The organism is Salinibacterium sp. NG253 (assembly GCF_015864945.1).
Lineage (GTDB): Bacteria > Actinomycetota > Actinomycetes > Actinomycetales > Microbacteriaceae > Rhodoglobus.
Map to the genome: position 1 here is coordinate 796959 of NZ_JADYWF010000001.1, position 922746 is coordinate 1719704.

General features: G+C 61.3%; 849 protein-coding genes, 11 tRNA genes and 5 pseudogenes (2 of these 865 running past the window's edge). 313 read left to right on the forward strand and 552 right to left on the reverse strand.

Features of this window, described 5'->3' with window-relative positions:
* A protein-coding gene (locus I6E52_RS03895) for a DUF3515 family protein (protein WP_197155011.1) crosses the window boundary here: on the forward strand, window positions 1-3 show its final stretch. Its footprint begins 549 nt before the window's first position; 3 of the gene's 552 nt are visible here — the last part of the coding sequence; its start codon lies off the left edge, out of view; it ends in the stop codon at window positions 1-3.
* A 6-nt stretch (window positions 4-9) separates the two neighbouring features.
* Here the strand turns inward: I6E52_RS03895 and I6E52_RS03900 are convergent, their stop codons facing one another.
* The 30 genes from I6E52_RS03900 to I6E52_RS04045 form a co-directional block, all read right to left on the reverse strand.
* On the reverse strand, window positions 10-1110 hold the full coding sequence (locus tag I6E52_RS03900; protein WP_197155013.1) for a D-alanine--D-alanine ligase family protein: 1101 nt from the start codon (window positions 1108-1110) through the stop codon (window positions 10-12).
* 3 nt (window positions 1111-1113) lie between these two features.
* A complete protein-coding gene (locus tag I6E52_RS03905) occupies window positions 1114-2145 on the reverse strand; it encodes an NAD(P)H-dependent glycerol-3-phosphate dehydrogenase (RefSeq protein WP_197155015.1) in 1032 nt (343 codons plus the stop codon).
* Window position 2146: 1 nt separating this feature from the next.
* Entirely contained in the window at window positions 2147-2917 is a 771-nt protein-coding gene (locus tag I6E52_RS03910; protein WP_307842368.1) for a lysophospholipid acyltransferase family protein, read from the reverse strand.
* A gap of 7 nt (window positions 2918-2924) precedes the next feature.
* On the reverse strand, window positions 2925-4292 hold the full coding sequence (murA, locus tag I6E52_RS03915) for a UDP-N-acetylglucosamine 1-carboxyvinyltransferase (RefSeq protein WP_197125193.1): 1368 nt from the start codon (window positions 4290-4292) through the stop codon (window positions 2925-2927).
* A gap of 8 nt (window positions 4293-4300) precedes the next feature.
* The gene (gene leuD / locus I6E52_RS03920) at window positions 4301-4897 is read right to left on the reverse strand and encodes a 3-isopropylmalate dehydratase small subunit (protein ID WP_197155017.1); all 597 of its coding nucleotides are present in this window, start codon (window positions 4895-4897) and stop codon (window positions 4301-4303) included.
* The gene (leuC, locus tag I6E52_RS03925) at window positions 4897-6357 is read right to left on the reverse strand and encodes a 3-isopropylmalate dehydratase large subunit (RefSeq protein WP_197155018.1); all 1461 of its coding nucleotides are present in this window, start codon (window positions 6355-6357) and stop codon (window positions 4897-4899) included. The genes leuD and leuC overlap by 1 nt, the downstream gene beginning before the upstream one ends.
* 100 nt (window positions 6358-6457) lie before the next feature.
* Window positions 6458-6886 (reverse strand): DUF3592 domain-containing protein, encoded by a 429-nt coding sequence (locus I6E52_RS03930; RefSeq protein ID WP_197155019.1) that lies wholly within the window; start codon window positions 6884-6886, stop codon window positions 6458-6460.
* A gap of 137 nt (window positions 6887-7023) precedes the next feature.
* On the reverse strand, window positions 7024-7764 hold the full coding sequence (locus tag I6E52_RS03935) for an FHA domain-containing protein (RefSeq protein WP_197155020.1): 741 nt from the start codon (window positions 7762-7764) through the stop codon (window positions 7024-7026).
* 148 nt (window positions 7765-7912) lie between these two features.
* A complete protein-coding gene (locus I6E52_RS03940; RefSeq protein WP_197155022.1) occupies window positions 7913-8563 on the reverse strand; it encodes a hypothetical protein in 651 nt (216 codons plus the stop codon).
* Window positions 8556-9080, reverse strand: a complete 525-nt coding sequence (locus tag I6E52_RS03945) for a hypothetical protein (RefSeq protein ID WP_197155024.1) — start codon at window positions 9078-9080, stop codon at window positions 8556-8558. The genes I6E52_RS03940 and I6E52_RS03945 overlap by 8 nt, the downstream gene beginning before the upstream one ends.
* Window positions 9080-10708 carry a hypothetical protein gene (locus tag I6E52_RS03950; protein WP_197155026.1) on the reverse strand — a complete coding sequence of 543 codons (1629 nt, stop codon included), beginning with the start codon at window positions 10706-10708 and terminating at the stop codon, window positions 9080-9082. Before I6E52_RS03950 ends, I6E52_RS03945 begins: the two co-directional genes overlap by 1 nt.
* Window positions 10708-11094 (reverse strand): hypothetical protein, encoded by a 387-nt coding sequence (locus I6E52_RS03955; protein WP_197155028.1) that lies wholly within the window; start codon window positions 11092-11094, stop codon window positions 10708-10710. The genes I6E52_RS03950 and I6E52_RS03955 overlap by 1 nt, the downstream gene beginning before the upstream one ends.
* A gap of 171 nt (window positions 11095-11265) precedes the next feature.
* The gene (locus I6E52_RS03960; RefSeq protein WP_129071847.1) at window positions 11266-11562 is read right to left on the reverse strand and encodes a WXG100 family type VII secretion target; all 297 of its coding nucleotides are present in this window, start codon (window positions 11560-11562) and stop codon (window positions 11266-11268) included.
* A 106-nt stretch (window positions 11563-11668) separates the two neighbouring features.
* Window positions 11669-12241, reverse strand: a complete 573-nt coding sequence (locus tag I6E52_RS03965; protein WP_197155030.1) for a hypothetical protein — start codon at window positions 12239-12241, stop codon at window positions 11669-11671.
* Window positions 12238-12909 (reverse strand): hypothetical protein, encoded by a 672-nt coding sequence (locus I6E52_RS03970; RefSeq protein ID WP_197155032.1) that lies wholly within the window; start codon window positions 12907-12909, stop codon window positions 12238-12240. Before I6E52_RS03970 ends, I6E52_RS03965 begins: the two co-directional genes overlap by 4 nt.
* 279 nt (window positions 12910-13188) lie before the next feature.
* Entirely contained in the window at window positions 13189-14169 is a 981-nt protein-coding gene (locus tag I6E52_RS03975; RefSeq protein WP_197155034.1) for a hypothetical protein, read from the reverse strand.
* A gap of 156 nt (window positions 14170-14325) precedes the next feature.
* Window positions 14326-14988, reverse strand: coding sequence for a hypothetical protein (locus I6E52_RS03980; protein ID WP_197155036.1), 663 nt, complete (start codon window positions 14986-14988; stop codon window positions 14326-14328).
* 274 nt (window positions 14989-15262) lie between these two features.
* Window positions 15263-16078 carry a hypothetical protein gene (locus I6E52_RS03985; protein WP_197155038.1) on the reverse strand — a complete coding sequence of 272 codons (816 nt, stop codon included), beginning with the start codon at window positions 16076-16078 and terminating at the stop codon, window positions 15263-15265.
* Window positions 16079-16348: 270 nt separating this feature from the next.
* On the reverse strand, window positions 16349-16930 hold the full coding sequence (locus I6E52_RS03990) for a hypothetical protein (RefSeq protein ID WP_197155040.1): 582 nt from the start codon (window positions 16928-16930) through the stop codon (window positions 16349-16351).
* 1536 nt (window positions 16931-18466) lie between these two features.
* Window positions 18467-19714 (reverse strand): hypothetical protein, encoded by a 1248-nt coding sequence (locus I6E52_RS03995; protein ID WP_197155041.1) that lies wholly within the window; start codon window positions 19712-19714, stop codon window positions 18467-18469.
* Entirely contained in the window at window positions 19714-20055 is a 342-nt protein-coding gene (locus tag I6E52_RS04000) for a hypothetical protein (RefSeq protein ID WP_197155042.1), read from the reverse strand. The genes I6E52_RS03995 and I6E52_RS04000 overlap by 1 nt, the downstream gene beginning before the upstream one ends.
* A gap of 84 nt (window positions 20056-20139) precedes the next feature.
* Window positions 20140-24624 carry an FtsK/SpoIIIE domain-containing protein gene (locus tag I6E52_RS04005; RefSeq protein ID WP_197155043.1) on the reverse strand — a complete coding sequence of 1495 codons (4485 nt, stop codon included), beginning with the start codon at window positions 24622-24624 and terminating at the stop codon, window positions 20140-20142.
* Window positions 24621-27029: a transglutaminase family protein gene (locus I6E52_RS04010; RefSeq protein ID WP_197155044.1), complete on the reverse strand. Its 2409-nt coding sequence runs from the start codon at window positions 27027-27029 to the stop codon at window positions 24621-24623. The genes I6E52_RS04005 and I6E52_RS04010 overlap by 4 nt, the downstream gene beginning before the upstream one ends.
* Window positions 27026-28393 carry a DUF58 domain-containing protein gene (locus I6E52_RS04015; RefSeq protein ID WP_197155045.1) on the reverse strand — a complete coding sequence of 456 codons (1368 nt, stop codon included), beginning with the start codon at window positions 28391-28393 and terminating at the stop codon, window positions 27026-27028. Before I6E52_RS04015 ends, I6E52_RS04010 begins: the two co-directional genes overlap by 4 nt.
* Before the next feature lie 16 nt (window positions 28394-28409).
* Entirely contained in the window at window positions 28410-29378 is a 969-nt protein-coding gene (locus tag I6E52_RS04020; protein WP_197155047.1) for a MoxR family ATPase, read from the reverse strand.
* Between the two features lie 40 nt (window positions 29379-29418).
* Window positions 29419-35016: an Ig-like domain-containing protein gene (locus tag I6E52_RS04025; RefSeq protein ID WP_197155048.1), complete on the reverse strand. Its 5598-nt coding sequence runs from the start codon at window positions 35014-35016 to the stop codon at window positions 29419-29421.
* A gap of 147 nt (window positions 35017-35163) precedes the next feature.
* On the reverse strand, window positions 35164-35871 hold the full coding sequence (locus I6E52_RS04030) for a hypothetical protein (protein WP_197155049.1): 708 nt from the start codon (window positions 35869-35871) through the stop codon (window positions 35164-35166).
* On the reverse strand, window positions 35868-37529 hold the full coding sequence (locus I6E52_RS04035) for a serine/threonine-protein kinase (RefSeq protein WP_197155050.1): 1662 nt from the start codon (window positions 37527-37529) through the stop codon (window positions 35868-35870). The genes I6E52_RS04030 and I6E52_RS04035 overlap by 4 nt, the downstream gene beginning before the upstream one ends.
* Complete coding sequence (locus I6E52_RS04040; RefSeq protein ID WP_231601916.1) at window positions 37529-38836, reverse strand: FHA domain-containing protein; 1308 nt, start codon at window positions 38834-38836, stop codon at window positions 37529-37531. The genes I6E52_RS04035 and I6E52_RS04040 overlap by 1 nt, the downstream gene beginning before the upstream one ends.
* Before the next feature lie 12 nt (window positions 38837-38848).
* Window positions 38849-39706 (reverse strand): PP2C family serine/threonine-protein phosphatase, encoded by an 858-nt coding sequence (locus I6E52_RS04045; protein WP_231601759.1) that lies wholly within the window; start codon window positions 39704-39706, stop codon window positions 38849-38851.
* Between the two features lie 154 nt (window positions 39707-39860).
* On the opposite strand from I6E52_RS04045, the gene I6E52_RS04050 reads away from it, so the two are divergent.
* Window positions 39861-40949 (forward strand): Glu/Leu/Phe/Val dehydrogenase family protein, encoded by a 1089-nt coding sequence (locus I6E52_RS04050; protein WP_197123890.1) that lies wholly within the window; start codon window positions 39861-39863, stop codon window positions 40947-40949.
* A 93-nt stretch (window positions 40950-41042) separates the two neighbouring features.
* Here the strand turns inward: I6E52_RS04050 and I6E52_RS04055 are convergent, their stop codons facing one another.
* Window positions 41043-42008: a TerC/Alx family metal homeostasis membrane protein gene (locus I6E52_RS04055; protein WP_231601917.1), complete on the reverse strand. Its 966-nt coding sequence runs from the start codon at window positions 42006-42008 to the stop codon at window positions 41043-41045.
* A 274-nt stretch (window positions 42009-42282) separates the two neighbouring features.
* On the opposite strand from I6E52_RS04055, the gene I6E52_RS04060 reads away from it, so the two are divergent.
* From I6E52_RS04060 to I6E52_RS04070, 3 genes are read left to right on the forward strand one after another with little or no spacing between them, the layout of a single operon-like run.
* Window positions 42283-42654 (forward strand): helix-turn-helix transcriptional regulator, encoded by a 372-nt coding sequence (locus tag I6E52_RS04060; protein WP_197155055.1) that lies wholly within the window; start codon window positions 42283-42285, stop codon window positions 42652-42654.
* Entirely contained in the window at window positions 42651-44684 is a 2034-nt protein-coding gene (locus I6E52_RS04065; RefSeq protein ID WP_197155057.1) for a cation-translocating P-type ATPase, read from the forward strand. Before I6E52_RS04060 ends, I6E52_RS04065 begins: the two co-directional genes overlap by 4 nt.
* Window positions 44681-45349 (forward strand): thioredoxin domain-containing protein, encoded by a 669-nt coding sequence (locus tag I6E52_RS04070; RefSeq protein WP_197155059.1) that lies wholly within the window; start codon window positions 44681-44683, stop codon window positions 45347-45349. Before I6E52_RS04065 ends, I6E52_RS04070 begins: the two co-directional genes overlap by 4 nt.
* A gap of 37 nt (window positions 45350-45386) precedes the next feature.
* On the opposite strand, the gene I6E52_RS04075 is transcribed toward I6E52_RS04070, so the two are convergent.
* Window positions 45387-46631, reverse strand: a complete 1245-nt coding sequence (locus I6E52_RS04075; protein WP_231601760.1) for an acyl-CoA dehydrogenase family protein — start codon at window positions 46629-46631, stop codon at window positions 45387-45389.
* Window positions 46632-46791: 160 nt separating this feature from the next.
* On the opposite strand from I6E52_RS04075, the gene I6E52_RS04080 reads away from it, so the two are divergent.
* Window positions 46792-47661, forward strand: a complete 870-nt coding sequence (locus tag I6E52_RS04080; RefSeq protein ID WP_197155061.1) for a helix-turn-helix transcriptional regulator — start codon at window positions 46792-46794, stop codon at window positions 47659-47661.
* A gap of 22 nt (window positions 47662-47683) precedes the next feature.
* Here I6E52_RS04080 and I6E52_RS04085 read toward each other — a convergent pair whose 3' ends face one another.
* Window positions 47684-48247, reverse strand: coding sequence for a hypothetical protein (locus I6E52_RS04085; RefSeq protein ID WP_197155062.1), 564 nt, complete (start codon window positions 48245-48247; stop codon window positions 47684-47686).
* Window positions 48248-48312: 65 nt separating this feature from the next.
* Window positions 48313-49173 (reverse strand): helix-turn-helix domain-containing protein, encoded by an 861-nt coding sequence (locus tag I6E52_RS04090; RefSeq protein ID WP_197155063.1) that lies wholly within the window; start codon window positions 49171-49173, stop codon window positions 48313-48315.
* 150 nt (window positions 49174-49323) lie between these two features.
* On the opposite strand from I6E52_RS04090, the gene I6E52_RS04095 reads away from it, so the two are divergent.
* On the forward strand, window positions 49324-50145 hold the full coding sequence (locus I6E52_RS04095; protein WP_197155064.1) for an alpha/beta fold hydrolase: 822 nt from the start codon (window positions 49324-49326) through the stop codon (window positions 50143-50145).
* A 466-nt stretch (window positions 50146-50611) separates the two neighbouring features.
* Here I6E52_RS04095 and I6E52_RS04100 read toward each other — a convergent pair.
* Window positions 50612-50684, reverse strand: a tRNA-Glu gene (locus I6E52_RS04100).
* Window positions 50685-50763: 79 nt separating this feature from the next.
* Between I6E52_RS04100 and I6E52_RS04105 the strand changes: the two genes are divergently transcribed.
* The gene (locus I6E52_RS04105) at window positions 50764-51231 is read left to right on the forward strand and encodes a hypothetical protein (RefSeq protein ID WP_197155065.1); all 468 of its coding nucleotides are present in this window, start codon (window positions 50764-50766) and stop codon (window positions 51229-51231) included.
* Between the two features lie 21 nt (window positions 51232-51252).
* Here I6E52_RS04105 and I6E52_RS04110 read toward each other — a convergent pair whose 3' ends face one another.
* The gene (locus I6E52_RS04110; RefSeq protein WP_197155066.1) at window positions 51253-52185 is read right to left on the reverse strand and encodes a diacylglycerol kinase family protein; all 933 of its coding nucleotides are present in this window, start codon (window positions 52183-52185) and stop codon (window positions 51253-51255) included.
* A gap of 56 nt (window positions 52186-52241) precedes the next feature.
* Between I6E52_RS04110 and I6E52_RS04115 the strand changes: the two genes are divergently transcribed.
* The 3 genes from I6E52_RS04115 to I6E52_RS04125 all read left to right on the forward strand — a co-directional run bounded on the left by I6E52_RS04115 (window position 52242) and on the right by I6E52_RS04125 (window position 55284).
* Window positions 52242-52877 (forward strand): MBL fold metallo-hydrolase, encoded by a 636-nt coding sequence (locus tag I6E52_RS04115; RefSeq protein WP_197155067.1) that lies wholly within the window; start codon window positions 52242-52244, stop codon window positions 52875-52877.
* Window positions 52878-52951: 74 nt separating this feature from the next.
* Complete coding sequence (locus I6E52_RS04120) at window positions 52952-53578, forward strand: TetR/AcrR family transcriptional regulator (protein ID WP_197123781.1); 627 nt, start codon at window positions 52952-52954, stop codon at window positions 53576-53578.
* Window positions 53575-55284 carry an MDR family MFS transporter gene (locus I6E52_RS04125; RefSeq protein ID WP_197155068.1) on the forward strand — a complete coding sequence of 570 codons (1710 nt, stop codon included), beginning with the start codon at window positions 53575-53577 and terminating at the stop codon, window positions 55282-55284. The genes I6E52_RS04120 and I6E52_RS04125 overlap by 4 nt, the downstream gene beginning before the upstream one ends.
* Window positions 55285-55386: 102 nt before the next feature.
* On the opposite strand, the gene I6E52_RS04130 is transcribed toward I6E52_RS04125, so the two are convergent.
* The 4 genes from I6E52_RS04130 to I6E52_RS04145 form a co-directional block, all read right to left on the reverse strand.
* Complete coding sequence (locus tag I6E52_RS04130) at window positions 55387-56103, reverse strand: ABC transporter ATP-binding protein (RefSeq protein ID WP_197155069.1); 717 nt, start codon at window positions 56101-56103, stop codon at window positions 55387-55389.
* Entirely contained in the window at window positions 56100-57905 is a 1806-nt protein-coding gene (locus I6E52_RS04135; protein ID WP_307842373.1) for a branched-chain amino acid ABC transporter ATP-binding protein/permease, read from the reverse strand. The genes I6E52_RS04130 and I6E52_RS04135 overlap by 4 nt, the downstream gene beginning before the upstream one ends.
* A gap of 2 nt (window positions 57906-57907) precedes the next feature.
* Window positions 57908-58783, reverse strand: coding sequence for a branched-chain amino acid ABC transporter permease (locus tag I6E52_RS04140; RefSeq protein WP_197106114.1), 876 nt, complete (start codon window positions 58781-58783; stop codon window positions 57908-57910).
* An 82-nt stretch (window positions 58784-58865) separates the two neighbouring features.
* Window positions 58866-60041, reverse strand: a complete 1176-nt coding sequence (locus I6E52_RS04145) for an ABC transporter substrate-binding protein (protein WP_197155071.1) — start codon at window positions 60039-60041, stop codon at window positions 58866-58868.
* Window positions 60042-60192: 151 nt separating this feature from the next.
* Between I6E52_RS04145 and I6E52_RS04150 the strand changes: the two genes are divergently transcribed.
* The gene (locus I6E52_RS04150) at window positions 60193-61890 is read left to right on the forward strand and encodes a sodium:proton antiporter (protein ID WP_197155073.1); all 1698 of its coding nucleotides are present in this window, start codon (window positions 60193-60195) and stop codon (window positions 61888-61890) included.
* 1 nt (window position 61891) lies between these two features.
* Here the strand turns inward: I6E52_RS04150 and I6E52_RS04155 are convergent, their stop codons facing one another.
* Window positions 61892-62524, reverse strand: a complete 633-nt coding sequence (locus I6E52_RS04155; RefSeq protein WP_197155075.1) for a hypothetical protein — start codon at window positions 62522-62524, stop codon at window positions 61892-61894.
* 113 nt (window positions 62525-62637) lie between these two features.
* On the opposite strand from I6E52_RS04155, the gene I6E52_RS04160 reads away from it, so the two are divergent.
* On the forward strand, window positions 62638-63096 hold the full coding sequence (locus tag I6E52_RS04160) for a hypothetical protein (RefSeq protein ID WP_197155077.1): 459 nt from the start codon (window positions 62638-62640) through the stop codon (window positions 63094-63096).
* Window positions 63093-64745 carry a DUF5671 domain-containing protein gene (locus I6E52_RS04165; protein WP_197155079.1) on the forward strand — a complete coding sequence of 551 codons (1653 nt, stop codon included), beginning with the start codon at window positions 63093-63095 and terminating at the stop codon, window positions 64743-64745. The genes I6E52_RS04160 and I6E52_RS04165 overlap by 4 nt, the downstream gene beginning before the upstream one ends.
* A gap of 46 nt (window positions 64746-64791) precedes the next feature.
* Here I6E52_RS04165 and I6E52_RS04170 read toward each other — a convergent pair whose 3' ends face one another.
* Both I6E52_RS04170 and I6E52_RS04175 read right to left on the reverse strand, forming a co-directional pair.
* Window positions 64792-65556 (reverse strand): SDR family NAD(P)-dependent oxidoreductase, encoded by a 765-nt coding sequence (locus I6E52_RS04170; protein ID WP_197155081.1) that lies wholly within the window; start codon window positions 65554-65556, stop codon window positions 64792-64794.
* Between the two features lie 113 nt (window positions 65557-65669).
* Complete coding sequence (locus tag I6E52_RS04175) at window positions 65670-67229, reverse strand: aldehyde dehydrogenase (NADP(+)) (protein WP_197155083.1); 1560 nt, start codon at window positions 67227-67229, stop codon at window positions 65670-65672.
* Window positions 67230-67330: 101 nt separating this feature from the next.
* Between I6E52_RS04175 and I6E52_RS04180 the strand changes: the two genes are divergently transcribed.
* Window positions 67331-68017, forward strand: a complete 687-nt coding sequence (locus I6E52_RS04180; protein WP_197136246.1) for a GntR family transcriptional regulator — start codon at window positions 67331-67333, stop codon at window positions 68015-68017.
* An 11-nt stretch (window positions 68018-68028) separates the two neighbouring features.
* On the opposite strand, the gene I6E52_RS04185 is transcribed toward I6E52_RS04180, so the two are convergent.
* On the reverse strand, window positions 68029-68790 hold the full coding sequence (locus tag I6E52_RS04185) for a ribonuclease activity regulator RraA (protein ID WP_197155084.1): 762 nt from the start codon (window positions 68788-68790) through the stop codon (window positions 68029-68031).
* A 91-nt stretch (window positions 68791-68881) separates the two neighbouring features.
* On the reverse strand, window positions 68882-69691 hold the full coding sequence (locus tag I6E52_RS04190; RefSeq protein WP_197155085.1) for an IclR family transcriptional regulator: 810 nt from the start codon (window positions 69689-69691) through the stop codon (window positions 68882-68884).
* A 160-nt stretch (window positions 69692-69851) separates the two neighbouring features.
* Between I6E52_RS04190 and I6E52_RS04195 the strand changes: the two genes are divergently transcribed.
* The 3 genes from I6E52_RS04195 to I6E52_RS04205 are packed head-to-tail and all read left to right on the forward strand — an operon-like array spanning window position 69852 to window position 72943.
* A complete protein-coding gene (locus I6E52_RS04195; RefSeq protein WP_197106124.1) occupies window positions 69852-70925 on the forward strand; it encodes a tripartite tricarboxylate transporter substrate binding protein in 1074 nt (357 codons plus the stop codon).
* Window positions 70922-71431: a tripartite tricarboxylate transporter TctB family protein gene (locus I6E52_RS04200; RefSeq protein ID WP_197155086.1), complete on the forward strand. Its 510-nt coding sequence runs from the start codon at window positions 70922-70924 to the stop codon at window positions 71429-71431. Before I6E52_RS04195 ends, I6E52_RS04200 begins: the two co-directional genes overlap by 4 nt.
* Before the next feature lie 3 nt (window positions 71432-71434).
* Window positions 71435-72943 carry a tripartite tricarboxylate transporter permease gene (locus I6E52_RS04205; RefSeq protein ID WP_197123844.1) on the forward strand — a complete coding sequence of 503 codons (1509 nt, stop codon included), beginning with the start codon at window positions 71435-71437 and terminating at the stop codon, window positions 72941-72943.
* A gap of 143 nt (window positions 72944-73086) precedes the next feature.
* Here I6E52_RS04205 and I6E52_RS04210 read toward each other — a convergent pair whose 3' ends face one another.
* The 3 genes from I6E52_RS04210 to I6E52_RS04220 form a co-directional block, all read right to left on the reverse strand.
* Window positions 73087-74319, reverse strand: a complete 1233-nt coding sequence (locus I6E52_RS04210; RefSeq protein ID WP_197155087.1) for an MFS transporter — start codon at window positions 74317-74319, stop codon at window positions 73087-73089.
* The gene (locus I6E52_RS04215; protein ID WP_197155088.1) at window positions 74316-74792 is read right to left on the reverse strand and encodes a MarR family winged helix-turn-helix transcriptional regulator; all 477 of its coding nucleotides are present in this window, start codon (window positions 74790-74792) and stop codon (window positions 74316-74318) included. Before I6E52_RS04215 ends, I6E52_RS04210 begins: the two co-directional genes overlap by 4 nt.
* A 77-nt stretch (window positions 74793-74869) precedes the next feature.
* Complete coding sequence (locus tag I6E52_RS04220) at window positions 74870-75178, reverse strand: hypothetical protein (protein ID WP_197155089.1); 309 nt, start codon at window positions 75176-75178, stop codon at window positions 74870-74872.
* Window positions 75179-75473: 295 nt separating this feature from the next.
* Between I6E52_RS04220 and I6E52_RS04225 the strand changes: the two genes are divergently transcribed.
* Complete coding sequence (locus I6E52_RS04225) at window positions 75474-75926, forward strand: SRPBCC family protein (protein WP_197155090.1); 453 nt, start codon at window positions 75474-75476, stop codon at window positions 75924-75926.
* Between the two features lie 18 nt (window positions 75927-75944).
* On the opposite strand, the gene I6E52_RS04230 is transcribed toward I6E52_RS04225, so the two are convergent.
* Together I6E52_RS04230 and I6E52_RS04235 are read right to left on the reverse strand one after the other, a co-directional pair.
* Window positions 75945-77789 carry a nuclease-related domain-containing DEAD/DEAH box helicase gene (locus I6E52_RS04230; protein ID WP_197155092.1) on the reverse strand — a complete coding sequence of 615 codons (1845 nt, stop codon included), beginning with the start codon at window positions 77787-77789 and terminating at the stop codon, window positions 75945-75947.
* A 187-nt stretch (window positions 77790-77976) separates the two neighbouring features.
* Window positions 77977-78048, reverse strand: a tRNA-Gln gene (locus tag I6E52_RS04235).
* A 102-nt stretch (window positions 78049-78150) separates the two neighbouring features.
* Between I6E52_RS04235 and I6E52_RS04240 the strand changes: the two genes are divergently transcribed.
* Both I6E52_RS04240 and I6E52_RS04245 read left to right on the forward strand, forming a co-directional pair.
* Window positions 78151-78702 (forward strand): PadR family transcriptional regulator, encoded by a 552-nt coding sequence (locus tag I6E52_RS04240; protein ID WP_197155094.1) that lies wholly within the window; start codon window positions 78151-78153, stop codon window positions 78700-78702.
* The gene (locus I6E52_RS04245) at window positions 78699-79136 is read left to right on the forward strand and encodes a hypothetical protein (RefSeq protein ID WP_197155095.1); all 438 of its coding nucleotides are present in this window, start codon (window positions 78699-78701) and stop codon (window positions 79134-79136) included. The genes I6E52_RS04240 and I6E52_RS04245 overlap by 4 nt, the downstream gene beginning before the upstream one ends.
* Before the next feature lie 3 nt (window positions 79137-79139).
* Here the strand turns inward: I6E52_RS04245 and I6E52_RS04250 are convergent, their stop codons facing one another.
* From I6E52_RS04250 to I6E52_RS04270, 5 genes are read right to left on the reverse strand one after another with little or no spacing between them, the layout of a single operon-like run.
* The gene (locus I6E52_RS04250; protein ID WP_197155096.1) at window positions 79140-80093 is read right to left on the reverse strand and encodes an NAD(P)/FAD-dependent oxidoreductase; all 954 of its coding nucleotides are present in this window, start codon (window positions 80091-80093) and stop codon (window positions 79140-79142) included.
* Window positions 80090-81580 (reverse strand): glutamate--tRNA ligase, encoded by a 1491-nt coding sequence (gene gltX, locus I6E52_RS04255; RefSeq protein ID WP_374059093.1) that lies wholly within the window; start codon window positions 81578-81580, stop codon window positions 80090-80092. Before gltX ends, I6E52_RS04250 begins: the two co-directional genes overlap by 4 nt.
* 54 nt (window positions 81581-81634) lie before the next feature.
* On the reverse strand, window positions 81635-82405 hold the full coding sequence (locus I6E52_RS04260; RefSeq protein WP_197155097.1) for a fumarylacetoacetate hydrolase family protein: 771 nt from the start codon (window positions 82403-82405) through the stop codon (window positions 81635-81637).
* Window positions 82402-83508, reverse strand: a complete 1107-nt coding sequence (locus tag I6E52_RS04265) for a branched-chain amino acid aminotransferase (RefSeq protein ID WP_197155098.1) — start codon at window positions 83506-83508, stop codon at window positions 82402-82404. Before I6E52_RS04265 ends, I6E52_RS04260 begins: the two co-directional genes overlap by 4 nt.
* Window positions 83509-83547: 39 nt before the next feature.
* Window positions 83548-84594 (reverse strand): 3-isopropylmalate dehydrogenase, encoded by a 1047-nt coding sequence (locus I6E52_RS04270; RefSeq protein ID WP_197155099.1) that lies wholly within the window; start codon window positions 84592-84594, stop codon window positions 83548-83550.
* A 132-nt stretch (window positions 84595-84726) separates the two neighbouring features.
* Here I6E52_RS04270 and I6E52_RS04275 point away from each other — a divergent pair, with 132 nt between their 5' ends.
* Window positions 84727-84984, forward strand: a complete 258-nt coding sequence (locus I6E52_RS04275; protein WP_197155100.1) for a DUF6458 family protein — start codon at window positions 84727-84729, stop codon at window positions 84982-84984.
* A 94-nt stretch (window positions 84985-85078) separates the two neighbouring features.
* On the opposite strand, the gene serA is transcribed toward I6E52_RS04275, so the two are convergent.
* Window positions 85079-86671: a phosphoglycerate dehydrogenase gene (gene serA, locus I6E52_RS04280; protein WP_197155102.1), complete on the reverse strand. Its 1593-nt coding sequence runs from the start codon at window positions 86669-86671 to the stop codon at window positions 85079-85081.
* Between the two features lie 135 nt (window positions 86672-86806).
* Between serA and I6E52_RS04285 the strand changes: the two genes are divergently transcribed.
* Window positions 86807-87196: a DoxX family membrane protein gene (locus tag I6E52_RS04285; RefSeq protein ID WP_197155104.1), complete on the forward strand. Its 390-nt coding sequence runs from the start codon at window positions 86807-86809 to the stop codon at window positions 87194-87196.
* A gap of 62 nt (window positions 87197-87258) precedes the next feature.
* Complete coding sequence (locus I6E52_RS04290; protein ID WP_197155106.1) at window positions 87259-87774, forward strand: META domain-containing protein; 516 nt, start codon at window positions 87259-87261, stop codon at window positions 87772-87774.
* On the opposite strand, the gene I6E52_RS04295 is transcribed toward I6E52_RS04290, so the two are convergent.
* Complete coding sequence (locus I6E52_RS04295; RefSeq protein WP_197155108.1) at window positions 87737-88384, reverse strand: TetR family transcriptional regulator; 648 nt, start codon at window positions 88382-88384, stop codon at window positions 87737-87739. The two genes, I6E52_RS04290 and I6E52_RS04295, sit on opposite strands and share 38 nt — an antisense overlap.
* A 101-nt stretch (window positions 88385-88485) precedes the next feature.
* Here I6E52_RS04295 and I6E52_RS04300 point away from each other — a divergent pair, with 101 nt between their 5' ends.
* Complete coding sequence (locus I6E52_RS04300) at window positions 88486-90057, forward strand: MFS transporter (protein ID WP_197155110.1); 1572 nt, start codon at window positions 88486-88488, stop codon at window positions 90055-90057.
* Window positions 90058-90166: 109 nt separating this feature from the next.
* The gene (locus I6E52_RS04305) at window positions 90167-90955 is read left to right on the forward strand and encodes a HesA/MoeB/ThiF family protein (protein WP_197155112.1); all 789 of its coding nucleotides are present in this window, start codon (window positions 90167-90169) and stop codon (window positions 90953-90955) included.
* 9 nt (window positions 90956-90964) lie between these two features.
* On the opposite strand, the gene I6E52_RS04310 is transcribed toward I6E52_RS04305, so the two are convergent.
* A complete protein-coding gene (locus I6E52_RS04310) occupies window positions 90965-91687 on the reverse strand; it encodes a Pr6Pr family membrane protein (RefSeq protein ID WP_197155114.1) in 723 nt (240 codons plus the stop codon).
* A gap of 46 nt (window positions 91688-91733) precedes the next feature.
* Here I6E52_RS04310 and I6E52_RS04315 point away from each other — a divergent pair, with 46 nt between their 5' ends.
* A complete protein-coding gene (locus tag I6E52_RS04315) occupies window positions 91734-92498 on the forward strand; it encodes a DUF1353 domain-containing protein (RefSeq protein ID WP_197155117.1) in 765 nt (254 codons plus the stop codon).
* 106 nt (window positions 92499-92604) lie between these two features.
* On the opposite strand, the gene ilvC is transcribed toward I6E52_RS04315, so the two are convergent.
* From ilvC to otsA, 6 genes are read right to left on the reverse strand one after another with little or no spacing between them, the layout of a single operon-like run.
* Window positions 92605-93630: a ketol-acid reductoisomerase gene (gene ilvC / locus I6E52_RS04320; protein WP_197155119.1), complete on the reverse strand. Its 1026-nt coding sequence runs from the start codon at window positions 93628-93630 to the stop codon at window positions 92605-92607.
* Window positions 93631-93659: 29 nt separating this feature from the next.
* Window positions 93660-94166 carry an acetolactate synthase small subunit gene (gene ilvN / locus I6E52_RS04325; RefSeq protein ID WP_197106147.1) on the reverse strand — a complete coding sequence of 169 codons (507 nt, stop codon included), beginning with the start codon at window positions 94164-94166 and terminating at the stop codon, window positions 93660-93662.
* 4 nt (window positions 94167-94170) lie between these two features.
* Window positions 94171-95955 carry an acetolactate synthase large subunit gene (locus tag I6E52_RS04330; protein WP_197155122.1) on the reverse strand — a complete coding sequence of 595 codons (1785 nt, stop codon included), beginning with the start codon at window positions 95953-95955 and terminating at the stop codon, window positions 94171-94173.
* Window positions 95956-95989: 34 nt separating this feature from the next.
* Complete coding sequence (gene ilvD, locus I6E52_RS04335) at window positions 95990-97693, reverse strand: dihydroxy-acid dehydratase (RefSeq protein WP_197123800.1); 1704 nt, start codon at window positions 97691-97693, stop codon at window positions 95990-95992.
* Between the two features lie 27 nt (window positions 97694-97720).
* Window positions 97721-98518, reverse strand: coding sequence for a trehalose-phosphatase (gene otsB, locus I6E52_RS04340; RefSeq protein ID WP_307842379.1), 798 nt, complete (start codon window positions 98516-98518; stop codon window positions 97721-97723).
* On the reverse strand, window positions 98515-100029 hold the full coding sequence (gene otsA / locus I6E52_RS04345) for an alpha,alpha-trehalose-phosphate synthase (UDP-forming) (RefSeq protein WP_197155132.1): 1515 nt from the start codon (window positions 100027-100029) through the stop codon (window positions 98515-98517). The genes otsB and otsA overlap by 4 nt, the downstream gene beginning before the upstream one ends.
* A 200-nt stretch (window positions 100030-100229) precedes the next feature.
* On the opposite strand from otsA, the gene I6E52_RS04350 reads away from it, so the two are divergent.
* Window positions 100230-101066, forward strand: a complete 837-nt coding sequence (locus tag I6E52_RS04350; protein WP_197155134.1) for a hypothetical protein — start codon at window positions 100230-100232, stop codon at window positions 101064-101066.
* A gap of 31 nt (window positions 101067-101097) precedes the next feature.
* On the opposite strand, the gene I6E52_RS04355 is transcribed toward I6E52_RS04350, so the two are convergent.
* The 3 genes from I6E52_RS04355 to I6E52_RS04365 all read right to left on the reverse strand — a co-directional run bounded on the left by I6E52_RS04355 (window position 101098) and on the right by I6E52_RS04365 (window position 106382).
* Window positions 101098-102837: a YhgE/Pip family protein gene (locus I6E52_RS04355; RefSeq protein WP_197155136.1), complete on the reverse strand. Its 1740-nt coding sequence runs from the start codon at window positions 102835-102837 to the stop codon at window positions 101098-101100.
* Entirely contained in the window at window positions 102834-105737 is a 2904-nt protein-coding gene (locus I6E52_RS04360; protein WP_197155138.1) for an MMPL family transporter, read from the reverse strand. The genes I6E52_RS04355 and I6E52_RS04360 overlap by 4 nt, the downstream gene beginning before the upstream one ends.
* A 90-nt stretch (window positions 105738-105827) precedes the next feature.
* Window positions 105828-106382: a TetR/AcrR family transcriptional regulator gene (locus I6E52_RS04365; protein ID WP_197155140.1), complete on the reverse strand. Its 555-nt coding sequence runs from the start codon at window positions 106380-106382 to the stop codon at window positions 105828-105830.
* Window positions 106383-106542: 160 nt separating this feature from the next.
* Between I6E52_RS04365 and I6E52_RS04370 the strand changes: the two genes are divergently transcribed.
* Window positions 106543-106734 (forward strand): hypothetical protein, encoded by a 192-nt coding sequence (locus tag I6E52_RS04370; RefSeq protein WP_197123787.1) that lies wholly within the window; start codon window positions 106543-106545, stop codon window positions 106732-106734.
* Window positions 106735-106763: 29 nt separating this feature from the next.
* Here I6E52_RS04370 and I6E52_RS04375 read toward each other — a convergent pair whose 3' ends face one another.
* Window positions 106764-107513, reverse strand: coding sequence for a gamma-glutamyl-gamma-aminobutyrate hydrolase family protein (locus tag I6E52_RS04375; protein ID WP_197155142.1), 750 nt, complete (start codon window positions 107511-107513; stop codon window positions 106764-106766).
* 289 nt (window positions 107514-107802) lie between these two features.
* Between I6E52_RS04375 and I6E52_RS04380 the strand changes: the two genes are divergently transcribed.
* Window positions 107803-108453 (forward strand): M23 family metallopeptidase, encoded by a 651-nt coding sequence (locus I6E52_RS04380; RefSeq protein ID WP_231601761.1) that lies wholly within the window; start codon window positions 107803-107805, stop codon window positions 108451-108453.
* A gap of 38 nt (window positions 108454-108491) precedes the next feature.
* On the opposite strand, the gene I6E52_RS04385 is transcribed toward I6E52_RS04380, so the two are convergent.
* Complete coding sequence (locus tag I6E52_RS04385) at window positions 108492-110273, reverse strand: hypothetical protein (protein ID WP_197155144.1); 1782 nt, start codon at window positions 110271-110273, stop codon at window positions 108492-108494.
* 337 nt (window positions 110274-110610) lie between these two features.
* Between I6E52_RS04385 and I6E52_RS14510 the strand changes: the two genes are divergently transcribed.
* Window positions 110611-110934, forward strand: coding sequence for an SDR family NAD(P)-dependent oxidoreductase (locus I6E52_RS14510; protein ID WP_197155147.1), 324 nt, complete (start codon window positions 110611-110613; stop codon window positions 110932-110934).
* Window positions 110934-111269: a hypothetical protein gene (locus I6E52_RS04395; RefSeq protein ID WP_197155149.1), complete on the forward strand. Its 336-nt coding sequence runs from the start codon at window positions 110934-110936 to the stop codon at window positions 111267-111269. The genes I6E52_RS14510 and I6E52_RS04395 overlap by 1 nt, the downstream gene beginning before the upstream one ends.
* Before the next feature lie 105 nt (window positions 111270-111374).
* Here I6E52_RS04395 and I6E52_RS04400 read toward each other — a convergent pair.
* Window positions 111375-111447 (reverse strand) — tRNA-Lys (locus I6E52_RS04400).
* 71 nt (window positions 111448-111518) lie between these two features.
* Between I6E52_RS04400 and bcp the strand changes: the two genes are divergently transcribed.
* The gene (gene bcp / locus I6E52_RS04405; protein ID WP_197123774.1) at window positions 111519-111998 is read left to right on the forward strand and encodes a thioredoxin-dependent thiol peroxidase; all 480 of its coding nucleotides are present in this window, start codon (window positions 111519-111521) and stop codon (window positions 111996-111998) included.
* Here the strand turns inward: bcp and I6E52_RS04410 are convergent.
* Entirely contained in the window at window positions 111995-112414 is a 420-nt protein-coding gene (locus I6E52_RS04410) for a hypothetical protein (protein ID WP_197155151.1), read from the reverse strand. The two genes, bcp and I6E52_RS04410, sit on opposite strands and share 4 nt — an antisense overlap.
* Before the next feature lie 184 nt (window positions 112415-112598).
* Between I6E52_RS04410 and I6E52_RS04415 the strand changes: the two genes are divergently transcribed.
* Window positions 112599-112847: a WhiB family transcriptional regulator gene (locus I6E52_RS04415; RefSeq protein ID WP_009772809.1), complete on the forward strand. Its 249-nt coding sequence runs from the start codon at window positions 112599-112601 to the stop codon at window positions 112845-112847.
* Between the two features lie 134 nt (window positions 112848-112981).
* Here the strand turns inward: I6E52_RS04415 and I6E52_RS04420 are convergent, their stop codons facing one another.
* From I6E52_RS04420 to I6E52_RS04430, 3 genes are read right to left on the reverse strand one after another with little or no spacing between them, the layout of a single operon-like run.
* On the reverse strand, window positions 112982-114481 hold the full coding sequence (locus tag I6E52_RS04420; RefSeq protein WP_197123770.1) for a sensor histidine kinase: 1500 nt from the start codon (window positions 114479-114481) through the stop codon (window positions 112982-112984).
* A gap of 9 nt (window positions 114482-114490) precedes the next feature.
* Window positions 114491-115723, reverse strand: a complete 1233-nt coding sequence (locus I6E52_RS04425) for a regulator (RefSeq protein ID WP_197155153.1) — start codon at window positions 115721-115723, stop codon at window positions 114491-114493.
* Between the two features lies 1 nt (window position 115724).
* Window positions 115725-116372, reverse strand: a complete 648-nt coding sequence (locus I6E52_RS04430; RefSeq protein ID WP_231601763.1) for an SAF domain-containing protein — start codon at window positions 116370-116372, stop codon at window positions 115725-115727.
* A 119-nt stretch (window positions 116373-116491) separates the two neighbouring features.
* Between I6E52_RS04430 and I6E52_RS04435 the strand changes: the two genes are divergently transcribed.
* On the forward strand, window positions 116492-116773 hold the full coding sequence (locus I6E52_RS04435) for a helix-turn-helix domain-containing protein (protein ID WP_197123765.1): 282 nt from the start codon (window positions 116492-116494) through the stop codon (window positions 116771-116773).
* 35 nt (window positions 116774-116808) lie between these two features.
* Here I6E52_RS04435 and I6E52_RS04440 read toward each other — a convergent pair whose 3' ends face one another.
* Entirely contained in the window at window positions 116809-117408 is a 600-nt protein-coding gene (locus I6E52_RS04440) for a hypothetical protein (RefSeq protein WP_197155158.1), read from the reverse strand.
* Between the two features lie 150 nt (window positions 117409-117558).
* Between I6E52_RS04440 and I6E52_RS04445 the strand changes: the two genes are divergently transcribed.
* A complete protein-coding gene (locus tag I6E52_RS04445; protein WP_197123761.1) occupies window positions 117559-118047 on the forward strand; it encodes an Rv3235 family protein in 489 nt (162 codons plus the stop codon).
* Window positions 118048-118147: 100 nt separating this feature from the next.
* Here I6E52_RS04445 and secA read toward each other — a convergent pair whose 3' ends face one another.
* The 6 genes from secA to mtrA all read right to left on the reverse strand — a co-directional run bounded on the left by secA (window position 118148) and on the right by mtrA (window position 126663).
* On the reverse strand, window positions 118148-120955 hold the full coding sequence (gene secA / locus I6E52_RS04450) for a preprotein translocase subunit SecA (protein ID WP_197155168.1): 2808 nt from the start codon (window positions 120953-120955) through the stop codon (window positions 118148-118150).
* A 161-nt stretch (window positions 120956-121116) separates the two neighbouring features.
* Window positions 121117-121815 carry a ribosome hibernation-promoting factor, HPF/YfiA family gene (hpf, locus tag I6E52_RS04455; protein WP_197155170.1) on the reverse strand — a complete coding sequence of 233 codons (699 nt, stop codon included), beginning with the start codon at window positions 121813-121815 and terminating at the stop codon, window positions 121117-121119.
* Window positions 121816-121860: 45 nt separating this feature from the next.
* Window positions 121861-122631, reverse strand: a complete 771-nt coding sequence (locus tag I6E52_RS04460; protein WP_197155173.1) for a ComF family protein — start codon at window positions 122629-122631, stop codon at window positions 121861-121863.
* A gap of 63 nt (window positions 122632-122694) precedes the next feature.
* Window positions 122695-124371, reverse strand: a complete 1677-nt coding sequence (locus tag I6E52_RS04465) for an LpqB family beta-propeller domain-containing protein (RefSeq protein WP_197155175.1) — start codon at window positions 124369-124371, stop codon at window positions 122695-122697.
* Entirely contained in the window at window positions 124364-125977 is a 1614-nt protein-coding gene (gene mtrB / locus I6E52_RS04470; RefSeq protein ID WP_197155177.1) for an MtrAB system histidine kinase MtrB, read from the reverse strand. The genes I6E52_RS04465 and mtrB overlap by 8 nt, the downstream gene beginning before the upstream one ends.
* A gap of 5 nt (window positions 125978-125982) precedes the next feature.
* Window positions 125983-126663 carry an MtrAB system response regulator MtrA gene (gene mtrA, locus I6E52_RS04475; RefSeq protein WP_197155179.1) on the reverse strand — a complete coding sequence of 227 codons (681 nt, stop codon included), beginning with the start codon at window positions 126661-126663 and terminating at the stop codon, window positions 125983-125985.
* Between the two features lie 120 nt (window positions 126664-126783).
* Here mtrA and I6E52_RS04480 point away from each other — a divergent pair, with 120 nt between their 5' ends.
* The 5 genes from I6E52_RS04480 to I6E52_RS04500 are packed head-to-tail and all read left to right on the forward strand — an operon-like array spanning window position 126784 to window position 132196.
* Window positions 126784-128010 (forward strand): hypothetical protein, encoded by a 1227-nt coding sequence (locus I6E52_RS04480; RefSeq protein WP_307842380.1) that lies wholly within the window; start codon window positions 126784-126786, stop codon window positions 128008-128010.
* Entirely contained in the window at window positions 128007-128705 is a 699-nt protein-coding gene (locus I6E52_RS04485) for a DUF4129 domain-containing protein (protein WP_197155181.1), read from the forward strand. The genes I6E52_RS04480 and I6E52_RS04485 overlap by 4 nt, the downstream gene beginning before the upstream one ends.
* Window positions 128702-129901 carry a DUF4350 domain-containing protein gene (locus tag I6E52_RS04490; protein ID WP_197155183.1) on the forward strand — a complete coding sequence of 400 codons (1200 nt, stop codon included), beginning with the start codon at window positions 128702-128704 and terminating at the stop codon, window positions 129899-129901. The genes I6E52_RS04485 and I6E52_RS04490 overlap by 4 nt, the downstream gene beginning before the upstream one ends.
* A 43-nt stretch (window positions 129902-129944) precedes the next feature.
* Complete coding sequence (locus tag I6E52_RS04495) at window positions 129945-130901, forward strand: MoxR family ATPase (RefSeq protein ID WP_197106172.1); 957 nt, start codon at window positions 129945-129947, stop codon at window positions 130899-130901.
* Window positions 130902-130903: 2 nt separating this feature from the next.
* Window positions 130904-132196: a DUF58 domain-containing protein gene (locus tag I6E52_RS04500; RefSeq protein ID WP_197155185.1), complete on the forward strand. Its 1293-nt coding sequence runs from the start codon at window positions 130904-130906 to the stop codon at window positions 132194-132196.
* A gap of 77 nt (window positions 132197-132273) precedes the next feature.
* Here the strand turns inward: I6E52_RS04500 and I6E52_RS04505 are convergent, their stop codons facing one another.
* Window positions 132274-133269 (reverse strand): stage II sporulation protein M, encoded by a 996-nt coding sequence (locus I6E52_RS04505; RefSeq protein ID WP_197125178.1) that lies wholly within the window; start codon window positions 133267-133269, stop codon window positions 132274-132276.
* Window positions 133270-133285: 16 nt separating this feature from the next.
* Between I6E52_RS04505 and I6E52_RS04510 the strand changes: the two genes are divergently transcribed.
* Window positions 133286-134146, forward strand: coding sequence for an RDD family protein (locus I6E52_RS04510; RefSeq protein ID WP_197155187.1), 861 nt, complete (start codon window positions 133286-133288; stop codon window positions 134144-134146).
* On the opposite strand, the gene I6E52_RS04515 is transcribed toward I6E52_RS04510, so the two are convergent.
* Together I6E52_RS04515 and I6E52_RS04520 are read right to left on the reverse strand one after the other, a co-directional pair.
* Window positions 134143-135567: a phosphomannomutase/phosphoglucomutase gene (locus tag I6E52_RS04515; protein ID WP_197155189.1), complete on the reverse strand. Its 1425-nt coding sequence runs from the start codon at window positions 135565-135567 to the stop codon at window positions 134143-134145. The two genes, I6E52_RS04510 and I6E52_RS04515, sit on opposite strands and share 4 nt — an antisense overlap.
* On the reverse strand, window positions 135554-135769 hold the full coding sequence (locus I6E52_RS04520; RefSeq protein WP_197123735.1) for a DUF3499 family protein: 216 nt from the start codon (window positions 135767-135769) through the stop codon (window positions 135554-135556). Before I6E52_RS04520 ends, I6E52_RS04515 begins: the two co-directional genes overlap by 14 nt.
* A 63-nt stretch (window positions 135770-135832) precedes the next feature.
* Here I6E52_RS04520 and I6E52_RS04525 point away from each other — a divergent pair, with 63 nt between their 5' ends.
* Window positions 135833-136276 carry a metallopeptidase family protein gene (locus tag I6E52_RS04525; protein WP_197123733.1) on the forward strand — a complete coding sequence of 148 codons (444 nt, stop codon included), beginning with the start codon at window positions 135833-135835 and terminating at the stop codon, window positions 136274-136276.
* A gap of 3 nt (window positions 136277-136279) precedes the next feature.
* Here I6E52_RS04525 and I6E52_RS04530 read toward each other — a convergent pair whose 3' ends face one another.
* The 6 genes from I6E52_RS04530 to manA form a co-directional block, all read right to left on the reverse strand.
* Window positions 136280-137863 carry a DUF5719 family protein gene (locus I6E52_RS04530; RefSeq protein WP_197155191.1) on the reverse strand — a complete coding sequence of 528 codons (1584 nt, stop codon included), beginning with the start codon at window positions 137861-137863 and terminating at the stop codon, window positions 136280-136282.
* Window positions 137860-140670, reverse strand: coding sequence for a glycosyltransferase family 2 protein (locus I6E52_RS04535; protein WP_197155194.1), 2811 nt, complete (start codon window positions 140668-140670; stop codon window positions 137860-137862). The genes I6E52_RS04530 and I6E52_RS04535 overlap by 4 nt, the downstream gene beginning before the upstream one ends.
* Window positions 140671-140774: 104 nt before the next feature.
* Window positions 140775-141101 carry a WhiB family transcriptional regulator gene (locus I6E52_RS04540; protein WP_197107160.1) on the reverse strand — a complete coding sequence of 109 codons (327 nt, stop codon included), beginning with the start codon at window positions 141099-141101 and terminating at the stop codon, window positions 140775-140777.
* Window positions 141102-141241: 140 nt separating this feature from the next.
* Window positions 141242-142189 carry a GDP-mannose 4,6-dehydratase gene (locus I6E52_RS04545; protein WP_197155196.1) on the reverse strand — a complete coding sequence of 316 codons (948 nt, stop codon included), beginning with the start codon at window positions 142187-142189 and terminating at the stop codon, window positions 141242-141244.
* The gene (locus I6E52_RS04550) at window positions 142186-143175 is read right to left on the reverse strand and encodes a GDP-mannose 4,6-dehydratase (protein ID WP_197155198.1); all 990 of its coding nucleotides are present in this window, start codon (window positions 143173-143175) and stop codon (window positions 142186-142188) included. Before I6E52_RS04550 ends, I6E52_RS04545 begins: the two co-directional genes overlap by 4 nt.
* Before the next feature lie 143 nt (window positions 143176-143318).
* Window positions 143319-144503, reverse strand: coding sequence for a mannose-6-phosphate isomerase, class I (manA, locus tag I6E52_RS04555; protein WP_197155201.1), 1185 nt, complete (start codon window positions 144501-144503; stop codon window positions 143319-143321).
* 108 nt (window positions 144504-144611) lie between these two features.
* Between manA and I6E52_RS04560 the strand changes: the two genes are divergently transcribed.
* Genes I6E52_RS04560 through I6E52_RS04570 form a run of 3 tightly spaced genes read left to right on the forward strand, consistent with a single transcriptional unit; the run spans window position 144612 to window position 148429 of the window.
* Window positions 144612-145796, forward strand: coding sequence for an acyl-CoA dehydrogenase family protein (locus tag I6E52_RS04560; protein WP_197155202.1), 1185 nt, complete (start codon window positions 144612-144614; stop codon window positions 145794-145796).
* 9 nt (window positions 145797-145805) lie between these two features.
* Complete coding sequence (locus tag I6E52_RS04565; RefSeq protein ID WP_197155203.1) at window positions 145806-147134, forward strand: O-antigen ligase; 1329 nt, start codon at window positions 145806-145808, stop codon at window positions 147132-147134.
* Complete coding sequence (locus tag I6E52_RS04570; RefSeq protein ID WP_197155204.1) at window positions 147131-148429, forward strand: O-antigen ligase; 1299 nt, start codon at window positions 147131-147133, stop codon at window positions 148427-148429. Before I6E52_RS04565 ends, I6E52_RS04570 begins: the two co-directional genes overlap by 4 nt.
* 3 nt (window positions 148430-148432) lie before the next feature.
* On the opposite strand, the gene galE is transcribed toward I6E52_RS04570, so the two are convergent.
* From galE to I6E52_RS04585, 3 genes are all read right to left on the reverse strand, one after another.
* The gene (gene galE, locus I6E52_RS04575; protein ID WP_197155205.1) at window positions 148433-149419 is read right to left on the reverse strand and encodes a UDP-glucose 4-epimerase GalE; all 987 of its coding nucleotides are present in this window, start codon (window positions 149417-149419) and stop codon (window positions 148433-148435) included.
* A gap of 16 nt (window positions 149420-149435) precedes the next feature.
* Window positions 149436-151163 (reverse strand): cell wall-binding repeat-containing protein, encoded by a 1728-nt coding sequence (locus tag I6E52_RS04580; RefSeq protein ID WP_197155206.1) that lies wholly within the window; start codon window positions 151161-151163, stop codon window positions 149436-149438.
* Between the two features lie 419 nt (window positions 151164-151582).
* Window positions 151583-151861, reverse strand: coding sequence for a hypothetical protein (locus tag I6E52_RS04585; protein ID WP_197155207.1), 279 nt, complete (start codon window positions 151859-151861; stop codon window positions 151583-151585).
* A 76-nt stretch (window positions 151862-151937) separates the two neighbouring features.
* Between I6E52_RS04585 and I6E52_RS04590 the strand changes: the two genes are divergently transcribed.
* Genes I6E52_RS04590 through I6E52_RS04600 form a run of 3 tightly spaced genes read left to right on the forward strand, consistent with a single transcriptional unit; the run spans window position 151938 to window position 154590 of the window.
* Window positions 151938-152531 carry an acyltransferase gene (locus I6E52_RS04590; protein ID WP_231601930.1) on the forward strand — a complete coding sequence of 198 codons (594 nt, stop codon included), beginning with the start codon at window positions 151938-151940 and terminating at the stop codon, window positions 152529-152531.
* A complete protein-coding gene (locus I6E52_RS04595) occupies window positions 152528-153604 on the forward strand; it encodes a DegT/DnrJ/EryC1/StrS aminotransferase family protein (protein WP_197155209.1) in 1077 nt (358 codons plus the stop codon). The genes I6E52_RS04590 and I6E52_RS04595 overlap by 4 nt, the downstream gene beginning before the upstream one ends.
* Window positions 153604-154590 carry a Gfo/Idh/MocA family protein gene (locus I6E52_RS04600; RefSeq protein ID WP_197155210.1) on the forward strand — a complete coding sequence of 329 codons (987 nt, stop codon included), beginning with the start codon at window positions 153604-153606 and terminating at the stop codon, window positions 154588-154590. Before I6E52_RS04595 ends, I6E52_RS04600 begins: the two co-directional genes overlap by 1 nt.
* Window positions 154591-154656: 66 nt before the next feature.
* On the opposite strand, the gene I6E52_RS04605 is transcribed toward I6E52_RS04600, so the two are convergent.
* From I6E52_RS04605 to I6E52_RS04615, 3 genes are all read right to left on the reverse strand, one after another.
* Window positions 154657-155037 carry a DUF2304 domain-containing protein gene (locus I6E52_RS04605; RefSeq protein WP_197155211.1) on the reverse strand — a complete coding sequence of 127 codons (381 nt, stop codon included), beginning with the start codon at window positions 155035-155037 and terminating at the stop codon, window positions 154657-154659.
* A gap of 6 nt (window positions 155038-155043) precedes the next feature.
* Complete coding sequence (locus I6E52_RS04610; RefSeq protein ID WP_197155212.1) at window positions 155044-155709, reverse strand: glycosyltransferase family 2 protein; 666 nt, start codon at window positions 155707-155709, stop codon at window positions 155044-155046.
* 211 nt (window positions 155710-155920) lie between these two features.
* Entirely contained in the window at window positions 155921-157084 is a 1164-nt protein-coding gene (locus tag I6E52_RS04615) for a hypothetical protein (protein ID WP_307842385.1), read from the reverse strand.
* A gap of 91 nt (window positions 157085-157175) precedes the next feature.
* Here I6E52_RS04615 and I6E52_RS04620 point away from each other — a divergent pair, with 91 nt between their 5' ends.
* Together I6E52_RS04620 and I6E52_RS04625 are read left to right on the forward strand one after the other, a co-directional pair.
* Entirely contained in the window at window positions 157176-158336 is a 1161-nt protein-coding gene (locus I6E52_RS04620; RefSeq protein ID WP_197155213.1) for a glycosyltransferase, read from the forward strand.
* Window positions 158333-159196, forward strand: a complete 864-nt coding sequence (locus I6E52_RS04625) for a glycosyltransferase family 2 protein (protein WP_197155214.1) — start codon at window positions 158333-158335, stop codon at window positions 159194-159196. The genes I6E52_RS04620 and I6E52_RS04625 overlap by 4 nt, the downstream gene beginning before the upstream one ends.
* Before the next feature lie 40 nt (window positions 159197-159236).
* Here I6E52_RS04625 and I6E52_RS04630 read toward each other — a convergent pair whose 3' ends face one another.
* From I6E52_RS04630 to I6E52_RS04645, 4 genes are read right to left on the reverse strand one after another with little or no spacing between them, the layout of a single operon-like run.
* Complete coding sequence (locus I6E52_RS04630; protein ID WP_197155216.1) at window positions 159237-160373, reverse strand: glycosyltransferase family 1 protein; 1137 nt, start codon at window positions 160371-160373, stop codon at window positions 159237-159239.
* On the reverse strand, window positions 160370-162163 hold the full coding sequence (locus I6E52_RS04635) for an ABC transporter ATP-binding protein (RefSeq protein ID WP_197155219.1): 1794 nt from the start codon (window positions 162161-162163) through the stop codon (window positions 160370-160372). Before I6E52_RS04635 ends, I6E52_RS04630 begins: the two co-directional genes overlap by 4 nt.
* Complete coding sequence (locus tag I6E52_RS04640; RefSeq protein WP_197155221.1) at window positions 162160-163323, reverse strand: hypothetical protein; 1164 nt, start codon at window positions 163321-163323, stop codon at window positions 162160-162162. Before I6E52_RS04640 ends, I6E52_RS04635 begins: the two co-directional genes overlap by 4 nt.
* Window positions 163324-163330: 7 nt before the next feature.
* On the reverse strand, window positions 163331-163507 hold the full coding sequence (locus tag I6E52_RS04645; protein WP_197155223.1) for a hypothetical protein: 177 nt from the start codon (window positions 163505-163507) through the stop codon (window positions 163331-163333).
* Between the two features lie 184 nt (window positions 163508-163691).
* Between I6E52_RS04645 and I6E52_RS04650 the strand changes: the two genes are divergently transcribed.
* Window positions 163692-164981, forward strand: coding sequence for a nucleotide sugar dehydrogenase (locus I6E52_RS04650; RefSeq protein ID WP_197155227.1), 1290 nt, complete (start codon window positions 163692-163694; stop codon window positions 164979-164981).
* Between the two features lie 295 nt (window positions 164982-165276).
* Here the strand turns inward: I6E52_RS04650 and I6E52_RS04655 are convergent, their stop codons facing one another.
* From I6E52_RS04655 to I6E52_RS14275, 5 genes and pseudogenes are all read right to left on the reverse strand, one after another.
* Window positions 165277-166374: an NAD(P)-dependent oxidoreductase gene (locus I6E52_RS04655; protein WP_197155228.1), complete on the reverse strand. Its 1098-nt coding sequence runs from the start codon at window positions 166372-166374 to the stop codon at window positions 165277-165279.
* Window positions 166352-167062 (reverse strand): 2-C-methyl-D-erythritol 4-phosphate cytidylyltransferase, encoded by a 711-nt coding sequence (locus tag I6E52_RS04660; protein ID WP_197155229.1) that lies wholly within the window; start codon window positions 167060-167062, stop codon window positions 166352-166354. Before I6E52_RS04660 ends, I6E52_RS04655 begins: the two co-directional genes overlap by 23 nt.
* Before the next feature lie 30 nt (window positions 167063-167092).
* Window positions 167093-168361, reverse strand: coding sequence for a polysaccharide pyruvyl transferase family protein (locus I6E52_RS04665; protein WP_197155230.1), 1269 nt, complete (start codon window positions 168359-168361; stop codon window positions 167093-167095).
* Between the two features lie 30 nt (window positions 168362-168391).
* Window positions 168392-169339, reverse strand: a complete 948-nt coding sequence (locus I6E52_RS04670) for a phosphorylcholine transferase LicD (RefSeq protein ID WP_197155231.1) — start codon at window positions 169337-169339, stop codon at window positions 168392-168394.
* A 351-nt stretch (window positions 169340-169690) separates the two neighbouring features.
* Window positions 169691-169834, reverse strand: a pseudogene (locus I6E52_RS14275) (IS3 family transposase); the annotation flags it as partial.
* Window positions 169835-169950: 116 nt separating this feature from the next.
* Here I6E52_RS14275 and I6E52_RS14550 point away from each other — a divergent pair.
* Window positions 169951-170355 carry a hypothetical protein gene (locus tag I6E52_RS14550; protein ID WP_307842387.1) on the forward strand — a complete coding sequence of 135 codons (405 nt, stop codon included), beginning with the start codon at window positions 169951-169953 and terminating at the stop codon, window positions 170353-170355.
* Window positions 170356-170472: 117 nt separating this feature from the next.
* On the opposite strand, the gene I6E52_RS04685 is transcribed toward I6E52_RS14550, so the two are convergent.
* From I6E52_RS04685 to I6E52_RS04700, 4 genes and pseudogenes are all read right to left on the reverse strand, one after another.
* Complete coding sequence (locus I6E52_RS04685; RefSeq protein ID WP_307842388.1) at window positions 170473-171240, reverse strand: ABC transporter ATP-binding protein; 768 nt, start codon at window positions 171238-171240, stop codon at window positions 170473-170475.
* Window positions 171233-172090 (reverse strand): ABC transporter permease, encoded by an 858-nt coding sequence (locus I6E52_RS04690; RefSeq protein WP_197155233.1) that lies wholly within the window; start codon window positions 172088-172090, stop codon window positions 171233-171235. Before I6E52_RS04690 ends, I6E52_RS04685 begins: the two co-directional genes overlap by 8 nt.
* Window positions 172091-172345: 255 nt before the next feature.
* The gene (locus tag I6E52_RS04695) at window positions 172346-174211 is read right to left on the reverse strand and encodes a glycosyltransferase (RefSeq protein ID WP_197155235.1); all 1866 of its coding nucleotides are present in this window, start codon (window positions 174209-174211) and stop codon (window positions 172346-172348) included.
* 6 nt (window positions 174212-174217) lie between these two features.
* Window positions 174218-175057: pseudogene (locus tag I6E52_RS04700) on the reverse strand (IS481 family transposase); the annotation flags it as partial.
* Window positions 175058-175327: 270 nt separating this feature from the next.
* Here I6E52_RS04700 and I6E52_RS04705 point away from each other — a divergent pair.
* The 5 genes from I6E52_RS04705 (at window position 175328) to I6E52_RS04725 (ending at window position 180609) form a co-directional block, all read left to right on the forward strand.
* Window positions 175328-176668: a polysaccharide pyruvyl transferase family protein gene (locus I6E52_RS04705; RefSeq protein WP_197155238.1), complete on the forward strand. Its 1341-nt coding sequence runs from the start codon at window positions 175328-175330 to the stop codon at window positions 176666-176668.
* Window positions 176665-177954 carry a CDP-glycerol glycerophosphotransferase family protein gene (locus I6E52_RS04710; protein WP_197155239.1) on the forward strand — a complete coding sequence of 430 codons (1290 nt, stop codon included), beginning with the start codon at window positions 176665-176667 and terminating at the stop codon, window positions 177952-177954. Before I6E52_RS04705 ends, I6E52_RS04710 begins: the two co-directional genes overlap by 4 nt.
* A gap of 23 nt (window positions 177955-177977) precedes the next feature.
* Entirely contained in the window at window positions 177978-178136 is a 159-nt protein-coding gene (locus I6E52_RS04715) for a hypothetical protein (RefSeq protein WP_197155240.1), read from the forward strand.
* Window positions 178137-178228: 92 nt separating this feature from the next.
* A complete protein-coding gene (locus I6E52_RS04720) occupies window positions 178229-179896 on the forward strand; it encodes a CDP-glycerol glycerophosphotransferase family protein (protein ID WP_197155241.1) in 1668 nt (555 codons plus the stop codon).
* Window positions 179893-180609, forward strand: a complete 717-nt coding sequence (locus I6E52_RS04725; protein WP_197155242.1) for an IspD/TarI family cytidylyltransferase — start codon at window positions 179893-179895, stop codon at window positions 180607-180609. The genes I6E52_RS04720 and I6E52_RS04725 overlap by 4 nt, the downstream gene beginning before the upstream one ends.
* A 260-nt stretch (window positions 180610-180869) precedes the next feature.
* On the opposite strand, the gene glf is transcribed toward I6E52_RS04725, so the two are convergent.
* From glf to I6E52_RS04740, 3 genes are read right to left on the reverse strand one after another with little or no spacing between them, the layout of a single operon-like run.
* Window positions 180870-182024, reverse strand: a complete 1155-nt coding sequence (glf, locus tag I6E52_RS04730; protein WP_197155244.1) for a UDP-galactopyranose mutase — start codon at window positions 182022-182024, stop codon at window positions 180870-180872.
* Window positions 182025-182034: 10 nt separating this feature from the next.
* On the reverse strand, window positions 182035-182874 hold the full coding sequence (locus I6E52_RS04735) for a glycosyltransferase (protein WP_197155246.1): 840 nt from the start codon (window positions 182872-182874) through the stop codon (window positions 182035-182037).
* Entirely contained in the window at window positions 182871-183827 is a 957-nt protein-coding gene (locus I6E52_RS04740; protein WP_197155248.1) for a glycosyltransferase, read from the reverse strand. The genes I6E52_RS04735 and I6E52_RS04740 overlap by 4 nt, the downstream gene beginning before the upstream one ends.
* 149 nt (window positions 183828-183976) lie before the next feature.
* Here I6E52_RS04740 and I6E52_RS04745 point away from each other — a divergent pair, with 149 nt between their 5' ends.
* Together I6E52_RS04745 and I6E52_RS04750 are read left to right on the forward strand one after the other, a co-directional pair.
* Window positions 183977-185947: a DUF6541 family protein gene (locus tag I6E52_RS04745; protein ID WP_197155250.1), complete on the forward strand. Its 1971-nt coding sequence runs from the start codon at window positions 183977-183979 to the stop codon at window positions 185945-185947.
* A 16-nt stretch (window positions 185948-185963) separates the two neighbouring features.
* Window positions 185964-187121, forward strand: a complete 1158-nt coding sequence (locus I6E52_RS04750) for a glycosyltransferase family 1 protein (protein WP_231601765.1) — start codon at window positions 185964-185966, stop codon at window positions 187119-187121.
* Between the two features lie 32 nt (window positions 187122-187153).
* On the opposite strand, the gene I6E52_RS04755 is transcribed toward I6E52_RS04750, so the two are convergent.
* From I6E52_RS04755 to I6E52_RS04765, 3 genes are all read right to left on the reverse strand, one after another.
* The gene (locus tag I6E52_RS04755) at window positions 187154-188509 is read right to left on the reverse strand and encodes an LCP family protein (protein ID WP_307842391.1); all 1356 of its coding nucleotides are present in this window, start codon (window positions 188507-188509) and stop codon (window positions 187154-187156) included.
* Window positions 188506-189000, reverse strand: a complete 495-nt coding sequence (purE, locus tag I6E52_RS04760; RefSeq protein WP_197123543.1) for a 5-(carboxyamino)imidazole ribonucleotide mutase — start codon at window positions 188998-189000, stop codon at window positions 188506-188508. Before purE ends, I6E52_RS04755 begins: the two co-directional genes overlap by 4 nt.
* Before the next feature lie 72 nt (window positions 189001-189072).
* Window positions 189073-190185, reverse strand: a complete 1113-nt coding sequence (locus I6E52_RS04765; protein WP_197155252.1) for a 5-(carboxyamino)imidazole ribonucleotide synthase — start codon at window positions 190183-190185, stop codon at window positions 189073-189075.
* A gap of 103 nt (window positions 190186-190288) precedes the next feature.
* Between I6E52_RS04765 and I6E52_RS04770 the strand changes: the two genes are divergently transcribed.
* The gene (locus I6E52_RS04770) at window positions 190289-190894 is read left to right on the forward strand and encodes a GtrA family protein (RefSeq protein WP_197155255.1); all 606 of its coding nucleotides are present in this window, start codon (window positions 190289-190291) and stop codon (window positions 190892-190894) included.
* On the opposite strand, the gene I6E52_RS04775 is transcribed toward I6E52_RS04770, so the two are convergent.
* From I6E52_RS04775 to I6E52_RS04785, 3 genes are all read right to left on the reverse strand, one after another.
* Window positions 190793-192094 (reverse strand): UDP-glucose/GDP-mannose dehydrogenase family protein, encoded by a 1302-nt coding sequence (locus tag I6E52_RS04775; RefSeq protein WP_197155257.1) that lies wholly within the window; start codon window positions 192092-192094, stop codon window positions 190793-190795. The two genes, I6E52_RS04770 and I6E52_RS04775, sit on opposite strands and share 102 nt — an antisense overlap.
* 84 nt (window positions 192095-192178) lie before the next feature.
* Complete coding sequence (locus I6E52_RS04780; RefSeq protein ID WP_197155259.1) at window positions 192179-192718, reverse strand: PH domain-containing protein; 540 nt, start codon at window positions 192716-192718, stop codon at window positions 192179-192181.
* A gap of 3 nt (window positions 192719-192721) precedes the next feature.
* Entirely contained in the window at window positions 192722-193498 is a 777-nt protein-coding gene (locus I6E52_RS04785) for a biotin--[acetyl-CoA-carboxylase] ligase (RefSeq protein ID WP_197155261.1), read from the reverse strand.
* A 153-nt stretch (window positions 193499-193651) separates the two neighbouring features.
* On the opposite strand from I6E52_RS04785, the gene I6E52_RS04790 reads away from it, so the two are divergent.
* Together I6E52_RS04790 and I6E52_RS14285 are read left to right on the forward strand one after the other, a co-directional pair.
* Window positions 193652-195223 (forward strand): acyl-CoA carboxylase subunit beta, encoded by a 1572-nt coding sequence (locus I6E52_RS04790; protein ID WP_197156944.1) that lies wholly within the window; start codon window positions 193652-193654, stop codon window positions 195221-195223.
* Window positions 195220-195456, forward strand: coding sequence for an acyl-CoA carboxylase epsilon subunit (locus tag I6E52_RS14285; protein WP_197155263.1), 237 nt, complete (start codon window positions 195220-195222; stop codon window positions 195454-195456). Before I6E52_RS04790 ends, I6E52_RS14285 begins: the two co-directional genes overlap by 4 nt.
* Window positions 195457-196019: 563 nt before the next feature.
* On the opposite strand, the gene I6E52_RS04800 is transcribed toward I6E52_RS14285, so the two are convergent.
* From I6E52_RS04800 to I6E52_RS04815, 4 genes are all read right to left on the reverse strand, one after another.
* Window positions 196020-197069, reverse strand: a complete 1050-nt coding sequence (locus tag I6E52_RS04800) for a hypothetical protein (protein WP_307842392.1) — start codon at window positions 197067-197069, stop codon at window positions 196020-196022.
* Window positions 197066-198355 carry a sensor histidine kinase gene (locus tag I6E52_RS04805; RefSeq protein WP_197155264.1) on the reverse strand — a complete coding sequence of 430 codons (1290 nt, stop codon included), beginning with the start codon at window positions 198353-198355 and terminating at the stop codon, window positions 197066-197068. The genes I6E52_RS04800 and I6E52_RS04805 overlap by 4 nt, the downstream gene beginning before the upstream one ends.
* On the reverse strand, window positions 198345-199055 hold the full coding sequence (locus tag I6E52_RS04810; protein WP_197106218.1) for a response regulator: 711 nt from the start codon (window positions 199053-199055) through the stop codon (window positions 198345-198347). The genes I6E52_RS04805 and I6E52_RS04810 overlap by 11 nt, the downstream gene beginning before the upstream one ends.
* A gap of 81 nt (window positions 199056-199136) precedes the next feature.
* On the reverse strand, window positions 199137-200369 hold the full coding sequence (locus I6E52_RS04815) for a class I SAM-dependent RNA methyltransferase (protein ID WP_197155265.1): 1233 nt from the start codon (window positions 200367-200369) through the stop codon (window positions 199137-199139).
* A 21-nt stretch (window positions 200370-200390) separates the two neighbouring features.
* Here I6E52_RS04815 and I6E52_RS04820 point away from each other — a divergent pair, with 21 nt between their 5' ends.
* The gene (locus I6E52_RS04820; protein WP_197155266.1) at window positions 200391-201035 is read left to right on the forward strand and encodes a nucleoside triphosphate pyrophosphatase; all 645 of its coding nucleotides are present in this window, start codon (window positions 200391-200393) and stop codon (window positions 201033-201035) included.
* Window positions 201036-201113: 78 nt separating this feature from the next.
* Window positions 201114-202868 (forward strand): biotin carboxylase N-terminal domain-containing protein, encoded by a 1755-nt coding sequence (locus tag I6E52_RS04825; RefSeq protein ID WP_197155267.1) that lies wholly within the window; start codon window positions 201114-201116, stop codon window positions 202866-202868.
* A gap of 72 nt (window positions 202869-202940) precedes the next feature.
* Here I6E52_RS04825 and I6E52_RS04830 read toward each other — a convergent pair.
* Both I6E52_RS04830 and I6E52_RS04835 read right to left on the reverse strand, forming a co-directional pair.
* A tRNA-Ala gene (locus I6E52_RS04830) sits at window positions 202941-203016 on the reverse strand.
* Between the two features lie 77 nt (window positions 203017-203093).
* Window positions 203094-203948, reverse strand: a complete 855-nt coding sequence (locus tag I6E52_RS04835; RefSeq protein ID WP_197155268.1) for a LuxR C-terminal-related transcriptional regulator — start codon at window positions 203946-203948, stop codon at window positions 203094-203096.
* 119 nt (window positions 203949-204067) lie between these two features.
* On the opposite strand from I6E52_RS04835, the gene I6E52_RS04840 reads away from it, so the two are divergent.
* From I6E52_RS04840 to I6E52_RS04850, 3 genes are all read left to right on the forward strand, one after another.
* Window positions 204068-206074: an AMP-binding protein gene (locus I6E52_RS04840; RefSeq protein WP_197155270.1), complete on the forward strand. Its 2007-nt coding sequence runs from the start codon at window positions 204068-204070 to the stop codon at window positions 206072-206074.
* Between the two features lie 64 nt (window positions 206075-206138).
* Window positions 206139-206531, forward strand: coding sequence for a DUF485 domain-containing protein (locus I6E52_RS04845; protein ID WP_231601767.1), 393 nt, complete (start codon window positions 206139-206141; stop codon window positions 206529-206531).
* Window positions 206528-208162 carry a cation acetate symporter gene (locus tag I6E52_RS04850; RefSeq protein ID WP_197155272.1) on the forward strand — a complete coding sequence of 545 codons (1635 nt, stop codon included), beginning with the start codon at window positions 206528-206530 and terminating at the stop codon, window positions 208160-208162. Before I6E52_RS04845 ends, I6E52_RS04850 begins: the two co-directional genes overlap by 4 nt.
* Before the next feature lie 79 nt (window positions 208163-208241).
* On the opposite strand, the gene I6E52_RS04855 is transcribed toward I6E52_RS04850, so the two are convergent.
* The 3 genes from I6E52_RS04855 to galU all read right to left on the reverse strand — a co-directional run bounded on the left by I6E52_RS04855 (window position 208242) and on the right by galU (window position 210905).
* Window positions 208242-209180, reverse strand: a complete 939-nt coding sequence (locus I6E52_RS04855; RefSeq protein ID WP_197155274.1) for a hypothetical protein — start codon at window positions 209178-209180, stop codon at window positions 208242-208244.
* Window positions 209181-209351: 171 nt separating this feature from the next.
* A complete protein-coding gene (locus tag I6E52_RS04860) occupies window positions 209352-210011 on the reverse strand; it encodes a GNAT family N-acetyltransferase (protein WP_197155276.1) in 660 nt (219 codons plus the stop codon).
* Between the two features lie 3 nt (window positions 210012-210014).
* Window positions 210015-210905 (reverse strand): UTP--glucose-1-phosphate uridylyltransferase GalU, encoded by an 891-nt coding sequence (galU, locus tag I6E52_RS04865; protein ID WP_197123507.1) that lies wholly within the window; start codon window positions 210903-210905, stop codon window positions 210015-210017.
* 39 nt (window positions 210906-210944) lie between these two features.
* On the opposite strand from galU, the gene I6E52_RS04870 reads away from it, so the two are divergent.
* Both I6E52_RS04870 and I6E52_RS14555 read left to right on the forward strand, forming a co-directional pair.
* Window positions 210945-211535, forward strand: a complete 591-nt coding sequence (locus tag I6E52_RS04870; RefSeq protein ID WP_197155278.1) for a 5-formyltetrahydrofolate cyclo-ligase — start codon at window positions 210945-210947, stop codon at window positions 211533-211535.
* Window positions 211536-211542: 7 nt separating this feature from the next.
* Window positions 211543-211683, forward strand: a pseudogene (locus I6E52_RS14555) (FmdB family zinc ribbon protein); the annotation flags it as partial.
* 14 nt (window positions 211684-211697) lie between these two features.
* Here the strand turns inward: I6E52_RS14555 and I6E52_RS14560 are convergent.
* Window positions 211698-211913 (reverse strand): hypothetical protein, encoded by a 216-nt coding sequence (locus tag I6E52_RS14560; RefSeq protein WP_307842489.1) that lies wholly within the window; start codon window positions 211911-211913, stop codon window positions 211698-211700.
* Here I6E52_RS14560 and mscL point away from each other — a divergent pair.
* Entirely contained in the window at window positions 211912-212313 is a 402-nt protein-coding gene (gene mscL / locus I6E52_RS04880) for a large conductance mechanosensitive channel protein MscL (RefSeq protein ID WP_197155282.1), read from the forward strand. The genes I6E52_RS14560 and mscL overlap by 2 nt on opposite strands.
* 337 nt (window positions 212314-212650) lie before the next feature.
* Here mscL and I6E52_RS04885 read toward each other — a convergent pair whose 3' ends face one another.
* Entirely contained in the window at window positions 212651-216448 is a 3798-nt protein-coding gene (locus tag I6E52_RS04885) for an AAA family ATPase (protein WP_197123499.1), read from the reverse strand.
* 115 nt (window positions 216449-216563) lie between these two features.
* On the opposite strand from I6E52_RS04885, the gene I6E52_RS04890 reads away from it, so the two are divergent.
* Window positions 216564-217862, forward strand: coding sequence for a hypothetical protein (locus tag I6E52_RS04890; protein ID WP_197155284.1), 1299 nt, complete (start codon window positions 216564-216566; stop codon window positions 217860-217862).
* A gap of 62 nt (window positions 217863-217924) precedes the next feature.
* Here the strand turns inward: I6E52_RS04890 and I6E52_RS04895 are convergent, their stop codons facing one another.
* Complete coding sequence (locus tag I6E52_RS04895) at window positions 217925-218206, reverse strand: iron-sulfur cluster assembly accessory protein (RefSeq protein WP_197155285.1); 282 nt, start codon at window positions 218204-218206, stop codon at window positions 217925-217927.
* A 300-nt stretch (window positions 218207-218506) separates the two neighbouring features.
* Here I6E52_RS04895 and nhaA point away from each other — a divergent pair, with 300 nt between their 5' ends.
* Together nhaA and pdxH are read left to right on the forward strand one after the other, a co-directional pair.
* Window positions 218507-219715, forward strand: coding sequence for a Na+/H+ antiporter NhaA (nhaA, locus tag I6E52_RS04900; protein WP_231601768.1), 1209 nt, complete (start codon window positions 218507-218509; stop codon window positions 219713-219715).
* 36 nt (window positions 219716-219751) lie between these two features.
* Window positions 219752-220393, forward strand: a complete 642-nt coding sequence (gene pdxH, locus I6E52_RS04905) for a pyridoxamine 5'-phosphate oxidase (protein ID WP_197155286.1) — start codon at window positions 219752-219754, stop codon at window positions 220391-220393.
* Between the two features lie 160 nt (window positions 220394-220553).
* Here pdxH and I6E52_RS04910 read toward each other — a convergent pair whose 3' ends face one another.
* Both I6E52_RS04910 and I6E52_RS04915 read right to left on the reverse strand, forming a co-directional pair.
* Entirely contained in the window at window positions 220554-221771 is a 1218-nt protein-coding gene (locus tag I6E52_RS04910) for an ammonium transporter (protein ID WP_197123490.1), read from the reverse strand.
* Window positions 221772-221995: 224 nt separating this feature from the next.
* On the reverse strand, window positions 221996-222892 hold the full coding sequence (locus I6E52_RS04915) for an SDR family oxidoreductase (protein ID WP_197155287.1): 897 nt from the start codon (window positions 222890-222892) through the stop codon (window positions 221996-221998).
* 135 nt (window positions 222893-223027) lie between these two features.
* Between I6E52_RS04915 and I6E52_RS04920 the strand changes: the two genes are divergently transcribed.
* The 3 genes from I6E52_RS04920 to I6E52_RS04930 all read left to right on the forward strand — a co-directional run bounded on the left by I6E52_RS04920 (window position 223028) and on the right by I6E52_RS04930 (window position 225412).
* Window positions 223028-223324: a hypothetical protein gene (locus tag I6E52_RS04920; RefSeq protein WP_197155288.1), complete on the forward strand. Its 297-nt coding sequence runs from the start codon at window positions 223028-223030 to the stop codon at window positions 223322-223324.
* 85 nt (window positions 223325-223409) lie between these two features.
* Window positions 223410-224108 (forward strand): ABC transporter ATP-binding protein, encoded by a 699-nt coding sequence (locus I6E52_RS04925; RefSeq protein WP_197136430.1) that lies wholly within the window; start codon window positions 223410-223412, stop codon window positions 224106-224108.
* Window positions 224105-225412, forward strand: a complete 1308-nt coding sequence (locus I6E52_RS04930) for an ABC transporter permease (RefSeq protein ID WP_197155289.1) — start codon at window positions 224105-224107, stop codon at window positions 225410-225412. The genes I6E52_RS04925 and I6E52_RS04930 overlap by 4 nt, the downstream gene beginning before the upstream one ends.
* A 69-nt stretch (window positions 225413-225481) precedes the next feature.
* Here I6E52_RS04930 and I6E52_RS14425 read toward each other — a convergent pair whose 3' ends face one another.
* From I6E52_RS14425 to I6E52_RS05005, 15 genes are all read right to left on the reverse strand, one after another.
* The gene (locus I6E52_RS14425) at window positions 225482-228139 is read right to left on the reverse strand and encodes an HAD-IC family P-type ATPase (protein ID WP_197155290.1); all 2658 of its coding nucleotides are present in this window, start codon (window positions 228137-228139) and stop codon (window positions 225482-225484) included.
* A gap of 188 nt (window positions 228140-228327) precedes the next feature.
* Window positions 228328-229653, reverse strand: a complete 1326-nt coding sequence (locus I6E52_RS04940) for an extracellular solute-binding protein (RefSeq protein ID WP_197155292.1) — start codon at window positions 229651-229653, stop codon at window positions 228328-228330.
* A gap of 86 nt (window positions 229654-229739) precedes the next feature.
* Window positions 229740-230684 carry a carbohydrate ABC transporter permease gene (locus I6E52_RS04945; RefSeq protein ID WP_197155294.1) on the reverse strand — a complete coding sequence of 315 codons (945 nt, stop codon included), beginning with the start codon at window positions 230682-230684 and terminating at the stop codon, window positions 229740-229742.
* The gene (locus tag I6E52_RS04950; protein ID WP_197155296.1) at window positions 230681-231562 is read right to left on the reverse strand and encodes a carbohydrate ABC transporter permease; all 882 of its coding nucleotides are present in this window, start codon (window positions 231560-231562) and stop codon (window positions 230681-230683) included. The genes I6E52_RS04945 and I6E52_RS04950 overlap by 4 nt, the downstream gene beginning before the upstream one ends.
* Complete coding sequence (locus tag I6E52_RS04955) at window positions 231559-232641, reverse strand: ABC transporter ATP-binding protein (protein ID WP_197155298.1); 1083 nt, start codon at window positions 232639-232641, stop codon at window positions 231559-231561. Before I6E52_RS04955 ends, I6E52_RS04950 begins: the two co-directional genes overlap by 4 nt.
* Window positions 232638-233417, reverse strand: a complete 780-nt coding sequence (locus I6E52_RS04960; RefSeq protein ID WP_197155299.1) for a glycerophosphodiester phosphodiesterase family protein — start codon at window positions 233415-233417, stop codon at window positions 232638-232640. Before I6E52_RS04960 ends, I6E52_RS04955 begins: the two co-directional genes overlap by 4 nt.
* The gene (locus I6E52_RS04965; RefSeq protein ID WP_197155300.1) at window positions 233414-234169 is read right to left on the reverse strand and encodes a glycerophosphodiester phosphodiesterase family protein; all 756 of its coding nucleotides are present in this window, start codon (window positions 234167-234169) and stop codon (window positions 233414-233416) included. Before I6E52_RS04965 ends, I6E52_RS04960 begins: the two co-directional genes overlap by 4 nt.
* Window positions 234166-234951, reverse strand: coding sequence for a glycerophosphodiester phosphodiesterase family protein (locus I6E52_RS04970; protein ID WP_197155301.1), 786 nt, complete (start codon window positions 234949-234951; stop codon window positions 234166-234168). The genes I6E52_RS04965 and I6E52_RS04970 overlap by 4 nt, the downstream gene beginning before the upstream one ends.
* A 202-nt stretch (window positions 234952-235153) precedes the next feature.
* Window positions 235154-235756, reverse strand: a complete 603-nt coding sequence (locus tag I6E52_RS04975) for a glycerol-3-phosphate responsive antiterminator (RefSeq protein ID WP_197155302.1) — start codon at window positions 235754-235756, stop codon at window positions 235154-235156.
* 73 nt (window positions 235757-235829) lie between these two features.
* Window positions 235830-236336, reverse strand: coding sequence for a DUF421 domain-containing protein (locus I6E52_RS04980; protein ID WP_197155303.1), 507 nt, complete (start codon window positions 236334-236336; stop codon window positions 235830-235832).
* A gap of 118 nt (window positions 236337-236454) precedes the next feature.
* Window positions 236455-236526: transfer RNA gene (locus I6E52_RS04985), tRNA-Arg, on the reverse strand.
* 57 nt (window positions 236527-236583) lie between these two features.
* Complete coding sequence (locus I6E52_RS04990) at window positions 236584-236982, reverse strand: hypothetical protein (protein ID WP_197155305.1); 399 nt, start codon at window positions 236980-236982, stop codon at window positions 236584-236586.
* A gap of 67 nt (window positions 236983-237049) precedes the next feature.
* Window positions 237050-238057: a CHAP domain-containing protein gene (locus I6E52_RS04995; RefSeq protein ID WP_197155306.1), complete on the reverse strand. Its 1008-nt coding sequence runs from the start codon at window positions 238055-238057 to the stop codon at window positions 237050-237052.
* 80 nt (window positions 238058-238137) lie between these two features.
* On the reverse strand, window positions 238138-238635 hold the full coding sequence (locus tag I6E52_RS05000) for an HNH endonuclease (RefSeq protein WP_197123471.1): 498 nt from the start codon (window positions 238633-238635) through the stop codon (window positions 238138-238140).
* 348 nt (window positions 238636-238983) lie between these two features.
* Window positions 238984-239685, reverse strand: a complete 702-nt coding sequence (locus I6E52_RS05005; protein ID WP_197155307.1) for a metal-dependent transcriptional regulator — start codon at window positions 239683-239685, stop codon at window positions 238984-238986.
* A 40-nt stretch (window positions 239686-239725) separates the two neighbouring features.
* Between I6E52_RS05005 and serC the strand changes: the two genes are divergently transcribed.
* The gene (gene serC / locus I6E52_RS05010) at window positions 239726-240838 is read left to right on the forward strand and encodes a phosphoserine transaminase (protein ID WP_197155308.1); all 1113 of its coding nucleotides are present in this window, start codon (window positions 239726-239728) and stop codon (window positions 240836-240838) included.
* Between the two features lie 9 nt (window positions 240839-240847).
* Window positions 240848-241093 (forward strand): DUF2530 domain-containing protein, encoded by a 246-nt coding sequence (locus tag I6E52_RS05015; protein ID WP_197123464.1) that lies wholly within the window; start codon window positions 240848-240850, stop codon window positions 241091-241093.
* Here I6E52_RS05015 and I6E52_RS05020 read toward each other — a convergent pair.
* Together I6E52_RS05020 and I6E52_RS05025 are read right to left on the reverse strand one after the other, a co-directional pair.
* Window positions 241090-241752, reverse strand: a complete 663-nt coding sequence (locus I6E52_RS05020; protein WP_197155309.1) for a DUF3027 domain-containing protein — start codon at window positions 241750-241752, stop codon at window positions 241090-241092. The genes I6E52_RS05015 and I6E52_RS05020 overlap by 4 nt on opposite strands.
* Window positions 241745-242128, reverse strand: a complete 384-nt coding sequence (locus I6E52_RS05025; protein ID WP_197123460.1) for a cold-shock protein — start codon at window positions 242126-242128, stop codon at window positions 241745-241747. The genes I6E52_RS05020 and I6E52_RS05025 overlap by 8 nt, the downstream gene beginning before the upstream one ends.
* A 64-nt stretch (window positions 242129-242192) precedes the next feature.
* On the opposite strand from I6E52_RS05025, the gene I6E52_RS05030 reads away from it, so the two are divergent.
* The 3 genes from I6E52_RS05030 to I6E52_RS05040 are packed head-to-tail and all read left to right on the forward strand — an operon-like array spanning window position 242193 to window position 245976.
* Window positions 242193-242459: a hypothetical protein gene (locus I6E52_RS05030; RefSeq protein ID WP_307842393.1), complete on the forward strand. Its 267-nt coding sequence runs from the start codon at window positions 242193-242195 to the stop codon at window positions 242457-242459.
* Entirely contained in the window at window positions 242446-244302 is a 1857-nt protein-coding gene (locus I6E52_RS05035) for a helicase-associated domain-containing protein (protein ID WP_197155311.1), read from the forward strand. Before I6E52_RS05030 ends, I6E52_RS05035 begins: the two co-directional genes overlap by 14 nt.
* Before the next feature lie 24 nt (window positions 244303-244326).
* Complete coding sequence (locus I6E52_RS05040) at window positions 244327-245976, forward strand: DNA repair helicase XPB (protein WP_197155313.1); 1650 nt, start codon at window positions 244327-244329, stop codon at window positions 245974-245976.
* Here the strand turns inward: I6E52_RS05040 and I6E52_RS05045 are convergent.
* Window positions 245973-246269: a hypothetical protein gene (locus I6E52_RS05045; protein WP_197155315.1), complete on the reverse strand. Its 297-nt coding sequence runs from the start codon at window positions 246267-246269 to the stop codon at window positions 245973-245975. The genes I6E52_RS05040 and I6E52_RS05045 overlap by 4 nt on opposite strands.
* On the opposite strand from I6E52_RS05045, the gene I6E52_RS05050 reads away from it, so the two are divergent.
* Window positions 246263-246910, forward strand: a complete 648-nt coding sequence (locus tag I6E52_RS05050) for a hypothetical protein (RefSeq protein WP_197155317.1) — start codon at window positions 246263-246265, stop codon at window positions 246908-246910. The two genes, I6E52_RS05045 and I6E52_RS05050, sit on opposite strands and share 7 nt — an antisense overlap.
* A gap of 10 nt (window positions 246911-246920) precedes the next feature.
* On the opposite strand, the gene I6E52_RS05055 is transcribed toward I6E52_RS05050, so the two are convergent.
* Window positions 246921-247193 carry a hypothetical protein gene (locus tag I6E52_RS05055; RefSeq protein WP_197136447.1) on the reverse strand — a complete coding sequence of 91 codons (273 nt, stop codon included), beginning with the start codon at window positions 247191-247193 and terminating at the stop codon, window positions 246921-246923.
* A 143-nt stretch (window positions 247194-247336) separates the two neighbouring features.
* On the opposite strand from I6E52_RS05055, the gene I6E52_RS05060 reads away from it, so the two are divergent.
* The 3 genes from I6E52_RS05060 (at window position 247337) to I6E52_RS05070 (ending at window position 250175) form a co-directional block, all read left to right on the forward strand.
* On the forward strand, window positions 247337-248029 hold the full coding sequence (locus I6E52_RS05060; protein ID WP_197109572.1) for a response regulator transcription factor: 693 nt from the start codon (window positions 247337-247339) through the stop codon (window positions 248027-248029).
* 94 nt (window positions 248030-248123) lie between these two features.
* A complete protein-coding gene (locus I6E52_RS05065) occupies window positions 248124-249845 on the forward strand; it encodes a HAMP domain-containing sensor histidine kinase (protein WP_197155318.1) in 1722 nt (573 codons plus the stop codon).
* A 39-nt stretch (window positions 249846-249884) separates the two neighbouring features.
* Window positions 249885-250175, forward strand: a complete 291-nt coding sequence (locus I6E52_RS05070) for a WXG100 family type VII secretion target (protein WP_197123444.1) — start codon at window positions 249885-249887, stop codon at window positions 250173-250175.
* Between the two features lie 154 nt (window positions 250176-250329).
* On the opposite strand, the gene groL is transcribed toward I6E52_RS05070, so the two are convergent.
* From groL to I6E52_RS05085, 3 genes are all read right to left on the reverse strand, one after another.
* Complete coding sequence (groL, locus tag I6E52_RS05075) at window positions 250330-251958, reverse strand: chaperonin GroEL (protein WP_197123442.1); 1629 nt, start codon at window positions 251956-251958, stop codon at window positions 250330-250332.
* A gap of 128 nt (window positions 251959-252086) precedes the next feature.
* Complete coding sequence (locus I6E52_RS05080) at window positions 252087-252683, reverse strand: LytR C-terminal domain-containing protein (protein WP_197155319.1); 597 nt, start codon at window positions 252681-252683, stop codon at window positions 252087-252089.
* 3 nt (window positions 252684-252686) lie between these two features.
* Complete coding sequence (locus tag I6E52_RS05085; protein ID WP_197155320.1) at window positions 252687-252983, reverse strand: DUF3263 domain-containing protein; 297 nt, start codon at window positions 252981-252983, stop codon at window positions 252687-252689.
* A gap of 135 nt (window positions 252984-253118) precedes the next feature.
* On the opposite strand from I6E52_RS05085, the gene I6E52_RS05090 reads away from it, so the two are divergent.
* Window positions 253119-254225: a hemin ABC transporter substrate-binding protein gene (locus I6E52_RS05090; RefSeq protein WP_197155321.1), complete on the forward strand. Its 1107-nt coding sequence runs from the start codon at window positions 253119-253121 to the stop codon at window positions 254223-254225.
* 9 nt (window positions 254226-254234) lie between these two features.
* On the opposite strand, the gene I6E52_RS05095 is transcribed toward I6E52_RS05090, so the two are convergent.
* Together I6E52_RS05095 and I6E52_RS05100 are read right to left on the reverse strand one after the other, a co-directional pair.
* Window positions 254235-255044: an HtaA domain-containing protein gene (locus I6E52_RS05095; protein WP_197155322.1), complete on the reverse strand. Its 810-nt coding sequence runs from the start codon at window positions 255042-255044 to the stop codon at window positions 254235-254237.
* Entirely contained in the window at window positions 255044-255502 is a 459-nt protein-coding gene (locus I6E52_RS05100) for a GNAT family N-acetyltransferase (protein WP_307842394.1), read from the reverse strand. The genes I6E52_RS05095 and I6E52_RS05100 overlap by 1 nt, the downstream gene beginning before the upstream one ends.
* Window positions 255503-255555: 53 nt before the next feature.
* Here I6E52_RS05100 and msrB point away from each other — a divergent pair, with 53 nt between their 5' ends.
* Window positions 255556-255954: a peptide-methionine (R)-S-oxide reductase MsrB gene (gene msrB / locus I6E52_RS05105; protein WP_197155323.1), complete on the forward strand. Its 399-nt coding sequence runs from the start codon at window positions 255556-255558 to the stop codon at window positions 255952-255954.
* Here msrB and I6E52_RS05110 read toward each other — a convergent pair.
* Window positions 255951-256922: a DMT family transporter gene (locus I6E52_RS05110; RefSeq protein WP_197123430.1), complete on the reverse strand. Its 972-nt coding sequence runs from the start codon at window positions 256920-256922 to the stop codon at window positions 255951-255953. The two genes, msrB and I6E52_RS05110, sit on opposite strands and share 4 nt — an antisense overlap.
* Window positions 256923-256958: 36 nt before the next feature.
* Here I6E52_RS05110 and I6E52_RS05115 point away from each other — a divergent pair.
* Both I6E52_RS05115 and dapC read left to right on the forward strand, forming a co-directional pair.
* Window positions 256959-257032: transfer RNA gene (locus I6E52_RS05115), tRNA-Thr, on the forward strand.
* 313 nt (window positions 257033-257345) lie between these two features.
* On the forward strand, window positions 257346-258461 hold the full coding sequence (dapC, locus tag I6E52_RS05120) for a succinyldiaminopimelate transaminase (protein ID WP_307842395.1): 1116 nt from the start codon (window positions 257346-257348) through the stop codon (window positions 258459-258461).
* Window positions 258462-258507: 46 nt separating this feature from the next.
* Here the strand turns inward: dapC and I6E52_RS05125 are convergent, their stop codons facing one another.
* Together I6E52_RS05125 and I6E52_RS05130 are read right to left on the reverse strand one after the other, a co-directional pair.
* Window positions 258508-259548 (reverse strand): zinc-binding dehydrogenase, encoded by a 1041-nt coding sequence (locus tag I6E52_RS05125; RefSeq protein ID WP_197155324.1) that lies wholly within the window; start codon window positions 259546-259548, stop codon window positions 258508-258510.
* 118 nt (window positions 259549-259666) lie between these two features.
* Window positions 259667-260707, reverse strand: coding sequence for an alcohol dehydrogenase catalytic domain-containing protein (locus I6E52_RS05130; RefSeq protein ID WP_197155325.1), 1041 nt, complete (start codon window positions 260705-260707; stop codon window positions 259667-259669).
* 102 nt (window positions 260708-260809) lie between these two features.
* Between I6E52_RS05130 and I6E52_RS05135 the strand changes: the two genes are divergently transcribed.
* Window positions 260810-261409: a YdeI family protein gene (locus tag I6E52_RS05135; RefSeq protein WP_197155327.1), complete on the forward strand. Its 600-nt coding sequence runs from the start codon at window positions 260810-260812 to the stop codon at window positions 261407-261409.
* A 28-nt stretch (window positions 261410-261437) separates the two neighbouring features.
* On the opposite strand, the gene I6E52_RS05140 is transcribed toward I6E52_RS05135, so the two are convergent.
* From I6E52_RS05140 to I6E52_RS05185, 10 genes are all read right to left on the reverse strand, one after another.
* Window positions 261438-262697 carry an RNA polymerase sigma factor gene (locus I6E52_RS05140; RefSeq protein ID WP_197155329.1) on the reverse strand — a complete coding sequence of 420 codons (1260 nt, stop codon included), beginning with the start codon at window positions 262695-262697 and terminating at the stop codon, window positions 261438-261440.
* 1 nt (window position 262698) lies between these two features.
* Window positions 262699-263037, reverse strand: coding sequence for a YciI family protein (locus tag I6E52_RS05145; protein ID WP_231601770.1), 339 nt, complete (start codon window positions 263035-263037; stop codon window positions 262699-262701).
* A 19-nt stretch (window positions 263038-263056) separates the two neighbouring features.
* Window positions 263057-263479: a DUF1761 domain-containing protein gene (locus I6E52_RS05150; protein WP_197155332.1), complete on the reverse strand. Its 423-nt coding sequence runs from the start codon at window positions 263477-263479 to the stop codon at window positions 263057-263059.
* Between the two features lie 98 nt (window positions 263480-263577).
* Window positions 263578-265008, reverse strand: a complete 1431-nt coding sequence (locus I6E52_RS05155) for a sulfatase (protein WP_197155333.1) — start codon at window positions 265006-265008, stop codon at window positions 263578-263580.
* A gap of 30 nt (window positions 265009-265038) precedes the next feature.
* Window positions 265039-266103, reverse strand: coding sequence for a Gfo/Idh/MocA family oxidoreductase (locus I6E52_RS05160; RefSeq protein WP_307842396.1), 1065 nt, complete (start codon window positions 266101-266103; stop codon window positions 265039-265041).
* Entirely contained in the window at window positions 266100-267119 is a 1020-nt protein-coding gene (locus I6E52_RS05165; RefSeq protein ID WP_197123402.1) for an ABC transporter substrate-binding protein, read from the reverse strand. Before I6E52_RS05165 ends, I6E52_RS05160 begins: the two co-directional genes overlap by 4 nt.
* Before the next feature lie 38 nt (window positions 267120-267157).
* On the reverse strand, window positions 267158-267916 hold the full coding sequence (locus I6E52_RS05170; RefSeq protein WP_197155335.1) for an ABC transporter ATP-binding protein: 759 nt from the start codon (window positions 267914-267916) through the stop codon (window positions 267158-267160).
* Entirely contained in the window at window positions 267916-268740 is an 825-nt protein-coding gene (locus I6E52_RS05175) for an ABC transporter permease (RefSeq protein ID WP_231599653.1), read from the reverse strand. The genes I6E52_RS05170 and I6E52_RS05175 overlap by 1 nt, the downstream gene beginning before the upstream one ends.
* 59 nt (window positions 268741-268799) lie before the next feature.
* Window positions 268800-269969: an ROK family transcriptional regulator gene (locus I6E52_RS05180; RefSeq protein ID WP_197155336.1), complete on the reverse strand. Its 1170-nt coding sequence runs from the start codon at window positions 269967-269969 to the stop codon at window positions 268800-268802.
* Between the two features lie 186 nt (window positions 269970-270155).
* A complete protein-coding gene (locus tag I6E52_RS05185) occupies window positions 270156-270803 on the reverse strand; it encodes a fasciclin domain-containing protein (protein WP_197155337.1) in 648 nt (215 codons plus the stop codon).
* 206 nt (window positions 270804-271009) lie between these two features.
* Between I6E52_RS05185 and I6E52_RS05190 the strand changes: the two genes are divergently transcribed.
* Together I6E52_RS05190 and I6E52_RS05195 are read left to right on the forward strand one after the other, a co-directional pair.
* On the forward strand, window positions 271010-271291 hold the full coding sequence (locus tag I6E52_RS05190; RefSeq protein ID WP_197155338.1) for a hypothetical protein: 282 nt from the start codon (window positions 271010-271012) through the stop codon (window positions 271289-271291).
* Window positions 271292-271390: 99 nt separating this feature from the next.
* Complete coding sequence (locus I6E52_RS05195) at window positions 271391-273202, forward strand: cytochrome c biogenesis protein DipZ (RefSeq protein WP_197155340.1); 1812 nt, start codon at window positions 271391-271393, stop codon at window positions 273200-273202.
* Between the two features lie 74 nt (window positions 273203-273276).
* On the opposite strand, the gene I6E52_RS05200 is transcribed toward I6E52_RS05195, so the two are convergent.
* Window positions 273277-274254 (reverse strand): thioredoxin domain-containing protein, encoded by a 978-nt coding sequence (locus tag I6E52_RS05200; RefSeq protein WP_197155342.1) that lies wholly within the window; start codon window positions 274252-274254, stop codon window positions 273277-273279.
* A gap of 188 nt (window positions 274255-274442) precedes the next feature.
* Here I6E52_RS05200 and I6E52_RS05205 point away from each other — a divergent pair, with 188 nt between their 5' ends.
* A complete protein-coding gene (locus tag I6E52_RS05205) occupies window positions 274443-275543 on the forward strand; it encodes an ABC transporter ATP-binding protein (protein ID WP_197123388.1) in 1101 nt (366 codons plus the stop codon).
* An 82-nt stretch (window positions 275544-275625) separates the two neighbouring features.
* Window positions 275626-276936: a DUF4032 domain-containing protein gene (locus I6E52_RS05210; protein ID WP_197123386.1), complete on the forward strand. Its 1311-nt coding sequence runs from the start codon at window positions 275626-275628 to the stop codon at window positions 276934-276936.
* 15 nt (window positions 276937-276951) lie between these two features.
* On the opposite strand, the gene I6E52_RS05215 is transcribed toward I6E52_RS05210, so the two are convergent.
* On the reverse strand, window positions 276952-277434 hold the full coding sequence (locus tag I6E52_RS05215) for an Lrp/AsnC family transcriptional regulator (protein WP_197155344.1): 483 nt from the start codon (window positions 277432-277434) through the stop codon (window positions 276952-276954).
* Between the two features lie 99 nt (window positions 277435-277533).
* Between I6E52_RS05215 and I6E52_RS05220 the strand changes: the two genes are divergently transcribed.
* Window positions 277534-278718, forward strand: a complete 1185-nt coding sequence (locus I6E52_RS05220; protein ID WP_197155346.1) for a PLP-dependent aspartate aminotransferase family protein — start codon at window positions 277534-277536, stop codon at window positions 278716-278718.
* Between the two features lie 87 nt (window positions 278719-278805).
* Here the strand turns inward: I6E52_RS05220 and rlmB are convergent, their stop codons facing one another.
* From rlmB to I6E52_RS05235, 3 genes are all read right to left on the reverse strand, one after another.
* On the reverse strand, window positions 278806-279840 hold the full coding sequence (gene rlmB, locus I6E52_RS05225; protein ID WP_197155347.1) for a 23S rRNA (guanosine(2251)-2'-O)-methyltransferase RlmB: 1035 nt from the start codon (window positions 279838-279840) through the stop codon (window positions 278806-278808).
* 31 nt (window positions 279841-279871) lie between these two features.
* Window positions 279872-281302, reverse strand: coding sequence for a cysteine--tRNA ligase (gene cysS, locus I6E52_RS05230; RefSeq protein WP_197155348.1), 1431 nt, complete (start codon window positions 281300-281302; stop codon window positions 279872-279874).
* A gap of 84 nt (window positions 281303-281386) precedes the next feature.
* On the reverse strand, window positions 281387-282247 hold the full coding sequence (locus tag I6E52_RS05235) for a 3-hydroxyacyl-CoA dehydrogenase (RefSeq protein WP_197155349.1): 861 nt from the start codon (window positions 282245-282247) through the stop codon (window positions 281387-281389).
* 294 nt (window positions 282248-282541) lie between these two features.
* Here I6E52_RS05235 and I6E52_RS05240 point away from each other — a divergent pair, with 294 nt between their 5' ends.
* Window positions 282542-283462, forward strand: a complete 921-nt coding sequence (locus tag I6E52_RS05240) for a sugar-binding transcriptional regulator (RefSeq protein ID WP_197155350.1) — start codon at window positions 282542-282544, stop codon at window positions 283460-283462.
* Window positions 283463-283523: 61 nt separating this feature from the next.
* On the opposite strand, the gene I6E52_RS05245 is transcribed toward I6E52_RS05240, so the two are convergent.
* Window positions 283524-284045 (reverse strand): PTS sugar transporter subunit IIA, encoded by a 522-nt coding sequence (locus tag I6E52_RS05245; protein ID WP_231601772.1) that lies wholly within the window; start codon window positions 284043-284045, stop codon window positions 283524-283526.
* A gap of 156 nt (window positions 284046-284201) precedes the next feature.
* Between I6E52_RS05245 and I6E52_RS05250 the strand changes: the two genes are divergently transcribed.
* Together I6E52_RS05250 and I6E52_RS05255 are read left to right on the forward strand one after the other, a co-directional pair.
* Window positions 284202-284483 carry a PTS sugar transporter subunit IIB gene (locus I6E52_RS05250; protein ID WP_197155351.1) on the forward strand — a complete coding sequence of 94 codons (282 nt, stop codon included), beginning with the start codon at window positions 284202-284204 and terminating at the stop codon, window positions 284481-284483.
* A 103-nt stretch (window positions 284484-284586) separates the two neighbouring features.
* Window positions 284587-286023, forward strand: a complete 1437-nt coding sequence (locus tag I6E52_RS05255; protein WP_197155352.1) for a PTS galactitol transporter subunit IIC — start codon at window positions 284587-284589, stop codon at window positions 286021-286023.
* 168 nt (window positions 286024-286191) lie between these two features.
* Here the strand turns inward: I6E52_RS05255 and I6E52_RS05260 are convergent, their stop codons facing one another.
* From I6E52_RS05260 to I6E52_RS05310, 11 genes are all read right to left on the reverse strand, one after another.
* Window positions 286192-286449 carry an HPr family phosphocarrier protein gene (locus I6E52_RS05260; RefSeq protein ID WP_197123370.1) on the reverse strand — a complete coding sequence of 86 codons (258 nt, stop codon included), beginning with the start codon at window positions 286447-286449 and terminating at the stop codon, window positions 286192-286194.
* Window positions 286450-286525: 76 nt separating this feature from the next.
* Window positions 286526-287830, reverse strand: a complete 1305-nt coding sequence (locus I6E52_RS05265; protein ID WP_197155353.1) for a dihydrolipoamide acetyltransferase family protein — start codon at window positions 287828-287830, stop codon at window positions 286526-286528.
* A 1-nt stretch (window position 287831) separates the two neighbouring features.
* The gene (locus tag I6E52_RS05270) at window positions 287832-288869 is read right to left on the reverse strand and encodes an alpha-ketoacid dehydrogenase subunit beta (RefSeq protein WP_231601123.1); all 1038 of its coding nucleotides are present in this window, start codon (window positions 288867-288869) and stop codon (window positions 287832-287834) included.
* A gap of 5 nt (window positions 288870-288874) precedes the next feature.
* Window positions 288875-289849 carry a thiamine pyrophosphate-dependent dehydrogenase E1 component subunit alpha gene (locus tag I6E52_RS05275; protein ID WP_197106304.1) on the reverse strand — a complete coding sequence of 325 codons (975 nt, stop codon included), beginning with the start codon at window positions 289847-289849 and terminating at the stop codon, window positions 288875-288877.
* A 14-nt stretch (window positions 289850-289863) separates the two neighbouring features.
* Complete coding sequence (locus tag I6E52_RS05280; RefSeq protein WP_197123366.1) at window positions 289864-291189, reverse strand: NAD(P)H-dependent oxidoreductase; 1326 nt, start codon at window positions 291187-291189, stop codon at window positions 289864-289866.
* A 128-nt stretch (window positions 291190-291317) separates the two neighbouring features.
* Complete coding sequence (locus I6E52_RS05285) at window positions 291318-291719, reverse strand: transcriptional regulator GutM (protein WP_197123364.1); 402 nt, start codon at window positions 291717-291719, stop codon at window positions 291318-291320.
* Window position 291720: 1 nt separating this feature from the next.
* A complete protein-coding gene (locus tag I6E52_RS05290) occupies window positions 291721-292095 on the reverse strand; it encodes a PTS glucitol/sorbitol transporter subunit IIA (protein WP_197155354.1) in 375 nt (124 codons plus the stop codon).
* A 45-nt stretch (window positions 292096-292140) separates the two neighbouring features.
* The gene (locus tag I6E52_RS05295; protein WP_197123360.1) at window positions 292141-293196 is read right to left on the reverse strand and encodes a PTS glucitol/sorbitol transporter subunit IIB; all 1056 of its coding nucleotides are present in this window, start codon (window positions 293194-293196) and stop codon (window positions 292141-292143) included.
* A 2-nt stretch (window positions 293197-293198) separates the two neighbouring features.
* Window positions 293199-293906: a PTS glucitol/sorbitol transporter subunit IIC gene (locus I6E52_RS05300; RefSeq protein WP_197155355.1), complete on the reverse strand. Its 708-nt coding sequence runs from the start codon at window positions 293904-293906 to the stop codon at window positions 293199-293201.
* A gap of 340 nt (window positions 293907-294246) precedes the next feature.
* Entirely contained in the window at window positions 294247-295452 is a 1206-nt protein-coding gene (ispD, locus tag I6E52_RS05305; protein WP_197155356.1) for a 2-C-methyl-D-erythritol 4-phosphate cytidylyltransferase, read from the reverse strand.
* Window positions 295453-295562: 110 nt separating this feature from the next.
* Window positions 295563-296045 (reverse strand): CarD family transcriptional regulator, encoded by a 483-nt coding sequence (locus I6E52_RS05310; protein WP_129072070.1) that lies wholly within the window; start codon window positions 296043-296045, stop codon window positions 295563-295565.
* A gap of 102 nt (window positions 296046-296147) precedes the next feature.
* On the opposite strand from I6E52_RS05310, the gene I6E52_RS05315 reads away from it, so the two are divergent.
* On the forward strand, window positions 296148-296657 hold the full coding sequence (locus I6E52_RS05315; RefSeq protein ID WP_197155357.1) for a hypothetical protein: 510 nt from the start codon (window positions 296148-296150) through the stop codon (window positions 296655-296657).
* A gap of 74 nt (window positions 296658-296731) precedes the next feature.
* Here the strand turns inward: I6E52_RS05315 and I6E52_RS05320 are convergent, their stop codons facing one another.
* Window positions 296732-297412, reverse strand: a complete 681-nt coding sequence (locus I6E52_RS05320; RefSeq protein WP_197123352.1) for a response regulator transcription factor — start codon at window positions 297410-297412, stop codon at window positions 296732-296734.
* Window positions 297409-298563 (reverse strand): cell wall metabolism sensor histidine kinase WalK, encoded by a 1155-nt coding sequence (locus tag I6E52_RS05325; protein WP_197155358.1) that lies wholly within the window; start codon window positions 298561-298563, stop codon window positions 297409-297411. Before I6E52_RS05325 ends, I6E52_RS05320 begins: the two co-directional genes overlap by 4 nt.
* A gap of 167 nt (window positions 298564-298730) precedes the next feature.
* Here I6E52_RS05325 and phoU point away from each other — a divergent pair, with 167 nt between their 5' ends.
* On the forward strand, window positions 298731-299384 hold the full coding sequence (gene phoU, locus I6E52_RS05330; RefSeq protein ID WP_197123348.1) for a phosphate signaling complex protein PhoU: 654 nt from the start codon (window positions 298731-298733) through the stop codon (window positions 299382-299384).
* Window positions 299385-299489: 105 nt separating this feature from the next.
* Here phoU and I6E52_RS05335 read toward each other — a convergent pair whose 3' ends face one another.
* The 4 genes from I6E52_RS05335 to I6E52_RS05350 form a co-directional block, all read right to left on the reverse strand.
* Window positions 299490-300233, reverse strand: a complete 744-nt coding sequence (locus I6E52_RS05335) for a phosphoglyceromutase (protein WP_197123346.1) — start codon at window positions 300231-300233, stop codon at window positions 299490-299492.
* Between the two features lie 32 nt (window positions 300234-300265).
* Window positions 300266-301339: a folate-binding protein gene (locus I6E52_RS05340; RefSeq protein ID WP_307842399.1), complete on the reverse strand. Its 1074-nt coding sequence runs from the start codon at window positions 301337-301339 to the stop codon at window positions 300266-300268.
* Window positions 301329-301925 (reverse strand): FABP family protein, encoded by a 597-nt coding sequence (locus tag I6E52_RS05345; RefSeq protein WP_197155361.1) that lies wholly within the window; start codon window positions 301923-301925, stop codon window positions 301329-301331. The genes I6E52_RS05340 and I6E52_RS05345 overlap by 11 nt, the downstream gene beginning before the upstream one ends.
* A gap of 156 nt (window positions 301926-302081) precedes the next feature.
* The gene (locus I6E52_RS05350) at window positions 302082-302336 is read right to left on the reverse strand and encodes a hypothetical protein (RefSeq protein WP_197155363.1); all 255 of its coding nucleotides are present in this window, start codon (window positions 302334-302336) and stop codon (window positions 302082-302084) included.
* Between the two features lie 95 nt (window positions 302337-302431).
* Here I6E52_RS05350 and I6E52_RS05355 point away from each other — a divergent pair, with 95 nt between their 5' ends.
* The 8 genes from I6E52_RS05355 (at window position 302432) to pstB (ending at window position 311779) form a co-directional block, all read left to right on the forward strand.
* Window positions 302432-303163 carry a response regulator transcription factor gene (locus I6E52_RS05355; protein ID WP_197155365.1) on the forward strand — a complete coding sequence of 244 codons (732 nt, stop codon included), beginning with the start codon at window positions 302432-302434 and terminating at the stop codon, window positions 303161-303163.
* 74 nt (window positions 303164-303237) lie between these two features.
* Window positions 303238-305418: an RNA degradosome polyphosphate kinase gene (locus I6E52_RS05360; protein ID WP_197155368.1), complete on the forward strand. Its 2181-nt coding sequence runs from the start codon at window positions 303238-303240 to the stop codon at window positions 305416-305418.
* The gene (locus tag I6E52_RS05365) at window positions 305415-306353 is read left to right on the forward strand and encodes an NUDIX domain-containing protein (protein ID WP_197155369.1); all 939 of its coding nucleotides are present in this window, start codon (window positions 305415-305417) and stop codon (window positions 306351-306353) included. Before I6E52_RS05360 ends, I6E52_RS05365 begins: the two co-directional genes overlap by 4 nt.
* 103 nt (window positions 306354-306456) lie before the next feature.
* On the forward strand, window positions 306457-307536 hold the full coding sequence (locus I6E52_RS05370) for a phosphate ABC transporter substrate-binding protein PstS (RefSeq protein ID WP_197155370.1): 1080 nt from the start codon (window positions 306457-306459) through the stop codon (window positions 307534-307536).
* Between the two features lie 176 nt (window positions 307537-307712).
* Complete coding sequence (locus I6E52_RS05375; protein WP_197155371.1) at window positions 307713-308807, forward strand: phosphate ABC transporter substrate-binding protein PstS; 1095 nt, start codon at window positions 307713-307715, stop codon at window positions 308805-308807.
* Window positions 308808-308954: 147 nt separating this feature from the next.
* Window positions 308955-309899: a phosphate ABC transporter permease subunit PstC gene (pstC, locus tag I6E52_RS05380; protein ID WP_197123333.1), complete on the forward strand. Its 945-nt coding sequence runs from the start codon at window positions 308955-308957 to the stop codon at window positions 309897-309899.
* Window positions 309899-310981 (forward strand): phosphate ABC transporter permease PstA, encoded by a 1083-nt coding sequence (pstA, locus tag I6E52_RS05385; protein ID WP_197155372.1) that lies wholly within the window; start codon window positions 309899-309901, stop codon window positions 310979-310981. Before pstC ends, pstA begins: the two co-directional genes overlap by 1 nt.
* Window positions 310982-310999: 18 nt before the next feature.
* Window positions 311000-311779: a phosphate ABC transporter ATP-binding protein PstB gene (gene pstB / locus I6E52_RS05390; RefSeq protein ID WP_197123331.1), complete on the forward strand. Its 780-nt coding sequence runs from the start codon at window positions 311000-311002 to the stop codon at window positions 311777-311779.
* Between the two features lie 74 nt (window positions 311780-311853).
* Here pstB and I6E52_RS05395 read toward each other — a convergent pair whose 3' ends face one another.
* The 6 genes from I6E52_RS05395 to I6E52_RS05420 all read right to left on the reverse strand — a co-directional run bounded on the left by I6E52_RS05395 (window position 311854) and on the right by I6E52_RS05420 (window position 316534).
* Complete coding sequence (locus I6E52_RS05395) at window positions 311854-313116, reverse strand: Dyp-type peroxidase (protein WP_197155373.1); 1263 nt, start codon at window positions 313114-313116, stop codon at window positions 311854-311856.
* Window positions 313117-313686, reverse strand: a complete 570-nt coding sequence (locus I6E52_RS05400; protein WP_197155374.1) for a copper chaperone PCu(A)C — start codon at window positions 313684-313686, stop codon at window positions 313117-313119. It abuts the gene before it with no gap.
* Window positions 313687-313693: 7 nt separating this feature from the next.
* Entirely contained in the window at window positions 313694-314266 is a 573-nt protein-coding gene (locus I6E52_RS05405; protein ID WP_197155376.1) for a copper resistance protein CopC, read from the reverse strand.
* Window positions 314267-314372: 106 nt separating this feature from the next.
* Entirely contained in the window at window positions 314373-314966 is a 594-nt protein-coding gene (locus I6E52_RS05410; protein ID WP_197155378.1) for a hypothetical protein, read from the reverse strand.
* 66 nt (window positions 314967-315032) lie between these two features.
* Window positions 315033-315929 (reverse strand): anti-sigma factor domain-containing protein, encoded by an 897-nt coding sequence (locus I6E52_RS05415; protein WP_197155381.1) that lies wholly within the window; start codon window positions 315927-315929, stop codon window positions 315033-315035.
* Window positions 315926-316534: a sigma-70 family RNA polymerase sigma factor gene (locus tag I6E52_RS05420; RefSeq protein ID WP_197155383.1), complete on the reverse strand. Its 609-nt coding sequence runs from the start codon at window positions 316532-316534 to the stop codon at window positions 315926-315928. The genes I6E52_RS05415 and I6E52_RS05420 overlap by 4 nt, the downstream gene beginning before the upstream one ends.
* A 511-nt stretch (window positions 316535-317045) precedes the next feature.
* On the opposite strand from I6E52_RS05420, the gene I6E52_RS05425 reads away from it, so the two are divergent.
* From I6E52_RS05425 to I6E52_RS05440, 4 genes are read left to right on the forward strand one after another with little or no spacing between them, the layout of a single operon-like run.
* Window positions 317046-318257 carry a PotD/PotF family extracellular solute-binding protein gene (locus tag I6E52_RS05425; RefSeq protein ID WP_197155385.1) on the forward strand — a complete coding sequence of 404 codons (1212 nt, stop codon included), beginning with the start codon at window positions 317046-317048 and terminating at the stop codon, window positions 318255-318257.
* Entirely contained in the window at window positions 318257-319438 is a 1182-nt protein-coding gene (locus tag I6E52_RS05430) for an ABC transporter ATP-binding protein (RefSeq protein WP_197155387.1), read from the forward strand. Before I6E52_RS05425 ends, I6E52_RS05430 begins: the two co-directional genes overlap by 1 nt.
* A gap of 2 nt (window positions 319439-319440) precedes the next feature.
* Complete coding sequence (locus tag I6E52_RS05435; RefSeq protein WP_197136540.1) at window positions 319441-320358, forward strand: ABC transporter permease; 918 nt, start codon at window positions 319441-319443, stop codon at window positions 320356-320358.
* Window positions 320355-321176 carry an ABC transporter permease gene (locus I6E52_RS05440; protein WP_197155389.1) on the forward strand — a complete coding sequence of 274 codons (822 nt, stop codon included), beginning with the start codon at window positions 320355-320357 and terminating at the stop codon, window positions 321174-321176. Before I6E52_RS05435 ends, I6E52_RS05440 begins: the two co-directional genes overlap by 4 nt.
* On the opposite strand, the gene I6E52_RS05445 is transcribed toward I6E52_RS05440, so the two are convergent.
* A complete protein-coding gene (locus tag I6E52_RS05445; protein ID WP_197123413.1) occupies window positions 321173-321802 on the reverse strand; it encodes a DNA-directed RNA polymerase subunit beta in 630 nt (209 codons plus the stop codon). The genes I6E52_RS05440 and I6E52_RS05445 overlap by 4 nt on opposite strands.
* Window positions 321803-321827: 25 nt before the next feature.
* On the opposite strand from I6E52_RS05445, the gene I6E52_RS05450 reads away from it, so the two are divergent.
* The 4 genes from I6E52_RS05450 (at window position 321828) to I6E52_RS05465 (ending at window position 327116) form a co-directional block, all read left to right on the forward strand.
* Window positions 321828-321900, forward strand: a tRNA-Lys gene (locus tag I6E52_RS05450).
* Between the two features lie 96 nt (window positions 321901-321996).
* Window positions 321997-322473: a hypothetical protein gene (locus tag I6E52_RS05455; protein WP_197155391.1), complete on the forward strand. Its 477-nt coding sequence runs from the start codon at window positions 321997-321999 to the stop codon at window positions 322471-322473.
* Between the two features lie 141 nt (window positions 322474-322614).
* Window positions 322615-326181, forward strand: a complete 3567-nt coding sequence (locus tag I6E52_RS05460) for a DUF4132 domain-containing protein (protein ID WP_197155393.1) — start codon at window positions 322615-322617, stop codon at window positions 326179-326181.
* A gap of 80 nt (window positions 326182-326261) precedes the next feature.
* On the forward strand, window positions 326262-327116 hold the full coding sequence (locus tag I6E52_RS05465; protein WP_197155395.1) for an NAD(P)-dependent oxidoreductase: 855 nt from the start codon (window positions 326262-326264) through the stop codon (window positions 327114-327116).
* Here the strand turns inward: I6E52_RS05465 and I6E52_RS05470 are convergent.
* On the reverse strand, window positions 327113-328939 hold the full coding sequence (locus I6E52_RS05470) for a hypothetical protein (protein WP_197155397.1): 1827 nt from the start codon (window positions 328937-328939) through the stop codon (window positions 327113-327115). The genes I6E52_RS05465 and I6E52_RS05470 overlap by 4 nt on opposite strands.
* A 170-nt stretch (window positions 328940-329109) precedes the next feature.
* The gene (locus tag I6E52_RS05475; protein WP_197155399.1) at window positions 329110-329940 is read right to left on the reverse strand and encodes a nuclease-related domain-containing protein; all 831 of its coding nucleotides are present in this window, start codon (window positions 329938-329940) and stop codon (window positions 329110-329112) included.
* Between the two features lie 167 nt (window positions 329941-330107).
* Between I6E52_RS05475 and I6E52_RS05480 the strand changes: the two genes are divergently transcribed.
* On the forward strand, window positions 330108-332249 hold the full coding sequence (locus I6E52_RS05480; protein ID WP_197155401.1) for a nuclease-related domain-containing DEAD/DEAH box helicase: 2142 nt from the start codon (window positions 330108-330110) through the stop codon (window positions 332247-332249).
* Window positions 332250-332412: 163 nt separating this feature from the next.
* Window positions 332413-333420, forward strand: coding sequence for a phosphodiesterase (locus tag I6E52_RS05485; RefSeq protein ID WP_197155403.1), 1008 nt, complete (start codon window positions 332413-332415; stop codon window positions 333418-333420).
* A gap of 39 nt (window positions 333421-333459) precedes the next feature.
* Here the strand turns inward: I6E52_RS05485 and I6E52_RS05490 are convergent, their stop codons facing one another.
* The gene (locus tag I6E52_RS05490) at window positions 333460-335022 is read right to left on the reverse strand and encodes a stealth family protein (RefSeq protein WP_197155404.1); all 1563 of its coding nucleotides are present in this window, start codon (window positions 335020-335022) and stop codon (window positions 333460-333462) included.
* Between the two features lie 230 nt (window positions 335023-335252).
* On the opposite strand from I6E52_RS05490, the gene I6E52_RS05495 reads away from it, so the two are divergent.
* Complete coding sequence (locus I6E52_RS05495; RefSeq protein WP_197136557.1) at window positions 335253-335456, forward strand: PLDc N-terminal domain-containing protein; 204 nt, start codon at window positions 335253-335255, stop codon at window positions 335454-335456.
* Here I6E52_RS05495 and I6E52_RS05500 read toward each other — a convergent pair.
* The 7 genes from I6E52_RS05500 to I6E52_RS05530 form a co-directional block, all read right to left on the reverse strand.
* Window positions 335453-336025 carry a cysteine hydrolase family protein gene (locus tag I6E52_RS05500; protein ID WP_197155405.1) on the reverse strand — a complete coding sequence of 191 codons (573 nt, stop codon included), beginning with the start codon at window positions 336023-336025 and terminating at the stop codon, window positions 335453-335455. The two genes, I6E52_RS05495 and I6E52_RS05500, sit on opposite strands and share 4 nt — an antisense overlap.
* A 134-nt stretch (window positions 336026-336159) precedes the next feature.
* The gene (locus I6E52_RS05505) at window positions 336160-336687 is read right to left on the reverse strand and encodes a hypothetical protein (protein WP_197155406.1); all 528 of its coding nucleotides are present in this window, start codon (window positions 336685-336687) and stop codon (window positions 336160-336162) included.
* Window positions 336688-336853: 166 nt separating this feature from the next.
* Window positions 336854-337510: a hypothetical protein gene (locus I6E52_RS05510; RefSeq protein ID WP_197155407.1), complete on the reverse strand. Its 657-nt coding sequence runs from the start codon at window positions 337508-337510 to the stop codon at window positions 336854-336856.
* On the reverse strand, window positions 337510-339834 hold the full coding sequence (locus I6E52_RS05515) for a hypothetical protein (protein ID WP_197155408.1): 2325 nt from the start codon (window positions 339832-339834) through the stop codon (window positions 337510-337512). Before I6E52_RS05515 ends, I6E52_RS05510 begins: the two co-directional genes overlap by 1 nt.
* Before the next feature lie 2 nt (window positions 339835-339836).
* Window positions 339837-340112: a hypothetical protein gene (locus tag I6E52_RS05520; RefSeq protein WP_197155409.1), complete on the reverse strand. Its 276-nt coding sequence runs from the start codon at window positions 340110-340112 to the stop codon at window positions 339837-339839.
* Between the two features lie 149 nt (window positions 340113-340261).
* A complete protein-coding gene (locus I6E52_RS05525) occupies window positions 340262-341335 on the reverse strand; it encodes a VIT1/CCC1 family protein (protein WP_197155410.1) in 1074 nt (357 codons plus the stop codon).
* A complete protein-coding gene (locus tag I6E52_RS05530; RefSeq protein WP_197155412.1) occupies window positions 341332-342252 on the reverse strand; it encodes an aldose 1-epimerase family protein in 921 nt (306 codons plus the stop codon). Before I6E52_RS05530 ends, I6E52_RS05525 begins: the two co-directional genes overlap by 4 nt.
* Before the next feature lie 44 nt (window positions 342253-342296).
* Between I6E52_RS05530 and I6E52_RS05535 the strand changes: the two genes are divergently transcribed.
* Complete coding sequence (locus I6E52_RS05535) at window positions 342297-343313, forward strand: galactokinase family protein (protein WP_197155414.1); 1017 nt, start codon at window positions 342297-342299, stop codon at window positions 343311-343313.
* Window positions 343314-343372: 59 nt separating this feature from the next.
* On the opposite strand, the gene I6E52_RS05540 is transcribed toward I6E52_RS05535, so the two are convergent.
* From I6E52_RS05540 to glyA, 3 genes are all read right to left on the reverse strand, one after another.
* A complete protein-coding gene (locus I6E52_RS05540) occupies window positions 343373-343528 on the reverse strand; it encodes a hypothetical protein (RefSeq protein ID WP_197155416.1) in 156 nt (51 codons plus the stop codon).
* A gap of 2 nt (window positions 343529-343530) precedes the next feature.
* On the reverse strand, window positions 343531-344406 hold the full coding sequence (locus I6E52_RS05545) for a bifunctional methylenetetrahydrofolate dehydrogenase/methenyltetrahydrofolate cyclohydrolase (protein ID WP_197155417.1): 876 nt from the start codon (window positions 344404-344406) through the stop codon (window positions 343531-343533).
* A 141-nt stretch (window positions 344407-344547) separates the two neighbouring features.
* A complete protein-coding gene (gene glyA, locus I6E52_RS05550) occupies window positions 344548-345831 on the reverse strand; it encodes a serine hydroxymethyltransferase (protein ID WP_197123282.1) in 1284 nt (427 codons plus the stop codon).
* A 221-nt stretch (window positions 345832-346052) separates the two neighbouring features.
* Between glyA and nagA the strand changes: the two genes are divergently transcribed.
* Window positions 346053-347225 carry an N-acetylglucosamine-6-phosphate deacetylase gene (nagA, locus tag I6E52_RS05555; RefSeq protein ID WP_374059099.1) on the forward strand — a complete coding sequence of 391 codons (1173 nt, stop codon included), beginning with the start codon at window positions 346053-346055 and terminating at the stop codon, window positions 347223-347225.
* Here nagA and I6E52_RS05560 read toward each other — a convergent pair.
* A complete protein-coding gene (locus tag I6E52_RS05560) occupies window positions 347161-348417 on the reverse strand; it encodes an MFS transporter (RefSeq protein ID WP_197155419.1) in 1257 nt (418 codons plus the stop codon). The genes nagA and I6E52_RS05560 overlap by 65 nt on opposite strands.
* A 52-nt stretch (window positions 348418-348469) precedes the next feature.
* Between I6E52_RS05560 and purU the strand changes: the two genes are divergently transcribed.
* Window positions 348470-349312 carry a formyltetrahydrofolate deformylase gene (gene purU, locus I6E52_RS05565; RefSeq protein WP_197156956.1) on the forward strand — a complete coding sequence of 281 codons (843 nt, stop codon included), beginning with the start codon at window positions 348470-348472 and terminating at the stop codon, window positions 349310-349312.
* On the opposite strand, the gene I6E52_RS05570 is transcribed toward purU, so the two are convergent.
* Window positions 349309-349851 carry a DUF1697 domain-containing protein gene (locus tag I6E52_RS05570; protein WP_197155420.1) on the reverse strand — a complete coding sequence of 181 codons (543 nt, stop codon included), beginning with the start codon at window positions 349849-349851 and terminating at the stop codon, window positions 349309-349311. The two genes, purU and I6E52_RS05570, sit on opposite strands and share 4 nt — an antisense overlap.
* A 61-nt stretch (window positions 349852-349912) precedes the next feature.
* On the reverse strand, window positions 349913-350686 hold the full coding sequence (locus tag I6E52_RS05575) for a glucosamine-6-phosphate deaminase (protein ID WP_197155421.1): 774 nt from the start codon (window positions 350684-350686) through the stop codon (window positions 349913-349915).
* A 273-nt stretch (window positions 350687-350959) separates the two neighbouring features.
* On the opposite strand from I6E52_RS05575, the gene I6E52_RS05580 reads away from it, so the two are divergent.
* The 9 genes from I6E52_RS05580 (at window position 350960) to I6E52_RS05620 (ending at window position 360097) form a co-directional block, all read left to right on the forward strand.
* Window positions 350960-353872 (forward strand): Na+/H+ antiporter subunit A, encoded by a 2913-nt coding sequence (locus tag I6E52_RS05580; protein ID WP_197155422.1) that lies wholly within the window; start codon window positions 350960-350962, stop codon window positions 353870-353872.
* Window positions 353869-354393 (forward strand): Na(+)/H(+) antiporter subunit C, encoded by a 525-nt coding sequence (locus I6E52_RS05585; RefSeq protein ID WP_197155424.1) that lies wholly within the window; start codon window positions 353869-353871, stop codon window positions 354391-354393. Before I6E52_RS05580 ends, I6E52_RS05585 begins: the two co-directional genes overlap by 4 nt.
* Window positions 354390-355946, forward strand: a complete 1557-nt coding sequence (locus tag I6E52_RS05590) for a Na+/H+ antiporter subunit D (RefSeq protein WP_197155426.1) — start codon at window positions 354390-354392, stop codon at window positions 355944-355946. Before I6E52_RS05585 ends, I6E52_RS05590 begins: the two co-directional genes overlap by 4 nt.
* Window positions 355943-356578, forward strand: coding sequence for a Na+/H+ antiporter subunit E (locus tag I6E52_RS05595; RefSeq protein ID WP_197155427.1), 636 nt, complete (start codon window positions 355943-355945; stop codon window positions 356576-356578). Before I6E52_RS05590 ends, I6E52_RS05595 begins: the two co-directional genes overlap by 4 nt.
* On the forward strand, window positions 356575-356841 hold the full coding sequence (locus I6E52_RS05600) for a monovalent cation/H+ antiporter complex subunit F (RefSeq protein ID WP_197123264.1): 267 nt from the start codon (window positions 356575-356577) through the stop codon (window positions 356839-356841). The genes I6E52_RS05595 and I6E52_RS05600 overlap by 4 nt, the downstream gene beginning before the upstream one ends.
* Window positions 356838-357218, forward strand: coding sequence for a monovalent cation/H(+) antiporter subunit G (gene mnhG / locus I6E52_RS05605; protein WP_197155428.1), 381 nt, complete (start codon window positions 356838-356840; stop codon window positions 357216-357218). Before I6E52_RS05600 ends, mnhG begins: the two co-directional genes overlap by 4 nt.
* An 80-nt stretch (window positions 357219-357298) precedes the next feature.
* The gene (locus I6E52_RS05610) at window positions 357299-357748 is read left to right on the forward strand and encodes an FMN-binding protein (protein ID WP_197123260.1); all 450 of its coding nucleotides are present in this window, start codon (window positions 357299-357301) and stop codon (window positions 357746-357748) included.
* On the forward strand, window positions 357732-358592 hold the full coding sequence (locus tag I6E52_RS05615) for an FAD:protein FMN transferase (protein WP_197155429.1): 861 nt from the start codon (window positions 357732-357734) through the stop codon (window positions 358590-358592). Before I6E52_RS05610 ends, I6E52_RS05615 begins: the two co-directional genes overlap by 17 nt.
* Window positions 358589-360097 carry an oxidoreductase gene (locus I6E52_RS05620; protein ID WP_197155430.1) on the forward strand — a complete coding sequence of 503 codons (1509 nt, stop codon included), beginning with the start codon at window positions 358589-358591 and terminating at the stop codon, window positions 360095-360097. Before I6E52_RS05615 ends, I6E52_RS05620 begins: the two co-directional genes overlap by 4 nt.
* On the opposite strand, the gene I6E52_RS05625 is transcribed toward I6E52_RS05620, so the two are convergent.
* Window positions 360094-361989 (reverse strand): heavy metal translocating P-type ATPase, encoded by a 1896-nt coding sequence (locus tag I6E52_RS05625; protein ID WP_197155431.1) that lies wholly within the window; start codon window positions 361987-361989, stop codon window positions 360094-360096. The genes I6E52_RS05620 and I6E52_RS05625 overlap by 4 nt on opposite strands.
* Before the next feature lie 91 nt (window positions 361990-362080).
* Between I6E52_RS05625 and I6E52_RS05630 the strand changes: the two genes are divergently transcribed.
* Window positions 362081-362860, forward strand: a complete 780-nt coding sequence (locus I6E52_RS05630; protein WP_197155432.1) for a potassium channel family protein — start codon at window positions 362081-362083, stop codon at window positions 362858-362860.
* 37 nt (window positions 362861-362897) lie between these two features.
* A complete protein-coding gene (locus tag I6E52_RS05635) occupies window positions 362898-363410 on the forward strand; it encodes a DUF805 domain-containing protein (RefSeq protein WP_197155434.1) in 513 nt (170 codons plus the stop codon).
* Here I6E52_RS05635 and I6E52_RS05640 read toward each other — a convergent pair.
* From I6E52_RS05640 to I6E52_RS05650, 3 genes are all read right to left on the reverse strand, one after another.
* On the reverse strand, window positions 363407-364285 hold the full coding sequence (locus I6E52_RS05640; RefSeq protein WP_197155437.1) for a Rieske 2Fe-2S domain-containing protein: 879 nt from the start codon (window positions 364283-364285) through the stop codon (window positions 363407-363409). The two genes, I6E52_RS05635 and I6E52_RS05640, sit on opposite strands and share 4 nt — an antisense overlap.
* Before the next feature lie 37 nt (window positions 364286-364322).
* Complete coding sequence (locus tag I6E52_RS05645) at window positions 364323-364817, reverse strand: pyridoxamine 5'-phosphate oxidase family protein (protein WP_197155438.1); 495 nt, start codon at window positions 364815-364817, stop codon at window positions 364323-364325.
* A 212-nt stretch (window positions 364818-365029) separates the two neighbouring features.
* Complete coding sequence (locus I6E52_RS05650; RefSeq protein ID WP_197123245.1) at window positions 365030-366244, reverse strand: NADP-dependent isocitrate dehydrogenase; 1215 nt, start codon at window positions 366242-366244, stop codon at window positions 365030-365032.
* A 105-nt stretch (window positions 366245-366349) separates the two neighbouring features.
* Between I6E52_RS05650 and I6E52_RS05655 the strand changes: the two genes are divergently transcribed.
* Window positions 366350-366802 carry an N-acetyltransferase gene (locus I6E52_RS05655; RefSeq protein ID WP_197155440.1) on the forward strand — a complete coding sequence of 151 codons (453 nt, stop codon included), beginning with the start codon at window positions 366350-366352 and terminating at the stop codon, window positions 366800-366802.
* Between the two features lie 2 nt (window positions 366803-366804).
* Window positions 366805-367116, forward strand: a complete 312-nt coding sequence (locus I6E52_RS05660; protein WP_197155442.1) for an MGMT family protein — start codon at window positions 366805-366807, stop codon at window positions 367114-367116.
* Here the strand turns inward: I6E52_RS05660 and I6E52_RS05665 are convergent.
* The 10 genes from I6E52_RS05665 to I6E52_RS05710 form a co-directional block, all read right to left on the reverse strand.
* The gene (locus tag I6E52_RS05665; RefSeq protein ID WP_197155445.1) at window positions 367113-368918 is read right to left on the reverse strand and encodes an ABC transporter ATP-binding protein; all 1806 of its coding nucleotides are present in this window, start codon (window positions 368916-368918) and stop codon (window positions 367113-367115) included. The genes I6E52_RS05660 and I6E52_RS05665 overlap by 4 nt on opposite strands.
* Window positions 368915-370714: an ABC transporter ATP-binding protein gene (locus I6E52_RS05670; RefSeq protein ID WP_197155446.1), complete on the reverse strand. Its 1800-nt coding sequence runs from the start codon at window positions 370712-370714 to the stop codon at window positions 368915-368917. The genes I6E52_RS05665 and I6E52_RS05670 overlap by 4 nt, the downstream gene beginning before the upstream one ends.
* Window positions 370715-370893: 179 nt before the next feature.
* Complete coding sequence (gene ddaH, locus I6E52_RS14515; RefSeq protein ID WP_304610951.1) at window positions 370894-372096, reverse strand: dimethylargininase; 1203 nt, start codon at window positions 372094-372096, stop codon at window positions 370894-370896.
* 84 nt (window positions 372097-372180) lie between these two features.
* Window positions 372181-373782 (reverse strand): bifunctional phosphoribosylaminoimidazolecarboxamide formyltransferase/IMP cyclohydrolase, encoded by a 1602-nt coding sequence (gene purH / locus I6E52_RS05680; protein WP_197155447.1) that lies wholly within the window; start codon window positions 373780-373782, stop codon window positions 372181-372183.
* Window positions 373783-373787: 5 nt separating this feature from the next.
* Entirely contained in the window at window positions 373788-374372 is a 585-nt protein-coding gene (gene purN, locus I6E52_RS05685) for a phosphoribosylglycinamide formyltransferase (RefSeq protein ID WP_197155448.1), read from the reverse strand.
* A gap of 9 nt (window positions 374373-374381) precedes the next feature.
* Window positions 374382-375596, reverse strand: coding sequence for a DUF6350 family protein (locus tag I6E52_RS05690; protein ID WP_197155449.1), 1215 nt, complete (start codon window positions 375594-375596; stop codon window positions 374382-374384).
* A 161-nt stretch (window positions 375597-375757) separates the two neighbouring features.
* The gene (dhaM, locus tag I6E52_RS05695) at window positions 375758-376540 is read right to left on the reverse strand and encodes a dihydroxyacetone kinase phosphoryl donor subunit DhaM (RefSeq protein ID WP_197155450.1); all 783 of its coding nucleotides are present in this window, start codon (window positions 376538-376540) and stop codon (window positions 375758-375760) included.
* Window positions 376541-376542: 2 nt separating this feature from the next.
* Window positions 376543-377184 carry a dihydroxyacetone kinase subunit DhaL gene (dhaL, locus tag I6E52_RS05700; protein WP_197155451.1) on the reverse strand — a complete coding sequence of 214 codons (642 nt, stop codon included), beginning with the start codon at window positions 377182-377184 and terminating at the stop codon, window positions 376543-376545.
* 5 nt (window positions 377185-377189) lie between these two features.
* A complete protein-coding gene (dhaK, locus tag I6E52_RS05705; protein WP_197123312.1) occupies window positions 377190-378188 on the reverse strand; it encodes a dihydroxyacetone kinase subunit DhaK in 999 nt (332 codons plus the stop codon).
* Complete coding sequence (locus tag I6E52_RS05710) at window positions 378188-378946, reverse strand: MIP/aquaporin family protein (protein WP_197123225.1); 759 nt, start codon at window positions 378944-378946, stop codon at window positions 378188-378190. The genes dhaK and I6E52_RS05710 overlap by 1 nt, the downstream gene beginning before the upstream one ends.
* Window positions 378947-379129: 183 nt before the next feature.
* On the opposite strand from I6E52_RS05710, the gene I6E52_RS05715 reads away from it, so the two are divergent.
* Entirely contained in the window at window positions 379130-379903 is a 774-nt protein-coding gene (locus I6E52_RS05715; RefSeq protein WP_197155452.1) for an IclR family transcriptional regulator, read from the forward strand.
* A gap of 115 nt (window positions 379904-380018) precedes the next feature.
* Here the strand turns inward: I6E52_RS05715 and I6E52_RS05720 are convergent, their stop codons facing one another.
* A complete protein-coding gene (locus tag I6E52_RS05720) occupies window positions 380019-383618 on the reverse strand; it encodes a S8 family serine peptidase (protein WP_197155454.1) in 3600 nt (1199 codons plus the stop codon).
* 271 nt (window positions 383619-383889) lie between these two features.
* Here I6E52_RS05720 and I6E52_RS05725 point away from each other — a divergent pair, with 271 nt between their 5' ends.
* The gene (locus I6E52_RS05725; protein WP_197155456.1) at window positions 383890-384483 is read left to right on the forward strand and encodes an SRPBCC family protein; all 594 of its coding nucleotides are present in this window, start codon (window positions 383890-383892) and stop codon (window positions 384481-384483) included.
* A 5-nt stretch (window positions 384484-384488) separates the two neighbouring features.
* On the forward strand, window positions 384489-385154 hold the full coding sequence (locus I6E52_RS05730) for a DUF4166 domain-containing protein (protein ID WP_231601960.1): 666 nt from the start codon (window positions 384489-384491) through the stop codon (window positions 385152-385154).
* Between the two features lie 141 nt (window positions 385155-385295).
* Here I6E52_RS05730 and sucD read toward each other — a convergent pair whose 3' ends face one another.
* The gene (gene sucD, locus I6E52_RS05735; RefSeq protein ID WP_197106391.1) at window positions 385296-386183 is read right to left on the reverse strand and encodes a succinate--CoA ligase subunit alpha; all 888 of its coding nucleotides are present in this window, start codon (window positions 386181-386183) and stop codon (window positions 385296-385298) included.
* 10 nt (window positions 386184-386193) lie between these two features.
* The gene (sucC, locus tag I6E52_RS05740; RefSeq protein WP_197155460.1) at window positions 386194-387363 is read right to left on the reverse strand and encodes an ADP-forming succinate--CoA ligase subunit beta; all 1170 of its coding nucleotides are present in this window, start codon (window positions 387361-387363) and stop codon (window positions 386194-386196) included.
* 189 nt (window positions 387364-387552) lie between these two features.
* On the opposite strand from sucC, the gene I6E52_RS05745 reads away from it, so the two are divergent.
* From I6E52_RS05745 to I6E52_RS05755, 3 genes are all read left to right on the forward strand, one after another.
* Window positions 387553-388317 (forward strand): oxygenase MpaB family protein, encoded by a 765-nt coding sequence (locus I6E52_RS05745; RefSeq protein WP_197155461.1) that lies wholly within the window; start codon window positions 387553-387555, stop codon window positions 388315-388317.
* Between the two features lie 18 nt (window positions 388318-388335).
* Entirely contained in the window at window positions 388336-389190 is an 855-nt protein-coding gene (locus I6E52_RS05750; protein WP_231601962.1) for an AraC family transcriptional regulator, read from the forward strand.
* Between the two features lie 92 nt (window positions 389191-389282).
* Entirely contained in the window at window positions 389283-390047 is a 765-nt protein-coding gene (locus tag I6E52_RS05755; RefSeq protein ID WP_197155463.1) for a hypothetical protein, read from the forward strand.
* Window positions 390048-390062: 15 nt separating this feature from the next.
* Here I6E52_RS05755 and I6E52_RS05760 read toward each other — a convergent pair whose 3' ends face one another.
* From I6E52_RS05760 to I6E52_RS05770, 3 genes are read right to left on the reverse strand one after another with little or no spacing between them, the layout of a single operon-like run.
* On the reverse strand, window positions 390063-391475 hold the full coding sequence (locus I6E52_RS05760; RefSeq protein ID WP_197156960.1) for an RNB domain-containing ribonuclease: 1413 nt from the start codon (window positions 391473-391475) through the stop codon (window positions 390063-390065).
* Between the two features lie 52 nt (window positions 391476-391527).
* Window positions 391528-393933 carry an ATP-dependent helicase gene (locus tag I6E52_RS05765; protein WP_197155464.1) on the reverse strand — a complete coding sequence of 802 codons (2406 nt, stop codon included), beginning with the start codon at window positions 393931-393933 and terminating at the stop codon, window positions 391528-391530.
* Between the two features lie 12 nt (window positions 393934-393945).
* Window positions 393946-394947 (reverse strand): glycerophosphodiester phosphodiesterase family protein, encoded by a 1002-nt coding sequence (locus tag I6E52_RS05770; protein WP_197155465.1) that lies wholly within the window; start codon window positions 394945-394947, stop codon window positions 393946-393948.
* A 171-nt stretch (window positions 394948-395118) separates the two neighbouring features.
* On the opposite strand from I6E52_RS05770, the gene I6E52_RS14300 reads away from it, so the two are divergent.
* The 3 genes from I6E52_RS14300 to I6E52_RS05785 all read left to right on the forward strand — a co-directional run bounded on the left by I6E52_RS14300 (window position 395119) and on the right by I6E52_RS05785 (window position 396695).
* Complete coding sequence (locus I6E52_RS14300; protein WP_197123207.1) at window positions 395119-395313, forward strand: DUF4190 domain-containing protein; 195 nt, start codon at window positions 395119-395121, stop codon at window positions 395311-395313.
* A complete protein-coding gene (locus I6E52_RS05780) occupies window positions 395303-395812 on the forward strand; it encodes a hypothetical protein (RefSeq protein WP_197155466.1) in 510 nt (169 codons plus the stop codon). Before I6E52_RS14300 ends, I6E52_RS05780 begins: the two co-directional genes overlap by 11 nt.
* A 79-nt stretch (window positions 395813-395891) precedes the next feature.
* Complete coding sequence (locus tag I6E52_RS05785) at window positions 395892-396695, forward strand: Bax inhibitor-1/YccA family protein (protein ID WP_197155468.1); 804 nt, start codon at window positions 395892-395894, stop codon at window positions 396693-396695.
* Between the two features lie 75 nt (window positions 396696-396770).
* Here I6E52_RS05785 and guaA read toward each other — a convergent pair whose 3' ends face one another.
* From guaA to I6E52_RS05810, 5 genes are read right to left on the reverse strand one after another with little or no spacing between them, the layout of a single operon-like run.
* A complete protein-coding gene (guaA, locus tag I6E52_RS05790) occupies window positions 396771-398366 on the reverse strand; it encodes a glutamine-hydrolyzing GMP synthase (RefSeq protein ID WP_197155470.1) in 1596 nt (531 codons plus the stop codon).
* Window positions 398363-398821 carry a DUF3817 domain-containing protein gene (locus tag I6E52_RS05795; RefSeq protein ID WP_197155472.1) on the reverse strand — a complete coding sequence of 153 codons (459 nt, stop codon included), beginning with the start codon at window positions 398819-398821 and terminating at the stop codon, window positions 398363-398365. The genes guaA and I6E52_RS05795 overlap by 4 nt, the downstream gene beginning before the upstream one ends.
* Window positions 398822-398825: 4 nt before the next feature.
* The gene (locus tag I6E52_RS05800; RefSeq protein WP_307842412.1) at window positions 398826-399638 is read right to left on the reverse strand and encodes an SURF1 family cytochrome oxidase biogenesis protein; all 813 of its coding nucleotides are present in this window, start codon (window positions 399636-399638) and stop codon (window positions 398826-398828) included.
* Complete coding sequence (locus tag I6E52_RS05805) at window positions 399635-401362, reverse strand: glycerol-3-phosphate dehydrogenase/oxidase (protein WP_197155474.1); 1728 nt, start codon at window positions 401360-401362, stop codon at window positions 399635-399637. The genes I6E52_RS05800 and I6E52_RS05805 overlap by 4 nt, the downstream gene beginning before the upstream one ends.
* 40 nt (window positions 401363-401402) lie before the next feature.
* The gene (locus tag I6E52_RS05810) at window positions 401403-402524 is read right to left on the reverse strand and encodes a GuaB3 family IMP dehydrogenase-related protein (RefSeq protein ID WP_197155475.1); all 1122 of its coding nucleotides are present in this window, start codon (window positions 402522-402524) and stop codon (window positions 401403-401405) included.
* Window positions 402525-402648: 124 nt separating this feature from the next.
* Here I6E52_RS05810 and I6E52_RS05815 point away from each other — a divergent pair, with 124 nt between their 5' ends.
* From I6E52_RS05815 to I6E52_RS05825, 3 genes are read left to right on the forward strand one after another with little or no spacing between them, the layout of a single operon-like run.
* Complete coding sequence (locus tag I6E52_RS05815) at window positions 402649-403293, forward strand: TetR family transcriptional regulator (RefSeq protein WP_197155476.1); 645 nt, start codon at window positions 402649-402651, stop codon at window positions 403291-403293.
* Window positions 403277-404191, forward strand: a complete 915-nt coding sequence (locus I6E52_RS05820) for an ABC transporter ATP-binding protein (RefSeq protein WP_197155477.1) — start codon at window positions 403277-403279, stop codon at window positions 404189-404191. The genes I6E52_RS05815 and I6E52_RS05820 overlap by 17 nt, the downstream gene beginning before the upstream one ends.
* Window positions 404188-405006 (forward strand): ABC transporter permease subunit, encoded by an 819-nt coding sequence (locus I6E52_RS05825; protein ID WP_197155478.1) that lies wholly within the window; start codon window positions 404188-404190, stop codon window positions 405004-405006. Before I6E52_RS05820 ends, I6E52_RS05825 begins: the two co-directional genes overlap by 4 nt.
* 90 nt (window positions 405007-405096) lie before the next feature.
* Here I6E52_RS05825 and guaB read toward each other — a convergent pair whose 3' ends face one another.
* Window positions 405097-406599 (reverse strand): IMP dehydrogenase, encoded by a 1503-nt coding sequence (gene guaB, locus I6E52_RS05830; protein WP_197155479.1) that lies wholly within the window; start codon window positions 406597-406599, stop codon window positions 405097-405099.
* Window positions 406600-406879: 280 nt separating this feature from the next.
* Between guaB and I6E52_RS05835 the strand changes: the two genes are divergently transcribed.
* The 4 genes from I6E52_RS05835 to I6E52_RS05850 are packed head-to-tail and all read left to right on the forward strand — an operon-like array spanning window position 406880 to window position 410848.
* Window positions 406880-408160, forward strand: a complete 1281-nt coding sequence (locus I6E52_RS05835; protein ID WP_197155480.1) for a branched-chain amino acid ABC transporter permease — start codon at window positions 406880-406882, stop codon at window positions 408158-408160.
* A 9-nt stretch (window positions 408161-408169) separates the two neighbouring features.
* Complete coding sequence (locus tag I6E52_RS05840) at window positions 408170-409150, forward strand: branched-chain amino acid ABC transporter permease (protein ID WP_197123184.1); 981 nt, start codon at window positions 408170-408172, stop codon at window positions 409148-409150.
* Between the two features lie 19 nt (window positions 409151-409169).
* Complete coding sequence (locus I6E52_RS05845) at window positions 409170-410114, forward strand: ABC transporter ATP-binding protein (protein ID WP_374059100.1); 945 nt, start codon at window positions 409170-409172, stop codon at window positions 410112-410114.
* Window positions 410111-410848: an ABC transporter ATP-binding protein gene (locus I6E52_RS05850; RefSeq protein WP_197123180.1), complete on the forward strand. Its 738-nt coding sequence runs from the start codon at window positions 410111-410113 to the stop codon at window positions 410846-410848. Before I6E52_RS05845 ends, I6E52_RS05850 begins: the two co-directional genes overlap by 4 nt.
* Before the next feature lie 368 nt (window positions 410849-411216).
* Here I6E52_RS05850 and I6E52_RS05855 read toward each other — a convergent pair whose 3' ends face one another.
* The 5 genes from I6E52_RS05855 to groES all read right to left on the reverse strand — a co-directional run bounded on the left by I6E52_RS05855 (window position 411217) and on the right by groES (window position 416771).
* Entirely contained in the window at window positions 411217-412488 is a 1272-nt protein-coding gene (locus I6E52_RS05855) for an ABC transporter substrate-binding protein (protein WP_197155481.1), read from the reverse strand.
* Between the two features lie 170 nt (window positions 412489-412658).
* A complete protein-coding gene (locus I6E52_RS05860) occupies window positions 412659-413918 on the reverse strand; it encodes an ABC transporter substrate-binding protein (RefSeq protein ID WP_197155483.1) in 1260 nt (419 codons plus the stop codon).
* A 130-nt stretch (window positions 413919-414048) separates the two neighbouring features.
* Window positions 414049-415335: an ABC transporter substrate-binding protein gene (locus I6E52_RS05865; RefSeq protein WP_197155485.1), complete on the reverse strand. Its 1287-nt coding sequence runs from the start codon at window positions 415333-415335 to the stop codon at window positions 414049-414051.
* Window positions 415336-415391: 56 nt separating this feature from the next.
* Window positions 415392-416336 (reverse strand): EamA family transporter RarD, encoded by a 945-nt coding sequence (rarD, locus tag I6E52_RS05870; RefSeq protein ID WP_197155487.1) that lies wholly within the window; start codon window positions 416334-416336, stop codon window positions 415392-415394.
* Window positions 416337-416474: 138 nt separating this feature from the next.
* Window positions 416475-416771, reverse strand: a complete 297-nt coding sequence (groES, locus tag I6E52_RS05875; protein ID WP_197123170.1) for a co-chaperone GroES — start codon at window positions 416769-416771, stop codon at window positions 416475-416477.
* A 124-nt stretch (window positions 416772-416895) separates the two neighbouring features.
* On the opposite strand from groES, the gene I6E52_RS05880 reads away from it, so the two are divergent.
* Entirely contained in the window at window positions 416896-418086 is a 1191-nt protein-coding gene (locus I6E52_RS05880; RefSeq protein ID WP_197155489.1) for a class I SAM-dependent methyltransferase, read from the forward strand.
* Window positions 418087-418139: 53 nt separating this feature from the next.
* Here the strand turns inward: I6E52_RS05880 and I6E52_RS05885 are convergent, their stop codons facing one another.
* From I6E52_RS05885 to glmS, 9 genes are all read right to left on the reverse strand, one after another.
* Window positions 418140-419126 (reverse strand): DUF4190 domain-containing protein, encoded by a 987-nt coding sequence (locus I6E52_RS05885; protein WP_197155491.1) that lies wholly within the window; start codon window positions 419124-419126, stop codon window positions 418140-418142.
* Window positions 419127-419201: 75 nt separating this feature from the next.
* On the reverse strand, window positions 419202-419480 hold the full coding sequence (locus I6E52_RS05890; RefSeq protein ID WP_197155493.1) for a DUF4190 domain-containing protein: 279 nt from the start codon (window positions 419478-419480) through the stop codon (window positions 419202-419204).
* Between the two features lie 100 nt (window positions 419481-419580).
* Window positions 419581-420714 carry a tRNA (adenosine(37)-N6)-threonylcarbamoyltransferase complex transferase subunit TsaD gene (gene tsaD, locus I6E52_RS05895; RefSeq protein ID WP_231601774.1) on the reverse strand — a complete coding sequence of 378 codons (1134 nt, stop codon included), beginning with the start codon at window positions 420712-420714 and terminating at the stop codon, window positions 419581-419583.
* Window positions 420714-421205, reverse strand: a complete 492-nt coding sequence (rimI, locus tag I6E52_RS05900) for a ribosomal protein S18-alanine N-acetyltransferase (RefSeq protein ID WP_197155495.1) — start codon at window positions 421203-421205, stop codon at window positions 420714-420716. The genes tsaD and rimI overlap by 1 nt, the downstream gene beginning before the upstream one ends.
* Entirely contained in the window at window positions 421202-421822 is a 621-nt protein-coding gene (gene tsaB, locus I6E52_RS05905; protein ID WP_197155496.1) for a tRNA (adenosine(37)-N6)-threonylcarbamoyltransferase complex dimerization subunit type 1 TsaB, read from the reverse strand. Before tsaB ends, rimI begins: the two co-directional genes overlap by 4 nt.
* Window positions 421806-422378: a tRNA (adenosine(37)-N6)-threonylcarbamoyltransferase complex ATPase subunit type 1 TsaE gene (gene tsaE / locus I6E52_RS05910; protein ID WP_307842414.1), complete on the reverse strand. Its 573-nt coding sequence runs from the start codon at window positions 422376-422378 to the stop codon at window positions 421806-421808. The genes tsaB and tsaE overlap by 17 nt, the downstream gene beginning before the upstream one ends.
* Complete coding sequence (gene alr / locus I6E52_RS05915) at window positions 422375-423475, reverse strand: alanine racemase (RefSeq protein WP_197155497.1); 1101 nt, start codon at window positions 423473-423475, stop codon at window positions 422375-422377. The genes tsaE and alr overlap by 4 nt, the downstream gene beginning before the upstream one ends.
* Window positions 423468-423842, reverse strand: coding sequence for a holo-ACP synthase (locus I6E52_RS05920; RefSeq protein ID WP_197155498.1), 375 nt, complete (start codon window positions 423840-423842; stop codon window positions 423468-423470). Before I6E52_RS05920 ends, alr begins: the two co-directional genes overlap by 8 nt.
* An 8-nt stretch (window positions 423843-423850) precedes the next feature.
* Window positions 423851-425701, reverse strand: a complete 1851-nt coding sequence (gene glmS, locus I6E52_RS05925) for a glutamine--fructose-6-phosphate transaminase (isomerizing) (protein ID WP_197123156.1) — start codon at window positions 425699-425701, stop codon at window positions 423851-423853.
* A gap of 55 nt (window positions 425702-425756) precedes the next feature.
* On the opposite strand from glmS, the gene coaA reads away from it, so the two are divergent.
* Window positions 425757-426704: a type I pantothenate kinase gene (coaA, locus tag I6E52_RS05930; protein WP_231601775.1), complete on the forward strand. Its 948-nt coding sequence runs from the start codon at window positions 425757-425759 to the stop codon at window positions 426702-426704.
* Window positions 426705-426769: 65 nt separating this feature from the next.
* On the opposite strand, the gene glmM is transcribed toward coaA, so the two are convergent.
* From glmM to I6E52_RS05985, 11 genes are all read right to left on the reverse strand, one after another.
* The gene (gene glmM, locus I6E52_RS05935) at window positions 426770-428131 is read right to left on the reverse strand and encodes a phosphoglucosamine mutase (RefSeq protein ID WP_197123152.1); all 1362 of its coding nucleotides are present in this window, start codon (window positions 428129-428131) and stop codon (window positions 426770-426772) included.
* A gap of 26 nt (window positions 428132-428157) precedes the next feature.
* Window positions 428158-428646: a 30S ribosomal protein S9 gene (rpsI, locus tag I6E52_RS05940; RefSeq protein ID WP_197123150.1), complete on the reverse strand. Its 489-nt coding sequence runs from the start codon at window positions 428644-428646 to the stop codon at window positions 428158-428160.
* A gap of 41 nt (window positions 428647-428687) precedes the next feature.
* Entirely contained in the window at window positions 428688-429134 is a 447-nt protein-coding gene (gene rplM / locus I6E52_RS05945; protein WP_010203785.1) for a 50S ribosomal protein L13, read from the reverse strand.
* Between the two features lie 172 nt (window positions 429135-429306).
* Window positions 429307-430083, reverse strand: a complete 777-nt coding sequence (locus tag I6E52_RS05950; protein WP_197155499.1) for a class II aldolase/adducin family protein — start codon at window positions 430081-430083, stop codon at window positions 429307-429309.
* Between the two features lie 61 nt (window positions 430084-430144).
* Window positions 430145-431560 carry a rhamnulokinase family protein gene (locus I6E52_RS05955; RefSeq protein WP_197155500.1) on the reverse strand — a complete coding sequence of 472 codons (1416 nt, stop codon included), beginning with the start codon at window positions 431558-431560 and terminating at the stop codon, window positions 430145-430147.
* A gap of 20 nt (window positions 431561-431580) precedes the next feature.
* Window positions 431581-432330, reverse strand: a complete 750-nt coding sequence (locus I6E52_RS05960; protein ID WP_197155501.1) for a glutamine amidotransferase — start codon at window positions 432328-432330, stop codon at window positions 431581-431583.
* A gap of 25 nt (window positions 432331-432355) precedes the next feature.
* A complete protein-coding gene (locus tag I6E52_RS05965) occupies window positions 432356-432919 on the reverse strand; it encodes an RpiB/LacA/LacB family sugar-phosphate isomerase (protein ID WP_197155502.1) in 564 nt (187 codons plus the stop codon).
* Window positions 432916-433959 (reverse strand): ABC transporter permease, encoded by a 1044-nt coding sequence (locus tag I6E52_RS05970; RefSeq protein WP_197123140.1) that lies wholly within the window; start codon window positions 433957-433959, stop codon window positions 432916-432918. Before I6E52_RS05970 ends, I6E52_RS05965 begins: the two co-directional genes overlap by 4 nt.
* Before the next feature lie 8 nt (window positions 433960-433967).
* Complete coding sequence (locus tag I6E52_RS05975) at window positions 433968-434984, reverse strand: ABC transporter permease (protein ID WP_197155504.1); 1017 nt, start codon at window positions 434982-434984, stop codon at window positions 433968-433970.
* 1 nt (window position 434985) lies between these two features.
* Entirely contained in the window at window positions 434986-436500 is a 1515-nt protein-coding gene (locus tag I6E52_RS05980; protein ID WP_197123137.1) for a sugar ABC transporter ATP-binding protein, read from the reverse strand.
* Between the two features lie 91 nt (window positions 436501-436591).
* Window positions 436592-437623, reverse strand: a complete 1032-nt coding sequence (locus I6E52_RS05985; protein WP_197155506.1) for an autoinducer 2 ABC transporter substrate-binding protein — start codon at window positions 437621-437623, stop codon at window positions 436592-436594.
* A gap of 283 nt (window positions 437624-437906) precedes the next feature.
* Between I6E52_RS05985 and I6E52_RS05990 the strand changes: the two genes are divergently transcribed.
* Window positions 437907-438959, forward strand: coding sequence for a LacI family DNA-binding transcriptional regulator (locus I6E52_RS05990; RefSeq protein WP_197155508.1), 1053 nt, complete (start codon window positions 437907-437909; stop codon window positions 438957-438959).
* A 45-nt stretch (window positions 438960-439004) separates the two neighbouring features.
* Here the strand turns inward: I6E52_RS05990 and I6E52_RS05995 are convergent, their stop codons facing one another.
* The 12 genes from I6E52_RS05995 to I6E52_RS06050 form a co-directional block, all read right to left on the reverse strand.
* Complete coding sequence (locus I6E52_RS05995) at window positions 439005-439925, reverse strand: tRNA pseudouridine(38-40) synthase TruA (protein WP_197155510.1); 921 nt, start codon at window positions 439923-439925, stop codon at window positions 439005-439007.
* A gap of 73 nt (window positions 439926-439998) precedes the next feature.
* Window positions 439999-440511 carry a 50S ribosomal protein L17 gene (gene rplQ / locus I6E52_RS06000; RefSeq protein WP_197106437.1) on the reverse strand — a complete coding sequence of 171 codons (513 nt, stop codon included), beginning with the start codon at window positions 440509-440511 and terminating at the stop codon, window positions 439999-440001.
* A 38-nt stretch (window positions 440512-440549) separates the two neighbouring features.
* Window positions 440550-441545, reverse strand: coding sequence for a DNA-directed RNA polymerase subunit alpha (locus I6E52_RS06005; protein WP_129072180.1), 996 nt, complete (start codon window positions 441543-441545; stop codon window positions 440550-440552).
* Window positions 441546-441708: 163 nt separating this feature from the next.
* On the reverse strand, window positions 441709-442107 hold the full coding sequence (gene rpsK, locus I6E52_RS06010) for a 30S ribosomal protein S11 (protein ID WP_197106438.1): 399 nt from the start codon (window positions 442105-442107) through the stop codon (window positions 441709-441711).
* Window positions 442108-442158: 51 nt separating this feature from the next.
* Complete coding sequence (gene rpsM, locus I6E52_RS06015; protein ID WP_197106439.1) at window positions 442159-442533, reverse strand: 30S ribosomal protein S13; 375 nt, start codon at window positions 442531-442533, stop codon at window positions 442159-442161.
* Between the two features lie 196 nt (window positions 442534-442729).
* Window positions 442730-442846, reverse strand: a complete 117-nt coding sequence (rpmJ, locus tag I6E52_RS06020; RefSeq protein ID WP_197106440.1) for a 50S ribosomal protein L36 — start codon at window positions 442844-442846, stop codon at window positions 442730-442732.
* A 75-nt stretch (window positions 442847-442921) separates the two neighbouring features.
* Window positions 442922-443143: a translation initiation factor IF-1 gene (gene infA / locus I6E52_RS06025; protein ID WP_010203795.1), complete on the reverse strand. Its 222-nt coding sequence runs from the start codon at window positions 443141-443143 to the stop codon at window positions 442922-442924.
* A gap of 144 nt (window positions 443144-443287) precedes the next feature.
* Window positions 443288-444421 carry a mannitol-1-phosphate 5-dehydrogenase gene (locus I6E52_RS06030; protein WP_197155512.1) on the reverse strand — a complete coding sequence of 378 codons (1134 nt, stop codon included), beginning with the start codon at window positions 444419-444421 and terminating at the stop codon, window positions 443288-443290.
* Complete coding sequence (locus tag I6E52_RS06035; RefSeq protein ID WP_197123127.1) at window positions 444418-444855, reverse strand: PTS sugar transporter subunit IIA; 438 nt, start codon at window positions 444853-444855, stop codon at window positions 444418-444420. Before I6E52_RS06035 ends, I6E52_RS06030 begins: the two co-directional genes overlap by 4 nt.
* A gap of 11 nt (window positions 444856-444866) precedes the next feature.
* Entirely contained in the window at window positions 444867-446396 is a 1530-nt protein-coding gene (locus tag I6E52_RS06040) for a PTS mannitol transporter subunit IICB (RefSeq protein ID WP_197155514.1), read from the reverse strand.
* 57 nt (window positions 446397-446453) lie between these two features.
* Window positions 446454-446720, reverse strand: a complete 267-nt coding sequence (locus I6E52_RS06045; RefSeq protein WP_197136705.1) for an HPr family phosphocarrier protein — start codon at window positions 446718-446720, stop codon at window positions 446454-446456.
* Window positions 446713-447150 (reverse strand): PTS sugar transporter subunit IIB, encoded by a 438-nt coding sequence (locus I6E52_RS06050; protein ID WP_231601776.1) that lies wholly within the window; start codon window positions 447148-447150, stop codon window positions 446713-446715. The genes I6E52_RS06045 and I6E52_RS06050 overlap by 8 nt, the downstream gene beginning before the upstream one ends.
* Before the next feature lie 23 nt (window positions 447151-447173).
* Between I6E52_RS06050 and I6E52_RS06055 the strand changes: the two genes are divergently transcribed.
* The gene (locus tag I6E52_RS06055; RefSeq protein WP_197155516.1) at window positions 447174-449108 is read left to right on the forward strand and encodes a transcription antiterminator; all 1935 of its coding nucleotides are present in this window, start codon (window positions 447174-447176) and stop codon (window positions 449106-449108) included.
* A gap of 537 nt (window positions 449109-449645) precedes the next feature.
* Here I6E52_RS06055 and I6E52_RS06060 read toward each other — a convergent pair.
* From I6E52_RS06060 to hutH, 26 genes and pseudogenes are all read right to left on the reverse strand, one after another.
* Entirely contained in the window at window positions 449646-450245 is a 600-nt protein-coding gene (locus tag I6E52_RS06060) for an adenylate kinase (protein WP_197123117.1), read from the reverse strand.
* Window positions 450242-451564 (reverse strand): preprotein translocase subunit SecY, encoded by a 1323-nt coding sequence (secY, locus tag I6E52_RS06065; RefSeq protein ID WP_197123115.1) that lies wholly within the window; start codon window positions 451562-451564, stop codon window positions 450242-450244. The genes I6E52_RS06060 and secY overlap by 4 nt, the downstream gene beginning before the upstream one ends.
* A 124-nt stretch (window positions 451565-451688) precedes the next feature.
* Window positions 451689-452291 carry a 50S ribosomal protein L15 gene (gene rplO / locus I6E52_RS06070; RefSeq protein ID WP_197123113.1) on the reverse strand — a complete coding sequence of 201 codons (603 nt, stop codon included), beginning with the start codon at window positions 452289-452291 and terminating at the stop codon, window positions 451689-451691.
* Window positions 452291-452476 carry a 50S ribosomal protein L30 gene (gene rpmD, locus I6E52_RS06075; RefSeq protein ID WP_009773114.1) on the reverse strand — a complete coding sequence of 62 codons (186 nt, stop codon included), beginning with the start codon at window positions 452474-452476 and terminating at the stop codon, window positions 452291-452293. The genes rplO and rpmD overlap by 1 nt, the downstream gene beginning before the upstream one ends.
* Window positions 452476-453201: a 30S ribosomal protein S5 gene (gene rpsE, locus I6E52_RS06080; protein ID WP_197106451.1), complete on the reverse strand. Its 726-nt coding sequence runs from the start codon at window positions 453199-453201 to the stop codon at window positions 452476-452478. Before rpsE ends, rpmD begins: the two co-directional genes overlap by 1 nt.
* Entirely contained in the window at window positions 453198-453569 is a 372-nt protein-coding gene (gene rplR / locus I6E52_RS06085) for a 50S ribosomal protein L18 (RefSeq protein ID WP_197123110.1), read from the reverse strand. Before rplR ends, rpsE begins: the two co-directional genes overlap by 4 nt.
* A gap of 2 nt (window positions 453570-453571) precedes the next feature.
* Complete coding sequence (gene rplF, locus I6E52_RS06090) at window positions 453572-454108, reverse strand: 50S ribosomal protein L6 (protein WP_197106452.1); 537 nt, start codon at window positions 454106-454108, stop codon at window positions 453572-453574.
* Between the two features lie 6 nt (window positions 454109-454114).
* Window positions 454115-454513 carry a 30S ribosomal protein S8 gene (gene rpsH / locus I6E52_RS06095; RefSeq protein WP_197123108.1) on the reverse strand — a complete coding sequence of 133 codons (399 nt, stop codon included), beginning with the start codon at window positions 454511-454513 and terminating at the stop codon, window positions 454115-454117.
* Window positions 454514-454586: 73 nt separating this feature from the next.
* A complete protein-coding gene (rplE, locus tag I6E52_RS06100) occupies window positions 454587-455177 on the reverse strand; it encodes a 50S ribosomal protein L5 (protein ID WP_197123105.1) in 591 nt (196 codons plus the stop codon).
* A gap of 95 nt (window positions 455178-455272) precedes the next feature.
* Window positions 455273-455608, reverse strand: a pseudogene (rplX, locus tag I6E52_RS06105) (50S ribosomal protein L24); the annotation flags it as partial.
* 2 nt (window positions 455609-455610) lie between these two features.
* Window positions 455611-455982, reverse strand: a complete 372-nt coding sequence (gene rplN, locus I6E52_RS06110) for a 50S ribosomal protein L14 (protein ID WP_100388198.1) — start codon at window positions 455980-455982, stop codon at window positions 455611-455613.
* The gene (rpsQ, locus tag I6E52_RS06115; protein ID WP_197106456.1) at window positions 455982-456281 is read right to left on the reverse strand and encodes a 30S ribosomal protein S17; all 300 of its coding nucleotides are present in this window, start codon (window positions 456279-456281) and stop codon (window positions 455982-455984) included. Before rpsQ ends, rplN begins: the two co-directional genes overlap by 1 nt.
* Before the next feature lie 2 nt (window positions 456282-456283).
* Window positions 456284-456616 (reverse strand): 50S ribosomal protein L29, encoded by a 333-nt coding sequence (rpmC, locus tag I6E52_RS14520; protein ID WP_197136715.1) that lies wholly within the window; start codon window positions 456614-456616, stop codon window positions 456284-456286.
* Window positions 456616-457035, reverse strand: a complete 420-nt coding sequence (rplP, locus tag I6E52_RS06125; protein WP_009773124.1) for a 50S ribosomal protein L16 — start codon at window positions 457033-457035, stop codon at window positions 456616-456618. The genes rpmC and rplP overlap by 1 nt, the downstream gene beginning before the upstream one ends.
* 2 nt (window positions 457036-457037) lie before the next feature.
* Window positions 457038-457853, reverse strand: a complete 816-nt coding sequence (gene rpsC, locus I6E52_RS06130; RefSeq protein WP_197106458.1) for a 30S ribosomal protein S3 — start codon at window positions 457851-457853, stop codon at window positions 457038-457040.
* Entirely contained in the window at window positions 457853-458245 is a 393-nt protein-coding gene (rplV, locus tag I6E52_RS06135) for a 50S ribosomal protein L22 (protein WP_197106459.1), read from the reverse strand. The genes rpsC and rplV overlap by 1 nt, the downstream gene beginning before the upstream one ends.
* Before the next feature lie 24 nt (window positions 458246-458269).
* Window positions 458270-458551, reverse strand: a complete 282-nt coding sequence (gene rpsS, locus I6E52_RS06140) for a 30S ribosomal protein S19 (protein ID WP_009773127.1) — start codon at window positions 458549-458551, stop codon at window positions 458270-458272.
* Between the two features lie 15 nt (window positions 458552-458566).
* Window positions 458567-459406, reverse strand: a complete 840-nt coding sequence (gene rplB / locus I6E52_RS06145) for a 50S ribosomal protein L2 (RefSeq protein WP_197106460.1) — start codon at window positions 459404-459406, stop codon at window positions 458567-458569.
* A gap of 17 nt (window positions 459407-459423) precedes the next feature.
* Complete coding sequence (gene rplW / locus I6E52_RS06150; RefSeq protein ID WP_010203832.1) at window positions 459424-459723, reverse strand: 50S ribosomal protein L23; 300 nt, start codon at window positions 459721-459723, stop codon at window positions 459424-459426.
* The gene (gene rplD / locus I6E52_RS06155; protein ID WP_197109484.1) at window positions 459720-460379 is read right to left on the reverse strand and encodes a 50S ribosomal protein L4; all 660 of its coding nucleotides are present in this window, start codon (window positions 460377-460379) and stop codon (window positions 459720-459722) included. The genes rplW and rplD overlap by 4 nt, the downstream gene beginning before the upstream one ends.
* Before the next feature lie 5 nt (window positions 460380-460384).
* A complete protein-coding gene (gene rplC / locus I6E52_RS06160; RefSeq protein ID WP_197123099.1) occupies window positions 460385-461035 on the reverse strand; it encodes a 50S ribosomal protein L3 in 651 nt (216 codons plus the stop codon).
* Window positions 461036-461075: 40 nt separating this feature from the next.
* Window positions 461076-461384 (reverse strand): 30S ribosomal protein S10, encoded by a 309-nt coding sequence (gene rpsJ, locus I6E52_RS06165; protein ID WP_009773132.1) that lies wholly within the window; start codon window positions 461382-461384, stop codon window positions 461076-461078.
* A 511-nt stretch (window positions 461385-461895) separates the two neighbouring features.
* Window positions 461896-463065, reverse strand: coding sequence for an imidazolonepropionase (gene hutI / locus I6E52_RS06170; protein ID WP_197155518.1), 1170 nt, complete (start codon window positions 463063-463065; stop codon window positions 461896-461898).
* The gene (locus tag I6E52_RS06175) at window positions 463062-463919 is read right to left on the reverse strand and encodes an arginase family protein (protein ID WP_197155520.1); all 858 of its coding nucleotides are present in this window, start codon (window positions 463917-463919) and stop codon (window positions 463062-463064) included. The genes hutI and I6E52_RS06175 overlap by 4 nt, the downstream gene beginning before the upstream one ends.
* Window positions 463906-465570: a urocanate hydratase gene (hutU, locus tag I6E52_RS06180; protein ID WP_197155521.1), complete on the reverse strand. Its 1665-nt coding sequence runs from the start codon at window positions 465568-465570 to the stop codon at window positions 463906-463908. Before hutU ends, I6E52_RS06175 begins: the two co-directional genes overlap by 14 nt.
* 8 nt (window positions 465571-465578) lie before the next feature.
* A complete protein-coding gene (gene hutH / locus I6E52_RS06185) occupies window positions 465579-467123 on the reverse strand; it encodes a histidine ammonia-lyase (protein ID WP_197155522.1) in 1545 nt (514 codons plus the stop codon).
* 79 nt (window positions 467124-467202) lie between these two features.
* Between hutH and I6E52_RS06190 the strand changes: the two genes are divergently transcribed.
* Window positions 467203-467970: an IclR family transcriptional regulator gene (locus tag I6E52_RS06190; RefSeq protein ID WP_197155523.1), complete on the forward strand. Its 768-nt coding sequence runs from the start codon at window positions 467203-467205 to the stop codon at window positions 467968-467970.
* A gap of 54 nt (window positions 467971-468024) precedes the next feature.
* Here I6E52_RS06190 and tuf read toward each other — a convergent pair whose 3' ends face one another.
* The 17 genes from tuf to I6E52_RS06275 all read right to left on the reverse strand — a co-directional run bounded on the left by tuf (window position 468025) and on the right by I6E52_RS06275 (window position 487322).
* Entirely contained in the window at window positions 468025-469218 is a 1194-nt protein-coding gene (tuf, locus tag I6E52_RS06195) for an elongation factor Tu (protein ID WP_197106468.1), read from the reverse strand.
* A 109-nt stretch (window positions 469219-469327) separates the two neighbouring features.
* The gene (gene fusA / locus I6E52_RS06200) at window positions 469328-471442 is read right to left on the reverse strand and encodes an elongation factor G (protein ID WP_197106469.1); all 2115 of its coding nucleotides are present in this window, start codon (window positions 471440-471442) and stop codon (window positions 469328-469330) included.
* An 89-nt stretch (window positions 471443-471531) separates the two neighbouring features.
* Window positions 471532-472002 carry a 30S ribosomal protein S7 gene (gene rpsG / locus I6E52_RS06205; RefSeq protein ID WP_009773140.1) on the reverse strand — a complete coding sequence of 157 codons (471 nt, stop codon included), beginning with the start codon at window positions 472000-472002 and terminating at the stop codon, window positions 471532-471534.
* Complete coding sequence (rpsL, locus tag I6E52_RS06210) at window positions 472002-472376, reverse strand: 30S ribosomal protein S12 (RefSeq protein ID WP_197106470.1); 375 nt, start codon at window positions 472374-472376, stop codon at window positions 472002-472004. Before rpsL ends, rpsG begins: the two co-directional genes overlap by 1 nt.
* A 335-nt stretch (window positions 472377-472711) precedes the next feature.
* Entirely contained in the window at window positions 472712-473548 is an 837-nt protein-coding gene (locus I6E52_RS06215; protein ID WP_197155524.1) for a hypothetical protein, read from the reverse strand.
* Between the two features lie 117 nt (window positions 473549-473665).
* The gene (locus I6E52_RS06220) at window positions 473666-474376 is read right to left on the reverse strand and encodes a hypothetical protein (RefSeq protein WP_197155525.1); all 711 of its coding nucleotides are present in this window, start codon (window positions 474374-474376) and stop codon (window positions 473666-473668) included.
* Window positions 474373-475179, reverse strand: coding sequence for a fimbrial assembly protein (locus tag I6E52_RS06225; RefSeq protein ID WP_197155526.1), 807 nt, complete (start codon window positions 475177-475179; stop codon window positions 474373-474375). Before I6E52_RS06225 ends, I6E52_RS06220 begins: the two co-directional genes overlap by 4 nt.
* Window positions 475176-476216: a type IV pilus assembly protein PilM gene (gene pilM, locus I6E52_RS06230; RefSeq protein WP_197155528.1), complete on the reverse strand. Its 1041-nt coding sequence runs from the start codon at window positions 476214-476216 to the stop codon at window positions 475176-475178. The genes I6E52_RS06225 and pilM overlap by 4 nt, the downstream gene beginning before the upstream one ends.
* Window positions 476217-476235: 19 nt before the next feature.
* A complete protein-coding gene (locus tag I6E52_RS06235; RefSeq protein ID WP_197155530.1) occupies window positions 476236-477039 on the reverse strand; it encodes an A24 family peptidase in 804 nt (267 codons plus the stop codon).
* On the reverse strand, window positions 477036-478787 hold the full coding sequence (locus I6E52_RS06240) for a hypothetical protein (RefSeq protein WP_197155532.1): 1752 nt from the start codon (window positions 478785-478787) through the stop codon (window positions 477036-477038). The genes I6E52_RS06235 and I6E52_RS06240 overlap by 4 nt, the downstream gene beginning before the upstream one ends.
* Complete coding sequence (locus I6E52_RS06245) at window positions 478784-479491, reverse strand: type II secretion system protein (RefSeq protein WP_197155534.1); 708 nt, start codon at window positions 479489-479491, stop codon at window positions 478784-478786. Before I6E52_RS06245 ends, I6E52_RS06240 begins: the two co-directional genes overlap by 4 nt.
* Window positions 479491-480870, reverse strand: coding sequence for a prepilin-type N-terminal cleavage/methylation domain-containing protein (locus I6E52_RS06250; RefSeq protein WP_197155536.1), 1380 nt, complete (start codon window positions 480868-480870; stop codon window positions 479491-479493). The genes I6E52_RS06245 and I6E52_RS06250 overlap by 1 nt, the downstream gene beginning before the upstream one ends.
* 140 nt (window positions 480871-481010) lie before the next feature.
* Entirely contained in the window at window positions 481011-481439 is a 429-nt protein-coding gene (locus I6E52_RS14525) for a prepilin-type N-terminal cleavage/methylation domain-containing protein (RefSeq protein WP_197155538.1), read from the reverse strand.
* A 377-nt stretch (window positions 481440-481816) separates the two neighbouring features.
* Window positions 481817-483058 (reverse strand): type II secretion system F family protein, encoded by a 1242-nt coding sequence (locus tag I6E52_RS06260; RefSeq protein WP_197155540.1) that lies wholly within the window; start codon window positions 483056-483058, stop codon window positions 481817-481819.
* On the reverse strand, window positions 483058-485088 hold the full coding sequence (locus tag I6E52_RS14530; RefSeq protein WP_304610952.1) for a type IV pilus twitching motility protein PilT: 2031 nt from the start codon (window positions 485086-485088) through the stop codon (window positions 483058-483060). The genes I6E52_RS06260 and I6E52_RS14530 overlap by 1 nt, the downstream gene beginning before the upstream one ends.
* 21 nt (window positions 485089-485109) lie before the next feature.
* Window positions 485110-486783, reverse strand: a complete 1674-nt coding sequence (locus I6E52_RS06270; protein WP_197123072.1) for a GspE/PulE family protein — start codon at window positions 486781-486783, stop codon at window positions 485110-485112.
* Window positions 486784-486875: 92 nt separating this feature from the next.
* Window positions 486876-487322, reverse strand: coding sequence for a hypothetical protein (locus I6E52_RS06275; protein ID WP_197155542.1), 447 nt, complete (start codon window positions 487320-487322; stop codon window positions 486876-486878).
* A 225-nt stretch (window positions 487323-487547) separates the two neighbouring features.
* Between I6E52_RS06275 and I6E52_RS06280 the strand changes: the two genes are divergently transcribed.
* Genes I6E52_RS06280 through I6E52_RS06290 form a run of 3 tightly spaced genes read left to right on the forward strand, consistent with a single transcriptional unit; the run spans window position 487548 to window position 490374 of the window.
* Window positions 487548-488165 carry a LuxR C-terminal-related transcriptional regulator gene (locus I6E52_RS06280; RefSeq protein ID WP_307842417.1) on the forward strand — a complete coding sequence of 206 codons (618 nt, stop codon included), beginning with the start codon at window positions 487548-487550 and terminating at the stop codon, window positions 488163-488165.
* A gap of 14 nt (window positions 488166-488179) precedes the next feature.
* A complete protein-coding gene (locus I6E52_RS06285; protein ID WP_307842418.1) occupies window positions 488180-489379 on the forward strand; it encodes an ATP-binding protein in 1200 nt (399 codons plus the stop codon).
* Window positions 489376-490374: a hypothetical protein gene (locus I6E52_RS06290; RefSeq protein WP_197155548.1), complete on the forward strand. Its 999-nt coding sequence runs from the start codon at window positions 489376-489378 to the stop codon at window positions 490372-490374. The genes I6E52_RS06285 and I6E52_RS06290 overlap by 4 nt, the downstream gene beginning before the upstream one ends.
* Before the next feature lie 87 nt (window positions 490375-490461).
* Here the strand turns inward: I6E52_RS06290 and I6E52_RS06295 are convergent, their stop codons facing one another.
* From I6E52_RS06295 to speB, 3 genes are all read right to left on the reverse strand, one after another.
* On the reverse strand, window positions 490462-494343 hold the full coding sequence (locus I6E52_RS06295) for a DNA-directed RNA polymerase subunit beta' (protein WP_197155550.1): 3882 nt from the start codon (window positions 494341-494343) through the stop codon (window positions 490462-490464).
* Window positions 494344-494387: 44 nt separating this feature from the next.
* Entirely contained in the window at window positions 494388-497912 is a 3525-nt protein-coding gene (gene rpoB / locus I6E52_RS06300; protein WP_197155552.1) for a DNA-directed RNA polymerase subunit beta, read from the reverse strand.
* Between the two features lie 211 nt (window positions 497913-498123).
* Window positions 498124-499137 (reverse strand): agmatinase, encoded by a 1014-nt coding sequence (speB, locus tag I6E52_RS06305; RefSeq protein ID WP_197155553.1) that lies wholly within the window; start codon window positions 499135-499137, stop codon window positions 498124-498126.
* 79 nt (window positions 499138-499216) lie between these two features.
* Between speB and I6E52_RS06310 the strand changes: the two genes are divergently transcribed.
* The 8 genes from I6E52_RS06310 (at window position 499217) to I6E52_RS06345 (ending at window position 505403) form a co-directional block, all read left to right on the forward strand.
* Entirely contained in the window at window positions 499217-500083 is an 867-nt protein-coding gene (locus tag I6E52_RS06310; RefSeq protein ID WP_197155555.1) for a spermidine synthase, read from the forward strand.
* A gap of 349 nt (window positions 500084-500432) precedes the next feature.
* Window positions 500433-500996 carry an alternate-type signal peptide domain-containing protein gene (locus I6E52_RS06315; protein ID WP_197109468.1) on the forward strand — a complete coding sequence of 188 codons (564 nt, stop codon included), beginning with the start codon at window positions 500433-500435 and terminating at the stop codon, window positions 500994-500996.
* Window positions 500997-501091: 95 nt separating this feature from the next.
* Complete coding sequence (locus I6E52_RS06320; RefSeq protein WP_197109467.1) at window positions 501092-501673, forward strand: TasA family protein; 582 nt, start codon at window positions 501092-501094, stop codon at window positions 501671-501673.
* A 41-nt stretch (window positions 501674-501714) separates the two neighbouring features.
* Window positions 501715-502671, forward strand: coding sequence for a hypothetical protein (locus I6E52_RS06325; RefSeq protein WP_197155556.1), 957 nt, complete (start codon window positions 501715-501717; stop codon window positions 502669-502671).
* The gene (locus tag I6E52_RS06330; RefSeq protein ID WP_197155557.1) at window positions 502662-503516 is read left to right on the forward strand and encodes a hypothetical protein; all 855 of its coding nucleotides are present in this window, start codon (window positions 502662-502664) and stop codon (window positions 503514-503516) included. The genes I6E52_RS06325 and I6E52_RS06330 overlap by 10 nt, the downstream gene beginning before the upstream one ends.
* The gene (locus I6E52_RS06335) at window positions 503509-504198 is read left to right on the forward strand and encodes a signal peptidase I (protein WP_197106494.1); all 690 of its coding nucleotides are present in this window, start codon (window positions 503509-503511) and stop codon (window positions 504196-504198) included. Before I6E52_RS06330 ends, I6E52_RS06335 begins: the two co-directional genes overlap by 8 nt.
* A gap of 23 nt (window positions 504199-504221) precedes the next feature.
* Window positions 504222-504689: a SprT-like domain-containing protein gene (locus tag I6E52_RS06340; protein WP_197109464.1), complete on the forward strand. Its 468-nt coding sequence runs from the start codon at window positions 504222-504224 to the stop codon at window positions 504687-504689.
* 51 nt (window positions 504690-504740) lie between these two features.
* Window positions 504741-505403 carry a CGNR zinc finger domain-containing protein gene (locus I6E52_RS06345; protein ID WP_197155558.1) on the forward strand — a complete coding sequence of 221 codons (663 nt, stop codon included), beginning with the start codon at window positions 504741-504743 and terminating at the stop codon, window positions 505401-505403.
* Window positions 505404-505427: 24 nt separating this feature from the next.
* Here the strand turns inward: I6E52_RS06345 and I6E52_RS06350 are convergent, their stop codons facing one another.
* The 3 genes from I6E52_RS06350 to I6E52_RS06360 all read right to left on the reverse strand — a co-directional run bounded on the left by I6E52_RS06350 (window position 505428) and on the right by I6E52_RS06360 (window position 507512).
* Window positions 505428-505730, reverse strand: coding sequence for a DUF427 domain-containing protein (locus tag I6E52_RS06350; protein ID WP_010203891.1), 303 nt, complete (start codon window positions 505728-505730; stop codon window positions 505428-505430).
* Window positions 505731-505817: 87 nt separating this feature from the next.
* Window positions 505818-506339: a 2-phosphosulfolactate phosphatase gene (locus tag I6E52_RS06355; protein WP_197155559.1), complete on the reverse strand. Its 522-nt coding sequence runs from the start codon at window positions 506337-506339 to the stop codon at window positions 505818-505820.
* Window positions 506340-506453: 114 nt separating this feature from the next.
* The gene (locus I6E52_RS06360) at window positions 506454-507512 is read right to left on the reverse strand and encodes an NAD(P)-dependent alcohol dehydrogenase (RefSeq protein ID WP_197155560.1); all 1059 of its coding nucleotides are present in this window, start codon (window positions 507510-507512) and stop codon (window positions 506454-506456) included.
* Window positions 507513-507619: 107 nt separating this feature from the next.
* Between I6E52_RS06360 and I6E52_RS06365 the strand changes: the two genes are divergently transcribed.
* The 5 genes and pseudogenes from I6E52_RS06365 to I6E52_RS06385 all read left to right on the forward strand — a co-directional run bounded on the left by I6E52_RS06365 (window position 507620) and on the right by I6E52_RS06385 (window position 512706).
* The gene (locus I6E52_RS06365; protein WP_197123040.1) at window positions 507620-508120 is read left to right on the forward strand and encodes a hypothetical protein; all 501 of its coding nucleotides are present in this window, start codon (window positions 507620-507622) and stop codon (window positions 508118-508120) included.
* A 62-nt stretch (window positions 508121-508182) separates the two neighbouring features.
* Window positions 508183-509175: a DNA topoisomerase IB gene (locus I6E52_RS06370; protein WP_197155561.1), complete on the forward strand. Its 993-nt coding sequence runs from the start codon at window positions 508183-508185 to the stop codon at window positions 509173-509175.
* A gap of 49 nt (window positions 509176-509224) precedes the next feature.
* Window positions 509225-510109, forward strand: a pseudogene (ligD, locus tag I6E52_RS06375) (non-homologous end-joining DNA ligase); the annotation flags it as partial.
* A 20-nt stretch (window positions 510110-510129) separates the two neighbouring features.
* Entirely contained in the window at window positions 510130-510732 is a 603-nt protein-coding gene (locus tag I6E52_RS06380; RefSeq protein WP_197155565.1) for a DUF1684 domain-containing protein, read from the forward strand.
* A 297-nt stretch (window positions 510733-511029) separates the two neighbouring features.
* Window positions 511030-512706 carry a DEAD/DEAH box helicase gene (locus I6E52_RS06385; protein ID WP_197155567.1) on the forward strand — a complete coding sequence of 559 codons (1677 nt, stop codon included), beginning with the start codon at window positions 511030-511032 and terminating at the stop codon, window positions 512704-512706.
* A 567-nt stretch (window positions 512707-513273) separates the two neighbouring features.
* Here I6E52_RS06385 and I6E52_RS06390 read toward each other — a convergent pair.
* Complete coding sequence (locus I6E52_RS06390) at window positions 513274-513813, reverse strand: NUDIX hydrolase family protein (RefSeq protein ID WP_197155569.1); 540 nt, start codon at window positions 513811-513813, stop codon at window positions 513274-513276.
* 102 nt (window positions 513814-513915) lie between these two features.
* Here I6E52_RS06390 and I6E52_RS06395 point away from each other — a divergent pair, with 102 nt between their 5' ends.
* The 5 genes from I6E52_RS06395 to I6E52_RS06415 all read left to right on the forward strand — a co-directional run bounded on the left by I6E52_RS06395 (window position 513916) and on the right by I6E52_RS06415 (window position 522384).
* Complete coding sequence (locus I6E52_RS06395) at window positions 513916-514839, forward strand: hypothetical protein (RefSeq protein ID WP_197155571.1); 924 nt, start codon at window positions 513916-513918, stop codon at window positions 514837-514839.
* A 197-nt stretch (window positions 514840-515036) separates the two neighbouring features.
* On the forward strand, window positions 515037-515840 hold the full coding sequence (locus I6E52_RS06400) for a hypothetical protein (protein ID WP_197155572.1): 804 nt from the start codon (window positions 515037-515039) through the stop codon (window positions 515838-515840).
* A 23-nt stretch (window positions 515841-515863) separates the two neighbouring features.
* Entirely contained in the window at window positions 515864-516487 is a 624-nt protein-coding gene (locus I6E52_RS06405) for an alpha/beta hydrolase (protein ID WP_197155573.1), read from the forward strand.
* A 142-nt stretch (window positions 516488-516629) separates the two neighbouring features.
* Complete coding sequence (locus tag I6E52_RS06410; RefSeq protein ID WP_197155574.1) at window positions 516630-521534, forward strand: DEAD/DEAH box helicase; 4905 nt, start codon at window positions 516630-516632, stop codon at window positions 521532-521534.
* Window positions 521527-522384 (forward strand): DNA-formamidopyrimidine glycosylase family protein, encoded by an 858-nt coding sequence (locus I6E52_RS06415; protein WP_197155575.1) that lies wholly within the window; start codon window positions 521527-521529, stop codon window positions 522382-522384. The genes I6E52_RS06410 and I6E52_RS06415 overlap by 8 nt, the downstream gene beginning before the upstream one ends.
* Before the next feature lie 94 nt (window positions 522385-522478).
* Here I6E52_RS06415 and I6E52_RS06420 read toward each other — a convergent pair whose 3' ends face one another.
* On the reverse strand, window positions 522479-523177 hold the full coding sequence (locus I6E52_RS06420; RefSeq protein ID WP_197155576.1) for a hypothetical protein: 699 nt from the start codon (window positions 523175-523177) through the stop codon (window positions 522479-522481).
* Window positions 523178-523317: 140 nt separating this feature from the next.
* A complete protein-coding gene (locus I6E52_RS06425) occupies window positions 523318-524463 on the reverse strand; it encodes a hypothetical protein (RefSeq protein ID WP_197155577.1) in 1146 nt (381 codons plus the stop codon).
* Between the two features lie 300 nt (window positions 524464-524763).
* Here I6E52_RS06425 and I6E52_RS06430 point away from each other — a divergent pair, with 300 nt between their 5' ends.
* The 9 genes from I6E52_RS06430 (at window position 524764) to I6E52_RS06470 (ending at window position 536213) form a co-directional block, all read left to right on the forward strand.
* A complete protein-coding gene (locus tag I6E52_RS06430; protein ID WP_307842420.1) occupies window positions 524764-525162 on the forward strand; it encodes a (deoxy)nucleoside triphosphate pyrophosphohydrolase in 399 nt (132 codons plus the stop codon).
* Entirely contained in the window at window positions 525162-528074 is a 2913-nt protein-coding gene (locus I6E52_RS06435) for a DEAD/DEAH box helicase (RefSeq protein ID WP_307842421.1), read from the forward strand. Before I6E52_RS06430 ends, I6E52_RS06435 begins: the two co-directional genes overlap by 1 nt.
* Window positions 528075-528140: 66 nt before the next feature.
* A complete protein-coding gene (locus I6E52_RS06440; RefSeq protein ID WP_197155581.1) occupies window positions 528141-530291 on the forward strand; it encodes a RecQ family ATP-dependent DNA helicase in 2151 nt (716 codons plus the stop codon).
* A gap of 188 nt (window positions 530292-530479) precedes the next feature.
* Window positions 530480-531310: a hypothetical protein gene (locus I6E52_RS06445; protein ID WP_231601777.1), complete on the forward strand. Its 831-nt coding sequence runs from the start codon at window positions 530480-530482 to the stop codon at window positions 531308-531310.
* A 145-nt stretch (window positions 531311-531455) separates the two neighbouring features.
* A complete protein-coding gene (locus I6E52_RS06450) occupies window positions 531456-532028 on the forward strand; it encodes a hypothetical protein (protein WP_231601778.1) in 573 nt (190 codons plus the stop codon).
* A 102-nt stretch (window positions 532029-532130) separates the two neighbouring features.
* Complete coding sequence (locus I6E52_RS06455; RefSeq protein WP_197155583.1) at window positions 532131-532412, forward strand: metal-sensitive transcriptional regulator; 282 nt, start codon at window positions 532131-532133, stop codon at window positions 532410-532412.
* A 61-nt stretch (window positions 532413-532473) separates the two neighbouring features.
* Entirely contained in the window at window positions 532474-532698 is a 225-nt protein-coding gene (locus I6E52_RS06460) for a heavy-metal-associated domain-containing protein (protein WP_197109446.1), read from the forward strand.
* Window positions 532699-532799: 101 nt separating this feature from the next.
* Window positions 532800-535025 (forward strand): heavy metal translocating P-type ATPase, encoded by a 2226-nt coding sequence (locus I6E52_RS06465; RefSeq protein WP_231601973.1) that lies wholly within the window; start codon window positions 532800-532802, stop codon window positions 535023-535025.
* A gap of 84 nt (window positions 535026-535109) precedes the next feature.
* On the forward strand, window positions 535110-536213 hold the full coding sequence (locus I6E52_RS06470) for a sorbosone dehydrogenase family protein (protein WP_197155586.1): 1104 nt from the start codon (window positions 535110-535112) through the stop codon (window positions 536211-536213).
* A gap of 16 nt (window positions 536214-536229) precedes the next feature.
* On the opposite strand, the gene I6E52_RS06475 is transcribed toward I6E52_RS06470, so the two are convergent.
* Window positions 536230-536640, reverse strand: a complete 411-nt coding sequence (locus I6E52_RS06475) for a nuclear transport factor 2 family protein (RefSeq protein ID WP_197155588.1) — start codon at window positions 536638-536640, stop codon at window positions 536230-536232.
* A gap of 60 nt (window positions 536641-536700) precedes the next feature.
* Window positions 536701-537624, reverse strand: coding sequence for a YihY/virulence factor BrkB family protein (locus I6E52_RS06480; RefSeq protein WP_231601779.1), 924 nt, complete (start codon window positions 537622-537624; stop codon window positions 536701-536703).
* Between I6E52_RS06480 and I6E52_RS06485 the strand changes: the two genes are divergently transcribed.
* The gene (locus I6E52_RS06485; protein ID WP_231601780.1) at window positions 537616-538758 is read left to right on the forward strand and encodes a VOC family protein; all 1143 of its coding nucleotides are present in this window, start codon (window positions 537616-537618) and stop codon (window positions 538756-538758) included. The two genes, I6E52_RS06480 and I6E52_RS06485, sit on opposite strands and share 9 nt — an antisense overlap.
* 16 nt (window positions 538759-538774) lie before the next feature.
* Here the strand turns inward: I6E52_RS06485 and I6E52_RS06490 are convergent, their stop codons facing one another.
* From I6E52_RS06490 to I6E52_RS06500, 3 genes are all read right to left on the reverse strand, one after another.
* A complete protein-coding gene (locus I6E52_RS06490) occupies window positions 538775-539401 on the reverse strand; it encodes a GyrI-like domain-containing protein (RefSeq protein WP_197155594.1) in 627 nt (208 codons plus the stop codon).
* A gap of 32 nt (window positions 539402-539433) precedes the next feature.
* On the reverse strand, window positions 539434-539805 hold the full coding sequence (locus tag I6E52_RS06495) for a PH domain-containing protein (protein ID WP_197122994.1): 372 nt from the start codon (window positions 539803-539805) through the stop codon (window positions 539434-539436).
* A gap of 99 nt (window positions 539806-539904) precedes the next feature.
* On the reverse strand, window positions 539905-540420 hold the full coding sequence (locus I6E52_RS06500; protein ID WP_197155597.1) for a hypothetical protein: 516 nt from the start codon (window positions 540418-540420) through the stop codon (window positions 539905-539907).
* A 198-nt stretch (window positions 540421-540618) separates the two neighbouring features.
* Here I6E52_RS06500 and I6E52_RS06505 point away from each other — a divergent pair, with 198 nt between their 5' ends.
* Both I6E52_RS06505 and I6E52_RS06510 read left to right on the forward strand, forming a co-directional pair.
* Window positions 540619-541845, forward strand: a complete 1227-nt coding sequence (locus I6E52_RS06505; RefSeq protein ID WP_197155599.1) for a ThiF family adenylyltransferase — start codon at window positions 540619-540621, stop codon at window positions 541843-541845.
* A gap of 2 nt (window positions 541846-541847) precedes the next feature.
* Window positions 541848-542273, forward strand: a complete 426-nt coding sequence (locus tag I6E52_RS06510; RefSeq protein WP_197155601.1) for a molybdenum cofactor biosynthesis protein MoaE — start codon at window positions 541848-541850, stop codon at window positions 542271-542273.
* A 4-nt stretch (window positions 542274-542277) separates the two neighbouring features.
* Here the strand turns inward: I6E52_RS06510 and I6E52_RS06515 are convergent, their stop codons facing one another.
* The 7 genes from I6E52_RS06515 to I6E52_RS06545 all read right to left on the reverse strand — a co-directional run bounded on the left by I6E52_RS06515 (window position 542278) and on the right by I6E52_RS06545 (window position 547897).
* Window positions 542278-542523: a MoaD/ThiS family protein gene (locus I6E52_RS06515; protein ID WP_231601781.1), complete on the reverse strand. Its 246-nt coding sequence runs from the start codon at window positions 542521-542523 to the stop codon at window positions 542278-542280.
* 1 nt (window position 542524) lies between these two features.
* On the reverse strand, window positions 542525-543574 hold the full coding sequence (moaA, locus tag I6E52_RS06520; protein ID WP_197156988.1) for a GTP 3',8-cyclase MoaA: 1050 nt from the start codon (window positions 543572-543574) through the stop codon (window positions 542525-542527).
* 24 nt (window positions 543575-543598) lie between these two features.
* On the reverse strand, window positions 543599-544426 hold the full coding sequence (locus I6E52_RS06525; RefSeq protein ID WP_197155603.1) for an MOSC domain-containing protein: 828 nt from the start codon (window positions 544424-544426) through the stop codon (window positions 543599-543601).
* Between the two features lie 77 nt (window positions 544427-544503).
* Window positions 544504-545730, reverse strand: coding sequence for an ABC transporter ATP-binding protein (locus tag I6E52_RS06530; RefSeq protein WP_197155604.1), 1227 nt, complete (start codon window positions 545728-545730; stop codon window positions 544504-544506).
* 3 nt (window positions 545731-545733) lie between these two features.
* Window positions 545734-546636, reverse strand: a complete 903-nt coding sequence (locus I6E52_RS06535) for an ABC transporter permease (RefSeq protein WP_231601783.1) — start codon at window positions 546634-546636, stop codon at window positions 545734-545736.
* Window positions 546633-547409, reverse strand: coding sequence for a molybdate ABC transporter substrate-binding protein (gene modA, locus I6E52_RS06540; RefSeq protein ID WP_307842422.1), 777 nt, complete (start codon window positions 547407-547409; stop codon window positions 546633-546635). Before modA ends, I6E52_RS06535 begins: the two co-directional genes overlap by 4 nt.
* A 74-nt stretch (window positions 547410-547483) precedes the next feature.
* On the reverse strand, window positions 547484-547897 hold the full coding sequence (locus I6E52_RS06545; protein WP_197155606.1) for a molybdopterin-binding protein: 414 nt from the start codon (window positions 547895-547897) through the stop codon (window positions 547484-547486).
* A 96-nt stretch (window positions 547898-547993) separates the two neighbouring features.
* Between I6E52_RS06545 and glp the strand changes: the two genes are divergently transcribed.
* Together glp and moaC are read left to right on the forward strand one after the other, a co-directional pair.
* Entirely contained in the window at window positions 547994-549316 is a 1323-nt protein-coding gene (gene glp / locus I6E52_RS06550; RefSeq protein WP_197155607.1) for a gephyrin-like molybdotransferase Glp, read from the forward strand.
* The gene (moaC, locus tag I6E52_RS06555) at window positions 549313-549792 is read left to right on the forward strand and encodes a cyclic pyranopterin monophosphate synthase MoaC (protein ID WP_197155609.1); all 480 of its coding nucleotides are present in this window, start codon (window positions 549313-549315) and stop codon (window positions 549790-549792) included. Before glp ends, moaC begins: the two co-directional genes overlap by 4 nt.
* Before the next feature lie 40 nt (window positions 549793-549832).
* On the opposite strand, the gene I6E52_RS06560 is transcribed toward moaC, so the two are convergent.
* From I6E52_RS06560 to I6E52_RS06575, 4 genes are all read right to left on the reverse strand, one after another.
* On the reverse strand, window positions 549833-550315 hold the full coding sequence (locus tag I6E52_RS06560; RefSeq protein ID WP_197155611.1) for a molybdenum cofactor biosynthesis protein B: 483 nt from the start codon (window positions 550313-550315) through the stop codon (window positions 549833-549835).
* 95 nt (window positions 550316-550410) lie between these two features.
* The gene (locus I6E52_RS06565; RefSeq protein ID WP_197155613.1) at window positions 550411-550761 is read right to left on the reverse strand and encodes a hypothetical protein; all 351 of its coding nucleotides are present in this window, start codon (window positions 550759-550761) and stop codon (window positions 550411-550413) included.
* Window positions 550761-551039 carry a hypothetical protein gene (locus I6E52_RS06570; protein ID WP_197155615.1) on the reverse strand — a complete coding sequence of 93 codons (279 nt, stop codon included), beginning with the start codon at window positions 551037-551039 and terminating at the stop codon, window positions 550761-550763. Before I6E52_RS06570 ends, I6E52_RS06565 begins: the two co-directional genes overlap by 1 nt.
* Window positions 551040-551073: 34 nt before the next feature.
* Complete coding sequence (locus tag I6E52_RS06575; RefSeq protein WP_197155617.1) at window positions 551074-552306, reverse strand: M10 family metallopeptidase domain-containing protein; 1233 nt, start codon at window positions 552304-552306, stop codon at window positions 551074-551076.
* Between the two features lie 183 nt (window positions 552307-552489).
* Between I6E52_RS06575 and I6E52_RS06580 the strand changes: the two genes are divergently transcribed.
* Window positions 552490-552999 carry a GNAT family N-acetyltransferase gene (locus I6E52_RS06580; RefSeq protein WP_197155619.1) on the forward strand — a complete coding sequence of 170 codons (510 nt, stop codon included), beginning with the start codon at window positions 552490-552492 and terminating at the stop codon, window positions 552997-552999.
* A 24-nt stretch (window positions 553000-553023) separates the two neighbouring features.
* Here I6E52_RS06580 and I6E52_RS06585 read toward each other — a convergent pair whose 3' ends face one another.
* The 3 genes from I6E52_RS06585 to I6E52_RS06595 are packed head-to-tail and all read right to left on the reverse strand — an operon-like array spanning window position 553024 to window position 557200.
* Window positions 553024-554736: an amidase gene (locus I6E52_RS06585; protein ID WP_197155621.1), complete on the reverse strand. Its 1713-nt coding sequence runs from the start codon at window positions 554734-554736 to the stop codon at window positions 553024-553026.
* Entirely contained in the window at window positions 554736-555836 is a 1101-nt protein-coding gene (locus I6E52_RS06590) for an agmatine/peptidylarginine deiminase (protein WP_197155623.1), read from the reverse strand. Before I6E52_RS06590 ends, I6E52_RS06585 begins: the two co-directional genes overlap by 1 nt.
* 2 nt (window positions 555837-555838) lie before the next feature.
* Complete coding sequence (locus I6E52_RS06595; RefSeq protein WP_197155625.1) at window positions 555839-557200, reverse strand: NAD(P)/FAD-dependent oxidoreductase; 1362 nt, start codon at window positions 557198-557200, stop codon at window positions 555839-555841.
* Window positions 557201-557339: 139 nt separating this feature from the next.
* Here I6E52_RS06595 and I6E52_RS06600 point away from each other — a divergent pair, with 139 nt between their 5' ends.
* The gene (locus I6E52_RS06600) at window positions 557340-557984 is read left to right on the forward strand and encodes a TetR/AcrR family transcriptional regulator (RefSeq protein ID WP_197155627.1); all 645 of its coding nucleotides are present in this window, start codon (window positions 557340-557342) and stop codon (window positions 557982-557984) included.
* Window positions 557985-558060: 76 nt separating this feature from the next.
* On the opposite strand, the gene I6E52_RS06605 is transcribed toward I6E52_RS06600, so the two are convergent.
* Window positions 558061-559413, reverse strand: a complete 1353-nt coding sequence (locus tag I6E52_RS06605; protein WP_197155628.1) for a cell wall-binding repeat-containing protein — start codon at window positions 559411-559413, stop codon at window positions 558061-558063.
* Between the two features lie 485 nt (window positions 559414-559898).
* On the opposite strand from I6E52_RS06605, the gene I6E52_RS06610 reads away from it, so the two are divergent.
* Entirely contained in the window at window positions 559899-560897 is a 999-nt protein-coding gene (locus I6E52_RS06610; protein ID WP_197155629.1) for a TerC family protein, read from the forward strand.
* Window positions 560894-561136 carry a hypothetical protein gene (locus tag I6E52_RS06615; RefSeq protein WP_197155630.1) on the forward strand — a complete coding sequence of 81 codons (243 nt, stop codon included), beginning with the start codon at window positions 560894-560896 and terminating at the stop codon, window positions 561134-561136. The genes I6E52_RS06610 and I6E52_RS06615 overlap by 4 nt, the downstream gene beginning before the upstream one ends.
* A gap of 68 nt (window positions 561137-561204) precedes the next feature.
* On the opposite strand, the gene I6E52_RS06620 is transcribed toward I6E52_RS06615, so the two are convergent.
* A tRNA-Ser gene (locus tag I6E52_RS06620) sits at window positions 561205-561294 on the reverse strand.
* A gap of 36 nt (window positions 561295-561330) precedes the next feature.
* Entirely contained in the window at window positions 561331-561909 is a 579-nt protein-coding gene (locus tag I6E52_RS06625; RefSeq protein ID WP_197155631.1) for a hypothetical protein, read from the reverse strand.
* A gap of 173 nt (window positions 561910-562082) precedes the next feature.
* Here I6E52_RS06625 and I6E52_RS06630 point away from each other — a divergent pair, with 173 nt between their 5' ends.
* The 4 genes from I6E52_RS06630 to radA are packed head-to-tail and all read left to right on the forward strand — an operon-like array spanning window position 562083 to window position 565810.
* Window positions 562083-563738, forward strand: coding sequence for an FAD-dependent oxidoreductase (locus tag I6E52_RS06630; protein ID WP_197155632.1), 1656 nt, complete (start codon window positions 562083-562085; stop codon window positions 563736-563738).
* A 50-nt stretch (window positions 563739-563788) separates the two neighbouring features.
* Window positions 563789-564091 carry a rhodanese-like domain-containing protein gene (locus I6E52_RS06635; protein WP_197155634.1) on the forward strand — a complete coding sequence of 101 codons (303 nt, stop codon included), beginning with the start codon at window positions 563789-563791 and terminating at the stop codon, window positions 564089-564091.
* A gap of 2 nt (window positions 564092-564093) precedes the next feature.
* On the forward strand, window positions 564094-564423 hold the full coding sequence (locus tag I6E52_RS06640; protein ID WP_197155636.1) for a metal-sensitive transcriptional regulator: 330 nt from the start codon (window positions 564094-564096) through the stop codon (window positions 564421-564423).
* A 31-nt stretch (window positions 564424-564454) separates the two neighbouring features.
* The gene (gene radA, locus I6E52_RS06645) at window positions 564455-565810 is read left to right on the forward strand and encodes a DNA repair protein RadA (RefSeq protein WP_197155638.1); all 1356 of its coding nucleotides are present in this window, start codon (window positions 564455-564457) and stop codon (window positions 565808-565810) included.
* A 91-nt stretch (window positions 565811-565901) separates the two neighbouring features.
* Here the strand turns inward: radA and I6E52_RS06650 are convergent, their stop codons facing one another.
* The 7 genes from I6E52_RS06650 to I6E52_RS06680 form a co-directional block, all read right to left on the reverse strand.
* Window positions 565902-567023 (reverse strand): DUF2510 domain-containing protein, encoded by a 1122-nt coding sequence (locus tag I6E52_RS06650; RefSeq protein WP_307842424.1) that lies wholly within the window; start codon window positions 567021-567023, stop codon window positions 565902-565904.
* 185 nt (window positions 567024-567208) lie between these two features.
* Window positions 567209-567634, reverse strand: a complete 426-nt coding sequence (locus I6E52_RS06655; RefSeq protein WP_197155640.1) for an SseB family protein — start codon at window positions 567632-567634, stop codon at window positions 567209-567211.
* 12 nt (window positions 567635-567646) lie between these two features.
* Window positions 567647-568273, reverse strand: a complete 627-nt coding sequence (locus I6E52_RS06660; RefSeq protein ID WP_231601784.1) for a hypothetical protein — start codon at window positions 568271-568273, stop codon at window positions 567647-567649.
* Between the two features lie 26 nt (window positions 568274-568299).
* Complete coding sequence (locus I6E52_RS06665) at window positions 568300-568803, reverse strand: amino-acid N-acetyltransferase (protein WP_197155643.1); 504 nt, start codon at window positions 568801-568803, stop codon at window positions 568300-568302.
* Window positions 568804-568969: 166 nt separating this feature from the next.
* Window positions 568970-571447, reverse strand: a complete 2478-nt coding sequence (locus I6E52_RS06670) for an ATP-dependent Clp protease ATP-binding subunit (protein ID WP_197136883.1) — start codon at window positions 571445-571447, stop codon at window positions 568970-568972.
* 128 nt (window positions 571448-571575) lie between these two features.
* A complete protein-coding gene (locus I6E52_RS06675) occupies window positions 571576-572664 on the reverse strand; it encodes a hypothetical protein (RefSeq protein ID WP_197155645.1) in 1089 nt (362 codons plus the stop codon).
* A 131-nt stretch (window positions 572665-572795) separates the two neighbouring features.
* Window positions 572796-573869 carry a hypothetical protein gene (locus tag I6E52_RS06680; protein ID WP_197155646.1) on the reverse strand — a complete coding sequence of 358 codons (1074 nt, stop codon included), beginning with the start codon at window positions 573867-573869 and terminating at the stop codon, window positions 572796-572798.
* Window positions 573870-573992: 123 nt separating this feature from the next.
* Here I6E52_RS06680 and I6E52_RS06685 point away from each other — a divergent pair, with 123 nt between their 5' ends.
* Genes I6E52_RS06685 through I6E52_RS14435 form a run of 5 tightly spaced genes read left to right on the forward strand, consistent with a single transcriptional unit; the run spans window position 573993 to window position 581333 of the window.
* Complete coding sequence (locus tag I6E52_RS06685) at window positions 573993-576665, forward strand: ABC transporter substrate-binding protein (protein WP_197155647.1); 2673 nt, start codon at window positions 573993-573995, stop codon at window positions 576663-576665.
* 3 nt (window positions 576666-576668) lie between these two features.
* A complete protein-coding gene (locus I6E52_RS06690) occupies window positions 576669-577658 on the forward strand; it encodes an ABC transporter permease (protein WP_197122909.1) in 990 nt (329 codons plus the stop codon).
* Window positions 577655-578512, forward strand: coding sequence for an ABC transporter permease (locus I6E52_RS06695; protein ID WP_197122907.1), 858 nt, complete (start codon window positions 577655-577657; stop codon window positions 578510-578512). Before I6E52_RS06690 ends, I6E52_RS06695 begins: the two co-directional genes overlap by 4 nt.
* Complete coding sequence (locus I6E52_RS06700) at window positions 578509-580155, forward strand: ABC transporter ATP-binding protein (RefSeq protein ID WP_231601785.1); 1647 nt, start codon at window positions 578509-578511, stop codon at window positions 580153-580155. Before I6E52_RS06695 ends, I6E52_RS06700 begins: the two co-directional genes overlap by 4 nt.
* A 41-nt stretch (window positions 580156-580196) precedes the next feature.
* Window positions 580197-581333: a peptidase C39 family protein gene (locus I6E52_RS14435; protein WP_307842425.1), complete on the forward strand. Its 1137-nt coding sequence runs from the start codon at window positions 580197-580199 to the stop codon at window positions 581331-581333.
* Window positions 581334-581457: 124 nt separating this feature from the next.
* Here the strand turns inward: I6E52_RS14435 and I6E52_RS06710 are convergent, their stop codons facing one another.
* The 5 genes from I6E52_RS06710 to I6E52_RS06730 all read right to left on the reverse strand — a co-directional run bounded on the left by I6E52_RS06710 (window position 581458) and on the right by I6E52_RS06730 (window position 588899).
* Window positions 581458-583659 (reverse strand): alpha-galactosidase, encoded by a 2202-nt coding sequence (locus I6E52_RS06710; protein ID WP_197155648.1) that lies wholly within the window; start codon window positions 583657-583659, stop codon window positions 581458-581460.
* On the reverse strand, window positions 583643-584977 hold the full coding sequence (locus I6E52_RS06715; protein ID WP_197155651.1) for an ABC transporter substrate-binding protein: 1335 nt from the start codon (window positions 584975-584977) through the stop codon (window positions 583643-583645). Before I6E52_RS06715 ends, I6E52_RS06710 begins: the two co-directional genes overlap by 17 nt.
* Window positions 584978-585052: 75 nt before the next feature.
* Window positions 585053-585931, reverse strand: coding sequence for a carbohydrate ABC transporter permease (locus I6E52_RS06720; protein ID WP_197122899.1), 879 nt, complete (start codon window positions 585929-585931; stop codon window positions 585053-585055).
* Window positions 585931-586863 (reverse strand): carbohydrate ABC transporter permease, encoded by a 933-nt coding sequence (locus I6E52_RS06725; RefSeq protein WP_197155652.1) that lies wholly within the window; start codon window positions 586861-586863, stop codon window positions 585931-585933. The genes I6E52_RS06720 and I6E52_RS06725 overlap by 1 nt, the downstream gene beginning before the upstream one ends.
* The gene (locus I6E52_RS06730; protein WP_197155653.1) at window positions 586860-588899 is read right to left on the reverse strand and encodes a beta-galactosidase; all 2040 of its coding nucleotides are present in this window, start codon (window positions 588897-588899) and stop codon (window positions 586860-586862) included. The genes I6E52_RS06725 and I6E52_RS06730 overlap by 4 nt, the downstream gene beginning before the upstream one ends.
* A 235-nt stretch (window positions 588900-589134) precedes the next feature.
* On the opposite strand from I6E52_RS06730, the gene I6E52_RS06735 reads away from it, so the two are divergent.
* Window positions 589135-590157 (forward strand): LacI family DNA-binding transcriptional regulator, encoded by a 1023-nt coding sequence (locus tag I6E52_RS06735; protein WP_197122894.1) that lies wholly within the window; start codon window positions 589135-589137, stop codon window positions 590155-590157.
* 72 nt (window positions 590158-590229) lie between these two features.
* Here I6E52_RS06735 and I6E52_RS06740 read toward each other — a convergent pair whose 3' ends face one another.
* The 16 genes from I6E52_RS06740 to tilS all read right to left on the reverse strand — a co-directional run bounded on the left by I6E52_RS06740 (window position 590230) and on the right by tilS (window position 603975).
* Window positions 590230-590418, reverse strand: a complete 189-nt coding sequence (locus I6E52_RS06740; RefSeq protein ID WP_197155654.1) for a hypothetical protein — start codon at window positions 590416-590418, stop codon at window positions 590230-590232.
* A 98-nt stretch (window positions 590419-590516) separates the two neighbouring features.
* A complete protein-coding gene (locus I6E52_RS06745) occupies window positions 590517-590693 on the reverse strand; it encodes a hypothetical protein (RefSeq protein ID WP_197155655.1) in 177 nt (58 codons plus the stop codon).
* An 8-nt stretch (window positions 590694-590701) separates the two neighbouring features.
* Window positions 590702-592201 carry a lysine--tRNA ligase gene (lysS, locus tag I6E52_RS06750; RefSeq protein ID WP_197155656.1) on the reverse strand — a complete coding sequence of 500 codons (1500 nt, stop codon included), beginning with the start codon at window positions 592199-592201 and terminating at the stop codon, window positions 590702-590704.
* Between the two features lie 58 nt (window positions 592202-592259).
* Window positions 592260-593129 (reverse strand): pantoate--beta-alanine ligase, encoded by an 870-nt coding sequence (panC, locus tag I6E52_RS06755; protein ID WP_197122886.1) that lies wholly within the window; start codon window positions 593127-593129, stop codon window positions 592260-592262.
* Entirely contained in the window at window positions 593126-593875 is a 750-nt protein-coding gene (locus I6E52_RS06760; protein WP_197155657.1) for a Rossmann-like and DUF2520 domain-containing protein, read from the reverse strand. Before I6E52_RS06760 ends, panC begins: the two co-directional genes overlap by 4 nt.
* Entirely contained in the window at window positions 593875-595524 is a 1650-nt protein-coding gene (locus I6E52_RS06765) for a PH domain-containing protein (RefSeq protein WP_197155659.1), read from the reverse strand. Before I6E52_RS06765 ends, I6E52_RS06760 begins: the two co-directional genes overlap by 1 nt.
* Complete coding sequence (locus tag I6E52_RS06770; RefSeq protein WP_197155660.1) at window positions 595521-596006, reverse strand: PH domain-containing protein; 486 nt, start codon at window positions 596004-596006, stop codon at window positions 595521-595523. The genes I6E52_RS06765 and I6E52_RS06770 overlap by 4 nt, the downstream gene beginning before the upstream one ends.
* Window positions 596003-596491, reverse strand: a complete 489-nt coding sequence (locus tag I6E52_RS06775; protein ID WP_197155662.1) for a DUF3180 domain-containing protein — start codon at window positions 596489-596491, stop codon at window positions 596003-596005. The genes I6E52_RS06770 and I6E52_RS06775 overlap by 4 nt, the downstream gene beginning before the upstream one ends.
* Entirely contained in the window at window positions 596485-597015 is a 531-nt protein-coding gene (gene folK, locus I6E52_RS06780) for a 2-amino-4-hydroxy-6-hydroxymethyldihydropteridine diphosphokinase (RefSeq protein ID WP_197155663.1), read from the reverse strand. Before folK ends, I6E52_RS06775 begins: the two co-directional genes overlap by 7 nt.
* Window positions 597012-597431 (reverse strand): dihydroneopterin aldolase, encoded by a 420-nt coding sequence (gene folB / locus I6E52_RS06785; protein WP_231601109.1) that lies wholly within the window; start codon window positions 597429-597431, stop codon window positions 597012-597014. The genes folK and folB overlap by 4 nt, the downstream gene beginning before the upstream one ends.
* Window positions 597428-598237, reverse strand: a complete 810-nt coding sequence (gene folP, locus I6E52_RS06790; protein ID WP_307842427.1) for a dihydropteroate synthase — start codon at window positions 598235-598237, stop codon at window positions 597428-597430. The genes folB and folP overlap by 4 nt, the downstream gene beginning before the upstream one ends.
* Before the next feature lie 10 nt (window positions 598238-598247).
* Window positions 598248-598832: a GTP cyclohydrolase I FolE gene (gene folE, locus I6E52_RS06795; protein WP_197122878.1), complete on the reverse strand. Its 585-nt coding sequence runs from the start codon at window positions 598830-598832 to the stop codon at window positions 598248-598250.
* Between the two features lie 7 nt (window positions 598833-598839).
* Window positions 598840-600840: an ATP-dependent zinc metalloprotease FtsH gene (gene ftsH, locus I6E52_RS06800; protein ID WP_197155664.1), complete on the reverse strand. Its 2001-nt coding sequence runs from the start codon at window positions 600838-600840 to the stop codon at window positions 598840-598842.
* 127 nt (window positions 600841-600967) lie between these two features.
* A complete protein-coding gene (locus I6E52_RS06805; protein WP_197155665.1) occupies window positions 600968-602401 on the reverse strand; it encodes a serine hydrolase in 1434 nt (477 codons plus the stop codon).
* Between the two features lie 10 nt (window positions 602402-602411).
* On the reverse strand, window positions 602412-602963 hold the full coding sequence (gene hpt / locus I6E52_RS06810; RefSeq protein ID WP_197155666.1) for a hypoxanthine phosphoribosyltransferase: 552 nt from the start codon (window positions 602961-602963) through the stop codon (window positions 602412-602414).
* Entirely contained in the window at window positions 602953-603975 is a 1023-nt protein-coding gene (tilS, locus tag I6E52_RS06815) for a tRNA lysidine(34) synthetase TilS (RefSeq protein WP_197155668.1), read from the reverse strand. The genes hpt and tilS overlap by 11 nt, the downstream gene beginning before the upstream one ends.
* Before the next feature lie 48 nt (window positions 603976-604023).
* Here tilS and I6E52_RS06820 point away from each other — a divergent pair, with 48 nt between their 5' ends.
* Window positions 604024-604515, forward strand: a complete 492-nt coding sequence (locus tag I6E52_RS06820; protein ID WP_197155669.1) for an inorganic diphosphatase — start codon at window positions 604024-604026, stop codon at window positions 604513-604515.
* Between the two features lie 120 nt (window positions 604516-604635).
* Here I6E52_RS06820 and I6E52_RS06825 read toward each other — a convergent pair whose 3' ends face one another.
* From I6E52_RS06825 to I6E52_RS06835, 3 genes are all read right to left on the reverse strand, one after another.
* Window positions 604636-605454 (reverse strand): SDR family NAD(P)-dependent oxidoreductase, encoded by an 819-nt coding sequence (locus tag I6E52_RS06825; RefSeq protein ID WP_197155670.1) that lies wholly within the window; start codon window positions 605452-605454, stop codon window positions 604636-604638.
* 51 nt (window positions 605455-605505) lie between these two features.
* Window positions 605506-606837, reverse strand: coding sequence for a M23 family metallopeptidase (locus I6E52_RS06830; protein ID WP_231601786.1), 1332 nt, complete (start codon window positions 606835-606837; stop codon window positions 605506-605508).
* A 161-nt stretch (window positions 606838-606998) separates the two neighbouring features.
* Window positions 606999-608273, reverse strand: coding sequence for a M23 family metallopeptidase (locus tag I6E52_RS06835; RefSeq protein ID WP_197155673.1), 1275 nt, complete (start codon window positions 608271-608273; stop codon window positions 606999-607001).
* A 258-nt stretch (window positions 608274-608531) separates the two neighbouring features.
* Here I6E52_RS06835 and I6E52_RS06840 point away from each other — a divergent pair.
* The 3 genes from I6E52_RS06840 (at window position 608532) to I6E52_RS06850 (ending at window position 608857) form a co-directional block, all read left to right on the forward strand.
* Window positions 608532-608607, forward strand: a tRNA-Glu gene (locus I6E52_RS06840).
* A gap of 24 nt (window positions 608608-608631) precedes the next feature.
* A tRNA-Asp gene (locus tag I6E52_RS06845) sits at window positions 608632-608705 on the forward strand.
* Between the two features lie 79 nt (window positions 608706-608784).
* Window positions 608785-608857 (forward strand) — tRNA-Phe (locus tag I6E52_RS06850).
* Between the two features lie 155 nt (window positions 608858-609012).
* On the opposite strand, the gene I6E52_RS06855 is transcribed toward I6E52_RS06850, so the two are convergent.
* Both I6E52_RS06855 and I6E52_RS06860 read right to left on the reverse strand, forming a co-directional pair.
* On the reverse strand, window positions 609013-609480 hold the full coding sequence (locus I6E52_RS06855) for an isoprenylcysteine carboxylmethyltransferase family protein (protein WP_197155674.1): 468 nt from the start codon (window positions 609478-609480) through the stop codon (window positions 609013-609015).
* 41 nt (window positions 609481-609521) lie between these two features.
* The gene (locus I6E52_RS06860) at window positions 609522-610256 is read right to left on the reverse strand and encodes a hypothetical protein (protein WP_197155675.1); all 735 of its coding nucleotides are present in this window, start codon (window positions 610254-610256) and stop codon (window positions 609522-609524) included.
* Window positions 610257-610413: 157 nt separating this feature from the next.
* Between I6E52_RS06860 and I6E52_RS06865 the strand changes: the two genes are divergently transcribed.
* Entirely contained in the window at window positions 610414-610818 is a 405-nt protein-coding gene (locus tag I6E52_RS06865) for a hypothetical protein (RefSeq protein ID WP_197155676.1), read from the forward strand.
* A 91-nt stretch (window positions 610819-610909) separates the two neighbouring features.
* Here the strand turns inward: I6E52_RS06865 and I6E52_RS06870 are convergent, their stop codons facing one another.
* The gene (locus I6E52_RS06870; RefSeq protein ID WP_197155677.1) at window positions 610910-611563 is read right to left on the reverse strand and encodes a cysteine hydrolase family protein; all 654 of its coding nucleotides are present in this window, start codon (window positions 611561-611563) and stop codon (window positions 610910-610912) included.
* Window positions 611564-611704: 141 nt separating this feature from the next.
* Between I6E52_RS06870 and I6E52_RS06875 the strand changes: the two genes are divergently transcribed.
* Entirely contained in the window at window positions 611705-613201 is a 1497-nt protein-coding gene (locus I6E52_RS06875) for an MFS transporter (protein ID WP_197155679.1), read from the forward strand.
* A 342-nt stretch (window positions 613202-613543) separates the two neighbouring features.
* Here the strand turns inward: I6E52_RS06875 and I6E52_RS06880 are convergent, their stop codons facing one another.
* From I6E52_RS06880 to I6E52_RS06900, 5 genes are read right to left on the reverse strand one after another with little or no spacing between them, the layout of a single operon-like run.
* Window positions 613544-615133, reverse strand: coding sequence for an ABC transporter substrate-binding protein (locus I6E52_RS06880; RefSeq protein WP_197155681.1), 1590 nt, complete (start codon window positions 615131-615133; stop codon window positions 613544-613546).
* Window positions 615134-615176: 43 nt separating this feature from the next.
* Window positions 615177-615935, reverse strand: coding sequence for an ABC transporter ATP-binding protein (locus tag I6E52_RS06885; RefSeq protein ID WP_197109399.1), 759 nt, complete (start codon window positions 615933-615935; stop codon window positions 615177-615179).
* Entirely contained in the window at window positions 615932-616906 is a 975-nt protein-coding gene (locus I6E52_RS06890; protein WP_197155683.1) for an ABC transporter ATP-binding protein, read from the reverse strand. Before I6E52_RS06890 ends, I6E52_RS06885 begins: the two co-directional genes overlap by 4 nt.
* Entirely contained in the window at window positions 616903-617772 is an 870-nt protein-coding gene (locus I6E52_RS06895; RefSeq protein WP_197155685.1) for an ABC transporter permease, read from the reverse strand. The genes I6E52_RS06890 and I6E52_RS06895 overlap by 4 nt, the downstream gene beginning before the upstream one ends.
* 32 nt (window positions 617773-617804) lie before the next feature.
* On the reverse strand, window positions 617805-618782 hold the full coding sequence (locus I6E52_RS06900; RefSeq protein WP_307842429.1) for an ABC transporter permease: 978 nt from the start codon (window positions 618780-618782) through the stop codon (window positions 617805-617807).
* A gap of 169 nt (window positions 618783-618951) precedes the next feature.
* Between I6E52_RS06900 and I6E52_RS06905 the strand changes: the two genes are divergently transcribed.
* Together I6E52_RS06905 and I6E52_RS06910 are read left to right on the forward strand one after the other, a co-directional pair.
* Window positions 618952-619557 (forward strand): PadR family transcriptional regulator, encoded by a 606-nt coding sequence (locus I6E52_RS06905; RefSeq protein WP_197155690.1) that lies wholly within the window; start codon window positions 618952-618954, stop codon window positions 619555-619557.
* A 9-nt stretch (window positions 619558-619566) separates the two neighbouring features.
* The gene (locus I6E52_RS06910) at window positions 619567-620598 is read left to right on the forward strand and encodes a formylglycine-generating enzyme family protein (RefSeq protein ID WP_255529278.1); all 1032 of its coding nucleotides are present in this window, start codon (window positions 619567-619569) and stop codon (window positions 620596-620598) included.
* Between the two features lie 26 nt (window positions 620599-620624).
* Here I6E52_RS06910 and I6E52_RS06915 read toward each other — a convergent pair whose 3' ends face one another.
* Window positions 620625-621491 carry a neutral zinc metallopeptidase gene (locus tag I6E52_RS06915; protein ID WP_197155692.1) on the reverse strand — a complete coding sequence of 289 codons (867 nt, stop codon included), beginning with the start codon at window positions 621489-621491 and terminating at the stop codon, window positions 620625-620627.
* 58 nt (window positions 621492-621549) lie between these two features.
* Here I6E52_RS06915 and I6E52_RS14440 point away from each other — a divergent pair, with 58 nt between their 5' ends.
* From I6E52_RS14440 to I6E52_RS06925, 3 genes are all read left to right on the forward strand, one after another.
* Entirely contained in the window at window positions 621550-621684 is a 135-nt protein-coding gene (locus I6E52_RS14440) for a hypothetical protein (RefSeq protein ID WP_255529279.1), read from the forward strand.
* Between the two features lie 110 nt (window positions 621685-621794).
* Window positions 621795-622589 (forward strand): tryptophan-rich sensory protein, encoded by a 795-nt coding sequence (locus I6E52_RS06920; RefSeq protein WP_197155694.1) that lies wholly within the window; start codon window positions 621795-621797, stop codon window positions 622587-622589.
* Window positions 622589-624232 (forward strand): DHA2 family efflux MFS transporter permease subunit, encoded by a 1644-nt coding sequence (locus tag I6E52_RS06925; RefSeq protein ID WP_197155696.1) that lies wholly within the window; start codon window positions 622589-622591, stop codon window positions 624230-624232. Before I6E52_RS06920 ends, I6E52_RS06925 begins: the two co-directional genes overlap by 1 nt.
* A gap of 75 nt (window positions 624233-624307) precedes the next feature.
* On the opposite strand, the gene I6E52_RS06930 is transcribed toward I6E52_RS06925, so the two are convergent.
* Window positions 624308-626434, reverse strand: coding sequence for an acyl-CoA dehydrogenase (locus tag I6E52_RS06930; RefSeq protein WP_197155698.1), 2127 nt, complete (start codon window positions 626432-626434; stop codon window positions 624308-624310).
* A 230-nt stretch (window positions 626435-626664) separates the two neighbouring features.
* On the opposite strand from I6E52_RS06930, the gene trxA reads away from it, so the two are divergent.
* On the forward strand, window positions 626665-627066 hold the full coding sequence (gene trxA / locus I6E52_RS06935) for a thioredoxin (protein ID WP_197122825.1): 402 nt from the start codon (window positions 626665-626667) through the stop codon (window positions 627064-627066).
* A gap of 80 nt (window positions 627067-627146) precedes the next feature.
* Here trxA and I6E52_RS06940 read toward each other — a convergent pair whose 3' ends face one another.
* The 8 genes from I6E52_RS06940 to I6E52_RS06975 all read right to left on the reverse strand — a co-directional run bounded on the left by I6E52_RS06940 (window position 627147) and on the right by I6E52_RS06975 (window position 634975).
* Window positions 627147-628214 carry an ABC transporter substrate-binding protein gene (locus I6E52_RS06940; protein WP_197155700.1) on the reverse strand — a complete coding sequence of 356 codons (1068 nt, stop codon included), beginning with the start codon at window positions 628212-628214 and terminating at the stop codon, window positions 627147-627149.
* A 292-nt stretch (window positions 628215-628506) separates the two neighbouring features.
* Window positions 628507-629517, reverse strand: a complete 1011-nt coding sequence (locus I6E52_RS06945) for an iron-siderophore ABC transporter substrate-binding protein (RefSeq protein ID WP_197155702.1) — start codon at window positions 629515-629517, stop codon at window positions 628507-628509.
* Between the two features lie 76 nt (window positions 629518-629593).
* A complete protein-coding gene (locus tag I6E52_RS06950) occupies window positions 629594-630469 on the reverse strand; it encodes an ABC transporter ATP-binding protein (RefSeq protein ID WP_374059094.1) in 876 nt (291 codons plus the stop codon).
* Entirely contained in the window at window positions 630466-631458 is a 993-nt protein-coding gene (locus tag I6E52_RS06955) for an iron chelate uptake ABC transporter family permease subunit (protein ID WP_197155704.1), read from the reverse strand. Before I6E52_RS06955 ends, I6E52_RS06950 begins: the two co-directional genes overlap by 4 nt.
* Entirely contained in the window at window positions 631455-632492 is a 1038-nt protein-coding gene (locus I6E52_RS06960; RefSeq protein ID WP_197155706.1) for an iron ABC transporter permease, read from the reverse strand. The genes I6E52_RS06955 and I6E52_RS06960 overlap by 4 nt, the downstream gene beginning before the upstream one ends.
* A gap of 21 nt (window positions 632493-632513) precedes the next feature.
* Window positions 632514-633467 (reverse strand): siderophore-interacting protein, encoded by a 954-nt coding sequence (locus I6E52_RS06965; protein ID WP_197155709.1) that lies wholly within the window; start codon window positions 633465-633467, stop codon window positions 632514-632516.
* Between the two features lie 97 nt (window positions 633468-633564).
* Entirely contained in the window at window positions 633565-634071 is a 507-nt protein-coding gene (locus tag I6E52_RS06970) for a helix-turn-helix domain-containing protein (RefSeq protein WP_197155711.1), read from the reverse strand.
* Between the two features lie 217 nt (window positions 634072-634288).
* Window positions 634289-634975 carry a DUF2202 domain-containing protein gene (locus I6E52_RS06975; protein ID WP_197155713.1) on the reverse strand — a complete coding sequence of 229 codons (687 nt, stop codon included), beginning with the start codon at window positions 634973-634975 and terminating at the stop codon, window positions 634289-634291.
* 118 nt (window positions 634976-635093) lie between these two features.
* Between I6E52_RS06975 and I6E52_RS06980 the strand changes: the two genes are divergently transcribed.
* Window positions 635094-635786 (forward strand): response regulator transcription factor, encoded by a 693-nt coding sequence (locus I6E52_RS06980; RefSeq protein WP_197155715.1) that lies wholly within the window; start codon window positions 635094-635096, stop codon window positions 635784-635786.
* Window positions 635783-637147 (forward strand): cell wall metabolism sensor histidine kinase WalK, encoded by a 1365-nt coding sequence (locus I6E52_RS06985; RefSeq protein ID WP_197155717.1) that lies wholly within the window; start codon window positions 635783-635785, stop codon window positions 637145-637147. Before I6E52_RS06980 ends, I6E52_RS06985 begins: the two co-directional genes overlap by 4 nt.
* Before the next feature lie 531 nt (window positions 637148-637678).
* Here the strand turns inward: I6E52_RS06985 and recQ are convergent.
* Window positions 637679-639757 (reverse strand): DNA helicase RecQ, encoded by a 2079-nt coding sequence (gene recQ, locus I6E52_RS06990; protein ID WP_197155719.1) that lies wholly within the window; start codon window positions 639755-639757, stop codon window positions 637679-637681.
* Between the two features lie 62 nt (window positions 639758-639819).
* On the opposite strand from recQ, the gene I6E52_RS06995 reads away from it, so the two are divergent.
* On the forward strand, window positions 639820-640698 hold the full coding sequence (locus I6E52_RS06995; protein WP_197155722.1) for a DMT family transporter: 879 nt from the start codon (window positions 639820-639822) through the stop codon (window positions 640696-640698).
* A 61-nt stretch (window positions 640699-640759) separates the two neighbouring features.
* Here the strand turns inward: I6E52_RS06995 and I6E52_RS07000 are convergent, their stop codons facing one another.
* From I6E52_RS07000 to cysK, 5 genes are all read right to left on the reverse strand, one after another.
* Window positions 640760-641725, reverse strand: coding sequence for a carbohydrate ABC transporter permease (locus I6E52_RS07000; RefSeq protein WP_197122802.1), 966 nt, complete (start codon window positions 641723-641725; stop codon window positions 640760-640762).
* Window positions 641722-642855, reverse strand: a complete 1134-nt coding sequence (locus I6E52_RS07005; RefSeq protein ID WP_197155724.1) for a carbohydrate ABC transporter permease — start codon at window positions 642853-642855, stop codon at window positions 641722-641724. The genes I6E52_RS07000 and I6E52_RS07005 overlap by 4 nt, the downstream gene beginning before the upstream one ends.
* Before the next feature lie 147 nt (window positions 642856-643002).
* Complete coding sequence (locus I6E52_RS07010; RefSeq protein ID WP_197155734.1) at window positions 643003-644334, reverse strand: ABC transporter substrate-binding protein; 1332 nt, start codon at window positions 644332-644334, stop codon at window positions 643003-643005.
* A gap of 200 nt (window positions 644335-644534) precedes the next feature.
* Window positions 644535-645104, reverse strand: coding sequence for a serine O-acetyltransferase (cysE, locus tag I6E52_RS07015; protein WP_197155736.1), 570 nt, complete (start codon window positions 645102-645104; stop codon window positions 644535-644537).
* A gap of 70 nt (window positions 645105-645174) precedes the next feature.
* Window positions 645175-646113 carry a cysteine synthase A gene (gene cysK / locus I6E52_RS07020; RefSeq protein WP_197136988.1) on the reverse strand — a complete coding sequence of 313 codons (939 nt, stop codon included), beginning with the start codon at window positions 646111-646113 and terminating at the stop codon, window positions 645175-645177.
* Between the two features lie 230 nt (window positions 646114-646343).
* On the opposite strand from cysK, the gene I6E52_RS07025 reads away from it, so the two are divergent.
* Window positions 646344-646868, forward strand: coding sequence for a hypothetical protein (locus I6E52_RS07025; RefSeq protein ID WP_197155738.1), 525 nt, complete (start codon window positions 646344-646346; stop codon window positions 646866-646868).
* Window positions 646869-647005: 137 nt separating this feature from the next.
* On the opposite strand, the gene I6E52_RS07030 is transcribed toward I6E52_RS07025, so the two are convergent.
* The 5 genes from I6E52_RS07030 to kynA all read right to left on the reverse strand — a co-directional run bounded on the left by I6E52_RS07030 (window position 647006) and on the right by kynA (window position 655562).
* Window positions 647006-651265: an ExeM/NucH family extracellular endonuclease gene (locus I6E52_RS07030; RefSeq protein WP_197155740.1), complete on the reverse strand. Its 4260-nt coding sequence runs from the start codon at window positions 651263-651265 to the stop codon at window positions 647006-647008.
* A gap of 198 nt (window positions 651266-651463) precedes the next feature.
* Window positions 651464-652282, reverse strand: coding sequence for a PaaX family transcriptional regulator C-terminal domain-containing protein (locus I6E52_RS07035; protein WP_197155742.1), 819 nt, complete (start codon window positions 652280-652282; stop codon window positions 651464-651466).
* A gap of 6 nt (window positions 652283-652288) precedes the next feature.
* A complete protein-coding gene (locus I6E52_RS07040; protein ID WP_197155744.1) occupies window positions 652289-653554 on the reverse strand; it encodes a kynureninase in 1266 nt (421 codons plus the stop codon).
* Window positions 653551-654708: an amidohydrolase family protein gene (locus tag I6E52_RS07045; protein ID WP_197155753.1), complete on the reverse strand. Its 1158-nt coding sequence runs from the start codon at window positions 654706-654708 to the stop codon at window positions 653551-653553. The genes I6E52_RS07040 and I6E52_RS07045 overlap by 4 nt, the downstream gene beginning before the upstream one ends.
* Complete coding sequence (kynA, locus tag I6E52_RS07050; protein WP_197155755.1) at window positions 654705-655562, reverse strand: tryptophan 2,3-dioxygenase; 858 nt, start codon at window positions 655560-655562, stop codon at window positions 654705-654707. Before kynA ends, I6E52_RS07045 begins: the two co-directional genes overlap by 4 nt.
* 182 nt (window positions 655563-655744) lie before the next feature.
* Here kynA and I6E52_RS07055 point away from each other — a divergent pair, with 182 nt between their 5' ends.
* On the forward strand, window positions 655745-656287 hold the full coding sequence (locus I6E52_RS07055; RefSeq protein ID WP_197155758.1) for an NUDIX hydrolase: 543 nt from the start codon (window positions 655745-655747) through the stop codon (window positions 656285-656287).
* Window positions 656288-656371: 84 nt separating this feature from the next.
* Here I6E52_RS07055 and I6E52_RS07060 read toward each other — a convergent pair whose 3' ends face one another.
* The 7 genes from I6E52_RS07060 to I6E52_RS07090 all read right to left on the reverse strand — a co-directional run bounded on the left by I6E52_RS07060 (window position 656372) and on the right by I6E52_RS07090 (window position 668450).
* Window positions 656372-656782 (reverse strand): PGPGW domain-containing protein, encoded by a 411-nt coding sequence (locus tag I6E52_RS07060; protein WP_197155760.1) that lies wholly within the window; start codon window positions 656780-656782, stop codon window positions 656372-656374.
* Between the two features lie 36 nt (window positions 656783-656818).
* Complete coding sequence (gene mgtA, locus I6E52_RS07065; RefSeq protein WP_197155762.1) at window positions 656819-659383, reverse strand: magnesium-translocating P-type ATPase; 2565 nt, start codon at window positions 659381-659383, stop codon at window positions 656819-656821.
* Complete coding sequence (locus I6E52_RS07070; protein ID WP_197155764.1) at window positions 659380-660513, reverse strand: YbhN family protein; 1134 nt, start codon at window positions 660511-660513, stop codon at window positions 659380-659382. Before I6E52_RS07070 ends, mgtA begins: the two co-directional genes overlap by 4 nt.
* A gap of 189 nt (window positions 660514-660702) precedes the next feature.
* On the reverse strand, window positions 660703-663030 hold the full coding sequence (locus I6E52_RS07075; protein WP_197155766.1) for a DEAD/DEAH box helicase: 2328 nt from the start codon (window positions 663028-663030) through the stop codon (window positions 660703-660705).
* 356 nt (window positions 663031-663386) lie between these two features.
* On the reverse strand, window positions 663387-663611 hold the full coding sequence (locus I6E52_RS07080; RefSeq protein ID WP_197155769.1) for a hypothetical protein: 225 nt from the start codon (window positions 663609-663611) through the stop codon (window positions 663387-663389).
* A gap of 103 nt (window positions 663612-663714) precedes the next feature.
* Complete coding sequence (locus I6E52_RS07085; RefSeq protein ID WP_197155771.1) at window positions 663715-666870, reverse strand: efflux RND transporter permease subunit; 3156 nt, start codon at window positions 666868-666870, stop codon at window positions 663715-663717.
* A 158-nt stretch (window positions 666871-667028) separates the two neighbouring features.
* Window positions 667029-668450, reverse strand: coding sequence for a PLP-dependent aminotransferase family protein (locus I6E52_RS07090; RefSeq protein ID WP_197155773.1), 1422 nt, complete (start codon window positions 668448-668450; stop codon window positions 667029-667031).
* A 61-nt stretch (window positions 668451-668511) separates the two neighbouring features.
* On the opposite strand from I6E52_RS07090, the gene I6E52_RS07095 reads away from it, so the two are divergent.
* Complete coding sequence (locus tag I6E52_RS07095) at window positions 668512-669162, forward strand: YitT family protein (protein ID WP_197155775.1); 651 nt, start codon at window positions 668512-668514, stop codon at window positions 669160-669162.
* A 77-nt stretch (window positions 669163-669239) separates the two neighbouring features.
* On the opposite strand, the gene I6E52_RS07100 is transcribed toward I6E52_RS07095, so the two are convergent.
* Window positions 669240-670025, reverse strand: coding sequence for a MerR family transcriptional regulator (locus I6E52_RS07100; RefSeq protein ID WP_197155777.1), 786 nt, complete (start codon window positions 670023-670025; stop codon window positions 669240-669242).
* Window positions 670026-670072: 47 nt separating this feature from the next.
* Window positions 670073-670714, reverse strand: a complete 642-nt coding sequence (locus I6E52_RS07105; RefSeq protein ID WP_197122766.1) for a hypothetical protein — start codon at window positions 670712-670714, stop codon at window positions 670073-670075.
* A 105-nt stretch (window positions 670715-670819) separates the two neighbouring features.
* On the opposite strand from I6E52_RS07105, the gene I6E52_RS07110 reads away from it, so the two are divergent.
* Entirely contained in the window at window positions 670820-671215 is a 396-nt protein-coding gene (locus I6E52_RS07110) for a CrcB family protein (RefSeq protein WP_197155779.1), read from the forward strand.
* Window positions 671212-671589, forward strand: coding sequence for a CrcB family protein (locus I6E52_RS07115; protein WP_197106620.1), 378 nt, complete (start codon window positions 671212-671214; stop codon window positions 671587-671589). Before I6E52_RS07110 ends, I6E52_RS07115 begins: the two co-directional genes overlap by 4 nt.
* 43 nt (window positions 671590-671632) lie before the next feature.
* On the opposite strand, the gene I6E52_RS07120 is transcribed toward I6E52_RS07115, so the two are convergent.
* Genes I6E52_RS07120 through I6E52_RS07130 form a run of 3 tightly spaced genes read right to left on the reverse strand, consistent with a single transcriptional unit; the run spans window position 671633 to window position 674045 of the window.
* Window positions 671633-672250, reverse strand: coding sequence for a phosphoribosylanthranilate isomerase (locus I6E52_RS07120; protein ID WP_197155782.1), 618 nt, complete (start codon window positions 672248-672250; stop codon window positions 671633-671635).
* Window positions 672247-673119: a PfkB family carbohydrate kinase gene (locus tag I6E52_RS07125; RefSeq protein WP_197155784.1), complete on the reverse strand. Its 873-nt coding sequence runs from the start codon at window positions 673117-673119 to the stop codon at window positions 672247-672249. The genes I6E52_RS07120 and I6E52_RS07125 overlap by 4 nt, the downstream gene beginning before the upstream one ends.
* 14 nt (window positions 673120-673133) lie before the next feature.
* Window positions 673134-674045, reverse strand: coding sequence for a pseudouridine-5'-phosphate glycosidase (locus I6E52_RS07130; protein WP_197155788.1), 912 nt, complete (start codon window positions 674043-674045; stop codon window positions 673134-673136).
* Window positions 674046-674171: 126 nt separating this feature from the next.
* Between I6E52_RS07130 and I6E52_RS07135 the strand changes: the two genes are divergently transcribed.
* Complete coding sequence (locus tag I6E52_RS07135) at window positions 674172-675065, forward strand: LysR family transcriptional regulator (protein ID WP_197155790.1); 894 nt, start codon at window positions 674172-674174, stop codon at window positions 675063-675065.
* A 57-nt stretch (window positions 675066-675122) separates the two neighbouring features.
* On the opposite strand, the gene I6E52_RS07140 is transcribed toward I6E52_RS07135, so the two are convergent.
* Entirely contained in the window at window positions 675123-676283 is a 1161-nt protein-coding gene (locus I6E52_RS07140) for an AAA family ATPase (RefSeq protein ID WP_197155792.1), read from the reverse strand.
* Window positions 676284-676335: 52 nt separating this feature from the next.
* On the reverse strand, window positions 676336-677457 hold the full coding sequence (locus I6E52_RS07145) for an NAD(P)-binding domain-containing protein (RefSeq protein WP_197122750.1): 1122 nt from the start codon (window positions 677455-677457) through the stop codon (window positions 676336-676338).
* Between the two features lie 155 nt (window positions 677458-677612).
* On the opposite strand from I6E52_RS07145, the gene I6E52_RS07150 reads away from it, so the two are divergent.
* Window positions 677613-677846: a DUF3073 domain-containing protein gene (locus tag I6E52_RS07150; protein WP_197106626.1), complete on the forward strand. Its 234-nt coding sequence runs from the start codon at window positions 677613-677615 to the stop codon at window positions 677844-677846.
* 80 nt (window positions 677847-677926) lie between these two features.
* Here the strand turns inward: I6E52_RS07150 and I6E52_RS07155 are convergent, their stop codons facing one another.
* From I6E52_RS07155 to purM, 3 genes are all read right to left on the reverse strand, one after another.
* The gene (locus tag I6E52_RS07155; protein WP_197155794.1) at window positions 677927-679342 is read right to left on the reverse strand and encodes an aminotransferase class V-fold PLP-dependent enzyme; all 1416 of its coding nucleotides are present in this window, start codon (window positions 679340-679342) and stop codon (window positions 677927-677929) included.
* Window positions 679343-679426: 84 nt separating this feature from the next.
* Window positions 679427-680326: an EamA family transporter gene (locus tag I6E52_RS07160; RefSeq protein ID WP_197155796.1), complete on the reverse strand. Its 900-nt coding sequence runs from the start codon at window positions 680324-680326 to the stop codon at window positions 679427-679429.
* Between the two features lie 73 nt (window positions 680327-680399).
* A complete protein-coding gene (gene purM / locus I6E52_RS07165) occupies window positions 680400-681506 on the reverse strand; it encodes a phosphoribosylformylglycinamidine cyclo-ligase (RefSeq protein WP_197155798.1) in 1107 nt (368 codons plus the stop codon).
* 140 nt (window positions 681507-681646) lie between these two features.
* On the opposite strand from purM, the gene purF reads away from it, so the two are divergent.
* Window positions 681647-683104, forward strand: a complete 1458-nt coding sequence (gene purF / locus I6E52_RS07170) for an amidophosphoribosyltransferase (RefSeq protein WP_197109361.1) — start codon at window positions 681647-681649, stop codon at window positions 683102-683104.
* A gap of 61 nt (window positions 683105-683165) precedes the next feature.
* On the opposite strand, the gene I6E52_RS07175 is transcribed toward purF, so the two are convergent.
* Window positions 683166-683528, reverse strand: coding sequence for a hypothetical protein (locus I6E52_RS07175; RefSeq protein WP_197155800.1), 363 nt, complete (start codon window positions 683526-683528; stop codon window positions 683166-683168).
* Complete coding sequence (locus tag I6E52_RS07180; RefSeq protein ID WP_197155802.1) at window positions 683525-683896, reverse strand: sterol carrier family protein; 372 nt, start codon at window positions 683894-683896, stop codon at window positions 683525-683527. Before I6E52_RS07180 ends, I6E52_RS07175 begins: the two co-directional genes overlap by 4 nt.
* A gap of 47 nt (window positions 683897-683943) precedes the next feature.
* Here I6E52_RS07180 and purD point away from each other — a divergent pair, with 47 nt between their 5' ends.
* The 3 genes from purD (at window position 683944) to I6E52_RS07195 (ending at window position 686853) form a co-directional block, all read left to right on the forward strand.
* Complete coding sequence (gene purD, locus I6E52_RS07185; RefSeq protein ID WP_197155805.1) at window positions 683944-685194, forward strand: phosphoribosylamine--glycine ligase; 1251 nt, start codon at window positions 683944-683946, stop codon at window positions 685192-685194.
* Window positions 685191-686120 (forward strand): phosphoribosylaminoimidazolesuccinocarboxamide synthase, encoded by a 930-nt coding sequence (locus tag I6E52_RS07190; protein ID WP_231601788.1) that lies wholly within the window; start codon window positions 685191-685193, stop codon window positions 686118-686120. The genes purD and I6E52_RS07190 overlap by 4 nt, the downstream gene beginning before the upstream one ends.
* A 76-nt stretch (window positions 686121-686196) precedes the next feature.
* Window positions 686197-686853 carry an NYN domain-containing protein gene (locus I6E52_RS07195; protein ID WP_197155807.1) on the forward strand — a complete coding sequence of 219 codons (657 nt, stop codon included), beginning with the start codon at window positions 686197-686199 and terminating at the stop codon, window positions 686851-686853.
* A 125-nt stretch (window positions 686854-686978) separates the two neighbouring features.
* Here the strand turns inward: I6E52_RS07195 and I6E52_RS07200 are convergent, their stop codons facing one another.
* Window positions 686979-687461, reverse strand: coding sequence for a GNAT family N-acetyltransferase (locus tag I6E52_RS07200; protein ID WP_197155809.1), 483 nt, complete (start codon window positions 687459-687461; stop codon window positions 686979-686981).
* A gap of 107 nt (window positions 687462-687568) precedes the next feature.
* On the opposite strand from I6E52_RS07200, the gene I6E52_RS07205 reads away from it, so the two are divergent.
* Window positions 687569-687934 (forward strand): hypothetical protein, encoded by a 366-nt coding sequence (locus I6E52_RS07205; protein ID WP_197155812.1) that lies wholly within the window; start codon window positions 687569-687571, stop codon window positions 687932-687934.
* Here I6E52_RS07205 and I6E52_RS07210 read toward each other — a convergent pair.
* Together I6E52_RS07210 and I6E52_RS07215 are read right to left on the reverse strand one after the other, a co-directional pair.
* Entirely contained in the window at window positions 687921-688763 is an 843-nt protein-coding gene (locus I6E52_RS07210; protein WP_197155814.1) for a hypothetical protein, read from the reverse strand. The genes I6E52_RS07205 and I6E52_RS07210 overlap by 14 nt on opposite strands.
* Complete coding sequence (locus I6E52_RS07215; RefSeq protein WP_197155816.1) at window positions 688760-689122, reverse strand: PadR family transcriptional regulator; 363 nt, start codon at window positions 689120-689122, stop codon at window positions 688760-688762. Before I6E52_RS07215 ends, I6E52_RS07210 begins: the two co-directional genes overlap by 4 nt.
* Window positions 689123-689210: 88 nt before the next feature.
* Between I6E52_RS07215 and I6E52_RS07220 the strand changes: the two genes are divergently transcribed.
* Entirely contained in the window at window positions 689211-689705 is a 495-nt protein-coding gene (locus I6E52_RS07220) for a GNAT family N-acetyltransferase (RefSeq protein WP_197155818.1), read from the forward strand.
* A 99-nt stretch (window positions 689706-689804) separates the two neighbouring features.
* Here the strand turns inward: I6E52_RS07220 and I6E52_RS07225 are convergent, their stop codons facing one another.
* Window positions 689805-690278 (reverse strand): small multi-drug export protein, encoded by a 474-nt coding sequence (locus I6E52_RS07225; protein ID WP_197155820.1) that lies wholly within the window; start codon window positions 690276-690278, stop codon window positions 689805-689807.
* Window positions 690279-690298: 20 nt separating this feature from the next.
* Between I6E52_RS07225 and I6E52_RS14445 the strand changes: the two genes are divergently transcribed.
* From I6E52_RS14445 to I6E52_RS07235, 3 genes are read left to right on the forward strand one after another with little or no spacing between them, the layout of a single operon-like run.
* Window positions 690299-690427 carry a hypothetical protein gene (locus tag I6E52_RS14445; RefSeq protein ID WP_255529280.1) on the forward strand — a complete coding sequence of 43 codons (129 nt, stop codon included), beginning with the start codon at window positions 690299-690301 and terminating at the stop codon, window positions 690425-690427.
* 28 nt (window positions 690428-690455) lie between these two features.
* Entirely contained in the window at window positions 690456-691688 is a 1233-nt protein-coding gene (locus I6E52_RS07230; protein ID WP_197155822.1) for a sensor histidine kinase, read from the forward strand.
* The gene (locus tag I6E52_RS07235) at window positions 691685-692344 is read left to right on the forward strand and encodes a DNA-binding response regulator (RefSeq protein ID WP_197155824.1); all 660 of its coding nucleotides are present in this window, start codon (window positions 691685-691687) and stop codon (window positions 692342-692344) included. The genes I6E52_RS07230 and I6E52_RS07235 overlap by 4 nt, the downstream gene beginning before the upstream one ends.
* On the opposite strand, the gene I6E52_RS07240 is transcribed toward I6E52_RS07235, so the two are convergent.
* The 3 genes from I6E52_RS07240 to I6E52_RS07250 all read right to left on the reverse strand — a co-directional run bounded on the left by I6E52_RS07240 (window position 692341) and on the right by I6E52_RS07250 (window position 693842).
* Entirely contained in the window at window positions 692341-692688 is a 348-nt protein-coding gene (locus tag I6E52_RS07240) for a hypothetical protein (protein WP_197106643.1), read from the reverse strand. The genes I6E52_RS07235 and I6E52_RS07240 overlap by 4 nt on opposite strands.
* A 66-nt stretch (window positions 692689-692754) precedes the next feature.
* Entirely contained in the window at window positions 692755-693336 is a 582-nt protein-coding gene (locus I6E52_RS07245) for a DUF4166 domain-containing protein (RefSeq protein WP_197155826.1), read from the reverse strand.
* On the reverse strand, window positions 693333-693842 hold the full coding sequence (locus tag I6E52_RS07250; RefSeq protein WP_197155828.1) for a MarR family winged helix-turn-helix transcriptional regulator: 510 nt from the start codon (window positions 693840-693842) through the stop codon (window positions 693333-693335). The genes I6E52_RS07245 and I6E52_RS07250 overlap by 4 nt, the downstream gene beginning before the upstream one ends.
* 62 nt (window positions 693843-693904) lie before the next feature.
* Here I6E52_RS07250 and I6E52_RS07255 point away from each other — a divergent pair, with 62 nt between their 5' ends.
* The gene (locus I6E52_RS07255) at window positions 693905-694273 is read left to right on the forward strand and encodes a VOC family protein (RefSeq protein WP_197155830.1); all 369 of its coding nucleotides are present in this window, start codon (window positions 693905-693907) and stop codon (window positions 694271-694273) included.
* A gap of 48 nt (window positions 694274-694321) precedes the next feature.
* Here the strand turns inward: I6E52_RS07255 and I6E52_RS07260 are convergent, their stop codons facing one another.
* Both I6E52_RS07260 and I6E52_RS07265 read right to left on the reverse strand, forming a co-directional pair.
* Window positions 694322-695974 carry a molybdopterin-dependent oxidoreductase gene (locus tag I6E52_RS07260; RefSeq protein WP_197155832.1) on the reverse strand — a complete coding sequence of 551 codons (1653 nt, stop codon included), beginning with the start codon at window positions 695972-695974 and terminating at the stop codon, window positions 694322-694324.
* Between the two features lie 196 nt (window positions 695975-696170).
* Complete coding sequence (locus I6E52_RS07265; RefSeq protein ID WP_197155835.1) at window positions 696171-697142, reverse strand: GlxA family transcriptional regulator; 972 nt, start codon at window positions 697140-697142, stop codon at window positions 696171-696173.
* 365 nt (window positions 697143-697507) lie between these two features.
* On the opposite strand from I6E52_RS07265, the gene I6E52_RS07270 reads away from it, so the two are divergent.
* From I6E52_RS07270 to I6E52_RS07280, 3 genes are all read left to right on the forward strand, one after another.
* A complete protein-coding gene (locus I6E52_RS07270) occupies window positions 697508-698584 on the forward strand; it encodes an alkene reductase (protein WP_307842433.1) in 1077 nt (358 codons plus the stop codon).
* Between the two features lie 135 nt (window positions 698585-698719).
* Window positions 698720-699646: a hypothetical protein gene (locus I6E52_RS07275; RefSeq protein WP_197155839.1), complete on the forward strand. Its 927-nt coding sequence runs from the start codon at window positions 698720-698722 to the stop codon at window positions 699644-699646.
* Window positions 699643-700008: a GntR family transcriptional regulator gene (locus tag I6E52_RS07280; RefSeq protein ID WP_231601789.1), complete on the forward strand. Its 366-nt coding sequence runs from the start codon at window positions 699643-699645 to the stop codon at window positions 700006-700008. Before I6E52_RS07275 ends, I6E52_RS07280 begins: the two co-directional genes overlap by 4 nt.
* Before the next feature lie 9 nt (window positions 700009-700017).
* Here I6E52_RS07280 and I6E52_RS07285 read toward each other — a convergent pair whose 3' ends face one another.
* The gene (locus tag I6E52_RS07285) at window positions 700018-701001 is read right to left on the reverse strand and encodes an oxidoreductase (RefSeq protein ID WP_197155841.1); all 984 of its coding nucleotides are present in this window, start codon (window positions 700999-701001) and stop codon (window positions 700018-700020) included.
* Window positions 701002-701174: 173 nt separating this feature from the next.
* Window positions 701175-702785 carry an ABC transporter substrate-binding protein gene (locus tag I6E52_RS07290; RefSeq protein WP_197155843.1) on the reverse strand — a complete coding sequence of 537 codons (1611 nt, stop codon included), beginning with the start codon at window positions 702783-702785 and terminating at the stop codon, window positions 701175-701177.
* Between the two features lie 254 nt (window positions 702786-703039).
* On the opposite strand from I6E52_RS07290, the gene I6E52_RS07295 reads away from it, so the two are divergent.
* From I6E52_RS07295 to I6E52_RS07310, 4 genes are read left to right on the forward strand one after another with little or no spacing between them, the layout of a single operon-like run.
* Window positions 703040-704200: a Xaa-Pro peptidase family protein gene (locus tag I6E52_RS07295; RefSeq protein WP_197155845.1), complete on the forward strand. Its 1161-nt coding sequence runs from the start codon at window positions 703040-703042 to the stop codon at window positions 704198-704200.
* A gap of 2 nt (window positions 704201-704202) precedes the next feature.
* Window positions 704203-705552, forward strand: a complete 1350-nt coding sequence (locus I6E52_RS07300; RefSeq protein WP_197155847.1) for a M20/M25/M40 family metallo-hydrolase — start codon at window positions 704203-704205, stop codon at window positions 705550-705552.
* The gene (locus tag I6E52_RS07305; protein WP_197155849.1) at window positions 705545-706108 is read left to right on the forward strand and encodes an Lrp/AsnC family transcriptional regulator; all 564 of its coding nucleotides are present in this window, start codon (window positions 705545-705547) and stop codon (window positions 706106-706108) included. Before I6E52_RS07300 ends, I6E52_RS07305 begins: the two co-directional genes overlap by 8 nt.
* Window positions 706109-706131: 23 nt before the next feature.
* Entirely contained in the window at window positions 706132-707334 is a 1203-nt protein-coding gene (locus I6E52_RS07310) for a pyridoxal phosphate-dependent aminotransferase (protein ID WP_197155851.1), read from the forward strand.
* A gap of 38 nt (window positions 707335-707372) precedes the next feature.
* On the opposite strand, the gene I6E52_RS07315 is transcribed toward I6E52_RS07310, so the two are convergent.
* Window positions 707373-707978: a hypothetical protein gene (locus I6E52_RS07315; RefSeq protein ID WP_197155853.1), complete on the reverse strand. Its 606-nt coding sequence runs from the start codon at window positions 707976-707978 to the stop codon at window positions 707373-707375.
* 91 nt (window positions 707979-708069) lie between these two features.
* Between I6E52_RS07315 and I6E52_RS07320 the strand changes: the two genes are divergently transcribed.
* Complete coding sequence (locus tag I6E52_RS07320) at window positions 708070-708933, forward strand: VOC family protein (protein ID WP_197155855.1); 864 nt, start codon at window positions 708070-708072, stop codon at window positions 708931-708933.
* Window positions 708934-708996: 63 nt separating this feature from the next.
* Window positions 708997-709347: a cytoplasmic protein gene (locus I6E52_RS07325; RefSeq protein ID WP_197155857.1), complete on the forward strand. Its 351-nt coding sequence runs from the start codon at window positions 708997-708999 to the stop codon at window positions 709345-709347.
* Between the two features lie 33 nt (window positions 709348-709380).
* Here the strand turns inward: I6E52_RS07325 and I6E52_RS07330 are convergent, their stop codons facing one another.
* Window positions 709381-710391 carry a serine hydrolase gene (locus I6E52_RS07330; RefSeq protein WP_197155859.1) on the reverse strand — a complete coding sequence of 337 codons (1011 nt, stop codon included), beginning with the start codon at window positions 710389-710391 and terminating at the stop codon, window positions 709381-709383.
* Window positions 710392-710529: 138 nt separating this feature from the next.
* Here I6E52_RS07330 and I6E52_RS07335 point away from each other — a divergent pair, with 138 nt between their 5' ends.
* Entirely contained in the window at window positions 710530-711087 is a 558-nt protein-coding gene (locus tag I6E52_RS07335; protein ID WP_197155861.1) for a YceI family protein, read from the forward strand.
* A 58-nt stretch (window positions 711088-711145) separates the two neighbouring features.
* On the opposite strand, the gene I6E52_RS07340 is transcribed toward I6E52_RS07335, so the two are convergent.
* Complete coding sequence (locus I6E52_RS07340) at window positions 711146-712399, reverse strand: MFS transporter (protein ID WP_197155863.1); 1254 nt, start codon at window positions 712397-712399, stop codon at window positions 711146-711148.
* 68 nt (window positions 712400-712467) lie between these two features.
* Here I6E52_RS07340 and purS point away from each other — a divergent pair, with 68 nt between their 5' ends.
* From purS to I6E52_RS07355, 3 genes are read left to right on the forward strand one after another with little or no spacing between them, the layout of a single operon-like run.
* On the forward strand, window positions 712468-712740 hold the full coding sequence (gene purS / locus I6E52_RS07345) for a phosphoribosylformylglycinamidine synthase subunit PurS (RefSeq protein ID WP_197155866.1): 273 nt from the start codon (window positions 712468-712470) through the stop codon (window positions 712738-712740).
* Complete coding sequence (gene purQ / locus I6E52_RS07350) at window positions 712740-713438, forward strand: phosphoribosylformylglycinamidine synthase subunit PurQ (RefSeq protein WP_197155868.1); 699 nt, start codon at window positions 712740-712742, stop codon at window positions 713436-713438. Before purS ends, purQ begins: the two co-directional genes overlap by 1 nt.
* Before the next feature lie 18 nt (window positions 713439-713456).
* Window positions 713457-713921 carry a DUF3817 domain-containing protein gene (locus tag I6E52_RS07355; RefSeq protein WP_197130063.1) on the forward strand — a complete coding sequence of 155 codons (465 nt, stop codon included), beginning with the start codon at window positions 713457-713459 and terminating at the stop codon, window positions 713919-713921.
* Between the two features lie 51 nt (window positions 713922-713972).
* Here I6E52_RS07355 and I6E52_RS07360 read toward each other — a convergent pair whose 3' ends face one another.
* Both I6E52_RS07360 and I6E52_RS07365 read right to left on the reverse strand, forming a co-directional pair.
* The gene (locus tag I6E52_RS07360) at window positions 713973-714815 is read right to left on the reverse strand and encodes a type II CAAX prenyl endopeptidase Rce1 family protein (RefSeq protein WP_197155870.1); all 843 of its coding nucleotides are present in this window, start codon (window positions 714813-714815) and stop codon (window positions 713973-713975) included.
* A 12-nt stretch (window positions 714816-714827) separates the two neighbouring features.
* Window positions 714828-716063 carry a mechanosensitive ion channel family protein gene (locus I6E52_RS07365; RefSeq protein WP_197155872.1) on the reverse strand — a complete coding sequence of 412 codons (1236 nt, stop codon included), beginning with the start codon at window positions 716061-716063 and terminating at the stop codon, window positions 714828-714830.
* A 96-nt stretch (window positions 716064-716159) separates the two neighbouring features.
* Here I6E52_RS07365 and I6E52_RS07370 point away from each other — a divergent pair, with 96 nt between their 5' ends.
* Window positions 716160-717542, forward strand: coding sequence for a DUF2254 domain-containing protein (locus tag I6E52_RS07370; protein ID WP_197155874.1), 1383 nt, complete (start codon window positions 716160-716162; stop codon window positions 717540-717542).
* Window positions 717543-717606: 64 nt separating this feature from the next.
* Window positions 717607-719055, forward strand: coding sequence for a glycosyltransferase (locus tag I6E52_RS07375; protein WP_197155876.1), 1449 nt, complete (start codon window positions 717607-717609; stop codon window positions 719053-719055).
* A 56-nt stretch (window positions 719056-719111) separates the two neighbouring features.
* Here I6E52_RS07375 and I6E52_RS07380 read toward each other — a convergent pair whose 3' ends face one another.
* Entirely contained in the window at window positions 719112-721340 is a 2229-nt protein-coding gene (locus tag I6E52_RS07380; RefSeq protein ID WP_197155878.1) for a beta-glucosidase, read from the reverse strand.
* Between the two features lie 170 nt (window positions 721341-721510).
* On the opposite strand from I6E52_RS07380, the gene I6E52_RS07385 reads away from it, so the two are divergent.
* From I6E52_RS07385 to I6E52_RS07395, 3 genes are all read left to right on the forward strand, one after another.
* Window positions 721511-722449, forward strand: a complete 939-nt coding sequence (locus I6E52_RS07385; protein ID WP_197155881.1) for a tail fiber protein — start codon at window positions 721511-721513, stop codon at window positions 722447-722449.
* Window positions 722450-722503: 54 nt separating this feature from the next.
* On the forward strand, window positions 722504-722968 hold the full coding sequence (locus I6E52_RS07390) for a GNAT family N-acetyltransferase (RefSeq protein WP_197155883.1): 465 nt from the start codon (window positions 722504-722506) through the stop codon (window positions 722966-722968).
* Window positions 722969-723042: 74 nt separating this feature from the next.
* Window positions 723043-723783, forward strand: a complete 741-nt coding sequence (locus I6E52_RS07395; RefSeq protein WP_197155885.1) for a sulfite exporter TauE/SafE family protein — start codon at window positions 723043-723045, stop codon at window positions 723781-723783.
* Between the two features lie 168 nt (window positions 723784-723951).
* On the opposite strand, the gene I6E52_RS07400 is transcribed toward I6E52_RS07395, so the two are convergent.
* Both I6E52_RS07400 and I6E52_RS07405 read right to left on the reverse strand, forming a co-directional pair.
* Window positions 723952-725451, reverse strand: a complete 1500-nt coding sequence (locus I6E52_RS07400; RefSeq protein WP_197155887.1) for a catalase — start codon at window positions 725449-725451, stop codon at window positions 723952-723954.
* Window positions 725452-725529: 78 nt separating this feature from the next.
* Window positions 725530-725979: a Fur family transcriptional regulator gene (locus I6E52_RS07405; protein ID WP_197155890.1), complete on the reverse strand. Its 450-nt coding sequence runs from the start codon at window positions 725977-725979 to the stop codon at window positions 725530-725532.
* A gap of 910 nt (window positions 725980-726889) precedes the next feature.
* Between I6E52_RS07405 and I6E52_RS14320 the strand changes: the two genes are divergently transcribed.
* The 3 genes from I6E52_RS14320 to I6E52_RS07420 all read left to right on the forward strand — a co-directional run bounded on the left by I6E52_RS14320 (window position 726890) and on the right by I6E52_RS07420 (window position 730408).
* Entirely contained in the window at window positions 726890-728563 is a 1674-nt protein-coding gene (locus tag I6E52_RS14320; RefSeq protein WP_197155892.1) for an AIPR family protein, read from the forward strand.
* A 286-nt stretch (window positions 728564-728849) separates the two neighbouring features.
* Complete coding sequence (locus I6E52_RS07415) at window positions 728850-729521, forward strand: FadR/GntR family transcriptional regulator (protein ID WP_197155894.1); 672 nt, start codon at window positions 728850-728852, stop codon at window positions 729519-729521.
* 50 nt (window positions 729522-729571) lie between these two features.
* The gene (locus tag I6E52_RS07420; RefSeq protein WP_197155904.1) at window positions 729572-730408 is read left to right on the forward strand and encodes an ABC transporter ATP-binding protein; all 837 of its coding nucleotides are present in this window, start codon (window positions 729572-729574) and stop codon (window positions 730406-730408) included.
* Window positions 730409-730514: 106 nt separating this feature from the next.
* Here the strand turns inward: I6E52_RS07420 and I6E52_RS07425 are convergent, their stop codons facing one another.
* From I6E52_RS07425 to I6E52_RS07435, 3 genes are all read right to left on the reverse strand, one after another.
* On the reverse strand, window positions 730515-730991 hold the full coding sequence (locus tag I6E52_RS07425; protein ID WP_197155906.1) for a hypothetical protein: 477 nt from the start codon (window positions 730989-730991) through the stop codon (window positions 730515-730517).
* Between the two features lie 115 nt (window positions 730992-731106).
* Window positions 731107-733104, reverse strand: coding sequence for a primary-amine oxidase (locus I6E52_RS07430; RefSeq protein ID WP_197155908.1), 1998 nt, complete (start codon window positions 733102-733104; stop codon window positions 731107-731109).
* Window positions 733105-733209: 105 nt separating this feature from the next.
* Window positions 733210-734691, reverse strand: coding sequence for an APC family permease (locus I6E52_RS07435; protein ID WP_197137135.1), 1482 nt, complete (start codon window positions 734689-734691; stop codon window positions 733210-733212).
* 220 nt (window positions 734692-734911) lie between these two features.
* Between I6E52_RS07435 and I6E52_RS07440 the strand changes: the two genes are divergently transcribed.
* The 3 genes from I6E52_RS07440 (at window position 734912) to I6E52_RS07450 (ending at window position 737486) form a co-directional block, all read left to right on the forward strand.
* The gene (locus tag I6E52_RS07440; RefSeq protein ID WP_197155910.1) at window positions 734912-736444 is read left to right on the forward strand and encodes an APC family permease; all 1533 of its coding nucleotides are present in this window, start codon (window positions 734912-734914) and stop codon (window positions 736442-736444) included.
* A complete protein-coding gene (locus I6E52_RS07445) occupies window positions 736437-737204 on the forward strand; it encodes a helix-turn-helix domain-containing protein (RefSeq protein ID WP_307842435.1) in 768 nt (255 codons plus the stop codon). Before I6E52_RS07440 ends, I6E52_RS07445 begins: the two co-directional genes overlap by 8 nt.
* 87 nt (window positions 737205-737291) lie before the next feature.
* On the forward strand, window positions 737292-737486 hold the full coding sequence (locus tag I6E52_RS07450) for a hypothetical protein (RefSeq protein WP_197137139.1): 195 nt from the start codon (window positions 737292-737294) through the stop codon (window positions 737484-737486).
* Here the strand turns inward: I6E52_RS07450 and I6E52_RS07455 are convergent.
* The 3 genes from I6E52_RS07455 to I6E52_RS07465 are packed head-to-tail and all read right to left on the reverse strand — an operon-like array spanning window position 737483 to window position 738909.
* Window positions 737483-737995 (reverse strand): tetratricopeptide repeat protein, encoded by a 513-nt coding sequence (locus I6E52_RS07455; RefSeq protein ID WP_197155914.1) that lies wholly within the window; start codon window positions 737993-737995, stop codon window positions 737483-737485. The genes I6E52_RS07450 and I6E52_RS07455 overlap by 4 nt on opposite strands.
* A gap of 55 nt (window positions 737996-738050) precedes the next feature.
* Complete coding sequence (locus I6E52_RS07460) at window positions 738051-738563, reverse strand: SRPBCC family protein (RefSeq protein WP_197155916.1); 513 nt, start codon at window positions 738561-738563, stop codon at window positions 738051-738053.
* Complete coding sequence (locus tag I6E52_RS07465; protein ID WP_197155918.1) at window positions 738556-738909, reverse strand: helix-turn-helix transcriptional regulator; 354 nt, start codon at window positions 738907-738909, stop codon at window positions 738556-738558. Before I6E52_RS07465 ends, I6E52_RS07460 begins: the two co-directional genes overlap by 8 nt.
* A gap of 228 nt (window positions 738910-739137) precedes the next feature.
* Between I6E52_RS07465 and I6E52_RS07470 the strand changes: the two genes are divergently transcribed.
* The 3 genes from I6E52_RS07470 (at window position 739138) to purL (ending at window position 742904) form a co-directional block, all read left to right on the forward strand.
* Entirely contained in the window at window positions 739138-739923 is a 786-nt protein-coding gene (locus I6E52_RS07470; protein ID WP_197155929.1) for an acetoin reductase, read from the forward strand.
* 186 nt (window positions 739924-740109) lie between these two features.
* Complete coding sequence (locus I6E52_RS07475) at window positions 740110-740505, forward strand: hypothetical protein (RefSeq protein WP_231601791.1); 396 nt, start codon at window positions 740110-740112, stop codon at window positions 740503-740505.
* Between the two features lie 89 nt (window positions 740506-740594).
* Window positions 740595-742904 carry a phosphoribosylformylglycinamidine synthase subunit PurL gene (gene purL, locus I6E52_RS07480; protein WP_197157023.1) on the forward strand — a complete coding sequence of 770 codons (2310 nt, stop codon included), beginning with the start codon at window positions 740595-740597 and terminating at the stop codon, window positions 742902-742904.
* A gap of 21 nt (window positions 742905-742925) precedes the next feature.
* On the opposite strand, the gene I6E52_RS07485 is transcribed toward purL, so the two are convergent.
* Genes I6E52_RS07485 through I6E52_RS07505 form a run of 5 tightly spaced genes read right to left on the reverse strand, consistent with a single transcriptional unit; the run spans window position 742926 to window position 749666 of the window.
* Complete coding sequence (locus I6E52_RS07485; protein ID WP_197155932.1) at window positions 742926-744536, reverse strand: ABC transporter ATP-binding protein; 1611 nt, start codon at window positions 744534-744536, stop codon at window positions 742926-742928.
* The gene (locus tag I6E52_RS07490; RefSeq protein ID WP_197155934.1) at window positions 744533-745399 is read right to left on the reverse strand and encodes an ABC transporter permease; all 867 of its coding nucleotides are present in this window, start codon (window positions 745397-745399) and stop codon (window positions 744533-744535) included. Before I6E52_RS07490 ends, I6E52_RS07485 begins: the two co-directional genes overlap by 4 nt.
* Window positions 745396-746349 carry an ABC transporter permease gene (locus I6E52_RS07495; protein ID WP_197155936.1) on the reverse strand — a complete coding sequence of 318 codons (954 nt, stop codon included), beginning with the start codon at window positions 746347-746349 and terminating at the stop codon, window positions 745396-745398. Before I6E52_RS07495 ends, I6E52_RS07490 begins: the two co-directional genes overlap by 4 nt.
* Window position 746350: 1 nt before the next feature.
* The gene (locus tag I6E52_RS07500) at window positions 746351-747985 is read right to left on the reverse strand and encodes an ABC transporter substrate-binding protein (RefSeq protein WP_197155938.1); all 1635 of its coding nucleotides are present in this window, start codon (window positions 747983-747985) and stop codon (window positions 746351-746353) included.
* A gap of 28 nt (window positions 747986-748013) precedes the next feature.
* Window positions 748014-749666, reverse strand: coding sequence for an amidohydrolase family protein (locus I6E52_RS07505; protein ID WP_307842436.1), 1653 nt, complete (start codon window positions 749664-749666; stop codon window positions 748014-748016).
* Between the two features lie 105 nt (window positions 749667-749771).
* On the opposite strand from I6E52_RS07505, the gene I6E52_RS07510 reads away from it, so the two are divergent.
* The 4 genes from I6E52_RS07510 to I6E52_RS07525 are packed head-to-tail and all read left to right on the forward strand — an operon-like array spanning window position 749772 to window position 753090.
* Window positions 749772-750458 carry a TetR/AcrR family transcriptional regulator gene (locus I6E52_RS07510; protein ID WP_197155942.1) on the forward strand — a complete coding sequence of 229 codons (687 nt, stop codon included), beginning with the start codon at window positions 749772-749774 and terminating at the stop codon, window positions 750456-750458.
* Window positions 750455-751708, forward strand: a complete 1254-nt coding sequence (locus I6E52_RS07515) for a flavin-dependent oxidoreductase (RefSeq protein ID WP_197155944.1) — start codon at window positions 750455-750457, stop codon at window positions 751706-751708. Before I6E52_RS07510 ends, I6E52_RS07515 begins: the two co-directional genes overlap by 4 nt.
* 29 nt (window positions 751709-751737) lie before the next feature.
* A complete protein-coding gene (locus I6E52_RS07520) occupies window positions 751738-752205 on the forward strand; it encodes a DUF3237 domain-containing protein (protein ID WP_197155946.1) in 468 nt (155 codons plus the stop codon).
* A 39-nt stretch (window positions 752206-752244) separates the two neighbouring features.
* The gene (locus I6E52_RS07525; protein ID WP_231601792.1) at window positions 752245-753090 is read left to right on the forward strand and encodes a peroxiredoxin; all 846 of its coding nucleotides are present in this window, start codon (window positions 752245-752247) and stop codon (window positions 753088-753090) included.
* 53 nt (window positions 753091-753143) lie between these two features.
* Here I6E52_RS07525 and I6E52_RS07530 read toward each other — a convergent pair whose 3' ends face one another.
* Entirely contained in the window at window positions 753144-753488 is a 345-nt protein-coding gene (locus I6E52_RS07530; protein WP_197106692.1) for a chorismate mutase, read from the reverse strand.
* 82 nt (window positions 753489-753570) lie between these two features.
* On the opposite strand from I6E52_RS07530, the gene pgm reads away from it, so the two are divergent.
* Window positions 753571-755205, forward strand: a complete 1635-nt coding sequence (pgm, locus tag I6E52_RS07535) for a phosphoglucomutase (alpha-D-glucose-1,6-bisphosphate-dependent) (protein WP_197155948.1) — start codon at window positions 753571-753573, stop codon at window positions 755203-755205.
* Between the two features lie 21 nt (window positions 755206-755226).
* Here pgm and I6E52_RS07540 read toward each other — a convergent pair whose 3' ends face one another.
* From I6E52_RS07540 to I6E52_RS07555, 4 genes are all read right to left on the reverse strand, one after another.
* Window positions 755227-756129 (reverse strand): amidase domain-containing protein, encoded by a 903-nt coding sequence (locus I6E52_RS07540; protein ID WP_307842437.1) that lies wholly within the window; start codon window positions 756127-756129, stop codon window positions 755227-755229.
* 104 nt (window positions 756130-756233) lie between these two features.
* Window positions 756234-757187, reverse strand: a complete 954-nt coding sequence (locus I6E52_RS07545) for a DMT family transporter (RefSeq protein WP_197155950.1) — start codon at window positions 757185-757187, stop codon at window positions 756234-756236.
* Window positions 757184-757822, reverse strand: a complete 639-nt coding sequence (locus I6E52_RS07550) for a GNAT family N-acetyltransferase (RefSeq protein ID WP_197155952.1) — start codon at window positions 757820-757822, stop codon at window positions 757184-757186. Before I6E52_RS07550 ends, I6E52_RS07545 begins: the two co-directional genes overlap by 4 nt.
* Before the next feature lie 196 nt (window positions 757823-758018).
* Window positions 758019-759305, reverse strand: a complete 1287-nt coding sequence (locus I6E52_RS07555) for an adenylosuccinate synthase (RefSeq protein WP_197155955.1) — start codon at window positions 759303-759305, stop codon at window positions 758019-758021.
* Between the two features lie 168 nt (window positions 759306-759473).
* On the opposite strand from I6E52_RS07555, the gene I6E52_RS07560 reads away from it, so the two are divergent.
* Together I6E52_RS07560 and I6E52_RS07565 are read left to right on the forward strand one after the other, a co-directional pair.
* Window positions 759474-760577, forward strand: coding sequence for a M4 family metallopeptidase (locus I6E52_RS07560; protein WP_197155958.1), 1104 nt, complete (start codon window positions 759474-759476; stop codon window positions 760575-760577).
* Window positions 760578-760688: 111 nt separating this feature from the next.
* Entirely contained in the window at window positions 760689-761093 is a 405-nt protein-coding gene (locus tag I6E52_RS07565; protein WP_197155960.1) for a protealysin inhibitor emfourin, read from the forward strand.
* A 27-nt stretch (window positions 761094-761120) separates the two neighbouring features.
* On the opposite strand, the gene I6E52_RS07570 is transcribed toward I6E52_RS07565, so the two are convergent.
* The 4 genes from I6E52_RS07570 to I6E52_RS07585 all read right to left on the reverse strand — a co-directional run bounded on the left by I6E52_RS07570 (window position 761121) and on the right by I6E52_RS07585 (window position 781765).
* A complete protein-coding gene (locus I6E52_RS07570) occupies window positions 761121-762368 on the reverse strand; it encodes an FAD-binding oxidoreductase (RefSeq protein ID WP_197155963.1) in 1248 nt (415 codons plus the stop codon).
* 6 nt (window positions 762369-762374) lie between these two features.
* Window positions 762375-763010, reverse strand: coding sequence for a TrmH family RNA methyltransferase (locus I6E52_RS07575; RefSeq protein WP_307842438.1), 636 nt, complete (start codon window positions 763008-763010; stop codon window positions 762375-762377).
* A gap of 78 nt (window positions 763011-763088) precedes the next feature.
* Window positions 763089-763538 carry a hypothetical protein gene (locus tag I6E52_RS07580; RefSeq protein WP_197155969.1) on the reverse strand — a complete coding sequence of 150 codons (450 nt, stop codon included), beginning with the start codon at window positions 763536-763538 and terminating at the stop codon, window positions 763089-763091.
* Window positions 763535-781765: a DUF11 domain-containing protein gene (locus tag I6E52_RS07585; protein WP_197155973.1), complete on the reverse strand. Its 18231-nt coding sequence runs from the start codon at window positions 781763-781765 to the stop codon at window positions 763535-763537. Before I6E52_RS07585 ends, I6E52_RS07580 begins: the two co-directional genes overlap by 4 nt.
* 232 nt (window positions 781766-781997) lie before the next feature.
* Between I6E52_RS07585 and I6E52_RS07590 the strand changes: the two genes are divergently transcribed.
* Complete coding sequence (locus tag I6E52_RS07590) at window positions 781998-782858, forward strand: site-specific DNA-methyltransferase (RefSeq protein ID WP_197155975.1); 861 nt, start codon at window positions 781998-782000, stop codon at window positions 782856-782858.
* Window positions 782855-783628 (forward strand): HAD-IIA family hydrolase, encoded by a 774-nt coding sequence (locus I6E52_RS07595; RefSeq protein WP_197155978.1) that lies wholly within the window; start codon window positions 782855-782857, stop codon window positions 783626-783628. The genes I6E52_RS07590 and I6E52_RS07595 overlap by 4 nt, the downstream gene beginning before the upstream one ends.
* A gap of 8 nt (window positions 783629-783636) precedes the next feature.
* Here the strand turns inward: I6E52_RS07595 and I6E52_RS07600 are convergent, their stop codons facing one another.
* Genes I6E52_RS07600 through I6E52_RS07610 form a run of 3 tightly spaced genes read right to left on the reverse strand, consistent with a single transcriptional unit; the run spans window position 783637 to window position 785855 of the window.
* Window positions 783637-785133 (reverse strand): septum formation family protein, encoded by a 1497-nt coding sequence (locus I6E52_RS07600; RefSeq protein ID WP_307842440.1) that lies wholly within the window; start codon window positions 785131-785133, stop codon window positions 783637-783639.
* The gene (pyrE, locus tag I6E52_RS07605) at window positions 785130-785681 is read right to left on the reverse strand and encodes an orotate phosphoribosyltransferase (protein ID WP_197106708.1); all 552 of its coding nucleotides are present in this window, start codon (window positions 785679-785681) and stop codon (window positions 785130-785132) included. The genes I6E52_RS07600 and pyrE overlap by 4 nt, the downstream gene beginning before the upstream one ends.
* A 30-nt stretch (window positions 785682-785711) precedes the next feature.
* A complete protein-coding gene (locus tag I6E52_RS07610) occupies window positions 785712-785855 on the reverse strand; it encodes a hypothetical protein (protein WP_197106709.1) in 144 nt (47 codons plus the stop codon).
* Between the two features lie 71 nt (window positions 785856-785926).
* On the opposite strand from I6E52_RS07610, the gene I6E52_RS07615 reads away from it, so the two are divergent.
* Window positions 785927-786763 (forward strand): exodeoxyribonuclease III, encoded by an 837-nt coding sequence (locus I6E52_RS07615; RefSeq protein ID WP_197106710.1) that lies wholly within the window; start codon window positions 785927-785929, stop codon window positions 786761-786763.
* A gap of 46 nt (window positions 786764-786809) precedes the next feature.
* On the opposite strand, the gene I6E52_RS07620 is transcribed toward I6E52_RS07615, so the two are convergent.
* Window positions 786810-788972 carry an ATP-dependent Clp protease ATP-binding subunit gene (locus tag I6E52_RS07620; RefSeq protein WP_197106711.1) on the reverse strand — a complete coding sequence of 721 codons (2163 nt, stop codon included), beginning with the start codon at window positions 788970-788972 and terminating at the stop codon, window positions 786810-786812.
* 119 nt (window positions 788973-789091) lie between these two features.
* Between I6E52_RS07620 and I6E52_RS07625 the strand changes: the two genes are divergently transcribed.
* Window positions 789092-790954: an HSP90 family protein gene (locus I6E52_RS07625; RefSeq protein ID WP_197155981.1), complete on the forward strand. Its 1863-nt coding sequence runs from the start codon at window positions 789092-789094 to the stop codon at window positions 790952-790954.
* The gene (locus I6E52_RS07630) at window positions 790951-793752 is read left to right on the forward strand and encodes a hypothetical protein (protein WP_197155983.1); all 2802 of its coding nucleotides are present in this window, start codon (window positions 790951-790953) and stop codon (window positions 793750-793752) included. Before I6E52_RS07625 ends, I6E52_RS07630 begins: the two co-directional genes overlap by 4 nt.
* A gap of 94 nt (window positions 793753-793846) precedes the next feature.
* On the opposite strand, the gene I6E52_RS07635 is transcribed toward I6E52_RS07630, so the two are convergent.
* Both I6E52_RS07635 and I6E52_RS07640 read right to left on the reverse strand, forming a co-directional pair.
* A complete protein-coding gene (locus I6E52_RS07635) occupies window positions 793847-795211 on the reverse strand; it encodes an NAD-dependent succinate-semialdehyde dehydrogenase (RefSeq protein WP_197155986.1) in 1365 nt (454 codons plus the stop codon).
* A 117-nt stretch (window positions 795212-795328) separates the two neighbouring features.
* A complete protein-coding gene (locus I6E52_RS07640; RefSeq protein WP_197155988.1) occupies window positions 795329-796930 on the reverse strand; it encodes a PucR family transcriptional regulator in 1602 nt (533 codons plus the stop codon).
* A 160-nt stretch (window positions 796931-797090) separates the two neighbouring features.
* On the opposite strand from I6E52_RS07640, the gene gabT reads away from it, so the two are divergent.
* The 3 genes from gabT (at window position 797091) to I6E52_RS07655 (ending at window position 801468) form a co-directional block, all read left to right on the forward strand.
* A complete protein-coding gene (gabT, locus tag I6E52_RS07645) occupies window positions 797091-798467 on the forward strand; it encodes a 4-aminobutyrate--2-oxoglutarate transaminase (protein WP_197155992.1) in 1377 nt (458 codons plus the stop codon).
* A gap of 120 nt (window positions 798468-798587) precedes the next feature.
* Window positions 798588-800054 (forward strand): NAD-dependent succinate-semialdehyde dehydrogenase, encoded by a 1467-nt coding sequence (locus I6E52_RS07650; RefSeq protein WP_197155995.1) that lies wholly within the window; start codon window positions 798588-798590, stop codon window positions 800052-800054.
* Window positions 800055-800331: 277 nt separating this feature from the next.
* Window positions 800332-801468 (forward strand): methyltransferase, encoded by a 1137-nt coding sequence (locus I6E52_RS07655; RefSeq protein ID WP_197155998.1) that lies wholly within the window; start codon window positions 800332-800334, stop codon window positions 801466-801468.
* Window positions 801469-801943: 475 nt separating this feature from the next.
* Here the strand turns inward: I6E52_RS07655 and I6E52_RS07660 are convergent, their stop codons facing one another.
* The 4 genes from I6E52_RS07660 to I6E52_RS07675 are packed head-to-tail and all read right to left on the reverse strand — an operon-like array spanning window position 801944 to window position 805796.
* Complete coding sequence (locus I6E52_RS07660) at window positions 801944-802756, reverse strand: shikimate 5-dehydrogenase (protein WP_197156012.1); 813 nt, start codon at window positions 802754-802756, stop codon at window positions 801944-801946.
* A 52-nt stretch (window positions 802757-802808) separates the two neighbouring features.
* Window positions 802809-803780 (reverse strand): ArsA family ATPase, encoded by a 972-nt coding sequence (locus I6E52_RS07665; RefSeq protein WP_197156014.1) that lies wholly within the window; start codon window positions 803778-803780, stop codon window positions 802809-802811.
* Complete coding sequence (locus tag I6E52_RS07670; protein ID WP_197156018.1) at window positions 803771-804064, reverse strand: cory-CC-star protein; 294 nt, start codon at window positions 804062-804064, stop codon at window positions 803771-803773. The genes I6E52_RS07665 and I6E52_RS07670 overlap by 10 nt, the downstream gene beginning before the upstream one ends.
* Before the next feature lie 4 nt (window positions 804065-804068).
* Entirely contained in the window at window positions 804069-805796 is a 1728-nt protein-coding gene (locus I6E52_RS07675; RefSeq protein ID WP_197156021.1) for a carbon starvation protein A, read from the reverse strand.
* A gap of 260 nt (window positions 805797-806056) precedes the next feature.
* On the opposite strand from I6E52_RS07675, the gene I6E52_RS07680 reads away from it, so the two are divergent.
* Genes I6E52_RS07680 through I6E52_RS07690 form a run of 3 tightly spaced genes read left to right on the forward strand, consistent with a single transcriptional unit; the run spans window position 806057 to window position 807601 of the window.
* Window positions 806057-806755: a hypothetical protein gene (locus I6E52_RS07680; RefSeq protein WP_197156024.1), complete on the forward strand. Its 699-nt coding sequence runs from the start codon at window positions 806057-806059 to the stop codon at window positions 806753-806755.
* A 34-nt stretch (window positions 806756-806789) separates the two neighbouring features.
* Window positions 806790-807353 carry a GNAT family N-acetyltransferase gene (locus I6E52_RS07685; RefSeq protein WP_197156027.1) on the forward strand — a complete coding sequence of 188 codons (564 nt, stop codon included), beginning with the start codon at window positions 806790-806792 and terminating at the stop codon, window positions 807351-807353.
* Window positions 807350-807601, forward strand: coding sequence for a hypothetical protein (locus I6E52_RS07690; protein WP_197156030.1), 252 nt, complete (start codon window positions 807350-807352; stop codon window positions 807599-807601). Before I6E52_RS07685 ends, I6E52_RS07690 begins: the two co-directional genes overlap by 4 nt.
* Here I6E52_RS07690 and I6E52_RS07695 read toward each other — a convergent pair.
* Window positions 807588-808274, reverse strand: coding sequence for a cache domain-containing protein (locus I6E52_RS07695; protein ID WP_231601793.1), 687 nt, complete (start codon window positions 808272-808274; stop codon window positions 807588-807590). The genes I6E52_RS07690 and I6E52_RS07695 overlap by 14 nt on opposite strands.
* Window positions 808275-808395: 121 nt before the next feature.
* Window positions 808396-809199: a FadR/GntR family transcriptional regulator gene (locus I6E52_RS07700; protein WP_197156035.1), complete on the reverse strand. Its 804-nt coding sequence runs from the start codon at window positions 809197-809199 to the stop codon at window positions 808396-808398.
* Window positions 809200-809330: 131 nt separating this feature from the next.
* Here I6E52_RS07700 and I6E52_RS07705 point away from each other — a divergent pair, with 131 nt between their 5' ends.
* From I6E52_RS07705 to I6E52_RS07720, 4 genes are all read left to right on the forward strand, one after another.
* Complete coding sequence (locus tag I6E52_RS07705; protein WP_197156037.1) at window positions 809331-810389, forward strand: ABC transporter ATP-binding protein; 1059 nt, start codon at window positions 809331-809333, stop codon at window positions 810387-810389.
* A gap of 121 nt (window positions 810390-810510) precedes the next feature.
* Window positions 810511-811689 (forward strand): extracellular solute-binding protein, encoded by a 1179-nt coding sequence (locus tag I6E52_RS07710; protein ID WP_197156039.1) that lies wholly within the window; start codon window positions 810511-810513, stop codon window positions 811687-811689.
* Between the two features lie 125 nt (window positions 811690-811814).
* Entirely contained in the window at window positions 811815-812642 is an 828-nt protein-coding gene (locus tag I6E52_RS07715; protein ID WP_197109274.1) for an ABC transporter permease, read from the forward strand.
* A gap of 7 nt (window positions 812643-812649) precedes the next feature.
* Entirely contained in the window at window positions 812650-813462 is an 813-nt protein-coding gene (locus I6E52_RS07720; protein WP_197156042.1) for an ABC transporter permease, read from the forward strand.
* A gap of 40 nt (window positions 813463-813502) precedes the next feature.
* On the opposite strand, the gene I6E52_RS07725 is transcribed toward I6E52_RS07720, so the two are convergent.
* The 19 genes from I6E52_RS07725 to I6E52_RS07815 form a co-directional block, all read right to left on the reverse strand.
* Window positions 813503-814804, reverse strand: coding sequence for an APC family permease (locus I6E52_RS07725; RefSeq protein ID WP_197156046.1), 1302 nt, complete (start codon window positions 814802-814804; stop codon window positions 813503-813505).
* Window positions 814805-814887: 83 nt separating this feature from the next.
* Window positions 814888-815478, reverse strand: a complete 591-nt coding sequence (locus tag I6E52_RS07730; protein ID WP_197156048.1) for a DUF305 domain-containing protein — start codon at window positions 815476-815478, stop codon at window positions 814888-814890.
* Between the two features lie 89 nt (window positions 815479-815567).
* The gene (locus tag I6E52_RS07735) at window positions 815568-816056 is read right to left on the reverse strand and encodes a DUF6153 family protein (protein ID WP_197137243.1); all 489 of its coding nucleotides are present in this window, start codon (window positions 816054-816056) and stop codon (window positions 815568-815570) included.
* Between the two features lie 98 nt (window positions 816057-816154).
* Window positions 816155-816703, reverse strand: a complete 549-nt coding sequence (locus I6E52_RS07740; protein WP_197137245.1) for a pyridoxal 5'-phosphate synthase — start codon at window positions 816701-816703, stop codon at window positions 816155-816157.
* Between the two features lie 19 nt (window positions 816704-816722).
* The gene (locus tag I6E52_RS07745) at window positions 816723-818048 is read right to left on the reverse strand and encodes an aspartate aminotransferase family protein (protein ID WP_197156051.1); all 1326 of its coding nucleotides are present in this window, start codon (window positions 818046-818048) and stop codon (window positions 816723-816725) included.
* Between the two features lie 138 nt (window positions 818049-818186).
* Complete coding sequence (locus I6E52_RS07750) at window positions 818187-819332, reverse strand: ABC transporter substrate-binding protein (RefSeq protein WP_197156054.1); 1146 nt, start codon at window positions 819330-819332, stop codon at window positions 818187-818189.
* Between the two features lie 90 nt (window positions 819333-819422).
* Complete coding sequence (locus I6E52_RS07755; protein WP_197109266.1) at window positions 819423-820268, reverse strand: ABC transporter permease; 846 nt, start codon at window positions 820266-820268, stop codon at window positions 819423-819425.
* A complete protein-coding gene (locus I6E52_RS07760; protein ID WP_197156057.1) occupies window positions 820265-821158 on the reverse strand; it encodes an ABC transporter ATP-binding protein in 894 nt (297 codons plus the stop codon). The genes I6E52_RS07755 and I6E52_RS07760 overlap by 4 nt, the downstream gene beginning before the upstream one ends.
* Window positions 821155-822108 carry an ABC transporter permease gene (locus I6E52_RS07765; protein ID WP_197156058.1) on the reverse strand — a complete coding sequence of 318 codons (954 nt, stop codon included), beginning with the start codon at window positions 822106-822108 and terminating at the stop codon, window positions 821155-821157. Before I6E52_RS07765 ends, I6E52_RS07760 begins: the two co-directional genes overlap by 4 nt.
* A 4-nt stretch (window positions 822109-822112) precedes the next feature.
* Entirely contained in the window at window positions 822113-823129 is a 1017-nt protein-coding gene (locus I6E52_RS07770; protein ID WP_197122535.1) for a TIGR03842 family LLM class F420-dependent oxidoreductase, read from the reverse strand.
* 81 nt (window positions 823130-823210) lie between these two features.
* Complete coding sequence (gene hydA, locus I6E52_RS07775; protein WP_197156060.1) at window positions 823211-824674, reverse strand: dihydropyrimidinase; 1464 nt, start codon at window positions 824672-824674, stop codon at window positions 823211-823213.
* 73 nt (window positions 824675-824747) lie between these two features.
* Window positions 824748-825593: a nitrilase-related carbon-nitrogen hydrolase gene (locus I6E52_RS07780; RefSeq protein WP_129072489.1), complete on the reverse strand. Its 846-nt coding sequence runs from the start codon at window positions 825591-825593 to the stop codon at window positions 824748-824750.
* Window positions 825594-825834: 241 nt separating this feature from the next.
* The gene (locus I6E52_RS07785; protein ID WP_231601794.1) at window positions 825835-826617 is read right to left on the reverse strand and encodes a YqjF family protein; all 783 of its coding nucleotides are present in this window, start codon (window positions 826615-826617) and stop codon (window positions 825835-825837) included.
* A 16-nt stretch (window positions 826618-826633) separates the two neighbouring features.
* Window positions 826634-827068, reverse strand: a complete 435-nt coding sequence (locus I6E52_RS07790; RefSeq protein WP_197156064.1) for a heat shock protein transcriptional repressor HspR — start codon at window positions 827066-827068, stop codon at window positions 826634-826636.
* 5 nt (window positions 827069-827073) lie between these two features.
* Entirely contained in the window at window positions 827074-828084 is a 1011-nt protein-coding gene (locus I6E52_RS07795) for a DnaJ C-terminal domain-containing protein (protein ID WP_197156066.1), read from the reverse strand.
* Window positions 828085-828101: 17 nt separating this feature from the next.
* On the reverse strand, window positions 828102-828752 hold the full coding sequence (locus I6E52_RS07800) for a nucleotide exchange factor GrpE (RefSeq protein ID WP_231601795.1): 651 nt from the start codon (window positions 828750-828752) through the stop codon (window positions 828102-828104).
* Complete coding sequence (gene dnaK / locus I6E52_RS07805) at window positions 828753-830621, reverse strand: molecular chaperone DnaK (protein WP_197156076.1); 1869 nt, start codon at window positions 830619-830621, stop codon at window positions 828753-828755. It lies immediately after the preceding gene.
* Window positions 830622-830871: 250 nt separating this feature from the next.
* Window positions 830872-838122, reverse strand: coding sequence for an SdrD B-like domain-containing protein (locus I6E52_RS07810; protein ID WP_197156093.1), 7251 nt, complete (start codon window positions 838120-838122; stop codon window positions 830872-830874).
* 328 nt (window positions 838123-838450) lie between these two features.
* Window positions 838451-845707 (reverse strand): SdrD B-like domain-containing protein, encoded by a 7257-nt coding sequence (locus I6E52_RS07815; protein WP_197156097.1) that lies wholly within the window; start codon window positions 845705-845707, stop codon window positions 838451-838453.
* A 499-nt stretch (window positions 845708-846206) separates the two neighbouring features.
* Here I6E52_RS07815 and I6E52_RS07820 point away from each other — a divergent pair, with 499 nt between their 5' ends.
* The 6 genes from I6E52_RS07820 (at window position 846207) to I6E52_RS07845 (ending at window position 852331) form a co-directional block, all read left to right on the forward strand.
* Window positions 846207-847664 (forward strand): MFS transporter, encoded by a 1458-nt coding sequence (locus I6E52_RS07820; RefSeq protein WP_197156100.1) that lies wholly within the window; start codon window positions 846207-846209, stop codon window positions 847662-847664.
* 59 nt (window positions 847665-847723) lie between these two features.
* Window positions 847724-848527, forward strand: coding sequence for an isocitrate lyase/phosphoenolpyruvate mutase family protein (locus I6E52_RS07825; protein ID WP_197156102.1), 804 nt, complete (start codon window positions 847724-847726; stop codon window positions 848525-848527).
* Between the two features lie 28 nt (window positions 848528-848555).
* On the forward strand, window positions 848556-849005 hold the full coding sequence (locus I6E52_RS07830) for a hypothetical protein (RefSeq protein WP_197156105.1): 450 nt from the start codon (window positions 848556-848558) through the stop codon (window positions 849003-849005).
* A gap of 61 nt (window positions 849006-849066) precedes the next feature.
* Entirely contained in the window at window positions 849067-849936 is an 870-nt protein-coding gene (rfbA, locus tag I6E52_RS07835) for a glucose-1-phosphate thymidylyltransferase RfbA (RefSeq protein WP_197122515.1), read from the forward strand.
* A gap of 5 nt (window positions 849937-849941) precedes the next feature.
* On the forward strand, window positions 849942-850940 hold the full coding sequence (gene rfbB / locus I6E52_RS07840) for a dTDP-glucose 4,6-dehydratase (RefSeq protein ID WP_197156108.1): 999 nt from the start codon (window positions 849942-849944) through the stop codon (window positions 850938-850940).
* Window positions 850941-850942: 2 nt separating this feature from the next.
* Entirely contained in the window at window positions 850943-852331 is a 1389-nt protein-coding gene (locus I6E52_RS07845; protein WP_197156110.1) for a bifunctional dTDP-4-dehydrorhamnose 3,5-epimerase family protein/NAD(P)-dependent oxidoreductase, read from the forward strand.
* Between the two features lie 26 nt (window positions 852332-852357).
* Here I6E52_RS07845 and I6E52_RS07850 read toward each other — a convergent pair whose 3' ends face one another.
* Genes I6E52_RS07850 through I6E52_RS07870 form a run of 5 tightly spaced genes read right to left on the reverse strand, consistent with a single transcriptional unit; the run spans window position 852358 to window position 856297 of the window.
* A complete protein-coding gene (locus tag I6E52_RS07850) occupies window positions 852358-853215 on the reverse strand; it encodes a prenyltransferase (RefSeq protein WP_197156112.1) in 858 nt (285 codons plus the stop codon).
* Window positions 853208-853519 carry a lycopene cyclase domain-containing protein gene (locus I6E52_RS07855; protein ID WP_197156114.1) on the reverse strand — a complete coding sequence of 104 codons (312 nt, stop codon included), beginning with the start codon at window positions 853517-853519 and terminating at the stop codon, window positions 853208-853210. Before I6E52_RS07855 ends, I6E52_RS07850 begins: the two co-directional genes overlap by 8 nt.
* Window positions 853516-853848: a lycopene cyclase domain-containing protein gene (locus I6E52_RS07860; RefSeq protein WP_197156116.1), complete on the reverse strand. Its 333-nt coding sequence runs from the start codon at window positions 853846-853848 to the stop codon at window positions 853516-853518. Before I6E52_RS07860 ends, I6E52_RS07855 begins: the two co-directional genes overlap by 4 nt.
* Window positions 853845-855434 (reverse strand): phytoene desaturase family protein, encoded by a 1590-nt coding sequence (gene crtI, locus I6E52_RS07865; protein WP_197156118.1) that lies wholly within the window; start codon window positions 855432-855434, stop codon window positions 853845-853847. The genes I6E52_RS07860 and crtI overlap by 4 nt, the downstream gene beginning before the upstream one ends.
* Window positions 855431-856297 carry a squalene/phytoene synthase family protein gene (locus I6E52_RS07870; protein ID WP_197137274.1) on the reverse strand — a complete coding sequence of 289 codons (867 nt, stop codon included), beginning with the start codon at window positions 856295-856297 and terminating at the stop codon, window positions 855431-855433. The genes crtI and I6E52_RS07870 overlap by 4 nt, the downstream gene beginning before the upstream one ends.
* A gap of 106 nt (window positions 856298-856403) precedes the next feature.
* On the opposite strand from I6E52_RS07870, the gene idi reads away from it, so the two are divergent.
* Window positions 856404-856934 (forward strand): isopentenyl-diphosphate Delta-isomerase, encoded by a 531-nt coding sequence (gene idi / locus I6E52_RS07875; protein ID WP_197156120.1) that lies wholly within the window; start codon window positions 856404-856406, stop codon window positions 856932-856934.
* Here the strand turns inward: idi and I6E52_RS07880 are convergent.
* The 4 genes from I6E52_RS07880 to I6E52_RS07895 form a co-directional block, all read right to left on the reverse strand.
* Window positions 856931-857599 (reverse strand): hypothetical protein, encoded by a 669-nt coding sequence (locus I6E52_RS07880; protein ID WP_197156122.1) that lies wholly within the window; start codon window positions 857597-857599, stop codon window positions 856931-856933. The two genes, idi and I6E52_RS07880, sit on opposite strands and share 4 nt — an antisense overlap.
* Window positions 857600-857688: 89 nt before the next feature.
* Window positions 857689-858294, reverse strand: a complete 606-nt coding sequence (dcd, locus tag I6E52_RS07885) for a dCTP deaminase (protein WP_197122501.1) — start codon at window positions 858292-858294, stop codon at window positions 857689-857691.
* A gap of 66 nt (window positions 858295-858360) precedes the next feature.
* Complete coding sequence (locus tag I6E52_RS07890) at window positions 858361-858834, reverse strand: riboflavin kinase (RefSeq protein WP_197156124.1); 474 nt, start codon at window positions 858832-858834, stop codon at window positions 858361-858363.
* 9 nt (window positions 858835-858843) lie between these two features.
* Window positions 858844-859338 (reverse strand): flavin reductase family protein, encoded by a 495-nt coding sequence (locus I6E52_RS07895; protein ID WP_197156126.1) that lies wholly within the window; start codon window positions 859336-859338, stop codon window positions 858844-858846.
* Between the two features lie 141 nt (window positions 859339-859479).
* Here I6E52_RS07895 and I6E52_RS07900 point away from each other — a divergent pair, with 141 nt between their 5' ends.
* The gene (locus I6E52_RS07900; RefSeq protein ID WP_197156128.1) at window positions 859480-860079 is read left to right on the forward strand and encodes a PadR family transcriptional regulator; all 600 of its coding nucleotides are present in this window, start codon (window positions 859480-859482) and stop codon (window positions 860077-860079) included.
* Here I6E52_RS07900 and I6E52_RS07905 read toward each other — a convergent pair.
* The 11 genes from I6E52_RS07905 to I6E52_RS07955 all read right to left on the reverse strand — a co-directional run bounded on the left by I6E52_RS07905 (window position 860076) and on the right by I6E52_RS07955 (window position 872049).
* Window positions 860076-861443, reverse strand: coding sequence for an NtaA/DmoA family FMN-dependent monooxygenase (locus I6E52_RS07905; RefSeq protein WP_197156132.1), 1368 nt, complete (start codon window positions 861441-861443; stop codon window positions 860076-860078). The two genes, I6E52_RS07900 and I6E52_RS07905, sit on opposite strands and share 4 nt — an antisense overlap.
* A gap of 87 nt (window positions 861444-861530) precedes the next feature.
* Window positions 861531-862388, reverse strand: coding sequence for an ABC transporter permease (locus tag I6E52_RS07910; RefSeq protein ID WP_197137289.1), 858 nt, complete (start codon window positions 862386-862388; stop codon window positions 861531-861533).
* A gap of 22 nt (window positions 862389-862410) precedes the next feature.
* Window positions 862411-863211, reverse strand: coding sequence for an ABC transporter ATP-binding protein (locus I6E52_RS07915; RefSeq protein ID WP_197156134.1), 801 nt, complete (start codon window positions 863209-863211; stop codon window positions 862411-862413).
* Between the two features lie 73 nt (window positions 863212-863284).
* A complete protein-coding gene (locus I6E52_RS07920) occupies window positions 863285-864388 on the reverse strand; it encodes an ABC transporter substrate-binding protein (protein ID WP_307842443.1) in 1104 nt (367 codons plus the stop codon).
* Between the two features lie 292 nt (window positions 864389-864680).
* On the reverse strand, window positions 864681-865742 hold the full coding sequence (locus I6E52_RS07925) for an NAD(P)H-quinone oxidoreductase (RefSeq protein ID WP_307842444.1): 1062 nt from the start codon (window positions 865740-865742) through the stop codon (window positions 864681-864683).
* Window positions 865739-867457: an acetolactate synthase catalytic subunit gene (locus tag I6E52_RS07930; protein ID WP_197156136.1), complete on the reverse strand. Its 1719-nt coding sequence runs from the start codon at window positions 867455-867457 to the stop codon at window positions 865739-865741. Before I6E52_RS07930 ends, I6E52_RS07925 begins: the two co-directional genes overlap by 4 nt.
* Window positions 867458-867591: 134 nt before the next feature.
* Complete coding sequence (locus I6E52_RS07935; RefSeq protein ID WP_197156138.1) at window positions 867592-868506, reverse strand: LysR family transcriptional regulator; 915 nt, start codon at window positions 868504-868506, stop codon at window positions 867592-867594.
* A gap of 15 nt (window positions 868507-868521) precedes the next feature.
* Window positions 868522-868818 (reverse strand): YciI family protein, encoded by a 297-nt coding sequence (locus I6E52_RS07940; protein WP_197156140.1) that lies wholly within the window; start codon window positions 868816-868818, stop codon window positions 868522-868524.
* 63 nt (window positions 868819-868881) lie between these two features.
* Window positions 868882-870405: an NAD(P)/FAD-dependent oxidoreductase gene (locus tag I6E52_RS07945; RefSeq protein ID WP_197156142.1), complete on the reverse strand. Its 1524-nt coding sequence runs from the start codon at window positions 870403-870405 to the stop codon at window positions 868882-868884.
* Between the two features lie 21 nt (window positions 870406-870426).
* Window positions 870427-871272 (reverse strand): alpha/beta fold hydrolase, encoded by an 846-nt coding sequence (locus I6E52_RS07950; protein ID WP_197156144.1) that lies wholly within the window; start codon window positions 871270-871272, stop codon window positions 870427-870429.
* 48 nt (window positions 871273-871320) lie between these two features.
* Window positions 871321-872049, reverse strand: coding sequence for a TetR/AcrR family transcriptional regulator (locus I6E52_RS07955; RefSeq protein WP_197156146.1), 729 nt, complete (start codon window positions 872047-872049; stop codon window positions 871321-871323).
* 167 nt (window positions 872050-872216) lie between these two features.
* On the opposite strand from I6E52_RS07955, the gene I6E52_RS07960 reads away from it, so the two are divergent.
* Entirely contained in the window at window positions 872217-872915 is a 699-nt protein-coding gene (locus I6E52_RS07960) for an SDR family oxidoreductase (RefSeq protein ID WP_197156149.1), read from the forward strand.
* 87 nt (window positions 872916-873002) lie between these two features.
* On the opposite strand, the gene I6E52_RS07965 is transcribed toward I6E52_RS07960, so the two are convergent.
* From I6E52_RS07965 to I6E52_RS07990, 6 genes are all read right to left on the reverse strand, one after another.
* A complete protein-coding gene (locus I6E52_RS07965; protein WP_197156151.1) occupies window positions 873003-873974 on the reverse strand; it encodes a cyclase family protein in 972 nt (323 codons plus the stop codon).
* A 239-nt stretch (window positions 873975-874213) separates the two neighbouring features.
* The gene (locus tag I6E52_RS07970) at window positions 874214-875494 is read right to left on the reverse strand and encodes an ABC transporter substrate-binding protein (protein ID WP_197156153.1); all 1281 of its coding nucleotides are present in this window, start codon (window positions 875492-875494) and stop codon (window positions 874214-874216) included.
* Window positions 875495-875575: 81 nt separating this feature from the next.
* Entirely contained in the window at window positions 875576-876280 is a 705-nt protein-coding gene (locus I6E52_RS07975) for an ABC transporter ATP-binding protein (RefSeq protein ID WP_197156155.1), read from the reverse strand.
* Window positions 876273-876998 (reverse strand): ABC transporter ATP-binding protein, encoded by a 726-nt coding sequence (locus I6E52_RS07980; RefSeq protein WP_197156158.1) that lies wholly within the window; start codon window positions 876996-876998, stop codon window positions 876273-876275. The genes I6E52_RS07975 and I6E52_RS07980 overlap by 8 nt, the downstream gene beginning before the upstream one ends.
* Window positions 876995-878056 (reverse strand): branched-chain amino acid ABC transporter permease, encoded by a 1062-nt coding sequence (locus I6E52_RS07985; RefSeq protein WP_197156160.1) that lies wholly within the window; start codon window positions 878054-878056, stop codon window positions 876995-876997. The genes I6E52_RS07980 and I6E52_RS07985 overlap by 4 nt, the downstream gene beginning before the upstream one ends.
* Window positions 878057-878058: 2 nt before the next feature.
* On the reverse strand, window positions 878059-878943 hold the full coding sequence (locus I6E52_RS07990) for a branched-chain amino acid ABC transporter permease (protein WP_197156162.1): 885 nt from the start codon (window positions 878941-878943) through the stop codon (window positions 878059-878061).
* Between the two features lie 196 nt (window positions 878944-879139).
* Between I6E52_RS07990 and I6E52_RS07995 the strand changes: the two genes are divergently transcribed.
* A complete protein-coding gene (locus I6E52_RS07995) occupies window positions 879140-880042 on the forward strand; it encodes a LysR family transcriptional regulator (RefSeq protein WP_197156164.1) in 903 nt (300 codons plus the stop codon).
* A 27-nt stretch (window positions 880043-880069) separates the two neighbouring features.
* Here the strand turns inward: I6E52_RS07995 and I6E52_RS08000 are convergent, their stop codons facing one another.
* The 3 genes from I6E52_RS08000 to I6E52_RS08010 are packed head-to-tail and all read right to left on the reverse strand — an operon-like array spanning window position 880070 to window position 882479.
* On the reverse strand, window positions 880070-880909 hold the full coding sequence (locus tag I6E52_RS08000; RefSeq protein ID WP_197156166.1) for an alpha/beta fold hydrolase: 840 nt from the start codon (window positions 880907-880909) through the stop codon (window positions 880070-880072).
* On the reverse strand, window positions 880906-881256 hold the full coding sequence (locus I6E52_RS08005; protein WP_197156168.1) for an SCP2 sterol-binding domain-containing protein: 351 nt from the start codon (window positions 881254-881256) through the stop codon (window positions 880906-880908). Before I6E52_RS08005 ends, I6E52_RS08000 begins: the two co-directional genes overlap by 4 nt.
* On the reverse strand, window positions 881256-882479 hold the full coding sequence (locus I6E52_RS08010) for a zinc-binding dehydrogenase (protein ID WP_231601796.1): 1224 nt from the start codon (window positions 882477-882479) through the stop codon (window positions 881256-881258). The genes I6E52_RS08005 and I6E52_RS08010 overlap by 1 nt, the downstream gene beginning before the upstream one ends.
* A gap of 261 nt (window positions 882480-882740) precedes the next feature.
* Between I6E52_RS08010 and I6E52_RS08015 the strand changes: the two genes are divergently transcribed.
* Complete coding sequence (locus I6E52_RS08015; protein ID WP_197156170.1) at window positions 882741-883661, forward strand: 3-hydroxyacyl-CoA dehydrogenase family protein; 921 nt, start codon at window positions 882741-882743, stop codon at window positions 883659-883661.
* The gene (locus tag I6E52_RS08020) at window positions 883658-884746 is read left to right on the forward strand and encodes an NADH:flavin oxidoreductase (protein WP_197156172.1); all 1089 of its coding nucleotides are present in this window, start codon (window positions 883658-883660) and stop codon (window positions 884744-884746) included. The genes I6E52_RS08015 and I6E52_RS08020 overlap by 4 nt, the downstream gene beginning before the upstream one ends.
* Before the next feature lie 45 nt (window positions 884747-884791).
* On the opposite strand, the gene I6E52_RS08025 is transcribed toward I6E52_RS08020, so the two are convergent.
* The 4 genes from I6E52_RS08025 to I6E52_RS08040 all read right to left on the reverse strand — a co-directional run bounded on the left by I6E52_RS08025 (window position 884792) and on the right by I6E52_RS08040 (window position 887835).
* Window positions 884792-885436, reverse strand: coding sequence for a hypothetical protein (locus I6E52_RS08025; protein ID WP_197156174.1), 645 nt, complete (start codon window positions 885434-885436; stop codon window positions 884792-884794).
* 95 nt (window positions 885437-885531) lie between these two features.
* Window positions 885532-886200, reverse strand: coding sequence for a hypothetical protein (locus I6E52_RS08030; protein ID WP_197156176.1), 669 nt, complete (start codon window positions 886198-886200; stop codon window positions 885532-885534).
* Window positions 886201-886281: 81 nt separating this feature from the next.
* A complete protein-coding gene (locus tag I6E52_RS08035; protein WP_197156179.1) occupies window positions 886282-886977 on the reverse strand; it encodes a Crp/Fnr family transcriptional regulator in 696 nt (231 codons plus the stop codon).
* A 108-nt stretch (window positions 886978-887085) separates the two neighbouring features.
* Window positions 887086-887835, reverse strand: coding sequence for a flavodoxin family protein (locus I6E52_RS08040; RefSeq protein ID WP_197106778.1), 750 nt, complete (start codon window positions 887833-887835; stop codon window positions 887086-887088).
* A 112-nt stretch (window positions 887836-887947) separates the two neighbouring features.
* On the opposite strand from I6E52_RS08040, the gene I6E52_RS08045 reads away from it, so the two are divergent.
* Window positions 887948-889387 (forward strand): NAD(P)/FAD-dependent oxidoreductase, encoded by a 1440-nt coding sequence (locus I6E52_RS08045; protein WP_197156181.1) that lies wholly within the window; start codon window positions 887948-887950, stop codon window positions 889385-889387.
* Here the strand turns inward: I6E52_RS08045 and I6E52_RS08050 are convergent.
* Both I6E52_RS08050 and I6E52_RS08055 read right to left on the reverse strand, forming a co-directional pair.
* Window positions 889384-890052 carry a CDP-alcohol phosphatidyltransferase family protein gene (locus I6E52_RS08050; RefSeq protein WP_197122488.1) on the reverse strand — a complete coding sequence of 223 codons (669 nt, stop codon included), beginning with the start codon at window positions 890050-890052 and terminating at the stop codon, window positions 889384-889386. The genes I6E52_RS08045 and I6E52_RS08050 overlap by 4 nt on opposite strands.
* Before the next feature lie 2 nt (window positions 890053-890054).
* On the reverse strand, window positions 890055-890762 hold the full coding sequence (locus tag I6E52_RS08055) for a TVP38/TMEM64 family protein (protein ID WP_197156183.1): 708 nt from the start codon (window positions 890760-890762) through the stop codon (window positions 890055-890057).
* Window positions 890763-890906: 144 nt separating this feature from the next.
* Between I6E52_RS08055 and I6E52_RS08060 the strand changes: the two genes are divergently transcribed.
* Genes I6E52_RS08060 through I6E52_RS08075 form a run of 4 tightly spaced genes read left to right on the forward strand, consistent with a single transcriptional unit; the run spans window position 890907 to window position 895061 of the window.
* A complete protein-coding gene (locus I6E52_RS08060; protein ID WP_197156185.1) occupies window positions 890907-892187 on the forward strand; it encodes an ABC transporter substrate-binding protein in 1281 nt (426 codons plus the stop codon).
* 35 nt (window positions 892188-892222) lie between these two features.
* Window positions 892223-893047 (forward strand): ABC transporter permease, encoded by an 825-nt coding sequence (locus I6E52_RS08065; protein ID WP_231601797.1) that lies wholly within the window; start codon window positions 892223-892225, stop codon window positions 893045-893047.
* Complete coding sequence (locus I6E52_RS14325) at window positions 893038-893928, forward strand: ABC transporter permease (protein WP_197156187.1); 891 nt, start codon at window positions 893038-893040, stop codon at window positions 893926-893928. Before I6E52_RS08065 ends, I6E52_RS14325 begins: the two co-directional genes overlap by 10 nt.
* The gene (locus tag I6E52_RS08075) at window positions 893925-895061 is read left to right on the forward strand and encodes an ABC transporter ATP-binding protein (RefSeq protein ID WP_197156189.1); all 1137 of its coding nucleotides are present in this window, start codon (window positions 893925-893927) and stop codon (window positions 895059-895061) included. Before I6E52_RS14325 ends, I6E52_RS08075 begins: the two co-directional genes overlap by 4 nt.
* Before the next feature lie 44 nt (window positions 895062-895105).
* Here the strand turns inward: I6E52_RS08075 and I6E52_RS08080 are convergent, their stop codons facing one another.
* A complete protein-coding gene (locus I6E52_RS08080) occupies window positions 895106-895813 on the reverse strand; it encodes a TVP38/TMEM64 family protein (RefSeq protein ID WP_197156191.1) in 708 nt (235 codons plus the stop codon).
* A gap of 124 nt (window positions 895814-895937) precedes the next feature.
* Here I6E52_RS08080 and mgrA point away from each other — a divergent pair, with 124 nt between their 5' ends.
* Window positions 895938-896966, forward strand: a complete 1029-nt coding sequence (gene mgrA, locus I6E52_RS08085; protein ID WP_197156193.1) for an L-glyceraldehyde 3-phosphate reductase — start codon at window positions 895938-895940, stop codon at window positions 896964-896966.
* Window positions 896967-897010: 44 nt separating this feature from the next.
* Window positions 897011-897778 (forward strand): DNA alkylation repair protein, encoded by a 768-nt coding sequence (locus tag I6E52_RS08090; protein ID WP_197156195.1) that lies wholly within the window; start codon window positions 897011-897013, stop codon window positions 897776-897778.
* 51 nt (window positions 897779-897829) lie between these two features.
* Here the strand turns inward: I6E52_RS08090 and I6E52_RS08095 are convergent, their stop codons facing one another.
* The 3 genes from I6E52_RS08095 to I6E52_RS08105 are packed head-to-tail and all read right to left on the reverse strand — an operon-like array spanning window position 897830 to window position 900090.
* Window positions 897830-899116 (reverse strand): MFS transporter, encoded by a 1287-nt coding sequence (locus I6E52_RS08095; RefSeq protein WP_197156198.1) that lies wholly within the window; start codon window positions 899114-899116, stop codon window positions 897830-897832.
* 7 nt (window positions 899117-899123) lie between these two features.
* The gene (locus I6E52_RS08100; protein WP_197156200.1) at window positions 899124-899315 is read right to left on the reverse strand and encodes a hypothetical protein; all 192 of its coding nucleotides are present in this window, start codon (window positions 899313-899315) and stop codon (window positions 899124-899126) included.
* Window positions 899316-899352: 37 nt separating this feature from the next.
* Entirely contained in the window at window positions 899353-900090 is a 738-nt protein-coding gene (locus tag I6E52_RS08105; RefSeq protein WP_197156202.1) for an IclR family transcriptional regulator, read from the reverse strand.
* An 89-nt stretch (window positions 900091-900179) separates the two neighbouring features.
* Here I6E52_RS08105 and I6E52_RS08110 point away from each other — a divergent pair, with 89 nt between their 5' ends.
* Together I6E52_RS08110 and I6E52_RS08115 are read left to right on the forward strand one after the other, a co-directional pair.
* Window positions 900180-901088: a sugar kinase gene (locus tag I6E52_RS08110; protein ID WP_197156204.1), complete on the forward strand. Its 909-nt coding sequence runs from the start codon at window positions 900180-900182 to the stop codon at window positions 901086-901088.
* A gap of 35 nt (window positions 901089-901123) precedes the next feature.
* Window positions 901124-901741, forward strand: coding sequence for a bifunctional 4-hydroxy-2-oxoglutarate aldolase/2-dehydro-3-deoxy-phosphogluconate aldolase (locus I6E52_RS08115; protein WP_197106792.1), 618 nt, complete (start codon window positions 901124-901126; stop codon window positions 901739-901741).
* Between the two features lie 14 nt (window positions 901742-901755).
* On the opposite strand, the gene I6E52_RS08120 is transcribed toward I6E52_RS08115, so the two are convergent.
* From I6E52_RS08120 to I6E52_RS08150, 7 genes are all read right to left on the reverse strand, one after another.
* Window positions 901756-902193, reverse strand: coding sequence for an OsmC family protein (locus I6E52_RS08120; RefSeq protein WP_197156206.1), 438 nt, complete (start codon window positions 902191-902193; stop codon window positions 901756-901758).
* 54 nt (window positions 902194-902247) lie between these two features.
* A complete protein-coding gene (locus I6E52_RS08125; RefSeq protein ID WP_197156208.1) occupies window positions 902248-903012 on the reverse strand; it encodes an SGNH/GDSL hydrolase family protein in 765 nt (254 codons plus the stop codon).
* 6 nt (window positions 903013-903018) lie between these two features.
* Window positions 903019-903207: a hypothetical protein gene (locus I6E52_RS08130; protein ID WP_197106795.1), complete on the reverse strand. Its 189-nt coding sequence runs from the start codon at window positions 903205-903207 to the stop codon at window positions 903019-903021.
* Window positions 903208-903274: 67 nt separating this feature from the next.
* Window positions 903275-903919 (reverse strand): peroxiredoxin-like family protein, encoded by a 645-nt coding sequence (locus I6E52_RS08135; RefSeq protein ID WP_197156211.1) that lies wholly within the window; start codon window positions 903917-903919, stop codon window positions 903275-903277.
* 110 nt (window positions 903920-904029) lie between these two features.
* Entirely contained in the window at window positions 904030-904473 is a 444-nt protein-coding gene (locus I6E52_RS08140; RefSeq protein WP_197156213.1) for an adenylyltransferase/cytidyltransferase family protein, read from the reverse strand.
* A 13-nt stretch (window positions 904474-904486) separates the two neighbouring features.
* Window positions 904487-905749 (reverse strand): O-antigen ligase, encoded by a 1263-nt coding sequence (locus I6E52_RS08145; protein WP_197156215.1) that lies wholly within the window; start codon window positions 905747-905749, stop codon window positions 904487-904489.
* On the reverse strand, window positions 905749-907374 hold the full coding sequence (locus I6E52_RS08150) for a Wzz/FepE/Etk N-terminal domain-containing protein (RefSeq protein WP_197156217.1): 1626 nt from the start codon (window positions 907372-907374) through the stop codon (window positions 905749-905751). Before I6E52_RS08150 ends, I6E52_RS08145 begins: the two co-directional genes overlap by 1 nt.
* Window positions 907375-907544: 170 nt before the next feature.
* Between I6E52_RS08150 and I6E52_RS08155 the strand changes: the two genes are divergently transcribed.
* The gene (locus tag I6E52_RS08155) at window positions 907545-909311 is read left to right on the forward strand and encodes a right-handed parallel beta-helix repeat-containing protein (protein WP_197156219.1); all 1767 of its coding nucleotides are present in this window, start codon (window positions 907545-907547) and stop codon (window positions 909309-909311) included.
* A 71-nt stretch (window positions 909312-909382) separates the two neighbouring features.
* Here the strand turns inward: I6E52_RS08155 and I6E52_RS08160 are convergent, their stop codons facing one another.
* The 3 genes from I6E52_RS08160 to I6E52_RS08170 all read right to left on the reverse strand — a co-directional run bounded on the left by I6E52_RS08160 (window position 909383) and on the right by I6E52_RS08170 (window position 916745).
* Window positions 909383-910588, reverse strand: coding sequence for a hypothetical protein (locus I6E52_RS08160; protein ID WP_197156221.1), 1206 nt, complete (start codon window positions 910586-910588; stop codon window positions 909383-909385).
* A gap of 11 nt (window positions 910589-910599) precedes the next feature.
* Window positions 910600-915930: a PKD domain-containing protein gene (locus I6E52_RS08165; protein WP_197156223.1), complete on the reverse strand. Its 5331-nt coding sequence runs from the start codon at window positions 915928-915930 to the stop codon at window positions 910600-910602.
* Between the two features lie 137 nt (window positions 915931-916067).
* Window positions 916068-916745 carry a hypothetical protein gene (locus I6E52_RS08170; RefSeq protein ID WP_197156226.1) on the reverse strand — a complete coding sequence of 226 codons (678 nt, stop codon included), beginning with the start codon at window positions 916743-916745 and terminating at the stop codon, window positions 916068-916070.
* A gap of 176 nt (window positions 916746-916921) precedes the next feature.
* Between I6E52_RS08170 and I6E52_RS08175 the strand changes: the two genes are divergently transcribed.
* The 3 genes from I6E52_RS08175 to I6E52_RS08185 are packed head-to-tail and all read left to right on the forward strand — an operon-like array spanning window position 916922 to window position 920135.
* On the forward strand, window positions 916922-918112 hold the full coding sequence (locus I6E52_RS08175; protein ID WP_197156228.1) for a DUF1972 domain-containing protein: 1191 nt from the start codon (window positions 916922-916924) through the stop codon (window positions 918110-918112).
* Window positions 918109-919212 carry a Gfo/Idh/MocA family protein gene (locus I6E52_RS08180; RefSeq protein ID WP_197156230.1) on the forward strand — a complete coding sequence of 368 codons (1104 nt, stop codon included), beginning with the start codon at window positions 918109-918111 and terminating at the stop codon, window positions 919210-919212. The genes I6E52_RS08175 and I6E52_RS08180 overlap by 4 nt, the downstream gene beginning before the upstream one ends.
* The gene (locus I6E52_RS08185) at window positions 919209-920135 is read left to right on the forward strand and encodes a hypothetical protein (protein ID WP_231601798.1); all 927 of its coding nucleotides are present in this window, start codon (window positions 919209-919211) and stop codon (window positions 920133-920135) included. Before I6E52_RS08180 ends, I6E52_RS08185 begins: the two co-directional genes overlap by 4 nt.
* On the opposite strand, the gene I6E52_RS08190 is transcribed toward I6E52_RS08185, so the two are convergent.
* Window positions 920132-920896, reverse strand: coding sequence for a CDP-alcohol phosphatidyltransferase family protein (locus I6E52_RS08190; protein ID WP_197156232.1), 765 nt, complete (start codon window positions 920894-920896; stop codon window positions 920132-920134). The genes I6E52_RS08185 and I6E52_RS08190 overlap by 4 nt on opposite strands.
* An 83-nt stretch (window positions 920897-920979) precedes the next feature.
* On the opposite strand from I6E52_RS08190, the gene I6E52_RS08195 reads away from it, so the two are divergent.
* Window positions 920980-922092 carry a glycosyltransferase family 1 protein gene (locus tag I6E52_RS08195; protein WP_197156234.1) on the forward strand — a complete coding sequence of 371 codons (1113 nt, stop codon included), beginning with the start codon at window positions 920980-920982 and terminating at the stop codon, window positions 922090-922092.
* Between the two features lie 425 nt (window positions 922093-922517).
* On the opposite strand, the gene I6E52_RS08200 is transcribed toward I6E52_RS08195, so the two are convergent.
* Window positions 922518-922746, reverse strand: partial view of a sugar transferase gene (locus tag I6E52_RS08200; RefSeq protein WP_307842449.1) — the 3' end only. Its footprint extends 1235 nt past the window's final position; only the last 229 of its 1464 coding nucleotides appear in the window; its start codon lies off the right edge, out of view; its stop codon occupies window positions 922518-922520.

Here is a 922746-nt window from a genome sequence, read left to right on the forward strand (position 1 = left end):
TAGCTCGCGTTAGCGAACGGTTTCTAACCCGAGCTCGATGAGTTCGTTGATCAATTCGGGGTAGCTCATGCCGCTCGCGGCCCAACACTTCGGGAACATCGAGATCGGTGTAAAGCCAGGCAAAGTATTGATTTCGTTGACCACAAATTCGGTGCCGTCAAAGAAGAAGTCGACTCGGGCGAGCCCCGCTCCGCCGATGGATTCGAAGGCGCGCGCTGCGGTGCGCTGCATTTGCCACAGTTCGCCATCTCGCAGAGGTGCTGGGCAAATCAGTTCGGCGGCAGAGACGTCGAGATACTTGGCGTCGAAATCGTAGAAGTCGCGGCCGGTGACCACGATCTCTCCGGCGACACTCACGCGAGTTTCGCCACCGTCGCGGCCCGAGAGCACGCCGCACTCAATCTCGCGGCCCGTCATCGCCTGTTCAACAAGCGCTGTCGAGTCTTCGGCAAAAGCGGTCGCAAAGGCAGCATCTAGCTCTTCGGCGCTCGAGACCTTGGTCACTCCGACCGAGGATCCTGCGCGTGCAGGCTTTACAAAGACAGGGAAGCCGAGGCTGGATGCGCGCTGACGCCACACATCCGGAGTGCGTTGCCACTGCTGCGCCGACACCGTCACCCATGGGGCCACTGCAACGCCGGCCGCCTCAAGGGCGAGCTTCGTGAAGTGCTTGTTCATGCCCATAGCGGACGCCAGCACGCCGTTGCCGACATACGGCAGACCGGTGAGCTCGATGAGTCCCTGCACTGTTCCGTCTTCACCGAATGGGCCGTGCAGGATGGGGAACACCACATCAACATCACCGAGGCTGCGCGTGGTGCCATCGGCATCCGTGATCGTCAGCTCGCTCGTGGCGGCTGATTCCGGCCAGTGCACCCGCGTGCCGTTGTCGACCACCTCGGGCATCGCCTCGGGGTTAAGCCGAAACATCTCTGCATCATCGGGCTGAAGGGTGAAAGCACCCTCACGCGTAATGCCGACCGGGATGACCGTGTACTTGTCGCGGTCGATCGCCGAAAGAACGCCACCGGCGGTTGCGCAGCTAATGCTGTGTTCCGAAGAACGACCACCGAACAGCAAAACCACGGTTGTTGTGGGCTGGGCCGTCATCGTTTACTCCCCCTGAGGAAGGTCGTCTGTGGTCAAATGTGGGGCGATATCGCGCGGGGCGAGCGTGCCAGCCAAGACTTCAGCTACTTGGCTCGCGATGGGCATATCAACGCCTTTGGAGAGGGCAAGCTCAAGGATAGGTGCCACCGAGGAGAGGCCTTCAGCGGTCTGGTTCATCTGCTTGATGACTTCAGAGAAGCTGTAGCCCTGGCCGAGAAGACGACCGGCGGTGTTGTTGCGCGAGAGCGATGACTCGCACGTTGCAATGAGGTCGCCCAGGCCTGCAAGCCCCGCGAGCGTTTCGGGCCGGGCGCCGAAGGCGACCGAGAAGTCTGTCATCTCAGCGAGGCCTCGAGTAATGATCGACGCCTTGGTGTTCTCGCCGTAGCCAACACCATCCACGATTCCGATCGCCACAGCGATGAGGTTCTTGAGCACTCCGCCGAATTCGGTACCGATGACATCGGTATTCACGAAGGAACGGAAGTAGCGGTTGCGGGCCGTGACCGCGACGGCGGTGGCGGTTTCGAGGCTTGCGCTGCTCATAACCGCTGCGGTCGGTTGCTCCTTGGCGATCTCGAGAGCCAGATTGGGGCCGGATGCCACGGCAACACGATTCGGATCGACGCCGAGTTCTTGCAGAATCACTTCGCTCATCCGCGCCCCGGTGCCCTTTTCGACACCCTTCATGAGCGAGACGATGATGACGTTTTCGGGGATGAGTTCGCGCACGATGCGCAGGTTCTCCCGCAGCGACTGTGCCGGAACCGAGAGGTACACCTGCTCGGCGCCATCCAGAACTTCATGCAGCTTGTCGCTGGCCCACAACGAGCGCGGGAGGTTGATGCCAGGAAGGTAGTCGCTATTGCGCTTGGATTGCGTGATCTCGCGGGCCAGCTCGGGGCGGCGTGCCCAGAGCGCAACATCGTTGCCGCCGTCGGCCAAAATCTTGGAGAAAGTGGTGCCCCAGGAGCCCGCGCCAAGAACGGCGACGCGACGAGGGGTTTCTGGCGCTCCGGCGCTACCGCTCAGCACGTTACTTGCTCTCGAATCGGCCGGTCTCGCTCTGACCATGGTCTGCGGGGTTATAGCGCGCAGCGGGAGCAGTTTCTCCCCGAATTTCTTCGAGCAGCGACGTGATGGCAGTCATGAGTTTCTCCGTTACCTCAGCGAGCAATCGCGAATCCAGATTTCTGCCTTCGAACTCAGACAAATCTAGGGGTTCACCAAAACGAACGTGAACAGTCTTTCGGGGAAAAACACTAATACGTTTTGAATAGCGAGGCAGAATTTCTTGGGCGCCCCAACTCGCCGCCGGAATCAACGGGATGCCGGCCTCGAGCGCGGTGCGCACAGCACCGTGCTTTCCTCGCATGGGCCACATATCGGGCTCCCGCGTCAGCGAACCTTCCGGATACACCACAACAGCAAGCCCCTGATCAGCAATCTGACGGGCGGCCTTCAGCGGGTCGCCGCTCTCCCGGCCGCGCGGAACACGTTCGACCGGAACCTGGCCCGATTTCTTCAACAGCCATCCCGCTACGGGGACTTTGAACAGCGATGCTTTTGCCATGTAGCGCGGCATCCGCCCAATCTTCCACATGGCAACCCCAATCACGACAGGATCGATGTTGCTGTAGTGATTGGGAGAGATCACAAACGCACCCTCGGCGGGCACATTGTGTGAGTCATGCAATTTAAATTTCGTCAACACGGTCATCGTGGGAAGCAACAAAAATGCGAGCACACGGAACGCGGCAGTCTTCTCTGACTTCACGCGTCGGGGGCCATTAGAGCCAGATGACACCGGCGGCTTATCCTTCGTAGACGAAGTCGGCACCGAGTGATTCAAGCTTGTCGATGAAGTGTTCGTAACCGCGCGCAATAATCCCGATGTTGCTGACAGTCGACTGGCCATCAGCGGTCAACGCTGCAATGAGGTGGCTGAAACCACCGCGGAGGTCGGGAATCTCAACATCCGCACCGTGCAGTGGTGTCGGGCCGATGATGACGGCAGCTTGCTCAAGGGGACGACGAGGAACGCGCCGGCTGACCGACTCAATTCCCGCTTCGAAAACTTCGATATTCGCGCCCATCTCAACGAGCGCTGAGGTGAAGCCCAAACGGTTCTCGTACACCGTCTCGTGAACCACGGAACGACCCTCGGCCTGAGTGAGCGCAACGATCAGGGGTTGCTGCCAGTCCGTCATGAAACCTGGGTGCACATCGGTTTCGATAACAACGGGCTTGAGCGCACCACCGGGATGCCAGAAGCGGATGCCGTCTTCAGCAATATCGAACGCGCCACCCACCTTGCGGAAGATGTTCAAGAACGTCATGAGTTCTTGCTGCAGCGCACCCTCGACGAAGATGTCTCCGCCGGTGGCGAGAGCTGCCGATGCCCAGCTTGCGGCCTCATTGCGGTCGAAGAGTGCGCGGTGGTTGTAGCCGGTGAGCTTCTCGACGCCCTCAATGAAGATGACGCGGTTGGGCTCGACATTGATGATCGCGCCCATCTTTTGCAAGATGGCGATGAGATCCATGATCTCGGGCTCGATAGCCGCGCCCTTGAGCTCGGTGACGCCCTTGGCGAGAACAGCGGTGAGCAACACTTGTTCGGTTGCTCCCACGCTCGGGTACGGCAGATCGATGTCAGCGCCGTGGAGGCCATCAGGAGCGGTGAGACGGATGCCTTCATAGCTCTTGTCGACGACTGCACCAAAGGCACGCAGCGCATCCAAGTGGAAGTCGATAGGGCGGTCACCAATGCGGCATCCACCGAGGTCAGGAATCAACGCTTCGCCGAGGCGGTGCAGCAACGGTCCGCAGAAGAGGATCGGGATGCGGCTAGAGCCCGCGAGCGCATCGATTTTGGCGAAGTGTGCCTTGAGCACATTCTTGGGGTCGAGGGTCAGCTCGCCGTCACCCGTCTCGGTAACAGTGACGCCGTAGGCCTCAAGCATTCCGGTAACGACACCAACGTCGCTAATGGCTGGGACATCTTTGAGCACACTCGGAGTGTCAGCGAGAAGTGCTGCCACCATGGCTTTTGTCGCGAGGTTCTTCGCGCCGCGAACGTTGATGCGTCCGCGAAGAGGCTTTCCACCATTTATGACGATTTGGTTGGAATGCAGTCCGGATCGCTTGGCTGCCGCTGTTGCGTCTTGAGCCAATGGATTCATCGTTACCTCTACTTCGCTGGCAAGGTTGTCGGGCGCCATGCTTCTCGGCGGCTTTCGAACTCCGTGATATCTGATTCGTTTCTCAGAGTGAGACCGATGTCATCGAGCCCTTCGAGCAAACGCCACCTAGTGTAATCATCAATCTCGAAAGAGAACTGTGCTGAACCGGCTGACACCGAACGGGTCTCAAGATCGACGGTGATTTCAACTTCGGGGTCGGCTTCAACGAGCGCCCACAAGGTCTCGATATCTTCTTCGGCGAGCTGCGCGGCGAGAAGCCCCTGCTTGCCTGAGTTTCCGCGGAAAATGTCGCCAAAACGCGAGCTGAGAACGGCTTGGAAGCCGAAGTCACGAAGCGCCCACACGGCGTGCTCCCGACTAGAGCCGGTGCCGAAGTCTGAGCCTGCGATGAGAATCTTGCCGTGGCTATAAGGTTCACGGTTAAGGATGAAGTCAGGGTCTTGGCGCCAGCGGAAGAAGAGAGCGTCTTCGAAGCCGGTTTTCGTTACTCGCTTGAGAAACTCGGCGGGGATGATCTGGTCGGTATCGACGTTGCTGCGCTTGAGCGGAACAGCGTTGCCACGGATGGTCGTAATCTTGTCCATTAGCGCGACTCCTCTGCGGTGGTACTGGCTGAAACGAGCTGCTCGGGCAGCGGGCTGTTCTCCAAATCCCAGGGGCTGGAAAGCGTTCCGCGGATGGCGGTTGCGGCGGCAACGAGAGGCGACACCAGATGGGTGCGCCCTCCCTTGCCTTGGCGACCTTCGAAGTTGCGATTACTAGTGGAAGCGCAACGCTCTCCCGGAGCCAGTTGGTCGGGATTCATGCCGAGACACATTGAGCATCCCGCAAAGCGCCATTCGGCGCCGAACTCTTCCACAATCTTGTCGATGCCTTCGGCTTCAGCCTCGATACGAACGCGGGCAGACCCGGGAACGACCATGACGCGCACGTGATCAGACTTCTTGCGACCCTTGATGATCGACGCGAATGCTCGCAAATCTTCAATGCGGCTGTTGGTGCAGGAGCCCATGAAGACCGCATCCACGGCAATATCTTTCATCGCCATGCCAGCGTCAAGCGCCATATATTCGAGGGCACGCTCGGCTGACGCACGCTCGTTCGGGTCGGCGATGTCAGCGGGCACGGGAACGTTCTCGCTGAGCGATACGCCCTGGCCGGGGTTGGTTCCCCACGTGACAAATGGCTCGAGGGTGTTCGCATCGAGGAAGACTTCGGCATCGAAGACGGCATCATCGTCGGTGGCGAGGGTGTTCCAGTACTCAACGGCGGCATCCCAGTCGGCGCCTTCGGGAGCGTGCGCGCGACCCTTGAGGTAGTCGTAGGTGATCTGGTCAGGCGCGATCATGCCGGCGCGAGCGCCAGCCTCGATCGACATGTTGCAGATCGTCATACGGCCCTCCATGGAGAGCGCGCGGATGGCGCTGCCGCGGAATTCGAGAACGTAACCTTGGCCTCCGCCGGTTCCAATCTGCGCGATGACCGCAAGAATGATGTCTTTCGCGGTGACGCCGGGGCGCAGCTCGCCCTCGACGGTGATCGCCATCGTCTTGAAAGCTTTGAGCGGCAAGGTCTGAGTCGCGAGCACGTGCTCGACTTCACTCGTGCCGATACCGAATGCCATCGCACCGAAGGCGCCGTGGGTGCTCGTGTGAGAGTCACCACAGACCACTGTGATGCCGGGCATGGTGAGGCCGAGCTGCGGGCCAACAACGTGAACGATGCCCTGCTCGATGTCGCCGAGCGAGTGCAGTCGAACGCCGAACTCTTTGGCATTGTTGCGCAGCGTCTGAATTTGGGTGCGACTGGTGAGGTCGGCGATCGGCTTATGGATCGCGAGAGTCGGGGTGTTGTGGTCTTCGGTTGCGATCGTGAGATCGGGGCGGCGAACGGGGCGGCCGGCCATCCGAAGTCCGTCGAATGCTTGGGGGCTTGTGACTTCGTGCACAAGGTGAAGGTCGATGTAAATGAGGTCGGGAGTGCCATCGGCACCCGTGACAACCAGATGGTCGTCCCACACTTTTTCTGCCAGGGTCTTGCCCATAGCGCACCTCTTTCGAATCGACGATCGCACCGCAAAATACGCGGCTCAATCTCTCTAGTCTACGCCGAGCGACAAATGCATTCTGCGAACTAACGCTCGATTAGCGGTAGTCGTTGTCGAGCACGATTGCCGTGGCAGGGTCGGCCTCGACGTAGCGCACCTCTGCTGTGGCATTTGCGGCGAGCGCAGCCTCTTTGTCGAAGGATTCTTCGTCGTAGCTTTGGTCGCCAAGAGCGATGTACGTCTCGCTGTCGACCTCGTAGCTGAACTCGAGGCGCACAAGTTGAACCGTGTGGCGGCCGGAGCGGCTCGACTCGACGACGGTGTTACCGGTGGGCACAGCTTGCGTGACGAGACCGTTTTCGATGATCTCTGCCCGACCGTCATGCTTTTGCGTCGTCAGCACACCGATAATCGCGATGATTGCCAGCGGGATGACAAAGAACTTGACCAGGTTCCAGATGGGCCTGCGTTTGCTCGACTGAGGCGTTGGTTTGTTCGGCTGAGGCGCTGACGAAGTGTCGCTCATGAACTGGTCTCTCTGTCGCTGCTCGGCGCACAATCTGGGCGCGTGGCGGGCGTTTCCGACCGCTCAAGCATGTGCCAATTCATAAGGTAGCAATGAATAGGTACCGATCAGCGACGCTGAGGGACTCTTCCAGAGTCTCAGGCCGTCGTGGAGACCCGAGCGACCGAGATCACGAACTCGCCGAGCCTGAGCTGGGCGGCAGCACCGACGGGTTCGGCCTTACTCGGCTCGACCACGACTTCTTCAGACTGCGGATGCCGCAGGTGCACGCCGTTCGTTGAGTGCAGGTCGTGCACGATCAGCTCGCCAGCAGGCGTGAGATGTAGTGCGGCGTGAGTCTTGGACACCGACTTGCTCGGGTCAATGACGGGCAGCAGGGTCGCATCCGGCCACTGCGGGTTGATAGCAGGATCTCGGCCGATGAGCGTGCTGCGATCGAGCGCGACGTGAGTGCCGTCGGGCAGCGTGAGAGACCAGATCAGCACTCCACGAGGGGCGGCAGCAAAGCTGGTTTCTTCGCATATCGCGTCGCTTATCGCGTCGCCTATCGTGGGCTGGTAGACAGCCGCACTTGGATTCTCCGTTGCCGGTGGAGGCATCTGAAGAGCACGGTGAGCAGCAGCAGGAGGCAATCCTTGCGCACTGACAGGGAAGAACGCCGGTGCATCGTCGGTGTTGGCGGGCCTGGAGACCGGCGGCTGTGGCATCCGAAAAGTTCCTGAATCTATAAGCCCTGGCGGCAACTCAATGACATCGTCGTCGTCCTCGACTTCACGCTGAATAGGCTTTTCAGGCTCACGCTCGGGGACCATGCCGGGAGGAGGAACGATGAAGTCGCTCTCGTCTCCAGCATCCATCCGCGCGAATCTCCTCGTCATAGGCTCAGAAACGCAATGTTAACTCATTCGGCCGACGGGCGGGGGCCTCCCCCAGTTTCGAGAGGTGCTTGAGGTTTACTCCGGGTACGAGAAACAGCGCCTTCGCCTTCTCAGCAACGTTGACTGCCTTCAGCGCCGCCGGTGCTGACTAGGTACTTGAGTCCTGATCTTCCCAGCGCAAGGCACGAACGATGGAGTCGAAGAAGTCGAGCATGACCTGTTCGAGGTCGACGAATACGGTTGAGAAGACGATGAGAATAACGCGCTTCGTCTCAGGAATCGTCAGCCAGTACTGCGCCACGAGCGTCGGCAGCGCGTCTCCAGCGTCATCTTCGTCTGCGGCGGCGACCTGCCGAATGTGGTGCGTACGGAGCACCTCTGAGTCTGTCGTAGCGAAACGCGCCACGGTCTCGGGGTGCAGGTCAGGCATTGCGGCAAGCCCAGCCTCAAGAACGCGCATCACTTCGGCAGGTGCAGTTCCGACGGCGGGTGTCATTCCGAGCGGCGGAAGGTACAGAGTGAACGATGCCGAGAACGGCACGCCTTCGATCACATCGAGTGCAATTGTCATCGACTGGCCGTCGCCCTCAATCGCGGCCGCGAGTCCATCGAAGAGCTGACGCCGCATGCTGTCTCTCAACAGCGAGTGTTCGTCTGCTCGCCCTACTCGCGCGTCGATGAGCCGTCGGATGGATGCCCGTGCCGACACTTCATCGTGTAGCGGCACCTGCCACCACTCCCCTGGCAAGGCGAACTTCAGCTCGGGTAAGGACTTCTGAGCCAGCTGAAGGTCAATCATCGTTCGGCTCGCTCCATTCGCCGTAACGGGCCTCGAGCGTGGACGCGGGAACGGTCAGGCTTGTGAAGGTGTCTTTGGCGCCGAGCAAGCCGAGTTCGTCGATCACTGGGCCTAAGTCGTAGCCATCCTCCGTTAACGTTGACGCATCCGGCGGCATCGGACCCTCCGCAACGGACAACGCGATATGGGCTGGGCTGAAAGATAACGATCGCCACACCGCCTTGAGCGCTTCATCCACCACTAGAGGCAACTCGTCTTCAGGCAACTCTGAAACGTAAATTTTGACCGAGTAGACCTGCCGAGGACCGTCGTAGTAGGACCCACCGAGCACACCCGTTATTGTCGGGACCGCCTCCATCAGCGCGGCGCGAACATCATCGTCTTGCTCCTCTTCCGATGGCCCTGTGTAAATCAACCCACAGGCCGTAAGCAGCACTACCGTCAGAACGGTGACGAGAGCGGCACCGCTCAGGCGCATCCGTCTCGCGACACCATCTGTCTGCTGATGAACCGTCATCACTCCGACCCCTCGTAGATAAAAACGCGCTCGTATTCGGAGAAGAACATTGCCTGTTCTTGTTTCTGAGCCACCACCCGCGGGTCGCTGCTGCTGTCGACCATCGCATCGGCCGACCCCGTGTAAGCAGAGGAGCTATGCGCAAATAAGGGTTTTCCGGTGGCGGGGTCGATGGGAGCATCCGTGTTTACGGTCACCCAGTGTGGTCGCTGGGTGCCTCCCGACCAAGGCGAGTCCAAAGTTGGAACAAAGTCGCCCTCGTGCTGCACGGATATAACGGACACACTCTCGGGAATGTCCATCAGGTCGATCGGAGAACCTGACGTGAAAACGGCTTGAATGTTGAAGGGGCTCAGTGGGTCTGCTGCCATTTTTCCTGCCAGAATGCCGCCCTGGCTCCATCCGCTCATCATTACCGGATCGCCCGGAAGTACACCCGCGTCCATCATCGCCTGGGTTACGGCACGCTCGTAGGCCGCTTGCTGGGTCGGAGCGAGCATCAATGAGAGATTGGAATCGAGATCATTCATCGCGCCCTGATCACCTTGAGGCTTCCATGCCCCCTCAAAAGCGCCATTAACTTCTTGCCAGTCCTGGGTGCTCGGCAGCAGAACGCGCCACCCGAGACGGTTTCCGTGCTCGTCGAGGATCTCGACGATTTCGACGACGGTTGAGTCAGCCATGCCTTCGCCGTCCAGCTTCGCGTTGCGCGTCATGAGATCTTCGTAGTCGCGCGCCGGCTTCTGCTCCTGCGGTGGGCGCCGCACCATCTCGGGCGTGGGACGACGCTCTTCGTTTGAGAGGCGGATCGCTAGCAGGGCCGAGAGTCCGACTGCGTGCGCGAGCACAACCCCTGGCATCAACACCTGCAACAGCGCCTTTTCGGGCGGAAGATTGGCCAAAATTTCCCAGAACAAAGCGACGACAGTGTTCACCCAGATCGTGAGCTCCACCACTGCCATTACGAGCGCTTGGAGCGGTTCTAGCACCCCTGACAGAACATCGGTCAGCCACTGACCGAGGATGCTCTTGCCACCAGGGAGCGATTCGACCCACGACGAGACATGATCGCGCAGCGTGTCATTCATTGCTTCAAGCGCAGGCTCGATCGCCGCGATTGCGAGCCGGGCGGCTTCGTCACGATAGTTGGCGGCACGTTCGTAGGCTGCGCGAGCATCCGCCACACCAGCATCGAGTTCATCGACATGGTTCTGAGCCTGACGGAGCTGCGATGAGACCTGTGCGTACTCTGTTCCGGTTTGCGGCCCGTAGAGTCGATTGGAAAGATCTGAACGAAGATTCTCGTAATACGGCAATTCAGCCGCGGCCGCGTCAGCGAACTCGATGGCATTGCTAGCGGCGTCTTGCGCCTCACGCAGGCTCACCGCATATACAGAGAGCGCCTGCGCTGTCGCACCATAACGAGGCTGAGCTCTGGCTAGCCGCGCTGCCGCGCTCGACGAACGTTCGGACAAAGCCGTAACCGCCTCGCCCGCGCCAGCAACATCCGAAGCGAAATTGTTGAGCCTCAGGGTGGTGTCTGTGATTGCATCGGCAATGGTCAGGTACCGCTTGCCATACGAGGCGAGAGCCGTTGGGTCACCCGGGAGGGCGAGAAGATCAGACATCACACCCCTCCATTGCGTGAGGAATTCATGAGGGGAGGTGCGGGGGTCGGTATGGGCGTGGGCAGGGGCTCTGAACGATAGGCACGCAGCGCCGCCGGCGACCGATACGACTCGACGGTCTCGGCCAACGACTGGTCAAGCTCCCTCATCGTGTCGTGCACGCTCTGGACAGCCCCTGCGATCTGGCTGAGCTCCGTGATGAGCTCTGCTCGGCGAAGGTTCCATTGCGAACCGAAATCTTTTACTGTGCCGGCCAAACCATCATGGCCACACAGTTCAGCTACAGCCTCACTGAACGCTTCTGCCAGCCCGAATTCCGTCTGCACCGTGGCCATTGTCGACTGCAGTTCAGTCAACTTGGCAAAGTCGATCTCAAGATCCGCCATGGCATTCCTTTCCTTTGCAGGTCCTTGAGCTAGCTGCTGCTCACGCGCGCACGCATGCGTACATGCATGCATGCATGCATGCATGCACTCGAACGTCACAGCAGGAGGCGATAAGAGGGCCGCAACGGAACAACCGTTGCGGCCTCACATCTCAGAGTGCCTCGAGGGGGACTATCCGCGAATCGCGTTACCCAGCTCGGTGTCAACCTGCGAAAGCTGGTCAGCGGCGGTGGTGAGGAACGTGCTCATGCCGTCCAAACCAGTGACAGCCTGAGTGGTTCCCTGCGTGAAGGTTTCGTAGGAAACCTGAAACGCGCCCGACGCCGAGTCAGTGACAAAGCCGCTCTCTACGAGACCGTTAACGAGCGTCTGAAGCTCAGTCAGCTTCGTGATGAGCTCGTCTTTGCCGGAGATCAGACGACCCGCGGCATCCGTCATTTCTGAATAAGTTACGTTCATGTTCGCCATAGCTACTCCTCAGTTCACGTGTGTGGTGGGCCGGTCGACCTCAACCCCATTTAGACAGTAACGACTGCCTACGAAATTGCACATGGGTAGGTCTCCCCACGTGTGACTATTCTTCAGAAACAGTAGCAGCGAGCTCAGAGAAATGCTCGCGAAAGCGTTCGAATCCAACCAGATCCGTTGTCGCGTTTCTCAACACGAAGAACCCGCCCTCGACTTCGAAGGCGTACGTGGCCCGCAACGTGACGATGTGAGAAGCTTCCTCGTCGAACGGTGCGTGACGCACGCAGAGCACACCCCGCAGTCCCGAGGTCGTCACAATCTCGGTGAGTGTGGGCTCGCGAATGACATCGGGGTCGCGGCTTCCCGCTATCTCTTCAACAGGAGCGTCGCCCACTGCGGATCGCGGGATCATCTCCCCCTCCACATAGTGCACAGGCCCGTTGAAGGACTCCAGAAAGATGTAGCTGGCTTGCACTCCGCGCGCGGCAGTGTCGGTGGCGATCAGCGAAAGTGCGCCGACCAATGCCTCCGATTCGTCGCCAGAGAGTTTTGCACGCGCGATCTCGACAACCTCGTCGACCAAAGCCTGCGCCCACACCCGAGGCGTGCTGTATTCCTCAAGCGGCCCGCAGGGAGGAACGCCGATCCAATCGTCGGGGTATCGGACAAAAACGCTCATTCGGCGGACTCCTTCGATGAGAACGAGACACTCGACATCAGAGCGTCACAGAGAAATTCAAGAGCTTCGACGATCTCGGCGGAGTCGGAAGTCCCAGGAACAAAGAGACTGGCAGTGAAGGTTATCCACGGCTGTCCTGGAGAGGTGGGGCTGACGACGTAGTTAACTAACCGGGTTGCGGGAGCAGTGAGTTCGCCCGCCTCGTCGTAGTGCGCGAGGCGATCTGCGACCACGCGCACAGCCAAGACTCCGCCCACAGTGACAGCACGCGACCCCGCTGAAGCCGCCGACAGCGACAGAAGCGTGTCGTGCATCGTCGCGCCGGCAGCCGGCTGTTTTGGCAGCGGAGCAACCGCCACAGACGCAGGGATATGGATGCCCGCAGTCTCGCTAATCGGCAACCACACTTCCCACACGCCCGAGTCTTGAGACTTCGCCACAAGATTCTGCAGCATCGACCTCAGTCGTGCCCGTGCGAGATCACGTTTATCGGGTGTGACGGTCTGCATGACCTGAGTCACGATGCTCTTCACCTCGTCAGAGGCGCGCGCATCCATGTGCAGCACGACCCAACCCGGAGGAAGAAGCACTGCGATCCCCGGCGCCGCCAATCGAGGCAGCGCGTTCGTGGTGGTTCCATCGTTGGCGGGGGGCGTGAGGTCTGTCATCGCGAAACGTTCCATTCTGGAGTGCCACCTAATCTGTGAATTCGGATGCTTATTGTCGCGATCACCGCAATGGTTCCTGCGGCCAGCGCCACCCACAGGTACTCGAGTGCGTAAACATCGTTATCGCGCCAGACGACGCTTAGTGAGCATTACACCGAGATTACCGTCATTGCCATAGCGTGCCTACGAACCCACAATGGTGAGCTAAAACGATGGATGAGCGATACGCCACCGCGACCGGGAGCTGCCCCAGCGCCATCGCTCGCGCACCCGGTTTTTTCAGCCGTCATTGGGGCCATCTTTCTTTCGAGGATGTAATTCGCGTTGTTTGGCGCGCCACTCGGGGCTAAAAGCTGCTGCAGGGGAACTTACGGTGAGAAAGAAAGACTCCTTTATATGCCAAGGAACTGTGCCGACCAGTTTGCGATGCCGATAGTTTGCGACGACAGCTACCGTCGCCGCGGCAAGGGCCGCCCACAAATACTCCGGCGCATAGACATCGTTCCCGCGCTGATGGACCCCTAGGGACAACGCGGCACAGATAAAGGCAGCCACGACGGCATGCCCACCGATCCACAGCGGACTTGTGTCAACACGGACCGTAAGCCCACGTCGCGGCTGCGCGTCCGGCATCCACCACCGAGACGGGTGCCAACACACCGCCAACGCCGCCGCAATGACAACGATCCATGCGAACGCAATCCACACCGGCAGCACGTTTTCAGGGATGGCCGAGACGACGCAGAGCCGGTCGTCCGAGCACTGCGAGATTCGATCCTTCGACCAAGCCGCAAGGGCAACAACTCCAGCACCCAAGGGGACGAGCGCAAGAGTCAACATAAAAACAAACGACGAAATGAACAGTGCCCAGCCCGCAACATGCCCGATGCGCTGTCCCTGCTCGCTGCGCTGACCCTCCAGACTCTTCTGAATACAAGCCGACGATCCTTGAGACCCCGGCATTCGTGCGCTCACCACCACAACCAGCACGAGGGACAGAACCCAGAATCCTCCGAGCCACAACGGCCAGGCCTGGGACAGACTCACTCCCAAGACGCACGCTACTTCGCCTGCGCATTCGGCAAAACCCTCAGTAGGCCAGACCGAGGAGCTGCGGACCACCCCAGCCAGCGAAGCAAGCACTCCCATTGCGGTTGCGGCCCCCGCAACGGCAAGAAATATATTGAGCCCGCGAAGGGAGCCGAGGCCACGAGCCTTCTGGCCGTTCTTCGGCGGAGCTAGCGTCTTACTACCGGCCATCGTGGCCACACCTAATCCCGGGGTGCAGCCCGCGCTGCTTCGCGCTCCGAACAAGAGACGACTCCGTCACGCTCGACAACTGAGCACGGGAGCTTGGCATGCCGTCGGGTCGCACGCCGCTGACGCCTGCTAACGCTAACCGTGTCGTCGAACCCATCACCATTCCCCCGGCCCCTTCACACCATGGATGCGAATGTTAACCATCGTTATAGCCACAATCGTGCCGGCGGCTAATACCACCCACACGTACTCCAATGAGTAGACATCGTCGAGGTCCGTGTCTAGCCCCGAGATGGAGGGCAGGGCAACAAGTCCCATGATTATCGCGTAAGTTCGAATCCAAAACGGTGATGTATACGGCCGCACTTTGGCACGTCGAGCTTCGCTAGTCGGAGGTGACCACCATCGCGCAGGCTTCCAGCAAATCACCATCGCGGCAACGACAATCGCAACCCACAAGAACGCCACCCAGACAGGGAGCGCGTTTTTGTCCAAGATCGAGATCACGCAAAGCGGGTCTTCCTCGCAGTTGTCGATACGCGCCTGCGGCCACGAGAACAACGCCACAAGAGCCATGATCGGCGGCACGAAGAACAGCGCGAACATGAAAGTGAGGGTTGACGCGACAAGCGTCCAACCGACTGCAAAAGCAATCTTCTGATCGCGGCTACCTTTCGGCGCAACCTTTCTTTTGTGCACCACTTTTAGCCCATCTGCGGGCATCGGCAAATGCCTACTCACGAGCCCGATCACGATGATGGCGATGAGCCACAACGCACTACCCCAGACCAAGACACCGTCAGTTGCAACTGCCGACACCGCGCAGCCCAAGTCACTTCCGCAACCTTGAAGCTGCTCGGATGGCCATAGGGAGGCGAGCGCAAGACCCCGCAAGGTAGACCACATGGTCGCACTACTTCCAGCGATAAGAATTACCGCCGCGACAGCGTAGAACGTCCTGCGGCTCGTGCGAATATTTCGATCCAGATTTGATCGCCGGGTAGTCAAGAGTGACGTACCCGCAGGGAACCAATGGGAATTTTCACGCTGCGCATTGCGGGACTCATCGTGGTCCTTCCGCGGACGGGGCGGGTCATGGGGTTTCCCTAGAGGGCCACTCCGCGGGCCCCTGAAGCCCGCGCAAACCAATGTTGAGCGTGCTTAACGCAATTATCGTCGCGCCCAATACAACGACCCACAAATACTCGAGAGCGGTCACGCTGTTATCGCGCCACACAATTCCAAGACTGCACCGTGCAGCTACGAGAACCAATGCGATGGCGTGGTACCGGATCCAGAACGGTGATGTGTAAGGGAACACCCGAGGTCGCTTTTTACCTCGACCCGGCGCAACCCACCACCGCGCCGGCTTCCAGCAAATTAAGAGCGACACCAAGATTACCGTCGCCCATGCAAACGCTACCCACACGGGCAATGCGTTGGAGGGCAGCAGGGAGATCGCGCACAACTCATCGGCAGTACAGCGACTGATGTCTGCTTGCGACCACGTTGCTGCCGCCACCAGCCCGGCGGCAGCAGGAACCACGAGAAGAAGGGTAGAGAATCCGATGGTGGAAACCATGAGCGTTCGTCCTACAGCAAGCGCTATGCGTTGATCCTTGGGTGTCTTCACGGGTGCGTTGAGCTGCGCCACAGTTTTCTTGGCGCCAGAAGATGCTCCTTTTTTCATCCCCACGACAAGCAATGCGACGACGCCGAGCAGCCATAAGGCTGCGGTCCAGATCGGTATCGCGTTGGTGCCCACCGTCGCCGCGATGCAGACGAAGCTTCTATCACAAGCATCAATCAGCGCTGCAGGCCATATCCCTAGACTTACGAATTCGTTGGCAATCCCCCAGACGAAGAGGCTGCCAATGAATACGCCACAGAACGCCAGAAACATCTTCACACGCACGCTAAATCTGCGTTGCTGCGCTAAATGCGAGGGGAGCTTCTTCTTCCCTACCAATTGTCGCCCCACCGCCAGCCCGAGGGCTCGGTTATCACTCGATCATGCGGAACGGATGGCGCCCCAATCGTGTCATGCGGCCAGATCGACGGGAAACCGCGACGAAACACCGCCGATTTGCTGGATGCTGAGGAAACGCCGGCGAGCACCGATGGCTGGGAGACAAGCGCGATGGCTATTGCGCATCTGAGGTTCCCGCGCCCAGTTCCTTTATTCGTCATCTGAGTCTTCTTTCGACCGTGGGTGCAGTTTTCGTTGTTTAGCGCGCCACTGAGGGCTAAATAGTGCAGCGGGAGAGCTAGCCGTCAAGAGAAAAGATTCCTTTATATCTCCAGGAACCGAGCCAACAAGCCTGCGATGACGGTTATGAGCGACCGCGGCTAACGTCGCCGCTGCGAGGGCTGCCCACAAATATTCTGGAGCATCACCATTGTCGACACGCGGGTCGAGGCCGGATGACAATAAGAAGCAGATGAATGCAGCGACGGCTGCATGCCCCCCAATCCAGATCGGACTGGTGTAGACGCGAACTTGAACTTTGCGGCGCGCTTGAGCGTTGGGCAGCCACCATCGCGACGGATGCCAGCACACGGCCATCACTACGGCGATGGCAATGATCCACCCAAACGCGACCCAAACGGGCAGGACAGCATCCGGGAGGGTCGATACAACGCACGTCAGTCGATCGAGGCACTCAGCGATTCGGGTCTGCGGCCACGTTGTCCAGGCGGCAATCACAGCCCCCACCGGCACGAGCATAAGAATGAAGAGGGAACCCAGCGAGGAGGCCATAAGTGCCCATCCCGCAACGTGCCCTACACGCTGTCCTTTCTTGGTGTGTTGCTTAGCTAGGCTCTTCTGCACTCTTGCTGCTGATTCTTTGGGTTTCGGTATCCGCGAATTTACGATGAAAGCTACGACTACGGCGATAGCCCAAAGACCGCCAACCCACAACAGGACACCGGCGGAGAAACTCACACCCACCAGGCAAATCCCATCGCCTGCACAGTTAGCAAAATCTTCGGCTGGCCATGCCGAAGAATGCCGAATCACACTCCACAAGCCAGCGATCAGCCTCGCACCGATCGCTATCCAAGCGATTATGAGGACCACCCAAATCGCTCGGAGCGCGCCAATGCCTAACGGAAGATCGCTGCTCTTCGCAGTGTTTGACATTCCCTTGGCGCTCGTCATCGCGAGGTCGCGGCGCTGTTCTGCAATTCGTCAAAGCCCTTCAACAAGAGGTCCAACAGTTCTGCGTAGGTAAACCCGGCCGAAACAACGCCCAACGTTCGCAGTCCACCTATTACGTCAGCGGCGATCGCGCTCGAGAGCAGCTGAATACTAGCCACCAACTGAATCGGAGCCTCTCTGGTGTCGTTGCCACCGAGACGCCTCAACCGCTCCCGCCGCGAGACGTCCTTTGCTCTGCTCGCCCCGGCTACCGCGACAGAGGCCTCCTCAGCCTTCACCTCAGGATCCACTCACTGGGACCATGAACTCGATGAATGCGCTTACTCAGCGTGGCGACAGCAAAAAGTGTGAAAGCGGCGAGAATCACCCAGATATATTCGAGGGCCAAAATTGGCTGCCCTCGATCGAAAACTCCGAGTAGGCAGATCCAGGAGACCACTGCCACGGTGTTCGCGTGTCTGGCGATCCAAAACGGAGAAGTATAGAACTGTCCCCGAGCGCGAGACTCACCGGCAGAACTAGGTGCCCACCAACGGACTGGTTTCCAACAAATCACCGTCGCTGCGATCACGATAGCGAGCCAGCCGAAGGCGAACCAGACAGGCAATGCGTTGTGCGGGAGGATCGACACTACACATGCAGCAGCTTCCTCGCACCGCTCGATTTCGCGCTCTGGCCACGTCGCCCTCGCGATAATCCTGCCGGTTGCAGATCCGGCCAGTAATACAACTGTAAAACCGACAGCGGAAAAAACGAGCATGCGCCCGGCTCTCAGCGCAATGCGTTGCCCCCTCGCAGTTCTCGCCTCCGCACTGACCCGCTCGACAGTCCTCATCTCGTCCTTCGGAGGAGGAAAAACGACGTTCAAGAGCAGCACAGCTGCGATGGCCAGCCCCCACAACCCCCCGATCAATACCAGTGCTCCATCAGTCAGCACCAGAGACGCAGTACACCCGAGGTCACCCTCACAACCAGCAATACCCGTGACCGGCCAATACCCTTCCCTCACTAAGGACTGCGCAAGGGCCGCTGTTGCAAACGGCAGCGCGATCGCCCCTGCGACGCCAAGCAAGATGAATCCCAGATGCTCACGCAGGAGGCGTCTGAGCGTATTTAGCTGAGGGCGTTTGACTCTCACCAGTCGCCGCCAAGGCGCCAATTCGAAGTTGGCGCATCGGTGGCGAGGAGACCAGCTACACCAAACAAAGAGACAGAGGCATCCGCGTAGTTTCTAATTTGCGCGGCGGCCGCATAAGCCTGTATGCCGTACCTTGCTGCGGTGGCAGTATTGCCGGAGAGCATAAGTACGTTCGCGATTGCCTCTTGCTGGGCCTGCACCCGATACAGTCCTAGATCGGCGATCTTTTGCGCTACGGGGTTAATACCGCTTAGCGCTGCCCTTCTCGCCACCTCAACATGCTGCAGAGGTGCGCTGTCGAGCAGCCCCCGCACCCCCTTGCTCACGTTGCTCATTTTGAAAGCAAGCGCGACTTTGGAACTTTGAAGCTTAAGCACTCGCGCCCCAACGACCCCGAGCCCAGTGAAAGTGAGCGCCGCAAGCGCAATGCTAATTATCGCCTCGGCGGGACTCATCGTGCCAGCGAGACCTTGCACCGCTGCATTAGCCAATTGAATAAGAGTCGCCACTAGCAACACCGAAGCGACGATGGCGTTCAGGCCTGGAATGAGAAGTGACACCACTAACGCAACGGCCGCAATTATCCCGATGATTTCAACGACAAAATCGATTGTGTCCTTATTCTCTTCAATGAACTGAACGGTGTTGTCCCAAAACGAGTCGTTCAGGCCGCTGCTCTCCTCAACGTCGTGGATGGAGGATGATGCAGTAGCGGCAGCAGAATCTCGGTGCTCGATTGCGCTTTGAAGTCTCGCGATCGCGTTCTCGAGCGCACCATCGTGCGATTGAAGCTCCGCATACACTTCGGCACGGCGCTCTTCGTAGTACGACTCCAGCTCCGGAGACAAATCGGGCTCACGAAGCCGAGCTTCATAGAATTCAGCGTCCTCCACGGATGCGTTTGTCGCCGATCGCGCGACTATGGCAGCATCCAGAGCATCGACCGACCAGGTTTGGGCCTCGCTCAGCGGTACCGCATAAATGCTCAGCGCCGCCGCGACTCCCTCGTACCGCGTCTGAGCCTTATCGAGCCGCGCCGCAACCTCCTCGGCCTGCTCCATGATGGCAGCGACCGCCTCGCTAACGCACTCGTCGGCTCCCGCAATGCCGCGAAGGTTGGTTGCCGCATCCTCTAAAGTGGCAGCGATCGTCGCGTAATCCGAGGCCGCCGAACTCACCACCGTTGGATCGCCCGGAACCGGGTCGTGATCGAAACCGACAGGTGCCCAATCAGACGGCCGCATCACACCATCCCCCGGTTCACCCGAGCCGCACCGCTACTCGCGGAACTAGGTTGCGGATCAGTAAGGGCCTTGCCCAATTCACAGTCAGCCGACTCAAAGCCATCTGCTACCTCAGTCATGTTGTCCCGAATCGTGTCGAGCTGCTCGACTAGCTCACTGCGGCGGAAGTCCCAGTTGTTCACAAAGCCACGCACCTTATTGGCAAGACCGGCGTGCCCGACCGCCGCAGCAACGTCATCGATGTCTTGACTTGATCGTGTGAAAGTCGCGCTGACGCGCTCAATCTGAATCGCCGTCGCCCGAAGCAGATCGGTGTCGACAATGAGCTGGTCGGCTGCCATGATGAGGTCCCTTCATAAGCGCTAACTGTGACAATACTTGAGGCAATCCCACTAAAGCGATGGGGAGCGCTGCCCATCGCGCTCTCACAGCAGCGGAAGCTGCACACGAGATACCTTGCCGCGCGCAATGAACATTCCCCGGCCAGCAGGGAACTCACTGCGACTGCCGCGCGGAAGCGGTGTCTTGAGCAGAATGTCGCCCTCAATCGAGTCGGGCTGCAACAGCAGTCCCCGTCTCGCGTTTTTGATTTCGGCGAACAGCGGCCATGAGGCGTTCCACGACGTTGTCTCGGCCTCGGCGACGAGCAAATGCTCGCTGCGCTTCACCGCCTTGACCAATTCGACGATCGCGGCATCAGCGGGAGTCTGCAAGAAGTCAGAAATGTTCTCGATGAAGACAGAGATCGTGCCCTCGGTTTCCGGATCGCTCACTGCGGCAGAAAGATCCTTCGCCAGCGCCGCGACCTGTTCCACCGTTGTCGCCGCGCTCGTCCATTCGAGCGCCCCGGCCAAGCCCGAGCGAGCGTTACCGAGATAGTAACGGCGGGCAGTCGTGTCATAACGAGCGACCGAGCAGGCGAGCCACTGGAGCGCATTGCTTCGCCCACTCGCGGGTGGACCAGAGATCAGAAGCGTTCCTGCCGGCTCTAAACCGACTGCTTCCAAGGCCTCATCGCTGACGCCGAGTGTAACCTTGGTGTCGACACGATCCGGAAGTGACGATGCGGAGTATTCCTTCGGCAACGCTCGGATTGGGTCGACCGGAGTCACTCCCGCGCGCAGCATCGACTGCGCCAACTTCTCCGCGGCTGCAGATTGTTCTGTCATCGAAACCGACCCGCCAAGAACAGCGACTTGCGTCTCTCGCCCGTCGACAATCGCGCGGCCGGGCGGCGACGAGGCGCTCAAGATGTCGCTCGGCGCGTCAAGCATGCTGTAGCCCGTGTCATCCGCTAATCGCAGAATAACGCGACGCTGGATGCTCGCCCCCACCGATGAGGGAACAGCGCCCGGACGATCAGCAGTGAACGCCACGTGGATGCCCAACTGGCGGCCATCGCTCAGAATGTCCTTGAACACGTCGTACCAGACCGACCGGCCACTAGCCACTTCCCAGTCCTCACGAAACGACGGGAAGCCGTCGATCAGTAATAGCACGCGCCGCTCTGCCGGCGAGTTGGCCAAAGTGCGGTAGTCGGTGATGCTCGATGCGTTCGCCGCCGCATACCGAGGGGCACGCGATTCCAGCTGCGCCTTCAAGTAGCGGAATAATCGGATAACCCGCTCTGAATCATCCCCGTTAATAATGGAACCAACATGCGGCAACGACTCCAGCATCCGCAAACTGCCGGTACTGAAATCGAGACCGTAGACCTCGACGGGTCCACCTCGTGGGGTGATCGCCGCGGCGTTCGCTAACGTGCGCAACGCAGTGCTCTTGCCCGACCCACCAGTTCCATAAATGGCAATATGGCCGTCTACGTCTGGCAAGAAATACACCGGCAATTGTTGCTGTTTAGTGGGTAGATCAGCAACGCCGATCAGCAATTCGCGGTCGGTCCGTTGACGAAGCAGCGACAAATCGTAGACGGATGCGATCTCATCAAGCCAGGGGCGTCGCGGCGCCGGAATATTTGCCGAGGATGCGGCAGCAACAATCGATGACACCAGTCGTTGTTGATCGGTGGGGCCCAAATCGCGTGACTCCTCAACGGCCGCAACTCGCGGTTCTTCCCACGGTGCGTCACCGCCGAATCGCAGTTCAGCGACATCGACACTCGGACGTTCTGGTTCACGCGAGGTCCAACCGCCGGCATACCCGGATTGGAATTGCTGCAAGCGGCCTGGGCCTGTCTTGGCAATGCCTCGACCAGGAATGGACGGGTCAAAGTGTGCGGCAGATTTTGTGCCGATGACATCACTGCTGTCCGACTCGTCCGCCATACGCAACGCCACTCGAAGGTTGGTGTTAGCGCGCAGATTGTCTTTGATAACACCTGCCGGACGTTGCGTTGCCATGATGAGGTGGATCCCCAGCGAGCGCCCCCGCTGAGCGATGTCGACTACACCGTCCACAAACTCAGGCACCTCACCCACGAGAGCAGCGAACTCGTCGATCACCAGCACGAGAGCTGGCGGGCTCTCCGGGTCGCCACGTTTCTCCAGCTCCAGAAGGTCTTTCGCTTTCTTGCGGACAAGCAGGTGCTCTCTGAAATGAAGCTCTGCTCTCAAACTTGTCAACGCGCGACGGACGAGATGAGGGCTCAAGTCGGTGACCAAACCAACACAGTGCGGCAAGCTCACGCAGTCGGCGAACGCGGCACCACCCTTGTAGTCGATAAAGAGGAAAGATACTCGATCGGGGCTGTACTCGGCAGCCATTCCCAAAACCCACGCCTGCAAAAACTCGCTCTTGCCGGAACCCGTTGTTCCGCCCACTAGAGCGTGTGGGCCCTGCGTACGCAAATCGAGATGCATCGAATCGATCCCCGCGCTTCCCACGGTGGCCCGCAACTTGCCCGGTCGACGCTTGCTCGGGCTAACGCCAGGAGTTCGATCGTGAATCGACTCGTTCTGGCGCCACCTGTCGACAACCGCATCACTGGCCTCAACCAGCTCATGACCTAGTACCGTCACCAGCGAAATCGATCGCGGCAGATCACTATCGTCGACGACAACCGCTCCAGCATCAACGACTGGTGCCATTCTGCGAGCAAACTCCAACGCGGCATCCGCGCCTACGAGCTCTACTTCAACATCGGTAATCACCTCGCCCAAGCGCACGAGACCAGCGGTTGCATAGGGCGCATCCGCGAGAACATGCAGATAGGTGCGGCAGACCGCGGGAAGCTCGTTGACGGTTGTTGCCATCCACACGGGGAACACACCGGCATCAGCGCCTCGTTCTGCCAACTGAACAATTCTGGCCCGATCTACCGCTACGTCGTTGGAGATGAGCACCACAATTGCGGGAACCGGAGACTTGGTGCCCTCCTCCGACGCATTTTCGCCGACCTCAGCACCCCGTTCCAATGCGGCTCGACGCTGCTCCATCGCCCCACGACGACGTGCCTTGGCATCCTTGAGCCGCTGATCCACCACTTCTTCGAGCGCCGACAGCAACACCACAGAACTAGACGAACTGTCAGCGAGATGGCTTCCTTCGAACGGACTCTGTGGAGACGAGGTGTGAGGCATCCATTTCAACCAACCCAACTCCCGCGACCACTGCGGAGTCACCAACGCAGCAACAACCAGTTCAGCAGGAGAATGAAGTGCCGTCAGTTGTACAACCAGACCGTTCACGGCTCCCACGGTGTCAGCGAGCTCACCGGCTACGCCAAGCGCCCCCGAGTCAAACAAGTTGTCAACAATCGGTACGCCGGAAACGCGCTCATGATCTGAAATGACGACATCGAGGCGCTCCTGAAACTCGGGCAAGAGATCACCGCGCGAAGCGGAATCAACAACGTTTCGGGACCGCATTGTTCCGACACCCAGTCGGATATTCAAGAACGACCAATGCTCGGCCCGGCGCGTCCACGTAAGAGGACCGCGACGCATCGCCTGATCAAGCATCTCCGCTGTCGACGGAGACTCCGCAAGGCGTGCAGCTCGCTCGGTCACCTTCTCCGCTGCTAGTTGCTCCGACAGGGTCTCCAAATGCATATCGAATTTAGCGATCGCCTTCTTCAAACTCCGCTTGTTCTTCGACTTGTTCATGAAGTAGTTACCGATCAACATCATCGGAGACATCAAGACGAAAAGAAGAGCAGCTGGGCGGTCAAAGATCAACCACATACTTACACCCAGCAGCACGGGCGCGACCATCGCCAACCACGGGAACGTCGCGTCGTCTTTCTCTGACGGCACCTCCGGGGCAGAGAAGGTACGGCCGGGGTAACGAGTCTCGACCCGGGGCGAACGGTTAAACATCACAGGACCCGGCCGCTGCACCAGGCCTTTCGACGCCACAGATTCTGCCACCGTGATCTGAAGTTCAGAATCCCCCACCATCACGACTTCAGATTCCGCGACGACGAGCCGGGGAACTAATCCGCCATCGACTACGACGCCGTTTGCAGAGCCAAGATCGACCACCTCGACAACGTTTGACACTTCCAGACGAACGTGACGTTTGGAGACCAAAGGATCGTTGAGCACGACGTCACAGGAAGAGTCGCGCCCCAACGTCGTGGAGCCCTCGCGCAGGGCAAACTCTTTGCCGACATCCGGACCACTCAGCACTCGAACTAGCGCGACCTGGGGGGAATCTCCCGCACCATTGGCCGAGAAATATACTCCGGCATCGGCGAGCTCTACCTTGGCGCCCGACCCGACCCACGCCTCACCGATCGCCGCATCCGGTTGTAAGACCAACCACTCGTCGCGCCCCGGCAGCGCTGCACGAAGAGTGAGCGGGCGATCATCGGCTATCGCGCCCGCACGCACGGGATCGACCCGAGCGATTGTTGACGCAATGTCAGACACACTCGCGGCCGCATCCGTGGTGATCACGATGTCGTCGTCAGGCTGTGTCGCCCTGTTGAGAGTGAGTTTCAGTTTCACGAGTTTTCTCTCTTCGTTGAGATTCTTGAGGCCCAATCTCTGGCTGAACGGATGCGGTATCGACTAACAATTCGGCGCCGCTTCGAGAGGCCAGCCCGGCCAGCTTCGATCGCTGCTGTCGTGGTCGACCACGCTTCGTCACTGCGTTCCGCGGAGATCTCGTGACCGGAGAACACGGCGTCGTCAGTCAACACGGCGATCGGGCGCAAGGTTGTCACGTGACGGGGCTCGGCGGTGGTGTCCGCGGCCTCCTCAGTCGGATTGCTCGTCTGAACTTCTGACGCTCGGTGTTCTTCATCGATTTGGTTTTCGAGACTTTCGGCAACCATTAGGCGGGTGGCTTTCTGGGGAACGTCGTACCCGAGCTCCGAATATTGATCGACGAGCTCTTCCCACGCACCAGCGACCTGATCGTGAGCTGCCTTGGCGTCACGACGGCGCCGCGCCCGGCGAAGTTTGTAGAGTCCGATGATCAGTAGCGGCATGAAAATGATCAGTGCCGGAATCAACAGGCTGAGGCCTACCGCATATACCCATCCCGGAATCGAGAAGGCAACTCCCTCATCGTCTTCGTCGCTCTCCTCCAACTCGACCGGCGTCAGCAGGTCTTCGGCATCCGCCTCAACACGTGGTGGTTGGCGCACTTGGGGTTGAGGCTCGCTCTGCGGTTTCGGTGTCTGATCTTGGGGAATATCGGTCTCATCCGGTGTCGGATTGAAAGCAACCCACCCCACATCGTCGAACGCGACCTCGACCCACGCCGTGACATCGTCGCCGGTGACTTCGGCAGTCTGGCCGTCAACAATCTCTGGCGCAAAGCCCATTACTACGCGCGCGGGGTACCCCAAGCTGCGCGCCATCAGGGCGAACGCCGAGGCGTACTGCTCTTGGTCACCGACCATCTGGTTGCGTTCAAGCAGGTCGGTGATTCGGTCAGCACCATGCCCTGCACGTGATGCCACAGTGTCGGATGCTCGACCATGGCTCAAGAAACCCGTTGTCGTTAACGCGAGACGGATCGCTTCGAGCTGGGCAGCAGGCGCCGTCGCATCGGCGGCATATTCTTGAGCCTTCGACGTGACGATATCTGGGCTAGACGAAACCGGAGGCAGCTCAACCGAAGCAACTGGCACCTCAGCCAAATCTTCGATCGAAACGACCTGCTGAAGCGTCGCATCGATCGTGTAAGAGTCACCCTCACTCAGCCCAGCAGTGAGCACCGCGGTGCCAGTAGTCGCGTTGTAGCGGAGGCTATCGGTGGAATCGAGGGCAGTTCCCGCCGTGAAATCAAGATTTGTCGGATACCCGATGCTCGGCATCCAGACATCCGCATACTCCCCCATAGTGAAGGTCACATCGGTGCGACGCTCGGGAGTGACAAACGACTGAGCTGGCAATTCGCGCCCCACCAAACTGAACGTGCCAGAGCCATCCGCGCTTGACTCCGACCCCGTCACATTCCACAACTTGCCCGTAAACGAGTCAAGCGTGGCGAGGCGTACCGTGTCGCCAGCTTTCAAACCTGACACCGTAAACAACACATCGTCTGTGACTTGCTTGGTGTAGTGACGGAACCCAGCCAGGGGGCTCGGATACTGCAGCGGGTCGAACGGCGGCTCGATCTCATCCCGCAGCACGAAGCGTTGATCCTGGGCGGGGGCGATCCACCAGCCCGCTCCCCCACCGAGAAGCACAGCTGCTGCAAGCACGACTGCGGTTCCCGCGATCTTGCGCGTGCGCATCCGGGTGGCTCCAGCTTGCGCGATGTTGTCGCCGCCGGTGCGATGCCAACCCAACCAGAGGAGGGCGAGCACGGCAAAGCTGACGCCTCGGATGCCAGCTTGATAAGGATCGTCGGTGCCGATCAGGATGCTCGCGACATAGATCGCCAATGGGCCAAGAAGCACAATGCCGAAACGCCACACCGAACGGCGTGCCCGCGCCAACCAACGCACCGTAAGTGACGTGGAGACGAGCGCTACCAACCACGTCGCGAAATAGGGAACTACAGTGATGTGCTGAGGAGCCTCAATCGGGGTCTGGAGCGTGACGATATCTGCCCAGCCGTAGACAGTACCGATGGCAATCGTCGACAGGGATTGAAGGGTGGGAAGCACAAAGAGAAGGGCCTGCTGGGGAACCGCAATCGCGGTACCGCACAAGAAGTACGCCACGACAGCCACCACGATCGTCGTGACAACATTCACTCTCAGGATGCTCGCGACGATTCCAGTGGCCGCCCCGAGAACAAGCCCGCCGATCGCCGGGAGCAAGAAGCTATAGCCACCAAATGAGGGCTCAAACCCGAGCAATCCAATGATGGTGAGTGCCAACACGATGCTGACATCGGCCCACGTTCGCGGGCTGAGGGTACGTCGCGCGGAAGGCTGCTGCGTTGTACTCAACCGCCCAACCCCCGCACGAGCTTCGAAAGGTCGTTGAGATCACCGATCGTGATCACGGTCAATCCGGCTACAGCAGAAATTGTGGGCTCAGCGCCCTCCACGATGTGAAAAGCGACCTGACTGGTGTCTTGGCCGAAGAGCGACTGAACACTACGAAAATCGGCCGTGCTCATCCCCGAGCCAGCCACAATCATGACGACGCTAGGTGCCGGGAGACGGCGTGTTTGTTCGCGAGCGAAACTGCGCACCGTGTCGAGTCGACTGCCCTCTGGCTCGATGCGGCAGGAGGCATCCAGCATTGACGTCACCGTCTGGGTGCGCCACAGCCCCGTTTCGCTGACCACATTCATTTGAGTTCCGTCGCGAATGACCTGCGCCGCGATCGATGCGGTCACCGAAATGGCCAGCTCGAACTCAGCCTCAGACGCATAAAGATCGCCGCGTGAGGCATGGATGATCGTCAGTTGAGACCGACGCGTCTCCTGAAACTGTCGCACCATCAGCTGCCCGATCCGCGCCGAGGTACGCCAGTGAACGTAACGGCGATCATCGCCAGGCACATAAGGCCGCAGCGCATGAAACGCGATGTCGTTGTTGGTGATCTTGTTCGATACTTGACCTTCGAGATCTCGCACCAAGCCCGCAGCAGAAGGTACGAGTCGAACGGTGCGCGGATGCACGAACAGATCCACCGCATCCGCCCACTTCAGCGCCCGGCGCAACAACCCGATCTGATCGCCGCGCACCGACTCGGCAGGACCAGCAACGATCACCGCGCGTTTGGCGGTAGGTACTGCAAACAACTCTTCGTGCTCTTCTTTGGGTTTCATGGCAGGGAGTTGAAACTCGGCAACTCCTTGGCCAACGGGGAGTTCCATCCGGGTAGGAGGCAGTGCTCGTGAGCCAACATTGGTGACGACCATGCGGCCGAGGGCTCGATCGCCGACGACGACACGTCGTGGGTTCAATTCCACGACGACCCCATACGACGCGCGGCCGAACACGAACGCCACGCTGACGACCACCGCGGCAAGCAACACTGTGCCCAGAAAGGTGAACTCTTGCCACCCAAAAATGACGCTCAGTGCGAGCGAAACAGCAGCAAGCGCCAACACCAACCAGCCCAGAGGCGTAACAATGCCAACGATCGGGCCGACCACTCGTACCGCTGCGCGCACCGCAGGCGAAGCCACCGCTGCCGTTCCACGCAGTACACGACGCGCTGACTCCACTGCGCGCGCAAACCACCGCGGCGCGGCTGGGTGCATCGGTGACGAAGAGCCGAGCCCCGAACCCGTTCGCGCCGCCGAGGCTCGCTCGTCTCCGGCCCGCTGCTCGGGGATCACAGAAGAATCAGTAGTCATAGAGAGGTGCTGGCTGTTAGGAAGCGCGGTAGGCGGGAGGTTCGATATCGACCAGAATGCGATTAATGACGTCTTCGGCCACAACCCCGGCAAACTCAGATTCGGGGTCGAGGATGACGCGATGCGCGAGCACCGGCACAGCCAGATCCCGAACATCATCGGGGGTCGCATAGGTGCGCCCCTGGGTTATCGCCCACGTCTTAATAGCGCGGGCGAGTGCCATTGCCCCGCGCATACTCACACCAAGTACAACATCGCGGTCTTTACGCGTCGCTTCGACGATGCTGTTCAGATACTGCATGACCGACTCGTCGACAAAAACCTCGGCAGCCAGCGCCGCCATCGCTACAATCGACTCCGGTTTGATAATGGGCGAGACGAGCGAAGCACGAGCGCGGGTTCCCGAGTCCATTAATAGCGACACTGCCGTCTTGCTGTCGGGATACCCCAGCGTCGTTTTGATGAGAAAGCGGTCGAGTTGTGCCTCGGGCAGCTTGTAGGTTCCAGCTTGCTCGACAGGGTTTTGAGTGGCGATCACCAAGAAAGGTGCACCGACGGGATGACCTTCGCCATCGATCGTTACGACGCCTTCTTCCATCACCTCAAGCAGCGCACTCTGGGTTTTAGGGCTGGCACGGTTGATCTCATCGGCAAGAACGATCGACGCGAAGATTGGTCCGTGGTGAAACTCGAACTTGCCCTTCGACTGGTCATAGATTTGCACGCCCGTGACATCCGACGGCAGCAGGTCCGGCGTGAATTGGATGCGAGACGTAGTGCCGTCGAGGGTGTTAGCGAGCGCCTTTGCCAGCACGGTCTTTCCCGTTCCTGGGTAGTCCTCCAGCAGCACGTGTCCATCAGAGATCAGGGCCGTCAGCACGAGACGAATCACGTGATCTTTGCCCACAATCGCCTTATCGACGTTGCTGATGAGTTTCTGGAACGCGGTGGCGAACCAGGTCGCTTGCTCTTGGCTTATGGGCATTCTGAAGGGTCCTTTTACTTACTCGGGGTTCCGGGCGACGTTAACAGGCGGGAAGATCTTGAATAGCTCGGTGGGCGCTGTCTACGCCGTCAAATTTCACCCAGACTTGATAGAGGCCATCTGCGTTACCGCGAACTCTGTTCCACACTTTCCACTGCGTGGTGCGCTGGTGACCATCGGGCCAGAGACCGGTGTAGCTGTGATTGCTGAAGCTTCCGCTGTTGTCGTAGATCTCCATGGTGTGGGAACTGTTTGCCTGCCCGCTCCAATTGATTCCGAGATTGTGGACTCCTGGCGATTCACCGTCGAAGTAGAGACACAGTGACGCGACTGCGGGCGGTGCTGGCGTGACAATCGGGCCGGCGCTCGACGATCCGGAAGGACCGGTGCCTGCGTTGTTGTACGCAACAACAGTGAGAGTGTAATTGGATGCGGCAGGCAACCCCGATGTCGTCGCGCTAGTGGATGTGGTCGTTCCTGTTGCGCCGTTGCTCAGGGTCCATCGGTAGCGCAGGTTGTCAGTGACCGCTGCGCCTCCCCCGCTGGCGTTCCAGGTCCACGCAATCGTTCCCGCCGTGGTGCTCTTCGTCACGGAGCCAGAAACTCCCGAGACTTGGGCAGGAACCGTCTGGTTCTGAATCTGTGCTGAATTCGACGTTCCCTTCGAGCCACTCTTGCCGCCGGAGTTTTGGGCGTACACAGTGAACGTGTAGTTTCCTGCAGACAAGTTGGCCGTTGACGTCGCCGTCGTGCCCGTAGTGCTGCCTGATTGGCCGTTGCTTGACGTCCAGTAATAGGTTGTGGTTCCTCCGGTGCCGCCCACTGCTGGCCACGATGCCGAAACCTGACCGCTCGGCGCCCAACGACTCTCGACCGAGGCAGTCACCGTCGGTGTGGCCGGAGTGCCATACGGAGTGATTTGGTCGCTCGTCGGCGACCACTCTCCCGGACCGTGCTCATTGATCGCGCGCACGCCGAAGGTGTACGAAGTTCCGTTTTGAAGACCCGTAATCGTGCAGGAAGCGCCCGCCTGGCAATCAGTCGGTAGGTTCGCGACAGCAGGAGTCGTGCGCACTTCGTAGCCGGTGATCGGCTTGCCATTGGTCGCCGGGGCGACGAAACGCCACGTCGCCGATTCGTTCCCGCCGATGGCGGAACCAGCATCCTGAGTTGGCTTCTGCACCTGATCGGGAATGTCACTGACGACAAGCGTGATCGTGCCGTTGACTTCGCGGTCAGCATCTTCCGTGGCATCCGCGGTCGTGTACACCACTTCGATCACACCGCTCTTGAGCGCGGCATCTGGTCGAATAGTCACAGTATTTGCAGTGAAGGTGACGTCTGCTGGCTCACCGGTGTTCTGAACTTGCGCGTTCACAATATTCAGCTCTTCGCCGGTGGTCTGATACGGATTCGAATCGTTCGTCAGCGGATTCACGGTGACGGCCCCATCACCACGCTGAGTCTCCACAGCATCAGACACAGCAACAGCGAGCGGTCGGGTAGACCCGACAACCGTCACGTTGATCGTGCCAAGAACCTCAAATTTGTCCCACCGCAGGGTCACGCCCAGCGTGATCGTCGTGCCCTTAGGCGTATTCCGCGGCACGTTGAGGCTGAGTTCGGATCCGGTGAGACTCGCATCAAGGCCGTCGCTCGCGCCGGTGAGGTTTGAGTACGTAACCTCGCCAATAATGGTGGCGTTCGGGTGCGCAGTCGAATCTCGCAGGTCAAGAACCGTCGTCTCGCCCACTTCAACCTGGGTGTTGGGAGTCGTGAACTCTGGCGCTGTGTCCCGGAAATCAGGATCACCAACGACAATATTCATCCGAAGACCCGCATAGTTGCCCGCTGGGTCATTTTTGGATGCGCCATCGGTCACAGTGAAACTGACGGATGCCGGGCCGCGATAGTCCAACGCCGGAGTGAAAGTGATGGTCTCTTCATCGACAAAGTTCGACGAACCATCGCCCTGAACTGAGCTCACCGAAGTCGCATCAGGGATCCACGCATCACGGCCCGACGGCACGACGAGGATATCCGACAGCTTCCACTCTCGAGTCTCGTTCATGCCAACGTATTGGGTCGGCAAGTCTGGATCGATAGCCGGAGGCTCGTCAAAATTCTCGTCGACAGCCGCCGGTACGAGGATGAAAGCGCGAGCGGTCAACTCGTCAACCGCGTTCGTCACGCTGTAGGTGATCGCTTGTCTCGTCGGGCCCGGGGTGACCTCGATCTGACCGTTTTTTTCGCCGAGAACACCTGACTCAGCGTTGGCTCCCTCGAGCTCGACTACGAGATCTTCGGTTCGTCCAGCGGGATTGAATGCGTGACCATCAAACAGATCAACGGTGATGGATTCCTTTCCAGCAATATCTTTCTTCAGGATGCTGATGTCTTCGGCCGATGGCGGAAGAATCGGAGCATCCGGCGTGACCTGAACCAGCACGTAGCTCACGGCTGAGCCACCCCTGTTGTTTTCCAAGCGGTATCGCAACGAGAACGATTGTTCAGTCTCTGGCGCCTCGATCACTAAGAATTGCCCGCCAACGACCTCTGCAGAAACGCCGTCAGGCACGTCAATAAGGTCGGGTGCTACCGAAATGCGCGCACCTTGAGGATCAGAGTCGTTTTCAGTGAGATCAATTTGCGCCGTTCGACCTGGTCGAATGGCCACGCTATCGGGAACCGCAATGGGATCCTGAAGCTCGTCGGGTTCAGGGATGACCGCAATCTTGATGTCGCCAACGCCTGTCGCCCCGAAGGCGTCAACCACTTCGTAGCTGAATGAATCCGTTCCGGAGGCTGCCGGAGACGACTCATAGATGAAGTAGTCAGCACCAAACTCGGTAACGGCTCCCAGCGTCGGGTTGGTCGCGAATCTCAGCAACTGAGTCGAATCGCCATCGGGGTCGACAGTGCTGAGAGGGATCTCCACCCTGATCTCGCCACCAGCGAGCACACGAGCAATCAGCGCAGTCGGCGCCGGATCTTGGTTCGAATCCGCATCGACCGGCGTGACCGTAAAAGTTGCCGTCGCTGCAGCGGTCTCGCCGAAGGGGTCAATAACCCGATAGTCAACGGTGTACGCACCAGGAACGGTCGGCGCTTGGAAGCGCAACATGTCGTGACTGATAAATGCCACGCCCTCCAGAGGTTCAGTAACGAGCTCTGTTGCAAGAGACATCGGGCTGTCGTCAGGGTGGAAGTCATTGTCGAGCACGTCCAGCGTGATGATGTCGCCGGCGCGAACTTTGGCCGCGTCATCGATAGCAACCGGTGGCTGGTGCTTGGTGAGGGCGGGCACCGGAACGACAGTGACTCCGGCACTCGCCGTGTTGACGCCATCCGAAATTGTGTACGTAAAGTTGACCTGGTTGGTGAGCGCCGCCGGCGAGGTAACTCGGATAAGGGTGCTCTCGAGCAATTCGACTACGAGACCCTTTGCCGTGAGAGCCGGGTCGACATCGATTGACTGCACCGCGAGGATGTTGCCGCTGGGACTCACATCGTTAGACAAGACTGAGACAGTGGTCGGTTCATCCCCGCGCAAATAAGCGGTGTCTTTGACAGCAACCGGCGGAAGCTCAGCGGATGCCGGGTTGGGCAACACGTCGATTCGCACCAGCCCGACGCTGGTGTTTGAACCGGCGCTGAGCGAGTAGGTCAGGTAGTAAATTCCTGCGGATGACGAGCTGAAGGTGATTTCACCACGATCGCTGTCGAACGAGGCCACCGCCCCGTTGTCTGCCTCATCCAGGGCGATAAGACTGAGCTGGGCGCCGGACGGTGACAGGTCGTTGAGCAGTGGCTCGATGACGACGGTCTCTGTTTCGAACACCGAAGCGAAGTCGGGTGTTCCCACGGGGTTCAAGGTTCCGGCAGGTTCTACCGTGACGATGAGCTCGCCTTGGGCCGGAGTATCTCCACCGTCCGAGACGAGGAAGGAGACTTCTTTCTCCCCCAGTTCAGAGGTCTGGTGAGTGAAGGTGACGAACCCATCGGGGGTAAACCTGACGAGGTCACCAGACTTTGGCGATGCCGCGATTAGATAGAGGTCGTCGCCGTCTGGGTCTTTCCAATCAGCTAAGACGTTGTAGCTGACAGTCTGGTTCGCTTCGACGCTGATGCCCGCTTCGCGAACACTCACGGGCAGCTCATTGCGCCCCTCGGGAACGATCGTGGCAGCAACCCGTGCCTGGTCCGTTCCGCCCCGACCGTCATCGATCGTGTAGTTGAAGGCAATTGACCCGACAAAATCTGGGACGGGGGTGAACTGCAGCGCACGGCCGCCATCGATGAGGTCGAGTCGACCTGTCGATTCGGCGATGCGGTCGTACGCTGAAATTACAAGCACGTCCCCGTCGGCGTCGGTGTCGTTATCGAGCACCGTAAAGACGGTTGTTCTTCCTGGCCGAACCCCAAATTCATCATTTGTCGCGACCGGATCGCGGTTGGTGTCAGTGCGCTCAGCGAGCGTGTCTTCGAAAGACTGGATCGACGACTTTTCATCGCCCTCTTCTTCAGACTCTTCGTCCTCCGGCGGCGTGACGTCTTCCCAGTTCTCAACGAGACGCATATTTTCGTCGACCAACCACACGTTGCCATTCGACAGGTTGTTGAGCGCAATCACCGACCGATTGACTCGGAACTCGAGCACGCTGCCCTGCGTCGGCTCGGCAATTGTCTGCGTCTGGGGATCGCTGCCAGTACAGGCGAGAACGTAACGCTGTGCAGAAGCCCACGCCCCATGCGCACAACCCTCGAGGGCGACGGGAGCTGAAACATTCGCCACGTCATCTGACGGAGTAGAGATGTCCGCAGGGATATCCGTCAGAGCACCGCTGCTGAGCTCGAGCCGCTGAAGAGAGTCACCAGTAGCCACAAGCGCGAAGCTCGCCTCAGCGCTGGACTGTTGCAAGCGCAGCCCTTGCTTCTCTAACGGATAGCTGCGCCCCTCTTCCGTGAGCAGTTCATTCGTCGACTGGTCGAATATCACGGCTGAGTCGCCAGCGGCGGCGATCTGGAACTCGCCCACCGCCGGGAAATCAGACTTCACCGGTTCATCGGCGATCGTTTCGACGCGGTAAATCGCCTTGTCCACTGGTGACACGGCAATGACAACGCCGTCGGACGTGACCGTTGCTCGCCCACCGGCTCCGAGCGAAATCAGCGCGGGGTCCGACACGTAGTTGAACTGTAGATCGCCCACCGCCGGCACGATCCAGAGCTCTCCCTCGGGCGACACGATCGCCAGATTTGTTCCGCCGAAAGAGACTTCGGCGTCGGTTGGCACGTCGATTGCAGACGTGACTTCAGTGGTTGCTGGATCGACTGACTCGACGCGATGAGCGATCGGGTCGTTCATGAAGAGTGCGTCGCCATCTTGAAGCACATCGAATTGCGCACTTGAGGCGATAACGGAGCCATTGAGCTCGTCAATTTGGCGATTCAGTCGTCCGCCGAGAAGCTGTTCGCCGTTGGTGACCCAGACATCGCTTGCGATGAGGTCAACATCAGAAACAGGGAATCCGGGGTGCAGGGCCGCGAACGTGAGCGGTACACCGATGACGAGTGAGACGACGACAGCGGATGCGACTGTCTTGCGAGTGCTCGCTGTACCGATAGACAGCTTCACGTTGCACTTCTCCCGAATTCCGCACAGCTTGCGTGCACACGATCACGCTGACAAATCCTCGACCAGTTCTGGGAGTTACCCTAGCATTTTTCAGGTTATCCAAGCGAGCCACCGCCATGGGTACTTCTCCCCTGTTGCCGCCCCCAATTATGGGGTGCGGCTCTCCTCGTCATTACGTTCGAGAAGATAGAGGTCATCTTTGTCGACAAGCCGCGTTGCGACGGCGAATTCCACCAGTCGAAGCCTCCTATTGGTCGCGAGGTTATCTTTGCCCCCTCGCAGCCCAGCGACACCCCTCTTATCTAACTTCTCGCACACGTTATCGAGCTTGCGATTGAAGGTAGTGATCGACCAGCCGAGCCGTGCAGCCACCACAGCAGAAGTGGGGATGTCGCCGCGCCCCGCGGTTGCCTGCCGCAGCACGCCCTCGGCAAGCGCCACGATAAGCAGCCGCTGAGAGGAAGTGAGAGGGATCGGCCCAATTGTCGTCGAGCCACCGGAACCCGCAATGGACGTCGAGGTGTTGAAGTAGTCATCACCGGCATGAATCGTGAACTCATAGGTCGTAGACCCGGCACTGAACAGCACCTGCATTTGAGGAAAAACAATCGGAAGTCGCGCACCAGGCGCCAACCACGCCTGCACTTGGCCGGTCGCATCCGTCACTGTCGCGGTGAGCAGGTTTCCTACATTGCCGAGCCACCACATTCCGAAATCTTCGTAGATGCGAAGAAACCGACGATGCAAGTAGGGATTGTCATCAATGACGAGATCGGATTCGCGCCCGACATGAAAATCATTGGGGTGGGTAATGTCGTACCACTCGCCACAGAATTCAATCTTCAGCGGATTCATTCGGGAAAGCACGCCTCCAAAGGGTTGGCAGACTCGGTGCCTGCACGCACGATTCGAACATCAATGCACAACGTCGATCCCGCAACATAACCATCGACGGGGATGACGCCATCATCAGATTGCCGTACCGGTTCGCTCTCGCGCCCGACACGCTTCCAGATGATGCGATCGCCCTCTTCGCCAGCGGGGTTGTCAATCGTGAACGTGACCGAGCCTGCTGACTCTTCTGCCGATACCAACACCGGTGTCGGCACGGTCTCCACTACCGCCGAGGTGGGGGCTGCGGTCGGTGCGGACACGGCCGGCAGCTCTGTTGACACGGGGTTGGTCACGAGAACCGCAATGGCGACTGCGGCCCCCAGCACAACGGCAACACCGCCGATGATCCAGGTCGCCGCTTTGCGTCGTGAGGGCTGAGCTTTTTCAGTGGCCGCGCTGGCGTTCGTCAGCTCAAACGGTTCTGTCGTGACATCGGTAGCCGGATCGGCCGCGGGCCGTCGGCGAACAACGGTCTCGCCAAGCTCTGACTGCGGCGGCTGAACAACGCGGTGGGGAGCGCCGCGCAGTTGCGTCTCGTCTGTGCTGCTCCCGCTACCCGCGAGAGGGAGCTGCGGCGGTTTCTCAAACGACTTCAACGTGGCGGAGGCGGGCTGCGCATCGATGGTTGCCACACCGCGGGCACGTGTTGCATCGTCATCACCATCATCGGTGCCGGAAGGAGTTACTTGGTCGACCGCCAGATTCGGCACGTCGACTGTTGTGGGCGCATAGCCCAATTCCAGCTCGACACGTTGCAACGCCCGAGCAAAATCGAGCGCGCTCGCAAACCGGTCGTCACGGCGCGATGCCATGCCCTTTCGTAAGACCGCAAGCAGACTCGCGGGCACGTCGTCACGAGTGAGCGGCGTAATGAGGCCGCGTTCGATACGGCCAATGAGATCGAGGGCTCCGTTGGATCGCCCTCGCACCTCGAACGGAGTGTGCCCTGCGAGCAGGGTGTAGAGCGTCGCCGCGAGTGAAAACACGTCAGCTCGAACATCCGGGTTCGGGTCGTCCTCGAACATTTCAGGAGGCGACCACGGCACAGACATGCCGATTGATGCTCCGGTGGTCGAGCCACTTTCTTCCGTCAATTGCGAACGCGAGCTCGTATGCAGCGGGATGTCCTCGTCAAGCGCAGACGAAATTCCGAAGTCGGTGAGCGCTGGCCACCCATAGTCGTTAGTCAGCACGTTCGCGGGCTTGATGTCGCGGTGCAGGATGCCAGCCGCGTGCGCAGTAGCCACCGCGCCGCTCACCCGGATTCCCACCCGCAGCACATCAGTCACGGGGAGCGGTTCACTCTTGTAGCGTTCCGCCAGGCTCGGCCCTGAGCAGTACTCCATCACGAAGTAGGGGCGATCGTCGGCGGCAACATCCGCGTGAAAAATGGAGACGATGTAAGGATGGGCTGACAGTTGAGCCATCAGGTTTGCCTCGGCGACAAACGATGCTCGAGTCGCCGGGGCAAGATCTTCGGTCAGCAACACTTTTACGGCAACGCGGCGTTTCGGAAGGTGCTGATCGTACAGAAAAACGTCGCTGAAGCCACCAGACCCTAGGAGCTTCACAAAGGTATAACCCCGCAGCTCAGGCGGTGTTGACGGGGCCCGGCGCACTATGACTCCTCCCCCACGGTGAGGGTGACGTCGCCGCCGAGATCGATGACAGTGCCGACGATAACCGCCGTCGGTTCGCCAGCGCGCAAACGTTGCGCTTGGCGGCCGGGTAGCGCAACATGCGTGCCATTTCGAGAGTGCAAATCGGTGACAACCACCGTTCCGCCTTCGACGACAATCTGAACGTGGTTTCGGGAGATGTCCTTATCTCCGGGGATCGTGACAAGCCGCGGGAGGGATCCGCCAGAAACCTTGCTCACTGTTGGCGCACGGCCGACCAGAATTGGTTGTGACAGCATCTCGCGCGCACCGGTCGAAAGCTGCAAGTAAAGCGCCGACACAGGCGGGAGGCGAACCTCGTCAAACGCCGCGGCGGGGCGCGGCGCGCGAAGGCCAACCAGATCACTCGTCATTATTGTCATGCCGTCGTGATCGCCCTCCGGCTCTGGCGGGTCGACGACTACGGGAGCCACCGGTTCGGAGAACTGCGGTGCGGTACCGATCAGATCCGTCGCCCCCGCGGGGTTACTACCGCCAGCTGCTGGTGTTTCAGCTTCATCGTTGCGTGCGTTGGCAGCCGCAGACACGTCGCGCATGACTGTCTCACCGAAGAGAAAGTCATACCCTTGGCCGTCATTATTGACGTCGTTCGATCGACCAATTTCGGATGCCGCAGCCACTGGCTGAGCAACGTCAGCGACCCTAGCAACCCCAGGGGGTCGGTCCGCAATCGTCGTTTCCGATACTGGGCTCGCGTCGTTCACCGGGGCAACCGCAGCGGACGCTTCTGCCTCGCCAAGCAGTGCGGCGCGTATCCCGGGAACCTGCTCGTCAACCTTCACGTGGTGAACTTCCGATGCTTCTTCGTCATGCGTGCAGTTCAGGCGACCCGCCTTCACCACGCCAGCAACGATAGGTAGCAACTCGATCGTGGTCGACTCGTTGACAGAAATGGTGCAGTCGATGACGTCATCGAAATAGCTCTCGGCCCACGTGCTAACTCGCGCACCGCTCACCGCTTCGTTGCCCGCGCGAGTAGTCAGCGAGACACTCACTGCGCCACGAACGATCACTCGCGCGCCAGCAGGGTTCTCGTGTTCAGCCGTCCACTCAACCAGCGCGAACGCTGGAGTTGCCGCTAACCCTTGAGCACTCAGCGCTTCGACTGCGTGTTGCGCGCCGAGCGCCCGATTCGCCCACAGGGTCGCGAGAAGGTTCTCCTCAGACGAGTCGACAAACACGATTAGCTCGTCAGCAACGACCGCCGACCACAACGAGTCAGTCGATGGGGCATAAAGGTATTTCATGACCACTGCGATCTACTTCCTGGGTCGGGTTTGTTCGAGGTGATGCGAAACGGCGCGGTCGACGGTGTCTTCTTCCGCCGCATCTGCACTCGCTGTGCGAGCAGCATCCACCACGATGACGGTCACGTTGTCGGAACCGCCAGCGGCAATCGCACCCGCAACAAGTCGGTCAGCAATTGTTTCGTTGTCGTTCAGCGCTGAACGATCAGCGAGGATTCCGGCAATGAGATCGTCATCGAGCTCCTTGGTCAGCCCGTCTGAGCACGCCAAAAAAGTATGTTGGGCTGCGACCGGGAGCAACCACACGTCGGGGTTCACATGCGGGTGGATGCCGAGAGCACGCGTGATGACGTTACGGTCGGGGTGCGATGTCGCTTCGAGGGCGGTGATGTGGCCAAGGTCGACAAGTTCTTGCACGGCCGAGTGATCGACCGTGACCTGCTCGAGCTCACGGCCGTTCCAGCTATAGACCCGTGAGTCTCCCACGTTGAAGGCCATCCAACGCGGTTCTGAATCGGCACCGACAGCAACGAGAGCGATGCCGGAAAGGGTCGTACCCGACACCCCGTCATCCTCTCCCCTGAGCGCGATGACCGCCGCGTTGGCTTCGGTAATCGCCTGAACAATATGTTCCGGCGTGAGAAAGCTGTGGCGTGCCACAGCGCGAGCGAAGCTTTGCACGACGCATTGGCTTGCGCGATCTCCAAAGGAATGCCCACCCATTCCGTCGGCGACAAGGTAGACCTGCGGCAGCACGAGCAGGCTGTCTTCATTGAGCGAGCGCACGGATCCGCGGTCGGATGCGGCCGACACATTCACGGTGACAGGTCCACTGGGCAGCAGAACTTCGTACTGATCCGAAACCATCATTGTGCCCCCAAGCATTTGTCAGGTATCAACGTAGCAATGAATAGGCGACACCGCGGAAACCCGGCGGTATGCTGACCAGAGCGCACCACCCTCGCGCTACCACCACTTGCCATTTTGTTGTTTTGCCCACAAGGCCCACACGCAGGAGAAGTTCATGATTTCGCACGCATCAACGACGCTCGAAGCCCCCGTATCCGCTCTCGAAAATGCCGATTTCACGCATGAGAACGTTCTTATTTCGACGGGCAAACGATCCGGGCTCGTTATCACCGTCGCCGTTCACTCCACCGTTCTCGGCCAAGCCCTCGGTGGTGCGCGAATGTGGAACTATCCGCACTGGACCGATGCTGTCGCTGACTCCCTGCGCCTCTCCGCCGCAATGACGCTCAAGAACTCTGCCGCTGGCCTCAACCGTGGTGGCGGCAAGTCGGTCATCCACATTCCTATGGGTGTCACCCTCACTGCGGACCAGAAGCGCGATGCGATGCTCGATCTCGGTGACGCCATCGAGAGCCTCAACGGCGCCTACATGACGGCGGAAGATGTCGGCACGAGTGCCGAATTGATGTCAATTGTTGCTGAGCGCACCGAGCACGTCTGCGGCCTTCCCGCTGATCAGGGCGGCGCTGGCGAGCCGGCGGATGCGACTGCAGCAGGCGTGCACGCGAGCATCCTTGCCACCTGCGAAGCACTGTTCGGCACGCGCGATCTTGCTGGTCGCCACCTCGTTATTTCTGGGCTCGGCCAGGTCGGTGGCCGCCTCGCACGCTCTCTGACCGCAGCGGGTGCGGTGCTCACCGTCACCGACGTCAACCTCGACCGCAAACTGCTTGCGGCAGAACTCGACGCCAACTGGGTTGACGCCGACGAAGCGCACAGCGTGGTTGCTGACCTCTACATCCCGTGTGGCATGGGCGGCGCGCTCAGCCCTCGCGTCATCCGCGAACTCAACGTCAGCGGTGTTGTCGGAGCCGCGAATAACCAGCTTGCCCAGCACGACGGCGCCGAAGCCCTTGCTGAACGCGGCATTCTCTGGGCGCCCGACTTCGTCGTGAACGGTGGCGGTGTGATCTACCTCGATATGGCTTCGGAGCCGGATGCGGATGCCGACGCCATTGCCAAGCGCGTCGAGGCCATCGGTGACACCGTGACCACGATCTTCCGTGATGCTGCAGCCCAGGGCATCACCACCTTGGACGCCGCAGAGCGCCTCGCGCAGTCGCGCCTTGTTACTGCGGGATAACTCACCGCTCCACAAACGAAACGCGCGGTGGTGCACCGGCGAGCTCATGCTCGAGGAGCCCCACCGCGCGTTCTCGGGTGTGGGAAGTGCCGCTTAGTCGATCGAGAGTTCCGCGAGCTCACGCTTCTTGTCGCGGCGCATCTTTGCGAGGCTCGCGACAACGGCAACGGCCATTGCGGCAAGGATCACGATGAGCGAGGTCCAGGTGCCGATCTCAGGTGCCCACAGAATCGGCTCTCCGCCGTTGATAAACGGCAGCTCATTGACGTGCATGGCGTGGAAGAACAACTTGACACCGATAAAGGCGAGCACAAAGGCGATGCCGTAGTGCAGGTACTCGAGCTTGTCGATGAGATCGCCGAGAAGGAAGTACAGCTGGCGAAGGCCCATCAGCGCAAAGATGTTGGCCGCGAACACGATGAAGGGGTCGGTCGTGATTCCGAAGATTGCCGGAATCGAGTCGATCGCGAACACAAGATCCGTAATACCCAGCGCGATAAAGACCACGAGAATCGGCGTGAAGACCTTTTTGCCGTCGATCACGGTGCGCACTTTGCCACCGTCGAAGTTCGGGGAGATATTGATGTGCCTGCGCAAGTAGCGGATGATGCCGCTCTCGGTCTGTTCCATGTCGTCATGGTCTTCGAACACTTGACGGATGGCCGTGTAGAGCAAGAACGCACCAAAGATGTAGAAGATGAAGCTGAAGTTCTCAATCAGTTGCGCACCGAGCAGAATGAAAATTCCGCGCAGCACGAGAGCGATCAGGATGCCCACCATCAGCACCTCTTGTTGGTACTTTCGCGGCACCGAAAAACGCCCCATGATGATCACGAAGACAAAGAGGTTGTCGATCGAGAGACTGTATTCCGTGACCCAACCGGCAATGAATTGGCCGGCCTGTTCAACATCACCGAGCAGGAACATCATGAGGGCGAAAACGAGGGCAAGGCTCACGTAGAAGCCAACCCACAATGCTGATTCCTTGGTGCTCGGAATGTGCGGGCGTTTGTAAGCCAGGATGAGGTCGGCCGTCAAAATGATCAGCAGCACTGACATCGACGTCACTTCAAACCAAATAGGCAGAGTAGTCAAAAGAATCCGTTCAAGGGTTTCGCGGCGTAGCAAGACTCGAAAGTCTCTCCCGCATCCGCCAGAGGCGTGGATGCCGTTGCCCCGGAACCGCTATTGAGCGGTTCGTATTGACGAGTACAACGAGGTGGGATACTCCCCTTCGCGTGCCCCATGATAGCCGACACGCGCCCGAGCAATACGGGAAAACTCACAGTTTCGACCGTACACATATGGTCAGCAGTCACTGTACAGTCAGTGCATGCTGACCATTGCTTCTCGTGTCGATGTCATGAACCGCCTAGGCCGGGCCATGACCGACCCCACTCGCGCCCGCATTCTTCTCTCTCTTCTCGAAAAGCCCGGGTATCCCGTGCAGCTGGCGCACGATCTCGAGCTCACACGCAGCAACGTCTCCAACCATCTCACCTGCCTGCGCGGCTGCGGGCTCGTCGTTGCAACACCTGAAGGTCGCTCTACCCGCTATGACATTTCAGACCCCCACCTTGCCCACGCCCTCAACGACCTCCTCAACGTCGTGCTCGCCGTCGATGACGGCACACCCTGCGCCGGCGAGAACTGCAACGACTCGTTCTGCTGCACCCCCAACACCACCGCCGAGGTGACCGCATGAGCGAAGAATGCTGTGGCGTGGATGCTCCGCTCAAGTCACGCGGCCCCGAGTCCGTAACCCTGCTCGGCACCGCTACCGCCGGCACCACCTCTGACGCAGCTCCAGCGTCACGTCGAGGGGACGCTGCCCTCGCGCCGTGGTGGAAAGATCGAGCCCTCGCGCTGCCTGCAGCCTCGGGAGCGCTTCTCGCGGCATCCGTCATTGTGGGTTGGTCCGGAGTCGCTGACGGGGTCACCTTCACCCTGCAGTTTCTGAGCCTCCTCGCGGGCGCAACAACGTTCGTGCCCGGTGCAGTGCGTCGCCTGCTCCGCGGCTCGCTCGGTGTAGGGCTACTGATGACAATTGCCGCCATCGGTGCTGTGCTCCTTGGTCATGTTGGCGAGGCTGCCGCCCTCGCCTTCCTTTTCTCTATCGCCGAAGCGCTTGAAGATCGTGCAATGGATCGCGCACGCCAAGGATTGCGTGCTCTCCTCGCGCTTATTCCCGACGCGGTAGTGGTCGAGCGCGAAGGGGCCCAGCTGAGCGTACCGACTCGCGACATCGTGATCGGTGACGTTCTTGTCGTGCGCGCCGGTGAGCGCGTCGCCTCGGATGGCATCGTGGTGAGCGGCCGGGGCAGCATCGATACCTCCGCCGTGACGGGCGAATCGCTCCCCGCCGCGGTAGACACCGGCGACGCTGTGCTCGCCGGTTCGATCAACGGTGAAGGTGCTTTGCGCATCCGCACCACCGCGGCTGGCACCGACAACTCCCTGACAACCATCGTGCGCCTGGTCGAAGAAGCGAATGGGCGCAAGGGCGATCGTGCTCGACTGGCAGACAGAATCGCTCGTCCTCTCGTGCCGATCGTCTTGGGAGTCGCCGCCGCCATTGTTGGTTTCGGCTTCCTCGTCGGCGACCCCGAGCTCTGGACTGAACGAGCGCTCGTCGTGCTTGTGGCCGCATCGCCGTGCGCCCTCGCGATCGCCGTTCCTGTGACGGTCATCTCGGCGATCGGCTCCGCGAGCAAGCTCGGAATCATCGTGAAATCGGGCGCCGCCTTCGAACGCATGGGCAGCATCCGCACCGTTGCTTTCGACAAAACAGGCACGCTCACGCGAAATCAGCCAACCCTTGTTGCCGTCGAAACTGTCGATGGGGTGACGCGCGAAGAGGCGCTCAGTATCGCCGCTGCGCTCGAAACCCACAGCACCCACCCGCTCGCTCACGCGGTCCTGGTTGCATGTCCCGACCACCCCGAAGCACTAGAGGTACGAGAGGATGCCGGCCGCGGAATATCCGGCACCCTGAACGGCGTTCCCGTGCGCGCCGGCAGCACCCGCTGGATGGACGCCGGCGAGCTTTCGCCAGCCGCCCTTCGCCTCGCCGACGACGGCATGACCGTGATGGCCATCGAACGCTCCGGCATCGTGATCGGGCTACTCGGCATCCGCGACGAACTGCGGCCCGACGCTGCGGAGGCTGTCTCGCAGTTGGCGAGCGCGGGCATCCGCACCCTCATGCTCACCGGTGACAACTCCAGAACTGCAGCGACGATTGCGGCCGAAGCCGGGATCAGCGATGTGCGCGCCGAACTGCTTCCCGCCGACAAGGCCGATGCGATCGCTGCACTCTCCCAGGAGTCCCCCACGGCAATGATTGGCGACGGCATCAATGATGCGCCAGCACTCGCCACCGCCGACGTGGGCATTGCAATGGGTGCGACAGGCTCGGCAGCGGCGGTTGAGTCTGCGGATGTCGCCTTCACCGGCAGCGACCTGAGACTCATTCCGGTGGCGCTGCTTCATGCGCGGCGCGGGCGTCGCATCATGACCGGAAATATCGTGCTGTCGCTCGCGATCATCGTGGGTCTTTTTCCGCTGGCGCTCACGGGCGTTCTCGGCCTGGCCGGAGTGGTGCTCGTGCATGAGCTCGCCGAACTGGTGGTCATCGTGAACGGCCTCCGCGCGGCTCGACTTTCGCATAGCCTTGATTCGCGCTCAGAAATGGGCGCTGGCCGTCAATCCCAGCCTGTTCGGAGTCTCGTGTGAAGAAAGCCCTCCTGCCCACCTTTGCTGCACTGGGCATCCTCGCTCTCGTCGCCGCCTTCGTCTTTGTGTACGTCACGGCGAAGAACGCCGATACCGAGACAGCAAGCACCACCACTTCGGGCTCTTCCGAACTCGCCTCCGCTGTAGCGAGCGACTCGAATTACGTTGACAATGTCGGCTCCGATGCGGTCACTATTGTCGAATTCCTCGACTTCGAATGTGGAGCCTGCGGCCAGTTCTACCCCTACGTCGAGGCGATGCGCGAAGTGTACGACGGAGATATCAACTACGTCGTTCGCTACTTTCCGCTGCCGAGCCACCTCAACTCGATGGATGCCGCTATCGCCGCCGAGGCTGCTGCCCAGCAGGGCGAGTTCGAGGCCATGTACCACCGCCTCTTCGAAACTCAGGGCGACTGGGCCGGCGGTACTCCCCCGCAGACTGATGCCTTCCGTGCACTGGCTGAAGAAATCGGTCTCGACATGGATGCCTACGATTCCGCCGTCGCCGACCCCGCAACTCAGGCTCGCGTTGAGGCAGACTTCGATGCCGGCGTTGAGCTGGGCGTCAACAGCACTCCCACCTTCTTCGTGAACGACGAATACATCGAGACGAGTCGTCTAGAAAATCTGCCGGAGGCTGTTGACGCCGCAGTCAAGGGCTAACTGCGCTCAGCGCCCAACGCCCAACGCCCAACGCTACTTAGGTGTACCAACTAGGTTCTGGCACTTCGTTGAGCAGCACGTACTGACCGACTTCGCGTTTCTTGTACGGCGCCGGATCGTGCAGGCTGTGGGTGCGCAGGTTGCGCCAGAAAATATCGAGGCCCACTGAGTTGGCGGATGCCCGCGCACCCGTCAGCTCGAACACCTTCGTTGCGACCTCCAAGCCGTCGTCGCTGATGCGCAGCTTCCCGGCTGCAATGCGCACGGCGATTTCGCCACGGCGGCGTGCGGTGAGCTCGGTGCGCGGCGCGTGAAGCACCGCACTGATTTCGGCGCCGACAGCATTGAGCAGGGCCTCATCCGCCCATAGCTTCGACTGCAGCTCGCCATAGCCTTCGAGGATGTACCACTCCTCGCTCGCGTGCGCTTTGTTGTCACCGCCATAGGGCCAGGCGCGGCTCTTGGTGCGCGTGTACGACGACGCGGCTTCAATCGCTCCTTGCGCGATGCCGAGATAGAAGTTCGCGAAGACCAGTTGGATCGCTGGCACGTTGAGAGTGCCGTAGGTGAGGGGCTGGAACTCTTTGTTCACGAATCCCAGCGCTGACGACCAGCCGGTGCGCACGCCATTGATCTGCACGGAGCCGGATTCGGTCAGTCGTTGGCCCAGATTGTCCCAGTCGCCGTTGAACACGATTGCTGGCTGGTCTGTCGGCACGATGGCGAAAACATGAGTGTCGGTTCCTTCAAGGATGCCCTCGAGCACGGTGAGATCCGAAACGACACCGCCCGTCGAGAACGACTTATTGCCGGTGAAAACGATCTCGTCACCCTCATCGGTGACAAGCAAATCGGAATCGCGTGGATTCACCGCACCGCCAAAGAGGTAGTTGTTCTCGGTGTAGTGCTTCTCCACGGCAACGATCTGCTCGTCGGTGGCGACGAGGCGCGCCGCCCACGCCCAGAGATAGTGGTAGCCGAGCAGTTGACCGATCGAGCCGTCACCCCGCGCAATCGTGCGGATGACCTTGTAGGTGGTCTCCCATTCCTGCCCGCCGCCGCCATGCTCGGCCGGCCCGAGCAGCGTGACGAGCCCTGAGTTCTTGAGAAGCGCCACTTCGGCGTGCGGCGGCTGGTTCGCGACATCACGCTCAACCGCATCTGCGGCCAAGATGTCAGACACTTCTAGAGCGCGCTGAAGCCAGCCCTCTGGTGTGGTGGGGCGGGCGCTATCCGCCCAGCGATTCTCGATCGCAGTGGGTGTGGCAGTGAGATGTGGCATGGTCGCTTTCCTTGGTGAGTCAGGGTTCCGGATGGGGTGTGAGCCCTATCTTGAGCCTCATCGCGGCACGCGTCGAGCATGTGTCTTCTCGCTACTTTCTGTTACGAATCGTGTACTAGATTCAGCACTGAGCACGCTGCCGAGAGCACGAGGAGACCCGATGGCCCACGAGCCGAATCCGCTCGCCAGCTATCTGCGAGCGCGTCGGGATTCGCTGCAGCCCGCCGACGTTGGGCTGCCCGCCGCGGCGGGTCGGCGAGTGTCGGGGCTTCGTCGGGAAGAGGTCGCCGAACTCGCGGGCATCAGCGTCGATTACTACGTGCGCATCGAGCAGGGCCGCGATCAGCATCCCTCCGACCAGGTGCTCAGTGCGCTGGCGCGAGCGCTGCGCTTGGATGACGATGCGCGCGACTATTTCTTTCGACTAGCGCGCCCGGGGTCACAAACGATGCGTTCGCATCCGCTGTCGGAGTCGGTACTGGGATTGCTCGACTACTGGTCGCACACCCCCGCCTACCTGTTTGATCGCAACCATGATGTGCTCGCCGCCAATCAGTTAATGCGCGCCCTCAGTCCCGAAGTGCAACCGGGGCACAATCAGCTCATTGACGCTTTCGGCGGGTACGCCCGCGCGATCGAGGAGGAACAGCCTGCCGCGGTGCTGGAGGGCTGGGAGTCCATTCTCAACCAGATGCTCGCCGCCCTTCGTTTCTCGAGCGACCCGAATGATCCGCGGCTGCACGAGGTCGTCGGCTATTTGTCGACGACCTACCGAAGCTTTCGCCCACTCTGGGCTCGGCACGAGGCGCGACCTCATACGGGCGGCACACTCCACGTGCACGTTGACCCCATCGGCTGGGTCGAATTTCGGTGGCAAGCCCTCGAAGTGTCGAATGCTCCCGGCCAATATCTCGTGACCTACCTTGTCGAGCCCGACACTCACGCTGCAGCCGCGATCGCGTACCTGGTGTCGATTCGACGGCCCGGGGCATCCGACTTCCGTTCCGACCAGTTATCTCCTGGTGCCTAATTGCTTCTCGCGCGGAGCCTGGTCAGCCCTCACTGCAAGACGGAGGATCGTGCGCAATGAGCGCTATCAGTGAATCGAGTTGCGACTGCGCGGCATCATCGGTCGTGCAGAAAACGAGTAGATAGTCGTCGGTGTCTTCGGGGATTCTCACGAGGCTATAGCCCAAGCTGAGCGTGCCAACGCGGGTATTAGTAAAGCTGACGGTGCCCGTCACCTGCGCTCCGATCGAGTCTTTCGCCCACACTTCGGAAAATGTGTGGCTCTTGGCCGAGAGCTCACCCACTATCTCCCGAAATTCGCTATCGCTCTCATGAAGCGCGAGCGAGTCGTTGAGCATCCCGGCGATCTGGGTTGCCGCCGCGGTGAAGGATGCCCCGCTGCGCTCGACAGTGGGCTCGAGAAAGGTGAAACGAGCGAGGTTCACGCCCCTCTCAAAACTGGCGGAGAGCGCTCGAGCGAGCGGGTTCGAGGCGAGCACCTCAAGATGCCGATCCAGCAGCACTGCTGGCACTTCGCGCCAGTTCCTGAGGTGCGCGGTCGCCAGAGCACGTTGGCGCGCAATGGCGAGATCGACATCTTCGTTCATGTGCTCACCGTAGGGCGCGACGGTGGCGGCAGCCTAGCCCCGGTGGGGCCACCCACCACGGCGATTTAGCGCGTCGGCGCGTCTGGCTCGCTGAAGCGTGTGGGGGTAACGCCTGGCCCAGTACCGCGAGCGGCGAGGTACGCGAGAGCGGAGGCGGCGGGCGATCCGGGGGTGGGAAACACCACCATCAGCTCGTAGCCAAAATGCACCGGCAGCGAGAAGAGTTGGATGTTGAGTTCCACTTCCCCGACCCCCGCAATCGGCACACGAAAGGTCCTGTCGCTAAACGGTCGAGCGTCATGGCGCGCCCAACAGCGAGCAAACTCAGGCTGTTCACGCAGCAGCTGAGCGACGATCTCTTGCCGACGCGGATCCGTCGGATCACTGTAGAAGCGAAGCGCCGCAACGTGATCAGAGACGAGACCGCTCCAATCAGGATGCCGCGTGCGAGCACCAGGCAAGAAGGTATTGAGCATGAGGTTCATACCAACCTGAAAGCTCTCGGGAACAAGAGCTCGGGCCAGTGAATTGCTGGCGACGATGTCGCGGTTAGGGTCGAGAACGAGAGCGGGGCTATCTGGCCACTGTTCGAGTAGACGGCCGGTGATGGCATCCGGCAACGGCCCCGCTGCTTGCGGTCGAGGCGCTTGAGGCGTTGCCAACCGAACGAGGTAACGGACAGCAAATTCGTCGAGTTTAAGCGCTCGCGCGAGCGCACTGATCACTTGCATCGACGGGCGATCATCTCGGCCCTGTTCGAGCCGAACGTAGTATTCACGGCTGATGCCCGCGAGCGCGGCGACTTCGTCACGACGCAGCCCGGCGACACGGCGCTGAGGGTCAGCCGGCAACCCTACTTGCTCGGGCGTGAGCACTCCGCGGCGAGCGCACAAGTACTCACCGAGCGCACCCTGTTGATCGGCCACGAGGGGTCCTTTCCCAATTCCCGCACTAGTAAATCTAGTCCGGTACGGGCCTCTGAGGGTACCTGCCTAGGACTCGTGGGGGCACGCGCACCAGCGATTGCCTTTCTAGCCTGAGACAGAGTTCTCCCCACCACTTGAAAGGAACCCGCAATGCCCTACTTCACCACCTCCGACGGAACCGAGATTTATTACACCGATCAGGGTGCCGGTCAGCCGGTACTACTGAGCCACGGCTGGCCTCTCTCCTCGGATGCTTGGCAAGTCGAAATCAAACTGCTCGCTGACAACGGCTACCGCGCCATCGCGCACGATCGCCGCGGACACGGTCGCTCCTCTAAGACCTACACCGGCAATGACATGGATACCTATGCCCGCGACCTCGCTGAGCTCGTCGAACACCTCGACCTCAGCAATCTTGTCGTCATCGGCCACTCAACAGGCGGCGGTGAAGTGGTGCGTTATGCCGCTCAGCACGCCAACGGCCGCGTCGCGAAGGTCATCACGGCCGGCGCTGTTCCGCCGCAGATGGTGGTCAGCGACACCAACCCCGATGGCTTGCCCATGGAAGCCTTTGATGGCATCCGTGCGGGTGTATTGAAGGATGCGTCGCAGTTCTACATTGACTTGACCGAGGCATTCTTCGGCGCCAACCGTGAAGGCTCCGCCGTGTCGGAGGGTGCTAAGCGCGAGTTTTGGCGTCAGGGCATGAACGTCAATCTGGCCGCTGCCTACGATTGCGTGAAGGCATTCTCTGAAACCGACTTCACCGAAGACCTGAAGGCACTGGATGTTCCCATCCTGCTCGCGCACGGCGACGACGATCAGATTGTGCCCATCGACGATGCCGCCCACAAAGCCGCAGCCCTCGTGAAGCACGGAACGCTCAAGGTGTATGCGGGAGCGCCCCACGGCATCTACGGCGACTATCAGGAGCAACTCGGCCGCGACATTCTCGAGTTCATCGCGGAGTAAGCACGTTCTGCGTGATTGGCGATCTGCGTGATTGGCGCTCAGTGTGATTGACGCTTAGTTCGCCAGCGTTGCCACGATTCACGCACCCGTCGACGGGTTCGCTTCCAGAATGCTCGGGAGCGAGCCCGAGAGGCCGCATGACGTTCGGCCTCTAGCTGTTTCTCTTGAAGAAAAAGTTTGGCACCGGCCTCGTTGCGGGCGCGAACCCACTGACCGTTTCCGCCCATAAACATGTGCATCACATCCCGACTGCGCTGAAATTACGCACCCCTCCACCGTAACGAGAATTCATCACGAAGCAAGGGTTGCGTCGGCCGGACGATCCTCCCCAGCCAGCTCAACGCTGACGTCGGCACTACCGCGGGTACCGCGCAATGAAGGCGCAATTGACCCCCTGAATTGGGTGTCCCGTTAACGATAAAATCCCGGTCTTGTTCACACGAACGAGACCGGGATTTTGCTACTGTGACCCCAGCGGGATTCGAACCCGCGTTACCGCCGTGAGAGGGCGGCGTACTAGGCCTCTATACGATGGGGCCTCACAACAACTAGAAAAGTATGCCACACCTTTGGCGCTACTTTTCCCACTTCTGCCAATTTATAATCACAGGATCATTTTTGACTGCCTTCACGCGCGCCACCACTGCCACTTTTATTGCCGTTGCGGCTGTCGCCGCACTCACGGGGTGCTCATTCCTCTCCCCTGAAATTCCCCGCGATGACAGTGGCCAAGTGCTCGAGCCGACCATCATCGGCTCCACCGAATTACTTGTCGATGACTGCTTTACGTTCGTAGAGGGCAGCAACCTCAGCGAAGCAGAAGTGACCCCGTGCACCACAGATCACAGCCACATTGTGATCGGCAAGGGCGAACTCAAGAAGAGTGCCATCACCGACGCCGGCGGCCTGCAGAACGCGGTCTCCTCAGCCTGCTCTGACACCTTCAGCGCGTTCAAAGAGACAGTGGCGGATGGCGCAGCGCGCCCCGACCAGGAATTCATCATCTCCGAGCGTTCCACCGACGATGGCGCGCTCATGACCGATTACGCGTGCATCGCTACCGACGCCGCATCCCCCACTGTCTAGCGGGACGCCAGCAGGCGCTGGCTACGGCCGCTGATCCAGAACGTTCAGCACACCGGCAACCATCTTGATATCGATCGGCAGCGCCGCAAAGCGCTCCCCATCGGCGTACGCCATGATGTCCTCGGACTCGATACGGATTCGCTTAGCCCGATAGACCGTCACGCGCGGGTCGCTGAGATGCTTGCCGCTGAAGACGCGCGGGAAGACGCGCAAGAAAGCTAACCGTGACAGAGCTTCGACGACGAGAACATCGGCGAGGCCGTCATCCAGAATCGCATCGGGCGTTACCTTCATGCCGCCACCGAGCGACACGTTATTGCCCACGCTGACAAGCGCCGCCGTGGTGTCAATCACCACGTCGTCGAGGGTGAGCTTGTAGTGGATCGGGCGCAAGCGCAACAGTTCAATGAGAAGCGCGACCGTGTAGCGGCTGGCACCGCGCGGCCACGACATGAGGTTCGCACGCTCGTTGACGATCGCATCAAAACCGGCGGAGAGCACACACGCAAACCAGCGGGTCGCGGCCGACCCCGTGGCGTCATCCACATAGGTAACGCTGCCGGCATCGATCGCGCGCGGCGGCCTCGCCAGGCCGCGCACAATACTTGCGACAGCGGCATCCACATCAGACAGTGGGATGCCGAGACCCCGAGCCATGTCATTGCCAGTGCCCGACGGAATGATGCCCAACGGCACTTTGGTTTTTGCTACCAAATTGGTGCCCAAATTGACCATGCCGTCGCCGCCAACCACCAGCAGCGCGTCTGGCTTTTTAGCGACAGCTTTTCGCCCGCGCTTCAACAGCAAGGCGAAATTAGGTTGCTCAAGGGCAGTCACATCATGCCCGAGCGCACGCAACGCTTCAACAGCACGCGGGCCCACGTTCTTGCCGCGGCCAAACGATGCTGTGGGATTGATCGCGACAACTAGACGCAGGGGTTTGATCGACTCCACACTTCAGTATGTCGCACTGTCTCGCATCGAGCGCACCACAGGCTTAGGCTCAAAGCATGAAGGTCACCAAGTATGAGCATGCCTGCCTCGTTCTCGAACACCAGAATGAGCGCCTCGTCATCGATCCCGGCGGGTTCACCGAGCCACTTCCCGCGCTCGACAACGTGACCGCCATCGTGATCACCCACCAACACCCCGACCACTGGATCGACGAGCAACTGCAGCGCATTCGCGACAACAATCCCGACGCGCCCATCTTCGGTCCTGCCGGAGTCGCGGCCGCTGCCACTAACTGGAACATCACGACGGTTGTTGACGGCGCGAGCGAAACCGCGGGGGCCTGGACACTCGAGTTCTTCGGCGGCGAGCATGCCGTCATCCATCCCTCGATCCCCATGATCGACAACCTCGGAGTGCTCGTGAATGGTGAGTTTTGGTACGGCGGCGACTCCTTCACGGTGCCGCCGAAGCCTGTGGCGGCCGCCGCGATCCCTGCCGGCGCTCCGTGGCTCAAGATCAGCGAGGTCATGGATTACGTGACCGAGCTGGCCCCGAAGCGCGCGATTCAGACGCACGATGCCGTGCTCTCCGACAAGGGACTTGCCCTCTCGGCCGCCAGAATTACGGATGCCATGGCTGGCTACGGCGGCGAACTGACGGTTCTGCAGCCGGGCGAATCCATCACGCTCTAGTCAGCGTGGAGCTCTAAGCACTCTCTCAGCTTTTTGCAGTTGTGCATTTTTGCAGTCTCTGCAATTATTGCTGAGTGCCTGATACTCCTGCCCTCGGTCTCCGCGACCGCAAACGAATCGAAACGCGACTGCGCATCGAAACTGCCGCGGTCGAAATCGTCACGGCTGAAGGGCTTGATGGCGCCACGGTCGACATGATCAGCGACCGTGCAGACATCTCGCCGCGCACCTTCTTCAACTATTTCGAGAGCAAAGAGGATGCCATCCTCGGAACTCAAGACATGGGAGAAGTTCAGCGCGCGATTGACGCTGGAGTCGCCGGCGCAGAAACCGATGACTTGGTCGTTGCGATCGTCTCCACCATGTTCCACATCTTTGGCCCGATGGCCGCACGAACTCAGCTCAAAACACAGCGGATGGCTCTTGTTCAAGAACACCCGCGTTTGTTGAGCCGACAGATTCACCAATTCACGCAACTGAACAGCACGATGGCTGCTGCCGTCGTCCAATTCCTCAATAAGCGAGAAACTACGCTCCCCCGCGACCCCGAACACGTCGCCGAAATTGCCGTAGCCACTTGCGTCGCATCCGTTCGAATCGCGGTCAAGGAATGGATTGCTGCTGGCGCTACCGCCGACATCGACTCCATGTACCTTCGCGCGATCGGACTTACACGAGAAACACTGAACACACTTCAATGACAACCACCAACGAACCACCTGTCGCCGACGTCACTCCCGAATCCTTCAACGATCCCGCTACGAAGCGCAGCATCCTGTTGCTGTTCGTGGGTCTCATGGTGACGATGCTGCTCTCAGCTCTCGACCAAACCATCTTCAGCACCGCACTCCCCACCATTGTGGGAGAGCTCGATGGCGTGAACCACATGTTGTGGGTCACGACTGCCTACATCCTGGCTGCGACCATCATGATGCCCGTCTACGGAAAACTCGGTGACCTCATTGGCCGCAAGGGTCTGTTCATCGGAGCAATCTCTATCTTCATGATTGGCTCGGTTGTCGGCGGCCTCGCCCCCGACATGACCTGGCTGATCGTCGGCCGCGCCGTTCAAGGTCTCGGCGGCGGTGGCCTCATGATTCTGTCGCAGGCGATCATTGCCGATGTGATTCCCGCGCGCGAGCGTGGCCGTTACATGGGCGCAATCGGTGGCGTATTTGCTCTCGCAAGCGTCGCCGGGCCACTACTCGGTGGCTGGTTCACTGAGTCGATCGGATGGCGTTGGGCGTTCTGGATGAACCTCCCGCTCGGTGCCCTAGCGATCCTCGCTGCCGTCACCCTGCTCAAGCTCCCGAAACACAACAAGCGCAAGCCGACCATCGATGTCGCCGGCATGGTGTTGCTCGCCATTGCTTCGGCAGCGGTTGTTCTCACGACAACGTGGGGTGGCACACAGTACGACTGGGATTCGCTGCTCATCATCTCGCTAATCATCATCGCCGTTGTCGCCGCCTTCTCCTTCGTGATGGTGGAACGCTCCGCCTCCGAGCCGATCATGCCCATGGGCATGTTCAAGGAACGCAACTTTGTACTCACGACGGCATCCGGTCTCATCACCGGTATCGCCATGTTCGGCGCCCTCGCCTACATGCCGACGTACTTGCAGATGGTGACGGGAGTAAATGCAACCCAGGCCGGATTCTTGATGATTCCGATGATGGGGGCGCTTCTTCTGAGTTCGGTAACGGCGGGCCAACTGGTCAGTCGCACCGGTCGCTACAAGTGGCTACCGATCACGGGCGCCTTTGTTCTCGCTACCGGTTTGGCGTTGCTCTCCACTATGACGCCTGACCTCCCCCTCTGGATTCTCTGCTCTTACCTCGCCGTGATGGGGCTCGGTATCGGCATGAGCATGCAAATTCTGGTGCTTATCGTTCAGAACACGTTCCCCAACTCGCAGGTCGGCACCGCTACGGCATCCAACAACTACTTCCGCCAGATTGGTGCCTCAATCGGCACCGCAGTTGTCGGCAGCCTGTTCGTTGCTCGTCTCACCGATCTGCTGAGCACCCGCCTTCCGGCTACTGCCGCTGGCGCCACCGGCGACACCAATTCATTGACGCCAGCTGCTGTGCGCGACCTTCCGGATGCACTGCGCGAGATCATCGTCAGCTCCTATAACGATTCGCTAGCACCGGTGTTCCTCTACATGGTGCCGCTGGTTCTGCTCTCGGCCGTGCTGCTGATGTTCCTCAAAGAGGTTCCGTTGGCAACCAGCATCGACCGCGGAGAAGCCACGGAATCGCTCAATGTGCTCGGGGACGACAATGACAGCGACGATACTGAGGACGACGACGCCGAAGCGAAGGCAACGGATGCCGCTTCGCACCAACTGACGACAGCGAGCGATCAGTCGGGGCCTATTTCGATCATCCGCAGTCAGCCGTAGTTCTCGTGGCGGCGACCACACAGGTCGCCTCACTGCGTGGCTAGACCCGCAGCATCCTCGTCACTCAACGACGAGAGTGTTGCGGGTCTTTCGCTGTCTGCCCTAGTCGAGGCCGAGGTAGGCCTCGATGACCTTCTCGTCAGCGAGCAGTTCATGGGCGGGGCCAGAGTGCGACACTTCGCCGGTCTCTAAGACGTACCCGTAGTCAGCGGCGGCGAGGGCACGGCGGGCGTTCTGTTCGACAAGAACGACGGTGGTGCCGGTCTGCCGGATCTCTTCGATCACGGTAAACACTTCGTCGACGATCTTGGGCGCCAGCCCCATCGATGGTTCATCGAGGAGCAGAATCTTCGGCTCGGCAATCAGAGCGCGAGCAATTGCCAACATTTGCTGCTCTCCACCCGATAGCGCGCCAGCATGCAGTTTGCGACGCTCAAACAACACGGGGAATCGCTCGTAGACTTCGGCCACTTTTGTGTGCATCGCACTGTTGCTGCGGTGCCAGCCGCCAAGGGTGAGGTTCTCGGCAACGGTGAGGGTGCCCAAGATCTCGCGACCTTCCGGCACCTGCACGAGCCCCGCCTTCACTAGGCGGTGCGCCGGCCACTTGGTGACATCTGTGCCCTCGAAAGTGATGACTCCTTGGCGCGGGCGCAAGAGCCCCGATACGGCGTTGAGAACCGAAGTCTTGCCTGCACCGTTGGCGCCGACGAGCGTGACGAGCGAGCCGACCGGCACCTCGAAGGACACGTCGCGCACGGCCTCCACGCGCCCGTAGCTCACCTGCAGGCCCGTGACACTCAGGATCGGGTCGCTCATCGGTTCTCCTCCGGGTTGGTCGCGTCGTCGGCCGCAGCAGCACCATCACGCTCGGGGTGCTCGGCTGCACGGTCATCGACAACGTGGGCGAGGGTTTCGGCGGCGAGCACGGATGCCGCTTCCTCGTCTTCATCGGAGCCCGCTGAGCCGAGGTAGGCCTCGAGCACGCGCGGGTCCCGAGCGATCTCGCTCGGCTCTCCGAAGGCGATGATCTCACCAAAGTTCAGCACCATGATGCGGTCACACGTGGCCAGCATCATCCGCACATTATGTTCGATGACGAGCACGGCGATTCCGTCAGCGGCGAGCGAGCGGATGAGCTCCGACAGGCTTGCTGCTTCGACATGGTTCATTCCCGCTGCGGGCTCATCGAGCACGAGGAGAGACGGATGCGAGGCAAGCGCGCGGGCGATCTCCAGTCGACGTTGGTCGCCATAGGAGAGGTCACCGGCGGCGTTCGCGGCTTTCTCGCCGAGACCCACGCGGACCAGCTGGGCGGAGGCCATCGCGACGGCTTCGCGCTCGAGACGCCGCGCTGAGGGCAAGAAGAAAAGCCGACGCAACAGTGTGTCCTGCGTGATGCGGTAGCCGCCGACGAGCACGTTTTCGAGCGCCGAGAGACGGTTGAAGAGCTTGATCTGCTGGAAGGTGCGCGCCACTCCGGCTTGCGCCAGGCGGTGAGCTTTCGTGTTGGCGGTGAGAGGAACGCCGAGAACATTGCCGGTTCCCGTCGTTGGCGGCGTTAGGCCGGTCACCATGTTGACGAGGGTGGTCTTTCCCGCGCCGTTCGGCCCGATCAGTCCGAGCACCTCTCCAGCATTCACCGTGAGGTCAACAGATTGCACGGCGTGAACTCCGCCGTATGACTTGCCAAGGCCACTGAGGTTGACAAGCTCAGAACCAACAGCTGGCAGGGCAGGCAGCGTGGGCTGGAATGACGGGTCAATGTTCAGTCGCTTGGCTGATTTTCGCACCGGGATAAGCCCCGAGAGGCCACCGGGAAGAAAGAGAATCACGACAAGAAGAAGCACACCCGAAATCGTGGGGCGAATCCACCCGGCATCGATTCCGATCGCGCGCTGCACTTCAGGAAGCAAACTGAGGAAAGCGGAACCAAGAACGGGGCCGATGAACAGCGTGACACCGCCGACGACTGCCGTGACAAGCCCATCCACCGCAGCGGTGAACGAGAACTCGTTCGGGTCAGCGAACCGGGAGAAGTGAGCGAGCAGGACGCCGTAGAGGCCCGCAACTGCTCCGGCGATCACGAACGACGCCATCCGGTACCGAGGAACGTCGATGCCCATGGTGGTTGCGGCCAGTTCGTCTTCGCGAATTGCGGCAAAGGCGCGTCCGAGGCGGGAACCAGACAGGCGCCAGAACCAGTACGCCACGACGATCAACGCGATCCAGGCGACGCCGGGGCCAACGAGCTTGGCGAAGCTCAACCCTTGCGCACCGTTCGTCCAGGTCTGGTTGATCAGAAAAATCCGCACCATTTCGCCGAAGGCGAGAGTTGCGATGGCAAGAAACACGCCACGAAGGCGAATGACAGGCAGTCCCAAGATAAACGCGGCGAAGGCGCCGACAATCATGCCGAACACGATGCCGATGATGAGCGGCGGGATGAAGCCAAACAGTGGCTCGGAGGGTACGACAAGCGCCGAGGTAAAGGCCGCCAACGAGGCGAGCCCTACCTGCGCCAAGCTCAACTGGCCGGCGATGAGCACGGCGTAGAAGCTATAGGCGAGAATCGCCGTGAGGGCGATCAGGGTGATGAGTGACGAGTATTCCGCGATCACGATTAGACCTCCCGCGTCTTGCGAGCGCCGAAGAGGCCCTGCGGTCGAAGTATGAGGATGAGGAACAGAAGACCGAACGCCACCATGTCTCGCCACGAGCTGCCGATGTAGTTGACGGCGAGCACTTCGGCCAGACCGAGGATCAGACCACCGACGAGCGCTCCCGGCAGGGATCCCATTCCGCCGACAATGATCACTGCGAGGGCCTTGAGTTCAACGGCATGGCCGATACCGAGGGATGCCGCGTTCACGTTCAGGGTGAACAACACACCGGCAACCGCACCGAGTGCAGACGAGAGCGCGAAGGTTGTGCTGCTGATGCGGCCCACGTTAAGGCCGAGGACGGCGGCGGCGTGCGGGTTCTCGGCGATCGTGCGCATTCCTCGACCCAGCTTGGATTTGGCCACGAGCCAGGTGAGAACGACCATGAGCGAGACGCTGATAATGAGGATGACGACTTGAAGCAGGGACACTGTCGCGCCGAAGATTTCCACGCGCGTAGTGGGAAAGGCATCCGCGGGAAAACGACGGGTATCGGCCCCGTACAGCGCCTGCAATAGAGAGAGGATGATCGCGCCGAACGCAATCGAGGAGATGAGCCCCGCGAAGTGCGCATCGTGGCGACCGGCGAGCGGCCTGAAAGCGATGCGCTCGATAGCAATGCCCAGGATCGCGCCAACCACCAGCACGATGGGGATGAGCAGCCAGATCGGAACCCCGAAGACGGTGACGATCTCGATACCGACCAAGGCGCCGGCGGTGAACACTGCCGCATGGGCGAGGTTCAGCCGGTCAAGAATGCCAAATACCAGAGTGAACCCGATCGCGAATAACGCGTAGATCGAGCCGAGAAATATCCCGTCCAGAAAGAGTTGCATTGGTGGTGTCCCTGCTCTGTGACTGCGTGCCGCCCGAAGGCGGCACGCAGTCTGCATGTATTGGCGGTGCGGTGCGGTGACGCTAGTTCAGAATGACGAACTGGCCGTCCTGAACGATCTGCACGAGAGCGTCATGTTCAGCGTCGCGGTTCGCGTTCAGAGTCACATTACCGAGAACGGTAGGAACATCCGTGATTGTGCCAAGGCCAGCCTTGATACCGTCACGCTCGCCCGAGCATTCTGAACGGACTGCCTGGTCAATGATCTGCATTCCGGCGTACGCCTGAGCGGCGAACTGGTCGGGAGCTGAGCTGTAGGCGGCGGTGTAGTCATCGATGAACTTCACGTTCTGCTCGTTGTCTGAAGCAGAGTTCCACGCGGCTCCCACGATGACGCCTTCTGCAGCATCGCCAGCACCTTCGATGAGTGCGGGCGAGTTGAAGCCGTTTCCACCGATGATGGGGGTGTCGATGCCGATTTCACGGGCCTGAGTCACGAGCGGCACTGCAGCGTCGATGAGACCAGAAACGATGATCGCGTCGGCGTCAGACTGCTTCGCCTTGTTGAGCAGGGCGCGGAAGTCCGTGTCAGCCTTGGAGAAGGTGAGAGTTTCGGCGACCTCAACGTTTTGGTCCTCGAGAGCGGCAGCGAAAGCTTGGTAGCCAGATTCGGTGAACGCATCATCGTTGGCGTACATGACAACGACCTTCTGCACACCGAGACTGTCAACAGCAGCCTTAACAGTCTGCGGGATGACGGCATCCTCAGTGAGGGAGTCGCGGAAAATGTAGTCACCGATTTCGGTGATGCCCGCTGCAGTGTTGGACACACCGAGCACGGGAACGCCAGCGTCCTGCGCGATCGGGTCTGTTTGCTTTGCCGTGTTCGACAGCGTCGGGCCGATGATGACACTAGCGCCAGCGCTAATGAAGCCGTCGAAGACCTGGATGGCTTCCTTGGGGTCGGTCGCGTCGTCCTCGACCGTGAGGTCGTACGTGACTCCGCCAACCGCGTTGAGAGTCTCGACCGCAAGTTCGAGTGCATTCTTCTGCCCAGCACCGTACTGTGCAGCGGCACCGGTGAGGCTAAAGGACGCACCAATGGGAATTGCAGAATCGATGACGCATTCTGCGCCAGTACCGGTTCCGGTTAATTCGCCGGTAGCGGTCGATCCCGACTCTCCGGCAGCGCTGCAGGCGGTAAGAGCAAGCAATAGGGTGGAACCGCAGACAGCGGCAGAAAACAGTTTACTTTTCATAAGTGGACCTCCTTGGCCAAGGTGCATGAGCCACCTAACACCTAGGCAAACTCACCTGTGTGAGTCTAGCTTTTCCGCGCTTGCCCCCGAAACACCAGCCTCGCATTCGGGCTGTCAGCTTTTCGATAAATTTCCCTGAAAGGCTCAGCACATGACCGAACTGCTTATCGTGATCGTGGTCGCGCTCATCGTGATTGCCTCTGCGACGCTCCTCGGCCCCCGCTTCGGAGTCGCTTCACCGCTCGTACTCGTTGCCATTGGCGTTGCCGCAAGTCTCGTGCCGGCATTCGATTCGGTGCAGATCGATCCTGAGCTGATTCTTCAGGGCATCCTTCCGCCGTTGCTGTATTCGGCAGCGGTGTCCTTGCCGACCATGAACTTCCGCCGGGAGTTTGGGGCCATCGGCGGGCTGTCCGTGGTGCTAGTTGTAGGCACTGCGCTCATCCTTGGCGTGTTCTTCATGCTCGTGATTCCGGGGCTCGGGTTTGCGTGGGGGGTCGCTTTGGGCGCCATCGTGAGCCCCACGGATGCCGTTGCAGCATCCATCATCAAGAAGACACCAGTCTCGAAGCGGGTTGTTGCCATGCTCGATGGCGAAAGCTTGCTGAACGATGCGACTGCCCTCGCGCTGCTGCGGGCCGCGATTGTGGCGACAGCAGCAACGTTCTCCTTTTGGGGTGCGGTCGGCTCCTTCTCCTATTCGGTCCTGATCGCCCTCGTCATTGGTGGTGCGGTTGGTTGGCTGAACCTTGTTGTTCGCAAACGCATCACCGATCCCACCGTCAACACGGCGATCTCGTTCACGGTCCCCTTTATTGCGTCGGTTCCTGCCGAGTTATTGGGTGCCTCGGGGCTGGTCGCCGCTGTTGTTGCAGGAATTGTGACCGGCATCCGGGCACCACGATTGTTCTCGCCCCAGAATCGACTTTCGGACACCCAGAACTGGCGCATGATCGAGCTCGTTCTTGAGGGCGCGATTTTCTTGATGATGGGTCTTCAGATTTCGGCCATTCTGACGGATGTCGAAAACGATGATGCAGGAATAAGGAATGCGGTGCTGATCGCGGCCGGGGCTCTCGTGATCACAGTCGTGGTGCGTGCAGCGTATGTCGCTCCCCTTCTCGCGTTCTTGGCCCGCCGTTCGAAACGGCACGAGTCAATGAAGTCGCGAATGGAGGTGGTGCAAGAGCGGCTAAATGCACCGAAGGACATTCAGGATGCGGCGGAGCGCGGCAGCAAACACAATCCGGCACGCTCAGAACGCTATCTTCAACGCGTGACAGGTCTGGTCACTCGGTCGCTGGCCGATATTGAGTATTTTCGGCGTGAACCCTTGGGTTGGCGCGAGGGCACCACGGTGGTGTGGGCTGGCATGCGCGGCGCGATCACGGTGGCTGCGGCTCAGACGCTGCCCTCTGACACTCCTCAGCGTTCGACCCTCATTTTGATTGCGTTTGCGGTGGCGGCGATGTCACTGCTCGTCCAAGGTGGAACGATCGGCACCGTCGTACGACGGATCTCACCGAAGGTCGATAAGGTCGCGGTCGCTGAGCGAGAACGGGAAGAACGAACCCGCCTTTTTGCCCTCCTGAAAGCAAGCGCGAGCACCATCCCGCCGCGGCTGGATGTCAACGGTGCTGCTGTTGATAGCGATAACGCCTACGCTCCGCTGGACGCTGATTTCGATGACGAGAAACGCCACCGACTGGCGGTCATTGACGCTCAGCGCACGGCTCTGCTTGACGCACGCGATAACGGTATTTTCGATGCCGACCTGCTGGAGAATGCCCTGGCGAATCTCGACGCCTCACAGATCGCGCTCGAGATGCGCGGCAAGCCAACCGCCTGATCTATTCGGCGATGGCGTGCGCGAACGCGGTCACAATCTCGACGATGGGCGTGCTGAGACCGTCAAGCGCATCATCAAGGGTGGGTACTGGATACGACTCGGCCCCATTCCAATCCGACTTGAGGATGCTCTGCCCATTAGCCCAGAAGGTGTTTGTCACGTGACCGTCCAACACAAGTGACACTTTCTGCGCCGCGATTGAGTTGCTTCCCACCTGAATCTCTTCGGTCTCACCGCGAATGAACTGTGCAGCGACGACAGTGTCGGGGGCTCCCTCTGCGAACTGCCCGAAGTCACGGCTCTCTGCACGTGACTGGAGAAAGGAGGCGAGGAGCACGTGCGTTAGATAGCTGGGGATCGCTTCGCCGAACTCAGCATTGAGCGTGTTTTGTTGACTCTCCAGCCACTTTTCGCGGGTGCTCTCGGTCTCGACTCCCGCGAGGTGGTCAGTGAAACGGAATTTGGTCCACTCCAAAGGAGATGGCGCGAACCACGTCATTTGCTCAAGCTGGATGAGAGGCCCGTCTGGACTCTGAAATGCCAGCAGCGTGGTGATGCGGTCCGCGTTCAGGCGGCGCAGCAAGGCGCCCGACTTAACGCCGCCGACATAAAATGACTCGACTGCTACTGACATGGATGAAACGTAGCATTCCCTAGAATCGCCACAACAGTGTTGACGAGCGGGTGACGCGATCGTGAACATTGTTGAGTATGGACTAAGCGTCACTTTTGGCGCATGCTGGCGTCATGGAACCAACCACTGCACGCCCCGATCGCACGCTCATCGTGATCCTTTCCGTCATCGCCGCCATCGTGGTGATTGCGCTCGTGGTGGTGTTCACCCGAGGCGGCCCGACGGTGCTCGATCCGGCAACGCCCGAAGGCGTTGTGCAGTCCTATTCGCTCGCGATTGTCGATAGCGACTACGCGACGGCGCGCGACCTTCTGTCCGCCGAGCTGCGTGAGAATTGTGACTCCGCCGATCCGAGCACCTTGCAGGGCCTGAGGATGACCGTCATCTCGTCGACCATCAACGACGACACCGCGGTGGTGCGGGTGTCGATGGAACGCGGCAGCGGTGACTTCGGCGGCTCCGGCTATGTGTCAGAAGAAGTGTTCACCCTCGTTCTCGAAGACCGCTCATGGCGGATTGAGTCAGCTCCGTGGGACCTCACGCTCTGCTACAACCAAGGACTCGGCGAATGACTACCTCACGCACAACAACTCCCCCGCCCTCAGCGGTAGCGACGCCAGCGGTCGGTGGCGTGCAAACTGTGCGCCGAGTGATCACCTACGGGTTGTTAGCGACCACGGTCGTTATTGCGGCGAGCGGACTTAGTGGCCTGCTCGACCGACTGTTCGGCGCTGGACGTGTCGAGGTGAGCTTCGATAACTACGGCTTGGCGACATCACTCGCCTCCGCCCTCGTCGCTGGACCTCTCGCGGCGGGGCTCTGGTGGCTGACCTGGCGCGACGCCGCAATGGCTCGAGATCGGGCATCCATTCTCTGGCCGGTATATCTCGTCGTGATGTCAACGGTCGCGCTTCTGGTCGCCAGCATTTCGTTGTTCTCGTGGGCGTCCGATGCGATCGTCAACGGCTGGCGGCCCTCGGGCCTTGCGGTGGGAATCGTCTGGAGTCTGGTGTGGGCGTGGCACTACTGGATGTGGCGGCATCCGCTCAAAGCACCCACCCGCCTCGCCGGTGCGGCGCCGGCAATCGCGTCGCTGCTGGGCCTCGTCTATCTTGCTGGTGGACTGGCAGTAGCTCTCGCGCGCATCATTGACGGTGCGCTTGCTGCCTTGGTGGGCGGCGTTATCGTGACTGCCCCGCTGTGGCAGCTCGTGCTGCAGGCGCTCGTCTGGGCGGCCGGCGGCGCACTGTTGTGGTGGTGGCATTGGTTCCGCGCCGGCGTGCGATCGCAATTGCACGGCTTCGCCAACGTCTTGCTGGTGTTCATCTCGGGCATCGCCTCGATTGCGGCCTACGTCGTGGGCACCGCCGTTGTCGTGTGGGTGATTCTGTCGCTGCTCGCGCGACTGCAGGAACCGCTCTCGGTAACGCTAGATCCGCTAGGAAGCGCGTTTTCGGCTGCCGCGGTGGGCGTGATTGTCTTCACTTATCACGCTCCCACTGTGTGGGCACGCTCCCGTGGCGTGCGCTCCGCGGTCAGCTTTGCTAGCGCTGGAGTTTCCCTCGCGGTAGCCGCGACGGGTGTGGGCGTGACAGTAAATGCGTTGCTCGCAACAACCAGCAACTCACTTCTTGAGGGCAACATCCGCAGCCTGTTGTTGGGTGGGCTCAGTGCTCTGCTCGTGGGCGGCGTCTTCTGGTGGAGGGCCTGGCTTCCACGGCAGGCCTCGAACCCTGAGCGCGTGGCGACCCCCGGTCGGCGCATCTATCTCGTGATCATTTTTGGCCTCAGCGCACTCGTGGCACTCATCACGTTGCTCGTGATCGGCTTTCAGCTGTTCTCGTTCTTGCTCGATGGTGGCAGCGGTGAAAGCTTCGTTGAGCGTTCACGCCAGGCCCTCGGGTTGCTCACCGCCACCCTTCTTGTTGCGGCCTACCATTTCGCAATTTGGCAACGCGACCGCGCCTCCAGCGTCACTGAAGAGGTCGTTCGTCGCATCAGTCACGTCACGCTCGTGGCCTCCCACGACAACGCCGAGCTTGTGGATGCCGTGCGTGCCGCAACCGGAGCCCGCGTGACGGTTCTTCAGCGCGCAACGGCCTCGCCGCTTGAGCCCGGCATCGCCGAAATCATTGCCGCCCTCGACGGAATCGAGGCCAGCAACGTTCTCGTCGTGGCAGGGGCAAAGGGCAAGATCGCAGTCATCCCCCTGAAGGGCTGAAGCAGTCGCGAGCTGAAGCGGTAGTCAGCTGAACCCGAACCTCTGGTTAGCGGAAGTTCAGCCCACCGTTAATGTCGAGAACCTGCCCCGTCACGTACGACGACAGATCAGACGCAAGGAATGTGGTGACGCCAGAGACGTCTTCCACGGTTCCCGCGCGCCCCAACGGCACACCGGCGATGATTCCGGGCTGCGCGCTGCTGGGCGTGAAGTTGTTGTGGAACGGAGTGTCACCGATGAAGCCCGGCGCGAGAGCGTTGACGGTAATGTTCGACGGCGCAAGCTCTTTCGCGAGACCCCGAGTGAAGCCGACGATGGCGGACTTTGCCGTCGCGTAAGCAACAGCACCGGCGCCACCACCATTCTCAGAAGCGAGCGACGACATCATAATGACGCGGCCGGCGCTCGACTGCGTCAGGTACGGGATCGCAGCCCGAGTAACAAAGAACCCGCTCGTAGCGTTGACATCCATCACCTGGTGCCAGTGCTCATCGCTCATCTCGGCGATCGTGTGACGCCCCACGAGGTTTCCCGCATTGTTGACGATGATGTCGAGACCGCCAAGCGCTTCCGCAGCGGCATCCACGACGGATGTTGCCTGGGCAGAGTCGGTGAGGTCACCTTGCACTGCGACCGAAGTGCGGCCGAGGGCGACGATCTGGGCAACGACATCGGCGGCGGCATCCTTGCTATTCGCATAGTGCACGACAACGTCGGCGCCCGCTTGAGCGAGGCCGAGCGCGATTGCGGCACCGATTCCTTGACCTGATCCTGTGACGAGTGCGCGGCGTCCGCTGAGGTTGATCTGCATGGTGTCTCTTTCTCTTGAACTTCGGGTCGCGTGGGCGAAGCTGTGCGCTCACACGGGTGCAATTGACGTACAAAAATCAGGCGAATACTACGTGGTATATCGGTATAACAAGGCTACAAGATGGCGTTTTGCTCACCGCTGCCAGTGTGCCCCAGCGAGCGTGTTCTGTCACTGGCAAGAACTAGAACGCCATCGATGCGGCGGGGAATCTCGGTGAAGTTCTCGCGAAGTTCCTCGGGCAGTACCGCTTCTGGCGCATCCTGAAACGCGATCGGTCGCAAGAACCGCCGGATCGCACTCACGCCAACCGAGCTGTGCTGCGAATTTGTCGACGGCCAATTGCCACCGTGGTGCTGGGCCCACGAGACGCGCACCCCGGTCGGGAATCCGTTGAAAACGAGACGGCCAACGGTCGGCGCGATCTTGTCGCTCAGCTCCTGCACCACCTGAGGTTCATCGTGACCGTGATGGATAGTGGCCGTCAGTGAGCCGGGCATCACGTCGATGGCACGGAACACCTGCTCAAGCGAGCTGTAGCGCACCACAACGAGAACGGGGCCGAAGGCTTCTTCTGCGGTAGCGGCAGTGAAGTCATCCGCCGAAATTTCAAGCAGGGTCGGCGTCGCACGGATTCCCGCATCACCGTTAGTGCCTGCAGCAATGATTCGCGCGCTGCCGCCACCCGTGATCCGTCCGAGGATGTCGGTGAGCGAACTTGAGATGCGACTGTTGAGCAGCACCAAGCCTCCAGCCGCGGCGGTTCGCTCACGGAGACCGTCGAGGATCGCATCGCCGCTGGCCCCGTTCGGCACCAGTGCCACACCGGGTTTGGTGCAGAACTGGCCGGCGCCCAACGTAAATGATCCGAAGAGGCTCTCGGCGATGGCCGCCCCGCGCTCCTCGGCTGCTGCTTCGGTGATGACCAGCGGGTTGAGGCTGCTGAGTTCGCCGTAGAACGGGATCGGCGTTTCGCGGGTGGCGATGATCTCCATCAGCGCTTCTCCCGCTCCGAGCGAGCCGGTGAAACCTACCGCCGCGATGTGCGGGTCGGCCACGAGATCACGCCCGGATTGCGTGCCAAAGATGATGGAGATCGTGCCGTCCGGGGCCCCGTAGCGCGTTGCGGCATCCGCCAACGTACGGAACGACAAGCGCGAGGTGAGCGGATGCGAGCTATGCGCCTTGATGACAACGCTGTTGCCTGCTGCCAGCGCCGAGGCGGTGTCTCCGCCGACCACCGAGAAAGCAAAGGGAAAGTTGCTCGACCCGAATACGGCGACGGGGCCGATTGGGATGAGCATGCGTCGCAGCTCCGGCCCGTGGCCGAGCGGGGTGTCCCCTGCATGGTCGATCGTCGCCTCCACATAGCTGCCTTCACGGAGCGCCTCAGCAAAGAGGCGGAACTGAAATTGGGAGCGACCAAGTTCGCCATTCAAACGGCCCTCGCCGAGGCCCGTTTCGGCATCCGCCACGGCCACGAGTTCGGTGCGGCGCTCTTCGAGTCGGTCGGCAAGTGCTTCAAGCAGACCTGCTCGCCATTCCCGGCTGCTCGTTCTCAAAGTCTCGAATGCTGCCTGAGCGGATGCCGCCAGTGCCGCTGTCTCGGCCGCAGAGGTCAGCTCAATGTCGGTGTCTTGAGTGATGCCAGTGGTGGGATTAGTCGTTGTCAGCATGATTCTCCGGGGTCGATTGTTGGCTGGTGTGCGGGAGCCGACGAAGCGCCAGTCGGCCCTAATTTGCCGCCGCAAGCGTGTGTTCGTTTAGGCTGACCTCCATGACCCAGTCGCTCGACGCTACGTTTCCGTCCCCGCTGCCTCCGCAGGCGGACAGTCCCACGCGCACAGATCAGATCATTGACGCACTTCGGTCCGCGATCGTTTCGGGGGCGCTGGAGCCCGGTCAAGTGCTCGTCGAACGAAAGATCGCCGAGCAGCTCGGTGTCTCGAAAACGCCGGTTCGTGAAGCGTTGATCGTGCTCGAGCGTTCGGGCTTGTTGGATGTTCAAGCTCGACGAATTTCGGTTCGCCGCTTGAGCTTCACTGACATCCGCCACATTTACGAAGAGCGCGTGCTGCTGGAGCCGTGGGCCATTCTGGACGCCGCGCGAAGTGGACGAGAATTTACCGTCGCCGGGCAGGCCCTGGTGGATGCGCGAACGTTCGCCGCCGCAAACGACAACGCATCGACGGCGCTCGCCAACCGCCGTTTTCACCGCGGCATGTATGCCAATAGCGAGAACGAGTTCATCGTCAATTCGCTCGACCGCTTGCAAGATCTCACGGCTCTCGCCGTCGCCGCCGTGCTGTGGGAGAACTGGCCGCGACGCGAGATTGAAGCCAGCGAGCACGAAGCCATTTATGCCGCGGCGAGCAGCGGGGATGCCACCAAGGCTGCCCAACTCATGAAAGACCACATCGGCGCATCCATCGACCGCGTCACGCAGCGCGAGCTCGGACTGTAGCGAGTTCACGCCTACCCCGGTAGCAGTTCGTGGTAGCTCTTGAGGAGCGCCTCGTCGGGCGGGTAGGTGCCGCGCAGCGGGCTGCCATCTTCCACTTTGGTGAGGATGAACTCCTCCAGCTTTTCTTGTTCAAGAGCGTCGCGCGCCACTGATTCGACCAGGTGGCGCGGGATGCACACGACACCGTCGCGGTCGCCCACCATGATGTCGCCGGGATAGATGGCAACTTCGGCGCACGCGATAGGGATCTGAAAGTCGACCACGTGGTGTTGCGCAAGGTTGGTGGTCGGCGAGGCCCCTGCCGAAAACGTGGGCAGATCAAGCCCTTCAAAGCCGACCATGTCGCGGAATGAGCCGTCGCTCACGATGCCAGCAGCGCCGCGAAGCTTGAGACGGGTAGCCAGAATGTGCCCGATCGAGGCCGCTCGCTTTTTGCCGCGCGCATCGATCACGAGCACTTGGCCTTCTCCGACCGACTCGACGCCGATGCGTTGCGGGTGGTCGTAGTCCTGAAAGATCGACGGCACGTCGATGTCTTCGCGCGCGGGGATGCAGCGCATCGTGAACGCCTCCCCCAGCAGTCGTTGACGGGACGGGTTCGAAAACTCGAGACCCTCGAGGTAGGTGTTGCGGAGCCCTCGCGCCATGAGCTGCGTGGTGATCGTTGCAGTGCTCACAATGCCGAGTGCGGCTGTGGCCTCCGGGCTCAGAGGAGCGGTGGTTGCCTCCGGCGGTTTCCCGAATTCATTGCGATTCGCTGAATTGGTGTGCATTCTCAAAACCCTCCATTAGGCCGACATCCGGGCTCAGTATACCGATATACCAAGATGTCGTTCTACTGAACAGCGGAGGCGGGCTGCTCGATCAGGGTTGAGGAACGGTGATGCCCGACTCTTTGGCTCCGAGCCGAGCCCGCACTTCGTGGGCGGCATCGACCAGCGCACGCACGACATCCGTTGGCCACTGCGAGCTTGTGCGCGACGCCGGCATCGTGACTGAAATTGCCGAATTGACCCCACCGGTAGCGCTCGTCAACGGCACCGCAACACTGCGCGAACCGGCGAGATACTCTTCATCGTCGATGGCATAGCCGCGCTTCTTTGCCACAGCGATTCGCTCCCGCAAAGCCGGCAGCTCGATCACGGTCTTGTTGATCAGGCGAGGCTCCGGGAGCGCTGCGAGACGCTTGCCCGCTTCGGCCGGGTCGAGGTTGCTCAGTAGCGCGGTTCCTGGCGCCGTGGCGTGGGCGGCCAACCGGATTCCCACCGACGAACCGAACAGCGCGCCATCACTGGAATGCTGGCTGATCGCGAAGTACGCGCTATCGACACCGTCTAAGCGAGCCAGCTGAACGGTCTCCCCCAGAGCAGTCGCGAGCCGATCGAGCACGGGCTTGGCGGCATTCGCGATGTGATTGTGACCGGTATACATCTGGCCGACCTGCCATGCCCGCAAACCAAGCGAATACTGCCGGGTTGACGGGTCATGTTCGAGCCACCCCGACTTCTGCAAAGTGTTCAACAGACCGTGAGCACTTGAGCGCGGCAAGCCGAGCGAGGTGAGGATCTCGGTGAAGCTGACGAATCCCTTTGCCGCGACGAGGTCGACTATCGCCAGTGCTCGGTCGGCGGACTTCACCGAATGAGCTGTGGATACCGTGGGCTGGAGTTGCATGTTCCGGAGTTTACAGATGTGAACTCGTTGCTGCGCATTGTTGCGCCACCGTGTCGAACGACCTCGAAAGAGGAATTAAAGACAGCGACCGATGTTCTGTGGTATCTTCGGCGTTCACAAGCATGAACGTGAATTAACAACAATGATTGGTTGGATATCAATGTCGATGTCAAAAATCGCCTCTAGCGGGCTCTTGCACAAGCCTTCGCGTCGCGTCAGGGTTTCGGGACTCGCCATAGCCGTCTCCGCGGGACTTCTCGTCAGTGGCTGTGCGCAGTCCGGCGAAACTTCTACTGATTCTGCTGCGGGCAGTTCGGGTGATGCGTGTGACATTTCGTCGACGTACCCGAGTGGTGCGATCGAATTCATCGTGCCGTGGGCTGCCGGCGGAGGCACCGACAGTGTCTCTCGCTTCGTCGGAATTCAGTTGTCTGACCGTTTGGGAGTCCCCGTCAACGTCGTCAACCGTGACGGCGGTGGTGGCGTTATCGGTCACACGGCCATCGCTAACGGCAACGCCGACGGCTCCGTGATCGGTATGACCACGGTGGAAATCACCATGATGCACTGGCAGGGTCTTACTGACCTCAGCTATGAAGACATCACCCCGATCGCTCAGGTCAACTCTGACCCCTCGGGCATCACGGTTGCCGCTGACGCCCCGTGGGACACGATCGAAGACCTTCTGGATGATGCCCGCGCTAACCCCGGCGACATCGTCGGTTCTGGCACAGCAATTGGTGGAATTTGGGACCTGGCTCGCGCCGGAATGTTGCTCGAGGCCGGCATGGATGTCAACGACATCCGTTGGGTACCGAGCGCTGGTTCCGCCCCCGCCCTTCAAGAGCTCGCTGCTGGCGGTATTGATGTCACGTTCGCCAGCCTCGCTGAGAACGCCACGATGATCGGTGCCGGCGAAGCTCGCCCGCTCGCCATCATGGGCGAAGAGCGCGACCCGAACTACCCCGACGTTCCGACCCTCAAGGAGGTCGGAATCGACTTCTCGATGGGTTCCTGGCGCGGCGTTTCTGGCCCCGCTGGAATGGACGAAGACATCGTTGCTGAACTCGAATGCCAGGTTGCTGACATCGTGGCGAGCGACGAGTACGTCGAATTCATGACGACGGCCGGATTCGGCGTTGACGGCAAGGACACAGCCGCGTTTACTGAGTTCATCGTCAACGAAGACAAGGCAAAGGGAACCATCATGGAAGCAGCAGGACTGACCGGATGACTTTCGACACCGCTCCGGAGGTAGAGGAGTCGGTGGGCAAGCCCGAAAACAGCTACGACCTCGCCAGTGGCGTGGTCGTAGTTGTTTTCGGCTCGGCCATCCTTCTCGCCGTTCGCGATTACCCCACACTGCCGAGCGGAGAGCTCGGCCCCTCGCTCTTCCCCGGCATCATCGGCGGGCTCATGATCCTCATGGGACTGCTGCTTCTGGGGCGATGGTTCAAAGCCCGCAAGACGGTTCGACCGGCGAAAGAAAAGGGCGAAGCTGTCGTCTGGAGCAGGTGGATCAATGCCGGGCTCATCATCGGTGCGGTCATCTTCTATCTTCTCGCCGTCGACTTTCTCGGTTTTCTCACGACCGTCAGCGTGATGACGGTCGGACTGATCTTCCGACTCGGCACGAAGTGGTGGGTCGCCATTACGGCCGGCGTGCTCACCACGCTCGTGGTCTGGCTGATCTTCAATAAGGTGCTCCTCGTGCCGCTTCCACTCGGATTCTGGGGTTAGAACATGATCGACAATCTCTCCCAAGCGCTCAGCATGGTGGCGAGTTGGGAACTGCTCCTCGTCGTGCTCGCAGCGGGTGTGTACGGAATCTTCATCGGTTCCATTCCCGGCCTCACCGCAACCTTGGCTGCGGCGCTGCTCGTTCCCTTCGCGTTCTTCCTTGACCCGCTTCCCGCCATTGCGTCGATCATCACGATGTCGGTGATGGCCATCTTCGCGGGTGACATCCCGTCGGCTTTGGTGCGGATGCCGGGCACACCGGCCAGCGCCGCCTACGTCGAAGATTCCTACCGCTTGACCCAGAACGGCCGGGGCGCTCTCGCGCTCGGAGTCGGCCTGCTGGCGTCGGCGACCGGCGGAATCTTCGGTGGGTTGGTGCTGATTTTCGCTGCACCACAGCTTGCCAAGGTGGCGCTGCTCTTCACGTCATACGAGTACTTCTGGGTTGCGATTCTGGGCCTGACGGCCGCGGTTATTATTTCTCGCGGTTCTCAAGTCAAGGGCACCATTGCGCTGCTCATCGGGCTCTTCGTGTCGACCATTGGTCTGGACATCTCGGTGGGCTTCCCCCGCTTCACGTTCGGCAGTAGCGACTTGCTGGGTGGCATCAACTTCATCCCGGCAATGATCGGTCTGTTCGGCTTGTCGCAGGTGCTGCGCAACGTCATCAGCCCTCCCCCAGCAGCGCTACCGATTCGGATCGAGTCGAAGGGCTTGCTGCGCAATGCCGCAAGCACTCTGTGGAACTACAAGAAGACAGCAGTCGGTGGCAATGTCATCGGCAGCGCGATCGGAACCTTGCCGGGCGCCGGCGGAGATATCGCAGCGTGGGTGGCCTACGCGGTCACCAAGAACGGCTCGAAAGAAGGCAAGAATTTCGGTAGCGGCAAGGGGCACATCCAACCGATTGTTGGTGCGAGTTCTGCCAACAATGCCGGAGTCGGCTCTGCCTATATTCCGACGCTCGTATTCGGCATCCCCGGAGACACGATCACCGCGATTCTGCTCGGTGTGCTGCTCGTCAAGGGCGTACAGCCGGGGCCGTCGCTGTTCGATAGTCAAGCGCCATTGTTGTACTCGATTTTCATCGTATTCATTGCGGCGAATATCTTGATGATCCCGCTCGGCTACCTCGCCATCCGTGGCAGCGGAATGCTACTGCGGGTGCCTAACTCGGTGCTCATGCCCATCATCGTGGCGTTCTGTGTTGTGGGTTCGTTCTCGATCAACAATGGCCTGCTCGAGGTCGGCATCATGCTGATCTTCGGCATCCTCGGCTACCTGCTGGAACAGGCGAAGTTCCCGCTCGCCCCGGTGGTGCTCGGGTTGGTTCTTGGGCCGATTGTGGAAAAGAACTTCATGCAGAGTGTGATCAAGACAGAGTGGGACCTTACGCAGTTCTTGACCCGCCCGATGAGCGCCGCGCTGATGATTCTCACGATCATTGTGTTGCTCTACCCCGTGCTGCAGAAGCTCATCGGAAAGCTGCTGCGATACCGCAAGCCCCTCTAGACCCGAGTAGTCCGCGACGCTAGACCCGAACAGTCGCCGACACACTCGCGAGCGAAAAGAAGCCGCCCACCCTCCAGCTGGTTACTGGGAGTGGGCGGCTTTTCGTTACCCGGAGGAGGTCGTGAGCGAAATGGATGCCGCCGCTAGCGGTCGCCCGCCGCGATGACTTCGGCTTCTTCGGTGATGCTGATTTCTGCGCCATCCGCTTTCCGTAGGCGTTTGCGACCCAAGATCACGATGAGGGTGGCGACGAGCACCGAGCCCGCTGCGGCGTAGAACGGGGTCGCCGGTGAGATGGCGGCGGCAAGAATGGTGGCGGCGGGTGGGGCGATGGCTCCCCCCAAGAAGCGCACGCCCGAGTAGGCGGATGACGCGACCGAGCGTGGCAGGTCGGTGGCTTCCATGACGCATTCGGTGAGCACGGTGTTGAGCACGCCGAGGAGCATTCCGCCGACGACGACACACACGATGAGGCCGGGGCCGGAGCCGATGAAGAGCGCGGCCGCCACGAGGTCGAGCGCGAGCAGGGGCAGCACGAGTCGCAGCACGAGGGTGCGCGGCAGGCGGTGCGTGAGCAGCGGCGCGACCCACACGGAGGTGACGGCGAGCGAGAGCCCCCAGCCGAAGAAGATAAAGCCGAGCGTCATGGCGCTGCCAAAGCCGAGCGGAACCAGGGCGAACGGCGTGTAGGCGAGCAGCACGAAGAAAGCGATGTTGTAGAACAGCGCTGCGGCGGCGAGCACTCCGAGCGCGGGGTTGGCTAGGGCGCGGAAGGGCGCTGAGAGCGGCGTTGGGGTGGGGCGCACCGCATCAGTTTTCATGACGGTCACGACGCCGATGAAGCCGATGGCCATGAGGGTTGCGGTGCCGAAGAACGGGCCGCGCCAGCTGATGCCGCCGAGGAGGCCGCCGAGAAGTGGCCCGATCGCGATGCCGAGGCCGAGGGCTGCTTCGTAGAGGATGATCGCCGAGCTCGTGCCTCCGGATGCCGCCCCCACGATGGTCGCGAGAGCCGTCGAAATGAAGAGGGCATTACCGAGCCCCCAGCCGGCGCGGAAGCCGATGACCCATTCGACGTTGCCCGACAGGCCTGCGGCGAAGGCGAACAGCACGACAAGGGCGAGGCCGATGAGGAGGGTGCGTTTGGCGCCGATGCGGCTCGAGATCCAGCTCGTGAAGAACATGGCGAGACCCGTGATGAGCAGGTAGCTCGTGAAGAGCATCTCGGTTTCGGTTGCTGTTGCTTGAAGGTCTTGGGCGATGGCGGGCAGGATCGGGTCAACGAGGCCGATGCCCATGAAGGCGATCACCGAGGCGAAGGCGACGGCCCAGACAGCACGCGGCTGGTGCAGGATGCTGCTGGTGGTGCGGGTCATGACTGTCCTTCTGGTGGTGCAGTGACGGGGGCGCCCGGTGCGAGGTCGGCTGCGGCATCCGCTCGTTGGCCGATGATTTCGACGGCGCGGCGCAGCACGGCCACGTCGTCGGTGTGGAGGTCGGCGAAGAGCGGGAGCATGGCTCCGGCGAGTTCATCGCGCCAGGCGATGAGGGCATCTGCACCGGCGGTGGTGACGGCGATTTGGGAGGCGCGGGCGTCATCCGGATCGGCGAGGCGATTGACCCAACCGCGTTCGGTGAGGTTGCTGACGAGCTTCGTGGCGGTCGGCTGGGCGACGCGGCTGAGTTCGGCAAGTTCGCCGAGGCGCATGGGCCCGCCGGAGTTGAGCACGCTGAGGGTGCGCCACACTGCTGGCGATTCGGAGCTGCCGGTGGCGCGCGCGGCTAACCGCGTGAGGCGCTGGTTGACCGAGACGAGGTCGCCCAGCAGGGAGAGAAGCGAAGTTGGCATGCCTCCACTATACATAGCCGGGCTATGTAAATTAACCGCCGCGATTAGGCCGTGAGTCGACACCTCCCCCGCACTGCCTATTCAGCACACTCCAGCAGCGTGTAGTTCCACCCCTGACCCTCGGCGGTGGTTTTGATATCACCCGCGTAGTCGTCGATGGGGACTATGCCGATTGCCCCGGCGTTAATGTCAGGGCACTGTGCCACGATCACCCAACGCCCCGCAGGCTCACCGCCGTCATAGCTGGGCTCGACATCGAGAAGCGGTGTCGATAGGTCGTAGGTGGAGAGGTCACCCGGGAGCAATGGCGTGGCGTCGAGGAGCGTCATCCCGATAACGCTGTCGTACCGCGGGGGCACCCCAGCACAGGCGCTCAGGCCAATCACTAGAGAAATACTGGCGACCCCGAAGCCTACTTTCCGCACTCGCCTACGGTGCGCCTCTCTTCTAGACAACAAGAGGGACGCCGATTGGCGTTGAGACCGGTGGACGAAGGCGGGACGTACTGCTCACTTCAACTCCCTTGGTGGTGCTGAATCACTGCGCTGATCGTACTCGGCCCCACGTCGCTGCGCGATAGTTTTCTTTCCAGAACGAGGCGACCTGCGAGATCTGCTGAATCGGCACCAGCGATGCGAACCGCACCCTCCAGACTCGCGTTGGTGAACGTATGCTCAACTTATGACCCAGTTGATCGTGCTCGATACCGTATTCGATGCCCCAATCGCTGAGGTGTGCGCACTATCGCTGAGCGTGAACCTGCATCTTGATTCGATGACGCACCACCGCGAAAAGGTCATCGCGGGTCGCACGACTGGCCAGTTCGTCGAGGGCGATGTCGTCATCTGGTCGGCACGCCACTTCGGCCTGCCGCTGCGGCTGACGATCCGAATTTTTGACGTGGATGCTCCGCACCGGTTTGCGGATGAACAAGTCCGCGGCCCTTTCGCCGCCTACCACCACGAGCATCTCTTCACCGAGATCGACGGCCGCACCCACATGCAGGATCGGCTCACCTTCGCGGCTCCCTTCGGGCCACTCGGGCGTCTCGCCGAGAAACTGATCTTGCGCCGCTACATGCAGACGTTGCTCGAGGAGCGAAACGCTGCGTTGAAGGCTACCTTCGACGTGTAGCGAATGCCCCGCGGCGCCTTAGCGCCCCGCCATCTTCGACATTGCGGCGGCCGCTCCAGAGGCAGGCCCACCCAGCACCCGTATGCCTTGACGTGCACGGAGAGCGCTGACCTGTGGCTCGCGCTCGCCCCGCCACGGGGTATCCACGGCGCGAAGCAACGTGCAGCGGTACTGAGCGCGAGTCATACCCACGTAGAGCAAGTCGTTCCAGCTGAGACCGCGATCGTCAGCCCACGCCGCAGACTCGGGCGAGAGGTCGGTGAGCACTACCGCAGCAGCATCCAAACCTTTGAATTTGAAGATCGAGTGCCAGGCGATCCCCGACTCTTCACCGAGATGCTCGTGCAGCCAGCGCTCTTCCTTAGTTTCGGGTTCTCTGGCGAGCAAGCGGCCGACCAGCGAGGACTGCGCTCCAAACGGACTGAGCACCACGATTTCATCCGCTTGGTGCTGCTCAAGCAATCCCTTCAAGACGGTGACAAGTGCGGGCAGTTCCCGCCCCTCCGCGACCGTCACGCTGTCCAACCGCCCAAACGTTCCTTCGGACATTCGGTCACCCGAGTGGTCCAAGGGGCGTCCGAGTTGAGAGCTGATCGCCCGCAAGAGCCGCGGAGCAACTCGACAGTTGCGACGCACACGCACGTGCACGAGGTCCGGCACCAGTTCGCGGGCCGCCACCAAAGGTTCGGCGCGATCATCCGTCGAGCGCATGATCTGCTGCCCTGCATCGCCCGCGAGTACTACCTGCGCGCGGTGAATGTCTGCGTCAGCGGCGAGGGCTTTTAGCACCTCCATGATCACGGGCACGCCGGCGATGTCCTGAAACTCATCGACGCAAATTGCGGCGAACGCACCGCGCTCGGGATGTTGGGCAAGCGCTACGAGCGCGCGGGTGGGCAGTTCTTCCCGGTACCAGGTGTCATCCGCACCCTCAGGATTCTTGTCGAGCCCACAGACTCGCAGCATGATGGAGTTGAGGTCAGCAACTTCGATATCGAGCGACGTCGACCCGAGTAGATCACGAAGCTCGTCTGCCATGAGTAGGTTCCAACACGTCAACAATGTGCGGTGTCCCGCTCGCGCCGCACGACGCGCGGCGATGACAACGAGCCAGCTCTTGCCACACCCTGCGGGGCCGTCAAAGTAGAGGTGCGGATTTGTCTCTAGCAATTCGAGAGCGATTTCTTGCTGCTCAAGAAGCGCACGCTCATCGATGAGGCGTGCTGCTCGAAGCGAGCCCGGAGTCGTCGTCGCTGTGAAGCTGGAGAGGAGGGCATCCGCGATCTCACTCGCATGCGCCGCGGTGAGGGATTTCGGCTCAATCTCTAGTCCTTCCGTCGCGCCGTACCAGGACACGTACTCGCCGAGAACCCGCTCCACTGTTTCCGCCGGCTTGGCGAGGTCTTCGCCCCACGCGAGCTCCCATTCAAAGAACGTCAAGTCTTGTGGGCTTCCGTTATCGAACTGCCAGCGACCCAAGTTGGCAAACCAGACAAGCCGAGCGATCGGCTCATCGCCGCTCAACAGTTCTCGATTCTTCAGAAAGTAGCGGATGCTGCGACGCGCACCATCCAACTGCACCAAGGGGCTCTTGGTTGGGTTCGGGTTCTTAGCTAAGAACCACTGACCATCACGGTATTCGACATGCTCGGCAGTCTTGACCTCGATAAGGAGGATGCCTTTACCCGGCGCGATCACGATTGCATCCACTTCGCCGCTCAACCCCGCGACGTGCTGGCCCACGGTGAGACCGGTGAGCACCACCCAGTCGTCGCGATCCTGAATCGATTCGAACGCGGTGAAGAGTTTTCGTTCGCTGCGGTTGGCGTCGGAGTGAGGTCGGGTCGGGTGCATGCGTGGCATGGTCAGACGCTATCGGTTCCCGGGCTCCCCCTCGGGCACGACTCGACCAGTTCTCACGAAATGGGTGCGAGCGTTGTGGGCGGCTGGAATCACTTCGCGAACGCTGCTCTCGGCCGCGCGATGGCGCCGGCAAAGAAAAAGCCCGGCGTGAGCCGGGCTGGGCGGGAGTTGCTCCCTAGATGTTTTGCTGGGGTACCTGGACTCGAACCAAGAACAAAAGAATCAGAATCTTCCGTGTTGCCAATTACACCATACCCCACAGCGTTCAGCCGCAGCCGAACCGATTTACTACTTTAGCGCATCCTGAGCGGGTTGTGGTTCACTCCTTGACGCCATATAAGACTTGTCCTATATTCGGAGCATGTCTCTCCTCCATGCGGTGCTCGGTTTCGTCGCGATTCAGCCCATGACGGGCTACGAACTCGGCAAAGCATTCTCGACAACTGCCGCACACTTTTGGCCAGCCGATCAGTCGCAGCTCTACCGCACCCTCCACCGCGCCGAAGCCGACGGCCTGGTTGAAAGCACCACCGTCGAGCAGGCAACACGACCCGACCGCCGCCTGTACACACTGCTCGAACCTGGCCGCGAAGCACTTGCGGCGTGGCTGGCCTCTCCCCTTGAGCCGGACAACTCGCGCGAGCCTTTTCTCCTGCGGCTGTTCTTCGCCGCATCACTCGGCACCGCGGGCGTTATCGAGCTGCTCGACCAACGTCGCTCCGCTGCCGTAGAACTTCTCACCACGCTCGACGCTCTCGCCTCGAGCGCACCCCACAAACCCTCGAAAACCACTCTCGCCATCCAGCTGCAATACGCAACGCTCGAATCGGGACGAGCCCACGCGCGCGCCGAGATCACGTGGCTCGATGAACTTCGCGCCGAACTCGCCGACCACAAGGAATCCGCCCGATGAATAAGATCACCACCCCCATCCACCGCGCTGCGCGCATCGGCGCCACCATCGCTGCCGTGCTCTTCACCCTAGTCGCGCTCTTCCAACTCGCCGTCGTGCTCGGAGCACCCCTCGGCGAATACACCCAAGGCGGGGCGAGCAAAGGCACGCTCCCCACTCAGGGCCGCATCTTTGCGGGCGTCTCTGCCGCCCTCGTTCTTGTCATGGCGGCAGCAATGCTTGCTCGCACCGAACGCGGTCCCCTGAGATTCGCCCCACGCCGACTCATCGCCGTGCTCGCCTGGATCACCACCGCCTATGCGGGCGTGGGCGTCATCCTGAACCTCATCACGCCAAGCGCCGTCGAACGAGCCGTCTGGGCCCCCGTCACCGCGGTCATGTTCGCGGCGTGCCTCGTAACCATGCTGCTGACGCGAGGCAGCGCGGCGAAGTAACGCCTAGAGCAAGTCGCGGTTGATAACCGCGGCAACCTCAGCGCCGCCGCCCGCGGCAACGATGAGTTGCTGGGGGCCGGGCGGGGTGGCATCACCGATCGCATAGGCTCCCGCCGTGCTGGTGCGGCCGGCAGCGTCCACGACAATCAGTCCCTCCGCGTCGAGTGCGAGCTGCAGGCCCGCCGCAAAGTCGAGCACCGTCTCATAGTCGGGGCGCACAAATGCCGCTTCACGCGGGATCGTCTCGCCGTCGGCAAGCACAACACCGTTCAGGCCATCGCGGTCACCCGCGACATCCGCCACCTCACGACGATCCACGCGAACACCACGCTCCGCGAGCATCGCCTCATCAGCGTCACTCACCTGACCAATGCCCTGCGTGAAGACAATCAGATCGCGGCTCCACTGCGAAAGCAGCAGCGCCCGCTCCGCCAGGTCATCCGTGTGCCCGATCAAGGCAATCGGCTTATCCGCATACTCGTAACCGTCACACTCCATGCACGAATGGATGCTCGTGCCATAGAACGCGCGCAGCATTGGCAACTTCGGCAGAACCTCGCGCAACCCGGTCGCGATCAGCACGGTGCGGGTCGTGACCGCTCCCCCGCGATACGTCACCGTGAAGCCGGCGCCGACGGTCGCAGGGGCGGCCCCAGGAGCGCTAGCGGCATCCGCACCATCAGCAGCGACCAGAGGCTCGATACCCTCCACAATCGTGCGCTCGAACGACACGTTCGGATACTGCTCAAGCTCCTCCCGGCCCATCTTGCGAAGCTCGAGAGGAGAAATACCATCGCGGCTCAAAAAGCCGTGAGAGTGGAACGTCGCCGAATTGCGGGGGCGATTGCTGTCGAGCACGAGAGTGCGGCGACGCGCCCGCGCCAGATTCAGGGCAGCACTCAGTCCGGCCGGTCCGCCGCCGACAATGACAACATCCCAGTCGAACTGCTCACTCATAGCTGGGCGCGCAACGCCTTCAGTCGAACCAGTGACGATTCCTTGCCCAACAGTTCCATCGACTCGAAGAGCGGCGGGCTGATGCGGCGACCAGCGATCGCACTACGCAAGGGTCCGAAAGCCAGGCGCGGCTTCATCTCTTTCACCTCGATGAGTTCGGCGCGCAGGGCGGCCTCGATGGCATCGTGCGTCCACGTCTCAAGATCAGTCAGCACGGCGATCGCGGCATCCAGAACTTCGGGGCCTTCGGCCTTCGGCATCGCATCGGCGTCGACGGTGAGATCGGCATCCGCCGTGAACAAGAACTGCAACAGTGCGGGAGCATCGCCCAGCAACTGCATGCGCTCCTGCACGAGAGGTGCGGCAGCAGCCAGTGTCGCCAGCTCAGCCTCGGTCGGCTCCGCCGAAATAACGTCAGCAGCAACCAGGTACGGCACGAGACGGCCAGCGAACTCTTCAGCAGACAGCAGACGGATGTGGTCGCCATTGAGCGACTCTGCCTTCTTCACGTCGAAACGGGCCGGGTTCGGGTTCACGTTCTCTACGTCGAAGGCTGCGATGAGCTCGTCGATCGAGAACACGTCGCGGTCGGGAGCAAGCGACCAGCCCAGCAGCGAGAGGTAGTTGATGAGCCCCTCGGGGATGAAACCGCGGTCGCGGTGCAAGAACAGGTTCGACTCGGGGTCGCGCTTGGAGAGCTTCTTGTTGCCCTCGCCCATCACGTAAGGAAGGTGACCGAAGCGCGGGATGGCGTCGGTGAGGCCGATCTCGATGAGCGCCGTGTAGAGGGCGATCTGGCGAGGAGTGCTCGAGAGCAGGTCTTCACCGCGCAGCACGTGCGTGATGCCCATGAGCGCGTCATCCACCGGGTTCACGAAGGTGTACAGCGGAGCACCGTTCGGGCGCACCACAACGAAGTCAGAGAACGAACCGGCGGGGAACGTGATGTCGCCACGAACTAGGTCGTCGAAGCTGAGGTCAGAGTCGGGCACGCGCAAACGCAAAGCCGGCTTGCGGCCCTCTTCTTTGAATGCGGCGATCTGCTCAGCGGTGAGGTCACGCTCAAAGTTGTCGTAGCCCTGCTTGGGGTCGCGACCGTTCGCCACATTGCGGGCCTCGATCTCTTCACCGGTCGCAAATGACTCGTAGAGGTGACCGGAAGCCTTCAGCTTCTCGATGACCTCGAGGTAAATGTCGGTGCGCTGCGACTGACGGTAAGGCTCGTTCGGCCCACCGGTCTCCACGCCCTCATCCCAGTCAAGCCCCAACCAGCGCATGGCGTCGAGAAGCTGCAGATAGCTCTCTTCGCTGTCGCGAGCGGCATCCGTATCTTCAATACGGAACACCATCTTGCCGCCGGTGTGACGCGCATAAGCCCAGTTGAACAGGGCAGTGCGGATCAGCCCAACGTGGGGCGTACCGGTAGGTGACGGACAAAACCGAACGCGAACGTCGGAAGCGGTTGCAGTAGAAAATGGAGCAGACATTGCCACCATTCTAAGCCGCAGAACCGCCCTCTGCAGGCGGTTCTGCGGCGGCGCCTACTTGGCGATAGAACGAACCGGGTTGCTCAGCGTGCCGATGCCCTCGATCGTGATGTCGACAGTGTCGCCGTGCACGAGCGGGCCAACACCGGCAGGCGTGCCCGTGAGAATAATGTCACCGGGCAACAGCGTGAATGCGGCCGAAGCGTAGACGATCTGCGCAGCAACAGAATGAATCATCTGGTCGACGGTGCCGTCTTGCTTGAGGTCACCATTCACCGTGGTGCGGATGCTCTGCGAGCCCACCTCGAACTCGGTCTCAATTACCGGCCCAAGCGGGCAAAACGTGTCGAAGCCCTTGGCGCGTGACCACTGGCCATCAGACTTCTGCAGGTCGCGAGCCGTGACGTCGTTGGCAATCGTGTAGCCGAAGATCACACTGTCGACATCGGCTTCAGCAACGTTCTTGGCAATGCTGCCGATGATGACGGCAAGCTCTCCCTCAAACGCGACCTCTTCCGACTGCGGCGGCAACATAATCGCATCGCCGGGGCCCACGACAGACGTGTTCGGCTTGATGAACATCATGGGAGCATCCGGAACCTCGTTGCCGAGTTCCTTCGCGTGCTCGGCATAGTTGCGGCCGAACGCCACCACCTTCGAGCGCGGGATGACCGGCGCCAGCAGCTTGATGTCCGCGAGCGGCAAACGCTCATCGGTGGTCTCGAAACCGTTGAACATCGGGTCACCCGTCAGTACAACAATTTCGTCGCCATCGATGACCCCGTAGCGGGCTCCCTGGCCAGCGCTGAACCGAGCTACCTTCATGCGTCGAGCCTCGTCATCCAGCCGTGCTTATCTTCGCGACGGCCATATTGGATGTCGGTGAGCTCTTCGCGCAGCGACATCGTCAGTTCGCCGGCGGGAGCATCCGCCGACCCAATTTCAAAACCGTCGCCCTTGAGTAGAGCAATGGGGGTGATCACGGCGGCGGTGCCACACGCGAACACTTCGGTGATGTCGCCCGAGGCCACACCCTCACGCCACTCTTCGAGAGTGACGCGACGACGCTCAACCTTGTGACCGCGGTCTTCAGCAAGCTGAAGCACCGAGTCGCGCGTGATGCCTTCCAGGATCGACTCCGACTGCGGGGTAACGAGGGTTCCGTCTTTCTTGACGAGAACCACGTTCATGCCACCAAGCTCTTCGATGTATTTGCCCTCTTCGGCATCCAAGAACAGCACTTGAGCACAGCCCTGAGCGGATGCCTCCTGCTGGGCCACGAGAGACGAGGCGTAGTTGCCACCCGTCTTTGCCGCGCCCGTTCCGCCCTTGCCGGCACGGGTGAAGTGCGTGGACACCCAGATCGATACCGGGGCAACGCCGCCGGCAAAGTAAGCGCCGGCGGGGCTCGCGATCACGTAGTAGTTGACCTTCTTCGCGGCACGCACACCGAGGAACGCTTCTTTAGCGAACATGAAGGGGCGCAAGTAGAGGCTGGTCTCGGGCGCGCTCGGCACCCAGTCGCCGTCAACCGCGATGAGCTGCTTGAGCGAGTTGACGAATTCGTTCACCGGCAGCTCGGGCAGCGCCATGCGGGCTGCGGAACGCTGCAGACGAGCACCGTTCGCTTCGGGGCGGAAGCACCAGATCGAGCCGTCTTCGTGACGGAAAGCCTTGAGACCCTCGAAGACTTCTTGGGCGTAGTGGAGCACAGCAGCGGCAGGGTCGAGCGCGATCGGCCCATACGGCTGCACACGGGGACGGTGCCATCCGCCCATTTCTGACCAACAAATATCGACCATGTGGTCAGTGAAGTTCACCCCGAAGCCGGGGTTCGCGAGAATTGCTTCACGCTCTTCAACCGAGCGAGGTTCCTGGTTCTTCTTCACGAGGAACGAGAGGGGGCGATCAGCCAGCAGATTCTTCATCAAATGTCCTTAATGACGTACAGCCATAATGGCGGTGGGTTAATTCTGCGCTACAGCGTCGGCAATTGCACTGCCAATCTCAGCCGTGGACCGCGCGGTGTCGCCACGGGTGCTGAGATCGGCTTCAACGGCCGCAGTGACGCGGGCCGCGGCATCCGATTCGCCGAACTGTGAGAGCAGCAATGCAATCGACAGGATCGCCGCCGTGGGGTCAGCGAGTTGTTTGCCCGCAATGTCGGGCGCTGAACCATGAACCGGCTCAAACATCGAGGGGAATGCCCCGCTCGGATTGAGATTGCCGGAGGCGGCCAAACCAATGCCGCCGCTGATGGCTGCTGCGAGGTCTGTAATGATGTCGCCGAAAAGGTTGTCGGTGACGATAACGTCAAATCTACTCGGATTTGTGACCAGGTAAATCGTCGCCGCATCGACATGCATGTAATCGACCTCTACGGCGGGAAACTCTTGCGCCACCCGGTCGACCGTCGTCTGCCACAAACCGCCAGCATGCACGAGAACATTGGTCTTGTGCACGAGTGTGAGCTTCTTGCGCGGACGCGACATCGCCTGCGCAAACGCGAAACGAACAACCCGTTCAACACCGAACGTCGTGTTGATCGACACCTCAGTGGCGATCTCGTGCGGTGTGCCGGTGCGGATGCGCCCACCATTGCCCACGTAGGGCCCTTCGGTGCCCTCCCGCACGACAACAAAGTCGACCTCGCCGGGGTTGGCCAGCGGTGACGTCACGCCTGGGAAAATCTTGGTGGGGCGCAGGTTGACGTGGTGATCGAGAGCGAACCGCAGCTTCAGCAAAAGGCCTCGCTCAATGATGCCGCCCGTGAGGCGAGGATCGCGCGGGTCTCCCCCGACAGCGCCCAGAAGAATCGCGTCGTGCTTCGCAAGCTCAGCAATGTCGGAGTCTTCGAGAATGGTGCCCGACTCGAGGTAGTGAGCGGCACCAAAGGGAAACTCGGTGGGTGCGACATCCACACCGGTTGCCTTCAGAACCTTGAGGGCCTCGGCCACAACCTCTGGCCCAATACCATCACCGGGAATGACTGCAAGCTTGATCTGAGAAGGCATGTAAATACAGTACCGCTGCGCGGGTCTCACTCGCGTCAGAGTGTTGCTTTCGCTCCCCGGATGCGTGCCCACTATGACTATTCTGAGAGTTGACTGATTGCAGGCTGAATCAAGCGCGCTAAAATTGGGATCATGAGTATTGGAACCGGAATTGTCCTTGTCGTGATTGGCGCGATTCTTACCTTCGCGCTCGATTTCCAAGTCGAAGGAGTCAATATCCCTCTGATCGGCTACATCCTGATGGGCGCCGGAGTGGTGACGTTCATCATCGGACTCATCCTGACGCTGCGTAACCGCACCTCGGTTACCACCGTCCACAATGGCTCTGATGGCGCGAACGGCACCGTCACTGAGCGCCGCACCAGCACAACCCCCGACGAAACCATCTAACAATCACTACGTTCTGAACGAACGAAAGGCGCGTCCCGATTGCTCGGGGCGCGCCTTTCGTGTTGCTCATGCCACTAAGGCGCGAACGAAGTGACTAAGCGTCGACGATGTCGATCGCGTGCACGTAGCGAGCGTCGATACGCTCGGCAACCGTGGCGAGAACATCAGCGGATGCCTGCGAGTCGACCGTGAGCACGGAGAGGGCATTGCCGCCTTCGCTTTCGCGCGCAATCTGCATGCCTGCGATGTTGATGTTGGCTTCGCCGAATTCCTTACCGAAGACAGCGACGATTCCGGTGCGATCTTCGTACATCATGACGATGAGGTGATCCGCGAGCGGAACCTCGATGTCGTAGCCGTTGATCTCGACGATCTTCTCCAGCTGCTTGTTTCCGACCAGAGTTCCCGAAACGGAAACCTGCGAGCCGTCAGCAAGCGAACCACGAATGGTCAGCAGGTTGCGGTATTCGGGGCTCACGACATCCGTAATCAAACGAACCGTGAGGCCACGCTGCTCGGCAAGAACCGGAGCATTGACGTAGCTGACCGTCTCGGAGACAACGTTCGTGAAGATGCCCTTGAGAGCAGCAAGCTTGAGTACGTTGACATCGAATTCGACGATCTCGCCGCGAACCTCAATATCGACACTGGTGAGCGGGCTGTCGGACAGACCAGAGAAGACCTGGCCAAGCTTTTCCATGAGCGGGATGCCGGGGCGCACGCTCTGGTCGATAACGCCACCAGCAACGTTCACAGCGTCAGGCACCAGCTCGCCACCGAGGGCGAGTCGAACGGACTTGGCTACCGAAACGCCAGCCTTCTCTTGCGCTTCAGAAGTCGAAGCACCCAGGTGAGGGGTGACAATGACGTTCTCGAGCGACAGCAGCGGCGACCCTGTGGGCGGCTCGCTGACGAACACGTCAAGACCAGCGCCGGCGATGCGACGCGACTTGAGTGCCGTGTAGAGAGCGTCTTCGTCGATGAGGCCACCACGGGCCACGTTCACGATGTACGCGCTCGACTTCATGCGGGCAAACTGCTCAGTCGAGATCATGCCCGTGGTCTCAGGAGTCTTGGGCATGTGGATGGTGATGAAGTCCGAACGCTCCAACAGCTCGTCGAGCGACACGAGCGTGACGCCCATCTGCTGCGCGCGAGCGGCCGTGACGTAGGGGTCATACGCGATGATGCTCGTGCCGAAGGCCTGCATCCGCTCAGTAATGAGACCACCGATACGGCCGAGGCCGATGATGCCGATCGTCTTCTCGAATAGCTCAGTGCCCGAGTACTGCGAGCGCTTCCACTGCCCCTGCGCGAGAGCGCTAGAGGCCGCCGGAATGTGACGCGCGAGGCTCAAAATATGTCCGACGGTCAGCTCGGCAGCCGAGATGATGTTGGAAGTAGGGGCGTTCACAACCATGACACCGGCAGCGGTAGCCGCCTTGATGTCCACGTTGTCGAGGCCAACACCGGCGCGCGCGATGACCTTCAGGCCAGGCGCGGCAGCAAGAGCATCGGCATCCATTTGGGTTGCTGAACGGATGAGAACGGCCTGCGCATCAGAGAGCGCAGACTTCAACGCGTCACGGTCAGTGCCGTCAACGTTTCGAATCTCAAAGTCGGGCCCGAGGGCGTCAACTGTTGCGGGGGAAAGTTCTTCGGCGATCACGACGATCGGCTTAGCCACAGATCTGATCCTTCAATTCGCGGGGACTTCGCGCTATCACAACGAAGGCTGCTTGAGTAGACAACTACTGCAACTTTAGCGGCGACGGGAAGCCCTCGTTGCCATGTGACAACTCAGTGCGACGATAGAGCCATCATGGATGCCGTTGAGATCGCCCAGTGGGCGTTGCGAATTGTCCTCGCGCTGGCTTTTATCGCGATGGGCGTTAGCCACTTTGTTGCTGCCCCGGCGCGCACGATGCGGGCCATGATCCCACCAGCGCTGCGCCAAAAGTGGATGCCCTCCCCCAGCGCCCTCGTGACCATCACCGGACTCTGTGAGATCGCTGGCGGTCTGGGACTCTTGTGGGAACCGGTGCGATTCATCGCCGGGATCGCGCTTGTACTGTTTCTGATTGCCGTGTTTCCGGCCAATGCGTACGCGGCCAAAGACCCTGATCGTTTCGGCAAAGCAGCCCTACCGTTCTGGCCACGCTTGGCCGGGCAGCTGGTGCTGATCGTGCTGGTCGTGCTAGCCGCGCTGTAAAAAGTGCGCGCCTGCCCCAACGAAACCGCACAGCGCTTCGTCTACCTAGGTAGGAGGAAATAATGCCCACACAATCAGTTCTCGCAAAGTTCACCCCGCTGCTGGCTGCTGGCCTGCTCGCTCTCACCGCGTGCGCCGGCCCCGCGACGCCGGTCGGATCTGACGAACCCCCGATCGATAGCGGTCCTGGCCTTGGCGAAGAACAGACCCCGGGCGATTCCATGCCCGTTGACGGGATCGGCGGCACCTGGATCTATCTCGATGGCACCGACGGCGCTGGCGATCTCGCCACGACGGCCGAGGTCACCATCATGATCACCGCTGACGAGATTATGGGTGCTGGAGCCTGCAACAGCTACAGCGCAACCCTCACGGGCGAACCTCAAAGTTTCGCGGTGAGCGACCTCCTATCGACTGAACGTGCGTGCACCGATAACGCACTCATGGGTTTCGACGAACGCTACTTTGCTGCTCTGGCTGTGACGACAGCCGCTATTCCCACCGGCGGCAGTCTGGTGCTGCAGGGAGACGGCGTGAACCTTAACTTCCTGCCGTCGAGTTCCCTGCCGCTGGGGTAATCACAGACCCGAGCACGGCGTCGAGCGAGGCAGCAAGTAGCTCGGTGATCTCCTCGTCGCTCGCCCGCGCAAGCGCCGGCAGCTTCACGACGTAACGCGCCATCATGAGACCAACGACCTGACTGCCCACCAGCGCCGCCCTCAGGTCGGGCTGGTCAATCTCAAGTTCGCGCGCGACAGGAACCAAGAGCCTGCTCGTCAGCAGGGCCCGGATTCGTTCCGCAGCACGGGGTTGGCTCGTTGCTGCCCGGATGACACCCAACATCGTCATTCGAGAGAGCGCGTTTCCTTGCATCCCGATCACAATGCGCGCCAGCCGATGCCCCAGCGTCTCTTCGCTCGGCACGCGCAGTTCCGCAACGACTTCTCCCGGCGTCAGCGGAAGCTCCACCACGGCCGCAAAGAGAGCTTCTTTCCCGCCGAAATAGTGGTGGATGAGCTTCGGGTCGACCCCCGCCTCTCGCGCCACCCCGCGCACGCTGACCCGTTCATAACCGAGGTCAGCGAACTGCTGACGCGCCACTACCTCGATCTCTTCGCGCGCACCGCTGCCTGCCGCACTCGCGGAGGGCCGACGCCCTGCTCGTTTAGGGGAATCTTCAGCTGCCATGCGCGTCACCCTGTCGTCTGATCGTGTGTGGTTTTGCGGAATCGTCGCCGCATCCGTATTATTTCATCACATGGGGAATTAATTCACCAGAGGGAAATACTATGACCAACACCCCTGCACCATCCGTCGCTCACTCGGCACACGGTGCTCACGCAGAACTCAGTCCACTACGTCGACGGCTGATCCTCATCACGATGGCGCTCGCGCTCATGACGGTCATGTCGGCGGTCAGCGGGCTCAACGTGGCCCTGCCAAGCCTCGCCCGCGAGATCGGCGCCACTCAGACCGAACTGACCTGGATTGTCGATTCCTACACCGTCGCCTTTGCCGGCTTGCTGCTCGCCGCGGGCGCCATCGGTGACCGGTTCGGCCGCAAGGGCATCCTCATTATCGGTCTCGCCATCTTCGGTGCCGCAGCGGCGGGCGCGGCCTTCACCACCGATGCGAACTCCCTCATCGTCCTGCGTGCCGTGATGGGTATCGGTGCTGCAGGAATCATGCCAACAACGCTCTCGGTCATCACGACCAGCTTCCCCGACGCCGAGCGCCCCAAAGCGGTCGGCGTGTGGGTGGGAGTCGCCGGCAGCGGTGCCGTGCTCGGGCTCTTCGGCACCGGACTCCTTCTCGAGTTCTTCGAATGGCACTCGTTCTTCTGGCTCAACGTCGTGCTCGCCATCCTCGGAATCATCGGCGCCATTCTCGTCGTGCCCCCGAGCAAAGAGGCCATCACTGGTCGCTTCGATGTGCTCGGCGCAGCACTATCGCTGATCGCCGTCAGCACTCTCGTCTACGGAATCATCGAAATAGCCGACACCTCAGGTGAAGAAGCACTTCCCTTCGTGATCCTCGGCAGCGGCCTCATCGCACTCGTCGCGTTCGTGCTGTGGGAACGCCACCACCCCGATCCGCTCCTCGACCCGCGACTCTTTGCCATTCGTGGGTTCTCGGCGGGAAGCCTCACCATCTTCATCCAGTTCTTCGCGGCGTTTGGGTTCTTCTTCACCATGCTGCAATACCTGCAATTCGTCGTCGGGCTCAGTGCGTTACAGGCCGCAGCGTGCATGCTCCCCATGCCTCTGGGGATGGTGCCGCTGGCTCGACTCGCGCCTGCCATTGCCGAGCGCGTCGGCTATCGCAAAGTCGTTCCGGCAGGACTCATACTCATGGCGGTTGGCTTTGTCATCATGTCGCTGCTCACTGTCGATTTCAACTACCTGCACTTCGTTTCGGGACTCGTCGTGTTTGCCGCCGGCATGGGTCTCGCCGGAACCCCTTCCACGACCGCCATCACGCAATCGCTCCCCCGCGAAAAGCAGGGGGTCGCTTCTGCGGTCAATGACGTTGCGCGGGAATTCGGAAGCGCTCTCGGGATTGCGGTACTCGGTGGAGTCTTGGCCTCGGTCTATCGCACCACCGTCAGCGACGCCACGACCCAACTGCCCGCCGACATCGCCGAGAAAGTGCAAGAGTCGATCGCCTTTACACAGTCGTCCATGATTTCCACGCTAGGACCAGCAGCGGATGCCCTCACCATCGCAGCCCGTGCCGCCTTCGTCGATGCCACCGCCGCATCTCTGCTCATTGCGGCCGCCGCGCTCGTGGTGACGGCGGTTGCGACCGCTGTCATTGGACCTCGACACGTGAGAGCGTCAGCGGTCTCGACGCCCGAATGAGGGAAACCGGGCTCAGTGCACGCTCCCAGAACCCCCAGTTCACGGGCAGAGCGGTGTGCCAGACCGTTTTTCGGGGCCACTTTCAGGACCGCGGTGTCACAATCAGATCATGGATCAGCGGTTTAGCCGCCAGCTCGCGCTAACCCACTTTGGCGAGACGGCGCAAAAGAATTTGGCGAGCGCACGCGTGCTCGTGATTGGCGCAGGTGGCGTCGGCAGCACGGTCATTCCGTCGCTCGCCGCGGCCGGCGTCGGAACCGTTGGTGTGATTGATGACGACCGTGTTGAGCTCAGCAATTTGCACCGCCAACACATCCACCGGCTCTTGGATGTCGGCTACAAAAAAGTTGTCTCTGCTGTTGAGCGGGTGGCTGAGCTCAGCCCCGCGACAACCGTTATTGCGATCGATGCCAAGTTGACCCCGCAGAACGCTCTCGAGCTTTTTGCGGAGTACGACCTCGTGGTCGACGGCAGCGACAACTATGCGACCCACTACCTCGCAGCGGATGCCGCCGAGATCACCGGGATTCCGCTGGTGTGGGGTGTCGCCTGTGAGTTCTGGGCCCAGGCCGGAGTGTCGTGGCCGGCTCGCGGCGCGGGCTTCCGCGACCTCTACCCGCTGCCGCCCGAAGCCGCGACGGTGGACACCAACGTGATGCATGGCATCTTCCCCGGCGCCGTGAGCGTAGTCGCGTCAATCGTCACGAGCGAAGCGATCAAGATTGCGGCTCAGATTGGCACGACGCTACTCAACCGGGCCACGAACTACGACGCGCTCTCTGGCGAATTTCGCGAAGTGCCGTTCGAGCGCGTCCCCGACGCGGCCCCTATTACTGAACTCGCGGACTACCGCCACCTCTTCGCCTACTCCCCCGTTGACGAGTGGCCAACTAGCTAACGCCCTGGGCTACTGGCGTGGCACCGTGACGCGATCGCTGATCGCCCAGCGTGCCCACCGAGCTCGGCTGATCGCGATCAGCCCCACCGCGATGGCGATGATGAACGCGGCGATGCCGAGAACATACACGAGCACTCCGCCCCAGCCGTCCGGCCCATTGGGCTCCAAGAAGGGGTAGGGGAACCAACCGTCGAGCAACCCGCGCACGATCGTGAAGGCCAACCAGACCAGCGGATAGATGATCACAATGCGCACGTCGCGCATCCTCAGCACCGGGCGCGACGGCGACAGCAGCCAGTCGAGCAACAAAAACAACGGCACCCACACGTGGATGACTTCGTTCGGCCACTGAATACCCACATAGCCGTTATCGGGCAGACCCCGCAGCAACACGTTGTAGACAACGGCGGTGACGACCGCATACGAGACGACGGATGCCCGCAGCACCCCCAGCAGCGTCGGCTCAACTTGGCGGCGCACAGCCACCAGCCCGCTCAGCGCAAGAATAACGATGTTGATCAGGCTCGACTGGATCGTGAAGTAGCTGAAGTATTCCACCGCCACGAAGTCATTGTGAATCGACTCGTCAATCACCTGCGTGGCGATACTCGCCAGCACGAGCGCTGAGGCGATGAGCCGGAGTGCACCGACGAGCCGCAGCACTTTCGGTGGTCCGCCAACGAAAGCGAAATCTCGGGGTCGGGGGAACTTGCGCTGCACATTCGTCGTCACTCCGACAGACTAGTCTGCAGACGCCAGTTCGACAGAGGAGCTCAGCATGCCATTCACCGATTGTCACGGGAATGAATTGCGCAGCCTGCCTCTGGTCTACCGACTGGATCGCGACTTTCAGGTTGCCGAGCCGTTCTGCTGGCGCGACCCTCGCCCCGGTGGCGGAGTCTTCGAAGTGCCGGCGCACGACCCTTCGCTGCCGCCGACCGAAGGCAACAGCACCGACTTCGCCTCCGTGCCGCCCTTTCTCTGGGGACTGATCGCGAGCTATGGCAAACAAACGCTTGCCGCGATTCTGCACGATCACCTCACCTACCAAACCCGGCTTGCGCCTACTGAAGACAGGCTGGCCCTGCGCCGTGTCGCCGACGAAACCTTCCGCGTCGCACTCGTCGATAGCGGAGTGCACCAGTTGCGCGCCCGCGTCATGTGGGCTGCCGTGGGCATCGAACGCTACGCCCACCACGGCGGTGCGCTGGGGTGGCTCATCATCGCGCAACTCGCACTGGGCATTCTGGCGCTCATCGCGGCCGTCGTACTTGGCGTTCTCGTTCAACCGCTCTGGTTGTTGCTCGCGGCAGCCCCCGCTGCGCTAGCGCTGGTCTGGGGCAAGAACGCGGATCTCGTTCTTGCGTCGACCTATTTAGGTGCGTTATATGCGCCCCTTGTTGCGGCCGCGTTTATTGGTTCGCGCTTGGAACAACTGCTCGCGACCGTCATCTGGGTCGGAACGGGCACTGCCGGCCCTGCGCCCAAGGCAGAGCCGACGCTGCGCTGGCCCGACCACGGCACGACGCTGCCACCCGCCTGATCGGGCCGCCGGCCTCGGCGACAACTCCGCCATCGGCACTTCGCAGCGTTAACGCACAACGGCCGCCCCGCAGAAGCGGAACGGCCGTCGTAGTGACTAGCGAAAGTTAGCGTGCTGCTGAACCGTCGGTGTAGTCGGAGTCTTGCTGCTTCCAAGCGAAGAGAGCGCGCAGCTCCTTGCCGGTTGCTTCGATGGGGTGGTTCTGGCCCTTTTCACGCAGGGCGAGGAACTCGGCTCCGCCAGCATCCTGGTCCTTGATGAAGCGGTCGGCGAAGGCACCCGACTGGATGTCTGCGAGAACAGCCTTCATGTTTTCCTTGACCGAGGCGTCGATGACGCGGGGGCCCGAAACGTAGTCACCGTACTCAGCGGTGTCAGAAACGCTCCAGCGCTGCTTGGCGATGCCGCCCTCCCACATGAGGTCAACGATGAGCTTGAGCTCGTGAAGTACCTCGAAGTAGGCGATCTGCGGCTGGTAGCCAGCCTCGATGAGGGTTTCGAAGCCGTACTGAACGAGCTGCGAGGTTCCACCACAGAGAACAGCCTGCTCACCGAACAGGTCGGTTTCGGTTTCTTCGGTGAAGGTGGTCTTGATTCCACCAGCACGGAGGCCACCGATGGCCTTGGAGTACGACCATGCCATGTCCCACGCGTGACCGGTGGCGTCGTTCTCCACAGCAACGATGACGGGAACGCCACGGCCAGCTTCGTACTCGCGGCGAACGGTGTGACCCGGTCCCTTGGGAGCTACGAGGATGACGTCTACGTCAGCAGGAGCGTCGATGTAACCGAAGCGGATGTTGAAGCCGTGTCCGAAGACGAGGGTGTCGCCCGCAACAAGGTTGTCCTTGATGTCGGCGGCGTAGAGGCCACGCTGGTGCTGGTCGGGAGCGAGGATGACAACGACGTCAGCCCACTTAGCTGCTTCGGCGCTCGTGAGCACCTCGAAGCCGGCGTCGGTTGCCTTCTGGATGCTCTTCGAGCCCTCCTTGAGGCCAATCTTGACCTGAACGCCTGAGTCGCGCAGGTTCAGCGCGTGGGCGTGGCCCTGCGAGCCATAACCAATAACGGCAACCTTCTTGCTCTGGATGAGGGCGAGGTCAGCGTCTTTGTCGTAAAAGATCTCGGTCACAGTAGTGATTCTCCTTTGTTGTTGTTCTGTTAGTTCTTGAAAACTCGGTCGGTGATGCTCTTCGAACCGCGGCCCATGGCCAGCAGTCCACTCTGAGCAATTTCTTTGATCCCGTAGGGCTCGAGCACTCGGAGGAATGCTTGAATCTTGCCCGAGTCTCCCGTGGTTTCGATGATGAGCGCATCCGATGCGACATCGACCACACGGGCACGGAACAGGTTTACCGCTTCGAGAATTTGTGAGCGCGTCGTGTTATCCACGCGCACCTTGATGAGCAAGTGCTCGCGGGTAACCGACTGGTCAGGGTCGAGTTCTACGATCTTGATCACGTTGATGAGCTTGTTGAGCTGTTTGGTGACTTGCTCGAGGGGAAGCTCGTCGACATCCACCACAACAGTGATGCGCGAGAGACCTTCGATTTCGCTCGAGCCAACAGCCAGCGACTGGATGTTGAACCCGCGACGGGCAAAAAGCCCAGCGACGCGAGTGAGCAGACCTGGTTTGTCTTCTACCAGCAGGGAAAGTACGTGACCCATCGCTCTACTCCTCTTCCCACTCGGGGGCATGATCGCGCGCATACTGCACGCTTGAGTTTCCAACGCCCTGCGGCACCATCGGCCAGACCATTGCGTCACGGCTGACGACGAAGTCGATCACCACGGGGCGATCATTCGTGTCGAGCGCGAGCTGGATGGCGGCGTCGATTTCTTCCTTCTTCGTGACGCGAATAGCCAGGCACCCGTAGGCATCCGCCAGCTTCACGAAGTCCGGAATCATCACCGTGTCATGACCGGTGTTGAGGTCAGTGAACGAGTGGCGTCCGTCATAGAACAGCGTCTGCCACTGACGAACCATGCCCAAGCTGGAGTTGTTGATGATCGCGACCTTGATCGGAATCTTGTTGATCGTGCAGGTGGCAAGCTCTTGGTTGGTCATCTGGAAGCATCCATCGCCATCAATGGCCCACACGGGACGATCGGGGTTCGCTACCTTCGCGCCCATGGCAGCGGGTACGCCGTAACCCATTGTTCCGGCACCACCAGAGTTGAGCCACGAGTTGGGGCGTTCGTGCTTGATGAACTGTGCAGACCACATCTGGTGCTGACCAACGCCAGCCGCAAAAATGCCCTCGGGCCCGGTGATTTCACCGATGCGCTGGATCACATATTGCGGCGACAGCAGCCCGTCATCAGGTTCGGTGAACCCGAGCGGGAACTGGTTGCGGAGCGAGTTGAGGCGCTCCCACCACGCGGTGTAGTCAGGCTTCGTTGACACGCTCGCGTCAGCAAATGCTGCCGTGAGGTCAACGATGACGTCTTTTGCATCGCCAACGATAGGAACCTCAGCGGCGCGAATCTTGCCGATCTCAGCCGGGTCGATATCAACGTGAACAACCTTCGCGAGAGGCGCGAACTCACTCGGCTTTCCCGTAACGCGGTCGTCGAAACGAGCGCCGAGCGAGATGAGGAGATCGGACTCTTGGATCGCGAGAACAGCAGGAACAGAGCCGTGCATTCCCGGCATCCCGAGGTTCAAGTCGTTGGAGTCGGGGAACGCACCGCGCGCCATCAGCGTGGTCACGATGGGGGCACCCACGAGGGTTGCCAGCTCGAGCAGCTCAGCTGAGGCACCCGAGCGAACAACGCCACCACCCACATAGAACACGGGGCGTTCAGCTTCAGCCAGCATTTGCGCTGCAGCCTGAACCTGCTTGCCGTGCGCCTTCATGACCGGACGGTAACCGGGCAGGTCAACCTTGGGCGGCCAAATGAAGGGGGCGGATGCCTGCTGGCAGTCCTTCGTGACGTCAACGAGCACCGGACCAGGGCGGCCCGTCGTCGCAATGTGGTACGCCGCTGCGATCGTTGCCGGAATGTCTTCCGGCTTTGTGACGAGGAACGAGTGCTTCGTGATCGGCATCGTGATTCCCGAGATGTCGACCTCTTGGAACGCGTCGGTTCCCATCGAGCTCGAAAACACCTGACCGGTGATCGCAAGCATCGGCACGGAGTCCATGTGGGCATCCGCGATTGCTGTCACGAGGTTCGTGGCCCCCGGACCCGACGTCGCAATGCAGACACCGAGCTTTCCGGATGACGAGGCGTAGCCCTCAGCAGCGTGACCAGCACCCTGCTCGTGGCGAACCAAAATGTGACGGATAGCAGTGGATGCCATGAGTTCGTCGTAGAAGGGCATGATGGCGCCGCCGGGCAAGCCGAAAACGTCTTTCACGCCCAGCTTTTCCAGACTGCGCAGAATGGCACCTGAACCGGTCAAGATGTCCGGTGTCGTGCTCTTCGGCCGCGGTGCGGGTTCAGAGGACATGTGTAAATCCTTTTAGTTGAATGGTGAGCTGGCGCTAACTGGTGACCGCACCGCGAGCGGCGGACTGCACAAGCTTCGAATACTTGGCAAGAACGCCTCGCGTGTAACGCGGAGGGAGAGGGGCCCAGCCTTTTCGGCGGGCTTCGAGCTCAGCGGAGTCGACAAGTAAGTCGAGCGAGCGAGCTGCGATATTGACCCGTATCAGATCACCATCGCGCACGAAGGCAATAGGACCTGCGTCTACTGCTTCGGGAGCTATGTGGCCGATGCACAGCCCGGTTGTGCCGCCTGAGAATCGTCCGTCCGTCAAGAGTAGTACATCTTTACCGAGTCCAGCGCCCTTGATGGCCGCAGTGATCGCGAGCATCTCGCGCATACCCGGTCCGCCCTTGGGCCCTTCATAGCGGATGACGACAACCGAGCCAGCCTCGATCGTGCCGGCGGTGAGAGCATCCAGCGCTTCACGCTCGCGTTCGAAGACCCGTGCGGGGCCCTCAAACTCAGAGAGGTCAAAGCCGGCCGTCTTGACGACAGCACCTTCGGGAGCCAACGAACCCTTGAGAATCGTGAGGCCACCGGTGGGGTGAATAGGGTTATCGAAGGTGCGCAACACCTTGCCGTCGAGAGGATCAATATCCATCTCGGCGAGGTTTTCGGCAACGGTCTTGCCCGTCACGGTGAGCGCGTCACCGTGGATGAGGCCCTCCTCAAGGAGCGCCTTCATGAGAACGGGGAGTCCGCCATGACGGTCGACATCGTTCATGACGTACTGGCCGAACGGCTTGAGGTCAGCAAGGTGCGGAACCTTGTCACCGATGCGGTTGAAGTCATCGAGTGTGAGCTCAACTTCGGCCTCGCTGGCGATCGCCAGAATGTGCAGCACAACGTTGGTCGAGCCACCAAGAGCCATGGCTACGGTGATCGCGTTTTCGAACGCCTTCTTCGTCATGATGTCGCGCGAGGTGATGCCCTTGCGCAGCAAGTTGACGACGGCTTCACCCGAACGGTGCGCGAAGTAGTCGCGACGACGGTCGGCGGATGCGGGGCTTGCCGAGCCGGGAAGGCTCATTCCCAGCGCTTCCGCGACGCTCGCCATCGTGTTGGCGGTGTACATGCCGCCACAGGCGCCTTCGCCGGGAGCGAAAGCACACTCGATGCGCTTGGCATCGGCTTCGCTCATCCGACCAGCCTTGACAGCGCCAACAGCTTCGAAGGAGTCAATGATGGTGATGTCTTTTTCGGTGCCGTCGCTGAGCTTGACCCAGCCCGGAGCAATCGAACCCGCATAGAGGAAGACCGAAGCGAGGTTGAGTCGTGCCGCCGCCATGAGCATTCCGGGCAGCGACTTGTCGCAACCCGCGAGCGTGACCGAACCGTCCAGGCGCTCGGCCTCCATGACAACCTCAACGGAGTCGGCAATGACCTCGCGGCTCACGAGCGAAAAGTGCATGCCTTCGTGACCCATCGAGATGCCGTCAGAGACGCTGATGGTGCCGAACTGCAGCGGGTATCCCCCACCAGCGTGAACGCCTTCCTTGGCGCCCTGAGCAAGTCGATCAAGCGAGAGGTTGCACGGCGTGATCTCGTTCCACGAGCTTGCAATACCAATTTGGGGCTTATCCCAGTCGGCATCACCCATACCGACAGCGCGAAGCATTCCGCGCGATGTAGTGGCTTCAATCCCGTCGGTGACTGTGCGGGAACGTGGCTTGATATCGATCGAATCACTCTCAGACATGCTTCGAGTTTAGGGCGTACCGCTACATCAGTTTGCGCGCGCCGATACCACGGCGTGACGCTTGTCGGCTAAGACAGCCAAAAGTTGTGCGATTTCAGCTGTTCCAGCCACCCGCAGCCGGGCAACGGATGGTGCATCGCCGACGCGCACTCCGAGGTCATCTGGCCCGAGAACAATCAGGGCATCCTCGTCAGTCGTGTCATCGCCGGCAAAGAACACGGCATCCGCCCCCACGTAGTCCCGCAGGCGCGTGATCGCATCGCCCTTGTTGGCGTCGTGGATAGCAAACTCGATGATGTTCTTGCCAAAACGAGTGGTGAGGCCCGGGATCTCCGCTTCAACCCGCGCGACCGACTCCGCCGTGAGCCGTTCCGCGTCTTCTGCCGACGTCATACGAACGTGCAGAGCACGCCCGGCTGGTTTGATTTCCACCCACGCGCCCTCAGCGCTAGCGGCCAACTCGTGTGTGAGCGCATCGAGCCGCTCAAGAGCCGCCGTGTTCTCTGCGCTCATCGGCAAGTGTGAATCGCCCTCGTCGAGGCGGTACTCCAACCCGTGCGAGCCACCGAACAGCACGCGGTCGCCGAGGTGCGCGACGTGCTCGAGGCTGTCGAGCGCGCGACCAGAAACGAGAGCCAAACGGGTGTCGGCGAGGTCGAGCATCCGCACCAACTGCTCTTGGGCGGCAGGGATGGCTCGGGAATCCAGCGGGTCATCGACTTCTGGCGCCAAAGTACCGTCAAAGTCGAGAGCAATCAGGAGCGTTTGAGTCGAAACGAGGTGGTCAATGGCCGCCTCTATTTCGGAGGCAGTCGAGTAGTTCACGGGCGTCTCACTCGCTTTCGTTCGATGGTCCACTCGACTTCTTCAGCCATTTCGAGTGGGGCAATGCGGCGGTGACGATCAGAGCGTGTCGCCGCCAAGTTCTTCAAGAACGCATTCGACCAGCGCTCCACATCGTGTTCAAGCACACGCTTGCGCATGGAACGCATCCGCAGTGCCCGATCAGCCTTGGGCATGTTGATGGCCTTCATCATCGCGTCTTTCAAACCGTCGATGTCATGCGGATTAACAAGTAGTGCCTTGCGAAGCTCTTCTGACGCCCCCGCGAATTCACTCAGGATGAGCACACCATCGTTATCGAATCTGGCCGCCACATACTCCTTGGCCACCAAGTTCATGCCGTCACGAAGCGCAGTGACGAGCAGTACGTCTGCGGCGAGGTACAGCGCAACCATCTCTTCACGAGGGAACCCCTGATGTAGATAGTTAATCGGCGCATGGCTGAGCGTGCTGAACTCACCGTTGATGCGACCAACAGTTAACTCAATCTCATCGCGCAAGTGCATGTAGGCCTCAACGCGCTCGCGGCTCGGGCTCGCGACTTGAATGAGCGCAACATCGCCGACCTCGATCGAGCCATCCCGCAACAGTTCTCCATAGGCCTTCAGGCGATGACGGATGCCCTTGGTGTAGTCAAGACGGTCAACACCGAACATGACCGTCTTCGGGTTACCGAGCCCCTTGCGAATGTCGCGAGCACGTTGCTGAATCGCGGGATCGCGCGCCAACTGCTCAAAACTGCGCGAATCAATGGAAATCGGGAACGCTTTCGCGACGACTCGACGAGTCGGTTGCCCCTCAATCGTGACCTCAATCGCAGGATTCTTGGTCGGATGATTCGTGAGACGGCGCACGGCAGATGAGAAGTTCGAAGCGTCAGCGGAGCGCTGAAAACCGACAACGTCGGCTCCGAGCATGCCCTCAATGATCTGGGTGCGCCACGGAAGCTGCGCAAAAATCCCGTAGGGCGGGAACGGGATGTGGTTGAAGAAGCCGATTGTGAGATCGGGACGCATTTCGCGCAGCATGCGCGGCACGAGCTGGAGTTGGTAGTCCTGAACCCACACGACAGCACCCTCGGCGCTGTTGGCGGCTGCGGCATCCGCAAATCGCTTATTGACCGTTACATAGTCGTCCCACCACTCGCGGTGATAGGCCGGTGGCGCAATGACATCGTGGTAGAGCGGCCACAGAGTGTCGTTGCTGAAGCCCTCGTAATACTCCTCAATATCTTGGGAGCTCAGCGGCACCGGAATGATCTGGATGCCGTCTTGATGAAACGGTTCGATCTCGAGATCGGGGCGACCAGCCCACCCCACCCAGGCGCCGTCGGCCTTCTGCATCATTGGCTCGAGAGCCGTAACGAGACCACCTGGAGAACGCTTCCAGCTCAGTGACCCATCCTCTTCAACAGTGCAATCCACTGGAAGTCGGTTCGAAACGACAACGAAGTCGTACTCGGACGGGGAAGAATCATTCTTTGCTTCCATCATGTAGTTACGTTACCAGCGAGGCTTGGAGAGTGGCTGGAGATCACGTTTCCGAACCAATTCGTTCTTGTGACAAAACCGAGACATGTTCCGCCGCAACCCGGATACTGGCTCCCACTAGGCTCCTTCTTGCCCACGGCTCCGCGGGTGCGCGCGTCCACACCAGGAGGTGCGCGAATAACCCGAATCGAAAGAGGCCCCTCGTGACCTTCCTGTCTTCCGCTCGCGCGACTCCCACCACCCTGTTGGTCAGCTCAGCCGCCCTGTTCGCTTTAGCCCTCAGCGGGTGCACTGCCGCAGAGCCCACCGCGGATGTCACCGACGACGCGAACGTCAGCGCAGCGATTGACCTCGACGCGGTGGACGACGACACCCTGTTTGTTCTGGGAACCTACGACGTTGACGGTGACGAAATTCTGGGTGACGTTCCCGCCGATCAGGCCGCTGTCTGGGATCGTTTCAACGAACTCTTCCCCGCCGAACTCCACCCCGAGATCACCATGTTCGTGGCGATCGATGTCGATCAGTCTGGCGGCACCGATGGCGCGATGCAGCCCAACGGTGTTCGGGAGGGCGAAACGTATCTCGCACTCGACACCACCGGAGGAGTCGATGCCGATGTGCTCGACCGCACCATGATCCACGAGTTCGCCCACCTGATCACGCTGCGCGAAGACCAGATTCCCCAGGACGAGTCCACGGTCGACTCGTGCCCCGTTTACTCCGAAATTGACGGATGCCCGTTCGACGACTCCTACCTCTTCGCCTACTACACCGAATTCTGGCCCGACTTCAGCCTCGACGACCTCGAAGCTGAAACCGAAGAAGACAAAGAAGAGCGCTACACGCCAGAAGAATTCGTGACCGACTACGCCGCCACCATCCCGAGCGAAGATGCCGCCGAAGTTTTTGCCGAATGGGTACTCGCTGATGATCTTCCCGCTGGCGACAGCATCGTTGAGCAGAAGCTTCGTTTCTTCGAGGACTACCCCGAGCTCGTTGAGCTTCGCGAGACCATTCGTGAGGGTCTCTTCAGCTAGTCACGACTCGAATGCAGCTTTTGCGCTCTCGCTAGAGAGCTCGAGAATCGGCCGCTGACAGGATCGCTCCTGTGGCGGTCGATTTTCGTATCCGCTTCACTGAGAGCACCGACAGTGCGACGCTCACGATGCCGAGGGCCAGTAGCGCGAACGCAGCCGTTATCGCCGACTGCGCGCTTCCGCCGGAAAGAATCGAATACATCCCCTCTACCGCATACGTCAGCGGCAAGAACGGACTCACCGCCTGGAACGGCGCAGCAAGCGCCTCAATCGGATACACCCCACCGGTCGAAACCAACTGGATCGCCAACAAGAACAGCGAAATCACGAGCCCGCCCTTGCCCAGAGCCGCGATCAAGAAATAGTGAAAAGCAGCAAACGAGAGCGCCATCAAAAGCGCGAAGCCAGCCGTTGCCGGAGCGAGAGCCCAATCAACCCCCACCACCACATGAAGCAGCAGCACCAACAGCACCGCCTGAACGACAGTAATGATGGAGGCGCGAACTAGCGTTGCTGCCACAATCCGCCCGTCACGCGCCGTGGATGACAGCGAACGATACGACGGCAGGCTCAGCACCAAGAACACCGCAAGCGCTCCCAACCACAACCCCAAGGGGATGAAGAAGGTCGCAATCGCTTGCGCCGGTTCGGTTACTTCGTTGTCGGTGGTGACGGACAGCGTGATCGGCTCGGAAACAATATCCGCGTTCGACGTGGTGTCGGTCGTGTCTTCGGCGGTCGGAACGAGAGCTGCCCCCTCGCTCAACCCGGTCGCTAGTTCTCCGGCACCCGAAGCAAGCCCATCGGCTCCCTCGGCGAGCGCGCCAGATCCGGCCGAGAGTGCGGAGGCTCCCGAGGCGCTCTGGGAGATTCCATACTGGATGCCGCCAACGGCATCCGAGGTCTGCGTCGAGAGAGTCCCGCCGCTTGCCGCCGCGGTGTTGAGCCCGTCGACAACGGCCTGGAGCGTGCCCTTGAGTTGCGGATCGGTGAGTTGCGCTTGTATGGCCGGATTGATCGCCGCCAGAGTCGAGGCGAGCTGCGAAACGCTCGAGGTGTACTGGCTCACTCCGGTACTGAGCGACGAGAGGTTGCCCGCCCCATAGTTGAGATCAGCGAGACCCGCGGAGAGAGAATCGACACCCGTGGTGTAGGTGTCGAGGCCGCTAGAGAAGTCCTTCGCACCATCCGACAGTTCGGTTGCTCCGTCGGCAGCATCGGCGAGCGCTCCCCCGAGCTCACCAACGCTCGCGTAGATGCCATCGATGTATTGCGAGGTGATTGCCCGGCCGAAGGTATCGGTCATGGACTGGCCAACGACCTGTGCCACTGACCCGGTGAGGTAACTGTGCGAGTCATCGGTGTGGATCGAGATCTGCGCCTGCGTTGGCTCCTCGGTCGACAGCGACAGAATCGATTCCGAGAACTCCGCGGGCACCGTGAGGATCGCGTAAACGTTGCCTCGGTCGAGGGCTTCTTTAGCGTCCTCAGAGTTCGTAATAGTCCAGTCGAAACCAGCGGCACCGGTGAGTTCGGTCACCAATTGCCGTCCGGCGAAAACAATCTGTTCGTCGCCATCGGTCGTGGTCGTTGTTTGCAACTCGTCGTTGTTGACAAGAGCGACCGGGATGTTGTCGATCGCGTTGTCTCCGTCGCCTGCTGCCGCCACGAATAGCCCAGTGAAGGCCAGCGGCAGCAGGGCGACGGCGGTGAAGCCAATGATGGTGAGCCACCGGCTGCGGGGCGTTCTGGGAGTCTGTGAGGTGCTCATCGAAGGAGTCCTTCCGGTGCGAGCAAGTAGAGGTCGACGACGATCACGTTGCGGCCTCCACGGTCAATTGAGCTGGCGAGGGTAACCGGTCTGCCGGTTCCGAAGATGAGGGTGGTGCTCACCTCAGCAAGGCGCGTTACCGCGGTCAAGAACGCCGCTTCATCCTCTGCTTCCGCGAACTGATCGAAGCGATCGAAGAACACAATCTCCGTGCCTTCGGAGAGCCCCACGGCTGCAAGTGCCACTGAGCGTTCGAGTTGCGGGAGGGCGTTGACGTTGGTGGCGGTCGTGACGCGCACCGTGCGACGAGCGGTGACGTCGCCGAGAACATCATCAACGCGCGCGATCCAGTCGCGCACTTTCGCTGCGGTCTGTGGCGTTTGCTGCCAACGTTGCGTCATTTCGATTCGTTCGCGCAGCATCGCCCCGAGGGAGGCCTCGTCTTCGCTGTAGGGCGTTCCTGCAACCTCGGCGAGCGCGACTCGCTTATTCACGTGGTCGGCGTGCGAGGGCAGCGGGTAGCCAGCGACCTGCACCATGCCGGAGAGCGGCGGCAGGATGCCCGAAAGCGTTGCCCCCATGATGCGCCGGTCGTGACGGTCGCCTGAGGCGATGACGAGGGAGCCGCGCGGCACGGCTAGCGAAATGGGGCCGAGACGCTGGTGGTCGTCACCCGCGACGAGGTATTCAGCGCTCATGGCGAGTTCGGTTTGGGTAGATGCCCACTCCAGTTCGCGACGGTGTTCGCGCAGTTGTTCACCTTCAATGTCGACGTCAGGAAGGAGCTTGCTCAGCCAGCCCGGCAACCACCAGGCCGCGTTCCCGAATAAGGCCATGAGCGCAGGCACGAGAGTCATGCGTACAAGGAAGGCGTCGAACGCGATACCCACGGCAAGCCCGAGTGCGATGGGCTTGATGGTTCCGCTGCCTTCCGGCACGAAGGCGAAAAATACAAAGAACATGATGAGCGCAGCCGCCGTGACGACGCGGGCGCTGCTCGCGAAGCCATGACGCACCGATCCCATCGCATCACGGGTTTTCACGTATTCCTCGCGCATTCCCGAGACGAGGAAGACTTCGTAGTCCATCGCGAGCCCAAACAGAACCGCCATGAGCAGGATCGGCATGAAGCTCAGGATGGGGCCGGGGTTTTCGACGCCAATCACGTCGGCGAACCATCCCCACTGAAAGACGGCGACGACGACACCAAACGAGGCGACAACGGAGAGCAGGAATCCGGCAGCTGCCTTGAGCGGAACCAGCACCGAGCGGAACACCATCATGAGCAGCACCACCGAAAGACCGACCACGATCAGCCCAAACGGAACGAGCGCATTACTCAGGCGGTTGGAGATGTCGATGCCAATTGCTGTCGTTCCCGTGACAGAGCTTCGGATGTCATACGTGCGTTCCAGCTCGGGAGCAAGATCCCGAATGGTCTGCACGAGCGCTTTGGTTTCTGCGGAATCCGGCGAACTCGTGGGAGTCACCTGGATGATCGCCGTGTCGAGCCCCTCATCGGGGAAGCCCTGCGAAACGAAATCGACATCGTCAAGTTTCGCGAGGTCGGCCGCGATCGATTCGAGGTCATCCTGAATGTCGATGGTTTGAGTGATGTCAAGGGCAACAACCAGAGGTCCGTTGTAGCCCGGCCCGAAGCCGTCCGTCACGAGATCAAAAGCTTCACGCTGAGTGGAACCGGCTGGCTCAGAACCGCCATCGGGCAAACTCAGTTGCAGACTGGCGGCCGGAATCGCGAGGGTGCCGAGAATAGCAACGACGGCAATCGCCGCCAACCACCGGTATTTCGTGACGCCGCGCACCCAACGGGCGCCCATGCTCTTGCTTTCGTCGGCGGATGCCGTGAATCGACGCTGCGCTCGCGATCCGTCCTTAGGGATCATTCGTGCCCCCGCAAAACCCAGCAGCGCAGGCAGCAGAGTTGTGGCCACTCCCATGGCGATGAACACCGCAACTGCAGCGCCAATGCCCATGACGCTCAAGAAGGGGATGCCGACCACGAGAAGACCAAGCAACGCAATAATCACGGTGACGCCCGCGAACACGACCGCACTCCCGGCGGTGCCGACAGCCATCGCTGCGGACTCCTCGGGCTTCTCGCCGTGCGCAAGTTGGGCTCGGTGGCGCGAGACGATGAACAGGGCATAGTCGATCCCGACGGCAAGCCCGATCATGAGCGCCAAGAGAGGCGCAGAGCTCGACACCGTGGTGAACGCGGAGAGTGTCGTGATGAGGCCCATCACAATGCCAACACCGATGAGGGCGCTGAGCAGCGGCATCCCCGCCGCAAGCAGCGAACCAAAGGTGATGACGAGCACGAGCGCTGCGAAGACAACACCGACCACTTCGGTCACGGTGATACCGAAGGACGTGTCCTGGAACACGAGCCCGCCATATTCAACGCGCAGTCCGGCATCCTCTCCGATCCCAGCCGTGTCGACTAGAGCCTCAACGGTTGCCTCCGTGACGTCTGTAACCGGTCCGTCAAATTGCACCCGGATGATGGCCATGCTGTGGTCGTCCGAGATCGCTTTTCCGGCGTACTCATCGAAGGGACTTACCGCCGAATCAACGCCATCGATGCGATCGATTGCTGCCGTGATGCGTTCGATGACGTCTTCTGAGGTCTCGATGCGTGATCCGTCTTCAGCGACAATCACAGCCGTGGCGGATGCTCCGGCCACCGAGGGAAAGACAGCTTCCAGTCGGTCGAGCGCCACTTGCGATTCGGTTCCCGGAATCTCGAACGACTCTTCGGTTTGCCCGCCCAACGCGATTCCGCCGCCGAGGGTGCCGACCACAAGCAGGAACCACACCACGAGCACCCGCCACGGATGCCGATACGAGAATCGACCAAGTCGGTAGAGAAGAGTGGCCACGGGTGCTCCGGTTCTGGTGGACTGCGCTGGTGCGGTGAATACGACGAGGGGTGAGGCTCGACGCGAAGTCAGTGAGTTGGTGCGAACGAGTTAGTTGCTGCGAACAGGAGCGAGTAGTTCGCTCATGATCGCGATGAGGGCTTGACGAGTGTCGTCGTCAGATTCGAGGGGCAGCGAGAGATTCGCTGAGGTGCAGAGCAGGTAGGCAGAGCCGCCAAGCGCGATTCCGAAGCGCATGGCGTCGTGCGGGTTTGATGTGGTGGCGGCAAAGACTTGCGCGAGTCGGCGCACAATATCGTTCGCCCGGTCGAGCACGGGCACGCCAACAAGAGAGGGTCCCTGGTTGATAAACATGTGAACTTCTTGGCGACAGTCGAAGAGAAAGTCGACGAACTGGGCGAGAAAAGCTTCTCGCTCTTCTGGTTCCATCCCGCTCATCTCGAGGGTGGTGACGAGAGCATCAAGGCGCTCGATGGCCGGGGTTACGGCCGCTTCGAGGAGCGCTTCCTTGGAAGTGAAATGGTAGAGAACGCTCGATTTGGAGAGCCCCGCGAGTTCAGCGATACGATGGATCGACGTGCCGGTATAGCCGGCGATAGAGAACTCGGCGAGCGCGATGCGCTGAAGTTGTTCTTGACTGGACACCCGATGAGCCTAACTGACCGATCGGTCAGGAGTCGCATCCGGAGCGATTTGTCAGCGAAAATCCAGCACACCGCCGAACTTGTGTGCCGCCACTAACGCCGAGTAGCCGCCATCAGATTCACGCGCTAGCGTGGGATAACACCAACCCTCGGAGGAAAACATGCGCAAGTACCTGTTCAACGGCAGTCTCCTCAGTGCAGTCGCCGGCGGCTGGAGCATCTTTCAAACCACCAAGCAGGGTCCGCGTGACTGGCGCCTCATCCTCATGTGGATCAGCTGGGGAATCACTATCGCCATCGCTATCGGAACGATCGCCAAAGAAGCCAGCGACTCCTACGAGCTCGAAGACTAACGCCGCGATCAGGGCGCGTCACGGCTCCCCTAAGCCTGTGAGCGCTTGTCGCGATGCCGGGCTGCCGCCTCGACAACGCCACGGAACAAGCGGGCATCTTCTTTGGCATCCTCTTCTGGATGCCACTGCACAGCGACACAAAAGTCAACGCTCGGCAATTCGACCGCCTGGATCACGCCGTCGTCACCTCGCCCCGTGACGACGAGTCCGTCGGCAAGAGTGTCGATCGCTTGATGGTGGTACGACTTCACGGCCACCGTGTCATCGCCGCCCAAGAGCGCCGACAGCGTCGTGTCGGGTTCAACGGCAACGTCATTGACCAAGAAAACGCCTCCCCCAGCGCTGTAACGAGCGGAGCCGATCACATCGGGCAAATGCTGGATGATCGTGCCGCCTAAGGCGACGTTCAGGATTTGGGCACCACGGCAAATGCCGAGCAATGGCACGTTGTGTTCGATAGCGGCACGCACGAGCGCGTCTTCGAAAGCGTCGCGGTCTTTGCGGGGCACATCAGTCGTCGGATGCGCTTCCTGACCGTAGCGCGCCGGGTCTACGTCTTTGCCGCCCGTGAGAATCAGGCCGTCGAGCCCCTGCACGATTGAGGCAGCGATGTCGTCATCCACAGGCTGCGGAGGCAGCAGGACTGCGATGCCACCAGCATCCGTCACCGCTTCAAAGTAGATTTTCGGCAGGAAGGACGCGGGAAGATCCCAGACGCCGGTCTGAGCCTGCTCAAGGTACGACGTGAGACCAATAGTCGGTCGCGAACTGGTGCCCATGCGGCTCCTCCCCATCGACGAAATAGAACGTTTGTACCCAAAGGATATAGGGCGATCGCAATGAATTGTTGCTCCCTGAGTGTCGCTCTCAGGTTCGTCCCGTATTTTTGCTGACTTACTCGCCTGTCTAACCGCATCGAAGCGCTTTCGGCGAGTGTGCTGCAGTTCGCACCAATCAGGCTTGCGTTTGGCTCTAACCCACGTCTCACCAACGAGAGCGGCAAGCTTCGACACGATTGTGCCTTCCCCCGACGCAGCCCACCTTTCAGACCCCAACCAAGGAACGCTGTTGAAACGAACAATTACCATGCTCGCCGTAGGGGCGATACTCGTCGGCGGCACCGTTCCGGCAGCTCTCTTTCCCACCCAGGACGACGATGTGTTCGTTGCGGATGCCGCGACCCTCGCCGCTCCCCCTGCGTCCGCCACCGGCGAATCACCCCTCGACGATGTGCAAACGTTCGCTTCTCCTGCAACCGGTCTTCCAACTCCTGTCGTTCGCGACAGCTACGACGTCGAACAAGTTCAGCAGCAAGTCGTTGTCACAGCCGCTGGCCTTTCCGGCACCCTCGAACTGTTCCCCGCCAACGGCGAAATCAACGACGGTTTCGGATACCGCGGCGAGGGAGAATTTCACGGCGGCATCGACATCATGGCTGCCGAAGGATCCGACATCAGTGCGGCATCCCCCGGCACAGTCGAGAGCGTCACCTACGGAGGCGGCTGGGGCCGTCACGTCATCATCGATCACGGCAACGGAATCAAAACTCTCTACGCTCACATGATCGAAGGCTCAGAAGCAGTCGTCGCTGGCCAGTGGGTAGCCGCGGGAGCTCTCCTCGGATCGGTTGGCAACACCGGCTACTCAACGTTCCCGCACCTTCACTTCGAGGTCTACGTGTTTGACACTCGTGTCGACCCCTCACCATGGCTGCCCTAACCCCGACGCTCATTCGCGCCGGGGCAGGACTGCACTGATTACGTGAGTTCAGCATCCATTCGGCGACGCACGACGATGGCAGCGCCACCGAGCACGATCATGCTCAGCGGCAATAGCCACCAAGCACCCGCACTACCGCTACTGCCGGTGTAGGCAAGAGTGGGCAGTTGAGCGGTCACGACTTCCGGAGAGACGCAATCGTCGCTGCTCGGCACCTCGAATGCGAAAGCAGGCGGGTCACTCCAGTCAAATTCGAGACCGTTGGGCTCCACCACTTGCGCAGTCACCACCAGCGAACCGGATGCTGCTACCGGGTACGTTCCGGCCGCGATGCCGGCAGTACCATTCACCGTGAAGGTCACCAGGGCGGGGTCATAGCCTGCAGCCACACCGAGCGTGTAGCTCCCTGCCGCATCGCAGCTCGCTTGCGAGAACGTCACCGCCGGCATCACGAGACCCAAGGTCACGAGATCACACTCGGGACTGGATGGATCGAGCTGTGGATCGAGCACTCCGCTAAAGGTCATCGTGGTTGAAGCACCGGCTGCCAGGATTGCGGGGCCAGCGGCGGGGAACTCGGCGCCTTCGGTTGCAGTTGCCGTGACGCTATAGTCAGCCGGACCCTCGGGGTCGATAATCTCACCCCAAGTAGCGTTCACTACGGGGCCCAGAATCAGTCGCTGTGGTGCATCGCACGTTGCTTCTTCGAAGCTCACCGCAGCGGTTGCCACCATCGCACCACCCACTTCGGGGCAGCTATAACGCTCTTCTGCCGTCAACTCACGAGTCTCTTCAACTCTGCTCTCGTTGACCTTGATCGTGCCATAGAAGAATGAGCGCACGGTCGTGATCGTCGCGTAGCCGTCAGCGCTCACGCTGGGGCATATGACCTCGGTCGAACGTTCGACCACCATTGATGCACACAACGAACTGTCGTCACTGGCCACAATGAACGAAGGAGCCTCTGGGTCGAAGTCGCCAGTATCGTTCACGTCGGGCCCGAGATCACTCTCCTCAACGAGCACGGGTTGCGGGCCTTCCTGCAACACCCAACCACTGGGATGGCTATCGCTCGCCACGAACTGGCAGACGTAGACCTCAACGGGCGGAGGGTCGCAGGCACGTAATTCCTCAGCGGTGAGGGGCCGAGTGCTCTGTGTCTGGGTGAAATCCACCTGAGTGCTGCCGTAGAAGAGTTTTGTCGAAGTAGTGACATTCACGATTCCGCCGTACTGGTAGGTAGGGCACGTGACCTCTTCGTCGACGATTACTTCCGTGTGAGAGCAGAGGCTCGCATCGTTGCTAGCAACAACGAATGAGGGTTGGCGATCATTGAAACTACCCATGTCATTGACGTCATCGCCGAGCGCATTGATGCTCACATGAATGGGCTGTTTGCCTGATTTGAGTTGGTAGCCCGACGGCGAGTTATCGCTCGACACGAACTTGCACACCCAGACCTTCACGTTTTTCTGCGGGCGGGATTGCTGCTCGGGCTGCGTTGAGCGAGCAGCTGCTGCCACTGGCTCTGCAGCGGGAGGGATATCGACGGCTGCCGCCGATGGTTCGGGCGCTGGAGATTCTGGTGAAGCGTCACCAACGGGCTCAGCCGGGGGTGCAGGCACTGACGGTGGCTCGGGAGAGGCAGCAGGCGCCGGAGCTTCGGGCGCCTCCACCGGGGTATCGGTGATGGGTTCGGTCACCGTCGGGTCGTGGGCGGGTACTGCATCGTCAGCAAATGCGGGTGCGGATACGCCGAGAAGTGCACCGGTCATGAGCGTGATGCTGGCAACTGTCGCCAGCAGTTTCTTAATGAACATGTGTGGCAGCTTTCTGCAGGGGGAATGCGTTTCGACGCATCCGCACGCAACTGCAGAATCGTGGCCGCCATTGGCTCACGACAGGGAGTGCGAGCGCATTCACGGGGGTGAACTGCGCCGCTGGGGAGTGATTCGGGTACCACCTTCTTCGTCACCATCGGGGGTGACCGGAGCGGGCCGGTCTGGTGTGCCCAATAAAGTAGCACGACCCCCATTCGGTGGACAGTAGACATGTTTGTTGGCCAAAATTGTGCGAGACCACTCCCTCGTGAGAGCTAGTGCCTTCACAGCCGCGCGAAGCCCACTCGCTAGGCTGAGGTGACCGAGCGGAGCCTCTATGACCACCTCACGCACGATTGCGATCACCGGCGCCAACTCCGGAATCGGGCTCCGCGCCACAGCCCAACTCGCTGCGGCAGGGCACACCGTGCTTGCGCTCTGTCGCGATCAGGAACGTTCCAGTGCTGCGATCTCGGCGGCCACCGACAACGCCACGAATGTACGAGTCATTCAGACAGACCTCTCCAGTCCCGAATTGTGTTCATCGCGAGCAAAGGTCTCATCACGATGCCGTGGCTCCAGATTCGCTGTGACCAGCTCAATTCGGCAACCGGCTACAGCCCTACAAAGGCCTATTACCACTCCAAACTCGCGCAGGTGATGACGGCCGTAAGCCTCGCCGAACGCGTGCCGTCAAATGTCGGTGTCAGCTGCATCCGCGTTCCTGCGGTGAAGTTAGATAGCGCACGGTTTGCTGCGCAACCAGCGCTGATGCGCGCGCTTTACGCTCCCAAGAATGCCGCCGCTGCCACCCCCGAATCACTCGCCGCTACCTACGTGCGGGCAGCCACGAGTGCTGAAGCGCGGGATGCCGTCTATATCGACGAAAACGACCGCGCCGTTGCCGCCCCGCGAGCGGCCCGCGACAGCGCCGCACGTGACCGCCTATGGGCTCTGAGCGAGCACGCCGCCGGCGATGTCGAGTGGGCCTGGTAGGCAGCACCCGTGTGACGGATACCCGCGCGTACACCGCGTGTGTGGCGAACGGCGACTTAAACGAAAAACCCCATGATCGTAAGGATCACGGGGCTTCTCTTGCTGTGCACCCCCCCGGACTTGAACCGGGAACCCACTGATTAAGAGTCAGTTGCTCTGCCAATTGAGCTAGAGGTGCGTGGCTTGGTTTTCCCTCTCAGGGCAACCGAGGAACAACGTTACCATGAGTTAAAGCGACTAAGGAGCACAATGACCACTGAATCTTCTCGACTTGCCGCCGGCACCCCCGCACCGAGCTTCACACTGCCCGATCAGGACGGAAATTCGGTGTCGTTGAGCGACTTTTCTGGCAAGAAAGTGATTCTTTATTTTTATCCAGCAGCCATGACTCCCGGATGCACAAAGCAGGCTTGTGACTTCCGCGATCAACTCGGCTCGCTGCAGTCAGAGGGCTATGTCGTGCTGGGCGTTTCTCGCGATACTCCCGAGAAGCTCACGAAGTTTCGCGAGCAGGAAGCGCTCACTTTCCCCCTCCTCAGCGACCCCGACCACGCGGTGCACGAAGCGTATGGAGCCTGGGGCGAAAAGAACCTGTACGGCAAGCAGGTTGTTGGCGTCATCCGATCCACTTTTGTGATCGATGAGCAGGGAGTCATCACGCTCCCCCTCTACGCCGTGAAGGCGACCGGGCACGTAGCGTCGTTGCGCAAAAAGCTCGGACTCGACTAACCCTCCTGGCGGGTGGTTGCCGCAAGAACCGGCTTCGTGAAGAGCAGCACTAAGACCACGATTGCCGGAGTGAGCAGCAACCATCCAACGTCTTGCCGAGCAAATACCCCTTGGAAACTGCCGATCGCCACTGAGATCTGCAGCACCTGCCAGACGACGGCGGCGCCGCGAATCCAAGGTTGTTGACGCAGGGCATTGATACCAATTACGGCTACCCACACTGCCGCGATCGCGGTCAGAACAGTGAGAGCGATTGCACTCGGATACGACTGCGGAGTTTCAGCCCCCAGTTCGAAGACCAAATACCCCAGAGCAGCAAAGAGCAGGGCACTTTCGAGGAAGATCACTATCGCCAGCGCAATCAAATACGGATGATGACGCGACGTTTTCTCTTCTCGGACAAGTTCGTCTACCATTCGCTCCCCGTTAAATCGCTGAAAGACCATTGCTTTGCCTTTGACGATATGCGATTCTAGTTGAGGTTGATTTCTGGCTCCCAGTGTTGCGAGCGAGACCCACATAATTTCTCAAGCTCGACGCCGATCAGGGCGTAATTTTTTTGTGCGCTCGAGCATCGCAACACACTGTAAGGAGCAACAAATGGACTGGCGCGATAACGCTGCATGCCTCACCGCTGACCCGGAGCTATTCTTCCCGGTCGGAAACACCGGTCCGGCCGTTGACCAGATTGAAAAAGCAAAAGCCGTCTGCGGTCGCTGCTCGGTAACTGAAATGTGCCTCCAGTACGCACTTGAGACCAACCAAGACTCAGGCGTCTGGGGCGGACTCAGCGAAGACGAGCGTCGCGCTCTCAAGCGTCGCGCCGCACGCGCACGCCGCGCTTCCTAAGCACCTCTCGCCTGGGGCCGTGAGGCCTACCGACACGACTAACTCTGCAGGTCAAATTCTGCGCTATTTGTCGCGCCCCGGTGAGACAGCCACCACTCTCGAGTGAGCACCGCCCAAATCGACGTCTCTCTGCCCTACTTGACGCGAGTCAGCCAGGTTAGCGGGATGTCGATGGTCACTTCGGTGCCGCTGCCGACGATCGTGTGCCAGTCGATGGTTCCGCTGAGCTCTCCCTGAATGAGAGTGCGCACGATCTGGGTGCCAAGGCCTTCACCGACGCGTCCTTCGGCTAGTCCTACGCCGTTGTCGCGCACCTGCACCGTGAGTTTGTCTGCCGTGCGTCGCGCATCGATCTCGACGGTTCCGTCGGCCCGTCCGGCAAGTCCGTGCTCAACAGCGTTGGTGACGAGCTCGGTGAGCGCCAGCGCTAGTGGCGTTGCGTACTCGCTCGGCAGGGCGCCGAAGCTGCCCACGGATGTCGGGTGCACCGTCGTGTTGTGGCTCGATGCCACTTCGGCGATGAGCTTCAAGACGCGGTGGAACACCACGTCGAAGTCAACGTTTTGGTTGAGCCCCTCCGACAAGGTGTCGTGCACAACAGCGATCGCAGCGACGCGACGCATGGCTTGGCCGAGCGCTTCTCGCGCGACTTCGCTGTGGGTTCGGCGTGCCTGAATCCTCAGCAGCGATGCGACTGTCTGCAGGTTGTTCTTCACCCGGTGGTGAATTTCACGGATCGTCGCATCTTTGGTGATGAGTTCACGTTCTTGGTGGCGAACCTCTGTCACGTCGCGGCACAGCACGATGGCGCCAACGCGTTCTCCGCGGTCGCGAATCGGAATGGTGCGCAACGACACAGTCACACCGCGCGCTTCGATGTCGGTGCGCCACGGAGCACGACCGGTCACGACCAGGGGAAGCGACTCATCCACTTCTGGCTGGCCGGCGATCAGGGTGGTGGTGACTTCAGCGAGTGATTCCGCTTCAAGTTCTCCCGAGAAACCGATGCGGTTGAATGCAGACAGCGCGTTGGGACTTGCGAAGGTCACAAGACCATCAACATCCAGACGGATCAGACCATCGGATGCTCGTGGTGCGCCTCGACGCGGTGCCGCTGGTGCTCCCATGTCGGGAAAGTCACCGGCCGCGATCATGGCGAAAAGGTCATTCGCGCAGCCGTTGAAGGTGAGTTCTTGGCGTGATGGGGTGCGGGCATCGCCCAGATTCGTGTGCCGGGTAATGACGGCAATCGGCGTTGCTGTTGTCTCGTTGCCCGTGGCCGTGAGCCGACGCATCACGGGAACAGCGCGCACGCGTGTCGGAGTTTCTTCGTACCACGCGGGGGCAGCTGTATCGACGATGCGAGCAGTCTCGAAGGCCTCGGTGACCTGTGCGTGCCACTCCGGTTTGATCTTCTGTCCAACGAAGTCACGGTAGAACAATGTCGCCGAGCTGCTGGGGCGAGCGTGAGCGACGGCGACGAACTGGCCATCATCGCTGGGAACCCACAGCACGATATCCGCGAACGCTAGATCGGCGAGAAGCTGCCAGTCGCCGACAAGCATGTGCAGCCATTCGATATCCGCTTCGCTCGAATGGCCCTGCTCTTGGACTAGATCACTGAGAGTCGACACCTCTACAGGTTACCCGCGTGCCAGCATCCTCCTGAACATTGACCGCTGAGCAGCTGGCTCAATCTCGTCGGGCACGAGTCTCGACGTCACGAGATCGCGGATCGCAGCGCGCGCTGGCGATCGCGGTGCAGCATCCACAAGGGTCTTGCCGCTGAGCACGGCGCCATCGAATCCTGAGAGGTCGTGAGGCACCAGAATCGGATGCTCAATACCGCCGAATCGCGAAAGTGTTTGGGTGATTTGGCCGTGCGGGTTCATGCCGCTGGCACTCACTCGGATCTTGTTCATGACAACGCTCACGCTGCGGGTCGTTACTGTCTCGAGCAGATCGACATGGGCGCGCAAGAACCGCGACAATCCAACCGGATCTGCAGAGCCAACCGCAATGACATGATCCGCGGCTCGCACCGCCGTGACCGCGGCCGCATTGCGACGTGGGGCGAAAAGGTCACTCGTGATCTCTTCGTCGTTCTCCAAACTCGAACTCGTGTCGAGCACGGTGTAGTCGACCCACTGACGACACTGAGCGATAGTTGTACCTACGCGCTCCGAGGAGAGCTCGGGCCAGCGACTAGGGCGCCCGATGCCCGTGAGCACCCAAAAGCCGCCCAGAGGCGACTCATAGCGCTGCCCGATGCGCCCCAGCTCTTCGGTAGTGAGCGTTTCGGTGCCAGCCAAGCGGCACGCCGCCGCAAATCCGGGAGCCTCATCGAGCATGCCGAGCGCCGGTGCCACCGAAGCCCCGTGAGTGTCCACATCGGCGAGCGCCACACTGTAGCCGAGCGCAGCAAGTTCGGCGGCAACGGAAATGGCAATGGATGTTCGGCCAGGGGCACCGCCCGGACCCCACACCGCGATGACTTGCCCGAGCGCACTGCGCTCAGGAGCCGAAGTTTCTGAGCTCCACTGGGATCGCGAAAGAAGAGCATCGAGGCCCGCCCACCCCTCGGCCGCATCCACGATGTCGTACAGCCCTAAGTCGCTCGCGTAGCGCTGTTCACGCTCGCTACTGGCGATCGCGACGAGCCGCACGCCTGCCTGATCGCAGGAAGCAATGAGTCGATCCGTGAGGTAGCGGGCTTCCGCGGCGACAAGCGCGATATCGGCCTGAGCTCCGGCCACTCGCGATGCGAGCTCCGGGGCGCTCACCGCCCGCAACACAATCTCGTGGCCGTGATGGCCAGCATCAAAAGCGAATTGATCTTCAAGATTCACAGGCATCGCCAGAGCAAACGCTGTCATCTCAGCCCTCCGCAGGAAGATTCGCCGGGATGACCGACAGCACATCGTCGTTAGCCATCGCCTCGAGCACACGAGCAATACGCGAGCGCGGCACCAGCAACTCAATCGCACTCCCCTGCGCTGAGGACACGAGCGAATCATCCTCGACCAAACGAACCACGACTGCCCCCGAGATGATCACTCCAGGCGCTCCATAGCCGCCGTCCTCTGCCTCAGCGCTTGCCCAGACATCCACCGAGGCTCCCGTAGTCACGGACGCAGCCAACCCGCCCTGAGGAGACACCACGACAGAGGTCAACGAGAGCCCATCATGGCTTCCCAGAGAGGATGTCGGAACCAATTCCCCTGCCTCGATGGGCCTGGTCGCAATAAACCCTTCCGCCGGCAACTCACCCCGAGCGATGTACTGGTCCGTCGCTTCGTTGAGCTTGACGCTGCGAATCACCAGATCGGAACTCATGACTCGGTCGCCCGGCGTCAGCGACGACGCTGCGGCATACACCTCGGTGGAATCGTCTGACGCCGCAACAATCGCAACGACGCCCACCACCGACGCCACAACGAGCACAACGCCGATAGCTAATCGCGGGTCGAGAGCGAACGCTCGCGCACGCGCTTGGGATTGAGTTCTGCCGGAGCGGCGGCTCATAGCGCGCACTCCCCACGTCGGGTCTTGATCATGGCACCATGGTTCGTTACGGCCCTGTAGTGGCGCGATAGTTATCCACATCAACCCTATTCACAGCTTTATGCCCGCATAATCGATGCATGAACGCGATCAACCCAGCAGAGGGCCTCGGGAGATTTCTCACGCTGGCTGACACTGCCGAAGTGCTCAGCGTGTCTCCGCATGAAGTTCTTGAACTCGTGCGTTCCGGCGAACTGCCCGCAATCAAAGTGGGCAGCAAAGGTCAATGGCGCATCGAGAACTCGGTTCTCGAGTCATACATCGAAGCCCTCTATGAAGAGACTCGTCGCATGAGTCTCTGGAACCAGTCCGACATCGCCACGGTCACCGAGGTCAACTTCGGTGAGCAGCGCGCGCGCTAATAATCTCGGCGCCACTCGCCGAGTGAGAGCACACGCTACGGCCGAACGAGTACCACGCTCGTAAACGGCACCAAACGGTACTCCGAGACTGCGGCCTCCCGGCGCACTGCTCCACGCTCGTGCACCGCGACATCCACGTGGTCACGGCCGACGCGGTCAATCGTGCCGTGCACCTCGCCCGCGACCAACACCATTGATACAGCGCGCCGCCGCCGACACAAATCGCGAAGCACGTAGCTGAGGCTCAACCGCTGCGAGAGACTCGGATGCCCGTTGGAAGGCGTAGTCGCGAGGCTTGGCGTGATGTGAGCCGCCCCCATCGAGATGCCCGCCAGCGCTGCGAACGGAACGATGCACTGGCCTGGGCGGCCGCTGTCGTCAACGAGGTCAGCTGACATCCAATCGCGGCCGATGATGACGGGGCGCACCACGACGCGGGTGCCCGTGATCAACAGCACCGAAAGGGTTAGCGGCGACTCTGTGCTGCTGCGAGAGTGGAGTGCCATAATGCGGTCGCGGATGCTGAGCCGACCCAGCCGTAGACGTTCCTCTTCCGCGTCAATCTCGAGATCATCGGCGGTAATTTCGCGCTCGAGCTGGCTCTCGAGGTCGTCAAAGAGGTTGTCCCAGCGCATGGGTTGACGGTACTGACGGTGGCCTCCGGCTCCGAAATGTTATCCACAATTGAAAATTGGTCATAGACAACTGGTCTACTTCCTGCTTAAGTGTGGTCTACCCCCTTATGGGGGTAAACATCGCCGTCTTGACCTTTTACCCGGGAGATCATGAGTACCGAGCCACTTCCCGCCTCCTTACCGAGTGTGGAAATACCCCCACAGGCGCGCCAGCGCACTGGAACCCTTCCGTCGAAGGTCATCCGGCCCCGCTTCGTTCCCGACGAATTTTTTGGGCACCAGCCGACCCCAAGCGCCGAGCTACCTGACCCCGCTCCCCTCGTTGAGAACCTCACTCGTTGTGTGATCGAGGTTCTCGCCGGCGCGCGCGACCTGGAGCAAATCGCTCGCTGGGTCACTGATGACGTTTACCGTCACCTCCTTAAGCGCACCGTGCTTTCGGCTCGCGCCCGCCGCGCCAAAGGTCAGCCCGTTACTCGGCCCAGCTTCAGCATCGGCTCAATTCGACTCTGCGAACCTCGCGATGGCGCGATCGAAGCTGTGGTCATCGTCCGTGGTCGTGCCCGCACCCGCGCTGTCGCGGTGCGCCTTGAAGGCCTCGACAAGCGTTGGCGAGCGACCGCTATCAACGTGCTGTAGTTTCACACCCCTACAGCGCACACAAACGAACGCCCCACTCAACTTGAGTGGGGCGTTCGTTTGTTAAGAGCCGGCATTTAATTGCCCGCCTGAGTTCGTGCTACTTCTTGCGCTTCTCCTGCGCACGACGCTGCGAGCGGTTCAACGGCGCTTCGGGAGCAGCGCCCTCGGGACGCTGACCGAACGCGCCACGATCGTTGCTCTGGGGCTGAGCCTCCTGCTGAGGAGCAACCTTCGGCTGACGCTGCTGCGCCTGAGCCGTCGCCGCACGCTCAACCTGGCCGCGATCGTTGCGAACCTCAACCTCACCCGACGCATCGGCGCTTGGCGCCGAATAGCTGAGTTGAGTTGCCGGTGCTGCCGGTGCATCCAAACCGCGCGCCTGAACAGTCGTTGCTTCTCCGCCGCCATTGACTTCGACATCGAGGTTGAAGAGGAAACCAACAGTTTCTTCGCGGATCTGGCCCATCATGCTTTGGAAGAGAGCGAATCCTTCACGCTGGTACTCCACGAGCGGGTCACGCTGGGCCATAGCCCGCAGACCAATACCGTCTTTCAGGTAATCCATCTCGTAGAGGTGGTCGCGCCAGCGGCGATCGATAACACTCAGCACAACACGACGCTCGAGCTCACGCATGGCGGTCTCGCCCAGTTGCTGTTCGCGGCGCTCGTAAGCGATCACCGCATCCGAGTGAACTTCCTTGGAGACGAACGCGCTCGTCAGCTTGCCGCGCGCACTGCCCTCTGTGAGCACCTCGTCGACAGTGATGCCGACGGGGTACATCGTCTTGAGCTCGGCCCACAGCCCCTCGAAGTCCCACTCCTCGGAGTGTCCCTCAGCGGTGTGAACGTCAACAACCTCGGTTACGACGTCTCTCAAGAAACGCTGAACGCGATCCTTCAGGTCGTCTCCCTCGAGGATGTGGCGGCGGTCACTGTAAATTGCTTCACGCTGACGGTTGAGAACATCGTCGTACTTGAGAACGTTCTTGCGAATTTCAGCGTTACGGGATTCAACCTGCGACTGCGCGCTGCGAATGGCGCGGCTGACGACCTTGGATTCGATAGCGAGATCATCGGGAACCGACGAACGCCCCATGAGCGCCTCAGCGGCACCACTGTTGAACAAACGCATGAGGTCGTCTTGCAGCGACAGATAGAAGCGGCTCTCGCCCGGGTCACCCTGACGTCCGGAACGACCACGGAGCTGGTTGTCGATACGACGAGATTCGTGACGCTCAGTTCCCAGCACGTAAAGCCCACCGACATCGATGACCTTCTTGGCTTCCTTCTCCACTCCAGCCTTCACTTCAGCGAAGACATCGTCCCATGCAGCTTCATACTCGTCAGGAGTTTCCGACGGGTTGAGGCCACGAGCATTCATCTCGGCAACGGCCAGGAACTCAGCGTTTCCACCGAGCATGACGTCGGTTCCTCGACCAGCCATGTTGGTAGCAACGGTGACAGAACCAAGGCGACCCGCCTGAGCAACAATTGCTGCCTCACGAGCGTGGTTCTTGGCGTTCAGCACTTCGTGCTTGACGCCCTTCTTAGCAAGCATGCGCGAGAGCAGTTCGCTCTTTTCAACGCTCGTTGTACCCACGAGAACCGGCTGGCCGAGTTCGTGGCGCTTAGCGATGTCAGCAACTACCTGCTCAAACTTTGACTGCTCGTTCTTGTAGATCAGGTCGGACTGGTCGATGCGCTGCATCGGTCGGTTGGTGGGGATAGCGACCACGCCAAGCTTGTACGTCGACATGAACTCGGCTGCCTCAGTCTCGGCAGTACCGGTCATTCCCGACAGCTTGTTGTAGAGACGGAAGTAGTTCTGCAGAGTGACGGTCGCGAGAGTCTGGTTCTCGGCTTTAACCGCAACACCCTCCTTGGCCTCAATCGCCTGGTGAATACCTTCGTTGTAGCGACGACCCTGAAGAATACGGCCGGTGTGCTCATCAACAATCAGCACTTCGCCGTTCATCACGACGTAGTCCTTATCTTTCTTGAACAGCGCACGAGCCTTGATCGAGTTGTTCAGGAACGAAATCAGCGGGGTGTTGGCCGATTCGTACAGGTTGTCGATGCCGAGGTAGTCCTCAACCTTTTCGATACCGGGCTCAAGCACACCAACGGTGCGCTTCTTCTCGTCGACCTCGAAGTCAACCTCAGGAACGAGTTTCTTCGAGAGGTTCGCAAACTCGGTGAACCACCGGTTTGCCTCCCCCGACGACGGACCCGAGATGATGAGCGGGGTTCGCGCCTCGTCGATGAGAATCGAGTCGACCTCGTCAACGACAGCGAAATAGTGTCCGCGCTGAACCATGTCGCTCGCCTGCCACGCCATGTTGTCGCGCAGGTAGTCGAAGCCAAACTCGTTGTTGGTTCCATACGTGATGTCAGCCGCGTACTGTTCGCGACGCTCAGGAGGCGCTTGACCGGAGACGATACATCCGGTTGTCATGCCCAGGGCGCGGAAAACGCGACCCATAAGTTCAGATTGGTAGCTGGCCAAGTAGTCGTTGACCGTGATGACGTGCACCCCCTGCGCCGCAATGGCGTTGAGGTAGGCAGCGAGCGTTGCCACGAGCGTCTTGCCCTCACCGGTCTTCATCTCAGCGATGTTGCCCAAGTGCAGTGCTGCACCGCCCATGAGCTGAACGTCGAAGTGACGCATGCCCAGAGTGCGCTTTGCCGCCTCACGGACCGCAGCGAAAGCCTCAGGGAGCAGGTCGTCAAGCGACTCTCCACCGGCATAGCGTTCGCGCAGTTCAACAGTCTCGTTTTTCAACTCGTCATCAGTGAGGGTGTTGAAGTCATCCTCGAGATGGTTAACGGCCGCCGCGTAGCCTTTCAAGCGTCGAAGAAGTCGACCCTCACCTACGCGAAGAGCGCGTTCTAAAACATTCGCCACCGAATACTCCCATTCTTGTCGGACGGGTCCGACGCTGGCACTGCTCGACGAAGCGCAGTCTTTTAGACGCTTACGTCACGGTAACGCGGTGCGTGCAATCAGCGCACAGCCGCGTTACCGGTTCGTAATCGTATCAACTCCAAGCCAAAAACTTGGTGTACTTAGCCGTTAGCGACCTTGCGCTTGCGCGAGCGGCCGCTTGGGACAACCTCATCTGCCTCTTCTTCGAGAGCAATAACGCCGTAATCCCAGCCCTTGCGGCGGTAGACCACACTCGGACGATCGGTCTGGCTATCGACGAACAGGAAGAAGTCGTGGCCGACCAATTCCATGTGATCGAGAGCTTCCTCAACCGTCATGTGGCTGGACGGGAACACCTTGCGGCGAATGACTACTGGCGAGTAGTCCTCGTCCCCTGGTTCCGCCTCTTCCCCCTGAATAGGAATTGCTCCGGTCGCGACCTTTTCGATCACGTCGGGACTTGCGGGGGTGATATCAACAACCGCAAAACCGCCAGCACTCGCTTCGCGAAGAGAAGTGGGGCGGTGGTTTCCGCGGTGAACTTTTTTGCGATCCTTCGACTGGCGGATTCGCTCGACGAGCTTGGCCATAGCCAAATCGAAAGCAACATACTTGTCTGAACCAGCAGCTTCCGCTCGAACAAGCGGACCTGGTCCAATCAACGTCAACTCAACGCGGTCGTCTCCACTGGAACCTTTAGTTTCGTGGTGTCGGGTTACCTTGATCTCGAAGGCGATTGCCTTCTCGGCCAAGTGAGAAACCTTCTCAGACTTTTCGATCGCGTACTCACGGAAACGATCCGTGACTCCTACATTTCGTCCGTTGACGGTGATTTCCACGGCGACCTCCTAGCCATAATGCGCGGCTGCCCCGTGAGGCAGCTTCTATTTCGCGCCCTTTTCCATACCGTAGCCCTCGTCGCTGGCAATGTCACGAACCACCAGCGTTCTTGGAGTGAACCCCATGGTTGCGGCCGCGATGACCGTTCCGCCCGCAGCAGAAATCGCCCGCGCTGCTTCATCGAGTGTCGCTCCTGTGGTGAGCACGTCATCCACAATGATTACGCGGGTACCGGCAAGCGAACGCACCGCGAAGAATGCCCCCTTGACGTTCACCGCACGCTCCTCGGCGCTCAACAATTTCTGGCTGCGAGTTTTTCGAGCGACGCGAAGCGCCCGGGCGTGGCGGATCCCGGCGGCTTTCAGTACGAGCCCAACAGGGTGATAGCCGCGCGTGCGGAACGCCTTCGTGCTGCTGGGGACCGCAACGATCTCGATCGGACCCGATACTCCCCCGACGGTCGTCGACTCGCTGAGCGCACGCCTGAGGGCCGCGAGGAGGGCAACGGAGAGCGGCCGAGCAAGGTCGGTGCGGTGATGGTTCTTGAAGGCGAGCAGAACCCGGCGAACCCGATGCTCGTACCTCAGCGCGGCGTACACGCGCAGGTGCTGTGGCGTCGAGTGGATGCTGGTGTGCGCAACAAGGCTGCGCGCACATTCGTCACAGAGCGCTCGGTCGTGCCGCTGGCATCCGGCACATTCCACAGGCAGGATGAGCGCGAGAGCATCCCGCAGGGCCTCGCGCACGAGCGCACCCCAACCAGTGTTCTCGCGACCATCGGGAGGCTGTTCAGGAGGCTGCTCGTAAGGCGTCATGAGGAGAGCATGCCGGGAGGCATCACCCCACGATCACGGTCTCGGATGATCCGTGGAGAGTTGCTATTGCTGCGACGCCATGAAGGAGGCGTCGAGCCCCGCGAGCACCCAGGCTTGGCTGCCCTGGGGGCGCCACACTTCTCCATCGGCAAGCACCCGGAGTCCATCACTGTTCGTTCCTGTGCTGACAAGCTGCGTTGCCCCGTCGACGTCGCCAAGCTCACTAGACGGACCGCCAATCTCGTAGGCAGTCACCTCTGTCGCGTCAGCGCTGCCGGAGAGCGTCGCGACCGTGGTCGAGCCAACCCAGGCGGCGTCGATGGCATCGCCCGCCCGAACCGGCAAAGAAACCGGGTCCACGAGTTGCACAGGAACATTGCCCTGCTGACGGACTATTCCGTACACCAGCAGTTGAGGTCCAGACGGCGTAGAGAGATACACGAGCAAACGGGCACCGTCGCGTGAGACATCCAGCGACACAATCGTTGAATCTGCCGGCAGCGTCGTTTGCAGCGGATGCTCCGTGCCGTCGACCTCGAAAGTTGACAGCGACGTCGCTCTCGCTTTTTGCGCCGACCAGACGAACCGGAATGGGTCGAGTGAGGGCGCAACAAGGCCAGAGCGCTCATCGATCAACCGTGGAGCGACACCGACCGTCGCAAAGTAGGCGCCACCATCGGCAGCCCGATAGGTGACAGAAAGCCTGTCAGCTGAGAGCGCCGCGCTTGTTGCACCGGCCTCGACCACAGCCGAGCTCAGTTCGTTGAGTTCGCTGAGCCCGTCGCTCGTGCTGAATCCGAATTCGCTGCCGGTTCCCACAACGAGCGGCCCAGCCGACCCTGGCTCAATGACCGCAGCGCTCTGGCCCGAACTGCTGCTCTGAAGATCTCGACCATCCACTGTCAACACGACAATGGGCGTATGCAGGGTGGCAGAAAGCTGTTGTTGCATGCGTTCGCGGGCAACAGTGTCTGCCGCGAGCGCCTCCGAACTCAGGTCAACGACGGCCCGCCCCGAGGTAAGGCTGCTGGTGGCACCGAGGGTGGTGGATGCCGGGAAAGCGGTGAGCAGCACCCCCTGTTGCACCCAGGCGGAGTCCGCAGCCAACAGCGCCTGAATGGCACGGGATTGGGAGGACTGCCGCACAGCGAACCAACGAACATCCGGAACCAGATAGGCGAAGCTGGGGTCGAAGTAGTACAGGACCTGTTCTTCGAAACTCACCTCGAAACCGCGATCGGAGAGCACGATGCCGGGTGGCGCTACAGAAATACGCCACTCGCCAGCCACCTGCTCGAGCTCGAAAGCGAGCGTTTGCGATACCGGCGTACGCAGCTCGGAGTACACCCCACGCTCATCGATCACCGCTTGCGCCGAGAAGGAGTAGGTAAGCGTATTCTCGTCACTTGCCTCGGCAATGGTCGGCAATTTGTCTCGCTCACGAACCGTTGCACTTGCTGCAGGATTCCAGGTTTCGTTCATCGAACTCGTGAGGAACTCGCGGGCAACCGAATAGTCGCGCGATGGTGATCGCACTGCGCTCATGAAGTCGGTGAGGATTTGCTCTTGAGTCGAGCCCGCAACCGGTCCTGACGCCACAATTTCGTACTGGGTGTCGTCTTGTTCATCGATGAGCGGCCCCGATTGAACGTCGCTCGACAGCGGAACGCCCACACAGCCGGTGAGCGCTACCGCAACGGCAGCCAGAAGGGCGAGATAAGTCAGAGAGAGCTTAGTCATTGGGGCCCTCCAGACTCGGTACGTCGTCATTCGGCGGTAATTCGAGCGGCGAGGACCGCAACTCAGCGCCGCGGGTGCGCGGGATGGTGAGCCGGAAGCACGAGCCGTTGTCTCCATCCGACCACACTTCGAGCCAACCGCCGTGGAGTGCAGCGTCTTCAAGGGCAATTGCAAGGCCAAGCCCGGTGCCTCCGGTGGTGCGCTGACGTGAAGGGTCTGCGCGCCAAAAACGGTCAAACACTCGTTCGAGAGCAACTTGACTCATGCCGACGCCGTAATCACGCACGGCGATAGCGACCGCGTCTTGATCGCTGTCGACCCACACCACAATTGGCAGTCCGTCGCCGTGGTCGATGGCATTGCTGAGCAAGTTCTGAAGGATGCGGCGGATGCGACGCGGGTCGACATCCGCTTCAAAGTAGCCACCGGGGGCCACAAGTCGCAGTTCGGATCCCTTGCTTGCCGCAAGCGACGTGAGGCTCTCGATGGCGTCTTCGACGAGGCGCACGAGGTTGGTTGGCTCGGTTTCCATATCGACGGCACCTGCGTCGTAACGGCTCATTTCGAGCAAATCGGCGAGCAACAGCTCGAATCGTTCCACTTGAGTGTGGAGTAGCTCAGCGGTGCGGGCCGTCGCGGGCGGGAATGACTCACGTTGGTCATAGAGAACGTCGCCGGCGAGCCGGATAGTCGTGAGTGGCGTACGCAGCTCGTGCGAGACATCCGACACGAAGCGTTGTTGCACTTGCGAGAGCGCAGCCAACCGCGTGATCTGCTGCTGCATGCTCGTGGCCATTCCGTTGAACGAGCGCGCCAACGTCGCAATGACGTCGTTGCCCTGAACCGGTATGCGCACTTCAAGCTCTCCAGCGGCAAGGCGTTGGCTCGTTTCCGCAGCCAACTTTACGGGGCCAACGACGAGCCGCACCACGACGAACGTGACGATGCCGATGAGCGCAAGCAGAGCAAAGCCGCCAAGGCCCAGCGTCTGCTGCACAACCACGAGAGTGTCTTGAGTGTCTTGGATGTCATACACCAGATAGAGCTCGTACTGCGTGCCCCGAATATCGAGCGTTGACCCGACGATGAGGCCAGGATGCACCGCCCCGTCTTCAGACTGCTCGAGTGCCACAGACTGCCAGTAGGTTCGCTGTTCGGTGGACTCCGCCACGACGTCGCGCAGCTCTTGCGAGATAAGCGACTCTGACTCCAACCCCTGAGTCTGTACGTCAGCCGGAACCCGTGGGCCCTCTTGATCCGGCGTGCGCAAGATCGCGTAGCTCGTGCCACCCGTGCTTGAGGCGACGCTCTCAATCACGCCAGCAACCTCCCGCATCATGTCGTCGAGGTCTTCAAGACCCAGGTCTTCATCAGCGGCATCAAACACTTGCTGGCCGGCAAGCGTTGCGTTCGCCGAGGTTCGCGTGAGTTGGTCTCGACTGGCGTCAAAAAGGTTCGCCCCAACGCTGAGCGACATATAGCCCGCGATCACAGCGACAACAACCGACGACAGCAACACCGTGATTGCCACGGTGCGCACTTGAAGCGACGAGCGCCACAGAGCAGCAATACGCTGCATCCAGCCGCGCCAGTCGAATTCGAGCATGAAAGTTAGGCGCTGGCGCCGGCGCGGTAGCCAACCCCGCGAACCGTCATGACGATCTTCGGGTTGTCGGGATCTTCTTCAACCTTGGCGCGCAACCGCTGCACGTGAACATTCACGAGGCGAGTGTCTGCCTTGTAGTGGTAGCCCCACACTTGTTCCAACAGCATCTCGCGAGTGAAGACCTGCTCGGGCTTCATCGCAAGCGCCAACAGGAGCTCAAATTCGAGCGGCGTCAGGTTGATTTTGGTGTCACCGCGGCGAACCTCGTGGCCTGTGACATCCAGCTCAAGATCTCCGACGGTCAGAGTGCCGGTTGCTGCGTCACTTGCCGGACGCAAGCGAGTGCGCACCCGAGCAACGAGCTCTTTGGGGTTGAACGGCTTGACGACATAGTCATCGGCACCGCTCTCGAGCCCCTTCACCACATCAGCCGTGTCGCTCTTGGCCGTGAGCATGATGATGGGCACGCCAGACTCTTCCCGGATGCGGGCACAAATTTCAATGCCATCCACGCCGGGCAGCATGAGGTCAAGCAACACCAAATCGGGCGCCGCCGACTTGAAGGCGTCGTACGCTAGGGCGCCGTCTTGACAAAAAAATGGTTCATAACCTTCAGTGCGTAGAACGATTCCGATCATTTCTGCCAGGGCAGTGTCGTCATCGACTACAAGAATTCGCGGGTTCACGTGTCCTCGATACTTTCTAGCTCTCGGGCTAACAGAGTGAGAAGCTTTCGCATAAGAGTAGTCGAGTGTGAAAACATGAGTGAGATTGAATAGATGCAGTTCAACATTCGAGGGTGAGACGTGAGCGATAACAGTCCGTGGCAATCGCCAGATAGCAGTAACCCTGTCGACGGTTCCCAGCCGCTTGCGCCCCCTGCGCCGTCTGCGGCGTACGCGCCCGGAGCGACACCCGGAGCCCCTCACGGCGCGCCGGGAGCGCCCCAGTACGGCACTCCAGCACCCTCGTGGACCCCACCGCCCAAGCCCGGGCTCATCCCCTTGGCCCCCATGGGACTCGGCGCCATCCTGTCGGCATCGCTGATGGTGCTGCGCCGCAATCCCCGCCCCACATTTGGGTTTGCCCTGCTGATCATGAGCGTCGTCATGGTCGCTTCGCTCGTACTCGTGGGCATCGTGACCTTTGCCGGCGTCGAACGCACGCTCAGCGCGAGCGATGCGGATGCCGCTGCCATCGAAGCTGGCGCCACGGCCGGAACAATTTTGTCGGCACTATTCGCCGTCGTGCTCTCCTTGATCGGTGGGGCACTCCTTCAAGGAATTGTCTCGCTCGAGGTGGCACGCGGTGCTGTCGGCGAACGACTACGCCTGCGCGGGCTGTGGGCGGCAGCGAAAGGCCGCATCTGGGCTCTCGTTGGCTGGTCAGCTCTCGTTGCTGCCGCCGCCATTATCGGAATCGCTCTCATCGGTGGCATTGCTGTGCTGTTGTTCACGTGGGGTGACACGGCTGGCATCGTCATTGGAGTGCTCGTGATGCTGTTCGGCATCGCCGCGAGCGTCTTCCTCGCTGCCTGGCTCGGTACCTTTTTCGCTTTCGTGCCGAGTGCGCTCATGATCGAGCGTTTGCCGCTCGGCCAAGCGATTCGTCGCTCATGGTCGCTCGTCAAGGGAAGCTTCTGGCGCACCTTCGGGATTTTGCTGCTCATCATGGTCATTGTGAACACCGTGTCGAGCGTGGTTACCGCCCCGCTGAGCTTCATCGGCGGTCTCGGCGTTGGCCTCCTCAATCCCACCGGCGACGAAGATGCCGCCATTGTCGCTTTCATCGCGCTCTACATCGTGACGATCGTCGTTTCAATCGTGATCAGCGCCGTCACGATCGTCATCCAATCGGCAGCCCCCGCCTTGTTATACATCGACATGCGGATGCGAAAAGAAGGTTTCGATCTGGAACTGACTCGCTTCGTCGAGGCTCGTAACGCTGGCGACTTCTCGGTCCCCGACCCGTACCTCACCCTCGACAGCTCGCCTCGACGCACACCTGAAGCTTCTCCTTACACGGCTTCATGACGCTAACGACACTCACGGTCACCGTGCCCGCCCTGCTGTCATCCAGCTGGGCGCGCGCGGTTTCTGGCGAGGTTCCGGTCGATCCCGACTCGGAGCAGGCCACGAATTGGCTCATCGATGAGCTGTCAAAAGCTCCCTATCAAGCAGCACGGCCCACTCTCTTCGATCAGGTATCGAAGGCATTCAGCGACTGGCTCGCGAGCCTCACCATTGGCGAAGGAACGGGCATCCCGACCATCGTGTTGATCGTGCTGCTCGCACTTGTCGCGATCGCCATCATTGCGGCGATCGTGGTCTACGGACTCCCCCGCCTCAACCGCAAGAGCCGCCACGAAGAGGGCATCTTCGGCGAGGCCGACTACCGCACGGCAGCCCAATTGCGGGCATCCGCAGAGCAGGCTGCTGCGCGCGAAGACTTTGCTGAAGCGATCGCCGACATGTTCCGTTCGATCGCCCGCGGGCTCTCCGAACGCACTCTCGTGAGCATGACGCCTGGCACCACCGGTCACGGCTTCGCCAGCCGGGCTAGCCGCGCGCTGCCCGAGCTCGCCCGCGAGCTTGGCCACAGTGCCGATGTTTTCGACCTCGTGCGCTACATGCGTAAACCAGCAACACGAGAACAGTACGAGGAACTTCGCACACTGGAAGCACGCGTGCGCGCGGCCAAACCTGATCTTGCCGAGGCAACCCTGTGAGCGCCTCACAAGAAACCGCGACAGAAACGACGGTGCTCACCCCCCGCGTCGGCACCACAGCCAAGCGCGCCCTCTACTGGGTTGCCGGCTCGATTCTCGTGGTTCTCGTCGCGATCGCGAGTCTCAATCTCGCCGGAACAGCAGTCGAAGGCCCACCGCTGGATCCCACCAGCGCCTATGAAGCAGGAACGCAGGCGCTCGCCGAAGTATTGCGCGATCAGGGCGTCGACGTCGTGGTTACGACGACGCTCGATGACACTCGCGCGGCGCTCGACTCCTCCGACGACAGCACGCTGTTCTTCACCAACTTTGAGGCATACCTCAGCGAAGATCAGGTAGCCGAGGCAACCGAACTCGCGGCAACCGTCGTCTTCGCCGATCCCACCCTCACCGAGCTTCTGCGGGTGGCACCAGAAGTCGCCCACGCCGGCCAAAATTCGGATGCCGTTTCGGCATCCTGTTCAGCGCCTCTCGTCGCGCGGGCCCCCGATATCACCGCCGGCCCGAGCAATTACCGCGTGATCGAGCCGAGCGCCGATATCACGGCCTGCTACGGAAACGACGACGATGGCTACGGGCTGATCGTGCTCGACCGTGGCGATACTGAACTTCGGATTCTTGGCGCCACTGATGCGCTCAGCAACGGCGACATCACGGCAGCCGACAACGCGGCCTTCGCTCTGCGGCTCCTCGGCGAGCACGAAACACTCGTCTGGTACACGCCAAGCTTCCTCGACCTCGCCAACACCGGTGACGCCAAGACGCCCGCTGAACTCGCCCCCGGCTGGGTCTTGCCCGGGGTCTGGCTCACGATGCTGACACTCCTGGCTGGCGCACTCTGGCGTGGGCGCAGATTCGGCCCGCTCGTGATCGAAAAACTGCCCGTGACTGTGCGCTCAAGCGAGACGATGCAGGGGCGGGCGCGGCTATATGAGCGCTCCACGGCCCGGCTCCACACCCTCGATTCGCTGCGCATCGGAACCATTCGCCGTCTCGCCGTGCTGTGCGGCATGCCGACTACGGCATCCGTCGACGATGTCATCAACCGAGTATCACCTCTTGTTGGTCAGCCGATCGAGCCGTTGCGACAGTTGCTCATCGATCGCGAGCCCACCTCCGACCACGAACTGATCACCCTTTCCGATGAATTGCTTGCTCTTGAAGATCGAGTGCACGCCGTCATCCGCCCCGCCTAACAACCTCAGCCCCACCGAGCCAGAGATAGAGAAGAATCGAGATATGACTGACGAGCAACTGCGGCACGCATTCACTCAACTCCGCACCGAAGTAGGCAAGGCGGTCGTTGGTCAGGATGCGGCTGTTACCGGCCTCACCATTGCGCTGCTCACGGGCGGCCACGTGCTGCTCGAAGGCGTTCCCGGCGTTGCCAAAACCCTTCTCGTGCGCACCCTCAGCCGCGCACTGCAGCTCGACACCAAGCGCGTGCAGTTCACCCCAGACCTCATGCCAGGTGACGTCACCGGTTCGCTCGTCTACGACGCCAAGGCTGGCGAGTTCGAGTTTCGCGAAGGCCCCGTCTTCACCAACATTCTGCTCGCGGATGAGATCAACCGCACACCCCCGAAGACTCAGTCATCGTTGCTTGAAGCGATGGAAGAGCGCCAAGTCTCGGTCGATGGAAAGACACTCAAGTTGCCCGTACCTTTCATGGTCGCGGCCACCATGAACCCCATCGAATACGAAGGCACCTACACGCTGCCCGAAGCCCAGCTCGACCGCTTCCTGCTGAAACTCGTGCTCGATCTGCCCGAACGCGACACTGAAATTGAGGTGCTCACGCGCCACGCTGCCGGCTTCAACCCGCGCGACCTCGCCGCCGCCGGAGTGACCCCCGTGCTCGATGCGACCATGCTCGCCGCCGCTCAGGATGCCGTAGCAAAAGTCGGTGCGAGCCCCGACGTGATTGCCTACGCCGTCGACCTCGCTCGCGCCACGCGTCAGAGCCCCTCCGTGAAGCTCGGGGTCAGCCCTCGTGGTGCGATCGCGCTCATCTCGGCAGCCAAGGCTTGGGCGTGGCTCACCGGCGCTGACGCGATCACGCCCGACCACATCCAGAGCATGGTGTTGCCGGTGCTCCGCCACCGCATTCAGCTGCGCCCGGAAGCCGAGCTTGAAGGCGTTTCGTCTGACGTGATTTTGCGATCGATCGTGCAGCAAGTGCAGGTTCCGATCTAACGATGGCGCTTTCTGGATGGTTCGTCGCCCTACTGGCGCTCGGCATTGTGCCGATCGTCGTGACTGGCGAGCCCTTTGTGCTCACGCTGTGGCTGCTTTTCGTCATCGTCGTCGGAGCCATCGACCTGCTGCTGGCGGTGTCGGTGCGCTCGCTGCGTTTCGAACGCACCGCGCCCGACCGGGTGCGCCTCGGTGAAACCACGAGCTCAACCCTGCGCATCACCAACCCGACCCGCCGCCGACTACGCGCGGTGGTGCGCGATGGCTGGCAGCCATCCGCTGGCGCTCACTCCAACCGGGTTCCGCTGACCGTGCCGTCACGCGAACGTCGCGAACTCAACACCGTGCTGACACCAGTGCGGCGCGGAACCCGCGAAGCCGCGCACGTCACAGTGCGGTCGTACGGCCCGCTGCGGCTAATTGCGCGCCAGACCACGGTGAGCGTGCCGAGTTCTTTCACGGTGTTGCCCCCGTTCAACTCTCGCAAGCACTTGCCATCACGGCTGGCTCGCCTGCGCGAGCTCGACGGCGCAACGAGCGTCATGATTCGTGGTCAAGGCACCGAATTCGATAGCCTGCGCGACTACGTGCGCGGTGACGACGTGCGCTCCATCGACTGGCGCGCCACCGCTCGTCGCTCTGAACTCGTGGTGCGCACGTGGCGCCCCGAACGTGATCGCCGCGTTGTCATCGTCGTCGACAGCGGTCGCACCTCAGCCGCACGAATCGAGGACGAGCCCCGCATCGATACCGCGTTCGAATCAGCGTTGCTGCTCGCCGCCCTCGCGTCAAGTGCCGGCGATCACGTCGACTTCATGATCTATGACCGACGCGTTCGCGCACGGGTGCAGGGTGCTAGCGGCCCCGACCTGCTCTCGAAAATGGTCAACAGCATGGCGCCGGTGCAGCCGGAACTCATCGAGATGGACTGGGAGTCCGTTCCCGGTCTCGTTCGCCAGGCCACCACCCAACGCGCGCTCGTCGTTCTCGCCACAACAGCCGAATCGCCAGGCGGAAGCCTCGGTCTGCTCGCCATGCTCCCCCAGCTCACCGCGAAACACACTGTTGTGGTGGCTTCCGTCACCGATCCCTCCATTGCGGATGCCACGCTCGATCGTTCCACGCGCGACTCCGTCTATCTCGCCGGGGCTGCTGAACGCGCTCTCCTCGATCAGTCGCGAGTTGCCGCCGCGATCAACCAGCTCGGAGCCTCCGTCGTCTCGAGACGCCCGAGCGAGCTGCCGCTGGCTCTTGCCGACCACTACATCGCGCTCAAGGCCGCCGGAAAGCTGTAGCGGCAGCCGCTAGCGGTGGCTCGTCACAACCGAGGCTTACGGCGAATTTGCCGTTACTGCGTTCTGCGGGCCAACGCCTAGTTGGCGACGATGTGGGTAGCCCCAGCGTCGAATTCGCTGAGATCTCCCGTGTTGCCGGCGCGAGCGCTGCGCCCACCGAGGATCCACTGGTACGCCAAGAATCCGGCGAGCGCGACAGTACCGATGCCGATCTTGATGGGCCACGGCCAGTCTTGGCGCGTGACGTAGCCCTCGATCACTCCGGACACGAGCAGGGCAAGGATGAGCCCGACGACGATCGTGAAGAGCGAGCGTCCAGCGTGTGCGAGCGACTGAGCCCGCGTACGGGCCCCGGGGGCGACCCACGACCAGAAGATCATCATTCCGGTCGCGCCCGCCACGAAGATGGCGTAGAGCTCAAGCTGGCCGTGCGGAGCGATGTAGAGAAAGAACACGTCGAGTCGGTCGAACTCGTTCATGATCGCCGCGGTGAAACCCAGCTGTTGGGCCGTGTTGAACAGCAGGTAGGGAACGTAGAGGCCGATGATTCCGAACGCGACAGATTGTGCGGCAATCCACGCGTTGTTGGTCCAGACAAACCCGGTGAATGATCCGCCGGAGTATTCGGAGTAGTACCCGACGAAGTCATCTTGGGCGAGAGCTTCACGCTCTGCCGGCGTTCCGAAGTTAGCAAGAACCTGCGGGTTCGAAATAGCCCACCACGCGAAGAGAAAACCAACAAAGAAGGTTGCGGCGGCGAGGATGAGCGACATCCAGCGCACCCGATAGAGCGCCGCCGGCAGCTGAACCACAAAGAACTGCGGGAGTTGGCTGAGCAGGTTTGCCGAGGCCCCGGTGAAGCGCAAACGCGCCCGGCTGAGGGTGAGCGAGAGACGGTCCGCCTGCGCCGACTGACCCGCGCTCGTCTTCATCGCCGACAATTGCGTGGCACCCGATTGATAAAGATCAATCAATTCGTCGACATCGGTGCCGGAAAGTCGTCGTTGCTTGCCCAAATCGGCAAGGCGATCCCATTCTTCGCGGTGCGCGGCTGAGTAAGAGTCGAGATCCATCTGCTTAAATGATGTCATGGCGAGCCCACAAACGACGAACACATTTGCGTATGGTGACGAACCCGATGAGCTCATCACGGGTGAAGCCGTTGCGTTGGAGCTGCATTCGACCAGTTTTGTCTTGCGTGCGGCCGGCACCATGATCGATTTTCTGGTCTACGCGGCCGCTCTCATCGGACTCCTGATCGGCGCATTCGCCTTCGCGACCGCTGCCGGTCTCGACCAGGCAATCGCCACGGCGCTTACTGTCAGCGCGACCGTGATCTGTCTCGTGGTGATCCCTACCGCCGTCGAAACGCTCAGCCGCGGCAAGTCCCTCGGCAAGCTTGCGATCGGAGCCCGCATCGTTCGCAACGATGGCGGCGCGATTGGCTTTCGCCATGCCTTCATCCGCGCCCTGATCGGTGTGCTCGAAATCTTCATGACCGCGGGTGGTTTAGCGGCAATCGCGGCGTTGCTCAACACACGAGCACAGCGCCTCGGTGATCTCGTTGCGGGCACCTACGCCCAGTACGAACGCGTATCGAAGTTCTCGAACCCTGTGGTGCAGCTACCTGGCCAGTTGGCCGACTGGGCTCGCACCGCCGATGTCGCCAAGATGCCGGATGCTCTGGCCCGGCGCATCTCCCACTTTCTGGTTGCCGCCCCCGGCTATACGCCGATGACGCGCCACCAGCACGCTCTGAACCTTGCGCACGAGGCCTCCGCCTACGTTTCTCCGCTGCCCGCCGTGGAGCCAGAAATACTGCTCAGTGCTGTCAGCGCTCTGCGGCGAGAGCGCGAGACAGTCGCGCTTGCTAGCGAGAAAGCTCGCCTTGCTGCCCTCTCCCCCGCGTTGACCGGTGTTCCCCGCGGCTTTCCAAGCGACCGCGGCTAAGCGCGAATCAACGCAAGCGCGCGATCGCGAATGGTCTCAAGCGTTGCCTGATCGCCGGCTTCGGCGTTGAGCCGCAGCAATGGCTCAGTGTTCGACGGACGCACGTTGAACCACCAGAAGGGTTCGCCCGGTGCCGTGGTGCCAGTGACGGTGAGGCCATCAAGCTCATCGAACTCGGCCTCGCCCTCAAAGGCCGCGCGAATGCGAGCAGTAGCTGCCGGAACATCGTCCACCACCGAGTTGATTTCGCCGCTCGCCGCATAGGGCGAATAGCGATCGGAGAGCACCGAGAGGGGCTCCGGCTGCGAACCGAACTCGGCAAGCAAGTGCATCGCGGCGAGCATCCCGTTATCGGCGCCCCAAAAATCGCGGAAGTAATAGTGCGCCGAGTGTTCGCCGCCAAAGATCGCGCCGGTTGCCGCCATCTGATCCTTGATGAGCGAATGGCCAACATGGGTGCGCACCGGGATCGCCCCAGCGGCTTCAATCGTCTCGGCCACAATTCGTGACGTGATCAGATTGTGGATGACACGGATGTCGCCCTCGGGCTGTAATGCGCGCACTCGCTGAATTTCCCGCAGGGCCACAACCGCGGCAACAGCACTGGGACTCATGGGGTTTCCGCGCTCGTCAACCACGAAGCAACGGTCGGCGTCGCCATCGAAGGCGAGCCCGACATCCGCACCGTGTTCGAGCACTGCTTTTTGCAGGTCAACGATGTTGGCGGGTTCGAGCGGGTTCGCTTCGTGGTTGGGGAAGGTGCCATCGAGTTCGAAATACATGGGGATGATCTCGATGGGAAGCGCCGGCAAACCGGCCGCCGTCGAGAGCACAGCCGGAACCGTCATGCCGCCCATGCCGTTGCCGGCATCTACAACGACACGAATAGGGCGGATGCCGCTGAGATCAACAAGTTTGCGCAAGTAGCTGGCGTAGTCGCCAAGCACATCGAGCTCTCGCTGAGCACCAACCGCAGAAACCTCTTCGATTCCCGTAGCCAGATACTGCTGGGCGCGGTCACGAATCGACTTCAAGCCGGTTGCGAAACTGATTCCCTGGGCTCCCGCGCGACTGAACTTGATGCCGTTGTACGTCGCCGGATTGTGGCTAGCGGTAAACATGGCGGCCGGGGCATTGAGCGAACCGGACGCAAAATAGGTTTCGTCCGTCGAGCAGAGTCCGATGAGAACGACGTTGGCGCCACGAGCGCGAGCGCCAGCCGAGAACGCCGCAGCGAAACCCGGAGACGAGTCGCGCATGTCGTGGCCGACGATGATTTCCTGGCCGGCGGCATCCACTTCATCAGCGAATGCGGCGCCAAGAGCTTCGACAACATCGTCGGTGAGCTGAGAACCAACAAGGCCACGAACGTCGTACGCCTTGATAAATGGTGCGAGATCGATGGGGTTAGCTTTGCTCATGCCCCAAAACTACATGGCGAACGACCTGCCAACCCTGAGGCACGGATAGTCGATCAGCATGGCGGGCGCACAAATCGTAGGTGTGTGGTTCTGCGCTGTAGCTCAGCGGCCCCAAAACTGCCATCGAGTCGGCATAGACATAGGTGAGGGTGGCGACTGCTTCGGAGTTGCAGGCGACCTTGCTGCACGGGCGCTGATTCATTGTGAGCCCTAGCCTACGGCTGTGCGCCCACAGATGGGCAACTGGCGGTCGTACAATGAGCACGTGGCTAGATCATCGAAGCGAGCGTCTACGCGCTCTGTGCGGGGCAACTGGCGCGACCGTCACGGTCGCGGCATCCGTTCTGCCGTCACTGGTCCTCACCTTCCGCTGCTGAGTAGTCGCAACGGAAACTTCGAGCTCACGGTCGCGTCTGCCGCCCAGTATTTGAAAGAGATGTGGCCAGAGGAACTCGCCAGTGCTCGGTTCGAGCTCGGGCTTATGCCCGGTAGCAGCCCCGAGGGCAGCAAGATCGTGCGCTGGACCGCTCTGCCTGACGAGAAGCGCATCGTTCTCTACCGCTTGCCCATCGAGCGCATGGCGAGGCTGCACCGCGATGACGAACTCCATAAGCGGATGCTTATCGAGAGTTGTGTTTTTCAGGCCGTTGCCGAGTACATCGGCAAAGAGCCGTGGGAGCTCGCCCCGGAGCGGTTCCGCAATTTCTAACGGCTAAGGAAACACGGTCAGCGGCGACGAACCCGGCGTCTGCGGGTCAATCGAATACGCCGCGATGAAGCCGTTCTCCGCCTGCGTGACACTCGCATAGACCGGGCCACTCTGGGTGAGCGTAAACGTTCGTCCGCTCGATACCGGCACGCTGACGCTCGTGCCCGGCTCGATCGTGTACTCCTCGCTGAAGCCCGCGTCGGCGGAGAGAGTCACATCAACTGCGGTCTCGCCAGCATTGGTCACGTTGACGGTGGCATCCAGCCCGGGAGCAACCGTGAATTGGGTGTCACCGCTGAGCGCCGGGCTCGAGGTGAACCAGGCAAAGTCTGTCGCCGAAACCTTGTCGCTCGCGCTGATTACGGCGGAGGTCGTGCGGGCAGCGGCAACGATGGGCTCGTCCGATTCGATCTGAACCGTGTAGGTGCCGGTGGCGAGTTCTTCAATCGGGATGTCGGTGACAACACCAGCGCTCAGGTCGAGGGTGAACTCAATAGGGTCACGCTCGGCATCCGTCGGTGTCAGCGTTGTGGTGATGCTCGCCGGTGTCTCACCAGGCACGAGCACCCGGATAGCCGCAATCACGTCATCCGTTTCGGTTGCGGTACCGCGCAAAGCCTGAATGGCCTTAAGACTGGTCACAACCATGGCAGGAATCACTACCGAGCGAGAAGACGGTTGGCTTGCGCCCACGATCTCCACCCCGCCAGCATCGAGCCCGCGCACGATCGACTGCTGTAGTTCTGCCGTGATCTGGCCGCCAGTGCTCGTCACGTGTACGACGGGAGAAGAAATGCCCGGGGCAAACCCGGCAAGTGACAAGACGCGCTGTCCATTGGGCGGAACCACGATTCCGGTGGTTCCGGCCGCCGACACGATCCCACGCTCGTCGAAGATGTCGAGGGTGACTGTCGAGGCAACTTCGGTGGGGTTGATCAGCGAAATCAACGTCGTGCGCCCGGTGGTTGTCGAACCGCCCACGAGCCAGCTATCGCCGCCGACAGCACGGCAGCCAGCAGCCGCGAAGCCCACATAGTCACCGATATTCACGTATTGCGATTGCGCGCCACTCAGCCGTACGAGAGAGTCGGGAGATTGCGCGTCGGGAGCAGCACTCAACACCAACGGTTCAGCAACAGCTTCACCGGCTTCGGCATCCGAGGCGGTAATGCCCGACTGTTCAACGCTGCCCGTACTCGACGAGAAACGAGTGAGGGCCTGCCCCAAGGTGAAGACAGTGGATGCCTCGGCACCCGAATCGTCAGAGAGCCGCAAGAGCGGCCCGGGGCACGTCAGCTGCTGCGCTGTGGGCACCGGAACAACGAGCTCGCTTGGCGGTGTCGCTGTGTACGACGGAAGATCAACAAAGCTCGAACCGAGCACCGCAGCGGCGGCAATTCCGATACCGAGTACTCCGACGACAACTCGCGCGCCAACGGCGGCAGCAGCTTTGGCTGACACCGGGCGTTTTGTGCTTGATTCCGGCTCGGGGGCGCCGGTGAGTTCGTGGTCATCATCGAACTCTTCACCGGTGGGCTGATCGGGCAGCGCAGCAGCTTCGTCAGGGGTGAGTTCGTTGTCGATCATTGGTTCGCCTCAATCACAGTGACGGCGCTCTCGGCTTTGGCCGCTTTGAGACGACGGCGACGAGTTGTCGGAATGGCGAGCAGCAGAGTGAGGCCAAAGACAACGATCTGGCCGGTGAGCACAATCTGCCCCCAACGAGTCTCGGTGTTACTCGCGCCGACCGGAATCTCGGCTTCGCGAAGTTCGGGGTAATGCCAGAGGTAGCCCTGAGCGGTATCGCCAATAGGGTTCAGGATGCTGTTGCCGTCGAGGGCTTCGATGATGCGTTGACGCGTCTCGGCGGTGTCGGAATCGGTCGCCGGGGTAAGCACGATGAAGGCGATCTGCAGGTCGTTGAGTTCATCCGCGATTGCGTAGCCGCTGCGGGAGGCAATGTTGCCGGCGAGCGTCGCGTTGACGAGTTCTGCGTCGGAGAGTTCTGTGCTCGTGGCAGCAAGCGTTGACTGCTCGTCAAGTCCTGAGCCACGACCACGGTGCAGGTCGACCGCAATGGTGGAATCCGAGGTCACGGTGATCTGCAGAGTGCCAAGTCCGTCGCGTTGAGTGGACTCTGCCGCCACAAAGGCTGGCAGCAAACGTCCATTGCTTGTCGTCACGGGTGCAGCACCGGAGGCGAGCGACCACAGCGGTGCCGCTGCGATACCGAGGATACCGATGAGGGCGACAACGGCGGGAAGCGCAGCATGACGACCGAGACTGTCGATCGCGACGATCACAGCGCCGCTGAGCCCGAGCCAGTAGAGGCTGAGACCGGCACCAGCCCAGACGGTTACCTCGGATTCACCCGAGGCGCTCACGGTCAAGTGAGTAGCCGCGACCGCGGTGGCGAAGCCTAGGAGGGCGAGCGCGAGGGCGGGAACAGCGCGGCGGGTGCCGGGCACGAAGAGGCTCATGAGGGCGAGCGCTGCGAACGGCGCGAGCAACAGCGCCACAAGGAGCGGACCATAGCGATCGTTAAGGCCGAGGGTCGAGAGAAGTTCGCTCCACCCGTTGGTTCCCGGAACGACGCTACCGATCGCCAATTGCCAGCCGCTTGATGCCTCGCGGGCTACCGGTAGGCCAGGGTCAGCAAAGATCGCCAGCAGCGCACCGCGACCCCACTGCTGAATGACGAGCGGCGCAAACAGTGCGGCCGCGGGAATCACAATCCAGATCAGGCGATGAGTCGACTTGGGGCGCAACACGATCCATGCCACAAGCCCAATCAACAGAGCCGGAATCAAACTCGGCGCTGAGGCGGTGATCACGGCAAAGAGCAGCGCAGCCAGTGCAGCCATCGCCCAATTGTGGGCAGCACGCAAGGCCGTGAGAATCAGCCAGGGCAGCAAGATATGAGCAAGAACTGCGCCCAGTTGTCCTTCCCCCAGTGCGATGAGGAAGCTCGGAGCAACCGTCCACGCAACAGCCGCGAGCGTTGGTGCCCACGTGCGTTCGGAGATGGCAGCCGCGCACAACCACGCCGCCAGCGAGGCAAGTGGCAACGCCAACAAATACAGCATCACGATGCTGAACGAAGGATTCCAGAAGGTCAGCGAGCCCATTAGCGCCAGAACGGCCGCGAATGGATCCGCCGCAACTACCTCTTGCGCGAGATCGTTCCAGCCGTAGCCGACATGAGCCCACAGCTCAGAAACGGTCGTCGAGAGTGGCAGGAGTCCACCGCCGGTGAGCGCAACAGCATCAACAAACCGGGAAAAACTGACCATGCCGAGGATGCCAGCCAAGAGCACTACCCAGGCGCCGCCATTTCCAAAGAACTTGGGACGCTCGACCTCGAAGGCCGCATCGGGCGCAGCCCCCTGGCGTTCATGCGCTCGCACTTCACGAAGCTCCGCCCACGACATCCGCAACGGGTCGACGGCGGCGAACCCCACCTGCTTATTGCGGCGGAGATTGCGGCGTGCCGCCACGACTCCCCCATCGAAGATCGCAGCAAAAGCGGCAGCGAATTCGCCGGCAATTGCCGTTGGACGTTTCGCGACGAGATGGCCGAGCGACCGCAAAATAGCGAGCGGCAACAGCGTAAGCCAGTGAAGCGGCACTGCGGGAGCGGGCGCATAGACGAGTCGGCGGTGCAGTTGGGCAAAGCGTTGCACCCTGTTGTGAGCCGCCGCCGAGATCGAGCGCTTGCCAAAGAGTTCCGGTCCGCCAGAGCTTGCGACCCGAGCATCCGCGACAGCAACGACGCGGTGGCCAGCCAAACGGGCACGAATACAGAAGTCGAGTGCCGCATCCACCGAGGTAAGTTTTGGGTCAAAGCCGCCGAGCGCCGTCCACACTTGGCGCCGCACGAGCATGCCAGCGCCGGCCACGCCCATGGCGTCGGTCTGCACGTCGTGCTGGGCCTGGTCGAGTTCGTCGTTGACGAGTCCAACCGAGCGCCCGAGAGGCGTCAGTGTTTCGCCAAAGTTAGAAATAACGGATGGGTCGTCCCACCGCACCAATTTAGGGCCGGCAACAGCCACTGACGGCGCAATTTCGACGGCGCCGAGCAGCGCGCGCAAAGCATTCGGATCCGGAGCGCTGTCGTGCGCGAGCAGCCACAACCATTCGTTCTCGGTGGCTTGCGGTGCTGCGGTGTAGAGCGCAGCACCGATCGCGCCACCAAAAGTCTTGTGCGCGTGAGCGTCCGCTATCTGCGCCGGGGCCGAGTCTGCCATGAGAGCCAGCGACTCATCACTCGACTCAGCATCAACCACGATGACCGAATCGGGTCGTCGAGATTGGGCCGCGATCGCGGCAAGTGTTCGTGGCAGATACTTCGCACCGTTTCGGGCGACTAGTACTGCGGTGACTCTCGGCTGCATTTGTTTGAGACTATGCGCCGCTCGCGCAGTTTTACACTCGACGCGCTGCAGAGCCGCGAGTCTGAGAGCCGCCCCAATTCGGGGTTATGGCTCCACCCGGCTAACTAGCTCGCGCGCTTGCGAAGCTTGCGACGTTCGCGCTCAGAGAGACCGCCCCAGATTCCGAAACGCTCATCGTTTTCGAGAGCGTATTCGAGGCACTGGCTGCGAACTTCACACGAGGAACAAATCTTCTTTGCGTCACGTGTTGACCCACCCTTTTCGGGGAAGAACGCTTCGGGGTCTGTTTGTGCGCAGAGTGAGTCGGTCTGCCAAGAGAGCGCATTGCCGTCTTCATCGGCGAGAGGTTGACGAACTCCGGGAACCCCAAGTCGTACGGGGTCAACAAACCAGTCGTCCGGAACTCCCGCGCGGTATCCGCTGTTGCCCATCTGGTCTTTCTCCCCTCCGCCTTTAATGCTTCGCATCAAATCGCGTTACATAATTACACCGGTGTAGTTCCCGAGAGTCAAGTCGCAGATCATAATTGCCTCGACTACGAGTTAAGGGTTATGGCGCGCCGTGACTTAAATTAACTCAGCAAAGAGAGATCGTGATCGACCATCGCCGCCACAATTTCATCAAACTCAACCTGTGGTGTCCAACCTAGAATCCGCTGAGCCTTGCTCGCATCCCCCAGTTGTAGGGCGGCATCCCCCGTGCGCAGCAAAGAATCGGAGACCGTCAGGCGCTCAGACCAGTCGTCGACGCCCGCCCGCTCAAATGCAGCGGCCACGAAATCTCGCACGGAATGGGAAACGCCCGTCGCAATCACAAAATCGTCGGCCTGCGGATGCTGCGCTGCTCGAACGAGCGCATCCGCGTAATCAGGCGCCCAGCCCCAATCGCGGCGGGCATCCAGATTTCCGAGTTCGAGAGTGTCTTGCAGCCCCCGAGAAATCCGCGCAGCGGCCGCAGTGATCTTTCGGGTCACAAACGCTTCGGGTCGACGCGGCGACTCGTGGTTGTACAAAATCACAGAAGAGGCCGCAACGCCCGCAGTGCGGTACGCCCCGACGAGTCCGTGAGCATAGGCCTTAGCAGCGCCGTAGGGGCTTGTGGGGCGCACTGGAGTGCTCTCGTTCTGCGGAGAGACGCTTGGCGTGCCAAAGATTTCCGCGCTCGAGGCTTGAACGAAGCGGATGTCGGCGTCGCCGCGGTCGTGAATCTTCTTAACCGCTGCGAGCATTTCTGCCACGACCGCGCCGTTCAGCCGCGCAGTGAGGGTCGGATTCTGCCACGACTGGTACACGGAGCTCAGCGCTGCCAGATTGTAAATCTCGTTGGGCTGCAGTTCATCGATGAGTTCGCCGATTGCACTATCCGCGGCCAGATCAAGCTCGTGGGCAACGACTCCCGGCGCCACAAGTTCTCCCACGTCACGGGTCACACCGTGCACTTCGTAGCCTTGAGCGAGCAGCAGCTCGGCTAGATAGGAACCATCTTGGCCGGTGACACCGGTGATCAGTGCACGGGTCATTGGAGGCCAGCGAGCGTTTTCTGTTCGGCAAGGTCTGCTTCGACCATCATCGTGACAAGTTCGGGGAATTTGACGCGCGGCTCCCAGCCGAGTTTTTCTTTCGCCTTCGCCGAGTTGCCCACCAGCAGGTCGACCTCGGCGGGCCGCATGAAGCGCTCGTCGAAGGTGACGTAGTTGGTCCAGTCGTCAATTCCTACCGCGGCGAAAGCGAAATCGAGAAGCACGCGGATGCTTTGCGTCTCTCCCGTCGAAATGACGTAGTCGTCTGCCTCATCCTGCTGCAGCATCAGCCACATTGCTTCGACGTAGTCGCCAGCGAAGCCCCAGTCACGCTGAGCATCAATGTTGCCGAGAGTGAGAGTGTCTTGGAGTCCTAGCGAGATTCGCGCAACGGCGCGGGTAACTTTGCGGGTCACAAACTCCGGGCCGCGGCGCGGGGATTCGTGGTTGAACAGCACGCCAGACGAAGCGTGCATGCCATAGGACTCGCGATAGTTGATGGTCATGTAGTGGCCGTAGACCTTGGCAACCCCATACGGCGAGCGCGGCCAGAGCAGGGTGTCTTCGTCTTGCGGAACCGTCTGAACCTTGCCAAACATCTCAGAGCTGGATGCCTGGTAGAACCGAACTTCTTGGCCGGTAGCGGCAGTGTGCAGTCGCACCGCTTCGAGCGCGTTGAGCACGCCCATTCCGGTAACTTCACTGGTGAGGTGCGCGTTCTCCCACGAGTATGCAACGAAAGAAATAGCGCCGAGGTTGTAGAACTCGTCGGGCTTTGCAACGCTCATGGCGCGCATGAGGCTCGACAGGTCGGTGAGGTCCCCCGTGAGAATTTCAACATCCGGAATCACTCGCTCAAGCAGTTCGCGTTTCGGGTTGTTCTGGCCCCGCATGAGGCCGAAAACTTTGTAGCCCTTAGAGAGCAATAGCTCAGCAAGGTACAACCCGTCTTGGCCGGTGATTCCGGTAATGAATGCGCGCTTCATAGTGATCTCTCTTGCTTGCAGTCAGCTCTGCCTAGGTTCTGAGCCAACACGTCGGCCGAAGTAACGCTACTGGAACTTCAACGGTCGTGCAGGGGCGGCAGAAGCCTACGGCGACGCTTCGTCGTGCAGTGCAGACAGCAACACTATTGCGTTGCCGCCACAAACAACTGACCGGCGCCCCGCACCGTCAGCACACTCTCATCGCCCGTCACGAAAACTGTTTCCCCGCGCGAGAGCGACGTTGAGTTCTCGCTACCGTCGACAACGAATTGCCCGGCCGTACACAACAGGATTGCCGCACTGTGCAGCTCAAGCGTCGCATCCTTGTCCACTTCAAGAAGCTGGAAGTCACGCACGGGCGGCCGGAAGACTCGTGCTGTTGCCCCGACGGGCTCGGGGGCGAGATATGGCACCGGGCTCGCCGAGAAGTCGAGAACGCTCAATAGTTCGGGAACATCAACGTGCTTCGGCGTGAGTCCACCGCGCAGCACGTTGTCAGACGATGCCATGAGCTCAATGCCCAGTCCGCGCAGATAGGCGTGGATGTTGCCCGCGGGCAAAAACAGCGCCTCGCCCTTGGCGAGCGTCACATGGTTCAGCATCAGCGAGATCAACACCCCAGGATCGCCGGCGTAGTAGCCAGCAAGCTTTCGAACGAGGGCGAACTCGTCGCTCGCTCTGTCAGCTTCGGCGAGCGCCGAAACCCGCTCCACGAGCTCCGGCACTGGCTGCGCGGCAGAGATGAGCCACTCGAACATCGCCCGCACGTCGGAGTCAGCGCGAGCGAGAGCCAACCACTCGGTGAACAGGGCCGGGTGCGGGGCGCTGCTGGCGGCATCCAATTCAGCAAGGCGCTCGATGGATGCTCGGGTGTCGGCCATCGAGCGAAAACCGCACAGCGCCTCAAACGTGTCACTCACGGCAACGATGAGTTCTGGCTTAGCGGACGCGTCTTTGTAGTTGCGGAACGGCGCCGTCAACGGAATGCCTGCCGCGTTCTCACGCGCGAAGCCCTCAGCTGCTTGCTCGGGAGTGGGATGAGCTTGTAAGGAGAGCGGTGCTCCCGCAGCGAGCACCTTGAGCAGGAAGGGAAGCCGCTCTACGCCCTCGCCCACGACGTGCATGGCGTCGCGCTGGATCCACTCGTGCAGATCGCTCGCGCCTCCCGCCTGCGCGGGGTCGAGGATAACGCTGGGGCTCCCCGGATGCGCACCGAGCCAGAGCTCCGCCTCGGGCTTTCCCGTCGGCTCCGTGCCCAGAAGCGCAGAGATTTCGCCAGCAGAACCCCACGCGTAATCGCGAGGCGTATTAGTGATGCCTACAAACATTCAGTCCACTCTTCTCGAAGCCTTAGCCCAAAGTACCAACCGTCTAGAAACGACGCGTACTCACGCTTTAGGATCGCAGTGATTTCGATAAGCAATGGAGCGAAGACTATGTCATTTGAGACCCTCAGCAGCGACTTCTACGGCTACGAGAATGCGCTGACCGATCAGGAAAAAGACACCATCCTGAAGCTGCGCGCATTTCTCGATAAAGAGGTGCGCCCAATTGCCAACGACCTGTGGGCCAAAGCGGAGTTCTTCAACCGCGACGTCGTCGTCAAGGGACTCGCCGACCTCGGACTCTTCGGACTCCCCTGGGCCGAAACCCAGCAGTTCCCCAACTCAGCCGTCTTCCGTGGCTGGGTAGCGCTTGAGCTCGCTCGTGTCGACGCCAGTGCCGCCACCCTCGTTGGCATGCAAAACGGTCTCGTCATGGGATCGATTGGTGTTGCCGGTTCACAAGAACAGCGCGATGAGTGGCTGCCCAAGTTTGCTTCAGGCGAACTGCTTGGTGCTTTCGGCCTGACCGAGCCACTCTCGGGTTCTGACACTGCTCAGGGCCTCCAGACCGTCGCCAAGCGCGAAGGCGACAACTGGATCATCAACGGTGCCAAGCGCTGGATCGGCAATGGCTCGATCAGCGACGTCACCATCATCTGGGCACGCGACGAAGCCGACAACCAAGTCAAGGGGTTCATCGTTCCTACGAGCACTCCGGGCTACTCGGCCACCCGTATTGAGAACAAGCAAGCACTGCGCATTGTGCAGAATGCCGACATCGTGCTCGAAGACGTCATCGTGCCGGAGAGCAACCGCCTGCAGAAGTCCACATCGTTCAGGGACACCGCAGCCGTGCTGCGACTCACTCGCGCAGAAGTGGCGTGGGCCGCGGTCGGAAACTCCATCGGAGCCTACGAAGCTGCCGTCAAGTACACCGGCGAGCGCATCCAGTTCGGCAAGCCCATCAGCAGCCACCAGCTCGTTCAAGAACACCTGGCGAAGAGCCTCGGCAACATCACCGCCTCCATCGGTATGGTGACGCGCGTTTCCGAAATGCTCGACGAGGGCACCCAAAAGGATGAGCACGCGGCCCTTGCCAAGGAATACACAGCAAGTCGCATGCGCGAGACCGTCGCCTGGTGCCGCGAAGTGCTTGGTGGCAACGGAATCGTTCTCGACTATGGAGTGATGCGTCACTTTGCCGATGCCGAAGCTATCTACTCCTATGAAGGAACTCGCGAAATGAACACGCTCATCGTGGGTCGCGCCATCACAGGCAAGGCAGCATTCGTCTAATCTTGCGTCATGCGACTTTTAGCGAGCCCCCGGGCGCGGGCGTGGTTTCTTAGCGCGTCGCTACTAGTCATTTTAGGCGGCGACGCCTGGCGCTACTCCTTCGGCTGGGGTGTTTTTGTCACCCTAGCCGTGGGGCTTGGCGCAGTGTCGCTGTACATTCTCATTGCCAACCGTCAGCGGTGGAGCATTGGCGGGCTCCCCTATCCCCTCATCGCATTTATGGCGTTGGCCACGCTCTCACTCGCTTGGTCCTTCTATCCCGGCGCTACCGCACTCGGATTGCTCAATACGTGGCTGACAGTGATCGGCGCACTCGCCGTAGCAACCAGCTTCTCGTGGCAAGAAATGCTCGACGCTACGGCACGAGCACTCCGCATTCTTCTCGGCTTATCGATCGCTTTTGAGCTACTCGTCGCGACGATCATTCGTCACCCTGTCGCTCCACTCGCTCCGCAACCAGAGCTCACCGTCAACCCGGATGGCCCCCTGCCCATCATGTTGCTCTGGTCGCGTAACGTGCTCTTTGATGCCTTGGATGGCGGCCGGATTCAAGGCATCGTTGGCAACGCCAACCACTTAGGCTTTCTCGCGCTTCTCGCATTAATTGTGTTCGCTATCCAATGGGCTCAAGGCACCACGAAACGTTTCACATCGATCACGTGGCTGGCGCTGGCTGGCCTAACGCTGTTCTTGGCGAGGTCGGCAACTGTCACGCTTGCACTGGTTGCCGTGATCGTGACGGCAACCGCGATCCTTATTATCCGTACTCGCCGCACATCTCGATCGAGTGCCGTGGCTCAGATCACCTTTGTCGCACTCACCGCCGCTGCCATCGCAGCGGCGCTGATGTTCCGTGAATCCGTTTTTGCGTTACTCAGCAAGAGCGAAGATCTCACCGGACGAGCCGAAATTTGGCAGAACGTCAGCGAGCTTGCGCAACAACGACCCGGCTTCGGCTGGGGGTGGGTCAGCGTCTGGATGCCCTGGGCAGAGCCGTTCGCCGGTCTCGCGCAGCGCAACGGCGTTGTGCAGGTGCAGGCACACGATGTCTGGCTTGATATTTGGCTCCAGCTCGGATTCGTGGGCGTCGCCTTCTTTGGCGCGCTAGTGCTGACGACGCTGATTCGCACGTGGTCACTCGCCACTGACCGGCCCCAGCGCGCTGCCGGTGAACGACTGGCCTTCACCGCCAGCTCGGTCTGGCCCGTGCTCGTCATGATCGCCCTGGCCGTGCAATCGATCCCCGAAAGCCGCTTGCTTGGGGAATACGGCTTGTACCTACTCGTCATTATTGCGGTGAAGGCGAAACGCCCCGACTGGGCAGGAGTTCGTCAATGATTTCCCGCTCCGCCCTGAACACCGCAACGAATGCCGGCGCGGTGATCCTCTCGTCGCCTCGAACGTCCGCAGCGCTCAGCACTGTCGTCATCGGCACCACGGTAGCGGCATTCTTTCTGCGAACCGTTTTAGGCACTCCTGGCTTTCTCGCCGCCCTGGTGCTGCTCGTCGTGCTTGTCTCGCTGTCGGCATGGGCGCAGTGGAAGGATATTGGCTGGCGTGCCCTAGTGCCAATTTCACTCATCCTTTTCACGGGCTGGGTCTGGCTCTCCGTGGCATGGTCGCAGTACCGTGCGGAGAGCGTAGCGAGTGCGCTCTACTTGCTGATGCTCACAATTATGGGCATCTATATCGCCCTGGTGCGCGACACAATCCAAATCGTGCGGGCTTTTGGTGATGTGCTGAGGGCAGCTCTCGTGGTCTCTCTGGTTTTTGAGATTCTCACGGGCCTCATTTTCGATTCCTCGTTAGATGCGCTTCTGATCCAAGGAAATTTGGGCACAGCGGAACCAATTCAAGGCATTTTCGGGACTCGGAATCATCTCGGCATGATCGCCCTCATCGCGTTCATTACCTTCGCGATCGAATACTCAACACGATCCGTCGAACGCAATCTCGCGATCGGTTCACTCATTACAGCGGCGCTAGTTCTCTTGCTGTCGCAGTCTCCGCTCGCCCTCGGGGCTGGTCTAATCATTGCCGCCGCCACCGGCGCGCTTGTTGCTCTGCGCCGAGTTCCCTCCGGGCGCCGACGCTATTGGCAGATACTTCTGATGGCATTCACCGCGGCCACCCTGATCCTGAGCTGGCTTTCTCGAACAACAATCGTGGCGTGGTTCGATGCGAGCGACGAACTCGCCTATCGAGTGGGCGTGTGGCGGCAGTTGTGGACGCTAGAAGACAATTATCGGCTCGAAGGTTGGGGCTGGATCGGTCCGTGGGACGCCACCGTCGCACCGTATCTCGCGTTCAGATCCTTTGATTCCCGGGTACCCGACTCCGCACACAACGCGTACCTCGATGTATGGTTCCAACTCGGCGTCGTCGGGTTTCTTATTTTTGTCGGACTGCTCGGCTTAGCTTTCACGCGCTCATGGCTTTTGGCCTCCCGTCGGCGCAGCATCGTCTTCGCCTGGCCGGCTCTCGTGCTACTGGCGCTAGCTATCGGTGCACTCGCAGAGAGCTCGATCTTGACCGACTTCGGATGGCTCACTTTCGTCGTGTGCTGCGTCAAAGCGTCGCGAGAGCTCAGCTGGCGCCGTGCACTCGACTCGAGTGTTTCGCCCGGAATTTAGGTTCTACCACGGCGCAGACGCAGACGCAGACGCAGACTGAGACTGACGAGCATCCCACGCTGAGTTCACGATGTCCTCGACACCGAAGCGGGCAGTCCACCCTGTGAACGCTGTGATCGCATTGATGTCACCGACGATCGCCGCAGGATCACCCGCACGACGAGGTTGCACATCAGCCAACAGGCGTGTTCCTGACACTTCGATAAGAGCATCAACGATCTCACGAACGCTCGTACCTATTCCGGTGCCGACATTCAAAATTATGTTTCCCGGGTCGTGCGGAAGGGCATCCAAGACAGCCAAGTGCGCTTCAGCAACGTCCACGACATGTACGTAATCACGTACGCACGTGCCGTCTGCGGTGTCATAGTCGTCACCAAAAATTACGGGCGGCTGATTGTCGGCGATCCGATCAAGACAGATAGGAATTAAGTTGAAGGCCACCGTGTCTGCGAGCTCGGCGCTGCCGGCTCCTGCGACATTGAAGTAGCGCAGGCTGGCGGCCCTCAATGGCCAGGCCTCGGCCGCGGCTGTAATGATCTGCTCACCGACCAGCTTGGTGGCACCATACGGACTAATGGGCTGCGCTAGGGCAGCCTCTGAAATCGCACCTGAGGCATTGCCATACACCGCAGCTGACGACGAGAACACGAGCTTGTCAACGCCCGCATTTTCCATGGCCATGAGCAACTTGGCGACTGCGCCCACGTTGTCGGCGTAGTAAAGAGCAGGCTTTGCCACGGATTCCCCCACTTGCTTGTGGGCAGCAAAGTGGATGACTGCATCGATCGCGTTATCTCGGAGCACAGCTTCGATCTCACTCACAGGCGCTGCCGCCAAATCCATCCTGACGAACGGCACATCACGGATTCGATCAGCTTGTCCCGACCCGAGGTTATCGAGAACAACAACCTCGTCTCCGCGATCAACGAGCAGGCGGACAGTGTGGGCACCGATATAGCCGGCTCCGCCGGTAACGAGAACGCGCATGAAACCAGTCTAGGAGTTAGCAGGTGGTGAGTTTTGCGACTTTACTAGTCAACGCACTGGTGCCTCCGAGAAGTACAACTTTGGTCGCCCCGAGATCCACGATGTCTTGAAGCATTGCCTTCGGGACACAGGTCGTTTGCACGATGTAAAGCGGCACTGACTGCGCACCGGCGACCGCTGCACCGGAGAGCGCGTCAGGAAAGTTGTAGCCGGATGCCAAATAGACGGTATGGGCATCATCGAACGCAGCGTTATTGATTGCAGCCGACACTACGAATCGGTCGCTCCCGGCGATTCTCTCGACGTTCGATGAGCCCAGCAAAGACTTGAGGCTCGATTCGATACCGCTGCTGACCGCTGCTGTACCGCCAGCAATCTTCACGCTCGTAATTCCCAGCTTCGTCAAGAGCGATTTCGTTGCCGAATCCAGCTTGGATGAACTGCCGGGAACCAGAATCACAGGGCTACCGTCGGCCGCGGCCGCGGAACTCGCAGAAAGAGCATCAGCGAAAGTCGTTCCAGTGGCGATATACGCCGACGTGGTCGTTCCTGCCGGGAAGGCAGATTCTGCAATCAGCCGCGAGGATTCGTACCGATCATCACCGGAAATACGCGAGACCTTTGATGCATACCCAGCCAGACTGTTATAGACAGTTTTCGAAACTGCTCCCGTTCCTCCGACAACAACTATCTCTGCTGGTTTCAGTCGTTTCAGTTCAGCACGGGTACTCGACGGAACACTGGACGATGCCACCAAAAGTAGAGGGCCATCGAATAGCGCCGCAGCAGCTGCCGCGCTCAAGGCATCGGGAAAGTCCGTTCCTGTTACGACGTAGACGCGGTCGATACCGGAGTCGGGGTACGCCTTGGCGGAGAGTGCCGCTGAAACGACGAACCGGTCGTCTCCACTCACCCGAGAAACGGAAACATCAGGAGTGATGTCGGTGGGGTTGCCGAACCACGAATAGTAGTAGTACCAGAAGTTACGGTTTCCGTAGGAGGAACAGCTGTCACCGACTCCGCCAAGATTGGCCAACGCTGCTGCATTGGGTACGTACGGCGTGTAGTTGTAGAGGGCTGCGGTTGCGTAGTTAGAGATCTTTACTGTCTTGCTACCGCAGTTGTTGCTGCCCGGGTAGTAAGCGATGCTGAAAGTGCCAGGTTGCTTGGCGAAGTTAGCGGCCTTGTAAGCCTTGAATTGACGGGTTCCCGTGAACACCTGATACCCGAACCCCTGCGCTGTCTCTGAGCAACCACCGTCGTCTGGGCATCCATAGCCAAGCGCATTGTTGATGTTCCACGAGGAGGGGTTGGAGTTAGTGATCAGCCCTTGCTCTTTTTGCAGAGTAACTAAGATGACTTTCGCGCTGATCCCGCATGCGACCTGTGCCCGATAAATAATCGTCGACGCTAGGAGGTTGTCTCCGCCCTTGATCTCTTCACAAATCAAGTTACCGGTGGTCTGCGAGGTTTCTTTCGCTCGCGTCTCGACGTCTTGGCGCAGGGTCTTGAGCGCACCAGAATTCGCGTTCAAGAATGCCTGAATTTCACTTTGAGTCATCGCGGAACCGTCGTAGAACTCGTCGTCGCTAATGATGTTTCCCGGGTCGAACTCGCTGCCGCTGATGGCATAAGTAGCGGTCGCTGGAGCTGAGACGACAGCACCTGTCGCCAGCATGGCTACAGCCGCGGCGATAGCCGCGACTCGGTAAATTCCGGCTCTGGCCGTCAAAAAAGTGTGCATTCTGCAATCCCCCAAGCAAACACGCGTTGTTACAGGATATGTCTAATGGGAAGAATGTGAAGACCCACTTTGAGTGGCACGGCGCGTGGCGCCGCACTTCGCCGCGCACATGCGCTAGCTAAGGAACGCCTGCCGATCGTGAACTCAGTGCACGAATCCCGCCCCAGAGCAACGTACTTGATGAACTTTTCACGATCAGCGCAGATCCCAAGAAGCGTCGCTTCACGCGTTTCTGCACCGGCCACTACGACTGGAATCTCCCGTCCCACGGTCTTTTGAGGAGAGCGCGAACATCGTCGAAGGGGTGGGCAATAACGATTCGCCCCGCCGAGCAGGCCCCGACCGTGGTCACCCAATACGCACCAACTCGAGATTGCTCAAGCACAATAACGGCCGCACGATAGATCGCCGACAGCTGATCAATGGGGATGCCGCTGAGAGATCTCAAGGTGCCTAGCGTCGTTGAACGGCAAAGCTGGGACGCGAGAGGCGTACAAGCCTGGTCCGCGCAGATCTGCTCCGTGCGAGAGTAAAGCGACGGCCACTCCAAGTGTGCGCAGTTCAGAAAGCTCGGTCACGACATCATTGCCGAAGTAGCCACCGAACAGTGGCGATTCAGCCTCGATAATTACGGGCACACACGAGCGTGCCCTGCGCTCGAAGTACCCGCGGTGGCGGTCGCCGAAGAGGTACTCCATTGAAAGAGCAAACGAATAGGATTGGCGTGTTCCCCACGACTAATTCTCTGGAGTGTGAATGCACCAAGTGAACCCCCTGCAGCACGACAGCGCCGATATCGCTGACAACGCTTCCATCGCCGCAACGGCGCGGATTTGGCACTACGCACAAGTCCGCGAAAATGCGTCGGTTGGCGAGAACTGCGTGATTGGCCGCGGAGCCTACGTGGGCAGCGGAGTCGAAGTCGGCGACAATTGCAAAATTCAGAATTACGCACTGGTCTACGAACCGGCCAAATTGGGTCGCGGCGTGTTCATCGGGCCGGCCGTTGTGCTTACCAATGACCATTTTCCTCGCGCAATCAACGCTGATGGTTCTGCCAAATCGGCTCATGATTGGAAACCGGTTGGCGTCGATATTCGCGAGGGTGCGTCAATTGGTGCGAACAGCACGTGCATCGCACCACTCGTGATCGGCCGCTGGGCGCTCGTTGGCGCCGGCTCAGTTGTTGTTAAAGATGTTCCAGAGTTTGCTCTGGTCGTTGGCAGTCCCGCTCGCCGTATCGGCTGGGTAGGTACCGCCGGGCATCCGCTCACTGAAATTTCACCAAGCCTGTGGGAGTGTCCGGTCACCGGCGCCCACTATCAAGAAACCGCTACCGACCTTCTGATTGAGGTGCAAGATTCGTGATCCCCGCAGCTAGGCCCCAAATCGGCCAAGACGAACGCGATGCCGTTGACCGTGTGATGAGTTCTGGCATGCTTGCGCAGGGTCCGGAAGTCGCCGCCTTTGAGACCGAATTTTCAGCGATCGTTGGCGGAGCGCAGTGCGTTGCCGTCAATTCGGGTACGTCCGCATTGCACATGGCATTCGTCGCCGCCGGCATCGGTGCTGGCGACGAAGTCATCGTCCCCTCGTTCAGCTTTGCGGCGACAGCCAACGCCGTTGCGCTCGCGGGGGCCACTCCCGTGTTCGTTGACATTGAGCGCGACTACTTCTCCGTGGATCCCGCGGCGGTGGAAGCTGCCATCACATCGCGGACAAAAGCGATTATGCCGGTGCATCTCTACGGGCATCCGGCACTCATGGTTGAACTGAGCGCAATCGCCGCCGCACACGATCTCTTGGTCTTTGAAGACGCAGCCCAAGCGCACGCGGCGTCGGTCAACGGCGTTCCGGTCGGTAAATGGGGAATTGCTGGCTCGTTCTCCTTCTACCCGACGAAGAATATGACCTCCGGCGAAGGTGGCATGATCACAACATCTTCCGATGAGCTCGCCCGGGTTGCACGATTGCTTCGCAATCAGGGAATGGAACGTCGTTACGAGAACGAAGTCGTGGGATTCAATACCCGCATGACAGACATTCACGCGTCGATTGGCCGCGTACAGCTGACCAAGCTGGCCGGCTGGACCGCACAACGTCAAGCCAACGCCGCGTTTTTCGACGAGCATCTCAGTGGCGTCATCACACCTCCGGTAGCCGCTGGCTCCGTACACGTTTATCACCAGTACACGATTCGAGTTGTCGATCACGATCGGGACGCGTTTGCTGCCGCCCTCGCCGAACGCGGAGTTGGCACTGGGGTTTACTACCCCACCCCCATCCACCAGCTGCCCTCGTTCAAGCTCGATCTCGACCTTCCGGTGACGGCCGAAGTCGCCACGCAAGCTTTGTCATTGCCCGTGTATCCATCCCTTACCGAAGCGGAACGCGAAACGATCGTGAATGCCGTCAATGACGTAGCAAAGGCAGGCAGCTAATGACTCTTCGCGCAGGTGTACTCGGTCTCGGCGTCATGGGGCGCCACCACAGCCGAGTTCTCAACGAACTCGACGGCGTCGAATTCAAGGGTGTTTATGACCCTTCGGATGCCGTTCCCTCTCATATCGAAGGCAAGCCGGTAGTGCGAGACCTCGACACTTTCCTCGACATGGGCTTCGATTACTGCGTCGTCGCGGCGCCCACGATTTACCACTTGGAGATCGGCACGATGCTCGCAAGCCGCGGCATTCACGCGCTGATCGAGAAACCTGTTGCATCCACCTCGGAGGCAGCATTCGAATTGCGCGATCTCTTTGACGCGGCCGGCCTGGTCGGCGGTGTTGGCCACATTGAGCGCTACAACCCTGCACTCCAGTCAGCGCGCCAGCGGATCCAGGACGGATTGCTCGGTGAGATTTACCAGGTGACGACTCGTCGCCAGGGACCATTTCCCGGCCGCATTGCTGACGTGGGCGTCATCAAAGATCTCGCCACCCACGACATCGATCTGACCGCCTGGGTTACTCAGCAGGAATACGTCTCGATAAATGCACGCACCACGTTCCGCAGTGGCCGCGAGCACGAAGACATGGTTCTGGCCGTCGGCACGCTCAGCAAGGGCACCATTGTCAGCCACACGGTCAACTGGCTTACGCCTTTCAAAGAGCGCACGACGATAATCACGGGGGAACATGGCTCTCTCGTCGCCGATACACTCACGGCCGATCTGACCTACTTCGAAAATGGCGTTCGCCATCACCAGTGGGATGAGATTTCTCAGTTCCGCGGAGTGAGCGAAGGCGACGTTACTCGTTTTGCTCTCGATAAGAAGGAACCGCTTCGTGCTGAGCACGAAGCATTCCGCGATGCAGTGCTGTCAGGCGACACGAGTGCGATTGTGACGCTGGCACAGGGTGCCGCAGTAGTTGCCACAGCTGAGAAGTTTGTTGCGGATGGCCTCGAGCATCGTCTCGCAACGATCTAGCGTCTCTACCACCGGTTGATGGCCGGCCGATGGCCCCGCGGAGTGCTGCGGGGCCTCTAGGCGGCGCTACTTGTCGCCGTCGGACGCCGGAGGCTCGGTAACCTCTGACGAATTCTGCTGGTTATCGGCGCGCGCCAACGCGACCTGCCGAGCCATCGCTGTGAGGTCATTTTCGAGACGACGAAAACGGCGGTACGTCGTTGCCGCGACGCCCAAGAAAGCCAGCACGGTGATGTACAGCAACAGGTCGGTTCCTCGACCGACGCCGAGCAGACGCGCGGCGAACGTCCACACTTGAGGAACGAAGATGGATGATCCTGCCGCCACGATGAACAGCAACATGAAGATCCGTTGGATCGCTTGATTGCGTGCTCCCCCGCCACGCAACATAACGATCGCGACGACGATAACGGCAATGATCGCAAGGATCTGGAAGATGATGGTCACGATGCCCTACTTGAAGATAATTTCGACGAGGATGTTGATGGCGTTAAGCACCGACTGCCCCTTGCTTTTGGAGTACTCGGTGTAAACGATGTGCGTGGGGTGCTCGGCCCACGTCGCTTTATGCAGACTGATTTGATCGACGAGTTCTGACGCGTGCGCCATGCGGTTCTGTCGCAGCTGAAGCTCGAAGATCATGTCCCGTGAGATGACCCTCAGTCCGTTGTGCGCGTCGGTGAGCGCCATTCCGGTCGTGATTCTGGTGTAGCCCGTAGCCAGACGAAGAACAAACCTTTTCAGGCCGCTCATGTCGGTGCGATTGTCGAGAAAACGCGACCCGATGACGATGTCGAGCTTCTCGTCGCGAAGGCGTTGCACCATGTCAAGCGCATCCTGAACCTGGTGCTGGCCATCGGCGTCGAAGGTAACGACTTCCGTCATCTCAGGAATCAAACGAACGAATTCAAAACCGGTCTGCAAACTCGCGCCCTGACCAAGATTGATCGGATGCTGCACCACGATGGCGCCAGCCGATCGAGCTTGCGCTGCGGAGTCGTCGGTAGAGCAGTCGTCAACACAGACCACATGAGGAAGCGATTTTCGCAGTTCCTTAATCACGGACGCAATGACGCTTGCTTCGTTATACATCGGAACAACAACCCACGTTTGCGCCATGCAGCTAGTTTCGCACATTCTGTGTCGCGCAAACTCGATTCACGGGGGCTTTGACCACTATGTTGGCGGAGCCGATACGCAGTATCGAGCCTTTGATCGTGAGCGCAACCGGAGCGTGTTTATCCTGACGGCGGTCGCTAAGGGCCGCCACCATGGCGTCCGCGCACACGCTCACCTCGCGTACGTCAAGGACCGCGAAGCTCTACCCTGCTCAGTCCGCGAGCACGTCCTCCAACGCACCGCGTACGAATGCTGTCTGCACATCGAAGCTCAACGGCAGGGCCGCCGCTGCAGCCGCGTGCTTGTAGCGGTTCACTTGTTCCACAGTGAGCGATTCCATAGACGCTACGAGATCGTTCATATCGAAGGACTTACTCACGATGCCAAGACCATAATTCTCAAGCTCACGCACCATCTCCTCACTTGGCCCGATCGCCATGCCGATGCGCGCCTGCACGTAATCGAAAAACTTGTTCGGCAGCGTGAGCCGCGCATTCGTGTGGGTCGGTGGAATCCAAAAGATTCCGAGATCGTAGGCCGAGAGCGTGGCGGGGAGCTCGTCGGGGCGCACCGGATCGTGGAAGCGGATGCGATCCACCCCCTCGGCGATTGCTCGAAGCTCCGCGAGGTGCGCACCTCCGTCGGCGGCCGACACGAGGTACAGATCAAGACTGAAGCGCTCAGGGAGTTTACGAAACGCGCGGATCATTGTTTCGAGGCCGCGACCGCCGATCGCTGCACCGCTGTGCACACACCGAATGCGGTCGTCTCGGCTTGCCTGCACTGGCAGCTCCATATAGGGGCCCGCATTCGTCATGAGCGTGGCGTCCACTCCGAAACGTTCTCGATATAGTTCGACGATTCCGTGAGAAACAGTGGTGACGAGCGTGGCCCGGTGCAGGTACGTCTGGCAGAGATGCACCATGAACGGCGCAACGAGCAGCCGCCACGAAGTGATGTGTGTGCGTTCCTCGGGCGCCCACTCGTGCAAATCTGCCCACACTGGCGCGGTGCCCGCGAGTCGGAATCCGAGATCGAGCACCCGAGCATCGTTCGCAACGACGAGGTCCCAGCCGCCTTCGGGAGCGTTGAGCAAAGCAGCGTGCGCGAGCGCCCATTGTGCAGCAGGCGACGAGCACTCGGCGGCCTTATGCGCGTGGACGGCGAGCTTCGCTACTCCCAGCAGGGTCTGAGGCAGAGTCGTGAGCCCGTCGGGCACTTGCACATGCCGCGTCGCGCCGACAGGGGTCTCCCCGAAACCGACGGTAGTCACCTCCCCAAGTTCCGAGAGCAGATGAATCTGCCGCAGCACTCGAGCATCCCGTTCGATAGGGCTGAACGAGATGCAAAGGATCTGTTTCGCGGAGCTCGTCACGGTGCGAGTTTAGCGCGAACAGGGAAGGCTCACCGGTTAGAATTGTCTGAATCGGTCCGCCGGCCGACATGATTTTGCATGAGGAGTACGGTTGCATCTAGTCGTCGTGTCGCGGATCTACCTCCCCGAGCCGTCGGCGGCGTCGTTCTTTCTCAGCGCTGTCGCCGATGAGTTGTGTTCACGCAATCATGAGGTCACCGTACTCACCGCCGCCCCGCCGCGCGGCTACGCGATGCCGGAGCGAGCCGAGCGCATTCGCACGTTCCCGGTGCTCCGTGATCGCACAGGTTATGTGCGCGGTTATCTGCAGTACATGAGCTTCGACATCCCGGTTTTCTTCCGACTGCTTTTCACTCAACGCCCATCCGCAGTTCTCGTCGAGCCACCTCCAACGACCGGCGTGATGGTGCGTCTGGCGTGCTGGCTGCGCCGCATCCCGTACGTGTACGACGCCGCTGATCTCTGGTCCTTCGCTGCTGGGCACGCAACGAGCTCTTCTCTCGTCCTGCGCACACTCGAAGAGCTCGAACGCCGGGCGCTCAGCGGTGCACAGCGCATCGTCACCGTCTCCGATGAGGTGAAGGATCGCATCATCGCTTGGGGAGTCACTACCCCCATAACGACGACGGGCCGCGGCGCAGATACCTCGCAGTTCCATTACTCCCCCGCACCCTCGAAGCCCCTATTCCTCTACGCGGGGAGTTACTCAGCCTGGCACGGGGCCATCGTGCTCGCCGACGCGTTCGCAGAATTCCTCACTACGCATCCCGGCTTCACGCTCCGTTTTGTGGGTCACGGCAGCGAGCTCGAATCAATCCGCGAGCGTGCCGATCAGCTTGGCATCGCCGACGCAGTTGAGTTCGCCGATCCCGTCCCGCCTTCTGAACTCAACGCGCAGCTCAGCGCAGCAACGGCATCGCTCGCGACGCTACTGCCGGGCGGCGGATACGAGTTCGCATTCGCGACGAAGACATACTCATCATTGGCGAGCGGATGTCCAGTGATCTTTGCGGGCCCAGGCCCGACCGCCGCGTTCTTGGCGCGGGCCAACACCGAGGTGCACGCGGGAGCGCCGGTTGCCTACGATCCCGCGGCCATCGCGGCGGCGATGCGTGAGATTGCGGATGCACCGGCACCTCCCGCGTCGCGCGAACGACTTGCCGTCTGGGCCGACGAACACGTATCGATGCGGGCGGCCGCGGCACGCGCCGCGGACGCGATCCTCGACGTCGCGAATGGAGCAACCGCATGAGCACCGACCTCACACTATCCGCGGTCGTTCCGTGCTTCAACGGGGAGGACACCCTGCCCCGGCAACTGTGCGCACTCACCTCACAGCCGCGCGAGTTCCTGCACGAGATCATCGTGTCAAATAACATGTCGACCGACCGAACCTCGGAGATTATCGCGGAGTTCGCGGCCACAGACGACCGGGTACGTGAAGTCTCGGCGGACCGCGCTCAGGGCGCGGTCTTTGCGCAGAACGACGGCGTGCGGGCGAGCACGGGCGACTTCATCATGTTGTGCGGTGCGGACGATGAGGTGCAGCCGGGGTGGGCCGAGGGCTTTTACCACTCTGGCGAGAAGGGTGCCAAAATTATGGGCTGCGTGATCGTGCACTGCCGGGAATCCGGAGCGGTCATCCGCGAAATTTCCACGCTCACCGACTCCACTTGGCCGGGAATGATCTCGCTTGGGGGCGGGCAGGCTTGTTTCGCGCGCGAAGCCTTCGACGCTGTCAATGGATTTGACGAGGCTTTCTCTGGGGCTTCCGAGGACACCGACCTCTTCTGGCGTATGCAGCTGGCGGGATACTCGATCGACTTCACCGAATCCGCTCGTTTCAAGTACTTTGCGCGAGCGACCCCGGCTGACATTCGACGACAGCAAACCGGATACGGCATGGGCAAGGCACAGCTTTATGCCAAGCACCGCGGTGCTGGCATGCCGCGCCGCAGCGCTTATCTCGCGCCAATCATGCTCGGCGTAGCGGCTCTGCGCGCCCTCGTGTCACGGCCGGGCAGCGAGAAGCGCCTGACCGCTGCTTCAACCTTCGGTTACAACTGGGGCCACATCAAGGGATCGTTCCGCTACCGCTGTTGGTACCTCTGAGTGCTCGGGCCTGCCTGACCTGAATCTGCCGGTGCAGGCTCTACTTCACGAGGCCCCGCACTGCATCGAGCCACGGAGTTTGCTGAGCCTCCGAACTCAGCTCCTTGGCTCCGTCATGGGCATGGGATTTCCAGCGGGCGACCTCGCCCGGCTCGAGCCCGTCGAGCACTGCCACGATGTCTGAAACGTCGAAGCCTGCAGCGGCGACCCCGAGGTCGTACTCCTGCAGCAGACGCTCCATATCGACAGTCGGCCCGATCACCATGCCGAGGCGCGCCTGCACAGAATCGAAAAACTTATTCGGCAATGCGAGCCTGATATTTGTGTTGGTGGGGGGCAGCACGTGCAGGCCCGCGTCATAGCGGTGCAATACATCGATGAGTTCATCGTGCGGCACTGGCGGATGCAGAGTCACACGCTCGCCAAGCTGGTGAGCGAGGGCCTTCAGCTCGCGACCGAACGGCGTCTCCTGCTGAGTGAGGTACAGATCAAGCGTGACGTTTGTGGAGGACTGAGCTACTGCCTCCATCATCACCTCGGGCCGTCGGTTCCGCGCGGTCACTCCCGCGTGCACGAGACGAATCGGGTCGCCGACCGGGGTTGGTGTGAGATCAGCGCGGTACGGCGCAGCATTGTGCACGACGCCGCAGTCCATACCGAAGCGGTCCCGATAGTGTTTCGCGATCGTCTCAGAGACGGTGGTGGCCGCTGCCGCGCGCGCGGCCCGATGCGAGAGAATCCACTCTTGGTAGGGTTGACGCACTTTCACCCACACCGGGATATCGTCGTGCAGCCCCGGATAGTACTCGTGCAAATCGAGCAGCACCTTGGAGGGACCGACCATCGAGTAAGCGACCGGCAAGGTCTCGAGTTCATTCGCGAGCACAGCATCAAAGCGACGCCCGCGGAGTTTCGCTATCGCGTTCTTGCACCGCTCGTCGCCCGCGAACGCCGCCGCATACATCCGCAGCCGCACGAATATAGCTTCACGGTACTTCGAAAAGGTGGACACCGCAGGATCAAGCCTGATGTGCTCGATGTCCTCGCGGACAGCTTTGCCGTACCCACAGGTGACGACGTCGTAGTGCTCGGCGAACATAAGCGCCTGTTTCTTCACACGAGCGTCGTTTACGAACTCGGTGAACGAAAGGATGAGTAGCGTCGGCCGTGCGCTCATAGTAGTCCAGCTAGCTCTGCCTGCAGCCGGAATTCGGGAACCTGCGCGACGACCTCCTCGAATGTGCCACTGCCCAAGATTTCGCCCTGATCGAGGTAGCAGATGCGGTCGTATTCGCGGATTGTCGCGAGCCTGTGCGCGACAGTGATGAAGGTCACTTCGCCCTGCAGCTCGCGCATCGACTCAGTCACGCGGTTCTCGGTCGCCGTGTCGAGAGCACTCGTCGCCTCATCCATCACGATAACCAATGGATCGGAGTACAGCGCTCGCGCAATGCCGAGCCGTTGCTGTTGGCCACCCGAAATCGACGAGCCGCGTTCACCGATCCGCTCCTCGATTCCTGCACCGCGGTGGGCGAGCTCCTCGAGGTGCGCGCGTGCGAGCGCGGCGGTAACCCGGTCGGAATCGTAGTCGTCTTCCCACGTAAGGGCCACGTTCTGGGCGATCGACGCGTCGAAGAGCGCGACGCGCTGCGGGACGTACCCGACCCGTTGCCGCCACTGTCGCATGACAGTGTTCAGTTGCTCGTCGTCAATCCACATCGATCCGCTTGTAGGAACACTTAGCCCAAGCAGAATATCGATGAGGGTCGATTTGCCTGATCCTGAAGGGCCCACGATGGCGAGGCTCGAGCCGAATGGCACAGTGAACGAGACGTTTTTGAGCACATCGGCATCGGCGCCCGGATATCTAAAACACACGTCCTCTAAGGCGAGTTTCTGCGGTGCCACCGACAGCTTGGCGGTGTCGGCGCGCTGTTCCTGCGCGGTGCTGTCGCCGCGCAGATCAGTGAGTTCGCGGATCACATCCCGTGCGTATACCTCATTCGCCGATGCGGCGGTGAAGCTCGCCTGCACCTGGTTCATGGCTGGGATCATACGAAAGCCAGTCGCGGCGAATAACGAGATTGCGACCACAGCCTGCGCCGTGCCGTTTGCCCCTCCCCCACCGACGAGGTAGGCACTGCCCCCCACAATGAGGAACCCGCCGATGAGCGCGGACTCGAACACATACTTCGGGACGATGCCGAGGAACGAAATGTTCGCCCGCGCGCGGGTTGCAACCTTGCGGTTCTTCGAGACGACCCTGCCGACCTCTTCGAGCTTGTCGCGGAGCACGACCTCTTTCAGCGCTTCGACCATCTCTGTCATGACAGTCGCAACCTTGTAGGCGTAACCGCGGTTGTCGCGCCCCGCCGCTTGAGATCGACGCGTTACAACGAGCAGCATGAATACCGCGATTAACGAGAGGTACACGAAGGCGATGAGCGCAGTCAACGGCTGGGCGAAGACGAGAACGCCGAGCACCGCGACGAAGGTGAGTGCGTTACCTGGGACCTGGGCAAGCGGCAAGATGAACCCGAGGTTGGTATTAGCCATCGAACTGTCGACGATGCGCGTCACTTCGGCGGTGCTCAATTGCGAGCGCTTTAGCCAACTCGCGCGCGTGTATCCCTGAAATAGCTCGTCGCCGACCTGAAGTTCATACCGGGCGAAGCGGCGCGTCGCGTACCAATGCAGCACGACCGCGAACACGCCCTTCAGAATGAAGAGTAGACAGATGACTGCGATGATCCACACGGTTGCAGAATCAGGCACCTCTCCGAGCACCGGAAGAACGACGGCGCCGCCGGTTACCAACGGAGTGACCACGAGCATGATGAGCGTGAGCGCCATAATGTCGAGGATTGCGAGCAGGCTAGTCGCTATTGAGTACCAGACATAGTACGGTTTGGCACCCGCCGGCAGCACTGTGAACAGCTCATTGAGTGTGCGCCACAGATTCCTCATCGCGCTCCCCCCTCGACTCCGTCGACCCACACCGCGAGCACGCGGCCGCTCTTGTCCCCGTTGTGGATTCGAGTAACGAACCCCGGTCCTGCCGCCGCTCGCTCGAGCGCCTCGGCGGGCTCTGCGATTATACGGAGGATCGTCTCGCGCAGCGCTGCTGCTGAGGCCTCGATTATAGGAAGTTCTTCACCAGTAAGCTCCGCGACTCGATCGCGGTGCGGCACGCGAGAGACAACGATGCGCCCGGCGGCCATCGCCTCGCAGGCCGCGACACCGTAGGGACCGCCACGGAACTGATCGAGAACGATGTCCGCCGATCGATAGAGTTCTGGCATCCCTGAGTGTGGAACCCCGCTTACACTCTGGTATCGGATGAGTCCCAGCTCGTGCAGCTCGCGCATACTCTCTTCGATGAGTTCAGTTCCTTTGATGAATGACTTCGAGGGCACGTGCACGACGCGAGGCACCCCGCCGTGACTGAGCGGTACCTGGCCCCCCGCCCACAGGGGCGGGTCGACAACCGTCGGCAACCACGTCGCATGAGGAACATCGCTCAGTAAATCGACCGTCGAGACAAAGACTGGAGCCCCAGTCGCGGCAATCAGCTCTTGGCTACGACGGGTAACACCACGCATCGTCTCCGCAAATTCTGGGCTAGATGCGAAGTACGAGTCGGGTTCGACGGCCAGATGCCGATCGGGATCGCGGATGTCGGAGCCGTGGAAGATGAGACCCACTTGCACGCCGCGAGCCGTGAGCGCCTGAGCTTGACCCGCCGCCGAGTTATAAAGGCGGCCCGCTACCCCGCGGTTCGATTCAATAAGCACAGCGCGATACTGCGTGAGCGCTTCGAACTGGGCGCGCTGCCACGAGCGCGAGAATGCCGCATAGCCAGCGTGGGCTGGGAGATCGACGGGGAACTTGAATGCGTCATCGGCAATGAGCTGCATGCTCGTCGCCCGCACGTCAGGTTTGGCCCGCTCAAACGAACGCGCCCACTGATACCCCTGTCCGGCACTGTTCGCGGGCCCGATGAGCACACGCTCTCCCTGATCGCCAGTCGGGGCCGTGCCAGGTCTACCGACGCCGCGCTGCGCGAGCTTCACCATCGTGAGGCCTTGGGCTGCTCGTGCCCGGAGGTTGCGGATCACATTCACCATAAAGTTCTTACGCACCAGCGGTCACATAATCGGCGCCAGTATCCACGCTGCGCGCGAGGTCTCCCTCGCCGAGCGACGGGTGCGCGAGCGCAAACGGCACCGGCGACGCCACAACGGTCGACGACGGCACGACGACCTCATTGCCGACGACTGGCTCGAAGGCTGGAATGAACTCGAGGGTCATGCGAGACCTTTCACGGAGTATGTTTGCTGAATTACGCTCGCCCCAAGAGTACCGCTTCGCACCTGCCGAACAGCCGACCGGCGCCGCTATACGCGGCTGGCCGACCGCCAACATCCGTAGCCGTTGCGCTTTAGACTTGACTGCGCGTAAGCGTTGCGTCACACAACTCTAAGGACTCGGTTTCGTGAAAATTGCGGTAGTTGCTCTCGGCAAAATTGGCCTCCCTTTGGCCGTTCAATTCGCTTCAAAGGGCCACGAAGTCGTAGGAGTAGACATCAACGCGAGCTTTGTTGATCTCATCAACAAGGGCATCGAGCCGTTCCCCGGTGAAGCCCACCTGCAAGAGCGCCTGAGCGAACTAGTACCGTCAGGCAAGCTGCGCGCGACCACCGACTATGCCGACGCGATCCCCGGCGCTGATGCAGTAGTGCTGGTCGTTCCACTCTTCGTCGACAATGACGCCAACCCCGACTTTGGCTGGATGGATGTCGCGACCCGCTCACTTGGCGAGCATCTGACTCCTGGCACTCTCGTCTCCTACGAGACCACACTGCCGGTCGGCACGACGCGCACGCGTTGGAAACCGCTGCTCGAAGAAGTTTCTGGCCTGACCGAGGGCACCGACTTCCACCTGGTGTTCTCGCCCGAGCGAGTGCTGACGGGTCGCGTGTTTGAAGACCTCCGCAAGTACCCGAAGCTCATAGGCGGGCTCTCTGACGAGGGCGCGGCTCGCGCCACCGACTTCTACAACGCTGTTCTCGACTTCGACGAGCGCCCCGACCTCAAGCGCCCCAACGGTGTCTGGGATCTCGGATCAGCCGAAGCATCCGAGCTCGCTAAGCTCGCCGAGACCACCTACCGCGATGTAAACATCGGCCTCGCCAATCAGTTCGCTCGGTTTGCGGACAAGACGGGTATCGACATCTATCAGGTCATCGAGGCCACGAATTCGCAACCGTTCAGCCACATCCACCAGCCCGGAATTGCGGTTGGCGGACACTGCATTCCGGTTTACCCGCGTCTCTACCTATGGAACGACCCCGACGCCACCGTCGTGCGTGCCGCCCGCGAGGCGAACGCCGGTATGCCTGAATACGCCGTTGGAATGCTAGAAGGCGCTCACGGCGACCTCTCTGGCCAGCGCGTCGCAGTGCTCGGCGCTGCGTACCGCGGTGGGGTCAAGGAGACCGCATTCTCGGGCGTTTTCCCCACGGTGGCCGCGCTAGAGGCTCGTGGCGCCATTGTGAGCGTGCAAGACCCGCTTTACACAGATGACGAACTTGCCGCTCTCGGATTCACCCCGTACCACTGGGGTGAATCCCTAGATGCTGTGGTGGTGCAGGCCGACCACGCGGAGTACCGCACGGTGACGCCCGAGCAACTTCCGGGCATCCGCACGTTCATTGATGGACGTCGGGTCAGTTCGGCGACCCAGTGGCCCGAGGCAACCTACCGCGTGATTGGCACTGCATAGCGCGTAGAGGCTTTCAGTACCTCGCCGGCTTCGGGCTTCACCCCGTACCACCTTGGTGACGCGGTGGAAGCCGCGGTGGTGCAGGCTGATCGCGCCGAATACCGTGGACTCCCGCCGGCAGACCTTTCCGGCATCAAGACCTTCGCCGATGGGCGCTGTATCAGTTCAGTAGAACAATGACCAGATGCCGCTTACCGAGTTATTGGAGAGGCATAAGCGCGCGACGGCGATAGGGATTAGCATTTCGACCGATTGGTCGGCGGCGGGACCTGATGAAATGCCGTGACTAGTGCCGCTAGACCGAGAATGGCCCGCCGGGTTCTTTCAGCACCGACATCATCCTGCCGACGCCGCGCTCAAGGTCGAAGGCAGGTTTCCATCCCAACGCCTCTAACTTATCCGACGCCAGCGATGAATTCTGCATCAGGCTCGGGACGTTCGGCCCTGCTTCTGCTGAGGTGTCGTAGAGGACCTCTACCCCTCCGGCCTCCGCAATGACCTCCGCGATATCACTGATCGTGCAGATGGACTGTGGATTCGAGATGTTGTAGGCGTTCGCCCGCTCTCCATGGAGGAGCACGGTGAGGATCGCGGATGCGCAATCGAGGGAGTAGCAGTAAGAGCGGAGCTGGTTGCCTTTGCTCCTCAAGACCACGTCGTTCCCCGCGACAGCCTTTCGGGTGAACTCCGCCGAGGCGCGATTATCCGAGCTCCGAACAGACGGTCCGTAGATATGTCCCGGCCTCACGATCACAGATTCGATACCGTACTCCATGCCATAAGCGACGCACAGAGACTCTCCCGCTCGCTTGGATGACGGATAGCCTGCACGCTCATTCAAGATGTCAAGGTAGCCGAAGTCGTTCTCCGCATACGGGTGCGTACCCTCCCGCTGTCCGTAGACTTCGCTTGAGGAGATATATAGGACCTTTTTGGCGGACTTGGCCCGAGCAAGGTCGAACATAGTTGACAGCCCGAGGATGTTTGCGAGCATCGTCTCTACAGGTCGGTCTAAGTACAGGGTCGGGTTCGCGTTGCTTGCACCGTGGATTATGTAGTCAATATCCGACGCAAGTGCGACTCCTTCACTCGACGTCGCATCGTACGGCACGAAGATAACGCCAGCGTCCCCGGCCGCGAAAGCATCAAACCGCTCTGCGGCGGCCTGCTCACTGCGACCCGCTACGAAAACTGTGATATTCGCGCCGTGTTCCCGATTCATGAAGAGAAGAATGTCGACAATTGAAGAGCAGACCACACCGGTCGCTCCGGTCACAAGAATGCGCGTGCCGTGGAGCTTGCTTGCGTCGGGGACGCACGCCAACGCCGTACGAAGATCGTCCCAATACGAACTGCTGCCAGCCATCATTTCACCAAAGGTGCTTCCGGGCATCGAGTACCGACTCGAAGATATAGAGATCGTCCATGGTGGTGATCTTCAGGTTCTGTTCCGAACCGGCCGAGAAATATACCGTCTCGCCGAGCTCCTGCATGAGCACGCATGATGCCGCTGTGTCTTCGACGCCCTGAAGCTTCGCCTGCTCGTGAGCCCACATGAGCTTTCCTAGCGTGTATGAATGCGGTGTCTGGGTTCGAAACAACTGCTCGCGGGGAATGGAAACCGTCGACGACACTCCCTCGTCATGACTCCTGAACACAGCTTCGACGCAAGGAATAGCAGCAACTGCGCTGCCGTTGGCTTTGAACACGGCGACATTATCAGAGATGATCTCCGACGAGACCAGACAGCGGTTCCCGTCATGGATCATCACGATATCGTCATCCGAAGCCCCATCTTCCCTGATCTTCTCTAAACCGTTTCTGATCGACTCCTGACCACTCGCGCCGCCCGGAACGATAGCCTGCAACTTCGTGATTCCGTGCTGTTTCGCATACGCCCTCACGACGTCGATCCATGACGGGATTGTGACGACGACGATCGCATCAATGGACGGATGGGCTTGAAATGCCTCCAGGGTGTAGACGATCAGCGGCTTATTCTTTACGTGCATGAACTGCTTCGGGATGTCCTGTTTCATCCGTGAGCCGGTTCCCGCTGCCGTCAACAGTGCCGTAATCATCGCAAACCTCCAGAAGACATCGAACAGTGCTCAGTTACGGACATTGAGGATCCTATCGAGGTAGTCAGTGACGCTCTCTTGTGCCTTATCTTTCATCGCAGAGAGAAGTTCAGGGTCGATTCCCTCGCTCTTCGCTTTCTCCATGCGATCAACAATAAGGTCCGGCTGGAAGTCCTTCTGCTGGATGGCTCGCTCAGGGTACCCGATGATCGTCATCAGCTTCTCGACCTTGTCGTTCCACGACAGGATCACGGATGGCACACCCATGGTGAACGCCGCGATGGATGAGTGCATCCGACAGGTGATGATGGCCTCATAGCCATTGATCGTTTCGCACAGGACAGCATCGTCAACCGGCCTATCGACCAGATAAGAATCCGGCAGGTGGAGTCTCTTGAGGACTCGTTTACCCAATTTGACGTCACCTGGCAGCCCGTTCGTGAAGAACTCAAAATCGTATCCGCGCTCGCGAAGAGTCGTCGCGATGCCGGCGAAAAGAGTCACCCATTGCTTCGCGCCGAAACTGACCCCATAGCCTTGCAGTGAGTTACCGCGGATGAGGCCGATACCGATCTTGTTTCGCTCTACGCCGGTGTCGATCGCGTAGGCTTCCTTCATCCAAAAAGCCGAGTCTGCGAGCAACTTTACCTTGTGCCCCGGGCCAGCGCACGCTTGGACTGCGTCCAGATTGTCTCTGGCCGACACGTACGTGACGGCCGGAGACTGGAGCGCCCTTTTGAGGATCGTGCTTCCGAAGTCCCGCTCATCGAACGCACCGGCTCTTCCAATGGCGTTATAGACCACTTCGAGATTGTGCCGCTCCGCGTACTCGCTGATGAGCAGCAATGACCAGTGGTACTCGTTATAGCTGTACTCAAGGAGACCGGCGCCATCGATGACGATGTAGTCGACCCCTTCGAGCTTCAGGTCGAAGTAGCTCACCAACCGCTTGCGGTAGTTGCGGCCAAACTTCCAGATCAGGTGCCGAGTCCTGCTGATCAGATTTTGTAGCGACTTGGACTCAGCCTCCCGGCCCTTTCGCTGCAAGTACAGGAACACTTTTTCAGTGAATCGCCCCTTCTCGCTGTACTGATGATAGTTGCGAAGTCGCCGTTCGCGGGCATCGTCGATCTCGAAGATCGTGTCATTCCGCCCGAGAAGGTCGACCTCCACATACTCGATTTCGATGCCCGGCTCAGCTTGCTGAAGTCCGTCTGAGATCAAGTACTCCAAGCTCCGCGCGATGAACATCTCCCCGAGATTCTCGCTCTTCACCAGCCCGCATATAGCGATCTTCACTGTCTTAGCCCTTTCGCTTTTCGGAATACGTCACTCCACATCGTCAAGCATGTCTTCGTCGTCGGCGATCGGCGTTTTAGAATCCATGGCCTCCGGCTGCGCATAGGTCACCAATGGCTTCTCCCCTTCAGTATATGAGAGGAAAGTCGCGAAGTTGTGGCGTGGGATTCGCTGGAACACAGGCAACCACTCCATGTAGTTCGCCCCATATAGCTGGCGAAGATACGTGTCGTATCCCGCGGGGCAGGAAAGCATGTGCCCTTCGAACTCCATCTTAATCACGGGAGAATACTCGGACTTCAGGACGCGTTCTTCGGTCGTATGGACGTTGGTCATCATTACGCCGATGTAGTCAGAGTCTTCGAGCTTTATCGAGGCCGCGAGGTCGATGACCTTATCGAAGAGCGACTGCACGCCGACGGTGCTGTAAATGCGAGCTGCCAGACGGTTGCGGAGGAAGCGATATGGATTCGGTCCATGGTACCGCCCTATATTTCGCGCGTGACTTACCCGATTCTTCCGGCGCCTGATCTCGGCGTAGTGTTCGTCATTCTTTGCTTCTGTGTCGGGCAGGCCCTCGATGGGAAAGATGTCCAGGAAGATCGGGTACACCTTGCTACCGATTCCACCTGCTTTTCGCTTCGCAATCAGGATCGACTCGGAGTACAGCTTCCAGTGGTAGGCAAAGTACTTGGGCGATGGACTCGGAGCCACAAGCTCGAAGTCTCCGATACGACCACCGGACAGCTTCATAAGCTTCTCGCAATCGGACCTTGGCATGTTGACGTCGATGTCGTCGTCCCAAGGGATAAATCCCTTATGCCGGACGGCTCCAAGCAAGGTGCCGCCGGAGAGGTAGTACGTCAGGCCATGCTCTTCACAGAATCTGTCGAACTCGACCAAAATTGCGAGCATGTGTTCTTTGTGGTCCGAATCGGACGCAAGGTCCTTAAGGTCGCTGTAGTCGTACTCCCGCATTTTTCTGCCGGGCTCCTTCGGTTAGTTTTTCACGGCACAAAGGCCGCGCGTATCACAGGAGACAATCGCCGGGTTCCACAGCGGGTCCATCGCTTCATACACCCAGCCGCGCGTCCGTTGCATCCCGACAGATCGGGGCAACTGGTCTCGCAGTGCTCAACCATACCCCAGACCCGGTCTGCAACCCTGTAAGGTAGCAGTTTGTCGTCACGCAGCCACTGTGGCCAACGTGTTCCCGAGGGCCTCACACTCGATCAGGGATTGAAAACGTTGAACCGAGAAAATCAGCACCTTCCCCAAAGAACCACTGGTATGGGCACGGTTTCTCGGCGTAACGTCATCCTCGACTCAATCGCTGTGGACCGCACAACCGGCGACGTCCCCTCTCCTCGCGATGGCATTCTCCAGCGCGTTAACGACCAGCTACGACTTCACCCTGGAGTCGATCGAGTAGCCGACGATCCGGTTCGAGAACATGCCTTTGACCGCGAAGAGACGGCGGCCTAGCTCTGGGGCATCGTGGTGGGCGTGGAACAGCACGTTCACCCGATACACCTCGACGATCTATGGGGTCGCCCGGCCACCGGTAGTAGGGCTGGCGAGAGAGCTTCATGGAACTCGGCGCCCTCCGTTCGCGTCTGGCCGGGTTTGGCTCCATCATCGACTGCGGCACGCTGCAACCATTTCTGCAAGGTCATCGCGTTAACGCCAAAATCTTTCGCGATGTGCTCGATCGTCACTCCGGGTTCATTGCGGGCGACGGGCGCACTATCCCGGCCTATCCCCGGCTATACCTCCGGAATGATCCGGATGCCCCTCTGATACGAGCTGCACGCGAAGCGAATGCCGGCATGCCTGACTACACGATCGGTCTCCTCGAGGGCACCCATGATGATCTCAGTGGCGAGCCGGTGGTTGTCCTCGGTGAGACGGCGGCGGCTGCAGTGGTTTGGGCAGACCATGCCGAGTACAGAAAGCTGGACGAATTAGCTCAGCGGAGCGATGGTCGGGCGTGACATACCCGGTTATCGGCAAGGCCTTATCGAAAGGTCAACTTACCCAACGTTGGCCCGGCCACTCGGAATGGTGAGTCAGGCGGACTGTTCCGTCAACCTCGCCCTATTCGGTTCAATTCACTGGTTTGCGTGGCTGAGGTAGGCCTCGCACACTTCCTTTGGGTCACCGTTCATCCGAAGATTACCCTTGTCAATCCAGAGAACCCTAGAGCAGGCTTCCAGAATCGTACTGATGGAATGACTCACCAGCATTACAGTTCCTGCCGCGTTCTGCATTTCTTTGATGCGCTGCTCGCTCTTTTTTCGAAACTTCTTATCTCCGACAGAAAGCGCCTCATCAATGAGGAGAATCGAGTGGTTCTTGGACGCCGCAATGGCGAACCGTAACCGCGCAGACATACCGGACGAATAGGTGCGCATCGGGTACTGGATGAATTCTTCCAAACCGGCGAATTCCACAATGGACCCGTATTTTTCCCGCATTTCTGCTTCTGAAAAACCGAGGGCGAGTCCACCCAAACGCACGTTCTTATCGCCGGAAAGTTCGTTCAACAATGCGGCGTTCACCCCCAGCAAAGCAGGCTGGTCTTCCGCATACACAACGCCTGAAGACGCCGGCGTGAGGCCCGCCACTGTCCGCAGCAAGGTGGACTTACCAGACCCGTTGTGCCCAATTACGCCGATGCTTTCGCCTTGAAACGCGGTGAACGATACACCCTTGAGTGCGTGCACTTCGCGTATGCCTCGAGTCTTTCGGGATGTCAGTGACTTGCCACCCTCCGATGGCTTTCCTGAGGCGTACGTCCGATAACGCACATGCACATCGTCCACAATGATGGTCGGACGAGTACCCGAATCCAGCATGAGTTTTTCCTCGTCAGTCACGTCCGTACCGTTCCTCAGCTCGCCAGAAGAAAACAACCCCGAAAACGAAAGTTCCTGCTGCCCACAGCGCCGCCCAGAGCCACAGCGAAGGGTCGATGGGCGAGTCAGCAAGAAGGACATTTCGCGCAAGACTGATGTACTCATAAACTGGCGTCAGATGAACAATCAGGAGCAGATCTGGCCTGTGAGCTAATATCAGATCGATGGAATAGAAGATGCCGCTGGTGTAGAACACGATTCGCGACACGACAGGAATAACCTGCTTAATGTCACGGAGGTGCACCGACATTCGGGCCACGATCATGGCAATCCCGGCGTTGAAGAACGACATCATCAAGATTATTGGAATGACGAGCAGCCAGGACCACCTGAGGGGCTCGCCGAAAAGCAAGAGCAACACTCCCAGGACGCCCAAAATTGGCACCATTCTGTAAAGCTGCTCCAAGAGCACCGCGATCGGCAGGAGAATGCGGGGGAAACTCAGGCTGCGTACAAGTCGAGTGTTGCTGATTATGGCCTTGGATCCTTGCCCGATTGAGTTCCCGAAGTACTCGAAAAAGAACACTCCGACAAGCAGGAAGGCAATGAAGTTTTCCGGACGGCTGTCGCTGTTCAGAATGAAACCAAAAACGAGTCCGTAAATTAGCGCATTAAGGAGCGGCTTAACGACGACCCATGCCATGCCGAGCCGGTTGCGTTCGTTCTCGGACTGGATGCGATACTTCGCCAGGGTGCGAGCAAAGTTGCGCCGTCTCCACGTGTCTGCGAGGTACTTCCCGAAACGAGGGCGAAGGCCTACTCGAATCAATCCATATCGCCCAGCGAGCACAGAAGGACTTTCCTCGATCACCTGACTCCTCCGATATACCCGCTCGCAGCGAAGACGGGCCCAAGCTGCTCCCCTACTATACAGGCTGAGTCAGGCCAGTCTGCTTACGTACTTAATCGAGTGAACTACCGTCAGGCCGGCGCCATATTCATAAGGCATTCCGGAAGTGGAATATCGAGAAGCACTCCTCTTGTGCGGCGCGCGGTGCCGTCTTTCGTTACGGTCTCGAAAACTATTCGCGACTCTCAGGATTCCTCCAGTAGCGAAGAAGCGAACTCATTGCCGAAAGGTTTGCTTCCAAACCTCCGGGGATGTGATGTCGCTCGCCTGCTGACGATACCGGTTTCGCAAGTCGTCCCAGTTCTGTTCGATTTGGCGGTTAAGGCGAATGCTTTCGCGCAGGAGTGAGCGGAACCTGGCGCGATCGCGGCGATACCATGACGATCCCTGAGAGTCGGCGGTGTCCACCAGCACGCTGTCGAATCCGGGTAGCCGCCACCAAGTCGCATCACGCTTACTCAGTCTCTGCTCTGGGCGTTCGACCAAAGCTTGTGGGGTGCGGGCGAACCAGTGCCGAAGTGCCGCTCGGAAGGTGAACAGCGCCAGGGCCGCGCCACGCGGCCCCTTCCCATCCGTCGGTGGATACGACAACCGTCCCTCGAGGCTCTTCGGAGCTGTCGCCGAATCGTAGACCGCCATCTCCGGATAGTCGGCTGCCCACGCACGAAGTTCCGCCAGCCGATTCGGCATCATCTCGTGGAGGTGTTGTGGTCCGGCCAGCACGTCGCGCATAGCCTGAAGGCGGAGCGCGACGGGGTAGTACTGCAGCGAAAGCAAATGCTTGAGGTCTTGTTTGCGGTATTCGTTGAGGAGGGAGCCGCCCCGCCGAAAACTCGAGTGCAGGAGGGCCGCGATGAGTCGGTTGCGGGCGTGGAAGTATGCCTGCCAGTCGATGGTGTCGTCTTTGTCAACCCAAGAGACGTGCCAGAGTGCGACACCCGGCAGTGACACAGTCGGGTATCCGGCTTCTCCCGCCCGCAGTCCGTACTCTGCGTCGTCCCATTTGATAAACACCGGCAGCGCGAGGCCGATGTCGCGGATGACAGCGATAGGGATTAGGCACATCCACCAGCCGTTAAAGTCGCTGTCTTCTCGTCGATGCAGCCACGATGTCTCTCGCAGTGAGGACTCCGCAAAGTCGTGACGTTCGTGTGCACGGTCTGGGGGTCCCCACATGAACGGCCGCTCGTCCACGACTTCGCTGTAGGCATGCAAGACGGTTCGCTTGCCCAGGTCGAGCATGTGCCCACCGACGATAGCCGGGCTCACGCAGTAGCGAGCGAACCACACTGCCCGCAGGACGCTTTCAGGCTCGATTTCGACGTCATCGTCGAGCAGCATGACGAAGTCGGAGCTGTCGCGCTTCAGGGTTTCGGCCATGCCGCGCGAGAACCCGCCCGAACCGCCCAGGTTCGATTGCTCGATCACCGCGAGTTGCTCACCTAGCGCCACGGCGACAGCGTCGTAACCCGCCTCTGCGGTGACCTTGCGGGTGCCCTGATCGATGATGAAGATTCGGTCGATCTCACGCAGGGTTTCGGGAGCGTCCGCGAGCACGTTGAGAGTTGCCACGCAGTAGTCGGGCTTGTTGAACGTGGTGATGCCGAGCGAAACTAGGCCGGTCGTCACCGGGTCCTCGGTGACGGCCCAGCGGCTGTCCGTGACTTCGATATCTCCTTCGGCTTGCACGTCGAACCAATACCAGCCACCATCGTCGAAACCTGTGAGCGGAAGAGAGAAGGTTGACTCCGTCGCACCCGCGACCGCGGTGACCTGCATCGGGCGTTGCGTACCGTTCTCATCCGAACGCATTACTGTCACAACTCCGCGCCCCTTGGTGCTGACACAAAGTATCGTTTCGCGGACGGACGTCCACCGCTGCCAATAGGACGCGGGAAAAGCATTGAAGTAGGTGGCAAACGACACGGTAGTCCCCGCATCGAGCCGTATTGTGCGGCGGTCGAGTACGGTGACCTTTCCGCTGTCTTTGACGTCGACGTAGAGCGGAGCCAACTCGTCGATATCTCCGACCGGAAACATAACGCACTGAACGGTTGCGGTTGCTGGGGTGCTCAATGTCATCGTGTCCTAGTTGTAGTTCCCACTGAGGTTGTGAACGCGGTCTGATGGTGTTTGGCCGCCGATGCCGGTGTGGGGTCTGTGAAAATTGTAGTGGTGGAGCCAGGTGGGATATTCGGCGGCTCGGGCTTCGTCGCTGCGATAGGTTGCGGCGTCGGCCCATTCGGTTGCGAGGGTTCGGTTGAATCGTTCGACTTTTCCGCTGGTTTGTGGCCGGTATGGAGGCATCCAAACATGCTTGATGCTGCTGAGAGCAGCCGCAAAGTTTCGCGATCGGTAACAGGCCCCGCTATCCGTCATCACCGCGGTGACCGTGATACTGGCGGCGGCGAAGAACGCGTTAGCCCGAAGCCAGAATTCGGCAGCGGTTTCTTTGCTCTCATCACTCAATAATTCTGAGTAAGCGAGCCGGGAATGGTCGTCGACGGCGGAGTGCAGACAAGAATACCCGCGCCCGGGTCGACCGTGTCCGGTGTTGTTTCTATTACCCGCCGCCCGGCCTAGGACCCGATGTCCGCCGCCATCAGGAATCCGGCCTTGTTCCCTGATATCAACGTGCACCAGCTCACCGGGAGTGGCCTTCTCATAGCGGACGGCTTTTAGCCGACGCACGGGAAGACCGGTGGCTTGGTCGAGATAGATCAGCTTTGGCATCCGATAGCGCACCAGGACCTTCTCGACCGTCGATCGGTTAATGCCAAGGTGATAGCCAATCCGGTGCGGACCCCGGCGGCGATTGAACCGCAGTGCGACGATGTGATGTTCAAGCCGAGCTGACCATCGGTTGGGAAACGTGTACGGCCGCGAGGAACCATCAATCGTCGGCTGATTCGACCGATAGCGAGCCGCACATAAACCCACCGCGGTCACGCGATCATCGAGCTACTTAACACCAACCTGAAAGTGCCCTGTCCCATCAGATAAGCGGCTGGGGCTTGAATAGAGACGGCACCACGCTGACCGCTCGTATCGCTGCTGCACAAGGGTCCATGGCATAGAGTTAATGCGATATCGCGATCGCAGCCTCGGGCAAGTGAGGGGCATTCCCGCCAGTGTGCGTTAGGCTACCGGCCGCTTTCGGCGAAACGACTGCTCGGTAGTGGCTGGCGTTGCCGAAGCATGAATCAACCCGGATGCCCGGTTTGTCCAGCGGCTTCATCCGGCTATGTGAAAATGATTCCTTTACGTTTTGTCGAGCCACGGGTTCGAACGACAACAACATATCGATACCTCGGAGGTGCGACTATCAAGACGATACGTAAACGGGTAGGCGTGGTCGGGCTGTTCAGCAACGAGAACATCGGTGACTATCTCTTGGTTGAAAGTGCCAAGTTCTTGCTCAAGAAGCACTCTCCTGACATTTCTCTGCAGGATGTAGATGTCGATCCTCGAGATCCTCTTATCTTTCAGGGTCGGCGCCGAATCAACCTGTACCTGCATGTACTCCTCCTCCGGAATCGGAAGATGGTCTTTTCCATCATCCGACTGCGAACGTTTCAGTATTTCTACGAGTACTTCATGTGGTGGCTGAAGGTGAACTGGTACTACAAAGAGGTCATGCAATCACTCGATGGCCTCGTGATTGCGGGCGGCGGATTCATCAAGTTCAAAACTCAGGGATTGAACTACTTGGATGAACAGATCATCAAGATCGCGGAGAAACGCAATATCCCAGTGATGTTCAATGCCGTTGGTGTCGAGGGGTACGATCCAAACGATATTCGCAGTCGACGGCTCAAGCGAGCGCTCAACTCAGATGTCGTCCGGGTCATCACGACCCGAGACGACCTGACAACATTGCGCAATTCGTACATCACAAACAAGAGCATCATCAGCGACCTCGTCGGCGATCCGGTGTTCTGGCTTCAAGACGCCTTCTCGATCGAAAAGCGGTCCGACGCAGTGAACGTGGGCATCAATTTGATCAACCCGGACAACTACAAGGAGTATGGCGGTGAAGCCGATTCCTTCAAGATCGCCAACTTTTATAAGAATCTCATCCAAGAACTGAACATTCAAGGAGTCGACTTCTACCTGTTCTCGAATGGAATGGAAGTGGATCAGCGCTTCGGTGAACAGCTGGTCGCTGCCATGAATCTGCCCCAGAACCGGTTGATAAGGCGGCCAGAGAGTTCAGTCGAGTTCTTGGCGACGATGACTGATTTCAAGGTGATTCTTGCCGCGAGGATGCATGCGGGCATTGTTGCCTATGCACTAGACATTCCAAAGGTCGGGTTGATATGGAGCGAAAAGATCGACTTCCTGGCTCACCTTCTTGGTGAACGGGATGCTTACTTCAACGAAGAAGAACTCGACTATAGGACGATCGTGCAACTACTTATCAAGAGCGAATCTTTGAAAATTGATACAACGACGAGGGATACTCTCAAGCAGAAAACCTTTAGCCATATTGGCTCGTTCCTAGACGATCTCGACGGAACTGGCGGTGAAGAACGTTGAGCCGGCTGATCAGCGGTCACTATGTTTCGACCCTCGCGAACCGTTTCTTCTCGGTCATCAAGTTGCCCCTGCAAGTCCTTTTGCTGTCCATCCGAGTCCTCAATAAAGTCCTGGACCGCTTTGTATTCTCGAAAATCGATATTGCGCTATCGCGGACGGCCAGGAAGCGGCTCGCGAAGAAGACGCCCGTGGATCCCAACATCATTCTCTTCATTACGTTTCAGAGCGAGTACACCTGTAACGCTAAGTACATCAGCGAAGAAATGATCCGAAGGGGCTCGACATACAACATCGTCTGGGCAGTGAGCCCGTCCTCTCAAGGACCCCACCCAAGCGAGATGAGCTTCGTTCGCATTGGATCGGAGGACTTCTACAAGACCGCTGCACGAGCAAAGGTCATTGTCCAAAACGGTCATACTCTTCAATTGCAAACTGTGGCGAAAAACACGGGTCAGTATTGGATCCAAACGTGGCACGGGTCACTGGGTCTAAAGCGGCTCGAAGGTGCGCGTGGCGATGATCATTTCTACAACGAGATGAGAGCTCTCCAGTCTCGGCAAACCGACTTTCTTATCTCTAACAGCCAGTTCGAAGATGATGTATTTGACAAAACCTACTGGCCCGGTGTTCCCGTCCTGAAACTGGGACATGCACGTAACGACATCCTTTTTGACCGTTCCACCGAGACCGCTGGCGATCTTCGCCGCAAAGTGCTCACCCGCTTGAATGTCACCGATACAGGGCAAAATTTCCTGCTGTTCGCACCGACGCACGACGAAAAGAGCTTCGGGCAATCTTTCGGTAATCTAGATTTCGAGAGGCTTCGGGAAGTCTTAAGGAACAAGTTCGGCGGCACTTGGGAGTTCCTAATTCGGGCCCACGAGAGCAACAAGCGTTCGTCCAAGCAGTGGTTCGCTGGTCTGCCCATTTACTGCCACAATGTCTCGTTCTACCCGGACATGCAAGAGCTCATGATGGTCGCGAGCGTTGGCGTAACAGACTATTCAAGCTGGGTCTGCGACTACATCTTAACGGGGAAGCCCAGCTTCTTGTATGGAGTAAATCTGAGGAATTTCGACGCGGTTCGCGGCAACTATCACGAGGTTGAGGACACGCCCTTTAGTATGGCGACTTCCAACGCCGAGTTAGTTCAGAACATATCCGCATTCGATCAGCACGAGTACGAGTCCAAGATCGAGCAGTTCCTCGAGCATTGCGGATCCGTCGATGACGGTCGGGCCGCCCCACGGATCGTGGACAAGCTTGAGGAACTCATGGAGCATTAGGCGCGTGACGTAGAATCATTAAAATGTCTGCACAAAACAACAACGATGTCGGTGGTTTGCTCACACCTAGTGGCGAACATGCGACGGTGACGGAGCGCCCCTTCACCGGGTGGGCTCCGCACGTAGAGTTGGAGTCCGGACTTGACTGCACCATTATTTGGCACGAAGAACGGGTGGCGTAGTGCTCCAACCAGCCAACTCGGACCACGCGGCGCCTCTTTCGAAACCCACGCACTCTCTAGCCGTCACCAATATCGGGTGGGTTCGCGTCCAGATGACTATCCGGGTGCTGCTGACCCGATGTGACAACGAACCGCTGCGGAACGCTGAACAAAACATCACCTTCCAACTCGTCGACGGCCTGCGCACGCTGCCAGCACCGGCGACGTCAGAGGGTGCCGGTGTGTATGCATTACATCTAAACGTCACAGCCTTTGCAGGCCGCAGCGCGATACCCGACGGCATCTGGCGAATTCAAGCACTCCTAGACAATCAGGGCGGACCGGTAGCGTCCTACGACGGTCGGGCGCTGGAACGCCTCGACGATGCTTCACGCGTGTTTTTGTTCAATGCAAATCAATCGGCTCTGACCGTCTCCTACGACATCGCAGAGAACGCTGATCAGCTGGACTTCCTTTTGCGCAGTTTTCTGCTGTCGCGCAGTCCAATAGCATCGGAGCATCCGCTGTCTCCCAAGCGATTGTACGAAAAATTTTTCGGCATGGCAGCCAAGCAGCATTACGCCCGCTGGATCTTTGACGCTTTCACACGCTTAGTCGGGCCGACGCCCGGACGGATACTCTTCGCGTCAGACCGACGGGGGAATACCGAAGGCAATCTCCAACGAGTCCACGAGCGCATGGTTGAGCGTGGGCTCGACAAGAAGTTTGACCTCCGAACTTCGTTTCGTCTTCCCCACACCACGCGTTGGTCTTCAACGATCCACATTCTCTACCTCATCGCCACCAGCGAGATCGTGCTCCTCGACGACTACTTCCCCATGCTCGAAGGCCTCAAGGTCGACCCCCGGAAACGGATAATCCAGCTCTGGCACGCCGGCAGCGGGTTCAAATCAGTTGGATTCAGCAGGTTCGGAAGGCAGGACTCGCCCAACCTCTGGGATGCGCACCGCTATTACACCTATGCAATCGCCGGATCAGTGAACCTTGTTCCGGTCTACGCCGAGGTGTTCGGGATCGAAGAGAGCGCGGTGATTCCCACCGGATTGCCCCGCGTGGATTTGTTCCTCGACGAAGAACGTACACGCACATTTGTCAGTGGTTTCTACTCGGCGCACCCCGAGCTGCGCGACAAACGCATTATCCTTTTTGCACCCACTTACCGCGGGTCTGACATCGAGAACGCATTCTACGATTACAGCCTCATCGATTTCGATGCGCTATACGAAGCGTGCGGTCCCGATACTGTGGTTCTGTTCCGTATGCATCACTTTGTGAAGAATGAAGTACCGATTCCGGAGCAACACCAGGAACGCTTCTTCGACTTCACACGCTTCGAAGACGGGCTAAGGCTTCTGCACGTTACCGACCTCTTGATCACCGACTATTCCTCGATCATCTACGAATACTCGCTCCTTGACCGACCCATGCTGTTCTTCGCGCCCGATGAAGTTAACTACGCAGCGGTGAATGGGTTTCACCGCCCCTACGACGAGACCGCGCCAGGGCGTGTCTGTACGACGTTCGAGGACCTCATCGATGCGATCTCTTCCCGAGAGTACGAGCAGTCGAAAGTCTCACGCTTCCGCGCAGAGAACTTCGACAGAATCGATACCGGAGCAGCCGACCGGGTGATCGATTGGCTCATCCTCGGTGATCCGCGTAACGCATTTCACGAGAACTCAGCACGGGATGATGAACTCGAAGGTTCGACCCACGAATCAAAGACTGTAGATCTGTCACAGGAGGATGAAAGAACTTGAATGTTGCAGTAATTTTTGCGGGCGGTATGGGTTCGCGGATGACCTCGAAAACTGCGCTGCCGAAGCAGTTTCTTGCGATCCACGGGACACCCATAATCGTGCACACCATCCAGCATTTTCAGGAACACCCAGAGATTGATCGCATTGCCGTGTCGATAGTGCCAGAGGGGCGCGAACGCTTCGCGCGCTTGGTATCACAGTACGGGTTAACTAAAGTCAACTGGATCGTCGAAGGCGGCTCAACGGGGCAGGAATCACGTCACAAGGCGCTTCGCGCCGTTGCCAACGACGCGACCGGAGACACGGTCGTGCTGCTACACGACGGTGTGCGACCACTCATAAATGCGGACCTCATCTCGGACAACATCCGCACGGTTCGTTCCTTGGGCCCGGCGATCACAAGCACGAAGATCGTTGAAACGGTCATCTCGTCAGAACACGAAACAATCGACGAAGTGCTGCCACGAGACTTTCTCTACCTCGCCCAAGCACCGCAAAGTCTCCGGCTTGAGACAGCAATCGATATCTACGACCGAGCGGTCAGTGAGGGTGAAAACGACTCAATTGACACAGCCAGCCTCCTTCGCCGCTACGAGCACACGCTGTATCGAGTCGATGGCCCTCGCTCGAACATCAAGATCACGACCGCCGAAGACTACTACATGTGCCGCACGTTCTTTGATCTCTTGGAACGCAACCAAGTCGGAGCATAGCCGCTTGACCTGTCCGCACCATCGACGGGCAATACGGCGGCAAAACAGAGCCAGGAAACATCGCTTGTCTGGGTCGCAGGCATCACACGCTCTACAATTCGGCGGCTGGAAAGTACGCCAGACATCGCCCGGCGTACTCGAATGGACCAGCCCCACCGGGCGAATCATCACCGACCAACCAGATACCCGACCCTCCTTCACCGAAAACTAGAGTCGGCTCAGCGAGCGCGCGAGCTAAGCGAACGGCGACGGAAACGGGTTCAGCGAGCGAGTACCGGGCGCAGCTTGTTCTCGAACATGCTCAACGCTGACGCAATCGCCATGTGCATATCGAGGTACTGGTACGTGCCCAAGCGTCCGCCAAAGAATACTCCAGCCTCGGCATCCGCATGCTTGCGGTATTCCAAGAGTCGATCGCGATCCTCTGCCGTGTTCACCGGGTAGTACGGCTCGTCTTCGCGCTCCGCAAAACGCGAGAACTCGCGCATGATGACGGTCTTCTCCGACTGGTAATCGCGCTCAGGGTGAAAATGACGGAACTCGTGGATGCGCGTGAACGGCACATCGGCATCCGCATAGTTCATGACAGGCGTGCCCTGGAAGTCTCCGACTTCAAGCACTTCTTGTTCGAAGTCGAGCGTGCGCCACGAGAGCTCGCCCTCGGCAAAGTCGAAGTAACGATCGATCGGGCCCGTGTACACAATCGGCACTTGGCCGACCATCGTCGACTTATTGACCGGCTGCGACTCATCAAAGAAATCGGTGTCTAGGCGCACCTCGATGTTGGGGTGATCCGCCATCCGTTCGATCCACGCCGTGTAACCGTCAACGGGCAGACCCTCGTAGGTGTCGCTGAAGTAGTGGTTGTCGTAGCTGTAACGAACAGGGAGACGACTGATGACTTCGGCGGGCAACTCGGTCGGGGCTGTCTGCCACTGCTTCGCCGTGTAGTCACGAATAAATGCTTCGTAGAGCGGGCGGCCGATCAGCGAGATCGCCTTCTCTTCCAAGTTCTGCGGCTCAGCATCGCCCAACTCTGACGCTTGCTCTGCCACAAGCGCGCGAGCGGCATCCGGTCCGAATGCTGCACGGAAGAACTGGTTGATCGTGCCCAAGTTGATGGGAAGAGGAAAGACCTCACCACCGTGATTGGTGTACACGCGGTGCTGGTAGTCGGTGAACTGCGTGAACTTCGTCACGTAATCCCACACATGCTTGTTCGAGGTGTGGAATAGGTGTGCCCCGTAGCGGTGCACCTCAATGCCTGTCTCCGGCTCAACCTCGCTGTAAGCATTGCCACCGATGTGGGAGCGGCGATCAATGACCAACACCTTGAGTCCCAGTTCATTCGCGGCGCGCTCCGCAATCGTGAGCCCGAAAAAACCAGAACCAACAACGAGCAAATCAGGAGTCACAGTACAACCTTTATGAGTGGAAGCCGCGGGCAATAAACCGACGGTAAGCGATACGACGAATCGCGACGGGCACCAGACGGTAACCCCCGCGCACAATCACATTACGAACATTTTGCAACGGGGTGGTGAAGCCCAGCCTTCTAAACTCCCTTTGCAAACGCAACTCCGCCGATAGCTGGCCGAGCCCGCCACGCCGAGTGTACGCGCCAGCGCTCACGCGGTACATCAAGAGAGCCTCCTGCAGATTCTCCACCCGAGCACCCGCATCAATCATGCGCGCAAACAACCAGTAGTCCTCCATGAGGCCCACATCGATATAGCCACCCGCCGCTTTCACCGCGGAACGGCGATACATCACGGTCGGATGATTGAACGGATCATGAAAACGCGAATAGCGTGCGATCGCCTCTTGACCCTGAGGGGGAATTCGCTTGCCGATGACAGAACCATCGTCCTCGGCGAACTCGAACATCGCAGTGCCCACTAGGTCGAGCCCACCCGCGATTGCTACCCGCTGTTTCTCAAAGCGGGTCGGCAACGAAACGTCGTCGGCATCCATTCGGGCCACGACGTCGAAATTGCACTGAGCCAAGCCTGCCTCAAGGGCACGCGCCAAACCACGATTGTGTTTCAACACCAATAGCGTGGTCGGGACCGTCGATGCTGCGATCAACTGCTGCATCATCGCAGAGAGTTCAGCAGACACTGGGCCATCCTGAACTATCACCACCTCAGTGGGAGGCAGCGTCTGGTCATCGACACAACTGCGAAACGCACGCTCCAAGAAACTTGGCTTATCACCCGAATACACAGGCAAGAGCAAAGAGAAGTTGTGCTCAGCGGTGGTCACGCGCGATCCCTCGCTGCCTCAACCTGCGCAACGGCATCGGCAACCACCGTCAGGTCAGCAAAATAAGACTCATTCGACTTCGGACGCGTGCGCGATCCCTCGCTCAACCCGCGACGCAGCCCGCTCCACAGCACGGGGCGCTGCTGCGAGCGCCGAATCGTACGAATCCACCGTCGGATGCTGGACGCCCCGTACATCGCCTTCTCCCACGCCTTCAGGCCTCGGGAGTAGCGCATGAGCCACACCTTATTACGCACCTCGAAGAAGAACCGCTCCCCCGGGTCGAGGTCGGTGGATCCAAGCAGCTTCGTCTTGTGCACCACAACACTGGCAGGCACAAAGATTCCGAGGCTATCGCGCAACACTCGTGTGGAGAATTCGAAGTCATCATTCCAGATGAAGTAATCAGCTACCGGCAATCCCGCTTGTCGAACTGCTGACGCCGAAACGAACATTGAGACGAAAGATGAACTGCGCACGGCTAGCGTGCCAGCCTGCACTGCTGCCGCACGTTCTGCCTGTGAGACGAACGGCTTTTCCCGCGGAGTGTTCATGGGATGGTCTCTACCATCGGTCCAGATCACCCGAGAACCGGCGATTGATACGCCCGGTTGCGCTTCGACGGCCGACAATAATTCGGCTGCCGCTGACGCGGTAGGAATAGTGTCGTCATCCATCAGCCATAACCACGTCGGGTCGTGAACCTTCAGCGCGTGCGCCATACCGGCAGCGAAGCCGCCAGCGCCGCCAGTGTTGCGATCCAAGGTGACCAGATCGATGTCGGGAAAGTTCGCGCGAACCGCGTCGCCGGAGCCATCATCCGACGCATTATCAACAACAACAATGGCATCAAGGGCACGAGACTGTGTCGACAGGGCAGTGAGAGCTTCCATGAGAAGTTCGCGCCGGTTAAACGCCACTACCACCGCCACTACACGGGAAATCTGCGGCATTTTTGGTATCTCGATCTCACTGTCGCGAATGGAAGGGCAACACTCACTGTAGACGAGGTGCGCACGCTGCACACTTTACAGGCCGCCTCTTCATCCTGAAGATAGGATTGCCCAGTGAACAGCGACAAATCACCCATCGGAGGGCTCCAGTGAGCTGGTGGGATGCCATCCCGGCGTTCTTCGTTGTAGTGACGATTGGAATCGCCCCTGGGCTGCTGTTGTCGTTGCTGCTCGGATTGCGCGGAATGGCGTTACTTGGCTCCGCGCCAGCGTTCTCCGTGACGACCATCACGCTGGCCTCCATCGCCGCACCATTTGCTGGGATCCCCTGGGGCCTTCTACCCATTGGGATGACGACCGCAGCGCTGTGCGTCATCGTCGTCTTGTTCCGGATGCTGTGGCACCGACTGCGCCCCCGACCAGCGTTTCAGCACCCACCCGTGCGACTGCTCGCGTGGGCCGCACTCGGCACCGGCGTTGCAGCCCTCATCATTACTATTCGATTCATCGTTGCGTTTGGCGATCCCGAAAATATTTCGCAAACCTACGACAATATTTTTCATCTCAACGCCCTGCGCTATGTGCTCGACACCGGTAACGCATCATCGCTCAGCCTCGGTGGTCTCAACATCGACAACCCGCAATCCGGCACCTTCTACCCGGCGGGCTGGCATGCCATCACCGCAGCCATCGCAAGCACCACTGGCGTCAGCATCCCTGTCGCGATCAACCTCGTCTCCATTCTCATCGGTGCCATCTACTGGCCGCTCGGCTGCGTCTTTCTTGCACGAACCATTCTTGGACCCCGTGCGATCGCGATCGTCGGTGCTGGAGTGCTGTCCGCCGCTTTCGGAGCATTCCCCTACAGGCTTATCGACTTCGGCGTTCTCTACCCCTACCTTCTCGGCATTAGCCTTCTGCCTGCAGCGCTCGCCTTCGCGGTAATCGCCGTCGGCATGAGCAACCACCCCGAAATGCGTAACTCTCGTGCGTGGTTTGCCCTACTCGGCGTCATCCCCGGAATCGCCCTCGCCCATCCCGGCGCCGCGATGGTATTCGTCGCCCTCAGCAGCGTGATCGTGGTGGTCGGCGCTCGCCGCAGCTATAAGAGACTCACAGCAGCCAACGCTGCACCGGCCACGATACGGGTGCTCATTGCCGCCACCATCGCCGTACTGATTGTCTACATCGCCGCTTGGCTCATCGTTCGAGTCAGTGTCGTGTGGGAACCGACCGAGACCGCAGCTCAAGCTCTGGGCGAGGTGCTCACGAATGCCACCACCGGGCTTCCTATCGCCGTCGTTGCCACGGTCCTGGTCGTCATCGGTGCGCTACAACTCCGCCGCCGTCCCCAAAACTATTGGCTGCTCTTCAACTTTGCACTCGTCGGAGTGCTCTATATCGCCGCAGCCGCAATGCCTCACTCGCTTCTGCAGTCACTACTTGTCGGCACGTGGTACGGCGACAGCTACCGCCTTGCTGCCGTGATGCCGGTCGTCGCGCTCCCGCTGGCCACACTCGGCCTTGTGGTGATCTACGACACAATTCGTACACGCGCGCCGCAGCTCATCATCACCGCCACGACAAACAGCGAGGGCCGCCACCAGCGCAGGCTCGCCATCGTTACCGTCGTGGTTGTGCTCCTCGCGACACAGGGCTACTCGCTGCACATCGCGACCGTTGAAGCCCGCAGCCAGTATGTCGTCGCCGAAGAACCTGTCAAAGAAGCTCCGCTGCTGACAGAGGACGAACTAGACGTGCTGAACCACGTCGCTGATTACGTTCCCGAAGGTGCCATAGTCGCCGGAAACCCCTGGACAGGAGCCGGGCTTGTCTACGCCATCTCCGACCGTGAAGCTATGCTTCCGCACGTCGGCGGATTCGATACCGCAGAATCCCGCCTCATCGGCGAACACCTTCGCGATGCCGATCGTTACACTAGCGTGTGTGATGCTCTTGCGACCCTCGAAGTGGGGTATGCATTAGATTTCGGTACGCGCGAGATTCACGGAGACGCACACGACTTTGACGGACTCACTCGACTTGCGAGCTCCGACGCGGTAGAGCCGCTCTATACGAGCGGTGACGTGGGACTATACAAAATCACCGCGTGCGAATAACAGACAAAGGAACCTTATGGCGATGACCACCCTGCGTGTAGTCCTCGATGACATAGCCGCGCCCGCATCGCGTAATCTGCGTCGCTACTCCGAAGAACTGATCAAGCAGCTCATTGTCAGCGCGCCCCCGAACTGTGAAGTCGCCGGCATCGTCTCTAACAACAGCACCAGCTCCGCAAAGATCGAGGAGACCTTCCCCGGCCTTGCGGAACTGACCACCCTGCGCTTAGGGCACGACGCCCTCACGCGTGCGTGGCAGCATGGCGTGACAAGCATCCCCGCAACGCGCATGTCTGGCAAAGGCCTTATCCACTCTCCGAGCTTGTTCGCACCCCTCTCCCGCCACGACCGGGTTAATGACGTTGGTACGCAAACCGTGGTCACTGTCCACGATATTCTCGCTTGGACCAGCCCTGAATCCATGAGCACGCGACAGGTCGCCTGGAACAAGGCCATGGCCAAACGAGCATTCAAATATGCGGATGCGATTGTGGTTACGAGCCATTCCGTTGCCGATGAGCTCAAGGACATCATGAACTTTGGCGAGCGAGTGCGCGTCATCCCAGGCGCAGCAACCGAACGGGTGAAACAACCTTTCAATGCGCACGCTCGTGCACTCGCTCTGGAACTTCCCGAACGCTACATTTTGGCCACAGGAACACTCGCTCCTCACACCCGGCTGGATGCACTCATCCAAGCAATGGCACACCCTGATGCACCGGACATCCCCTTGCTCATCTCGGGACCGCCCGCCTGGGGCGAGAGAGACATTGCCAGCACTATCGCCGCCGCCGGCCTCAGCTCAGAACGCGTTCGCTACCTCGGGGCGCTCGACGACAACGATCTTGCCGTTGCCCTCAACAGTGCCACCATCTTCGCCCACCCCGACAGTTCAGAAGGCTTCAGCCTTCCTGTTCTTGAAGCGTTCTCGCTCGGTACCCCCGTTGTGCATTCTGATGCCGCCGCTGTCGTCGAGCTCAGTGCAGACGCAGGAATTGCGGTTGCCCGGGAAAGCGCAGAAACCTACTCCGAACGGCTTGCCCAAGCTCTTGCCTCGGTTGCTAACGACAGCGAACTCGAGCGCCAGCTCGGTTTTCGCGGCCTCGACCGCTCACACGTATTCACGTGGCGAGCCGCCGCCGATAAAGTGTGGCAACTACATGCCGACCTGTAAGTCGGCACACTCAGCCCTGCACTGGTAAGCGGCTACTCGGACTCGCTCTCGGCATCCGGAGTGCCAACGACTGATTCCGCGACGAGTTCACGGATGAGTTCGTAGTCGGGGTTACCCACGTCAATCGTCGGCGGCGACAGCTCCAGCGTCGCAATCGGGAAACCTTGCGCGCCGCTGGCAAGTTCAGTAAACAGGCCGAGCATTACTGACGGGATATCTGTTGTTACTACCTGTTTGCCCGCATCCGCGACCGTACGGAACTTTGTCAAAATGTTTGCTGGTTCGAACTGCCGCAGGATAGCTTCCTGCACCTCACGCTGACGGAGCATCCGGTCATAGTCATTTGAACCGTGTCGTGCGCGGGCGTACCAAAGCGCTTCATACCCTCCAAGCACTCGTTCGCCAACCTCAACCCAGCCATCAACGTTGATGGGCTGACCATACTGATCTTCATCGCCGCCGATTGGTTGGCGTTCCGTCACATTGATCAGCACCCCGCCGAGCGCATCAATGAGATCATCAAAACCCTGCATATCGATCAGCACGTAGTACTGCAGGTCGAGCCCTGTGACTCCCTCAACAGCGTCGCGCATCGCCTCAACGCCGGCCGAACTAGCATTCGCTTCAGCATCCGGATACAACTCAGGATGCTCTTCACCGTAGGTGTAGAGGTAACTGATCAAGCAGTCATCGCCGCAGTCATAGCCCGAGGGGAAATCCTGATACAACGGAGAACCCTCAACGAACGGGATGAACTCGAGGTTGCGAGGGATACCGATGAGGGTGGTTTCCCCCGTCTCTGCATCGACGCTGGCAATCGAAATGCTGTCTGGACGAAGGCCAAGCCGATCGGGCCCAGCATCCCCGCCAAGAAGCAGGATGTTGTAACGGCCATCAGTCGGTGGTGCGTAATCCGCGCTCGTGAAAACCTCGGTGATAGTTGACCGCGCGGAGTCAACGATGTTGACCGCGGCCACCGCCACACCGGAATAGGCGACTAAAGCGATGAGTGAGAATGCCACCACAAACGGGCGCGCACCGACGCTGGCTCTCTTTACTTGGGCAAGACGCAGCGAATCCACCGCGAGAACAATCCACAGAATCACGTAAGCAATCAGCACCACTTCGATGACCGCGAGAACAAAAGCGTTGGTGACCGCAGCGAGGAAGAGTTCGCGAAACCAAAAAAACAAAACGAATGCAAGAATCGCCAGCGTCCACAACAGCGCTGTAACAACAACCGCAAAACGACCAAGCTTGCGACTACCCGCCAGGATTTGGGCTGAACCGGGAACGAAAACGTTCAGCGCGACCAGCCACCATGCACGGCGGGTCATCGTTGGCGCGGAACCCAAATCGGGCGCCCGCAGCGAGGATGTTGTGCTCACAGCAGCAGCTGTAAAGCAGCGTTCTTGTCGGCGACCATCGCCTCGAGACCGCGTGCATAATCTTCGAGCTTCGTCGCTACAGCAGCATCAGTTGCACCAATAATGCGCAGCGCGAGGAGGCCAGCGTTGGTAGCGCCGCCGATCGAGACCGTCGCGACGGGGATGCCCGCGGGCATCTGCACGATAGAGAGCAACGAATCAAGACCGTCGAGCTTCGCCAACGGAACAGGAACACCCACTACAGGCAAAGTCGTCACCGAGGCCACCATGCCAGGAAGATGGGCAGCGCCACCGGCTCCCGCAATGATCACTCGCACGCCGCGCGACGCCGCCTGCCTGCCAAATTCGATCATTCGTTCAGGGGTGCGGTGGGCAGACACGACTTCGACCTCGTAAGAGACGTCGAACTCAGCCACGATATCGGCTGCACCCTTCATCACGGACCAGTCGGAATCTGATCCCATGACAATCGAAACGAGCGGTGAAGACATAGGAGGATACTATCTTCCTGCTCCCGAGGAGTTGCCTTCAACACACGGCGCACTAATGGTGCACGGGAGAAATTACTCGAACTCTGCAGCGGCAGCCCGAGCAGCGCTGCGCACAGAATCAAGATCTGCGCCCGACGCCGTGACGTGCCCCACCTTGCGGCCAGGTCGCGACTGCTTCGAATAGTCGTGAATTTTGATCGCCGGCGAAGCCACGGTTGCCGCGGCAATCCGCTCATGCATTTCTTGCCCGACCGGACCACCCAAAATGTTCACCATTACCGACCACTCGTCGCGTGCCGCAGTGGCTCCGAGCGGAAGGTCGAGCACCGCACGAAGGTGCTGTTCGAACTGGCTTGTCTGGCATCCATCGATGCTCCAATGGCCCGTGTTGTGCGGACGCATCGCAAGCTCATTAATGAGGATTCGACCATCGCTGGTTTCGAATAGTTCGACGGCGAGCACTCCGGTGACGTCGAGACCTTCAGCGATAGTGCGGGCAATCGACCCAGCCTGCTCCGCAAGAGCTGTGCTCAGTTCCGGAGCCGGCGCCACTACCTCGGCACACACGCTATTGCGCTGGATGCTCTCCACCACGGGCCACAAGGCAACGTCACCCGAAGGGTTGCGGGCAACGGACTGCGCCAATTCACGGCGGAAGTCGACGAGCTCTTCGATCAAGAGCTCACCATCAGTCAGCCACTGTGCGGCCTCCGCGCCTGCGCGCACGATCAGAACGCCCTTGCCGTCATAGCCGCCGCGAGGAGTCTTGAGAACACCCACCCCGTTGTGTGCCGCAAGAAAGTCGTCTACGTCGCCCACACTGGCGACCCGCGCCCAGTCCGGCATTGGCAAACCCAATTCCGCGAGGCGTTCGCGCATCTGCAGTTTGTCTTGGGCAAAAAGCAACGCATGGGGGCCAGGATGCACGGCTATGCCGTCAGCAACCAGTGCCTTCAATACATCCTGAGGAACGTGCTCATGGTCGAATGTCACGACATCAACTTGTCGCGCGAAAGCGAGCACCTGCGCGATGGAACGGTAGTCGCCGACAGCCGTCGCGGCCAGATTGGCCGGAGATCCTTCGGCTTCAGCAAGCACTCGAATGTCGATGCCTAAATTGAGAGCAGGAGGAATCATCATGCGGGCCAATTGGCCTCCACCGATTACACCGACTTTTACTGACATGATCTCTCCAGAGTTAGCGCTGACTGATTTTCAGGATTGCGCAAGATTTCGCAGCTAGAATTTCACCGCTTCTTCTATCTTTGCTTATCGACCGGGCGGATTCGTGCGTTTACTCATTACCCAGTTGAGCCGCTTCGGGCTCGTTGGCAGCGTTGGCCTCGTGATCGACGTCGTCATCTTCAACATTTTGCGCACCACAATCCTCGCGCCCGAAGTTCTGCATGAGGGACCAGTACTCGCCAAGGTCGCATCCACTGCGGTCGCCATCGTCGCCAATTGGCTCGGCAATCGTTACTGGACTTTTCGACGCACCAAGCTTCAACATCCTGTTCGCGAAGGCCTCAAATTCGGGCTAGTGAGCCTCGGCGGCATTCTGATTGGTCTGAGCTGCCTCGTCGTATCGCATTACGTGCTCGGCTTCACTTCGCTGTTAGCCGACAATATCTCCAGCAACGTGATCGGGCTTGTTCTCGGCACCGTCTTCCGTTTTTGGGGATACCGCACGTGGGTCTTTGTGCAAGAGCCTCTCAACGACGAGCTGTCCACGACTGCAGCCGCTGCCACAACCGTCGGTGTCGCGGCAGCCGCTGCCACAACCGGTGCCGCGCTAGGGACGACCGAGCGCGCGATAAGTCCAGCCGGCCTCTCGCCACTGCACCGGGTCCAGGCAGTTTCGCCCGTCGAGGATCGCGCGCACCGAAACGATTGAGTCCAGCGTGCTCGGATCAATGGCACGGTACTCGCGCCATTCGGTGAGCACGAGGACAACATCGGCATCCTTCGCCGCTTCTTCGACCGTGGTGACGTAATCGAGTCCAGGACGTAGCCGCCGCGACGTCTCGATCGCCTGCGGGTCAGTCGCGCGAACGTGAGCCCCAAGCTCTGCAAGTCGCGCCGCCACGTCGAGCGCTGGCGAATCCCGAACGTCGTCAGAGTCAGGTTTGAAAGCGAGACCCAACACAGCCACCCGCGCGCCCTCGATGGTCCCGCCAAGCACCTCGCGGCACAGGTCAACCATGCGTTCGCGTCGGCGAAGATTAATCGCGTCGACCTCGCCCAAGAAGCTCAGGGCATCGCCAGCACCGAGCTCTGAGGCACGAGCCATGAAAGCGCGGATGTCCTTGGGGAGACAGCCGCCGCCGAAACCGAGACCGGCGTTCAAGAAACGACGACCGATGCGCTGGTCGTAGCCGATGGCATCCGCGAGTTGCGTAACGTCGGCACCCGTGACTTCAGCCACTTCTGCCATGGCATTGATGAACGAAATTTTGGTGGCGAGAAACGCGTTCGCTGCGACCTTGACGAGTTCAGATGTCGCGTAGTCGGTGACAACCCGCGGGATGTTCTGGGCCAAGACGGTGGCGTAAACCTCGTCAAGAGCAGAGACAGAGTGCGTGTCTTCGGGGCGGACCCCATATACGAGACGGTCAGGACTGATGGTGTCCTTCACCGCGTAGCCTTCGCGCAAGAACTCAGGGTTCCACGCCAGATGAGCGCCAACGGCCTCGATTCGAACAGCAAGGCGCTCCGCTGTGCCCACAGGCACCGTGGACTTGCCAACAACGACGTCGCCCTCCGTGAGATGCGGAATAATCGCGTCGAATGCAGCTTCGACAAAGCGCAAGTCGGCAGCGTTCGAGTCGGCTTGTTGCGGAGTACCGACCGCAATGAAATGCACCGTCGCCCCCTCGGCCAGGCTCATGTCGGTAGTAAAGCTGAGCGTGCCCGCGGCGAGCGTTTCGGCGAGCAATTCGGGCAACCCCGGTTCATAAAACGGCGCGTGCGCCGACGACAACAGTGCGACTTTCGCCGCATCAATGTCGATACCAACGACCTCATGGCCGAGCTTTGCGAGAGATGAGGCGTGGACGGCACCGAGGTACCCGCATCCGATAACTGAGATCTTCACGTTGCGCACCCTATCTGATGAGAGTTGACGCCGAGTAAATTGCCCAAGCGGATGCCGCGAGAGCGTTCTCTGCGAGGGTGCGTTTTAGCGTGTTCCCCACACGGTGGTCTCGTCTGACGCCTGCGATTCTTCGCGCTGCCGACGCAGCGAAACCACGTTTTGGTTGTTCTCCATGAGATCGTGCAGCGCTGCTTGAGTAAGGGAGACCGAGGGAATATCACGCAGTACCACGGGGTGATCGTGGCCGGCGTTGATCAGCAGATCGCCGCTGCCGAACATCCGCTGAACCCAGGATTGACGCACGGTGACGTCGTAGCCGCGACTGTGCAGCAGCTCTTGGCGGATGCGCACGAAGACACCGCTGGAGAGCACCACGCGACGCGTCGTGATCGTGTAGTTGCGGGCAAGCCAGCCGAAGAAGGGCAAGAACCACGCGACAATGATGACGAGCAGCCCGGCGGTGAGAAGAGCAAGGTTCTGCCAATTCTCCGGGAAACTACCAAAGAAATAGCCGAGCGCTCCCGCTGTCGCCACAAAGACGATTCCTGGGAAAGTCAGCGCGCGCGCGTGAGAGCGAACGCGGGCAACAATGGCCTCGCGCTGAACGCTCATCTCATTCGGCATAGATCATTCATACCGCAGGTGAGTGACGTCGCCTGCCGCGACGTGCTGCCGGAGCCCGTTCGCATCGTCGTTAACCACGAGTTGGCCCCGGTCGTCGACGGTTTCGGCGGTTCCAAAGATTCGGGCGCCGCCGGGCAGCTCGACCCGCACACGACGACCGATAGTTCCGCACTCAGCTCGAACGGCATCCGCGATTCCGCTGGGCACTGCATCAAGTCCAGCAGCGCTGAACTGGGTCATAAGGTGCGTGAGCTCGGTGAGGTACCGGCTCAGCGCCTCATCAAGGCCGGGCTCGGCCCCTTCCAGAGCGAGAGAGGTGGAAACGGATGTCGGGAGCTCGTCGCGCTCGATCGTGAGGTTCAATCCCGCCCCCACGACCACTCCTGTGCCGCCCGCCACGAGTTCAGAAAGCAATCCCGACACCTTCAGGCCTTCGATCTGAACGTCATTGGGCCACTTGAGGGTGACCTCGCGGTCGGTGACGAGGCTGCGCACGGCGCGTGCCATCGCCAATCCGCCAATGAGCGGCATCCACGACAGAGCTTCAATGGGGGCACCCTCGGGTGCGACGAGCACGGAAACGGCGAATGTTTTACCTGCAGGCGCCACCCATTCCCGCCCCAAGCGTCCGCGACCCGCCGTCTGATTGGTGGTCACGAGCGCTGACAGATGTTCGGCATCCCCCCGAGCTGCGCGCGTGAGGAGCTCCTTGTTCGTCGAGCCGATTTCATCGACGTGCTCAAGCAGCGGCAGAACGGCGGTACTCAATGGCAAGTGCATCGCTTAAGCGTAGAGCGCTGCAGCACCCCAGAGATGCCGTCTCTAGTGTTTCCTCAATGAAACCGGCCTGAAACTTGTGGGTTCCGCCAACCCCACAAGCGGTGGATGGGTGGGTAAAGTGACACAGTGACCGAAGACAACTCGACTCCAGACATGTTCACGACCGCCGGCCGGATCGCCGATCTTAAGAACCGCTATCACGAGGCCGTGACGGCCAGTGGCGACGCGGCGATTGAAAAGCAGCACGCTAAGGGCAAGATGACCGCCCGCGAGCGCATCGAGCAGTTGCTCGACCACGGCTCGTTTGTGGAGCTCGACGAGTTTGTTCGCCACCGCACCCACGCCTTCGGCATGGAAAAGAAGCGTCCCTACGGTGACGCTGTTGTGACGGGCGTTGGCACGATCCACGGTCGCCAGGTTGCGGTTTACGCTCAAGACTTCACCATCTTCGGTGGTTCGTTGGGCGAGGTCGCCGGCGAGAAGATCATCAAAGTCATGGACCACGCGATGAAGACGGGTGTTCCCATCATCGGCATGCTCGACTCCGGTGGAGCCCGCATTCAGGAGGGCGTTGTTGCTCTCGGCAAGTACGGCGAAATCTTCCGCCGCAATACCCAAGCTTCGGGTGTCATCCCGCAGATCTCGATCATCATGGGCCCGGCTGCCGGTGGCGCCGTGTACTCCCCCGCGCTCACCGACTTTGTGATCATGGTCGATAAGACGAGCCAAATGTTCGTGACCGGCCCCGACGTCATCAAGACCGTTACCGGTGAAGACGTCGGCATGGAAGAGCTCGGCGGCGCGCTCACCCACAACAAGGTTTCGGGTGTTGCCCACTACCTTGCCAGCGATGAAGAGGATGCCCTCGACTACGCCCGCACGCTCGTGGGCTTCCTGCCCGACAACAACATGTCGGATGCTCCCGTCTACGAGAGTGAAGTTGAGCTCGAAATTACGGATGAGGATCGCAAACTCAACTCGATCATCCCCGACAGCCCCAACCAGCCCTACGACGTGAAGACGATCATCGAACACATCGTCGACAACGGCGACTTCCTCGAGACTCAGCCTCTCTTCGCCCCCAACATTGTGGTCGGCTTCGGTCGCGTTGAAGGTCGCTCGGTGGGCATCGTCGCCAACCAGCCGCAGGCAATGGCGGGAACCCTCAATATCGAGGCCGGCGAAAAAGCGTCACGCTTCGTGCGTTTCTGCGACGCGTTCAGCATCCCGATTCTCACTCTCGTCGATGTTCCCGGCTACCTGCCGGGCACCGACCAGGAGTGGACCGGTGTTATCCGTCGTGGCGCCAAGCTCCTCTACGCCTACGCCGAAGCAACTGTGCCTCTCGTCACCGTCATCACTCGCAAGGCGTACGGCGGGGCCTACATCGTTATGGGATCCAAGCAGTTGGGCGCCGACCTCAACTATGCGTGGCCGACTGCTGAGATCGCCGTCATGGGCGGCCAAGGCGCCGTCAACATCCTGTACCGCGGTGAGATCAAGGCAGCCGAGGCCGCCGGTGAGGATGTCGCAGCCGTGCGCACTCGCCTCGCCAACGAATACACCTACAACGTTGCCAGCCCGTTCCTCGCGGCAGAGCGCGGCGAGCTCGACGGCGTTATTGAGCCCGCTGCTACTCGTGTACAGGTTGTGAAGGCGTTGCGGGCTCTGCGCACCAAGCGCGCGAGCATGCCGCCCAAGAAGCACGGAAACATTCCACTGTGAACGGCAAGCACAGGCAGGAGGAGCCTGCAGACATCCGCATCGTTTCCGCCAATGTCTCTGCTGACGAGGTCGCGGCGGTTACGGCCGTCGTGCGGGCTGCCCTGCTGGAGTCAGCAGAACTTGCGGGAGCCGATGAAACGGCCCCGATCACGGCGTGGGCCCGCAGCCAACGACCGATTCGGCAACCGCTCTCTCGCGGTCCTGGGGCTTGGAATGCGAGCGCTCGCCGCTAGCAACGGTGCTTTTGCGCCGTGTTTCGACGAAAACATGTGGTTTCGTAGTCGTACCCCGTTCGCGGGGTGCGGAATTCGTCGAAAACTGTAGATTAGGGCTACTTTTTCACCTGAATTCACGAATTGTCCCCCGAGAGTCCCCCTAAAAACCGACTTTGTTAGTTGTTTGCATGATGCAGAATATTAACTGCTAGGTGGATCTCCATAGGAGTTACACCGCCAAAGGTTGGCCGACTAGGGTAAGCGGGCCAATTCTTTGGGGGCGGATCAGGACGATATTCGGGTTATCGTCCTGATCCGGGTTCTAGCGAAGGACCGGAGAAGTGCTTCTTATAGCCACTCCGGTCCTTCCGCCTTTAACCCGCCTGCGGGCTGCGCTCGGCGTGTGGCCCGTCCGTGCAGGTTCAGCCAACGTTCGCCTGCCGGGTCGAACAGCGACTCACTCCAGCACCCTTCAGAGCGCACCGCGAACCCGCCAGCGGGGCTCTAGCGCCTCAGGCGCCCTTGGGCGCACCCAAGCAACGCGCAACGTCTGCGACGCCTGTAGGGCGCAAGCAGAGCGGTTAAACGCTGACGCTGTCGACGCGAGGAATCTCGAGCCAGATGTCGACGACATCCTCTTCGAGAGAGTCTTGGCCGAGAGCGCTGGATTCGCCATCGCCGGCGCTGTGTAGCCCGACGACCGTGATCGCGACATCCGACCCTTCAGGAACAGTGCGAGCAATCACTTTGTCGGCGCTGGTTGATTGGATCGCCTGCGCGAGACGGTTGAGCACCCGATCGAGATCTTCGTCAGAGAGGTCGTCAATTCCCCCCTCGTCAAGAAGAGTGACAGTCGCACCGCGACGGCGAGCGATCATGACCTGATCGCGCACGGCATCGTTGAGAAGCTTGCGCCCGCGAATCTCGTCGCGGATAGCTCCTTCAAGGTTCAAGCACTCGCGGCGTTCGGCATCCGATAAATCACCGTCGGTCTCTTGGATGCGTTCGAGCATCTCAAGCGCCATCATTCCCGTCTGCTCAAGCCGGAACTGTCGCTCATGAACGTGAGCATCCTGCGCGGCTTGCCAATCGGTTGCTTCCTGCTCAGCAAGCACAAACCGCTGAGCATCCTTGGATGCCTTTGCCAGCCCGCTCGAGAGAACGTGAGAGACGGCCACCCATGATGCACTTCCGACGATGCCCAAACTAAAGAGGCCTGCTGGTCCTACGGGACCGAGGCTGAAGGTATGCGCGACAAGGAATCCGATACCCAACCAGGCGAAGGTGTGGCGCCCACGGGTCGAGGTAATGGTGAGCAGAGTTCCGCTGGCGGCCACGTACCACGTTGCATAGCCCGTGCCGCCCTCACGCGTGAAGTCGAGCTCATTTGCGACGAGCAGTGAGATCGCAACGACCGTGGCGAAGTTGAAGGTCGCCATCCAGATCGGCATTCGCACGGGGCCCCACGGCACCAGGCTGACAACCGTTGCGATGCCGTAAAGAACCATCGCAACATAGATCGGACCGGGTCGGTCAGGGATATCAATCGTGTAGTTCGCCAAGACGATGTGGTACGCCGAGAAGAGCGCAGCCATGCCGACGATTAGGTAACGAGGAACTCCGATATTCACAGATCATCCCCCTCGGCGTCGTTCCTGATAGTGCGCACACTTTCAGTGTTTATCTCGTCGCTGCGATTGCCGTGCGGCCACTGGATACAGATTTGAGTTCCCGCACCAGGCACTGAGGCGATTGCGGTTCGACCGCCAGCGTTGGCGACTCGCTCCACAATCGACACTCGCACGCCCAAGCGTTCTTGCGGCACGGAGTCCAAATCGAATCCCGCTCCGGTATCGGTGACAAGAATTTCGATGCCGTTGCCTTCGAGACCGCGAACCTCGACGCTGCGTTGAGTATCTGAAGCACCCGCGTGCTGAATGCTGTTCATCATCGCCTGCACGGCAGCGGAGTGCACCGCTTCTGCCGCGACCACAGGAAGCGAGCGTGCTCCGACGCTGCGCACAGCACACGTGAAGTTCGACGCGAGCAACTCTGCAGAAGTAATAACCCGCTGTGCAAGATCGGTGGCTTGCACAGTAGAGATGTCGTCAGGCGACGTTGCGGCCGCTTCCCGCAAGTGGCCTATAGCGTTGCCCGCCATGACCGCGGCCAGCCTTTCGGCTTCTGGCGTGTAGGCGCGAGCGGCGGAAATCAGGGTTGTGAGCACGCTGTCGTGCACGATCGAGTCAACCTGCACGCGTTCGACTTCAGTCGCGTGTTGGCGAACCGCGTTTCCGTACCGGAGCAGCGCGGTTGCTTGAGCACTGTCAACGTTGGATGCTGCCTGCCGAAGCATCGTGACGATGATCATGATCGCACTGCCGAGAATGAGGGCATAGAACGTTTCGAGTACAGCAAGCTGCCACGGGGCACCGCCGCCCACCGGGAGGATGCGCACGATGAGGTACACCAGCGGCGCAGCAAAAAGGTAGATGGTTGCGAGCACCCTGTTGAACGCAATCGCGGCCATCGCTGTCGCTACCGTGATGAGGTAGTTCAGCCAGTGAATTCCACTAAAAACTTCGACGCCAGGGATGACCGTGAACGGCCAACTCAGCAGCGCAAGAAAGTAAACAACCGCGAAGGTGCCGTGCATGAATCGCACGGCTTTGTTGGCAAACGAGGCAACGACAACCACGATGAGCATTCCGAACAACGCCGGAACAAAGATCATCAACCACCACGGCTGCGCTTCGCCCGCTTGGCCCAAGAGCCACGGGAGCGTTTGGGCGCCAAAGACCAGACCGATGACCGCTACGGAGCGCGAAATAACCCGCTCAACCTGTTTGCGGCTGATCGGGTTTCGCGGCTGCTTTACCGTCGGCGCCGGTCGCGCCACAGCCAGGCTAGTGGCCATCGCCGCCTTCAGAGTCGAGTCCGGGCAGGATGCCGTCTTCGACTGCGCGGCGCAAGAGGTCGACCTTGGTGGGCGCTGGGCGTCCGACCTCGACATACTTCACACGAATACGGTCAAGGTATTCGCGGGCGGTTGAGTAGCCGATTCCCAGCTGCTGGGCGGCAAGCTTGAGTGGGAGACCCGAAGCGTAGAGGTGCAAGATTTCACGTTCACGGCGACCAAGCTGTGCCTTGGAGAAGTCACGGTCGGCGTCGATAGCGGTGGCCCACTCAAGGTTGTTGAGCACCTCGCCGCGGGCGACGGTAGCCGCTGCTGCGAGCACGGTCTTGGTGGCTGACGATTTAGGGATCACTCCGGCAGCTCCGGCGGCAAGTGCCTCTCGCACGCTGGCGACGCGGTCAGCGATGCTGTGCACCAGCACAGCAGAGCCGGTAGCCTGAACGTTTTTGACGTTGTCGGTGACGGTCGAGCCATCACCGAGCGACAGGTCGAGCACAACGACATCAACTTCACGGCCGTTGAGGCCCTCTACAAGTTCTTTCACGGTTGCTGCGGCGAGAACGAAGTCGTATCCCTCATCAATAAAGGCAGCCTTGAGTCCCAATCGGACTGATTCGTGGTCATCGACAACAGCGACGGTGATTTTGCGCTGGGCACTCTCACTGGGCGTTTCTGTCCCGGATGGTTCTGTCTGGGCCATGTGGCGTCCTCCTGAGTTTCTGTCCCCCATAGTAGTGCGAGAGAGCGCGAACATGCGGCTTTGTCACCCCAACACACTGAGCTATTTACGTGTGAACGTTCCCACAGCCTCGACATGGTGAGTGTGCGGGAAGAGATCGAATGCTCGAACTCCTGAGAGCTCGTAGCCGCGCTCGGAGAAGAAGGCAACATCCCGCGCAAAAGCAACGGGGTCGCACGCCACATAAACGATCTGCGCGGGGCGCGCCTTGGCAACGAGGTCGACAACTTCCCGGCCCGCGCCAGAACGAGGCGGGTCAAGAATGATCGTTGAACGCTCTAGACGGTCACGCTCAACAGCAGTTGCTTCCTTCAGGTGCTGGCGCAGCCAACGGTCAACGCGGCCTGTTTCGGCATGAGCGCCCAACCATTCCGAGAGGTTATTGGCGGCGTGGTCGGTGGCCGACGACTCCGCTTCCACCGTGGTGATCTTGGTTGCTGGACCAAACTTGTCCCCCACTGCCGCTGCGAAGAGTCCCACTCCTCCATACAAATCGAGGTTGGATGCCGCGGGGTCAAACAGTGCGGGATCAATAGCGTCTTGCACGGCAGACGTCAGCATCGCGGCGGCGCCGTGGTGCACTTGCCAGAACCCGGAATCGAGCAACGTGAATTCGCGCTCCCCTACCGTCTCGGTAATGACCTGCGGCTTCTGCTTGCCCATAATCAGGCGAACGCCGCCCGAGCTGGGGTTCAGGATGTCCACGCGCTCGAACCCATCGAAGTTCTCGCCGAGCGGTGCTCCGGCAGAGAGTTCGGGGGTTGCCAAAGGAAGATCGGCGACAGAAATCACACGGTGGGAACGAGCCGCAAACGGACCGATATTGCCGTGTTCGTCGACGTGCAGGCTGACGCGGGTGCGCCATCCGAGTCCCTTGCGTTCATCGTCACCCGGCACTGCTTCGACGAGAGGAGCGAGCGAGACTTTTGCCATGCGCTCGAGCGATTCGTTGAGAATCTGTGCCTTGAGCACACGCTGATGACCGAGCTCGATGTGGCCAAACTCGGCGCCACCGGCGCGATTGTCGGGGTCGCGGTCAACACTCGCGGCTGACCACACATGCTCTTGGCGGTGCTCACTCGGCGTGATGACCTTCACCGTTTCGGCGCGCCAGAACGACTTCTTGTTGTCGTCTGTGATGCGCGCTTGCACGCGTTCACCCGGGATCGCGTCGGAGACGAAAACGACACGACCATCGTGCCGCGCCACACTGACACCCCCGTGCGCAATGTTGGTAACGTCTACTTCGATCATTCGGCCAAGCAATTCACCCATCCCTTGAGCATAGGAGCCTTTGTGCGCCTTTATCTTGCTTCGACCTCTCCCGCGCGTCTGGCCACGCTGCGCGCGGCTGGTGTCGACCCCGTACTTTTGGCCTCTGGCGTTGACGAAGACGCGGTGGCTGCCGCCGCTCCTGGTCCCCTTGACGGCCCCGCGCTTGTTGAGTTGTTGGCGCGTGCCAAGGCTGAAGCCGTTGTTGGCGCCCTCGTGAACGGTGCCCCCATCGACGGCTTCATTCTCGGCGGTGATTCCGCGTTCGAATTGGATGGCGAATTATTCGGAAAGCCGCACGAACCCGAGATTGCGCGGCAGCGCTGGCTCGCACAGCGGGGTCGCACCGGAGTGTTGCACTCCGGCCACTGGCTCATTGACCACCGCGGCGGCGAGGTGCAAGGAGCCACCGGTGCCGTCTCGAGCGCCAGCGTGAGTTTCGCCTCCAACATCACTGATTCTGAAATCGATGCGTATGTCGCCACGGGCGAGCCGTTGAAAGTCGCGGGCTCGTTCACGATTGACAGTCTCGGCGCGGCCTTTATCGAGAGCATCGAAGGCGATCCGCACGCCGTCGTGGGGCTTTCGGTGTCGTTGGTGCGTCAACTCATGCGGGAATTCGACGCCGAGTGGACTGAGCTCTGGAACATCGATCGGCCGTCCCTGTAGGCATTCACAGTGCTTGCCCTCTTTTTTTGTGCGCTTCCGCCCAAGGCTTCGGCCGACATCCCCATAAGCTAGGTCACTATGGCTCGTATTACGAAGGTACTCATCGCCAACCGCGGAGAGATCGCCGTTCGCGTTATCCGCGCGGCTAAAGACAGTGGCATCGGTTCTGTGGCGGTCTACGCCGACCAAGATAGGGATGCCCGGCACGTGAAGCTCGCGGACGAGGCTTATGCCCTCGACGGCTCGACGAGTGCTGAAACGTACCTCGTTATCGACAAGATCCTGTCGATCGCGCGCCGCTCTGGCGCTGACGCCATTCACCCTGGTTATGGTTTTTTGGCCGAGAACGCCGAGTTTGCTCGCGCTGTCATCGACGCTGGCATCATCTGGATTGGCCCGTCTCCTGAAGCAATCGAGAAACTGGGCGACAAGGTTTCGGCCCGCCACATCGCGGAAAAGGTGGGAGCCCCTCTCGCTCCCGGCACGCTCAACCCGGTTTCGGGCGCGGCAGAAGTTCTTGACTTCGTTGATCTTCACGGTCTTCCCGTTGCTATCAAGGCAGCATTCGGCGGTGGCGGCCGTGGCCTCAAGGTTGCACGCACTCGCGAAGAAATCCCCGAGTTGTTCGATTCCGCCACTCGTGAGGCTGTTGCCGCGTTCGGTCGCGGCGAATGCTTCGTGGAGAAGTACCTCGACCAGCCCCGTCACGTTGAAACTCAGTGTCTTGCGGATGCTCACGGCAACGTCGTCGTGATCTCCACCCGCGACTGCTCCCTGCAGCGTCGCCACCAGAAGCTTGTGGAAGAAGCCCCGGCCCCGTTCCTCACCGACGAGCAGAACAAAGAACTCTACGAGTCATCCAAAGCGATCCTGCGCGAGGTCGGCTACCTCGGTGCCGGAACCTGTGAATTCTTGGTCGCCAAGGACGGCACAATCTCGTTCCTCGAAGTAAACACTCGTCTCCAGGTCGAACACCCCGTCTCCGAAGAAGTCACCGGCATCGACCTCGTACGGGAGCAGTTCCGCATCGCCGAGGGCGGCGTGCTTGACTACGACGACCCCATCCCGCGCGGTCACTCCTTCGAGTTCCGCATCAACGGTGAGGATGCCGGACTCAACTTCATGCCCTCTCCCGGCCCCGTGCACGTTCTGCGCGTTCCCGGCGGCCCCGGCATCCGTGTTGATAGTGGTGTCACGACGGGCGACGAGATCAGCGGCGCCTTTGACTCGCTGCTCGCCAAGCTCATTGTTACCGGTTCCAGCCGGGAGGATGCCCTTGAGCGTTCACGCCGCGCGCTCGACGAATTCGAGGTTGCTGGTCTTCCCACCGTTCTTCCGTTCCACCGCAAGATCGTTCGCGATCCTGCCTTCACGAGCGAACCGTTCAGCATTTACACACGCTGGATCGAAACCGACTTCGACAACGACATTGAGCCGTGGACCGGATCACTCGCTGACGAGACGCCCGTCGTAGCCCGCCACAACGTGGTCGTTGAGGTCAACGGCAAGCGCGTCGAGGTGAATCTGCCCTCGAAACTCGTCCCGAGCACCTCGACCGGCGCAACCCTCTCGGCCGCTCCGAAGCGTCGGGCAGCATCCAGCGTCAACACCATCACCGGCGACTCGGTGAAGGCACCGATGCAGGCGACGATCGTGAAGGTCGCGGTTGCCGAGGGCGACAAGGTCGTCAAGGGCGACCTCATCCTTGTGCTTGAAGCCATGAAGATGGAGCAGCCGCTCGTTGCTCACAAAGACGGCGTTATCGCAACGATGAACGCTACCGTCGGCCTCACGGTGTCATCGGGTCATTTGCTCCTGAACATCGCAGACTAGGCCCGGCTGACCCCACAACGTAAAGAAGGCCGCACCGCCCGTCATGACGACAGGCTGTGCGGCCTTTACAGTTGGTGGACCCTAGGAGATTTGAACTCCTGACCTCCTCGATGCGAACGAGGCGCGCTACCAACTGCGCCAAGGGCCCGTACTGCAAACCCAACGATATCACTCAGGAAACATCATGCGGCACCTGACTTCACGCGCCGCGGCACGCCGCAAGGATTACGGCATCAGTCCAAGCTTGCGCGCGGTCGAGACTGCCGTAAAACGTGACGACGCATCGAGCTTCTTCATGGCGCTACCGAGGTATCCCTTAACCGTTTGTTCGGTGAGCGAGAGAAGAGCAGCCGTTCGAGCGTTGCTGTAGCCAAGCGCCACGCACGAAAGCACATCCGTCTCTCGAGGCGAAAGTTGCACCGTCGATCGGGCAAGTGCGTCGTCGCGACCGCCACACACCGCTTGCGAAAGTCCGCGCCCGATCTCGTGGAGCTTCTGCCTCACATCGCGGTCCGAGACCGTCGCCGCAAGCTGGCGCAGCTGCGCAAACTGCTCCCTCAGGTGCTCCTCCGCGACCGGAGACAATCCCCCACCCTGATTCGACCGCAATGCCACCATTCGACGGGTAACCTCATCCCGAATGGCGAGCTCGTTTCCGAGTGCGGTAGCGATCGCCACCGCCGGTCGAGCCGCAGCCGTATCTGGCTCGACGAGAGAGTGTGATCCGGCATAAATCAACCCGCGCAGTGTTCCTCCGGCAATGATCGGAATCGCCAAAAGCGAGACAACTCCTTCGCCCAACACAGCGCCGTCATAGTCGTGAGTAATGTCAGCCGAATGCTCGTAATCACGCGTAAACCGCGGGCTGCGTTGCGCCATAGCCAACCCACCAAGCCCACGCTCTCGCCGCACCTTGAGCCCATCGAGGTTGCCAGTGCGAGCACCGCTGAAGGCACTGACGGTGAGCTCTATGCCCGAGGTGAGACCGCCAAACGACAGGCTGAAGCCAGTGCTCGCGGCGATCTCGCGAGTGGCCTGCTGGATCAATTCGAAGTCACTTGGTTCAGACATCTGCGTCATTGCGGATTCCCAACTTTCGGGGGTATTACGTTCGGTACGCCCCTCCGTAATCTGAGGCTAGCACGGGATTCTTCAGCCCCCACTGAGAATCCACATCAAGCATTTCAAAGGAGAAATTGATGTCAGATGCCCCTTCGCTAGAGCGAGTCTCTGCTCAGAACACGGCCGCACGCGTGCGCCAGCAGAGCGGTTCTTTCGCCGAAATTCAGGACCAGGCCACCCACGATCCCCACGGTTTCTGGCTTGAGCAAGCAGCGCGCGTTGACTGGATCACCCCACCGACGCTGTCCTCCCCCTCGCCGGCCCACGAGCCCGGAACAGCGCAAGGGTGCTGGTTCGCCGACGGAACGCTCAACATGAGTGCCAACGCCCTCGACCGGCACGTCGCCGCCGGCCGAGGAAACAACCCCGCCCTCATCACTGACTCCGCGATGACGGGTGAGCAGAAAACTCTCACCTATGCCGAGCTCCTCGAACGCGTTCGCAAATTCGCCGGCGCACTTCACGAACTCGGCGTCGGTGTTGGCGATCGCGTCTTGATCTACCTCCCGATGATTTCCGAGGCCGTAGTGGCGATGCTCGCGTGTGCCCGCATCGGCGCCATCCACTCCGTCGTCTTCGGAGGTTTCGCCGCCAACGAACTGGCCGTACGAATCAACGACGCCACGCCATCCGTGATCGTAACGGCGACCGGTGGCCTCGAGCCGTCACGCCAAGTGGAATACCTGCCGATCGTGCATCAGGCCATTGCCTTGAGCACGGGGAGCGTGCGCTACGTCGTCGTCAAAGACCGTCCGCAGGTTAATGGCGATATCGCCGAGTACGCCACCGGCGCCACGAGCGGTGGCTCGCTAGATGTCGCTTGGCTCGATTGGGATGACCTCGAAGCGGCCGCGCTCCCTGCCGACGCTGTGGAGATGCACGCCCACGACCCGCTCTACATTCTTTATACCTCGGGCACCACCGGCAGCCCCAAGGGTGTCGTGCGGGACACCGGCGGTTACGCCGTCGCTCTGCAGTGGGCTATGACTCATATCTACGGCGTGGGAAACGACAGCACGATCTTCACGGCGTCGGATGTCGGCTGGGTCGTCGGCCATTCCTTCATCGTCTATGGTCCGCTGCTGGCTGGCGCGGCCACCGTGCTGTACGAAGGAAAACCCATTGGCACCCCCGACGCCGGAACGTTCTGGCGCATCATCCAGGACTACGCGGTTGATGTGCTCTACACGGCACCGACGGCGCTGCGCGCGATCCGCCGCGAAGACCCCGCGCTCGACGAGCTGGGCAAATACGACACGTCCAGCCTGCAAGCGGTGTATTTGGCGGGCGAGCGTCTCGATACCGAGACCTGGCACTGGGCCAATGACGGCATCCGCGTTCCCATCATTGACCACTGGTGGCAGACCGAGACTGGGTGGCCAATCTGCGCCAATCCGCGCGGTGTGCAGCAACTGCCCTCCAAGGCCGGCTCAACGGGCGTGCCGATGCCAGGCTTCCTCCCCCGCATCCTCGATGCCAATGGCAACGATGTGACGAAGCCGGGCACCGAGGGAAACATCGCCATCCAGTTGCCGCTCCCTCCCGGCGCCCTCATCGGACTCTGGGGAAGCCCGGAACGGTTCGCTAGTTCCTACCTCGAAGAGTTTCCCGGCTACTACGCCACCGGTGACGCCGGCTACTTCGATGACGAGGGCTACCTCTTCGTCATGGGCCGCACCGATGACGTCATCAACGTGGCCGGGCACCGCCTCTCGACAGGGTCGCTCGAAGAAGTAATTTCTCAGCATCCGGATGTGGCCGAATGCGCTGTTCTCGGGCTGCACGATGAGCTCAAAGGCCAGCGCGCTGCAGGGTTCATCACGATGAAGCACGGCCGCAATCGCCTTGAGCATGATCTCGCCATCGAACTTGTGGCGCTCGTGCGCGAGGTGATCGGCCCGGTCGCTGCCTTCCGGGACGTGATGGTGGTCGAGCGGCTGCCCAAGACACGGTCGGGCAAGATTCTTCGTAAAACCATTCGCCAGATCTTCGACGGCGAAGACGTGCGCATCCCTCCCACGATCGAAGACGTCACGGTGCTCGATGCGCTCTACACCGCTGCCGGACGCACTCGCTCGCAGTAGTTCCCGCTTCACGATTCCCCACCATCCGTTCCCCTCTCAATTGTTTGTGGCAAGGAGGCCCCAAATGTCTGATGAAAGTTCCCCCACTAAAAATGCGATGTCCCCGCCCGGCGACCCCACCGATGTGCCGAGTGTGCGCGCCGGGCTCATTTATCAAGATGAAGAGAAGGAGCCGGCATTTATCGAACTCAAACGGCGACACCGCTCGTTTGTGTTTCCCCTCACGGTGTTCTTCTTGGTCTGGTATTTCGCCTACGTGATTTTGGCGGCCTACGCCCATGACTTCATGGCGACGCCCGTCTTCGGCGTCATCAATGTCGGACTGTTGTTGGGCTTTGGCCAGTTCATCAGCACGTTCGTGATCACCATGATGTACGTGTCATTCGCTAACCGGCGGCTAGATCCGCTCGCCGCCCAAATCAGAGCAGATCTCGCCGCAAAGGAGTCAGCACTATGATCGCCACAACCCTGGCCATGGCCGCCGCTGCGGCGGTTGATGCTGAGTCTCAAAGCAATCCGATTCTGAATATCTCGATCTTCATCGGCTTTGTCGGAATCACCCTGTTTATCGTGATTCGCGCCAGTCGAAACAATGCGACGGCGGCAGACTACTACGCGGGCGGGCGATCATTCACCGGTCCACAAAATGGGTTCGCGATCACGGGAGACTACCTCTCAGCAGCGTCCTTCCTCGGCATCGTTGGCGCGATTGCTATCAACGGTTATGACGGATTCTTGTACTCCATCGGCTTCTTGGTGGCTTGGCTGGTTGCCTTGCTGTTGGTGGCAGAGCTCATGCGCAACACCGGCAAATTCACGATGGCGGATGTTCTTTCCTTCCGTCTGAAGCAGCGTCCGGTGAGAATGGCAGCCGCACTAACCACGCTCGCGGTGTGCTTCTTCTATCTACTGGCACAAATGGCCGGAGCGGGTGGCCTCGTCTCGCTGCTCCTCGGCATCGACGACAAAGTTGGTCAATCAATCGTCGTCGCCATCGTGGGTGGCCTCATGATCTTGTACGTGCTGATCGGCGGCATGAAGGGCACCACGTGGGTGCAGATCGTGAAAGCGTTCCTCCTCGTGGGTGCCGCAATCGCGATGGCCATCTGGGTGCTTGTCATCAATGGCTTCGACCTGTCGCGCGTGCTGCAGAGCGCAGTCGACAACTCCGTGGCTACGCCCGCTGACGCTATTTTGGCGCCGGGGCTCAAGTACGGCGCGAATCCGCTCGACTTCATCTCGCTGTCGCTCGCCCTCGTGCTGGGCACGGCAGGCCTGCCTCACGTGCTCATGCGCTTCTACACGGTGCCAACCGCCAAAGAGGCACGGCGCTCAGTCGTGTGGGCGATTTGGCTCATCGGCGGCTTCTACATCCTCACCCTCGTGTTGGGTTACGGTGCAGCAGCCTTGGTAGGTTCTGCAACGATCCTGGATGCTCCCGGCGGAGTGAACTCCGCAGCTCCGCTACTCGCGCTCGAACTCGGCGGGCCATTGCTGCTGGGGTTTGTCTCCGCGATCGCGTTCGCTACGATCCTTGCGGTCGTGGCAGGGCTCACGATCACGGCAGCGGCATCCTTCGCTCACGACATCTACTCCAACGTGATCAAGAAGGGCAAGGGAGACCCGGATGCCGAGGTCAAGATCGCGCGTCGCACTGTCGTCGTGATCGGTGTTCTCGCCGTCGCGGGAGGTATTGGTGTTCAAGGTCAGAACATCGCCTTCCTCGTGGCGCTCGCCTTCGCGGTTGCCGCGAGCGCGAACCTTCCGACGATCCTGTACTCCCTGTACTGGAAGCGGTTCAATACGCGCGGTGCCGTCTGGAGCATGGTTGGCGGCCTGTCAGCAGCAGTTCTGCTGATCGTGTTCTCTCCCGTCATGAGCGGAACCCCCACGTCGATGCTGGGTGAAGGCGTGAACTTCGCGATCTTCCCCCTGCAGAATCCGGGCATCGTTTCAATCCCGCTCGGGTTCGTTCTCGGCTGGTTGGGAACCGTGACGTCGTCTCGCACAGAAGACCCGGCGCTTGCTGCCGAGATGGATGTGCGTTCGCTCAGTGGCCACGGCGCTGAAGCGGCGACAACTCACTAGAACGAGGATGGGGCGTGCAGTGCGAAGATTCTTCGCACTGCACGTCCCATTGTTCTGCCCGGTAGTGGGGCAGCAAGTGTTAGCTAGCGCGACGACGAGCAAGCGCGGCGTCGAGGTCGAGCGAGTTGCCCGATTCTTCGACGATCCCCATGCCGGCAAACCTGCTGGGGGCGGATGCCGCGGCCGGAGCTTCGGCAGGCGCAGTCGCTGCACGCTGAGCATCCCGCGCAAGTTCCGCTTCGCGAGTAGCTGACGCCATCGCGGCGGTGTTTGCGCGCAGGGCCTGTTCGGCGGATTCCGCCGCAGCCCGCAGCTCGCTGTCAATCTGCCCAGCGTGGCGGGCTGCCGCGACAGCGGCTTCTGGCGCGTTGCTGCGGGTGAGGTACATGGGCTTCGGCACGGGAACGGGAGTCCAGCTGACCTTCGACGTGACGTCTTCGATGGGGGCTTCCGATGAGAGCACAACCCGGCGACGAGGTGCAGCAGTGCGAGCCCGCGGGGCGCTGCTATCGCGTCGACTGCGTGAACGTTCTGCTAGCCGCGACAGCATGGCACTCGCGCTCATGCCGGCCATGGTGGCGGCAGCGAGAACGAGCCACGTGCCGGAGATGATGGCGGCTCCGGCCGTAAAGATCATGACGACCTGCACGGCAATTACCGCAATGCTGGCCAGGAGCACGGCTGCGGTGAAGGCGCGCGTGCGACGCAAGCGTCGGGCGGAGAGCGCGAGCGCTTCTTCGCGTGTGGGTGGGGTGACGGCGCGACCGACGGCGACCGGCCCTTGGTTCACACTTGCCTTGGCCAGTTCTGCCGCGTGCCGCGCAACAGCTTCGGCGCGCACCTCGTCAGGAATCTCTGAGGTCTGCGCCAAAACGCGGATCGTCTGCTGAAGTCGAACGGCGTTTCGTTCGGTAGCCAAGTACTCGCGATTCTTGAACCAGTTCGGAACCAGGTACACGAGCCACAGCGCCGCGGCGAGCGCGATCATGACGCCGCCGCCGATGCTGGTGAGTTCCATGGGTATACGCTACGAGCATCCGTGCATGACAGGCTGTCGGCACGCGGTAGTGACGTGACAAGTTGCTGAGAGTCCCCCGGCAACAACGCCAAGATATGCGCCACCACACGCGTGACCACACGATCGCTGGCAGCGTGTTCGGCACCGGCTCAGTGCTTCACAACCGTCGGCTCAGCGCTGCGGAAGGCTCAGAGGGTGCGCGGCCCGCACACGGTCGTCAGCCGGAATGTGAGCATCCTGCTCGGGAGCGTTACCTGATTTCCAGCGCCGTAAGACACCCTGAGGGATCTCTTCCACTGTGAGAGCAAAACAGAAGTGGTCGCGCCAGTCACCATCGATGTGGATGAAGCGGCGGCGAAGTTGTTCGTAGCGGAACCCCAGCTTCTCGACCACGCGAAGGCTCGGCTCGTTCTCGGGTCGAATGCAGATCTCCATTCGGTGGAGACCAAGTTGAAAGAAGCAGTAGTCGGTGGCGAGCGCGACCGCGGTTGGTGTGAGCCCTTTGCCCGCGAATCGCTCAGACACCCAATAGCCGAGGGATGCCGAGGCGAGCGACCCATAGGTAATGGACGACACGTTCAACTGACCCGCAACTTCACCCTCGTACTCGATCACGAACGGCAAGCCGGTGCCTACGCGAGACTGCTGCAGCAGACCCCGGATGCTCGACTTCACGTCGAACGATGACGGACCAACCGGGCTGGTGGCTTCCCACTTGCGAAGCCACCCCCGGTTGTCACGGAGTTCTTTTTCTAACGCACGAGCGTCTCGCACCCGAATGGGCCGAATACTGATGTTTCCGTCGCCAAGCGTCGGAATGCCAAACGCCATCCGCTAGTCCAGTGTTGAGCTGAACTGCTTAAGCCACGGGCGCAGTTCAGGGCCCAGGTCGTCGCGCTCAACAGCAAGCTGCACGATGGCCTTGATGTAGTCGAGACGGTCACCGGTGTCGTAACGGCGACCGCGGAATACGACGCCATAAACGCCGCCAGCGATATCGTTCTCTGCCATCTCCTGCAGGGCATCCGTCAACTGGATTTCGCCACCCTTGCCGGGATCGGTGCGCTCGAGAACCTCGAAGATTTCTGGCCTCAAGACGTAGCGACCGATGATGGCGAGGTTGGAGAGCGCGGTGCCCTGAGCCGGCTTCTCGACAAGGCCCGTGATGTGCACAACATCGGGATCGTCGGTGGGTTCTACCGTCGCGATGCCATACATGTGGCTCTGGGCCGGGTCGACCTCCATGAGGGCGATGATGGTGGCGTTGCGACCCTCTTGCTCTTCAAGCATGCGGGAGAGCAGAACGTCGCGATCATCGATGAGGTCGTCACCGAGCAGTACGGCGAACGGTTCATGACCCACGTGCATTTTGGCGCGGAGAACAGCGTGACCGAGACCGCGCGGGTCACCTTGACGCACGTAGTGCATGTCAGCGAGGTCGTTAGAGAACTCAACTTTCGAAAGACGGTCGGTATCGCCCTTTTGCTCAAGAGTGGCCTCGAGCTCGGTCATTCGATCGAAATGGTTTTCGAGGGCGTTTTTGTTACGCCCGGTGATCATCAACACATCGGTGAGGCCAGCGGCAACCGCCTCCTCTACGACATATTGGATAGCCGGTTTATCTACAACCGGCAACATCTCCTTCGGCATAGCTTTCGTTGCCGGGAGAAATCGTGTGCCCAGACCTGCAGCAGGAATAACCGCTTTAGTAATCTTCGTAGCCATAGGTACAGCGTAGTCGGCCAGTCTCGTAGAATGCTTAGTATGACCGACGACGTCAGTCACGATAAACGTGCACTCCGGGCCGAATTACGCGAACGCCGACGCATCTGCACCGCCAAAGAGCGGGAAGAATTTAACACTGGTGTAACAGAGCACCTCATCGAGCTCACTCAGAGACTCGGATCTACCTCGATCGCCGCCTACCTTTCCACCACCGATGAACCCGAAACCCGCGGATTTTTGCACTGGGCCTGCGAACACGACATCACCGTGCTGCTTCCCATCTCGCGCGCCGATGGCCTCCTCGACTGGGCCCCCTACGACGGCGAAGATGAAGACCAGGACCTCATCGGGATGCCAGCGCCTACGAGCGACGTGCTCGGCCCGATCGCCATCAACGACGTCGACCTCATCATTGTGCCTGCGGCATCCGTGGATCGTTCCGGCATGCGCATGGGCTGGGGTCGCGGCTATTTCGACAAGACCCTCGGCTCCATGGAGACCAAGCCACCCGTCTACGCGGTGATCTTCGACAACGAATATGTGGATGAAGTACCCACAGAAATTCATGACCAACCAGTAAACGGCATAGTTACCCCCACGGGAATTGTGACCATCACCGAGCACAACTAAGGATCTCGTGCCTACCTACTCCTACCGCTGTACCGAATGTGACAACGCGTTCGATATCCAGCAATCGTTCACCGATGACTCGCTCACGGTGTGCCCCGCCTGCCAAGGCAAACTTCGCAAGATCTTCTCCGCCGTCGGAGTCACGTTCAACGGCTCTGGTTTCTACCGCAACGACTCACGCTCGACCACGAGTTCGACTGACTCCAGCTCGAGCTCGAGCTCGTCAAATACTTCGAATTCGTCGTCTGACTCAAAGAAATCTGACTCCGCGAAGTCGGATTCGAAGCCGTCGACAAGCGCCTCATCTCCGCCAGCCTCTTCACCATCGGCCACAAAAGCGTCATAGTTATTACTTCCCCCACACAGAGGAGTAATCATGTTAAGCGGATTCAAAGAATTCATTTTGCGTGGCAACGTCATCGACTTGGCCGTTGCAGTCGTCATTGGCGCTGCATTCACGGCAGTCGTCAACACGATTGTTGAAGCGGTATTCAACCCGCTCATCGGTGCCTTGTTTAATGCAGAGTCGCTGGCGACAGCACTCCCGGTCGAAATTGGCACCAGCGGGGCAGTGATCTACTTCGGCGCGGTCATCGCGGCGATCATCCAGTTCGTGCTCGTCGCAGCCGTCGTGTACTTCGCCATCGTTGCCCCGATGAACTATGCCAACAAGCTTGCCGCTGCACGCAAGCCGGCCGTCGTGGAGCCTGAAGCTGGCCCCACCGAGGCAGAACTGCTTCTGCAGATTCGCGACCTGCTCGCCAAGCAGAGCAGCTAGCGCTCCGCAGCTCACAGCTCACAGCTCACAGCTCACAGCTCACAGCTACCCTCGGTAGCTCACGAACTATCGGCGAGCGGCCAAGGCACTTACCCCCAATGCGGAGGTTTGTCGCCCTTGAGCCGCTCGTCGTTTTCGTTAACCTGATGCCGTTCCGGTTCAGCAGGCGGATGCGGATCTGACCCCGCCGGCGCAGCCGTCGTCACGCGGCGACGCTTCGCAGGTTTCATGCTCGGCTCACCTGCCCGCTCTGCTTCCGCCGCACTGCACAGCTCGCCCTCGGACGCTCCATTGCTCGCCGGTGCGTCCGACGGCTCGGGGTGGATGCCGTCTGCCATTACTGCTGCGGACGGGTGGCGGGGATGATCGTGATGGGCTCGGTCGTGGGAGCAGGCTCTGCTCCGAGCATCCGGGCGACCTTGTCGGCAACCTGATCGGGGTCACTGAAGAGTTCAAAAGCGTGCACCCGCAGGTAGTGCCAGCCGAGGCGACGCAGCAGTTCGGGGCGCAAACGCAGCGACTCGCGCAGGCTTGATTCGTGAACCATAGCGTCGGTCTCGATGGTGCCACAGCGACCACCGCGCGATGCAACGAGGCCAAGCTTGCCGCGGTGCCCGAGCGAGACGCGCAGTCCGCGAGCTTCGAGGCGGCGAGCGAGGTCAACGAGCATGGGATCGCTGTCGTCGGGCACAGGAACTTCAGCAAAGCGGGCATCCACTTCGTCGAGCACTTCAGCCAGGGCAACAGCGCCGTGCTTCATGCGCCCGTCGTCGAGGTCTTCTGAGCGGAACGATGTGACGATTTCGAGCGAACGACGTGCTCGCGTCATCGCGACAGCAAGCAGGCGCTCTCCCCCGGGCTCACCCAGTGATCCGAAATCGGAGAGCACGCGACCGTGCGGCGTGCGGCCGTATCCGATGGAGAAAATAACGCGGTCGCGGCTTTGGGCCACAGCCTGATCAATCGTGGTGACCGTAAACGGTTCGGCACGATCGCCGATGATGACATCGAGTAGTTCCGGACGACGACGGCTGACGGCATCCAGCACCGCCTGCATGACGCGAACGGAATGCACGGGGCTTGCCGTGATAACCATGAGCGACTCTTGCGGACGCTTGGTGGCGTGGTCGAGCACGAGTTCGACAACGCGAGAGACTTCGGCGTCGGGGCTTTCGACAGCACCAGAGTCAGGGTCGGGCATTCCGATTCCGTCAGCGACGTAACTGACAGCGAGGCTGCCGTGACCGAGGAAACTTCCCGCCCAGGGCAGCGACTCAATCTGACCGTCGTAGAAACGACGATTAACGAGCTCGGCAAGCTCTTCACCACCGGGGCGGTAGCTGCGCGTGAGCGTGAGAGTCGGCAGCAAGCCGCTGAGCTTCGCAAAAGCGGAGTCGTCAACGAGTGCTTCGCGCGTGTCATCGTCAACGAGTGGGGCAGCATCGCCGGTCACATCGCGCACTGCCGTTTCGAACGGTGTCGGCGACTGGATAACAGGGTCGCCAATAACGACGACTTGCTTCGAGCGGCGGATTGCTCCCGCCGCTTCGGCCACCGTGACAGCACCGGCGTCAACCAGCACGACGGTGTCGAACGGCATGGTGTCGACAACAGAGTCGATTTCGTAGGGAGAGGCAAGCCAGACGGGCGCGATCGTTCGCGACAAGTGCGGTGCCGAGGTCTGCACGTCGAACGACGTGAGCCGCTCTTTGGCGAGGGCACGCTTGAGCGCACTCGCCTCGTCTGGCCAGTCGACGAGACCGATTTTCCAGTTTTCAGCGATCTGCCACGAGAGCTGCTTGGCATTGGCGGATGCGTGCGCTTCATCGACGAGGCGGAAGTCTGCCTCGAGCCGGTCGACAACGCTCGTGTTGGCGTTGAGCAGCGCACGGTCGACTTCGAGCATGGAATCGAGGGCCGACTTCCACCACGACAGCTCGAGTTCTGCCGCCACTTGATCTTCGGGAACATGACGCTGAGCCAAGTCTTCGATCAGCGGGTTCAACTTCAGGTCGCGCAAGCTGCCCATGAGGGCGGTGCGTTCCTGCAGGTTGTTGAGCACATCAGATTCAGCCGCGAGCGACTCAACCTTCTCAATCAAGAACGGGATCGGAAGGCTCGAGAGGTTCATGTGCGAGTCAGCGATGCCGAGCGGGATGTCGAGAGCAGCGAGATCATCTGAGACCTGTTGGTATGACCGCTGCACTTCACCAATACCCACGGGAACGGCAGGACTCGCACCTTCGGCCACGAAACGGTGCCACAGCACCCGCTGCTTTTGGATGCGCTTGAGGGCACCATGCATGTCGGTTACGCGTACACCGGGGCGCACGTATTCGAGCGCAAGCTTCTTGAGACGGCGGCGGTTCGTGCTCGTCATATCGGGGAAATCGCGACGCGGCGCAGTAGCGGCAATCAACTCGGTAATCGCACGGTCGAACACGGTCGGCACGAAACGGTCGAGCGTTTCGCGAAGATCAACGAGCAGGCGCAAGTAGACGCCGAGCTCATCGATGCTCTGGAACGGACGCATGCGCGTGTTCGAAACAAGACGGTTGGCAACATCCAGCAGCGACGACAACTGCTCGTTCGCCCGCTGAGCGATGCCGTGAGCCTTGAGAGCTTCCGCACCATTGGCGAACTGAGCGCCATACCAGGGCGAATCTCCGGGGCCATATTTGAACTCGCCGAGCTTGGCGGCCGCGATGATCACGCCGGTGGCAGCACTGCGATCCTTGGCAAGCTTTTCCACTGCTTCGCGCGACAAGCGTGCGGTCGTGGATGGCGGTGTCGGCAGCAGCGCCAAACGGCTGAGTTCCGAAACGCAATCGAGCACCGAAACACCGAGCACACCGTCGGACACCGACATTGACTCGCGGTAGTCGAGCATGATCTTGCGCAAACGCAGAAGGGCGTCATCCACGTCTTCGATCTGCGGACGGCTGGCCTTCTCACTGCGAGAAATAGAGCGGATGATGTCACGGCGAAGCGTGCGAGGCGCAACGGCGAGGCCCGGAAGGCCGATGTCGGAGAAGCGATCAGCAATCGACTGCAAGGACGCGCGACGCGGGCTCACGACGAGAACTCGCTTGTTCTGAGCAACAAGGGCACCCACGGCGTTCACGATGGTTTGCGTGCCACCGGTGCCGGGCAGAGTGCGAACCACAAGAGAGTTGCCTGCCTCGATTTGGGCAATCACATTCTCTTGTTCGGCATCCGCATCAAGCAGGAGATTGTCGGTCTGCGGCGAGCGCTCATCCGCGGAGAGTGCGGGAACGGGCGCGTAGCCTTCCTTGATCGTCCAGGCGGCAGCAGTGTTGCCGGCAAGCGCATCGAGGATGGGGTGTTTGAGGTCAGCGGCGTCGTCGGCCAGACCGTGGGCGACATCTGCGAAGGACGACACCACGAGACGCGGGCTCACCGAGAAGTTATCGAGGTGCGAGGTCAAACCGCGCAACCGGTCAATGACCGGGTTCGGCTTGAAGGTGCCATCGGCATCCGCGAGTGCGACAAACGACTCAGCATCGAGGCGCAAGTGGAATTGCTCGTCAAGAGCACGCGCAAGCGCAGGGTTCAAGAAGGCGCTGCCCCGAAGCTTGAGCTCGAAGTCGCGGCCGTGACGGCGAATCGCGAGCGGACGCAGCAAGACGGGACCGCAGAATTCGACATCATCGTGGGTCCAGCGAGCAATTCCGATTCCCAGATGCACCGAGTCAATGCCGCGGGCGGTCGCAAGCTCAAGACCCTTGGCAGCAACAGCGCCGGCAGCCGTTTTGGCCGAGCGCAGGGCGACATCATCGCGAATGAGGCTCGACAGCAGAGTGCGCTTGCCCGTGATGAACTGGGCAAGACCACCGGGATGCGTCGTTGAAAGATCGACTCGTGTGCGAGGCGAATCAACGAAATGGATGAGCGGCGAACGCCCACCCAGTTCTGACAATTGCGAACGCCACAGCGTCCACGTGGGCTCTGCAACGTTTCCGGCCATAATGTTCGGCTCACCAAAACTCAGCGTGTGAGGCGCTGTTACTTGAACGTGGGCGTGAGCGTGCTCGTTTTCGCCGTCGTCAACGTCATGGTCGCCCGAATCGGGGTCGACCGTGAAATCATCGGAAACTCTATCTGCACGCCACACACCGCCACCTTAAGCGAGTTACCTCCAGAAAGCGTGCAACAACCACGAGTTTCGCCAGACTCACCCGGTAGCCCCACCCCCAGTTCTCGCGACAAACCGCCCTAGAATACGGTGCATGGTGCCTCATGCCCTACCCCTTCTTGTCGCGACAGACACCGCCGAACTCGTGCGCGGCACCACGATCGCTGTCGCCACTGTCGTCGTGCTCGTGGTGGCGATCGGAGTCGTGGCGTTTGTCGTCTTGTTTCGTCGCGGAGGCGACCGCGGCATCCGCGGAACGTCGTCTCAGACGGCACTGGAGTCGCGCGCTGCCGGCCTCTTAGTTGCCCTCGACGATCGCGTACGAGAAGCAGATCTTGAACTAGGTTTTGCGGTGGCCCAGTTTGGTGCCGCAGCCGCCCGTGATTTCGGGAGTGCTCTTGCTGAAGCGCGCGGCCAGCTCACGGATGCCTTTCGGCTCGGACAACAGCGTGACGACGTCTCGGCCACCGCCGATCACGCGCGCCGCCAACTCACCCTGCAGATGACAGCGCTCTGCGAAAAGGCGCTCGCCACTCTCGACCGCTTCGATGCCGCCTTCACTGAGCGACGTCAGAGCGAGGTTGGAGCAGCGGAAACCGAACACCAACTACGCGATCGGCTCTCGGCCCTGCGCGTGCGTGCGCTAGCGACGCGCGATGCAGTCGCCGAACGCGCACCCCACTATGTGGAATCCGCTTTGACCGCACCACGCCGCCAACTCGATGCGGCGCGCAGTGCCCTCGATGAGAGCGAGACAGCGCTGGATGCCGCAGCCCCCGGCATCAGCCCCACCGGAGTCAACGCGGTCACCGACACCCTCCACACCGCAGCCACTGCTCTCCATCGCGCCGATCGCGCCCTGTCGGCTGCCGACAGTGCCCTCGGCGAACTCGCCGAAGCCGACGCTGCGGTGTCTCGGATGCGCGCGGACAGCGCGAGTGACTTGCTCGAAGCGCGGGTGGCACGAGAAACGGCTCCCGATCCGGAGAGTGGAGCGCGGATTGTGACCGCTATCGCGGCCAACGAAAGAGCTCTTGATCAGACGACTCCGGCATCCGAAAGCCCGCATGATCCCTTTGAGCAACTCGCGCTGCTCAGTGATGCCGCAGCAGAACTGGATACAGCCCTAGCGACCGCGCGCAACCAACAACAGCGGTTCGAACACGCACGTGCTGCCTACCAAGGGACCTTGGTAGCGGCACGGAGTCAGATCTCGGTCGTGCGGGAGCTTGTGGGGCGAAGCGGCGCAAGCGCACGGGCCCGCACCCGACTAGCGGAGGCGGAGCGCCAGCTAATGATCGCTGAAGCCGAGACAGATCCGGTAGAAGCATTGGATGCCATCCGCCGGTCAGTTACTCATGCTCGAGATGCTGACGCTCTCGCCCGCTACTAGTCGAAGAATTCGAACGACCGCGCGCCGTCGAATTCTGGTCTAGCTATCGAACGTGCGCGTGATTACGCGTTGTCGAGAATGGCGAAGTTCACTGCGCCATTTTCGCCGACTTCGGCGTGAAGCGTCTTGTCATTCAACGCGACCGAGGCGTTCTCTTCAAGAAAAACGCGGGCGCCGTCGGCTTCAACGACAGAGTCGCCAGCCTCAGGAGCCGCAACGACGGCGACGGTGAGGTTAGGAGCACCAGGTTCCCCGTTGATGCGGAGGCCCGAGGCTTCCGTGTTGGGGTCCTGCTCGACGATCGTCTTGACGACCGTGGTGGCTGTTTCGGTGAGGGTGAGCATATGTTCGTCCTTCCAGGTTCAGCGAGATGAAACCCCCACGCTTCCTTAGTGGGCGCGCGTCAGCAAGCCTGAGGCCCGATTGTGAGGCAACTCTCATTGTCAGTGGAGCGCACGGTCAGGTCAGAGCCTTTTCCGTGCACGCCCTCAGCCTCACAACCGGTAGAATTGACAGCGGAGTGCCGGGAAGTCTGGTCGGCGAATGTGTCGGCGACCCCGCTGACGAACCTCAACGTCTGGAATTTTGTGACCACATCCGTGAAGAAACTGAGCCCCCGCAAGCGAGTACGCCGGTGGGTCACTATGGAAACCACCAGCGGAATCCTGCTGATGGTTGCCGCTGCGATCGCGCTCATCTGGGCGAACTCGCCGTGGCGTGAAGGCTACGCAGCCCTTGCCGAGACCACGGTCGGCCCCGAGTCGCTGCACCTCAACCTCACCCTCGCCACCTGGGCTGCTGACGGCCTGCTCGCGATCTTCTTCTTCGTGGTGGGCGTCGAGCTTAAGCAAGAGCTTGTAGCTGGCAGCCTGCGCAAACCTCGCGAAGCCGCTGTTCCGGTCTTCGCTGCGATCGGCGGGATGCTCTTTCCCGCTCTTCTCTTCACGCTGATCATCCTTGTCTCGGGTGACTCCACCGCACTCGGCGGCTGGGCAATCCCCACCGCCACCGACATCGCGTTCGCTCTCGCCGTGCTCGCCATCTTCGGCCGCGGCCTCCCGCGAGCGCTACGCACCTTCCTGCTCACGATGGCTGTCGTGGATGATCTGCTCGCGATCATCATCATTGCCCTCTTCTACACCGAAAGCATCGACCTCCTCTCGCTGCTGTTCTCACTCATCGCGATTGTGCTCTTTGCTGTTGTCGTTCGCTCGCGCAAACCTCGCTGGTGGCTGCTGCTCCCCTTGGCGCTTGTGGCGTGGGCGTTCATGCACGACTCCGGAGTTCACGCGACTATCGCCGGTGTTGTTCTCGGCTTCACCGTTCCCGCCAAGCTCGTGCACGGCGAGAAAGACACCCGAACGCACGCGTTCGACGATGCGGTGCGCCCCACCTCATCCGGCATCGCGTTGCCGATCTTCGCCTTCTTTGCCGCTGGAGTCTCCCTCGGTGGAGATGGCGAAAGCGCCAGCGAGGTGATTGTGCAGCCCGTTGTTGCTGCCATCATCGTGGGACTGGTGGTCGGAAAGATTATTGGTGTGCTCGGTACCACCGCTCTCATCACCAAGGTGACAAAGTTCCGTCTCGCCGACTCGATCGGGTTGCGAGACCTCTTGCCCATCGGATTCCTCACGGGAATCGGCTTCACAGTCTCTCTGCTCATCGCAGAGCTCTCGTTCCCCGACAGCGAGCACACCACCGGGGCAAAGCTTGCGATCCTTATCGGAACAGGCCTGGCCGCGATCTTCGCCGCGATCAGCCTCCGCTGGGACTCCCGTCTCGCCCGCAGACGCGACATGAACGACGACGGCATTCCCGACCGCAACAAGGCTCTCATCGAAGACGAAGACTAAGCAGCGCGCCTCACGCACGCTGTCGAAAGGATCACCGTGTCCGACCCATTGAGCACCCACACCGACTACGGCCAGCTGCCGCTCAATGATTCGGATGTGCTCGCCGATCCCATAGAACAATTCCGGCTCTGGCTAGCAAACGCCAGCGACGCGAACGTCTACGAGCCCAACGCCATGGTGTTATCGACCGTGGATGCCGACGGCTCCCCCAGTAGCCGCACCGTGCTGCTGCGCGCCATCGACGACACGGGATTCGAGTTCTTTACGAACTACAGCTCCATCAAGGGCCGCGCACTGCTCGCGAACCCGGCAGCAGCGCTCGTTTTCCCCTGGTATTCGATCCACCGGCAAGTGCTCGTGCAAGGAACAGCTCGCCCCATCGCCACAGCCCTTTCAGACGCCTACTTCGCCACGCGACCGCGAGGCAGCCAGATCGCGGCGCACGCCAGCGAACAATCGCAACCCATCGCATCCCGTGCACTGCTCGAAGAACGTGTGATCGAACTTGAAGCCGAGTTCGAGGGCCGCGATGTGCCCCGCCCGGATGACTGGGGCGGTTTCATGGTGCACGCCACCACAATCGAGTTCTGGCAGGGCCGCAGCTCCCGCCTTCACGACCGCGTGCGCTTCACGCGCGCCGCCTCTGGCGACTGGGAGCGGATGCGGTTGCAGCCCTAACCTGCCTCGACGACGCGCACGCCTACCTACGTGTACGCGCGCGCACACGACAAAACCCCGCTTCCCCTGGCATAAACCAGAGGGCGCGGGGATTGTTTGTTAACACCAAAAGAGGGACACAGTTGCGATAACAACTGTGCCCCTCCCGAGGTTGTGGGCTCTACTTAGCCGATACAGTTTCCTGCGTCGACAATGCATAACCCGACTCGCCGTGGACGGCGAGGTCGATACCAGCAATTTCTTCTTCCGAAGTAACGCGGAATCCGATGGTCTTCTGAATCGCGGTTCCGATCAACCAGGACATTACGAAGGAGAAGATTGCTACGGCGAGCACGCTGATCGTCTGAACGGCGAGCTGTCCTGCATCTCCACCAGTGAAGAGTCCGGTGTCGGTGGCGAAGAAGCCAAGGTAGATGGTTCCGATGATGCCGGCGACGAGGTGGAGTCCCACTACGTCGAGCGAGTCATCGAAGCCGAGGTTGTACTTGAGCTCAATTGCGAGAGCACAGACGGCACCGGCGACAACACCGAGAACCAAAGCCCAACCGGGCGTCAGGTTTGCACAAGCGGGGGTGATGGCAACGAGACCAGCAACAACACCGGAAACGGCGCCGACTGCGGTGGCCTTACCCGTACGGAGCTTCTCAACAACGATCCAACCGAGGATTGCTGCGGCAGGAGCGGCGAGCGTGTTGAACACGATCAGGCCGGCCTCGTCGGGGTCGCTAGACGCACCAGCGTTGAATCCGAACCAACCGAACCAGAGCAGTGCTGCACCGATAAGGACGAGAGGAACGTTGTGAGGCTGTGTGATGTTCTTGTTGAAGCCAACACGCTTGCCGAGTACCAGGGCGAGTCCGAGAGCGGCTGCACCAGCGTTGATGTGAACCGCGGTACCACCGGCGTAGTCGATAACGGCAGGAAGGCCACCGAGGCTATCTCCGAGGTTCTGGATCCAGCCACCGCCCCATACCCACGCAGCGACGGGGAAGTAAACGAGCGTTGCCCACACACCGGTGTAGATCATCCAGGGTCCGAAGCGAGCACGGTCTGCGATGGCACCGGAGATAAGTGCGGTGGTGATGATGGCGAAGGTTCCACCGAATGCAACAACGAGGAGGTCAGAGCCGGCGACGCCTTCTTGACCGAAGTTGCTGAACGGGTTACCAGCGAACGACCAGATCGAACCATCGATCGAGCTCATGTTTGCGCCGATGAGGATCCAGAGAACGGCAACAAGGCCGAGCGATCCGAAGCTCATCATCATCATGCTGACTACTGACTTCTCTTTTACGAGTCCACCGTAAAAGAATGCCAAACCGGGGGTCATGAGCAGCACTAATGCAGTGCTAATGAGTACCCATACGACTGTATCCATCTCAACCTCTTTCGCTTTGTGCGCCCTGTGCACACGGATGCTTTTGCGGATTGTCAGTGAGTGTCGGGTTATTCCACTCCCACTGACCCGCACGACAAAGCATCCCGTCTCAGCGTTTCGTAAGACCCTCAGTTATGTTTCGTAGACGTTAAACGTCATCGCTGGGTGTTACGGAAAGGTTTCAAGAAGCCAAAGGTATTCGGTGAATCGGGTCTCAGATATGGCTAGGGCGTCGGAATCCCCCCATTGGCGTTGAGCGTTTCGCCGATGACGTAGCTCGATTCAGCCGATGCCAAGAACACGTACGCCGGCGCCATTTCAGCGGGCTGGCCGACTCGCCCCAGAGGGGTATCGTGCCCGAAGCTGGCGATCTTCTCTTGAGGCTGGCCATCTGACACTTGCAAAGGCGTCCACACCGGCCCTGGGGCAACCGCATTGACTCGAATACCGCGCTCAGCCAGCTGAGCCGCTGTCGCCTTCGTAAATGAATTGATCGCCGCCTTCGTCGAGGCGTAGTCGACGAGCACCGGCGACGGCTTGTAGGCCTGAACGGAAGTGGTGTTGATAATGGTGGAGCCGGCCGGCAAGTGTTCGAGTGCGGCCTTAGTGATCCAGAACATTGCATAGACATTCGTCTTGAACGTCTGATCGAATGCCTCGTCGGTGAGATCTTCCAGCTTGGTGCAAAAGACCTGCTTCCCCGCGTTGTTCACGAGAGTATCGAGACCGCCCAGTTTTTCAGCGGCATCGGCGACGAGAGTGCGGCAGGCTTCCGCGTTCGAAATGTCGCCAGGGAAGAGGTGTGCTTGCTGCCCGGCATCCCGAATGAGCGCTGCAATGCGCTCGGCATCGCTCTGTTCGCTCGGGAGATAGGAGAGGGCAACATCGGCGCCTTCTCGCGCGAACGCAATTGCGACAGCGCCCCCAATTCCCGAGTCGGCACCCGTGATGAGTGCGCGGCGGCCCGAGAGACGGCCGCTGCCGCGATAACTGTCTTCGCCAAGATCAGCGAGCGGCTTCAGCTCTGAGTCAAGACCGGGTTCCGGCTGATGCTGCTTCGGCGGCGAAACCTTCTCGAAGCGAGTGGTGGGATCAACGAAGGTGTACTGGTCGTGTGCCATGGTCTCCCTTTTCTCAATAGTGAATAGCGCGGTGGCGCCTCGTCAACTTTAGAAAAGAAAATCTCAGCATCCCTCAGATCCCATGGAACCATGACGCTTTTCCCAGCGAGCACAGAGAGAACGTAGAGTTGGCGGATGCACGACTCCGCGCCAGCAGACATGCCAGACAACGCCACTCCCCCAGCCAAGCCCTCCCTCGTGAAGGCACGCATCCGCCAACTCACCACTCCGTGGTGGCGGTTGGTATGGCTCATCGGCGGGCTCATCTGGGCCGTGGTGTTTAACGTCATCTACGTGAACACCGGCGGAGATCAAGAATGGTGGGGCGTCGCATCCGTGGTGCCGATTGCCCTGCTGCTCGTCGACGTGCTGCGCATCGAACGACTCGAGCGTGCTGCTGAGCAGAAACGCCAAGCCGCGCTTAAGAAGTAGACAACAGAAGATACTTCTCTCGCCGTAGGCCAGTGACTCCCCTCGGCTGACTCGCTCAGCGCTGAAGTCAGCGAGACTAGGGCGTATGACTACCCCTATCATCCGAGTCAAGGATGTCCACAAGTCCTACGGCAAAGGCCCCAATCGCTTTGACGCGCTCAAAGGTGTCACCTTCGACATCAACGAAGGTGAGAGCGTCGCGATCATCGGCAAGAGTGGATCGGGAAAGTCGACCCTCATGCACGTGCTCGCGCTCCTCGATGCCCCGACCTCCGGAACGGTTGAGCTCGAAGGGATCGACACCAGCACGTTGAAGGGCAAAAAGCTCAATCGTGCGCGCAACAAGACGTTCGGGTTTGTGTTCCAACAGTTCTTTCTCACTGCCAACATCTCCGTTCTGGAGAACGTTATGCTCCCGATGAAGATTGCCGGGGTGCGCCGCAGCGAGCGGAAGGCACGCGCGCACGCCGCTCTTGAGCAATTGGAAATGGATGACAAAGCGTCGAACAAGGCCGTCAACCTGTCGGGCGGTCAGAAGCAGCGTTCGGTGATCGCCCGCGCGCTCGTCAACAACCCGCGCATCATTTTCGCGGATGAACCCACCGGAAACTTGGACACCGCGACGGGAGGCAATGTCGAAGACATTCTCTTCGCACTCAACCGCGACAAGGGCATCACCCTGATTGTCGTCACCCATGATGACGAGTTGGCTGCCCGCTGTGATCGCCGCATTTATATTCGCGACGGACTCCTCGTCAACGACACCACGGAGGTGGCCGCATGAACGTTCTCGACCTGATCGGCACCGCCGCATCCAATACCTTCCGCTCAAAGACTCGCACCGTTCTGACGATCCTCGCGATCTTCGTGGGTGCTTTCACTCTCACGATCACCAACGGGCTCGGCACGGGCATCAACCGCTACATCGATGACACGGTGACCGCGATCGGCGCAGAAGACGTGATGACCGTGTCAGTAAGCCAAGACGCCAACGCCGGCTTCGCCGACAGCTCTGGGCCCGCCGAATACGACCCCGATGCGATTGCCAGCGACGGCTTTAACCGTCCTGGCTCCACCGTGGTGGCGCTCACCCCCGACGATCTAGAGGCGCTCGCTAGCATTGACGGCGTCCTCGATGTTGAGGCAACCAAGTCGATTTCTCCTGACTGGATCCAGGCGGGCGACGGCCCCCAATACCTGACCTCCGTGGGCGGACTCGTTGATGGCCAGACCGTGCAGCTCGCTGCTGGTGCGGCCCCGTCTGCCGATTCGGATGCCTTCGAACTGAACGTGCCCATCTCTTATGTGGAGTCGCTCGGCTTCGCTGACGCTGATGCCGCTGTGGGCCAGACCCTCACGATCGCAATTACGGATGCGGAGCGCACTCAGCACCTCGTCGACGCCACCATCGTGGGCGTAGCCGAAGAGAGCATCGCCGCCACTGGTGCCGGTGGACTGGTCGTGAACGATGCGCTGACCGACGAGCTCTACACAACGCAGAACATCGGGATCTCGCTCGACGAGCAGGAGCGCTACGCCCAGGCGAGCATCCGCTTCGATGCTGCCGCGACGGATGCCGATGTCACGGCTCTCAAGGAACGCCTCACCGATGCCGGTTACACGGGCACCACCGTGGCCGATCAGCTCGGAACGTTCAAGACCATCATCGACGCCATCGTTCTTGTGCTGAACGCCTTCGCCATCATCGCCCTACTGGCAGCAAGCTTCGGCATCGTGAATACCCTCTTCATGTCGGTGCAGGAACGCACCCGCGAAATCGGTCTCATGAAAGCCATGGGAATGGGCGGCGGCAAGATCTTCGGGCTCTTCAGCCTCGAAGCAGTCATCATCGGCTTCCTCGGGAGCGCGATCGGTGTCGGCATCGGGATGCTCGTCGGAACAGGCATCAGTTCGGTGCTCGCTGGGGCACTCCTCGCTGACCTCCCGGGGCTCACACTGATTGCCTTCGACCCGCTCTCGGTCACCGTCATCATCTTGGTCGTCATGGCGATCGCGTTCCTCGCGGGCACCCTGCCCGCCGCCCGTGCTGCTAAGGCCGACCCGGTGGAGTCGCTGCGGTACGAGTAGGACTAAGAATGCTTCAGGCGTAGCGAGAGAAAACAGCATCCGTTCTCTCGCTACGCGTCTGTGTTGAGCTCACAACCTCGAACGCCGCACCAGCGTTCGGCGCACAAGCTTTTCGACCTCGATGACAATCAGCACGGTCGACGCGGCGGCTGCGCACCCCAGCCATTCCCCGGGCGTGAGGGGAACGAGTTGCAACACACTGGCGCTGACCGGCCACGTCATCACAAGCCACTGCAACCCAAGCGAGCCGACGGCGGTCGCAACAAGGAACGGGTTGCTGAACGGACTAATGGTGAAGAGCGAACGTCGCTCGGTACGCGCACTACCTGCTTGGAAGAAGCTCATCAGCACAAAGACCGTCATCGTGATCGTGCGCACGCGATCCAGTTCATAGCCTGCGGCGAGCGCCAGTTGGAACGTGATGATCAGCACGGTCGCCATCCAGGTCGACGACATCACGGTGCGCATCCACAACTCACGCGACAGGATCCCCTCGCGCGCTGCCCGCGGCCTCCGCCGAAGCTCGTCCCCCTCGGCGGGTTCAAACGCGAGCGCAACATCTTGCAGACCGCTCGTGACAACGTTGATCCACAGCACCTGCACCGGGATAAGCAGCAGTGGCTGATCGAAAAAGAAGCTGATAGCAACTGCCAGCATGATTCCGAAGCCAGTCGACAACAGAAAGAACGTTGATTTGCGGATGGCCGAGAACACGATGCGGCCCTGCCGAACCGCCTCGACAACGGTGGCAAAACGATCATCAGTGAGCACGACATCCGCAGCTTCTCGCGCAACGTCAGTGCCCGCCTTGCCCATCGCAACACCGATAGCGGCCGCTTTCAGCGCGGGGGCGTCGTTCACGCCGTCCCCCGTTACTGCAACCGTTTCCCCAATCGCTTGCAACGCCTGAACAACGCGAAGCTTGTCTGACGGTGAAACACGCGCGATAACGCCAGCGTGAGCCACCCGGTCAGCTAGCGCAGCATCATCTAAGTCGTCGAGTTGAGCCCCCGTGATTACATCGTCACAGTCGGCGATTCCGAGTCGTCGTGCGATCGTAGTAGCCGTCAACGGGTGGTCACCCGTCACCATGATGACTCGGATCCCCGCCCCGACACAGAGGGCTATCGACTCGAGGGCCTCCGCTCGCGGAGGGTCGGTGAGAGCAACAAGACCGAGCAGTTGCAGCTTGCTGGGGTGCGGAAGTTCCGGACCCGTGAGCTCGTTGTGCTCCACACTTCGACAGGCGATTGCCAACACGCGGTAACCATCGCTAGCCAGGTCAGCCTGGGCGTCGTACACCCGCTGGCGTGCGGTCGCATCGAGGGAGCCTCCCCCGGCCTCCTCGCTACACATCGAGAGCACGAGCTCTGGCGCGCCCTTGACGTAAAGCATGAGTGCCGCATCCGTCTCCCGCTGGTCGTGACGGCGCAGCGACTGTGAATAACGGTTCTGTGGTTCGTACGGCAGCCGTGCCACCTGATCGGGCTCGTCATCGTCACTCGTAACGCCAAGCGAGCGAGCGAGCGCCGCAAGCGCAACATCGACGGCATCACCGATGAAACCGCCTTCGTCGTCATCGCGAGAGTGTGCCTCGTTCACGAGGGCACCCGCCATGATGAGGTCGTGCAGCACCCCACTCGGCTCGTAACGCATGCCCTCAACCTCAATGACGCCGCGGTCTGGCACCCACACCCGCTCGACGGCGAGGCGGTTTTGCGTGAGCGTGCCCGTCTTGTCACTCGCAATCACCGTCGTCGAGCCGAGTGTTTCGGCGGCCGGCAGCGTGCGCACGATCGCGCCCTGGGTTGCCATCCGGCGCACTCCGAGTGCCAGCGCGACCGTCATCACGACGGGCAAGGCTTCAGGGATGGTTGCTACCGCCATGGCGATCGCCGACAGCAAGACTGATTCGAGTTCTTCGCCGAGCAGCAGACCAGTGGCGATCACCGCCACGGCAACAACTGCAACGAAAACTCCAATGCGGCGTTCGAGACTGTTGATGCTCCGCTGGAGTGGCGTCTTCTCCGGGCGAGTTTGGATCAGTTCGTTTATCCGCCCCAGCTCCGTGTCTCGTCCCGTCGCGACGACCACACCACGAGCACGGCCAGACGTGACGAACGTACCGCTGTAGAGCATCCCGCGGCGGTCAGCCGTCGCCGCATGCGCGGGAACCGCGTCAGGAGTTTTGTGAACCTGCTCCGACTCGCCCGTGAGCATCGATTCATCAACCTGAAGCGCGTGAGCATCAACAATTCTGACGTCGGCGGTTACCTGCTCACCGCTCTCCAGCGTGACAACATCACCCGGAACGAGCTCCACCGCTCGAAGACGGATGACGTGGCCGTCCCGCAGAGCGCGTGCCCGGGGAACAGCAAGCGAGGCGAGGGCTCGCATTTCTCGCTCGGCCCGGGTCTCTTCCCAGAAACCAATCGAGGCATTCAGCACGAGCACAATGAGAATGGCGGTCGAGTCGACCCAATCTTGCTGCAGCAGCGTAATCGTCGCGGCCACCAACAGGATCGCGATCAGCGGCGAACGAAACTGTCGCAATGCCACCACTATGGCGGGCGTTGGCTTGCGCACTTCCAACCGATTCGGCCCATACTCGGCTTGCCGTTCGGTGGCCTCGGCGGCGCTCAGTCCCTGCGCGCTCGTCTTCAGACGAACAAACGCCTCAGCAGAATCGAGCGCGTGCCACGGTTCCTCCGACACGCCTGTTGTCATAGCCCCACGCTACAACGGTGGCGTTGGTACGACTAGAGGTGTGCGTGCGAACGTGACACTGCGCTGATGGGCACCGCCCCAAAGACCCTTCCATCCGCGACGTGCTGTTCGCGTGTGCTCCTCACGGCACAACGGCCGCGAGCGGGTTTCCCCGTTCACGGCCGTTGCTGTCGTGCGTGTAGAGAACGCTAGCGGTTCAGCACTTCGTTGACTTCTTCAGCGAGCGCCGGCATCGCTTCTGACGCGTCGAGGTCGTCGAAGTAGATGGCGTGGATGCGCTCGGTCATGAGGTCTTCGAGTTCGCTGTAGGCCTTTGTGGCCGGACGAGGCTTGCCGTAGGTGATCTGCTCAGCAGCAACGGCGTAGCCCGGAGTGGTTTCCATAAGGTCTTGGATCACGTCGGTCTCAAGCGCGGAGAGACGAACCGGAAGGTAACCGGTGCGCGACGAGGAGTAGGCAGCCCGCTCGGTGTCGCTCGTCCACTTCATGAACTCGAATGCTGCGGCCTTCTCTTGGTCCGTACCGGTGTTGGCGAGGTAGATGTTCGATCCACCGACCGAAACACCACGCTGACCGTTCTCGCCGGCGGGAATCAGCGAGACACCAACATCCACTCCGTTGCCAGCAGCGAGGCCGAGGATCGACTGGATGCCGCCCGAGCTCAAAAACGTGAAGGCAGTGTCGGCACTGCCGGCCGCAGCGAAGAATGCACTCACGTCTGCAGCTCCGGTGACCTTGATGAGGTCGCGGTCTTCGAGGTCGGCGATCCACTCGATCGTCTTGATAGCACCCTCGGTGTCATACATCGACGCGGTCTCGTCATCGTTGAGCACAGCGGTTCCGCCGTACGAGTAGAAGAGTGCTTCCATAACCCAGAAGTCGTAGTCGCAGAAGATCATCGCGGGGCCGCCGACGTAGTCGTGAGCAGCCTCGAGGTACTCCTCGAACTCGTCGAAGGTCTCGGGGCCGGTCTCTTTGAGGCCGAGTTCACGCATCATGTCTTGGTTCACGTACATGACAGGAACACTGCGCATGTGCGGGAAGGCATACATGTCGCCGTCAACGTAGAGGTTGTCGGTTTCGCCCATCTGGAAGTCCGCGTCGTCCATTTCGACAGCAGCCATGTACGGCTCGAGGTTGAGCGTGGTGGTGGCGCGAGCGAAACGGTCAGTCATGCCGACCTCATCCACAAACATGTTGGGAAGAGTGTCAGCGAGCGCTGCGGCGTTGACCTTCTGCTCGGTCTCAACGTAGTCGCCCTGGTAGTTGGCGGTGACGTGGATGTTGAGTTCTTCACCGCGGGTCTCGTTGAACATGTCAACGAGTTCCTGGTTCACATCTTCAACAGCGGCGGTCCAGAACTCAAGCTCGACGGTCTCCTCACCGGGCTCGTAGGTGTAGCTAGCGGCATCCGCATTGGCTGCGGTGCAGCCAGAGAGCAGAACCGAGCCGAGAGCAATCGAAGCGAGCACGCCGGCGCGTGCCCGACCTCGCGAAGAACGGGTGGAGGACATGGTGGTGCCTTTCTTTGATGTGGTTGAGATGGTGCGTGTTGAGGTGGTGCGTTGTGAGTTAGTGCGGACAGGGAAACTGAGGGGCATCACTTGACGCCGGTATAGGTGAACGCCGAGATGATGTGGCGGCGCGCAAGGAGGAAGACGATAAGGATCGGCACGACGAGGAGCATGTTTCCCGCCATCACGATGGTCGGTGCGATCTCATCGAGGGCTTCGAGTCGCGGTATGGCCACGGGAAGCGTGCGAACGGCATCCGTTGTGGTCCATACCAGCGGGAAGAAGTAGTTATTCCAGGTGCCAATGAACGTGATCAGCCCGATGGTCACGATCGTCGGTTTGGCCAGCGGCAGCATGATGCGACGGATGATCGTGAACTCACTCGCATGATCGAGTCGCGCCGCTTCGATCAAGCTGTCGGGCACTCGCATGAAAGTTTGGCGCAACAAGAAGATGCCAAACCCGCTCGCGATGAACGGCAAGATGAGCGAGAGGTGCGTATTGAGCAGCCCCATCTTGGCGTACATCGCAAACACCGGGAGAAAGATGAGCTGCCCGGGAATCATCATGGTGGCCAGCACCACGCCGAAGAGAACGTCGCGACCCTTGAACTGGAAACGCGCGAACGCATAGGCGGCGGGCACGATGATCAGGAACTGCCCGAGCAGGGTCCCACCCGTCACGATCGCCGAGTTCAGTGCAAAGTGGCCGAAGTTCACCCGGTCGAAGGCGGCGACGAAGTTGTCCCAGCGGAGGGAATCGACCCAGAACTGAGGGGGGATCGACAGCGCTTCGGATGCCGTCTGAAAGGCGGTGAGCACCATCCAGTAAAACGGCCCGGCGAACACCAGCACGAGGGCTAGCGAGATCACGATACGGGCGATGACCCGCACGACCTTCCAGAGGGTAGCGCCTACGCGCGGCGTGACCCCGCGCAGTGTCGGCGGCGATGGCGGCGAGTTTCCGTCACCGCTCTGACGAGAGTTCTTTGCGGATGCGGGCGGCGCGGGAGGCGCGATTGTGGTTGTCATCGGTAGTGCACTCTTTTCTGGAACGCGCGGAAGTAGAGAACGGTGATGAGCCCCACGAGCACCATCAGCACCACGGCAATAGCGGCGGCATAACCGACGCGGTAGTACTCGAAGCCTTCGCGGTACACACTGAAGATGAGCGTGTTAGTTGAGCTCTGCGGCCCGCCCTGCGTCATCACGTTGATCGTGTCGAAGGCCTGAAACGACCCAATGACATTCACCAGCACAAGGAAGAACAGCGTCGGCGAGATCATCGGAATCGTAATCTTGCGAAAGCGCGTCCACGCCGAAGCGTTGTCGAGGTCAGCAGCCTCGAACAAATAGCCAGGGATGGACTGCAGCGCCGAAAGAATGATGAGCGCGTTCAGCCCCACCGACTTCCACACCGACACGAGAACGAGCGAGAAGAGGGCGACGTCGGTATCGGAAAGCCAGCCAACAGGCTCGACGCCGATTGCGCCGAGCATCTGATTGAACAGCCCGATGTCGTCATCCATCAACCACACAAAGATGAGCGAGACGGAGACGAGCGCGATCACGTTGGGCGCAAAACTCACCCCTTGCAAGAACTCGCTGAGCCACCCTTGGCGATTCAAGAACAGCGCCAAGATCAGCCCGAAGATCATCACGAGCGAGACTTCCATGCCCATGTAGACGAGCGTGTTCTGAACGACCTTGCCAAAGTCGGGGTCGGTGAAGAGCTCGGCGAAGTTTCCGAATCCGACAAACGTCATCGGGCCGCGGAGATCCCACGAGAACACGCTGAGCACCGCGTTGTAGCCGATCGGATACAGGTAGAAGACCGCGAGAATGACGAGCGCCGGCGCGATCAGGACATACGGCAGCAGGCGGCGATCCCTCAGTAGCGAGGTTTTCATGCGGTGACAACCTCGCGAACCTGACCGGAGATAGCGGGTTCGGCGATGCGCTCTTCGTTGGCATCAAACCAGTGGATGTCGTTAGTCTCGACCCGCACGAGAGTGTCGCCGAGGGGGCGCGCAATTTCGTCGAAGCGTTTGATCGCAATTCGGGAGCCGTCGGGCATCGCGGCGCGGTACACGAGTTCCGCTCCGAGGTTTTCAAGGGCGATGATGGTGACCGTGAGCTCGGTTTCGCCGGGCACCGCGGGGCGGCTGGCGTCGGCAAAAGTGAGTCGCTCAGGGCGCACCCCGAGCCACTCAGCGCCGGCGGGGGCATCGGCCGCGACATCCGCCCCGAATGCATCGATGGGCACAACGTTCATGGGCGGTGTTCCGATGAAGCGACTGGTGAAGACGTTCTGCGGTTTCGCGTACAGCTCGGTCGGTGCCGATTGCTGTTGAATGCGGCCCGAGTCCATGAGCACGATCGAGGTGCCCATGCTCATCGCTTCGACCTGGTCGTGAGTGACGTAAACGAAGGTTGCTCCTAGGCGTTCGTGGAGCTCGATGAGTTCGATGCGCATGTGCTGGCGCAGCTTCGCATCGAGGTTCGAGAGCGGTTCATCCATGAGAAAGACGGCAGGCTTTTTGACCATGGCGCGCGCCAACGCAACCCGCTGGCGTTCACCGCCCGAGAGCGCGTCCGGATTCTTGCGCAAGTGCGGGGTGAGGCCAACGGTCTCCGCAATCTCGTGCACGAGTTCGCGGCGCTCCAGTTTAGGAACCTTGTTGTTGCGCAGCCCGAATTCGATGTTCTCTTCCACCGTCATCGTCGGGTAGATCGCGTAGTTCTGAAAAACCATCGCGACGCCACGACGGCCCGGCGCGACGTCATCCACTGTCTGACCGCCAATGGAGATCGTGCCCGTAGTTGGCTTCTCGAGACCGGCGATCATGCGCAGCGTTGTTGACTTGCCGCAGCCAGACGGCCCGACCAGCACTGAGAAGCTGCCCGCCTCAATAGTGAGGTCGAGACTCGGGATGATTTCTTTATCGCCGTAGGACTTACCGACGTTACGAAGTTCGATCTGGCTCATGCGTGTGCCTCCGTGGCGTGGACTGCGAGATGGTTGCGTGCACCGACATCGGGTCGGTTGGTCATGATGGCGTCGACATCAAACTCGAGAATGCGATCAGCGGTGGCGTCATCATCGACGGTCCAGGCGTTGATACCGAGACCGTGCTCGCGCGCTTCCGCCACAAATCGCTCGTTGATGAGCGAGAAATGTGGATGCAGCACGCTCGCGCCACAGCGTCGGGCGTAGCCGGGCAGGTCGGCGAAGGTTTCGACGAACGCGATCGCCGTCGTGAACTCTGGGTAGGAGCGAGCGAAACCAGCGATAGCGCGATGGTTGATCGACGAGATCAGGGTCGAGTCAACCCCATCATGCGCGCGAACTTCCGCGGCAACGAGATCGTTGACAGCACCCCACGAGTTGGTGAAATCTTTCGTCTCGATGTTGACCCAAATGCCTCGCTCGGCCGCGAACGACAACACTTCGCTGAGCGTCGGGATGCGAGTAACCGCGCGAGCGAACTGGCCCTCAAAGCCGCGATCGAAGTTGAGCACGCGCAACTCGGCGAGAGTGAAATCCCGCGCCCAGCCCATGCCGTCTGACGTGCGATCGACACGGGGGTCGTGCAAGACGACCAGGTGTCCGTCGCTTGTAACGTCAACATCCAATTCGATCTTGGTCGCTCCCATTTCGGCGGCAAGCTCGAACGCCGCAAGTGTGTTCTCGGGCGCGTAGCTGCTGGCTCCGCGGTGGGCGATGATGCGGCTGTCCCAAACGGGCGGACGTGCGGGGCTCATGCGGATTCTCCTCGACGGTTGAGAGCAGATTGGTACGAATCGGTGACCACAGCGTCAACCCCGAGAGCAAAGAGTTGATCGAGCTGCTCTTCTTCGGTGACGGGCCAGAACTCGGCAACCAGGGTGGAGGCGCACACCATCACGCCAAGAGCTCGCGCACCATGCACGTCGCCCGTGGCGGCGCCGACAGCGATCGGGTGAAGGGCGATCGCGCCGATCGCAGCGGCATACGATGCGGCCTCTTCCATCACGACAAGGTGGCGAAGTCCAATCTTGAGAGACGGATGCGCGACAGCAAGCGCCGCCATCGACACATGATTAGTGGAGGTGATTGTCACGCGCTCGTGCATACGACGCTTGTGTACGAGCTCTGCGACCGCAACAGCGGCGGGGCTGGCTCCCTCGCTGTGCTGCGGGTCTTCCTTCACATCAAGGATGAGATGGGCATCGGAACCGGCCAGCAACTCGACCACTTCAGCAACCGTCGGAATTCGGGTGCCAGCGAATCCCTCGCGCCCAACGCCAATGTCGACCGTCTTCAGCTCAGCCAAGGTGAGCTCTTCGACAAGCGCGTTTGGCTGACCATCGTAGAGAACGCTTGCGCCGCGAAGCGCGACAAGTTCAGCATCCCGCGAGAGTCGAACGTCGATTTCGACCCCGTCAGCCCCACGGCGAAGCGACTGCTCAATCGCGGCGAGAGAATTCTCCGGTGCGACGTCGGCGGCACCTCGACGCGCAAAAACGAGAGTCATACGAGCGCCTCTGCTTTCACGAGCGCTGCTCGCCGCGCGACAGCGATATCCGGGGTATTCGTGATGATCGAATCAACACCGGCGGCGATGAGGTCGTCGATCTGTTCCGCCTCACTCCGGCTGGAGAATGGCGCTGGGAGAGTCCAAGCATTCACGGCAAGGTTCGCCGCGCGCGCCTGCCGCATGGTCTCGGGCGTGACGGCCAGATGAGCGGGATGGATGGCATCCGCTCCGGTCGTGGCAGCGTAGTTGCCGATCTCGTGCAGCGACATCATGTGAAGCAGCCCGGTGCGCACCTCAGGGTGGCTGTTTTTGAGGTCGGCCATTGAGGTGTGGTTGAACGAAGAGAAGAACACGTGGTCGACGAGGCTGCGGCGCAGAACTTCGTCGGCGGCACGTCGGGCTAATTCGCCATAGGAGTCATCGTGACGGTAGATGTCTTTGACTTCGATGTTGAGCACGAGGTCGCGGCGCTCAACAAGGTCGAAGATCTCATCCAAGCTCGGGATGCGCGCCCCAGCGAAGTCTCCCGGCAGTCCCGTGCCGAAGTCGAGTCGGCGCAGCTCATCGAACAGGTGCTCCGACACACGGCCTGTGCCGTTGGAGGTGCGATCGATAGTGTCGTCGTGGATGGCCACGATCATGCCGTCGCGGGTGGCGTGAATGTCGATCTCCATGCCGTCGGCTCCCTGATCAGCACCGAGTTCATAGGCTTCGAGCGTGTTTTCGGGGGCGTAGGCCATGGCACCTCGGTGGCCGAGGATGAGTGGTGTGGCGGTCATGTGTGCTTCTTTCGATGAGTTCATGGCATAAAAAAACCCGGGGAGTCAGCACGCTCAACGCTCGACACCGCTGTTGCGGTGCGCGCTAAACGTGCTGACCCTCCGGGTGCTCTCTAGTGACTCTGCCCTGGGGTTGTTATTCGATTGTGGGTGCTGCTGGTTGTTCTCGTGAGGCGGTTACCCGTCTCGGCACGCATCGGGTTTAGGCGACGCGGGTGTGAATTCTTGACCGTCGACGCCGCCACAGTGCGGGGTTTCCGGTGGAAACATAGTCGGCGCCGCATTCGAGAACGGCGTCAATTTCTTCAGGATGACGGATGAGCCCGCCCACGATGAGGGGCTGCTGGATGCTGGCACGCAGATCGCGAATGATTCGTGGCATGAGCCCTGGCATCACTTCCACCTCGGTGGGCCGGCTGGCATGCACTTGGCGCATGGCGTTCTCGACGGCGTGAGTATCGACAGCAAAAAATCGTTGTACCGATGCGATGCCGAGTTTTCGGGCGGCGGCGACAGCAGCGCTCTTGGTGGTGATAATTCCGTCGACGCCCACGTGTTCGACAAGGAACTGCACCGCAGCACCGTCGCGGCTGATTCCGCCCACAAGTTCGAGATGAACATGTGCGGTTTTTCCGGCGTCATGGATGCGTGAAACCATGCCCGCGAGACAGTTGATGTCTCCCACCAACAGGTTTATCCGCGCCACATCGCTCTCAAGTGCGTCGTCGAGCATGCCGTGTTCTTGCACCGAAGCGATGAGAGGGAACTCCCCCGCCGCTGTGCCACGCCATCTCAACTCGCTCATGTTGGTGCCCACGCTAAACACCGCGGTTAGCCCAGCGGTAACGCTCAGGTGAACGGCAAACGCTGAGTCCTGGTCACAGTTCTACGTCGGCGAGCGCGGAACCGTCGCCATACTTATCGACAGAGATCACGCTGAGCTTTCCATTGGTCTCGAGAACTACGCATTTGGTATCCGAGACTCCCCCCGACCCGCTCCCACGAATTGCCTGACGCACCTCAGACTCAGTAAGACGGCTGCGTTTCAGGGCATCGTGCCGCATCTCACCGTCGCTCAGGAGCAGGATTGGACTGGAAGTTACTACCTTTCGAGCGGCCGGCCAACGAGCCGTTACCGCCGCGACAACAAATTGCAGCGCCGCGATGACGGCGAACGCTGCAAGCCCCTCGGACCACGAAACATCGGTGTTGAGCAAAAGAGTCGCGAAGATCGAACCGAGCGCAACGGTCACGACGAAGTCAAAGACATTCAATTGCGACAGCGTGCGCTTGCCAGAGATTCGCAACACGATTAGGAGCGTTGCGTAACCGGCTGTGCCGACCACAGCAATGCGGACCAGGTCAGGCCACGAATCGAACCACATATAACTCGCCCTCTCTATCTAAGAACGGCGAAACGCTGCACTACGTATCACCAGAGTCTTCCATGGTGATGGTCGTTCGTGAGCATGACCTGAACGCGAAGGAACGCAACGGTAAGTGTGCCCCTGGAGGGATTCGAACCCCCAACCTGCTCCTTAGGACGGAGTTGCTCTTCCGTTGAGCTACAGAGGCTGGCGTTTCGAGTGTAGCGGAGAGCAGCACGAAGAGCCCTCAGCCAGAGGGCCAGCGTTACCAGGTCGGCGCTGCCGCACCATCGATCGCGGCGGGCAGCGGATACTGCAGCGGCTGCAGGTCTGGCTCTAACCACTGCGTGCGACCCTCGGTGATGCGCTCGGGAGAGTAGAAGCGTTTGATGATGGACTTGTCGAGCAAATCTGGTGCGTCATCCACGTCATCTACCAGCGCAATGAGGTCGAACCAGGCGCGAGTGAGCGTGACATGAAAAGCATCCGGCTTGCCCGCCCGCCCGGCCATGCTCGTGATGCCGACCACGAGACGTTCGAAGCCGTCGACAGCGCCATACGTACGCGCCAGCAACCACGCCACGCGAACGTGACGTTCGTGCGAAAACGCAGCAGGCGCGATCGTGTTGTTTTCGAACGTTGTCATGAGTTCGTCGTCAGTCATGATCGATTACTCCACAGAGTCGTTCTCGCGGGCTTCAGGCTCACCAGCGCGCAGTCAAGCCAAACAGCTACTGGCCTGGCGGGTAAAGGAACGACTCGACCTCGCTGGCCGGGATCGTGCGCTGGCCATAAGAAAGGGCCACATAGTTGTATTCCTCAAGCAAAACTGAGCCATCGGCATTGACCTGCTTCACGTAGGCAACGTGGTTGTCCCAGCCGAACCACGCAACAGACCCGGCAACGGGAGTCGCACTCACGGTCCAACCGTGGGCCTGCCATGCAGACTGCCACTGGTAGGCATCGCCACCGTTTGGCGTGAGGTCAGCCCATGCCCAACGGAACGGTGCCGCAAATGATCCGACGTCGCGGTTCAATCGCCATGCCACAAAGTCAGTGCACTGGCGGTAGTAGTAGTTCAATGGCGAAAGACTTGTGCCTGCAGTCGGCCACGGGTAGTCATCGCCTAGTGCTTGAGCGCCCGATGCAGCGTAGAGCGCGTTTGCAGAGGCAATCGCGTCTTGCTGCTGAATGACTACTAGGTCTTCGGGCGATGTCGCTTCAAACTGATCGCGCGAGAGCTCCGGAAGTTCCAGCTCGGCGCTGACGGTAACTGACTGCACATTTGCTTGAGCAACATCTGCCACGACAGAGGCGGATGCAAGCGTGCCATCTTCTGAAATTAGACCGCCTTGGCCGTAGGCCGGCAACCCGGCGACAGCGAAAAGGCCACCAATGACAGCCATCGACGCTACTGCGCGAAGTGGGCTCTTGCGGACGCGCTTGGCCTTGACCTTGGCAACCTTCGCCGCACGAGGCGGTTCGGCATCCGTGGGAACAACACGATTGATTGGCGCGGCCGAAGCAGCCGTGTAAAGAACCGGCGCTTCCTCGAGAGCCACGGCAGCCGGAGCCACCGGAATATGCGGCGTAACTGCAGCAACTACCGGCGTGCCTGCAAGGGCAGCGTCGCGTGCGGCACGCGCCTCACGACGCGAAAGAAAGACAGGGGCCTCGCTCGAGGGTTCCGCAGAGGGCACGCCGGAAACATCCGGGCCATCAGGTGAGATACGGGACAATCGGGAACCTTTAAGTGGAGCGCATTCAAGGAAAACTAGGGAAATCCTTGAACACAAGAATAATCACAACAGCATAACAGTTATGCGGCCGGTGCCAAATATTCTTCCCAATCTGGGAGTGCCCTTTCAATCCCCCGCACAAGCCATGCGCTCGTGTGCGGCGGGCGTGGCTTGATGAGCAGTCGCCAATTCATCTCCGCGGGAGTGCGATCACTCTTCTTGTTGTTGCACCGCAAGCAGCACGCCACCAGGTTCTCCCACGAATCTTCACCACCGCGCGAGCGCGGCATGATGTGGTCGATAGTGTTTGCTGAAGCCCCGCAATAGCCACAACGGTGACCGTCACGTCGCAGCACTCCACGGCGAGAAACCGGCAACCTGCGCGTCGATGGAATACGCACATAATTTCGCAGGATGATGACCGACGGTCGCTCCCACGATTCACTCGCGCTCCACACCGGATTATCCGGATCGGCAGCGACAACCGTCGCTTTCTGATTCATCACGAGCACGACGGCTCGTTTGAAGGACACGACCGCGAGCGGCTCATAGCCGGCGTTCAGTACCAAAGTGCGCATTGTCATCCTCTCGAAAGAGCCTGCACGGCTTGCAGGCAATCGACTTCCCTGAAATTCAGCGAAAAGGAGGCAGAAACACAAAAAGGCACCGTCGAAAGACGATGCCTAGTGATTCAGCGCGCAAAAACTGCTGCGCACAGTACTGCTGTGTCGTATGCAAAAGTGGGCACGCGCATCCACGGTTTGGATGCTGCACCTACTCAACATGCGATTCTCCGGTTCATTCGTGAACTCCAAGGGCTATAGGCTAACCCAGTTTTTCGGGCTCCTTGCACGCGGGCGCGCCGAATTGAATGACGAGACGGTTACGCCTCGGTGAACGCCAGATTCGAAAAGTGAATCAGAACGCTACGCGCTCGGCTTCTCCACAAAGATATGCACGGCGACCTCGTTGGGCAGTTCGAGACCTTCGCCGAAACCCTCCACCGTGACCGCAACATACGAATCTGCAGCGGCGAACGTGGCTGTCTTGCCAGGCATAACGCCAGCGCCAAACAGCTGCTGCAACAGTTCAGGTTCGAATTGCACGGGTTCACCCAGTCGACGGATGAGCCCGGTCACGGGAGTCGTTGTTTCTGCGACGAGGTCAACAATGTTCACCATCCCGTCGCTGAAGGATGCCGCAGCAACTCCACCCAACTCTTCCAAGCCAGGAATCGGGTTGCCATAGGGCGACTCAGTGGGGTGATCAAGGATCTCGATGAGCTTGCGCTCAACTTGCTCGCTCATCACGTGCTCCCACCGGCATGCTTCGTCGTGAACGAGCGCCCAATCGAGACCAATGACATCGGCGAGGAGTCGCTCAGCGAGGCGGTGCTTGCGCATCACATGCGTGGCGCGGCGCCGACCCTCCACAGTAAATTCGAGGTGGCGGTCGCCTTCGACGACAACAAGGCCGTCACGTTCCATGCGGCCGATGGTTTGCGAAACGGTCGGGCCAGAGTGGCCGAGCCGCTCAGAGATGCGGGCCCGCAACGGGACAATGTTCTCTTCTTCGAGATCAAGAATCGTGCGCAGGTACATCTCGGTGGTGTCAACGAGATCGGTCATGAAACCAGACTAGCCCGAACTGGCCAATAGAATTGGACGCATGCCGAGCCTGACGATCCCCACTGACCTCCTTCCCTCCGACGGACGATTCGGAGCTGGCCCTTCCAAAGTGCGCACCGAACAGATCGAACATCTCGTTTCTGGCGCGCGAAACATTCTCGGCACTTCTCACCGCCAAGCGCCGGTTCGCGACCTCGTTGGCCGCGTACGTGCAGGCCTCGGAGAGCTTTTCCAGATTCCTGAGGGCTACGAAGTAGTACTCGGCAATGGAGGCTCCACCGCATTCTGGGATGCCGCAGCCTTCGCCCTCATCGAACGTCGAAGCGCTCACCTCTCCTTCGGAGAGTTCGGTTCCAAGTTCGCTAAAGCAGCCGCAGCACCTCATCTTGAATCGCCTCATGTCGTCACCGCCCCGGGCGGGTCGCTGGCTGAACTCGACGATATCGATGGCGCTGACGTCTTCGCATACCCACAAAACGAAACCTCCACCGGTGTAATGGCGCCGGTGCGTCGCTTCGATGACGAAAACGTGCTCACCGTCGTGGATGCCACCAGCGCAGCAGGCGGCGTGCAGTTCGACACCAACCAGGCTGACGTCTACTACTTTGCACCGCAGAAGAACTTTGCATCCGATGGCGGCCTGTGGATCGCTCTCTTCTCCCCCGCAGCGATCGAGCGTGTCGAGCACATCGCAGCATCGGGCCGCTACATCCCCGAGTTCTTGTCGCTCAAGAACGCGATCGACAACTCGCGCCTCAACCAAACGCTCAACACTCCCGCACTCAGCACCCTGCTGCTGCTCGAGAACCAGATCGACTGGATCAATGGCAACGGTGGGCTTGCGTGGGCGGATGCTCGCACCCGCGAATCCTCGTCGGTGCTCTACGACTGGGCTGCCGCCAGCGATGTCGCTACCCCGTTCGTCACCAACCCGGAGCACCGCTCGCAAGTCATCGCCACCATCGACTTCGATGACGCGATTGATGCCGCCGCGATCTCGAAGACGCTCCGTGCCAACGGAATCGTCGACACCGATCCGTACCGCAAACTGGGCCGCAACCAACTGCGCGTTGCTACCTTCGTTGCAATCGAGCCGGATGACATCCGCAAATTGGTGTCATCGATCGAGTACGTGATCGCCAACAGCCACTAATCTGAAACCGTGCGTATCTGGCTGAAAGACTCGGAACGCCGGCCCGATCCTGAGCCGGTGCAGACCGACGACCGCAAAGCCATGCTCGTGGGCATGGTGTTGTGGATCATCGGTCTCGCACTGCTGCTGCTTTTTATTGAGCCGCTCAACGCATCCGGAAACCTGTGGTGGCTTTGGACGGCCGTTGCGGGGCTCGTGCTTGGCCTTATCGGCCTGATCTACACGCACGTACGGCGCGGAAAGCGCACTCGCTAGTCTTCTTCGTCCGAATCGTCGTCATCATCGTCGTCTGAATCATCGTCGTCATCGTCGTCATCGAGTTCAGCGTCGTCTGAATCGTCGTCGTCTTCGTCGTCTTCGTCGTCGTCGTCGCCCGAGTCGTCGAGGTCATCAACGCTTACGCCCTCATGGTCGCCGCCACGAAACGCGCCAGTGTCGAAGTCATCATCCACGTCGTCGTCGTCATCCGATGCGTCGATGTCAACACCGTCGAGGTCTCCCCCGTGCAATACGGAGGAGCCGAATTCGTCGTCGCCCTCATCGTCATCGTCGTCGAGATCGTCGTCGTCGGAGGCTTCTTCTGCAGCGGCCTTTTCGGCATCCGCAGCTTCAGTTGCAGCCTGCGCGGCCTTGTACTCGGCGAGACGTTCCGACCACGGCACCCAGTCAGGCGAGAGCAGTGCGCCCTCGGCCGGCATAAGTTCTGCTTCGAGAACCGTGGGTTCTTCGCCTTCAACGTGTGCGACGCTGACGGTCCAATTCCAGCCCGGATAGCCCGGCAGAGCCGAAGAGAAGAGAACCGAAACGGTGCCCTCGCTTTCGATCTGCTCACCGACGAGCGCACCAATCGACGCATCAGTGGTGATCTCGAGGAGTGCCCCTCGAGCAAGCTTTTCGTACTGGCTATTAGGCATCTAGTTCGTCCGCAACTTTACGTAGCATGGAGGCGATCTTGGCGCCGTGGGCTTTATCGGGGTAACGACCGCGCTTAAGACCAGAACCAATGCCGTCCATGAGCTTGACGAGATCTTCAATGATCACGGCCATGTCATCGGCAGGCTTGCGGTTAATCTTGGCCATGCTTGCAGGAGCATCCATGACGCGCACGGAGAGTGCCTGAGCGCCCTTCTTGCCGTCAGCGATGCCGAACTCGAGGCGTGTACCCGCTTTGATCCCAGTCGTGCCCGCTGGCAGCGCTGAGGCGTGCAAGAAGACCTCTTGGCCTTCATCACTCATGATGAAGCCAAAACCCTTCTCGTCGTCGTAAAACTTAACCTTGCCGGTAGGCATGGGCATGCTCCTTTGTATTCGTGACTCAAGCTTAGAACGTAAACGGGCGCGTATCCTTGTCAACGTGACAAATCACTTAACTGAACGTGACCTTCGCATCGAGCGTGTGCTCGCCTACCTGGTCGCCATCTCGATCGCACTCGCTGTGCTTAGCTTTGTCGCCGTAGTCGTTGCTACCGCAGTGGGCCAAACCGTATTCGATTACGGTGTGTGGCCCGTAGTGATCACTATGCCCTACTTTGCTTTGCCTTTGGGCGTCGTTTTCATCATCACCCTTGTCGTGTTGAATGGTCGCCGCCGCCAACGTGAATATAGGAATGGCCACAATTAGCGATGCGGCTCTTTTGCTCGCCGCTCAACTGCGGGCACTAGACGACGATCAACTTCTTGAGTTGTTGCGCTCACGCATTGTGCGCGGCAACTCCGTCAGCGACTTCTTTGACCTGGCGGATGCTCTGCAGCAGTCCACTTCTGTTGAACGCGTGTTGCGAGATCTCGACCGCCCCACGCTCGCCACTCTTGCTGTGGTCGCTGACACTGCTTCTCTCACCGCGCAGGAAGTCGCCTCTGCCGTCGGGCCCTTCGGTGACGACGAGGTTGCCGTTCAGCGGCGGCTCGATCGACTCGTGAGCCTGGCGCTGCTCATCCACCGCGGCGGTCGCTACAGCGCCCCAGACGGTGTCACAGACCAGTTGGCCGGCTGGCCGTTCGATGGTTTGCCATCTACCGGCGAATTGCTCGACGCCCCAGCGCCATCCACTCTCACGTCGGTCGAACCCTCGGAACGCGACAGCATCGATAGCATCGCCGCCGAGAACGCGTTCGCCACCACCAACGAGGTCACCGAACTCATCAACCAGCTGCGCTCCAGCCCCGTGCGCGATCTGGCTCGCGGTGGAGTCTCGCTCCCCGACTCAAAGCGGCTGGCGGCAGCCATGTCGGTGCCGCTCGACAAAATTGCCGGCCTCGTCGACATCGCCGAACGTGCCGGGCTCATTGCCACAACGAACGCCCAATGGATGCCAACCGCCGACGCCACCGAATGGATGTCGCGTGGTGCGGCCGAACGCTGGGTGCATCTGGCTGAGGCGTGGCATCAGGGAATTCCTGATGACATCCGCACCATCTTGGCCGACCGCACGCAGAGCTTTTGGGGCAACGGCGTCGAAGACTACATGCGCTGGTTGTACCCCGCGGGGATCGATTCGGTGCTCGAGAAGGTGCGCCGATATGCCCGGGATGCCAGCTTGCTTGGCGTCACCGCTAATCGTCTGCCGAGTAGCGCTGGCGTTGCACTGCTCACCCGCACCACGACGGAAGCAACAGCCGCCATGGCTGCGGTTTTTCCGAACGAAGTGCACCAGGTGTATGTGCAGCCCGACCTCAGCGTGATTTCGCCAGGACCGTTGGCGCCGCAATTGGATGCCCGGTTGCGCGTGATCGCTGACGTGGAGACTCGCGCCCTGGCATCCACGTATCGGATCTCCCGATCGAGCCTGCACCATGCCATGACGCTCGGCGAGACCCTCGACGGCATTCGCAGCTTCCTGACCGAGATCTCCTTGACGGGCGTGCCGCAACCGGTCGAATACTTGTTGGCTGAGGCTGCAGCTCGTCATGGGCTTGTGCGAGTTGGCCAGGCTGGCGTGGCCGGTAGCTATGTGATTTCTCCCGACCCCGTTCTCTTGCAGTCGATCGCGGTTGACCCCAACTTTGGAGCATTCGGTTTACGCCTCGAAGGCGACCGTTTGGTCTCGCGTTTCGGTGTTGAGCAGCTCTTTTGGGCGCTCAGCGATGCCCGTTACCCGGTTGCCGCCGAGAACTCGGAGGGCACAATCTTGTCGCTGCGACGCGACCAAATCAGCGCTTCACACGTCGAAGAACCTCATGACGATGGCCCCGAGAAACTGCTGGCGAAACTTCGCAGTGGTCAGGGCGGCGCTACCGGCGACGAAGATCAGGCATGGTTGTCGCGACAGATTGAGGTCGCGATTCGCAACAAGCTGTTGCTCTTTGTCACGGTGAAAATGCCGGATGGTCATCTCGTGCAGTACACACTCGAACCTTCCAGCGTGGCCGCTGGGCGCATGCGCGGCCTCGACCGTGCGGCAGATATTGAGCGAACGTTGCCGCTGAAGAGCATCGTCGGGGTGGAAGCCACCAACGAACGCTAAGCATCCGGGCGTAGTCTAGGTCGGATGAACACAGCACCCGACGGACCTCTGATCGTGCAGTCTGACCGCACGGTTCTGCTTGAGGTCGCACACCCTTTGGCCGAAGACGCGCGCCATGATTTGGCCGTGTTTGCGGAGCTGGAGCGGGCTCCTGAGCACATTCACACCTACCGCATCACGCGCTTGGGGCTGTGGAATGCGCGCGCCGCTGGCCATGATGCTGCAGCGATGCTGGAGACACTGGAAAAGTATTCGAAGTTTCCCATCCCTCAAAGCGTCAGCGTCGATATCGCGGAGACAGTTGGCCGCTACGGCCGTCTTGTTATTGACCGCGACGACGACGGCGCCCTCACTCTCACCGCCACCGATCCCGCGGTGTTGCGCGAAATCACACGTGCCAAGAAGGTCGCGAGTCTGCTGTTCGAGCGTCGCGGCGACCACACTTTTGTGGTTCAGCCGTGGGCCAGAGGGCAACTCAAGCAAGAGCTGTTAAAGCTCGGTTGGCCGGCTGAAGACAACGCCGGCTACACGCCAGGCACACCTCACGAGATTGCTCTGGATGCCTCGGGCTGGGGTTTGCGCGAGTACCAGCAGCACGCCATCGACAACTTCTTCGACCACGGTTCAGGCGTCGTCGTGCTGCCCTGTGGCGCTGGCAAGACCCTCGTGGGTCTCGGCGCGATGGCGCAAAGCAAGACCACAACCCTCATTTTGGTCACCAACACGGTTTCTGCCCGTCAGTGGCGAGCCGAAATCTTGAAACGAACCACCCTCACGGAAGAAGAAGTGGGTGAGTATTCGGGCCAGGTGAAAGAGATTTTGCCTGTCACGATCGCGACCTACCAAATCCTGACGGCGAAGCGTAAGGGCGAGTATGCCCATCTTGCATTGCTGGATGCTCTCGACTGGGGCCTTGTCATTTATGACGAAGTGCACTTGTTGCCTGCGCCCGTGTTCAAGCTCACCGCTGATCTGCAAGCGCGCCGTCGCCTCGGCCTCACCGCGACGCTTGTTCGCGAAGATGGGCGCGAGGGTGACGTGTTCTCCCTCATCGGCCCCAAACGTTTCGATGCCCCGTGGAAAGAGATTGAGGCGCAGGGCTTCATCTCCCCCGCCAGTTGCTTCGAAGTGCGCGTTGACCTCCCCGAGAGCGAGCGGCTTGAGTATGCGGCATCCGCTGATGACGAACGTTACAGACTGGCCGCAACAGCACCCGCTAAAACTGAAGTGGTGCGCGCGCTCGTGAAAAAGCACGCCGGCGAGCGCATTCTCGTTATCGGGCAATACCTCGACCAGATCGATGATTTGTCTGAGCAGCTGAATGCTCCCAAGCTGACGGGTGCCACCTCTGTTCCGGAACGTGAGCGTCTGTATCAAGAGTTCCGCGACGGCGTCACGAAAGTGCTCATCGTGTCGAAGGTTGCCAACTTCTCAGTCGACCTGCCCGAGGCAACCGTCGCTGTGCAAGTCAGTGGCTCGTTCGGCTCACGCCAAGAGGAAGCTCAGCGTCTTGGCCGCCTGCTTCGCCCCAAGGAGAGCGGGCTGCCCGCTAACTTCTACACGCTCGTGGCACGCGACACCGTCGACCAAGACTTCGCACAAAACCGCCAACGGTTCTTGGCCGAACAGGGCTACAGCTACACGATTTTGGATGCCGCAGACCTGACCGCTTAGGGCAGCTCTGGTTGCTCGCCGCCCACCATTACGCCGCAGCGCCAGCACGGCGCCGGGAGCTCACCCTCAACGAGAGCACCGCATTGCTCGCAGACGCGCGGCAGCCAGCACGCGGCATCCCCCGCGACGGTGTCAGCTGAGTCATCCATCTCTTCAGTCTGCTCCCGGTTAACCCTGAAGTCGAGATGAACGGATGCGGCACCGCGCTCACCGCCGAGAGCCACAACAGCGTCAACCGCACCGGCTACGGTGGAACCCCGCCACGGAACCCTAGGGAGTCCTTTCGATGCCACAGTCGCCATCGTCCACGTCATCGCAGTCGAGCCCATCGTGGCTGAGCTACCGGGAGTCGATCGGCGACCGGTCAGGCCTGTACCGTGCGCTGCTCGAGCACTGGACACCGACATCCGCCCTCAACGTGGGCAGCTATCTCGATCTCTCCCCGTCGACGAGCATTCCCGCCGTCACCTATGTCGACACCGATCGCCGGGCCGCCGCGTTCTTCGCCGACGCCGAGCGGGTCCGGAGCGAGTTGGAAGGCGCCACGTTACCGGGAGCCGCAGCTGAGATCATTTTCCTCAAGGCCGATTTTCTGAAGCAGCTTGCGCTGCCCGACGCATCCTTCGACCTGATCATCGCCCTGTTCACCGGCCCCGCGTGGGATTCCTGCGCTCGGTATCTAGCGCCGCGCGGACTCTTCCTTGCCAACAGCAGCCACGGGGATGCGAGCCTTGCTGCGCTCGATCCACGGCTGACTCTGGTGGGCGCGGTCCACCACCGCGACGGGCGCTACAGAATCGACAGTAGCGATCTCGATCGCTATCTGATTCCCAAGAAACCAGAGCAAGCCGACGCCGAGCTCATTCGTGCCAGCGGCCGAGGCATCGCGTACACCAAGCCCGCGTTCGCGTACCTCTTTCAGCTCACGGGGTAGGCGCGTTATCTCAGACCGGTTCGCCCTCGAGGCGAGCACGACGCTTGATCATGAAGTCTTTCACCAGGCCGACCATCGAAAGGAGAACGAGAAAGGCGAAGCTCAAGGCCATCAGCCAGAGAGCGCCGAATCCGACGCTCAGTGGCCACATTGGGGTGACCCCATTGACGCTCCACCACGCAATATCGTGCGACCGTGCGAGGCTCGAGAGAATTGTGATGGCGGCGAGCACGAGAGCTCCAACGCCAAACGCGATGAGTGTTCCTACGATCAATCTCTTCATCAGTTGATTCCCCTTCGCCTGATCCCGATACGGCCACCCTATGCTTAAAATTAACAAATACTCAATGAACCATTTGGTGAACAACTTGCCGACACGCCCTGACCTATCAGGTTACATTCAGGAAACACGCAGATACTGGGCACATGGCTGACGGACCGAAAATTCTCATTGTTGACGACGAACCGAACATTCGCGATCTGCTCACGACGAGCTTGCGCTTCGCGGGATTTGCGGTGCGCGCGGTAGGAAGCGGCGCCCAGACCATCTCGGCTGTTCTTGAAGAAGAACCCGACCTGATCATCCTCGACGTGATGTTGCCCGACATGAACGGTTTCGGAGTCACCAAGCGCCTCCGCGCATCCGGCTACACCTCCCCCATCTTGTTCCTCACAGCAAAAGATGACACTGAGGACAAGATCACCGGCCTCACCGTCGGTGGTGACGACTACGTCACAAAGCCCTTTAGCCTCGACGAGATTGTGGCCCGCATCAAGGCGATTCTTCGCCGCACGATGCAGGATGACGAAGAGACGATCATCCGCGCCGGCGACCTCACGATGGACCAGGACACCCACGAGGTATCTATCGGCAGCGAGCAAATCGAGCTCAGCCCGACTGAGTTCAAGCTGCTGCGTTACCTCATGCTCAACCCCAACCGCGTGCTCTCGAAGGCTCAAATCCTCGATCACGTCTGGGAATACGACTTCAACGGCGACGCCGGCATCGTGGAGAGCTACATTTCCTACCTGCGCCGCAAGCTCGATCAGCACACCGAAGAGCCAATCATTCAGACCAAGCGTGGATTCGGCTACATGCTGAAGGCAGCAAAGCCGTAACCACCCGTGATGGCCAGCCCGACATGTGATTTCCCATGTTTGGCTGGCCATACTCGTTCCCGATTCCCAGCCACGCAAGGTACCGTTCACTATCATGCAGGAGAACATCCCAGACGCTTGGAGCCGCATTTCTTTGCGCACCAAGGTCACCGGAGTCACGGTGCTCCTGCTCACCATGGGGCTCCTCGTTGCTGGTGTTGGCACCGCCGCGGTTTTGCGCGACTACTTGATCGAGCAAACTGATGACAAGATCACCGCGGCCGCTGACGGGCTCGATGGCCGCATCCAATACACCGGCACAACCAGCGACCCTCAGTGCAGTGTTTCTCGCCTGCCCAATGACCTCTATTTCGCGGTTCTCAATTACGACGGCAGCATGCGCTGCAATAGCCGAGAAGAAGATGCATCGCGGCCTGTTCTCGACGGCCTCACCATCGCCGTTGCCAACTCCCAGACGGAACCTTTCACCCTCCCGAGCACCGCTATCGGAGGGCAATGGCGGGTCATCTCCTACCCCGCGATCAGCACCATCGGCCCTGACTTCGTGACGATCGTTATCGCTCGCGACCTGAGCGATTCCAATGCCATCGTTGCTCGTTACGCCGCCATCTTCTTGTTCTTTGGTCTCACTGTCGTCATTGTCGGTGGAGCGCTCACCCGCCTTTTGGTCACCTCGACGTTTGCGCCGCTGCGCGAAGTAGAAGCCACTGCAGCCCGCTTTGCCGACGGAGACTTCGACCAGCGGCTGTCTGTTGCCACTCCCAATACGGAAGTGGGGCGCCTCAACCGTTCCCTCAACTCCATGCTTGGTCGAATTGACCGCGCCTTCGCTGACCGTGCGCGCACCATCGACCAGATGCGCCGCTTCGTCGGTGACGCCAGCCACGAACTTCGCACCCCGCTTGTCACCGTGCGCGGTTATGCCGAGCTTTATCGCATGGGCGCCATCACCAAACCGGATGACGTTGCTCAAGCCATGGAGCGCATCGAAAAAGAAGCTATCCGCATGGGTGGTCTCGTTGAAGACCTACTCGAGCTGGCGCGCATCGATGGCAGCAAGCCGGTGCAGTTCACCGAAGTTAATCTCTTGCCGTTGGCCAATGATGCGGCGATGGATGCCCGTGCCTCTACCGGCCGCGTCGTCACCGTCATCAACACCAACCCCCGCATCGAATCCGACGCGGTCGTCACGACAGAGTCCTCAGCGGATGACGACACAGACACCAAGGCGATCCCTCTTCCCGAGAGCTCCCACCCCGATCCGAGCACGCCCGCGCGCGGTGTTGCTGCGCTCGCCACCGGCCCCATTGCCGCTGCCGGTGCCCGGCTTTCACGACTAGCATCCCGCAAGAAGTCGGCCGCCGTTGCCAAAGCAACCGCTCGCCTTACTCAGGCCATTGCGCCCGTGCCGAAGGATCTCAACGCCGTCGTCATGGCCGAAGAGAACAAGATTCGCCAGGTGCTCACCAACCTCGTCACGAACGCGCTGCGCTTCACGACTGATACTCCGGTCGAGATTGGCGTTGGCGTCGACCATGAGCGTCAAATGGCTGTACTCTCGGTCATCGACCACGGCGAGGGCATCCCCGAACAGATTCGCGCCAAGGTCTTCGAACGCTTCTGGCGTGCCGACAGCTCACGCAACCGCGACACCGGTGGCAGCGGTCTGGGGCTAGCAATCGTTGCGGCCATCGTCGCAGCCCACCACGGCACCGTGCAGGCGCTTGAGACGCCCGGAGGTGGCGCAACCTTCCGCGTTGAGCTTCCTCTCCTCCCCAGCACTCCCAGCCCCTCAGAGGACACCGAAGAGGAATAGTCGCCGCAGCGACCGGATGCCAGAATCTACCGTCGAGGTATGACTCGATACCAAGTAGATAGCGAAGCCGTTCTCAGCGCCACCGGAGCGGTTCAGAATTCCATCAGCCGCATCCAAGCCGAAGTTGCTGGCCTCCACGGTCAGCTCACGAACCTGCAGGGCTCGTGGACAGGGCAGGCGGCGACAGCCTTCTCCGCGGTCGTCACCGACTGGAAGGCCACTCAGCAGCGAGTAGAAGAGAACCTCGCTGCCATCAACACCGCCCTCAGCCAGGCGGGGCAGCAGTATGCGGAGATCGAAGCAGCAAACGCTCGCCTCTTCTCCCGCTAGCAGCACGCCTTCGCACGCTCCGGCACGCCTCAGCACACTGCGGGCGCTAGAGACTCTCACACCCGCAGAAACTCTCGTTAACGACAGAATGGGCGCCTCCCGAAGGAGACGCCCATTCTGTGTAGTGCAGTGAAGCGGTGTAGAGCGGTGGGACTTAGAAGTCCATGCCACCCGACGGGTCACCCATGGGTGCCGGGTTCTTCTCAGGCTTGTCAGCAACGACAGCTTCGGTCGTCAAGAACAGACCGGCGATCGACGATGCGTTGAGCAGAGCCGAGCGAGTTACCTTTACCGGGTCATTGATTCCTGCAGCGAGCATGTCGACGTATTCGCCGGTAGCTGCGTTGAGGCCGTGACCAATCGGGAGGTGACGAACCTTGTCAGCAACAACACCAGGCTCCATGCCTGCGTTGAGTGCGATCTGCTTGAGCGGTGCGTCGATAGCAACACGAACGATGTTCGCTCCGGTTGCTTCGTCGCCGACCAAGTCAGCCATTGCCTGGCTGTCGAAAGCGATCTTGCCAGCCTGAATCAGGGCCACGCCACCACCGGCGACGATTCCCTCTTCAACAGCTGCCTTGGCGTTGCGGACTGCGTCCTCAATGCGGTGCTTGCGCTCCTTGAGTTCAACCTCAGTTGCGGCACCAGCCTTGATGACTGCAACACCACCGGCGAGCTTGGCGAGACGCTCTTGGAGCTTCTCACGGTCGTAGTCGCTGTCAGTGTTGTCGATCTCGGCGCGGATCTGCTTGACGCGACCTGCGATCGCCTCTTCTTCACCAGCACCTTCGATGATCGTGGTCTCGTCCTTGGTGATAACGACCTTGCGGGCGCGACCGAGGAGTTCGAGAGTTGCGTTCTCGAGCTTGAGTCCAACTTCTTCGGAGATGACCTGACCACCGGTGAGGATGGCGATGTCAGCGAGCTGAGCCTTGCGACGGTCTCCGAAGCCAGGAGCCTTGACAGCAACCGACTTGAAGATGCCACGGATCTTGTTCACAACGAGAGTTGCGAGGGCTTCTCCGTCAACGTCTTCAGCAATGATGAGCAGCTGCTTGCCACTCTGGATTACCTTGTCGACGATGGGGAGCAGATCCTTGATGTTCGAGATCTTGCCGTTGACGATAAGAACGTAGGGGTCTTCGAAGACCGCTTCTTGGCGCTCTTGGTCAGTGACGAAGTATGCCGACAGGAATCCCTTGTCGAAGCGCATACCCTCGGTGAGCTCAAGCTCGGTGCCGAACGTGTTCGACTCCTCAACGGTGACAACACCTTCCTTGCCGACCTTGTCGATCGCCTCAGCGATAAGTGCACCGATCTCGGGGTCTCCAGCAGAGATGGATGCAGTAGCTGCGATCTCTTCCTTGGTTTCGATCTCCTTGGCGCTCGCAATGAGTGCCTCGATGACCGAGTTGGTTGCCTTTTCGATGCCGCGCTTGAGGCTGATGGGGTCTGCACCCGCAGCAACGTTACGGAGGCCTTCGCGAACGAGAGCCTGAGCAAGAACAACAGAAGTGGTCGTACCGTCTCCGGCTACGTCATCCGTCTTCTTTGCTACCTCTTTGACGAGTTCGGCACCGATCTTTTCGAAAGGATCGTCGAGCTCGATTTCTTTGGCGATGGATACACCGTCGTTCGTGATGGTGGGAGCGCCCCACTTCTTCTCAAGAACAACGTTGCGGCCACGTGGGCCGAGCGTGACCTTTACGGCGTCAGCGAGAATGTTCAGGCCGCGCTCAAGGCCGCGACGGGCCTCTTCGTTGAAAGCAATGATCTTTGCCATGTGTGTTTCTCGTCCCTCCCGGACGTCGTACAAGCGAATAAGTTGGCACTCGAACTACGCGAGTGCCAAGGTCAAAATTAGCACTCGACAGGGGCGAGTGCAAGACGGCACTGCGTGCGGGCTTCCCTTTATTCTGTGGGCTCTTCTGTTGCTTCCACGGCGGGGGCGAGGTAGTCGGTTCCGATGACGACGGTGAGTTCTACGCCGGGGAAAATGTCGTCTTCCACTTGGCGGATTTCGCCGCGGCCGATGGCAGCGACGAGGCCCGAGGCTACGTCTTCGTCGTCGGGGTTGCTGTAGTACACGTAGGTGTCTTCGATGTCACGCGAGGAGGCGGGCGCCGCACTGCCGGTGGGCCAGCCTGCTGCAGTGAGTTCGTCGAAGACGGTGGTTTGGAGTCCGCTTTCGGGGGTGCCGTTGAGCACGTCGATGGTTAGTGCGCGTTCGGGGTCGATTGTGGCGGGGTCGGTGACGGGCGCGACGGTTTCCGCGGGTTCGGGGTTGACGGCGGGTTCTTCGGGGGCAGCGAAGAAGGGGATGCCGAGGTCGTCATCGAGGTACTGGCTCAGGGCGAAGAGGCCGCCAAAGACGAGCACGCCGGTGGCGAGTAGCGCCCAGGCGAAGCCGATCCAGCCGCGGCCGCGTCGTTTGGGGCCGCGGTGGGCTCCAATGCGCTCTACGTCCTCGGGTAGTTCGTCGAATCGGTCTTTCGGGTAGCTCGCCATTGCTTAGTCTGTCAATTCTTCGTCGTGGTGGGGGCTGCGCACTGATCGGGTGCGCATCCGGTTGTCTCTGCTGCGGCGCAGTCGCGAGACCAACATGGGGTCATAGCGCACGGCTGCCGGTGAGTCGATTACCGCATTGAGCATTTGATAATAGCGCGCACTTGAGACATGAAACTGGGAGCTGATGGCCTCTTCTTTGGCGCCGACGTGGCGGGTCCATTCGCGCTCGAAGTCGAGGATTTCGCTGTCACGTTCGGACAGGCCGGTAGCGGGGCACGACGCGGCTTCGTTTTCTGGCACGGCAATTCCCTCCACTGTGCTGGTAAGCCTAGGGTGTGCGGGCTGTGGCTCCCCCGAACGACTCGGCTTCGTGGACCAATTGAAGACAGTCGAGGTTAGGATTGCCTTAGTACCCGATATTTCTGATTGGTTGTCATGCGCACTCGACTGTTCGCTGCTGCGGCGGTGTTGTCTGGCGTTGTGCTTGCAGCGAGCGGATGTTCGGCCGCCACCATTGCCGAAACGCCGGCTGTGACGGTTACAGCCGATTTGGCTTCTCCGCTGTCGGCGCTGACGGTGTTGGACGATGCGAAGGATTACAGCGGGCTGGTGCAGGCGGCTCTTCCGTCATCCGGAATTCTGGCTCCTGCGGCGGCGCCAGTGCAGTCCTTGCCGGTGTCGGTCGTTTCGCACGATTTGGCCGGGGATGTGCCCGTCACAGTGTCATCGACGGACCGTGTGATTTCGATGGACATTTCGGGGTCGATCGCGGCGACGGTTGCTGGTCTGGGAATGCTCGATTCGCTGGTGGCGCGCGATATTTCGACGACGTTTGATGAGGCATCTGATTTGCCGGTGATCACCTCTAACGCTCACACCGTCAACAGTGAGGCCATTTTGGCGTTGCGCCCTGATCTGGTGTTGACGGATGGCTCTATTGGTCCGATCGATGTGGTGTTGCAGTTGCGCGATGCGGGCATTCCTGTGGTGTTTGTGGACACGGATCCTTCTATCGAGGGCATTGCCGAGTTGGCCCGTCAGACGGCGGCCGCGCTGGGTGTTGCCGCCGCCGGTGATGCCTTGGCTGCAGAGCTGAGCGCCACAATTGAGGCGAAGATCGCTGAGATCGCTGACATCGTGCCCTCGGGTGACCGACTGCGCATGGTGTTTCTCTACCTGCGGGGCACCTCGGGTATCTATTATTTGTTCGGCCAAGAGTCGGGCTCTGATGTGCTGATCGATGCTCTTGGTGGTGTGGATGTCGCAGCCGAGATCGGGCTCGAAGGCATGCGCCCGATGACCGATGAGGCCATGGTCGCGGCGAATCCTGATCTCATCCTGGTGATGACTGGGGGTCTCGACAGTGTTGGCGGCGTGAGTGGATTGCTCGAAGCTCGCCCCGCGGTTGCCCTCACGGAGGCTGGTAAAAACCAGCGGTTTGTCGAGATGGATGACGGCGAGATTTTGAGTTTCGGCCCGCGCACGGTCACGGTGCTTGATGCCCTCGCTCGGGCAATTTACGCGCCTACGTCAGGTTCATAGAGCGGGCAGCTACATTGCTTCGGCGCGATTGCGCCGGCGGCGGCGTCCAAGAACCAGCACGATGGCAAGCGCCACGAGAATGGCGATGATGGCTCCGATGATGATCAGAGCGCTCAGAAGTGCCTGATTGACATCCTGCGGTTGCGGCATGCAGTCAGGGGTCGCGCTGAAGGTGACGGTGATGGGGTCGAACTCTTCGCCGGCGGGATAGGTGCCGAAGGCGTCGGAACCCGCTTCGGTGAGAACGACAGGCGCACTCTCGAGCAGCGCGGTGCCAGCGGCTACCGTGATGCCTGACACGTCGATCGTGGCGAACTCAACGTCGGTTTCGTCAACGGGAAGACCTTCTTGCGTCGTTCCGAAGACATCGAAGACGAGATTCGCTGTGGTGCTGCCGTCGAACACAATTTCTAGGCTGGTGAGGGTGGTGTCGAGGATGCCATCGTGGCCGGTAAGGCGCAGGCTTCCGTCAAATGCGAGAGTGCCACTGCCCGCGTCGAGCTGGCCGGAGCCTGCCGTCCAACCGAAGTCGGGCGTTTTGTAGGTGGCGCCGTCGCTCACCGTCCACTCGCCGTTGGCGATGGTGCCGCTGATGTACGACCGCAGCGACTCTTTGAGGCCCCACGTGATGGCGGCATCCGTTACGTCACACACAGTGCCGTCGGCGGCGATTGTCGTCTCTGAAGTGTCGGTCGCGGCTGGCGAAGACAGCGTCTGCCCTGGCTCTGCGGCTCCGCTCGTCATCGGCGTCAGCGCAATAAGAACTGCCGTGACGATGAGCGCTGCGGGGCCGAGCACACAAACATTAAGACCGCGCACTAGCGACCTGCGCGGTACATCGACTGGTGCATGATGGTCGCTTCGTCGTAGAGCTCGCCAAAGGCTTCGAAGCCGAATTTTGCGTACAGCGGCACGATGTATTCCTGCGCGTGCAGCAGCATCCCTTCGCCACCGAAGTCGGCGACGATGCGCTTCATGATTATTTGGGCGAGGCCTTCTCCGCGGTGGTCGTCGCGCACGACGACTCGGCCGATGACGCGGTGACCGTCGAGGTGTTCGGCGGTCTCGTTGAACAGAACGCGGATGTAGGCCACAACCTCGGAGCCGTCGGCGATCCAGTAGTGCCGGGTGGCATCCTCTTGATCACGGTCATCAAGTTCGGTCTCGTCGACTTTTTGCTCAACAAAAAATACGTCAGTGCGCAGTTTCATGATCGAGTAGAGCTCGGATGTTGTTAATTCGCCCCAAGACTTGGCGATCACGGAATCAATAGGCACATCCCCGAGTTTAATGTACTGAGCAGAGAAAGCTCACGAATAGAGGAGACCACATGACGTACAAGGTGACTAAGACTGACGAGCAATGGCGCGACGAGCTCGGAATCAAGTACTCAGTACTGCGTGAAGCCGGCACCGACCGTCCGTGGTCTGGCGCCCTTCTCGATGAGAAGCGTGCGGGAACGTACCGTTGTGGCGCCTGCAGCGCCGAGCTGTTCAAGAGCGACACCAAGTTCGACTCCGGCTCGGGATGGCCGAGCTTCTACGAAGCAATCAACCCGGATGCCGTTGAGTTGCGCGAAGACCGCTCACTGGGAATGGTGCGCACCGAGGTTGTCTGTGCAACCTGTGGCTCACACCTCGGGCATCTGTTCGATGATGCCCACCAGACTCCGACCGGTGACCGTTTCTGCTTGAACTCGAGCTCTCTGGAGTTTGACGAGCAGGACTAGTTCGACAGCAGCGTTTTAGGTGGTCGCTTGCCCGAGAGAGAGGCGATCACCACCGCGATGAGGGTGAGTGCCACACCGATTATGGTGGTTGGCGCCACCCCATCGTTGTCTGTGGGCAAAAGAAGCTCGAGGGCGAGCGCTCCGAGCAACTGCCCCGCGATCGAACCGAGTGCGAAGAACAGCACTCCGGTGATGGGCACGAGCACAGCGGCAACGATGATGAAGATCACGCCGATCGCTCCCCCGAGGTACAGAGTCAGGTCGGTGGGGAACTCGTGCTGCCAGCCGCCGATGAAGCCAAACACGATTGCCGCGATGGCCAGCACCGAGGTGCCCGCAATGAAGTTGACGTAGGTCGCGGTGAGCGGCGAACGCGTCACATGCCGCACGTGACCGTTGATGGCTTGCTGCCATCCGATCCCGAAGCCTGCAATGAGCGGCAAGAAGACCAGCAGAAATGGGCCGTCGAGGCGCAGGTCTGACAACCCCGAGAAAATGACCGCGCCCACAGCGAGGGCGGATGCCGCCACCCGCAGCGGAGTAACCGGGCGCTTCTGCAGACTGCCGATTCCCACCCGGTCGATGACCGCGGAACTGATCGTTTGACTCGCCACCACGGCGACCGTGAACAGCGCTACGCCGAGGGCTGTTGCAGCGAGCCCCTGAGTGAGCACGAAAAATGCGCCAAAGGTTCCGCCGGTGAGATACCACCAGGGCAAGCGCTTGCTTCTGACTTCGGTGCCCAGAGTGCGGAATCCAGCGCGTGCGCTCGGCACAAAAGGAACGATCAGAGTAAGAATGACGAGCCCTGATCCGAACGAAATGAGCGCCGCGAGAGTCGAATCGTGAAGTTCAACGGCGAGCTCTCCATTGATGCGACTTTGGCCTGCAACAAGGGCTCCAGCGACGATTGCAGCAATGATTCCAGCGAGCGCGCGACGGCGACTGCGCGGGTTGGTTGGGAGCATAGGTGAAGTCATGTCTAAAATAGGGCGTTGGCCCAAGCCTCCTTAGCTCAGCTGGCTAGAGCACCGCTCTTGTAAAGCGGGGGTCGTCGGTTCGAATCCGACAGGAGGCCCAGCAAAGATGTCGAGGGCAGTCGGGGTTGTTTTAACCCTAGCTGTCCTCGACATCGCTGTTTAACCAGCGACCGTCGGCGGGATGCCGCGCGTCGGCTACGTCGGATCGATCTTCCTCATGCTGAGGAAGACCCACACGGCTGATCGCTCCGCCGATACGAATAACGCCGATAGCGCGTCTACGCCTATGTGTTTCATAGGAAGCTCTGGTTGGATAGGGGACATGGATGCCTTCTTCAGTTTCGCCGGAGCCCGCTCGCCCCTTTCCCGGGCAGTATCGACACTTTCGATTCGCCGCTCCGGAGTTGTCGCGTGACCGCCGCCGTGGGGTCTTCGGCTCCTGTGACTCCGTCACCGATGGAGGTATCGGCCGAGCTTCGCCGTCGCGCAGTCGCCCACCCGGGCGGGTTTGCCGACCTCGCGACCGCTTCCCCCGTCGACCCGACGCCGCAAGTCTTTGTCGATGCGCTGGCTTCAGCGGGCGGCGCACCTGGCTATCCCTTGACCATTGGGGTCGTCGAGTTGCGTGACGCGATGGTGAACTGGTTCGATCGCATCCGCGGTGTCACTCTCAATCGAGAGGGTGTGCTACCCACGATCGGTTCTAAAGAGCTGTTGGGTTTACTGCCATTCTTGCTCGGGCTCGGCGCGGACGACGTCGTGGTACGCCCGGCGCTTGCCTATCCCGCCTATGAAGCGGGGGCGCTCGCCGTCGGTGCCAGCGTCGTTGCTGAGGACGATCCGGCCAAGTGGCCTGAGGCGACCAAGCTCATTTGGCTGAACTCCCCTCGTAACCCCGACGGCCAGACCCTGACCGTTGAGGAGTTGCGTCGTGCTGTCGCCCGAGCTCGCGAGCTCGGTGCTGTGATCGTCGGGGACGAGTGCTACGCCGTCCTGAACGAGCGCAACGGGGAGCGAATCCCTTCTATCCTCGACCCGAGAGTGATCGGCGACGACATGAGCCAGGTTCTCGCCTGCTACTCAGTCAGTAAGCAGTCGAACATGGCTGGATACCGCGGCGGCATGGTGGCCGGAGACGAACAGCTGATCGGCACAATTGCATCGAAGCGTCGCAGCCTGGGGCTCATGGTTCCTGCGCCGGTGCAGCAGGTGCTCAGCGCAGTTCTCTCGGATGATGAGCACGTTGTCGAGCAGCGCGATCTCTACACCGCACGACTTGAACGTCTCCGCACTGCCGTCGAGGCAGCCGGGCTCGAGATTCACGGCTCGGAAAGCGGCCTGTACCTCTGGGCCACGCGGGGCGAAAGCGGAATTGATACCGCGATGGCGCTCGCTGACATCGGCGTGCTTGTCTCGCCCGGAGAGTTCTACGGTCCGAGCGGCACGCAATTCGTGCGCTTTGCCGTGACGGTTCGAGATGAGTACCTCGACCGGGCGATCATCGCCCTTCAGTCGTGGTCCCGCTAACGGGACCACAATCCGTGGTCCCGCCAGCGGGAAACCAGCTCGGGGCCTAGAAGGCGACCATCACCTTGAGGCTTTCGCGGGAATCCATGGCGGCGTATCCCAGCGCAACCTCGTCGATGCCCACGACGCGGTCGAAGACGCGCCCCGGAGCGATCGAGCCGTCGAGCACATCCTGGAGCGCAGATTCGATGTAGGCGCGCACGGGGGCAGGTCCACCCGTGAGCGTGATGTTGCGACTGAAGAGCGAGCCCCAGCCGATCGGAGCCTCGGAGTACTGGGGAACGCCTACCCGCGAAATGGTGCCGCCCACACGGACGGACCCCAAAGCTTGCTGGTACGCCGGGAAGTGGCCAACCGCCTCGATGACGACGTGACTACCCTCACCGCTGGTGAGTTCGCGCACCCGGGCGACTCCTTCTTCTCCGCGCTCGGCCACGATCTCGTCTGCCCCGAACTCGAGACCGAGGTCAGTGCGCGACTGATGCCGCCCCATGAGGATGACCCGCTCAGCACCAAGCTTCTTGGACGCCAGTACGGCCGACAGCCCGACCGCGCCGTCACCAATCACCGTCACCGTCTGTCCAGCGCCAACCCGCCCCATATGCGCGGCGTGGTAACCGGTGAGGTAGACATCGGACAGGGCGAGAAGCGATGGAATCAGTTCACTTTTCTCGTCAACGCCCGGCACTGCCACCAGACTGCCGTCGGCCTGCGGCACTCGCGCATACTCCGCTTGGAAGCCGCCGACCTCGGGTTTGTTATAGAAGCCGCCGTGGCGGCAGGAGGTGTGGAAACCTTCTTGGCAAAAGACGCAGGTGTTGTCTTGGTACGTAAACGTGGCGACGACAAGGTCGCCACGCTTCACCGAGGAGACCTCAGAGCCGATTTCCTCGACTACTCCGACCATTTCGTGGCCCATTGGAGCGCCAACCGGGCCCGGCTTACGCGTGTGATACGGGTGCAAGTCTGAGCCGCAGACACAGGCACGAACCACCCGCACTATGGCGTCTGTCGGAAGCTGGATCACCGGGTCCGCTACTGTCTCCACTCGGACGTCGCCCGCGCCGTAAAGAAATGTTGCCTTCATAGGTTTTCCTCGCAATATAAGTCTGCGGCTGAAGTCGTTCTCCACGTGGATCCGTGAACGCGCGACCAGATGACGAAACAACCCTACACGGCGTGATTTAGCCTTCGTGGCAGGGCGATTACGTCGGGTCGACCATCACCTTGAGAGCGGTGCGCTCATCCATCGCGGTGTAGCCATCGGGGGTCTGCTCGAGCTTCACGGTTTGGTCGAAAACGAGGCCGGGGTTCACCGTTCCGTCAAGCACCCCAGGCAGCAGTTGCTCGATGTAAGCGCGAGCGGGGGCCACACCGCCGACCAGGCCGACGTTCTTGCCAAATAGACTGCCGCGGCCGACCGGGGCATTCTCGTACTGGGGAACGCCAACACGGCTGATCACTCCGCCGGCACGAACGACGCCGAGGGCCTGCTCGTAAGCGGGCATGAAGCCGACAGCTTCGAGAACCGCGTGGCTTCCCGTGCCGCCGGTAAGTTCGCGCACCATGGCGATGCCTTCTTCGCCTCGCTCGGCTACGACATCCGTGGCTCCAAAGTGCACACCGAGGTCAGTACGCGCCTTGTGACGGCCCATGAGAATGATGCGCTCGGCACCCATCTGCTTGGCGGAGAGCACGGCGAGGAGGCCGACAGCGCCGTCACCGATCACCGTAACGGTCTGGCCGGGTGCGACGCGCGCCTTGTAGGCGGCATGCCAGCCGGTGGCGTAGACGTCAGAGAGAGATAAGAGCCCGGCATACTGCGACTCGTCCACAGTGCCGGGAACCTTCACGAGGGTTCCATCGGCGTACGGCACGCGCACGGCTTCAGCTTGGCCACCTGTGATTCCACCGTTGCCCCAGTAACCACCGTGGATGCACGAGGTCTGAAGTCCTTCGAGGCAGAACTCGCAGGTTCCATCGGAGTACGCGAACGGGGCAATCACAAAGTCGCCGACTTTGAGCGTGGCAACGTCGTTGCCGCGCTCCTCAACAACGCCGATGAATTCGTGGCCGATAGGGCGAGCATCCGCATCCGCTGGCATCGAATGGAAGGGGTGCAGATCGCTGCCGCAGACGCACGCGCGGGTGATGCGAACGACCGCGTCAGTGCTCTCGATGAGCTGAGGGTCAGGGGCAGTGATGACGCGGACATCGCCGGCGCCGTAAATGTAAGTAGCTCGCATGGGTCTATTCAACGCCCGCTTCGTGCCCAGCAACGAATCAGCGTTTGTTCAGGCGGCCGGGGCTACCGGCCGAACGTCGGTGGCCTTGACTAACATCAGGTCATGGCCAGCTTCGCCGACAAACCCATCCTCGACGTCACCATCGCCGAGTGGACGGCCTTCCTCGAGAACGAGCCCTCGCCCAACGGCGTGCGCCTCAAGCTCCGAAAAAAGCTGTCGAAGGCACCGGGCATCACTTGGAGCGAAGCGCTCGACATTGCCCTGTGCTTCGGATGGATCGACGGCCAGATGGCACGCCTCGACGACGACTACACGCTGCAGGCCTTCACTCCGCGCCGCAAGAACAGCCCCTGGTCACAAGTAAATCGCGACCATGTCGCCCGGCTCATCGAGGAGGGCCAGATGCGCCCCGGCGGTCTCGCCGAAGTTGAGCGCGCCAAAGCCGACGGCCGCTGGGATGCCGCCTACAGCCAGAAGAACATGACCACTCCCCCAGATTTGCAGGCCGCTCTCGACGCCAACCCTGCCTCTGCGGAGTTCCACGCCGGCCTCACCAAGAGCGTGCGCTTTCAGATCTATGCGCGCCTCACCGGCATCAAGACTCCGGCGGTGCGCGCAGCCCGCATCCGGGATGTCGTGGAGAAGGGCGCGATCGGCGAGCACCACTACGCGCAGCCGACGCCTCCGGCGAAACGGCCGTAGCTGCGAGATGCGCGGGACTCCGCCGGCATTACTCGGGCAGCTGCGCGATACGCCGATCGAGATGCTGCTGCTCGGCGGCGTTCGTGGCCAGTTCGCGCGCCCGGGCGAACGCCGGAGCCGCGGCATCCGCGTCGCCGGCGCGCAGCAGCAGCTCGGCTTTAGTTGACCAGTACAAGTGGTAGTCATCGAGGCCTTCGACCTCGTTGAAAATCCGCAACCCAGCATCCGGCCCATCCGCCATTGAGACCGCGACCGCCCGATTGAGGGCAACGACCGGAGAGCCGCCCGTCATCGCCAACAGCACCGCATAGGCGGATGCGATAGCCGGCCAGTCGGTCTCGGCGGCCGTGCGCGCGGTGGCATGGTGGCGCGCAATAACGGCTTGGGTCTGGAAGGGCCCAGGCTGCAGCCGACCGAGGGCACTGTGCAGGAGCCCGTTGGCTTGCTCGATGAGCTCGCCGTCCCAGCGGGTGCGATCCTGGTGCTCGAGAAGAACTAGTTTGTCGCCACGAAAGCGGGTGTCGTGGCGGGCGCGAGCGTACAGCTCGAGCGCCAGCAGACCTTCGACTTCGGGGTTGCCCGGCAGCAGTTCGCGGGCGGTGATCGTGAGGCGAATCGCTTCTTCCACGAGGTCGACGCGACCACCGGTGGCGCTCCCCCGTGAGAGATAGCCCTCGTTGAAAATGAGGTAGAGAACTGTGAGCAGGGCATCCACTCGCAGTGTGAGGTCCTCCGGAATGCTGAGCGGGATACCCGCGTCACGAATCTTGCGCTTGGCCCGCACGATCCGCTGCGCAAGGGTCTGCTCGGGCAGCAAGAAAGCAGCCGCGATTTCGGTGGTCGTGAGGCCACCGACGAGCCGAAGAGTCAAGGCCACTTGGGTGTCTCGCCCCAGCGCTGGGTGACAACAGAGCAGAAGCAACCGCACGTGTTCATCGCCCGAATAGTGGGCATCGTCAATCATGTCGGGCACCTCCTCGTCGTTGCTACTGGGACCACGAGCACCGTTGTTGCGCTCGGCGGCCGCCACAAGATCCGGTGCCGCTCGCGCCAACCGGCGAGCGGCCGTAGCTTCACGCCGCACCCGGTCAACCGCACGATTGCGGGCGACCGTATAGAGCCACGCAGCCGGGTTGTCTGGAACGCTGCCCCAGTTCAGGGCTTCAACGAGCGCATCCTGCACCGCATCATCGGCGACATCGAGGCCAAAGCGGTGCGTGAGGAGCGCGAGCACATGCCCACTCTCCTCACGCGCCAGGCGGGTGACCGCCTCTGAGTTATCAGGCACGCTACGAGGGCACCACCGGGCGAACCTCGAGCGAGCCAGCCGGAATCGGAACCTCGGCAGCAAGCGCAAGCGCCTCATCCAAATCTTTGGCTTCCACAATGTAGTAGCCGCCAAAGTGTTCTTTGGTTTCAGCGAAAGGACCGTCGATGATCGTGTCGCCGGCACCGTAAGCGCGACGAATCGTGGTCGCCGTCTCGACGCCCAGCAACTGATCTGCGGCGACATAGTGGCCACCATCGATCAGTTTTTGGTTGTAGGCCATCCACGGCGCCATCATCTCGTCGAAGGCGTCCGTGCCCGGTTCTGGGCCATCAAAAGGTTCAGAATGAATCAGGATCATGTACTGCATGTTTTTCTCCCTAACCGAATTGTGAAGTGTGGCCAAAAAGGCCAATAACAACGGACATGACGACGAGAACGGCAAGCTGATGACCCATATCGATCGCAAACAGCGTCGGGGACTTCTTCTCAAAAAGATACTCGACAGCGTTCCGCGACGCGGTAAAACTGAGCCAGCCAATGGATGCCACAGCCAGCGTGACCGCCAGAAACGAGCCACCAAGCTGGTCGTGCGCGATCGCGGCGGCAAGCGCCAGCACTGTTGCCGTTATGGCCGTGGCCACAAGCGCCAACAGATACGCCCACCCGGGAGTCTTCGCACTCAGATCTATCCCGGCTCGCGCCGCCCACGGCTTGCCGAGCAGCGCCGGTGAGAACCAGGCCCACCCGACGAGCATTCCTGCGACGGTGGCGAGAGCGATCGCCAGCACATTCAGCATCATCTTGTCCTTTCGGGGCCGGAATTTCCTGCCCTTCATTGACATGACGCAGCGCACGTGCCGAATCGACACGTGCGCTGAAAAAACTTTTGAAAAGTTCTTTAGATGCCGACTGGCTTCGGCTGGCTGGGGTGCGGCTCGTCTTTGAACGAGGCCTGCGCCTTCCACATTTTAACCTTCATATCTGCTTCGACCTCGGCGTATTCGGGCGTTCCGTAGACGTTGTTGAGTTCGTCGGGGTCTGTTTCGAGGTCGTACATTTCCCACTCGGAGGGGTAGGAGAATGGCCCGGTTCCGGGCACACCCAATCCGTCGTTGTAGAAGAAGATCAGCTTGAAGCGGTCGGTGCGGTAGCCGTAGTGGGCGGGCGCGCGATGGAAGACATCGTCGTTCTCCCAGTAGCGGTAGTACATGCCCTCGGCGGGTTCGACATCCGGAGTTTCAATGAGGTCGGGCCAGAGGCTGCGGCCTTGCATCCGCGGGTGGTGCTCCACGCCGGCCGCGTCGAGGATGGTCTGCGCAAGGTCAACGTTGGTGACGATGCCCTCGTACGACTTGCCCGCCGCTAGCTGCGCTGGATAGCTAAGCACGAACGGCATCCGCAGCGACTCTTCGTACATGAAGCGCTTGTCAAACCAACCATGGTCGCCCAAGAAGAAGCCTTGATCCGAGCTGTACATGAGGAGGGTGTCGTCGAAGTCGCCGCGCTCTTTGAGCCAGTCGGTCACCCGGCCAACGTTGTCGTCGACCGAGGCGACGCACGCAAGGTAGTCCTCCATGAAGCGCTGGTACTTCCACAGGGCGAGCTCGTCGTAGCTGAGCCCCTCGGGTGGTGTCTGCTTGAGGTCGGCTTCGCTGAGGTTTTCGGCGATGCGCATCGCGGCCCGACGCGCGGACGACGTGCGCGTCTCGTAGTCATCAGTGAACGTCGCCGGTACCGGGATGGGGTCGGAGTACATTCCGGCGTGCTTCTCGTCGGGCTCCCATGGGCGGTGCGGTGCCTTGTGGTAAATCAGCACGCACCACGGGTCGTCACCCTCGAGCTCGTCAACCCACTTGAGCGAGAGGTCGGTGATCACGTCGGTGGCGTAGCCGGGAACGGTGCGCAGCCCATCCGGGTTCAAGAATTTCGGGTCGAAGTATTCGCCCTGCTCGATGAGCACATCCCAGTAGTCGAAGTTCTGGGGGTCAGCTTCTCCACCATCACCCATATGCCACTTGCCGACTATGGCTGTGCGGTAGCCCGCGTCTTTCAGCTGAGAGACGAAGGTCGGCTGGCTCGCATCGATCGGAGTCACGAGCGTGCTGACACCGTTGATGTGACTATATGTCCCCGTAAGAATGGATGCCCGGCTCGGCGAACACAGCGAGTTGGTTGCGAAACAGTTGTCGAGCTTCCATCCCAACTGCGCGATCTCGTCGATGCGGGGTGTCTGGTTCACGACCGACCCATACGCACCAATGGCGTGCGAAGCGTGATCATCGGTGAGGATCATCACGATGTTGGGGCGGCGCGTGGCTTTCTCAGTCATTAGTGTTCTTTCGTCGTTCAGCGTGCTGCGTTAGACCGCGGACATGTCGATCGGAACCCAAGTTCCGACCTCCATGGAGCGATAGGCGGCATCAATGATTGCGTTGTCGATGTAGCCATCGACAAAGGTTTGGCGCGGCTCGACGCCGGTGCGATAGCACTCCACAAAGTGGGTGAGTTCTGCGTGGTAGCCGTACACCCAGGGCTCATCGGGCACGGGAGTGATCCAGCCGGTTGCTGCTCCCGCTTTTTCGACGACATAGTCAGCGGGGTTTCCCGCGAACGCACGGATGCCCGTCTGACCGGTTTCGTCGGTGCCAATCCAGCCTGCGGTGCCGTGAATCTCGTTGCGCACATCCAGTCCGGCGATGTGGCCCCAGCTCACTTCGACCTGAGCCATACGGTCATCCTCGAAACGGATGAGCGCCACAGCGGTGTCTTCCGTCTCGACGTCGTCGCGCGAGAGTCGTGCACCCCACGCAAAGACTTCCTTGGGAGCGGTGTCGTAGCCGATGAACCAGCGCCCGATGGCTACACAGTGGCAGCCGAGAGCGCGCAGTGGTCCGCCGCCCGATCGCGAAACATCGCGAGCGTGCTTGTGCGGATGTCCGTGAGATTCCCGCGCTCGAACCGAGGTCACTCGGCCAACGGCGCCAGCATCCACGAGTTCTTTCGCTTTCACGAGGCCCGGAGCGAACACTTCGGTTTCGGCGTAGGCGTGCCAGACGCCGGCTTCGCGAACGAGGCGCAGGCATTCGGCAGCTTCGGCGGAGTTGCGGCCGAGCGGCTTGGTGCAAATGATGCCCTTGCCTGCCGCCGCCGCAGCGGCAACTACCGCCACGTGTTGGTCTTGCGGGAGCGCGACGATGACGATGTCGACATCGTCGCGCTCCACGAGTTCAGCGACAGTGGAGACAACAACCGGAATGCCAAAGCGTTCCGCGAATGCTGCCCCCGACTCCGCCGAGCGCGCCGCAACAACTGTTACGTCATGCCCGCGGATGCTGCCGAGCGCTCGAAGGTAGAAGTCGGCTACGAAGCCGGCGCCCACGATCCCTATTCGGACCGGAGCACCGGTCCCTAGCCGACCAGTCACTTGAGGTTGTCTTTGGCTGCGGCGAAGAGGTCGACGTTGATGAAGTCCTCTGGTGCTGCAGCTTCATCTGCCGTCAGGCGACCGACGTCAAGGAACAGCTGCGTGAATGAACCGAAACGCTCGTAGGTTGATCCGTCGGCGTTGTCAGCCAGGATCTGGTCAGACGTCCACCATTCGAGGCCGTCTGCCTGGCTCTGAAGCTGTTCTGCGGGAGCACCCGAGAGCGCAGCCGAGAGAGCGACAGTGTCTTCGGTGTCGGAGATGCGGTAGTCGTTCGCTTCGATGAATACCTCGAGGAAGCGGGTAAGCGCTTCGCTCTTGTCGGCAATCGCGTCGTTCGAGGCAACCCAGGCTCCGAGGAACTCGGTTTCGGGGAAGTCGACGTTGTTAGCAATGACCTGAGCGTCAGGAACCGACTCGAAGATCTGGTCGCTCAGCGGCGAGAAGATTGCTGCGACATCGATCTGGCCAGCAACGAATGCCGAAACGACGCTCGGCGGGTCCAGCGGGATGCGCTCGATGTCAGCTTCAGTGAGGCCAGCTTCTTCGAGGGCGAGCGCGAGAATCATTTCGCCCGATCCGCCATCCGGAACACCAATCTTGAGTCCTTTGAGGTCAGCCATCTCGGTTGCACCCGACTCGGGCGAAGCGATGAGGAAGTCACCAAAGGTGCTCTCGTTGGGCGTGATAACGGTGCCCTGGCCTGAGGCGGGCATCCACATGGCGCCGCCACCGATGTAACCAACGTCGAGCGATCCACTGGCCATGGCCTGAATCTGGGTCGGACCGTTGGTGAAGGGAACGAGGTTGACGTCGAGTCCAGCCTTGGTCCAGAGGTCTTGGTCATTGGCGACGGCAATAATCCCGACACCGTTGATGCTGGTGTCGATGTAGCCGACGTTGATGGCGACGAGTTCTTCGCCACTCTCGTTGCTACCGGCATCTGTCGTGCAACCGGTCAATGCGAGAGCAAATGTTGCGGCGACTGCTGCCGCGCCGAGCATTTTCTTCTTCATGGGGCGTCCTTGCCTGTGATTGGAGATGATTGGTGGAGTCATTCGTGGTGGTGCACTCCGCGCCACACTCTGGCGCGGATCTCGGCAAACTCGGGAGAGAGCCGAATCTCCTCCCCGCGTGGATACGCGAGGGGAACGTCGATAATTTCGCTGATGCGACCGGGGCGGGGGCTCATGACAACGACGCGGCTGGCGAGGTACACGGCCTCGTCAACGTCGTGGGTGATGAACACGACGGTGCGCTTTTCTTTTTCCCAGGTCTCGAGCAGGTCGTCTTGCATCTGCACCCGGGTGAGGGCGTCGAGGGCACCAAATGGCTCATCCATGAGCAGTACTGATGGATGCACGGCGTAGGCCCGTGCGATTGCCGCACGCTGCTTCATGCCGCCCGAAAGCTCCTTGGGCAGCGCGTTGGCGAAGTCTTGGAGACCGACGAGGCTCAAGTAGTGCATGGCGCGTTCGGCCCGCTCCTTCTTGGGTACCTTCTGCAGGCGAAGCCCGAACTCAACGTTTTCCTGAGCAGTAAGCCACGGGAACAGTGCGTACTGCTGGAAGATCACGCCGCGGTCGGGGCCGGGGCCCTTGACGGGTTCGTCGTTCACGAGCACTTGACCAGAGGTCGGCATGAGCAAGCCGCCGACGAGGTTGAGCATCGTGGACTTGCCGCAGCCACTTGGCCCGACGAGAGTGATGAACTCACCCTGCTCAACATCCAGGCTGACATTGTCGAGGCTGACGGTGCGGCCACGCTCCGTGTTGTAGACCTTGGTGACGTTTTTGATGGAGATGAGAGGCATTAGCGAGTCTCCTGCCAGCGAGTAAGTCGCCGTTCGGCGAGAAGAAGCAAACGGTCCATGATGAAGCCGAGCGCACCGATCATGATGATTCCGACGACGATGCGGTCGGTTTGCAAGAATTGGGCGGCTTGCTGCATCATCCGTCCAAGACCCGTCGGGGCGGCAATCAGCTCCGAGGCCACGAGGGTCGCCCACGAGGCACCGAGCGCGACGCGCATTCCGACGAAAATGAACGGGGTGGATGCCGGAATCACAACGCGGGTGAAGATCGTGAAGTCTTTCGCGCCAAGCACTCTCGCCGCATTGATGAGGGTGATGTCCACGTTACGCACGCCCTGGAAGGTCGCGAGCACGCAGGAGAGGAAGGCCGCGAGGAAGATCACGAAGATCTTGGCGGTCTCACCGATTCCGAGGATCACGATGACCAGCGGGATGAGCGCGAGCGGCGGGATGGTGCGGAAGAACTGAATCCACGGCTCGAGCAATCCACGCGCGAGCCAGTACCAGCCCATGAGGAAGCCGGCGGGAATGGCGAGGGCCACTCCGAGCAGGAAGCCAGTCGTAACTCGGCTGAGGCTCGTCACGGTGTGGCCCCAGAGGGTTCCGTTGGCGATGAGTTCAGCAAAGCTGGCAACAACGTCAATCGGCGTCGGGATGAGCGCGTTGCGCGAGAGTACGGCGCTCAGCGTCCAGATTCCAATGCCCAGGAAGAACGTGATGACGTACAGCCCTTTGAGAGAACGCTCGCCCTTTTCGGTGTCCTCAGCGATAGCTGTCGGTGTTGCCATGGTCAGGGCCTCTGGTTCGGCCTTTCGATCTGTCATGTCACGTTCCTGTTCGACGTCATTGTCCGGTCCTCTTGGTTCGATGGAGAAGTTGTGGTTTAGATGTAGAAATAGCGTTCAAGCGCAGCGGTTCCGCCTCCGAGCACTCCCGCGTACATGCCGAGCGACGATGGCTCGATACGAACGAGAGGGCGGATGAGCGGAAACACTTGCTGGCGGGTCTGTTCGGTCAGGCGCTCGAAGAAAGCCTCGGGCACCTCGGCGAGCGCGCCCCCCAGCAGAATCACGTCGGGGTTGAGCAGGTTGACGATGGCCGATGTTGCGGTAGCCAACTGGGTGATGATCGAGTCGATGAATGCTCGCGCCGTCTCGTTCGTGTCCGCTGCGGCGTACAGCGCGGTGAGCGCTCCCCCGCCGTTGCTCGAGAGCCCGGCTTCGGCGAGCTGGCGCTGCAGGGCACCTTCGCTCACGATGGTTTCGAGGCATCCGTTTCCGCCGCAGACGCAGTCGATGCCGTTGTCGATAACGTGCAAGTGACCGAGTTCAATGGCCCCACGCACGCCGCCAGCGAAGGGCTGCCCCTCAACGACGAGGCCGGCGCCGAGGCCGGTGCGCAAGTAGATGAACGCAACGCTGCCGAGGTCTTTGGCGACACCGAAGCGGGCTTCGGCGAGCGCCATCGAGCGAACGTTGTGCTCGACGGTGACAGGAAGCCCGGTGAGCGGTTCGAGGATGTCGGCGACGGGAACATCGCGCCAGTCCAGGTTGATGGGGAGCAGGATGCTTCGGCCCGCGACATCCACGGGACCAGGAACGGCCACTCCAACGCCGATGACCATCGACTGGTCATATTCCGATGCCGCTATAAGTTCGTTGATCGCGGTCGCAGCCTCAACCATGACCTCGGTGGCGGGGGTCTCAATGTCGTAGCTGAGCGAGCTGGATGCCACAGTGCCGCCCAGCAGGTCGATAAGACCGAGCTGAACGAAGCCGACGCCCACTTGAACGCCGACGACGACGAACGCGTCGCGGACGATCGAAATCTCGGTGGCGGGCCGACCGAGCTTGGTCGGTGAGATCGAGTTGCCCTCGACGATCACGCCTTCGTCAACGAGCTGGCTGACGGCACGGGTGATGGTGGTGGGGCTGAGGTGAGCGCGGCGGGCGAGTTCAATTCGGGGCAACGGTCCGCTGTCGCGCAGCATGGTCAAGACCTGCGCACGTACAGAGGTCGCCTCATCGAATCGGCTTACGGCTTCATTGCTCACTTAGAGAAAATAACTCTGCCAAGGGAAGAAAGTCAAGCCTCGAGGTAACGAAAGCGCATCGCCCTCACGGCCCTAGAGCCCTGCGTCTACCCCGTAGCGGTGCGCCAGAAACCCTGCAACTACGGGCCTTAACGCACAAAACGGGGATCCGCGCCAGGCGCGGATCCCCGTGAAGTTTGCTACAAATTACGCACCGGGGGTGAGGACACCATCGATGAGGTAAACGGTTGCGTTAGCAGTGTGTACGCCACCACAGATGACGTTGGCGCCGTTGACGGTGATGTTGTCTCCGCTACCCGCAACGGTGATGGTCTCGCCGTTGACAGTGGTGAGCTCGCCAGCAATGTCATCCGGAAGGATCTGGCCGGGAACAACGTGGTACGTGAGGATGCTCGTGAGCAGGTCTGCGTTCTCGGTCTGCATGAGCGCCTCTACGGTCTCAGCAGGAAGTGCTGCGAAAGCGTCATCAACCGGAGCGAAGACGGTGAATTCTGAACCGTTGAGAGTGTCAACCAGGTCAACGTCAGCGTTGAGACCACCCGAAACGGCAGCGGTGAGCGTGGTGAGCAGCGGGTTGTTCGATGCGGCTACTGCCACAGGGTCCTGCGCCATTCCGACGATCGAGCCGCTTCCGTCCGGAACGGTCTCGGCGTAGGCGGCACAGCCGGCGCCGACGAGGTCTGTCGTGTAGTCCATCTCCATTGCCGACGAGCTCTCGTCGGGCGCAGGCGCTGCGGTGTCTTCCGTTGCGGCACTGGAACAACCGGCGAGACCGACCATTGCTACAGCAGCGAAGGTGAGGGCGGCGAAGGTGTTGCGCTTAATGGATCGCATGTGAATCTCCTTGGTGAAAGTTGGTGGCCCCCGAATGGACCCGGTTTGCCGACTCGCTGCCGGCTTACACAGGACTATTCGGGGCACCCCCGAAAAGGGTTTGGAAGATTCTCAAAAGTTTTTTTGAACCGCTTTCGCGCATAGGGAGGTAAGGATTGTTCGCACGTAAGCTCAGAACGACTCCAGCAATCCGAAAGCAGTGCGATATGGCCCGACGTTCCGCCAAGAAGAGTCGGCGTCGAGCAACGCCCGCATCCGTTCTGGTAACTCTCGGCGGAGTCCTCATGAGTTGGATGCTCGGGGCCGTCGCCGTGCGGCTCGGGCTCGACTGGTCAGATACCTTCTCCTACTCCCCCGCCTCGGAGTGGCGCTACCTCGGCGTTGCTGTCCTCGCGCTCGCTATTGCGATCGGCGGAAGCATTGCTACGTGGCGCTTCGCTCGCCGCTTTCGCCGGCATCCGCATGCCGATCCCGAGCAGCGCCCCTAGAGGCGACGCAACCTCAGACCAACCAATTCGGGCAACGGTTCCGAACTGAGTGCAGCCGTCCGGGCTCCCGGGCGTCACACAGTTCTGTGGAGGAACCTCATGCTCAGTCTCGCCCTTATCGGCTTCCTAGGAGGCATCATCACGGGTATATCCCCGTGTATCTTGCCGGTCCTTCCGGTCATCTTCTTATCCGGTGGCGCCATGAGTGCCCGCGGCGAAGGGGAAACCAAGAAGCGTCGCTTTGCCCGCCGAACGATGCCCCTGGCATCCGACGCTGCGGCCGTCAGCGCTACCGCGACGGCAACAGCCGAGAAGGATGCCGCCCCCAAGGTTTCACCCTGGCGCCCCTACTTCGTGATCGCCGGCCTCGTTGTCGCGTTCAGTGTTTTCACGCTCATCGGGTCGCTCATTCTGGCGCTGCTGAACCTCCCGCAGGACTTCCTGCGCTGGGCCGGCATTGTCGTTCTCGTTCTGATCGGCCTTGGCCTCATCATCCCCGCTTTCCAGCACATTCTGGAGAAGCCCTTCTCGTGGATTCCGCAGAAGAACGTCGGAACAGACAAGGGTGGCTTTGTGCTCGGCCTCGCTCTCGGTGCCGTCTACGTGCCCTGCGCCGGACCAGTTCTTGCAGCCATCACGGTCGCCGGCTCCACCGGACGCATCGGGCCCGAGACCATCGTGCTTACGATCACCTTCGCGGTGGGTGCAGCCCTCCCGCTGCTCATCTTCGCTCTCGCCGGCCGTCGTGTTGCCGAGCGCGTCAAGACGTTCCGCAAGCACCAGCAGAAGATTCGCGTCACCGGTGGCGTACTGATGATCGCTCTCGCGATTGGTCTCGTTTTCAACCTTCCTCAGGCACTTCAGCGCCTCGTTCCCGACTACACGAGCGCTTTGCAAGACCAGTTCAGCGACTCTGAGCAGATTGCAGAACAGCTCAACCTGGGTGGTCTCGTCAACGAACAGAACAAGGACCTCGACCAGTGCAGCAACGGTGGCACCGAGCTCGAAAGCTGCGGCATCGCTCCCGATATTCAGGGGATCCAAGAGTGGTTCAACACCGAGAACAACGAGGAAATCACTCTGGATGAGCTTCGCGGCGAAGTCGTTTTGATCGACTTCTGGGCATACTCCTGCATCAACTGCCAGCGTGCGGTTCCGCACATCAACAGCTGGTACGACGCCTACAAGGATCTCGGATTGAACGTCATCGGCGTCCACTCCCCCGAGTACGCGTTTGAGAAGGTTCCGGCCAACGTCAAGGCTGGCGCCGAGAACTACGCGATCGAATACCCGGTCGCTCTCGATAACAATCTCAGCACCTGGACCAACTACCGCAACCGTTTCTGGCCGGCGCACTACCTGATCGACGCTGAGGGCGTTGTTCGTCACATCAAGTTCGGTGAAGGTAGCTACCAGACCACCGAGAAGCTCATTCGTGAACTACTCGTGGATGCCAACCCTGACGTTCAGTTGCCGCCAGCAACCGAGGTCAGCGATGACACTCCCGAAGCGGGAACCACTACTCCCGAGACGTACCTCAGCCTCGGCAAGGTAGTGAACTATGGCGGTGACGAGAAGTACGCGTCGGGCACCAACACCTACAGCTACCCGTCAGATCTTGCCGACAACAGCTTCGCGCTTGAAGGCGACTGGGAGCTCACGTTCCAGAATGCGACTCCCCGCAACGGAGAGGGCAGCATCAAGCTGAACTACACCGCGAGTGAAGTTCGCATGGTTCTCGGTGGCGAAGGCACGATCACGGTGAAGCGCGATGGCAAGACTGAGACCATTAAGGTCTCGGGCACGCCGAACTCCTACTCGATCATTCCCAAGTCAGACACGATCGAGGCGGGCACACTGGAGGTGACTGTGAGCGAGGGCGTCGAGGCGTACTCGTACACATTCGGCTAACCCGAACTCCTCTGCACAACGAAACAGGCCCCCGATCCAACCGGATCGGGGGCCTGCTTCGTGCGCTGCGCTCGTTACGACTCGGGCGTCGCAGTAGGCGTCGGTGTTGAACTTTCGATGAAGTCATCACCAGCAGCTTGAGTAACGAAGGCCTGGAAGCTGACGAGGTCGTTTACTGCACCCTCGTACTTGATTCCGTTGACGAGAACGGTCGGGGTTCCCGTGACCGCTCCGACGTCAGAGTTGGGGATGGGGTCCGAAAGAGCACGCGCAGTGGAATTACTTACCCACGACTTGAAGGTCTCATCGTTGATGCACTCAGCGATGACATCCGTGTTTTCTACCCCGGCGATGTCCAAGAGCTCAATGAGGTCGACATCGCTGAGCCCTGAGGTGTTTTCCTCAGGCTGGATTCCATCCGAGAGAAGCAGCGCGTGGTACGCGTAGAAGTCGTTCGGCGAGGTGTCTGCAACACATGCAACGGCGTTGACCGCACGCGAGGAGTACCGCGAGCCGAGCGAGAGACGGTCGAGGATGGTGATGGGGTGCACTTCGAGAGTAGCGGCGCCGTTGTCGACGAGACTCTCAATATACGCACCGTTGGTCTGCTCAAAAGAACCACAAATGGGGCACAGGTAGTCAACATAGATCTGGATGTCTAGAACGCCTGATTCTTCATCGTGGACGCTCGGAATCGGATCAGCATCCGCTTCGAGAGCGGCCGTCGGCGTAGCGATGAAACCCTGGCTGATTTGAACACCGTCGCTAGCAAAGTTCTGCGGGCCTGGGCCTGCAGGCTGATTCGAGTTGACGAGCACCAGCGCGATTACCGCGACGATGGCGACGAGCGCGAGGCCAACGCTGCCTTGAAGAATCCACTTGGTGCGGCGATCTTTCTTCTTCTGTTCGTCACGCTGAATGCGAGCTTTTTCGCGCGCCGCTTCGCGACGCTCATTCTTGCTGAGTCGGCCATCGCCGGAGTTGCCGTTGCTCAATCGAACCTCATCTGCCGTGTAAATCGCTGTGGAGGGCGCCCAAAAATTACGACGCACCCGTCGATTTTAGGAGGAATCGCTGGGAATTGCCCAACCGAACCCTAAGTTGGCGACCATTTTGGGGTGGACCACTCTGTCATTCACCCCCCAAAAGAGTGCAATAATGACCCAACGCGGTTTCGACCGCTGTCCATCACTCGGATCGTCCGGCACGTACCTGCCGGTGAAGGAGAAATAAAAGAACAATGGCGTCTGTAACTTTTGACAATGCAACACGGCTCTACCCGGGATCAACGATCCCCGCTGTAGACAAGCTGAATCTTCACGTAGAAGACGGTGAATTCCTCGTACTTGTCGGCCCCTCGGGTTGCGGTAAGTCCACCAGCCTTCGCATGCTCGCCGGCCTTGAAGAGGTCAACGATGGCAGCATCCTCATTGGTGACCGCGACGTCACCGATGTTCCGCCGAAAGACCGCGACATCGCCATGGTCTTCCAGAACTACGCTCTCTACCCGCACATGACGGTTGCCGAGAACATGGGCTTCGCGCTCAAGATCGCCGGCGTCAACAAAGAGGAGCGTGCAGCTCGCGTACTCGAAGCAGCGAAGCTTCTTGACCTCGAGCCTTACTTGAGCCGCAAGCCCAAGGCACTCTCGGGTGGTCAGCGTCAGCGTGTTGCCATGGGTCGCGCTATCGTTCGCCAGCCCCAGGTCTTCCTCATGGATGAGCCACTGTCGAACTTGGACGCCAAGCTTCGCGTTCAGACTCGTACGCAGATCGCTAGCCTGCAGCGTCGCCTTGGAGTCACCACGGTTTACGTGACTCACGACCAGACCGAAGCGCTCACCATGGGTGACCGCATCGCTGTGCTCAAGGATGGCATCCTCCAGCAGGTTGGAACTCCTCGCGACCTCTACGAAGCACCGCAGAACATCTTCGTTGCTGGCTTCATCGGCAGCCCCGCTATGAACCTCTTCAGCGTTGACATCGTCGACGGTGGCTTGCAGTTCGGCGACGCTGTTGTTGCGGTTGACGCTGAGACGCTCGGCGAAACCGACGCTAAGACGGTCACCATCGGCATCCGTCCCGAAGACGTCATCGTTTCGACGTCGGGCAACGGCCTTCCCGTTGATGTTGACCTGGTTGAAGAACTCGGTGCTGACGGTTACCTCTACGGTCACGCAGAAATCAAGGGCGAGCGTGTTGACATCGTTGCTCGCGTTGATGGCCGCTCGCACCCGAACGCTGGCGAGAAGGTCTTCTTGACCCCTGAGCCTCACCACGTGCACGTGTTCGACACCGAGTCGGGCCTGCGCCTCACCAAGAAGCCTGTAGTCGCAAGCTAACTTCCGCTTTACGATCGAGCCCGTCGACGTCGAACCCAGTTCGGATGTTTGGCGGGCTCGTTCTATTTTCAAGGACACGTGAATGACTGGTTCTGTCAACATCACCGCCGCCACCGTCGATCCGGCCCTGCTGGATCTGCCGTGGGAGTTGCCGCTCGAGCTGTGGCCCGATGATTCCATCGCGATCCTGCCGAAGGGTATTTCGCGACACCTCGTGCGCTTTGCCAATCTCAGCGGTTACGTCGTGGCCATCAAGGAGACCTCAAGCGAGCTCGCTAAGCGTGAGTACGAGATGCTGCGCACCCTGCAGAAGCTCGACGTCCCCTGTGTCGACCCGCTCGCGATCATCACGAACCGCACGGCGGCCGATGGCGAAGAACTGAAGTCGGTTCTTGTGACCCGACACTTGCGCTTCTCCCTCCCCTACCGCGCTGTGTATTCCCAAAGCTTGCGCCCCGAAACAGCTCGGCGTCTCGTCGATGCTCTGGCGGTGCTGCTGGTTCGCCTGCACATTGTCGGCTTTTTCTGGGGCGATGTTTCGCTCTCCAACACTCTTTTTCGCCGTGACGCTGGCGCGTTCGCGGCCTACCTCGTGGATGCCGAAACCGGGCAGTTGTATGACCGGCTGTCGAATGGTCAACGCGAGAACGACCTCGAAATCGGTCGCGTCAACATTGCGGGCGAACTGCTCGACCTGCAGGCCGGCGGTCGACTCGAACAAGACATTGACCCCGTTGAGATCAGCAATGGCATCGTCGCGCAGTACCGCACGCTGTGGCAAGAGCTCACCGGCTCCGAGCGTTTCGACCAGTCCGAACGCTGGCGCATCAACCAGCGCGTTGAGCGCCTCAATGCTCTCGGCTTTGACATCGAAGAACTCGCCATCAAGACGGAAGATTCGGGCACCCGGGTGCGCATTCAGCCCAAGGTCGTGGATGCCGGACACCACTCACGTCGCCTGCTGCGGTTGACCGGTCTCGATGCTCAAGAAAACCAAGCTCGCCGCCTGCTCAACGACATGGATTCCTACCGCGCCGCGTTCGACAAGCAAGACATGGACGAAGAGATGCTTGCCCACGAGTGGGCCGCGCGCGTCTTCGAACCCGTGATTCGCGCAATCCCGAAAGAGATGCGCGGCAAGCTCGAACCTGCTGAGGCTTTCCACCAGCTGCTCGATCACCGTCGTCAGCTCGCGCAGGATTCCGGCCACGACATCCCGCTGGCAGAGGCGGTGGGCAGTTATGTCGAGAATGTGTTGCAGTTCCGTCGCGACGAAGCCACCATGATTAACCCGCCAACGGGCGCGTTCACGATGCCGATTACGATTCAGGGCGAATTGGCCGCCGCGGATGACGGTGGCGACGACGAAGAGGACTGGCGCCTCAAGGTCTAACCAGGCGTCGTTTCGCTACGACAAGAGTTGCTCAAGGCCCCGCCCGGTCACGTGTTCGAAGACCAGATTGGTTTCGGAATGCGCGACAGCCGGATGACTGGCCAAGTAGGTGAGCACAAAGTCTCTCAGTTCTGCCGCGCTGTGAGCCGCGACGTGAAGCAAGTAGTCGTCGCCGCCCCCGGTGTGGAAGAAGGCCAGCACGCCAGGCCAGTTCGGGGCAGCGCTGCGGAAAGCATCCACGTCTTCGCGCACGTGTTTGACGAGTTTGATGGAGATGAGGGCCTGCACGCTCATGCCGAGTTTGGCGACATCGATGTCAGCGTGGAAACCTCGAAGATAACCTTCGTCGTGCAGGCGACGAAGGCGCTGAGAGACAGTGGATTCGGCAACTCCGGCTGCGGCTGACAGAGCCGACCCCGACATCCGCGCATTGCTGGCTAGGCTCGCCAGAATGATTTGATCGATCGAATCGATTGGCAGACTATTGTTCTCTCGCACGGTGGCCTCCTGGGTCGCAGCTTATGCGAAAAACGTCATATTTCGTGAAGATTCTGCAGGAGAGTTGATTAGCGTCGAAGTTTCTGCTGTTATCAAGTCATGCTGCCTCACGACATCCATCTCGAAACCCTTGCTGTTCACGCGGGAATGGAGGGCGTGCAGGAATCTGGTCAGCACGTTCCCTCGATCGACCTCTCCACCACCAATCCGCTGCCGAGCGTCGAAGTGGGTGGCGACTCCTACGAGAACCTCGCCTCGGGAAACCCCATCATCGATGGCCACTCCGCCGTCTACCAACGGCTCTGGCAGCCAGGTGTCGCTCGATTCGAAGACAGCCTCGCCGCCCTCGAAGGAGCAGAAGCCGCCGTCGCGTATGCCAGCGGCATGGCAGCGCTCTCCGCAGTGCTGATTTCCATCGCTTCGGCCGGCCGCCCGCACGTCGTTGGCGTTCGCCCGCTTTACGGCGGAACCGACCACGTTCTCGACAACGGACTGCTCGGCACGACCGTGACCTGGGCGGATGCCGACTCGATCGTCAACGCCATTCAGCCCAACACGGGCCTCATCATCATCGAGTCCCCCGCGAACCCCACCCTCGAACTTGTTGACATCGCGAAGGTCGTTGAAGCGGCTGGCACGGTTCCCGTTCTCGTGGACAACACTTTCGCGACTCCCGTTCTCCAGCGCCCCATCGAATTTGGCGCCGCGATGGTGCTGCACAGTGCCACCAAGTACTTGGGCGGCCACGGAGATGTCATGGGCGGGGTTATCGCCACGAGCGAAGAGCACGCCAAGGCCCTGCGCAACGTCCGCGCTCTCACTGGAGGCGTTCTGCACCCCTTTGCGGCCTATCTGCTGCACCGTGGACTTCGCACACTTCCCCTGCGCGTACGCGCCCAGCAGGAGACCGCGGGCGAGCTTGCTCGTCGCCTCGACGGTCATCCCGCGCTCGCTCGCGTGCTTTACCCCGGCCTTCCCGGTCAGGACCCGGCTGGACTCATTGGAACTCAGTCGGCCGGCGCCGGTTCGCTCATCGCTCTCGACCTTGCCGGCGGCTATGACGCCGCGGCGAAGTTCACCGAGTCGGTAAAGCTCATCACCCATGCGGTCTCGCTCGGCGGCATCGACACCCTCGTGCAGCATCCGGCATCGCTCACGCACCGCCCGGTTGCTTCGGAAGCGAAGCCGGGAGCGGGAATTGTGCGTGTCTCGGTCGGGCTCGAGCACGTCGATGACCTCATGAACGACATCACGGCTGCGCTCGACGCGGTCAGCGCTAGCTAGCCGCACTTTCCTTAAACGCAGAGAGCCGCTGTCCCCTCGGGGACAGCGGCTCTCTGCGTTGCGGCGCAGGATCACTCCTGCGGCACGCTACTTCTTTTTGCGAGCTGCTGAACGCAGCTTCGAGATCTCATAGAGCGTGACACTCGCGGCGATACCGGCGTTGAGCGACTCGGTCGATGCACTGATCGGGATCGACACGATGGCGTCACAGTTTTCAGTGACGAGACGCGACAAGCCCTTACCTTCGCTACCGACAACGATCAAAACGGGCTCTTTCGCCAGAGGCAATGCGGGAAGCGACACGTCGCCATCCCCATCGAGACCGAGCACGAAGACGCCGCGCTTCTTGTATTCCTTGATCATCTGCGTGAGGTTATTGGCCATAGCAACGGGTGTGCGTGCGGCAGCACCGGCGGAGGTTTTCCACGCGGATGCCGTCATGCCCACCGAGCGACGCTGCGGAACAATGACACCCTGGCCACCAAACGCGGCAACCGAGCGCACGATAGCGCCGAGGTTGCGCGGGTCAGTGATGCCGTCGAGAGCAACAAGCAGCGGAACCTGGCCGCGAGCTTCTACCTTGTCGAGCAATTCCATGGGGTGCGCGTACTCGTACGGCGGCACCTTGAGGGCAAAGCCCTGGTGCACAGAGTCGAAACCGGCAAGACGGTCGAGTTCTGGACGCATCACTTCGAGCACGGCGATGCCGCGCGAGGTCGCGAGTTTGAGGATCTCCTTGACGCGGTCATCGTATTCGATACGTGCAGCCATGTAGAGCGTGTGGGCGGGGATCTTGGCGCGAAGAGCCTCGAGCACCGAGTTACGGCCAGTGACCATCTCAGACTCGTCGGCAGACTTCGCTACCCGCGACCGGCTGGGCTGGCTCGAACGCTGGCCGCCCTCGGAGGGCTTGCCACCGTTGCGGCGAGTTCCACCGGCTGCTTCATAGCGCTCGGCCGCAGCCTTGCGCTTGCCTGCGGGGTGGTACGGGCGGTCTTCTGCCTTGGGTGTGGGCTTGCGACCTTCGAGAGCCTGACGTCCCTGGCCTCCCGAGCCGACCTGGGGGCCCTTGCGGCCCTTGCGTACCGCTCCTGCGCGGGGTGTGTTACCTGGGTTTTTCACGAGTGTTGCTCCTGTCGGAAGCGCCGATCAGTCACGGCAAGCTCCAATGCGATCCGGTCGAGTCATCTTCTAGTGCGATGCCCGCCGCTGATAGTTCATCACGGATTCGGTCTGCGGCAGCAAAATCCTTAGCTGCGCGGGCCGTATTGCGATCCTCAATGAGCTGTTCAACCAGTACTGACAAAGCAGCAACGGCTGGCTCTGAACGCTCAGAACCCCATCGTGGATCAAGTGGGTTGATACCCAAAACCTGTGCCATAGCGATCACGTGTGATCGCGCGGTGGCAACCGCCGCAAGATCTCCGTCGTCGAGGGCAGCGTTGCCCGAACGAATCGTCTCGTGCACGACCGCGAGCGCCTGAGGCACTGCAAGGTCGTCATCCATGGCCTCGCCGAATGCCTCGGGCACCTCTGTGGTGTTCGCGACGTCGAAGCGAGTGTCTCGCAGTCGACGCGAGGCACGCTCAATGAACACCTCAAGGCGTTCAAAGGCTGCTTCTGCTTCAGCAAGTGACGTGTCAGTGTAGTCGATTGTGGAGCGGTAATGGGCCGCTCCCAACAAATAGCGCACCACAATGGGGCGAGCGGCATCCAAAAGGTCGCGAGCGAACACCGAATTGCCGAGTGATTTCGACATTTTTTGGCCGTTGACGTTGACCATGCCGTTGTGCACCCAGTGACGAGCGAACTCATCACCAGCAGCGGTCGACTGGGCAAGTTCGTTCTCGTGATGAGGGAACCGCAAATCAAGGCCACCACCGTGGACGTCGAATGCCCCGCCCAAGTAGCGGCGAGACATGGCAGAGCACTCAATGTGCCAGCCCGGACGTCCGTTGCCCCACGGCGACGACCACGATGCTGACTCGGGTTCAGTGGGCTTGCTCCCCTTCCAGAGGGCAAAGTCACGCGGATCGCGCTTGGAGCGCGGGTCGGCATCGGCTGCGGCAACCATGTCGTCGAGCTTCTGCCGGGTAAGTTCGCCGTAGGAGGGCCACGACTGAGTGTCGAAGTAGACGTCTCCCGACTCGTCGCTTGCGGCATACGCATGGCCGCGCTCGATGAGCTTCGCGATCAATTCGCGCATCTCACCGATGTTGCCGGTGGCCCGAGGCTCGTAGGTCGGCGGCAGAATGCCGAGCTCGTTGTAGCCCGCGGTGAACTCAAGTTCGACACGGTAGGCCAAGGCCCACCACTGTTCGGTCGAGCCTTCGGCTGCGGCATCCGCTGCTCGGGTCAAAATCTTGTCGTCGATGTCGGTGACGTTGCGCACGAGCGTGACGTCGAGCCCACGATAGGTGAGCCAGCGGCGCCAAATGTCGTAGACGAGGGCCGAACGCAAGTGGCCGATGTGCGGAGACGACTGCACGGTAGGACCGCAGACGTAGATGCCCACCTTGCCCGGCTCACGGGGATCGAGGTCGAGGAGGCTGGCACTGCGAGTGTCATAGAGGCGAATAGTCACTAAGCAAGTTTAGCGACCCCCGCTGGGTGTTACACGGTCGGGTTGAGGCACAGGGGAATGTGAACGCCCCCGTGCCTCTCACCACTACTTCGTGTACGTGTAGAAACCGCGACCCGTCGCGATTCCCAAGTAACCCTTGTCGATGTACTCGGTCTTGATCCACTCAGCAAACCGCTTCGTGTTCTCGTCGCCGTGGGACATGATGTTGTACGGCGTTGTGAGCCCGATTACGTCAAGGATCTGGAACGGCCCCATCGGAGCACCGGTGGCGATCCGCCACGTGTTATCGACGTCGGCCGGCTCTGCATAACCATCGGCCGCGAGCTCTGCCGCAGCGTTGAGGAACGGAACGAGCAACGAGTTGAGAACGTAGCCGGCCTTCTCCTTGTGGATCGGAATCGGCACCATACCGATTGCAGAAGCGAACTCCACCACCGAATCGAAGACAGCGGGGTCGGTGTCTGCCGTACCCATGATCTCGGCAGTGTTGAACTTCCAGATTTGGTTGGCAAAGTGCAGTGCGAGGAACTTGTCTGGACGTCCCGTGGAGTCCTTGATGTCACTGGGCAACAGAGTGGACGAGTTTGTCGCAAAAATCGTGTGCGCGGGAGCGAGCTTTCCGAGCTCCGCGTAGGTGGTCTTCTTGAGGTCGAGAATCTCGGGAATGGCCTCGATAACGAGGTCGGCGTCCTTAACAGCATCCGCAAGATCGGAGGAGAACCGCACGCGACCAAGGGCTTCTTGCGCCTTGCCGTCTGCCGCACCAGCAACGCTGTCGGCAACGTAGGTGCTCGCCAGCCCGTCGAACCGAGTGCGAGCCTTCTCTAGAACTTCATCGTTGATGTCGTACGCCACGACCTCGAAGCCACTGAATGCTGTTTGGTATGCAATCTGGGATCCGAGCACGCCAGTGCCCAGAACCGTTACACGCTGAATGTTTGTCATTGTGCTCTCTTCTCTTCGGTTTGTAACCTGATCCGATGCTCTAAATTTACTCCTGATTGGCTGAGCCTTGGCTGTGCCTCACGAGTGTGCAGCATGTGCTTCAGCGGGATATAAAACGCATGTTTTCTGGGGGTAGGCGGGTCACGGACTGGCATCAATCAGCGGTTTGTAGCTAGTAGAACCCTGCAAATCATGCGCACGAGTGTGAAGACCGAAGTAGAATCAGTGCAAATCAGCAACGAAGCATGAGAGAGGAATGGACCGATACCCAGTCCACGCAATCAAGCAATGCTTGTGAAGGCCGCCACTCTCTACTACCTCGAGGGCAAATCACAAGCCGAAGTCGCCCAAGAGATTGGGGTCTCGCGATCGAACGTCTCTCGCGTACTCGCTGATGCCCGCAAGAACGGCATCGTCGAGATCCGTATCAACGATCCTTTCGGCCGCGCTCAAGACCTCGAAGCTCAACTCGTCGCCCGCTACGGACTCCGCGAGTGTCGCGTCGCGCCCAGCACCGGCGCCGACAACCAGCTCACTCGCGTTGGCGCGCTCGGCGCCCAATGGCTCATCGACAATCTGCCCCGCGACGGCGGCATCGCCCTTTCCTGGGGTTCAAGCGTGCAGGCCGTCGTCGATGAAATTCCGGATGATTCCTCCCACGAGAACATCGAAGTGCTTCCCCTCGTCGGCGGGCTTTCCATCGTGGACTCCGCTCGCGACGGCAACGTTCTCGTGCGCCTGCTCGCCACCAAACTGGGAGCACAACACCGCCGCCTTTACGCGCCCGCTGTCGTCGAATCCCGCGAATCCCGCGAAGCATTCCTGCGCGAACCGTCCATCACCGGCGTATTGAGCGCATCGAAGCGGGCCAAGATCGCGATCGTTGGTGTCGGTAACGTCGGCGTTGGAGCTTCTGGCGCCATCATCGAGTCGATGAACTTGAGCAAGACTGAGCGCGCTGAGTTTGCAGCATCCGGAGCCGTTGGTGACTGCTGCACACGCTTCTTCGACAGTGACGGAAAAATCGTCGAGTCAGTAGTTAATGACCGCGTCATCGCGATCGACCTCGAAGAGCTCGGCAACATTCCGACCGTCGTGGGCGTTGCCGCCGGAGCACAGAAACTCGAGGGCACCCACGCAGCGCTCACGGGCGGGCTCTTCGATGTGCTCGTCGTCGACTCCGACCTCGCGCTCGCGCTCCTCAACCAGCGTTAACTAGCACCACCCCGCGGTAGTCACGCTTCAGGTCAGCAGCGAAGCAGCTCCCGGCGGGCCACTACTGAGCGGTTGAGGCCAGCAGGCCGGCGAAACTTGCGGCGAGTTCTTCTGCAGTCGTGGCTGCGCTCAGCGTCTCGTGCCAGCCATCGAGTTGGAACACGGCGATGAGTTGCGACAGCATCTCCGTTTGCGCGTGCGGCTCGGTGACGAGAATAAGCACCGCGACCCGGGCTGCGACGGTGGAGTCAGCTCCGCCCATTTCGCCGAAGTGGACCGGTTCTGCCAACATCGCAATTCCTAGGCCCGACTCGATGGCATGTTCGACATCCGCATGAGGAATAGCAACCGGGATGACGGTTGGCAGCCCGGTGGGGTACGCGCTTTCGCGCTCAAGCAGAGCTGCCTCATAGGTGGGGTGCACGGCTCCGACGGCGAGCGCCTGGGCCGCGAAAGCAGTGAGAACTTCGGCACTCGAGCTGGCTTGCAGGCCCACAAAGCTGAGGTCGGCGCGCGGCATTACGGTCGCGGTCGCGCCGTCGTGGTTGGCATCTGCCGCGGCTGCGTTGGTCGTGTCGCTCATGAACCCTCATCCTTCATTGGCGGTGGTTAAGTTTCGTGTCTGTCGGGCACTTGGTGACTGTGTTAGTCAAAACAAGAACCACTTGTACACATTTGTACATCAAACGTGCATAATTGTGTCACACCAGTCATTCGCGAATACATTGGAGTATCGAAATTGGCCTCAAAACGCATCCTCGTCATCTGTGGCACCGGCGTCGCAACATCTACCGTGGTCGCAACAAAGATCAAGGACTTTTGTGCGTCTAAGGGCCTCGACGCCACAATCTCGCAAGGCAAAGTAACCGACACTCTGCGCGGCGACCTCGCTGCAGACTTCATCGTCGCCACTACCCAAGTGCCCGACTCGGTCGGAATCCCCGTTATCGCCGGACTCCCGTTCCTTACCGGAATGGGCCTCGACAAGGTGTACGCCGAAATCGAGAAGCAGTTCGACTAACCCACCCGCTCGCACTGCACCGCAGTTAACCATTGCGGTGCATCACAGCGCGCTCTAGCGCACCCACACCACTCACTTCAGACAGAGAAATGGACGTTCAACGTTGAACATCATTGAAGATATTCTGACGAATATCACCAGCTATCTCACGGCACTCGGTGCCGCGGTCACCCTGCCGATCCTCATCACCATCTTCGGCATGATTCTTGGCCAAAAGTTTAGCCAAGCCCTCCGTGCCGGTGTCCTCATCGGTATCGGCTTCATCGGAATCAACCTCGTCATCGGCCTCATGGCCGGCACCGTTGGTCCCGCAGCTCAGGCTCTCGCCGTGAACCTCGGCGTGAACCTCACCGTTCTCGACGTTGGTTGGCCCGCGAGCGCCGCCATCGCGTTCGGATCAACTATTGGGGCGGTGATTATTCCTGTCGGCATCCTCGTCAACATGTTGCTGCTGTGGTCGGGTCTCACCCGCACGTTCAACATCGACCTGTGGAACTTCTGGCACTTCGCCCTCGTTGGCGCTCTTGTGGGAGCTGTCACTGACAACTTCTGGATCGGTATCGCTGCAGCCGCCGTGCACATGGTGATCGTTCTGGCCCTTGCTGACCTCTCTGCACCGCTGATCCAGAAGTACTTCAACTTCCCCGACATCTCGTTCCCGCACGGCACCAGCGCGCCGTACATCCTGTTCGCGATTCCGTTCAACTGGATCTTCGACCGCATCCCGGGCTTCCGCAACCTGAAGGCTGACCCGCAGACCATCGAGAAGCGCTTCGGTGTCTTCGGCGAATCGATGATCCTGGGTCTCGTGCTCGGAATCATCATCGGGCTCGCTGGCTTCGGCTTCGACGACCCACGTGAAGACTCGATTGCGATCCTCGTGCTCGCGATCAGCCTCGCCGCCGTTCTGCTGCTGCTGCCGCGCATGGTGTCGATCCTGATGGAAGGCCTCATCCCCGTCTCCGACTCCGCTCGCGAGTTCGTGCAGAAGCGTTTCCCCGGCCGCAAGTTCTACATCGGTCTCGACACCGCAATCGCGGTAGGCCAGCCTGCCGTGCTCGCGACATCGCTCGTGTTGGTTCCCGTCACCGTGTTGATCGCTATTGCGCTCGCTCCGCTCGGCAACCAGGTACTGCCGCTCGTTGACCTTGCGACTCTGCCGTTCATCGTGGCCATGATGGTTCCGATCTTCCGCGGCAACATCGTGCGCTCCGTCATCGGTGGCGCCATCGTTATTGCGATCGGCCTGTTCATCGCCACCGCAACCGCACCGCAGTTCACCGCCATCGCCGAAGCTTCCGGCTTCAGCGACAACCAGGGATCACAGCTCATCTCGTCGCTCGTTGACGGAGCAAACCCCCTGACCGGCCTGTTCTTCGGAGTAGCAAACCTCGGCGGCTGGACCATTGCGGTCCTCGCCGTACTCTCCCTCGGATTCGCCTACTGGGTGAGCCGCCTCGAGAAGAAGCGCGACATCGTTCGTGCGCAGGTCGAAGCGGATGCCGCAGCAGCATCCGACGAAGAAGTAGCCAAGGCCTAACAGGCCTGGCTTCGCCGCCGAAAGCCCCGCTCCCCCAGGAAGGAGCGGGGCTTTTGTGCGTCCGCTGGAGGGCGCTAGAGGGCGCTGGAGGAGGATCGCCGACTGGTGAACGGCGCTTAACGCACAGAAGGCCCGCACCATGCCGGTGCGGGCCTTCTGCGTTAGTTGCTATTCGACGGTGGAGAGCAGTTCTACGAGCTGGTCGAGAACGCTGTCAGCGCCCTCATCGTCGGAGGCAATCGTTACGGTTTCGCCCTGCGAGACCCCGAGAGAGATAACGGCGAGGATGCTGGCCGCGTTGACGGCCTTTTCACCCTTAGCGACCGTGATCTTGAAACCGCTCTTGCTGACAGCCTGCGTAAACAGAGCAGCGGGGCGGGCGTGAAGTCCGGACGGTGAAACAATTGTGGCTGTGCGTTCTGACATGGTGTACCTGTTTCGAAACGTGGTGGACAGCGCCCGTACGGAGCGCTGGGGTGGAACCCGCGAGCGGGTTGCGGCTCTAGAGCAAACGCTCCGGGGTCGCGACGAGGTTGGTGATGGTCGCGAGCATTCGTGCGGCATCCGCACCGTCAGCTACACGATGATCGACGGTGAGGCCGATCGTGCAGCTCAACCGAACCCCGAAGGTTTCGTCATCGAACACGCGCATGCGTGGCTTGACGGCGCCCGACGACAGAGCTGTCGACTGCGGTGGGGTCAGTAGTGCGTTGAACGATTCCACGCCGAATCCACCCAGATTCGAGAATACGCTTGTTCCGCCGCCGAGGCGTGCGGGCGGCAAAGTTCCCTTGCGCGTCTCATCGACGACGGTCGCAATTTCGGCGACCAGGTCAGCCAGCGTTCCCTCGTGCGAATTCGTCAGCACCGGCGCGATGAGCCCCGATGGTGAGTCAATCGCGAGCGCGATTCCGATGTGCTCGTTGGCAGCAACTCCCCCATCAGTCCAGATGCCATTGAGCGCAGCGTTCTCGGCCAGAGCAATTGCTTGAGCCCGCACAAAGAGTGCGGTCCAGCTTGCGCCGCCGAGCGTGGTTTTGCGCACGGCAGCCAAAGCTGACAAATCGAGATCAACGTAGGCAGTGAACTGCGGAACGAGAGCGGATGCCGCCATCACCTTGGCAACTTGCTTGCGGGTGCGCAGGCGGCGAGCTTCTACCGGGTCAACCGCCGTGGCAGGCGCAGCAGCCGGCGCAGCGGCCACAGCCGCAGTCGGAGCTGCTGGTGCTGCGGCCGGAGCCGGAGCGGCGACGGGGGTTGCAGCGGTCGGAACGACCGCAGGAGCAACGGGAGCGGCTGACGCAACCGGTGCCGCAACGGGGGCGGCAGGTGCTGCGGTAGCCGCTTCGACATCCGCGACCCGCACGGTGTTGTCTGGGCCGGTCGGTGTCACGGTCGCAAGGTCGATGCCTGCGGCTTCTGCTGCGCTGCGTGCGGCCGGAACGGCCGGGATCCAACCGGTGGCGATCGGCGCAGGGGCAGCAACGGGCGCAACAGCCTCGGCCGCGACCGCAGCCGGAGCCTCAACAACGGGCTCATCGAAGAGCCCGCCGAGCAGGTCATCCGCTTCGGTCGTGATGAACGCGATCGTGTCGCCTACCGCGTAGACGTCATCGGGCTGCGCAATGATGCGAGCGAGCACACCATCAAATGGCGACTCCACTTCCATGTCGACTTTGTCGGTCGCGACCTCACAGATCGGCTCCCCGGAACGAACCGAGTCACCTTCCTGCTTGAGCCACGCGACCATCGTGCCCTCTTCCATGGTCATGGACATTTTGGGCATTGTCAGTGGCAGCTCAGCCATGTCACCACTTCCGAACGAGATCAGTGGCTGCCGCGACGATGTCTTCAACCTGAGGAACCGAAGCGCGTTCGAGCTTGGGCGCGTACGGGATGGGGATGTCGAGGCCAGCAAGACGCTTGATCGGCGCACGAAGGTAGCCGAAGGCATCCGACTCGGAGATGATCGCAGATACTTCGGACATGAAGCCGAGTGTACGCACAGCCTCTTGAACGAGCAGGACCCGACCGGTGGCCTTGACGGTGCGCAGGATGGTGTCGCTGTCGAGAGGCTTGAGCGTGCGCGGGTCAACCACGGTTGCTTCGATACCGTCGGCGGCGAGAATCTCGGCAGCCTCGAGCGCGCGGCTCACCTCGACACCGGTGGCAATAATGGTGAGATCCTTGCCCTCGCGAGGAACAGCAGCGACACCGAGCGGCGTGCGGATGTCTCCCGTGCGCACCTCTCCCGACGTCTTGTAGAGCAGCTTGTGCTCGATAACCATGACGGGGTTGGGGTCATCGATGGCCGACAGCAGCAGGCCCTTGGCGTCATCCGCCGTCGCTGGCATGACAACTTTGAGTCCAGGAATGTGCACGAACCACGCTTCGAGGCTCTGCGAGTGCTGCGCGGCAGCACCCGTTCCCGAGCCGCCGGGAGCGCGAATAACCATCGGCACGCTTACAGCGCCACCGAGCATGAAGTGAATCTTCGCTGCCTGGTTGGCGATCTGATCCATGGCCTGAGCAGTGAAGTCGGAGAACTGGATCTCCACGATCGGGCGCATACCGGTCATGGCAGCACCGACACCGGCACCCATGATGCCGAGCTCGCTGATGGTGGTGTCGCGGATGCGCTCGGGGCCGATCTCGTTGATCAGCTCGCCGGTGACTCCGAAGGCGCCACCGTAGGTTCCGACGTCTTCACCCATGATGAAGACGGCGGGGTCCTTAGCCATGGCGATGCGCATTGCGTCGCGAATGGCCTCAGAGTAGGTCATTGTCACTGTCTCGGCCGGTGCGGGGGCCGCTGCGGGCTGGGCCGCGGTCGTCTCAATAGTCATCGTTGTTACCTTGCGTAGACGGCGGAAAGTAGATCGTCAGCGGTGGCGTCCGGCGCAGCGTTGGCGCGCTGAACGGCACTGCGCAGCTCGGTGCGCACGTTGTCGCGCACAGCGTCGATGTCAGCCTGCGTGAGGCCACCGGCGGCGAGAGCCAGAGCTTCGAAGTGAGGAATGGGGTCTTTACCGCGCCACTCATCGATCTCGTCGCGCGTGCGGTACAGGTTCTTGTCTGACTTCGAGTGTCCGCGCCAGCGGTACGTCTTTGCTTCAATGAAGGTCGGTCCGCCGCCGGCACGAGCGCGGTCAACCGCTTCCTTCGTGGCGTCGTAGACCGCCTGAACATCGTTACCGTCGACGGTGACTCCCGGGATGCCGTAGCCCTTTGCGCGGTCAGAAAGCTGGTCAAGATTGAAGGCCTTCTCTGACGACATCGACATGCCATAGAGGTTGTTTTCGCATAGGAACACCACGGGAAGCTGCCACATGGCCGCGAGCACAACGCCCTCGTGCCAGGCACCCTCACCCATCGCGCCGTCACCGTGGAAGCTCACAGCAACCTGCTTGGTGCCGCGCATCTTGGCCGACAGCGCTGCGCCGGTAGCGATCGGGATTCCACCGGCAACGATGCCGTTCGCACCGAGGTTTCCGGTTTCGGTATCCGCGATGTGCATGGAGCCACCGCGGCCGCGGCAGTAGCCGGTTTCTTTCGCAAGAAGTTCAGCCATCATGCGCTCCATATCGGCGCCCTTGGCGATGCAGTGACCGTGGCCACGGTGCGTCGAGGTGATGTAGTCGTCCTTATTGAGGGCGAGGCATGCTCCCGTTGGCACGGCCTCTTGACCGATCGAAAGGTGCATGGTGCCGTGCATGAGTCCACGGCCGTAGAGATCTTCCACTGCTTCTTCAAAGCGGCGGATTTTCCACATGGTGGCGAGGCTGGCTGCCGCGAGTTCGCGGTCCGCAACGATCTGCGTGTTCATAGTGGTCACCTTTCTTAAACGGAGAGCAACGACGCGAGTGCAGGAACCTGCAGCTGGCCATCGGCGAGAAGGGCATCCTGCAGCTTGCGCAAGATCACAATCGTTTTGGTTTCGTCGAGCTGTACGTCGTCGTAGGTCACCGCAGTTCCCTTGGCAACGTCACGGATGAGCGTGCCCGCCGATGCCAGACCGATGGGCAGTTCGCGCCCGGCCTTGGCCTCGGCTGCCGGAACAGCGTCACCGTAGACGTGCTCGCCACCGATGCCATCGATTTTCTCGCCAACCTTGAGGTCGCGCTTGGCCATGGCCGAAACATCTGCATTCCAGGCGATCGGAGCGAGCGACGGCTGGCGGTCGATCATGACCTCGCCAATCGACAGCACTGCCTCGACGCTGGCGAGGTGGTACGGACGGTAGAACGCAAAGTAGGGGCCTTCGCCGAGCTTGAGGTAGCTGAGCTCCTCGTGCACCACGGGGTCGGTTGCCTTGGCAACAACAAACACACCGGGAGCAACCGGGCCAGTGGCGTAGTCAACAACACCGCTGCGGTCGAGGATGCCGCCGTCTTCGATGGGCTTGAAAATGTCCTGCAGGGTCGGCACTGTTGCGGCCGGTCCGTGCATCGAACGCTTCGTGAGCTCAAGGTCTGCCGCGTTAGCGAGGGCAGCCATCTCGATCATCGTCTTGGTTCCGTCGACGAAGCTGCACAGCATCCGTGGGTTCATGCCCTTGGTCTTGGCTTCTTCTTCGAGGCTGGAAGGGGTAGCCGACTCGTTGAGCGGGTTGTTCTTGCCCTTACCCGCGAGCACAACGTCAAGACCGATGTCTTCGACGTACTCGACGAGCTTCAGGCACTCAACGGGCTCATCGCCACGGCAGACGGTGTAGATGTTGCCGGTCTGCGCTGCGATGCGAGCCAGGAGGAGACCGACGGTGACGTCTGCCTCAACAGTCATGAGTGCGACATCCTTGCCACCGAGCAGCGAAGCCAGAGCGACTTTGGCGGCGATCTCGGGAACGCCCGAGCACTCGATGACCATGTCGATGGGGAGCTTGGGCAATGCGAGAGCGTCGTTGACGACAACGTGGCCGCCCGCTTCGATTGTGGCGGCAAGCGTCTCGAGGTCTGCTGACTGGTCAACGTCGGTGATGCCGGCGTTGGCGAGAGCGCTTACGGCACGGTCGATCGCAATGTCGGCGACGGCGGTGATGTCGACGCCCTTTTGGCGTGCGATCTGGGCGATGAAGCCGGACCCCATCTGGCCTGCTCCGACGAGTCCAATACGGACGGGACGACCGACTTCACGCTGACGCGCAAGCAGTTTGTTTGTGTAACCCATGACTACCCCTTTGAAACCACGTTATATGCACTTATGTGCGTTAGTTAATCAAGTATGTGTATTTAGTATGCCCCGATAGGAACAACGATGCAATGCCGGATGCCGAAGCATCCGAACATGCACGGTCGCTACTTACGGGCTGCCGCTGCGACGTTGCGCTTATACGTAACCCAGTACTGCTTGGTCGCGTAGTCCACAGCTGCGGTCATCATCTTTTCCTTCGTGCGAAGCACGGCGGTATCGAGATCACCGATCAGCTCGGGGCGCGGCTTGAAGTGCGCCATGACGGTGCTGCCGACCATGGCCTCGGCGGCCACGATTCGAGATGTTGAGGCATCCACGACGAGGAGAACGATCGCTCCCCGGAGGAAGCTCTTGCCTCGCCCAGAGACGAGGAAGTGGTCTTTGACGCCGAGGAAGCTGGTTCCCAGGCGCTTGGTTGCACGAGAATACGTGCGCTGTTGAAGAAGGCTGAATACAACGCTCAGAACGAGCGCTGCCATCAGCAGCAATGCGAAGCCGGTGTCCATGTCAACTACCTTCGATGAGCTCAATGGTGACGCCCGCGTTGGGCAACGAGAGTGTGCCCTCCGCGTGAATGGCGCCGGGGAGAACTTTCTGGCTGTCTTCTGGGTCGCTGTAGACCACAAAGTGGCCAAGCGTGCGGAGGTTGTGTCCGGCGATCTCGCCGACCTCCGTAATGGTGACTTCAGAGCCCCCCACCCGCAGCACGTCTCCCGGACGGGGGTCGCGCTGCGGGTGGTGGTGCGCGACAGTGTGAACCACGCTTACCTCAGCCAGTTCGGCGGGGCACGGTTCTCCGAAGAAGATCACCACTCCCCCTTCGAACATTTCGGTGGCGTCCGTTCCGATGGACGTGACCTCGCTGCGGTAATAGGTAGTCATTGCTGTCTCGCTTTTCTCTGCTGTTACGTGTGGTGGTTGTGCTGGTTAGATCAGTGCGAAGCTTGCGCCCCACGCGATCAAGACTGCCAGCGGCGATGTGATCAGGCGAGAGAAGAGTACAGCGGGAACACCCACTGCGACCGTCTCCGGCTTGGCTTCTCCGAGGGCAAGACCCACGGGAACGAAGTCACAACCAACCTGACCGTTGATGGCGAACAGCGTCGGCAGTGCATACTGCACGGGCAGCGCGCCAGCGGCGATCTGTGTACCCATGAGTACACCGACGACCTGTGCGATAGCCGCACCCGGTCCGAGGATGGGCGACAGGAACGGTAGTCCCGTGATCACCCCAAGGAGGATGAGACCGATCGGGTTCGAGGCCAGCGGAGTAACCGCTTGCGCGATCAGGTCCGATAGCCCTGAGTAGGTGACGAAACCGATCAAGAGGCTCACGTACGCCATGAACGGAAGGATCGTCTGCAGCACGAGCTGAACAGTCTGGCGACCAGACGACAGCAGCGTGTTGATGATGTTTCCGATGACCGAACCGAAGCGTGTTGCCACGTTCGAGAAGAAGCCGATGAAACCGCCACCGGTCGTCGTCTGAGCCGTGAAGTGCGTCACGTTGCTCGTACCGAATGCTCCAGACGGTGCCGGGCTTCCGATTGCTGCTTCGGATGCTGCCGACGCTTCAGCAGCATGAGTCGCGAACGCGGCTGATCCTCCCGCAAGCTCAACGTCTTCGGTTCCCACTGCGGAGACGAAGACATCGTCGGTGATGTACTTAGCGAGGGGGCCCGATGGCTCTCCCGGGAAGACATCCACGGTCATCATGCGCTTCTTCGGGTAGACGCCAATTCGCGCGGTTCCACCACAGTTGATCACGACAGCGACAACGCGCTCTTCGGGGATGCTGTTGGTGAAGCCGTCGACAGCTTCTGCGCCGGTCAGTTCAGCGATACGCGCGGCGACCGGGTGGATTCCGCCACCGGTTACCGAGAGAACGACGTTCTTGGTCTCACTGGGCTCGAGCAGGAGGCCCTTGCCCCAGCCGCCGTTGCCGGGCTTGACGAATACTTTGTTGTAGGTGTTCTCAGTCATGATCACACCGTCCCTTCAGTGGCAACCGAGGATCCGGTTTTCTTGGTCGACTTTGCCTCGTTGAAGCGTTCACTGGCCAAAGCAAATTCGCGGTCGTACTCGTCAAAGACGGCCGTGAGGCCCTGGCGACGGATGAGCAGGTTCGTGATCCACTCGGTGACGATGCCACGAATGAAGATAACGACGATGCCGGTTCCGAAGTACAGCAGTGCGAGCAGCGGGTACTTTTCAGGAGCGATGGAGAGCACTCCAGCCGAGACACCAGCCCACACAAAGATCTCGCCAGCGTTAGCGTGCGGGAAGAAAGCGGTGACCGGGTGCACGAACGATACTGCTGAGTCGTAGAACGCCGGCTTCTGTCTCTCGGGTAGATAGATGCCGAAGGAGTAGGCCATCGGGTTGGTCAAGACGATGACCGCGATGATGGGCATGAGCGTGTAGCGAGTGATGGCCCAGCGTGCTGACCACTGCACTGCGCGAGTCATGCGCGCTTCGCCCACCCAGGTGGTGATCGCGTACATGAACGTGAGCAGCACGATCAGTGTCGGCAGGATACCGGTAGCCAAACCAACAAGAGCTTCACCCGAGGCGTTGAATAGGCCGATGAAGTGCGTTGCACCCCAGGTGAGGGCCTGAATGAACGGGTTGTCGCTGGCCGGTACTGGCGGCGAATCAGCCGCCCAGATTATCGTGTCCAGAACAGATTGCATCTCACACCTTTCTCCAGCCGCAACTTCGTTGTCGGCGCCTGTCAGGGCCGGTGGCGTAGACGTGAGGTGCGTGTCCCCATCGACCCTGGTATTGCATTTGCACATATGTGAGCATTGGACTCACAGTCGTGTAATAACAGGTATAGCAGTCCGACGAGCATTGAACCAAGGTGGAACCGAAAAAAATTAGTACTCAGGTTCGTTTTCGGGCGCGCTTCAGCGCCTCACACCGGGAGATATCTCGCACGGGTTCACCCACAGGGGCTGGCTCACAAAGGATCGCTCGACCACACGAGTCAGCAAGACAGCGAGACAACCTCGTCAGAGGCGACGCGGGAGGTTAGCCTTTGTTGTGTGCTGCTTCGGCCACCGTGCGCACGTGCACGAGCGCTGTAGCGATCGCCGCCATACCTTCGCCACGGCCCGTGAAGCCCAAAGCGTCGGAGGTCGTGCCCGCGATACTCACCGAGGCACCAAGGATTCCGCTGAGGAACTCCTCTGCCTCGACGCGACGACGCGACACCATCGGATGATTTCCAATGAGCTGAACGGAAACGTTACCCACTTCGAAGCCGGCATCCCTCAACAGGAACAGGGTTTCACGCAAGAACACCTCGCCGTGAGCATCTTCAAATTTGGGATCGCTCGTGCCAAAGACACTGCCGAGGTCACCGAGCTTCGCGGCGGAGAGCATGGCATCGCAAATTGCGTGCGCAACGACATCGCCATCACTGTGCCCACGAAGGCCGACCTCATCGGGCCAGTGGAGCCCCGCGAGCCATAGCGGCTTCGTTGAGTCGTAGGCGTGCACATCGGTGCCCGTGCCGACCCGGATGCCGGTGGCGGCAGATTCGGTAAACAATTGTTCGGCGCGACGAAGTTCCCACGCCGTGGTGATCTTGAACGCGAGCGGATCGCCAGCGATGATCGAGACGGGATAGCCGGCAGCGGCTACCAGCGCAGAGTCATCGGTGTGCTCTTCTTGCGCGGCAGCGTGAGCGGCGACGAGCTGGTCACGCGGAAAACCCTGCGGGGTCTGCACGGCCATGAGCACCGAACGATCCACGGTCTCAACCACTTGGCTGTTGTCATCCGTGCGCTTGATAGTGTCGGCGACGGGAAGGCCAGGCACAACGCCGGCGCCGGAGCTGCGAACCTCAGCAGCAACCGAGTCAAAGACAACGCTCGGGGTCAGTGGACGTGCCGCATCATGCACGAGAACGACATCGACGCTGGGCTCGAGGTAGCCGAGCGCGGCGGCAACAGACTCTTGACGAGTCGCGCCACCGACGATGATGGTGGGTTCGTGATCGCGACCACCCGGTACGGATCGCGCAAGTTGCTTCGCGATCGGAGCGTAGGACTTGGGAACCGTGATGATGACCTGTGTCGGCTCGACCATGGCAAAAACGGATTCAAGAGCACGGCTCAGGGTCGGACGACCAGCGAGGTGGACGAAAGCTTTTGGCTCGTTTCGACCGAGGCGGGTTCCGTTTCCGGCGCCGAGCAGGATCACTGCAACGCGCGGAGCATTCTGTGGACTCATAGGGGGCGGGTATCTCCAAATCGATGGGCGAGGAAATACTCCTCCGCCAGAAAGACGTAGCGAACCAGCCTATCCATGCTCACCTGTGAATACAGTCAGCAATGCCAGAATTATGAGGCAAGAACCTCGTCGAGAACCAACGATGCTTTGTCTTCGTCAGTCTTCTCTGCAAGAGCGAGCTCTGAGATCAGAATTTGACGTGCCTTAGCAAGCATGCGCTTCTCTCCAGCAGAGAGTCCGCGGTCTTGATCGCGGCGCCAGAGGTCGCGAACAACCTCAGAAACCTTGATGACGTCGCCCGAAGCGAGCTTCTCAAGGTTGGCCTTATAACGGCGCGACCAGTTGGTGGGCTCTTCAGTAAACGGCGCACGAAGCACCTCGAATACCGCGTCAAGACCCTCGCGACCAATAACGTCGCGAACACCCACGAGATCAACATTCTCTGCGGGTACTTCGATGGTGAGATCACCCTGGGTTACATTGAGCTTGAGATAAACTTTCTCTTCACCCTTGATGGTGCGCTTCTTCACCTCGGTGATGGTTGCAGCACCGTGATGGGGATAAACGACTGTCTCGCCGACCTCAAACAACATGAATAGTGGTCCTCTCGAAGAAAACCCAGTTTATCACAGTAAACACATGGTAAGGGTTGCCTAAGTAAAGCAGCCAGCTCCGCTATCTATTAGTATGGGTACGTGACAGTACGCACTCGCGCAGCACGCGCTGCAGCCTCCGCCCTCATTGCCGGCGCTCTACTAGTGGGCACCGCCGGTTGTTCGTTCATCACGCCCACGGCGACGCTGAACCAGTACGACCCCAGCGACGGCATTGGTGCCGACGTCGGCGACGTCAAGGTGCGCAACGTTCTTGCCATCAGCAACGACGATGACTCTGCCGTAAGCCTCATGATTACGGTCGTCAACACGACCTCCACGAGCGGCAGCCTGCGACTGCAGTACGAATCCGCCGACGGCGAGCGCATCGACATCTCGAAGCCGATCACGTCCAACGTTGTCAAGACCTATGGCACCGAGGTAGACGGCGACACGATCGTCATCACCGATGCGGGCGTCAAGGCTGGCCAGTTGTTCCCCATCTACCTGCAGTTCGGCGACGAGAGCGGTCAAGAACTGCTCATTCCGGTGATCTCCGGTAGCGACCCGATCTACAGCGACCTCGCTCCCGCAAGCGCACTCGGCGAATAGCTCGCCATAGCGTCCGCTCAAACTGGGCTGGTGCACACCGGCTCAGCAAGCCAGGCATGCACCCCCGCTAAGCCTTAGTCTTCGAAGCGGTAGCCGAGACCGCGAACCGTCACCAGCATCGTCGGCTGCGACGGCGTCTTCTCGATCTTCGACCGGATGCGCTTAATGTGCACGTCGAGCGTCTTTGTGTCGCCGAAGTAATCGGCACCCCAGACTCGATCGATCAGCTGGCCCCGCGTGAGTACGCGTCCACCATTGCGCAGCAACAGCTCAAGCAGTTCAAATTCTTTGAGCGGCATGGTGACATCTGCACCGTCGACCGACACCGTGTGACGCTCGACATCCATGCGCACTCCCCCGGCTTCGAGAATCGAATCGGTTTCGTCAATATCTTCTGTGCGACGACGCATAACGGCACGGATGCGGGCCAAGAGTTCGCGAGTTGAGTACGGCTTCGTGACGTAGTCATCCGCTCCCAGCTCAAGGCCGACCACGATGTCCACTTCGCTGTCTTTGGCGGTGAGCATGATGATGGGCACGCTCGAGCGCGTGCGAATCTCACGGCACACTTCGGTGCCAGCGAGGCCAGGAAGCATGAGGTCGAGCAGGATGACGTCGGCACCGTTGCGGTCGAACTCAGCGAGTCCCGCGAGACCATCTTCGGCGATGGTCGTCTCGTAGCCTTCGCGCTCGAGCAGGAACGCGAGAGGCTCGCTCAACGACGCCTCATCTTCGACGATCAAAATGCGGGTCATTGTTTTTCTCCTGTTGCGTTGATTACGTCGGGATCGATCTCGGGCAGTCGAATCGTAAAGGTAGAGCCATGGCCCAGCTGCGACCACACACGGATGTCGCCGCCATGGTTTTGCACGACGTGCTTGGCAATGCTGAGGCCAAGCCCACTGCCGCCGGTGTGGCGGCTGCGGGCGGGGTCACTGCGGTAGAAGCGTTCGAAGACGCGGTCGAGTTCATCTTCGGGAATTCCCACGCCCTGGTCGGTAACGGAGATTTCGACGGCCCCGTCGCGGTGGCGCACCCCGATGCCGACTCGAGTGTTCTCTGGCGAATACTGCACAGCATTGGAGATGAGGTTGTCGAGAGCAAGCACGAGAAGTGTTTCGTCTCCGAAGGTCTCGAACCCGGTAAGCCCGCCGCTGGCGAGCGTGACCTTATTGAACTCAGCTACTGCCCGGTTTTGGTCGATCGCGATCGATACGACGGTGTCGATATCAACCGGAGCCGCTTCAGCAAGCCCGTCGGCCGACTGCAGCCGAGAGAGTTCGATGATCTCCTGCGTGATGCGAGCGAGGCGGTGGGACTCCTTGGTGAGGCGCTTCGCGAATCGCTTCACCTGATCCGGCTCATCTGAGGCACTCACGAGCGCTTCGGCCAACAGCCCCACAGCACCGATCGGCGTCTTGAGCTCGTGGCTGATGTTGGCGACGAAATCACGACGCACCTCATCAAGACGGTACGACTCCGTGCGGTCTTCGGCCAACAACAAAACGTATCGCGTGCCGAGGCGAGCAACACGAACAAAAAGATAAATGTTTGCGTCACCAAAAGGGCCGCGAGACAGGTGCACTTCTTGAGCGATGGGCACGCCAGTGCGGCGCACTTGATCGACAAACTCCACGAGCTCCGGATGCACGAGCGCGTGATTCCACACAAGCCCATAGGTCATTGCAGCGTTCGAGGCCTTCATGATGTTATTCGAGGGATCGAGCACGATACCCGCGGATTCCAGCGCATCGATGACCTGATCGACGCCATCCGGCACGGCAGAAGAGACCACGTGAGCGGCTCGCTGACCGCGTTTAGCTGCGGCGTAGATGATGAAGGACATACCGCCGCCAAGAAATACCCCGAAAGCGAGGGCGGCCGGCACGAGCCACGCAGAGTCCATAGCCACTAGGTTAGTTACATCTGAGACGTTCACTTGCCGCGAGTTCGCGACGGGTGCTCACTTCAGATAAAGTTCAGGCCGCCAACACCTGCTGTTAACCTGACGCGGGCAGGGTGGCCTAAGCCGTGCGGGCTTCGTCATGCCCGTATCGAAGGGACGTAGATAGCGTGCGCGAAGTATTTCAACAAGAACTACGCGAGGTGCAAGATCGCCTCGTGGAAATTGCCAGCCTGGTGGCGGTGTCAATCGACAACGCCACAAAAGCATTTAATGAGTCCGATGTATCACTAGCAGAAACAGTGATTGCAGACGATGACCAGATTGATGCGGCGGCAGCCGAACTCGACGAGCTTGCGATCAACATCCTCGCTCGTCAACAACCAGTCGCCCGCGACTTGAGGATTGTAGTGAGCGCCCTGCGCATCAGCGCTTCACTCGAGCGCATGGGTGACATGGCTGAGCACATTGCTCAGCTTGCGCGTTACCGCTTCCCCGACAAGGTTGTACCGAAGTCACTGCGAGGAACCTTCGCAGAGCTCGGTGCACTCGATGTTGCGGTCGCGAACAAGCTGGTAGAGCTGCTCAAGCATGAAGACGTGCGCGTTGCCGAAGAGATTCGCAACGACGACGACAAGATCGACGCGCTGCACTTGAGCGTGTTCGACAAGGTGCTCGGTGAAACCTGGAAGGGCGCTGCGGTCGATACCGTGGATGCCACTCTGGCGTCTCGATACCACGAGCGCTTCGCAGACCACGCGGTCTCCATCGCCAAGAAGGTTCAGTACCTTGCTACCGGCGACTGGATTCCGGCAGACGACTAGACCCGTCTCATCCTGTGAGCGGTAGTTGCTCACCCGAGTAGCTACCGCGCAAAGAAGCCCCGACGAGATTTCTCTCATCGGGGCTTCTTGCGCGTCAAGTATCGGCTACTTCTTGCCCTGCGAGGCAACAGCGGCGGCGCCGGCTGCTGCTGCTTCTGGGTCGAGGTAGTAGGCCGGCTTGATCGGCATGAAGTTGTCGTCTAGTTCGTAGACAAGCGGAATACCGGTCGGGATGTTGAGGCTCGCGATGTCGTCATCGGAGATGCCATCGAGGTGCTTCACAAGAGCGCGCAGCGAGTTGCCGTGGGCGGTCACGAGCACGGTCTTGCCGGCAGCGAGATCTTTGGTGATGTCTGATTCCCAGTAGGGCAACATGCGGTCGATGACGAGCTTGAGGCTCTCGGTGCGAGGAATCTCGCCGTCGATACCCACGTAGCGGCGGTCGTGAACCTGGCTGTACTCGGCGTCGTCGTCGAGCGGCGGCGGCGGCACGTCGAAGCTGCGACGCCATGTCATGAACTTCTCTTCGCCAAACTCTTCGAGAGTCTGAGCTTTGTCCTTGCCCTGCAACGCACCGTAGTGGCGTTCATTGAGCCGCCACGAGCGCTTGACCGGAAGCCAGTCGAGGTCGGCAACCTGCAACGCGATGTTGGCGGTGTGAATCGCACGCTTGAGCAGCGAGGTGTACTGAATGTCAGGCTGCTTCTCGAACGCGGCAATGAGTTCACCCGCGCGATTGGCTTCGGTGCGGCCTTGATCGGTGAGCCCGACATCCACCCATCCGGTGAAGAGGTTCTTTTGGTTCCATTCGGAGTTGCCGTGGCGCAACAAAATCAGGGTGTGAGTCATACCTCAAGAGTACCGAGAATGACTGGATGCCGTTAGCCGCGAGTGACGGCTCCGAGCCGGGGCAGGCGCGGCACGTTCGCTTCGGCACCCGCGTCGGTGGGAACGATGACTTCTTGCGCGGCGGCAATCTCACCGATGTCGGAGGCAACAGCCAGAGTCTCGGCGCTGTCTACTCCCCGTTTGATGATGGCGAGGCCAATGGGCCCGAGCTCAAAGTGGCGAGCAGAGGCAGTGACGCTGCCGACAATCTTTTCGCCCAGTTTCACCTCGGCGCCAGCTTCGGGCAGTGCACCCTCCGAGCCATCGAGGTGCAGCATGACGAGGCGACGGGGCGGATGCCCAAGGTTGTGCACTTTGGCCACTGTTTCTTGTCCGCGGTAGCAGCCCTTGTTGAGGTGCACGGCGGAGCGCATCCAGTCGAGTTCGTGCGGAATGGTGCGGTCGTCGACTTCGGAGCTGAAGCGTGGACGCCACGCTGCAATGCGGAGGGCATCGACGGCGAGGGATCCTGCGGCGTCGAACGCGCTGAGGTCGGCATCTGCCGCGACGAGTGATTCGCGGTAATTCCACGTGGCAGCCGGGTGAGCATCTGTCTTTGAGTACTGGTGTCCGCCCCGAACAACGCGTGCCCAGGGGTCGTTCCAGACCAGCGGGACGTCGTGCGAGACGGTAACGGGCAGCTCGAGTGAGTCGCCGAAGCTGCCGATTGTCGCAAAGTCGTCGCTGCGGTCAGCAATTTCTACCCGCAGCATGAAGCGCATGCGGTCGAGCCAAGCGGCGAGAGCCTCTCGTTGCGAACCATCAACAAGCAACCAGAGAGTTTCGCCATCATCGACGAGGCGCATGGCATGTTCGACGCGACCATTCGGGTTGAGCAACAGTGTTTCGGCGCTCTCCCCCGGCTGGAGGCCCGTGAGTGACTGCGTCGTGAGCGAGTCGAGCCACGTCAGCCGGTCGGGGCCGGTGATCGTGATGACAGCGCGGTCAGCAAGCTCGACTACCGAGCGGCCCTCGACGAGAGCCCGTTGCTCTCCAAAAGGATTGCCGTAATGCTCGGGAGGGCTGCCGACAGCGCCGGGCCGAGCAGCGAATGAACTATTCGACACGAGCGAGCCGCCCCGATGCGTGTGTGCGGAGGTCTTGGCCGAGAGCAGCGATATCCCACGCCCACAGCAAGTGGCCCTCGACGAGCCCATACATGCGAGTAGCGGCGGTGTACTCCTTGGCGCTCTCGGTGCGCATCACGGCGTCGGTAGCCAAATCGATGCGGGGCCCTGTGACCTCGCCGATGTAAAACTCATTGATGCCGCCCGGATGCACGATCGAGACTTCGATCTCAAAGCCTCCGTCGGCAGTGCGCAGCGTTTCGACTTCGTCGGCTGTGCCGTAGGGGCGTTCTCCGATTGCCGGCAGCAGGCCGGGACCGGGATCTCCCTCGGTGGCGGGACGGCGAAGACGCCAGTACCCAGTTTCGGTCACGTGCGGAGTCTTGTTGTCGTCAAGCAACCACGTGTAGGAGTTGTAGTTGAGGTGCGGGAGGCCGTCGTGCGTGAAGCTGATGCGCTGACCAAATTCGACGCTGCGCGATTCTTCGCCGATCTTGTAGTCGACGATGCCAGTGCCCTCCCACAGTCCAACGAGCCACGAAAGTGGCGCGAGTTCAGCGGGGCCGGAGGTGTCTAGCTCAATCACGATGCGGCGCGGCTAGCGCTGGCCGCGAAAGAGGTTGTAGACAACGACAACCGACACGTAGCCGATTGACAGCGTCGCGAGACCGAGAAGGCCGACGAAGAAGAGCTCAAGTGCGAGAAGCATGTACTAATCCTATCCCTGTGCAGCCGTGCCGCACTAAATGACAGCAAAAATCGCCGTAGCGGCCGCGACGATGGCAAGCGCGCCAACCATGCTGGCGGTGGCTCTCGCCACGAAACCTTCTTTGCGGTGAATTATCAACTGAATAACGAAAGTAAGAATGACGCAGGCCGCCAATACGATCGCCAGCCACGTGACTCGCAGCTCCGGCGCCTCAAAAACCCCAATAATGACGGCACCGATAAGGCTTAACGCCCATACGGGCACGACGCTCCACTTTTGCCAAGTCATAGCCCCATCGTAACGATGAATGTGCTGAAGTCGGGCCCCGTCAGCCGGGAGCGCGCACACACGGTAGAATTCCTTTCACGCAGTGGGGAGGCCATATGGCACACATCTTGATGCTTAGCTCTGCGCCCGACGTCGAGCCGCTCCCAGCCCTGGGATTACTTAGCCATACGGTTGAGGTCGTTGTTGCTGCGCCCGCAACTCTTGTCGCCGCTCCGACGACAGACCTGATCATGGTCGACGCGACCACTAATCTTGCGGCAGCCAAAGGGCTGTGCAGCGTACTCAATTCCAGCGGAATCACGGTTCCGCTGTTCGTGGTCGTCACTGATGGCGGCCTTGCGGCAGTCAATCACCAGTGGCACATTGACGACTTCCTTGTTTCCGGCGCCGGACCAGCCGAAGTGGATGCCCGCATACGTTTAGCACTGGCGCGCCGCGAGGGTGAGAGTTCCGCTTCGAAGATTCGAGCATCCGGAATCGTCATCGACGAAGCCAGCTACTCGGCAAAGGCGCGGGACCGCTCTCTTGACCTCACCTTCAAGGAGTTCGAGCTGCTGCGCTTCTTGGCCTCGCACCCCTCTCACGTCTTCACTCGCGAACAGCTCTTGAGCGAAGTGTGGGGTTACGACTACTTCGGTGGCACCCGCACGGTCGACGTGCACGTGCGTCGCTTGCGCGCCAAGCTCGGCGATCTCGAGTCGCTTATCGGAACCGTGCGCAACGTCGGCTACTGCTTCAATATTGCTGAAGAGACCGAGAAAGCACCGGTAGCAGATTCGAGCACCGGCTCCACCGCCGACCTCGCGCCGCAAAGTATCGCTGTCTAGCAAAGCGCTATCAACTGCCTCCCAGTGTGGGCGGAGTTAATCAGTTGTTCATCACTCAGTGGCAGGATGAGGGGATGGACAACGAGACCGCAATCGTCGACCCGAGCTCTGCAACGGACTCGCTTGACGAGTACGACAACGACGAGTCGTCGAGTGTTGATGATGGAACGCTGATTTTTGATCGCTACCTTGATCGGGAATTGAGCTGGCTCGCCTTCAACCAGCGCGTGCTCGAACTGGCCGAAGACGAGTCCCTCCCGCTGCTGGAACGCGCCAACTTCTTGGCGATCTTTGCGAGCAACCTCGATGAGTTCTTCATGGTGCGCGTTGCGGGGCTCAAGCGCCGCATCGACACAGGGCTTGCTGTTCCGACCAACACTGGGCGGGCACCGGCAGAAGTGCTCGAAGAGCTGAGCGCTGCCGCCCACGCGCTGCAAGAACGTCACGCCGCCGAGTTCCTCAACAGCGTGAAGCCAGCACTGGATTCCGAGGGGATCCACATTGAGACCTGGGCCGACCTCGGCCCGGAAGACCGCGAGCGCGTTCACGACATCTTCTCCAACCAGATTTTCCCGGTGCTGATGCCGCTGGCGGTCGACCCCGCGCATCCGTTCCCCTATATTTCTGGGCTTTCGCTCAATCTGTCGATTCGAGTGCGTAACCCCAAGACCCAAAAAGAAGAGTTCGCACGCCTGAAGGTGCCAAGCGTTCTGCCTCGCTTCATCCAATTGCCGGATGACGGCAGCGACCAGTTGCGCTACATCCCGCTCGAAGATTTGATCTCCAACCACCTCGGCGCCCTGTTTCCCGGAATGGAGATTCTGGCGCACCACGAGTTCCGCGTTACCCGCAACGAAGACGTGAACGTCGACGAAGATGAGTCGGAGAACCTCATCAAGTCGCTCGAGAAGCAGATCCTCAACCGTCGCTTTGGGCCGCCCATCCGTCTGGAAATCACCGACGACATGGATGACGTCACGCTCGGTCTTCTCGTGCGGGAGCTCAAGATCACCGAGCAAGAGGTGTACCGTCTGCCGGCACCGTTGAACCTCAGCGGACTGTTCCAGCTCGCCGGTATCGACCGCCCCCGGTTGAAGTACCCACGCCACGTGCCGATCACGAGTCGCAGCCTCATGCCGACCGAAGGCAACGAGCGTGCTGATATCTTCCGCGCGATCGCCCGCAAAGACATCCTGCTGCACCACCCCTACGAGTCCTTCTCCACGAGCGTTCAAGCCTTTCTGGAGCAGGCCGCCGCTGACCCGCACGTGCTCGCGATCAAACAAACCTTGTACCGCACCAGCGGTGACAGCCCTATCGTCGAAGCGCTCATCGATGCTGCTGAAGCAGGAAAAGCAGTGCTGGCGCTCGTCGAGATCAAGGCTCGCTTTGATGAGACCGCGAACATCTCGTGGGCCCGCAAGCTCGAGAAGGCCGGCGTGCACGTCGTCTACGGTCTCGTCGGGCTCAAGACTCACTGCAAGCTCGCGCTCGTAGTTCGTCAAGAAGAGGGCAAGCTTCGTCACTACGCCCACATCGGCACGGGAAACTACAACCCCAAGACCAGCCGCCTCTATGAAGACCTCGGGCTGCTGACCGCCGATGACCAAGTCGGAAAAGACCTCACGAGACTATTCAACGAGCTCTCTGGCTATGCCATCGAGAAAAAGTTCAAGCGACTCTTGGTGGCTCCGCGCCATCTGCGCAAGGGCCTCATCAAGCAGATTGAGAACGAAGCCTCCAACGCTCGCGAAGGCTTGCCATCGGGCATCCGCATCAAATTGAACTCAATGGTGGATGAGGCGATCATCGATGCGCTCTACCGGGCGAGCAATGCTGGTGTGCCTATCGACATCGTCGTGCGAGGAATCTGCTCCCTGCGGGCCGGAGTTCCCTGTCTCAGCGAGAACATTCGCGTGCGCTCTATTCTTGGCCGCTACCTCGAACACTCGCGCGTGTTTGCCTTCCACAACAGCGGAGACCCGCAGGTGTACATCGGCAGTTCTGACATGATGCACCGAAATCTCGACCGTCGCGTCGAAGCTCTTGTGCGCATTGTCGAACCCGAGCACATCGAGGAACTCGAGTACATGTTCGACCTCGCGGTCGACGAAAACACCTCCTCCTGGTGGCTCGATGCGGAAGGTGATTGGGTGCGCCACGCTACTTCGGAGACCGGGGAACCGCTCAACGACATGCAGAATGTTCTTATGAAGCGAATAACGCAGCGCAAACGAGGCGGGTCTCGCCGGTGAGCGCCGCAAACACTCCGGTCCTTGCCGCAGGCATAGTCTGCTGGCGCGTCGTCGACGGTAAACCGCGAGTGTTGCTTGTTCACCGCACCGTTCACAAGGACGTCTCGCTGCCCAAGGGCAAGCTAGATCCGGGTGAGATGCTGCCGGAGACCGCTGTGCGCGAGATCCTCGAAGAGACCGGATTGAGCGTCGATCTCGGGGTACCGCTTGGTAGCGTGCATTACACGCTCGCCAACGGCCGAGACAAGTACGTGCACTACTGGTCAGCCGAAGTGAACGACCACACCCTCGAGATCGCCAAGTTCACCCCCAACGGCGAAATTTCCGCGCTCGAATGGTTGCCGCTCGCCAAAGCCCGCAAGAAAGTCAGCTACACGCACGACATCGATATTCTTGACCGCTTCGCCGCCGTCTACGACGCCGGTAACGCGCGCACCTTTGCGATGATCGCCGTTCGCCACGGCAAAGCCGTTCCCGGCGAAACCTGGGACGGACCGGATGCCACTCGCCCGCTCATGCACCGCGGAACAGACCAAGCCGCCACCATCGCCGGCAGCATCGCGGCGTTCGCGCCCGATCGCATCCTGAGCAGCACCGCAGCGCGCTGCCTCGCCACGATCACGCCGCTCGCGCAGCGCACCGAGCTCGAGATCAAAGCGACCGACGATCTCAGCCAAGACTCCTACTCAAGCAACGGCAAAGCGATCACCGCGCTCGTCGCCAAGCGGCTCAAGAAGCAGCAAACGGCGGTGCTGTGTAGCCACGGCCCGGTCTTGCCGCAGATTGTGAGCGCACTCGCGGAGGCCAGCCACGCCAAGCCCGACTCGCAGTTGCGCGCAGCGGCCCTGCTCAATACCGGTGATTTTTCGGTGCTGCACTTTGCCCGAGGCTCCAAGAAGCCGCGCCTCGTTGCGGTAGAAACTCACGAGTCCTAAGTCAAGCCTGCCCGCTCAGCAGCCCGCCAAGGTTGCGGTGCGGTGAATTCCATGGGAATTCGCGAGACAATGACGTGCACGTCATTTTCTCGAAGGGACCCCAGTGAAGTTCACCCGCCTCGGCACCGTCAGCATCATCGCGATGACCAGCGCCCTCGCGCTCACCGGGTGTGTACCCACCGACCTTAGCGACGCGTCTGGCCCCTCCGGGACCATCATCGGCGCCGGGGCGTCGTCACAGCAGGCCGCGCAAGAGGCCTGGGTGCGGGGCTTCCAGCTCGCCAACGTGGCCGCCACGGTCGAATACGACCCCATCGGCTCCGGAGGAGGACGCGACACCTTCATCGGTGGTGGTGCGGTGTTCGCGGCATCCGACCGTGCATTCACCGTCGAGGAGATCGCCGAAGCCGACTTCGTTTCGTGCGTTCCCGACACCGGCATTCTCGAAATCCCGGCCTACATCTCCCCCATCGCGATCATCTTCAACCTCGACGGCATCGACTCGCTCAACCTCGACGCTGACACAATCGCCGGCATCTTCGCGGGCGAAATCGACCAGTGGGATGACGCGGCCATCGTCGAGCAGAACCCCGGCGTGGAGCTGCCGAGCCTCAACATCACTGCCGTCCATCGTGCAGATGACTCGGGCACCACCGCCAACTTCACCGACTACCTCACTGGCGCAGCGCCCGACGTGTGGACGGTCGGTTCAATCGAAAAATGGCCGCTCGAGTTCGGCGGAGAAGCGGCACCGCAAACATCCGGCGTTGTGGATGCTGTCACCAACGGAACCGGCACGATCGGCTACGCCGATGCCTCGCGCGCCGGTAACCTCGGCACAGTGGCAGTGAAGGTCGGTGACGAGTATGTCTCCTACTCTCCAGAAGCCGCCGCGGCCATCGTGGATGTCTCGCCCTTCGGGGAAGGTCGCGGAGACACTGACTTCGCGGTTGAGATCGATCGAGCATCCACCGCAAGCGGCGTGTACCCGGTAGTGCTCATTAGCTACCTCATCGCCTGCAACGAATACGCTTCCACCGATCGCCTCGATGTGCTCACCGGCTACCTCGACTACGTCATCAGCCCCGAAGGTCAGCAGGCTGCTGCCGCGTCAGCAGGTTCGGCCCCCATCTCCGACTCGCTTTACGAAAAAGCGTCGGCAGCCGTCGCCGCCATTAAGTAGTTTCGGCACCTTCTGACACCTCAGCCCCGCAAAACCCGGGCTCTCCCGTCTCGTGTTGATGGGTCGTTTACCTCCCGTTTACCTAACCGGGCAAAAGTGGCTACCTGCCGTGCCTAAGTTTTCTATTTGGGTCGCACCGACCTGAAACCTGTAATCAACATCCCGAAGGGAAAACTGTGAACTTCAAGCGTCTTGGCACCATCGGTGCCATTGCTATCGCAGGCACCATCCTCCTCTCCTCCTGCGCCACAGCAGCCGAAGACGGCAGCAGCGATGAGAACATGTCCGACCTCACCGGCACCCTCGTTGGCGCCGGAGCTTCGTCGCAGCAGTCAGCCCAGGAGGCCTGGGTTGCTGGATTCCAGACGGCCAACGAGAACGTCACAGTCGAGTACGACCCCATCGGTTCTGGTGGAGGACGCGACACGTTCATCGGTGGCGGAAGCCAATTCGCCGGATCCGACCGCGCATTCAGTGCCGACGAAATCGCTGAAGACAACTTCGCATCCTGCGTACCCGGCTCCGGCATCCTCGAGATCCCGGCCTACATCTCCCCCATCGCGATCATCTTCAACATCGACGGCATTGACTCGCTCAACCTCGACGCTGACACGATCGCCGGCATCTTCACGGGTGAAATCACCAACTGGAGCGACGATGCAATCGTCTCTCAGAACGATGGCGTAGACCTCCCCGACCTCGGCATCACCGCAGTTCACCGCGCTGATGACTCGGGAACGACCGCGAACTTCACCGACTACCTGTCGGCTGCAGCTTCCTCGGTCTGGACCGTCGGATCGATCGAAACCTGGCCGACCGAGTTCGGTGGCGAGGGTGCTCCTCAGACCTCTGGTCTCGTTGACGCAGTAACCAACGGAACCGGAACCATCGGATACGCCGACGCATCGCGCGCCGGTGACCTCGGAATCGTAGCCGTCAAGGTCGGCGACGAGTACGTGCCGTACTCGCCCGAAGCTGCAGCAGCCATCGTTGACGCATCGCCCTTCGCAGAAGGCCGCGGCGAGACCGACTTCGCTGTAGAGATCGACCGCGCAACCGACGAATCGGGTGTCTACCCGGTCGTTCTGATCAGCTACCTCATCGGTTGCAACGAGTACGCGTCAAGCGACAACGTTGACCTGGTCAAGGCCTACATGTCCTACATCATCAGCGACGAAGGCCAGGCAACTGCCGCCGAGTCCGCTGGTTCAGCACCGATCTCCTCGACTCTGTTCGAGAAGGCTCAGGCTGCAGTAGACGCCATCAAGTAACACCTCGAGTCTGCTTCGACCCCGTTGCTACTAGCAGCGGGGTCGGGCAGACTTTGCACTGGGCCAGGCGCACCGCGCAGTCCCCGTGAGCACCACGCAGTACAGATCACGCACTAAGCCAAGCCAGGGATAAGGGATACTCGACACATGACCTCGACTGCGGCCCCCCGTATTCGCGCGAAACAGCGCCCCGGAGACCGCCTCTTCTCAGGTACGGCCCTCACCGCTGGCGCGCTCATCCTCGCGATTCTCGCAGCCGTCGCTGCCTTCCTCGTCATTCAGGGTGTTCCCGGAATCACCGCGGATCCAGAAAAGACGACGCTCCTTGAAGGAACGAACTTCTGGGCGTACGTTGGCCCACTCGTCTTCGGAACGCTCTGGTCGGCCGGCCTCGCCCTCATCATGGCCGTGCCAATCGCCATCGGCATCGCGCTATTCATCTCGCACTACGCGCCGCGCCCGCTGGCAGCAACCCTCGGCTACATCATCGACTTGCTTGCCGCAGTGCCCTCCGTAGTCTTCGGCCTCTGGGGCGGCAACGTTCTCGCCGTCGGAGTGCAGCCCGCCTACGCCTGGCTGGCCGACAATCTCGGCTGGATCCCCTTCTTCGCCGGCCCCGCCTCGGGCACCGGCCGCACCATCCTCACCGCTTCCATCGTGCTCGCCGTCATGATCCTGCCGATCATCACCGCCATCTGCCGCGAAGTCTTTCTCCAGACCCCGGTGCTGCACGAAGAAGCTGCACTCGCCCTCGGCGCCACGCGCTGGGAAATGATCAAAATCGCGGTGCTTCCCTTCGGTCGCGCCGGCATCGTCTCGGGAGCAATGCTCGGCCTCGGTCGGGCCCTCGGCGAAACTATGGCTGTTGCCATGGTGCTGTCGGCTTCCAACGTCATCACCTTCAACGTGATCAGCTCGACTAACCCGTCGACAATCGCCGCGAACATCGCACTGAGCTTCCCCGAGGCCTACGGACTCAATGTGAACGTACTGATCGCAACAGGCCTGATCCTGTTCGCCATCACGCTGATCGTCAACACGATCGCGCGCTACATCGTCAACCGCCGCAAGGAATTCTCGGGAGCGAACTGATGACTACCACCACCCCCGCGCGCCCCATCGAGAACGCCTACGCCGCCGGGCAACTGCCCCGCTGGGCTCCCCTGCTCATCCTGATCAGCAGCCTCGCGACCTTCGTGATCATCTTCCTGTTCATTCAGGCAGGCCAGTCAGAAGGCGAGTTCAACGTCGTCGGCGCCGTATTTTTAGGCGTCGTGCTCTACGGCATCGTGCTCGTGACCGTCTCACGACTCGTTGAAGGGCACCGTCGCGCCACAGACCGACTCGTCACGACTCTGGTTACCCTCGCGTTCGTTATCGCTCTCCTGCCGCTCATCTCGCTGCTCTACACCGTGGTGATCAACGGTGCAGCCCGCTTCGACCTCGACTTCTTCACCCTCTCGCTGCGCAACGTCGTCGGCGAAGGTGGCGGTGCAGCCCACGCCATCATCGGCACCCTGCAAATGACTCTCGCGGCAACCATCATTTCGGTCCCCATCGGCCTCATGACCTCGATCTACCTCGTCGAATACGGTCGCGGTCGTCTTGCCCAAGCGATCACCTTCTTCGTGGATGTCATGACCGGTATCCCCTCGATCGTCGCCGGCCTCTTCGCCTACTCCCTCATCGTGATCTTCTTCGGCCCCGGCGTTCGCGTCGGAATCGCCGGAGCAGTCGCCCTGTCGGTGCTCATGATCCCCGTGGTCGTGCGCTCGAGCGAAGAAATGCTGCGACTCGTGCCCAACGAACTCCGTGAGGCGGCGTTTGCACTCGGCGTGCCCAAGTGGCTGACCATTCTGAAAGTTGTGCTGCCGACATCCATCGCCGGAATCACGACCGGTGTGATGCTCTCCATCGCCCGCGTCATCGGTGAAACCGCCCCGCTGCTGGTTGCCGCTGGCTTCACCAACAACTTCAACTACTCGCTGTTCAGCGACCGGATGCAGAGCTTGCCCGTATTCGTGTACAGCTCCTACATTTCTCAGGGCACCGACGCCCAGGCCTACATCGATCGGGCGTGGGCTGGAGCACTCACCCTCATCCTGATCGTGATGGCACTGAACCTCCTGGCACGCATCATCGCCAAGATCTTCGCCCCCAAGACCGGTCGATAACCGAAGGAACCCCCACTCGTGTCTAAGCGCATCGAAGTCAATGACCTCAACGTCTACTACAGCAAGTTTCGCGCTGTAGAAGGTGTGTCACTCACCATTGAGCCCCGCACCGTCACCGCCTTCATCGGCCCGTCTGGTTGCGGCAAATCAACGTTCCTGCGCACCCTGAACCGCATGCACGAGGTGATTCCCGGTGCGTACGTTGAGGGTGAAGTGCTCATTGACGGCAACAACCTCTACGCGCCCGGTGTTGACCCCGTCAGCGTTCGCCGGCAGGTGGGCATGGTCTTCCAGCGTCCCAACCCGTTCCCCACGATGTCGATTCGCGACAACGTAATCGCTGGCGTGAAGCTCAACAACTCGCGTATGAGCAAGAGCGACGCCGACGACCTCGTCGAACAATCTCTCATCGGCGCAAACCTGTGGCAAGAGGTAAAGGATCGTCTCGACAAGCCCGGCTCTGGCCTCTCTGGTGGACAGCAGCAGCGACTCTGCATCGCGCGCGCCATCGCTGTAAAGCCAGACGTCGTACTGATGGATGAGCCGTGCTCGGCCCTCGACCCCATCTCGACTCTGGCCATTGAAGACCTCATCGAGGAACTCAAACAGGACTACACGATCGTGATCGTGACCCACAACATGCAGCAAGCAGCCCGGGTCTCTGACCGCACAGCATTCTTCAACATTGCGGGCACCGGCGCTCCCGGCAAGCTCATCGAATACGACGACACCACCACGATCTTCTCGAACCCCAGCGTGCAGGCAACCGAAGACTACGTCTCGGGCAAGTTCGGCTAACGAGCCGACCGAGTTCGACAGAACAGCCCCCGCGCCAGCTGGCCGGGGGCTGTTCTATTGTCTGCTCGCACTCTCTAGAAGAGGGTGTCTCCGATGTAGCCGCCCTCCTGGCAGCCGGGCGGAATAGCGAAAACCGCCGACCCGACGGGTGTGGTCCACGTGTTGAGCAAGTCAAGCGTGTCTAGAGCCTTCTGCACGGGAACAAACTGCTTATCGACATCCGCTTGGAATGCCGCAAAGAGCAGCCCCGAGTTTGAGACGCTCTCGGCGCCCGTCAGCACCGTGTCGTCGTAGTTGTAGCCACGACGGAACATCTTGTTTGCCGCCTCGTTCTCTTTCGCCCGACGAACATGGGCGAAGGCGGGAATGACGGGGAAGCCCAATCTGTCTTTCGCCTCCAAGTCTGGTTCGTCGCCCTCAACGGTGCCGGTGAGGGGCGCACCGGTGTCGAGGGTGCGACCGATGGTCTCCTCGCGGCCGAGGCGGTCGATCTTGTCCCAGCCATCGAGATCCATGGCGATACGGCGCAACACGAAGCTCGTGCCACCCTCCATCCACGACGGAACGTCGGTGCTCCAGACTGCCTCGCTGAACTCGGTGGTGCCGGGCGAAGGATTGCCAGTGCCATCGAGCTGACCGAAGAGGTTGCGCATAGTGGCGGCGGGATTCTCGGCTCCTGCAGCGCGACGGAAGCCGCTCTGCGACCACCGCGGCAGAGCGAAGCTCCGAGCATCCTTGAGCAGCATGCGCGCGGTGTGAGTGACCGTCAGCGGGTCGTTGGCACCGATCTGGATCAAAAGATCGCCATCGCAATAGGCAGGATCGAGCTGGTCGATGCCGAACGCCGGAAGTGGGCCGAGCCACGAGGGCGCGGCTTTGCCTGCCAGCTCGACAACGCGAGGTCCAAACCCGAACGTGACCGTGAGCTGCGCTGGGATGACGGCGAGCTCAGGCTCGGAGTCCGCCAGAGCAGGCTGCCCCGCCGTGAGGCGAGCTGCGTCATCCGTCAAGACGCCCATAAGGCGACGCAACCCAGAAGCGTCGATATCGTCGCGCAGATCGAGCGCGATAAAGACGGCGTTGGACTGGGCAGGCGTTTCGATGCCCGCCTGGTGCGCCCCATAGAACGGCACAGCACCTTCAAAGGCCTCCTGCGGGGTGAAACCCGCAGTCGTGGCATCGCCAGAGCTCGTCGGTGCGATCGAACCCGAAGTGCCACCAACAATGCTCACTCCGGCTGCTGTTGCCGCGCCGACGCCCGCCGCAGCGGCACCGCCCCAGAGGAGGTGCCGCCGCGAGAGCCGACGCGAAGTGTCAGGCTCTACTGGTTCAGACAATTATTCGTCCATCTCCATGTCATCGTGGTCCATGTCGCCGTGGTCCATGTCCATCTCGTCGTCGCCCTCGTAGTTCTCGTTGGCGCCGGAGTAGTCCTTGGCCGGAGCCGTGAACTCGAGCGTGCTGCCATCATCGAGCGTGAGGGTGACAGTGACGTCATCTCCCGCAAGAATCGGGTCAGTAACGCCCATGATCATGATGTGGTTTCCGCCGGGCTCAAGCATGAGCATTCCGCCCGCCGGAATGGTGAAGCCACCCTCGATCGGCTGCATGACCATGTCACCCGATTCGTTCTCCAGCGTCTCGTGGAGTTCCGTCATGTCTGAGGCACTCGTGGTCGCCGACACGATCGTGATGTCGTGATCGGTGGGGTTTTCAACCATGCCGAACGCGGCCGTCATGCCGCTGTCGATTGCCTTGACCCACGTGTCAGACGTCGTGAGGGTAGTGGCGGTCGACTCCATGGTGTCGTCGCTGTCGGTGGATGCTGTGGTCGAGCATCCGGCGAGAGCAAGTGCCCCTGCCGCGAGAACGGCGATGAGGCTGAAGGTCTTTTTGGTGCGGATCATTTCTGTATTACTTCTTTCGTCTAATCCAGAACCATCGCGCTGCGATGACTCCGGCAAAAAGGACGATGCCGCTACCGGCACCGATGAGGCTGGTAACAACGAGCGGGCTCATGCCCGTTGTCGAGTTGTCTGTTTCTGAGGCAGCGGTGTCTTCTTGCTCCGAGGCTTCTTCTTCGAGGCCGAAAGTTGCCCCCGGCGTCTCCTGACCAACCGCGAATTCAAAACTGCCCGAAATCGGGTGGCCATCGCTCGACACCACACGCCACCGCACCTGATAGCTGCCCTCAGGCATGTCAGGCAGCAGAGGCTGGATAGCGGTGCGATCTGTCACCTGCATGGGTCCACTGACCCAGTCGGTGCCGTCGGCATCCACCACCATGGCAAGTTGCGTGATGTCCATGAGCTCGCCCGTAAATTCGAGAGTGATCTCGCTCGGGGCAGCCTCAAGCACTTCGTTCTCATTCGGAGCTTGCCCAATGATTTGATCGTGGGCAAAAGCCGTCTGAGGCATCGCGAATACGAGCAGAGCAGCAAGAGCCACTCCCCCGACTACGCGCGCATAAGTACGCACAAACGTCATCTGAGTTGTCAGCTTTCCGTTGTCATCGCGGAGGCACACACAGCCCATCAGGGGCGTGCGCGCAACCGCACAGGGGCGGCACGAAGCCACCACACTGCAGAGAGGGTTAGGAGAAGACCGCGCTGACGGTCGGTGGCCCTCTGCGGCTCACAACAGAACGCAACGACTGCAGCGTTGCCATGATCTCGTCACGGCAGACGGCGCTAGCAACAACCGTGCGACGGATGACAACAGGAACAACCCGAGTCGAGAACAACTGACGAAGGTGGCGGCCAGCAATCGAACTGAGTGCGGTGACGCCCTGGCGCAGCGCCACAATCGTGATGATGCCGGCGACAATGTGGCCTGCGGTCATGGCCCCCACACCGTGGGCACCGTGATTAATCGAACCCGCGACAACCGTGAACGCGAGGTCGTGGTGTCCGCTGGACTGCGCCACGACGTTGCCCGGATTGCCTATAACCGCGAAGACGGTGTGGAAGAACGTTTGAGCGATCGTAACCGCCACAGCGACGCGCGGGAGGGACATCCGCTTTCCGACGAGCGGAATGCTGATGAGCGCCGCGAACGTAAGGGCGAGCACGAGAGCAACCCAACTGGGCATGCTGCCGCCACCAAAAACGTGAGCGGCTGCGGCAACAAAAACCGAGAAGGCAGCGACGATCAGCGCCCGGAGAACTTGGGTTCCCCTGCCGATCATGATCGCTCCTCTGAGTGCGTGAGTGTGCCGTGGAGGCGAGCGGGCTGTTAGCCGCTCACCACTAGTTTACGCGCTCTCGAAGACCACAATGGGATCGGTAGTTGGCGCATCCGAGCCGCCCTTGGGTTCGATCGTCACACCGACAACATCGCCTGCACCCATGTCGCCGTCCAAGACGCGCCACGTTGGACCATCTTCAGCGGCATCCATGAGACCAGCCGGTCGTGCACCGGAGTCATCGATGTACCACAGCTCGTATACCTGATCAGCCGGCAACGCTTCAAGACCATCAACGATGAGCGCGGATGTTGCGAGCTCACCCGACCACACGAAAGTAGCTGTAGCTCCTCCCGCAACAGTCGACACCAGACGCTGCGAATCACTCGCTGCATTGATCGCCGCAAGCTGGTCGGCCTGCTGCGACGCAAAGCTGGACTGCTCAATGCTCGAGCGACCGATGGAATCGGCCACCACGCCACCCGCGACAACGAGCGCCACTGCGGCCGCAACCGCGGCGAGCGCCGTTGCCGGACGCGTAAACCAGCGGGCCTGAGCTTTGGTCTGAGCGGGAGTCGCCGGGGCAGCAGGCGCGGTGCTTGACTGCTCAGCCGGGTCGTCAGCCGCGAGCGCAGCCGAAGCCGCCAACGGCGTGACGTGTGACATTGGCGCGGATGCGGCATCCACGCTGTCGGCGTCGCTTTCTGCAACTACGTCGGCTTCACGCGGCAACTGCGGAGTCTGAGCAATCAGCGCCATGAGGTTGTTCTTGAGCGCTGGCGGCGGCGTGACCGGGTCAACGGCCAGACCGAGTGCTACTGCCGTGTCAGAGAGTTCAGTGGTTTCGGTGCGAGTTTCGCTGGACGAGGCCAGGTGCTTCTCGAATGCTTCGCGTTCTTCTGGGCTTAACGCGTTGAGGGCGTAGGCACCAGATTGGGCGGCGAAGTCGTCGTTGCGGTCGTTCATGATGCCACCCCCATTTCGTCGCGTAAGCGGATCATTCCATCACGTAGTCGGGTTTTGACAGTGCCGACAGGAACCTTGAGCATGGTCGCCACCTCACTGTGGCTGTAGCCGCCGTAATACGCAAGGGAGACAGCTTGGCGCTGGAGTTCAGTCAGTCGGGACATGGCCTTCTCTACCCTTTCGTGTTCGAGTCGGACTTCTATGGTTTCTGAAACGTGATCGTAGTCCGGGTTGTGATCACGGATGCCGATGCGCACGTCACGGTCGCGAGACGACTGTGATGCACGCACACGGTCAACAGTTCGGCGGTGAGCCATGGTGAGAATCCAGCTGACCGCGGCGCCCCGGTTCGAGTCGAAACGGGTTGCGGTCTGCCAGATCTCTAAGAAGATTTCTTGCGTCACTTCTTCAGACTGCGAATGGTCACGCAGGAGCCTCTTGACGAGTCCAAAGACTCGGGGGGCCATCTGGTCATAGAGCTCGCTAAAAGCGGCTTGATCACCAGTGGCGACACGCTCGAGTAGGTCTTGCGGGCTTGTGGCGGGCACGCCGGGTTCTTCGGGCGTTACGCCGACATCAGCTTCACGAGGCATAAGGACAAGCATGACAGGTTCCTCTGCTCCTTCATCGCAGTTTTCGGGTTCAGCAGCGAATCTTCAGTCAGTGGATGCGGGCCGACACTGGAGTGTGTCAGTTGCTTTCACTGGTGGGTAATTCGGCGCCCTAGCGCGAAGGGATTGGTCGGCATTCAGAAACCGTGGTGTCTCGCGGCGCGGTGCTGCCGTGCCGCATTGTGCCCGGACAGAAGAAAAGCCGAGCCACAGAGAACGCCTCACGACGCAGGGCCGCTCTAAGCGGCTAATTTTGGAGCCCGGGGTTACTGTGGCCCGGCGAAGAAAAGTGTAGCAAAGGGCTTCCTGTGCGCACGCTCCGAACGCGCGCCTGTGAGCAGACGGCCTTTGTTTCCGGTTTGTGCGGATTTCGTGACAAATATATTGCAATGCCGATGTTTTCGACATTTTTTAATGATTTTGCTGCTCATATGTGCAAATATCAGTCAGCCCTACAGAGCAGCGGGGCGTCCGGTGCACGTCACGAATGCTAGGAGAACTTGTCATGAAGTCCAAGCCCTTACCTGCTGATCCAATCATCCGCGAACTGGTCCGCAAAGCCCAGAGCGCCACCATGAATAGACGTGCGTTGCTCACTGGCGCCGCTGCGGGTGCGACAGGGCTCGCGCTCGCCGCTTGCTCGACCGGCCCCGATGAATTAACCGCTGCTCCCGACACCAGCGCCACCGACAAGCTCATCCGTTGGGACAACTGGGCGCTTTATGTCGATGTCGATGACGCGGGCAACTACCCCACCATCGACGCCTTCGAAGCTCAGACCGGCATCACGGTCGAATACACCGAAGCCGTTGACGACAACAACACCTACTACGCCAAGGTGAAAGACCAGCTCTCCCTCGGCAAAGACATCGGAGCAGACGTGGTCTGCCTTACCGACTGGATGGCCACTCGCCTCATCCGCTTTGGCTACGCCCAGAAGCTTGATCGCAGCAAGATGCCGAACGTCGACAACCTGTTGCCGTCGCTGCAAAATGTCGACTTTGATCCGGGTCGCGAGTTGAGCATCCCGTGGCAGGGCGGCTTCGCAGGCATTTGCTGGAATAAGGAACTACTGCCCGGCGGAATCGAATCCGTTCAGGACCTCTGGAAGGCCGAGCTCAAGGGCCGCGTCGGAGTGCTCTCGGAGATGCGCGACACCATGGGCCTGATCATGCTCGCCCAGGGCGTCGATATCGCCGGAGACTGGGGCGACGACGAGTTCAACGCAGCGATCGACGAGTTCTCGAAGCAAGTCGCCGATGGCCAGATTCGAAACATCAAGGGCAACTCGTACAAAGAGGACCTCGTCAACGGCGACACCGTGGCTGCAATTGTGTGGTCGGGCGACATCGTGCAGCTGAATGCCGAAAATGGAAACAAGTGGGAGTTCATTGTTCCCGACGATGGCGGAACTCTGTGGAACGACAACTTCATGGTGCCGATTGGCAGTGGCGCGAAGTCGAACGTGGAAGAAATGATCAACTACTACTACGACCCCGAGGTCGCTGCCGAGGTAGCCGCCTACGTGAACTACATCACCCCGGTCAGCGGAGCCCAAGAGGCCGCCGCCGCCATCGATCCTGAACTCGCCGACAACAAGCTGATTTTCCCCGACGACGAGATGCTGTCGAAAGCGTTCGTGTTCCGTGAGCTCGACAGCTCTGAAGAGCAGAAGTACAACACCGCTTTCCAGAGCGTCGTGCTCGGGGCAGCTTAATGACGACAGACACCTTTGCGGAGAGTGGCGCCGACCTTGAGTTGGTGGGAATCCATAAACGTTTCCCCGGCTTCACCGCGATTGAAGAACTCAATCTCACCATCCCCGCCGGGTCATTCTTTGCTCTGCTCGGACCGTCTGGCTGCGGCAAGACAACGACGCTGCGACTCGTCGCTGGCCTTGAGGCTCCCACCGCCGGACGGATCTTGGTCGGTGGCACCGATGTGACCAACCAGAAGTCGTTCCAGCGACCCGTCAACACGGTGTTTCAGAGCTACGCGCTATTCCCGCACATGACCGTGCTCGAGAATGTCGCTTTTGGGTTGCGCCGCCGCAAGATGGCCGACCCCTTGGGCAAAGCGCACGAAGTACTGCGCCTGGTCGAGCTTGACCATCTCGCTAGCCGGCGACCTCAGCAACTCTCCGGAGGGCAGCAGCAGCGTGTTGCGCTGGCACGTGCCATCGTCAATCGCCCAGCACTGCTTTTGCTCGATGAGCCGCTGGGTGCGCTCGACCTCAAGTTGCGTCGCCAAATGCAGCTTGAGCTCAAAACCATCCAAGAGGATGTCGGCCTTACCTTCCTGCACGTGACCCACGATCAAGAAGAGGCCATGACTATGGCCGACACGATCGCCGTGATGAACAAGGGCCGCATCGAGCAGATGGGCGCCCCCCAAGAGCTCTACGAATTGCCCAGAACAGCGTTTGTGGCGAACTTCCTGGGGCAGTCCAATCTGTTCACCGGCCCGGTGGTAAACACGACAAGCGCGGGTGTGGCGGTGGATGTCGCGGGTCACAAGATTGTGGTCCCTGCCGCCCGAGCCCACCGCACAACCGGCGAAATCACGATTGGCGTGCGCCCCGAGAAGTTGACCTTGCACTCCACAAAGCCCACCCATGACGCTGATGTCAACGTGATGGGCCCCGGTCGCGTCACGGATGTCTCGTTCAGCGGTGTGAGCACCCAGTATTTGGTTGAGGTCCCCGGCGCAGGCACGCTCATCGTGTTCGCGCAAAACATGACCTTCGGCTCTGACGTCAAGTTCGGAGATGAAGTGTGGGTCAGCTGGGGCGTTGGCCACGGTTTTGGCCTTGACGACGATCCTGCGGATGCTCCGCGGTTCGAGGCTGACTTCGACACTCGCTCGATTGCCGCGCAGCGCCACCTCGAGGGTGCGTAGCGATGGCTTTCGCGGCTTTCTCTACGACAGCTGCTCCGTCTTCTTCTGACAGCATCAAGAAGAAGAGCCCGGTGGCGCTCCTGTTACTCCTGCCCGGCATCCTGTACCTCGTTCTCTTCTTTCTCGCTCCCCTGGTGTCGCTGCTGCTGACGTCGTTCAAGGTTCCGGCAGAGTTCGGAGACATTGGAGAGTTCAGTTACGCGTTCCGTTGGGAAAACTACACAGACGTCATCAGCGCGTACTGGCCCCACATCCTTCGTTCATTCGGCTACGCAATCACGGCCACGTTCTTCGCTCTGATCATTAGCTACCCCCTGGCGTATTTCATCGGGGTCAAAGCGCGTCGTTGGCCACTGCTGCAGAGTCTCGCCCTAGTGATGGTCGTCGCGCCATTCTTCATCAGCTTTCTGCTGCGCACGCTGGCATGGAAACAGATCTTCTCGGATGAGTCATTCCTGGTGACCTCGCTCAAAGCAATGTCGCTGCTTGCCCCGGATGCCCACGTCACGGGAACCGCCTTCTCGGTGATCTTCGGGCTCACCTACAACTTCATCCCGTTCATGACGTTGCCGTTGTATACGACTCTGGAACGGCTCGACGTGCGCTACCTCGAAGCAGGCAGCGACCTTTATGCCAGCCCGTTCCACGTATTCCGCAAGGTAACCATCCCGCTCTCCATGCCGGGCATCGTGGCAGGAACCCTGCTCACGTTCATTCCTGCCGCGGGTGACTACATCAATGCGAGCCGAGAGTTTCTCGGTGGCACCGGAACCCAAATGATGGGCAATGTGATCGAGGCGAACTTTCTCGTGCTGCAAAACTTTCCGGCGGGAGCAGCTCTCTCCATCATTCTGATGTCAGCAATTCTCGTGATGGTGAGCATCTACGTGAAAAAATCAGGAACGGAGGACCTGCTGTGAAACACTCCATCAGCAAATGGGTTTTGCCCGCGTACGGCGCCCTCGCGCTGCTGATCCTCATGATTCCGATCGGCTACACCTTCGTCTATAGCTTCAACGATTCGCTCAAGTCGAACATCACGTGGCGCGGATTCACTTTCGACAAGTGGCTCAACGTCTGCAACGTGCAAAACGGCGCCGTGTGCGAGGCCTTCGGTAACAGCATCTTCATCGGTGTCGTAGCAACAGTGCTGGCGACCACCCTGGGCACCATGATCGCCATAGCGATGGTGCGCTATCGGTTCAAGTTCCGCTCGCAGCTGAGCCTGTTCCTGTTCCTCCCCATGGCCACCCCGGAAGTTGTATTGGGTGCCGGACTTGCTGCCCAGTTCCTGTCGATCGGTGTTCCGAAGGACATGCTGACCATCATTTTGGCCCACACAATGTTCTGCATCAGCTTTGTGGTCGTCGCGGTGAAGGCCCGCGTTGCGAGCTTGGACCCGGCGCTCGAAGAAGCCGGCCGCGACCTCTACGGCTCAGCGCTTCAGGTGTTCCTACGCATCACGTTCCCGCTGTTGCTCCCCGGCATTCTCGCCGCAGCCCTGCTGTCGTTCGCGCTGTCATTCGACGACTTCATCATCACCAACTTCAACTCGGGCGCTGTGTCGACCTTCCCCAAGTACATCTGGGTATCGGCGGCGCGAGGAATCCCCGCTGAAGCGAACGTTCTCGCTTCGGCAGTGTTCATCCTCGCGTTGATCGTTGTCGTCACCGTGCAGGTGTCGGGCGCGGCCCGAGCGAAACGACTCGAGAAGCTGCACCAGGCCGGAGTGAACTAGTCGAGCGAACCTGCGCGGAATAGTTTCGCGCAGGCCGTGAACTCTTGGGCAGTGAGCGAGTAGCGAGCGGCTCGAGTGGTGAGCTCACTCGCACGCTCGGGATTGAGGAGCTCCTGATCATCCGCAACGCTCGTCGCCCCTGATGCCAAAATGCGACTGAAGGATGCCGCCCGATCGAGCGCGACCCCAAAGTCGCCGTGGAAGAGCCCGCGCAAAATCTGGTCAGCAAGCTCCTTGATCTCGTGAGGCCCGGTTGGATTCACGGCACCGGTCACGGCGGCATCGATAGTGGGAAGAGTCTCGATACCTCGCTGAAAGAGAAGGCTTGTGCCCACCGCATCCTGCTGGATGACGGCACGCAACAAATAGATGCGCCAGAGTGCGCCCGGAAGGCTACTGGCGCTCGATCGCGACCAGAGTTCCGCGAGCGCATCAATGCCGTGCTTGTCGGTGTACGCAACGATGCGGTCGACTACGGCAGGATCATCCGAATTGCGGGCACCATCGATGAGTGCATGGGCCGTGTCATGGGCCGCGCGCATTATTTGGGCTGGATCTTGACCGCCTTCGAATGTGTCAAACTTATCTCCAGAGTATTGAGTGGGCTTATGGAAGTTATCTGCCATAAGTTCACGGTACGCTTAACGTGTAGGGCTTGTAGCTCAGTTGGTAGAGCATCGGACTTTTAATCCGCGGGTCCCGGGTTCGAGTCCCGGCGGGCCCACATTTTTCTCCGCCTGAGGGGTAGCTGATTGCGGCTCCTTTCCGGCTTGCGGTTGTTTTCCGCATTCAGGAGCGTGCCGCGATTAGGCTCCTCATCATGGAGTTATGGGACGTTGGCGGAACGAACTATCTCAGCATCGAGCCGATGGCTTATCAGTTTGAGGATGTACGGGTCGATCCCTACGACGCCAACTGGCTGTTGATCGACGGGCGTGCGCGCTGCGGCACCGAAAAGTGGAACTTTCTCGACCCCTGCTTGCTCGTCGAGGAAGCGCTCAACTTGGGCACGTGGCTGACTCGTGCCGCCCGCGGACTTGTTGAGCCAATAGAGCTGAGCGGGGCGGGCGCGCTGCAGCCCACCATTTCTCACGTCGAGCCAAACCTCGGATTTGGTCTCGTGAGTTGGGATCCCTCTGCCGTCGTGCTCCGCGTGTTCCTCTGGCTTGAGTCACAACCGCCGAGCGTGACGAGTGAGAGGGAATTCTTCATGGATCTCACGATCGCGCCGAGTGACCTCAAGCAGGCGGTCGCGGCGTGGGAGCAAGAGCTCGCGGAGTTCCCTCAGCGCGGTTAGTTATCCCGCTACGCATTTGCCGGAGGCGCCGGTTGCCCATTCGGTGCGCCCCTATGTGGGGACAGCGCGGTAGCATCCAGCCCCGTAGCATTTCATTGTGAGGTTCACTCACCCCGTGTTCGCGTCCCGGTGAGGAACCACATGACATCCAGCGACCCCCGCACTCTGCTCGCAGATTCTTTGGCGGAATTGGATGCTGTCCTGCGTCACGACATTCTCGACTACGTCTTCGACGGCAGCAATCAGGATTATCCGTCGCGGCTCAGCAAGAACGACCGTGCCGCGTTTTCCAGCATCGACACCCTTACCCGCACGGACTACTACCTTCAGCTGGAGTCCATTGACCGAGCCGACGATGAGACTCTCGTGCGGTGGGGGCGTTTTCTCTCAGCGGCACGAGTCGAGCCCCTCAGCACTCCTGGCACGATGCCCAACTCTGTGTGGGCGCTCCTCATGGATGCCTTATCTGCTTTCAGCCGCAACGGACGGCGGAGGTTTGCCGACATTCCGTTCACGTCGATAACGACTGAAAGAATCGCCGCGCTCATGCGACTTGAGCAGGTGAACGAGAATGATCTCCCCCGAACGTTGATCGCCGAACTAATCGGCACTGCAGACGATTACGCTCGCTATCGAGCCACCGGACTTCGAGCGATTCCCGGCATGGCTGAATTTCTTGTCACGAACGCCGACGCGCTTGAAGACTTGCTCCCCAAATTCACGTACGGAGCGCTCTTCGAGTTAGTCAGAATCGCCGCGAGCCATCCCCCGCTTGCAGAGATGCATGGGGAGCTCATCGCGGCCCTCGCCATTCACGGCGATAAGAAATTGCGGATGCCTGCACTGGCCGTTCTCCGCGGAATCGCCCCTGCCCGCCAACTCGCCGTTCTCGAAACTCTTCTCGAAACGGGGTCTGCAGCCCATCGCGAAAGGGTCATCTACGCACTGGAGAACGTGCCAGATATCCCGGCTGCCATCGGTGTACTTGAGCGCGCGCTTGCACGAGGCACGAAGGGCGCGGTAGAGATCGATCGGGCGATTCAACGCCTCGCCATTTACGAGCTGTATGGAGCCCCGGAGCACATTGAGGTACCCGCGATGGTGCCACTCGCCGAGAATGTGCTCGACGACGCCGCTGTCGAATCGATACGCACGGCTGTCACTGACTACCGCGCACGACAGAGCCGCCTGGTCGAATCGGCGAAGAAAGAACGAGAGGATTTTCTCAAGAAATACCCGGGCAACGCCACAGGCAACTTAGTTGAGTCCTATGAGCAGCACGTCGTTGAGGCAGACGCGACGCTGAAAGCGCTACCCCAGATCGTCGACTACCTTTCCCACGGAGGCAAGGCACTCGAGCGCACTCTGTTGTACCCGCTGAATCACGTGAGCCATCGCCTCGTGGGCTTCGCCCCTGTGAACTGGGTACGGCAATCGGGAACCGCCCACTGGGGACGTGGAGCCAGCGATAGCGATCGGGAGATCGACGCTCGTTCGATCGCACACGCGCTCATACAATCAGGCTCGACGGTCGGCAACGCCAACATCCATATCTTCGGTTCAGCACTCACCGACTATTTCAGCGGACCATCGCTGTTGCCCGCCCAACTTGTGGGCTTCATGGCTGAGAACCCTCATAAATTTGATGTGGTTCTGGGTCTTGAGTTCGGTGAGATCGAAGGCCACTGGTCCGGCAATGATTTGCGCGCCGATGTGCTTCCGATTCTGGAAGCATCTCCCCGTCTCGCTGCGCGCTACTTACCCCTTGTCACTGACCTCGCAATCGGCACTGCAAAGTCGAATCGCGCAGCGGCTCAGCGGGTGCTGGAGAAGCACGGCCTGGCGGAGCGCATCGCCGAGGAGTCTCTCCGCGTCGGCAACACCGAAATTCGCACCGCAGCAGTGGTCTGGGTGGGATCGCTCGGCGGCGACTGGGCGGTTGATGCACTCGCTCAGCAACTCGAACGAGAAACGGTCCCGACAGTTCGCGCAACGATCATCGCCGCGCTTGAGCGACTAGGGCGAAACATCGGTGTGTATCTGCAGCCATCTGCTCTTGCGTCCGAGGCAGCCAAGGGACTCGCTAAGGTCCTGCCCAAGGAGATGGAGTGGTTTCCCTTCGCCGACCTGCCGACGGCCGCCTACGCGGACGGCGCTGAGGTGCCCTCCGACGTTCTGCGCTGGTGGATCGTTCTCGGCTTCACGCTGAAAGACCCTGCAGGTGCTGGACTGCTGCCGCTATACCTGCGTACGCTCACTGCGGCGAGCGCCAGTGCACTCGGCCGCTTAGTGCTGACGACGTGGATCGCACGCGACGCGACAAAAGACGACGCCGTCTCCATGGAGAAAGCGTTCACAGCTGCTATCCGCTATTCAGGCATCGTGAAGGCACTCGCCCTAGATGATCCGGAAATTACCCGCGAAACTCTGCTGTTCTTCGACATCGTGGATGCAGATTTGCCACCGGAGTTTTCTCTCGCGAACTCACGAGAGTTGGACTATTTCGAGCGGGAACGTTTGCGGGAATATGGCAAGGTGCCGACCGCTACCGCGCACCGTGGCATTCTCTCCCTCTGCAGCCACGTTCCGGGCGCCGAGCTTGCCGAAATCGTTCGGCAGTATATGAGACGAAAGCATTTGAAGCGGGCGCAGATCGACGCACTCCTCGTGGTCTTGTCGCTCTCGGGCGATCCAGAACCGACCCAGCTCCTCGTCGCGACGGCACGACGGTATCGCACCGCAGGCATCCAAAAGCGGGCTGGCGAGCTTGTCGACGCGATTGCCGAGGCCCGCGGGTGGTCCACAGACGAGCTTGCTGATCGGATGATCCCGACTGCCGGTCTCGACAGCTCACGTACGTTCGCACTCGACTATGGGCCGCGCTCGTTTGTGGCGCGATTCGGCACCTCTCTCAAACTCAGTCTCGAAACCGCTGAGGGCGAACTGATCAAGGCACTCCCCGCCCCGCGCAAGGCTGACGAATCTGCTGCGGCAGCGAAAACCCACTGGGCCACCAACAAGAAGGAACTCACCGCGGTCGTCACAACCCAACGCCGACGGCTTTATGACGCGATGTGCGTACGACGAGAGTGGACTGGCGCTGAGTGGCGCGAGCGGCTGCTCGAGCATCCGATCATGGGCGTTCTCGTTGCGGCGTTGGTCTGGCACGTCGATGGCATCACAGTTCGCCCTGATCTCGACGGCACCCTACGAACCGTTGATGGCTCTCCTCTCGAAGTGACCCAGGATGCCCGCGTGAGTGTTGCGCACCCGACAACGCTCGACACCTCCGCGGTTGACGCCTGGCGCGCGAATGCAGCCCCCTTGGCTCTCGGCTTTGACCAATTTGGTGCAACCCCAATTGCCGTCACCGGAACGGAGTCACGGCGCGACAACCTCGACGGGACGGAGAGTGAATCGTTCCGACTTCGATCGCGAGCGAAAGCGAGGGAATGGAACCGTGGGGAGACGGGCGACGACGTGAGCTTCTTCGAATACGTGAAGCGGTTCGATACCGTCGGGTTGGAAGGCGTGCTGTCGTTTTCGGGAAGCAGCTTGCCGGAAACGAATATCCCGATCGAACTCGGGGCGCTCACCATTCGCCGGATCACTCCGCGCGGCAGCGGTGGCGCAGCACAATTCTCGGAGCTGCCACCCGCACTGCTGGCCGAGCTCGTTGCCGACTACGAGTTTTTTGGCGCGGCGTAGGCGCGTCAGCATGCACAGAGCTAGCATTGCTCCCGGTCATCTAGAGCGATTCACTATCGTGCCAAGCAAAGGAGCTAGCTATGACATCCACTCCCCTTCGTATCGCCGTCACCGGTGGAAACGGCAAGCTCGGGCGGGCGACTGTGGCAGGCTTGCGTGCGGCTGGTCACACGGTGACGGTGCTCGATATGGCTGGCGCTGACCGCACCCAATTCACCTACGTTGACCTCACCGATTATGGCCAGGTCGTCGATGCTCTCGCCGGCGTGAACGACCGCCACGACGGCGTGGATGCTGTCGCTCACCTCGGTGCGATCCCTGCGCCAGGGCTCTGGTCTGATGCGGCCACTTTTCAGAACAACATGAATGCCACGTTCAATGTGTTTCAGGCGTGCAAGCGACTCGGCATCAAGACAATCGCGTACGCCTCGAGCGAGACCGTATTGGGGTTGCCGTTCGAGACTCCCCCGCCCTACATTCCGCTCGATGAAGAGTACGAGACGCGCCCCGAATCGACCTACTCAATGGTGAAGCATCTTGAGGAAGAGATGGCGCAAAAGTTTGTGCGTTGGGATCCCACACTGAGCATCACCGCGCTGCGTTTCTCCAACGTGATGGACCCTGCCGACTACGCCGAGTTCCCGAGCTTCGATGCGGATGCCCGACAGAGGTCCTGGAACCTCTGGGGTTACATCGATGCTCGCGACGGCGCCAACGCCATCCGTCTGGCACTGGAAACCTCCCGCCCCGGCTATGACGTTTTCAACATCTTCGCCGCCGACACCGTCATGTCACGACCAAATGCGGAGCTCGTGGCTGAGGTGTTCCCCGACGTGGAGATTCGCGGCGAGCTCGGCGTCAACACCTCGCTGACGTCGATCGCGAAGGCCGAGCGGTTGCTCGGCTGGGTGCCGCAGCACAGCTGGCGGGGCTAGGCCCGACCCGCCACTACTCGGGCTGCGACCAGAGCGAGCCCGGCGAGCACGAGCGCAAGCGCAAGCCACATCAGCTGTCCGGCTGCGCCCGCATCTGATCCCGTGTAAGCAAGCCCCGCAGCCGCAGTGGTCGCGGCAGGGATCACATTAATCGTCGTCGACCCGGAGATCGCCCCGAGCGTCACCGTCAGCGTGTGGGGGCTGGCATGGGGGAAGGTCACAGTGAGGCCGTCGATAACATCAGTCGCAACACTGCTCGTCACCACTGCTGCAGAAGCGTCGACCATAACGGGGTTTCCGTACGCGTCGAAACCAGCGATCGTGAGGGTGACGGAACCGTCTTGATCAACGTCGGCTACTGAAGGAGTAACGGTGAGCGCGCCGAACTCCGCCGCTTCAACGCTCAGCTCAGTTGAGACAGCGAAGGTGCCATATCGGGCCGTGATCGTGCGCGTTCCCGCCTCGGTAGCGGTGATCACGTTCCCGCTGATCACGTCGCTCGTGTTGGAGGAAACGAAAGTCGCCGCTGCCGTCTGCTCGGTTCCCGAAGCATCCAGAGTGAAACTGCGCGAATCTCCTGCGGTCAACGCGGCGAGCAGTGGGGCCATTGTGAGAACAGGGTCAACCCACTGTGCGTACACAACGAGATCTCCGGATGCGTCAGCGAGCGTTGAGAGGGCGGTTGAGGTCGTGACGGTCACCCCCGATCCATCAGGAGCAGTGTTCCATCCCGAGACCACGAGTTGCCCGTTGCTCACAGCAGGAAACTCTTCCCCGGCAGCGGCCAGTGTCGGCGCATACGCGGTGAGAACTGTGGTTGCAGGCGCCGCGGGGGCCAGAGCGTTCACATCAGCAATGATCCGGTAAGAATTGCCAGAGATCATGTCGCCGACGTTCGTGACGAGAGTCGATGGCCGAATGATCGCATTATTGGTCACGGCGGCGGTGACCCTCAGCGTTCCCGCGGGATCAACTTCGATAGTCCCCTCATTGCGCAGTGGCTGTCGAATTTCTGACCGCCCCTGAAAACGTACGGTGCCGCTGTCAAATACCGCTGTCTGCTCGATGACCGCATTGATGAGGGTTGAGTTCTGTACGGTCAGCACGTTCGGGCCAGTCTCGCCGAATCGATCCTGGCTTCCAATTCCTTCAGAAACCTCAACCACACTTCCGGTGATCGACACGGTGGAGCTTTGCGAGAACGCCCCGCCTCCAATTCCCGACGCAGAGGATCCTCCTCTGGCGTAGACGTCGCTGCCAACGATCACAATGCTTCCCGGTTCCACAATGGTGGTCGATGCACACACGAGCACCGCTGAGGTGTTCCAGCCGCCAATGGCGGCGTCGCAGAAGGTTCCATACGCATGAACAGTGAGGCCGCTAATCGTGAGCGTACTGCCCTCGCGCACACCTAATCCGGGTGCCGCATTAAGGTCACCGTCGCGCTCGTCGGCCGAGTTGCCGTCATAGTCAATGCCCGCTGTCCACGATCCTGGGCCCTCGAGGGTGAGATCAGCCGCAGCCCGAACACGGACGCTCCCCACGGAGTACCCGTTGAGGTTGATCGTGAGTTCGTCGTCCACATCGAGCAGAACGTCAACGTCGAGGATGTCAGCGCCGATGTTGATAACGTCTGCGCCTACTTGAGTATTCGCGGCTGCAATCGCCGACTGCAATTCGGCTTCAGTCGTCACCGTTACTGGAGCAGCACTGGCGGGCAGCGCCACCCCGAGAGCGGGCACGAACAGCGCCAACGCGACAACAGCAGCAAAGCCGGATCGCAGAGCAGAGAACGACGAACGGGATAAAGCGGTGGGGATCACGGTGCACATCTCGGGTAAAACAGCACCAACAACAGCAGAAAGCGGGAAACCACTCGCTGTCGTCACCGCACTGAAAGCAGGCTTCGGGTTCACAGCAGCGTAACAACGTCGAACACTTCGGGGCGGGAACTTAGACCACTTCCGCGCTTTCGATGGAGCCTGCGGAACGATCAAAAACCTGCCGTGAACGAAGTGAGGAATGAGACTGCGACGGCACCCGCCGCAATGGCCATAGCAAGCGACCACGCCAATTGAACTAGGTAGGCCTGATGATCCTTGCGCTCAAGTTCGGAAAAACGTTCACGGTAGGAGGGGTCTATCGAGAGGTCTGCGGTCGGGTGCCAGGTGCGCACCTCTGTCGCGGCATCGATAATCGACGCGAGCTCTTCAGGGGCCAACACCGCCCTGCGCCGTTTCAACCAGCGGGGCAGCCGGCGGGCATCCATAATGCTGACGTCCTGTGGCCGCTGCCGAAAGATGAACGATGCGGGTTCCACGATTGCCAGTACCGGATGCACCTCAACAGCAATCCCGGCGGCCTGAGTGAGCAGCTTGGCTGCCCGTTTGGCCTCATGACGGGAATTGCGAAGGTGATCCGTCTTCTGTCCGGAGACCATGAGCATTCTGTCGCCGACCCATATTTTCTTGCCTCGGTGGCGCTTCGTGTTGATCGTGAAAACTCCGGCCGGGCCGATGACCACGTGATCAATATCGCTCGCACCCGTACCCACCGGAACCGCATGCAACACAGTCCACTCCGGCCCCAGTCGCGAAAGAAGCTCGCCGACTTTAAGCTCACCGATCGCCCCGGCGAACCAGCTCTGCGCATCCGCGTGAACAGGTCGGGCGCCGAAAACCCGCCGAAGCGCGCTGCGCGGCTCCATCGTCGCCTGAACGCGGAACAGTTCTTCAATAACTGAGTACGCGGCCGGGCGATCAATCAAGTCACCAACCGCTGCTCGCGGCGAAACTACCGGCACAGCGTGAACGTCTTCAGTCATTCTTTCCCCCCCAAAGCGCACTCCCCCGAGCGCACTAGTCGAGAGTATCTCGCTTGCGCAGGCCCACGCCGCCCCCAACACGGGCTACGGACAGCGCACCCCACGTTGCGGGGCATCCATAGTTGAGAATTCCTGCCAGAATATGATCATCCGATAGGGGGATCAGGATGTCAGCGGGATCGTCTGCCGAACAGCAGGCGCAGCGGCTTGGGGCGCTTGCGTCTAGCTATGCCCAGGAAGCGGCACGCGCCGCGGATGAGGCTGGCCGTTACGCTGCGGCAGCTGTCGCCGAGCGCCAACTCGCTACAAGACTCTCGCCGCTCACGGCGCACGGTTATTACCTTCTCGCTGACCGCAAGTGGCCTGGTTCCCGCAGCGCACAGATCGATTTGGTTGTTGTTGGCCCGTCGGGCGTGTGGATTATCGACTCGAAGCACTGGAACGATTTCAGCGTTGCGGGTGGAGCAATGTTCCGTGGGCAAGCTGATGTCACCGACGAGGTGCTGCGATTGGCGGATGTAGCGAACTCTGCCGAATCCGCGCTGGCGGAAGTGGGGCTCGCTCCCGGCGAGGTACGTGTTGCTCTTGTCATGCACGGCCACAAAGGTCGCCTCGGAGAAGTCGGCACTATCGAGGTCGTCGGCGAGGTCGATGTTCATAAGCATCTTGCGGCCCGCGGGCGAAGACTAACTCCCTCCCAGGTCGAGCGTGTGTTGCTGGCGGCAATGCAGTACTTCCCCGCCTATTCGGGACCGCAAATCGAACAAGCACATACGGTCGTGCCCGAGCCAACCTTGCACGAGCTGCCCAATCACGCGCTCAACGATGGCGAACTCCTCAGCGAGGCCGAAGTGATGGAAGCGCTCGGCGCCGCAGAACTTGCTGCCCCCGTCGAAGACTGGATGACGTTCCTCCACCCAACGCAAGCGAACTTGGTGCGCCGAAGCTTCAACGGCCCCTCCCGCATCCGGGGAAGCGCCGGTACCGGAAAGACTGTCGTGGGATTGCACCGCGCCGCCTACCTCGCACGCATGCATCCGCATGGCCGCATTCTATTCACGACCTTCGTGAAGACACTGCCCGCAGTGATGAGCAATCTACTAGCGCGATTGGCGCCAGAAGCTGCTGAGCGTGTCGACTTCGTCGGTGTGAACTCTTTCGCCTCACGAGCTCTCTCAGAGCGCGGGATCCGACTCAAGATTGACTCCCGCCGTTCGGGCGTGCTCCTCAAAAAAGCGTGGTTCGGCCTCGATGAACCTGCTCGCGCACGCCTGATGGCGAGAGCACCCATCGCCGGTTTCGAGTACTGGAAAGAGGAGGTCGACTCAGTCATCAAGGGGCGCGGTCTTGTCTCATTCGAACAATACGCAGACTGCTCGCGACCGGGGCGGATGATCCCGCTCAACGTTGAGGACCGCCGCGCAGTCTGGGCACTCTTCGAGAGTTACGAACGGCTCATGCGGGCTGAGGGCATCCATGATTTCAAGGATCAAATCCTTTTGGCCGAGAAAGCCCTTCGCGAGCGCCCTCTAACCGGCTATGCCGCCGTGGTTGTCGACGAAGCTCAAGATCTCTCGCTCTCCATGGTGCGGATGCTGCACTCCCTAGTCGGGGATGGCCCCGACGGTTTCACACTCATCGGAGACGGCCAGCAGAGCATCTATCCGGGCGGCTACGTTCTCAGCGAAGCCGGGATCTCGCTCGCGGGGCGAGGTGTCGTGCTCGACCGCAACTACCGCAACACCATAGAGATTCAAGAGTTCGCCTCTACCTTCATTGCCGACAATGAGTTTGCCGACATCGATGATGCGCCCTCCGTCGCCCCTGGTCGCAGCCGGGCTCGCAACGCCGACGAAGCTACCACCGCTGGTAGCGAGTTACACCGCAACTCAGTGAACGCAACCGGTCGGCACGGATCAGCACCAGTCTCGGCGACCTTCACTTCCACCGACGAACATGACGCTGCGATGGTTGCCCACATTCGGGATGCCGTCGGTTTGGGTGAGAGCGCCATCGGTGACATTGCAATCCTGTGCGATACGAACCGGCAAGTAGATACCGCCCGACGGCTGCTTACCGCAGCAGGGCTGAAGTCTATGAGTCTCATGGATTACGTCGGCATCTCCACCGATGCAGTGAAAGTTGGCACGATCAACCGGGCAAAGGGGCTCGAGTTCAAGCTCGTGATGCTGCCCTGGACTCCGAAGGTTCCCAAGACTGCCGACGACGAACGAGTGGCCCGAGATCTGCGCGAACGTTATGTCGCCACCACCCGGGCTCGCGACGCCCTCTGGGTTGGATTCTGCTGAGTTGAGCACTGCTCTCCGCACCGAAACGGCCTACCCCAACGCCCACTGAGACCCCCAAACCGGGCCACAAACCGCGGTACGACCCGCCTAAACCCTTGTACCGCGCTGCAACTTGCCGCAGTATGTTCACCTCGCATCCATGTTGAAGTGTTGGACTACCTCTATGACCGGCTACGCGTCGCAGTATCCACGGCCCGACCATTTCGTTTTGCATCTGAGTGACACTCACTTCTTGGCAAACGGGGGGAAGCTCTACGACTCCCTCGACAGCGAGGTCAAGCTACGGCAATTGTTTGCCGAACTCGAGGCATCCAACTCCCGTCCGGAAGCAATTGTCTTCACCGGCGACATCGCCGACAAGGGCGACCCGGTGGCGTACCGCGCTATTCGCGAAATCGTCGAACCTGCAGCAGAACGCCTCGGCGCTCGTGTGGTGTGGGTCATGGGCAACCACGACAACCGCTCTGCGTTCAATGCGCACCTGCTCGACGAGACTGCCTCCGAAGACCCCATCGACCGAGTTATCGACATCAATGGGCTTCGCATCATCTCGCTTGATTCCACCGTTCTCGACCACCACTATGGCCATGTGACGGATGCCCAGCTGCTGTGGTTGCAGAATGTGCTTGCCACCCCGGCGCCCCACGGCACGATTCTCGCCATGCACCACCCGCCTGTTCCCGCCGTGCTTGACCTTGCGGTGACCGTCGAATTACGTGGCCAGAAAGAACTCGCGGCTGTCATTCGTGGCAGCGACATCCGCAGCATCATCGCAGGCCACCTGCACTACTCCACGGCGGCAACCTTCGCCGGAATCCCCGTGTCTGTTGCCTCGGCCACCTGCTACACGCAAGACCTCAACGTGGCCGTAGGCGGCAGTCGTGGCCGCGATGGCGCCCAGTCGTTCAACCTGGTGCACGTGTATGACGACACCGTCTTGCACTCGGTAGTACCGCTTGGCGACTACGGAAGTCTCGCCTATGTGACACCAGAAGAGACTGCTGCGATTCTGGTCAAGGAGGGCATCACCATCGCCCCCGCAGTGAACCCGCACGTCGCGGCGAGCGTCACCACTGACAGCACCGCTGACGCCGCGCCCGGCACCGACGACGATGACACTCAGAGTGACGTCGCCACAAACACAATCTCAGCAATCACCGTCGCTGCGTAGGGCACCACGCGTCAACCGCTGGCCGCCAGCGGCTAGCCGCTACTCGGGCTCGGGCAACTCCCACGGCGCTGCCACCGGGTAGTACTCGTCAAGGAACGAGCCGACTGCGGCCGCACGGTCCTCGACCGAGATCTCTGGGAAGCTTCCGTCATTGAGGCAGAAGAAGTCGCTCGTGCGCTTGCGCAGCAGCGAGCGCATCTTGCGCAGGCCCTCAAGCGACGTCGTGTCGACGTACTTGACCTTGGCATCCGACTGAATCATTGCCTTGCCGCTCAGCAGCGCAAAGTAGTGGTACAGCGAGTTCGTGACAGACACGTCGGTGGCCTGACGGAAGGCGCTCGCACTCGTGCGCTTGAAGTCTTCCGGAAAAGTCTGTTCGAGCTCTTTCATCACCGAAACGCGCAGCGGAGTCGCCGCGTGCTCGAGATGACGCGTAATAGTGGCGCCAAACTTCTCTTGCAGTAGTCGACGGTTCACGCGCGCCGCATTCTCGAATCCAGAGCGCTCAATGCTGCTCTCCCCCAAACCGATGCGGGTGCGGGCCTCGATGAACTTCGAGATGCCGCCAGGGGTGAAGAACGCCGAGGGGCTTACCGAGCGACCAAAGAACATGTCGTCGTTGGAATACAAGAAATGTTCGCTGAGGCCCGGGATGTTGTGCAGCTGGCTCTCGACCGCATGCGAGTTGTGCGTTGGCAGGTCGTCGTGGTTCGCGAAGAAGTCTTCGCTGCGCATCAACGTGACCCGCGGATGTTCGGCCAACCAAGCCGGTCGCGGAGAATCAGTAGCAATATAAATGTTGCGAATCCACGGCGCGAACAAGTGCACTGAACGAAGCGCGTACTTGAGCTCATCCAACTGCCGGTAGCGCGCCTCAGAGTCGTCGCCCTCGCCCACGATGAAGTTCGCCATGCGGGCGGCGCGCGCCTTTTGCCACTCGACCGCGGCACCATCAACCCACGAGAAGACAATGTCGATGTCGAACTGGATGTCGCTGGCCAGTGGCTCGAACATGCCCTTGAGCGTCGGCCACGACTGCCCATAGAACTCAACGGTGTCGTCGATGGCTTCACTGCGGGGCACCCAGCGGCGCATGAGGGCGTTCGGGTTCGGCGCAACAACTTCATTGCGCACGTGTTCCCACAGCTCAAGGCGCACCCCGAATGGCGCATCGAAACGCAGACGGCCCGCAGGCTCGACTCGAGGCCGAAACAGCATCATCGCTTTCGCCTTGATCGAGGAAACTAGCACACCATCGGCCACCAGCACGGGGCTATCGCGCTCATCCGAAGCAACGGGCTTGCCGTTCTCCTTGATGCGCGCCGGCTTCACATAAAAGGGCTCGTTCTGGCAGGCCGTGACCAACGCGTTCTTCAGCGCCTTGCGATCCTTCCAATCGACCGCAACAACCGGGGTCTCGCCGTCGCCGCGCACGAGCAGAAACGGGATCTCAGCGTCATCAAGAATGCCGCGAATAAACAGCAGGTCATCTCGCACCGCTTCGCGCGGCGTCAGAGTGTCATTGCTGAGCGCGAGGAGTCCATCGTGCAGAACAACATCGTCGCGGTTCATTACCGCAGGAGAAGAAACATGGTCAATCATGGGGGCCCCGTCGTTATAGCGTGAGTGAGCTGCCAAGCGACCGAAAATCGGCGTGCCTTTAGCTTCTCTGAGAGTAGCCTGACCCGCTGAGAATCGGTCGGATTGCGCCCGGCAACGCCGAACTATCTGCTGCTGACCCTACGTGCATCCCTCGCTTGATTAATGAGCGATGCTCGCTACAGTTGACGTATCCGCTTCCACGCGGTCGAACAGCCTATCGGGAGGCTTTCATGTCTGAAGTTGTCTTGTGGAACGTGATCGGCATTCTCGCGATCGTCGCCTACGTGGCCCTAATCGCCGTAGCGCTACTGCAGATTTACCGCTCCACTATGCCCACGAACACCAAACTCCTGTGGCTCATCGTGATTCTGGTCGCACCATTCCTCGGACCACTGATCTGGTTTGCGATTGGTCGCAATAGCGCGCTGCTCTAGAGCACGACGCCGCTGAATCCTGCATTTCCGCCCACGAGGTCACGGGTCAGCACCACCTGAGCGAACTCGTCATGCAGGTTCACTCCCGTGATACGCGAGAGCTCGGCGGCGGTTATTTCTTCACCAAACGGGCCCTCGCGGTCGAACGTGTGGGTGGCATCCACCACAAAGGTGACGTCATAGCCGAGGTTGCCGCCCACCCGCGCGGTCGTCTCGCAACAGTGGTTGGTGGTGATTCCGCACACCACAATCGAATCGATGTCGGATGCTTTCAGCCATTCATCGAGATTGGGGCTGCCATGAAAACTTGAGTTCACGCTCTTGGCGACGAGAAGATCGGGGGTGCCTGAGAGTAGTTCCTTGAAGGCATTGCCTGGCGAACTCGGATGCAGTGGCGACGTGTCGTCGTGGGAATCGTGCCGCACATACACAATCGGCCAGCCTTCGCGGCGCCAGTGCCCGATCAGCACCCCGATATTGGATTCACAGTCGGGGTTATTGCGCGGCCCCCAGTAGGCAGCATCATCAAAGCCTTGCTGGACATCGACAACGATGAGTGCTGAAGCCATGACTACCTCCGGGGTTTAGCCGACGCTTACCCCGAATAGTAGCCCTCGGTTGCCGTTTATGGGAGATGGCCATCGCTGACGTGGCTTAGCGTTCGACGCTCGGACGTGAGCCTAGCGACAGTCGATGTGACCCGCTACGGCGTGTACCAGAGATCCTCATAAGGAGGCGGCGCATCAGCAGCGTCCATTAGCTCTAACGGCTCGAACTGCGGATCGTAAACCCCCACACCCGCCCCGGTCGCATCGCACTTTCGAGTCGATGGGTAGCCTCCGACCTCGATGATCTCCGAGCCTTCCCGCTTCACAAGGACGGCAACTTCTCGCCCATCCGCAAGGACCTCGGGGGTATAGATTTCGTCTTCAGTCGATGCGTCACAAAATCGCACGGTCGCAGTGTTCTCGCCCGTCATCTCGACAGAAAGTGGCAACAGAACCCGCGGGCCTTTGAACTGCGGCGGAGCTTGACCATCATCCGTACTTGTAAACCTGCTTCGCCAAGTCTGGAACTGTTCCGCAGCCCTCTCGCGATCACGAGTCGAGGTGAACTGCTCGATGCTGAAATCTCCCAGGTTCATCGCCACGCTAAAACTTAATGGAGAGATTTCAGCAGCTTGCACCCATTCGTTGTCGTCCAGATCCGAGATCGGCTCGACCGAGTTCACGATGTCCGGAGTCTCATACACCGTCGGCCATACTCGCTCCACCTCCGGCTCCGCGACGCAACTGGAGAGCGTTGCGGCAAGCGCCAACACCACGACTCCGGGGGCACAGATCTTCACTAGTAAATTCCTTCGTTTGCATCAGTTGGCCCAACGCTCTGCAACGGCATTACTTCTGAGGGCTGGGGGTCTGCCAGAGATCCTCATAAGGCGGCGAGGCGTCAGCGGCCTCCATCGGCTCCAACGGCGCGAACTGCGGATCGTAAACTCCTACACCTGCCCCGGTCGCATCGCACCGGATCGTAGACGAGGAGCCTCCTACCTCTATGATCTCCAAACCTTCTCGTTTCACAAGAACTGTGAGCTCCCGCCCATCCGCAAGGACCTCCGGGGGATAGATCTCGTTTTCTGTCGTAGCGTCACAGAATCGCACGGTTGCAGTGTTCTCGCCCGTCATCTCAACTGACAGCGGCAACAGCACCGGAGGGCCCATGAACTGCGGCGGAGCTTGACCATCCTCCGTACTCGTATAGCTGCTTCGCCAACTTCGGTACTGCTCTTCAGCGCTCGCCCGATCGCGAGTCGAGGTGAACTGTTCAATGCTGAAATCGCCCAGATTCACCGCCATGCTCAAACCAAAGACTGAGGCTTCAGCAGCTTGCACCCATTCGTTGTCGTCCAAATCCGACACCGGCTCGACCGAGTACACAACGTCCGGAGTCTCATACACCGTCGGCCATACTCGCTCCACCTCCGGCTCGGCAACACAACTGGAAAGCGTTGCGGCAAGCGCCAACACGACGACTACGGGGGCACAGATCTTCACTAGTAAATTCCTTCGTTTGCATCGCCCTGAGCTGCCGCATACGCGTGCTCGTATCGAACAAGCCAGCCGTCAGTTCTGAACTCCTCTGCCACACCGCCCGATTCGTAAAACCCGGCGAGCCAGCCTTGCTCTTCTCCTGGTAGGCCGCTGAAACGCGGATAGCCACCCAACCTGTCCGTGCCGAGAATGTCGTGGAGTGCGACTGCGTTCACGAATTCGGCGTGGCTCAGCGCTTCGCCGCGGAGCAGATCGGCGTCTCTATCTAACGCTGCCGCTGTGAGGTGATCTGAAAACACGCGATCAAGGGCTTCTCCCACGATCGCGTCGGTGATCGCACCAGCTCCGGCTTCGACCAAACTACCGCCGGGGATCGGGAGAAGGCCGAGCACCAGACCGGCGGCATCCCCTGCGCTGGAAATCTCGGCCTGAAGCTCTAGGTCGCTGCGCTCAGCCGCTCCCATGAGCGCCCCCGCTCCGCCGCCGTCGATCAAACCGCTCACGACGTTCGATCGAACCATTGCGCTCTGAATGTCTTCCATCGAGCTGTTTGGGCCCAACCCGTCGAAATAGCCTTCTGACAGTTGCAGCGCAGCACTACGCAGCACGACAGCGCCGCTGGGATTACCCGCCACTTGCCCCAACACTTCGGCCAACTCGCTCAGACCGGTGTTAGGTCCGTAGCGATGCTCACCGTTGAAGACTTCCCACGTACTGTGAAACCGTTGATCAACGGCCGCTACGGCCGATCCCTCCGCTTGCAGCGCGGCGATCGCGTCGAGGTGCAGAGAAAGGGCCCCCGCGAGATCTACTGCTGCTTCGTCTGTGAGTTTCTCAACCCCAAAGACAGGGTTAGCCGCTAACTCTCTGATGATCTGGGCGGTCATCGAAGCTTCCTGTTGCCCTATGCCGCCCTCTGCGCCGTTGTAGTCGAAGTTCGCATTCGGTCCGCCTTCTACCTGTGCCGCCCCAAACCACAATGCGGCGACCCCGTCGAAGCCTGTCGGGGATGCCCAATCTCGCTCGCCAAACCAGTACCCAATTCGAGCGTCGCCCTGACCGGGGTCAGCAAGAAAGTCGAACGCTTGCTCCGGATACAGTCCCAGAGTTTCGAAGACGCGATCCGCGCCGTCAAGCATGGAGGTGGAGAGAGCTTCATCCGCGCTTAGATCGTTGAAACCTTCAGAGCGCAAGTCCTCAGCGATCATCATCTGCAAAACCCCTGCCTGAAGGGGCGATTCTGAGTCGCTGAGGAAGAACCCATTTTCGCGTTCCATGACATCAATTTCGTGCGCCACCGCGAGCGAAAGCTGAGAGCCCATCGGCGCCTCTGCCGAATCAGAGAATAAGAAGGCGATGGCGCCATTGACATTCGTCCAGGCTGGACCGCCATCTACACTCGCGACATTCTCTTGCAGAATAGTGCTCGCGAAGTCAGCGGCGGCATCCGCTGACCACGATTCGGAACCCAGCGATAAACCGTTACGGAGTGCCTGCGCTAACAGAATCGACGGCAGACTTTGCGGTGGTGTTTCGGGGTTCGCCTTCGTCTCCATCCAAAAATCTTGACCGAGTCGATCGATGAGATTTACCGTTTGAGCGCCGCCGAGCTTCTGAAAGAACGATGACATGACCTGCTCATTAGAGCCGTACGCTGCCATCAGCTCAGCAAAAGCCTCACGTTGATCGTCCGACGAACCTGACGAGAGATACTCTTCGGCCAGGCCTCGCATGGCCTCAGCGATCTCGTCTGGTTCAAGATCATCAACCCCAGCAATTCCCACTCGCGTAAATTGCGCGCGGATCAGCGGCCACGACGTCGGGATCGCACTCGCTAGTGCAGAAATCAGGGCATCTTCAGCGTCTTGTCGTTGCCGAGCAAGGACCATGATGTTGTAGGCCGCTTCGGCGCTGGCTTCAACCGCGCGCACTCGCTCCCACGCCTCTTCAACTCGGCCGGGGATGTTCAGGAAGGATTCTTCCGGCAGCGACCACACCACGTTCTGGGCGTGAACAAGCACTTCTTGTGCATCTCGGGTCTGCGCTTTAATGCGTTCAAAGTCATCGACATAAGTGCTCATGGCGGCCGCGATGTCGCCCGTGACCCGCTCGACCTCCAGCGAAGAATTGGCGGAGATACGAGCGGTACTTCGCCACGCTTCGCCTGAATCGCCGCTCCAAACTGACTCACTAATCGAAGAGACGAATCCCATCGTTGCCTGACGAATTTCTGCGAATTTTGCTTCGGAAAGACGAAGGGCGGATACGCCAGCGGCTAACCCGCTAGCGCTGCCCTGCGCCGGATTTGACCATTCCCACTGCGGCACGGCTATCCCTTAGCCGCCGACGCAAGGTCAGCATCCGCCTGCTCGAAAGCGGCAGCCGCCATGCTGGCGCTCACCGCGGCAGCACGAATCCTGCCCTCAAACCCTTGCGCAGCCACGCGGGCCCACATGTTGACGTCTTCAATCGCAGCAACGATCGCGGCGCTACAGGAGTCACTCGCGTCAATGGAGAGGTTGTCGGGCACCGCGTCGGCGACATGGCCAAGCAGCACGGCAACATCGGACACCGCGACGGTGTCTATCTGCAGATCATCGGCCATCGTGGCACTTTCACCTTTCACATCATCCGAGCACTCGTCACCGGTTCGCGCCTGCCGCGGTAGCGTCGCCGCCCCACACACAAGAGGTCACGCAACAACGTCATCCACGGCACTCCAACGCCACACAAGAGCAGAGGGATACTCGAATATTAGCTCAAGTTTACGCCGAAGAGGAGCCCGAGGAGGTACGTTGCCGCAGCAGCTCCGTAGCCAATCGCGAGTTGGCGCAGGGCACGCTTGAGCGGTGAGGCGCCGGAGAGCAACCCGACGATCGAGCCGGTAATGAGAAGGGCGATTCCCACCAGCACCGAGGCGATCACCACCGCAGTGAGACCTGCTGCGCCAAAGAGATAAGGCAGCACCGGAATAACAGCGCCTGACGCAAAGAAGCAGAAACTGGATGCCGCAGCCCCCAACGCGGAACCAATCGGATTGTGCTCTGCGGTCGCTGCCACGGCATCCGTCTGGCGACCAGCGAGCACTTCGGCGGCGTGCAGCTCGGCCTCTTGGGCGGACATGCCGCGTGCCCGGTAGACGAGGGCGAGTTCGTTTTCGTCGACGTCGAGATGGGTGACGGAGTCGGTGGCGACCGGTCCGTGCGCTGCCGCTTGCTCGAGCTCGAGTTGGGAACGCACTGACACGTATTCACCGGCAGCCATCGAAAGCGCTCCGGCGAGAAGCCCGGCGACGCCAGAGAGCAGCACGACAGCGTTCGGAAGGCCGGCAGCACTCATACCGAGTACGAGGGCGAGGTTGGAGACGAGCCCATCGTTTGCTCCGAACACGGCGGCGCGGAACGTTCCCGAGAGGCGTTGGCGCCCACGGGTAGCGAGAGCGCGAACCACTTCCTCGTGAACGGCTTCGTCGGCGGCCATCGTGTCGGTCGCGTCGGCGTCATCCAAATACGGCGAACGTGACTCAGCGCGCTGAGCAAGGGCGAGCACGAAGACGGAACCAAAGCGTCGGGCAAGGAACCCGAGCATCCGGGTGCGGGGGTCAGTCGGGCGTGGCCGGCCGGCGTGCTCCCCCAGCAGGATCAACCAGTGGTTCTCGTGGCGTTTTTCGGCAGCGGCGAGCGCAAGGAGAATCTCGCGCTCTTCGCCAGTGCGACGGGATGCCAGATCCCGATAGACGGCAGCTTCGGCTCGTTCGGCAGCAAGATAGCGTCGCCACCGTCGCACTTCGCGGGCGCTCGGGGTGGAGCTCGGTTCTGTCACGGTCATGCCGAGAACTCGACACCCCAGCTCGCCGCGAACTCAACGCCGGGCTCCAGCCACAGCAGGCCGCGGCCAGTGTTAAACGCGTTGGGCGCGGCCGTCATGGGCTCGATGGCGACAACTTGGCCGACACCGGTGAGGGTCGGGAAGTTGCGGGGCGTGAACAGCTGTACGAAGTCGAACTTGTCATCAACGGTGACGCGAATTTCGCGACCGTCTGGCGCGGTGAGGCGTGCAGCAACACCGTCGACAACCTCAATACCGCCGAACGCTGTGTCGAGATCGAGCTCTCCGACGAGGCGACCACCGCTGAGATCGAACCCGGTGCCGGACACTGCGACCTCATTGGTCGGGATGTTGCGCTCATTCGATTCGAAGCGAGTGGCGGCGGTCATCGTGAGAGTCAGCTCCGCGATGGGAGTGTCACCGATCTTGAAGAAGGGGTGCGTACCGAGCGCGTACGCGGCGGCGGCATCCGAGAGGTTAGTGGCGGTGTGGCTGACGCGCAGACCGCCCTCGACGAGTTCGTAGCGCACCGTGGTGTGCAGGTGAAACGGGTAGCCATGCTGCGGGAAAACTGTCGCCTCGAGCGTGACCGAGCTTTCCGTGCGCTCGATGAGGGAGTAGCCCGTGTTGCGAAGCAAACCGTGGATCGCGTTGTTGCGATCGCGTTCGGTGATGTCGAGGTGTTGTGGTTCGCCTTCGAGCATCCACGTGCCGTCTTCGATTCGGTTCGGCCACGGCACCAACACGATGCCGTCGGCAAAGGGTGGCATCGCAGTCTCGGCGTAGGATTCCACGAGATCAACACCGCCAATGCTGAACTCCCGCAGTGACGCAGCAAGTTCCGTGATCGTCGCTCGCGCCTCGCCCTGCTCAGTGTCGCGAGAAATGATGTACTGGGTTCCGGTAGGCGTGCTCACCGCAACAGCTTATCGGCGCAGACGCAACAAAGAAGGAAGCAGCCATGTCAGATATTCGCGATGACGTTCTTTATGACTTCGAGGCCGTGTTCGGTCACCCCGCCGCCGGCGTCTGGTCGGCCCCCGGCCGCCTCACCCTGCTCGGCACTCCCGATAGCCCCGAGACGGATGCCGAACTCGCCGTCGCGATCAACCGCCGCACCGTGCTCGCCGCCGGCCCCAGCCCTGACCGCACCGTGCGCATCGCGAGTGCCCTCGTTGACGAAATGGTCACGGTGGAACTCGACGAGCTAGCCACGACCGCGGTTGAAGGCTGGAGCCGCAGTGCGCTCGCCATCGTGCAGGAGGTGATGGCGTCATCCGCTGATTCGAGCACCCTGAGTGGTGTCGACGTGTTCATCGACACGACCATTCCCGTCGGCGCTGGCATGGGGTCGTCGTCGGCGCTGGAGGCCGCGCTTGCGCTTGCGCTCACCGATCTGTGGAGCCTGGGCGAACACATCGCCCACCTGCCCGAGCACCCCGACGTTGCTGCGAGCGTCTTTGCGCTCGACGACCACGCCCTCGTGCGGCTCGAAGGTGAAACCCGCCCCGAGCCACTCCCTCTCGACTGGAAAACCGCGGGACTCGAACTACTCGTTATCGATACCGATGCGCCGACCGCCGACGAACTCGACACCGCAATCGCGGAGGACGAAGTGCGTCGCACGCTCCACACCATTACCGAAAACCAGCGGGTGCGCGACGCGGCTCTCGCCATCCGCGACGAAACGCCGCGGCTCTTGGGCTCGCTACTCGACGCGTCGCAGGCGAGCCTGCGTGACGACTACGGAATCTCCACCACCGAAATTGACCTCGCCGTAGAAACCGCTCTGGCATCCGGAGCATTGGGCGCGCGGATGCTCGGCCGCCCGTTTAGCGGAGTCGCCGTTGCCCTCGTCGACACCGACACCGCATCGCGGGTGCGCGTTGCTCTCGATGGTGCCTTCGCCGAGCATGCCCTGGGCCAGCCGACCGTCACCGAGGTGCTGCCCTCACTCGGAGCGCTGCGCGACCGCTAGCGGGAACCGCGTAGCTACTCTTCGCTAAGCGCTCTGTGCCAGCGGCTGTTCGCTAGGCCCTATTCGCTCACGATCTTGAGCACGAGCGCGACGGCGAAGCCGAGCGCCACAATCGTGCCGGTCCAGACCCAGACCTGAGCCCACGGAAAGCGACGCTTGCGCGGGGTGCGCTTAACGGCGCCGCCCTGGTGGGGTGCCGAGCCTTTCGCTGCCACCGTTAGAGCCGTTCGGCTGCGTCGACGACGTTCTTCACGAGCATCGCGCGGGTCATCGGGCCAACGCCACCCGGCATGGGCGAGAGGTAGCCGGCGACTTCCGCAACGCCAGGGTCAACGTCTCCAACGAGACGGCCCTTGCCGGTTTCTTCGTCGATCACGCGGGTGATTCCTACGTCGAGCACGGCTGCTCCGGGCTTGATCCACTCGGGGCGAATAAGGCCAGCAGAGCCGACAGCAGCAACCACGATGTCCGCCTGGCGAACGTGGGTCTCTAGCTGAGTCGTGCGGGAATGGGTGAGGGTGACCGTGGCATCCAGTCCCTTGCGGGTGAGGAGCAGGCCAATGGGGCGGCCGACAGTGAGGCCGCGACCGACAACGACAACATGCTTGCCCGCGATGGGAACGTCGTAGCGTTCGAGCATTTCGACGATTCCGGCCGGGGTGCAGGGCAGCGGCGAATCGAGCTTCGTGCCCACGCCAAGCACGAGACGACCGAGGTTGGTGGGGTGCAGCCCATCCGCATCTTTGGCGGGGTCCATGAGTTCGAGCATCGCGTTCTCGTCGAGACCGGCCGGCAGCGGCAGCTGAATGATGTAACCGGTGACGGCAGGGTTTTCGTTCAACGCCACAATGGCATCCCGCACTTCGTCCGCGGATGCCGTGGCCGGCAGATCGACGCGGATCGACTCGATGCCCACTTCGGCACAGTCGCGGTGCTTGCCTGCGACGTAGGAACGGCTTCCGGGGTCGTCGCCCACGAGAAGGGTGCCGAGGCCCGGAGTGATGCCGCGAGCCTTGAGCGCGTCAACGCGAATGCGCAGTTCATTCTTCACTGCGGTTGCTGTGGCAACACCATCAAGCTTTACTGCGGTCATCGTTTTCCGTTCGAATCGGGCCCATGCGCTGATCGGCCACCTACAACTGCCCTGTCCATTAAACGCTAAAGAGCCCGCCTCCGTGTTCACACAGAAGCGGGCTCTCTGACGGTGGTCGTTTTCGACCCCGACTATGGCTGTTTAGGCCCAGCTACCGGGGCTCTCGAGTCCTTCATAGAGCGGGAAGGCATCGGCGAGCGCGCGGGCACGAAGCTGCAGCGCGGTGATGTCGGCACCGGGCTTGAGAGTTTCGGCGATGATGTCGGCAACCTCCGTGAATTCGGCGTCACCGAATCCGCGGGTGGCCAATGCCGGCGTTCCGATGCGGAGACCCGAGGTCACCATCGGCGGGCGCGGGTCGGCAGGAACAGCGTTGCGGTTGACGGTGATGTCAACCGAGTGCAGCAGGTCTTCGGCTTCTTGACCATTGAGTTCTGACTTGCGCAGGTCGACGAGCACGAGGTGCACGTCGGTGCCTCCCGTGAGCACGTCAATGCCGAGCTCAGTCATGTCGTCTTGAACGAGACGCTCAGCAAGAAGCTTGGCGCCACGAAGGGTGCGCTCCTGGCGGTCCTTGAAGTCGTCGGATGCCGCAAGCATGAATGCGGTCGCCTTGGCGGCGATCACGTGCATGAGTGGTCCGCCCTGCTGGCCGGGGAACACGTTGGAGTTGATCTTCTTGGCGATATCAACGTTGTTCGTGAGGATGAAGCCCGAGCGTGGTCCACCAATGGTCTTGTGAACAGTCGAGGACACGACATCCGCAAAAGGAACGGGGTTCGGGTGCAGACCAGCGGCAACGAGTCCAGCGAAGTGCGCCATGTCAACCCAGAGCACTGCTCCAACCTCATCGGCGATCGAACGGAACTCAGCAAAGTCGAGCTGACGCGAGTAAGCCGACCACCCAGCGATGATGACCTGCGGCTGAACCTCAATGGCCTTGGCACGAACATCCGCCATATCAAGAACGCCGGTCTCTTCGTTCACACCATAGGCGTGAGCTTCGTAGAGCTTGCCCGAGAAGTTGAGGCGCATGCCGTGAGTGAGGTGCCCGCCGTGGTCGAGCGAGAGACCGAGGATGCGGTCGCCGGGCTTAGCGATAGCCGACAGAACGGCGGCGTTGGCCGACGCACCCGAGTGGGGCTGAACGTTAGCGAACGCGGAACCGAAGAGGCTCTTGGCGCGATCGATGGCGAGCTTCTCGGCAATATCCACAAATTCGCAGCCGCCGTAGTAGCGACGCCCCGGGTAACCCTCGGCATATTTGTTGGTGAGAACCGAACCCTGCGCCTCAAGAACAGCGCGCGGAACGAAGTTCTCACTCGCGATCATCTCGAGAGTGTTGCGCTGACGGTCGAGCTCTTGAGCGAGCACCGCAGCGATCTCAGGGTCTACCTCAGAGAGAGGCGAGAGGAACGTTGACACAGATGATCTCCTTGCGACGGGGTGGATACTTCCAAGATACCGGGTGAACGCTGACGGCGAGCAGTCAGAGTTTGTCTCCTTTCCGCAGGGCCGGAAAGAAGTCTGACCCCGAAGTGGTCTAAGGAAGCCTTGAAATGCCCTCTATTTCTGTCAGACTTTGGACTACATCATCGCCGGCAACACCAGCTCCTAGAGCGCTCTCACTCCCCCGAATGGACTCCATGTCTCGCCGCATCATCCACTCCGCAACGCTCGTGAGCGACGGTGTGCAGAGCGAGAACGCCTGGGTCGAGTTCAGCGGCGAGAGCGTTGCCTCCACCGGAAGCGGTGATTCCTGGCGCGAGCACGCGGATGCCGCCACCATCGTCACCGACGCCGAAGGCGATTTTCTTACTCCCGGCTTCATCGACATCCACTCTCATGGCGCTAACGGTGTCTCTTTCGATGACGGGCCGGAGGCCATCGCCACTGCGCTTGCCGCCCACCGGAGCCATGGCACCACCCGCTCGGTTCTTTCGCTGATTAGCGATTGTCACGAGTATCTCGTCGAGCGTTTAGCTGAGGTCGCCGACCTCACGCGGCGCGACCCGCTCGTGTTGGGCAGCCACCTTGAGGGCCCATTCATCGATCAGGGGTTCCGTGGCGCACACAATCCGGCCGCGCTACGCTCTCCCACGGCGACCGAGATCGAGCAGCTGCTAGCCGCCGCCGATGGAACGCTTCGCCAGATCACGTTGGCCCCAGAACTCCCCGGCGGCGCTGAGGCTGTCGCCCAATTCGTCGCCGCCGATGTACGCGTAGCGGTTGGCCACACTGCCGCCACGTACGCCGAAACTCGCGCCGCGTTTGACGCTGGAGCGAGCATCCTGACGCACGCGTTCAATGCCATGCGTGAGATCCACCACCGCGCTCCCGGCCCGGTGGCTGCAGCCTTTCACTCTCCGGGCGTCACGCTCGAGGTCATCAATGACGGCGTGCACGTGCATCCGGATGTCGTAAAAATGTTGTTTGCTTCAGCCCCGGGCCGCATCGCGCTGGTTACCGACGCGATGGCCGCGACCTGCGCTGGCGATGGCCACTACCTTCTCGGCTCGCTCGATGTCACGGTGACCGACGGCGTTGCCCGCTTGAGCGACAGCGACGCAATCGCCGGCTCTACCCTGACGATGGATGCCGCGGTGCGTCGAGCTGTCACCGAAGTCGGGCTGAGCGTGCCTCAGGCTGTTGCCGCGGCTACCGCTGTTCCTGCCCGGGCCATCGGGCGCTCCGGCGACTTGGGTTCGCTGGCTCCCGGATTTGCCGCCGACGCCGTGCTACTCGATGCCGACTTTAAGGTACGGGCGGTGTGGGCTGCTGGTCGCGAATTGCCGCGGCCCGAGCATCCCGACGCCTAAGCATCCAGCCACCGACGATCGCGAAGACCACGGCAACGCCGAGAATCGCAGCGTCAACCATGGGCAACGACAGGATGCCTTGCTGGTCGAGCAGGATAGCGCCGAAGAGCGCTCCGCCACCGATGCCGATGTTGAATGAGGTCGTGAGGTAGGCGGAGCCGACGTCGCGCATGCGCGGTGACGCGAGTTGCAGCAGCCGCGTTTGCATCATGGCAGGAACGCCACCGAAGGCCATTCCCCAGACGGCTATAACCGTGAACATGATGGCGGGTTCGTCGGGGAACATTCCGAGCAGCGCGGCGCAGACCGCAACGAGACCAACGGTGACAGGGATGATGCTGCGCGGGAAGCGGTCAATAAGCAGTCCGGCGAGGGCGAGACCGAGGGCTCCGGCGGCACCGTAGACAAGCAGCACACCGGCGACAGCGCCCGGCTCAATGCCGGCAGGGCCAATAAGGTATGGCGCGATGTAGGTATAGAAAAGGTTGTGCCCGAGCATCGCGAGGGCAACCAGAATGCAGATGTAGATCACGCCGGGAACGGAACGGTCTTTGCGCAGCGGGATCGAAATCTCACCGGTGGCCAACGGCTGCTGGTGGTTGACGGGTGGCAGGATGCGCACGACCATGATGGTGAGCGCGAGAATGATGATGGCAATCACGACGAACGCGAGGCGCCAGCCGAGAGCGTGGCCGAGCGCTGTGCCGACAGGAACGCCGAGCACGAAAGCGGTGGTTGCTCCGGCGCTGGTGACCGCAACGGCCCGACCGACCTGGTGCGGCGGAACAAGGTGGGCCGAGTAGGCACCAACGACAGCCCAAAACAGGCCATGCGACAGCCCGCCAATGATGCGGGCGATCACGAGCACCGCGTAGTTGGGCGCGGCGGCGGCGAGCAGGTTGCCGACCACGAACACGAGCAACACGATGATCACGAGCTTCTTGCGCGGCTGGTTACGGGTGAGTGCAGCGAGCGGCGCCGTGGAAATCACCACGGTTGCCGCAAAGATCGTGATGAGCAGCCCGACCTGCGACTCCGATACCGCCAACTCGGAGGCAATCTCGGGCAACAAACCGGTGGGCAACCATTCGCTGGTAACCGAGGTGAAGATCAGTGCCGAGAGAGTGAAAAGACCCGCCCACGGAAATGCTTGAGTAGACGAGGCTGGCGAAGAAGTGTGTGGCGTGCTCATGTTTGACTAAGCCTACCGCCAGCACCGGTACGCTAAATCAGTGACCACCTCTATGCACTGGATCGTAACCCTCACTTGTGATGACAAGCCCGGCATCGTTCATGCCATCAGTGGCGCCATTGTTGAGGCCGGCGGCAACATCACCGAATCGCAGCAGTTCTCCAGCGGCGACACCGGCCGTTTCTTCATGCGCCTTCAAGTGCAATCGGATGCTCCGCGCGAAGTCTTCGAGCAGGCCCTCGCCCCCGTGACCGAGCGGTACGCGATGGAATGGCAACTCGACGTTGTGGGGCGACCGCTGCGCACGCTCGTGTTGGCATCCAAGGCCGGACACTGCGTCAACGACCTTCTCTACCGCCAACGCGCTGGCCAGTTGCCGATCGAGCTGCCGTTGATCATGAGCAACCACCCCGATCTTGGCTCGCTCGCCGAGTTCTACGAAGTGCCGTTCGAGTCGCACACGGTCACGACCCCCGGCCAGAAGTTGGCGTTCGAAGAACGCATCCTCGAGGTCGTCGAAGAACACGACATCGAGCTCGTCGTGCTTGCCCGCTACATGCAAATTCTCTCGCCCGAGCTGTGCGCGCAGCTGAGCGGCAAGATCATCAACATTCACCACTCCTTCCTGCCCGGCTTCAAGGGTGCGAACCCCTACAAGCAGGCCCACGCTCGCGGCGTGAAGCTCATCGGTGCCACCGCCCACTTCGTGACGAGCGACCTCGACGAGGGACCGATCATCGAACAAAACGTGGTGCGCGTGGATCACGCGAGCACCTCAAGCGAACTCAGGTCGATCGGTCAAGACGAAGAAAGCCGCACCCTCACGCAAGCCGTGAAGTGGTTCGCCGAAGACCGCGTGCTGCTCGATGGGGCGCGCACGATTATCTTCCGCTAGCCCCCGTCAAGCAGGTCGCGCAGCTTGAGGGTCGTGCGCCAATTGCGCACCGTCATACGTTTCGACAGGCGATTCGCGCGCAGGCGGTCTATGCGCGATTTCGCTGAATCGACGACCGTGCGCGAAAAGTAGAGCGCGTCTGGGCCTGCTGAGACCGAGTCAACCTGTTCGTTGAGTTCGGGCACAAGGGTGAGCGCTTCCGCTGCTGTGAAAGGCCGCTTGAGGAAGAGCACATCGCTCAGAAGCTCCGCGGAACCGTGATCGCTCGGAGCGGCCGCGACGGTCGCCGCGAACTCGTCGCGGGAACGCACGACGGTGAGGATGTCGGTGCCCAAGCGCTCGCGCAGCATCCGCTCGATCGTGACCTCGAGCTCGGCACCGCTCGTCGCGTCAGAAGCGAACACGACGTTGCCGCTCTGGATGTAGGTGCGCACGTCACCGAAGCCAGCATCGGCAAAGCACTCTTTCAGCGCCGCCATGCTGATCACATTCGAGCCGCCCACGTTGATTCCGCGAAGCAGCGCCACATAGTTCGTCATGAGCTAACGATGGCACGGAGTACCGACACGAGGCGGTGCCCCACTGGCGAAGCCGGGAACCTTAGCGCAGCCGTTCCCAGTCGAGGCGGTTCTCCCAGGAGTAGCGGTAGTAATCGGCAAACTTGAGCTCGGATGCCGCAGCCTCGTCCACAATGACCGTGACGGTCGAGTGCAACTGAATCGCCGATCCCGGCAGGCTCGCGGTCACCGGCCCCTCGACCGCCCCCGCGAGCGCCGCGGCCTTTGCTTCGCCAAACGCGAGCAAGACGAGGTGGCCCGCGCGCTGGATGGTGCCGAGCCCCTGCGTGATGCAGTGCTTGGGTACGTCGTCGGGCGAATCGAAGAAGCGCGCGTTGTCTAGCCGGGTCTGCTGCGTGAGGGTCTTTACTCGGGTGAGCGATGCGAACGAGGATCCGGGTTCGTTGAAGCCGATGTGACCGGTCGAGCCGATTCCGAGAATCTGCAGGTCGACACCACCGGCTGCCACAATCGCGCGCTCATAGTCGTCACCCGCCGTTTCGATGGGCCCGCTCTCGGCCGGCACCTGCACCAGTTCGGGCGTCAACCCGAGCGGTTCAACGACTTCCCGCGTGATGACCGAGCGGTAGCTTTCGGGATGCCCCGCAGGCAATCCGACGTATTCATCGAGGGCGAAACCCCGCACAGCAGAGAGGTCGAGGGCTCGAGCCGCGAGCGCAGCCCACGTTGTTAAGGGCGTCGACCCGGTCGCTAGGCCGAGGACGGCATCCGGAGTGCGGCGCACGAGCGCCTCGATGAGGTCAGCGGCGACTTCGCCCGCCGCGTGTTTGTCATCAACGATTACTACCTCAGCCATGCCATCGACCTTAGAGCTACCCGGTGCGATCGAGGGAGGATTGTCGAAGTGGTCTCTGCGAATGAGCGCAGCACTCGCGTCGCCACCTTCATCACCCGTCCAGATATTCGTCCGGTAGAATGTTCGAGACGAAGACACCGACCATCTCGCCACTCTGCTGCAACGCCACTCGCCCCGGCTGTACTGCAGCACTCGATCACCAGATCGAGCACTCTAAGGGAGAACTGCACTGAATCCGCACGGTTCCAGCCCCAGCTCGAAGCGGAGAGCCCCGTGATAGTGCTGCTCGGTGCGTTCGCGCTCGTTTCCCTGGTGATCCCTGCGCTCACCCGCCGAGTTGGTGTTCGTGTTTTCTTCATCACGGCCATCATTCCCGCAGCGGCATTTATCTACACTCTGCTGCAGACTCCCGCCGTTCTCGCGGATACTCCGCCAACGGAGACCATTCCATGGATCTCCCAACTGCACCTCGATCTCAGCTTTCGGGTCGACACCCTCTCGTGGCTGCTAGCCCTCGTCGTCACCGGCGTCGGCACGCTCGTGATGCTCTACTGCATCAAGTATTTCGCTGCTTCTGAAGAGGGGCTTGGTCGTTTCGCGGCCGTCTTCCTCGCCTTCACCGGCACCATGTACGGGCTCGTGATCGCCGACAACGTCTACTTGCTCTTCATCCTGTGGGAAGCCACGACGGTGTTCTCCTTCCTCCTTATTGGCCACAACACCGGTCGGCTCGCGAGCCGCATCGCTGCGATGCAGGCCCTCATCGTCACAACCGCCGGTGGGCTCGTGATGTTGGTCGGGCTCGTCATGCTGGCCGAACGCACCGGCACTGCCAGCCTGGCGCGGCTCGTCGACCTTGCCCCCGAGGGAACCGCGGTCACCATCGCGATCATGCTGATTCTCGTGGGCGCACTCAGCAAGTCAGCAATCGTTCCGTTCCAGTTTTGGCTGCCCTCGGCGATGGCCGCCCCGACCCCGGTCAGCGCCTATCTGCACGCTGCCGCGATGGTGCAGGCAGGCATCTATCTCATCGCTCGCCTGGCACCCGGGTTCGCTGAAACCCCGGGGTGGCAGCCGCTGCTCCTCGGCTTGGGAGTCTTCACGATGTTGGTGGGCGGATGGCGCGCGCTCACCCAAGTCGACCTCAAACTTTTGCTTGCCTATGGCACCGTCAGTCAGCTCGGGTTCTTGCTGACGGTCGTGAGTTTTGGCACTCGCACCGCGGCTCTCGCTGGAGTTGCGCTGCTTCTTGCCCACGCTCTCTTCAAGGCGGCGCTGTTCATGGTCGTCGGACTCATCGACCACCGTGTGGGAACACGCGACCTCACCAAGTTGAGCGGGCTTGGCCGCGAAGCCCCGTTCCTCGCCACGGTCGCGATCATCGCCGCAGTATCAATGGCCGGTATCCCCTTCACCGCCGGGTTCGTCGCCAAGGAAGCTGTTCTTGCCAGCTTCCTCGAAAGCGCGAGCGCGGGATCGGCGCTGGGATGGATCGCGGTCATCGGTGTCGCGGTTGGTTCAACTCTCACCGTTGCGTACAGCGCGCGCTTCCTCTGGGGTGCTTTCGCGAGCAAAGACGGCGTTGAGACCGTGCGACCGCTCCACGAGAACGTCTGGTTCTTATCGTCGCCCGGAATCCTCGCGCTCAGTGGACTCGTGCTCGCGCCGTTCTTCGGCAGCGTCGGAACGGTGCTCGAGGGCTATTCGCAGCAGTTTGTTTCCGAAGGCTACGACTATTCGCTCAAGCTCTGGCACGGCTTCGACGTAGCTTTCTTCATCTCTGCTGCCACTCTGCTCGGGGGTATCGCACTGTTCTGGGCACGCACCCAGGTATTCGCGCTGCAGTCCCGCGTGCCCGCGGTAGTCGACTCGAACAAGCTGTACCGCTCCAGCCTCCGCACCCTCGACCGCATCGCCCTGCGCGTGACAGCGACTACGCAGCGAGGTTCGCTGCCGTTCTACCTCACCGTCATCCTGCTCGTGATGGTCGGCTCGGTAGGCAGCACGCTGGCGCTGAATCGCACGTGGCCCGACTCCATCCGACTCTTTGACAGCCCAGGGCAACTCGCCATCGGCACCGTCATGATCGTTGCCGCCCTCGCCCTACTCGGCGCCCAGAAGCGGTTCCAAGCTGCTGTGCTCGTGGGGGTCGTGGGGTACGGCATGGCCGCGTTATTCGCATTCCACGGCGCTCCCGATATCGCGCTGACTCAAGTGTTGGTCGAGACTGTCACCCTGATTGCCTTCGTGCTGGTGCTGCGGAGACTACCTGCTCGCTTGGGCAAAGCGCACGGCAGTTCGCGACGCGTATTGCGTGCTGCCGTTGGCCTCTCCGTCGGCCTCCTCATGGGCATCGTCGCCATCGTCGCGCTTGGCGCCCGAAGTGCAGATCCCATCTCCGTGTCGCTGCCTGAACTCGCGTACGAGATCGGTCACGGCCGCAACGTCGTCAATGTCGTGCTCGTCGACATCCGCGGCTGGGACACGCTCGGAGAACTCTCGGTGATCGTGGCTGCCGCCACCGGCGTCGCCAGTCTGGTGTTCTTGCGCAGCCGCACCGACAACCTGCCCCGTGTCTCCGAAACCCGCGCCCGCGGCACGATCCGCGCTCGACTCAAGCCATCACGCGAAATCGTGTCCTCCGAGTACCTGCCCGGTGTTCAAGACCCGTCGACTCGCACCGCGTGGCTACTCGCGGGTCGCAAGTTGGCTCCCGAGAACCGGTCGATTCTCCTCGAAGTTGTTATTCGCCTGCTCTTCCACCCCCTGATCGTGCTGTCGATCTACCTCCTGTTCGCTGGCCACAATTTGCCGGGAGGTGGGTTCGCCGCCGGTCTCGTGGCGGGACTCGCGCTCGCCGGTCGCTACCTCGCCGGCGGACGTTACGAGCTCGGCGCAGCAGCGCCGTTCGATGCGGGGCGCATCCTCGGTGTCGGGCTCGTGCTCGCGGCGGGAACCGCCACCGTGCCACTCTTCCTCGGCGCGGATGCTCTTACCTCCACGTTCTTCGAAACCACGATTCCCGTGCTCGGCCACCTTGAGTTCTCTACCTCGACCATCTTCGACATCGGGGTCTACCTCGTCGTCATCGGAATGGTGCTGGATGTCCTGCGCAGCCTCGGCGCTGAGATTGATCGCCAGCGCGAAGAGTCCTCTGAATCTCTCGAGAGCGGAAGCACCATATGAACGCCTCTCTCACCCTCGTCGTCATCATGGTCGTGCTCTACTCGGTAGGCGTCTACCTGCTTCTTGAGCGCAGCATGACGCGCGTCTTGTTGGGCTTCCTGCTCGTGGGTAATGCCACCAACTTGCTGATCCTTATCGTCTCGGGGCCTTCCGGAGCTGCAGCGTTCTTCGGCGAAGAAGATGCCACAGCCGATCCGCTGCCGCAGGCGTTCATCCTGACCGCCATCGTGATTACTTTCGGAGTCTCCGCATTCCTGCTCGCTCTTATCTACCGGTCGTGGCGACTAGCCAACGCTGATGTGGTCTACGACGATTCAGAAGACCTCGCAATGGGCAGCCGGAGAAGCTCGGTGACCACCGATCGTGCCGTTGACGGTGACGACACCGAGTTCGGCACTCGAGCCGCAGCGGCCATCTCCACCGCCCTCGACCTCGAAAAGCAGGAGGAACGCGAGGAGCAAGAGAGCTTGGCGGCCGAACGCAGACAGCGAGAAATCGACGAGAAGGAGGCAGACGCATGAGCGCACTAACCACTCTTGTCGTTCTCCTGCCATTGCTCGGCGCGGCAGCAGCTCTCACCCAAGCCAACCGCCCCCGCGTTCAAACGCTCATTGCCGTGAGCGTGCTCAGCGCCGTTCTCCTGATCGGTGCCGCCTTGCTGGTGGCCGTCAACACCAATGGCGCAATTGCCGTTGAAGTCGGCGGGTGGCCTGCCCCCTACGGCATCGTGCTCGTGGTCGACCGGCTCTCGGCCCTCATGATCGTCGTCTCCGCCGCGGTGCTTCTGGCCGTTCTCGTGTTCTCGGTAGGCCAAGGCCTCGCCGATGGTGACCGCGAGACTCCCGTCTCGATCTACTATCCGACCTACCTCATTTTGGCGACCGGAGTCTTCAACGCCTTCGTCGCGGGTGACCTCTTCAACCTGTACGTCAGTTTCGAGATTCTTCTCGTCGCAAGCTACGTGCTGATCACGGTGGGAGGCACCAAGCCCCGCATCCGTGCCGGCACCGTGTACATCGTCGTGAGCCTGGTCTCCTCCGCCATCTTCCTCGCCGCCATCGCCATGATTTACGGTGCGACCGGCACGGTGAACATCGCGCAGCTCACGGTGCGACTTGCGGAGTTGCCCGCCGACATCCAGTTGATTCTCCACGTCATGTTGCTGATTGGGTTCGGCATCAAGGCCGCAGTCTTCCCGCTGTCGTTCTGGCTGCCCGACTCCTACCCGATGGCGCCAGCCCCCGTCACGGCGGTCTTCGCCGGCCTGCTCACCAAAGTCGGCGTGTACGCCATCATCCGCACCGAGATGATCATCTTCCCGGATGGCCAGCTCAATACCGTGCTGCTCATTGTGGCGGCGCTCACGATGGTGATTGGAATCTTGGGAGCCGTCGCGCAGTCCGATATCAAGCGACTGTTGTCCTTTACGCTCATCAGCCACATCGGCTACATGCTGTTCGGTATCGGCATCGACACGGCGGCCGGCCTCGCCGCGGCCACGTTCTACATCGTTCACCACATCACCGTTCAAACCACTCTCTTCTTGGCCACCGGGTTGGTGGAACGTCAAGGTGGCACGACCGGCATCAACAAGCTGGGCGGGATGCTCAAAACCAGTCCGTTGATTGCGGTGCTGTTCTTCATTCCCCTGTTGAACCTCGGCGGCATCCCGCCGTTCTCCGGTTTCCTCGGAAAGTTGGCATTGTTTGAGGCCGGAGCCAACAACGGGTCCGTGCTCGCGTGGGTACTGATCGGCTGCGGCGCGGCCGTGTCGCTGCTCACTCTCTATGCCCTCGCTCGCGCTTGGAGCATGATCTTCTGGCGCGACGCCGAAGAGGTGGCCGACTACGAAAACCCGTTGGCAATGCGGGCAGAAACCGGAAGCTCCCCCACCGTTGAGTCAGTGCGCACAACGCCTCGAATCATGGTCGGCGCCACCGTCGCGATGGTGACGGTGAGCATCGCGCTCACCGTCTTCGCGACCCCGCTCTTCGACCTCAGCGCTAATGCCGGTGAGAACATCAATGGCCCTGCCTATTACGTCAATACTGTGTTCCCGGGAGGCCTCGAATGAGTCCTCAGGACAACCAGTCCACCTCCGTAGCGGCGTCAACGACTCCGACCGCCTCTGAATCAGCAAGTGCACGCAAGGTCTCGCGCACCGAAGTTCGCGGCCGCGTCTGGAAGCAGTTGCCGCTGCTGCTCGGGCTCGTGGTGCTCTGGGGTGTGCTCTGGGGCCAGTTCTCGTGGCTGAACATCCTGACTGGATTTCTTGTGGCGATCGCCGTGACCCGAGTGCTGTATCTGCCCCCTGCCGATATTTCGGGCCGCCTGAACCTCTGGTACTCGCTCGTGTTTATCGCCCACTTCATCGCCGACGTCACGGTAGCCTCCTTCACCGTCGCCTTTCAAGCGCTGAACCCTCGACCGATCCCCACATCATCCGTCATTGCCGTTCAGCTGCGCACTCGCTCAGATTTCGTCATGACGCTCGACGCGATTGCGATGTCGCTGGTTCCCGGATCAATCGTCGTCGAAGTGGATCGGGAACGCGCCATCCTCTACTTCCACACCTTTGACACCACCACGGCCGCCGCTGTCGAAGCGATGCGCGCCAAGGTGCTCGTCGTGGAAGCGCGCATCGTTCGTGCCATCGGGTCGAAAGATGATCTTGCCCGCATTTATGAGACGGAGGCCACACGATGAGCGATTGGGTGTTTCTTGCCGTCGGTGTGATGCTGCTCATCGCAGGCCTTCTGGCGCTCTACCGCATCATCCGCGGCCCCTCCATCCTTGACCGCATGATCGCCTCAGACATGCTGCTCACGACGATCATTTGCGCGCTAGGAGCGGAGATGGTCTACAACGGTCACACTCGGAGCCTGCCAGCGATGCTCGTGCTCGCGAGCACTGCATTCCTCGGTTCCGTCGTGGTGGCGCGCTATGTCTCGAGGAGAACCAACTCATGATTCTCGACTCAATCCTCGACATCCTTACCGGCGTATTTCTCCTGCTCGGCGGGTTCCTCTCCGTCGCCGCTGGTGTTGGCCTTATCCGTTTTCCGGATGCGATTGCGCGCCTCCACGCGACAACCAAACCCCAGATCTTGGGCTTGGCTTTCATCCTCTTGGCGATCGCCCTGCAAGAACGTCAAGTCTCCACAATTCTCCTGCTGATCTTCTTGCTCATTTTCCAAATGATCACCGCTCCGGTATCGGCCCACATGATTGCTCGCGCCGGCTACCGGGGAGGAATCATCGCGCCCCGTTCGCTCCTTGTCGACGAACTGGAGCAGGCCATCGATGCCGCTCCAGAATTCGATGACACCGAACGCGCATCCGAATAAGGCGATTGACACCGTAAAGTTCCAGCTTCCCGTCAGGATTGCTCGGGCATACTGAACACTCGCCTACCTCTGGGAGCCCCATGCGCAGCCTCACCGACAACAAGACCGCCGTTGCCCTCTTTGCCGGTGTCACCCTCGTGGGTGCACTCTCCGCTTGCTCAAGCACGGCAACGACTGCGGATGTCGGTTCGGCTGAAACCACTGTTCCCGATGCCACCGCGACCGGTGCCGAGTACACCGACGGAACCTACACGGAGTCGGGCAACTACACCTCCCCCGACGGCCAAGAACAAGTTGACGTGACGCTCACGCTCGAGAGTAATGTCATCACCGACGTCACCGTCGTCGGCAACGGAGACAACCCCAGCTCGAAGCAGTTCCAAGGCGAATTCATTAACGGAATCGCCGCCGAAGTTGTCGGCAAGAACATCGACGAGCTGTCCGTGGACAAAGTAGCCGGCTCGTCGCTCACAAGTGGCGGCTTCAACAACGCCGTCGACGCCATCAAGGCGGATGCCCTCGCCGAGTAAACAGTTCGATGCCATTGGTGCGCCCTGGCAGATTGACACCGCCGACCCCCTCGACCCTGAGGTGTTCGCCGCGATTCAGCGCCGCATCGAGCAATTCGACCGCACCTACTCGCGATTTCGTGACGACTCCCTCGTCAGCCGCATCGCCCGCACCCCCGGCAGCTATCCTTTTCCGCCGGATGCTCCCCCACTGTTCGAGCTTTACCGTCGCCTCTACGATGCGACTGCCGGTGCCATGAGCCCGCTCGTGGGCCGTGCTCTGGAAGAGCTCGGCTACGACCGCACCTACTCGTTGCAGCCCACCGCGACCCGCACGCGCGTGCCCGACTGGCACGAAGCGATCAGCTGGAACGGCAGCGAACTCACCACCCTCACCCCCGCCGTGCTCGACGTCGGTGCTGCAGGCAAGGGCTACCTCGTCGATCTTGTGGCCGAGGTGCTCGCCGAGTACGGAGTCAGCTCCGCCACGGTGGATGCGAGCGGAGACCTGCTGCACCGCGGCGACGGTGAACTGCGGGTCGCGCTGGAGCATCCGCTCGACACCAGCAAAGCCATCGGGGTGGTGACCGTGAGCAATGAGGCGATTTGTGCGTCAGCTCCCAACCGACGCGCCTGGGCAGGGCTGCACCACATTTTGGATGCCCGCACGGGCCTGCCCACCGACCGCATCATCGCCACCTGGGCAATCGCCCCCACCGCGCTCGAAGCCGACGGCCTTGCCACCGCACTCTTTTTTGCCGACCCCGCGAAGCTCGCGGAGGAGTTCGACTGTCAGTGGGTGCGGATGCTGTCCACCGGCCGAGTGGAGCACTCGGCTGACTTCACGGGAGAGTTGTTTTTATGAAGCGCTGGCTTGATCGCACCCTCGGTGCCATCCCGATGTACACCCTTGTGCTCGGGTCACTCGCCGTTCTCGCGGTGGCATCGATTGCGCTCGCGTTCGTCGGGCTGATCGCGGCTGATCCTTTTGCGTTGCTTGCCAGCCTGCCCATCGCGGTCGTGTTTAGTTGTGCGGCCAGCTGGCTCGGCGCCCGCATCGTGCGGCAACGTGCTCACCTCGAATCGTCGCTCATCACCGGGTTGCTCGTCTTCTTCATCATGGCACCGAGCCTGCAACTCGACGGGCTTCTGTCGATCGCACTTGCCTCGACCGTTGCGGCGGCATCCAAGTTCCTGATCGCATTCCGCGGGCGCCATATTTTCAATCCCGCCGCTCTCGGGGCCTACGTTTTCTACTGGGTCCCGATCGGATTCCCCACGTGGTGGATCGGTACCCCGTGGCTGCAGCCCCTCATCATCATCGCGGCGTTCCTCATCTTGTATCGCACCCAACGCCTCGATTTGGGGCTCACCTTTGTGGTGCTCGCGGCCAGCATCCGCATCGCCCTCACGCTTGCCAATGGTGGCGATATTGCCGAAGCGATCGCCGTCACGTTCACCTCATCGCAACTGATCTTCTTCGTGGGCTTCATGCTCAGCGAACCGCTTACGCTGCCGCCGCGACGCTGGCAACGCCTCAGCGTCGCCGCGCTCGTCGCCCTCCTCTTCGCCATCCCGTTCTCGATTGGCCCTCTCTACAGCGACCCGCTGCTGGCGCTGCTCCTAGGCAACCTGGTCGCCTTCGCGTTCACGCAGCGCCGCACCATCCGGATGACACTCACCGAAACAGAAGAGATCGCTCCCGGCACGTGGGAACTCACCTTTGCCCCGCACCGCACCCTCGCGTTCCGGGCCGGTCAATACATTGAGCTCTCGTTGCCGCACCCGTCGCCCGACCTGCGGGGAGCGCGTCGCTATTTCACGATCTCGTCTGCACCCTCGGCGGGGGCGACCCTGTCGATCACGTTCACGGCGCCCGAGAAGTCGAGCAGCTTCAAAGCAGCCCTCCTTGCACTGCCGCGCGGAGCCGACGTCAACGCGACCGGCATCTGGGGCGATTTCGTACTTCCTCAAAAGACCACCGAACCGCTGTTGCTCGTCGCCGGCGGTATCGGCGTCACGCCTTTCGCCAGCCAAGTCGCGCACTCTCACCTGCACGATGACGAACGCGACATCGTGCTCATCTACGCGACCTCCAGCACCGAAACTTTGCCGTTCACCGGACTCTTTGTTGAGGCCGGCGTGCGCGTCATTGTGTTCGGGCCGCAGCCGGTCGAGTCACTCCCCGAGGGCTGGGTGCTCGGCAGTGAAGGGCGGATGAACGGCGATGCCCTCGCCGCGCTCGTGCCCGACTTGGCCGACCGCCACGCGTACCTCTCGGGCCCGCCCGCCCTCGTGAACGACCTCAAGGCGACACTGCGCGCTAACGGGGCCCGCCGCATCCATACCGACTACTTCTCGGGGTACTAGCTCGGCAGTTGCACGCCAGCCGCCTTCGAGCTCGACGAGACACGCACGCGACGCTTGAGACTCAGTGCCCGCAACGCATTGAGAATCGCGACGAGGTCAACAACTTCTTGCAGCCCGGCGCCGACGACCGCGGGCAGCGCTCCCGTCATCGCAAAAAGCATGAGCCCGATGCTGATGGCGATACCGATCCAAATGCTTTGCAAGGCGATCTGCACAGTGCGCTGACTGACTTGCACCGCCGACACGACGCGGTAGAGATCGTCAACGAGAATCACCACGTCAGCAGACTCGCCAGCCGCCGTCGAGCCCTTGGCACCCATCGCGATGCCGACATCGGCAGCTCCCAATACGGGCGCATCGTTCACGCCATCGCCCACCATTACGACCGGGTGCGGACTAGTGGCGTGCACGAGTCGCACCTTGTCTTCGGGCAGGCACTCCGCGTGAACCTCACTGATGTGGAGTTCGTCGGCCACCTTGCGCGCCGTCTGCTCCACATCCCCCGTGAGCATCAAAGTTTTCTGGATGCCCAGTTCGCGCAGTCCTGTCAGGGTGCGTGCCGCTTCGGGCCGCACCGCATCGCGCAGCACAATCGCACCAGCGTACTGATCATCGATGCCCACGTAGACGGCAGCTTCGCCGCTAGAGAGATCGATTCGAGTGAGTGTGGGAGCCTGCTCGGCCACGAAGGCAGGCTTGCCCACGGTGACGAACTTGCCTCCTACGCGAGCCTGCACTCCGTGGGTGGCGACTTCGCGGGCATCCGATACTTCAGGGAGCGCGAGGGAGCGTTGCTTCGCTGCTTCCACGAGGGATGCCGCAAGCACGTGGGAAGAATATTGTTCTGCTGCTGCCACGAGGGCCAGCAATTCGTCGGTGGTCACCGCGCCCTCAGGCCGCACGTCGACGACAACGGGACGACCGCTCGTGAGCGTGCCTGTCTTGTCGAACACGACCGTTTTCGCACGGGCCAGCACTTCGAGGGTGCCGGCGTTTTTCACCACGACGCCATAAGTGGACGCGCTCGACATCCCGGCCATGAACGCCACCGGGGCTGCGATCAACAGCGGACACGGTGTTGCGACCACAAGCACTTCGGCGAACCGCACGGGGTCCCCCGAGATCCACCAGGCGACAGCAGCCAGGCCAATCGAGACGAGCGTGAACGGCACCGCGTAGCGATCAGCTAGACGCACGATGGGTGCTTTGCTCTCCGCCGCTTCGGTGACGAGCTCAACAATCCGTTGGTATTGGCTGTCGGATGCTCGCGCGCTCGCCTGCACCGTGACAGCTTCTGGCCCGTTCACCGAACCGCTCAACAGCAGGTCTCCAGTGACTTTCTCGACCGGCATACTTTCGCCCGTGAGCGACGACTCATCGACTGCGGTCGTGGCAGACACCAGCACCGCATCTACCGGCACAATCTCCGAAGGGCGCACGACGAGGCGATCCCCCACGGCAACCTCTGTGGCCGGCACATCAACAATGTCACCGGCGGCCGTCAGCTGATGAGCTGTTTGAGGAACCCGATCCAGCAACGCATTTAATTCACGCTTGGCGCGGCCGGCCGCAAAGTCTTCGAGCGCTTCACCACCGGTGAGCATCAGCACAATGACGATGCTCGCCCAATATTCGCCCACGACCACCGTCGCCACGATCGCCGTCACGGCAAGCACGTCGAGACCGAACTGGTGCTGCAGCAGTTTGCGCACCATCGACACGGCCTCACGCACGGCAACGCCGAGCGAATAGATCGACAGCAACCACGGAACGACGGCGGATGCCGGAGTCCAGTTCAGCGCGAGGCCCACCACGCCGACCACGACCGTCAGAGCAACCAGCGGATAGCGACGCACAGCCGAGCGCAACGTTACGGAAAGAAATGTAGCCATACCTTCGTTCTACTCTCGTTCGCGGCATCCGGCCAGCCAGCACAGGCTCCCCTTAGCCGCGCTCCGGAACGGGGTCGGTAGGCTCGACAGCATGACTCAACGGCGCTGGAAACAGATCATGGACATTCCTCTGACCGTTGCTGCCATCATTTTTCTCATCGCCTACGCGTGGGAGGTTATCGCCAACCTCTCAGGTACTGCCATGCTGGTGGCCGAGGTCATCATCGCTGTCACCTGGGTGGTGTTCGTGGCCGACTACCTCGTGAACCTCATTTTGGCTGAGCACCGCTGGTTCTGGTTCAGAAAGCACCTGTTCGACCTCATGGTTGTCGTGCTGCCGATGTTGCGCCCGCTACGCCTCCTGCGTTTGGTCACTCTGCTCAACGTGCTGCAACGACGGGCAGGAACCGCCGTGCGCGGTGGCGTGCTCACCTACGCTGTCGGGTCATCGCTCTTGCTCGTTTTTGTCGCCGGGCTCGCCATTTTGGATACCGAACGCAACGCCGACAGCACTCAGATCACCACTCTCGGCGATGGTATTTGGTGGGCCTTCGTCACGATCACGACCGTCGGCTACGGCGATATCTATCCCGCTACGACGCTCGGTCGAGTGATTGCCGCTGGCGTGATGATGGCCGGGATCGCCCTCCTTGGTGTTGTTACGGCAACCCTGGCCTCCTGGATCGTGGAACGAGTTGCGGCTCAAGACGAGCTCTCGCATGTCGCGACGCGTCGTGAGGTCACGGACCTCACGAAGCAGGTCGCCGAACTCAAGCACGTGCTCCTCGAGCATGCGACGCAAATGGCCGCTACCTCGGGAAACCCGGCTCCCACCTTGCCCGGCTCCTCCGAGAAAAAACCGTCGTCCTAGCCTTACGAAACGAAGTTCGCTCACCTATGCTGTGGGCATGACCTTCACCGCCACAGCAGCACCCACGATGGAGCCTGCGAGCGCTCCGCTCCTCGGTGCGTCAATGCGCGTTGCGATGCAGCGATTCTTCGATCGATCGTTCAGGATGCGCGGTCGCGCCAGTCGCAGCGAATACTGGTGGTGGATGCTCGTGAACATCGCCGTAATCACCGCACTTCAGGTGGTCGCGCCTCTTCTGATCGCGGGTCGCCCCATGGTGACCGAGCTCACCGTCGGCCCGTTCGGCTCACTGGTTTACCCGACTCTCACCATTGCAAGCTGGAGCGGTGCCACCGCGGCCACTTCTCCCGCACTCGTATTTCTCTCCCTCATTGCCGGAGGCTGGGTGTTGCTCACAGCAATCCCCGGCATCGCCATTGCCGTGCGGCGCCTCCACGATTCGAACCTCTCGGGAGGGTGGGCATTTCTCGCGCTCGTCCCGCCTGGCGCCCTCATTGTGCTCGTGCTCGCCCTCCGCGGCTCGCGCCCCGAGGGGTTGCGCTTCGACTAGCGCGGCAACCGAATCTCTACCGCGCCATCCACGACTCGGCTCTCGAAGCGCGGCTGTGGACTTGTCGCTGGACCGTGGATGACTTCCCCAGTATCGAGCGAAAACGCACTCTGGTGCCAGGGGCACTCAATGCAGGCACCGCCCGGGGTGGAGTCGTCACCGACGACGTACCCGTCGTGGAGTTCGGCTCCGAGGTGGCTGCACGTGTTCGAGAGAACCGAGACGCGGTCTCCGCGACGGAAAACTACCACTTCGGTGTCGGCGACAACGCGCTTTTTGAGGGCGCCATCCGCCAGCTCAGAGAGCGGTGCAAGCTGCTGCCAACCGCCAGGGAAGGTGGCCTCGACATCCGGTGCGTGACTGACGCCCGCTGCTTGACGGTAGGTCATGTGCCCACCGAGGTAGCCACCGCCCGAGGCGATAGCGAGCCCGGCGTAGCTCAGCACTTTGCCGCTCGTGTGCTTTCCGCGCGAGCGCTGCACGAAGGATGCCGCGAAGAATCCCGTCGCCACAATGTTGACCGCGGCATGCACGATGCCGACGCGCTGCTGTTTCTCATCGAGCTTGGACCAGTCGGCAAAACCCGCGACCGCTGTTCCGCTCGCGCCCAGCACTCCGACTCCAACCAGCGCGCGCGATGCTTTCTCAGTACCGGGCAGGGCGTCCAGCACTCCTGCCGAGATCCACGCGCCCAGAGGAACGTGGACACCGAGCGGATGCACGGGGTGACCCAGAGGAACGCCATGCAGCAGGTCTCGCAACCACCGCGGCCGAAGAACTGCATCCACGACGCCCCGCGTCTTCTCAACAGCGGGATCGAGCGCGGCCGCCTCCTCTAGACGGTCAACGTTTCGCAATACTGGCAGTCGTTTCATCAGAGCCTCGTCCCTCTCGGCGTGTGTTGTTGGAGAACTAGATCGTGACCGATTCGGATGACCCGGTGTGAGGCTCATCCCCGGTTACCTTCGCAGCGACAACGCTAACGAGAGTCGCGACTTTGCCGGGGCTCTCCCAATACTGTGCCGAGTCGGCCTTCACGTGAATCAGCACCACCGAAGGATCTTCCGCACCGCCGTCGAACCACACGTCGGTGAAGGTGTCCCAGAGCGCTTCTTTCTTGACGCTATCCCGGACAATTTCGGCGGAACCGGCCAGCGACAGCCACTCAGACGAACCCGCGTACGCGAGGTTAACGTGAGGATTCGCGAGCAACTGATGCACGGTGTCGGACTCGGCGGAGGCCAAGAACCAGCAGTCGCCATCGAATTCTGCTTCTTGCACGGTCATGGGGTGGCTGTGCAGCGCGCCGTCTGCGGAGACGCTCGTGAGCATCGCGATCCGGGTCTTTTTCATGATCGAACGGATGGTGTCGAGCTGGTCTGTTGTTGCTTGGGTCTGAAATGACATGGTGTCTCCAATTCGTCGACGGTTCGCAGTTACGCTGCGCTCCGACGCTAGGGAGCAATCCTCAACGCTTGCCGAGTGTTGGGTGAGAACGCGCAGAAGGTCGGCGACAACGACGAGCGCCGGGCACGCAAAAGGGCCCGGAAGCTGAAGCTTCCGGGCCCTTCTCACAACGTGCTGGCGATAAGCCAGTCGTCAGAAACGCGAAGTGCTACTTACGCAAGTCGTGTTGCGAGGTTCTTGTCGAGCGTGTCGAGGAACTCTTCGGTGGTTTCCCACTTCTGGTCCGGTCCGACGAGCAGTGCGAGGTCCTTGGTCATGTGACCGGCCTCAACGCTCTTGATGACGACGTCTTCCAGGGTCGACGCGAAGTCGACGAGTTCCTGGTTGTTGTCGAGCACACCACGGTGAGCCAGTCCACGGGTCCATGCGTAGATCGACGCGATCGGGTTTGTGGAGGTGGGCTTGCCCTGCTGGTGCTGGCGGTAGTGACGGGTCACGGTGCCGTGAGCTGCCTCGGCTTCAACAACCTTTCCGTCTGGCGTGGCCAGAACGGAGGTCATGAGGCCGAGCGAGCCGAAGCCCTGAGCTACGGTGTCGGACTGAACGTCGCCGTCGTAGTTCTTGCAGGCCCAGACGTAGCCGCCCTCCCACTTCATAGCCGATGCGACCATGTCGTCGATGAGGCGGTGCTCGTAGGTGAGGCCGGCTGCTTCGAACTTGTCCTTGAACTCGTTCTGGAAGATCTCTTCAAAGATGTCCTTGAAGCGACCGTCGTAGGCCTTGAGGATCGTGTTCTTCGTCGAGAGGTACACAGGGTAGTTGCGCGTGAGGCCGTAGTTGAGGCTGGCACGAGCGAAGTCAATGATCGAGTCATCGAGGTTGTACTGAACCTGAGCGATTCCATCGCCTGGGGAGTCATAAACCTCAAACTTCATCGGCTCGGAACCATCTTCGGGAGCGAACTCAACGGTCAGCTTTCCCTTGCCCTTGAAGCGGAAGTCGGTGGCGCGGTACTGGTCGCCGAAGGCGTGACGGCCGATGATGATCGGCTTGTTCCAGCCCGGCACGAGGCGCGGGATGTTCGAGATGATGATGGGCTCGCGGAAGATAACGCCACCAAGGATGTTGCGGATGGTGCCGTTAGGGCTGCGCCACATCTTCTTGAGGCCGAATTCTTCAACACGGGCTTCGTCGGGGGTAATGGTTGCGCACTTGACGCCAACACCGTGCTTTTGGATGGCGTGAGCCGCATCAATGGTGATCTGGTCGTCGGTTGCGTCGCGGCTTTCAATGCCGAGGTCGTAGTACTCGAGGTTGACGTCAACGTAGGGGTGGATCAGGGTTTCCTTGATCCGGTGCCAAATAATGCGCGTCATTTCGTCGCCGTCGAGTTCGACGACGGTGCCTTCTACCTTGATCTTGGACAAGCTTTGCTCCTTAGTTAGTGGCCACCTCCAGCTTACTCTTTTTCCTATGTATCTCGACATCGAGATACCTTGGCGCATCTGTCTACCGCGGGTTAGCCTGTATTCATGGGTGAGCTAAGACTTGAAGAATTATCGGCAAGCACCATCGTGGCTGCCAACAACCTGTCGCTGCGTCGCGGGCAGGAGCAGTTCGTTACGCCGCCCTCCTACGCGATCGCGGATGCCTTCATTGACCCGCTGACATCGTGGCCGCGCGTTGTCGTTGACGGCGACAAGGTCGTCGGATTCGTCCGTGGCAATTTCGACCCCAATGCGTCTCAAGAAGAGTTCCGCAGCTGCATCTGGCGCGTGAGCGTCGCCGGCGACGAGCAGGGTCAAGGAATCGGTCGTTTCGCCGTTAAGGCAATCGCTGAAGAAGCGCGCAGCCGTGGCTTCGATCGCATCACCGCCATCTGGGAAGAGGGCGACGACGGCCCTGAGCAGTTCTTCCTCAAGGTCGGTTTCAAGGTCGTCGGCGAAACTCAATACGGCGAGAAGCTCGGCGAATACACGCTCTAAGCGTGCCCGCTCCTAGCGACGATTTCGTGAGCCGCGTGCTCGAGGTCGTGGCGTCGATCCCACCAGGGCACGTGATGACCTACGGCGAGGTAGCTGCCACGATCGGCTCGCGAGCCGCGCGAGCAGTCGGCACCGTGATGGCCCGCTACGGCTCAGACGTGGCGTGGTGGCGCGTCATCCGTTCTGGCGGGCATCCACCCCTCGCTCACGAAGATCGGGCGCTCGTGCACTACGAGGCCGAATCAACGCCGCTGAAATGGATGCCCGACGGCAGCTATCGCGTCAACTTGCGGTCAGCGCGACACCGCCCCTAAACGAGCGAGTCTCGCCAGGCCGCGTGCAGTTGCGCGAACTTGCCGGAGCCCGAAATGAGTTCCTGCGGGGTGCCATCTTCGATGACGCGACCGTGTTCCATGACGAGCACGCGGTCAGCGATTGCGACCGTCGATAGACGGTGCGCAATGATGATGGCGGTGCGGTCCGAGAGCAGCGTCTGAAGGCCAGCCTGAACAAGGCGTTCGCTCGGGATATCGAGCGACGCGGTTGCCTCATCCAGAATCAGCACGACAGGGTCGGCGATGAACGCGCGCGCAAACGACAACAGTTGTCGCTGCCCGGCACTCACTCGACCACCACGCTTATTCACGTCGGTGTCGTAGCCGTTGGGCAGCGCCTCGATGAATTCGTGCGCGCCAACCGCCTTCGCAGCCTTCACGATCTCCTCACGGGTCGCATCGGGCTTACCGAGCGCAATGTTGTCGGCAACGTTGCCCGAGAACAGGTACGCCTCTTGCGTGACCATCACGATGGCACGGCGCAGATCTTTCGGATGCAGCTTGCGCAGGTCGACACCGTCGAGCGACACGGTGCCCTGGCTGGGGTCGTAGAAGCGCGAAATGAGCTTGGCGAGGGTCGACTTTCCGGCACCCGTCGTTCCCACCATCGCGACTGTCTGACCGGCAGGCAGCTCAAGGTCGAACTTCGGCAGGATCACCTTGTCGGCGTTGTAGGCAAATTCCACCCCGTCGAACTTCACGGTCCCCTTGGCCTTGCGCAGGTCAATCGGAGTCGTGGGGTCAGCAACGGTCGGGCGCTCTTCGAGCACTCCCGAGATCTTCTCCAAAGCCGCGGCAGCGGACTGGTACGAGTTGTAGAACATCGCCATCTCTTGCGCAGGCGCAAAGAACTGGCGGGCATACAGCAGCGCACCAAGCAGGGCACCGATCGCAAGATCGCCGGTCGAGACGCGCAAGCCGCCCACGAGCAGGATCATCGCGAGAGCAACGTTTCCGATGAGAACCAGACCCGGGTCAAAGATTCCGAACAATTGGATGACGCGGGCGTTGGCATCCCGATAATTCTCAACGAGCCCACCGAATTGTTCGCGGTTGCGCTCTTCTTTGCGGAAGGCCTTCACCGCGCGGATGCCGGTCATGGTCTCCACGAAGTGCACGATCAGCTTGGCCGAAGTCGTGCGCGTCTCACGGAAATGCAGTTGCGACCGCACCTGGAACCAGCGCGTGAGGAAGCCCAACGGTATAAGCGCGAAGAACAGAATGACGCCGCTCACCCAGTCGAGCGAGAACATCGCGATAGCGATGAATCCCATGTAGAGCGCACCCTGCACGAGCTGGTTGATACCCGAGTCGAGTAGTTCGCGAATCGCATCGAGGTCACTCGTTTGACGCGCGATGATGCGCCCCGAGGTGTAGCTCTCATGGAATTCAAGGCTCAGCCGTTGCGTGTGCAAGAAGACGCGTTTGCGCAAGTCGAACAGGATTGCTTGGCTCACGCGGGCGCTCAGCACGGTGTACCACGCGATCATTGATGCGCCAACGATGCCCGTGAACAGGTACGCGCTGACGACAAGCACGAGCGGCAATGTTTCGCCGTCGATGAGGGCGGGCAACGCGTTGTCGATGCCGTACGCGATCAGCGCGGGGCCAGCCACTTGCGCGGCAGTGCTCACGACCACAACAGCCATCGTGAGGATCACGCGAAGACGCACGGGCGCGATCAACGATCCGAGCAATCGCAGCGAGCGCTGCCGAATCTGACGGCTCTCGTCCTTGGTGTAGTCGTTGCGTTCTTCTCCGGAGGTTCCCATCACGCTCATGAACTGACCTCCTGCTCTTCCTCTTCAAGACTGGATATTACGTAACGGTAATGACTGCTGGTCGCCAGCAGGTCGGAGTGCTTTCCGACCGCGGTGACCTTGCCATCTTCGAGAAGAGCAACGCGGTCAGCGAGCATCACGGTCGATGGGCGGTGAGCGACGATAAGCGCGGTCGTGGAGCTCAACACCTTGCGCAGCGCGGCCTCGACAAGTGCTTCAGTGTCGACGTCGAGCGCCGACAGCGGGTCATCGAGCACAAGCACCGCGGGCTTCGCGGCAACGGCGCGAGCGAGCGCGAGGCGCTGCCGTTGACCACCCGACAAGCTCAGGCCCTCTTCACCGACGAGCGTGTCGAGGCCCTTGGGCAGGTCATACACGAAGTCGGCTTGCGCGATGCTCAACGCTTCGCGCAGTTCTTCTTCGGTGGAATCCGGGCGCCCCATGAGCACGTTCTCGCGCACACTCGACGAGAACAGCGTGGCATCCTCGAACGCCATCGCTAGGTGACGCCGCAGCTCAATCAGGGTGAGGTTGCGGATGTCGACGCCGTCGATGCTGATCGATCCTTCCGTCACGTCGTAGAGACGTGTCGTGAGGGCCGTGATCGTCGATTTGCCCGAGCCCGTTAGTCCGACGAGCGCCATGGTCTCCCCCGGCTCAATCGTCAGGTCAACACCGTTCACGAGATCGGGAACGTTCGCGGGCGAATCGGGGTAGCGATAATGCACGTTGGTGAATTGAAGGCGACCCTGGCTATCCGTGATCGTTTCGGGGTGTTCGGGATCGGTGATGGGGTTTGCTGAGTCCATCACTTCGAAGAAACGGTCGGCGGCAGTGCGCGCGTCGAACGTCATCGACAGAAGGAAGCCGATCGATTCCACGGGGAACCTCAACACGGTGGCCGTGGCGAAGAACGCGACCAGGTCACCGGCAGAGATGTTGCCCTCAACAACGAGCCACACGCCGCCGAGAAGTCCGAGCGCAAACATGACGTCGGGCACCAGCAGCAGCCAAAGCCAGATGCCGGCGATAGCACGGGCCTTCTCAATCTCGGTGCCACGCAAGCTTTCGGCCTGAGCCGAGAAGCCGATGAGCGCGTGCTTTCCTCGCCCAAAGGCTTTCAGAACACGGATGCCGTGCACCGACTCTTCGACGGCAGTCGCGAGGTCACCGGTCTGGTCTTGGCTGCGGCGGGCCACGATTGAGTACTTCTTTTCGAAGACGTAGCCGTAGATCCACAACGGGATCGAGGTGACGATGAAGATCACGCCGAGCACCCACGAGATGTTTACGAGGAACAGCAGCCCCACGATGATCGTGAGCACATTGACCACGAGCAAGACGAGGCCGAACGACAGCCACCGACGGATGAGGTTGAGGTCGCTGACCGCCCGCGACAGCAATTGGCCACTCGGCCAGCGGTCGTGGAAGCTCACGGGTAGGTGCTGCAAGGTCATGTAGAGGGTGTTGCGCATGCGCGCTTCAACATGGGTTCCCGGCGTGAGCACGAAGTAGCGACGAAGCGCGATCATGATCGCCTCGACAATGCCGAGCCCGAGAACGATGAAGAAGGCGGGCCAAATCTGGCTTGAATCGCCCGACTGAAGCGGCCCATCCACGAGCGAGCGCAACACTTGCGGGATGAGCAGCGCAACGATACCGGCGGCGAGAGCTGCTGCCATGCCGAGGTAGATGAACGGCATGGCCGATTGTGCGTAAGGGTAAAGCCGGCGGATAGCCGTAAAAGTGCCGACCGCTTTGACGCGTTCTGGCTGGTCAGACTGTGGTGACACCATGGATCCTTGACGAGAGGGATCCCTGCGTTCAGGGATCGCGATTACTGCGGGTCGCGTCGTGTGCGACCGTGAACCGCTGCTCCTCGTCGTGAATGGCGCGGGGCAGACAGCCTTTTAGAATATGCCCGCCCCGGCGCTTTCACAATCACTATCCACAAATTTTTTGACAGAGTCTCAATTCAGCGGATGCGGACGGAGAGGCACGTGACGCAGCCCTCCATCTTCTCAAACTCTGACACGTCTACCGTCACAACGCGGTAGCCCAGGTCTTCGATGAGAGCCGCTGTCTGGGGAGCCGACGATGACATCAGCACTGCGTCATCCGACAGCACAACGACGGCGGCACCTTCGGCTTCCGGCACGGCCAAGAAACGGTCGTAGAGGTCGACGTTGTCAACGTTCTCGCGGTAGCCGATAACCGTGCCATCGGGCAAAGCGGTAACGCCGCTCTTGAGGTGCAGCACCTTCTCAACGGGTACGGCAATCACGGTGTAGCCCATCGGAGTCACGATGGCGCGAAGCTGACGGATGCCCTCTGCGTTGGTGCGACCGCCACGGCCGACATAGACGGTGGAACCAACCTTGAGAACGTCTCCACCATCGAGAGTGCCTGGTTCGGAGATTTCGTGGAGCTCAAGACCAAGGCCGTCGATGCTCGTGCGCACGGCAGCGATTTCTGCTTGGCGGCTCTCGGCACCCGGGCTCGTCAGCACCGCAACCTCGCCGAACATCACGACGGTGTCTTCGATGAAAACAGAATCGGCGAGATCGTCGTCGGCGGGCACTTCGATTACCTCGAAGCCATTGTCTTTGAGGGCGGCAACGTAAGCCTCCCACTGCGAGTCAGCGAGTTCGGCATCCACGGGAACACGGTCGAGGTGAGTGAGTTCTCCCTCAGCCATGCGCGAGGACGGGGCGCGTACGAGAGCGGTGAGCGTTGTGGACGGCTGCGGGGCTGTCGCGACGATGGCGGCCCACACGCGGCGACCCACCGTCAGCGCGGTCACGATCGTGGCGACGACAAAGATGAGGTTCGTGCCGAGCAGGCTTGCCAAGATGAAGGCCATCGCTTCGGGATTCCATTCGGCTCCCGAGGCAATGATGCCGAGGGCGGTGCCGAAGAAGGCCGCGGCGATGCCGATCACGAGAGCCGACACTGCGGTCGTGTACCAGTAGCGGTGAATCTCGAGCGCCGCCGCGAGCGAGTAGAGCAAGAAGAGCACCAGTGCCATCGGCAAGAAGTACTCGGCGATCGTCGGCAGGTTCTCTGCCGCAGCACCGTTCGACGTAAAGAACGCCAGCCCGGTTGCGAGATAGACGGTGCCGGCAACGGCAATTCCAGAAATAAAAGCTGCGGCCATACGCCGTTGTGCACTGATCATGCGCCCCAACTTACCGGGAAGATTCTATGCGTTTGCCTTACGCCGGCTCCCCGGAGAGAGCCGGCGTATATCAGGCGACATTGGTTAGTGGAAGAAGTGGCGCTCACCCGTGAAGTACATGGTCACGCCAGCGTCAACCGCTGCAGCAATTACTTCTTCGTCACGGATCGAACCGCCAGGCTGAACCACCGCACGCACACCCGCATCGAGTAGCAGCTGCAGGCCGTCAGCGAAGGGGAAGAACGCGTCACTGGCCGCAACGGAACCTGCGGCACGGTCACCAGCCCGCGAAATCGCCAACTGGCACGAGTCAACACGGTTGACCTGCCCCATGCCGACACCGACGGATGCTCCGCCGTTAGCCAGCAAAATAGCGTTCGACTTCACGGCGCGCACCGCTCGCCACGCGAACTCAAGGTCGGCGAGAGTCTCGGCATCGGCGGCGTCGCCGGCAGCGAGCGTCCACGCGGAGGCTGGGGAGAAGTGCTTGTCCAGTTCTTGCACGAGCATGCCGCCCGAGATCTGGCGCAGCTCACGGCTGTCACGCGCGTAGCCCTCAGGCAGCTGCAGCAAGCGCAGGTTCTTCTTGGCCTTCAAGATTTCGAGTGCTTCAGGCTCAAAGCCGGGAGCAACAACAACCTCGGTGAAGATCGGTGCGATCGACTCAGCGGCAGCCTTCGTGATGATTCCGTTGGCCGCGATAACTCCGCCGTAGGCCGAGATCGGGTCGCAGGCGTGCGCCAAAACGTGAGCCTCCGCGATGCTCGCTGCAGTGGCGATTCCGCACGGGTTAGCGTGCTTGATGACCGCGACAGCGGGAGTGTCGTGGTCGAAGGCGGCGCGCAGAGCGGCGTCGGCATCCACGTAGTTGTTGTACGACATCTCTTTGCCACCGAGCTGCGTGGCCTGCGCGATTCCGGGCTGAGCGGCCACACCGTAGAGGGCTGCCTGCTGGTGGGCATTCTCGCCATAGCGAAGTACGGCGAGCTGGTCGGCGGCAACCTCGAGGTGCACCGGCAGTGTGGGGTCGGATGCCGCGGCATCCGTTTCGCCAAGAAGCGCACCGGTCAGGAACCACTGCGACACAGCGGTGTCATAGGCGGCGGTCTGAGCGAAAGCCTTGGAGGCGAGCGCATAACGCTGCGCGAAGGTCGTGCCCTCGCCCGCTGCCGCGGCGATGATCTCGTCGTAGCTGTCTGGGCTCGTGACGATGGCGACGTTGGCGTGGTTCTTGGCGGACGCACGCACCATGGCGGGACCCCCGATGTCGATCTGCTCGACGATGTCGGCGGGAGCAGCGCCAGAGGCAACGGTCTCCACGAAGGGGTAGAGGTTCACGACAACGAGGTCGAAGGCCTTGATGCCGAGCTCGGCGAGCTGAGCTTCGTGCGACTCGAGGCGCAGGTCAGCGAGGATGCCGGCGTGCACGGACGGGTGCAGCGTCTTGACGCGACCATCGAGCGACTCCGGGAAACCCGTGACCGTGGATACCTCGGTGACGTCATAACCAGCTTCGGCGATCGTCTTTGCCGTGGAACCGGTCGAGACGAGCTCTACGCCCGCATCGGCAAGCGCACCCGCGAGGTCAAGGAGTCGCGACTTGTCGCTCACCGAGATGAGGGCGCGGCGGATAGGAACGACATCGCGTTCGCGGAAATCGGCTGGGTTATGGCTGGGGCCGCTCATGGGATTCAGAGTTCCTTTAGGTTGATGCGATTGGTGGCAATGTCTTCGATCGTCTGCACGAGCAAGCGCCGTTCAATCGGCTTAATGCGGGCGTGCAGGTGTTCTTCGGTGTCTCCCGGCTCGATTGCAACGCGCTCTTGCACGATGATCGGACCACTATCGACACCGTTGTCGACCTTGATAACACTGGCACCCGTCTGGGTTGCCCCAGCAGAAAGCGCATCGCGAACCGCGTGGGCTCCCGGAAACTCCGGCAGGTAGGCCGGATGAGTGTTGATGATGTTGGGCGAAAGAGCCTCGACGACGCGCGGCGGCAGCAGCTTCATGAAGCCACTCAGCACGACGAGGTCAGCGTTCCAGAACTGGATCTGCTCGAGCAGTTCATCGCCCCACTCGTCGCGGTTCTTGAAGTTCGACATCGCGACCGAGAACGTGGGGATGCCGTAATGCTCGGCATGGTCGAGCCCGTCAGCAACGCGGTCAGCGCCAACGGCGACGACACGGGCAGGGAAGTCGGCACTCTCGGCCGCTTCGAGCAGGGCGGCGAGGTTAGACCCGCCCCCGGAAATCAAGACAACGAGTGTGAGCACGCACCCAGCCTAGCGCTCAGTGAAGCCGTCGTCAGTGCGCTCCGGGCGTGCGGACGCCAGAAGACCGAGCCCCGCGGCGACCGAAAACTCCACGAACGCCCACAGGGCAACAATCCACGGCTGGGGGCCAACATCGATGAGTCGTCCCGGACCGGCAGATCCCGCGGATGCCCACGTCAACAACCCCATGATGGTGGCGGCCGTGAACCCGATCCCGACCGCGACGATCGCCAGTTCGCGGCGACGAAGTTCTCCGGCGATACGCGGCCCGAGCACGGCGGCGACGAGGAAGCCGACAACAACGGGAGCAAGGAGCCCGGCGAATCCGAATGCGAAATCTCCGCTCGGCAGGGCGCCAAAAACGGGGATGGCAGGAATGGGCCCGAGGGTGGTGGCCAGCGGCGAGACCGCGGAACCTGTTCCGATCGCAAAGCCAGGACCCACGAGCCAGGCCGCCGCCCACAACACAATATTCGGCAACAGCGCGAGTTGGCCGATCGTCACGGCGACGCCACCCAGCACCTCGGTGTGGAGTCCTTCATACAGCGTGATGATTTCGGCGAAGGACGTGACAATCGCGAGCGTCGTCACGAGAGAAGCGACCGTGAGCAAACCGGCAGCCGCGATCGCCCCGCCCCGCAGCGCGGTGGCCACGATCGTGCGCACGTGAGCTGGCCATCCGGCAATCCAGCGGCGGATGCCTCCCGACACAGGGTTGGCTGCTGACACGATCTGGCTGCCAATCAGCAGGCCAACAGCAAAGACAACCGTCGGCAACAGGGTGCCCTGCCACAGCGACGGGCGCGCCACCGGATGCAGAGCAGACAAGGTGAGCACGAGCGACGCTGCTCCGAAGGTGGCGAGCGAGGCGAGCGTTCCGAGCAGCATGTGGGGAGTTTCGGCGACCCGACGACCAGCCCGAACGCCGAGCAACAGAGTCAGAAGGGCGAACCCGAGCAGCGCCATGGTGATCGTGACCGGTGTGCTCGCTGCGGGCAAACCAACGGCACTCGCGACGGTCGGATCAAGCACAACAGTGATGTCGACGCCATGGCCGACGAGCCAAATATCAACGGCGGCACGCCAGAACACAGTCCAGTCGATGGCCAAGCCGTAGTGGATGCCCCACAGCAACGTCAGCGGAACCAGCGGAATCGCGATCCCGATAGCGACAACGAGGAGCGCCTCAAAGGCGGCGAAGAGAAGAGTGAGCTGGCGATTCATGTCTCGGTGAGCGTACCCGCCCGCGCGCCAACAGCCGCGACGGCGGACCGGAAATAGATCGATCTGTCAGCGTTACGGATGCCGCCGCCGGGCGGACCGGTGGCGCTCAGGCTGGCGAAACTCAGGCGGACACAACTCGCGCGGGCCTCGTCGCGAATTTGCTAGCTCGCGAGTTCCCCGAAGCCCTCGCCCGTCATCGTGACGAGAGTGTCGACGGCCTCTTGCGCCGAGCCGCCGGTGGCCGTGAACTTCAAGACGTGGTCTTTGGCTGCGCCAAGCGACATGATTCCGATCAGGCTGTTGCCCGAAACCGGTCCCTTGCCGGCGGTCACGTCGGTGATCGTGAGCTTGGCGTCTACTCCCGCGAGCGCCTGCACAATGAGCGATGCGGGGCGCGCGTGCAAGCCATCAGGGTTCACAAGCGGAACTTCGACGGTGACTTCTGTGGGGTCGGCTGACGCAGAATCCGCCGCAGGAGCGTCCATAGCGGGTGTCTCAGCGGCAGGAGCAGCAGCCGCAGCAACCGCGTCAGGGGCACCGCCCTGGTCAGCAAGCTGACTCTGCTTTGCGCCCATTGCTGCCCGCGCTTCGCGGTCGACCTCGTCGAGCGAGGCCCCTGCATTCGCAAGAACAATCGCGGCAATGAGTCCTTCTACGAAGGGCGCATCGGTGAGCCGCACCTCGTCCGTTGTTGTCATGAACTCGGTGGCCATGGTGCTGCTGAGCACCGCTGAGCCAAGATCCATGAAGACGAGAACACCCTCACCGCTGGCTACCTCGTCGATTGCCGCAGCAACCTTCACGGCATCCGTACCGATGATGCCGTCGCCAGCGCCCGCAGCGATCGCGATCGGCGGCGGGGTCTCCCCCACCATTTCGAGGGCGAGATCCACAGCGGCCTGCGCGAGCGCAGGGCTGTGGCTTACGACCACAATGCCAATCACGATCAGCTCGAAACGGTGTCGACGAGTGCCTGGAACAGCAGTGTGCTCGAGGTGGCACCCGGGTCGATGTGGCCGGCGCTACGCTCGCCGAGGTAGCTCGCGCGACCCTTGCGGGCAACGAGAGGTTCGGTCGCAAGACGGCCCTTGTCAGCAGCGGTGAGAGCCACGGATGCCGCGGCAGCAACATCGGCGCCGTCAGCGACAGCGACATCCCACGCGTCAAGCGCCGGCGCGATCGCGTCGAACATTGTCTTGTCGCCCGCTTCAGCCTTGCCGCGTGCCACTACGCCCTCAAGACCGGCTCGCAGTGCTGCGCCGAGGGCGGCAGCGTCAAGCTCGGTCACGGGGCCAGCGTTCACGCCCATGCGCAAGAAGAGCGTGCCATAGAGGGGGCCGCTCGCGCCGCCGACGGAAGTCACCAAAGTCATACCTACAGACTTCAGCAGTGCGTCGGCGGCGGTCGCGGGTTCTGCACCAATCTTCTCGACTACTGCGTTCATGCCGCGGACCATGTTGGCCCCGTGGTCAGCGTCGCCAATGGCCGAATCGAGTTCGGTCAGGTAGCTCTGTTTCTCAGTGACGAGATCGCGGAACCGCGAAAGCCAGGCGATCAGTTGGTCGAGCGAGATGGTGCTTGTAGACATAGTTCTTAGACTCCCCAGCGGAGCCCGGCGGTGTTCACCGGGGCATCCCATAGTTTCAACATTTCTTCGTCAGCCTTGAGGATCGTGACCGAGCATCCGGCCATATCAAGGCTCGTGATGTAGTCACCGACGAGGTTGCGCACAACCTCAACTCCAGCAGCCTTGAGCAGCTTCGCGACCTCGTTGTACATGATGTACAGCTCGATCTGCGGGGTACCACCCATCCCGTTCATCATCACAATGGCTGGTGATCCTGTGAAGTCCATGTCGGCCAAGATCGGGTCGACCAGTTGCTTCGCAATAGAGGCCGCATCCGCGAGCTTTTCGCGGTGACGACCGGGTTCTCCGTGGATGCCGACGCCGATTTCCATCATGTCGTCGGGCAGATCGAAGGTCGGCTTGCCTGCGGCGGGAACGGTACAGCTGGTGAGTGCCATACCCATGGAGCGGCCGGAATCGTTGACGCGGTGTGCCAGTGCGGTGACCGCGGCGAGGTCTTGTCCCTCTTCAGCTGCTGCGCCGACGATCTTTTCGAGCAATACAGTGAGGCCAACGCCGCGGCGTCCGGCTGTGAAGAGCGAGTCCTGAACGGCCACGTCGTCATTGACGACGACCGAGGCAACCTTCACTCCGGTTTCAGCTTCGGCCATCTCGGCAGCCATCTCGAAGTTCATGACGTCGCCGGTGTAGTTCTTGACGATGTGCAGCACGCCAGCACCAGAGTCAGCAACCTTGGTTGCTTCCTGCATCTGGTCGGGGGTGGGCGAGGTGAAGACTTCGCCGGCACACGCTGCGTCGAGCATCCCGAAGCCAACGAAGCCGCCGTGAAGCGGTTCGTGGCCCGAGCCGCCACCAGAGATCAGCGCAACCTTGCCCGCGCGAGTGGGTTCTGCACGGTAAATCACGCGGTTGACGTGGTCGACCTTGAGCTCTGGATGCGCAGCGTCGATTCCGGCGAGCGCGTCGGCGAGTACCGATTCGGGGGTGTTAATCAGTTTCTTCATTACTTAGCCTTCTCTTCCGTGAGTGCTTCAGTGAGGGTCTCGTTGTCGGCGTTGGTCTTGGAGATGAATCCGAAGGCGAGTGCCGCGAGTACACCAGCGAGCAGTTCAGCTACGAGGTAGACCCACAGCTGCTCCCACGCCACTTCGCCGCCCATGATCTGCTGAACGAGCATCGGACCAGTGGTACGAGCGGGGTTGATGGATGCGCCAGTGATCGGGCCAACAGGAATGATGGCGGCGAAGACGACGAAACCAATGGCGAGTCCGGCAAAGCCGGGGGCTGCCTTGCGGTGGATAACTCCAAAGACGGTGAAAACGAGGAGGAACGTTCCGACGAACTCGGCGAAGAAAGCCTGTCCGACGGGAATCGTGTCGGGGTTGTAGGCGGCGACACCAAGACCGGCATCCACAGCAGCCTGACCAAGAACGCCGACGATCGCAAAGGCACCGGCGGTTGCACCGAGGAGCTGAGCGATGAGGTAGCCGGGCACTTCGCGCCACGCGAACTTACCGGCGACAGCGAGGCCGAGGGTGACGGCGGGGTTGATGTGGTTTCCGGAGATGTAGCCGAAGACATAGACCGTGACGACCACGATCAGACCGAACGCGAAGGAGATGATTCCGAGACTCGCCATGGTGAATGGCTCATCGCCATTCAAGATGAACGTCGCGGGCACTGAGCCAACGCCGACGAAAACGAGGAAGGCGGTTCCTAGAAACTCCGCAGCCAGCTTCTGCCACTGCTTGTTCTCATCCATGAGTTCTCCTTTGAACTTGTATTGCGCGTGCGACCGGGTGTCGCGAACGTTCGTCAATATCGGAACGTTATTCGATAATGTCGAATATGCTACGTTCAGTTACATCTTGTCAAGCCCAACCGGTCCGAAAGTAGACCGGTGGTGCAGAGATAATGAATACCGGCTAAATGACGGGGAACAGCGTTGATCCAATCCATTGATCGAGCAGCACAAGTGCTCTCGTCGCTCCAAGGTGCACGCCATCTCGGCATCACCGAGCTCGCCGGCTTACTCTCGCTTCCGCCGTCCACCGTGCATGGCATCGTCAAGTCCCTTCAAGTGCACGGACTCGTCGCCAAAGAACCCAACGGCAACCGCTACATGCTCGGCCCGGCCCTGCTGAAACTCTCCAACGTCTATCTCGACACCCTCGATGTTCGCGCTCGCGCTATGCGCTGGACGCAAGAACTTTCCCGACGCACCGGGCTCGCCGTTCGCCTCGGCTCCGAACTTTTCGACGAAGTCATCGTCATCCATCACAACAACCGGCCAGATGGCACCGAACAAATGCCCGAGACAGGCCTCTCCATTCCCGTGCACGCCTCCGCCATGGGCAAAATCCTGCTGACCTACAACGCGGATGCCGCCGACCAGCTTTTTGAGAAACCGCTCCGCAGCCTCACCGGTGACACCATCACCGATCCCTCGAAACTTATTCTGCAGTTTGCGCAGATTGCCGAGCGCGGCATCGCCACGGAGCAAGACGAGGCCGTTCTCGGCGAATCCTCGATTGCGGCCCCTATCGCCGATCGCAACGGCAATGTCATCGCCGCCGTGGCCGTCGTGTTGCACTCCAGCGAGTGGCCGCCCGAAGACAACGTATTGAATGTGTTGCGCGAAACCGCCCGCAACATCTCGCGCGAACTCGGCTACACCGCGTGGCCGCCGCCCGTTGTGCGCCGCGCTACCGACGACTAACACCCAGCGCGGCAACACGCCTCACACTGCGAGCGCGGCAACACGCAACAACGGCTGGCCGCCCGTGGGGAGGCGACCAGCCGTTGTTGAGTGTTAGCTACTGAGCAGGTGTCGCCTAGAAGACGATCCACACCCAGTCGTTGCGACTGCTTGAGCCGGTCACGTTGTCACCGGCCGGAGTGAACTCTGCCTTCACCTGGTGCAGGCCACGGTCGAGCTTCGGCAGCTTCACCGTCACCTTTCCGTTGTCGGCTTCGTCCAGCGTGATGGTGTCGACCTTCTTGCCGTCGACCGTCACCTTCACGGTTCCGGTCGCTGCGGCATCCTCACCGGTAGCGACTCGGATGGTGGCACTCACGGTGTTCCACGAGAAGGCAACGTGCTTGCTCACCGACAGGCTCACACTCGAGCTGTAGTTGATCGTCACAGCCTCGGAGGTGGCGCTTGCACTTGGCAGGTCCTTCTTGCTGGTGGTGACGACGACCGTGATGGCCTTGCCCTCATCAGCCTTCGTGACCGTGTACTTGCGCTTGTCGGCGCCGGCGATGTTCTCGCCGTTCGCCTGCCACTGGTAGCTGAACTTCAGCCCGTCAACATCCCACTCGCCGGGGTTGGCGGTGAGCTTGCTGCCCACGAGCGGCTTGCCCGAAATGGTCGGCAGAACGGTGTTCACGGGCGTGCCCGGCACAACATCTTCCTGCGTCACAACTTCAATCGCGGTTGTCGCTCCCGTGTCGCCATAGCTGACGAGCCCGAGGTAGTTCGTGAACGGGGCGAGGCCCTCCCACGATGCGGTGTAGCTCACGGCTTCACCCTGCACGCCGGGGAGCACTTCGGGGTCCAAACCGAGGGGCTCTCCCGCACCAGGAACGACGGCGAAGGTGCGCACATCGAACGCGGTAGACGGGTTCGCGGCGTACACCGAAGCGATGACGAGGTAGTCACCCGGTGTGGGATCAGCCAGGTTCACGCGTTCGTCAGCGGCTCCCGTGGCTGACTGCCACCCAGCGATCGGAGTGCCACTGCCATCGAGCAGGTACACGATCAGATCGAGGTCAGCGGTGTCGTCGATCGAGTCGAGATCGAAGCGCGCATACGTTGTGCCCTCGGGCACGGTTGCTGCGTACTCAAACTCGTCTCCGCTCACACCAGAACCCGAGTGCTCGGTTTCTGTGCCAGTGGGGTCTTCGTAGAAGACTCCAGCGGTGAGGCCGGTAGAGGTCAGCGGGATGTCGCCGTTTCCGCCGGGCGTGACAGTCACGTCGACGGCGCCGTAGGTTCCGGTTCCGCTGGCCGTATCCGGCGCCAGGATGGTGACGGGGCGCACGGCGATGGGGCTGTGCACGACGGTGTCGCCACTGGTCCAGGTGAGAGCACCGGTGGTGAACTGGTCGAGCGGAGCATCCGTTCGGCTAATCGTCACTTCGTAGCTCTGTGTCTCGCCTGCAGCACCAAAGGTCAGCGTCGAGGGCGACACCGTGGCGTCGATTCCAGGAACCGAGATGGATGCCTCGAACGTGCCCGCCTGAGTGGAGGTCACGGTGCGAGTGATCGTCTCGGCTGCCGTCAGCGAACCGATGCCGATGGATGCCAGATTGAGATTGCTGGGATCGATTGCTTCGACCGCGGGGTCGAGCACGTCGTAGCCAGCGCCCTCAATGTAGGACAGCCAGTCGCCGATGCCGTTCAGGTAGAGCAGGCCAGGCTCGAAGAACTTGGTCGGATCGATGTGGCCTGCACCCTGCGTGAAGGGGTCGGTGACGGGGTTTCCGTCGCCATCCACGGTGTCGTAGGCGGTTGTCATGAATGCCGACTTGATCTCGGCGGGAGTCGCGTTGGGGCGTTCGCCGAGGTAGAGCGCGGCGAGACCGGCAACGTGCGGTGACGACATCGAGGTGCCCGAGAGAAGCGCGAACGTCGGCTCGGCTCCTTCAGCATTGGCGCTAGCGGCGAGGATTCCCACGCCGGGTGCCGAAATGTCGGGCTTGATGATGTCGCTGCCGTCAGCTTCAACGGGACCACGCGAGGAGAAGCCAGCGACCTGAGGTGTCGGCGGCTGGTACGCGGTTTCGTTGCCGGGCGTGAAGGTCGCGGTCGCGCCTTCGGTCGCTGCATACGCAAGGACAGCATCGCGGTACTGAGCATCCAAGTGGATGGTCGGAATCACGTGGGTGTCGAGGTCGGTCGAGCTCGGCGTCACGTTCACAAGAACCGCACCGATACCGCCAGCGCGCGCAACCTCGGCCGACTTGTCTACGCGAGCGATAACTCCGCGGTCACAGACCACGATCTTGCCGTCAACGAGAGCCGGGTCGAGAGTGTCAGCGAGGCACAGGTCGGGGTCAACGGCGCCCTCGAGTGTGACATCCGCCGCGTAGACGAGCTCACCCGTCAGCGGTTCTGCAGCAGGGTCGAGGTCGACCGTGATCGATGCACCGGCGAACTCTTGGCCGTCACCGAGAGTGACGGTGGCTTCGTAGTTCGGAATGGTGCTGGCGGCAACCGTGGTGATCCACGGTGCAGCGTTGTCGAGAGTTGACGCATCCGGGCCGGAGTTTCCTGCCGAGGCTGCGACGAAAACGCCGGCAGCAGCGGCACCCAGGAAGGCCTGGTCGGTCGGCGAAACGGTGCTGGAAGCAGCGCCCCCACCGATCGAGTAGTTGATCACGTCAACACCGTCAGCGACGGCCTGGTCGATCGCGGCGAGAAGGTCAGTGGATGCACAACCGTCGTCCGTCGTATCGACGGGGTCTGGTCCACTCCAGCACACCTTGTAGGCAGCGATCTTGGCTGCGGGGGCCACACCGGAGAAGTAGCCGAGGGCATTTCCGCCGACGTTGGCGTCGATTTCGTAGTTTCCGGCTGCCGTGCTCGCGGTGTGCGATCCGTGGCCGTCGCCGTCACGTGGCGAGACGTACTCGCCGACGCTCGCGTCACCAAGGTTGCTGGCACCGAAGCCATCGACAAAATAACGGGCGCTGATCACCTTGGTGGTGCAGTCGTCGGCAGTGAACTGCTCGCCTTCGGTGCAGACACCGGTGAAGGTTTGGCCGTCGGCTTTTTCGTAGACGACAGAATCACCGTCCACGTAGGGCGCGGCTCCCGGGGTGCTGCCAAGAGCGTCACCCGCAAAGGCCGGGTTTTCGGGGGCAAAGCCGGTGTCGAGCACGCCGACCACGATTCCTTCACCCGCGGTTTCAGCACCGCCGATGGATGCCCAGAGTCCGTCTTCGCCTTCGAGGCCAAGGAACTCTGTTGACCGCTGCGCTGCCGTGATCTTCTTCAGCTCGTCGGGAACGATCGAGGCAACAAGTTTGTTTGCCGATAGTTCAACCGCTTGAGCCGCGGTCAGATCTGCCGCGAAACCGTTGGTCGCGAGAGTGTACGAATAGTCAATATCAGCACCGACGGATGCCGCGACATCGTCTTGCTTCTCTTCCAAATATTCGGTGTAGTCCTGCACTACTTGGCGGCGAGTGTCGAGTTGCTCGCCTTCGGGTGGGGTTGTTGCGTCAAAACCGCGCACACCACCGTCGTAGGTTGCTGCAGCCTGGTCCACCATCGTGACGATGTAACGCCCGGGGGTGAATTCAGTTTGGCCGCCGCCACCAATGGATGCTGGTGCAGCTGTGGCGCCGAGTACGGCGCCCGTAACCAGGGAAGTGGCGACAAGAGTTGTCGCCGCCACTACCGATATGACTCTTCGAATGCTCACGAATGTTCCTATTCTGTGCTGAATCGGACTTGCTGGATTGAATTGCTTTTCAACTAGCGGTCGGGCGCACGCCAAGGTAACTATATGCACGGTCTACCCCTTAACAGGGGGTGATCTTAGGGTCATTGTTACCCGAACGTGATATATCGTCCGTTCTTTGAGGAACGCCGAACTCGGCCCAAATTCTCCGGCACTGTTCATCCGCGGCGAGCGCGCAGAACGCGCACTTCGTTCGAACGAAAAGCGCTCCACTCACCCCATACTGGGAAGCATGAAGGGTTCACCGATCTACGTCGAGATCGACATCAGCGCCGATCTCGACACTGTCTGGCACCTCACGCAAGACACCATTTCTCACACACGGTGGGACCTGCGCTTCAGCCGCATCACTCCCGCAGAAGCACTCGATGGCGACGGTTACCGTTTTCAATACGAGCGTCGGATGCCCTTCCATACGATTGTGGGAACGGGCACCACTCGAGGCGAGTTGGCCCGGCCCGACGGCACCCGCACTTCAGCTCTAAGGTTCACCACGAGCGATCCGCTCTCGCCTCTGGGCGACGGGCGCGGTTACTGGCGCTACGTGCCCATCCCTGGCGGTACCCGCTTCATCACCGGCTATGACTACGAACCGGCGTGGGGCAGCTTTCTCGACCGCATCCTCATCCGCCCCGTGGTGGGATGGCTCACCGCCTGGAGCTTCGACAGCCTGCGCTTGTGGGCCGAAAGCGACATCGAACCGCACTCACCGCTGGCCTTCTGGAAATCCGGCCGACCGCGCGCTGGCCGCTGTCGGCGCACCCCGCGTCGCGGGCGGGCGATGGATGACGCTCCCGCCACCCTGTCCGCCCTGGAGGCACCGTGACCTCGATGTTCGCCACCGTGCTCGGCGACGATTTCGCTCGCCTGCATCCGATGCTGCAGAAGCGCTTCGGCGTGGGACTCGAGGCGGGCTACGCGGTTGTGGGCACGGGCATGATGTCGAGCATCCGACGCGGCCCCTGGTGGACGGTGCCGTTCCTGTGGATCGGGTGGTTTCGCAACATCCTGACTCCAGATATCGGCGACAGTGTTCCCTTTCGCATCGAGAACTACCCCTACCGCGACCCCTTCGGTCGCGAGACGGTGACGTTTGTGCGTGAATACACTGTGCGCCGCAAGCCCACCCGCTTCGACGCGACAATGGTGCTCAACGCCGCTGGCGATCGCATCGTCGACTATTTGGGCACACATCAACACTTGGCCGTCGATCTCGATCTTGCGGTCACCACGGATGGTTCATTGCAGTTGAGGTCGGATGCCCAACGCTTCTATGAGGGCCCTCTCGCGTTCCGCTTTCCCATGCTCTTTAGCGGCCGCGCTCACCTCACCGAATCCTTCGACGATGAGACCAACGAGTTCGTGATTGCCCTCGAGGTTCGCAACCGCTTCTGGGGGTTCCTCTTCGGTTATTCGGGCCGCTTCACGTGCGAGTTTCCCGAAGCCGTCGATGCACCGCAGCGGCTCAAGCCCGTGAGGCACGAGCTTCGCGAGTAACACGGCTCTGTGTTCCTTCATACCTAGTCATGTCCATCTGAGCCGCCACTGTGACATTGCGACCACAGAAATCTCCCCGTTAAACGACAAGCGCCGCTCGTCACGAAGGCGAGCGGCGCTTGGAGTAGCGAAAAGCGTTTGCTACAGAGTTTCGAGAATTTCGCGCATGAGCTTGGCTGCTTCAGACGGCGTCTTGCCGACCTTCACACCGGCAGCTTCAAGAGCTTCCTTCTTGGCCTGAGCAGTTCCGGCTGAACCAGAAACGATCGCACCGGCGTGACCCATGGTCTTACCCTCGGGTGCCGTGAAGCCAGCAACGTAGCCGACAACCGGCTTCGTGACGTGAGCCTTGATGTAGTCAGCGGCACGCTCTTCAGCGTCTCCACCAATCTCACCGATCATCACGATTGCCTTGGTCTCGGGGTCAGCTTCGAACGCTTCAAGAGCGTCGATGTGCGTCGTGCCGATGATGGGGTCGCCACCGATACCGATTGCGGTCGAGAATCCGAGGTCACGGAGTTCGTACATCATCTGGTACGTGAGCGTTCCCGACTTGGAGACGAGACCGATCGGGCCCTTGCCGGTGATGTTCGCAGGCGTGATGCCGACGAGTGCTTCACCGGGCGTGATGATGCCGGGGCAGTTCGGACCAATGATGCGGGTCTTGTTGCCCTTCTCCTGGGCGTAAGCCCAGAACTCAGCCGAGTCACCGACGGGAACACCCTCGGTGATGATGACGAGCAGTGGCATCTCAGCGTCGATAGCTTCGATAACGGCATCCTTGGTGAAGGCCGGAGGAACAAAAGCGATCGAAACATCCGCCCCCGTCTTCTCCATTGCTTCAGCAACAGTGCCGAACACGGGAAGCTCAACGTCACCGTGAGTCACGGTGGTGCCAGCCTTGCGTGCGTTGACGCCGCCAACGACCTGGGTGCCCGCAGCGAGCATGAGAGCGGTGTGCTTGGTGCCCTCACCGCCGGTGATGCCCTGAACGATGACCTTGGAATCCTTGTTGAGGAAAATTGACATGCTCGGTTCCTTACTTCGCAGCGTTGGCGAGTTCGGCGGCCTTGTCGGCGCCCTCGTCCATAGAGGCGGCTAGCGTCACGAGGGGGTGGTTCGCTTCAGCAAGAATCGCGCGACCCTCCTCAACCTTGTTGCCGTCGAGACGGACAACGAGAGGCTTGTTGGCGGCATCGCCGAGCGCGGCGAGCGCACCCACGATTCCGTGAGCAACAGCGTCACACGCGGTGATTCCACCGAAGACGTTGACGAAAACGCTCTTGACCTGAGGGTCATTGAGAATAACGTCGAGTCCGGCGGCCATGACCTCAGCGGAGGCTCCGCCACCGATGTCGAGGAAGTTGGCGGGCTTCACGTTGCCGTGGTTTTCGCCAGCGTAGGCAACAACATCCAGCGTCGACATGACGAGGCCTGCACCGTTACCGATGACACCGACTTCACCATCGAGCTTGACGTAGTTGAGGCCGTTGGCCTTAGCCTTCGCCTCGAGGGGGTCAGCAGCGTCAGCATCTTCGAGCTCAGCGTGCGAGGGGTGACGGAAGTCTGCGTTCTCGTCGATCGAGACCTTGCCGTCGAGGGCAACGATGTCGCCGTCTTCGGTGATCACGAGAGGGTTGACCTCAACGAGAGTGGCGTCTTCGCCCTTGTAGACGTCGTAGAGCTTGACGAAGACAGGGGCAACCTTTTCGACGAGCTCTGCGGAGAATCCCGCAGCGGTCGCGATTTCGGTGGCCTTGGCGAGGTCGATACCCGTGAGCGGGTTAACCTCGATCTTGGCGAGAGCCTCGGGGCGCTCAACAGCAAGCACCTCGATTTCCACTCCACCTTCAACGCTGCACAGCGAGAGGTAGGAGCGGTTTGCTCGGTCGAGCAGCACGGAGAAGTAGAACTCCTGCGCGATGCGAGCACCGGCAGCAATCATTACTCGCTTGACCGTGTGGCCGTTGATGTCGAGACCAAGGATCTGCTCGGCTGCGGCGAAAGCGTCGTCGGCGTTATGAACAACCTTGACACCACCCGCCTTGCCGCGACCGCCGGTCTTGACTTGAGCCTTGACAACAACAGTTCCACCGATTTTCTCGGCTGCTGCTTTGGCTTCTTCTGGGGTGTCGGCAATTAGGCCGGCAAGTACTGGTACGCCATAAGACTCAAATACGTCTCTGGCTTGGTACTCATATAGATCCACGCTGCTCATTCCAATCCGCGCGTAATGGTGAGTGGGGAAGGCGGCGAATCGGTGCCAAATTGGTCGGCTCCATGAGTCGCACGCCAATAGAAAACCTTACCGTGCCTAACGTTGTGGGTTTTCCGATAGCGGGCTGAATGTGGCGAAAGATCAGCAAATCTTGTGGTTCAGCACTCGTAAACTGGCCGTGTGCCCACATCCGACCCCCTCAGAATTGCGGATGTCTCCGCCGACGTCGCTCTGTTGGCCGGCGGTGGGGCGGCCATCCTGTTGCAAATCGCGCACCCTGCTGTGGGGCAGGCGGTAGCTGAGCACAGTGACTTTGCGCGGCGCCCCTTGGATCGCCTCAACGGCACCCTCACGTATCTCTACGTCACGGTTTATGGCACGCCGGCTGAGGCTGCCGAGGTCGCGCGGCGAGTGGGCGCGGCTCACCGACCGGTGCGGGCCGACAGCTATGACGCCCGTGACCCGCAGCTGCAGTTATGGGTCGCCGCCACGCTCTACGACACCGCCATGCGGGTGCGCGAGCTCGTATTCGGGCCGCTGCGCGACGTGGATGCCGAGACCCTGCTCGCCGACTACGCCGTGATCGCGACCGCGCTGGGCGTTCCGCGCGCGCTGTGGCCGGCCGATCGCGCGGCGTTCGCCGCCTACTGGAACGAGAGCGTGGCTTCGTTGCGCGTCACGGACGCGAGCCACCGAGTTGCCCAGCAGCTGCTGCATCCGACCGGCGGACCGTGGTGGCTGCGGGCGTCAATGCCGCTCGTTCGAGTGCTGACCGCGGGATTGCTGAGCCCTGAGTTGCGCGAGGCCTATGCGCTCCCCCACAACCAGAAACGCTTCGACCGGATCATGCGGGTCACGCGCGCGGTGTACCCACACCTTCCCCGCTGGGTGCGCTTCGCGGCGCAGCGCCGGTATCTGGCTGCCTTTCGAAAGCTGCAGCGCTAGCATCAGCGTGTGACCACTATGGACGACGAACGCGACGAGACCGTGCTGCCGGTCGACTTCGCGAGCGAGCACGGACTGACGCTTCCCGTCGAGGTGCTCGACTACGCGGCGCTCGTGGAGCGAATGGGCCCGGCCTATTTTGAACGCGCGCAGCGGCCCTCCTTCGAACTCATGGTTGTCATCCGCAGCGGTACTGGCTCGCACACCGTCGACTTTCAGACGGTCGCCCTGCATCCCGGCCGCGTGCTGTTTGTGCGACCCGGGCAAGTGCAGCAGTGGCACGTCGAGAACGATCTCAGCGCCAGTGTGGTCGTAGCCTCGCCCACCGCCACGAGAACAGCGCCGTGGCTTCCGGGCGACCCAACTCACGCCGATCTCGGCGAGAACTCGCTCACCACCGCGCTCGATCTCGTTGCCGCCATCGAGCGGGAACAGCAGCGATTCACGGCCGACGAACACTCCGTTACCCTGCTCAGCGCGCTGTTCGCCGCACTCGTCGCTCTCTATCAGCGAGCGAGTAGCGAGCCCGGCCGCGGCGCTCTCCCCCACGCCTACCTCGCCTTTCGCTCGGTCCTCGAACGCGACCTCACGCGCAGCCGCAATGTTCGCGACTACGTCACGGGCCTTGGCTATTCCGAGCGCACCGTCAGCCGCGCCTGCCAAACCGTCACCGGCCTTACGGCCAAAGCGCTGCTGGATGAGCGGCTCATGCTCGAAGCGAAACGACTGCTGGCGCACACCGACGGCACCGTGGCATCCATCTCGACGGCGCTCGGATTCAGCGAGCCCACCAACTTCACGAAGTTCTTCGAGCGCGTGGTCGGCACCTCCCCCGCCGAGTTCCGGCGCAGCCTTGTCCACTTTGCACCATAGGCGGTCGCGGTCGCACCTGTGCTCCCTTCTCGCTGCGCGAGAGGCTTGAAGCACGCAATCGCACCCCCTCACCAGACCTCTAGGAGCATCCCATGGGACAACGACTCGACAACGTCACCGCCATCTACCTCGAGGGCATCCGCGACGGCAACTACGTCGACGCCGTGAACAAGTACGTCGGCCAGCGGTACACGCAACATTCAACGCCTGTTCGAGATGGCAAAGATGGCTTCATCGAATTCTTCGAAGACTTCACGACCCGCAACCCCATCCGCGACATCGAGATCGTTCGCGGCTTTGAAGATGGATCCTTCGTATTCGTTCAGGCACACCAGTCGCTCAACAATGGTGAATTCACCTATGTGACCGCCGATATTTTCGACACCGACGACGATGCCAAGCTCATCGAGCACTGGGACATGATCGCTGAAGTCGAGCCCACGAGCGTGAGCGGCCGCACCCCCATCGATGGCCCGACCGAGGTCACCGATCTCGATAAGACCGAGGTCAACAAGCAGCTGGTTAGCGAATTCGCCGCGAAGGTTCTTGTTGGCGCAGACCCGTCGCTCGCCTCCACGTTCGTTCACGCCGACCTTGCTCAGCATGACGCTCACATTGCTGACGGCCTCGACGCCTTAGTGAACTACGCCGCCGTGAATGGACTCGCCTACAAGCAGATTCACAAGGTCATCGGCTCGGGTAACTTTGTCGCGGTGCTCGCCGAAGCCGAGATCGCGGGCACTGCTACCGCCCTGATCGACCTCTACCGCGTCGAGAATGGCCTCATCGCTGAGCACTGGGTTGTCTCCGAAGTGATCACCGACCCGAGCACCTGGGTCAACTCCGGCAAGTTCTAAAGGGACTGACGACAGTTAAGCGAGTTCGAACGCGATCGTTCCTGTCGCAATCTCAGCAGAGACGAGTCGCACGCGCACCGTGTCGCCAGCCGAAACCGTGCCGGAGATGCGAGCCGTGATCACCGGTTCAGCAATCTGGATGACGCCACCCTCGGCGCGCTCCGAAACCACTGTTGCTTCGAACTCGTCGCCGACTCGCGGCCGCAACAGCGCCGCTTCGATCACGTCGACCGAGGCGCGGTCGAACTGCGATGCGAGCTGACTCGTGCGGCCCATGATCTTGGGTAGTTGCGGAAGAGCTTCACGCACCCATTTCGGCACTTCGCGCCCCGCGACAATCGCTTCACACGCGACAAGTACGAAGCGGTCGACGAGTCGACGCAGCGGTGCAGTGGCGTGAGCGTAAGGCGCTGCAACGGCAGCTTGGATGGTGTCTTCGGGCAGTTCGCCGTCGAAGGGCGTGTAGCCCGCTCCACGAAACAACGAGGTGGCGGCGTGGGTCGCCGCGAGGGCGCGAGGGTCGGAGTGGTCGAGGGTGCGCAGGTACTCGCCATAGTTCTGATTCTCGGGCCACGGGCATCCGAGGCTCGCCACTTGGCGGCGGAACTGCTCGAGCGTTTCATCATCGGGCGCGGGCATTGTGCGCAGAATGCCGACTTTGCCTTCGAGCATGATGCGAGCGGCTTCCATGCCGGTCATGAGCGAGACGTGCGCGTTGTAGTCCTCGACGCGTAGCGACGCTCGACGCTCGATCACATACTGGCCATCAACGACAGCCACTTCTTCGTCGGGCCGGTTGAGGCTTGCTCCCCCGCGCTGGCGTTCCAGCTCGGTGCGCAGGCGCCCAAACTCGGGCAGCAACGAGAGGGATTCGTCCGCGCGGTCGTTGTCGAGCAGCTCTTGCACTTCGACATAGTTGAACTGGCGACGGTTACGCACTTGGGCGCGCACGAGAGTTGTCGTGATGACCTCGCCCGCGGCATCCAAGTCAAAGGTCCAGACAAAAGCAGGTCGCGTCGCACCGGCGAGGAGCGAGGCGGCGTCTTCACTGATGATCGTCGGATGCAGCGGTACCCGGTCGTCGGGACCGTACAAGGTTTGGCCACGCTTGCGAGCTTCAGCATCCACGGCTGAGCCGGGCAGCACGAAGGCGGGCACTTCTGCGATGGCGTACATCACGCGCAGTGTTTCGCCGGTGCGTTCGAGGTAGAGCGCCTGGTCGAGATCGGTCGCGCCCTCGGGGTCAATTGTCACGAAAGGAATGGCTGTGAGGTCGAGTTCCGGCGGCTCGAATGCGGCCACTGCGGCGTTGGCTGCTTCCTCGACTTCAGCGCTGAACTCGGTGGGTAGCTTCAGCTCGACCCGCACTGCCGCGAGCGCCTGAGCCAACTCGTCGTCGGTGTCGAGCGGCCGAACGCGCGGCACCACGAGCCGAGGTTCCCAGTGGCGCGGCGTGCCCGACTGCGGTGTTCCTTCAGAATCAAAGTTTCTCAATGGGAGCAATCTTGATCAGCAGGCGCTTGCGCCCCGCGGTGTCGAACTGAACGTCAGCGATGCTCTTAGGGCCAGCGCCCGTGACTTGATTCACGGTTCCGTCCCCAAAATCAGTGTGCCGGATGCGGTCGCCCGCCGCCAGAGTGAGGTCACCGTTGTCGCGCACGGTTGCCGTGATGGGGCTGGCCCACTCGGTCTTGGCGCGCGGCGGTGCCGGAGGGAGTCCACCGGATGCCGCCTGCCGCAGCGAGCCGGCCCACGATCCGCCGCCACTGTTGCCGTCGCGGCGAGCGTTGAGCGCACGGGATTGGGTTCCGCCGCGCGAGTTTGCCATTCCGGGTGATTGCTTCCACTCGATAAGTTCGGTGGGAATCTCTTGCAGGTAGCGGCTCGGCATCGCCACGTTGACTTCGCCGAACTGGGCGCGGGTCATGGCCAGCGAGAGAAAGAGTCGTTTGCGGGCACGCGTGATGCCGACATAGAACAGTCGACGTTCTTCGGCTGGGCCGCCAGGCTCGTTGGCCGACATGCGGTGCGGCAGCAGATCTTCTTCGACACCGGTGAGGAATACCGAATCGTACTCGAGGCCCTTCGCGGTGTGCAGCGTCATGAGCGAGACGGTTCCGCTGGAGTCATCCAGATCATCGGCCGCCGCAACGAGAGACACCTCGGTGAGGAAGTCGAGCAGGGTGCCGTCGGGGTTGTTCTTGCCAAACTCCTTCGTCACCGCCACGAGCTCGTCAACGTTCTCGGCGCGAGCTTCGTCTTGCGGGTCTTGCGAGGCGCGCAGCGCCGTCAGGTACCCCGAGCGCTCTAGAAGCTCGGTCAAAATATCAGCGGGCTTGGATGTCTCCACCTTCGCCATCACTTCGTCGAGCACCTCAGCCAGACCGACGATCGCTTTCGTGACCTTAGGGCCAAGGCCGAGTTCGGAGGCGTTGCGCATCGCATCGCGCAACGTCATTCCCCGGTCATCCGCCCACGCCTGCAGCGCAGCCTCGGTCGCCGGACCAATGCCGCGCTTCGGGGTATTCATGATGCGACGCAGAGCCAGCGGATCAGCCGGGTTCGCGACCGCAATCAGGTAGCCGAACGAATCCTTGATTTCCGCGCGCTCATAGAACTTGGTGCCACCGAGCACTCGGTACGGCAGGGCCGCCCGAATGAAAATCTCTTCCAGCGCACGGGTCTGCGAGTTAGTGCGATAGAAAACCGCCACGTCTTTATAGGCAACGCCCTGATCGTGCAGCTTCTGAATTTCATCCGCCACAAACTGGGCTTCGTCGTGGCCCGAGTAGCCGGTGAAGCCCACGATCTTGTCGCCGGCACCCACAGTCGTGAAGAGCTTCTTATCTTTGCGATCGAAGTTGTGGGAGATGACCGCGTTGGCGGCATCCAAAATCGTCTGGGTCGAGCGGTAGTTTTGCTCAAGCAGAATCACGGTCGAGTTCGGAAAGTCGCGCTCGAATTCCACAATGTTGCGGATGTCGGCCCCGCGGAACGCATAAATCGACTGGTCACTGTCGCCGACCACGGTCAGCGACGCGGCATCCGCCTCGCTGCTGGAGCCGGCAATGAGCACGCCAGGCGAGGTCTCGAACTGCTCAGGAGCTGGCGGCCGCGTCAGCTCGCGGATGAGCGAATACTGCGCGTGGTTGGTGTCCTGATATTCGTCAACAAGGATGTGCTTGAAGCGACGCTGGTAGGTGGCCGCGATCTGCGGGAACGCCCGGAACAGGTACACGGTCTGCCCGATGAGGTCGTCGAAGTCGAAGGCGTTGGCGTCGCTGAGGCCGCGAGTGTAGCGCCGGAAGACCTCAAGGAACTTCTTCTCTGTCGGGTCGCTCATGTTGGCATCCCGCGCGAAACCGTCGACGTCGGTTAGCTCATTCTTGAGCTGCGAAATGCGGTTCGCGGCCTTGCTGACCGTGAGGCCGAACATGTCGGCGTCGAGCTCTTTGAGAATCCGCTTGAGCAGAGCTTTGCTGTCGGCCGAGTCATAAATGGTGAAGTTCTTGGAGAACCCAAAGGCTTCAGCTTCGCGGCGCAAAATGCGTACGCAGGCGGAGTGGAAGGTCGAGATCCACATGCCCTCGGCGGTATTGCCCACGATGGCACCCACACGCTCGCGCATTTCGGCCGCAGCCTTATTGGTGAAGGTGATCGCAAGAATCTGGCTCGGCCAGGCTTCTCCCGAACGCAACAGCCCGGCAATGCGCCGCGTCAGAACGCTTGTCTTGCCCGAGCCAGCGCCCGCCACGATCAGCAGCGAGGGCCCGCGATATTCAACGGCCTCCCGTTGGCGCGGATTCAGCCCGTCGAGCAGGGGGTCGCTAATGGAATCCCCGTCGTCAGAACGGCCAGGGTCGTGAGGGTCAAGAGCAGTCGTCATGGCCCCTCGACTCTACCCGCGCGCGCTGACGGCGAGGTCGGGTTGGTCAGCGAAGACGCCATCGAGACCGGAATCGATAAGCATCCGAAACTCCGCACGCCAATCTCCGTGTTGCTCGGGCTGCTTGCTCGAACGCAAGTTCTTCGGCAAGAAGCGGTTCTCAGCGCGCAGTGTCCAGCAGAAAACGAGGAGCCCGGCGGCATGGGCGCGCTCAACCAGATCATTGGTGCCGGTGAGGTTGCCCGCCAGATCTTTCACCATCAGCATCTTCTTATCAACGCTGATTCCGTCGACTTCGCGGGCCAACTGCGCAAGACCGTCATCAGTGAGATGGTCGGCGTAGCTCCGCGCTTTCGCACCGAAGCGCGCAATCAAATCAGACGGCGCCCCGCTCGCCTCAAGCAAAAACACCAACTGACCTGGAACCCCACGCTCCCGGATGCGGTGCAGCACGCTCTGCTCGAATGATTCGATGATGAGATTGTCGGCCGTCGCCCACCCGCTCACGTCGCGGGCGAAAAGCTCGTCAAGCGGCAGCCCGATCGACGCGAAGTAGCTCGCATGCTTGATCTCAGCGACGATCTTCAGCGGTCGACGCTGAGCCTCCGGATGCTGGTCCACAATCTCGAGCAGGTCGCTCAAACGAAGAATGGGCGAAACATCGTTGTGGGCAGTGCTGGCCTGCCGCACCTCGGGCAAGCGTTCACGAGCGTGCAGAGTGCTGAGTTCCTCCCACGTGAAGTCTTCCGTAAACCAGCCCGTCATCGCGGTGCCGTCGATCGTCTTTGACGTGCGCCGGTCAGCAAACTCGGGATGCTCCACCACATCCGTTGTGCCCGAAATTTCGTTCTCATGGCGCAACACCAGCACGCCATCCTTCGTTGCCACGATGTCGGGTTCGACAGCATCCGCCCCCAGGGTGAAAGCGAGTTCGTAGGCGGCTCGAGTGTGCTCTGGGCGGTATCCGCTTGCCCCGCGGTGCCCGATCACAAGCGGGCGAATGGTGGTGCTCATTGGGTCAAGAATATGCGTTACGCGACCAACCACTAATATTTAGTTATGCCCGAATGTTCGTCATGCGCTGCAACAGTGCAACCGGAGTGGAAATTCTGCATTTATTGCGGAGAACCCACGTCTGCTGATGCCGCCCGCCCGGCGCCGCTGGCAGCAAAACGAACGAGTCCTTTGGCTATTCTCGCGCTCATTTTGGCCGCGATTGGCGGGCCTCCAGCCCTCATCTTTGGCCACTTGGCGCTTCGGCAGATCAAAGAGACGGGCGAACGCGGCAAGGCCATGGCGATCATTGCCACGGCGCTGGGTTATGTGTGGTTAGTCGTGTGGGCAATTCTGTTGTACTCGCTGCTCACCAATGGTCGCTAGGCCGCCAACGCTGAGACGCTTCCGGGAACCAACCCGGCGCCTTCCCCTGCGGTGGGGCAACTACGCCGACCGCTACTACACGGGGTTGGTGCTCATCATCGCGGGCGCCATGCACTTGCAGGGAGCCAACAACTACACGCTCATCATCTTGCTCATCGGCACCACATCGACGGTCGTCGGGTACTCGATCATGCCCGCCCAAGGGTGGCGACGGATGATCGTGGCCCTGCCAGCGGTCACCCAAATCTGGCTCATGCTCACGGGCCCGATGTCGATGTGGACCCTCGTGATCCCACTGCTGTGCTGGCTCATCGTGCGACACCGACCGCTCGTCTCGTATCTCGCGCTTGCCCTCCCGATTGCCAACGGCATCATCCTTCCGCGGTTCTATCAGGAGTACTCGCAGATGCCTCAGGCACTCGCCATTTCTTTCGTCGTGCTCGTGGCGGCAGCCTGGCTTGCTCGGCTGATCGCTGTCAGCGCAGCCGCCCGACGCTAAAACGCGGTATTTCTCAGCGAACTCCGGTAGTTTTGGGGGTGCGTCACAAACGTGTGACACCACACCAACCAGAGGAATCATGGCACTCAATAACCCCGCTTTCTCCCGCGATGCTGCATTCAGCTCGCGCGGCGGAATCGCCGTCGCGAACCAGGTCTCCAACCAGCAGCTCAACGACATGTACAACCAGGAGTCGGCTCCCGCCTCCGGTGATGTCATGACCGTTGAAGACACCATCGCCAAGACTGTAGGGGCCTTCGCGCTTCTCGTCGTCGGCGCTGGCCTCAGCTGGATGCTCGTTCCCGCATTTCCCCTTCTGTGGATCGGTGCAGGCCTCATCGGCTTCGTGCTGGCCCTCGTCAACATCTTCAAGAAGCAGCCCTCCGGCGCTCTTGTTCTGACTTACGCCGCCTTTGAAGGTCTCTTCGTCGGCGGCATCTCGCGCGTCTTCGAAAACGCGTATGGCGGAGTCGTCTCGCAGGCCGTTATCGCCACCGTCGTTGTCGTGGGCGTCACGCTCGCGCTCTTCGCGAGTGGCAAGATCCGCGCGTCGAAGAAGGCCACCAAGGTCTTTATGATTGCGATGATCGGTTACGTTGTCTTCTCGCTCGTGAACCTCGTCATGATGCTCACGGGTGCCACCGACAATGCGTTCGGCCTCCGCAGCGCTGAGATTTTCGGTATCCCCTTCGGTCTCATCTTGGGCGTGCTCGTCGTCATCATGGCCGCGTACTCGCTCGTGCTCGACTTCGACTTCATCCAGCGAGGTGCCGCCAACGGTGCACCGCGCGCCTTCGGCTGGAAGGGTGCCTTCGGCATCATGGTCACCGTCATCTGGCTCTACCTCGAACTGCTGCGCATGTTCGCCATCAGCCGCAACTAGTAGCACCTCTCCGCAACAACAAAGCCCCCGTCACCTCGGCAGTAGCCAGGTGACGGGGGCTTTGTCGTTAAAGCGCTATTCCCACTCGATGGTTCCCGGTGGCTTCGACGTGACGTCGAGCACAACGCGGTTGACCCCATCCACCTCGTTGGTGATGCGGTTAGAAATCTTGGCGAGCACGTCGTACGGCAGGCGCGTCCAGTCGGCGGTCATCGCGTCTTCCGACGACACCGGGCGAAGCACGATCGGGTGACCGTAAGTGCGACCGTCGCCCTGCACACCGACCGAGCGCACGTCAGCAAGAAGCACGACGGGGCACTGCCAGATCGTGTCATCCAGACCAGCGGCGGTCAGCTCGGCGCGAGCAATCGCGTCAGCCTTGCGCAGCAACTCGAGACGGTCGTGCGTGACCTCACCAATGATGCGGATGCCGAGGCCAGGACCAGGGAACGGCTGGCGGCCAACAATGACCTCCGGCAAGCCCAGCTCGCGACCGATCGCGCGCACCTCGTCCTTGAACAGGGTGCGCAGCGGTTCGACAAGCTCGAACTGCAAGTCTTCGGGGAGTCCGCCGACGTTGTGGTGGCTCTTGATGTTGGCGGTGCCGGTTCCTCCGCCACTTTCGACGACATCCGGGTAGAGCGTTCCCTGCACGAGGAACTTCACAGTGTCTTCGCTGCCCTTCGTCTCAAGTACGAGGGCTTCTGCGGCGTTCTCAAAGCTGCGGATGAACTCGCGGCCGATGATCTTGCGCTTCGTTTCGGGGTCAGTGACTCCGGCGAGAGCATCCATGAACTGATCGACGGCATCGACGGTGACGAGACGCACACCGGTCGAGGCAACGTAATCTTCTTCAACCTGGCGGCGCTCATCCTGACGCAGCAGACCGTGGTCAACAAAGATGCAAACGAGTTGATCGCCCACAGCTTCGTGCACGATCGCGGCAGCAACAGCGGAATCGACGCCACCAGAGAGACCACAAATGACCTTGGCCGAGCCAACTTGCTCGCGAATGCGCGCAACCTGCTCAGCAATAACGTTGCCACTGTTCCAGTCGGCGGGGATGCCGGCAGCATCGTGCAAGAAGTTCTCGAGCAAGTCTTGACCGTGCGTCGAGTGCTTGACCTCGGGGTGCCACTGCACTCCATACAGACCGCGCTCAACGCTGGAGAATGCGGCGACCGGAGTCGCCTCACTGCTCGCCAAAACGGCAAAACCTTCTGGCGCTTCGGTCACAGCATCGCCGTGGCTCATCCACACCGTCTGTTCCGACGGCTGGTCGCCCAAAAGACTTCCGCCACCGCCCTGAACAGTCATGTCGGTAGCGCCGTATTCGCGCAGCCCCGTCTTGGCAACGGTGCCGCCGAGCTGACGGGCCATCACCTGGAAGCCGTAGCAAATACCAAAAACAGGAACACCAAGCTTGAGGATGCCGGGGTCGAGGTCGGGCGAGCCAGGCTCGTAAACGCTAGAGGGGCCACCACTCAGCACGATGCCAGCCGGGTTCTTGGCGGCGATCTCTGCTGCGGTGATCGTGTGGGGAACAATCTCGCTATAGACGTTCGCCTCACGCACACGACGCGCGATCAGTTGCGCGTATTGGGCGCCGAAGTCGACGACAAGAACGGGGCGTGCATTCGTGTCTGCGGATGTGGCCGTGGAGTCGGTCATGCAGTTGCCTTTGCGGAGTCAGCGCCGGCCGCTTTCGCAGCAGCAGCGGATTCGAGTTGTGCGATCTTCGCCTCAACGAGGCGCGGCACCTGACGTTCGAGGAAGAACGACAGAAAAGGGATGACACCACCGAGGGCGATGTAGAGGAAACGCAAGAACGAGTAACGAGTGAGACGCCACAGGATGAAGTCTGCGGCAACGTAGAAGACGTAGAGCCAGCCGTGGACGATGAGGATGATCGTCGACACGTTGATGCCCTGCACGAGAATCTTGGGCGTCAGCGTGAGGAAGCCCGCGGGGCCATTCAGCTCGATGTCGCCGCCCAGTCCGTAGCGAAAGATCATCATGAGGCACAGCACAAGCAGGAAGGTTCCGGTGACGATCGACGACACCTTGTAGAACGAAAGCGTGCGACGAATGCTGGGAATATCTGAAAGCCGGGGACCGAGAGCCATGGCTCTAGTCTACGGCCGCGTCAGAGGTGAGAGCTTCGCGCTCCTCTTCCCACACATCCCGCACGAGGCGGAACCAGAGGAAGACGGCGAATCCCGCGAACACTACCCATTCGACGGCGTAGAACACGTTGAGCAGGTTGAGGGAAACTTCCGTCGACGGGGGCGGAGCGTCAATCGCGACCAAGCCAGCCCGAGGTTCGAAACTGACGACGTAGCCGCCGTAGGTTCCCGCCGGAACTTCTGCCCAGAGGTTCACGAGTTCGGAAACCGCGAGAGCGCTGCGCTCCCCCTCTTCGAAGTCCGACTGCTGCGGTGACTCGGTCGGCAGCAACCGTCCGGTCAGCGTCACCGGGCCCGTCATCGTGTCCAAATCTGCGATAGCGGATGCCGCAGCATCCGCCGACTCGGCCCAGCCCAACGCGATGGCGATACTCGCACCACTCGGTTCAACTCCATGAGCGACGACCCAGTAGCCCATGCCCTCGCTGTCGTTGCTACGGTCGGAGAGGATGACGTAGTCGCCCGCAATCAGGTCTGCCGTGAGCGTGACCGTTTGACCTGTTGTGAGGTATGACAGCGGCTCTTGAGCAGTAGCCACCGAATCGAGTTCGACTGCTGTTTCGCTTTGCTGCTCGGTGATTTCGCCACCTTCGAGGCTGCGGCTGAGCTGCCACTGGCCAAGCGCCGCGAAACTGGCGGCAATGGCGAGGGCTAAGACGAGGGCGCCAATCCAACGCGGGCGTCGTGCGATCTCCCACATCGTCGCCGGCTCAGTGTCGGGGGCCGACTTACTCAGAGGGGAATTGCTCGTACTCACTCGCTAACAATATCTGGTGCTTCGAGGCGAACTCTGTCAGCCGACTCATCATCGGGCTGCTTCTGGCTGGCCAGCTCGGCTTCCACTCGCTGGAGGTAGCGCTCGATCTCCGTGTGAGTGCGAGCTTCGTCCCAGCCCAGCACGCCAGCCATGAGCTCTGCGGCAACAGGCGCGGCGGACACCCCGCGGTCCCATGCCTCAATCGATATACGAGTGCGGCGAGCCAGCACGTCATCAAGGTGAAGGGCACCTTCAGCATTCGTGGCGTAGACGATCTCAGCCGCGATGTAGTCGTCGGCGCCCGGAAGAGCTTCGGCGAGGCTCGGCGTCGCGCGCACCAGCTCAAGCACCTCGGTGGCGAGCACCCCGTAGCGGTTCAGCAGATGTTCGACGCGCGACTTGTGCACGTCGTAGCTGCGCGCGAGGGCCGCTCGCTTGTTCCACGCGGCGCGGTAGCCTTCGGCTCCGAGCAGTGCGACATCTTCGGTGATGCTCGGTGAAATCTTGCCGTCGAGAGCGTCGACCGCGGCATCCACGGCATCCTTCGCCATGATGCGATAGGTCGTCCATTTGCCACCAGCGACGACGACAAGACCGGGGACGCTGTGCGCGACGATGTGTTCGCGGCTGAGCTTCGAGGTGAGATCCGACTCCCCCGCAAGCAGCGGGCGCAGGCCAGCGTAGACGCCCTCGACGTCGGCTCGAGTCAACGGCACAGCCAGCACCTTATTGACATGGGCGAGCAAATAGTCGATGTCGGCGGCGGTGGCAGCCGGGTGTGCTTTGTCGAGATCCCAGTCAGTGTCGGTGGTGCCGATGAGCCAGTGACGACCCCACGGAATCACAAACAGCACGCTCTTCTCCGTGCGCAACAACAGCCCGAGCTTCGATTGGAAGCGATCACGCGGCACCACGAGGTGCACACCCTTGGAAGCTCGAACCTTGAACTGGCCACGAGAGCCCACCATCGCCTGAGTGTCGTCGGTCCACACTCCGGTGGCGTTAACAACCTGCTTGGCGCGAATTTCAAACTTTTCGCCGGTCTCGAGATCGTGCGCCATCACGCCGACAACTCGCTCGCCGACCTTCACGAAGTCTTCCACCCGCACGCGGTTCGCAACGTGAGCGCCGTAGAAGCTGGCGGTGCGCGCGAGAGTCGACACGTAGCGGGCATCGTCAACTTGAGCGTCGTAGTAGGTGAGCCCGCCGCGAAAGGCGTCGCCTCGCAAGCTCGGTGCCGCCCGCAGCATCTGCCCGCGCGTCAGGTGCCGGTGATGAGGCACTCCTGGCGGTCGTCCGCCGGTATAGCTGAGAAGGTCGTAGAGCAACATTCCCGCGCCGATATATAGCCGTTCGATAACAGGCTTCGTCACGGGATACAAGAATTTCACTGGCCGCACCAGATGAGGCGCAAGCCGCTGCAAGAGCAAGCCACGTTCCTTGAGCGCTTCGCGCACGAGCCGAAAATCGAGTTGTTCCAGATAGCGGATGCCGCCGTGCACGAGCTTCGATGACCGGCTTGACGTGCCTGATGCCCAGTCCCGCGCCTCGACCATGCCGACGTTCAGGCCGCGCGTCACGGCATCCAAGGCACTGCCGGTGCCGACAATGCCGCCACCGATCACGAGAATGTCGAGTTCAGTGTCGCGCAGTGCCGCAATGGCGGCGGTGCGTTGTTCGGCGCTCAGCGGCGCTGTCGGGGCAATCGATCGGGGCTTGACCATTGGTTTCCTCCAGCGCCTAGTGACGTGAACGTGGGTTTAGCTACAGCGGGTTGTAGGGAGCAACGACCACATCGACCCGCTGAAATTCCTTGAGGTCGGAGTAGCCGGTGGTCGCCATCGAGCGACGCAGCGCACCGATGAGGTTCGACTGGCCGTTGGGGTGTGACGATGGTCCGTTGAGAATCTCGGCGAGAGGAGCAAGCTGCCCAACTTCGACACGGTTTCCGCGGGGAAGTTCGGAGTGGTGCGCTTCTTGACCCCAGTGGTAACCACCACCGGGCGCTTCGGTGGCGCGAGCGAGAGCGGTGCCCAGCATGACGGCATCCGCACCAACAGAGATTGCTTTGACGATGTCGCCACTGGTGCCTAGGCCACCATCGGCGATCACGTGCACGTAGCGGCCGCCCGACTCGTCCATGTAGTCGCGGCGAGCGCCGGCTACATCGGCAACAGCGGTTGCCATGGGAGCGTGGATGCCGAGGGCAGTGCGCGTGGTGCTGGAGGCTCCTCCGCCGAATCCCACGAGTACGCCAGCGGCGCCGGTGCGCATGAGGTGAAGAGCCGCGGTGTAGGTTGCGGCGCCTCCCACGATCACGGGAACGTCGAGTTCGTAAATGAACTCCTTGAGGTTGAGCGGCTCAGTCGTCTTGGAGACGTGCTCGGCACTCACGGTTGTGCCGCGGATGACGAACAGGTCGACTCCGGCATCAACCACAGTTTGGTACAGCTCTTGAGTGCGCTGCGGGCTCAGGGCGCCGGCAACGGGCACTCCGGCTTCGCGGATTTCCGCGAGACGCTGCGTGACGAGTTCGGGCTTGATCGGCTCGGCGTACAGCTGTTGCATGCGCGCGGTCGCCTGGTCGGCGGGCAGCGTACGAATTTCTTCGAGAACGGGTTCGGGGTTTTCGTAGCGAGTCCAGAGACCTTCGAGGTCGAGAACACCGAGGCCGCCGAGCTTTCCCATGGCGATCGCGGTCGCCGGCGACACCACAGAGTCCATGGGGGCTGCGATCACGGGGATGTCGAACGTGTAAGCGTCAATCGTCCAGCTCACCGACACATCACGAGGGTCACGCGTGCGGCGCGACGGCACGATAGCGATGTCATCAAAGGAGTAGACGCGGCGAGCGCGCTTGGCGCGGCCAATCTCGAAATCATTCACCCGTCAAGACTACCCGGCCAGCGATTGTGAGACACCGCTGCTGCGGGGAGCCGCCCATTTAGTGGAAGAGCGCGTGGGACACGCACGATTGACAACAATTGAACAAGCGTTTAGTTTGTTAAACATGCGTTCAAGATCGGATGACTCCACCACTAAGGCTCGCATCCGCGACGCCGCGATTCGGCTCATCGGGCAGAACGGGTTCGCCGCGACAAGCGCCCGCGCCGTCGCCACTGAAGCCGGAGTGAGTGCTGGCCTTGTCATCCACCACTTTGGAAGCATGCGCGAGCTCAAGGTTGCGTGTGACGATTTCATCATCACCGAGGTCACCCACCGCAAAGTCGGGATGGGCGAAGGCGACGTGAGCGCGGCAGTGAGCGAGTGGTATGCCGATCTGCCCACCTTCGAGCCGTGGCTTATCTACCTGGGCCGCCTCTTCACCGACGACTCAGTTGCCGGGGCAGACCTGTTCGACCGCCTCGTCGCCATGTCGCACACCATGCTCGCTGAAGGAGTGGCGAGCGGAGCCATCACGCCCAGCGCCGACGAGCACGCCCGCGCCGTGCTCCTCGTTACCCACAGCCTGTCGACCCTCACTCTGCAAAGCCACATCGCCCGCAGTCTCGGCAGCAGCCAACTCAGCCTCGACAGCCTCAGCCGCATGGGCAATGCCGCCCTCGAGCTCTACACCCACGGCATCTACACCCCTTCAACGACTCCCTCCCAGGAAGGACCGGGCTCCGGCCCCACCCATGACTTACGCCATTGAAACTCAGGCGCTCACCAAGCGTTACGGCAAAAATACTGCCCTCGACGGCTTGGATCTCGCCGTGGAAACCGGCAGCGTGTTCGGCATGATCGGCCCCAACGGTGCCGGCAAGACAACCGCGATGCGGCTACTGCTCGACATCATTCGCCCCACCTCGGGCAGCGCCACCGTACTCGGCCAGTCCCCCATCACCGGCGGTGCTGCACTGCGCCGCGACATCGGATTCCTGCCGGGCGAACTCCTCCTCGAGGGCCGCGTCACTGGGCGTTCGCTACTCAAGCACTACGCCGAAATCAGCGGTCCTGTAGCGCCCGGCCGCATCGACTCCCTCGCTGAGCGATTGGGGCTCGACCTCACCCGCCACGTGCGCACCCTCTCCAAAGGCAACAAACAAAAACTCGGCCTCGTGCAGGCGTTCATGCATGAGCCGAAACTGCTCGTGCTCGACGAACCGACGAGCGGTCTCGATCCTCTTGTGCAGCAAGAGTTCCTCTCGATGGTGCGCGAAGCTCAACACAATGGTCAGACAGTGTTCCTCAGCTCTCACGTCTTGAGCGAGATCCAGAACGCTGCCGATCAGGTTGCGGTGCTCCGCAACGGTGCCGTGGTGAAAGTAGGCGATGTTGCCAGCCTGCGCGCGAGTGCCATCCGTCGCGTTGTCATTGACTTCACGGATGCCGCAGCCGACGACATCCGCACGGCGCTGCTTGCCCTGCCGCAACTGGCCAACCTCACCGTCGCTGATGGCGAGGTGATTCAGGTCACCGGCACTGTCGAGGGACACATCGACGCCCTCGTCAAGGCGATCGCCCCCTTCCACGTGGTCGACCTGCGGGTGGAAGAGCAAGATCTCGAATCGTCGGTTATCGACCTCTACTCGAATGAGGCAAACAAATGAGTCAGAACATGACCGGGAGCTTTCTGCCCCTCACTCGGCGCAACCTTGCCGACTCATGGCGAGGACTACTCGGCTGGACGGCCGGCGTCACGGGAGCGATTTTTCTCTATGTGCCCCTGTATTCCTCGTTCTCGGGAGACAACGCTGGCTTCGAGGACATCATTGCCTCACTGCCGGATGGACTCGCGAGCACTCTTGGCTTCCAAGATCTCGCCAGCGGCGCCGGCTACGTGCAGGCGACGTACCTTGGCCTCATCGGGTTCGTGCTCTTCACGATTGCCGCCACTCTGTGGAGCTCCGCGGCGATCGCGGGCGATGAGGAGTCGGGTTCGCTCGAGCTCACTCTCGCCCATGGGGTTTCCCGTGTGCAGATTATGGCCGAGCGAAGCCTTGGAGTAATCCTGCGCCTGCTGTGGTTGAGCATCGTTTCGGCGCTGCTGATTCTCGCGCTCAACGATTCCTCGGGGATCGACCTTGAGCCTGCCCATGTAATCGGCGGATGCGCGGCGCTGTTCGGTGTGGGGGTGCTCGCGGCCAGCTTCGGTCTCGCTGTCGGCGCCATCACCGCTCGTCGCAGTTTTGCCTCTGCTGCCGCCGCAGGAATCTCCCTGCTCGGCTACATCCTCAACTCGCTTGGCAACCAAAGCGCCGATGTCGAATGGCTGCACAACCTCTCGCCCTACTACTGGGCGTTCGGCAACTCTCCGCTGAGCGAGGGCGCCGACTGGGGTGCCCTCGGGCTCATCTTCGGAATTTCTGCCGTCATGCTCGTTCTCGGTGGGTTCATCTTCAACCGCCGCGACGTGTCCGCCTAGCGGAGCACTCTCTACGCCCTCCCCGACGCAGAAGGCCTGCGGGAAGCAATTGCTCCAGCAGGCCTTCTGTGTGTTTCGGTCGCGTAGTTTCTAGCGGCGGTAGTTCGGTGCCTCAACGACCATCTGGATGTCGTGGGGGTGCGATTCCTTCAAGCCTGCAGCGGTGATCCGCACAAACTTGCCCTTCTGCTGCAGCTCCTCAATGGTGCGAGCTCCCGTGTAAAACATCGACTGGCGCAGGCCACCGAGCAACTGGTACATCACCGTGGAGACGGGACCGCGATAGGGAACCTGGCCCTCGATGCCCTCGGGGATGAGCTGGTCATCCGACGGCACGTCAGCCTGAAAGTAGCGGTCGCGGGAGTATGAGGTCTTCTTGCCACGCGTTTGCATGGCGCCGAGCGATCCCATTCCGCGGTAGCTCTTGAACTGCTTGCCGTTGAGGAAGATGAGGTCGCCGGGGCTCTCGTCGGTTCCGGCGAGCAGCGAACCAAGCATCACAGTCTCAGCACCGGCAACGAGTGCCTTGGCGATGTCACCGGAGAACTGCAATCCACCGTCGGCGATAACCGGGATGCCGGCCTCGCGAGCGGCGAGTGACGCTTCGTACACTGCGGTCACCTGCGGCACTCCGACACCGGCAACGACGCGGGTCGTGCAGATCGAGCCGGGACCAACGCCAACCTTGACCGCATCCACTCCGGCATCGATGAGGGCTTGAGCTCCCGCGCGAGTAGCGACGTTGCCGCCGATGATGTCGATGGCGTCGAACGAGGAATCAGCCTTGAGGCGACGCACGATGTCGATGACGCCAGCGGATTCGCCGTTGGCGGTGTCGACAACGATGAGGTCGACGCCAGCATCGCGCAAACGCTCGGCGCGCTCCCATGCGTCGCCGAAGAAGCCGATTGCCGCTCCTACGCGCAGTCGGCCTTCTTCGTCTTTGGTGGCGTTGGGGTACTGGTCGGTCTTTTCGAAGTCTTTGACCGTGATGAGTCCGCTGAGCTTGCCCGCGTCATCAACGAGGGGCAGCTTCTCGATCTTGTGCTTGTTCAAGATCGCGATGGCGCCGTCGCGGTCGATCCCGACCGGAGCTGTAACGAGCGGCAGTGTTGTCATGACGTCGCGCACGAGCACGGAATCCATGTCTGCTGGCTCGATGAATCGCATGTCACGGTTCGTGATGATTCCGACGAGCGTTCCGTCTTCTTCAATAACGGGCAAACCCGACACACGGAACTGACCGCACAACGCGTCAACTTCCGCAACAGTGGCCTGTTGCGTAGTTGTTACCGGATTGGTAATCATTCCAGATTCGCTGCGCTTGACCTTGTCTACATAAGCCGCTTGATCGTCGATGGAAAGGTTGCGGTGAAGCACTCCCAGACCACCATTACGAGCCATCGCGATGGCCATTCGAGCTTCGGTGACGGTGTCCATTGCAGACGAAATTAGCGGCGAAGACACCCGAATCCTGCGGGTAAGACGTGAACTGGTGTCAGCATCGCTAGGAATTACGTCGGTGTGACCGGGCAAAAGCATTACGTCGTCATAGGTGAGGCCGACGAAGCCGAAGGGGTCTGGCTGTTCCATGTTAAATCTTCCTTACGGCAGGAGCGCGAAACCGGTGAATTGTGTTAAATCTCCGGCCAATCAATATTAACGGGTTTCGTGCCAGAACATTCCCCCGCATAATGGCTTCACCGCTTTGTACCCGACAAGCATTTGTATGTCGGACCGCAATCGGCCGGTGTCTTCATTGCCGTCGACACGTCAGAACCCGCTGGGATTCTCGATTCCGGCTGGGTCCCTTCCTGGAGGTCCTGTGAACACAGCGGATTATCGCCGCACGCGACGGAAAAATAGACGAGGAGTGCTTGTAGCACTCATCGTCGCACTTTCTGCCGCCTTCTCTCTGATGGCCATGCCTGCAATGGCCGACGAGGTAAACGTCGACGAATACGACAACAGCATCATCGGTAACGTCAAGCTCGAAAGCGTGGCACTAGAGGGTGTACTTCTCACCATCTCTGGCGGCGGCTACGAGGTTGAAGTAGCCACGGATGCTGATGGTCGTTGGAAAGTCGGAGTTCCCGACGGTGACGAATTCACTGTCACCCTCGACGAAAACACTCTGCCCGAGGGCATTGCGGTAATCGACGAGGTCGGCGACGACGACACCCCTAACGTTAAAGAGGCGATGATCGGCCCGAGTGGCTCGACCGTCATGAACTTCTTTATCGGCCGCGGTGAACGCAACGTCACGAGCTTCTTCGATCAATTCGTTGAACGAATCGTCAATGGCGTGAACTTCGGACTGATGCTCGGCCTCGCTGCCATCGGCATCTCGCTCGTTTACGGAACCACCGGGCTCTCCAACTTTGCGCACGCAGAAATGGTGACCTTCGGTGCGGTGATGGCACTCATTGTGTCGGTCGACCTCGGTTGGCCTGTCTGGATTGCGATACCGCTCGCCGTACTCCTCAGTGCCGGCTTCGGGTGGTCACTCGATGCCGCGCTCTGGAAACCGCTGCGCAAGAAGGGCGTCGGTATCGTTCAGCTCATGATCGTGTCAATCGGTCTGTCGCTGGCTCTTCGCTATACCTTCCAGTACTTCCGTGGAGGAGGAACCGAGCAGCTTCCCGGCTCCGACTCCCCCGATATTCCGCTCTTCGGATCGGTATCGCTCAGCCAGACCAACATGATCAGCATGGTCATCAGCATCGTCGTGATCGTGATCTTCGCGTGGTGGCTCGTCAAGACCAAGATCGGTAAGGCAACTCGCGCTGTCTCTGACAACCCGTCTCTAGCAGCGGCATCCGGAATCGACGTCGACCAGGTCGTCCGTGTGGTTTGGATCCTCGCTGCCGCCATGGCCGGTCTTGCCGGTGTGCTGTGGGCCTACTTCCGCCCCGGCATCCGCTGGGACATGGGAGCGCAGATCTTGCTGCTCGTGTTTGCCGCAGTCACCCTCGGTGGACTGGGAACAGCATTCGGTGCGCTTGTCGGCTCGATCATCGTCGGCGTTCTTGTTGAGACGTCTAGCCTCTTCATCCCATCCGACCTGAAGTATGTGGGTGCGCTCGGCGTGCTCATCATCGTCTTGTTGTTCAGACCACAAGGCATCTTGGGTCGCAAAGAGAGAATAGGTTAGGGGCCGCTCATGGATATTCTGCAAATTCTCTCCAACACCGGGTCATCACTGATTGCACCGGCAACGATCGGGTACGCCCTTGCGGCGCTCGGACTTGCCATGCACTTCGGGTTCACCGGTTTGCTCAACATGGGTATGGCCGCCTTCATGGCGATCGGCGCCTATGGCTACGCGATCTCGATCCTCACCTTCGGTTTTCCGTGGTGGGGCGGCATGCTCGTCGGTGTCGGTGGCTCGCTCGTCTTCGCCCTGATCCTCGGTATTCCTACCCTGCGACTGCGCGGTGACTACCTCGCCATCGTGACCATTGCGGCCGCCGAGGTTGTGCGTCTGTTGTTCCTGACCACAACGTTCGACAAGTACACCGGCTCTGCCGATGGGCTGAGCGGATACCACGAGAGCTTCCGTGCGTTCAACCCGATTCCCGATGGCACCTACGGCTTCGGCCCGTGGGAATACAACGCCAACGGTTGGTGGGTTCGTATCTTCGGAATCACAATTCTGGCGCTTGCTGCTTTCATCCTCTGGGCTGTCATGCGCAGCCCGTGGGGCCGAGTGATCAAGGGAATCCGTGAAGACGAGGATGCCGTGCGCGCCCTCGGCAAGAACGTGTTCTCTTACAAGTTGCAGTCGCTCATGCTCGGTGGTGTCTTCGGCGCCATGGGTGGAATCATTTACGCCCTCCCGGCCTCGGTGAACCCCGGTGTGTACGTCACGTCGCTCACGTTCTTCGTCTATACCGCGTTGCTGCTCGGTGGAGCTGCAACGATCTTCGGACCGATTATCGGTTCGGTGATCTTCTGGGGTGTGCAAACCCTCCTTAGCAACCTGCTACCCGCCATGGTCAACGTCGGCCTCTTGCCGTTCATGACCACGACGCAGTCGCAGACGGTGCGTTTCATCCTTGTAGGTGTGGCACTGATGTTGCTCGTGATCTATCGACCGCAGGGCATCCTCGGCAACAAGAAGGAGCTGACCTTTGTCAAGTAATGACGCATCGGCTGCGCCGGTGCAGCGAGCAAAGACAACCGGACTCCACAAGGGCGACATCGTTCCTGGTGTTGCCAAGGTCGACCCGATCATCATCGCTGACGGAATTCGTCGAACATTCGGTGGCCTCACTGCGGTGAACGTCGACCACGTCGAGATTCCCCGCAATGCGATTACCGCATTGATTGGTCCTAACGGTGCCGGTAAGACGACGCTATTCAACCTTCTGACCGGCTTCGACAAGCCTGATGAAGGCAAGTGGACTTTCGATGGGCACTCGCTCGCCGGAATGGGCGCGCACAAAGTGGCCGGCCTCGGCCAGGTGCGCACGTTCCAGCTGACGAAGGCCCTCGGGCTCTTGACGGTTCTTGAGAACATGAAACTCGGTGCCAAGGATCAGATCGGGGAGAACATTTTCCGCGCCATGATCCCCAGCCTCTGGCGCAAGCAAGAAGCCGAGATCGAAGAGCGCGCAATCGTTCTGCTCAAGAAGTTCAAGCTCGACACCAAGTCGTCTGACTTCGCCGCCAGCCTTTCCGGTGGTCAGCGCAAGCTGCTCGAGATGGCTCGCGCCCTCATGAGCCAGCCGACGCTGGTGATGCTGGATGAGCCCATGGCCGGTGTTAACCCCGCGTTGACCCAGTCGCTGCTCGACCACATCCTCGACCTGAAGGAAGAGGGCATGACGGTGCTGTTCGTCGAGCACGACATGCACATGGTGCGTCACATCGCCGACTGGGTAATCGTGATGGCTGAAGGTCAGGTCGTTGCTGAAGGTCCCCCGGATGAGGTCATGAAGAACCAAGCCGTCATCGATGCGTACCTCGGTTCGCATCAAGATGTCGACCTGGGAATCGTCACTGGCCGCATCGAAGGCGAACTCAACACTGAAGCGATCGAACTCGCCGCGGAGGTTAAACACCTCGACGAAAACATCGCTAACCGCAAGGAGACCGGCAAGTGAACGCAATCCCTACCGAGAATGCGGTTGTCCACGTCAAGGGCTTGACCGCAGGGTACCTGCCCGGCGTCGACATCCTCAACGACTGCAATTTGGTCGCTAACCCGGGTGAACTGATCGGAATTATCGGTCCGAACGGTGCCGGCAAGTCGACCCTGTTGAAGGCAATTTTCGGCCAGGTGCAGGTGCGCGGCGGATCGATTAGCCTCAACGGCGATGACATCACCGGGCTCAAAGCCAACAAGCTTGTCGCCCGCGGTGTTGGTTTTGTTCCGCAAAACAACAACGTGTTCCCAAGCCTGACGATCGAAGAGAACCTTCAGATGGGGCTGTACCAAAACCCCAAGATCTACGATGAGCGTCTCGAATTTGTGACCGGTATTTTCGCTGAGTTGAAGTCGCGCCTCAAGCAGCGCGCGGGTTCGCTCTCGGGTGGAGAACGCCAAATGGTCGCGATGTCCCGCGCACTCATGATGGATCCGCACGTTCTGCTTCTCGACGAGCCGTCCGCTGGACTCTCACCGGTGAAGCAGGATGAGGCGTTCATCCGCGTATCGGAGATCAACAAGGCCGGCGTGACCACGATCATGGTTGAGCAGAACGCGCGTCGTTGCCTGCAAATCTGTGACCGCGGCTATGTTCTCGACCAGGGCCACGATGCCTACGAAGGCACCGGGCGCGAGCTGCTCAATGACCCCAAGGTTATTGGCCTCTACCTCGGAACTCTCGGCACCTAGCCACCAGCACCCCGCTTCACCTGATGCCCCGCCCGGATTCGTCCGGACGGGGCATTAGTGCGTTCGGGGCCGCCCTGTTGACTCCGCAGCTCAGCTTCACAGCTCGCCATAGGGCTAGAGAGCGCTACACCGCCCGCTAAGCCCTTTTTGCACCGCTCCGCGGGCCGAGATTCGCGAACACCCCTTTCGCACCCGCACGAGGGCTCCTGACGCTGTTTCAGGTTTGGTTGATTCATCCGACCATCCCTGAAAAGAATTCAGCACCGTCTCAGAACGCTGCGCGCGCAAAAAAGGCCCCAACCCGGTGAGGGTTGGGGCCTTTCTCTGAGCTAACTTACGTTCTCTATGAGAGTGACTCTCGGAGAGATTTAGTAAGCGCTGTAGGTGTTGTCTTCACCGTACTGGTAGATACCAACCTGAGCTTCGGTGGGGTCACCGAGCTCATCGAAGGTGATCGGACCAGAGATGCCGTCGTAGTCAGCTACGCCGCCACCGTTGATGATTTCTGCACAGTCAGCGAAAGTGGTGCACTTCTCGCCGTTGCCCGAACCACCCGATACTTCCTGAAGCTTCTCAGCGATTGCTGCGGAGTCGGTGGAACCGGCTGCGAGCGATGCGAGAGCAAGAAGGATTACCGAGTCGTAGGACTCTGCTGCATAGCTGAACTCTTCGAGCTCAGGCTGTCCGGATTCGACCCAGAAGTCGTTGACGGCCGACGTGAAGTCAGCAATCGTGTCGACGCTCAGGCCGGGAAGAGTTCCCTTGGCGCCCTCGAGGGTTCCAGGAGCAAACTCGTCACCGAAGTTGGCGAGGTTACCGTCTACGAAGTAGAGGTTCTCGGCCGGGAAGCTGCTGACGATGCTCGGAAGCATGGTCGAAACTTCTTCGAACGTGATCAGTGCGATGGCGTCAGGGTCAGAAGCAAGAACTTCAGAGATCTGAGCATCGAACGTGGTGTCACCAGTGTTGTAGGTGGGCTGTGAAACTACCTCGCCACCGGCGGCTTCGAATGCTTCCTGCGTGTAGCCGGCAAGACCGGTTCCGTAGGAGTCATTGAGAACGATCATGCCGAGGGTCTCGTGACCATCGCCAGCGATCAGGTTACCGAGAACCTCACCCTGAAGCACGTCAGAAGGAGCGGTACGGAAGTACAGGCCCTTGTCGTCGTACGTCGTGAATGCGGCCGAGGTGTTTGCCGGCGAGAACTGGATTACTCCAGCGCCAACAACCTGGTCAATGAACTGAAGCGAAACACCCGAGGATGCTGCACCAAGAATTGCGGAAACGTCTTCACCGAGCAGGCGAGGGATTTCAGTCTCGTATGCCTTGTTGTCGGTGTCACCGGAGTCGCCCTGAATAAGGTCGATCTGGATGCCAGCATCGGCTTCGTTGACCTGCGACGCTGCATACTCGGTTCCCGCGATCTCGGGCGGGCCGAGGAATGCGAGGTTACCGGTTACGGGCAGTGCCGTTCCAAGCTTGAGGGACAGTTCGCCACCCTCGGATCCAGTGGAGGTTTCTCCACCGTCAGTTGCACAGCCGGCCAAAACCAGTGCGCTTGCACCGACGATTGCGAGACCGCTCAACAGGGTCCGCTTGGACCGTGATGGGGAGGCCGTAGCCTTCGCGAATACGCTCATGTTGCTCCTTGCGTTTCGAATGTGTTCAGGAATCAAATGTGGCACTACCGTGTCACCACACTGTCAAGCTATGCCCACCCGGCACATCCGCACAATACGTCTGTACTACAGCCTTGTAACGCTCTTGGGAATCGTTACCATTCGTAGACTTTGGGAAACACGGGTGTTTCTTACTTAATCCGGGTGTACACGTTGTCGCTACCGTACTGGTAAATCCCAATGATGGCGCCCTGTGGATCACCATTGTCATTGAGGGTTATCGGGCCTGAAACACCGTCGTAATCTACGGTGCGACCATCGAGCACAATCTTCGCCGCATCCGCAAACGTTGTCGCGACTTCGCCGTCACCGCTGCCGCCGGAGACTTCTTGCAGTTTGCTCGAGATCGCTTCGCCCGAAATCTTTTGCGAGGCCAACGCGGCCAGGCTCGCAAGAATCACGGCGTCGTAACTCTCAGCGGCATAGCTAAAGTCTTTGAGGCTGGGGTTGATCTCCAACAGTCGATCCGTGAAGTCCGAAATCGTGGAGATATCAAGACCGGGATGCGTCACGATCGAGCCCGTGAGACTGCCATCCGCAAATCCCGAGCCACGCTCGCCAAGCGACAATCCGGTGAAGAAGAGTTGGTCGCCTGAGTAACCGGCAGCGATGAACGCCTTCGCAATCTTCTCGGATCGCTTCGAACCCACGATTGCTACGGCATCCGGTTTGGCGGCGATCGCTCGATCGATCTGCTCGTCGAGATCGATAGCGCTTTCATCGATCATCTCTTGCGATAGCAATTCGCCACCGCCGCGCAAGAATGCTTCGCTCAGAGCGCGCGGAAGAAGCGGTTCACACAGCGTGTCCTCGGAGAGGATCGCGATCGATCCCTCACCAATACGCTCTGCCATCTCATTGCCCAATGCTGTGCCTTCGAGCGCGCAGGACGGCGAGGTGCGCCAGTACAGGTTGTTGTCACCGTAGTTGGAGAAGTCAGGAGAATCGTTCGCCGGCGAGATCTCTACAACGCCCGCTTCGGTGATCGTGTCGATCACTTTCTTGGAAATACCGTTGGAGAGTCCGCCGATAATCACCGTTGCGCGAGCATCGAGCAACTCCGTGACGGCGTCCTCGGCGGTCGTTCCCGTGGAGTCGCCGGAATCCGCCGATTCTACGTTCACTGTGAGGCTGGCATTGGCGTCATTCACATCTTGAGCAGCCAATGCGATCGCAGCAGACACTGCCGGACCGAATTTGTCGAGCGCTCCCGACTCGGGCACCAAGGCTCCGACGGTGAGAGTCAAATCTTTGGGGGTAAAGGTCTCCTCAACGGGCTCCTCAACCGAGCATGCGCTCAGCATGAGGGCCGCAACGAGCACGCCTGCAACTGCCGTGAACCCGCGTCGGGCTCGCAGCGACACGCGTGATCCATAGGGCATGGATGTCATCACAGTCGCTCCTATCTGCCACCCACAACAGAGAGCGGCATTGTTACGGTACTGGCCAATGCTGAAAAGGAGAACTCAGCGCGGGCCATTTAGGGGCAGAATCTCGCCCCCAATCCGGGCGGCACTCGAACTAGCCGACGATTGAGCCACTCTTATACACGAACTTATTTTCACCGTCGTAGGTGTAATAACCCCAGAATGCGGGCTCTACGTTGCCACCGGGAGTGAAGTTCACAGGGCCAGAAACACCGTCGTAGTCGATGTCGTTCGTGGTCTTGAGCACTTCGAGGCATTCCTCAAAACTCAGACACTTCACACCGCTTTTCGAGACATCGTAAAGCGAACCGGCGATTGCCTCACCAGCATCGTCCCCCGCCACGATTGCAGCGAGCGCCGCCAGCATCGTGGCGTCGTAGGCTTCTGCCGCGTAACGGTAAGTCGTCAGTTTTGAGTTGGTGTCCTTGAGGGCGGCGATAAAAGTCTTTGACGGCTGCACTCCCTCAATAACCCCGCGAACGCCCTTGAGCGTGCCATTTTTGAACGCTTGCGAATAGTCGCCAGTGTTCAGCGAGGTAAGCCAGAGCTCCGACCCCTTATATCCGGCCGCGACGATCTTCTCGATGGCGGCCTTCGTTGCCTTCTCAGATTCATAGGTAGACCCGATCACCACGATGTCGGGTTCTGCCTTTTTCACGCTGGCGGTGATCGCGTCGAACTTCGTAGTTGAACTCGTGAAGACCTCATCCGCGACGAGTTCGGTGTCGTACTCGGCGAGCGCTTCGACGAACGTGTCGTGCAGCGCTACGCCCTCCTCATCGTCGACATAGACAAAAGCGATTCTCTGCGTTGTGTCGCCACCGGCCAAAGCTTCAGCGAGCGCAAAGCCCTGCTGGTCGTAGGCCGGGATGGTGCGGAAGAAGTAGCCGTCATCAAAAACGTCGTCGAGACTCGACAGCGTTGCGGCGGGCGAGATGAGCGGGATCTTCGCGTCTATGGCCAACGGGATTGCTCGCTGCGCCAGCACCGACGATGACGGGCCGATCACAACATCGACATCCTTAGAGACCAAGGTCTTGAAGTTCGCCTCAAGCTTCGTGTTCTTAGCCTCGCCCGAATCGACCGCGACGATCTCGACCGGCTCACCGTTCACTCCGCCAGCAGCATTAATTTCCTTGACCGCGGCGGCTACGCCAGCTTTCTGCGCTGCAGCCAGAAACGAAAACGTGCCACTCGTCGGAAAAATCGTGCCGATACGAAGAACACCATCACCGCTCGGCGTGGCTACGGGAGTGGGAACGACCGTGGGCGTCGACGCCACAATCGGAGCGGGGGTCGGTGTAGGAGTACTGCACGCAGCGAGAGCCACCGCGATCGTTACCGCCACAGCCACACGTCGAGTCGCTCGAAACCTCGTCATTGCCCAACCTCTCTCAGCGCGCTGACCTCGGGCGATCAGGCACCTTCAAGGGAATACTACGGTGCGCCCGGTGCTTCAGCCGCCGAACCAAGCCGCGTGCGCGAAGAGTGGCGGAAGAGATCGTAGGTCAAAATAGCGAGGGCAATCCAGACGATCGCGAAGCCCAACCAGCGCTCCGGCGGCATCGCCTCGTGGAACACAAACACACCAACAATGAGTTGAAGGATTGGCGCCAAATACTGGGCCAAGCCCATATAGGTGAGCGGCAATCGCCGCGCTGCAGCAGCAAACAGAATCAACGGGATCGCGGTGATGGCACCCAAAAAGAGCGTCAAAGTGAGGTGTCCCGGGCCCGCAGTGCCCGCCGCGAGCTGCCCGTTGGCCGCAAGCACGAGCAGAACAACAATCGCAACCGGCGTCAAAAATGCCGTCTCGACGGCGAGGCCGCCCACGGCGTCCGCCTTAGGCCCCACGCTTTTCTTCACAAGCCCATAGAGGCCAAAACTGAATGCGAGGCCCAACGCGATCCACGGAAAGCTGCCATAGCCAATAGCCAAGACGAGAACGGCGAGCGCACTAATTGCCAGGGCGACCCATTGCAGCGGACGAAGGCGCTCGCGCAGCACGAGCACTCCGAGCAGCACCGTGACAATCGGGTTCGTGAAATATCCGAGAGCAGCCTCAACGATGTGGCCGTTCAGGCTCGCGTAAACATAAATGAGCCAGTTGACGACAACAAAGGCGCCACCCAAGCCCAACATCCAGAAAGTGCGACGATCGCGGACGATCGCCATGACCCGTGCGTATCCCCGCGTGACCACCAGAAGCGCCGCACAAAACACCAGCGACAACACGATTCTCCACGCGACAATCTCGATCGCTCCCGACTCTTTGAGCGAGAAAAACACGATCGGCATCGCGCCCCACAAAACGTAGGCAGACACAGCAAAGCCGAGGCCGCTGGGCGAGACGCGATCAGTCGCCGAAGAAGTGGAGGTCACTACTAAATCCTAGGGTCGGTTGCTGCCCGCAAATGCCACCGGGAACGACGAAAGCCCAGAGCCGAGGCCCTGGGCTTTCGAGACGCCTCACCGCGAACGGGAGACGCGAAAGTTAGTATCGCGTGAGCGAGAGACTACTTAGCGAACGATGACAGCGAGAACGTCGCGAGCCGAAAGTACGAGAAGGTCTTCTCCGCCGTACTTCACCTCGGTTCCGCCGTACTTGGAGTAGATGACCTTGTCACCAACTGCGATGTCGAGCGGCACGCGGTTTCCGTTGTCGTCGATACGACCGGGACCTACAGCGACTACTTCACCCTCTTGGGGCTTCTCTTTCGCAGTGTCAGGAATGACGAGCCCAGACGCGGTGGTCTGTTCTGCATCGACCTGCTTGATAACAATGCGATCCTCGAGCGGCTTAATGGACACCGACACGTTTGACCTCTTTCTAAAAGTGCTTGGGCTGGCACACTCCGTACAGGAGTGCCAGATCAACTATACGGCTTGGTTGGCACTCGATCAACGTGAGTGCCAATACGGATGCGGATACGGTTAGAGAATGAATCAGAGCGAATTGCGCGAGCTACTTTCAGCCGAGGGCCTTCGCCTCTTGGACTCGCTGCCGACCTGGCACTCGAGTGACGAAATCGTGCGCACCGTCGCCGAGCTTCGCAAGGCCGGCCACACCCCCGGCTTGGTTGCTGCCGTGCTCAGCCAATCCAAACTTCGCGCGAAAGCCGCCAGCAAGTTTGGCCCGTTTGCCGACCGGATGCTTTTCACCGAGGCGGGCCTCGAACAAGCAACTCGCCTTTCCGTTGCCGCCCAGCACGCCGGTCGGTTCTCGAAGGCCGGAGTGAAGTGGGTGGCCGACCTCGGCTGTGGCATTGGAGCGGATGCTCTCGCCATCGCCGCCCTCGAAATCAACGTCACCGCCGTTGAGCGTGACGAAACCACCGCCGCTATTGCCAGCTTCAACCTCGCGCCGTGGAGCAATGCCCAAGTCGTTCACGGCGATGCCGAAACCGCTGACCTCGCTGGCATTGACGGCATCTACCTCGACCCCGCCCGCCGTGACGCCCGGGTGCGCCTCACTAACCCCGCCGACTGGACGCCCTCCCTTGACTTTGCGTTCAGTCTCGCTGAGCGCTACCCGACCGGCATCAAACTCGGCCCCGGAATCGACCGCGACCTCATCCCCGACACCGCCGAAGCCCAGTGGATCTCTGTTGGACGCGAAGTTGTCGAGCTCGGACTGTGGTTCGGGGCTGTCGCCCGCCCCGGCATCCGACGCGCAGCCCTCGTGATCGGAGACCATGGCACTGCTGAACTCACGGCCGCCGCCGACAGCGAAGACGAACCCGCGGGAGAGCTCGGACAGTTTCTCTACGAACCCGATGGCGCCGTCATCCGTGCCCGCCTCATCGGGGATCTTGCACGACAACTGAACGGCCGCATGCTCGATACGTCAATCGCTTATTTCAGCGCGGATGCCGCTGTCGCGAGCCCGTTCGCCACCTGCTTTGAGATCGTCGAGGACTTCACCCTCGACAAGCGCTCGCTCAAAAAGGAGTTGGCGGCGCGCAAGATCGGCACGTTGGAAATCAAAAAGCGCGGGGTCGATATCGACCCCGCGACTTTTAGAACGTCACTCTCGCTCAAGGGCGAGAACAGCGCGACACTGATTTTGACGCGCGTTGCTGGCAAACGCCGCGCACTGCTTGCCCAACGAGTGACACCAACTGCGGCCTAATACTGAAATTCCCGCCTCACTAGTGAGGCGGGAAAATCGGCACGCGTTAAGACTTAGTAGCCGTAGCCATAGCCGTTTCCACCAACGAAGATGAACGGCAGCAAGAAGGCAACCGCAATAAAGATACCGACGATCAGGCTGAGGCCGATTCCGACGTAACCCGTGATGAGACCGGTGAGCCAGAACGGGCGGGCATACTTCTGCTTCTTCTGGGCAAGGTGGCCGAGAACAACCGCGGCCAGCGCCGGCAAGAAGCCCATGCCGATGAAGGTAAACAACAATCCGGCGATTCCGGTAACCATCGAGGCGATGGAAAGCCCCTGAGGGGGGCCAGCCGGAACGGGGGTGAACGAAGCCTGCCCGGGAGTAGTCGTGTTTGCATAGCCGGGAACCGGAGTTCCACTCGGAGCCGCGTAAGGGTCACCGGCCGTAGGCGCGGCAGAAGCGGCTGGTGCTGCGGGAGGAACAGCCGGAGCTTCGGGAGCACTCGACGCAGCCGTTGATGCCCCGGCGGCCTTCGGCGCTGGCGGGACGGGCGGCACGCTTGCTGCTGCGCTGCCAGCCGTCACTGCCGCCGCGGATGTGGCAGTAGTGGTGGCAGGCGTTGCAGCAGGTGGTGTGGCTGGTGTCGCTGAGTCATTTGCGTTGGCTGCCTTAGCCGCTGCGGTCGTGGCCGCTGTTGTCTTAGCAGCGGCAGCCTTGGTCGCCGCCGCCTTGGTGGTTGCAGCTTTAGCTGTTGTCGACTTTGCGGCCGTGGCCTGTGCGGCAGTTGCTTTCGCCGCTGCGGGCTTCGCAGTCGCGCTCTTGGTCGCGCTGACCTTCGGCGCAGCAGTGACCTTAGGCGCGGCGGTTACCTTGGCCGCGGAAGTCGATTTGGAGGCAGCAGTTGACTTAGCAGCGGTCGACTTAGAGGCAGGCGACTTCTTCGCTGCGGGCTTCTTGGCCGAGGGGGTGGCTTTCGCCAGGGTCTCGTCAGAAGTTGAGGACGCGCCGGGCGTTGAGATCGACGGAATTGAGTCGTCTGAGTTGTTGGTAGCCATGCGCACACTTTAGCAAGACTCTCCCCACAGAAAAGGGCCCGCACTCGCGTGCGGGCCCTTTTCGTGCGTTGCTGCTTAGTACGAGGTTCCTGCAGCGCCGAGGGCGATGACGAAGCCGATGGCGAGGAAGAGGAAGACAACGAAGCCGAGGTATCCGAGGATGAGGCCGATGATGGCGAGAACGTTACCCTGCTCACCGGTCTTCTTGATCTGGCTCAAGCTGATGTGCCCGAGGATGATGCCGACGAGGCTGAGCCCCAGAACCGACGTCACGAGGGAGATGATCGAGAGGACGTTCCATTTGGCAACCGGCGCGCCTGCGGGCGATGCGGCGTAAGGCGTGGGTTCTGACATGACGAAGGTCTCCTTAGATGATGATGCCGAAACCGGCGCCCCTATATTCTCAGCCTGAAAGATGCCTGTCAACGCAGGCCAACCAGAATTTACTGCGGCGTTACGCCTGAATGCGGGTGACGGGAAGCGTGGAATCAGCGCTAAAGCCCAAAGTTGAGGGCTCTTTGCGCGCCATAATCAACTGGGCGCCCAGCGCCGCGATCATCGCCCCGTTGTCGGTGCACAACGACAACGGCGGAATGCGCAATTCAATTCCCGCCTCGGCGCACCGCTCGGCAGCAAGTTCGCGTACGCGGGCGTTCGCCACGACTCCACCCCCGAGCAGAAGGCGGGGAACCCCACGATCAACGCAGGCTGCGACAGCCTTGGTGAGGAGTACATCAACGACGGCCTCGCGGAAACTTGCTGCGACATCCGCAATCGAAAAGTCGGTACCCGCGTCCTGCTCGCGCTCAACCCAACGAGCGACCGAGGTTTTGAGACCCGAGAACGAGAAGTCGTAACGGTGACGATCAACATCTTTGGCATGGGTGAGTCCGCGCGGAAAACGGATCGCCTTCGGGTTGCCACCGATTGCCACTCGATCGATCTGGGGTCCACCGGGATAGGGCAAGCCCAACAAGCGCGCGACCTTATCGAATGCCTCGCCCGCAGCGTCATCAATCGTCTCGCCGAGGAGCTCAACATCAGAAACGAGATCCCGCACCAGCAGCAGAGAGGTGTGACCACCAGATACCAGCAGTGCAATAGTCGGAAGCTCAATCTCAGTGCCATCGTCGCGCAAGACATCCGCGCCGACATGACCAACCAAGTGATTGACCGCATACAGAGGCTTGCCCGTGGCTACCGAGAGTGCCTTGGCCGCCGCGACTCCCACCATGAGAGCGCCCGCAAGCCCCGGGCCGCTCGTGACCGCGATCGCATCCAGCTCAGACAGTTCAACGCCGGCTTCGGCGAGCGCCTGCTCGAGCGCCGGTTGCATTGCCTCGAGGTGCGCGCGAGCCGCAACTTCGGGAACCACGCCCCCGTAGCGAGCGTGCTCATCCATCGACGACGAGATCACATTGGCCAGCAATTGATTGCCGCGCACGATACCGATTCCGGTCTCGTCACAGCTCGTCTCGATGCCAAGCACGAGTGGATTTGTGGTGTTGGCGGGAAGCTGACCCGAGAGGGCAGAGCGTGCTACCGCTGAAGCTGGATTCGGGGCCAGATTCGGAGCCGGATTCGACATCAGGCACCCACCGCGGGAGAAAGTTTGGGCTCAGGAATAGTGAGTCGCATCACAATGGCATCAACCCCATCCGGTTGGTAATAGTTCGGTCGCACCGCAATGCGCTCAAAGCCGAGCGAGTCATACAGGCGCTGCGCAGAGGGATTATCGTCGCGCACCTCAAGGAAGAGCTCGCTCGCCCCGCGATCGCGCGCTTCCACCATCAGCGCGTGCATCAGCGCACGACCGATTCCCTGACGGCGAGCATCCGGAGAAACAGCAATCGTCTGGATGTCAGCCTGGGGCGACCGGAACGGCGAACGCAATCCTGCATAGGCCGTGACCACTGCGGGCTCCCCCACCGGATGCGCGATCACGTAGTACCCGTGGTTGTCGCGAATCTCGGCACGCATCATGTCACTCGACCAGGCATCGTTCGCGAACTCGCTGGTCTCAATCGCCATGATGGCGTCGAGGTCGCTCTCGGTCGCGCGGCGTAATTGCCAGCTCATGCGGTTACTCGTTTCGGCCCTGCGGAGAGCGTGACATCTGGCGAACGCAAGTAGAGCGCCTCTTCGCCGGCAAAAGGACGGTGGTGTTCGCGCAGCAGGAATGCGAGCCGTGCCAAGTTCGAGGCGTGCACGGGTTGCGAATCCCTCAGGTGAAAGTGCTCGAAATTCGGGACGCTAGCGGCGAGCTCGGCGGCGGGAGCGAGCGCCGGGCCAGCAACGCGCACGGGCAGCCCCGCGGCATCCGATCCCTCGTACGTTGACCAGTACAGTTCCTTGCGACGGGCATCGGTGGCCACGACGATCGGTTCCGTTTCCCCGAGCGCTAGTGCGTCATGCGTCACGACAGGCAGCAGCGGAAGGCCAGCGCCAAAGGCAAAAGCTCGAGCCGCCACAATACCAACGCGCAGGCCCGTAAAGGGGCCGGGGCCCATTCCCGCCACGACACCGGTCAGGTCGGTTACAGCGCACTCAGCATCGGTCAGGCAGCCGCGGATGAAGTCGCCAACGACTTCGGCGTGCTTGCGAGTATCCGAAGAATTGTGTTCCGCTCTCACCACGCCCTGAGCGTCGACGATCGCAACGCTCGTGCCCGCCGAGGTATCAATCGCTAACAGCATTGAGCCACTCCATGTCTGCCCATCTCGGGCCACTTCCCGTCACGGTCACGGTGCGCGGCTCGATCGCCTCGTCAGCAAAATCGTCGGCGTGATCGCTGGAGGCGTCGACGCCATCTGAATCGGGATCCTCATCTGCCGCCCCGGCGCCCACCGGGCGCACAATGTCGACCGTGAGCCAACTTTCGCTCACGCCGTCGAGCAAGCCAGCGCCCCATTCGACGACCACAATGGATGACTCAAAGTCGATGTCGAGGTCGTCGAGCTCTACGGCACTACCAAGACGGTATGCGTCGACGTGCACGAGCGGTGGCGCCTCCGCCTGCGAAGCTTCTGCTCCCGAATCGTCGAGTCTCGGATGCGTGCGCGCCAGCACAAAAGTGGGGCTCGTGACCGTACCCCGGATGCCGAGAGTCTCCCCGATCGCGCGCGTCAGCGTGGTCTTTCCGGCACCGAGCTCACCATTGAGCATCACCAGATCGCCCGCCACAAGTTGCGCGGCGATGACGGCACCCAGCTCGGCCATGCGGTCGGGAGAAGCGATTGTCAGTGTGGTCACGACTCATACCTACGAGTTACACGGGAACCGATGCGGGTCACGATTTCGTAGTTGATAGTGTCAGCGGCTGCCGCCCAGTCATCCGCCGTCGGCACCGATTGTGCTGGGTCGCCGAACAGAACTGCCCGATCGCCGACTGCGACGTTCGCATTGCCCATGTCGATAACAATTTGGTCCATCGCGACACGACCCGCGACTCGACCGACGACACCATTGATTGACACCGGTCCGCGATTGGAGGCATGACGGGGCACCCCATCGCCGTAGCCGAGCGGCACGAGCGCGAGCGTGGTGTCTTGCTCGCAGCGGTAGGAGTAGCCATAGGAAACCCCAGAACCGGCAGTAACGCGCTTCACCGACACGACAGGAGCGCTGAGGGTCATGGCGGGTACGAGACCGAGTGCCGCAGCATCCACATCGGGGGCGGGTGACAGCCCATAACTGCTGATGCCCACGCGAACGAGGTCGAAACGGGCAGAAGGATGCTTGATGGCGCCCTCCGACGCCGCAAGGTGGCGCAGCTCGGGGCGGAGCCCTACCGACTCTGCCATGGCGACGGCGGCCGAGAACTGCTCGATCTGGTCAGCGTCGTGCTCGGCGCCCGCATTGGCCAGGTGACTCCAGAGACCCCGCACGCGAATGCGACCCGCGAGCTCGTGAACAACTGCTGCCTCGAAGAACTGGTGCCACTCTTCCAAGAAAGCGCCATTGCGGTGCAGCCCTGTATCGACTTTCAAGTGGACGAACGCAGTATCGGATGTCGCGGCAACCTCATGCAGCTGCTCGGTGCTGCTCACGCCGAGGTCGATGTTCGCGCGAACCGCTTCGCCAAACGCTGCCCCCGGCTGGTGTAACCACGCCAGCAGCGGAGCGTCGATGCCGGCGCCGCGCACGGCAAAGGCCTCGGTGAGATCAGCAACGCCGAGCCAGTCGGCGCCTCCCGCGAGAGCCGCGCGGGCACTCTCGATAGCACCGTGGCCGTAGCCATTGGCTTTGACAACAGCCATTACCTGCACCGGCGCAACGAGCGCACGCAGGGTTTCGATGTTGCGAGTGATGGCCGCCGTGTCGATAGTGGCGAGTCGAAGATCAGCCATGGTGTGCCTCCGCGATGACATAGGCGATCGCGATTCCGGCGTCGTGACTCATCGACAGGTGCACCGAGGTGATTCCGCGACGTTCGGCAATGGTTTTGGTCGAATTGTAGAGCTCAAGCGAAGGATTGCCGAGCTGGTCAGAAACCACCCGCATGTCGTGCCAGGTGACTCCCGCAGAATCGCCGAGGGCTTTGATGAGTGCTTCTTTCGCCGCAAAACGCCCTGCTAGCGAGCGCAGGGGTCGCGGTTTACCGTCTTTGAGTTGTTCGCTCTCAGAGAACAGGCGCGATGTGAGGGTCGGTGTGCGCTGCAGCGCTCGCTCGAAGCGGGCGATATCAACGACATCCACACCGATCCCCACAATCACTGTGAAACCTATTCGACGGTGACAGACTTCGCGAGGTTGCGAGGCTGATCGACGTCGAGTCCCTTCGCAGCAGAAAGCTCCATGCCGAAGATGTGCAACGGAATGACAGCAAGCAGCGGCTCAAAGAACGAGCCAGCCAACGGAATCGGAATAACCTCATCGGCGAACGGCAGCACTGCGGCATCGCCCTTCTCGGCGATCGCAATAACCCGGGCGCCTCGAGCACGGATCTCCTGAATGTTGGAGACAACCTTCTTGTGCAAAGAGTTCGGGTCGCGGGGGCTCGGAACGATCACGAAGACAACCTGACCAGGCTCAATGAGCGCAATCGGACCGTGCTTGAGCTCGCCAGCGGCAAAACCCTCCGCGTGAATATACGCGAGCTCCTTGAGCTTGAGCGCGCCTTCAAGGGCGATCGGGTAGCCAACGTGGCGACCGAGGAAGAGCACCGACTGGGTGTCTGTCATCCAATGAGCCAGCTGTTTGATCGACTGCGAGGTCACCAAGACCTCAGAGATCTTGTCAGGAATCGCCTGCAACTCGGCAACGTTCTCGCGAATCTCCTCATCGCTGAGCGTGCCGCGCACGCCCGCAATGTGCAGACCAATCAAGTACAGCGCGGTCGCTTGGGCGACGAAAGCCTTCGTGGATGCCACAGCAACCTCAGGACCAGCGTGCGTGTACACAACAGCGTGCGATTCGCGCGGAATCGTTGCGCCGTGCGTGTTGCACACCGAGACAACCTTCGCGCCGGACTCCATCGCGAACTTGACCGCCATGAGCGTGTCCATCGTTTCGCCGGACTGGCTGATCGAGATCACAAGCGTGCGATCCGTGAGAATCGGGTTGCGGTAGCGGAACTCGTGAGCGAGCTCAACATCGACAGGAACGCGCGCCCACGCCTCGATGGCGTACTTGCCGAGCATTCCCGCGTAGGCCGCGGTTCCACACGCAATGATGACGATACGGTCGATGTTCGCAATGACATCGTCTCCGAGGGGCTCGAATTCGGTGAGCTTGACCAGCCCATCCTGAACGCGACCAAGAATGGTGTTGGCTACGGCATCCGGCTCTTCGCTGATTTCCTTCGCCATGAAGCTCGACCAGCCACCCTTTTCGGATGCTGAGGCGTCCCAGGCGATGTCGAATTCCTCAACCTCAACCGGGTTACCGTCGAAGTCGATGACATCTACAGAGTCGGGACGGATCGTAACGATCTGGTCTTGGCCAATCGCAACAGCGCGACGCGTGAACTCTACGAAAGCCGCAACGTCAGAGCCCAAGAAGTTCTCGCCGTCGCCCAAACCGATGACGAGCGGAGAGTTGCGGCGAGCGCCGACAACAACACGTGGCTGGTCTTGGTGTACCGCGAGGAGAGTAAAAGCGCCCTCAAGACGCGAAACGACGCTCTGCATCGCAGCGGTGAGGTCACCCGTCTTGTCGTACTCGCGCCCGATCAGAAGGGCTGCAACCTCAGTGTCGGTCTCGCTAATGAACGTTTCGCCCTCGAGGAGCAACTCGTTCTTCAGCTCAGAGAAGTTCTCGATAATGCCGTTGTGGATCAGCGCGAGTTTGGAGTCGCGGCTCAAGTGCGGGTGAGCATTCACGTCGGTGGGGCCACCGTGGGTTGCCCAGCGGGTGTGGCCGATTCCGGTGGCGCCATTGCCCAAAGGGTCGGCTTCAAGATCATCCAAGAGCATCTGCAGCTTGCCTGCACGCTTGCGCGTTCCGAGCACTCCAGCCTCGTCGATAATCGCGACACCGGCGGAGTCGTAACCCCGGTATTCAAGACGCTTGAGACCGCCGAGGAGAACCTCAAGGCTTTTTTCGTTACCAACGTAACCGACGATTCCACACATGGAGACGAGTTTAGTTCCCCAAGCTGGGTATCCGTGCGCAGCTAGGATGTTCGGGATGCATGAAAATGGCTCCGGACACGGTCACATCTCTCCCTTTCTCGAAATCGATCGGAGCGATTGGGCTGAACTTGCCCCGAAAATGAAAGTTCCCCTGACCCAGGCGGAGCTCATTGAGCTGCGCGGACTCGGCGACGAACTCGACCTCACCGAAGTTGCTGAGGTGTATCTCCCCCTCAGCCGCCTCCTTAATCTGTACGCAGAGAACGCCCAACAGCTGCACTCTGCGACCACCCAGTTTTTGGGAGCATCCACCGGGCGCACACCGTTTGTCATTGGTGTCGCTGGGTCTGTCGCCGTGGGAAAGTCCACCATCGCCCGGCTGCTGCGCGAGCTGCTCTCCCGTTGGGAAGGCACCCCGCGCGTTGAACTTCTCACCACCGACGGCTTTCTGCACCCCAACGCTGAGCTTGAACGCCGCGGCATCCTTGAACGCAAGGGGTTCCCCGAAAGTTACGACCGTCGGGCGCTGCTGCGCTTCGTCAGCAAAATCAAAGCCGGCGAACCCGTTGTGCGCGCACCGTTCTACTCCCACTTGGCCTACGACATCATCCCGGATGCAGCAGTAACCGTGCGCAAACCCGACGTCCTCATCGTCGAAGGCCTCAACGTGCTGCAACCACCAAGCCCCGGAAATAGCCTCGCCGTCAGCGACCTCTTCGACTTCACCATCTACGTGGATGCACGTACGAGCGACATTGCGCACTGGTACGAGGAACGCTTCCTGCGGCTCCAGCGCGGCGCGTTCAGCAATCCGCGATCCTACTTTCACCGCTTTGCCGATCTCAGCGAGAGCGCAGCCCGGGCACGCGCTCAAGAAGTGTGGAAGCGCACCAACGAACCCAACCTCATCCAGAATGTTCGCCCCACCCGACCACGGGCGTCACTCATTCTGCGCAAGGATGCGAACCATGCGGTGTCGAAGGTGCTGCTGCGCAAGACGTAGAGCATTGTGGCCTCGCCGGGCGCACGAGGGACTGTCGAGGGCAGCCGATGCGGCGAGAAAACTCGTTAGTTGCCGAGTTCAGAAAGCACAACAGCGGCAAGACGATCTGCCATCTGCTGAGCGACCTCATGGTGCTCGGCTTCGACCATGACACGAATCATGGGTTCAGTGCCGGATGCCCGCAACAGCACGCGGCCGGTGTCGCCCAGTTCAGCTTCCACAGCAGCAACCGCGTCAGCGATGGCCGCGTTGGAACCGAGTGCGTGGTGGTCAACCCCGCGAACGTTCACAAGAACCTGCGGGTAGACCGTCATGACAGCAGCGAGTTGCGCCAGTGTTTTGCCGGTGCGAGCCATCTCGGCCACGAGGTGAAGTCCGGTGAGGATGCCGTCGCCCGTGGTCGCAAACTTGGTCATGATGACATGGCCCGATTGTTCTCCGCCGAGGGACAAACCGTGCTCGCCGAGTGCTTCGAGCACGTAGCGGTCACCGACCTTGGTTTCGAGCATCTTGATATTGTGCTCGGCCATGGCACGACGAAGTCCGAGGTTGCTCATCACGGTCGCGACGAGCGTGCGGTCGTTCAGCACTCCACGTTCAGCCATCGAGACAGCCAGGATTGCCATTATCTGGTCGCCGTCGACGATGTTGCCCTCTTTGTCCACAGCGAGGCAACGGTCAGCGTCGCCGTCGTGGGCGATGCCGACATCGGCACCGTGCGCGAGGACTGCGGAGGCAAGGTTGTCGAGATGCGTCGATCCAACGCCCTCATTGATGTTGATGCCGTCAGGGTCTGCACCGATTACGGTGACCTTGGCACCGGCATCCGTGAATACCTGGGGCGAGACCCCAGCGGCTGCACCGTGAGCACAGTCAAGAACGACGTGGATGCCGTCGAGCTGGTTCGGCAGCGTCGACAAGAGGTGCACGACGTAGCGGTCTTCAGCATCGGCGAAACGACGGATGCGGCCAACCTCAATACCGGTGGGAGCGAGGCTCGGTGCGGCGAGGGCTGCTTCGATGCGGTCTTCAACCTCATCGGGAAGTTTGGTGCCGCCCTGACCAAAGAACTTAATTCCGTTGTCGGGGGCGGGATTGTGCGACGCGGAGATCATTACTCCGAGGTCGGCTTTGAAATCGGCAACGAGAAACGCAGCTGCCGGGGTGGGAATTACCCCGGCGTCGAAAACATCGACGCCCGAGCTCGCGAGCCCCGCGGATACTGCGGCGGATATGAATTCGCCGGATACGCGGGGGTCGCGTGCAACAACTGCGACGGGACGGCGGCCAGAAGCGCGCCGGCCATCAGCAACTCGACCCTGACCCAGTACGACTGCTGCCGACTGAGCCAGGCCGAGTGCAAGCTCGACAGTAAGATCACTGTTCGCTAAACCGCGAACACCATCTGTACCAAAAAGACGTGCCATGCGTTGCCGCTAGCAGGGAAAGCGGGTTAGCGCTTCGAGAACTGCGGAGCCTTACGAGCCTTCTTGAGTCCAGCCTTCTTACGCTCCTTGACGCGAGCGTCACGGGTAAGGAAGCCAGCCTTCTTGAGGATTGCACGGTTGTTCTCTTCGTCAATCTGGTTGAGCGAACGAGAGATACCGAGACGCAGTGCGCCGGCCTGACCCGAGGGGCCACCACCGGTGATGCGTGCGATTACGTCGTAACCGCCGAGCAGGTCAAGAACCTTGAACGGGTCGTTGATGAGCTGCTGGTGAAGCTTGTTGGGGAAGTACTCGGCGAGCTCACGGCCGTTGACCGTAATGGTGCCCGAACCGGGAACGAGACGCACGCGGGCGATTGCCTGCTTGCGACGTCCGACGGCTGCGCCGGGAACGGTGAGAACGGGGCGAGGCGCGGTGGGCGCCTCAACTGCTGCCGACTCGGTCGTGTACGACTCGGGTGCACCCTCGGTGATTGAATCTTCGATCTTAGCCACTGTAATAAGTCCTTTTATCTTTGCTTAGTAAAGCGCGGGCGCTACTGAGCGACCTGGGTGAGGGTGTACGGAGTCGGCTGCTGAGCAGCGTGAGGGTGCTCAGTACCCGCGTAAACCTTCAGCTTGGACAGCTGAGCGCGACCGAGTGAATTCTTGGGGAGCATTCCACGGACGGCCTTTTCAACGGCGCGCGTGGGGTGCTTCTCCAGCATCTCGGAGTACGTGGTGGCTGTGAGCCCACCCGGGTAACCGGAGTGGCGGTAAGCCTTCTTCTTCGCGAGCTTGGAGCCGGTGAGGGCAACCTTCTCAGCGTTGATGATGATGACGAAGTCACCCATGTCCATGTGAGGAGCAAAGGTGGCCTTGTGCTTTCCACGAAGCAAGATGGCTGCGTGGCTGGCGAGACGGCCGAGAACGATGTCGGCGGCGTCGATGATGACCCATTCCCGCTTGACGTCTTCGGGCTTGGGCGAATATGTACGCGTCACAATAGTGCTGCTTTCATTGATCGAGTGAGGTGTTCGTGAATCCCGCTCCGATGGTTGTTTCAGAAGAAACAATGCCGGTTGGAGGGCTCATGATCGGATGTCGCACCCTATAGTGCAGACACCAAGGGTCAACACTAGCGGAACTGCGGCCCGGCGGCAAACGCCAATTCGACTATTTGGTGGTGCCTGTGAGAGCAGCACGGCGCTCACGGAAGTCGGGGCGGTCGAAGTAGTGGGCAGTCACTTCCGCACTCAAACTCGCGATTCCGCCGGCTTGCAACGCACCGAGACGAACCCGGGCGCTCTTGACCGCCATCAGGGAAATCGCCTCAGCCCCCTCCGCCGTGTCAGCAATCGCGACGATGCCGTGGTTTCCCAGCAGAATCAGCGACGGCACTTCACCATACTGTTCGACGTGCTCACCGAGTCGTGTCAAAAACAGCTGGCCAAGTTCGATACCGGGCTGAGCATAAGGAATGTAGAGACTACGACCCAAGACCATGAGCTCGTCTGAGTAAACGGCATCGACGAACGAAGTTTCAGCATGCACGCTCGCGAGCAACGAAACGACCGCGGTCGGGTGGGTGTGAGCCACGTACCGCGCCGGTGCATAGGCGCGCACTGCCACGTGAATGAGAGTCTCGATGGATGCGCGCACCCGCTGACCGTCGACCTCACCGGCATCCAGTTCGGCTGTCAATCGGTCTTGGCTGGCATTCGGATCACGCAGCACCTCGAGGAGAGGTTCGATTTCGACGCTGACAAAGTTTGCTGCCGTTGCGTTCTGCATCGATGAACCCGACGTCTTGACGATAATCGTGCCATCAGCGATCAATTCGCTCGTGTTGCCTTCAGCGAGAATTACGAGGTCGCGCTCGGGTAGGCCGAGGCGGGTGGTGAGTCCCAGCAGGTCGGCACTAACGAGGTCGGGAGCAATTCGTGCGGTCATCTTTTCAGTCCTTATGTTGGGCGAATTCAGGGGTGAGGCGAATTCAGGGAGAGTTGCGGGGTCAGCGAGGCGTGTAGCTGACGGGATGATGCGTGCGTCGCACGAGATCGCGGAGCGAGTCGAGACTGCCCGAGATGTGTCCCATCGCGCGCGCTTGAACAAGGACACTGCCGAGTGCTGTCGCCTCGACTGGGCCCGCGAGAACGGGGATTCCAGCGCGGTCAGCGGTGCGCTGACACAGCAAACGGTTGAGGGATCCGCCGCCAACGATGTGGATCGTCTTTACCGGGACGTTGCCGAGCGATCCAGCGCTGAGCACGGCATCCGCGAAAGCTTGAGCGAGCGATTCAATAATGCAGCGGGCCATTTCGGCGCGATTGCCTGGTGGGCGGATGCCGCGTTCCGTGCACCACTCAGTGATTCGTCGAGGCATATTGCCTGGCGCCAAGAATCGAGGATCGTCGACGTCAACTACGGGCATCGCGTCGGAGACGGCGGAGGCTGCCTCAATAAGTTCGGGCAAACTGATCGCTTCGCCGTCGCGTTCCCACTGGCGCACTGCTTCACTCAAAATCCACAACCCCATGACATTGCGCATGAGAAGAATGCGTCCATCGACGCCGACCTCGTTGGTGAATCCACCGGTACGGGCCGCCTCGGTAACAACGGGGGTCTCCAGCTCGACACCGGCCAGTCCCCACGTTCCGCACGAAATAAACGCTGCCGTCTCCGGTTGCATCGGAATCGCCGTCACTGCCGACGCCGTATCGTGCGAACCAACCGCAACCACCTCGATGGGTGACTCTGCGCGTACCTGGGTTGCGACATCCGCGTCCAGCTCGCCAACGCGTGTACCCGGGATCACGAGCTCGGGCAACAGTTCGCGCCGCACTCCGGCGACGTCAAGCAGGCTGTCGCTCCACTGCCGAGTGTGCACATCGAGCAGTCCGGTCGTTGAGGCCATCGTGGTCTCGGCGATGCTGATCCCACTCAGCCAGTAGGTAAAGAGGTCGGGCATGAGTAGAACGGTGTCCGCTAGCTCGAGCCGATTTTCTGCCGTGTCGGTTGCAAGCTGGTAGATCGTATTGATCGGCATGAACTGGATGCCGGTTGCCGCATATTGCTCAGCCTGCGAGCTCCTCGACTCCACGTGGCCGATCGCGGCGCCGGTTCTTTCATCGCGGTAGTGCCGTGGATTGCCGAGCAACTGCCCGTCGCGCAGCAGTCCGTAGTCCACACCCCACGTATCGGTCGCTATCGACGACACTGTGGGCACTTCACGGAGCGCAGAGGTGAGGCCGTCGAGGGCGCCCTGCCATAAGGAGAGGACATCCCAGTGCAGTCGGCCGCGCACGTTGACCGGACGGTTAGCAAAGCGGGCGTGGGTTGCCGTGCGCAGCTGGTCGGGGCCGACCTCCCCCAGAATTACTCGACCGCTGGTCGCGCCACAATCGAGAGCAACAACATGGCCCACCATTTAATCTACGTGCCCCGTACTTAGTCTGACTCGCGTGCGAGCCATGCGATGAGTTGGTTCCACAGGGGGGCGAAGCCATCCCACTCCAAGAATTCGGTCGGCAACCAGTGCGGTCCCATGTCACTGGCGAAGGCCGCGACTCGACCTAACCCTTCGCCGTCCACGATGAGAAGGGGAAAGCCGCCGACGGTTGCGAGCGTCTGCGCGCTGCCCCGTGCCACCAAACGGTGATGACCGAGTATTGCTGGCCAGGAGGTCGGCAACCCTGCGGTCGCGGGGTGATTGCCCAGTGAGGTCGCTTCGACGCCCTGCGGGGTCTCTTCCCTATCGTCGCCGATTTCCATTTCGACAGGAAGCACGCTCGCGAGAGCAGTGTTGCGGTAGTTCGCTTTCGCTTCGATGCCTTGGAAGCTGAGGTAGCCGCCAACCATCAAGAGCGAGCCCCCGTCGCGCACCCACTGCGCCAACACTTCGAGGCGATGCGGAATCCGCTCGCCCTTGGCAAAGACACCGTTGGGCAGCAAGAGCGTGTTAGCCCCGATGTCGCTGAGCACGACAACGTCGTAGTGGCTGAGCTCCTCAGCGGTGGTCGGGAAACGTTCGGCCGCAACGTGGTTGGGCTGGAACTCAACGCTGTTACCCGCTGACTTCAGAGCAGCGATGAAATCATCCGCCCCCTCGGCATATGCGGAAGTAACAAAGGAGTCAAAACCCTTCGTGTGGATCGACGTCGTCGACCATGACTCTCCTGCGAGCAATACCTTCGCCATGTGTCTCCCTCTGGCTATCGATCAGTTAGTAAGCGAGGCCGCGAGGCTCTGGCCCCATGGCAACGTTGCGCTCGTCGACGATCTCGAAACCGTTGTCTTTGTAGGCCTGGTAGTCGAAGTTTTCACACTCTTCGTAGCCGATCATGTGGTAATCGCCGAAGCCTTCCCAGTTCTCGTAGCCGTCACCAAAGCTGTTATCAAGGAACGCATCCGCCATTGCCATTCCGAGGCGCGGGCCAATGTAGAAGGCGCCCATCGCCATGAGGTTGCAGTTGTTCGCCGTGGCCGCACGCAACGCCGATGGCGCACTTTCACAGACGGCGGCGTGCACGTGAGGCACCTTGCTCGCAGCAACGTGGATGCCCATTCCGGTGCCACAGAACGCAAGAGCCTTTTCAAACTCGCCCTCGGCAAGCTTGGCTCCGAGCATGAACCCAGCTCGCTGGTACATCGGAGCGTCGTCGAGAGTGGGGGTCAGGTCAGTGACAGTCCAGTCGCGCGCCTCAAGGTGGTGCTTGACGGCCTCTTTGAGAGGGAATCCAGCAAAGTCAGCACCCACAACCACGTGGCGGTCTTTAGTCAGTTTCATGATTTGTTTCCTTTCACACCGAACAGACGAGAGAGCCTGTTCTTTTTAGTCCATTGATTCACCACGATGACGAGCAGCAGCACTCCACCCCAGATCAGCGGGCGGTAGAAGTTGCTGATGTTCGGGAACGTGTTGAGCAGCGACGAGAGAACCTGCAGCACAACGACCGCGAGGATCACTCCCGACAGTCGACCTGATCCACCGTTCGGGTTCACACCACCCAGCACCACGATGAGCACTGCGAGCAGCGTGTACGTGGAGCCATAGTCAGCCTTCGCCGAGTTGTAGTTGGCCAGCATCACGAGACCGGCGGCCGCGGCGTAAATACCCGAGGTCATATAGGTGCGGATGATGAGGTTGTCGGTCTTGAGCCCACTGAACTGCGCCGCTGTTTCGTTCGAGCCGAGCATATAGAGCTTGGTGCCGAACGCTGTCTTGTACATGATCAGGGCGATCACGACAGTGGCGAGGATGAAGATGATGAGCGGCATCGGAATGATTCCGAAGACACGCTGCGCCATGATCTCGCCGTACTGGGCGGGAAGGCCGCTGGCGGGCTTTCCTCCGGTGATGATGACCGCGATACCCGTGAAGAGCTCGAACGTTCCGAGCGTCACCAGAATGGCGGGGATCTTCACTTTGGCTATCAAGAACCCGTTGAAGGCGCCGGCTATCGCTCCCACAATGAGCGAGAACGCGATCGCCGCGACAACGGCAAGGTAGCCCTGGGGGCTGTCGGAGCCGGTGGGCGCGATCGACATCATGAGCGTCGCACTGCCGATGGCCGTCATGTTGGCGACACCGACCACGGAAAGGTCGATTCCTCCAATGATCATGGTGAGCATCACGCCGAGAGCCATGAGGCCAAACTCGGGGAACTGCACAGCCATTGACTGCCACGTGGCAATTCCAAAGAAGTTCTTGGTCTTGACGAGCATGAAGAACGTCAAGAGTAGAACGAGAATCACGGCGAGGCGCGTGACGTGGGGGTCGCGAGTGAGACGATCCCGAAGAGGCGTAAGAGTCGTAAGAGCAGACATGGCCGTCCCTATCCTTGAACCAGCGCGGGTGCGCGTTTGCGTGATCGGGTGAGTTGCACGGCCGAAATACCTGTTCCGACGAGGATCAGGGTGCCGAGCGCGAAGCCCTGCCAGAAGGTGGGGATGCCGACCAAGATCATGCTGTTTTGCACGATCACAATCAACAGCGTGCCCAACATCGTTCCGGTCAGTGTTCCGGTTCCTCCCGTAATGGAGGCACCGCCGAGCACGACCGCGGCGATAACCATGAGCTCCATACCGAGCAGGTTCGTCGGATGCATTTGGTCCATCATGCTCGTGCGCACCAGTCCAGCGAGGCTGGCGATAATTCCCACAATGACGAAGAGCCAGAACTTGATCTTGCGTACTTTGAAGCCTGCGCGGGCAGCAGCACTTTCGTCGCCACCAATCGCGTAGAGGCCGCGGCCGAAGGTGGTGTACCTCATCACGACGAAGGCAACGGCAACAACAGCAACCAAGATGAGGAACGCAACCGGCATGTTCGAGGTGAGCCCCGACTCAGGGTTTGTCGCCACGAACAGTGTCGAGCGGCCGAAGTCGCTCATCCCCTGCGGCAGGTTCGGAATCTGCACCGACTTGAACACGCCCTGCATGACTCCGGAGAAGACGCTGGCGGTTCCGAGGGTGATGATGAGCACGGGCACCACAAACCTCGAGGTGAACAGTCCATTGAACGCGCCGAGGATTGCCCCGACCACAATGACCATCAGGAACGGCAGCCAGACTCCCCCGGTGTAGCCCGCATCCACGAGCACTCGGGTGGTGGCGTAGACCGAAAGCGACGCCAGCGCCGGAAATGAGACATCGATTCCGCCGGCGACCAGCACCATGAAGGCGCCAACCGCAAAAATGCCAGGGACGACCATCGCGTTGGCAAGGTCGACCAGGTTGTTTGCGGAGAAGAACTGTCCGCTGCGCAACTGGATGACAATGCTCACGGCAATGATCACGAGCAAAAGGTAGAACTCGTTTGATTTAGTGAGCTTTCGCACTAACTTGGCCATCTCAGCCCTTCCCGTCAATAGTGCTCGGGTCTTTCGACATGAGCTCGGCGAGCTCGGATTCGGTCGTCGTGCGCGGGTCGATTTCCGCCACGATTCGTCCTGCGTTCATCGCCATGACCCGGTTGCAGTTCTGGATGACCTCAGGGATGTCATCGGAGATGATGATGACGCCGAGCCCTTCGCTGGCAAGCGTGCGCAAAATGCGATGGATGTCGTGCTTCGATCCGATATCGACACCGACCGTTGGGCCGTTGAGAATCAAAATCTTCGGGTGAGTGGCAAGCCACTTCGCGAGCACGATGCGCTGCTGGTTTCCTCCGGAAAGAGTATTCACCGGGTTAGCAGGGTTGGGCGTTGCGATCTTGAGCTCGTCGACCCAGCGCTGACCTTCGGCATCCGCCTTGCGCTGATCGAGTGCCCCGAACTTCGAGACGAACGAATCGATCTCGGAGATCACGATGTTCGAGCTAATGGAACGCTCGAGGAAGAGACCTTCGGTGAGGCGGTCTTCCGGAACATAGCCAATACCGTGAGCGATCGCGGCGCGCACGCTGCCGACCTCGACAACTTCACCGTTGATCAGGATCTTGCCCGAATCGGCGGGCTTCGAACCGAAGAGCGAGAGCGCGAGTTCCGTTCGTCCGGAGCCAAGCAGCCCGGTGATTCCCAGGATTTCGCCCTTACGCAGCGTGAGGTCAACATCTGCAAACGCTCCATCGACGCCAAGTCCCCTCGTCTCCAAGATGGGCTCTTCGGAGACGTGCTCAGGAACGAAGTGGTCGTCGTCGAACTCGCGGCCGGTCATGTGGTGCGAGAACGTCGCGTGATCCAGTTCCTCCGGCAAGCACGTGATAACCGACTTACCGTTGCGGATGATCGTGAAGCGTTCACTGATCTCGAACACTTCGTCCAACTTGTGGCTCACGAACAGCGTCGCAATTCCACGGGCCTTGAGATCGAGGATGATGGCGAAGAGCGCGTCAACCTCTCGCTTCGTCAGAGCCGTGGTTGGTTCATCCATGATGATGAGTTTTGCGTCGCTCATGAGAGCGCGGGAGATAGCGACGAGTTGCTTCTGTGCCACAGAAAGCTGGCCGACCTTCTCGTCGAGGTCGATCGTGAAGTTAATCTTGGCGATCGCCTCTTCGGCGACAGCCCGCATCCGCTTCCAACTCACGAAAGTGCGGTGGGCGGCGAGCTCGGCGTTGAGCGCCAAGTTCTCCATCACCGTGAGGTTCGGAAAAACGGAGAAGTCTTGATAAATGACCTGAACGCCGTTTGAGATCGCCTCGATGGGCGACAGCTTCGAAAACGTCTTGCCGTTCAGTTCGATGGTTCCGGTATCGGGGGCGTGCACACCAGACATGACCTTGATCAGCGTGGACTTGCCACTGCCGTTCTCTCCAGCGAGACAGTGAATCTCTCCGGGAGCGATCTCCAAGGTGATGCCATCAAGCGCTTGAACGCCAGCGAAAGCCTTACCGATATCGCGTACCGCGATGACGTTATCTACCATCGTCCGGTCCTTTCCGCGCGTGAATAAATCTGGGGGTGCGACCAGGGCAGAATGAATCTTCGCTCTGCCCTGGTCGCGTAAACGGAACTGCTTAGAAGCCGAAGCTGTCTACGTTGTCCTTGTCGATAACGACCCAGCCGTTACCTTCGAGAACCTTGTCGCTGCCTTCAGCGAAGGTCATGTTTTCGTAACCGGTGACTCCGAGGTTCACGCCGTCAGCGATGTCTTCGCCGTCGAGGATCTGCTCGGCGAGCGATGCCAGAGCGTAACCAGCGTCTGCCGGGTCCCAGAGGGTCAGCGTCTTAACGAGGCCCTTTTCGAGGATCGACTTGTTAGCGGCCGGCATACCGGTTCCGCTCACGAAGACCTTGCCGGTGAGGCCGAGTTCTTCGATCGCACGAGCGACACCAGGAGCGTCAAACGACGAGGTTCCGACGATGCCGGTTACTTCGGGGTACTTCTTGAGGAGTTCCTTGGCTGCCTGGTAGGCAACCTCTCCGTCGTCCTGCGACTCAACGCGCGGCTCGGCAGCAAGCAGCGTCATGTTCGGGTAAGCCTCCATTTGACGAGCAACAGCACCGTCAGCCCACTCGTTGTGCGACGCGTTGGTTACGTGGCCAACCATCGTGGCGTAGGTGCCCTCTTCACCCATTGCCTCGGCGAGGTTGTCCATGATGAATGCGCCGTACTGGGTGTTGTTGAAGGCTTCGATGTCGTACATCGTGTTTTCCTGGCTGGCACCTTCGTGGGTGACAACAATGATGCCGGCGTCCATGGCCTGCTTCAAGACGGTCTCAAGTGCTCCGGGGTCAACCGGCACGACGCCGATGGCGTCTACGCCCTGAGCGATGAGGTCTTGGATGACCTGGACCTGAAGGGTGGCATCGGTCTCAGCGGGGCCCTTTTGGTAAACATCGTTGCCGGAATCAGCGGCGAACTTGTTGACGCCCTCTTCCATGCGAACGAACCACGGGTTAGTCGAGTCCTTGGGGACGATAACGATTGTGTAGGCGTCTTCCCCGGATGCGGTAGATGTGTCGGCGTCAGCGGAACATCCGGCGAGGCCGAGTCCTACGACGGCCACGAGACCGATCGCGAGGCCTGCAAAGCGACGTTGCTTCATGTGTTTCTCCTTTTGGTGTGAATGCAGTGTTGCGCGGACGCAGCGCCCAAAGCCTCAGCACTTTCGCGTCATTGCGCCCGGTCGAGAATATTTGAACCGGTTCATTTTTTAAAGCGGTTCAAACGTACACTGGACAAATACCGATTTGCAACAGCTAGGCAGAGATGATCACAACGATGCGATTACGAGAAGCTCGACTGCACCCTTACCCGGCGCATCCGGGCAATGCCCTTAGAGTGAGAAACCTGCAGCACCCGAACCATGCACAAGAAGTGAGCTATTCATGAGTACCCCCGACACTGCGACATCGAAGTCGCCCGCCGGGATCCGCGATGTCGCTGCACTGGCCCAGGTTTCGACCGGCACCGTGTCGAATACGATCAATCGCCCCGATACTGTTCACCCGCGCACCCGCGCCGCCGTTGAGAAAGCGATTGCCGAACTTGGCTTCGTGCCCAACCAGCAAGCCCGCGTGCTCACGGGAGCCTCGAGCAACGTCATCGGGCTTGTCGTTCTGGATATCGAAAGCCCGTTCTATATGGAAGCCGCGCACGTCATCGAGCGCACCGTTCGCGAATCGGGCCACGTGGTGATGCTCTGCAACTCCGAAGGCGATACGACCCGCGAGTCTGGACTTCTCGCAATGTTGGCCGCCCAGCGAGTCCGCGGCGTACTACTGGCGCCCGCGAGCCTCGACGAAGACTCCGACCCCTACAAAGACCTCCCGGGCGATCTGCCCGTCGTGTTGCTCGACTACAACGGCGGCCCAGAACACTGCTCCATTTCCGTCGACAACGTCGCTGGCGGGCGCCTCGCTATCGAACACCTGCTGCAGCTAGGCCACACCCGCATCGCCGTCGTCGGAGGACCAACCGGGCTCCGTCAGTTCGCCGATCGCGCCCAAGGCGCACGCGAAGCGATCATTGCAGCCGGCATGGATCCGGAAGTGTCGTTGATCGAAGTCAGCACGTCAGGGATCGGCATCCAAGACGGCCGCCGAGCAGCAGAACTACTTCTCGAGGCAGACTCCCCCGACGCCGTATTTTGCGGAAACGACATGCTCGCCTTCGGCGTCTACCGCGGACTTATCGACGCGGGTCTCAGCGTGCCAGAGGATGTTGCCCTCGTCGGATACGACGACATTGACTTCGCCCGCGACTGGGTTGTGCCGCTCACGTCAGTGCGCCAGCCCATCGACAAGCTCGGCACGCGCGCTGCACGATTGCTCATAGAGCACTCAGCGCGAGAAGATTCCCACACCCACCGTCAAGAAGTGCTCCCGCCCGAGCTCGTCGTGCGACGTTCCACCGACCTTCGGGCGCCCGCGCAGCACTGACGCGGTAGGTGACAACGACGGCAGCGCAGCGCGCCACCGCGGTGACTAGTCGATCAATTCGCGACGTGATCGCGTGAGTTCTGCGCGCGCGTGCAGTTCTTCATCTGGCGGATACCCGACCTCAACAAGTGTGAGTCCTTTAGCAGGCATGACCTTGTATTCGCTGCCCTTCGAACGTTCATCACGGATGTCGGCGGGGCGCGAAGAATCAATCTTGCCCTGTCCCACAAAGACTCCGGCTCCCACGAGCGACCGCACCATGCTGTGGCAAAACGCATCGGCGCGCACTTCGGCGAGGATGATGCCCTCATCGGTGCGGGTAAAGCTGAATCGCTCAAGGCTGCGCACCGTCGTGGCACCTTCGCGGGGCTTGCAATAGGCAGCCCAATCATGGAGCCCGAGAAGCTCTTTCGCCGCCACGTTCATCGCGTCCACGTCGAGAGTGGCCGGGTACCAGAGTGTGTGATTGCGTTGACGCGGGTCACGCGGTGACTCGTTGTCGGCGATGCGGTACTCGTAGCGTCGCCAGAGGGGCGAGAACCGGGCATCGAACCCGTCCGCTGCGATCACTGACTGGGTTACAAAAATGTCGGACTCGAGGCCCGTGATGCCATTGATCCGTCGCGCCAGAGAGGCCGGTCCGTCATACCGCCGGCCGCCCATGTTGCCGCGACGCGGGCGGTCGAGGCTGCGCAGCTGAGTCTCTGTGAGGTCAAGGTGAGCCACTTGGCCTGTCGCGTGTACGCCGGCATCCGTGCGTCCGGCAACGACCAGTTGCGGTGTAACCCCAAACCGCCGAAAGATGACGGCCAGGGCGTCTTCAATGGTGCCTTGCACGGTCCGCAGCACAGGTTGCTTGCCCCACCCAAAGAAATTCGTACCGTCGTAGGCGATATCTAGTCGCAGACGAGCAAAGGGCGCGGCATCCGACTCAAGCGCCGGGATGGCGGGTGCCGTTTCAGTCATAGTCCAACCCTATTTCACGAAGAAAACCCCGGCCCGCACGAAGCGGAGCCGGGGTTTTCTCGAACGAAGAAAGTTACTTCTCTTCTGCAGTCTCTGCAGCAGCATCCTCGACGGCGACGTCTTCGGTTGCTACTTCTTCGACGGGAGCTTCCTCTACGGCGGGCTCTTCTGCAGCGGCCTTGGGCTCAGCCTTAGCGGCAGCCTTCGGAGCCTTCTTCTTGGGCGTTACGGGCTCAAGAACGAGTTCCATCTGAACCATCGAAGCGTTGTCTCCCTTGCGGAAACCAAGCTTCGTGATGCGGGTGTAACCACCATCGCGGTTCTCAACCTGCGGTGCGATGACCGTGAAGAGTTCGTGGATGACGGTCTTGTCGCCGATGATTCCGAGCGCGCGGCGACGGTTGTGCAAGTCACCCTTCTTCGCGAACGTGATCAGGCGCTCAGCAACGGGACGCAGACGCTTCGCGCGCATTTCCGTTGTCTTGATGCTCTTGTGAGTGAACAGGGCTGCGGCCAAGTTGGCAAGCATGTGGCGCTCGTGCGCCGGTCCACCGCCGAGACGCGGGCCCTTAGTAGGTGTAGGCATTTTCTAATTCTCCAGTGTCAAAGTTTCGAGCCAGTGGCTCAAGCGTTGGTCTCGTCGTCGGCGTATCCGCCGTAGAAGTGTGCTCCGTCGAATCCGGGAACGCTGTCTTTCAACGACAGTCCCATCTCGACGAGCTTGTCGCGCACTTCATCAACCGACTTCTGACCGAAGTTACGGATGTTCATGAGCTGGGTCTCCGAAAGAGCAACCAGTTCACTTACGGTGTTGATGCCTTCGCGCTTGAGGCAGTTGTAGCTACGCACCGAAAGATCAAGATCTTCGATCGGCATGCTGAGTTCGGTCGAAAGCACGGCGTCAACCGGTGCAGGACCAATCTCAATACCCTCTGCGGCCGTGTTGAGCTCGCGAGCGAGTCCAAACAGTTCGGTCAGCGTGCGACCGGCCGAAGCCACTGCATCGCGAGGGGTGATTGCCGACTTGGTTTCAACATCTACAACCAGACGGTCAAAGTCAGTGCGCTCACCGGCACGAGTTGCCTCGACGCGGTAGGTGACCTTGAGAACGGGCGAGTAGATCGAGTCGACCGGAATTTGGCCGGCTTCGCTGAACTCGCTGCGGTTCTGAGTTGCGGTGACGTAGCCACGGCCACGCTCGATCGTCAGCTCAAGTTCAAACTTGGCCTTGTCGTTGAGCGTTGCGATGACGAGTTCCGGGTTGTGAATCTCTACACCGGCAGGTGCTGAGATGTCCGCTGCGGTAACTTCACCAGCACCCTGCTTGCGCAGGTAAGCGGTGATCGGCTCGTCGTGCTCACTGGAGACTACGAGGTTCTTGATGTTGAGGATGACCTCAGTGACGTCTTCTTTGACACCGGCGACGGTGCTGAATTCGTGAAGAACTCCATCGATACGGATGCTGGTGACAGCTGCTCCGGGGATCGACGAAAGAAGGGTGCGACGGAGTGAGTTTCCGAGGGTGTAACCGAAACCAGGTTCGAGCGGCTCGATAACGAACCGTGAACGGAATTCGGAAATGTTCTCCTCAGCAAGGGTGGGACGCTGTGCAATCAGCACTGGTAATTCCTTTCGGCGAAGTGTCCGCTATATGACACTTGTGGGCGACGGGTGGCTGGCCCGACGTTGTATTGAGTTGTGCGCTGGAACTGTGAGCGAGGGCCACAAGGGCCCTCGCCACGACGCCAGCACTAACGAGTTGCCCCGTTAGTACGGCGTGAAACTAAACGCGACGACGCTTGGGCGGACGGCAACCATTGTGCGTCTGCGGTGTTACGTCGTTGATCGAACCCACTTCGAGGCCAGCGGCCTGCAGCGAGCGAATCGCAGTTTCGCGACCCGAACCCGGTCCCTTGACGAAAACGTCAACCTTCTTGACACCGTGCTCCTGAGCCTGGCGTGCAGCCGACTCAGCAGACATCTGTGCGGCATAAGGGGTCGACTTACGCGAACCCTTGAAGCCAACGACACCTGACGACGACCAGGCAAGAACTGCGCCGGTGGGGTCAGTGATGGTCACGATGGTGTTGTTGAACGTTGACTTGATGTGAGCCTGGCCCACAGCAATGTTCTTCTTTTCTTTACGACGCGGCTTACGAGCGGCCGATTTTGGTGCTGCCATTGTTTTCTCCTAAAACGTTGATGGCGACGACACTGGGGTTGAACCCAGGGTCTATCGGGCCTTCTTCTTGCCGGCTACGGTGCGCTTCGGGCCCTTGCGGGTACGAGCGTTGGTCTTCGTGCGCTGACCGTGAACGGGCAGTCCCTTGCGGTGACGGATACCCTGGTAGCTTCCGATTTCAACCTTGCGGCGGATGTCTGCTGCAACCTCACGGCGGAGGTCACCTTCTACCTGGAAGTTTCCTTCGATGTAGTCGCGCAGCGCAATGAGCTGGTCATCGGTGAGATCCTGAACACGGATCTCTCCGCTGATCTGAGTGTCGGCGAGGGTTTTGAGTGCCCTCGTGCGGCCAACACCGTAAATGTAAGTCAGTGCGACCTCTACACGCTTGTCGCGTGGGATGTCGACGCCTGCTAGACGTGCCATAGTGGCTTCTCCTGTTTGATGAGTGGAGGTCTGTAACAGCACCTGTGCACCGGCCTCCAACCGATGGTGTCCCTGTTACTTGTTTTCACAAGTCTCAGATCTGGTGTTGCTAGTTCTTGTATTTAGTTATGTGCGCTGCGGTGTGTGGCGATTGCTCGCCCCACCCCGTGCAACTGTGCGATCTGCTCGCGGAACCTTAGCCCTGGCGTTGCTTGTGACGCGGGTTCGACTTGCAGATAACCATGACGCGACCGTTGCGGCGAATTACGCGGCAGTTGTCGCAGATGGGCTTAACGCTGGGGTTAACCTTCATTATTTTTCCTTGTGAATCGCTGTCGTCGTTCCACTAGCCCGCAAGGGCAGCGTGGACGTTACTTTCCAGCGCGGTCTACTTGTAGCGGTAGGTGATGCGGCCGCGAGTCAGGTCATACGGGCTCAGCTCTACAACTACACGGTCCTCCGGAAGGATTCGAATGTAGTTCTGTCGCATTTTGCCGGAGATGTGCGCGAGCACAACGTGGCCGTTCGTCAACTCAACACGAAACATCGCGTTGGGCAGAGCCTCGACTACTGCTCCTTCGATCTCAATGACACCGTCTTTTTTGGCCATAGCCTCTTCGTCGCTATAAGTGGGGTTCGCTGGTCTGCGTAGATTGTGATGAGTGACTTTCGAGAAAGCCAAGGCGCGAAAAAATCGGCCTGAAACACCAAAGAGCAAGCCTACGCTAATCTCGGGCGTTTCGCCAAGTTGGGTCTAAGATTGCGCGCTGACCGTTTCGACGGCAGCAGCGTAAAGTGCGTCGCCTTCGCGAAGTCCCATAACCTCAGTGACGAATTCGGGAGCGGTGAGCGATGACCGCAGCTCCAACATCCGCACACTTTCGGGGTCTTCGGCCACGTTGAACTGCATCGCGGCACCGACCGCACGCAGGATCGCGTGCGGAGTCGTTCCGGATGCTGCCAGTTCGCTGGCAGGGCTGATAAAGCGTTCGTTGCGCGACAACTTGCGCAGCGGGCTACGGCCAACGCGCTCGGGAGTGTCCGGCAGGTGAGGGTTGCTAAATCGACGAGTACACGTGGCTACATAGTCGGCGTGGTCAGCAGCATCAAAGCCGTGCTTGGCGACGAGCATGGCGCTGGTCTCCGCCAGAACGGCATCGACTTCCGCCGCAACCTCGGGGATCGCCATCGCGGCAGAAAGTGTCTCCGCCCCGCGAAGATAGCCGTGGTACGCCACGGTGGCGTGGCCAGTGTTGACAGTGAACAGCTTGCGCTCAATGTAGGGCTCGAGGTCGTCGACGAAATGCACGTCGGCAATGTCTGGAACGTTGTCACCAAACGGCGCGCTTTCAATAGCCCACTCGAAAAAGTCTTCCACCGTGACGTCGAGTCCGGCAGCAGGGTCTTGGGCCGGCACGATGCGGTCGACCGCAGTGTTCGCAAAAATAGCTTTCGCGGCGAGCGTTTCAGCATCGACAGCGACCGCAACTTCGGCGCGCAGATTGTTCGTGGCATAGAGCGCGTTCTCACACGCCAGCACCTGCAGCGGCGGCAGATCATCAGCGCGAGCCTTGATCGCCTGAGCGATCAGGGGAGCGACGAACTTGAGGATGTTGGGGCCGACAGCAGTGGTAACCATGTCGGCGGTGGCGATCTCTTCGATCACGCCAGCTTCGTTGCTCGCGCTGTTCAGTGCGCGGAAGTTGTCGACAGTCTCGGTGCGGGGCTCCGCGCCCACTTCGTGCACCTGGTAGCTGTCTGCTGCGGCGAGGCTGTCGATGAGTTCTGCTGCGACATCCGCAAACACAATCTCGTAGCCAGCCTTGTGCAAGATCAGACCGACGAAGCCACGACCGATGTTGCCGGCTCCGAAATGTACGGCCTTCATGCGTTGTTCAATTCAGAGAGAAGACCGAGCAGCTCGTCTTCGCTAGATGCGTCGATGAGCTTCTGTACTTCGTCGTTGTCGCTAAAAATCGTGGCAACCGCGGCGAGGGTGTCCATGTGGCCACCGTCTTTTCCTGCGATGCCGACAACGAAGCGAACCTCGTTGCCATCCCAGTCGATGGGATCCGCGTACCGCACGAACGAGAGCGCGGACGACAAGATCGTGTCCTTGCCCTCGTTCGTGCCGTGCGGAATGGCTAGGAAGTTACCCATGAAGGTTGACGTCAACTCTTCACGGGCCTTCATGAAGCCAAGGTACTCGGGCGTTACCGCGCCAGCAGCAATCAGAATCTCCGCCGCCTCAGCGATGGCTTCTTCTTTGGTGCGAGCGGTGCCAGCCGCTTTGATCTGGTCTAGCTCGAGTACCTTGCTCATGATTTCTCCTGTTATTCGCTAACCATGTTTACGACTTCATCGTATTTCGGACTGTTCATGAAGTTATCAACTGAAACATGGATTGCGCCGGGAACTTTCTCCGTGGCACGGTCAGTCAGTTGATTCTGCGTGATGATGAGGTCTTCCGAACCATCGAGGTTCGCAATTGCCTTGTTCGTCACGTTGACGCCCTCGATGCCGGCCTTCGCAAACTTGTTGCGGAGAACGGTTGCTCCCATGGCACTCGATCCCATGCCTGCGTCACACGCAAACACAACGTTCTGGATCTTCGTGGCAGTTGCTGCACCGGCAGTTGCACCAGCAGCGGCAGCACCGGTTCCGAGCAGGTCGCTGACCGAGCTGCCCTTGCCCTTGTTGGCCTCGTTCTTAGCAACGGCTGCTGCGAGAGCATCGTCACCGTTAGCCATAGCTTCGAGGTCGCGCTTACGACCCGCACGAATGATGATCGAAGCGACCAGGAATGAGACCGCCGCGGAGAATACAACCGACAGCAGTACGCCAACGATGCTTCCGGGAGGCGTTTGGGCGAGAACCGCAATGATCGAGCCCGGTGAGGCCGGAGCGCGCAGACCCGACTGGAAGATGACGTTCGTGAGAACACCAGTTGCGCCACCAGCGATTGCTGCAACAACGAGCAGCGGCTTAGCCAAAACGTACGGGAAGTAGATCTCGTGGATACCACCGACGAAGTGAATCAGGATGGCACCGGGAGCGCTCGCACGCAGCAGGCCAACACCGAATACCAAGAAGGCGAGCAAGATACCGAGGCCGGGGCCAGGGTTTGCTTCGATGAGGAACAAGATCGACTGGCCCTTTTCAAGAGACTCGGCCGTTCCCAGCGGCGTAAAGACACCGTGGTTGATGGCGTTGTTGAGGAAGAGGATCTTGCCGGGCTCAACGAACACGCTTGCCAAAGGCAGCAGGCTGTTGTCAACAAGGAACGCGATAACCGCTTCGAGACCGTTGCTGATCGCTGTGACGAGCGGAGCGATCAGGAAGAATGACGCAATCGCGAGCAGCATGCCAACGATTCCACCAGCGAAGTTGTCGACGAGCATCTCGAAACCAGGACGAATCTTTCCCTCCCAGAGTGAGTCGATCTTCTTCATGACCCACGCAGCACCGGGACCAACGATCATGGCGCCCAGGAACATCGGGATACCGGCGCCAATGATGACACCCATCGTCGCGATGGTTCCGATAACTCCACCGCGGGTTCCGTAAACCATGCGGCCACCGGTGTTAGCGATGAGCAAGGGAAGTAGGTAAATGATCATCGGACCGACGAGGCCCGTGTTCGTTACCTCGGGGTCAAGGCTCCAGCCACCAAGCTGCTGAACCCAGACCGGGTCGATGCCGAGCAACGGCAACCAACCTGTTTGGATGAACAGTGCAGTGATAAAGCCCCAAGCGATGAATGCCGCAATGTTGGGCATCACCATTCCGCTAACGAAGGTTCCAAATTTTTGGACCCCTACGCGCGCACCGCCACTCTTGGCGGTCGTAGACGACGTTGTCATTGTTTTACTCCGATATCTGTGATGTGAGGATACTGCGAGGGAAGCGGCCGAACACGATTAGCTCTCGTCGTGATCGGTACTGAGAATTTCGGTCAGGGTGGCGATAACGGCATCGGCGCCATCGCCTTCAGCTGCAATGGTGACCTCGTCGCCATGCGTGACACCGAGCGAGATGACGCTCAGGATGCTTGAGGCATTTACCGACTTGTCGCCTTTGGCGATAGTGACGTCGAGTCCAGAGGCAGCTGCCGCCTGGGTGAAGAGTGATGCGGGACGAGCGTGAAGCCCGTGTGCCGAAGCCACCCGAATAGTTTGTTCAGCCATTGTTGCTGCTTTCTGTCGTTACTTGAGGGAAGGAATCAAGAAGGTCGAGGGCAATATTTGCGCCAGCTGCATCAAAGTTCAGGGCCGGGAGTTGGATCGCTTTCGCACCAATCGCGTCGGCGGCAATTGCTGCCTGGTCGAAGAAATCTGCGACGTGGGAGCTCACTAGCACGACATCCACAGAAGTGAGAGGCATACTGAGCGCCGCAACGCTCGCGGGGGTAAAGGTATGAGGCAGACCGCGAACAGTCGCCTGTCGACGAAGTGCGTGTGCCAAAAAGGTGCTCGAGGCACCTGCTCCGCACAAAACCAGCACCGTAGACACCTGATCGCCTCCTCGCGATAAACCTTCTTCAATCCTTCGATATCTATAGTGACTGGGAAGGCACCCTGAGTTCCAGTAGAGAAGATTCCGCCCCCGCGGAAACATTCATAGGCAAGAATGGAGTTCTCATGCTTGCCAATCACGCACGACTCATCGACTACCTCGCTCAAGCCGAGGCGTGGGTGACCGCTGCCGAGCTTGCTGACAAACTTGGCGTCACTACGCGCAGCGTGCGCAGTTACGTCACTGCGGTGAAGTCCTCCGCGCTTCCTCTTGAGGTCATCGAGTCGTCGACGGCCGGCTATCGCCTCAACCGTGAGAATTACGCAGAGTTCCTCAAGGGCGCCTCAAATCGCGAGGCAGAACGCCCCCGCGATCGCCAGTACCATCTTGTTCGTCGCCTTGGCGATGCTCCTGAAGGCACAGACATTCACGCCCTCGCCGATAGCTTTTTCGTCAGCGAGTCGACTATTGAAGCCGACCTGCGAAAGATCAAGGCAGCCGTGGAGGAATCAGGGCTAACGCTCACTCGGCGCGGGCCGCTCGTCATCTTGTCAGGAACGGAACCCAACCTTCGTCGGCTACTCAGCAAAATGTTCCGTCACGAAGAATCTCAAGGTTTTCTTGAACTCGAGAGTATTCAGCGGGAATTTGAGTCGTCCGATCTCCGCTCGTTTAAGACTTCACTGCTCGAGCTCCTCGACTCCCACGGGTACTTCGTCAACGAATATGGGATTAACCACGTCTTGCTCCACGTTGCGATTGCTGCAGACCGCACGCTCCCGCGCGATCCGGACGCTGCGGATGACGCAAGCTCTCCCCCAGCGCTGAGCACCGCACCAACCCTCTCCAAAGAATCGGCAGCCTTTTCAATTGACCTCGCGGCGCTCATCACGTCGCACTTCGGCACGAATCTGCGAGAAGACGACCTTAACGAGATCGAGCTCCTGCTCACTACGCGCGTCATTACCCGCGTCGCAAGCCCCGACTCCCCTGCGGATGTCGATCTAGAAGAACTCACCTCTCGCGTTCGCCGCACCGTGAAGCACGTTGGCGAGGAATACCTCATTGACCTTGACGATGACGACTTCATCATGAGGCTGTCATTACACGTGCGCAATCTCATCCTTCGCGCGCAAGACCTCTCCTACTCGCGCAACCCCATGACGCGGTCGATCAAGACCACCTATCCGATGATCTACGAACTCGCAGTGTTCATCGCAGCAGAAGTGCAACGCGATGAAGGCATCACGATCCACGACGACGAGATTTCCTACATTGCCCTCCACGTTGGCTCGCACCTTGAGCGTCAGGCGAAACGCGAGGTGCGGCTGACAGCAGCGCTGGTATGCCCCAATTACCATGACCTCCACGTCATCTTGCGTGAACGCATCGAAGCCGTACTCGGCGACGAGCTGCAACTTCGCATCGTGATCACTCGAACCGATGTCGACCTCGCTGAACTCTCCACCGATCTCGTTTTAACCACAATCGATCTGCGGTCGTTCGCTGACAACGTTGTGCTGATTCAGCCGTTCTTGACCGAAACCGATGTCGATGCGATCCGTCGCACGATCGGTCGCATCCGTCGGTTGCGTCGCCGGCGTGAACTCACCGATGAACTCTTGCGCTTCTTTGACCCCGCGCTGTTCTTGCGCAACTTCACCGCCCCGAGCGAGGAAGCGATGATCGCCGCCCTTGGACATCGGATGATCGAAGCCGGCGTTATTGACCACGGCTACATCACAGGCGCGATTGAACGCGAACGCATGTCATCCACGGCCTTCACCGACACCCTGGCTGTTCCCCATGCGATGACCATGAACGCTCACCGCACGGCAATCAGCATCGTCATCAATGAAACGCCGATGCCGTGGGGTGAAAACAAGGTCAACGTGATCGCCCTGATCGCCTTCAGCGCTGCCGGTCGCACAACGTTCCAAACAGTGTTCGACCAATTCGTAACGGTCTTTTCTGACCGTGAGTATGTGCAACAACTCGTCAAGAAAGCTGTCGACTTTCCCACATTTATCGATGAACTAGTTCGAGGCATCGAAAGCTAGCGATCAGGGGCGATAATTACTGCGAGATCGTGCGCGGAGTGAACGCGATTGCGGCGTACCAGTCGCGAACCGTCCGTTTCGTCCGCCTGTGCAGGCGAATCCGTAGCCGGCGAGCTCCCGGTAGTCGCATTCGTCAATCCACCTTTTTGTCGCGGCGCTTGTTGCCGCCACGACGAGCACCTCTTTTAGTTCGGCGGTTGTTGTTTCGAGGCGGAGGGAATCCTCACGCACCTCGTGCGCCTCCCGCCCGCGCTTTCAGGCCCGATTTTCATCGATGAGCTCGACTTGCGCCCCGATCTCTCGATCCTTCTGTTCGATTGCGTCCTTAGCCTGCTCAAGGCGCATACAGGTCAGCAGGAACAGCACTGCGGTGATCACGAAAGCCAGGGCCAGAACGACGATCGCGATGATAAAGTCACGACGCTTGTTCGGTTTCCCGACGCTGTCGACCGTGACCGCTATCCCCTCATCGTCAGGATGGATAACAACTCACGGGGCAGAACACGCTGCTAACGGCGCTAGCCACCAATCAGAGTTTTAGCGAGAACCCGCATCAGTGGCAGAAATACCGCGATCGAAAAGAGCTTCGGTGATTCGCGCAGTGACCGCGTCAATTTCGCCAAGAGCATCGATCGTGACAAGCACGCCGCGGTCCGCATAGACCTTCACGAGCGGAGCAGTCTGTTCGCTGTAGACCTCAAGACGGTGACGAACTACCTCTTCGGTATCATCGCTGCGGCCCTGTTCGAGAGCGCGCTTACGAAGGCGGTCCACAACGACATCAGGATCCGCTTCGAGCTCGACGACAACATCAAGCGCAGCACCGTGGCTTGCCAGAAATTCGTCAAGCTCGCGGACCTGATCGGTCGTGCGAGGGTAGCCGTCGAGCAGGAAGCCCTGCTTGGCGTCTGGCTCTTCGAGACGATCACGAATCAATGCGTTCGTGAGCGAGTCGGGAACATTGTCGCCGGCATCCATAAATGCTTTGGCTTTGTTCCCGAGCTCCGTGCCGTTCTTCACATTGCTGCGAAAAATGTCACCAGTAGAAATTGCAGGAACGCCGTAGATCTCGGCAAGACGAGCGGCCTGGGTGCCTTTTCCAGCACCAGGGGGACCAATCAAGAGAAGTCGTGTCAACGCAACAAACCTTCGTAATGGCGCTGCTGCAGCTGCGAATCGATTTGCTTGACGGTCTCAAGACCGACGCCAACGATAATCAGGATGCTAGCTCCGCCGAATGGGAAATTCTGGTTGGCCCCGATGACTACGAACGCAATCAAAGGGATCATTGCCACGAGGCCTAGGTACAAAGAACCAGGCAAGGTGACGCGAGTCAAGACGTAATCGAGGTATTCGGCGGTCGGTCGACCGGCACGGATACCAGGAATGAAGCCACCGTACTTCTTCATGTTATCTGCGACTTCCTCAGGGTTGAAGGTAATCGCAACGTAGAAGTAGGTGAAGCCCACAATCAGCAGGAAGTAACCGATCATGTAGATCGGGCTATCGCCGGAAACCAGATTGTTCTGGACCCAGACAACCCATGCTGCAGAGGTTTCTCCAGCTTGTGGCTGGTTGAACTGTGCAATCAAGGCGGGGAGGTACAGCAACGACGAAGCGAAGATCACGGGGATCACGCCGGCCATATTGACCTTGATCGGAATGTAGGTGTTGTTACCACCGTAGGTACGACGTCCTACCATGCGCTTGGCGTACTGCACAGGGATGCGTCGTTGCGACTGCTCGACAAATACAACGGCCGCCATGATTAGGATGCCCATGAGCAGCACAAGGACGAACGTCTCGATGCCGCTAGCCACGTAGATGCCCCAGAGTGCGCTCGGGAACGTTGCAGCGATCGACGTGAAGATCAACAGCGACATACCGTTACCGATACCGCGCTCAGTGACGAGCTCTCCCATCCACATGATGAGGCCGGTTCCTGCGGTCATGGTGATGACCATGAGCAAGATCGCATACCACGCATCGTTGGTGATGAGTTGGCTACATTCGGGAGCACCAGCCGACTGGAACAGTGCGCCACTTCGCGCAACAGTGATCAATGTCGTGGACTGGAGAATCGCGAGAGCGATTGTGAGGTAACGCGTGTACTGAGTCAGCGTTGCCTGGCCAGACTGGCCCTCTTTGTGAAGAGTCTCAAAGTGTGGGATGACCACACGAAGTAGTTGCACGATGATCGAGGCCGTGATGTACGGCATGATTCCGAGTGCAAATACGGAAAGTTGAAGGAGTGCCCCACCGCTAAAGAGGTTGATGAGGTCGTACAGTCCGCCACTCGATGAGTTGTAGGCGAGACATGCCTGAACGTTGGCGAAGTCGACGAACGGCGCGGGGATGAAGGAGCCAAGTCTAAACAGCGCAATGATGCCTAGCGTGAACCCGATCTTCCTGCGAAGGTCAGGCGTCCGTATGATCCGCGCGACAGCTTTAAACACAAGGCCTCCGATTTATCTATGTACTACGGGCGAGTGGGGAACCCCCTGCGGGATTCCCCACTCAACCTGCCTGCGTTTGTCACCGGTGTGACTAACGCGACACTAACGTTTGTCGTAGTGACAGTTACTGAACCGAACCGCCGGCCGCAACGATCTTCTGCTCGGCAGAGCCGGAGACCTTGTCAACTACAACGTTCAGCTTAACCGCAATATCACCCTGACCAAGAACCTTGACCTTTTCGTTCTTGCGAACCGCGCCCTTCGACACGAGGTCAGCAACGGTTACGTCGCCTCCCTTGGGGTACAGTTCCGCGAGCTTTTCGAGGTTTACAACCTGGTACTCGACGCGGAATGGGTTCTTGAATCCGCGCAGCTTAGGTGCACGCATTACGAAGTTGATGTTTCCACCTTCGAAACCAACGCGCATGTTGTAACGCGCCTTGGTTCCCTTGGTTCCACGGCCCGCGGTCTTACCCTTGGAGCCTTCACCACGGCCAACACGCATGCGGTCTTTCTTAGCACCGGCAGCGGGACGGAGGTGGTGCATCTTCAGGACCTGCGGGCGGCTTGCAACATCGTCGCTCGAGGACTTCGTGGTGGTCGATGCCTTAGCGGCGGTCGACTTCGCAGGAGCCTTCGTGGCGGATGCCTTCGCAGCAGGAGCCTTTTTGGCGGCAGGAGCTTTCGCAGCTGCAGCCTTTTTTGGGGTTTCTTTCTCGTCAGCCATTAGTCAATCTCCTCGACCTTGACAAGGTGAGCGACCGTGTTGACGTAACCACGGTTCTGCGAGTTGTCCTCGCGCACAACCACGGAACCGATGCGCTTGAGCCCAAGGCTGCGCAGCGTGTCGCGTTGGTTCTGCTTCTCACTAATTTTGGACTTGATCTGGGTTACCTTCAGGCGACCAGCCATCAGACACCTGCCTTAGCTTCAGCCTCGGCGCGCAGCAAGCGTGCCGGGATTACGTGTTCTGCATCGAGCCCACGACGAGCGGCAACCGAACGCGGCTCTTCGAGCTGCTTGAGTGCCTCAACCGTTGCGTGAACGATGTTGATCGTGTTCGAGGAACCGAGCGACTTGCTCAGTACATCGTGGATACCGGCGCACTCGAGTACGGCACGAACGGGTCCACCAGCGATAACACCGGTACCAGCGGATGCGGGACGCAGCAGGACTACACCTGCGGCTGCCTCGCCCTGGACCGAGTGAGGGATGGTAGCGCCGACGCGAGGAACGCGGAAGAAGTTCTTCTTCGCCTCTTCGACACCCTTGGAGATCGCGAGAGGAACTTCGCGAGCCTTGCCGTATCCGACTCCGACCATTCCGTTGCCGTCACCGACGACGACGAGAGCGGTGAAGCTAAAGCGACGACCACCCTTGACGACCTTCGATACACGGTTGATGGTGACGACGCGCTCCAGGAACTGGTTCTTGTCGTTGTCGCGGCTGTTGTTGCCACCACGTCCACCACGGTCGGGTCCACGCTCGCGACCGCCACGACGAGCCTCGCGGGGCTCGCTCGTTACGTCGGTCGCGGGGGCGTCTACGACGACCTCGGGTACGGAGATGGCGCTAGTCGCCTCAGCGGCCACGGCCTGCTCCTTGTTAGTTGTCTTGTTGTCCACGTTGTCGCTCACAGGTTCAATCCACCCTCTCGCGCTCCGTCGGCGATTGCTGCAACGCGACCTGCGTAGCGGCTTCCACCACGATCAAATACGACGGCTTCAACACCGGCGTCCTTGGCGCGCTCGGCAACCAATTCACCGATCTTGCGTGCCTTGGCGGTCTTGTCACCATCGAACGTACGCATGCTCGACTCCATGGTCGACGCCGAAGCGACGGTAACGCCCTTGGAGTCATCGACAACCTGGACGAATACGTGACGTGCTGAACGCGTAACCACGAGACGGGGGCGTACTTCAGTGCCCACGACCTTCTTGCGGAGACGTGCGTGACGACGGCCCTTAGCGGCCGACTTGCTCTTACCTCTGGTTCCGAGAGCCATGTCTACTTACCACTCTTTCCGGCCTTGCGACGAACAACTTCGCCGGCGTAGCGCACACCCTTGCCCTTGTAGGGCTCTGGCTTGCGCAATTTACGAATGTTGGCTGCTACTTCGCCAACCGCCTGCTTGTCGATGCCGCTGACAACTAGTTTGTTATTGCCCTCGACCGCGAAGCTGATGCCTGCGGGCGGGTCAACGGTGATCGAGTGCGAGTACCCGAGAGCAAACTCGATTGAGCTGCCCTTTGCGGTGACACGGTAACCAGTACCAACGACCTCAAGGCCCTTGGTGTAACCGTCGGTAACACCGATGATCTGGTTAGCGATGAGCGTACGAGTCAAGCCGTGCAGTGAACGCGATTCGCGCTCGTCATCGGGACGGGTTACGAGAACCTGACCCTCTTCGAGTGCTACAGCGATAGGTGCCTTGACGGTGAGCGCAAGCTCACCCTTCGGGCCCTTTACAGTGACGTCCTGGCCGTTGATGGTGAGTGTGACACCAGCGGGGACATCAATAGGAAGTCTTCCGATACGTGACATTTTGGGTTACCACACGTAGGCGAGGACTTCCCCACCTACGCCCTTCTGAGTCGCCTCTTTGTCGGTCAAAAGACCTGAGGAGGTGGACAAAATAGCCACACCGAGTCCGCCAAGAACCTTGGGGATTTCGGTCGAGCGAGCGTATACACGAAGACCAGGCTTCGAGACGCGCTTGATTCCCTTGATGGAACGCTCGCGAGTGGGGCTGTACTTGAGTTCGATCGTGAGGGTCGAACCCACGCGAGCGTCCTCGGTGCTCCAGCTGAGGATGTATCCCTCGGCCTTGAGCATTTCAGCCAGGCGCGACTTCAGCTTGCTGTTAGGCATTGAAACGCTGTCGTGGTGCGCCGAATTGGCGTTGCGCAGTCTGGTCAGCATGTCAGCGACCGGATCTGTCATTGTCATTATGTGTTTCCTGTCTCAACTGGTTTCGGCATCCGTTACACGAAGGCCGACCTGGTCGATCGGTGTTACTTGGTTAGTTAGATGCGTTCTCAGCGGTGCGGAAGGGGAAGCCCAGAGCCTTAAGCAATGCGCGACCTTCTTCGTTGTTCTTACCGGTGGTGACGATAGTGATATCGAAACCACGAACGCGGTCAATCTTGTCCTGGTCGATCTCGTGGAACATGGACTGTTCCGTGAGGCCGAAGGTGTAGTTACCGTTGCCATCGAACTGCTTGTCCGACAGACCGCGGAAGTCACGGATACGCGGAAGCGCCAGCGTGATCAGACGGTCGAGGAACTCCCAAGCGCGGTCACCACGGAGGGTAACGTGTGCGCCAATGGGCTGTCCTTCACGAAGCTTGAACTGAGCAATCGACTTGCGAGCGCTAGTTACGTAAGGCTTCTGACCGGTGATCGCGGTGAGGTCCTTGACGGCCCCATCGATGATCTTTCCGTCGCGAGCAGCTTCACCGACACCAGTGTTGACGACGACCTTGACGATCCCCGGAACCTGGTGGACGTTGGAAAGTCCAAGGTCCTTCTTGAGCTGAGCCGCGAGTTCATCGCGGTACTTCTGCTTGAGGCGCGGCTGGATTTTGCCAGCAGCAGGTGCAGTCGTCGTCATTAGTCTGCGTCCTTCTCGGTTGCCTTCTCGGCATCCTTCTTCGAAGCCTTGGGCTCAGCCTTAGCTGCCTTGGACTTCTTGGTCTCTACGCGGCGCGACTTCTTGAAGAAGCGCTCGCGCGTGGTCTTGCCACGGTCATCGGTGCCGACAGTGAAGCCAACACGAGCCGGGAGCTTGGTCTCGGGGTCAACGAGGGCGACGTTCGACACGTGAATCGGTGCCTCCATCGTCTCGATGCCACCGGTCTTGGTTCCACGCTGAGTCTGGCCAACCTTGACGTGCTTGGTGACGAAGTTGACACCCTCCACGACAATGCGGTCTTTTCCAGCGATAACACTGATAACGCGACCCTGCTTGCCGCGGCTTCCGCCACGCTCTTCGGTCGGGCCGCTGATGACCTGTACGAGGTCACCCTTGCGAATCTTTGCCATATCTACAGCACCTCCGGTGCGAGCGAGATGATCTTCATGAACTTCTTGTCACGAAGTTCGCGGCCAACCGGCCCGAAGATGCGAGTACCACGGGGGTCTCCGCCATCGGACTTGAGGATTACAGCCGCGTTCTCATCGAACTTGATGTATGAGCCGTCTGGACGACGAGTCTGCTTGATGACGCGAACGATGACGGCCTTGACGACCTCACCCTTCTTGACGTTGCCGCCAGGAATAGCGTCTTTGACGGTTGCCACGATGACATCGCCGAGACCTGCGTAACGACGGCCTGAGCCACCGAGAACGCGAATCGTGAGGAGCTCCTTGGCGCCGGTGTTATCGGCAACCTTTACTCGGGATTCCTGCTGAAGCATTACTTAGCCTTTTCGAGGATCTCGACCAGACGCCAGCGCTTCGTAGCGCTAAGCGGACGGGTCTCGCTGATAAGTACGGAGTCACCGACGCCGGCCGTGTTGGCCTCGTCGTGAACCTTCACCTTGGAGTTACGGCGAACAACCTTGCCGTACAACGGGTGCTTTACGCGGTCTTCAACGATGACAACGATGGTCTTATCCATCTTGTCGCTCGTAACCAGTCCACGACGGGTCTTACGGTACCCACGAGCGACCTCGGCGGTCGTCTCCGCGGTCTTCTTGTCTTCAACCTTGGCCATGACTACGCCTCCTTCGTCTCGTCAGTGGCGTCTGCTGCGGTCTCAGCCGCGGCGTCTGCCTTCTTGGTGCTGCGCTTCTTGGTCTCCTTGGCGGGAGCCTCGACAGCAGCGGGGGTTGCACGGATGCCCAGCTCGCGCTCACGGATAACCGTGTAGATGCGGGAGATGTCGCGCTTTACAGCGCGGATACGTCCGTGGCTTTCCAGTTGACCAGTTGCGGCCTGGAAACGAAGGTTGAAAAGTTCTTCCTTCGACTTCTTCAGCTCGTCAACGAGTCGTTCGTCTTCAAAAGTGTCTAGCTCGACAGGGGCTAGCTCCTTGGATCCGATCGCCATTATGCGTCGCCCTCCTCGCGCTTGATGATGCGTGCCTTGAGGGGCAGCTTGTGAATTGCACGAGTGAGTGCTTCGCGCGCAGTCGTCTCGTCCACGCCGCTGAGCTCGAAGAGCACGCGACCTGGCTTGACGTTGGCGACCCACCACTCGGGCGAGCCCTTACCGGAACCCATGCGGGTTTCAGCGGGCTTTTTGGTGAGCGGGCGGTCGGGGTAGATGTTGATCCACACCTTTCCACCACGCTTGATGTGACGCGTCATTGCGATACGAGCTGCCTCAATCTGGCGGTTCGTAACGTATGCGGGCGTCAGAGCCTGAATACCGTACTCGCCGAACGACACCGTGGTTCCACCAGTAGCGTGGCCGCTACGGGAGGGGTGGTGCTGCTTGCGGTACTTGACCTTACGCGGAATCAACATTGTTATGCCTCAACTCCTGCTGCAACCGGTGCGTCGGCCTTGGGGGCTTCTGCCTTGGGTGCTTCAGCTTTCGGTGCGGACGAAGGGCCACCGGTGCGACGACCGCCACGGTCGCCACCATCGCGACGCTCTGGACGCGACGACTTCTGGTTAGCCTGCTCGCGAGCGAGCTCCTTGTTGGTGATGTCGCCCTTGTAGACCCACACCTTGACACCGATACGACCGAACGTGGTCTTAGCCTCGTAGAAGCCGTAGTCGATGTTTGCGCGCAGCGTGTGCAGCGGAACGCGACCTTCGCGGTAGTACTCTGAGCGGCTCATTTCTGCGCCACCCAAACGACCCGATACCTGGATGCGAACACCCTTGACCGAGCCAACGCGCTGGGCGCCCTGAAGACCCTTGCGCATTGCACGACGGAAAGCGACACGAGCAGCAAGCTGCTCCGCAATTCCCTGTGCAACGAGCTGAGCTTCAGCCTCGGGGTTCTTGACCTCGAGGATGTTGAGCTGGATCTGCTTACCGGAGAGCTTTTCGAGCTCGCCACGGATACGCTCTGCTTCGGCGCCGCGGCGACCGATCACGATACCCGGACGGGCAGTGTGAATGTCTACGCGAACGCGGTCACGGGTGCGCTCGATTTCAATGCGAGCAACACCTGCGCGGTCGAGGTTCGACTTGAGCAGGTTGCGGATCTTTACATCTTCCGCAACGTAGTCGCTGTAACGCTGACCCGGCTTGGTGCTGTCAGAGAACCAACGCGACACGTGGTCGGTGGTGATTCCCAGACGGAAACCGTAGGGGTTTACCTTCTGTCCCATTACTTCTTCCCTGCCTTGTCGGCCTCGGCTTCAACGACGTGGTCTGGCGTGGCCAGCACGACCGTGATGTGGCTTGTGCGCTTCAGGATCTGGAACGCGCGGCCCTGGGCACGCGGCTGGAAACGCTTGAGCGTTGCACCGTCGTCGACGTAAGCCTTCGAGATGATCAGATCCTGTTCGTCCAGGAACGTGTTCGAAGCATCTGCCTTGACTCGCGCATTCGCGATTGCAGATGCAACCAACTTGTAGACCGGCTCGCTCGCGCCCTGAGGTGCGAACTTCAAAATTGCCAGTGCTTCCTGTGCTTGCTTGCCGCGAATCATGTTGACAACGCGACGAGCCTTCATGGGGGTCACGCGGATGTGACGCACGCGTGCGATCGACTCCACCATTTCTCTACCTCCTTCACCACCGCGTTAGCGGCGGCGACCCTTCTTGTCGTCCTTCACGTGTCCACGGAAGGTACGGGTGGGCGAAAACTCGCCGAGCTTGTGCCCAACCATGGTTTCGGTGATGAACACCGGAATGTGCTTGCGACCATCGTGCACCGCGATCGTGTGACCCAGCATTGCTGGAACGATCATGGAGCGGCGCGACCAGGTCTTGATTACGTTCTTGCTCTTGGCTTCGTTCGCCTTGACAACCTTTTGTAGGAGGTGGTCGTCGACGAAGGGGCCCTTCTTCAGACTGCGTGGCATCTTCTGACTCTCCTACTACTTGCGCTTCTTGCCGACATTGCGGCGGCGAACGATGAGCTGGTCACTGGGCAGTTTGCGCTTACGTGTGCGCCCTTCTGCCTGGCCCCAAGGGGAAACGGGGTGACGTCCACCGGACGTCTTGCCCTCACCACCACCGTGGGGGTGGTCAACAGGGTTCATGGCAACACCACGGACGGTCGGGCGAACGCCCTTCCAACGCATGCGGCCGGCCTTTCCCCAGTTGATGTTCGACTGCTCGGCATTGCCGACCTCGCCGATCGTTGCGCGGCAACGAACGTCAACGTTGCGGATTTCTCCGGAAGGCAAACGCAGCTGCGCGTAGGGGCCTTCTTTTGCAACGAGTCGAACTGATGCTCCAGCGGAGCGGGCCATCTTGGCGCCGCCACCGGGGCGAAGTTCAATCATGTGGATAACCGTACCGACGGGGATGTTCTTCATCGGGAGGTTGTTACCAGGCTTGATGTCTGCGCCGGGACCCGACTCAACAATGTCGCCCTGATTGAGCTTGTTCGGAGCAACGATGTAGCGCTTGGTGCCATCAACAAAGTGAAGCAGTGCGATACGTGCGGTGCGGTTGGGGTCGTACTCGATCTCGGCAACGCGGGCGTTTACGCCGTCTTTGTCGTTGCGCTTGAAGTCGATTACGCGGTACTGGCGCTTGTGTCCACCACCGATGTGACGAGTCGTGATGCGACCTGCGTTGTTGCGTCCACCAGTCTTCGGCAGAGGGCGCAGAAGCGACTTCTCCGGCGTTGAGCGGGTGATCTCAGCAAAGTCTGCAACCGAGGATCCACGACGACCAGGCGTCGTGGGCTTGTACTTGCGAATAGCCATTAGTTTCTCCTTGGTCCCTAGCCGACAGCGGTGAAGATGTCGATGGAACCGGACTTGAGCGTGACGATGGCGCGCTTGGTGTCCTTGCGCTTGCCCATACCGAAACGGGTACGACGGGTCTTGCCCGTGCGGTTCAACGTGTTGACCGAGTCGACCTTGACGCTGAAGATCTTCTCAATAGCGAGCTTGATCTCGGTCTTGTTCGCACGGGGGTCTACCTCGAAGGTGTACTTGCCCATGTCGATCAGGTTGTAGCTCTTCTCAGAGACCACGGGAGCGATGATGATGTCGCGCGGGTCCTTGTACGTGACGGTCATGCGCTGACCTCTTCCTTGTTCGAAGACTTGGTGTTGAACGCAACGAACGCGTCGAACGCGCCCTTGCTGAACACGATGTCGTCGCTGACGACGACGTCGTAGGCGTTGAGCTGGTCGTAAGCCAAGACGTGAACCGTGTCGAGGTTGCGAATGCTCTTGAGGCTGGTTGCATCTTCGCGCTGGAGAACAACTAGAACGTTCTTGCTCGGCGCGATGTTGTTCAGCAGAGCCAAGACAGACTTCGTCGAAGGCTTGCCGTCTACAGCGAGAGCGTCGATGACGTGAATGCGCTCACCACGAGCCCGGTCAGACAACGTGCCGCGAAGTGCTGCAGCAATCATCTTCTTGGGGGTGCGCTGTGAGTAGTCACGCGGGTGCGGCCCGTGAACGATGCCACCACCCTTCATCTGAGGAGCACGGATCGAGCCCTGACGAGCGCGACCGGTTCCCTTCTGCTTGAACGGCTTGCGACCAGCACCGGAAACTTCACCGCGGCGCAGGGTGTTGTGCGTACCCTGACGTGCTGCTGCACGCTGTGCAACAACAACCTGGTGGATGAGCGGAACGTTGGTCTGCACGTCGAAGATCTCGGCGGGAAGTTCAACAGAGTCGACCTTCTTGCCCTTGGCGTCGATGACGTCGATGGAGGTAGCCATGTGTACTACGCCCCCTTCACTGCGTTGCGGACGAAGACGATACGGCCACGAGCACCGGGAACAGCGCCCTTGATGAGCACGAGTCCCTTCTCAAGGTCGATCGAGTGGACGGCGAGGTTCATGACCGTTACACGGTCACCACCCATACGACCGGCCATGCGCATGCCCTTGAAGACACGGCTGGGGGTCGACGAGGCACCAATGGAACCAGGCTTGCGGTGGTTACGGTGCGAACCGTGGCTTGCAGATACACCCTTGAAGTTGTGACGCTTCATAACACCGGCGAAACCCTTACCCTTGCTCGTGCCGACAACGTCGACCTTCGAGCCTGGGGTGAAGATGTCGACTGCGAGTTCCTGGCCAACGGTGTACTCCGCGGCGTCAGGGGTGCGAATCTCGGTGAGGTGACGGCGAGGCGTAACACCTGCCTTGTCGAAGTGACCGGTAAGCGGCTTGTTGACCTTACGAGGGTCGATCTGGCCGTACGCGATCTGGACTGCGCTGTATCCATCAACCTCGGGGCTACGCAACTGCGTAACCACGTTCGGGGTGATTTCGACAACGGTCACGGGAACGAGCTTGTTGTTCTCGTCCCAAACCTGCGTCATGCCGAGCTTTGTGCCCAGCAGACCCTTAGTCGTCTTAGTTGTAGACATTATTTTCCTTATCGGCTCTGTCGCTCAATAACTGCGCGAGCTAAAGCTTGATCTCGATGTTGACGTCGGCCGGAAGGTCGAGACGCATAAGCGAATCCACAGCCTTGGGCGTCGGGTCGATGATGTCGATGAGCCGCTTGTGGGTGCGCTTCTCGAAGTGCTCGCGGCTGTCCTTGTACTTGTGGGGAGAACGGATAACTGCAATCACGTTCTTCTCGGTGGGCAGCGGCACCGGGCCTACTACCGTGGCACCCGCGCGGGTAACCGTGTCAACAATTTTGCGTGCCGACGAGTCGATGACCTCGTGGTCGTACGACTTAAGTCGAATGCGGATCTTTTGTCCCGCCATGACTGGCTCTCTTCCCTTAGTACTTTGGCTGCACTGCGTGCACCTGGGCTGTTCGACGCCGGATGTTGCCACCCGAAGACGCTCAGCACTTTTGCTTTCGCACCACTATTTATCTGTCAAGTTCTTGCTGTCACTGCTTGTGATACCAACTCGCGAAACCGCGAGGAGCACATGCCAGCGAACTGGCACAAGCGTCTCCCGCAGCACGAATTCTTTCGAATCGAATTGGGGAGTTGGTTAAGCTTGGTTCTGCTCCCCGCGGCCTAGCTACAACACGGTGTATAACTCACGCTCTGCGAGGGTCATACGATGTGGAACTATGCACTGCCTGGAAGTGATCCGCACGCACGTGGCGGCGAAATGTTGAACTAGAAGAGTTTGTCACATCCACGCATTTACTGCAACCCGGGCGTGTCGGATTTTTGCGGCGCCATTCGCCGTCGTCACGCTGGCGACGTGATGGCTCGATTTGAGCATCCACTGCCGCCTGATAGCGCGACTTTGGGGAGGCTCAGGCCAACGGCCGCACCAGCTCGTGAACGCCATCCACAAAGACGCTGGAGACCAGGGGAACCCCCGGCCGGTACGCCAAGTGACGGTAGTGCGGGGCATCCAGAATCTGGGCGTTTGCTCGCGCGCCGACCCTCAAGTGACCGACGTCATCGCGACGCAAGGAACGTGCCCCTCCGAGCGTCGCCGCCGTGACGGCTTCTAGCGACGTCATCCCCATTTCGCGCACCGCGAGGGCAATGCAGAACGGGAGGGATGACGTGAAACTCGAGCCGGGATTGCAATCGCTGGCGAGCGCAACGGTAACTCCCGCGTTGAGGAGTCGCCGGGCATCCACGAACGGATGTCGGGTGGAGAACTCGACACCGGGAAGCAAGCCAGCAACCGTGCTGCTGCCTGCGAGCGCCTGCACATCGTCATCGCTGAGATAAGTGCAGTGATCGACACTCGCCGCGCCCAGCTCAACCGCGAGTTGCACAGCACCCGACTCCGCCAATTGCGCACCGTGCAGACGTGCGCCCAAGCCACGAGCCTGCCCGGCCGTGATGATGGCGCGCGTCTCGTCCTCGGTGAAGGCACCGTTGTCGCAGAACACATCGATCCAGCGCGAATGGGGAGCGCACGCCTCCAGCATGTCGCCCATGACCAGATGCACGTAGGCCGCACGTTCTGCCGCGAACTCGGCCGGCACGACATGCGCGCCCAAGAACGTAGTTTCGTCAGTGAGCGTGGCCGCGAGCCGCAACATCCGCGCCTCATCTGCAACGCTCAGTCCGTAGCCGCTCTTAATCTCGATCGTTGTCGTGCCCTGGCGGCGCATCTCCGCAACCAGAGCGGTCGCGTTTGCGAGCAACTCAGCGTCAGTCGCTGCGCGCGAAAGTTCGACCGTGCGACGGATGCCGCCCGCCTCGTAACGGCGGCCAGCCATGCGGGCCTCAAACTCATCCGAGCGGTCCCCCGCGAAAAGGATGTGGCTATGGCTGTCAACAAAACCAGGAAGGACACAGCGGCCAGCGGCATCCACTCGCGTGTCAGCAGCAGGAGCATCGACCGACGCGCCCCACCAGGCCACGCGCCCCTCGTTGAGCACAAGCGCGGCATCGGTCATCTCGGGGCGCTCGTCGTCGTGCGTGAGCAACAGGCCAATGTTCTCGATCACCGTGCTTGTCATCGCAGCGCCACTCCCGCGATTGCTTCGAGGACGCAGAGCGCCACCAAGCGCACCGTTCGTTCGTCAGGAGCGTCAGCGGCGGCATCCACCTCGACGAGATCAATCGAGGAGACCGCCGGATGCGCGGCAGCGAGCCGTGCAGCCGTGCGCAACTCAATCGCCGAGATGCCACCCGGCACCGACGCGGGGCAACCGGGAGCAACCGAGCGATCACACACATCGACATCAAGATCGACATGGATAGGCCCGCCCGCCGCGCCAGCAATCTCCAGCGCCTGCGCCATCACCTCCTCCATCGAGCGCGAACGCAACTCGTCACGCGTGATCACCGTGATGCCCGCGTCCCTAGCGCGCTCGGCATAGGCGTGCGAATTTGCCAGCGGCTCGATACCGATCTGCACCACACGACTGCCGTCAAGGCCGGCCTCAAGAAGGCGACGCACGGGTGAACCGTTACTGGCGCCGTCTCGTAGGTCGTAGTGAGCATCGAGCGTAATCAGGCCGGCGGACATGACGTCTGCGCCCCACCGCCCCAACGCCGTCGGAACCGTAGCCGCATTGTCGCCGCCCAACGCGATAACCAGCTCAGCCCGCAGCTGCGCCACCGCATCAATCGCACCCTGCTCGTTCAGATCAGGCTCGCGCACGGTGCCGGCGTCCACGATCCGAAGATCAGACAGCGCGGCATAACGACGAAGTGCCTCACGAACCGCAGCGGGAGTCGTGTGAGCCTGCGTCGGCGAGAGAGACGTGCGCGACGTCGGGATACCGATGAGCGCGACATCCGCCCGCTCGTCGCCAACCAGCGAAGGCCAATCCCCCGCACGCGGCCACAGCGGATCAGCGTTGAGCATTGTGACCCTTCGTGAGCGGAGCCTCGTTCATGGGGATGCGAACGCCGAGATCATCAGCGACCGCAATAGCTTCATCGTAGCCAGCATCAACGTGACGGATGACGCCCATACCTGGGTCATTCGTGAGAACTCGCTCAAGCTTCTGGGCGGCGAGCTCGGTGCCATCAGCAATCGTGACCTGGCCCGCGTGGATCGACCGGCCGATGCCCACACCGCCACCGTGATGAATGGAGACCCACGTTGCTCCCGACGAGGTGTTCACCAGCGCGTTGAGCAACGGCCAGTCAGCGATCGCGTCGGAGCCATCCTTCATCGCCTCGGTCTCGCGGTAGGGCGACGCCACCGAACCGCTGTCGAGGTGATCGCGCCCAATTGCGAGCGGGGCTGCTAACTCTCCCGAGGCGACCATCTCGTTGAAGAGCAAACCGGCCTTGTCACGTTCGCCATAACCCAACCAGCAGATGCGAGCCGGAAGCCCTTGGAAGTGCACGCGCTCCCCCGCGAGCTTGATCCAGCGAGCGAGAGATTCGTTCTCGGGGAACAACTCGAGAATGGCCTTGTCTGTCTTGTGGATGTCGCTGGCCTCGCCGCTGAGAGCAGCCCACCGGAACGGGCCCTTTCCCTCCGCAAATAGCGGACGAATGTAGGCCGGCACGAACCCGGGGAATGCAAACGCATCCGCATAGCCCGCCGCGAGCGCCTCGGTGCGCAAGTTGTTGCCATAGTCAAAGACCTCAGCTCCCTGACGCTGGAAGCCAACCATCGCCTCGACATGAATCGCCATCGATTCGCGGGCACGCTGGGCGAAGTCGGGGTGGCTGCGGGCACTCTGCCAGTCGTGGAAGTCCACCCCGAGAGGAAGGTAAGCGAGAGGATCGTGGGCGCTCGTCTGGTCGGTGACGATATCGATCGGCGCCCCCATCGCCAACAGCTCGGGAACGGCAGCCGCCGCATTCGCCAGCACCCCAATCGAGAGCGGCTTCTTCGCATCGCGCGCGGCAACAGCGAGTTCGACCGCGTGCGCGAGCGACTTCGCCTCAACGTCGAGGTAGCCGTGATCGATGCGACGCGTGATGCGGCTTTGGTCAACATCAATACAGATCGCGACACCGTCGTTCATGGTTACGGCGAGCGGTTGAGCCCCGCCCATGCCTCCGAGTCCAGCCGTGAGGGTGATGGTGCCTGCGAGAGTGCCGCCGAATCGCTTAGCCGCGACTGCAGAGAAGGTCTCGTAGGTGCCTTGCAGAATGCCCTGCGTTCCAATGTAAATCCATGATCCTGCCGTCATTTGGCCGTACATGGTGAGGCCAAGCTGCTCGAGCCGACGAAACTCATCCCAGTTCGCCCAGTCGCCCACCAGATTGGAGTTCGCCAACAACACCCGGGGAGCCCACTCATGCGTCTGCATCACACCGACGGGCTTGCCCGACTGAACCAGCAGCGTCTCGTCACCTTTGAGGGTCGTGAGCGAACGAACAATCGCGTGATAGCTGGGCCAGTCCCGCGCAGCCTTGCCCGTGCCGCCATAGACGACGAGATCTTCCGGATGCTCGGCAACCTCAGGGTCTAGGTTGTTCTGGAGCATGCGCAAAGCACCCTCCTGCTGCCAGCCGAGAGTATTGAGCGTGGAACCACGGTGTGCCTGAATCATGACGTCTCCTAGCTGAGTTCGGTAATAGTGCGTGCGGCGGACAAGAGTGCGCCCGACTGCACAAGCGCAACGCTCGCCGCAATGTCGGGGGCCAAATAGCGGTCGGGCCCTGCGGCGGGAACGTACTCGCGCAGGTTCGCGATCACCGCAGCCGACACCGGCGACGGTCGCTCGCCACGCATCTCGATCCCGCGTGCCGACGTCAGTAACTCGATGGCGATCACGCGCGACAACCCATCGATACTGCGGCGAAGCTTCAAGCCAGCGCTCCACCCCATCGAGACGTGGTCTTCCTGCATCGCGCTCGTCGGAATTGAATCAACGGATGCCGGAGCCGCCAACCTCTTCATCTCGCTGACGATTCCCGCCTGGGTGTACTGCGCGATCATGTGCCCAGAGTCCACCCCGGGATCATCGGCCAGGAACGCGTTAAGCCCGCCGCTGCGATTGCTGTCGAGGAAACGGTCAGTGCGACGCTCGCTCATGCTCGCAACATCCGCGGCGACTATCGCCAAGAAGTCGAGAGCGTAGCCAACCGGGGCCCCATGGAAATTGCCGTTGGATTCCAGCCGGCCATCCACCGTCACCACGGGGTTATCGATCGCGCTCCTAAGCTCGCGCTCGGCCACTCGACGCGTGTGATCAACCGTGTCGCGCGCCGCTCCGTGAACTTGGGGCGCGCACCGCAACGAGTAGGCATCCTGTACCCGCGTGAAGCCTCTCGTGGCGTGGGCCGCGATCGTGTCGGAGTCGCGCAGCACCGCGCGCATGTTGGCTGCCGACTTCGCCTGACCTGGATGAGGCCGGAGGGCATGCAGGTCCTCCGCGAAGACTCGGTCGGTTCCCGCCAAACCCTCCACGCTCATGGCAGCGGACAGGTCGGCGGTGGTCAGCAACGCCTCAAGATCAGTGATCGCCAGTGACAGCATGCCGAGCATCCCATCGGTGCCGTTGATCAGCGCCAAGCCCTCCTTCTCGTGCAAAACAACTGGGGTAATTCCGGCGGCTTTCAGCGCAGCGGATGCCGGCAGTTGCTCCCCCGCAACTCGCACGTCGCCCTCGCCCATCACGGCAAGCGCGCAGTGCGCGAGGGGTGCGAGGTCACCGGAACAGCCGAGGCTGCCGTACTCACCAACGACGGGCGTGATCCCCGCGTTCAGTAGAGCCGCGTAGGTTTCCGCGACGACAGGCCGCACGCCGGTGCGCCCGGTGGCCATCGTCGAGAGTCGCAACAGCATCGTCGCCCGCACCACTTCGTCGGCAATTTCTGCACCGGAACTTGCGGCGTGACTGCGCACGAGTGACCGCTGCAACTGCAGCCGCTGCTCCGGGGCGATGTGTTTCGTCGCCAGCGCGCCAAAACCGGTGGAGACACCGTAGTGCGGGCGCACGTCGTCGGCCAACGCTTCAATCACCGCACGTGACGCAACCATCGCGCTCGTTGCTTCGGCCGAGATCGTGACGGGTGCACCGTGGCGCGCGACCGCCACAACATCTGAGATGCTCGCGGCGCCGACGCCGATGGTCACTGTCTGGCGGGGGGCTGAGGTCATGATCCCAGTGAACGCGCATCGCCCCTCCGCCACGAGTGGATATCGCGATATGGTGTCTGAAATACCAGACAGGAGCCGCGTGTCAAACATTCCTGCCGCGCGCAACACCATGGCCGTGCTGCGTCACCTCGCGACCCGCAAAGGGCCTGTGCCCGCCTCCGCTTTGGCGCGCGAGCTAGCGCTCCCCCGGTCATCCGTCTACCAACTGCTTACCGTCATGATCGACGAAGGATTCGTGGTGCATTACCCCGAAGACCGCACCTATGGGTTGAGCTCCCTCGTCTCCGAGATCGGCACGTCTGCGCTCCGTAGCGAACGGCTCTCCGCACTCGCTAGCCCGCTCATGCGGAGCCTCGCGGCCGAAGCCCCGATCCCGGTCGTCGCGCACCTTGCCGTGCTCAGCGGTGCCGATGTCAGCTACGCCGCTCGAGTGCAAGGAACCCGAGCGCCCACTACTGTTTCGGCTGTCGGCGTCAAACTTCCCGCGCATTTGACTGCGACTGGCCGAGCCATGCTGGCGCAACTGACTGCCCCGCAAGTGCGGGCGCTGTATCCCTCACGCAGTAGCCTTACTCGGCGCCAGACCGCAGGGCCGAACACGCTGGCAGAACTCGACCGGTTGCTGGCTGCGACTCGTGAGCGCGGCTGGGCCAGCGAAGTGGGCGACATCACTGCGGAGTACGCCTCGGTGGGCGCTGCAGCCTTCGACCGCAACGGCTATCCTTCGGCAGCGATCGGGCTCACTTTTAGAACGGATGCCGTTGAAGACCAGTGGGACGAGCTCGGCCAGGCCACAATGGCCGCCGCTCGCGCCCTCACCTCGCGGCTCACCGGCCGCGCTGGTTAAACGACGAAGGGCCGAGCCTTTCGGCTCGACCCTCGTCGTAATTAGTTACTGAGCTTACGCCAGAACCTTGGTTACCTTACCGGCACCTACGGTACGTCCACCCTCACGGATGGCGAAGCCGAGGCCCTCTTCCATGGCGATGGGCTGAATAAGCTCAACGGTCATGTCAGTGGTGTCGCCAGGCATAACCATCTCGGTGCCCTCAGGCAACGTGATGACGCCGGTGACGTCGGTGGTGCGGAAGTAGAACTGCGGACGGTAGTTCGCGTAGAACGGGTTGTGACGCCCACCCTCATCCTTTGACAGGATGTATGCGGTTCCCTCGAAGTTCGTGTGAGGAGTAACGGAACCAGGCTTAACAACAACCTGTCCACGCTCAACATCTTCACGCTTGGTTCCACGAAGAAGCAGACCACAGTTCTCGCCAGCCCATGCTTCGTCGAGCTGCTTGTGGAACATCTCGATACCAGTGACCGTGGTCTTCTGGGTCGGACGGATTCCAACAATCTCAACGTCAGAGTTGATCGAAAGCGTTCCACGCTCGGCGCGGCCCGTAACAACGGTTCCACGACCAGTGATCGTGAAGACGTCCTCAACCGGCATCAAGAACGGCTTGTCCTTGTCGCGGATGGGGTCAGGAACGTTCTCGTCAACAGCATCCATGAGGTCGAGGATGGACTGGGTCCACTTCTCGTCGCCCTCAAGAGCCTTGAGACCTGAAACCTGGACAACAGGAACGTTGTCGCCGTCGAAGCCCTGGCTGGAGAGGAGTTCGCGAACCTCGAGCTCAACGAGCTCAAGGATCTCTTCGTCATCTACCATGTCGGACTTGTTCAGTGCAACGAGCAGGTAAGGAACACCAACCTGCTTCGCGAGCAGAACGTGCTCGCGAGTCTGAGCCATCGGTCCGTCGGTCGCTGCAACCACGAGGATTGCACCGTCCATCTGAGCTGCACCGGTGATCATGTTCTTGATGTAGTCAGCGTGGCCCGGAGCGTCTACGTGTGCGTAGTGGCGCTTGGGGGTCTCGTACTCAACGTGCGAGATGTTGATGGTGATACCGCGTTGACGTTCTTCCGGAGCCGAGTCAATCGACGAGAAGTCGCGCTGCACGTTCGTCGCCGAAGGGTACTTGTCAGCAAGTACCTTCGAGATCGCTGCCGTGAGCGTGGTCTTTCCGTGGTCAACGTGACCGATGGTTCCGATGTTTACGTGCGGCTTGGTCCGCTCGAACTTGGCCTTAGCCACTGTGGGTCCTCCTCAGGACTCGGTTGCTCTGCACCCGACGACTTTTCACTGCCGAATGTTTCGCAAGTTGGTGTGTATCTATGTTAGTTGCGCGCTGGTAGTGCGGCGATTACTCGCCCTTGTTCTTTGCAACAATCTCGTCAGCTACCGCGCGGGGAACCTCAGAGTAACTGTCGAACGTCATCGAGTACACCGCACGACCTGAAGTCTTGGACCTCAAGTCACCGACGTAGCCGAACATTTCCGACAGTGGTACGTGGGCGCGAACGACCTTTACGCCGGTCGCGTCCTCCATGGACTGGATCTGTCCGCGGCGACTGTTAAGGTCACCGATGACGTCTCCCATGTACTCCTCGGGAGTACGAACCTCGACCGCCATGAGCGGCTCGAGGAGAACTGGGTCAGCCTTGCGCGCTGCCTCTTTGAATGCCATGGTTCCCGCGATCTTGAACGCCATTTCTGACGAGTCAACATCGTGAGCAGCACCATCGAGGATGATTCCCTTGACGCCGACCATCGGGAATCCTGCGAGGATTCCGACGTTCATCGATGCCTGGAAACCCTGGTCGATTGAGCCAATGTATTCACGAGGAATACGGCCACCGGTGACCTTATTTACGAATTCGTAAATCTTGTCGCCTTCAACCTCCATCGGCTCGAGCGAGATCTGGACCTTAGCGAACTGTCCCGATCCACCCGTCTGCTTCTTGTGGGTGTAGTCGTGCTTGTCCACAATGCGGCGGATGGTCTCGCGGTACGCAACCTGCGGCTTACCAACGTTAGCTTCAACGTTGAATTCGCGCTTCATGCGGTCTACGAGGATGTCGAGGTGAAGTTCACCCATTCCCTTGATTACCGTCTGGCCAGTTTCCTGGTTCTGTTCGGTACGGAACGTGGGGTCTTCTTCAGCGAGCTTCTGAATAGCAATACCAAGCTTCTCTTGGTCAGCCTTCGTCTTCGGCTCGATCGCTACCTCGATCACGGGCTCAGGGAACGTCATCGACTCGAGAACGACCTGGTCGTTCGGGTCACACAGCGTGTCACCAGTCGTGGTGTCCTTGAGGCCAATGACGGCGTAGATGTGTCCAGCGGTAACGCTGTCGACAGGGATTTCCTTGTTAGCAGCCATCTGGAAGATCTTTCCGATGCGCTCCTTCTTGCCCTTGGTGGAGTTAGCAACAGCTCCACCAGAGTCAAGGTGTCCCGAGTACACGCGAATGTACGTGAGGCGACCGAAGAAGGGGTGCACAGCAACCTTGAAGGCCAGAGCCGAGAACGGCTCCGAAGCGTCAGGCTTGCGGATGATGATCTTGTCTTCATCGCGGGGGTCGCGTGCTTCCATGGGAGGCACGTCAACCGGCGAGGGAAGGTAGTCGATAACAGCGTCGAGCATCGGCTGAACGCCACGGTTCTTGAAAGCAGAACCACAGAGAACCGGGTAGATCTCGCTGTTGACGGTGAGCTTACGGATCGCAGCCTTGATCTCAGCAACGCTGATCTCTTCGCCGGCGAAGTAACGCTCCATGATGGCGTCGTCGGTCTCCGCGACAACCTCGAGCAGAGCGGTGCGGTATTCCGCAGCCTTCTCCTTGAGGTCTTCGGGGATCTCTTCGATGGCGTACTTAGCGCCCATCTGAACGTCACCCTTGGAGTCTCCGCGCCACGTGAGTGCACGCATCTCAACGAGGTCAACAACACCCTCGAACTCAGACTCGAGTCCGATGGGGAGCTGAATAACGAGGGGACGAGCACCGAGGCGCTTCACGATGGTGTCTACCGTGTAGTAGAAGTCCGCGCCCATCTTGTCCATCTTGTTGACGAAGCAGATGCGAGGAACGTCGTACTTGTCGGCCTGGCGCCAGACAGTCTCTGACTGCGGCTCCACACCCTCTTTACCGTCGAACACAGCGACTGCACCGTCGAGAACGCGGAGCGAACGCTCCACCTCAACCGTGAAGTCAACGTGGCCGGGGGTGTCGATGATGTTGATCTGGTTTTTGTTCCAGTAACAGGTAACAGCAGCGGACGTGATCGTGATGCCACGCTCTTGCTCCTGCTCCATCCAGTCAGTAGTCGACGCACCATCGTGAGTTTCACCAATTTTGTGGTTTACACCCGTGTAAAACAGGATGCGCTCAGTCGTAGTGGTCTTGCCGGCATCGATGTGAGCCATGATGCCAATGTTGCGGACCTTAGTCAGGTCGGTGAGCACGTCCTGTGCCACAGGTTCCTCCGAAGTTTGTTGGTGAAGCGAGAATCTCAAGAGTGAAGCGAGCCAGACAGCGTCTGACCCGCCTCACTGCGAGGTGCTGACTACCAGCGGTAGTGAGCGAATGCCTTGTTCGACTCGGCCATCTTGTGGGTGTCTTCGCGGCGCTTTACAGCGGCGCCAAGGCCATTCGATGCGTCCAAGATCTCGTTGGTGAGACGCTCAGTCATCGTCTTTTCACGACGACCCTTTGCGTAGCTCGTGAGCCAACGCAATGCGAGCGTGTTTGCGCGGTGAGACTTGACCTCAACAGGAACCTGGTAGGTCGATCCACCGACACGACGCGACTTGACCTCAAGGGTCGGGCGAACGTTGTCGAGAGCCTTCTTGAGAGTGACGACGGCGTCTTGGCCGGTCTTCTCGGTAACGCCTTCGAGTGCTCCGTAAACGATGCGCTCTGCAAGGCCCTTCTTGCCATCAAGAAGAATCTTGTTGACAAGCTGGCTGACAATGGGGGCGCCGTAAACCGGATCCGCGACTACGGGACGCTTTGGTGCTGGTCCTTTACGAGGCATTACTTCTTATCCTTCTTCGCGCCGTAGAGGCTACGAGCCTGCTTACGGTTCTTAACGGCCTGGGTGTCGAGCGCTCCGCGAACGATCTTGTAGCGAACACCGGGGAGGTCCTTTACACGACCACCGCGGATGAGCACCATCGAGTGCTCTTGAAGGTTGTGACCTTCACCGGGAATGTAGGCCGTGACCTCGGTACCGTTAGAAAGCTTGACACGAGCAACCTTGCGAAGAGCCGAGTTCGGCTTCTTCGGAGTTGTTGTGTAGACGCGCGTGCAAACGCCGCGCTGCTGCGGGTTGGACTTAAGGGCGGGAGCCTTGGTCTTGACGACCTTCGGCGTGCGTCCCTTACGCACCAACTGCTGAATGGTGGGCACTAAATTACTCCTTGATTTTGCTGCACGGTGACAGCGTCATGATGGTTAGCATTCGACGTTCTTTTCAGAACACCGAGTTCATCTGGACCCACGCACCCACCGAACTGATCGGTTGGTTTGCGGGTATGCCGTGGGGGCCAACCGGAAGGTCGAACCCTGTGGTGTGGAGTGACTCGCACCTAAGCCCCGCGTGAACGGGAAACCTCGAGAGGCATGACTTAAGCGCACGACAAAGCGCACACCTCAGAAAGAATAGCCTCCGGGATAGGCCGGGGTCAAATGGTCACAGCCCACACGCAGGCTCCAGAACAGGGCACGCGTGTACGGCAGAGACTTTAGCGCTGAGCAGCAGTTTTCTCCGCGAGCTCGGCTTCCCACTTGGCACGCGCATCCACGTTGCGTTGCGTGACCTTGCGGCCTCGTCTCGCGACCAACGCACCCGTCCACAGCGAGACCTCACGGCCCAGCAAACCTGCTGCGATCACAAGTGGATCCGCCAGCGCTGCAAGGAACATTGCGTGAGCCTGCTCCGGAGTGTTCTGAATGACTCCGTTGATCAGCAAGAGCGCGCCGACGGTGCCGAAGTACACGACAAGCCCGACGATGATGCTCGAAAAGACGTGTGCTGCCCAGCCTGCGCGGTTCACAATGAGCGCAATCACGATGGCGCCAAGTGCGAAGAAAGCGACGGGAACGTAGAACGACGGCGCCTGCACAAAAGCGACCGCGACTCGGCCCGACTCAGCTGCACCAATGATGACGACAGCGATGGCGAAAACGATCGCGAAGGCGACAGTGGATGCCAGCGCAATGAAAATACCGAATCCACGGTTGCCGGCAACCTTCGGCGGCGTCGGCGCAGTCACATAAACGACGCGGGGCTCACCGGATGCAGCGGCTCCCGTCGTCTCGGCCACTACCGGCTCGGGCTCGGGCTCGGCGATAATTTCGGGCTCAGCAGCGAGCGTTGGCTCAACAACGGGCTCCGCTTCAGCTTCGAGGGTGGCGTCATCGTACACAGCAGACTCAGTGGACGCCGTGGGCGCCTCAACGGGGTCTACAAGCGGCGTAGCAGCGTCAGAAGCCGCGGGGGTCTCGTCGACAACCACAGCATCCTCAATGTTGTCGTCGTTCTCCGGTGAAGAACCACGCTCTACAGATGGATCGGTCATGACTGATGCCTCCTCGTGCCAGCGACTGATTCGCTCAGTCTACCGAAGCAACCCTCAGAAACGAGAAGAACGCCACGACCCAAAGGCCGTGGCGTTCATCATCAGCGTTCGAAAAGACTAGCCAACTGTCGTGCCGTCAGCGCCAGCGTCGACGTTCAGAGTCGAGACGTCAGTGCCAGGAAGGACGTAGACGAAGCCGTCAACCTTCATCTCAAAATCGCCCGTCGAGGTGGCGGGATCGAGAATGACCGAACTCAAAGTGAATACGCGTAGACCGGTTTGGGTGCTCTCCAAGAACTTGTGAAGCGCAACCGGGTCTCCTTCTAACCGGAGGCTCACTGCAACGGCAATCAAGCCGGGAACCGAAGCTACCGATTGCGTGGTTCCCGTCGCATCGGCTTCAGCCGCAGTCGAAGCTTCCGCCTCAGCTTCGCCCTCGTCACCCTCGGCTGGAGTAACTGGAGCTACATCGGCCTCGGGCGCGAGTGCCTCTTCGGCGCTCAGATAGCTAACTCCGAGCAGCGTGACGTCTGCCTTTGCTGCCAAAGTCGCTGCCTGCGCCGCGAACACTGACGTGTCGTGCACCGCTGGGATCGCTCGCTGGAGATCTTCCAATTCCGCGAAAAGCGACGCGGAATCTTCGTCTAGAGCTTTGAGCCTGGCAAGCTCCGCTGCTTTTACTTGATTCTGGATTTCAACGTCAGCAAGCTGACGATCCGATTCTCCAGCGGCGCTGTAGGCCGGGCCAACACCGACCGCATAGCCTGCGGCGAGAATAATTACAACGGCGAGCACACCGATCAACGTCCATAAGCGCGTCATGGTCATGATCCGCTCCCCTCTTCAGTAGCTTCCTCTGTCGGCACAGGCGTCGACGTCGCTTCCGGCGTCTCCGTCGGAGCAGGTGTCGGCTCCGCCTCGGCATCTTCTGCCTCAGCTTCTGGGGCATCTTCGACACCGTCGAATCGATGGACGAGCGCTTCTTCGTCGATGTAGATCACAAAGTTCGCGGTGTAAGTGCCGTTTTCTTCGCGCTCGGCTGTGACAAGTGTCGTATCCATAACACCGGTGACACCCGTGCTCGATCGAAGCCATTTATCAGCATCTGTGACGCTGGCGAAATTAATCTCCATCGCAAGTTGGGCAAGTCGTCCTGGTTCAAGCACTGACACTGCGGTACCGAACTCTTGAAGAGGTGTTGCAGTCTCAAAGCTGTAGGAAACGATGCCCGCTGCGCCATCAGGCAGCTTCTTTCCAAGAGCAGTAATCAGGTCCTCGACGGATACTTCCGTTGAGGTCGCAAAGATACGAGCGCTCGTTGCCGACTGAACCATTTGGCCCGCGACACGCACATCGTTGTATTCGCCCTGCTGCGTGATCAGGCTCTGCGTGAGCGAGCGCGCGTTCTCGAGCGCAAGGTAGCGCTGCAGGGCATACAGGTTCATGCCCGCTGAGGCGAGAATGACGACGCCGATTGCGATGATGGCAACGAAAATTGCACGGCCACGCGCGCGGCCTGCCGCCTTCTTCTGGCCGACTTCTGGCGGAAGGAGACTTACATAGGGCGGGTACGCAGTGGGAACTTTCAGTTCCTTGCGTGCCTTAGGCGCCTTCTTCTTATCGTCGCTCATGCGGAGACCCCCGTAACCAATCCCAGTGCCACTGCCATATCAAACGGCGACCCGGTTCCCTTGAGACCTCGCGACACCGCGGTCATAGTGAACGGGTCAGGCAACGACGCCGGCGTCTTCGTGAACTCAGAAACTGTTTCCACGAGGCCTAACAACTGTGAACCGCCACCAGTCATGACGATGCGATCGATCGCACGGTTATTGCGTGCATTCTGGAAGTACGCGATTGTGGCACGAATCGCCATGAGCGTTTCGTTAACCAGTTCGAACGAGACTTCAAGCGCGGGGCGCTGCTCAGCCGTCGCGCGTGCCGCGACGACACCGACTGAACGCTTAATTGCTTCTGCATCTCGCGTTGAAATATCGAGGCGCTGCGAAATTCCCTTGGTGATGTCAGCGCCACCGTTGGGAAGGAAGCGGATGAAGTGAGGCACGTGCCCTTCCAACGCAACCAGAGTGGTTGTCGAAGCTCCGATATCGACCAACAGCGTGGTCATCGTCGAGAGCTCCGGTGTGGAGAACAAACGCGTGAGAGCAAAGGGTGCGAGATCCACGTTGACGGGCGTCACACCGCCGGCGGATGCGGCATTCACGTTCACAAGAACGGGAGCCTTGATCGCGGCGACGAGCATGCCCTGCAGCATCGGGCCGTTTTCTCCCTCTGCCTCGGCAGCGGGATAAAAATCGAGCAGCGCATCCGACGCGGGAACCGGCAATAGATCCTGCACTTGGAAGGGCAGCGACTCGCGCACCTGGTTCAGCGGCAGACGTGGCACCGTGACATCGCGCGCGACAACTTTGGAATTGCCAAAGCCGATCACAACATCGCGAGTGCGGAAGCCGTTTGCCGACCACAGCTTCTTGATGGATGCCGTCACAGTGGCGGAGTCGATGACCTCGCCCGCGCGCACAGCGCCCTCTGGTAGCGACACTTCGCCGAAGCGAAGCACCGTTGGCTTCTGAAGGTGCGGGTTTTCGACTTCAACAGCACGGATTGCTGTTGAGCCGATATCCAGCCCCACTAATTTCTTTCCCATAGTTCCCCCCGGGCCACGGTCAAACGAGACCGGCGGCCACCATATATCCATTCCACAGTTGTGAACCGAAAGCAATGCCTACCCATGCGCCCGCGATCATCCACGGCCCAAATGGGATAGCTGTGCGTCGGCCTGCACGTCGAATAATGAGCAGTGCGATTGCAAATATGCCCCCGAGCAAGAATGCCGCAAAGGCACCCACTGCTACGACCCCCCATCCGAGCCACCCCAGATAGAGGCCAAGCACGGCGGCGAGTTTGACGTCGCCCATACCCATACCGCGAGGCTGGATGATGGCGACGACGAAGTAAAAAGTGAAGAGCGCAGCGCCGCCGAGGAGAGCTCCGATGAGCGCTCCCCAGTCTCCGGTGCCAGCACTAGCGACAGCCAGAAGCACAATACCGACGACGATTGACGGCAACACAATGCGATTGGGCAAAGTCTGCGTGTCGAGGTCGATGAGAGTCAGCGCGATTGAAATGGCTGCCAAGTAAAGGAACGCCGGCAAAGCCCAAATGAGGCTCGTTTCGGCCCCGATTACCGCCGCGACAAGACCGAACGCAATCGCCGTCGCTGCTTCGACCAGGGGGTAACGAACCGCGATGGGTTCGGAGCAATCGCGGCAGCGACCGCGCAGCATCAGCCAGCCGAGCACAGGAACGTTGTCGTACCAGCGGATGCGGTGTTCACACTTCGGGCAGGCGCTCGGTGGCGACGTGAGGTTCTCCCCACGCGGCAACCGCCACACCACCACGTTCAAGAACGAGCCAACAGCAAGTCCAAGAATCACTGCGAAGATAACGAGTAAAGCAGTTGCTGTCATCGAGCGGCACCCGATGCCTCGTAGGCCGGCTCCACCTCAATCCACACGTTCACACCATACGTGGTGGTCACAGGCGAAAGGAACTTGGGCGGAGCGGTGTACTTGAGACGACCGTCATAAACGTAATTCTTGACGTATCCACCCGAACCGCTGCGCACAATTCCACGGAACTTCTGCGCGATAGCACCGTTGACGGTAAGGGTTCCTCGACCGCTTCCGATGCTGGGATTCTGGACTGCGAAGGTGTGACCGACAGAAAGAATGGCGGCATCGATGCGACGGTTGGTGCCGCTCAGCAAGGTGTGGTGGTAGTAGCGGTTGTCGCCGGTAGTCGGGTTCCAGACCCAGACCGCGTCGTTTCCGACGAGCCCGAGCACATCTTCCTGCGGGTCGTTGTACTTGATGTCACCGGTGACATAAACATAGTGCTCGGCAGAAAGCGTGGTCTGTCCGCTGAGCGTGCCCTTAACAAAAAGGTCACCGTTGCGGCAATCGTAGCTTCCGCTCGGGGCGACTTCGTAGCGAATCGGGTAACCGATGCCGTTACCGTTACCGTTGCTGTCCCGGTAGCCGCTTGCCCCTACGCAGGAGAGACCGCTTGGATAGCTTGAGCTGGCCCAGTAGTTCGGGTCGCTCGAGACGCTCGGCACGTTCTGGACATAGATCACGTTGCTCGGCGGCAGAGTGAAAGTTGCTCCCGCGCTGCTGTTCAGCGCAGTAACGCTGCCGCACGCCGCAGGCGCGCTTCCGCCAGTCGCGGGTGAGCCAGTGATCTGGGTCTTCTTGGTCCACGGCGAGTGCACGGTGATCGTGCCATTCGAGTTCAAAGTGATCTCAGTTGGCCCGGTGTAGAGGCAACCGGGACGCGCTACGCCGTCCGTCGTAAGATCTGAGCGCGTTTCACGCAAATGCTGCGAGTTAGTTGCCGGCATTCCGATCACGGGGCTGAAGCTTGGCGATCCAGGAACGTCGAAGTACTGACCGTTGCAGTAGTTGCCATTGGAGTCGCGGGAGTTGTACTTGATCCCGCTTGAGGGACGGTAGCTCGTGGTGACGGCGCCGAGGAAGCTGGCGCTACAAATACGAATTGTGTCGTTCGAGTGGACTGGACCGTCGATGGTGTCGCCACCGGAGAAGGCGATTTCGCCACAGTTTCCCGAAATACTGTCGCGGCCATCCCACCAGTACTTGACGCAACTGCTGCTCGCGCTGCTGAACGACGGATCCATGATCTCGTAGTCAGTGAAGTAGAGGAAATCAATGAAGCCGGACTGGCGGAGATCCGCCACGATTGTGCGCGTTTCGCTGCCAACTTTGCCTGTGGAGCGCACACGGATAGTACCGCTGCTCTGGTACGTGGAATTGTCGACTTCGTAGCGGAAGGACGAGTTATCGCTGCTTCCCGCGATGCTTACCCAAGGATCACCCTCAGCTACGTTAAACGCCGCATTGGCGTTCGTGCCGGTAGGAAGCCGAACGTCGCTGCCACTCGAGAATGCGGCAGCGGGGTTTCCGTACTGCACATAGGAAGTGTCCTCAGAGAGCCTGCTCTGATAGTCCTCAACACCGGCGTAGGCAGCGGCGAGCGATGCAGACCACTCTTGAGTCGCCGCGGCTTGACGGAAACCGCCGGTGGCATAAGCGACAGCAGTAGTGACAAGCAGGCCCAGCACGACAGTGACACCAATCACCATCGGAAGCGCTGCGCCCTTTTCGCCACCAAGGCGAGCACGAAGAAAACGGATCATCGATCGATTCCAATCCTGGAGAACCCTAGGTTCGGGATACCTACGGTGTTTTCGAGAGTCGCCGTCTTAGCGTCACCCGAATCATCGGTTTGAACTGTCATGGTCACTTTTACCGCTGCGATAAGACGCCGATCAGATTCTGAAAGAAATCCGCTCGCCGGAATCGTCAGCTCGACGTTGTCCTTTGTATAGAACTGGAAAACTGGAGTGCTGCCGGTAGCAATCTGGCGAACAACGGTGCGCTCGGAGGCAGCCGCACCGTAAAAGGTGAAATAGCCGGACGATAGCGCCCGGGCATCCCACCGGGTTTCTACGAGGGTACGGTCGCCAGTGATCTGGAACTGCACCTTCACGGGCTCTGGGTTGAGCGCGTCAGTATCAAGGTAGGCCTGCAACACAACGTGTTCAGGGGCGGCAAAACTGAATACCGGTTCGTTCAACGTCACCGAGGCAACCGGATTTTCTGTGCCGGAGCGGATGACACGTGTGAGTTCATTCATCGCGATCGTGGCCGCTGAAGTATTTGCCGTCGCGGAACGCTCGTCAGCGAACGTTCGCGTAAACGTCACGAAGATCGTCATCACCATCGCCATGAGCATTCCCATGAGTGCGATCGTGACTATAAGTTCGGCGAGGCTGACGCCTGACTCTTCTCGCTGCAGGCGTGAGACTCGACTGAAAAGTACTTCTTGAAGTTTTTGCATCAGACGGCCACCCGCGGATCAACGGTCACGATGCCCGGCACCGTTTCGGTTGCACCCACGATGGGGCTGAGGATGTCACCGAGGCTCACCGGGAGCCAAACCCCCAAAATGCGTTGTTCAATTTCCCACGTGCCGTACGGCAGCGCGATGTACTGCGTGCTGGAGTTCAGCGTGCTGAAGTTCAGAGTGACTGATTCCGTGCAACCAGGGTCACCGCTTCCTGTTACGGGAGCGGTTGACTTCACACGAATGCGATTACCGGCGATCGCACTCACGTCAACGAGCCCCATCGGCACGACCATGTCGACGCTGCCGCCCGGATTAGCTGCAACGGGAGCTGGGTCGGGGGAACGATAGGTAACGCCCGCGACAACTTCTTCTGGCCAGAGCGCAGGATTTGGAGAGGCGCAATAGTCAGCCGTGCTCGCGGAGTCTTCTGGCTTGGGGATGTAGGTGCCAGCAAGTCCGACATAGCCCGAGCGCCACGGGAACAAATTGACGCTGTTGGTGAGACTCGAAGAGCTGCTCGACTCGGTGTACACACCATAGGAGCTCAGGAACGACGTATCCATGTTTCGTGAGATCTCAACATTCGCAGGAGCGGGCTCTGCGATGTAGCTCACGTCGAAGCGAGCCGCTTCGTCATAGTTGAAGGACACTGAACTCGCCGTGCCGGCGACAACCTGTGTGAGTTGGCTCGGTGAGCTCGACTGGCCATCATCAGTAACGTAGCCGGAGCGGGAGACACTGACGTTGTAGTTGCCCGGTGCAACTTTCAAAATGAACGTGCAACCTTCGTCATCTGTCGGAGCAGGCGAAGTCGACAAGCTCTGAGCACCTTCAGACGGCGATGCGGGGGTTGCCCCCACGCTGACCCCGGATGAACCTTCACCCGAACCGCCAATGACGGACACCAGGATCGTGCCGAGATCGGGGTCGTTGATGCGGTCGTTCGGAGCAAGAAGAGTGTCGAACTGCACGGGCTCGGTGCCGACGCGCATGTTGGGCCACGTGACTTCGATGTTAATGCGCTTGTACTGAAGCGTTCCACCGCCCGAACCGCAGGTGGCGTCGGCGTTGCTCGACGGGACCCAAGCTGTGGAGCGAGTAACAGTAAAGACGTCACCGTTGAGCGTCTTGGTATACGTTTCGTCAAAAAGTGTGAAGACGTCGCCGGCATCTCGAGCCAGGTCGACCTCTTGGGCTGCGAGGTTTGAAGCAACGACGCGAGCGCGATTGTCGCGAGTAATGGCGAGCACCGTCGCCAAAGATTGGAGAACGCCAAGCGAGACGATCGCAAAGATCATCATTGCGACGAGAACCTCAAGAAGGCTCAATCCTGAATCGGAGCTACGAAGACGCTGTAGAACCTTATACATGATGAGCCCTTTCTTGCGGGTGTTAAGGGTGTGTAAGTCGTGCTGGGGAGATGGGTTCTCCCGGTGAGAGCGATCACTCTCGAGGTGTGGAAACGGGGCGCCGCCGCTTGGCGACGCCCCGTTTCTAAACTAGCTAGTTACTACGGGGTAACAGCCGTGTCGGTGGTAATACCGGTGTTGCTGTCGTAAGCCCACGCCTTGGTCGTGTACTCAGAGTGTTCTACGGCGAAGGTGTAGCTGTTGCCGTCAGCAGCAGGAGTAACAACGAGCGTTACGGAAGGCGTTGCCTTGTAACCGTTGTCCGAGAGGCCGGTGTCAGAGAGACCGGTGAACGAACCGTTGTTGCTTACGGCGAAGGTCTCGGCTGCGATGACCGCGTTGGCGATGTCCGACTTGACCTGTGATTCCCAAGCGCCCTGGCGCTGGTTGAGGAAGAAGGGGATAGCGATCGCGGCAAGGATGCCGATGATCAGAACAACAACGAGGAGCTCAACGAGTGTGAAGCCCTTCTGGTCGTTCTCGAGGTCTGAGCGCTTGCTGCGCAGTGCTTCGTTAATACGTGCGATCATTTTGGATTTCCTGTCTGTGGTTCGGATCTTGGACAGGGGCCCCCAGAAAAAATTAGCTTCTCAGCCCCCCACAAAAAATACTCTCAACATGTGGGCAACCTGAGAATCCCACAAACGGGGGTGAACTGCCTGTATTGCGCCCCCAGTCTGAGGGGTCATGTGCGCGTCGCAGCGCATTTTGAGCCCTCTTCGTGGGTAGTGGGAGCCGTGCAGCGCCGCGCAGTCACGCATTCATGGACGACACGACTGCCGGCCTTCACACTCGTGGGGTGGCCCTTTGCACCCCCTTTGCGCCCTCGTTAAAGACCAAACGGGGGCACCGCGACTCGGGTCGCGATACCCCCGCCTGGGGCTGCTAGGTGCCTATTTTCTAGGTACTACTTGATCTGATCGAAAATCGCGAAGATCGGCATGTAGAGCGCGATAACCATGACACCGACGATTGCACCGATGACACCGATCATGAGCGGCTCGATAAGCGCCGTGAGCTGTTCAGTAGTCTTCTGAACCTCATCGTCGTAGAAGTCGGCGATCTTCGAGAGCATGACCTCCATCGAACCGGAGTCCTCACCCACGGCGACCATCTGAGTCACCATCGAGGGGAACACGGTCTCTTTCGCCAAAGGTACCGACACCGACTGTCCTGAGCGGACAGCATCGGCGACGCGACGAAGCGATTCTTCAATGACGTAGTTTCCTGACGTCTCACCGACAATCGACAGCGCCTGAAGAATGGGAACACCCGCGCCGAGCATGGTTCCGAAGTTGCGAGTGAACCGTGAGATCGACACCTTGCGGAAAAGCGGGCCGAACACCGGCATCCGTAGCTTCCACGGGTCAACGAACTTGCGCACACGTTCGGTGTGCTTGTTCTTGCCCCACCACACGCTGAAGACAATGCCTCCAATAAGGAGGATCGGCGCAACGATCACCATCGCATCCGACATCCACACCAGAATCTGGGTAAGAAGCGGAAGCTCACCACCGAGGTCGGCGAACATCTCCTCGAACACCGGAACGATGAAGAGCAGCATGCCGACGACAGCGGCAATCGCCATGATGAGCACGACAACTGGATAGGTCAGCGCCGACTTGATTGTTCCCCGGAGCTTGACCTCGCCCTCGAAGTTGTTAGCGATCGATTCGAGCGCGTTATCGAGGAACCCGCCGGTTTCACCCGCGCGAACGAGGTGGATCATGATCGGCGGGAAGACAGTGCCATGCTTCGCGAATGCGTCTGAGAGCGTGCCACCGGTTTCAACGTCCTGGCGAATCTCTGCCAAGGCTTTCGCTAGCGTCGGGTTCTCCGTTTGCTCCGACAGGATGACCAAGGCGCGGATCAAAGAAAGACCCGAGGAGATCATCGTCGACATCTGACGGCTCATCACCGCGAGGTCATCAAGTCCAACACCCTTTTGCAGGAAGGAGATGTTGATCTCCTTGTTCAGCCCAGTGCCGGAACCAGCCTCCGTTACCGAAATAGGGCTAATTTCCATCGAGCGTAGCCGCGTGAGGACTGCATTCTCACTCGACGCGTCTATGCGACCTTTGACAATCTTTCCCGAATGATCACGGGCCTTGTATTCGTAGGACTTAGTGGTTGATGTTGTCGCGGCCATTATCTCGGTACTCCCGTTGAGTTGTCGCTCATCAAGCGATGCATGCCCTCAGGGTCATGCGACTTCGCCAGCGCGGCTTCTTCGGTAATCGCTCCCGATTTGGCGAGGCCAGCAAGGTGCTGGTCCATCGTGTGCATTCCTCCACCGCGACCGGCTTGCATCGCTGAAGGAATCTGGTAGATCTTGCCCTCACGAATGAGGTTTCCGATAGCCGGAGTCATGGTGAGAACTTCGGTGGCCGCTACACGGCCCTTTCCGCTGGCGCGACGCACCAGTGTCTGACAGACGATGCCTTGAAGCACAGCCGCGAGCTGGGTACGAACCTGGCCCTGCTGGTGGGGCGGGAACACGTCGATGATGCGGTCAACGGTTTGAGCGGCATCCTGCGTGTGCAGGGTTGCGAACACAAGGTGACCGGTTTCCGCTGCAGTAAGCGCGATAGAGATCGTCTCGAGGTCTCGAAGCTCACCAATCAGGATGACATCGGGGTCTTGACGCAGAACGTGCTTCAGCGCTGCGGTAAACGAGTGAGTATCGCGGCCAACTTCACGCTGGTTAACGAGTGACTTCTGGTTGCCGTGCAAGAACTCAATCGGGTCTTCGACCGTCACAATGTGGTCGGCACGCGTGCGGTTGACGAGGTCGATCAGTGCGGCGAGCGTTGTCGACTTTCCCGAACCGGTCGGCCCGGTTACGAGAACGAGTCCACGCGGAAGGCCAGCGAACTTTCCGACCGATTCCTGAATTCCGAGGTCTTTAAGCTGCTTGATCTCGGTCGGAATGATTCGGAAGGCAGCGCCAAGGTTTCCACGATCCATGTAGAAGTTCACACGGAAACGAGCCGCTTCAGAGAGTTCGAATGCAAAGTCGAGCTCAAGCACTTCAAGAAATTGTTCTTCTTGTTTCTGGTCGAGGATGCTGAACAGTGCGTTTCGGGTACGCTCCTTGTCCCACTCCCCCATTCCCTTCAGCGGCTGCAGCCCACCATCCACGCGGATCATGGGAACAGCGCCCGAGGAAATGTGGAGGTCAGACGCACCGGTGTACACAACCTCTTTGAGCGCATCGAGCAGCTCAGGGTTGGAGCCTTCGCGTGCCGTGAGTTCCATGTCGGGGCGCGCTTCGCGAGCCTCTTCAACGATCTCAGGAACCGAGAGAAGCTGTGACTCCCGCGAAGGCGTTGGCTCGGCAGCACCGAAGCCACTCGTGAAGCTCAAAAGCCCCTCGTCCACTCCGGGCGGCGGGAAGTTCAGCGAGTCGTCAGCCTCGGGCGCGATGTCTGGAAGATCCAGAAGCCCTCCCTCAGCAGCAGCCGACGGTGGCGGGAAGGCCATCGTGGGCGGGTCCATCGGAACCTCGTTCAGCACTTCGGTGGGGCTGTCGCCGGCATCCGACGCATCCTCCGTGAAATATGGAACCTCTGCGGCCGTCGGTGACGGAGCAGGTGCCGCAGGCGGCGCTTCAGCAACAGGTGGAGCTTCCGGCGCTGGCATCGATGCACCAGCGGCCGACGTTGCAGCCGAGGTCTGAGACATCGCGCCGGCGGCGGCCTGGCGGAACAGTTCATCGAGCGAATCGATCGAAGTGACCGGTTCGGTAGCCATGCGGCGTGCGCGACGCCCACCCTCGGCAGCGGCATCCGCTGACGGCGTAGCGGCGGGCTCAGCCGGAGCCTGCGCTGCAGGTGCAGGTGCAGGTGCAGGTGAGGTTGGCGGTGCGGGAGGTGCCGAAGCGGCAGAAGTGTCGGTGCTATTGATCGAGCCAGACGGTGGTGGAATCGTCGGAAGCGGCGATGCCGGCACCGTTGCGGCGGAAGCCGACGGCGCAGCACCCGTTTGTGCCCACTCGGGGAACGCCGACGACGATGCTGCTGACGCCTGCGGGCTGCCAACACCAGGAACGCTCGTTCCCGGCGTGGGCGGTGGAGCATCCGAAGGGACGCTCTGAGCCGACGGCGCGCTCTGCCCCTTCGGTGTGAACAAACTTTCGTCTACCGATTGCGACGGGATGTCGTAAATCCGCTTAGCCATAATTCCCCCAGATACTTCGTCTTATGCGACGACGCGCAAAATCTCTTCGATGGACGTCAAGCCCAGCTGAGCCTTAGCCCAACCGTCCATGCGCAGAGTGCGCATCCCCTGCTCGATCGCGACGCGGCTGATCTCCGCGCTTGACGAACGAGCAACAGCAAGACGTTCGATCTCTTCGGACACTGCCATCACTTCGTGCAGTGCAATTCGACCGCGGTATCCCGTCTTGGAACACACGGTGCACCCGACAGGTGCGTACAGGGTCGGCATCGGACCTTCTGGGTTGAAGCCGACCTTCAAGTTCACGAGATCCTGCGGGTTGTGAGCCGCAGGCTGCTTGCATCGATCGCAGAGGCGTCGCGCAAGTCGCTGAGCGACGACACAGTCGATGGCCGAACCGACCAAGAATGGCTCAATGTCCATCTCGATCAATCGGGTGATAGCGGCAGGTGCGCCGTTGGTGTGCAGAGTGCTCAACACGAGGTGACCGGTGAGAGCGGCTTCGATCGCAATCTGCGCCGTCTCTTGGTCTCGGATCTCACCGATGAGAACGACATCCGGGTCAGAACGCAGAATCGAGCGCAGCGCACTCGCGAACGTGAGCCCCGCCTTCGGGTTGACCTGCACCTGGTTGATGCCCGCCATGCGGTACTCCACCGGGTCTTCAACCGTGATGACGTTGATCTCCGGGCGAGCAACGGCATTAAGGGTGGTGTACAGCGTGGTCGACTTACCGGAACCCGTAGGACCCGTAACGAGGATCATGCCGTACGGCTTCGTGTACGCCTCTTTGAAGATCGCGGCGTTGTGCTCAAGCAAGTACAGCTGGCTTAGATCGAGCGTCGTGTTCGAGTTGTCGAGAATACGCATAACGACTTTTTCGCCGTACACGGTCGGCAGAGTTGCGACACGAAGGTCAATCTTCTTCTGACCATGGATGACCGAAATACGACCATCCTGAGGCTTACGTCGCTCAGCAATGTCCATTTCGGCCATGATCTTCAGGCGCGAGATCACACCGTTCTGGATCTGACGCGGAGCCCGCTGCATTTCGTGCAGAACACCGTCGATACGGTAGCGAACACCGAGGTCATGCTCACCGGGCTCGATGTGAATATCCGAAGCCTTATCCTGGATGCCTTGGCTGATCAGCAAGTTCACGAAGCGAACGATAGGTGCGTCGTCTTCGGTCGGCTCATTGTTGTTCGAGGCAAGCGCGACATCCGTGGAGGTCGCTTCTTGCTCGAGTTCACTGGAAAGGCTCGAGAGTTCACCGTCAGCGCGGTGGAACCGGTCGAGGGCTGCTTGGAGGTCGCTGCGCTCAGCAACGACGGTGCGCACTTGGCGACCGGTGGCTGCACGAATGTCATCGAGGGCGAAGATGTTGCCGGGGTCGACCATGGCGAGCACGAGGTATCCCTCGCTGAACGCGATCGGCAAAACCTCGTGGCGGCGGCAAATCGAGGCCGGTGCAAGCGCAACAGCTTGGTGGTCAACCGCGAAGTCAACGAGCTCAACGAACGGCACTCCAGCCTGCGCAGCACGCGCGGACGCGAGTTGTGCCGGCGAAATTGTTCCGCTGTCGAGTAGATTTCTGACGAGGGCTTCCTCATCAGAGTGCGAAGTTCCTACAGAATCAATGCTCTCAATCGGCATCATTCCGCGAAGAATCAATACTTCAGCAAGTGTTGTCACGCGTGCCTCCCCCCAAGGTCCTAGCGGAGTCCAACGCTAATCGACTCACATCTGCACCACTAGCCCCACTTGTGAGGGGTAGTCAGGACGTTTCAGGAAGCCCATTCGCCGCGAGTCGCAGCATTAAGTGCCAAATTGATGTTTTTTTCGACGTAAACGGCCAATCGCGGCAACGCGCATTCAGTCATGACATCGGCAATATCTTGCGCGTGACGATGAGCACACGCCTGCACAGTGGACCGCGCCGCTGCCACGCACGTCGGACACGGCTTGGTGGAACGCGCATCCGTGCCGGGGCAGTGTCGCTCTTCATGCAACGAGACAGCAAGTTGGAACGTCACAACTTCCAGTGTTTCCACAAACGAGTGGATGAGGTCGTGCGGCCACTGACCGCGGCGATCAACAGCGGCGAATTCAGATTCGCGGCACGTGACACAACCAGCTTCGGTTCCGGGAGCGGGGCTGCGCCATTCGGAGACCATGCGATACCAGCGGTGAAGAGAGCAGTCGATCAGATCGTTAACGGCGTGACGATTCACAAGCCCTCTGCCCCCTAAGTAGTCGTACGAGTTGATCGTGTCACTGGGTGCCCACTTCTAACAGTCGTCATTATCAATGACACCCGTTTGGGGGACAGACAGAAAGTTCCGGTAGATTTGTCTGTGGTAACTGCAATCCTTTGCCAACAACACGCCTACCCCGATCCGAACGAGGCACCATTGACAACGCAGGACCAACCACCACGCTCCTACCGAGTGGCACACGTGGACGACCACGAAACTGTGCAACTCGGCTTCGCGTCGTTGCTCGGCCACTGCCCTGACATCACCCTCCTTGCCTCAGCGTCGAGCGTGAGCGACCTCGAATCCGTGGTGAACCTCCTCGACCTCGTCGTTCTTGACGTGCGCCTCTCGGACGGCAGCACCGTCGAACAGAACGTCGCGTGGCTGCGCGAGCGCGGGCTCAATGTCTTGGTGTTCACCGCGGCAGACAACGCCTCCGAGGTGCGGGCGGCGTCCCGGGCAGGCGTGCTCGGCATTGTGCGCAAATCAGAAGCACGCGACGTCATCGTCGATGCTGTGCGCGAAGCAGCGTTGGGCAATCCTGTGGTCACCACCGACTGGGCTGCCGCGCTCGACTCCGACCCCGAGCTATCGGCAGCCGGATTGAGCCCGAAGGAACAAGAGGTGCTCGCTCACTACGCCTCAGGCGATAAGTCTGTTGCGGTCGCCCACCGCGCTGGACTCTCCACCAGCACCGTTGCCGAGTATGTGCGCCGCATCCGCCACAAATATGCGATGGCCGGGCGCCCCGCCCACACCAAAGTCGACCTCTACAAGCGCGCGGTCGAAGACGGCATCCTCCCTCCTCCCAGTTCATGAGGAAGGGCCGCAGCGTGATCAGCCCCATCAAGACGCCGCCCGGTTCCGAAGGGGCAGAACTCGGGGTTGTCCGGAGCATGACAACCGTGCTGGCGGCGGCAACCCTCTTCTTCTTGGCGCTCACCGCTAGTTCGTTCTTCGATCAGGCGCAGTATTCCTATCCCTATTGGCAACTCGTCGCCGGCATTGCCGTCTTCGGAACTCCCCTAGTGATGGTGGCCGTCGCGCCGTGGAGTTCCTTGCACCAGCTTCGCATTCTCCATGGGGCATATGCCGTCATCTTCACGATCGCGGTGCTGAGTTGGGTGCCCGCTTTCATCAACGGCCCCATGCCCGGTGAGATGGCCCCCTGGACCGTCGGCCTGACTGCGCTCGGCACCGTACCCGCGGCGATAGCCTGGCGTCCGGTCGCAGCGTGGGCCTTTTTGCTCGGTAATTCCTTTGCGATCACGCCCATTCGTATCCTTGCTGATGGTGGCGCCGACGTCTCGCTCGCCGTGCAATTCGCGTTCTTCACCATCACGGTGTGTGCCGCATTCACCGCGGTGGCTACCGTGGCGATGGGCGCTGGACGTGAAGTGGATGCCGCAACGGCCGCCGCTCGCACGTCCACCATGCGTGCCGCAGCCCTCACCGCGCGTGGAGAGGAGCAAGCTCACCTCGACGCGCTCGTGCATGACGAAGTGATCGCCACAATCTTTGCCGCGGCCGGCGCTGGTCGCAGCGATTCCTCCTCCACCCGACTTCAGGCGGCCCGCACCATCGCCCGCCTGAGAGAGCTCAAAGACGCGACCGCAAGTGTCCCCGAGCTCATCCATGTCGACTACCTGATCCAGGGCCTTACGACATCCATCAATGAGACGACGGATGCCGCCACCTTCACTGTCGAGGGCACCCGACGAAAGCCGCTCCCGTCGTCGATCGCAAGTGCGCTCATCGAAGCCACCGTCGAAGCCTTGCGCAATAGCGTGGTGCATGCGGCTGCCACTGTCGAGCCCATCAGCCGCGACGTGCTCTTGCGGCTCGCTACCGACCGGGTAGAAATATCGGTGACTGACAATGGGCAAGGATTCGATCCACAGAGTGTTCCCGCGAACCGGCTTGGCATTGTGGTCAGCATTCTCGGCCGGGTGCAGGCACTTTCCGGCGCCTACGCCACCGTGGAGTCACAACCCGGCAAGGGAACGTGCGTGACTGTGGGGTGGACCGAATGAAACAAGATGCCACTCAATCTCGACGCCTTGAGCTGCCCCAAATAACCGGTCGTGGTGCCCATCTATTGATCTGGATCTACTTCGTCACGATGTCGTCGCTCGCACTGCTCTCACTGGATGACGTGCGATCCCCTGTGCCGGTCTATATCTCCATCGGGCTGTTTGCCACCATCTGGTTCGTCCTCACACGAGACACTCAACCACGGGTGGGCACCGGAGTGAGCGTGTACGTCATCGTCGCCAGCGTTGCCGCTTCCGCCGTCTCCTCCGACAACGCCATCACGGGAGGGTTCTCGCAGTGGTACGTCGGCGCCGGAGCCATCGCAATGTTCTACCTCAGCTTGCGCCGCCGTGACCTTCTCGCATGGATCGGATTCGCCGCAATCGGCACGACCGTCATCATGTGGGGCTTCACAACGGACGACCGGCTCCTCGAAGCAATTGTGCTCGTTGCGCGCCAAGCACCCTTCGTGCTGGTCGGCTCGCTTTTCTCTCTGGGCATGCGCCGCACCAGCCAGCGTTTGGACGGCATCCATGAGGCTGAGACGGCACGCGCCGCCGCAGAAGCTGCGGCGCTCGCTCGCACAGCAGAACGTTCCCGCCGGCTTGTTGCCCTTGACTCAGCCGTGGGGCCCCAGCTGCAACGCATAGCGGATGGAGTTGAGTTGACGACGGCGGAACGCGACGAACTGCTCATTGCTGAAGCTCGCTTACGAGATAGTTTGCGCGCCCGCCAGCTCGACCTGCCCGAGATTGTGGCCGCAGTGCAGCGCACCCGGCGACGAGGAATCTCGGTGGTGCTGCTCGATGACCGCTACCCTCTACCGCTGCCCTACGGCACTCTGCCGATCATCACCGAAGCCGCGGTGCGCATCCTTGACTCCGCCAACACCGGCGCAGTCACGATCCGTTTACTGCCCGCCGGCCGGCCGCTGCTGGCCACACTCGTGGCGGATGACGATGAGTACTCCCGCATCGAAATTCCGTCGCTCTAGCGGCCAACCTCAGTCGCACGACAAAGGGCCCCCGTCGCGATGACGAGGGCCCTTCGTGGTATCACCCGGAGGTGATGCCGAGACTACTTAGTTGTAGGTTCCCGGCGTGGAATCATTCGAGCTGAAGCTGTCGAAGTCGACGAAGCTCAAGTCGCTCTCGGTGAGGCTTGCGTCATCAGCGAAGATGCGGTTGGGGTAACGTTCGGCTTTCGCCTCTTCCGTTGCCTCGACCGATACATCGCGGTAGCGCGGCAATCCCGTACCAGCCGGGATGAGCTTACCGATGATGACGTTCTCCTTGAGTCCCATGAGCGGGTCGGACTTGCCTTCCATGGCCGCCTGCGTAAGAACGCGGGTGGTCTCCTGGAACGACGCAGCCGACAGCCACGACTCGGTTGCCAGCGAAGCCTTGGTGATACCCAAGATCTCCTGACGCGCGGAAGCCGTTGCCTTGCCCTCGGTGAGAACACCGCGGTTGAGCTCGTTGTACTTCGAACGGTCAACAAGCTCACCAGGAAGGAGTCCGGTGTCACCGTGGTCAACGACAGTCACCTTGCGGAGCATCTGACGAACGATGACCTCAATGTGCTTATCGTGAATCGGTACACCCTGCGAGCGGTAAACGCCCTGGACACCATCGACGAGGTGCTGCTGAACGGCACGGACACCGCGGACACGAAGAACTTCCTTCGGGTCAACGTTTCCGACGTGCAGCTGCTTGCCGAGTTCTACGTGCTCGCCATCCTCGATGAGGAGGGTTGCGCGACGCAGAATCGGGTAAGCGATGGGCTCGTCACCATTGTCTGGCGTGAGGATCAGCTTGCGACTGCGGTCGGTGTCTTCGATCGTGACGCGACCAGCGGCTTCTGCGATGGGGCTTGCACCCTTAGGGGTACGAGCTTCGAAGAGTTCCGTAACGCGGGGAAGACCCTGCGTAATGTCGTCTGCCGAAGCAACACCACCGGTGTGGAAGGTACGCATGGTCAGCTGAGTACCGGGCTCACCGATCGACTGTGCGGCGATAATTCCGACAGCCTCACCGATGTCAACGAGGAGTCCCGTTGCGAGCGAGCGGCCGTAGCAGACTGCACACACACCAACAGCGGACTCACACGTGAGTACCGAACGAACCTTGATGCTGTGAACACCAGCAGCAACGAGCTTCTCGAGCAGAACGTCTCCGACGTCTGCACCAGCAGCAGCGACTACATCGCCCTTGTCGTTGGTGGCTTCCGCAGCAAGGCTGCGAGCGTAGACCGAGTTCTCAACGTTGTCGTCGAGGATCCACTTGCCATCAGCGTTCTGCGCTGCGATCGGCATGTCGAGTCCCTTGCGGGTGCCACAGTCGTTTTCACGAATGATGACATCCTGCGACACGTCAACGAGTCGACGCGTGAGGTATCCCGAGTCTGCAGTACGCAGTGCGGTGTCAGCCAGTCCCTTACGAGCACCGTGAGTCGAGATGAAGTACTCGGCTACAGTCAGGCCCTCCTTGTAGGAGTGGACGATCGGGCGAGGAATGATCTCACCCTTCGGGTTCGATACCAGACCACGCATACCGGCGATCTGACGAACCTGCATCCAGTTACCACGAGCACCAGACGACACCATGCGGTTGATGTTGTTGTCGGTGCGGAAGTTGGACTGCATGGCAGTCGCTACTTCTGCGGTTGCCTTGTTCCAGATCTCGATGAGCTCCTGACGACGCTCGGCGTCGGTCGTGAGTCCCTTCTCGTACTGGCCCTGAACCTTGGCTGCGATCTTCTCGTAGCGGCCAATGATCTCCGGCTTGTTCGGCGGGGTCACGATGTCAGACAGCGCAACGGTTACACCGGAGCGAGTAGCCCAGTGGAAACCAGCATCCTTGATCGCGTCGAGGGCGGATGCAACATCCACCTTCACGTACCGCTCAGCGAGGTCGTTGACGATAGCCGAGATCTGGCCCTTGTCAGCGAGTGCCTCAATGTACGGGTAGTCCTTCGGAAGCGCCTCGTTGAAGAGGGCACGACCGAGGGTCGTCTCCATGAGCTTGGACTGACCCTGAACGAAGCCCTCAGGGGCATCTTCTTCAGAGAGGTACACGTTGTCGAGACGCAGACGCACCTTGGCGTTGAGGTCGAGCGAGTGCTGATCGAACGCGAAGATCGCTTCAGCAACCGACGAGAACGCGCGGCCTTCGCCAGCAACGCCTTCCTTGAGCGTGGTCAGGTGGTGCAGACCAATGATCATGTCCTGGGTGGGCAGAGTCACTGGGCGACCGTCAGACGGCTTGAGGATGTTGTTGCTGGCGAGCATCAGGATGCGGGCTTCAGCTTGTGCTTCAACCGACAACGGAAGGTGAACAGCCATCTGGTCACCGTCGAAGTCAGCGTTGAACGCAGCACAGACGAGGGGGTGAAGCTGAATAGCCTTACCCTCAACGAGCTGAGGTTCGAATGCCTGGATGCCCAAACGGTGCAGTGTAGGTGCACGGTTCAGCAGCACGGGGCGCTCGCGGATGATCTCTTCGAGGACGTCCCAGACCTGCGGACGTGCGCGCTCAACCATGCGCTTAGCGCTCTTGATGTTCTGAGCGTGGCTCAGGTCGATCAGGCGCTTGATAACGAACGGCTTGAACAGCTCGAGAGCCATCTGCTTCGGGAGACCACACTGGTGCAGCTTGAGCTGCGGTCCAACGATGATCACCGAACGACCGGAGTAGTCAACGCGCTTTCCGAGCAGGTTCTGGCGGAAACGACCCTGCTTACCCTTGAGCATGTCGCTCAGGGACTTGAGGGCACGGTTACCAGTACCGGTGACGGGGCGACCACGACGACCGTTGTCGAACAGCGCGTCAACGGCTTCCTGAAGCATGCGCTTCTCGTTGTTGACGATGATCTCGGGAGCACCGAGGTCAAGGAGTCGACGCAGACGGTTGTTGCGGTTGATCACACGACGGTAGAGGTCGTTGAGGTCAGAGGTCGCAAAGCGGCCACCATCCAGCTGCACCATCGGGCGCAGCTCCGGAGGAATAACCGGAACAACGTCGAGCACCATCGCGGCCGGCGAGTTGCCGGTCTGAAGGAACGAGTTGACTACACGCAGGCGCTTGATGGCGCGGATCTTCTTCTGACCCTTGCCGTTAGCGATCTGGTCGTGCAGTTCAACGCTCTCGAGAGCAAGGTCGAAGGCCTGAAGGCGCTTCTTGATTGCCTCGGCACCCATGAATGCTTCGAAGTAGCTACCGAAACGGTCCTGCAGTTCCTGGAAGACAGAGTCTTCAGGCTTCAGGTCACCGATCTTGAGGGTGCGGAAGTCTTCCCACACGCGCTCAAGCTGAGCAATCTGCTCATCGATCGACTTGCGCAGCTGAGACATTTCTTTCTCAGCAGCATCCTTGACACGACGCTTCTGGTCGGCCTTCGCACCCTCTTCTTCAAGAGCGGCGAGGTCTTCCTCGAACTTGGTCAAGCGGTCAGCGATGCGGGAATCGCGCTGTCCCTCAAGCGTCTTGATTTCGAGACGGATCTCGTTCTCAAGCGCGGGCAGGTCAGCGTGACGGCCTTCTTCGTCAACCGAAATGATCATGTATGCAGCGAAGTAGATGACCTTTTCGAGGTCCTTCGGTGCCATGTCAAGCAGGTAACCGAGACGGCTCGGAACACCCTTGAAGTACCAGATGTGGGTAACCGGAGCAGCAAGCTCGATGTGACCCATGCGCTCACGGCGCACAGCCGACTTGGTTACTTCAACACCACAGCGCTCACAAACGATGCCCTTAAAGCGGACACGCTTGTACTTGCCACAGGAGCACTCCCAGTCGCGCGAAGGTCCGAAGATCTGTTCGCCGAACAGACCATCTTTCTCCGGCTTGAGTGTGCGGTAGTTAATGGTCTCTGGCTTTTTTACTTCACCGTGCGACCAGCGACGAATGTCGTCGGCGGTAGCGAGACCGATTTTGATTTCATCAAACGCGTGAACGTCGAGCAATTTATCTTCTCTCTTCGAAAGTTCTGCAGTCGTGGTCGGTCGAGTTAAATCTCGTCAACAGACGAGGACTCGAACCGCGCGGAAATGTTGATGCCCAACTCTTCAGCGGCACGGAACGCTTCATCGTCCGTGTCGCGCAGGTTGACCGTTGAACCGTCGGCCGAAAGAACTTCGACGTTGAGGCACAGCGACTGCATTTCCTTGATAAGAACCTTGAAGCTCTCGGGGATACCGGGCTCCTGAATGTTCTCGCCCTTAACGATGGCTTCGTATACCTTGACGCGACCGAGGATGTCATCCGACTTGATCGTCAGAAGCTCCTGCAGAGCGTATGCGGCACCATAGGCCTCGAGCGCCCACACTTCCATCTCACCGAAGCGCTGTCCACCGAACTGAGCCTTACCACCGAGTGGCTGCTGAGTAATCATGGAGTACGGACCGGTTGAACGAGCGTGGATCTTGTCGTCAACGAGGTGGTGCAGCTTGAGGATGTACATGTAACCGACCGAAACGGGAGCCGGGAACGGCTCACCCGAACGACCATCGAACAACGGGGTCTTACCCGTGTGGTCGATGAGACGAACGCCGTCACGAGTAGGAGTCGTTGAGTCAAGAAGACCCGCGATTTCCTCTTCGTAAGCACCGTCGAATACAGGGGTAGCAACCTTGGTTCCTGGTGCGGCGCTGAACGCTTCCTCAGGAAGGTTCTTCGCCCACTCCGGCTTGCCTTCAACTTCCCAACCCTGCTTCGCAACCCAACCGAGGTGAGTTTCGAGAACCTGACCGAAGTTCATTCGACCGGGGATACCGAGCGGGTTCAGGATGATGTCGACCGGGGTTCCATCGGCCAAGAACGGCATGTCTTCGACAGGCAGAATCTTGGAGATAACACCCTTGTTGCCGTGACGACCAGCGAGCTTGTCACCTTCGGTGATCTTGCGCTTCTGGGCAATGTACACAACAACACGCTGGTTGACGCCGGAGCCGAGCTCGTCATCGTTGTCTGCGGAGAATTCCTTGACAGCAATGATGGTGCCCTGCTCACCGTGGGGAACCTTCAATGAGGTGTCGCGAACTTCGCGGCTCTTCTCGTTGAAGATGGCACGGAGCAAGCGCTCTTCAGCAGAAAGCTCAGTCTCACCCTTAGGCGTGACCTTGCCAACGAGGATGTCGCCGGGGCGAACCTCAGCACCGATACGGATGATTCCACGCTCGTCGAGGTCAGCCAAAAGTTCTGGGCTAACGTTCGGCAGATCGCGCGTGATCTCTTCCTTACCGAGCTTGGTGTCGCGAGCATCCACTTCGTATTCTTCGATGTGGATCGACGACAGTACGTCATCCTTGACCAGGTTCTGGCTCAGGATGATCGCGTCCTCGAAGTTGTGACCCTCCCACGGCATGAATGCCACGAGGAGGTTCTTTCCGAGGGCGAGCTCGCCGTTCTCGGTTGCAGGACCATCAGCGATGACCTGGCCAACTTCGACGCGCTCTCCGGCGCTGACGATGACACGGTGGTTGTAGCTCGTGCCCTGGTTAGAGCGGTCGAACTTGCGCAGGAAGTATTCCTGCGTTCCGCCCTCATCGAGCTGAACAACAACGACGTCTGCAGAAACCTCAGAGACAACACCAGCCTTGAGCGTGGTGACAACGTCACCAGAGTCAATTGCGGCGAAGGCTTCCATACCGGTTCCGACAAGCGGGCTCTCGCTGCGCAGCAGCGGGACAGCCTGACGCTGCATGTTGGCACCCATGAGTGCGCGGTTTGCATCGTCGTGCTCGAGGAAGGGGATGATCGAGGTCGCTACCGACACCATCTGGCGCGGCGAGACATCCATGTAGGCAATGTCTTCAACGGGAACGAGGTCAACCTCGCCACCCTTCTTACGTGCAAGCACGCGAGGCTCAGCGAACTTCATGTCCTTCGTGAGCGGTGCGTTTGCCTGCGCGACGATGTAGTCGTCTTCGTCGCTTGCAGTCAGGTAGTCGATGGTCGTCGAAACAACGCCGTCAATGAGGCGACGGTACGGCGTCTCGATGAAACCGAATGCGTTAATACGTGCAAACGATGCGAGCGAACCAATCAGACCAATGTTGGGGCCTTCAGGAGTCTCAATCGGGCACATACGGCCGTAGTGAGAGGGGTGAACGTCTCGAACTTCAACACCAGCGCGCTCACGGCTCAAACCACCTGGGCCCAGCGCCGAAAGGCGACGCTTGTGGGTCAGTCCCGCGAGCGGGTTGTTCTGGTCCATGAACTGTGAAAGCTGCGACGTTCCGAAGAACTCCTTGATCGCGGCGACGACGGGGCGCACGTTGATCAGGGTCTGCGGGGTGATCGCTTCGATGTCCTGTGTGGTCATGCGCTCGCGAACAACACGTTCCATACGGCTGAGGCCGGTACGAACCTGGTTCTGAATGAGCTCACCAACAGCACGGATACGACGGTTGCCGAAGTGGTCGATGTCGTCGATGTCGAGACGAATGTCGACCTTCTTGCCATCGCGAACGCCCTTGACACTGGCTACACCGCTGTCGCTTACCGCAACGTTGGGTGCCGAAGTGTCGTGAAGCGAAACCATGTACTTGATGGTCGCGATGATGTCTTCAACGGTGAGCACCGACTCTTTAATGTCAGTGTCGAGACCGAGCTTGCGGTTGATCTTGTAACGACCAACCTTCGCGAGGTCGTAGCGCTTCGAGTTGAAGTAGAAGTTGTCGAGAAGCGCGCGTGCGGCTTCGGCAGCAACCTGCTCGCCGGGGCGAAGCTTGCGGTAGATGTCCTTGAGCGCCTCTTCCTTGGTAAGGATGTTGTCCTTCTCCAAGGTGGCTTCGATCGACGGGAAGCCCTTGAACTCCTCGAGGATCTCTTCGCTGGACAGGCCGAGGGCCTTCAGGAAGACCGTGACCGACTGCTTGCGCTTGCGGTCGATGCGAACGCCGACCTGGTCGCGCTTGTCGATCTCGAATTCAAGCCAAGCACCACGGCTCGGGATGATGCGAGCCGAGTAGATGTCCTTGTCGGACAGCTTCTCGGGCTGGCGGTCGAAGTACACACCAGGCGAACGGACGAGCTGCGAAACAACTACGCGCTCGGTTCCGTTGATGATGAAAGTACCGCGAGCGGTCATGAGGGGGAAGTCGCCCATGAAAACGGTCTGAGTCTTGATTTCACCGGTGAGGTGATTCATGAACTCAGCGTTCACGTAGAGAGGCGCAGCGAAAGTCTTGCCGCGCTCCTTGCACTCGTCAATCGAGTACTTGGGTTCTTCAAGCTCAGGATCAGTGAACGACAGTTGCATCGTCTCGCCGAGGTCTTCAATCGGTGAAATCTCTTCAAAGATTTCATCGAGACCACTACGAGTCGGCAGATCGGTACGACCAGCGGCAACACCGTCAGTTACACGGTTCTTCCAGATGTCGTTTCCGACGAGCCAATCAAAACTCTCGGTCTGCAAGGCGAGCAGATCGGGAACCGTTAGCGTGTCAGTGATTTTTGCGAAAGAAAGCCGCGAAGCTGAGCGGCCGTTTTTCGGGGACTTATTGGTGGACGCATCGCGCGCAGCAGCCAAGGAACAACCTCCGTGAACCCCGTCGGGTTCGTCTGTCAAGATAATTGACGGTCGGTAATGAAATGCTCACCAGAAACACCCCGCCGCTATACTCGGGGCACCCAGCTGTCCGCAATATGACTGCTTAATTTGTCTGGGAGCGCAAGGATCTACTATAAGCCGCTATGCCGCGCCGTGTCCACCCGATTCTTGACCTAAACCGCAAATTCGACTAGGGGTTTGCTGTGAGTCCGGCCGCACGCTTCTTCGCCGCCATCGCTCCGAAGGCCTCCCAGATGAGCCGATGGGCGTTGTTTACGGTGATGTCGGCGTGATCGTAGGCCGGCGCGACCTCCATGACATCGAAACCAACGACATCCGTTTCGAGCACAATCTGGCGGATGATGCGCAGCAAATCAATGGGCGCGAAGCCACCAGGCTCTGGCGTTCCTGTTGCCGGCGCGAAGCCAGGATCGAGCACATCGATATCAATCGAGATGTAAACCTTGGATGCTCGAGCCTTCGCCGCCGCGATGATCTCGGGAATCATCTCCTTGACGCCGCGCTCCCAAAATTCTTGCATCATGAAGTGCTTGAGACCGTTGTCGCGCATCCACTTCTGATCTTCTTCTCCCGGCCAGTAGCCGCGCAGGCCGACCTGCAAGAAGTTGGGGCCAGGGATGGCGCCCGATTCGATGAGACGGCGCATCGGGGTTCCGTGGCTGGCGAGGTTGCCCTCGAGGATGTTCGCGGTGTCGGCGTGAGCATCGAAATGAATCATGACCACATTGCCAAAACCGTGGTGCTCGGCAACCGCAGTGGCTGCTGGCCACGTGATGGAGTGATCTCCGCCGATGATGAACGGGATGATGCCACGACTGGCAACTTGAGAGACGCGATCGAAGATGGCCGCCTTCGATAGCTCCCACATTCCGTGACTCGTAATGGCATCCCCGTAATCGACAACGTCGAGGTGGTCGAAGATCTCGACGCCAAGATCGAGGTGATAGGTGCCGGGGTCGTAGGCGCTGGCGCGCAAAGCGCGAGGCCCGAAGCGGGCACCGGGACGGTTGGTGGTGCTGTCATCCCAAGGTGCACCGACGACCGCGACATCCGGCTTCCAGGAATCAAGCTGCTCCGGCTCGCTCAGCATCGGCCGCATGCCGAAGGTTGCCGGCCCCACATAGGACTGCGCGTTCAATTGCGCTTGCAGGTGGGGAGGAAGTTCGCGGTTCGCATCAGCCATGCTTCACCGTACCGCGCACTGCCCCGGGCGCTCTCGAACGTGGCTGCATGTCGAACCGGAGTGTGGCAAAGTCAATGCCATGGCCGAGCACCCCAGCACCACCCTGAAACTAAGCGGCCACTATGCAGAAATTGCACCAGACAAGTGGATAGACGGCGCGTACACCCTCACCGTTGATGGCACCCCGCAATCCCACGTCAACATGGATGACCCCAGCGAGCTGTTCTTCGAATACGTGCAGCGCATGGGACACGTCATCGATCAGCTCTCTGAACCGGGTGCCCCGATCACTGCCGTCCACCTCGGCGGCGGCGCCCTCACCCTTCCCCGCTATGTCGAGGCCACGCGCCCAGGCTCACGCCAACAGGTCGTGGAGCTGGAATCGGATCTCGTGGACTTTGTTCGCAAGGAACTCCCGTGGTCGAAGCGGGCATCCATCCGCGTTCGTCACGGCGATGCGCGTGAAGTGCTCGGGAAGTTTCCGGCCGGGATGCGCGGCGCTGTTGATCTTCTTGTCGTCGACGTCTTCAGCGGAGCCCGCACGCCAGCCCACGTCACGAGCATCGAGTTCTATACCGAAGCAATGACGCTGCTCGCGCCTGACGGCATCGTCGTCGTCAATGTTGCCGATGGCCCCGGGCTCGCTTTTGCTCGAAGCCAAGCCGCCACCCTCAAGCACACGGTCGGTCATGTCGCGGCGCTGGCCGAGACCCAAATCCTCAAGGGACGCCGTTTTGGCAACATTGTGCTCGTGGGGTCGCCATCCGCACTCCCCCTGCATTGGATGCCGCGCCTGCTTGCGAGCGGCCCGCACCCCTCGAAAGTGATCGCCGGCGTCGAACTTTTGGACTTTATTGGCAGCTCCCCAGTGGTCACAGACGCCACTGCGGTGAAATCTCCCCCTCCCGCGAAAAGTATTTTTCAGGTCAAACCAGGTAGAGGATAGACAGATCTGTCCCCTTGTACCCCGATTGTTTCGATACTTTCGGGGTACAACGCTTGTACCCTTTCCGCGGGTTTTGACGAACATCCGTGCAAAATCGGGGTATTTCGTCCCCCAAACGGGATCGTCTAGTCCCCCATGGTGCGGACAAGGGTTGCCCCCCATTACTGGGGCCTGTCCTCCATAGTGCGGACATGTAGGTTCGTCTTAGGAAGTTGAGCGTGAGCCCAAAAAACTCGCGTTTGCTCAGTCCGAGATGCAGGAACCCGAAACCAGCACACAGCTTCTGATAACCCGAACTACCCGAACCACACTCGTCCCGGCCTGCTTTGCTGCGCCGCGAAAGGAAATCATGAACAAGCTCGTCAAAGGCTCAATCGCAGGTGCAGCAGGAATCGCTCTTCTCCTCGGCGGTGCAGGAACCCTCGCTACGTGGAACTCGTCAGCAACCGTAAGCGCCGGAACAAACCAGAGCATCAACGCCGGAACGCTCGACATCGTCGCAGCACCCGGAACGATCACCGGAGATGGCTGGAAGCTCGGCACCAAGGCAACCGTGACATCACCCACGTTCAAGATCGTTCCCGGCGATACTTTCACGTACACCAAGACCTTCAACGTGACAGCAACCGGCGACAACCTCTCCGCAGCAATCGCCGTTGCACCCGCATCCGTCGCAGCTGTCAGCACCAGCGTTGACGCCGACGTCAAGCTCGCCGCTGCGATCGTCGCCACTGCGACCTTTACCGTCAACGGTTCACCCGCGACTTCGATCAGCCCAACAACCGGCACGCAGCCAGTAGTCGTGACCGTAACGATGAACTACCCGAAGAGCACGACTGCCGGAGCCGAGAACCTCTCGAAGCTCGGCGCTGTCTCGCTGAGCAACTTCGCCATCACGCTCACTCAAAACTAGTTTTACCCGGTTGGGTGTGCGGCCTGGGGGGACGCACACCCAACAATCCTCTTCACATTTAGCAGCAGTTTTCTCTCATCGAAAGGCGGTGCACCATGGACTCTTCAACAGTTCGCGGCTCGCACCGCCTTGACATGGTTAACGGTCGCCACCAGCGCCGTGCAGCATCGCCCCTCGCCATCTTCGGCGGAGGAACTCTTGGCGTCGTGAAAGCACTCGCCGTGCTCACCATCGCCGTGTCACTTGGCCTGGTCGGCACCGGCGGTACCTACGCCTACCTCAACTCGTCACTCACCGCGACGCCCGAGCCGACTCTGAGCGCCGGAACAGCCGCGCTCACGGTCGGCACGCAGTCGTTGAACTGGTCAACACTCGCACCAGGCAACTCCGTCACCGGCACCTTCACCATCACCAACACGGGTGACGTGCCCCTAGTGCTTTCAGCAGCGATCGCTGCTGCCGCAACGGGTTCCTCAACGACGAACCCCTTCACGATCTCCGTCGCCAACGGCGCATGCCCCACCTCCGGAACACCCACGGGAACGCTGAGCAGCACGCTCGCCGCCGGCGCCTCCGCGAGCGCCTGCCTCGTTGTTGCCCTTCCCGACAACGCTCCTGCGAGTGCCCAGTCGACTAACGTTGCCATCACCGCAACGATTTCGGGGGTGCAGCCGTGATCCGATCAGGAGAAAGCGCCGCCACGGTGGGATACCGAGGCATGAAACGCTCCACCCGGATGTCGATCATCGCGGGTGTTGCCGTCTTTCTTACTCTGGTCTCTGGCATCAGCTTTGCCGCTTGGACTGCATCGTCCGCCAAAACCGCGACCGCGACTACCGGATCCGTAGCAGTTACCACCGGAACCAGCGCTGGAGCGTCCACGTTTTCAACCCTCGGGCCATCCACCTACACCGCGAGCAATCAAACGGTCACGAAATCGATCGTTGTTCAGAACACGGGTTCGGTGGCGACATCGTTGAAAGACCTCGTCATCGCTCGCAGCAGCACAAGCACGCTCACCGGATCGCTCGTAAGCCTGAAGCTCTGGGTCGGCAGCAGCACCGCTTGCGCCACCAGCACGCCAATCGTGTCCACCACGCTCAGCTCCGGGACGGTGTCGCTCAGTGGGCTCCCTGTTTCGATCAATCCCTCTAGTTCCGCCATTCTTTGTGCTTCAACAACCTTCACCGGCAACATGACTGCTGATGCCGGAAAGTCGCTCACTGCGACGCTCACTGTTCGCACGAACGCTGGAACCTCGTGGATTGCAACTGACAGCCAGACCGAAGCGAAACGCACGATCACGCAGAGCGTGTTCGAGTCCACTGTCCCGAACGCACCGACCGCCATTTCGTGCGAAAACGTGGAGAACGACAAGGAGTACATCACCCTCTCGTGGACTACTCCGAGCGGCTTCACGGCACCCAACGGCGGCTACAACGTCTATCTCGACAATGTCTTGATTGGCAACACGACGAACACAAGCACGCTCATCTCCAACAGAGGAAACAATAGCGGCAACGCAATCGTGACTGACACCGGGAATGGCGCAAGCGGCGGGAATTCTGGAAACCTGACCGTGCGAGCGGTCGCTTCCAATGGATCCACCTCTGCCAGCTCAGCTGCGATCTCGCTGCAACCACGCAATGGCAATAGTGGCATCGCATGCGGCTAGGACTTCGCCGGGCATCCGGCCTCGCAGTACTAGTAGCCCTGGGCGTCGTTCTCGGGGCAACTCCCGCGAGCGCCGCGACCGGCGTTGGAGTGGTTGAAGTTAGCGATGATGGCGTCTCGTTCGCCCGCACCTACCCTGGTGTGATCTTCGACAGCATCGCACTCTTGAGCCCCGGTGACAGCCAAAGTGACATCGTGTACGTGCGCAACACCGGCACCGCCGCGGGCTTCCTCCGCGTCACGATGCAGGATGTGTCCTACTCGGATGCCACCTTTGCGAACGCGCTCAGCGTGACAACGAGCACTCCCAGCAATGCGGGCTCAGCCCACGCCATCAGCGGAGCCTCGCCCTGCCTCGTGACCCACGAGGGTCTGACCATTGCCGCCGGACAGACCGTGCCCGTGACCGCAACTCTCGCCCTCGGCAACTTGACTGGCTCGCAGGGTCAGGGAGCGACGGCATCCGTATCGCTGCGGTTCACCCTCTCGGATACGACGCCGGGAACTTTGCCTGCAACGCAGTGCGAAAACTCAGGCTCGACAGTTCCGGTGGTTCCCGCCGTTCCCGGGCCAACGAACGGAACCGGTACAACAGCGACGGGAGCCGGAAGCTCATCAACGCTGCCTATCCCCACTCCGAGCCCCAGCCCTGCGATAGCCGACACTGCGGACGGCACGGCGTCAGGCCTCACCCCCACTTTTCCCACCTCATTCAACCTTGACCCCAACTCGTGGCGGCTCTACCAGGAGTACCTTGTACTGATCCTGTTCTTGGCCGCGCTGATCGGCGCCGGCATTTCGTGGCTCGTCGGTCGTCGCTCACGGAAGGAGACTGACGATGTCTAAGATTTCGACGCGTGCAGACGCTCGCAACAACGTCACAGACGATGAAAAATCGCACGGAGTTCTCTACTACCTCGGCATGGGTATTAGCGGAGGACTATTCGCCTTGGTGTTACTCGTCGGCGCCCTCGTCATCATCATCCCCAACCTCGCGGGCGCGCAGCCCCTCACCGTGCTGACAAGCTCGATGGAACCGAGCCTTCCCCCGGGAACGCTCATCGTCGTCAAGCCCATCGACACCAACGAGATCATTGTCGGGGACGTGATCACCTACCAAATCGAGTCGGGCAAAGCCGGTGTGATCACGCACCGCGTTACCGCAATCACCAACTCGAGCGATGGCAGCCGCACCTTCACGTTGCAGGGCGACAACAACGACGTCGCCGACGAACTGCAAGTACTGCCCGTTCAGGTGCAGGGCAAGCTTTGGTATAGCGTCCCGTGGATTGGTTACGTCAGCAATTTCGTGAACGGCAACGCCAAGACCTGGCTTGTTCCCGTCATCGCTATTGCCCTCTTCGTCTATGCCGGATTCATGATCACCAGCGGCATCATCTCGAGCGCCCGCAAGCGCAAGCGTCGCCGGGCGCGAGCTCAGCGCGAAGCTGATCGGGCGGCATCCATCGAAGCAGCAACTGACGCGGATGCGGTCGAGCCGGTCGATAACCGCGTGCGGTTGGGCTAGAACTTTTCGATTAGCCTCAACAGGTGGCTGAACTTTCCCGAGTGCGCGTGTGGGCTGATGCGCTCATCCGATTGCACTTGGATGACAGCTGGCAGTTCACCTTCGACAACGCCAAGACGCGCGCGGGGCTCTGCAACTTCACGCACAAACGCATCTCCGTGTCCCGGTATCTGGCTGCGCGGTACGAGGATGACGAGATCCACCAAATCCTGCTGCATGAGATAGCGCACGCAATGGCTGGGCCCGGTGCCGGCCATGGAGCGCAGTGGAAAGCCGTCGCCAAAGAGCTCGGCTATGAGGGCAAACGCCTGCACGGCGGAGCCATCGCCGATGAGTTCGCACCCTGGGTTGGCACCTGCCCGGCAGGCCACCAACACTTTCGTTACCGCAAACCGACTAGGCCTCTTGCGTGTGGACTGTGTTCCCGCCGTTTCAGCACAGCCAACCGCATCGAGTGGGTGCACCGGGTTGTGTCACGACCGCGAGGGTAGCCGCGAGCGCACCCGGTCACGGGGTGTCTCGTAACCGGCGATAATGGTTAGGTGCATCATCCCGAAACCGCGTCCCCTATTGGCATGCCCGCAGCCAGCCCCACGCCTACGCCTACGAGCGAGAACGCTGGCGGCGCGACCGGGCAATGGTTTACGTCGCGCACGTCACGTCAGTGGTGGTTCGATTCTGGCGCCCGCGCGCTCGACTTCGCCTACACCGGTGCGATGGGCAATAATCCCGCGTGGGAGCGCCTGCACACCCCAGCCGACCTCGCGACGTGGCTTGAGGGCCGCTTCGAAGCCTGCGATGGCACCGTCACCGATCGTGACCTCACGGATGCGAAGGGCCTACGCGAAGCGATTGCGTCGATCGCCACCGCTCTGAGCGTGAACGGTCAGCCTGACCCGAAGCAGATCGACATCATCAACCTGTTCGCTGCGACCCCGGATGTTCCCCCGCGGCTAGTCGGCGGAAGCCTGCAGGCAGGCCGCACCCGCGTGCGCACCGGTCAGGCGCTCGCCACGATGGCGCGCGAAGCCGTCTTCCTGTTCGGCGAGGAGCAGCACGAGCGGATTCGGGAGTGCGCTGCCGATGACTGCGCCCTCGTCTTCTACGACGAATCACGCTCCAATAACCGCCGCTGGTGCTCGATGCAGCGCTGCGGTAACCGCGCAAAAGTGCGCAGTCACCGTGCCCGCACTGCGGCACGCTAACTGCGCACTAGAGAAAGTTGTCGATTAGTCGACGAACTGAACCTCTTTCCAGAAGGTGACGTAGTTGGAGAAGTCCTTGCCCACGCGTTCTGCGGCGCCCGGGAGGATGTTCGGGTAGCTGAACGCGCGGTCCTGGTACTGCTGGCCGTTAGCGCTGACAACAAAGTACTGGCAGTCACCCTTCCACGGGCAGTGGTACGGGGTGGGGCTCTTCTCGAGCAGTTCGTGGTTCACGCTGGCCGGCGGGAAGTACCAGTTGCCCTCAATCTTGAGGAGATCTTCCTTGGGTGCTTCTGCGATGACGGTGTCGCCGATTACTGCCTTCATACTGTCCTCCATTGAGTCGGTCGTTAGTGAGTCAATGACGGGGTGCTCAGTCAGTGACTACTCGGTTCAACGCTCACGGAGCAAGCGTCATTCCCGAACGATGGCAAACCTGGCTGCACCGTTGCTGACAATGGCCTCATCGAGGGCGCCGCGTCCGGCATCCAGAATCAGCTGCTGACCTGCCGTGCTCGCCGACAGCAGGTGGTTGTGGGCCGATTTCAAGCCGGTGAACGCAGCGACAGCGGATGCCGCTTCCGGAGAAATGTAGTCAATGCCGGCATCGGCGAGAGCATCTACGATCGCACCCGCCGCGAGGAGGTCGTCGACGGTGAACCCGCCGTGCGCGTTTCCGGCAGCGATGACGGCGACGGTGAAGCGGTCACCTTTGAGTTCTTGTTGCGCGATGACCCACTCGGCGACGGCCGTGGCGGCCCCGGTTCCGGCGCTGAGAATGGAAAACGTTCCGGGCAACTCGGGGGCGGGCGTTGAACCGTCGGCGAGAGCATCCGCCCACACGACAACGTCGGCACCGGTGCTCAGCTCAAGCGCTTGGTCGCCGCCGAAGCCAAAGCGGACCTGGTACTGGGGTTGGGTGCGGGGATCGTTCACTTCTTGAGGCTAAACGCGGCGGTCGTCTCGGTCACGTTGGGTTACAGAATGTGACATCAGACGCGGGCGGGCGGATGCTGACTGCCGCATCGCGGCAACGACGAGATCTCGCCGCTATTCACCCGCGTTCGGAGCCCCACCCGGCACGACCGCGACTTTGCCTCTGCCATGACTGGAGGCGATCTGGTCGATCGCGTCAACGACCCCATCGAGCCCGACAACGCGTTCGATCGCGGGAACGAGCTCGCCGGACGCGAGCAACTCGGCAAGGTAGTTGAGGTCGTCGGGCGTGGGCGCAGCGGTGAACTGGTGGAACGAGACATCCGTCCCTTTGAAGGCCCGGGCCATGCGCATGAGGTGGAAGACGGGGCCGACCCAGCGATTGGTCATGGGGCCACTGACTCCCACAACGCGGGCGCCGGGAGCGAGGATGCTGCGCAGCTCGACTGCGGTTCGGTTGCCCATGAGGTCGAAGACCACGTCGTACTGGCCGCCGACCGCGATGTAGTCCTCGGTTTCGTAGTCGATGACGTGCGTAGCTCCCAGGGCCCGCGATCGCTCGACGTTGCGACCGCTGCACACGGCGGTCACTTCCGCTGCCCCGAGAATGCGAGCGAGCTGCACCGCAAACGTGCCCACCCCACCCGCGGCACCATTAATGAGCACGCGGTCACCGGGCTGCACTGCGGCTTCGCGTCGCAAACCCTGCAGCGCGGTAAGGCCAGCGACCGGCGTTGCTCCGGCCGCCACGAAGTCGACACCGGCCGGCAGCACAACAAAGTTCTTGGCGGTGACGGACGCGTACTCGGCGAACGCTCCGCCGGCTGCCTCGCCAAAGACAGCATCTCCGATCGCGAAGCCGGTAACACCCTCGCCGACCGCAACGACGCGCCCCGCGACATCCGCTCCCGGGCTGAGACGCTTGGGTTTACGCAGCCCCATGACCAATCGAACGAACAGCGGCGTGCCACTCAGGATGCGCCAGTCGAGAGCGTTCGCGGAAGAGCCAAGCACCTGCACTAATAGCTTTCCTGACGCGACAGCGGGAGACGGAATGGTCTCGATCGCCAGGACATCTGTGTCGCCATAGCGCCGAGCAGTCACGGCCGTCATCGTCTCGGGAATCGCCCCGGCGGTGCTCGGATTCGAACTCGTGTGGGGAGGAATGGGCATCGCGGCTCCTGCCGAATCGGTGCCCACAGTTTAGGACGAGCCTGCACTACTTGGTTCTTTTCTGTTCCACTCTGGATTCCTGAATCCCACTGGTAGAAACTATGACTATGCGCGTTCTACTGAAGCTCGTACTGGACTGTGACCCCGACGACGCGTGGCGTGCCATCCGCAGCCCGCACGTGTTTCAACAAGTGTCGGCCCCGCTGACGACCTTCAAATCCTTGGAGGTCGGCGGCTTTCCTGAGCTGTGGCAGCCCGGCGAGCATCCGGTCAATATGGCAGCGCTCGGCCTTGTAACGGTTGGTCAGCAAGTGATCGACATATCGTTCGAGGAAGCCCCCCATGGTGTTCGTCTCGTGCGCGACCGTGGTCGAGGCCTCAGCGGCCCTCTCGCTCTCGTCACCGAGTGGGAACACACGATGGCTGTCAGCCCCGCCCCCGGGGGAAAAACTCTGTATCGCGACCAGTTGATCTTCAGCGCTGGCATTCTCACTCCCCTGCTCTGGCCGCTCTACTGGGCCTTCTGGCAGTGGCGTGGTGCCGCACTGCAGCGACTTGCCCCAACGTGGAGTTGGGGCACAACAAGAAGAACTAATCTCAATCTTTAGGTTGACCGTTGTGGCTTCAGCCGTCGGCGTGAGCCGAATCGTGGGCGCGAAAGGAACACGCGGTGCCTCGACTGCGGCGAAGCAATACAACAGGGCGCGGGTACTCGCGCGTGCGATCGGGCCGGGGATTCAGTTACCGCGACCCCGATGGCGCAACGGTAACCGAGGCCGAACTCAAGGCGCGGTTTGGCTCGCTGGGCATCCCGCCGGCATGGACCGACGTCTGGATTTGTCCCTACGAGAACGGTCACGTGCTTGCGACCGGTTTCGACGAGGCCGGCCGCCGCCAGTACATCTACCACCCGGCCTGGCGTGAGCGTCAAGATCGCGTGAAGTTCGACCGCGCGCTCGAACTCGCGGCAGTGCTCCCCGGCGCCCGCGGTGTCGTCACCCGCACTTTGCGCTCCAGCGACGACCCCCGCGAGCGCACTCTTGCCGCCGCGTTTCGGATGCTCGACACCGGCTCATTGCGCGTCGGCAGCGAGCGCTACGCCGAAGAGCACGGCAGCCACGGCCTCTCCACTCTGCTGTGCGACCACGTCACCGTCATCGGCGACAGGGTGCAGCTCTGCTTCCCTGCCAAGAGCGGCCAGCAGTGGGAAAGCGAAATAGTGGACGCCGATCTCGCCGAGTTCATTCGGCGACGCCTGCGCAGTGCCCCCGATGCATCGGTGCTGTCGTGGCGGGAGGGCCGCGAGCGCCGGTCGCTGACCGCAGCGGACATCAACGACTACGTTCGCGAACGCACCGGTGGCGACTTCACCGCCAAAGACTTTCGCACGCTGCGCGGCACAGTTGCTGCCGCATCAAGCCTGGCGGCGAGTGCGGCTGCTGCCGAGGTCGCGGTGCCGAAACTGAGCCAGCGGGCACGCTCGCGCGCCATCCGAGAGGCGATGGAAGCAGCCGCCGAAGTTCTCGGTAATACGCCCGCCATCGCGAAGAAGAGCTACGTTGACCCGCGCATCGTTGATCTGTTCTCGGCGGGTGAGACCATCGATCCGCACCGGCTCGCCTCCGCGGAAAGTGAAGTGCGTCAGTTGCTCTCCCGCGACTGAGTCACACGCTGGCCTTGTGTGGCGAGTGCTTTGAGCGCATTCTGAACGGATGGCGCACTCACGGCAGGCCATCACCATCGACGGCCACTCCCTCACCCTGAGCAATCTCGACAAGGTGCTCTACCCAGAAACGGGAACCACCAAAGCCGACGTTCTTGAGTACTACGACGCCGTCGCCGACCTGATCATCGCGCACGCCCACGACCGCCCTGCCACCCGAAAACGCTGGGTGGATGGGGTGGGCACGGCTGAGAACCCGGGAAACGTCTTCTTTCAGAAGAACCTCGAAAACTTCGCGCCCGACTGGATCGCTCGCCGCACGATGAAACACAGAGACCACTCCAACGTGTACCCGCTCGTCAACGACCGCGCGACTCTCGCCTGGTTCGCTCAGGTGGCTGCCCTCGAGATTCATGTTCCGCAGTGGCGATTCGGCAAGAACGGCCAGCCGAAGAATCCCGATCGGCTGGTGCTCGACCTTGACCCCGGCGAGGGCGTCGGGCTGCCCGAGTGCGCCGAAGTCGCGCGTTACGCTCGCGCGCTATTGGAAGACATGGATCTGAAACCGGTGCCGGTGACCAGCGGGAGCAAAGGCATCCACGTGTATGCAGGCCTCGATGGCCGCTCCAACTCTCAGAAGATGTCAGCGGTGGCGCACGAGCTTGCGCGAGCGTTAGAGGCCGATCATCCCGACCTCGTCGTCAGCGACATGAAGCGTTCGCTGCGCCCCGGAAAAGTGCTCATCGACTGGAGTCAAAACAGCGCCGCCAAGACTACGGTGGCGCCGTATTCGTTGCGCGGGCGCCTTCACCCCACCGTGGCAACGCCCCGCACGTGGCACGAACTTGCCGATCCCAACCTTGCTCAACTGGGGTACCGCGAAGTGATGGAACGGGTGACGCAGCTCGAGGATCCGCTCGCTGCACTGTCGGCTGCGCGGGATAACCTGAACCCATGACCGCTCTTGAGGTAGCCGACTGGCGCCGCCGCAACTTTGCTCTCTACGCCGCTATCCGTGAGAACCCGGATGCCGCGAGCGCCCACGCCGACTGGCGTGCGGGACGAGATGAGATGTTTGCCACGCATCCAGCCAGCCCGCTATTGCCGGAGGACGTGCGCGGCTTTAAGGGGCTGCCGTTTGAGTCGTACAATCCCGATTGGCGTTTCGAGGCATCCATTGTTCCGGGTGACGATCGCCGCATGAATGTGGAGACGGGAACGGATGGCGTAGTGCCGTTTGACCTGCTCGGAACCGTCGAGATTGAGTCGGTTGGCTCGCTCGATGTGTGGCGCTTGGCGTCGTATGGCGGCGGCATTTTCATCCCGGTGAAGGATGCTCTCTCTCGCGTGAAGGGTGGCACCTACGGCGGTGGTCGCTACCTTCTCGACACCGTGAAGGGTGCCGATCTCGGAGCGGGTAGCACCCCCGAGTCGCTCGTGCTCGACTTCAACTTTGCCTACAACCCTTCGTGCGCGTACGACCCCGCGTGGGCGTGCCCGCTCGCGCAGGCCGGCAACACTCTGGCTGGGCAAGTGCCGGTAGGCGAGCGCTACTAGGGGCATAACTGCTACGCTGGGGTTACTTGCGAAACAATTGTGTTTCCCTGCGTCGTAGAACGCTTCCCTCTTCTCGCCCACGTCAATCAGAAACGTGCGGCTCGTAGAAAACTTTCTCCGGCGAACTGGAGTAATCCGCGCCGAACGAAAGTTCGAGATCTGACCTGTGTGCCGCACCCGTGCGAAACGCCTGATTGGGTCGGTGTAGATCAGCACTGCCACGTTCATTTCGAACTGTGCCCGTGTGCCTCCGGTGTAACGCCCATCTGTTACTTATGCCTGAAAGGCACCATTACTTTGACTGAACAAACTTTTAGCTCGCTCGGCGTACCCGCCCCGCTGGTTGCAGCACTTGCAGCCGACGGCAAGACCACGCCGTTCCCCATCCAGCTCGACACCCTGCCTGACACCCTCAACGGTCGCGACGTTCTCGGCCGCGGAAAGACAGGCTCGGGCAAGACCCTCGCCTTCTCTCTTCCGATGGTTGCGCGCCTCGGTGGCACACTCTCCGGTGGCAAGCGTCGCCCGGGTCGCCCGCTGGGTCTCGTGCTCGCACCGACCCGTGAGCTCGCCACGCAGATCTCTGCTGTGATCGAACCTCTCGCTGCCGCGTATGGCCTCAACACCACCACGATCTTCGGTGGTGTCAGCCAGAACCGCCAGGTTGCTGCCCTCAAGGCCGGCGTCGACATTATTGTTGCCTGCCCCGGTCGTCTCGAAGACCTCATGAAGCAGGGCTTCGTGAGCCTCGACGCGATCGAGATCACCGTGCTTGACGAGGCCGACCACATGGCCGACCTTGGCTTCTTGCCCGTCGTGACCCGCATCCTCGACAAGACTCCGAGCAATGGACAGCGGATGCTGTTCAGCGCCACCCTCGACAACGGTGTAGACAAGCTGGTTCGCCGCTTCCTCCACAACGAGGTACTGCACTCGGTTGACGAAGCGAACTCGCACGTCTCCGCCATGACCCACCACGTCTTCGAGACCGAGAGCGTCGAATCGAAGCGCGTTCTCATCGAGAAGCTTGCTTCGGGCACCGGCCGCCGCATCCTCTTCATGCGCACCAAGCACCACGCCAAGAAGCTGGCACGCCAACTGACGGATGCCGGAATCCCCGCCGTCGACCTGCACGGAAACCTCTCGCAGGTTGCCCGTGACCGTAACCTCGCCGCGTTCTCCGCTGGCGACGTGAAGGTTCTTGTTGCTACTGACGTTGCAGCTCGCGGCGTGCACGTCGACAACATTGAGCTGGTCATCCACGTTGACCCGCCGGCCGAGCACAAGGCATACCTGCACCGCAGCGGCCGCACCGCTCGTGCTGGTGAAGAGGGCGACGTCGTCACGATCGTTCTTCCGACCCAGCGCAAAGACACCGCAGCGCTGTTGCGTAAGGCCGCCATCACGGTGACCCCGCAGCACGTCAACGCCAAGTCAGAAGCCGTAGTGGCCCTGACCGGTGAAGTAGCCGAATACGTCAAGCCTGCGCCTCGCGCAGCAGTCCCCGCCCGTGGCCAGTCACAGGGTGGACGTTCGCAGGGTGCAAACGCCCAGCGCAAGCGTTCACGTCGTGACGGCGAAGGCGGCTTCTACGAAGGCGAACGCGATGGTGCCCGTGAGGGTGGCCGTGGTGGCGCCGGTGGTCGTGGCGGAGCCGGTGGTCGTGGCGGCAACGGAGGCAACTCTCGTGGTGGCCGTAACGGTGCCGCTCGCGATGGCCAGGCACGTGATGGCGCTCGTGATGGCGCTCGTGGCGGCCAGCAGCGTAACGATCGTCAAGGCTCCGGCCGTGGCGCCGTCGTTGCCGGTTCAGGCTCAAGCGAACAGCGCTCAACTCAGCAGCCGCGCCAGCAGCAGGCTGAAGCTCCCACGCGTCCGCGCGGTGGCAAGGGCCGCGCTCAGGCCGGAAGCGGACCCGTTCGTGTTGGCCAGGTCGTGCGACCCAACCGTCGCGCTTCGAGCAGCGGGCGCTAAGGCTCAGGCCCAGCGCAACACAGTTTTACCGTCGAGGGCGGCGAATCACTCCCAGCAGTGCTGGGTTGGGGTTCGTCGCCCCTCGGCGTTTAACGGGTGCAGTTGGTCGGAGTGCGTGCGGTCGCGCGTGCGTGCGTGCGTGCGTGCGCAGCAGTGGACGCGAGCTGATTGGCCGGCAGGCTGGCGGCTGGCGGCTGGCGGCTCAGCATCACGGAAATTCAGGAGATTCTGTTACGCACCGCGCGAACCTGTCTCAGCATCCCCGGGTTTCGGGGCATCCGCACCGGCACCGTCCGCGCCCAAACCAGATCTCCTGAGTTTCCAACGTTGCTCAGCAGCGGCCTACGCGCACACCGCACAGCGCACAGCGCACAGCTACTCTCCGACCGCGAGCGCGGTCACGCTGCACTACGGAAATTCAGGAGATTCTGTTGAGCACGTCGTTTGCACGGCATTGCTCCCGCAGGCTTCCGCCCTTTTCCGTCACCGGGCGCGATCACGCGAACGGTTTTCCTGAATTTCCAAAGCCTGCGCACAGCAGACCGACGGGCAGGAGCTAGATCGCAGTTACGGCAGAACGCCGACGGAGGCGAGAGCTGCGCGCAGCAGTGCTCCGCGGCCGCCTTCCATGTCGGCGGTCACTGCTTCGGATACCGCGGCGGACGGGCTCAGCCAAGTGAGCTCGAGCGCATCCTGACGCGGTTCGCACGTACCGGTGACGGGAACGACGTAGGCCATCGAAACGGCGTGCTGGCGGGGATCCGTGAACTGGCTATCGCCCGGCCACGGGAAGTATTCGGCGACCATGAACGGGGTCGGGCTTGCCGGCAGGAGCGGGAAGGCCATGGGGCCCAGATCTTTTTCCAGATGACGGAACAGAGCATCGCGCAACGTCTCGCCAAACATGACACGACCAGAGACGAGGGTGCGGGTGATCTCACCATCGTTGCCGCGCACCAGAGTGCCGACCTCAGTGACGCGACCCAGCCCATCCACTCGCACAGGAATCGCCTCTACATAGAGCAGCGGCAGTCGCCTGCGGGTTTCCGCAAGCTCCTCATCTGAAAGCCAAGACGAGTTGGGATCTGGTGTGCCGACGGAGCTCATGCTCCATTGTCACCCATCACGGAACGTTTAGTGCGCGCCAACGTCGCGCCGATTCGCTAACATTCCTCAGATGGGCATGTGCCCTTTCATCGAGAGGGCACCATGACTGATGAGACACCGCACGGCTCGGCACCCGAAGAGGTACCGGCGAACGCTAGCGACAACACGGCCAACAACGACGGCCACGTTCCCGACGCACCGCCTGCCCCCGCAGCAGAAAACGCGCTACCGGCAACGACCGGCGCACCGCTGCCGCCTGCCCCGCCTCTGCCGCCCGTGCAACCTCTCGCCGCTGAAGCTGCCAAGTCGGGCCTGCCGGGCTGGGCTTGGGCTCTGATCATCGCCGGCGGACTATTTGTCATCGGGATGATTGTCACCGTTGTCGTAGTGGCCGTCGTCATCGTCGGTGCAGCGAATAAAGAAGATTGCAGCCTTCCCGGTAGCTGCGGGCAGGGCCTCCCGCCTATCACCGCCGAAGAACCGATCGAGGAACTAACGGAGCCCGCTAGCGGCGAGCGCATCACCCTCGACGGCAACGCCAACTTCGGTGAGCCGCCCGTCTGGGGCGTAACGCTGGACCCCGAGTGGGAGATCTTGGTTTTCGACGAGGATGGCATCAATAGTTTGGGAGATCCCACCACCGGCTGCAACATCGTCACCTCCCAACGTCAGACTGCGGTGAGCACTCCCACCGGAGGCGATCTCGCAGCCTCCGAGGCAGCGATGCAGGAAGAAGTCGAGGCCCTCATAGTGAGCGGCGTTTCGATGCAAGAGCTGGATTCGGGCACAGTCGACATCGCAGTGGCGTCCGAGTCCAGCGGTGTCAGCATTGAATTCTTGACCTCGGTGCGGTACCAGGAATCTTCCGAAGGAGCTTCTCGAGTGTCTGAGCTTCTGGTGCGGGGTATGCCAGCGTCGGGCAGCATCATGGCTGCGCTGGTTGTGTGCGAAACATCGGTCTACGAAGCTGGGGAGTCACCGTTCAACGACCTCATCAGTGGGCTCGCTGTGACGGCCGGTTACTAGTCGTCCACACCCTGACCTGCGCCGCCGCAGTGCACAACTCTCGGGGCTCCTGATGGCGGTAGCTGCGCCCATCATTAGCGTTCCTTTGCGGGCACTCGCCTGCCGTGCGAAAGGGAACCATGACCGAGAACGCCTCCACTTCTACAGAGCCACACAATTCTGAGCCGTTCAGCGCACGGTCTGGGCCGTCCGAAGCAGTGGGACCTCAGCCGTCTGACCCAGCGCCCGCAGAACACATCGATTCTGCGACGCCGGGGGCACCGCCCATCGCCCGACGCGGGCTCCCCGGATGGGCATGGGCTCTCATCATTGGGCTTCCGCTCCTGCTACTGGGAGCTGTCTGGGTGGGGCTCGTACTAGTAGGGCTGTTTTTTTCGGCCGCCTCGACATCCGCGGGCTGCGACGATGGCTACTGCGACTGGGGTGCGCCCGTTGAACCAACGTCCACGAGCAGCGACAGTCCGCTCGACGCGGCGGACCCAACAAACAGCGTCCCGCTCGCGGGAAACGCGGTATTTGATGGGCAACCGGTGTGGTCACTGACTCTCGAACCGACGTGGCAAGAACTTGATCTCGACCTGATCGGCCTCACCGTGTTTCACGACGATGCCACCGGGTGCGAACTGATCGCTTCGCAGAGCGTCGCGGCGCCCAATACCGAGAACGCTGGGGACGCCGTGCTCTCCGCCGATCTTCTCTCTCAGGAAATCAAAGCATTGACGGCCGGCAACTCTGAGGCTTTGGTGCTTAATGCCGGAGCAGCGACCGACATTCCAATCGGTGGCGCCGGAAGCGGGTCAACGATCGATTTCGCCTCAGCGACGATCAGTCAGAGAAACGCGGCTGATGTCGCCATGAGCACTGAAATTGTCGCGCGGTCTATGCCGGACTCTGACGTTGCACTCGTCGCAATGCTGACGTGCGAGACCGCAACGATCCCGACGTTCGGCGAGAAGTTCGACTTCTTCTCGACAGCGCTCGCGGTCGCAGTCGGCCCCTAGCCGCGGCGCGTAGGCTTTGGGTCATGCAGATCGATTCCTCCGCAGTGCTCTGGTCGGCCCCCGAACGTGAACGGGCCGGTCGTCCGCTCATCGTGTTGTTGCACGGGTATGGGTCTCACGAGGGAGATCTGTTCGCATTGGCACCCGCGCTGCCGCTCGGCCCCGTGATCGCCTCGCTGCGAGCGCCGCTCCCCGAGAGTGGTGGGTTCTCGTGGTTCCCCATCGACCTCAGCGGTGGCGGGCTCCCCCAGGTTTCTGGCGTGGATGACGCTGCCAACGCCGTGCTCGAATGGCTCGATGCCCAGCAGTACACGAGTGTGAGCCTCCTCGGTTTCTCGCAAGGGGCGGCCATGTCGCTCCAACTATTGCGGCTCGCCCCGGAACGCTTCAGCTGTGCCGTCGCACTCTCCGGGTTCGTGGCCAGTGCCGAGCACCCCGGAGATGCGAAGCTCGCGAGCATCCGCCCGCCCGTGTTTTGGGGCCGTGGCACTGATGACCCCGTTATTCCGACGGCGGCAATCGAGCGCACCGAGGACTGGCTTGTTGACCACACGCGTGCCGAAACCCGGATTTATGAGGGACTCGCGCACGCAATCTCGACCGATGAGCTCAACGACTTCGTGAGCTTTCTGCACACGCACGCGTAACGAGTTGGAGCCAAGACCGAGCCTGTGGTGCGGTCTTAGTGAGCACGCACGCGTATCGGGTCGGAGCACCCGCCTCGCACCCGCTGCACGCCTTCGGCGAAATCCGTAGGGCACTGTCAGGGGTTACGACGAAGATAGAACAATGAGCGATGTGCTCGGCAAATTTTCGCCCGCCACCCGAGAGTGGTTCCAGGGCGCGTTCGATGCTGCCACCCCGGCCCAACTCGGCGCCTGGGATGCTGTCTCCTCTGGGGCTAATGCGCTCGTCGTTGCCCCCACCGGTTCCGGTAAAACGCTCGCCGCTTTCCTGTGGGCGATCGACCAGCTCGCTTCGAGCCCTCCCCCGGCGAACCCCAAGCAGCGCACGCGCGTGCTCTACATCTCTCCGCTGAAGGCTCTCGGCGTTGACGTCGAACGCAACCTTCGCGCACCACTCGTCGGCGTCACGCAAACCGCTCGGCGGCTCGGGCTCGGCGAGACCGACATCACCGTGGGCGTGCGCTCGGGAGACACCACCGCGCAAGACCGCCGGCTGCTCGCGCGGCTTCCTCCCGACATCCTCATCACGACCCCCGAGTCGCTGTACCTGATGCTTACCTCGGCGGCGCGCGAGACCCTCAAAAACGTCGACACCGTCATCATCGACGAAGTGCACGCCGTCGCCGCCACCAAGCGCGGCGCCCACCTTGCGCTCTCTCTCGAGCGGCTGGATGCCCTGCTCGCGAAACCCGTGCAGCGCATCGGCCTCTCCGCCACCGTGCGACCGATCGAAGAAGTAGCTCGGTTCTTGGGCGGACGCGCCCCCGTCACGATCGTGCACCCGCCCTCGGCGAAGACCTTTGAGTTGAGCGTCGTTGTTCCCGTTCCCGACATGACCATCCCCGGCACCGTGGCCTCCGCGCGCGGCAAAGCCAGCGGCGGCGATGGCAGCGACGACGAGGCGACTCCGGAATCGGCAGCATCCCTCTGGCCGCACGTTGAAGAGCGCATTGTCGATGCGATTCTTGAGCACCGCTCCACCATCGTTTTTGCTAACTCGCGGCGGTTGGCCGAACGGTTGACCGCCCGTCTCAACGAGATCTATGACGAACGGCTCAGCGACGGCACCACCGGTGGTGACGGTGCCGGGGCTGGCGCTGGCGCTGGCGCTGGCGCTGGCGCTGGGGCTGGGGCTGGGGCTGGTGCTGGAACTGGAACTGGCGAAGGCGCAAACAGCGGAGCCGGTAATGCCGCCGCCGTTCTCGAGCGTTCCCAAGCCAGTGCGGATGCCGCAGCCTACGCCGCCCCGCAGCAGCCGTGGAAGCCGCCCGCCCAGATGATGGCGCAAGGTGGATCCACCATGGGTGCCGCTCCGCTGCTGGCCCGCGCGCACCACGGCTCCGTCAGCAAAGATCAGCGCGCGATCATCGAAGACGACCTCAAAACAGGAGTGCTGCGCTGCGTTGTTGCGACGAGCTCGCTCGAGCTCGGCATCGACATGGGTGCCGTCGACCTTGTCATTCAGGTCGAGTCGCCGCCGTCGGTCGCGAGTGGGCTGCAGCGCATTGGGCGAGCCGGGCATCAGGTCGGGGAAATCTCTAAAGGAGTGCTGTTTCCGAAGCACCGCACCGACCTCATCCACACGTCTGTCGCCGTTGAGCGGATGCGCAGTGGGCAGATCGAAGCCCTCTCGGTTCCGACAAATCCGCTTGATGTGCTCGCGCAGCAGACCGTCGCCGCCGTGGCGCTCGACGAAATCGACATCGAAGAGTGGTTCGACACCGTGCGCCGCAGCGCGCCGTTCTCGACCCTGCCGCGCAGCGCTTTCGACGCGACCCTCGACCTACTGAGCGGCCTCTACCCGAGCGACGAATTCTCTGAGCTGCGTCCCCGCGTCGTGTGGGATCGCGTGGCCGGCACCCTCAGCGGTCGCCCCGGGGCGCAACGCCTCGCCGTCACCTCGGGCGGCACCATCCCCGACCGCGGCCTCTTCGGCGTCTTCATGATCGGCGGCGAAGCGGGAGCTCCCGGCCGTCGCGTCGGTGAACTCGACGAAGAGATGGTGTACGAATCGCGCGTCGGCGACGTATTCGCCCTCGGCACCACGAGCTGGCGCATCGAAGACATCACCCACGACCAAGTGCTCGTCTCCCCCGCCTTCGGCCAGCCCGGCCGCGTTCCGTTCTGGAAGGGCGATGGCCTCGGCCGCCCGGCAGAGCTGGGCGAAGCCATCGGGGCGTTCACTAAAGAAATTGCTACGGCATCCGCTGACGATGCACGCGCTCGGGCCGAGTCGATCGGGCTCGATGAGCACGCCGTCACCAACCTGATCGCCCTCGTGACCGAGCAAAAAGCATCCACCGGTCACGTGCCGAGCGACACCACGCTCGTCGTCGAACGGTTCCGGGATGAGCTGGGCGACTGGCGTGTGATCCTGCATTCCCCGTACGGCATGCCCGTGCACGCGCCCTGGGCGTTGGCGATTACGGCGCGCATCCGCGAACAGCTGGGCGTGGATGGCGCAGCCATGGCCGGTGACGATGGCATCGTCGTGCGCATCCCCGACACCGATGCCGCGCCGCCCGGTGCCGACCTCTTTGTGTTCGACGCTGACGAGCTCGAACAGATCGTCACGGAAGAAGTGGGCGGCTCCGCGTTGTTCGCCGCGCGCTTTAGGGAGTGCGCCGCTCGCGCCCTGCTGCTGCCGCGCCGCGACCCCGGCAAGCGTTCGCCGCTGTGGCAGCAGCGCCAGCGGGCCTCGCAACTATTGGATGTGGCGCGCAAGTACCCGAGCTTTCCCATCGTGCTCGAGACTGTGCGCGAAGTGCTGCAAGACGTGTACGACCTGCCGGCGCTCACGGCGCTGACGAAGCGCATCGCCAGCCGCGGCATCCGCGTGATGGAGACCGAGACGGATGTGCCGTCGCCGTTCGCGCGCAGCCTGTTGTTCGGTTATATGGCCGCTTTCGTATACGAGGGGGATTCGCCGCTCGCCGAGCGTCGAGCCGCCGCGCTCTCGCTCGACCCGGCGCTGCTCGCCGAGCTTCTTGGCCGTGCCGAGCTACGCGAACTGCTCGACCCCGACGTGATCGCCCAGACCGAGAACGAGCTGCAGCGGCTGGTGCCAGAACGTCATGCTCGGGATGCCGAGGGCATCGTAGATCTGCTGCGCGTGCTTGGTCCGCAGACCGTCGCTGAGATCGAGGCCCGCTCGCTCGTGACAGGTGCAGCCCTCGCCACCGACCTCGCTGGCCTCGCGAAAGCGAACCGCGTACTCGAAGTGACCATCGCCGGCGAACGCCGCTGGGCCGGCATCGAAGACTCCGCGCGACTGCGCGATGCGCTCGGAGTTCCCCTGCCCATAGGCGTGCCCGCCGCGTTCATCGAGCCCGTCGACGATCCGGTCGGCGACCTCGTGAGTCGCTACGCCCGCACCCACGGACCCTTCACCCTGGCGGATGCTGCAGCCCGCTTCGGTCTCGGAACAGCCGTCGTCCAGGACACCCTGCGTCGCCTCGCGGCCGACCGTCGTGTTGTCGATGGCGAGTTTCGCCCCGGCGCGAGCGGCACCGAGTGGTGCTCGGTGGATGTGCTGCGTCGCCTGCGCAGTCGCTCACTTGCGGCACTGCGGCAAGAGGTCGAGCCGGTGTCCCACGCGACGCTTGGTCGGTTCCTGCCCGCCTGGCAACACGTGTCCGCTGCCGGTGACTCACTGCGCGGAATTGATGGCTTGGCCCAAGTGATCGACCAACTTGCTGGGTACTCAGCCCCGGCATCCGCGTGGGAAAACTTCATTCTGGGTTCGCGCGTGCGCGACTATTCGCCCGCGTGGCTCGATGAGCTGACGACGTCGGGCGAAGTGGTGTGGGCCGGGCAGGGTGCGCTGGCGGGCAGCGATGGCTGGATCAGTTTGCACCCCGCGGCGACCGCAGCGCTGACGCTGCCCGAGCCTGATCGGGATGGGCTGAGCGAGCTGCAGCAGAACATTCTGGACGCGCTGGCGGGTGGCGGTGCGTTCTTCTTTAGGCAACTCTCGAATCAGGTGGGCAGCACGGATGACAAGGTGCTGCTGAAGGAACTGTGGGATTTGGTGTGGCGGTCGCTCATCACGAACGACAGTTTTGCGCCCCTGCGCGCGCATCTCGGAGGCACGGTGCGGGCCACTCGGGCACCGCGTCCGGCACGGGCTCGCGCCTATCGCGGTCGTGTGTCGACGGTCGCGCAGGCGGGGCCGCCGAGTGCGTCCGGCCGGTGGGCACTGCTCGAAACTGCTGAGGGCGAGACGACGGTGCGCGCCAAGTCGACCGCCGAGTTGATGCTCGAACGGCACGCTGTCGTCACACGCGGTGCGGTCGTGAGCGAGGGCATCCGTGGTGGATTCGCCCTGACGTACCGCGTGCTGAGCGGCTTCGAAGAGACCGGTCGTGCCCGCCGCGGTTACTTCATCGAGGGGCTCGGTGCCGCCCAGTTTGCGACCGGAGCCACCGTCGATCGCCTTCGTGGATTCACTCGGGATCCGGATGCTGCGCCCCAACTTCTGGCGATCACTCTCGCCGCGACCGACCCCGCCAACCCCTACGGGGCTGCTCTCGGGTGGCCGGGGCTGGGTGGCGAGGATGCTGGGGCTGAGAGTAGTGACGCTGGAGTCGGTGCTGCTGGTGCTGCTGGTGCGGCCGCTGCTGCTGGCGCTCGGGCTGCTGGCGACGACGACTCGGACGCGTGGGCTGCAACGTCGGCATCGGCATCTGCTGCCGCATCCGCAAAGCCCGCCGCTGACTCCCCCAAGAAGCACCGCCCCGGCCGTAAGGCAGGTGCGATCGTTGTGATGGTCGATGGGCATCTTGCGCTCTATCTGGAGCGTGGCGGCAAGTCGCTGCTCGCGTTCGACCTCGAACCCGCCGTTGTGGATGCCGCGACCCGCTCGCTCACGAGCACCCTGCGCGGAACGCTGCCAAAACTCCGCATCGAGAAGGTCAACGGTGATTTCGCCGTCGGCACCCCGGTGGGTAAGGCGCTCGTGGAGGCCGGATTTGTCGCAACGCCGCAGGGGTTGAGGTTGCGTGCCTGAGGGTGATTCCGTCTACAAGGCGGCAGCGAAACTACGGGCGGCGCTCGACCACCAAGTGCTCACCCGCACCGATTTTCGGGTACCCGCGTTTGCGACGCTCGACCTCAGCGGCCAGACCGTCACGAGCGTGGTACCGCGCGGCAAGCACCTGCTGATTCGCGTCGCCGAGGGCACCGACGCCGCCACGGTCGACGCCGCTGCCACCGCCACTGCCACCGCCACCCCCGCGGGTGACCCGGGCTCGGGCCTCACCATCCACAGCCACCTCAAGATGGAGGGCGTCTGGCAGATTTACGGCGCCGGCGAACGATGGCGCAAGCCGTCCTACTTGGCTCGCGGAGTGCTGAGCACGGCAACGAAGACCGCGGTAGGTTTCGAACTGGGGCTGCTCGAAGTGGTGCCCACGGCATCCGAAGACAGCATTGTGGGTCACCTGGGCCCTGACCTTCTCGGGCCTGATTGGGATGCCGAACTCGCGTTGGCGAACCTGCTGTCTGACCCAGCGCGGCCGGTTGCGCTCGCGCTACTCGATCAGCGGAACCTCGCCGGTCTCGGCAACGTTTTCGCGAACGAGTTGAGCTTTCTGCGCGGTGTTCGCCCGCACACCCCCATCGGCGAGATCGCCGACCCGAAGCGCCTCGTCGCGCTCGCATTCAAGGCGATCATGGTGAACAAGGACCGCCCGATCCGCAATCTCACGGGCCTGCCGCGCGGCAAACCCCGCTACTGGGTGCACGGGCGGCGCGGGGAGCCGTGCCTGCGGTGCGGCACCCGCATCGAGTCAGACCAGCTCGGCACCGGCCCCACCGACACCCGCTACATGTGGTGGTGCCCGAGCTGCCAGAAGTGACGCGAAGTCCATCCGGTTACAAGAGAGATACAAGAATGAGATTTAGAGCTTTTAGCTCCACGTCTCGTGCATAGAGAAGGCCACTATCTCGCGATCATCTGTTCGACCAAAATCCAAAGAGCACGCCGCTCCCCAAAAACATGGCGCCGATAAGCACGAGCATAACGAATCCAGCAGCTATCACGGAGGTTCGCTCGGACCCTAAAGTTAGAAGTGCGGTTTTCAGCTCCGTGCGGGTCGCCCGTCTGTGTATTAGCCAAGCCCTAATGACCGCTTCACGTTCGCTCCCGATGCGTCCAACGTCAATCACGGCCCGGATGGTCCATATAAGAACGATCATGGCGAGCCAGATCGAGACAATAGATGCTGCGAAAATGAACAACGGAGTCAGGTCTCCGCTTGGCGTGGAAACTAACGCGCCAAGAAGCGCACCGACCAGCGAGCCTGAAACCAATAGCAGCACACCCGCAGAGCCTCGGCCCATGAAGTTCAACCACGACCAGAGTAAAGAGTCGCGGTTCACCAATGGTTTATAGGTAGCTGCGGCGCCGAGAGATATCAGGGAGACAAAAACGAAAATTATCGCGGGAAGCGAAGTAATCCACAGAACCGTGACGCCAATTCCGCTCTTTTCGTTTACCAAGAGTGTCCAATAGACTCCGAGCCCAATAAGCGCTGGGACGCCGAAAGAGAGCATCGCAGTTTTATACGCCCGCGTTTCCCGACTTCGCGTCACTGACTCGCCCTCCCCTGCGCTAGTGGGCCCTGGGCCAGCCGAAACAATGTCGCTCATGAAAGTTCCTTAAATTTGGTGGCGTCCGGGGTCTAGGAGAACGTAATCGCGGTGAAGCCGACTACGTCGGATTCATTTCGCCCGACCGGACGGCAAAATCCTTCAAGTAAAATTCTTCGCCGAAGCTTCTCGAGGTCGATCTAAGAGGCGGAAGCATCCGCCAGGTCAGGCAACAACGCTGTGATCGATTCCCTCCATCCAGAAATCACAGCAATCCCTTCAATAATTCGGTTGGTTGCGCGCCTGAGCGCTTTCGCTACAGGGTCCAAGTCACGAGCAGATTGACTCAAAATGCGGGTGCCGTCCCGGAACACGGTCAGGCCCACTGCGCCCTCCTCTGCGGAATTCACCAACGACAACATGCTGTTGAGGAATATGGCGCCGTCGTCGGTTACTTCTTCTTCGCCGGACTGATACCGCGTGATAATGTATTGCACCATCGCTCCAAGCCTCGAAATATCATCGTAAAAGGCATTTGCAAGCTCTTCCATACCATCGGCAGTCGGCTGGAGTTCGGCGGCAAGCGCGCGCGTAAGAAGAAGCTTTCCCGCAAAGCCTCTTCCTTGAGCGTCAGACTCCGCAGCATCAGCCGCGAATTGCGTAGACCTCTCTCCAACCGAACTCATCTCGGCCGAGAAGTCGCTCATTACTTCGATAACGTGGGATAGCGCGCCCTCGCCTTCAGCGAGAATGTCGATTATGCCGGGTTCCGCCGCTGAGGTGTCATCCTGATCCGGCGCAATGGAACGGGCCACATCGTTCACAACGTCGATCGGGGCGCTGGCGGTTGCCGCGAATATGCTCGTTGCCCGCAGGGTTCCCCCACCACCATTCAACGATGCACGGAGGCTATCTATGAGATCGTTTCTCGCTCCGATGAGCCCCGCGGTTGTTCGATTGAACTGAATCGTTCGTATCGTCGTAACGTCGAACGGTAAACGCCCGTACTCACCGATTTGGAGTGTCATTTTGCTCGGCTGGGAATGTCTTAGTCCAAGCTCATACATGACATTCGGGTTTGCATCGCTGAGGTCAGCGATCACGACATCGGCATCACGGAGGTACGTAAAGATCTGGTCCGGAATCTCGCCTGCTTCGGCGATCCTGTCAGCTCTGACGGGCGACAATCCGAAGTGCGCACAAGCTGGCTCAAAGACCTCTTCCCACATCACAATAGATTGCTCATATCGTGCGCGTCCCGGCTGGCCCACCGGCTCAAGTCGGTCCCCAATAGGCGAGACTATAAAGCAAGTGAGATTGGCGCCAAGCTGGTCATCTTCGGGCATGAGAGTTCCTTTGTTTTTGACTCAGACTAGCGGGATTCTCTGTTCGAAAAGTAGCTCGGGAAGAACGTGTCCTGTTTGGGCCTCAACGACGAGAAAAACGAAGGAGCGATGACCAAAGCATTGTCCTCGCCGACACTCAAAGCCCTAAAAGCTCGTTGTCCTGATCCTCACGAATCGAATCCAATCGGTCGATAATGTCGCATGCTGCTGGGGCCGGCCCGGCCTAGGCTAAAGAGAACGTGTGGACTCGCAGCTACGACCGGACACTCGTCAATCATGAAATCCCGAGAGAGATCATCAGTGAAGAAACAGCTCAACGTCGTCGGTGCCGTCATCGCGCGCGATGGCCTCATCCTCTGTGCCCAGCGCGGACCCGGCGGGGCTTTGCCCGGGATGTGGGAGTTCCCCGGCGGCAAGATCGAAGCCGGCGAGACTCCTCGTGATGCACTCGCGCGGGAGATCACCGAAGAGCTGGAGTGCGAGGTGGAAGTGGGCGAGTTGATCACCACGACATCTCACGAGTATGACTTTGGGATCGTCGTGCTGACGACCTTCTACTGCGAACTGCTCTCCGGCACGCCGGTCCTGACCGAGCACGCGGAAGTCCGCTGGCTAGACCCCGCAGACCTAAGTTCACTTGAGTGGGCCCCTGCCGACATCCCGGCGGTCAAGCTGATCCAGAAGGCGGCGAGCGCCTAGTGGCAACCGACCTTCGCGAACTCGAGCCCTTTGGCCAAGATGTCGAATTTGGGTACGTCGACAAGACCGTTCACGCTCCGCGAAGACGTCACCCTCACCTGGTTCTCAACACAAAGAACGACTCGATGCTGCGGGCGCTGCGAACTGAACTGCAGCGAGCCACCTCTTTCACATTTTCGGTGGCTTTCGTCTCGCCGCGTGCAATCGCATTGCTCAAACAGGAACTGATCGATTTCGAAGGCGTCGGGCGAATCATCACCTCCGACTATCTCGGTTTCAACACACCCCACGCATTTTCGGAACTGCTCAATCTCAAAGAGCTCGGAATCGACGTTCGCATCCACAACGAGACTGCGTTCCATCCGAAGGGCTATGTCTTTCAACAGCCGAGCGGCGTCACTGCAATTCTCGGTAGTTCGAACCTCACTGAGACCGCTCTAGCGAAGAACCACGAATGGAACCTCCGGGTCTCAGCTACCCGCGATAGTGACCTCGCCGAACAATTCACCAACCTTCTTGACGATGAGCTATTCAACTCAACGCCTCTCACTCAAGGCTGGATCGACGACTACGCCGCCCACTACCGACCTCCGGCGCTAAGCCCGCGAGGCGGACGACGGTCGCCCCCAGCGCTCGATGAGCCAGAGACAGTCGGGGCGATCACTCCGAATGTCATGCAGGTCGATGCTCTCAGCGCGATAGCTACAGTGCGTGCGGCTCAGAAGGACCGAGCCCTGGTTATCTCCGCGACCGGCACAGGAAAGACAATTCTTTCTGCTTTGGATGTTCGCGCCGTCAATCCGCAACGTCTACTCTTCGTTGCCCACCGTGAGCAGATCCTCGACCGAGCCATCACCGAGTTCCAGAAAGTACTCGGTGCGCCCAGAGCAGACTTTGGAAAGATCACCGGCAACGAGCGTGAGCCCGACAAGCGTTATGTTTTCGCCACTGTGCAAACTCTCTCGCAGCAGCACGTACTCGACAGCTTGGACCCCACCACCTTCGACTACATCCTGATCGACGAAGTGCACCGTGCCGGCGCCAAGAGCTTCACGAGAGTCCTCGACCACTTTCAACCGAAGTTCCTTCTGGGGATGACGGCTACGCCCGAGCGCACTGACGGCGAGAACATCTTTGAGTTGTTCGACTACAACGTCCCGTACGAAATCAGATTGAACACCGCTCTCGAGCTGGAGATGCTCGCCCCGTTCCACTACTACGGGGTCGCTGACATCACATTCGACGACGGCTTCACCACGACCGAAACGACTTCGCTTTCACGGCTTGTAACTCGAGAACGTATCGACCTGATCCTGAAGTCCATCGAGACCTACGGTCAGGCAGGAGCAAGCCCGTGCGGCCTGATCTTCTGCAGCCGCAAAGAGGAAGCGCACGCCCTCTCGGGTGAGCTCAACAAGCGGCATCTTCGCGGAAGGCAGCTGCGCACAGTCGCGCTCACCGGCCAGGATTCGATCGAAGCGCGCGAGACTGTAGTTGAACGCCTTGAAGCGGGTGAACTCGATTACGTGCTCACAGTAGACATCTTCAACGAGGGTGTCGACATCCCCACCGTGAACCAGATCATCATGCTGCGCCAGACTCAGTCGAGCATCGTGTTTGTTCAGCAGCTCGGCCGCGGCCTTAGAAAGGTCGAGGGTAAGGATTACCTAGTCGTCATCGACTTCATCGGAAACTACGCGAACAACTTCCTCATCCCGATCGCGCTCTTTGGTGATGACTCGCTCAATAAGGAGTCGATTCGCAAGAACCTCATCGCGGCCGAAGAAGTTGGCGTCCTCGCGGGTCTCTCGAGCGTGCGCTTTGACCAAATCTCCCAGAAGCGCGTCCTTGAATCCCTTGCGACCGTGAAGCTCGACAGCTTTCAGAACCTCAAAAGTGCGATTGAAACGGTGCGGAGACGTGTCGGTCGTGTGCCATTGCTCTCGGACTTCTTGAAGTTCGAGTCAGTCGACCCTGTTGTTCTTGCTACAAAAATGGGGAACTATCCCGCTCTGCTCGCCAAGGTCAAGGTGGCCGAAAACGAGCTCTCCGAGCAGGAATCACGAGCGCTCACGGTCGTCTCGAAAGAACTACTGACGGCCAAGCGCCCTCACGAATTGCTGCTCCTGCGCACGCTGTTGGCTATCGGGAACTTGGACGACGAATCGGCAGCGGCGACGCTCGCTGCGGCGGGACTACCGGTCGACAACATCACCGCGAAAGCTGCTCTTCGAAGCCTTACGCTCGAGTTCAATACTGCATCCGAGATCTCCACGTTCAAGAGCCCAGGCCCCGCGACCACAAACGACCGCGGAGCTGCCGAGCTAAGCCCAGAATTCGCAGACGCGTACCGAACGTCGGCCCCGTTTCGAGCCCACCTTGACGACGTGATCGACAGCGGTCTGCGACTCACAGCCGATCGCTACTCCCCCGCTGGGCCGTTCACTCCGGGTAGTCAGTATTCGCGCAAGGACGCAAGCCGACTTCTCAACTGGCGAAGCAACATGTACTCGACGATCTATGGCTACAAGGTTGATACGGACACGAGTACCTGCCCCATTTTCGTGACGCTTCACAAGTCCGAAGAAGTCTCCGAGAGCACCGCCTACGATGATGAGCTGCTCGACTCCCACACGATGCTTTGGTACACGCGCAGTAGAACCAATCTGGAGACCCCCGAAGTCCGCAAGATTCTCGACGGGGCAGTCGACATCCATGTGTTCTCAAAAAAGAGCGATGCAGACGGCCCAGGTCATTACTACCTTGGTCAAGCAACTGCGCAGCAGGCTGAGCAAACGACGATGCCCGGCGCAGCAGGCAAAGAACTTTCTGTCGTGCGAATGCACCTGCGATTCGAAAAGCCAATCCCCGCGGGCCTCTTCGATTACTTCCATACGAACCTTACGGAGTAGCTGCCACTCGGGGCACTGCGCGTCGCTCCGCACCGAAAAGTCAGCACCCCCTGCCACACTAGCCACGTGACAGATACCCGCACCGATGCCCTGGCCGTTCTCCGCACGCTTGTGGGCAACGAGACTGCCGATTTTCATGAGGGACAGTTTGAGGCGATCGAGACGCTCGTCGATGGGCGCCGCCGCGCGCTCGTGGTGCAGCGTACGGGGTGGGGAAAGTCCGCCGTCTACTTCGTTTCCACGCTGCTCATGCGCCGGCGAGGTGCGGGCCCTACTGTGCTCGTGTCGCCACTGCTGGCGCTCATGCGGGATCAGATTGCTGCGGCATCCCGCGCCGGAGTTCGTGCCGTCGCCATCAACTCCACCAACCCGCACGAATGGGCCGAAGTTCAGCAGCAGCTCGCCAACGATGAAGTCGACGTGCTGCTCGTCTCGCCCGAACGCCTCAACAACCCCAGCTTTCGCGACAACCAACTGCCCGCACTGATCAACCGCATCGGGATGCTCGTCGTCGACGAAGCGCACTGCATCAGCGACTGGGGCCACGACTTTCGCCCCGACTACCGCCGCCTGCGCGAACTCATCGCCACCATGCCCGACGGCGTCCCCGTGCTCGCCACCACCGCCACCGCCAACTCCCGCGTCGTCGCCGACATCGCCGCGCAACTCGAAACCGGGAGCAGCGACAGCGCCGAAAACACAGCCACGGGCGGCACCGAAGTCGTCACCATCCGCGGCCCCCTTGCGCGAGCATCCTTGCGCTTGGGTGTCCTTAAACTGCCGGATGCCCGAGCTCGCCTCGGCTGGCTGCTGAGCCACCTCGCCGAACTGCCCGGCAGCGGCATCATCTACACGCTCACCGTTTCGGCCGCCGAAGACACCGCGCGGCTACTGCGCGACAGCGGCATGGATGTGCGCGCCTACACCGGCAAAACCGACCCACAAGAACGCGAAGAATCCGAACAGGCACTCAAGAACAACACCGTGAAAGCCCTCGTCGCCACGAGCGCGCTCGGCATGGGCTTCGACAAACCCGACCTCGGCTTCGTCGTGCACCTCGGCGCCCCCTCCTCCCCCGTCGCCTACTACCAACAGGTCGGCCGCGCCGGTCGTGCCACCGACAACGCCGACGTGCTGCTGATGCCGGGCCGCGAAGACGAAGACATCTGGGAATACTTCGCCACCGCATCCATGCCCGACCAAGCCAACGCCGAACTCGTAATTGCCGAGCTGACTGCCGCCGCCAGCTCTGGGGCCGGGCCCGTCTCCACGCCAGCGCTCGAAGCCCGCGTGAACCTGCGCCGCACCCCACTCGAACTGCTACTGAAAGTGCTCGACGTCGATGGCGCCGTCGCGCGGGTTCAGGGCGGCTGGACCGCCACCGGCCAAGCCTGGAGCTACGACGCCGAACGCTACGCCGGAGTCACCGCCGCCCGCCGAGCCGAACAACAACACATGCTCGACTACGAACAACTGCCCGCCGGCACCGAAGGCTGCCGCATGGAATACCTGCAACGCGCCCTCGACGACGACACCGCCACCCCCTGCGGCCGCTGCGACAACTGCGCCGGCATCTGGTACCCCACCGACATCAGCACGGATGCCACCACCCGCGCCACCGCCACCCTCGACAAAGTCGGCGTCCCCATCGAACCCCGCGCCCAATGGCCCACCGGTGCCGACAAGCTCGGCGTCCCCGTGCGCGGACGCATCAATCCCGAACTCCGCGCCACCGAAGGCCGCGCCCTCGCCCGCCTCACCGACCTCGGCTGGGGCGGAACCCTGCGCACCCTCTTCGCCCCCGGCACCCCCGACGCGCCCGCGAGCCCCGCGCTCGTCGCGGCCTGCGTCCGGGTGCTCGCCGATTGGGGCTGGGATGAGCGACCCGTCGCCGTCGTCTCGATGCCGTCACGCAGCCGACCACAACTCGTGGCATCCGTCGCCGAAGCCCTCGCCAGCGCCGGCAAGCTGCCCTACCTCGGCGCGCTCTCGCTCACGGGCGATGGGCCACACGGCGACCCCGGCGGAAACAGCGCCTACCGGCTCGCAAGCGTGTGGGGGCAGTTCGCGTGGGCCGGAGACGAACTACCTCAGGGCCCGATCCTGCTCGTTGATGATCTCGTCGACTCCCGCTGGACACTCACGATTGCCGCCAAAGCACTCCGCGAAGCCGGGGCGGATGCCGTGCTCCCGTTCGCGCTCGCGCTGCGCGGGTAACCCTGCGCGGATAACCGCAGGCGACGAACCCCTCGCGGCCTCGCAACCGTTAGCCGTGTGTAGCGAACCCACCACCGGGCATCCGCGGCCCCGGGCGCTCCGCACGCTCCCTGCCGCTTCACCGGCAAGAAAGCTATTCTGTTAACTCAAGCAACGGAGCCGTTGCAGTGCGATCGGAGGTCGCCACAATGTCAGGTCTCTTCTCACAGCAGAGCCCCTCCCAGTACGCGCGCTCGCTCGAACGCCACTCCGACGCCATGATCGCCGCCGCAAACACCAACGGTCGCGCTCTTCCCTCCGACACCACGCCCCACAACTTCGCCCTCGGAGCATTTCTCTCACTGTTCGCGATTCCTCTCGCGATCGCCGCCGCTATCCTTGTAGGCCTGCTGGGCTTCGGAATCGCAGCCATCTTCGGAGCCCTCGGAATGCTCACGGCATTTCAACTCTTTACCCTAGGTTCTCGCCACACCATCACGCGCGGCCGTGACTTCATGTTCGCCCTCATCGTTGGCACCATCGCTACCGTGCTCGGAGCCCTCTCCGGCCTGCTCTCTGACGTCTACACCAGCTTCATTTCTAACGGCGGCACGACCGGAATCATTGAGGACATCCTCGCGGGGCGCGCCGATTTTCCTTTCCCGACCCGGGCCGAACAAGTTGCCATTCCGCTTACCGTCACCGCCGTTGTCGCCATCCTCGTGATTGTCATGAACGTCGCCAAAGCCCTTGCTGCCCACCGCGACAACCTCATGGCGAAAGCCAATGCTGCGGCCACATCAGCAACTACCCGCTTCGAGACGTCGCGGCAAGCATTGTCGTCATCAGCCACCAACTCGGCGAATGCAGCCAATCGTTTTGCCAATCACGTCATGACTATCAATGCCTCATCCCCCGGGATCATCCTCAACGGAAAGCCACTCGACGAACAGGAGACCACGAAGGGGTTCTCGTCGAGGGTGAGCGACCTCGCCCACAAAGCCATCAGGGCGTGGTCAGGTCTTCGAACCGAGAGATAGGCATCCACGGGAAACAGCCACCCGATGGGTGCGGCATCGAGATCATCGCCCTGAAAAGCCCACACCGGAGGAATACTTAGGTATCGTTAGCGCTAGTAACGACGCTCGGTGAGAGATTCCCGCCGCGTCTACGAAGGTGGCACCCATGTCAGAAATGCACCCCAGCCCCTCACACGGCAGCTACGCGACCGCCAAGGGCCGGATCTTCGAAGTCGAGGCCCAAGTCGCCGCCGCTGAACAGCGCCGCGGCAACATCCTCCCCGAACCAAAACGGCCCTACAGCTTTCGTCGGGGACTGCTCTTCGCCCTCCTCACCATCCCCAGCACCGTCATGTTCGTTGCAGTATTCGGTCTCAACTCGCCCATGGCCGGCATCGCGCTCACGCCACTGGCCGTCGTTGTCGCCTTTGGCCTGTTCTCGTACGGCTCCGGGCGCCGCCCCGTCACCGGCCGGGGCTTCACCGCCGCCACCGGAATCGGCATCATCACCATGATCGCGGGTGCCGTCATCAGCACCCCCTACAGCCGCTACTTGACCTACCTTTACAACGACGGCAGCGGCAGCATTCTCAGCAGTGATTTCGGCAACACCTTCACGATCTGGGTGAACGCGAACATCGGAAACATAGTTATCCCGAGCGCCCTCGTAATGGTGATCTCCGTCGTGATGGTGTGGAGAAAAGCGCGAGCAGCCGAGGCCAGCACAGCAGCCCCGTAGCGAGCATCCCACTCATCCCTCGGGCCGATCACGGTTGACTTTCGTAACCCAGAGGCGTCTAATGGGAATACCCCTTGGGGGTATCCGGTTGAAGGGAGCACAATGCCTGGTTACGACGACAACAAAGAACTGCTGCTCAAGCGACTGCGTCGCGCCGAGGGTCAGGTGCGCGGCATCCACCGCATGATCGAAGAAGACACCTACTGCATCGACGTGCTCACTCAGGTGTCGGCCGCCACGAAGGCTCTCGAGTCAGTCGCGCTTGCTCTGCTCGACGACCACCTCAACCACTGCGTCGCCGAAGCCAGCCGTGAAGGCGGAGCTGTCGCCGACGAAAAACTTCGCGAAGCGAGCGCCGCCATCGCGCGCCTCGTTCGTTCCTAGAACTCGTTCCTAACAACAACTTCCGCCCGCGCCTCGCGCCTGCGGCAATCGAAGGAGAAACATGTCTCACACCGCCGATTATCTGGTCGAAGGAATGACCTGCAGCCACTGCGTCTCCAGCGTCACCGAAGAACTTTCTGAAGTGGATGGCGTCACCGAGGTTTCGGTTGACCTCGCCTCGGGCCTGCCCTCCACCGTTTCTGTCACGTCGGAGACTCCCCTCGACGACGCCACTGTCAGCGCCGCAATCGAGGAGGCCGGCTACACGTTCGTGAAGAGTCTCTAATGGTCGCGGCATCCGACAACGCAACAACTACCGACGGCACAGCGACCACCGCAGAGCCCGGCACCATCAACCTGCTGGATGTCGAACTCGACATCACCGGAATGACCTGCGCCTCCTGCGCTGGCCGCATCGAGCGCAAGCTCAACAAACTCCCCGGCGTCGAGGCGAGCGTAAACTACGCCACCGAGAAGGCTCGCGTTCGCGCGCCTGAGGGCATGGATCCCGAGCAGTTTCTAGAAACCGTGAAGGCTGCGGGCTATAGCGCCGTCATCCCGGCGCCCATTCACGAGCGTGACGAGAACGACAACGTGAGCGCGAAGAGCAGCGACGACGACTGGGCTTCTCAATTGCTGCACCGCTTGCTCGTCTCGACCGCACTGGCCGTGCCAGTCGTACTCATGTCGATGATCCCGGCGCTGCAGTTCACCTACTGGCAGTGGCTGGCCCTCACCCTGACCGCGCCGGTTGTCGTCTGGGGTGCGTGGCCGTTCCACCGCGCTGCAGCTGTGAATCTCCGCCACGGTGCCGCCACCATGGACACCCTCATCAGCCTCGGCATCATCGCCGCGTTCGGCTGGTCGCTCTACGCCCTCTTCTTCGGTGGCGCTGGCGAAGCTGGCATGCACATGACGATGACCTTCTTCGGAACACCCCACGGTGGCTCAAGCGAGATCTACCTCGAAGTCGCCGCCGCCGTCACCGTCTTCATTCTTCTCGGCAAGTACATCGAGGCCCGCGCTAGCCGCGAGTCTGGTGCTGCTCTTCGCGCCCTGCTCGAACTCGGCGCGAAGGATGCCGCCGTTCTGCGCGGTGGCGTCGAACAGCGCGTTGCCGTGTCCTCGCTCGTCGTCGGCGACCACGTTGTGGTGCGCCCGGGCGAAAAGATCGCCAGCGACGGACTTGTCATCGAAGGCAACTCCGCCGTCGACGCCAGCATGCTCACGGGCGAATCCGTGCCCGTCGAAGTCGGCCCCGACGACCGCGTCACCGGCGCCACCCTCAACGTCGGCGGACGACTCGTCATCGAAATCACTCGCGTCGGCCGCGACACCGAACTGGCCCGCCTCGGTCGCATGGTCGAAGAAGCACAAACCGGCAAAGCCGACATCCAACGTCTTGCCGATCGCGTTTCGGCCATCTTCGTTCCGGTCGTGCTCGGCCTCGCGGTCGTGGCATTCGTCGGCTGGATGATCGCCGGCGGCCCCATAGAACTCGCCTTTACCGCCGCCGTTACGACCCTCGTTATTGCGTGCCCCTGCGCCCTCGGCCTTGCAACGCCGACCGCCCTGCTCGTGGGCACCGGTCGCGGATCGCAGCTCGGCATCCTCATCAGCGGACCCCAAGTTCTTGAGCAGACCCGCTCTGTTGACACGATCGTGCTCGACAAGACCGGAACTGTAACGACCGGCGAAATGCGCCTCAGCTCGATCGAGGTGCTCGAAGGCGAAAACGAGGAGCTCGTACTGGCTCGCGCCGCCGCCGTCGAGGCTGGCTCGGAGCATCCAGTGGGCCGTGCAGTTGTTGCCGCAGCTGATGACCGCGGCCTCACGCTCCCCGCTGTCACCGACTTCGCCGCCCATGCGGGCACCGGCGTTCAGGCCACCATCGATGGCACCGTCGTATTCGTCGGCAAGCCCTCGTGGCTCACCGCCGACCACCACCAGACGGTGTCGGATGCCGCCCTCACTCTGGTCGAGAAAGCCGAAGCCGCCGGGTCGACCGCGATGGTCATCGCGTGGGGCGGTCACGCGCGAGGCGTGCTGGTTGTCGGCGACACCATCAAGGCAAGCAGTGCGGACGCCATCGCCGAGTTCATCCGCCTCGGCTTGCGCCCCGTGTTACTCACGGGCGATAACGCTGGCGCTGCAGCATCCGTGGCCGGCGCGGTCGGAATCACCGACGTGCACGCCGGGATCACGCCGCAGGGAAAGCTCGACGTCATCCGCCAGTTACAGGCCGACGGCCGGGTTGTGGCGATGGTCGGTGACGGAGTGAACGACTCTGCCGCTCTGGCCGCCGCCGACCTCGGCATTGCCATGGGTGGCGGAACGGATGCCGCGATCGCCGCCAGCGACATCACCGTTGTGAGCGGGGACCTTATGGTCGTCGCCGACGCCGTTCGCCTCGCGAAGCGCACGCTCGGGATCATCCGCGGCAACCTGTTCTGGGCTTTCGCCTACAACGTAGCGGCCCTGCCGATCGCGATGCTCGGTCTGCTCAACCCGCTCATCGCGGGCGCGGCAATGGCCTTCTCGTCGGTCTTCGTGGTGACGAACAGTCTGCGGTTGCGCGGTTTCCGGGGCTCGGTCGACTCTCGAAACTCCTAGTTACGGGCACGAAACCGAGCCACAATCGGGGAGCAAAGACGCCAAGACCTTTCTTCTCAGACGAATCTGCGGTGGGATTAGCGCATGCGTTCTCCCCGTTTCACCGCCGTGCTCGTTGTTGGATTGCTAGCGGGATGCGCTCAGTTGCCAGTTGCTGAGCCAGAACAGTCAGCAGGAACGTCGGCGCCAAGCGTCGACACCGCCGCCGTGACAGTCAACGCCGCCGAGGAAGCGACGACGATTGTTTCAGGGCTGGACGCTCCGTGGTCGATGGTGCGGCTGGCATCCGGTTCGACGCTGATTAGCGAACGCGACACCCAGCTCATCAAAGAATTGACCGCCGGCGGAGATCTTCGCGAAGTCGGGATCGTAGGCGAGGCTGCCCCCGACGGCGAGGGCGGGCTGCTCGGTCTTGCCATGTTCGACGAGACCCAGCTGTACGCCTACCTCACCACCGCGACGGACAATCGCATCGTGCGTTTCGAACTCGAAGGTGAGGCTGGCAGCTATGCGCTCGGCGCGAGCGTCGACATCATCACCGGCCTGGGCAAGTCGCGTATTCACAATGGCGGGCGCATCGCCTTTGGCCCCGATGGGATGCTCTACGCCACTGTCGGCGATGCGAGCGATCCCGAATCAGCCCAAGACCTCGACAGCCTCAACGGCAAGATTCTGCGGATGCAGCCTGACGGCTCCGTTCCTGACGACAACCCTTTCGACGGATCGCTGGTCTACTCCCTCGGGCACCGCAACCCGCAGGGCCTTGCGTGGGACGACGAAGGCCAGCTGTGGGCTTCAGAGTTCGGCCAAAACACGTGGGATGAGCTCAACATCATTCGTGCCGGCGCCAACTATGGCTGGCCGCTCGCAGAAGGGGAATCCACGGGTTCCAGCTTCGAAGAACCCGTCTACCAGTGGGCAACCGACGACGCGAGCCCCAGCGGCCTCACCTTCATCGACGGCACCTTCTTCATGGCGGGCCTCGGCGGCGAACGACTGTGGGAAATTCATCCCGGAGAGACGACCACCGCGACGGCGACTTTCGAGAATGCTGCCGGCCGCATCCGTGATGTAATCCCCGGCCCCGATGGCAGCCTCTGGATGCTCACCAATAACACCGATGGCCGGGGCGAGCCCCGCGACGGTGACGACCGCATTCTGCAGGTGGAGCTGACTGCCGCGCCCTAAGGCAAATGCGGTTTACTCACTCCGCGGATGCCGGACGCTGGACGTAAAACTCGGTGAACTCTTGGCAGCGCCCCGCGTCATCGAATCGCATCACAAAGCAATTATCGTAGACGCGCACAATCGGGCCATCCGGGGTGTCGCGATACGACGAAACACCTTGAGCGACGACCACAGTTCCGTCTACGGCGATCGGGCGATAATGTGCTTCGAACGTGCCTGGTTCATCGACATCACTAGCACCGCCCTGGTCATCACCTTCGCCAAGCCACGACGCCACAACCGCATCCCGATCCCTATACGGCTCATCGTACGGGTGGTAGCGATACGCGATGTCATCGCTGAAGAGCGCGCCAATCAGCGCGGGATCAAAGGACAGCCACGCCGCAATGTAATCATCGAGCCAACGCTGAGCACTCTCATAATTCATGGGAAAACGGTACTCGCGGTGCGCGGCCATCACAACAGGGAAGCCGGTAATTATCCCGAGTTAGTCAGCGTCACCATTGCGCGTTCGAATGGCGATGCCGGCAGCCTCATCCGCTGCCTGACGGCGAGCCAACACGAGATTGCGAAAAGTATCGCGCACGGGCAGTTGCACGGTGTTCTCTGCTGAGACGCCGGCCCTCAGCTGGCGCAGGCGGGTGAACTCGGCATCAACCTCGACGCCGGCCACGACCGCGAGATTGCTGATGTAGAGCCAAATCAGCAGCGCAAGCGCTCCCCCAAGCCAGCCATAGACGCGGTCGTAGTTCGCGATCGTGGAGACGTAAAAACCGAACCCCGCGGTCGCGAGGCCCCACGTCACAATCGCGAACACAGCGCCGGTGCTGACCCACCGCATCCGTTCGTGGCGGATGTTCGGCGTGTAGTAGTAGAGCACCGCAATGATGAGAGTGAGGATGCCACCGAGAACCGGCCAGCGACCGTACGACCAGATCGCGACCCAGGGTTCTCCAAAGCCGAACGCTTCACCGATGGCGGTGGCGACGTTGGTGGTGGTGAGCAGGAGCACAGCCACGGCCGCAAAGGCGGCAAGGAGGAAGGCCGAGAGCACAAGCATGAGGCCGCGGAACTTCACAAAGCGACGCCCCTCTTGGATCTCAAAAACGCTGTTCGCGGCTCGCCCGAACGCGGTGGCATAGCTCGACATCGACCACACGCTGAGGGCGATGCCGATGGCGAGAGCTAGGCCCGGGCTTCCCACTGAGAAGAGTTGGGTCAGGGGCTCTTTGAGGGCCTCCACGGTGTCTTCTTGCAGCACTTCTCGCGCCAGGTCGAGCACGGTCTCGGCCGCTTGGTCTTCACCCTGACCTAGCGCTAACGCTGAAACGACGGTGAGTGCGGCAGGGAAAATTGCGAGCGCAGCAAAGAATGCGAGCGTCGCTGCGGAGTCGATTCCGCGATGCAGCATGAACCCGTGATAAGCGCGCTGGAAGGCGTAGCGCCACTCATGCCGACGCCCTGCGGCACTGTGATCAGTGGCCCTGGGCTTAGCAGCACTGTCGCCGCGTTCATCGGGGCTCGCGTCTGGCCCCAACTCGTTCACATTCATCCCGCCAGCTTAAACGAAACCTTCTCTCGCAGCCTGACGCGGCTTATGATCGTGTCAATAGCCGCCGCGCGTTGCGACGACATGGGTTCGAGGAGGAACACCATGAATACGATTACGCCGTGCCTGTGGTTCAACGGCAATGCTGAAGATGCTGTGCAGTTCTACACCACGGCGTTTTCCGACAGTTCGATTGTTGACACCACTCGCTACCCCTCGGAGGGTTTAGCTGATTTTCAACAAGATCTTGCCGGTGCGGTGCTGACGGTTACTTTCCGTCTCGCGGGGCAAGACTTTTTGGCGATCAACGCGGGCGAGCGGTTTGCGTTCAACGAGTCCACGTCGTTCATGGTCAATTTCGATCCCTCTACTGATCCGGATGCTCGCCGCAATCTTGATGCGTTGTGGAATGCGCTTATCGACGGCGGCAGTGCGCTCATGCCGATCGCTAATTACGATTTCAGCCCGCGCTATGGATGGTTACGAGACCGATTTGGCGTGAACTGGCAGCTCATTCTCACCGATCCCGCTGGTGAACCGCGGCCGACCATCATGCCCGCGCTGATGTTCGGAGATGGCGTGCAGAACCGTGCTCGAGAGGCCATCGAGTTCTACGCCTCGGTGTTCGATAATGCGCAGTTGGGGGCTGACGTTCGCTATACCGAGCGCACGGGCCCCGCGCATCCCGGTTCGGTGATGTTTGGAGATGTCAGGCTCAGAGACCGGTGGTTTGTAGCGATGGACGCCGCTACCCGCAAACACGTGACGTTCACGGAGTCCGTGTCGTTTGTGATTCCGTGTGCCGATCAGGCGGAGATTGACCGCTACTGGGCGGCGCTCTCGGCGGTTCCCGAAGCCGAAGCCTGCGGCTGGTGCAAAGACAAATTCGGCGTGAGCTGGCAGATCACTCCCGCCAATATCGACGAACTCATGAAACGGCCGAATGCCTTCGAGCACATGATGCAGCTGAAGAAAATCGAGATCGCCAAGCTTTAGTTAAACCCGCTCCGGACTAGGCGCGTTCCACCGGCTGCCGCAGCAGGGTGCGAAGCTTGGATGCCTCGACTTTGCGAAAGTCGTTGAAGTAGATCTCGTGGTGCTTGCCGGTCATCCGCAGCCCCTGCTTGGGAATGAACTCGTTATGCATCTGCGCCAGAATCTCGGACTCATCGTCATAAGGCCCGAGGTGGAGTGTTTGCACGCACAGCCCCTCGTCGAGGGTCTCGAGTCGCACCTTGCCGAGACTGGCGGGCAGGTTCTCGGGCGTCTTGCTCTTGGCGACCACCGAAGCAACGGCATCCTCGAACATGGTCGGGGTGATCCACTCGGGCGCAAGGATCATCGCGGTCCAGTCCCACTGTGACTTGTCGCGCCCGCTCGTGAAGGCGGCCATATCTTCGGCCCACCAGAGTGCTTCGAGCGGCGGCACAACGTAGTCGCGGTCGAGCGCTTTGCTCGCAAATTTCAGGGTGTAGGCGACCGGATAGAGCGCGCCGATCGCCGCCGTGTACTCGCTGTCGATACCGGGCGCACCATGGCCGTCGACCATGAGGTATTGCTGGGGTGGGACATCCAGAATCCTGAACTCGTTGTGGCGCGCTTTATACGCGTCGAGCGTCTTCTTGAAATCAGTTTTCATTGCCCCACCTCGCCGTACCTAGGCTCGTATTGTTAGCTCGCGCCGATCACCACGTTGGCGATGAGCATATCGAGCTTGCGCACGTCGATGGCCTTGCCGACCTTGATCTTGATGTGGCCAGCGCGGGTCCACAGTTCCAATTCGGCGTTAATGTCGAGGGTTCCGGCGTTCTCGGATGACCACATGAGTACGTTCGAATAGGGCAGCGAGTAGAGCTCCACCTTCTTGCCGGTGATGCCTTGAGCGTCACGCACGATGAGGCGCTTGTTGGTGAACACGGCGCTGTCGCGGAAGGTTTTGTAGGCCGCGATGGGCTGCTCACCGGGGAGCAACATCGGCATGACATCTTCGGGAATGGGGGCTTCAGAAACGAACGTCCAGGCGGCGATTACGGCGGCTTCCATCGGGTACTCCTCAGATCGGGTTGCGAGCCGAGATCTCCGGCCCGCCCACACCCTATCGGTAGGCAACGACGCTGGAGGGTCGAGGGTCGAGGGCTGAACCTAGCCGCCGACCCAGCCTTCTATTCCGAACATGCCAAGTTCTGCCTCGCACTGATCGAGCACAGCTCTATAGGCAGCCGTCCATTCGGCAGAGTCGGGATCATAAGGCTCCCCCTCCGCAGCAATCGCGGCCGCCGGGGTCACCGCTTGCAGTTCAGCGATCAGCGGTGCCAATTTGGTTTCTTCCGACGGAGAGATCCGCTGAATCATCCTCGCGGCGACGCGTTTCGCTCCTTCGTATTCAGCTTCGATCGCCCGCCCCTGATCGACTGAAGTGCTCAAATTGAAGGTGAGGGTTACCGCGTCGGATACCTGCTCGCAGACCACTTGCGTTTCGATTAACGGATCGACGGCGTCGATCGGATCTTCAGCTTCGGCGGTACACGAGGCAAGGGGAAGAATAAGCAGAGCGGCCGCGACGGCAGCGAATGCCGGTCGACTTCGACGAACAGACACCACGAGACCTCCTTGAAAGGGGACGGCAACGGTGAACGGTGAACGGTGAACGGTGATCATTGCGCCATCGTCTGATCGGTCTGATCATTCCACAGAGTGACTTATTTGATTACCGCTCATGAATTTCAGCAACTCTACGCCACCGAACGAACGGGCAAAAGCCCCACGTCCGAAAGCCGCAGCAGACCCCCAGAGTGCCCGTAACGCGGAGGCTAGAATCGTGACTGTGTCGCTCCCGGCGCGGTAAGGATCGAACTAGTGACGTCGCCAGCTCAGCATGACCGCCAGCCGCTCGTCGAGCCGAGCGCGCAGCTCAACCCCGACCGTCTGATCCGCTATTCGCGCCAACTCGCTAACCCCGGCTTTGGCGAACTCGCCCAGCGTCGCCTTGCGAACGCCCGAGTGCTTGTCGTCGGCGCCGGCGGCCTCGGCAGTGCCACCATTCCCGCCTTGGCCGCGATGGGCGTTGGCACTATCGGCGTGATCGATACGGATGTTGTTGAGCTCTCGAATCTGCACCGACAGCTCGCTCACGGGGTTGCCGATATCGGCCGCAGCAAGCTCGAATCGATGGCCGAAACCGTCAGCCGCATCGACCCGGAGATCGAGGTCATCCTCCACGACGTGTGGCTCGATTCCCGCAACGCGCTCGAACTCTTCGCGGGGTATGACCTCGTGCTCGACGGCAGCGATAACTTCGCTACGCGCTATCTCGTCAATGACGCGGCCGCGCTGACCGGCATCCCCGTCGTGTGGGGTGCGATCCTGAGCTACGGCGGCCAAGCCGGAATTTCGTGGTCAAGTCACGGGCCGACCTACCGCGATCTCTTTCCCGTTCCCCCGGCGCCCGGCACCGTTCCTTCGTGCGCTGAGGGCGGCGTGCTGCCCACCGTGTGCGCCATGATCGGCGCCATCATGTGCTCCGAAACAGTGAAGCTCATCACGGGCATCGGCGAACCACTCCTCGGTCGCGTGAGCACCTACGACGCTGTGTCGGGGCGATTCCGGGAACTTGAGTACGCCGCGAGCGACGATGCGGATGCCATTACCGAGCTCATCGACTACGACCTGTTCTGTGGGGTGACGGCGGCGCCCGCGTCGAGTGGCACCCACGGCTCGAATGACGCCAGCAGCAACAGCGACGACGCTAGCGGCACAAGCAGCGCGAGCGACGAGATCGAGTCGCGGGAACTTGCGGCCATGCTCTGCGGTGATGCGCCACTGCAACTGGTCGATATTCGTGAACCCTTTGAGTTTGCGATTGCCGCGATTGAGACTGCCGAGCTGATTCCGCTGGGTGGCCTCGAAGGCCGGCTTGCCGACATCCGCACCGACATTCCTGTGGTTGTGTATTGCCACCACGGCATTCGCAGCGAACGTGCTCTGCGGATGCTGCAGGGTGCCGGCTTCACCAACATCCGCCACCTAGTGGGCGGCATCGACGACTACGCGCAGGTCATTGATCCTGCGCTCGCGAGGTACTAAACGTGAACGATCAGAACCCCGCAAGCTTCGCCACCATCACGGATGCCGTGATCGATGAGGCCGCAATTCGGCGTGCGGTGGAGTCCCCCGCTTCCGGCGCGGTCGTCGTGTTTTCGGGAGTCGTGCGCAATCACGACGGCGGCAACGAAGTGTGGTCTCTCGAGTACCAAGCGCATCCTGAGGCGGAAGCGTTGCTTGCCCAGTGCTGTGCCGAAGTCGCGGCCGAGACCGGCCTCGCGATCGCCGCAGCTCATCGCGTTGGGCTACTGCAGATTGGGGATGTTGCCCTGTCGGCAGCCGTCTCCGCAGCACACCGTCGCGAAGCTTTCGAGGCGTGCGAGTTGCTCGTCGAGCGCATCAAAGCAACGGTGCCGATCTGGAAACGTCAGCAGCTCGCGGGTGGCGAAACCGAATGGGTGGGGCTGTAAAAACCTAGCCGCCAGCGAACGGCGGCAGCACGTCGACGCGAGTGCCCACCGCGTGCGCGGGATCGCGGCGCACCACGCCATCGACCAGGAACGATCCCGACTCGACAACCTTCTGCATGAGCGAACCGTAGCGCTCGATGAGCAACTCCTTGAGCGTTGCCAGAGTTGCCCCCGACTCGATTTCGAGGTGCTCTTCATCGCGCCCGGCAGCCTCGGCGGCAGCGGCGAAATAGCGAATGTGAGTGGTCATGTCAGCCACCAATGTACGACATCTCGATCTTTTTGGCTCCCGGTCCTGGCGTGGTCGCCAGCCGGGTGGTGTTGAGCGAGCGCAACTCTGAGTAGCGGTCGGTGCGGTTGCGCCAGAGGTGGGCCATGGCATCCGACAGTTCGCCGTCGGTGCAGCCGTCGCGCATGAGGGCACGCAGGTCGTGCCCGGAGCTGGCGAACAGGCAGGTATAGAGCTTGCCGTCGACCGAGATGCGGGCCCGCGAGCAGGTGTGGCAGAAGGACTGGGTGACGCTGGAAATCACGCCGATCTCACCGCCGCCATCGCGGTAGCGCCAGCGTTGCGAGGTCTCGCCGCTGTAGTTCGGGGCGATTTCTTCGAGGGGAAGTTCGGCGTTGATGCGGGCCACAACCTCGGCAGAGGGCACGACTTCGCCGAGCTGCCAACCGTTGGTGGTGCCGACATCCATGTACTCAATGAAGCGCAGGATGAACGGGGTGTCCTTGAAATGGCGGGCCATCGCGACGATGTCTTTGTCGTTGTGGCCCTTCTTGACGACCATGTTGATCTTGATCGGGCCGAGACCAGCGGCGTGCGCGGCATCGAGGCCGTCCAAGATCTTTTTCACGGGAAACTTGACGTCATTCATCGACTGGAAGGTCGCATCGTCGATCGAATCGAGCGACACCGTGACGCGCTTGAGTCCGGCCTCCTTGAGCGCGGGGGCAAGGTGGCCGAGCGCTGAGCCGTTCGTGGTGATGGCGAGGTCGAGGGGCGCGCCCGCCGGTGTTGTCAACTTCGACAGCATCCCGACCAGTTCAGGGAGTCCTTTGCGCAGCAGCGGTTCGCCACCGGTAAGGCGGATCTTCTCGACGCCGTGACGAGCGGCGATGCTCGCGAGCCGAGTGATCTCTTCGAAGCTCAGAAGTTCGTCGCGCGGCATGAACGCGTAGTCGGCGCCGAAGACTTCCTTGGGCATGCAGTAGACGCACCGAAAATTGCAGCGGTCGGTCACCGAGAAGCGGATGTCGTGCAGCGGCCTGCCGAGGGTGTCCACGACGGGGGTGCCGATCGCGGATGAACTCATAGCGTCAGACTAACCCGCGGCAGGCTGCGAAACCTCCGAGGCGGTCGCTTCGATCGCATCGCCGACGTGAATGCTGCCACCATCAAGCGGAGTGAGTCGGATGCCGAACCACGTCTTGTGATCCCGCTGGCGATGCTGCGCCAGGGTGCGAATCGGTTCCTTACCGCGCTCGAGAGTGGAGGGTTCGATCGTGGTCATGACGCAGCGGTCGCAGATCATGGTGACGCGGAAGCGCACGTCACCGATGGTGACGCTGGTCCAGCTTTCTTCGACGAACGGTTCGAGGTCGTCGATGATCACGTTGGGACGGAACCGGATCATGTCGAGGGGTGCGGCATCCGCGTCGGTCCACTCATCGAGTTTGCGCAGCGACGCTTCGCTCGCGAGCAGCAGCGGGCCGCCGTCGGCGAGGGACATCACTTCGCCAGGCTGGCCGCCATCGTCGGGGTCGATCGGGCGTACGGTCGGGTCGGACTGCCAGACGAGGCGGGCGTCGAGGCCGACGCGTTCGCTGAGCCACGCGTTCACATCGCCGCGGGCAGCAAGGGCGGTGCCTTGGCCGTCGAGACTCACCTCGATCGTGTCGCCGCCGTCGGCCATATCGACGGTGATGCTGGAGCCGTCGCGATCAGAAAGCCGCACGGCCGTCTCGCTCAGGGCGTGCGCCGAAAGGCCAAGAAGGTGGTTGTGCTGGCGCGCGGTGAGAGCTTTGCCGTCGCTGTCGACGAGAGCCCAGCGTCGATCCTGGTCGAGACCCCACGGATTGACGGCCGCCGAATCAACGTCTTCGCCGGCAAAAGACTTCACTGGATACACTCTGAGTCGTGTCACGCGCATGGGCGAATCCTAGCAACGTGCGCCCCGAGAACGACGGGAGTGTCCCGAGGATTCGCGGCGCGAATTGGCGGTGCGATTTAGCGGCGTGGGTACACCGTGACCTGGGATGCTGCGACGGAGGCCACGATGCGGTCCCCCGGCGTGATGTCGCGCGCGAGCAGATCGGCCGCCGCTGTCTCGGCCACGACCGTGTCGCCCAGCAGCGTGACGCGGATTCCTCTGAGGCCGGGCTCGAGAAGATCGACGGTGGCGTGCCATTCGTTGGGGTGCGAGGGGGCGGATGCGGTTGATTCAGATGCCGTGGGCCCCGCGGTTGCGGTCGCGGCAGCGACGGCAGCAGCAGCGTCGGAACCCGACGATTCCCGGCGCAGCGTCACCGCAGACGGCGGGAACGCGACCGAAACCTCCGCACCGACCTCCGGTACGACGCCGTTGACGGCGAGACCACGCCCATCCGCGAGCCGCACGAGCTCGTCCGTTTCGACGATTCCGTGCAGCACGTTGAGGCCGACGAGAGTGGCGGCGAACTGGTTGATGGGCTCGCCGAGCACCCGGGCGACGTCGCCGCTGTCGATGATGCGGCCGGCATCCATGATGGCGACGCGGTCAGCCAGCACCATGGCATCCACCACATCGTGGGTGACGACGATGGTGGCAGGCACGGTCGGCGGGCGGCCATCGATTCCGGTGTGCGTGGCGGAGACGCGAGCGGCCAGGCACTCGCGCAGCAGGGTGCGCACGAGAGAGGCGTTCTGCACATCGAGGGCCGCCATGGGCTCGTCGAAGAGCAGCACGTCGGGTTCGGTGGCGAGCACCCGGGCGATCGCCAAGCGTTGCTGCTGACCGCCAGAAAGCTCGGCGGGTTTGCGGGCGGCGAACTCACTCATGCCCACGGCATCGAGCCATTCGGAGGCACGCTCCCGGGCCTCCGCCGCCTTCATTCCGTGCGAGCGCAGCCCAAAGGCAACGTTCTCGAGGGCGCTCAAGTGCGGGAACAGCAGGGGGTCTTGGCCGAGCAATCCAATGCGACGACGATGGGCGGGCACCACGGTCATCCGTCCGCCGCCAGGCCGCCCGCCTCCCGACTGCCCGCCACCCGGCCGGAGAACCTCGGTGAGCACTCGACTGTCGACGGATACCGTGCCGCGCTCCGGGACGAGCAGTCCCGCGATCACCGCGAGCATTGTCGACTTTCCTGAGCCGTTGGGGCCCAGTAGCGCCAGAGTTTCGCCGGGCGCGACGGAGACGCTCGCGTCGAGGGTGAACGAGCCGCGGTTCACCAGCATGGCGGCATCCAGTGTCATGGCTCAGCGCTCCGGAGTCGGGCGCCAGCTGCGCAGCAGAAGCAGGATGACGATGCCAACGACGACGAGCAGCAGCGACAGAGCGATGGCCGAATCTTGGCTCACGCCGGCGCCATTGAAGGCGGTGTAGATCGCGAGGGGCATGGTGCGGGTGGTGCCGGCGGCGTTGCCGGCGAAGAGCGCGGTGGCCCCGAATTCGCCGAGCGCGCGGGCGAAGCAGAGCACGGTGCCGGCGATGACCCCCGGCATGATGAGCGGCAGCGTGACTCGACGAAACACCGTCCAGCGGCCGGCACCCAGGGTTGCGGCGACCGCCTCGTAGCGAGTGCCCGCGGTGCGCAACGCGCCCTCAACCGAGATCACCAGAAAGGGCAGCGCCACGAACGATTGGGCGATCACGACAGCGCCCGTCGTGAACGGAATACGGATGCCGAACCAGAGCTCGAGCACACTGCCGACGAGCCCGTTGCGTCCGAGAAGGTAGAGCAACGCGATGCCTCCGACCAGCGGTGGCATCACGAGCGGGAGCGTCGTGAGGGCGCGCAGCAGTCCCGCCAGCCGATTGCCCGAGCGAGCGATCACGAGCGCGAGCGGGATGCCGACGATGAGGCACAGCACCGTCGCGGCAAGTGCAGTCTGCAGCGACAACCACAGCGCCGACTGCGCCTCCTCCGAGACAATCGCGGCCGGAACGCTCGGCCAATCGGCCCGGAGGAACAGTCCAACGAGAGGCAAGATCAGCAGGGCGAAACCGAGGGCGGCGGGCAGGTAGAGCAGGCGCGGGATGCCGGAGCCCGCTGCGGTCGTGGAGCGGGCGGCCGCGCTTCGGCTGGCTGGGCTTGGGCCGGTCGCGACCTCGGCGGCTCCGTCCCGGTCGGTCTGCGCACTGCGCGAGGAGGCACTCATGGCTTAGAGAATCCGTAGCTCGCGAGAATGTTCTGCCCCTGCGGCGAGAGTACGAACTCCACGAAGGCCGCCGCAATGGCCGGTTGTGCGGCTTCGTTCAGCACGGCGATCGGGTAGTTGTTGCGAGCAGTCGCAGCGTCGGCGATCTCAACTCCGTCAACGGAACCCGCGGCATTCAGCACGTCGGTGACATAGACGAGCCCGGCATCCACTTCACCCAGCTCGACCTTGGTCAGCACGGCCGTCACATTCTGTTCTTCCGTTACGGGCGTCAGTTCAACGTCTGCAACGTCGAGCAGGATGCGCGAAGCGGCCCCACACGGAACCGCGGGAGCGCACAGGGCAACCTGCAGGCCGGGCTCCGCCAGATCGCTCAGCGCCGTGATGTCCAGCGGGTTGCCGGGCTGCACCGCAATCTGCAATTCGTTGCTCGCGAACGAAACCGGCGCAGTCGCCAGCTCGGCGCTGACCTGCTGCATCGTCGCGTCATCCGCAGAGGCGAAAACGTCGGCCGGGGCCCCTTCGCTGATCTGCGTGGCGAGAGTGGAGGACCCGTCGAAAGAGATGGGGGCGATCGTCACGCCGGGATTCTCGGCGCTGAACGCCTCAGCCAATTCGGTGAACGATGCGGTCAATGAGGCCGCGGCGAAGATCGTGAGCTCGCCCTGCAGCGCACCGTCAGCAGACGTGGATGCCGGTGCAGGGTCTGCTGCCGAGCATCCGGCAAGCCCCACCAGGCCTGCCATCGCGACGGCGGCGACCGTCGTCAGCACGCGAACCCGTCGTCGCCTGTGCCTGCCCTGCTGCCGCGGCTGCTCCTGCTCCTGCTTCCGCACCGGAAGCATCACTAGGAGTTGTCTTTCGGAGCCTCAACAACCACCATCGTTGCCTTCACAACGGCGACCGCGAGCGACCCGATTTCGAGTTTCAAGTCGCGCACGGCTTCGGTCGACATGAGCGACACGATGCGATGCGGGCCACATTGCAGCTCGACCTGCGACATGACGGTGTCGCTCAGGATGCCCGTGACGAGCCCAACCATCCGGTTACGAGCGCTGCTCGTTGATTCGGATGCCGCTGCCAACTGTTGAGCGTGCTGCGCACGTTCTTGAGCCCGCTGCGCGAGGTCCGCTCCGTCGATGACTTGGCGCCCGGCGTCATCGAGAGAGACAGGCAGGCCGTCGGAGGCGATCCACCGTCGTACGGTGTCGTCGCTGACTCCGAGGAGCCCTGCGGCTTCGCTAATCCGATAGTGCGTCATAAATCGGAGTTTAGCACCGCACCTGCGGAGATAAAGGGCAATTTTCACTACAACCGCACCCAGTCGAGTGCGAACCGTTTTCGCTAGAGTGAGCCTATGGCCCACGACCCATCCGCACTACCGGCATCGATCAGTATTGAGCAGCACCTCGCGAGCATTCTGACGACCACTGCCACGCTGCCCGCGATCACTGTTCCGATAGCTCAGGCCCTGCACCGCACACTCGCCGCCGACGTTCGGGCCGCCGCGGATGTGCCCGGCTTCGACAACTCGGCGATGGACGGCTACGCGCTTCGTCGAGCAGATGCCGCAACGGCCACCGCCGAAACCCCGGCTGCCCTCACTGTGGTTGCCGACCTCCCCGCCGGGTCCGCGGAGAACCCCCGACTTCAACCCGGCGAGGCCGCGCGCATCATGACCGGCGCTCCCGTTCCCGACGACGCCGATTGCATCGTTCCCATCGAAGACACTGATGAGGGCACCGCTACCGTGCTCATCTATCGAGCCCCTGTCGAGGCCGCGTTCATCCGTCCGCGCGGCACCGATGTGCACGCAGGCGACGCGGTGTTGCCCGCTGGCCGCGTACTCGGTGCACGCGACCTGGCGGCCGCCGCGGCATCCGGAGTCAGCACTCTGTCGGTGCACCCGGCACCGCGCGTTGGCGTGCTCTCGACCGGCAGCGAACTGCGCCAGCCCGGCGAGCCTCTCGCCCGGGGCCAGATCCATGACTCGAATTCGCTATTGCTCGAAGCGCTCATTACCGAGTGCGGCGGCATCCCGGTGCTGCTGGGTTCTGTGCCCGACGACGACGATGCTCTGCGTGCGATCCTCGACACGCACGCCCCCGACGTGGATGCCATCATCACCTCGGGCGGCGTGAGCGTCGGCGCCTACGACGTCGTGAAGGCTGTGCTCGCCCCGCTCGGCATCTGGTTCGGACCGGTGCGGATGCAGCCGGGCAAGCCCCAGGGCGTCGGCCGGTTCCCGGTCGGCAACGCCAGCGCCGCCGCCGACGGCAGCAGCGACAGCAGCACCGCCACGACCGCCACCGCAACCGCTCCCGACAGCGGCCCCCTCCTCTTCGCCCTCCCCGGCAACCCCGTGAGCGTCTTCGTCTCGTTCGAGACCTTCGTTCGCCCCGCACTGCTCACGATGGCGGGCCGCGCTCCGATCGTGCGGCCGACACTCTCCGCCACCGTCACGACGGGCTGGCGCAGCCCCGCGGGGCGAGCGCAATACATGCCCGCTGTTGTCGAAGAGGATGGGCAGGGTGCGGCATCCGTTCGTCCCGCGAGCGCCGGTGGTGCCGGTTCGTATCTCGTCGCGAGTCTGGCCCGTGCCAATGCTCTGGCTTTTGTTCCCGAAGACGCGACCGAGGTGCGCGCAGGCGACGCCCTGACTGTCACACTGGTGTCATGAGCGATCAGCCTTTCACCCACCTCAATTCCGCTGGCCAAGCCCGGATGGTGGATGTCACCGCCAAAACCCCGACCGTTCGCGAAGCAACGGCGGAAGGTTTCGTTCGCTGCTCCCCCGTGATCATTGACGCGCTGCGCTCGGGCAACGCCCCCAAGGGTGACGTTCTGGCTGTCGCACGCATCGCCGGCATCCAAGCCGCGAAGCGCACCGCCGAACTCTTGCCGCTCGCCCACATCATCGGCGTGCACGGTGCCAGCGTTGGCCTTGAGGTGACGGATGACGGAGTCGCGGTGACCGCGACCGTGCGCACCGCAGACCGCACAGGTGTGGAGATGGAAGCCATGACCGCGGTGTCGGTGGCGGCGCTCGCGATCGTGGACATGGTCAAGGGCATGGACAAGACCGTGCAGATTGAGAACGTGCGTTTGCTCGCTAAATCCGGCGGCCGTTCGGGTGACTGGCGTCGCCCCGAATAACGCGGCCGCGCGTAAGGCGGCCCCGAGGAGCGCCCGCTAGCTAGTGGTCTCCGCCATCAAGCTGCTCCAAAATGTGGCCAATCAACGGCGCTACCACCGCAAGGCCCTCTTCGACCGCTTTCGTTGACCCGGGCAGGTTCACCACGAGAGCGGTGCCCGCAACGCCAACGAGACCGCGGCTCAGCACCGCCATTTTCGTGTGGCGAGCACCCTCACGGCGCAACTCTTCGGCGATGCCGGGAATCTCGCGCGTGAGCACGGGCCGGGTTCCTTCGGGCGTGAGATCCCGGGGTGCCACTCCCGTTCCGCCGCTCGTGATGACGATGCGGGCACCGTCGGCGAGCGCCGCCCGAATCGCAGCAGTGACTGATTCCGCGCCATCCGGAATCACCGTCAACGACACCGCATAGCCCTGCTCTGTGAGCAGTTCGACCGCGCGCGGCCCCGAGGTATCCGCCCGCTCCCCGCGAAAACTGCGGTCAGAAACGGTGATGACGGCGGCGGGGATGGGAGCGTGAACCATACCCGCTACGGTACGGCAGGCTGCGGGCGTCTGCCCTCGTACCGACTGTGCGCGCCCTCATTCAGCGGGGAGCAGTCAACCAGCTACAGGGCTGCTTAGTCGAATACCAGAACGCAACCGACAGCGTAGTTCTCTAGATCCGAAACATGAAACGTTCGCAGTCGGAAGGTAATCCGCTGGCCAGTGCCACGGAACGCGCCCGGGCGAAGGTTGGACGTTGATCCCGAGCTGCCCAAATGGGCGCCGCCGCTGCCGACCGAGCCCAGAGTGTTGCCGTCAATTTGGAAAACCTCCATAGCAACACCGTTGTCGCGGTCGTAGTCGGTTAGCGGGTCGGTATAGGTGATGCTCCCCCACGCGATGAAACTGCGCCGACGTCCGAGATTGATTTCCGCTGTCGTCGAACCTGAGCCAAAATTCCACAGGTTCACCTGATGCGCGTCCATTACTTGACCTCCTTCCCGGTCTTCGGCTTGCGATCAGTGACTGAGCACACGCCCTTAGCGGGGTTGACGGTGAGGGTTTTCGTACGGTCACTTGGATCGAATGTTTCCGGGGCGCTCGCCACGGCTAGCTCGGAAAGTTTGCGCCCCGATTCATGATGCGCGAGTGCGAGCACGTCAGATTCCGGTGCGGCCACCGGATCATCATTTCCCAACTCGTAGTAGCTGGCGGTGTGCACGACCTCGCCAGTTTTCTTGTCGTAGACGATGTAAATGTTCATGCGTTCGCTCCAATGATGATGGGCCCTGATGGATTCAGTCGTCGAGCACCACGAGGCATCCGACTCCGTAGGCTTCGAGATCCGAAGAATGGAAGGTGCTCAGCCGAAATTGCACCCGACGACCTCGGCCGACGATTGCGCCGGGAAAGAGATTGCTGGGTGCTCCTGGTGTGCCAAGGTGGTCGCCGCCGGTCCCCACCGCCGCTGGGGAGATGCCGTCTATCGTGAAGATGTCCATTGCAATGCCGTTATCGCGGTCATAGTCGATGAGAGGATCAACGAAAGTTGTCTCGCCCCACGCCAAGAACCGGCGCTCGCGCCCTAGGTCGACGACGGCCGAGTGACTTCCTCCGGCGAAAGCGTGCAGGTGTGCGACGGCAGAGAGGTCCCTCAACCCCACTCGGAACGGATAGAGACTGAGGATGCCGCGGATGTCTTCCTCGGCCAGAGTGTGGTCACCGTTATTGACGTACGGATACATTGACGCGCTTCCGTCACGCGAATGCCCCAGCCCGAGTGCGTGGCCGATCTCGTGGATCGCTGTGTTTCGTAGATCTTGCGATGCTAGAAATCGGAGAAACTCCGCAGAGGGACCGGGCCAAGAGAAGGGCGGGACGTGCGCCCAATCCCTCCACGTCTCAGCCTCATCAAAATGGATTCGTCCATTCTCGGGATAGAACCCGTGCGCGACCACATCACCTCGGCCGTCGAAGGCTGATCCATCCCCGTGGTCACCGGTCTCCCAGCCCAGCTGCATATCGGCGCCAAGCCCGCCCGTGCGCTCGAAAGTGAGTGGCGACACCGCAGCCCATACGTCGAAGGCCGCATCGATCGCATCGACCTCTCCCGTCATATCCGGAGTGGAGTTGTAGACGTTGTAGGTCAGGTCATAGCGAGGCCATGGTTGGGAATTGAAACGAAACGTGAACGGGTCAGTTTCGGGATCTCCGGCAGAACTGAGGTCCTCTGCGCGGACCACTTCAGCAGGAACGTCAGGGCACGCACAGCGCGTCTGTGACATCAGCTTCAACGTCTGCACGTCGATTCGGCCAGAGAGCGGCAGTCGGAAGAACTTCTGGTAGAGGAATACGGCTTTCTGCACGTGCTCGCAGTATGACTCCTCGTGGCACTGGCACTGCTCGTCAAGAATGTAGCCCGATCGTCGCAGTCGCAACCTCAGGTCACTAATGTGGGCGTTGAAATCCCCACGGCTGTAGACGATCCGGGACTTCTCCCGGGCAACTTCTTCGATCCAAACTGCGTTCATTAGCGCGACCCTTTGAGATTCGAGTAGAAACGCGAGACAGCTTGCAATCCGTGACATCAAACTGTCAGAGGGGGTGGAACGCTTAGTCTGCTCCTGATTTTCTGGACTGTCAAGGGTCCTGTTTTTGTGTGGGATCAGCGGCCACGACGCCCACCATCGCACCGCACAACTAAACTCCAGATCATGCGCGCGCCAGAGTTTACGATCCGTCGAACAACTATCGACGACTGGCGCGACGTGCGCACACTGCGGCTTGAGATGCTGGCCGATACGCCGATGGGTTTCGCGGAGCGACTCGATAGCGCCCGCACTTTCACGGAAGCAGACTGGCGTTCGCGCGCCCTCCGCGGCCAGAATCCGCGCGGCATCTCAGTCGCCGCAATCACCACGGACGGTCGCTGGGTCGGCACCATGGGCGGCTACGTGCCCGATGCCACGACAGGCCCGCTCCTCGTCGGCGTGTATGTCACTCCCGACTTTCGCGGTCGTCAGGCTGGGGTGACGGATGCCCTACTCACGACCGTCGAAGAGTGGGCGGCTACTTACGGCAGCACCCTCACGCTCGGCGTGCACGAAGACAATGCGCGCGCTCGCGCCGCCTACGAGCGCCGCGGTTACACGCTCACGCGGCACTCAGTGCCGTACGTTCTCGACAAATCCCGCCGCGAACTCGAGATGATCAAGCAGCTCTAGCCCGCACGGGGCCGGTCGCGGTCGCTAGTCCGTCAGCCGCGGAGTGCGCGGCGGCGCGACCCGACACTGCGACACCGCCTCGTAGGCGATGCCGATGCGCAGCAGGTCGAGGTCGGAATACGCGGCACCCGCGAAAGTGATTCCCGCGGGCATCTGGATGTCGCCCATAAGTCCCATGGGAACCGTGACGGTCGGGATGCCCAGGTGCCGAATCGCGAGGTTGCCGTTCGCGACCCAGACACCGTTTCGCCATCCGGCCTCTGCCGTGGCGGGGTTCGTGCCCATATCGGCGGCTCCCACGTCGGCGACCGCGGGGAAAGCTACGGCGTCGAGCTCGTTAGCCCGCATCCATTCTTCGAGGTCAACCCGGCGAGTTTCTTCGAGACCGCGCACGCCCGCTTCGAGCTCGGGGATGTCGGTGAAGGTGTCGTAGGGGTGGTCGCGCACCTGAGTCGGATACACGGCGATGTCGTCTTCGAAGCCGTCGTAGCGATCGTGCGGGGCATCGGGAACGCTCGGAAAAATCGTGGTGCCGTCGACGCCGACGATCGTGTCAAAGTTCGGGTCGCCGTTGGCCTTCAGAAAGTCTTCCCATGCCCACGCCGACAGGTCGATGATCTCGCGCTTCAAAAACTCGGGGCTCACCAGACCGCGGGTGGCGATCGTCGGGGCACCGGCGCGGTCGGCTTCGTAGTTCGAGACGGCCGGAAAGTCGACTTCCACCACGGTGGCGCCTGCTGCTTCGAGGTCAGCACGAGCCTGGTCAAACAGGGTCAGGATGCTCGGGCGCGTGTCAATCGCGGTTCCTGTCGGACCACCGACTCCGCGCGTGCCCGAGCCCGCCTCGGTATCGCGGTTGATGTACATCCGGGGAACGCCGAAGCGCTTGCCCGCCAGCGGCAGCTCCACACCTTCAGGCGCGAGTGACAGATACGTTTCCGGTCGCACACTCGACGCCGCCGGAATCTCCACCCACGGCTGCGAGCGCCAAAAGTCACCACGGGCATCGTCATCGTCGAACACGATCACGTCGAGCACGGCGAGCAGGTCGGCCATGGTGCGCGTGTGCGGCACGACGACATCCATCGTGGGCACGAGCGGCCAATTGCCGCGCACAGAGATCACGCCACGCGAGGGCGTATAGGCACACAGCGCGTTGTTGGATGCCGGAGCCCGGCCGCTCGACCAAGTCTCTTCCGCGAGGCCAAAGGCCGCAAAACTCGCCGCCGTTGCCGTGCCCGACCCGTTTGACGATCCCGATCCGTACGCCGCGGTGAGGTACTCGGCGTTGTACGCGCTCTCAGCACGGCCGTAAACGCCGGGCTGCATTCCGCCGTTGGCCATCGGGGGCATGTTGGTGAGGCCGAGGCAGATCGCCCCCGCGTCGCGCAGTGCCCCGATGGTGGCCGCATCCCGCATTGCGCGCAGCTCGACGAAGGCAGGGCTGCCGGCCGCGGCGGTCAGGCCGCGGTGCAGGTAGCTGTCTTTAGCCGTGTACGGGATGCCGTCGAGCGGCCCGCGCAGTTGACCGGCGGCCCGGCGCGCATCCGACTCCCGCGCTTCGGCGAGCGCTTCAGGATTCGGCACCACCACGGCGTTGAGCTTTGGCCCGCTGCGGTCGTAGCGAGCGATGCGCTCCAGATACGCGGTGACGAGCGCCTCACTCGTGAGCGTGCCAGCCACGAGTGCTTCGTGCAGTTCGGCTATCGAGGCTTCAACGACATCGAAGGTGCTCATCAATTTTCTCCCTGCGGCTCAGCGCTGAAATTTCGCGATACCGCTACAGAAGCTGCAGCGTCAGTGACGGCGGGCAGTTGCGGCTGCTGTTGGGTGATGCAGTGGATGCCACCGCCGCGGGCAAAGATCTCGCGCGAGTCGACCATCTGCACCGTGCGGCCGGGATACGCGTCGGCCAGAATTTCGGCGGCTCGGGCATCCGCCATTTCATCGTCGAAGCCGCACCCAATCACTCCCCCGTTGACGACGAGGTGATTCACATAGCTGTAGTCGACGAAACCGTGGTCGTCCCGAAGGGTGGAGGGGGCGGGCAACTCGACGATCTCAAACGTGCGGCCCGCGACATCCCGCTGGCTCTCGAGGCTGGCCCGAACCTCAGCCATCACCTGATGGTCCGGATGCTCGGGGCTGGGCTGGGCGTGCAGCAGCACGCGCCCCGGTGATGCGATTGTCGCGACGATGTCGACGTGGCCGTTGGTGCCGAAGTCGTCATAGTCGCGCGTGAGCCCGCGCGGCAGCCAGACTGCATGAGTCGCGCCAATCGTGCGCAGCATCTCCTGCTCAACGCGTGCTCGGTCAGCGAGCGGATTACGACGCGGGTCGAGTTGAACGGTGTCGGTGAGCAGAACGGTGCCTTCACCATCGACGTGCAGTCCACCGCCCTCGGCAACGAGGAGCGAGCTGACGAGTTCGGCGCCAGCAGCGTCAGCAACAATGCGTCCGATCTTGGCCGCCTGCTCCCACTCGGCCCACGCGGGCGCACCCCAGCCGTTGAAAATCCAATCGACGGCGCCGAGCAGGCCCGGGTCGTCATCATCAAGCACGAAGGTGGGCCCGATGTCGCGCATCCAGAACTCATCGAGTGGTGCTTCGAGAAGCTCAATATCGCTGGCGAGCATTCGCCGGGCGCGGAACATTTCGGTCGGGTCAACGACCATCGAGACCGGCTCGAACTGGGCGACGACATTGGCCACGTCAGCCCAAGCGGCATAGCCGAGTTCGCGTTCGGCATCGGTCGCGCCGAGAGTTTGGCCGACGCGCGGGAACGCCATCCACGTGCGCTCATGTTCAGCGGTTTCGGATGGCATTCTCCAGCTCATGGCTAGCCTTTCGACGCTTCGATGATGGATGCCGCGAGCCGCTGTCCCACACGAATGGCACCGTCAACGTGCTGGTAGCCTTCCGCCGCGAGGTCGCTGGAGCCGAACTGAATCGGCCCGACCGGCTGAAGCTGCAGCGCCCCATACCGCGTGAGCCCGCCGAGGTCGAAGCTCGCCGCGTAAGCGCCACGCGTCCACTCTTCGGAGGCCCAGTCGCTTTCGTAATACACGGCCGGAGTGAGCGCGTCGTCGCCGTAGTAGGTCGCGAGCGATTCGAGGATGCGCTGCTTGCGGTCGGCGGGATCGAGCGCGAACAGTTCGTCGGCCTTCTCCCCCGACACAAAGCCCACGAGGGTGCCGCGCTCTTCGCCGTGGTTCGTGTTGTCGTAAGCCTCGTGCACGATTTGGTACGGGCTAAAGGCGGTACCGGAAAGCCCGGCCGCGCGCCAGAACGGAGTCGCATAGGTCGCGTGCACCTTGATGACGAGACCGAGGGAGGAGTGCTGCTGCATTTGCTGACGCATCCGCGGCAATGCAGGAACGTAGTCAATGCGGTCGTAGAGGTTCGGCGGCACGGCAACAATCACGTGCTCAGCACGCACCGCTAGCTCGTCGCTCGTGACGGTCGCGCCCGTGGCATCCCATTCGATCTGGCGAACGGGCTGCGAAAGGCGAACGACGTCGCCACCCAGGGCGTCGGCCATGAGCAGCGGAACCTGCTGAAGCCCACCGACCACGCGCTTATCGAGGATGAAGTCGGCGTCAACGAGGTTGCTGAAGCTGCCTGCGCTGGCTGCCATGAGCAGAGCCTGCAACAGCGAGAACGAGTGGGCAGGCTTGGTGAGCATTGCCTCGGCAACGTAGAGCGCAATGTTGTCGACAGCTTCTGCATCCGCGCTCTGGCTTTCGAGCCAGCTGCGGTACGAGATGCGGTCAAATTCTGCGGCCCGCGGATGCTCCCACGGAGCCTGAAGGTCGAGCTCAGCCACGAGGCCGTCAAGCAACGCGATCAGTCGAGTGATCTCGGCTTCGGTTGCTTCTCCGGCGGGGAAGATATCCCCGGTGAAGCGACGCGCAACACCATCGCGAGAAACATAGACGCTGTCACCTTCGCGGTAGCGGGAGTAGGTTTCTAGGCCGAGTTCGGCGAGCATATCGATGAGTGCGGTTTGGTCAGGCGAAACCCACTGGCCGCCGATCTCATACATCTGCCCATCGATATCGTTCGTCCAGAGGCGACCACCAATGCGGTCGCGAGCTTCGAGCACGATGACGCTCTTGCCCGCGCGAACGAGGGCTCGGGCGGCGGTGAGGCCGGTGGCACCGGCTCCGACGATGACGACGTCTCGCTGGATGGTGTTCATGGGTTATGCGCTCTCTCTGGGGATGGACGATGCGCTCTGCGCGCTCGCTAAGGTGTCGGACGTGCACCTCAGCGTGTAGCCCGTACTTGAATTATTGATCACCTACTCAATAAGAGTCAATAGCGGCTACACTTTTGCCATGGCAGCAGGCACCACTCGACGGCGGAACCCCGCCGAGCGCGCCCTCGAAGTGCGCGAAGCAGCGAAGACGCTCGCGCTGACTCGCGGGCTTGCCGCCATCTCGCTCCGCAACCTTGCCACCCACTGCGGAGTTACCGCCCCGCTCATCGCTCACTACGAGCCGAACATGGATGCCCTCGTCGCCTCCACCTTCGCAGCCATCGCGGAGCAAGAAATCGCTGAAGTCAGCCTTCACGCCCTGGCACCCGACGACGCCCTCGACCAGCTTCGAGCCCTCATCAGCGCCCTCGCCGACCCCGCCCGCGACAACGTCGGTGAAGTGTGGTGTGACGCGTGGAGCCTCGGCCGCAAAAACGATCCTCTCGCCGAAGCAGCCCGCCACTCAATGGATTCCTGGCACGCGCTCGCCATCGGGATCATCCGCACTGGTCAGAATGCCGGACAGTTTGCCGCGATCGCGCCCGAGCGTGCAGCCCTGGTGCTCTTCGCCCTCGTGGATGCCACAGCCTCGTACCAGCTCGTCAATTTCCGTAGCCGCGAAACCCGCGACACTCTCGTACGGGAAACCCTCGAAGACATGCTCGACGTGTCGCTAAGGATCAACGACGACGCTCGAAACCCCAGCACCAAACCGACCGTCTAGCATTTCGCGCGTCACACTCCACACGCACAACAAAGCCCCGCATTCGTCGAGAATACGGGGCTTATGTTGGTCGTAACTACTTGCAGACCGTCATCTTCGCGACTCCACTGCCGAGAGCTCCCGCGCCTCCGAGCAGTACTCGGCTGGAGGTGTCGAAGTCATTCAAGTTGCTCACAACGCCCTTCGGAACACAGTTTCCCGGCACCACATACAAGGGTGCCGATGTGCCTCCCGCGAGCGCGGCGCCAGCGAGCGCATCCGCGAACCCGGTGCCGACGGCGAAGAAGGCGCGTGGTGCGGTGTCGAAGCTTGCGTCGTTTATTGCCTCCGAAGTTACATACCGGTCGGAGCCGGAATAGCGAGTGACCTTCGTGACGCCAGGCTGCGCATCCAACGCCCTGAACACTTTGCTGGAGACCACACCGGTGCCTCCCGCGATCATAATTTTCGAAACATCAAGTCGATCGATGAGTTTGGCCGTTGCCGAGTCGACACCACTACCCGTGCCGTTGATCAGGATGACCGGGCTACCGGAATTTCCCGCTGCAGCACTGGCGCTGAGCGCGTCTGGGTAGTTGGCACCCGTGGCGAAGAACGCCGTGTCTGCGCCATCAGGAAACGCTCGTTCGATCACGATGCGCGACGTCTCGTAGCGGCTTGAGCCACCATCGCGTCGAATTTTGGGTGCCAGCGCTGCGAGCTGCTTGTAGATGGAACTCGACAGCACGCCGGTTCCGCCCACGACCACAATGAGATCCGGATCTAGCCGTTTGATCTCATTCTTCACCACCGTCGGCAAACCAGTAGGAGGTGTCAGCAGAAGCGGACCGCCCTGCTTAGCTGCGGCAGGCGCCGCGCTGAGAGCGTCAGGATAGTTCGCACCGGTTGCAACGTACACAACGCTGACTCCCGGGTCGTACTCCTGTGAGATCGCGACCGCCGTCGAATAGCGGTCGGAGCCCGAAAGGCGTTCAACCCCGCTCGGCAACGTGATGTCTGGAACGCTTGCCCCATACTTGCCGAAGTTTTCAACCGCCCACGTGGTTCCGCCGGAGGTCACGAAAGCGATGCCGATGTCGGTGTAGTCACCCATGATGTTGGCTCGGTGTCCCGCAGAGTCCATCCACGCATCGTGCACGGCCGTCGCCGACGGCCAGCCGCGGGCAACATTCTCGCCCGCTCGAGTCCATCCACTAGGGATTTGGCTTGAGTACGAAGGGTTGTGAGTCATCGCACCGTTGGCAGCCATTTGGTACGCCCACTTCGACGACACCGAGCTGAGCGAAGAATTGAGCTTCAGAGGCCCAAGCCCCTCAGCCGCTCTCGCCTCATTCACGAGGCTGAGAATCGTGCTCTCCCCTGCTGCCTCGGCTGGCGATGGCGTCGAAAGCGCTAGGCCAGAAGCCAACACCCCAATGATCGCAAGCATGCCAAACGCGCGGACGACTGTGCGCCGCGCTCGAAACCCCCCGGTTTTCCCCACGTCAGGAACGCTACGCGAGGCCCCAGCACACGTATAGTCCCCACTTGCGGGGACTAAAGGGGGCCGTCACAGCTTCGGGCGCTCATCGAAACCTTCGCAATCGCCATCATCCGGGCCAGTCAGGATGCGGGCCAGTTCGCCGCAAGCGACCCTCAGCGCACCGCAAACTGCGGCTGCACCGCAAACTGCGGCTGCACCGCAAACTGCGGCTGCACCGCAAACTGCGGCTGCACCGCTAACTGCGAAAGTGCCGAATGCGTTGGGAGCTTCCTTGTGGGGCATACCGAAACCCGCTTAAGCTTTGAGCACGGAGGGGAGTAGTCCCCGCGAAGCTCATCGTCATTACGGTCGTGTCATCATGACCCGGTGCAGCTAGGGTCCGAAAGGGCTCGACGAGACCTCCAGAATTTCTAACATTCTGGAGTTGTTTCATGAACGTTCCTCTGTGGGCTTGGCTCGCTGTAGTCGGTGTCATTCTTGTGATGCTCGCGATCGACCTAGTCGCGCATCGCACCGCTCATGTCATTGGCGTGCGCGAAGCTGCAGCGTGGTCAGTCCTCTGGGTCGCCTCCGGCGTTACCTTTGGTGGCATTATCTGGTGGCTCTTTGGTGCGGAATTCGGCCAGCAGTACTTTGCCGGCTTCGTTATTGAGAAATCGCTTGCCGTTGACAACGTCTTCGTCTGGGCAATCATCTTCTCCGCCTTTGCCGTACCCCCACAGTTTCAGCATCGCGTTCTGTTCCTCGGGGTCATCGGAGCTCTCGTGTTCCGTGGCATCTTCATCGCCGCCGGCGCAGCCCTGCTCAGCAGCTTCGCGTGGGTGCTCTATGTGTTCGGTGCGTTCTTGGTTTTTACGGGCATCCAGATGCTGCGCAAACGAAACGAGCACTACGACCCCGAGAAGTCCGTCGTGCTCAAGATCTTCCGTCGCCGCGTCCCCATGACGGATGCTTTCTACGGTCAGAAGTTCGTCGTGCGAAAGGCGGGCGTGCTGCTTGCTACCCCGCTGCTGGCCGTGCTGGTTCTTGTCGAGATCACTGACATCGTGTTTGCCGTTGACTCGATCCCGGCCATCTTCGCCGTCACCGACGAAGCGTTCCTCGTGTTCACCGCCAATGCCTTCGCGATCCTAGGCCTGCGGGCAATGTACTTTCTGCTCGCTGACCTCATGCACCGCTTCATCTATCTGAAGATCGGCCTGGCTCTCCTGCTCGTTTGGGTCGGAATCAAGATGCTCCTGCTCGACGTGTATTACATCTCTACAACTCTGTCGCTCGGCGTGATCTTCGTCATCCTGGCCACGTCGATCGGTACGAGCCTGTGGGCCACGCGCGGCCAGCCCCGCCACGCGATCGAGACCCCCGCGGGCGGCGGATTCCGGATGGCGACCGACGACGAACTCGCCGAGGTCGATAGTGTGGCCACGTGAACCCATTACTTCCGGCAACCTATGACCTCGTTTACTCCCTAATTCTTGGCGGCCTTTTTCTACTGAACCTCGTCATCTCGTTCTTGGTCGCCGGCTCAGCTAAGCGCAAAGACCGCAGCTTCGGATCGTTTTTCTGGCTATCGTTCGCCATGGGGTTCCTTCTTCCGGCGTTGGTGGTTGCCGCACTGCCCTTCCGTGACGACGACCCCAACCGTCCGAGCAACAAGCCTCAGTTCTAGAGCTGCACCACGGCTCCAGCGCCCGCGCACGAAAAAGCCCCACATCACAAGGATGCGGGGCTTTTTGCTGGCGGTACCGGTGGGATTTGAACCCACGGTGCGCTTTCACGCACACAACTTTTCGAGAGTTGCACCTTCGGCCGCTCGGACACGGTACCGGGAGAGAGTTTAGTACAGATATCGGTGACGTGCGTTCACGGGTTGCGGCGCATCCAGTTGAGGCAGTGCACGAGCAGGGCACTTGCTACGCAGAATGCGCCAGCGGTGATGCAGATCGGTGCTGCGACCTGAGCGAGGTTGAACAGCTCCCAGCTGTTTTCGTTGATAGTGCCGCGACCATAGAGCCCCTTGAACGCCCACCACAGCCCTCCGACGCCGCTTGCCATGAGACCACCGCCCACCGCCCAGATTACGTAGATCCAGGGGTTGCGGGCGAGGCTTGTTGGCGTGCGCGTCGCGACAGGGTCAGCGGATGCGGCTGCGTCATCCACATACTGTGACTGCGGTGCCGCCGACGGATGAGTGTCGCCGCTGGCCCGCGAAGGGTCAGGTTCCCGGGCAGAGAGGGTGGCGGTCGCTGCCGCTGCTGTGACGCGATCGTCGGCGGGGACTCGCGGAGCCGACGGCGCCACAGCGTTAGCTCCCGCCTGGCGATTGCTGTCGACGTTGCGGGCGGCGCGGGTGTTTTCTTCGCGCTCGCCGCCCTCCCCTGCGGCATAACCTCGCTGAAAAACGGGGTCGAATCGGGGGTCAATGCTTTTGTCTGTCGCCACGGTGCTCCCTTGTCCGTTCCTCATCGTAGGCGGGAAGCATCCATAAGTCGCGCATTCCTCAAAAACGATCGAGGGGTGCGACGCGCACTCCCTCGACACCCGTTTCGCGCTCAGCGGATCTCTAGTTACGCCGAAAGATTGGGGCCGCATACCCCCCTAGGTATGCTTGGTTGATGAGCACTTCCCCCACGCACCGCACACGCCGCATCCTCGTTATCGGTGGAGTCGCCGCCGGAATGTCCTTCGCCACCCGCATGCGCCGTCGCGATGAACACGCCGAGATCATCATCTTCGAACGCAGCGGTCACGTGTCGTTCGCCAACTGTGGCCTTGCCTACTATCTGGGCGGTGTCATCACCGACCGCGACGAGCTGCTGCTGCAGACCCCCGCAGGCCTCGGCAGCCGTTTCGGTCTCGATGTGCGCGTCAACCACAACGTCACCGCGATCGACCCCACCCAACGCAGCATCACCGTGCACAACCACGTCGACGACACCATCAGCACCGAAAGCTACGACGAGCTCGTCATTGCAACGGGCGCGAGCGCAGTCATCCCTGCTATCGCCGGCAGTGAGCGGATGCTCGTGCTGCGCAACATCGAAGACGTCGACCTGCTCCAGTCCTCCCTCGACGCCCTCGACCCGTCGACCGCGAACGTCGTCGTTTTGGGTGCCGGCTACATCGGCATCGAAATGGCGGAGAACCTCGCCAAGCGTGGCCTCAGCGTCACGCTCGTGCAGCGTCCCGCTCATGTGCTCGGCACCTTCGATTCCGAAATGGTTACCCCGATCGAAGCGCACCTTCGCGAGAACGGTGTCGCCCTCCACCTCGGCACGGAAGCGATCGCGATGGATGACACCTCCGTCCAGCTCAGCGACGGTTCCAGCGTTGCCGCAGACCTCGTCGTCGCGGCTGTTGGGGTGCGACCCGACAACGGGCTCGCCGTGCACGCTGGCCTCGCTACGGGGCCAACGGGCGGCATCCGAGTTAGTGCTGGGTATCAGACCAGCGCACCCCACATCTATGCGATCGGCGATGTCGCTGAGAAGGTCGGGGCGATCAGCGGCGAGCACGAACTCGTTTCGCTCGCCGGGCCAGCCAACCGTGACGGCCGCTACCTAGCCGACACCCTCGCCGGGGATGAGGTGCACTCGAAGCCCGCACTCGGCACCGCCATCGTCGGCGTTTTCGATCTCACTGCCGCCAGCCTCGGTTCGACCGAGCGCGCGCTGCGTGCTGCCGGTCGCGACATTCGCGTGATTCATACCCACCCGGTTTCTCACGCGGGCTACTACCCCGGCGCCCAGTCGCTGTCGCTCAAACTCATCATCGACACCGCCACCGATCTCATCTTGGGAGCCCAAGTTGTTGGTCGCGAGGGTGTCGATAAGCGGATGGATGTGCTCGCCACCGCCACGAGCGTCGGCCTCACTGCGAGCGCTCTCGCCGACCTCGAACTCGCCTATGCGCCGCAGTATGGCTCAGCCAAAGACCCCATCAACCACCTCGGTTACGTCGCCAAAAACCTGCGGGACGACCTCAGCGCCTCCATTCAGTGGCACGAGATTGACGCCGAGCTTGAGGCTGGCACTCTGCTAGTGGATGTTCGCACCCCCGCCGAGTTCGCGCTCGGTGCCATCCCGCACGCCGTCAACATCCCGCTCGACGATTTGCGCAGCCGCTTCGGTGAGCTCGATGACCGCCGCGTGATCGTGCACTGCCAGGTCGGACAGCGCGGCCACACCGCCGTGCGCATCCTCACCCAGCACGGAATCGACGCCGTCAACCTCGATGGCGGCTACCGCACGTGGCTCGCCGCGAACGCGTAACCCACCCCTAACCTGCAACCACCTGACCCACTTCACCCCAAGGAATCCCCATGAACACCGTTACACCCCGGACCCTCTCCGAACTCACCAACCCCGTCGTTATTGACGTGCGCGAACCCGTCGAATACGTTTCGGGGCATGCGCCAGAGGCCGCCAGTATTCCGCTCGGGGAACTCGTTGCTCGCGTTGAAGAACTTGACCGTGACGAGACCATCTACGTCATCTGCGAGAGCGGCGGCCGCAGCGCTCAGGCCGTCGAATGGCTCAACACTCAAGGTTTCGACGCCGTCAACGTCGAGGGTGGCACCTCCGCCTGGCGCACCGCCGGCCTGCCAGTCACGAAAGGCAACTAGCCATGACCACCTCTGAAGTCGCCACCTCTGAAGGCGCCACCTCCACGGATGCCGCTACCGGGCACGACCCCGAAGCGATGCGCAAGGTGATGAACCGCCTCAAGCGCGCCGAAGGTCAACTGCACGCCCTCATCCAGTCGATGGGAGCCGAGTCGAACTGCAAAGACGTCGTGACGCAACTCGCTGCCGTCAGCAAGGCACTCGATCGCGCTGGCTTCATGATCATCGCGAACGCCCTGCAATCATGCTCGACGGATGATGCGGATGGCGAGGGCAGCCACGATGGAATGTCCCCGGCAGATATCGAGAAGCTGTTCCTCACTCTCGCCTAGCAGTGTCGGTCGTGCCGCCTAGGGTTGAAGCATGGCCCGAGCTGTAAGTAATTTTCGCTGCACTGAGTGCGGCTGGACGAGCATCAAATGGGTGGGCCGCTGCGGCGAATGCCAGCAGTGGGGCACCGTGACCGATGCTGGCGCAGCAACAGGCATCACCAAGCGGGTGGCCACCGTTGCCGTCTCCAACACGAGCGGCGCACGCTCCATCACCGAGATCGGTGCCGAGTCCGTTGCACACTGGCCGAGCGGCATCGCCGAGTTCGACCGCGTTCTTGGCGGCGGCGTCGTGCCGGGCGCTGCCATTCTGTTGAGCGGCGAACCGGGCGTCGGCAAGTCAACGCTGCTACTTGAAGTGGCATCGCGGGCCGCGGCATCCGGTCAGCGTGTTCTGTATGTCACTGCCGAAGAGTCGGTAAGCCAAGTTCGCCTGCGCGCCGAACGCACCAACGCCCTGCACCCGTCACTGTTCTTGGCCGCCGAAACCGATCTCGGCACGATCCTCGGTCAGATCGATCACGTCAAGCCACAACTCGTGATCGTCGACTCCGTGCAAACTGTCGCGTCCGCCGCAACCGAAGGCATCGCGGGAGGGCCATCGCAAGTGCGCGAAGTTGCCTCCACTCTTATTCGGGTCAGCAAAGACCAGAACCTGCCCATCCTCCTTGTGGGTCACGTCACTAAAGACGGCACCATTGCGGGCCCGCGCCTGCTCGAACACCTCGTGGATGTCGTGCTCCAGTTCGAAGGCGACCGCCAGACGGCGCTGCGCTTTGTTCGCGCCCACAAGAACCGTTTTGGCTCCACTGAAGAAGTCGGCTGCTTCGAGATGACCGGCGAGGGCATCGCCGAGGTCTCCGACCCCAGCGGCCTCTTCCTCTCCCACGCCCGCCAACCCGTGAGCGGCACCTGCGTCACGATCGCCCTCGAGGGCAGGCGCGCCCTTCCCGTGGAGGTGCAGGCGCTGATTGTGAAGTCTCAGGCTCCCCAACCGCGCCGCGTCGTCAACGGCGTCGATGCCTCACGAGTAGCCATGTTGCTCGCGGTGCTTGAGCGGCGAGCGGGGATTCCTCTGTCTACCTTCGATGTGTATGTGTCGACGGTGGGCGGCATCCGCGTCACCGAGCCCGGCGCCGACCTCGCGATCGCGCTCGCCATCGCCAGCGCGTACAAAGACAAAGCGTTCTCCGCCACGATGGCCGTCGTCGGCGAGATCAGCCTGGCAGGCGAGATTCGGCCGGCATCATCGGCGAAGCAGCGTCTGGCCGAAGCGTCTCGTCTCGGATTCGACACCGTGATCGATGCCGACGCAGCCCATGTTCGCGAAGCGCTCCGTCTGGCCTTTGCCGGCGCGACCGAAGAGCGCGTACAGATCCCCGAGTTCTAAGAAGATCAGTCACGCCACTCCCCTAGCACGCAGCAACGGCGGCTCATCCGAGGATGAGCCGCCGTTGCGACGCTAGGTGCTGAACCGTTGGCTAGCCGAACAGGGTCCAGAGACCCCAGTCCTCTACGCGCCAGCTGATCCAGCCGTTCTCACGCTGCAAGCTGACCAGAATCGAGTCGCTCTCGCCGGTCGCGGGCTTCACTGCACGACACGTGAAGGTGTCACCCATGAGAACCGGCGGCGTTGCGGGGCACGAAAGTTCGATGTTTGCGCCGAGAGTCGCAGCTTGAGCCTGAATCGAATTTTCGATCTGGTTGCTGAACGTCTGCGGGATCAAGGAGATAAGGAGACCAGGAAGGATCAACATTCCGATAACCAGAGACACGATCGAGCCGGCCCACGTGGCGATCGGCGCGATGCCTTTGCCTGTCTCCTTCATGGTGCGCAGACCGCGAATCACCAAGTAAACCGGGGCGGTCAAGAATGCCCATGCAGCGTTTGCTGGATCCTCGTGGCCCCACACCTGCAGAAGCAGGTTGTCGTAAGCGGCGAGGCCCAAAACGACTAAGTAAGGAGCGATCCAGACGACGAGCAGCAGCGGCAAGTTGGCGCCGAGGCCTGCGCCCGCAATCAGGAACATGCTGGTCAGGAGTTGAATAAGCGGAAGGATCGCGATGAGCCAGACAGCCGCGTTGTACGTGCGGTGTTGACGGATCTCGCGCTCAGGCGCTGCTTCTTCTTCGGCGAAAGCGCTGAGAGTGGATGCACCAGGCATCGTGTTCGCGTGGGCATTAGCCGACTTCGGCAGCAGCATCGGCTCATCGGCCTGCTGCGCGTCGTCTACGGGCGCTTCGAGTTCACGCAACGTCATCGCGAGAAGCGGCTGAGCGCTCAGCTCGTCGTGAACGGGTGCTGTCTCCGGCTCCGGCTCGCTACGAGTCTCGGTTGTGAGGTAGTCGCTCGAGTCGTGGCGTTCGCGATCGCGCTGTTCACGTCGCGACGGAAGCTCATCTACATCGTCGTCATAGTCATCGTCGGCGAACGCCAGCTTGGTAGCCGGCTGCACAACGATAGGGGCACGTGCATCTGAGGTGTGCTCAGTCCAGGCTTGGGCATCCCACCAGCGCAACTGGGGCAACCCCAGAGGGTCTGGGTACCATCCCGCTGGCACACCGAAACTGTTGTCTTCCACGTTGAACAGAGTAACCGTCACAGAGAGGGGATAGAAAGGCCTGTTTATAACATTGATGCTGGTGCGAGTCTGGATGTAACCCTAAAGAGTGCCGAAATTGGCCTTAAATGGTCTATTTTCGACCATTTGTCCCCTGAACTGGGTCAGAAGCGTGATTCCTCCAGAACCGCAAATATCTGTGGAAAACGCCTCAGCGCACGGCTCAGTTAGGAAAGAGTGAGGGCATCCAAGATGTCATCGGGCGATGCTTGCATCGTGTGGGGGCCTGCAACGTCGAACCAGACCGACTCCAGAACGCCACGATTGGTCTCGAGGAACGCACGCAAGTCCTCCGCGCGATACGCGACAACCTGATGGTCAGTCTCCTCGGGCAGCATGGCAACGTAGGCGTCAACCGACGAGAACAGCAAGAGCATGTACTTATCTGCTTCGCCGCGGCGGAAGACACGCACTTGCGCTTCGTTCTCGTTCGGGGCGGCTTCGTCGCTGTCAGCATCCGTCAGCAAAGGCACCATGACTCGGTCATTGCGCAGCGCCAGAGCCACCGCTACGGGGTCGCCAGCCTCAAGAGCTTGAGCGAGCAAAGGGGAACTGAATTCGGCACTCTGTGCCGAGGAGGATGAAGAATCCATGACCAATCCGGGTTAGTTCAAAATGAACTGTTTGGTGCTCTCTGACGTGATGTCGCCAACAGAGACCTCGAGGTGATAGCTGGCACCGTCCGCAGTGACAACGGGGCGGTCGGACTCACAAGTGTCTGTGGCCGATCGGGTGCGGTCCCACTCAATCGAGCTCGACTGCACGGAGACGCCAGGCTGCAACGTAATGGTGGCCGGCTCCCCTTCGGTCTGACAGTGCTGCGAGTTCCAAATTTCGTCGCTACCGCTGGTTATGACGAACTCTTGAATGTCGCTCCCGGCTTCGATAACGCACGGTTCTGTCATGGTGCTCTTGATTGAGAATGACAGCTGCGGGTTCTGGTCCTCGCTGTAACTCGAATCATCAGTGATTGCTTCGAGCGTGAGCTTGGCCGGATCGCAGATGACCGCACCAGAGGCATCAGTGGCCGCGGGCGTGCTGGATTCCGCGGCCGAGGGATCCGTTTCCGATGCCGACGGCGATGTGGTTGCGGTATCCGACGACGCCTTAGGGCCGAAGATGATCAGCAAGATGATGGCGATCACGGCAAGGAGTCCTAGCCCGACGATCAAGCGCCGGCGCCAGTAGACGCTGCTTGACTGCGGGCCGACAGGATTCTTGAACGTCGACATACCGCAAGGCTAAACGTCTAGGGCCGCTAAAGACGCTTCAGCATGCGCGTGTTGCCGAGGGTATTGGGTTTTACACGGGAAAGATCAAGGAATTCGGCAATACCTTCGTCGGGCGAGAGCGCCAACTGCGCAAACACCGTGGGATCGACGAGATCTTCCTCGACGGGCTCGAAGCCATGCCGGGCAAAGAACGCGGTCTCAAACGTGAGACAAAACAGGCGTTCAAGGCCGAGCATCTTGGCGTCGTGCTCGATCTGGTCGAGCAACGCATGACCGACACCGGTGCCCAACCATTCGGAGGCGACAGCAAGCGTTCGCACCTCGGCCAAGTCGTGCCACATCACGTGCAGAGCACCGCATCCGATGACCTCGCCCTCGGGCGATACCGCAACGCGAAACTCTTGCACCGCTTCGTAGAACACCACGAGATCTTTGCCGAGCAGAATGCGCTGGTTCACGAGCGGCTCCACGAGCCTCTGGATGACCCGTACGTCGGATGTCGTAGCCGGGCGGATAGTGAATGTGGTCACGCGCTAACGCTACCGCTCAGGGCCGCGTACACCCCGCACTCGCGTGCGGGTTTCGCCGAACATCCGCTGGCCGTCTGCTGGGCGCGCTTGGCGTGTGCGTTAACGACGAAGTGGCTGAGCCAGCACCTCGCGGTGCGGCCCAGCCACTTATCGTCTGCGGTGAGGTTTAGGCCTCGACCTCAGCCGGTTCCTTTTCGGGGAGACCGGGCTGGCGGCTTGTGACGAACACGAACTTGTTGTCAACGAAGTCAACGTGAACGTGGTCGCCCGCGTTGAGTTCACCGTGAAGGATCTTCTCGCTGAGCGCGTCTTCGACTTCGTGCTGCACTGCGCGGCGAAGCGGTCGTGCACCGAGGGTGGGGTCGAACCCAACTTCGATGAGACGCTCCTTGGCAGGAACAGTAATCTCGACGGTGAGGTCGCGATCCATCATGCGCTCAGAGAGACGCTTGATGAAGAGGTCAACAATCTGCAACAGTTCTGGCTTGCTCAGCTGCGGGAAGACGATGGTCTCGTCAACACGATTGAGGAACTCAGGCTTGAAGTGCTTCTTGAGTTCTTCAACAACCTTGCCGCGCATGCGGTCGTAGCTTGTTGCCGAGTCACCTTCCACCTGGAAGCCCATGGGGCCAGCGGTGATGTCCTTCGTGCCGAGGTTGGTGGTCATGATGATGACGGTGTTCTTGAAGTCCACCACGCGACCCTGGCCATCGGTCAAGCGACCCTCTTCGAGGATCTGCAGGAGCGAGTTGAAGATGTCGGGGTGAGCCTTCTCGATCTCGTCGAACAGCACGACACTGAACGGCTTGCGGCGCACCTTCTCGGTGAGCTGGCCACCCTCTTCGAATCCTACGAATCCGGGAGGGGCACCGAACAAACGCGAAACGGTGTGCTTCTCGCCGTACTCACTCATGTCGAGCGAGATCATGGCCGACTCATCGTCGAACAGGAACTCGGCAAGCGCCTTCGCGAGCTCGGTCTTACCGACACCGGTCGGACCGGCGAAGATGAACGAACCACTCGGACGGTTAGGGTCCTTGAGGCCAGCACGCGTACGGCGGATGGTCTTGGAGAGAACCGAAATGGCTTCCTCTTGACCAATGACGCGCATGTGGAGTGCCTTCTCCATGAAGATGAGGCGGCTGGATTCTTCTTCGGTGAGTTTGAAGACGGGGATGCCGGTTGCTGCTGCCAGAACTTCGGCAATCAGACCTTCATCCACGATTCCGCTCGCGCCAACGTCGCCCGACTTCCACTGCTTCTCGAGGCGAAGACGCTCGCCGAGGAGCTTCTTCTCTTCGTCGCGCAGGCTTGCAGCCTTTTCGAAGTCTTGGTCTTCGATGGCGCCTTCCTTGCGCGAGCGAACGTCGGCGATCTTGTCGTCGAATTCGCGCAGCTCAGGAGGTGCCGACAGGATCGACAAACGCAGGCGTGCGCCAGCTTCGTCGAGCAGGTCGATGGCCTTGTCGGGCAGGAAGCGGTCGGCGACGTAACGGTCGGCGAGGTTCGCTGCGGCAACAATGGCACCGTCGGTGATGGATACCTTGTGGAACGACTCGTACTTGTCGCGCAGTCCCTTGAGGATGTTGATGGTGTGCGGCAGGTTAGGTTCGTGCACCTGCACGGACTGGAAGCGACGCTCAAGCGCGGCATCCTTCTCAAAGTGCTTGCGGTATTCGTCGAGGGTCGTCGCACCAATGGTCTGGAGCTCGCCACGAGCCAGAAGCGGCTTGAGGATAGAGGCTGCGTCGATGGCACCTTCAGCAGCGCCGGCACCGACGAGGCTGTGGATCTCGTCGATGAAGACGATGATGTCGCCGCGGGTGCGGATCTCCTTGGTGACCTTCTTGAGGCGCTCTTCGAAGTCACCGCGGTAGCGGCTACCAGCGATGAGGCTTCCGAGGTCGAGCGAGTACAGCTGCTTGTCTTTCAGCGTTTCGGGAACATCGCCCGCAACGATCGCGTTGGCGAGGCCTTCAACAACAGCCGTCTTACCGACACCGGGTTCACCGATGAGGACGGGGTTGTTCTTGGTGCGGCGGGAGAGGATCTGCATAACGCGTTCCATCTCCTTCTCGCGACCAATAACGGGGTCGAGCTTGCCATCGCGAGCCGCCTGAGTGAGGTTGCGGCCGAACTGGTCAAGAACCTGCGATCCTTTGTCGGGCGCAGACTCGTTGCCACCAACGGCAACCGCTTCCTTGCCTTGGAAGCTACCGAGGAGCTGGATGACCTGCTGGCGAACCTTGTTGAGGTCAGCGCCGAGCTTCACGAGCACCTGAGCGGCAACGCCTTCACCCTCGCGGATGAGACCCAACAGGATGTGCTCGGTGCCGATGTAGTTGTGACCGAGCTGGAGCGCTTCGCGCAGGCTCAGCTCAAGTACCTTCTTGGCACGCGGCGTAAAGGGGATGTGGCCGGTCGGCTGCTGCTGACCCTGGCCAATAATGTCTTGCACTTGCTCGCGCACGGAGTCGAGCGAAATACCCAAAGACTCAAGCGCCTTTGCGGCAACGCCTTCACCCTCGTGGATGAGGCCAAGCAAAATGTGCTCTGTGCCGATGTAGTTGTGGTTGAGCATCTTGGCCTCTTCTTGGGCCAAAACGACTACACGACGGGCGCGGTCGGTAAATCTCTCAAACATCTCTTCACTCCTTAGATACCGCTACAGATTCGGTACCGATGTAAAGAGACTAACCAGAGAAATCGCGAAATAGGGCCCTGTTCGCCCTAGGCGTGACTGTGCTGGGTTAGCGCTCAGGAATGGGCACGCTACGACCCGTTGCTAGACGCAGAACCGCCACCGGGCGACTGCGGATAGTCGGGGACACAGCGCCCCGGCGCTAGCCCGTCGAGCGATGCGGCACCACTTTCACGCAACGCAGCGAAGAGCAGTTCGTCGTCTGGGGTCTGCTCGATCGTGCCCTCGCAGGGGGAAGTGTGAAAACGGAACTCGCGCTCGGGCGACGCGTAGCCGAAGTCAAAGCCCGTGACCTGGGCAGTGTCTGCGGCAGCGGCCAGGATTGCCGGCCACTCGTCATCGCGGTACTCAGCGCTGTTGATTGCTACCTCTCGGCCGTGCAGTGCAGCGTCGTTGTCCGTCCACCGCACCAGCGCGCCAGCCGCGGCGAGAGCGGCTGGATAGTCGTAGTAGTAGTCGAGGCCGAGCCACGCATTCTCTTGCAACGGAAAAGAGCGGCCGAGGTCATCCACCAGTGCGAAAACATCCCTCGGCGGTAGGTGGTGGCCAGAGGCAGTGAGCCCGGGGAGCGCCCACGTCTCGTACTTGTTGTCCTGCGCTGCAGCCACGCCGATGCCACCACTGCTCTGCTCCGAAGACACTGTCGCGAGCGCGTCGTAATTGATCACCACCTGAGCGATAGCTTCTCGCGAGACCGCGCCGTTGCCCGGGCCTATGATTCGCGAGTACGAAACCTCGTCGTAGTCGTCGGTCAACAGCATCATCGTCAGCTCAGCGCCGAGCGCTTGCTCAAGCGCTTGCCAATAGTTGAAGTTGCTGATGACGAAGTCTGGGTGAAGTCCGAGGCCGGCCACCCGAAAACGACCGGCGGATTCTCCCGCCACCCGAATGGTGAACGCTACAGGGATGCCGTATGAGGGATAGCCGTCGGATACACGGCGCAACGTTTCGACGACGGCAACCGTTTGGGCCCCAGCGAACTCTTCGCTCACCTCGACATCGATCATGACGGGGCTCTCCCACATCACACCGGAGATCGGGGCTTGCGAGACTTCCCCGATGCCCTCAATTTCCTTTAGTTCAGTGGTGCTCTCGGCAAGGAACTCCTCGTACGACGCGACCAGCCCAGCACTGTCGAGGTCGGCTGCGTCATCTCTCATGAACGAGCACCCCGCCAGCGCGGGCGCAAGAAACGACAGCGCCGCCAGCGCACCCACAATCCGCCGCCGAAAATTCATTATTCGCCCACATTTTTTACCATCCGCGAAGCCGCTCTGGATCACTAGGGGCACTAGGGGGTGCACGCGCCCGGTCCTCCACCGAATGGAGGCGTCACACCATAATCGACCAGAGTTTCGAACAAGAGCACATCGTCAGCGGTGGCATCCACGGAACCGCTGCACGCAGAAGTGTGCAGCGAAAATGTCCGGTCGCCGGCGCTGTATTTGAAGTTCACGTTGGCCATCTCGATGGTGCGCACGGCGGCTTGAACCGCCGTGCTCCACGCTTCGTCGGAGTACTCATTACTCAACACGGCGATCTCCGGCCGACCACTGAAGCTGAGGGGGCCTCCCCATTGTGCGCTCAAGCCTTCGGGATAATCAGCATCGCCGGGGAAAGCTTCTGACCCCTCAGGGAACGAGAACAGGGGCACAATCTCACGAAGGTCGCGCACCAGCTCTACAAACTCGAACGGAGCAAGCTCATCGATAGATTGAACGCCCGCAATCTGCCAATAGTCGAGGTACTCGGTCTCGTGAAAGACCAGAGAGTCGACAGCCACGAACGCCTCGAGAGCTTCGTAGTTCTCAACCACGCGATCCGTTGCTGCATCGAGGTCGGTCTCGAAGGGGATCGCAATAGACCTGATCCCCTGCGAGGATGAGGGGAAAATTTCAAGCCACAGCTCGGTCTCGACGGCCGCAGAGGCAGCCCGCCAGAACTCAAAATTTTCAACAAAACCATCGTTTGTTGGGGGGATCACCCAGAGGTCGAACTTTCCGGCAGTTTCGCCCGCGAGCTTCAGACTGAGTTGAGGCCGAAGCGTCACCTGCTCAAGAGCGACGAAGCTGTCGCGAAACTGGTCGGCAAACTGTGCCAGCTGGACGCTGTCAAGAGCCGGATCGGCCGTCACGCTGATTCTGCCAATGTCCCCCAGAGACGCATCTGCCTGGATTTCGTACGAGGCGTCCTCCACTGCATCCAGAGCTTCGATGTCGGCCACTGCCGCAGCGAGTGCCGCATGGGCCAGAACACCTTCCCCCGCTGAGGTCATGGCCTGCTCCACAAGTGAGCAACCGCCGAGAACGAGGGAAAGAGCAACGGCGCCCGAGATAAGTGCGGGCAGGCGTCGAGAACTTGTCATGATTTAAGAGTACGTTTCCGGTCGCGATTCGGCCTGCCCCCGAAAGGGTTGCGTCCCCTTCCATAGCCAAAGTTAATCATTCTGTAACGTTATGCAGGTGGCGTTTGCCCATAAGGTGTCGTTATGCAGGACGCACCGCAGGAATCCGCCACCCTCGACGAACTGACGCGCGCGCTCGACCTTCACATGCTGCGCATCCTCGTCGCCATCCAAGAGACCGGCAGCGTTTCTGCCGCCGCTCGCCGTCTCGGTTTCAGCCAGCCCGCCATCACCCAACATCTCAAGCGCAGCGAAGCCCGCCTGAACATCGCCCTCGTCGCCCGCACGCCGCGCGGCATGGAACTCACCGAAGCCGGCTCCCTGCTCGCCCGCCACGCACCCCGCATCGACGCCGCCGTTACCGCCGCCGCGAGCGACCTCACCGCGCACCTCGGTCTCGACCGGGGCGCTGTGCGCCTGGCCGCGTTCCCCGCTGCCGTCGCCAGCATCATCGCGCCACTACTCTCGCGGCTCGATCGCGAGTTTCCGGGCATCCACGTCGAATTCAGCGAAGCAGCACCGGATGCCGCCCTCACCGCGGTCGCCGAAGGTCGCGCCGATATCGCCCTCGACTACCGCTACGCGAGCGACCACACCATCGCGTCGAGCTCGCACACGAGCCCGGAGGGACTGCGCTCGCGCTTCCTGCTCTCCGAAAACGTGCTCGCGATCGTGCCTCGAGCCGCCGCCGATCAGCTCGGGGCGTCAGCGAGTGTCGCAGGGCTTCTTCCGTTTACGTGGATCGGCGGCCCGGCTACCTGCACCGAGCAGCTTGTTGCCGTCGCGACCGCCCTCGGCGAGAAGCCCACGCTGCGGCACGATGTGACAACCGTCGGCGCAGCACTCGCGCTCGTGGCATCCGGCATCGGCGTCACGTTTCTCTCCGAACTTGCTCTCGCCACCACAACCCTGCCCGACGGCGTCGTCGCCCTCGAGTTGCAGCCCAAACTTCGTCGACGCATCTATGCGACAACGCTCGACGACTCCGCCGACACCCCCAGCATCGCCGTAGCCCTCCGGCTATTGGCCATGCGTGAGGTGGCCCGGAAAACCAGCAGTGACCGCGCGGCACTGTCACAGCACTCGCACCTCCAACGCGCGAAATTTGCATCCCCTCCTTTTACACCTCCTGTAACGCTCACCGAAAGGCACGAACTTCGCATGAGATCTACTAACTCCACCCTGGCTAAGGGGGCTCGGGCGTCCACGGTCGCCGTTGCCGCCTCCGCCCTGCTGCTCGCTGGCTGCGCCACGTCGAGCACTCCCACCGGCGACGGCAACATCGATACCATCACCGTTGCTTTGCCCGGCTCACTCTCAAGCCTCTATGTGGGTGCCGAAAGCGGCATCCTCAACTACTACATCGCCTCCATCACTCAAGAAGGTCTCGTCTCGATCGACGCCGACGGCGCCCTGCAGCCCGGCCTGGCCGAATCGTGGGACCAGCCGGATGACGTGACCTACGTCTACGAGCTGCGCGACGATGCGATGTTCCAAGACGGCACCCCGGTGACCGCCGACGACGTCGTGTTCAGCCTCGAGCAAGCGCGGGACGAAACCAGCTCGCCCGGCCTCTCGTACTACTTGGGTGGCGTGGAGAGCGTTGAGAAGACCGGCGACCTCGAAGTCACCGTGACCCTCTCGGCCCCGGATGCAGCATTCGCCGCCAACATGAGCACGGGTGGCGCGGCCTTCATCACTTCGCAGAAATTCTGGGAAGAGAACAACGGCGAAGTCGGCACCAGCAGCGCCCTGCTTCTCGGCTCGGGCCCCTACAAGGTCACCGAGTTCGTGCCCGACTCGCACGTGAACTTCGAACGCGTCGACACCTGGTGGGGCGACCTTCCCGAGGTGAAGAACATCAACGTGAAGTTCATCCCGGATGAGGGAACTCGCCTTCTTGCCGCCCAGTCTGGCGACATCGACGTGGCATTCAATGTGCCGCTCGCGCAGTCGACCCAGTGGGAAGACCTCGACAACATGCGTGTCGACTACGTCAACGACCTCTCCTATGTCGGCATGTACTTCAACACCGCCCTCGAGCCGTTCAACGACCCGAAGGTGCGCGAAGCATTCGCCCACAGCGTTGACCGCACCACGATCGTCGACAAGCTGCTGCGCGGCCACGGCGAAGTAGCGACTGCCATCGCGACTCCCGAATCCCTCGGAAGTGTCTACAGTGCCGATGACGCCCGCGACCTGCTCGCGACCATCCCGCAGTACGACTTCGACCTCGATGCGGCTGCGGCAGCACTCGCGGCATCCGATCACCCGGATGGCTTCGAGACCGACATTCTGTTCCCCTCCACGGGACCGCAGCTCGGCACCGCCGCTCAGTCGCTCGCCGAGAACCTCTCCAAGATCGGCATCACGCTGAACGTGCGCGAAGTTCCCATCGAAGAATGGCTCGCGAGCCTCGAACAAGACAGCAGCTACGGCGTTGGCCTCATGTGGTATTTCTCCACCCTGGGCGACCCCGCTGAAGTCTCGACCTACATGCTCGGCGACTACAACATCTCGAACTACGAGAACCCCGAAGTTCTCTCGCTGTTCGAGCGCATTGGCGCCGAGACTGACCCCTCTGCCCGCATCGACCTCCTCATCGAGGCCGAAACGCTGCAGGCAGAAGACATCATCAGCGTTCCGCTCTGGTGGGGACAATCCGCAACCGCGTTCTCGAACGACATTGACATGAGCAGCTACAGCTCATTCGCGTTCATCTCGTCCTGGCCGACCCTGCTCACTCCGGCTGGATAATTTGTGACAACCACCCCGATCGCACGCGCATCACAAGCACGGTCCTTGGGCCGCATGCTTGTGGTGCGCGTGCTCGGCACCATCGGCATCCTGCTGGTGCTGTCCATCATCGTGTTCTCGATGCTGCACCTCGCCCCCGGCGATATCGTCAAGAACCTGCTCGGCAACCGGGCATCATCACCGGAAGCCATCGCCGCCATCCGCGCGCAATACAACCTCGATCAGCCGCTGTACATGCAGTACCTGATCTGGTTGGGTAACACCCTCACCGGCGACTTTGGGCAGTCCATTCGCCTCCAAGATTCGGTGTCGAATGTCATCGGCTCGCGTCTGGGCATCACCGCCGCGCTCAGCGGACTTGCGTTCCTCCTCGCCGTGATCGTTGCCGTTCCGCTCGGCGTGCAGAGCGCCGTTCGTTCGGGAAGCTGGATCGACCGCTTCGCGACCGGCTTCGGAATCGTCGGCCTCAGCGCCCCCACCTTTGCCGTCGGCCTCCTCCTTCTCTATACGTTCGCGTTCTATCTGCCGATCTTTCCGGTCTACGGATCAGGAGACGGTGGCCTCGACACTCTCTGGCACCTCGTTCTTCCCGCCATCACCCTGGCCTTGGGACTCGGCGCCATCATCCTCAAGCTCACGCGCACCGCCATGCTGCGCGAACTCGAGAGTGACTACGTAACCTTTGGTCGCGCGCGCGGCCTGCCCGACCGCCAAGTGCACCTGATCGCCCTGCGCAACGCCGCCATCCCGATCGTGACCGGCGCCAGCCTCGTACTGACGTTCCTCGTGGGCGGCACGGTGCTGGCCGAAACGACGTTCGCGCTGCCCGGACTCGGCACCCTGCTGCAAGGCTCCGTGCTCTTCAAAGACATCGCCGTCGTGCAAGCGCTCACCCTGCTGGTGGCCGTGACGATTGCAATCATCGCCCTGCTGGCCGATCTCGCCTACATCTTCCTCGATCCCCGCATCCGCGCCAAGGAGAGTGCTCAGTGAGCAGCACCGAAGCTATCGTCTTAGCGAAACTTCCGCGGTCGCGCCGTCGGCATCCGGTTGCCGTGTGGTTGTCGCTTGCCCTGCTCGGGGTCGTCGCCTTCTTGGTGCTCTTCGGCAACCTGATTGCCCCGGATGCCACGGCCCAGTCGATCCTCGATTCCTTGCTGCCCCCGGGCAGCCCGGGTCACCTTCTCGGCACCGACGAACTCGGTCGAGATGTGCTTGCTCTGACGATCGCGGGAGCGGCATCCGCCCTCGTCGGCCCGGTGTGCGTTGCCCTCGGGTCGATGCTGCTCGGCATTCTGCTCGGCACTGTTGCGGGCTATTTGCGCGGCCCCATCGACTTCATCATTGGCCGCTGGACCGACCTGCTGTTCTCGCTTCCGCTGCTGCTGGCGGCGATCGTGGTCGCAGGCGTTTTCGGCGCCGGCTACTGGATGACCGTGCTGCTATTGATCCTGCTGTTCTCGCCCTCGGACATCCGCATTGTGCGCGCCGGGGTCATGGAGCAGGCCGCGCGCCCCTTCGTGGAGGCAGCCCAAATGCTTTCGCTCTCCAAGACCCGCATCATGTTCACGCAGGTATTGCCGAACGTGTGGTCGCTGATCATCACCAACTCGATGCTCAATGTGGCCTTCGCGCTCGTGGCGTTCTCGTCGCTGTCGTTCTTGGGCGTTGGCGTTGCTCCGGGCACGGCCGATTGGGGCCGCCAGCTCACCGATGGTCGCGCCATCATGATCGACAACCCGGCAGCCGTTCTCGTGCCGGCACTGCTCATCATCGGCGTCGCTTCGGCAGCAAACCTTGTGGGCGACTGGCTCGGCCAAAACTTGACCAGAACGGGACGCTCATGACCGAGACCAGCATGACAAACGTGCCCGCGTCGGGTGCCGGCTTGGGCTCCGGGTCGAGCACTCAGGTGGCCGTTACCGCGCTCACGATCGACGGGCCGGCTGGCGTTGTTGTCGCCCCCTTCGACTTCTCCATCGCGCCAGGCGAGACCCTCGCGCTCATCGGCGAATCGGGCTCGGGCAAGACGCTCTCTGCCAAAGCAATCGCCGGGCTTTTGCCCGCGGGCTTCAGCGCCCGCGGCACCATCGCGCTGTCGAGTGCCACCATCGAACTGCCCGCTACGGATGCCGTCTGGCGGGCCACCCGCGGTCGCCGCATCTCGCTGCTGCTGCAAGATCCGTTCACGAGCCTGAGCCCCGTGCACCGCTGCGGCACCCAGATCGGGATGACGATCGATGCCGCGAGCGCGACGCGCCTCAGCCGCGAGGAACGCACCGCCCGCATTACGCAGAGCCTTGCCGAAGTGAACCTGCCCGCGGATGTCGCCCGCGCCTACCCGCACGAACTCTCCGGCGGAATGCGTCAGCGGGTTGCCATCGCGGCAGCTCTCGCCACCGACCCCGAACTGCTTATTGCCGACGAGCCGACCACCGCTCTCGACGCGAGCAATCAGGGCGAGATCCTCGACCTCCTTCGGGGCCTGCAAGAAAAGCGCGGCATGGCCGCCCTCCTCATCTCGCACGACCTCGGTATGGTGCGCGGGCGTGCCGAGCACGTGCTCGTCATGCGCCACGGCGAGATCGTTGAGCGCGGTGTCACGAGCTCCGTGCTCAATGCGCCAAGCCACCCCTACACACGGGCGCTGATCGAAGCCGACCCCTCGCTCACCGATCGCTCCGCCGGGATCGTGCGTACGGCATCCGGTGCCGGCGTGACTGCTGCGGCGGCAGACGCCGACTCAGCAATCGGCGACCTCGTCACCGCCACCGACATCACCAAAAGCTTCGGCGACAAGACCGTGTTGCACGGCGTGAGCGTGACGGTGGGCCGCGGAGAAACCGTCGGCATTGTCGGCGAGAGCGGCTCGGGCAAGACCACAATCGCCCGCTGCATCGCGGGGCTCGAACACGAGACCAGCGGAGTGATCGAGTTTGACGGTTTCGCCCTCCCCGCCGGCCGCGCTTCACGCACGCCGAAGCAAATGCAGATCGTGTTCCAGGATCCGTACTCCTCGCTCAACCCGATGATCAGTGTCGGACGGTCGCTGAAGTTGGCGTTGCGGGTGGCGGGTCGTCCGGCATCCGACCTCAATGGCCTGCTGCAGTTGGTAGAGCTGCCCACCGACTTCGCGAGCAAGCGACCAGCAGAGCTGTCGGGTGGCCAACGCCAACGAGTCGCCATTGCCCGTGCTCTGGCTGTTCAGCCAGAGTTGCTGATCTGCGACGAATCAGTCTCGGCGCTCGATGTGTCGGTGCAGAAACAGATTCTCGATCTGCTCGCCAAGCTGCGAGTCGAACTCGGCCTCTCGATCCTGTTCATCTCGCACGACCTTGCCGTGGTGCGTCAGCTCGCCGACCGCGTGTACGTGCTGCGCCACGGCGAAGTCGTCGAGTCTGGCCTGTGCCACGACGTGCTCAACGCCCCGACTCATCCCTACACTCAGGCGCTCGTCGCAGCGTCCATTCACGAAGCACCCACTCACTGAGCTCGGCGTCACAAGCGCCCGACTCGCCCCGAAAGGACCCCGTGGACACCTCCACTCCTGCTGACTCTGCCGCCTCGAACACCACCACCGCTGCCGTTGATGCAACGATCGGCACTGCCGTTGTTCAGCTCGCGCCCGCCGAGCTTCCCGGGAGCCTCATCGAGGCTCTCGGCGCCGAGCGTGCCGCCGAATGGCAACGCGATCGCGAGCCCTACAACCCCCGGGTCTGGATGCTCGACTCCCCCACCGGCAGCGCCGCCGCTCTCACCTCCGGTCGCCCCAACACGCGCTACACGAAGCTCGTTGATCTTTGGGCCGACAGCGATGCTGCCGCCCAGGGTCTTCTCGGCGACCTGATCGCAGCTTCCGCGGAGCGGGGCGACGCCGCCCTCAAATGGCAGCTCCCGCTCGACGCTGAGCTCCCCGCCTTCGCCGCCGACTTCGGCTTCACCGAACTGCGCACTCCCATCTCTTCGGCCGATGGCACTCAGGGTGTTCGCGGCTTCGTTCTGTGGCACGGCGGCTGGCCGCACGAGCAACTGCGCTACTACGGCCAAACCACGCTGTTCACGTGTGGTGCGGTTGCCGCAATGACAGCTCTCAGCCACTTAGGTCTCGAACCCTTCGCCGACACCGAAGATGAGGATGCCCGCGAGCGCGAACTCGCCTTCTGGCGATCCGCCACCAACTTTCCTGCCTGCGAACCGCTCGGTCTCGCTGTTGCAGTGCACGACGTGATCGCGCAGTCCGCCTCCGGCATCAGTCTCGAACTGCACCTCGATACGACCGCACCGACACTGCTCGAAACCTACGAGGGCGAAGAGCGCGTGTTCCGCGAGCAGTTGCAGGAACAGTCTCGGGCCGAAGCGGCGAGCCGCGGCATCCAGCAGCACACCGCCCCGCTGTCGATTGAGCAGATCACCGAGCGCGTTGCCGGCGGCGAGCTCGCGATTCTGTTGATCGAAGAAGAACCCATGCACGATGCCTCGACCCCGCACTGGGTCGTCGCTCACTCGGTGAAGGGCGACACCGTTCTGCTCAACGATCCGTGGATTACGGCCGAGCAGGGCGAGACCTGGGTCGACTCCCACGATCTGCCCGTCTCGATCGCAGTGCTCGACCAGATGGTCGCGTTCGGTGACCCCACTTATCGCGGGGTCATTTTTGTGGCACGCTAGCACTAACTGAGGTGAGGAGCCGCGGTGAGCAACCCGGAGAAGAACCCGGCCGAGGTCGCTTGCCAAGCGCAGCCACGACGAGATCGTGGAGTTGCGCGCGAATAGTGTTACCCGTGCGACGAAGTTAGAGCGCTCCGCAGGGGCTCGCCGCCGCTGTTGCTGCGACTGCTGCTGGTACCGCCGTCACCCGCAACACGAGCGCCTCATCCGGATGCAGAATCGGCAGCGTGAGACCAACCGACCCGAGCGCTGCGCCCGACAGCGTGAGCTCGCCGTCGTGCCACCACGCTGGCGCAGTGCCCGGGTAGGTTGCCGCTTCCGCACCCACATCTACGGGGGTGATGCGGTACATACGGTGCGGGTCAAGCCCGGGCAATCGCCGGGCGGTGGGTACAGAGTCGGTGGGGGTCACGAGGTTGGTCACCCAGAACACGGCATCGGCGGCAGAGCCCGCGGCGTCATCCGTGACGATGCCGGTGATGAGAGGGTCTGCACTGAGTTCGCTGCGCACAACTCGCCCCGAATGGATGAGTCCGCGCAGTGAACGATAGACGCCCGCCCACGTGCGCAGCGCATCTCGCTCTTCGGAAGTCGCGGCGGTGAGGTCCCACTCGATGCCCGAGTGCCCCATGAGCGCAGTCGCGAGCCGGAAGCTCAGAGACAGCGAACGCCCCGAGGTGTGCGCGGGCGACGAGCCAACGTGCGATCCGAGGTACTCGAACGGCACGAGCAGGTTGGTCCAGCGCATGATCGAGAAACGGTCGTGTGCATCATTGGTATCGGATGGCCAGACGCGCTGAACGCGCTCGAGCACTCCGGCATCCACCCGGGCACCGCCCGAAGCGCAAGACTCGATTTCGACGTGTGGGTACCGCTCGCGCAGTTCGTCCATGAGGAGGTAGGTCGCCGCGACATGACGATGCACCGAACCACCAAGCAGGTCGCGGTTCATGTCCCACTTGAGGTAGCTGATCGCGTACTCGTCGAGCAGCGCCGCAATCGCATCCCGCACATGCTCACGCGCGGCAGGGTTATCAAGATCGAGCACGTGCTGGTTGCGCCACGACTTCGGCAGCGGTCGGTCGTCGTCGCGCAGAATCCACTCCGGATGCTCGCGCGCAAGATCTGAGTCGAGCGACACCATCTCGGGCTCAACCCACAACCCGAACTGCATCCCGCTGGCGGTCACTCGGTCAACGAGTGGAGCCAGACCCTCGGGCCAAGACGTGGCATCCACCGTCCAGTCGCCGAGCGCGCGCTTGTCGTCGGTGCGGCCGGTCATCCAGCCGTCGTCGAGAACGAAACGCTCGACACCGACGTCGGCTGCGGCATCCGCAAGTGCTGCGAGCTGGTCAAAGTTGTGATCGAAGTACACGGCCTCCCACGTGTTGAGGGTGAGCGGGCGCGGTGTCGAGGGATGCGCGGGCAGGCCGCGGAACCACGAATGGAAACGGTCGCTCAGTCCGTCGAGGCCGGCATCCGACCATGCGGCGTAGGCCCACGGAGTTTCGTGGGTGTCGCCCGTCGCGAGGCGAACTTCGCCGGGAGCCAGCAGCTCGGCGATGCCCACCGTGGTGTAGCCGAGCGCAAGGCGATCAATCCAGACGCGGGTATCGCCGCTCGTTCCGGCGTGTACCGCCCAAACCTCACCGTGGCGGAAACCAAAGCCGGGTGTTCCCGACACGGTGAGGAAGGAATCGTTGTGACCGCGGCGACCGTGGCGCGACTCGCGCAGCCAGGTTCCGTAGTCGATGGCGGAGCGCTGGGGTTGGCGTTCTGCCGCCCAAATTCCACTGAAGTCGAGTCGCTCGCGCGCCACCGGCGGGAGTGGAAGAACAGTGGCCAGCGACGAAAGCTCGAAAGCCTCGATGGCAGTGTTGGTCAATCGTGAACGGCTGCGCAGCACTCCGGCGGCAGACAGTTCACAGTCAATGGTGAGACTGAGGGCGTCGTCGTCGACCAGTGTGACCGAGACACGGTCAGGGGTCGGATGCTCGATGCTCGCGGTCTGCAGAGACGGCCGGCGCACACGCCCACCGCTTGCTCCGGCAGCGCGATCGTGGCGGCCCTCAAGACCGGGCAGCCCGGTCCAGCCCTCGGCGAGCAAGGGAACGATGCTCAGCCGGAAAGGTTCGTCGATGGAACTCGGTCCCAGGGCACGCTCGCGCGAATCTGCGAGCGCCGCGAGCTGGTCGTGGTCAAGTTCTCCGAGGTCTGCACCCCAGTGCGTGATCGACGGCACGCCCGTGCCGCGAGCATCCAGCACGAAGCTGGTGCCCGCGGCACGGAGGTGAACGATGTCGTTCGTGTTATTCGTTGACAGCAATCGCGGCAGCCTTCATGGCGTCGATTGTCTTCTGCTGACCGGTGGTCAATGCATCCGTGAGGGTGCCTGAGCCAGAGATGGCGCCAGAGAATCCGTCTGCAACATCCGTGTACACCTGCGTCATAGTCGGGCCCCACGTGAAGTCAGGGTTAACTTCTGCGCCGGCAGCGGCGAAGACGTCGTAGATGTTCTGTCCGCCGAAGAAGTCGAGACCTTCGGAGAAGGCCGGCAGGTCGCCACCGGTCTTCGTTGCGGGGTAGATGTTCGCCGTTGCGTTCATGCTGGCGAGTGCCTCAGGGTCGGTGTTCAACCAGAGAGCGAACTGTGCCGCTTCGTAGGGGTGTTCGCTTCCCTTGAGAACAGCAGTGCTCGATCCGCCCCAGTTACCGGCAGCAGAGTCGCCTTCGTTCCACTGCGGCATCGGAGCTACAGCCCAGTTGCCTGCGGTGTCAGGTGCACCACTCGTGATCGAGTTTGCACCCCATACTGCGGAAACCCAGCTCCAGACTTCACCGGAGTTGTAGCCGTTGTTCCACTCGTCGGTCCATGCCGGGAGGGTTGCAACGAGGTCATCGTCGAGCAGTCCCTGCCAGTAGTCAGCAACCTTGAGCGATTCGGGCGAGTCAAGGGTTACGTCCCAGGCTTCGCCGTCGTTTTCGAACCACTGTCCATCTGCCTGCCAGACGAGTCCGGCGAAGGCGTTGATGTCGCTCTGCGAGAAGTTGGTGATGTAGCCACCTTCTTCACGAATCTGCGCGGCAGCCTCGGCGTATTCGTCCCACGTGGTCGGGATGTCGATGCCAGCGGCTTCGAACAGGTCGGCACGGTAGAACAGGGCTTCGGGGCCGGTGTCCTGCGGAATTGCGTAGACCGAGTCTTCTTCACCGAACGTGACCTGGCTCCAGGTCCAGTCGATGAACTCGTCCTGCGCGTCCATTACTCCCTCACACGAGGCGATGTTGACAACGCCGTCTTGTACGCGGAAGTTGGGCAGGGCGTCGTATTCAATCTGACCAAGGTCGGGCGCATTGCCGGCTTCGATCTGGTTGAAGAAGTTGTTGTACGTTCCACCAAGACCGTTGGGTCCAGTCTGAACCTCAACTTGGATGTCGGGGTTCTGCTCGTTCCAGATTGCTGCGGCGTCTTCCATGCCGGGCAGCCACGTGGTGAAGCTGAGCGTTACGGGTCCGTCTGACGGGGTGCACGCGTCAGCGGCGTCAGTGCCACCGTCTGTGCCTGCACCGGTGGAGCATGCTGAGAGTGCGAGCGCGGAGACGAGCACCAATGCTCCTCCAGCGCGAGCTATGCGATTAGCCATGCGATTACCTTCCTAGTGATTGTGATTGTGATGCGGGGTTTCCCTCGGGGGTAGTCCGAGTGGTCGAGCGGGCGACTACTTGAGTGCGCCGGTTCCTAGTCCGCTGCGCCAGAAGCGCTGCAGGCTGAGGAAAGCAATGATGAGCGGGATGATCGACAGCAGTGCGCCGATGATCACGTATGCCCGAATTTCGGGGATCTGGTTGACTTGGCTGTTCCAGATGTAAAGGCCAAGAGTCACGGGGAACAGTTTCTCGTCGCGCAGCATGATGAGCGGCAGGAAGAAGTTGTTCCAGATGGTGACGAACTGGAAGAGGAAGATCGTGACCATAGCCGGCGTCATGAGTCGGGTGGCAACGGTAAAGAAGGTGCGCACTTCTCCGGAACCATCGATGCGCGCAGCTTCAACCAGTTCGTCTGGCACACTCGAGGTCGCATAAATACGAGCGAGGTAGACGCCGAACGGACTCACGATACTCGGCAGGAACACCGACCAGAATGTGTTGGTTGCGCCCACCTGACTGAAGACCAAGAACAACGGAAGCGCGAGCGCCGTTGCGGGAACCAGCACGCCACCGAGCACCACGTTGAAGAGCGTTTCGCGGCCGCGGAAGCTGTACTTCGCTAGCGCGTAACCCATCATCGTGGCGAAGAGCGTCGCGACGGCGGCACCAGCTCCGGCGTAAAGGATGCTGTTGAGCATCCACTGGAAGAAGAGTCCATCGCGGTAGTTGGCCAGATTGACGATGTTCTCAACCAGGTTGAAGTCAGCGAACCACAGCGGCGCAGACGAGGTGAAGTCGCCACGGTCTTTCGTCGCTGCAACGAAAAGCCACCAGATCGGAATCAGGAAGTAGAACGTGCAGATTGCCATCACGAGCATGGCACCCGAACGCGAGAAGAGGCTTTCGCGAGGACCGTTGTGCTTCTTCACGGGAGCTTTGGTGGCACTCATCAGTCAGCCTTTCGCTGGGTGAACTTGAGCACGGTGAATGAGAGCGCGAAGGTGAAGAGCGCGAGAACCACCGAGAAGGCTGCGGCGAGGTTCACGTTCGGCACCGACGCTGTCGAGTAGATGAGCAAGTTGGGGGTGTACGTGCTCGTCACGGCAGACGTGAAGCTCTTGAACACTTGTGGCTCGGCGAGCAGCTGCAGAGTTCCGATGATCGAGAAGATCGCGGTGAGAGTGATCGCAGGAGTGATCAACGGGATCTTGATCGACCACGCGATTCGCGCTTGCGACGCACCGTCGAGGCGTGCTGCTTCGTAGATCTCACTCGGGATCGCCAGCAGCGCCGAGTAGATGATGATCATGTTGTAACCCACGAAGACCCACGTGACAACGTTCGCGATCGACCAGAGCACAAGGTCGGCGCCCAAGAAGTTGATCTCTTTCGTGATCGCAGTGAACGGCGAAAGATTGGGTGAGTAGAGGAAGCCCCACATGACAGCGGCGATAACACCCGGCACGGCATACGGTGCGAAGAACGCGAGGCGGAAGAATCGCTTGCCCTTGACCAGCGGCGAGTCCAGTAGAAGCGCCAGCAGCAGCGCCAGCCCCAGCATGACCGGCACCTGAACGATGCCGAAGCCGAGAACCCGAAGAATGGAATCCCAGAACGAGGAGTCTTGGAAGACCCGGGCGTACTGCACGAACCCGCCGAACACCTCCGTTGGCTTACCGAAGGTGCCTTCACGCTCGACCGTCAGCAACGACTGATAGATCGCCACCAGAATCGGCAAAATGTAGAACAGGCTGAACAGTATGGAGAACGGCGCGATGAAGAACAGCACCGCTGCACGGTTATTCGTGGCTTTAGTCTTCGCTCGGGTCTTCTTCGTCACCGCCTTCTTTGGTGTGGCGGGCGTAGCAATGTCTGTAGTCATCGCGTTGCTCCTTCTTCGACAGTCAGGCGGATGACGCGAACGCCACCAGCGGGAACAGTCACCGAACCTGTGACCGTAGTTTCCGTCAACAATTCTGCGCCGTCGGCGGGGAAAGAAATTTCATGCGCGCTGTGGTTGATCACAAAGCGGAAGCGGTCGGTGTCGCTTGAACGCGTCACCACTTCGACGCCAGCGGGAAGCTCCACGACATCCACACCGGCTTCGTTGAGTGCGCGGCCCATGAGGTCGGCAAAGCTGGGCTCGTCGAGCGCGGTTGCCACATACCACGCAGCGCCCGAACCGAAACGGTTGCGAGTGATGGCCGGGCCTCCAGGAATGGGGCCGGACGCGAACTCGGCAACGACATCCGCTGTGGTGGGGCGGACGTGCTCTGCCCAGATGCTCGCGTGACCGCCGTCGTTCAACAGCAGACGTGTCTCGGGCTTCACGGGCATGAACTGTTCGGTCCAGACGCCAAGCATGTCGCTGAACGCACCGGGAGGGGTCTCGCCGGTGACATCGAGGCGAATGCCATCGGTTTCGTCCACGATGCCGGAGAAGAACGTGACAACCGCGTTGCCACCGCCCGCAACGTAGTCGGTGATGACGGCCGCGCTCGCGTCGTCCACGAGGTAGAGGCTAGGAACGATGACGAGTTTGTACTCGTCGAGAGCAGCGCCGGGAGCGACGATGTCGACCGTCACACCGTTCGCGCTGGCGGCGTTGTACGCGGCGTGGACCTGCTCGAGGTAACGCACGGCCGACGACGGCTGCGAGTCGCCCTCGGCCGCCCACCAGGATTCCCAGCTGAAGACGAGTGCAACGGACGCCTCGACCCGAGTGCCCGCGAGAGTCTCGAGGGAGTGGAGTTTCTCACCCAGGTCGAGGGTCTCGCGCCACACAGCAGTGTCAGTACCAGCGTGAGGGAGCAGGGCCGAATGAAACTTCTCGGCGCCTTGTCGTGACGCTCGCCACTGGAAGAAACAGACGGTGTCCGCTCCCCGAGCAACGTGTGTCAACGTGTTGCGAAGCATTTCACCCGGCTGCTTCGCCAAGTTATATGGCTGCCAGCTCACCGCGCTGCTGGCCTGCTCCATGAGCATCCACGGCTCGCCTTGGGCAAGCCCACGAGTGAGGTCGGCAGCAAACGAGAGTTCATTGTTCGGATGCGGCAGCCGGTGATCGAGGTAGTGATCGTTGGCGATGACATCCATTTCGCTCGCCCACTGCCAGTAGTTTTGGCTGCGGATGTGCGCGGTCACCATGAAGTTCGTGGTCACCGGGATGCTGCTCTGTGAGCGCAGCAGTGTCGCTTCGGCCTTGTAGTAGCCGAGCAGTTCGTCGGAGCTGAAGCGGTTGAAGTCGAGTCGTTGCGCAGGGTTCGCCGACGAGAGCGTGGCGCGGGGCGGCAACACTTCGTTCCAGTCGCTGTAACGCTGGCTCCAGAAGGTCGTGCCCCAGGCGGCGTTGAGACCATCGATGGTGTCGTAGCGCGACTGCAACCAGACGCGGAACGCGGCAGCAGAGGTGTCGCAGTAGCAGTGCGCGTTGTGGCATCCGAGTTCATTAGAGACGTGCCACATGGCCAGCGCGGGGTGGCTGCTGTAGCGCTCGGCTACTTTCTCGACAAGGCCGAGAGCTGCCGTGCGGAACTCGGGAGAGCTCGGGCACCACCCTTGGCGGCCACCCTGCCAGCGACGGGTGCCGTCGGCGGCGGTGGGCAAGATATCGGGGTGCGCCGTCGTAAGCCACGCGGGCGGCGATGAGGTGCCGGTACCCAGGTTTACGCGGATGCCGGCAGAGTGCAACAGATCCATGATCGCGTCGAGGCGAGTGAAGTTGTACTCTCCCGCTCGCGGCTCAATCTCGGCCCAGCCGAAGATGTTGATCGCGACGAGGGTGACCCCGGCCTGCTGCATGAAGGCGACGTCTTGCTGCCACACTTCTTCGGACCACTGCTCGGGGTTGTAGTCACAACCGAGCACGAGGGATTCGGGTGACCAGCTCGCGACGCGATCTGCGCGGGGTGTGGTCACGCGTGCCTCCTTTGGCGATGGGTGCAGCTGCTGGGTCAGCAGTTCTACTCACAATTGTTCGAGTTCTGTGAACGTGCACAGAACCACACCCACAAAAATTGGCGACAATCTCTGGGAGCGTTCACACACTAAGCGAGCCTTATTCGTTGTGTCAAGCGGTCGGCGTGTCTGTGAGCGTGAACAGTCCCGCGAAACGGGGCCAGTGCCGCACCCGTGAGAGCGCTAGCATGGGGTTATGGCAACACCTGGGGCACGACCACGCCGCGCGACAATCTTCGACGTAGCGGCCGAGGCCAACGTCTCCCGTGGCACCGTCTCCCGCATGCTCAACGGCGAACCGTACGTGTCTGACTCCGCGCGAGAGGCCATCGAGAAAGCCATTGCCAAGGTCGGCTACGTGCGCAATATGGCGGCCCGCAACCTTGCCACCCAGCGTTCCAAAGCAATTGCGCTCATCGTGCATGAGCCCCACTCCGTCTTTCTCGAAGACCCCAACATCGGCGCGATTCTTCTCGGCACCAACGATCGTCTCTCTGAAGACGACTACCAACTCGTCTGCTTGATCATCGGCTCCGACCGTGACAGCGCCCGCATTGCCGACTACCTGCGCGGTGGCTTCGTCGACGGCGCCGTCATCGTCTCCGCCCGCGAACACGACCCGATCGCCGACGCCATCGCCCACATCGGCCTCCCCGCCGTTTTCGTCGGCCACCCCATGAGCGCACCAGAAATGCCCTACGTCGGCATCGACAACCGCGGTGCCGCCCGCGACATCACTCGCGAACTGCTCTCCACCGGCCGCAAGAAAATCGGCATGATTGCCGCAGCCCTCGACCGCGACTCCGGTAGCGAACGGTTAGCCGGCTTTCGGGATGCCCTGGGCGACCAGTTCGACGAGAACCTGGTTGTTGATTTTCCGCTCTACTCGCGCACCAGTGGCGTTGAGGGGATGAAAGCCCTCCTCGACCGCGCCGGCGATATCGACGGAGTTTTCGCGGCATCCGATGCCCTCGCTGCAGGCGCGATGGATGTGCTGCGCGAGCGCGGCCGTTCCGTGCCAGGCGACATCGGCATTGTCGGCTTCGATGACAGCGACTGGGCGATGCGGTGCCAGCCCCAGCTCACGACGGTGCGCCAGCCTGCCGACCTCCTAGGGCGCGAAGCGGCATCCATGGTGTTGGAGCTCGTGAACGGCATTACGCCCGAGTCTCCCGGTCGCATTCTGCCGACCGAAATCAAGCTGCGCGGCTCAGCCTAAAGCAGAGTTTCTTCTCGCGGGCTCGGGGCTTCTTCCGTCCGACGCAGAGAAGCTCTGCGGAGTCGTTGAGGTTTACGCCGAAGGGGTTGTGGTGGCCTGAGCGGCTACTTTGGCGCGCTCTTCAGCTTCGATCTTGGCGTAGCTGTCACGTTCGGTGCGGTCAGAACGAATAATGGCCGACATGACGATCCAGAAAATGGCGCCAATAGCAATCGTCGGGATGACGGAGAAGAGAGCGTTCGACCAGAATTCTTGAGGCACGTTTCTAGCCTAACCGTTCATGAAGGTGACAATAGCGATGAGAACCACAAGTCCCACGAGAGTCACAGTCATGATGAGCCGGGAAGATTTGCGATCCACTACTGAGCCTTTACGAGTACGCCAACGAGGCCGGTAAGCACCATGAAGATCCCTGCGCCCGCCACGAGCACCCACAGCGCAATGCGCATCGGGGTGATCGTCGATTTCTTCGGCGTCGCAGAAGCGTCCGGAGTCTCCGCCGCGTCCGAAGTCTCGCCGGGAACACGATCAGTCATTGCCGTACTTACTTAACCAACGGAAAGAGGATGGTTTCGCGGATGCCGAGGCCAGTGATGGCCATCAGCAAACGGTCGACGCCAACACCGATTCCACCGCTCGGCGGCATGCCGTGCTCGAGCGCGCGGATGAAGTCTTCGTCGAGACGCATCGCTTCGACGTCGCCCTGGCTAGCCAAGAGTGCTTGCTCAACGAAGCGTTCACGCTGGATAACCGGGTCGACGAGTTCGGAGTAGCCGGTGGCCAGCTCGAACCCACGAATGTAGAGGTCCCACTTCTCCACAACGCCCTCGATGGTGCGGTGGTCGCGCACGAGCGGGCTCGTGTCGACGGGGAAGTCCATGACGAACGTGGGGCGGTCGAGGCCCGGCTTCACGTAGTGCTCCCACAGCTCTTCAACGTACTTGCCGTGGGTGGGCTGCGTGACCTCGATGTCGACGGCATCCGCCAGCACCTTCAGCTCGGCGGCAGGCGTCTGCGGGGTAATGCTGAGCCCGGCTGCCTCGTTGAGGGAGTCGTACATGGAGATGCGCGCCCAATCTCCGCCGAGGTCATACTCGGTGCCATCGGAGAGCGTAACGAGCGTGGAACCGGTGACGGCAACGGCAGAGTTCTGAACGAGCTCCTGCGTGAGGTCGGCCATCTGGTTGTAGTCACCGTAGGCCTGGTACGCCTCGACCATCGCGAACTCGGGCGAGTGCGTGGAGTCTGCACCCTCGTTGCGGAAGTTGCGGTTGATCTCAAACACGCGCTCAATGCCACCGACGACGGCACGCTTCAAGAACAGTTCCGGCGCAATGCGCAGGTAGAGATCGGTGTCGAACGCGTTCGAGTTCGTGATGAACGGACGAGCGGATGCCCCACCGTGCATCGTCTGCAGCATCGGCGTTTCGACTTCGAGGTAGTCGTGCGCGGCGAACGTTGCGCGCAGGCTCGAGTTGACCTTGGCGCGGGCACGCACCGTGAAGCGGGCCTGTTCGCGCACGATGAGGTCAAGGTAGCGGCTACGAACGCGCTGTTCGTCGCTCAAGTCTTTGTGGAGGTTCGGTAGAGGCAAGACGGCCTTGGCGGCGATCTTCCAGTCCTTCACCATGACCGACAGCTCACCGCGACGGCTGGAAATGATCTCGCCGCTCACGAAAAGGTGGTCACCGAGGTCAACGAGTTCTTTCCACAGAGCGAGCGATTCGTCGCCCACCTCACCGAGAGAAACCATGACCTGGATGCGCTGGCCGTCGCCGGACTGCAGCGACGCGAAGCACAGCTTGCCCGTGTTGCGGAGGTGCACGATGCGACCAGCAAGGCCGACAACATCGCCCGTGGTGTCATCCGCTTCAAGCGACGGATACTTCTCGCGAACCGCAGGAATGCTCGTGGTGATAGCGACGCCGACCGGGTATGCCTCGGTGCCCGAATCGATGAGTCGCTGACGCTTCTCTAACCGAACAGCTTTCTGTTCAGAAACTTCGGCCTCGGTAGGGTCTGGAGTGTTAGCGGCGTCATTCACGCCCTCAATCGTAGCCGGGATAACGCCACGCTGTAGCGCCCCAAATTGCAGGCGAAAACTAGCCGACGTAGAGGGTCCAGTTGTCGATCAAGCGGGTGTCTCCCACGCGCGCTGCGATGAGTGCGATTGCCGGGCCACGGTAGCCATCGGGCACCGGCATGAAGGTCTCAGTGTCGACAATCGTGAAGTAGTCGAGTTCGACCCCCGACTCCCCCATGAGAGCTCCCTGCGCTGCAGCGATGACCGCATCGAGGCCGCTATCGGCGGCCGAGCTTGCAGCCTTCAACGCCGTCGACAGAATGACGGCTGCGTGGCGCTGGCTGGCATCCAAGAACTGGTTACGGCTCGACAGCGCGAGGCCATCTTCTTCGCGCACAGTTTCAATAATTTCCAACTGAACCGGGATGTTCAGGTCGGTGATCATGCGGCGAACGAGAAAGAGCTGCTGGGCATCCTTCTGGCCGAAGGTCACGAACTGGGGAGTCGTAATGGCGAGCAGCTTGGCGACCACCGTGAGCACTCCATCGAAGTGGCCGGCACGGCTCTTGCCCTCAAACATCGCGCCGATCTGGCCGGCAGAAATGGTCGTAGTGGGAGCAGACGGCCCCTTCGGGTACATCTCCTCCACGCTGGGGGCGAAGACATAGGGCACCCCCAGTTCGCCGAGCAGGTCGAGGTCTGCGTCCATGGTGCGCGGATACTTGTCGAGATCTTCGTCGGCACCGAACTGGGTGGGGTTCACAAAGATCGACACAATGCGCACGTCAGCGAGCTCTGCGGCACGCTCAACGTGTGCGAGATGACCCTGGTGGAGGGCACCCAACGTCGGCGTTAGAGCAATGCTGCGGCCGGCGGCACGCTCGTGCGCTACTACGTCGCGCATTCCGGCGACGGTCTCAATAACTTGCGGGCGGGGGTGTGAACTCACGAGGGGTCCTCCTGTGAACGGGGCCTCGGCTCGGGGTCGAGCAAGGAAACATCGATGCTAGTCGCAGTTGCGCGTGTGAGCGCACTCTCGACCGAGGAACGCAGCAGCGGCCCTAAGACGCGAGCGGGGTCATCCACCCCAACACTGCCGAGCAAATCTAAGGATTGGCCGACGATCGCTGCTGAGAAGCTGGTGGCGGTGCTCACCGCTTCTGCCCACGACGCACGCTCGTTTTCAGCGATCACAATCGGCTCCGCACCCATCTCCACGACAAGCGCTTGCGCAATCGGCAATACCGGGGTTGGCGCACTGACAGCGCAATACGCTTCGTGCAAGCGTGTGAGATCGAGGCTGGTGCCCGTAAAGACCATGGCCGGATGCAGCGCCAAGGGAATCGCGCCCACTGCCAGCACCGACGCCAAGGCCTGATAGCCCAGCCCGGGCGCGGTGTGCAGCACAAGCTGCCCCGGCTGCCACACTCCCGCATCGGCGAGACCCTTCGCGAAGGACTCAATTTCGGCCTCAGGAATCGCCAGAATCACGAGCTCGCTGCGTTCCACGAGAGTGGGGATGTCGAGCACCGGAACATCGGGAAGGATCGCGCTAGCGCGCTCAAGATTGCGCTCAGACGTCGCGGCGATGCCCACAATCGCGTGGCCAGCGCCCGCGAGCGCTGCGCCAAGAATGGGGCCGACTTTGCCCGCGCCAATGATGCCGATTCCGAGCCGGCCCGCTGCCTGCGCCATTACGACTGTTCCTCAGGGGTCGTTGGCGCCGGGGACTCGGTACTCTGGCCAGCACTGCGCCAGCGGTGACTCGTGTCCACTCCGGCGGCATGCACTGCTGCGTGCTCAACCTCATCGAAGAAGCGCACAACATCGTCGCGGTCGAGCGCACCGATGGTGGCAGAAATCGGCCCAGCGACCGTGTGAATCCGCAACTCGGCGAGCCCCATACGGCGCAGCAGCGGACCCTCATTCATGCTGACGCTCTGCATGCGGGCTTGCGGCACAAGCACGAGGGAACGCCAGATGGCTCCCTTGCGCAGCGCTACGGCATCCGAAATCAGCACGAAACCGTTGCGGCGCCACGAGAACCAACGCAACCACGCCGCCCGCTTGGGCGAGGTGACGTAGTCGTCGTCGTGGGCTCCAGCGGCTAGGCCGCACTCGAGCAGTTCCCGCGACTTGGCGTCAGCGAGGCTCGGCAGGATGAGTTGAAGCACGCGGTGCACGTCGGCCATATCTCCGACCGGGAGCAGTGTGGTTTTCGCGGTTGCGCCGCTGGAGCTTGCCGCTTGCGAGGCGGTGTTGATCTTGATTTCCCACCATCCGGCAGGGCGCCACAACAGTGGCTGCGAAACCTCAACAGCGTGGATGCGGCCGGGCGGAAGTGTCTCGTTGGTTGTCGAGAGCAAGCCATAACCGACCCGGATGCCGTCATCCGTTGCTGCAATCGAGTAGCGAAGCGACCGCGTGAGTCTCGATGCCAAATAGCCACCGAGGCCGAGCAGCCCGGGCAGGAGAGCAAAGATCCAGCCGTAGTCACCCGTGACGATGATCGTCGTGATGATGCCGATGCCCACCAGAATCGCGATGATGGTCGCTTCGCTGAGCACGAGCGATCCGATGAGCCGCGGGATGCTGATGCGCACAATCGACTCGGGCGGGGCCGCGTTGGGGTCAAGTTCTGGGGCCAAGAATTCGTTGACGCGTGACTCCACCACACCCGTCCCACCGGCCGGGGCTTGTGCGGCTGCATCGGCAGCAGCTTCGGCCGCGCGCGTGCCCGACGCGAGCTGCAAGATGGCGACGCGCAAATCATCGGCACCAGTAGAGCCGAGATAGGCCAACTCAACGTTCGCGTCTTGACCGGCCACATTCACTTCGAGTTTGGCGGCGCCGAAGAGGCGTGCCAAGAACGGCCGCGAAATATTGATGCCCTGGATGCGGTCGAGTCGACCGCGACGGTTGGTGCGGAAGAGGATTCCGCTGCGCACCTCGACGAGCTCATCGGTGATGCGGAAGGTGTGCATCCGCCACGACAGATAGAAGCCACCAACGCTCAGAAGCAAGATGACGACCACGGCGAGGATGGCCAAAACGAGGAGGCTGGACTCGGCAAAACGTTCAAAGAACCGCAGCTCACGGCTGCCGCCACCAAAAATAACGTCGAGAAAGACATCGCGAGCGTTCACGACGATGACACCGATAATGGCCACGAAGGCGATACCGCCGCGCAAGAACGGAGTGGCCGGGTGCAGGCGATGCCACTCACCATCGGCGAGGCGACGTGCGCTCTCGGGCACGTTCAGCTCGACGGGGTCGAGCGGTTCGCCGGGCTCCAGCGGGACGCCGGGCTCGCCGGGTTCGAGGGGTTCGCGCGGGTCGCTCACAGTCCGGCCCTGCGGCTTTCGGCCAGGGCGACGAGCGTGTCTCTCAACTCCTCAGCGTCCTGCTCGGGCAGGCCGGGGATGACAACCCCGGTGGATGCCGCTGCCGTCACGAACTTGAGTTCGCTGAGGCCGACGGCGCGATCGAGGGGTCCGCGGTTGATGTCGACGAGCTGCATGCGGCCATAGGGCACGGCAACCACGCGGCGGAACATCAGTCCGCGCCGAAAGACCAGGTCATCTTCGCGCAGCATGTACCCGATTGCCCGCACGCGTCGCGGTGTAAGCGCGATGTTGATGATGAAAATGATGCCAAGGGAAACGGGAATCACGGCAAGCCACTGAATCCCGGTCAGGAAGGTGGGGATCGAGGTGGCGACGGTCAGCACGATGCCCGTAATCAGCAGCCCGACCGCTTCGACGATCGTGTACTTGCGGGAGACGCCGCGCCACTCGGCGCCGGGGAGATCGAGTCGCTCGGTCACGCTGCTCCTTGGGGGTCCATCGGGTTCCGCGATGACGGGTCGTCATCATCTGGCGGGATAGTGCACAAATATTCGGCAACCAATCCTGCGATCAGCAACACTATCGCGCCAGCCGAAACGACAAAGCTCGTGGCGATGGCGCCAGTTTCGGGAGAAACGGTGCGACTCAGCAGGTAGGCCGCGATGCCGAGGGCGGTTCCCCCGAGCAGAGCCCCAGCGAACGCTGATGCTTTCGCGAGCACGACAACACGCAGTGCAAAGAAGGGATTCACGCGTTCCTTGCGCAGTCCGCGTGATGAGCGGTAGATCGGTACTGCCAGAACGACCACGATCACGGCGATCAAGAAGAGCGACACCGCCAACGCGACCGAGGGAGTCACAATCGGATTTCCGGATGCCGTGAGCACGACTTCGAGCAACCAGCCGACGACTGCTCCCGCCGCGGCTATCGTCGCCAAGTGCACGGGTGACGTGCGGGCTACCACAGGGGCGCTGCCTCAAACTCGGTGGCGTCGTTCTCGATGCCCGCGAGGGCGTCTGCCGCGCTTCCGATTCCGGCGAGCTGTGCGTGCGGGTCGAGCTGCAGCAGCGGCACAAGCACGAACGATCGTTCGGCGGCCCGCGGATGCGGAATCGTCAACAGTTCGTCATCCACCTGTAGGTGCGCGAAAGAAATGATGTCGATATCGAGCGTGCGGTCGCCCCAGCGTTCCTCGCGCACACGGCCATGCTCGGCTTCGACGCGCTGCAGTTCGGCGAGGAGGGCGTGGGGCTCCAGCGAACTGCGCGCTAACACCACCGCATTGAGATACGCGGGCGCAGAGTGGTCGACGCCGGAGAGTTTCAGAGCCGGCGTCTGCACAATGCTGGAGGCGGCATCCACTGTCACACCGTCGATGCGGTTGATGGCGTGCACCGCGTCGCGCAGAGTAGTTTCGCGGTCGCCCAGATTGCTGCCAATGGCAAGCATCACCGGCAACTCGACGTGGAGTCGTTGCTGGCGCATCATCGCAGTGGCTGCGGTTCTGCGCTAAAGCCAGCGGTCTGGGCGCGAGCTGCACGCTGGCGCGTGATCGTGACCGAGACATCAGTGAACGGCACCGTGATGGGCGCTTCTGGTTTATGCAGCGTGATCTTGGTGCTCACTGCGGCCTCATGCGCGAGCACCACAGCGGCAATGCGTTCGGCAACCGTCTCGATGAGATCAACGGGATTGCTCTCGACGGCGGCCACGATCTCTTCGGCCAAAACACCGTAGTGAATCGTGCGGTCAAGGTCGTCGGTGCGCGCAGCAGCCGCGAAGTCGAGATACACGGTCGCGTCGATCACGAAAACTTGGCCGTCGCGACGCTCGTGGTCGAAGACGCCGTGGAAGGCGGTGGCGCGCAAGCCGGTGAGAGTGATTTCGTCCAGTGCGGGATTCATCGTTTCTTGCCCTTCTGCATCGCTCGATAGACGGAAAGAGCCACCTGCGTTGACGGGACATCGTGCACGCGCACGGCCCACATCCCCGCTTCGGCGGCAACGTTGCTGATTACCGCGGTAGCAAGATCGCGGTCGGCCGGTGGCGCATCGGCGGGGAGCATTTTGGCGAGAAAGCGCTTGCGTGATGCCCCGATGAGCACCGGATGCCCGAGCGAAGCAATCTCGTCGATGCGCGCTAACAGCGCCCAGTTGTGGCGCGCGTCTTTCGCGAAACCGAGACCCGGATCGAGCACGACCCGAGTGGGCTTCACTCCCCACACCATCATCTCGGCCAGTCGAGCTTTTAGCTCGCTGCGCACATCCGCGACGACATCGTCGTAGTGCGCGAGTTGCCCCATCGTGGTGCTGTGCCCCCGCCAGTGCATCGCGATATAAAGCAGATCCGTTTCGGCGACCGTGCGGTACATTTCCGGGTCGGCAAGCCCACCAGAAACATCGTTGATGATGGATGCTCCCGCCTTCGCCGCGGCCAGTGCAGTCTCGGCATTCATGGTGTCAACGCTCACGGTCACGCCTTCAGCCGTGAGGGCCTTGATCACCGGGATTACGCGCTGCTGTTCCGCCGCGGCCGACACCCGTTCGGCACCGGGGCGAGTCGATTCGCCGCCGACATCGACGACATCAGCGCCCTGATTGCGCAGTTCGATGCCACGCGCGATTGCGGCGTCAACGTGTTCGAACTGGCCGCCGTCGCTAAAAGAATCTGGCGTGACATTCAGGATGCCCATAACTTGGGGAACCGCCACGCGAGGGTTTCTACGCATCGCCACCTCGGCCGATGAGCGCCATCACTTCTGCGCGCTCCACGGGATCGCTGAGCACACCGCGAGAGGCCAACGTGACCGTGGAACTTGCCGTTTGGCGTGGTCCGCGAGCGGACACACAACCGTGAACAGCGTCGATCACGACGAGCACACCCCGCGGCGACAAGCCCTCGTTGATCGCGTCAGTGATCTCTTCGGTTAATCGCTCTTGCAGTTGGGCACGCGCGGCAATGGTCTCCACGACCCGGGCAATATTGCCCAACCCGATGATGCGTTCATCCGGAACGTAGGCGACATGCGCGACGCCCAGAAACGGCAACAAGTGGTGTTCACACATCGACCGGAACTCGATGTCGCGCACGAGCACCAACTCGCCGGTCTGATCTGCCTTGGCGGTGAACTCGATGCTGTCGGAAAGGTGCACAAGAGGGTCGATCGCGTTGCCCGCAAAGAACTCGGAGTACGCCTCGGCGACCCTTCTCGGGGTGGCGGTGAGGCCTGCCCGGGCAGGGTCTTCGCCGACTGCAGCCAAAATCTCGGCTACCGCAGCTTCAATGCGTGCGAGGTCGATCGACATGGTGTCCCTAGGCCGTTGCTACCCCGGGCGACTTACGTGGCCGTGGGGTGCGTGCCGGCTTCGAGGGGGTGCTTTCGTCGCTGTCGCTAGCGTCAGCCTTCGCCACCTTCTTCTTGGGGACCTTGATGGGAGGCAACTGCGACACCGGACGCGCGTCACTCGAGAGCCACTGGGGGCGCTCGGGTAGCTTGGCGATTCCCTTGAAGATCTTGTCGAGCTCGACGTGGTCGAGAGTCTCTTTCTCCATCAGCTCAAGCGCGATCTTGTCGAGCACCTTGCGGTTCTCGTTGAGCATCTGCCATGCCTCGTCGTGAGCTTTCTCGATCAGCAGGCGAACTTCTTCGTCAATGATCTTGGCGAGCTCGTCGGAGTATTCGCGGCTCGAACTCATGTCGCGACCCATGAAGGGTTCACTCGATGCACTGCCCAGCTTCACGGAACCGACTCGGGCACTCATGCCGTATTCGGTGACCATGCGGCGAGCAATTGACGTGGCCTTCTCAATGTCGTTGGATGCACCGGTCGTCGGGTCGTGAAACACGATTTCTTCCGCAACCCGGCCACCCATCGCGTAGGCGAGCTGATCGAGCAACTCGTTACGCGAGACGGAGTACTTGTCTTCGAGCGGCATGACCATCGTGTAACCGAGGGCACGACCGCGAGGAAGAATGGTGATCTTCGTGACGGGGTCAGTGTTGCGCATCGAGGCGGCAGCCACCGCGTGACCACCCTCGTGGTATGCCGTGACGAGCTTCTCTTTGTCGTTCATGAGTCGCGAACGACGCTGCGGACCAGCCATGACACGGTCAACCGCCTCGTCGAGGGCACGGTTGTCGATGAGCTGCGCGTTGGAGCGCGCGGTCAGCAAGGCTGCTTCGTTGAGCACGTTCGCGAGGTCAGCACCGGTGAAGCCTGGCGTCTTGCGAGCGAGCACTTCGAGGTCAACGCCCTCGGCCATGGGCTTGCCCTTGGCGTGCACTTCGAGAATCTGTTTGCGGCCGATCTTGTCGGGAGCATCCACACCGATCTGACGGTCGAAACGACCGGGGCGCAGAAGCGCGGGGTCGAGAACGTCCGGACGGTTCGTTGCAGCGATGAGGATCACGTTGGCGTTCACATCGAAGCCATCCATCTCGACCAGCAACTGGTTGAGAGTCTGCTCGCGCTCATCGTTGCCGCCACCGATTCCGGCACCACGGTGACGACCGACAGCATCGATCTCGTCGATGAAGATGATTGCGGGAGCATTCTGCTTGGCCTGCTCGAAGAGGTCGCGAACACGGCTTGCACCGACACCCACGAACATTTCAACGAAGTCAGAACCAGAGATTGTGTAGAACGGTACGCCAGCTTCACCCGCGGTGGCCTTCGCCAAGAGAGTCTTTCCGGTTCCGGGAGGGCCGTACAGCAGTACGCCCTTCGGGATGCGTGCACCAACAGCCAAGAACTTGGCCGGTTCCTTCAGGAAGTCTTTGATTTCTTCGAGCTCTTCGATGGCCTCGTCAGCACCAGCGACATCCGCAAAAGTGGCCTGCGGGGTGTCTTTACCGACGAGCTTGGCCTTCGACTTGCCGAACTGCATGACCTTGCCGCCGCCACCCTGCATGCGGCTGAAGATGAAGAAGAAGATGATGCCGATGATGAGGAACGGCAGCATGATCGAGAGGAAGGAGACGAAGAAGTTCTCTTGAGGAACTTGGTCGTTGAATTCGGAGACGTCAGCACCGTTGATCGCCGAGACAATCTCGGTGCCACGGGGCGCTACGTAGTAGAACTGCACCTTCGTGCCGTTGTCGCCGTCGGCTTTGGAAAGCTCGAGGTCGACGCGCTGCTCGCCGTCGATGATCGTGGCGGAGGACACCGTCGAACCCTGAAGAAGGTCGAGACCCTCTTGCGTGGTGATCTCTTTGTAGCCCTCGCCGAGGAGAAGGCTCGCGGCGATGGAGACGGCGGCGATACCGATGATGATGTACGGAATGGGGCCGCGGAAGATGCGCTTAAAATCCATGATGTTCCGGGTCGGGCGACCCAGTGCCTCTCTCTGAAGAAACGTGCTGCAAGGTTACCGTTATCGCGCTGCAAGACCACTGCATGTTTGCCCTCGGCGTAATGCGGTCCGCGCAAGGTCTCGGCGGTTAGTCGGTTTCGGTGGTGACTGCGAAGGTTTGCACGCGGGGTGGCAGTTCGGGGCTCATCAAGATGTGGCACTTGATGCGACCGCGTTCGCCATCGATTGTCCAGTTGGCCACGGCAGGAGTGTCGCTCAGGGTGCGCGGCACCTCGGTCAGCGGCGCTTCCGTGAGCGGGCCCACTTCGGCAATCGCTTTCGCGATGCCGGCAATACGCTCTTCCCACGGAACATCGAGCGCGAGGTTCACTGCCGCAAGCGCATTCGCGGTCGGGGTATCCCACTCGCGAATGAGCCCATCGAAGACGGCGCGAGCTTCGAGAGTTTCGGGCCACGCTGGCGCCGGAGTCGTCAGCTCGCCATACGCATTCAACGCAGCCTGCAAAGCCTGAGTTGCCGGGATCGAGGATGCCGCAAACGTGCCATTCTCGAACGCCACAATGCCGAGCCCTGTCGGAGCATGCCAGCGCATGTGGGCGCTCACGCCGGGGTAGCCGCCCGAGTGCGACACGATCTTCGTCGTGCCTTCATCGATGAACAGGCCGTAACCATAACCGTGAGCGGTCGGCTCCGAGAACTCGGCGACCTTCGACTTGCCCTCGGGCACAACCCGCTGAATCTGCTGCAATTCGCGACGGCTGGCGGCAGACAGGGGTCCGCCTGAAGTGTCCTCGGGGTCGAGGGCACCAGCGAGCCACAGTGACCAGCGCACCAGGTCAGTCGCGCTAGAAAATAGACCACCCATGGAAGAAAAGACTCCGGGGCCCGTGAACGGCTGAACCTGCCACTGCCCATTCGCGAGCCGGTAGCCGAGGGCGACATCGGCATCCGGATCTTCCTCGAAGCGGGTCGAGGTAAGGCCGAGCGGTTCGAGAACTTCAGCGGCGATCGCCTCGATGTAGGGGCGGCCCGTGATCTCAGCGATGACTTCACCGAGCAGGGCGTAGCCGAGGTTCGAGTACTCAAAGCGAGTACCGGGCAGGCTTGAATAACGGATGCCCGCCGCCATGAACTCGTCGAGTTCGGCCCGCGTCATTTCTTCTACGCGGTCACCCCACGGGTTATCGGTGGGGAACCCGGCCGACATCGTCATGAGCTGCCGGATGCTGGGCGTCACGGGAGCAGCCGCCGGCTCGAGAGCCGTGAACGCCGGAACGAAGTCAGTGATCGGCGCATCGAGGCTGAGCTGGCCACGATCGCGCAGCATCAAGAGCATCGTGCACGTGAAGCTCTTGGTGCAGGACGCGATGCGGAACACCGTGTCGCGATCGGGAGCGTTGCCCTCGCCAAGAACCTTCTCGCCGTAGCCGCCCTCCAGCACGATGCCATCGGGCCCGAACACCGCGAAGAACGACGCTGGTGCCTTCTGCTCTGCTACCCGATTCTCAAACAGACCAACAATTTCGTCGGTCGCCTGATCGATTGCTGCCTTCGCCCTCATTCAGCGAGCCCTAGGCGTAGACGTGGGGTGCGAGCACCGCGACGCCGCGCAGGTTGCGGTACTTCTCCGCGTAGTCGAGGCCATAGCCCACGACGAAAGCGTTGGGGATATCGAAACCGACGTACTTGACGTCCACTTCGACCTTGGCGGCATCCGGCTTACGCAGCAGGGTGCAGATCTCGACTGATGCAGCTCCGCGGCTGCGCAGGTTGCCGAGCAACCAGGAGAGCGTGAGGCCCGAGTCGATGATGTCTTCAACGATGAGCACCTTGCGGCCCTCAAGGTCGCTGTCGAGGTCTTTGAGGATGCGAACGACACCCGAGGACTGCGTGCCGGCGCCATACGAGGAGACGGCCATCCAATCCATCTCGATGGGAAGAGCAAGTTCGCGAGCGAGGTCAGCCATCACCATGACGGCACCGCGCAGCACACCGACCAGCAGCAGCTTCTCACCGGCATAATCGGCCTCGATCTGACGCGCCATCACGGCGATCTTCTCGTGGATCTCTTCCTGGGTCAGAAGGACCTCGCTGAGGTCTCCTTCGACATCGCTAAACTGCATCGCGTTCCTCACTGTGGGCCGAAAAGTGGAGAAGGTTCTCTCGTCGTTCAACCCTAACGCCGGGAACGTCGATCGGTCCCTGCCCGCTCCAGTCGGTGACGAGGCGCGCGATCTGAAGAGTGTGGGTGCGACTGAGCGAGACATGGAACTCGCTGGCCACCGCCAACCTAATCAAACGCTGGCGAAGAGCGGCCGGATTCGCCGCAAGCGCACGCACCGGCAACGAGATTCCTGCCTCCGAAATCTCGGCCAAATCTTCTGCGATTTCTTCGGCAAAATGATCGAGCGCCTCGGCATCTTCGCGCGCTTGGTCGGCGGTGCGCACGAGAGCGTCACGGATGCCGGGCCCCAGTTCGCTTTCCAGTAGCGGCAAAACAGTCTGCCGAACCCGCACTCGCGTGTACGAGGTATCGAGGTTGTGCGGGTCACTCCACGCCACGATTCCGGAGTCTTCGCAGCACTGAACGGTCGTGGTTCGCGGCACTGCCAGTAGCGGCCGCAGGTACTGGCCGGTGTCGGCTGCCATGCCCTTGAGGCTGCCCGCTCCGCTGCCGCGGGCGAGCCCCAGCAGCACTGTCTCGGCCTGGTCGTCGAGGGTGTGGCCGAGCAGCACTCGGATGGCGCCATGCTCGGCGGCGGCGGCGGCGAGCGCCGCGTAGCGCGCGTCACGGGCGGCAGACTCGGGGCCTCCGGCGTCACCGACGAGAACCGAGCGGATGTCGACGGGGTCGAGCCCGAGGTCGCGAGCCTGTTGCGCGGCGGCGGCGGCGACATCCGCAGACCCGTCTTGGAGGTTGTGATTGACGATCACGGCACCGGCTCGCACGCCGGCCTTGGACGCTTCAAAGGCCGTCGCCGCCGCCAGCGCGAGAGAGTCGGGACCACCGCTGAGGGCGACAAGCACGAGCGGTTCTGAACCAGAAGTTGAGGGCAATGAGGCAAGCGCAGTGCGCACTGCACGCCGAACATCAGCAATTGCGGGAGTAAGACGGGGGCGCCTGTCGGAGTGCATCCAGTAACGTTATTGCAGCAACCCCACATTTTTCTTAGGAGCACCTAGATGGCCGCATACGACGTTGTCGTTGAGATTCCGCGCGGAAGCCGGAACAAGTACGAAGTTGACCACGTAACTGGTCGCGTTTTTCTTGACCGTTACCTGTTCACGACCTTCGCGTACCCCACCGACTATGGCTTCTTCGAGAACACTCTCGGACTCGACGGTGACCCCGTAGACGCCCTGATTCTGCTCGACGCCCCCACCTTCCCCGGTGTTGGCATCTCGGTTCGCCCGGTCGCCGTGCTCAACATGAGCGACGACGGCGGCATCGACTCCAAGGTCATCTGCGTTCAAGCCAAGGACCCGCGCTGGTCGCACGTTCAAGACCTGAACGATGTTCCTGAGTTCACGCGCAAAGAGATCGAGCACTTCTTCGAGCACTACAAAGACCTCGAGCCCGGCAAGTGGGTCAAGATCGACGGTTGGGGCGACGCAGCAGAAGCTGACGCGATCGTTCAGGCTGGCTTCGAGAAGCTCAAGGCCGAAGGCCACTAAGCAGCACCCAACACTTCTGGCGCACGGTGCTCACGTATCGCGCGCATCACCTCGATGGCGGATGCTCAGGCATCCGCCATCGGCGTTTAACGAAGCGAAGCGGCTCAGCGCCCGGCTCGCTCAACGCCCAGTGAACTCGTCCATCGAGTTGTAGACCTTGAAGACTCGGCCGGCCACGAAATCCCAGGCGCGCGTCGGCAGCAGCCCTTTGAGGCCACGAGCGAGCCCCACCGTCCACGGCTTCATCAGCAGCGGTTTGCCGCGGAGCATCGCCGACCACGCTGCCGAAGTCGCGATCTCGGGAGTCATGATCGGGGTCCACAGCGGGCCCCGGGCTCCGGCAAACATCCCAGTGCTGATGTAGCTGGGCGCAAAGGTGGTCACCGCAATCTGCGCGTGGCCCGCCTTCGTCAGTTCGAGCCGCAGCGAATCGCTCCAGCCGATCATGGCCCACTTGGATGCCGCGTAGACACTCATATTCGGATTCGAGAGAGTGCCCGCCGCCGAAGCAATGTTCAGGATGCGGCTTGGCTCTCCACCCGCGATCATCGCCGGGAGCAGCTCGCGCGAGAGGTACATCGCCGCGAGCGTATTGATCTGCATGGTCGCTTCGATATCGCGAACAGCGTCGTGCTCCCAAAAGTAGCCACTGCGCACGATGCCCGCGTTGTTGATGAGCACGTGTGGGGTTCCCACTTCGGTGCGGATACGGTCGGCGACGGACTCGATTGCGGTGCGTGACGAGAGATCGACAACGTAACTGCTGACGGAACCGCCCGCAGCGCTCAGAGCGGCAGCTGCGACATCCAGAGCCGTGGCATCGACGTCGAGCAGCACTACGTTCGCAGCACCCTCAGCGACAGCGCGCTGAGCATAGATCTCGCCCATTCCGCGGGCAGCGCCCGTAATCACAACAACGAGTCCGGCGACTGAGTGCATGGCGTGCTCCCTCTGCGAGAGACCTCGTTGCCTCACGCGTGTGCTCAGACTTTAGCCGAGGCTGACGCCCTTGCCCGACATGAACGACACAGGATTCGTGGTGTCCCAGCCATTGGGCCGAACTTCGAAGTGGAGGTGGCAACCGGTGGAGTTTCCGGTCGAGCCCACGCTGGCAATTCTGGTTCCGACAGTCACGCTCTGACCGTACGAGACGTTGATGCCGCCGGCAACAATGTGACCGTAGGCGGTGCGCACTCCACCGGAGTGTTCGATGATGATGTAGTTGCCGTAGCCGCCATTCCAGCCATAACCGGCATAGACGACAGTCCCGCTTGATGCGGCGTAGATCGGTGAGCCACAGCCAGCGCCAATGTCAGTTCCCTTGTGGAAGCTGGAACCGTAGTTCGAGCTGTAGCCGTACACCGACGTGATGTAGCCATAGGCGGGCTTAGTCCAGCCGTTGGCACTCGAGGAGCCTGAACCTGAACTTGCACCACCGGTAGAGCCACCGCTCTGAGCGGCTGCTGCAGCAGCGGCCGCGGCGGCAGCGGCAGCCTTGGCAGCAGCGGCCTTCTCGGCGGCGATGCGTTCTGCTTCGCGCTTCTTCACGCCAGCCTGGTAATCGGCTTCGGTTACTACGCGCTCGGCAGTGAGCGCAGCAAGCTGGGCGTCGAACTCAGCCTTGCGTTCCTGCTGCTCAGCTACGGCGGTTTCCGCTGCAGCTGCTGCAGCTTGAGCTTCCTCAAACGCTTTCTCGGCGGCGATCTTCAGAACTTCGAGTTCGGCGCGAGCCACTTCGGCAGCATCGCTCAGCGACTGCGCCGTGTTACGAGCTTGAACGGCACGATCAAACAGAGCGGATGTCTGCTGCGAGATCTTCGACGACATCCCCAGGTTGTAGAGCAGCGCGTCTGCGTCCTGCGAGTTGGCGAGGAGGTTCGTGGTGACGTCTCCGCCACCGGCACGCACGAGCCGCGCAGCAAGCTCACCGATGCGCTTCTCAGCGTCATCGGCTTCGGCGCTTGCGTCATCCGCTTGCTCTTGCAGAGTTTCGGTCTGTGCGGCCTTCGCCTGGTACTTCGTGTCGGCCTCTTGCCAAATGTTGCCTTTTTCTTCGGCATCCTTTTGAGTCGCGACGGCTTGAGCTTCGAGCTCAATCAGTGCGGCCTTGATGCGGTCGACTACCTTTTGAGTCGCCGCTTCGTTGTTGCGGGCTTCAGTGACTTCGCTCCACGTGGGGTAGTCATCGGCGAAAGCAGCCTGGCTGCTTCCCGCAACAACGCTGACACCGACAACGAGGCTGAGCGCCGCGGCGAAACTGATTACCCGAAAAAATTGTGAGCGAAGCGTACGCTTTGCTGCGGTCCCCCGACTCGCATGCATGTCCTTCAACTGTTCCCCTAAACATCGTTGAGCGCCGACTAATGGCCATTAGTCACACGAATAACATTGACCACACTAACAACATGCGACCCAAAAGTCTCAACCTTTTGTTGAATGCACGCTGCGCAAGGTTTTCCTCAGCGGGAGCGCGTTCTGAAGCTTTAGCCGAGTTGGATGCCTTGCCCGGCCATGAACGGCACCGGGTTCGTCGTATCCCAGCCGTTGGGGCGCACCTCAAAGTGAAGGTGGCATCCGGTGGAGTTTCCGGTCGAGCCCACGCTGGCGATCTTCGTTCCGACGGCCACACTCTGCCCAGAAGAAACCTTAATGCCGCCGTCGACGATGTGGCCATACGCGGTGCGCAATCCACCAGCGTGCTCAATGATGATGTAGTTTCCGTACCCGCCATTCCAGCCATAACCGGCATAGACAACGGTTCCGCTCGACGCCGCGTAAATGCCAGCACCGCACGCAGCACCGATATCAGTTCCCTTATGGAAGTTGGACCCGTAATTCGAGCTGTAGCCATACACCGACGTGATGTATCCACCGGCGGGGCGAGCCCAACCACTCAGGCTGATTTCACCCGCGTCCAAGTTCGGAACTTGGGCCGCAGCTTCTGCAGCCGCGCGAGCAGCTTCGCGCTCACGCACGCCCTCTAGATAGCTATCTTCAGTTGCCTTGCGAGCAGAAGTCAGCGCGGCGAGCTGAGCGTCAAACTCAATCTTGCGCTCCTGCTGCTCGGCGAGAGCTTCCTCGGCGGCCTGAGCGGCGGCTTGAGCCTCAGCAAAAGCCTCTTCAGCAGCGATCTTGAGGATCTCAAGCTCAGCGCGAGCAACCTCAGCAGCGTCGGTCAGCGACTGCGCTGTGTTGCGAGCCTGAACGGCACGCTCAAATAGAGCGGATGTCTGCTGCGAGATCTTCGATGACATCCCCAGGTTGTAGAGCAGCGCATCCGCGTCCTGTGAATTGGCCAAAAGGCTAGTGGTCACGTCGCCACCACCGGCACGCACGAGCCGCGACGCAAGCTCACCGATGCGCGTCTCAGCTTCGTCAGCTTCGGCGCTTGCGGCATCCGCTTGCTCTTGCAAGGTTGCGGTCTGGGTTGCCTTGGCCTGGTACTTCGTATCGGCCTCTTGCCAGATGTTGCCCTTTTCTTCGGCATCTTTCTGGGCGGCTGCAGCGTCAGCCTCGAGCTGAACGAGTGCCGCCTTGATGCGCTCTACAACTTTTTTGGTTGCGGCTTCATCATCGCGGGCCTCGGTGACATCGCTCCAGGTGGGGTAGTCATCGGCGAAGGCAGCCTGGCTCGTGTCGGCAACGACGCTCACGCCGACAATGAGGCTCAGCGCGGCAGTAAAACCAACGGCGCGGAACGCTATCGAGCGAAACGCTCGCGTTGCCGTGGTTCCCCGACTCGCATGCTTGACCTTCATGATTCCCCTCAGCGTTATCGGTCGTTGGTTGAGAGCCCGTAGCCACACGGGGAAAGTGCACCCGCGCTAACGAGACCTGGCCCAAAAGTCTCAACCATTTAATGAACGTAGTATCTGAACGCCTCAGAGTCAGGTACATTTAAGCCTGTTGGGAAAAAGCGTTTCGCGAGATACAAAATAGTTTGCTTCTCAGTTTGGTAAATCACGAAACGCACCGTATGCTTTTCCCTCGGTAGCTAAGAAGTTCTGTGACTTCGAGGCCCCATCGTTTAGTGGCCTAGGACACCGCCCTTTCACGGCGGCAGCACGGGTTCGAATCCCGTTGGGGTCACCAGACACACACAGAATTTAATAGCTTGGCCCTGTAGCGCAGTTGGTTAGCGCGCCGCCCTGTCACGGCGGAGGTCGCCGGTTCAAGTCCGGTCAGGGTCGCAAAACAGAAAGCCTCTTCGCAAGGAGGGGCTTTTTCTGTAGCAAGGGGCAACTCTTGCGCGTAGGAGGAAACTCTTACGGCTCTGTAGCTCAGTTGGTAGAGCGCACGACTGAAAATCGTGAGGTCACGGGATCGACGCCCGTCGGAGCCACTTGACCCTTTCCCGGGCTTCTACCGGGCGAGGGTCATTTTTTTGCCCGCCGCTCCTTCCCGCGTAGCTCGCCGTTGCGCGCAGCCATTCGCGTCGCGTGAATCGCGGCATGCTTCCGCACCTGTCGAGCTTCCCGGATCAATGGCACATCGGGTTCAACCAATGCGTCCGACACCGGGGATGAAACGGCCGACACGCAGCGCGTAATCCGCGTAGTCGACGTAGCGTTCGACGAGCATGCGTTCCTCCCAGCGCGCTTTGATCATGAGCAGCACCACGAGCGCCAGCCATGTTCCTAGGTGCCACCAGGATGCACCGGCCAACGCGATGCCGAGGGAACCGACCAAGAGGCCGCTATAGATCGGATGGCGAACCCAGCCGTACAGGCCGTCCGTGACCAACTCTGAGTTCGCGAGCGGCACCGGATTGGCGGTGAGGGAACGCCCGAGCCCGCGCACCCCCAAAACTGCGATGATGGCTCCGGCGAGCGCGAGCACGCCGGCGACGCTGAAAGCGATTGCGTCTCTGTGCCACAGCGGGTCAGTCCACGGCAGAAGCACCAACGCAGCGATCAGCACAAATTGCAGCGCAACAAGTGCGAGCCCGATGATGCGTCTGTTCATGAGCGCCTCTCCCTCGTGAAGTCCTGAGTAGAGGCTAAGGCCTACGGCGCATCCACCGTCTGGCGGAAGAGGATCGTGTTGTCTTGAGTGAGGCTTGTTCCCCAGATGAGTTCTGCTGAGGAATCCCACGAGACCTCGTTATAGCCATCCTTGGGGCTGACCTCGGCTGCGCTGAAAACACCCGCGGAGGTCCAGGAGCTGGAATCGAAGTCAGTCGCGAACCAGTCGTCTGCGACATCCGTCACCTCAAAGGTGCACGCAGTGTCAGGATCAGCGGCGTTCTCACAGCTGGTGTCGAGCGGAGCACGCTGGATGACGAGCGACTCCCAGGAACCGTCAGTCGCGGTAATAACGTTGCCAGAAGCATCCGTCACTTGGGCAATCAGACCACCGTCGCCCATCTGCTGATTAGCGAGACCGATGTACTCGATACCGGAGTCGGTCTCCTTGAAGTCTTTCGCCTCAATCGCGATAGTCAACGGATAGCTTGCCGTGAAGGTGAACGTCTCCTTGTTGAAGGAACGCTCAGTGGTGATCGGAACCGAGTCTTCGCCAACGAGCTCACCATTCACATACATCTCAAACCAGTTATCGGCCCAGACATCGGCAGTGAACTCCTGCAGCTCGCCAGATGACTCCGCCGTTTCGGCCGGCGCCGCCGATTCGACCGTGGTTGTGGCGGTGTCGGATGCCGTGCTGCCAGCACACGAGGCCAGCGCCAGAACACTGACCGCGACAGTGGCGGCGAAGGTGAGCGAGCGAGCAGTGTGGCGCATGATGACATCCAAACATCGAAGGGTGAGTCTTCGACGCTATGAGGAATGTCTATGGGCTGGCTGAACGTATCAACTCACCACCAGCAGATTGTCTACCCCTCGACTTGGGGCGACGCCGGAGATAGCACCCGCGGTTGGCACATGGAAAGATTCGAACGTGACAGACACGACTCCCGAATCAACGTCGGAAATAGCGGCAGATGACGAGGGCTCATTCCCTTGGTTGCGCGTCGCTATCGCCACTCAAGTAGTCGCAATCGTGTGGGGGTTCTTCCCTCTCAACGATCCCGAAGCCGGATTGATCACCTCCGGCGTGATCGGGCTTTTACTGCTTATTCAAGTGGGCCGCGGGAACGAATGGGCCCGCAAGGGTTTTCTGGCTATCAACATATGGGCGCTCGCACTTCGGGGGCTTGTCGCCTTCACAGCGCAGTACTTTCCGAAGGCAGAGTACGAGATCAACTGGGTGAATATGATTCTGAGCGTCGTTGCGGTCTACGCGGTGCTCAAGCTTCCGCGGCAAACCCGCGAAGAGAGACCGACGGATCCCGTCCTAGGCTGATTCTCTCCGCAAGTCCCGCTGGCGGCACTCTGCCCTGCACCCGAATGGCACGGCAGAGCACCGTGGTGCCAGCGCGCATGAGAGTTGTTGCCTAGCTCTCCTGACGACGGCCGTAATGGGGCGTTGTGAAGGCGCGATCCCAAGGGGCTCCCGGGGCCAGCAGCTCACGCCACGGCGCAACCTCGACGTACAGCACACGCATCGCGTCAAGTGCGTTGTCATGCAGCGACTTGCCGTCAGTCGAAACCGCATCCTCAGGCACTGCCACTTCGAAGTTCTTCATCATGCCTGTGCGCGACGTGGTTTCAATACAGACATTGGTCTGCAGCCCGGCAACAACGAGACGGCGAACGTCGAGATTGCGCAGAATCGTGTCGAGGTCTGTCTGGAAGAAGGCGTCCCAACGGTGTTTTTCGATAACGATGTCACCGGGCTGTGGGGCCACGGAATCGAGGATCTGTGACGACCAGTCGCTGGGATCGAAACCCGGACCCTCTGCGGCATCCGCGAGCTTTGCTTCGAGGCGACGGATGCTCGGAGTCGTGTCTGCGCCATCCGGCCGGCTTACTTGGCGCGTGTAGATGATCGGGATGCCCTTCGAGCGAGCGTCGGCGAGCAACGCTGAACACTCTGCAACCACCGCATCAAGGTTCCAAATCGGTGGCCACCCGAAGGCATCGCGTCGATCTTGCTCAAGGTACATGTTTTGCATGTCGATCATGACAACAGCTGTCCGGTCGCTCATAGGGCTCTCGCTCTCTACTCATCTTTAGTGTGGAAACGTACTCCAATACTGTTGTACAGTATCGGTGTTTCCTTTGTGTTTCCGTCCGCACTTCATTTCGGTTATCTACGACATTGACGCTGCCACCAACGAAAGGCTCTCGTGACCGCCGGCAACTCAGCAGCCGCTCAGCAGCGCGCACCACATCGTTGGGCGACATTCGCCGTGCTTGCGGCAACCGCTGCGCTCACCATCCTGGACGTGTCGAAAGTTGGCGTTGCGTTGCCCGCAATCCAAGCATCTACTGGTGGCTCGGGCTCCACTATTCAAGTCATGGTGGTGGGCTACACCCTCGCTTACGCCGTCTTGTTGTTGCCCGCCGGACGCGTCGGCGACGTTCTGTCCCGCAAAGGCATTTTCTTGGTCGGCGGGTTTATGTTCCTCGGCGCGAGCGTGGTCTGCGCCCTAGCTCCTGATATCGCGTGGCTGATCGGAGGACGCCTGCTTCAAGGCGCCGGAGCAGGCATATTGATGCCGCAAGTGCTCGGGCTTATCCAACGCATTTTCCCGCCTGAAGAACGATCACGCCCACTCGCGGCTCTAGCGGCAACGATCGCGGCTACCGCGCTGTTCGGCCCCGTAATCGCTGGAGTTCTCATGGAACTCGTCGGCGGTCCCGAAGCTTGGCGAGCACTCTTTTGGCTCAACGTCGTTATCGGAATTGTGGTGCTGCCCGTTGCAGTCTTCGTGGTGCGAGAACCACGCGGCGAAAAGCGCCACGGGTTCGACACGATCGGAGTTATTCTCCTGACGCCAGCCGTTATTTTGCTCGCTGGCCCTCTGAGCACGGTCTCCTCTGACTCGCCAGCATCATGGTTGACGCTGGCATTGACGCTGCTGGGGGCAATTTTCGCACTCGCTTTCGTCTTCTACGAGCGGCACCGAGCGCGCAATGGCCGCCAAGCTCTCGTTGACCCACTGCTATTCGGGTTTCGACACCTGACGGTTGGTGTTTTCATTGCCGGATTCATGCACGCAGCGGCCACCGCTGGCACCCTCGTCATCACCGTTGGACTACAACGCGAGGCGGGACAGACCGCGCTCCAGACAGCTCTCTGGATGCTTCCCGCAGCCGTGGCCACGATCATCGGTTCGTGGATTGCCGGCAGGCTCCCCCAGCGCTCGACCTACCGCTTGATCGCAATAGGAACCGGCATGGGCGCACTCTCACTAGCAGGAATCGCGGTGGCCTTCGGCAGCGCCCCCATCGCAGCGCTACCGTGGATCGTTAGCGCTATCCTGGTCACCAATTCGTTCGGAAATGCACTAGCGGGGCCTGCGAACCAAGCACGCACGTTGGTTGAAGTTCCTGACTATCGAGCAAGTGTCGCCGGATCCTTGATTCAATTTTCACAGCGTTTCGGCTCCGCAATCGGTATCGCGTTCGCGCTCATCCTCTACTACGGCTACGAGGATGTAGCCACGGTCGCGGGCCAACCCACGCTCGGTCCGACACTCGCGATTGCACTCACCTCGGTCTTCCTGTTCATAGCGGCAATCCTCGCGCTCCTAGATCGCGCACGCAGCCGCAGGACGGCCCCGCACGCGGAGCCAGAGCTCCGTGGGTCGAATCCACTAGCGACACACGCAAGCATCTAGCCTGCAGGGCCGCCAAGCGCCGCAAGTGGCAACCCAGCCGAGGTAGCACCGCAGCATCGCACTCGCTGGGAGCCGAGTGATGCCACAGAACTAAGACCCAGCGCCATAAGCCCGCGCAGCCCAGTCCGACGTTCCCGGCGCTCCCGGCCCGGACCAGCCCTGGCACGGCCCAGAACCAGTCTCCGCAAGCCTCATACGCCGCGACACACAGTGGTCGACGGCGAGAGAGACAAAGTGCCCTCATCGCCTTCGCGCGAAGGTGCAAAGTCGATGAGGCGTGGAGGCGCGCGAAAGGCCGGCCCCGTCGTTAGACGGGGCCGGCCGCTGTGGCGCTAGCTGTTCTTAGTCAGCCATCGATACGTCAGTGAATTCAACCCACCAGCTTTTCGGCTGCTCATAGCCTTCGACAGCAGCTGACATGGCGCGAGGTGCGGTGTCGTTAGCAACGAACAACCACGCAGCATCCTCAGTGACGAGATGTCCGACCTCTGTCAGGAGCGCACCACGCTCCTCTTCGTCAGTTGTCACGATCGCCTGAGCGTAAGCCGCATCTGCTTCTTCGTTGCAGTAGCTAAAGAAGTTGCCATCGCAACCGAACCAGAAGCCGTTCCAGCTTGAGGGCTGTTCAAGGCTGAACGCCTGGTTCGCAGCGTTCCAACCAGTGTCACCCTCACCCAACTGCCCGTACATGCCCGAGAAGTCCACTGGGTCAAGGGTGACCCGAATGCCAACCTCGGCCAGTTGCGCTTGCAACGCTTCGTTCATCGACTTGGCCTGCATCGAACCAGAACCGGCTGTGATGTAGCCAACCGTGATGTCAACACCATCGGCATAGCCAGCTTCAGCGAGAAGCTCACTCGCCAGTTCGGGGTCGTAGCTATAGATGTCATCGGCTTCGTCATAATAAAGGCTCGCGGGGGCGAACATCTGATACGCCGGCGAAGCTGTGTCGTGCAGCAGGTCACTAGCAATTGCCTCACGGTCAATCGCGTAGTTCATCGCTTGACGCACGCGGATGTCATCCAGCGGCGCCTCCTGCGTCATCAACTGCCATGACCATTCCCAGTCAAACGCGTTACCGGCCGTAACGAACCCAGCCGCTTCGAGGCTTGCAAAGTCATCTGGTTGCGCTGACTCGATCCAGTCGACACGGCCCGAACGCAAGGCAGCGGTGCGAGCCGAAGCATCAGGAATCAATTCAACAGTCAGCCGGTCGAGCTTTGCTACGTCAGCCCAGTAATCGTCATTGCGAACGAACGAGATCGACTGGTTCTCTTCGAGGGAATCGAAAACGAACGGCCCAGTTCCGACCGGATCCTTGGCCTGACCTGCTGCACCAAATTCCTCCAACGAAGCGGGGCTAGCGAAGTAGACGTTGTAGAGGTCAGCAAGGAAGAAGGCAAAAGGCTCGTTGAGATGGAAAACGACCGTCATGTCGTCGACCTTTTCGGTCGACTCAATGAAGTTCAGCACCGAGTAGTAGGTCACCAGCACCGGGTCGTAATTCGGGTCAGTCTCGTCCATATAGCGAGTGAGGTTATAGAGCAACGCGTCAGCATCCCACGCCGTGCCATCGTGGAAAGTCACGTCCTCTTGCAGGTGGATGGTGTAATCGAGGTCGTTTTCCGCGATCTCCCATGACGCCGCCAAAGCCGGCGCGACGCCAGCAGGGGCGTTCGGGTCAGAAACGTCTCGCTTGGTAAGCCCCTCGTAGATCAGGTTTCCGATGAGTCGCTGGCCCTCATAGCCGGCGGTGGTGATGGCACCGGTATCAAGGCTGGGGAAGGATGCCATCTGTGAACCGATGACGAGTTCTTGCTCAGCTGTGTCTCCGCTGTCGCTACCGGCACAGCCGGTCAGGACGAGTGCTGTAGACACAACCGCGGCCGCGACCGCCGTTAAGCGCCGCGTGCGGGTGTTTGTGAAATGCATGTCTCTCCTTGTGTCGTAGGGGTGTGCGCGTTTTTTTCATCGGTCATACGGCCTCCGCACTATGCCTCGCGTCCAAAAGCACCCGCGTGTACGGGTCTTTCGGATCGTCCAACACGGCGCGAGTCGGCCCCGACTCGACGACTTCACCGCGGTTCAGTACGAGCACGTCATCGCTGATGTGCTCGATGACCGCGAGGTCATGGCTGATAAAAAAGAGTGCAACACCAAGATCGCTCTGCAGCTCTGCAAAGGTGTTGAGCACCTGCGCTTGAACTGACTTATCCAGTGCCGACACCGCCTCGTCAGCAACAATCACCTCTGGGTTATTGGCGATCGCGCGTGCGATTGCAATCCGTTGAGCCTGACCACCAGATAATTCGTGCGGGTAGGCGTGAAGGTAGTCAGCAGTGAGGGATACGCGCGCCAACAGTTCCACGCAACGTGCGGACCACTCGCGGGTGGGCACCCCCTGAGCCCGGAGTTGAAAGGCGAGCGACTGCTGAACCGTCATCGTGGGGTTGAGGGCGTGCCTCGGATCCTGGGGAACCAGTTGAATTCGTCGGCGCGCCATACGCAGCTGGCGCTCAGTCATCGAGAACAAGTCATCGTCACCGAGGGTGACGACACCGGCATCCGGAGCCATGAGTCGCATCACAATTCTGCCGAGAGTCGACTTTCCGCTACCTGATTCACCTACTACACCGAGCGTTCGTCCGCGCTCAAGGCGGAAGGACACCCCGTCGAGTGCGGTAAATGCGCCAAAACGCTTCACGATGCCATCGGCAGCGAGAACTGAACTCATGCTGTTACCTCCTGAGGAGTTGAAGCCACGGCATGGCCGGGCTCGACGTCACGCAACGGACCCCAATCCCGCCTCATCCGCACCTCGTCTGGGACGACCGCGAGCTCCCCTCGCGGAGTGTTAGCTGACGGTTCGGCTGCGAGAAGCGCACGCGTGTACTCGTGCTGCGCGTTGTGGAGAACTTGATGCGCGAAGCCGAGCTCAACAATGCGGCCGCCCAACATGACCGCAACGCGGTCGTGCGGCTTCGAGGCGATGAGCGCTGCGATGCCAATGTCGTGAGTGATGAAGAGAATTGCGGTCTCCATACGCTCACGAAGATCATCGAGGAGTCGCACGACTTGAACGCCGACTGAGGCGTCGAGAGCGCTCGACGGCTCATCCGCGATGATCAGCTCCGGCTCACAGCAGATTGCGATCGCGATCGCGACTCGCTGACGCATGCCACCAGAGATTTCGTGGGGGTAGTTGTGCAAAACCCTTTCAGGATCAGCGATGTGCACGAGCTCGAGCAGCTCCGTTGCTCGAACAAGAGCTGCGGCACGATTGGGAGCCTTACCGTGTTGCAACAGTGTCTCGGTTATCTGGCCGCCGATTCTCCGCATCGGATCGAGCGAAGAGTTTGGGTCTTGCGGCACCATTCCGATTCTGTCGCCGTGAAGTCGGCGAAGAGCTCGGCGATCCGCGCTCAGAAGCTCGACACCATCGAACTCGACCGTGCCCTCGACCTTTGCCGCGGGATGAGCCATCCCTGTAATAGTGCGAGCGAACACCGTCTTGCCACTGCCGGATTCGCCGAGGAGAACCGTGACTTGAGAGCGCTCGAGGCCGAGGCCGATCGAATCGACGACAGTGTTCCAGCCGCCGCGAGGTGAACGAAACGAGACGGAGACGTTCGAGGCGTCGAGCGTCAACGGTGTTTGGTCATCGAGTTGTCCTCCCGATGCTGCGGATGTGGTGCCTAGGCTCATGACTCTTGCCCCCGTCCAGAGATGGCATCTCGAAAGCCATCCCCGACGAGAGGAAAGAGCATCGAGAGCGCGATGATTACGACGACGGGTGCGAGCGCCAGCCCGGGGTCGCTATAAATGGCAGCCTGCATTTCTTGAAGGATGGATCCCAACTCCGGTTCTGGTGAAGGAACTCCAAGCCCAATGAACCCAAGCCCACCCGCAATGGCGATGTTGGCCCCCACAAGTGAGGTCGAGAATGCTAGGACCGCCGGCAGCGCAACCGGAACGATCTGTCGCCCCAGAATCGACGGGAGGCCTGCACCACTAGCTCGCGCGACCGTGACGAAATCAAGTTCGCGGATTCGTGTCACTTCGGTCTCAGCGATTCGAGCGACGGGTGCGATCCAGACCAGAGTCAGCGCGAGGATGAGCGTTCCCAGACCGACGCCGAGGGTGATGGCGAGAAGAAGTGAAAGTAGCACGCCGGGAAATGCAAACATGACGTCGACGGCGCGCATCAGGATGGTGTTCGTTACCTTGCCCGCGAGCCCCGCAATAGTGCCGATAATCAGGCCGAGCGTCGTGGCTATCACGATGGGCACGACCCCAGCAATGAGAGAGGTACGCGTTCCGTACACCAGCCGACTCAGCATGTCGCGGCCTTGGCTATCCGTTCCCAGGACGTGACCATCGCTGAAGAACGGCAGCAGTCGTTCGGCGAGTGATCCACTCAGAGGATCAGCGATCGGCAATACCGGAGCGAGAACCACGATCAGCCCCACGCTGGCGACCAAGGCGAGCGCGACTTGGCTCCTCAGTGGAAGCCGAGAGAGAAGCGCCCGGCGCTGGAACCGCGGAGCTGCGGTCTTCAAGGGTGTTGCCATGGTGGCTTTCCTTCCGATGACGGGAAATCTAGTCATGCCCGACCTACACGGATGCGGGGATCAAGTAGTGCATTGAGAATGTCGGCGAGGAGAAGCACGACAACGAAGACGACAGCGATGAGCAGCGCGACGGCCTGAACGAGGGTGTAATCGCGCAAGCTAACTGATTGCACGACGAGGGCACCGAGGCCGGGAATGCTGAAGATGTTCTCGACGAATAGAGCGCCACCGAGCATCGAGCCAACTTGGATTCCCAACACGGTGATCATGGGCGGCAGTGCGTTGTGATGCGCATGCACCGCGAGTCGCCACGGGGAAAGCCCTCGAGCGCGAAGTGCGGGGAGGAGTTCTGTCGATTGAAGGGTGGCGATCGACGTCTTCAACGAGCGACCCATTTGCGCTCCGGGGGCGAGCGCCAATGCTGTGGCGGGGAGCACGAGATGTGCGGCGACATCGAAGAAGCCGCCATCGCCGCGAGAACTAATGCCACCGGCAGGGAACAGAGGAAGCAGCACTGCGAATGCAAGCAGCAGGAGTAGCGCAACGGTGTACTGCGGTGCCGACAAGAAGAATGCCTCGACCCAGTCGATCACTCGACGCACCCAGCGGATGGATGACGTGGCGAGATTGCCCATGACGAGAGCAAGGACGACGGCTATCAGCGTTGCGGCTGCTCCGAGCATCGCAGTGTTTTCGAGTGCTGGCCCCACAATATCTGCGACGGGTCGGCCCTGACTGTAGGAGTACCCCAGATCGCCCGTAACGAGACGGCCTAGCCAGCCGAAGAACTGCACCAGTATCGATTGGTCTAAGCCCATCACGATACGCAGCTCGGCGCGCTCCTCAGGAGTACTGTCAGTTCCAAGGATCGTGAGCGCCGGGTCACCCGGTATTGCTCGGATCGCGAAAAAGACTACGGCCGCTACGAAAAACGCAGTGAGAACCGTCAAGAGCAGTCGTGCTCCAACGAACCGGAGAAACCGGTTATGTGCCAAATTCTTGTACTCCACAATTGGAATTAGACCGTACTTCTATTTCGAAAGTGTTACAGCGGCATTAACCCCAAAACTTCATGCCAAAGGTATAGTTCAAGAAAGGAGCATTCTGGCAAGCATCGGCGCTTGACGAGCAACGCCCGATGACCTAAATTGACGATGGCTCGAATCAAAGGAGGCCCTCTTGGCGCTGAGGCATGCAATACTTTCCGCCCTCTCACGGGGGATTCCACGCACCGGCTACGATCTCAATTCGAGCTTCGCCGACGATGTCGACCGCGCGTGGCATGCAAGCCCTTCGCAGGTCTATTCCGAGCTGACCAAGATGGAGTCCAAGGGATTCATCGACATCAGCGAGCGAAATGAGCGCGGGCGCACAAGCTACGTCATCAACGAAGCTGGCATCGAGGAACTCCGCCGCTGGCTACTCCATGACGAGCCTGATCACGGAATCCGCGACGATGCAATGATGCGCCTTCTCACGTTGTGGGTTCTTGACGACACGAACGCTGGCTATCTCATTGATGCCGAAATCTCATTCCAGCGACGCAGACAACTGAGCCTCAAGCACATGCTTGATTCGTGGGATGAAGTTCGCGAAGACACTCGTGTCTGGCGCAATCGTCACGCCATGCACTGGCTATGGCTGCACCAAACGCAAGAGATGCTGACCTGGCTCGAAGACTTCCGTGAAATTTTGGAAAACCCGGAGCTCTCGGTGCGCGACGTCTTTGCTAAGTACGTCGCGTCATCGGACGCAGCCGTAAGCGCCAGCGTCGACAAAGTTTAGGCTGGAACGATGGATGACGCTTCAAACTCAGGCTGCGGAGACAGCTGCACCTGCACTCCCCAGCGCAGTTTCGCAGCCCCTCTCGGCATGCCGCTGGCAGCACCGCCCGCGTCATCCTCAGCAGTAAGCGCCGACGCGATCGCCGCATCCGCGCCGCTGACCTCCGAAGCCGGCAACCACCTCATCGAGCAGGCCGCAATACCCGCCGGCACCTTCGTGATGGGCGATTCCTCGGGCGACCGCAACGCCGCCGATGGCGAACTGCCGCAGCATCCGGTCGCCCTGAGCGCTTTCTCAATCGATGTCACGAGTGTCACTAACGACGACTTCGCACGATTCGTTGATGCCACGGGCTACCTCACCGAGGCCGAAACTTTCGGCAATTCAGCGGTTTTCCATCTCGCTGTCGACGCCCCTGAGGAAGACATTATGGGGCGGGCCGCCGGAGCTCCCTGGTGGTTCGGCGTGACGGGTGCCGACTGGAAGCACCCCGGCGGGCGCAATTCTTCCCTCGAAGGTTTGGGCGATCATCCGGCCGTGCACATCAGCTTTAACGACGCCGAAGCCTATTGCGCGTGGGCCGGACGCCGCCTCCCCACCGAAGCCGAGTGGGAGTACGCCTCTCGCGGAGGTCTCGACCAAACCAAGTACCCGTGGGGTGACGACGAAATGGATGCCGGCGGCTGGCGCACGAACATTTTTCAGGGTGATTTTCCCCGCACCAACACCATGGACGACGGATATCTCACCACCGCGCCCGTGCGCAGCTTCGAGCCCAACGGCTACGGCCTTTTCCAAACGGTCGGCAATGTGTGGGAATGGTGCGCCGACTGGTACGACGCGAACTACTACGCGACGCTGCCTGTCGACTCCCCCACCGACAATCCCGTCGGCCCCCACGAGGGAACCGTGCGGGTACTCCGCGGCGGCAGCTACCTGTGCCACATCTCGTACTGCAACCGGTACCGCAACTCGGCTCGATCGCAGAACACGCCAGACTCGTCGATGGGTAACGCGGGGTTCCGCACCGTCGCGCTGTAGGCGCGATTCAACCGCAGCACTCAGCGCTACGGCGTCGCCACCTCAAAGGTGTTGCAGGCGCTCGGTCCACCGTTGAGTCCGGTCGTAAACCACTGCTGACGCTTATCGCTCGAGCCGTGCGTCCACGACTCGGGAGTTACTTGACCCTGAGTCGACTCCTGGATGCGGTCGTCACCCACAGCCGATGCTGCACTCAGAGCATCCGCAATTTGGGTATCCGTCACGGGGTCAAGAAAGACCACCCCGTCATCGTTAGTAATGGTGGATGCTGCGCCCACCCACGCTCCCGCAAAGCAGTCCGCCTGCAGTTCGAGGCGCACCGAATCGGATGACGGGCCCGTTGTTTGACGGTCGAGGCCCTCCATGACGCCGGTGGAATTCTGAATGTGGTGGCCCCACTCGTGCGCAATGACATACATCTCGGCCAGAGGTCCGCCGGAGGAACCAAACCGGCTGCGCAGGTCGTCATAGAAAGCGGTGTCGACGTAGATCTTCTCGTCGGCAGGGCAATAGAACGGCCCCGTCGCGCTCGTTGCGCCACCGCATCCGGTGCTGACCTGATCAGTGAAAAGAACAACGTTGGTGGTGCGGTAGCCATCGACCTGCGCCTCCCAATAGGTGTCGAGCGAATCTGCTGCTCCGGCGATGCGGCAATCGATGTCGCTATTGGCTTTTTCTGCCGTAGTGCATTCCGTGAGAGCTTGGCCCTGTTCTTGCTCTCCGCTCGTAGCGCCGCCACCCACAAGCCCGGTTAAGTCGACGCCGAGGACTTGAGACGCGATGAATAGGCCAACTACCAGCAGTGTGCTGCCGCCACCCACCGCGATGCCGGTGTTGCGGCCGCGTCGCGAGACCTTGTCTGGATTGATACGGGCGTTGTCGTTGAACGTCATAGAGGGAATTTACTATGCACCGGGACAACTTCCCGATCTACTCAGATATCGTTGAGGAATGACTTTCATCTCCGTAATCACCGTTCTCGGCAAGGCCGTGCTCGTCGCGATGGGTGCGATCGTTGCACTCACGGGCGTCATTTTGCTCGTGAACCTTGCCGTGCCGAGCCTGCTCGCCGGCTTCACTCACTAGACACCGCCCGTCTACAGACGCGCTAGCTGAGCGAGACCTCTCACTCAGCGATTCTTCGGTCAACTCCGCCACAGGAGTTCTAGGCTAAAGGCCTACCGAAGGAGAACGTGATGCGCGAGTCCAAAGATGTAGTCCGTCAAATCACCGTCGCCGCGAGCGCGACCTTTGCCCTGATTGGCGCATTCGTAGGTTCGGGTGCCTACGGCGGAACTCCGGTCGAAGAAGTCGCTGGCGGTGCTCTCAGCGCCGACGCCACCGTTATCGCCCCGGCCGGTGCAGCATTCACCATCTGGAGCGTCATCTACTTCGGCCTTGTGGCCTACGCCGTGTGGCAGATGCTGCCGAAACAGACCAGCACAGAATTGCACCGCCGAGTGGGGTACTGGGTCGCGGCTTCTCTCGTGCTCAACGCTGCGTGGATTCTCTCGATTCAGTTCGACATGCTCGCTCTCAGCGTTCCCGTCATTATCCTTCTCCTCATCGTGCTCATCCGGGCTTATCTGATCACGGTGAAACTGCCCGCTGCTGGCGCGATTGACACCATCGTCACCGACGGCACCATTGGTCTTTACCTCGGTTGGGTGTGCGTCGCGACCGCAGCCAACATCGCCGCGTGGCTCACCGCCATTGGGTTTACGGGTTTCGGAATTTCTCAGGATGTGTGGGGCGTGGCAGTAGTGTTCGTCGCTGGCGCCGTCGGTATCGCCCTCGCCGCCCGCGGCCGCGCGCACTTCGCGCCATCGCTTTCGCTCAGCTGGGGACTCGCGTGGGTTGCCGTCGGACGTCTCACCGGTGATCTCATCTCACAGCCCACCGCGGTCGCTGCGATCGTCGCCCTCGTCGCGGTGCTTGCCAGCGCCGCAGTCTTCACCGCCGCACGCTTGCGCGCTGAACAGACCGCCTAATGGATGACCGACGCGCCTCACGCAAACGCTGGTTGGGCCTCCTCTTCATCAGCATTGCCGTGGCGCTCATCATCGTTGACTCCACGATCGTCAACGTCGCCATCCCCTCCGTTGTCGAAGACCTTGACCTCAATTCGACTCAGGTTCAGTGGGTGCAAGAAAGCTACACGCTCGTCTTCGCTTCGCTGCTGCTGGTGTTCGGCACCCTCGCCGACCGCTACGGCCGGCGCAAGGTTCTGCTCATCGGTGTTGCCATTTTCGCCCTCTCGTCGATCCTCGCCGCGACTGCTGCGACCGGCGAATTGCTGATCGCCTCGAGACTCGTGCAAGGCATCGGTGGGGCCATGATCTTGCCCTCCTCCCTCTCCACTATCAACGCGACCTTCCGCGGTCGCGAACGCGCCATCGCCTTCGCCGTCTGGGGTTCCACGATCGGCGGCATGGCGGCTGTTGGCCCGCTCCTTGGCGGCTGGCTCACGACCTACTACTCGTGGCGTTGGGCCTTCGGCATCAACGTGCCGCTCGGCGTGATTATCGTCATCGGCATCCTGATCTTCACGATCGAATCGAAGGAGCCTTCAGCTCAGCGACGAGTGGATGTTGTGGGCGCGCTTCTCTCGGTCGTTCTATTCGCTTCGCTCGTCTTCGCTCTCATCGAGGGCCGCAGTTTCGGCTGGTTCTTCAGCGATACTCCACCCGACTTCTGGACGTGGGATGTCTCGCCTATCCCCTTCGCGTTCGCCCTCGCTCTCGTGAGCGGCATCGTCTTTGTGCGCTGGGGTTTCGCTCGCGAACGTGCAGGCAAGTCAACGATGCTCGCGTTTGGACTGCTGAAGATTCCATCGTTCCGCAATGGAAATATCGCCGCGATGATTGTCTCGCTCGGTGAGTTCGGCATCATCCTGTCACTGCCACTGTGGTTGCAGAATGTGCTCGGCTACGATGCCCTGCAGACGGGTTTCGTGATTCTCGCGCTCGCTATTGGCTCATTCGTCGCAAGTGGTTTCGCGGGTGCTTTCGGCAACAAGGTGACACCGGTCACGATCGTGCGCGTCGGTATCGGCGCCGAAATAGTCGGTGTGCTCATCGTCGCTTTCGTGCTCAGTCCGGACGCCGTCTGGTGGCACATCGCGCCCGGGCTCTTCATCTACGGTTTCGGTGTCGGCCTCGCGACGGCGCAACTCACAAGCGTGGTGCTCAAGGATGTGCCGCTCAGCCAGTCGGGTCAGGGTTCCGGAACCCAGAGCACTGCCCGCCAGGTCGGCTCCGCGCTCGGAATCGCCATTCTCGGCACCGTGCTCTTCGCGAGCCTCGGCACCGGCCTCGACGCCAAGCTCGCTGACCGTGCCGAGATCCCCGCCGAAACCCGCAGCGAGATCGTGGACCTCGTCGTCGACACTGCCGGCACCGCGATCAGCACCCTCGATGAAACATCGCCGGATGCCGCAGCCGACGCCCGTCAAGCCTTCACCGACTCGACACGGTATTCCGCACTCGCGGCTGCCGGTTTCCTTGCGTTTGGATTCCTCGCCAGCCTCCGTCTCGACGGCGGGCGCCGCGGCGACGACGACGACACCGAGGGTGCCGACGGTGCTGGCGCACACAGCACTGCAGAGTCAACTGACGATCCAGCGCGCGAATAGCCGCCCGGTAGGGATACAAAAAGGCTGCCACCCCACACAGCGTGGGGCGGCAGCCTTTTCTGCAAATCAGCGCAGTTAGCGGCGCTTCTTCTGCTTGAGATCCTTTTCGTGCACGGGCTCTTCGCCGCTTTCGCGACGGGCGGCGTAGTAGTCACGAGCTTCGTTCTGACGAGTGGCCTCAATGCCCGAGGCGATCGGTGCACGCACCAACTCGTCGGTCAGACCGAACGCGGCCACGAGATCCAGAGCCTGCGGACGCAAGCGCGGAAGCAGACGGTCATCGATATAGTCGGTGATCGCTTGCGCGCGGTTCGTGGAGATACGACCGTGCATGAGGTACCACGCGAGGTTCTTCTCGATGAGAGTGAAACCGAAGAGGTCACGCAACCAGGTCATGACCTGAGCGGTGTCTTTGTCTTCGATCTTCTCAATGGCGCGAGTGAACGCCTCCCACTGCAGCAGCTCGCCATGCGCGTACGCAGTCATGATGAGCTGGTTCTGGTGGCTGTTGAAGAGAGCGGCAGCCTCAGCCTGCGGAAGCTTGCTTGCCGGACGCAACTTGCCGGCGACATCCGCCACCATCGTTTCGACGCGGTCGGTGAGCAGCTGGCGCTGGGAGTCGGTGTCGCGAACGTAGCCGATGGAGCGGGCCGTTGAGCCGAAGTCCACGACATTCTGGGCGAAGCGGCGAAGGCCCGTGCGGTTGACGGCGGCCTCGTTGACCTGGTCAGCAACGTAGTGAGCCATGGCACCGGCATCCGCTCCCGCAAACTTGCGCGAGTAATCGGTGAGCAGTCGCTTGGCCACGAGCTGCAGCAGCACGTTGTTGTCGCCCTCGAAGGTCACGTAGATGTCCATGTCGGCACGCATCTGAGTGAGGCGGTTTTCGGCCATAAAGCCGGAGCCACCGCAGGCTTCGCGAGCCTCTTGCAGGGTGTCGAGGGCAGCCCACGTGCTGAGCGGCTTGAGGGCCGCGGCGATCGTCTCGAGGTCTTGACGGTCAGCATCGGTATCGGTGCGACCCGAGAAGACACCGTCGAACTTGTCGAGGAACTCCTCGTGTGCGAACGACATCGCGTAGGTCTGAGCCAAGCGCGGCAGCAGTCGACGTTGGTGACGCTGGTAGTCCAGAATCACTTCTTCGTTCGTGTTGCTGGATGCCGTGAACTGTCGTCGCTCGGAGCCGTACTTGATGGCGATGTTGAGGGCCAGTTTGCTCGCGAGCACTGCAGCGCCATCGAGCGAAACCCGGCCCTGAACGAGCGTGCCGAGCATCGTGAAGAAGCGACGACCGGGGCTGTCGATGTCGGAGGTGTATTCACCGTTCTCGTCAACGTTTCCGTAGCGGTTGAGGAGGTTGGTGCGGGGAACGCGAACGTGGTCGAAGTGTAAGCGGCCGTTGTCGATTCCGTTGAGGCCGCCCTTGAGGCCATCGTCTTCGGTCGAGACTCCGGGCAGCGGGCCGTTGTCGTCGCGCAGCGGAACGTAGAACGCGTGAACGCCGTGATTGACGTCCTTGGTGATGAGCTGCGCAAAAACGGTAGCAGCCTTGCCGTGGAGCGCGGCGTTACCGAGGTATTCCTTCCACGCGGCGCGGAACGGAGTGTTGATGACGAACTCATCGGTGTCGGCGTCGTAGGTTGCGGTCGTGGCGATGCTCGCGACATCCGATCCGTGACCGATCTCGGTCATCGCGAATGCGCCAGGAGTCTTGAGGCTCATGATGTCGGGCAGCCACTTGTCGTGGTGCTCCTTGGTGCCAAGGTGAACGACGGCAGAGCCAAAGAGGCCCCACTGCACGCCTGACTTGATCTGCAGCGACGGGTCAGCGAGCACGGTCTCTTCGAACGCGGCGATGTTTCCGCCGTGGTTGTCGTCGCCGCCGAGGTCAACCGGGAACGCGCGGTGAACAGCGTTGTTATCGACCAGCAGTGAGAGCTGGTGCAAAACACGCTCACGGTGGTCTTCCATTGAGAGCCCATCAACGCGGTGGAACTCGGGGTTCGACATGAGCGTGCGGGACTCTTTGCGCTCCTTCGCCCACTTGCCGAGAAGGTATTCACCCAACCATTCGACATCGATGGTGGGGGCAGCGACAGCACTATCTGTCGTCGCGGCAGTGGGGGAAGTTGCGGCGTTGTTGGCGGGGGTGGATGACTCCGGCGCCGACTCGGTCGCCGTGTGGTCGTGAACCTGGGTCATGGCTATCTCGATTCGTCAAAGTTCGGTAATCACACGCTACGACTGGTGTTCGCGGGTGCAAAGCGGGTCGTGCACCATCAATGAAGCGGATGCCGGACCCACCGCATCCGTTTGTGCGAAACCGCAAAACAGCCGCCGTAGCGTTGTGGGATGTAGTGCGAAACTGGTTCGTCAGGCCTCGGGAATCTTTCTTCAGGCACCGTTGTTGGGCTGCATGAAAGGATGTAACTATGTCGACAATCACTCTCACCTCAGAAGACTTTGGCCAGGCGGTCACTAAAGACGGAATCCTCCTCGTGGATTTCTGGGCCGAATGGTGTGGCCCCTGTAAGCAGTTCGGGCCCATCTATGAAGCCGCAAGCGAAGCCCACCCGGACATCACGTTCGGCAAGGTAGACACCGAAGACCAGCAGGAACTCGCTGGCGCAGCAGGAATCACGTCGATTCCGACGCTCATGGTTTTCCGTGAAGGCGTACTCGTCTTCTCACAGCCCGGAGCGCTCCCCGCTCCTGCTCTCGAGCAGGTTATTGAAGGCGCCAAGAACCTCGACATGGTTGAGGTTCACAAGCAGGTTGCTGAGCAGCAGGCTGCAGCAGCATCAGGCGAAGCGCCTACTGAGCACTCCCACTAACCGGCAGCATCACCGCAGACCACAAAGGCCCCGCCGACGTCACGTCGGCGGGGCCTTTTCTGTGCGCGAACTAAGGCCGCCTACGGAGCACCAATCGAGGCAGCCAGATCTGCCACGAAAGCATCGACTGCCCACGGCACCGAGAGCGCAGTGGGCGCGATCATGCCCAGAGTCGGCTCATCGAGGAATCCCGGATAGTGAATGACCCCGTCAGCCCCCGTAGCACTCGCTTCAACGAACGTTACCCAATAGGGCGCACCGACCGGGTCCCCGATATAAATCAGCACATCGGTGTCAAGCTGTTCGACATCGTCGGCCCACAAGTAGTACACCTTGCCGTTGTACGATTCTGAGTTGTAGGCGACAGTTGAGTCATCGGCGTAAGTGAAACCAAGTTGCTCGAGGAGAGCCGCGACCGCAGTGTTCGATTTACTGTAGGCAACAGAGCCTCCTTGCGGCGAGATGACCGCGATGGTCTTTCCTGCGAACTCAGGATGCGCCGCAGCGTGCGCCGCCAACGAATCATCGATGGACGCTAGGTGAGCCTCAGCCTCAGGCACGTGACCAACAATCTGCCCCATCTGGAGGAGGGTTTCGCGCCACGAGTTCGAAGAGCTGAACGATGGAGAGTCGAGGGCTGAAAGAGCTGGACGGATCGTCGGGGCTACCTCAGGCAGATCATTATAAAAGGCAAGCCATGACGTCGGATCCATGTCGAACGGATGAAAAGGCAGCGCCGTGACGATAACGTCTGGCGAAACTGCTTCCACATCGGCAAGAGTGTCACCGTCGAGAGGATCGATGGTCGGCACCGCGCCGACACCGAGCGAGCCGATCGCTTCCTCTTGCCAAGGACCAAGCGAGCCGCCGCCGGAGGCGACCGGCCCAATACCCAGCGCTAGAAGCGAATCCGTCTGCTCAGCGCCGAAAGTGAAGATGTGTTCCGGCGCTTCTTCGAGCGTAGTTTCACCCTCAGAGTGCACGACCGTAGTGGGGAACGCGGGCGCAGCCGTCTCCGTGGGAGCTGGTCCACCCGCAGGAGCGGCCGTAGGTTCGGGCTCTACTGGCGGGCTGCAGGCGCCGAGCAGCAGGAGCGCCGTTACTCCTGCCGCAGCGATGGACACGGTTCTTCTCAACACTGTAGACATCTGCATCCCCTAACAAAAAGTGAGCAATTTCTCACTTCACGGTAACGAGCGAGGCGCCTACCTACCCTTCTGGTTCCAAAGTTTGGCCTGATCGTTATCCAGGGGTGGTCGAATTGCCTATCTAGCTATCAGCTCACGGCGTTAGCGAGGTCGCGCACAAGGGTGTCCGGGCCCACCGCACCCGAAAGCGCAGATGGTCGGGCGCCCCGGGCGACACAAAAGCGGCCACTGACGTTGACGTCTGTGGCCGCTTTCGAGAGGTGATTCGCGTGGTGACTGGAGTGGTCGCGCGTTAGTTCAGCGCGCCAGCGATTGCATCCACGAAGCTGTCGATTCCCCAGGGCAGCGAGAGCGCCGTGGGCGGCGAGACCGAGGCCACGAGCGACGCACCGTTGACCGCGATGAGACCACCGTTGGCCACGGCCGGGATGCTCTGCGCGTAAGGCTGGGCGGCGAAAGTATCGCCGGCTTCATCCGTCTCCGCGTACGCAATCAACAGGTCACTGTCGAGCTCATCGAGCTTCTCGTAGCTGAGAGTGTAGAAGAACGTTGCGTCACCATTGGCCAGGGTCTCAACCGCGGGAGCGCTCTCAAGACCGAGGTCGAGCAAGAACTCCACGCGGGGGTCTGCCGGCTTGTAGACGTAGAAGGTTCCACCGACGTCGAACGTCGCCGCAACGGTCTTGCCCTCGAACTCGGGATGCTCGGCCGCCTTCTCTGCAACGAGAGCGTCGATATTGGCGAGCACGTCATCCGCGGCAGCAGTCTTGCCGAGAGCGGTGCCCGTGGTGCTGATCACGTCGCGCCACGGGGTAGCCCACGGCAGCTCGGGGTACGCAACGACGGGAGCGATCTCACTGAGGAGGTCGTACTGCTCTTCGGTGATTCCCGAATAGGTTGCGAGGATCAGATCAGGGGCGGCTTCGGCGATTTGCTCGTAGGCGGGAGCATCCGTGGTCGCAGGGACAATGATGGGGTCGTCGCCACCGAGTTCGGCGAGAGCATCCGCTGCCCACGGCAGAACGCCGTTCTCGTCGCCACCGTAGTTTTGTGCTTCCATGCCAACCGGAACGACGCCGAGAGCGAGAACGGCGTCGCCGCTGCCCCAGCCGAGAGTGAGCACGCGCTGCGGTTCGCTCTCGATGACCGTTTCACCGAAGGCGTGCTCGATCGTGACGGGGAATGCGTCGGAGGCTGCGGGCGCATCCGTTTCGCCTTCGGACGTTGAGGCGGCGCAACCGCTCAACGCGATGAGGGCGGCGGTGGCCGCAGCGAAGGCTGCGAGGCGGGAACGGCGTGACATTGATCTCCTCGATCGAACGATAGGTACAGAGTAAGGATAGGCTTACCTAAGCGAGTTGTGCAAGCGATAACGCACGCTAGCGACGTCCCAGCGGGATCACCATTGGCGAGCCAGAAACCGGATCGGCCATAATCTGAGCCTCGAGCCCGAACGCCTCGCGCATCCGCTCTGCCGTCACAACCTTGGCAGGCGTGCCCTCGGCGATGATCTGCCCCTCGCCCATGAGGATCATGTGATCGGCATAGCGCGCGGCCAAGTTGAGTTCGTGCAACACCATCACGATGGTGGTGCCTCGCTCGCGATTGAGGGTGGCGAGCACGTCGAGCGCATCGAGCTGGTGGCGCACATCCAAGAAGGTGGTGGGTTCGTCGAGCAGCAGAATGTCGGGATCCTGGCTGAGCGCCATCGCGATCCACACGCGTTGACGTTGCCCACCCGAGAGCTCCTCGAGCCGCCGCGATGCCAACTGAGCGGTGTCGGTCGCTTCAAGCGCGTGCTCGACAGCCGCCTCATCCGCCGCCGACCACTGCTGAAACCAACCCTGATGCGGGTAGCGCCCACGAGCCACGAGGTCGCGAACCGTGATGCCTTCCGGCGCAATCGGCGACTGCGGCAAAATGCCCACAACTTGCGCAACCTCTTTCGATGCCATCGAGTGGATGTCGCGGCCGTCGAGCATCACGTGACCCGACGCCGGTCGCAGCAACCGCGACAGCCCGCGCAGCAGTGTCGACTTGCCGCAGGCATTGGCTCCCACGATCACGGTCACCGTGCCGTCGGGGATCGTGACGCTCACGTTCGACACAATGTCGCGCCCACCATAGTTGAGGGTCACGTTGTCGGCGCGCAGATCGTGCGGTGGGCGCTGGGTCGCCACTTGAGCGTTCGCAGCCTGAGCGCTCGCGGCCTGGACTTTCGCGACGGCAGGCGGCTGATCGGGGCGCTGCTTCACGATGCACGTCCTTCGCGGTTGGTGGTGGAGATAAGCCACAGCAGGTACGGGGCGCCCACGATGCCGGTGACGATTCCGGTAGGCACTTGGGTGCCGGTGGTGATGAAATGTTGGGCGACAAAGTCGGCGCCGAGAACGAGCACGATCGCGACGAGAGCGCTGGGTACGAGCGCGAGGCCTCCCCCGCGCACCAGGCGTCGCGCGATTGGTGCGGAAACGAACGCGACAAACGCGAGCGGTCCTACTAGGGCGGTCGCGATCGCGACGAGAGCTACCGCGACGACGATGAGGGCGAGCCGCGAGCGTTGCACGGAGACCCCAAGACCTGCAGCAAGATCATCGCCGAGCTGGAGCATCCGCAGCTTCGATGCCAGCAGGAAGACCGCGGGCAGCAGGATGACGAGGCTGACAGCCATGATGAGGATGTCGTGCCAGCTGGCTCCGCCGAGCCCGCCGACCATCCACACGAGAGCTTGTTGCGCGTCGCGCACGTCGCCGCGGGTGATGAGGTAGCCGAGCACAGATTGTGCCATGAAGGCGATGCCGACGCCAATGAGCACGAAGCGCATGCCGTTCATGCCCGAGCGCCACGAGAGCAGGTAGATCGTGAACGCCACAAGCAGCGCGCCGCCGAGCGCGGAGAGTGACACAACGAGTCCGGTGGCTCCGAAGACGAGCAGGCTGAGCACGGCGGCGACACTCGCTCCCCCACTGATGCCGATGATGTCAGGGCTAGCAAGTGGGTTGCGCAGCAGGCTCTGGAACAGGGCACCAGCGAGGCCGAACCCGACAGCAACCAGCACGGCAAGAAGCACTCGCGGCAGCCGCAACTTGAAGACAATGAACTGGTCGGATGAGGTGCCGCCGCCAAATAACGTCGCGATCAGGTTGGGCAGAGTGAGGGTATATGCCCCGACCGCAATACTGACAAGAACGAGCGCGAGACCAAGCGCCGCGAGGACGATCGAGACGCGCCACGTGCGGGTCATAGCCCGGCCAGCTTCACTCGGCGCACGAGGGCGATCATGACGGGCGCACCGATAATGGCGACGACGAGGCCCGCTTCGAGCTCGGACGGTGCGACCACGAGGCGGCCCACGATGTCGGCGACCAACAGGAGACTCGGGCCGACGACGGCGGAGACAGCAATAATCCAGCGGTAGTCAGGGCCCGTGAATGGGCGCACGATGTGGGGCACAACGAGACCGACAAAGACGATGGGGCCGGCAAGCGCGGTGGCGGATCCGCAGAGCAGAACGACAGCTCCGGCTGCGACCGCACGAGCAACGTAGACCCGCTGGCCGAGGCCGCGAGCGAGGTCGTCTCCGAGGGCAACAAGGTTGAGCATCCGGCCCGAAATAATCGCGAGGAGCGCACCCGCCACAACGAACCCTATTGTGAGGCGCACGGCCTCAAGCTCGCGGCTAGCGAGCGACCCCACCGACCAGAACCGGAAAGTGTTGAGAGTGTCGGTGTCGGAGATGAGCACGAGGGAAATGACGGAGGTGATACCAGCGGTGACCGCTGTTCCGGCAAGCACGAGTTTGACCGGAGTGGCACCTTCGCGCCCCAGTGAACCGATTGCGTAGACAATGCTTGCCGCTGCAGCTGCCCCCGCGAAGGCGAACCAGATGTAGCCCGTGGGGTTGGTGATCGACAGCACGCTGATCGCGAAGACAACCGCGAGCGAGGCGCCCGCGTTGACGCCGAGGAGGCCGGGGTCGGCGAGCGGGTTGCGGGTCACCCCCTGCATGACCGCTCCGGCGACGCCGAGGGAGAGGCCTGCGAGAAGACCAACAATGGTGCGAGGTAACCGCAGTTCACGGATCACCAGTTGGTCGTTGTTGCCCACCTCGGGGTCGAAGAGTGCTTGCCAAATTTGCGAAAACTCAACGCCGCGAGCGCCGAGCGCGAGACTCAGCACAAGCACAATCGCGAGCAAACCGAAGGCCGAGCCGAGAGCGATCCAGCGCTGGGTGCGGAGGCTCAGTCGTGCGCGCGAAGCCGAGGCGGTCTGGGTCATAGTCGGGGGTGGTGGTGCGAGCTACTGCGCTTCGGACTTGCCAAGACGCCAGTACCCCATGAACGCAACCTGCTTGCGGTCAACACCGGTCTCGCTCACAAGAAAGCGGCGCAAGAGTTTGATGGTGCAGGCTTCGGCGGCAAGCCACGCATAGAAATGCTTTCCGGATGCCTCACCCGGCGAATCCCAGAGAAGTTCGGTGTCGACATCGATATCCCCGAGCAGTTGAGGTGTCGGGGCGAGTGCGGGTAACACGAGTGACGCGTTGGCTTTCGTCCACGCCCGAACGGCGGGGTCGAGCGCGGAGCCTGCGGGCTGCTCGCCGCGCGGAAGCCACGTGACGTGGCAGTTACTCGTGAGGTTCAGGGGAGGCTGGTCTGCGGCATCCGGGATCTCGATAAAGGCGTGAGCCTGCACGCTGGGGTCGAGGCGTTCAAGGATGTTGCAGATGGCGGGCGCTGACGTTTCATCGCCGGCCAGAAGCACAGTGCGGGCGGGGCCGGGGTGCCAGTCGATGCCGATACCCGAATGGATGCTCGCCGCGTCGGGCCCGACGATGATGACCTCGTCACCGGCAACCGCGCTGGCGAGCCACTGCCCAGCGGGGCCGTTGGCGCCGTGGAAGACCATGTCGACATCGATCTCGCGGAGCTCGGGACGCACGGCACGGATCGTGTAAGTGCGAAACGGGTTGCGAGCCTCGTCGGGCAGCGCACGCCACCGGGCGTACCAGGTGCCCTCGGCGATGGTCTGCGGATCGTTCGCGCCGATGTCGCTCAGGCCAACGCCCGGCAGCGGAAAAACGATCTTGATTCGCTGGTCGAAACCATCAGTGCCGAAGGTCTCGAACTCGGCACCGGTGAAAGTAACGCGCCTGAAGTGAGGCGACAGTTCGCGGATGCTTTCCACGCGTGCGGCAAATGGTCGATAGCCCGGGCGGGCATCCTTTGCAGTCTCGCGCTCCAAGGTAAGCATTGCCTAAGTATGGCATACCTAACCTGAAGCGAAAAGGGTCGGTTTGCGCGCGCTCGGTGCCCCGTTACGGGCTTGTGGGCGTTTCTGCCCCTCGCTGCTAGCGAGCGTTCGGCTGAGCTTCGCGACGCTTCTGCAGGCGGCGATCGCGCTTGCTTCGAGAAAGCGGAAACTTCGCGTCGAGGTGCGGATCCAGATAGAGCCGCTGGAGCGCAAAAAGAATGAGCACTCCACCGCCCCAATAGGCCGGAATGATCACCGAGCCCAGCTGGCCGTTCGTTGCACCGAGCAGCGTGATCACGACACCAACGCCGATGAAAAGATAGCGCCATCCGCCATGGGTCCTGTCGCGCGCAGACTGTTGGTCATTCGTCCGCGATTCGAACGAGTCAACGCGGCCATTGAGCTCATCGCTCTCAATCGTCGCGAAGAGATCGCGAACCGGGACCCCGAGTGCATCCGCAACCAGCGACAGCGTCTCTAAGCTCGCGTCGCTTCCGGCTTCTAGTCGCTGGATGGTTCTGATGCCAACCCTGCAGGCATCAGCCAGTTTCTCTTGGGTCCATCCCCGCTCTCGGCGGAGTTCCACAATCCGTGTTTCGTTCATGTGGCCAATACTCCACGAACTGACGGATGCTCGCTACGTCAGCCACCCGCCAATGATCCGCCACGGACACGCCAACCAGCCGCCAGCACACCGCCGGCTTGGCGACAGCGGGCTACCACCGCAAAAAATCAGGCTCGAAGACACTGATTATGCGCAATCGCACAGTCCAGAGGCACCCATTTGGGCGACCCTGGACTTCAGCTGGAGCGGCAGGTGACTAGCCACCGAACGCAGCCAGGTGCTTTTCGGATGCCGCGAGCAATCGTTCGTAGACGGCGATAACGGCGGGGGCGGTGGCATCGTCAGCGGCCGCGGCGAGGTCGCGAATGTCCGTCTCCTCTACGGTGCGAGCCGCTTCGTAGGCGTCATCTCGACTCTGTGAACCTTGGGCGAGCAGCGAGTCGTAGAGATCCTGCATGCTCTCCGAGGCGAATTCGCCGATGGGTTGTCCGACTGTGGGATCGGCCAGGTCATAGCGTTCAAGGAGGGTCTGTACTGCCGAGAGGTGGTTGCTCTCAGAGTTCGAGATTCGGTCGAAAACGTTGTCCCCGTACAGGTCGCCGAACGCGATGTAGAGATCGTGGGCTACTTTTTCTTCCTCAGCCATCAGCGAGAGCGTCGCTTCTTGTTCGCTCGTGAGCGTTCCGCTGTCGAGGGTGCTTTCGCCCATCTCTTCTCCGTCGGCTCCGTGGCCATTCTGGCCGCCACGTTCCGATCGCGACGAGTTCGCGTCTTCACCCATAGTGCGATCTGACCGTTCCAGAGAGTGGCTGCTTTGACCAGACCCCGCGGATGTCGCGACACGGCCCATTTTCGTGCCGACAGCAAAACTGGCGCCGGCTACGAGAGTGACGGCGAGTACGCCGCCGATGATCGAGGTGGTGATGATGGTTGCCTTGCGCATGTGGTGCTCCTGTTCCTTGTGTATAGGTACACAGTGCGCTCACGATGTGCAGGTCACGATGCGGTCGTGTGGAGATGGTGTGGAGACTGCATTTTCGCGTCGTGGAATAAGGTGAGGTATGCCAACTGTGCTGGTCGTCGAAGATGAGCGGGACATCCGCGAGGTGCTCCGCCGCTATCTTGAACGCGCCGGATTTTCGGTGCTCACGACAGGCTCGGGTGCCGAAGCGCTCAAGTTGTTTGCCTCAGCAGATCTCGTGCTGCTCGATCTCGGACTGCCCGACATTGAGGGCACCGACCTGCTTCGTGAGATTAAGGCTCTCGGCACTCTGCCCGTGATTGTCTTGACCGCTCGAAGCAGCACCGAGGAACGCATCCGCGGCTTGGAGCTCGGGGCCGATGACTATGTCACGAAACCTTTCAGCCCCCATGAAGTTGTTTTGCGCGTTCAGGCGGTGCTGAACCGCCGCGGTGGCTCGAGTGATGACAACGACATTGCTACCTACGGCGGCAACCGACTACGAATTGATGAAGACTCCCACCGAGTCTGGTTGGATGACGTGGAACTCGATCTGACTCCCACCGAGTGGGGGCTGTTGTCTGCCATCGCCGCAGCCGCTGGCCGAGTCTATTCACGCTACGAGTTGGTGAATCGGGTGCGTGGCTACGAATACGAAGGCTACGAACGCACCATCGATTCCCACATTAAGAACCTTCGCCGCAAGCTTGGAGCTGACGGGGCACAGGTCGTCGAAACCGTGCTCGGTGTTGGTTATCGTTTGGGGTTCACTCGGGATGAGGCGCGACGATGACCCGCGGCTCCGGTCTTAATCTCTTGGGACTCGGCGCCCTCGGCACTCGCATTCTCCTCGCCTTCGTCGCGGTTGCCATCTCCACCGTGCTGGTACTGGCGGCCGCAGCCCTCATCGGGGTCGACCGCGGAGTGCAAGCCGGCGAACAGGCCGATCGGCAAGAGGTCGCTGACTCCATCGCCACTACTGCCGCCGAGGCGTACCAGCGTGCGGGAAGCTGGGATGACGCCGACCTCGCTCGCGCCGTGCGAATCGGCGAAGCGGCATCCGCTCGCCTCGTGATTCTGGATGCGGCCGGAACGACGGTGATCTCGAGCGGAGTTCCCAATGAGAATTCGCTCGGAAGCGGCGGTGTACTTGGCTCTTCTGCCAGCGTCGCCGACATCACCGTTGATGGCGCATCGGTGGGTACTGTGCGCGTGGCGCTCTCCGCTACGACCTCGTCTAGCGTGCTCGATATAGCGTGGAAATGGATTGTGATTGCCGGACTAGTGGCCCTCGTTATCGCGTTCGCAGCCAGCTGGCTCGTCACGCGGTTTCTTGTCGGCCCGCTCCACACAGTGACGGATGCCGCACGCGCGTTTACCGCAGGCAACCGCACGTCGCGGGTCGCCGGCAACGCTCCGGGGGAGCTCGGAGAACTCGGCGCCGCGTTCAACGGGATGGCGGATGAAGTCGCGCGCTCGGAACGGGATCGTCGCAATCTCACCGCCGATGTCGCCCACGAATTGCGGACTCCCCTTGCTGCGCTCCAAGCGGGCCTCGAAGAACTTCGCGACGGGTTGATTGCCCCCGATGCTGAACGACTTGCTGCGCTGCACGATCAATCGCTCAGGCTCGGACGCATCGTTGCAGACCTTGCCGAGTTATCTGCCGCCGAAACCGCCGGGGCTCTGCCCCGCGAGAGCCGGGTGGATCTGGCTCAGATTTCCCAAGAAGAGTTGGCTCTGCATGACGCCCGACTTCGAGCGGCCGGGCTTCACATCATCACCGATCTGTCCGAGCCAGTGTTCGTGCAGGGCGATGCCGACCGACTTCATCAGGCGATCGGCAACGTTATTGCCAATGCTGTTCGCTATTGCCGCGACGACGACTCACTGATGGTTGCGCTGGCGGTGCAGGGCGACGAGGCGGTACTCACGATTTCTGACACCGGCCCCGGCATCCCCGTGGACGATCTGCCCTACGTTTTCGACCGGCTCTGGCGAGGCACCGCAGCCCGGGACATTTCCGGTTCCGGTATCGGCCTCGCGGTCGTGCGCGAGGTTGTCGCACAGCACGGAGGCAGCGCAGAAGTCGAGTCTGCTGTCGGAGAAGGAACCCGGATCATCATCCGGCTCCCCCTCGCACGCTCAATCTGAACACGCTCAATCTGAACAAAACCCAGCAGAAGTCAGCCGCCGAATTAGGCCGAAGGTGCTTCGGCCAGTTGCCGTCGGTAGCGCGGGCGATGGCTCTGCACTCCAGCGGGAATCAACCGCGCAGGAAAGCGAATCAGCCGTGCCAAAAATACAATCGAAGTCAACGGAACAAGAGACAGCGCGCTCGCCGACGAGCCGTCGCGTCGAATCCGGACATCCTGCACCGACATCTCACTCGACGTGACGACCTCGAGGGAAGGCCGGTCCGCAAATAGGGTGTCGAGCAAAACGAGTTCGGAGGCCGTAACCAATCGGGAGCCGCTCTCACTCGCGCTGCGGGCACGGCCGCGTGCACTACCCCGGGCGCTGGCACTGGAGCTGGCCCATCGCGGGGCGACGACCGTGTGGGATAGAGCAGTGCGGATTGTGTATGGCAAAGCGTTTCCTCTGTACAAGTGTTATTAACGTTCTTGCCTGTTAACACTGCACTTGAGTGCCGTTCATGACGGCATTCGCAAAATCAGACCACAATTAAAATTCAGGCGGCCCGTCATAGGGGGCGTCATCATCCGAGTAGAACGGGATGTCGTTCTCGTCGCCGGGAACGGATACTGCCGGGGTTGGCGCTTGGCGCTGAGCCGCTCGAGAAGCAGTCGGCTTGGATGTGGCAGGCCGAGATGCCGCTGGGCGAGATTGGCGTGACGGCGCGGAAGTCGACGCGCCAGCAGCGGGCGCAGCAGCAAAGGCTGGCGAAGCGGCAGCCGCCACCGGCGCGGCAGCAGCGACCTCGGGCGATTCCCCCGCAACGACAGCAAGCACCGCAGCGCCATAGGTCTCGAGTTTCTTCTCGCCAACTCCGCTGATTTCTGACAACTCGGCCAGCGACTCTGGTTTGGTGACGGCAATACCGCGCAGCGTGGCATCCGCAAAGACGACGTAGGCGGGCACGCCGTTATCGCGCGCAACTCCCGAACGCCAAGTGCGCAGGTTCTCAAACAGATCGGTCGCCGAGGCGGGAAGGTCTGTCATGACCTTGCGCTTCGCCGCACCGCCGCTCGCGCCAGAACCGCGACCCTTGCGGGGTGCTTCCTTGCGCAGCTTCACCGTGCGCCCACCGCTCAACACCGACGCACTTTCGGGCGTGATCGCGAGCGTGCCGTACTCCCCCTGCACCGTAAGCAATGACTGCGCGAGCAGTTGCCGCACGACCGAGCGCCAGTCTTGCTCCGAGACATCGGAACCGATTCCGAACGTGGCCAGATCGTCGTGACGTTGCTGCGTTACGCGCGGCGTCACTTTGCCGATGAGGATGTCGACCAGGTGCCCAGCGCCAAACTTTTGGTTGCGCTCGCGCTCCAGTCGCACAATCGTGGACATCAGCTTTTGGGCCGCGACCGTGCCATCCCATGACTCGGGCGGAGACAAGCAGGTGTCGCAGTTGCCGCAGGCGGTGGACTCCTGGCCGAAGTAGCCCAGCAACTGCACGCGGCGGCACTCCACGGTTTCACACAGGGCGAGCATCGCATCAAGGTGAGCGCTCAGATTGCGGCGGTGAGCCAGGTCGCCACCCGACTGATCGATCATGCGGCGCTGCTGCATGACATCCTGCAAGCCGTAGGCCAACCACGCGGTCGCAGGCAGACCGTCACGACCGGCACGCCCTGTCTCTTGGTAATAACCCTCAACACTCTTGGGCAGATCGAGGTGGGCGACGAAACGCACGTCGGGCTTGTCGATGCCCATACCGAACGCGATCGTCGCGACCATCACCATGCCCTCTTCGCGCAAGAAGCGGCTCTGGTTGCTGGCCCGAATCCTGGAGTCGAGACCCGCGTGATACGGCAGCGCGGGGATGCCGTTCTCCACCAAGAACTGCGCGGTCTTCTCAACCGAAGCCCGCGACAGGCAATACACAATGCCGGCGTCGCCCGAGTGCTCGGTGTTCAACAGCGTGAGCAGCTGCTGCAACGGCTGCGCCTTCGCTTCAATGCGGTACTGGATGTTGGGCCGGTCAAAACTAGAAACATACTGAGTAGCGTCAGTGAGCTTCAGTCGCTGCGCGATCTCTTTGCGCGTGGCCTCCGTCGCGGTCGCGGTGAGCGCAATGCGCGGGACGCTCGGCCACAGGTCGTGCAACACATCGAGCTGCAAGTAGTCGGGGCGAAAGTCGTGGCCCCACTGCGACACACAGTGCGCTTCGTCGATGGCGAAGAGCCCGATCTGGCCCTGTTTGAGCAGTGACACGGTGGACGAGACGCGGAGTCGCTCGGGCGCGAGGTAGAGAAGATCCAGCTCACCAGCCCGGTACGCGTTTTCGACGCGAGTGCGCTCGTCGGCGGACTGGGTGGAGTTGAGAAACTCCGCACGGGCGCCAACGGCGGCGAGAGCATCTACCTGATCTTGCATCAGGGCGATGAGGGGCGAAATGACAACGCCAGTGCCTTCGCGAACGAGCGCGGGGATTTGGTAACACAGCGACTTGCCGCCGCCGGTAGGCATGAGCACGAGGGCGTCGCGGCCCTGCACGATGGTGTCGATGATCTCGCCCTGCTGCCCCCGGAACGAGTCGTAACCGAACGTGGACTCAAGAACAGACTGGGCAGACACCATGCCGAGAAGTCTAGGCGCAGCCACTACCATTGGCATGATCCGTCCCCACAGCGACAGGCACCATGTTCACCGTATTTCTCGGGCTCTCTAGCGCGCTCACGTTTGGTGCCGCAGACTTTTTCGGGGGCATCGCCGCCAAGCGAATTAGCCCCATTTTGGCCACCGCCGTCGGCGCTGTTGCTGGGCTCGCTGTGCTTCTGCTGATCTTCCCGTTCGTCTCGAACGTGTGGTCAATCGAGGCAGTGCTCTATGGCGCGATCGCTGGCGTCAATAGTGCGGTGGCAATCGGCCTGCTCTACGCCTGCCTCGCGATCGGGCCGATGAGCATCCTCTCGCCCGTGACCGCGGTCATGTCGGCGATCGTCCCGGTGACGGTTGGCTTGCTGCGCGGAGAGTCTCTCGGGGTGTTTGGGTTCGTCGCGATCCCGATCGCGCTCATTGCCGTGGTGCTCGTCGGGTTCGTCCCCGAGAAAGGTGCCGTGCGACCGAGCGCCAAGGCACTCATGATGGCGGTCGGGGCGGGCAGCGCGATTGGGCTCTTCTTTGTGATTCTGGATGCCGCCCCCGACGACTCTGGCATCATCCCGGTCGTGGGAAACCGCGTCGTCAATGCGGCACTCATGTTCACGTTGTTCTTTGTCATGGCGGCGTTAGCTAAGCGCCGCCGAGCCGGAGCACCAGCCCCCGCCCGCTCGTCCCTGTGGCGCCGCGGACTCTATTTCGCCATGATCGGCGGCACCCTCGACGTAATCGCCAACATGGCGATCATCACGGGCGTGCGCATCGGAGACCTTTCGGTCATCGCCGTGCTGACCGCGCTCTACCCCGCTGGCACGGTGCTACTGGCGGCCATCGTTCTGCGCGAGCGCATCGCCCCGGTGCAATACGTGGGCATCGCTCTCGGCATCGCCGCGAGCATCTTGCTCGTAGTGGGCGACTAGCGCTCAACCATCACGGCCAGCGGCCCCGCCGCACGTCGCCTAGTCGGCAGCGCGCCGCGAGCTACCCCTTCGTCGAACCCGCGAGCAGTCCGCGCACGAAGTAACGCTGCAGCGCGAAGAACACGATGAGCGGAACAAGGATCGAGATGAAGGCTCCGGCGGTGAGCAGGTTCCAGTCTTGACCACGGCTACCGGTGATTTCTGCGAGCAGTTTCGTCATCGGCGCCACTCGCCCGTCGGCAAACACCAACGCCACGAGCAGGTCGTTCCAGACCCAGAGGAACTGGAAGATCGCGAACGACGCAATGGCCGGCATCGTGAGCGGAAGCACGATGCGGAAGAAGACCTGGCCGTGGCCCGCGCCATCCACTCTCGCAGCTTCGATGAGCTCGGAAGGAATCTCGGAGACGAAGTTGTGCAGCAAGAAAATGGCCAGTGGCAGCGCGAAGATCGTGTGCGCAATCCAGACCTGCGAATACGAGTTGGAGGCATTGAGACTCGAGAAGATTTCGATGTCACCGATGGACAGCCCACGAGAGAACAGGCTCAGCAGCGGAACAAGTGCCATCTGCAGGGGAACGATCTGTAGCGCGAAGACGCCGATGAACATCCAGTTGCGACCGGGGAACTTGATCCACGCGAAGGCATACGCTGCCAGGCTCGCGATAACGAGCGGGAAGATCGTGGCCGGCAAGGTGATAGCGATCGAGTTGATGAATGCGCCAGCCAGATTGAGCTGGCTGTTTCCGGCCGCCAGCACCTCGGTGTAGTTGTTGAGAGTGAAGCCGGGGTTCTGGAAGATCGTCCACCAGCCGTTACGCAGAATCTCCTCGGGCGGACGAAGCGAGGAGACGAACAGCCCGAACGTCGGCGTCGTCCACAGCACCGCAATCACTAGTGCGGCAAGCGTGGCTCCGCGACTCGTGAGGCGCTTCTTGGTGCGCTTAGCGGCGCCGTTTTCGCCCCGGGCCAGTTGCTTCTTAGTCTTCTTGTTCAGTGGAAGCTTCGCGGGCACTGTCGCGGTCATCGGATCTCCCTCTGCTTAGCAATCTGTCTCGCGTTGTACACAACAATCGGCAGCACCATGATGAACAGCACGACCGCGAAGGCGGCAGATCTACCCACCTCGAAGCCCTGCCACTGCGAATACATTTCGTTCGCGATCACGCTGGTTTCGTTCGCACCAGCAGTCATCGTGCGAACGATATCGAAGACTTTGAGCGAGGCGATAGAGATCGTCGTCAACACCACAACGAGCGAGCTGCGGATGCCCGGCACGGTCACGTTGATGAACCGTTGCCACGCGTTCGTTCCGTCGAGCTCCGCGGCCTCAAGTTGCTCGGCGGGAACACCCTTGATCGCAGCCGACAGGATCACCATCGCGAAACCGGTCTGGATCCAGATCAGCACGACGATGAGAAAGAAAGTGTTCCACGGAGAGTTCGAGATCCAGTCGACCGGTTGCCCGCCCATCCAGACCACAATTTGGTTGAGCAAACCAATCTGCTCTTGGCCAGCGGGGCGCACGGCATAGACGAAACGCCAGATGATGCTCGCGCCCACAAACGAGATAGCCATCGGCATGAAGACGAGCACTTTGAAAATTTTCTCGCCGCGCGACTTGTCGATAAAGACTGCGTAGGCGAGTCCAAAGATGGTGGAGACCGTGGGAACAATCAGCACCCACACGACCGTGTTAAGAACGGTGCGGATGCCGGTGTCTTGAGTGAAGATCCAGATGAAGTTATCGAGGCCGACGAAGCGGGTTCCGCGGCTGTTCATGAAGGCTTGGATGGTGGTCTGAATCGTCGGGTAGATGAGACCAATCGCGAGCAAGAAGATCGCCGGGCTCATGAAGCCGACGAGCTGGAAGAGGTAGCCAGCACCCTGCTTAGAGCGGTAGTCGAGGATGAAGAAGAGCCCACCGAAAACAGCTGCTGCGCCCGCTGCCCAATACACCGAGCCCAGTGTCAAGAAGATGAAGGTGGGGATGAGCACGCAGGCCGCGGCACGGATGATCGTGTACTTGCGGCCACTGCGCGGAGCGATCTCGATGAAGAAGATCAGCAGTGCGATGACCACGAAAAATGCCAGAAGCACGAGGGGAATCTGAGCGAGCGCGGGGAGCGTGGCTATCCACGCGAGAAAAGCTGACATTAGCGACCTTTCGAGTGCATCACTGGACTCTTCACTTCACTGGCATTTCTGCTGTTTCGACTCTACCGAGGAGTCGGCACGAGTGGGAGAAAAGTAAGCGTGGGCTGGAAGCACAATCGTCCAACCCACGCTCACCGTTGAAGGGTGTTACTCAGACGGCCATGACGCATCGATGGTCGAGAGCACTTCTTCGGTTGACTTGCCGTTGACCCAGTCGACCATTCCGGTCCAGAACGATCCAGCACCGACAACACCCGGCATGAGGTCGGAAGCATCGAAGCGGAACGTGGTGTCGGGGTCCTGCAAAATCGTGATGGCCTCCTGCAGGATGGGGCTGCTCGCGCTTGCAGGGTCAAGGCCATTGTTAGCGCTAATGACGCCGCCCAAAGCTACGCGAGAGTTTGCCCACTCGGGGCTCGACAGGTATTCCTGCACTGCGATGGTGTCTTCGTCGTTGGAGAAGGCGCCGACGATTTCGCCACCACCGGTGACTGCGTTGCCACCCGCTTCAGCAGAGGGAGTGACGAAGGCCCAGATGTCAGCATCCGGTCCAACCGTGGCGTTACCGTTCTTGGGGTCCTGAATGAACCCGTCGAAGAAGGATGCCTGGTGGTGGAGGGCACAGGTGCCGTCGCCGAGGGCGCGAGCCGGGTCACCAAACGGGGTCGAGTTGATCGACTTCACGTCGCCGAATCCAGCATTCACGTAATCCGGGTTCAGGAGGATGTCGCCCACCGAATCGAACGCCGAGACGATCGCAGGATCACTGAACGGGATCTCATGCGAAACCCACTGGTCGTAGACGTCTGGTCCCGCTTCGCGCAGCACGAGGTCTTCTACCCAGTCCGTTCCTGGCCAACCGGTTGCGGCATCCGAACCGAAGCCAGCACACCAGGGTGCGGTTCCGGTTTCGTCGGCGATCGTCTGAGTGAGCGTGAGCAGTTCGTCCCAGGTCTCGGGAACTTCGACGCCCCATTCCTCGAATTGCGATGGCGAATACCAGACGAAGCCCTTGACGCTGGCCATGAGCGGCGCACCGTAGAGAGTGTCGCCCGTGGTGGCGTACGCAGCCCAGTCCTCTGACCAATATTCTGCGACGTTGGAGGCGACGCTGTCGGGCGCCGGCTGAATGTAATCGCGCGAAGCGAGGTCAGCGAGAAGACCTGGCTGCGGGAAGATCGCGATGTCAGGGGCGTTGCCACCCTGAGCACGGATGCTGATCTGCGCTTCGAACTCTTTGCTCGATTCGTACTGAATGTCGATGTCATTCGCTTCTTCCCAGTCAGCCCAGGATTCTTCGAGAAGTTCAGCCTCAGTGTCGGCGATGGTGCCATAGATGGTGACTACGCCATCCGCTTCACCCGCATCGCCGGGGCCGCCTGTGCCACCAGAACCGGAGGCGCAGCCCGTAAGAACCATGCTTGCGACGCCAAGAGTGGCGATGGGCAGCAAGGCCCGTCGAAAGTTGTGAGAAATCATACAAATCCTCCTCGTCGAGGTTTGCCCGCAAGCCGAGCAGCGTGCGGGGGAACAACTGCAGCTCTGAACTCGCTCACTCATTGCAGCTCAAGAGAGCGTGTTCATGACTCACGCTAGGCGACGATCAAGGAATTATGCAAGCGCTTGCGCTACAGAGTTGTCTACCGCAACGCGAATGAGACATTTCTGCCTCGACGGGGCTAAATGTAAATCGCGGGATCGATGTAGTTGAAGCCGTCTTTAGGCGCTTTCGTGCCACCCTTGGGGCGCGCGACGGCGGGAGCGCCAACGAGAAGAGAGTCGGCGGGAGCATCCGCCACCACTACGGCTCCGGCACCGACGACCGAGCCAGAGCCGATCGTGATGTTGCCGAGGATCGCAGCGCCGGCGCCCACGACAATGTCGTTGCCGAGCGTCGGGTGGCGCTTGCCACCCTGGGAGCTCGTGCCGCCCAGCGTGACGCCGTGATAGATCAAGACGTCATCGCCGATAATGGCGGTCTCGCCAATGACGACTCCGGAGCCGTGATCGATGATGACGCGGCGGCCGATCTGCGCGCCGGGATGAATCTCGACGCCGGTCAAGAAACGAACGAACTGGGAGACTACGCGGGCAAGAAAGAATGCCCGCGCAGTCCACAGCCAGTGACTCAAGCGGTAACCCCACACGGCGTGCATCCCCGAATAGGTCAGCCAAATCTCGAAGGCACCACGAGCTGCGGGGTCGCGTTCGCGCACGGCAGCGATGTCTTCACGAGTTCGAGCAAACAATAGAGGGATCCGTCGTTAGTGGTGGTCAGCGGCGTTGAGTTGAGGTGACTCGGTCTTAGTCGACAAGCCCCTAGTCGACGAGGTCTTCGTAGAGAAGCGTCGACAGGTAACGCTCTCCGAAGCTCGCGATGATGACGACGATGGTCTTGCCCGCGTTTTCGGGGCGCTTGGCCAACTCGATGGCGGCGTAGACAGTTGCTCCCGAGGAGATACCCGCGAGGATGCCTTCTTCGGCTGCAAGGCGACGAGCCATCGTGACGGACTGGGTGATGTTGACGTCGAGTACCTCGTCGTAGACATCGCGGTCGAGAATTTCGGGCACGAAGTTGGCGCCGATTCCCTGAATCTTGTGGGGGCCAGGAGCTCCGCCATTGAGGATGGCCGACTCTTCGGGCTCAACCGCAACAACCTTGATCTCGGGGTTTTGCTCCTTGAGGTAGCTACCAGCACCGGTAATCGTTCCACCGGTTCCGATTCCGGCTACGAAGATGTCAACGGCACCGTCGGTGTCGTTCCAGATTTCGGGGCCAGTGGTTGCACGGTGAATAGCGGGGTTTGCAGCGTTAGCGAACTGCTGAGCGGCGACAGCGCCCTCAGTGTTGGCTACGATCTCAGCGGCCTTCTCAACGGCGCCACGCATACCCTCGCCGGCGGGAGTCAATACGAGTTCTGCACCGAACGCGCGCAGCAGCATGCGGCGCTCCTTGCTCATGCTCTCGGGCATCGTGAGCACTACGCGGTAACCGCGGGCGGCACCAACCATGGCGAGCGCGATACCGGTGTTGCCACTGGTGCCCTCAACGATGGTTCCGCCGGGCTTCAACGCGCCAGCTTTCTCGGCCGCATCAATAATTGCGACACCGATACGGTCCTTCACACTGGCCGAAGGGTTTTGGAATTCGAGCTTTGCCAGCACCGTAGCGCCAGCGCCGTCTGTGACGGAGTTGAGCTGAACCAACGGGGTGTTACCGACGAGTTCGGTGATGTTCTTATAGATACGACTAGCCATGATTCAGGGGTTCCTTTGCAGGTTGGAGATCGATGGGAGCTTGCTCACCATAGTTAGTAGCAATCAGCGGGCCAAATTTATTTCATCAATCGGGAAAATTCTGTAACAGGCATGAGATGAAAGTACTCGCAGAGCACCCCGGCAGAGCTGCCGATCAGGCTCCCGCCAACGACATTTTTCTGCCCGCCATGACGCACCTCTAAGTGAATGAATCTCGCTATAATCATGGAATGCGCCCCACCGTCTCCATCGCCATGATCGCTCTCCTCTTTACTGTTGGCGGATGCGCGACTGACTCCCCATCTTCAACCGCGCAATCGACCTCTGCCGCCACCGCGGAAGCATCACCGTCGAGTAGCGCCACTCCGCGCCCTACCGACGCGGCGGACGAGGAAGTTAGCTTCAGCTACCGCTGCTCTGTAGAGGATGAATCATCCGGGATTCGCACAGAAGTTCCCATGGAGTTCGAGAGCTTCGAAGAAGTGTGGGAATACCGCCCCGCCGTCGTCTCGTGTCTGGAGATCAAACACGGCACCGTGTATACCCAAGCGCAACTCGACGCTGTGGAGATCGCCGGACCAGTGCTGTCGGGTGGCATCGAACAGGTTGGCGCCCTCTATGCCCAGTGCGCAATCACCGACAATGGCTACCTCCATCTCACCGATCTCACCTCGAGCCAGAAAACGGACGTACGCGCTTTTCTCTCGCTTTGCCCGGATCGCCCCGGCGCCGACTACCTCACGTCGCTGCTCTAGCCAACGCTCAGAGCGTGCGGCCCCACAGCATCGCGCGGGTTTACTCCGTGATGGTGTAGTCGCAGGACGCAAACGAAAGAGGGCCCCGCGCTGTGCGGGGCCCTCTTCGCGTTCTTCGGTTAGCTACCGATATTCGCCTAGAAGACGAACACCAGTCGCGGCCAACTTGTGCTGGACTCCACGAGGTCATTACCGGAGTACTCGGCCGAGATCCAGTGGATGCCACGGCTCAGCTTCGGCAGCGTCAGCGAGGCATTTCCGCGCTTGTCCACCGTGCTCGTGCCGACAGCGGTGCGACCGTCATAGAAGGTCACCTCGCCCGCGGTCGTGCCATCCTTACCGACCGAGACGCTGGCATCCGCCGTGACGGAGCGGTTGCCCCAGACGAACCAGGAGGAGAGGCTCGAGCGAACACTCGACGAGATCTTCTCCACCGATTGAGCGTCAGATTCAGCAACACCATCCGAGTAACCGTCCTTGCTGGCCGTGACTTGCACGCTCAGCTCGGTTCCGATGTCTTCGGTCGTGATGCGGTAACGGCTATCGGTTGCATCAGCGATCGGTGCACCATCCCGCAGCCACTGGTAGCTGTAGTCAGGCGACTTCACGCTCCAGTTGCCGTTGGTGGCCTTGACTGTCTTGCCCACCTGCACGTTGCCGCGGATGCCCGGGGCCTTCGTGTTCTCGATGGCCTCAACAGTCGTCGCAACCTCGATGGGCACGACAACCGCCGTGTCCGTTCCCGGAACCATGACGGTCAGCGCGAGCGTGCCCGAAGGCGTGCCGGCTGGAATCGTGACGGTCACTGTTGCGCGACCCTGCTCATCCGTGGTGTCGACGATGGTGCGGTCGATCGTCGCCGAACCGAGCACGTTGCCATCAACCGAAACCTCGACCGTGGTGGCGTCAGAGCCGCCGCGGCTGAAGGTGAGCGACGAGAGGTCGAGCGTGACATCGTCTCCGGGGTTGTAGCCGTCTGCATCCGGAGCCGAAACAACAGCACCAATGGCGCGCTGCTCAAGCGGCGGGTCAGCAATCGTGTTCTCTTCGAACCACTCGACCATGGACTGCAGGTCAACGCGGCCGCTGTCGGCGCGATCCGTGCCCTCGGCGAGAGTAGCGAAGTTGTCGCCACCGGCCGCGAGGAAGGAGTTAGCGACCACCGTGTAGCTGGCTGCGACATCCACCGGAACACCGTTGAGGTACATCGCGGTCACTCGTTCACCCTGCGCAGCGGCGGGGTTGTACGAATACGTGAGCCCCTCCGAAACACCGAGCTTGAGGAACGGACGCTGCGCGCCTTCCGGCTGCCACTGCTCTTCGAGCACCGACTTGATCTGAGCACCGGTCAGCGACATCGTCGTGAGCGTGTTGCCGAAGGGCTGCACGTTCGCAGCCTCGCGGTACGTGACTTCGCCGTCGGCGTCGCCCGCTCCCGATGCCTCATAGAGGAGGTCTGTGCGCAAACCACCGGGGTTCATAAAGGCGATCTCTGCACCCGAGTTGGATGCCGCCCACAGTTGAACGTCAGCAACAAAGTTGCCGATGGTCGACTCTCCACCGCGGTTCTCGGGGAACTCGGTTCCCTCTACTGGAGTCTGCACCGCACGATACATGCTGTCGGAAATTTCTCCGACCTTGGCGTTGCCGAGCTCTGCCGCAGCCGCAGTGGCTTCGTCAACGATGGCCTGCACAGCGGCGTCCGGCTCGAAGCCCTCGATCGGCAGCACCTCAGCGCTGAACTCGAGAACCTCCATGGTTGCCGGGTCGACGTTGAGGTCGAAGTGACCGTAGAACGAACCGTACTGTCCGGCAGAGATCACCAGACGCGGGCTGTCCATGCCGTCGATCTCAATCTCGTGGTCGTACGCCAAGTGGGTGTGACCAGACACGATTGCCTGAACCTTGGGGCTCAGGTCGGTGACGATCTGACCGAAGGCCGAGTCATCCATCGAGCTAGCGATATCGGTGGATGCCGCACCCTCGTGAACGAGCAGAACGAGAACGTCTGCTTCACCATTCGAGTCGTCACCGTCGGTGAGGTAATCCGCAACGCGGTCGACCTCTTCGACCACACCGCGAACTTCGAGGGAGGCGATGCCAGCAGGGCTGACGAGCTCTTCGAGGTCTTCGGTGATAGCACCGATGAATCCGACGGTTACGCCCTCAAATTCTTGCAGGAAGTACTCGTCGTAGGCCGGCGCATTCGTGTCGCGGTCGTACAGGTTGGCGGCGAGGTAAGGCCAGTCGGCGGCATCCAAGATGCGGTCGTCGACATCGGCACGACCCTGATCGAATTCGTGATTACCGAAGGAGCTCGTGTCGAGCCCGATTTCGTTCAGCACGTCGATCGTGGGCTGGTCATTCTGGATGAATGACGTGAACGTCGTTGCACCGACGAAGTCACCCGCACCCACAAATGTGGTGTTGGGGTTCTGCGACTCCCAGGAGCGAACCATACCGGCGAGCATTGCTGCCCCCGGGATGCCGCGGTCAACTTCGATACGACCGTGGAAGTCGTTCGTGGTGAGAATCTCGATCTCGACCGGCGCAGCCTCAGTGCTGAGGCCAATGCTGATCGGGTCGTGGTCGCTGGAGCGGAACACCGTGCCGGCCTCGGCTGCCGCGTAAGCGTAACCACGGTCAGACCACTCAGGCGAGTTGATGTTCCAGACGGCAGCCTCGGTCACGTGATCGGCGAGCGACGGCGAGACGATGATGTGGTCGAGCGAACCCAGTTCACCATCGAAGGTGTAGGTGTACTCGTTGTCACCTTCGGCGGCGAGAGTGTCGACGTAGCCAGCCTCGGTGAAGACCTGAATGGGGTCTTCTTCGGAGTAGGCGTTGAAGTCACCGACGAGCACTACCTGGTCGCTCTTGGCTTCGTCAACCGAGATCGAGTCAACAAGGTCCTTGACGGCATTGGCCTGCTCAACACGCTCAGTGTTGAAGAAGCCTTGGCCGTCGGTCGGCTCGGTTCCCGAACCGCCCTTTGACTTGAAGTGGTTAGCGACAACAGTGATCAGCTCACCGTTGGACTCGAAAGTTTGAGCGATCGGCTCGCGCGCGATATCCCAGACGGTCTCGTCAACCTGCGTGAAGCTGTCGCCCACTGGCGTAACAGCGGCCGGCTTGAAGATGATCGCATTCGTGATGAAGTCAGTGATGGCTGCATCGTTCAGGGCTGCTGGCGTCGAAACGTAATCCCACGTTCCGGCTCCGGCTGCCGCGTTGAGTGCACCCACGAGGTCCATGAGCGCTTCGTCGAGGTTGCCACCCAACTTGATGGAGTTTTCGATCTCCATAAGGCCAACAACATCCGCATCGAGCGAGTTGATAGCGGCAACGATCTTCGACTGCTGGATTGCGAACTCTTCAGCAGTGTCTGCACCACGGGCATCCGAGTCTTCACTCGTCAGGGTCGTGAAGTAGTTGTAGACGTTGAACGCCGAAACCTTGAAGTCTCCGCCAACTTCAGGCGCAGTCTCTTCACGCGGGTTCGTCGACTCGAACGTGGGCAGGTACTCCGCCGGGCTCGCATCGTTGATCGCGATGGTCGGCTGCAAACGCCAGTCGTCGAAGCCGTAGCTCAGAACGAAAGGGTTCGCGGGGAACTCAACGGTGTCACCGTTGCGTACAACAGTGTCTGCCGAGAAGTAGGGCTGCTCACCGGGGTGAGAGCTGCTCGAAACCTGGATGTTATAGCCATCATCGAGAAGGATGCGGCTGGCACGGTTAGCGGCGGCGATCGCGTCGGCGTCGGCTCCGGCATCCGTCGTCTCGGTGCTCTTGACGGCGAGCTCTTCTGGACTGAGCCAGAGGGTGCCGTAGTTGTAGAGCTGGTGGCTCGAGCTGACAAGGTAGTCACCGGTGGGGGCAACGAGCATCGACTCGAGGGATTCACGGTCGTCACCGACGACGCTGGCGTCGAGAGCAGATGCCTCGACCAGATCTTCGGGAGCCAAGTCGGCGGCCGCAGTCACTAGCTCAACTGTGGTGCCGGAACCGAGCTGCGTCAGACCAAAGTACTCACCGACGGGGCCGGTCGCGGTGACCTTGTCTCCGATGGAGACGGCAGGATCTGCACTGCCGAGATAGACGAAGATTCCGTCGGAGGCGCCGGGGGTCGCGTCGCTCGCCCCACCAGATCCGGGAGTCTGAATGACGATGCCGCGGTAGCCAGAGGCCCCACGGTAGTCAGCGGTGACAACACCCTCAACGGTGACGGTGGTGCCGACAATGGTGCTGGAGGCTGACGTGCCTTGCACCTCGGCAATCGTGTATGTAGCTTCGGCGGCTAGGGCGGCCGGAGCGGTGATCGCGGTCAACGCGATGGCGCACGACGTGGCAAGAGCCCCGATCGTGAGCCGCGTTGGCCTGCTGCTTCGTGGATACATAGCGGGCAGTCCCCTTATGAATTGTGAAATCGGCGGTCTACCCCATAACAGGGGTATCTGAGACGATAGCCCCGCCCACAGCTCATTCCAAGGTTTTAAACGAAATGCTCATGTGCGCGTAACCCGTTGTTCTTGTGCGAAATGCGCGCACCAATACTTCGGGGGTTTGCTCGCACGGAGCACACGTCGACGCCGTCGTCAGTGAGCGCTATTGCGCGCAAAAGCGTGCGCCCGCGCCGCCAAGGTGCGCGAAAGGCGACCGAAAAGATCGATGCTTGCTCGCCCCGGCCATTCCTCCGGTAACGCCGAATCCGGCAACCCCGGATCGACATACGGGATCACACGCCACTGATCGAGAGCATGGATGTAGCACGCGAACGCCTCAGCATCGGTCGACGCCGGACCCACCAGAGCGGAGTGCTGGGCGAGAAAACTGTTGTGCAATTCACGCAACCGATCAAGGTCCCACCACTGGGCTACGGCATCCGCAAACGACTGAGTCGTCTCGGGCCGGCCCGCAATAAATAGCGTCGCGCACTCGCTCAATTCGAGGTTTTCTAGAATGCGCAACACTTCTGGCTTAAGGTGGGCGGGGCAAATCCAGAGACCGGTAGCGACGGTGCCGCACCCGATCCAACCGAGTCTGCGACGAAGCTGGTGGCGTTCGTCGCGGCGTGACTCCGGAATCGAAAACGAGATCAGGCACCACGGGTCATCTTCGCGCTGCTGGCGGAAGCTAAAGACGCGGCGATCGCCGCTCTCAAGCATCGGCACGGCATCCTCGTTCACGCGGTAGCCCTGCTGGCCGTCGACCATTTCAGGCACAAGAAGGCCCTTTGATTTCACTCGTGCGATGGCGCTGCGGGCGCCATTGGCAGAGACTCCCAGCGCCTCCATGATGCGCACGAGATGCGCCGACGAGATCCAGCCACCCAGCTGACGCAGCTGCGAGCCCACAAACGTTCGGAGTAAAGCTGTTGCACTTCCGGGGCGGGAGTCGAAGTCATCCAGAATCATGCGCGGCTACTTGGTGAGCTGCGCGTGAACGGCGTCGATGCCGAGCTGCACTTCGGCGAAGGTTGTGCTGAGCGGCGATAGTCCGAGTCGGATGCCGTGGGGCCGCCTAAAGTCAGGGATGATCCCCTGCTTCCAGAGTTCGGCATTCACGGCGGCGAAGCTCTCGTGGTCGATCGTGACGTGGCTGCCGCGTTCGGCGGCATCCCGCGGCGAGCTGACGGTGACGCCGAGCGGCACGAGCAGTTCGTCAACGAGCGCGAGCGCGTACTCGGTGAGAGCGACCGACTTGGCGCGGATCGCGGGGATGCCCGCCTCTTCGATGAGCCCGAGCATGTCTTGCATGGCGAGCGAACCAACGACCGAGGGCGTGCCACTGATGAAGCGACGGATGCCCTGGTGCGGTGCATAACCTGGACCCATTTCGAAAGGGTTGTTGCTGCCCATCCAGCCCTGGATCGGTTGCGTCATGGCCTCGATGTGCTCGGCGCGCACGTAGCCGAAGGCGGGGGAACCCGGGCCTCCGTTGAGGTATTTATACGTGCAGCCGGCTGCAAGGTCGACGCCCCACGCGTCGAGTTCGGTTTCGACGACGCCGGCGGAGTGACAGAGATCCCAGAGCACGAGCGCACCTGCGTCGTGCGCGAGGGCGGTGATGCCGGGCATATCGGCGAGGTGACCGGAGCGGTAGGCGACGTGGCTGATCACGACCAGGGCCGTGTTCTCGTTGAGCGCGTCCTTTACTTCGGCGGCGGTGACTCCCCCATCGCGGGCGGGGTCAATCCAGCGCAGCGTCTTGCCGAGCTCGGCGGCGATGCCCTCAACTAGGTAGCGGTCGGTCGGAAAGTTGCCGGTGTCGATCACGATCTCGCTGCGCTCGGGGCGGGCGCTGAGACCAGCGCGAATCAGCTTATAGAGCACGACAGTGGTCGAGTCGCCGATGAAGGTCTGGCCTGGGGCAGCGCCGAGAGTGGCAGCGCCGAGACGGTCTCCGAGCGTGAGAGGCAATTCGTACCACGCTTCATCCCAGCCACGGATGAGACGGCCGCCCCATTGCTCGTCAACGAACTCGGCGAGGCGGGCCGCACTCGCGATGGTGGGACGTCCGAGCGAGTTGCCGTCGAGGTAGGCACGCACTTCGGCGGATCGCACGAACTTGGCTGGGTACTGCTTCAGCGGGTCAGCGGCATCGAGCGCTGTGGCAGCCGCGGCGCTCGTGTCGATGGGTGCGCCAGCATCGGGGTGCGCACTGGTTGATGCGGTGATCTCGGTCATAGGTCGATCCTCCATGTGGTCGGGATGGGGGTTGTTGCGGCAGGGACGACATCGTCGCTGTTCCGAGCAGAGTGCGCAGCGGCTGCGGCCTCCGCAAAACTGGGGTGAAGCAGCTCGCGGGCGGTCACCACGGTGGCGGTCATGAGCCACGACGCGAGGTCGGCATCCGCGCGCGGCACGGTGGGGAGGTAGCTCACGGTGCTGCCGAAACCGGGCAAGCACAGCGCCCGCAGCAGGGCGTCGTAACGCACGCCGGCATCCTGCAGTGCGGTCAGTTCGCGGTGGTTGAGGCCGGGCGGGAGGTCTCCGTTGCCCAGATCGGTGCCGTAGCGGATGATGCCGCCGGCGGCATGAAAGCGCTGCAGGTTATCGCTGGCGGTGGCGAAGTCACGGCCGCGCTGACCATAACCGTGGATGTCGAGGGTGCTGATCCACGAGTGACGTCCTGAAAGAAAGCGGGAGTTCGGCTGCGCCATCTCCTCGATCAGGGAATCGCTGAGTTTCTCGGTCCAGGGCGTGTGTGCCAGGCGGTCGGCCCCGGCAGCGAATGCTCGCCGGGCTTGGCCAGTTCCCTGCACGTGCACGACCACTTCAGCTCCCCGACTGTGGGCGTACTCGATGAGGGCGCTCAAGGTGTCATCGTCGATCACGGGCCCCTCTTCAGCATTGAGCGCGACTTTCACAAAGGTTGCCCCTGCGGCCAGTTGTTGCGCGACGGCCGCCATCGCCTCCTCACCGGTCTGCACTTCGGCGACAGCGAGGGTCGCCGCCCAGGCCCGGTTCGCCGGGTACGTGTGAGGCGCGGTGATAAAAGCTCCCGCATGGTGCAGCTGCGGAACCGTCTCGTCGGCAGCCCACTCCTGAAGACGCTCAGGGTGCCCGCCCAAGTCGTCGACGGCGGCAAGGCCGCCAGCGATGAGAGCGCGCGGCTCGATCAATCCGAGGTGAACGTGCGCGTCGCGAAAGCCCGGAAGAAGCACTCCCGGAAGACGGTGTGCGGTCGGGCTTGCGGTATCCGCAATCACTCGGATGCCGTGGGGGCTCACTCGAACGGTGGCGGGGCCGTGCCATTCCCGCAGCCAATAGCCGTCAACGGCGTAATCGACGGCGAGCGCCGACTCCGGAGTCTCGTGCGGGGTTGGTTGTTCGCTCACGAGCGGCCAATCTCGGTGCGCACGGCAAAGAGTTCGGGGAAGAAGGTGAGGTCGAGAGCTTTCTGGAGAAAGCCGACGCCGCTCGAGCCGCCCGTGCCGCGTTTCGTACCGATGATGCGCATGACGGTTTTCATGTGGCGGAAGCGCCACAGTTGGAAGTTATCTTCGAGGTCGACGAACTCTTCGCAGGCTTCGTAGGCAAGCCAGTGTTCGCTTTCGTTGTCGTAGATGTGGCGGAAGGTGTCGATGAGCTCGTCGTTTTGCTCGTAACCGCGCGTGACATCGCGATTGAGTACGGCATCGGGAATCTCGTAGCCGTGACGGCTGAGGTAGCGCAAGAATTCGTCATAGACGCTGGGCTCGGCGAGCAGCTTGCTGAGCAGGGCGTGGGCTTCAGGCTGCGATTCGAACACCTTGAGCATGCCGGCGTTCTTATTGCCGAGCAAAAACTCGACCGCGCGGTACTGGTAGGACTGGAATCCGGATGAGCTGCCCAAGTAGTCGCGGAACTGCGAATACTCGCTCGGCGTGAGAGTCGCGAGCACCGACCACTGCTCGGTGAGGGTTCGCTGGATGTGCTTGACGCGAGCAATGCGCTTGAGCGCAATAGAGAGGTTGTCGCTCGCGATGAGGTCGCGGGCCGAGGTGAGTTCGTGGATCACGAGCTTGAGCCACAGCTCGGTGGTCTGATGCTGGATGATGAACAACATCTCATCGTGATGCTCAGGAGTGCTTTGCGGAGTCTGCGCGCTCAGCAGCGTGTCGAGTTCCAGATACGAGCCGTACGACATCCGCTTACTAAAGTCGGTGACAATCTCGTCTTCCAGGGCACGCTCGCTGTGGTTATCAGACATGCCGACACCCTATTGCACTTTTACGACGGCCGCCACACTTATGTTCGCGTGTTTCTGCACAACTGCTCTGCAGGAGTGCATATGAAGTCTCCCACGGTTGCCGCTCCGACGCCGAGACCGGGACCGGGACCGGGACCGGGACCGGGACCGGGACCGAGACCTGCGTATCGGATAATGGCCAAGTGATAGTCGACGACTTCCTGACCAGCCTTGCAGCACTCCCCGCTTCACCCGCGCGCGAGTCTTACCTCTCCTTCATCAGGGCGGGTGGTTCGGATGCGCTCGAGCGCGATGGCGGGCCAGAACATGTGACCGCATCCTGTTTCGTCTTCTCCCCTGACCTCGAGCGCGTGCTGTTGTGCTTTCACCGCAAAGGACAGTTTTGGGTTCAATTCGGTGGCCACATCGAACCACAGGATTCATCGATCGCGGATGCCGCCCTGCGCGAAGCTCGCGAGGAGTCCGGCATCGCCGAACTCGCTCTGCGCTCCGACGCGATCCTCGACCTCGACCGTCATGAGCTCCACGGCGGTTTCGCGTGTGCTGCTCACTGGGATGTGGGATTCGTCGCGATCGCCGCCGCGGATGTCAACTTCGCGGCTAGCGACGAAAGCGAAGACGTGCGGTGGTTCGCCACGAACGCTCTCCCCAAGAATGTTCCCAGCAGCTTCCCGGCGAGAATCGCCGCTGTTGTGAACAGCATCGCCGGCAGAGCCTCCAACTAGCCAAGCGCCGATTAGCGCTGTGGCTTCGGTGCTGCGGTGCTGCCGTGCTGCGAGCACACCACCACGGTCACTGAACGAGAGCGCTCAGTCTCCGGAAGCGTCGTGGTCGCCGACGCCAGCAACTGCAGCATCGGAATCGGCATCGGCATCGGCGGCAGCCCGCACAGCCGCCCGCCGTTTACGCTTCTCGTTGGCCGCGGCAAGTGCCTTGCGGGCGAGGGCATTCGCTTTGCCGCTCGCTTTCTTTGCCATCTCAAACTCGGTGCCCAGAAGCGCGAGCCCGCCAATCGCCACCAGAGAACCTGGCCCGGGCAACGGGATCAACACCACACCAAGAGCGACCGTCGTGCCGCCGACGACACCGACAGTCGTGCGATAGACACGGTCTGCCTTGGGGTTCTTGCGGATCGCCTCGCGCGTTCCATGAGCAGCGGAACTTGCCGCGTGCCCTACCGCCACGCCTGCACGCGCGGCGACTGTTTGTTTCTGGCTCATAGGTTGATTCTACGAGTGGCTGCTGCTGTCATTCGTCTAGCGACGCCAGAAAATCCGCTTCACTAATTCGGTCGTCACGACATACGCGATAGCGACGAGGATCACCAACACCAGCAGTTCAAACGGGATGGGCACCAGCTGCAGCAGCGTTGCGACTGGTGAGTAAGGAATCGCGATTGCCACGATCACGACAGCGATGCTGGAGAGCACGAGCCAGCGACTTGGCGTGCTGCGATAGAACCGCCCGCGCGTTCGGAGCACAAATAACACGCCAACCTCGGTGAGGATGGAAGCGAGGAACCAGGCACTGCGAAACTCCGGCGCCTCAGCATCAAAGCCCCATCGCAGAATCGCAAACGTTGCCAGATCGAACACCGAGCTGAGGGCTCCGAAGACGAACATGTAGTTGCGGATGAGCTTCACGTTCCACCGTTGCGGTCGACGCAATTGCGCCTTGTCCACAGAGTCTGTAGCAATGAACGTCGCCGGCAAGTCCGTCAGCAAGTTGATGAGCAAGATCTGGCCAGCCAGCAGCGGCAGGAATGGCAACACGAGAGCCGCGATCGCCATGCTCAGCATGTTGCCAAAATTGGCGCTCGTGGTCATGAAGATGTACTTCATGGTGTTCGCAAACGTGCGGCGCCCCTGAAGAACGCCATCGAGAATCACGCGCAGGTCTTTGTCGAGCAGCACAATCGCCGCAGACTGTTTTGCAACGGGAACGGCAGTGTTCACCGAGATGCCGACATCGGCAGCGTGCAGCGGCGGCGAATCATTGATGCCGTCACCGAGATAGCCGACGACCTCTCCCGCGGCCCGGAACGCACGCACGATGCGCTCTTTCTGCACCGGGTTCAGCTCGCTAAAGACCTTCACCGGAACAACGGCGGTGGCCAACGCAGCATCATCAAGGGCATCGATATCGTCCCCCGCGAATACCGTGGTGACATCGAGCCCGACCTGCTGCGCAACATGGGACGCCACGAGTCGGTTGTCTCCGGTGACCATCCGCACCGACACCCCGCTGGCGCCCAAGTCCGCCAAGGTGCTTGCGGCATCCGGCTTCACGGGATCCGCAAACGTCAGCAGTCCAACGAGGGTCATCCCCGATTCATCGCCGGGCGTGACTTTTTCGTGGTCGGAGAATTGGCGAGTCGCGATTCCCAACACCCGGAAGCCTTGGGCGCTTAACTCGGCGAAGCGCTGCTGGATGCCCGCGAGCACTTCTGCGATCGGTACGGTGCCCGCCGCCACGGCGGCATGCGTGCAGACCCCGAGGATCGGATCGAGTGCACCCTTGGAAATCAGGATCGATTGCTCAGTTGGCCCGCGACGCACCAGCACGCTGAGATGTTTGCGCAGAAAGTCGTAGGGAATCTCATCGAGCGCTATCGCTGTCGCCGGAACCGGATGCGCGGCGACGATCGCGGCATCGATCGGGTTCTTCCACCCGAGTTGCAGTCCCGCGTTGAGGCTGGCCAACTCCCCCACGGAGACACTGGGCGTCCCCTCGAGGTCCATCGCGCTAGCAAGCTCAATCTCGCCCGCGGTCATCGTTCCGGTTTTGTCTGAACACAACACCGTCATCGAACCGAAATCCTCAATAGCGTCAAGACGACGCACGATCACTCGCGTGCGCGCCATCATCTTCGCGCCCTGAGCAAGGCTGATGCTTACAATCGCCGGCAACAGTTGTGGCGTCAGCCCGACCGCGAGCGCCAAGGAGAACAGCGCCGAGTCAATGATCGGGCGCTGCAAGATGAGGTTGATGGCGAAGATCGCGATGACGAGAACGACCATCAGCCTGGTCAGCAGAACGCCGAACGACGTCATCCCTCGTTCGAACCCATTCTGCGGCGGCCGAGAATTGAGCCGGTCGGAAATCGATGCGATCTCTGTCGCGCCGCCCGTGCGCACCACCAGCAGCGTCCCCATGCCGCTGGAGACGTGGGTGCCGAGGAACGCCGCATTGCTGCGCCCCGTCAGCGGTGTTCCGCCTGGAACGATACCCGGCACTTTTTCGGATGGAAACGTTTCTCCCGTCAACGCGGATTCATCCACGGTCAACGAATTCGAACTCAGCACAAGACAATCGCCGGGGATGAGATCGCCAGCCGAGACAATCGCAATGTCTCCCGGCACGACCTCGCCGACCGGGACATCCGCGTTCGTGCCATCTCGTGTGATCACAGCGGAGACCTCGACGGTGGCCAGCAGCACACTCATTGCTCGACCAGCGTTGCGCTCCTGAGAGAAACCGAGCAAGCCCGACAGCAACAAAATGACCAAGATGATCGCCGCATCCGTCCAGTCGCCAAGCGCGCCAGAAAGGATGGTCGCTGCAATCAGGATGAGTTCGATCGGGCTAATGAATTGTCTCCCTAGCAGACGCCACACTGAGTCCTCGGCGCGAGTGTTGAGTCGGTTGGGGCCGACGCGTTCGAGGATGCTGGCAGCGGCTTCTGAGCTCAAGCCAGCCGGACTGCTGCCGAGACTGGCTTGCAGGCTCTCCGCATCAGAAGCCCAAAACGGGGATGCCGACTCAGGCTCAGCGGCACTCGCGTTGCCATCGGAAATGCTCTGGTTTGACGCTGCGGTCATGAAGGGTTCCTGAGGCTACGGTCGTGCTCGGTGTGGGGTGGCTTGCTCTTGGACGCGTGGCGCTTGAGGGCGGCTCGACGGTGGCGGCTCAACCGCAACGAGAGGTAGGCGCCGGCACCCACCGGGATCGGCAGCCAGTACTCGAACACGCGCCATCCGATCACTCCAAGCAACGCGGCAGACTGTGGCACCCCAAACCCGACCAACGCGGGCACCGTGATTCCCTCGACCAAACCAATCCCGCCCGGAGTCAGCGGCAGCAGCGCAATGATGCTTGCCACCCCGTACACGGTCAGGAGTGGACCGAGAGCTAGCTGATGCCCGAACGCAGCAAGCATCACCCACAGCGAAGCGGCGTCGAAGAGCCAATTGCCGAGCGCAAAAAGCACCGCCAACACGAGCCTGCGCCGGTCATGGCCGAGGGTGCGAAGATCGCCAGCGATGGACCTCACGAGCCCCGAAAGGCGATTGCCCACGAAAGGAAAGCGGTGTTCGAGCACTGAGGCAAACCGCGCCACGCCCTCCGTGCGAGCCATCAGTAGCCACGCGCCACCCACTAGCGAACCCACGAGCACTACGACGACGACACCGGCGAGCACATAGTTGCTCGTATCGCCCTGAATTTGCGCGAGCGCAAGAACGATGCCCGCACCGAAAACCATCGTGAGCGCCACATTAGAGATCGCGACCTGCACTGCAGCAACACTGAGCGCGCGTTTGGGTGGGATGCCCTCCGCCGTCAGAAAACGGAACCTAGCGACGGCCGCTGTAGCTCCTCCCCCGGGCAGAGTGTGATTGAGAGCGAGGTCCGACAGGTCAATGCGCAGGAGGGTGCGAAACCGAAGCTTTCCCCATCCGAGCACAGTGCCGCTCAACGAGCTATACGACACCAGCGAAAGGACTTGCAGAAGCAGAGCGCCGGCGATCAGCCACGGCGACACATCCTTCACTGCCTCAAATGATTCTTCGGCATCAGAGAACTGCGGGATCACAAAGAACCAGAGCACCGGAACCAGAACGGCCACCGTCAGAACAATTCGCAACCACAGCGGGACCCGATGAGTGGGAAGCCCGCGGCGATGCGAAGAAATCGCCCCCGGAGTGATTTCCCCCTCAGACTGCGGATTCACAGAAGACCTCTTCTGGTAGCGAGAAACGGCGTGGCCCGTTTCAGTCGCTACATTACTCCGCAGTGGGAGGGCGATCTCGCGCTCGGAGCTGGTGCCGCGAACGCCAGCCGCTACGCAGAAAGCCCCGGCTGCCGACCACATGAGTGGGGCATCCGGGGCTTTCTTATGCTCGAGTGAGCGGGGTGCTTGTTAGAGCGCAGCCAGCTTGTCGACGAACGAATCGCCAGGCGCTACGTCGACCGACTCTGCATCGATCTCGGCGCGGCCGAGGAGTTCGTCCATCTTGCGACGACGGTTGCGCGGGATGAGCGTGACAACGGTTCCGGCCTTGCCTGCGCGACCGGTACGGCCAGCGCGGTGCAGGTACGTCTTGTACTCCTCGGGAGCATCGGCCTGAATAACGAGGCTGATGTCATCCACGTGGATGCCGCGGGCTGCAACGTCTGTCGCGACAAGCACGTTGACCTTGCCGCTTGTGAGCATCTGCAGGTTGCGGGTACGACGCGACTGGTTGAGGTCACCGTGAAGGCTCGTGGCGGGGGTTCCACCCATGCTCAAGAATTCAGCCATCTCTTCAGCAAACGCACGCGTGCGGGTGAAGACAAGAGTCTTGCCCGTGCCTGCGGAAAGCTGCTTGATGATCGCACGCTTGTCGCGCTGTTCGATGAGCAGAACCTTGTGGTCGATCGTAGAAGAAGCCTGGTCTTCACCAGCAACCTCGTGCACGGCCGGGTCAACAAGGAATTCCTTGACGAGAGTGGCAACACCCTTGTCGAGGGTTGCCGAGAACAGCAGCTTCTGGCCGCCCTCGCTGGTCTCCCGCAGAATGCGCTGAACAGGCTCAAGGAACCCGAGGTCGCACATGTGGTCTGCTTCGTCGAGAACAGTAACCTTCACCTGGCTGAGGTCGAGACGACCCTGCTCGATGAGGTCTTCAACACGGCCGGGGGTCGCGATGATGACATCGACGCCACGGGTGAGGGCTGCAACCTGCTTGTACTGAGGAACGCCACCCACGATGGTCGTGGTGAACAGGCCAACGCTGCGAGCGATGGGCTGAATGGTGCGGTCGATCTGCTGAGCAAGCTCACGGGTCGGAGCGAGGATGAGGGCGCGCGGCTTGCGGCCCATCTGACGGTCCTTGCCACCATTGTTTTCCATGAGGCGCTCAACGAGAGGCGCACCGAAAGCAATGGTCTTGCCCGATCCGGTCTTTCCGCGGCCAAGAACATCCTTGCCGGCGAGAACGTCGGGGATGGTTGCTGCCTGAATGGGGAACGGCGACTCTGCACCCATGGATGCGAGCTGACGCGAAATGTTCGAGCCGATACCCAGGTCGATGAAGGACTTGCCTTCAACATCACTGGCGGTAACGGTCTTGGCTACGAGGCGCTCAAGTACAACGTCTTCTTGCTGCGAGTGCGACGACTTGCCATCGCGGGCCGGGTAGTAGGCGCTTTCGCGCGGCTCGGAACGTTGCGGACGGTCGTTGCGGTCATTGCGGTCGTTGTACGACGGGCGCGAACCACGGTCGGGACGGTCGCCATACGCGGGACGCTCCGAACGCTGCGGGCGCTCGTTGTAGGCGGGGCGCTCTGAACGCTCGGGGCGTGCACCGCGGTCGGGACGGTCACCGTACGCGGGGCGCTCGGTGCGCTGAGCACGGTCGTTGTACGACGGGCGCTCGGTGCGACCAGCGGATGCGCCACGGTCACCGTACGAGGGACGCTCAGTGCGGCCAGCGTTGCGATCGTTGTACGACGGACGCTCGTTGCGGTCGTTGTACGAGGGACGGCCACCGCGGTCGGGGCGGTCACCGTAGGAGGGACGCTCTGAACGGCCTCCAGCATTGCGGTCGTTGTACGAGGGGCGCTCGTTACGGCCGCTCGAGTTGCGGTCGTTGTACGACGGACGCTCGCTGCGACCGGCGTTGCCGCCACGGTCGGGGCGGTCACCGTACGAAGGACGGTCGTTGCTGCGCTGCGGACGCTCGTTGCGGTCGTTGCGGTCGTTGCGGTCGTTGCGGTCGTTGTATGACGGACGGCCACCACGGTCAGGACGGTCGCCGTAAGACGGGCGATCGTTGCTGCGCTGCGGACGCTCGTTGCGGTCGCCATACGAAGGGCGGCCACCGCGGTCGGGGCGGTCACCATAGGAAGGACGGTCATTGCTGCGCTGGGGACGGTCACCATAGGCGCCACGTTCGTTGCGCTGCGGGCGGTCACCATACGAGGGGCGATCTCCGCGGCCGCCGGCCTCGGGGCGTCCACCACGGGCAGGCTTTTCGCGAGGAGTCCAGTCGGGGCGACGCTCGTCGCGTCCGCCACGGGCTCCGCCCGGCTTGCGGTCTCCAGTGCGAGCAGCGCGGTCATCTGCGCTCCAGCGACGCTTGGGGGCATCGCCCTCATCGGCACGGAATCCGCGGTGACCTTCGCTGCGTGAACCGCCGCGTTTGGGCGCTCCAGAGTTGAAGTTCTTGTTGCCACGACCAGTGGCAGGCTTATTGAAATTAGGCATTGTTCTTTCCGGGTTGTTCTTAGATGGAACACATCTAGTGCGTGGAGCACGCGCGCACGCCAACACTCACCATTTAGTTAGCAAGACACCGATTGGTTAGAAACCGATTGGCTGTCTTCTAATTAGCTTGAGTATTCGTACGCTGCACTACTGAACCCGGGCAGTCTTTGACCGAGGCCGTCACATACATTCGTGTGATTGTCACCAGTTGGATGGACTGGCAAACCGGCCCGCAAGACTTACAAACCCATACGCGAGATTTCGCGCTGTCTTGAGCCGACTTGACTACGTTACTCGATCGAGCCCCCAATAGCGAGGTTCGAGCGGATGCCGCTACTGGCAGCTTCGCCGGCTCACTAAACGTTGTGGTCGTAGGGGAAGTCCCGGAGGTCAGTCTGCTGAACAGGCTGCGGTTGCGAATTCACCTTCGACTCGCGACGCTCGAGCCACTTGTGGTGATCGCGCAGTGCTCCGACTACGGCGGCTCGAATGATGCCGTACACCAGCAATACACCCACAAGAAGCAGCACAACGGGCAGCAGTATGGCGAGAGTCGTGAACGATGACATGTTGTCGAGCATGAGTGATCCGTTTCTATCTGCGGCAAGCCAGTTGCAATCGTGACAGAAATTCTGTTTCCCCACGGCAGCTGAACCGGCGTGGGGAAACTAGACCACTCAAGGATTACTCTGCGGTGGCAACCACCGGAGTCTCGCGACCAGCCTTCTTGGCCGCGCGACGACTCTTGCGATCGGTGCCGGCTGCCTTCTTGTCTTCGCGACGTTCCTTGGCTCCCTCAACGAGGTAGTACAGAACGGGAAGTACCACGAGGGTGAGAACTGTCGAGGAGACGAGCCCACCGATCACGATGATGGCGAGCGGTTGCGAAATGAAGCCGCCCTGGCCTGTGACACCAATGCCCAGCGGAAGGAGCGCGAAGATCGTGGCCGCAGCGGTCATCAGGATGGGACGAAGTCGACGCGATGCACCCTCGATGATGGCTTCGCGAGCACGCATGCCCTTCACGCGGTACTGGTTGATGAGGTCGACGAGCACGATGGCATTCGTCACGACGATACCGATGAGCATGAGCACACCGATGAGCGAAGCGACACCGAGCGGGATGCCCGAGATCACCTGAAGCGCAATGGCACCGGTTGCCGCGAAGGGCACCGAGACCAGCAGCAGCAACGGCTGGCGCAGGCTCTTGAAGGTTGCCACCATTACGACGTACACGATGAGAATTGCGACCAGGAGCGCGAGGCCAAGCTGCTGGAACGCATCCGTCTGCTCGGTCGCGACACCACCCAGTTCAGCCGAAGCGCCCGCGGGCAATTCTGCTTCGTCAACAGCGGCAGCAACCAGAGCGGATGCCGTTCCTACGTCGTCACTGCTCGGCGTCACGCTCAGGGTCGCACTGCGTACGCCCTTCACCGAGGTGATGCTCGCGGGGCCGTCGTCAACGGACACTGTGGCGACATCCGTCAGCGGGATGAGTCCGGTGGCACCCGGGATCTCGAAGTCTTCCAACTCTTCAATCGTGGTGGGCGCAAGGTCATTGAGAATGTAAATCGAGAGCGTTGATTCGTCAATGACGGCACTACCGACCGCATTCGGGTTCATCGCACCGGTGACAATTCCACCGACTGCAATTTCGCTCAGTCCGACCTTCGCCGCTTTGTCACGGTCAACAACGATCGAGATGAACGGCTGCTGTTCCGACAGGTTGCTGGTGGCTTCAGCAACGATGTCGAGATCGCGCACCTGCTCGAGCAGGGCATCCGATGCTTCACGCAGTTCGGAATCGCTGGTAGCGGTGAGGTTGATCTCGATGTCACTCGATGCGAAACCACTGGATGCGGCGGCAAGCGTGATCTCACCGGCATCCTCGATGTCAGCTACAGCCTCGCGCACGTCTTCTTGCAGCTCGGTCTGATCGAGGTCGGGGTCGGTGGTGAGCGAGAATGCGTTCGCTCCGCTGCCAGTGAACGCGGCCCGCAGCGAGCCGCCGCTGGAACCGATGGAGAGCTGCACGGTCTCGATGCCGTCGAGGTCCATGAGAACCGCTTCAACCTTCTTGGCGGCTTCGTCGCGAGCTTCGAGGCTGGCACCGAGCGGCAGGGTTTGGTTGACCGTCAGAGTGTTTTGTCCGCTGTCGCCAATGAAGTTGGTCTTCATGAACGGCACGAGTGCCACTGTTCCACCGAGCAGGAGAACAGCCGTCATGAGTGTGGCAACGGGGCGCTTGAGCGTCCACTTGATCACGGGCAGGTAGCCACGCTGCAGGGTGTTGGTCTTCTCTTCCTGAGGCATACCCGCTGCGTGCGCGTGCTCCACAGCGTCTTCGGTGTGGCGCGGCACAGCCTTGTTGCCGAGGAACCAGTAGGCGAGCACCGGCACGATCGTGAGCGACACGAAGAGTGATGCGGCGAGCGCGATGGCGGTCGTCAACGCGAACGGGCGGAACAGCTCTCCCGTGATGTCGCCGACAAGAGCGAGCGGCAAGAACACCGCGATGGTCGTCACGGTGGATGCCGTGATGGCTCCCGCAACTTCTTTCACCGCGGCCTGAATGGCCTGAAGCTTGGGCTCCCCCATTGAGACGTGTCTCTTGATGTTCTCGATGACCACAATCGAGTCATCCACCACTCGACCAATCGAGATCGTGAGGGCTCCGAGGGTGATGATGTTGAGGGTGTAACCCGAGACCTGCATACCGATAAAGGTGATGAGAACGGATGCCGGAATCGAGATCGCGGTCACCAGCGTCGATCGAATCGACAGCAAGAACACCAGGATCACGATCACGGCGAAGACAAGACCGAGCAATCCCTCGGTGGTGAGGCTGTCGATCGATTCTTGGATGAAGGGGGCCTGGTCGAAGACGACCGTGAACTCGGTGTTGTTGCCGAGGGCACTCTCGAGGTCGGGGATCGCTTCAAGAACGGCTTGCGACACAGCGACGGTGTTGCCCGCGGGGCTCTTCGTGATCGCGATCGTGAGCGAAGGCTCACCATCAACGCGCGAGATTCCGGTGGCGGGATCGTCGATGACGTCGACGGTGGCTACGTCTGAGATGGTGACGACGTCGGTGTTCGAACCGCCGAGCAACGGTAGTTCGGCAATGCCGTCTGCCGTCGTGATGCGCTGACCCGCCTGCACCGTGAGGGTCTGACCGTCTTCGGTGATCTCACCGGCCGGCAACAGCACGCCGTTGTCATCGAGCGCAGAAATGATGTCCTGATTGTTCAGTCCGTTGATGAACAGTTCGTCTTGGTCGGGAGTGATAACCAGGCGCTGAGTAGACGTGCCCAGCAGGCTTGCGTCACTGACGCCATCCAACTTATTGAGTTCAACCAGAGTGGATGCTTCGAGCTTGCTGGAGAGCTCGAGAGGGTCGAGGTCGCTCGAGACTGCGATCTGCACGACCGGAAGATCGGTGAAGTTGAAGGTGAAAACTTGAGTGTCGGCGGAGTCGGGAAGCTGGCCGGAGATGCGGTTGATGGCGAGCTGAATCTTCTGCTCGGCAGTGGCTATATTGGTGCCGTATGCGAAGGATGCCGAAATGTTGGCGAAGTTCGAGTTCGAGGTTGCGGTCGTCGACTCAAGCCCCTCAACACCCTGGATGGCGGCCTCGAGCGGGCCTGCCAAGTCCTTATCGACAACCGCCGGAGATGCGCCCGGGTAGGTCGAGACGATGAAGATCTGCGGCAGAGATAGCGACGGAATGAGCTCTTGCTTGAGCGACGTCAAAGCAACGCCACCGAAGATTCCGATAACGATCGTCACGAGCGCGATGAGGGCTCGGTTACGCAGGGAGAAGACAGAAAGCAGATGCACGAGGGAACTTTCGTTGCTGTTAAACGCGGGCGCGGTCGCAAAAACCACTTCTTGGTTAGGTCAATTCTCTCAGCACGCTCAGTATTCCGCGTACTCTCGCGAGATTACATCTGCGTTAAAGGTGCGAAGCCGAAACGACGCTCTCTCCGTCGTGAGGTTTAGACCACGTTGGCGAATTCACTGCTCGCTGGCGAGAACGGATGCCGCATCACCGTCGACCACGCTGCGGCGAGCGCCGAGACGCCCTGTTCCAGGTCGGCGGCGCCCCCGCTGAAGGGAATGCGCAGGAAGCGTTCGAAGGCGCCATCCATACCGAACCGCGGACCGGCCGCGATCACGAGCCCTTCGTTGCGGGCGGCGAGCACGAGCTGCGAGCTGACGGGTTGGCCGAGGCCGATCCACGCGGTCATTCCGCCGGGGGTGTGCGGCACCTGCCAGGACGGCAGTTGCTCGGCGAGCAGAGCGGAGAGGTGCTCGCGGCCAGCGCGCAGGGAGGTGCGGCGAGCATCCAGAATCGACGGGAAGGTTTCAAGGATGTTCGTGACAACTAGTTGTTCGAGCAGGGGCGTGCCGAGGTCACCGGCGGAGCGAGCACGAACGAGTTGGCGGATGGTGGCGCGGTCGGCGCGGATCCAGCCCGTGCGCAAACCGCCCCACACTGTCTTGCCGACCGAACCCACGGAGATCGCGTTGCCGTGAGCGGCGAAGGGCAAGCGGATGCCGTTGCCATCCAAGTCGAGTTCGGCCATTGTCTCGTCGGCGATGACTGCGGTGCCGTGGCGTTCCGCGAGGGTCAGTATTTTTTCGCGAAGCTCTTCGGGCATCGACTGACCGGTCGGGTTGTGGAAGTCAGGCATGAGGTACGCGAGCGAGGGGCTCGTGCGCTGGATAGCCTGCTCAACAGCGATGGCATCCCAGCCGGTTTCGGTCGAGACTCCCACCGGCACGAGTCGCGCGCCAGCTGCCCGGAGCGCGTCGAGGGCGTGCGGGTAGCTCGGGTTTTCCATGAGGGCACGGTCACCGCGCGACATAAGGGTGCGCGAGATCAGGGCGATGGCGTGCTGGGCGCCGAGAGTCACCATGATTTGGTTGGGGCTTGTCGGCAGACCGCGGTCGGCATAGCGCTGAGCGATTGCCTCACGCAGCACCGGGATCCCTACCGGGTCGAAGCCCGACTCCCCCAGATAGGCCGGCAGTTGTTCGGCGGCATGGCGGGATGCCTCAATCACCTCGGGAGCGGCCGAAATGGTCGACTTGCTGAAATCGAGCATCTGCGGGGCCGCGGAATCAGGGATCAGGCTTGCGCGATGCGGCAACTGGGCAACACTGCCCGAGCCCCGCGTGCTCTCGACGTAACCGCCCTCACGCAGCGCCGAATAGGCCGCCGTCACCGTGGTGCGGCTCACGCCGAGAGCGAGCGCCAACTCGCGCTCGGCTGGCAGGCGCGTCGAGGTCAGAATGCGGCCATCCATGATGAGAAGTCGGATGCGGTCAGAGACGGCCAGATAGGCAGCGTTCGATCCACTCGCACGCCACTCGCCCATCATCACGACCAATGCGCGGGCAGAAAGGCTATTCATGAGGCCACAATACCGCGATTGGCCCCTTGTTCCGAGTCCAATTCCGTAATTGGATACTTACATGACTCCCCGCCTCACCATGACACGACGCATCGTTCAGCTCGGCATCGGCCTGTTCCTCTACGGCTTCGCCATTGCTCTGATGATTCGCGCCGAGGTTGGAGTTGGCCCGTGGGATGTACTCGGTCAAGGCGTCTCGCTCACCACCGGCATCCCCTTTGGGTTTGTTACCAACATCATTGGCCTTGTGGTGTTGCTGCTGTGGATCCCGATCCGCCAGAAGCCCGGCATCGGAACAGTCTTCAACGTGGCGCTCGTCGGACCGAGTGCCCAACTCGGGCTCTGGATGCTGCCCGAGATTGAGGGACTCGCCCTGCGCATCCTCGTGTTTGCCGCCGGCCTGCTGCTGCTCGGAATTGCGACCGGCCTCTACCTCGGGGCACGCTTTGGGCCCGGCCCGCGCGATGGCCTCATGACGGGCATCCACCACCGCTACGGTGGCAAGATTTGGGTCGTGCGCAGCAGCATTGAACTTGTCGTGTTGAGCATCGGGGCGTTCCTCGGTGGCGACCTCGGCTGGGGCACCCTCGCGTTCGCACTCCTGATCGGGCCCATCGTGCATGTCACTATTCCGCGACTCATGGTGCCGGCCGCCGTCTCTGGCGAGAGCGTGGAGACGCCGGAGCCGAGCCCCGACGTCACCGTTCCGTAGCGGCGCCGCACCCGCGCAGCGCGAGCACCCCGCAACCCGCCGCAACCCGCCCACGTGCGACAGATCAGCGGCGCGGACTAGCTCCAGCGTGTGGCCGCAAATGCAACCATGGCCGCGCGTACGAACTCGGCACCCGCCTGCCCTCCGTAATTACGAGCGAAGCGGGGATCAGCGACATACATCTCGGCAAGCCCGAGGTAATACTCCCGGGGCGGCCCCGCTTTTCCTTCGCTCGGAGTGCCGGGGATGCCGACAAGCGCGTCGAACTGACGCTGTGCGAGCACCTGAGCGGAGTCGCTCTCGGGGTCGGTGCCTTGCTCGTCCGCAGCGGCCCAGTCGTCCGCCAGCTGCTTCTGCGCCGCAACGAACGCAGCTTGGTCGGCCGCGCTCATCGCCTTCCACCAGGTGTTACTCGCCGCATACGAGTCAGCGCCCCAGCGCTGCTCGACTTCGTCCTTATGGGCGGTGTGGTCGAATCCGTCGAACATTTCTTCAGCCATGAGTGGCTCTCCTTCTGCGAGTTTGTGGATGGTGGTGCTCACCGATGCAATGAGCCGATCGATGCGCTGCTTCTCGCTTTCGAGCAGGCGCACATGGTCTCTGAGCGCAGCCGTGTCATCCCGTTGTCCGGCGAGAACCTCGGCAATGGCCGGAAGGCCGAGCCCGAGTTCGCGCAACAGCAGAATGCGTTGAAGGCGAGCGAGAGCATCCGCGTCGTAATAGCGGTAGCCATTGGTGCCGACCCGGCTTGGTGTGAGCAGCCCGATGTCGTCGTAGTGCCGCAGCGTGCGCGATGTCGTGCCCGTGATGCGGGCGACGTCGTTGATCGAACGCTCGGCGAGCGGTGGGGTGTCGTGTGCCATACCTCGACGGTAGAGGTTGACGTTACGTCAATGTCAAGCGCGCGACGCTATTCGGTGAATTTCACCGGAACGTAGACATCCTGCACCCGGTCATTGAGCGCGGTGTGGTCGTTGCGGGTGAAGATGCCGCACTCGTTCGTGATGCAGTCAGCGTCTTCGCCTTGCGGGTCACCGAGCTCGAGGTAGGCCGTGAAAGTGCCGGTCGCGGTGTCGTCATAACTGCGAGCACCGAAGAGTCGCCACGCCCAGTCGGCGTTGATCCAGTTGCTGGGGGCCCACTGCACGGTGCCTTCGGCCACGTTTTCTTGCTGCTGCGACGGCACTCCGCCGATGCAGGGCCCTGGCTTGCCTGCGGGCGTTTCGGGGATGACGCACACGGCAACGTACACACCCTGCGTGCCGTCGTAGCCGGTTCCCGTCACGACCACCCGTTCGTCACGAACGAGTGCTTCGGTGTCGATGGGTTCGCCGTTTTCACCGGCGACGCTGAGCGTGCGGGTTCGTCCGTCATCACCCTCGGCGGTGACAGAGAGCGGCCATTCGCCAGCCGTGAGTTCTTGGTTCGATTGACCCGCGCTCTCGTGCGTGAGAATCGGCACGACGATGATGGCGATGGGAACGAGCAACACCACAACTACGGCGAGCACGATCCACGGCCAACGGCGGCGGCGCGCAGCAGTTCGGGTCATGGCTTCAGTCTAGGACTGCGCGCATGGCGCGGGGCAGCGCCCGCTTGCCATAGGGTGACTGTATAGGCAGTACAGACCCGAGAACTGGCACTTGGAAGGCAGCGCATGATCCGTGAACTCGCTGCCGTTGCCGTTGGCGGTGCTATCGGCACCGGAATGCGGTTCGCCCTCGATCTTGCCTTCACCACCGACGATGGGCTGTTTCCCCTCTCCACTCTGATCGCCAATATTGTTGGCAGTTTCGTGCTGGCACTCGTCGTCGCCGAGCTGTGGACACCAGCCCCGGTCTGGGCCCGTGCCGGCCTAGGCGCCGGTCTTCTCGGTTCCTTCACTACCTTCTCCGCACTTGCCGTCGCCGTCGCGCAACTCATTGGTGCCGACCAGCTCATCCCTGCCCTCATCTACCTCGCCGCCACCATGGTGCTCGGACTCGCCGCGGCCGCACTGGGCCTGCGCCTCGGTTTCGCTCGCGCACGCCGTCCTGACTTGGTGAACGAATGACCGCGGGCGTGGTGTTTGCGATCCTGGGCGCCGGAGCCGCCGGGGCCGTCTTGCGCTACCTCACCGCACGCGCGTTTGTTCCGAACAAGCGGTTCCCGTGGGCCGTGCTCGTCGTCAACGTCATCGGTTCTGCCCTCGGCGGCACCTTGGCTGGCATGGCGCACATTGGCACGATCGACCCCAACCTCGAGCTCGTGCTGCTCACCGGACTCTGCGGCGGACTCACCACCTTCAGCACCCTCAGCGTTGAAACAATGCAGATCGCCACCATGAAGCGACTCCAGACCGCCGTCGCTAGCGTTGCCGCCAACCTCGTGCTCGGCATCGGCGTCGCCGCCGCGACCTACTTCGGCCTCATCGCGCTCGCGACTTAGCCTCATCACTCGGCTGCGTCGCCAGTGGGGTTTAACCCGCCGCTCAGGCGTCGCGAACAGCCGCCACGAAAGCACGAATCAGTGCGGGATCCTTCACGCCTCGGCTCACTTCGACGCCGCTCGACACATCAACGCCTCCCGGCTGCATGATGCCGACAAGCTCGGCCACATTCTGCGGGGTGAGGCCACCGGCCAGAATCCAAAAGCCGTCAGGCGCAGCATCCGACAGCAGGGTGGGATCAAACGCTGCTCCGCCGCCCGGCGTCACCGCGTCGATCAGCAATCGGTCATCGGCGCGCAGTACTCCGTCACGACTGAGTCGGCGGTAATCATCGATAGACAGCGCGCGGATGGTGCCGAAGCCCTCTGCCCGCAGCCGGTCAAACTCTGCCTCAGTCTCGTCACCGTGCAACTGCACTGTCGCTACCCCTGCAGCGCTCGCGGTGCGGAGCACCGTCTCGATCGGCTGGTTGCGAAAGACGCCAACCGTTTCCAGCGTGGACGGCAAGCCCGCGATGAGGGAACGCGCGTGCTCGGCACTGACCTCACGGGGGCTGCCGGGAGCGAAAACGAACCCGATCGCGTCGGCGCCGCTGTCGGCGACTGCCGCTGTGGCATCCGCAGTGCTGATGCCACAGATCTTCACGAAACGATGAGTCATCCGGCAGAGGCTCCTGGCGAGCAGAGAACAAGCGCTGCCGACGAGTGCCCGCCGACGCAGGCTTTCTGCAAATCGTGCGTCGCGAGGTACGACGTGAGGAAACCAGCAGCGAAGGCGTCACCGGCACCCGTGAGGTCGCGCACGGCGGGCACCGGAGGCACCGCCACGGTGAGCGGCTCACTGCCGGGCTGGTGCACGATCGTGGGATCGGCACCCGCTTTGGTGACGATGATCGTGTCGGTCAAGCGCGCTGCATTGGTGCCCGGTTTTCCGTCGACGACCACATCGAGGCACGCCATTTCGCTCTGGTTGCCGATGAGGAAATCGGGAGCCAGATCGACCATCAGGTCAAGGAAGCGGTCGATGCCGTACTGGGCGAGCATCCCCGTGGAAGAGACATCGATTGACACCAGAATGCCCCTTCTCTTTGCGCGACGGATGACGTCGATCACTGTATCGCCGACAGGGGCCCCGTTGAAGGAGTAGGCCGACACGTGCAGCAGCTCAAGCCCGTCGAGCCACTCATCAGGCACCTCGTCGAGCATCGTCGCCGCAGCTCGGTTCGGCAGCATGCTGCGTTCGCCGTCTTGATCGATCAGGATGATGACGGTGCCGGTGACGTGCTTGCGCTGCACGCGCACGTCAACGCCTTCCGCTTCCAAGTCCTGCACGAGGGCGGTGCCGAGGTTGTCGTTTCCGACGCAGCCGATGAACCGGGTCGGACCGAGACGGCCAGCAAAGCTCGCTACGTTTGCCCCGCTTCCGCCACGAGTGTGGAAGATTTCGGCTTCGGTGTCGGTGCCGTGGCGGAGTGGCTCCGAGAGCCACACCACGACGTCCTCAACGAGATCGCCAATGATGCCGAGCACGTGTTCGCTCGCCGCTAGCGCGTGAGCGCCGTGGCGACGAGTCCACCGAGCGAGACGTTGCCGCGGTAAACCTCGACGTTGACATCCAGGCTGACGCCCTTGGTGTCCTTCTGGATGAAGTCGAGCAAGAACGGGGTTGAGGCGTTGCCGCTGATGCCCTGCTTCTCGGCTTCGGCCCATGCCCGGGCGAGGATGTCGTCGAGCTGCTCCGGCGGAAGCTGCTTGTCGGCGGCGACGGGGTTGGCCAGCAACACCGACTGCGGCAGGCCGAGTTCATCGCGTGCGGTGACAACGGCGGCGACCTCTTCGGGAGTGTCGACCGAGTAGCCGATGCTGAAGCCTGAGTCAGTGACATAGAAGCCCGGGTACTTGGTGGTGCCGTAGCCGATGACCGGGATGTTGAGGGTCTCGAAGCGTTCGAGGGTTGCGGGGATGTCGAGAATCGACTTCACTCCGGCGCTGATCACGAGGATCGGGATTTGCGCGAGCGTGGTCATGTCGGCCGACTCGTCGAAAGTTTCGGAGGCACCGTGGTGAACGCCACCGAGGCCGCCGGTGGAGAAGACCTTCACGCCAGCATGGTGGGCGAGGAACGCGGTTGCTGCGACGGTGGTGCCACCGTGGATGCCGAGCGCGCGAACAACAGGAAGGTCGCGAAGGCTGGCCTTGGCAATCTTGTCGGTGTTGGAAAGTTCAGTGATCTGTTCGGTGCTGAGGCCGACAGTCGGCACACCGTTGAAGACACCGATCGTGGCGGGCGTGACGCCCTGCGCGCGAAGACCGGCTTCGGCTTCAAGAGCAACGTCGAGGTTGCGCGGGCGAGGAAGGCCGTGGGTGAAGATCGTGGATTCGAGAGCGACAACGGGGCGGTTCTCGCGCACCGCATCTTGCACTTCTTGGGAAACGTGGATGACGGGTTCAGACATAGTCAATCTCTTTCTTCGCTGTGCTCTTCACTGATGCTCGGCCGGAGGCGTACCTCTCTCCCCACCGTAACCAGTCGATTGCCAAGAATCCAGAAAGAGTCACGAGAGTTTCGATAGGTTTAACCTATGCGAATCACACTGCGGCAAGTGGAGATCTTTGTCGCCGTGGCCGAGTTCGGGCATTTCGGCCGCGCAGCCGAAGCTCTTCACATCTCCCAGCCAACAGTGAGCCAAGAAGTCACTCGGCTGGAGCGCGCGCTGGAGGTCGCACTGCTCGACCGGTCCGGGCGATCAGCCACACTCACTCTGGCAGGCGAAGCGATGGCCGCCGAGGGCAAGAAGCTGCTCGCTCACGCAACTCAAGTCGTGCTCGATGTGAAGCTGCACGAACCGAGCCGCCTGCGCACCGTGCGCGTGGTGGCGTCTCCGAGCATCGTGAATCGGCTGCTCCCCGCCGTGATCAGCAAAGCCGAACAGTCACTTGCATCCACTCGCATCGAAGACATCCTCGTCGACACCGGCGGCGTCTCCGCCCACCTCGTCGCCGAACAAGCAGATATCGGACTCGGCCGTTTTCTCGACACCATGGACGGGTACAGCGTTGAGGTGCTCGCCGAAGAACAAGTCTTCGTCGCGATCAGCCGCAAACACCCCCTGGCGGATGCCGCCCATCTCGAACTCCCCGAGCTCGGCGACCTTCCCCTGCTGTTGTGGCCGCGCGAACAGAATCCCGCCTACTTCGACTACTTGCTCGAGATCTGCACCTCGCGTGGGCTGAGCCCGCTGCTTCTGGTGAGCCCGCCCCGAATTGTGGGTTCGCGGCTCTATCTGCTCTCGGAGTCGCGCGCGTTCTCGCTTGTCTCCGCCGCTCTCATCGGCCACCTGCCCGAGGATCTCGTTGCCATTCCGCTGGCCCGTCCGGCAACACTGCCCCTCGAAATGCAGTGGCGCACGAGCGACAGCCGGCCTCAGCTTGCCGCACTTCGCGCACTCATTCGCGACGTGGCATCCGCTGGCTAGCGACGCCCGCGTTTCGCTAGTGCCCGCTGCGGGCATTCCCACCGCGGCCAGTGTCGCTCAACGTTTTGGCCAGCTCCACGGTGGCTCATCGAGCATTCCTTGGCCCTCGATCCCGGTTTCGCCGTCGCTCTTGGTGAGGTGAATCTCGTTCGCTCCGCCGCGCACTAGGCCGTCGACGAGCGCAGAGGCATGAGACACAACCACGATTTGGGTAGCGCGAGCTGCCGCCTCGATAAGGTCGGCGAGCGGCTCAAGAAGCCGGGGGTGCAGGCTTGTCTCCGGCTCGTTCAGGACGAGCAATGAGGGTGGGGTCGGTGACAGAAGGGCCGCCACGAGCATAAGAAAACGAAGCGTACCGTCGGACAATTCGTGGGTATCAAGCGGCCTTAAGAGACCAGGTTGTTCCATCACAAGCGAGAAGAGCCCGTCGCGCGATTGCACCCGCACCGAGGCGCCGTCGAAAGCCCGCTCAATCGTGCGGTCGAGCAGCGCCCCATCACCGAATTCACGAATGGTCTGAACCGCAGCGGCAAGATCGACACCGCTGTGGCTCAACACCGGAGTGTTTGTGCCGAGCTGCGGCAGGCGAACCGGCGCATCGGGGTCGGTCCGAAAGTGGTCGTAGAACCGCCACGACCCCAAGCTGCTGCGAACTGTGAGCATTTCTGGCGCCAGCCCCGGATCGGCGAAGGATGCCACCATGCTCTCAGTGGGGCGCAGTCGGTAGTCGTGCGCGATCCATTCGCCCCCGGCATCCCGCACTCGAACAGCACCATTGCGTCGTTCGCTCAGCGCGGTAGCGGGCCGCAACACTGCGCCGCTGAACACTGACTCCGCTTTGATCTCGGGATCGCGGGAGAACATCGTGCGCTGGTCAGTAGGCAACCCGAAATCGACTGCATACCCAAATTCGGTGCCGGCGTAGCCCAGCTTGAGCGCCACGACATCTTTGCGCACCGTGCCTTGCACGGGATGCCCCGAGCGCCTCAAAGCTGCGGCACCCGCTTCGGGGCCAGCCCACAGCATCGACTGCACACCGCCCTCGCGCGCCAGCGCAGCAATCGCACCACTCTGCCCCACTTCGGAGAGCAACCGCAGGCTGCGATACACACTCGACTTACCGACGCCGTTCGCGCCCGAAATGACCGTCAATCCACCAAGCGGCATAACGAGATGCCGCAGGGAACGAAACCCCTCGATCGCCAGCGTCGTAATCATGCCGCGAGTTTAGCCACGGCGGCTGTCATTGCTGTGACGCCTTGGGCTCGCGCTAGCGCCCGTTTTTCATGGCTTGAATCTTGCTGAGCGTCGCGATGGCCTGGCGGGCGATCATCCGCCCCGCACGGTTGGCACCGATAGTGGATGCCTGCGGCCCGTATCCGGCGAAGAAGATGCGAGGGTCTTTCCACGCCACGCCCTGCCCGACGGCCACGCCACCCTCTTTCTCGCGCAGTTTCAGCGGAGCAAGGTGGCGCAGTTCGGGGCGGAACCCGGTTGACCAAATAATGGCATCCGCCTGCTGGAAGGCGCCGTCTTTCCAGCGCACCCCACCGGGTTCGATGCTCGAAAACATGGGGCGCGGCGTCAAAACGCCACGCTCAATTCCGGCTTGGATGCGGCGGGTGCGCGGAACGCCCGTGCCACTGACAATGCTGGGGAGGGCTCGGCCCGCCCTCGCCGCCTCATCCTGCACCAGCACAGCTTCTTTGCGCGCTTCAAGGTTGAGGCCGCCGTCTTCGAGGAAGTCGATGGGGCGACGGCTCACCCAGGTGAGGTTGCTGGCGATGTTTTCGAGTTCGAGCAGGAACCCGATCGCTGACGTTCCTCCGCCGACCACGACAACACTCTGGTCGGTGAACTCGCGGGCGCTGCGGTATTCGCTCGTGTGAAGGTGGCGGCCCTCAAACGACTTGAGCCCCGGGTACCACGGAATAAACGGTGCACCCCAGGTGCCCGTGGCGTTGATGACGAGCATCGTGCTGACAGTTTTTGTTTCTTCGCCATCGAGAGTGAAGGTCACGTTCAGATGTTCGCCGAGGTTATCGACGGCGATGACATCCGCATTGCGCACGACCTGCAGTCCGTAGTGCTCTTCATACGCGCGGTAGTAGTCGGCGACAACTTTCTTGGCCGGCATGTGTTTGTCGGCGGTCTCAAAGCTGAGCCCCAGCTCGTCGAGACCGGGAAGATCATTGATGCGGTGGGCGGAACCAATGCGCAACGCTTCCCAACGGAATTGCCACGCGCCCCCCGTATTGGGGCCGCGGTCGAGGAGCACAAAGTCGTTGCCGGGGTCGAGGCCAAGTCGCCGCAAATAGTAGGCAACAGAGAGGCCCGCTTGGCCAGCACCAATAACGACAACAGAGGTGTCGGTTTCAGTGGTGGATGTCACGGGCTAACGTTACCCGTGAACACCCCACCTGTGCACCGCCCACGAAGACCTTTCTGTCCATCGTGCTAAACTTCAGGTTAGTTTTCATCCATCCCTGTTCGCTCGTTCGCTGGCCACCGTCAGTGCACCGGGACAGAAGCATGAGGGGGTCTCGAATGGGACGCGGCCGTCAAAAGGCAAAGCACACCAAGGTTGCTCGGGATTTGAAGTACTTCAGCCCAGACACCAACTATGGTGCACTCGCTCGCGAGTTGAGCGGGTCAGAAAGCGCTGCTCCGGTGTCGGAAGACAGCGAAAAGTGGCCGGAGTACTCCGCTGGTAGTTCCTACAGCGACGAATACGACGTTGAAGAAGATGACGAGGACGACGAGGAAACTCGTAGCGCCTAATTACGCACCTTCTGCACACGAGGCGAGCACCAGACCCTCCGGGGTCGGATGCTCGCCTCGTGCGTTAACGTGGTGCCGGGCTAGCGCTCGCGCGACCACTCCACGAGAGTCGGCACAGCGTCTTCGGCGAAACGCTCATAGTCATCGGCAGTGTTGTAGGCGTGCGCCGAAAGCCGCAGATAGCCGGTGTCACGGAAGCTAGTGACTTGGGTTTCGAATCCGAGTTCGTCCGTGATGCGTTGGCGAACAGCTTGCGCATCGTCATGGCTCGTGCCGAGAGCGCCGGGGAGCCGCAAGAGGCGCATTCCCGGAGCGGGGGCTGCGACATCCACTCGCGACTCTTCACCAGAAGCAGCATCGAGCGCATCGGCGACAACGTCGGTCGAGTAGTCGAGCAGTGACTCGATGTAGCCGCGAATGGAATCCCAGCCAATCCGGGCTTCGAGCCCCGTGATGGCGTCGACGCTCGCGAGATACGGCGTGTAGTCGAACGTGCCCTGGTGATCGAATCGACCGGGGAAGGGCTCATCCATTCCCCACGAATCGATTACCGGGTACAGGTTTTTAGCGAATTTCTTTTCGGCCACGAGCACTGCGCTTCCCCGAAAACCGCAGGCAAACTTGTGCAAATTACCGACCCAGGCGGATGCCGCAACGCCCTCGGCCGGGCGGTGCTGAATTCCCGGGGCATGGGCTGCATCCACGAGCAGAGGAACCCCGTGCTTCGTGGCCAACTCGGCGAGCGCCGCGACCGGGAACTCGCGCGCGGTGGCCGAGGTTGAGGCGTCGATGATGAGGCCAGCCGGCTTCTTGGCGAGTGCTTTGCCAAGAACGGTGAGGATGTGCTCGGGCGTGGCGTCGAGAGCGATGGGCACGGTGCGCACTTTGGCTCCGCGCTGGCGGGCCTCGCGACGAGCCGAGAACGCGACCGCTCCGTAGGCGTGGTCGGTGATGAGCAGCTCGTCACCGGCATTCAGCATGAGGGCGCGGATGGCGGCCGTCATTCCGGCGCTGGCGTTGGGGACGAACCCGAAGCGGTCGGCATCTACGCCAATAAAGTCGGCAAGGTTGGCGCGGGCCTCGGCGAGACGCTCGGGTGCGGCCATGAACCAACGCTGCGGTGCGCTCTCGGTTTCTTGCAGGTAGGCGAGACGACGCAGTTGGGCAAAGACAGGGACCGCACCGAAGGAGCCGTGGTTGATGTGGCGCCAGCGGGAGTTCAGGCTCCACAGTGCTGCGGCCGGGGAACCATCGCGGGTCAGCAGCGGTTCGGGTCGGTGCGTGCCGTCGGCGTCGGCGTCGCCATCTTCGTCGCTCTCGGCATCCTCCGAGTCCGCTTCGTTCACGATCACAACATCGCTGTCGCTCTCGCTCTCGCTCTCGCTCTCATCAGCGTCGTCGTGCTGCTCATCCACCACGGTGTGCTCGTGTTCGGGTTCTGCGAGTTGCACGTCGTTGTCGACGTCAACCGAGTTGTCGGGCTGCTTAGTTGCCATAGCGCCCATTCAAGCGCACGGCACCGGATTCGCTTCGGTGGCACCCGGGGCACAGCGAAAACACTGCTGGCGCGAGGTCATTGCCTAGGTCAGAGCGCGCCCGCGGCGACGGCGCAGCAACCCGGTGGTGATGGCGACGCCGAGAAGCAGCATCACTCCACCAATAACTTCGATCACCGTCGGCACCTCGCCGAGCGCTAACCACGCGGTGGCCATGCCGATCGGCGGAACGAGCATCGTGAAGGGAACGACGGCGGATGCTGCGTGTCGGGCGAGCAACGTGTTCCAGATGCCGTACCCGACAAGGCTGGCGAGCCACGCGGTGTAAGCAGTCGAGAGCAGCTGCGGAACGGTGAGATGCGTGAGGGCGAAGCCGACAGCATCCGCCCCATTTATTGCGAAGGCGAGCCCGAGCATCGGGATCGGTACGACCAGGGCCGACCAGACCGTGAGCGAGAGTCCGGCCAGTGGCGAGGACGTGGTGCCGATGCGCCCGACCCGGCGTGCGATGACATTGCCAATGGCCCACGATGCAGCAGCGGCTAGGGTCACGAAGAAGGCCAGCACGGGAGTTTCTACCCCGCGCCCGCTTCCCACCACGACCAGGCCCGCGGCGCCGAGCACGACTCCGACCAGTTGACTGCGCGTGGGGGTTTCACGCAGCGCGAGGGCGGCGAACACCACCGTCAGCACCACCTGCGCTTGCAACACGAGTGAGGCGAGGCCGGGCGGCATGCCGATGGCGAGCGCGGTGTAGAGCAGGCCGAACTGCCCGAGGCTCATGAACGAGCCGATGAGCACTACGTCGCGAAACCTCGACTTCGGCCGCGGCACGAAGAAGATAGCGGGAACAATTACCACCATGAAGCGCAACGCTAGAAACAGCGTGGGAGGCATCCCTTCGAGGCCAACATCGATAACGACGAAGTTGAGCCCCCAAATGATGGCGACGAGCACTGCGGCGAGAATGGAACGGATCGGCATTGTTCATCGCCTCAGATAGGCATCGGGGTCACGACCGGAAAGAACGCGGCTCGCGCTCAACGGAACGATAAAGCTAGTTCGCGTACGAACCGCTCAGGCGCACAGCGCCACCGTTGACGCCCTTGGCTCCCTGTTCGAAGCCAGAAAGATCATGGGCGGCCATCGAAACACGACCGACTTCCCACGAGGGGATGCCGTCGGCAGTGAGGGCGGCGATTGTTGCGTCGGCAGCATCCGCGGCCACAATCGCGATCATGCCGATCCCGAGGTTCCAGGTTCCTTCGGCACTTTCGAGGCTGGAACCAGCCAGATCAGACAGCACGCGGAATACGGTGGGCGGCGACCAGGTCGAGCGTTCGACCTCGACCCACGAGCCGACAGGCAGCACGCGCGCGAGGTTGGCGGCGATGCCACCACCGGTGACGTGGCTGAGCGAGTGCACAGCACCGGGCTGAGCGTCGAGCAGGTTGAGCAGCGGCATTGTGTAGAGACGGGTCGGCTCGAGGAGAACTTCGCCGACGACTCCGCCGAGTTCGTTGAGGTGGTCGCTGTAACCGACCTTGTTGTTGGCCAAAATGTGGCGCACGAGAGAGAAACCGTTGGAGTGGATGCCCGAGGACTCCATCGCGATAACAACATCGCCATCGGCCACGAGGTGCGGGCCGAGCTGGGATCCGGCTTCAACCACGCCGGTTGCTGCACCGGCAACGTCATAGTCGTCGGGGCCGAGAAGACCGGGGTGTTCTGCCGTCTCGCCGCCGACGAGCGCAGTACCGGTAGCCGAGCATCCACGAGCAATGCCGGCAACGATGTCGGCGATGCGCGAGGGAACGACCTTGCCGCACGCAATGTAGTCCGTCATGAAGAGGGGCTTGGCGCCCACGACGACGATGTCGTCCACAACCATGCCGACGAGGTCTTGACCGATGGTGTCGTGCTTGTCGAGAGCCTGAGCGATCGCGACCTTGGTGCCCACGCCATCCGTCGATGTTGCCATCAGCGGGTGCTTGTAGTCCTTGAAGAACGAGGCGTCATAGAGGCCAGCGAAGCCGCCGAACCCTCCGACCACGTTGGGCCCATGAGTGGCACTGACGGCCGCCTTCATGAGTTCGACGGCGCGGTCACCAGCAGCGGTATCGACACCGGCTGCGGCATAGCTGGAAGAAGAGTTCTCGGTCACGGCTCAAGCGTACCGGTCTGCGGGTTTTACACGCAGCAGCACCCCCGCTTGGCCGCAGCAACAGCACGGCCGAATGTGAGAAGCTAGACCGTACTCACACCGGGTACGCGCTCTACGACCTCAGGGAGCCACGCGAAAGCATGTGCGGCATTGTCGGTATCGTCTCTTCTCAGCCCGTCAACCAGCAGGTTTATGACGCCCTGCTGCTCCTGCAGCACCGCGGTCAAGACTCCACGGGTATCGCCACCGCCGACGGCAGCACACTGCACTTGCAGAAAGCCAACGGTCAAGTGCGTGAGGCATACCGCACTCGCGACATGCGCAACCTTGTCGGCACCTCCGGCCTCGGCCACGTGCGCTACGCCACCAAGGGCAACGCTTTCAATGAAAATGAAGCCCAGCCGTTCTATGTGAACGCGCCCTACGGCATCATCCTCGTTCACAACGGCAACTTGACGAACACGCAGCAGCTCACTGACGAACTGTTCCGCATCGACCGTCGCCACCTCAACACCACGAGCGACACCGAACTGCTCGTCAACGTGTTGGCCAACGAACTTCAAGAGCAAGTGTCGGGGCTCGACCTCGACCCCGAGCAGGTTTTCACCGCCATCGAGCGCGTGCACGACCGCGTTGAGGGCTCCTACGCCGCGATCGCACTGATCGCTGGCCATGGTTTGCTCGCCTTCCGCGACCCCTTCGGCATCCGCCCCTTAGTTTTGGGTCGCCGCCAAACCGGTCTCGTCGGCTACGAGTGGATCGTGGCATCCGAATCTCTCGTGCTGGAAAGCGCCGGTTACGAACTGGTGCGGGATGTTGCCCCCGGCGAAGCGATCTTCATTACGCCCGACGGCGAAATGTTCTCCAAGCAGTGTGCCAAAGCACCGGTGCTGATTCCGTGCTCGTTCGAATACGTTTACCTGGCCCGACCCGACTCGATCATGAACGGCATCTCCGTTTATGAAGCTCGCCTGCGCTTGGGCGACAAGCTCGCCGACACCATCTCGAAGTTCACCCCCATGGGCGACATCGACGTGGTGATGCCCATCCCCGACTCCTCGCGCCCCGCCGCGATGCAGGTCGCCCAGAAGCTTGGCGTCGAATACCGCGAAGGTTTCTACAAGAACCGCTACGTGGGCCGCACCTTCATCATGCCCGGCCAAGCCGAACGCAAGAAGAGCGTGAAGCAGAAGCTGAACGCCATGGGCACCGAGTTCAAGGGCAAGAACATCCTGATCGTGGATGACTCCATCGTGCGAGGCACCACCTCGAAAGAGATCGTGCAGATGGCTCGTGAAGCCGGCGCCAACAAGGTCACCTTCACCTCCGCTGCACCTCCCGTGCGCTACCCACACGTGTACGGCATCAACATGCCGACGCGCGCTGAACTCGTTGCCCACGGGCGCAAGATTCCCGAGATTGCTCTGGAGATGGGCGCTGACGCTCTCATCTACCAAGAGGTCGCCGACATGCAGGCTGCGATCACTGAAGGATCCGACGTGTCAGCGCTCGAAATGAGCTGCTTCACGGGCGAATACGTTTCGGGCAACATCACGCCCGAATACCTCGACTGGCTTGAGCTCACGCAACTGAGCTAGCGCGGCGCATTTCTCGGGGTGAACTTCCGCGGGGTGAACTCCCTCGCGGTGCAGCTCGTTGTTATTCGAGCGTTCCTTCGTAAGCCTCAGGCTCTACGGTCTCGTGCTCAGCGGTTGCTGTCTTCGCACGACGGCTCGACACGCGATCAAGAATGAGCGCAAGAACGGCACCGAGGGCGACCCCGGCAGGGATCCCGAACAGGCTGAAGTAACCAAAGAGGGCGCCAAAGCCAACCGACCCGTCAACAGGGAACGACATCGTGAGAATGAACGTCACGATGGCACCGACGCCTCCACCAACCGTCATGAATGCGCCGTATTTCGGAACACGGCGAATGCTCACACTGCCAGCCTCGACCGTGGTCTTCATCGCAGGCTGCTGCGGGGCGGATGCCGCGGGCTCGTGTTCTGGCGTAATACTCACGGAGCTATTCTCTCCCACACAACTGGGAGGTATTCGCTGAGGTCGGCACGCGACCCCGAGGCGCTGATGTCGCCGGAGTCGAGGGCTTCGGCCCACTCTCGTGTTCCCGTGGCCAGGGCAATCCAGGTCGCGGCATCCATCTCAACAACATTGGGCGGGGTACCGCGAGTGTGGTTGGGGCCTTCGATGGCCTGAACGGCACCGAATGGCGGCACTCGCACTTCGACCGAATTGCCTTCTGCTTCTTTTGCCAAAACCTGCAGGAGGTAGCGCACCGCGGTGGCTGTGGCGTCGCGGTCTGCTCGACCGTCGCGCACCATCCGGATGCTCGCTTCACCAGCAATGGGGGCTATTTTCAGCTGTGCCATGCCTTAACGCTAACAACTGTGGCTGTGGGCTTGGTTAGGCTGTGCTTGTGCGAATTCTTGTTCTTGGATCCGGTGCCCGCGAGCACGCCATTGTGACGTCACTTCTCAGTGAGGAGGAGACGCACGAAATCACGGCTGCGCCCGGCAATGCCGGTATTGCATCGGTCGTGGAGACGGTGGCGCTTGACCCCACTCGGGGAAGCGTTGTTACCGAATACGCCCTCGACAATGACATCGAACTGGTCATCATCGGGCCCGAGGCTCCCCTGGTTGAGGGCGTCGCTGATGCTCTTCGCCGCCGCGGCATCGCCGTGTTCGGCCCCGGCAAGGCTGCCGCTGCTCTTGAGGGCAGCAAGACTTTCGCCAAGCGCATCATGGATGCCGCCAACGTGCCCACCGGTCGCGCCCACCGCGCCGGCTCTCTCGAAGAAGCCACTGCGGCTCTCGACGAGTTCGGCGCCCCCTACGTAGTCAAGGCTGACGGCCTCGCAGCCGGCAAGGGTGTTCTTGTCACGGGCGACCGCAACGCCGCCGTCGATCACGCCAAGCACTGGCTCACCTACGGCAGCGTGCTCGTCGAGGAATACCTCGCCGGCGAAGAAGTTTCCCTCTTCCTGCTGAGCGATGGCCACAACGTTGTTCCGCTCTCGCCGGCGCAGGACTACAAACGCGCCTACGACGGCGATGACGGACCCAACACGGGCGGCATGGGTGCGTACTCGCCGCTCAACTGGCTCCCCGACGGCTTCGTTCAAGAGGTCATCGACACGATCGCGCTCCCCACGATCCGTCAGCTTGCCGACGAGCAAACGCCGTTTATTGGACTGCTCTACTGCGGCCTCATTGTGACGAAAGACGGCATCCGAGTCATTGAGTTCAACGCTCGTTTCGGTGACCCCGAGACGCAGGTTGTGCTCCCCCGCCTCGTTACGCCACTGAGCTCGCTGCTCTACGCGGCGGCGACCGGCGGCCTCCCCGACCATGCCACCCCCGAGTTCTCAGACGACGTTGCCGTCACCGTGGTGCTCGCGAGCGAGGGCTACCCCGAGAACCCCAAGATCGGTCGCCCGATTACGGGGCTGGATGCGGCCCTCGCCGTTCCCGGAATCACCATCGCCCACGCGGCCACCGCCAAAAAGGGTGACGAGTTTGTCGCCACCGGCGGACGCGTGCTCAGCGTCGTCGCGACCGGCGCGACGTTTGCGGTAGCCCGCGAACGCGCGTACGAAGCGCTCGGCCACATTCACCTTGAGGGCTCACACTTCCGCAGCGACATCGCTTTGCGCGTCGCGAAATGAGCGACGTTGTGAACGGCGCTGCTAGCGCGGATGCTGCTGCCGGTGCGGGCTCTGCTGCTGGCGCTGGCACGTGGACGCTGACGTATTCCGGCAAAGTCCGCGACCTGTATGTGCGGGCCGACGAGCCACAGCTTGTGCTCATGGTTGCGAGTGATCGGGTGAGTGCGTTTGACCATGTGCTGGAGCCGGGCATCCCGAGCAAGGGCGCGCTGCTGACGCAACTGAGCAAGTGGTGGTTCGCGCAGCTCGCTGACATGCCGAACCATTTGGCGGATGCCGCTGGCGTCGCGAATCCCAACGTCGAGGCTCCGGCAGAGTTGGCCGATCGGTCGATGATCGTGAAGCGCCTGGAAATGTATCCGGTGGAATGCGTCGTTCGCGGCTACCTGTCGGGCAGCGGCTGGTTGGAGTATCAGGAGTCGCAGAGCGTGTGCGGCATTGCGCTGCCGGCCGGTTTGAGCGATGGCGACCGCCTGCCCGAACCGATTTACACCCCGGCATGGAAAGCGCCAATGGGTGAGCACGACGAGAACATCAGTTTTGAGCGCACTGTCGAACTCGTCGGTGCTGAGGTTGCGACTGCGCTTCGGGATGCTTCGCTCGACATCTTCGCCCGTGCCTCCGCCATCGCGGAAACTCGTGGCGTGATTCTCGCTGACACCAAGTTCGAATTCGGCGCCGACCCGGAGACCGGTGCTCTCGTGCTCGCCGACGAAGTTCTGACGAGCGACTCCAGCCGCTACTGGGATGCCGAACTTTATGCCGCCGGTGGCCCGGGCCGTCTCGCGAGCTTCGACAAGCAGATCGTGCGCAACTGGCTTTCCGCCCACTGGGACAAGCAGGGCGTTCCGCCCGAGCTTCCCGCCGACATCGTGGAGCAGACCGCGGCGCGCTATCGCGAGCTGATTGAGCGGCTTACCGCGTAGCTTTGGATTGATCAGTTTCCGCGATCCGCTGTGGAAAGCGAACTATCGAGAGCTCTCGGATGAGTACGCTCCAGAGATGAACCCGCGCAAAACTGTCATGGTTTACATCGATGGGTTCTCGCTATACAAGGGGATGCTTCAACGCAGCTTTCCCGAATATAAGTGGCTTGACCTCGAAGCGCTGGCCGCACGGCTCTTTCCCCGTCGCAGCGTCGCGGGCGTCAAGTTTTTCACGGCACCGCTTAAGCCTCTTACGAACGACCCCGGTGTTGGGCAGCGCCAGCAGGTTTACTGGCGTGCTCTGCAGACGACACGCGTAGAAATTGTCGAGGGTAAGTTCAATTTTTCGAAGCAGTACTTGCCGCTGCATCCTGAAGAGTTAGACGAAGCGGGTCGTGTCAGGACCGTGCTGATTAAGCGGCCGGAGGAGAAGGGCAGCGATGTGGCGCTTGCATCTCATCTCATCGTGGATGCGCTGGAAAACCGGGCGGACTCATACGCACTGATTACCAACGACTCGGACCTCGTTCCGCCACTGCAGCTGCTCAGTGCACGCGGGAAAGACCTCACACTCGTGTCCGTCGCGAACGAGAAATACAACAAGGCATTCGACACTGCTGGGCTTCAGACGATCCGCCAAATACGCCGTGGCGCTCTCGCGTCATCACAGTTCCCTGCGGCTTTGCGAGATGCGGAGGGACGAACTATTCGAAAGCCGCCGACTTGGCCATGAAATAAAGCAGGCCCCCGATCTCTCGAGGGCCGCGCCCGGTAGCCGAAGCATCCGGGTGGTTATAAGTAGATGTTAGCGCACTCGGCCAATAGTTGCCTAAGATTTCTCACCGCCGCTTCGTGGGTTCAACTAGTCGCGAGCCGCAACAGCATGGTGTCAGAGTCGCCAGAACGGCCGACGACCTGAAACCCCGAGCGTGAGTACAGCGAGCGGGCGCGGTTTCCGTCCTCGACGCTCAGGCTGATGCCGGGCATCCCGCGCTCGGCGGCTGCAGCGATTATTCCCCGCAGCAAGCGTTCACCAATCCCTTGAACGCGAAAGCCGTCAAACGTTGTGATGCTCAGTTCAGGGATCGTTTCTTCAACGAATCCATAGCCGGGGTGCTCTGCGGAAAAGAAAACCAGCCACGCGACTGCGCGAACGTCGCCGGCAGCTTCGTCCAGCATCCCGAAGTCGTCTTCTCGAGGGAAGTCGGAATAGTAGTGCGCGAGGTCCTCGGACTGATCGAGATCGTCGAAGGTGAAACGAAGCCCGCACCAGTTCATGTTGGCCAACGTTGCTGCCCTCAGAAGGGGCCGATCAGATGCGGTGAGCCAACGAATCGACATGCGCCAATTCTAAGACGGATTGAGTTATCAACTCGTGAGCCAACCACCGTTTGTGAAGTAATCTTCAGCTACGAGTCGGCCGCTTGCCGCTCAAGGATCGGGGGATCATGAAGCGGGCTACCTGGGTCGAAGGCTTTGTGCTCATCGCCCTGGGCATGATGGTGTCGGGCGGCGTGCTGCTGAACCTTGGCGCGAACAATTACGAGGGGCAATGGAGGAATTGCACCGACCACACATCTCGACCTGAAGCGCTGAGCGGAGCCGGCGAATACCGGATCGTTGCATCATTCTCGTTGTTCCCCCTCGGCTTCAACTGCGAGTACTCGTCCTACAGCGCTTCCGAAGAGCCCGTTAACGTCTTTCTCGACCAAGGGACTGTTCCCGCGATCTTCGGCATCGCGCTCACGTGGATCGGCGGCGGAGTGATTGCGGGCGGTGCGATTCTCAGTCACCGGGCGCTTAGTGGGCCGTGACGTTGCGGATGCCCGCCTGAGCGCACGTCTGCGGAAAGTCTTGCCGCAGACCGGCGGTGTCGCCGAAGCTCAGCGGCTCGAGAACATTCGCAGCCCAACCGCCATCAGGGTCGGAGACGAAGTCGTAGCTAGGCCATTGCGTGAGCATCGCCTCAGCGGCGACTAAGCGTTCGGCATCGTCGTCGCCAGCTGCGCCCAGATATTCGGCCTCCCAAGCGCACAACCACGTGAAGTGCGCGACGGTAGCGCCGGCACCAGATTGCAGCACTCCGTCATCCGTTGATTCGAGGTCCAGACCGTCGGGCACGCCGGTGGGGTATGCCGCAGCGCTGGGCAGTGGCTCGGGCATCGTTTCGATTGCGGCGAGATACTCGAAGTAGGCGGTGCCTTCGGTCACGCGGACGGGTCCCTCTGGGGTTTCGTTCACGACGAACGAAGGATCAACATCGGGTTGCGTGGGGTCAGGCCCGACGCCCGTGTCCGCAGGGTTGCCCGGCCACAAGAAGAACGCCGCAGAGATAGCTGCGGCCGCAATCACCACTGCGCCGAGGGCCATCCGCACACCCGATCGAGATTTATCGGCGGGATCGGCAGAAGAAGAGCCGTCATCGGGGATGCCTTCCTGCCCCAGAATTTCAGCCGGCGAACCGAAGGCTGCGATGGCCGCAGTCGCGTCGGCCTGCGATGACGAGGGAGGGATGGTCTCGTGCAAGTGGCTAGCGATTTCTTCCCGCAACTCGAGACGACGAGGTGCGGTGAGCGAGGTTGCCGCCGCATCGAACTCGCGAAGGTAGGCCGTGACGATCGGATGCTCGGCAACGGTAGTCATGACTGCTCACTCTCACTAGATGCGGAAGGGATGCTCTGCAGAAGTGTTCCGACGGAGCCGGAGAACTGGCGCCAATCTTCACGGAAGAGTTCGAGGTCGCGACGACCGACATCCGTGAGGCTGTAATAGCGTCGCGGTCGCTCGGTGTCGCTCACTTCCCAGTGGCTGCTGACTTGACCCGCTTCTTGTAGGCGGCTCAGCAGCGGGTACACGGTGCCCTGGCTCGTGAGCAACTGACCGACGTCGTTCAGTTCGCGAACGATTTGTAGCCCGAAGCGCGGGCCGGTCGAGAGCAACGCGAGGATGCACGGCCCAACGACCCCTCGCCGGAGTTGGGTGCTTGCTGCGCTTTCGACCATGCCGTCGACGATACCTTGTGTCGCAAGAGTTAAACAAGAGAAACGGTCACATCTTCCCTTCCACCGAAGCGACTGGCACGATAATCAGATGACCACCATTCTTCGCGACCCAGTGCCGGCCGACGCCGACGCTCTCGCTCAATTGCATGTCGCGAGCTGGCGGGAAGCCTATTCGCACCTGCTGCCGGAGGACTTTTTCACGGCCGAGTATGTGGCCGGACGCCAGAAGATGTGGAATCACATCCTTAACCATCCGCGAGCGGAGCGGTGCATCCAAGTCGCTGACCTCGCCGGCACAATCGTTGGATTTGCTTCGGTTGGGCGGGAGGCCTCCGTCAAAGAAACTACCGTGCCTGCGCAAGCCCAACTCGAAGCGATTTATGTTGTGGCGGCGCACCATGGCACCGGCATCGGTCAGGCATTGCTCGACGCGACCCTAGGCGACTCGCCTGCTGCGCTATGGGTCGCCAAGGACAATCCCCGGGCTGTGGCCTTCTACCGCCGCAATGGCTTCGAGTTCGACGGCACCGAAGACATCGACCCTGCGACTCCCCAACTCGTTGACGCGCGGATGGTGCGCTGACAGTCCGTGCGGCCAGTGACCTGCCGCCGCTACCGAAGCTGCGTACAGACGTAGTGCGCAGCTCCGGCGGGGAGATGCCCGGCCACCCGGGCATCCGCATCAACGCAGGGCGGTGGTTCCGAACGTGGCGAGTACACCGAACAGAACACCCCAGATAATGATCGAGATGATCTGCCACACGATCACGGCGTTGCGCGAAGCGCCGAACGACACCATCGCGGCCGAAGTGATCTGGCTGGGCAGGAGGGTTTGGCCGAGGAGGCTGACGCCGGCGACTCCGTAGCGATCGAACCGTTCGCGGAGCTTCTGGCGACGAGCTGTTTCCGGCTTGGGCTCGCGGCCCGCGGCAACCTTGGCACGAACCCGGTGGGCGACGAACACGAAGATCAGCATCGAGATGACGTTACCCACAATCGCAGCAATGATCACGACCACGGGGTTGACGCCGGCGACGATCCCGATCACCGAACCGCCGTACGACTCCACATACGGAATCGCCGCGATCAACATCACACCCACCCACTGCAGCAGTTCGGGGAGTCCGGAAGTGAAGGAAGTGAAAGCGTCGTACATGGTGTGCCTTTCTGATGAGGATGACGAGAATCGTCCGGCATGTCACTGGCTGGGGTGCCGGCGACGAATCAATCCTCGCCGCGGATGATCGCGCCGGACAGTGCCGCCGCGTCACGGCATCCAGTGCACTTTCGCACCCGCGACAGTGACAAATGTCACTGCTCTACGCTGGAGGCCATGCTCGAATCCACTACGCCCGCGACGCCCCGCGACGGCGAACAGGCTCGCGGCGTTCGCGGAGTGCGCGCCACGTGGAACTACACCCTCGGCTCCATCGTGTTCTTCTACATCGTGTTGAACGCAGTCGTGATCCTAAATATGCTCGCCATCTTCGCGGCATCAGGCTCGCCTCTCGATGGCCTTCTCATCGCGCTGACGGTGGTTGCGGTGGCAGCCCAAGTGCGCGGATGCTGGTTCCTTCGCACGGAGCGAGGGCAGGGCATCCCGAACATTGCGTGGCTCATCGCGCTTCTCGCCCCCGCCCTTGCGGTCTGGGTGATCGGACTTTTCAGGCCCGAGGTGGGATTTCTTTCCGCTGTTCCGCTGTGGATGGCCGTGTGTGTGGTTGCCCCCCTCTTTCCGCGTCGCCAACTCTGGACACTGCTCGCCGTCGGGCTTGCGGCGTCCATCGCCCACCCTGTGCTCGCGACCATGATCTTCGGCAACCCCATCAGCCCTGCGGCGATTGCCGACGCCTGGCTGGTGTTTTTTTATGGAATTCTGCTGCCGCTCATGGTGCTTTCAGCCCTGTGGTGGTGGGACATTGTCGTCACCCTCGACCGTCTGCGTTCGAGCGCGGCCGAGCTCGCTGTCACCGAAGAACGCCTGCGTTTCGCCTCTGACCTGCACGATATTCAGGGGCACCACCTGCAAGTGATCGCCCTCAAATCTGAGTTGGCCGAACGGATGCTCGCCATCGACCCTGAGGCCGCACGGGAACACATCCACGAAACTCGGATGATCGCCAAGCAAGCCCTCGAAGAGACCCGCTCCCTCGTCGCCGGATATCGCGAAGTTGAGCTGGACAACGAACTCGAGAACGCGCGCGAAGTTCTCGCGGCTGCTGGTGCTCAGTGTGATCTGACCATCGGCACGATGCCCGCTGACGCTGAAGTGCGGCGTGCATTGGGGCTCGCCGTGCGCGAGGCCACGACGAATATCTTGCGACACAGCGAAGCAACCCAAGTGTCGATCCAGCTAGACAGCAACGACACCGAGAGCACGCTGGTGATCAGCAACAACGAACTGCGAAGGTCAGCCTCGGCGGGCGAAGTTCCCGGTAGTGGGCTCGTGGGACTCCGAAGCCGCGTCGCCGCCCTCGGCGGAACACTCGATACCGCCGTCGATGACAGAGGAGACCGCTTCGAGCTGAGCGTGCGAATTCCGTCGCGAGCGAGAGTGACAGCGTGAGCGAGGCTGGCGTGAGCGAGGCTGGCGTGAGTGCAGCCGGCGAAGCGCCGCGCGTCATCCGCCTTCTCATCGCTGACGACGAACACCTCATTCGCGGGGCCTTGAGTGCGCTGCTCAACCTGGAAGCCGATATCGAGGTCATCGCGAGCGTCGACAACGGTGTTGCTGCGGCAGAGCAAGCACTCGCGCTTCAGCCGGATGTCTGTCTGCTCGACCTCGAAATGCCGCAGGCCGATGGAATCGAGGCCGCCACACGCATCCTCGCCACCGTCGCCACGAAGGTCGTCATCGTGACCCGCCACGCGCGGCCAGGCGTGCTGCGCCGGGCACTCGCCGCCCGCGTCTCTGGATTCGTGCCCAAGTCAACGCCCGCTGAAGACTTGGCTGCTGTGATTCGGGATGTCGTGGCCGGCAAGCGCTACATCGATGCCGAAATCGCGGCGACGGCTCTCACTGCCGAACGCTGCCCTCTCACCGACCGCGAGCTGGACGCGCTGCGGTTCAGCCGCTCCACGATGAGCGTGCAGGAGATCGCTGATGCTCTACACCTCGCGCCCGGAACCGTGCGCAATTATCTGTCCTCCGCGATGACGAAGCTCGACGCTCGCTCGCGGCACGACGCCGCCGATAAGGCGTGGCAGCAGGGGTGGATCTAGCGGGCGGCTTCGCTTGCAGAAGCGCCCGCGGGCCGAGCGAAAGTGAGCGCCCACGACTGGGCTCCCTGTTCGGTCTCGACCCAGCCATCCGCTTCGATGTCGTGGCGGATCTTCGCAAGGTGCTCGGCCATGCGCGGCGCGTACGCTTCATCAGGATTCATCGGATCGAACATGTGATTTGACGAGAAGGTTCCGCTTTCGTAGCGAGTGTCGCCATCTACCTTGCCGACAAAGCGCAGCGTTCGGTTGAACACTCCTGTTGTGTACGAGGTAAGCAATCTCGCCAGTTTTGAGATTTCGACGTCTTCGACTTCGATGCGGAGCAACTCGCGTTGTGCGTTCATGCGTCCCATAGTGCGCCTGAGATGCGCGTTTGTAAACGGGCCCGGCGAGCGAACCCTGCGGCAGGGCTACTCGTAGCCGTAAGTGAAGTACCCGGCGTAGCGGAACCAGTCGCCGAGCAGCGGAGTGTGGAGCCGAACGTCCACGTGCTGTCGTCCGTCGGCCCACGACTCGTCGACGGTGACCGTGGCGAGCGCGGGGATGCGGAGGCGCAGACCAGCCAGATGTAGCCACTGGCGATCGGAGCGCAACCGCATGCGTCCATCCGTGACCGCGAGTTCCAGGCGCACTTCGAAGCCGCCGCGCCTGCCTAAGAAGTCGTGCAGGCGGCCGTCGACGACGCGCATCTCATCCTGTAGGACGCGATCTCGACCCGGAAAGTGGAAGGTGCGCACAGCGCCGAGGTCGCCATCCGCGGTGGGGGTGTTGACGACATTGAAAGGCACGTTGCGCGCATATTCGGGGAAGAGGATGCGTTGCCACGCCATAAAGGCCAGCACCGGTTTCAGGATGCGCAGCGGCGACCCCGCTAGGTCGAACACTCCGCTGCCGACGCCAACGCGCTGACCGCCATCGAAGTAGGGGCGGAGCTCAGGCGCTAGCTCGTCGAGTTCGGCACCGAGTACGCGGCGATAGACCGACTCGGTCACGATTGCGTCTGCTGACCGGTGGCAGCCGGATGCTCGTCCGACGTCGAGCTCGACTCAGCACCAGCACCTCGCAGTGACGTCACGCAGCGGGTCAAAAGCTCGCCCAAGCTCGCCTGCTCGGCGGCGCTCAGGGTGGACTTCATCCTGTCTTCAACGTCTTTGACGGATGCACTGGCGGTGGCCAGCTGGCGACGTCCCTTCGCCGTGAGTTCGGCTGGTAGAACGCGGCCGGCAACCGGCTGTTCTGGGCGCGTGATGAGCCCGTCGCGCTCAAGGGATTGCAGCAGCACGTTCATGGCTTGGCGAGTAACGAAGGCTCCGCGGGCAAGCTCAGAGTTCGAGAGGCCGGGCCGCTGCGCCAACAATTCGAGGCACGAGTAGTGCGTGATGCTCATTCCGAGCGGGCGCAGCACCGCTTCCATCGCAGATCGGAGTGCGCTGGAAGCTTCCTTCAGGAGGTATCCCACCGAGGTTTCCAAATCGATTCCGGATGACTGTTGCTGCATGTCAACATTCTGACATAGAGTGTTCGATGTCAACTAATTGACATCGAAATCTAGGAGACATCATGACCACCGCATCCGGCCCCGGCTTCATCTCACTGCAGGTTCGCGACCTCGACGCCGCAGGCGCCTTCTACGAAAAGTACCTTGGCTTGACCCGTCAGCCAGGCCCACCTCACGCCATTGTCTTTGGCACCACCCCGGCGGCATTCGCGGTGCGCTCCGCAGTTCCCGGCGTTGATCTCGACTCGGTCGCGCAACTCGGGCTCGGCGTCGGCATTTGGATGCACGCTCCCGACGCCCAAGCGATCCACGACACCCTCGCTGCCGATGGCATCACCATCACCTCAGCTCCCGTCGATGGCCCGTTCGGTCGCACCTTCACGTTCGCCGACCTCGATGGCTACCAAATCACGCTCCACGACCGCGCGTAGTTCGCGAGCAGCCCTTGATCAGCGCTGGATAGCCTCGATACTTGTCAGCTACGAGACCTGCACGCCGATACGGTGCCAGCCCTCGGCGCCGTCGGGTACGACCGGCACGGGGTCACCGGATTGCGTTGTGCCTTCGGTGTCCGTTGCGCGCACCTCGATGACGTGGTTGCCGCTCGTGGCTTCCCATTGGTAGACCCACTGAACCCAGGTGTCAGCGGAAATCGCGGTGGCGAGCTCGGCGGCTTCCCAGTCGCCGCTGTCGACGCGCACTTCGACACCGGCAATTCCCGTGTTGGGCGCCCACGCGACGCCAGCAACGGCGACAGTGCCCGCCTCAACCGATGCGTCTGAGGACGGAACATCGATGCGTGATTGCACCTTGACGGGGCCGATTGCCGACCATCCGCGATCGGTCCAATACGCCGTGGCGTCGGCGAAGCGGGTGACTTCCATTTCAACAACCCACTTGGTTGCCGAGACGTAGCCGTAGAGTCCGGGCACCACCATGCGCACCGGGAAGCCGTGTTCGCGCGGAAGCGGTTCGCCGTTCATCCCGACGGCAAGGATGCTCTCGCGAGACTCTTCCTGCAACGCCTCGATCGGGGTGCTCGCGGTAAAGCCGTCGATGCTGCGCGACAGCACCATGTCAGCCCCAGCGAGCGGCTTCGCTTGGGCAAGCAGTTCGCGGATGGGGTAGCCAAGCCACATGGCGTTGTCGACGAGGTCGCCGCCCACCACATTCGACACGCACGACAGTGTTGCGGCAGTCTCCACCAAGGGCAGGGCGAGCAGCTCGGCGAACGTGATTTCGATCTCGTTCTCGACCATTCCTGTGATCTTGAGGCTCCACTCATCCGCATCGATGTTGGGCACGACGAGCGCGGTGTCGATGCGATAGAAGTCAGCGTTGGGGGTGATGATCGGCGAGATGCCTGCAACGTCGAGACTCGCGCCGGCGGGTATTGCCGGAGCGGGGAAAGCCGCAGCGGGCAGCGTGAGAGCCGTGCGCACGGCATCCACGACACTGGCACTGGCGTTGACGACGCGAGCGCCGGCACCGACAAGAACGGCACCGATGGATGTCACACCGACGATACGAAGAAAGTCCCGGCGCGACGCGGCCGGCACACGGTTGGGAGTGGCGGAGGACCGTTGAGCGCTAGCGGCACGCGCGGCCGCTGCGGTACCGGCGGGCGTCTTAGCCGGAGCGACCGGGATAGAGCTCACCCAGCGGCGCAACCGAATCATGGTGAGGCGCAACACGAGCACACCGGCGACAACGCCGAGAACAGTGGGCATCGGCCAGCTTGCGGTCGCTTGGGCGCGGGTCGTGACGGCGATCGTCGCGACCACCCCGACGAAGACGAGCTGGATGACGCCCCAGCTGGGCCGAGCATATTCAACAAGACCGATTGCCACGGCGAGAACCAGCACCAAGAGCCCAACACACAGCAGTAGCACGATCTTGTCGTTGGTGCCGAACAGCGCGATCGTGAGGTCCTTCAACCATGACGGCGCGAGGTCGATGACGAGGGAACCGACAGCGAGCACGGGGCTGCTGGCGGGCGAAATGAAGACAGCAAAGAATTCGGCGACGGCAAGCACGACGGCGGCACTCAGCACCCCAAGAAGTGCCGACCAGGTGCGGATTCGTTTCACGCTCAGTTCGGCGGGCGGGGCAGTCTTCGTCGTGGAGGTCACAGGCGAATCGCTTCTTCCTAAGTAAGACGAGAGACCATCGGTCTAGACGCCGGGCTGGAGTTCGAGCATCCTCTGCCAAATCCGCCGAAGCGGGAGGCATATTCAACTCTAGATGGGGTGCCTGTGTGGACGGCGGTTGGGTTTGAGATGAGTCAAAACCGTAAGATTTGGCAGTGAATCTGGGCGAGCAGCTCTGCTAGGCCGAAACAGGCTCGTGCGTTCCACAGCTGAAGTGGCTGCGATACGCACTCGGCGTGACCCCCAGCGTGCGCGCAAAGTTTTGGCGCAGCACAGCGGCCGAGCCGAACCCGCTCTCGCCCGCCACTTGCTCAAGATCGAGCTCGGTCTCTTCGAGAAGCCGTTGCGCGTGCAGCAATCGCTGGCGTGCGAGCCAAGCTGCGGGGGTGGTGCCGAGATCCGTTTTGAAGCGGCGGGCGAAGGTGCGCGGCGACATTTGGGCTCGACGCGCAAGCTCTTCTACCGGAAGTTCATCGCGCAGGTTCTCTAGCATCCACTCGGTGACGGCTGCGAACGATTCTGACCGAACGACCGGCAGCGGCTTGCTGATGAACTGCGCCTGACCGCCATCACGTTGCGGCGCAATCACCATGCGTCGCGCGATGCGATTCGTCACCTCAGCCCCGAGTTCTTGCCGCAAGAGGTGCAGGCAGGCGTCGATACCGGCGGCGGTGCCTGCACTCGTAATGATGCGGTCATCCTGCACATACAGAACGTCGGGGTCGACGTCGATCTTGGGATACATCTCGGCAAAGGTCTGCGAGTACATCCAGTGCGTTGTTGCGCGGCGTCCATCCAGCAATCCGGATGCCGCCAAAGTGAACGAGCCGCTACAGATGGCCAGAACCCAAGCTCCGCGCGCGACCGCCCGTTCGAGCGCTGCGGAGACCCGCGCATCCACGGTTCCCCAGGTCGAACGAGGAACCGGTGTGAGCACGATCACGTCGGCGTCGTCGGCAAACGACAGGTCGTTTTCGACGTTCATGGTGTAGCCGATGCTGCTACGAATGGCGCCGGGGTCGGGAGTGAGCACCCGAAAATCGAACGACTGGATACCCTCATCGGTGCGATCGAGACCGAACGCTTCGCAGGCGAGCCCGAACTCAAACGGGGTGAACCCGTCGTGCACGATGACCGCTACTCGCTCCATGAGGACCTCAACTCTTTGCTGAACACGCCGCCTGCAAATTTGGCAGTATTCGTTAGATAGATGGCATGGCTGCCACTGTTGGCACTATTTATACGATCGTAGCGTTGGTGCCATGTTAATCGCAATCATTATCGCCACCGTCTCAGCCCTCGCCATTGTGGGCACCATCCGCGACCTACCCCAGGGAGGTAGCCGCCGAACCCCCACCGATTGGAGCCGACTGCCCTAACCGGTGAACGAACTGCACCCCGTTGCTGCAGCCACGCGCGCGCAGGCTCCGCCAGCAAACCGAGCACATTCTCAGGGAGGAATAGTTCGTGCCAGTCGATGTTGAACTTGTTACGACCGACAGAAAGAGATCTGCTGTGAACTTGTTTTCCCCCACGACCCTCGGCGAGCTGAACCTGACCAACCGCTTGGTGATGGCACCGCTCACACGCACCCGCTCTGGACAAGCCGGCGTTCCCGGCCCGATGGTTGCCGAGTACTACGCCCAGCGCGCCTCGTTCGGCCTGATCGTGTCTGAGGGCACCTACCCGAGCCATGCCGGGCAGGGTTTCCCCGGCCAGCCCGGTCTGGTCACGCCCGAGCAGCTTGAAGGCTGGAAGCACGTTACTGACGCAGTACACGCGGCAGGCGGCCAGATTGTCGCGCAGGTGATGCACGCCGGGCGCGTAACTCACGAGAGCATCACTGGCGGACAGCCCGTGGTCGGCCCGAGCGCGATCGCGATCAACGGCGAAACTCATACCTACGACGGGAAGCAGCCCTACCCGGTTCCGCACGCGCTCACCGAGAGTGAACTCGCTGGTGTAATCCAGGAGTTCGTGACGGCCTCGCGCAACGCCATCGCGGCGGGATTCGACGGCGTCGAGCTTCACGCGGCCAATGGCTACCTGCTGCACGAGTTTCTCTCCCCCGCCTCCAACCAGCGTGAAGACTCGTATGGCGGTTCTCCCGAAAACCGCGCTCGCTTCGTGATCGAGGTCGCCACCGCAGTCGCGGAAGCGATCGGTGTCGGCCGTGTGGGCCTGCGCATTTCCCCGGAACACAACATCCGTGACGCGTTCGAGACGGACAGCGCCGATGTTCTCGCGACCTACGGGGCACTCGTCGACGGTCTTGCCCCACTGCGGCTTGCCTACCTCAGCGTGCTGCACGCCGAACCCACCGGTGCTTTCGTACAAGAGCTGCGCGCCCGCTTCGGCGGGCCGGTGTTGCTCAACAGTGGCTTCGCACAGATGACGACTCGTAATGAGGCCCTCGATCTGGTGCGCGACGGTCACGCCGAGGGCGTTGTCGTGGGCCGCCCAGCCCTCGCCAACCCCGACCTGGTCTACCGCTGGCAAGAAAACCTGCCACTGAACACCCCCGACGCCACGACCTTCTACACCGCCGGCCCCGAGGGTTACACGGACTACCCCACCTTCGAGCCGAGCTAGCGCGTCGCGAGGGCGGCCGGCGGCGAATGACGTCTCGGGCGTCTTGATGAAACTTGGCCGCTCAAGTGTACCAAGCACGTGCTACATTGAATGTACCTCAACACTAGTACATTCGATGTTTACGGAGCCGCCTCAATGCCCGACCTCGTCATACTCATCTGGTTTAGTTTCCGCTCCATCATCATTGGGCTGGCACTGGCAGTTGCGTGGTGGCTAGCACGAGGGCGCACAAGCCGGCTGCCCAGCGGACTGACTGCTGCAGTCACGGTGACTGCGACTTCCCTAGCCATGGCCGGCCTCATTTATCTGAATGCGGCCATCGGGTTCCCCATGCTCCAGCCCCCGCTGTCCGAGCATCTTCCGCTGTGGGTATTCGAGATGCGCGTCGTCTGGGCTCTCGCGATCGGAATCCTGGCCATCGCGCTCCTCGCCATCCCCATCGGCATCCACGCCCCGCGTGGTCACGCAAGCCTCACCCGGCGAACACCGTTCAGCTTCGGCCCTCGGTGGTGGTTCGCTGGCGTCACCACAATTGTCGGCACTATCGTCACCGTTTCAGTGCTGGCCGGGATGGCATCGGAACCAGACGAAGAGGGCCTCTGGCGGAACTACACCGTGGATGCCGGGAGCTCGATCTCGTTCGGAACCCGAATCTACGGCTGGTACTACTCGGTGCCCGCGTTGATGCTTCTCGCCGCACTTATCGCGGTCACCTTCGTCGTACTTTGGCTCATCGCCCGCCCTTCGCTCAGCGCCAACCACGACGACGATGTGCGGATGCGTCACCTCAGAACCCGGAATATCCTCGCTATCGCGAGCGGGGCTCTCCTGATTCACCTCGGCTCCATATTTACGTCACTGTCAAATACAGCGTCGTTGCGGGGCGGGGCCGCCATCGGCGAAAATGGCTGGGGTTCGTGGACGACCCCCTTCGCCGCAATGCAGCCAGCTCTTCTCTATGTTGGCCTAGGCATAGCCGCCCTCGGCTATGCACTCTGGTTCGGAGTTCTGCTATCCGCCGCGCTCACACGCCGCGCCCGCGCAAACACCGATCGATCATGATGATTAGCTTGGCGGGATCAGCCCCCGCTGCCGACCAAATTCGGGACCAAATTCGCGGGCTCATCGCTGCCGGAACTTTGGCAGCGGGCGAGCGGATCCCCTCAGTTCGGCAACTCGCAAAAGACCTCGGCGTTGCTCCCGGGACTGTCGCGAAAGCCTACAAAGCTCTCGAAACCGAGGGACACTTACGCACCCACACCGGAGGAGGAACCCGCGTTAGCGCAACGGCGTCAGCCACCCCCCTCGCCGTTGTCGAAGCGGCCCGAATCCTCGCCGACACCAGCGGGCGCGCAGGTGTTGACCTCGAAGAAACCACCCGGGTTCTTCGTGCGATCTGGGCGTCGCAAGAGAAGGACGATTAGGACCGCCCGCTAGCTGCTGAACGGATCCAACCCGGTCGCCTTCACCGCAACAGCCCAGAGCTTCTCGGCCGCAGCAGGGTCAACCGCCCACTGCTTGGCGCCGCCGGTCGTCATGTCGGCGTGGTCATCCGCAACGATGCCCTTGATGGAGCAGTCTTCGCAGTACGCGCCGCCACGCTCAGTGAGCTCGGTGGCCGTTGCCGCCCAAAGTCCGGTCGATGCACCCTCGGCCGGTGTCTTGAACAGCGGGTTGGGGTTGCCGTCCTCGTCGATCCACTGGCGTGCGAGCAACTCTTCGCGGGGCATGTTGCGCTGCAGGTCGGTCATGATGCCACCGGGGTGCACCGAGTACGCGTGGATGCCGCGGCCGGCAAGGCGAGCATCCAGAGCAACAGCGAGCAGGGCATCCGCTGACTTCGACTGGCCGTAGGCAACCCAGGGCTCGTAGTCGGTGGAGTCAAAGTTGATGTCATCGAAGTTCACGGGTGAACGCCAGTGACCAACCGACGAGTACGACACGATTCGTGCGCCATCCTGAAGCAGGGGTTCGAGACCAGCGACGAGTGCGAAGTGTCCGAGGAGGTTGGTGCCGAACTGCAGGTCCCAGCCCTGCGGCGTGCGCAGCTCGGGTGTTGCCATAACCCCGGCGGCATTGATCATGAGGTCAACGGGAGTGCCAGCGTCGCGCATCCCGGCGGTGAACGCGGCGACAGAGTCGAGGTCGCTAAGATCCATCGCCTCAATCTGCACACCAGTGACACCGGCGAGCACTTCGGCTGCCTTGTCTGGACGACGAGCGGGAACAATCACGGTCATGCCCGCGTCGGCGAGCGCCTTCACGGTTTCGTAGCCGAGCCCCGAGTAGCCACCGGTGACGACAGCGGTCTTGCCGGCGAGGTCGAAACCGGCGATCACTTCGGATGCTGTGCTGCGGTAGCCGAACTTCGATTCGAGGGGTTGTTGGCGGGCTGTCATTTCTTCGGAGGAGATCATGCTTGTGACTCTAAGAGCTGGAGCGCACTCTAGGTCAAGCGCACCAGCACACTCCCAGAAAACAGCTCCCGCGCCCCGCGGGCGCCCGGGAGACAGCTCCGGGAAACAAGAAAGCCCGGGCCGACCGAAGTCGACCCGGGCTTGATCCCTGGTGCTAGTTCACGAGATAGCTATTAGCCCTTGGTGACCTGGTAGTACAGCGGGACTGAATCCCAGCCGAATTCAACGTTCTCGACAGTGTCAGCCGAGACGCCAGTGGCGTTGGAGTACCACAGCGGAATGCTGGGCAGGTCCTTCAACAGAACTTCCTGAGCGTCCTGGTAAAGCGCCGTTGCGTCATCAACCGTCTGAGCTGCAGCACCCTCCTTCAGGAGACCATCGAACTCAGAGCTGCTGTAGCCCTCATAGTTCGAGCCAGCGCCGGTCTGGTAGAGCGGTGCGAGGAAGTTGTACAGCGACGGGTAGTCGGCCTGCCATCCGGCGCGAGTTGCACCGGTGAGGGTTCCTGCAACACGGTCTTCGAGCGACGACTTGAAGTCGGGGTACGACTTGCCGACGGCATCAATGTCGAGAGTGTTCTTGATGCTGTTTGCAACCGCATCCACCCAACCCTGGTGGCCACCGTCTGCGTTGTAGGCAATGTCGAACGTGCTGTCGCCGAAGGGCGAGATAGCGTCGGCTTCAGCCCACAGCTTCTGCGCTTCTTCAGGGTTGTAGTCGAGAACTTCGGCGCCATCGAGATCGCTCGAGTATCCGTCAATCACGGGCGACGTGAAGTCGGTTGCCGGCGTGCGGGTGCCCTGGAAGATCACGTCAGTGATCTCGTCGCGGTCGATCGACATCGAGATAGCGGCACGACGCAGCTTTCCTTCTTCGCCACTGAAGTGATCGAGGTAGTAAGGAATGTTGAACGCCTGGAAGATGGCAGCCGGCTGGTTGATGGCGCGGTCGCCGAACTCATCCTCGAAAATGCCGAAGGCACTGTCGGGAACAGCATCGAGAACGTCAAGGTTTCCACCGAGAACGTCTGCGTAGGCAGCGTCCTGTGACGTGTAGAACTTGAAGGTGACACCACCGTTGGCGGGCGTGCGCACACCGTCGTAGTCAGGGTTCGTGACGAGCGAGATCTGCACATCGTGCTCCCACGCGTCGTCGCCATCCATCATGTACGGACCGTTACCGATGGGGTTCTCGCCGAAAGCTTCCATGTCGTCGAAAGCAATCGAGGGCAACGGCATGAATGCCGTGTAGCCCAAGCGCAACGGCCAGTCAGCCTCAGGGGCAACAAGAGTGACATCGAATGTCAGGTCATCGACAACGCTGAGTCCAGTCAGCTCTGAGTCCGCTTCGTAGCTGAAGCCCTCGATGTCATCGAAGAAGTACGACGAAGCCTGTGCATTGCTGAACGTCGCGCCATAGGTCCAGGCGTCAACGAACGAACTTGCGGTTACTGCCTCACCATTGGTGAAGGTCCAGCCGTCGTTGAGAGTGACGGTCCAGTGCTGACCGTCTTCCGACTCAATCGACTCAGCAACGTCATTGCGGATGCTTCCGTCTGCCTCGTACGAAACCAGACCCGCGTAAATGGACGTCAGAATTTTTCCGCCACCGGTCTCGGTAGTGCCGACGGTGACGAGCGGGCCGAGCGGCTCGCTTCCATTGGTGGTGATGACTTGGTTGACGTCGCCTGAATCTCCACCATCGCTGCTAGCGCAGCCGGCGAGAGTGAGCGAGACCGCCGAGGCGAGCGCCACAGCGCCCAACCCGAAACGTGATGTCTTCATGCTTCCTCCTGTGCAGTGAGCGCCTACGGTGCCAGCAGTGAGTGGCTCCGGGCGTTGGATTTACTTTAGGGCTACGAAACTGCGACCTAACGTAAAGTGTCATAATGTTATCTCGTTGTTAGGTTGTATTCGCTAGTCGCCTTACAAACAATTTACAAAACCGACACATGACCTATCATTACGCTTGTGGGAATGCCGTAAGGTTTCGCCATGACGGCATCCAGCCCCACCGAGCAGAGAAAGAAGTAGAGACGATGACGAGCGCGCCAATCCTCATGTTTTCGAGCACGATGTCCGCAGACATGCGACACGTAATCACCCACGAGGTGCACGACCCCTTCCTCTACATCGAAGTTGATGGCAAGCGCTACACCGCGATCAAGTCGCTTGAAGCGGCCCGGATGCGCGACGTCGATAACATGACCGTCTTCCCTCTCGAAGAGCTTGGTTTCGATGACTTCCGCGCCGCCGGACAGGGCCCCGACCTCGCCGAACTCAACTGCTTGGTTGAGGCATGCGTCCGCACCGGAGTGAAGAGCGCCAGCGTTCCCTCCACCTTCCCGCTCGGCGTTGCCGACCATCTCCGTGCTGCTGGCATCGAACTGAACGTCGACAACCACCTCTTCGAGATGCGCCGCCGCGTGAAGTCCCCCGCTGAGCTCGCCGGAATGCGCCGCGCTCAGATCGCTGCCGAAGCGGGCGTTGCCCACGTCGCCACCCAGATGGAAGCCGCAACGGTCGATACCGATGGCGGACTACTCATCGACGGCAAGCCCCTCACCTGTGAAGACCTGAAGACGGGCATCCGCGCCGCCTTCTTGCGCAACGGTTGCGAAGACGCCGGCCTCATCGTGGCCCACGGCGAGCAGACCTGCATCGGCCATCACGCTGGCTCCGGCCAGATTTTTGAGAAAGAGCCCGTCACGGTCGACATCTGCCCCCGCGACACCGAGTCCGGTGGAAACTCCGACATGACCCGCACCTTCGTCAAGGGCGAGATCAACGAAGAGCTCGCAACGTACTGGCGCATCGTGAAGGAATCCTTCGACAACACGCTCGCGGCTATCCGCCCCGGTCTCCCCGTTGCCGAACTGCACCGCATTTCGTGCGAGCCGATCAGCAACGCTGGTTACCCTACGCAGCTCACCAAGAAGCCGGGCGAGGTTCTCAACGAGGGCTACTTCCACAGCCTCGGCCACGGAATCGGCCTCGAAGTTCACGAAGCTCCCGGTCTCGGCCAGAACGACGCCGTGCTGGTTGCCGGTGACGTGATCGCGATCGAGCCCGGCTGCTACCGCCAGGGCTTCGGCGGCGTGCGCCTCGAAGACATCGTTCTCGTCACCGAAGACGGCGCCGAGCGCATTACGGACTACCCGTACGAGCTCACCCCCGTCGCAATTTCCCGAGGAGTCTAAGCGTGCGCGACCCCCGCATTGATGCCGAGCGCGAGCAGAGCATCCGCGAATGGCAGGAATTCTGTCGCTTCCCCTCTGTGGCGAGCGATCGTGTGGCAATCGAAGCTGCCGCTGACTGGCTGGAGCAGAAGCTTCGCCGGCTCAGCGAGCGCGTCGAACGCATCGAGATTCCCGCTTACGGGCCGGTCGTCGTCGCCTACTTCCCCGGAGCAAGCGACAAAACGCTCATGCTCTACAACCACTACGACGTGCAGCCCGTTGGCGACCTCGAGCAGTGGATCTCTGGCCCCTTCGACTCAGAAATTCGCGACGGCGCCATGTGGGCCCGCGGTGCCTGCGACGATAAGGCCGATGTCACGAGCCGCCTGCGCGCGCTCGAACTGTTCATCGAGGATCACCCGGACGGCTTGCCGTACAGCATGATCTACCTCGCCGACCCGTGTGAAGAGATCGGTAGCCCCGGCCTCGAAACCGTCTTGGCCGAGAACGCTGAACGCCTCAGCTCCGACGCGGTGCTGTGGGAGAGCTACCTTCGTGAAGACGATGGTCGCCCCGCCGTCGGCTTCGGATGCCGTGGCGGCATGGAGATCAGCCTGAGTCTGAACATCTTGGCTTCCAATCAGCACCCCTCGTATTCGCAGATTCTGCGTTCCGCACCGCTCGAGTTGATGCGGGCGATCACGTCTCTCGTCACGGAGGACGGCCTCATCGCCGTTCCCGGTTTCACAGATTCAGCTCTGCGCCCGGATGCCGCGGCGAAGGCTCGCACGCAGCAGCTCTCGCTTCCCGGCGACGCCATCAGCCTGCCGGGCGTCAATCCTTTGAAGGATCTGCCCGAGGCCGAACTGAAGGAACGCTTCATCTTCACCCCGTCGATGAGTCTCTCGGGCTTTGACATCGACCCCAGCGTTAGCCACAGCGTTCCGGCGAAGGGCACCGCAAAGGTCCGCTTCGGGCTCGTGCCCGGCATGGACCCGCACGCCTGCTTCGAGACCGTGAAGGCGTTCCTCGCTGACACCGCTCCCGACATTCAGGTCGACCTCATCCGCACCATGCAGCCTGCGTTCTCCCCGGTAGACACTCCGTTCGCGGTCTCGGTGCTGGAAGCTGCAACAAAAGCTTTCGAAGCAGAACCGGTCATCTACGATGTGATGACTGGTTCCGGACCGGGAGCATTCTTCCTTGAACATCTCGGGGCTCCCTTGATCTCACCCACCGGAACTTTGCGACCGGAGGGCAACATGCACGGCTACAACGAACACGGCTACCTCGAGGATTACCTCACCCACATCCAGTTCACTCTCGACCTGCTGAACAACCTTGAGGCCAACGGGTTCGCGAACAATGACTGACGCCGCAGCAGCAGCGCGGTCGACGAAAGATGCCATCGCGTCGTCGACGACGATCATGGATCTTTTACAACCGACGACGCCACCGGTTGACCTCGACACCGTCGACCTCCAGCTCATCCGCCACTTGCACGAAGACTCCAGCATTTCGCTTCGCAGCCTCGGCGCGCTGGTCGGCATGTCGGCGCCCAGCGTCGGAGAGCGCGTCGCGCGCCTCGAACGCACCGGTGTCATCCGACGCCGCAGCATCGAGATGGACTGGTCAGCCATGGGCCGCCCCATGTTGGTCGTCATCCCGATCAAGATCACCTCAGATGCCCGCATGCCCAGTGTCATCGAAGCGCTTCGGGCGATTCCCTCGCTCACCGAAGTGCTGATTTTGAGTGGAACCTACGACATGATGGCGCGGTTCCGCCTGAAAGATCATGCCGAGCTGCAGTCTCTGCTTCTCGAAAAGCTCGGAGCCGTGCCCGGGTTGCAGCGCGTGGAAGCGATGATCAGCCTTGGCCGCATCGAAGACACGTCGCCACTCAGCCACATCCTCGACATCGACGAATAACCGCTCCAACAGAAAGTAGCTCCGTGCGCATTGATGATTCGTGGCGAGACCTCGCCGCTCCCGATTTTTCCCTCTATGCAGGGCTCGATCCCGAGACTCGGATCATGATGATGGGCGCGGATCCGTTCGCGCCAGACAAGTGCCTGCCGGATCACGTCATCGATGCCACCAAGCAAGCCCTCGATGATGGCAAAACGCACTACTCGCTCGACAACGGGTACGCCGAGCCTCGTCTGAAGACCGCGCTCGTCAATAAGCTGTGGGACTTCAACGGGATGGAGATCGACCCCGAAACGGAGTTGATGGTCGGCCCAAGCTCGGCCTTCACCCTCTTCCTCTCGATTCGCATCTGCATCCGCCCCGGTCAGGGCGATGAGGTTCTTGTCACAAGCCCCGGCTTCGCAGAGAACATCAACGACATCCACCAGATGGGTGCGGTGTGTGTGCAAGTTCCGACCTACGAAGAAGATGGCTTCGCCCTGCGGATGGATGAATTCCGCTCGCGCATCACGGAACGCACTCGCGCCATCGTGATCACCAATCCCAACAACCCGACCGGCACTGTCTACACCCGCGAGAACCTCATGGAACTTGCTGCGCTGGCCGAGGAGTTCGACCTCGGCGTGATCGTCGACCAGGACTTCGAACGTCAGGTGTACGACGGAGCAGAGTACGTGAACTTCGCGACTCTGCCCGGAATGCGCGAACGCACCCTCACCGTCTTTGGCACCTCGAAAGACCTCGGGCTCACCGGCTTCCGTGTGGGTTACCTCGTTGCTCCGGCCGAGATCATGCCGCTACTCAAGATCGCCACCTTCAACTACGTGGGCCCCACCAATACGTTCGCGCAGTACGGCGTTGCCGCCGCCTACGAGAACCCGGCCTACACCGATGAATGGTTCACCATTTATGACCAGCGCCGCCACGCCATCCACGATGCACTCCAGGGCATTCCGGGTGTTGGCGCGGCGTTACCGGCCGGTGGTTTCTACCACTGGGTCAACACCTCCGAGCTCGGCACCTCTCTTGAGGTCGTCAAACACCTCGTGAGCACCCAGCAGCTCGGCGTCTCGCCCGGTAACTGGTTCGGCGAGGTTGGCGAAGGCTACATTCGCGTCATGTACGGCTCGAACGGCCGCGGCGAAATCTTCCGGGAAGGTGTCGCGCGCTTGGCCGCTGGCCTGCGCGAACTCGCGGAACTCAAAGGCGTGAGCGCGGCCGCTTAGGCGCGCGTCACCCTGTGCGGCTCGGGGTCGCCCTGCTCTTAGAGGGGCACCCCGGAGTTCGCGATGATCTCATCAAGGCGCTCAATTGTCTTTGCGCAGAACCAATACCCGCCGGCAAAGAGGTACTCAGAAACAACGTCGTCACTTGGCGATAGCTGGCTGTACAGATCGCCGCCGAGGTACCCGGTAATCGAGTAGCCCTGATCGAGAAGCGCTTCTTGCTGAACCGCTGCCTGAGCGGGAGTAATAGGTGAGTAACCGAAGACCTCCCCCACCGCGTAGCCATCCGAGGTGAGGCACAACAGCCCCCCGTTATCGACGAACAGTGCGTTTTCCGCCGACGGGCCGTAAAGCCCAGCTTCGCTTCGAATTTTGTCGACGTAGCTCGTGGTGTCTTCTGGGTTTAGCAGCGGGAAGCTGCTGCCCGCCATCGAAGCAAGCGTCGCGTCATCGAGCAGTTCGGTGCACTCGCTCGCGAGCACGACGGGAGTCTCCGACGGTGTGGGATCCGCAGTGGGAGCTTCGGTAGCCGTTGCCACCGGGCTTTCCGTCGGCTCACTCGACCCCGAAGGGCCACACCCCGCCAACGCGATGGCAAGCAGCGAGGAAACGACAAGGGCTGGAACAACGCGGCTGGTGTTCATGGCTACGAGGCTAAACCCCGTGTACTGACCTGTCTAGGAGTGGGCGTGTCGCTCGTGGAATATCAGCTCCATCAGCAAGGTTGTAGGCATCATGACCGAACTGCTCGCACCCGACACCGCTATGGGCGCGGTGACGCTCAGCGTCGCGAACCTCGACGCCCTCACGGCGTACTACCGGGACGCCGTAGCCCTCACAGTGCTGAGCGAGTCTTCTGACACGGTCGTTCTCGGTCGCGGCACCACGCCCGTCGTGATCCTCAAGCATTCACCCGCGCTCACGCATGCGAGCCCCCGCGACGCCGGACTGTTCCACACGGCCATCCTGTTCGACACCGAAGAAGCCTTGGCGGCATCCGTGTACTCGGTTGCCACTCGCTACCCGAAGACGTTCACCGGCAGCGCCGATCACCTCGTGAGCAAAGCGTTCTATTTCACCGACCCGGAGGGCAACGGCGTCGAATTGTACTGGGATCGCGACCGCACCCAGTGGAGCTGGACCCACGGCGCCGTCGAAATGGCGACCCTGTTTCTCGACCCCAACGGCTTCTTGCAAGAGAACCTCACCGAGGCTGCCATCGAGCAGCCCGTGATCGGTGGCGCCCGCGTCGGCCACGTGCACCTGCAGGTGGGTGACGTGAAGACTGCCCGCGAGTTCTACGTCAACCAACTCGGCTTCGAAGCAACCACCGAAATCCCCGGCAGCGCCGTGTTCGTCAGCGCTGGCGGCTACCACCACCACATGGCCATGAACACGTGGAACTCGAGCGGTGCTGGTCCGCGGCTGCCCGCACTCGGGCTCGCTCAAGTCGACATTGCGGTGCCGAGTGCCGACGACCTCGGAGCGCTTGGCGAACGGATGACGCACCACGGCATCCAGTTACGCCACGATGGTCAGACCCTCAGTTTCGATGACCCGTGGGCCAACACTATTCGTGTGAGCACCGCCGCAAACTAGGGCAACGGCCGGCGCGAAAAATAGTGCTTGCCAAGGCGACATTCGAGGCGCACACTGTCTCCCATGGACGCCGATCCTGTAGCAACGAATCCGGAACACTACTCAGTGGTGTTCGAGAATGACCGCGTACGAGTGCTTGAGTACATCGATGCGGCCGGCGATACCACGACACCGCACGAGCATCCCGACAGTGTCATGATCACTCTCAGCGATTTTCGCCGCCGCTTACACGCTGGCGAGAACCATCGCGATGTTGAGTTGGCAACGGGCCTGGCCATGTGGTTGCCCGCCCAACGCCACTCCGGAGAGAACATTGGCGACAGCCCAACCCACGTGATGTTCGTGGAGCTCAAAGATCGAACCCCCGACGACCCAATGCCCGTGTGGTTGGGTCCAGCCCAACTCGCCCCCTAGCGCAGCCCACAAGCAGGAACGCGTACGCGCGAGTTACCCGCCGAGGCGTTCGTCGATCTCGCGGATGACCGGCCACGCGCCCTCTTCGGAGTTCGAGAGCACGACAACGTCGAGACCGTTCTCGAGGTAGTGGCGCACGATTCCGGAGGCGCCGGGGCTCACACCGTCGGCGAAGTAGCTGCGCACGGTGCCGTCTTCGTTCATGTCGAACTCAAGACCGAAGCCGTACCAGGTCTCTTCGTCGTACTGAACCTGCGGGGTGAGAAACTCTTCTGTGAACTCGGTGTCGAGGAGGTCGCCGTTGCGCACTGCCTGAATGAAGCGAATGAGGTCGGCGGCGGTGACGTGAGCTCCGCCATCGGGCAGACCAATGGGCGGGGCGCTGTAGATATTGGAAACCCAGCGGCCATCGATGTAGTCCCAGCCTTCGGCAACGCGCGGGGCGGCATCCCGACGGTCATAGAACCCCGAGTCGACCATGCCGGCCGGCGTGAAGACCTCGTCGAAAATGTACTGGCGGTAGTCGGTCTTCGTGACCTTCTCAAGCGCAAGGCCCGCCAGAACGTAACCCGCGTTGGTGTAGACGCACTCGACACCGGGCTCGGCCAGTGACTCCTTGTTCACAAAGGTGGGGAGCTGATCGGCGGGCTCAAGAATTGTGTAGGTCGGGAACTCTGCCCACAGATCGGCGTAGCTTTCGCCCTCTTCTTCATCCACGTCATCCGCAATGCCGCTCGTGTGGGTGAGCACGTGCAGCAGCGTGACGGCGGGGTCAATCTCGGTATCGGCGAGGTCAACATAGTGATGAATGGACGTCTCGAGGTCGAGGTCATTCTTCGACACCTGCTGCAGCGCCGCAACGCTCGTGAAGAGCTTGGTGATCGAGCTGGAATCGAAGCGCGTGTCTGCCGTGTTTGGCACATCCCAACGCTGGGTCGCTTTTCCCGCGACAGCTTCGTAAATAGTGGCGTTGCCCCGCTTGATCAGGACCGTGCCAGAGAAGTCATTGTGCTCAAGAAATGCGTCGAGTCCCGTGGTGTCCATAGTGCGAGCCTACCCACTGTCGCTCGTCAATTGGGCAGCGGATGCTGTGGGTGGGCTCGATGATTGCTGAGTAACGCTCCCAGCGAACAGACCCGCATTCGCGGAATGGATCAGCCCCACCCAGAGTTGCCGATTTACATGACTACTTCTCTCGTTGAACACCCCAGTTTCACCACCGGCACCTGGCAGATTGATGCCGCTCACTCGACGGTTTCTTTCACCGTCAAGCACCTCATGATCAGCAAGGTTCGCGGAACCTTCGATGGTTTCTCGGGCACGATCGTCACCTCCGAAACGCCCGCCGAGAACTCGGTGACGGCAGAGATCGACATGGCGACGATCAACACCAACCAGGCTGACCGCGACGGTCACCTGCGCACCAACGACTTCTTCAACGTTGAGACGTTCCCCACCGCCACCTTTAAGTCAACGAGCGTCGCGATTGACGGTGATGACCTCACCATCGAGGGCGACCTCACCCTCCGTGGCGTCACGAAGCCGGTCACGCTGAAGGGCGAGTTCGGCGGCATCGCGCAGAACCCCTACGGCCAGACCATTGCGGCAGCAAGCGCGAGCACTGTGATCAACCGCACCGACTTCGGTGTGAACTACAACGCAGCTCTCGAAACCGGCGGCGTTCTTCTCGGCGAAGACGTCACCCTCACCTTCGACCTTCAGGCTGCACTCCAGCAGTAACCGCGTCCTCGCGAATAACTAATGAGGCCTCTCTGCGCACTGCGCGGAGAGGCCTTTGTTATGACGCCGTTTCGGCGGCGTTGTTGAGCAACACTTTTTCGGCTGCAGCAACAGCGGCGCTGCGCCACACGACGAGGGCGGCCACCGCAACGATGAGCACCAGAATTCCGGCACCCCACGCGAGCCCGGCATAGCCAACGAGCGCGAGGATGGGGCCAGCGAACCCTCCACCGAGCGCCCCCGCGAGACTCATGATCGTGTCACTGCGGCCCTGAATGCGCAGCTTTGTTTTTCCGGTCGCGAGGTCGGCGACAAGGGCGGAACCGGCAACCGTCGACGCACTCCAGCCGAGCCCGAGCAGCACTAGGCCGACCGTGACGGCGACATTGCTGAGCTCCCCCAGTGCCACTACAACAACGGAGGCCGCAAACAACCCCTGCCCAATAAGAATCGTCGGGATGCGCCCGAAGTGGTCACTCGCCCAACCGAACACGGGCGAGAGCGCGTACATGCCGGCGATGTGCAGGCTGATCGTGAAGCCGATTATCGTGAGGCTCGCTCCGTGGTGGCTTAAGTGCACGGGCGTCATCGCCATGATCGAGACCATCACCGCATGGCTGATCGCGATGGCAGCGATAGCGAAGACGAGCGGGCCACGACCGCGAACGATTCCGGCATCCGCGGCAACGGCGGCATCCACCGGACGGTTGCGGGCAAGAGTGAGCGGATCGGGCCGCAGCTCAACAAGATAGAGAACCATCGCTGCAAGCTGGGCTGCAATCGCGAAAACGAACGAACCGGTGTTCGTAGGCAAGGAGAGCCACTGAGCGATCGCCTCGCCGGGGCCGATGAGGTTCGGGCCGGCAACAGCGCCGATCGTGGTCGACCACACCACAAGAGAGAGGTCGCGACCGCGGTGTTCGGGTGCCGCAACATCCGTCGCCGCAAAGCGCGCCTGCAGGCCTACCGCCGTGCCAACGCCGAGCATCGCGAATCCAAGAATGAGAAGCGGGAAGAACGCGAGACCCACTGCGATCACCGTGATGAGCGAACCACCGGCCGCGACTCCCGCGCCGAGCGCCAGCGCCGGTCGACGACCCCACCGAGCCGCGAGGCGAGCCAGCGGAATCGACACGAGTGCTGCGCCCAAAGTGCTGGATGTCGCTGCCGCGCCCGAGAGTGTTTCGCCGCCCAGATCAGCAGCCAGAATCGCCCCCACGGCAACAGTGGCCCCTAGACCAAGCCCGGCGAGCACTTGCCCAGCCACGAGCGTGCGGACTATTCGGGATTGCACTGCGCGGTCGATGTCCATGAATACAGTCTGGCGTACCCTCGGCTAGACTGGAGCCATCTTCCCGCGCGAAATCATGGAGTGATTCGGTGCCAATTATTGTCGTCGAGGTAATGCCTAAGGCTGAAATCCTCGATCCTCAGGGTAAGGCCGTAGCCGGCGCCCTCGTCCGTCTCGACAAAAGCGAGTTCAGTGCGGTGCGCATCGGTAAGCGTTTTGAGCTCACCGTTGAGGGGCCGATCACTGACGAACTGCTGGCTGAGGCCCGCGAGATCGCTAACGATCTTCTCGCCAACACCGTCATCGAAGATGTTATTTACGTCGGCGAGGCTCGCCCCGCCGACGACACTCAGGGCGCATAGTGCGCGTCGGAGTCATCACCTTTCCGGGTTCGCTCGATGACCGTGACGCTCAGCGCGCGGTCAAGCTGGGTGGCGGTGAGCCGGTAGCTCTGTGGCACGGTGACCACGACCTCAAGAACGTGGATGCCATCGTTCTGCCCGGTGGGTTCAGCTACGGCGACTACCTGCGTGCCGGTGCAATCGCAGCCCACTCGCCCATCATGAGCGAAGTCATCACGGCCGCTAACGCCGGAATGCCTGTTCTGGGCATCTGCAACGGTTTCCAGATCTTGGTGGAGTCGCACCTCCTCCCCGGCGGTCTCGTGCGCAACGATCACGGTGACTTTGTCTGCCGCGACCAGAAGCTGCGCGTCGAGAATGTCGACACGGCCTGGAGCAACGGCTTCAAAGAAGACGAAGAGATCATCATCCCGCTCAAGAACGGTGAGGGCGGCTACATTGCCGACCAGGCCACTCTTGATCGCCTTGAGGGTGAAGGCCAGGTTGTGTTCCGCTACCTCGAGGTCAACCCCAACGGGTCGGCGAATGACATTGCCGGCATCTCGAATGCCCGTGGCAACGTTGTTGGCCTGATGCCTCATCCCGAGCACGCGACGGAGCCTGGCTTTGGCCCAGACACTCGCGCGGCGATGCGTTCGGGCACCGACGGCCTCACGTTCTTCACGAGCGCGATCAGCTCGTTGATGGCCAACGCCTAATACTGAAAGCTCGGCCTCATGTTTGCGACCCCCAAGTCACTGTTCCGTGTTCTCGCCTTTGCTGAAGCGGTCACCTGGACGCTGCTCATCACCGGGCTCATCCTGCGCGCTACGGCGGGGCTGGATGTCGCGGTGTCGATCGGTGGGGCCATTCATGGTTTCGTCTTCCTCGCCTACGGTGCCACTGCCGTGTTGTTGACGGTGAACCAGCGTTGGAGCGTCGGCACCGCCGTTCTCACCATCGGTAGCGCCGTCATTCCTTACGCCACCATTCCGGTGGAGCTGTGGCTGGCACGCTCGGGTCGCTTGAAGGGCGACTGGCGCAAGGAAGCCTCCGATCATCCGCGGGATGCTGGTTGGATTGACCGCACGATGCGGTGGTTCTTGAACCACCCGTACATCTTGGTGGCCCTCATCGCTGGCGCCGTCATTCTGCTCTACGTCGTGCTGCTCATCGCAGGCCCTCCCGGCGGCAAAGAGTAGCTTCGCGCCACCCGCGTCATAGCGTCGCAATCATTGCCGCGCTGTGCGCGGCTACAGCAGGAAGAACCCGATCACTCCCGGATTTCTCGCGTGCACAATGACGAGGAACACCACCGCGTCAAATAGTAGGTGCACGCTCAACACGTAGACGAGCGACTTCGTGGTCGAGTAGATCCAGCCCTGCAGCAGCGCGAACGGGATCGTCAGCAGCGGACCCCACGACTGGTAGCCGAGTTCCCACAGGAACGCCACGAAGATCACCATCTGCAGCAGGTTTGCCTGCCAGACCGGAAAGTGCCGGCGAAAGAGCACGAACACGGTGAGGATGAAGAACAGCTCATCCCACGTGCCGACCGCGTTCACGCCAACGAACAGTCGACCGATCTCGTCGGGTGTCGTCACGATGGGCCAGTTGAGATACACACCACTCGTGATGAAGTAGAACGGCAGAATGAGCCAGCCGAGAAAGAGCACGAGAAACAGATAGCCCCACTGAACGCGGTTCCACGGCCATCCGCCCCGCCACGGAAAGCGGATGAGGCGATCCTTGAACACGAAGCGTGACAGTGCGTAGGGCACAGCAACCGCTGCGGCCAGCACAAACCCGAGCAAGAAGAAGTTGCCCCAGCTGATGTCGGCTTCGACCGACACTGTGGAGACGATGATCATGCCGACCGCGATCAGGAGCAAGTCTTTCGCGAGACCCTCGGTGTGCTTGTTGCGGTCGGTGAGCCAGGCGGCGGCGAGCGCCACCGCTACGACGAGGTAGCCCAGCAGCGGAAGCCGAAGCGAGAACATCAGCACCGCCGATCCACTCAGCAGCGCTGCGGGCACCAGCCCCCAACTGCGTGAACTGAGTGGCGGGGAGCTGACAGCATTGTCGAGGCCGGGCATCCTGAATGACTCCTAGTCGTTGATGACGCGCTTAGCGGTGGACGACTGAGCCTCATCGGCATCGGTCTCTTCTGGGCCAACGAGGTTCTCGGGAACGTTGTCTTGAACCGGAATCGCCCCTGTGAACTCTTGACGACGAGCGTCGGCCTCAGCGCTACCGCTGAAGAGGCCGCGGTTTTGCGAGGCTGGCGATGACTTGGTGCGCACCGCTGCCTCATTCTCGACCATGAGCACTCGCGTGCGAGGAAGCGCAGCCGGATTCTTGGCTTGCAACCACGTGACCATTTCTTCGCGAACGTGCGTGCGGAGATCCCAGAGCGCGCCGGAGTCGGCGGCGCTGATCAGCACGCGCACCCGAACGAAACCACCCTTGGCATCCACGACTTGGATGTTGGCCGTGCGGCCGTCCCACAGCTCGGTTCGCTCGACAACTTTGCTGAGGCGCTCACGCATTTGGTCGATGTTGACGCGCCAGTCGAGGTCGAAGTTGACCTCGCCGAGAAGTTCGGTGGCGTTGCGGGTCCAGTTCTGGAACGGCGTGGTCGTGAAGTAGGTGGAGGGCAGCACGAGGCGGCGCTGATCCCAAATGCTGACAACAATGTAGGTGAGGGTGATTTCTTCGATGCGGCCCCACTCACCGTCGGCGATCACGACGTCGTCCACGCGGATGGCGTCGCTGAAGGCAAGCTGCATTCCCGCGAACACATTGCCAAGAGCGGACTGCGCAGCAATACCGGCCACAACGCTGACGAGGCCGGCGGAGGCGAGAACGCTGGCACCGAGGGTTTCAGCACCGGGCAAAGTGAGAAGAATGGCACCGATAGTGACGATGACGATCACTGCGGCGAGCACACGACGGATCAGTTGCACTTGAGTGCGCACGCGACGCGCAGCTCTATTATCGGGCACATCGGTGGGGTACCGAGCGATGGTGCGGTTGAGCAGCACGTTGATGATGGCGATCAGCAACCAGCCGCTCGCCGCGATGACGGCGATAAGGAAGACCGTATTAACGATGTCGCGCAGATCGTCAACCGGGAGCGTGATCGAGATTGCTGCCCACACGGCGAGCAGCGCCATGAGCACTCTCAAGCGCTGACGCGATTGAGCGAGAGTCTTATAGACCCCGGGTCGCAGACGTGAGATTCCTCTCACGATGAGAGAGATCACTCCGATGCCAATGACGACGGCGACAAGCGCAATCACTACGGCCACAGCGAGCCCCAGCCACGATACCCATTCAAACAATCGAGTGATTTCCTTTCATTCGCGTTGTTCCACCCTAGGGGCACGCGCCACAACAAAGCCTGACGTGATTAACTAGGGCGACTCGAGAGGGATGTGATGAGCGAACTAGCAACACAGAGTGCACGCCGCAATTCCCTGCGCCGCTGGATTGCCACCGTGCGCGAAGGGATCGCCGCTGAGCTGTGGCCATTGCCCACGATCTCCATCCTTCTCGCCGTGATCTTGGGCATTGTGTTGCCACTGATCGACCGCGCCGTTGACTCCTCACTGCCCGCAGGGCTGGAACGATTGCTCTTCGCCGGCGGCCCCGAAAGCGCGCGAGCCGTGCTCTCCGCCATCTCCGGTTCACTCATCACGGCAACCTCGCTGACGTTCTCCCTCACCGTTGTTGCCCTGCAGTTGGCCAGCAGCCAAGCATCCCCGCGGGTGCTGCGCACCTTCCTCAAAGACCAAACCGTGCACTGGACCCTCTCCGTCTTCGTCGGCACCTTCGCCTACGCGTTGACGGTGCTGCGCACAGTGCAGGATGGCGACGACACGATCGACCCGCTCGTGCCGCGGCTGGCAGTGACGTTAGCCTCGCTCCTGACCTTGGCGAGTGTTGTCATGCTCACGCTGTTCCTCGCGCACCTCGCGCGGCAGCTGCGCATTGAAACAACGATGCGGCAGGTTTACCTCGAGACCAGCAAGACCATCGAGCTCGTGGCATCCACTATGGCCACCGGTGAAACCGAGCTTCCCGAATGGCCGCCCGCCGAGCGCATCGAACTGAGTCTCGCCAAGCGTTCAGGCTTCATTCGCTCGAGCGACCGCTCCCGACTCCTCACCGTCACCATCAGGCACGACATCGTCGCGCGCGAAGAGCACACCGTTGGCCATCACGTGGTCAGCGGCACCCCGGTGCTGCGCTGGTGGCCGCGTGACCCGATGCGCCACATGGATGACGAAGACCGCGACACCATCAACAGTGCGTTGGTCGGTGCCGTCAGTCTCGCCTATGAGCGCACGGCCAGCCAAGATATTGGTTTTGGCATCCGGCAACTCGTCGACATCACCGCCCGCGCCCTCTCCCCCGGAGTCAACGACCCCACGACAGCAGTGCACACGCTTGGGCACATCTCGGCGACGCTCTGCTCGATTGCAGATCTTGAGATTCAGTCGCGCGGACTCACCGACGACGACAACATCGTGCGTGTCATCATCAAGCCCCACGACTTTGTGAACCTGCTCGATATCGCGATGACCCAGCCGCGACGCTACGGCGCGAGCGACCCCGGGGTGGTTGAGCGCTTGTTCCAACTGCTGCAAGAGGTCGGCTACCGCGCGCAACGCACCGAGCAGTCCGCGGCGGTAGCTGTGCAAATTGACCGGCTCGAAGCATCCGTTGCCGCCGAAACGTATGACGCTGTGGAGCGCGAACGGTTCGCCCGCTTCGCCGAGGCTGCCCGCGTCGCTACCACCGAGCACCGCTGGCTCTGATTCGCACCGGGCCTGCTCAGACACAGCCTGCTGAGCCACCCCCCTGCTCGACTATCATTTCTCCATGCCCCGCACCCCGACTGCCCGCCCCGACATTGACTCCGGGGAACGGGTACTGATTCTCTCTGCCGGCGTCGGATCGGGCCACAACAGCGCCGCTGCAGCAGTGCGCCAAGCCTGCGACGCGCGCCCCGATGTCAATGAAGTGCAAGTGCTCGACGTCTTACAGGTCAGCAGCACCCTCTATCGCGACGTGTTGGGCAAGGGCTATTTCGTCTTAGCGAAAGGTTTGCCCTGGCTGCTCGAATGGGCCTACGACGTCAGCGACGCCCCGTTTTGGCGTCGCGGACCGATCGACCCCTGGACCCAGGCCAACTCTCTTCCCGTGATTCGGGCGATCAAACGCTTTCAGCCGACCGCAATCGTTAGCACGCACTTTCTTCCCGCCCAACTCATGGCCACGCTCCTCATGCGCGGAGTCATCGACGCCAAAACGGCGGTTGTCACGACCGACTACGATCCTCAAGGCCTCTGGCTGACCAGCGCATTCCACTCATTTAACGTGGCGCGCGAGGAAGGCAAGATCGAGCTGATGGCGCTCGGCCTGCCGCCCGACCGTGTGGCAGCGACCGGCATCCCGATCAGTTCCTATTCGGATGTCGAACCCGACCGCGTCGCCCACGACATCGCCCACATCTTGATTTCTGCAGGCGCTGCGGGCGGGGACTACGCCGTGGCTGCGGTGCGGCAGACGCTGCATATGCGCTCGGCGTTTACCGCGACCGTCGTCTGCGGGCACAACGAGGAGACTCGTGCAGACATTGAGAAACTCGTCGGGGCTGACGATCGCTTTCAGGTGCTGGGTTTTACAACAGAAATGCCCGCGCTGCTGAGAAGCGCCGACCTCTTCGTGGGCAAACCGGGCGGGTTATCGGCCTCCGAATGCATGGCGGCAGGGTTGCCCATGGTGCTGGTGAACCCCATCCCGGGGCAAGAGGTTCGCAACGGTGACTACCTGATGGAACAGGGCGCTGCCGTTCGGTGTAACGACGTCACCACGCTCGGCTGGAAGATCGACCAAATTTTGCGCGAACCCGGTCGCCTCGAACGGATGCAAGCGGCAGCGAAGAACACCGGCCGACCGGATGCCGCGGCAGACGTTCTCACCGGCCTGCTTGATGGCCCGGCCCGGCCGATCGTCGTGACTCGCGCTGCTCAAAAAGCTATTCTTGCCGCCAGCGAACGACAAATGGTGGCGAGCGATCTCAGAGGAGATTCCGCCCTCGTTCGACTGACTGATCCCACAGACAACAGCACGGTGGCGCTCCTGAAAGCAGATGAACTGGAAGACCTGCAGAAGCGGTACGCGTCTTCGGAAGGAGAGCTCGTGCTGAGGCCCGACCAGAGGCTCGCCTCGGTGCGCTGGGAGGGCCGCCGACTGATTCGGGCAGTGCTCCGCAATGATGAGGCGCTGCGTGTTCGTATCGACGCGCTTCCGCACGCGCAGGCGTAGCCGTAGTTGCAGGCGGTGGTCGCTGCCGCAGTCTGTAAGCCGCTAGTCACCAGCCGCTAGTCGGCGGCGGGCCGCAACGGCACCGCTCCAGTCCAGTGTGAAGGACTGTGCTGAGCGGCGATCAGCGCCCAATCGCCCGCTCGTGGGTGCCACTGCCGGGTGCTCGGATCACGCTGCAACGTCGGCCCCGCATCCAACGCAACCTGCACGGTTGTCTCTGCGCCGCTCGCCAGGGTGACCTTCTGAAATCCGAGAAGCTGAGCAACCGGATGCTCGGCCGCCAGATCAGCGGCGTAGAGCTGCACGACGGTGGATCCGTCGCGGTCGCCGGCATTCGAGACGCGAACGCGAGCGGTGCCGCCCTCGTCAGCGAAAGTGTGGTCCAGCAGCTCGTGCGTCATGGTCGTGTAGCCCAGCCCGAATCCGAGGGGGAACGCCGGAGCAATGCCCTGGCCGTCCAGGTGGCGCTGACCCCACGAGTCGTCGTACACCACGGCCTTCGCTGCGCTGTCGAACGGAGGCAGCTGCGCCGCGTCACGCGGTATGACAAACGGCAACCGGCCTCCGGGTTCCGTCTCTCCCGTGAGCATGCTCGCGAGGGCATGCCCACCCTCCATGCCGCCGTACCAAGCGAGGACTAGCGCCGGAACGCGATCCCGCCAGGCGTCGGTCACGATCGCGCTGCCCCCGATCAGCACCACGACGGTGCGCGGATTGGCGGCGGTGACGGCGCGGATGAGGCTTGCGTCAGAAGGACGAAGTTCAAGCGAGCTCCGATCGCCACCGCGAACGAAACGTGCTGCAAGGTGCGCAAGCCCGATGAAGATACGACGAGACAGACCAGAGTTGAAAGCGCGACCGAGGATTCCCACATCCACTCCGCCGGTAACCACCGACTCGCCTTCATCGTGCTGGTCGAGGCCGACGACAACGACGGCGACCTCTGCCTGAGCCGCGAGCGCCGCCGCAGCACTCTCGTCTTTGCCTGTGTCGGTTGTGATCAGTGCCGCGGGGAACGCGTCACGCAAGCCCTGCAGCGGGGAAACAGTGGATGGTGGTCGAACGCGGGAGGAGCCATGATCGCCTAGGTTCGGCTGGTCAGCGAGTCGCCCGATTACGGCGAGCCGGCGCGTGCCGGGAGCCAATGGCAGCAGCGGCGCCTCGTCGACGTCATCGTTCTTGAGCAGCACGATCGATTCTGCGGCGGCTTGGAGCGCCAGAGCTCGGTGCGCGGCAGAGACGATGACAGCGACATCCGGCTCCTGCTGCTCGCGGGTTGCCGCATGCAGAATGCTGGTGCGCAGGATGCGGTGAGCAGACTCCAGCACGGTCGCGCGGTTAAGCTCCCCGCTGCGCAGGGCGGCCGGCAGAGCGCGCGCCCGCAGCATCCGCAGGGGCATCTCGACATCCATTCCGGCCTGCAGACTGACGACCGCATCGTGGGTACCGAACACCCAGTCGCTCGTCACGAAACCGGTGAAGCCCCACTCGTCTCGCAGCACATCCGTGAGAAGGGCACGATTGACATCCATGTACTCGCCGCGCACCCGGTTATAGGCGCTCATGACCGAGTCGGCTCCGGCATCCACCACCGCTTTGAAGTGGGGCAAATACACCTCATGCAGCGCGTGGTCGTCGACAGAGACGTCGACCTCGAAGCGTTCGTTCTCCATTGAGTTGAGCGCGAAATGCTTCACGCACGCCATCGTGTGCACCCGAACGCCCCGGGTGAGCGCCGAGCCCATCTGCCCGACGAGCACCGGATCTTCGCCGTAGCATTCCTGCGCACGACCCCAGGCGGGATGCCGCAGCAAATTCACGCACACCGAGGCAGAGTAGTTGGCGCCCCGCGCGCGCGTCTCGGCACCGATCGCGACTCCGACCCGTTGCTCAAGGGCCGGATCCCACGTTGCTGCCCGCGCCATTGTTACGGGGAACGCTGTAGCCGCGCCGATGACGACACCGCGAGCGCCGTCGCTGAACCGGATGCCCGGGATACCGAGGCGCGATACCGCGCCGGCCACAAACGGTCGCCGGCCGAGGAGGGCGGGAATGAAGGGCAGGAGACGTCGCGGAGAGTCACCGTCGAGCAGGCCGAGCAGTTCTTTATCGGTCAGCAAGTCACTCAGCTGGGCTGCAGAAGCATCCGCATCACGATCACCGGACCGAACAGCGCGCACCGCCTCGTCGAAGGCGTGAACCGATGCTGTGATCGTGACGGGCACGGCTGCGTCGCTGATCGGCGCACCGCCAACGCTGTGCACGATGCCGTTCGCATTCTCCATGATGTGAAGTCTGCACCCTGTAGCTGTGCCGATACACAACGACGGCGGAAGACCACCTGCCGTGCCCCCACACTGGGGGTCGAGACCACTCGTGGTCCACTTGGTCAGCTTCGTTACGTTTGTATCATCCCGTGACGCACCGTTGCGCTCTCCCGAACGTCTGGACCCCTTTGCCTTCAGCACCTCTGACTTCTTCGCGTTCTTTTCGACTGTTTGCGGGAGCGGCCGTAGCGGCTCTCTTGCTTGCTGGCTGCACGAGTCAGAGTGGCTCAGCGGATGCGCTGCAGAAGGCCTGTGTCGACACCACCGCCTCGGCAATCAAGCTCATCGATGCCGCCGACTCGTGCGGTGCCGGTTTCGTCGAGGCAGTGTTCACGACGGAAGCAACCTCGGCTGGGGTTGACGGAGTCGATGGACAAGATGGCACAAACGGGCTGAACGGCGCAGATGGCGTCGATGGACGAGACGGCACAAACGGGCTGAACGGCGCAGCCGGTGCGGATGGCGACACCGTGCTCAACGGAACAGCCGGACCTCGTGGCGCAGCAGGCGCTGATGGTGCGGATGGCGCTGATGGCACGGATGGCATCGACGGTGCAGATGGCGTCGACGGACTCGATGGCGCAGATGGCGTCGACGGACTCGATGGCGCAGATGGCGTCGACGGACTCGATGGCGCAACGGGCCCCGCCGGACCCCAGGGCGAACGGGGTCTCCTCGGCGCAACCGGCCCAGCCGGTGCTGCCGGTGCGACGGGTGCAACAGGGGCAACAGGGCTAACAGGCGCAACGGGCGCAACGGGCGCCACCGGAAACTCCCTCCTCTCTGCGCAGTTCGGCTACCGCTCGGGCGAAGCACTCGACAGTTCCCCCAATGAATGCACTATGGGCACGCTCTCGCTGTCGGCGGGCTACCGCACGGGAGAGGGCCTCGTCGCAGATGGCCGCCTTATCAATATTTCCTCCAACACAGCGCTCTTCTCACTCATCGGAACCACCTACGGCGGCGATGGTCGCGTGACTTTTGGGCTCCCCGATATGAGCGACATCACGCCCAACAACATGACTTGGATGATCTGCCATCAGGGCCTCTACCCCAGCACGCTCTAGCGTTCTGAAACACTCTCGGCAGGTTCTCGGCGACACGCAGACTAGGATTCTGACGTGGAAGACACTTACGAACTCGAACTCCGTAGCGTTCCCTTTGAGCACGCCGACTCGGTAATGCTGCGTTCAGCGCAGCGCGCTGAGCTCACCGCGCGGTACGGAACCGAAGATAGCGAACCCGGCGCGAAGCCGACATCTGACTCGGTAGTCGTCTTCTTGATCGCCTATGTCGACGGTGTTCCTGCCGGTTGTGGTGGGCTCCGTGAGCTCGATAACGGCAACTTCGAAGTGAAGCGCATGTACGTCACGCCTGCTCAGCGTGGCACCGGCATTGCCATCGCAGTGCTCAAAGGCCTCGAAGAGTGGGCGCGTGCTCAGTCGGCCACCGAACTCGTTCTCGAAACGGGAACAGCCCAGCCTGACGCGATACGTTTCTACGAGCGCGAGGGCTACACGCGCATCGAGAACTTTGGCGACTACGTGGGCGAGCCGCTCAGCGTCTGCTACTCCAAAACGCTCTGACGCGGAACGCCAGCTCGGCACCTGTTTCTCGCCGATTGGCAAGGATCCGCACGGCAGCGCTCTAGTCTTGGTCAGTGCTTGCTCTCGTCGCGCTCTCCGTTCTCATCGGAGCACTCTCGCAACGGATCACCGGGATGGGCTTTGCACTCGTCGCATCGCCACTGATCGTGATCTTGCTCGGCCCCTTCGACGGGGTGCTTGTGGTGAACCTCTGCGGTGTCATTTCAGCATCGCTCATCATTCCGCGGGTGTGGCGACACATCGAGTGGCGCACGCTCGCATGGTTGGCGATTCCGGCTGTTGTCACGATCGTGCCCGCGTCGTTTCTTGTGACCCGGTTGCCGGGCCCCATCACTCAACTCAGCATTGGCATCCTGGTGCTGGTTGCCCTCACCGCGACGCTGCTCATTAGGCGGTCGGAGCGCGTGGTGCCGGCGCGACCGGCCGCGATCCTTGCCGGGGCGGCATCCGGTTTTATGAATACGGCGGCGGGCGTTGGCGGCCCGGCGATCAGCATTTATGCGGTCATCATGCGCTGGCCGCAAGTGAACTTTGCGGCCACGCTTCAGCCTTACTTTGTGATTGTGGGCGCCACATCACTCGTTGCGAAAGCGCTGTTTTCTGGCGGCATGCTTCCCGACTTGGATGCTCTCAGCTGGGTCATTATCATCAGCTCACTGCTGGTGGGGCTCGTGTTCGGCGAGGTACTCAACCGGCACGTCAGCCACCGCGCTGCGCGGATCGCGGTCATCATCATCGCGTACGTCGGTGGCACGGTCGCTGTCATCGATGGGGCTCTGGGGCTCGCGGCCTAGCCAGCACCGGTCTCCCTACCGGCGGCGTTCGCTCTGTTATGTGGCATCTGCAGCACCTCCGGCACTAGCGACACCTGCAGCGTTAACGATCGGATGCCCGGCCCCCACTCTCGGGGACCGGGCATCCGGTGTTCGACAGCGCGTTAGCGCAGGCGATTCACCTCAGTGTTATTCGGCGGGGCCGACTCCTACGGGGTCAGCTTCCTCGTTGGGGGTGTCGCCGTTGCCGGGAACGGTCTGGCGCAGGGTGGCGCCGAGGTCGGCATCCACACTTGTCCAGTACCAGTAGAAACGCTCGAGGATTTCGGGAACGGTGATGCCGCGGCCCTGTCCGGTGAGGGTTTCAATAAAGCGAGCCTTCGACTCTGCGGAGAAGACGTCGCGGTAGAGCGTTCCGGCCTGGCCGAAGTCGTCGTCTTCGGAGTGCAGGGTTGCTGCGGCGCGAAGGAGTTCGCCGTCGGTTGCCCAGCCACCTTCGCCGGCAAGCTCGGGCTGAGCTGCGGGTCCGCCATACGAGTTCGGTGTGTACGTGCGTGCTGCAGCGTCACCGATCTTGTAGTTCATGGAACCTTCGTGCTGGTAGTTGCGCGCTTCGGAGGCGTGCGGCTGGTTGACGGGGAGCTGGTTGTAGTTGGTTCCAATGCGGTTGCGCTGGGCATCCGGGTAGGAGAACACACGGGCCATCAGCATCTTGTCTGGGCTGATGTCGGTGCCAGGAACCATGTTCGACGGCGAGAATGCTGCCTGCTCGATCTGCGCGAAGAAGTTCTCCGGGTTGCGGTTGAGCGTGAAGTGGCCAACCGGAATCAGCGGGTAGTCCTTGTGCGACCATGTCTTGGTGAGGTCGAAGGGGTTGAAGCGGTAGGTCTTGGCTTCTTCGTAGGGCATGACCTGCACGGAGACATCCCAAGTGGGGTAGTCGCCGTCGGCGATGGCGTTGAAGAGGTCGCGACGGTAGTAGTCGGCGTCTTCTCCGGCGATGCGCTCGGCATCGGCAGCCTCCATCAGTTCAACACCCTGGCGGGACTTGAAGTGGTACTGCACCCAGAAGCGCTCGCCTTCGGCGTTGATCCACTGGTAGGTGTGCGAGCTGTAGCCATTGATGTGACGCCAGGACTTGCTGAGGCCACGGTCACCCATGAGGTACGTGACCTGGTGGGCGCTTTCGGGCGAGAGGGTCCAGAAGTCCCACTGCATGTCGCCGTCGCGAAGACCGGAGTCGCCGAGGCGCTTTTGCGAGTGGATGAAGTCGGGGAACTTCATGCCGTCACGGATGAAGAAGACGGGCGTGTTGTTTCCGACGATGTCGAGGTTTCCCTCGGTGGTGTAGAAACGAAGTGCGAAGCCGCGGACGTCGCGCCACGTGTCGGGCGAACCCTGCTCACCGGCTACGGACGATACGCGCAGAATGGTTTCGCTTTTAGCGCCCTTCTGGAAGACGGCGGCCTTGGTGAACTGCGAAACGTCTTCTGTGACGACAAATTCACCCATGGCTCCACCACCCTTGGCGTGCGGGTTGCGCTCCGGCACCCGCTCGCGGTTGAACGCGGCAAGCTTCTCGACCAGAAAACGATCGTGCAGCGCGATTACGCCATCAGGACCTGTCGTGAGCGAATGTTCGTCGCTCGCAATGGGTGCGCCGGCCTGGGTTGTCGTGGGTTCTGTCACGATGTCTCCTTTGTGTGGGGATTATTAGGGGCGAAATGGAAAGTCGGTCGACAGCGTAGACAGCTCTGTCTGTGTTCTTTAGTCTGCGCTCTTTTGGTTGAGAGCGCTCTGGCAATCGGGGCATACTCCCCAAAAGTTCACTTCGGCGGTGTGCACGGTGAAGCCGCCAGCATCGGATGGTGTGAGGCACGGCGCGTGACCAACGACGCAGTCCACGTCGCGCACGGCACTGCATTCGGTGCACACGATGTGGTGGTGGTTGTCGCCAATGCGGCGTTCATAGAGAGCGGATGACCCTGCCGGTTCGATCTTGCGCAGCAAGCCCGCCGTCGTCAGCGCCGCCAGCACTCCGTACACAGCTTGGAGGGAGGTGCCGGGCAAACTCGGCAGCACAGCCCCGAACACTGTGTCGGCATCCGAGTGCGGGATGTCAGTGAGGGCGCTGAGCACAGCGACGCGGGGCTCGGTCACTTTCAGACCGGCCTCTCGCAGAGTGTCGGCGAGCGCCGCATCCGTCACTGTTTCCATGGCTACGACGTTATCAGTTGTTTTGAATAACTCAAGACAACTTGTGGTGAATTCGACGCCAGCATCCCCCAACACCGGGAAGGGAGATGAGAGGGCCCTCCCCGCAGCCCACCTCAACACTCGCCATCGCGGCTGCCTGCGCATTGATAGGCACACGTCAAACGCCCGCGACGGTGCCTACGACTCCGTGAATCAACTTGGTCCCAGTATGCACAATTCGCCGACGCTGCCCGGAACAATGCCACGAACAGCCGGGGCATATCAAATGCGTATTCCAGACGGAACTATTGTCTACGTCGGAGTGGCCGGCAAGAGACAAGGGCAAGGGCTATGAGGCAGACTCGCGGCTTACCGCAGCGGGGGCGCTATTAGCGGATTCGAGCAAGCCGCTTTAGACCGAGCGTCGTCCGATGCCAAAAATCTGGAAGGAGATATTGAATTCGCACGGCATCTGGAACCGGCAGCGGACGGCGAAGATGCGGAAACCTCAAACCGAGGAGAACACCTTGAGCGCGAAGCTGCGCGACACCGTTGAATTAGCCACCGTGACCGATTCAACGCGCGAGTTCGGCTGCAGCGACAGTGGGCGTACAGTCCGCAGCATTCAGCGAGAAGCCTTTCCAACGCGCCCCAAGCTGCAACGCGGGCCCCCTGACCCGCGCGCAGATTACACATGCGCGAGCGCACTTCCCCGAATTCGAATGAGGCTCAGCCCAAGAACAAAACGAGATAACTCAGACGACTGATCGAAATCGTGGATCATGGTTGAATTCGATCTCGAATGCGCAAGACGCCTGAAATTTCGCGCCACTCGTATAGATTGAGTAAAATTCTGCTTTACTGGCCGCTGGACCAAAATCGGAGGCACCAATTGGACAGAGTTACTCGGGCATATAACGAAGCGTTTCGTGTGGAACAATCTCTTCCGACCTCGATGAGCCAGGGTGAATTATTCGAGCATTTCGTCAACTACTGCCTAATCTCTGAGAAGTTCGATGAAGAATTCGACATTCACGATACTCATACGGGCGGCGGGAACGATCTCTCGATCGACGGACTTGCAATCGTTGTGAACGGTGTAATTGTCACCTCGGTCGAGGCTGCTAAAGAACTACTCACGACTAACGGCTTTCTCGATGTGGAATTCATTTTCATTCAGTCGAAGTCGGGTGAGGGCTTTAGCGGCGAACAGATGGTGAGCCTCAAAGATGGCGTCGTCGAGTTTTTTGCCGAGGAACTCAGCCTTCCTGCTTCCCCGAAAATCATCGACTACCGAGCCATCATGAGTTGGATATTCGATCAAAGCGGGCAGTTCAAAAGGGGAAAACCACGATGTGAACTAATATTCGCCACCGCCGGATCCTGGCAGGACGACCCCCAGCTCCTAGTCAAAATCGCAAAGATTAGGGCCGAGATCCTCGGAACTAACCTTTTCGAACAAGTCTCGTTCACCCCTCTCGGCGCGGCTGAACTCCAATCCAGCTGGAAACACAGCAAAGACAGCGTGAAAGCGGAATTCACCTTTACGAAGAAGGCGACTCTGGCTGATATCGAAGGTGTGAAAGAGTCCTATCTAGGAGTCCTCCCGTTGGCTGAGTTTTTGAAGGTGATCGAAGACGAAGGCTCCGGGGTGCGCAAAAACATTTTCGTAGACAACGTTCGAGACTTTCAGGGCGACAACCCGGTAAACGGTGAAATGTCCCAGAGCCTTGCAACTGAAGAAGGCCGAAACCGCTTCGCCGTGCTCAACAACGGTGTGACTCTGGTTGCAAGGCAGCTCCACATCGTCGGAGACAAGTTTTACGCCGCAGATTATCAAATCGTAAATGGCTGCCAAACGAGCCATGTGATTTACAACAACAAGGACCTCCTAGAGCCGGACATGCAGATTCCTTTTAAGGTGATCGCAACCGATGATGAGGAAGTTATCGGGGCAATCGCCACTGCAACGAATCGCCAGACGCTGGTGACCGAGGAAGACCTGTATGCGCTGGAGGAGATTCAGAAGAAATTGGAAGCCTACTTCCAAGCGTTTGAGGACAAACACAAGCTCTACTACGAGCGCCGCTCGAAGCAGTACAGCAGTGCAGTCGGTATCGAAAAAGTACGAATAATCACCAAACAAATCGAGATTCGCTCTTTCGGCGCGATGTTTCTGAACGAGGGCCACCGGGCAACCCGTTACTACGCGGCGTTAAAATCAATGGTGGGGTCAGCGATCTTTAACGTGGACCACAAGCTGGAGCCCTACTACGCAGCCGCCTTTGCCTACTACAAACTGGAGTTCCTCTTCAGGAACGGACAGATTCCGGTGGCCTATAAGCCCGCGCGGTACCACCTTCTCATGGCATTCCGGCACATAGTAGCGGGGACAACAATGCCCTTGTTGTCCGCGAACAAAATAGAGGCTTATGCCAGAAAAATCACGGATACGCTTTGGGACGACACTAAGACCCTCAAGGCTTTTCAGGCTGCTTGTAGCGCTATCGACGAAGCGCTCGGCGGTTCTGTCCTAGACGGAGACGCAGTAAAGGTGCAGGCTTTTACCGACAAAGTGCTGCTCGCTGCAAAGTCGCCCAAGTAGTTCAACCCCCTTAGAGTCGTCGACGACTAAACCGGGCGCGGTGGTGACCCGCCAAGTTCAATGTCTCCCCGCGCCCGGATCCCTCGCGCATACCTGCACTTGAGCTTCGATACCCGTTGATCGCCCGAGACGCTGATAATGATCGGCGCTTCTGTCAAATCTCACGAGCATTGCGCCGAGGAAAGCTGTGCGCTCCCGCTTCGCCCGACCGAGCCAACTCTACGAACCCAACTTGTCTGAGGTGTAGAGTTGCCAAGCAGATAAACACAGCGATCGGAGCACCTGCATGACGCCAGCAGTGCAACAAGGTCGGCTCGCAGCGCAAGCGGCCAAAGTCCTGCTTGAGCGCATCCGGGCCGGCGAGTGGCCCTTGGGGCACAAGCTGCCGGGCGAGACGACACTGGCTGCCGAGATCGGGGTCGGGCGCTCAACGCTGCGGGAGGCCATCCGTGAACTCGCCGGTCAAGGCGTGCTCGAAAGCCGTCAAGGCTCGGGCGTCTTCGTGATCTCGACCGACATTGCCGAAGACTGGGATGTCGTGCTGCGCCGTGTGTCCGCTGCATCCGTCATCGAGGCTCGGGTCGCTATCGAGACCGAGGCCGCTGCACTCGCGGCGCATCGGCGCACTCCCTCAGACCTGCGGGCGATGCGTCGAGCACTCGCCCGCCGCTCGGGCTCGCACCACTCTGCCGAAGAGTTCGCTGACGTCGACATGGCGCTTCATCGGGAAGTCGTCGCGGCATCCCACAATGAAGTGCTGCTCGAACTGTTCAACGGGTTCGTGCCGCGAGTGCGGGTAGCGATGATCGAAATGCTGAAGCTGCGCCCCATCCACGACTACGAGGCAGACCAAGCCGCCCACAGCGCGCTGGTCGAAGCAATCGCCGAACGAAACCCGGCCGCCGCGGCCGAGTGCAGCCGGGCGCACCTCACCGGCGTGCACCGAGCCCTCTCGTGAGCGACGGCACTTCCGTGAGCGACAGCACAGTCGCGCGCGCCAGCAATTCAATGAACGAAAGCACCCTCGTGAGCAGCAGTCCCTCCGTCGTCGAGCTGCGCGGCGTCACCTTCCGCCGCGGCGAGCGCACCATCCTCCACGAGGTCGACCTCACCGTGCGCGCGGGCGAACACTGGGCGCTCCTCGGCCCCAACGGCGCCGGCAAGAGCACGATCCTCGGTTTCGTCGGCGCCTCAGCGCACCCGACCTCAGGAACCGTAGACATCCTGGGGCAACGCCTCGGCCGAGTCGAACTGCAGGCGCTGCGTCGCTCCATCGGGCACGTCAACCCGCGTCATCCGCTTCACGCACCCCTCACGATTCGGGATGTCGTACTCACCGGCCTGACCGGATCCCTCGAGACTCCCCCGCGCTGGGAACCCACCGCGCAGCAGACCCAACGCGCGACAGAACTCATCGAACAGATGGGCCTGGCAGGCAAGGATGCTCACCGCTGGCCAACCCTGTCGCAAGGAGAACGCGGCAGAGCACTCATCGCCCGCGCACTGATCGCCGAACCTGACCTGCTGCTTCTCGACGAACCCAGCACCGGGTTGGATGTCGCGGCACGCGAGCAACTCCTCGAAACCATCGACGCGCTCACCCACAGCTTTCCGCGACTGGCCTCAATTCTCGTGACGCATCACCTCGAAGAACTGCCCTCCACGACATCCCATGCCGCGCTAATTGCGAATGGTCGGATCTCTCAGGCCGGGCCAGCCGAACAGGTGCTGACCACCGAAAACGTCACGACCGCCTTCGCGCATCCGATCCGCGTCGGCCAACACGACGACCGCTGGTTCGCGCTGCCCGGTCGCAAGCGTTCGCTCGATCTCGTCACGCGTTAGCCGGCGCACCAGATCGAGGGTCACCAATTCTGGACCCAACTCGGGCAGCGACGACGGCCCCAGCATCGGCTAGCGGCTCTCGGCCAGAGGGCCCCAGCACAGCTCCTCACGCCAGCAGCGCCAACGCCATGAGCCCCGCGGCGCCGCCCATGCTCAGCACTTCGACGCGCGCGAGCAGCCCGGGCGATCGCTGCGTTAGCCGCAGCGACCGCTCGAACCACACGGTGAAAATGACGTACCCGGCCATGCCGCCCAACAGTGGCGGCAGGAACGCCACCCCGTGATGGTGGCTTTCGCTGGCATCGACGCCGCCCGAACTCATCGCCATGATCATTCCCGCCATCAAGACGAGACCGAGGGCCGAGTGCAGCGCCATCATCCCGGAGCGATGCGCCGCATCTGCCCCTGCGGCCGTTCCCGCCGAGCGAGCCGAACGGGAGTTGGGTCGCGCGCCGAACCCTACGAGCATCCCCGAGACGAGAAGCGCCATCACCCAGACCAGCGGATGAAGCAGCCCCCACGAGAGCGACACATCCAGCATCGCCGCGAGCATCACAATCGCCGCAAAAGACTGCAGCTGCATTCCAGTACGCCGCGCACCTACGGTGCAACACGTGCCGAGCGCCGCCGGCAGCAAGGCCGCCACGTGCAAGGTTTCCACTGTTTTCCGCTTCCGCTCTCGCTCTCCTCGCCGCTCCCTAGTGGCCGTGCTCACTATCGTGGTGGGCGCAGTGGTCACCGTTTTCTTGGGCCGGGGCGGGGATGTTGAGTGCCGGGTTCATGCCGAAGAAGCCATTGGGCTTGAGGGTGAACTTGGCGTAGTCCATGGGCATGACGGGCCAGTCTTCCATGCGGGGGAAGTGGGTGAGACCGAAGGTGTGCCACACGACAACATCTTCGGCTTCAACCGAGGCGTCATCCGCAATGTATTTGGCAATGCCGTCGCCACCCGGGTTCTGGTGCACGAAGTCGCCGGCCGCATACCGTTCGCTTGGGTCGTACTTCGTCACGTAGAGATGCTTGGTCGTGAATAGAGCTCGCTTCGCAATCGATGACGACTCGTCTGCCATCAGGGTCGGGCTCTCCTGGGGGTAGAGAACGTACGACGTGGGGCGTCCAGTGCGGTTGGTCTTGTCTGCGCTTGAGATCTGCCACACACGGGATGCCGCACCGTTAGCAACTCGGCCTGACTCGCCTTCCGAGCGGATGCGAGTGACCTGCTTCGTGAAGGCGTTGCCGTATTCATTGCCCGGCCCCATCGGCACGCGCACGGCGTCAATCTCATCCACGCTGTTGGCTACACCGTCGACGGTCATGTCGAGTCGTGCCGAAAAGAGGTGCTGGTGATTGGGGCCACCGAGGCCAGGGGCAACTTCCGAGGCGTAGGGGTAGTCCGAGCCATCCGCTTGCAGTCCGGGATACGCCGACGTGAAGAGGATGCCCGTGAGCTTCGACTCGCATTCGATGGTGCCGTCGAGGTACAGGTACCAGTAGAAGCCGTAGTCGTAGTTTCCGACTGTGGTGAAGAAGGAGATGACGAGTCGACGAGAGCGCCGAACTTCCGAGGCGCCTGTGAAGAGATCGGTGTGCTTCCACAGTGTGCCGAAGTCTTCCTCGTGCATGCAGATGCCGTTCTGTACGACCTTGGGGGAACCCAGCTCGTCGGCGAAGACCGCGTCAAAGTACTTGATCTCGCCAACACAGTCGCAGCCGAGGGCGAGCGAGTTCGTGTAACGACCGAACAGGTACTCGCCGGTGTCGAAGTAGTTCTGCCAGAAACGGTTGGGCTGCGGGTCGGCGTAGGGAACCACCATTTCGCTAATCGACCCGCGATACATGATTGGGCGGTCGACACCCTGGTCGGCAAAGCTGAGGTTGCGCATGATGAGACCCTCGCGCATGTCGAACCCGATTTGGAATTTCCAGTTGCCCCACTCGACCTGTTCACCGTCGACGAGATAGCTGGGGCCTTCCGGCTGAGTGATGACGATCGGCTTGAGCGCATCGAGCGGTGGTCCCTGCACTGCCGGGTCGTCGTAATTGCCGCCCTCGGCGGGGATCGGATATACCTCGCTGTCGACAATGCGCGTCACTTTCATCGCGGCAATGTCGACGTAGGCGGCGAGACCGTCAATCGGGTGCGCCCACACGTGGTCGCCCACGTAGTCAGAGCGGAACGCGAAGATACGCAGAATGCGGCGACCCTCCTCTTCGGGAAAGTCGTAGTAGCCGGAGGAGAGCGGCACAACTTCGACGTCGTTTACGGTGACGCCGCGCTTCGCAAGAGCCGCGATCCAGCCTTCGTCTTGGGCGACGATCTCGCCGACGAGCTCAAATTCTGTGTCGAGGATAGGCAATTGTCCCGCTGATCCGTCGAGCACCGACGTTGAGATGATGGCTCCGAGCCCCAACGAAATGATGTTGTCGCTGGAGTGGCCGGTTGCGAGATCAAGCAGCATGACGCGTGCTTGGCGGTCGGGCATTTCCCCACCCTCTGCCTCCCACGCTTTCACTTCGTTCTTGGCGGGCTCCTCGAGGCCGACATAAACGAAACGAGTGGTCGTGGTGAAGAAATCCACCGTCGAGGCGATGTCGCGAATCGCGGTGATCTCGTCGGCGCTCAGGCTGCTGAGCGGATGCTGCGGCGCAGTCGAATTGTGGTGGGCCAAGACTGATTTGTCGTTCGTGATCGTCATTCGATTTCCTTCACTTGCGGGGGATGGGGATGATGTGTGCGTGCCGGGCTGGAGCGCCGGACCAGTGCACAGGGTTGTCCAGTGCGGCGCTCCAGCCCGAACGGATCAGGCGTCGATTGAGTCGATAATCGATTCGTAGGTCGCGGGCTTGGTGCGCTTGAGGATGACTGCCTGAACCAGACCGACGGCGGGAGCGATCACGATCAGCAGCAGGAGCAGCACACTCATTGCGCCGAAGACGGGGGCTCCCTCGGCATTGACGTCTCCGACCATGATCGGGAAGTACGCGATGATGATCGCGGCGCTGGCGATGAGACCTACTAGGCCCAGCACCGGTGCCAGCTTGGTGTTCCACACTCGTGTGTCGCTCTTCGTGCTGGCGAAGTACACAATGACCGCGACACTCGTGAGAGCCATCAGAATCGCGATGGCTAGCGTTGCGACACCAGCGAACCACGTGAATACCTGGACCACGGGGTCGAGCCCAAGCACCGCAAAAAGAGTGATCAGGGTGCCGGCTGTTACGGTCTGCACGAGAGAAGACAGGTGCGGCGACAGGTGCTTGGAGTGCACTGAGGCGAGACGTTCCGGAAGCACACCCGTGTTTGACATCGAGTGCTGGTAACGCGTGATGACGTTATGGAACGAGAGCACACACGCGAACATTGCCGTGATCAGCAGGATGTTGACGATGATCTCGCCCGCGACACCGAGGTACTGCGCCACGGTGACCAGAATCATGGCGCCAGGATCTTGGGCCGCGACATCCACCACATTTTCTGGGCCCCACGCCATCACGATCGCCCAGCTGGCGACCGTGTAAAACACACCAACGCCGATGACGGCGCTGTAGGTGGCGATGGGGATGGTGCGGTCAGGGTCTTTTGCTTCGTCACGGAACACCGCGGTCGCTTCGAAGCCGATGAAGGCGGCAATGGCGAACATGAGGCCGACGCCCGGCGAACCGCTGACGATGTTGGTCGGGTAGAAGGGCTCGAGAGTGAGCCCCTCCGCACCGCCCGAAGCGACAACCGCAATCACGAGCGCGATGACGATGCCGACCTCAGAAACGAGGAAGACCGCAAGCACCTTGGACGAGAGATCGATGTGGCGATAGCCGAGCACACCGACAACGGCAACGACGAGGAGCGAGAAAACCCACCACGGAATCTCCGGGCCGCCCAACGACATCGCCGTCACGCTGAGGATGTAACCGACATAGCCGTGCACCGACACCTGAATGGCGGTGTACGTGAGCATCGCAAGCCACGCACTCGCCAGCCCAGCCGGGCGGCCCAGGCCGTAGCCGACATACGTGAAGAATGCCCCCGGCTTCGGAACGTGACGGGCCATGGCAGAGAGGCCGACAGCGAAGAGCAGCAATACGACGCCAGAGATGACATACATGCTCGGAAAGCCGACACCGTTGCCGATGAGGATGCCCAGCGGCACCGCCCCTCCGACCACAGTGAGCGGTGATGCAGCGGCAACAACCATGAAGACAATCGCGGCGACTCCGAGCTTTCCGGAGAGTTTTGGCTTAGCCAAGGTGTCTGTAGCTGTTGGGGGTGTTCCAGTGGCGGTCATTGCTGTCGTCCAATCAAACGGGAGAGGGGAATGGTCGTAAAGACACTCTGCCGAGGCCGGATTGCGCCGCTGTCACCGCGCGGTAAAAACATCCGTCGCGTGAATGAGACGAGTTTCTGGTGCTGTCTCATTTGGGCTTACCTGCCGGAAACATTTCGGTCTCGCCGCTGTAATCGACCACCGCTAGAGTCGTCGAATCTCGGCACTCTAGGAGCACGCGATGTCAGCACTTGAACGCGCGATCGCGCAGCGCCACCCGGTTCATGGTTTTAGCCGCGAGTCACCGCTTCACGGCCTCGATCGCCGCAGCATCGGTTTCGTCGAGGTGCTTGCTCAATCGGTATCGGCCATTGCCCCGGCGGCAGCCGCCACCACTATGCCGCTGCTGGTCGCGAGCATCGCGGGATCAGCCACCGTCTTCTCGATCGCTACCGCCGGTCTTCTCGCTCTCCTTATCGCCTTCACCGTCAACCAATTCACGCGCCGGATGGCCGCCACTGGATCGCTCTACACCTTTGTGGCCAAAGGCTTCGGCACTGACCGCGCGGGTACAACCGCGACTCTGGCAACAAGTGTTGGCATGCTCATTGGCTACAGCTTCATCGCAATGTTCGCTTTGGCCGGAGGCACCTACTACGTGTCGATCGTTCTCGCGAGAGTCATTCCGGACCTCATCGGCTCACCGCTCGCGACGGGCGGGATCATGGTGGTGCTGGCCAGCATTGTGCTGCTGGTTCTCGCCCGCGGCATCCGGCTCTCCTCAAGAGTGACGCTCATGGTGGAGACGCTCTCGGTCGCGGTGCTGCTCATCCTTATCGTTGCGCTCTTGATTCAGATTGGGCCTCACACGGACTGGTCAGCGGTCACTCGTCAGTCCTTCGCAGGTTCGACTGGGTCATTTTCTGGAATCGCAGTCGGCGCGGTGTTAGCGCTCACCGCCTATGTGGGTTTCGAAAGTTCAGCCGCTCTGGGCGTCGAGGTGCGACGCCCGTTTAGAAACATCCCGCGCGCGCTGGTCTGGACCGTGCTGGGCTCTCTCCTCTTTTACTTACTCGCCGCGACCGCTCAAGTGATGGGCTTCGAGGTGCTCGGAGCCGACTTCAGCCAGAGTACGTCGCCGGTCAACGAATTAGCAGAAGGATTCGGGCTTGGCTCCTTTGCCCTTGTTCTCGATATCGGAATCGCGGCATCGTTTCTCGCCTGCACTATCGCGTCAACCACCGCGCTCGCTCGAGTGCTCTTCTCGTTGAGCCGCGACGGAATTTTGCCGCGCCGGCTCGGCTCCACTCATCCGAAACTCCACACACCGCTCTTTGCAATCGGAGTTTCGTTGCTCGCCGTGACCGTCGTGCCGCTGGCGTTCGTGCTCGCTGGTGCTGGCATCTGGAACACCATGCAACTGCTGCTGGTCGTCGCTGCGGCGGGCTACATTACGGCCTACATCATGGTGTGTTTCGCCGCCCCCGCGTTCTTGAACCGCATCGGCGAGCTCAGCATCCGACCGCTGCTCACCGCACTAGTTGCCGGCCTTTCGCTGACCATCGCTTTCGTCACCTACCTCGCCGTTGAAGTAGCCGGAGAACGTGCACTCGCCGTCGCACTCTATGTGGCAGTCATGAGCCTGGGCACTGCCGTTCTGCTGCTGAGAGTTCGCAAGAATCCACGCCTCGCCCTCACAATCGGCAACTACGACGAACCCACCGTGATCGATGTACTCGGCGGCACCACACAGGCGAAGCAGGCGAGTGACTGAATCGACCCCGCCCGCAGTGCCCGAGGCGACGCGCAAGCGTGGAGCCGTCGATGGTCTGCGCGCACGCCAACCCGCTGCGGTGCACAGCGCGCTGGGGGTTCTTGAGTCGGTAGCCCAACACGGCGCGGGAGTCAGCGCTCGCGAAATCTGCGAAGCCCTCGATCTGCCCCGCGCCACCACCTACCGCCTGCTCAACCTTCTCGTGCAAGACGAATACTTGGTGCGCACCCCCGACCTCCGTGGCTTCGCGCTCGGCAGCAAACTGGAACAGTTTGGCCGCGCAGTGATGCCCACAGCTCCCCCGCGCGCCGCCCGCGAGATCATCAACGAGCTTCGCGGCAGCATCCGGGCCGGTGTTCATCTTGTGCGCTACGACGCCACGCACATCGTGCTCAGCGACATCGATCCAGACTTTCCACTCAGCCACCCCGAACGCATCAGCAGAGAGCTCGACTGCTCAGCAATGGGCCGCCTCTTGCTCACCGAACTCGGCCACGACGGCCACCCCTCGTGGGCTGTCGTGCGCCCCGCGTCAAGCATCCACGCCATTACTGAACACGTCACCCGCAGCGGCTACGCGATGCAGAACGGGGAACTGCAACCAGGGCACGGATGCATCGCCGTAGCCATCCGCGACGATCACGATGTGCTCGTGGCTGGCCTCGCCGTCTCGATGCCCGGAGTGCGCGTCGAGAACCCTGCCAAGATCGTCGACTCCCTCAGGGAAGCCGCGCAGGGGTTGGCGCCGCTGTTGTCATGAAATGCGTGTGCAGCCTAATAAGCGGTTAAGTTCTAGCGCTAATTGCAATTCGTTTGGTCGCGGATGCCATTTCGATCGGAGCACTCTATGGAATCCACTTTTAGCGAACAGTACGCAGAGATCGTTCTCCGTGCGAAGAAATCGGCCCGGGCTTATCTGTGTGACGGAGAGTTCGACCACGACGGTATCGACCTCGTGCTCAATTCGATTCTGCGCTCAGAAGTTGCCGAACACTGTGGGCCACTGGGATACGCCCGCAGGGCGATCGAGTGGGGCGGCTAAGCCGAAAGCTCCGGCCGCTTCTTTTCCAAGGAACGGATGTACGCCGCATTCCCGCTGATCGCCGCCTTGTACCGGTCGATGTCGGGAGAAGGAACGAACTCCACCACTAGATCGAGGAGCGCTGCGACGGCCGCATCATGCCGCCCGGCGGCGTGCAACGTAATCGCCTCAAAAGCACCCAGCGCAGGGGACTCCGGGAATGCGCTGCGTGCTGTCGCAAACACCTCCCGGGATTTGTCGTATTCGCCTAGGTTTCTGAGCGTCGAGCCGTACTGAACGTAGCAACGGCGGAGCAAATCACCCTCCAGCCCAGCGGCGAGAGCGCCCTCATAAAAACCCCGGGCTGTTTCTTCCTGGCCAGCCGTGTCATACGCCCCTCCCAGCTCATAGAGCACTCGAGCGTTCTGGGAATGCGAGGCGTAGAGGGGAAGCAACGAATCTATTGTTGGCTGCATGTTTTCCCGGTCCCTGGCGGCGAAGATCCGGTCAAGCTCATCGTCTAGATTCATGCCGCACAGTCTGCCACGGGCGCTCTCGGCAGGAGACTTGGCCGATGGTTTTTGGTTAGTGAAGGCCAGCCGCCATTTCCCGATAGATGGTGGAGAGCTCTGTCGCGCGAGCGCCCCAGTCCAATGTTTCGCGACCTTCAAGATAGGCGGCGAGATCCTCGATATGGGTTTGCCAGCCTGCTCCGTGGTGATGGTAGATATCGAGCGGCAGGCCAGACTCCTCGACGATTAGCCTCGTGCCGGCCGGTTCCTCAACCAGCGTGACGTCAATCACGCCGGGTGCGTCGTCATCCGACCAGGTCGTTATTCGCAAGTGTCGGGGTGACTCGCAAATGTCAACGCGGCCGGATCCTTCCCAGCCGCTGGTAAACGTGGCGCTGAACTCTCCACCAATGGTGAGATCGCCATCCACAGTCACGATCCAACGCGCGAGTCGGCTTGGCTCGGTAACTGCGGACCACAGGTCGTCGATGTTCGTCGCATAGACGTCCTCAACGTGAACGACGCCTGCGCCGTTCTCCTTCCGCAAACTGCCCAGAATTTTTGTGACTCCGGATCCTTCAGGCATCGCTATTCCCTTTTTTCTCGTTTACCGCGAGCGACTTCTCTTTTTTGCCGCGTGCGACCTCAGTGTGGAGCGCGTCGAGGCGGTGCTCCCACAGCGCGCGATATTCCTCCAGCCACTCGTCAAGCTCCTGGAGCGGCTCGGGACGCAGCGAGTAGATGCGATGCTGTGCCTCGCTGTGAACATCCACTAGCCCAACTTCGCGCAAGACCCTGAGATGTCGAGAAACACCGGGGCGCGCGATCGGAAGAAGCGCTGCGAGCTCGGTGACATTCGTGGGGCCCAATCGAAGTCGGGCGAGCAAAGTGCGGCGGCTTTCGTCGGAGATCGCTTGCAGCATCGTGTCCATGCGCTGAAGGTACCACAGTGGGTACGTACACGCTAGGTTACACGTCGGCTTTGTCCGCCAGCAACCGCTCCTCCTTGCTTGCAGCGGCGAAGGCGGCACCATGAAGCACTCAGGAGCCGGGCGTAGCCTGAAAGGGTCCTGGTGGTTGCCTGATCGGCACCGTCCGGGCTCCGGGCCAACGACGCCAACTTGGCGATCACCATGCCCGAATCAGGAATGAGAAATACCATGACCGTTTCACAGAAAGTCGCGCTCGTAACCGGAGCTGGACAAGGAATCGGACGGGGTATCGCACTCCGGCTCGCCCACGACGGCTTCGATGTTGCCGTTGCCGACCTCGACTTCCAGGCAGAAAAGGGAGCCGGTGTTGTCGCAGAAATCGAAGCCCTCGGACGCAAGGCAGTGTTCGTCACCGCTGATGTCTCCAAGCGCGACGACGTGTTCGCTGCCGTCGACGCCGCGGCCGAAAAGCTTGGCGGGTTCGACGTGATCGTCAACAACGCCGGCATCGCACAAGTCACCCCCATGCTCGAGATCACCGAAGCAGAGCTGGAGAAGATTTTCAGCATCAACGTGAACAGCGTCGTCTGGGGAATCCAGGCCGCCGTCGCAAAATTTGATGAACTTGGTCACGCCGGCAAGATTGTCAGCGCCGCATCCATCGCCGCCATTCAAGGCTTCCCCATCCTCGGCGCGTACTCGGCATCGAAGTTCGCCGTGCGTGGCATCACTCAGGCTGCCGCCCAAGAACTCGCACCCCGCGGCATCACGGTCAACGCCTACGCTCCCGGCATCGTCGGAACCGGCATGTGGGACCTGATCGACGAAAAGCTCAGCGCCATCAACGGCAAGCCACGCGGCCAGAACCTCAAGGAGAACGTCGAGGGCATCGCGCTCGGCCGCATCGAGACCCCAGAGGATGTCGCGAAGGTTGTCTCGTTCTTCGCCGGCGCCGACTCCGACTACGTCACCGGCCAGGTGCTGCTCGTCGACGGCGGAATGCTCTACAACTAGCCGCCACCAATGCCATCCGGCCACCGCAGCCGAACCCTACGGCGTTCGCACCTCTGGCGCCGGATGGCACTGTGGTCTCTCTGGACTCAACCGCGATTCCCGCGGCTACACAGACCGGACCGAGCCAGCTACTTGGCTTTACGCCCGACCACGATCCCGGCATTGAGCAGCAGATAATATTGCACGATGAGCGGACCTGAGGGCGCGTGGGGAGCGGTACTCGAAACGATGTCGTGGGTCGGACTCGTCCCCGGCATCCCGCTGCTCCTTCTCGGCTGGATTCTCGCTCTGCGAGCATGCAAGTGGGTCGCGACCACTGCCGAGGTTTTCGAGGCCGGCGGCTTTCAAGGCTTTCGCTGGTCCGATGGCGATGGCAGGCAGTACTCCATCCTTCACGAACCATCCGAAGTTCCGATGATGGATGTGGGCGCCCGAGTAGGGCTGTACTACGACCAGTGCCATCCCTCTCGGTGGAGTCTCGCGCGGCCCCGCCGCACGAACGCCGCCATCCTCATCGGCTCGATCCTCACCGGAATCGGCCTCTTGAGCATCGTTGCGGGATTCATTCTGATGGCGTTGTGACGCGCTGAAGCGCGCCCGCACACCTAGGTAGACTGGAGGCGGCCGGCGTGAGCACCCCGGCATCCACAATCTTCTGGGAGAAGCCCCTCGTGACTGACGTCTCAACCAATTCCCGCCAGCATGTTGCCGACACGGTGTCAAACGCCGCCGCAACTCCCGAGAAAGTGCAGCCCTATGGCGCGCTTGGGTTGAAAGACGACGAGTACGCGAAGATTCGCGAGATTCTGGGCCGCCGCCCCACGAGCGGCGAGCTTGCCATGTACTCCGTCATGTGGAGCGAGCACTGCTCCTACAAGTCCTCCAAGAACTATCTTCGCCAGTTTGGCAAGAAGGTCAGCGAGAACATGACCAAGAACCTCATGGTCGGCATGGGCGAAAACGCTGGCGTCATCGACGTTGGTGAGGGTTGGGCTGTGACTTTCAAGATCGAAAGCCACAACCACCCCAGCTACATCGAACCCTTCCAGGGCGCAGCAACCGGTGTTGGCGGAATCGTTCGCGACATCATCTCCATGGGTGCCCGCCCCGTTGCCGTCATGGATGCGCTCCGCTTCGGCGCCATCGACAATCCCGACACCGCTCGCGTCGCCAAGGGTGTCGTGTCGGGCATCAGCTTCTACGGCAACTGCCTCGGCCTGCCCAACATCGGTGGCGAAACCTACTTCGACTCCGTCTACCAGGCCAACCCGCTCGTCAACGCACTGGCCGTTGGAGTGCTGCGCCACGAAGACCTGCACCTGGCTAACGCTCGCGGCGTGGGTAACAAGGTTGTGCTGTTCGGTGCCCGCACCGGTGGCGATGGCATCGGCGGAGCATCCATCCTCGCCTCGGATTCGTTCAGTGAGGGCGGCCCCACCAAGCGCCCCGCCGTTCAGGTCGGCGACCCCTTCGCCGAGAAGGTGCTCATCGAGTGCTGCCTCGAACTCTTCCAGGGTGACCTTGTTGAGGGCATCCAAGACCTCGGCGCTGCCGGCATCAGCTGCGCAACGAGCGAGCTCGCCTCCAACGGTGACGGTGGCATGTTCATCGAACTCGAGAAGGTCTTGCTGCGAGACCCCACCCTCACGGCAGAAGAAATTCTGATGTCCGAGAGCCAAGAACGCATGATGGCGATCGTGAAGCCCGAGAAGCTCGAGGGCTTCCTCAAGGTTGTTGAGAAGTGGGATGTCGAAACCAGTGTGCTTGGTGAAGTCACCGACACCGGCCGCCTCATCATCAACTGGCACGACGAAGAAATCGTGAACGTCGAGCCGCGCACCGTCGCCATCGATGGCCCCGTCTACGACCGACCCGTCGTCTACCCCAAGTGGATTGACAAGCTTCAGGCTGACACCGCCTCCGGTCTCGCCCGCCCCAAGGACGGCATCGAACTGCGCGACCAAATGCTGCAGCTGCTTGCGAGCCCGAACTTGGCCGACAAGAGCTGGATCACCGACCAGTACGACCGCTACGTTCTCGGCAACACCGCCTTGAGCTTCCCGGATGACGCCGGCATGGTGCGCATCGACGAAGAGAGCGGCCTCGGCTTCTCCGTCGCGACCGACGCCAATGGCCGCTTCTGCCAGCTCGACCCCTACGCCGGAGCCCAGATCGCTCTCGCTGAAGCCTTCCGCAACGTTGCCGCCACCGGCGCCAACCCTGTCGCCGTCAGTGACTGCCTCAACTTTGGTAGCCCCGAGAACCCCGAAGTGATGTGGCAGTTCAGCCGCGCCGTTGAAGGTCTCGCCGACGCGTGCCTCGAGATGGAAATTCCTGTCACCGGCGGAAACGTCTCCTTCTACAACCAGACCGGCGATGTGCCCATCCACCCGACCCCCGTGGTCGCAGTGCTCGGCCTGATCCGTGACGTTGCTGAGCGCATCCCGAGCGGCTGGCAAGACGAAGGCAACAACATCTACCTGCTCGGCACCACCGCGCTTGAGCTCGACGGCTCGGCCTGGGCTGGCACCATCCACGATCACCTCGGTGGCCTGCCGCCGAAGGTCGACCTCGCTGCCGAGCGTCGCCTCGCCGACCTCATCAAGGCTGGCAACGAGCAAAACATCATCGCCAGCGCCCACGACCTCGCCGACGGCGGACTCGCTCAAACCCTCGCCGAATCCGTCATGCGATTCGGCGTTGGCGCACGCGTCTGGTTGGGCGAACTGCTCGAGCGCGACGACATCGATGCCGCCACCGCACTCTTCAGCGAATCGACCGGCCGCATGGTCGTCTCGATCCCGCGCGAAGACGACGTGAAATTCCGCGGACTCTGCGAAGGCCGCGGCTACCCTGCCGTGCGCATCGGAGTCACGGATGCCGCCTCCCCCGCCCTCGAAATTCAGGACCAGTTCACCCTGACCCTCGAAGAGCTGCTCACGGCACACCGCGGAACGCTCGCGGAGGCCTTCGGCGCGTAATCGTTGCAGCGTCGGCGGCAGCTAGGTGTTGCCGCCGACGAGCATCACACGCGGCACCGAGTCGACGAGCAGTCGCGTGTACTCGTGTTGTGGTCGAGTAAGCAGGTCGATCGTCGGCGCCGATTCGACGATCTCGCCGGCTCGCATCACGACGCTGCGCTCACACACCCTGCGGACAACCGCTAGGTCATGGCTGATGAAGAGAATCGTCAGTCCTCGCTCGCGGCGAATCTCCGAAATCACGTCGAGAACCTGAGCCTGAACCGACACGTCAAGGGCACTCGTAGCCTCATCCATCACCAGCAGGCTTGGCTCGATCGCGAGAGCGCGGGCGATCGCGACCCGTTGCCGTTGGCCACCGGATAACGTTCGCGGCAACGCCTCAGCCTGCGTTGTCGCCAGCCCGACACTGCTCAGCAGGGTCAGCGCTTGGGTGCGGATGTCGGCCATCCGAAGTCGGGGATGGTGCAGATGCAACGCATCCTCTACCGCTTGGCTTGCGGTCATTCGGGGATCCAGCGAAAGGTATGGGTCTTGAAACACCATCTGCACGCGACGCGCGCGATCCAGCCGGTCGACACGTTTGCGAGGCTGCCCCTTCAGGGTGTGGCCATCAATTGCGATCGTCCCGGCGTCTGCCCGTTCAAGCCCCACGATCATGCGGGCCAGAGTTGACTTTCCTGAACCTGACTCGCCCACAACGCCGAGAGCATCTCCGCGGCGAATATCCACCGTTACGTTCTTTGCAGCGTGCACTGGCTCACGACCCCGCGCGCGATAGGTTTTTGTGAGGTCACGCACCTCCAGCACTGCTGGCCCTGGGGCGGTCGCAGCAGGAGCGGGCACCTCGTTTGGCTGCACGGTGATCGTCGGAGTCGCCGCAACGAGACGACGAGCGTAGGCGGTCTCCGGGTTCAGAAATACTTGACGAGCCGGCCCCTCTTCTCCTACCCGTCCATCGTTCATCACGTACACCCGGTCACACAGTGACGCCGCAAGATTGAGATCGTGGGTGATGAACAGCAATCCCATCGAGCGCTTGTCTCGCTGCTCGGCAAGCACCCGCAAGATTTGAGCCTGAGTGGTGACGTCGAGGGCGGTTGTGGGTTCGTCGCACACGAGTAGGCGTGGGGAGCCCGCAAGCGCGCCAGCGATCATGACTCGCTGCAGCATGCCACCCGAAAGTTCGTGCGGATACTGCCGGAGGTGATCGTGCGGCCGCGGCATGTCGACAGCGGCGAGCACCTCGATGGCGCGTTCTCGTGCCCGTGCCACCGACCAGCCCTCGCCGAGCCGAAGGGCTTCCGTGAGGTGATCACCGATGGTGCGCATCGGGTTGATACCGGCGCGGGGATCCTGAAAAACCATCGCAGCGGTCGACCGACGATACGCCAAGAGCTCTGGGGGTTTCATCGTGAGCACGTCGCTGCCCTCAACGAGGACCTGTCCGGATGTCTGAGCACCCGAAGGGAGGAGCCCGAGCACAGACTGGGCGGTCAACGACTTGCCGGAACCGGATTCCCCAACGAGGGCAACCGTCTCCCCGACGCTGACCGTGAGATCGATTCCGTGCAGGAGGCGTTTTCCGTTGGGAAGGTCGAGGGTGAGTCCGGAAATCTCTAAGAGTGTCATGCGGGTGTTCCTCCACCGATTCGCTCAGAGATCTCTTCACCGATCACATTAACGGCGACCACCACGATGACGACGGCGATGGCGGGAATCAGTGCTGGCAGAAAGTGTCCGCCAACCAGCCCGGCTTGGGATTCGTTGATCATCGCGCCCCAGTCCGCTGTCGGCGCCTGGACGCCAAGGCCGAGAAATGAGAGACCAGCCAGCTCCGCGAGAACGTAGCCGAAGTTCAGTGTTGATTGGGCGCCGACGGTCGGCACGACATTCGGGAGTACGCGCCGAAGGGCGATCCATCCGCCAGAGAACCCTTGCACTCGGTACGCCGAGACGTACGGGCGCGCGCGCTCCGAGATCACCAGCGAGCGGGTTAGTCGAGCGACGAACGGTGCGTAGGCGATACTCATCGCAATGACCGGCGCCACCAGCCCCTTACCAAATAGTGCGACAGCCAAGATCGCGATCAGCAATGCGGGGAACGAGAGCAACACGTCGAGCAGGCGGCCGATAGCGGCGTCGATCCAGCCGCCGCGCCATCCCGCCAGAAGTCCCAAGAGTATCCCGAGGATCGTCGAAGCGATCACGACAATCAATGGCGCAAGAAGCGCCGTTCGTGCACCGTAAATGATGCGACTCAACGTGTCTCGCCCGAGCGAATCGGTGCCAAGCCAATGAGCGAGATTCGGGTTGGCGTAGATAGCGCCGAAGTCGAGCTGATCGGGGTTATACGGAGCCACAAGTGGCGCAAAGATCGCGGCGAGCGTGAAAAGGCCGAGCACCACAATGCTGATCGTCCAGCTGACGGTCACCCGGCGATGCCCCGTGGACCGCATAACTTTCAGCGCCATGGTCGGTGTCGGCCTGCTCATCGCCCCGCCTCTCCTGCTGCCGCTCTCGGATCGATCAGGGGTTGAAGTAAGTCGACGATGGCATTGACAATGACGAATGCTGCGACAACGAGGAGCACAATCGCTTGGACAACGGGGAAGTCGAGACGGTTCACCGATTGCACGAGAAGGGAGCCAACACCGGCGATGCCGAATGCCGACTCCACGATGGCGGTGGATACCAGCAGTCCGGCGATCAGGAGGCCGCTCACGGTAAAGATCGGGCCCAAGGCATTACGGAACACGTGACGTCGGACGACCGTCAGGGGCTTGAGCCCTCGGCTTGTGGCAACCTGAACATGTTCGCGGCCGAGCTGCTCCACCATCGACATGCGGGTGATTTTGCCGATGAGGACTATGAACGAGATCGCCATCGCAACGGAAGGCAAAATCAGGTGGTGAATGGTGTCAAAGAAGCCGTCCCCTGATCCAAAGGCCGGGAACCAATTGAGTTGAACGGCGAAAACGGCGATGAGGATGATCGCACCGACAAACGGCGGGATCGCGCCGAGGGCGGTGAGCACGGTGAGAATCAAACGATCGGGCAGTCGTCCACGATTCAACGCCGCAATCGTGCCGGCGACGATGCCCGTGACAAGGATCATCACGGCGGCCAGCGCAACCAGCCCGAGCGTCACGGGCAGGCGGTCGCCGATTACTGTCGACACTTCATCCCGAAACTGCAACGAGCGCCCGAAGTCGCCCTGAAACATGCCACCGATCCAGCGCAGGTATTGCTCCCACGGCGGCAGATTCAAACCGAACTGTTCCGTGACTGCCGCGATCGCCTCTGGGGAGGGCTGGCGACCCCGCAAGAGGAAACTTACGGGGTCGCCAGGAACCATGAAACGTGAGAAGAAGATCAGGGCAGAAGCAAGGACCAGCGTCAGTGTGAGTGACCCCAGCTTGCCTACGACCCGACGGATGATCACGCTAGCGCGCGCCGATCGTTGCTGCCCAAGGGAAGTAGAGCATCGCGATAGATGGAGCTACGCCGGTTACGCGCTCACCGAGGTAGACACTGATCGGAGCCTCGTAGAGCGGCATCCACGGCAATTCCTGGTTGGCAATCTTCTGTAGCTGCGCGGAATAGGTCGCGCGCTCTTCTGGATCAGCCGCCGCAACGCCCTCATTCACCAGCGAGTCGTACTCAGAGTTGGAGTAGTTGCCGTAGTTGGGAAACTGCCCCGTCTGCAGCACGGCGAACATTTCGAGCGGGTCGGGCGTGGAGAGATACCAGGCCGTGAAGAAGAGGTCTGCACCCTCACGAGCACTCGGGTCAAAGAAGAGCGTCGAGTACGCTTCCGGGGTCACCGTGTCGATCGTCGCCTCGAGCCCAATCGACTGGGCTGCTGCTGCCGTTGCCTGCGCGACAATACTGAATTCGGCGCCGATGGGGGCGGTGCGAATCACGATCTCTTCGCCAGCGACACCGGCATCCTCAATAAGCTGCTTCGCCGCTTCGACATCGTACGGGTAGTCGTCAAGCCCGGAGAATGCCTCGGCAGCAGTGTCGGCACTTGCCTCGCCCCAGACGGATTCCGTCGTCAGCGCATTGGTCACCGTTCCGTAGCCATTCTGGGCGGCATCCACAATTCCTTGGCGATCCAGCGCCATCATGAGCGCTTTACGAACATTCACATCGCCCAGTGGGCCGGTGAGATCACTGACGATCAAACTTGAGACAGTGGTATTGAGACCGAAGTACAGATCGCCGGATGAGGACTGCAGTGAGCTGTAAGCCTCGGTCGGGATCAGCCATCCACCATCTACTTGACCGGAGGTGAGTGCATTCACTCGTGCATTCGGATCGTTCATGAACAGGATCTCGACCTCCGCAGCTTTAGCCCGCAAGTCTTGGTCCCAGTAGTCGTCATAACGGGTGAGCGTCACTGACTCTCCCGATTTCCAGGACGTCAGCTCGAATGGGCCGCTGCAGTTCACGAGTCCGGTGGAGTTTCCGTAGTCCCGCTCAAGTTCGTTCAGGGTGGCAGCCGACTCGATTACTCCCGCCGCACCACTCATCCCATAGTTAAACTGGGAATCTGGGCTTGCGAGGGTCACGGTCACTTCCAGCGGACCAGTCGCTTCGATTGCGGCAACGTTCTGATAAATCGAGTACCACGACGACCCCACGTCGGGGTTGAGGTGTCGCAGCATCGAGGCGACCGCATCGTCAGCGGTAAGTGGTGAACCGTCGTGGAAGGTCACGTCGGACCGCAGTTCGTAAACCCAGGTCACCGGAGTCGGGTTCGAGTATGCGGATGCCAACGAAGGCGAGATGGTGAAGTCGGGGTTGAGCCGCAGGAGCGAATCGCACACGTTGGAGAGCACCTGGTTGTCGGCGTAGTCGAATGCGTAGGCGTAGTCCAACGAATATGGCTCCGCATACGAGACCCAGGTGAAGGAATCGATGTCGCCCGATGGCGCAGGCGTTTGAGCGGTGAGCTCAAATGACGTGGGTCCTGTCGGCGTCGTGTCTGCTGGTGCAGAGCACGACGTTAGTGCGAAGACAGCGGCTAGCGCCATCGCAGGTATAGCAGTGAGCTGTGTTCCGGTTCGTGACATGTCATGCTCCTCAATGGGGTGCTTGCGGTCAGTTGGTGCTGTAAACCTCTACGCCGTCAATCCAGGTCGAGACGACGGTGCTGCGATAAATCTCTTCGCGTGGAACGTCGAAGGGGTTCGGCTCGATGACCACGAAATCCGCGCGGTATCCAGCGGCGATCGAGCCAGTGTCATGGTCGCGGTGATTCACGTAGGCCGAGCCAGACGTGTACGCCGCGAACGCCGTCGCGAGGTCGAGGCACTGTTGCTCGCCCGCGAGGGGCACGTTGTCCGACTCGGGCACGACACGGTTCACGGCCATGTGGATGCCCGCGATCGGGTCGGCGCTAGATACCGGCCAGTCGCTTCCTGCCGCAAGCTTCGCGTGGTGACGAAGGAGATCTCCGAACGGATACTGTCGCTCCGCCAAGTTTTTCTGCATGAACGGAAGCGTGAGCTCGTCAAGCTGGGCCTCGTGGCAAGCCCAGAGTGGTTGCAGGTTGGCGACCGCATCCAGCGGAGCGAATCGAGCTGTGTCCTCCTCGGATACGACTTGCAGGTGAGCGAGGTGGTGGCGCCCATCGGTCGCGCCGTTCGCGAGGCGTGCCGTTTCGAGCGCATCGAGCGCCTCTTTCACAGCACGGTCGCCCAGAGAGTGAAAGTGCACTTGGAACCCCTCGCGGTCGAGCTCGGCCACATACCCATTGAGTAGCGCTGGATCGATAAAGGAGAGTCCCGAGTTCGTGGTGTCGTGCCCGTGTGCATCGAGGTAGGGCTCATTCATTGCCGCGGTGAAGTTCTCGGCGACACCGTCGACCATGATCTTGACGGTTCCGAGCTGCAGGCGATCGCTGCCGATCGCCGCAATTTCGGCACGCCGCTCAAGCATTTCGGGAATCTGATCGCGACCCCGCTCCCGTTCCCACCACTGTGCCCCGACAACATGCGCGAGGAGAGTTCCCTCATCAAGGGCTCGGCGGTACGCGGGAAGGTTGCTGGGAAGAGTGGGAACCTTGTCGCCGATCATGGCATCCTGCCACCCGGTAATTCCAAGCTTGAGAAGCTCCTCTTGGGCGCGCAGCAAGCCGGCGTAGGTCAGCTCGTCGTCAATTTCGGGCACCACCGAGGCGAACGAGTTGCCTGCCCCTTCGTGGAAGGTCCCGGCCGGGAATCCGTCGGCTTCCCGTTCGATGCGGCCGTCGGCTGGATCGGGAGTGGATGCGTCGAGTCCAGCCGCGCGGATTGCTGCGGTGCTTGCCCACACGCTGTGGTGATCGCGGCTGCTCAGCATGACAGGGCGGTCTCCGATGACGTCATCGAGCAACTGGCGCGCAGGTGAACCGTTGGGAAAATGGTCCATTGACCACCCTCCACCGCAAATCCAGCCCTCAGGATTCTCCGCGGCATACGTCGCGATTCGAGCGAGCGTATCGTCGGCATCAACGGCTTCAGTCAGTGTGCACTGGAGCAGTTCGACTCCGGCAGCGACGGGATGAACGTGAGCGTCTTGGAAACCTGGAGCAACGAGTTTTCCGTCGAGCTCGATGACTCTGGTCTCAGAGTTGCGATAGACCTCAATGGCGCTGTCCGGCACGATGTCAAGGATTCGCCCGGCTGCAACGATCACTGCTTTGCCCGTCACAGGCTGACCGCTGCCCGTGAAAATCTGGCCGCCGGTCAAAATTACCTCTGCTTTGCCCACCGTGCACATCCCTTAGTAGTCGAACGGTTGTGGAGATGCTAGGGCGAGCACAACGCTGTTGTCAACACCGATGACAAAGTGATTCACCGCCGTTATGATGATCGAGTGGACACCACAACATCAGTCAAAGAAGATAAGTCGAAGCGCCTCGATCGAGCTGTCATTGTGAAAGCGGGGCTCGAAATTGCGGCGCGCCCCCAGAACAACGCTGTCTCAGTGCGCGCGCTGGGCACAGAGCTCGGGGTCGATCCGACCGCGATTTACCGCCACTTCACAAGCAAAGACGACCTGATGCGCGCGTTGCTCGACGAACTCCAGTCGGCAGCCCTGAATCGCGTCTCAATGAGCTCCTCGTGGCGCGAACGACTGCGCGATCTTGCCTGGGCAACCTTGGAGATTGGCATCGAATACCCCGCAGTTGCACTCGAATCCACCGTTCTCTCGACGAACGGTCCGGCCGAAATGGAAAGTATTGAGTTCATCCTCGCAGCGCTTTCCGAAGCGGGGTTGGAAGGCACTGCACTCGTGCATCACTACGCATTGTTTTCGTCGTACGTGCTCTCCGAAGTTGCCGGCTTCGCCCGGGGACGCTCCGTCAGCGGTGGAGCAACGGACGAAACAGATGGATGGTTTGATGGGCCGCTACTCGTTGACCCCTCGAAGCACGTTCACATCGCTGCCGTCGCCTCCGAACTTCGAGAATTACGCGATGGCGATATCTTCAAACTCGGCATCGAGCTCATCCTGGACTCCGTCGCCCGAACCGCATCGCACGAGACCAATCAGCCATGAGAGTCGTGATTGCGGGCGCAGGAATCGGCGGTCTGGCGACCGCGCTCTCGCTGCACGACGCCGGAATTTCTGACGTCACCATTCTCGAATCGGTGGCTGAACTGCGCCCACTCGGCGTGGGGATCAATCTTCTGCCCCATGCTGTTCGAGAGCTGACTGAACTCGGGCTCGGCGATAATCTCGCCGCGCTCGGTGTACCCACAAGCACGCTCAGCTACTACAACTGCTTTGGGCACCCCATTTGGTCAGAGCCCCGCGGTCGGGCGGCAGGCTATGCGTGGCCCCAGTATTCGGTTCATCGCGGAGAGCTGCAGATGCTGCTGCGGGACGCCGTCAACGAGCGACTACCCGGGGCGATAGTGCTCGGCTCTGCCGTGGTGAACACCACCGCAATTGGCGAGAAGCAAAGCGTGACGATCCGCGCTCGAAACGGTGAAGAACGCACCGAAGTTGCGGATGTTCTGATTGCGGCAGATGGCATCCACAGTGCCGTGCGCAAACAGCGCTATCCCGCGGAGGGCGATCCCGTCTGGAACGGACTCATGCTCTGGCGGGGCACCGCCCGCGTTGCACCGTTTCTTGACGGTCGGTCGATGTTCATGGCCGGCGACGGGCGACAGAAATTTGTTGCCTACCCACTATCCGAAGCCGCCTCTGACGGCTTGGCACGCATCAATTTCATCGCCGAAAAACGTCTCGACGACCACGATCCGGGTCTCAATGACTGGAATATGGCAGTCGACAAACAGCGCATCGTCGAGCTATTCCAAGAATGGAAGTTCGACTGGATCGATATTCCCGCGCTGATTGATTCCGCGGATGAGGTTCTCGAGTATCCGATGGTGGACCGTGATCCCGTCGACCGCTGGAACTTCGATCGACAAACACTGCTCGGCGATGCCGCCCACCCGATGTATCCGATCGGTTCCAACGGAGCGTCACAAGCGATCATCGATGCACGAACAGTCGCCCACCACCTCGCCACCGCGGCTTCCATCGACGCTGCCCTGCACGCGTATGAACATGATCGCCTCCCGGCCACCGCGAAAATCACGCTCAGCAATCGGTCCCTCGGTCCCGAACGAGTGATGCAACTCGCGTACGAGCGGGCGCCTCAGGGCTTCACCGACATCCACGATGTCGTTTCCGACGAAGAGCTGACCGCGATTGCGGACGAATACAAGCGCGCCGCGGGCTTCAACCCCCAACTCCTCAACGAACGTCCAAGCCTTTCTGTAACCAGAAGCTAATTTCTGACGCCAACTGCTAGGAGCCACGCGTGACACTCACCCCCGCCGTACCCGGCCTTGAGCCCACCTTTGATGTCACCGTGCGCGTCGGAAACGTCGCCGACTACGGGATGACGCGCGCTGGGCACCGACGTGTGATCGACATTGTCGGTGGCGAAATCACCGGGTCCATTCACGCGACTATTCTGCCTGGCGGTGCGGACTGGCAGCTCGTACGGCCAGACGGAACCCTCGATATTGATGGCCGATACTCCGCCGCAACGGCGTCAGGCGAGTTGATCTACATCACCGTCTCAGGAGTACGAGGCGGCTCACCTGAAACTCTCGAGGCACTTCTGCGCGGTGAAGCCGTCGATCCGTCACAGTACTACTTTCGAACCACGCTCACGCTGGAGACCTCGGCCCCGTCGCTCGCGCATCTTGAGCAGTCGCTCTTCATCGCCTCCTGCGTGAGGGAGGCGGATGCTGTGCGCTATCGGGCGTACCGCGTCACGTAGGCTCAATTCCGTTCCCCGACACACCACGAGCACGAACGGATGCCTCCGATGCAACTTATCAAGAGGGTTTACGGAGAAGTCACCGCCGCTCTCGCCCTCGGGGTGATCACGCTCGTCATCCTGCGCGCCATCACGGAAGCACAACCGTGGTGGCTCGCCGCCGCCCTGCCATGGGTTGCGTACGCGCTCTATTTGGCACTGTTGATGACGCGCGTCGTCGTCGTGCAGCGCCGGCATCCGTGGGTTCAGCTTGCTGTCTCCGCGGTGGCAATATTTGCCGCCATCCTCGCCGGGCCGCTCGCCGTACTCGTGGCCGTTCTCGGGCTCGCCGTGATTCTCGGCTACAACTACTGGTACTCGGTGCAGCACACCTCCGCAGGCCCCGTCACGGTCGGGCAACCGCTGCCGTCATTCCCGCTCACCACCGTGGATGGCACCGTCGTCGACAGCAGCGTGCTCACCCAGCAACCGCACGTGATCATGTTCATTCGCGGCAACTGGTGCCCGTTCTGCATGGCCCAGGTCGCCCAAATCGCCGACCAGTATCGCGAGCTCGACCGCCGCGGCGTCGCTGTCGCGATCATCAGCCCGCAGAAGCCCGAAGACACCGTCGAGCTTTCCGAACGCTTCGACATCCCGGTCACCTATTACATCGATGCGGATGCCTCGGCCGCCGCCGTGCTCGACATCGTGCAGTCCGGCGGAACCCCGGTCATGTTCAGCGCGGGAGCCCCAGCTAACGGCGACACCGTCGTACCGACCGTCATCATCACCGACGCCACCGGAACAGTGCTCTGGGCCGAACACACCGACAACCACCGGGTGCGGCCAGAACCGACCACGTTCCTCGACGTGCTCGACCAGCACGGCATCCGCGCGGTCTAGCCTGCCGCTTGCTGCGCGCTAGCCCGCGGCCGTTGCGCCCGGATTTAGGCGCGCTACTTGCTCGAGTCGGGCTCGCTGCCCGACGCGAGCTGCTCGTGGTGATGAATGACCTCGGCAACGACGAAGTTGAACCACTTCTCGGCGAACGCCGGGTCGAGGTGCGACTCTTCGGCGAGCGACTTGAGGCGGGCGATCTGGTCGCGCTCGCGGTTCGGGTCTGACGCGGGCAGGCCCTTGGTGGCCTTGAGACGACCAACCTGCTGCGTGTACTTGAAGCGCTCGGCCAGCAAATGAATGAGGGCCGCATCAATGTTGTCAATGCTGCGGCGAGCGCCCAAAAGTTGCTCACGCACTTCGGGGTCGACGTTGTCGTTGTGGGCCTGATCTGCTGCTGCCATACAACGACTTTAGAGCGTACGGATGCTGCGTGTTTGCCAGATGACGCGCCGACCCCCGCTCGGGGGTGCGAGACTAGATCGCATGAACGATCGCGCAGGCACGACAGCCCAGGCATCCGACCTCATTGATGTGACCGAGTTGGTGGCAGCGTATTACGCGCTGGTTCCGGATGTCTCGATCGCCGAGCAGCGCGTCGTGTTCGGCACGAGCGGCCATCGTGGCTCCGCGCTCGACACCGCCTTCAACGAAGTGCACATCGCTGCCATCACGCAGGCGATCGTGGAATATCGTGCCAGCCAGGGCATCACGGGGCCGCTGTTTATTGGGCGGGACACCCACGCACTCTCGCAGCCCGCCGAGACCACGGCGCTCGACGTGCTCGCCGCCAACGGTGTGCTCGCGCTAAAGGACGAGTTCGACGACTTCGTGCCCACGCCTGCATTGAGCCACGCGATCATTGCGTACAACGCGGCCGGCCACGACGATGAGGCCGACGGCATCATCATCACTCCGAGCCACAACCCGCCCCGCGATGGCGGCTTCAAGTACAACCCGCCCCACGGTGGCCCCGCCGACAGCGACGCGACCGGCTGGATCGCGGACCGCGCGAACGCAATCATCGCCGACGGCAACACGGCCGTGAAACATGTGGGCGACGCCGGGGCTGAGAACACGGCAGCGGGCAGCTACGACTTCCGCGGGCGCTACGTTGACGATCTCGAGAACATCATCGACATCGATGCGATTCGCACAGCCGGCATCCGCATCGGGGCAGACCCGCTGGGTGGTGCGAGCGTCAACTATTGGAAGCTCATCGCGGAAAAGTACGACCTCAATCTCACGGTCGTGAACCCCGACGTTGACCCCACGTGGGCCTTCATGACGCTCGACTGGGACGGCAAGATTCGCATGGATCCGTCGTCGAAGTCGGCCATGGCCTCGGTCGTTGCTCGCCGTGACGAGTTCGACATCCTCACCGGCAACGACGCCGACGCTGACCGCCACGGGATCGTCACGCCCGACGGCGGCCTCATGAACCCCAACCACTATTTGGCCGTTGCCATCCAGTATCTCTACACGCACCGAGAGGGCTGGAACCCGGATGCCGCAGTCGGCAAGACCCTCGTCTCGAGTTCCATGATCGACCGGGTTGCTGCCGCCATGGGCCGCGACCTCATCGAGGTGCCGGTCGGCTTCAAGTGGTTTGTCCCGGGACTCGTCGATGGATCTGTCGCGTTCGGCGGCGAAGAGAGCGCTGGCGCGAGCTTCCTGCGCAAAGACGGCTCCGTCTGGACCACCGACAAAGACGGGATCTTGCTAGCCCTGCTGGCCGCCGAGATTCTGGCGGTCACCGGCAAGACGCCATCCGTTCTCTACGCCGAGCTAGTCGAAGAATTCGGCGACCCGGCCTACGAACGCGTGGATGCCGTGGCGACCAAAGAGCAGAAGGCCAAGCTGGGCAAGTTGAGTGGGGCTGCAATCACGGCCACCGAACTCGCGGGTGACCCGATCACGGCCACACTCTCGGAGGCTCCGGGTAATGGCGCCGCGATTGGCGGCGTGAAGGTGACGACGGAGTTTGCGTGGTTCGCCGCCCGCCCGAGCGGCACCGAAGACGTCTACAAAATCTACGGCGAATCGTTCAAGGGCGCCGAGCACTTGCGTCTCGTGCAGGCGGAGGCAAAGGCGATCGTCGACGCTGCCCTGAACGGGTAGCGCTTCACGATTCGCCGCTCGTTACGGGATGCTCCAGAAGTGTCCGGTAGCGCCGGGGTGATCGACGGTGATGGTTTCGTCGAGGTCGCGGTAGTTGGTGTCGAGGTTGTGTCCGACCATCTTGATGACGATCTCGCCGTCGACGGTCTCCACTGAGGAGACGACCTGAATGTGGTCGAGGAAGTCGTTGTCGTTCCAGTCGAAGACAACGAGGTCGCCGACCTTCACTTGGTCGCGCTCGTCGAAGCTCAACTGGGTTGCCCCGAGCTCGGGGTTGGAGATCAACCAGTTCTCCATGGTGGGCACATAACCCCAGGCTCCGCTCCAGTCGGCAGCGGCGTCGTAGTTGAACCAGTCAGCCGTCATGGTCCACCCGCGCATCAGCAAGGATTGGCTCGCAAAGTTGGCGCAGTCACCACCGACCGAGTTGAGGTCGCCGTATTCGTCGACGTTGTAATCTTCCCAGTGCTCCATCAAGTACTGCATCTGGTTGTCGACCGGGGTGGATGCTTCGTACGTGTAATCGAGAGCGGCTTCGGCCGGCACCGGCTCAGCATCAGCCACGACTTCGATGGCTACCGTTGAGGGCTGAAAGTCGACAGCCGAGGGCACTGTCGCGGTGAGAGTTCCGCTGTCGGTGACCACGACGTCGGTGGCGGCGACTCCGCCAAAGGTAACGTCGGTGACATCGTCGAGAGCTGCCCCCGTGATGGTGATCGATTCCCCACCAACGAGAGTGCCGGTAGTGGCACTGACCGCGTGAACCTCGGGGGTTTCTGCGACGGCGGCAGCGACATCCTCAGCGGCCGACGAAGCTGTTTCGGTTACCGGGGAGGCCATGATGACGAACGCGGTGATGGCGGCGACAACGCCGAGCGCTGCTGCGCCGACGCCGATACGGCGCACGAGATAGGGGGAAGACACCGCTCAAGTGTCACAGGCCCCGTAGTCACGCTCCGACCGAAACAGCCCTTGCCTACCGGATTCATAGGAAAGCTTTATGCGCGGCCGCCCGCCTTCCCCACGCTCTATGCCGCGCGACCTCGCGTCCCGGGCAGCGCGATCCGGCCTTGCGCCAGTAGCACTCCCAGAATCACGAGCACGGCGCCGACGGGCTCATGCCACGACATGGTTTCTTTGAGGATGACGAAGCCGAGGATGACGCCGATCACGGGCGTGATGTAGGTGACGGTCGAGGTGCGGGTTGGCCCCCATTCGGCGAGCACCCGGTAGTTCCAGACGTAGGCCATGCCGGTGCCGAGCACCCCGAGCGCGAGGAGGCTGGCCACCACGGGGAGGGTGAGGTTCACCGGGCCGGTTGCGACGAGCGGTGTCAGCAGTAGGTAGATGAGGGCGGCAATGCCGATATTCATGGTTGCGGAGGTGACGCCGGGCACCTTGTAGGGCGCCACGAATTTGCGCTGGTAACTCATCGCGGCGCCGTAGCAGAGTGCTGCGCCGAGACACGCGAGTTGACCCAACAGGCTGCCGCTGATGTCGCCGGCTTGCCACGGCGCGATGATCACGAGCACCCCAAAGATGCCGAGGGTAACGCCCGCAATCTGCGAGCGCGACAGCTTCTCGACCCGAAACACGAGGGTCGCAAAGATTGCCGTCATGATGGGCGTAGTCGCGTTGTAAATGCTCGCGAGGCCCGAGCTCACGTACTGCTCAGCCCACGCGAACAGCAGGTACGGAAACACGGCGAAGAGGAACGCGAGCACCGCGAAGTGCGCCCACACGATGGGCTTGCGCGGGAGCTTGCGACGGCTGACCGCGAACACCACGACAAGCGCGAGAGCGCCGAGCACTGCCCGGCTCCAGGCGACCTGCCCGAAGCTCACGCCATCCAAAGCCACTTTCATGAAGAGAAAGCTAGAGCCCCAGACCAGTCCGGCTGCGGCAAACCGCAACCAAGTTCCGAGCGGGGATGCTGTGTCATGCTTTTCGACCCGGCCAGCGGCAGCGACGGGGGCGCTCACGCGCGCGGCTCCTGCTCGAGACGGGCGAGCAGTCCGGCCTTCACGCCCGGCCAGTCGGAGTCGATCACGGAGTACACGGCGGTGTCGCGCCATGAGCCGTCGGCCCGGAGCAGGTGTTGGCGCTGGATGCCCTCGAAGGTGGCGCCGAGTTTGAGAATGGCGGCGCGGGAACGCTCGTTGATCGAGTCCGCTTGGAGCCGTACGCGGTTGTAGCCGCTGTCGAAGGAGAAGCCGAGGAGTAGGAGTTTCGTTTCGGGGTTCACGGCGGTGCCCCACACGCTCGGCGCGTAGGCGGTCCAGCCAAGGTGAGCGTTGGAATTCTTCTCGTCGAGGTCACCGAGGGTGCTCACGCCGACAAGACGTCCGGCGTCGGGGCCGCCTTCGACACCAGCCGCAGAGTTCAAGCGCACCGCGAACGGCAGCCGGTCGGCGTAACCAAGGTAGCCAGCGCGCATCCAGTCAATGAAAGATGCTTCGTCGGCGGGCAGCCCGGCAGGGCCGCCACCGTAGCCTCCGGCGAACACTTCTGGAACTCCGAGGGCGGGCCAGAGCTCAGCGAGGTGCTCTTCGGTCAGGGGTTCAACGGAGACGAAGGTTCCCTGAAGGATGCGGGGCTGCGGGCGCGTTGCGGTCACTCACAAATACTCCCACCCTGCGGAGTCCCCACACCCGCGCTTTTCGGACTTTCACCCACCGATTACGGCCGTTCAGTCCAGCAATCCCCGATTGGCTCCCCATCGGCACGTCATACGCTCCGCCCGCCCACGCAGAAGCGGCACGCCCCGGATCTCTCCGGTGCGTGCCGCTTGAGTGCGAACTAGGTGTCGAGGCTTAGTCGACGAGGTCGTGACGAACGATGATTTCGTCGCGGCCAGGGCCGACGCCGATCGCTGACATGCGGGCGCCGCTCATTGCTTCAATGGCGAGCACGTAGTCTTGCGCGTTCTTGGGGAGGTCTTCGAAAGTGCGAGCGCCGGTGATGTCTTCGTCCCAGCCGGGGAACTCTTCGTAGATCGGCACCGAGTGGTGGAAGTCGGACTGAGAGACCGGCATCTCGTCGAAGCGCACACCGTCAACGTCATACGCGACGCAGACGGGAATCGTTTTGAGGCCGGTGAGCACGTCGAGCTTGGTGAGCACGAAGTCGGTGACGCCGTTGACGCGCGCCGTGTAGCGGGCGATGGGGGCGTCGTACCAACCACAGCGACGCGGGCGCCCGGTGGTGGTTCCGAACTCGAAACCGTTGGCGCGCAAGAACTCGCCAGACTCATCGTGCAGTTCGGTCGGGAACGGGCCAGCGCCCACACGTGTTGTGTAGGCCTTGACGATTCCGATGATGCGCTCGAGGCGGTTGGGAGCAACGCCCGAACCGGTAGCCGCGCCACCGGAGGTGGAGTTGGAGGACGTGACGAACGGGTACGTGCCGTGGTCAACATCCAGCATCGTGGCCTGGCCGCCCTCGAAGAGCACAATCTCGCCATCGTCGAGTGCCTTGTTCAGCAGCAAGCCGGTGTCGGCGACCATGGGGCGCAGGCGGTCGGCATAGCTGAGCAGTTCGGTGACGATCTCTTCAACCTCGATTGCACGACGGTTGTAGACCTTCACGAGCAGGTGGTTCTTTTGGTCGAGAGCGCCCTCAACCTTTTGACGAAGAATGTTCTCGTCAAAAAGGTCTTGAATCCGGATGCCGACACGGTTGATCTTGTCGGCATACGCCGGACCAATTCCGCGACCGGTCGTACCGATCTGGCGCTTGCCGAGGAAGCGTTCCGTCACCTTGTCGAGGGTGCGGTGGTAGTTGGTGATGACGTGCGCGTTGGCACTCACCAGCAGCTTGGAGACGTCGACGCCACGGGCGATCAGAGCATCCAGTTCTTCAAAAAGAACTTCGACGTCGATGACGACACCGTTGGAGATGATCGGGGTGACACCTTCGGTGAGGATGCCAGACGGCAGAAGGTGAAGCGCGTACTTTTCGTCGCCGATAACGACCGTGTGTCCGGCGTTGTTGCCGCCGTTGAATTTGACGACATAGTCGATGCGGCTACCGAGGAGGTCGGTTGCTTTTCCCTTGCCCTCGTCGCCCCATTGGGCGCCGATGATGACGATTGCTGGCATGGTGGATCCCTTCGAAGAAGTGGGGGGATTACACCTCAGTCTACCCGAGAGCAGTCTTGTGCTTGTCGTAGCGATTTCTTGCGTGGCGGCGTAGCTGGGGACTCCGTGAGAATCGTGAGTGTTCATCGCCAGCGTCGGTGGTCCGTGTCAGCATGAAGCATGTTCCGGATGCCACTGAACCACGTTTCCCCCGCTGACTCGCCTCGCGCCCTGTGCGCGATCGTTCCCCCGTTTTTGCTGTCGCGAATCGCGACGCTCGACGACCCCCGCTTTGAGCGAGCAGCGCAGGCTGCGAAGCGCTCCCTCACCGACATCGGTCACGATCACCTCGATCATGGGCGTCACGAGCACAAGCTCCCACCGCGGTCGCTGCGCCCCGACGAGCCAGCAGAGCGCGGCGTTGTGAGCCGAGCCATTTCCGACGCCGAGACCGGGGAGACTCTGCCCGGCATCCTCGTGCGCTCAGAAGGAGAGCCCGAGACAGGCGACGCTTCGGTGACGGAGGCTTATGACGGCCTCGGCCACACCTTCGCGTTGTTCTGGGAGGTGTTTGAGCGTGACTCGATCGACGATCGTTCGTCGCCCCTCGAAGCGACCGTGCACTTCGGCACGCTCTACGACAATGCCTTTTGGGATGGCAGCCGCATGGTCTTCGGCGATGGTGACGGTGAAATTTTCACCGGCTTCACTCGCTCGCTCAGTGTCATCGGCCACGAGCTCGCCCACGGAGTCACCGAGTTCACCGCGGGCCTTGTGTACCGCGGTCAGAGCGGCGCCCTCAACGAGCACGTCTCCGACGTGTTTGGGGCACTCGTCGAGCAGCACGCCTGGCGCCAGACCGCGGCCGAAGCATCGTGGTTAGTCGGCGAAGGCATCTTCACCGATGAGGTCGAAGGCAACGCGCTGCGCTCGCTCAAGGCGCCCGGCACCGCCTACGACGACGATGTGCTTGGCAAAGACCCGCAGCCCGCTCACTGGGACGACTTCATCGTCACGCAATCCGATAACGGTGGTGTGCACCTCAACTCGGGCATTCCCAACCGCGCCTTCTGGAGCACCGCCGACGCCCTCGGCGGCTTCGCGTGGGAGCGTGCCGGTCAGATTTGGTTTGACACCCTCACCAACGGCTCGCTCACACCCCGCAGCGAGTTCTCTGAGTTCGCTGCCGCAACCATCGCGGCTGCGGTTGCTCGCTTCGGAGACGGCTCCACCGAACAGCGCGCGGTCGAAGCCGGCTGGGCATTGGTCGGAGTTACACCGACCGCCGCCTGACACCCCAGCGTTGAGCGCTCACGGGTTCGCACTGACACGGGCGGGAAGCATTCCCGTTCTCTGAGCGCCCGCACCCTGTTCGCCTGCACGCTGACCGGATAGCATGCACGTGTGAAGGTACAGGTGTTGCGAAGCGGTGGCCTCCTCGGTCGAAGCGTGGAGTGGGATGTCGTTGTCGACGAGCAACCCGACCCCGAGCGGTGGTACGTGCTCATCTCCGAATGCCCCTGGCACGAGCATCCGGTCGAAAACACGATGCCCGATCGCTACACCTACGAAATTCACTGCGAACCGCACGAAGCGGTCATCCCCGAGCAGCAGCTCGTTGGCCCCTGGCGTGAACTCGTTGATCGCGTGCGCGACGCGTCACAGCCGTCACGTCCTGCGCCCGAGCCGCAGCCCGCGCGACAGTCAGCCCCGACGCCCCGATCACATCCCAAAGCAGAATGCGAAACCAAAGCCGCACCCACCGGAGAGTCAGAACGACTCCCCGACGAGCTCGACGACGAGCGCTAAGCCCCACGGCCTCCGGCGCGGTTAGCGCTAGCGCAGCGGGTCGAAGGCAGTGAGCAGCGGGTGCTTCTCTCCACCGGTGATCGAGTCGGCGAGAATCCGCCCCGTCAATGGACCGAGGGTGACGCCCCACATTCCGTGACCGCCGGCGACGTGAACGCGCGGCGAGCGCGTGCCGCCGACAAGCGGCAGGCCGTCGGGAGTGCAGGGGCGCGAGCCGACCCACTCTTCTTCACGAGCATCCCAGTCGACGCCATCGAACATGGGGCTGGCCGCGTTGACGATGGTTTGGATGCGGCGAGAATCGGCGGGCGCATCGACCGACCGAAATTCCATCATGCCTCCCACGCGCAGCCGGTCGCCCAGGGGCGTGCAGGCTACGCGCTGAGCGGGCAGGTAGATCGGGTGCGTGGGAATCACGGGTGGCTTCACACTGAAGCTGTAGCCGCGGCCCGACTGCACGACTTGGCGCACACCGAACTGACGGGCGAGGTCCCCGAGCCACGTTCCGGTAGCAATAACGACTTCGTTGCTGAGCACCGCGTTCTGGCCTTCGACGTCAACGGCGACACCGGCAGCACCGAGGTCGCGGATACCGGTCGCTTTCGCGCCTTCCACGATCGTGGCGCCGCGAGCGCGCACAGATGCCGCCAGTACTTGCATGAACGAGGGCGGGTTGATGAAGCGCTGGCCATCCACCCGCAGTCCATGAGTCACGAGCTTGGAGACGCTCGGCTCGAACTCGCGCAGTTCGTCACCGGTGATCTTCTCAAAGCTCACGTGCCCGCCACCGGCGGCAACCTCATCGAACTCGTGGGTGATGACTTGGCGGTCGGATTCGTTAGTGAAAGCAGCCAGGAAGGGCTCGGCGTGCTTGAGCGCGGCGGAGACTCCCCCGTCTTCCATGCGGTCGAAGGATTCGAGGCTCCACTTGTTAATCTCGGCGAACGTGACCATGTTGCGACGCCACATCTTGGGCGTCGAGTGACGAGCGAAGCCGGCGAGGAAGCGCAACAGCGTGGAGTTGGCGGCGACCGGAACGTACACGGGCGAGGTGGGGTCGATAACCGCTTTGATGCCGACCTTAAAAATCGAAGGCTCGGGCAGCGGAAGAGTCAGTGCGGGAGCAACCCAGCCGGCGTTACCGAGCGACGCACCAGCGGCAACGCCCGTGCGGTCGAGAACGGTGACCTCAACGCCACGCTCCTGCAAGAACCAGGCCGTTGACAGCCCTACGATTCCGGCGCCAATAATGGTGACTTTCGCGGGCTGTGTCATGGTTCCCTACTTCGTGAAGCTGACGTGCTGGGTAATCCAGTTATGCATCGCTACGGCAGCCGCGGCTGACGCATTGATGGATCGGGTTGAACCGAACTGGCTGATCTCTACGACATCCGTGGCGGCGTCAATTGCTTCGGGAGAGAGCCCGGGGCCCTCTTGGCCGAACAGCAGCACGCAGCGCTTGGGGATGTCGAACGTTTCGATGATGACGCTGCCGGGCACGTTGTCGATCGCAATGATCGGCAGGTCGTTGGCTTCAGTCCACTCGACGAAGGCCGCGACATCCGGATGATGCAGCACGTGCTGGTAGCGGTCAGTGACCATGGCGCCGCGTTTGTTCCAGCGCCGCCGCCCAATGATGTGCACCGTGTCGGCACCGAACGCATTGGCGCTGCGCACGATGGACCCGATGTTCATATCGTGCTGCCAGTTCTCAATGGCAACGTGGAAGGGATGCCGCGTCACGTCGAGATCGGCAACGATCGCTTCCATATTCCAGTAGCGATACCGGTCAATAACGTTGCGGGTATCGCCGCGTTCGAGCAGCACAGGGTCGTAGTGGGCATCAGTAGGCAATTCGCCCTGCCAGGGCCCCACGCCGTTGGTCGACAGCTCGACGCTGGGGTTCGGTTCAGTCACCATTCCACGATAGTCGTCAGCGGCCTAGCCTGAGTACCGCCTCGTGGCGGCAACCCCGTGCGGGGCGTCTGCGCGCGGCTAGCCTTCGTAGCGCTCGACGCGCAGCACGCAGGTGAGCTCGTCTTCGGCGACAGGGATGACGGTCTCCCAGTCGGTCGTCGCGCCGGGCTCCGTTGCGTCGACATCCACCTGGGTGAGAGCACGAGTGTCATTGGCGCCGTTGAGGAGTGAGACATAGATGCGGTAAGTGGCGCTCGCATCAGTCGAGTTCGTTACCGACCCGTTCACGATCCACTCGTCGCCGTCGCGCTCGCACTGGTCAACCGTGGAATCAGCAAGAGCACCTTCGAGGTTTTCGCCAGTGCCAGGAGCATCCGTGATGTCAGTTACTCCGGGGGTCTGCTCTGCCGCTGCCGAGCTTTCGGCGGCGTCAGGCTGTTCCTCAGTGCCGTTGGTGCATCCCGCCAGCGTGAGCGCGAGAATCGCAAAAGGAACAGCGGTAGCGGTCAGTCGTGTGCGGAGCTTCATGAATTTTCCTGTCGTTGTCTTCTGCGGGCGAGCAGGATCAGTGCGAGGCCCAGGAGCAGGGTGCCCACGCCAGTTGCGAGGGTTCCTCGGGGGTCTGACCCAGTGTAAGAGAGCGCCTTGGTAGGTAGCTGCAAACTTGTCTGTGCGGTGGCGACGACCGGGTCACCTGAGTTGAGCTCGGTGCTGGTGACCGTTGCCGTTTCGTACAGCGTCGTTCCGGCATCGCTTTCACGGATGACGTAGGTTGCGGTAGCGGTGATCGATTCGCCCGGTGCGAGCGAACCAATCGCTCCCGGCCAGACGCCATAGCGCATGGCCGACAGTCCCGACCGCGGGTCGGCGATCGTAACGTTCGTGAGTGGCAGCGTTCCCGTGTTTGTTGCAACGTAGGTGAACGTCACAACATCGCCTGGATAGCCCTGTTGGCCCGCACCGAGCACACCCGAAATCGTCAGTGCAATGTTCGGCACGTTCGGGATCGCGAGAACGTCGGTCGCTTCTTCCGGCGCGATGGCACCCGAGGGAGCGTTCGCGTCGACCGTGGCCACGTTCGTGGTCTGTTCGACATCCACGTCAGCCTGAGTGATCACGTAGGTTGCCGTTGCAGTAACCGACTCCCCCGGAGCCAACTCACCCGGAGTACCCGGCCAGTTGTAGGTGAGCGCGGAGACGCCCGGCTTGGGATCACTGATCACCACTGCGGTGAGCGTGACGTTACCCGTGTTGACGACCTCGATGACGTAGTTCACGGTTGCACCCTGCTGGGCGAGAGTCGCGAACGAACTCGACTTCGTGATGGTCATCGACGGGTCTTCAACAATCGGCGTTGAGCCGGTCGCGGTATCCGTCACCACAGCGCCCACTGCCGGCGTTCCCGCCGTGGAGGCGTCGGAGCTGATCGAGCCGGCATCCACGTCATCCTGCGTGAGCACATACGTTGCGGTTGCCGTGGCCGACTCGCCCGGAGCGAGAACGCCCGGAGTGCCCGGCCAGGTGATCGTCAGCGTGCTGAGATCGATCTGGTCGTCGGCGATCGTGACACCGTTCAGCGTGACATCTCCGGTGTTGGTGACCTCGAAGTTGTACTCCACGATGTCTCCCGCGTTGCCGGTGGCACCTGCGGCCAGCACCTGAGTCTTCGTGATGCCGATGTCTGGCGTGCCAGCAGCGGTCGGCACCACAACCGTGTTGGAGGTGTCGATCACGTCGTCACCCGCCGGATTCGTCGAGGTCACATTCGCGGTGTTCGACGCGGAGCCGGCATCGAACTCTGCCTGCGTTACCTGGTAACTCGCGGTTGCCGTGACCGACTCACCGGGAGCGAGTACGCCGTCAGCGGCAGGCCAAGTTCCGTACACGACCGCAGTCGTTCCGACCTTCGGGTCAGCAACAGTGACACCACTCAGGGTGGTTTCGCCCGTGTTCTCGACGGTGAAGGTGTAATCGATCCAGGAACCGACGACGACGGGGTTGCCCGCGTCGCGCGGTTCGCCAGCCTTGGCAATGTCAATGCTCGACAGCGCCTGAATCAGCGGCACCACGGTGACAGCCGAGTCGGCATCCACTGCTACGGCGGTCGGGGAGTTGCCCTCACCGGTCGCGACGTTGCGTACTTCACCAGCGTCGACATCCGCCTGGTCAACAAGACGAGTCGCCGTGACGGTGACACTTTCGCCCGGAGCGAGAACGCCCGGAGCGGCCGCGTCTGGCCACGTGTAGACAAAGCCGGTGAGGCCGGGGATCGTGTTCGAGAGCGTCACACCATCGAGGCTGACGTTTCCGTCATTCGTGATCGTGAACGTGTAATCCATGCCGTCGCCGAGTACGCCAGTTGCGCCCGCAGCGAGAGCCGCGGTGTGCGAGGTGACGATGGACGGCTCAGCATCCTCGGTCGGATTGAGCACCGTGTTCGACACCCCGTTGACCTCGGTGCCATCGGGCGCAGTTCCGATTCCCGTCGCCGTGTTTTCCACGGTTCCACGGTCAACATCGTCCTGAGTGATGGTGTACACAATCGAACCAATAGCCTGCTCGTTCGGCCCGAGAATACCGGTGGCCGAGGGGAAGGTGAGGTCAGAAGGCACTACATCGATGAGCGGGTCAATGACGCCCACAAGGTGCAGCGTCACGTTTCCGGTGTTCGTCACAGTGAAGCTATAAGTAATCTCGGAGCCCACTTCGCCCGAACCAGACGTGATTGCGCCCGACTTCTCGGCCGTAATGCTCGGCTCGGCATCCGCAGTGGGTTCACGATCAACGGGCGACGTCGCCGTGACAGCAGCGCCGCCGGGCGTCACACCACGAACGGATGCAGTGTTGTCGACATAGCCGCGGTCCACGTCATCCTGTTCGAGAACGTACGTGGCGCTCGCCGTCGCCGATTCACCCGGAGCCAGTACGCCACTGTTGGCGGGCCAGACGATCGAGTTGATCGAGACGTTGTCAATGCTGTCCGTGATGGTCACCGTGCGCAGCGTGACGTTTCCGATGTTGGTAACCACGATCGTGTAATCGATCGTGTCGCCAGGACCGTTCTCGCCAGCGACAGCCAGCTCGCTCGACTTCGTCACCTGCAGCAGGCCATCGGCCGCGAGAGCGACGGTTGCCGGAGCAGTGGCGGTTGCCGCTGCGCCCACGGGAGGAGTTCCCTCACCGGTGACGACGCTCGAGACCGCACCTGAGTCGATATCGGCCTGCGTCAATGTCTGCACGCGAACTGCCGTGACCGTGTCGCCGGGAGCGAGAACGCCCACGTCTCCGGGCCAGGTGTAATCGCCGGCGGGCAGCGAACCGAGGAAGTCGCTCAGCTCAACGCCCGAGAGCGTCACGTTGCTCGTGCTCGTGAAGCTGTAGTTCCAGGTGACAGTGTCGCCTTCGACGGCCGGGCCCGGGTTCGTCAAAGCGCCAACGTTGGTCACCGAAACGACAACGCTCGGAGCCTCGGTGGGCACCTCGACCGTGTTCGAGGTTGCGGAGATGGGATCGCCGCGCACCGGAACTGCCGTAGCACTTGCCGTGTTCTCGACGTAGCCGCGGTCAACATCCGACTGACGGATGAGGTAGCTGGCCGTTGCGGTCACCGTCTCGGTGGGCGCGAGTGTCTCTACCGCGGTCGGCCACTGCACTGTCGGCGTGCTCATTCCGGGCAGCGGATCGGTCACAACGATCGAACCGATCGTCACGTTACCGGTGTTGCGAACCTCGAACTCGAAGTCGACAGAGTCACCGACGCCGTTCTCGCCCGTCAGAGCGATCTCGCCCGACTTCACGACCGTCATGCTCGGCTGCGGCTGAACCGTCGTGACGATAACTTCGTTGGTGGTCGCCGAAACGTCATCATCGTTCGGGTCGGTAGCGCCGACGTCCGCAATGTTCGAGATGTAGCCGCGGTCGATGTCTTCCTGCGTGAGCTGAACCGATGCTTCACCGATGACGGTTTCGCCGGGCAAAATTACGCCGGGCTGGGCCGGGTTCGGCCACGTGATGGTCGGAATGCTGAGGCCCGGGAGCGGGTCGCGCAGTTCACCATCGATGAGCGTGACGTTACCCGTGTTGGTTGCTTCGAGACGGTAGTCGACCCAGTCGCCGACCTGCCCGATTCCACCAGCGCGTAGTACGCCCCACTTCGTGGTCTCCAGCTCGCCATTCGCGGCGATAGCGACGGTAGCGGGAGCATCCTCTTCGAAGGCAACACCGGAGGGCGGTGTTGCACTACCGGTCACGACGTTCGCAACCGAGCCCGAGTCGATATCTGCCTGGGTCAATTCGTGGGTCGCGGTAGCCGTGACAACAGCACCGGGCACGAGCGTTCCTGCCGTAGCGGTGGGCCACGAGTACACGAGCGCTGAAAGCCCCGGAAGCGGGTCAGCCAGCGATACCGCCGTCAGAGTCTGGTTTCCGGTGTTCGTCACCGAGAACTCGTACTCCACCAGGTCGCCCTCAAAGCCTGTCGAACCGGGAGCGAGCGCGCCACTCTTGGTGACGAGGATGTCGGGAGCAGCAGCATCCGTCGGCGTCGACTCGAGGGCCGTGTTGCTCGCAACCGCAGCGTCGGTCGGCGAGGTTCCATCGGCCACTGCGGTGTTATCAACCGTGCCGGCATCGACATCAGCCTGGGTGATCGCGTAGGTTGCGGTCGCCGTGGCGATCTCGCCCGGAGCAAGAACACCGTTGGCTCCTGGCCAGTTCACGACAGGCGTGCTGAGGCCGGGTAGCGGGTCGGTGATCACGATCTCGTCGACCGTGACGTTTCCGGTGTTCTCAACCTCGAACGTGTAGGTGATGATGTCGTTCACCCCGGCACTGGCGCCCGTGCTCGACGACTTGGTCAGCAGCAGGGATGCAGCGGCAGGAGCCACGGTCGTTTCGGTGACCGTCGTGCTCACCGTGATGGTGTCGCCGATGGGCGGCTTACCACTCGCAGTAGCGACGTTGGAGACGCTGCCGCGGTCGACGTCATCCTGAGTGATCGTGTAGTCAGCAGTAGCCGTAACCGTCTCACCCGGTTGCAGTTCTCCCTCGGTTCCCGGCCAGGTGAAGACCGGGCTGCTCACGCCGACGAGGGCATCAACGAGGTCGACGAGGGTCAGCGTGACGTTACCGGTATTGGTGATGCCGAAGTCATAGTCGATAGTGTCGCCCGCGTTGCCGGCGCCATCAACAGTTCCATCCTTCGTGACAGCCATGCCCGCCTGCGGAGCCAAAACCACCGAAGCGGTTGCCGGATCACTGACAGCATCGCCGCGCGGAGGGGTTCCAGAACCGGTCGCGTCGTTAGCAACTGTTCCCGCGTCGATCTGCTCTTGAGTAAGAGTGGATGTCGCGGTCGCCGTAACCGATTCCCCCACCTCGAGCGTGCCAGCGGTGTCCGGCCACGTGTAGGTCAGAGCCGAAAGGCCCGGCAGGGTGTCCACAATCTCGACGCCCGTGAGGGTCACGTTGCCGGAGTTGGTCAACTCGAACGACCAGTTGACGGTATCGCCCTCGTCGGCGCGAGCCGGGTCAGCGAGAACGCCGCTCTTGGTGAGTTCCACTTCAGCGCGAATGGTTTCCGTCGGAACGGTGTTCGCTTCAGAGTCATCAGTGACGTCGGTGTCGTTGGGGTCAACGCCATCGGCGGTGGCGATGTTCAGAACAGCCCCAGCATCCACGTCGTCCTGGGTGATCTCGTAGTCAGCCGTCGCCGTTGCGATCTCACCGGGAGCGAGCACGCCGGGGCTCGTCGGAGTCGGCCACGTAATCGTGATCGCCGAGAGGTTCGGCAGTGGGTCGGTCAGCGTGACGGAGTCCAGCGTGACGTTTCCAGAGTTCAGAATCTCGAAGGAGTAGTCGATGATGTCACCGAGATCAGCCGAGCCCTGAGGCGCACCAGACTTGGTGACCGTGATGTTCGGAGACGGCAACACCATCGGCACAATAACTTCGTTCGAGGCTTCGACAATGACAACCCCCTGCGGGGTCTGCGCCGACATGTCTGCGGTATTGGGGATATAGCCGAGGTCGACGTCTGCTTGCGTAATCACGTACGTCGCTATGCCGATGACGGATTCGCCAACCGGAATCTCACCCGGCTTTTCGCTATCTGGCCACGTGATAACCGGAACAGAGAGACCCGGCAACGGGTCGAGCAGCTGGCCGTCGTAGAGCGTGACATTTCCGTCATTGGTCACAGTGAGCGTGTATTGCACGGTGTCACCCACAGCACCGACGCCACCATCCAGAATCGTTCCCGACTTGAAGGGCGTGAGCACTGGTGCTGGCGTGATCGTCACTGTCTCATCGGCAGTGTCGTCGACGGTGCCTGCCGCAGGAGTTGTTCCCTCGGCCGTTACCGTGTTGTCGACCTTGCCCGCATCAACATCAGCCTGAGTGAGCTCGTAGGTGGCAACTGCGGTTGCACTCTGGCCGGGCGCAAGCACGCCGTCTGTCGCGGTGGGCCACGTGTAGGTCAGCGCGCTAAGCCCCGTGAGCGGGTCGGTCAGCGTGACACCGGTGAGCGTCACATTTCCGCTGTTTCGTACCGTAAACGAGTAGTCGATGATGTCGCCGGCGAAGCCCGTTGAGCCCGCCTCGAGCGCACCGTTCTTGGTGGTCTCGATCGCTGGAGCAGCGGCATCCGTCAGCACATCGATAGGGCCAACCGAGTCCTCGACCGCACCGAGCGGTGACGTGGCATCGACATCCGCCGAGTTGCGAACATAGCCGCGGTCAATATCAGCCTGAGTAATCGCGTAGGTCGCGGTTGCCGTTGCGGTCTCGCCGGGAGCGAGCTCACCATCAGCACCCGGCCACGAGTACACGATGGTCGAGAGTCCGACAAGCGGGTCATCAATCGCGACGCCGTTAAGGGTGGTGTTACCGGTGTTCTGCAGCGTGAAGTCATACTGAACAAGGTCGTCGAGCGACGCGCCATCCGGTGTGCTGCCGACCTTGTCGATCGTGACGGATGCCGTGCGATCAACAGTGGGGTTCACCGCCGGGTCAGAGAACTCAAGGTATTCGGTGCCCTCGGGCGTTGTGCCGAGCGCTTCGGCCGTATTCGTCACCGAACCGGCATCAACGTCTTCTTGAGTAATCGTGTATTCGGCCGTTGCGGTCGCGGTCTCGCCGGGAGCGAGAACTTGCGCGTCACCGGGCCACGTGAGAACCGGCGAACTGACGCCGGGCATCGAGTCAATAAGCAGCACACCCGAGAGCGTGACGTTTCCGGAGTTGGTAATGGTGAAGGAGTAGTCGACAACATCGCCTACTTCACCCAGCTGAACTCCTAGGTCGCCTGTCTTCACGATCGTGAAGTTCGGAGCCGCCGTCAGCGGGAGGGTTGCTGAAGCAGGCTGCGTTACAGCAGATCCCGTGGGCGGAACACCCATGGCGTTAACGCTGTTCGCCACCGAACCAGCATCGATGTCACTCTGCAGAAGTGTGTACGTGGCAGTCGCCGTGACGTCATCGCCAGGGTTGAGCACGCCGTCGGTCGCGGTCGGCCAGGTGCCGAACGTCACGGCGGTGAGGCCCGGTAGCTGATCGATGAGGTCGACGGATGTCAGCGAGACGTTTCCGTTGTTGGTGACGGTGAAGCTGTATTCCACGGTGTCGCCCGCGACTCCGGTTGCTCCCGCAGCAAGGGCCGCGCTCTTGGTCGCGCTGAGCGACGGAGCGGCGGCGACGACCTCGGTAACGACCTCGGGCGAGTCACCAGTGACGTCCGTGCCCTGCGCGTCGGTTCCACTCGCGGTTGCCGTGTTGCGAACCTCTCCCGCGTTCACGTCATCCTGAGTGATTTCGTACGTTGCCGTGGCGGTGACGCTCTCGCCGGGGGCGAGCGTCTGGGTGGTGTTTGCGACATCCCAGTTGACCGTGAGGTCGGTGAGACCGGGCAGCGGGTCAGCAAGAGTGATGCCGTCGATCGTGATGTTTCCGTCGTTGGTAATCGTGAACGCGTACGCAATCTCGTCACCGAGCTCGCCGTTGTCGGCAACAACCGCAGTTTTGTCGACGGTCAGGATCGGAGCGGGCCGTACCGTCGGGATGACGACGGTATTGGTGGTCGCCGGAACAACGGCATTGTTCGGTGTGAGGGCCTGAACTTCCGCCGTGTTCTCGATGTACCCGAGGTCGATGTCGGCCTGGGTGAGCGTGTACTCCGCGGTTCCGGTGACGGACTCGCCGACGCCAAGAACGCCGGGCTGAGCCGGGTCCGGCCAGACGATGTTGGGGTCACTAATTCCGGGAAGTGGGTCAACCAGTTGGCCGTCGTGCAGCGTGACGTTACCGGTGTTGGTGGCGGTCACGGAGTAGTCGATGATGTCGCCGACTTGACCAATTCCGCCCGCACGCAGCTCGCCCGTCTTGATCGCGCTCAGGCTTGCGTCGGGTTCAACAACAACCGTCGCGGCGACTTCGGTGCCATCAACGTCAACGGCGTTGGGGTCAACACCGGATGGTGTGGCCAAGTTCACGACAGAACCGGAGTCCACGTCGCTCTGCTTGAGCTCGTAGGTCGCTACCGCCATTGCGGTCTCGCCCGGAGCCAAGACGCCGTCGGTCGCGGTGGGCCAGGTGTACGTGATGGCCGACAGATCGGTGAGCGGGTCAGTCAGCGTCACGCCGGTGAGCGTGACGTTTCCGTCGTTTGTGATCGTGAAGGAGAAGTCGATGAAGTCTCCCGCTTCACCCTCAGAGCCGGATTCCAGTGCACCGGTCTTGGTCGCCGAAATCGCAGCGGCCTGAGTGACGAGAGGCGTGACCGCGGCAGGCGAGTCATCCGTGACGGCAGCGCCGTCACGAGCGGACTCGGCGTCACCGGTCGCGATGTTGCTGACCGAGCCAGCATCGACATCCGCCTGAGTGATCGTGTAATTCGCGGTGGCCGTGACGGACTCACCGGGAGCTAGTTCGCCAGCGACGCCGGAGACCCATTCGCCATACACGAGAGCGCTGAGCCCCGCGAGCGAGTCGGTGATCGCAGCATCCGTCAGCGTGACATTTCCGTCATTCAGCAGCGTGATCGTGTAGCTGATCGTGTCACCGACAATGCCGGTGCCGTTGAGCACGGCGGCCTTGGTGGTGACGAGAGAGGGAGCCGTCGCATCGGTAGTGACGGTGACGGTGTTGGAGTCCTCATCCACGATGACACCAGCAGGGGTCAAGGCGAGCACGCTCGAGTCGTTGTCGACGGAGCCGAGGTCGATGTCGTCTTGCGTCAGGACGTAAGTAGCGGTTGCCGTCAGCACGTCGTTCGGGCCGAGTGAACCGGCGGGGTTGCCGTCCCAATCGTCGTAGCTGATCGCCGAGACACCATCGAGTTGATCGATGATGCTGATCGAGCTCAGCGTGACGTTACCGGTGTTGGTGACAGTGAACGTGAAGCTCACGGTGTCGCCGAGCCCGCGGTCGGCGGGCGTCGCGTCTTCGGACTTGACGATCGTGATTCCCGCATCGGGAGCCAAGGGTACGGTCGCGGCGGTGGTCGCGTTAGCGACGGCACCACGCGACGGAGTACCGGATGCGGTCACGGTGTTCACGACGGAACCCGAGTCGACATCCGCCTGCGTCACGACGTAGTCGTCAGCAGTTGCGAGAACACTGTCGCCGGGATCGAGCTGGCCGGAGATACCGCTGGGGAAGGTGCCAAAGACGGGCGTCACACCGGCAAGCGCATCGTTGAGGGTCACGCCACTGAGAGTGACGTTGCCGGTGTTGGTGACGGTGAAGGTCCAGTCGATGAGGTCACCGGCATCTTGCGCGGCGGTGCCTGACTTCGTGACCGAGATGCCGGGGGCAGCGGGCTCGGTCGGAGTGGTCACCGAGGAAACCGGGCTTTCAACCGGCACAGCGGGATCTGCTGTGGTGGCACCGGCTGCCTTCGCGGTGTTCGTCACCGAACCGGCGTCGACATCCGCCTGCGTAATCGTGTACGTCGCGGTTGCCGTGGCCGATTCATCGGGGTCGAGAGACGTCGCCGACAACGTCGGCGTTGCTCCACCCAGCAGGGGGTCGTTGAGAACGATGTTCTCAATCGTCACGTTTCCGGTGTTCTCCACGAGGAAGGAGTACGTAATGGTGGTGCCTTCAGCGGCAGGGCTCGGCACGACGCTTGCTGTCTTCGTCGTCGTGAGCTCGGGACGCTGGTCACCGGTCGCAACAACGACGGCGCCGGAACTAGCCGTCACCTCGGGGCCGCCACCCGGAGTTTGAGCGGTCACGTTGGCGGTGTTGGTTACCTCGCCGGCGTTGAGGTCGTCGAGATCGATCGCGTAGGTCGCGGTCGCGGTGGCCGTTTGGCCCGGCGCGAGCTCGTTGTCCGCCCCCGGCCACACGAAGGTCGGAGTGCTCAACCCAGGCAAGTTGTCGATGAGCGTCACCACGGTGAGCGTCTGGTTACCCGTGTTGCGAATCGTCATCGTGTAGGTGATGACGTCGCCCTCTTCGCCCGTTCCACCGACGGAAGCAACCTTGCTGACCGTGATTCCGGGGGCGGGGGTAATCGACACCGTCTCCGAGTCAGTCTCGGTGAAGGGCGTACCGGAGGGCGGGGTGGCCGTGAGGGTCGCGGCATTGCTGACGGAGCCAGCATCCACATCGGACTGCTTCACCGTGTAGTTGGCGGTTGCCGTGACGGTTTGACCCGGGGTGAGCACGCCAGTAGCGCCCGGCCACGTGTACGTGATCGCACCAAGGTCAGCCAGCGGATCGCTGACGGCAACGCCCGTGAGAGTCACGTTTCCGGTGTTCTTCGTCGTGAAGGTGTAGGTAATGGTGTCGCCAGCAGCACCAACGGAGCCGGGAGCGAGCGCACCGGACTTCGCGAAAGTAGCGACAGGATTAGCAGCGACCGTCGGAGTGACTACTTCATCCGAGGGGTCGGTGATCACACCGGCGGAGGGCGACGTGCCCTGACCTGTTGCCGTGTTCGTGACCGAACCCGTGTTCACATCGGACTGCTTGATCGTGTACTTCGCGGTGGCGACAACCTGCGTATTGGGCTGCAGCGTTCCCGTCACTCCACCGGGCCACGCACCATAGGTGAGTGTGCTGAGTCCCGAGAGCGGGTCACTCGCCGACACCGAAGTGAGGGTCGTGTTTCCCGTGTTGCGCACGGTGATCGTGTACGTGATGACATCGCCGACGGCGCCGGTTCCGGCCACGCTCGAGGTCTTGGTGGTGAGGATGCCGGGAACGCGAGTTGCGGTCGGAGTAGCTACCGCAGCAGACGACGCCGTGGCGTTCGCGCCTGCGGGAGGCTTGCCCGAAACGGACGCCGTGTTGTTGACAACGCCGGCGTTCTGGTCAGCCTGGCGGATCACATAGTCGGCCGTTGCCGTGATGGTCTGCCCCGGAGCGAGGCGGCCAACAGTACCGCTGGCCCAGGTGCCGTAGGTGAGTGCGCTGAGACCGGGAAGCGGGTCCGCAATAATCACGTTGGTCAGCGTGACGTTACCGGTGTTCTCGGCGGTGAAGGTGTAGCGGATGGTGTCGCCCACCACGCCCGTGCCGGGAGACACAACGGCCGCGGTCTTATCGAGCGTGATGCTGGAGTTCGATGCGAGCGGGAGGGTTGAGGGAGCAGTGGCCGTTGCCGGCGAACCACGCGGCGGAGTACCCGAACCATTGGCGGTGTTCGAGACAGCACCAGCGTCAATATCGGCCTGCGTCAGAACGTACGTTGCCGTCGCTGACACGCTCTGGCCCGGAGCCAAAGTTCCTGCCGTCGAAGGCCACGTGCCGTAGGTCACGGCGGAGACGCCGGGAAGCGAGTCAGTAACCGCTACCGAGGTGAGGGTCACATTGCCCGAGTTCGTGAGTGAGAGGCTCCACGTGACAACGTCACCAGCAACACCCTGCGCGCCCGGCGCGAGAGCGCCAGACTTGGTCACACCGATCGTCGGAGCAGACGCGATCGTCGGCGTGACGAGCTGCGGCGACGGAGCAGTGACGGCAGCACCGGTGGGAGGCGTACCCGTTGCGGTCGCAATGTTCTTGACTGAACCGGCGTCGACATCCGCCTGAGTGATTGTGTACGTGGCGGTTCCGGTGACGGTGCCGTTGGGGTTGAGCTGGCCGCTGACGCCACCCGACCACACATAGGTGGGGGTCGAAAGCCCAGACAGCGGGTCGGTCAGCGTGACGCCCGTGAGCGTGACGTTACCCGTGTTGCGTGCCGTGAAGGTGTACGTGATCGTGTCGCCGATCGCACCGGTTCCCGTGCCGCCGACAACAGCGCTCTTGGTCGTGACGAGCGCGGGAGACGCCGCAACAGTGGGAACAACAGCCTGCGTCGAGGTTGCTGTAGCAACAGGTCCAGATGGCGGGGTTCCGGATGCCGTCGCCGTGTTCTTCACGGAGCCAGCGTTCACGTCAGACTGCTTGATGGTGTACGTCGCCGTAGCGGTGACTTGAGCGTTGGGAGCGAGAACTCCTGTCGTGCCGCCCGGCCAGGTGCCGAAGGTGACAGCAGAGAGGTCCGCGAGAGAGTCAGTGATGCCGACGCTCGAGAGCGTGACGTTACCGGTGTTCTTGACGACGAACGAGAAGGTGACGGTGTCGCCGAGCTTGTTGGCTCCCGCCGCAACCGCACCGGTCTTGGAGACGGTGAGCTTGGCAGTCGAGACGAGCGGAACCGTGGCGCTGCTGGTCTTCGGAGTTGCGGCGCCGCCGCTGACACCCGTTCCCGTTGCGGTCGCGGTGTTCGCGATCGAACCCGCGTCGACATCCGTCTGCTTCACCGTGTAGGTAGCGGTGGCTGTCACTTGAGTGTTCGGTGCCAAGGTTCCGGTGGTGCCCGACGGCCACGTGCCGTAGGTGATCGAAGAGAGACCCGAGAGCGGGTCAGTGACCGCGGCACCGGTGATCGTGACATTGCCAGTGTTGCGGATGACGAAGCTGTAGGTAACGACCTCGCCAGCAACCGACGTGGAACCAGCCGGCAGTGTGCCCGACTTCACGAGCGACAGAGTCGGCGCCGGAGTAACGGTAGTGGTGACCACGGGGTTGGAGTCATCGTTGACGGGAGTCGCGCCCGGAGCTGTTCCCGCAGCCGACGCGGTGTTGGCGATCGAGCCAGCATCCACATCCGACTGCTTCACGGTGTAGCTCGCGAGAGCTGTTGCGGTCTGGCCAGGAGCGAGGGTTCCCGCGACGCCGGGCCATGTGACAACGGGAGTGGAGAGACCCACGAGCGAGTCGGTCAGGGTGACGCCGGTGATGGTCTGGTTTCCCGTGTTCGCGATTGCGATCGAGTACGTGATCGAGTCGCCAACCTTGGCACCGGACGTCACGTTCGCCGACTTGGTGGTGGTCAGCTGCGGCGCCCCTGTGATCGTCGGAACATTCGCGGTCGACGAGGGCGACGTGATCGTTGCGTTTGTGGGGGTTTTGCCCGAGACGGTTGCCGTATTCGAAACCGAACCAGCGTCAACATCGGCCTGCTTCACCGTGTACGTCGCCGTTGCGGTCGCGGTTTGGCCGGGGGCGAGTCGTGCAGCAGTGGCAGTCGGCCAGGTATAAACCGGAGCCGACAGGCCCACGAGCGAGTCAGCAATCGCGACACCGGTCATCGTGACGTTACCGGGGTTCGTGATGCTGAACGTGAACGTCATCGTGCTGCCAACGCCACCCGTACCCGAAGTGACCGAACCGGTCTTTGTGACGGCGAGCGCACCATTCGGCGCGACCACCAGAGTGGCGGGCGCTGTGGCGGTAACGGCGGCACCGGTGGGAGGCGTGCCGCGGGTCGTCGCAGTATTCGCGACTGAGCCGGCGTCAACATCCGACTGCTTCAAAATATAGGTAGCAGTGGCCGTGACCTGCGTTTGCGGCAGGAGGCGACCGGTTGTTCCGCTCGGCCACGTTCCGAAAGTGACGCCCGAAAGGTCAGGCAGCGGATCGGTGATGCCGACGCCCGTGAGCGTGACGTTACCGGTGTTGCGCACGACGAAGCTGTAGGTGACGGCATCGCCAGCTGCGCCGGTTGCGCCCGCCGCCAACACGGCATTCTTAGTAATCGAGATGGTGCGAACCGAGGCGACGGTCGGTGTGGTGATCTGGGGCGAAGGCCCGGTCACGGTGGTGCCGCCGAAGGAGCCCGTCGAGGTTGCGGTGTTCTTGACCGAGCCGGCATCGACATCGGACTGCACGATTGTGTAGGTCGCCGTGGCAGTTACCTGCGCGTTCGGCGCCAACGTTCCGGCAACGCCGCCGGGCCATGTGCCGTAGGTCAGCGCCGAAAGTCCCGAGAGCGGATCAGCAATCGAGACGCCCGTGAGCGTGACGTTACCGGTGTTCTTCGCGATGAACGTGTACGTGATGACGTCGCCAACCGCACCGGTGCCAGCAACACTCGCCGACTTTTGAGTTGTGATGGCGGGCGACGATGCGACGGTCGGCACAACAGCCTGCGGCGACGTCGCTGTGACCGTTCCGCCCGACGGAGTTGAACCGGATGCCGTTGCCGTGTTCTTCACCGAGCCAGCGTTTACGTCAGCCTGCTTGATCAGGTAGGTAGCCGTAGCGGTCACCTGAGTGTTGGGAGCGAGCGTGCCGGCCGTGCCGCTCGGCCACGTACCGAAGGTCACAGCGGAGAGCCCGACGAGGGAGTCGGTGATACCAACACCGGTGGCGGTGACGTTACCGGTGTTGCGCACGACAAACGAGAACGTGACAGTGTCGCCGACGGAACCGTTACCGGTCGTGACAGCTCCCGACTTGGAGACTGTGAGCGCGGGGCCTGCCGTGATCGGAACGGTGGCGGGGCTCGTGCTGGTGACTGCAGCGCTGAGCGGTGGTTTTCCGGTACCGGTGGCGGTGTTCGCGACGGAGCCAGCATCTACGTCGGTCTGCTTGAGAACGTAAGTCGCCGTGGCCGTAACCGACTCACCCGGTTTCAAGGTTCCGGCGGTTCCCGAAGGCCATGTGCCATAGGTAAGGGCCGAAAGATCGGGCAGAGTGTCGGCGGCCGACACCGAGGTGAGGGTGACGTTGCCCGAGTTGGTGAGCTTGATCGAGAAGTTCACGGTGTCGCCAGCGCGGCCTGTTGAGCCTGCCGCGAGAGCGCCCGATTTGAGCGTCGTGATGACAGGATTCGCCGCGACGGTCGGAACCGTGATCTCAGACGAGGGGTTGCTCACGGTGGTGCCGCCGTGCGTACCGCTACCGGTGGCGATGTTCTTCACCGAGCCGGCATCCACATCGGACTGCTTGATTGTGTAGGTCGCTACGGCGGTGACGGTCTGCCCCGGAGCCAAGACGCCGGTCGCGCCCGGCCACGTGTAGGTCAGCGCCGAAAGACCCGCGTGCGGGTCAGCGATAGTGACGCCGGAGAGCGTGACGTTTCCGTCATTCTTCGCACTGAACGAGTAGCTGATGACGTCGCCGACCTTGCCGGTTCCGGCGCCAGCAATCGTTGCTGACTTCGTCGTCGTGATGAGTCGCGTGGGGGTGACCGTAGGCAGCACAGACTGCGCAGAAGGTTGCGTCACCGTGCCGCCGGTCGGTGTCTTCGCAGTAGCGGTCGCCGTGTTCGTGACCGAACCGGCATCCACATCGGACTGCTTCACCGTGTAGGTCGCGGTTGCCGTCGCGGTCTGTCCGGGGGTGAGCACACCGGATGCTCCGGGCCACGTCACCGAAATCGTGCTGAGACCCGAGAGCGGGTCGGCCAGCACAACCTGACTGAGAGTGACGTTTCCATCGTTCTTGACGCTAAACGTATAGGTGATAACCGAGCCCACCGCGCCGGAACCGGTTGTGTACGCACCCGACTTCGTGACGATCATCTTCGCATCGGCCGTGATCGGAACCGTCGCGGGCGTCGTGCGCGACACGTCAGCACCGGTCGGAGGGGTGCCCTTTGCGGTCGCACTGTTCACGATGGCGCCAGCATCGACATCCGACTGCTTCACCGTGTAGGTGGCCGTTGCCGTGACGGACTGACCGGGAGCGAGAGTGCCGACGGTGCCGGGCCACGTGCCATACGTGATAGCCGAGAGGCCGGAGAGAGGGTCAGTGATGCCGGCGTTCGTGAGGGTCACGTTGCCCGAGTTCGTGAGAACGAAGGAGTAGTTCACGGTGCTGCCAGCGGTCGAGCCGCCCGCGAGCGCACCCGACTTGGTCAGAGAGACGGCAGGGGTGCGGGTTTGCAGCGGAACATCTACGCGAGGGGACGCTGCAGTGACGGCAGTTCCACTGGGTGATGTTCCCGAGCTGGTGGCCGTGTTGCGCACCAGACCGGCATCAACATTCGCCTGCGTCACGGTGTATGTCGCGGTGGCGGTTACGGTCTGGCCCGGAGCCAGGGTTCCGGCGGTTCCCGGCCACGAGTAGGTCAGAGCGGAAAGCCCGACGAGCGGGTCAGCGATGGTCACCCCGGTGAGGGTGACATTTCCGGTGTTCTTGGCACTGAAGTTGTAGGTGACAACGCTGCCGACGCCCTTGGGCTCAGCAACGGTTCCCGACTTCGTGGTGGTGAGCCCGGGGGCTGCAGGCGCGGTTGCCAAGGTCACTTCATTGCTGACACCCGTGACGGCAACGTTCTTGGGGGTTCGTGCGGTGGAGCTCGCCTGGTTGACGATCTTGCCCGCGTTCACATCGGACTGCTTGACTGTGTACGTCGCCGTACCGGTCGCGGTTTGCCCGGGGGTGAGCGTGCCGGAGGTTCCTGGCCACGTCACGGCAATGGCCGAGAGCCCCGTCAGCGGGTCGGTCAGCGTCACCGAGGTGAGCGTGACGTTACCGGTGTTTTTTACGGAGAACGAATAGTTCACGACGTCGCCGACATTGCCGACTCCGGCGCCGGCATAGGCGGCCGTCTTCTTCGTTTCGAGAACAGCATTCACCGGGATGGGGGTGGTGCGGTTTGCTGTCGCAACCGGCTTGACGCCGCCATCAGCATCCGTTCCGGTGGCGCTCGCGGTATTCGCGATCGAACCGGCATCCACATCAGCCTGCGTGAGGGTGTAGGTCGCCGTTGCTGTTGCCGACGCCCCCGCGGCGAGCGCGCCAGCGGTTGCTGTTGGCCACGTGTAGGTAAGGGCCGAAAGTCCGGTCATCGGATCGGTAACCGCGACTCCTGTGAGGGGCGAGTCACCGTTGTTCTTGATGGTGAACGTGTAATTCAGGGTGTCGCCGGCACGACCGGTTGCTCCACCGGCGAGGGCGCTTGTCTTGGCGAGTGTGAGAGAGGACAACAGCACCCGCGTGGAGTCGCTGCCCGTGGCAGGGCTCGCGCCAACAACGGTGCTCGCTGTCGCTGTAGCGGTCGAGTCATAACTGGCCGTCGTCGGCCCGTTAGCAACACACGTATAGGTATAGGACTCAAGGGGGGCGAGCGTGACGCCCGTCAGCGTTCGCGCACAGTCTGTTTGGTCATCCGCAATCACAATGTTCTGCAGGATGCCGACACCGGAGTTGGTGACGGTGATAGTGAAGGTCGCTGGTTCTGTTGCCGTGCGCGACTGCTGGTCGAGCGTTCCGTCATAGGTTTTTGAGACGTTGATTCCCGCGCTGGGCACCGAGAGGATCGCATTCTGCAGCAGGTACGAGTCACCACTGGTGCTCATGCGGAGGTTGACGGAGGTGTCGCCCGACTGCACGTTGGGCAGATCGACGGTCGCGACATCCACACTCTGGTTAGTGAACGGGCCAGTGTCGGTGAGCGCCGTGTAGCGAACAGAGCCCTCTCCTCGACCGATACCAATGTTATTCGTGTTACCCGCACTGTTGGCTAGTTGGGTGTAACCGCCATTGCCGCGCGAATACTCCGCAATGTCCCCCTGGATGATGCGGTCACCCTCATAGAGCGAGAAACCAGCGCGGGTTCCCGTGGCGATCGCGCTGAAGCCATTAAACGCGACGGTGAGGGGAGCCTCGGCGGCGGTCATGCGAACGTGACCTTCGTAGAAGATGATGCGGTGCGGGGCCGAATTGAGGTTGCTGGGGATGTAGACGCCGTAGTCATAGACGACCGTGAGGGTCCAGCCGGCGTAGCATCCGGCACCCTGCGGCGCCCACAAGTCACCAGCGGACACCGTGAGCGGGGTTCCCGTGAGCGCTCCGGCAAAAGCTGTGGTGACATCAGCGCTCGCGCTGTAGTAAATCGCCGAAGTCGTGCCGACCGGGTCTTCGAGCACTGTCGTCGGCGCCACGGTAGTGATGGCGCCGGTGCCGACCTTGAGCGTGGCGGGCGCAGTGCGGTAACCGGTTGCCGAACCGGCAGGCATCAGCGCGGTCCCCCGTGTGGCGTTGACAGTGGTGCACGCATTGGCGGTCGTACCGGTGAAGACACCAGTGTTAGCGCTCCAGCTCAGAAAAGCTTTCTTGACGGCTGCGCCAGCAGGAATCGTGATGTTCGCCGAGCTCGAGTTCGTAGTGAATCCCGCGACCGTGTTCGAATTCTCAAGGTAAAAGTTGTCGTTGGCGGTGTTGTTGTTTCCACCAGATGCGGAGTGCAAATCGGTACAAGAACCGATTTGGGCTGCCGTGTAGAGAGGCCGATTACACGCGAGCACGCCGTTGCCGGCCATGAGGAAGTCACCGTTAACGGTGGTTTGGTAGCTCGGCGACGTACCGGCGTTGGTTCCCCACTGCACGACGGCAGCTTCGGCGGGCGATGATGGCATGACAGTCAATCCGGCCACGAGAAGACCGAAGGCTACGACGGATGCGACGCCACGCATGAACGCGCTTCGAGCGCTGCGTTGCGTGCGCTCCACGTTGATGCTGTTGTGCCGCACTATCTCTCCCCCGGGTTCAAATCCCTGACTTTGCGGGTCGTCGCATCGTCAACGAATAGCCCTTCGGGTGAGCGCATCTCTCTCAACCATAAACCGCAGGTCGAAGTTTTGGACACCCTAACTACCCGAATCTGCCCTTCACTGGGGCTAGAACGTCGGTTCTTCAGGGGTTATGGGGTGTGTTTCTTTGCTGGGCGACCCTGCGCGTGTCCGCGACTGTTAATCTCAAGGGATGCAGCCGCCTTGGACCTCCGATGGACCCGACCTCGTTGTTCACGGCGATAACTTGCCTGTGATCAGCACTTTGCCCGACGAAAGCTTTCGGTTGATCTATATCGACCCCCCGTTCAATACGGGCCGAACGCAGCGTCGCCAAGCGCTGACCACGCAACGATCGACCGAAGGAACGCGCGTCGGCTTCGGGGGCAACAATTACGACACGATCAAGGGAGTGCTCTACTCCTACGACGACACCTTCGCCGATTATTGGGAATTCCTCGAGCCGCGGCTGCAGGAAGCGTGGCGCTTGCTCGACGACCGCGGCACCCTGTACCTCCATCTCGACTACCGCGAAGTGCACTACGCCAAAGTCGCTCTCGACGCCCTCTTTGGGCGCGAAAGCTTCCTCAACGAGATCATCTGGGCCTACGACTACGGCGCCCGTGCGACCAAGAAATGGCCATCGAAGCACGACACGATTCTTGTCTATGTGAAGAACCCCAAGAACTACTACTTCAATAACGAAGAAGTCGACCGCGAGCCCTACATGGCGCCCGGTCTGGTCACCGCTGAGAAGGCCGCCCGCGGAAAATTGCCGACGGATGTCTGGTGGCACACCATCGTGTCCCCCACCGGCAAAGAGAAAACGGGCTATGCCACGCAGAAGCCAGAAGGCATTCTGCGACGCATTGTTCAGGCATCCAGCCAGCCCGGCGATTGGGTACTCGACTTCTTTGCCGGCAGCGGCACCACCGGCGCTGTCGCTCAAGCGCTCAAACGTCGCGTCGTGCTCGTCGAGCAGAATCCCGACGCGATCGCCATCATCACCAAACGGCTATCGGACGAGACCGCATTCGCTAACATGAGCGCATGAGGAATCGTGACGAAATCGAATGCTGGCTCACCGACATGGATGGTGTTCTCGTTCATGAGAACCACCCCGTTCCCGGTGCCGCAGAGTTGTTGCAGCAGTGGCGTGACGAAAAGAAGCCGTACCTGGTACTCACCAATAACTCGATCTTCACCCCGCGCGACCTCAGCGCCCGCCTCAAAGCTTCCGGGCTCGACGTGCCCGAGTCAGCCATCTGGACCTCGGCGCTCGCCACGGCAGACTTCCTGAGGCAGCAGATTCCGGGCGGCAGCGCCTTCGTCATCGGTGAGGCTGGCATCACGACTGCGCTTCACGAGGCCGGTTTCATCATGACTGAGACCAACCCCGACTACGTCGTAATTGGTGAGACGCGCAACTACTCATTCGAAGCCATCACGAAGGCCATTCGCCTCATTGGCAACGGTAGCCGCTTCATTGTGACCAACCCGGATGCCACGGGCCCGAGCGCAGACGGCCCTCTGCCCGCCACGGGCGCAGTCGCCGCTCTCATCACCAAAGCCACTGGTCGGGAGCCGTACATCGTCGGCAAGCCCAACCCCATGATGTTCCGCTCGGCACTCAACAGAATTGGCGCCCACAGTGAGACCACCGGAATGATCGGTGACCGCATGGACACCGACATCGTTGCCGGCATCGAAGCGGGGCTTCACACCGTGTTGGTGCTCACGGGAATTAGCGATCAAAAAGAGATCGACCGCTATCCCTTCCGCCCGACCGAGGTTCTCGACAGCGTCGCCGACCTGCTGAACTAGGCGCCGCGCTACTCGGCTGGTGTTTGCGGTTGGGCGACGGATGCCGTGAGGGCATCGTCGCCGGTCCGCGTCGCGAAGCAGTAGTAGTCGCGGTTTCCGGCATCCCAGTCGCTCGCGTTTGCAGCGAAGCTCGCCACGATTTCGAGGTCGGCGAATGATTGTGCCGCGGCGAAGTCAATGACCGCATCCGTCGAGCAGGCTGCCGCTGTGCGCGATGCGAGCGCGTCGGCTTCGGGATACGGATCGGATGCTGCGTCATCGAACTGGCCGATAGTAAGAAGTTGGGCGGCATGTGGCTGCTCGCACTCCACCACGGTGTATTCCTGCTCCCACGCGGAGGCGAACGGATCGAGGCACTCACCACCGGCGAGCTCATTCCATTGATACGTGCCCACGGCAACCGGCCCCACGACGGGAACCGCAGCGGTCGCTGTTGCCGACGGCGTCGGGGAGGCAACGGCAGCGGGCATCACCGACGGACCGAGGCGAGTACCCGCCAAGAACAACGCCACCAAGGCGAGTGCAGCGACAAGGCCTCCGGCTATGGCCAACCCGATGAGTTGACCGCGCGGAATCGGCGGCCGAGGCGGCTGAGGCACCCGGGGCCGCGAAATGACCGCTGGCACCTGTGCGACGAGCGCCTGATCTTCGTACTCCACGAATTTGTCTTCACCGAAGAGGTCGCTGACGGCATCGTGCTCGACGGATTCCGACTCTGCCGAGATGCCCCCGAGCGACTGTGCGCCCAACAATTCGGTCGCGCCCTCAAGAGAGTCGTCAACCGAAGCCGGAAGTTGAGCCTGCCGCCGAGTCGCGACATCCATCGCAGCTGTTGGCAGGTCAGCGGAATTGATCGCGGCCGTCGGCAGGTCGGCGATATCCATCGCGCCAGTGGGGAGGTCAGAAATGTCCATTGCCCCGGTCGGGAGATCGGAGATGTCGAGAGCTCCCGTGGGCAGGTCAGAAATATCGAAAACACCAGTGGGCAGATCGGCGACATTGATCGCTTCTGTCGGTGGTGGCTCAACGAGCGGCTCGCGCGGCGGCACCGCCGGTTGGGCTGGCTGAGCCGGTTGGGCTGGCTGGGCTGCGGCAGGCGGCGCGGCAGGTGATGCCGGCGGCTGGGCCGCAGCGGTTTCGCCGGGTAGTGGCGGAAGCGTCAGGAGCCCCGGAATCTCTGGAGTTGCCGGAGGCGCTGGCGGAGTGCCGGGTGGCGGCGTCAGCGGGGGAAGCGGAACCTCGAGCGCGGTTGGCTGAGGAACCGTGGGGACAACGAAGGGTTGGGGGCGTTCTGGAGCGGGAGCGTTCGCAGAAACCCCGGGAGTTTCAGGCTGTTCGGGCTCGGTCGGCGTTGCGGCGTCGGCAGGCACGGCGGGCTCCGCCGGTGTTGCGCGGGCTGGTTTGTGCGGCGCTTCGGGCTCGGTCGGAGTGAGTCCCCAGTTGAAGGAGGACTCGCGAGGTTCCTGGTTGTCACCAGCGCCCGAGCCGTTGTCGCCAGAGGTCACGGAGTAAGCCCCAAATCACCAAGCCCGATCGCTGAAAAGTAGGGGTAGCCGGCGGCCTCGATGCGCTCCTTGGCGCCAGTGTCACGATCGACAACGACAGCAACGCCGGCAATGATCGCGCCGACCTTCTCGAGCGCCTCGATAGCGGCAAGCGGTGAACCGCCGGTCGTTGAGGTGTCTTCGAGAACAATGACGCGCTTGCCCTCGAGCTCAGGCCCTTCGACCTGACGACCACGGCCGTGATCCTTGGGCTCCTTGCGCACGACGAAAGCGTCGTAGGTGAGGCCGCGCGCCGCACCCTGGTGAAGAATCGCGGCGGCGATCGGGTCGGCCCCCATCGTCATCCCTCCGACAGCAACGATGTCTGGCACATCGGCGATGAGGTCAATCATGACCTGACCGATGAGCGGAGCGACGCGGTGGTCGAGGCTTACGCGACGCATGTCGACGTAGTAGGTGGCCTTCTTTCCGCTCGTCAGAGTGAAATCACCGTGGAACACGGCATCGGCGGAAATGTGCTCAATGAGCTGTTGCTTGGCGTCGGTCACGAGTACAGAATACCCATTGTCGCGGACCTCCTAGAGGATGGTCTCGCCGAAAACCAGCAAAGCACCCGAGATGGTGACGCCCACGAAGCCCAAGATGGCGACGATTGTCGCGTTGCGGCGGTCGAGACGGTCAGCCTTTGCCGCAGCTTCGTCGAGAAGGATATCTTGCTGCATACGATGACTTTACGGGGCGGGGCCGCCCCTGTCGTCGCCCAATGCGGGGGTAGACCTATTACCGTTGAAGCATGCTCATTGCCACCTGGAACGTGAACTCCATCAGAACCCGAGTCAGCCGCGTCGTTGACTGGCTGCTCCGCGAAGATATTGACGTGCTGGCGATGCAAGAAATCAAGTGCAAGCCCGAGCAATTTCCTCTCGAAGCGTTCACCGAGGCGGGCTACGAGGTCGAACTTCACGGCCTCAACCAGTGGAATGGCGTGGCCTTCGCGAGCCGCCTTCCCATGGAGGATGTCTCGGTCGGCTTCGAGACCCAGCCAGGGTTCGGCAAAGCGCTCGATGACGGCACAGTGCCGATCGAAGCGCGCGCTCTTGGTGTCACCGTTGAGGGCGCCCGGCTGTGGAGCCTCTACGTGCCCAATGGCCGCGAGCTCGACAACCCGCACTACCCGTACAAGCTCGAGTGGCTCGCCAACCTCAAGACGCAAGCTGCTCAATGGATGCGCGACAATCCGGAACAGCCCCTCGCCCTGATGGGTGATTTCAACATTGCCCCCTTCGATCACGACGTCTGGGACATCGCAGCCTTCGAGGGCAAGACTCACGTGAGCGACGCCGAACGCGCAGCCTTCCGGGCCTTTGAAGAGGCAGGGATGATCGATACTCTCCGCAGCCGCAACATCGAGGGTTATACCTACTGGGACTACCAGCGCCTGCGGTTCCCTCGCGATGAGGGAATGCGCATCGACTTCGTGCTCGGTTCGCCCGCATTCGACGAACTCGTGACGGGCGCATCGATTGACCGCGAAGAGCGCAAGGGCGATGGCCCAAGCGACCACGTTCCCGTCGTCGTCGAACTCGCGATCGACACCGAGAACGACGACGATCGGCCCATGTTCCTCTAAGCAGTTCGTCTCAGCGGTTGCCTTAGCGGTTGCCTAAGCGCGCGGGTTAGCCGGCGTCAGGCTCCGACCGAGACACCTCGAGGCCTTCGCCGTTCTCGGCGAGCCCCACGAGCACGGTGTCACCATCGCGAATCTCGCCAGCGAGCAACGCCTTGGCGAGCTTGTCGTCGATCTCGCGCTGCATGAGTCGGCGGAGCGGTCGTGCGCCGTAGATGGGGTCGTAGCCACGCTCCGAAAGCCAGGTGCGAGCATCCGGGGTCACAGCCAGCTGCAGGCGACGATCGGTGAGGCGCTTGCCCAAACGGTCGATGTCGAGCTCAACGATCTGGCTGAGGTCGTCGGTCGAGAGCGGCTGGAACACCACGATGTCGTCGAGACGGTTGATGAACTCCGGCTTGAACGACTTGCGCACAAGGTCGTCAACGGCGGCCTTGCGGGCATCCCACGGCAGCTCTTGGTCAGTGATGAACTGGCTGCCCAAGTTGCTGGTGAGAATCAGGATGACGTTGCGGAAGTCGACAGTGCGGCCCTGGCCATCGGTGAGACGACCATCATCGAGCACCTGCAGGAGAATGTCGAAGACCTCAGGGTGCGCCTTTTCGACCTCGTCGAGCAGGATCACCGAGTAGGGGCGACGGCGAACAGCCTCGGTCAGCTGACCGCCCTGTTCGAATCCGATGTAGCCGGGAGGGGCACCGACGAGGCGCGAGACGGAGAACTTCTCTCCGTACTCGCTCATGTCGATGCGCACGAGAGCTTTCTCGTCGTTGAAGAGGTATTGCGCGAGCGCCTTCGCGAGTTCGGTCTTTCCGACGCCGGTGGGGCCGAGGAAGAGGAACGAGCCGGTGGGGCGGTCGGGGTCGGAGATTCCGGCCCGCGTGCGGCGAACCGCTTCGGAGACCGCTTGCACGGCTTCCTTTTGACCGATGAGACGCTTGCCGAGTTCCGCTTCGAGGTGCAAGAGCTTCTCAGTCTCGCCCTCGGTGAGGCGATCGACAGGGATGCCCGTCCACGCGGCCACAACGGCAGCAATGTCTTCTTCGGTCACCTGGTCATTGACCATACGGGGGCCGGTTGGCTCGTTGCTTTCGGCGGTGACGAGGGCGCGTTGGATTGATGGGATCGTCTCGTACTCGAGCTTCGACACCTTTTGGTAATCGCCGTCACGCATCGCGCGCTCGGAGGCAATACGAGCATCGTTGAGGCGAGTCTTCAGCTCACCGACGTCGGTCAGGCTCGCCTTCTCGAGCTTCCAGCGCCCTTCCAACTCGTTCAGCAACTTGCTCTGGCTGGCGAGATCTTCGCGGAGTTTCGCGAGTCGCGCCTTCGAGGCCTCGTCTTTCTCCTTCTTGAGTGCATGCTCTTCGATGCGCAGGCGGTCAACAGCACGCTTGAGCTTGTCGATTTCAACGGGCGAGGAATCGATCTCCATCTTGAGGTGGCTTGCCGCCTCGTCGATGAGGTCGATCGCCTTATCGGGCAGTTTGCGGCCCGAGATGTAGCGATTGCTGAGTGCTGCGGCGGCCACCAGCGCGGAGTCCGCGATGGTCACCTTGTGGTGAGCTTCGTAACGCTCCTTGAGGCCACGCAAAATCGCGACGGTGTCTTCGACAGAAGGTTCGCCGACGAATACTTGCTGGAAGCGGCGCTCAAGCGCGGCATCCTTCTCGATGTATTGGCGATACTCGTCGAGCGTTGTGGCACCGATCAGTCGCAGTTCACCACGGGCCAACATGGGCTTGAGCATGTTGGATGCCGCGACCGAACCGTCGCCACCGCCAGCGCCCATCAGGGTGTGAAGTTCGTCAATGAACGTGATGACTTGGCCGTCGGAGTCTTTGATCTCTTTCAGCACGGCCTTGAGGCGCTCTTCGAACTCGCCGCGGTACTTGGCACCGGCGACGAGGGCAGCGAGGTCGAGGGAGATGAGCTGCTTGTCTTTGAGGGAGTCGGCAACGTCGCCGGCGATGATGCGCTGAGCGAGGCCTTCAACAACAGCCGTCTTTCCGACACCGGGCTCACCAATGAGTACAGGGTTGTTCTTCGTGCGTCGCGTCAGCACTTGACTGACACGACGAATTTCGGCGTCACGTCCGATCACGGGGTCGAGCTTGCCACTGCGTGCAATCTCGGTGAGATTTACCCCGTACTTTTCGAGAGCACTTTTTTGCTCTTCATCGGTACTTGGGGCACCCTGCATGTTCGCCATTTACAAACCCTCCACAAACTTGAGTTGAGATGACTCAACTTTATACCCGCGCGGTCACTCGTGGCTAGGTGAATGCTGTGTACTTCGAGAGATTGGCCATCAGATGAGAGACTTTTCTAGTGAACGCCGATTCCCGAGACGATCTCCACTCCTTTCAAGTGAACCTCACGGGAGTCGTTGACCTCCTGAGCAAGCACATCTACTCCAGCCCGCGGGTCTATCTGCGCGAGCTTCTGCAGAACGGGCGCGACGCCCTGGCGGCGCGGGTTGAGCTCGAAGGACAAGACCCGAGCCGCGGCATCCGCATCACTCCCCTCAGCGAGCACAACGACACATTCCAGTTTCAGGATGACGGCATCGGGCTCACCGCCGACGAAATGACCGAGCTGCTCTCGACCGTCGGGCGCTCCTCGAAACGCGACATCTTCGATCTGCCCCGCAGCGACTACCTTGGGCAGTTCGGCATCGGATTATTGAGCTGCTTCATGGTGGCCGACCAGATTGTGATCCAGTCACGCTCCGCTCGCGGCTCAGCCCCAGTGGAGTGGATTGGCAATAGCGACGGCACGTTCAGCGTGCGCGAGCTGGAGGGCGACCTGCCCATCGGCACCACCGTCTCGCTCAAGCCGCGCTTTGATCAGCACGACTTGCTCAGCACTTCGACGGTGCTCGCCCTGGCTAAGACCTTCGCCGAGTTTCTGCCGGTGGGGGTTCGCGTTGATCTCCCCGGCGGCGGCGGCAGCGAGACCGTCACGCACGATGCCCCGTTCCTCGATGCACACACGGCTACGGCATCCGAGCTGCTGACCTACGGTCGCGAGTTGCTCGGCGTAGATCCCTTTGCCGCTATTCCGTTGAGTGTGCCCGGCACCAACACCACAGGCGTCGCCTATGTGCTGCCCAGTTCGCCGCCGCCCGGAGCCCGCCAAGCGAACCGCGTTTACCTCGGCCGCATGCTGCTGAGCGAAAACGTGGATGCACTGCTGCCCGATTGGGCGTTCTTTGTGCGCGTCGTGCTGAACAGCACCTCGCTCACCCCGACGGCAAGCCGCGAATCGCTCGTGGACGACGACATCCTCGAGCACACGAGGGCGGCAATCGGCACGACGCTGCGGCAGTGGGTGCTCGAAATGGCGGCGCGGCATCCGGCCCAGCTCAACGACTTTGTGCAGATTCATTCACTCGCCCTCAAGTCGCTCGTGATCCACGACGAAGAACTCGCGAAGTTCATCACTCCGTGGCTGAGCGTCGAAACCACACTCGGGCGCATGACGATCGAGAGCCTTACGCGGGATCACACGCAGTTGCGCTACGCCGAAACGGTGGATGAATTTCGGCAGATCGCAAGCATCGCGAGCCCCGACCGGCCGGTGATCAACGGTGGCTATATTTACGACACCGAGATCGCCCGCCTGCTCCCCACGCTCGTCGACGGTCTCACCGTCGACCGCGTGAGCGTGCTCGACGAACTCGACTTTCTCGAGGTGCCACCGCTTGACGCACGCAGCCTTGTCGCGAAGCTCGAAGACCGCGCCAGCGCTGTGCTCGCGGATGCCGGCTGCGCTGTGATTGTGCGCGGCGTTCCCGCCACCGACGTCACGGGCCTCTACCTCGCCGACCCCGAAGTCTTGCGCTCCATCGACCGTCGGGCGGCCCGCGAAATCAGTCGCCCCGGGCTGTGGAAAGACGTGCTCGGCAAAATGGATGCGTTTGCCGAGGAGCGACTTGCCAGCGACGGCACCAGCAAATCCCTCGCTCGCCTGTGCCTCAACTGGAACAACCCCGTCGTCGTCACCCTCTCCACCCTGAGTGATGACGCCGTCTTCTCCCGCACCATCGAACTGCTCTACGTTCAAGCCCTGCTCACCAGCCAACGCCCCCTCAGCGTGCGCGACCGCGCCATGATGACCAATTCCATGTCAGATCTGATCGCCATGAGTGTCGCACTCGGTGATTCCCTCCCAGAAAGTTCTTCCCTATGAGCGTCGCCCGCATCACCGAACTGTTCAGCGAGATCGACACGATGGCCTTCGGCCCCGAGGAACGAGCTCGCGTCGATGAGGCGATTGCGCTCGCGGTCGAACTCGGCGACGAAGAGTTGGAGTACCGAGCGCGCATTCGGCTGACGGCATCCGCCAATCAGCTTGGCGACACCGAAGCTCTGCTCTCCTCATTCGCGTGGTGCCTCGCCAAGCACGACGCTGACCCCGTGCGCTTTCCCGACGACGTGGTCGAAGGCGGTGCCGGGCTCATGTGGCAGTTCAAGTGGATCGCCACGACCCTCGCGAGCTCACCCATCTTCGGCACCGACGACATCTCCGGCGCTCTCGCCGACATGGAGAGCCACTACCGCGACGCCGGAATCGGCCAGAGCGGCGTGCTGACCTCCCAGTTCGCCACGGCCTGGCGTCTCGGCCAGCTCGACCGCGCCGAAGAATTGCGCGCCCAACTCGCCGTGACGCCCCGCGACGATTACAGCCACTGTGACGCCTGTGTGCGCAGCGATGCCAGCGGCTTCCTCACAGAAACCGGGCGCGACGCCGAAGCCATCGTGCTCTTCGACGAACTCATCGAAGGCGGCTACAGCTGCGGCGATGAGCCAGAAGCCGCCCTCTCGCGCGCCCTGCTCCCCTACCTGCGCGCCGGCCGCCTCGATGACGCTCGCGCCGCCCACTTTCGCAGCTACAACCTCGCGCGCGACAACGCCGACAACCTCAGCATCATCGCCAATCACTTCATCTTCTGCGCCGTCACCGGCAATGAGGCCCGCGGCCTGGCCATGCTCGAACGCCACCTCTCGTGGTTTGTGCATGACCAGCTCAACGCCGACGGCCAGTTTTCCGGTCTCGTTGCGGCCGGCGTGCTGCTCGACGCAGTGACCGCCGCCGGCTTCGGCGAGCAAGTTGTTCGCGGCGCCGAAAACAACGAACTCACGGCGCTCTTCGGAGAGCACGACGGCACCTGGACCGCCGAAGAACTTGCCACCGCCACGTGGGCTGCCGCGCGCCGGATTGGCGACCAGTTCGACGAACGCGCCGACAATAACTACCGCGCCACGCGCATCCAGAAGGCCAAGAATCTCGCTAACGAGAACTACCCCCTCAGCCTCACGAGTGAAACTCTTGCCGCCCCCACTCCCGCCGACGCCGAACCGACGGATGCCGCCGGCTGGCTGCTGCGAGCAGAAGAGCTGACCGCAATGGGTTGGCTTCCCACCGCGTTGCCCGCCGCGCGTAAGGCTGCGGAATTGGCAACGGGCACGGAGCGCACGGCTGCCCTCAGCACGTTGGTTGCTGGACTGGTGGCTACCGGCGATCTTGCTGCAGCCGAGGCTGCTCTCGCCGAACGCATCCCGGCTCTCCGCGAGCACGGCAACGAGGCGCAAGCGTCGCTCGAAGAGTTGCTCGGCCTTTCTCTGTTTGGTCGCGCCGAGCAAGACGATTTCGACAAGCTCAGCGTCGCTGTTGGCGTCTCGGAGGAGTTAGCTCCCGCCCAGATCGCCGACATCGAGCTCTCACTGCTAAGCGTGCTGCTGCGCGGCGAGGAGCCCGATCTCGAGGCTGTGACGAAGCTTGCGGCGAGTGCGCTCGTGCACGCCGAGGCTGGCGAGATGCCCCTGCTGCGCGCCCACGCGCTGCGGTATCTTTCCGACCTGGCGGCCACCGCTGGCGACACTGATCGCGCACTCGCGCACCTTGATGATCTGCTGGGGGCGACATCCAACCGCGGTGTTTTGGCCCACGCTCACGCGCTTCGTGCCCGCATTTTGGGCAGTGGCGGCCAGTTCGCTGCGGGTGCCGCCAGCGCGGACGCGGCCGCTGAATGCGCCAATGCAATCGATGCTGCTGGCCCGCTGCACGACACCACCATTCTGGCTGGACGCCTCTATGACGAAGCCGAACAGTTTACGGATGCCGCTGGTCGCTTCCGTCTCGGAATCCGCTACGCCGAACGCCTCGAGATCGAGACCGTAGGGGCACGCTACGCCCTCGGCCGAGCGCTCGTGCGCGGCGGAGAGTCAGCGGAAGCCATCGAGCTTTTGCTCTCGCTGTTCGAAGAAGAGACTGCCGCGGAAGCCGCTCCTGGCAGCCGCGGCGAAACTCTGTTTTGGCTCGGGCACGGTTTCGCTGACTCTGGTGAACCGGGTTCTGCTGTTGGCACCTGGGAGACCGCGACGGAGCTGTACCTCGAGTCCGGAGACACCCAGAGCGCAGCACGCACTCTTGCTGACAGCGCGAGTCTGCACGCGCAACACGACGACCACGAGACGGCCGCAACATTGCTCGAGAATGCTGTGACGCATGCTCGCGCCACACCCGACGACCTCAACCTGCTCGTGCGCGTGCTGCACCAGTCGGGGCGCGCTCAAGCCGAAGCGGGCAACGCCGCCGGCCTTGAGGCACTGGATGAGGTGCTGGCGTTGGCCGCCGAACACAACGCCGACTGGTTGCATGCCGACGTGACCGACTCGAAGGCGCGCGCTCTCGCGAGCCTCGGAAAGCCGAAGGAGTCGGTGGCACTGGCACTCACGGCAGCGGATGAATACCGCGCGGCGGGAGATCCTGTTGCGGGCGCGAACTGCGAACGCTTCGTTGCCAACGTCTTAGCCGGCGAGGGCCGCCATGACGAAGCTGTGGCGGTGCTGCAATCAGTGATGGAGCAGGCCGCCGACCACGAACGACTGCGTCAGATCACCGCGTTCGACCTGGCCGAAAGCCTCGACAAGCTCGGACGGACTTCGGATGCTGCTGCCGCTCGGGCGATTGCGGAGAGCGCATAGCGCATTCAGCCGGGACGCCCTGACTAAGGTCGCACGCAAAGGCCCCGGTCGCGACTGCTCAGTGCAGTGCGGCCGGGGCCTTTTTACGCGGTAATTACGGGCGCTTGACCAACTTGCGGTTCATGAACTCGTCGATGCCGTGCGAACCAAGTTCGCGACCGGTGCCGGAGTTCTTGACTCCACCGAAAGGCAGCTCGGGAGCATCCGCGCCGACCTCGTTGATGTAAACCATGCCCGCGTCGATGCCGTCAGCGATGCGGTCGGCCTGCTCGGCATCCGTCGTGAAGACGTAGGAACCGAGGCCGAACGGCGTCGCGTTGGCGAGCACGATGGCTTCTTCTTCGCTGGCGACACGGTGCAGTTGAGCAACCGGTCCGAAGAACTCGACCGTGTAGGCGGGGTTCTCGGGGCTGATGTTTTCGAGCACGGCTGGCGCAAACTTGGTGCCGTCGCGCTTGCCGGTTCCGACGCGCAAGGTGGCGCCGGCAGCCACTGCTTCTGCGACCTGCTCTTCGAGGTTTTCGGCGGCGGCTACGGAACACAGTGGTCCGAGCTCGGTGCCCTCATCCATGGGGTCACCGACCGTGATGGCGCCCATCGCCGCGCTGAACTTCTCGGCGAATTCTTCGTAGAGCGAGTCGATGATGACGAAGCGCTTGGCGCCATTGCAGGCCTGGCCGTTGTTGTCGACGCGAGCCGCCACTGCGGCCTCGACTGTGGCATCCATGTTGTCAGTCGACATGAGGATGAACGGGTCGGAGCCACCCAGTTCGAGCACGCTCTTCTTGAGGTTGGTTCCGGCCGCAGCACCGACGATCGCGCCGGCACGCTCGGAGCCCGTGAGCGAGACTCCCTGGATGCGGGGGTCGTCGATCATCGCAGCGATTTGGTCATTATCGGCGAGCACATTTTGGTAGCCTCCGATCGGCAAACCGGCCTCGTGAATGAGGGCTTCAAGTGCCGCCGATGACTCGGGGCACTGCTGCGCTGGCTTGACCAAAACGGGGTTGCCGAGAACGATGCTCGGGCCGGCGAAACGAGCGATCTGGTAGATCGGAAAGTTCCACGGCATGATGCCCAGAACTGGACCGATGGGGCTCTTGCGAATCCACGCAGTGCCCGATCCGGCGGGAATTTGTTCGTCGGCGAGGAACGCTTCAGCGTTGTCGGCGAAGTAGCGGAAAATGTCGGCGGAGAACTCAACTTCACCCACCGCTTGGGCCAACGGCTTGCCCATTTCGCGCACGATAATTTCGCCGAATTCGGCCGAGCGTTCGGTGAGAAGATCGGCGATACGCGTGACGATCGCTGCGCGCTCTTTTACCTGATCACGGTTCATTCCGCCGTTGTATTCAGAGTGGGCTGCGGCGACGATCTGCTCGATCACTTCGTCGCTGACAGCGGGGTGGGCCGTGCCCTCTTCGCCGGTGTAGGGATTGATCACTTGAAAGGTCTTCATGAGAGGCTCCTCGCTGCTCGAAAATGACCGGCGACGCCGCCGAGATTTGTTCGTAGGCTACAGGCGAAATCCTGAAAATTGGAAGTCAGAGTTTTTGCGAGCCGATTCTCAATGCGGCTACGAGCCGGTTTCACCGAGGTCGATCGCAGCCAACATCGCCCACAACTCGGCACGGCCCTGGAAGGTGTCGAGACTCAAATTGGTGAGGTCGGCGAGCCGCTGCATCCGCGACTTCAGACCGTGCCGATGGATGCCCAACTCGCGTGCCGCGGGATCCCACTGACCGTTGTGCCGCAGCCACACTTGCGCGGCCCGCAGCAGCGCGAGACCGTCGGCCGATTCGATGACGCTGGCGAGGCGGGCGTGAGCGATATCGGCCACCGAACTCGACGCCAGCAACCCGAAAAAGCTCTCGCCCACGAGGCTGTCGAATTCGGTGATTGTTCCGGCCGGTGCCGCCTCAAGCGATCGCACCGCCTGAGTGATCGCGACGTTCAGCTCGCTCCACCCGAGCACCGCCGAGAGCCCGACCGTGAGTTCGTTGGCGGCAAAGAATCGTTTCTCGGCACGCAGCTGGCTCGCGTCGATCAGCACCAGCAGGTGCCGGCCATCGGCCACCGCGAAAAACGTGCTCTCGGCACGAGCGGCCCGACGCTCGAGCACATCGCGAACGCTCGCCGTGGTCTGGCTCAACTCCAACGCTGCGACCGCAAAACGTTCCGCCGGCAAATCGATGCCCGCCACCCGCACCGCACGCCGCACACTGTCGACCCGGCCATCCTTCAACAGCTGAAACAGCTGCTCCAGAATCGCCCGATGGCCCACCCGCAAATTCTCAGTCTGCTCGAGCGACACCTCGGCGAGCGCCGCCAACACCGTCATCACTGAATTGTCGAGTGCCCCAAATTCGGTGTCGCGCGACCACGCGATGGCGCCGCACAAGCGTCCGCTCGGGCCCAGCGTTTGCACCACGCGGTACTCACCCGGCAACTGCTCAACGACGCGCGCGCGACGAGCCCGACCCAGCAAGGTCGAGACCGAACTGCGGATGGCGGGGGCGGCATCCGCGGGTCGGCTGGCGGATGCACGGCCGGTGGTCGCGCGATCGGGAGTCGCGCGCGCGGCCGTGCCGCTGCTTTTCCCGCCGCGCGGAGATTCGGAGCTGTCGCTGACGAGCTCGCCGTCGGCATCAAAGATCCAGACGCCACAGTCGAGGTGCTCGGCGGCGCGGGCGGCCGCAGCAGGCAGGCGGCCTTTGCCGACGGCGGCGCTGGCGATGTCGTTTTGGGCGGCGAGGGCGCGGTCGAAGCCGGCGCGGGTTTGTTCGGCTTCGTTGTCGGCGACGAGGCGGCTGATGGCGATGAACGGGATGCGGTACGGCACTTCGAAGAGCGGGAGCCCGGCGGCAGAGCACGCGGCGACGAGGCCGGCTGGCACTCCGTGGGTAATCACTTCGGTGCCGAAACCGATCGCCGCGACGCCAGCGCTCGTGAGCCTCGCGACGTAGGAATCGAAGTCGGGCACGGCATCCGGGGCGGCGTTGTCGACGAATTGGCGCCCGGTCGTGAGCAGCAATTGGCCCTCGGTGACGAAGGGCGTTGGATCATCGAGGTCGGAGTTGTGCACCCACGTGACCGTGCGCTCGAAGGTGTCAGCGGCGGTGAGCGGACGCAGGGCGAGACGCTCAGTCGCGATCACGTCGGCGAGGGGTGTGGGCATGGCAATCCTCCTGCTGCCATTCTGTCAGTTTTTGATGCAAAGAGTGCCACTCTGTGCCTGTTGTGCCGGGCATCCGCGAACTAAATTGAACCAAACGTTTGCACGCCGCAGCTCGCCTGCACGAACGAACATCGTCTACACAGATTGGATACCGGTGGCCATGTCTACTTCGTCTTCCACCTCCACGGCTCCCGCGGCCACGGCCCCGGTTGGCGGCCCCTCGCTTCCGCAGAAGCGCAACCTCGTCACCGCGATTCCCGGGCCCCGCTCGCAGGCACTGCTCGAGCGCAAGAAGCAGGCGGTTCCTTCCGCTATCGGCATCACTCTGCCCGTCTTCGTTGAAGCTGCCGGTGGTGGCGTGCTTCTCGACGTTGATGGCAACACCCTCATCGACTTTGGATCCGGCATCGCCGTGACCGGTGTGGGCAACGCGGCACCCGCCGTTGTCGAAGCTGTCACCGCTCAGGTCGCCCAGTTCACCCACACGTGCTTCATGATCAACGGCTATGAGAGCTACGTCGAGGTCGCCGAGAAGCTCAACGAGATCACCCCCGGAACCCACCAGAAGCGCACCGCGCTTTTCAACTCAGGCTCCGAAGCTGTCGAGAACGCGATCAAGATCGCCCGCTACTTCACCGGCAAGCAGGCCGTGGTGGCCTTCGACCACGCGTACCACGGTCGCACCAACCTCACCATGGGTCTCACCGCCAAGTCGATGCCCTACAAGAGTGGCTTCGGACCCTTCGCGCCAGAGATTTACCGCGCACCGATGTCGTACCCGTTCCGCGATGGCGGAATCAGTGGTGAGGATGCCGCAGCCCGCGCCATCCTGCAGATCGAGAAGCAGATCGGCGCCAGCAACCTCGCCGCGATCATCATCGAGCCCATCCAGGGCGAGGGTGGCTTCATTGAGCCGGCCCCCGGATTCCTGCCAGCCCTCAGCGAGTGGGCCACCGCCAACAACGTCATCTTCATCGCTGACGAAGTGCAGACCGGCTTCGCTCGCACCGGAGACCTCTTCGCTTCCAACCACGAGAACCTCGTTCCCGACATCATGGTGACCGCCAAGGGCATCGCCGGCGGCCTCCCGCTCTCGGCTGTCACCGGTCGCGCGGATGTCATGGATGCCGCCCACGTCGGCGGACTCGGCGGAACCTACGGTGGAAACCCCATCGCCTGTGCCGCAGCGCTCGCGACGATCCGCACCTTCGAAGAATCGGGCGCCATTGAGCGTGCCCGTGAAATCGGAACCACCTTCCGTGGCCGCCTCAACGGACTCCGCGCCGGCGACCCCCGCATCGGAGATGTTCGTGGCCGTGGCGCCATGATCGCGATGGAACTCGTCGACCCCACCACGAAAGAGCCCGACGCCGCCCTCACGTCGAAGGTTGCGGCTGCAGCGCACGCCGCCGGTGTTGTCGTGCTGACCTGTGGAACCTATGGCAACGTCATCCGCTTCCTCCCGCCGCTCTCGATCTCTGACGAGCTCATCGCTGACGGCCTCGACGTCGTTCGCGACGCCCTCGCCAAGGCCTAGCTCGCGGCCAGCGGGCACTGGGCGCGCGCTCAGTGCCCGCCCACGCGGCGCCAAGCCGAAGTTCAGCTTGCGCTGTTTGACTGACTTGCAGATTTCCCCACCACGAAAGGTGCACACCGTATGACGAACTCCACCGAAACCCAGCTTCTGGAAGCCGTGCCGAACCAACTCTTCATCGGCGGTGAGTGGGTTGCCGCAACAGGCAGCAAGACACTCGACGTGACTGACCCGGCTACCGGCAAGGTCATCCGCACCATTTCGGATGCCTCGGCAGAAGACGGCATGCGCGCCCTCGACGCCGCTGTGGCCGCTCAGGATTCCTGGGCCGCGACACCTGCTCGCGAACGTGGCGAGATTCTGCGTCGCACCTTCGACCTCGTGCAGGAGCACCGCGACGAGATCGCCCTGCTCATGACGCTCGAGATGGGCAAGCCGCTTGCCGAGGCCAACGGTGAAGTCACCTACGGTGGCGAGTTCTTGCGCTGGTTCAGTGAAGAGGCCGTGCGCATCTCGGGTCGCTTCGGCAACACCCCTGAGGGCACCGGTCGCATGATCGTCTCGCAGCGTCCGGTTGGTCCGTGCTTCCTTATTACGCCGTGGAACTTCCCGCTCGCGATGGCGACCCGCAAGATTGCACCCGCGCTGGCGGCCGGCTGCACGGTCGTAGTGAAGCCCGCAGCGCTCACTCCTCTCAGCACCCTGTTCTTGGCGAAGCTCTTCGAAGAGGCTGGCCTGCCCGCTGGCGTTCTCAACATCGTCACGACCTCGAGCTCCTCCGAAGTGTCGGAGCCGATCATCGCGGACTCTCGCCTGCGCAAGCTCTCGTTCACCGGCTCCACCCCGGTCGGCAAGGCCCTCATCAAGCAGGCCTCCGAAAACGTTTTGCGCACCTCTATGGAACTCGGCGGCAACGCCCCGTTCGTTGTCTTCGACGACGCGGACCTCGACAAGGCTGTAGACGGCGCGATTGCGGCCAAGTTCCGCAACATCGGCCAGGCCTGCACCGCCGCCAACCGCTTCATCGTGCACAGCTCAGTTGCTGTCGAGTTCGCCGACAAGATTGCCGCTCGCGTCGCCGACATGAAGATCGGTCGCGGCACCGAAGACGGCGTCAACATTGGCCCGCTCATCAACGACAAGGCTGTCGACAAGGCCGACGAACTGGTGCAGGATGCCGTGAAGCGCGGCGCGACCCTCGTCGCCGGCGGCAAGCGCGTTGACGGCGATGGAAGCTTCTATGAGCCCACGATCGTGTCGAGCGTTCCCGCCGACAGCGACATCCTGCGTGAAGAAATCTTCGGACCGGTTGTCTCGATCGTGGAGTTCACCGACGAAGCCGAAGGCGTACGCCTCGCGAACGACACCGAGTATGGTCTCGTCTCGTATGTGTTCACCGAAAGCCTTGCCCGTGGAAACCGGATGATCGATGCCCTCGACACCGGAATGATGGGCCTCAACGTTGGCGTGCTTTCCAACGCAGCCGCCCCCTTCGGCGGAGTCAAGCAGTCCGGCATCGGTCGCGAAGGCGGCTCGGAAGGCATCCACGAGTACCTCTCTACTAAGTACACGCTCGTACCCAATAGCTAATGTGCAACTGCATCCCGTCGGCGCATATAGAGGAATGCCCTCTGTGTATTGACGAGCCCCACATCACGCGCGGCTACAACTAGATTCCCGTGAGCGAGTGGCCCCACTAGTGCCGGGGCTGCTCGCTTTCTGGGTTAAGGGGCTGGGTTAGCGCGCTCGGCCTGCGGTGCGCTGGGGTCGCTCGGTTCTGCGAGCCGGGCTGGTGCAGGGCGCTCGGTTACGCTTGAGGCTCTGCCGCACGCGCTGTGTGCGGCGCCGCGCCACCGAAAGAGTCCCCATGTCTGAGCACCTGTTCGCCACTCTGCGACGTTGGCCCGACGTGGAAGCCCCCAATCTTTTTGCGGTGGATGCCAGCGATCGCCTCATCCTCGATGAGGCTGCTTCGCAGTTGGCCGACACCCAGCCGGGCGAGCTGGTGGTGATGGGCGACAACTATGGGGCGCTCACCCTCGGGGCGGCCACCTTGCACAACTGCCGCGGCATCCGCGTGTTTCAGGATTCTCTCGTGTCGGAGCTTGCTCTGGCCGAGAATGCCGGCGACCTTGCCCCGCACTACAGCTCACACGCTTTGGGCGCCGAGTTGCTCGAGGGCGCACGGCTGGTGCTGATGCAGTTGCCGCGCAGTCTCGCCGAGTTGGATGAATGGGCCCAGGCCATTGCCCGCTTTGCGTCGCCTGACGTGACCGTGATTTCGGGTGGCCGCATTAAGCACATGACGTTGGCGATGAATGAGGTGCTTGGCCGCTCGTTTGATGATGTGAATGCGGGCCGTGGGCGTCAGAAGTCCCGCACGCTCACCTCGTTGGGCGCAAAGCGCGACGCTGGAGAGGCTCGCTACCCGGTCACGTCGGTGTTGCGCGAACCGGAACTTCCCGTTGACAAGTTGACGGTAAGCGCCCACGGTGGAGCTTTCGCCGGTGCCGCCCTCGACATGGGCACGCGATTCTTGTTAACGTTCTTGCCCGACATGAAACCGGATGCCGCCACCGCCGTAGACCTCGGCAGCGGCACCGGAGTGCTCGCCGTGTCGCTCGCCCTCGCCCGCCCCGACCTGCAGGTGGTCGCCATTGACCAGTCCAGTGCCGCCGTGGCATCGACCCGCGAAACGGCCGACGCCAACGGTGTCGGAGCCCGAGTTGAGGCCGCGCGCGAAGACGCCCTCACCGAGCGACCGACGGCCAGTGCTGATCTGATTGTGTGCAATCCGCCCTTCCACACCGGTGCGACCGTGCATGCCGGCGTTGCTTTGCGGATGCTGGCTGACGCCCGCCGCGTGCTCAAACCCGGCGGAGAACTGTGGGTCGTCTTCAACACCCACCTTGGGTATCGCGACTATCTGAATCGCACCGTCGGCCCCACCCGCCAGGCCGGCCGCAACAGCAAGTTCACGGTGACGGTGTCGGTGCGGGAGTAGCTGCTCAACTCTCAACAGTGGTCGTTGCCTTCACAATCTCGCGGGTGCGGTGTGAACGGGGAGCCTGACGGCTCAGTGTCATCAGATTCCGTCACGCGGGACCTATCTCGTCGTGCGATCCCGCCAGTCTCTCTCGGCGCCGCGCGCTGCGAACGACGACGTAGATCGTGTGTGACCAGATCGGGACTATCGAGATGAATCCCAACAAGTTGTTAGCGGCGCCGCCCTCAATATAGAGAATATTAAGTCCAACCAGCCACACGATGGCCGCAACAAACCACGCCACCGCCCACCATGGCGACAAGAAGCGTCTGAGTTTTTCCCTTGCACTTGTCATGGCTTTCCTCATTGATCGCTCATTGAAACCGCGGCGCGTTCGACGACGATGGCCGAATATGAGAAATTTACCACTCCGGGTGATTGTTGTCTGCTGCAAGACATCCCACTTGCCAGCGAGAAGCTAGCGCTCGGCAGCCTACTCCCGCGAGAACGCCGAAGCACGTGCGATCTGCTCGGGCGTCGGGGTGACTCCGGTGTAGCGAACGAACTGCGCCGCGGCTTGGAGCGCGATGACTTCGGCGCCCGTGATGACGAGCTTTCCGGCATCCCGAGCGGCCTGAATGAGCGGTGTCTCGGCCGGGAAAGCCACCACGTCGAACACCGTTTGCGCAGCGCGGATGAGATCGGTCGAGAACGCGAGTTCGTCGGCTGAGTCTCCCGCCATCCCGAGCGGAGTGACGTTGACGATCACCGCGTGGCCCGGCTGCGGGTCGACACTTACGGCGCGGTAGCCATACTTCGTGGCGAGCGCTTCGCCAGCCTCGACGTTGCGAGCGAGCACGGTCACGTCAGCAAAGCCGGCACCGTGGAAGGCGGCGACGACCGCTTTGGCCATGCCACCCGAGCCGCGAACCAGCACCGACAAAGTTGGGTCGAGCTGGTGGCGTGCGATCAGATCGGCGACAGCCTCATAGTCAGTGTTGGATGCCGTGAGCACGCCATCATTGTTCACGATCGTGTTCACCGACTCGATCGCCGCCGCCGAATGCTCGACAACATCCACAAGCTCAAGCACTGCCTCTTTGAACGGCATCGAAACGGAACAACCCCGGATGCCCAAGCCACGGACTCCGGCGATGGCATCCTCGATATTGCTCGTCGTGAAGGCTTTGTAGATGAAGTTGAGGCCGAGTTCGTCGTACAGATAGTTGTGAAAGCGCGTGCCGAGATTAGAGGGGCGTGCGGCCAGCGAAATGCACAGCGTCATGTCTTTATTGAGGATCGGCATTGACCCATTATGGCCGCGCAGCAGGCCGTGAGCCGGAACCGAGGCCGCCGCGCTAAGGCACGGCAATCAGCGCCGCGAGTTCCTCCAGCGCATCCTCTCCCGTCATATCGCGGCCCAAGAGGGGTAGTTCCGTTGTCGGAATAGCGCCGAGACGCTCCCGGAGTGGCAGAAGGGACGCCTCTTCGCGCTTGCTGCGTTCCTCCAGAAAAGCGCCAGCATCCGTGGGCGAGCGACGATTGATCACCACGGCCGCGATATCGACACCCAGCGCGTGGAGCTGATCGACGATGTCGAGAGACTCCGCGATCGGCATTGTTTCGGCTACGGTCACGACCACAAAACCGGTGGTCGAGGGATCGGTGATCGTCTTCGTCATGCGCGCGAAACGGTCGCGCCGGGCGAGCAGGGTGCGTCTGAGTTCTGAGTCAGCTGCAGATTCCGGATCTTGCTCACCGCCAACAAGTCCTCGAGCCGCCGCAGCGAAGCGGTCTGATCGGGAGCGGCTGGCCAGAAGTGATTCCGTCCATCCGCTCAACTTCTCCGGAAGGCTGAGCAAGTGCAGTGTGTGGCCCGACGGTGCGGTGTCGAACAGCACTAGATCGTACTCATCAAGACCCTGCTCCATGAGTTCCGCGATCCGTTCAAGCGTGGCCGACTCGTGGCTGCCCGGAGCTGTTTTCGCGAGCGCGAGATGCGCCTTCGCTGACGGGTGCAATCGTTCGGGGAGGAGCTTCATCATGGTGGCAGTGACGGCCGCAAAATGTCGCTCGATCGTGGCATGCGGATCAACCTCCACAGCATCCACATAGCCACTGGGTGCGGTAAACACCCGCGCAGGTGTGTCTGACAGCGACATCTCCCAGATGTGCCCGAGGTTGTGTGCGGGATCAGTGGAGACAAGCAGCACTCGTCCACCGCTGCGGGCACGCGCCAAAGCTAAAGCGGATGCCACCGAGGTTTTGCCGACCCCGCCCTTGCCTCCGACAAAGAGAACTTTGCGTGCGGTCGCGAGTGTCAACAACATCCGATTTGATCCAATGGTGAGCGGGGGATTCCCATCCGGCGATGCCAAGAGTGAAAGTCTTCCCAGAGGGCCGGCATCAGCTCGGCGGTGTAATAAGCGGCCGGATCGGGCACACCAAGGGCTTCACCGAGAACGGCAATCATGAACAGGTCGTCTTCATCTTGCTGTTCCCGCCTGAACATTTGGCGGTACGGCCCGACGTAGTAATCCCGAAGGCCATCGCGGAACGCCGACCAGCGCCGGGAGAATCTCTCCCAGCGCTGGCCCGCAGTCGACGGTTCCATTCAGCTAGACATGTTTCTGAGAGCTGGTCAGCGCAGCATCGGCACCGTCAGCTTCCGGCTCCGAGTCTCTGGCTTTGCGCATCGCGATGATCGCTTCGATCGCGACCCACACGCTGGCCCCGATGATGATCACATCAAGCGCGAAGAGCATCCAGTCGGGGTCGCTGGGATTCGCGAAACTGCCCAACTGCACGAGAGCAGCCCAGAATGCCATCCCGAAAATGATCACGAGAGGGACAAGGGCGGTGATGGGGTTACGGCCCTTGCGAATCAAGATAACCGCGATGATTGACAAGCTCAGCGAGGCCATCAGCTGGTTGGTTGTTCCGAACAGCGGCCAGATGCGTAAGCCGCCCTCGCCGCCGAGGCCCTGCGAGAAGGTCAACCCGAGGCCAAGCGCCACAACGATAAGAGTCGCCGAGATCTTGCCTATCTTCAGCTTGAATACCTCGCCCGCTTCTTGAACGACAAAGCGCAGCAACCGCATGCCGGTATCCATCGTCGTTGCGGCAAACAGCACAGCCATCGTCGCCAACAGTGTGGCGCTCAGCGACTCAGGCAACCCGATACCGTTCTGCATCAGCGTGGCGCCGCCCTGGACAAAGGCGTTGACTCCGGCTGAACCGAATGAACTGTAGATCTCGTTCCACTCGGCAACCGACTTGAATCCACCGATGACGGCGAGGATCGTTCCGAGCGAGAGCAGACCCTCGCCCACGGCACCGAAGTAGCCGACGAAACGAGCATCCGTCTCCTTGTCGAGTTGCTTTGAGGTGGTGCCGGAAGCCACCATGCCGTGGAATCCAGAAATGGCACCACACGCAATGGTCACGAACAGCAAGGGAATCATGTTCGGCGTGCCCTCGGGCAGATTCATGTTGATCATCGGCGCGACGATATTCGGCGGCGTTGCGGAGAACAGCGTGGCCAGGAGAACGGATCCGAAGAGCAGGATCAGACCGACGAAAAGCTGCACACCATTGATGTAGTCCCGCGGCTGAAGAAGAACCCACACCGGCAGCAGCGACGCGATTGCCCCATAGATAAACAGCGCAAGAATCCAGAATGTCGCCGGCGTCATCCCCAGAATTGACTCGGGGAGAACCACCGGAAACTTGTCGCCAATCAAGATGAGCGCATAGAGGGCGACGACACCGACGACGGTAACGGGCACCAAATGCCAGCGGAGTCGATACACCGCGACACCCACCAGAAGGGCAACGATAATCGCACCCCACACCGGGATGACCGCGCCCGGCGTACTGATCAACAGGTTCTTGATCACAACGGCGAATGCCGCAACCACCATGAGCAGAACAAGGAAAATAACGACCAAGAAGAGGTTGGCCCCACGCTTACCAATGTACCGAGCGGATAGGGCGCCGATGGAGCGTCCCTTGTTTCGGGTCGAAGCCCAGAGTGTGCCGAGATCGTGCATTCCGGCAAAGAACACGGTGCCGAGAGTGACCCAGAGCAGTGCCGGAAGCCAGCCCCAGATCACGGCGATTGCCGGACCGACAATGGGGGCGGCACCGGCAACGGAGGTGAAATGGTGGCCCCACAAAATGTACTTGTTCGTGGGAACGTAGTCCACGCCATCGCTGAGCTCGTGCGCTGGAGTCACAAAGTCATCGTTGAGTTGATAAACCTTTCGCGCCAAGTACTTCGAGTAAACGAAATAGCCCGCGGCCATCACGCCCAAACCAATGATCATGAGAATAAGGGAACCCATTAAATTCTCCGCTCCTTGTAGGGTCGCGCTCGCAAACTGGCACGACATCGTGCAGATAACCGAGTGACACCGGTGAAACCAGTGGCATTGGAGACGACACTAATACTCACTTTGGGGTTTGCATAGGGAAACTCGGCAACCCGCTTCCACCGCGTCTCACAGTGGGGCTCATAGCGCGCCGCAATCATCCGACGCCTAGTGACAACGAACTCCTTTACCGAGTACTTGTCATTAATCTCACACTGACCGACGATGAGAACATGGATTTCACCGGAGTTCTCCCCGAGGACGCACCCGACCCACGGGTGCATCTTGCCAAGCTGCTGGAGCGAATGCCCATCCCGGTGATGGGGTTCGCCGGGCAGAGCGCGCTCGACGAGACGGATGTCGGCGCCAACTTCGCCACCGACAGTGACGGCTATTCTTCGATGACCGCCAGCATCTCGGCCACCCTGTGGCGAAATCCTGACGACAAATCTGACCCCGCAAACCTTGCAGAGATGGATGACAGCGCACGCCGCGCGATCGACGAAGTGCCGCCCTGGCCACGACCGGCATGGTTGGTCGAGCGGGTCGAAATGATGCGATACCCGTCGCTGTGGGAGGTGGTCCAGACGCACTGGTACCGCGAGGAATCGGAGCTCAGCGAGCTCGGCTTCCTCCTCAACCAGCATGCCAACTACATCCTCATGAATCAATTCCGCGAAGAACTCGGACTCAACGCGCACGATGGGGAGGCGCCGACACTCTTGCCAGAGCGCAGGGCTACGCGGCCCGTTGACGTCGCGATAGACGGGGAAATGGTGCCTGGCGTCGAGATCGACACTGACCCATTTGTGTACGCGGTGGGGGCGAAACTTGCGCGCGGCGGAACGGTCACCGCCGTAGTTGACCGCGAAAATCTCCCGTTCATCACGCTCGAGTTCGCCACTCGCAACCAGCAGAAACGAGAAGCATGAAGTTCCGCAGCAGACTCGCGCCTAAGCTGCTGCCATGACGACCCTGACCTTCCGCGCCGCCACGACCGACGACATCCCCGCCCTGGTCGCACTGGTTACGTCGGCGTACCGCGGCGAAGCTAGCCGCACTGGATGGACGAGCGAAGCCGACTTGATCGATGGCGAGCGCATCGACGCCGCGGCGCTCGAAGCGGATCTCACTCGCGCGCGTTCAATAATCTTGATCGCCGAGCGTGGCGATCAACTCGTGGCGTGCGCGCATGTGGCGGAGGTCAACGGCGAGGGCGACTTCGGGATGTTCGCGGTCGATCCCACTCAGCAGGGCAGCGGACTCGGATCCGTCGTGCTCGCCGAGGCTGAGAACTACGCGGCTCGGGAGTGGGGAATCACTGTGATGCAGATGACCGTGATCGATGTGCGGGAAGAACTCATCGCGTTTTACGAACGCCGCGGCTACGTGCGCACCGGCATCACTAAACCGTTTCCCTACGGGGATGAGCGCGTCGGCACCCCGCGGCGCGACGACCTGCAGTTCGAAGTTCTTACGAAGACGCTCGTGAGCTCCTTTCGCAGCCCGGAATCGGAAAACCTCTCATGAAACGCATCGTTGTGTGGTTCTCTGTCGTCGGCGGCCTCGGCCTGATCACCGCCATCACCCTCACCGTAATCGAGGGCATGAACTACCGCCTTCGCGAAGAACAGGGCCTCGACCCGGTCTGGGCTTCGCCCTGGGTAAGCACCACCACGATCGTCGGCATCGGGCTCTTCGCCATCTCCGCGATTGTTCTGCTCGCGATCGCCCTGAGCCCCGCCGAGAAAACTGGCGACCCGACTACTCCGCGATGATCTCCAGCGCCACGCCCTCGCAGGCAGTGCGCTCGAGTTCGGCAAGTGCGCCACCGCGCACGGCATCGCCGGTCGCGTGACGCGGATCCGTCGAGATAACAACGCGGCCGACACTGTTGACGAGGGTTACGTTGTCGCCGAGTTCGGCGAGCTTCGGCAGCAACTGTCGCTCGACCGAATCGATCAGCAAATCGAGGCCGGCTACGCCGACGAACGTGCCGTCGATGTGCACGGGAGCGGCGATCGTGATCGTGTATTCGTCACTGCAGAGGTAGTCAACATAGGGCCCAGCAACGTGACCGCGACCGGTCTCCATCGGCACGCGGAACCACTCAAGTTCGCTGTAATCGATGTGCTCCTTGTTCACCGATTGCGCGGCCAAAAGCAGGCGTTTGGGGTCATCGCCCTGCCACCACGAGAGGTGATTACGCTCATCCGTCAGCAGTCCAACAGCTGCAATAAACCCGGCGCCGTAGATGTGAACATCGGGCAGCGCAACCGTCGCGAGAGCGTGCGGTTCCACTAGCGCGTCAATCTGCTGAGACGAGAGCGGGCCGAGGTTTCCCGATGCCGCGAGCTCGGTGCCGAGCAGAAGTGCGGTGGCTTCGAGGCTGGCAATCGGGGCGCTGAAATACTGGGAGACGATGGCCGCCGCGCGAGCTGCTGTGCTCATGCCGGTGCTCGTTGCTGTCGTCATCGTTGCGTTGCGCTATCGCTCGTGGTCATCGGGTGCCGCCTACTCTGACTGATCCTGTTCGTGGCATCCTATGCACCAGATGCCCTGCACCGCTAGTTCAGCGTGATGGAGACTGCAGATCGATGAGCGCATTGATCACGGCATCCACCATGCGTTCGGTGGCCGCAACAGCTTCGTGGTCATCGCCGGCTTCCACCGCATCCACCACACTGGCCAGCAGCACCGGTTGGGCTCGGCGGGATGTCTCATCCACGTCGATCAGGCGAAGCATCGGCGACATTTCGGCCTGCAATCGCATCTGTTCACGAGTGAGTCGAGCCGACTGGCTCAGCGCGACGAGTTCGATCTGCGCATCGTCGAGGGTGCTGCGCCACTGTTCGAGATCTGATTCGTCGAGGCGGGCCAGGCGCGAGCGCACTTGCTGCACCTCCGAAGGCACCGCTCGGCGCGCAGCCAAGCGAACGCACGCAGCCGTAATGGCCGCATAGTGGGCGCCCAAATCGCGAAGAGCGACGCGGGATGTTGCCGCCAACGCGGTGCGCGCGTGGGCAACCGGGTCGGCTGAGTCCGCCACGAAACTGCCGCCATTGCGACCGCGACGAGTCACCACGAGGCCCTGACTGCGGAGAGCCAGCAGGGATTCGCGCACGGTGGTCGGCGCTACGCCGAAGCTTCGAGCGAGGTCGTTTTCGGAGGGAAGACGCTCCCCTGCCCGCAGGTGTCCGCCCGTAATTGCACTGGCGAGACGGCGTTCCACGAGCTCGGCACGACCGGCATCACCGATCGACTGAAAGAGCGCACCCTGCAACCGGCCGGGCCTCAAGGCATCGCGAGAGCGTGCGGTGTCGTCGGCGACCACCGCACTTTTTCGCGGCGCGTCTGCCGAGTCGGTCGAGTGCATTGGCCAATTCTCGCACTGATCACCTGAGCCGTTGCCCTTTTGTGACGATTCGGACACACGCTTGAAATATGAACTCTGGTTCTATAGGTTTACTCTCACTCAGAGATCACCGTCGTTCCAAGGAGTCACTCGTGCATGCGTCCGCCCAGCAAGCCCCGTCCACCACGGATGTCACTCCTGCGCCCGGCGCCGTCAGTCTCGCCGGTGTTTCCAAGACATTCGGTGACTTCACCGCCGTCGAAGCACTCGACCTCGACGTAAAGCCCGGCGAGTTTCTCTCGATGCTCGGCCCCTCCGGCTCGGGCAAGACCACCGTGCTGCGAATGATCGCTGGCTTCGAGAACGTCACGAGCGGCAGCATCCACCTCAGCGGTGTTGACGTCACTCAGGTTCCGCCGCACGCGCGTCAGGTCAACACGGTGTTTCAGGATTACGCGCTGTTCCCGCACTTCACCATCGCCGAGAACGTCGGCTACGGCCTGCGCGTTGCCGGCGTCAGTCGTGCCGAACGAGCAACCCAGGTAGGCGTCGCGCTCGAACAGGTTCGCCTCTCGGCCGTGGCCGATCGCCTGCCCCACCAGCTTTCGGGCGGCCAACGCCAACGCATCGCGCTGGCTCGCGCGCTCATCCTGCGCCCCCAAGTGTTGCTGCTCGACGAACCGCTCGGCGCCCTCGACAAGCAGTTGCGCGAAGAAATGCAGATCGAGCTCAAGCAGATTCAGCGCGAAGTCGGCATCACGTTCATCTTCGTCACCCACGACCAAGAAGAAGCCCTCACGCTGAGCGACCGCGTCGCCGTCTTCAACAACGGCCGCGTCGAACAGGTCGGCACCGCCCGCGAAGTCTACGAATTCCCGGCGACCGAATTCGTCGCCCGCTTCTTGGGACTCTCCAACCTCATCCCCGCCGAACTATCTGCGGATGGCGTGCAATCGAGCGTGCGCCCCGAACGTGTGCGCCTGCTCACCGCCGACACCGCGGCGAGCGCCGGCACCGTATCGCTTCTCGGCACGGTGTCAGAAACCGTCTACACCGGACCAACCACGCGCTTTCTCGTCGACACCGAATCGGGTGTTCGCGTGATTGCCGAACGAGCTAACGACCATCACCCCTCCGCCGAATCCGCCTTCGCGCGCGGCGACCGGGTGCGCGTCGAATGGACCACCGATCACGCCTCGCGCATCGGCTAACAGATCACCCCTGCAATACCGGCGATTCCGGCACAACCGGGCCAGCCACATCCACACCAGCAGCACAGCACAGCACAGCACAGCACAGCACAGCACCCATTCATCACATCAAGGAGTAATCATGAGATCTAAAATCATGACCGGCGCAGCGTTCATCGCTGTTGCCGCTCTCGCCCTCACGGGCTGTTCGGCTGCAACCGACAGCACCGCAACCGGTGGGCTTTCTATCGACGTTCCTGACATCCCCATGCTCGAAGAGTTGGGCGAGATGGAAAGTGAAGTCAACATCGTCGCGTGGAGCGGCTTTGTTGAGCCAGCATGGTCCGACGCATTCACTGAAGAAACCGGATGCACGGTGAACCGTCGCGTTGCTGGCACCAGCGACGAGATGGTTCAGCTCATGCGCACGGGCGACTACGACCTCGTCTCCGCCTCGGGTGACGCGAGCCTGCGCCTGATCGCCGGTGGCGATGTTCAGCCGATCAACCTTGACCTCGTTCCTAACTTCGGAGACGACATCGTTGAGGGCATGAAAGGTCAGATTTATGACACCATCAACGGCCAGTCGTACGGTGTTCCGATTGGCCGCGGCGCCAACATCCTGCAGTACAACAGCGATGTTGTGACCGAAGAGCCCACGAGCTGGGATGTTGCGTGGGAGCTCGACAGCCCCTACGCCGGCGAGATCATCGCGTACGACGCACCGATTTACATCGCTGACGCTGCCGTGTACCTGATGGCTCACGAGCCTGACCTCGGCATCACCAACCCGTACGCGCTCGACCAGGAGCAGCTTGACGCTGCGATCGACCTGCTCAAGCAGCAGAACACGATCGTCTCCGAGTACTGGGCCGACCCTGCCGCTCAGATCACCTCGTTCGCCGGTGGAACCACCTCACTCGGTACCTCGTGGGAGATCCTGCGCAAGCTCACCGACGACGACAAGTTCAAGAGTGTTCTTCCTGAAGAGGGTTCGACCGGGTGGTCGGATGCGTGGATGATCGCCACCGAATCAGAATCGCCCAACTGTGCTTACGCCTGGGTTGACTACACCAGCTCCGCCGAAGTGAACGGCGCTATCGCCACCAACTTCGGTATGGCTCCCGCCAACGCTGCTTTCTGCGACACGAGCGACGAAGCCGCAGCACACTGCGAGTACTTCAACGCGACCGACGAAGAGTACTTCAGCAACGTCTGGTTCTGGACCACCCCCATCGAGCAGTGCATCGATGGTCGCACTGACGTCACCTGCACGAACTTCCAGCAGTGGACGGATGCCTGGCTCTCCGTCAAGAGCTAGCTAGCCCGAGGGGTGGGCGGCCTCGCTCGCTCACCCCTCATCCCTCATCCCTCGCTCGACCAGCAGCTCACGAGCTCGACTTCTCAACACGCACTTCTCGACACGCACCAACCGATCGGACTCCCATGAATCGCCGCGCGCAACTCTCGGCCTTGCTGGCGCTGCCCATGCTGTGGCTCATCGGCATCTACATTTTCTCGCTCGTCATGCTTCTCGTGACGGCGTTCTGGGTGACCGACCCGTTCACCTCGAAGGTGAAGCCGGGCTTCACCCTCCGCAACTTTGAGCAGATCATCGCGAACCCCGCGTATGCCACCACCTCTCTGCGCACTCTCGGCATCGCCCTCGCGGTCACGGTGTTGAGCATCCTGATCTCGGTTCCGCTCGGAATCTTCATGGCGAAGGTCGCCTCACCCAAACTGCGCGCCATTCTGGCCGTCGCGATCACTCTCCCGCTCTGGGCCGGCTACCTCGTGAAGATTCTGGCCATGCGCATCACCTTCACCGAAGAAGGCTTCTTCAACTCGATGCTCGGCCCGCTCGGCATCAGCGGCCCCGGTTTCAGCATTGTCACGGTCGTGCTGACGCTCACCTACCTGTGGCTGCCGTACATGGCCGTGCCGGTGTACACCGCGATCCGCCAGCTGCCACCAAACCTGTTCGACGCGTCGTCTGACCTGGGCGCTGGGGCCGGGTTCACGATCCGCACCGTGGTTCTTCCTCTTATCAAGCCCGCGATCATTGCCGGCTCCATTTTCACCTTTTCACTCAGCCTCGGCGACTACATCGCCGCCAAGTTCGTCGGTGGGTCAACGCAGATGATCGGCAGCATCATCGCCTCGAACATCAACCTGAATCCCCCGATCGCCGCCGCGTTCTCGCTCGTGCCGATCGCCTTCGTGGTCATTTATCTGCTCAGTGTTCAACGCACTGGCGCACTGGAACGGATGTGATGCCGCCATGTTGAGACTCTCCCTCGGCGCCAAGTTCACCCTCGGCACTATCGTCGCGATGGCCCTCGCGTTCATGTACATTCCGCTGTTCTTGGTCGTGATCAACTCGTTCAGCGCCGCGCGCCTGTCGAGCTGGCCAATCGCGGAGTTCTCTACCATCTGGTGGGAGAAGGCGTTCGTGAGCGAACCCATCCGGGCGGCTCTGCTCAACTCCGTAATCGTGGGCCTCGGCGCCACGGTGATTGCGCTCATCCTCGGCACGCTCGTGGCCTTCGCTCTGCAGCGCTACACCTTCTTCGGCAAGCAGACCGTCAACCTGCTCGTCGTACTGCCAATCGCCCTACCCGGCATCGTGACCGGTGTCGCCCTCAACAACACCTACAACCAGGTGCTCGAGCCGATCGGAATCGAAGTCGGATACTTCGGCATGATCATCGCCCACGGAACTTTCTGCATCGTCATGGTCTTCAACAATGTGCTCGCCCGCTTGCGCCGCATCAACCCGAGCATCGAAGAAGCCTCGCGCGACCTCGGGGCGACGCCGTTGCAGACCTTCAGGCTCGTGACGTTCCCACAGTTCCGCAGCGCGTTTGTTGCTGGCGCGATTCTCGCTTTCGCGCTGAGCTTCGACGAAGTGGTCGTCACGATCTTCACGGCCCCGCCCGGCGTCGACACTCTGCCGCTCTGGATCATGAACCAGATGGCACGACCCAACGAGGCATCCCTCGTCAACGTCGTCGCGACCGTCGTGATTCTCGCGTCGTTCATTCCCGTCTGGGTCTCGCAACGCCTCGCCCGCGGAGCCGACGAGCGCGAATAGCGGAGGTCGGGCGCGGGCGGGCGCGGCGCGAGCCTGCCGGTCAGCTCTGCGAGCGCGTGCGCGTGCGCGTGCGCGTGCGAACCGTCACGACCTGAGCCGCGACAATGGCGGCCGCCACCACAGCGGCCACGATCACTGTAAAGAGATCGCTCTGAACCTTGAGAACCGCGAACGGGATCAGGATGGCGAGATCCAGCACGATGGTCAGCACCGGAAGCCAGATTCGCGCCTCAATCTTGGCCCGCAGTCGGCGGATAACACCCCACTGCACCGCCATATCCATCGTCAGATAGAGAAAGACTCCCATCGACGCGATCTGGCTGAGATCGAGAAAAACGGTGACGAGAATAGCGAGCCCCGCCGTGATGACCATGGGCTGATGCGGAACCGACTTCGGCAACGACGGAGCCTGCTTCATCTCCTGCAGCATCCCGTACAGCCGTGACACTGAATACAGACTCGCGAGCAGCCCCGAGAGCGTCGCGACCACGGCGATCACAACGGTGATGCCGACACCCCACGCGCCGAAGAAGGGCTCCGCCGCTTGCGCCAATGCGTAGTTGCGAGCATCCACCGCTCCACTCGCACCGATACTCGAACCAACGGACACCGTGATCAGCAGATACAGCACGGTGCAGATCGCAAGCGAGATAAGGATCGAGCGAGCAATGTTTCGCTTCGGATCGCGAAGATCATCGCCCTGATTAGTGATTGTGGTGAAGCCCTTATAGGCGAGAACGCACAGCGTTGTTCCTGCGAGCACTCCGACCATGCTGATGGGGTCTCCGGATGACTTCGCTAAGAAACCGTCGCCGCCGACGGCGACACCGAGCAGCCCCGCAATCGCGAGCACCGCGATGCCGAGTATCTTGGCGACCGCGGTGATGGTTGCCGAGCGCTCGACGAGAGTATTGCCGACGAAGTTCACAATCGCCGCGGCAGCGATTGCGGCAACACCCAAGATGGGAACCAGAATCACAGAATCTTGCAGCCCAAACGGTCGCAGCAGGTAGGTGCCGAAGGTTCGCGCCAACAGGCTCTCAGCCACCACCATTGAGACGTACATGAAAAGCGAGAACGAGCCGGCGGCGACACCGGGGCCGTAGGCGTCCTTCAGCAACATCGCGATTCCGCCCGAGGACGGGTTCACGCTCGAATAGCGCACGTAGGAGTAGGAGCTGATAGCGGCGACTATCGCGCCGAGCAAGAACGCGAGCGGGAAGAAGTCTCCAGCGAACTCCGCGACCTGGCCGACGAGAGCGAAAATTCCCGCGCCGATCATCACCCCCGTGCCTAAGGACACTGAGCCCATGAGCGAAATTTTGTCTGTGCGAGTAGCCATACAAATACCTTTCCGTTCCCAAGCCAATTGAGCAATGCACGATGGCAAGGGCCCGCCGCCCGAGAACGGCGGACCCCACGTCGCTATAGCGAACTAATGATGCTCCGCATGAGCGAAATTTCGGTGGTCTGCGCATCCATGATCTTCTGGGCAAGAGCAAGGACATCCGCATTTTGTCCCGAATCGATTTCCAGCTCAGCCATGTCGATAGCGCCCTCGTGATGCACAATCATCTGCTCGAGGAACAAGCGAGACGCATCGTCTCCGTCTGCTGCTTCGAGGTCGGCCATGTCGGAGTCGCTCATCATCCCGTCGCCGTGACCCATGCCGTCCATACCGTCTGTCATCCCAACACCCCAGCCCTCTATCCACGAGGTCATGAGCTCGATCTCGGGGCCTTGAGCTGCCTTGATCTCTTGGGCGAGCGTCACCACGCGCTCGTCGATGCCGTCTTTCTCCAACACCATGTCAGCCATCTCAACTGCCTGTTCGTGGTGCGGAATCATCATGGCCGTGAACATGACATCCGCGCTGTTCGCATCAGCGATCGTGACCGAATCCGTGGGCGATGCGTCCGGACTTTGACCAGATTGGGTCATAGCGTTTGCGCAGCCCGAGAGCGCGAGCAGTGCAGTCAGGGCAATTGCGGCCGTAGCCGAGGAACGAATTTTCATCTCTCAAGTTCTCCAAATTAGTCATTAAAGGCGCGCGACCAGAACGGTCCCGCGTATGGCGCGTCGAAACGAAATCGACAGTGCGCCTCCTAGGTGCGACTAATGCAGAGAGCTAGGAGATCAGGATGCGGCGGCGGCACCACACGCGCCCATCGCGGAGACTGCGCCGGAGCGATCAACCGCTGCTCAAGGTATTGACCCCATCCCCGCACCAGTCTGGGCGAGGCAAGGAGGAGCGAAACGGTGAGGAGGGCGAGCACGCACCACATGAGAGCCATGGATGCGTCGCCACCACACCCCGAGCAGTCGACTGCGCTGAGCGCTGGGGTAATCAACGTAGCTTCCTCGACGGTGGCGCTCCCCATCGACATGGTGGCCGCCATCGCCGACTCAGAATGCGAGGTGGACGACACGAGTGAGTGCATCGCCACAATGCCCGTGATGAGTGCCAGCGCGAGGCAGGCCATCGCAACAAACTGCCACGACGCTCGCAGTATGCGCGAAAAGGAGTTGCTCACGCGCTGTGCGGGCGCAGCGTCAACGCGACGCTGAACCCTATCCGCGCTGAGTGGTGTCATTGCTCTTACTCTTCTGAAGGTGTGAGTTTCCGGCTGCCCTCCGCCGATTCTTGTCCATCTGCCTGTGCGACTCCCGAGACACTATCGGCGCGCGGCAGTCACTCTCGCACCCAGACTCCATCGACCAGGCGATAGATAATCCGATGGTGTTTTCGGTCAGTGGATCCCTGCCAGAACTCGACGTGCTCAGCCTTCAGCCGCCACAGAACCCAGCCGTCTGGGTCAGCATTCTCCCGCGCTGCAGCATCTCGCAATGCAAAGTCAGCTTCGCTATCGGCTCGGCTTGCTTCAAGCACCGGGCCTCTTACCCGAACGGCGCGCACAAGCGGTTGCCACCAGAAGTTGAGCGCTGCGGCCGGATGCGCGGCAAGCTGCACCCCTTTGGCGCTGGCTCGGGGGCCAGCGAACGCCCACCCCCGATCATCCACATCTTTGACGATGAGGGTTCTTGCATCGGGAGTGCCCTCAGCATCGACGGTGGCGAGAGTCATCGCCAGTGGTTCCGCAACAGACGCTTCAAGCGCAGCCTCAAGCCATTCATAGAAGAGCGTCACCGGGTCTGCGGGAAGCGCAGCGTTGTTGAGGGCGGGGCTTGTGCCCACAAGTGTTGGAATCGCCCTCAGCTTCGCGGCGGTGTCGCTCGTCATGACACCAGAGTGCCACGTTTCACGCCAGTTCGGCCGTCAGCACCGCATCGTAGATCTCCATCGCCTCAGCGATTTCGGCGGGCGTGACAACGCACGGGGGCAGAACGTGGATGCGGTTCTCCGACACGAAGGGCAGCAGCCCGCGCTCCACAAGGCCAGCCCGAATGCGTCCCATCGTTGCGGCCGGCACGGGTTCACGGGTCGCCCGGTCGGTGACGAGTTCGAGGGCCCAGAACACTCCGCGGCCACGCACTTCGCCAATGGCCTCATGCCGTTCGGCAAGAGCCTCAAGCGCCGGGCCAATGTGGTTCTCCCCGATGTCGCGCACGTGCTCGAGCACGCCCTCCGACGCAATGGTGTCGAGCGAGGCCACAATCGTGGCAGCAGCAAGCGGATGCCCCGAATACGTCAACCCGCCGGGGAACACCCGGTCGTTGAAGTGCGCCGCAATCGGGTCGTCGATGATCACACCGCCGATGGGAACGTAGCCCGAGTTCACTCCTTTCGCGAAGGTGATGAGGTCGGGTCGCGCATCGAAGGCGTCGAACGCGAACCACTCACCGGTGCGCCCGAAACCACACATTACTTCGTCGAAGATCAGCAGGATGCCGTGCTGGTCACACAGTTCGCGCACGCCGGCAAGGTAGCCGGGCGGCGGCAGCATGATGCCCGGAGTTCCCGGCACGGGTTCGAGCAGCACTGCGGCAATAGTCTCTGCGCCCTCCGCTTGGATCACGCGCCGCAAATGCTGCAGCGCACGCTCGCTCTCTTGCTCTGGCGTCGTTGCCCAAAACTCGGAGCGATACAGGTAAGGGCCGAAGAAGTGCACGTGGCCGCGCGCGAACTCGTTCGGGATGCGGCGCGGGTCACCGGTGGCGACGATGCTGCTGCCGGTGTTGCCGTGATACGAACGGTACGCCGAGAGAATTTTGTCGCGTCCGGTGTAGAGCCGCGCCATCCGCATCGCATTCTCGTTCGCGTCAGAGCCACCATTCGTGAAAAATACGCGGTTAAATCCCTCGGGCGCGATCGCCGCCAATCGCTTCGCCGCTTCGCCCCGCGTGATGTTGGCCGTGGGCGGGGAGATTGTTGCGAGCAGCTGAGACTGCACCCGAATTGCCTCAAGCAGGGCCGGATGCTGGTGCCCCAAATTCACATTGACGTGCTGGCTAGAAAAGTCGAGATATTCGTTTCCGGCGTGATCCCACACGCGGGTGCCGAGCCCACTCTTGATGCTCACGGCCGACACATGGGCGGGAGTCTGCGCCGACCACGAATGAAAGATGTGCGCCTGATCGAGCTCGAGCGCGTAGGCATCGAGGTCGGGGGTGTTCTGCTCGGTCATGGCGCGAGGCCTTTCGATCCGGGGTGGCAAGGAGATGGTGAGAAGGTGGTGCGGGGCGCTGGTGTGACGCCGTGAACGCAACGAATGCCGCCCTCACCAGAGTAAGGGCGGCATCCGACTAGCGGTTATTCAGTGTGACTAGTTGCCGCCCTCGAGGAGGGTGACGTCGATCGGTGCGAAGCTGGAACCGGTGGTGTCAACACCTTCGGCTTCGAGCTCTTCAAGTGCCTGCATGATCCAGTCGTTCGACCATGCTGTTGCCGGCGGTGCCGTGGTGATGGGGCTTGCGCCCGTCTCGTTGACGGCGCTGATGGCGCCTTCAACGGTGCGGTCCCACGCGGCTTCATCGATGACGCCGATGCCGTTCTCGGCCGGCCAGATCAGCTTGTTGGTCTCGTTGACCATCCACAGTTCGTGGCTGGGGCCCCAACCGGAACCAGCAGCGACGGTGCCTTCGGCAGCATCTTCGGGGTTCTCAGCAGCGAAGATCCAGCCCTTGACTACAGCCTTAAGGAAGGCGACCGTGGTCTCCTGGTAGTCCTCGTCACTGTCGAGACGCTCGGTGTCAGCCCAGATTGCATCCTGGAGCATGGCGCCAACGGTGTCTTCGTAGCTGATGACGTTGAAGTCTTCAGGCTGGTACAGCTCTCCGGTGTCGGGGTCGGTCGACTCGAGCAGCTGAGCGTACTCGTTGTACGTCATGGCCTGCGCGGCGTCGATGTCGCCCTGCAGGAAGGCGTTCATGTTGAAGTCCTGCGTGATGATCTGCACGGTCGAGGAGTCGAGTCCTTCAGCAGCCATTGCTGCGAAGATCTCCCACTCGTTTCCGAAGCCCCACGAGCCAATCTTCTTGCCCTCGAAGTCAGCGACGGAGTCAATGCCCGAGTCAGCCCATGACACCTGAAGGGTGCCCGACTTTTGGAAGATCTGTGCGATGTCGGTGAGGTTAGCGCCCTGCTCGATGGAGCCGAGAACCTTGGGAACCCACGCTACGGCGTAGTCAACGTCGCCGTTGGCGAGAGCGTCTTGCGGAACGATGTCGCCACCCGACGGGATGATTTCGACGCTGAGGCCTTCTTCTTCAAAGTAGCCCTGATCGACTGCGGCGAAGTAACCAGCGAACTGGCCCTGTGGCAGCCACTGGAGCTGGAGCTTGATTTCGGTGAGTTCGTCAGCTGATCCGCTGTCTCCCTCATCGGTTGTGGTGGAGCATGCTGCGAGGAGGACCGCTGCCGTTACGGCGAACGCTCCAGCCGCGAGTGCGCGGCGTTTGGTGAACTTCATGTCAGACCTTCCAGATTCACGGTGCAAGTGGATACTGCTGGTAGAGCTGGTGGAGCGGTTATCTCCTTCCCTGTTCTGCGCGGGGTGCTGTCATCGGGAGCCCCCGGTCGGTACACGGCGCAGCACTAGTCGTTCGAGTGCGAGCGTCGCGAGGTAGAAGAGCAGACCGAGTGCGATGGATGCCCCGACATAGGCCCAGGCGCGGGAATACGCGCTTGAGGCTGCCGAGGTCGCAATCAGACTGCCGAGGCCGCCGCGTGGTCCACCGAAGTATTCCGCCACGAGAGCGGAGATAACGGCGAGCGACGAAGCGATACGGATGCCAGTGAGAATAAAGGGGCGGGCTGTCGGCAGGGTGAGCGAGCGCAACATCTGCCCGGAGCTTGCCGCGTAGGCCTTCATCAGGTCACGGTGCACTGGCCGCGTTTGGCGGAACCCGCGCAGGGTGTTGATGAAGATGGGAACGAACGACGCGATCGCGGCAATCGCTTGGCGACCGAACTGGCTGTCAGCTCCAAACATGGAGTTGAGCACAGGGGCGAGAGCCACGATCGGAACAACCGCGAGCGCGGCAATGATCGGTGCACTCATCTGGTCGGCGATGCGCCACCGTGCGGCGACCGCCGCGAGAACGATCCCGAGCAGCGAACCGACGAGCAAACCCAGGAGGCTGTTCGTGCCGGTGAGCACCGTTGCCGAGACGACGGCTGGCCAGTATGCGACCAGTTCCGCCATGATCGAAGTCGGGCTCGGCAGCAGGTAGTCGGAGACGCCACCGACGGTGACGAGAAACTGCCAGATGGCGAGCACGATGATTCCGAGCGTGACGGGCGCGACCACGCGAAGGATCGACTCCGTTCTCGGGCTCCAGCCCTTGGTGCGCGTGGCACCGGTTCCGGCACCGATGATCGCGTTCGCGGTCGTGTTTGTCGTCATCGAGTGTCCACTCCCCGGGCGGCGCGCGGTGCGGGGTTTTCCGCATCCGAGGCTCCGCCGTGCAGTGCTTCACGCACTTCGGTCACCATCTCGAAGAACGAGGATGCTTCGCGCAGGTCGTCGTCGCGTTCTTCGCGGCCGTCAGCAGCATCCAATCGCATCGGGATGATGTCGCTGATGCGACCTGGGCGCGGCGACATGACCACAACGCGGTCGGAGAGGAACACGGCTTCAGGAATCGAGTGGGTCACGAACACGACGGCAGCTCCGGTGTCGGCGGCGATGCGCACGAGGTCGGTCTGCATCTTCTCTCGCGTCATCTCGTCGAGGGCGCCGAATGGTTCATCCATCAGCAACAGTCGCGGCTGTTCCGCGAGCGAGCGGGCAATCGCCACACGCTGCTGCATTCCGCCCGACAGCTGGTCGGGAAAACGATCAGCGAATTCGGTGAGGCCGACCATCTCGAGCAGGTCAGCAACGCGAGTGCGCCGAGCAGCGGATGCCACCCCGTGCAGTTCAAGCGGAAGCGCAACGTTCGCGGCTACCGTGCGCCACGGTAAAAGCCCGGCCTGCTGAAAAGCGATGCCGTAGTCCTGGTCGAGGCGAGCCTGCGTTGCGGTCTTACCGAACACGGTCAGTTCGCCCGAGGTCGGAACATCGAGGTCAGCAATGAGCCTCATGAGGGTTGACTTGCCACAGCCCGACGGCCCGATGAGCGAGACGAATTCGCCGGCCTCAACAGTGAGGTCGATTCCTTCGAGCGCGTGAACGACGCCCGAGGCGGTCTGGAACTGCTTGTTGAGTCCGCGAACTTCCACGGCGGCTTCGGCGCCAGCCGCGCCGGTCATCGTTTCAGCGGCGGGAGTGGTGGTCGGGATCTGGTCGCTCATGCGGCCTCCTCGGTTCGTCTGTAGTCCTTGAGAATGATGCCGAGCAGTGCAACGGAACCGGCGGCCACAAGGCCGAGCACGATTGCGCCGAAGATGGGGCCCCACGCCTTCGAGGGGTCGCCCGATGCTTGACCGGCAAATTGAATGAGTAGGCGTCCGATGCCGCCTTGAAGTCCGGTCGATACTTCCGCGACAACCGCGCCGATGACAGCGTTCGCTGCTCCGAGTCGCAGCGCAGGCAGAAGGTACGGAACGGCTGCGGGCAAGCGCAGTCGCACGAGCGTCGGCCAGTAGCCGGCGGCATACGTGTCGAAGAGCTCAACGTGGATGCGGTCGGGAGACTGCAGCCCCTTGAGCGCGCCAACGGTGATGGGGAAGAACGCCAGATAGCTCGCAATGAGCGCCACCGACATCCAGTCTTGCCATTCGAAGGAACCGATCTCGACTCGCGAGCCCCAGCTTTTGACGATGGGCGCGAAGGCGATGAGCGGCACGGTTTGGCTGATGACGATCCAGGGAAGCAGACCGAATTCGGCGAGACGCCAGCGTTGCATAAGGAGCGCGAAGGCGACTCCCACAATTACGCCAACGGCCCAGCCTGCGGCAGCGATCCCGAGCGTCATGAGCGCGGCAAGCGCCACGACGGCCCAGAGGGGAAGCGCACCATCTGCTCGCGTGACGGGCTCCGCGAGTCGCGTCATCATGTCCCACAGGTGAGGCATGGCGAGGTCGGTGGTGCGCGGAAGCACTCGAAGTTCGCCAATGAGCACGCCGTTGTCGGGGCCGAAGAACTTGTAGCCCTCCCAGATGAGTGCGATGAGCGCTACGCCAGCGATGCCCCAGAGAAAGCCGCCGAGCAGCCGAGTGCGCGCGGGGTTAGCCACCGCACCCGACTGATTCGCAGGGCGGACGGCAACCTCCCCACGCTGATCGTTTCGGGTTGCCGTCATCGGGTTAGGCCTTCGCCGTCACTGTTTCGGTGAGGGCCGGGATTACCGTCTCGCCGTAGACCCGCATGGTCTCTTCTTTGTTGTCGTGCTGCAGGTAGCCGGCGAACTGATCGACACCGAGTTCGCGCAACTTCTCGAGCTTCTCGATGTGCTCCTCGGCGGTTCCCATGACGCAGAACCGGTCGACGATCTCGTCGGGCACAAACGCCGCGTGCGTATTGCCCGCTTGGCCGTGCTGGTTGTAGTCGTAGCCTTCACGCTTTTCGATGTAGTCGGTGAGCGCCTTCGGCACGTCTCCGTCAGAGCCGTACTTCTTCACGATGTCGGCGACGTGGTTTCCCACCATGCCTCCGAACCAGCGGCACTGGTCGCGCATGTGCTCCCAGTCATCACCGATGTACATCGGCGCGGCAACACAGAACTTGATCGACATCGGGTCGCGACCGACAGCCTCAGCGGCGTCGCGCACCTTCTTGATCATCCAGGCGGCAATATCGAGGTCAGCGAGCTGCAGGATAAAGCCGTCTCCGACTTCACCGGTGAGCTTGAGCGCGAGCGGGCCATAGGCCGCAACCCACATCTCGAGTTCAGAACCCTTGCTCCACGGCAGCTGCAACTGTGCTCCGCCGTATTCGACCGAACGCGAGTTAGCGAGTTCACGGATGACGTGAATCGACTCCCGCAGATCCTTCAGCGTTGTGGGCTTGCCGTTGGTCACGCGCACAGCCGAGTCGCCGCGGCCGATGCCACAGACGGTGCGGTTGCCGTACATCTCGTTGAGGGTGGCATATGTGGATGCCGTGACAGTCCAGTCGCGCGTGGCCGGGTTCGTCACCATCGGTCCGACGATAACCTTGCGGGTCTCGGCCAGAATCTGGCTGTAAATCACATAGGGCTCTTGCCACAGGATGTGTGAATCAAAGGTCCAGACATAGGTGAAGCCATGCGCCTCTGCAAGCTTCGCTAGTTGAACGGTTCGTGCTGACGGCGGGTTGGTCTGAAGTACTGCTCCGAAGTCCATGGGGCTCCTCATTCGTGGTGGAAAGTCGTTTAAAGTGCAGCATCCGCTGGTGGTAGCCAGCGGATGCTGCAGCGAAACCGTTTAGGTCAGGTACTGAGTGAGGCCGCGCTTCATGAAGCGACCGTCGCCCTTGGAACCGATGTACTGGTCATCATCGACGATGACCTTGCCACGGGAAATAACGGTGTCAACGTGACCATCGATCTCGAAGCCCTCCCAGGCCGCGTGGTCCATGTTCATGTGGTGCTTCTTGCCCGTGGGGTTGCCGTTCTCATCAATCGGCATACCGATCGAGGTGTGCCCCTGGGGGTCGTACACCACGATGTCGGCGTCGGCGCCTGGCTGAATGACACCCTTGCGGCCGTACACACCAAACATGCGTGCGGGGGTGGTGCTCGTAAGCTCAACCCAACGCTCGAGCGTGATCTCGCCGGTGACAACACCTTGATACATGAGGTCCATGCGGTGCTCGACGGTGCCGATTCCGTTCGGAATCTTGCGGAAGTCGCCGAGTCCCAGCTCTTTCTGGTCCTTCATGCAGAACGGGCAGTGGTCGGTGGAGACCATCTGAACATCGTTCGTGCGCAGCGACTGCCACATGGCATCCTGGTGACCCTCTTCGCGTGAGCGAATCGGAGTCGAGCACACCCACTTGGCGCCTTCGAAGTGACCGTACTGCTCGCTCTGAGCACCGAGTTGTTCTTCGAGGCTCAAGTAGAGGTACTGCGGGCACGTCTCTGCGAAGACATTCTGACCACGGTCGCGAGCGCCGGCGATCTGTTCGACCGCTTGCTTCGCACTCACGTGAACGATGTAGAGCGGAGCACCGGTGAGCTTCGCGAGCATGATCGCTCGGTGAGTGGCTTCCTCTTCCATCTCCCAGGCACGAGCAACACCGTGATAGTACGGGTCGGTCTTGCCCTGCTCTACGAGTTGCTCGGCGAGAACGTCAATGACCGGCCCATTCTCGGCGTGCATCATCGTCATCAAGCCGGTGTCGCGAGACACCTGCATTGCCTTGAGGATCTGTGCGTCATCCGAGTAAAAAACGCCCGGGTACGCCATGAACATCTTGAAGCTCGTGATGCCCTCGTCTGGCAGCTTCTCCATCGCCTTCAGTGACTCTGGCGTAACGTCACCAACAATCTGGTGAAAGCCATAGTCGATGGCGCAGTTGCCCGACGCCTTGCCGTGCCAGGCAGCAAGCGAATCTTGGATGCGCTCGCCATAGGTCTGCACGGCGAAGTCGATGATCGAGGTCGTGCCGCCCCACGCCGCGGCGCGAGTGCCCGTCTCGAAAGTATCGATTGCCGCGGTGCCGCCGAAGGGCAGCTCCATGTGCGTGTGGGCGTCGATGCCACCGGGAATGACGTACTTTCCCGTGGCATCAATGACCTTGTCGACGGATGCCGCAATGTCGGTTCCGAAAAGCGTGCTGCCGGGTGACAGCACTGCCTTGATTACTTCGCCGTCGATCAGAACGTCTGCTGGGGCTCGCCCCGTTGAGCTGACGACCGTACCGCCGGAAATGAGAGTGGTGGCCATGATTCGCTCCTCTGCGATGTCGTGTGCCTACTGTTCCCCAGGCGCCAAAACAACCTGGGGTTGAAGTTATGGCTTATTTAGGGATCGACAGGTACGCGTCGGGGCGACGGTCACGGTAGAACTGCCAGTCATCGCGCATTTCCTGCACGAGGTCCATGTCGAGATCGCGAATCATGATCTCTTCATCGGTGCCTGAGCCACGTTCGCCCACGAAGTTTCCGCGGGGGTCGATGACCTGGCTGGTGCCATAGAAGTCAACGGCTTCGTCGCCGTACTCGTTGTCTTCGAGGCCGACACGGTTGGGCTGAAGTACGAAGTAGCCGTTGGCCACTGCTGCTGCTGGGCCTTCGACCTCCCAGAGACGGTTGGAGAGGCCGGGCTTCGTGGCGTTCGGGTTGAAGACGATTTCGGCGCCGTTCAAGCCCAGTTCGCGCCATCCTTCGGGGAAGTGGCGGTCGTAACAAATGTGAACGCCCACCTTGCCGACGGCGGTGTTGAACATCGGGAAGCCCAAGTTGCCGGGCGTGAAGTAGAACTTCTCCCAGAACTTGTCGAGGTGAGGGATGTGGTGCTTGCGGTACGAACCGAGGTTCGTACCATCCGAATCAACAACGACGGCGGTGTTGTAATACACACCCGTCATCGCTTCTTCATAGATCGGCAGAATCATGACCATGTCGAGCTCTTTAGCCAGGGCCTGGAAGCGCGTAACGATCGGGCCATCAACAGGCTCGGCGTAACGGTAATACTTCTTGTCCTGAGTGATCCCAAAATACGGACCGTAGAAAAGCTCTTGGAAGCAGATGATCTGGGCGCCTTGCGCCTTCGCATCCCGAGCGAACTGCTCGTGCTTGTCGAGCATCGACTCTTTGTCGCCCGTCCAAGTGGTCTGTGTGATTGCTGCGCGAACTGTCGTCATGGTGCCTCCTGCGTTATTCGGCGTCGTTGCCTGCGGCGATAAACCGAGAAAATGACGCGCGAACGGGAACTATCCCCGTGCCCTTATTCTCTAGGTTCATCGTTTCAATCGTGTTGTGCTTGTGTGACGGTGTGGTTACTCATCATGTCCCTGTCGAGAGCAAGAGGCAATGCTCATTTGTGCTGATGAGACCATGTTGCACAAAATTGTCTATGCAATTCCACATTATTTCTGCAAATACCTACGCAGAAGGCGCGGATGTCCAGATTGCACTCGGTCGAGGCTGGCGCGCAAGGGCCGGCTGACGGGGTGCCGCAAACACCGTCGTAACATCGCTCGCGTACATCACCGAGTCGGGAACGCGATCGGCTAGACCCTCAAACCCCGCAGCGGCGAGCAAACCGTCATCGAGGTAGACCAATTCGGCCGGTTGCAACGGCCACGGTTCATGGTGGTTGCGAGAGTAGATCGTGCGTCCACGATGAGTTTCGTGAAACCCCCACCGCGCGGTCAAGAACGTTGCCAGAGGGTCCGCCGCGAGTGCGACGCTCGCCGCCGGGTCAGCTACCGGTTTCACAATGATGTGGGATGCCGCATCCGGTCTTCCGTGACGTTTCGTTTTGTAGGCAATCTGTCCGTCTCGCTGCCCGATCTTCATCGATGCCCACTGGTACGGCAGGCCAAAAGCTAGCCGCGCGGTGAGCACTGGAATCAGGTGCGACGCCTCGAGGGAAAGGAAGACCACTCCGCGTCGCCCGTGGGCATCAACGGAGTAGAGGCGCACGTTGACTTCGGGAAAGTCGCCGAGCCACGGGATGCGGGGCCCGCCAAAGAATGAACTTTGCGACATTTGAAAGGCGATGAGCCCCACCCACGTGCTGCCGTTGAGCGTGTCGGGACGGCATCCCTCCGGCAGCAGCGGAGCCACGATGGCCGGATCAACTTTCCAGTGCAGGAACGTGACTTCGCTCCAGCGCTGCCGCAAGATGGGGGAACCGCCGAGTGGTGGAGCTTCACGGATCATCATCGGATGCTCACGATCACCGCGGAAGTTGGTTATCGCGCCGCAGGAAAGGGCGCCACAGTTCGACCTGGTCGGCGCGTTCGGCGCGGGTTCCCGCTTTGAGCGAGATCACCTCGCCAGCAGAACCGGCAGCGAAGACGCGGCGGCCGGGCTTCGAAAGGAGTTCATCAGCAAGCGCCGCTTCGAGTTCACGAACGCGCGTGCTGAGTTCTGTTACTTGATTCTCAAGATCGAGGATTCGTTTGATGCCTTCAAGGTTGAGACCTTCAGCGCTGAGGGCTGCGATCTCGCGCAACTGCATCACGTCGCGCATGGAGTAGCGCCGCGAACGACCGCTGGTTCTCGTGGGAGACACGAGACCCAGACGGTCGTACTGTCGCAGCGTTTGCGGATGCATGCCCGCCAGCTCCGCCGCAACGGCGATAGCAAAGGCGGGGCTCAGCTCATCCATGACTATTAGCTCCTGGCTCTAGCAATCAGATCGTCCCGCGGGTTTTCTGCGGGCATCGCTTCAGCAAAGGCCTTGAGGTGCTTGAGAGCGGCATCCGGAACGTGACTAGGCACGGCCACTTGCACTTCGGCAAGCAGGTCTCCAGTTGCCTTCGTCGTAGCGACCCCGCGACCTTTTACGCGCAATACTCGCCCGCTCGGGGTTCCCGGCGCAACTTTCAGTTTCACCGGTGCACCGCTCAGAGTCGGCACCTCAATAGTGGCGCCGAGCACAGCTTCTGCAAACGTCACGGGCACGACAACCCGAAGGTTGTTGCCGTCACGTTCGAAGACCGGATGCTTGCGCACCGCGACTGTGAGCACCAGGTCGCCAGCGGGTCCACCATTGGGGCTCGCCTCGCCTTTGCCCTTGAGGCGGATCTTCTGACCGTCGCTGACTCCCGCAGGAATCTTGACGTTCATCGGACGACCGCCGGCCGGCTGGAGCTTGATCGTTTCGCCGTTAATCGCGGTAGCAAAATCTAGCGTCGTATTTGCTGCCAGATCGCGGCCCTTTGCGGGGCCGCCACGGAATCCGGGGCCACCACCAGGACCGGCTTGACCGCCGAACATGCCACCGAGAAGGTCTTCGAAGCTCGCGCCTGACTGACCTCCCCCATAGCCCTGACCGCCGCCATAACTTTGCCCGCCATAACTCTGGCCACCGCCGAACATGCCACCAAAGACATCCTCGAAGCCGCCAGCCTGACCGCCTTGGCCGCCCGCTTGGAAGCGAGCGCCCGAGCCCATGGCACGAACCTGATCGTATTCTTTGCGCGTTTCAGGATCAGAAAGCACGGAGTGCGCTTCACTAATTTCTTTGAAGCGCTCTTCGGCTTTCGGATCTCCCGGGTTCGAATCCGGGTGAAACTGACGCGCGAGTTTGCGATAGGTCTTTTTCAACTCGGCCTCGGAGATATCTTTCGACACTCCAAGCACCTTGTAGAAGTCCTTATCGAACCAATCTTGGCTAGCCACTACCCGCCACCCCCGACCTAATCAGTGGGGCCGGAGACAGCAACCTTCGCGGCACGAACAACGCGCTCACCAAGAATGTAGCCCGGCTCAACGACATCAGCGATCGTGTTCTCGGTCGCCTCAGGATCGTTCAAATGAACAACAGCCTCGTGGAACGCAGGATCAAAGACTTCGCCCTTCTCGCCGATCTTGCGCAAGCCGAACCGCTCAAAACTTGAGTTGATTTTCTGCGCAACAAGAGCGATGGGAGTGCCTTCGAGAATGTCGCCGTGCTTCTCGGCACGATCGAGATCATCGAGAGCAGGCAGCAATGAGCGGATGACGTCGGCGATGACAGCTTCGCGGTTCGCTACTCGATCCCGCTCAACGCGAGTTCGGAAGTTCACCAACTCAGCCTGAGCACGCAACATCTGATCGCGCATCTCAGCGACGAGGTCCCGACTAGCTTCCTCAAGAAGACGCTGGTCTTCTTCACTCAACTCATCGGGGGCCTTCGTAGCGTCCGCAGCAGGCTCCTTGTCAGAGGAAGGCTGCCCCTCGGCTGCTGCAGATTGCTCTGCAGCAGCCGAGTCGGCCGCACTCACGTCGCCGGTTTCCGGATCAACACGACTGTCGTCGTGAGTCACCGGATCCTGGTTATCGTCGTGGTCCTTGTTTTTGTCAGGCATCTACTTCTTGTCCGTGTCAGCTTCGTCTTCGTCAACAACTTCAGCGTCGACGATGTCTTCGTCAGAGCTTTCATCAGCGGTCGCGGTGTCGCCCTCTGCAGCGGCCTCAGGGTTTTCTTCCTGGTGCTTGTAGATTGCTTCGCCCAGCTTCTGCTGGCTCTCGGTGAGCTTGTCGAACGCGGTCTTGACCTCTGCTTCGTCGTCACCGGCGAGCGCAGTGTTAAGCGCGTCAACATCAGCCTGAACCTCGGTCTTCACATCTTCCGGCAGCTTCTCAGCGTTGTCGGTGATGAGCTTTCCGGTGGAGTACGCGAGCTGCTCAGCGTTGTTGCGAACCTCGGCTGCCTCACGGCGAGCCTTGTCTTCTGCAGCGTGCTCTTCGCCTTCGCGAACCATGCGCTCGATGTCTTCCTTCGACAGGCTTGAACCACCCGTGATGACCATCGACTGCTCCTTGCCAGTGCCCTTGTCCTTGGCGGACACGTGCACGATGCCGTTAGCGTCGATGTCGAAGGTGACCTCAACCTGCGGGATGCCACGAGGCGCCGGCGCGATGCCAGTGAGCTCGAACGTTCCGAGGTTCTTGTTGTCGCGAGTGAACTCACGCTCACCCTGGAAGACCTGAATCGACACGGAAGGCTGGTTGTCATCCGCCGTGGTGAAAGTCTCGCTGCGCTTGGTCGGGATTGCGGTGTTGCGGTCGATGAGCTTGGTCATCATGCCGCCCTTGGTCTCGATACCGAGGCTCAGCGGGGTGACGTCAATGAGCAGAACGTCCTTGCGCTCGCCCTTCAGCACGCCAGCCTGGAGTGCAGCACCAACGGCTACGACCTCATCAGGGTTGACGCCCTTGTTCGGTTCCTTACCACCGGTGAGCTTCTTGACGAGCTCAACGACGGCGGGCATACGAGTCGATCCACCCACGAGTACCACGTGTGAAACGTCGCTCAGCTTGACGCCGGCTTCCTTGATGACATCGTTGAAGGGCTTCTTGACACGCTCGAGGAGGTCTGCGGTCAGTTCTTCGAACTTGGCGCGCGAGAGAGTCTCGTCGAGGTTGGCCGGACCGTTCTCGGTGAGCGAGAGGTACGGAAGCTGGATGCTTGCCGTCATCTGCGACGAGAGTTCCTTCTTGGCCTGCTCGGCAGCTTCCTTGAGGCGCTGCTTCGCGATCTTGTCGCCTGAGACGTCAACACCGGTCGAGTCCTTGAAGCGCTGGATCAGGTAGTCGACGACGCGGGCATCCCAGTCGTCACCACCGAGGCGGTTGTCGCCCGAGGTCGACTTGACCTGGATGGTGGAGAAGTCGTCGTCTTTGCCCACTTCGAGCAGGGAAACGTCGAACGTTCCACCACCGAGGTCGAAGACCAGAATGAGTTCGTCTTCCTTGCCCTTGTCTAGGCCGTACGCGAGTGCAGCAGCGGTGGGCTCGTTGATGATGCGCAAGACGTTGAGGCCCGCGATCTCACCGGCTTCCTTCGTTGCCTGACGCTCAGCGTCGTTGAAGTAAGCGGGAACGGTGATTACTGCGTCAGTGACGTCTTCACCCAGGTACTGTTCGGCATCGCGCTTGAGCTTGGCAAGCGTACGAGCGGAAATTTCCTGCGGGGTGTACTTTTTGTCGTCGATCTTGACGGTCCAGTCAGTACCGATGTGGCGCTTGACGGATGCGATAGTGCGATCGACGTTAGTGACGGCCTGGCGCTTAGCGGTTTCACCAACGAGGACTTCGCCATCCTTGGTGAATGCGACGACGGAAGGCGTGGTGCGCATTCCTTCGGCGTTTGCAATGACGGTGGGTTCTCCACCTTCGAGTACGGCAACTACCGAGTTGGTTGTTCCGAGGTCAATACCTACTGCTCGAGCCATGTGCTCTTACTCCTTAAGTCTCGTGAAGCACGAACTTGAGTCGCGCTGTATCAAGTTTGCTCCTGCGTGCGTCGAGAGTCAAGCCGAATAGCTGAAAGTTGAGTGGGAGTGACTCAAGGTAGGGCTGGCGCTCCTCTCGTTTACGGCGCAGACGCAGAGCCCAAAGTCACACGATTAAACGCAAATGGCGCGGTGAGCATGCACAGGGCCCGACACCCCACACGCTCACCGCGCCAACTCGCTGGTGTTGCTACTTGCTCGCTATTTGCGGCTGCTTTTCTCCGCCACGCACCCGACGTGCCGGCAAGAGAAGGAACAGTCCGCCGAGCAGGAGCAGTCCTGCGAGCGATCCCCCTAACGCGATGTTCGAACCCGTGAAGGCGAGCATCAACGTTGTGAGTCCCTGGATGACCGAGCGTGTGCCAAAGGCAGGCAGCTCGACCGTTGAAGTAGTTCCTGTTGACGGGCGGTAATCAGCCGAGACTGAATCCAAGTCGACAGTTGCCGTGTAGGTTCCAGCGGGCAGCGTGGTGAGTTCCCACGCACCGTTCGCGTCAGTGACGACCGTGACCGTTACCGGACCGTTCGGGCCATCCCAGACCACGTTGACGGTGGCATTCGGGATGCCCTTGTCTCCGCTGTCACGAACGCCATTGCCATTCGGGTCATCGAACACCACTCCGTTGAGCGTTGCGCTACCGACCACGATGAAGTCAACGTCGAGACGAGTCTCGCCCGCGGTGAGTTCCGTCGTGGTTTCGAAAAGCACATCGCCGTCGAGGTCCGAGCTCGGCACAAAACCTTCGGTTAGCGTCGTCGCGTCATAGGAGACCTTAACTTCGCCAGCGGGCAGTCCCTCAACGAGGTAGTTGCCGTTCTCATCGGTCGTGGTTGTCACGATGATGTCGTCTTCGTTGCCGAAGATTCCGTCGAAGCCGGGGCTCGTGACGGTCATCACGATGCCCGGAAGACCAGGCTCGTTCGTGCCCTGAACTCCGTCGTTGTCGACGTCGAGCCACAACAGGTCGCCGACTCCTGCGTCTCCGCGGTAACCGAAGTCCTGAATGAGGTTCTCTTCGCCGCCGTCGAGCGTGAGCTCGGACTGGTCGTCAGCTCCACCATCGGGGTCGATCGTGGACGTCAGGCCTGCAGGCAGCCCCGCAAGCTCCACCGTGAAGAGTCCCGAAGGAAGGTCTTCGAAGAGGTAGTTGCCGCTGGCATCCGTCGTTGTGGTGGAAACCACGTCGTCGGCGTTGCCGAGCACTCCGTCGAGGCCAGCCCAGGTGAGCGTGACGCCTACCTCGGCGATGCCGGACTCAGTGTCGTCAAGGATGCCGTCACCGTTCTGGTCGAGCCAGACGGTGTCGCCAATCTTGCCGGTACCGACGTAACCGAAGTCGATGTTGTCGAGATCGGTCGCTGCAGGCAGCGAGACCGCAGTGGTGGAGTTCGGGCCAACGCCGGAGGCAACCGTGGTCGCCGTCGGCTGGTTGGGGCCAGCATCCGCATCGAACGTCGGGGTTACGCCAGAAGGCAGCGTCGTCGTGTCGACCGTGGCGGTGTAGTTGCCCTCGGGCAGACTGTCGAAGAGGTACTCGCCGTTGGAGTCGGTGATTTCGACGAACGTGACGTCATCGCCGCCACCCGCTACGCCATCCGGGCCGAACCAGACGAGGGTTACCTCAGCGTCAGGCAGGCCAGGCTCGCCAGCATCCTTGACGCCATCCTTGTTGAGGTCGAGCCACACCGTATCGGAGATGCTCGAGTCTCCGGCGTAGCCGAAGTCCTGGTTGAGGTCAGAGCCAACCAGCGTTACCGCAGACTCTTCGTCGGGCGACGTGGTTCCGCTGTCGTTGTCGAAGGTCGGGCTGAAGCCAGCAGGCACGCCACTGACAACCTCGACGATGAAGTTTCCGTCGGGGATCTCAGTGACAGTCCAGTCACCGTTGCTGTCTGTCGTTGCCTCGAACTCGATGTCACCAGCAGCGCCGGAGCCGCCAAGAACACCATCGGTACCGAGGTAGGTGACGAGAATCTTCACGCCAGGCAACCCGGGCTCGTTGCTGTCTTGCACGCCATCCTTGTTGCGGTCCCACCAGACGCGGTCTCCGATAACGGAGGTCACGTCGTAGCCGAAGTCAACATTGGTGACGGCGTCGCCAACCTCGAGCGTTACAGGCGCCTCGGAGTCGTTGTCGCCATCGAGATCGAAGCTGTTCGTTGCACCGGCAGGCAGGCCACCGGTTACCGCGACCGAGAAGTTGCCCGGGAGCAGGTTCGGGAAGCTGTACAGGCCGTCGCCGTCGGTTGTCGTAGTGAAGACTCCGTCGTCACCGCCGCCAAGAACACCGTCTTCGCCAAACCAGGTCAGTTCAACCTGCGCGCCGAAGATTCCGGGCTCAGTGCCATCTTGCACACCATCACCATTGCGGTCGATCCACACGAAGTCACCGATGGATGCCGTACCGGCGTAGCCAAAGTCCTGGTCGACACGGTCCTGGCCGGCCGTCAATGACGTGGTCGAGCTCGTGCTCGTTCCACCATTGGGGTCGGAGACGACGGCGTAGCCGGCAGGCAGGTCGCTCACCGTGACGGTGTACGGGCCAGCAGGAAGCAGGCCAACCGTGTACTTGCCATCGGCATCCGTCGACGTCGTGTACGTGATGTTGTCGTCGGTCGTGGAAAGGTCGCCATCGAGGCCACCGAAAACAACCGTGACGGTTGCGCCGGGCAGGCCGGGCTCGTTCGCGTCTTGAACGCCATCCTTGTCTTGGTCGAACCAGACGTAGTCACCGATCGAGCCGGTTCCCGTGTAGCCGAAGTCGACATCGCGCTTCTTGGCATTCTCCGCAAGGGTTCCCTGCCACACGCCGTTGGGCGTTGCGGTGGTGCCGTCGAGGTCGAAGCTCGGAGTCATTCCGGCGGGAAGCGTTGAGGCATCCACCGTTACCCGGTAGAGACCACCAGGAAGCTGGTTGACCAGGTACAGACCGTTTTCATCGGTCGTGGTCATGAATGTCTCATCGTCAGCTGTGCCGAAAACTCCGTCAGCACCGAGGTAAACAACAGTCACTCCGACACCCTCAAGAACGGGCTCCGTGGCATCCTGCACGCCGTCGTTGTTGACGTCGAACCAGATGTAGTCGCCGATCGAGGCAAGGTCGAGCTCGACGCTCACGACATCCGGGGTCACGTTGTCGTAATCCTTGTAGTCGATGCCAGAGACCTGATCAGCAGGGGTCACACCGAAGTAGTGGGGCACGTCAGCCGTGTTGATGACTTCCTGCGACGCCACGATCTCGCTCGTCTCGTCGACTATCGGCATCGTGACCGTGTACTTGATTGTCACGGACGCGCCGGCCGCAATCGGGCCAGCGATAGTCCAGCCGAGCGTTCCGTCTGACGGGTCACTGTCGGTCGGGGAAACTCCCCCAACACCAGCGGAGGTGAAGTTAGTGACGCGAGCGTCAGGGGTATCCGTGACCGTCACGTCATACGCAGGCGAGTTTCCGGTGTTCGTTACGACGATCGTGTATTCGAGGGGCTCACCGGGCTTCGCGCGGCGAGTATCAGTGTCGCCAACCTGGCCAGCAACATCCTTGTCGATCGTCAATCGCGGTTCGATAACCGAAACGTTTGCGGTCGACGGCGTTCCCACCTTGTCGAAGTCGCCGGGTGCCGGCACCGTGGTGGGGGTTCCCGTGATGGTGTCGGTGTTGTTCCAGTACGGGCGAACCGTGTTGACGAGGGAGTTTCCGGATGCCGCAGCGGTAGTCACGATGCCCGTGTAGGTGATCGTGACGGTGCGAGCTTCCGTCGCGGCGGGGTCGATGTCGCCGATGAAGTAGCCAATGGTGCGGTCGGTCGTGGTCGGTGATCCGATCAGCGTTGCCTCAGCAGCACACGGGGTGCCGTTCTGGTCACAGGTCGAGTCAAGGAACTGGCCGAAGCGCACGTTGGCGGGCATCGTGTCGATGATGGTTGCATCGTACGCAACAACATCCTTCGGGATCGTCACGTCGACGGTGTAGGTGATGACCTCGCCGATCGTGCGGGTTCCCGGCGATGCGGTCTTGCTGACGCCCAGTTCAGGTGCGCGCAGCGTGAGGTCGTCGTTTGCCTGGTATCCATTAGCTTCGGTGCCAAGCGGCGAGAGAGCGGTGCGCTCGTTGGCGTTTCCCCCAGCGATTGACGTCGTGATGGCGTCGACCGTATTGACGATAGTTGCGCCGCTCAAGAGCGGGTCGACAACGCGAACGCTGTACGTCAGGTCGGGGCCTGCGCCGGGCGCAATCGATGCGACCGTGAACGTGATCGTGCGGGCGCTGTTATCCCACACGCCGCCACCCGGCAGAGTTTGGTTACTGGTGACGGGGACGTTACTGGCATCGACCGGCTGGACAGTGTTCGGCACGTGGTCGACAACAGTCGTGTCGTGCGCCGTCGATACGTTGCTGCCGCTCGCGTTGCGCAATTCGAGCGTGTACGTCACGATCTGTCCGGCTTCTACCTGTCCAGAAACAGCGTTGCTTTTCTTGGTGAGGTTGATGTCTGGCTCGACGATGCGCGTAGTAGTCGTGTTGCTGTTTTGAGAGTCAGCGACGCCGTTTACTCGCTCCCAGGCGAGCGTTGCACGGTTCGTGAGGCCGTTGCCGCGCGTGGGTCCCGCAATGTCGAGAACGCGAACAGTGATGGTGAGCACGACTTGGTCGTCACCGCTGTTGGCAGGGTTGACGTAGTTGGCGCCGATGAGGGCACGCACGGTCTGGCCGCTTACCGCCGCGTTTTGCGCCGCCGCACCGTTGACGGTGAATGTGGGCGTTCCCACGATCGCGAAACGACTGTTGATCACATCCGTGACCGTCGGGTTCACGTAGACGCTTGAGCCCTCAGGGATCGTCGTCGTCACGGTGTAGGTCACGGTCTCGCCGATCGTGGCCTGCGTTGAAGCGTTGTTGCCGGTCTCCGTGATCGACGTCGCAGCAGTCTTGACGAGGGTGGGTCGGCGCAGGTTGGTGGTGGCTGTGTCCTTTGCCTCGACGCTGTTCGCGTCATCCTCAAGCGTGGGGTCAATGTTGTTGACCGGGACGTAGACCTGCGGGTCACCCGTGTTCGTGATGGCTTCGTAGTTGCGAACACCGGCGGTGTTGAGGAACGTGTCGCCGGCCGAGGAATCTAGCGGAGTGATGACGTCATACGTCACCGTGTAGGAGTCGCCAGCATCCAGTGAAGGAATCGTCCACTCGATGGAGCGCGGGAGTAGCGGGTCACTGCCACAGACACCCGCATCGCTGATGTTCTCGATATCCGAACATTCCAAGAGGCTTGGGAGGTTGTCACGGATGGAGACATTTTCGGAATCCTGGCTGCCGCTATTGGTGACGACAACCGCGTAGGTCACGCGATCCGTCGCCTGCACTGTAAGCGTGTCGAGCGGGGCATTGGCGACGGCAACAGTGTTGAGGTGCGTGATGCCCTTGCTGAGCGTAACGATCGGCTTCTCAACAAGAGTGTCGGCCTGATCGCGTAGCTGGAAGACGTTTCCTGCGCTGTTCTCGTAGGTCATCTTCATGATGTTGGCGGTGATGTCACCGTCGGTGATTGCAGCCGGGTCAGAGATAACGGCCGTCACGAGCACTTGGAAGACCGCTGCGGCATCTACATCGCCGACGTTCCAGGTCAAGAGGGGGTCTCCCGCGACGTTGGCGAAGGTGACGCCATCGGTGTCACTGACCGTGCTGGCTGCGGTGTACTCGAAGCTTTCGTAGGTGAAGCCTGCGGGCAGGAAGTCGTTGACGGTGTTGTCGAGCGTGTCGAGGTTGCCGGGAAAGGTCACGGTCAGTTCGTAGCAGACGCGGTCGCCCGGGTGGAACGGTCCCGTCACGGTGTCGCTGAAGCTGAGGCCGGTTGCATCGGTGCACGTCGTGTCGATCAACGCGGGTTCGGCGACCTTCTTGTCGATCTCGATGCCGCGAGCAGTCTGACCGGCGCTCGAGCCGTCCACGACGGGCAACTCGGAAGTGGTGCCGTCGTTCGAGGTGATGATCATCGCGGTGGCGCCGAGCTCAACAGTGTTGGTCCACGAGTCATTCGAGCTGACCGGGCCGCCGCCGTTGCGATAGTCGTCGCGCGTCAGCGTCGTCACGGTGATATCCCCAGATTCGGATGCCGCGGCGAACGCGTCGGCGTCCCACGAAACGGTGATCGTGCCGTCGGCGTTCGTGACGACAGACTCGGGCGTGAGCGAGCTCGAGACGTAGTCGAGGCCATCCGGAATCGTGTCCGTGACAGTGATGATGCTGGTCGAGAGCGCGTACTCCGACGACTGGAACGAGAGCGTCCAGATCGTCGTAGCGCCCTGAGAGATGGATGTCTCGTCAGCACTCTTCTGAATAGCGACGTCTTCAGCGGCAATCGTTGCCGAGGCGTCATCCGTGTAAACGCTGCCGTTGTAGGTGCCGGTTGCTACCGCATAGTTGGTGAGCGCCTGCTCATCTTCGGTGAGGTCACCCGTGTTGTTGTCGAGGTTCGCTGTGGCTTCACCATCGATGTCGACGTTCTCGCGCAGCGGGATAGCGGCGGCATATTTGATCGTGAGAGTGTCGCCGGCAGCAATCGTGCCGAGCGAGGTCCAGTCGACCTTCGTGTAGACGTCGCTGGGAAGCGGGCCGCTGCCGTCGGGGTCGAGCGTGACGGTTTCGGACGTCGGCACGAATCCTGCGCAGTCCACGGTCGCGGGAAGCGGGGTGTCATCGATGCGGCCCGAGCCCGGGTACTCCTCGGTGTCGACGGCGCTGTTGTCCTGGTTGCTGCAACCGAGGAACTCAAGGCCAGCAGGCAAGTAGTCAGTGACGGAGAAATTCGTGGAGTCGTTGACGCTGTTGTTCGTGATGGTCAGGGTGTAAACGGTCTTGTTGTCATGTACACCACGCTGCAGTTCGCCCTCGGTGCTGGGCTCGATCTTGTCGAGTACGAAGGGAACGAGGAGAGTAGTCGACTCGTCGGTGTCCCACCCGGTGCGGGTGCTCGTGATGACGTCGCCGGTGTTCGCGTTGAACTTCACAAGCACGCGAGGGTTGGAGTTGACGAACGCTTCTGCCGTGTTCGTGAAGCTGTCATCTACGTCGTATGTGGCGGTGTCGTAAGAGAACGAATAGGTGAGCGGCACGACGACACCCGACGAGAGGTCTGCCACATTGTTCCAGATGAGCTTGGTCGCGCCGCCCGCCAGCGCAATGGTCTCGCTCACCGGGTAGGTGGAGTCTTCGAGCGTCGCCCCTGCAGGCAACACATCGGTGAATGTGAGGTTGTAGGCGTTGTTCCCCGAGGTTTGTTGCGCGGAGAGCGTCACCGACACGTCACTGCCGTAAAGCGTCGATGCGCTCACCTGACGAGTGAGTTCGACATCCGGGGTCCCTGCGGCTGTCGCCGCTGAGGTCGGGATAGTGAGTCCCGTCACAATCAGGGCAAGGACGAGCAATGGGCGCAGCAAAAACTTCACGGGTAAGGCCTTAAGGATTGACCTAGGGCCTACCTAATATCGGGAAGTAGGCCGTAGATAACTCGGGTGGTGTCGGGTTGGTTCGTTCCAGACGAGCGAAATATCGGGTGCCCGTCAGGTAAACCGATTTCAAGCCTAAACGAGACCTAGTCCTCCCAATAGCCCACAAAAAGGGGTACACAGAAGCGTCTACGTCCCCCTCTTTGTGGGCCCTATAGAGGACAAGGCCAAACTAACGCCCAGCTACCCCACCACAACGACAAACGCGGTGAGTGCGAACAGAACCATGTGGCCCCGCGCACTCACCGCGCCTATCGTGCAATCGCTACTACTTGCCTGTTGTCAACGCCCGTGTCTCTCTGCCGCCAGCACGAGCTCGCGTCACAACGAGCAGAAGCCCGGCAAGCAACAGAAGCACCGCAAGCCCACCGCCCCAGGCGATATTGGTGCCGGTGAACGCGAGCAGCATCGTCGTGAGCCCCTGAATGACGGAGCGCGAACCAAAGGCCGGCAACTCTACCGTCGACGACGTTCCCGTAGTCGGCCGGTAGTCAGGATCAACTGTGTCGAGGTCGACTGTTGCCGTGTAGGTTCCCGCCGGCAGGTTCGTGAGGATCCACTCGCCATTTGCGTCGGTGATGACCGTGATCGTGACGGGACCGTTCGGTCCAGCCCAGACCACATCAACCGTGGCATCCGGAATGCCTGCTTCTCCACTGTCACGGATGCCGTCCCCATCAGGATCATCGAAGACAACACCGGTGAGAGTGGCACTGCCGATCACGACGAAGTCAACATCATCACGGGTCTCGCCCGCGGTGAGAGTGGTCGTCGTTTCGAACAGGTCGCCACCGTCGAGGTCAGCGTTGGGCACATAGCCCGCAGGCAGCGTCGTCGGATCATAGGAAACCTGCACCTCGCCGGCCGGTAGCCCCTCTTCGAGGTAGTTACCGTTCTCATCCGTCGTGGTCGTGATGACGATGTCGTCGTCGGTGCCAAAGATGCCGTCCGCACCGGGGGTCGTGACGGTAATCACGATTCCCTCAAGACCAGGCTCGTTCGTTCCTTGCACCCCATCGTTGTCCACATCGAGCCAGAGCAGGTCGCCAACGCCAGCGTCACCGGCGTAGCCGAAGTCCTGCTCGAGGTTCTCTTCACTCGCGGAGAGGATGAGCTGCGATGCGTTGTCGAATCCGCCGTCGGGGTCCGCCGTCGGGACGATTCCCGCGGGCAGGTTGGCCAACTCGACCGTGAACAGCCCCTCGGGGAGATCCTCAAAGAGGTAGTTGCCGTCGGCATCTGTTGTCGTGGTCGAGACCACATCATCAGCGTTGCCGAGGATGCCATCAAGGCCAGCCCACGTGAGCGTGACGTCGACCTCGGGGATTCCCGCTTCGCCGTCATCGACAACACCATCGCCGTTTTGATCGAGCCACACGGTGTCACCGATCGAACCGGTTGCCGCATAACCGAAGTCGATGTTCTCGAGATCGGTTCCGGCCGGAAGCGCTACGGCTGTCGTGGAGTCCGCGTCGACACCAGAGGCTGGCGTGCCTGGCGTCGGTTGGTTCGTGCCAGCATCAGCGTCAAACGTCGGCAGGAGGCCCGCCGGCAGAGTCGCCGTGTCGACAGTCACCGTGTAGTTGCCCTCGGGCAGACCATCGAAGAGGTACTCACCGTTGGCGTCTGTCGTTTCGACGAACGTGACGTCATCGCCGCCACCTGCTGCGCCATCCGGCCCGAACCAGACCAATGTCACGTCGACGTTCGGCAGACCGGGCTCACCCGAGTCTTGGACGCCATCGTTGTTGAGGTCGAGCCAGACAGTGTCAGAGATGCTGGAATCTCCCGTGTAACCGAAGTCTTGATTGAGATCGGAGCCATCAAGAGTGGTCGCCGAGTTGTCGTCAAGACCGATAGTTCCGCTGTCGTCGTCATAGGTCTGCTCAAACCCAGAAGGAACGCCACCGACAACCTCGACGAGGTACTCGCCGTCAGGAATGTTGATGACAATCCAGTCGCCCTCAGCATCAGTCTGAGCGGTGTACACCACGTCGGCGTCCACACCAGTTCCGCCGGCAACGCCGTCAGCACCAAAGTACGTTACCCGGATGTCGACGCCGCTCAGTCCAGGCTCATCCAGATCCTGAACACCATCAGCATCGACATCCCACCACACTCGATCCCCAATAACGGAATCTGCGAAGTAACCAAAGTCAACATCGTCGATTGCCTCGCCGAGGGCAAGCGTCACCGGAGTCTGCGAGTCATTGTTGCCATCGAGATCGAAGCTATTCACTACGCCGTCGGGCAACCCACCCAGAATCTGGACCGAGTATTCGCCGGGCAATAGGTTGGGGAAGAGGTAGGCACCCGAGGCGTCAGTCGTGGTGAGGAACACACCGTCATCTCCGCCGCCAGCAACGCCATCTTCACCAAACCACGTCAACTGAACCTGAGCGCCGTTGATTCCGCGCTCGGTCGGGTCCTGAACGCCATCGTTGTTGCGATCAAGCCACACGTAGTCACCGATGGATGCCGTGCCGTTGTACCCGAAGTCCTGATCGGTGCGGTTCTGGCCCGCCGTCAAAGACGTCGTGGATGTCGAACTCGTTCCACCGTTCGGATCAGAAACCACCACATATCCCGCGGGCAAGTCAGTCACGGTCACGGTGTACGGGCCAGCAGGCAGATCGCTCACCGTGTATTGCCCGTTGCCATCCGTCGAGGTCGTGAACGTGATGTTGTCCGCCGCGGTCGCGAGGTCACCATCGAGGCCGCCGGAGACGACCGTGACGGTCGCGCCGGGGAGGCCTGGCTCATTCGCATCTTGAACGCCGTCAATGTTCTGGTCGAACCAGATGTAGTCACCGATCGAACCGGTGCCGGTGTAACCGAAGTCGACGTCACGCTTGTCCGCATCCTCAGCGAGCGTGCCTTGCCACACACCGTTGGGCGTTACAGAGCCGCCGTCAAGATCGTAGCTCGGCGTCATGCCAGCGGGGAGAGTGGATGCATCCACCGTCACCCGGTAAGTTCCGCCGGGAAGGTTTTCGACCACGTACTCGCCAAGAGAGTCGGTAGCGGTAGTGAAGGTCTCGTCGTCGGCAGTACCGAAGATGCCGTCGGCACCGAGGTAGACGACAGTCACTCCAACGCCTTCGAGGAGAGGCTCGCCAGCATCTTGCACGCCGTCGTTGTTGACGTCGTACCAGATGTAGTCACCGATCGAGGCGAGGTCGAGTTCGACGCTCACGACATCTTCGGTCACATCGTCGTAGTCGTTGTACTCGATGAGAGGATCACGGTCAGCGGCCGGAACTCCAAAGTACTGCGGCACATCTGCGGTGTTGACGACCTCAGCTGAAGCCGCGTTCTCGTCCGCCACGCTGACAAGCGGCATCGTCACGGAGTACGTGATGGTGACAGAGTCGCCGACTGCGAGCGGGCCCGCAATCGTCCAACCCAAGGTGCCATCGGAGGGGTCAGAGTCAGTGTTCGTGACACCGGCTGGGTCTGTACTGGTGAACGCGGTAACGCGGTCATCGGGAGTGTCTGTCACCGTGATGTCGTAGGCGGGTGAGGTACCCGTGTTGGTCACGATGATCGTGTAGTCGAGAGGTTCGCCTGGCTCGGCCCGTCGCGCGTCCGGTCCAGTGAGCGGGCCGTCAACGTTCTTGTCAATCGTGAGAGTCGGCTCGACAACCGCAGTGTTCGCGGTCGACGGCGTTCCCACAGCATCAAAGTCATCCGGATCTGGCACCGTTGTCGGGGTACCCGCGATGAGGTTGGTGTCGTTCCAGTAAGGCCGCGCGGTGTTGACGAGCGTGCTGCCGTCTGTAGCAGCCGTTGTCACGATACCCGTGTAGCGGAACGTGATGACCCGATCTTCTGCCGCAGCAGGATCAAAGTCGCCAAGGAAGAAACCGATGGTGCGGTCGGTCGCTGTTGGCGCACCGATAACCTCGGTGGTTGCCGCACAGGGGGCACCTTCTTGGTCACACACAGAGTCGAGGAACTCCCCGAAACGAACGTTGGCTGGCATCGTGTCGATGATCGTGGTGTCGTCGGCCACAACGCTCTTCGGGATCGTCACCTCAACCGTGTAGGTGACAACCTCACCAATCGTGCGCGTTGCTGGGGTCGCCGTCTTGGCGACGCCGACTCCAGGGGTCTGGAGGGTCACCATGCTGGAGTCTTGGTAGCCCCCAGCTTCAGTGCCGAGCACTGAATCAGAGGTGCGTTCGTCAGGATCAGTGCCGGCGATCGACGTTGTCGTGGCATCCACGGTGTTCACGATGGTGGTACCGCCGCGCAGTGGGTCATCGACGATGACGGTGTAGGTGAAGTCGGGGCCGGCGCCGGGAGCGATGCTCGCGACGGTGAAAGTGATGGTGCGGGCACTTTCGTTCCACTCGCCACCACCCGGAAGGGTCTGGTCGCCGCTGACGGGGTCACCGGCGGCATCGACGGGCTGGACCGTATCCGGCAGCGTGTCAACAACGAGCGAGTCGTGGGCGGTAGAGACATTCGCAGCGCCGCTGTTGCGCAACTCGAGCGTGTACTCGACGAGTTGGCCAGCGACCACTTCGGCGGCGACAGCATTACTGCTCTTCTGGATGTCGATATCGGGTTCGACGATGGTCGTCGTGACGCTGTCGCTCACCCCAGAGTCGCTAACGCCGTCAACGTGATCCCACGTGAAGGTCGCGTTGTTCGACACGGTTTCGCCGCGAACTGGACCATCAGCGTCAAGGACACGCACCACGATAGTGAGCACGATGAGGTCATCTCCGCTGTTTGCCACGTTCTCATACGTCGCCCCCAAGGGCGCCGTTACTAACTGGCCACTGACATCAGCATCCTGCGGAGCTCCTCCGTCGACAGTGAACGTCGGTGTTCCGACAATGGCGAGATCGTCGCTGATGATGTCGGTCACTGCGGGGCTATTAAAGGCGCTCGTGCCTTCAGGGATCGTGGTGGTCACGGTGTAGGTGATGAGTTCACCGATCGTGGCTTCAGTTCCGGCATTATTTCCGGATTCGTCAATCGAAGTGGTAGCCGCCTTAACTACGGTCGGGCTGTCGATATTCGCGCTAGCGGTGTCTTTCGCCTCAATGCTGTTGGCGTCATCTTCCAATGTGGGGTCGATGTTGTTCTCGGGAACATAGAGCTGCGGATCGCCGTTGTTCGTGTCTCCTTCGTAGGAGCGAACACCAGCGGTATTGACGAACTCATCCCCTAGAGAGGAATCGGCCGGGGTAACCACGTCGTAGGTCACCGTATAGCTGTCTCCCGCTGCCAGCGGTCCAGGGATTGTCCACTCAATGGAATCCACTCCTCCGGATGTCGCGCAGGCGCCGCTATCACTGATCAATTCAATATCGGAGCACTCGAGCAGACTGGGAAGGTTGTCCCGAATCGAAATATTGTCTGCGTCTTGGAGACCGCTGTTGGTCACCACGATCGAGTAAGTCAGACGATCGGTCGCCTGTACCGTGATCGTGTCGACCGGAGCACCAGCAATAGGGTCATTATTGAGCTCCGTGATGCCCTTGGCCAGACTCACGGTCGGCTTTTCGAGCTCTGTATCCGCTTGATCACGCAATTGGAATACATCACCAGCAGTGTTTTCGTAGGTCATTTTCATGATGTTCGCGACGATCGAACCATCGGTGACCGCAGCAGGATCGGAGATTCTGGCCGCGACAAGAACTTGGAATTCGGCTGCCGCATCCACTTGGCCAATGTCCCACGTGAGCAGAGGTGAGTCGGTCTCGTTGGAGAAAGCGACGCCGTCCGCCGCGGTGATGCTGCTGTTGCCGGTGTACTCGAACGATTCATAGGTGAAACCGGCAGGAAGGAAGTCGGCGACACTGGTTTCGAGGGTGTCCAAGATTCCCGGGAAATCAACGGTCAGTTCGTAGCAGACCAGATCGCCAGGATGGAACGGACCGGTGACGGTTTCGCTGAACACTAAGCCCGTTTCGGCACCACAAGTTGTAGCGATATCTGCTGGCTGAGCGACGCGCTTGTTGATGCTGATGCCTTGCGCTGTTTGGCCGGCACCCGATGCGTCGACAATGGGAAGCTCTGCAGTGCTTCCATCGCTCGCGGTGATAATTTCAGCCGTCGCGTCGAGGGTGACCGTGTTGGTCCACGAATCATTCGAGCTCACGGGGCCGCCACCATTGCGGTACTCGGTGCGCGTCATCGTGGTCACAGTAATCGTTGCCGATGCGGATGCCGCCGCAAACGCTGCTGCGTTCCAGGACACCGTAATTGTGCCGTCGGCATTGGTCACGACAGATTCGGGCGTGAGCGAGCTTGTGACGTAGTCGAGGCCGTCGGGGATGGTGTCGATCACGCTGATGATGCTCGTTGACTGGGCATATTCGGAGGACTGGTAGTCGAGCGACCACACGCTCGTCTCGCCTTGCGCAATCGACTCCAAATCGACGGACTTTTGAATCGCAACGTCTTCGGCAGTCACCGTCGCGGTGTCTGAATCCGTATAGACCGTTGAGTTGTATGTTCCGGTGGCCTCTGCGTAGTTGATGAGCTCTTGCTCGTCTTCGGTCAGGTCTCCCGTGTTGTTATCGAGATTCGCGGTGGCGTTTCCCGCGGCTGCAACGTTCTCCCGCAGCGGAATCGCGGCGGCATAGTCGATCGTGAGCGTTGCTCCAGCAGCAATCGTGCCGAGAGAGGTCCATTCCACCTTCGTATAGACATCGTTGAGGAGCGGCCCGGCACCATCGGGGTCGATAGTCACCGTGGATGCAGTAGGTACGAAGCCATTGCAATTCACATCCGCCGGAAAGAGGGTGTCGTCGATGCGTCCTGATCCGGGGTACTCCTCAGTACCGGCGGCGCTGTTGTCTTGCGTTGCGCAGCCAAGGAACTCAAGCCCGGCCGGCAGGTAGTCAACGATGGAGAAGCCGGTGCTGTCGTTAACACTGTTGTTCGTTATTTCCAGCGTGTAGACGGTCTTGTAATCGTGAACACCACGGCGCAGTTCACCTTCTGTGCTCGGTTCGCTCTTGGCGAGCTCAAAGGGGATCAGCGTGGTCGTGGACTCCGCGGTGTCCCACCCGGTGCGGGTGGCGTTGATGACATTGCCGTTAGCAGCGTTGAATTCGACCACAACACGTGGGTTTGAGTTAACGAACGCTTCAGCGGTGCTCGTGAAGGAGTCATCCACGTCGTAAGTAGCGGTGTCGTAAGAGAATGAGTACGTCAGCGGCACGACGATACCCGCAGACAGGTCAGCCACGTTGTTCCAGATGAGCTTCGTCGCTCCGCCGGGGAGGGCAATCTGTTGGCTAACGGGAGAGCTCGAATCGGTGAGCGTTGCGCCAGGAGGCAATACGTCGGTGAATGTCAAGTTATAGGCGTTAATGGCGGGCACCGAGGATTGCTGCGCCGACAGCGTCACGGAAACGTCACTGCCGTAGAGCGTAGAAGCGCTGACCTCGCGATCGAGCTGCACGTCAGGGTCACCCGCCGCGGTGGCGATGGACGCAGGGACGGTGATGCTCGCCGCAATCAGAGCGGCAACGAGCAGAGAGCGCAGGAGAAGCTTCACAAAAATGGCCTTACAGTGTGGGTGCGTTGGTCAACGAGCTCGAACGGATCCATCGTCGTCAGGTGGTCAATGCGGACAAGCAGCTATCGGGGCGTTTCGGCGCACGACAACGCGTGCATCCGAAGCGCCGAGACCACTCGTATTCCAGTCGGTGCGAGGTATACGGGAAGGTCTACTAGACTCAAACGTACCCCGGATTGTCCCCTCACGCCTAGACAATTCCGAATCTAACGAATCCGAAGTTCATCGCGACGAGTGAGCAATTCGCCAGAATCCTAGGATCATTTCTCAGCTTCTTTTGTCAGTTTCCACTTCCATGGGACCTTCTGTCACTCAACCGCAGCCGCCGCCCACGCTGCAACAGCGCACACCGGGGTACACCACACAGAGCCGCAAGTGGTCTAGTTTTCGAGAGCGTTGTCACCGCAATATTGGGGACCCAACACGCGAGTCGCAGCATCAGCGCCAATTGTTTACCGCGCACCACTAGCCTGTTCGCATGACGGACAAGACTCCCGACAACGACGTCCCTAGCGTTCCCGCTGTTCCTCGCGTGTCGAATACGCGAGCCATTGGCACGGTAGGTCAGGGAATCCTCGCTGATTCTCCGATCCCCAAGAGCCGCGTGCGCGCGTGGGCGCTCTGGGATTGGGGCTCCGCCGCGTTCAACGCGGTCGTCACCACGTTCGTTTTCAGCACCTACCTGGCGAGTGGTCTATTCATCGATCCCGAGATCGTTGCCGCAGCAGCCGATGACGACAAGAACCCGGCGCTCGTCCTTGCCAAAGCAAACAACACGACTATCATCTCGGGGGCACTCACGATTGCCGGCTTCCTCGTCGCCGTCCTCGCTCCCATTTTGGGGCAACGATCGGATGGTTCTGGTCGCCGAAAATTGTGGCTTGCTATTAATACAGGCCTCGTTGTGGTCGCAATGGGTGCCATGTTCTTCGTGGTGCCGGTGCCGTCGTACATCTATCTCGGCGCAGCACTCCTCGCCGCCGGCAATATCTTCTTCGAGTTTGCGAGCGTCAACTACAACGCGATGCTCGTGCAAGTGTCCACCCCTAAGACAGTGGGCCGCGTCTCTGGGTTCGGTTGGGGGCTCGGCTACATCGGCGGAATCGTGCTGCTGATCATCCTGCTCGTGCTGTTTATTCAGAACTTTGGAAGCGAGACCGGTAACGGTCTGCTCAATGTGCCCTTCGGCGCTGATGGCGGTGCGCTCGATGTGCGGTACGCCGTGCTTGCCTCCGCGGTGTGGTTCGCGATCTTCGCCATCCCCGTGCTGATTGCAGTGCCCGAGATTCCTGCTGGCGCCCGCGAGAACCGCGTGAGCTTCTTCGGCAGCTACGCCAAGCTCTTTGGCACCATCAAGACCCTCGCAAAGAAGAGCCCGCAGGTTCTCATGTTCTTGCTCGCGAGCGCGGTGTTCCGTGATGGTCTCGCCGCCGTCTTCACGTTCGGCGCGATCATTGCGGCGCAGGTGTTTGGCTTCAGCCCGAGCGAGGTCATCTACTTCGCCGTCGCCGCCAACCTCGTGGCCGGCATCGGAACGTTTGTTGGCGGATGGCTCGACGACAAGCTCGGGGCCAAGAATGTGATCATCGGCTCCCTCATCGGCCTCGTACTCGCCGGCCTCGCCGTGCTCTTCGTCGGCGATGCCCAAACCGGGTTCTGGATCGCTGGCCTCTTCCTGACGCTGTTCGTAGGACCGGTGCAGGCGGCAAGCCGCAGCTTCCTCGCTCGCGTTACTCCAGTCGGCCGCGAGGGCGAAATCTTCGGCCTCTACGCCACGACTGGCCGCGCCGTGAGCTTTCTCGCCCCTGGACTTTTCACGCTCTTCGTCGCCATGACCGGCGACACCCGCTACGGCATCATCGGAATCGTGATCGTGCTGCTTGCTGGTCTCGTGCTGATGCTGCCGGTGAAGGCCAAGCAGTCAGTCATCGACTAGTTCGGGTAGAGTCCGAAATTCACTGGTGCCAAACAGCCCACTAGAGGGATGCTTGGCTCATGACTGAAATCGCCCCCAGCTCCCCCGCCGCCCGCGCCGAACTTCTGCGCTCACTCCACATCCCTGGCACGCCCCTGATCGTCTCCAACGTGTGGGATGCCATCACCGCCCGCGTAGTTGCCGAGGCTCCCGGCGTTCGCGCCCTTGCCACCGCAAGCCATGCCGTGAGTTTCGCCCGCGGAGTTTCCGACGGCGAAGGCCTCACCGTTGATCAGGCCATCGAGGCGGCATCCATTATCTGTACTGCCGTCGAAATCCCCGTCTCGGTTGACTTCGAAAAGGGCTACTCGCCGGATGCCGCCGGCGTGCAAGCAAACGTCGAACGATTGATCGCGGCTGGCGCTGCTGGGCTGAACATCGAAGACAGCTCGGGCCCAGCCAAGGCTCCGCTGTTCGACCTCGATCACGCAGCGGCTCGGGTTGCCGCAGCCCGCGCGGCTGGCGACGCTACCGGTGTGCCCATCGCGATCAACGCCCGCGTTGATGTGTTGGCCGGTGGCGGCGAATGGGATGACATGGTCGCCCGCGCAAACACCTACCTTGCCGCTGGCGCCGACTGCATTTTCGTTCTCGGCCTCACTAACGAGCAAATGGTCGCCCAGGCGATCGCTCAGATCGATGGGCCCATTTCGGTGATTGGCGGAACAGGATATGTGCCGCTGAAGACTCTCGCCGAGCTCGGCGTAGCTCGCGTGAGCTTTGGACCGCGCACGCTCGGTCTCACCCTGTCTCACCTGCAGCAGGCGGCTACCCAGCTCACTGCTCTGGGCGACTACCCCGAAGAACTCGGTTTCGTCTACTAATTCGCGACACGAGGAGTACTGTCGGATTATGGACACGCAACAACCCATCAGTTACTGGGTGAAGCTCGTCGATCGCATCATTGATGAGCTCTTCGCCACCACCCTCGAAGAGCACGGAATTACCCGCCGCCAATGGCAACTGCTCACTGTGCTGTCGAAAGGCGCTGCCGGTGTCGAGCTTCTCGACATCGAAATCGCGCCGTTCTTAGACCGCGCGAACGGCGCTGTGCCCCCCACGCAGGGGTTGCACACCACGTCGCTCGAATCGCTCAATGAACTTGTCGAGAGCGAGTGGCTCACGACCGACGGCGCGCTGTTTGAACTCACCGATCGCGGCCGCGTTGTTGTCGACCGCCTCACCGTCGTGATCGCCGCGGGCCGCCAGAAGGCGACTGAAGGCGTCACCCCTGAGCAATACGAGACCACAGTCACAGTGCTTGAGACCATGGCCAAAAACCTCACCGTTCAGAGCCAGTAGGGCAGCGGACCAATCCTGTAAAGCGCTAGGCGATGTACAGCTAGCGCACAATACTGGGTTCATGAAGGGAATAATCCTTGCAGGCGGGTCTGGAACACGGCTCCACCCGATAACGCTGAGCATTTCCAAACAGCTCGTGCCTATCTATGACAAGCCGATGATTTATTACCCCCTGTCTACGCTGATGCTTGCCGGCATCAACGACATCCTGATCATCACCACCCCGCATGACGCGGAGCAGTTCGTGAAGCTCCTCGGCGATGGCTCGCAGTTCGGTATTTCTCTGACTTTCGCCGTGCAGCCCGAACCGAACGGGCTCGCTCAGGCCTTCGTTATTGGTGCCGACTTTGTGGGCAATGATTCCGTGGCGCTGGTATTGGGCGACAACATCTTCTATGGACCGGGCCTCGGTTCTCAGCTCAGCCGCTTTGCCGACATCGACGGCGCTGCCATCTTCGCTTACTGGGTAGCGGAGCCCGAAGCCTATGGCGTTGTCGAATTCGATTCCCAATTTATCGCTGTCTCCCTCGATGAGAAGCCGGCCCATCCGAAAAGCAACTACGCCGTGCCCGGGCTCTACTTCTATGACAATGACGTGCTCGATATTGCCGCCGGGCTCACCCCTTCCGCCCGCGGCGAATATGAAATCACCGACGTGAACAGCGCCTACCTCAATGCCGGAAAACTCAAGGTCGAAGTTTTGCCGCGAGGAACGGCCTGGCTCGACACCGGAACCTTTGATTCGATGACGGATGCCAGTGACTATGTCCGCACGATCTCCCGACGTCAGGGACTCAAAATTGGCTGCCCCGAAGAAGTCGCATGGCGCCGAGGATTGCTGACCGACGACGAACTTCGTGAGCGCGCCGAACGCCTAACCAAATCGGGATACGGCTCGTATTTGCTCGAAATGCTCGAACGCGGGAGGTAGACCAGATGAGCAGGATGCTTGTGACCGGCGGCGCTGGATTCATCGGTTCGAATTTCGTCCACTACATTCTCGAGAACACCGACCATCACGTCACCGTGCTCGACAAATTGACCTATGCCGGCAATCGTGCGTCGCTCGACGGGCTTGATGCGGCACGGTTCAGCTTTGTCCGGGGCGACATCACCGACGCCTCGGCAGTTGACGCGCTCGTCGCCGGAACCGACATTGTGGTGCACTACGCCGCCGAATCTCACAATGACAATTCGCTCGACGACCCACGGCCGTTTCTCGACACCAACATCGTGGGCACCTACATCCTGCTCGAAGCGGTGCGACGTCACCAGAAGCGTTTTCACCACGTCTCCACCGATGAGGTCTATGGCGATCTCGAGCTTGATGACCCGAGCCGCTTTACCGAGCAGACTCCCTACAACCCGTCGAGCCCGTACTCATCGACCAAAGCAGGATCAGACCTTCTCGTGCGCGCGTGGGTTCGGTCATTTGGTGTGCAGGCCACCATCAGCAACTGCTCCAACAACTACGGCCCACGCCAGCACGTTGAGAAGTTCATTCCTCGCCAGATTACCAATGTGCTCACCGGTGAGCGCCCCAAGCTTTATGGCGATGGCCTCAATGTGCGGGATTGGATTCACGCCGCCGATCACTCCGCTGCCGTGCTAACGATTCTCGAGCGAGGCCACATCGGCGAGACGTATCTCATCGGGGCTGACGGCGAGAAAAACAATCGAGAAGTCATGGAGCTGATCCTTACTGCCCTCGGCCAACCGACGGATGCCTACGATCACGTTGCGGAGCGCCCCGGGCACGATGTGCGCTACGCCATCGACTCCACGAAACTTCGCACTGAACTCGGATGGATGCCGCAGTTCTCCAATTTTGAGGTCGGTATCGAGGCAACCGTGCAGTGGTACCGCGACAACGAAGACTGGTGGCAGCCGCAGAAGGCCGCCACCGAGGCTCGCTATCTGTCGCAGGCTCGGTAGCGATGCCCCACGTTACAGAGACCCCTATCCCCGGACTGCTGCTGCTAGAGCTGGCGGTGCACGGCGACAATCGTGGCTGGTTCAAAGAGAACTGGCAGCGCGAAAAAATGACCGCTGCTGGGCTTCCTGACTTTGGCCCAGTGCAACACAACATCTCCTTCAACGGCGACATCGGTACGACTCGTGGCATCCACGCTGAACCGTGGGACAAACTCGTGTCGGTTGCCACAGGGCGCATCTTTGGAGCTTGGGTCGACCTCCGTGCTGGAGCCACGTTCGGCACAGTGTTCACCGCGGAGCTCGACGCGGCACGCGCCATCTACATTCCCCGCGGCGTCGGCAATGCCTACCAAACACTCGAGCCTGACACCGCCTATAGCTACCTCGTCAACGAGCACTGGAGCTCCAGCGCCAGCTACACCTTCCTCAACCTTGCCGACGAGAGCGTTGCCATCGACTGGCCGATCCCCCTGCAGGATGCCGAACTCAGCGACAAGGACCGGGCGCATCCGCGGCTCACGGCGGTAACCCCCCTCGCTCGTCGCAGAACACTGATACTTGGAGCGGCGGGCCAGCTGGGCACGGCACTCCGCGAAACGATACCGACAGCCGAGTTTGCGACTCGTGACCACATTGACCTCAGCGACAGCGGATGCTTCGACCACATCCATTGGCCCGACTACCACGTCGTAATCAACGCCGCCGCGTATACCGCAGTGGATGCCGCAGAAACGGCACAAGGTCGTGCCGCAGCATGGGCTATCAACGTGACCGCCACGGCAGCCCTTGCTCGCATTGCGACGGAGCATCGCCTGACCCTCATCCACATCTCCAGCGACTACGTCTTCGATGGCACAACCGCACCGCACCCGGAGACCGAGCCGGCATCACCGCTTAGCGTTTATGGGCAGACGAAGGCAGCGGCAGACGCCATCGTCTCGACCGTGCCGCGGCACTACATCGTGCGCACCAGTTGGGTCATCGGCGAAGGAGCCAACTTCGTGCGCACCATGGCTTCCCTTGCCGAGCGCGGCAGCTCTCCGTCCGTGGTCCACGACCAGGTCGGGCGGCTCACTTTTGCGAGTGATCTCGCAGCGGGCATCCGCCATCTGATTGCCACTCGCGCAGCGTTTGGAACCTACAACGTGACCAATGCGGGCCAGCCACAATCGTGGGCCGCCCTAGCTCAACGGATCTTCGAGTTGACCGGCCACGACGCAGCTCGCGTGACGGGCATCGACACGGCCGAGTATTTCGCCACAGCTCAGGGCGCTCCTCGACCGCTCAATAGCGTGCTCGACCTCACCAAGATTGAGGCCACCGGCTTCAGGGCGCGGGATGCTGATGTGGCGCTCAGAGAATATCTGGGCCGTGGTGATGTGCGGGATTAGAGCTTCAGCGCTGCGATAACCAGTAGCTAGCGGATGAACGCCCACCAGATGAGCAGCATCGTCACGAAGAATCCGGTGATGAAATTGAGGGCCAAGAAGTTCTTCCAGCCTCGGTTTGCTGACTCGGCTGTGGCATCCGTGATGTTCCAGAATGGCGCGCACATCGCCGCATAGGGCAGCACCAGAATGGCGGCGAGTGGGCCCGGCCACGCCGAGAACAGCAGCAGGATGCCGCCGGCTAGGTACGCGATCACGGCGAAGCGAGTGGTGGCTCGCGCCCCAATCACGGTCGCGATGGACGAGATGGCTGCGGCACGATCGGCGAGCACATCTTGCACGGCGCCGAAGGCGTGCGAGGCGATGCCCCACAGGAAGAACGCGCCAAGCACGGCCCACAGTTGAGGTGTGAAAACCGCGCCGGCAAGCACGAGCGCGTAGATCGCGGGCGACACAAAGTGCGTGCTCGAGGTGAGGGAGTCGAGGAACGGGCGCTCCTTGAAGCGCAAGCCTTTGGCTGAGTAGGCCACGACGGCAAACATGCTGATGAGCAGCACAAGCCACGAGAGTGGGTTACCGACGATCACGAGATAAATCAGGAACGGGATGGTCGTGACGGCGGCGGCGATGAGCGTTGGCCGGTGCATCCGCGGGTCGAGAAGCGCCCCTTCAACCCCGCCCTTGCGCGGGTTGCGCAGGTCGGACTCGTAGTCGAACACGTCGTTGATGCCGTACATCGCCAAGTTGTAGGGCACGAGGAAGAAGATCGTGCCGAGCACGAAGGTGAGATCGATCGCGCCGGTGGTGAGGTAGTACGCGGCCGCAAACGGGAACGCCGTATTGACCCAACTGAGCGGACGCGAGGAGAGGAACAGATCCTTAAGCATGGGAGTCCTTTCGGCGAGAACCCAGCAGCGTCCACAGGCACGGCAGCGCCACGACAGCCGCGACCGCGTAGGCGAAGTCTTCGAGCGGGGCGACTCCAATGAAGGCGCCGCTGATGGCATCCGCGCTGTAACCGACGAGGCCGACGGAGATCATCACGTTGTCGAAGACCGCCGTCATCACGAGCAAGATGCCCATCGTGATCGCGATGGCGCGCCACTGCGGCGAGCGCCGCCGCACTACAACAGCAATCACGAGCGCCGCGACGAGAGCCAAGAACACGGCATTGAGTAGCCAGTACGTCATGCTGCGCTCCCCTCGGTAGCCGCCGAGCGCTCGCGAGTGAGGGCGCCGTAGACGTTCATCGTGAGATAGCAGAGCAGGGTGAGAAAGAAGACTTCTTCGAGGGGAACCTCCGGTGCCACCAACAGTCCGGTCATGAACTCGGTCTCGCCGCGGAAGAAGATGCCGAGGCCGACACCGAGAAGATCCCAGACGAGAAAGAAGAGCACGCCGACCGGCAGCACGATGCGGGCGCGCCGGGCATCCCGCCAGAAGAACAGCGAAAAGCGTCGATCGAGCACGACCATTCCCGTGAGGGAAATCAGCAGAGCAAGAAGGTAGAGAACGATCACGGCCAGGGCCTCGGTTGAGGTGCGACCACGGGCGTCAACGGCTCAGCGAGCGGGCCAGCAGAGGTATCGCCGCGCAGGCGCTTCACGAGCACTTCGGCACTAATCAGACACATGGGAAGGCCGATGCCCGGGATGGTCGAGCCACCCACGTAGTAGAGGCCCTTGACCTTTTTGCTCACATTGCCGGCGCGGAAGAACGCGCTCTGCTTGAGGGTGTGAGCCGGCCCCAGTGCGGTGCCGCGCCACGCGTTGAGGTCATCGGCGAAGTCGCCAGGGCCTACCGTGCGGCGCACCGTGATGCGGTCGGCGAGGTCGGGGATGCCGGTCCACTCGCTGATCTGCGAGATCACCGAGTCGGCGAGCTTCTCGATGCGCGCATCGCCAGCTCCGGCGCCTGCGAGTTGACCGTGGCCAATGGCGGGGTCGGCCGGAATCGGCACGAGCACAAACACATTCTCGTATCCCTCGGGTGCCACATGCGGGTCAACGCCACTGGGCTTGCAAATGTAGAGCGATGCCGGCTCGGGCACCTTCGGTTCGTTGCCAAAGATGGCCTCGAAGCCCTGTTGCCAGTCCTTCATGAACAGCAGCGTGTGGTGCTCGAGCTCGGGCAGTTCGCCCTTCACACCCAAGTACAACAGCAGCGCGCTGGGGCCGGGAACCTTCTTCTCCCAGTACTCAGCGGAATAGGTTTGCTCGCTTGACTCCAGCATGGTGGTTTCCGTGTGGTGGAGGTCGGCAGCAGAAACCACGGTGTCGGCGTTGATGGTGTGACGCTTGCCCGCGGCATCCGTGTACTCAACACCTGTTGCAACGCCATCGACTGTCACGATGCGCGTGACCTTCGAACCGGTGCGGATGTCGACGCCAGCAGCCCGCGCGATGTCAGCGATGCTTTCAATCACCCGGGTGAAGCCGCCCATCGGGTAAAGCACACCATCCGAGAGATCGAGGTGGCTCATGAGGTGGTACATGCTCGGGGTGAGGTACGGCGAGGAGCCGAGAAAGACGGCCGGGTAGCCGAGCACTTTGCGCAGACGATCGTCTTTGACGGTGCGAGCAACCAAACTCGAGAGCGGTTCGATAAGCAAGCGGATGAAGCGGGCCGCCTTAGCGAGCACCTCTTTCGTTGCGCTCGTGCGCAGATCAGCGAAGCTCGTGTAGAGAAAGTACTTCTTCGCGAGCTCGTAGGTGTCTTTGGCCGAGACGAGGTACTTGCGCATGCGGGCACCCGAACCCGGCTCGATGCTCTCGAATAGCGCGAGGTTCTCTTCGAGCTCGGTTGAAATGTCGAGCGCTTCTTTCTCTCCCTCAAAATAAACCCGGTAACCAGGGTCGAGGGTGACGAGCGAAAGCTGCTCGGCGGCACTCGTGCCCATGAGTTTGTAGAAGTGATCGAACACCTCAGGCATCAAATACCACGACGGCCCGGTGTCGAAACGGAACCCTTCGTGCTCCCACAGCCCCGCGCGGCCACCCACCTCAGGGCGGCCCTCGAGCAGCGTGACCGAATGCCCCTCCTTAGCCAGCAGTGCCGCACTCGCGAGCCCGGCAATACCGCCACCAATTACTACAACGTCACTCATGGTCGAGGAGTCACTCCTATCGCGGCCGCCGCAGCCAACCGCAGTTTCACAACATCTGGAACCCGCACCCGGGTCTTCACCAATTCGCTCGCCGGAGTTGCCCGGATGCGCTTGGAAAGTTGGGCAAAGAGAGAGTGCGCGAGCGCAACCGCTTTTTTGCTGCTCGCCGGCAGCTCGGCACCAATGGCGGCATCCCGCAGATCAGCATCGAGATCATCAAGCAGTCGGATCTTTTCGGCTTCGGTGAACGAGGCAACATCGATGCCCGGAAAGTAGCTGCGGCCGAGCGTCTCAAAATCGTCGGCGAGGTCACGCAAGAAGTTGACCTTTTGGAAGGCTGCGCCGAGCGCTTGTGCACCGCGCTCGAACTTGGCTCGCTGCTCGTCGCTGACATCGTGGCCGTGCAGGAAGGCACACAGGCACATAAGACCGACAACTTCAGCGGAGCCGTAGACGTAGCGATCAAAGCTGGCCTGGTCGTGCTCTTTCTGGTTGAGATCCATGCGCATCGACTCGAAGAAGGGAGCCGTGAGCTCTGCACCAAACGACACCTCGCGCGCGGTGAGCGCGAAGGCATGAACGACGAGGTTCGAGCTGAAGCCGCTCGCGATCGCGTTCTCGGTTTCTTTCTCAAGTTCGTTCAACTGACGGCCCGTCGCGATCACGTCGAGACCGGCTTCTTCGGCTCCGCCGTCAACGATTTCGTCGGCCACCCGCACGAGAGCGTAAATGTTCTCGACATGCTGGCGAACATCCGTGCCGAGAAGGCGAGATGCCGCAGAAAACGACGTGGAATAGCTGCGAATGACGATGCTGGCCGCATCTTCGGCGACACGGTCATACAGCTTCAGACGTGAGCTCACGCGCGCCCACCCTCAGCATGTTCAGGCACATTAGTTAGGCTGAGTGCAGGCCGACACATGGGGTGCGGCATTTCGATTCGTTCCACCTAGGCAGACTATCGCGATCATGAGTGAAATCCCCGAGCAGGTTGTACTTCTCTCCGAGTCCGGCGAACACATTGGTGTTGCCGACAAGGCCCTCGTTCACACGACCGACACCGCCCTGCACCTCGCGTTCTCGTGCCACGTCTACAACGCCGACGGCAAGGTGCTCGTCACCCGTCGCGCGCTCTCGAAACTCACCTGGCCCGGTGTCTGGACGAACTCGTTCTGCGGCCATCCGGCCCCCGGTGAAGATATGGCTGTTGCGATCATCCGCCGGGCCAAGTACGAGCTCGGAATTACCGTCAGCGATGTGCAACTCGTGCTGCCCGATTTTCGTTACCGCGCCGTTGACTCCTCCGGCATCGTCGAGAATGAGATCTGCCCTGTCTACCGTGCAGTGACGACGGATGCCGCAGCCCCTAACCCGGCAGAGGTCGACGAGTTCGACTGGGTTGACCCCGAGTCGCTGCACAGCGCCGTGGCCGCAACTCCATTCGCGTTTAGCCCGTGGCTCGGCTGGCAGTTGGAGCAACTCGACGCTCAGCGCGACTAGTAGCCGCGAGTGGGGTTGAGCGTGCGTACTTCGTCGAGCATCGCGTTGACGACACGCAAGCTACGCTCGGGTTCGTTCAGTTGGGCGAATAGCCAGAGGTCATCGACCAGAGCGATCGTCGGGTAGTCGTAGCCGTCAGAGGTCTCTTCTTGCAGCACGTAGGTTTCTACCTCGCCGTTGGGCGTGCTCTCGTAACCCGCGGCCGCAATCTGGGCTTGGAACGCCTCAGCATCGACGCTCGACGTATCAGCGACCATGATCGTAAAGAACGAGTGGAAGTTGTCGGAGTAGCCCCAGAGGCACTGATCGCGTTGCGCGACCGTGTCGAGGATGGGATCGAAGCCTTGAGCGTGAAGCGCCCACGGCATTTCCTCCGGCCCCTGATCGCCCTCAGTTGGAAGCAGTTCGCCTCGGTCGCCTAAGTATTCCAGCGCGATGCTTTCGGGCAACATCTGCTCGCAATTTGGCACGACGAGCGGCTCTGCCACCGGCGCTGCCGTTGGTTCAACCGGACTAGCGGTTGGCTGGCCTGAAGCGTCAGCACCGTCTACCGGAAGGGTGCAACCGGTCAATGAAATTGCAACCATAGCCGCGGATGCTGCAGCAAGAATACGACGAGTAGAGGGTCGCGCTGAGGGGGTTCCTGAGCCCACAAATGTTTTCATGAACGCAACATTATGCGAGAGTGAGGATTAAACAACTATGAGAGTCCGAATCGTGATCTAACGTTCACTCACGCGTCACCAGAACAGGTTTAGCCCCCGAGCGAACCCGCATCATTCGCCCGCACATCGGTGCGGTGAAAGTTCTGGAAGCTGCGGCTGGCCGTTGGACCACGCTGGCCCTGGTAGCGCGAACCGTACTGACCCGAACCGTAGGGCGACTCCACGGGGGAGGTGGTTTTGATGAAGCACAGCTGCCCAATTTTCATGCCGGGCCAGAGCTTGATGGGCAAGGTTGCAACATTGCTGAGCTCGAGAGTGACGTGACCCGAGAAGCCAGGATCAACGAAGCCGGCAGTGGAGTGCGTGAGCAGACCGAGGCGCCCCAGCGAGCTCTTGCCCTCGAGGCGAGCGGCAACGTCATCGGGCAAAGTGACGAGTTCGAAAGTGGAACCGAGCACAAACTCACCGGGGTGAAGGATGAACGGCTGGTCAGCATCCACCTCCATGAGGTGAGTGAGATCAGGCTGATCAACCGCCGGGTCAATGAACGGGTATTTGTGGTTATCGAAGAGGCGGAAGAAGCGGTCGAGCCGCACATCAACACTCGACGGTTGCACCATGTCGAGATCGAGAGGGTCAAGGCCGATGCGGCCAGAGGCGAGTTCGGCCCGGATGTCGCGATCACTGAGAAGCATGGCCTAAGACTAACGAAATCCCGGCCGCGTAGCGCTCAAATGAGCAAATCTGGGGAGCCGCGAAAGCTACGGCAGCCGCGCGGGAGCGAGCAACGCGATGCGCGACGCTGCGACATCCGCTGCCGTCTTCTCGATGAGCTCGTCGAGACTTTCGTAGCGGAACATCCCCCGCAACCAGGCGTGCACCGTGAACTCGACCTCGGCGTCATAGAGGTCCCCGTCGAAATCATGAATAAAGGCTTCGACTCGACGCTCGGTCACGTCGTCAAAAGTGGGGTTGTCACCGATGCTGATGGTCGCGCCATGACGGGTGGCAGCCGGCGGGAAGGTCACCCAGCACGCGTACACACCGTCGACCGGCAACGCGTGGTGGTCGGTGACAGCAATATTCGCGGTGGGAAAACCCAGCTCGCGGCCACGCTTGTCGCCATGCACGACGGTGCCGCGAAAACTCAGCGTGGGCGGATGCTCCATTAGGTCAACGCAATCGGTGCTCGGGCCACGCTCGTTAGCCATGGTGCGCACCCGTGAAGCACGCACGCCCGCCGCCTACAGCCCGCGGAACTGGCTGAGGTGAAAGACAAGAGGAGTGACTTCGGGGAACGCTTCAGAGTGGATGACTTCGAGAGTCACAATCTCGTGGTCACCGCCGTCAAAGCTGTTACGAATCTCGCACTCGAGCCACAAAGCGGCACCATCCATGTGGATGGCTCCCCCTTCGGTCGCGCGCCAGGCAACGTCGGCGAAACGGTCACCCGTGCGGGAAGCGAGGCTGCGGGCGGTGCTTTCCTGATCGGCGCCAAGAACGCTGAGCCCGATGCGGGTGGCGCGCGCGAGCACGGGCCACGTAGCGGAGGTGCGCGCGGGGCACACAGCTACGAGCGGTGGGTCGAGGGAAACGGACGTGAAGGAGTTGACGGCGATGCCGGTTGGGGTGCCATCGACGACAGCGGCGAGCGCGACGACGCCGGTGGGAAAGAGCGAGAGTGCTCGGCGAAGAGCAACCTGCGGGGGAACTTCTTCCGCGGTGGTCTCATGCGACATGGGCGGACTCCTTTGCTTGAAATGTTCAACCAGCGACTGCTAGTCAAGTTTGAACATGTGACTACATGTTAGTCATTTTTGATCATGTAAACAACAGACTTTCTCCCCTGCACGCCGACCGCTTGGCCTACCATTGGGGGCATGTCGACTACAACTCGCCTCGTCGTACTGGGAGCTGTGAACCAGTTCCAACCAGTTCACGGCTACTTTCTGCGCCGTGAACTGATGACCTGGCACATCGACGAATGGGCCAACATTCAGCCCGGCTCGATCTACAACGCCCTGCGGTCGCTCACGAACGATGGCTATCTCGCCGAGAACGGCACCGAGTCTGCCGGCAACCGCCCCGAGCGCACGACCTACCGCATGACCGAAGCCGGCGAAGTCGAATTGCTCCGGATGCTGCGCGACGCCCTCTGGACAGTCGAAGTCTTCGACACCAAGCCCGTCATGGTGCTCACCTCGTTCATGTACGCCCTGCAGCGCGAAGAAGTGCTCGCCGGACTCGAACACCGCGTCACCGAAATCGACGCCCGCATCGCCAGCAACGCGTACCACATTGGTGATGTTGCAACCTCGACCTCGACTCCCGCCTACGTGCGCGAAATCTTCGAACTGGCAACCTCTCGCTTGCGCGGAGAACAGCAGTGGGCTCGAGACGTGATCGGCCGCATCCGCTCTGGCGATTACGTCTTTGCCGGAGAAGATGGCGACCGTCCCGCTCGCCGCGCTACGAGCTAGTTCTTCGCTTCAACCGCGGCCGTCGCCCGGTAGGCCGCACCAGGGTGGTCGTCACGCAAGATCGAATCGTCGGTGCCGAGCAAACGCTCGCGCAGAGTCGAAGCGTCGTAGCCTTCGCCCGCAACTCCCCGCTCGCGCAGAATCGGCAGCACCTTCTCGATGAACTCGACGGTTGAGCTCGGCTGAATCATCGGCGTCAACAAGAAGCCATCGAGGTCGGCGCCCTCAGCGAGAGCGATCATCTCGTCTGCGATCTGCTCAGCCGTGCCCACGAAGGGCTTGCTGCGCACACCATTGCCATGCCACTGCGCCAGGACATCGCCAACCGTCTGGTCGCCGAAGCGGGTGATCTGGGTCTGCGAAAGCTCAGTGTGCAGCTCCTTCATCGGCGTTGCCGGGTCGAAGGACGAGAGATCGAGGCCCGTGAACCAGGCGTAGGAGGCGACGGCCACGTCGGGGCTCTCGGCATCCAGCACCGCTTGCAGCTTGGCCTTGGCTTCGTCAGCGGTGTCGCCGATGACGCACGTGAAGGCCGACATGATCTTGACCGAGTCGGCGGCGCGACCGTTCTTGACGGCCTCTTCACGAATGGAGGCGACCTGCTCGGCCACCTTCTCGACGGCTCCACCACCGAGGAAGACAGCTTCACCGTGCTTGCCGCCGAACTCGCGGCCGCGCGGTGAGGTGCCCGCTTGGAAGAGCACCGGGGTGCCCTGCGGTGAGTACGAGGAGTTTCCATAACCGTGCGATTTAAAGTACGGACCATCGTGCTCGATGCGGTGAACCTTGGCCGGGTCAGCAAAGCGACCATTCTTGTCACGCTCGAGCGCGTCACGCTCCCAGGCGCCCTCCCACAGCTTGTAGACGACTTCCATAAAGTCATCGGCCATGTCGTACCGCTCGTCGTGCGCGACCATCGGAACGCCAAAGGCCTGCGATGCCGTCTCGGCGGTTCCCGTCGTCACGACGTTCCACCCGATGCGCCCGCCCGAGAGGTGGTCGAGGCTCGCAATGCGGCGGGCAAAAGCGTAGGGCTGTTCAAGAAGAGTGGATCCCGTGAGCACGAGTCCGAGATTCGTGGTCGTCGAGATGAGAGCAGCAGCCAGAATCGCCGGATCGAGGCGCGGCAGGTCGAGGCCCTCGACCGAGCAGATCTCGGGACGCTCGCCGTTGACGTCAGCCCAGCCCCACGCATCCGCCAAAAACATGAAGTCGAAGCCGGCTTCTTCGCAGATGGTGGTGATTTCACGCCAGTAGTCGAGGCGGTCGAACATGTCGCGCTTGTTGTCGGGGTGACGCCAGGTGGACGTGCCCGAGTCGTTGGCTTGGGGGTTTTCGAATAGACCGAAGCGAAGCTTCTTCATGGTGAATCCTTTCGTGGTGGTGAAAAAAGTCAGGTACAGCTGAAAAAAGTCAAAGTTGTAGCGGGAAAAGGTGGGGGGAGCCGAAAACTACCGGCCGACGGCGGCTCCGTCGCTCCACCACAGCACTCGTTTGCGCACGAGAGCGAGCAGTGAAATGAGCACGACACCCATGAAGCAGAGCAGCGCGATGCTGGCCCACGTGACGGGCAAGTTGGCTTGGGCTGCGGCGATCGTCACGAGGGATCCGAGCCCTGCCTGCTGGCCGGCCGCAACGAACTCGGCAACAGCCGCGCCGACAATCGCCAGCGGAAGCGCGATACGCAGTCCCGCAAAGACGTAGGGCATCGACCCGGTGAAACGCAGGTCGCGGAAGATCTCCCAGCGGCTGGCATGCAGTGTCTTCATCACATCGAGAGCGCGATCATCCACATCTCGCAGCCCGGCAAGGGAGTTCACGAGCATCGGGAAGAACACGACCAGCGCGGTCACGATGAACTTGGGCGTCATGCCGAAGCCGAACGCTACGACAAGCGCGGGAGCGATGGCCACGATCGGAGTCACCATCACGACAACGACGAGCGGCATAACCGCGCGTTCCATGACCTGAAACTCGGCCATGATGATCGCCAAGATGAACCCGGCGATGATGCCCGAGCTCGCACCGACGAGAACTTCTAGCCCCGTCACGAGCATGTTCGCCCAGTACGTATCGGCATCTTTGATGAGGCTCACCCACACCTGGTCGATGGTCGGAATCACGTACGGGTTCGCGATCGCGGTGATCTGCCAGAGGGCTGCCGCAATCACAAAGGTGATGACGGCGGGAGCCCAGTTGGTCCAGCGTAAGTTCTGTTTGAACTTGGCCGAGGCCAGCGGTGAGAAGCGGCGGCCGGTCGCACTTGTCGCCGACTGAACGGCCAGCGCTGATGTGTCGGTTGTTGACATGCGTTCCTCGTTCCTGCGTGACTTAGGCACTCTTTTGTCCCATCACTTCGCGCAGTGTTTCGCGCACGTGGCCTTCAAGATCACGGAACTCGTCGGTCGCGTACACGTCGATCGTGCGGGGGCGTGGCAAAGGAACATCGATGACTTCCGCGATGTGGCCAGGATGCGCCCCCATCACCACGATGCGGTCAGAGAGCATGATCGCCTCGGGCACCGAGTGAGTCACAAACATGACGGCCTTGCGGTTGGACTGCCAGAAATCGAGCAACCCCAAACGTTGAGCGTCACGGTTCATCTCGTCGAGCGCCGAGAAGGGCTCGTCCATGAGCAACACACTCGGGTCGAACACAAACGCGCGGGCAATAGCGACGCGCTGCTGCATCCCACCCGAAAGCTGACCCGGATACTTGTCGAGCGCAGCACCCAACCCGAATGACTCCAGAATCTCGCGAGGGTCGCGCAGGTTGCGGTTCGCATTCGCTTTCGGGTTCACCCTCATAGGGAGGCGCACATTGTCGAGCACCGTGCGCCACGGGAGCAGCGCTGGAGACTGAGGAACAAGACCGATCATCTTGTTCTTCGTCGCGGCTTTCACCGTCATCCCGTCAACCATGACGGTGCCACTGTCGGCGTCGATGAGGCCAGCGACCGTCTTGAGCAGTGTCGACTTGCCGCACCCGCTTGGTCCGATCACCGAAACGAACTCGCCCATCTTGATCGAGAGGCTCACGTGGTTGAGCACGAGCGTGCGCGCCCCCTCGGGGCCGAAGCTCTTAGAGACGTTCTCGATATGAACGCCCGCGTGTGGCTGTGCGGTTTCCACAGTTACTCCCTGAGTTATGAAGCCGGATGCCGCACCGGGTGGGTTGGTGCGGCATCCGAGCGGGGTGGTCGGGTTAGTTGCCCGGCCAGATCAGTTCGCCGTCTGCATAGAGATCAGCGACGAGCGTTTCATCCATCATGTCGGTGATAGCGGGAAGAGTGTCGACGTTGCCGAACTCTTTGACGAGTTCGTATTCGGCGGCCCAGTCAGCAGCAGTCTGGGTTCCGGGGAGCCCACTGTTGCTGTCCTTGACCCACTGAGATTCCACATTCCAGGTGCGTTCGAGCTGATCGCGCGGGAAGGCAGATCCTTGACCGTTGTCTTCGGCGAGCTGGGCGATCATGTCGATGCACTCGTCGGAGCTGTCGAGGCAGAACTGCAAGGCGTGCAGCGATGCGCGCATGAAGTCAGCGGCGACTTCGCGGTTCTCGGCGAGAAACTCGGAGTTGACCTCCATGACGTTGTAGGTGCCTTCAACACCCACGTCAGAGGGAAAGAACTCGGTGAACGGCAGCCCCTGAGCGCGAAGGTTCTCGGGCTGGTTTGAGGCGTAGCCGACTATGGCATCGACCTGGCCGCGGGTGACGACGGTGGGGTCGTAGTTGGTCATCTTAATTAGTTCGACCTTGCTGACATCGACGTCAGCGGCATCCAACATGGCGGAGGCGATCGGAGTGAGGTTGATGAAGTAGCCGAGCGAACCACCTTCAAGATCCTTGAGGCTCGTGATCTTCTCGTTGGCGAAGATCGAGAACGGCGGGGTGTTGCCGTAGGTCGCAACCGCGGTGAGGTTCTTGCTGTTGGCGGCGGCAAGCATGACATCGGATGCCGAACCGAGTGCGGTGAACTCAGCCTGGCCCGAGGAAACGAGCTGCTGCCCGTTCGCTCCGGAGGCATTGATCTCTACGTCGAGGCACAGGTCCTTGAAGTAGCCGAGTTCTTCGGCGAGGAATACGTCAAGCTGGCCGGCGCTGGCCGAGTATCCGTAGCCGGAGATGTAGGTGATGGTGCCCACCGCGGCGTTGCGGTCGCAGGCTTCCTGAGAGATCAGGAGGTCGCCGGCGTCGGGCGTGGATTCTTCTGCGGGGGCTGTGCAGGCGGAGAGCGAGAGTGCTGTTACCAAGAGCGATGCGATGCCGAGGCCTCGCAGTTTCTTGGAATCAAGAGGTGTAATCACTTGGATCCAGGTTCCTTCCTAGGCCGTATCCGTCATTGGATGGCTAGACAAAACGTACATGATCAAGATTGACTGTGCAAACTTGATTTACGGTCGTTTTGGTTGCCACCACACGCTGGCCAGGTGCAATGACCCTCGCGCTTCGGGTAGACAAGTCGTGCACCCAAAGGAACGCGGAGGGTTGCTACTGACGTTAGCGGAGGGAGCGCGAAACGGGCGGTTAACGACGAGCGCGTGGGAGGCAGCTTCGCAGCCGTCTCCCACGCGCTGCGCGAGAAAGCAGGATCGAGCGTTAGCCGTGGTCGGCCAACGACTCGTCGACAATGAGCAGAGTCTTGCCTGGAGCAGCCTCTCGGCTCAGTTGCAGACGGTGGGCTTCCGCGACCTCCCTGATGTGAAGTCGGTCGCCGATTTGGGTGCGAATTGCCCCGCCTGCGACAAGCGGCCACACGTGTTCGAGCACGCTCGCCACAATTTCTGACTTGGAACCTGCCCCGTGAAGCGGTCGGGCGCGGAGGGTGGTTGCCGTCACGGTTCCTCGCTTACGCATGAGCGACCCCAGATTCACTTCGGCCGCTACCCCGCTTTGCGAACCAATGATCGTCAAGCGCCCCGCGGTGGAAAGGGCATCGACATTTCGTTGCAGGTAGTCGGCACCGACAACATCCAGGATCAAGTCCGCGCCGACGTCAGATCGGTCGCCGCGCAACGACTCATCGCGAACGACCTCGACAAAGTCTTCCGACCGGTAGTCGACAACTACCGCGGCGCCCAACTCACGGCAGAGCGCAGCCCCTAGCGTTGATCCGACGGTCGTGACGACTCGGCAGCCCAAAGCAGTCATGAGTTGGATCGCAAACGTTCCAATTCCGCCAGCGCCACCGTGAAGAAGCACAACTGCACCCTCCTGCGGGCGAGTGGGCATACCCAGATTCGACCACACCGTGCACGCAACTTCGGGAAGCGTGGCTGCCTCAAGCAAGCCGACGCCATCGGGGATGGGGAGAAGCTGTTCGTGAGGAACTGCAACAAATTCTGCGTAGCCGCCGCCCGACAGGAGCGCGCACACCCGATCGCCAACCGCCCAACCTCCGACTGACGACCCGACGGCTTCAATTACTCCTGAGCACTCGAGCCCAAGAATCTCGGAAGCTCCTGCAGGTGGCGGGTATCGCCCCTCCCGCTGGCTTGAATCGGCGCGATTGAACGCCGTCGCTGCGACGCGCACGAGCACCTCGCCGTCAGCAATTTGCGGGCGTTCAGCTGTGCCCCATGTCAGCGTCTCCGGCCCGCCGGGCATCGACTGCACTACTGCTTTCATCGCTGCCGCGTCACTCTCTACCGAATTGCTCACTTGGCCCCATTCTTTGGCAGCACTTCTGCACGTGCTTCCCATCCGGTAATGGGCGGGAATGCATCTTCATCAACAATCACTTCAATGAGAGTGACGGCGTCGCTGCCGATTGCCTCTGCGAGCGCTGGCTGCAATTCCTCAAGACTGCTGACCCGGACTCCGCGAGCTCCCGCCGCGCGAGCAATGGCCGCGTGATCGACATCCGTGAATTTTACGGCGGTCGTGTACTCCGAGAATTGCACAAGCTCAGAGTGCTTCTGAAACCCCAGGATGCTGTTGTTGAGAAGCACGATCGTGAGCGGCACATTCATCCGGACAGCTGTCTCGAGCTCCTGCCACACGTGCCCGAAGCCGCCATCACCGGTGATGCAGACAACGTCGCTTTCGGGACTGGCGACCTTCGCGCCCAATGCCATCGGAACACCCCAGCCCAATCCCGCCATGCCTCGCGGGTACACAAACTGCTGTCCCGGGCGGCGAGCGGTGATGTAGTTGGCGAGCCAAATCGTGGAGTAGCTCGCGTCTGCGACAACAATGGTGTCCTTGTCGATGAGATCGTCGATTTCACGCATCACACGCTCGGGGCGAATGGGAGTGCTTTCGAGATCAACAAGCTCCGCAAACTGAGCGCGGTGGGCGTCACGGGCAGCGATGACATCAGCTTCCAGACTCGCGCGGTGCGCCTGGCGGTTCTCCACTCCGCGACGCGTCATTGCCTCGGCAAGGTCGTCCAGCGCGGCACGCGCATCGCCGACGAGACGCAGCGCTTCGTAGTTGCGCCCAATTTCTGCGCCGTCAAGATCAATGTGGATGACCTGTGCGTCAGCTGGAATGATGCTCCAGCCGTCGGTCCCGTTCTCATTAGTGCGATTGCCCACGAGCAAGACAACATCGGCGCGATCGAGAAGTGGCTGCATAAACGCGGTGCTGCTTCGCGCGCCCATTACGTTCCCCACAACGCCGAGTGAGAGTGGGTGGCGTTCGTCCACAGCACCCTTGCCCATGTTGGTTGTAGCCACAGCGAGCGATGCATTCTCCTGCAACCGTGCAAGCGACTCGGCGGCCACCGAGCGGTTAACACCGCCGCCGGCAATGACGACGGGATACTTGGCATCAACCAGTAGTTCGGCAGCACGTTCGAGCTGCTGAGCATCCGGCCGCGGACGATCCAGCGGGAAGGTTCCGAGGGCGCTCACTCGCCGACGCTTCGGTTCGATCGCGGGTTTCAACATGGAGTCTTTGGGCAAGAGCAAGACGACGGGCCCGGGCTTGCCGGACGTCGCAATACTGATCGCCATATCGACGTAGTCGTCGACCCGGGCCGGATCTTCGATATGCCGGGTCCATTTGCTGCACCCCGAGAAGAGTTCGTGGTGGTCTATTTCTTGGAAGGCGTTGCGGTCGCGGGTGGGCGTCGGTACATCTTGAACGATCGCGAGTAGCGGTACAGAACACAGCATCGCTTCTGTGAGCGGCGGCACAAGCAGCGTCGCTGCGGGGCCGTTCTGTGCCCCGACCACACCAATGCGGTTACTGATGCGCGCGTAGCCATCCGCCATCGCACCGCCAGCGTTCTCGGTGCGATATACAACCTGTCGAATTCCTGCACGTTCGGCAGCAAGAAAGAACGCGGAAGGCAAACTTTGGCCAAAGGTCTCGGTTATGCCGTGACGCACTAGCGCGTCAACAACTGCTTCGACTACGGTTTTACTCATTTTTGTGTCTCCTCGGTGGCGCGGTTCGTGTAAAGCTGCACAGTCTGCGCAGTAGCGAGATAGCGCTTTTAGCCATGCTAAAAGCCCTGAAGAGTAAGCGATATGGGGCGTAACTTATGGCCCGATCAGCACTTTCAATGGCCCGGTGGCCCTGCGGCGCCCACCGCATTTTGTTGCTGGATAGAGGCCACCAAGTTCGCCGCGAGCGCGCCGGCGCGCCCTTTGCCATTCGCCGACCACGCAACGCCCCAGACGCTCATAGGAGGTTGAGGCGCAATAGGGATCATGACGACGCCCCCGGGGAGGGAGTGCTCCAGCTCCGCATGGGCCAGAGCAAACCCATCGCCGTGCATTACCGACTCCATGCGATGGCCAAAATCTGGCTGCGAAGCCCCCAAGTTCAATGTCCCACCTTGCCTCACATCGCCCACCACAGAGTCGAAATTTCCGGCAGCGTCACCGCGCGACCAGTGAATGAGATTTTCGTGAGCAAGCTCCACGCGACTCACGGAGTGACGGCCCGCGAGAGGGTGATTCGCCCCCACAACCGCGCGCTGTTCGTCGGCACCGAGTTCATAGGTTTCGAGCCCGTCGCTATCAGCCAGCGGCAGCCGAACGAAAACGACATCTGCATCTCCAGCCCGTACATCTTCGATAGCGCCCGCGGTCCACGTCGTCTGGGCAGTGACCTCAACATGCGGGAATAGATCCCGAAAGCGCGCGACGAGAGGGAACGTTCTTTCTGCGGCGATTGACCGCGAGTACCTCAACCGAAGAGTGCCTGAAGCGTGGGTTCCTTCTGGCGAGACCTTCTGGACGGTCTCATCAACGAGTTCGAGAATGTTCAGCGCGCCCTCGTAGAGACGAAGACCCGAAGCCGTTGGCTCTACTGTGGGTGTGCGCACAATGAGCTCAGCGTTTAGCGCGTCTTCTAGCTGCTTGATCTGTTGCGAGAGTGCAGGCTGTGAGACAAAGAGCCTTTTGGCCGCTCGACCGAAATGTCGCTCCTCAACGAGGGCAACAAAACACTGCAAACGCCAGAAATTCATTAGCGCGACGGTGCTCTAGACGAAGCTTTTGCCATCGAGAAACGCTTTTCTCCATGGCTCAATCGAAACCTCGCGGAACAACTCGACTTCCGAAAAGGGGTCGGCATCGATATAGGCTTTCGCCTCCGCGTAGCTTTCAACATCAAGAAGGTAGATTCCTCCCGTCGGCTTGCCATCTGTCTCGCTGAGCTTCGCACCACACGCCAAGAGCTTCGCCTTCGTGGCCTCGAGGTAGTCGAGGTGACGACGGCGGTGTTCCGTTCTCAAGTCTTCGGATCCTGCTTTGTCGAATGTTTGGATGAAGTATGGCACTGTTTCTCTTTTCTTCTTGTCGTCACATTAACGAGTGATCGCGGGCGGTCTAGCCCTGTTCGCCTAGGCGAGGACCTTCTCTGCCGGAGCCCTGATCTCGTAGCCTGCAGAGTTGAAGATTCCGTTGTTCTCACGGAATCGACTCATGAAGTCGGGCCAAATTGTGGTCAGGCGGCCGTTGCGCTGATCGACATACCAGCTCTTGCATCCGCCATCCACCCACACTGTGCCTTGAGCTTTTTCGTTGACCATGTCGGCAAAACCGTCTTCTGCGTCGCGAGAGATCTCGATGCGTGTGGAACCAGTCGCCTCAAGGTGCTCGAGCGCTCCCAAGATGTAGTTGATCTGGCATTCGATGACGAAGATGATCGAGCCTGCTCCGAGGCCGGAGTTGGGTCCGTTCATGATGAAAAGGTTGGGAAACCCGTTGACTGTGCTGCAGGCGTAGGCCTGCTCTCCACCTGACCAGCGATCAGCGAGGGACTCACCCTCGACCCCGTGAATGAGATAGGAGATGGGAAGATCGCTGGCCTCGAAACCCGTGCTCACGATCAACACGTCGAGTTCATGAGCCGTTCCGTCTTTCATGATCACAGAATTACCCGAGATGCTGGCAATTCCGGTGGTCTCCAGCACCACGTTTTCCCGCTCGAAGGTGGGGTAGTACGTGTTTGAGATAAGGATGCGCTTGCATCCGATCGCGTAATCAGGAGTCAACCGCTCACGCAATTCGACGTTAGAAATCTGGTTCTCAAGGTGCCCCAGGGCCAGACCTGTGACCTTATTGATGAACGCCTCGATACCTCGACGCTGCGGGAAGCGAGCCTCGTTGGCCCAAAACAGCTCTCGACGGAGGTCTTTCGCGGTCTCGGGGAGGCGAGCGAACATGTTTTGCTCTGCTGGCGAGTATTCGCGGTCCATTCGCGGTACGACATACGGGGCCGATCGCTGGAAGACAGTCAACGTGCCCGCCTGCTGTGCCAGCTGCGGGATGATCTGGATCGCGGAGGCACCGGTGCCAATGACACCTATTCGCTTTCCCGCGAGGTCAACATCGTGGTCCCAGCGCGCCGAATGAAACTTCTCGCCCTCGAATTCTTCGATGCCAGCGATGTCGGGGTACTTCGGGTCAGAGAGATGACCCGCTGCGGTGATAAACACACGCGCGGCATAGTGCCCGCTCGTAGTCGTGATCAACCACTCATGGGAATCTTCATTCCACTCAGCCCGCACAACTTCGCTGTTAAACCGAAGATGCTGTTCGATTCCCTCTTGCGAGGAACAGTTCTTCAAGTATTCAAGGATCTCAGGTTGCTCTGCGTAGACCCTCGACCACTCCGGATTCGGCTTGAACGAGTAAGAGTACAAATGCGATTGGATGTCGCACGCCGCGCCCGGGTAGTGATTGTCGCGCCAGGTGCCACCCAAGGCCGACTCGCGCTCGAGCACGACGAAGGAATCTTGGCCTGAACGCTTAAGCTGCATGGCCATACCGAGGCCTGAAAAGCCCGAGCCCACGATCGCAACATCGACTCGCTGCACGTCGGTGTTAATCTGCGGTTCGTTCATTGTTGAAGAATGTGTCATGGCAGTTCCTTTCTCAGGAGATCAAGCGTCAGTTTTGGCGAGAATGCCGCCCGCAGGATGAGCGTGCGGTTCGGCGACAAAGGTGTCGATTAGAACAAAGAGTTCAGCGGGCCTCTCGTTGACCACCGCATGACCGGCCTGAACCTCGGCGTAACGCGCATCCGGGATCGCTCCAAAAATCTCGCGACTGTGACGGATGTTGACCATCTGATCGTGGATGCAACCGATCACTAGCGTCGGTGCTGAAATCGTCATGACTTCGGCCTCGATGTCAATCGAGCGATTAAGCTCCATCACTCGCGGCGACATGCTCGCGGCGCGCACCTTCGCCACGATCTCGGCGTAGTCGTATTCGGTGCGGCTCGTCAGGTACGCCGCGCTATAGCTCGCGTACAACACGAAGTCCGGCAGTGCGGGCGAGCCTGCGTCATGGAGTTCTTTCCAGATTCCATTGCGCAGCAGCTGGTGACGATCAGTTTTCATCCAGCCGGCGATCAGCACGAGCGCGGCAACCGTTTCGGGGTGGCGCGCGGCGAGCGCTTCGGCTACGACTGCGCCGAGCGAGTATCCGACCAGCGCAACGGGGCGCCCTGGTGCGCGATCTTCGATGACCGCGAGCGCCTGAGCGACGTAGTGCTCCAAGGTGAGTTCAACTTCTTCTGGCGGCAATACGAAGTCAAACGTGATTACGCGCCGGGTGAACGCGAGCATGGGGAACAGCGCCCAGAAGTTGCGCTCGGCCGGGCCACCGCTGCCGTGAAGAAGAACGACGGGCGGCTCATCGTGGCCGACTCCGCTGTCGTAATACGGAACCATGACGCCATCTACATCGATGACGCCCTCGGTGAGGTGGGGATAGAGAGCCAACGTTCCTCTGCTTTCGTGTGAAGTGCTGCGTGTAATGGACGAGAGTGTCTAAAGTGGCGGTTCGATCACCAGTGGGTCGAGTTGCGCATTGAGGCGAGCGTGTACCCGCTGCCAGATGGTGCTCGGCTCAAAGCCTCGAGTTGGCGTGCGATCGACCTCGTGGATGAAGATGCCGTGACAGTTCTGCGCAACGCTGAGAGCGTCAACGCGCGAAAGTAGCGCCCCTGCGGCTTGCCCCTCGGCAAGGATTGACCGCACGCGCTCGATGAGACGGTCACCCTGGGCAATAGTGCGGGCACGACCTGCGCTAGTCATGTCGAAACCTTGACGCAGGTAAAGCGCAGCGTTCGCGGGATCTTGCAGATAAAACGCTGCACGACCCTCATAGAAACTCCGCACTCGAGCGCAGTACCACTCCCCTGCACCTTCGGCGCCGACTGCTTCAGTCGCCAAGTCGTCGGCGCTCTGGAGTTCATCGAGGAGCGCATCCATGCGGTCGCCGTATGCAAGCGTCAGGAGCTCGTCTTTTGAACCAACGTAGCGAAAGAGTGTTGCTTCGCCGATGCCAGCGTGCTGTGCGACTTCGCGCGTTGTGATCTCGCTGAATGGCTTGCGCGCAAGAAGGTCTACGGCCGCCGCTCGGATGCGTCGGGTGACCTCACGCTTGGACTGCTCGCGAAGGCCCAACGGTGCGGATGCTTCTGCCGCAACTACCGGCTGAGAAACTTCTTCGTTCATCAGTGCCTCCGTAAAGAACCAGGAATGATTGTCGTTCACCCGATACTGATAGTACACTATCAAAGCGGAGTGCACTCTCATAATATTTCGAACAACGAAACCGCCTCGCGTTTAAGCGCCCGCGCGGGAGAGTCGCTCCCTAAGCTGAGCACGGCCGGCATCCGTGCTTACGCTCCGCGAACACATATCAAAGAGGAGAGTGTGCAATGTCAGAACGAGTACTCATTACAGGCGGCGCCGGCGGGATTGGTGTCGCGATCGCGGCGCGAGCAATCGAGGAAGGCTACGAGCCGGTCGTGATCGACCGAGTCGGCTCCGGCATCATCGCCGACCTTTCTGACCCTGTCGAAACAGCAGAGGCTCTTCAAGAAGCACTCCGCGGAGGCCCCATCACCCGCCTCGTCAACAACGTGGGCATGATCAAAGTGTCCCGCCTCGAAGACTTGAGTCTTGAAGAACTCGAAATGACCTGGGCCGTCAACACCCGCACCGCGGTACAGTGTGCGCAAGCCGTGCTCCCCAGCATGAAGGAAGCCAACTTCGGCCGCATCGTCAACATCTCATCGCGTGCCGCGCTCGGCAAAGAAGGCCGCTCGGCGTACGCCGCAAGCAAGGCCGCGCTTATGGGGCTCACCCGCACATGGTCGCTCGAACTCGGAGTACATGGGGTAACCGTCAATACGCTGGGACCGGGCCCGATTCGCACCCCAATGTTTGAAGCGGCAAACCCTCCGGGGGAACCCGCGACCGAAGCGATCATCAACGGCATCCCCATGAAACGCATGGGAGAGCCCGAAGACATCGCCCACAGCGTTGCCTACTTCCTTGACGCCCGCACGGGTTTCGTCACAGGCCAGACCCTTTTCGTCTGCGGCGGAAAGAGCGTCGGCCAGGTCGGTATGTAACCCAGGCGCCCGTCGCCTCCGCCACCAACGATCGGAACGCCCGCCCCGAGCACACAAGATCTCGGAGCGGGCGTTCTCGTTAATGCCTTAGACGGTCGCGACCGGAGTAACCGGTGATCCGACCGCGCCACTCAGCATCAACGGCGGCGCGGTGAGAAGAAAGCTCGTGCGCTTATTTTCGCGCAACCAGTGAGCCAATGGCGTCAATCGCCAGAGTTCGCCCAGATGAACCCCCAGCTTGAACAAGCAGTGCTCATGCAACGGCAGTATCGAAGCTGAATGCTCAGTGCGAACGCCGGGGTAGTTCTCAACCGCATAGTTATCGGCCGCAATAGCAACGATTCCGGAGTCGGTGATCCACTGCAGAAGTTGCTGATCCGTGCCGTCGAGCACAGCTCCGCGTCGCGCGAGCTCCTCGGGGTCAGGATCGCCACCGCTTTCCATGATGTATTCCACGAAACCAGTGTGGACGAGCACCATATCGCCCGGCTCAATCACAATGTCGTCGGTCTCGAGCACATGGCGCCACTGCTCAAATCCAATGACCTGACGCTCCAGGCCAAAGTGCGCCGCGAGGTCCACCAGGACTGCGCGCCCCTGCACTCCCGTTTGCGCCATATTCTCAATGCCGAGAGCGTGTGCGTGAGCTGTTTCTTCGACAGCCGCTCCTTGGCGCAGCCCCGACTCCGCAACATCGCTGGTGCCCGCAATATCGGTACCGGCACGATAGCCGTTGTAATAAACCGGAACCGGGGATCCGCTTCCATCAACGTCAAACTTCGAACCAGCATGAGCGAAGGAATCCCACTGGGTGGAGTACTGAAGGTAAATGACCGCGAGGTCATCAGAAAGAACATCGGTGCGTCCGGGATCGAGGGCGCCCAGATCTACGTTGTAGTTCACGATGGTGTCCGTGCGCTGTGTGGGGCGGATGACGGGCGGATGCCGCGCCGCGTTCAAGAGCGACACCTTGGGGTAGTCGAGCGGCATACTGAGCGAGAAGGTCTCCCCCGCGGTCACGGTGCGGACTCCTCGAAGCGTCGTTTCAGCCGAGAGCATGTTGAGCCTCCCCCGTTGGTCGTCAGCGCCCCAGTCTCCCCACGTGGATCCGCTCGGGCGATTAGTCCATCTCTTCTGTTCGGCCACGATGCCTCGCCTTTCTCTCGTTGTGCTCTCGTTCCATGACAGTGTGCGTCAACGCGCTCACTGCAGCGAAACACCGCTGCCGTGAGCGCACTACGCCGTGCCGCCCCAAGCTGATGCTTGAGACGGCACGGCGTTGATAGTGCGGCTAATTCTTACTGCTCGCCCCAGCCCGGGAGCGGTACCAAGGCAGGCTCAGCGAATGCGTTCTCCTCCGGGAAGACTACGTATGCTTCCCCGTCTTGCCACTGGTTCACGCTGTAGCTGAACATTTCGTTCTGGCCGGTCTCATCGAACTTAACGCCGTCGCTGTTCAACAAGCTTCCTTCAGGCAACTCGAATGTTGAAGCAGCTGCGATGAAAGCAGCAGCGGTCGGCTCGTCTGCCTCGCGCAGAATCTGGAACGCGGTCCAGACCCCATCGAATCCCATTACCGCGTGAGCACCGGCCGCGTGGCCGTACTCCGCTTCGTAGCGTTCGTAGAATTCCGCAGCCTTCTCGCGAGTCTCTTCGCTCAGAGCATTTTCGTTAACGCTAGCGGTCGGTCCAATGCTGAACACTCCGTTAGCGTCGTTTCCCATGGCCTCGAGCCACGGAAGGTCGTTGTGCGCTCCACCGGTGCCGATGACAGCTTCAGGCTGGAAGCCCGATGCCTTCATAGCGCGACCCAAGGCGACAGCATCCACGGGGTACGAGGCCGCCATCAGAATGTCGGGCGCTGCGTCCTTGATAGTAAGGGCGATCGGCGCGAAGTCAGTGGTGTCTCCCGCGTAGGAGGTGCTGAAGGCCAGAGGCGGCAGACCCTCGGCCTCGAGAGCGGCTTCGATTCCCGCGGCGATGTCATTACCGTAGGAACTGTCAAGCCCTGCGAAGCCAATCGACAGCGACTTCGGGTCGACACCCAGCTGCTCAGCGACCACCTCGACAGCAACAGCAACAGCTGTAGCGCCCTGTCCAGCCGCGTGGCCGTTGACGCGGTAGATACCCGCGAAGCCCTGGTTGGTAACTTCCATCGACTGCGCCGCGACCTCAACGAGCACTCCGCCTGCACGGGAGATCACTGGAGCGGATGCCAACGCAATTGCGGAACCGTAAGAACCGACTGCGATATCAATATCAAGGTTCACCAACCGTTCGGCGCCCTGACGAGAAGCGTCAGCATCTGATGCGTCAATCTTCTCCCATTCGACCATCTTGTCGTGGATACCGCCGTCGTCGTTGATCATCTGACGGGCGATCTCGGTTCCCTGAAACATCTCAGTTCCGAGTGAAGCGAGCGCTCCTGTTTGAGGGAAAAGGCTTCCGATCGTGAGGGTGTCTTCGTCTGAGCCTGATCCAGAACCGCCGCCAGAACAAGCCGAAGCGGTCAGCGCGATTGCCGTGACGATCGCGAATGCTTTGGCCACGGTCTTGCCGCGCCGTTGCGAGTGTGCCATGTCTCTCCTTGGTTAGTTTGCTGCTGTGATGTGAGGTGGAGCTGTTGCACGGATGCGGCTGCATCCGGCGGACGTTGCGTTTTAGATACCGAGATATGCGCGTTGCAATTCGGCGTTCTCCCGAAGCTCACTCGCTGGGCCGCTCAGCGTGACCCGCCCACGTTCGAGAACGTAGGCGTGGTCGGCGATGGCCAACGACTGAACCATGTTCTGTTCAACGAGAAGCACGGTCACTCCCGTGTCCCGAATCTTCTGAACGACACGGAAGACATCCGCAATAATCTGCGGCGCGAGACCTAGCGACGGCTCGTCGAGAAGAACGAGACGAGGCTTCGACATGAGTGCTCGAGCGATCGCGCACTGCTGCTGCTCGCCACCGCTCATCAAGCCCGCAAATTGTTTACGACGCTCCTTCAGAATCGGGAACAGCTCAAACGCTTCATCGAGCAACTCCCGAATCTGTGGTCGAGAGGTTCGCGGACGAGTGCCGAGAATGAGGTTTTCTTCGACCGACATCCGCGGGAACAATCGTCGCCCTTCCGGCGAGTGGGCGAGCCCCTTACTGATGATCTCGAAGCTCGGGCGGTTGGTAATGTCGTGGCCATCGAACTCGATGGTTCCCGCCGACACCTTCTCAAGCCCAGACACAGCTTTCAATGTCGTTGATTTACCGGCGCCGTTAGCGCCCAACAGGGCCACAATCTGCCCGGTGCCCACTTCGATAGACACATCGTTGAGCACTTGCGCGCCATCGTATGAGAGTGAAATTCCCTTAACACTAAGCATTGGATGCCTCGCTTCCCAGATACGCCTCGATAACGCCCGGGTCTTGAGCAACCTCGGTGGGAGTTCCTTCGGCCAGGTTCCGACCTCGGTTAATAACGACGATGTGGTCGGAGACGCTCATCACCGCTTCCATGTGGTGTTCGACGAGCAGCACTGCGATTCCACGCTCAGGGAGCTTGCGAATGAACTCGACCATGATATTGACCTCGCTCGGGCCTAGGCCGCCCATAACCTCGTCGAGCAAAACCACGTTGGGGCCCGTCGACAGTACGCGTGCCACCTCAACAATCTTGCGGGTTCCGATCGAAAGCGACGTCGCACTCTGGTCGCGGTACTCGCCGAGATCGAGCTCTTCAATGAGCGCATCCGCTTCCTTCTTCGCTTGGCGAACGGAGGAAGTGCGGTTGAGCGCACCCACGACGATATTGTCGCGAACCGAGAGCGACGGCAATCCACGTACTCGCTGGAAGGTGCGAGCCAGCCCCATGTTGCAGAGCTTCTCGGGAAGCATCGAAGTGACATTACGACCGTCGTAGACGACCGCCCCACTATCCGGGCGCATAAAGCCCGAGATGACGTTGAAGATAGTTGTCTTGCCCGCACCATTGGGCCCGATCACGCTCGTGACGTGACCAGCCTGCGCCTCCAGCGACAGGTTGTCGAGAATCTTGAGCCCACCGCGAGCCAAGTTGATGTTTTGAACGCTGAGGATGCTCACTTGTTCACCTCTGTCGTGCTTCGAGTCGAGCCGCTGCTGTCGTGGTCGCCGGGAGGCGGAGCGGACTCCGCGCGGTGCCGGGGCGGCAGTCGACTAGCAATCCAGTTGCGAGCTCGTTGAAGCGGCGGAAGCTTTCCCAACCCGATGAGCCCGTTGGGCAGCACCAGGATCGATAGCAACAAGAGGCCGCCATAGAACGCGTTCGAGAGGCCCGGAATATCGGCACCGATCACGGTGATGAGCTGCTGCTTGAGGAGAGTGATGAGGAACGCACCGACGAGAGGGCCGAAAACGCCAGCCATCCCACCGATGATCGCCATCAATGCCGGCTGAAGGCTTACCGCAACCGCGGCCGTGTTTCCCGGAGTGATATAGAGCGTGTAATGCGCAAACACCGCTCCCGCCAGGCCCGAGAAGAAACCACTCATCATGACCGCGATGAGCTTGGTGCGCAGCGCCGAGACTCCCATGGAGCGTGCGGTCACTTCGTCCTCGCGCAGCGCCCGCATCTGGAAGCCAAGCTTGGAGTCGATCACGATGATCGCAGTCAATGTCGTGATGATGTAGAGGCCCAACGCCAGGTAGAGGTACGAGGTCTTCTCCTGGAAGATCAAGTCCATCGGGCTGTTAGCGAAGGGCAAGCTGATTCCCTCGTCACCTCCCGTTACGCTGCCGAAGTTGGTGAGCAGAATCGTGACGATCACGGTGAAGGCGAGCGTTGCCAAGGCGAAGTAGTGACCTCGCAGCCTGAGAGACATCGCGCCGATCAGCAGTGCCGCCAGAGTGGCAAAGACCGCGGCGAGCAGCACGCCCACGAGCGTGGGAACCCCGAAGTACTCTCTCAACAGCACAGGCGTGTACGCACCGACGGCGAACAAACCACCGTGGCCGAGGGAGAAGAGTCCCGTCATGCCGCCCGCAAAGTTCCACGCGGTAGCGAACCCCGCGAAGATGAGCGCCAGAATAACCGTGTCGATAAAGAAGCGGTTGTCTGAGGTGAGAGCGATGAGGATCGCGGCCGCTGAGACCGCAGCAAGAATAATGAGTCGATTTTTCATGACTATTCGTGCCCTCCTACGAGTGCGCTGTCCCCCGACTTACGCCCGAACAATCCCTGCGGACGCAGGAGTAGTACGAGTACGAAAATCACGAAGATTGACGCTTGCTGCCACTGGGTTCCGATGTAGACACCGGTGAAGGCTTGAACAAGACCGATCGAGAGCCCCCCGACGAGCGCTCCGGGAACGGAGCCGAAGCCGCCCAACACAACAATCACGAAACTAATCAGTGTGAAAGTGGTGCCGCTATAGGCGTTCGCGATCTGCGAGGGAACGACGAGGCCGCCGGCGATGACCGCGAACACAACACCCACCGTAAAGATGATCACGTAGGCGCGGCCGGGACGAATGCCGACGACTCGCGCAGCGTAGGTGTCTTGAGCCACGGCACGAATCTCGCGGCCCTGACGAGTCTTGTTCAGCCAGAACCAGATCCCAATCACCAAGGCGATTCCGACAACAAACGCGATGAGCTTGGCAGCCTCGACGTCAGTGCCGAAAATGTTGACGCGCGAGGAAGCAAGAGGATCATCGAGGGCGATGTACTTGGTGCCGAAGATCATCGTTGCGATGGACTGCAGCAGAATGCTGAGGCCGAAGGTGGCGAACACCTGAACGTAGAGCGACTTGCCCAACGTCTGTTTGATGATGACGAAGTGGATGACGACGCCCATCACAATGCCCGCGATCGCTACCAGCAAAACGGCAACGTAGGGGCTCACGCCCAGAGAGATAGACACCGTGGCCGTGCCGAGCATACCCAGCATCATGAACTCGCCGTGCGCGAAGTTCGTAATATCCATGATCCCGAAAATGAGAGTCAAACCAACCGCGACGAGAGACAGCACGCCGCCCGCGAGAAGGCCGTAGATGATTACATCAAGCATTCGGCCGCTCCAAACTTCTCTTCATTGAGACACTCTCCGTATGTGTGTGACTTGAGATACCCGACAAAATCTTTGAGCTTCTCAATCCTCACAATTAGCTTCTTTGCTAGCGCCAACATTCGCAGGCACCGCAGTAGGATTCAACCGTAGAGTGCACAGACCGCATGTGCATAAACGCACAGGGAGGAAACGCTGGATGATCGGTCAATCGACGCCCAAGGCTGACGACCTCATGGTCTTGCTCACTGTCGCGCGCCTCGGAAAGTTCAAAGCAGCGGCCAATGTCTTGAACACCACCCACACGACGGTCTCGCGGCGCATTAGCGAACTCGACAAGGCCCTGGGCGGCCGCACCCTCGTTCGCGGCCCTCAAGGATGGGAGCTCACCCCACTCGGCGCCACGGCGCTCCGGATCGCTGAAGAAATCGAGCGGAGCCTGAGCCACCTGGCCGACTACACCGACGAAACTCCCGGGTTGCGAGGCATCGTGCGCGTCAGCACGCCCGACGGGATCGGTTCCCGCTTCGTGAGCCCCGCCGCTGTCAAACTCCAGCAAGACAACCCTTCGCTCAGCGTGGAGGTCGTGAGTTCAACGCGGCGTGCAAGTCAACACCGTTCGGGAGTGGACATCGAAGTTGTAATCGGTCGCCCCAGCATTCGACAGACCATGTTCGTTCCGCTCAGTGAGTACTACCTGCGTCTGTATGCCACGCCCCACTACCTTGAACGCAATGGAACTCCTGAAACGATCGAAGATCTGCGTCGTCACTCGTTCATCTCCTACATCGAGGCCGAGTTACAAGTTACCGAAATTGGACGCATTGGCGCTGGATTGCCCGAACCCAAATCGTCGTTCAAGTCGACAGGAATCTTCTCGCAGGTCTCCGCGGTTAAAGGCCACGGTGGTATCGGGCTTTTGCCCTCGTTCCTTGTCGACCCCGACTCCGGCCTCGTACCCGTGCTGCGCACTCAGTTCGCCCGCAAGCACCTCATTGGCGCGGTAGTTCGCACCGATTCCGCAGCATCACCCAGCGTTCAGGCGCTCGTTGAATCACTCCGAACCGAGATGCGCGCGCGCGCAAAGGAACTAGCGCAGTAGCCGAAAGCCCGCCCGCTAGAACTCGGATCACTCCACGGAGGTACCGAGCTTTCTCACCAACGCTGCTACCTCTAATGGGCTTTCCACGTGAGGAAAGTGGCCAATGCCCCGCAGCGAAACCATTTCCAACGAGCGAGCGTTGATCAGCCGAGTCGCAGTGTCATCGACCATCCGTCGAGACACCAGCCAGTCACGATCGCCGTGAGCCATGATCACGGGACACGTGACGTTTCGCATCAACTCACGGATATCGCACCGAGTGTAGGCGCGAAGGTCGCTCTGCTGGGCGAGCGGGCTGAGCGAACTCACTCCCCACTCGATAAACGAACGAGCGCCGTGGTGCGCACGCTCGCCCACGAGACTCAGACTGAAATCCATATTCGAGTGCGGCAGTGACACTTGCGGATGGCTCATCAAATCGAGAGCCGTTTCTGAAATAGTCGGCGTAAGGTCAGCCCCTTGAAGGGCCAGAGTTCCCCGCACTCTCGCGGAACTCGCCGGCAACAGGAGCGCCAAATTGCCGCCGAGTGAAGTACCAGCTACCAAGAATGTCTCCTGGCCAACAGCCGACATGAACTCAAGAAGCCAGTCGGCCATCTCGCTCACGTCATTGAGACACGGCTCGCCGTGCCGCGGCCAGCTCTTGCCATGACCAGGCAGGTCGGGTGCGTACAGCGTGAACTCATCGCGCAACAGGTCCATCACCCACTGCCATTGGCGATTATCGCGACCGGCGGTGTGCAGGAGCAATACTGCTGGCCCACTGCCGCAGCTCTCGAAATAGCTGCGCACTCCTGCGACTTCGACGTAGTTGCCAGCGATGTCACCCAGGGGCCACAGAGCTGCTGGCAATTCTTCTCTGCTCACGCGAACACCCGCGATAGGGCCGGCGTGAGCCACGCCCCCACAACGGCGTTTCCGGAGACCGTCAATCCGCCGTGATAGCCGTTAATCGCCGCGATATAAGGCATTTGTCTGGCCAGCAGAGCCGACCACGCCCAAGCTGGACCACTCACTCGCAAGCTCGGTTCGCCGGCATCCGCCGCTTCAGTCACACCCTCGGGCGAAAAACGTAAGAGCACTGCCTCGGCGCTGCCGCGTTCTTTGCAATCAAGCTGGATGACGTGGTCACCCACGCGAGAGACGAGTCCCGGAAGAATCGAGTCGCCCTCCATCACAGAGATTCGGGCCAAGATTTCGCTGCGGAAGTCCACTAGGACGACTGCTCCTCGAACACAACGATCGCTCGCCCCCTGATCTCGCCTGCACCGAGGGCGCGGTAGGCGTCATTAATTTCGTCAAGTCCAAAAGTATCGGTAACCAAGGTATCTAGCGCGAACCCGCCAGCGGCAGCCAACGAGACGACGGCGGGAAGATCTACGCGAGTGCGAGCCCCAAAAGAACCCACCATGCTGTGCCCCCGGCGCACAAAGGTGGTGATCGGAACGGAGACTTCCGCCTCGCTGCCGGCTAAGCCGACTGCGACTGTTCGCCCGCCTTCACCGACCGAGCGAACGGCTTGGCCGAGGGTCTGCGCACTGCCGAGGGCCTCGAAGGCGAAGTCAACGCCGCGCCCACCCGTTAGCTCTCGGATTCGCGCTGGCACATCGATTCCCATTCCGTTCACCGCATCGGTCGCACCGATCTCTCGCGCCAACGCCAGTTTGTTGTCATCGATGTCAACCGCAATAACCTGCGATGCCCCCATGGCCGCAAGCATTTGTACTATCGAGAGACCAACGCCGCCCACGGCAATAACCGCTGCCGTTCGACCTTGAACATCACCAGCGGCACGAGAAACTGCACCGTAACCCGTCATACCGGCACACCCCAAGACAGCAGCCTGTGCGAGGTCGAGGCCGTCGGCGACGGCAGCCAACGCGCTAATTGGCGCGACGGCATACTCTGCGAATCCGGCGGCAGAATACATATTCAAGCGGGTTCCATCGTTGAGCGCGATGCGAGATTCTCCATCGAAGAGCGCACCATTCACTCGGTTCTGAGCGAAGAACTCGGAACAGATGTCATCGCGGCCACGCAGGCAGTTTTCGCATTTGGTGCACGGCATGATGAAGCCGGCAACCACGCGAGTGCCCAGCTCGAGCTCTTCGGTGTTAGGCCCGAGCGCGACGATGGTGCCGCTTAGCTCGTGGCCGAGCACGGCTGGCCGGGGAAAGGCGATTTGTCCACGGGCGACGTGGAGATCAGAGTGACACACGCCACACGCCGCTACCCGGATGAGCGCTTCACCACTTCGCGGTTGAGGAACTGCGATCAGCTCGACCGAATATTCGGGCGAGCCTTCCCTAAGAATTGCCGCCTTCATCTGAACAGGCAGATCGGCGATCGTTCGCAGTTGAGGGGAATCGTGTACTTCATCGTTCACTGGCGGCACTCCGTTGTACTCATAATCAGAACAAATAGTCACGATCATCATTTCCTCACCCCAAGGGAACGTCAACGTAAACTTACGTGCAAGGGATGTGCACTCATGCACACCTCAGTGTGCGTTAATCGAGCCTTCCTCGCAGTCGCTCGCCCCTGCTTGAATGCCCCGTCATCACGTCGCGAGCAGCCAACTTGCACACACCCGCTGTGCGCAAAAGACCATGCTGTCCCCGCGAGATCATTCGTTAGAGTGCCCTCATCACCCTGCGCGTCGCGGCGCACGTTCAGCCACCCTTGGGAGAGAACTGTCATGTCGAATCCCGTCATTGGAGTCGTCGGCCTTGGCCTCATGGGTCGCGCTATCGCGGAGCGCAGTGCTGCAGCGGGCCTTCAGGTGCGCGGCTATGACTCGTCGGTCGACGCCCGCGAGGCAATCGCGAAGTGGGCCGCGTCCGTGGGCTCCGAAGAGCTCCTCATCGCTGGTCGCCTCAACGAGCTTGCCGACTGCGACTTCATCATCGAAGCCGTAAGCGAGTCGCTCGAGACAAAGCTCGCCGTAATGCGCGCGATCGGCAACCTCAACGAGTCCGCGACGATCATGACGAATTCGTCTACGTACATGGCGAGTGAGCTTGCGCCCGTTGTTCGCAACCCTTCTCGACTCATTGTTGGCCACTTCTTTAATCCGGCGCAGGTCGCGCCCCTCGTCGAGGTGATCCCTGGACCCGCGACCGACCCCGACACCGTCGCGCGCGCCGTTGACTACCTTACCCAAATCGGAAAAATTCCCATCGTGCTTTCTGCCGAAACACCGGGGTTCGTCGCGAATCGGCTGCAAGCTGCCTTGCTGCGCGAGTGCTTCGCCCTCATCGACCAGGGGGTCTGCACACCGCAGCAGCTCGACGAAGTGGTGCGACTTAGCCTCGCCCCGCGGTGGGCAGCGCTCGGGCCCCTTGCTGTCGCCGATCTCGGTGGGCTCGATGTTTTCGCGGCATTGACCGCGCGCTTGTATCCACTACTGGATGCTCGCACCACCGTTTCTCCTCTGCTCGACTCTTTAGCCGAAACGAAACATTATGGGGCAAAGACTGGTTCGGGAATCTACTGCTGGAATTCCGATCTCGAGCGAGGCGCGATCGAAGCCGCCTCCGCGGCGTTGCGCGCGGCTTCACCGCGAGCGCCCCTTATTTCAGCCACACCGCCCCGACCAGAGAACGAGGACATCGAATGATCGACAACAGCCACACCATCCACTCTCCGGTTTGGCTTGCCTCGGGAATCCGGTCGGCCAACCGGGTCGCGCTTGCGCCGATGACCAACCGATCGAGCAACGCGGATGGCACACTCAGCGCTTCCGAACGTTCGTGGCTCCTGCGCCGTGCGCGCGGTGGTTTCGGAATAGTCATTAGCTGCGGAGTGTACGTGAGTCTGGAGGGGCAGTCGTGGCCCGGGCAGCTTGGGCTGACTACCCAAGCCCACGCTGATTCATTGCGGCCGATGGCTGCAGAGCTGCGCGCTGCCGGATCTCTCGGAATCGTGCAACTGTTCCACGGCGGGTTGCGGGCGAATCCGGACGCATCCGGCGTGGCCGCGCTCGCTCCCTCCGCGAACAGCGACGACGCGTGGTCCGAGGCCACCGAGGCTGACATTGCTCGCATCATCGCCGCCTATCGCGCGAGTGCAGCTCTCGCTGCCGCCGCCGGATTTGCTGGCGTCGAAGTGCACGGCGCTCACGGTTATCTACCCGCGCAGTTTCTCAGCGCGACAGAAAACGCTCGAACCGACCAGTGGGGCGGGAGCATCGAAAACCGCGCCCGCCTGCTGTGCGAGATCGTGCGCGCAGTGCGTGATGATCACCACGAAAACTTCGCTATCGGCGTTCGACTCTCGTCGGAAGACGCTCGGCAGTCACGCGGCATAGATATCGATGAAAGTGTTGCTGTCGCCAAGATGATGGTCGAAGCAGGCGCAGACTTTATTCACCTGTCAGTCTGGGATTGCGATCTCAATTCAGCAAAGCATCCCGAGATTCACCCGATAACCCTCTTTCGCGACGCCCTTCCGGCCAACGTGCCACTCATGGTCGCGGGGAAGATATGGACAGGCGCTGAAGCTCAGCGAGCACTCGCGCGCGGCGCCGACATCGTCGCGCTTGGCCGTGCCGGAATTCTCAATCCTGACTGGCCAGAACGGGCGCTTTCAGAAGACTGGGCGCCGGAACGCGGCCCCCTCACAGAAGACGAGTTCGCCGAGATCTCCGTTGGTAACGCGTTCGTTTCCTATTTGCGGGAAAAGTGGCCGCAGTTGGTCAAATAGTTCACTAGCGAAATATCTCATTAGTGAATTATGACGAACAAGGGGTTAGTAGCTGAGAGTGGGATTGGCGAGCCGCAGCTGCTCAAGGGCGGCATCCGCAAGTCTTGTCGAGAGCTGGTCATTATTTGCCGAGCCATGAATCCACACGTCATCAGCAAAATAGTGGGTGTCATAAATGTCGTTCAACCCACCCAAAGTCAGCACGTTTAACACAGTCACACTTCCTAACGCTGTCTCCACTGCTCCTTCGTCGAGCAGGGCAGTAGACAGCGTCATGCGGTGGGTGGAATCGATATCGGTGACAGTGAGTCCGAAGGCTCCGTCGCCACGCGGTACTCCCCACCAGCAGTTCTTCGCCAGCGATGCATTCGAGACCACGGCCGCTTCCTCTGGCATGAACCACTCTTCCGCCTCCAGAAGGCTCGAGTCCTCCAGAACGACCGTAGATTCAGCGAACCAGCTCTTCGCGACGTCCAGAGGCACCATCGTCGAGCACTCCGGAAGGACGAGAGGCTCGACCACAGGAGTTGGGGTGACCTCAGCTGGCGTGGTTGACGCGGTTGGCGCAGCCGCTGATGGTTCGGTCGCGGTCTGGGTTTCCGCTTGCACGCAGCCCGCCAGCGCAATCACGATCAGAGTCGCGGATGCCGCCGCGATAGAAGTTCGGACAGGTCGTAGTTGGTCACTCACTGGGGTCCCCCTCGCATCCGTAGCAATGCCTGAAGGGTAGACCCATCTGTCTTCTTTTTACACAGTTGTAGCCGAACTGTGAGGATTACTGCCGATCAGTAGGTGCGGGTGGGGTTTGCTGCTCGCACTTCGTCAAGCACAGCATCGGCGACGTTAACAGTCAGTTCAGTGCTCGTGCCGGAAACATAAACCCAGAGGTCGCTCACCAAGTAGTGAGTTTGGGCGCTCACGCCCACCGCAGTTTCAAACTCCTTCTCAAGAGTCGTCACGGTTCCCGCGCTCGCGCCGGTGAATCCTGTTGCCAGCAGCGCGTCTTGCAGGTTTGTGGCATCCGCCTCTGAAATGTCGGTGACGATCACAGTGAAGCCACCGTCCGAATTGGGAACGCCCCAAATGCAGTGCTTGGCCACGGAGGCATTGCCCGCAGCAGTGTCAATCTCGGGCAGATCGTCGCCGCGGATCGGCACTGCGTCGTCTGCGCCCAAGACAACGGTTGACGGAGAGAACAGAGTCTTCGCTTCGGAGAGAGGCAGCAAAGTGTCGCAGCCGGGGATGATCAGCGGCTCCGGGGTAGGCAGCGGCGTAGAGCTGGGTGTTGACGAGGCGGTGGGAACGCTCGACGAACTCGATGATGAAGTGCTGGAGCCCGAAGGAACGCAGCCGGCGAGCGCCCCGAGTGCGATCATTGCGGATGCCGCCGCTCCGGTCATCCGCGCACGCTCGCGCCGTGCAATCACCGAGCTTTCATCGCGTCCACTGTTCATGTTTGAAGAGTAACCCCGCAACCTGCCCGGTGGAAGAGAGTAGTTCTTACTGGCGAGGTAGCTCGGCTGTGCCGCGCGCGACTAGCTGGACTGGCGTGCTAGCTGACCCAGAGCATCCGCATCGAGAATGACGACGCGGGCGCGGCCCTGCCGGATGATGCCGCGGCTGGCGAGATCAGACATGGCCTTGCTCGTGGATTCGCGAGTCGCACCGAGGAGCCCGGCCAGCTGGTCGTGGCTGAGACGGATCGTGGGATGCGTGAAGCGCGAATTGGGGGCCGCCTCGGCGAGGCGCAACAGCGTGCTGCACACGCGCGATTGCAGCGGGCGCAATGCAAGATCGGTGAGGCGCTCTTCGAGCCGAACAACTTGCTCGCCAAGGTGGCGCGAAATGCGGATCGCGATGCGCGGGTCGGCAAGAAGGTACCGCTCGACATCCGCCGTGTTGAGGAGACAGATTTCGACGTTGTCGATCGCTTCGGCGTAGTTGTCATACATGCGCTGGCCGACCATCATCATTTCGCCAAAGACGGCGCCCGGCTCGAGGATCGCCATCGTGAGCGCCTTGCCGTCTTCGGTAACGCGGAAGATGCGGATGCGACCCTTTTTCAGAATGAAAAGAGCGGTGACGGGCTGGCTCTGACTGAAGACCATTTCGCCGAGCGAGTACGAGCGCGAGGGCGCCATGCGGTCCATCTGCTCGATCTCGGCAGGCGACAGGTCGGCGAACAGGTCGACTTCGCTGAGGCAGCTAAACGAACCGTTGTCGATCGGCATGAGTGGTTCAGGATCCCTTCGCTGCGGCGACCACGGGCGTTCGCCCGCCAGAGGGGCTGACGCCACTCTCTCGCCGCACGGATCCATCATGACATGCTCACTTGAGGGTTACCGGTACTCGGGGTTAGCTTCGAAGCCGAAGTGCTCGCCGTCGTTCCACGCCTTGCGGGTGTTTCCGTAAGCGGGGATACCGCCGGCGTTCTTGAGGATCGATGCCATATGCATGAGGTTCCACGACATGAAGGTCGTGTTGCGGTTCGTGAAGTCGTTCTCGAGACCGCCCGAGCCTTCGTCGAGGTAGCTGGGGCCGGGGCCGATTTCGCCGAGCCAGCCAGCATCCGCTGCGGGAGGAATGACGTAGCCAATGTGCTGAAGGCTGTAGAGCACCGACATGGCGGAGTGCTTCACGCCATCCTCGTTGCCGGTGAAGAGCGCGCCGCCGACCTTGCCGTAGAACACGTACTGACCCTTGTCGTTGAACTCGCCACTCATCGCATAGAGACGCTCGATGAGCATCCGCGTGACAGAGGAGTTGTCGCCCAGCCAGATCGGTCCGCCGATGACGAGGATGTCGGCCGCTTCGATAAGGGGCCAGACTTCGTCCATCCAGGCATCCTTCTCCCAGCCGTGCTCGCGCATGTCGGGATAGACGCCGATGGCGATGTCGTGGTCGATGAAACGCACGTTGTCGACGTGCACTCCGGCACTGCGCATCAGCTGGATGCTGGAATCCATGAGGCCCTGGGTGTGGCTCATCTCAGGGCTCTTCTTGAGCGTGCAGTTGATGAAGACGGCTTTGAGCCCGTCGTAGCGGGGGGCGTCAGCAGGAACGGTGTTCGCGTTAGTTTCGGTAGCCATGACCCGATGTTACGGGCCAGCCCTCCCTGCGAACTGTGATCTAGCGTACGGTTCGCTGAACAATGCGCTGCTAAACATGACTGGGGCAAACGCCCTCTCGAAAGGAATACGCATGCCCGCTCAGTGGGATCTCATCGTCATCGGCTCCGGCAGCGCCGGAATTGTCGCCAGCAAGACCGCCGCCCGGTTTGGTGCACGGGTGTTGATGGTCGAACGCCACCGTCTCGGTGGGGATTGTCTCTGGACTGGCTGCGTTCCCTCGAAGTCACTGATCGCTACAGCGCATGCCGCTCACGTCATGCGAACCTCCGAACGCTTCGGCATCACCGCCGACAACATAACAATCGACTTTGCGCGGGCGATGGGGCACGTGAAGGATGCGATTGCCACGATCGAGCCGCACGATTCCGCCGAGGCTTTTGCCGAGTTCGGCATCGAGGTCATCCACGGGGATGCTCACTTTACTGGCCGCCACTCGTTAGAAATCGATGGCACTCGCCACACGTTCGTGCAGGCCGTGATCGCGACGGGCACCGAACCGCGCCTCCCCAAGTTCGCCGGCACCGACAGCATCGAGATGCTCACGAGCGACAGCATTTGGGAACTCGACGAACTACCACCGCGCCTCGTCGTGCTGGGCGGCGGTGCGATCGCAAGTGAACTCGGCCAAGCAATGGCCCGACTCGGTTCCGCCGTGACGATTGTGAACCGCCGCGACCGCATCCTTCCCACTGAGGATGAGCGTTCCAGCAGCATCCTGCAGACGACGTTCGGCGGCGACGGCATCACCGTGCTCAACGGCCGCTCTGCCACCGAGGTCATCCCGACCGACGGACTGGCCGGAGAGCTCGTGCTCGACGACGGCACCCGTGTGCCCTTCGACCGCCTGCTGGCCGCGATCGGACGCTCAACCCGCGTGGGGACTCTCGCCCCCGAGGCCGCTGGCGTAAACATCACGGCCGAGGGATTCATCGATGTCGATGCCTCGCTGCGCAGCTCCAACCCGCACATCTGGTCGGCCGGCGACGCCGCCGGGTTGCCAAAGTTTAGCCACATCGCCGGAGTAAGCGGCAGCATTGCAGGCACCAACGCGGCCCTGGGCCTACGCCGCAAGTTCAATGACCAGCTCGTGCCCCGCGTCACGTTCACCTCGCCCGAAATCGCAGCCGTCGGCATCACCGCGGCGGATGCCGTGCCCGGCAAGCACCGCGTTTACACGGGCGAACACCTCTCAACGGACCGCGCCATTGCCGAAGGTGAAGAAGAGGGTTTCGCGCAAATCGTCGTCGATACTCGCGGCCGGGTACTTGGCGGCACCATCGTCGGACCGCGCGCGGGCGAAAGCCTCGGAGAGCTCACACTCGCCGTCAGCGCGAAACTCTCCACGAGCGCGCTCGCCTCGGCGACCCACGCCTACCCGACCTTCAGCGATGCCCTCTGGAATGCGGCCATTGCTGACGTTCAATTCCGTTTGAAGAGCGGCGTCGTGAAGTCAGCTATCCAACTGTTGGCTCGGGTTCGCCGGGCGACGTTGGGAAAGCCGAAGGACTAGCGCAGCAGGCGGTAGCCGACGATCATCCGCTGGGTGGCGCTGACGAACACGATGATGCTCCACACAATCGCGATCTGCCAGGCAAAGAACGGCACGATCAGCCAGAGCGCGTGAGTGAATACCGTCTCGCCGCCTTCGGCAATACGACCGAGGAAGAAAAGCGAGCGGTTGTCTTCGTCTGAGACTGTTCGGCCGGTGCGTTCAGCGATCGAGGAGAACGCGAGAAACGCGGCGCCGTTGAGGTAGTAGCTGAACATGACGAGCAAGAACGGCCACCAGGGCGCCCCGAATGCGGTGGTCGCACCGATCGCAACACCGAGAACCGTCGCGCCGTAGACCACGAAGTCGGCGACGATATCGAGAAAACCACCCGCTTGGCTCGCGGCAGCGGAGCTCGAGGCATCCACGCCATCCCGACCCGAAGCGGATGCCGCAGCGAGCCGCCGTCGAGCAAGAGTTCCGTCGAGCCCATCCAGCACTCGCGACAGCAGCCACGCGATGAGCGCGAGGCTCCACCATTGCGTTGCGGCGAGCGCAGCACTACTCAGGCCGACAACGAGCCCGGCGATCGTGATGCGGTCGGGCGTGATCCAAGGCACGTCGAGGGCGGATGCCATGCCGTTGAGGGGTCGACTGACCGCTCGACGCAGTTGGGCATCCAGCACGGCTAGTCGTTCTCCGCGTCGAGTTCTTTGGCGGCATCCTCGTCACCGGCGGCCGCTGCGGCGACAGCGTCTTTCTTGCGCAGTCGCGCGGCAACGATCCCGCCACCGATCGTGAGAACGCCGAGTGCTCCGAGTGCGATGAAGAACCCGGTGTTGAGTTCAGCGCCATAGGCGCCGACCGCGACGAACGCCATGGTGCCGGGGATGATGCCGACGGTCGTGCCGATCATGTAGTCGCGCACTCGCACCGCGGTGAGGCCGGCCGCGTAGTTGATGACGGTGAAGGGGATGAGGGGGATGAGTCGCAACGCAATCATGGAGAGCAAGCCCCGTTTCTGCAGCATCTCGTCAACGGCGCGAACCTTGCCGCCCGTGTACTGCTCAACAGCTTCACGTCCGAGCAGGCGGCCGATCCAGAAGGAGAGCGCTGCCCCAATAACGGCACCTACAAGCACGAGTAGGGTGCCGATCCACAGACCCCACGCGAGCCCTGCGGCAATACTGATCACGGCTTTGGGCGCTGGAGTCAGGGTGAGGACCGCATAAATGAGGATGAAAATGACGGCGCCCAGCACGCCGGTGCCTTCTGCTGCCGCTTGAATCTCTTCAACGCTCGGAATCTCTACGGTGAACGCCACAATGACGATGGCCACGAGGAACACGACGAACGCGCCAGCTTTCCAGAGCGCTGAGGCGCGTTTGTTTTTCATTTCAGCAATGCTATGTCGGAGCTATGAAGTCCGTATGTGATGTGGCTTACTGAAGTAATAAGTTGTTCGCGCTTAATCTGGAGTGCGCTGTGCGGGGCATCTCGACAGTTCCCCGTGAGCCCTCAATTACTTAGGAGCACCTGCGTGCAGATCTGGTTACCGTTTCGTCGTGCGGCTTCCCCCACCACTGCCCGCCGCCGCATCCTTCCCGCGCTTGCTACTGCAGCAGTGACCGCGTTGGCCCTGAGCGCGTGCTCGGCACCGACAAACACTCCGAGTGGTCCTGAGTTCTTTGACTGGGCTGACGTGCAGATCGCTGCCGACGGCCAAACCGTGAAACTGTGGATGTGGGGCGGCGACGATCAGGGCAACGCCTACGTCGACGATGTACTAGCTCCGGCTGCGGCGGCGCAGGGCGTCACTCTTGAACGTGTACCGATTGCCGACACCAAGGATGCGCTCAACCGTGTCTTCACTGAGCTGCAGGCTGGCCGCAACACGGATGGCGCTGTTGATCTCGTCTGGATCAATGGCGACAACTTCCGCACTGGCAAACAGGCTGATGCCTGGTTCTGCGAGTGGACAGACCTGCTGCCCAACATGACCTTGGTCTCCGACTCTGACCCACTGCTCACCGAAGACTTCGGCACTCCTGTGGACGGCTGCGAGGCTCCCTGGCACAAGGCGCAATTCTCCTTCGTCTACAACGAGGCCACGGTGCCGAACCCACCAACCACCATTGAGGGCATCCTCGACTGGGCCGAAGATAACCCCGGTCGCTTCACCTACCCGGCTGCTCCCGACTTCACGGGATCCGCTTTCTTACGCGAGGTGCTCTACAGCGTCTCGGGCGGTTATGAGAATGTTCCTTCGGTCTATAGCGATGACGCTTTCGCCGAACTTTCCCCTGCGCTCTATGAACGACTCGACCAGCTCGCGCCGTCACTGTGGCGCGAAGGCACCACCTATCCCGCAACCTCGGAACAACTGACGAAGTTGTTTGCCGATGGCGAGATCGACATGATGATGACGTATGGCCCCGCCACGCTCACCGCACTCGTGGAGAACGGCACGCTCCCCGACACGACGCGAGTGCTGACCGTCGACGACGGAACGCTCGGCAACGCCAGCTTCTTCGGCATTCCCAGCAACTCCGGCAACATCGCTGGCGCCATGGTCGTCGCGAATGAAGCCCTCTCGGTTGAGCAGCAGGTCGCGAAGGCCGACCCTGCCGTGTGGGGCCAGTTCACTGTGCTGGATCTGGATGCGCTTTCCGCCGATGATCGCGCCCTGTTTGATGCCCTGCCGCAGTCGCCTGTTGTGCCAACCTTCGACATCCTCTCGCAGAATGCCAACCCCGAACTCTCGGCCGAATGGGTTCCTGCACTCGATGACGGTTGGCGCACTACGATCGCTGCTCGTTGATGACGGCGGTGCAGAGTCGGCCGCGACGCCACGGGATGCGTGCCACGCTTCTCGTGCTCCCGGCGATCATTCCGGTCGCGATCGTAGTGATCGGAGGCATCGGCACCACTGTGGTGCAAAGTCTCGGTCTCATGCCACTCGTGGGCACGCCCGCGTTGAGCGTTGACGCCTTCGAAAGCACCGACAACCTGCTCGGCTCCGCGCTGCTTTCTCTGGGGATCGCCGTCGTGTCAACCGCGATCGCTGCGGTCGTCGGGTTCTTCACCGCCGTACTCATCATCTCGGGCAACTGGGGTGGCCGCATCGTGGGCGCCCTCAGCGCTGCGGCCGTCACCGTGCCCCACCTCGTCGGAGCTGCGAGCGTCGGCCTTCTGCTCTCCGACTCTGGCGTGCTCGCCCGTATTCTCGGCATCCCGCCAGAATCGTGGCCCGCGCTCGTCGCCGGCCCCACCTGGTTTGCCGTGATCGCGGAGTACGCGTGGAAAGAATCCGCCTTCGTCGCGCTCATCATCGTCGGCACCCTCGCCACCCGCATCACGTCCTACGACGAAACCGCCGCCATGCTGGGCGCGAGCCGCGGGGCGAGACTACGACTCGTGCTGTTTCCGCTCGCCGCACCGTCGCTGCTCGTGGCATCCGCTATCGCGTTTGCGTACACGCTGGGTTCCTATGAGGTCGCGTGGTTGCTCGGCAAGACCTACCCCGAGCCGCTCTCGGTCATGGCGCTGCGGTTATTCAACTCGGCAAGCCTCACCGCTCGGCCCGAGGCTGCCGCCGTTGCCGTGATTACTCTGCTTCTCACGGCGGCGATCGTGGGCGTCGCCATGCTCGGGCTTCGGCGAATGCGAGCGTGGCAGTGAGCGCCGGCACCACGAGCGTCAGCCTCGATAAGCCGGTCGTGCACCCACCCCGGCGGATGCCCGGCGACCATGGCAGCCCGCTGACTCAGTCTCGCGGCGTTGCCCGTGTGCTGCGTATCGTCTCGACCGCGCTCATTGCGCTCTGGTTTGCGCTGCCCTTCCTGCCGCTCGTGCTGTGGTCGTTTGCGAACCAATGGATGCACCCCGCCGCGTTCCCGATGGAAGCCGGCACCGACGGTCTCACCGCCGCAATCGCCAACGGCGGCGGCCTCGCCTTCCTCCACTCGCTGCTGCTGTCGCTTGTGGTGGCCGTGATCGCCACCCCGCTCGGAGCGATGGCCGCCCGCGCTCTCTCGCGCGGTCACGTTCGCTTCGGTAAGGCGATTACCGTTCTGCTCTTCTCCCCCGTGTTGCTGCCTCCGTTCGCCGCAGTGCTCGGCCTCAATGTGCTGCTGCTGCGCGCGTGGGTGCCCCCGGCAGTCGGTGTCGTTCTCGTGCTCGTTGCGGTAGCGATTCCGTACACAACGTTCTCGATGCGCGCCGCGTACGCCGCCTACGACGATGGCTTCGATGACGCTGCCCGCACGCTTGGGGCGAGTTCACGGCTGACGCTGTGGCGCATCCACCTCCCCCTGATCGCTCCGGCGTTGGCACGCTCTGCCTTCTTGGCGTTCTTGGTCGGCTGGAGCGATTACCTCATCACGCTCGTGGTGGGAGGCGGCCATATGATCACACTGCCGCTCATCATCGCGTCAAGCGCATCCGGTGTCGGCAACGAATCAAGCGTGGCGGTGTTGTCGCTCTCCGCGGTCATTCCACCCCTCATCCTGTTGGGCTTCATTGCTCGCACCCGCAATCTCGACCCAGGGAAGCAACGATGACCACTCACACCCAGACCACTGACGTGGAGACTTCTGCGATCACCCTCACTGGCATCACGAAGAGCTATTCGGCCGCCTCCCCTGCCGCGCTGCGCGAGGTGAACCTCGATATTTTGCCGGGCACGAGCACCGCGATTGTGGGGCCGAGCGGTTCAGGCAAGAGCACGATTCTGCGCATCATTGCCGGTCTTGAGGATGCCGATGGTGGCCAAGTGCGCCTCAGCGGTCGGGATGTCACAGCGCTTCTGCCGGAGCAGCGCGGTATCTCGATGGTGTTCCAGCGCCCGCTGCTGTTTCCGCATCTGACGGTGCTCGACAATGTCGCGTTTGCCGATCGCGCGGCAGGACTCAGCCGCGGGCAGGCTCGGGAGCGCGCCCGCGAGCACCTAGAACTGGTGCAGATGGGGGCATTCGCATCCCGCTCGCCACACTCGCTTTCGGGCGGCCAGCAGCAGAGAATCGCTGTGGCACGGGCTCTCGCCGCAAAGCCATCCGTGCTGCTGCTCGACGAACCGTTCAGCGCCCTCGATCCCGGGCTGAAAGATGAGATGCACGCGATGATTGCGAGCATCCGGGAGGCCGTGAATCCGACCATCCTCTTCGTCACCCATGACCGTGATGAGGCGAGCGCGATGGCCGAACGGATCGTTGTCCTTGAGAACGGTCAGTTGCTGCAACACGACACTGTCGACAACGTTTTTCACCGGCCGGCATCGCTCGCGGTTGCTCGACTTCTTGGCGGCAAGAATGCGTTCGCTGGGGAGGTCAGGAACGGGGTGCATCATTCCGCGATCGGCGCCGTCGCCATCAGTTCCACGGTTGAATCGGGCCCCGCAACGCTCGTCTTCCGCCAGGAAGCGGTCTCCGCTTCAGCGCGCGTCCCCGATAACCGAACGGATGCTTCGCCACCTGTCACTCGCGATTCAGATGCCACCGCGTGCCAGAGTCGCGGCCCGCGCGAGCTGCACGGCGTCGTCACCTCTGCCATTCAGCGCGGCCCGCGTCGCGAGCTTCTCGTTCGAGTCGGAGACGCCGAGATCCGCACCGAGGCAGCCCCCGGCGCGCTTCTCTCAGCTGGCGATTCCGTCACGGTTTCTCTGCCGTGCGAAGCGCTCTGGACGGTTCCCTCTTAGCCGCGCAATTGCCGAAGCTGGCGACGCCGGGCAGCCATTGGGGGCTAGACCGGCTCGGGCGCAATCTGCTCGTCAGCTGGCGGCACGATCTGGTCGTTCTCTAAGACGGCATCATTTTTACGGATGCGCCTCACCACAAGTACACCAGCGACCGCGAGGACCCCGATGGCTCCGAGCGCGAAGTAAAAACCGTCATTGAGCTCTGCACCGTAAGCGCCCACCGCGACATACGCGAGCGTGCCCGGGATGATGCCGATGACAGTACCGAGGGCGTAATCCCGCACGCGCACGGCGGTCAGCCCTGCGGCGTAGTTGATGAGAGTAAACGGGAGTACGGGGATGAGGCGAAGGGCAATCACCGACAGCAGGCCCCGGCGCTGAAACATGTCATCGACAACGCGCACTCGCCCACCGGTGAAGTGCTCGACGGCATCCCGCCCCAAGTATCGTCCGAGCCAGAACGAAAGCGCAGCGCCGATCAGGGCGCCGATCAGCACGATGAGACTGCCGATCCAGAGCCCCCAGGCAACCCCGCCCGCGATACTGAGCACACTTTTCGGTATTGGGGTGAGCGTGAGAAGCGCATACCCAGCCACAAAGATGGCGATCCCCGGGCTTCCTGCGCTCTTCGTCCATTCGTGAATCTCATCCGTAGAGGGGATCTGCACGGTCAACGCGACGATCACGATCGCCACGAGGATTGCGAGAAGAACGCCAGCGCGCCACAGAGTTGAGGCGCGGGGCTTTGTCATGAGCCCAATGCTACGGCTCCCCTGGACCCGCGATGTGTGATCGGGCTTACTCAGCGGCACACTGGTGCCGATGAGGAACTCCCGTTCCCTGCTTTCGTGAGGAAAGTTATGGCAGCATTAGCGAATGGTCTATGTCGCTGATGATGCCCGTTACGAACCGATGCCCTACCGCCGTGTGGGGCGTAGTGGCCTGAAACTGCCCGCCGTCTCGTTGGGGCTCTGGCAGAACTTTGGGGATGACAAGCCGCTTGCGAACCAGCGTGCGATCCTGCGCCGCGCTTTCGATCTCGGCGTCACCCACTTCGACCTCGCCAACAACTACGGCCCTCCCGCCGGTTCAGCGGAGTCGAACTTCGGCCAGATTCTGCGCGAAGACTTCCGCCCCTACCGCGACGAAATGATCATCTCGAGCAAGGCCGGCTACGACATGTGGCCAGGCCCCTACGGCGTGATGGGATCGCGCAAGTATTTGCTCGCGAGCCTCGACCAGTCGCTCAACCGACTCGGTCTCGACTACGTCGACATCTTCTACTCGCACCGTGCCGACCCCGACACCCCTCTGGAGGAGACGATGGGTGCGCTGCACACTGCCGTCACCTCGGGCCGTGCGCTCTATGCCGGAATCTCGAGCTACTCGCCCGAACTCACGCGCGAAGCCGTGCGGATCATGAATGACCTCGGAACGCCCCTGGTCATCCACCAGCCCTCGTACTCGATGTTCAACCGGTGGGTCGAAGACGGACTTCTCGACACTGTGGAAGAGCTGGGCTTGGGCGTTATCGCCTTCTCGCCGCTCGCTCAGGGACTACTCACCGATCGCTACCTCGGCGAAGTTCCCGCAGACTCGCGCGCAGCCAAGGGTGGCTCGCTCAAGTCGGGCATGCTCAACGACGAAACGCTCGGTCGCGTGAAGGCGCTCAACGACATCGCTTCCGGACGCGGCCAGTCGCTCGCGCAGCTCGCCATCTCGTGGGCGCTGCGCAACGACCGCGTCACGTCGGCCCTCATCGGCGCCTCGAGCGTGTCGCAGCTTGAGCAGAACCTTGCTGCGGTTCAGAACCTCTCGTTCGAGGATGCTGAACTGGCTGCGATCGACGAGCACGCCAAGGATGCCGGCATCAACCTGTGGGCAGCATCGAGCGCGGTTTCCTAACCCGCCACCGCACAACAGCTGCAGTCGCTGTGGGAGGGTAGAGCGTGAGCTCTCCCACGGCGCAGCAGCACCACGACGAAGTACTCGGTGCGCTTTCCGCGCTCGCTGCAGAGACGGGCATCTCGCTCGAACGCGGCAAACTCGTGCGGGCCGATCGCCGCTCCCAGTTCGAGTACTTCGGTCTGCGCACGCCCGACCGACGTCGCCGAGTCGCGGCTGGGTTTTCGTTCACCGGCCAGGATTCGGCATCCGTCCTCGCTGCGTGGGATGAGATCTGGCACCTCGCCGACAACGGCGATGTGATGTTCGCAGCCCTCGATTTCTATCGGCGCCGGATCGGTTCACGCCGTTGGACCGCGGCAGACAGCGCCGAGTTCTGGAGCACCGCCGTCGGCTGGATCGAGCGCATCGACAACTGGGCTCACGCCGACGACCTTGCCCGGCTGTATTCGTTCGCGCTAGCCGACCAGCCAGAACTCGTGTATCCGACGCTCGAGGAGTGGAGCCGCTCCGACAACGAACGGCAGCGCCGCATCGCAATGGTGAGCCTCATCCACTACAGCGGCAAGAACGCCGTCTTCATGCCGATCGAGCCCTGCCTTAGCCTGCTCGCGAACTCCGTGACAGACCGGCGCGAGACCGTCTCGAGCGCGCTCGGTTGGGTACTGCGCGAACTGCTCGCCGTGCATCCGGATGCCGTACTCGCGTTTCTTACGACCCATGCTGCGAGCATGCCGCGGCCTGCCACTCGCCGCGCGACGGAGCGGCTGCCGCAACCCGAGCGCGACCGCGTGCGCGCTTCGCTCGCTTAGCTCTGACCCGGTCGGCAAGACCTCCACGCTGTTCTTGTCAGACGACGACGCCTACGGCACTGATCCCTGCGACCTCTGTCGCGAGCCCACAGCCATGGCCGTGCCGCCGATGCACAGCACCGCTGCACCAGCCGCAATTGCTACTGCGTACGCTCGAGAGTCCAAGCTCGCTCCCACAGCGGAAGCACGAAACGAAACCCACGAGAGAAGCTGCGACGTGACTATCGTCGCCAGCGTTGACGAAAGTCCAAGAATAGGCACGCTCACTGCTGTGATGCGCCCCATGAATCCGGGCGGGGTGGCGGCCTGCAGGATGGGGCCCTGCGCCACCACATAGACGGCAAACGCGATTCCCGAAAGCAGCATCAGTAGTGATGCCGACCAGAAGTCACGGGTAAAGGCGTAGCCGAAATAGCTCACGCCGAGGAGAACAATCGCGATCGGGAAGAGCCGTTCACTTCCGACCTTATGCAGAAGTGGGGTGGCGAAAACAGCACCAATGAGTCCGCCGAGCGAGAATGTCGCAGCAACGATGCCATACTGCGCCGCGCTGAGCTGAAGCGTTTCGAGAGCGAAGAGCGACAACACGGCGTTGTTGATTCCCAACGAGACGCCATAGAGGCCAACACCCACGATCACCAGCCGCACCGATCGCACTCGCCATGCCGTTGCGAGCCCGTTTCGAAAGCGAGACCAGAACGCCGTGATCTCGGGATCGGAAACCGGTACCACCGCGAGCTTTCTCGTTTGGGTAATGACTAACGCCGACACCAAAAAGGTCAGCATGGTTATCGTGAGCGCAGGGATGGCACCGTAAAGCGCAAATAGGATGGGGCCAAGCGCAGCCGCGATGGTCGCGACACCCAGGCTTGCGAACATGCTCTTGCTCGACGCATCTACGCGCCGCGAAACAGGGATGACTACTTGCATGAGGGCCGCTCGTGCTGGATTGAAGAACTGCGAAAGCACCGAGATGCCCACCAGCAGACAGAGCAACGAGCCGATCGTCAGTCCTCTACTGGGCGTGGTCGCTGCGAGCACAATGACCGGAGCTATCAGGACGGCACGCAACAGGTCGGCCTTGATCATGGTGGGCTTGGCCCTCCACCGATCTACCCATACCCCGGCGAACGGTGCCACAAAAAGTCGCGGGGCTGATGACGCAATCACCACGGCAGCCACGTAAGTCGGAAGTAGCGGGTCACCCTTAGCCAGGTCGAGGACAAGCCACACCGTCACGGTCGCTCCGAGAATGAATTCACCGAACGATGAGGTGGCTTGAGCGACCCACAGCAACGCAAAGTTTCTACTGACGAGAAATCGCGCTTCGCTGGTCATCAATCGACTACCGGTCGTGCCGCTTCTCGGAATCCTCGGACTCGTCCGCAGCGGTCACGACAGGCTTCGTGGCGCGCTTCGATGTCTCGTCGAAAACTTGGGGATCGCCGTTACCGCCACCGTTGGCTTGCAGAACGCTCTGCGCGATATTCGCTGCCGTCGCGCCGAGGCGATAGAGGAACGTGGTGATTGCGGCCATGCTGCAACCCTAAGCGAATAAGCGAGAAAAGTTCCGTTCAGGCTGCGCCGAGCTCGGTCGAGATGTCGCGGGCGACTGAATGCAGCAGCGGCAGGTGAGCCTTGAGAGCGTTGAGATCGGCTGCCATCCGGATCGCTGTGATCGAGAGCGCGCCCACCACCCCGGCCGGTCCGTGGATCGGCACGGCGATACAGTTCACGAAGTCTTCGAACTCACCGTCGTCGACCGCCCAACCACGGGCAGCGACGGTGGTGAGTTCGGCATCCAGTTGGGAGCGCGACGTCAGGGTTTTGTCGGTGAACTTCTCCCACACGACGCCGGCGAGCACGGCATCCCGATCGTTAGTGGGTAGTTCGGCCAGAATCGTTTTGCCGACGCCGCTGCAATAAGGGCGCGCTGGGCTGCCGATGCGCGAATACATGCGCACCCCGCTGGTGTCTTCGACCTTGTCGACGTACACAATGCTGTGGTCAACGAGGGCGGCGAGATGGATGGTGTTTCCGACGGTGCGGTGAAGTTTCAGCAGGCGGTCGTGGGCGATCTCGCGCAGATCAAGGCTGTCAGATGCCTGGTGGGCGAGCGCAATGAGGTGCAGGCCGAGCACGTACTCGCCATTCTTTCGCTTGCGCAGGTAGCCAACTTCTTCGAGCGACTGTACTTCGCGGAACATCGTTGAGCGGTGCACTCCGAACTCCTCGGCGAGCTCACTGACGCTTGCAGGGCGCAGGGCGACCGAATCGATGATGCGTGCTGCACGACGAACGCTCTGCGACATCCGGGCTTCCTCTCGTTGCTGCACTGGCGGAGCTTTACCCCGCTCGCACATGTTGCACTATATGCAACAGTGTTGCACAGGATGCGCACATGGTCGATAGTGGAACTGTGCAGACGACGACGCAGCCGGAGATCATCACGATCGGCGAGACCATGGTGCTCATCGCACCCACGGTCGCCGAGCCCATCGAAACCGCCGAACTGTTCCACCTCGAAACGGGTGGCGCCGAGTCGAACGTTGCCGTGCACCTCTCGGCTCTCGGCCATCACGCCGCGTGGGCAAGCCACCTCGGCACCGATGCTTTCGGTCGCCGCGTTGAACGCCAATTGCGCGAGCGCGGTGTTGATACAAGTCTCGTGAAATTCACTCCGGATGCCCCCACCGGCTTTTACTTCAAGGATCCCGGCAACGGTGTGACCTACTATCGCGCGGGTTCTGCCGCATCAGCAATGACGCCGGATGATCTCGCCGAGGTTCCGTTCGAGCAGGCTGCCATCACCCACATCTCGGGCATCACGCCGTCGCTCTCGGCCTCCTGTGCCGCGCTCATCGAGTCAGTGCTCGATCGTGCGCAGCACCGCGACACCGTCGTGAGCTTCGATGTGAACTATCGCGCTGCCCTGTGGCCCGTCGCCGAAGCCGGCCCCACACTGCTGGCCCTCGCCCGCCGTGCGAACATCGTGCTCGTCGGTCTCGATGAAGCCGAAGTGCTCTGGGGCACGACGACTCCCGAAGAAGTGCGCGCGCTGCTCGAAGACCCTGACTTTCTCGTGATCAAAGACGGTGACGTCGGCGCTACTGAGTTCAATGCGGAGGGCCACGTGTTCGTGCCAGCCCACAAGGTGGATGTCGTCGAAGCCGTCGGTGCCGGAGATGCCTTCGCGGCTGGTTACCTCAGCGGCTACCTCACCGGGCTCACTCCGGAACAGCGCTTGGGACTCGGCCACGACCGCGCTGCCCTCGTGCTGCAATCGACAACCGACCTCCCCACGCTCTAACTCTTCTCCCCCATACCGCTGAAAGGCTCACTCTCATGGCTCAGATCTCTAACGCATCGCTCGACCAACTCTTCGACGGCCAGCCCCTCATGGCGATCCTTCGCGGCTTCGGCGTCGAACGCAGTGTTGCCCTCGCGCGCACCGCGTGGGAGCTCGGCATCGACTCCGTAGAAGTGCCCATCCAGAGCGACGAAGATGTTGAAGCACTGCGCGCCGTCGTTGCCGCCGGCAAGGAGCTCGGCAAGTCCGTCGGCGCCGGAACCGTCGTCACCCTCGAACACGTGCGTCAAGCTGCGGATGCCGGAGCGGCCTTCACCGTCAGCCCCGGCTTCGACCTCGACGTCGTTCGCGCCTCGTTCGAAGCGGGCATGCCGCCGCTGCCGGGCGTCGCCTCCGCCACCGAGGTTCAGACCGCACAAGCCGCTGGCCTCACCTGGGTGAAAGCCTTCCCCGCATCACTTCTCGGCACGAGCTGGTTTGGCGCCATGCGTGGGCCGTTCCCCGCGATGCGTTTTGTTGCGACCGGAGGAATGGATGCCGGCAACGCCGGCGAGTACCTCACCGCGGGCGCAAAGGTTGTTGCGGTCGGTTCGGCACTCGCCGACGAGACCCAGTTGCCGCGCCTCGCGGAATTGCTCGCCGCACGCAACTAGCGAGCTGAGCACCCTTAGTTTTCGACGGAGGGCTTCACGGCAACGATGGTGCCGTGCACGTTGGCTACCGCTGCGAGCGTGTTGTAGACAGTGCCGTAGTGGTTGAGGTTGCGATGCAACATCTCCACACGTCGGTCATCTTCGTTCGTGACGAGCCGAATCTCATACTCAAACTCAACGAACTTCGGTGGCGCATCTTGGCGGCGTGAGCGCACATCAATCTCAGCACTCTCGTAGCTGAACGGGATCAGAGCTGCGGAGCGCTCCACATTCTTGAGCATGCACGCGGCCAGCGCTGACGCGAGCAACTCTGCCGGCCCGGGGAGCCCAGAAGGTTCGTCGGCATCCCAGAGTGCATCGATCGGGATCGTTTGGTTGCCAGCGTGAATCGATGCCTCTTCGCGCGCAACACTTCGCCCGTGAACTTCGTACGTCGTCGGTGCCGTTGTCATGAGAGCTCCTTCATCGTTGTGCGGCGCCAGCCTCGCCAACGCCGCCGGAAAAGCCTAACGCCCCGCGATCTCCACGGGCTGCAGCGTCGCACTCTTCGGTTCTCGGTTGTCGCCCGAGGAACGCCCGGTGAGGCGGCGACCAATCCAGGGGAGCACGTATTCACGCCAGTAGGCCGCGGTGCGGGGCCGGGCGTCATCCGCGGGCCCTTCGTCTGCAGCAAAGTCGGGCACGGGAACTTCGAGCGCCGACAACACGTTGCTCGCCACCCGCGCATGACCGCGCGCGTTGAGGTGCAGCTTGTCGACCGACCAATACCGCAACTGCGTGAGTTCTTGGTCTGCCCAGTTATTCACGAAAGTCACGTTGTCTTTCGACGCCCGCGCCATGACCTCTTGGGCCAACCGGTCGCCGCGCGTGGCCATCACCGAACCGAACGGCAAGTGCTTGCTGGGGTTGCCACCACTCAGCAGCAGAACATGGATGCCGCTAGCTGTCGCCGTATCGACTGCGGCCAGCAGCTGGTCGGTGATCGATTCCAGCGAAACTCGGGGGCGCATAATGTCGTTTCCGCCGCCGTTGATGCTCATCAGCTGGGGCCGGAGGGCGACCGCGGCCTGCAGCTGCTCCCCCGCGATGGGCGCCAAGAGCCGTCCGCGAATGGCGAGGTTCGCATAGGTGACCGGCTCAGGCGATGCGAGCGCAAGGCCGAGAGCAACTTGGTCTGCCCAACCGCGCACCCGGCCATCCGGCAGTTCATCTCCGACGCCCTCAGTGAAACTGTCACCGATGGCGACGTAGCTTGTGAACTGATGAGACATACAGCGTTACCTTCCGAAGGGGGAATCGGGGCGGCGCCAAATCACGACGAGCGCAGTGGCGATCGGCCCGAAGATGAGGGCGAGAAGAAACCACACCCAGCGCCGACGATGCTTCATTTCCGCAAGGCCGGCGGTGACAATAGCGAGGGCAATCCACGCCCAACTGCCATCGAGAAGTGTTTGAGTTTCAATCATCCCGCCAGCCTACGCCTGGGCCGGAGGACGGCGGCCACGCGCCAAAGATCGGCACGCGGCCAAGGGGCTAAAGAGCCTTGATCGCCTCAACAACATCGGAGGGCTCGGCACGCAACTTGTAGTCGGCCTGCACGAACGCGTACGCGATAGTGCCGTCTTGCGCGATCACGTAGGTTGCGGGAAGCGGCAGTTGCCAGCCGGTCGCGCCGTTGGACTTCACGAGGTCGTAGCCAGACTTCTCGTAGAACGCCTTGGTGCGGTCATCCACGGGGTGAAGGAGTCCGAAGCCGTTGATCGCTTCAAGCTCGCCGTCGGAGAGCACTGGGAATTCGAGGTTGTGCTTCTCTTCGAGCGAGAGGGATTCGTCAGGAGTTTGTGGCGAGATAGCTACCAGGGTTGCTCCGGCGGCACGGAACTGAGGCAGAGTCTCCTGCAGCGCCTTGAGCTCGAGGTTGCAGTAGGGGCACCAAGAGCCGCGGTAGAACGCGATTGCAACCGGGCCCTTGTTGAGTAGTTCGCTCAGGCGCACGGTGTTGCCTTCGGCATCCGGCAGCGCAAAGTCGGGAGCGGTGTCGCCGACCTTGAGCGCGTTGTTGACGATGCCAGCCTTTTCGACTTCGGTCACCGAGTTCGTGAGAGTCGCGCTGTCTTCGGCAGACTTTGTAGCCGCACTGTTGTCGGCACGTTCTTTGAGCTGCTGGGTGAGATTCATGGCGCTCCAAAAAATTGGGGAAAATGTCGTTGCAGGAGTGAACCGCCCGCAACGCCACGCTATTCCGGGTGTCTGAATAGTTGCCGCGTGAATTTGGTGCGCTTGCTCCACTATGCCCGAGCGCGAGCCGACATCTCTTCAATCAACTCCAGCGCCCGGCGTAGGCCGGTGCTCGACGTATTGACGGTGTACGGGAAGTACACAACCTCCACCCCGACGGCAGCGAACTCACGCTCCAACTTCAGCCCCTTTTCGGTGCCGCGCCAGTCGTCGCCCTTGAAGAACAGAGTGAACTGCAAACGACGCCACATCTCCAACTTGTCTGGCACCGTTTCGGCGACCGCCTCATCCACATAACAGATGCTGCGCACGATTTCTAAGCGCTCCTCAAGGGGAACTGTGGGGCGCATTTTCTTGGTCTGCTCCAGCATTTCGTCGGAGACAACACCGGCGATCAGGTAGTCGCACTGTTCTTTTGCGCGTTTGAGAATGTTGAGGTGGCCAACGTGAAAGAGGTCGTAGGCTCCTGCGGCGTATCCAATTCTTTGAGACATATGCTCACCGGGTTCAGGTCGGGGAAGGCGTGAGTTCTGTGGTGGGGGTAGGCAGCGGTGCCACGGCAAGCGCGAACCGCACGGAGCGGTCGTGCTCGAAGGGGTAGCGGTGCCCTCGCTCGAGGACGAGCGACGTGAGGAAGAAGAGCGTGAAGATCACACTCGACTCAATGAGGCCGTTCTCGAGCGCACTGCGCACGAGAAGCAGAACGAGCAGGGGAAGCGTGAGGGTGCGTAGTTCGCGATTCTTGAGACTGTCCCTCAGGGTAAAGAGCACCCAGATGCCGACTGCGATCAGGCCGAGGATGCCAGCCTGCGACAGGATGGAGATCCAACTGCTGTCGAGCACTTGAACATCCCACCAGCGCTGATCGACCTCAATGGTCTTGGCGGCGAGGCCGACGCCGATCCACTTGTGCCAGGTGTCCATCGGGATGCTGAAGACGGCTTGCCACGCAATCGTGCGGGAACTGAGAGTGGCGAGTTCACTGACATCCTGCCCGCGAATAGCGACCTCAGACACCACATTCGTGAACGCGACCATCGCATAGGAGACAGGCACGAGCAGGATGAGGGCGATGCCCGTGGAGTGCGGAACCGGCCACGCCAGCACGACGGCCAGCACCATCGCGATGACGACAACGATCAGGGTGGTGCGAGATCCGGTGGCCAACAGAATCGCTGCGAATGTCACGAGCAGCACCGACTTGCGCGGCGTGAGACCACGCCGCGCGATGTCGATCGCAATCGCAAGCAGAGGCGGCGCGGCAAGCCCGGCGAGCTCGTTGGGCTTCATGGCGGGGATGCCACTCGGCAGTCGGCCGTCGCTCAGAAACTGGGGTAGCCCGCTCGCGGCGCCGATAAGAGTCAGGATGCCCATCGCAATGAACAGCGACGTCAACACCTCAAGCGGCGCAGCACTGCTCGCCAGCACGTAAACGGTTGCGGCGAGCAGCACGATGCGCACCGCGAGCACGAGCGACGGCATCGCGCTATCTGTTGCCAGTGCGCCAACGCACGAGAGCCCCACAACGATGAAGAGCAGGATGACCGATCGCACGCCGACTCGCGCATGAACGCGAGCGCGCGAATGTATCGCTACCGCGCACAGAAAAGCTGTAAAGGCGACAAGGGCCTTTGCGATGACCACGACGTCAAAGCCGCCATCAAAGAGGGCATCGGGTCGCCACGAGACAACGCTCAGAACAACGAGGAGCCACGTTCCGATCAAGGAACGTGAGACGGTACTGCGCTCCCGCTGTTCTGTCGCGATCATTAGTCCACGACCACGCGTTCATTCTCGCTTGAGCGCTCGGCGGCAGAGGCAGCAGCAGTTTCGGTGCGTCCTGAGGGCGGGGCAGGCTTAGGCGGTGACGGCTTCGGTACGGGCGTCGGCGAAGATGAGGATTCGGATGCCATGTTCTTCTTCCTGTCGGGGCCAGCCTTGGTGACCGTTGAAGCGTCTGCGGTGGCAGTCGCGGTTGCGGTCGAGGTCAAGGGCGGGGTCGCGGTCGCGGCGGGAGCCACGGGCTTGCTGGCTTTGCGCCGCAAGTGCACGCGCGCTTTCGCCGGAACGCTCGCGAAGTCATCCGGGGTCCAGGTCGCCATTAGCTCGAAGTGGCGAGCATTAGGCACATCAGTCAGCACGACGCCGAGGGGGCGAACTCCCGCAATGCGGAGTTGGCTAACAGTCTGGGCGAGTTCAGCCTCCGAGCTGCGGTTATAGCGAACAACGATGATGGCGACCTCGACGAAGGGCGCGATGAGCGGAATGCTCAGCGGTCGAGTCTCGGATGTTGCTTGCGTGAGCACAACATCCGCTCGCGAGATAAGCCGCGTGAGCACCGATCGCAGGGTCTTGTCTGCGGCAACTTCGGTCGTTTCGGCTACCCCGGCGGATACGAAGAGTGCCTCTGAACCGTCGAGAGGTCGGGTGACCTCCGGCAGGGTGGTGGATTCGTTGAGGAGTTCGGCAAGTCCCGCAGTGCCGGCGAAGGAGGCAAGGGCGTTGTCGTCGCCGGAAGAGGGGTGCGCCTCGACGAAGAGGGCTTGTCTTCCGGTGGCGGCAACCGCAGCCACGACACCGAGCGAAACGGAGGCGTGGTTGGCGGCGTCACCGGCGGGGGCCAGCAGCAGGATGCGCGGCACTGCGCCTCCGTTGGCTTGCGTGATGCGGGCGAACGCTTCCGCGTACGCGGCATCCACTGTCGATTCAGCGTCAGAACTGTTGCCCCGGGCGCGGCGATGACCGCGCGGAACGGCCGCGAGCACGGGCAATCCGGTGACCCTTCGCACATCGCTCGGCTGACGCATCCGGTGATCGAAACGAGCTAAGAACAACGCCAGCACAGCACCGGCGGCAAGCCCAGAGATGAGTCCGAGACCGAGAATGACCGTCTTTTGCGGGGCGCTCGGTGCCGAGGGCGGCAGTGCAGGGATGAGGCGCTCAAGCGAGACCGAGAACGTGCCGAAGTCTTCGACCCGGGAGACGAGGCGCGACAGGCTGTCGGCGACAGCGTTGGCGATGCGGGCGGCATCCGCAGCAGTGCTTGCTTGGGCTGCGATGTTTATGTTGACGGTGCTGTTGGGGTTGGTCGCCGAGACTTGGCTGCGCAACTCTTGCACCGTGAGGTCGAGGCCGAGGTCAGAAATGACCGGCTCGAGAACCTCAGAACTGCGCACCAAATCGGTATACGAATTTACCCGGGCCAGCGAGAATTGCGAGCGTTCGGCGAGAGTCGCATTGACGTCTTTGACGCTCAAAAAGAGGGTGGCCGTTGACGTGTAGGTTGGCGGAATGCTGAACGCAATGAGCGCAGCGGAAGCTACTCCGACCACGACAGCAACTAGGATTGCACGCCATCGCTGCCGGAAAATCTCGAGATAACTCAAACTTTCCACGCGTTGAACCCCAATCGGGATGGGTAACAATCAGCACAGCATTGTGCCAAACAAGCGTTTGCAGGTTTCCTTACCCTAGTAGCATTCGCGCGATTCTGGGAGAATAGATACCGGATCGATTCCACGGAGCACACCCGATACCGCGGAGTTTCGAACCGTGAGGAGCGCTGATGAGCGTTGCGACGGGCACGACAAGTCGGCGTTTTCGACGTCGACAGGTCTTCGGTGCGGTCGCAATCGTGCTTGCTCTCGCCCTCGCCGCCAGCGCCCTCGTGGTCTCCTCGCTCGGCGGGAGCGCCAGCACAACGGTGCGCCCCGCTGTGCCGTTCGTTTCTGGTGTTGGCGCCCCCGAGAACGTTGCGACAGAGGCTGCGGATGCCGGTGCGGCCGAGCTCGGAACCACCGATTATGAGATCCAGGCCGGCGCTCTCTTCGTCTCGCCCACCGGCGACAACGACGCGGACGGCAGCCTCGAGTCACCGCTCCGCACGATCAAGGCAGCACTGGCGCGGGTCTCCGCGGGCGGCATGATCGTGCTGCGGGCGGGCGAGTATCACGAGGCGTTCACGATTGCCGAGGGCACCCCCGTGACGGTGCAGTCGTACCCGGGTGAGGTTGTTTGGCTCGACGGCAGCGAGGTTGTGGAGGGCTGGCAAGCCGACGGCGAGCAGCCCGGCGACGCCGAGTACGACGGCGAGCTCTGGTCGGTGCCGTGGGGCACCGTCTTCGACTCGAGCCCCACCTACGAACGGGGCGCTCCCGATAACACCGAGCAGTACTGGAACTTTGTGACCGCCGGGCATCCGCTCGCCGCCCATCCGGACCAACTGTGGCTGGATGACGCCCCACTCACGCAGGTCGGCTCGCGCGACGAGGTGACGGCGTCGAGCTTCTTCCACGACGAGAGCGCGGGCGTGCTGTACCTCGGCGAGAACCCCAGCGGCCACACCGTGCGGGCAAGCACGCTGCAGCGTGCCCTGAGCATCCGGGCAGAAGGATCGACGATTCGCGGCATCGGCATTCGTCGCTTTGCGCCCTCGGTGCCCGACTTTGGCGCCGTCACGGTGGAGCGACCGGGCGTGACGATCGAGAACGTGGTGATCACCGAGTCGGCTACAACGGGCCTGTTCATCACGGCGGCCAACACGACGATCCGCCAAGTCACGGTTACCGAAAGCGGGATGATCGGAGTGGCCGCGAACTACGCCGATAACCTCCTGATCGACGGGCTGAAAGCATCCGGCAATAACACGGAGTGGTTCAACCGCGCACCCGTCGCGGGCGGACTCAAACTCACCCGCTCGCGCACCGTCGAGATTCGCAACTCTGACTTCTCCGACAACAACGCGACCGCCCTCTGGTTCGATCAGTCCTGTCGCGACCTGACCATCACCGGCAACACCTTCGTGGGCAATGCTGGGCACGGGCTCTTTCTCGAAATCTCCGCTCGCGCGCTCGTGGCCGACAACTACCTCGCCGACAACGGCATCTTCGGCATGAAGATCAATGACACGAGCAGCGTCGAGATTCGCGACAACGTCGTCGTGGGCAGCCGCAACGCCATCGCGGTGCTTCAAGACAACCGCCTCAAGAGCGACGAGAACGAAGCCGGTCACGACGAACGGTATCTGGATGACGCCGAGATGACCTGGGTCGGCACCGACGTGAGCATCATCGGCAACACTCTCGTCGGTAGCAGTGAAGCTCTCCTCTGGATCGAGGACTACTCCCGCACCCGCAGCGCCCGCGACTTCGGCATCACCGTCGATAACAACCTCTACGTGCGCGCGACTGAACTCGAACCGCGAATCCTCATTGCCTGGCCGACCAACGCGATCGGGGTGACCCCGTTTAGCTCGCTCGCCGACTTTGCGCGCTGCACCGGGCAAGAGCAGACCGGGCTCGAGCACCTCGGCGGCAGGGTGATCGAGCGCTAGGTCGGTCGCTGGGCCGAGCGTTTCGCCGACCGAACCGCAGCACTCAGCGCCGAGCGCCAGCCCTCCGGGGTTCAGCCCGCCCGCACGAGCGGCACCAGAATCAGCCACCGAATTGCCAAGCCGCCAAGAATGGATGCCGCGGCCAGCGCCGCCGGAACCCATTGCACGTCTCCCCCGGCCAGCAACACCGCGCTCACGATTCCGATAGCGAGAACGGTATCGGCCGCCCGGATCCCGAACACGACCGCTTGTTTTCCGCCGACCGCCGCGAGCGCACCATACGGTGTCACGGCGGCAATAGACGCGGTGTAGGCGATCCAGCCGATGACGGCGAGCAGATCGGGCGCGGTGCCAAAAAGTAGCGCCCCGGCCCACGGCAGCAGCGCGACGAGTAGCGCGCCGACGACCACGGTGAGACCCACCAGGGTGGTTACCGCACGATCCGCTCGCCGTAGTTTCTCGGCCAGAGGCTTGCTGCTGTCTCGGGCGAAGGAGACGAAGAGATACGAGCTAAGGCCGCTGACCGCGAGGGTGGCCGGGGCGACGAAGACGCGACCCGCCTCGAGCAGTCCGGTCGCGGCGAGGCTCGCGAGCACGGTCACGAGAGTGCGCACGACGGTGAGCAGGGCGGGGCGGAGGAACTGTTGGCCCGCCCGCCAGATGCCGTAGCGAAAGACGGTGCCAACACCCCCGCGCACGAAGCCCACGACGAAGCGTTCCTCCCGCGGCAGCAGCACTGCGCCGAGCCCGATAGCGGCGAGCTGGCCGGCAGCAACCGCACCGAGAAAGACGAAGAGGCTGAGGGCTCCGGCGAGCGCACTCAGCCCGATCACGGCGAGCGCGACCGCGAACGACGCGAAGTCGATCAGCATGACGCGCCAGAACCCGAAGCCGGCCATGAGCAGTCGACGCATGAGTTCTTCGAGCGCGAAGAGGGCGACGCCTGCTCCGAACATGACGGCGGTGGCGACATCCAGAAGTCCGGATGCTCCAGCGATCGCTGCGGAAACAACCGCGGTCACCGCTGCAATACCGAGAGCGAACTGCTGCAGCGCCGAGCGCACGGCCGGAGCACGCCGTTCCAGTACGACGAGCGAGTCGCCGACCATCCCACTCGCAAGCCCGGCGACGAGCACCATCACGCCATACGCGATGGCGAAGGCGCCCAGCCCGTCGAAGCCGAGAGTGCGCGCGACAAGGACCTGAATCGTGAAGCTCGAGAGAGCCTGCATTCCCTGAGAGCCGATTGCTCCCAGGGCCGACCGTCTGCCTGACACGCTCAGGCTGCCTACTGCACGGGCCGCGCGCTGAAGTTATCGAACCTCACAGTCACGGGGGCGTTGGGTGCCGAACCCGAGAGGTAACTCTCGAATCCGACCGAACCTGCCGCCTGCAGCGCTGCCGTGGAATCGGTAGTCACGAGCTGCCAGGCGGCCGGCTCGGTGTCTCCCTCCTTCCACAACTTGGCCGAAATCGTAGTGGGGCTCGTGCCCTCCACCGTGGTCTTCAGGATGAAGGTGTCCCCGGCCGCGTACGTCATTCCCGGCACGTTCATGTTGGCGAGCACCACCGTGGAGCCCGACATGATTTGCAGACCGACGACTCCGCCGGTTTGCAGGCGCAGTCGTGCTTGATAGAACGCGGAGCCAACTTGACGACCGATCACGCCGACGACGATGTGGCCGGATTCGGCAACCTTGTCAGCGGTGATCTCCACTTGAGCTTCCACCGAGGTTTCACTCACGCCCTCGAGCAACGCCCGGCGAGTGGTTCCCGTGCTCGTATGCACGAAGGCGCCAGCACCGTTACCCACGGTGTAGGTCGAGTTCGTATTCGACGACCACGCCCCACCCGTGTTCGCGGAGCCCCAACCGGCGGCAACTGTGCGCTCGAAGGTGTCTTCAGCAAAGGCTGCGCCGGGCGGTGCGGTCACGACGACATCGTGACTGACCGTGCCCGTCGCCCCGTCGTCATCCGTCACGGTGAGCACAACGGTGTAGGTGCCCGAACTCGCGTAGCTGTGCGACGGCGTTGCGCCGGTGTCGCTCGCACCATCTCCGAAGTCCCAGGCGTAGCTCGCGACGCTGCCATCGGCGTCCGTCGATCCTGTCGCGTCGAACGCCACGGCGAGTTCAGTCGCGGACGACGTGAACGCGGCAGTGGGTGCCTGGTTCGCCGGAGTCGAGCTGACGGTGACGGGGTGCGTCACGGTAGCCGTGGCGCCCTGATCATCCGTCACCGTCAGAGCTACCGAATAGGTACCCGCGGTCGCGTAGCTGTGATCGGGGCTCGTTGCGGTGCTTGACTGACCATCACCGAAGTCCCACGATCGCGAAGCAATGCTGCCATCGGGATCGCTCGATGCGCTCGAATCGAAGCTCGCGGTCAAAAGGTTCGCCGTACTGGTGAAGGATGCCGTGGGCAGCAGATTCGTCGGCGTCACGGGCTCGTCGGCATGGCCTGCAGTCGCCACGAACGAGTCGTAGCTCACGTGCACGGGAGCATTCGTGGCCGAGCCAGACAGGTAGCTGTACTGGCCGACCGCTCCCGCGGTTTGCAGGTTGGCGACCGATGAGGTTGCGGTGAGGGTCCAGTCGCTGGGTTCACTTGTTCCCTGCTTCCAGACCTTGCCGCGAATGGTCGTCGGCGAGGTTCCGAAGGTTTGCGCTTTCACGAGCAGCACGTCGCCTGGACTGAAAGTGAGGCCCGCAACATCCGTGTAAGCAATGTTGGTCGAGCTGCCACTCAGCAGCTGGAAGGCGAGGGTGCCGTTGGAGAAGTAGCGCACACGGGCTTGGTAGAAGCCGTTGCCGACTTCGCGCATCGTGATGCCCGTGTAGGCGCCACCACCCGTGATCGCTTGGTCGACGGAGATGCTCGCGCTGACCGTCACGTCGTCCGTCGAGACGCTCGGCAACCAGGCGTGCCGGGTGGTACCCGACGAACTATGGTTCACGACTCCGGCATCCGATTCGACCGAGAAGTTGCCGTTGCTGTTCGTCGACCAATCACCACCGACGAGAGCTGTGCCCCAGCCAGAGGTTTCGGAGCGAGCGAATTCGTCGCGAGCCAGCACGGTCACGACGGGCGGATCGAGAGCGATCACGTCATGACTGACCGTTCCCGTTGCCCCCTGGTTATCGGTCACGGTGAGGGTCACGGTGTAGTCGCCGGCGGCAGCGTAGAGGTGCGAAGTGCTTTCTCCACTACCGGATGCTCCGTCGCCGAAGTCCCACGCGTACGAGCTGATCGTGCCGTCGCTGTCGGCCGAGCCACTCGCGTCGAAGCTCACCACGTTGTCGGTGGTTTCGCTCGTAAAGGCTGCGGTCGGCGCCACATTCGGAGCCAACACCGTGACTGCGGCGGAGGCGGTTGCCGAGGCTCCCTTGTTGTCGGTAACCGTGAGGGTGACGTCGTAGGTTCCCGCGGCGGCATACGTGTGATCGACCACGGCATCCGTGCTCGACGCACCATCACCGAAGTCCCACGCGTAGGCGTCGATAGTGCCGTCGGGGTCGCTCGATCCGGTCGCGTCGAAACTGGCAACGAGGTCGCTCTCCGCATGCGTGAACTCGGCAAGCGGTGCTTCGTTCGCGGTCCCGATCAAGAAGTGCGAGCTGACTTCGCTCGGCGTCAACACCGTCTGGTACACCGCGAACTCATCGAGGTCACCGTTGAAGTAGTTCGACGATGCCACTCCGACCGTGTTGCCGCGGCCGAGTCGCCAGTAGCCCGAGAACGTCTGGGTCGGGGTTGCAGCACTGGATGCCACCACTGCACCATCGACGAACAGTTGCAACCCTGCTGATCCCTGGGTCGCTACCGCCTGATGCCACTCGCCATCGTTGTAGGAGGCGGTACTCGAGACGGTGTTGCTGCCCGTGCCGAACACGAGTGTTCCGTCGTTGCGCATCATCACGTGGTCGCCATAGTTGCTGGCGGTCCCGGTGGCGGAGGATCCGAACTCCACGAGCTTGCCACCCGTGGCGCTCGTGGTTCTGAACCATACTTCGCTCGAATACGTCGAAGGGTTCGGCAGCGAGGTCGTCGTTGCCGCGAGCGCCTGCGTGAACTGGGTTGCCGAGTCGCTCGTGCCGCCAAGCGCACCGGGCACGTTGCGCGTGTAGGTGCCGCTGAGTGCTCCATCGAGCCCCTGCAGTCCAGCGTCATTCACGACGGCACCGGACGCTTCACCGAGTCGCCAATACAGCTGCGGGCTCGCGTTGTACACCGCAGCACCGTAGCTGTCAGTGGGTGCGGGCGGTCCGGAAAGCGACCGGCCCGAGAGCTCGAAGTGGTTCTGAATTTGGGCCGCGGTGAGGGGGTTCGGGTACACGGCCACTTCGTCGATGGCACCGTTGAAGTAGTCAGAGCCACTCCAACTGCGGTCTCCACCGATGCGCCAGTAGCCCCAGTAGTTCTGGCCCCACACCACGTCGGGATCTACGCCAACGCGCACTCCGTCGACGAACATTTCCATGCCATCGGCGCCCATGCTGGCGACGACCTGATGCCACTCGTTGTCGTTGTACGACTTCGCACTTTGCACGACGCGAGCGCTACCGGTGTACACACCGAAGTTCAGGCGGCCCGAACTGTCCATGTACACATGGCGGTCGTAGTTGCTTGAGTTACCGGTTTGACGGTTACCGAAGCCGACGATCTTGCCGCCCGAGGTTGTACTGGTCTTGAACCAGGCTTCGACCGAGAATGTGTTGTCGCGCCAGATTTGGGTGTTCGATCCGGCGTAGCTATTCGAGCTTCCCGTGAAGGTCGCGGCGGTGTTGCTGTCGCCGATGATTGCTCCGGATGTTCCGAAGCCCACGTTGTTGGTCGCGGTCGCGTTGTCGCGAGCCACGCTGTCGACCACGGTGTTGCCGCTCTCGCCGAGGCGCCAGTAGTTGGAGGGTTGATCCTCCATCACGGCTGCCGCATAATCGCTCAACTCACCGGCGGCCCCCGCGGTGAACGACACGGTCGAACCCCAGCCATTGTTGCCATAGGGGTCGATCGCGCGCAGGCGATACGTGTAGGTCTGGCCCGGCGTGAGGCCGGTATCCAGGTAGGTCATGGTCGGGCGGTCATAGAACCGCGACGCTTGCTCGGTGACGTAGATGGGTGATCCACTCTTGCCATCCCGGATGAGGTGGTACGTCAGGTTTTCGTTGTCACGATCCCAATCGGCGGTCCAGCTCAGCGCGATCGTTCCGGGCGCGGGAGAGCTCATCGTCGGGGCCAAGTTGGCACCAGTCAGGCGCGGGCCATCCGCATTGGGGGCGATCGCCGGAATCGCGAATCTCAGCAACCCCTGTTGGTTTTGACCGTTGACGCGCGTGAACTCGCCGCCGAAGACGGCGTACTCAGCGTTAGACGTGACATCCCACGGGCCTTGGTATTGGCCGGTGAAGGTTCCGAGGTTGATCTCGGGGAAGAAGTTCAGCAACGACGGGCTCGAGTTGCCCGACCAGTCGTGGTAGCCGTAAGGATCGCGGGAGATGCTGCCGGTTGCATCTTTCGAGAACGCGATTCCGCGGTTGAATGACCACGGGTTCGTCTGCGGGAAGGCATCGATATTGCCGCAGTAGTGCGAGTGACCAGCGGCATAGATGGCTCCGCTGGGCGAGGGAGAAACCGAGTAGGTATCACCGTGGCAGTCGTTGACCCAGACAAGTTCGCCATCCGACCAGTTCGATCGGAAGACGCCCTCTAGGTTGCCGCCGGAGCCGAAGACATAGCCGGAACCGTAGAAGCTGTCGCCGTCAGACGCGAGCGAGAAAATGGCGGCGTTGAGGCCGGCGTTACGCACCTGATTGTTGGTGGCGAAGGGCGTGATGAGCTCTCCAACCGTGGAGTCGACCATGGCAAGGCCGTAGCCGGGATCGCTCGATCCGTTCACGGTCGTGAAATCTCCGCCAATCACAACTTTGGATTCGTCGGGGGAGACAACGATGCCGAAGGCACGACCGCCGGCGAGCTCGGGAGCCCAGGAGGTCACGCTGCCATTTGTGGCGAGAGCTGCAGCGCCGCCGAGGCGAGTGTTGCCACTGACCGAGGTGAATGGTCCCGAGAAGAAGACCTGAGTGTTCGTAGCTACGACCGCATAAACGCGATAGTTCGCGCCAGCATCGAAGCCGCCGTAGATTGCCCCCGTGGCGGTATTGAACGCAACGATGCGACTTTTCGAGACGCCGTTCACCGATGTAAAGTCGCCGACCGCATAGAGCCGGCTTCCGTCAGGAGAGGCGGCCAGAGCACGAACTTGCCCGTTGAACGTCGGAGCCCACGGCAGCAGGGCACCAGTCGTGAGGTTGTACGCGAGCACGTACGAGCGACTCTGCTCGTTGGTGCCCGCGGGCGAACCATACGGTCGGGCTGAGCTGAAATCGCCAGACGCGTAGACGGTGTTGCCCACGATGACCTGGTCCCAGACCACACCATTGATCTGGGGCGTGGGTAAGGGATCAGTAGACACAGTGGTGGGTACAGGCGGGGCAGCCGCAGTGTCGGCAACAGCTGCGGTGGGCAGCGTTACGGTGAGCAAAGTCGCAATTAATGTCATCGCCGCTGCGGCGGAAACAAGTCTCAGCGGGTTCGGTGGCATCTGGCGGGTTAAGCGCATGATGTGCCTTCTCGGGGGTTTGTGGCTATTCAGGTTCCACTTGGTGGGTCACCATACTCCCCCTCCGCCCCGTTTGGGTGCCCCCCAAAAGGGGGTCACGTTTCGGGGGTCGCCCGCCGAGGTGGGTAGACCGATCGTTACAGCAGGTCCGCAATATCCCCTTGGAAAACAACCGGTTGCACGTCGACGGAGTAGTCGACGAGAAGGGTGACATTGCCACGCTGATCAGCAGGAACAGTGAAAATGTATACGCCATCGATCACCGAATTTGCCGCGAGGGATGCCGGCAGCGGCGAGCCGCCCGGCTCACGAAGTTCGGGCGCCGGCGTGCGGTCGGCGCCAAAGTAACAACTGATCACGGTCGTGCGCAACGAGACCACTGACGAGGTCGAGTTTGTCATCGTGACCGTCACGCGCAACGACGGACCAGCGACTTCACCGGGGCCGCGAGCGGTGCCATCGACCTCCTCAACCTTGGTGACTTTTGCCACGAGGCCGGGGGTAACATCCGCTGGCTCCTCGAGCGGAACGGGTGTGACATCGGGCACGGCTGGCCCGTCGACCGGTGCCGCTGTCTCTGTCGCTGTCCCTGTCGCTGCTGGCAACTCGGTTGACGCCCCAGCACTCGGCGTCGCCGCGGGCGCAGCGCCGGGAGTCGAGGTCGGTGCAAGCTGCCCAAACAGCACGACCCCGAGCACCACGAGCAGCGCAATCACGATGCCGCCCGCGATCATGCGACGGGGGCGGGTGCCTAGCCACGACGGCGTGGCCGCCACAGCTTCAGGCTCTAACTCGGTTCCTGGGTGCTTCGACATAGTCATGGCAGCTCCGTGCCTCGGGAGTGGTCGGTACTGGACGGTACACCCGCGCCCTTCAGCACCGTACCCCCTGTTCTGGGGCCACGGCGAGAAACGTGAGCGGCGTACACTTCCAAGCCAGACTGTGGGGAGTCTGGTCGAAGTTCTTGAGTCCGTCAACGGAGGAGGGAAAGTTGAACGGCCCACGCCCCCCTGCCGAGCGCGAACCGATCGTTCGCCTCCTCGGAACCCACGGCATTCCTGCCGCCTACGGTGGCTTTGAAACTGCCGCCGAGAACGTCGCCATTTTTCTGCGTGACCACGGCTGGCGCCCTGTTGTTTACTGCCAAGTTCCGGGCACCGGCGCCATCACGACAGACCTGTGGCACGGCATCGAACGGGTGCTGATTCCGGAACAACGCGAAGGATGGTTGGGCACCGCACGCTTCGACCTCACCTCGATCCGGCATGCGATTCGACACCGGGATATCTGCCTCACGTTTGGGTACAACACGGCCGTGTTCAACATCCTGCAGCGTCTCAAGCGCATCCCGAATGTCATCAACATGGATGGCATCGAGTGGTCTCGTTCGCGCTGGGGCAAGGGGCGGCAGGCAATTCTGTGGATAAACGAACGGATCGCCTGTTGGGTGGGCAATCGACTCATTGCCGATCATCCGGTCATCGAAACTTATCTGGCCACACGCGCTCGGCGCTCGAAACTCGTCACGATCACGTACGGCGCCCACGCTGTCGAAGCCGCTGACACTCTGCCGGTAACCAGTCGCGGCCTCACGCCCGGGCGCTATCTGACGCTCATCTGTCGGCCCATCCCCGAGAACACGATTCTCGAACTTGTCACCGCGTTTTCCCGAGAACGCCGCGATCACCAGTTGGCGATCTTCGGCACCTACGACGACAGCGATCCCTATGCGCGGGCGGTGCGCGAAGCCGCCAGCGATGAGGTGCTGTTCGTCGGCCCGATTTACGAACCCGATGAGGTGTCTTCTTTGAGATTCCATTCCCTTGGCTACCTGCACGGTCATACCGTTGGCGGCACGAACCCCTCGCTCGTCGAAGCGATGGCCGCCGGCAATGCGGTGATCGCCCACGACAATCCCTACAACCGTTGGGTTGCCGGTGACGGTGCACTCTATTTTTCGGGCGTGGATGACGCAGCCGCCCACATCACGACGCTGCTCGCGGCGCCCGATCGCCGGGCTTCGCTCGCGGCCGCCAGCCGCGCCAGGCATGCCGCCGAGTTCACGTGGGAACGCGTCGCGGGGCAGTACGCGGAGCTCCTCGCCGAGCAGCTCCCCGCCGGCACGGCTCCCGTCGCCGCTCCGCGCTCGACCCCGTCGCCGCGACCCGGAGCGAACGCATGATCCGCGTGGGCGTGGTCGGGCTCGGCAAAATGGGGCTCTCGCACTTGTCGATGATTCGGGCGCATCCTCACGTCTCGGTGGACGCGGTTGTCGATTCGGCTGGCTACATCTTGGGGGTGCTGTCGAAGTACACGGGCCTGAAGACTTTTACTGATTTCGAGAAGATGCTCGACAGCGTTGAACTCGATGCGGTGCTCATCGCGACCCCGACCCGCTTTCATGCGGCGATGGTGCGCACGGCTCTCGACCGCGGGCTTCACGTGTTTTGCGAGAAGCCCCTCACGCTCACCGCAGCGGAATCCGCCGAGCTTGCGGGAGTCGCAGCTGTCCGTGGCCTTGTCACGCAAGTCGGATATCACAACCGTTTCGTCGGCACCTTCCGCGAGGCTAAGCGACTGTTGGAGGCAGGCGCGATCGGCCGGGTCACCCACTTGCAGGCCGAGTCGTATGGCCCGGTCGTGCTCAAGGCGAAGGGCACGACGTGGCGCAGCAAGCGCACCGAGGGCGGCGGCTGTCTCTATGACTATGCCGCGCATCCGCTCGACCTCGCGACGTGGTTTGTCGGCAACGCCACCGGCGTCGGCGGCACCATTCTGGGCAGCGTCTTTTCGGAGAATACCGAAGACGAGGTCTACAGCACGATCTACTTCGCCGACGGAGTCAGCGGGCAGCTCTCGGTGAACTGGTCGGATGAGTCGTACCGCAAGATGACCACTCGGGTGAGCATCTTCGGCACGCAGGGCAAGATCATTGCCGACCGCCAAGAGATTCAGGTCTACCTGCGCAGCACCGCCCCCGAGCTCGAGGGCTACGAACCCGGCTGGACGATCAAGTCGACCACCGAGCTCACCGATGAGGTGTGGTTCTACCTCCGCGGCGAGGAATACAGCGCCCAACTCGATCACTTCGTGCAGCGCATCGGTGACCCCTCGCTGCCCGCCACCAACGACTTCGCGAGTGCTGCCATCACTGACCGCATCATCGAACTGCTGACAGCGGATGCCGCCGCCGGGCCCGCCACAACCACCCTCGTCGGCGAGACCACGGCTTCGACCGCACCCAAAGCCCGCCGCGGAAGCCTTCTAGGGAGACGCTCATGAGCACCACCGCACCGCGCACCACCGACTCGGGCGGCCCGCTCACCACTCCCGGTTCGTCGAAACTCGACCCGGTGCTGTTTGGCGATAACCAGTTCTTTGGCATCAACCATCGCTCGGAGGAAAAGGCTCGCGAGCAGGCGATGCGCTTTCAAGATCTCGACGCGATCATGGCGGTCATCGACGATGCCTACGCCAGCGGCATCCGCACTCTCATGTGCACAACGCACGACCGCATTGCCGATGTGGTGGAGCGAGTGCGCGCTGACCCTGAGCGCTACGACGGGTTCTCGTTTTTCCCCTGCATGCCGTACGCGCACAAGTACGCCGACGCGGTCACCGAGAACGGAATCCTGGGGGCCCTCAATCGCTTCATGCCCGACGAAGGCATGCTCAACGCAATGATGCGCGGCGGCCGTTCGCTGGCCAAGAAAGACATCGAGGGCATCATCACCCTGCTGGTGGATGCCGAGATGGCCGGCTTCGCTGGCGTGCGCACCCCGGTGGTCTGGCTGCAGAACGTCGTCGTGGATCTGCTGCTGGGGCTCGGCTTTACCGATGCCTTTGCGATCTTCGCGGCCCACGTGCGCACCCGCTACGGCGCCGAGCCCGGCTTCATCACGATGAACCTGCCGATGCTGCTCGATCACCTCGATCAGGCCGGCATCGAGAATCCGCTCGTGTGTTCCAACATCAACAAGATCGGGTTCCGGATGTCGGGCGGCGTTGAGGCCTATCAGGATGCGTTGGCCAAGCGGCCGTTCCGTGCTGTCGCGATGTCGGTGTTTGCGTCGGGAGCGATCCCCCCGCGAGAGGCACTGGAGTGGATCTATGCGCAGCCCGGAATTGAATCAATCGTGTTCGGAGCATCCAGTCGCTCTCACATCGAAAGCACCGTTGCGCTCGTGCGCGAGTTCGAGAACTAACTCGCGTCGATAGCGCGCAGCTGCCGAAACCAGCGCCCAAGCACAGCGAGCAGAATGAGCGCGTTGGCGAGAAACAGCAGGCCATAAAACACCACGAAGCCGTCCATCCAGCCAAAGAGAACAAAGCTGAGGCACAACACGGCGTAGTCGGTGGGAATCGCGACAATCGTCTGCAGCCAGCCGCCACCACCACTGGGCTTGGCGTAGGCGCGCCCGCGCTCGGCGGAGGCAATGCGGCGCAACTGATCGGTGAGAATCATCGCGAAGAAGAACACCGACGACACCACGATGAAGCCGAGCGGAATCAGCAAGATGCTGTCGGGCCATCCAGTGTCGAAACGGTACAGCGAGATCAGGATGACGCCGTGAAAGATCACGATCTTGAACGCGTCGACCACGTGGTCGAGCCACTCTCCCGCTTTCGTACCGCCGCCACGCAACCGCGCCAGTTGGCCGTCAGCAGAGTCGAGGGCGTACCCGAGCAGCAGCAGGAAGGCCACGAGGATGCCAAGCCACCAGCTCGGCTGCACGGTGGCCACGAGCACAAGCGCGATCGCCGTCATGAGGGCGCTGAGGCCGGTGACTTGGTTGGGCGTGCGCCCGGCGAGGTAGGCGGCTGCTGCGAGCAGGCGCCCCAGGCGGCGGTTGATCCACCGCGAATACGGCGGAGCGCCCCGGCCAGGCTTCTGAGCAGACGCGAGCGAGCGGACAATCGCACCGAATGTTTCCGGCACTTCTGGGCGTTCCCCTGTGGCGGTCATGTTTCACCATAGCCCTAGGCTCCGGGCTGGGTCGAGAGTTCTCCCCGGTGGGCAGCGAAAGCGTCGGGTCTAGCATGGGGGTCATGCGCGTTCTCTTCGACGGGTTCTGGTGGGTTCGAGGTCCGGCCTCGAATCGTCAAGTGCTGCGCGAGTTCGTGTGGGCCTGGCTGCGCGAGTTCCCCGAAGACGAAGTCACGGTGGCGGTGCCCCGAGCATCCATCGATATTGCGCGCTCAGAACTGCCCGCGAGCGCGGACGTTGTCGGCACCCGCCTCCGACCTCAGGGTGTCAGTGCGATCGCCGAGCTGCCCTTCATCACGAAACGGCTGAACGCGGATGTCACCATCACCCACAATTTCACGCCAGCATTCGGGCGGTCGGCGGTCTTCATCCACGACTACATGTTTCTCACGTCGCCCGAGTGGTTCACGCTCAAGGAACGTGCGTACTTTGCGCTAATGCCCTTGAGTTCTCGGCGGGCGACGTGGCTCTTCGCGTCGTCGGCAACGGAGGCTGCGCGAATCAGTCGCCTGAGCCAGGGTCGCCCCGTCACGCCCATTGGGCTGGCCGTGGGGCGCGGGCTCACGGAGTCCGCTCCACGAAAGCCGCCGGGGCTCGACGACTTAGCGGGCGATTTTCTGCTCTGTGTTGGCCGACTCAATGCCCGCAAGAATCTGGCGAACACCATCGAGGCAGCCCTCGCCTCGGGTCGGGCCACCGAGCGCACTCCGCTCGTGATCGTTGGCGAACCGCAAGGGCGCAGCGCTGAGCTGCCGGCTGCGGTAAACGCTGCCGCGGAGAGCGGCGCCATCCGATTTCTCGGCTTCATCGACGACGACGAATTGGCATGGCTCTACGCCCACACGGCGCTGCTGCTCTTTCTCACTCGTGACGAAGGCTTCGGGCTTCCCGTCATCGAGGCGCTCTCGTTCGGCGCACCGGTTGTCGTGAGCGACATCGTTGTCTTTCACGAACTAGCCGGAGCGCAGGCGACATTCGCCGACCCTGATGATGTGGCGGCTATCGCTGCGGCAATCCGTTCGGCGCCCGCGCGCGAGCATCCGTCCATGGACGGCGTGACGCTAGCCTCGGATGCCCCTCTACAGCCAGCAGAAAGCACCCGCTATTCCTGGGCGGCCAGCGTTCGCGCCCTCCGCGCGCGCATCGTCGACGACCCACACCGGGCCTCACGCTAACCGCTCCATTTCGAACCGAGCTAATCCTCTTAATAGGGGCACGCGCGCACGGCCGTCCCGACGAGGTTTCATTCCTCTTAATAGAGCAGCATTTCTGAGTCATGATCGGGCGCCCGCCGCTGACTGCGCAGTCCGCTTCGCGTGAGCTGGTGGACTTGCCGTGTGGCGGTAATGAGTGAGTGTCGGAGGGCGCCGAGGCCTCCCGAGCGTGCCATCGGTTCCGTTCACGACAGCTCCTCTCATGTCGGCCTGCACGGGTACACGAAAATCCCACTTCTCGTGGCGCATATCAGCGACGGGTTTTGCCCTCACCGATCTCCCGATGACAACAGTGAGGGCGTCTGGGGAGAGACATGCTGGTTGGGGTGAATGGTGGTGCGCGCCACAGCGTTCAGCGGCTCTGACTTCAGTGAGCGCGCACACGATTAGTAGGCTCCGACCGGGTTGACGAGCACTTTGAAGGTTCGCCACATGATGACAAGGTCACCGACGACCGACCAGTTTTCGACGTAGTAGAGGTCGAGGCGCATGCTGTCTTCCCAGTTCAGGTCGGAGCGGCCGTTGATCTGCCACATGCCGGTCAGCCCTGGCTTGATGTAGAGGCGACGATTGACCTTCCCTTTGTAGGCGCGCACTTCGCTAGGCAGGGGCGGT

Bases quoted from the DNA above. Each gene is read 5' to 3' on its own strand.
- I6E52_RS03900 (WP_197155013.1), bottom strand. From the start codon at position 1,110: ATGACGGCCCAGCCCACAACAACCGTGGTTTTGCTGTTCGGTGGTCGT.
- murA (WP_197125193.1), bottom strand. From the start codon at position 4,292: ATGAATCCATTGGCTCAAGACGCAACAGCGGCAGCCAAGCGATCCGGA.
- leuD (WP_197155017.1), bottom strand. From the start codon at position 4,897: ATGGACAAGATTACGACCATCCGTGGCAACGCTGTTCCGCTCAAGCGC.
- leuC (WP_197155018.1), bottom strand. From the start codon at position 6,357: ATGGGCAAGACCCTGGCAGAAAAAGTGTGGGACGACCATCTGGTTGTC.
- I6E52_RS03930 (WP_197155019.1), bottom strand. From the start codon at position 6,886: ATGAGCGACACTTCGTCAGCGCCTCAGCCGAACAAACCAACGCCTCAG.
- I6E52_RS03935 (WP_197155020.1), bottom strand. From the start codon at position 7,764: ATGACGAGGAGATTCGCGCGGATGGATGCTGGAGACGAGAGCGACTTC.
- I6E52_RS03940 (WP_197155022.1), bottom strand. From the start codon at position 8,563: ATGATTGACCTTCAGCTGGCTCAGAAGTCCTTACCCGAGCTGAAGTTC.
- I6E52_RS03945 (WP_197155024.1), bottom strand. From the start codon at position 9,080: ATGACGGTTCATCAGCAGACAGATGGTGTCGCGAGACGGATGCGCCTG.
- I6E52_RS03950 (WP_197155026.1), bottom strand. From the start codon at position 10,708: ATGTCTGATCTTCTCGCCCTCCCGGGTGACCCAACGGCTCTCGCCTCG.
- I6E52_RS03955 (WP_197155028.1), bottom strand. From the start codon at position 11,094: ATGGCGGATCTTGAGATCGACTTTGCCAAGTTGACTGAACTGCAGTCG.
- I6E52_RS03960 (WP_129071847.1), bottom strand. From the start codon at position 11,562: ATGGCGAACATGAACGTAACTTATTCAGAAATGACGGATGCCGCGGGT.
- I6E52_RS03965 (WP_197155030.1), bottom strand. From the start codon at position 12,241: ATGAGCGTTTTTGTCCGATACCCCGACGATTGGATCGGCGTTCCTCCC.
- I6E52_RS03970 (WP_197155032.1), bottom strand. From the start codon at position 12,909: ATGACAGACCTCACGCCCCCCGCCAACGATGGAACCACCACGAACGCG.
- I6E52_RS03975 (WP_197155034.1), bottom strand. From the start codon at position 14,169: ATGGCCGGTAGTAAGACGCTAGCTCCGCCGAAGAACGGCCAGAAGGCT.
- I6E52_RS03990 (WP_197155040.1), bottom strand. From the start codon at position 16,930: ATGGCCTCCTCGCTGGGTTCCCTCTTCATTCTTATGCTCGTGCCGGTG.
- I6E52_RS03995 (WP_197155041.1), bottom strand. From the start codon at position 19,714: ATGCGGCCGTCTGATTGGGCACCTGTCGGTTTCGATCACGACCCGGTT.
- I6E52_RS04000 (WP_197155042.1), bottom strand. From the start codon at position 20,055: ATGGCAGCCGACCAGCTCATTGTCGACACCGATCTGCTTCGGGCGACG.
- I6E52_RS04015 (WP_197155045.1), bottom strand. From the start codon at position 28,393: ATGACTACTGATTCTTCTGTGATCCCCGAGCAGCGGGCCGGAGACGAG.
- I6E52_RS04020 (WP_197155047.1), bottom strand. From the start codon at position 29,378: ATGCCCATAAGCCAAGAGCAAGCGACCTGGTTCGCCACCGCGTTCCAG.
- I6E52_RS04030 (WP_197155049.1), bottom strand. From the start codon at position 35,871: ATGAATCCGCTGAAGATTGAATTCTGTGGCGAGTGGTACGACATTACC.
- I6E52_RS04040 (WP_231601916.1), bottom strand. From the start codon at position 38,836: ATGAAATACCTTTATGCCCCATCGACTGACTCGTTGTGGTCGGCGGTC.
- I6E52_RS04045 (WP_231601759.1), bottom strand. From the start codon at position 39,706: ATGATGGTTTCGGATCAGTACGAAGTTCTGCTGCCCAGTGGACCTGTC.
- I6E52_RS04050 (WP_197123890.1), top strand. From the start codon at position 39,861: ATGATTTCGCACGCATCAACGACGCTCGAAGCCCCCGTATCCGCTCTC.
- I6E52_RS04055 (WP_231601917.1), bottom strand. From the start codon at position 42,008: ATGTCAGTGCTGCTGATCATTTTGACGGCCGACCTCATCCTGGCTTAC.
- I6E52_RS04060 (WP_197155055.1), top strand. From the start codon at position 42,283: ATGCTGACCATTGCTTCTCGTGTCGATGTCATGAACCGCCTAGGCCGG.
- I6E52_RS04065 (WP_197155057.1), top strand. From the start codon at position 42,651: ATGAGCGAAGAATGCTGTGGCGTGGATGCTCCGCTCAAGTCACGCGGC.
- I6E52_RS04075 (WP_231601760.1), bottom strand. From the start codon at position 46,631: ATGCCACATCTCACTGCCACACCCACTGCGATCGAGAATCGCTGGGCG.
- I6E52_RS04080 (WP_197155061.1), top strand. From the start codon at position 46,792: ATGGCCCACGAGCCGAATCCGCTCGCCAGCTATCTGCGAGCGCGTCGG.
- I6E52_RS04085 (WP_197155062.1), bottom strand. From the start codon at position 48,247: ATGAACGAAGATGTCGATCTCGCCATTGCGCGCCAACGTGCTCTGGCG.
- I6E52_RS04095 (WP_197155064.1), top strand. From the start codon at position 49,324: ATGCCCTACTTCACCACCTCCGACGGAACCGAGATTTATTACACCGAT.
- I6E52_RS04115 (WP_197155067.1), top strand. From the start codon at position 52,242: ATGAAGGTCACCAAGTATGAGCATGCCTGCCTCGTTCTCGAACACCAG.
- I6E52_RS04125 (WP_197155068.1), top strand. From the start codon at position 53,575: ATGACAACCACCAACGAACCACCTGTCGCCGACGTCACTCCCGAATCC.
- I6E52_RS04130 (WP_197155069.1), bottom strand. From the start codon at position 56,103: ATGAGCGACCCGATCCTGAGTGTCACGGGCCTGCAGGTGAGCTACGGG.
- I6E52_RS04140 (WP_197106114.1), bottom strand. From the start codon at position 58,783: ATGCAACTCTTTCTGGACGGGATATTTCTCGGCTCGATCTACGCGTTA.
- I6E52_RS04145 (WP_197155071.1), bottom strand. From the start codon at position 60,041: ATGAAAAGTAAACTGTTTTCTGCCGCTGTCTGCGGTTCCACCCTATTG.
- I6E52_RS04150 (WP_197155073.1), top strand. From the start codon at position 60,193: ATGACCGAACTGCTTATCGTGATCGTGGTCGCGCTCATCGTGATTGCC.
- I6E52_RS04155 (WP_197155075.1), bottom strand. From the start codon at position 62,524: ATGTCAGTAGCAGTCGAGTCATTTTATGTCGGCGGCGTTAAGTCGGGC.
- I6E52_RS04160 (WP_197155077.1), top strand. From the start codon at position 62,638: ATGGAACCAACCACTGCACGCCCCGATCGCACGCTCATCGTGATCCTT.
- I6E52_RS04165 (WP_197155079.1), top strand. From the start codon at position 63,093: ATGACTACCTCACGCACAACAACTCCCCCGCCCTCAGCGGTAGCGACG.
- I6E52_RS04170 (WP_197155081.1), bottom strand. From the start codon at position 65,556: ATGCAGATCAACCTCAGCGGACGCCGCGCACTCGTCACAGGATCAGGT.
- I6E52_RS04175 (WP_197155083.1), bottom strand. From the start codon at position 67,229: ATGCTGACAACGACTAATCCCACCACTGGCATCACTCAAGACACCGAC.
- I6E52_RS04180 (WP_197136246.1), top strand. From the start codon at position 67,331: ATGACCCAGTCGCTCGACGCTACGTTTCCGTCCCCGCTGCCTCCGCAG.
- I6E52_RS04185 (WP_197155084.1), bottom strand. From the start codon at position 68,790: ATGCACACCAATTCAGCGAATCGCAATGAATTCGGGAAACCGCCGGAG.
- I6E52_RS04190 (WP_197155085.1), bottom strand. From the start codon at position 69,691: ATGCAACTCCAGCCCACGGTATCCACAGCTCATTCGGTGAAGTCCGCC.
- I6E52_RS04195 (WP_197106124.1), top strand. From the start codon at position 69,852: ATGTCGATGTCAAAAATCGCCTCTAGCGGGCTCTTGCACAAGCCTTCG.
- I6E52_RS04200 (WP_197155086.1), top strand. From the start codon at position 70,922: ATGACTTTCGACACCGCTCCGGAGGTAGAGGAGTCGGTGGGCAAGCCC.
- I6E52_RS04205 (WP_197123844.1), top strand. From the start codon at position 71,435: ATGATCGACAATCTCTCCCAAGCGCTCAGCATGGTGGCGAGTTGGGAA.
- I6E52_RS04210 (WP_197155087.1), bottom strand. From the start codon at position 74,319: ATGACCCGCACCACCAGCAGCATCCTGCACCAGCCGCGTGCTGTCTGG.
- I6E52_RS04215 (WP_197155088.1), bottom strand. From the start codon at position 74,792: ATGCCAACTTCGCTTCTCTCCCTGCTGGGCGACCTCGTCTCGGTCAAC.
- I6E52_RS04225 (WP_197155090.1), top strand. From the start codon at position 75,474: ATGACCCAGTTGATCGTGCTCGATACCGTATTCGATGCCCCAATCGCT.
- I6E52_RS04230 (WP_197155092.1), bottom strand. From the start codon at position 77,789: ATGCCACGCATGCACCCGACCCGACCTCACTCCGACGCCAACCGCAGC.
- I6E52_RS04240 (WP_197155094.1), top strand. From the start codon at position 78,151: ATGTCTCTCCTCCATGCGGTGCTCGGTTTCGTCGCGATTCAGCCCATG.
- I6E52_RS04245 (WP_197155095.1), top strand. From the start codon at position 78,699: ATGAATAAGATCACCACCCCCATCCACCGCGCTGCGCGCATCGGCGCC.
- I6E52_RS04250 (WP_197155096.1), bottom strand. From the start codon at position 80,093: ATGAGTGAGCAGTTCGACTGGGATGTTGTCATTGTCGGCGGCGGACCG.
- gltX (WP_374059093.1), bottom strand. From the start codon at position 81,580: ATGTCTGCTCCATTTTCTACTGCAACCGCTTCCGACGTTCGCGTTCGG.
- I6E52_RS04260 (WP_197155097.1), bottom strand. From the start codon at position 82,405: ATGAAGGTAGCTCGGTTCAGCGCTGGCCAGGGAGCCCGCTACGGGGTC.
- I6E52_RS04265 (WP_197155098.1), bottom strand. From the start codon at position 83,508: ATGAAGAATCTGCTGGCTGATCGCCCCCTCTCGTTCCTCGTGAAGAAG.
- I6E52_RS04270 (WP_197155099.1), bottom strand. From the start codon at position 84,594: ATGCCTTCTCAGATCAAGCTTGCAGTCATTCCCGGTGATGGTATTGGG.
- I6E52_RS04275 (WP_197155100.1), top strand. From the start codon at position 84,727: ATGAGTATTGGAACCGGAATTGTCCTTGTCGTGATTGGCGCGATTCTT.
- I6E52_RS04285 (WP_197155104.1), top strand. From the start codon at position 86,807: ATGGATGCCGTTGAGATCGCCCAGTGGGCGTTGCGAATTGTCCTCGCG.
- I6E52_RS04290 (WP_197155106.1), top strand. From the start codon at position 87,259: ATGCCCACACAATCAGTTCTCGCAAAGTTCACCCCGCTGCTGGCTGCT.
- I6E52_RS04295 (WP_197155108.1), bottom strand. From the start codon at position 88,384: ATGGCAGCTGAAGATTCCCCTAAACGAGCAGGGCGTCGGCCCTCCGCG.
- I6E52_RS04300 (WP_197155110.1), top strand. From the start codon at position 88,486: ATGACCAACACCCCTGCACCATCCGTCGCTCACTCGGCACACGGTGCT.
- I6E52_RS04305 (WP_197155112.1), top strand. From the start codon at position 90,167: ATGGATCAGCGGTTTAGCCGCCAGCTCGCGCTAACCCACTTTGGCGAG.
- I6E52_RS04315 (WP_197155117.1), top strand. From the start codon at position 91,734: ATGCCATTCACCGATTGTCACGGGAATGAATTGCGCAGCCTGCCTCTG.
- ilvN (WP_197106147.1), bottom strand. From the start codon at position 94,166: ATGGGTCACGTACTTTCCCTGCTGGTAGAAGACAAACCAGGTCTGCTC.
- I6E52_RS04330 (WP_197155122.1), bottom strand. From the start codon at position 95,955: ATGTCCTCTGAACCCGCACCGCGGCCGAAGAGCACGACACCGGACATC.
- ilvD (WP_197123800.1), bottom strand. From the start codon at position 97,693: ATGTCTGAGAGTGATTCGATCGATATCAAGCCACGTTCCCGCACAGTC.
- otsA (WP_197155132.1), bottom strand. From the start codon at position 100,029: ATGATGGAAGCAAAGAATGATTCTTCCCCGTCCGAGTACGACTTCGTT.
- I6E52_RS04355 (WP_197155136.1), bottom strand. From the start codon at position 102,837: ATGAGCACCTCACAGACTCCCAGAACGCCCCGCAGCCGGTGGCTCACC.
- I6E52_RS04370 (WP_197123787.1), top strand. From the start codon at position 106,543: ATGCGCAAGTACCTGTTCAACGGCAGTCTCCTCAGTGCAGTCGCCGGC.
- I6E52_RS04375 (WP_197155142.1), bottom strand. From the start codon at position 107,513: ATGGGCACCAGTTCGCGACCGACTATTGGTCTCACGTCGTACCTTGAG.
- I6E52_RS04385 (WP_197155144.1), bottom strand. From the start codon at position 110,273: ATGTTCATTAAGAAACTGCTGGCGACAGTTGCCAGCATCACGCTCATG.
- I6E52_RS14510 (WP_197155147.1), top strand. From the start codon at position 110,611: ATGACCACCTCACGCACGATTGCGATCACCGGCGCCAACTCCGGAATC.
- I6E52_RS04395 (WP_197155149.1), top strand. From the start codon at position 110,934: ATGACGGCCGTAAGCCTCGCCGAACGCGTGCCGTCAAATGTCGGTGTC.
- bcp (WP_197123774.1), top strand. From the start codon at position 111,519: ATGACCACTGAATCTTCTCGACTTGCCGCCGGCACCCCCGCACCGAGC.
- I6E52_RS04410 (WP_197155151.1), bottom strand. From the start codon at position 112,414: ATGGTAGACGAACTTGTCCGAGAAGAGAAAACGTCGCGTCATCATCCG.
- I6E52_RS04415 (WP_009772809.1), top strand. From the start codon at position 112,599: ATGGACTGGCGCGATAACGCTGCATGCCTCACCGCTGACCCGGAGCTA.
- I6E52_RS04425 (WP_197155153.1), bottom strand. From the start codon at position 115,723: ATGACAGCGTTTGCTCTGGCGATGCCTGTGAATCTTGAAGATCAATTC.
- I6E52_RS04430 (WP_231601763.1), bottom strand. From the start codon at position 116,372: ATGAGCCGCCGCTCCGGCAGAACTCAATCCCAAGCGCGTGCGCGAGCG.
- I6E52_RS04435 (WP_197123765.1), top strand. From the start codon at position 116,492: ATGAACGCGATCAACCCAGCAGAGGGCCTCGGGAGATTTCTCACGCTG.
- I6E52_RS04440 (WP_197155158.1), bottom strand. From the start codon at position 117,408: ATGCGCTGGGACAACCTCTTTGACGACCTCGAGAGCCAGCTCGAGCGC.
- I6E52_RS04445 (WP_197123761.1), top strand. From the start codon at position 117,559: ATGAGTACCGAGCCACTTCCCGCCTCCTTACCGAGTGTGGAAATACCC.
- I6E52_RS04460 (WP_197155173.1), bottom strand. From the start codon at position 122,631: ATGACGCCTTACGAGCAGCCTCCTGAACAGCCTCCCGATGGTCGCGAG.
- I6E52_RS04465 (WP_197155175.1), bottom strand. From the start codon at position 124,371: ATGACTAAGCTCTCTCTGACTTATCTCGCCCTTCTGGCTGCCGTTGCG.
- mtrB (WP_197155177.1), bottom strand. From the start codon at position 125,977: ATGCTCGAATTCGACTGGCGCGGCTGGATGCAGCGTATTGCTGCTCTG.
- I6E52_RS04485 (WP_197155181.1), top strand. From the start codon at position 128,007: ATGACGCTAACGACACTCACGGTCACCGTGCCCGCCCTGCTGTCATCC.
- I6E52_RS04495 (WP_197106172.1), top strand. From the start codon at position 129,945: ATGACTGACGAGCAACTGCGGCACGCATTCACTCAACTCCGCACCGAA.
- I6E52_RS04500 (WP_197155185.1), top strand. From the start codon at position 130,904: ATGGCGCTTTCTGGATGGTTCGTCGCCCTACTGGCGCTCGGCATTGTG.
- I6E52_RS04505 (WP_197125178.1), bottom strand. From the start codon at position 133,269: ATGGATCTCGACTCTTACTCAGCCGCGCACCGCGAAGAATGGGATCGC.
- I6E52_RS04510 (WP_197155187.1), top strand. From the start codon at position 133,286: ATGGCGAGCCCACAAACGACGAACACATTTGCGTATGGTGACGAACCC.
- I6E52_RS04515 (WP_197155189.1), bottom strand. From the start codon at position 135,567: ATGAGCAAAGCTAACCCCATCGATCTCGCACCATTTATCAAGGCGTAC.
- I6E52_RS04520 (WP_197123735.1), bottom strand. From the start codon at position 135,769: ATGAATCAGCGCCCGTGCAGCAAGGTCGCCTGCAACTCCGAAGCAGTC.
- I6E52_RS04530 (WP_197155191.1), bottom strand. From the start codon at position 137,863: ATGATCGACAACGAACTCACCCCTGACGAAGCTGCTGCGCTGCCCGAT.
- I6E52_RS04535 (WP_197155194.1), bottom strand. From the start codon at position 140,670: ATGCAGCCGAGAGTCACCGCAGTACTAGTCGCCCGAAACGGTGCGAAG.
- I6E52_RS04540 (WP_197107160.1), bottom strand. From the start codon at position 141,101: ATGGGCAACAGCGGATACCGCGCGGGAGTTCCGGACGACTGGTTTGTT.
- I6E52_RS04545 (WP_197155196.1), bottom strand. From the start codon at position 142,189: ATGACCCGTGCACTGATCACCGGTGTCACCGGCCAAGATGGTTCCTAT.
- I6E52_RS04550 (WP_197155198.1), bottom strand. From the start codon at position 143,175: ATGAAGCGCGCATTCATTACCGGAATCACCGGCCAAGACGGGTTGTAC.
- manA (WP_197155201.1), bottom strand. From the start codon at position 144,503: ATGTTTGTAGGCATCACTAATACGCCTCGCGATTACGCGTGGGGTTCT.
- I6E52_RS04560 (WP_197155202.1), top strand. From the start codon at position 144,612: ATGTCATTTGAGACCCTCAGCAGCGACTTCTACGGCTACGAGAATGCG.
- I6E52_RS04565 (WP_197155203.1), top strand. From the start codon at position 145,806: ATGCGACTTTTAGCGAGCCCCCGGGCGCGGGCGTGGTTTCTTAGCGCG.
- I6E52_RS04570 (WP_197155204.1), top strand. From the start codon at position 147,131: ATGATTTCCCGCTCCGCCCTGAACACCGCAACGAATGCCGGCGCGGTG.
- galE (WP_197155205.1), bottom strand. From the start codon at position 149,419: ATGCGCGTTCTCGTTACCGGCGGAGCCGGCTATATCGGTGCCCACACT.
- I6E52_RS04580 (WP_197155206.1), bottom strand. From the start codon at position 151,163: ATGCACACTTTTTTGACGGCCAGAGCCGGAATTTACCGAGTCGCGGCT.
- I6E52_RS04585 (WP_197155207.1), bottom strand. From the start codon at position 151,861: ATGGAGTACCTCTTCGGCGACCGCCACCGCGGGTACTTCGAGCGCAGG.
- I6E52_RS04600 (WP_197155210.1), top strand. From the start codon at position 153,604: ATGACTCTTCGCGCAGGTGTACTCGGTCTCGGCGTCATGGGGCGCCAC.
- I6E52_RS04610 (WP_197155212.1), bottom strand. From the start codon at position 155,709: ATGGCGCAAACGTGGGTTGTTGTTCCGATGTATAACGAAGCAAGCGTC.
- I6E52_RS04625 (WP_197155214.1), top strand. From the start codon at position 158,333: ATGAGCACCGACCTCACACTATCCGCGGTCGTTCCGTGCTTCAACGGG.
- I6E52_RS04630 (WP_197155216.1), bottom strand. From the start codon at position 160,373: ATGAGCGCACGGCCGACGCTACTCATCCTTTCGTTCACCGAGTTCGTA.
- I6E52_RS04635 (WP_197155219.1), bottom strand. From the start codon at position 162,163: ATGAGGAATCTGTGGCGCACACTCAATGAGCTGTTCACAGTGCTGCCG.
- I6E52_RS04640 (WP_197155221.1), bottom strand. From the start codon at position 163,323: ATGGTGAATGTGATCCGCAACCTCCGGGCACGAGCAGCCCAAGGCCTC.
- I6E52_RS04645 (WP_197155223.1), bottom strand. From the start codon at position 163,507: ATGACCCTCGAGTTCATTCCAGCCTTCGAGCCAGTCGTCGGCAATGAG.
- I6E52_RS04655 (WP_197155228.1), bottom strand. From the start codon at position 166,374: ATGCCCGGAAGCACCTTTGGTGAAATGATGGCTGGCAGCAGTTCGTAT.
- I6E52_RS04660 (WP_197155229.1), bottom strand. From the start codon at position 167,062: ATGATTACGGCACTGTTGACGGCAGCGGGAACCGGCTCACGGATGAAA.
- I6E52_RS04670 (WP_197155231.1), bottom strand. From the start codon at position 169,339: ATGCGGGAGTACGACTACAGCGACCTTAAGGACCTTGCGTCCGATTCG.
- I6E52_RS14550 (WP_307842387.1), top strand. From the start codon at position 169,951: ATGGAACTCGGCGCCCTCCGTTCGCGTCTGGCCGGGTTTGGCTCCATC.
- I6E52_RS04695 (WP_197155235.1), bottom strand. From the start codon at position 174,211: ATGACATTGAGCACCCCAGCAACCGCAACCGTTCAGTGCGTTATGTTT.
- I6E52_RS04705 (WP_197155238.1), top strand. From the start codon at position 175,328: ATGAATCAACCCGGATGCCCGGTTTGTCCAGCGGCTTCATCCGGCTAT.
- I6E52_RS04715 (WP_197155240.1), top strand. From the start codon at position 177,978: ATGTCTGCACAAAACAACAACGATGTCGGTGGTTTGCTCACACCTAGT.
- I6E52_RS04720 (WP_197155241.1), top strand. From the start codon at position 178,229: ATGACTATCCGGGTGCTGCTGACCCGATGTGACAACGAACCGCTGCGG.
- I6E52_RS04740 (WP_197155248.1), bottom strand. From the start codon at position 183,827: ATGCCGCAGATTTCCCGTGTAGTGGCGGTGGTAGTGGCGTTTAACCGG.
- I6E52_RS04750 (WP_231601765.1), top strand. From the start codon at position 185,964: ATGGCGATGACCACCCTGCGTGTAGTCCTCGATGACATAGCCGCGCCC.
- purE (WP_197123543.1), bottom strand. From the start codon at position 189,000: ATGTCTTCACCGCTCGTTTCGATTGTCATGGGATCAGATTCCGACTGG.
- I6E52_RS04765 (WP_197155252.1), bottom strand. From the start codon at position 190,185: ATGTCAGTAAAAGTCGGTGTAATCGGTGGAGGCCAATTGGCCCGCATG.
- I6E52_RS04780 (WP_197155259.1), bottom strand. From the start codon at position 192,718: ATGCCGAATGAGATGAGCGTTCAGCGCGAGGCCATTGTTGCCCGCGTT.
- I6E52_RS04785 (WP_197155261.1), bottom strand. From the start codon at position 193,498: ATGCACTTGCCATTGAGTACCGCCGTTCTGCCGCTGCTTGAGCACGTC.
- I6E52_RS04790 (WP_197156944.1), top strand. From the start codon at position 193,652: ATGTTCACGACCGCCGGCCGGATCGCCGATCTTAAGAACCGCTATCAC.
- I6E52_RS04805 (WP_197155264.1), bottom strand. From the start codon at position 198,355: ATGGCCACTAGCCTGGCTGTGGCGCGACCGGCGCCGACGGTAAAGCAG.
- I6E52_RS04810 (WP_197106218.1), bottom strand. From the start codon at position 199,055: ATGGCCCAGACAGAACCATCCGGGACAGAAACGCCCAGTGAGAGTGCC.
- I6E52_RS04815 (WP_197155265.1), bottom strand. From the start codon at position 200,369: ATGGGTGAATTGCTTGGCCGAATGATCGAAGTAGACGTTACCAACATT.
- I6E52_RS04825 (WP_197155267.1), top strand. From the start codon at position 201,114: ATGGCTCGTATTACGAAGGTACTCATCGCCAACCGCGGAGAGATCGCC.
- I6E52_RS04835 (WP_197155268.1), bottom strand. From the start codon at position 203,948: ATGACGCAGATGTCTGAACCAAGTGACTTCGAATTGATCCAGCAGGCC.
- I6E52_RS04840 (WP_197155270.1), top strand. From the start codon at position 204,068: ATGTCAGATGCCCCTTCGCTAGAGCGAGTCTCTGCTCAGAACACGGCC.
- I6E52_RS04845 (WP_231601767.1), top strand. From the start codon at position 206,139: ATGTCTGATGAAAGTTCCCCCACTAAAAATGCGATGTCCCCGCCCGGC.
- I6E52_RS04850 (WP_197155272.1), top strand. From the start codon at position 206,528: ATGATCGCCACAACCCTGGCCATGGCCGCCGCTGCGGCGGTTGATGCT.
- I6E52_RS04855 (WP_197155274.1), bottom strand. From the start codon at position 209,180: ATGGAACTCACCAGCATCGGCGGCGGCGTCATGATCGCGCTCGCCGCG.
- I6E52_RS04860 (WP_197155276.1), bottom strand. From the start codon at position 210,011: ATGGCGTTTGGCATTCCGACGCTTGGCGACGGAAACATCAGTATTCGG.
- galU (WP_197123507.1), bottom strand. From the start codon at position 210,905: ATGGCTACGAAGATTACTAAAGCGGTTATTCCTGCTGCAGGTCTGGGC.
- I6E52_RS04870 (WP_197155278.1), top strand. From the start codon at position 210,945: ATGACCGACGACGTCAGTCACGATAAACGTGCACTCCGGGCCGAATTA.
- mscL (WP_197155282.1), top strand. From the start codon at position 211,912: ATGTTAAGCGGATTCAAAGAATTCATTTTGCGTGGCAACGTCATCGAC.
- I6E52_RS14560 (WP_307842489.1), bottom strand. From the start codon at position 211,913: ATGATTACTCCTCTGTGTGGGGGAAGTAATAACTATGACGCTTTTGTG.
- I6E52_RS04890 (WP_197155284.1), top strand. From the start codon at position 216,564: ATGGTGCCTCATGCCCTACCCCTTCTTGTCGCGACAGACACCGCCGAA.
- I6E52_RS04895 (WP_197155285.1), bottom strand. From the start codon at position 218,206: ATGCTCACCCTCACCGAAACAGCCACCACGGTCGTCAAGACGATCGTC.
- nhaA (WP_231601768.1), top strand. From the start codon at position 218,507: ATGGAAACCACCAGCGGAATCCTGCTGATGGTTGCCGCTGCGATCGCG.
- I6E52_RS04910 (WP_197123490.1), bottom strand. From the start codon at position 221,771: ATGGATACAGTCGTATGGGTACTCATTAGCACTGCATTAGTGCTGCTC.
- I6E52_RS04915 (WP_197155287.1), bottom strand. From the start codon at position 222,892: ATGGCACACGACCAGTACACCTTCGTTGATCCCACCACTCGCTTCGAG.
- I6E52_RS04920 (WP_197155288.1), top strand. From the start codon at position 223,028: ATGCACGACTCCGCGCCAGCAGACATGCCAGACAACGCCACTCCCCCA.
- I6E52_RS04925 (WP_197136430.1), top strand. From the start codon at position 223,410: ATGACTACCCCTATCATCCGAGTCAAGGATGTCCACAAGTCCTACGGC.
- I6E52_RS04930 (WP_197155289.1), top strand. From the start codon at position 224,105: ATGAACGTTCTCGACCTGATCGGCACCGCCGCATCCAATACCTTCCGC.
- I6E52_RS14425 (WP_197155290.1), bottom strand. From the start codon at position 228,139: ATGACAACAGGCGTGTCGGAGGAACCGTGGCACGCGCTCGATTCTGCT.
- I6E52_RS04940 (WP_197155292.1), bottom strand. From the start codon at position 229,653: ATGTCCTCCACCCGTTCTTCGCGAGGTCGGGCACGCGCCGGCGTGCTC.
- I6E52_RS04945 (WP_197155294.1), bottom strand. From the start codon at position 230,684: ATGACAACCACAATCGCGCCTCCCGCGCCGCCCGCATCCGCAAAGAAC.
- I6E52_RS04950 (WP_197155296.1), bottom strand. From the start codon at position 231,562: ATGAAAACCTCGCTACTGAGGGATCGCCGCCTGCTGCCGTATGTCCTG.
- I6E52_RS04955 (WP_197155298.1), bottom strand. From the start codon at position 232,641: ATGAGCCAGATCGAACTTCGTAACGTCGGTAAGTCCTACGGCGATAAA.
- I6E52_RS04960 (WP_197155299.1), bottom strand. From the start codon at position 233,417: ATGAGCCCCGCACGTCCGCCCGTTTGGGACAGCCGCATCATCGCCCAC.
- I6E52_RS04965 (WP_197155300.1), bottom strand. From the start codon at position 234,169: ATGACTCTCGTTTTTGCGCGTCGAGGTGCCGCCGACGTCGCACCGGAG.
- I6E52_RS04970 (WP_197155301.1), bottom strand. From the start codon at position 234,951: ATGACCGCCACACCACTCATCCTCGGCCACCGAGGTGCCATGGCCTAC.
- I6E52_RS04975 (WP_197155302.1), bottom strand. From the start codon at position 235,756: ATGAGCGAGTTGAGATGGCGTGGCACAGCGGCGGGGGAGTTCCCTCTC.
- I6E52_RS04980 (WP_197155303.1), bottom strand. From the start codon at position 236,336: ATGTGGTTCGATTCGTGGCCTGACCTGGTCCGCATTGCTGTGGTCGGC.
- I6E52_RS04990 (WP_197155305.1), bottom strand. From the start codon at position 236,982: ATGACTGACGACGAACTCATGACAACGTTCGAAAACAACACGATCGCG.
- I6E52_RS05000 (WP_197123471.1), bottom strand. From the start codon at position 238,635: ATGCGCACTTTGGTACTGAACGCCGGCTATGAGCCGCTCGCGGTCGTG.
- I6E52_RS05005 (WP_197155307.1), bottom strand. From the start codon at position 239,685: ATGACCGATCTCGTTGACACCACCGAGATGTACCTGCGCACGATTCTT.
- serC (WP_197155308.1), top strand. From the start codon at position 239,726: ATGCCGAGCCTGACGATCCCCACTGACCTCCTTCCCTCCGACGGACGA.
- I6E52_RS05020 (WP_197155309.1), bottom strand. From the start codon at position 241,752: ATGCCTAATAGCCAGTACGAAAAGCTTGCTCGAGGGGCACTCCTCGAG.
- I6E52_RS05025 (WP_197123460.1), bottom strand. From the start codon at position 242,128: ATGCCTACCGGCAAGGTTAAGTTTTACGACGACGAGAAGGGTTTTGGC.
- I6E52_RS05035 (WP_197155311.1), top strand. From the start codon at position 242,446: ATGGCCACAATTAGCGATGCGGCTCTTTTGCTCGCCGCTCAACTGCGG.
- I6E52_RS05040 (WP_197155313.1), top strand. From the start codon at position 244,327: ATGAACACAGCACCCGACGGACCTCTGATCGTGCAGTCTGACCGCACG.
- I6E52_RS05050 (WP_197155317.1), top strand. From the start codon at position 246,263: ATGCCACAGTCGCCATCGTCCACGTCATCGCAGTCGAGCCCATCGTGG.
- I6E52_RS05055 (WP_197136447.1), bottom strand. From the start codon at position 247,193: ATGAAGAGATTGATCGTAGGAACACTCATCGCGTTTGGCGTTGGAGCT.
- I6E52_RS05060 (WP_197109572.1), top strand. From the start codon at position 247,337: ATGGCTGACGGACCGAAAATTCTCATTGTTGACGACGAACCGAACATT.
- I6E52_RS05065 (WP_197155318.1), top strand. From the start codon at position 248,124: ATGCAGGAGAACATCCCAGACGCTTGGAGCCGCATTTCTTTGCGCACC.
- I6E52_RS05070 (WP_197123444.1), top strand. From the start codon at position 249,885: ATGACTCGATACCAAGTAGATAGCGAAGCCGTTCTCAGCGCCACCGGA.
- groL (WP_197123442.1), bottom strand. From the start codon at position 251,958: ATGGCAAAGATCATTGCTTTCAACGAAGAGGCCCGTCGCGGCCTTGAG.
- I6E52_RS05080 (WP_197155319.1), bottom strand. From the start codon at position 252,683: ATGGCGAGCTACCCGAAAGACCGATTCGACGAACTACCCGAGGACGTA.
- I6E52_RS05090 (WP_197155321.1), top strand. From the start codon at position 253,119: ATGCGCACTCGACTGTTCGCTGCTGCGGCGGTGTTGTCTGGCGTTGTG.
- msrB (WP_197155323.1), top strand. From the start codon at position 255,556: ATGACGTACAAGGTGACTAAGACTGACGAGCAATGGCGCGACGAGCTC.
- I6E52_RS05110 (WP_197123430.1), bottom strand. From the start codon at position 256,922: ATGCTCCCAACCAACCCGCGCAGTCGCCGTCGCGCGCTCGCTGGAATC.
- I6E52_RS05125 (WP_197155324.1), bottom strand. From the start codon at position 259,548: ATGAAGGCAACATTTCTTTACGGCGCGGGCGACGTCCGAGTGGAGACA.
- I6E52_RS05130 (WP_197155325.1), bottom strand. From the start codon at position 260,707: ATGCGAGCTACTTACATTTACGGCGCCGGCGATGTCCGCGTCATCACT.
- I6E52_RS05135 (WP_197155327.1), top strand. From the start codon at position 260,810: ATGGCCAGCTTCGCCGACAAACCCATCCTCGACGTCACCATCGCCGAG.
- I6E52_RS05145 (WP_231601770.1), bottom strand. From the start codon at position 263,037: ATGATCCTGATTCATTCTGAACCTTTTGATGGCCCAGAACCGGGCACG.
- I6E52_RS05150 (WP_197155332.1), bottom strand. From the start codon at position 263,479: ATGATGCTGAATGTGCTGGCGATCGCTCTCGCCACCGTCGCAGGAATG.
- I6E52_RS05155 (WP_197155333.1), bottom strand. From the start codon at position 265,008: ATGACTGAGAAAGCCACGCGCCGCCCCAACATCGTGATGATCCTCACC.
- I6E52_RS05165 (WP_197123402.1), bottom strand. From the start codon at position 267,119: ATGAAGAAGAAAATGCTCGGCGCGGCAGCAGTCGCCGCAACATTTGCT.
- I6E52_RS05170 (WP_197155335.1), bottom strand. From the start codon at position 267,916: ATGCCTCTCATCTCCATCAAAAACGTCACCAAGGTCTACAACACGGAG.
- I6E52_RS05175 (WP_231599653.1), bottom strand. From the start codon at position 268,740: ATGACAGATCGAAAGGCCGAACCAGAGGCCCTGACCATGGCAACACCG.
- I6E52_RS05185 (WP_197155337.1), bottom strand. From the start codon at position 270,803: ATGCGATCCATTAAGCGCAACACCTTCGCCGCCCTCACCTTCGCTGCT.
- I6E52_RS05190 (WP_197155338.1), top strand. From the start codon at position 271,010: ATGGCCCGACGTTCCGCCAAGAAGAGTCGGCGTCGAGCAACGCCCGCA.
- I6E52_RS05195 (WP_197155340.1), top strand. From the start codon at position 271,391: ATGCTCAGTCTCGCCCTTATCGGCTTCCTAGGAGGCATCATCACGGGT.
- I6E52_RS05205 (WP_197123388.1), top strand. From the start codon at position 274,443: ATGGCGTCTGTAACTTTTGACAATGCAACACGGCTCTACCCGGGATCA.
- I6E52_RS05210 (WP_197123386.1), top strand. From the start codon at position 275,626: ATGACTGGTTCTGTCAACATCACCGCCGCCACCGTCGATCCGGCCCTG.
- I6E52_RS05220 (WP_197155346.1), top strand. From the start codon at position 277,534: ATGCTGCCTCACGACATCCATCTCGAAACCCTTGCTGTTCACGCGGGA.
- I6E52_RS05235 (WP_197155349.1), bottom strand. From the start codon at position 282,247: ATGACAAACATTCAGCGTGTAACGGTTCTGGGCACTGGCGTGCTCGGA.
- I6E52_RS05245 (WP_231601772.1), bottom strand. From the start codon at position 284,045: ATGAGCGACACGACCAACGCAGCCGCGGCAGATGCCAACCACGACGGC.
- I6E52_RS05260 (WP_197123370.1), bottom strand. From the start codon at position 286,449: ATGTCAGAACGCACAGCCACAATTGTTTCACCGTCCGGACTTCACGCC.
- I6E52_RS05265 (WP_197155353.1), bottom strand. From the start codon at position 287,830: ATGGCTGAGCTGCCACTGACAATGCCCAAAATGTCCATGACCATGGAA.
- I6E52_RS05270 (WP_231601123.1), bottom strand. From the start codon at position 288,869: ATGACTATTGAGACGACCGCGGCCCAGCCCGCAGCGGCCCCCGCACCG.
- I6E52_RS05275 (WP_197106304.1), bottom strand. From the start codon at position 289,849: ATGAACACGCAGATCGTTGCGGACCGCGAACTCGCGGCAGCCAGCCTC.
- I6E52_RS05280 (WP_197123366.1), bottom strand. From the start codon at position 291,189: ATGGGTTACACAAACAAACTGCTTGCGCGTCAGCGTGAAGTCGGTCGT.
- I6E52_RS05285 (WP_197123364.1), bottom strand. From the start codon at position 291,719: ATGGACACCGGCTTCGCATTGCTGCTGATGGCAGCGCTCGTTCTGAGC.
- I6E52_RS05290 (WP_197155354.1), bottom strand. From the start codon at position 292,095: ATGACTACCTATTACCGCAGCGAGGTCACGTCCATCGGAACGGACGCC.
- I6E52_RS05295 (WP_197123360.1), bottom strand. From the start codon at position 293,196: ATGACTGAGAACACCTACAACAAAGTATTCGTCAAGCCCGGCAACGGC.
- I6E52_RS05300 (WP_197155355.1), bottom strand. From the start codon at position 293,906: ATGCAATCTGTTCTGGACACGATAATCTGGGCGGCTGATTCGCCGCCA.
- ispD (WP_197155356.1), bottom strand. From the start codon at position 295,452: ATGAGTCCACAGAATGCTCCGCGCGTTGCAGTGATCCTGCTCGGCGCC.
- I6E52_RS05310 (WP_129072070.1), bottom strand. From the start codon at position 296,045: ATGTTGTTTGAGGTCGGCGAGACAGTCGTTTATCCCCATCACGGTGCT.
- I6E52_RS05320 (WP_197123352.1), bottom strand. From the start codon at position 297,412: ATGACCCGCATTTTGATCGTCGAAGATGAGGCGTCGTTGAGCGAGCCT.
- I6E52_RS05325 (WP_197155358.1), bottom strand. From the start codon at position 298,563: ATGGACTCTGCGTGGCTCGTGCCGGCCGCCCTCGCTTTCGGGGTATTT.
- I6E52_RS05335 (WP_197123346.1), bottom strand. From the start codon at position 300,233: ATGACTCACACCCTGATTTTGTTGCGCCACGGCAACTCCGAATGGAAC.
- I6E52_RS05350 (WP_197155363.1), bottom strand. From the start codon at position 302,336: ATGACTTGGCAAAAGTGGAGCGTCGTGCCCGTATGGGCGTTAAGCCTT.
- I6E52_RS05355 (WP_197155365.1), top strand. From the start codon at position 302,432: ATGGCACACATCTTGATGCTTAGCTCTGCGCCCGACGTCGAGCCGCTC.
- I6E52_RS05360 (WP_197155368.1), top strand. From the start codon at position 303,238: ATGGACAACGAGACCGCAATCGTCGACCCGAGCTCTGCAACGGACTCG.
- pstC (WP_197123333.1), top strand. From the start codon at position 308,955: ATGACCTCGACTGCGGCCCCCCGTATTCGCGCGAAACAGCGCCCCGGA.
- pstA (WP_197155372.1), top strand. From the start codon at position 309,899: ATGACTACCACCACCCCCGCGCGCCCCATCGAGAACGCCTACGCCGCC.
- I6E52_RS05400 (WP_197155374.1), bottom strand. From the start codon at position 313,686: ATGATCCGCACCAAAAAGACCTTCAGCCTCATCGCCGTTCTCGCGGCA.
- I6E52_RS05405 (WP_197155376.1), bottom strand. From the start codon at position 314,266: ATGACGTTTGTGCGTACTTATGCGCGCGTAGTCGGGGGAGTGGCTCTT.
- I6E52_RS05410 (WP_197155378.1), bottom strand. From the start codon at position 314,966: ATGATCGGCAGGGGAACCCAAGTTCTCCGGGCGCTGATCGTCGCTGCC.
- I6E52_RS05415 (WP_197155381.1), bottom strand. From the start codon at position 315,929: ATGAACGACCGCAACGACGACTTCGCCGCCCAATCTGGTGCCTACGCC.
- I6E52_RS05420 (WP_197155383.1), bottom strand. From the start codon at position 316,534: ATGCTTGTCCTTATGCCTCGTGAAGCTGATGTCGGCGTAACGCCCGAA.
- I6E52_RS05425 (WP_197155385.1), top strand. From the start codon at position 317,046: ATGAAGTCCAAGCCCTTACCTGCTGATCCAATCATCCGCGAACTGGTC.
- I6E52_RS05430 (WP_197155387.1), top strand. From the start codon at position 318,257: ATGACGACAGACACCTTTGCGGAGAGTGGCGCCGACCTTGAGTTGGTG.
- I6E52_RS05435 (WP_197136540.1), top strand. From the start codon at position 319,441: ATGGCTTTCGCGGCTTTCTCTACGACAGCTGCTCCGTCTTCTTCTGAC.
- I6E52_RS05445 (WP_197123413.1), bottom strand. From the start codon at position 321,802: ATGGCAGATAACTTCCATAAGCCCACTCAATACTCTGGAGATAAGTTT.
- I6E52_RS05455 (WP_197155391.1), top strand. From the start codon at position 321,997: ATGGAGTTATGGGACGTTGGCGGAACGAACTATCTCAGCATCGAGCCG.
- I6E52_RS05460 (WP_197155393.1), top strand. From the start codon at position 322,615: ATGACATCCAGCGACCCCCGCACTCTGCTCGCAGATTCTTTGGCGGAA.
- I6E52_RS05465 (WP_197155395.1), top strand. From the start codon at position 326,262: ATGACATCCACTCCCCTTCGTATCGCCGTCACCGGTGGAAACGGCAAG.
- I6E52_RS05475 (WP_197155399.1), bottom strand. From the start codon at position 329,940: ATGACTGAAGACGTTCACGCTGTGCCGGTAGTTTCGCCGCGAGCAGCG.
- I6E52_RS05480 (WP_197155401.1), top strand. From the start codon at position 330,108: ATGTCAGCGGGATCGTCTGCCGAACAGCAGGCGCAGCGGCTTGGGGCG.
- I6E52_RS05485 (WP_197155403.1), top strand. From the start codon at position 332,413: ATGACCGGCTACGCGTCGCAGTATCCACGGCCCGACCATTTCGTTTTG.
- I6E52_RS05490 (WP_197155404.1), bottom strand. From the start codon at position 335,022: ATGATTGACCATGTTTCTTCTCCTGCGGTAATGAACCGCGACGATGTT.
- I6E52_RS05495 (WP_197136557.1), top strand. From the start codon at position 335,253: ATGTCTGAAGTTGTCTTGTGGAACGTGATCGGCATTCTCGCGATCGTC.
- I6E52_RS05500 (WP_197155405.1), bottom strand. From the start codon at position 336,025: ATGGCTTCAGCACTCATCGTTGTCGATGTCCAGCAAGGCTTTGATGAT.
- I6E52_RS05520 (WP_197155409.1), bottom strand. From the start codon at position 340,112: ATGGCCGATGATCTGCAGATAGACACCGTCGCGGTGTCCGATGTTGCC.
- I6E52_RS05525 (WP_197155410.1), bottom strand. From the start codon at position 341,335: ATGACCGTGACAGAACCGAGCTCCACCCCGAGCGCCCGCGAAGTGCGA.
- I6E52_RS05535 (WP_197155414.1), top strand. From the start codon at position 342,297: ATGTCAGATATTCGCGATGACGTTCTTTATGACTTCGAGGCCGTGTTC.
- I6E52_RS05545 (WP_197155417.1), bottom strand. From the start codon at position 344,406: ATGACCGCAGTAAAGCTTGATGGTGTTGCCACAGCAACCGCAGTGAAG.
- nagA (WP_374059099.1), top strand. From the start codon at position 346,053: ATGTCTCGCCGCATCATCCACTCCGCAACGCTCGTGAGCGACGGTGTG.
- I6E52_RS05560 (WP_197155419.1), bottom strand. From the start codon at position 348,417: ATGAGCACGCCACACACTTCTTCGCCAGCCTCGTCTACTCAAGCATTT.
- purU (WP_197156956.1), top strand. From the start codon at position 348,470: ATGCACTGGATCGTAACCCTCACTTGTGATGACAAGCCCGGCATCGTT.
- I6E52_RS05570 (WP_197155420.1), bottom strand. From the start codon at position 349,851: ATGACGAACTATGTGGCGCTGCTTCGCGGAATCAACGTGGGCGGCTCG.
- I6E52_RS05575 (WP_197155421.1), bottom strand. From the start codon at position 350,686: ATGGCTGAGGTAGTAATCGTTGATGACAAACACGCGGCGGGCGAAGTC.
- I6E52_RS05585 (WP_197155424.1), top strand. From the start codon at position 353,869: ATGAACGCCTCTCTCACCCTCGTCGTCATCATGGTCGTGCTCTACTCG.
- I6E52_RS05590 (WP_197155426.1), top strand. From the start codon at position 354,390: ATGAGCGCACTAACCACTCTTGTCGTTCTCCTGCCATTGCTCGGCGCG.
- I6E52_RS05595 (WP_197155427.1), top strand. From the start codon at position 355,943: ATGAGTCCTCAGGACAACCAGTCCACCTCCGTAGCGGCGTCAACGACT.
- I6E52_RS05600 (WP_197123264.1), top strand. From the start codon at position 356,575: ATGAGCGATTGGGTGTTTCTTGCCGTCGGTGTGATGCTGCTCATCGCA.
- mnhG (WP_197155428.1), top strand. From the start codon at position 356,838: ATGATTCTCGACTCAATCCTCGACATCCTTACCGGCGTATTTCTCCTG.
- I6E52_RS05610 (WP_197123260.1), top strand. From the start codon at position 357,299: ATGCGCAGCCTCACCGACAACAAGACCGCCGTTGCCCTCTTTGCCGGT.
- I6E52_RS05615 (WP_197155429.1), top strand. From the start codon at position 357,732: ATGCCCTCGCCGAGTAAACAGTTCGATGCCATTGGTGCGCCCTGGCAG.
- I6E52_RS05620 (WP_197155430.1), top strand. From the start codon at position 358,589: ATGAAGCGCTGGCTTGATCGCACCCTCGGTGCCATCCCGATGTACACC.
- I6E52_RS05625 (WP_197155431.1), bottom strand. From the start codon at position 361,989: ATGGCTACATTTCTTTCCGTAACGTTGCGCTCGGCTGTGCGTCGCTAT.
- I6E52_RS05630 (WP_197155432.1), top strand. From the start codon at position 362,081: ATGACTCAACGGCGCTGGAAACAGATCATGGACATTCCTCTGACCGTT.
- I6E52_RS05635 (WP_197155434.1), top strand. From the start codon at position 362,898: ATGACCTTCACCGCCACAGCAGCACCCACGATGGAGCCTGCGAGCGCT.
- I6E52_RS05640 (WP_197155437.1), bottom strand. From the start codon at position 364,285: ATGAAACGACTGCCAGTATTGCGAAACGTTGACCGTCTAGAGGAGGCG.
- I6E52_RS05645 (WP_197155438.1), bottom strand. From the start codon at position 364,817: ATGTCATTTCAGACCCAAGCAACAACAGACCAGCTCGACACCATCCGT.
- I6E52_RS05655 (WP_197155440.1), top strand. From the start codon at position 366,350: ATGGGTGAGCTAAGACTTGAAGAATTATCGGCAAGCACCATCGTGGCT.
- I6E52_RS05665 (WP_197155445.1), bottom strand. From the start codon at position 368,918: ATGAGCGTGATGGGAACCTCCGGAGAAGAACGCAACGACTACACCAAG.
- I6E52_RS05670 (WP_197155446.1), bottom strand. From the start codon at position 370,714: ATGGTGTCACCACAGTCTGACCAGCCAGAACGCGTCAAAGCGGTCGGC.
- ddaH (WP_304610951.1), bottom strand. From the start codon at position 372,096: ATGATCAGTGCACAACGGCGTATGGCCGCAGCTTTTATTTCTGGAATT.
- purH (WP_197155447.1), bottom strand. From the start codon at position 373,782: ATGAGCGGCCCCAGCCATAACCCAGCCGATTTCCGCGAACGCGATGTC.
- I6E52_RS05690 (WP_197155449.1), bottom strand. From the start codon at position 375,596: ATGAATCGCCAGCTCACTCTTCTCTTCGCCGCCTTTGAGGCGCTCCTC.
- dhaL (WP_197155451.1), bottom strand. From the start codon at position 377,184: ATGTCTACAAGCACCATCTCGCTCGACCAACTGATCGCCTGGCTTTCG.
- dhaK (WP_197123312.1), bottom strand. From the start codon at position 378,188: ATGAAGAAACTGATTAACACCCCCGAATCGGTACTCGCCGACGCGCTC.
- I6E52_RS05710 (WP_197123225.1), bottom strand. From the start codon at position 378,946: ATGGATGAGAACAAGCAGTGGCAGAAGCTGGCTGCGGAGTTTCTAGGA.
- I6E52_RS05725 (WP_197155456.1), top strand. From the start codon at position 383,890: ATGAAGGGTTCACCGATCTACGTCGAGATCGACATCAGCGCCGATCTC.
- I6E52_RS05730 (WP_231601960.1), top strand. From the start codon at position 384,489: ATGTTCGCCACCGTGCTCGGCGACGATTTCGCTCGCCTGCATCCGATG.
- sucD (WP_197106391.1), bottom strand. From the start codon at position 386,183: ATGTCAATTTTCCTCAACAAGGATTCCAAGGTCATCGTTCAGGGCATC.
- I6E52_RS05750 (WP_231601962.1), top strand. From the start codon at position 388,336: ATGGACGACGAACGCGACGAGACCGTGCTGCCGGTCGACTTCGCGAGC.
- I6E52_RS05755 (WP_197155463.1), top strand. From the start codon at position 389,283: ATGGGACAACGACTCGACAACGTCACCGCCATCTACCTCGAGGGCATC.
- I6E52_RS05765 (WP_197155464.1), bottom strand. From the start codon at position 393,933: ATGACGACTGCTCTTGACCCTCACGACCCTGGCCGTTCTGACGACGGG.
- I6E52_RS05770 (WP_197155465.1), bottom strand. From the start codon at position 394,947: ATGAGCACCACCATTCGCCCGCTTGTGATCGGGCACCGCGGGGCAAGC.
- I6E52_RS05780 (WP_197155466.1), top strand. From the start codon at position 395,303: ATGGTCGCTAGGCCGCCAACGCTGAGACGCTTCCGGGAACCAACCCGG.
- I6E52_RS05785 (WP_197155468.1), top strand. From the start codon at position 395,892: ATGGCACTCAATAACCCCGCTTTCTCCCGCGATGCTGCATTCAGCTCG.
- guaA (WP_197155470.1), bottom strand. From the start codon at position 398,366: ATGACCGACTCCACGGCCACATCCGCAGACACGAATGCACGCCCCGTT.
- I6E52_RS05795 (WP_197155472.1), bottom strand. From the start codon at position 398,821: ATGGCTCTCGGTCCCCGGCTTTCAGATATTCCCAGCATTCGTCGCACG.
- I6E52_RS05805 (WP_197155474.1), bottom strand. From the start codon at position 401,362: ATGGTCAAGCCCCGATCGATTGCCCCGACAGCGCCGCTGAGCGCCGAA.
- I6E52_RS05815 (WP_197155476.1), top strand. From the start codon at position 402,649: ATGCGTTCAAGATCGGATGACTCCACCACTAAGGCTCGCATCCGCGAC.
- I6E52_RS05820 (WP_197155477.1), top strand. From the start codon at position 403,277: ATGACTTACGCCATTGAAACTCAGGCGCTCACCAAGCGTTACGGCAAA.
- I6E52_RS05825 (WP_197155478.1), top strand. From the start codon at position 404,188: ATGAGTCAGAACATGACCGGGAGCTTTCTGCCCCTCACTCGGCGCAAC.
- guaB (WP_197155479.1), bottom strand. From the start codon at position 406,599: ATGGAACAGCCAGACCCCTTCGGCTTCGTCGGCCTCACCTATGACGAC.
- I6E52_RS05840 (WP_197123184.1), top strand. From the start codon at position 408,170: ATGGATATTCTGCAAATTCTCTCCAACACCGGGTCATCACTGATTGCA.
- I6E52_RS05855 (WP_197155481.1), bottom strand. From the start codon at position 412,488: ATGAGCGTATTCGCGAAGGCTACGGCCTCCCCATCACGGTCCAAGCGG.
- I6E52_RS05860 (WP_197155483.1), bottom strand. From the start codon at position 413,918: ATGACATCCATGCCCTATGGATCACGCGTGTCGCTGCGAGCCCGACGC.
- I6E52_RS05865 (WP_197155485.1), bottom strand. From the start codon at position 415,335: ATGACGAGGTTTCGAGCGACTCGACGTGTGGCTGTGGCGGTAACGATC.
- I6E52_RS05880 (WP_197155489.1), top strand. From the start codon at position 416,896: ATGAATCAGAGCGAATTGCGCGAGCTACTTTCAGCCGAGGGCCTTCGC.
- I6E52_RS05885 (WP_197155491.1), bottom strand. From the start codon at position 419,126: ATGGCTACCAACAACTCAGACGACTCAATTCCGTCGATCTCAACGCCC.
- I6E52_RS05890 (WP_197155493.1), bottom strand. From the start codon at position 419,480: ATGTCAGAACCCACGCCTTACGCCGCATCGCCCGCAGGCGCGCCGGTT.
- tsaD (WP_231601774.1), bottom strand. From the start codon at position 420,714: ATGTCGAATCCGGCTCCGAATCTGGCCCCGAATCCAGCTTCAGCGGTA.
- rimI (WP_197155495.1), bottom strand. From the start codon at position 421,205: ATGAGCTGGCAATTACGCCGCGCGACCGAGAGCGACCTCGACGCCATC.
- tsaB (WP_197155496.1), bottom strand. From the start codon at position 421,822: ATGCTGTTAGCGATTGATACCTCGGCGGGCACGAGCGTTGCGATCGTC.
- alr (WP_197155497.1), bottom strand. From the start codon at position 423,475: ATGGCTGATCTTCGACTCGCCACTATCGACACGGCGGCCATCACTCGC.
- glmS (WP_197123156.1), bottom strand. From the start codon at position 425,701: ATGTGTGGAATCGTCGGTTACGTTGGTAACGAAAAAAGCCTTGAGGTT.
- coaA (WP_231601775.1), top strand. From the start codon at position 425,757: ATGCATGAAAATGGCTCCGGACACGGTCACATCTCTCCCTTTCTCGAA.
- glmM (WP_197123152.1), bottom strand. From the start codon at position 428,131: ATGGCACGTCTTTTTGGTACAGATGGTGTTCGCGGTTTAGCGAACAGT.
- I6E52_RS05950 (WP_197155499.1), bottom strand. From the start codon at position 430,083: ATGACCGCACGAATTGCTCCCGACCTCGTTAGTGCCGACCTGCTGGGA.
- I6E52_RS05955 (WP_197155500.1), bottom strand. From the start codon at position 431,560: ATGGTGGGCCATGTTGTTGCTCTCGATTGTGGCGCGACCAGCGGTCGA.
- I6E52_RS05960 (WP_197155501.1), bottom strand. From the start codon at position 432,330: ATGGCGAAGGTATTGCTCGCAGGAGAGTCATGGTCGACGACGTCGATC.
- I6E52_RS05965 (WP_197155502.1), bottom strand. From the start codon at position 432,919: ATGAAACTGACTAAAGACCGCCACGTGGTTGTGGGTGCTGACTTTGCT.
- I6E52_RS05970 (WP_197123140.1), bottom strand. From the start codon at position 433,959: ATGTCTGCTCTTACGACTCTTACGCCTCTTCGGGATCGTCTCACTCGC.
- I6E52_RS05975 (WP_197155504.1), bottom strand. From the start codon at position 434,984: ATGGCCAAGTTAGTGCGAAAGCTCACTAAATCAAACGAGTTCTACCTT.
- I6E52_RS05980 (WP_197123137.1), bottom strand. From the start codon at position 436,500: ATGGTAGATAACGTCATCGCGGTACGCGATATCGGTAAGGCTTTCGCT.
- I6E52_RS05985 (WP_197155506.1), bottom strand. From the start codon at position 437,623: ATGAAGCAACGTCGCTTTGCAGGCCTCGCGATCGGTCTCGTGGCCGTC.
- I6E52_RS05990 (WP_197155508.1), top strand. From the start codon at position 437,907: ATGAGTACCCCCGACACTGCGACATCGAAGTCGCCCGCCGGGATCCGC.
- I6E52_RS05995 (WP_197155510.1), bottom strand. From the start codon at position 439,925: ATGACTGAAACGGCACCCGCCATCCCGGCGCTTGAGTCGGATGCCGCG.
- rplQ (WP_197106437.1), bottom strand. From the start codon at position 440,511: ATGCCTACACCTACTAAGGGCCCGCGTCTCGGCGGTGGACCGGCGCAC.
- rpsK (WP_197106438.1), bottom strand. From the start codon at position 442,107: ATGGCAGCACCAAAATCGGCCGCTCGTAAGCCGCGTCGTAAAGAAAAG.
- rpsM (WP_197106439.1), bottom strand. From the start codon at position 442,533: ATGGCACGTCTAGCAGGCGTCGACATCCCACGCGACAAGCGTGTAGAG.
- rpmJ (WP_197106440.1), bottom strand. From the start codon at position 442,846: ATGAAGGTTAACCCCAGCGTTAAGCCCATCTGCGACAACTGCCGCGTA.
- infA (WP_010203795.1), bottom strand. From the start codon at position 443,143: ATGGCCAAAAAAGACGGTGTCATTGAGATCGAAGGAGCAGTAGTCGAG.
- I6E52_RS06030 (WP_197155512.1), bottom strand. From the start codon at position 444,421: ATGAAGGCCGTACATTTCGGAGCCGGCAACATCGGTCGTGGCTTCGTC.
- I6E52_RS06035 (WP_197123127.1), bottom strand. From the start codon at position 444,855: ATGAGCAAGGTACTCGAGCTAGACCAGATCAAAGCGGCTGGCACCGCT.
- I6E52_RS06040 (WP_197155514.1), bottom strand. From the start codon at position 446,396: ATGACAACGTCGTCTACGACCGCCAAGAGTGGCGGTGCGCGCGTAGGG.
- I6E52_RS06045 (WP_197136705.1), bottom strand. From the start codon at position 446,720: ATGGCTGAACAAACTATTCGGGTGGCTTCGGCACACGGGCTTCACGCT.
- I6E52_RS06050 (WP_231601776.1), bottom strand. From the start codon at position 447,150: ATGTTTCCGCGGGGGCGGAATCTTCTCTACTGGAACTCAGGGTGCCTT.
- I6E52_RS06055 (WP_197155516.1), top strand. From the start codon at position 447,174: ATGCTTGCCAATCACGCACGACTCATCGACTACCTCGCTCAAGCCGAG.
- rplO (WP_197123113.1), bottom strand. From the start codon at position 452,291: ATGGCTGACGAGAAAGAAACCCCAAAAAAGGCTGCAGCTGCGAAAGCT.
- rpmD (WP_009773114.1), bottom strand. From the start codon at position 452,476: ATGGCTGGTCGCCTGAAGGTAACCCAGATCAAGTCCAAAATTAGTGAG.
- rplR (WP_197123110.1), bottom strand. From the start codon at position 453,569: ATGGCTCTCGGAACCAGAGGTAAGAGCAAGTCGGCCGCTAAGGGCCGT.
- rplF (WP_197106452.1), bottom strand. From the start codon at position 454,108: ATGTCACGTATCGGAAGACTTCCTATTGATGTCCCCGCTGGTGTCACA.
- rpsH (WP_197123108.1), bottom strand. From the start codon at position 454,513: ATGACAATGACAGATCCGGTCGCTGACATGCTGACCAGACTGCGCAAC.
- rplE (WP_197123105.1), bottom strand. From the start codon at position 455,177: ATGACGACGACTGCACCTGCTGCTGGCAAAATCCAGCCGCGCCTCAAG.
- rplN (WP_100388198.1), bottom strand. From the start codon at position 455,982: ATGCTTCAGCAGGAATCCCGAGTAAAGGTTGCCGATAACACCGGCGCC.
- rpsQ (WP_197106456.1), bottom strand. From the start codon at position 456,281: ATGGCCAAGGTTGAAGACAAGAAGACCGCGGAGACGACCGCCGAGGTC.
- rpmC (WP_197136715.1), bottom strand. From the start codon at position 456,616: ATGGCGATCGGATCCAAGGAGCTAGCCCCTGTCGAGCTAGACACTTTT.
- rplP (WP_009773124.1), bottom strand. From the start codon at position 457,035: ATGTTGATTCCGCGTAAGGTCAAGTACCGCAAGCAGCACCACCCCTCC.
- rpsC (WP_197106458.1), bottom strand. From the start codon at position 457,853: ATGGGACAGAAGGTAAACCCCTACGGTTTCCGTCTGGGAATCACCACC.
- rplV (WP_197106459.1), bottom strand. From the start codon at position 458,245: ATGGTGGAGTCGATCGCACGCGTGCGTCACATCCGCGTGACCCCCATG.
- rpsS (WP_009773127.1), bottom strand. From the start codon at position 458,551: ATGCCACGCAGTCTGAAGAAGGGCCCCTTCGTCGACGACCACCTCCTA.
- rplB (WP_197106460.1), bottom strand. From the start codon at position 459,406: ATGGCTATTCGCAAGTACAAGCCCACGACGCCTGGTCGTCGTGGATCC.
- rplW (WP_010203832.1), bottom strand. From the start codon at position 459,723: ATGACCGTCACGTACAAGGACCCGCGCGACATCATCATCGCTCCCGTG.
- rplD (WP_197109484.1), bottom strand. From the start codon at position 460,379: ATGGCTACCTCCATCGACGTCATCGACGCCAAGGGCAAGAAGGTCGAC.
- rplC (WP_197123099.1), bottom strand. From the start codon at position 461,035: ATGTCTACAACTAAGACGACTAAGGGTCTGCTGGGCACAAAGCTCGGC.
- rpsJ (WP_009773132.1), bottom strand. From the start codon at position 461,384: ATGGCGGGACAAAAGATCCGCATTCGACTTAAGTCGTACGACCACGAG.
- hutI (WP_197155518.1), bottom strand. From the start codon at position 463,065: ATGACAAGCACGGTGATCGAGAACATTGGCCTGTTGCTCACGCACGAC.
- I6E52_RS06175 (WP_197155520.1), bottom strand. From the start codon at position 463,919: ATGCTCAACGCTGATCCGCTGTGGCCGCGTGCGGGGGATTGGCCTTCG.
- hutU (WP_197155521.1), bottom strand. From the start codon at position 465,570: ATGATTCAGGCACACCGTGGTTCCACGCTCAATACTCTCGGCTGGCAG.
- hutH (WP_197155522.1), bottom strand. From the start codon at position 467,123: ATGACCTCAGCCCCCCGCCAGACAGTGACCATCGGCGTCGGCGCCGCG.
- rpsG (WP_009773140.1), bottom strand. From the start codon at position 472,002: ATGCCTCGTAAAGGACCAGCACCAAAGCGTCCCGTAGTCGCGGATCCG.
- I6E52_RS06215 (WP_197155524.1), bottom strand. From the start codon at position 473,548: ATGACCGATCCATCTGTAGAGCGTGGTTCTTCACCGGAGAACGACGAC.
- I6E52_RS06220 (WP_197155525.1), bottom strand. From the start codon at position 474,376: ATGACCATGACGCGCTTATGGACGTTGATCGGTGTGCTCGCCGTTGTA.
- I6E52_RS06225 (WP_197155526.1), bottom strand. From the start codon at position 475,179: ATGAGCGACGATAAGAAGAAGGCGCCTAAGGCACGCAAGGAACTGAAA.
- pilM (WP_197155528.1), bottom strand. From the start codon at position 476,216: ATGGGAAAGAAATTAGTGGGGCTGGATATCGGCTCAACAGCAATCCGT.
- I6E52_RS06235 (WP_197155530.1), bottom strand. From the start codon at position 477,039: ATGACAGCAACTGCTTTACTCGTTATCTTCGCAGTGATTCTTGGACTT.
- I6E52_RS06240 (WP_197155532.1), bottom strand. From the start codon at position 478,787: ATGATCCGTTTTCTTCGTGCTCGCCTTGGTGGCGAAAAGGGCGCAGCG.
- I6E52_RS06245 (WP_197155534.1), bottom strand. From the start codon at position 479,491: ATGCAAAAACTTCAAGAAGTACTTTTCAGTCGAGTCTCACGCCTGCAG.
- I6E52_RS06250 (WP_197155536.1), bottom strand. From the start codon at position 480,870: ATGTATAAGGTTCTACAGCGTCTTCGTAGCTCCGATTCAGGATTGAGC.
- I6E52_RS14525 (WP_197155538.1), bottom strand. From the start codon at position 481,439: ATGATCGCACGTATTAACGAAGCACTGCGCAGCAAGCGCTCAGACCTC.
- I6E52_RS06260 (WP_197155540.1), bottom strand. From the start codon at position 483,058: ATGGCCGCGACAACATCAACCACTAAGTCCTACGAATACAAGGCCCGT.
- I6E52_RS14530 (WP_304610952.1), bottom strand. From the start codon at position 485,088: ATGGCTAAGCGGATTTACGACATCCCGTCGCAATCGGTAGACGAAAGT.
- I6E52_RS06290 (WP_197155548.1), top strand. From the start codon at position 489,376: ATGAAACAAGATGCCACTCAATCTCGACGCCTTGAGCTGCCCCAAATA.
- speB (WP_197155553.1), bottom strand. From the start codon at position 499,137: ATGGCTGATGCGAACCGCGAACTTCCTCCCCACCTGCAAGCGCAATTG.
- I6E52_RS06310 (WP_197155555.1), top strand. From the start codon at position 499,217: ATGGCCGAGCACCCCAGCACCACCCTGAAACTAAGCGGCCACTATGCA.
- I6E52_RS06315 (WP_197109468.1), top strand. From the start codon at position 500,433: ATGAACAAGCTCGTCAAAGGCTCAATCGCAGGTGCAGCAGGAATCGCT.
- I6E52_RS06320 (WP_197109467.1), top strand. From the start codon at position 501,092: ATGGACTCTTCAACAGTTCGCGGCTCGCACCGCCTTGACATGGTTAAC.
- I6E52_RS06325 (WP_197155556.1), top strand. From the start codon at position 501,715: ATGAAACGCTCCACCCGGATGTCGATCATCGCGGGTGTTGCCGTCTTT.
- I6E52_RS06330 (WP_197155557.1), top strand. From the start codon at position 502,662: ATGCGGCTAGGACTTCGCCGGGCATCCGGCCTCGCAGTACTAGTAGCC.
- I6E52_RS06335 (WP_197106494.1), top strand. From the start codon at position 503,509: ATGTCTAAGATTTCGACGCGTGCAGACGCTCGCAACAACGTCACAGAC.
- I6E52_RS06350 (WP_010203891.1), bottom strand. From the start codon at position 505,730: ATGAAGGCAGTAATCGGCGACACCGTCATCGCAGAAGCACCCAAGGAA.
- I6E52_RS06360 (WP_197155560.1), bottom strand. From the start codon at position 507,512: ATGCCCATTCCTCCCCACACGAGTTCGAATCCGAGCACCGCCGGGGCG.
- I6E52_RS06365 (WP_197123040.1), top strand. From the start codon at position 507,620: ATGCGCGTTCTACTGAAGCTCGTACTGGACTGTGACCCCGACGACGCG.
- I6E52_RS06380 (WP_197155565.1), top strand. From the start codon at position 510,130: ATGACCGCTCTTGAGGTAGCCGACTGGCGCCGCCGCAACTTTGCTCTC.
- I6E52_RS06390 (WP_197155569.1), bottom strand. From the start codon at position 513,813: ATGAGCTCCGTCGGCACACCAGATCCCAACTCGTCTTGGCTTTCAGAT.
- I6E52_RS06395 (WP_197155571.1), top strand. From the start codon at position 513,916: ATGACTGATGAGACACCGCACGGCTCGGCACCCGAAGAGGTACCGGCG.
- I6E52_RS06405 (WP_197155573.1), top strand. From the start codon at position 515,864: ATGCAGATCGATTCCTCCGCAGTGCTCTGGTCGGCCCCCGAACGTGAA.
- I6E52_RS06410 (WP_197155574.1), top strand. From the start codon at position 516,630: ATGAGCGATGTGCTCGGCAAATTTTCGCCCGCCACCCGAGAGTGGTTC.
- I6E52_RS06420 (WP_197155576.1), bottom strand. From the start codon at position 523,177: ATGAGCGACATTGTTTCGGCTGGCCCAGGGCCCACTAGCGCAGGGGAG.
- I6E52_RS06425 (WP_197155577.1), bottom strand. From the start codon at position 524,463: ATGCCCGAAGATGACCAGCTTGGCGCCAATCTCACTTGCTTTATAGTC.
- I6E52_RS06445 (WP_231601777.1), top strand. From the start codon at position 530,480: ATGTCAGGTCTCTTCTCACAGCAGAGCCCCTCCCAGTACGCGCGCTCG.
- I6E52_RS06450 (WP_231601778.1), top strand. From the start codon at position 531,456: ATGTCAGAAATGCACCCCAGCCCCTCACACGGCAGCTACGCGACCGCC.
- I6E52_RS06455 (WP_197155583.1), top strand. From the start codon at position 532,131: ATGCCTGGTTACGACGACAACAAAGAACTGCTGCTCAAGCGACTGCGT.
- I6E52_RS06460 (WP_197109446.1), top strand. From the start codon at position 532,474: ATGTCTCACACCGCCGATTATCTGGTCGAAGGAATGACCTGCAGCCAC.
- I6E52_RS06465 (WP_231601973.1), top strand. From the start codon at position 532,800: ATGACCTGCGCCTCCTGCGCTGGCCGCATCGAGCGCAAGCTCAACAAA.
- I6E52_RS06470 (WP_197155586.1), top strand. From the start codon at position 535,110: ATGCGTTCTCCCCGTTTCACCGCCGTGCTCGTTGTTGGATTGCTAGCG.
- I6E52_RS06475 (WP_197155588.1), bottom strand. From the start codon at position 536,640: ATGAATTATGAGAGTGCTCAGCGTTGGCTCGATGATTACATTGCGGCG.
- I6E52_RS06485 (WP_231601780.1), top strand. From the start codon at position 537,616: ATGCAGCATGAACCCGTGATAAGCGCGCTGGAAGGCGTAGCGCCACTC.
- I6E52_RS06480 (WP_231601779.1), bottom strand. From the start codon at position 537,624: ATGCTGCATCGCGGAATCGACTCCGCAGCGACGCTCGCATTCTTTGCT.
- I6E52_RS06490 (WP_197155594.1), bottom strand. From the start codon at position 539,401: ATGAAAACTGATTTCAAGAAGACGCTCGACGCGTATAAAGCGCGCCAC.
- I6E52_RS06495 (WP_197122994.1), bottom strand. From the start codon at position 539,805: ATGGAAGCCGCCGTAATCGCCGCCTGGACGTTCGTTTCTGAAGCCCCC.
- I6E52_RS06500 (WP_197155597.1), bottom strand. From the start codon at position 540,420: ATGATCACCGTTCACCGTTCACCGTTCACCGTTGCCGTCCCCTTTCAA.
- I6E52_RS06515 (WP_231601781.1), bottom strand. From the start codon at position 542,523: ATGACCACTCACATTCGCTATTTCGCCGCTGCCGCCGAGGCTGCCGGG.
- I6E52_RS06525 (WP_197155603.1), bottom strand. From the start codon at position 544,426: ATGCGCGTGACACGACTCAGAGTGTATCCAGTGAAGTCTTTTGCCGGC.
- I6E52_RS06530 (WP_197155604.1), bottom strand. From the start codon at position 545,730: ATGACACTGGATGCCGCCATGCTGGTGAACCGCGGCTCGTTCACCCTC.
- I6E52_RS06535 (WP_231601783.1), bottom strand. From the start codon at position 546,636: ATGAGTGCCTCCTCGCGCAGTGCGCAGACCGACCGGGACGGAGCCGCC.
- I6E52_RS06545 (WP_197155606.1), bottom strand. From the start codon at position 547,897: ATGACGCACTATCGGATTAGCGAAGCCGCAGGGCTCCTCGGAGTCAGC.
- glp (WP_197155607.1), top strand. From the start codon at position 547,994: ATGGCCCACGACCCATCCGCACTACCGGCATCGATCAGTATTGAGCAG.
- moaC (WP_197155609.1), top strand. From the start codon at position 549,313: ATGAGCGATCAGCCTTTCACCCACCTCAATTCCGCTGGCCAAGCCCGG.
- I6E52_RS06560 (WP_197155611.1), bottom strand. From the start codon at position 550,315: ATGGTTCACGCTCCCATCCCCGCCGCCGTCATCACCGTTTCTGACCGC.
- I6E52_RS06565 (WP_197155613.1), bottom strand. From the start codon at position 550,761: ATGGACGCGCATCAGGTGAACCTGTGGAATTTTGGCTCAGGTTCGACG.
- I6E52_RS06570 (WP_197155615.1), bottom strand. From the start codon at position 551,039: ATGAACATTTACATCGTCTACGACAAGAAAACTGGCGAGGTCGTGCAC.
- I6E52_RS06575 (WP_197155617.1), bottom strand. From the start codon at position 552,306: ATGAACGCAGTTTGGATCGAAGAAGTTGCCCGGGAGAAGTCCCGGATC.
- I6E52_RS06580 (WP_197155619.1), top strand. From the start codon at position 552,490: ATGCGCGCGCCAGAGTTTACGATCCGTCGAACAACTATCGACGACTGG.
- I6E52_RS06585 (WP_197155621.1), bottom strand. From the start codon at position 554,736: ATGAGCACCTTCGATGTCGTTGAAGCCTCGATAGCCGAACTGCACGAA.
- I6E52_RS06590 (WP_197155623.1), bottom strand. From the start codon at position 555,836: ATGAGCTGGAGAATGCCATCCGAAACCGCTGAACATGAGCGCACGTGG.
- I6E52_RS06595 (WP_197155625.1), bottom strand. From the start codon at position 557,200: ATGAACACCATCCAGCGAGACGTCGTCATCGTCGGAGCCGGTGCCACC.
- I6E52_RS06600 (WP_197155627.1), top strand. From the start codon at position 557,340: ATGGCAGCAGGCACCACTCGACGGCGGAACCCCGCCGAGCGCGCCCTC.
- I6E52_RS06605 (WP_197155628.1), bottom strand. From the start codon at position 559,413: ATGCTTGCGATCATTGGGGTGTTGGCTTCTGGCCTAGCGCTTTCGACG.
- I6E52_RS06610 (WP_197155629.1), top strand. From the start codon at position 559,899: ATGAACGTTCCTCTGTGGGCTTGGCTCGCTGTAGTCGGTGTCATTCTT.
- I6E52_RS06630 (WP_197155632.1), top strand. From the start codon at position 562,083: ATGAGCACTTCCCCCACGCACCGCACACGCCGCATCCTCGTTATCGGT.
- I6E52_RS06635 (WP_197155634.1), top strand. From the start codon at position 563,789: ATGAACACCGTTACACCCCGGACCCTCTCCGAACTCACCAACCCCGTC.
- I6E52_RS06640 (WP_197155636.1), top strand. From the start codon at position 564,094: ATGACCACCTCTGAAGTCGCCACCTCTGAAGGCGCCACCTCCACGGAT.
- radA (WP_197155638.1), top strand. From the start codon at position 564,455: ATGGCCCGAGCTGTAAGTAATTTTCGCTGCACTGAGTGCGGCTGGACG.
- I6E52_RS06655 (WP_197155640.1), bottom strand. From the start codon at position 567,634: ATGGATTCTTCATCCTCCTCGGCACAGAGTGCCGAATTCAGTTCCCCT.
- I6E52_RS06660 (WP_231601784.1), bottom strand. From the start codon at position 568,273: ATGTCGACGTTCAAGAATCCTGTCGGCCCGCAGTCAAGCAGCGTCTAC.
- I6E52_RS06670 (WP_197136883.1), bottom strand. From the start codon at position 571,447: ATGTTTGAGAGATTTACCGACCGCGCCCGTCGTGTAGTCGTTTTGGCC.
- I6E52_RS06675 (WP_197155645.1), bottom strand. From the start codon at position 572,664: ATGAGAGATGACGCAGCCGACCTCGACAGTGCTGGGCTGGTCGCGTCG.
- I6E52_RS06680 (WP_197155646.1), bottom strand. From the start codon at position 573,869: ATGACAAGTTCTCGACGCCTGCCCGCACTTATCTCGGGCGCCGTTGCT.
- I6E52_RS06685 (WP_197155647.1), top strand. From the start codon at position 573,993: ATGCAGGACGCACCGCAGGAATCCGCCACCCTCGACGAACTGACGCGC.
- I6E52_RS06700 (WP_231601785.1), top strand. From the start codon at position 578,509: ATGACCGAGACCAGCATGACAAACGTGCCCGCGTCGGGTGCCGGCTTG.
- I6E52_RS06715 (WP_197155651.1), bottom strand. From the start codon at position 584,977: ATGGCTAATCGCATAGCTCGCGCTGGAGGAGCATTGGTGCTCGTCTCC.
- I6E52_RS06720 (WP_197122899.1), bottom strand. From the start codon at position 585,931: ATGAGTGCCACCAAAGCTCCCGTGAAGAAGCACAACGGTCCTCGCGAA.
- I6E52_RS06725 (WP_197155652.1), bottom strand. From the start codon at position 586,863: ATGACTACAGACATTGCTACGCCCGCCACACCAAAGAAGGCGGTGACG.
- I6E52_RS06735 (WP_197122894.1), top strand. From the start codon at position 589,135: ATGGCAACACCTGGGGCACGACCACGCCGCGCGACAATCTTCGACGTA.
- I6E52_RS06745 (WP_197155655.1), bottom strand. From the start codon at position 590,693: ATGACTGATCGTGTTCCCGGCGAGACTTCGGACGCGGCGGAGACTCCG.
- I6E52_RS06760 (WP_197155657.1), bottom strand. From the start codon at position 593,875: ATGGCGCAGGCAGCGGGCCGGCTCGGAATCGGCATCATTGGCGCGGGC.
- folK (WP_197155663.1), bottom strand. From the start codon at position 597,015: ATGATGCGCCAGCAACGACTCCACGTCGAGTTGCCGGTGATGCTTGCC.
- folB (WP_231601109.1), bottom strand. From the start codon at position 597,431: ATGAATCCCGCACTGGACGAAATCACTCTCACCGGCTTGCGCGCCACC.
- folE (WP_197122878.1), bottom strand. From the start codon at position 598,832: ATGTCGATCGACCTCGCACGCATTGAAGCTGCGGTAGCCGAGATTTTG.
- ftsH (WP_197155664.1), bottom strand. From the start codon at position 600,840: ATGGATTTTAAGCGCATCTTCCGCGGCCCCATTCCGTACATCATCATC.
- I6E52_RS06805 (WP_197155665.1), bottom strand. From the start codon at position 602,401: ATGAGGGCGAAGGCAGCAATCGATCAGGCGACCGACGAAATTGTTGGT.
- hpt (WP_197155666.1), bottom strand. From the start codon at position 602,963: ATGCAGTTTAGCGATGTCGAAGGAGACCTCAGCGAGGTCCTTCTGACC.
- tilS (WP_197155668.1), bottom strand. From the start codon at position 603,975: ATGCACTCCGACAGGCGCCCCCGTCTTACTCCCGCAATTGCTGATGTT.
- I6E52_RS06820 (WP_197155669.1), top strand. From the start codon at position 604,024: ATGGCCGCATACGACGTTGTCGTTGAGATTCCGCGCGGAAGCCGGAAC.
- I6E52_RS06825 (WP_197155670.1), bottom strand. From the start codon at position 605,454: ATGCACTCAGTCGCCGGACTCGTTGTTGTGATTACGGGCGCTGCCCGC.
- I6E52_RS06830 (WP_231601786.1), bottom strand. From the start codon at position 606,837: ATGCATGCGAGTCGGGGGACCGCAGCAAAGCGTACGCTTCGCTCACAA.
- I6E52_RS06835 (WP_197155673.1), bottom strand. From the start codon at position 608,273: ATGAAGGTCAAGCATGCGAGTCGGGGAACCACGGCAACGCGAGCGTTT.
- I6E52_RS06855 (WP_197155674.1), bottom strand. From the start codon at position 609,480: ATGAACAGACGCATCATCGGGCTCGCACTTGTTGCGCTGCAATTTGTG.
- I6E52_RS06860 (WP_197155675.1), bottom strand. From the start codon at position 610,256: ATGCGCCACACTGCTCGCTCGCTCACCTTCGCCGCCACTGTCGCGGTC.
- I6E52_RS06870 (WP_197155677.1), bottom strand. From the start codon at position 611,563: ATGAGCGACCGGACAGCTGTTGTCATGATCGACATGCAAAACATGTAC.
- I6E52_RS06880 (WP_197155681.1), bottom strand. From the start codon at position 615,133: ATGCATTTCACAAACACCCGCACGCGGCGCTTAACGGCGGTCGCGGCC.
- I6E52_RS06885 (WP_197109399.1), bottom strand. From the start codon at position 615,935: ATGAGTTCAGTTCTCGCTGCCGATGGCATCGTGAAGCGTTTTGGCGCA.
- I6E52_RS06890 (WP_197155683.1), bottom strand. From the start codon at position 616,906: ATGAGCCTAGGCACCACATCCGCAGCATCGGGAGGACAACTCGATGAC.
- I6E52_RS06895 (WP_197155685.1), bottom strand. From the start codon at position 617,772: ATGGCAACACCCTTGAAGACCGCAGCTCCGCGGTTCCAGCGCCGGGCG.
- I6E52_RS06910 (WP_255529278.1), top strand. From the start codon at position 619,567: ATGGATGACGCTTCAAACTCAGGCTGCGGAGACAGCTGCACCTGCACT.
- I6E52_RS06915 (WP_197155692.1), bottom strand. From the start codon at position 621,491: ATGACGTTCAACGACAACGCCCGTATCAATCCAGACAAGGTCTCGCGA.
- I6E52_RS14440 (WP_255529279.1), top strand. From the start codon at position 621,550: ATGACTTTCATCTCCGTAATCACCGTTCTCGGCAAGGCCGTGCTCGTC.
- I6E52_RS06920 (WP_197155694.1), top strand. From the start codon at position 621,795: ATGCGCGAGTCCAAAGATGTAGTCCGTCAAATCACCGTCGCCGCGAGC.
- I6E52_RS06925 (WP_197155696.1), top strand. From the start codon at position 622,589: ATGGATGACCGACGCGCCTCACGCAAACGCTGGTTGGGCCTCCTCTTC.
- I6E52_RS06930 (WP_197155698.1), bottom strand. From the start codon at position 626,434: ATGACCCAGGTTCACGACCACACGGCGACCGAGTCGGCGCCGGAGTCA.
- trxA (WP_197122825.1), top strand. From the start codon at position 626,665: ATGTCGACAATCACTCTCACCTCAGAAGACTTTGGCCAGGCGGTCACT.
- I6E52_RS06940 (WP_197155700.1), bottom strand. From the start codon at position 628,214: ATGTCTACAGTGTTGAGAAGAACCGTGTCCATCGCTGCGGCAGGAGTA.
- I6E52_RS06945 (WP_197155702.1), bottom strand. From the start codon at position 629,517: ATGTCACGCCGTTCCCGCCTCGCAGCCTTCGCTGCGGCCACCGCCGCC.
- I6E52_RS06955 (WP_197155704.1), bottom strand. From the start codon at position 631,458: ATGACCCGCACGTGGCGCGTCTCGATCGTCCTCGCGGCGCTTGGTCTC.
- I6E52_RS06960 (WP_197155706.1), bottom strand. From the start codon at position 632,492: ATGACCCAGACCGCCTCGGCTTCGCGCGCACGACTGAGCCTCCGCACC.
- I6E52_RS06965 (WP_197155709.1), bottom strand. From the start codon at position 633,467: ATGCTTACCTTGGAGCGCGAGACTGCAAAGGATGCCCGCCCGGGCTAT.
- I6E52_RS06970 (WP_197155711.1), bottom strand. From the start codon at position 634,071: ATGAACGAAACACGGATTGTGGAACTCCGCCGAGAGCGGGGATGGACC.
- I6E52_RS06975 (WP_197155713.1), bottom strand. From the start codon at position 634,975: ATGCGCAAGGCAACCATCATCACCACCTCGATCATCGGCGGCGTACTC.
- I6E52_RS06980 (WP_197155715.1), top strand. From the start codon at position 635,094: ATGCCAACTGTGCTGGTCGTCGAAGATGAGCGGGACATCCGCGAGGTG.
- I6E52_RS06985 (WP_197155717.1), top strand. From the start codon at position 635,783: ATGACCCGCGGCTCCGGTCTTAATCTCTTGGGACTCGGCGCCCTCGGC.
- recQ (WP_197155719.1), bottom strand. From the start codon at position 639,757: ATGGTGTCTGCCCAGTCTGTTCTTGAGTCCACGTTCGGTTACGACTCG.
- I6E52_RS06995 (WP_197155722.1), top strand. From the start codon at position 639,820: ATGTTCACCGTATTTCTCGGGCTCTCTAGCGCGCTCACGTTTGGTGCC.
- I6E52_RS07000 (WP_197122802.1), bottom strand. From the start codon at position 641,725: ATGACCGCGACAGTGCCCGCGAAGCTTCCACTGAACAAGAAGACTAAG.
- I6E52_RS07005 (WP_197155724.1), bottom strand. From the start codon at position 642,855: ATGTCAGCTTTTCTCGCGTGGATAGCCACGCTCCCCGCGCTCGCTCAG.
- I6E52_RS07010 (WP_197155734.1), bottom strand. From the start codon at position 644,334: ATGATTTCTCACAACTTTCGACGGGCCTTGCTGCCCATCGCCACTCTT.
- cysK (WP_197136988.1), bottom strand. From the start codon at position 646,113: ATGGCTAGTCGTATCTATAAGAACATCACCGAACTCGTCGGTAACACC.
- I6E52_RS07025 (WP_197155738.1), top strand. From the start codon at position 646,344: ATGCGCCCCACCGTCTCCATCGCCATGATCGCTCTCCTCTTTACTGTT.
- I6E52_RS07030 (WP_197155740.1), bottom strand. From the start codon at position 651,265: ATGTATCCACGAAGCAGCAGGCCAACGCGGCTCACGATCGGGGCTCTT.
- I6E52_RS07035 (WP_197155742.1), bottom strand. From the start codon at position 652,282: ATGATTCTGGATGACTTCGACTCCCGCCCCGGAAGTGCAACAGCTTTA.
- I6E52_RS07040 (WP_197155744.1), bottom strand. From the start codon at position 653,554: ATGACCGAGATCACCGCATCAACCAGTGCGCACCCCGATGCTGGCGCA.
- kynA (WP_197155755.1), bottom strand. From the start codon at position 655,562: ATGTCTGATAACCACAGCGAGCGTGCCCTGGAAGACGAGATTGTCACC.
- I6E52_RS07060 (WP_197155760.1), bottom strand. From the start codon at position 656,782: ATGAGCCAGAAACAAACAGTCGCCGCGCGTGCAGGCGTGGCGGTAGGG.
- mgtA (WP_197155762.1), bottom strand. From the start codon at position 659,383: ATGACCGCAGCGTCAAACCAGAGCATTTCCGATGGCAACGCGAGTGCC.
- I6E52_RS07075 (WP_197155766.1), bottom strand. From the start codon at position 663,030: ATGCCTAATTTCAATAAGCCTGCCACTGGTCGTGGCAACAAGAACTTC.
- I6E52_RS07080 (WP_197155769.1), bottom strand. From the start codon at position 663,611: ATGCTCGACAACATGTCATCGTTCACGACTCTCGCCATACTGCTGCCC.
- I6E52_RS07090 (WP_197155773.1), bottom strand. From the start codon at position 668,450: ATGAATAGCCTTTCTGCCCGCGCATTGGTCGTGATGATGGGCGAGTGG.
- I6E52_RS07095 (WP_197155775.1), top strand. From the start codon at position 668,512: ATGACTCCCCGCCTCACCATGACACGACGCATCGTTCAGCTCGGCATC.
- I6E52_RS07100 (WP_197155777.1), bottom strand. From the start codon at position 670,025: ATGGCACACGACACCCCACCGCTCGCCGAGCGTTCGATCAACGACGTC.
- I6E52_RS07105 (WP_197122766.1), bottom strand. From the start codon at position 670,714: ATGACCCGAACTGCTGCGCGCCGCCGCCGTTGGCCGTGGATCGTGCTC.
- I6E52_RS07110 (WP_197155779.1), top strand. From the start codon at position 670,820: ATGATCCGTGAACTCGCTGCCGTTGCCGTTGGCGGTGCTATCGGCACC.
- I6E52_RS07115 (WP_197106620.1), top strand. From the start codon at position 671,212: ATGACCGCGGGCGTGGTGTTTGCGATCCTGGGCGCCGGAGCCGCCGGG.
- I6E52_RS07120 (WP_197155782.1), bottom strand. From the start codon at position 672,250: ATGACTCATCGTTTCGTGAAGATCTGTGGCATCAGCACTGCGGATGCC.
- I6E52_RS07130 (WP_197155788.1), bottom strand. From the start codon at position 674,045: ATGTCTGAACCCGTCATCCACGTTTCCCAAGAAGTGCAAGATGCGGTG.
- I6E52_RS07135 (WP_197155790.1), top strand. From the start codon at position 674,172: ATGCGAATCACACTGCGGCAAGTGGAGATCTTTGTCGCCGTGGCCGAG.
- I6E52_RS07140 (WP_197155792.1), bottom strand. From the start codon at position 676,283: ATGATTACGACGCTGGCGATCGAGGGGTTTCGTTCCCTGCGGCATCTC.
- I6E52_RS07150 (WP_197106626.1), top strand. From the start codon at position 677,613: ATGGGACGCGGCCGTCAAAAGGCAAAGCACACCAAGGTTGCTCGGGAT.
- I6E52_RS07155 (WP_197155794.1), bottom strand. From the start codon at position 679,342: ATGGCAACTAAGCAGCCCGACAACTCGGTTGACGTCGACAACGACGTG.
- I6E52_RS07160 (WP_197155796.1), bottom strand. From the start codon at position 680,326: ATGCCGATCCGTTCCATTCTCGCCGCAGTGCTCGTCGCCATCATTTGG.
- purF (WP_197109361.1), top strand. From the start codon at position 681,647: ATGTGCGGCATTGTCGGTATCGTCTCTTCTCAGCCCGTCAACCAGCAG.
- I6E52_RS07180 (WP_197155802.1), bottom strand. From the start codon at position 683,896: ATGGCACAGCTGAAAATAGCCCCCATTGCTGGTGAAGCGAGCATCCGG.
- I6E52_RS07190 (WP_231601788.1), top strand. From the start codon at position 685,191: ATGAGCGACGTTGTGAACGGCGCTGCTAGCGCGGATGCTGCTGCCGGT.
- I6E52_RS07195 (WP_197155807.1), top strand. From the start codon at position 686,197: ATGAACCCGCGCAAAACTGTCATGGTTTACATCGATGGGTTCTCGCTA.
- I6E52_RS07200 (WP_197155809.1), bottom strand. From the start codon at position 687,461: ATGTCGATTCGTTGGCTCACCGCATCTGATCGGCCCCTTCTGAGGGCA.
- I6E52_RS07205 (WP_197155812.1), top strand. From the start codon at position 687,569: ATGAAGCGGGCTACCTGGGTCGAAGGCTTTGTGCTCATCGCCCTGGGC.
- I6E52_RS07210 (WP_197155814.1), bottom strand. From the start codon at position 688,763: ATGACTACCGTTGCCGAGCATCCGATCGTCACGGCCTACCTTCGCGAG.
- I6E52_RS07215 (WP_197155816.1), bottom strand. From the start codon at position 689,122: ATGGTCGAAAGCGCAGCAAGCACCCAACTCCGGCGAGGGGTCGTTGGG.
- I6E52_RS07220 (WP_197155818.1), top strand. From the start codon at position 689,211: ATGACCACCATTCTTCGCGACCCAGTGCCGGCCGACGCCGACGCTCTC.
- I6E52_RS07225 (WP_197155820.1), bottom strand. From the start codon at position 690,278: ATGTACGACGCTTTCACTTCCTTCACTTCCGGACTCCCCGAACTGCTG.
- I6E52_RS14445 (WP_255529280.1), top strand. From the start codon at position 690,299: ATGACGAGAATCGTCCGGCATGTCACTGGCTGGGGTGCCGGCGACGAA.
- I6E52_RS07230 (WP_197155822.1), top strand. From the start codon at position 690,456: ATGCTCGAATCCACTACGCCCGCGACGCCCCGCGACGGCGAACAGGCT.
- I6E52_RS07240 (WP_197106643.1), bottom strand. From the start codon at position 692,688: ATGAACGCACAACGCGAGTTGCTCCGCATCGAAGTCGAAGACGTCGAA.
- I6E52_RS07250 (WP_197155828.1), bottom strand. From the start codon at position 693,842: ATGCAGCAACAGTCATCCGGAATCGATTTGGAAACCTCGGTGGGATAC.
- I6E52_RS07255 (WP_197155830.1), top strand. From the start codon at position 693,905: ATGACCACCGCATCCGGCCCCGGCTTCATCTCACTGCAGGTTCGCGAC.
- I6E52_RS07265 (WP_197155835.1), bottom strand. From the start codon at position 697,142: ATGGAGCGAGTAGCGGTCATCGTGCACGACGGGTTCACCCCGTTTGAG.
- I6E52_RS07275 (WP_197155839.1), top strand. From the start codon at position 698,720: ATGCCCGACCTCGTCATACTCATCTGGTTTAGTTTCCGCTCCATCATC.
- I6E52_RS07280 (WP_231601789.1), top strand. From the start codon at position 699,643: ATGATGATTAGCTTGGCGGGATCAGCCCCCGCTGCCGACCAAATTCGG.
- I6E52_RS07285 (WP_197155841.1), bottom strand. From the start codon at position 701,001: ATGATCTCCTCCGAAGAAATGACAGCCCGCCAACAACCCCTCGAATCG.
- I6E52_RS07290 (WP_197155843.1), bottom strand. From the start codon at position 702,785: ATGAAGACATCACGTTTCGGGTTGGGCGCTGTGGCGCTCGCCTCGGCG.
- I6E52_RS07295 (WP_197155845.1), top strand. From the start codon at position 703,040: ATGACGAGCGCGCCAATCCTCATGTTTTCGAGCACGATGTCCGCAGAC.
- I6E52_RS07305 (WP_197155849.1), top strand. From the start codon at position 705,545: ATGACTGACGCCGCAGCAGCAGCGCGGTCGACGAAAGATGCCATCGCG.
- I6E52_RS07315 (WP_197155853.1), bottom strand. From the start codon at position 707,978: ATGAACACCAGCCGCGTTGTTCCAGCCCTTGTCGTTTCCTCGCTGCTT.
- I6E52_RS07320 (WP_197155855.1), top strand. From the start codon at position 708,070: ATGACCGAACTGCTCGCACCCGACACCGCTATGGGCGCGGTGACGCTC.
- I6E52_RS07325 (WP_197155857.1), top strand. From the start codon at position 708,997: ATGGACGCCGATCCTGTAGCAACGAATCCGGAACACTACTCAGTGGTG.
- I6E52_RS07330 (WP_197155859.1), bottom strand. From the start codon at position 710,391: ATGGACACCACGGGACTCGACGCATTTCTTGAGCACAATGACTTCTCT.
- I6E52_RS07335 (WP_197155861.1), top strand. From the start codon at position 710,530: ATGACTACTTCTCTCGTTGAACACCCCAGTTTCACCACCGGCACCTGG.
- I6E52_RS07340 (WP_197155863.1), bottom strand. From the start codon at position 712,399: ATGGACATCGACCGCGCAGTGCAATCCCGAATAGTCCGCACGCTCGTG.
- I6E52_RS07355 (WP_197130063.1), top strand. From the start codon at position 713,457: ATGTTTGCGACCCCCAAGTCACTGTTCCGTGTTCTCGCCTTTGCTGAA.
- I6E52_RS07360 (WP_197155870.1), bottom strand. From the start codon at position 714,815: ATGCCCGGCCTCGACAATGCTGTCAGCTCCCCGCCACTCAGTTCACGC.
- I6E52_RS07370 (WP_197155874.1), top strand. From the start codon at position 716,160: ATGAGCGAACTAGCAACACAGAGTGCACGCCGCAATTCCCTGCGCCGC.
- I6E52_RS07375 (WP_197155876.1), top strand. From the start codon at position 717,607: ATGCCCCGCACCCCGACTGCCCGCCCCGACATTGACTCCGGGGAACGG.
- I6E52_RS07380 (WP_197155878.1), bottom strand. From the start codon at position 721,340: ATGGAGAATGCGAACGGCATCGTGCACAGCGTTGGCGGTGCGCCGATC.
- I6E52_RS07405 (WP_197155890.1), bottom strand. From the start codon at position 725,979: ATGGAAACAGTGACGGATGCGGCGCTCGCCGACACTCTGCGAGAGGCC.
- I6E52_RS07415 (WP_197155894.1), top strand. From the start codon at position 728,850: ATGACGCCAGCAGTGCAACAAGGTCGGCTCGCAGCGCAAGCGGCCAAA.
- I6E52_RS07420 (WP_197155904.1), top strand. From the start codon at position 729,572: ATGAACGAAAGCACCCTCGTGAGCAGCAGTCCCTCCGTCGTCGAGCTG.
- I6E52_RS07425 (WP_197155906.1), bottom strand. From the start codon at position 730,991: ATGCAGCTGCAGTCTTTTGCGGCGATTGTGATGCTCGCGGCGATGCTG.
- I6E52_RS07430 (WP_197155908.1), bottom strand. From the start codon at position 733,104: ATGACGATCACGAACGACAAATCAGTCTTGGCCCACCACAATTCGACT.
- I6E52_RS07435 (WP_197137135.1), bottom strand. From the start codon at position 734,691: ATGACCGCCACTGGAACACCCCCAACAGCTACAGACACCTTGGCTAAG.
- I6E52_RS07440 (WP_197155910.1), top strand. From the start codon at position 734,912: ATGTCAGCACTTGAACGCGCGATCGCGCAGCGCCACCCGGTTCATGGT.
- I6E52_RS07450 (WP_197137139.1), top strand. From the start codon at position 737,292: ATGGAATCCACTTTTAGCGAACAGTACGCAGAGATCGTTCTCCGTGCG.
- I6E52_RS07455 (WP_197155914.1), bottom strand. From the start codon at position 737,995: ATGAATCTAGACGATGAGCTTGACCGGATCTTCGCCGCCAGGGACCGG.
- I6E52_RS07460 (WP_197155916.1), bottom strand. From the start codon at position 738,563: ATGCCTGAAGGATCCGGAGTCACAAAAATTCTGGGCAGTTTGCGGAAG.
- I6E52_RS07465 (WP_197155918.1), bottom strand. From the start codon at position 738,909: ATGGACACGATGCTGCAAGCGATCTCCGACGAAAGCCGCCGCACTTTG.
- I6E52_RS07470 (WP_197155929.1), top strand. From the start codon at position 739,138: ATGACCGTTTCACAGAAAGTCGCGCTCGTAACCGGAGCTGGACAAGGA.
- I6E52_RS07475 (WP_231601791.1), top strand. From the start codon at position 740,110: ATGAGCGGACCTGAGGGCGCGTGGGGAGCGGTACTCGAAACGATGTCG.
- I6E52_RS07485 (WP_197155932.1), bottom strand. From the start codon at position 744,536: ATGACACTCTTAGAGATTTCCGGACTCACCCTCGACCTTCCCAACGGA.
- I6E52_RS07490 (WP_197155934.1), bottom strand. From the start codon at position 745,399: ATGAGCAGGCCGACACCGACCATGGCGCTGAAAGTTATGCGGTCCACG.
- I6E52_RS07500 (WP_197155938.1), bottom strand. From the start codon at position 747,985: ATGTCACGAACCGGAACACAGCTCACTGCTATACCTGCGATGGCGCTA.
- I6E52_RS07515 (WP_197155944.1), top strand. From the start codon at position 750,455: ATGAGAGTCGTGATTGCGGGCGCAGGAATCGGCGGTCTGGCGACCGCG.
- I6E52_RS07525 (WP_231601792.1), top strand. From the start codon at position 752,245: ATGCCTCCGATGCAACTTATCAAGAGGGTTTACGGAGAAGTCACCGCC.
- I6E52_RS07530 (WP_197106692.1), bottom strand. From the start codon at position 753,488: ATGGCAGCAGCAGATCAGGCCCACAACGACAACGTCGACCCCGAAGTG.
- pgm (WP_197155948.1), top strand. From the start codon at position 753,571: ATGAACGATCGCGCAGGCACGACAGCCCAGGCATCCGACCTCATTGAT.
- I6E52_RS07555 (WP_197155955.1), bottom strand. From the start codon at position 759,305: ATGCCAGCAATCGTCATCATCGGCGCCCAATGGGGCGACGAGGGCAAG.
- I6E52_RS07560 (WP_197155958.1), top strand. From the start codon at position 759,474: ATGCCACTGAACCACGTTTCCCCCGCTGACTCGCCTCGCGCCCTGTGC.
- I6E52_RS07570 (WP_197155963.1), bottom strand. From the start codon at position 762,368: ATGACACAGCCCGCGAAAGTCACCATTATTGGCGCCGGAATCGTAGGG.
- I6E52_RS07580 (WP_197155969.1), bottom strand. From the start codon at position 763,538: ATGAAGCTCCGCACACGACTGACCGCTACCGCTGTTCCTTTTGCGATT.
- I6E52_RS07590 (WP_197155975.1), top strand. From the start codon at position 781,998: ATGCAGCCGCCTTGGACCTCCGATGGACCCGACCTCGTTGTTCACGGC.
- I6E52_RS07595 (WP_197155978.1), top strand. From the start codon at position 782,855: ATGAGGAATCGTGACGAAATCGAATGCTGGCTCACCGACATGGATGGT.
- I6E52_RS07610 (WP_197106709.1), bottom strand. From the start codon at position 785,855: ATGCAGCAAGATATCCTTCTCGACGAAGCTGCGGCAAAGGCTGACCGT.
- I6E52_RS07615 (WP_197106710.1), top strand. From the start codon at position 785,927: ATGCTCATTGCCACCTGGAACGTGAACTCCATCAGAACCCGAGTCAGC.
- I6E52_RS07620 (WP_197106711.1), bottom strand. From the start codon at position 788,972: ATGGCGAACATGCAGGGTGCCCCAAGTACCGATGAAGAGCAAAAAAGT.
- I6E52_RS07630 (WP_197155983.1), top strand. From the start codon at position 790,951: ATGAGCGTCGCCCGCATCACCGAACTGTTCAGCGAGATCGACACGATG.
- I6E52_RS07635 (WP_197155986.1), bottom strand. From the start codon at position 795,211: ATGAAGACCTTTCAAGTGATCAATCCCTACACCGGCGAAGAGGGCACG.
- I6E52_RS07640 (WP_197155988.1), bottom strand. From the start codon at position 796,930: ATGCCCACACCCCTCGCCGACGTGATCGCGACTGAGCGTCTCGCCCTG.
- gabT (WP_197155992.1), top strand. From the start codon at position 797,091: ATGTCTACTTCGTCTTCCACCTCCACGGCTCCCGCGGCCACGGCCCCG.
- I6E52_RS07650 (WP_197155995.1), top strand. From the start codon at position 798,588: ATGACGAACTCCACCGAAACCCAGCTTCTGGAAGCCGTGCCGAACCAA.
- I6E52_RS07655 (WP_197155998.1), top strand. From the start codon at position 800,332: ATGTCTGAGCACCTGTTCGCCACTCTGCGACGTTGGCCCGACGTGGAA.
- I6E52_RS07660 (WP_197156012.1), bottom strand. From the start codon at position 802,756: ATGCCGATCCTCAATAAAGACATGACGCTGTGCATTTCGCTGGCCGCA.
- I6E52_RS07665 (WP_197156014.1), bottom strand. From the start codon at position 803,780: ATGTTGTTGACACTCGCGACCGCACGCAAAGTTCTCTTTGTCGGAGGC.
- I6E52_RS07670 (WP_197156018.1), bottom strand. From the start codon at position 804,064: ATGGAACCGTCGACTGCGGGCCAGCGCTGGGAGAGATTCTCCCGGCGC.
- I6E52_RS07675 (WP_197156021.1), bottom strand. From the start codon at position 805,796: ATGGGTTCCCTTATTCTCATGATCATTGGTTTGGGCGTGATGGCCGCG.
- I6E52_RS07680 (WP_197156024.1), top strand. From the start codon at position 806,057: ATGGATTTCACCGGAGTTCTCCCCGAGGACGCACCCGACCCACGGGTG.
- I6E52_RS07685 (WP_197156027.1), top strand. From the start codon at position 806,790: ATGACGACCCTGACCTTCCGCGCCGCCACGACCGACGACATCCCCGCC.
- I6E52_RS07690 (WP_197156030.1), top strand. From the start codon at position 807,350: ATGAAACGCATCGTTGTGTGGTTCTCTGTCGTCGGCGGCCTCGGCCTG.
- I6E52_RS07695 (WP_231601793.1), bottom strand. From the start codon at position 808,274: ATGAGCACAGCAGCTCGCGCGGCGGCCATCGTCTCCCAGTATTTCAGC.
- I6E52_RS07700 (WP_197156035.1), bottom strand. From the start codon at position 809,199: ATGCACTCGACCGACTCGGCAGACGCGCCGCGAAAAAGTGCGGTGGTC.
- I6E52_RS07710 (WP_197156039.1), top strand. From the start codon at position 810,511: ATGAGATCTAAAATCATGACCGGCGCAGCGTTCATCGCTGTTGCCGCT.
- I6E52_RS07715 (WP_197109274.1), top strand. From the start codon at position 811,815: ATGAATCGCCGCGCGCAACTCTCGGCCTTGCTGGCGCTGCCCATGCTG.
- I6E52_RS07720 (WP_197156042.1), top strand. From the start codon at position 812,650: ATGTTGAGACTCTCCCTCGGCGCCAAGTTCACCCTCGGCACTATCGTC.
- I6E52_RS07725 (WP_197156046.1), bottom strand. From the start codon at position 814,804: ATGGCTACTCGCACAGACAAAATTTCGCTCATGGGCTCAGTGTCCTTA.
- I6E52_RS07730 (WP_197156048.1), bottom strand. From the start codon at position 815,478: ATGAAAATTCGTTCCTCGGCTACGGCCGCAATTGCCCTGACTGCACTG.
- I6E52_RS07735 (WP_197137243.1), bottom strand. From the start codon at position 816,056: ATGACACCACTCAGCGCGGATAGGGTTCAGCGTCGCGTTGACGCTGCG.
- I6E52_RS07740 (WP_197137245.1), bottom strand. From the start codon at position 816,703: ATGACGAGCGACACCGCCGCGAAGCTGAGGGCGATTCCAACACTTGTG.
- I6E52_RS07745 (WP_197156051.1), bottom strand. From the start codon at position 818,048: ATGACCGAGCAGAACACCCCCGACCTCGATGCCTACGCGCTCGAGCTC.
- I6E52_RS07750 (WP_197156054.1), bottom strand. From the start codon at position 819,332: ATGAAGTTCACCAAACGCCGCGCACTCGCGGCTGGAGCGTTCGCCGTA.
- I6E52_RS07755 (WP_197109266.1), bottom strand. From the start codon at position 820,268: ATGACGACAAACACGACCGCGAACGCGATCATCGGTGCCGGAACCGGT.
- I6E52_RS07760 (WP_197156057.1), bottom strand. From the start codon at position 821,158: ATGAGCGACCAGATCCCGACCACCACTCCCGCCGCTGAAACGATGACC.
- I6E52_RS07765 (WP_197156058.1), bottom strand. From the start codon at position 822,108: ATGACGGCAACCCGAAACGATCAGCGTGGGGAGGTTGCCGTCCGCCCT.
- I6E52_RS07770 (WP_197122535.1), bottom strand. From the start codon at position 823,129: ATGGACTTCGGAGCAGTACTTCAGACCAACCCGCCGTCAGCACGAACC.
- hydA (WP_197156060.1), bottom strand. From the start codon at position 824,674: ATGGCCACCACTCTCATTTCCGGCGGTACGGTCGTCAGCTCAACGGGG.
- I6E52_RS07780 (WP_129072489.1), bottom strand. From the start codon at position 825,593: ATGACGACAGTTCGCGCAGCAATCACACAGACCACTTGGACGGGCGAC.
- I6E52_RS07785 (WP_231601794.1), bottom strand. From the start codon at position 826,617: ATGATCCGTGAAGCTCCACCACTCGGCGGTTCCCCCATCTTGCGGCAG.
- I6E52_RS07790 (WP_197156064.1), bottom strand. From the start codon at position 827,068: ATGGATGAGCTGAGCCCCGCCTTTGCTATCGCCGTTGCGGCGGAGCTG.
- I6E52_RS07800 (WP_231601795.1), bottom strand. From the start codon at position 828,752: ATGCCTGACAAAAACAAGGACCACGACGATAACCAGGATCCGGTGACT.
- dnaK (WP_197156076.1), bottom strand. From the start codon at position 830,621: ATGGCTCGAGCAGTAGGTATTGACCTCGGAACAACCAACTCGGTAGTT.
- I6E52_RS07820 (WP_197156100.1), top strand. From the start codon at position 846,207: ATGACGGACAAGACTCCCGACAACGACGTCCCTAGCGTTCCCGCTGTT.
- I6E52_RS07825 (WP_197156102.1), top strand. From the start codon at position 847,724: ATGACTGAAATCGCCCCCAGCTCCCCCGCCGCCCGCGCCGAACTTCTG.
- I6E52_RS07830 (WP_197156105.1), top strand. From the start codon at position 848,556: ATGGACACGCAACAACCCATCAGTTACTGGGTGAAGCTCGTCGATCGC.
- rfbA (WP_197122515.1), top strand. From the start codon at position 849,067: ATGAAGGGAATAATCCTTGCAGGCGGGTCTGGAACACGGCTCCACCCG.
- rfbB (WP_197156108.1), top strand. From the start codon at position 849,942: ATGAGCAGGATGCTTGTGACCGGCGGCGCTGGATTCATCGGTTCGAAT.
- I6E52_RS07845 (WP_197156110.1), top strand. From the start codon at position 850,943: ATGCCCCACGTTACAGAGACCCCTATCCCCGGACTGCTGCTGCTAGAG.
- I6E52_RS07850 (WP_197156112.1), bottom strand. From the start codon at position 853,215: ATGCTTAAGGATCTGTTCCTCTCCTCGCGTCCGCTCAGTTGGGTCAAT.
- I6E52_RS07855 (WP_197156114.1), bottom strand. From the start codon at position 853,519: ATGACGTACTGGCTACTCAATGCCGTGTTCTTGGCTCTCGTCGCGGCG.
- crtI (WP_197156118.1), bottom strand. From the start codon at position 855,434: ATGAGTGACGTTGTAGTAATTGGTGGCGGTATTGCCGGGCTCGCGAGT.
- idi (WP_197156120.1), top strand. From the start codon at position 856,404: ATGAGTGAAATCCCCGAGCAGGTTGTACTTCTCTCCGAGTCCGGCGAA.
- I6E52_RS07880 (WP_197156122.1), bottom strand. From the start codon at position 857,599: ATGAAAACATTTGTGGGCTCAGGAACCCCCTCAGCGCGACCCTCTACT.
- dcd (WP_197122501.1), bottom strand. From the start codon at position 858,294: ATGCTTCTCAGTGATCGCGACATCCGGGCCGAACTCGCCTCTGGCCGC.
- I6E52_RS07895 (WP_197156126.1), bottom strand. From the start codon at position 859,338: ATGTCGCATGAGACCACCGCGGAAGAAGTTCCCCCGCAGGTTGCTCTT.
- I6E52_RS07900 (WP_197156128.1), top strand. From the start codon at position 859,480: ATGTCGACTACAACTCGCCTCGTCGTACTGGGAGCTGTGAACCAGTTC.
- I6E52_RS07905 (WP_197156132.1), bottom strand. From the start codon at position 861,443: ATGAAGAAGCTTCGCTTCGGTCTATTCGAAAACCCCCAAGCCAACGAC.
- I6E52_RS07910 (WP_197137289.1), bottom strand. From the start codon at position 862,388: ATGTCAACAACCGACACATCAGCGCTGGCCGTTCAGTCGGCGACAAGT.
- I6E52_RS07930 (WP_197156136.1), bottom strand. From the start codon at position 867,457: ATGAGTAAAACCGTAGTCGAAGCAGTTGTTGACGCGCTAGTGCGTCAC.
- I6E52_RS07935 (WP_197156138.1), bottom strand. From the start codon at position 868,506: ATGAATTTCTGGCGTTTGCAGTGTTTTGTTGCCCTCGTTGAGGAGCGA.
- I6E52_RS07945 (WP_197156142.1), bottom strand. From the start codon at position 870,405: ATGACACATTCTTCAACAATGAACGAACCGCAGATTAACACCGACGTG.
- I6E52_RS07960 (WP_197156149.1), top strand. From the start codon at position 872,217: ATGTCAGAACGAGTACTCATTACAGGCGGCGCCGGCGGGATTGGTGTC.
- I6E52_RS07965 (WP_197156151.1), bottom strand. From the start codon at position 873,974: ATGCTCTCGGCTGAAACGACGCTTCGAGGAGTCCGCACCGTGACCGCG.
- I6E52_RS07970 (WP_197156153.1), bottom strand. From the start codon at position 875,494: ATGGCACACTCGCAACGGCGCGGCAAGACCGTGGCCAAAGCATTCGCG.
- I6E52_RS07975 (WP_197156155.1), bottom strand. From the start codon at position 876,280: ATGCTTAGTGTTAAGGGAATTTCACTCTCATACGATGGCGCGCAAGTG.
- I6E52_RS07985 (WP_197156160.1), bottom strand. From the start codon at position 878,056: ATGAAAAATCGACTCATTATTCTTGCTGCGGTCTCAGCGGCCGCGATC.
- I6E52_RS07990 (WP_197156162.1), bottom strand. From the start codon at position 878,943: ATGCTTGATGTAATCATCTACGGCCTTCTCGCGGGCGGCGTGCTGTCT.
- I6E52_RS07995 (WP_197156164.1), top strand. From the start codon at position 879,140: ATGATCGGTCAATCGACGCCCAAGGCTGACGACCTCATGGTCTTGCTC.
- I6E52_RS08010 (WP_231601796.1), bottom strand. From the start codon at position 882,479: ATGATGATCGTGACTATTTGTTCTGATTATGAGTACAACGGAGTGCCG.
- I6E52_RS08015 (WP_197156170.1), top strand. From the start codon at position 882,741: ATGTCGAATCCCGTCATTGGAGTCGTCGGCCTTGGCCTCATGGGTCGC.
- I6E52_RS08020 (WP_197156172.1), top strand. From the start codon at position 883,658: ATGATCGACAACAGCCACACCATCCACTCTCCGGTTTGGCTTGCCTCG.
- I6E52_RS08030 (WP_197156176.1), bottom strand. From the start codon at position 886,200: ATGAACAGTGGACGCGATGAAAGCTCGGTGATTGCACGGCGCGAGCGT.
- I6E52_RS08035 (WP_197156179.1), bottom strand. From the start codon at position 886,977: ATGCCGATCGACAACGGTTCGTTTAGCTGCCTCAGCGAAGTCGACCTG.
- I6E52_RS08040 (WP_197106778.1), bottom strand. From the start codon at position 887,835: ATGGCTACCGAAACTAACGCGAACACCGTTCCTGCTGACGCCCCCCGC.
- I6E52_RS08045 (WP_197156181.1), top strand. From the start codon at position 887,948: ATGCCCGCTCAGTGGGATCTCATCGTCATCGGCTCCGGCAGCGCCGGA.
- I6E52_RS08055 (WP_197156183.1), bottom strand. From the start codon at position 890,762: ATGAAAAACAAACGCGCCTCAGCGCTCTGGAAAGCTGGCGCGTTCGTC.
- I6E52_RS08065 (WP_231601797.1), top strand. From the start codon at position 892,223: ATGCGTGCCACGCTTCTCGTGCTCCCGGCGATCATTCCGGTCGCGATC.
- I6E52_RS08075 (WP_197156189.1), top strand. From the start codon at position 893,925: ATGACCACTCACACCCAGACCACTGACGTGGAGACTTCTGCGATCACC.
- I6E52_RS08080 (WP_197156191.1), bottom strand. From the start codon at position 895,813: ATGACAAAGCCCCGCGCCTCAACTCTGTGGCGCGCTGGCGTTCTTCTC.
- mgrA (WP_197156193.1), top strand. From the start codon at position 895,938: ATGGTCTATGTCGCTGATGATGCCCGTTACGAACCGATGCCCTACCGC.
- I6E52_RS08095 (WP_197156198.1), bottom strand. From the start codon at position 899,116: ATGACCAGCGAAGCGCGATTTCTCGTCAGTAGAAACTTTGCGTTGCTG.
- I6E52_RS08100 (WP_197156200.1), bottom strand. From the start codon at position 899,315: ATGGCCGCAATCACCACGTTCCTCTATCGCCTCGGCGCGACGGCAGCG.
- I6E52_RS08105 (WP_197156202.1), bottom strand. From the start codon at position 900,090: ATGTCGCAGAGCGTTCGTCGTGCAGCACGCATCATCGATTCGGTCGCC.
- I6E52_RS08110 (WP_197156204.1), top strand. From the start codon at position 900,180: ATGGTCGATAGTGGAACTGTGCAGACGACGACGCAGCCGGAGATCATC.
- I6E52_RS08115 (WP_197106792.1), top strand. From the start codon at position 901,124: ATGGCTCAGATCTCTAACGCATCGCTCGACCAACTCTTCGACGGCCAG.
- I6E52_RS08120 (WP_197156206.1), bottom strand. From the start codon at position 902,193: ATGACAACGGCACCGACGACGTACGAAGTTCACGGGCGAAGTGTTGCG.
- I6E52_RS08125 (WP_197156208.1), bottom strand. From the start codon at position 903,012: ATGTCTCATCAGTTCACAAGCTACGTCGCCATCGGTGACAGTTTCACT.
- I6E52_RS08130 (WP_197106795.1), bottom strand. From the start codon at position 903,207: ATGATTGAAACTCAAACACTTCTCGATGGCAGTTGGGCGTGGATTGCC.
- I6E52_RS08135 (WP_197156211.1), bottom strand. From the start codon at position 903,919: ATGAATCTCACCCAGCAGCTCAAAGAACGTGCCGACAACAGTGCGGCT.
- I6E52_RS08140 (WP_197156213.1), bottom strand. From the start codon at position 904,473: ATGTCTCAAAGAATTGGATACGCCGCAGGAGCCTACGACCTCTTTCAC.
- I6E52_RS08145 (WP_197156215.1), bottom strand. From the start codon at position 905,749: ATGATCGCGACAGAACAGCGGGAGCGCAGTACCGTCTCACGTTCCTTG.
- I6E52_RS08155 (WP_197156219.1), top strand. From the start codon at position 907,545: ATGAGCGTTGCGACGGGCACGACAAGTCGGCGTTTTCGACGTCGACAG.
- I6E52_RS08165 (WP_197156223.1), bottom strand. From the start codon at position 915,930: ATGCGCTTAACCCGCCAGATGCCACCGAACCCGCTGAGACTTGTTTCC.
- I6E52_RS08170 (WP_197156226.1), bottom strand. From the start codon at position 916,745: ATGTCGAAGCACCCAGGAACCGAGTTAGAGCCTGAAGCTGTGGCGGCC.
- I6E52_RS08180 (WP_197156230.1), top strand. From the start codon at position 918,109: ATGATCCGCGTGGGCGTGGTCGGGCTCGGCAAAATGGGGCTCTCGCAC.
- I6E52_RS08185 (WP_231601798.1), top strand. From the start codon at position 919,209: ATGAGCACCACCGCACCGCGCACCACCGACTCGGGCGGCCCGCTCACC.
- I6E52_RS08190 (WP_197156232.1), bottom strand. From the start codon at position 920,896: ATGACCGCCACAGGGGAACGCCCAGAAGTGCCGGAAACATTCGGTGCG.
- I6E52_RS08195 (WP_197156234.1), top strand. From the start codon at position 920,980: ATGCGCGTTCTCTTCGACGGGTTCTGGTGGGTTCGAGGTCCGGCCTCG.